Origin of the sequence: Vibrio sp. 1CM7H (assembly GCF_023161645.1) — a bacterium.
Classification (GTDB): Bacteria; Pseudomonadota; Gammaproteobacteria; order Enterobacterales; family Vibrionaceae; genus Vibrio; species Vibrio diabolicus.
Genome location: NZ_JALNTV010000001.1, coordinates 346,028 through 1,268,773, shown reverse-complemented (window position 1 = coordinate 1,268,773; position 922,746 = coordinate 346,028). Strand labels below are relative to the sequence as shown.

Annotated in this window: 783 protein-coding genes, 8 tRNA genes and 4 pseudogenes (1 of these 795 running past the window's edge); 398 read left to right on the top strand and 397 right to left on the bottom strand. The window is 44.3% G+C overall.

The features are described 5' to 3' along the window. Nucleotides 1-37 precede the first annotated feature (37 nt). Together MSG33_RS05520 and MSG33_RS05515 are read left to right on the top strand one after the other, a co-directional pair. Nucleotides 38-2,464: a M9 family metallopeptidase gene (locus tag MSG33_RS05520; protein ID WP_248380175.1), complete on the top strand. Its 2,427-nt coding sequence runs from the start codon at nt 38-40 to the stop codon at nt 2,462-2,464. 285 nt (nt 2,465-2,749) lie between these two features. Beyond that, nucleotides 2,750-2,980 (top strand): PAS factor family protein, encoded by a 231-nt coding sequence (locus tag MSG33_RS05515; RefSeq protein ID WP_005375384.1) that lies wholly within the window; start codon nt 2,750-2,752, stop codon nt 2,978-2,980. A gap of 77 nt (nt 2,981-3,057) precedes the next feature. Here MSG33_RS05515 and MSG33_RS05510 read toward each other — a convergent pair whose 3' ends face one another. Further along, nucleotides 3,058-3,435, bottom strand: coding sequence for a carboxymuconolactone decarboxylase family protein (locus MSG33_RS05510; protein ID WP_248380173.1), 378 nt, complete (start codon nt 3,433-3,435; stop codon nt 3,058-3,060). Nucleotides 3,436-3,493: 58 nt separating this feature from the next. Then, a complete protein-coding gene (locus MSG33_RS05505; protein WP_248380171.1) occupies nt 3,494-3,850 on the bottom strand; it encodes a MerR family transcriptional regulator in 357 nt (118 codons plus the stop codon). A gap of 518 nt (nt 3,851-4,368) precedes the next feature. Between MSG33_RS05505 and MSG33_RS05500 the strand changes: the two genes are divergently transcribed. Further along, complete coding sequence (locus MSG33_RS05500) at nt 4,369-5,718, top strand: alpha-amylase family protein (protein ID WP_248380170.1); 1,350 nt, start codon at nt 4,369-4,371, stop codon at nt 5,716-5,718. Between the two features lie 108 nt (nt 5,719-5,826). On the opposite strand, the gene MSG33_RS05495 is transcribed toward MSG33_RS05500, so the two are convergent. Beyond that, nucleotides 5,827-6,120, bottom strand: coding sequence for a metalloregulator ArsR/SmtB family transcription factor (locus MSG33_RS05495; protein ID WP_005375388.1), 294 nt, complete (start codon nt 6,118-6,120; stop codon nt 5,827-5,829). Between the two features lie 245 nt (nt 6,121-6,365). Between MSG33_RS05495 and MSG33_RS05490 the strand changes: the two genes are divergently transcribed. Next, a complete protein-coding gene (locus tag MSG33_RS05490; RefSeq protein WP_005392536.1) occupies nt 6,366-6,659 on the top strand; it encodes a hypothetical protein in 294 nt (97 codons plus the stop codon). Between the two features lie 99 nt (nt 6,660-6,758). On the opposite strand, the gene MSG33_RS05485 is transcribed toward MSG33_RS05490, so the two are convergent. The 3 genes from MSG33_RS05485 to MSG33_RS05475 all read right to left on the bottom strand — a co-directional run bounded on the left by MSG33_RS05485 (nt 6,759) and on the right by MSG33_RS05475 (nt 9,924). Continuing rightward, nucleotides 6,759-8,717, bottom strand: a complete 1,959-nt coding sequence (locus tag MSG33_RS05485; protein ID WP_248380169.1) for a monovalent cation:proton antiporter-2 (CPA2) family protein — start codon at nt 8,715-8,717, stop codon at nt 6,759-6,761. Continuing rightward, on the bottom strand, nt 8,714-9,331 hold the full coding sequence (locus MSG33_RS05480) for an NAD(P)H-dependent oxidoreductase (RefSeq protein ID WP_005392538.1): 618 nt from the start codon (nt 9,329-9,331) through the stop codon (nt 8,714-8,716). The genes MSG33_RS05485 and MSG33_RS05480 overlap by 4 nt, the downstream gene beginning before the upstream one ends. 167 nt (nt 9,332-9,498) lie before the next feature. Then, nucleotides 9,499-9,924: a universal stress protein gene (locus MSG33_RS05475; protein WP_005392539.1), complete on the bottom strand. Its 426-nt coding sequence runs from the start codon at nt 9,922-9,924 to the stop codon at nt 9,499-9,501. A gap of 392 nt (nt 9,925-10,316) precedes the next feature. Between MSG33_RS05475 and MSG33_RS05470 the strand changes: the two genes are divergently transcribed. The 7 genes from MSG33_RS05470 (at nt 10,317) to MSG33_RS05440 (ending at nt 22,160) form a co-directional block, all read left to right on the top strand. Then, a complete protein-coding gene (locus MSG33_RS05470; RefSeq protein WP_248380168.1) occupies nt 10,317-11,888 on the top strand; it encodes an ATP-binding cassette domain-containing protein in 1,572 nt (523 codons plus the stop codon). Between the two features lie 206 nt (nt 11,889-12,094). Beyond that, entirely contained in the window at nt 12,095-14,254 is a 2,160-nt protein-coding gene (locus MSG33_RS05465; RefSeq protein ID WP_248380167.1) for a prolyl oligopeptidase family serine peptidase, read from the top strand. A gap of 530 nt (nt 14,255-14,784) precedes the next feature. Next, nucleotides 14,785-15,576, top strand: coding sequence for a hypothetical protein (locus MSG33_RS05460; RefSeq protein ID WP_248380165.1), 792 nt, complete (start codon nt 14,785-14,787; stop codon nt 15,574-15,576). A gap of 90 nt (nt 15,577-15,666) precedes the next feature. Then, nucleotides 15,667-16,809 (top strand): efflux RND transporter periplasmic adaptor subunit VmeP, encoded by a 1,143-nt coding sequence (gene vmeP, locus MSG33_RS05455; protein ID WP_005391278.1) that lies wholly within the window; start codon nt 15,667-15,669, stop codon nt 16,807-16,809. 10 nt (nt 16,810-16,819) lie between these two features. Further along, complete coding sequence (gene vmeQ, locus MSG33_RS05450; RefSeq protein WP_237311231.1) at nt 16,820-19,960, top strand: efflux RND transporter permease subunit VmeQ; 3,141 nt, start codon at nt 16,820-16,822, stop codon at nt 19,958-19,960. A 120-nt stretch (nt 19,961-20,080) separates the two neighbouring features. Then, nucleotides 20,081-21,187, top strand: a complete 1,107-nt coding sequence (locus MSG33_RS05445) for an outer membrane protein transport protein (protein ID WP_248380163.1) — start codon at nt 20,081-20,083, stop codon at nt 21,185-21,187. A 175-nt stretch (nt 21,188-21,362) separates the two neighbouring features. Then, on the top strand, nt 21,363-22,160 hold the full coding sequence (locus MSG33_RS05440) for a hypothetical protein (RefSeq protein ID WP_104970180.1): 798 nt from the start codon (nt 21,363-21,365) through the stop codon (nt 22,158-22,160). 48 nt (nt 22,161-22,208) lie between these two features. On the opposite strand, the gene speG is transcribed toward MSG33_RS05440, so the two are convergent. Continuing rightward, nucleotides 22,209-22,748 carry a spermidine N1-acetyltransferase gene (gene speG, locus MSG33_RS05435; protein ID WP_041853120.1) on the bottom strand — a complete coding sequence of 180 codons (540 nt, stop codon included), beginning with the start codon at nt 22,746-22,748 and terminating at the stop codon, nt 22,209-22,211. Between the two features lie 245 nt (nt 22,749-22,993). On the opposite strand from speG, the gene MSG33_RS05430 reads away from it, so the two are divergent. Continuing rightward, a complete protein-coding gene (locus MSG33_RS05430) occupies nt 22,994-23,146 on the top strand; it encodes a hypothetical protein (protein ID WP_005375418.1) in 153 nt (50 codons plus the stop codon). Between the two features lie 118 nt (nt 23,147-23,264). Here MSG33_RS05430 and MSG33_RS05425 read toward each other — a convergent pair whose 3' ends face one another. Together MSG33_RS05425 and MSG33_RS05420 are read right to left on the bottom strand one after the other, a co-directional pair. Further along, nucleotides 23,265-24,266 carry a sensor domain-containing diguanylate cyclase gene (locus MSG33_RS05425; protein ID WP_226977544.1) on the bottom strand — a complete coding sequence of 334 codons (1,002 nt, stop codon included), beginning with the start codon at nt 24,264-24,266 and terminating at the stop codon, nt 23,265-23,267. Between the two features lie 340 nt (nt 24,267-24,606). Beyond that, nucleotides 24,607-25,458 carry a carbenicillin-hydrolyzing class A beta-lactamase CARB-57 gene (locus tag MSG33_RS05420; RefSeq protein WP_005391263.1) on the bottom strand — a complete coding sequence of 284 codons (852 nt, stop codon included), beginning with the start codon at nt 25,456-25,458 and terminating at the stop codon, nt 24,607-24,609. A gap of 239 nt (nt 25,459-25,697) precedes the next feature. On the opposite strand from MSG33_RS05420, the gene MSG33_RS05415 reads away from it, so the two are divergent. After that, a complete protein-coding gene (locus MSG33_RS05415; protein WP_248380161.1) occupies nt 25,698-27,047 on the top strand; it encodes a ferric reductase-like transmembrane domain-containing protein in 1,350 nt (449 codons plus the stop codon). Nucleotides 27,048-27,145: 98 nt separating this feature from the next. On the opposite strand, the gene MSG33_RS05410 is transcribed toward MSG33_RS05415, so the two are convergent. From MSG33_RS05410 to MSG33_RS05390, 5 genes are all read right to left on the bottom strand, one after another. Then, nucleotides 27,146-27,727, bottom strand: a complete 582-nt coding sequence (locus tag MSG33_RS05410; protein ID WP_053313544.1) for a cupredoxin family protein — start codon at nt 27,725-27,727, stop codon at nt 27,146-27,148. A 63-nt stretch (nt 27,728-27,790) separates the two neighbouring features. Beyond that, complete coding sequence (locus MSG33_RS05405) at nt 27,791-30,931, bottom strand: efflux RND transporter permease subunit (RefSeq protein ID WP_006742108.1); 3,141 nt, start codon at nt 30,929-30,931, stop codon at nt 27,791-27,793. 2 nt (nt 30,932-30,933) lie between these two features. Then, nucleotides 30,934-32,649, bottom strand: coding sequence for an efflux RND transporter periplasmic adaptor subunit (locus tag MSG33_RS05400; protein ID WP_248380159.1), 1,716 nt, complete (start codon nt 32,647-32,649; stop codon nt 30,934-30,936). Between the two features lie 103 nt (nt 32,650-32,752). After that, nucleotides 32,753-34,174: a TolC family protein gene (locus MSG33_RS05395; RefSeq protein WP_248380157.1), complete on the bottom strand. Its 1,422-nt coding sequence runs from the start codon at nt 34,172-34,174 to the stop codon at nt 32,753-32,755. A gap of 218 nt (nt 34,175-34,392) precedes the next feature. Continuing rightward, nucleotides 34,393-34,812 carry a hypothetical protein gene (locus tag MSG33_RS05390; RefSeq protein WP_248380155.1) on the bottom strand — a complete coding sequence of 140 codons (420 nt, stop codon included), beginning with the start codon at nt 34,810-34,812 and terminating at the stop codon, nt 34,393-34,395. Nucleotides 34,813-35,056: 244 nt separating this feature from the next. Between MSG33_RS05390 and fdhF the strand changes: the two genes are divergently transcribed. The 3 genes from fdhF to MSG33_RS05375 all read left to right on the top strand — a co-directional run bounded on the left by fdhF (nt 35,057) and on the right by MSG33_RS05375 (nt 40,893). Next, the gene (fdhF, locus tag MSG33_RS05385) at nt 35,057-39,325 is read left to right on the top strand and encodes a formate dehydrogenase subunit alpha (RefSeq protein WP_248380153.1); all 4,269 of its coding nucleotides are present in this window, start codon (nt 35,057-35,059) and stop codon (nt 39,323-39,325) included. A 105-nt stretch (nt 39,326-39,430) separates the two neighbouring features. Continuing rightward, entirely contained in the window at nt 39,431-40,345 is a 915-nt protein-coding gene (locus MSG33_RS05380; RefSeq protein WP_248380151.1) for an endonuclease/exonuclease/phosphatase family protein, read from the top strand. A 176-nt stretch (nt 40,346-40,521) separates the two neighbouring features. Further along, nucleotides 40,522-40,893 (top strand): hypothetical protein, encoded by a 372-nt coding sequence (locus tag MSG33_RS05375; protein ID WP_005391248.1) that lies wholly within the window; start codon nt 40,522-40,524, stop codon nt 40,891-40,893. Between the two features lie 108 nt (nt 40,894-41,001). Here the strand turns inward: MSG33_RS05375 and MSG33_RS05370 are convergent, their stop codons facing one another. The 4 genes from MSG33_RS05370 to MSG33_RS05355 form a co-directional block, all read right to left on the bottom strand. Next, nucleotides 41,002-42,099, bottom strand: a complete 1,098-nt coding sequence (locus tag MSG33_RS05370) for an ABC transporter permease (RefSeq protein WP_005498311.1) — start codon at nt 42,097-42,099, stop codon at nt 41,002-41,004. After that, nucleotides 42,099-43,025, bottom strand: coding sequence for an ABC transporter ATP-binding protein (locus MSG33_RS05365; protein WP_248380149.1), 927 nt, complete (start codon nt 43,023-43,025; stop codon nt 42,099-42,101). The genes MSG33_RS05370 and MSG33_RS05365 overlap by 1 nt, the downstream gene beginning before the upstream one ends. A 4-nt stretch (nt 43,026-43,029) precedes the next feature. Beyond that, a complete protein-coding gene (locus MSG33_RS05360) occupies nt 43,030-43,977 on the bottom strand; it encodes an HlyD family efflux transporter periplasmic adaptor subunit (protein WP_248380147.1) in 948 nt (315 codons plus the stop codon). Between the two features lie 292 nt (nt 43,978-44,269). Further along, nucleotides 44,270-45,901, bottom strand: coding sequence for a methyl-accepting chemotaxis protein (locus MSG33_RS05355; RefSeq protein WP_248380145.1), 1,632 nt, complete (start codon nt 45,899-45,901; stop codon nt 44,270-44,272). 544 nt (nt 45,902-46,445) lie between these two features. On the opposite strand from MSG33_RS05355, the gene MSG33_RS05350 reads away from it, so the two are divergent. After that, complete coding sequence (locus MSG33_RS05350; RefSeq protein ID WP_248380143.1) at nt 46,446-47,474, top strand: lactonase family protein; 1,029 nt, start codon at nt 46,446-46,448, stop codon at nt 47,472-47,474. Nucleotides 47,475-47,566: 92 nt separating this feature from the next. Here MSG33_RS05350 and MSG33_RS05345 read toward each other — a convergent pair whose 3' ends face one another. Next, complete coding sequence (locus tag MSG33_RS05345) at nt 47,567-48,358, bottom strand: PhzF family phenazine biosynthesis protein (RefSeq protein ID WP_248380141.1); 792 nt, start codon at nt 48,356-48,358, stop codon at nt 47,567-47,569. 188 nt (nt 48,359-48,546) lie between these two features. Here MSG33_RS05345 and MSG33_RS05340 point away from each other — a divergent pair, with 188 nt between their 5' ends. Both MSG33_RS05340 and MSG33_RS05335 read left to right on the top strand, forming a co-directional pair. Then, nucleotides 48,547-49,080 (top strand): YbhB/YbcL family Raf kinase inhibitor-like protein, encoded by a 534-nt coding sequence (locus tag MSG33_RS05340; RefSeq protein ID WP_005391235.1) that lies wholly within the window; start codon nt 48,547-48,549, stop codon nt 49,078-49,080. Nucleotides 49,081-49,101: 21 nt separating this feature from the next. Continuing rightward, nucleotides 49,102-49,881, top strand: a complete 780-nt coding sequence (locus tag MSG33_RS05335) for an AraC family transcriptional regulator (protein ID WP_248380139.1) — start codon at nt 49,102-49,104, stop codon at nt 49,879-49,881. 43 nt (nt 49,882-49,924) lie between these two features. Here MSG33_RS05335 and arsB read toward each other — a convergent pair whose 3' ends face one another. Both arsB and MSG33_RS05325 read right to left on the bottom strand, forming a co-directional pair. Then, nucleotides 49,925-50,980, bottom strand: coding sequence for an ACR3 family arsenite efflux transporter (gene arsB, locus MSG33_RS05330; RefSeq protein ID WP_248380137.1), 1,056 nt, complete (start codon nt 50,978-50,980; stop codon nt 49,925-49,927). A gap of 84 nt (nt 50,981-51,064) precedes the next feature. Continuing rightward, entirely contained in the window at nt 51,065-51,406 is a 342-nt protein-coding gene (locus MSG33_RS05325) for a winged helix-turn-helix domain-containing protein (protein WP_005391232.1), read from the bottom strand. 394 nt (nt 51,407-51,800) lie between these two features. Here MSG33_RS05325 and MSG33_RS05320 point away from each other — a divergent pair, with 394 nt between their 5' ends. The 7 genes from MSG33_RS05320 to MSG33_RS05290 all read left to right on the top strand — a co-directional run bounded on the left by MSG33_RS05320 (nt 51,801) and on the right by MSG33_RS05290 (nt 59,283). After that, a complete protein-coding gene (locus MSG33_RS05320) occupies nt 51,801-53,558 on the top strand; it encodes an SgrR family transcriptional regulator (protein ID WP_248380135.1) in 1,758 nt (585 codons plus the stop codon). 431 nt (nt 53,559-53,989) lie between these two features. After that, complete coding sequence (locus MSG33_RS05315; protein ID WP_005391226.1) at nt 53,990-54,433, top strand: PTS sugar transporter subunit IIA; 444 nt, start codon at nt 53,990-53,992, stop codon at nt 54,431-54,433. A gap of 12 nt (nt 54,434-54,445) precedes the next feature. Further along, complete coding sequence (locus tag MSG33_RS05310) at nt 54,446-55,870, top strand: PTS mannitol transporter subunit IICB (RefSeq protein WP_081442488.1); 1,425 nt, start codon at nt 54,446-54,448, stop codon at nt 55,868-55,870. A 47-nt stretch (nt 55,871-55,917) separates the two neighbouring features. After that, entirely contained in the window at nt 55,918-57,189 is a 1,272-nt protein-coding gene (locus tag MSG33_RS05305) for a zinc-binding dehydrogenase (protein ID WP_248380133.1), read from the top strand. A 59-nt stretch (nt 57,190-57,248) separates the two neighbouring features. Then, nucleotides 57,249-57,767: an MltR family transcriptional regulator gene (locus tag MSG33_RS05300; RefSeq protein ID WP_104972797.1), complete on the top strand. Its 519-nt coding sequence runs from the start codon at nt 57,249-57,251 to the stop codon at nt 57,765-57,767. Nucleotides 57,768-57,776: 9 nt separating this feature from the next. Then, entirely contained in the window at nt 57,777-58,511 is a 735-nt protein-coding gene (locus tag MSG33_RS05295; RefSeq protein ID WP_248380131.1) for a nucleoside/nucleotide kinase family protein, read from the top strand. A gap of 25 nt (nt 58,512-58,536) precedes the next feature. Continuing rightward, nucleotides 58,537-59,283, top strand: a complete 747-nt coding sequence (locus MSG33_RS05290; protein WP_248380129.1) for a phosphatase — start codon at nt 58,537-58,539, stop codon at nt 59,281-59,283. Nucleotides 59,284-59,498: 215 nt separating this feature from the next. Here MSG33_RS05290 and MSG33_RS05285 read toward each other — a convergent pair whose 3' ends face one another. Beyond that, complete coding sequence (locus tag MSG33_RS05285; RefSeq protein ID WP_048625270.1) at nt 59,499-59,834, bottom strand: helix-turn-helix transcriptional regulator; 336 nt, start codon at nt 59,832-59,834, stop codon at nt 59,499-59,501. 141 nt (nt 59,835-59,975) lie between these two features. Between MSG33_RS05285 and MSG33_RS05280 the strand changes: the two genes are divergently transcribed. The 3 genes from MSG33_RS05280 (at nt 59,976) to MSG33_RS05270 (ending at nt 62,734) form a co-directional block, all read left to right on the top strand. Further along, entirely contained in the window at nt 59,976-60,287 is a 312-nt protein-coding gene (locus MSG33_RS05280) for a hypothetical protein (RefSeq protein WP_048625269.1), read from the top strand. Nucleotides 60,288-60,999: 712 nt separating this feature from the next. Then, nucleotides 61,000-62,157, top strand: coding sequence for an aromatic amino acid transport family protein (locus tag MSG33_RS05275; protein WP_005391218.1), 1,158 nt, complete (start codon nt 61,000-61,002; stop codon nt 62,155-62,157). A 235-nt stretch (nt 62,158-62,392) separates the two neighbouring features. After that, nucleotides 62,393-62,734, top strand: a complete 342-nt coding sequence (locus MSG33_RS05270; RefSeq protein ID WP_081441257.1) for a hypothetical protein — start codon at nt 62,393-62,395, stop codon at nt 62,732-62,734. A 151-nt stretch (nt 62,735-62,885) separates the two neighbouring features. Here the strand turns inward: MSG33_RS05270 and MSG33_RS05265 are convergent, their stop codons facing one another. From MSG33_RS05265 to MSG33_RS05250, 4 genes are all read right to left on the bottom strand, one after another. Beyond that, nucleotides 62,886-64,757: a methyl-accepting chemotaxis protein gene (locus MSG33_RS05265; protein WP_248380127.1), complete on the bottom strand. Its 1,872-nt coding sequence runs from the start codon at nt 64,755-64,757 to the stop codon at nt 62,886-62,888. 447 nt (nt 64,758-65,204) lie between these two features. After that, complete coding sequence (locus MSG33_RS05260) at nt 65,205-66,569, bottom strand: YjiH family protein (RefSeq protein ID WP_041853121.1); 1,365 nt, start codon at nt 66,567-66,569, stop codon at nt 65,205-65,207. A 455-nt stretch (nt 66,570-67,024) separates the two neighbouring features. After that, complete coding sequence (locus MSG33_RS05255; RefSeq protein WP_005391213.1) at nt 67,025-67,696, bottom strand: YoaK family protein; 672 nt, start codon at nt 67,694-67,696, stop codon at nt 67,025-67,027. 152 nt (nt 67,697-67,848) lie between these two features. After that, a complete protein-coding gene (locus tag MSG33_RS05250) occupies nt 67,849-68,250 on the bottom strand; it encodes a GFA family protein (RefSeq protein ID WP_248380125.1) in 402 nt (133 codons plus the stop codon). Nucleotides 68,251-68,452: 202 nt separating this feature from the next. Between MSG33_RS05250 and MSG33_RS05245 the strand changes: the two genes are divergently transcribed. Together MSG33_RS05245 and MSG33_RS05240 are read left to right on the top strand one after the other, a co-directional pair. Continuing rightward, entirely contained in the window at nt 68,453-69,082 is a 630-nt protein-coding gene (locus tag MSG33_RS05245) for a hypothetical protein (protein WP_150917873.1), read from the top strand. Nucleotides 69,083-69,206: 124 nt separating this feature from the next. Continuing rightward, on the top strand, nt 69,207-70,490 hold the full coding sequence (locus MSG33_RS05240) for a peptidoglycan DD-metalloendopeptidase family protein (RefSeq protein ID WP_145472100.1): 1,284 nt from the start codon (nt 69,207-69,209) through the stop codon (nt 70,488-70,490). A 107-nt stretch (nt 70,491-70,597) separates the two neighbouring features. On the opposite strand, the gene MSG33_RS05235 is transcribed toward MSG33_RS05240, so the two are convergent. Together MSG33_RS05235 and MSG33_RS05230 are read right to left on the bottom strand one after the other, a co-directional pair. After that, nucleotides 70,598-72,418, bottom strand: a complete 1,821-nt coding sequence (locus MSG33_RS05235) for a GGDEF domain-containing phosphodiesterase (protein WP_006742077.1) — start codon at nt 72,416-72,418, stop codon at nt 70,598-70,600. Between the two features lie 183 nt (nt 72,419-72,601). Next, nucleotides 72,602-73,489, bottom strand: a complete 888-nt coding sequence (locus MSG33_RS05230; protein ID WP_005391202.1) for a LysR family transcriptional regulator — start codon at nt 73,487-73,489, stop codon at nt 72,602-72,604. Nucleotides 73,490-73,594: 105 nt separating this feature from the next. Here MSG33_RS05230 and MSG33_RS05225 point away from each other — a divergent pair, with 105 nt between their 5' ends. The 3 genes from MSG33_RS05225 (at nt 73,595) to MSG33_RS23525 (ending at nt 75,582) form a co-directional block, all read left to right on the top strand. Beyond that, a complete protein-coding gene (locus MSG33_RS05225) occupies nt 73,595-74,788 on the top strand; it encodes a multidrug effflux MFS transporter (protein ID WP_248380123.1) in 1,194 nt (397 codons plus the stop codon). A 178-nt stretch (nt 74,789-74,966) separates the two neighbouring features. Next, nucleotides 74,967-75,314: a hypothetical protein gene (locus MSG33_RS05220; RefSeq protein ID WP_005375501.1), complete on the top strand. Its 348-nt coding sequence runs from the start codon at nt 74,967-74,969 to the stop codon at nt 75,312-75,314. A 133-nt stretch (nt 75,315-75,447) separates the two neighbouring features. Further along, nucleotides 75,448-75,582 (top strand): hypothetical protein, encoded by a 135-nt coding sequence (locus MSG33_RS23525; RefSeq protein WP_005391196.1) that lies wholly within the window; start codon nt 75,448-75,450, stop codon nt 75,580-75,582. 126 nt (nt 75,583-75,708) lie between these two features. Here MSG33_RS23525 and MSG33_RS05215 read toward each other — a convergent pair whose 3' ends face one another. The 3 genes from MSG33_RS05215 to MSG33_RS05205 all read right to left on the bottom strand — a co-directional run bounded on the left by MSG33_RS05215 (nt 75,709) and on the right by MSG33_RS05205 (nt 78,662). Further along, complete coding sequence (locus MSG33_RS05215; protein WP_248380121.1) at nt 75,709-76,323, bottom strand: glutaredoxin; 615 nt, start codon at nt 76,321-76,323, stop codon at nt 75,709-75,711. Between the two features lie 44 nt (nt 76,324-76,367). Then, a complete protein-coding gene (locus MSG33_RS05210; RefSeq protein ID WP_053809570.1) occupies nt 76,368-77,225 on the bottom strand; it encodes a DMT family transporter in 858 nt (285 codons plus the stop codon). A 465-nt stretch (nt 77,226-77,690) separates the two neighbouring features. Beyond that, nucleotides 77,691-78,662 carry a porin gene (locus MSG33_RS05205; protein WP_054867550.1) on the bottom strand — a complete coding sequence of 324 codons (972 nt, stop codon included), beginning with the start codon at nt 78,660-78,662 and terminating at the stop codon, nt 77,691-77,693. 609 nt (nt 78,663-79,271) lie between these two features. On the opposite strand from MSG33_RS05205, the gene MSG33_RS05200 reads away from it, so the two are divergent. Both MSG33_RS05200 and MSG33_RS05195 read left to right on the top strand, forming a co-directional pair. After that, nucleotides 79,272-80,330: a porin gene (locus tag MSG33_RS05200; RefSeq protein ID WP_248380119.1), complete on the top strand. Its 1,059-nt coding sequence runs from the start codon at nt 79,272-79,274 to the stop codon at nt 80,328-80,330. Nucleotides 80,331-80,551: 221 nt separating this feature from the next. Then, complete coding sequence (locus tag MSG33_RS05195) at nt 80,552-81,166, top strand: fumarylacetoacetate hydrolase family protein (RefSeq protein WP_248380117.1); 615 nt, start codon at nt 80,552-80,554, stop codon at nt 81,164-81,166. Here the strand turns inward: MSG33_RS05195 and MSG33_RS05190 are convergent. The 3 genes from MSG33_RS05190 to MSG33_RS05180 form a co-directional block, all read right to left on the bottom strand. Beyond that, entirely contained in the window at nt 81,163-81,474 is a 312-nt protein-coding gene (locus MSG33_RS05190) for an AzlD domain-containing protein (RefSeq protein ID WP_006742072.1), read from the bottom strand. The genes MSG33_RS05195 and MSG33_RS05190 overlap by 4 nt on opposite strands. After that, nucleotides 81,474-82,184 carry an AzlC family ABC transporter permease gene (locus MSG33_RS05185; protein WP_074189916.1) on the bottom strand — a complete coding sequence of 237 codons (711 nt, stop codon included), beginning with the start codon at nt 82,182-82,184 and terminating at the stop codon, nt 81,474-81,476. The genes MSG33_RS05190 and MSG33_RS05185 overlap by 1 nt, the downstream gene beginning before the upstream one ends. A gap of 78 nt (nt 82,185-82,262) precedes the next feature. Continuing rightward, nucleotides 82,263-83,090: an AraC family transcriptional regulator gene (locus MSG33_RS05180; protein ID WP_104972787.1), complete on the bottom strand. Its 828-nt coding sequence runs from the start codon at nt 83,088-83,090 to the stop codon at nt 82,263-82,265. Between the two features lie 230 nt (nt 83,091-83,320). Between MSG33_RS05180 and MSG33_RS05175 the strand changes: the two genes are divergently transcribed. Next, entirely contained in the window at nt 83,321-83,953 is a 633-nt protein-coding gene (locus MSG33_RS05175) for a LysE family translocator (protein WP_248380115.1), read from the top strand. A gap of 79 nt (nt 83,954-84,032) precedes the next feature. Continuing rightward, the gene (locus MSG33_RS05170) at nt 84,033-84,455 is read left to right on the top strand and encodes a GNAT family N-acetyltransferase (RefSeq protein WP_053809566.1); all 423 of its coding nucleotides are present in this window, start codon (nt 84,033-84,035) and stop codon (nt 84,453-84,455) included. Nucleotides 84,456-84,555: 100 nt separating this feature from the next. Here MSG33_RS05170 and MSG33_RS05165 read toward each other — a convergent pair whose 3' ends face one another. Further along, entirely contained in the window at nt 84,556-86,250 is a 1,695-nt protein-coding gene (locus MSG33_RS05165) for a phospho-sugar mutase (protein ID WP_047008374.1), read from the bottom strand. 328 nt (nt 86,251-86,578) lie between these two features. Here MSG33_RS05165 and coxB point away from each other — a divergent pair, with 328 nt between their 5' ends. Genes coxB through MSG33_RS05145 form a run of 4 tightly spaced genes read left to right on the top strand, consistent with a single transcriptional unit; the run spans nt 86,579 to nt 90,866 of the window. Beyond that, on the top strand, nt 86,579-87,742 hold the full coding sequence (gene coxB / locus MSG33_RS05160; protein ID WP_006742066.1) for a cytochrome c oxidase subunit II: 1,164 nt from the start codon (nt 86,579-86,581) through the stop codon (nt 87,740-87,742). Further along, nucleotides 87,739-89,370 (top strand): cytochrome c oxidase subunit I, encoded by a 1,632-nt coding sequence (gene ctaD, locus MSG33_RS05155; protein WP_005391175.1) that lies wholly within the window; start codon nt 87,739-87,741, stop codon nt 89,368-89,370. The genes coxB and ctaD overlap by 4 nt, the downstream gene beginning before the upstream one ends. A 20-nt stretch (nt 89,371-89,390) precedes the next feature. After that, nucleotides 89,391-89,930 (top strand): cytochrome c oxidase assembly protein, encoded by a 540-nt coding sequence (locus MSG33_RS05150; RefSeq protein ID WP_248380113.1) that lies wholly within the window; start codon nt 89,391-89,393, stop codon nt 89,928-89,930. A 51-nt stretch (nt 89,931-89,981) separates the two neighbouring features. Continuing rightward, nucleotides 89,982-90,866, top strand: coding sequence for a cytochrome c oxidase subunit 3 (locus MSG33_RS05145; RefSeq protein ID WP_047008372.1), 885 nt, complete (start codon nt 89,982-89,984; stop codon nt 90,864-90,866). A gap of 13 nt (nt 90,867-90,879) precedes the next feature. Here MSG33_RS05145 and MSG33_RS05140 read toward each other — a convergent pair whose 3' ends face one another. Beyond that, nucleotides 90,880-91,116 (bottom strand): DUF2909 family protein, encoded by a 237-nt coding sequence (locus tag MSG33_RS05140; RefSeq protein WP_005391169.1) that lies wholly within the window; start codon nt 91,114-91,116, stop codon nt 90,880-90,882. Between MSG33_RS05140 and MSG33_RS05135 the strand changes: the two genes are divergently transcribed. From MSG33_RS05135 to cyoE (MSG33_RS05120), 4 genes are read left to right on the top strand one after another with little or no spacing between them, the layout of a single operon-like run. Then, nucleotides 91,064-91,906, top strand: a complete 843-nt coding sequence (locus MSG33_RS05135; RefSeq protein WP_248380111.1) for an SURF1 family protein — start codon at nt 91,064-91,066, stop codon at nt 91,904-91,906. The two genes, MSG33_RS05140 and MSG33_RS05135, sit on opposite strands and share 53 nt — an antisense overlap. Further along, nucleotides 91,896-92,432 carry a cytochrome oxidase biogenesis cluster protein gene (locus tag MSG33_RS05130; RefSeq protein WP_248380109.1) on the top strand — a complete coding sequence of 179 codons (537 nt, stop codon included), beginning with the start codon at nt 91,896-91,898 and terminating at the stop codon, nt 92,430-92,432. The genes MSG33_RS05135 and MSG33_RS05130 overlap by 11 nt, the downstream gene beginning before the upstream one ends. Nucleotides 92,433-92,444: 12 nt before the next feature. Further along, entirely contained in the window at nt 92,445-93,464 is a 1,020-nt protein-coding gene (locus MSG33_RS05125; RefSeq protein ID WP_248380108.1) for a COX15/CtaA family protein, read from the top strand. Continuing rightward, a complete protein-coding gene (cyoE, locus tag MSG33_RS05120; RefSeq protein ID WP_248380106.1) occupies nt 93,457-94,356 on the top strand; it encodes a heme o synthase in 900 nt (299 codons plus the stop codon). The genes MSG33_RS05125 and cyoE (MSG33_RS05120) overlap by 8 nt, the downstream gene beginning before the upstream one ends. 81 nt (nt 94,357-94,437) lie before the next feature. On the opposite strand, the gene MSG33_RS05115 is transcribed toward cyoE (MSG33_RS05120), so the two are convergent. Both MSG33_RS05115 and MSG33_RS05110 read right to left on the bottom strand, forming a co-directional pair. Then, the gene (locus MSG33_RS05115) at nt 94,438-94,911 is read right to left on the bottom strand and encodes an FKBP-type peptidyl-prolyl cis-trans isomerase (protein WP_005391162.1); all 474 of its coding nucleotides are present in this window, start codon (nt 94,909-94,911) and stop codon (nt 94,438-94,440) included. A gap of 13 nt (nt 94,912-94,924) precedes the next feature. Then, the gene (locus MSG33_RS05110; protein WP_048625249.1) at nt 94,925-95,557 is read right to left on the bottom strand and encodes a thiol:disulfide interchange protein DsbA/DsbL; all 633 of its coding nucleotides are present in this window, start codon (nt 95,555-95,557) and stop codon (nt 94,925-94,927) included. A 278-nt stretch (nt 95,558-95,835) separates the two neighbouring features. Here MSG33_RS05110 and MSG33_RS05105 point away from each other — a divergent pair, with 278 nt between their 5' ends. Next, a complete protein-coding gene (locus tag MSG33_RS05105; RefSeq protein ID WP_048625248.1) occupies nt 95,836-96,462 on the top strand; it encodes an OmpA family protein in 627 nt (208 codons plus the stop codon). A gap of 192 nt (nt 96,463-96,654) precedes the next feature. Here the strand turns inward: MSG33_RS05105 and MSG33_RS05100 are convergent, their stop codons facing one another. From MSG33_RS05100 to MSG33_RS05085, 4 genes are all read right to left on the bottom strand, one after another. After that, nucleotides 96,655-97,014 (bottom strand): glutaredoxin, encoded by a 360-nt coding sequence (locus MSG33_RS05100; RefSeq protein WP_046873702.1) that lies wholly within the window; start codon nt 97,012-97,014, stop codon nt 96,655-96,657. Nucleotides 97,015-97,125: 111 nt separating this feature from the next. Next, entirely contained in the window at nt 97,126-97,668 is a 543-nt protein-coding gene (locus MSG33_RS05095; RefSeq protein WP_225461215.1) for a hypothetical protein, read from the bottom strand. After that, nucleotides 97,655-98,200, bottom strand: coding sequence for a YaeQ family protein (locus MSG33_RS05090; protein ID WP_182035756.1), 546 nt, complete (start codon nt 98,198-98,200; stop codon nt 97,655-97,657). Before MSG33_RS05090 ends, MSG33_RS05095 begins: the two co-directional genes overlap by 14 nt. 91 nt (nt 98,201-98,291) lie before the next feature. Then, nucleotides 98,292-98,501, bottom strand: a complete 210-nt coding sequence (locus MSG33_RS05085) for a cold-shock protein (RefSeq protein ID WP_005375625.1) — start codon at nt 98,499-98,501, stop codon at nt 98,292-98,294. A 365-nt stretch (nt 98,502-98,866) separates the two neighbouring features. Here MSG33_RS05085 and MSG33_RS05080 point away from each other — a divergent pair, with 365 nt between their 5' ends. The 9 genes from MSG33_RS05080 (at nt 98,867) to MSG33_RS05040 (ending at nt 108,988) form a co-directional block, all read left to right on the top strand. After that, nucleotides 98,867-99,208: a ribosome alternative rescue factor ArfA gene (locus tag MSG33_RS05080; protein ID WP_046873700.1), complete on the top strand. Its 342-nt coding sequence runs from the start codon at nt 98,867-98,869 to the stop codon at nt 99,206-99,208. A 142-nt stretch (nt 99,209-99,350) separates the two neighbouring features. Beyond that, the gene (locus tag MSG33_RS05075; protein ID WP_248380104.1) at nt 99,351-100,793 is read left to right on the top strand and encodes a sensor domain-containing diguanylate cyclase; all 1,443 of its coding nucleotides are present in this window, start codon (nt 99,351-99,353) and stop codon (nt 100,791-100,793) included. Between the two features lie 117 nt (nt 100,794-100,910). Continuing rightward, nucleotides 100,911-101,657, top strand: a complete 747-nt coding sequence (locus MSG33_RS05070) for an outer membrane lipoprotein-sorting protein (RefSeq protein WP_046873698.1) — start codon at nt 100,911-100,913, stop codon at nt 101,655-101,657. Between the two features lie 35 nt (nt 101,658-101,692). After that, the gene (locus MSG33_RS05065) at nt 101,693-102,922 is read left to right on the top strand and encodes an FtsX-like permease family protein (RefSeq protein ID WP_248380102.1); all 1,230 of its coding nucleotides are present in this window, start codon (nt 101,693-101,695) and stop codon (nt 102,920-102,922) included. Further along, complete coding sequence (locus MSG33_RS05060; protein WP_248380100.1) at nt 102,912-104,147, top strand: FtsX-like permease family protein; 1,236 nt, start codon at nt 102,912-102,914, stop codon at nt 104,145-104,147. Before MSG33_RS05065 ends, MSG33_RS05060 begins: the two co-directional genes overlap by 11 nt. Beyond that, nucleotides 104,147-104,863 carry an ABC transporter ATP-binding protein gene (locus MSG33_RS05055; protein WP_248380098.1) on the top strand — a complete coding sequence of 239 codons (717 nt, stop codon included), beginning with the start codon at nt 104,147-104,149 and terminating at the stop codon, nt 104,861-104,863. The genes MSG33_RS05060 and MSG33_RS05055 overlap by 1 nt, the downstream gene beginning before the upstream one ends. Beyond that, on the top strand, nt 104,853-106,061 hold the full coding sequence (locus MSG33_RS05050; protein ID WP_248380096.1) for a hypothetical protein: 1,209 nt from the start codon (nt 104,853-104,855) through the stop codon (nt 106,059-106,061). Before MSG33_RS05055 ends, MSG33_RS05050 begins: the two co-directional genes overlap by 11 nt. A 144-nt stretch (nt 106,062-106,205) precedes the next feature. Continuing rightward, entirely contained in the window at nt 106,206-108,206 is a 2,001-nt protein-coding gene (locus tag MSG33_RS05045; RefSeq protein ID WP_248380094.1) for a methyl-accepting chemotaxis protein, read from the top strand. 302 nt (nt 108,207-108,508) lie between these two features. Continuing rightward, the gene (locus MSG33_RS05040) at nt 108,509-108,988 is read left to right on the top strand and encodes a Dps family protein (protein WP_161442793.1); all 480 of its coding nucleotides are present in this window, start codon (nt 108,509-108,511) and stop codon (nt 108,986-108,988) included. A 99-nt stretch (nt 108,989-109,087) separates the two neighbouring features. Here the strand turns inward: MSG33_RS05040 and MSG33_RS05035 are convergent, their stop codons facing one another. The 5 genes from MSG33_RS05035 to MSG33_RS05015 all read right to left on the bottom strand — a co-directional run bounded on the left by MSG33_RS05035 (nt 109,088) and on the right by MSG33_RS05015 (nt 113,360). Continuing rightward, a complete protein-coding gene (locus tag MSG33_RS05035; RefSeq protein ID WP_248380092.1) occupies nt 109,088-109,708 on the bottom strand; it encodes an HAD-IA family hydrolase in 621 nt (206 codons plus the stop codon). A 142-nt stretch (nt 109,709-109,850) separates the two neighbouring features. Continuing rightward, on the bottom strand, nt 109,851-110,927 hold the full coding sequence (locus MSG33_RS05030; protein ID WP_248380090.1) for a PQQ-dependent sugar dehydrogenase: 1,077 nt from the start codon (nt 110,925-110,927) through the stop codon (nt 109,851-109,853). A gap of 138 nt (nt 110,928-111,065) precedes the next feature. After that, nucleotides 111,066-112,214, bottom strand: coding sequence for an L-threonine dehydrogenase (yiaY, locus tag MSG33_RS05025; protein WP_005391135.1), 1,149 nt, complete (start codon nt 112,212-112,214; stop codon nt 111,066-111,068). A gap of 333 nt (nt 112,215-112,547) precedes the next feature. Then, nucleotides 112,548-113,198, bottom strand: a complete 651-nt coding sequence (elbB, locus tag MSG33_RS05020; RefSeq protein ID WP_046873691.1) for an isoprenoid biosynthesis glyoxalase ElbB — start codon at nt 113,196-113,198, stop codon at nt 112,548-112,550. A gap of 12 nt (nt 113,199-113,210) precedes the next feature. Continuing rightward, nucleotides 113,211-113,360, bottom strand: coding sequence for a hypothetical protein (locus MSG33_RS05015; RefSeq protein WP_006742043.1), 150 nt, complete (start codon nt 113,358-113,360; stop codon nt 113,211-113,213). A gap of 120 nt (nt 113,361-113,480) precedes the next feature. Between MSG33_RS05015 and yddG the strand changes: the two genes are divergently transcribed. The 3 genes from yddG (at nt 113,481) to MSG33_RS05000 (ending at nt 115,844) form a co-directional block, all read left to right on the top strand. Continuing rightward, nucleotides 113,481-114,383 carry an aromatic amino acid DMT transporter YddG gene (gene yddG, locus MSG33_RS05010; protein WP_048625236.1) on the top strand — a complete coding sequence of 301 codons (903 nt, stop codon included), beginning with the start codon at nt 113,481-113,483 and terminating at the stop codon, nt 114,381-114,383. Between the two features lie 777 nt (nt 114,384-115,160). Beyond that, nucleotides 115,161-115,490, top strand: coding sequence for a hypothetical protein (locus tag MSG33_RS05005; protein WP_080936685.1), 330 nt, complete (start codon nt 115,161-115,163; stop codon nt 115,488-115,490). Between the two features lie 24 nt (nt 115,491-115,514). Further along, on the top strand, nt 115,515-115,844 hold the full coding sequence (locus MSG33_RS05000) for a hypothetical protein (protein WP_248380088.1): 330 nt from the start codon (nt 115,515-115,517) through the stop codon (nt 115,842-115,844). A 112-nt stretch (nt 115,845-115,956) separates the two neighbouring features. Here MSG33_RS05000 and MSG33_RS04995 read toward each other — a convergent pair whose 3' ends face one another. Next, nucleotides 115,957-116,853 carry a cation diffusion facilitator family transporter gene (locus MSG33_RS04995; protein ID WP_248380086.1) on the bottom strand — a complete coding sequence of 299 codons (897 nt, stop codon included), beginning with the start codon at nt 116,851-116,853 and terminating at the stop codon, nt 115,957-115,959. 176 nt (nt 116,854-117,029) lie between these two features. After that, nucleotides 117,030-117,908, bottom strand: a complete 879-nt coding sequence (locus MSG33_RS04990; protein ID WP_006742040.1) for a LysR family transcriptional regulator — start codon at nt 117,906-117,908, stop codon at nt 117,030-117,032. A 171-nt stretch (nt 117,909-118,079) separates the two neighbouring features. Between MSG33_RS04990 and MSG33_RS04985 the strand changes: the two genes are divergently transcribed. Further along, the gene (locus tag MSG33_RS04985; protein ID WP_006742039.1) at nt 118,080-118,655 is read left to right on the top strand and encodes a class I SAM-dependent methyltransferase; all 576 of its coding nucleotides are present in this window, start codon (nt 118,080-118,082) and stop codon (nt 118,653-118,655) included. A gap of 153 nt (nt 118,656-118,808) precedes the next feature. On the opposite strand, the gene MSG33_RS04980 is transcribed toward MSG33_RS04985, so the two are convergent. Further along, complete coding sequence (locus tag MSG33_RS04980; protein WP_248380084.1) at nt 118,809-120,782, bottom strand: acetoacetate--CoA ligase; 1,974 nt, start codon at nt 120,780-120,782, stop codon at nt 118,809-118,811. A gap of 222 nt (nt 120,783-121,004) precedes the next feature. On the opposite strand from MSG33_RS04980, the gene phhA reads away from it, so the two are divergent. Both phhA and MSG33_RS04970 read left to right on the top strand, forming a co-directional pair. Further along, on the top strand, nt 121,005-121,799 hold the full coding sequence (phhA, locus tag MSG33_RS04975; protein ID WP_005391119.1) for a phenylalanine 4-monooxygenase: 795 nt from the start codon (nt 121,005-121,007) through the stop codon (nt 121,797-121,799). Further along, nucleotides 121,789-122,127, top strand: coding sequence for a 4a-hydroxytetrahydrobiopterin dehydratase (locus MSG33_RS04970; RefSeq protein WP_248380082.1), 339 nt, complete (start codon nt 121,789-121,791; stop codon nt 122,125-122,127). The genes phhA and MSG33_RS04970 overlap by 11 nt, the downstream gene beginning before the upstream one ends. A gap of 69 nt (nt 122,128-122,196) precedes the next feature. Here MSG33_RS04970 and MSG33_RS04965 read toward each other — a convergent pair whose 3' ends face one another. After that, entirely contained in the window at nt 122,197-123,966 is a 1,770-nt protein-coding gene (locus MSG33_RS04965) for a choice-of-anchor I family protein (RefSeq protein WP_248380080.1), read from the bottom strand. 199 nt (nt 123,967-124,165) lie between these two features. Between MSG33_RS04965 and MSG33_RS04960 the strand changes: the two genes are divergently transcribed. After that, on the top strand, nt 124,166-124,510 hold the full coding sequence (locus MSG33_RS04960; protein WP_046873686.1) for a HopJ type III effector protein: 345 nt from the start codon (nt 124,166-124,168) through the stop codon (nt 124,508-124,510). 38 nt (nt 124,511-124,548) lie between these two features. Here the strand turns inward: MSG33_RS04960 and MSG33_RS04955 are convergent, their stop codons facing one another. After that, nucleotides 124,549-124,857 (bottom strand): cysteine-rich CWC family protein, encoded by a 309-nt coding sequence (locus tag MSG33_RS04955; protein ID WP_248380079.1) that lies wholly within the window; start codon nt 124,855-124,857, stop codon nt 124,549-124,551. Nucleotides 124,858-125,000: 143 nt separating this feature from the next. On the opposite strand from MSG33_RS04955, the gene MSG33_RS04950 reads away from it, so the two are divergent. Together MSG33_RS04950 and MSG33_RS04945 are read left to right on the top strand one after the other, a co-directional pair. Then, entirely contained in the window at nt 125,001-125,216 is a 216-nt protein-coding gene (locus tag MSG33_RS04950; protein WP_005375557.1) for a DUF3820 family protein, read from the top strand. Nucleotides 125,217-125,256: 40 nt separating this feature from the next. Continuing rightward, the gene (locus tag MSG33_RS04945; protein ID WP_046873683.1) at nt 125,257-125,502 is read left to right on the top strand and encodes a hypothetical protein; all 246 of its coding nucleotides are present in this window, start codon (nt 125,257-125,259) and stop codon (nt 125,500-125,502) included. 139 nt (nt 125,503-125,641) lie between these two features. Here MSG33_RS04945 and MSG33_RS04940 read toward each other — a convergent pair whose 3' ends face one another. Both MSG33_RS04940 and MSG33_RS04935 read right to left on the bottom strand, forming a co-directional pair. Continuing rightward, nucleotides 125,642-125,890: a hypothetical protein gene (locus MSG33_RS04940; protein WP_046873682.1), complete on the bottom strand. Its 249-nt coding sequence runs from the start codon at nt 125,888-125,890 to the stop codon at nt 125,642-125,644. A gap of 768 nt (nt 125,891-126,658) precedes the next feature. Then, a complete protein-coding gene (locus tag MSG33_RS04935) occupies nt 126,659-128,263 on the bottom strand; it encodes a S8 family peptidase (protein WP_248380078.1) in 1,605 nt (534 codons plus the stop codon). 342 nt (nt 128,264-128,605) lie between these two features. Between MSG33_RS04935 and MSG33_RS04930 the strand changes: the two are divergent. From MSG33_RS04930 to MSG33_RS04915, 4 genes and pseudogenes are all read left to right on the top strand, one after another. Continuing rightward, a pseudogene (locus MSG33_RS04930) lies at nt 128,606-128,873 on the top strand (IS1-like element transposase); the annotation flags it as partial. A gap of 495 nt (nt 128,874-129,368) precedes the next feature. After that, nucleotides 129,369-129,947: a 2OG-Fe dioxygenase family protein gene (locus MSG33_RS04925; RefSeq protein ID WP_248380077.1), complete on the top strand. Its 579-nt coding sequence runs from the start codon at nt 129,369-129,371 to the stop codon at nt 129,945-129,947. Next, on the top strand, nt 129,934-130,248 hold the full coding sequence (locus MSG33_RS04920) for a 2OG-Fe dioxygenase family protein (protein ID WP_248380076.1): 315 nt from the start codon (nt 129,934-129,936) through the stop codon (nt 130,246-130,248). The genes MSG33_RS04925 and MSG33_RS04920 overlap by 14 nt, the downstream gene beginning before the upstream one ends. Before the next feature lie 16 nt (nt 130,249-130,264). Further along, nucleotides 130,265-131,140 (top strand): DMT family transporter, encoded by an 876-nt coding sequence (locus tag MSG33_RS04915; protein WP_248380075.1) that lies wholly within the window; start codon nt 130,265-130,267, stop codon nt 131,138-131,140. Here the strand turns inward: MSG33_RS04915 and MSG33_RS04910 are convergent. Further along, nucleotides 131,122-131,835 carry an AraC family transcriptional regulator gene (locus MSG33_RS04910; protein WP_248380074.1) on the bottom strand — a complete coding sequence of 238 codons (714 nt, stop codon included), beginning with the start codon at nt 131,833-131,835 and terminating at the stop codon, nt 131,122-131,124. The genes MSG33_RS04915 and MSG33_RS04910 overlap by 19 nt on opposite strands. 319 nt (nt 131,836-132,154) lie before the next feature. Between MSG33_RS04910 and MSG33_RS04905 the strand changes: the two genes are divergently transcribed. From MSG33_RS04905 to MSG33_RS04895, 3 genes are all read left to right on the top strand, one after another. Next, nucleotides 132,155-132,931, top strand: coding sequence for an MBL fold metallo-hydrolase (locus MSG33_RS04905; protein WP_029843842.1), 777 nt, complete (start codon nt 132,155-132,157; stop codon nt 132,929-132,931). A gap of 24 nt (nt 132,932-132,955) precedes the next feature. Next, nucleotides 132,956-133,357 (top strand): ester cyclase, encoded by a 402-nt coding sequence (locus MSG33_RS04900; RefSeq protein WP_248380073.1) that lies wholly within the window; start codon nt 132,956-132,958, stop codon nt 133,355-133,357. Nucleotides 133,358-133,421: 64 nt separating this feature from the next. Then, on the top strand, nt 133,422-134,393 hold the full coding sequence (locus MSG33_RS04895) for a helix-turn-helix domain-containing protein (protein WP_047009328.1): 972 nt from the start codon (nt 133,422-133,424) through the stop codon (nt 134,391-134,393). A gap of 257 nt (nt 134,394-134,650) precedes the next feature. Here MSG33_RS04895 and MSG33_RS04890 read toward each other — a convergent pair whose 3' ends face one another. Next, the gene (locus MSG33_RS04890; RefSeq protein ID WP_248380072.1) at nt 134,651-135,628 is read right to left on the bottom strand and encodes a helix-turn-helix domain-containing protein; all 978 of its coding nucleotides are present in this window, start codon (nt 135,626-135,628) and stop codon (nt 134,651-134,653) included. A gap of 113 nt (nt 135,629-135,741) precedes the next feature. Between MSG33_RS04890 and MSG33_RS04885 the strand changes: the two genes are divergently transcribed. Then, a complete protein-coding gene (locus MSG33_RS04885; protein ID WP_248380071.1) occupies nt 135,742-136,359 on the top strand; it encodes a LysE family translocator in 618 nt (205 codons plus the stop codon). Between the two features lie 511 nt (nt 136,360-136,870). Here the strand turns inward: MSG33_RS04885 and yecR are convergent. Next, nucleotides 136,871-137,221 carry a YecR family lipoprotein gene (gene yecR / locus MSG33_RS04880; protein ID WP_024701646.1) on the bottom strand — a complete coding sequence of 117 codons (351 nt, stop codon included), beginning with the start codon at nt 137,219-137,221 and terminating at the stop codon, nt 136,871-136,873. 340 nt (nt 137,222-137,561) lie between these two features. On the opposite strand from yecR, the gene MSG33_RS04875 reads away from it, so the two are divergent. After that, a complete protein-coding gene (locus MSG33_RS04875; protein ID WP_248380069.1) occupies nt 137,562-138,530 on the top strand; it encodes a hypothetical protein in 969 nt (322 codons plus the stop codon). 59 nt (nt 138,531-138,589) lie between these two features. On the opposite strand, the gene MSG33_RS04870 is transcribed toward MSG33_RS04875, so the two are convergent. The 3 genes from MSG33_RS04870 to MSG33_RS04860 all read right to left on the bottom strand — a co-directional run bounded on the left by MSG33_RS04870 (nt 138,590) and on the right by MSG33_RS04860 (nt 141,513). Further along, nucleotides 138,590-139,042 carry a hypothetical protein gene (locus tag MSG33_RS04870; RefSeq protein ID WP_248380068.1) on the bottom strand — a complete coding sequence of 151 codons (453 nt, stop codon included), beginning with the start codon at nt 139,040-139,042 and terminating at the stop codon, nt 138,590-138,592. Nucleotides 139,043-139,345: 303 nt separating this feature from the next. After that, nucleotides 139,346-139,924: a hypothetical protein gene (locus MSG33_RS04865; protein ID WP_248380067.1), complete on the bottom strand. Its 579-nt coding sequence runs from the start codon at nt 139,922-139,924 to the stop codon at nt 139,346-139,348. Between the two features lie 278 nt (nt 139,925-140,202). Continuing rightward, on the bottom strand, nt 140,203-141,513 hold the full coding sequence (locus tag MSG33_RS04860) for a hypothetical protein (protein ID WP_248380066.1): 1,311 nt from the start codon (nt 141,511-141,513) through the stop codon (nt 140,203-140,205). Nucleotides 141,514-142,193: 680 nt separating this feature from the next. On the opposite strand from MSG33_RS04860, the gene MSG33_RS04855 reads away from it, so the two are divergent. Next, nucleotides 142,194-143,195 carry a hypothetical protein gene (locus MSG33_RS04855; RefSeq protein WP_248380065.1) on the top strand — a complete coding sequence of 334 codons (1,002 nt, stop codon included), beginning with the start codon at nt 142,194-142,196 and terminating at the stop codon, nt 143,193-143,195. Nucleotides 143,196-143,317: 122 nt separating this feature from the next. On the opposite strand, the gene MSG33_RS04850 is transcribed toward MSG33_RS04855, so the two are convergent. Continuing rightward, nucleotides 143,318-144,124, bottom strand: a complete 807-nt coding sequence (locus tag MSG33_RS04850) for a sulfite exporter TauE/SafE family protein (protein ID WP_248380064.1) — start codon at nt 144,122-144,124, stop codon at nt 143,318-143,320. A gap of 122 nt (nt 144,125-144,246) precedes the next feature. Between MSG33_RS04850 and MSG33_RS04845 the strand changes: the two genes are divergently transcribed. Together MSG33_RS04845 and MSG33_RS04840 are read left to right on the top strand one after the other, a co-directional pair. Beyond that, nucleotides 144,247-145,041, top strand: coding sequence for a helix-turn-helix transcriptional regulator (locus MSG33_RS04845; RefSeq protein ID WP_203347327.1), 795 nt, complete (start codon nt 144,247-144,249; stop codon nt 145,039-145,041). A gap of 181 nt (nt 145,042-145,222) precedes the next feature. After that, nucleotides 145,223-146,473, top strand: a complete 1,251-nt coding sequence (locus MSG33_RS04840) for a DEAD/DEAH box helicase (protein WP_226420813.1) — start codon at nt 145,223-145,225, stop codon at nt 146,471-146,473. Between the two features lie 150 nt (nt 146,474-146,623). On the opposite strand, the gene MSG33_RS04835 is transcribed toward MSG33_RS04840, so the two are convergent. Then, nucleotides 146,624-147,037 (bottom strand): VF530 family DNA-binding protein, encoded by a 414-nt coding sequence (locus MSG33_RS04835; RefSeq protein ID WP_005391068.1) that lies wholly within the window; start codon nt 147,035-147,037, stop codon nt 146,624-146,626. Nucleotides 147,038-147,523: 486 nt separating this feature from the next. On the opposite strand from MSG33_RS04835, the gene MSG33_RS04830 reads away from it, so the two are divergent. After that, on the top strand, nt 147,524-148,981 hold the full coding sequence (locus MSG33_RS04830; protein WP_005391067.1) for a DUF3360 domain-containing protein: 1,458 nt from the start codon (nt 147,524-147,526) through the stop codon (nt 148,979-148,981). Between the two features lie 196 nt (nt 148,982-149,177). Here MSG33_RS04830 and trpB read toward each other — a convergent pair whose 3' ends face one another. The 4 genes from trpB to MSG33_RS04810 form a co-directional block, all read right to left on the bottom strand. Continuing rightward, a complete protein-coding gene (trpB, locus tag MSG33_RS04825; protein ID WP_085344662.1) occupies nt 149,178-150,401 on the bottom strand; it encodes a tryptophan synthase subunit beta in 1,224 nt (407 codons plus the stop codon). A 401-nt stretch (nt 150,402-150,802) separates the two neighbouring features. Then, nucleotides 150,803-153,049 (bottom strand): ribonuclease R, encoded by a 2,247-nt coding sequence (rnr, locus tag MSG33_RS04820; RefSeq protein ID WP_248380063.1) that lies wholly within the window; start codon nt 153,047-153,049, stop codon nt 150,803-150,805. Between the two features lie 294 nt (nt 153,050-153,343). Beyond that, the gene (locus MSG33_RS04815; RefSeq protein WP_005375644.1) at nt 153,344-153,556 is read right to left on the bottom strand and encodes a cold-shock protein; all 213 of its coding nucleotides are present in this window, start codon (nt 153,554-153,556) and stop codon (nt 153,344-153,346) included. A 307-nt stretch (nt 153,557-153,863) separates the two neighbouring features. Beyond that, nucleotides 153,864-154,112 carry a hypothetical protein gene (locus MSG33_RS04810; protein WP_005375646.1) on the bottom strand — a complete coding sequence of 83 codons (249 nt, stop codon included), beginning with the start codon at nt 154,110-154,112 and terminating at the stop codon, nt 153,864-153,866. Between the two features lie 288 nt (nt 154,113-154,400). Between MSG33_RS04810 and pcp the strand changes: the two genes are divergently transcribed. The 4 genes from pcp (at nt 154,401) to MSG33_RS04790 (ending at nt 158,014) form a co-directional block, all read left to right on the top strand. Continuing rightward, nucleotides 154,401-155,039, top strand: coding sequence for a pyroglutamyl-peptidase I (gene pcp / locus MSG33_RS04805; RefSeq protein ID WP_248380062.1), 639 nt, complete (start codon nt 154,401-154,403; stop codon nt 155,037-155,039). A 197-nt stretch (nt 155,040-155,236) separates the two neighbouring features. After that, on the top strand, nt 155,237-155,500 hold the full coding sequence (locus MSG33_RS04800; RefSeq protein WP_046873671.1) for a hypothetical protein: 264 nt from the start codon (nt 155,237-155,239) through the stop codon (nt 155,498-155,500). Nucleotides 155,501-155,563: 63 nt separating this feature from the next. Next, nucleotides 155,564-156,550 (top strand): GTP-binding protein, encoded by a 987-nt coding sequence (locus tag MSG33_RS04795; RefSeq protein ID WP_046873670.1) that lies wholly within the window; start codon nt 155,564-155,566, stop codon nt 156,548-156,550. 171 nt (nt 156,551-156,721) lie between these two features. Further along, nucleotides 156,722-158,014: a DEAD/DEAH box helicase gene (locus tag MSG33_RS04790; RefSeq protein WP_248380060.1), complete on the top strand. Its 1,293-nt coding sequence runs from the start codon at nt 156,722-156,724 to the stop codon at nt 158,012-158,014. 64 nt (nt 158,015-158,078) lie between these two features. Here MSG33_RS04790 and MSG33_RS04785 read toward each other — a convergent pair whose 3' ends face one another. From MSG33_RS04785 to MSG33_RS04775, 3 genes are all read right to left on the bottom strand, one after another. Beyond that, nucleotides 158,079-161,105, bottom strand: a complete 3,027-nt coding sequence (locus tag MSG33_RS04785; protein WP_248380058.1) for a DUF6701 domain-containing protein — start codon at nt 161,103-161,105, stop codon at nt 158,079-158,081. Nucleotides 161,106-161,412: 307 nt separating this feature from the next. Beyond that, on the bottom strand, nt 161,413-162,252 hold the full coding sequence (locus MSG33_RS04780; RefSeq protein ID WP_006742009.1) for an arginase family protein: 840 nt from the start codon (nt 162,250-162,252) through the stop codon (nt 161,413-161,415). A gap of 6 nt (nt 162,253-162,258) precedes the next feature. Beyond that, nucleotides 162,259-162,993 (bottom strand): IclR family transcriptional regulator, encoded by a 735-nt coding sequence (locus tag MSG33_RS04775; RefSeq protein WP_005391048.1) that lies wholly within the window; start codon nt 162,991-162,993, stop codon nt 162,259-162,261. 348 nt (nt 162,994-163,341) lie between these two features. On the opposite strand from MSG33_RS04775, the gene MSG33_RS04770 reads away from it, so the two are divergent. Further along, the gene (locus MSG33_RS04770) at nt 163,342-164,814 is read left to right on the top strand and encodes an EAL domain-containing protein (protein ID WP_248380056.1); all 1,473 of its coding nucleotides are present in this window, start codon (nt 163,342-163,344) and stop codon (nt 164,812-164,814) included. Here the strand turns inward: MSG33_RS04770 and modF are convergent. Then, complete coding sequence (modF, locus tag MSG33_RS04765; protein WP_248380054.1) at nt 164,802-166,256, bottom strand: molybdate ABC transporter ATP-binding protein ModF; 1,455 nt, start codon at nt 166,254-166,256, stop codon at nt 164,802-164,804. The genes MSG33_RS04770 and modF overlap by 13 nt on opposite strands. Nucleotides 166,257-166,540: 284 nt before the next feature. Here modF and MSG33_RS04760 point away from each other — a divergent pair, with 284 nt between their 5' ends. After that, complete coding sequence (locus MSG33_RS04760; protein ID WP_248380052.1) at nt 166,541-168,091, top strand: PAS domain-containing methyl-accepting chemotaxis protein; 1,551 nt, start codon at nt 166,541-166,543, stop codon at nt 168,089-168,091. Nucleotides 168,092-168,530: 439 nt separating this feature from the next. Here the strand turns inward: MSG33_RS04760 and drt3b are convergent. From drt3b to MSG33_RS04740, 4 genes and pseudogenes are all read right to left on the bottom strand, one after another. Further along, nucleotides 168,531-169,916: pseudogene (drt3b, locus tag MSG33_RS04755) on the bottom strand (antiviral reverse transcriptase Drt3b); the annotation flags it as partial. 12 nt (nt 169,917-169,928) lie between these two features. After that, complete coding sequence (locus MSG33_RS04750; RefSeq protein WP_248380048.1) at nt 169,929-170,516, bottom strand: hypothetical protein; 588 nt, start codon at nt 170,514-170,516, stop codon at nt 169,929-169,931. Then, a complete protein-coding gene (gene drt3a / locus MSG33_RS04745) occupies nt 170,516-171,751 on the bottom strand; it encodes an antiviral reverse transcriptase Drt3a (protein WP_248380046.1) in 1,236 nt (411 codons plus the stop codon). Before drt3a ends, MSG33_RS04750 begins: the two co-directional genes overlap by 1 nt. Before the next feature lies 1 nt (nt 171,752). Beyond that, nucleotides 171,753-172,358 (bottom strand): hypothetical protein, encoded by a 606-nt coding sequence (locus MSG33_RS04740; protein ID WP_248380044.1) that lies wholly within the window; start codon nt 172,356-172,358, stop codon nt 171,753-171,755. Between the two features lie 847 nt (nt 172,359-173,205). On the opposite strand from MSG33_RS04740, the gene MSG33_RS04735 reads away from it, so the two are divergent. After that, a complete protein-coding gene (locus tag MSG33_RS04735; protein ID WP_248380042.1) occupies nt 173,206-173,517 on the top strand; it encodes a recombinase family protein in 312 nt (103 codons plus the stop codon). A 1,244-nt stretch (nt 173,518-174,761) separates the two neighbouring features. Here the strand turns inward: MSG33_RS04735 and MSG33_RS04730 are convergent. Then, nucleotides 174,762-174,852 (bottom strand) — tRNA-Ser (locus MSG33_RS04730). Between the two features lie 329 nt (nt 174,853-175,181). Between MSG33_RS04730 and MSG33_RS04725 the strand changes: the two genes are divergently transcribed. Continuing rightward, nucleotides 175,182-175,862 carry a MaoC family dehydratase gene (locus tag MSG33_RS04725; protein WP_005391037.1) on the top strand — a complete coding sequence of 227 codons (681 nt, stop codon included), beginning with the start codon at nt 175,182-175,184 and terminating at the stop codon, nt 175,860-175,862. A gap of 59 nt (nt 175,863-175,921) precedes the next feature. Here MSG33_RS04725 and MSG33_RS04720 read toward each other — a convergent pair whose 3' ends face one another. After that, entirely contained in the window at nt 175,922-176,746 is an 825-nt protein-coding gene (locus tag MSG33_RS04720) for a phosphate ABC transporter substrate-binding protein (protein ID WP_005391035.1), read from the bottom strand. 266 nt (nt 176,747-177,012) lie between these two features. Here MSG33_RS04720 and MSG33_RS04715 point away from each other — a divergent pair, with 266 nt between their 5' ends. After that, nucleotides 177,013-177,366 carry a DUF3024 domain-containing protein gene (locus MSG33_RS04715; RefSeq protein WP_104970115.1) on the top strand — a complete coding sequence of 118 codons (354 nt, stop codon included), beginning with the start codon at nt 177,013-177,015 and terminating at the stop codon, nt 177,364-177,366. A gap of 40 nt (nt 177,367-177,406) precedes the next feature. On the opposite strand, the gene MSG33_RS04710 is transcribed toward MSG33_RS04715, so the two are convergent. Beyond that, nucleotides 177,407-178,216 carry an AraC family transcriptional regulator gene (locus MSG33_RS04710; RefSeq protein WP_248380040.1) on the bottom strand — a complete coding sequence of 270 codons (810 nt, stop codon included), beginning with the start codon at nt 178,214-178,216 and terminating at the stop codon, nt 177,407-177,409. A gap of 72 nt (nt 178,217-178,288) precedes the next feature. Continuing rightward, a complete protein-coding gene (gene rnb / locus MSG33_RS04705; protein ID WP_248380038.1) occupies nt 178,289-180,292 on the bottom strand; it encodes an exoribonuclease II in 2,004 nt (667 codons plus the stop codon). A 413-nt stretch (nt 180,293-180,705) separates the two neighbouring features. Here rnb and MSG33_RS04700 point away from each other — a divergent pair, with 413 nt between their 5' ends. Then, nucleotides 180,706-182,640, top strand: a complete 1,935-nt coding sequence (locus tag MSG33_RS04700; RefSeq protein WP_047009310.1) for a DEAD/DEAH box helicase — start codon at nt 180,706-180,708, stop codon at nt 182,638-182,640. A gap of 73 nt (nt 182,641-182,713) precedes the next feature. Here MSG33_RS04700 and MSG33_RS04695 read toward each other — a convergent pair whose 3' ends face one another. Further along, nucleotides 182,714-184,252: a bifunctional diguanylate cyclase/phosphodiesterase gene (locus MSG33_RS04695; RefSeq protein ID WP_031780182.1), complete on the bottom strand. Its 1,539-nt coding sequence runs from the start codon at nt 184,250-184,252 to the stop codon at nt 182,714-182,716. Nucleotides 184,253-184,615: 363 nt separating this feature from the next. On the opposite strand from MSG33_RS04695, the gene MSG33_RS04690 reads away from it, so the two are divergent. The 8 genes from MSG33_RS04690 to MSG33_RS04655 all read left to right on the top strand — a co-directional run bounded on the left by MSG33_RS04690 (nt 184,616) and on the right by MSG33_RS04655 (nt 193,429). Further along, a complete protein-coding gene (locus MSG33_RS04690) occupies nt 184,616-185,809 on the top strand; it encodes an acetate/propionate family kinase (protein WP_104970111.1) in 1,194 nt (397 codons plus the stop codon). Between the two features lie 354 nt (nt 185,810-186,163). Continuing rightward, the gene (locus MSG33_RS04685) at nt 186,164-187,477 is read left to right on the top strand and encodes a PAS domain-containing methyl-accepting chemotaxis protein (protein ID WP_243327731.1); all 1,314 of its coding nucleotides are present in this window, start codon (nt 186,164-186,166) and stop codon (nt 187,475-187,477) included. Between the two features lie 236 nt (nt 187,478-187,713). After that, the gene (locus tag MSG33_RS04680; RefSeq protein WP_041853126.1) at nt 187,714-188,367 is read left to right on the top strand and encodes an ABC transporter permease; all 654 of its coding nucleotides are present in this window, start codon (nt 187,714-187,716) and stop codon (nt 188,365-188,367) included. 27 nt (nt 188,368-188,394) lie between these two features. Beyond that, the gene (locus tag MSG33_RS04675) at nt 188,395-189,564 is read left to right on the top strand and encodes an ABC transporter ATP-binding protein (RefSeq protein ID WP_048625214.1); all 1,170 of its coding nucleotides are present in this window, start codon (nt 188,395-188,397) and stop codon (nt 189,562-189,564) included. Next, nucleotides 189,561-190,295: an ABC transporter permease gene (locus MSG33_RS04670; protein ID WP_006742426.1), complete on the top strand. Its 735-nt coding sequence runs from the start codon at nt 189,561-189,563 to the stop codon at nt 190,293-190,295. Before MSG33_RS04675 ends, MSG33_RS04670 begins: the two co-directional genes overlap by 4 nt. A gap of 35 nt (nt 190,296-190,330) precedes the next feature. After that, the gene (locus tag MSG33_RS04665) at nt 190,331-191,212 is read left to right on the top strand and encodes a glycine betaine ABC transporter substrate-binding protein (RefSeq protein ID WP_248380036.1); all 882 of its coding nucleotides are present in this window, start codon (nt 190,331-190,333) and stop codon (nt 191,210-191,212) included. A gap of 4 nt (nt 191,213-191,216) precedes the next feature. After that, nucleotides 191,217-192,053 (top strand): nitrilase-related carbon-nitrogen hydrolase, encoded by an 837-nt coding sequence (locus MSG33_RS04660; RefSeq protein WP_248380035.1) that lies wholly within the window; start codon nt 191,217-191,219, stop codon nt 192,051-192,053. Nucleotides 192,054-192,070: 17 nt separating this feature from the next. Beyond that, nucleotides 192,071-193,429, top strand: coding sequence for an MmgE/PrpD family protein (locus tag MSG33_RS04655; RefSeq protein ID WP_248380034.1), 1,359 nt, complete (start codon nt 192,071-192,073; stop codon nt 193,427-193,429). 57 nt (nt 193,430-193,486) lie between these two features. Here the strand turns inward: MSG33_RS04655 and MSG33_RS04650 are convergent, their stop codons facing one another. Further along, the gene (locus MSG33_RS04650) at nt 193,487-194,443 is read right to left on the bottom strand and encodes a GlxA family transcriptional regulator (protein ID WP_005375751.1); all 957 of its coding nucleotides are present in this window, start codon (nt 194,441-194,443) and stop codon (nt 193,487-193,489) included. A 154-nt stretch (nt 194,444-194,597) separates the two neighbouring features. On the opposite strand from MSG33_RS04650, the gene MSG33_RS04645 reads away from it, so the two are divergent. The 5 genes from MSG33_RS04645 (at nt 194,598) to MSG33_RS04625 (ending at nt 201,204) form a co-directional block, all read left to right on the top strand. After that, the gene (locus MSG33_RS04645) at nt 194,598-195,491 is read left to right on the top strand and encodes an alpha/beta hydrolase (RefSeq protein WP_005391008.1); all 894 of its coding nucleotides are present in this window, start codon (nt 194,598-194,600) and stop codon (nt 195,489-195,491) included. A gap of 58 nt (nt 195,492-195,549) precedes the next feature. Further along, nucleotides 195,550-196,419 (top strand): amidohydrolase family protein, encoded by an 870-nt coding sequence (locus MSG33_RS04640; protein WP_085568954.1) that lies wholly within the window; start codon nt 195,550-195,552, stop codon nt 196,417-196,419. 55 nt (nt 196,420-196,474) lie between these two features. Beyond that, nucleotides 196,475-199,522: an FAD-binding and (Fe-S)-binding domain-containing protein gene (locus tag MSG33_RS04635; protein WP_248380033.1), complete on the top strand. Its 3,048-nt coding sequence runs from the start codon at nt 196,475-196,477 to the stop codon at nt 199,520-199,522. Between the two features lie 211 nt (nt 199,523-199,733). Beyond that, entirely contained in the window at nt 199,734-200,612 is an 879-nt protein-coding gene (locus MSG33_RS04630; protein ID WP_046873653.1) for a DMT family transporter, read from the top strand. A 40-nt stretch (nt 200,613-200,652) separates the two neighbouring features. Beyond that, on the top strand, nt 200,653-201,204 hold the full coding sequence (locus MSG33_RS04625; RefSeq protein ID WP_248380032.1) for a DUF2301 domain-containing membrane protein: 552 nt from the start codon (nt 200,653-200,655) through the stop codon (nt 201,202-201,204). Between the two features lie 8 nt (nt 201,205-201,212). Here MSG33_RS04625 and MSG33_RS04620 read toward each other — a convergent pair whose 3' ends face one another. The 5 genes from MSG33_RS04620 to MSG33_RS04600 form a co-directional block, all read right to left on the bottom strand. Next, entirely contained in the window at nt 201,213-202,121 is a 909-nt protein-coding gene (locus MSG33_RS04620) for a hydroxymethylglutaryl-CoA lyase (RefSeq protein WP_104973798.1), read from the bottom strand. Next, entirely contained in the window at nt 202,121-202,960 is an 840-nt protein-coding gene (locus MSG33_RS04615; protein WP_005390997.1) for an enoyl-CoA hydratase-related protein, read from the bottom strand. Before MSG33_RS04615 ends, MSG33_RS04620 begins: the two co-directional genes overlap by 1 nt. Before the next feature lie 29 nt (nt 202,961-202,989). Beyond that, on the bottom strand, nt 202,990-204,594 hold the full coding sequence (locus tag MSG33_RS04610) for a carboxyl transferase domain-containing protein (RefSeq protein WP_248380031.1): 1,605 nt from the start codon (nt 204,592-204,594) through the stop codon (nt 202,990-202,992). A gap of 25 nt (nt 204,595-204,619) precedes the next feature. After that, entirely contained in the window at nt 204,620-205,789 is a 1,170-nt protein-coding gene (locus tag MSG33_RS04605) for an isovaleryl-CoA dehydrogenase (RefSeq protein WP_248380030.1), read from the bottom strand. Nucleotides 205,790-205,855: 66 nt separating this feature from the next. After that, nucleotides 205,856-206,230 (bottom strand): MerR family DNA-binding transcriptional regulator, encoded by a 375-nt coding sequence (locus MSG33_RS04600; protein WP_012842485.1) that lies wholly within the window; start codon nt 206,228-206,230, stop codon nt 205,856-205,858. Between the two features lie 277 nt (nt 206,231-206,507). On the opposite strand from MSG33_RS04600, the gene MSG33_RS04595 reads away from it, so the two are divergent. From MSG33_RS04595 to MSG33_RS04525, 15 genes are all read left to right on the top strand, one after another. After that, nucleotides 206,508-207,719, top strand: coding sequence for a thiolase family protein (locus MSG33_RS04595; RefSeq protein ID WP_248380029.1), 1,212 nt, complete (start codon nt 206,508-206,510; stop codon nt 207,717-207,719). Between the two features lie 23 nt (nt 207,720-207,742). Beyond that, complete coding sequence (locus tag MSG33_RS04590; RefSeq protein WP_182035709.1) at nt 207,743-209,236, top strand: CoA-acylating methylmalonate-semialdehyde dehydrogenase; 1,494 nt, start codon at nt 207,743-207,745, stop codon at nt 209,234-209,236. A 19-nt stretch (nt 209,237-209,255) separates the two neighbouring features. Next, entirely contained in the window at nt 209,256-210,410 is a 1,155-nt protein-coding gene (locus tag MSG33_RS04585; protein WP_248380027.1) for an acyl-CoA dehydrogenase family protein, read from the top strand. A 38-nt stretch (nt 210,411-210,448) separates the two neighbouring features. Next, entirely contained in the window at nt 210,449-211,234 is a 786-nt protein-coding gene (locus tag MSG33_RS04580) for an enoyl-CoA hydratase (protein ID WP_248380025.1), read from the top strand. 8 nt (nt 211,235-211,242) lie between these two features. Further along, on the top strand, nt 211,243-212,382 hold the full coding sequence (locus MSG33_RS04575; protein ID WP_048625200.1) for an enoyl-CoA hydratase/isomerase family protein: 1,140 nt from the start codon (nt 211,243-211,245) through the stop codon (nt 212,380-212,382). Nucleotides 212,383-212,393: 11 nt separating this feature from the next. Beyond that, on the top strand, nt 212,394-213,299 hold the full coding sequence (gene mmsB / locus MSG33_RS04570; protein WP_005390978.1) for a 3-hydroxyisobutyrate dehydrogenase: 906 nt from the start codon (nt 212,394-212,396) through the stop codon (nt 213,297-213,299). Between the two features lie 110 nt (nt 213,300-213,409). Beyond that, nucleotides 213,410-214,168 carry an SDR family oxidoreductase gene (locus MSG33_RS04565; RefSeq protein WP_248380023.1) on the top strand — a complete coding sequence of 253 codons (759 nt, stop codon included), beginning with the start codon at nt 213,410-213,412 and terminating at the stop codon, nt 214,166-214,168. Between the two features lie 791 nt (nt 214,169-214,959). Further along, entirely contained in the window at nt 214,960-215,841 is an 882-nt protein-coding gene (gene cyoA, locus MSG33_RS04560) for a ubiquinol oxidase subunit II (RefSeq protein ID WP_005388604.1), read from the top strand. 5 nt (nt 215,842-215,846) lie between these two features. Next, nucleotides 215,847-217,883 (top strand): cytochrome o ubiquinol oxidase subunit I, encoded by a 2,037-nt coding sequence (cyoB, locus tag MSG33_RS04555; RefSeq protein ID WP_248380022.1) that lies wholly within the window; start codon nt 215,847-215,849, stop codon nt 217,881-217,883. Beyond that, entirely contained in the window at nt 217,873-218,475 is a 603-nt protein-coding gene (gene cyoC / locus MSG33_RS04550; protein WP_005375782.1) for a cytochrome o ubiquinol oxidase subunit III, read from the top strand. Before cyoB ends, cyoC begins: the two co-directional genes overlap by 11 nt. Continuing rightward, the gene (gene cyoD, locus MSG33_RS04545; protein ID WP_012842490.1) at nt 218,475-218,786 is read left to right on the top strand and encodes a cytochrome o ubiquinol oxidase subunit IV; all 312 of its coding nucleotides are present in this window, start codon (nt 218,475-218,477) and stop codon (nt 218,784-218,786) included. Before cyoC ends, cyoD begins: the two co-directional genes overlap by 1 nt. Then, nucleotides 218,747-219,667 (top strand): heme o synthase, encoded by a 921-nt coding sequence (gene cyoE / locus MSG33_RS04540; protein WP_031780178.1) that lies wholly within the window; start codon nt 218,747-218,749, stop codon nt 219,665-219,667. Before cyoD ends, cyoE (MSG33_RS04540) begins: the two co-directional genes overlap by 40 nt. A gap of 123 nt (nt 219,668-219,790) precedes the next feature. Further along, entirely contained in the window at nt 219,791-220,204 is a 414-nt protein-coding gene (locus tag MSG33_RS04535; RefSeq protein WP_242446583.1) for a hypothetical protein, read from the top strand. A gap of 217 nt (nt 220,205-220,421) precedes the next feature. After that, nucleotides 220,422-221,525: an NADH:flavin oxidoreductase gene (locus MSG33_RS04530; RefSeq protein WP_248380020.1), complete on the top strand. Its 1,104-nt coding sequence runs from the start codon at nt 220,422-220,424 to the stop codon at nt 221,523-221,525. Between the two features lie 527 nt (nt 221,526-222,052). Continuing rightward, on the top strand, nt 222,053-223,438 hold the full coding sequence (locus tag MSG33_RS04525) for an FAD-binding oxidoreductase (RefSeq protein ID WP_048625195.1): 1,386 nt from the start codon (nt 222,053-222,055) through the stop codon (nt 223,436-223,438). A 105-nt stretch (nt 223,439-223,543) separates the two neighbouring features. Here the strand turns inward: MSG33_RS04525 and MSG33_RS04520 are convergent, their stop codons facing one another. Continuing rightward, nucleotides 223,544-224,434: a LysR family transcriptional regulator gene (locus tag MSG33_RS04520; RefSeq protein WP_005390962.1), complete on the bottom strand. Its 891-nt coding sequence runs from the start codon at nt 224,432-224,434 to the stop codon at nt 223,544-223,546. Nucleotides 224,435-224,589: 155 nt separating this feature from the next. On the opposite strand from MSG33_RS04520, the gene MSG33_RS04515 reads away from it, so the two are divergent. The 7 genes from MSG33_RS04515 (at nt 224,590) to MSG33_RS04485 (ending at nt 232,377) form a co-directional block, all read left to right on the top strand. After that, nucleotides 224,590-224,988: a RidA family protein gene (locus tag MSG33_RS04515; protein WP_005375789.1), complete on the top strand. Its 399-nt coding sequence runs from the start codon at nt 224,590-224,592 to the stop codon at nt 224,986-224,988. Between the two features lie 72 nt (nt 224,989-225,060). Continuing rightward, nucleotides 225,061-226,521, top strand: coding sequence for an aldehyde dehydrogenase family protein (locus MSG33_RS04510; protein ID WP_248380019.1), 1,461 nt, complete (start codon nt 225,061-225,063; stop codon nt 226,519-226,521). A gap of 69 nt (nt 226,522-226,590) precedes the next feature. After that, entirely contained in the window at nt 226,591-227,580 is a 990-nt protein-coding gene (locus MSG33_RS04505; protein ID WP_006742451.1) for a membrane dipeptidase, read from the top strand. Between the two features lie 109 nt (nt 227,581-227,689). After that, entirely contained in the window at nt 227,690-229,291 is a 1,602-nt protein-coding gene (locus MSG33_RS04500) for a BCCT family transporter (protein WP_005390956.1), read from the top strand. A 101-nt stretch (nt 229,292-229,392) separates the two neighbouring features. After that, nucleotides 229,393-231,129 carry a hypothetical protein gene (locus MSG33_RS04495; RefSeq protein ID WP_248380018.1) on the top strand — a complete coding sequence of 579 codons (1,737 nt, stop codon included), beginning with the start codon at nt 229,393-229,395 and terminating at the stop codon, nt 231,127-231,129. Continuing rightward, nucleotides 231,126-231,857, top strand: a complete 732-nt coding sequence (locus MSG33_RS04490; RefSeq protein WP_053807550.1) for a DUF3726 domain-containing protein — start codon at nt 231,126-231,128, stop codon at nt 231,855-231,857. Before MSG33_RS04495 ends, MSG33_RS04490 begins: the two co-directional genes overlap by 4 nt. Nucleotides 231,858-231,999: 142 nt before the next feature. Next, nucleotides 232,000-232,377 carry a nuclear transport factor 2 family protein gene (locus MSG33_RS04485; RefSeq protein ID WP_048625191.1) on the top strand — a complete coding sequence of 126 codons (378 nt, stop codon included), beginning with the start codon at nt 232,000-232,002 and terminating at the stop codon, nt 232,375-232,377. A gap of 82 nt (nt 232,378-232,459) precedes the next feature. Here MSG33_RS04485 and MSG33_RS04480 read toward each other — a convergent pair whose 3' ends face one another. Together MSG33_RS04480 and MSG33_RS04475 are read right to left on the bottom strand one after the other, a co-directional pair. Beyond that, on the bottom strand, nt 232,460-233,455 hold the full coding sequence (locus tag MSG33_RS04480; RefSeq protein ID WP_145535292.1) for an ABC transporter substrate-binding protein: 996 nt from the start codon (nt 233,453-233,455) through the stop codon (nt 232,460-232,462). Between the two features lie 141 nt (nt 233,456-233,596). After that, on the bottom strand, nt 233,597-235,831 hold the full coding sequence (locus MSG33_RS04475; RefSeq protein ID WP_248380016.1) for a hypothetical protein: 2,235 nt from the start codon (nt 235,829-235,831) through the stop codon (nt 233,597-233,599). Nucleotides 235,832-236,260: 429 nt separating this feature from the next. Between MSG33_RS04475 and artP the strand changes: the two genes are divergently transcribed. From artP to MSG33_RS04450, 5 genes are all read left to right on the top strand, one after another. Continuing rightward, the gene (gene artP, locus MSG33_RS04470) at nt 236,261-236,989 is read left to right on the top strand and encodes an arginine ABC transporter ATP-binding protein ArtP (protein WP_282450945.1); all 729 of its coding nucleotides are present in this window, start codon (nt 236,261-236,263) and stop codon (nt 236,987-236,989) included. 88 nt (nt 236,990-237,077) lie between these two features. Further along, complete coding sequence (locus MSG33_RS04465; RefSeq protein WP_005390934.1) at nt 237,078-237,821, top strand: arginine ABC transporter substrate-binding protein; 744 nt, start codon at nt 237,078-237,080, stop codon at nt 237,819-237,821. A 1-nt stretch (nt 237,822) separates the two neighbouring features. Next, nucleotides 237,823-238,512, top strand: coding sequence for an arginine ABC transporter permease ArtQ (gene artQ / locus MSG33_RS04460; protein ID WP_005388570.1), 690 nt, complete (start codon nt 237,823-237,825; stop codon nt 238,510-238,512). Next, nucleotides 238,509-239,177, top strand: coding sequence for an arginine ABC transporter permease ArtM (gene artM, locus MSG33_RS04455; RefSeq protein ID WP_248380013.1), 669 nt, complete (start codon nt 238,509-238,511; stop codon nt 239,175-239,177). Before artQ ends, artM begins: the two co-directional genes overlap by 4 nt. Nucleotides 239,178-239,315: 138 nt before the next feature. Further along, nucleotides 239,316-239,888, top strand: a complete 573-nt coding sequence (locus tag MSG33_RS04450) for a protocatechuate 3,4-dioxygenase (RefSeq protein WP_248380011.1) — start codon at nt 239,316-239,318, stop codon at nt 239,886-239,888. 74 nt (nt 239,889-239,962) lie between these two features. Here the strand turns inward: MSG33_RS04450 and MSG33_RS04445 are convergent, their stop codons facing one another. The 3 genes from MSG33_RS04445 to MSG33_RS04435 all read right to left on the bottom strand — a co-directional run bounded on the left by MSG33_RS04445 (nt 239,963) and on the right by MSG33_RS04435 (nt 243,884). Next, a complete protein-coding gene (locus MSG33_RS04445) occupies nt 239,963-241,618 on the bottom strand; it encodes an ABC transporter substrate-binding protein (RefSeq protein WP_065646165.1) in 1,656 nt (551 codons plus the stop codon). Between the two features lie 329 nt (nt 241,619-241,947). Continuing rightward, nucleotides 241,948-242,565 carry an OmpA family protein gene (locus tag MSG33_RS04440; RefSeq protein WP_199804406.1) on the bottom strand — a complete coding sequence of 206 codons (618 nt, stop codon included), beginning with the start codon at nt 242,563-242,565 and terminating at the stop codon, nt 241,948-241,950. A gap of 5 nt (nt 242,566-242,570) precedes the next feature. Continuing rightward, on the bottom strand, nt 242,571-243,884 hold the full coding sequence (locus MSG33_RS04435) for a TolC family outer membrane protein (protein ID WP_248380009.1): 1,314 nt from the start codon (nt 243,882-243,884) through the stop codon (nt 242,571-242,573). A gap of 353 nt (nt 243,885-244,237) precedes the next feature. Here MSG33_RS04435 and MSG33_RS04430 point away from each other — a divergent pair, with 353 nt between their 5' ends. Further along, entirely contained in the window at nt 244,238-252,484 is an 8,247-nt protein-coding gene (locus MSG33_RS04430) for a VCBS domain-containing protein (protein ID WP_248380007.1), read from the top strand. A 161-nt stretch (nt 252,485-252,645) separates the two neighbouring features. Here MSG33_RS04430 and MSG33_RS04425 read toward each other — a convergent pair whose 3' ends face one another. Further along, nucleotides 252,646-254,307 carry an electron transfer flavoprotein-ubiquinone oxidoreductase gene (locus MSG33_RS04425; RefSeq protein ID WP_248380005.1) on the bottom strand — a complete coding sequence of 554 codons (1,662 nt, stop codon included), beginning with the start codon at nt 254,305-254,307 and terminating at the stop codon, nt 252,646-252,648. A 138-nt stretch (nt 254,308-254,445) separates the two neighbouring features. Between MSG33_RS04425 and MSG33_RS04420 the strand changes: the two genes are divergently transcribed. Further along, a complete protein-coding gene (locus tag MSG33_RS04420; RefSeq protein WP_248380003.1) occupies nt 254,446-255,411 on the top strand; it encodes an FAD-binding protein in 966 nt (321 codons plus the stop codon). Between the two features lie 66 nt (nt 255,412-255,477). On the opposite strand, the gene MSG33_RS04415 is transcribed toward MSG33_RS04420, so the two are convergent. Genes MSG33_RS04415 through pdhA form a run of 3 tightly spaced genes read right to left on the bottom strand, consistent with a single transcriptional unit; the run spans nt 255,478 to nt 258,693 of the window. Continuing rightward, nucleotides 255,478-256,626 carry a dihydrolipoamide acetyltransferase family protein gene (locus MSG33_RS04415; RefSeq protein WP_047009272.1) on the bottom strand — a complete coding sequence of 383 codons (1,149 nt, stop codon included), beginning with the start codon at nt 256,624-256,626 and terminating at the stop codon, nt 255,478-255,480. Next, nucleotides 256,623-257,606 (bottom strand): alpha-ketoacid dehydrogenase subunit beta, encoded by a 984-nt coding sequence (locus tag MSG33_RS04410; protein WP_104972702.1) that lies wholly within the window; start codon nt 257,604-257,606, stop codon nt 256,623-256,625. The genes MSG33_RS04415 and MSG33_RS04410 overlap by 4 nt, the downstream gene beginning before the upstream one ends. Further along, entirely contained in the window at nt 257,599-258,693 is a 1,095-nt protein-coding gene (pdhA, locus tag MSG33_RS04405) for a pyruvate dehydrogenase (acetyl-transferring) E1 component subunit alpha (RefSeq protein WP_012842500.1), read from the bottom strand. The genes MSG33_RS04410 and pdhA overlap by 8 nt, the downstream gene beginning before the upstream one ends. A gap of 657 nt (nt 258,694-259,350) precedes the next feature. Between pdhA and MSG33_RS04400 the strand changes: the two genes are divergently transcribed. The 3 genes from MSG33_RS04400 (at nt 259,351) to yegD (ending at nt 262,085) form a co-directional block, all read left to right on the top strand. Next, complete coding sequence (locus MSG33_RS04400) at nt 259,351-259,671, top strand: DOPA 4,5-dioxygenase family protein (RefSeq protein WP_005375836.1); 321 nt, start codon at nt 259,351-259,353, stop codon at nt 259,669-259,671. 325 nt (nt 259,672-259,996) lie between these two features. After that, entirely contained in the window at nt 259,997-260,620 is a 624-nt protein-coding gene (locus MSG33_RS04395; RefSeq protein ID WP_005395624.1) for a hypothetical protein, read from the top strand. A 112-nt stretch (nt 260,621-260,732) separates the two neighbouring features. Next, complete coding sequence (yegD, locus tag MSG33_RS04390; RefSeq protein WP_006742470.1) at nt 260,733-262,085, top strand: molecular chaperone; 1,353 nt, start codon at nt 260,733-260,735, stop codon at nt 262,083-262,085. A 340-nt stretch (nt 262,086-262,425) separates the two neighbouring features. Here yegD and MSG33_RS04385 read toward each other — a convergent pair whose 3' ends face one another. Continuing rightward, nucleotides 262,426-262,899: a copper chaperone PCu(A)C gene (locus MSG33_RS04385; protein WP_248380001.1), complete on the bottom strand. Its 474-nt coding sequence runs from the start codon at nt 262,897-262,899 to the stop codon at nt 262,426-262,428. A gap of 93 nt (nt 262,900-262,992) precedes the next feature. Further along, on the bottom strand, nt 262,993-263,454 hold the full coding sequence (locus tag MSG33_RS04380) for a hypothetical protein (RefSeq protein ID WP_248379999.1): 462 nt from the start codon (nt 263,452-263,454) through the stop codon (nt 262,993-262,995). Nucleotides 263,455-263,939: 485 nt separating this feature from the next. On the opposite strand from MSG33_RS04380, the gene MSG33_RS04375 reads away from it, so the two are divergent. After that, on the top strand, nt 263,940-264,989 hold the full coding sequence (locus tag MSG33_RS04375; protein WP_248379997.1) for a Preprotein translocase subunit SecY: 1,050 nt from the start codon (nt 263,940-263,942) through the stop codon (nt 264,987-264,989). 158 nt (nt 264,990-265,147) lie between these two features. On the opposite strand, the gene MSG33_RS04370 is transcribed toward MSG33_RS04375, so the two are convergent. Further along, entirely contained in the window at nt 265,148-266,347 is a 1,200-nt protein-coding gene (locus MSG33_RS04370) for a DUF5666 domain-containing protein (RefSeq protein WP_248379995.1), read from the bottom strand. Nucleotides 266,348-266,437: 90 nt separating this feature from the next. On the opposite strand from MSG33_RS04370, the gene MSG33_RS04365 reads away from it, so the two are divergent. The 3 genes from MSG33_RS04365 (at nt 266,438) to MSG33_RS04355 (ending at nt 269,337) form a co-directional block, all read left to right on the top strand. Next, entirely contained in the window at nt 266,438-267,106 is a 669-nt protein-coding gene (locus tag MSG33_RS04365; RefSeq protein WP_005395631.1) for a response regulator transcription factor, read from the top strand. Beyond that, complete coding sequence (locus MSG33_RS04360) at nt 267,078-268,319, top strand: HAMP domain-containing sensor histidine kinase (RefSeq protein ID WP_248379993.1); 1,242 nt, start codon at nt 267,078-267,080, stop codon at nt 268,317-268,319. Before MSG33_RS04365 ends, MSG33_RS04360 begins: the two co-directional genes overlap by 29 nt. A gap of 88 nt (nt 268,320-268,407) precedes the next feature. Further along, nucleotides 268,408-269,337: an SRPBCC family protein gene (locus MSG33_RS04355; RefSeq protein ID WP_248379991.1), complete on the top strand. Its 930-nt coding sequence runs from the start codon at nt 268,408-268,410 to the stop codon at nt 269,335-269,337. A gap of 144 nt (nt 269,338-269,481) precedes the next feature. Here the strand turns inward: MSG33_RS04355 and MSG33_RS04350 are convergent, their stop codons facing one another. The 5 genes from MSG33_RS04350 to MSG33_RS04330 form a co-directional block, all read right to left on the bottom strand. Next, nucleotides 269,482-269,937 (bottom strand): hypothetical protein, encoded by a 456-nt coding sequence (locus MSG33_RS04350; protein ID WP_012842506.1) that lies wholly within the window; start codon nt 269,935-269,937, stop codon nt 269,482-269,484. 12 nt (nt 269,938-269,949) lie between these two features. Further along, nucleotides 269,950-271,728 (bottom strand): S8 family peptidase, encoded by a 1,779-nt coding sequence (locus MSG33_RS04345; RefSeq protein WP_248379989.1) that lies wholly within the window; start codon nt 271,726-271,728, stop codon nt 269,950-269,952. 249 nt (nt 271,729-271,977) lie between these two features. Beyond that, entirely contained in the window at nt 271,978-272,319 is a 342-nt protein-coding gene (locus MSG33_RS04340) for a hypothetical protein (protein ID WP_012842508.1), read from the bottom strand. A gap of 7 nt (nt 272,320-272,326) precedes the next feature. Beyond that, nucleotides 272,327-274,240 carry a tetratricopeptide repeat-containing diguanylate cyclase gene (locus MSG33_RS04335; RefSeq protein WP_248379987.1) on the bottom strand — a complete coding sequence of 638 codons (1,914 nt, stop codon included), beginning with the start codon at nt 274,238-274,240 and terminating at the stop codon, nt 272,327-272,329. A gap of 616 nt (nt 274,241-274,856) precedes the next feature. Then, nucleotides 274,857-276,113 carry an aromatic amino acid transport family protein gene (locus MSG33_RS04330; RefSeq protein WP_248379985.1) on the bottom strand — a complete coding sequence of 419 codons (1,257 nt, stop codon included), beginning with the start codon at nt 276,111-276,113 and terminating at the stop codon, nt 274,857-274,859. 381 nt (nt 276,114-276,494) lie between these two features. On the opposite strand from MSG33_RS04330, the gene MSG33_RS04325 reads away from it, so the two are divergent. The 11 genes from MSG33_RS04325 to nirD (MSG33_RS04275) all read left to right on the top strand — a co-directional run bounded on the left by MSG33_RS04325 (nt 276,495) and on the right by nirD (MSG33_RS04275) (nt 289,868). Then, the gene (locus MSG33_RS04325) at nt 276,495-276,929 is read left to right on the top strand and encodes an N-acetyltransferase (protein ID WP_005395641.1); all 435 of its coding nucleotides are present in this window, start codon (nt 276,495-276,497) and stop codon (nt 276,927-276,929) included. Nucleotides 276,930-277,222: 293 nt separating this feature from the next. Beyond that, on the top strand, nt 277,223-279,868 hold the full coding sequence (locus tag MSG33_RS04320) for a nitrate reductase (protein WP_248379983.1): 2,646 nt from the start codon (nt 277,223-277,225) through the stop codon (nt 279,866-279,868). A 20-nt stretch (nt 279,869-279,888) separates the two neighbouring features. Next, the gene (gene cobA, locus MSG33_RS04315) at nt 279,889-280,794 is read left to right on the top strand and encodes a uroporphyrinogen-III C-methyltransferase (protein ID WP_248379981.1); all 906 of its coding nucleotides are present in this window, start codon (nt 279,889-279,891) and stop codon (nt 280,792-280,794) included. Then, entirely contained in the window at nt 280,791-281,744 is a 954-nt protein-coding gene (locus MSG33_RS04310) for a glycosyl transferase family protein (RefSeq protein ID WP_104973761.1), read from the top strand. Before cobA (MSG33_RS04315) ends, MSG33_RS04310 begins: the two co-directional genes overlap by 4 nt. Nucleotides 281,745-281,914: 170 nt before the next feature. Continuing rightward, the gene (locus MSG33_RS04305) at nt 281,915-282,832 is read left to right on the top strand and encodes a dienelactone hydrolase family protein (RefSeq protein ID WP_170891788.1); all 918 of its coding nucleotides are present in this window, start codon (nt 281,915-281,917) and stop codon (nt 282,830-282,832) included. Nucleotides 282,833-282,905: 73 nt separating this feature from the next. Beyond that, nucleotides 282,906-283,487, top strand: coding sequence for an ANTAR domain-containing protein (locus MSG33_RS04300; protein ID WP_181869484.1), 582 nt, complete (start codon nt 282,906-282,908; stop codon nt 283,485-283,487). A gap of 264 nt (nt 283,488-283,751) precedes the next feature. Further along, a complete protein-coding gene (locus MSG33_RS04295) occupies nt 283,752-285,116 on the top strand; it encodes a CmpA/NrtA family ABC transporter substrate-binding protein (RefSeq protein WP_104970777.1) in 1,365 nt (454 codons plus the stop codon). 72 nt (nt 285,117-285,188) lie between these two features. Beyond that, nucleotides 285,189-286,154 (top strand): ABC transporter permease, encoded by a 966-nt coding sequence (locus MSG33_RS04290; RefSeq protein ID WP_248379979.1) that lies wholly within the window; start codon nt 285,189-285,191, stop codon nt 286,152-286,154. Nucleotides 286,155-286,165: 11 nt separating this feature from the next. Further along, on the top strand, nt 286,166-287,002 hold the full coding sequence (locus MSG33_RS04285) for an ABC transporter ATP-binding protein (protein ID WP_005395652.1): 837 nt from the start codon (nt 286,166-286,168) through the stop codon (nt 287,000-287,002). 10 nt (nt 287,003-287,012) lie between these two features. Next, on the top strand, nt 287,013-289,532 hold the full coding sequence (gene nirB, locus MSG33_RS04280; protein WP_248379977.1) for a nitrite reductase large subunit NirB: 2,520 nt from the start codon (nt 287,013-287,015) through the stop codon (nt 289,530-289,532). Next, the gene (nirD, locus tag MSG33_RS04275; protein ID WP_248379975.1) at nt 289,533-289,868 is read left to right on the top strand and encodes a nitrite reductase small subunit NirD; all 336 of its coding nucleotides are present in this window, start codon (nt 289,533-289,535) and stop codon (nt 289,866-289,868) included. 98 nt (nt 289,869-289,966) lie between these two features. On the opposite strand, the gene MSG33_RS04270 is transcribed toward nirD (MSG33_RS04275), so the two are convergent. Both MSG33_RS04270 and MSG33_RS04265 read right to left on the bottom strand, forming a co-directional pair. Then, nucleotides 289,967-290,371, bottom strand: a complete 405-nt coding sequence (locus tag MSG33_RS04270; RefSeq protein WP_020837951.1) for a PPC domain-containing DNA-binding protein — start codon at nt 290,369-290,371, stop codon at nt 289,967-289,969. 1 nt (nt 290,372) lies between these two features. Continuing rightward, nucleotides 290,373-290,948, bottom strand: a complete 576-nt coding sequence (locus MSG33_RS04265; protein ID WP_005395660.1) for a TetR/AcrR family transcriptional regulator — start codon at nt 290,946-290,948, stop codon at nt 290,373-290,375. Nucleotides 290,949-291,093: 145 nt separating this feature from the next. Between MSG33_RS04265 and MSG33_RS04260 the strand changes: the two genes are divergently transcribed. The 4 genes from MSG33_RS04260 (at nt 291,094) to MSG33_RS04245 (ending at nt 293,926) form a co-directional block, all read left to right on the top strand. After that, complete coding sequence (locus MSG33_RS04260; protein ID WP_012842172.1) at nt 291,094-291,708, top strand: glutathione S-transferase; 615 nt, start codon at nt 291,094-291,096, stop codon at nt 291,706-291,708. A 213-nt stretch (nt 291,709-291,921) separates the two neighbouring features. Next, nucleotides 291,922-292,182 carry a hypothetical protein gene (locus MSG33_RS04255; protein ID WP_005395662.1) on the top strand — a complete coding sequence of 87 codons (261 nt, stop codon included), beginning with the start codon at nt 291,922-291,924 and terminating at the stop codon, nt 292,180-292,182. A gap of 29 nt (nt 292,183-292,211) precedes the next feature. Next, a complete protein-coding gene (locus MSG33_RS04250; protein ID WP_248379973.1) occupies nt 292,212-293,405 on the top strand; it encodes a SpoIIE family protein phosphatase in 1,194 nt (397 codons plus the stop codon). Nucleotides 293,406-293,428: 23 nt separating this feature from the next. Next, on the top strand, nt 293,429-293,926 hold the full coding sequence (locus tag MSG33_RS04245) for an ATP-binding protein (protein ID WP_053808346.1): 498 nt from the start codon (nt 293,429-293,431) through the stop codon (nt 293,924-293,926). Nucleotides 293,927-293,958: 32 nt separating this feature from the next. Here the strand turns inward: MSG33_RS04245 and MSG33_RS04240 are convergent, their stop codons facing one another. The 3 genes from MSG33_RS04240 to MSG33_RS04230 form a co-directional block, all read right to left on the bottom strand. After that, a complete protein-coding gene (locus MSG33_RS04240) occupies nt 293,959-294,150 on the bottom strand; it encodes a hypothetical protein (RefSeq protein WP_012842175.1) in 192 nt (63 codons plus the stop codon). Nucleotides 294,151-294,184: 34 nt separating this feature from the next. After that, nucleotides 294,185-294,520, bottom strand: coding sequence for an Hpt domain-containing protein (locus MSG33_RS04235; protein ID WP_005395669.1), 336 nt, complete (start codon nt 294,518-294,520; stop codon nt 294,185-294,187). Nucleotides 294,521-294,949: 429 nt separating this feature from the next. Beyond that, nucleotides 294,950-297,100, bottom strand: coding sequence for a serine/threonine-protein kinase (locus MSG33_RS04230; RefSeq protein WP_248379971.1), 2,151 nt, complete (start codon nt 297,098-297,100; stop codon nt 294,950-294,952). Nucleotides 297,101-297,412: 312 nt separating this feature from the next. Here MSG33_RS04230 and tagH point away from each other — a divergent pair, with 312 nt between their 5' ends. The 22 genes from tagH to MSG33_RS04120 all read left to right on the top strand — a co-directional run bounded on the left by tagH (nt 297,413) and on the right by MSG33_RS04120 (nt 326,329). Beyond that, nucleotides 297,413-298,606, top strand: a complete 1,194-nt coding sequence (gene tagH / locus MSG33_RS04225) for a type VI secretion system-associated FHA domain protein TagH (protein WP_248379969.1) — start codon at nt 297,413-297,415, stop codon at nt 298,604-298,606. 11 nt (nt 298,607-298,617) lie between these two features. After that, complete coding sequence (tssJ, locus tag MSG33_RS04220) at nt 298,618-299,073, top strand: type VI secretion system lipoprotein TssJ (RefSeq protein ID WP_005395676.1); 456 nt, start codon at nt 298,618-298,620, stop codon at nt 299,071-299,073. 21 nt (nt 299,074-299,094) lie between these two features. After that, nucleotides 299,095-300,420 (top strand): type VI secretion system baseplate subunit TssK, encoded by a 1,326-nt coding sequence (gene tssK, locus MSG33_RS04215; protein ID WP_081441242.1) that lies wholly within the window; start codon nt 299,095-299,097, stop codon nt 300,418-300,420. Between the two features lie 11 nt (nt 300,421-300,431). Continuing rightward, nucleotides 300,432-301,724, top strand: coding sequence for a type VI secretion system protein TssL, long form (gene tssL, locus MSG33_RS04210; RefSeq protein ID WP_046875354.1), 1,293 nt, complete (start codon nt 300,432-300,434; stop codon nt 301,722-301,724). 16 nt (nt 301,725-301,740) lie between these two features. Beyond that, on the top strand, nt 301,741-305,259 hold the full coding sequence (gene tssM / locus MSG33_RS04205) for a type VI secretion system membrane subunit TssM (RefSeq protein ID WP_248379967.1): 3,519 nt from the start codon (nt 301,741-301,743) through the stop codon (nt 305,257-305,259). Continuing rightward, complete coding sequence (gene tagF, locus MSG33_RS04200) at nt 305,241-305,936, top strand: type VI secretion system-associated protein TagF (protein ID WP_248379965.1); 696 nt, start codon at nt 305,241-305,243, stop codon at nt 305,934-305,936. Before tssM (MSG33_RS04205) ends, tagF begins: the two co-directional genes overlap by 19 nt. A gap of 9 nt (nt 305,937-305,945) precedes the next feature. Next, complete coding sequence (locus MSG33_RS04195; RefSeq protein ID WP_005398381.1) at nt 305,946-306,740, top strand: protein phosphatase 2C domain-containing protein; 795 nt, start codon at nt 305,946-305,948, stop codon at nt 306,738-306,740. Beyond that, nucleotides 306,733-307,851 carry a type VI secretion system protein TssA gene (gene tssA, locus MSG33_RS04190; protein WP_145535197.1) on the top strand — a complete coding sequence of 373 codons (1,119 nt, stop codon included), beginning with the start codon at nt 306,733-306,735 and terminating at the stop codon, nt 307,849-307,851. The genes MSG33_RS04195 and tssA (MSG33_RS04190) overlap by 8 nt, the downstream gene beginning before the upstream one ends. Nucleotides 307,852-307,866: 15 nt before the next feature. Continuing rightward, nucleotides 307,867-308,397, top strand: coding sequence for a type VI secretion system contractile sheath small subunit (gene tssB / locus MSG33_RS04185; RefSeq protein ID WP_005396385.1), 531 nt, complete (start codon nt 307,867-307,869; stop codon nt 308,395-308,397). Next, complete coding sequence (tssC, locus tag MSG33_RS04180; RefSeq protein WP_248379963.1) at nt 308,397-309,890, top strand: type VI secretion system contractile sheath large subunit; 1,494 nt, start codon at nt 308,397-308,399, stop codon at nt 309,888-309,890. Before tssB (MSG33_RS04185) ends, tssC (MSG33_RS04180) begins: the two co-directional genes overlap by 1 nt. A 52-nt stretch (nt 309,891-309,942) precedes the next feature. Further along, nucleotides 309,943-311,454, top strand: coding sequence for a type VI secretion system contractile sheath large subunit (gene tssC, locus MSG33_RS04175; protein ID WP_248379961.1), 1,512 nt, complete (start codon nt 309,943-309,945; stop codon nt 311,452-311,454). Nucleotides 311,455-311,464: 10 nt separating this feature from the next. Beyond that, complete coding sequence (locus MSG33_RS04170; protein WP_104973744.1) at nt 311,465-312,259, top strand: type VI secretion system accessory protein TagJ; 795 nt, start codon at nt 311,465-311,467, stop codon at nt 312,257-312,259. Nucleotides 312,260-312,266: 7 nt separating this feature from the next. After that, nucleotides 312,267-312,731: a type VI secretion system baseplate subunit TssE gene (gene tssE, locus MSG33_RS04165; RefSeq protein ID WP_248379959.1), complete on the top strand. Its 465-nt coding sequence runs from the start codon at nt 312,267-312,269 to the stop codon at nt 312,729-312,731. After that, entirely contained in the window at nt 312,728-314,551 is a 1,824-nt protein-coding gene (tssF, locus tag MSG33_RS04160) for a type VI secretion system baseplate subunit TssF (protein ID WP_046875359.1), read from the top strand. The genes tssE (MSG33_RS04165) and tssF (MSG33_RS04160) overlap by 4 nt, the downstream gene beginning before the upstream one ends. Continuing rightward, nucleotides 314,548-315,513, top strand: a complete 966-nt coding sequence (tssG, locus tag MSG33_RS04155; RefSeq protein ID WP_046875360.1) for a type VI secretion system baseplate subunit TssG — start codon at nt 314,548-314,550, stop codon at nt 315,511-315,513. The genes tssF (MSG33_RS04160) and tssG (MSG33_RS04155) overlap by 4 nt, the downstream gene beginning before the upstream one ends. 10 nt (nt 315,514-315,523) lie before the next feature. Next, complete coding sequence (gene tssH / locus MSG33_RS04150) at nt 315,524-318,091, top strand: type VI secretion system ATPase TssH (RefSeq protein WP_124007982.1); 2,568 nt, start codon at nt 315,524-315,526, stop codon at nt 318,089-318,091. A gap of 208 nt (nt 318,092-318,299) precedes the next feature. After that, the gene (locus MSG33_RS04145) at nt 318,300-318,779 is read left to right on the top strand and encodes a type VI secretion system tube protein Hcp (protein WP_005375967.1); all 480 of its coding nucleotides are present in this window, start codon (nt 318,300-318,302) and stop codon (nt 318,777-318,779) included. A 48-nt stretch (nt 318,780-318,827) separates the two neighbouring features. Next, nucleotides 318,828-320,663, top strand: a complete 1,836-nt coding sequence (gene tssI, locus MSG33_RS04140) for a type VI secretion system tip protein TssI/VgrG (protein WP_104970760.1) — start codon at nt 318,828-318,830, stop codon at nt 320,661-320,663. Nucleotides 320,664-320,674: 11 nt separating this feature from the next. Continuing rightward, on the top strand, nt 320,675-320,965 hold the full coding sequence (locus tag MSG33_RS04135) for a PAAR domain-containing protein (RefSeq protein WP_005375969.1): 291 nt from the start codon (nt 320,675-320,677) through the stop codon (nt 320,963-320,965). Next, complete coding sequence (locus MSG33_RS04130; RefSeq protein WP_104972671.1) at nt 320,966-321,805, top strand: NAD/NADP transhydrogenase subunit beta; 840 nt, start codon at nt 320,966-320,968, stop codon at nt 321,803-321,805. 324 nt (nt 321,806-322,129) lie between these two features. Next, on the top strand, nt 322,130-323,263 hold the full coding sequence (locus tag MSG33_RS04125; protein ID WP_012842192.1) for an exonuclease SbcCD subunit D: 1,134 nt from the start codon (nt 322,130-322,132) through the stop codon (nt 323,261-323,263). 9 nt (nt 323,264-323,272) lie between these two features. Then, the gene (locus MSG33_RS04120; protein ID WP_248379957.1) at nt 323,273-326,329 is read left to right on the top strand and encodes an SMC family ATPase; all 3,057 of its coding nucleotides are present in this window, start codon (nt 323,273-323,275) and stop codon (nt 326,327-326,329) included. 56 nt (nt 326,330-326,385) lie between these two features. Here MSG33_RS04120 and MSG33_RS04115 read toward each other — a convergent pair whose 3' ends face one another. Next, on the bottom strand, nt 326,386-326,766 hold the full coding sequence (locus tag MSG33_RS04115) for a cystatin domain-containing protein (RefSeq protein ID WP_005396397.1): 381 nt from the start codon (nt 326,764-326,766) through the stop codon (nt 326,386-326,388). Between the two features lie 314 nt (nt 326,767-327,080). Here MSG33_RS04115 and MSG33_RS04110 point away from each other — a divergent pair, with 314 nt between their 5' ends. Further along, nucleotides 327,081-327,614, top strand: coding sequence for a lipocalin family protein (locus MSG33_RS04110; RefSeq protein ID WP_005396398.1), 534 nt, complete (start codon nt 327,081-327,083; stop codon nt 327,612-327,614). Nucleotides 327,615-327,812: 198 nt separating this feature from the next. Here MSG33_RS04110 and MSG33_RS04105 read toward each other — a convergent pair whose 3' ends face one another. The 5 genes from MSG33_RS04105 to MSG33_RS04085 form a co-directional block, all read right to left on the bottom strand. Then, nucleotides 327,813-328,808 carry a succinylglutamate desuccinylase/aspartoacylase family protein gene (locus MSG33_RS04105; protein WP_248379955.1) on the bottom strand — a complete coding sequence of 332 codons (996 nt, stop codon included), beginning with the start codon at nt 328,806-328,808 and terminating at the stop codon, nt 327,813-327,815. Between the two features lie 108 nt (nt 328,809-328,916). Next, nucleotides 328,917-330,449 carry a putative basic amino acid antiporter YfcC gene (gene yfcC, locus MSG33_RS04100; RefSeq protein ID WP_248379953.1) on the bottom strand — a complete coding sequence of 511 codons (1,533 nt, stop codon included), beginning with the start codon at nt 330,447-330,449 and terminating at the stop codon, nt 328,917-328,919. Nucleotides 330,450-330,652: 203 nt separating this feature from the next. Beyond that, nucleotides 330,653-330,973: a cytochrome c gene (locus tag MSG33_RS04095; protein WP_005396401.1), complete on the bottom strand. Its 321-nt coding sequence runs from the start codon at nt 330,971-330,973 to the stop codon at nt 330,653-330,655. Between the two features lie 79 nt (nt 330,974-331,052). After that, entirely contained in the window at nt 331,053-332,057 is a 1,005-nt protein-coding gene (gene ltaE, locus MSG33_RS04090) for a low-specificity L-threonine aldolase (protein ID WP_134645716.1), read from the bottom strand. A 22-nt stretch (nt 332,058-332,079) separates the two neighbouring features. Next, nucleotides 332,080-332,595, bottom strand: coding sequence for an NUDIX hydrolase (locus MSG33_RS04085; RefSeq protein ID WP_005396403.1), 516 nt, complete (start codon nt 332,593-332,595; stop codon nt 332,080-332,082). A 268-nt stretch (nt 332,596-332,863) separates the two neighbouring features. Here MSG33_RS04085 and MSG33_RS04080 point away from each other — a divergent pair, with 268 nt between their 5' ends. From MSG33_RS04080 to dld, 6 genes are all read left to right on the top strand, one after another. Next, the gene (locus MSG33_RS04080) at nt 332,864-334,525 is read left to right on the top strand and encodes an ATPase RavA domain-containing protein (protein WP_248379951.1); all 1,662 of its coding nucleotides are present in this window, start codon (nt 332,864-332,866) and stop codon (nt 334,523-334,525) included. Between the two features lie 9 nt (nt 334,526-334,534). Then, nucleotides 334,535-335,989 carry an ATPase RavA stimulator ViaA gene (viaA, locus tag MSG33_RS04075; RefSeq protein ID WP_248379949.1) on the top strand — a complete coding sequence of 485 codons (1,455 nt, stop codon included), beginning with the start codon at nt 334,535-334,537 and terminating at the stop codon, nt 335,987-335,989. Nucleotides 335,990-336,195: 206 nt separating this feature from the next. Beyond that, a tRNA-Cys gene (locus MSG33_RS04070) sits at nt 336,196-336,269 on the top strand. Nucleotides 336,270-336,305: 36 nt separating this feature from the next. Then, nucleotides 336,306-336,381, top strand: a tRNA-Gly gene (locus MSG33_RS04065). Between the two features lie 236 nt (nt 336,382-336,617). Next, nucleotides 336,618-337,520 (top strand): LysR family transcriptional regulator, encoded by a 903-nt coding sequence (locus MSG33_RS04060; RefSeq protein ID WP_104970754.1) that lies wholly within the window; start codon nt 336,618-336,620, stop codon nt 337,518-337,520. Nucleotides 337,521-337,904: 384 nt separating this feature from the next. Further along, nucleotides 337,905-339,611 (top strand): D-lactate dehydrogenase, encoded by a 1,707-nt coding sequence (gene dld, locus MSG33_RS04055; RefSeq protein WP_109169012.1) that lies wholly within the window; start codon nt 337,905-337,907, stop codon nt 339,609-339,611. Nucleotides 339,612-339,751: 140 nt separating this feature from the next. Here the strand turns inward: dld and MSG33_RS04050 are convergent, their stop codons facing one another. The 4 genes from MSG33_RS04050 to MSG33_RS04035 form a co-directional block, all read right to left on the bottom strand. Beyond that, entirely contained in the window at nt 339,752-340,060 is a 309-nt protein-coding gene (locus MSG33_RS04050) for an AzlD domain-containing protein (RefSeq protein WP_005396412.1), read from the bottom strand. Next, complete coding sequence (locus MSG33_RS04045; RefSeq protein WP_031780544.1) at nt 340,057-340,788, bottom strand: AzlC family ABC transporter permease; 732 nt, start codon at nt 340,786-340,788, stop codon at nt 340,057-340,059. The genes MSG33_RS04050 and MSG33_RS04045 overlap by 4 nt, the downstream gene beginning before the upstream one ends. A 316-nt stretch (nt 340,789-341,104) precedes the next feature. Further along, on the bottom strand, nt 341,105-342,334 hold the full coding sequence (gene alr / locus MSG33_RS04040; protein ID WP_134645707.1) for an alanine racemase: 1,230 nt from the start codon (nt 342,332-342,334) through the stop codon (nt 341,105-341,107). A 199-nt stretch (nt 342,335-342,533) separates the two neighbouring features. Further along, on the bottom strand, nt 342,534-344,165 hold the full coding sequence (locus tag MSG33_RS04035) for a methyl-accepting chemotaxis protein (RefSeq protein WP_012842212.1): 1,632 nt from the start codon (nt 344,163-344,165) through the stop codon (nt 342,534-342,536). Nucleotides 344,166-344,717: 552 nt separating this feature from the next. On the opposite strand from MSG33_RS04035, the gene MSG33_RS04030 reads away from it, so the two are divergent. The 4 genes from MSG33_RS04030 (at nt 344,718) to MSG33_RS04015 (ending at nt 347,132) form a co-directional block, all read left to right on the top strand. Continuing rightward, nucleotides 344,718-344,804: transfer RNA gene (locus tag MSG33_RS04030), tRNA-Leu, on the top strand. A gap of 37 nt (nt 344,805-344,841) precedes the next feature. After that, nucleotides 344,842-344,915 (top strand) — tRNA-Cys (locus MSG33_RS04025). 308 nt (nt 344,916-345,223) lie between these two features. Further along, on the top strand, nt 345,224-346,747 hold the full coding sequence (gene amyS, locus MSG33_RS04020) for an alpha-amylase (protein WP_248379947.1): 1,524 nt from the start codon (nt 345,224-345,226) through the stop codon (nt 346,745-346,747). Between the two features lie 130 nt (nt 346,748-346,877). After that, nucleotides 346,878-347,132, top strand: coding sequence for a hypothetical protein (locus MSG33_RS04015; RefSeq protein ID WP_012842214.1), 255 nt, complete (start codon nt 346,878-346,880; stop codon nt 347,130-347,132). 74 nt (nt 347,133-347,206) lie between these two features. Here the strand turns inward: MSG33_RS04015 and MSG33_RS04010 are convergent, their stop codons facing one another. Together MSG33_RS04010 and MSG33_RS04005 are read right to left on the bottom strand one after the other, a co-directional pair. Then, the gene (locus MSG33_RS04010; protein ID WP_005396419.1) at nt 347,207-347,995 is read right to left on the bottom strand and encodes a lipase-related protein; all 789 of its coding nucleotides are present in this window, start codon (nt 347,993-347,995) and stop codon (nt 347,207-347,209) included. Between the two features lie 68 nt (nt 347,996-348,063). Further along, entirely contained in the window at nt 348,064-348,993 is a 930-nt protein-coding gene (locus MSG33_RS04005; RefSeq protein WP_248379945.1) for a CHAD domain-containing protein, read from the bottom strand. A gap of 301 nt (nt 348,994-349,294) precedes the next feature. On the opposite strand from MSG33_RS04005, the gene MSG33_RS04000 reads away from it, so the two are divergent. The 3 genes from MSG33_RS04000 (at nt 349,295) to MSG33_RS03990 (ending at nt 352,156) form a co-directional block, all read left to right on the top strand. Next, nucleotides 349,295-349,381, top strand: a tRNA-Leu gene (locus MSG33_RS04000). Between the two features lie 37 nt (nt 349,382-349,418). Then, a tRNA-Cys gene (locus MSG33_RS03995) sits at nt 349,419-349,492 on the top strand. 981 nt (nt 349,493-350,473) lie between these two features. After that, on the top strand, nt 350,474-352,156 hold the full coding sequence (locus MSG33_RS03990) for an Ig-like domain-containing protein (RefSeq protein ID WP_248380549.1): 1,683 nt from the start codon (nt 350,474-350,476) through the stop codon (nt 352,154-352,156). Between the two features lie 72 nt (nt 352,157-352,228). On the opposite strand, the gene MSG33_RS03985 is transcribed toward MSG33_RS03990, so the two are convergent. Beyond that, a complete protein-coding gene (locus MSG33_RS03985; protein WP_104973723.1) occupies nt 352,229-353,515 on the bottom strand; it encodes a hypothetical protein in 1,287 nt (428 codons plus the stop codon). Between the two features lie 679 nt (nt 353,516-354,194). On the opposite strand from MSG33_RS03985, the gene MSG33_RS03980 reads away from it, so the two are divergent. Then, entirely contained in the window at nt 354,195-355,790 is a 1,596-nt protein-coding gene (locus tag MSG33_RS03980; RefSeq protein WP_248379943.1) for a DUF11 domain-containing protein, read from the top strand. A 64-nt stretch (nt 355,791-355,854) separates the two neighbouring features. On the opposite strand, the gene MSG33_RS03975 is transcribed toward MSG33_RS03980, so the two are convergent. From MSG33_RS03975 to rnk, 3 genes are all read right to left on the bottom strand, one after another. Continuing rightward, nucleotides 355,855-357,639 (bottom strand): Ig-like domain-containing protein, encoded by a 1,785-nt coding sequence (locus tag MSG33_RS03975; protein ID WP_248379941.1) that lies wholly within the window; start codon nt 357,637-357,639, stop codon nt 355,855-355,857. 482 nt (nt 357,640-358,121) lie between these two features. Beyond that, nucleotides 358,122-359,075, bottom strand: coding sequence for a sensor domain-containing diguanylate cyclase (locus MSG33_RS03970; RefSeq protein ID WP_046875474.1), 954 nt, complete (start codon nt 359,073-359,075; stop codon nt 358,122-358,124). Between the two features lie 238 nt (nt 359,076-359,313). Next, nucleotides 359,314-359,721 (bottom strand): nucleoside diphosphate kinase regulator, encoded by a 408-nt coding sequence (rnk, locus tag MSG33_RS03965; RefSeq protein WP_005394604.1) that lies wholly within the window; start codon nt 359,719-359,721, stop codon nt 359,314-359,316. A gap of 529 nt (nt 359,722-360,250) precedes the next feature. Here rnk and nirB (MSG33_RS03960) point away from each other — a divergent pair. The 4 genes from nirB (MSG33_RS03960) to cobA (MSG33_RS03945) all read left to right on the top strand — a co-directional run bounded on the left by nirB (MSG33_RS03960) (nt 360,251) and on the right by cobA (MSG33_RS03945) (nt 365,132). Further along, complete coding sequence (gene nirB, locus MSG33_RS03960) at nt 360,251-362,815, top strand: nitrite reductase large subunit NirB (RefSeq protein ID WP_248379939.1); 2,565 nt, start codon at nt 360,251-360,253, stop codon at nt 362,813-362,815. 13 nt (nt 362,816-362,828) lie between these two features. Continuing rightward, nucleotides 362,829-363,152 carry a nitrite reductase small subunit NirD gene (gene nirD / locus MSG33_RS03955; RefSeq protein ID WP_046875391.1) on the top strand — a complete coding sequence of 108 codons (324 nt, stop codon included), beginning with the start codon at nt 362,829-362,831 and terminating at the stop codon, nt 363,150-363,152. Between the two features lie 196 nt (nt 363,153-363,348). Then, nucleotides 363,349-364,200 (top strand): formate/nitrite transporter family protein, encoded by an 852-nt coding sequence (locus tag MSG33_RS03950; protein ID WP_248379937.1) that lies wholly within the window; start codon nt 363,349-363,351, stop codon nt 364,198-364,200. Nucleotides 364,201-364,373: 173 nt separating this feature from the next. Then, complete coding sequence (cobA, locus tag MSG33_RS03945; RefSeq protein WP_005394598.1) at nt 364,374-365,132, top strand: uroporphyrinogen-III C-methyltransferase; 759 nt, start codon at nt 364,374-364,376, stop codon at nt 365,130-365,132. Nucleotides 365,133-365,145: 13 nt separating this feature from the next. On the opposite strand, the gene MSG33_RS03940 is transcribed toward cobA (MSG33_RS03945), so the two are convergent. After that, a complete protein-coding gene (locus MSG33_RS03940) occupies nt 365,146-365,586 on the bottom strand; it encodes a DUF4174 domain-containing protein (protein WP_182018505.1) in 441 nt (146 codons plus the stop codon). Nucleotides 365,587-365,703: 117 nt separating this feature from the next. Between MSG33_RS03940 and MSG33_RS03935 the strand changes: the two genes are divergently transcribed. Next, the gene (locus MSG33_RS03935) at nt 365,704-366,192 is read left to right on the top strand and encodes an NYN domain-containing protein (RefSeq protein WP_005394594.1); all 489 of its coding nucleotides are present in this window, start codon (nt 365,704-365,706) and stop codon (nt 366,190-366,192) included. Nucleotides 366,193-366,280: 88 nt separating this feature from the next. Here MSG33_RS03935 and MSG33_RS03930 read toward each other — a convergent pair whose 3' ends face one another. Beyond that, entirely contained in the window at nt 366,281-367,612 is a 1,332-nt protein-coding gene (locus tag MSG33_RS03930; RefSeq protein ID WP_005394592.1) for an anaerobic C4-dicarboxylate transporter, read from the bottom strand. 420 nt (nt 367,613-368,032) lie between these two features. Between MSG33_RS03930 and MSG33_RS03925 the strand changes: the two genes are divergently transcribed. Continuing rightward, complete coding sequence (locus MSG33_RS03925) at nt 368,033-368,770, top strand: siderophore ferric iron reductase (protein ID WP_164665658.1); 738 nt, start codon at nt 368,033-368,035, stop codon at nt 368,768-368,770. An 89-nt stretch (nt 368,771-368,859) separates the two neighbouring features. After that, nucleotides 368,860-371,031 (top strand): TonB-dependent receptor, encoded by a 2,172-nt coding sequence (locus MSG33_RS03920; RefSeq protein ID WP_048625083.1) that lies wholly within the window; start codon nt 368,860-368,862, stop codon nt 371,029-371,031. Between the two features lie 54 nt (nt 371,032-371,085). On the opposite strand, the gene MSG33_RS03915 is transcribed toward MSG33_RS03920, so the two are convergent. Continuing rightward, complete coding sequence (locus tag MSG33_RS03915; RefSeq protein WP_012842232.1) at nt 371,086-371,277, bottom strand: DUF2986 domain-containing protein; 192 nt, start codon at nt 371,275-371,277, stop codon at nt 371,086-371,088. 136 nt (nt 371,278-371,413) lie between these two features. On the opposite strand from MSG33_RS03915, the gene MSG33_RS03910 reads away from it, so the two are divergent. Together MSG33_RS03910 and MSG33_RS03905 are read left to right on the top strand one after the other, a co-directional pair. Beyond that, entirely contained in the window at nt 371,414-371,923 is a 510-nt protein-coding gene (locus MSG33_RS03910; RefSeq protein WP_248379935.1) for a GNAT family N-acetyltransferase, read from the top strand. A 13-nt stretch (nt 371,924-371,936) separates the two neighbouring features. Beyond that, nucleotides 371,937-372,326: a nitrous oxide-stimulated promoter family protein gene (locus tag MSG33_RS03905; protein ID WP_005394584.1), complete on the top strand. Its 390-nt coding sequence runs from the start codon at nt 371,937-371,939 to the stop codon at nt 372,324-372,326. A gap of 48 nt (nt 372,327-372,374) precedes the next feature. On the opposite strand, the gene MSG33_RS03900 is transcribed toward MSG33_RS03905, so the two are convergent. Then, nucleotides 372,375-373,535: an MFS transporter gene (locus MSG33_RS03900; RefSeq protein WP_012842235.1), complete on the bottom strand. Its 1,161-nt coding sequence runs from the start codon at nt 373,533-373,535 to the stop codon at nt 372,375-372,377. 176 nt (nt 373,536-373,711) lie between these two features. Next, complete coding sequence (trxC, locus tag MSG33_RS03895) at nt 373,712-374,146, bottom strand: thioredoxin TrxC (RefSeq protein ID WP_005394579.1); 435 nt, start codon at nt 374,144-374,146, stop codon at nt 373,712-373,714. A gap of 162 nt (nt 374,147-374,308) precedes the next feature. On the opposite strand from trxC, the gene MSG33_RS03890 reads away from it, so the two are divergent. Further along, on the top strand, nt 374,309-375,403 hold the full coding sequence (locus MSG33_RS03890; RefSeq protein ID WP_248379933.1) for a ketoacyl-ACP synthase III: 1,095 nt from the start codon (nt 374,309-374,311) through the stop codon (nt 375,401-375,403). An 86-nt stretch (nt 375,404-375,489) separates the two neighbouring features. On the opposite strand, the gene MSG33_RS03885 is transcribed toward MSG33_RS03890, so the two are convergent. The 10 genes from MSG33_RS03885 to MSG33_RS03840 all read right to left on the bottom strand — a co-directional run bounded on the left by MSG33_RS03885 (nt 375,490) and on the right by MSG33_RS03840 (nt 388,919). Beyond that, nucleotides 375,490-376,815 carry a DUF1501 domain-containing protein gene (locus tag MSG33_RS03885; RefSeq protein WP_248379928.1) on the bottom strand — a complete coding sequence of 442 codons (1,326 nt, stop codon included), beginning with the start codon at nt 376,813-376,815 and terminating at the stop codon, nt 375,490-375,492. A 9-nt stretch (nt 376,816-376,824) separates the two neighbouring features. Continuing rightward, the gene (locus tag MSG33_RS03880) at nt 376,825-378,393 is read right to left on the bottom strand and encodes a DUF1800 domain-containing protein (RefSeq protein ID WP_248379926.1); all 1,569 of its coding nucleotides are present in this window, start codon (nt 378,391-378,393) and stop codon (nt 376,825-376,827) included. Between the two features lie 406 nt (nt 378,394-378,799). Next, the gene (locus MSG33_RS03875; RefSeq protein ID WP_248379924.1) at nt 378,800-380,062 is read right to left on the bottom strand and encodes a hydroxymethylglutaryl-CoA reductase; all 1,263 of its coding nucleotides are present in this window, start codon (nt 380,060-380,062) and stop codon (nt 378,800-378,802) included. A gap of 350 nt (nt 380,063-380,412) precedes the next feature. Beyond that, nucleotides 380,413-381,630: a mannose-6-phosphate isomerase, class I gene (manA, locus tag MSG33_RS03870; RefSeq protein WP_248379922.1), complete on the bottom strand. Its 1,218-nt coding sequence runs from the start codon at nt 381,628-381,630 to the stop codon at nt 380,413-380,415. Between the two features lie 124 nt (nt 381,631-381,754). Further along, nucleotides 381,755-383,095, bottom strand: a complete 1,341-nt coding sequence (locus MSG33_RS03865) for an MFS transporter (RefSeq protein ID WP_248379921.1) — start codon at nt 383,093-383,095, stop codon at nt 381,755-381,757. A 6-nt stretch (nt 383,096-383,101) separates the two neighbouring features. Beyond that, on the bottom strand, nt 383,102-384,604 hold the full coding sequence (uhpB, locus tag MSG33_RS03860) for a signal transduction histidine-protein kinase/phosphatase UhpB (protein WP_243327828.1): 1,503 nt from the start codon (nt 384,602-384,604) through the stop codon (nt 383,102-383,104). Continuing rightward, a complete protein-coding gene (gene uhpA / locus MSG33_RS03855) occupies nt 384,604-385,212 on the bottom strand; it encodes a transcriptional regulator UhpA (protein ID WP_109170301.1) in 609 nt (202 codons plus the stop codon). The genes uhpB and uhpA overlap by 1 nt, the downstream gene beginning before the upstream one ends. A gap of 138 nt (nt 385,213-385,350) precedes the next feature. After that, complete coding sequence (uhpT, locus tag MSG33_RS03850) at nt 385,351-386,745, bottom strand: hexose-6-phosphate:phosphate antiporter (protein WP_021707729.1); 1,395 nt, start codon at nt 386,743-386,745, stop codon at nt 385,351-385,353. A gap of 405 nt (nt 386,746-387,150) precedes the next feature. Continuing rightward, a complete protein-coding gene (gene fdhD / locus MSG33_RS03845) occupies nt 387,151-387,981 on the bottom strand; it encodes a formate dehydrogenase accessory sulfurtransferase FdhD (protein ID WP_017447522.1) in 831 nt (276 codons plus the stop codon). Nucleotides 387,982-388,034: 53 nt separating this feature from the next. Then, nucleotides 388,035-388,919, bottom strand: coding sequence for a LysR family transcriptional regulator (locus MSG33_RS03840; RefSeq protein WP_046875405.1), 885 nt, complete (start codon nt 388,917-388,919; stop codon nt 388,035-388,037). Between the two features lie 667 nt (nt 388,920-389,586). On the opposite strand from MSG33_RS03840, the gene MSG33_RS03835 reads away from it, so the two are divergent. The 4 genes and pseudogenes from MSG33_RS03835 (at nt 389,587) to MSG33_RS03820 (ending at nt 394,468) form a co-directional block, all read left to right on the top strand. Continuing rightward, nucleotides 389,587-391,911 (top strand): FdhF/YdeP family oxidoreductase, encoded by a 2,325-nt coding sequence (locus MSG33_RS03835; RefSeq protein WP_248379919.1) that lies wholly within the window; start codon nt 389,587-389,589, stop codon nt 391,909-391,911. Nucleotides 391,912-392,208: 297 nt separating this feature from the next. Next, nucleotides 392,209-392,685 (top strand): DM13 domain-containing protein, encoded by a 477-nt coding sequence (locus MSG33_RS03830; RefSeq protein WP_048625072.1) that lies wholly within the window; start codon nt 392,209-392,211, stop codon nt 392,683-392,685. Between the two features lie 141 nt (nt 392,686-392,826). Then, nucleotides 392,827-393,627, top strand: coding sequence for a PhzF family phenazine biosynthesis protein (locus MSG33_RS03825; RefSeq protein WP_182033727.1), 801 nt, complete (start codon nt 392,827-392,829; stop codon nt 393,625-393,627). Between the two features lie 146 nt (nt 393,628-393,773). Then, nucleotides 393,774-394,468: pseudogene (locus tag MSG33_RS03820) on the top strand (aspartate/glutamate racemase family protein). Nucleotides 394,469-394,544: 76 nt separating this feature from the next. Here the strand turns inward: MSG33_RS03820 and MSG33_RS03815 are convergent. Both MSG33_RS03815 and MSG33_RS03810 read right to left on the bottom strand, forming a co-directional pair. Next, nucleotides 394,545-396,248 (bottom strand): FAD-dependent oxidoreductase, encoded by a 1,704-nt coding sequence (locus MSG33_RS03815; RefSeq protein ID WP_248379918.1) that lies wholly within the window; start codon nt 396,246-396,248, stop codon nt 394,545-394,547. 71 nt (nt 396,249-396,319) lie between these two features. After that, nucleotides 396,320-396,505 (bottom strand): DUF2892 domain-containing protein, encoded by a 186-nt coding sequence (locus tag MSG33_RS03810; protein WP_012842250.1) that lies wholly within the window; start codon nt 396,503-396,505, stop codon nt 396,320-396,322. A 178-nt stretch (nt 396,506-396,683) separates the two neighbouring features. Between MSG33_RS03810 and MSG33_RS03805 the strand changes: the two genes are divergently transcribed. Genes MSG33_RS03805 through MSG33_RS03785 form a run of 5 tightly spaced genes read left to right on the top strand, consistent with a single transcriptional unit; the run spans nt 396,684 to nt 402,298 of the window. Continuing rightward, the gene (locus MSG33_RS03805) at nt 396,684-396,992 is read left to right on the top strand and encodes a metalloregulator ArsR/SmtB family transcription factor (protein WP_012842251.1); all 309 of its coding nucleotides are present in this window, start codon (nt 396,684-396,686) and stop codon (nt 396,990-396,992) included. 28 nt (nt 396,993-397,020) lie between these two features. Then, on the top strand, nt 397,021-397,440 hold the full coding sequence (locus MSG33_RS03800) for a YeeE/YedE family protein (protein WP_048625069.1): 420 nt from the start codon (nt 397,021-397,023) through the stop codon (nt 397,438-397,440). 10 nt (nt 397,441-397,450) lie between these two features. Next, entirely contained in the window at nt 397,451-397,909 is a 459-nt protein-coding gene (locus MSG33_RS03795; protein ID WP_248379916.1) for a YeeE/YedE family protein, read from the top strand. Between the two features lie 28 nt (nt 397,910-397,937). Beyond that, on the top strand, nt 397,938-401,246 hold the full coding sequence (locus tag MSG33_RS03790; RefSeq protein ID WP_248379914.1) for an efflux RND transporter permease subunit: 3,309 nt from the start codon (nt 397,938-397,940) through the stop codon (nt 401,244-401,246). After that, a complete protein-coding gene (locus MSG33_RS03785; protein WP_248379912.1) occupies nt 401,243-402,298 on the top strand; it encodes an efflux RND transporter periplasmic adaptor subunit in 1,056 nt (351 codons plus the stop codon). Before MSG33_RS03790 ends, MSG33_RS03785 begins: the two co-directional genes overlap by 4 nt. An 85-nt stretch (nt 402,299-402,383) precedes the next feature. Here MSG33_RS03785 and MSG33_RS03780 read toward each other — a convergent pair whose 3' ends face one another. Continuing rightward, entirely contained in the window at nt 402,384-403,250 is an 867-nt protein-coding gene (locus MSG33_RS03780) for an endonuclease/exonuclease/phosphatase family protein (RefSeq protein WP_074189625.1), read from the bottom strand. 309 nt (nt 403,251-403,559) lie between these two features. Here MSG33_RS03780 and nrdD point away from each other — a divergent pair, with 309 nt between their 5' ends. Together nrdD and nrdG are read left to right on the top strand one after the other, a co-directional pair. Next, complete coding sequence (gene nrdD, locus MSG33_RS03775) at nt 403,560-405,680, top strand: anaerobic ribonucleoside-triphosphate reductase (protein ID WP_046875447.1); 2,121 nt, start codon at nt 403,560-403,562, stop codon at nt 405,678-405,680. Between the two features lie 84 nt (nt 405,681-405,764). Then, nucleotides 405,765-406,235 carry an anaerobic ribonucleoside-triphosphate reductase-activating protein gene (gene nrdG, locus MSG33_RS03770; RefSeq protein ID WP_005394529.1) on the top strand — a complete coding sequence of 157 codons (471 nt, stop codon included), beginning with the start codon at nt 405,765-405,767 and terminating at the stop codon, nt 406,233-406,235. A gap of 84 nt (nt 406,236-406,319) precedes the next feature. On the opposite strand, the gene MSG33_RS03765 is transcribed toward nrdG, so the two are convergent. Continuing rightward, nucleotides 406,320-407,705, bottom strand: coding sequence for an MATE family efflux transporter (locus MSG33_RS03765; RefSeq protein WP_248379910.1), 1,386 nt, complete (start codon nt 407,703-407,705; stop codon nt 406,320-406,322). Nucleotides 407,706-407,825: 120 nt separating this feature from the next. On the opposite strand from MSG33_RS03765, the gene MSG33_RS03760 reads away from it, so the two are divergent. From MSG33_RS03760 to MSG33_RS03750, 3 genes are all read left to right on the top strand, one after another. Then, a complete protein-coding gene (locus tag MSG33_RS03760; protein WP_029802109.1) occupies nt 407,826-408,683 on the top strand; it encodes an AraC family transcriptional regulator in 858 nt (285 codons plus the stop codon). A gap of 155 nt (nt 408,684-408,838) precedes the next feature. After that, complete coding sequence (locus MSG33_RS03755) at nt 408,839-410,026, top strand: amino acid aminotransferase (protein WP_048625063.1); 1,188 nt, start codon at nt 408,839-408,841, stop codon at nt 410,024-410,026. A gap of 11 nt (nt 410,027-410,037) precedes the next feature. Continuing rightward, the gene (locus MSG33_RS03750; protein ID WP_047009194.1) at nt 410,038-410,721 is read left to right on the top strand and encodes an ATP-dependent zinc protease; all 684 of its coding nucleotides are present in this window, start codon (nt 410,038-410,040) and stop codon (nt 410,719-410,721) included. 113 nt (nt 410,722-410,834) lie between these two features. On the opposite strand, the gene MSG33_RS03745 is transcribed toward MSG33_RS03750, so the two are convergent. Next, nucleotides 410,835-411,371, bottom strand: coding sequence for a hypothetical protein (locus tag MSG33_RS03745; protein ID WP_005394515.1), 537 nt, complete (start codon nt 411,369-411,371; stop codon nt 410,835-410,837). Nucleotides 411,372-411,524: 153 nt separating this feature from the next. After that, on the bottom strand, nt 411,525-411,899 hold the full coding sequence (locus MSG33_RS03740; protein ID WP_012842261.1) for a NirD/YgiW/YdeI family stress tolerance protein: 375 nt from the start codon (nt 411,897-411,899) through the stop codon (nt 411,525-411,527). A gap of 155 nt (nt 411,900-412,054) precedes the next feature. Between MSG33_RS03740 and MSG33_RS03735 the strand changes: the two genes are divergently transcribed. The 4 genes from MSG33_RS03735 to modC all read left to right on the top strand — a co-directional run bounded on the left by MSG33_RS03735 (nt 412,055) and on the right by modC (nt 416,151). Then, entirely contained in the window at nt 412,055-413,506 is a 1,452-nt protein-coding gene (locus tag MSG33_RS03735) for a cobyric acid synthase (RefSeq protein ID WP_248379908.1), read from the top strand. 69 nt (nt 413,507-413,575) lie between these two features. Continuing rightward, nucleotides 413,576-414,331, top strand: a complete 756-nt coding sequence (gene modA, locus MSG33_RS03730; protein ID WP_085343792.1) for a molybdate ABC transporter substrate-binding protein — start codon at nt 413,576-413,578, stop codon at nt 414,329-414,331. Between the two features lie 27 nt (nt 414,332-414,358). Then, nucleotides 414,359-415,045, top strand: a complete 687-nt coding sequence (modB, locus tag MSG33_RS03725) for a molybdate ABC transporter permease subunit (RefSeq protein ID WP_005394498.1) — start codon at nt 414,359-414,361, stop codon at nt 415,043-415,045. Further along, nucleotides 415,045-416,151, top strand: coding sequence for a molybdenum ABC transporter ATP-binding protein ModC (modC, locus tag MSG33_RS03720; protein ID WP_248379906.1), 1,107 nt, complete (start codon nt 415,045-415,047; stop codon nt 416,149-416,151). The genes modB and modC overlap by 1 nt, the downstream gene beginning before the upstream one ends. A 71-nt stretch (nt 416,152-416,222) precedes the next feature. Here modC and MSG33_RS03715 read toward each other — a convergent pair whose 3' ends face one another. Then, the gene (locus MSG33_RS03715; protein ID WP_248379904.1) at nt 416,223-416,660 is read right to left on the bottom strand and encodes a DUF3069 domain-containing protein; all 438 of its coding nucleotides are present in this window, start codon (nt 416,658-416,660) and stop codon (nt 416,223-416,225) included. 273 nt (nt 416,661-416,933) lie between these two features. Between MSG33_RS03715 and MSG33_RS03710 the strand changes: the two genes are divergently transcribed. Next, complete coding sequence (locus MSG33_RS03710) at nt 416,934-417,893, top strand: diguanylate cyclase (RefSeq protein ID WP_248379902.1); 960 nt, start codon at nt 416,934-416,936, stop codon at nt 417,891-417,893. After that, nucleotides 417,890-418,882, top strand: coding sequence for a Solitary outer membrane autotransporter beta-barrel domain (locus MSG33_RS03705; RefSeq protein WP_012842267.1), 993 nt, complete (start codon nt 417,890-417,892; stop codon nt 418,880-418,882). The genes MSG33_RS03710 and MSG33_RS03705 overlap by 4 nt, the downstream gene beginning before the upstream one ends. Nucleotides 418,883-418,906: 24 nt before the next feature. Here the strand turns inward: MSG33_RS03705 and MSG33_RS03700 are convergent, their stop codons facing one another. Further along, entirely contained in the window at nt 418,907-420,145 is a 1,239-nt protein-coding gene (locus tag MSG33_RS03700) for a GGDEF domain-containing protein (protein ID WP_053808401.1), read from the bottom strand. Nucleotides 420,146-420,399: 254 nt separating this feature from the next. Between MSG33_RS03700 and MSG33_RS03695 the strand changes: the two genes are divergently transcribed. From MSG33_RS03695 to MSG33_RS03650, 10 genes are all read left to right on the top strand, one after another. Further along, nucleotides 420,400-420,768: a late competence development ComFB family protein gene (locus MSG33_RS03695; RefSeq protein ID WP_005394489.1), complete on the top strand. Its 369-nt coding sequence runs from the start codon at nt 420,400-420,402 to the stop codon at nt 420,766-420,768. A gap of 41 nt (nt 420,769-420,809) precedes the next feature. Further along, nucleotides 420,810-421,091, top strand: coding sequence for an HlyU family transcriptional regulator (locus MSG33_RS03690; protein ID WP_005394488.1), 282 nt, complete (start codon nt 420,810-420,812; stop codon nt 421,089-421,091). Nucleotides 421,092-421,526: 435 nt separating this feature from the next. Continuing rightward, nucleotides 421,527-423,083, top strand: coding sequence for a Re/Si-specific NAD(P)(+) transhydrogenase subunit alpha (locus MSG33_RS03685; RefSeq protein WP_005394487.1), 1,557 nt, complete (start codon nt 421,527-421,529; stop codon nt 423,081-423,083). Between the two features lie 8 nt (nt 423,084-423,091). Continuing rightward, nucleotides 423,092-424,468, top strand: coding sequence for a Re/Si-specific NAD(P)(+) transhydrogenase subunit beta (gene pntB / locus MSG33_RS03680; protein WP_203347428.1), 1,377 nt, complete (start codon nt 423,092-423,094; stop codon nt 424,466-424,468). 155 nt (nt 424,469-424,623) lie between these two features. Next, a complete protein-coding gene (vxrA, locus tag MSG33_RS03675; protein ID WP_005394482.1) occupies nt 424,624-426,078 on the top strand; it encodes a sensor histidine kinase VxrA in 1,455 nt (484 codons plus the stop codon). Beyond that, a complete protein-coding gene (vxrB, locus tag MSG33_RS03670) occupies nt 426,053-426,715 on the top strand; it encodes a response regulator transcription factor VxrB (RefSeq protein ID WP_005394480.1) in 663 nt (220 codons plus the stop codon). Before vxrA ends, vxrB begins: the two co-directional genes overlap by 26 nt. 6 nt (nt 426,716-426,721) lie before the next feature. Then, a complete protein-coding gene (locus MSG33_RS03665; protein ID WP_005394478.1) occupies nt 426,722-427,603 on the top strand; it encodes a DUF2861 family protein in 882 nt (293 codons plus the stop codon). Nucleotides 427,604-427,663: 60 nt separating this feature from the next. Beyond that, nucleotides 427,664-428,785, top strand: coding sequence for a conjugal transfer protein TraF (locus MSG33_RS03660; protein WP_012842270.1), 1,122 nt, complete (start codon nt 427,664-427,666; stop codon nt 428,783-428,785). Nucleotides 428,786-428,827: 42 nt separating this feature from the next. Then, a complete protein-coding gene (locus MSG33_RS03655; RefSeq protein WP_005394474.1) occupies nt 428,828-428,989 on the top strand; it encodes a YoaH family protein in 162 nt (53 codons plus the stop codon). Nucleotides 428,990-429,917: 928 nt separating this feature from the next. After that, nucleotides 429,918-430,307, top strand: coding sequence for a universal stress protein (locus tag MSG33_RS03650; protein ID WP_248379901.1), 390 nt, complete (start codon nt 429,918-429,920; stop codon nt 430,305-430,307). Between the two features lie 102 nt (nt 430,308-430,409). On the opposite strand, the gene MSG33_RS03645 is transcribed toward MSG33_RS03650, so the two are convergent. Beyond that, on the bottom strand, nt 430,410-430,622 hold the full coding sequence (locus MSG33_RS03645; RefSeq protein ID WP_012842272.1) for a hypothetical protein: 213 nt from the start codon (nt 430,620-430,622) through the stop codon (nt 430,410-430,412). 306 nt (nt 430,623-430,928) lie between these two features. After that, nucleotides 430,929-431,768 carry a LysR family transcriptional regulator gene (locus tag MSG33_RS03640; RefSeq protein WP_226420670.1) on the bottom strand — a complete coding sequence of 280 codons (840 nt, stop codon included), beginning with the start codon at nt 431,766-431,768 and terminating at the stop codon, nt 430,929-430,931. Nucleotides 431,769-431,849: 81 nt separating this feature from the next. On the opposite strand from MSG33_RS03640, the gene MSG33_RS03635 reads away from it, so the two are divergent. From MSG33_RS03635 to MSG33_RS03625, 3 genes are all read left to right on the top strand, one after another. Beyond that, nucleotides 431,850-432,206 (top strand): hypothetical protein, encoded by a 357-nt coding sequence (locus MSG33_RS03635; protein WP_248379900.1) that lies wholly within the window; start codon nt 431,850-431,852, stop codon nt 432,204-432,206. 368 nt (nt 432,207-432,574) lie between these two features. Beyond that, nucleotides 432,575-432,781, top strand: a complete 207-nt coding sequence (locus MSG33_RS03630) for a hypothetical protein (protein ID WP_248379899.1) — start codon at nt 432,575-432,577, stop codon at nt 432,779-432,781. 136 nt (nt 432,782-432,917) lie between these two features. Then, nucleotides 432,918-433,283: a regulator gene (locus MSG33_RS03625; protein WP_248379898.1), complete on the top strand. Its 366-nt coding sequence runs from the start codon at nt 432,918-432,920 to the stop codon at nt 433,281-433,283. Between the two features lie 28 nt (nt 433,284-433,311). Here MSG33_RS03625 and MSG33_RS03620 read toward each other — a convergent pair whose 3' ends face one another. From MSG33_RS03620 to MSG33_RS03560, 13 genes are all read right to left on the bottom strand, one after another. Continuing rightward, nucleotides 433,312-433,812, bottom strand: a complete 501-nt coding sequence (locus MSG33_RS03620) for a hypothetical protein (RefSeq protein WP_248379897.1) — start codon at nt 433,810-433,812, stop codon at nt 433,312-433,314. Next, nucleotides 433,805-435,112, bottom strand: a complete 1,308-nt coding sequence (locus MSG33_RS03615; protein ID WP_248379896.1) for an AAA family ATPase — start codon at nt 435,110-435,112, stop codon at nt 433,805-433,807. Before MSG33_RS03615 ends, MSG33_RS03620 begins: the two co-directional genes overlap by 8 nt. 505 nt (nt 435,113-435,617) lie before the next feature. After that, on the bottom strand, nt 435,618-435,761 hold the full coding sequence (locus tag MSG33_RS03610; RefSeq protein ID WP_080369130.1) for a hypothetical protein: 144 nt from the start codon (nt 435,759-435,761) through the stop codon (nt 435,618-435,620). After that, nucleotides 435,761-437,146 (bottom strand): zonular occludens toxin domain-containing protein, encoded by a 1,386-nt coding sequence (locus MSG33_RS03605; RefSeq protein ID WP_020840618.1) that lies wholly within the window; start codon nt 437,144-437,146, stop codon nt 435,761-435,763. Before MSG33_RS03605 ends, MSG33_RS03610 begins: the two co-directional genes overlap by 1 nt. Before the next feature lie 4 nt (nt 437,147-437,150). After that, on the bottom strand, nt 437,151-437,495 hold the full coding sequence (locus MSG33_RS03600; protein ID WP_005477634.1) for a DUF2523 family protein: 345 nt from the start codon (nt 437,493-437,495) through the stop codon (nt 437,151-437,153). Nucleotide 437,496: 1 nt separating this feature from the next. Continuing rightward, nucleotides 437,497-438,951 carry a hypothetical protein gene (locus tag MSG33_RS03595; RefSeq protein WP_248379895.1) on the bottom strand — a complete coding sequence of 485 codons (1,455 nt, stop codon included), beginning with the start codon at nt 438,949-438,951 and terminating at the stop codon, nt 437,497-437,499. Nucleotides 438,952-439,122: 171 nt separating this feature from the next. Then, complete coding sequence (locus MSG33_RS03590; RefSeq protein WP_029851175.1) at nt 439,123-439,368, bottom strand: hypothetical protein; 246 nt, start codon at nt 439,366-439,368, stop codon at nt 439,123-439,125. A 5-nt stretch (nt 439,369-439,373) separates the two neighbouring features. After that, nucleotides 439,374-439,604 carry a hypothetical protein gene (locus tag MSG33_RS03585; protein WP_005477619.1) on the bottom strand — a complete coding sequence of 77 codons (231 nt, stop codon included), beginning with the start codon at nt 439,602-439,604 and terminating at the stop codon, nt 439,374-439,376. A 3-nt stretch (nt 439,605-439,607) separates the two neighbouring features. Then, nucleotides 439,608-439,967, bottom strand: coding sequence for a DUF1293 family protein (locus MSG33_RS03580; RefSeq protein WP_005477647.1), 360 nt, complete (start codon nt 439,965-439,967; stop codon nt 439,608-439,610). 3 nt (nt 439,968-439,970) lie between these two features. Continuing rightward, on the bottom strand, nt 439,971-441,119 hold the full coding sequence (locus MSG33_RS03575; protein ID WP_070363890.1) for a replication initiation factor domain-containing protein: 1,149 nt from the start codon (nt 441,117-441,119) through the stop codon (nt 439,971-439,973). After that, entirely contained in the window at nt 441,103-441,318 is a 216-nt protein-coding gene (locus tag MSG33_RS03570; RefSeq protein WP_012842282.1) for a hypothetical protein, read from the bottom strand. Before MSG33_RS03570 ends, MSG33_RS03575 begins: the two co-directional genes overlap by 17 nt. A gap of 2 nt (nt 441,319-441,320) precedes the next feature. After that, a complete protein-coding gene (locus tag MSG33_RS03565; RefSeq protein WP_248379893.1) occupies nt 441,321-441,596 on the bottom strand; it encodes a hypothetical protein in 276 nt (91 codons plus the stop codon). A 2-nt stretch (nt 441,597-441,598) separates the two neighbouring features. After that, the gene (locus tag MSG33_RS03560) at nt 441,599-441,901 is read right to left on the bottom strand and encodes a hypothetical protein (RefSeq protein ID WP_248379891.1); all 303 of its coding nucleotides are present in this window, start codon (nt 441,899-441,901) and stop codon (nt 441,599-441,601) included. Nucleotides 441,902-442,098: 197 nt separating this feature from the next. On the opposite strand from MSG33_RS03560, the gene MSG33_RS03555 reads away from it, so the two are divergent. Next, on the top strand, nt 442,099-442,491 hold the full coding sequence (locus MSG33_RS03555; protein WP_248379889.1) for a DUF3693 domain-containing protein: 393 nt from the start codon (nt 442,099-442,101) through the stop codon (nt 442,489-442,491). 142 nt (nt 442,492-442,633) lie between these two features. On the opposite strand, the gene MSG33_RS03550 is transcribed toward MSG33_RS03555, so the two are convergent. Together MSG33_RS03550 and MSG33_RS03545 are read right to left on the bottom strand one after the other, a co-directional pair. Continuing rightward, the gene (locus tag MSG33_RS03550; RefSeq protein ID WP_248379887.1) at nt 442,634-442,888 is read right to left on the bottom strand and encodes a hypothetical protein; all 255 of its coding nucleotides are present in this window, start codon (nt 442,886-442,888) and stop codon (nt 442,634-442,636) included. Between the two features lie 192 nt (nt 442,889-443,080). Further along, on the bottom strand, nt 443,081-443,431 hold the full coding sequence (locus tag MSG33_RS03545; RefSeq protein ID WP_017636227.1) for a helix-turn-helix transcriptional regulator: 351 nt from the start codon (nt 443,429-443,431) through the stop codon (nt 443,081-443,083). Between the two features lie 129 nt (nt 443,432-443,560). Here MSG33_RS03545 and MSG33_RS03540 point away from each other — a divergent pair, with 129 nt between their 5' ends. From MSG33_RS03540 to MSG33_RS23520, 8 genes are all read left to right on the top strand, one after another. After that, a complete protein-coding gene (locus MSG33_RS03540; protein ID WP_248379883.1) occupies nt 443,561-444,640 on the top strand; it encodes a replication initiation factor domain-containing protein in 1,080 nt (359 codons plus the stop codon). Nucleotide 444,641: 1 nt separating this feature from the next. Then, nucleotides 444,642-444,977: a hypothetical protein gene (locus MSG33_RS03535; RefSeq protein ID WP_033905312.1), complete on the top strand. Its 336-nt coding sequence runs from the start codon at nt 444,642-444,644 to the stop codon at nt 444,975-444,977. Nucleotides 444,978-444,988: 11 nt separating this feature from the next. Further along, nucleotides 444,989-445,234 carry a hypothetical protein gene (locus MSG33_RS03530; RefSeq protein ID WP_017636224.1) on the top strand — a complete coding sequence of 82 codons (246 nt, stop codon included), beginning with the start codon at nt 444,989-444,991 and terminating at the stop codon, nt 445,232-445,234. A gap of 7 nt (nt 445,235-445,241) precedes the next feature. After that, nucleotides 445,242-445,472, top strand: coding sequence for a phage coat protein (locus tag MSG33_RS03525; protein ID WP_169573061.1), 231 nt, complete (start codon nt 445,242-445,244; stop codon nt 445,470-445,472). 132 nt (nt 445,473-445,604) lie between these two features. Continuing rightward, nucleotides 445,605-447,224 (top strand): methyl-accepting chemotaxis protein, encoded by a 1,620-nt coding sequence (locus tag MSG33_RS03520; protein ID WP_248379876.1) that lies wholly within the window; start codon nt 445,605-445,607, stop codon nt 447,222-447,224. A gap of 1 nt (nt 447,225) precedes the next feature. Beyond that, entirely contained in the window at nt 447,226-447,540 is a 315-nt protein-coding gene (locus tag MSG33_RS03515) for a DUF2523 family protein (RefSeq protein ID WP_033905310.1), read from the top strand. Further along, nucleotides 447,537-448,673 (top strand): zonular occludens toxin domain-containing protein, encoded by a 1,137-nt coding sequence (locus MSG33_RS03510; RefSeq protein ID WP_248379875.1) that lies wholly within the window; start codon nt 447,537-447,539, stop codon nt 448,671-448,673. The genes MSG33_RS03515 and MSG33_RS03510 overlap by 4 nt, the downstream gene beginning before the upstream one ends. Before the next feature lie 190 nt (nt 448,674-448,863). Further along, nucleotides 448,864-448,998: a hypothetical protein gene (locus MSG33_RS23520; RefSeq protein WP_258458589.1), complete on the top strand. Its 135-nt coding sequence runs from the start codon at nt 448,864-448,866 to the stop codon at nt 448,996-448,998. Nucleotides 448,999-449,188: 190 nt separating this feature from the next. Here the strand turns inward: MSG33_RS23520 and MSG33_RS03505 are convergent, their stop codons facing one another. Beyond that, nucleotides 449,189-449,443 carry a hypothetical protein gene (locus MSG33_RS03505; RefSeq protein WP_248379887.1) on the bottom strand — a complete coding sequence of 85 codons (255 nt, stop codon included), beginning with the start codon at nt 449,441-449,443 and terminating at the stop codon, nt 449,189-449,191. 192 nt (nt 449,444-449,635) lie between these two features. Beyond that, nucleotides 449,636-449,986, bottom strand: a complete 351-nt coding sequence (locus tag MSG33_RS03500; protein ID WP_017636227.1) for a helix-turn-helix transcriptional regulator — start codon at nt 449,984-449,986, stop codon at nt 449,636-449,638. 129 nt (nt 449,987-450,115) lie between these two features. Between MSG33_RS03500 and MSG33_RS03495 the strand changes: the two genes are divergently transcribed. The 8 genes from MSG33_RS03495 (at nt 450,116) to MSG33_RS23515 (ending at nt 455,553) form a co-directional block, all read left to right on the top strand. Beyond that, on the top strand, nt 450,116-451,195 hold the full coding sequence (locus MSG33_RS03495) for a replication initiation factor domain-containing protein (protein ID WP_248379883.1): 1,080 nt from the start codon (nt 450,116-450,118) through the stop codon (nt 451,193-451,195). A gap of 1 nt (nt 451,196) precedes the next feature. Continuing rightward, complete coding sequence (locus MSG33_RS03490; protein WP_033905312.1) at nt 451,197-451,532, top strand: hypothetical protein; 336 nt, start codon at nt 451,197-451,199, stop codon at nt 451,530-451,532. An 11-nt stretch (nt 451,533-451,543) separates the two neighbouring features. Continuing rightward, the gene (locus MSG33_RS03485; RefSeq protein WP_017636224.1) at nt 451,544-451,789 is read left to right on the top strand and encodes a hypothetical protein; all 246 of its coding nucleotides are present in this window, start codon (nt 451,544-451,546) and stop codon (nt 451,787-451,789) included. Between the two features lie 7 nt (nt 451,790-451,796). Then, nucleotides 451,797-452,027 carry a phage coat protein gene (locus MSG33_RS03480; protein ID WP_169573061.1) on the top strand — a complete coding sequence of 77 codons (231 nt, stop codon included), beginning with the start codon at nt 451,797-451,799 and terminating at the stop codon, nt 452,025-452,027. Nucleotides 452,028-452,159: 132 nt separating this feature from the next. Then, nucleotides 452,160-453,779 (top strand): methyl-accepting chemotaxis protein, encoded by a 1,620-nt coding sequence (locus MSG33_RS03475; RefSeq protein WP_248379876.1) that lies wholly within the window; start codon nt 452,160-452,162, stop codon nt 453,777-453,779. Nucleotide 453,780: 1 nt separating this feature from the next. Next, nucleotides 453,781-454,095: a DUF2523 family protein gene (locus MSG33_RS03470; protein ID WP_033905310.1), complete on the top strand. Its 315-nt coding sequence runs from the start codon at nt 453,781-453,783 to the stop codon at nt 454,093-454,095. Next, nucleotides 454,092-455,228 (top strand): zonular occludens toxin domain-containing protein, encoded by a 1,137-nt coding sequence (locus MSG33_RS03465; RefSeq protein WP_248379875.1) that lies wholly within the window; start codon nt 454,092-454,094, stop codon nt 455,226-455,228. The genes MSG33_RS03470 and MSG33_RS03465 overlap by 4 nt, the downstream gene beginning before the upstream one ends. 190 nt (nt 455,229-455,418) lie before the next feature. After that, nucleotides 455,419-455,553 (top strand): hypothetical protein, encoded by a 135-nt coding sequence (locus tag MSG33_RS23515; RefSeq protein WP_258458589.1) that lies wholly within the window; start codon nt 455,419-455,421, stop codon nt 455,551-455,553. A 259-nt stretch (nt 455,554-455,812) separates the two neighbouring features. Here MSG33_RS23515 and yciH read toward each other — a convergent pair whose 3' ends face one another. The 4 genes from yciH to MSG33_RS03445 all read right to left on the bottom strand — a co-directional run bounded on the left by yciH (nt 455,813) and on the right by MSG33_RS03445 (nt 458,349). Beyond that, nucleotides 455,813-456,124, bottom strand: coding sequence for a stress response translation initiation inhibitor YciH (yciH, locus tag MSG33_RS03460; RefSeq protein ID WP_248379874.1), 312 nt, complete (start codon nt 456,122-456,124; stop codon nt 455,813-455,815). A 1-nt stretch (nt 456,125) separates the two neighbouring features. Continuing rightward, a complete protein-coding gene (locus MSG33_RS03455; RefSeq protein WP_005395460.1) occupies nt 456,126-456,512 on the bottom strand; it encodes a DUF3319 domain-containing protein in 387 nt (128 codons plus the stop codon). A 128-nt stretch (nt 456,513-456,640) separates the two neighbouring features. Continuing rightward, a complete protein-coding gene (locus MSG33_RS03450) occupies nt 456,641-457,630 on the bottom strand; it encodes a D-alanine--D-alanine ligase (RefSeq protein WP_012842287.1) in 990 nt (329 codons plus the stop codon). Between the two features lie 149 nt (nt 457,631-457,779). Next, on the bottom strand, nt 457,780-458,349 hold the full coding sequence (locus MSG33_RS03445; RefSeq protein ID WP_005390018.1) for an SPOR domain-containing protein: 570 nt from the start codon (nt 458,347-458,349) through the stop codon (nt 457,780-457,782). A 236-nt stretch (nt 458,350-458,585) separates the two neighbouring features. Between MSG33_RS03445 and MSG33_RS03440 the strand changes: the two genes are divergently transcribed. Then, the gene (locus MSG33_RS03440) at nt 458,586-461,219 is read left to right on the top strand and encodes a bifunctional acetate--CoA ligase family protein/GNAT family N-acetyltransferase (protein WP_248379873.1); all 2,634 of its coding nucleotides are present in this window, start codon (nt 458,586-458,588) and stop codon (nt 461,217-461,219) included. 76 nt (nt 461,220-461,295) lie between these two features. Here the strand turns inward: MSG33_RS03440 and MSG33_RS03435 are convergent, their stop codons facing one another. Then, entirely contained in the window at nt 461,296-462,183 is an 888-nt protein-coding gene (locus MSG33_RS03435; protein WP_248379872.1) for a LysR family transcriptional regulator, read from the bottom strand. 232 nt (nt 462,184-462,415) lie between these two features. On the opposite strand from MSG33_RS03435, the gene MSG33_RS03430 reads away from it, so the two are divergent. Then, on the top strand, nt 462,416-464,554 hold the full coding sequence (locus MSG33_RS03430) for a TonB-dependent hemoglobin/transferrin/lactoferrin family receptor (protein ID WP_248379871.1): 2,139 nt from the start codon (nt 462,416-462,418) through the stop codon (nt 464,552-464,554). Between the two features lie 334 nt (nt 464,555-464,888). Here the strand turns inward: MSG33_RS03430 and galE are convergent, their stop codons facing one another. Both galE and MSG33_RS03420 read right to left on the bottom strand, forming a co-directional pair. Continuing rightward, a complete protein-coding gene (galE, locus tag MSG33_RS03425) occupies nt 464,889-465,905 on the bottom strand; it encodes a UDP-glucose 4-epimerase GalE (protein ID WP_248379869.1) in 1,017 nt (338 codons plus the stop codon). Between the two features lie 54 nt (nt 465,906-465,959). Beyond that, complete coding sequence (locus MSG33_RS03420; RefSeq protein WP_248379867.1) at nt 465,960-467,918, bottom strand: diguanylate cyclase; 1,959 nt, start codon at nt 467,916-467,918, stop codon at nt 465,960-465,962. A 319-nt stretch (nt 467,919-468,237) separates the two neighbouring features. Here MSG33_RS03420 and MSG33_RS03415 point away from each other — a divergent pair, with 319 nt between their 5' ends. The 3 genes from MSG33_RS03415 to MSG33_RS03405 are packed head-to-tail and all read left to right on the top strand — an operon-like array spanning nt 468,238 to nt 470,608. Next, nucleotides 468,238-468,993, top strand: a complete 756-nt coding sequence (locus MSG33_RS03415; RefSeq protein WP_005395471.1) for a 5-oxoprolinase subunit PxpA — start codon at nt 468,238-468,240, stop codon at nt 468,991-468,993. Beyond that, nucleotides 468,993-469,676 carry an allophanate hydrolase subunit 1 gene (locus MSG33_RS03410; protein ID WP_248379865.1) on the top strand — a complete coding sequence of 228 codons (684 nt, stop codon included), beginning with the start codon at nt 468,993-468,995 and terminating at the stop codon, nt 469,674-469,676. Before MSG33_RS03415 ends, MSG33_RS03410 begins: the two co-directional genes overlap by 1 nt. Beyond that, entirely contained in the window at nt 469,673-470,608 is a 936-nt protein-coding gene (locus tag MSG33_RS03405; protein ID WP_046876110.1) for a biotin-dependent carboxyltransferase family protein, read from the top strand. Before MSG33_RS03410 ends, MSG33_RS03405 begins: the two co-directional genes overlap by 4 nt. Before the next feature lie 27 nt (nt 470,609-470,635). Here MSG33_RS03405 and MSG33_RS03400 read toward each other — a convergent pair whose 3' ends face one another. The 3 genes from MSG33_RS03400 to MSG33_RS03390 form a co-directional block, all read right to left on the bottom strand. Beyond that, nucleotides 470,636-472,075: an FAD-dependent oxidoreductase gene (locus MSG33_RS03400; RefSeq protein ID WP_248379864.1), complete on the bottom strand. Its 1,440-nt coding sequence runs from the start codon at nt 472,073-472,075 to the stop codon at nt 470,636-470,638. Nucleotides 472,076-472,428: 353 nt separating this feature from the next. Further along, a complete protein-coding gene (locus MSG33_RS03395) occupies nt 472,429-474,885 on the bottom strand; it encodes an FtsX-like permease family protein (protein ID WP_248379862.1) in 2,457 nt (818 codons plus the stop codon). Beyond that, the gene (locus MSG33_RS03390) at nt 474,885-475,577 is read right to left on the bottom strand and encodes an ABC transporter ATP-binding protein (RefSeq protein ID WP_005395482.1); all 693 of its coding nucleotides are present in this window, start codon (nt 475,575-475,577) and stop codon (nt 474,885-474,887) included. Before MSG33_RS03390 ends, MSG33_RS03395 begins: the two co-directional genes overlap by 1 nt. Between MSG33_RS03390 and tesA the strand changes: the two genes are divergently transcribed. The 4 genes from tesA (at nt 475,576) to MSG33_RS03370 (ending at nt 481,278) form a co-directional block, all read left to right on the top strand. Beyond that, nucleotides 475,576-476,178, top strand: a complete 603-nt coding sequence (gene tesA / locus MSG33_RS03385; protein WP_005395483.1) for a multifunctional acyl-CoA thioesterase I/protease I/lysophospholipase L1 — start codon at nt 475,576-475,578, stop codon at nt 476,176-476,178. The genes MSG33_RS03390 and tesA overlap by 2 nt on opposite strands. Nucleotides 476,179-476,260: 82 nt before the next feature. Next, nucleotides 476,261-477,460 carry an enoyl-ACP reductase FabV gene (gene fabV, locus MSG33_RS03380; RefSeq protein ID WP_248379860.1) on the top strand — a complete coding sequence of 400 codons (1,200 nt, stop codon included), beginning with the start codon at nt 476,261-476,263 and terminating at the stop codon, nt 477,458-477,460. A 180-nt stretch (nt 477,461-477,640) separates the two neighbouring features. Next, complete coding sequence (locus tag MSG33_RS03375; protein WP_053808423.1) at nt 477,641-479,551, top strand: EAL domain-containing protein; 1,911 nt, start codon at nt 477,641-477,643, stop codon at nt 479,549-479,551. Nucleotides 479,552-479,622: 71 nt separating this feature from the next. Next, nucleotides 479,623-481,278: an ABC-ATPase domain-containing protein gene (locus tag MSG33_RS03370; protein WP_248379858.1), complete on the top strand. Its 1,656-nt coding sequence runs from the start codon at nt 479,623-479,625 to the stop codon at nt 481,276-481,278. An 82-nt stretch (nt 481,279-481,360) separates the two neighbouring features. Here MSG33_RS03370 and MSG33_RS03365 read toward each other — a convergent pair whose 3' ends face one another. Next, nucleotides 481,361-481,981 (bottom strand): DNA-J related domain-containing protein, encoded by a 621-nt coding sequence (locus tag MSG33_RS03365; protein WP_012842300.1) that lies wholly within the window; start codon nt 481,979-481,981, stop codon nt 481,361-481,363. A gap of 203 nt (nt 481,982-482,184) precedes the next feature. Beyond that, the gene (locus MSG33_RS03360) at nt 482,185-483,024 is read right to left on the bottom strand and encodes a 2OG-Fe(II) oxygenase family protein (protein ID WP_248379856.1); all 840 of its coding nucleotides are present in this window, start codon (nt 483,022-483,024) and stop codon (nt 482,185-482,187) included. Nucleotides 483,025-483,266: 242 nt separating this feature from the next. On the opposite strand from MSG33_RS03360, the gene MSG33_RS03355 reads away from it, so the two are divergent. After that, nucleotides 483,267-483,863, top strand: a complete 597-nt coding sequence (locus tag MSG33_RS03355) for a DUF2238 domain-containing protein (protein WP_005395495.1) — start codon at nt 483,267-483,269, stop codon at nt 483,861-483,863. On the opposite strand, the gene cutA is transcribed toward MSG33_RS03355, so the two are convergent. The 5 genes from cutA to MSG33_RS03330 form a co-directional block, all read right to left on the bottom strand. Next, the gene (gene cutA, locus MSG33_RS03350; RefSeq protein WP_031780471.1) at nt 483,825-484,157 is read right to left on the bottom strand and encodes a divalent-cation tolerance protein CutA; all 333 of its coding nucleotides are present in this window, start codon (nt 484,155-484,157) and stop codon (nt 483,825-483,827) included. The two genes, MSG33_RS03355 and cutA, sit on opposite strands and share 39 nt — an antisense overlap. A 14-nt stretch (nt 484,158-484,171) precedes the next feature. Beyond that, a complete protein-coding gene (locus MSG33_RS03345; RefSeq protein ID WP_053349877.1) occupies nt 484,172-484,423 on the bottom strand; it encodes a hypothetical protein in 252 nt (83 codons plus the stop codon). Then, nucleotides 484,407-486,116, bottom strand: coding sequence for an SgrR family transcriptional regulator (locus MSG33_RS03340; RefSeq protein ID WP_248379854.1), 1,710 nt, complete (start codon nt 486,114-486,116; stop codon nt 484,407-484,409). Before MSG33_RS03340 ends, MSG33_RS03345 begins: the two co-directional genes overlap by 17 nt. A gap of 79 nt (nt 486,117-486,195) precedes the next feature. Continuing rightward, entirely contained in the window at nt 486,196-486,429 is a 234-nt protein-coding gene (locus MSG33_RS03335; RefSeq protein WP_005395503.1) for a DUF3389 domain-containing protein, read from the bottom strand. 6 nt (nt 486,430-486,435) lie between these two features. After that, entirely contained in the window at nt 486,436-486,870 is a 435-nt protein-coding gene (locus tag MSG33_RS03330; protein ID WP_012842307.1) for a hotdog fold thioesterase, read from the bottom strand. Between the two features lie 203 nt (nt 486,871-487,073). Here MSG33_RS03330 and MSG33_RS03325 point away from each other — a divergent pair, with 203 nt between their 5' ends. Next, complete coding sequence (locus MSG33_RS03325) at nt 487,074-487,862, top strand: M48 family metallopeptidase (RefSeq protein ID WP_012842308.1); 789 nt, start codon at nt 487,074-487,076, stop codon at nt 487,860-487,862. 73 nt (nt 487,863-487,935) lie between these two features. Here the strand turns inward: MSG33_RS03325 and MSG33_RS03320 are convergent, their stop codons facing one another. Beyond that, on the bottom strand, nt 487,936-488,964 hold the full coding sequence (locus MSG33_RS03320) for a site-2 protease family protein (RefSeq protein ID WP_248380547.1): 1,029 nt from the start codon (nt 488,962-488,964) through the stop codon (nt 487,936-487,938). A 423-nt stretch (nt 488,965-489,387) separates the two neighbouring features. Here MSG33_RS03320 and MSG33_RS03315 point away from each other — a divergent pair, with 423 nt between their 5' ends. The 4 genes from MSG33_RS03315 to MSG33_RS03300 all read left to right on the top strand — a co-directional run bounded on the left by MSG33_RS03315 (nt 489,388) and on the right by MSG33_RS03300 (nt 494,252). Further along, nucleotides 489,388-490,632 (top strand): outer membrane protein transport protein, encoded by a 1,245-nt coding sequence (locus MSG33_RS03315; protein WP_248379851.1) that lies wholly within the window; start codon nt 489,388-489,390, stop codon nt 490,630-490,632. Nucleotides 490,633-490,652: 20 nt separating this feature from the next. Then, nucleotides 490,653-493,061 (top strand): VolA/Pla-1 family phospholipase, encoded by a 2,409-nt coding sequence (locus MSG33_RS03310; protein WP_248379849.1) that lies wholly within the window; start codon nt 490,653-490,655, stop codon nt 493,059-493,061. A 134-nt stretch (nt 493,062-493,195) separates the two neighbouring features. Further along, a complete protein-coding gene (locus MSG33_RS03305; protein WP_282450925.1) occupies nt 493,196-493,405 on the top strand; it encodes a YgdI/YgdR family lipoprotein in 210 nt (69 codons plus the stop codon). A gap of 289 nt (nt 493,406-493,694) precedes the next feature. Next, nucleotides 493,695-494,252 carry an alkylphosphonate utilization protein gene (locus tag MSG33_RS03300; protein ID WP_005395511.1) on the top strand — a complete coding sequence of 186 codons (558 nt, stop codon included), beginning with the start codon at nt 493,695-493,697 and terminating at the stop codon, nt 494,250-494,252. Nucleotides 494,253-494,443: 191 nt separating this feature from the next. Here the strand turns inward: MSG33_RS03300 and MSG33_RS03295 are convergent, their stop codons facing one another. The 3 genes from MSG33_RS03295 to MSG33_RS03285 all read right to left on the bottom strand — a co-directional run bounded on the left by MSG33_RS03295 (nt 494,444) and on the right by MSG33_RS03285 (nt 498,302). Next, on the bottom strand, nt 494,444-494,635 hold the full coding sequence (locus tag MSG33_RS03295) for a hypothetical protein (protein ID WP_005376351.1): 192 nt from the start codon (nt 494,633-494,635) through the stop codon (nt 494,444-494,446). A 278-nt stretch (nt 494,636-494,913) separates the two neighbouring features. Continuing rightward, nucleotides 494,914-495,933: a TerC/Alx family metal homeostasis membrane protein gene (locus MSG33_RS03290; RefSeq protein ID WP_248379847.1), complete on the bottom strand. Its 1,020-nt coding sequence runs from the start codon at nt 495,931-495,933 to the stop codon at nt 494,914-494,916. Between the two features lie 626 nt (nt 495,934-496,559). Then, on the bottom strand, nt 496,560-498,302 hold the full coding sequence (locus tag MSG33_RS03285; protein ID WP_248379837.1) for a bifunctional UDP-sugar hydrolase/5'-nucleotidase: 1,743 nt from the start codon (nt 498,300-498,302) through the stop codon (nt 496,560-496,562). 271 nt (nt 498,303-498,573) lie between these two features. On the opposite strand from MSG33_RS03285, the gene MSG33_RS03280 reads away from it, so the two are divergent. After that, entirely contained in the window at nt 498,574-500,208 is a 1,635-nt protein-coding gene (locus MSG33_RS03280) for an ATP-dependent endonuclease (protein WP_012842315.1), read from the top strand. Nucleotides 500,209-500,359: 151 nt separating this feature from the next. Here the strand turns inward: MSG33_RS03280 and MSG33_RS03275 are convergent, their stop codons facing one another. Then, on the bottom strand, nt 500,360-500,842 hold the full coding sequence (locus tag MSG33_RS03275) for a DUF1097 domain-containing protein (protein WP_176319436.1): 483 nt from the start codon (nt 500,840-500,842) through the stop codon (nt 500,360-500,362). Nucleotides 500,843-501,284: 442 nt separating this feature from the next. Further along, the gene (locus tag MSG33_RS03270) at nt 501,285-502,190 is read right to left on the bottom strand and encodes a LysR substrate-binding domain-containing protein (protein ID WP_005395522.1); all 906 of its coding nucleotides are present in this window, start codon (nt 502,188-502,190) and stop codon (nt 501,285-501,287) included. Between the two features lie 304 nt (nt 502,191-502,494). Between MSG33_RS03270 and focA the strand changes: the two genes are divergently transcribed. Next, nucleotides 502,495-503,946, top strand: coding sequence for a formate transporter FocA (gene focA, locus MSG33_RS03265; RefSeq protein ID WP_012842317.1), 1,452 nt, complete (start codon nt 502,495-502,497; stop codon nt 503,944-503,946). 138 nt (nt 503,947-504,084) lie between these two features. Here focA and MSG33_RS03260 read toward each other — a convergent pair whose 3' ends face one another. The 3 genes from MSG33_RS03260 to MSG33_RS03250 form a co-directional block, all read right to left on the bottom strand. Beyond that, nucleotides 504,085-504,654 carry a YceI family protein gene (locus MSG33_RS03260; RefSeq protein ID WP_248379836.1) on the bottom strand — a complete coding sequence of 190 codons (570 nt, stop codon included), beginning with the start codon at nt 504,652-504,654 and terminating at the stop codon, nt 504,085-504,087. Next, nucleotides 504,651-505,190 (bottom strand): cytochrome b, encoded by a 540-nt coding sequence (locus MSG33_RS03255; protein WP_012842319.1) that lies wholly within the window; start codon nt 505,188-505,190, stop codon nt 504,651-504,653. Before MSG33_RS03255 ends, MSG33_RS03260 begins: the two co-directional genes overlap by 4 nt. A gap of 174 nt (nt 505,191-505,364) precedes the next feature. Further along, nucleotides 505,365-505,607, bottom strand: a complete 243-nt coding sequence (locus MSG33_RS03250) for a DUF2164 domain-containing protein (protein ID WP_005395529.1) — start codon at nt 505,605-505,607, stop codon at nt 505,365-505,367. A 186-nt stretch (nt 505,608-505,793) separates the two neighbouring features. Between MSG33_RS03250 and MSG33_RS03245 the strand changes: the two genes are divergently transcribed. Then, a complete protein-coding gene (locus tag MSG33_RS03245; RefSeq protein ID WP_005395531.1) occupies nt 505,794-506,426 on the top strand; it encodes a hypothetical protein in 633 nt (210 codons plus the stop codon). A gap of 186 nt (nt 506,427-506,612) precedes the next feature. Continuing rightward, nucleotides 506,613-507,401, top strand: a complete 789-nt coding sequence (locus MSG33_RS03240) for an EAL domain-containing protein (protein ID WP_248379835.1) — start codon at nt 506,613-506,615, stop codon at nt 507,399-507,401. 27 nt (nt 507,402-507,428) lie between these two features. On the opposite strand, the gene MSG33_RS03235 is transcribed toward MSG33_RS03240, so the two are convergent. After that, entirely contained in the window at nt 507,429-508,688 is a 1,260-nt protein-coding gene (locus MSG33_RS03235; protein WP_085343685.1) for a DEAD/DEAH box helicase, read from the bottom strand. A gap of 67 nt (nt 508,689-508,755) precedes the next feature. Next, complete coding sequence (locus tag MSG33_RS03230; RefSeq protein WP_248379834.1) at nt 508,756-509,358, bottom strand: ACP phosphodiesterase; 603 nt, start codon at nt 509,356-509,358, stop codon at nt 508,756-508,758. Nucleotides 509,359-509,926: 568 nt separating this feature from the next. Here MSG33_RS03230 and MSG33_RS03225 point away from each other — a divergent pair. Beyond that, nucleotides 509,927-511,357 carry a methyl-accepting chemotaxis protein gene (locus MSG33_RS03225; RefSeq protein ID WP_248379832.1) on the top strand — a complete coding sequence of 477 codons (1,431 nt, stop codon included), beginning with the start codon at nt 509,927-509,929 and terminating at the stop codon, nt 511,355-511,357. A gap of 429 nt (nt 511,358-511,786) precedes the next feature. Here the strand turns inward: MSG33_RS03225 and MSG33_RS03220 are convergent, their stop codons facing one another. After that, nucleotides 511,787-512,455: an HAD-IA family hydrolase gene (locus MSG33_RS03220; protein WP_005397612.1), complete on the bottom strand. Its 669-nt coding sequence runs from the start codon at nt 512,453-512,455 to the stop codon at nt 511,787-511,789. A gap of 194 nt (nt 512,456-512,649) precedes the next feature. Beyond that, nucleotides 512,650-513,159, bottom strand: coding sequence for a hypothetical protein (locus tag MSG33_RS03215; protein ID WP_006742250.1), 510 nt, complete (start codon nt 513,157-513,159; stop codon nt 512,650-512,652). Nucleotides 513,160-513,425: 266 nt separating this feature from the next. Here MSG33_RS03215 and MSG33_RS03210 point away from each other — a divergent pair, with 266 nt between their 5' ends. From MSG33_RS03210 to glgC, 4 genes are all read left to right on the top strand, one after another. Next, nucleotides 513,426-513,896 carry a CreA family protein gene (locus tag MSG33_RS03210; RefSeq protein ID WP_005397614.1) on the top strand — a complete coding sequence of 157 codons (471 nt, stop codon included), beginning with the start codon at nt 513,426-513,428 and terminating at the stop codon, nt 513,894-513,896. Nucleotides 513,897-514,128: 232 nt separating this feature from the next. Next, complete coding sequence (locus MSG33_RS03205; RefSeq protein WP_005397615.1) at nt 514,129-515,433, top strand: inosine/guanosine kinase; 1,305 nt, start codon at nt 514,129-514,131, stop codon at nt 515,431-515,433. A 236-nt stretch (nt 515,434-515,669) separates the two neighbouring features. Further along, a complete protein-coding gene (locus tag MSG33_RS03200) occupies nt 515,670-517,418 on the top strand; it encodes a formate--tetrahydrofolate ligase (RefSeq protein WP_248379830.1) in 1,749 nt (582 codons plus the stop codon). A 410-nt stretch (nt 517,419-517,828) separates the two neighbouring features. After that, entirely contained in the window at nt 517,829-519,046 is a 1,218-nt protein-coding gene (glgC, locus tag MSG33_RS03195) for a glucose-1-phosphate adenylyltransferase (RefSeq protein WP_006742254.1), read from the top strand. A 97-nt stretch (nt 519,047-519,143) separates the two neighbouring features. On the opposite strand, the gene MSG33_RS03190 is transcribed toward glgC, so the two are convergent. Together MSG33_RS03190 and MSG33_RS03185 are read right to left on the bottom strand one after the other, a co-directional pair. Next, nucleotides 519,144-522,308, bottom strand: a complete 3,165-nt coding sequence (locus MSG33_RS03190; protein WP_248379828.1) for a glycosyl hydrolase family 18 protein — start codon at nt 522,306-522,308, stop codon at nt 519,144-519,146. A 277-nt stretch (nt 522,309-522,585) separates the two neighbouring features. Then, complete coding sequence (locus MSG33_RS03185; protein ID WP_248379826.1) at nt 522,586-523,467, bottom strand: AraC family transcriptional regulator; 882 nt, start codon at nt 523,465-523,467, stop codon at nt 522,586-522,588. 206 nt (nt 523,468-523,673) lie between these two features. Between MSG33_RS03185 and MSG33_RS03180 the strand changes: the two genes are divergently transcribed. From MSG33_RS03180 to MSG33_RS03150, 7 genes are all read left to right on the top strand, one after another. Further along, the gene (locus MSG33_RS03180) at nt 523,674-524,822 is read left to right on the top strand and encodes an iron-containing alcohol dehydrogenase (RefSeq protein ID WP_248379824.1); all 1,149 of its coding nucleotides are present in this window, start codon (nt 523,674-523,676) and stop codon (nt 524,820-524,822) included. Nucleotides 524,823-525,118: 296 nt separating this feature from the next. Further along, entirely contained in the window at nt 525,119-525,766 is a 648-nt protein-coding gene (locus tag MSG33_RS03175) for a lysoplasmalogenase (RefSeq protein WP_048625012.1), read from the top strand. 170 nt (nt 525,767-525,936) lie between these two features. Beyond that, entirely contained in the window at nt 525,937-526,671 is a 735-nt protein-coding gene (locus tag MSG33_RS03170) for an amino acid ABC transporter ATP-binding protein (RefSeq protein WP_020835258.1), read from the top strand. Continuing rightward, nucleotides 526,671-527,468, top strand: coding sequence for an amino acid ABC transporter permease (locus MSG33_RS03165; RefSeq protein ID WP_248379822.1), 798 nt, complete (start codon nt 526,671-526,673; stop codon nt 527,466-527,468). Before MSG33_RS03170 ends, MSG33_RS03165 begins: the two co-directional genes overlap by 1 nt. Nucleotides 527,469-527,477: 9 nt before the next feature. Beyond that, nucleotides 527,478-528,296, top strand: coding sequence for a transporter substrate-binding domain-containing protein (locus MSG33_RS03160; RefSeq protein ID WP_062730990.1), 819 nt, complete (start codon nt 527,478-527,480; stop codon nt 528,294-528,296). Nucleotides 528,297-528,377: 81 nt separating this feature from the next. Continuing rightward, the gene (locus MSG33_RS03155; protein WP_248379820.1) at nt 528,378-529,298 is read left to right on the top strand and encodes an amino acid ABC transporter permease; all 921 of its coding nucleotides are present in this window, start codon (nt 528,378-528,380) and stop codon (nt 529,296-529,298) included. 92 nt (nt 529,299-529,390) lie between these two features. Then, nucleotides 529,391-530,209 (top strand): EAL domain-containing protein, encoded by an 819-nt coding sequence (locus tag MSG33_RS03150; protein WP_046876068.1) that lies wholly within the window; start codon nt 529,391-529,393, stop codon nt 530,207-530,209. 103 nt (nt 530,210-530,312) lie between these two features. Here the strand turns inward: MSG33_RS03150 and MSG33_RS03145 are convergent, their stop codons facing one another. Beyond that, nucleotides 530,313-530,846, bottom strand: a complete 534-nt coding sequence (locus MSG33_RS03145) for an RNA-binding S4 domain-containing protein (RefSeq protein ID WP_054867581.1) — start codon at nt 530,844-530,846, stop codon at nt 530,313-530,315. 226 nt (nt 530,847-531,072) lie between these two features. On the opposite strand from MSG33_RS03145, the gene MSG33_RS03140 reads away from it, so the two are divergent. Then, complete coding sequence (locus MSG33_RS03140; protein WP_164665602.1) at nt 531,073-532,026, top strand: endonuclease/exonuclease/phosphatase family protein; 954 nt, start codon at nt 531,073-531,075, stop codon at nt 532,024-532,026. Nucleotides 532,027-532,035: 9 nt separating this feature from the next. Here MSG33_RS03140 and cra read toward each other — a convergent pair whose 3' ends face one another. Further along, on the bottom strand, nt 532,036-533,016 hold the full coding sequence (cra, locus tag MSG33_RS03135; RefSeq protein WP_042520802.1) for a catabolite repressor/activator: 981 nt from the start codon (nt 533,014-533,016) through the stop codon (nt 532,036-532,038). A gap of 374 nt (nt 533,017-533,390) precedes the next feature. On the opposite strand from cra, the gene fruB reads away from it, so the two are divergent. Genes fruB through fruA form a run of 3 tightly spaced genes read left to right on the top strand, consistent with a single transcriptional unit; the run spans nt 533,391 to nt 537,263 of the window. Beyond that, nucleotides 533,391-534,524 carry a fused PTS fructose transporter subunit IIA/HPr protein gene (fruB, locus tag MSG33_RS03130; protein ID WP_237311006.1) on the top strand — a complete coding sequence of 378 codons (1,134 nt, stop codon included), beginning with the start codon at nt 533,391-533,393 and terminating at the stop codon, nt 534,522-534,524. Nucleotides 534,525-534,533: 9 nt separating this feature from the next. Then, a complete protein-coding gene (gene pfkB, locus MSG33_RS03125) occupies nt 534,534-535,505 on the top strand; it encodes a 1-phosphofructokinase (RefSeq protein ID WP_248379818.1) in 972 nt (323 codons plus the stop codon). Between the two features lie 18 nt (nt 535,506-535,523). Beyond that, complete coding sequence (gene fruA, locus MSG33_RS03120; RefSeq protein WP_248379816.1) at nt 535,524-537,263, top strand: PTS fructose transporter subunit IIBC; 1,740 nt, start codon at nt 535,524-535,526, stop codon at nt 537,261-537,263. Nucleotides 537,264-537,345: 82 nt separating this feature from the next. On the opposite strand, the gene MSG33_RS03115 is transcribed toward fruA, so the two are convergent. The 4 genes from MSG33_RS03115 to MSG33_RS03100 form a co-directional block, all read right to left on the bottom strand. Next, complete coding sequence (locus MSG33_RS03115) at nt 537,346-538,059, bottom strand: hypothetical protein (protein ID WP_248380545.1); 714 nt, start codon at nt 538,057-538,059, stop codon at nt 537,346-537,348. 175 nt (nt 538,060-538,234) lie between these two features. Beyond that, nucleotides 538,235-541,294: an efflux RND transporter permease subunit gene (locus MSG33_RS03110; protein ID WP_248379814.1), complete on the bottom strand. Its 3,060-nt coding sequence runs from the start codon at nt 541,292-541,294 to the stop codon at nt 538,235-538,237. Next, nucleotides 541,294-542,355 (bottom strand): efflux RND transporter periplasmic adaptor subunit, encoded by a 1,062-nt coding sequence (locus MSG33_RS03105; RefSeq protein ID WP_048625001.1) that lies wholly within the window; start codon nt 542,353-542,355, stop codon nt 541,294-541,296. The genes MSG33_RS03110 and MSG33_RS03105 overlap by 1 nt, the downstream gene beginning before the upstream one ends. Continuing rightward, entirely contained in the window at nt 542,355-543,428 is a 1,074-nt protein-coding gene (locus tag MSG33_RS03100) for an efflux RND transporter periplasmic adaptor subunit (protein ID WP_248379812.1), read from the bottom strand. The genes MSG33_RS03105 and MSG33_RS03100 overlap by 1 nt, the downstream gene beginning before the upstream one ends. Before the next feature lie 160 nt (nt 543,429-543,588). On the opposite strand from MSG33_RS03100, the gene vdeR reads away from it, so the two are divergent. Further along, the gene (gene vdeR, locus MSG33_RS03095) at nt 543,589-544,317 is read left to right on the top strand and encodes an efflux transporter transcriptional repressor VdeR (protein WP_006742273.1); all 729 of its coding nucleotides are present in this window, start codon (nt 543,589-543,591) and stop codon (nt 544,315-544,317) included. Nucleotides 544,318-544,450: 133 nt separating this feature from the next. On the opposite strand, the gene gcvT is transcribed toward vdeR, so the two are convergent. Together gcvT and MSG33_RS03085 are read right to left on the bottom strand one after the other, a co-directional pair. Beyond that, the gene (gene gcvT, locus MSG33_RS03090; protein WP_150916667.1) at nt 544,451-545,569 is read right to left on the bottom strand and encodes a glycine cleavage system aminomethyltransferase GcvT; all 1,119 of its coding nucleotides are present in this window, start codon (nt 545,567-545,569) and stop codon (nt 544,451-544,453) included. A gap of 259 nt (nt 545,570-545,828) precedes the next feature. Further along, a complete protein-coding gene (locus MSG33_RS03085) occupies nt 545,829-546,452 on the bottom strand; it encodes an XRE family transcriptional regulator (RefSeq protein ID WP_005395176.1) in 624 nt (207 codons plus the stop codon). 377 nt (nt 546,453-546,829) lie between these two features. On the opposite strand from MSG33_RS03085, the gene MSG33_RS03080 reads away from it, so the two are divergent. From MSG33_RS03080 to MSG33_RS03060, 5 genes are all read left to right on the top strand, one after another. Then, nucleotides 546,830-548,125 carry a serine hydroxymethyltransferase gene (locus tag MSG33_RS03080; RefSeq protein ID WP_005395177.1) on the top strand — a complete coding sequence of 432 codons (1,296 nt, stop codon included), beginning with the start codon at nt 546,830-546,832 and terminating at the stop codon, nt 548,123-548,125. 53 nt (nt 548,126-548,178) lie between these two features. Beyond that, nucleotides 548,179-548,559 carry a glycine cleavage system protein GcvH gene (gene gcvH / locus MSG33_RS03075; protein ID WP_046876056.1) on the top strand — a complete coding sequence of 127 codons (381 nt, stop codon included), beginning with the start codon at nt 548,179-548,181 and terminating at the stop codon, nt 548,557-548,559. 128 nt (nt 548,560-548,687) lie between these two features. Continuing rightward, the gene (gene gcvP, locus MSG33_RS03070) at nt 548,688-551,552 is read left to right on the top strand and encodes an aminomethyl-transferring glycine dehydrogenase (RefSeq protein ID WP_046876055.1); all 2,865 of its coding nucleotides are present in this window, start codon (nt 548,688-548,690) and stop codon (nt 551,550-551,552) included. A gap of 307 nt (nt 551,553-551,859) precedes the next feature. Beyond that, nucleotides 551,860-552,819, top strand: coding sequence for a hypothetical protein (locus tag MSG33_RS03065; protein WP_021485267.1), 960 nt, complete (start codon nt 551,860-551,862; stop codon nt 552,817-552,819). Beyond that, a complete protein-coding gene (locus MSG33_RS03060) occupies nt 552,812-553,930 on the top strand; it encodes a hypothetical protein (RefSeq protein ID WP_140332605.1) in 1,119 nt (372 codons plus the stop codon). The genes MSG33_RS03065 and MSG33_RS03060 overlap by 8 nt, the downstream gene beginning before the upstream one ends. 64 nt (nt 553,931-553,994) lie before the next feature. Here the strand turns inward: MSG33_RS03060 and MSG33_RS03055 are convergent. The 3 genes and pseudogenes from MSG33_RS03055 to MSG33_RS03045 all read right to left on the bottom strand — a co-directional run bounded on the left by MSG33_RS03055 (nt 553,995) and on the right by MSG33_RS03045 (nt 556,041). Further along, a pseudogene (locus tag MSG33_RS03055) lies at nt 553,995-554,485 on the bottom strand (YcxB family protein). A 240-nt stretch (nt 554,486-554,725) separates the two neighbouring features. Then, the gene (locus MSG33_RS03050) at nt 554,726-554,986 is read right to left on the bottom strand and encodes a DUF5062 family protein (RefSeq protein WP_005376453.1); all 261 of its coding nucleotides are present in this window, start codon (nt 554,984-554,986) and stop codon (nt 554,726-554,728) included. Nucleotides 554,987-555,180: 194 nt separating this feature from the next. Continuing rightward, nucleotides 555,181-556,041 carry an immunity 49 family protein gene (locus tag MSG33_RS03045; RefSeq protein WP_248379810.1) on the bottom strand — a complete coding sequence of 287 codons (861 nt, stop codon included), beginning with the start codon at nt 556,039-556,041 and terminating at the stop codon, nt 555,181-555,183. A 356-nt stretch (nt 556,042-556,397) separates the two neighbouring features. Here MSG33_RS03045 and MSG33_RS03040 point away from each other — a divergent pair, with 356 nt between their 5' ends. The 3 genes from MSG33_RS03040 (at nt 556,398) to MSG33_RS03030 (ending at nt 559,823) form a co-directional block, all read left to right on the top strand. Further along, nucleotides 556,398-557,012, top strand: a complete 615-nt coding sequence (locus MSG33_RS03040; RefSeq protein ID WP_248379808.1) for a 3'-5' exonuclease — start codon at nt 556,398-556,400, stop codon at nt 557,010-557,012. Nucleotides 557,013-557,179: 167 nt separating this feature from the next. Continuing rightward, a complete protein-coding gene (locus tag MSG33_RS03035; protein ID WP_248379805.1) occupies nt 557,180-558,940 on the top strand; it encodes an ABC transporter ATP-binding protein/permease in 1,761 nt (586 codons plus the stop codon). A gap of 490 nt (nt 558,941-559,430) precedes the next feature. Next, nucleotides 559,431-559,823, top strand: coding sequence for a hypothetical protein (locus tag MSG33_RS03030; protein WP_047008310.1), 393 nt, complete (start codon nt 559,431-559,433; stop codon nt 559,821-559,823). A 41-nt stretch (nt 559,824-559,864) separates the two neighbouring features. Here MSG33_RS03030 and MSG33_RS03025 read toward each other — a convergent pair whose 3' ends face one another. The 4 genes from MSG33_RS03025 to MSG33_RS03010 form a co-directional block, all read right to left on the bottom strand. Further along, nucleotides 559,865-560,869 (bottom strand): metal-dependent hydrolase, encoded by a 1,005-nt coding sequence (locus MSG33_RS03025; RefSeq protein ID WP_248379803.1) that lies wholly within the window; start codon nt 560,867-560,869, stop codon nt 559,865-559,867. 333 nt (nt 560,870-561,202) lie between these two features. Then, the gene (locus MSG33_RS03020) at nt 561,203-561,661 is read right to left on the bottom strand and encodes a hypothetical protein (protein WP_005395188.1); all 459 of its coding nucleotides are present in this window, start codon (nt 561,659-561,661) and stop codon (nt 561,203-561,205) included. A gap of 94 nt (nt 561,662-561,755) precedes the next feature. Then, nucleotides 561,756-562,784, bottom strand: a complete 1,029-nt coding sequence (locus MSG33_RS03015; RefSeq protein WP_006742284.1) for a phospholipase A — start codon at nt 562,782-562,784, stop codon at nt 561,756-561,758. Nucleotides 562,785-563,016: 232 nt separating this feature from the next. Further along, complete coding sequence (locus MSG33_RS03010; RefSeq protein WP_248379801.1) at nt 563,017-563,520, bottom strand: DUF2938 domain-containing protein; 504 nt, start codon at nt 563,518-563,520, stop codon at nt 563,017-563,019. 84 nt (nt 563,521-563,604) lie between these two features. On the opposite strand from MSG33_RS03010, the gene MSG33_RS03005 reads away from it, so the two are divergent. Further along, the gene (locus MSG33_RS03005; RefSeq protein WP_025637846.1) at nt 563,605-564,012 is read left to right on the top strand and encodes a helix-turn-helix domain-containing protein; all 408 of its coding nucleotides are present in this window, start codon (nt 563,605-563,607) and stop codon (nt 564,010-564,012) included. A 64-nt stretch (nt 564,013-564,076) separates the two neighbouring features. On the opposite strand, the gene def is transcribed toward MSG33_RS03005, so the two are convergent. From def to MSG33_RS02970, 7 genes are all read right to left on the bottom strand, one after another. Continuing rightward, nucleotides 564,077-564,583 carry a peptide deformylase gene (def, locus tag MSG33_RS03000; protein WP_005395192.1) on the bottom strand — a complete coding sequence of 169 codons (507 nt, stop codon included), beginning with the start codon at nt 564,581-564,583 and terminating at the stop codon, nt 564,077-564,079. A gap of 220 nt (nt 564,584-564,803) precedes the next feature. Continuing rightward, nucleotides 564,804-565,262: an ABZJ_00895 family protein gene (locus MSG33_RS02995; RefSeq protein WP_248379800.1), complete on the bottom strand. Its 459-nt coding sequence runs from the start codon at nt 565,260-565,262 to the stop codon at nt 564,804-564,806. A gap of 31 nt (nt 565,263-565,293) precedes the next feature. Then, nucleotides 565,294-565,623 (bottom strand): YceK/YidQ family lipoprotein, encoded by a 330-nt coding sequence (locus MSG33_RS02990; RefSeq protein WP_248379799.1) that lies wholly within the window; start codon nt 565,621-565,623, stop codon nt 565,294-565,296. Between the two features lie 313 nt (nt 565,624-565,936). Further along, on the bottom strand, nt 565,937-566,188 hold the full coding sequence (locus tag MSG33_RS02985; RefSeq protein ID WP_005395194.1) for a DUF2999 family protein: 252 nt from the start codon (nt 566,186-566,188) through the stop codon (nt 565,937-565,939). Between the two features lie 100 nt (nt 566,189-566,288). After that, complete coding sequence (locus tag MSG33_RS02980) at nt 566,289-567,734, bottom strand: N-acylglucosamine 2-epimerase (RefSeq protein ID WP_248379798.1); 1,446 nt, start codon at nt 567,732-567,734, stop codon at nt 566,289-566,291. A 113-nt stretch (nt 567,735-567,847) separates the two neighbouring features. Beyond that, nucleotides 567,848-568,384, bottom strand: a complete 537-nt coding sequence (locus MSG33_RS02975; RefSeq protein ID WP_025536841.1) for an AAA family ATPase — start codon at nt 568,382-568,384, stop codon at nt 567,848-567,850. Nucleotides 568,385-568,673: 289 nt separating this feature from the next. Next, the gene (locus MSG33_RS02970; protein WP_248379797.1) at nt 568,674-570,020 is read right to left on the bottom strand and encodes a magnesium transporter; all 1,347 of its coding nucleotides are present in this window, start codon (nt 570,018-570,020) and stop codon (nt 568,674-568,676) included. A gap of 212 nt (nt 570,021-570,232) precedes the next feature. On the opposite strand from MSG33_RS02970, the gene MSG33_RS02965 reads away from it, so the two are divergent. After that, nucleotides 570,233-571,108 carry a universal stress protein gene (locus tag MSG33_RS02965; protein WP_248379796.1) on the top strand — a complete coding sequence of 292 codons (876 nt, stop codon included), beginning with the start codon at nt 570,233-570,235 and terminating at the stop codon, nt 571,106-571,108. Between the two features lie 45 nt (nt 571,109-571,153). On the opposite strand, the gene MSG33_RS02960 is transcribed toward MSG33_RS02965, so the two are convergent. Together MSG33_RS02960 and MSG33_RS02955 are read right to left on the bottom strand one after the other, a co-directional pair. Continuing rightward, entirely contained in the window at nt 571,154-571,543 is a 390-nt protein-coding gene (locus MSG33_RS02960) for a MazG nucleotide pyrophosphohydrolase domain-containing protein (protein ID WP_248379795.1), read from the bottom strand. 26 nt (nt 571,544-571,569) lie between these two features. After that, complete coding sequence (locus tag MSG33_RS02955; protein WP_031853884.1) at nt 571,570-571,998, bottom strand: PaaI family thioesterase; 429 nt, start codon at nt 571,996-571,998, stop codon at nt 571,570-571,572. A gap of 211 nt (nt 571,999-572,209) precedes the next feature. On the opposite strand from MSG33_RS02955, the gene gloA reads away from it, so the two are divergent. Continuing rightward, nucleotides 572,210-572,596 (top strand): lactoylglutathione lyase, encoded by a 387-nt coding sequence (gloA, locus tag MSG33_RS02950; RefSeq protein ID WP_164665583.1) that lies wholly within the window; start codon nt 572,210-572,212, stop codon nt 572,594-572,596. 11 nt (nt 572,597-572,607) lie between these two features. Further along, complete coding sequence (locus MSG33_RS02945) at nt 572,608-573,708, top strand: alkene reductase (protein ID WP_248379793.1); 1,101 nt, start codon at nt 572,608-572,610, stop codon at nt 573,706-573,708. A gap of 119 nt (nt 573,709-573,827) precedes the next feature. On the opposite strand, the gene MSG33_RS02940 is transcribed toward MSG33_RS02945, so the two are convergent. Next, nucleotides 573,828-574,103 (bottom strand): nitrogenase-stabilizing/protective protein NifW, encoded by a 276-nt coding sequence (locus MSG33_RS02940; protein ID WP_203342543.1) that lies wholly within the window; start codon nt 574,101-574,103, stop codon nt 573,828-573,830. A 241-nt stretch (nt 574,104-574,344) separates the two neighbouring features. Here MSG33_RS02940 and MSG33_RS02935 point away from each other — a divergent pair, with 241 nt between their 5' ends. After that, nucleotides 574,345-576,195, top strand: coding sequence for an acyltransferase family protein (locus tag MSG33_RS02935; protein ID WP_248379791.1), 1,851 nt, complete (start codon nt 574,345-574,347; stop codon nt 576,193-576,195). Nucleotides 576,196-576,275: 80 nt separating this feature from the next. On the opposite strand, the gene MSG33_RS02930 is transcribed toward MSG33_RS02935, so the two are convergent. The 4 genes from MSG33_RS02930 to MSG33_RS02915 all read right to left on the bottom strand — a co-directional run bounded on the left by MSG33_RS02930 (nt 576,276) and on the right by MSG33_RS02915 (nt 581,276). Beyond that, entirely contained in the window at nt 576,276-576,746 is a 471-nt protein-coding gene (locus MSG33_RS02930) for an RES family NAD+ phosphorylase (protein WP_005376497.1), read from the bottom strand. 1 nt (nt 576,747) lies between these two features. Beyond that, complete coding sequence (locus tag MSG33_RS02925; RefSeq protein ID WP_006742299.1) at nt 576,748-577,200, bottom strand: antitoxin Xre/MbcA/ParS toxin-binding domain-containing protein; 453 nt, start codon at nt 577,198-577,200, stop codon at nt 576,748-576,750. 177 nt (nt 577,201-577,377) lie between these two features. Continuing rightward, entirely contained in the window at nt 577,378-579,549 is a 2,172-nt protein-coding gene (gene katG, locus MSG33_RS02920) for a catalase/peroxidase HPI (protein WP_248379789.1), read from the bottom strand. A 185-nt stretch (nt 579,550-579,734) separates the two neighbouring features. Next, nucleotides 579,735-581,276, bottom strand: a complete 1,542-nt coding sequence (locus tag MSG33_RS02915) for a glutamate synthase-related protein (RefSeq protein WP_248379787.1) — start codon at nt 581,274-581,276, stop codon at nt 579,735-579,737. 157 nt (nt 581,277-581,433) lie between these two features. Here MSG33_RS02915 and MSG33_RS02910 point away from each other — a divergent pair, with 157 nt between their 5' ends. Next, nucleotides 581,434-581,913, top strand: coding sequence for a YbaK/EbsC family protein (locus MSG33_RS02910; RefSeq protein WP_006742302.1), 480 nt, complete (start codon nt 581,434-581,436; stop codon nt 581,911-581,913). A 169-nt stretch (nt 581,914-582,082) separates the two neighbouring features. On the opposite strand, the gene MSG33_RS02905 is transcribed toward MSG33_RS02910, so the two are convergent. The 3 genes from MSG33_RS02905 to MSG33_RS02895 all read right to left on the bottom strand — a co-directional run bounded on the left by MSG33_RS02905 (nt 582,083) and on the right by MSG33_RS02895 (nt 584,766). Then, nucleotides 582,083-583,495, bottom strand: coding sequence for a coniferyl aldehyde dehydrogenase (locus MSG33_RS02905; protein WP_248379785.1), 1,413 nt, complete (start codon nt 583,493-583,495; stop codon nt 582,083-582,085). Nucleotides 583,496-583,620: 125 nt separating this feature from the next. Beyond that, complete coding sequence (locus tag MSG33_RS02900) at nt 583,621-584,193, bottom strand: GNAT family protein (RefSeq protein ID WP_248380544.1); 573 nt, start codon at nt 584,191-584,193, stop codon at nt 583,621-583,623. Nucleotides 584,194-584,307: 114 nt separating this feature from the next. Continuing rightward, a complete protein-coding gene (locus MSG33_RS02895; RefSeq protein ID WP_048624976.1) occupies nt 584,308-584,766 on the bottom strand; it encodes an NUDIX domain-containing protein in 459 nt (152 codons plus the stop codon). Between the two features lie 184 nt (nt 584,767-584,950). On the opposite strand from MSG33_RS02895, the gene MSG33_RS02890 reads away from it, so the two are divergent. After that, nucleotides 584,951-585,856, top strand: a complete 906-nt coding sequence (locus tag MSG33_RS02890) for a DMT family transporter (RefSeq protein ID WP_005395238.1) — start codon at nt 584,951-584,953, stop codon at nt 585,854-585,856. A gap of 82 nt (nt 585,857-585,938) precedes the next feature. Here MSG33_RS02890 and MSG33_RS02885 read toward each other — a convergent pair whose 3' ends face one another. Next, nucleotides 585,939-586,253, bottom strand: coding sequence for a multidrug efflux SMR transporter (locus MSG33_RS02885; RefSeq protein ID WP_005395239.1), 315 nt, complete (start codon nt 586,251-586,253; stop codon nt 585,939-585,941). A 150-nt stretch (nt 586,254-586,403) separates the two neighbouring features. Next, on the bottom strand, nt 586,404-588,509 hold the full coding sequence (locus tag MSG33_RS02880; protein WP_248379783.1) for a M4 family metallopeptidase: 2,106 nt from the start codon (nt 588,507-588,509) through the stop codon (nt 586,404-586,406). Between the two features lie 352 nt (nt 588,510-588,861). Here MSG33_RS02880 and MSG33_RS02875 point away from each other — a divergent pair, with 352 nt between their 5' ends. Then, nucleotides 588,862-590,226 carry an endonuclease/exonuclease/phosphatase family protein gene (locus tag MSG33_RS02875; RefSeq protein ID WP_248379781.1) on the top strand — a complete coding sequence of 455 codons (1,365 nt, stop codon included), beginning with the start codon at nt 588,862-588,864 and terminating at the stop codon, nt 590,224-590,226. A gap of 291 nt (nt 590,227-590,517) precedes the next feature. On the opposite strand, the gene MSG33_RS02870 is transcribed toward MSG33_RS02875, so the two are convergent. The 4 genes from MSG33_RS02870 to MSG33_RS02855 form a co-directional block, all read right to left on the bottom strand. After that, on the bottom strand, nt 590,518-591,051 hold the full coding sequence (locus MSG33_RS02870) for a hypothetical protein (RefSeq protein WP_047008291.1): 534 nt from the start codon (nt 591,049-591,051) through the stop codon (nt 590,518-590,520). Then, complete coding sequence (locus tag MSG33_RS02865; RefSeq protein ID WP_248379779.1) at nt 591,045-591,431, bottom strand: MAPEG family protein; 387 nt, start codon at nt 591,429-591,431, stop codon at nt 591,045-591,047. Before MSG33_RS02865 ends, MSG33_RS02870 begins: the two co-directional genes overlap by 7 nt. A 207-nt stretch (nt 591,432-591,638) precedes the next feature. Beyond that, nucleotides 591,639-592,544, bottom strand: coding sequence for an EamA family transporter RarD (gene rarD, locus MSG33_RS02860; protein ID WP_248379777.1), 906 nt, complete (start codon nt 592,542-592,544; stop codon nt 591,639-591,641). Between the two features lie 101 nt (nt 592,545-592,645). Then, nucleotides 592,646-593,368, bottom strand: coding sequence for a sulfite exporter TauE/SafE family protein (locus tag MSG33_RS02855; protein ID WP_054867404.1), 723 nt, complete (start codon nt 593,366-593,368; stop codon nt 592,646-592,648). A 446-nt stretch (nt 593,369-593,814) separates the two neighbouring features. On the opposite strand from MSG33_RS02855, the gene MSG33_RS02850 reads away from it, so the two are divergent. After that, entirely contained in the window at nt 593,815-594,351 is a 537-nt protein-coding gene (locus MSG33_RS02850; protein ID WP_104972517.1) for a type II secretion system protein, read from the top strand. A gap of 48 nt (nt 594,352-594,399) precedes the next feature. On the opposite strand, the gene MSG33_RS02845 is transcribed toward MSG33_RS02850, so the two are convergent. Next, nucleotides 594,400-595,380, bottom strand: a complete 981-nt coding sequence (locus MSG33_RS02845) for a chemotaxis protein (RefSeq protein WP_025998672.1) — start codon at nt 595,378-595,380, stop codon at nt 594,400-594,402. 478 nt (nt 595,381-595,858) lie between these two features. Here MSG33_RS02845 and MSG33_RS02840 point away from each other — a divergent pair, with 478 nt between their 5' ends. Continuing rightward, entirely contained in the window at nt 595,859-596,467 is a 609-nt protein-coding gene (locus tag MSG33_RS02840; RefSeq protein ID WP_053808489.1) for a response regulator transcription factor, read from the top strand. On the opposite strand, the gene MSG33_RS02835 is transcribed toward MSG33_RS02840, so the two are convergent. The 3 genes from MSG33_RS02835 to MSG33_RS02825 form a co-directional block, all read right to left on the bottom strand. Beyond that, nucleotides 596,464-597,351, bottom strand: a complete 888-nt coding sequence (locus MSG33_RS02835; RefSeq protein WP_005395258.1) for a LysR family transcriptional regulator — start codon at nt 597,349-597,351, stop codon at nt 596,464-596,466. The two genes, MSG33_RS02840 and MSG33_RS02835, sit on opposite strands and share 4 nt — an antisense overlap. A gap of 136 nt (nt 597,352-597,487) precedes the next feature. Further along, the gene (locus MSG33_RS02830; protein ID WP_248379775.1) at nt 597,488-598,849 is read right to left on the bottom strand and encodes a GGDEF domain-containing protein; all 1,362 of its coding nucleotides are present in this window, start codon (nt 598,847-598,849) and stop codon (nt 597,488-597,490) included. A 160-nt stretch (nt 598,850-599,009) separates the two neighbouring features. Next, nucleotides 599,010-600,164 (bottom strand): EAL domain-containing response regulator, encoded by a 1,155-nt coding sequence (locus MSG33_RS02825; RefSeq protein WP_104973628.1) that lies wholly within the window; start codon nt 600,162-600,164, stop codon nt 599,010-599,012. 678 nt (nt 600,165-600,842) lie between these two features. Here MSG33_RS02825 and ylqF point away from each other — a divergent pair. Beyond that, complete coding sequence (ylqF, locus tag MSG33_RS02820) at nt 600,843-601,787, top strand: ribosome biogenesis GTPase YlqF (protein ID WP_005376521.1); 945 nt, start codon at nt 600,843-600,845, stop codon at nt 601,785-601,787. A gap of 340 nt (nt 601,788-602,127) precedes the next feature. After that, nucleotides 602,128-603,309 (top strand): alpha-hydroxyketone-type quorum-sensing autoinducer synthase, encoded by a 1,182-nt coding sequence (gene cqsA / locus MSG33_RS02815; RefSeq protein ID WP_161444694.1) that lies wholly within the window; start codon nt 602,128-602,130, stop codon nt 603,307-603,309. 103 nt (nt 603,310-603,412) lie between these two features. On the opposite strand, the gene MSG33_RS02810 is transcribed toward cqsA, so the two are convergent. Continuing rightward, on the bottom strand, nt 603,413-605,458 hold the full coding sequence (locus MSG33_RS02810; RefSeq protein ID WP_248379773.1) for a hybrid sensor histidine kinase/response regulator: 2,046 nt from the start codon (nt 605,456-605,458) through the stop codon (nt 603,413-603,415). A gap of 367 nt (nt 605,459-605,825) precedes the next feature. On the opposite strand from MSG33_RS02810, the gene MSG33_RS02805 reads away from it, so the two are divergent. Further along, nucleotides 605,826-606,443 (top strand): HAD family phosphatase, encoded by a 618-nt coding sequence (locus MSG33_RS02805; RefSeq protein WP_074190595.1) that lies wholly within the window; start codon nt 605,826-605,828, stop codon nt 606,441-606,443. Nucleotides 606,444-606,529: 86 nt separating this feature from the next. Here MSG33_RS02805 and MSG33_RS02800 read toward each other — a convergent pair whose 3' ends face one another. Next, nucleotides 606,530-607,078, bottom strand: coding sequence for a GNAT family N-acetyltransferase (locus MSG33_RS02800; RefSeq protein WP_005398196.1), 549 nt, complete (start codon nt 607,076-607,078; stop codon nt 606,530-606,532). A 272-nt stretch (nt 607,079-607,350) separates the two neighbouring features. Between MSG33_RS02800 and MSG33_RS02795 the strand changes: the two genes are divergently transcribed. From MSG33_RS02795 to MSG33_RS02780, 4 genes are all read left to right on the top strand, one after another. Continuing rightward, nucleotides 607,351-608,475: a fatty acid desaturase gene (locus MSG33_RS02795; RefSeq protein ID WP_248379771.1), complete on the top strand. Its 1,125-nt coding sequence runs from the start codon at nt 607,351-607,353 to the stop codon at nt 608,473-608,475. A gap of 355 nt (nt 608,476-608,830) precedes the next feature. Beyond that, entirely contained in the window at nt 608,831-610,198 is a 1,368-nt protein-coding gene (dcuC, locus tag MSG33_RS02790) for an anaerobic C4-dicarboxylate transporter DcuC (RefSeq protein WP_005398199.1), read from the top strand. 225 nt (nt 610,199-610,423) lie between these two features. Continuing rightward, complete coding sequence (locus MSG33_RS02785; RefSeq protein ID WP_248379769.1) at nt 610,424-611,014, top strand: LemA family protein; 591 nt, start codon at nt 610,424-610,426, stop codon at nt 611,012-611,014. Next, nucleotides 611,014-612,903 carry a M48 family metallopeptidase gene (locus tag MSG33_RS02780; RefSeq protein WP_248379767.1) on the top strand — a complete coding sequence of 630 codons (1,890 nt, stop codon included), beginning with the start codon at nt 611,014-611,016 and terminating at the stop codon, nt 612,901-612,903. Before MSG33_RS02785 ends, MSG33_RS02780 begins: the two co-directional genes overlap by 1 nt. Before the next feature lie 68 nt (nt 612,904-612,971). On the opposite strand, the gene MSG33_RS02775 is transcribed toward MSG33_RS02780, so the two are convergent. Next, nucleotides 612,972-613,328, bottom strand: a complete 357-nt coding sequence (locus MSG33_RS02775; RefSeq protein ID WP_005398137.1) for a hypothetical protein — start codon at nt 613,326-613,328, stop codon at nt 612,972-612,974. A 577-nt stretch (nt 613,329-613,905) separates the two neighbouring features. Here MSG33_RS02775 and MSG33_RS02770 point away from each other — a divergent pair. The 4 genes from MSG33_RS02770 (at nt 613,906) to MSG33_RS02755 (ending at nt 617,983) form a co-directional block, all read left to right on the top strand. Continuing rightward, nucleotides 613,906-615,138 carry an OFA family MFS transporter gene (locus MSG33_RS02770; protein ID WP_248379765.1) on the top strand — a complete coding sequence of 411 codons (1,233 nt, stop codon included), beginning with the start codon at nt 613,906-613,908 and terminating at the stop codon, nt 615,136-615,138. 67 nt (nt 615,139-615,205) lie between these two features. Further along, nucleotides 615,206-616,819, top strand: a complete 1,614-nt coding sequence (locus MSG33_RS02765) for a VRR-NUC domain-containing protein (protein WP_248379763.1) — start codon at nt 615,206-615,208, stop codon at nt 616,817-616,819. A gap of 165 nt (nt 616,820-616,984) precedes the next feature. Further along, entirely contained in the window at nt 616,985-617,632 is a 648-nt protein-coding gene (locus MSG33_RS02760) for an AcfA family outer membrane beta-barrel protein (RefSeq protein ID WP_248379761.1), read from the top strand. Nucleotides 617,633-617,647: 15 nt separating this feature from the next. Further along, nucleotides 617,648-617,983 (top strand): NirD/YgiW/YdeI family stress tolerance protein, encoded by a 336-nt coding sequence (locus MSG33_RS02755; protein ID WP_104973619.1) that lies wholly within the window; start codon nt 617,648-617,650, stop codon nt 617,981-617,983. A gap of 76 nt (nt 617,984-618,059) precedes the next feature. Here MSG33_RS02755 and yegS read toward each other — a convergent pair whose 3' ends face one another. The 11 genes from yegS to MSG33_RS02700 all read right to left on the bottom strand — a co-directional run bounded on the left by yegS (nt 618,060) and on the right by MSG33_RS02700 (nt 630,189). Further along, nucleotides 618,060-618,962 (bottom strand): lipid kinase YegS, encoded by a 903-nt coding sequence (gene yegS, locus MSG33_RS02750; RefSeq protein ID WP_248379759.1) that lies wholly within the window; start codon nt 618,960-618,962, stop codon nt 618,060-618,062. An 8-nt stretch (nt 618,963-618,970) separates the two neighbouring features. Then, nucleotides 618,971-619,876 (bottom strand): LysR family transcriptional regulator, encoded by a 906-nt coding sequence (locus MSG33_RS02745; protein ID WP_167394213.1) that lies wholly within the window; start codon nt 619,874-619,876, stop codon nt 618,971-618,973. Between the two features lie 173 nt (nt 619,877-620,049). Then, entirely contained in the window at nt 620,050-620,475 is a 426-nt protein-coding gene (locus MSG33_RS02740) for a bifunctional diaminohydroxyphosphoribosylaminopyrimidine deaminase/5-amino-6-(5-phosphoribosylamino)uracil reductase RibD (RefSeq protein WP_053806013.1), read from the bottom strand. A 49-nt stretch (nt 620,476-620,524) separates the two neighbouring features. Then, nucleotides 620,525-621,841: a BatD family protein gene (locus tag MSG33_RS02735; protein ID WP_248379757.1), complete on the bottom strand. Its 1,317-nt coding sequence runs from the start codon at nt 621,839-621,841 to the stop codon at nt 620,525-620,527. Then, nucleotides 621,838-623,568 (bottom strand): VWA domain-containing protein, encoded by a 1,731-nt coding sequence (locus tag MSG33_RS02730; RefSeq protein ID WP_248379755.1) that lies wholly within the window; start codon nt 623,566-623,568, stop codon nt 621,838-621,840. The genes MSG33_RS02735 and MSG33_RS02730 overlap by 4 nt, the downstream gene beginning before the upstream one ends. Then, nucleotides 623,561-624,631: a VWA domain-containing protein gene (locus MSG33_RS02725; protein ID WP_005454055.1), complete on the bottom strand. Its 1,071-nt coding sequence runs from the start codon at nt 624,629-624,631 to the stop codon at nt 623,561-623,563. The genes MSG33_RS02730 and MSG33_RS02725 overlap by 8 nt, the downstream gene beginning before the upstream one ends. After that, nucleotides 624,624-625,202, bottom strand: coding sequence for a DUF4381 domain-containing protein (locus MSG33_RS02720; protein ID WP_025632218.1), 579 nt, complete (start codon nt 625,200-625,202; stop codon nt 624,624-624,626). Before MSG33_RS02720 ends, MSG33_RS02725 begins: the two co-directional genes overlap by 8 nt. Further along, entirely contained in the window at nt 625,203-626,165 is a 963-nt protein-coding gene (locus MSG33_RS02715) for a DUF58 domain-containing protein (RefSeq protein WP_248379754.1), read from the bottom strand. Nucleotides 626,166-626,177: 12 nt separating this feature from the next. Then, nucleotides 626,178-627,161 (bottom strand): MoxR family ATPase, encoded by a 984-nt coding sequence (locus MSG33_RS02710; RefSeq protein WP_248379753.1) that lies wholly within the window; start codon nt 627,159-627,161, stop codon nt 626,178-626,180. A gap of 85 nt (nt 627,162-627,246) precedes the next feature. Beyond that, on the bottom strand, nt 627,247-628,548 hold the full coding sequence (locus MSG33_RS02705) for an anaerobic sulfatase maturase (protein WP_248379752.1): 1,302 nt from the start codon (nt 628,546-628,548) through the stop codon (nt 627,247-627,249). Between the two features lie 114 nt (nt 628,549-628,662). After that, complete coding sequence (locus MSG33_RS02700) at nt 628,663-630,189, bottom strand: arylsulfatase (protein WP_006742790.1); 1,527 nt, start codon at nt 630,187-630,189, stop codon at nt 628,663-628,665. Between the two features lie 140 nt (nt 630,190-630,329). Here MSG33_RS02700 and MSG33_RS02695 point away from each other — a divergent pair, with 140 nt between their 5' ends. Further along, on the top strand, nt 630,330-631,187 hold the full coding sequence (locus tag MSG33_RS02695; RefSeq protein WP_005396661.1) for a LysR family transcriptional regulator: 858 nt from the start codon (nt 630,330-630,332) through the stop codon (nt 631,185-631,187). Nucleotides 631,188-631,310: 123 nt separating this feature from the next. On the opposite strand, the gene MSG33_RS02690 is transcribed toward MSG33_RS02695, so the two are convergent. Then, nucleotides 631,311-632,858: an arylsulfatase gene (locus MSG33_RS02690; RefSeq protein WP_085344631.1), complete on the bottom strand. Its 1,548-nt coding sequence runs from the start codon at nt 632,856-632,858 to the stop codon at nt 631,311-631,313. Between the two features lie 330 nt (nt 632,859-633,188). On the opposite strand from MSG33_RS02690, the gene MSG33_RS02685 reads away from it, so the two are divergent. The 3 genes from MSG33_RS02685 to MSG33_RS02675 all read left to right on the top strand — a co-directional run bounded on the left by MSG33_RS02685 (nt 633,189) and on the right by MSG33_RS02675 (nt 636,214). Beyond that, on the top strand, nt 633,189-633,560 hold the full coding sequence (locus tag MSG33_RS02685; RefSeq protein ID WP_227483998.1) for a winged helix-turn-helix domain-containing protein: 372 nt from the start codon (nt 633,189-633,191) through the stop codon (nt 633,558-633,560). An 89-nt stretch (nt 633,561-633,649) separates the two neighbouring features. Next, nucleotides 633,650-636,004 carry a fatty acid cis/trans isomerase gene (locus tag MSG33_RS02680; RefSeq protein WP_248379751.1) on the top strand — a complete coding sequence of 785 codons (2,355 nt, stop codon included), beginning with the start codon at nt 633,650-633,652 and terminating at the stop codon, nt 636,002-636,004. An 18-nt stretch (nt 636,005-636,022) separates the two neighbouring features. Next, nucleotides 636,023-636,214 (top strand): hypothetical protein, encoded by a 192-nt coding sequence (locus MSG33_RS02675; RefSeq protein ID WP_005376565.1) that lies wholly within the window; start codon nt 636,023-636,025, stop codon nt 636,212-636,214. Between the two features lie 49 nt (nt 636,215-636,263). Here the strand turns inward: MSG33_RS02675 and torS are convergent, their stop codons facing one another. Further along, nucleotides 636,264-639,227 (bottom strand): TMAO reductase system sensor histidine kinase/response regulator TorS, encoded by a 2,964-nt coding sequence (gene torS / locus MSG33_RS02670; protein ID WP_248379750.1) that lies wholly within the window; start codon nt 639,225-639,227, stop codon nt 636,264-636,266. Nucleotides 639,228-639,270: 43 nt separating this feature from the next. Here torS and torT point away from each other — a divergent pair, with 43 nt between their 5' ends. Both torT and MSG33_RS02660 read left to right on the top strand, forming a co-directional pair. After that, entirely contained in the window at nt 639,271-640,320 is a 1,050-nt protein-coding gene (gene torT, locus MSG33_RS02665) for a TMAO reductase system periplasmic protein TorT (RefSeq protein ID WP_082244885.1), read from the top strand. 64 nt (nt 640,321-640,384) lie between these two features. Further along, the gene (locus MSG33_RS02660) at nt 640,385-640,840 is read left to right on the top strand and encodes a methylglyoxal synthase (protein ID WP_005376571.1); all 456 of its coding nucleotides are present in this window, start codon (nt 640,385-640,387) and stop codon (nt 640,838-640,840) included. A 77-nt stretch (nt 640,841-640,917) separates the two neighbouring features. Here the strand turns inward: MSG33_RS02660 and helD are convergent, their stop codons facing one another. After that, a complete protein-coding gene (gene helD / locus MSG33_RS02655; protein WP_248379749.1) occupies nt 640,918-642,987 on the bottom strand; it encodes a DNA helicase IV in 2,070 nt (689 codons plus the stop codon). A 323-nt stretch (nt 642,988-643,310) separates the two neighbouring features. Between helD and yccS the strand changes: the two genes are divergently transcribed. The 3 genes from yccS to MSG33_RS02640 all read left to right on the top strand — a co-directional run bounded on the left by yccS (nt 643,311) and on the right by MSG33_RS02640 (nt 646,262). Continuing rightward, nucleotides 643,311-645,464, top strand: a complete 2,154-nt coding sequence (gene yccS, locus MSG33_RS02650; protein ID WP_124007797.1) for a YccS family putative transporter — start codon at nt 643,311-643,313, stop codon at nt 645,462-645,464. Nucleotides 645,465-645,648: 184 nt separating this feature from the next. Further along, complete coding sequence (locus tag MSG33_RS02645; protein WP_046875991.1) at nt 645,649-645,879, top strand: hypothetical protein; 231 nt, start codon at nt 645,649-645,651, stop codon at nt 645,877-645,879. Nucleotides 645,880-645,959: 80 nt separating this feature from the next. Beyond that, nucleotides 645,960-646,262 carry a hypothetical protein gene (locus MSG33_RS02640; protein WP_005396673.1) on the top strand — a complete coding sequence of 101 codons (303 nt, stop codon included), beginning with the start codon at nt 645,960-645,962 and terminating at the stop codon, nt 646,260-646,262. Between the two features lie 159 nt (nt 646,263-646,421). Here the strand turns inward: MSG33_RS02640 and MSG33_RS02635 are convergent, their stop codons facing one another. Further along, on the bottom strand, nt 646,422-661,793 hold the full coding sequence (locus MSG33_RS02635) for a retention module-containing protein (protein WP_248379748.1): 15,372 nt from the start codon (nt 661,791-661,793) through the stop codon (nt 646,422-646,424). An 859-nt stretch (nt 661,794-662,652) separates the two neighbouring features. On the opposite strand from MSG33_RS02635, the gene MSG33_RS02630 reads away from it, so the two are divergent. Continuing rightward, a complete protein-coding gene (locus tag MSG33_RS02630) occupies nt 662,653-662,898 on the top strand; it encodes a YgjV family protein (protein ID WP_005397186.1) in 246 nt (81 codons plus the stop codon). Nucleotides 662,899-662,996: 98 nt separating this feature from the next. Here MSG33_RS02630 and MSG33_RS02625 read toward each other — a convergent pair whose 3' ends face one another. Then, nucleotides 662,997-663,278, bottom strand: coding sequence for a DUF2218 domain-containing protein (locus MSG33_RS02625; RefSeq protein ID WP_046875989.1), 282 nt, complete (start codon nt 663,276-663,278; stop codon nt 662,997-662,999). A 42-nt stretch (nt 663,279-663,320) separates the two neighbouring features. Next, the gene (locus tag MSG33_RS02620) at nt 663,321-665,327 is read right to left on the bottom strand and encodes a TonB-dependent siderophore receptor (protein WP_248379746.1); all 2,007 of its coding nucleotides are present in this window, start codon (nt 665,325-665,327) and stop codon (nt 663,321-663,323) included. Between the two features lie 116 nt (nt 665,328-665,443). Between MSG33_RS02620 and MSG33_RS02615 the strand changes: the two genes are divergently transcribed. Next, the gene (locus tag MSG33_RS02615; protein ID WP_248379744.1) at nt 665,444-666,412 is read left to right on the top strand and encodes an AraC family transcriptional regulator; all 969 of its coding nucleotides are present in this window, start codon (nt 665,444-665,446) and stop codon (nt 666,410-666,412) included. Between the two features lie 87 nt (nt 666,413-666,499). Further along, a complete protein-coding gene (cueR, locus tag MSG33_RS02610; protein ID WP_248379742.1) occupies nt 666,500-666,886 on the top strand; it encodes a Cu(I)-responsive transcriptional regulator in 387 nt (128 codons plus the stop codon). Nucleotides 666,887-666,940: 54 nt separating this feature from the next. Here the strand turns inward: cueR and vctC are convergent, their stop codons facing one another. From vctC to rbsD, 13 genes are all read right to left on the bottom strand, one after another. Then, the gene (gene vctC / locus MSG33_RS02605) at nt 666,941-667,696 is read right to left on the bottom strand and encodes an iron chelate ABC transporter ATP-binding protein VctC (RefSeq protein ID WP_005397181.1); all 756 of its coding nucleotides are present in this window, start codon (nt 667,694-667,696) and stop codon (nt 666,941-666,943) included. Between the two features lie 2 nt (nt 667,697-667,698). Further along, a complete protein-coding gene (gene vctG, locus MSG33_RS02600; RefSeq protein WP_248379740.1) occupies nt 667,699-668,649 on the bottom strand; it encodes an iron chelate uptake ABC transporter family permease subunit in 951 nt (316 codons plus the stop codon). Continuing rightward, nucleotides 668,642-669,577, bottom strand: coding sequence for an iron chelate uptake ABC transporter permease subunit VctD (gene vctD / locus MSG33_RS02595; RefSeq protein WP_041853077.1), 936 nt, complete (start codon nt 669,575-669,577; stop codon nt 668,642-668,644). The genes vctG and vctD overlap by 8 nt, the downstream gene beginning before the upstream one ends. A 22-nt stretch (nt 669,578-669,599) precedes the next feature. Further along, nucleotides 669,600-670,508 carry a siderophore ABC transporter substrate-binding protein gene (locus tag MSG33_RS02590; RefSeq protein WP_134645591.1) on the bottom strand — a complete coding sequence of 303 codons (909 nt, stop codon included), beginning with the start codon at nt 670,506-670,508 and terminating at the stop codon, nt 669,600-669,602. Between the two features lie 163 nt (nt 670,509-670,671). Further along, nucleotides 670,672-671,352 (bottom strand): Crp/Fnr family transcriptional regulator, encoded by a 681-nt coding sequence (locus MSG33_RS02585; RefSeq protein ID WP_006741007.1) that lies wholly within the window; start codon nt 671,350-671,352, stop codon nt 670,672-670,674. Between the two features lie 132 nt (nt 671,353-671,484). Further along, complete coding sequence (locus MSG33_RS02580; RefSeq protein ID WP_248379738.1) at nt 671,485-672,216, bottom strand: nucleoside phosphorylase; 732 nt, start codon at nt 672,214-672,216, stop codon at nt 671,485-671,487. Between the two features lie 10 nt (nt 672,217-672,226). Next, nucleotides 672,227-672,958 carry a nicotinamide riboside transporter PnuC gene (gene pnuC / locus MSG33_RS02575; protein ID WP_005397168.1) on the bottom strand — a complete coding sequence of 244 codons (732 nt, stop codon included), beginning with the start codon at nt 672,956-672,958 and terminating at the stop codon, nt 672,227-672,229. Nucleotides 672,959-673,458: 500 nt separating this feature from the next. Further along, nucleotides 673,459-674,481, bottom strand: a complete 1,023-nt coding sequence (locus MSG33_RS02570) for a substrate-binding domain-containing protein (protein WP_006741009.1) — start codon at nt 674,479-674,481, stop codon at nt 673,459-673,461. 33 nt (nt 674,482-674,514) lie between these two features. Further along, a complete protein-coding gene (rbsK, locus tag MSG33_RS02565; RefSeq protein WP_248379736.1) occupies nt 674,515-675,432 on the bottom strand; it encodes a ribokinase in 918 nt (305 codons plus the stop codon). A 225-nt stretch (nt 675,433-675,657) separates the two neighbouring features. Further along, complete coding sequence (gene rbsB / locus MSG33_RS02560; RefSeq protein WP_005397160.1) at nt 675,658-676,536, bottom strand: ribose ABC transporter substrate-binding protein RbsB; 879 nt, start codon at nt 676,534-676,536, stop codon at nt 675,658-675,660. A gap of 77 nt (nt 676,537-676,613) precedes the next feature. Continuing rightward, nucleotides 676,614-677,597 carry a ribose ABC transporter permease gene (gene rbsC / locus MSG33_RS02555; RefSeq protein WP_006741011.1) on the bottom strand — a complete coding sequence of 328 codons (984 nt, stop codon included), beginning with the start codon at nt 677,595-677,597 and terminating at the stop codon, nt 676,614-676,616. Continuing rightward, nucleotides 677,594-679,099, bottom strand: a complete 1,506-nt coding sequence (gene rbsA / locus MSG33_RS02550; RefSeq protein ID WP_225461035.1) for a ribose ABC transporter ATP-binding protein RbsA — start codon at nt 679,097-679,099, stop codon at nt 677,594-677,596. Before rbsA ends, rbsC begins: the two co-directional genes overlap by 4 nt. Before the next feature lie 23 nt (nt 679,100-679,122). After that, nucleotides 679,123-679,542, bottom strand: coding sequence for a D-ribose pyranase (gene rbsD / locus MSG33_RS02545; RefSeq protein ID WP_248379734.1), 420 nt, complete (start codon nt 679,540-679,542; stop codon nt 679,123-679,125). 472 nt (nt 679,543-680,014) lie between these two features. On the opposite strand from rbsD, the gene MSG33_RS02540 reads away from it, so the two are divergent. The 4 genes from MSG33_RS02540 (at nt 680,015) to MSG33_RS02525 (ending at nt 685,071) form a co-directional block, all read left to right on the top strand. Next, the gene (locus MSG33_RS02540) at nt 680,015-682,381 is read left to right on the top strand and encodes an EAL domain-containing protein (protein ID WP_248379732.1); all 2,367 of its coding nucleotides are present in this window, start codon (nt 680,015-680,017) and stop codon (nt 682,379-682,381) included. Between the two features lie 844 nt (nt 682,382-683,225). Further along, complete coding sequence (locus MSG33_RS02535) at nt 683,226-683,867, top strand: murein L,D-transpeptidase catalytic domain family protein (RefSeq protein WP_006741014.1); 642 nt, start codon at nt 683,226-683,228, stop codon at nt 683,865-683,867. 335 nt (nt 683,868-684,202) lie between these two features. Then, nucleotides 684,203-684,661: a hypothetical protein gene (locus MSG33_RS02530; RefSeq protein WP_248380543.1), complete on the top strand. Its 459-nt coding sequence runs from the start codon at nt 684,203-684,205 to the stop codon at nt 684,659-684,661. Nucleotides 684,662-684,747: 86 nt separating this feature from the next. Then, nucleotides 684,748-685,071, top strand: a complete 324-nt coding sequence (locus MSG33_RS02525) for a hypothetical protein (protein ID WP_182032857.1) — start codon at nt 684,748-684,750, stop codon at nt 685,069-685,071. A 125-nt stretch (nt 685,072-685,196) separates the two neighbouring features. Here MSG33_RS02525 and MSG33_RS02520 read toward each other — a convergent pair whose 3' ends face one another. After that, nucleotides 685,197-685,877, bottom strand: a complete 681-nt coding sequence (locus MSG33_RS02520) for a DedA family protein (RefSeq protein ID WP_152814192.1) — start codon at nt 685,875-685,877, stop codon at nt 685,197-685,199. 575 nt (nt 685,878-686,452) lie between these two features. Further along, nucleotides 686,453-686,971 carry a DUF4136 domain-containing protein gene (locus MSG33_RS02515; RefSeq protein ID WP_248379730.1) on the bottom strand — a complete coding sequence of 173 codons (519 nt, stop codon included), beginning with the start codon at nt 686,969-686,971 and terminating at the stop codon, nt 686,453-686,455. A gap of 371 nt (nt 686,972-687,342) precedes the next feature. On the opposite strand from MSG33_RS02515, the gene MSG33_RS02510 reads away from it, so the two are divergent. Further along, nucleotides 687,343-687,417, top strand: a tRNA-Gly gene (locus MSG33_RS02510). Nucleotides 687,418-687,434: 17 nt separating this feature from the next. On the opposite strand, the gene MSG33_RS02505 is transcribed toward MSG33_RS02510, so the two are convergent. Together MSG33_RS02505 and MSG33_RS02500 are read right to left on the bottom strand one after the other, a co-directional pair. After that, the gene (locus MSG33_RS02505) at nt 687,435-688,292 is read right to left on the bottom strand and encodes a sterol desaturase family protein (RefSeq protein ID WP_005397136.1); all 858 of its coding nucleotides are present in this window, start codon (nt 688,290-688,292) and stop codon (nt 687,435-687,437) included. Between the two features lie 7 nt (nt 688,293-688,299). Next, nucleotides 688,300-689,310 (bottom strand): DUF2804 domain-containing protein, encoded by a 1,011-nt coding sequence (locus MSG33_RS02500; protein WP_048624941.1) that lies wholly within the window; start codon nt 689,308-689,310, stop codon nt 688,300-688,302. Between the two features lie 302 nt (nt 689,311-689,612). On the opposite strand from MSG33_RS02500, the gene gdhA reads away from it, so the two are divergent. Then, a complete protein-coding gene (gene gdhA / locus MSG33_RS02495) occupies nt 689,613-690,965 on the top strand; it encodes an NADP-specific glutamate dehydrogenase (RefSeq protein ID WP_164665539.1) in 1,353 nt (450 codons plus the stop codon). Between the two features lie 75 nt (nt 690,966-691,040). Here the strand turns inward: gdhA and MSG33_RS02490 are convergent, their stop codons facing one another. The 3 genes from MSG33_RS02490 to MSG33_RS02480 form a co-directional block, all read right to left on the bottom strand. Continuing rightward, nucleotides 691,041-691,508 (bottom strand): OsmC family protein, encoded by a 468-nt coding sequence (locus MSG33_RS02490; protein WP_005392541.1) that lies wholly within the window; start codon nt 691,506-691,508, stop codon nt 691,041-691,043. 98 nt (nt 691,509-691,606) lie between these two features. Then, a complete protein-coding gene (locus tag MSG33_RS02485) occupies nt 691,607-693,964 on the bottom strand; it encodes an ATP-binding protein (protein ID WP_248379728.1) in 2,358 nt (785 codons plus the stop codon). Further along, complete coding sequence (locus MSG33_RS02480; RefSeq protein ID WP_248380542.1) at nt 693,957-694,925, bottom strand: cytochrome c peroxidase; 969 nt, start codon at nt 694,923-694,925, stop codon at nt 693,957-693,959. The genes MSG33_RS02485 and MSG33_RS02480 overlap by 8 nt, the downstream gene beginning before the upstream one ends. A 720-nt stretch (nt 694,926-695,645) precedes the next feature. Here MSG33_RS02480 and MSG33_RS02475 point away from each other — a divergent pair. The 3 genes from MSG33_RS02475 (at nt 695,646) to MSG33_RS02465 (ending at nt 700,719) form a co-directional block, all read left to right on the top strand. Then, nucleotides 695,646-698,294 carry an EAL domain-containing protein gene (locus MSG33_RS02475; RefSeq protein ID WP_085344439.1) on the top strand — a complete coding sequence of 883 codons (2,649 nt, stop codon included), beginning with the start codon at nt 695,646-695,648 and terminating at the stop codon, nt 698,292-698,294. Between the two features lie 255 nt (nt 698,295-698,549). After that, nucleotides 698,550-699,926, top strand: a complete 1,377-nt coding sequence (locus tag MSG33_RS02470) for a nodulation protein NfeD (protein ID WP_248379726.1) — start codon at nt 698,550-698,552, stop codon at nt 699,924-699,926. Between the two features lie 10 nt (nt 699,927-699,936). After that, on the top strand, nt 699,937-700,719 hold the full coding sequence (locus MSG33_RS02465) for a slipin family protein (protein ID WP_005373196.1): 783 nt from the start codon (nt 699,937-699,939) through the stop codon (nt 700,717-700,719). Nucleotides 700,720-700,803: 84 nt separating this feature from the next. Here MSG33_RS02465 and MSG33_RS02460 read toward each other — a convergent pair whose 3' ends face one another. After that, a complete protein-coding gene (locus MSG33_RS02460; RefSeq protein ID WP_005392547.1) occupies nt 700,804-701,208 on the bottom strand; it encodes a globin in 405 nt (134 codons plus the stop codon). A 238-nt stretch (nt 701,209-701,446) separates the two neighbouring features. On the opposite strand from MSG33_RS02460, the gene MSG33_RS02455 reads away from it, so the two are divergent. After that, nucleotides 701,447-702,103, top strand: coding sequence for an NAD(P)H-dependent oxidoreductase (locus tag MSG33_RS02455; RefSeq protein ID WP_031780265.1), 657 nt, complete (start codon nt 701,447-701,449; stop codon nt 702,101-702,103). 103 nt (nt 702,104-702,206) lie between these two features. On the opposite strand, the gene choV is transcribed toward MSG33_RS02455, so the two are convergent. The 14 genes from choV to MSG33_RS02385 form a co-directional block, all read right to left on the bottom strand. Continuing rightward, the gene (gene choV, locus MSG33_RS02450; protein ID WP_006741028.1) at nt 702,207-703,385 is read right to left on the bottom strand and encodes a choline ABC transporter ATP-binding protein; all 1,179 of its coding nucleotides are present in this window, start codon (nt 703,383-703,385) and stop codon (nt 702,207-702,209) included. Between the two features lie 2 nt (nt 703,386-703,387). Beyond that, nucleotides 703,388-704,230 (bottom strand): choline ABC transporter permease subunit, encoded by an 843-nt coding sequence (gene choW / locus MSG33_RS02445; RefSeq protein ID WP_005392552.1) that lies wholly within the window; start codon nt 704,228-704,230, stop codon nt 703,388-703,390. Nucleotides 704,231-704,308: 78 nt separating this feature from the next. Next, the gene (locus MSG33_RS02440) at nt 704,309-705,247 is read right to left on the bottom strand and encodes a choline ABC transporter substrate-binding protein (RefSeq protein ID WP_005392553.1); all 939 of its coding nucleotides are present in this window, start codon (nt 705,245-705,247) and stop codon (nt 704,309-704,311) included. A 38-nt stretch (nt 705,248-705,285) separates the two neighbouring features. After that, entirely contained in the window at nt 705,286-707,001 is a 1,716-nt protein-coding gene (gene betA / locus MSG33_RS02435) for a choline dehydrogenase (protein ID WP_248379725.1), read from the bottom strand. Between the two features lie 180 nt (nt 707,002-707,181). Then, entirely contained in the window at nt 707,182-708,642 is a 1,461-nt protein-coding gene (gene betB / locus MSG33_RS02430) for a betaine-aldehyde dehydrogenase (protein ID WP_248379723.1), read from the bottom strand. Between the two features lie 18 nt (nt 708,643-708,660). Further along, a complete protein-coding gene (gene betI, locus MSG33_RS02425) occupies nt 708,661-709,260 on the bottom strand; it encodes a transcriptional regulator BetI (RefSeq protein ID WP_005392557.1) in 600 nt (199 codons plus the stop codon). A 525-nt stretch (nt 709,261-709,785) separates the two neighbouring features. After that, a complete protein-coding gene (locus tag MSG33_RS02420) occupies nt 709,786-711,834 on the bottom strand; it encodes a tetratricopeptide repeat-containing diguanylate cyclase (protein ID WP_248379721.1) in 2,049 nt (682 codons plus the stop codon). Between the two features lie 429 nt (nt 711,835-712,263). Further along, a complete protein-coding gene (locus tag MSG33_RS02415; protein ID WP_006741033.1) occupies nt 712,264-713,022 on the bottom strand; it encodes an SDR family oxidoreductase in 759 nt (252 codons plus the stop codon). A 9-nt stretch (nt 713,023-713,031) separates the two neighbouring features. Continuing rightward, on the bottom strand, nt 713,032-713,928 hold the full coding sequence (gene mmsB / locus MSG33_RS02410) for a 3-hydroxyisobutyrate dehydrogenase (protein ID WP_248379719.1): 897 nt from the start codon (nt 713,926-713,928) through the stop codon (nt 713,032-713,034). An 18-nt stretch (nt 713,929-713,946) separates the two neighbouring features. Beyond that, nucleotides 713,947-715,077, bottom strand: coding sequence for an enoyl-CoA hydratase/isomerase family protein (locus MSG33_RS02405; protein ID WP_124007777.1), 1,131 nt, complete (start codon nt 715,075-715,077; stop codon nt 713,947-713,949). Nucleotides 715,078-715,087: 10 nt separating this feature from the next. Continuing rightward, entirely contained in the window at nt 715,088-715,864 is a 777-nt protein-coding gene (locus tag MSG33_RS02400; protein WP_065645868.1) for an enoyl-CoA hydratase, read from the bottom strand. A gap of 49 nt (nt 715,865-715,913) precedes the next feature. After that, nucleotides 715,914-717,068 carry an acyl-CoA dehydrogenase family protein gene (locus MSG33_RS02395; RefSeq protein ID WP_005373226.1) on the bottom strand — a complete coding sequence of 385 codons (1,155 nt, stop codon included), beginning with the start codon at nt 717,066-717,068 and terminating at the stop codon, nt 715,914-715,916. Nucleotides 717,069-717,158: 90 nt separating this feature from the next. Beyond that, a complete protein-coding gene (locus tag MSG33_RS02390) occupies nt 717,159-718,652 on the bottom strand; it encodes a CoA-acylating methylmalonate-semialdehyde dehydrogenase (RefSeq protein ID WP_029798081.1) in 1,494 nt (497 codons plus the stop codon). A 70-nt stretch (nt 718,653-718,722) separates the two neighbouring features. Next, complete coding sequence (locus tag MSG33_RS02385) at nt 718,723-719,901, bottom strand: thiolase family protein (RefSeq protein WP_248379717.1); 1,179 nt, start codon at nt 719,899-719,901, stop codon at nt 718,723-718,725. A 209-nt stretch (nt 719,902-720,110) separates the two neighbouring features. On the opposite strand from MSG33_RS02385, the gene MSG33_RS02380 reads away from it, so the two are divergent. The 6 genes from MSG33_RS02380 (at nt 720,111) to MSG33_RS02355 (ending at nt 727,247) form a co-directional block, all read left to right on the top strand. Further along, complete coding sequence (locus MSG33_RS02380; RefSeq protein WP_005373242.1) at nt 720,111-720,497, top strand: MerR family DNA-binding transcriptional regulator; 387 nt, start codon at nt 720,111-720,113, stop codon at nt 720,495-720,497. A gap of 45 nt (nt 720,498-720,542) precedes the next feature. After that, a complete protein-coding gene (locus MSG33_RS02375) occupies nt 720,543-721,712 on the top strand; it encodes an isovaleryl-CoA dehydrogenase (protein ID WP_031427942.1) in 1,170 nt (389 codons plus the stop codon). A gap of 113 nt (nt 721,713-721,825) precedes the next feature. After that, complete coding sequence (locus MSG33_RS02370; protein ID WP_248379715.1) at nt 721,826-723,433, top strand: carboxyl transferase domain-containing protein; 1,608 nt, start codon at nt 721,826-721,828, stop codon at nt 723,431-723,433. A gap of 107 nt (nt 723,434-723,540) precedes the next feature. Further along, nucleotides 723,541-724,323 carry an enoyl-CoA hydratase-related protein gene (locus tag MSG33_RS02365; protein ID WP_248379714.1) on the top strand — a complete coding sequence of 261 codons (783 nt, stop codon included), beginning with the start codon at nt 723,541-723,543 and terminating at the stop codon, nt 724,321-724,323. Continuing rightward, nucleotides 724,316-726,364 carry an acetyl/propionyl/methylcrotonyl-CoA carboxylase subunit alpha gene (locus MSG33_RS02360; protein ID WP_248379713.1) on the top strand — a complete coding sequence of 683 codons (2,049 nt, stop codon included), beginning with the start codon at nt 724,316-724,318 and terminating at the stop codon, nt 726,362-726,364. The genes MSG33_RS02365 and MSG33_RS02360 overlap by 8 nt, the downstream gene beginning before the upstream one ends. After that, complete coding sequence (locus MSG33_RS02355) at nt 726,345-727,247, top strand: hydroxymethylglutaryl-CoA lyase (protein WP_248379712.1); 903 nt, start codon at nt 726,345-726,347, stop codon at nt 727,245-727,247. Before MSG33_RS02360 ends, MSG33_RS02355 begins: the two co-directional genes overlap by 20 nt. 86 nt (nt 727,248-727,333) lie before the next feature. Here the strand turns inward: MSG33_RS02355 and MSG33_RS02350 are convergent, their stop codons facing one another. Continuing rightward, nucleotides 727,334-729,955, bottom strand: a complete 2,622-nt coding sequence (locus MSG33_RS02350) for an ATP-binding protein (RefSeq protein ID WP_248379711.1) — start codon at nt 729,953-729,955, stop codon at nt 727,334-727,336. 11 nt (nt 729,956-729,966) lie between these two features. Next, nucleotides 729,967-730,803, bottom strand: a complete 837-nt coding sequence (locus MSG33_RS02345) for a phosphate/phosphite/phosphonate ABC transporter substrate-binding protein (RefSeq protein ID WP_348983286.1) — start codon at nt 730,801-730,803, stop codon at nt 729,967-729,969. A gap of 132 nt (nt 730,804-730,935) precedes the next feature. On the opposite strand from MSG33_RS02345, the gene MSG33_RS02340 reads away from it, so the two are divergent. Then, nucleotides 730,936-731,256 (top strand): DUF1840 domain-containing protein, encoded by a 321-nt coding sequence (locus MSG33_RS02340; protein WP_167427393.1) that lies wholly within the window; start codon nt 730,936-730,938, stop codon nt 731,254-731,256. Nucleotides 731,257-731,510: 254 nt separating this feature from the next. After that, the gene (locus tag MSG33_RS02335; RefSeq protein WP_248379705.1) at nt 731,511-732,059 is read left to right on the top strand and encodes a sugar O-acetyltransferase; all 549 of its coding nucleotides are present in this window, start codon (nt 731,511-731,513) and stop codon (nt 732,057-732,059) included. A gap of 9 nt (nt 732,060-732,068) precedes the next feature. On the opposite strand, the gene MSG33_RS02330 is transcribed toward MSG33_RS02335, so the two are convergent. After that, the gene (locus MSG33_RS02330) at nt 732,069-733,502 is read right to left on the bottom strand and encodes a PLP-dependent aminotransferase family protein (RefSeq protein ID WP_282450910.1); all 1,434 of its coding nucleotides are present in this window, start codon (nt 733,500-733,502) and stop codon (nt 732,069-732,071) included. A 136-nt stretch (nt 733,503-733,638) separates the two neighbouring features. Between MSG33_RS02330 and MSG33_RS02325 the strand changes: the two genes are divergently transcribed. The 3 genes from MSG33_RS02325 to MSG33_RS02315 are packed head-to-tail and all read left to right on the top strand — an operon-like array spanning nt 733,639 to nt 736,188. Continuing rightward, complete coding sequence (locus MSG33_RS02325; RefSeq protein ID WP_029798091.1) at nt 733,639-735,003, top strand: cytochrome ubiquinol oxidase subunit I; 1,365 nt, start codon at nt 733,639-733,641, stop codon at nt 735,001-735,003. A 28-nt stretch (nt 735,004-735,031) separates the two neighbouring features. After that, on the top strand, nt 735,032-736,039 hold the full coding sequence (gene cydB, locus MSG33_RS02320) for a cytochrome d ubiquinol oxidase subunit II (protein WP_248379701.1): 1,008 nt from the start codon (nt 735,032-735,034) through the stop codon (nt 736,037-736,039). 20 nt (nt 736,040-736,059) lie between these two features. Next, a complete protein-coding gene (locus MSG33_RS02315; protein ID WP_104973567.1) occupies nt 736,060-736,188 on the top strand; it encodes a DUF2474 domain-containing protein in 129 nt (42 codons plus the stop codon). Nucleotides 736,189-736,246: 58 nt separating this feature from the next. On the opposite strand, the gene MSG33_RS02310 is transcribed toward MSG33_RS02315, so the two are convergent. The 3 genes from MSG33_RS02310 to MSG33_RS02300 form a co-directional block, all read right to left on the bottom strand. Continuing rightward, the gene (locus MSG33_RS02310) at nt 736,247-737,002 is read right to left on the bottom strand and encodes a PhzF family phenazine biosynthesis protein (protein ID WP_248379699.1); all 756 of its coding nucleotides are present in this window, start codon (nt 737,000-737,002) and stop codon (nt 736,247-736,249) included. Nucleotides 737,003-737,424: 422 nt separating this feature from the next. Further along, entirely contained in the window at nt 737,425-738,081 is a 657-nt protein-coding gene (hxpB, locus tag MSG33_RS02305; protein WP_065645855.1) for a hexitol phosphatase HxpB, read from the bottom strand. A 129-nt stretch (nt 738,082-738,210) separates the two neighbouring features. Next, on the bottom strand, nt 738,211-739,092 hold the full coding sequence (locus MSG33_RS02300; RefSeq protein ID WP_248379697.1) for a LysR family transcriptional regulator: 882 nt from the start codon (nt 739,090-739,092) through the stop codon (nt 738,211-738,213). Between the two features lie 97 nt (nt 739,093-739,189). On the opposite strand from MSG33_RS02300, the gene budA reads away from it, so the two are divergent. From budA to MSG33_RS02285, 3 genes are read left to right on the top strand one after another with little or no spacing between them, the layout of a single operon-like run. Beyond that, a complete protein-coding gene (gene budA / locus MSG33_RS02295) occupies nt 739,190-739,975 on the top strand; it encodes an acetolactate decarboxylase (RefSeq protein ID WP_248379695.1) in 786 nt (261 codons plus the stop codon). Nucleotides 739,976-740,004: 29 nt separating this feature from the next. Further along, a complete protein-coding gene (gene alsS, locus MSG33_RS02290; RefSeq protein WP_047008215.1) occupies nt 740,005-741,708 on the top strand; it encodes an acetolactate synthase AlsS in 1,704 nt (567 codons plus the stop codon). Beyond that, complete coding sequence (locus tag MSG33_RS02285; protein WP_248379693.1) at nt 741,705-742,463, top strand: SDR family oxidoreductase; 759 nt, start codon at nt 741,705-741,707, stop codon at nt 742,461-742,463. The genes alsS and MSG33_RS02285 overlap by 4 nt, the downstream gene beginning before the upstream one ends. A gap of 91 nt (nt 742,464-742,554) precedes the next feature. Here the strand turns inward: MSG33_RS02285 and MSG33_RS02280 are convergent, their stop codons facing one another. From MSG33_RS02280 to MSG33_RS02235, 10 genes are all read right to left on the bottom strand, one after another. Then, nucleotides 742,555-744,468, bottom strand: a complete 1,914-nt coding sequence (locus MSG33_RS02280) for a BCCT family transporter (RefSeq protein ID WP_048624916.1) — start codon at nt 744,466-744,468, stop codon at nt 742,555-742,557. A 150-nt stretch (nt 744,469-744,618) separates the two neighbouring features. After that, nucleotides 744,619-745,224 (bottom strand): methyltransferase domain-containing protein, encoded by a 606-nt coding sequence (locus tag MSG33_RS02275; protein WP_248379691.1) that lies wholly within the window; start codon nt 745,222-745,224, stop codon nt 744,619-744,621. Between the two features lie 125 nt (nt 745,225-745,349). Further along, nucleotides 745,350-746,552, bottom strand: a complete 1,203-nt coding sequence (locus MSG33_RS02270; protein ID WP_248379689.1) for an AMP-binding protein — start codon at nt 746,550-746,552, stop codon at nt 745,350-745,352. A gap of 9 nt (nt 746,553-746,561) precedes the next feature. Continuing rightward, on the bottom strand, nt 746,562-747,383 hold the full coding sequence (locus tag MSG33_RS02265) for an ABC transporter ATP-binding protein (protein WP_237309482.1): 822 nt from the start codon (nt 747,381-747,383) through the stop codon (nt 746,562-746,564). Between the two features lie 80 nt (nt 747,384-747,463). Further along, a complete protein-coding gene (locus tag MSG33_RS02260) occupies nt 747,464-748,708 on the bottom strand; it encodes an ABC transporter substrate-binding protein (protein ID WP_006741059.1) in 1,245 nt (414 codons plus the stop codon). Nucleotides 748,709-748,753: 45 nt separating this feature from the next. Continuing rightward, on the bottom strand, nt 748,754-749,821 hold the full coding sequence (locus MSG33_RS02255; protein WP_248379685.1) for a branched-chain amino acid ABC transporter permease: 1,068 nt from the start codon (nt 749,819-749,821) through the stop codon (nt 748,754-748,756). A gap of 11 nt (nt 749,822-749,832) precedes the next feature. Beyond that, a complete protein-coding gene (locus MSG33_RS02250) occupies nt 749,833-750,726 on the bottom strand; it encodes a branched-chain amino acid ABC transporter permease (RefSeq protein ID WP_006741061.1) in 894 nt (297 codons plus the stop codon). Then, nucleotides 750,726-752,678, bottom strand: coding sequence for a long-chain fatty acid--CoA ligase (locus MSG33_RS02245; protein ID WP_248379684.1), 1,953 nt, complete (start codon nt 752,676-752,678; stop codon nt 750,726-750,728). Before MSG33_RS02245 ends, MSG33_RS02250 begins: the two co-directional genes overlap by 1 nt. Next, nucleotides 752,678-753,478, bottom strand: coding sequence for an ABC transporter ATP-binding protein (locus MSG33_RS02240; RefSeq protein WP_005392600.1), 801 nt, complete (start codon nt 753,476-753,478; stop codon nt 752,678-752,680). The genes MSG33_RS02245 and MSG33_RS02240 overlap by 1 nt, the downstream gene beginning before the upstream one ends. 241 nt (nt 753,479-753,719) lie before the next feature. Continuing rightward, the gene (locus tag MSG33_RS02235; RefSeq protein WP_248379683.1) at nt 753,720-755,357 is read right to left on the bottom strand and encodes an electron transfer flavoprotein-ubiquinone oxidoreductase; all 1,638 of its coding nucleotides are present in this window, start codon (nt 755,355-755,357) and stop codon (nt 753,720-753,722) included. 156 nt (nt 755,358-755,513) lie between these two features. On the opposite strand from MSG33_RS02235, the gene MSG33_RS02230 reads away from it, so the two are divergent. The 3 genes from MSG33_RS02230 to MSG33_RS02220 all read left to right on the top strand — a co-directional run bounded on the left by MSG33_RS02230 (nt 755,514) and on the right by MSG33_RS02220 (nt 759,283). Beyond that, nucleotides 755,514-756,266 carry an electron transfer flavoprotein subunit beta/FixA family protein gene (locus MSG33_RS02230; RefSeq protein ID WP_248379678.1) on the top strand — a complete coding sequence of 251 codons (753 nt, stop codon included), beginning with the start codon at nt 755,514-755,516 and terminating at the stop codon, nt 756,264-756,266. Further along, nucleotides 756,263-757,189, top strand: coding sequence for an FAD-binding protein (locus MSG33_RS02225; protein ID WP_248379677.1), 927 nt, complete (start codon nt 756,263-756,265; stop codon nt 757,187-757,189). Before MSG33_RS02230 ends, MSG33_RS02225 begins: the two co-directional genes overlap by 4 nt. An 87-nt stretch (nt 757,190-757,276) precedes the next feature. Next, on the top strand, nt 757,277-759,283 hold the full coding sequence (locus MSG33_RS02220) for an acetoacetate--CoA ligase (RefSeq protein ID WP_248379676.1): 2,007 nt from the start codon (nt 757,277-757,279) through the stop codon (nt 759,281-759,283). A gap of 26 nt (nt 759,284-759,309) precedes the next feature. Here the strand turns inward: MSG33_RS02220 and mnhG are convergent, their stop codons facing one another. From mnhG to MSG33_RS02175, 9 genes are all read right to left on the bottom strand, one after another. Further along, nucleotides 759,310-759,603, bottom strand: a complete 294-nt coding sequence (gene mnhG, locus MSG33_RS02215) for a monovalent cation/H(+) antiporter subunit G (RefSeq protein WP_054867462.1) — start codon at nt 759,601-759,603, stop codon at nt 759,310-759,312. After that, nucleotides 759,603-759,881, bottom strand: coding sequence for a cation:proton antiporter (locus tag MSG33_RS02210; RefSeq protein WP_046875930.1), 279 nt, complete (start codon nt 759,879-759,881; stop codon nt 759,603-759,605). Before MSG33_RS02210 ends, mnhG begins: the two co-directional genes overlap by 1 nt. After that, a complete protein-coding gene (locus MSG33_RS02205; RefSeq protein ID WP_248379675.1) occupies nt 759,874-760,350 on the bottom strand; it encodes a Na+/H+ antiporter subunit E in 477 nt (158 codons plus the stop codon). Before MSG33_RS02205 ends, MSG33_RS02210 begins: the two co-directional genes overlap by 8 nt. Beyond that, a complete protein-coding gene (locus tag MSG33_RS02200) occupies nt 760,347-761,843 on the bottom strand; it encodes a Na+/H+ antiporter subunit D (protein WP_248379673.1) in 1,497 nt (498 codons plus the stop codon). Before MSG33_RS02200 ends, MSG33_RS02205 begins: the two co-directional genes overlap by 4 nt. Further along, nucleotides 761,840-762,193 carry a Na+/H+ antiporter subunit C gene (locus MSG33_RS02195; protein ID WP_167427378.1) on the bottom strand — a complete coding sequence of 118 codons (354 nt, stop codon included), beginning with the start codon at nt 762,191-762,193 and terminating at the stop codon, nt 761,840-761,842. The genes MSG33_RS02200 and MSG33_RS02195 overlap by 4 nt, the downstream gene beginning before the upstream one ends. Beyond that, entirely contained in the window at nt 762,193-764,862 is a 2,670-nt protein-coding gene (gene mbhE / locus MSG33_RS02190) for a hydrogen gas-evolving membrane-bound hydrogenase subunit E (protein WP_248379671.1), read from the bottom strand. The genes MSG33_RS02195 and mbhE overlap by 1 nt, the downstream gene beginning before the upstream one ends. 166 nt (nt 764,863-765,028) lie before the next feature. Next, nucleotides 765,029-765,220 carry a hypothetical protein gene (locus MSG33_RS02185; protein WP_005392611.1) on the bottom strand — a complete coding sequence of 64 codons (192 nt, stop codon included), beginning with the start codon at nt 765,218-765,220 and terminating at the stop codon, nt 765,029-765,031. A gap of 110 nt (nt 765,221-765,330) precedes the next feature. After that, a complete protein-coding gene (locus MSG33_RS02180; RefSeq protein ID WP_248379669.1) occupies nt 765,331-766,266 on the bottom strand; it encodes a universal stress protein in 936 nt (311 codons plus the stop codon). A 396-nt stretch (nt 766,267-766,662) separates the two neighbouring features. Next, nucleotides 766,663-767,382: an SDR family oxidoreductase gene (locus MSG33_RS02175; RefSeq protein ID WP_248379667.1), complete on the bottom strand. Its 720-nt coding sequence runs from the start codon at nt 767,380-767,382 to the stop codon at nt 766,663-766,665. A 135-nt stretch (nt 767,383-767,517) separates the two neighbouring features. On the opposite strand from MSG33_RS02175, the gene MSG33_RS02170 reads away from it, so the two are divergent. Then, the gene (locus MSG33_RS02170) at nt 767,518-768,426 is read left to right on the top strand and encodes a LysR family transcriptional regulator (protein WP_248379664.1); all 909 of its coding nucleotides are present in this window, start codon (nt 767,518-767,520) and stop codon (nt 768,424-768,426) included. Nucleotides 768,427-768,516: 90 nt separating this feature from the next. Here MSG33_RS02170 and MSG33_RS02165 read toward each other — a convergent pair whose 3' ends face one another. Then, on the bottom strand, nt 768,517-769,290 hold the full coding sequence (locus tag MSG33_RS02165) for a helix-turn-helix transcriptional regulator (RefSeq protein ID WP_248379661.1): 774 nt from the start codon (nt 769,288-769,290) through the stop codon (nt 768,517-768,519). Between the two features lie 99 nt (nt 769,291-769,389). On the opposite strand from MSG33_RS02165, the gene MSG33_RS02160 reads away from it, so the two are divergent. Next, entirely contained in the window at nt 769,390-770,526 is a 1,137-nt protein-coding gene (locus MSG33_RS02160; RefSeq protein WP_248379658.1) for a multidrug effflux MFS transporter, read from the top strand. Nucleotides 770,527-770,639: 113 nt separating this feature from the next. Here the strand turns inward: MSG33_RS02160 and MSG33_RS02155 are convergent, their stop codons facing one another. From MSG33_RS02155 to MSG33_RS02095, 13 genes are all read right to left on the bottom strand, one after another. Continuing rightward, nucleotides 770,640-771,743, bottom strand: coding sequence for an alpha/beta hydrolase (locus tag MSG33_RS02155; protein ID WP_176319289.1), 1,104 nt, complete (start codon nt 771,741-771,743; stop codon nt 770,640-770,642). 223 nt (nt 771,744-771,966) lie between these two features. Continuing rightward, nucleotides 771,967-772,377 (bottom strand): hypothetical protein, encoded by a 411-nt coding sequence (locus MSG33_RS02150; protein WP_248379655.1) that lies wholly within the window; start codon nt 772,375-772,377, stop codon nt 771,967-771,969. 101 nt (nt 772,378-772,478) lie between these two features. Continuing rightward, nucleotides 772,479-772,970, bottom strand: a complete 492-nt coding sequence (locus tag MSG33_RS02145; RefSeq protein WP_054867466.1) for a hypothetical protein — start codon at nt 772,968-772,970, stop codon at nt 772,479-772,481. Nucleotides 772,971-772,978: 8 nt separating this feature from the next. Then, on the bottom strand, nt 772,979-773,551 hold the full coding sequence (locus tag MSG33_RS02140; protein ID WP_054867467.1) for a DUF1629 domain-containing protein: 573 nt from the start codon (nt 773,549-773,551) through the stop codon (nt 772,979-772,981). 103 nt (nt 773,552-773,654) lie between these two features. Continuing rightward, a complete protein-coding gene (locus tag MSG33_RS02135) occupies nt 773,655-774,062 on the bottom strand; it encodes a hypothetical protein (protein WP_203342632.1) in 408 nt (135 codons plus the stop codon). Beyond that, on the bottom strand, nt 774,063-774,629 hold the full coding sequence (locus MSG33_RS02130; RefSeq protein ID WP_054867469.1) for a DUF1629 domain-containing protein: 567 nt from the start codon (nt 774,627-774,629) through the stop codon (nt 774,063-774,065). Next, on the bottom strand, nt 774,626-775,387 hold the full coding sequence (locus MSG33_RS02125; protein WP_203342633.1) for an AHH domain-containing protein: 762 nt from the start codon (nt 775,385-775,387) through the stop codon (nt 774,626-774,628). Before MSG33_RS02125 ends, MSG33_RS02130 begins: the two co-directional genes overlap by 4 nt. A 14-nt stretch (nt 775,388-775,401) precedes the next feature. Then, on the bottom strand, nt 775,402-776,889 hold the full coding sequence (locus MSG33_RS02120; RefSeq protein WP_203342634.1) for a PAAR-like domain-containing protein: 1,488 nt from the start codon (nt 776,887-776,889) through the stop codon (nt 775,402-775,404). Nucleotides 776,890-777,037: 148 nt separating this feature from the next. After that, nucleotides 777,038-777,829, bottom strand: coding sequence for a type IVB secretion system protein IcmH/DotU (gene icmH / locus MSG33_RS02115; protein WP_006741083.1), 792 nt, complete (start codon nt 777,827-777,829; stop codon nt 777,038-777,040). Continuing rightward, entirely contained in the window at nt 777,826-779,151 is a 1,326-nt protein-coding gene (gene tssK / locus MSG33_RS02110; protein ID WP_006741084.1) for a type VI secretion system baseplate subunit TssK, read from the bottom strand. Before tssK (MSG33_RS02110) ends, icmH begins: the two co-directional genes overlap by 4 nt. An 11-nt stretch (nt 779,152-779,162) precedes the next feature. Continuing rightward, entirely contained in the window at nt 779,163-779,663 is a 501-nt protein-coding gene (tssJ, locus tag MSG33_RS02105; protein ID WP_005392625.1) for a type VI secretion system lipoprotein TssJ, read from the bottom strand. Then, a complete protein-coding gene (locus MSG33_RS02100; protein ID WP_248379652.1) occupies nt 779,656-781,149 on the bottom strand; it encodes an FHA domain-containing protein in 1,494 nt (497 codons plus the stop codon). Before MSG33_RS02100 ends, tssJ (MSG33_RS02105) begins: the two co-directional genes overlap by 8 nt. Nucleotides 781,150-781,158: 9 nt before the next feature. Then, complete coding sequence (locus MSG33_RS02095; protein ID WP_005392629.1) at nt 781,159-781,758, bottom strand: hypothetical protein; 600 nt, start codon at nt 781,756-781,758, stop codon at nt 781,159-781,161. 538 nt (nt 781,759-782,296) lie between these two features. On the opposite strand from MSG33_RS02095, the gene MSG33_RS02090 reads away from it, so the two are divergent. Genes MSG33_RS02090 through MSG33_RS02080 form a run of 3 tightly spaced genes read left to right on the top strand, consistent with a single transcriptional unit; the run spans nt 782,297 to nt 787,511 of the window. After that, the gene (locus tag MSG33_RS02090) at nt 782,297-783,610 is read left to right on the top strand and encodes a type VI secretion system ImpA family N-terminal domain-containing protein (RefSeq protein WP_109169817.1); all 1,314 of its coding nucleotides are present in this window, start codon (nt 782,297-782,299) and stop codon (nt 783,608-783,610) included. Nucleotides 783,611-783,637: 27 nt separating this feature from the next. Further along, the gene (gene tssM / locus MSG33_RS02085) at nt 783,638-787,030 is read left to right on the top strand and encodes a type VI secretion system membrane subunit TssM (RefSeq protein ID WP_248379650.1); all 3,393 of its coding nucleotides are present in this window, start codon (nt 783,638-783,640) and stop codon (nt 787,028-787,030) included. A 28-nt stretch (nt 787,031-787,058) separates the two neighbouring features. Further along, a complete protein-coding gene (locus MSG33_RS02080) occupies nt 787,059-787,511 on the top strand; it encodes an Lrp/AsnC family transcriptional regulator (RefSeq protein ID WP_005373369.1) in 453 nt (150 codons plus the stop codon). A gap of 54 nt (nt 787,512-787,565) precedes the next feature. On the opposite strand, the gene tssG (MSG33_RS02075) is transcribed toward MSG33_RS02080, so the two are convergent. From tssG (MSG33_RS02075) to MSG33_RS02015, 13 genes are all read right to left on the bottom strand, one after another. Continuing rightward, entirely contained in the window at nt 787,566-788,564 is a 999-nt protein-coding gene (tssG, locus tag MSG33_RS02075) for a type VI secretion system baseplate subunit TssG (RefSeq protein WP_053807877.1), read from the bottom strand. Next, complete coding sequence (gene tssF / locus MSG33_RS02070) at nt 788,561-790,309, bottom strand: type VI secretion system baseplate subunit TssF (RefSeq protein ID WP_248379648.1); 1,749 nt, start codon at nt 790,307-790,309, stop codon at nt 788,561-788,563. Before tssF (MSG33_RS02070) ends, tssG (MSG33_RS02075) begins: the two co-directional genes overlap by 4 nt. Nucleotides 790,310-790,319: 10 nt before the next feature. Continuing rightward, entirely contained in the window at nt 790,320-790,730 is a 411-nt protein-coding gene (gene tssE, locus MSG33_RS02065; protein ID WP_005392634.1) for a type VI secretion system baseplate subunit TssE, read from the bottom strand. Nucleotides 790,731-790,791: 61 nt separating this feature from the next. After that, nucleotides 790,792-792,267, bottom strand: a complete 1,476-nt coding sequence (tssC, locus tag MSG33_RS02060; protein WP_005392635.1) for a type VI secretion system contractile sheath large subunit — start codon at nt 792,265-792,267, stop codon at nt 790,792-790,794. A gap of 8 nt (nt 792,268-792,275) precedes the next feature. After that, nucleotides 792,276-792,782, bottom strand: coding sequence for a type VI secretion system contractile sheath small subunit (tssB, locus tag MSG33_RS02055; protein WP_006741091.1), 507 nt, complete (start codon nt 792,780-792,782; stop codon nt 792,276-792,278). A gap of 26 nt (nt 792,783-792,808) precedes the next feature. After that, a complete protein-coding gene (gene tssA / locus MSG33_RS02050) occupies nt 792,809-794,377 on the bottom strand; it encodes a type VI secretion system protein TssA (protein ID WP_248379646.1) in 1,569 nt (522 codons plus the stop codon). Beyond that, a complete protein-coding gene (locus tag MSG33_RS02045; protein WP_248379644.1) occupies nt 794,364-796,364 on the bottom strand; it encodes a protein kinase in 2,001 nt (666 codons plus the stop codon). Before MSG33_RS02045 ends, tssA (MSG33_RS02050) begins: the two co-directional genes overlap by 14 nt. Nucleotides 796,365-796,602: 238 nt before the next feature. After that, nucleotides 796,603-797,547 (bottom strand): hypothetical protein, encoded by a 945-nt coding sequence (locus MSG33_RS02040; protein WP_248379642.1) that lies wholly within the window; start codon nt 797,545-797,547, stop codon nt 796,603-796,605. Further along, nucleotides 797,540-798,532 carry a DUF2169 domain-containing protein gene (locus tag MSG33_RS02035; RefSeq protein WP_248379640.1) on the bottom strand — a complete coding sequence of 331 codons (993 nt, stop codon included), beginning with the start codon at nt 798,530-798,532 and terminating at the stop codon, nt 797,540-797,542. The genes MSG33_RS02040 and MSG33_RS02035 overlap by 8 nt, the downstream gene beginning before the upstream one ends. Further along, complete coding sequence (locus MSG33_RS02030; protein ID WP_248379638.1) at nt 798,513-799,832, bottom strand: hypothetical protein; 1,320 nt, start codon at nt 799,830-799,832, stop codon at nt 798,513-798,515. The genes MSG33_RS02035 and MSG33_RS02030 overlap by 20 nt, the downstream gene beginning before the upstream one ends. A 94-nt stretch (nt 799,833-799,926) precedes the next feature. Next, on the bottom strand, nt 799,927-800,409 hold the full coding sequence (locus tag MSG33_RS02025) for a hypothetical protein (protein WP_248379636.1): 483 nt from the start codon (nt 800,407-800,409) through the stop codon (nt 799,927-799,929). Nucleotides 800,410-800,411: 2 nt separating this feature from the next. Beyond that, the gene (gene tssI / locus MSG33_RS02020; RefSeq protein ID WP_248379634.1) at nt 800,412-802,490 is read right to left on the bottom strand and encodes a type VI secretion system tip protein VgrG; all 2,079 of its coding nucleotides are present in this window, start codon (nt 802,488-802,490) and stop codon (nt 800,412-800,414) included. Nucleotides 802,491-802,562: 72 nt separating this feature from the next. After that, entirely contained in the window at nt 802,563-803,081 is a 519-nt protein-coding gene (locus tag MSG33_RS02015) for an Hcp family type VI secretion system effector (protein WP_005373415.1), read from the bottom strand. 456 nt (nt 803,082-803,537) lie between these two features. On the opposite strand from MSG33_RS02015, the gene tssH (MSG33_RS02010) reads away from it, so the two are divergent. Together tssH (MSG33_RS02010) and MSG33_RS02005 are read left to right on the top strand one after the other, a co-directional pair. Then, on the top strand, nt 803,538-806,216 hold the full coding sequence (tssH, locus tag MSG33_RS02010) for a type VI secretion system ATPase TssH (protein ID WP_248379631.1): 2,679 nt from the start codon (nt 803,538-803,540) through the stop codon (nt 806,214-806,216). Next, nucleotides 806,203-807,834, top strand: a complete 1,632-nt coding sequence (locus MSG33_RS02005; protein WP_248379628.1) for a sigma-54-dependent Fis family transcriptional regulator — start codon at nt 806,203-806,205, stop codon at nt 807,832-807,834. The genes tssH (MSG33_RS02010) and MSG33_RS02005 overlap by 14 nt, the downstream gene beginning before the upstream one ends. 84 nt (nt 807,835-807,918) lie before the next feature. Here MSG33_RS02005 and MSG33_RS02000 read toward each other — a convergent pair whose 3' ends face one another. The 4 genes from MSG33_RS02000 to MSG33_RS01985 all read right to left on the bottom strand — a co-directional run bounded on the left by MSG33_RS02000 (nt 807,919) and on the right by MSG33_RS01985 (nt 827,254). Continuing rightward, nucleotides 807,919-812,694: an OmpA family protein gene (locus MSG33_RS02000; protein WP_248379625.1), complete on the bottom strand. Its 4,776-nt coding sequence runs from the start codon at nt 812,692-812,694 to the stop codon at nt 807,919-807,921. After that, nucleotides 812,694-813,797 (bottom strand): hypothetical protein, encoded by a 1,104-nt coding sequence (locus tag MSG33_RS01995; protein WP_012842351.1) that lies wholly within the window; start codon nt 813,795-813,797, stop codon nt 812,694-812,696. Before MSG33_RS01995 ends, MSG33_RS02000 begins: the two co-directional genes overlap by 1 nt. Before the next feature lie 3 nt (nt 813,798-813,800). Next, nucleotides 813,801-815,495: a hypothetical protein gene (locus MSG33_RS01990; protein WP_248379622.1), complete on the bottom strand. Its 1,695-nt coding sequence runs from the start codon at nt 815,493-815,495 to the stop codon at nt 813,801-813,803. Nucleotides 815,496-816,262: 767 nt separating this feature from the next. Then, nucleotides 816,263-827,254 carry a tandem large repeat gene (locus MSG33_RS01985; protein WP_248379619.1) on the bottom strand — a complete coding sequence of 3,664 codons (10,992 nt, stop codon included), beginning with the start codon at nt 827,252-827,254 and terminating at the stop codon, nt 816,263-816,265. Nucleotides 827,255-827,635: 381 nt separating this feature from the next. Between MSG33_RS01985 and MSG33_RS01980 the strand changes: the two genes are divergently transcribed. Beyond that, nucleotides 827,636-828,613: a peptidoglycan DD-metalloendopeptidase family protein gene (locus MSG33_RS01980; RefSeq protein ID WP_248379611.1), complete on the top strand. Its 978-nt coding sequence runs from the start codon at nt 827,636-827,638 to the stop codon at nt 828,611-828,613. A 248-nt stretch (nt 828,614-828,861) separates the two neighbouring features. Here the strand turns inward: MSG33_RS01980 and MSG33_RS01975 are convergent, their stop codons facing one another. Further along, nucleotides 828,862-829,791: a LysR family transcriptional regulator gene (locus tag MSG33_RS01975; RefSeq protein WP_006741107.1), complete on the bottom strand. Its 930-nt coding sequence runs from the start codon at nt 829,789-829,791 to the stop codon at nt 828,862-828,864. Between the two features lie 266 nt (nt 829,792-830,057). Here MSG33_RS01975 and MSG33_RS01970 point away from each other — a divergent pair, with 266 nt between their 5' ends. Together MSG33_RS01970 and MSG33_RS01965 are read left to right on the top strand one after the other, a co-directional pair. Next, on the top strand, nt 830,058-831,899 hold the full coding sequence (locus MSG33_RS01970; protein WP_248379609.1) for a 2-oxoacid:acceptor oxidoreductase subunit alpha: 1,842 nt from the start codon (nt 830,058-830,060) through the stop codon (nt 831,897-831,899). After that, entirely contained in the window at nt 831,889-832,887 is a 999-nt protein-coding gene (locus MSG33_RS01965; protein WP_248379607.1) for a 2-oxoacid:ferredoxin oxidoreductase subunit beta, read from the top strand. Before MSG33_RS01970 ends, MSG33_RS01965 begins: the two co-directional genes overlap by 11 nt. Nucleotides 832,888-833,069: 182 nt before the next feature. On the opposite strand, the gene MSG33_RS01960 is transcribed toward MSG33_RS01965, so the two are convergent. Both MSG33_RS01960 and ampC read right to left on the bottom strand, forming a co-directional pair. Further along, nucleotides 833,070-833,714 (bottom strand): CatB-related O-acetyltransferase, encoded by a 645-nt coding sequence (locus MSG33_RS01960; RefSeq protein ID WP_047008178.1) that lies wholly within the window; start codon nt 833,712-833,714, stop codon nt 833,070-833,072. A gap of 94 nt (nt 833,715-833,808) precedes the next feature. Next, nucleotides 833,809-834,960, bottom strand: a complete 1,152-nt coding sequence (ampC, locus tag MSG33_RS01955) for a class C beta-lactamase (RefSeq protein ID WP_248379604.1) — start codon at nt 834,958-834,960, stop codon at nt 833,809-833,811. Nucleotides 834,961-835,319: 359 nt separating this feature from the next. Between ampC and MSG33_RS01950 the strand changes: the two genes are divergently transcribed. Beyond that, the gene (locus MSG33_RS01950; protein ID WP_248379601.1) at nt 835,320-836,723 is read left to right on the top strand and encodes a PLP-dependent aminotransferase family protein; all 1,404 of its coding nucleotides are present in this window, start codon (nt 835,320-835,322) and stop codon (nt 836,721-836,723) included. Nucleotides 836,724-836,908: 185 nt separating this feature from the next. Here MSG33_RS01950 and MSG33_RS01945 read toward each other — a convergent pair whose 3' ends face one another. The 5 genes from MSG33_RS01945 to MSG33_RS01925 form a co-directional block, all read right to left on the bottom strand. Next, on the bottom strand, nt 836,909-837,952 hold the full coding sequence (locus MSG33_RS01945) for a GMP reductase (RefSeq protein ID WP_005396079.1): 1,044 nt from the start codon (nt 837,950-837,952) through the stop codon (nt 836,909-836,911). A 436-nt stretch (nt 837,953-838,388) separates the two neighbouring features. After that, the gene (locus MSG33_RS01940) at nt 838,389-839,930 is read right to left on the bottom strand and encodes an NAD(P)H-hydrate dehydratase (RefSeq protein ID WP_248379598.1); all 1,542 of its coding nucleotides are present in this window, start codon (nt 839,928-839,930) and stop codon (nt 838,389-838,391) included. 86 nt (nt 839,931-840,016) lie between these two features. Next, on the bottom strand, nt 840,017-840,454 hold the full coding sequence (locus MSG33_RS01935) for a PAS domain-containing protein (protein ID WP_005396081.1): 438 nt from the start codon (nt 840,452-840,454) through the stop codon (nt 840,017-840,019). Further along, nucleotides 840,454-841,458 (bottom strand): response regulator, encoded by a 1,005-nt coding sequence (locus MSG33_RS01930; protein ID WP_161445648.1) that lies wholly within the window; start codon nt 841,456-841,458, stop codon nt 840,454-840,456. Before MSG33_RS01930 ends, MSG33_RS01935 begins: the two co-directional genes overlap by 1 nt. Nucleotides 841,459-841,824: 366 nt before the next feature. After that, entirely contained in the window at nt 841,825-842,733 is a 909-nt protein-coding gene (locus tag MSG33_RS01925) for an aldo/keto reductase family oxidoreductase (RefSeq protein WP_005396083.1), read from the bottom strand. A gap of 95 nt (nt 842,734-842,828) precedes the next feature. On the opposite strand from MSG33_RS01925, the gene MSG33_RS01920 reads away from it, so the two are divergent. Beyond that, complete coding sequence (locus MSG33_RS01920) at nt 842,829-843,242, top strand: helix-turn-helix transcriptional regulator (RefSeq protein WP_005396084.1); 414 nt, start codon at nt 842,829-842,831, stop codon at nt 843,240-843,242. Here MSG33_RS01920 and MSG33_RS01915 read toward each other — a convergent pair. After that, a complete protein-coding gene (locus MSG33_RS01915) occupies nt 843,223-843,801 on the bottom strand; it encodes a hypothetical protein (RefSeq protein WP_171058475.1) in 579 nt (192 codons plus the stop codon). The two genes, MSG33_RS01920 and MSG33_RS01915, sit on opposite strands and share 20 nt — an antisense overlap. A 491-nt stretch (nt 843,802-844,292) precedes the next feature. Here MSG33_RS01915 and clcA point away from each other — a divergent pair, with 491 nt between their 5' ends. Beyond that, entirely contained in the window at nt 844,293-845,696 is a 1,404-nt protein-coding gene (clcA, locus tag MSG33_RS01910) for a H(+)/Cl(-) exchange transporter ClcA (protein WP_005396086.1), read from the top strand. Between the two features lie 261 nt (nt 845,697-845,957). Further along, nucleotides 845,958-846,905, top strand: coding sequence for a TDT family transporter (locus MSG33_RS01905; RefSeq protein WP_074190502.1), 948 nt, complete (start codon nt 845,958-845,960; stop codon nt 846,903-846,905). A gap of 45 nt (nt 846,906-846,950) precedes the next feature. Here the strand turns inward: MSG33_RS01905 and MSG33_RS01900 are convergent, their stop codons facing one another. Together MSG33_RS01900 and folE are read right to left on the bottom strand one after the other, a co-directional pair. Next, nucleotides 846,951-848,189, bottom strand: a complete 1,239-nt coding sequence (locus MSG33_RS01900; RefSeq protein WP_006741126.1) for an NRAMP family divalent metal transporter — start codon at nt 848,187-848,189, stop codon at nt 846,951-846,953. A gap of 275 nt (nt 848,190-848,464) precedes the next feature. Next, entirely contained in the window at nt 848,465-849,118 is a 654-nt protein-coding gene (gene folE, locus MSG33_RS01895; RefSeq protein WP_006741127.1) for a GTP cyclohydrolase I FolE, read from the bottom strand. Nucleotides 849,119-849,405: 287 nt separating this feature from the next. On the opposite strand from folE, the gene moeA reads away from it, so the two are divergent. The 7 genes from moeA to MSG33_RS01860 all read left to right on the top strand — a co-directional run bounded on the left by moeA (nt 849,406) and on the right by MSG33_RS01860 (nt 857,777). Further along, nucleotides 849,406-850,641, top strand: coding sequence for a molybdopterin molybdotransferase MoeA (gene moeA / locus MSG33_RS01890; RefSeq protein WP_193448348.1), 1,236 nt, complete (start codon nt 849,406-849,408; stop codon nt 850,639-850,641). A 9-nt stretch (nt 850,642-850,650) separates the two neighbouring features. Next, nucleotides 850,651-851,400 carry a molybdopterin-synthase adenylyltransferase MoeB gene (gene moeB / locus MSG33_RS01885; RefSeq protein ID WP_047008138.1) on the top strand — a complete coding sequence of 250 codons (750 nt, stop codon included), beginning with the start codon at nt 850,651-850,653 and terminating at the stop codon, nt 851,398-851,400. A gap of 185 nt (nt 851,401-851,585) precedes the next feature. Then, nucleotides 851,586-853,697, top strand: coding sequence for an LruC domain-containing protein (locus MSG33_RS01880; RefSeq protein ID WP_193448347.1), 2,112 nt, complete (start codon nt 851,586-851,588; stop codon nt 853,695-853,697). A 10-nt stretch (nt 853,698-853,707) separates the two neighbouring features. Continuing rightward, entirely contained in the window at nt 853,708-854,157 is a 450-nt protein-coding gene (locus tag MSG33_RS01875; protein WP_085343911.1) for a hypothetical protein, read from the top strand. A 140-nt stretch (nt 854,158-854,297) separates the two neighbouring features. Continuing rightward, a complete protein-coding gene (locus tag MSG33_RS01870) occupies nt 854,298-854,594 on the top strand; it encodes a hypothetical protein (RefSeq protein WP_005396101.1) in 297 nt (98 codons plus the stop codon). Between the two features lie 39 nt (nt 854,595-854,633). Continuing rightward, nucleotides 854,634-855,464, top strand: coding sequence for a sulfurtransferase (locus MSG33_RS01865; RefSeq protein ID WP_203343436.1), 831 nt, complete (start codon nt 854,634-854,636; stop codon nt 855,462-855,464). A gap of 21 nt (nt 855,465-855,485) precedes the next feature. Then, nucleotides 855,486-857,777, top strand: a complete 2,292-nt coding sequence (locus MSG33_RS01860) for an EAL domain-containing protein (protein ID WP_046875898.1) — start codon at nt 855,486-855,488, stop codon at nt 857,775-857,777. Nucleotides 857,778-857,802: 25 nt separating this feature from the next. On the opposite strand, the gene MSG33_RS01855 is transcribed toward MSG33_RS01860, so the two are convergent. Both MSG33_RS01855 and MSG33_RS01850 read right to left on the bottom strand, forming a co-directional pair. Further along, nucleotides 857,803-859,095, bottom strand: a complete 1,293-nt coding sequence (locus tag MSG33_RS01855) for a glycoside hydrolase family 18 protein (protein ID WP_248379595.1) — start codon at nt 859,093-859,095, stop codon at nt 857,803-857,805. A 131-nt stretch (nt 859,096-859,226) separates the two neighbouring features. Further along, on the bottom strand, nt 859,227-860,228 hold the full coding sequence (locus tag MSG33_RS01850) for a sugar-binding transcriptional regulator (protein ID WP_005396112.1): 1,002 nt from the start codon (nt 860,226-860,228) through the stop codon (nt 859,227-859,229). 466 nt (nt 860,229-860,694) lie between these two features. Between MSG33_RS01850 and tal the strand changes: the two genes are divergently transcribed. Both tal and tkt read left to right on the top strand, forming a co-directional pair. Beyond that, nucleotides 860,695-861,645, top strand: a complete 951-nt coding sequence (gene tal / locus MSG33_RS01845) for a transaldolase (protein WP_005396118.1) — start codon at nt 860,695-860,697, stop codon at nt 861,643-861,645. 123 nt (nt 861,646-861,768) lie between these two features. Further along, nucleotides 861,769-863,760, top strand: a complete 1,992-nt coding sequence (gene tkt, locus MSG33_RS01840; protein WP_145472775.1) for a transketolase — start codon at nt 861,769-861,771, stop codon at nt 863,758-863,760. A 141-nt stretch (nt 863,761-863,901) separates the two neighbouring features. On the opposite strand, the gene MSG33_RS01835 is transcribed toward tkt, so the two are convergent. From MSG33_RS01835 to aroG, 3 genes are all read right to left on the bottom strand, one after another. Beyond that, nucleotides 863,902-865,464, bottom strand: coding sequence for a PAS domain-containing methyl-accepting chemotaxis protein (locus MSG33_RS01835; RefSeq protein WP_150916927.1), 1,563 nt, complete (start codon nt 865,462-865,464; stop codon nt 863,902-863,904). 211 nt (nt 865,465-865,675) lie between these two features. Beyond that, nucleotides 865,676-866,848: an MFS transporter gene (locus tag MSG33_RS01830; protein WP_006741139.1), complete on the bottom strand. Its 1,173-nt coding sequence runs from the start codon at nt 866,846-866,848 to the stop codon at nt 865,676-865,678. A 142-nt stretch (nt 866,849-866,990) separates the two neighbouring features. Then, nucleotides 866,991-868,043, bottom strand: a complete 1,053-nt coding sequence (gene aroG, locus MSG33_RS01825; protein ID WP_248379593.1) for a 3-deoxy-7-phosphoheptulonate synthase AroG — start codon at nt 868,041-868,043, stop codon at nt 866,991-866,993. Nucleotides 868,044-868,504: 461 nt separating this feature from the next. Between aroG and MSG33_RS01820 the strand changes: the two genes are divergently transcribed. Then, on the top strand, nt 868,505-869,497 hold the full coding sequence (locus MSG33_RS01820) for an OmpA family protein (protein ID WP_005396135.1): 993 nt from the start codon (nt 868,505-868,507) through the stop codon (nt 869,495-869,497). 87 nt (nt 869,498-869,584) lie between these two features. Here MSG33_RS01820 and MSG33_RS01815 read toward each other — a convergent pair whose 3' ends face one another. Beyond that, the gene (locus tag MSG33_RS01815; RefSeq protein WP_031780520.1) at nt 869,585-870,187 is read right to left on the bottom strand and encodes a beta-phosphoglucomutase family hydrolase; all 603 of its coding nucleotides are present in this window, start codon (nt 870,185-870,187) and stop codon (nt 869,585-869,587) included. Between the two features lie 76 nt (nt 870,188-870,263). Between MSG33_RS01815 and arfB the strand changes: the two genes are divergently transcribed. Beyond that, nucleotides 870,264-870,677 carry an alternative ribosome rescue aminoacyl-tRNA hydrolase ArfB gene (gene arfB / locus MSG33_RS01810; protein ID WP_005396137.1) on the top strand — a complete coding sequence of 138 codons (414 nt, stop codon included), beginning with the start codon at nt 870,264-870,266 and terminating at the stop codon, nt 870,675-870,677. Between the two features lie 101 nt (nt 870,678-870,778). Beyond that, a complete protein-coding gene (locus tag MSG33_RS01805) occupies nt 870,779-872,548 on the top strand; it encodes a methyl-accepting chemotaxis protein (RefSeq protein ID WP_248379590.1) in 1,770 nt (589 codons plus the stop codon). 91 nt (nt 872,549-872,639) lie between these two features. On the opposite strand, the gene vmeZ is transcribed toward MSG33_RS01805, so the two are convergent. Further along, entirely contained in the window at nt 872,640-875,792 is a 3,153-nt protein-coding gene (vmeZ, locus tag MSG33_RS01800) for a multidrug efflux RND transporter permease subunit VmeZ (protein ID WP_046875892.1), read from the bottom strand. Between the two features lie 8 nt (nt 875,793-875,800). Beyond that, nucleotides 875,801-876,928 carry an efflux RND transporter periplasmic adaptor subunit gene (gene vmeY / locus MSG33_RS01795; RefSeq protein ID WP_248379588.1) on the bottom strand — a complete coding sequence of 376 codons (1,128 nt, stop codon included), beginning with the start codon at nt 876,926-876,928 and terminating at the stop codon, nt 875,801-875,803. Between the two features lie 417 nt (nt 876,929-877,345). Here vmeY and MSG33_RS01790 point away from each other — a divergent pair, with 417 nt between their 5' ends. Further along, the gene (locus MSG33_RS01790) at nt 877,346-877,810 is read left to right on the top strand and encodes a cytidine/deoxycytidylate deaminase family protein (protein WP_005373515.1); all 465 of its coding nucleotides are present in this window, start codon (nt 877,346-877,348) and stop codon (nt 877,808-877,810) included. Between the two features lie 87 nt (nt 877,811-877,897). Here the strand turns inward: MSG33_RS01790 and pepT are convergent, their stop codons facing one another. Together pepT and MSG33_RS01780 are read right to left on the bottom strand one after the other, a co-directional pair. Then, the gene (gene pepT / locus MSG33_RS01785; protein WP_048624837.1) at nt 877,898-879,127 is read right to left on the bottom strand and encodes a peptidase T; all 1,230 of its coding nucleotides are present in this window, start codon (nt 879,125-879,127) and stop codon (nt 877,898-877,900) included. A 170-nt stretch (nt 879,128-879,297) separates the two neighbouring features. Next, nucleotides 879,298-880,161, bottom strand: a complete 864-nt coding sequence (locus tag MSG33_RS01780) for a DUF6279 family lipoprotein (RefSeq protein ID WP_248379585.1) — start codon at nt 880,159-880,161, stop codon at nt 879,298-879,300. A 261-nt stretch (nt 880,162-880,422) separates the two neighbouring features. Here MSG33_RS01780 and MSG33_RS01775 point away from each other — a divergent pair, with 261 nt between their 5' ends. Next, nucleotides 880,423-880,596 (top strand): hypothetical protein, encoded by a 174-nt coding sequence (locus tag MSG33_RS01775; protein ID WP_005373524.1) that lies wholly within the window; start codon nt 880,423-880,425, stop codon nt 880,594-880,596. An 89-nt stretch (nt 880,597-880,685) separates the two neighbouring features. Here MSG33_RS01775 and MSG33_RS01770 read toward each other — a convergent pair whose 3' ends face one another. Beyond that, nucleotides 880,686-881,318, bottom strand: coding sequence for a response regulator (locus tag MSG33_RS01770; RefSeq protein WP_005398453.1), 633 nt, complete (start codon nt 881,316-881,318; stop codon nt 880,686-880,688). Then, nucleotides 881,305-883,041, bottom strand: a complete 1,737-nt coding sequence (gene narQ, locus MSG33_RS01765) for a nitrate/nitrite two-component system sensor histidine kinase NarQ (RefSeq protein ID WP_248379583.1) — start codon at nt 883,039-883,041, stop codon at nt 881,305-881,307. Before narQ ends, MSG33_RS01770 begins: the two co-directional genes overlap by 14 nt. 247 nt (nt 883,042-883,288) lie before the next feature. Between narQ and napF the strand changes: the two genes are divergently transcribed. The 6 genes from napF to MSG33_RS01735 all read left to right on the top strand — a co-directional run bounded on the left by napF (nt 883,289) and on the right by MSG33_RS01735 (nt 887,897). Beyond that, nucleotides 883,289-883,774, top strand: coding sequence for a ferredoxin-type protein NapF (napF, locus tag MSG33_RS01760; RefSeq protein WP_005398455.1), 486 nt, complete (start codon nt 883,289-883,291; stop codon nt 883,772-883,774). Between the two features lie 41 nt (nt 883,775-883,815). Then, entirely contained in the window at nt 883,816-884,124 is a 309-nt protein-coding gene (locus tag MSG33_RS01755) for a chaperone NapD (protein ID WP_005398456.1), read from the top strand. Then, the gene (gene napA, locus MSG33_RS01750; RefSeq protein ID WP_006741149.1) at nt 884,121-886,610 is read left to right on the top strand and encodes a periplasmic nitrate reductase subunit alpha; all 2,490 of its coding nucleotides are present in this window, start codon (nt 884,121-884,123) and stop codon (nt 886,608-886,610) included. Before MSG33_RS01755 ends, napA begins: the two co-directional genes overlap by 4 nt. A gap of 78 nt (nt 886,611-886,688) precedes the next feature. Continuing rightward, nucleotides 886,689-887,144: a nitrate reductase cytochrome c-type subunit gene (locus tag MSG33_RS01745; RefSeq protein WP_031780699.1), complete on the top strand. Its 456-nt coding sequence runs from the start codon at nt 886,689-886,691 to the stop codon at nt 887,142-887,144. 28 nt (nt 887,145-887,172) lie between these two features. Beyond that, a complete protein-coding gene (locus tag MSG33_RS01740) occupies nt 887,173-887,751 on the top strand; it encodes a NapC/NirT family cytochrome c (RefSeq protein WP_005398274.1) in 579 nt (192 codons plus the stop codon). An 11-nt stretch (nt 887,752-887,762) separates the two neighbouring features. Next, nucleotides 887,763-887,897 carry a TIGR02808 family protein gene (locus tag MSG33_RS01735; protein ID WP_005373546.1) on the top strand — a complete coding sequence of 45 codons (135 nt, stop codon included), beginning with the start codon at nt 887,763-887,765 and terminating at the stop codon, nt 887,895-887,897. A 203-nt stretch (nt 887,898-888,100) separates the two neighbouring features. Here the strand turns inward: MSG33_RS01735 and phaC are convergent, their stop codons facing one another. The 4 genes from phaC to MSG33_RS01715 all read right to left on the bottom strand — a co-directional run bounded on the left by phaC (nt 888,101) and on the right by MSG33_RS01715 (nt 892,310). After that, on the bottom strand, nt 888,101-889,876 hold the full coding sequence (phaC, locus tag MSG33_RS01730; protein ID WP_005398277.1) for a class I poly(R)-hydroxyalkanoic acid synthase: 1,776 nt from the start codon (nt 889,874-889,876) through the stop codon (nt 888,101-888,103). Between the two features lie 80 nt (nt 889,877-889,956). After that, complete coding sequence (locus MSG33_RS01725) at nt 889,957-890,304, bottom strand: phasin family protein (RefSeq protein ID WP_005398278.1); 348 nt, start codon at nt 890,302-890,304, stop codon at nt 889,957-889,959. A 44-nt stretch (nt 890,305-890,348) separates the two neighbouring features. Beyond that, a complete protein-coding gene (locus MSG33_RS01720) occupies nt 890,349-891,557 on the bottom strand; it encodes an acetyl-CoA C-acetyltransferase (RefSeq protein ID WP_031780700.1) in 1,209 nt (402 codons plus the stop codon). Nucleotides 891,558-891,569: 12 nt separating this feature from the next. Next, nucleotides 891,570-892,310: an SDR family oxidoreductase gene (locus MSG33_RS01715; RefSeq protein WP_046875888.1), complete on the bottom strand. Its 741-nt coding sequence runs from the start codon at nt 892,308-892,310 to the stop codon at nt 891,570-891,572. 1,006 nt (nt 892,311-893,316) lie between these two features. Between MSG33_RS01715 and MSG33_RS01710 the strand changes: the two genes are divergently transcribed. Together MSG33_RS01710 and MSG33_RS01705 are read left to right on the top strand one after the other, a co-directional pair. Next, nucleotides 893,317-893,937, top strand: a complete 621-nt coding sequence (locus MSG33_RS01710) for a LysE family translocator (RefSeq protein ID WP_041853084.1) — start codon at nt 893,317-893,319, stop codon at nt 893,935-893,937. 16 nt (nt 893,938-893,953) lie between these two features. Next, on the top strand, nt 893,954-894,220 hold the full coding sequence (locus MSG33_RS01705; protein WP_012842361.1) for a hypothetical protein: 267 nt from the start codon (nt 893,954-893,956) through the stop codon (nt 894,218-894,220). A 62-nt stretch (nt 894,221-894,282) separates the two neighbouring features. Here MSG33_RS01705 and secF read toward each other — a convergent pair whose 3' ends face one another. The 4 genes from secF to MSG33_RS01685 all read right to left on the bottom strand — a co-directional run bounded on the left by secF (nt 894,283) and on the right by MSG33_RS01685 (nt 898,464). After that, nucleotides 894,283-895,185 carry a protein translocase subunit SecF gene (gene secF, locus MSG33_RS01700; protein ID WP_248379581.1) on the bottom strand — a complete coding sequence of 301 codons (903 nt, stop codon included), beginning with the start codon at nt 895,183-895,185 and terminating at the stop codon, nt 894,283-894,285. A gap of 2 nt (nt 895,186-895,187) precedes the next feature. Then, the gene (gene secD, locus MSG33_RS01695; RefSeq protein ID WP_104973503.1) at nt 895,188-897,026 is read right to left on the bottom strand and encodes a protein translocase subunit SecD; all 1,839 of its coding nucleotides are present in this window, start codon (nt 897,024-897,026) and stop codon (nt 895,188-895,190) included. Nucleotides 897,027-897,190: 164 nt separating this feature from the next. After that, entirely contained in the window at nt 897,191-897,670 is a 480-nt protein-coding gene (locus MSG33_RS01690) for a hypothetical protein (RefSeq protein ID WP_104973502.1), read from the bottom strand. A gap of 125 nt (nt 897,671-897,795) precedes the next feature. Next, nucleotides 897,796-898,464 (bottom strand): SH3 domain-containing protein, encoded by a 669-nt coding sequence (locus MSG33_RS01685; protein WP_047008124.1) that lies wholly within the window; start codon nt 898,462-898,464, stop codon nt 897,796-897,798. 103 nt (nt 898,465-898,567) lie between these two features. Here MSG33_RS01685 and MSG33_RS01680 point away from each other — a divergent pair, with 103 nt between their 5' ends. Both MSG33_RS01680 and MSG33_RS23585 read left to right on the top strand, forming a co-directional pair. Further along, the gene (locus MSG33_RS01680; RefSeq protein WP_046876150.1) at nt 898,568-899,116 is read left to right on the top strand and encodes a hypothetical protein; all 549 of its coding nucleotides are present in this window, start codon (nt 898,568-898,570) and stop codon (nt 899,114-899,116) included. A gap of 271 nt (nt 899,117-899,387) precedes the next feature. After that, nucleotides 899,388-899,618, top strand: a complete 231-nt coding sequence (locus MSG33_RS23585; protein ID WP_031780651.1) for a hypothetical protein — start codon at nt 899,388-899,390, stop codon at nt 899,616-899,618. Nucleotides 899,619-899,642: 24 nt separating this feature from the next. Here the strand turns inward: MSG33_RS23585 and MSG33_RS01675 are convergent, their stop codons facing one another. Both MSG33_RS01675 and MSG33_RS01670 read right to left on the bottom strand, forming a co-directional pair. Next, on the bottom strand, nt 899,643-900,266 hold the full coding sequence (locus MSG33_RS01675; RefSeq protein WP_248379580.1) for a class I SAM-dependent methyltransferase: 624 nt from the start codon (nt 900,264-900,266) through the stop codon (nt 899,643-899,645). Between the two features lie 5 nt (nt 900,267-900,271). Next, nucleotides 900,272-900,727: an Lrp/AsnC family transcriptional regulator gene (locus MSG33_RS01670; protein ID WP_031780652.1), complete on the bottom strand. Its 456-nt coding sequence runs from the start codon at nt 900,725-900,727 to the stop codon at nt 900,272-900,274. Nucleotides 900,728-900,875: 148 nt separating this feature from the next. Here MSG33_RS01670 and MSG33_RS01665 point away from each other — a divergent pair, with 148 nt between their 5' ends. Both MSG33_RS01665 and MSG33_RS01660 read left to right on the top strand, forming a co-directional pair. After that, the gene (locus tag MSG33_RS01665; protein ID WP_047008123.1) at nt 900,876-901,802 is read left to right on the top strand and encodes a DMT family transporter; all 927 of its coding nucleotides are present in this window, start codon (nt 900,876-900,878) and stop codon (nt 901,800-901,802) included. A gap of 94 nt (nt 901,803-901,896) precedes the next feature. After that, nucleotides 901,897-902,559: a flagellar brake protein gene (locus MSG33_RS01660; RefSeq protein WP_031780653.1), complete on the top strand. Its 663-nt coding sequence runs from the start codon at nt 901,897-901,899 to the stop codon at nt 902,557-902,559. A 2-nt stretch (nt 902,560-902,561) separates the two neighbouring features. Here MSG33_RS01660 and MSG33_RS01655 read toward each other — a convergent pair whose 3' ends face one another. The 8 genes from MSG33_RS01655 to MSG33_RS01620 all read right to left on the bottom strand — a co-directional run bounded on the left by MSG33_RS01655 (nt 902,562) and on the right by MSG33_RS01620 (nt 910,792). Further along, nucleotides 902,562-903,599, bottom strand: a complete 1,038-nt coding sequence (locus MSG33_RS01655; RefSeq protein ID WP_046875880.1) for a DUF2955 domain-containing protein — start codon at nt 903,597-903,599, stop codon at nt 902,562-902,564. 12 nt (nt 903,600-903,611) lie between these two features. Then, the gene (locus tag MSG33_RS01650; protein WP_248379578.1) at nt 903,612-904,670 is read right to left on the bottom strand and encodes an HlyD family secretion protein; all 1,059 of its coding nucleotides are present in this window, start codon (nt 904,668-904,670) and stop codon (nt 903,612-903,614) included. Nucleotides 904,671-904,705: 35 nt separating this feature from the next. Next, a complete protein-coding gene (locus MSG33_RS01645; RefSeq protein ID WP_005397727.1) occupies nt 904,706-905,161 on the bottom strand; it encodes a MarR family transcriptional regulator in 456 nt (151 codons plus the stop codon). Nucleotides 905,162-905,461: 300 nt separating this feature from the next. After that, complete coding sequence (gene luxQ / locus MSG33_RS01640) at nt 905,462-908,038, bottom strand: quorum-sensing autoinducer 2 sensor kinase/phosphatase LuxQ (RefSeq protein WP_114323367.1); 2,577 nt, start codon at nt 908,036-908,038, stop codon at nt 905,462-905,464. Then, on the bottom strand, nt 908,038-909,135 hold the full coding sequence (locus tag MSG33_RS01635) for an autoinducer 2-binding periplasmic protein LuxP (protein ID WP_248379577.1): 1,098 nt from the start codon (nt 909,133-909,135) through the stop codon (nt 908,038-908,040). Before MSG33_RS01635 ends, luxQ begins: the two co-directional genes overlap by 1 nt. A gap of 320 nt (nt 909,136-909,455) precedes the next feature. After that, nucleotides 909,456-909,776, bottom strand: a complete 321-nt coding sequence (locus tag MSG33_RS01630; protein WP_012842363.1) for a GIY-YIG nuclease family protein — start codon at nt 909,774-909,776, stop codon at nt 909,456-909,458. Next, the gene (locus MSG33_RS01625; RefSeq protein ID WP_248379576.1) at nt 909,773-910,423 is read right to left on the bottom strand and encodes a YceH family protein; all 651 of its coding nucleotides are present in this window, start codon (nt 910,421-910,423) and stop codon (nt 909,773-909,775) included. Before MSG33_RS01625 ends, MSG33_RS01630 begins: the two co-directional genes overlap by 4 nt. A gap of 165 nt (nt 910,424-910,588) precedes the next feature. After that, nucleotides 910,589-910,792, bottom strand: a complete 204-nt coding sequence (locus MSG33_RS01620) for a hypothetical protein (protein WP_031780656.1) — start codon at nt 910,790-910,792, stop codon at nt 910,589-910,591. Between the two features lie 241 nt (nt 910,793-911,033). Here MSG33_RS01620 and MSG33_RS01615 point away from each other — a divergent pair, with 241 nt between their 5' ends. Together MSG33_RS01615 and MSG33_RS01610 are read left to right on the top strand one after the other, a co-directional pair. Continuing rightward, a complete protein-coding gene (locus MSG33_RS01615) occupies nt 911,034-911,348 on the top strand; it encodes a DUF496 family protein (RefSeq protein ID WP_005373603.1) in 315 nt (104 codons plus the stop codon). A 121-nt stretch (nt 911,349-911,469) separates the two neighbouring features. Next, complete coding sequence (locus tag MSG33_RS01610) at nt 911,470-912,807, top strand: MATE family efflux transporter (RefSeq protein ID WP_065646232.1); 1,338 nt, start codon at nt 911,470-911,472, stop codon at nt 912,805-912,807. 62 nt (nt 912,808-912,869) lie between these two features. Here the strand turns inward: MSG33_RS01610 and MSG33_RS01605 are convergent, their stop codons facing one another. Then, nucleotides 912,870-915,506 carry an ATP-binding protein gene (locus tag MSG33_RS01605; protein ID WP_248379574.1) on the bottom strand — a complete coding sequence of 879 codons (2,637 nt, stop codon included), beginning with the start codon at nt 915,504-915,506 and terminating at the stop codon, nt 912,870-912,872. 615 nt (nt 915,507-916,121) lie between these two features. Here MSG33_RS01605 and MSG33_RS01600 point away from each other — a divergent pair. Both MSG33_RS01600 and MSG33_RS01595 read left to right on the top strand, forming a co-directional pair. Beyond that, on the top strand, nt 916,122-917,555 hold the full coding sequence (locus MSG33_RS01600; RefSeq protein ID WP_248379573.1) for a glyceraldehyde-3-phosphate dehydrogenase: 1,434 nt from the start codon (nt 916,122-916,124) through the stop codon (nt 917,553-917,555). A gap of 240 nt (nt 917,556-917,795) precedes the next feature. Next, nucleotides 917,796-918,017 carry a hypothetical protein gene (locus tag MSG33_RS01595; RefSeq protein ID WP_005397748.1) on the top strand — a complete coding sequence of 74 codons (222 nt, stop codon included), beginning with the start codon at nt 917,796-917,798 and terminating at the stop codon, nt 918,015-918,017. 144 nt (nt 918,018-918,161) lie between these two features. Here MSG33_RS01595 and MSG33_RS01590 read toward each other — a convergent pair whose 3' ends face one another. The 3 genes from MSG33_RS01590 to MSG33_RS01580 all read right to left on the bottom strand — a co-directional run bounded on the left by MSG33_RS01590 (nt 918,162) and on the right by MSG33_RS01580 (nt 920,284). After that, a complete protein-coding gene (locus tag MSG33_RS01590; RefSeq protein ID WP_046875874.1) occupies nt 918,162-918,776 on the bottom strand; it encodes a LysE family translocator in 615 nt (204 codons plus the stop codon). A 95-nt stretch (nt 918,777-918,871) separates the two neighbouring features. Then, nucleotides 918,872-919,786 carry a LysR family transcriptional regulator gene (locus MSG33_RS01585; RefSeq protein WP_065646227.1) on the bottom strand — a complete coding sequence of 305 codons (915 nt, stop codon included), beginning with the start codon at nt 919,784-919,786 and terminating at the stop codon, nt 918,872-918,874. Nucleotides 919,787-919,828: 42 nt separating this feature from the next. Next, complete coding sequence (locus MSG33_RS01580) at nt 919,829-920,284, bottom strand: Lrp/AsnC family transcriptional regulator (RefSeq protein WP_005396378.1); 456 nt, start codon at nt 920,282-920,284, stop codon at nt 919,829-919,831. Nucleotides 920,285-920,611: 327 nt separating this feature from the next. Here MSG33_RS01580 and yjeH point away from each other — a divergent pair, with 327 nt between their 5' ends. Further along, on the top strand, nt 920,612-921,874 hold the full coding sequence (gene yjeH / locus MSG33_RS01575) for an L-methionine/branched-chain amino acid transporter (RefSeq protein WP_006741172.1): 1,263 nt from the start codon (nt 920,612-920,614) through the stop codon (nt 921,872-921,874). Here the strand turns inward: yjeH and MSG33_RS01570 are convergent, their stop codons facing one another. After that, on the bottom strand, nt 921,875-922,746 hold the 3' portion of the coding sequence (locus MSG33_RS01570; RefSeq protein ID WP_248379571.1) for a PLP-dependent aminotransferase family protein. 574 nt of this gene lie beyond the right edge of the window; 872 of the gene's 1,446 nt are visible here — the last part of the coding sequence; its start codon lies off the right edge, out of view; it ends in the stop codon at nt 921,875-921,877.

Sequence of the window (922,746 nt, the reverse complement as noted above, 5' to 3'; positions counted from 1 at the left end):
CCCACTCAATGTATGTTAATAATCAATGAGTGTTGTTATGTCTCATATCCGTTTTTTCCCGCGCCATCGTTTGGCGCTTGCTTGTATGCTAGCGAGTGTGTCTAGCTTCTCTTTTGCACAAAACCAGTGCGCTGTTGCTGATTTACAACAATCGAGAGACTTGGCTGCTGCCGTTTCTGGTGCAGAGTATGATTGCTACCACGCTTGGTTTTCAGCTCCTTCCGCAACGCTGAACGATATTTACAGCGAAGCGAGCTTAAGCCGTATCCAAGTCGCGTTGGATCAAGAAATTGCCCGCTATCGTGGAGAAGCAGAGCAAGCTCGTGTTCTAGAAAATCTGGGCGAGTTTATTCGTGCTGCATACTACGTTCGTTACAATGCTGGCACAGGTACACCTGAGTTTTCAGAAGCGTTGAGTCAGCGTTTTGCTCAGTCGACGAACCTATTCCTTAACAACCCTCATGCTTTGGATCAAGGCCGTGAACAAGTTGGCGCAATGAAGAGCTTGACTTTGATGGTTGATAACGTGAAGCAGTTGCCGCTGACCATGGATAGCATGATGGCCGCGTTGATGCACTTTAACCGTGAAACCGCGCAGGACACGCAATGGGTCGATGGTTTAAACAACCTGTTCCGTTCTATGGCAGGTCATGTAGCAAACGATGAGTTCTACCGCTACATGGCAAACAATACTCACCATATTGATACATTAGCGAGATTCGCATCTGATAACGCTTGGGCATTGGATACGGATGCGAGCTTTATTGTTTTCAATGCATTACGTGAAACTGGTCGTTTGCTTGCGAGCCCAGATCAGGAGACCAAACGCAAAGCCTTGGCTGTGATGCAACAAGTGATGCAGCGTTACCCACTGGGTAGTGAGCATGACAAACTGTGGCTTGCTGCCGTAGAGATGATGAGCTACTACGCACCTGAAGGTTTAAACGGTCTGGACCTAGATCAAGCGAAGCAAGATCTAGCAGCGCGCGTGATGCCAAATCGTTTTGAGTGTCAGGGACCTGCCATCATTCGCTCTGAAGATCTGACCGATGCTCAAGCTGCGAAAGCGTGTGAAGTGCTGGCTGCGAAAGAAGCCGACTTCCATCAAGTGGCGAATACGGGCAATCAACCTGTCGCTGATGACTTGAATGACCGTGTTGAGGTGGCGGTGTTTGCTAGTAACGACAGCTACGTTGATTATTCTTCGTTCCTGTTTGGTAATACAACGGACAACGGTGGTCAGTACCTTGAAGGGAATCCATCAAAAGCGGACAATACCGCCCGTTTCGTGGCTTATCGCTATGCGAATGGCGAAGATTTATCGATTTTGAATCTAGAGCATGAGTACACGCACTATTTGGACGCGCGATTTAACCAGTACGGCTCATTCAGTGATAACTTAGCCCACGGTCATATCGTGTGGTGGCTGGAAGGTTTTGCTGAATACATGCATTACAAACAAGGCTACCAAGCTGCGATCGAACTGATTGCAGGCGGTAAATTGAGCCTTTCAACTGTGTTTGATACCACATATTCTCACGATACTAATCGTATCTATCGTTGGGGTTACTTGGCCGTTCGATTCATGCTGGAAAATCATCCGCAAGACGTAGAAAGCTTGTTGGCGTTGTCGCGCACTGGTCAGTTTGAACAGTGGGCGCAACAGGTGACGACATTAGGTCAACAATATGACGCAGAGTTTGAGCGTTGGTTGGATACGTTAGAAGTGGAGCCAGAGCAACCAGGTACTGACCCAGAAGAGCCAATAGAACCAACAGAACCTGAAGCACAAGTGACTGAATTGACGGCGAACCAAAGCATTCAACTCAGTGGCGAAGCATACAGCGAAAAACTGTTCTACGTTGATGTTCCAGCCAACACCGTTAACTTCAATGTATCTATTGAGGGCGCGGGTGATGCGGATCTTTACATGAGCTACAACAAAGTCGCGCATTACTACGACTTTGAAATGAGCCAGTATGGCGATGGCAGCAATGAAGAGATTGTATTTGAGCCAGAGCAGGATGGTTACGTGAAAGCAGGTCGTTACTACATCAGTTTAACTGGCCGTGATAGCTATGACTCTGTGAATCTTGTGGCTGCTTTAGACGTTGAAGCGCAAACACCGCCAACACAAGTGCAAGACGATTTGGCACCAGTGGTACTAGAGTCTGGTGAAGCAAAAATGCTCACTGTGCACAAGCAGCGTTATGCGGCAGTGTATGTACCTGAAGGTGTTGAAGAGATTCGTGTATGGCTAACGGCCCACTCTCAAACTGGTAATGTCGATCTATACGCCAGCAGAGAGCATTGGCCTACGGTTGAGCAACACGAGTACGTGTCCAACTATGCAGGTAGCAACGAATACTTTGCGATTCCTGTTACTGAAGCGGGCTATGTGCACTTCTCTCTTCAAGCACCAGAACAAGGTGATGACGTTGAAATGTTAGTGCACTTCAACTAAAACATGCTCGATTAGCTGAAATCGAGATAAAAAACGTCGCTCATAGAGCGGCGTTTTTGTTTGTATCGGATGCCATTGTGATCAAACAGCGGCGAATGCCAGTTAATCGGCTGATTTATCGAGTTATCCTTTGCTCTTTTTCTAAACGGCTTTAGGTTTGTATTACAATTTACCGCGCACATAAACTTTTTTAGCGACGCGTTCTGTGACCTAGCTTCTGATTTGTGCTTTCCAAACGGATACAATATATATGCACCCCGTGCAATAAAGTGAAAAGGGAAAGACATGAAAACGCTTATTTATGAAACGTTGATTAGCCTTGCTAACCAAGAACCAGAACAACATGCAAGAATCCGACAAAATCTATATGAACAGTTGGATCTGCCGTTCGATAAGCAGCTGGCTTTGTATTCTTGTGCCCTTGGTCCTGCAAGTTCAGGCAAGTTGGAGAGTAGTCAAGGCATTAACAACGCGGTAGATTGCGCGGTTAAACTGCTTGAAACCCCTGAGCGCTAATTCACTCGTTGTTTAAATCACGGCCCGATCCCCAAGGGCCGTTTTTAATTGCCTTTAAATTGATTTCAACGTCGTGATTACTCTGCTCTTTCCGCCAGCACTTCTTTGAAGGCAAACATGCCGTTTAATGCCGCTGGAAACCCTGCGTAGACGGACATCTGTAAGATGACTTCTTTAATTTCAGCCTCGCTGCAGCCTACATTCAGTGCTGCATTGAGATGTACTTTCAGTTGTGGCGAACAATTCCCCATTGCCGTTAGCGCGGCGACGGTTGCGATTTCTCTCGATTTTAGGTCTAAGCCTGGGCGAGCATAAATATCGCCAAACGGATACTTAATGGTGTATTGAGCTAAATCTGGGCAAATATCTTGTAAGCTTTCGATGACGTTATGACCAGCGTCGCCATCAATGTGAGAGAGTAGTTCTAATCCTTTGTTAAAGCGTGATTGTTCCATTGATATGTTCCTAGTGAATAAATGCAAACATACCTTAATCCTTAGAGTTAACTCTAAGTCAACGAACTTTTCCGCTTTTATACAAGGCAATTTTTTCTTCTAGAGCCGTTAAGTGCTTTTGCTGCTGTTCAATGTGGAGCTTGAGGTTTTCTTGGTGTTGCTCTAGCAAGGCTTGGCGTTGTCGTACAGACTCTGAGCCGACTTCCCTTAATTTTGCATATTCCAGAATCTCTTCAAGCGGCATTGCAGTTTCTTTTAATCGCTTTACGAAGCTAATCCAGCTTAGATCTTTCGCACCATACACTCGATGCCCACTCGCGTTTCTATGGACATGTTTAAGTAAGCCAATTTTTTCATAGTATCGAAGTGTATGAGCAGACAAGCCGACGAGGCTAGAAAACTCTTTGATATTCATGATTACCCTCCAAGGTAATTCATACCAATAGGCATAAGCTAAGTTCCGCATTTTGAAGTCATTTCGGGATAGATACAAACGGTAATCTTCCATGTTTTAAGGTGGGATACGCAGAAGGGGGCTGTTTTGAATACGCGCCAAACGTGATCCACCTGCCAGTTTCACTTTATTAAAAATTAGTTACTCAATAGAGTGGTTTGGCTGTTTTTAGTCTTTGGCCTCCTTTAGGGCGTACCCGGGCATTTTCTTTTATATATTTTGAATGCAATTTTTTGCAATACAAAACAATGATTTAGTTTGTTTTATGTGCGGTGTGCTTGAATGTCATCTACTCGTTTACGTCCAGAACCGTTTCTACTTGGGCAATGGAGGAGTCACTACGCCTTCATTTTCAGCCTTGAGTTAGGGCGAAAAGGGTGAGGGCGTCTGATGAATAGCTCTTATAATTTCGACTATTGAATTCACTCACAAAAAAATGCAAACAAGTAATCGTGAGTGAAAACGAGTAGGAGAACAACATGAGTGGCTCACAGGAAATACAATCATTCGGTGCGAATGTTATCTTACATGCGTTTGATTGGAAGTATGCTGACATTGCCCAACGAGCAAAAGAAATCCACGAGCTAGGTTACGGCTCCGTGCTGGTTTCGCCACCAATGAAAAGCGCCCAGGATGATCGCTGGTGGCAGCGCTATCAACCTCAAGATTACCGTGTCATCGACAATGCGTTGGGTGATACCAAAGACTTTATCCGTATGGTTCGTGAACTGGAGCAAGTTGGCGTGTGGGTTTACGCTGACGTGGTGTTTAACCATATGGCAAATGAGGCCCACCTTCGCCGAGACCTCCAATACCCAAGGCAAGAGGTCCTGGAGGAATACCAACAAAACAAACAGAAATATCAGTCGCTAACGTTATTTGGCGACTTATCTCAACCGCTTTTTGATGAAGAGGACTTTGTTGAAGCATTCGGTATTAAAGACTGGAAAGATAAATGGCAGGTACAAAATGGACGCATCACAGGTGGACCAACCGATCCTGGCTTGCCAACCCTCCGTGTTTGTGACCATGTCGTTGAGCAGCAACGCGCTTACCTAAAAGCACTGAAAGCCATTGGTGTGAAAGGTTTTCGTATTGATGCCGCGAAACACATGACGTTAGAGCATCTTAAACGTGTTTGGACAGACGACATCACGCGCGATGTGCATATATTTGGCGAAATTATTACCGATGGCGGTGCGACAGAGGAAGAGTATCAGTTGTTTCTTGAGCCGTATTTACAGAAAACTCGCTTAGGCGCTTACGATTTCCCGTTGTTCTCGACCATTTTTAAGGCGTTTGCTAAAAAGGGCAGTTTCAAGTCGTTGATTGACCCATACTGTTTCGGTCAGGCCCTTTCGCCTGGTCGCGCCATTACATTTGTTGTCACGCATGACATTCCTAACAATGACGTTTTTCTTGATCTGATCATGGATGAGGAAAACGAATGGTTAGCTTATGCCTACATTCTAGGCCGCGATGGTGGTGTGCCATTGGTTTATACCGACTTAAACACGAGCGGTATTACAGATAAAAATGGCAAACCAAGATGGCAAGGCGCATGGAACGATCCACGAATGGCGAAAATGATCCAGTTCCATAATATGACGCATGGCGAGTCGATGAGTGTTCTTGAAGGTAACGATGATATGCTGGTATTTACGCGAGGGAGCAAAGGCATTGTCGTGCTTAATAAATCGCAGCGTCAGCAGTCTTTGGCATTGAAAATGGATGGCGACTGGGTGGATTTGATGACGGATCAGGACGTTCCATCTGACGGTAAGTTAATTGTGCCACCTAAAGCCTCAATGTTGCTCGTCGAAAACTAAAAAATAAAACACCGAGCTTAGCGAGCTCGGTGTTTATGTTTGTCGGCGGTCATTCAAGAACGGGTAAAGTCTAATGTAAAACCGAAGTCTTTCGCCTCTGCTATGAGGTTATGAGCACTCATTAACGCAACATTCAGCCTTTAAAAAGCCGATCACATCATCTAAACATTGGTACTCTGCAACGCAAAAAAGGGTTCGCCCCTCACGACGTTGGGTGAGAAGCCCGGCTGAGGCTAGACTAGAAATATGATGAGAGAGAGTGGATGCAGGAATGCCAAGCTTTTCTTGTACGCCGCCTACCGCGATACCTTTGTATCCCGCTTTGACAACTTCTTTGTAAATACTTAAACGAGTAGGATGCCCCAACTCTTTTAGTGCTTTAGCGACGGCTTCAAGCTCCATACTGACCTCTAAAGAATGACTACAGTAAATTTGTTTCGATAATAGGGAAAGTCTCGGTAAATGCCAACTCTTGTGATCTAGGAACGATTTAAATCAGATGAGATTCATACCGGCTCATACCAGCACAACAATAATTGTCTACTCCAATGAGACAGATCAATCTTCATTATTATTTCACCCCACGTTCAAACTCCCTCGTCTACACTTATGGGTGAGTTGTCAGTTGGCAGACCAAGGAGGCGGCCATGATTGCGGTTCATAGAGATTATTGTTTGTCTAACAGTTCAGATTTACATGCTCACGTTAAAGTTAACCCTGTCGGTAAATTAGAAGTTGAGATTGTAGAACTTCAAGAGCGCCATACCACAGAGTTTGATGATTTGTCTTTTGAGAGCCGTGGGTGTGAAACTCGAATCTGTGGTAAAGAAGACACAACTCCGTGGCAGTTCAATCTTGCAGTTACTGATGCGTTAGAGCTTTCTCACTTAGTGGAAGAAGCAAACGAAGAGTATGAGATTTTAATGAATGATCTTATGTAATCTCGTGAGAAGATCATTTTATCCTGCACGGCATGTGACTCGGTACTGAAAAAGAAAAACCTCCCAAACGGGAGGTTTTTAACATTGAGCAAGTTACCGTCAGATCGGCTCTTCTCTCGGCGGTGTTAGTTCTTGAACGTTATCTTCATTGAAGTCATCGGCGTAACCTTTCGGCGGTGGTGTCCAACCACGTTCTGAGCGCGAGAGTTTGTCATGGCGATCTTTTTGCATCTCTTCCGCCATTTTTTCCTCTAACTGAATAAACAGTTGTCGGAAATTGTTGTCATAACGTTCGCCTTCAGAATCATCTTCCCAAGCTTTGTAGAGTAGCTCGGACTTGCGCGTTTCAACACGCTTGTATGTCGCTTTTTGCTGCTCAACAAAGAAGGGATGAATACCGAGTGCTTTCATCGTGTGACCACCCATCTCCAATGCGGAATGGTAGGTTTCCGATTCAATAATATCAGCCCCAGCTTGACGCAAAAGATAGCCGTGACCACGGTCAAAGGCGCGTGCGATCACCGTTACTTTGGGGTACGTGTGTTTGACGTACTTCACCAGTTCCACACTCGATTCTTGGTTATCAATTGCGACGACCAACGCAGCCGCATGCTCGATGCCTGCAGTGTGCAGCATATCTGGTCGAGTCGCATCGCCAAAATAAGCACGAGTGCCAATCTGGCGCATGTTATCAACTTGGTTGGCTTGGTGATCGAGCACCACTGTTGTTACACCATTAGAAACAAGCAAGCGGTTAACAATCTGACCAAAACGGCCGATACCAGCGATGATTACTGTGCCTTTTTCTTCAATCGTATCGCTTTCCCTTTCGTTTGATTGAGTTTCAAAACGCGGCAGTATTAATTTGTCAAATAGAATGAACAAACCTGGCGTTAAGAACATTGAGATAGCAACAACCAGCGCAAGCGTTTGCGAGAGTTCAAACGGAATGACGTGGTTTTGCACAGAGAAGCTTAGCAACACAAAGCCAAATTCACCCGCTTGAGCCAAGCTTAAGGTAAACAGCCAGCGGTTGCTGCCTTTCACACTAAATATCAGCGCGAGAATAAACAGCACCAAGGCCTTTAATACCATCACGCCAATGGTCAGTGCCATGATCAACCAGAAGTCACCAAATAGAACCGAGAAATTGATCCCAGCTCCGACGGTGATGAAGAACAGACCCAGCAACAACCCTTTAAATGGTTCGATATTGGACTCTAGCTCGTGACGGAATTCGCTGTTCGCCAATACAACGCCAGCCAAGAAGGTTCCTAATGCAGGAGATAAGCCAACTAAACTCATCAGTGCTGCGATGCCGATCACCAGCATCAATGCGGTGGCGGTAAAAATCTCACGCAGCCCAGAGCTAGCAACATAGCTCAGCAGAGGTCGACTTAAAAAGTGACCACCAACGACAACAATCGCAATCGATGCTGTGATGACTATTCCGTACGCCCAGCCCGGTAAATCGGCCACGAGGTTTAAATCGTCATGATGCTGCGCAGCCGTTTGAACGGCACTTTGTGCTTGTTCGACTAACTCCGGCAGTGCCAGCAATGGAATAAAGGCCAACATCGGGATAACAGCGATATCTTGGAAAAGCAAAACAGAGAACGCGTTTTGTCCGCCTTCTGTCTTCGTTAACCCTTTTTCGCTAAAAGTTTGCAAAACAATCGCGGTAGAAGAAAGGGCGAAAATCAAACCGATGGCTAAGGCAATAGTCCAAGGCTGCTCAAAGTACAGGGCAATACCCATAATCGCCGCGATGGTACCGCCAACTTGAAGACCGCCTAAGCCCATTAAACGATTTCGCATTGACCAGAGCATTTTAGGCTCTAGCTCTAACCCCACTAGGAATAGCATCATCACCACGCCAAATTCGGCAAAGTGCTGAATTGTCGTTGTTTCCTCACCGACTAAACCGATAATTGGACCAATTACCACACCAGCGATGAGGTAACCTAAAACGGAACCGAGCCCTAAACGCTTGGCAAGTGGTACCGCAATCACAGCGGCAATCAAATACACGAAGGCTTGTAAGAATATCCCTGTCATGAAGCCTCCTTGATGAGCTTCGGAAGTGCGCTGTTGAGTTTGATTAATGACGCAGCTGCTTCAACATCCAGTCTATCTTCGACTAATGCTGTTAGCAGGCTTTTGTATCGTTCGACATGACGGGGAATTCGGCCTTCCTCTTCGGCTGTACGTGCGCCGAACAAAGCAAGAGGCGCAATGTAGTGCATACCCGTGAGCGCCGACATTTGCTCGATAGGAGCGAGCAGTTCCCGAATCGTAAAATGGTTGTAGCCTTCGGCTTTATAGGCTTCTTCTTTGCCGCCGGCAGAAAGCACGCACAGCATGGTTTTACCTTGTAGTTCGGTTCCTTCAGTGCCGTAAGCAAAGCCATACTCCAAAACCAGATCTTGCCACTCTTTTAAAATTGCTGGGGTTGAATACCAATATAGTGGGAATTGAAAAACCACCACATCATGCTCACGCAAGCGTTGTTGTTCACGGTCGATATTGATATCGAAACGAGGGTATTCACCATAGAGATCAACACATGTCACGCCTTCAATTTTTTGAGCTTCTTTGAAAAGTGGAGTATTCACTTCTGAACGATGCTGGGAAGGATGAGCAAAGAGAATTAATACTTTTTTATTCGCCATAAGGATCCTTGCTATCTAAATAACCATGCCCGGTAGGAGCGCAGGTTGGTTAGAAAATGTAACTCATAAATGGCCGTCAAGCTAGCTTGGAAAAGTGCTTAAGCTGTTTCAATATCAATAAAAAACCACCAAATAAGTTGGTGGTTTTGGCAAGCGTCAAATTCTAATTAATCATGAATAGGAACGACTAAAATATCGACTGGTGACTTGTTGATAAGATGTCTTGAGTAGGAAATGATTTTGCTCCAGAAATCTTGGTGATGGCCACAAATCAGCAAGTCCACTTCTTGCTCTTTGATGGTAATTTCGAGCTTATCGGCTAAATCACCAGTACCCACGAAGAAGTGTTTGAGTGGATAATCCATGTACTCACTGAATGTTCTCAAACATTCCATAGAGTGCTCATTCAGCGGCCTTTGGTCTGGGTTCTCTTTAATGTCTACGAGCTCACGATAAATTTCCCCGTGAGTTCCATCAATATGGATGAATGAAATATCGGAGTCGAGATAGTTAGCCATCGCTACGGCTCTGTCGATCAGAACAGTGCTCTCATCGGACAGTTCGAGTGCAACAAGGATATGTTTGTATTTCATTACCACGCCCTTATGTGGATTAGCTTTACTGTAAGCATAGTATGGCTTGGGCAAAATTTGTGTAGATAAGATCTCGAAATCGTTCAAAGTTTTGATAAATAATGCTGCTTGCTTTTTAGTCAGAAAACCCGCTAGACTTCGCAAATCATTTCTCTAGGAGATTACGCCAACATGAAGAACTAAACCTGTCATCCATATTTTTTACTTATTTTTTGGATCTGCAGGGTTAGTAGGCGTAGCTCACTTTCCGATATTTCTTTGCAACAAGACGACTTTTTGATTTGACGTTTATCGTCGAGCTTTACATAGAGCTTAATGCGTTTGTGCACGCGTTTTGTTGCAATCTCAAATCATAGCTACGGCTGTTGTCCCTGTCATACAGGAGGCAAATTATGCCAGTTTTACAAGCTTTTAATGTTAGCCATCAGTTTGATAATGGCGAGACGCTATTCCAGTCTATTTCTTGTTCCATGACTAAACGACGTGTTGGTTTGGTTGGGCGCAATGGCATCGGTAAGTCACTTTTGGCTTCCATTTTGGCGGGAGAAACTCAGCCTGCCAGCGGTGTTGTGACTTCTCCCTCTTCTTTCATGATGTATCGCCAGCAGCCGTCTGATTTGCTTTCAGGTCAGCAATCGATCGCCCAGTTTCTGGGCAAAGATGCGGTCTTGCATGCTTTAAAGCAGATTGAACAAGGTGATGTTTCTGAACATTGGTTCGAACTGGTTGGCGAGCAGTGGGATATTGAATTGAAACTCAAACAGCAGCTCGCTGCGATGGGATTACCGCAAGACCCTGATTTCTCATGTGCTCGGCTCAGTGGTGGTCAGTTGGCGCGTTTGCAGTTATGGCAACTGTTTGAAAACGAAACGGAGCTTCTGATTCTCGATGAGCCATCCAATCACCTCGATACCGAGGCGAAACAATGGTTGATAGAGTCTATGAGGCATTTCGGTGGCGCGATTTTACTCATCAGTCACGATCGCGAGCTGCTTCGAGCAATGGAGGAAATTTGGGAACTCTCGGGCCTAGGTTTACAGGTTTTTGGTGGAAATTACGATGTGTATGCCGAGCAAAAACGCACTGAGTTACAAGCGGTCGAAAGGCAGTTAGCGCAGGTCGATAAACACAAAAAACGGTTAGCTGAGCAAGCCCAGAAAAATCGCGAAAAAGCAGACCAACGCGCCGCGCAAGGGAACAAACTGCGCAAAGACGGCAGTCAGCCCAAAATTTTGCTTGATGGCAAAAAGGATAGCGCGACCGCCAGCGCCTCAAATCGCAATAAGAATGAGCAACTCAGACAAGCGCATTTACAAGCCAAAGAGCGGGCGTTGCAATCGCGACATGAGCAGCTCAAAGCGCAAAAGCTTTATCTTGCAGATAATCCGAACCGTTCGCGAAAAGTGTTGTCGATACAAGAAGGTATATTGCCTTTTGGAGATTCTACTCCTATCACGTTGCAGATTTTTGCGAACGATAAAGTCCATCTCAAAGGGAAAAATGGATGCGGAAAGTCAACCTTGTTAAAGACGTTGCTTGGCGAGTTGTCGTTGCTGAGTGGTGAGCTGCAAGTGAATACTCACTTGTATTATCTCGACCAACACTTTGGCGCAGTGAATCCAAATCTTTCGTTACTTGAGAACGTAATGGAGACTTGCCAAGAGATGACGGAAAGTGAAGCGAGAACCTTATTGGCGGGGATCGGTTTTCGTCGAGACGCTGTGTTTCGGTTGGGATGCGTACTAAGCGGTGGCGAGAAGATGAAGCTCGCAATGCTGATCGTCAGCCATCAACACTCCCAGCCTTTGCTGCTGCTTGATGAGCCAGATAACCATCTCGATCTCGATTCAAAAATAATGCTTAGTCAGGCGTTAAATGCATACAAAGGTGGATTTGTTCTGATTAGTCACGACCAAGATTTCGCTTCTGAGTCTGGGGTTTTGCGTCAAATCGAACTGAATTAAACGAAAGAGAGTAAACGCCATCGTAGCTCTTCAGCGTTGTTCCTAAGCTCTACACTTCCACTTACCGATATGTAGAATTCGCCGGAAATGAGGGAGTTAGGGTGGCTTTCACAACTCGTTTAATGAAATTAGATTCATTTTGTCGATATATAGTAGAGTTCTGATGTATTGCACAAAAAGACAACAGAAAAATAAAAAGGAATTTCATGAAAAAGAACACCCTAGCATTAGCAACGGCTCTCGCACTCGGAAGTGTGTTGTCTGTGGCGCATGCAAATGAAGCGGTGCAGTCGTCGGTTGAACAGGTAAATCCGAAAGCCGTCACGTACCCAACCACACAAAAAGTGGATGTTGTCGATGACTACTTTGGTACAAAAGTGAGTGATCCTTATCGCTGGTTGGAAGACGATCTCAGCTTAGAAACCGCAGAATGGGTGAAGGCACAAAATGCAGTGACGTTTGATTATCTGTCGAAAATCCCTTACCGCAAGCAGATTGAAGAGCGCATTACTAAGCTCATGGATTACGAAAAACAAAGCCAACCGTTCAAAGAGGGTAAATTCACTTACTTCTACAAAAATGACGGGTTACAAAACCAAGACGTGCTTTATCGGCAGCTAGGTGATGGTGAAGCAGAAATTTTCCTCGATCCAAATACTTTTAGTGAGGATGGCACCACATCGTTAGCGGGAGTGAGCTTTTCACGAGATGGATCTTTAGTTGCATACAGCATTTCGGAAGGCGGTAGCGATTGGCGAAAAGTCATAGTTCTAGAGACAGAAACCAAAAAGCCCGTCGGCGAAACGCTGGTGGATATTAAGTTCAGCGGCATCAGTTGGCTCGGCAATCAAGGCTTCTATTACTCAAGTTATGACAAGCCACAGGGGAGTGAACTCTCCGCGAAGACAGATCAACACAAGCTCTACTTTCATAAGCTTGGGACGAAACAAAGTGAAGATCAGCTGATTTTCGGCGGGTTTGAGGAAGAGAAATACCGTTATGTTGGCGGCTATACGTCAGATGATGAACGCTACTTGTTTATCTCAGCCAGCGTATCGACATCGGGTAACAAACTGTTCTTTAAAGATTTGAGTAAGCCAAACAGCCCGCTTAAAACCATTTTAGATAACACCAGCTCTGATACTTGGGTAATAGACAACCAAGGCACGAAACTGTACTTGGTTACGAACCTTAATGCGCCGAACAAACGCGTCGTGACGGTGGATGCGAGTCAGCCGCAGCCCAAAAACTGGAAAGATTTAATACCTGAAACAAAGAACGTGTTACGTGTTTCTACCGCGGGTGGCAACTTGTTTGCGAGCTATATTGTTGATGCGATCTCGATGGTGAAGCAATACGACATGAACGGCAAACTCATCCGAGAAATCAAATTGCCTGATATTGGCAGCGCATACGGTTTCTCGGGTAAAAAAGAAGAAACCGAAGTCTACTATTCTTTCACCAACTACAAGATGCCAAGCACTACGTATCGTCTGAACATCAAAGATGGTGATAGCGAGGTGTACTACAAATCTAAAGCGCCATTTGATCCAGCTTTGTATGAATCTCGCCAGGTGTTTTACACCTCAAAAGACGGAACAAAAGTGCCGATGATCATCACCTATAAAAAAGGGACACCGATGGACGGCAGCGCACCAACCATCCTATATGGTTATGGTGGTTTCAACATTAGCCTCACACCATCTTTTAGCCCGACACGTGCGGCTTGGCTGGAGCTTGGTGGTGTTTACGCGGTAGCGAACATTCGTGGCGGTGGGGAGTATGGTAAAGAGTGGCACAACGCTGGCATTCAAATGCAAAAGCAAAATGTGTTTGATGACTTTATTGCTGCGGCTGAATTTCTAATTGATGAAAAGGTAACGTCATCAAACAAGTTAGCCATTAACGGTGGATCGAATGGTGGCTTGTTAGTGGGGACAGTTATGACGCAACATCCAGAGCTGTTTAAAGTGGCGCTGCCAGCAGTCGGCGTACTGGACATGCTGCGTTATCATACTTTTACCGCAGGTGCTGGTTGGGCGTATGACTACGGTACGGCAGAGCAAAGTAAAGAGATGTTCCAGTATCTGAAAGGTTATTCGCCAGTGCACAATGTAAAAGCGGGGGTGGAATACCCAGCAACATTGATTACAACGGGTGACCATGATGATCGTGTTGTTCCTGCTCACTCTTACAAATTTGCTGCTGAGTTGCAGTCAAAACAGGCGGGTTTAAATCCGACCTTGATTCGCATCGAAACCAATGCAGGGCATGGTGCTGGCACACCAACGCGTAAAATAATTGAGACAAATGCAGATATTTATAGCTTTGCACTGTTCAATATGGGAATAGAGAAACTGCAATAGTGCGAATCGTTTGCGTTTTTAGTTAACGAAATGCATTGGTGCTTTTGCACTCGATAATAAAAGGGAATCACAGAGTGTGATTTCCTTTCAATTTATTGTGGAGTAACTATTCTAAATTGACCGCAAGGCTAATTAAATTAAGGTATTTGCAATTTATTACAACTCTCTTCTTTACCTGAAGAGTAATATACGATATAAATAAAACTTGATCGCGATCACTTAACACCATTGCACTCCTTATTTATATGGTAAATTTAATTAATCATTTGTTCTAATGATAATTGAATTTTCATAAGTTTTAATATTCCCTTCTTCGTAAAGCTTACCAAATTTCAAGTTATATAAGATATAAGTAGCAGTGATTGAACTTTTACGACGCTTTATTTTATTTTAATTAAAACGTCTAATGTTTCGTCATTATTAAATTTGCTTTGATAATTTATATTATCCAAAGCGAGTTGTGTTGCTTGCTATTTATGATGACCTCATGACGTGAATAATTTTATAATCATTAAAATGGATACAGTTTTATGAATTTAGTGAAACAGTCTGTTGTTATCATGGCAGCAGCCCTTCAACTCGCGTCTTCTGCTTATGCTCAGACAAATAATGACGAAGAACTACAAGATATGTCTGACCCACTTGCGGTTTACACCCAAGCGGGCTTTGGTATTACTGACAAAGGCGCGAACATCAAAATCGGTCAAACTTACCAATCTAGCCAGCCTGGCACCATGGCGATGAACATCATCGAAATGAAAGGCATTGGTGGTGAGCTATTTGGCATTCGCGACAATGACGATCCAATGTATGCCAATGTTGATGACAGCATTGACTCTTTCCGACTACGTAATTTCCAAGTAGAAGTCGCAAAAGGTCTAGGCCGTCAATTGGATGTAAACTACGATGTTGATAACGATAAATTAGATGCATCTTACAGCTTTATTCAAGGCCTACCTAAGTTTGGTATGTTGCAGCTATTTCCTTTGGCTGGTGCGGGTGTCACTATTGCTAATGATTTTAGTGGTGATGACAAAGGTTATGAAATTCCAGGTACTTTCACCGTTGTCGGTATGTACTCAAAAATTGAATTAACCGATAAAATCTGGATTAACTACAACCCAATGTATATGCATACACTGTCAGGGTCTAGTCAATATAAAGATACTTATTACGCGGGTGAAGATAATATCTTAACTCATGAGTTTGCGTTGTCTTATCAAATTAATCCTCGCGCAAATATTCGTTACTTTGCAAACTGGAATGAGCACGTTAATTTCGGTGATGGTGATCACCGTATCGAATTTAACTACCAATTTTAACTCCCTCGTTTATTTCCAGAATAGAAAGTGTGTTTATCCATATATTTAAATATTTAGGCTAGGGCACTTTCTACATAAAGTAGGTTTATCATGAAAGCCAAATATAAATTTGCGTTGGTATCTATTGCTATATCTTCTGCATTACTATCAGGATGCAAAACTGGCGATATCGCAACGAAAACTGCCCAAGCACCCTCTGTTGAAACCGTTACCCTAACCGAAACAAAAATCACTCCTTATCATACTTTTATCGGTCGAACTGAAGCGGTAAATGACGTTGATATTATGCCTCGAGTCGGTGGCGAATTAACCGCGATTCATTTTAAAGATGGCGATATGGTCGAAAAAGGCCAATTGCTGTTTGAAATCGACGACCGTCCTTACAAAGCGGCACTGGCGTATGCAAAAGCGTCGTTGCAAAAAGCAAAAGCACAACTCGTTCAAACTACGCGTGATGCAGAACGTGTGAAGAAACTCATCAAAGATAAAAGCATCAGTGAGCAGCAATACGATGACGCCATTGCTGCGCACGCCGCAGCGATTGCTTCGGTAGAAGAGGCGAAAGCGACGCTGGTTTCAGCAAGGCTCGATCTTGAATTTAGCTCTGTGCGTGCTCCTTTCTCAGGCCGCGTGGGTTTCAGCAACTTCCGAGTGGGTGACCGTATTTCGAAAATTCAACTCGTTCCTCTTGTTTCGATCACTCAAATTGACCCAATTCGCTTTGGCTTTGATGTGGATGAGAAGCTCTACCGCCGCGTAAGAAGTGCGATTGATGTGGCTCATCGTAACGATGACAAACTGGATGTTGATTTAACACTGACGCTTTCAGACGGTTCATTGTATCCGCTTGATGGCAAGATCTACGCCGTTGGCAACAAGATCGATTTAGAAACAGGCTCAATTCGAGCAGAAGCACAATTCGATAACCCAACTTACGCGCTTATGCCGGGTGAATATGGCAACTTGACTATCAAGCTGCGCAACAAAACCATTGATGGTTTGCTTATCCCATCGGCGGCTGTTCAGCAAGACCAAGCGGGTGACTACGTCATGGTGGTTGGTGATGATCACGTGGTGTCTCGTCGTAACGTTGAACTCGGTCAGACCTACGGTGTGAAACGTGCTGTGCTGACTGGTTTGGCGGCTAACGAAAAAGTCATCGTCAATGGTCTACAAAAAGTGCGTCCGGGTGCAACGGTGAAAGACGTTGAACTACAGAGTGAACAAGGCTGAGTGAGTACTGATGTTAAGTAAATTTTTCATTCACCGGCCGAAGTTTGCTTTGGTGATCTCACTGGCGATGACATTGATGGGTATGATCGCCCTGAAAGTCTTGCCAATTTCTGAGTATCCTCAAATCTCTCCGACGGTAATTACGGTGAGCACCATGTATCCGGGTGCAAACGCGAACGTGGTTAAAAAGACGGTTGCACAGCCGATAGAAGCCAAAGTCAACGGCGTTGAAGACATGATTTACATGTCTTCTGTGATTGGTAACGATGGTTCATACACACTACGTATCTATTTTCGAGTGGGCGCAGATGGCGATATGGCACAGGTTCGTGTGAACAACTTGGTGGCGCAAGCGACGTCTTCTCTCCCACAAGAAGTAAACCAAATCGGTGTGACGGTTAAGAAGAAATCTTCCGACATGTTGGGCGTTATTACACTGCGTTCTCCGAAACAGTCTCACGATAGTATCTACCTCTCCAACTATGCGGATCTCAATATTGTTGAGCGTCTAAAACGTATCGAAGGTATGAGTGACATTACGCTGCTGGGTAAGAAAGACTACTCAATGCGTATTTGGTTGAACCCAAATAAACTGGCCACCTTGAAGCTTTCCGCTAGTGATGTTATTGGCGCAATTAAAACGCAAAACATCCAAGTGGCGGCGGGTAAGATCGGTGGTATGCCAGCTCCGGGTGACCAGCAATATCAATATGTTTTGCAAACCAAAGGCCGCCTTACTTCTGCGGAAGAGTTCGAGAACATCATCATCCGTGCGAGCAAGAAAGGTTCTTTGATTCGCTTGAAAGATGTGGCTCGTGTGGAAGTTGGCGCACAAGGTTACGAAGCTGATGGTCGTATGAATAACGAACCAGCCGCCGTTCTGGCCTTGTACCAGTTGCCGACAGCGAACGCGCTAGACGTGATGGAACGCGTGAAAGAGGCCATGAAAGAGTACGAGAAATCGTTCCCAGATGATTTGGTCTACGACATCGCGTATGACTCTACCGAATACGTAGAGACGTCTATTGATGAAGTGTACGAGACACTGGTGATTGCGGTACTTCTTGTCACCTTCGTTGTGTACGTTTTCTTGCAGAACTGGCGAGCGACCATCATTCCAACCTTAGCGATTCCGGTTTCCATCATTGCGACGTTCGCAATCATGGGCGTGATGGGCATGACCATTAACACCATCTCGTTGTTTGGCTTGATCCTCGCCATCGGTATCGTGGTGGACGATGCGATCATCGTGGTGGAGAACGTGGAGCGGGTTATCCATGAAGAGCATTTAGACCCGATTCCGGCCACGATCCAAGCCATGAAAGAAGTGACGGGTCCTGTATTGGCAACAACGCTTATTTTGTTGGCGGTGTTCGTACCGGTTGCGCTATTGCCGGGTATTTCTGGTCGAATGTTCAACCAGTTCGCGGTCACCATCTGTGTGTCGGTGCTGATCTCTGCGATCAACGCATTAACGTTAACGCCAGCGCTTTGTGCGTTGATGTTGAAATCTACTCACTCGCAACCTATTGCGCCTTTGCGTGCGTTTAACCGCGGTTTTGAAGCAATAACGCGCAAATATCAAGGCTTAGTTGGCTTCTTGAGCCGCCGCATTGTGCTGAGTGTCGGTGTTTATGGCGTGCTTATTGCGGGGCTGGCATTTGCGTTCATGACCGTACCTTCTTCTTTCGTACCGAACGAAGATAAAGGCGTGTTCATGGTCGAAATGCGTTTGCCAGACGCAGCTGCATTGCAGCGTACGGCACCATTAATGAAGAAGTACGTTGATGAGCTAAAACAGATGGAAGGTGTGGAGAACGTGGTTTCGGTTGCGGGCTTCTCGGTAATTAACATGGCGTCGATTCCAAACTCGGGCATGTTGATCATCAAATTGGATAACTGGAGCAAACGTAAAGACCCTGAGCTACACCAACGCGCGTTGATGAATAAAGTTAACCAAATGCTGAACTCAACGCCAGATGCCGCTTCGTTCGTTTTCGCGACGCCGGCAATCAAGGGCATGGGTGCGGTGGATGGTTTCAACCTTGTGTTGCAAGACAACTTGGGTCGTTCTCCACAAGAGTTGGCAAAAACAACCGCTGATTTTGTTGCCCAAATCAATCAACTGCCTGAAGTGGCGCGTGCGTTCTCGATTTTCCGTGCGAACATTCCGCAACGTTACATCGATATTGACCGCGATAAAGCGATTTCGATGGGCGTACCGTTGAATGAAATCTTCAGCACACTGCAAGCACAGTTGGGCGGCGCCTACATTTCTGACTTCAACTTGTTTGGGCGTTCGTACCAAGTGAAAGTGCAAGCAGAAGAGCAATATCGTGACAACATCGACGACATCGACCATCTGTTTGTTCGTTCAAGCTCTGGAAAAATGGTGTCATTGGCAACGCTAGTGAAAGTGAAGCCGATCTTCGGCCCTGATACCTTATCGAACTACAACATGTTCAGTTCTGCAACCGTGAACGGTGCGCCAGCGCCAGGCTACAGCTCGGGTGATGTTGTAAAAGCCATTGAAAAACTGGCTGCAGAATCTTTGCCAAGTGGTTACTCGTACGAGTGGTCAGGCATGACTTACCAAGAGATGAAAGCAGGCAACATGGCGCCAATCGCGTTCGCATTGTCTTTACTGTTCACCTACTTGTTCTTGGTGGCTCAGTACGAAAGTTGGACCATTCCTGCTGCGGTAATGATGGCGGTTCCAGTCGCGATTCTCGGCGCAATGGGAACGCTACTGCTGGTGGGACAACCGTTCGATTTGTACGTGCAGATTGGTGTGGTCATCTTGATCGGTATGTCCGCCAAAGTGGCGATTCTTATCGTGGAATTTGCCAAAGTTCTGCGAGAAGAAAAGGGCTTATCCATCATTGATGCTGCCAAAGAAGCTGCTCGAATCCGTTTCCGAGCAGTACAGATGACTGCGTTCGCCTTCATCTGGGGGGTATTCCCGTTGGTGATTGCATCGGGTGCTGGTGCGGCATCTCGTCACTCACTGGGCTTTGCGGTATTCGGCGGCATGATTCTCTCTACGTTTGTAGGCACGTTGCTGACGCCGGTGTTCTTCGTGATGATGCAATCTCTGCGCGAGAAGTTTAAGCGAAAGAAACCCACTGAACTTGAGGTGAGCGAGCAATAACGCTGATTTCAACCGACTGACTCCACAACACCCCCACGCTGTGTGCGATTGGCCAATGCCTTTCATTGATATACAACCACCGTCGCAGCGTGGGTTCCCCTAACAATAATAGGTTTTAGCATGAAAAATCTTTCAAAAATCGTCGTAGCGAGCTCTCTACTGACGTGTGCTGCTGCGCAAGCGGGTGGGTTATACCTTTACGAAACAACAGCATCGGATATTGGTTTGGCATCCGCTGGTATGGCGGCTCGTGCGCAAGATGCCTCAGTAATGGCAGCAAACCCGGCTGGTCTGGCGAATGTTTCTGGTAAATCTTTCTCTGGTAACCTGATTGGCCTATACGGTGACGCGCAACTAGACACGATGACTGGCGATGCGGGCAACGTGATTGGTTTTGTTCCTATGGCGTCGGCATTTTACAGCCAACAAGTGAACGACAAATGGACGCTGGGTATTGGTCTGTATGGCAACTACGGTCTTGGCCTCGAGTACGAAGGTCTTTTGGATAATCACTTAGATATTCCTACAGCAACGACACAAGCCATGACCATTCAACCTTCCGCTTCTTACCGCATCAATGATCACTGGTCTGTGGGTGCGGCGCTTGGTATTCAGTACGGTATGTATGAAGTAGAAGCGGAAGGGTCGTTGGCTAGCTCTGACATGCATAAAAAATACTTAGACGAAGACCAAAATACTCAAGTCAACGGCCGAGTAGGTGTGCTTTATGAGGCAACATCAGGCACGCGTCTTGGTCTGTCTTACTCTTCTGAAACCGAATTTGAATTCGACAACAGCAACTCCATTGCTCCACAACAACTTATCTTCAGTGCTTACCACGAATTGAATGATGACCTAGCGGTGATGTGGAACGTGAACTGGCAAGACTGGAGCGAATACACAACCACGCTGAACGTAGAGACACAAGACACTTACCAAATCGCATTGGGTACTCAGTACAAACTGAATGAAAAAATGATGTGGAATGCAGGTTTTGCATTCGATACCAGCATGTATGAGAGCCAATCAAACGGTGATATTACCGTTCCTACTGGCAAGGCGTACCGCATTGGTACAGGCATTGATTACACATTGGATTCAGAAAACTCAATTGGTTTCGCGTTTGAAGCGATCTTGATGGAATCGTCAGAAACGCCAAGCTTACAAGCTGGCTTTGATGAGCCTGCTCTGTACTTCATGAGCATGAGCTACAACTGGAAAAACTAATCATTCCTAATCGCTAAAACGCCTTCCTTACAGGCCATTCTACCCTAACTACCTGCACTGGATGCTGTCACGCTATCTAAGGTAGTTAGGGCGCTTCTGTCACACCCAGTGAGTGATGATTTAAAAAGTATCTGCGCGGCTAAGTGCGGGTATTCAACATCTCAAAGGACTAAAAATGAAAAATAAACTAGCGTTAGTGTGTACGACTTTGTTGGTCAGTACGCTGGCTCATGGTGCCGAGCACCGAGTAAAAGACAATAAAAACAAGTTGGCGGATGACCCAACAAAAGTCATTACGAAATTTGGCGCGTCGTACGCAAACAACTACGATTTTGATGATCAAAACATCTCATTCTCGGGCTCACTTGCGCTTGACCAAGCGCGCAAAATTAACCTGCGTATCAATGATGATGCGAGCGAGTGGCGTATTGGTGGCTCGTGGTTGTTTCCGGTCGGTATCGTGAACTTCAACTTCGGTAAAAATGAATACGTAAACGGCGCGGATCAAACCAACTACAGCGTTGGTACCTTTATGCCGCTAAGTTATTTCGGGATTGAGCCAGCAGGCTTCCAAATTTTCCCAATGGCAGGCTATACGTACAACACTGGTGATGTTCCTGTTTGTGACGGTGCAGAAAGTAGCCACTGTAGCGAGCCTAACTTTACGGGCACTCCAAGTGCAGAGAATGGCTTCAATATGATGAGCTCTTCAGGCAGCAGCGGCTACGTTGGTGCATTTGCGCTGAAATCGTTTACCAAAGAACTGACGTTAATCAGCTTCGCAGCAGGCACTTACGGCTCAGAAAACAGTGAAGGAGAGAACTACAAAGGCTTCTTTGGTGGTATCGGCCTTGGTTATCTCGTGAATAAACGTCACTCGTTTAACGTAATGACGTTTGTCATGGACAACAACACGTATTTAGATGAGGCAGATAGGCGCGTCGCATTATCTTACCAATATCAATTTGAGTAAATTGAAAACGCAGCAACGATGGCTGCGTTTTTACTTTGATGGAATAAATTAGTGAATCGCGTTCTTTTCTTCGATCTTTTTCTGATATTGGTGTTTTAATATATACATGCGCTTAACATCGCTATAGGCTCCGTTAATAAAGTATTCTTCTACTAAATGGCCTTCTTCAATAAAACCACATTTCTTATATAAATGAATAGCGACTTCATTATCCACTGCGACCAATAAGTATATTTTACGTAGATTAAGAATCGAGAAGGAGTAATCCAATGCACGATTAATCATCTCTGTCGCATAACCTCGTCCTTGATGCTCTGGGGCGATGATTATCTGAAACTCAGCGCTTCGGTGAATGTAGTTGATCTCAATAAGTTCGACCAATCCAATCACTATGCCGTCTTCATCTTCAACCACAAAGCGTCTTTCTGCGTCATCATGTATATGTTTTCGGTACAGTTCTTCGAGCTCATCATAAGATTCATAAGGCTCTTCGAACCAGTAGGCCATGATATTTCGGTTGTTATTTAGTTCGTGAATAAAGCGCAAATCAGAGCGTTCTAGTGCACGCATTTTTAGGCCTTTCTTCATCATTTATCTCCAATGAGGCGGAGTAAACCTCCGCAATTGATGCTAGAAAATCTTAACGTATTTAACAAGAATAGCGCATCTGTTTTTGGGAAATATTGTGGTTTTTTCAATATGGAAACTTAGAGTTCACGCCAAATAAAAATTAATCTTTACGATAAAAAATTCGATTAGGTGGTTTGCCTAATATCATATTAAATACCGCGCAACGACTTAGTGTCTTAATCTAAATAAACAAGGTATTCAATATGTTTTCAATCGGTGACGTAGTAGTAGCGACTAAAGGTATCGATCTTGGCGAAATGGTTGTTACAGGTTTAAGCAGTGGCGGTTTTTACACACACGTAAAAGCAGGCGAGAAAACGCTAACTTACCCAGCTAAAGATCTTAAGAAAGCATAATTAAATTTGCTCACTCTTATTTCTAAACTGGCTTAAAGTTCGTATTACTTATTTTAGGCGGGTTAGAATTTATAAAAGGTAGCGCAACAAGTCGCTACCTTTTTTATCACTCTCTTTTCTAGTTTTCTTCTGTTTTATGAACCTCAACACGGTTTCTACCGGTTTCTTTAGCTTTGTAAAGAGCTAAGTCGGCGCGTTTTACGAGTGGTTCAAACGAGTCATCCAAGCTACAGACTTGAGTTACACCAATACTAGCGGTAAAGCTCATATCACGACCTGAGTGTTGAATCGTCGTAGTTTCTAGCGCATTGCGAATCGTTTCTAATGTGTTTAGGGCTTCTTGCGATGACCGGCTTCTTAGTACGATGGCAAACTCTTCACCGCCAACTCTGGCAAGTAAGTCACAGTCAAGTAGATGACTTTGAATGGTGTTGACTGCATGGATCAGCGATTTATCGCCAGCATCATGACCAAACCGATCATTAAGGCTCTTAAAGTTGTCTAAATCTAGAATAGCAACATGGAAGTCAATGCCTTGGGTGCGGTATTCAGTCAAGCGGCTTTCGATTTGTCGCATGAATTCTCTGCGGTTTGGAATGCCAGTCAGATCATCCGTTGTGGCGAGATGCTCCATTTTCATAATTTGTATATGAAGAGCAATGTTTAAAGCAATCCAGTTAGCGATGCACTGAAGCTGTGCCGCTTGTTCGTTTGTGTAAGTGTGCGTTTGATGATGTGCAACATTAAGCGTGCCCAAACAGACTTTACCGTGCATTAAAGGCGCATCCATACACGTCCCCATGCCATTGGATGCCAGCATCACACAATCGACCTCATCAGATTGAGTGACATCGTCACAGATCATCAGTTGTTGTTTTTTGAACACTCGGCCAACAAAAGCTCGGTGAATAGGTACCAAGAATTCAGCCGGAATCGCTTTATTACCAGAGAAAGAGTAGACCTTTAGATGATCATCATTTTCATAAAGCGTGATACTCGCGCGGTCGGAATTGAATATACGATTTATCCATTCTGCGACCGTATCAAGCACCTGCTGCAATGTTTCCGATTGAGCTAAAAAGTGAACAAACCCTATCGGCATACAGATCGGACTTTCCATATTCTGCATCGATAAGTCATCAGGGTTAAAAGTTCTTTCAAGTCTCAATAGACATCTCCTTGCGATGTTGCAAATACCAACAATAAGTTACACGAAGCTATTTTCAAGAAAAATGCGTTTCTACGTAAGATTATGGTTTATTTATCGCCATCTATGTGTGTTCAATTGCTTAATGTGGGCGTTAACTCACGCCTAAATGAATAAATGTTATACCTATTTATAAGTAAGTCATTACTCAATAAGGGGTGTTTTTGAGGTAGAACCAAAGAATAGGAAAGCCCTTCAGGGAAGAGAAGGGCAAAGAGGGTAAACTTAGGAAAGTAAATACGTAAGCAGTGAATTAATTATCTTTGTATTTCTGTAAAATCAACTGACTGATTTGCGCGATGAGCTGGTCTCTGGCTTGAAGTGATAGCTCGGTTTCCGTGACATAGATACTAATGTAAACAGGACGATGGTTTTCCTTCCATATGATTGCGTTAATACCGCGCGAACCGTGACCACCCGCACCAGAGCGGTCGGCGATAGACCAACCTGTTGGTAATACTGAACGCATTAACGAGTCTGAAACCTTGTTGTCCTGCATCCAGATTTTTAATTGCACGCGAGACTCGTAAGACAACGTTTCTCCTTCAATCAAGGTTCGCAGAGTGTTTACCATGGCGTTAGGTGTGGTTGTGTCGCGGTTGTCTCCCGGTGTCGCTTCGTTCAAACGTGGTTCTAATCTATCTAGGCGCGTCGCTTTATCACCAATAGTTCGCAGAAACATTGTCACGGCCTTAGGGCCGCCGATTTCATTCAATACTAAGTTGGCAGCAGTATTATCACTCATCAACATCGCAGCTTCACAAGCGTGTTCTACGCGTGTGTTTTGGCCTGCGAGTTTGTCCATCACTGGAGACCACACAACGATGCTGCGCTCATCGACTTTCGCGGTCGCATTTTTACTTAGCTTACCGCTGTCCATATCACTTAGCATTGTGGCGCAAGCCAAGGTTTTGAATGTGCTCATGAGTGGGAAGCGTTCATCGCCACGGTAATCCCAGCGCTCATCGGTTTGCGTATCCCAAACCGAGACTCCAATTCTGCTTGAGGTTTGTTGTTCGATGAGAGAAATGTCTTCATTCAGTTGGGAAGCGTAACTTAGGGTTGAGCAAACCATTAGCCCAGCCAACAAAAATAACTTTTTCATGCGTCGTGTTCTTCATTTTGGTTTTGGTTCGCACTGTGGCGATGTTACGCAAACTATAACGAGCGAATACTCTAACCACTGTTAAATCCATGTCGATTTTTTGTAGGATTCTGCGCAATACCTCCAAGTTTGTTATTGACCTTAAGTATATTGTGGGTTTACTCAACTTTACGAATATTGACGTTGCATTACGCTAGAAAAACTAAACTAGAGTTGTCGTCAATTTGAGAGTGATGTTCATGAAAACTGTACGAAATTTTTTATGGATGATAGTTGCCGCCGTGTCTGTGTTGTGGTGGATGAGTGAACCGCAACTGCTGTCCTCGACCCAATTCTTCCAATGGCGCTCCGCGCTTATTCAATATTCTGGTGTTTTGTCGTTAGCTTTGATGTCTATTGCGATGGTGCTGGCGCTGCGCTTACCTGTGATAGAGCAATGGGTTCATGGCATGGACAAGGCATATCGAGTACACAAGTGGTTAGGTATAGCAGGCGTCAGTTTGGGTGTGATCCATTGGCTTATGTATAAAGTGCCGAAGTGGCTCGTTGCTGCTGGTTGGTTGGAAAAACCAGTAAAACACACTGGAGCAGGGCCATCAGGCAATAACTTCGTTGGTTTTGAGTTATGGGTTAAAGAACTGCGTGATATAGGCTTGGATTTAGGTGAGTGGGGCTTTTATTTGCTATTGGTATTGCTGGCAGTGTCACTCTGGACGGTTGTTAAATACAAACCGTTTAAGTTATCCCATCGTTTAATGGCGGTGGTGTATTTGATGGTTGCTGTTCACTCCGTTTTGCTGATCAAGCACGCGTACTGGGGCGATCCCATTCATTTTATCGCTTTTGGTTTTGCATTGATGGGCTCTGCGGCTGCCGTTTACAGCTTGTTCGGTTTTGTCGGGCGAGCGAACCGCTATCCAGCCAAAGTGGTGTCGACTCGCTACTTCCCTCAAGCGCGAGTGATGGAGCTGGTTTTGGCGCCAGGCATTAACGACCAAGGAAAACCTTGGCAAGGGCACAAAGCTGGGCAGTTTGCTTACGTTCGTTTTGGTAACGAAGATCCACATCCGTTTACGATTGTTTCAGGTGAGCACGATCCAGAGGTCCGTTTTTTGATCAAAGAGCTAGGCGATTTCACGACCAATTTGTACCAGCGCGTGAAAGCGGGTAATGAGGTTGTTGTTGAAGGGCCGTATGGACGTTTAGAGTTTGATGTCAACAAGCCGCAAGTTTGGATTGCTGGTGGTGTCGGGATAGCGTCGTTCTTTGCTATCTTATCTTCATTGAAAGCGTTAAAAAGACATCCGCCAGTGCATTTGTTTTATTGCACACGTGGCTTAGATAGTCATTTAGTGGATGAACTGTGGAATGCCGCGCGTCAGGCACAAGTGAAACTGAACGTGATAGATACTGCGGTTTCACCTCGACTTAATGTTGAACGAATTGCGAGGGAATGCGGCGACTTATCGCGTTATGAGTTTTATTTCTGTGGACCGGAGGTATTCTCTCGAACCCTGAAAAAAGAGTTAGAGGTATATCGTTTTGATACAGAACATCGCTATCATGAAGAGCTGTTTGTGATGCGATAATCTAGCATTTAGGGCGAAATAAAAAGGAGCTGATATTAGCTCCTTTTGTATTTACATTTAACGTCTATGAACCGTGTTAATACGTTAATCCGGTCTCACTACAGTTCCACTTTTTTGACCATGCCGGCTTCTGCATGTCCGGGGATATTACACGCGAACTCTACATTTTTATCGCCATGGAAGTGCCACAAGAGTTGTTTCGCTTTGCCTGGTTCAACAGTGACAGCATTGCCGGAGTCATGCATGTGATCGCCAGACATGGTTTTCATCATTTCACGATGTTTAAGCTGTTCTTCTGCTGAGCCAATGGTAAATTCGTGATTGATTTTGCCTGTATTCATTACCACAAATTGAACCACATCATCCGGTTCTATTGTCACATCTTTTTTGAATGTAATTTTCATATCATCCGTTAAGAGTACATGAACGACTTTGTCTGGTTTTGCGCCATTTGCAGGCATACCAACCGCTGACATGCCCGGCATGCCGCTCATACCAGAATGATCCATTTTACCGTGGTCCATTTTTCCATGATCCATCGGCATTTTATCCATGTTCATGGAACCGTGATCCATTTGACCATGCTCCATATTTTCGTGGTTCATGTTTGAGTTATCCATTTGAGCAAATACGCCACTCGATACCATGGTTAGAGCAAGAGTGATAAGAGTCTTTTTCATGTTGATTTCCTTTACTATCAATTAGCTATCGCGCCATTACTCTCTGAATAATGGCGCTCGTTGTTATTTATCTTGGTGTTGAGTTGATTTCACTTCACGCTGTTTCCACAGCTTGAAGATGGCAGGTAGCACAAGCAGTGTTAACAGCAGGGCAGAGGCCATGCCACCAATCATCGGTGCAGCGATGCGTTGCATCACTTCAGAGCCTGTCCCCTCACCGTACATGATTGGAATAAGACCAATGATTACCGTTAATACGGTCATCATGACAGGCCGCACACGCAAGCCAGCGCCTTCGCGAATTGCGTCTGTAAGATCCCGTGCTTGAAGCGGTCGTTGTTTCTCTTCTGCATCCAGTTTTCGGTGGTGCCACGCTTGGTTGAGATATACCAGCATGATGACGCCTATCTCCACCGCAACGCCGGCGAGGGCGATAAACCCAACCCCCACGGCAATAGAGAAGTTGTAGTTCAGATAATGCATCAGCCATAAGCCACCAACCATTGCTAAAGGCAGCGTCAGCATGATGATCAGCACCTCACCTACACGGCGAAAGCTGAAGTAAAGTAGCATCATGATGATCGCAATAGTGATTGGTACTACGACACTTAAGCGGTCTTTGGCGCGTTCCATGTATTCGTACTGACCTGACCAAGCCAGTGAATAACCCGCAGGTAATTCAAGTTGATCTGCTACTACTTGTTGTGCTTCCACGACGTATGAGCCCAGGTCACGACCTTCGATATCCACGAAAACCCAACCGTTTGGACGCGCGTTTTCGGTTTTGATCATCGGTGGGCCATCCTCATAACGAATATCTGCCACGTCTGCGAGTGCGATGCGTGCGCCGTTGGGGGTTACCAGTGGTAGGTTTTGCAGTTTAACAACCGAGTCACGGTAATCTTGCGGATAGCGGACGTTAATCGGGTAGCGTTCCAAGCCTTCAATGGTTTCTCCAACATTCATACCCCCAACAGCTGTTGAGATAACTTGCTGAACGTCTTTGATGCTCAATCCATATCTCGCAGCTGCGCGGCGTTTGATATCAATCGTCACGTAACGGCCACCCGCGACACGCTCCGCATATACAGATGAGGTGCCATGAACGCTATTAAGAATAGGTTCCAGCTGAGCACCAATTTTTTCGATCTCTTTCAGGTCTGGGCCTGCGATTTTGATCCCAATTGGCGTTTTAATGCCCGTCGCAAGCATGTCGATACGCGTTTTGATCGGCATTACCCATGCGTTGGTGAGTCCCGGGAACTGAATCAGTTCATCGAACTCTTTGCGTAACGACTCTGTCGTCACGCCTTCACGCCATTGATCGTGAGGTTTTAGCTGAATAACAGTTTCAATCATAGTGAGTGGCGCAGGGTCGGTGGCCGTTTCTGCACGGCCAATCTTGCCCCAAACCGTTTTGACTTCCGGTACGGTTTTGATCAGTTTGTTAGTTTGCTGAACTAGTTCACGTGCTTTACCAATCGAGATTCCCGGATACGTAGTCGGCATGTACATCAAGTCGCCTTCATCCAATGGTGGGATGAACTCGCTACCCAGTTGACTGGTTGGATAGTAAGCTGACGCCATTAGGCCTAAAGCGATAACGATCATACTCTTAGGGTACTTGAGGCTGGTATTCAGCAACGGGCGATACAGCGCAATTAAGCCTCTATTTACTGGATTCTTATGCTCTGGTAATACGTTGCCACGGATGAAATAACCCATGAGCACAGGTACGAGGGTAATTGCCAAACCTGCCGCTGCGGCCATTGCATAAGTTTTAGTAAAGGCGAGAGGGGAGAACATCTTGCCTTCTTGACCTTCCAGTGCAAATACTGGCACAAAGCTTAACGTGATGATAAGCAGTGAGAAGAACAGGGGCGCGCCCACTTCTTCAGCGGCTTTGCCAATCACTTGCCAGCGGTTCTTATCCGTGAGAGGCGTTCGTTCAATATGCTTGTGGACGTTTTCTATCATTACGATGGCACCATCCACCATTGCACCGATGGCGATGGCAATCCCCCCGAGCGACATGATGTTGGCGTTAATGCCTTGAGAATGCATGACGATAAACGCGGATAAAATACCGACGGGCAAGCTCAGCGCGATAACCAAAGACGAACGGATGTGAAATAGGAAGAGGGCACAAACAATCGCCACGACGATGAATTCTTCCGCCAATTTCTTCCACAAGTTTTCTACGGCAGCGTTAATCAGCGTGGAGCGATCGTAAGTAGGCACGATTTCCACACCATCCGGTAAGCTGCGCTGTAAATCTTCCAGTTTGTCTTTAACTTTGCTGATGACTTCACTCGCGTTTTCGCCGAATCGCATGACAATAACGCCACCAACCGCTTCACCTTCGCCGTTAAGCTCAGAGATGCCGCGACGCATTTGCGGACCTAAGTTGATGTCAGCAATGTCGCCCAATAAGAGCGGTGTACCTTTCTCTGTCACTTTGAGCGGAAGTGATTCAATATCCTCAATACTCGTTAGGTAACCTGTAGTGCGAACCATGTGTTCCGCTTCTGCTACTTCAACAACAGAGGCGCCCGTTTCCTGATTGCCGTTTTGGATCGCCATGTTCACTTGTTGCAGTGTCAGGTTGTAAGCACGTAGCTTAGCTGGGTCAATCTGAACTTGATATTGCTTCACCATACCGCCAACGGTTGCGACTTCAGAGACGCCATCGACGGTTTGCAGCTCATATTTCAAGAACCAGTCTTGCATACTGCGTAGATCAGCAAGATCATGGTTGCCAGTTTTATCTTGCAGTACATAGCTGTAGACCCAGCCCACACCCGTTGCATCTGGTCCTAATGTCGGTTTTGCACTTGGTGGTAATTTAGGTGCTACTTGGCTTAGGTACTCTAAAACGCGCGAGCGTGCCCAGTACATGTCGGTATCATCGTTAAAAATGATATAAACATATGAGTCACCAAAGAATGAATAACCACGAACGGTTTCCGCTCCTGGTACGGCGAGCATGGCGGTGGTTAGCGGGTAAGTAACTTGATCTTCAACTACTTGAGGTGCTTGGCCTGGGTAGCTTGTTTTGATGATCACCTGAACATCAGAAAGATCCGGAATGGCGTCTACAGGTGTATTCTTTACACTGTAAAGTCCGGTTAAAACAAGCGCTAAGGTTGCGATCAAAACCATGAAACGGTTTTTGATCGACCAGCGGATTATTGCTCCAATCATAGTTAGCCCTCAACCGCTTCAAGTTGCTTCAATACGTAGTCAGCTCCTTGTTTTTCAACTAGAAATCGGACTTTCTGACCTTCTTTGAATCCGGATAGATCCACTTCATTACCTACAGAGAAGTTCATCTCTCCTGCCTCCCAGTTCCATTCTGCAACTGGGAGGTGGTTGAGAGTTATCATCCCAAAATCCGCCATCAACATGCTGATATCTCCGGTAATCCATACGTCAGTCACGACAACGCTGTCATCGGTTTTGTAGTCAACGACTTCATATTGACCGGACTCTGTTTTCTGAATTTCAAACTCGATAGCTTGGCCTTTTTGCAGAGTGCCCACATCAACGTCATCTGCGAGGGTAAAGTTCATGACCATACCCGGCCAATCCCACTCTGCTACGGGCTGATGATTAATGGTCAACATACGGTGATCTTTCATCACATCGGTGATTTCACCCTTAGCCCAAACTGTTTCTACTTTGGCTTCAGTAGGTGATGAAATACGGGATAGATCAGCCGTTTGGCTCGATTCCGAATCCAACATAAAGTGTGCAGAGGTTACGATGCGATCATCTTGAGACAGACCTTGTAGCACCTCGATTTTGTCGTCGGCTTCACGCCCAACTTTGATGCGCGTTGAGCGGTATTTACCATCGCCTTCAGACAACACGACTCGGGTCATACCGCCGGATCGAATAACGGAAGACTTAGGAATCGTCATAACTGCGTTATCAGTGACTGGTTGAAGGGCAATGTTGGCAAACATATTAGGTTTAAGATCGCCATTCGGGTTAGGGAACTTGAGGCGTACACGCAAGGTACGAGTTTTAGGATCCAGAATAGGGTATACGTAGTCGACAACCCCTTTCCATTCATTGCCTGGAATAGCATCAAGCGTCATAGTGGCGCTACTTCCTGCTTTCATCCAGTGAGCTTGGCGCTCAAATACTTCGGCATCCACCCATACGTTTTCAAGTGGGCCCGCGCTGATTACCGCTTGAGCAGGGGATAGGTAACCACCTTCACGAACGTTCAAACTCGCGATGACGCCATCTTCCGGAGCTTTAATTTCAATAGTTTGCGATGCTTTCCCGCGTTGAGTGATGGCTCTGATTTGAGAACGATCAACACCCAGTGTCACTAAACGTTCTGTTGCGCCTTTCACCAGACCATTACGCCCAGTTCGGTAGGCGTTCAGCAGCTCTTCTTGTGCTTTGACTAGCTCAGGCGAGTACAGCGTGAACAGCACATCGCCTTTTTTGACCTTTTCACCCACGGCATTGATGTAAAGCTTTTCAACCCAGCCGGCCACGCGAACGTTGGTTTGCCACAAATGACTTTCGTCAAACGCGATATAGCCGACAGTTTCAATCCGAGGTGAAAGTTGCTCTAAAGAGACTTGAGCAGTTTTTACACCTAAGTTGTTTTCAACTGATGGGTCAATTTTTACCGTGCCGGGTTTGTCTTGTTCACCCGCGAGATCTTCAGCGTACACTGGGATCAAGTCCATGCCCATTGGCGATTTGCCCGGTTTGTCGCGCTTATAATTTGGATCCATTGGAGCAACCCAATAGAGTGGCTCGTTTGAGCTGCTCGCCGCGCCACCGCCTGTGCCGCTCATGTCGTGGTTTGCACCAGATAGGTACTGATTAACGCCAAACCCTAGTGCCCCGCCAACAAGCAGAGCGATGGTTGCTATCTTGATTGAATTTGAACTCATTCCTAATTCCTTATTTTCCCCATGAGGCATGACAGCGATGTTGATTGCTTATTGGTGTGCATTCGCCATCGTCCCCAAACTTGGGTTCTCTCATGTTTTTGTTTTAGTTCGCGCTTGCTTCAGGCGTGATGTTGGGTGTGGATACTTGATATTCGAAACCACCCAATAAAGCCGCTAAGTTGCTGTTTACGATGTTTAAATCGGTAATAAGACGTTGCTGTTCGAGCTTTAGCGCCAGCTCGTCTGTGCTTGCCATGATCACATCGTTAAACTGTGCGGTGTTGTTTTGATAACCCCTTTCTACCGCGTGAATACGAGCTTGAACTTGGGGAAGTAAGGTGGATTGATAACGCTCTAAACGCTGACTCAAGTTAGCGCGATCAACCAGCAATGTGTTGACCTTCGCGTTCATCTGAGTCAGTAACGTATCTTTTTGTGAGCGAGCAGCACCCACTTGATACTGCGCGGCGGCTAAGTTGCGGTCTTGGCGATTACCAGTGAACAGGGGAATGTCCATTGTTAGATACGCGCTCACCAAATCCGATGCAGGTTCGCCTTTCATATTGTTGGCTTGACGATAAGCGTACATCACTTCCACACCGAATTGAGGCGTGTAAGCTTGCTCTGCAATGTCCACTTGAGTTTCATTGGCAGAAATACTTACGTCTGCCATTTTCACCATCGGGTGATCACTCAACTGTTGGTAGTGCTTGGTCGTTTCGCTATTTGCAGACAACTTTTGGTTTAATGACGCCCAAGTCAGTGTGTTGCTGGCTTGAAGTGTTGAGCGTCCGTTTTGGGTATAGGTATTGAGCCAGTCAGAGCCCAGCCATTCTGAGAGTTGCGAGACCAAACGGCGCTGCATTTGTGCATTGGCTTGCAGCTTTTCATCCAACTTACTCACTTGAAGCTGTGCATTCAGTAAATCTTGCGCTTCGCTTTTGCCGATTGAGTAATTGGTTTGAATGAAGTTTTCCATTTCCGTCATGAGCCGACGGTTTTCTAGCAAAATTTGCTCTGCTTTCTGCTGATAGCCCAGCTCCAACCAAAGCTGAGTCATGCTGTTTGCCACTTCAAGCTCCCGTGCGTGAACTTGCAACGACAAACCATCGGCTTGTTGATTGGCTTTCTTTTGTTGAAGATTGAGCGTCGAGCCACGTTCGAACTGTTGCATCAAACCGACGGAGATATTGGTCATCGGATCCTCGTCAAATTTGAAGCTATCGACAGGCAAACCACCAAAACCGACTTTCAATTTCGGGTCCATCAAGGTTGCGCTGGCTACGCCTGTTTCACGCATTGCTTCCGATTGAGCATAGAACTGCTTACGGTTGCCATCGTTACTCAACGCAACGCTAATGAGGTTTGCTAGCTCATTGGTTGACTGAGCTTGGATTGATAGAGCTTGCGCTTCTTGTTGTGCTTTCGTATTGGCTGGCGATTGTGCCACCACATTGAAAGCAGGTAGGGCAACCAGAGCCAGTGAGCATACTGGTGCCACTAAGCGATTTGGGTTGAATTCCATAATTTACATCCAAATTGATACCAAGCTCTTTTGCGTTTCGGGATCGATTGAACCGAGCGGGAGAGCGTTGGTATTTGCCAAACGGATGACGCACTTTTTTATCGCTAAATAGCAGGTAACAAATGGAGTTACGAGCGAATAGCTGAGGTGAGCACGCTATCAGTTGGGCGCAAAGAAACTGCCTGCAAAGCGATGCAGGGTCGAATGCTTTGTATGGATTAAACTATCGGAGGCCGATACAAATCATGGGTGACTTGTACCACTGGTGCGGTAATTTCTGAGGCAATGGATGCGCGACAAGCCAATGGGAAGAGCTGGCTGACAGGGGCTGGTAACGGGACAAAAACGAATGAGCAAGATGCTGTGCAGCAATTGTGGATCATACCGGAGCCATCAATACAGCTCATGGTCATCTCTACAGAGTTGGAGCTCAACGATGAGGCCATCTCCATGCTCATACTCGGTGAGCCGCAGTGATCGTTCTCGCTTGCCATTTCCGTCATGTGAGCTGACATCATGACATCACTCGACATCATTTTGATACTCATTAAAGGCGCGCTGTTAACCACGCTAGATACCAGTAGTATCAGCGTTGTACATAACGTTAGCCAAATTGTATGCAATGATTTCAGACGCATACGGTTTCCAGTCAAAATGAGCTTATATATCGAGTAACCCTTAAATAATAAAGGTTACCCTAGGGGTAAAGTCAAGGATTATACCGAACCCACTTCGAGATAATGAGTTCTACATCTTAAAGTCAATTGGACATATTAATCGCTAAGAAATATCTCGCTAGTGAGTTTTTTGTCACACGAACTTTCCATGGTAGGGTTTATCCTTATAGAATGTAAGGTTTAGTGTGCCTGCTTCGGGGGTTGTATGATAGAAATTGTCATCGATGGAAAATATAGAATTGTAGAAGAGGGGCTAACCCTTCTGGAAGCAGCCAAAGTGTGTGGGGTCGAAATCCCTTCACTGTGCGGAATGAACAAAAGTAACGAGAAAATTCCGTGTGATTTGTGTGTGGTCGAAGTGGAAAGTGGCGGAACTAAGCGCGCCTGTGATCTCAAAGTGTACCGCGGTCTCAATGTCGTCACACAATCAGAACAACTGAGTGAGCACCGCAGAAAAGCGCTCAACCGAATCATGACGGACCACTACGCCGACTGTGAAGCTCCTTGTAAAACGGCGTGTCCTGCTGGAGTAGACATCCAATCTTATCTCTACCATATCTCGCAAAACGATCATCAAAAAGCGATTGAAGTTATTAAACGCACACTGCCAATGCCGTTGTCGATTGGGCGTGTGTGTCCGGCATTCTGCGAAAGTGAGTGTCGCCGTTCTTTGGTGGATGAGCCGATTGCCATTCGCCAACTCAAACGCCATGCCGCAGACGCAGATTTAGCGGCGCATGAAGTGTATGTCCCAGAGAAAAAACCAGCGAAGCATCGCAAGATCGCCGTTGTTGGTAGTGGCCCCGGTGGCTTAACGGCAGGTTATTACTTGTCGAATGAAGGTTATGACGTCACCGTATTTGAGTCCATGCCAAAAGCAGGCGGTTGGCTACGCTACGGCATTCCTGAATATCGCCTACCCAAAGACATTCTAGACAAAGAAATCGAATTGATGTGCCGCAACGGCATGCAAGTTGAAACCAACAAAAAGCTTGGGGTTGATTTTACGCTGTCTCAATTGAGTGAAGACTACGATGCTGTCTGTTTGGCAGTGGGGGCGTCTCAAGCGGTAGAAATGAATTATTCTGGTAGCGACTTGGACGGTTGTTATCTCGGTGTTGATTACCTGAAAGATTACGTTACAGAACAAAACTACGTTACGGGCAAAAAAGTTGCCGTGATTGGTGGTGGTAACACTGCGATCGACTGTGCGCGTACGGCGCGTCGTGCGGGTGCCGATACCACTTTGATCTATCGTCGAACTCGCGACGAAATGCCGGCCGAAGACTACGAAATCGTCGAAGCTGAACATGAGGGCGTGACGTTCCATTTCTTGACGAATCCGGCGGAAAACATCGCGGATGAAAACGGCCGCGTGAAGGCAATTCGATTAGAGCGAATGGCGTTAGGTGAGCCAGATGCGTCTGGTCGTCGTAGCCCGAAACCAACGGGTGAGTTCTTTACTGAAGCATTTGATACCGTGATTGCAGCGGTATCGCAAAAGCCGGATCTCAGCTTCTTAGAAAACGATGAGCTCTCCATTCCTCTAACGCGTTGGAACACATCTGAATCCGATGCGCAAACCATGCACACGGGTACGGGCAATATCTTCAGTATCGGTGATTTTCGTCGTGGTCCTGCGACAGCGGTTGAAGCAGTGGGTGATGGGCGAGTTGCGGCAAAAGCGATTGATCTGTTCCTCAATGGTGATATGGCGGACATGCCGAAACCTGCGTTCAACTCTCGTAAAGAGAAAAAACTGGCGCAGGTAGACCCACTTCATTTTGAAAACATCCAAAAAGTTGCTCGTTCAATCATGCCGGAGTTGACTCCAGCGCAGCGTGAGCAGAGTTTTGCTGAAGTGGAGCTGGGCTTTGATAACGAAGAGGCCATGAAAGAAGCGGCGCGCTGCTTAGAGTGTGGTTGCCAGGCGAATACTGACTGTGCCTTGCGAGATTACTCAACGGAATATCATGCCGAGCAACATTTCGATGTTTCCGTGGACGTTTCCTCTGCTAGCGTGATTGGTCATCAAGATTGGCTCGATTTACGTGCGAAAGATCTTCGTCATAAATACGAAGTAGACCGCAGTTCTGAGTTCATTGAATTTGATGCTAACCGCTGCATTAGTTGTGGTCAGTGTATTCAAGCATGCCGTGAGCAAGCGGTACATGGTGTGTTGAGTTTTGTGTCGGATAAAAATGGCCGACCAGCTTTACGACCAGATGATCGTCCACGATTCCGCTCCGATGAAAAAGGCGTAGGTTGCAGCGGTTTGACGCTCATGGGCGATTCAAAATGCGTGCAATGTGGGGTGTGTGTTCAGGCATGTCCAACGGGCGCGATGGTGGACAGCCGTGACCGCTCTCAAGGCAGAACCGAACATCTAAAAGCCGTCGATACCATTTGTACCTATTGTGGTGTGGGTTGTAAGTTGACCATGTTTGTCGATGAGCAACAAAACAAAATCCGCTATGTAAAAGGGGCGGATTCGCCGGTTAACCAAGGTATGCTGTGCGTGAAAGGCCGTTTTGGTTTTGATTTCATTAGAAGCGAAGAGCGTTTAACGACACCACTGATTCGTAAAGATGGTTGGTTGCAGCCAGCAAGTTGGGACGAAGCGATTCAGCTAGTGGCTTCGAAGCTTTCGACCATCAAGCAAGATTTTGGTAGCAACGCACTGGCCGGATTCTCTTCAGCGAAAACCACTAACGAAGATAACTACGCGTTTCAAAAATTCATCCGTCGTGAACTTGGTACGAACAACGTTGATCACTGCGCACGTTTGTGTCACGCATCAAGTGTGACAGGGCTTGAAGCATCGTTGGGGAGTGGTGCGATGACCAACGACATTCCAAGCATTAAGCATTCCGATGTGATCTTTATTATCGGTTCTGACACCACATCTGCGCACCCGATCATCGCTTCGCACATCAAACAGGCGATTCGTCATCACGGGGCACGCTTGATTGTGGCAGACCCGAAACGAGTAGACATGGCCGAACATGCAGAGCTGTACTTGGCGCATCGTCCGGGTACGGATGTTATGTTGCTCAATGGCGTGATGCAGCAAATCATCAAAAATGGTTGGTACGATCAAGAATACATCGAAGAGCGCGTAGACGGCTTTGATACCTTGCTTCAAGAGGTGATGTCGCCAGCGTACAACCTTGACAAAGTTGAGTTAGTGACGGGCGTAAAAGCGGACGATATTTTCGCAATGGCGCGAATGATTGGTACGGCAAAACGCACGGCGGTGTATTACTCAATGGGTATTACTCAGCATACAACAGGGCACGATAACGTTCGTTCGATTGCAAACCTGCAATTGTTGTGTGGCAACATCGGTATTGAGGGTGGTGGTATTAACCCACTGCGCGGTCAATCAAACGTACAAGGTGCGTGTGATATGGGGGCTTTGCCGAACTGCTATCCGGGATATCAAAAAGTGTATAACCCGATTGTTCGTCAGAAATTCGCGATTGAGTGGGATGCGCCGAACTTACCTTCTGAGCAAGGGCTTACCCTAACGGAAATCATCGATGCGGCGTGCAAACGAGAAGTTCGCGGGATGTACATCATGGGCGAAAACCCAGTACTGAGCGATCCAAACCAAGCACACGTGATTGAAGGGTTGGAAGCACTCGACTTCTTGGTCGTGCAAGACATCTTCCTCACCGAGACGGCGCAGTACGCCGATGTGGTATTGCCTTCTTGTTCATTTGCGGAAAAATCTGGTCACTTCACCAATACTGAGCGACGCGTCCAGCGCGTTAATGCGGCAGTGAAAGCGCCGGGTGAGGCGAAAGAAGATTGGTGGATCATTCAAGCGATCGCAAACGCGATGGGCAGCGATTGGCATTACCAGTGTGTTTCTGAAATCACTAGCGAGATCGCGCGTGTAACGCCGCAATATGCAGGGTTGCGTTGGGACGCGATCACGCCGAACGGTGTTCAATGGCCAAGTAACAAGAACAATCCAAACGGTACTCGTATTATGCACCAAACCCAATTTACCCGAGGGAAAGGGCAAATGGTGGGCGTGCCGTTCCGTTATGCAGCCGAGTTGCCTGATGAAGAGTATCCTTTGGTGCTTACAACAGGACGTGTGCTAGAACAGTTCCATACCGGTACGATGACACGCAAAACGAAAGGGTTGGATAACCTTGCTGGACCAAGAGCGATGATCAGTGTTGAAGATGCCGAAGTAATTGGTATCCATAATGGTCAGCGCCTAAAAGTGTCGACTCGTCGTGGCAGCATCGAAATTGATGCGTTTGTGACTAAGCGAATGCAAAAAGGCGTCGTGTTTATCCCGTTCCATTTCGTTGAGTCGCCAGTCAACCGCTTGACGACTACGGCAACGGACCCGCATGCGAAAATTCCTGAATTCAAAGTCGCAGCGGTTAAGATTGAAATCAGTGAAACGGCCGCTCAACCAGAGCCTGTCGAGGAGGCGGTACACCACGTCTAACATCAACGCTGCACGCACTGGCGAGTTGAGAAATTGCATTTAAGCTTATGATATGTAATAGCGAAACGAGCAGTGCGTGTGTCGAGCGTTTTTAAGTGGATAATATTGCTTCTACCCGCTCTTATTTGGCTGGTGGTCAGGCAAATTGAACATATTTGGTGGGCGGAGAATCTTACCTCGATTCCCGCCCTCATTGTGTTCACTTACGTTGTTTTAGCCTCGGCGTTTTTTATTGCTCGCCGATGGTTGCAAAGTGCATTTTCTGCCTTTGTCGCTATTTTGTTTGTCTCGTTACTTGTTCCGCCGCAGCGCAGCCATGTGGCGTCTTGCTCGCAGTCTTTGAGCGTCATTCAATTCAATCTTTTTTACGAAAACTCAGACATCAATCAGTTCATCAACTATCTGTTGAAGCATCCTGCTGATTTGGTGGTGATGCAAGAACTGACGCCGCGAGTTGGCAGCCTTTTGCACATGTTGGATGATGTCTATCCGCATTATTATGGTGGCCAACGTGACGTAGGGTACCCTTCAAATTTGATGATTCTTAGCCGACACCCCATCACGGAGGTTTCGGTTTATCGTGCGCCAAATGGACAAGAAGTCATCAGAGCGGTTTGGTTGCCTAAAGATCAAGCACCGATCACTTTGTTTGCGGCTCATCCGCCATCACCAAGAACCAGCGAGCTTTGGCATCAAAGAAATGCGCTGGTGCGAACCATAGAAACTCTGACCGCGCTTTATCCCGAGCCAGAGGTGTTGGTTGTGGGGGATTTCAATCTCTCCTCGGTTAGCCCTCGTTTTTCTGCGCTGTTCCCGAGTTTTCAAACCGCGCCAGTGACGAGCTGGCCAACTAACATCAAAGGCATAAACGTGCCAGAGCCGATGATGATAGGTATTGATCACTTGTGGCTAAAATCTGAGCAAGGACAGCGAATCATTTGCTCTCGTGAATCCTCTGCTTTTCCACAAGGCTCAGATCACCGCATGGTGACAACCCAGATCGGTGTGCATATTCCATAGTTAAAGCCCTCAGAATTTGTTGTGTTGCATAAGTTAAACCTGTGCTGAGCTTGTCATAGAATTGACTCTCTCTGACTGTTCTCTGTTATTTGAGCAAGTTCCATGACCTAAACTTTGCTCGCTTCCTATACTGAACTAACGAAGCAGGATTTTTATAACAACAAGAGGCAGCTTGCATGACAAGAACAACCTCATTTGCACTCGTTTTATTACTGATGTGCGCATACTTTGGTTACAACCGTTATTACGTGTATCCGCAGCAGTTGGAAACACAGGCCAAATCCATGTTGATACAAATGGCAAATCGCGAAGAGTGGATGGATGTGTTTGAGATGATGAATCGCGTAGAGGCGCACAAAGGGCATTTAGAACTCGTGGCCGATGTTACGTCTTCTGATGGCAAACGTGCTTACAGTGAAGGCTTTATTACCTATACCGATCGTGAAGGTGTCGTCTGTAAACAGGTGGTGTTTAACTTTAAAATCAACTCTTTGAAAAACTACAGTATTTCAGACTTACGAGACTGCTCGTACGGCGAATATTATTAAGGTGAGTTGCTTAGTTAAGTCCGGTAAAACTAAATTTGAATATCCAAACAAAAATAGCCTCATTGTCGAGGCTATTTTTGTTTCTGCGAAAGAGAAAAATTGGCAATTTTAATCGAGCGATTTCTTAAACCTCAGTGACGCAACGACCAATCCAAATACGGTAAACCCGAGCAACCAAAGGGTATCTCGCCATAAGTCCATCAGATCCGCTCCTCGCAACACTATGCCTCGAATCATGCGCATAAAGTGAGTGGCGGGCAGGGCTTCTGAAATCCACTGTGCTGCGACTGGCATGCCCTCGTAAGGGAACATAAATCCAGACAGTAGAATCGAAGGCAGAAGAATGAACACTGTCATTTGCATCGCTTGAAGCTGTGTTGTGGCGATGGTGGATATGACCAATCCTAAAGTTAAGCTGGCGGCGATAAACAACAAGGTTCCAAACAGAATTTGGCTGATTGCACCGTTAATTGGTACGCCGAAAATCCAATGTCCCAACCCTAGAATGATGAAAACCTGAATTAAGCCGACAAAGATATACGGCACGATTTTCGCCACCATTAGCTCTATCGAGTGGATGGGCGTGGTGATCAATAGCTCCAAATTTCCCCGTTCACGTTCTCGTACAATCGCGGCACTGGTGAACAAAATCATCGTCATGGTGAGAATCACACCGAGTAAGCCGGGTACGATATTGACCGCAGAACGTCGACTTGGGTTGTAGTAGAGTGCGACTTCGAATGTTTTGCTTGGCGCTGGGCGAATCTCGAAATCAAAATCGGTCAATGGCATGGTTTGCAACGACAATATTGCCGAGCTGATCATGGTATCTGACCCATCCACAATCCATTGCCCAAGCTCTCGACCTTGCATCATGCGTTGTGTGAGATCGCTTGGTAAAATCAGCACGGCGCGCACAATACCATCTTGAATCGCTTGTTCAGCCTCTTGCGCGGTGGCATAGGTTTCTTTGATATCCACCACTTGAGTGACTTTTACGGACTGGGTAATGATCCGCCCAGCGGTGCTGCCACTTTGGTCGACAACACCTACCGGAATGTTGCGAATGTCCGTATTGATTGCGAAGCCAAACAGCAAAAGCTGGATAAGCGGGATCATCACCACCATGCCAAACGTGATTCGGTCACGGGAAAGTTGGCGAATCTCTTTGATCATGACGGCTTTCATGCGGGCGATAGGTTTCATCATTGGCGGCCTTTCCCTGTCACGCTGACAAAAACATCTTCTAAGCTTGGGCGAGCGTGGTTCATTTCAGCGTTTTGAAGTTCAGGAAACGTCTGCTTTAACCATTCAATCGGCTGCTCGACATGCTGGTGGATAAGGATGCGTAAACGAATCCCCAACTGCGCCGCAGAGCGAACTTCGTCACGTTGAATCAGCTTTTCTTTGAGTTCACGAAGTTTGTCGGCTTTCACCTCGATGATATTAACGCCCATCTGTTCCATTAACTGTTCGGGTTCGCCATCGGCACGAATTTCGCCCGATTCCATGATCGCCAGACGGTGGCAGCGTTCCGCTTCGTCCATGTAATGCGTGGTAACCAAAATCGTCGTACCTTGATCGCACAAGTCGAACAACTGCTCCCAAAAATCGCGTCGATTTTCGGGGTCAACAGCGGATGTTGGCTCATCCAAAAATAGCAGTTCGGGTTTGTGCATGGTCGCCGCGGCGAGTGAAAGGCGCTGCTTTTGACCGCCACTCATGCCGCTTACGCGCTGTTTGCGCAATTGATCCAACCCGTAAGTGGTGAGCTGCTCTTCTATCCGCTCTTTCAGCGACTTGCTGCTTAAACCAAAAATTTGCCCAATAAATTCAAGGTTCTCTTGAACGGATAGGTCGTCGTACAACGAGAACTTTTGTGTCATGTAGCCAATTTTGAGCCGCAGTTGTTCGGATTGTTTTGGGATTTCTAACCCAAGCACATCCACACTGCCTTCGCTTGGGCTGAGAAGGCCGGTGAGCACACGAATGGTGGTCGACTTACCGCAACCATTTGGCCCCAAAAATCCGTAAATGCTGCCTTTGGGCACGTTGAGAGTGATGTTATTGATAGCAGTAAAGTCGCCGAACTGTTTGACCACATTTTGAGCTTGAATTGCATACTCGGTCATTGACTTACTCCACCAAATCTACTTGGGCAGGCACACCGGACGGCAACGTTTTGGCAGTCTCAGGTAAATCAACTTCTGCTAGATACATCAATCGTGAACGTTCTTCTTCGGTTAGTGCGAAGTAGGGCGTGAATGAAGGCTCACTAGCCACCCAACGAACGGTGCCTTGTAATGGATTCTCAAGGCCATCGACATTTACCGTCACGGTTTTCCCAGGAATAAACCCGATTCGATAATCGGCAGGAACATACACTCGCGCATACGGCACGCGGTTGGCTTGAATCACGGCAACCACACCGTTCACTGGTACGCGTTCGCCAAGATTGTAAGGCAAATTATCGAGCGTACCGTCACGCGTAGCCGTGATGGTGAGTTCTGCCAGTTTTTGCTCTTGCAACGCCACTTCGGCTTTTGCCGCCATTAAAGCGGCTTTAGCTTGTTCGATGTCTTCTAGGCGAGAACCTGCGGTGAGCTTACTGAACTCTTCTTTTGCTGAGTCTAATTCCGCTCTCGCCGAGTCCCTTGCCGCAAGAGCGGAATCTTTTTCGGATTGGCTGATGAGCTTTTTACGCACCAGTTCGGCTTTGCGTTGATAGTTTTTCTGCGCTTCGGTGAGCTGCGCTTCCGCTCGGGCTACGCGTGCCGATGCGGCAGCAATGTCTTCTGGGCGTTCACCATTGGTCAATTTAAGCAAATACGCTCCCGCTTTGGCTTGTTCGGCAACGGCGTGCGCAAGAACGGCTTGTTGATTCTTGGTATCGAGCTGAACCAACACTTCCCCTTCACTGACCAAGCTGCCTTCTTTGACAGGAAGGGCTCTAATTATCTCATTAGATGTGGCGGTAAACGTTACGCGGTCACGTTCTAAGGTGCCAAGCGCTTGGTGCGTGTTATCTTTCGAACAGGCGCTTAAAAGGGCAATAATCAATGTGCCAAAAATGATTCGCTTCATAGTGCGGTGCTTCCTTTGAAGAAGTAATGCATGAATAGATAACTTGCGAACGGGAGCGTGTTGATTGAGCCCGCCAACCCGTCGCTAACCGCCATCCATAACGATTTCTTTTTAGAGCTTAGCATTTTATCTACAAGCGATTCTTTTTAAATAGAGAGGCTTAGCGTTGGAAGAGGGCTATGAAGGCCTCAATTTAAAGAACCTTGACCAAGCTCCGGTTTTATCGGCAAATGACATTAAAAAAGCCCAGCGATGAGCGCTGGGCTTGAATAGATAAGAATGACGTGAGTGACTATGCAGTTTTGAACTGACCGACGATCTCTTGTAGACCTACCGCCAGCTCACTTAAATCGCGACATGCAATTGCTGTTTGGCGTGAACCTGTCGCCACTTCACTAGAGAACTGGTTGATGTGTTCCACGTTACGATGCAGCTCTTCTGTTACCGAGCTTTGCTCGCTGCAAGCACTCGCAATTTGAATGCTCATTTCAGCAATGTTATCTGCGCCTTTTTCGATTTGGTCGATGGTTGCACCGGCTTTTTGTGCTTGCTCAACGCACTCTTGAATCAAATCGCTGCTGTTATTTGTTGCTGAAACGGCACTCTTCGAACAATTTTGCAGTTTAGAGATGATCGTGATGATCTCTTCGGTTGAAGCTTGAGTGCGGCTTGCTAGCGTTCTCACTTCATCCGCTACGACGGCAAAACCACGGCCTTGTTCACCAGCGCGCGCAGCTTCAATGGCAGCGTTAAGCGCAAGCAAGTTGGTTTGTTCCGCGATGTCTTGGATAACGTCAACCACAACACTAATGTTAGACGCATCTTGTTCCAGTTCTGTCACCATGTTGCCAACTGATTGAATCGCCAATGACGCTTCGTGGATTTGGTTAATACATTCTTGAACGACGCTGCGGCCTTCTTTCGCATCGTGAGAAGCACTGTTTGCAGTTTCTGACGCGGCTTCGGTGTTGCTGGCGACTTCATTTACTGTCGCTTGCATCTCGTTCATTGCTGTTGCGATAAGGTTTAGCTGAACTTGTTGTTCATCCATGCCTGTTGAAGTCTGTTCGGAAATCGCGCTCACTTCTTCAATTGCGGTGCCTACTTGAGCTGTGGTTGACGAGATACTGTCGACCAAAGTAAGCAACTTCGCTTGCATATCAACGCAGGCATCTGCCAAGGTGCCAAGCTCATCATGGCCAATTTTGTTACGTGGAAGCTGGTAAGTTAGGTCGCCTGACGCGATTTTCGACGCCATGTTTACCACGTAATTTAGTGGTGTGCAGATCTGTTTGGTTAGGAATAGGCCTAGCGTAAAACTCAATGCCAATAGCGCGACGATAGCAATAATGCTGTAGGTGATTGCGCTGCGCACTGCTTCATGAGCGCTAGCAATATCTTCTTGTACGTAGGTTTGGTTTAGTTCCACTAAATCACGAATCGCATCGGATAATTGTGTGAATGTAGAAAATCCGTTTAACAATGTTTCATTTGCTTCGTCGATTTTATTATTCAATAGCAATTTCGCGTATTCATTGTTAAACGCACTGTATTTAACCCAGGCACTTTTTACTTTATTGAAAGCGTCTCGGTCGCGTTGATCCCACAGTCCTTTCTCATATTGGTCTAGATATTTATCAATTTTCTGTTCAGATTTTTCTAATCCGCCCACCCATTCCATGAATTGAGGGTGATTCACATTGGTTAATAAAGAGAACTCATCCTTTCTTAAAATTCCGAGTTCAATTTCGGTATTTTTTACGAGCAATACGCTAGGTACGGTGGTTTCAGAAAATACGGTAAGCTTTCCTTCTATCATCTTGATTTCAGATGTAAAGAAAACGGAGAGAGCGATAACAGATAACGAAATGATCAAAATCAGCGCACTGATTTTATACTTGATACTTAAATTAGAAAGTTTCATAGACTCACTGATAATGGGGGTTTGAAAGGCTCGGAGTCTATTACTGAGATTTGAAATATAGTGTGATTAATGTCTCAAATAAATTTATCGTGAATAAAATTAAGTCGTAATCTAAATGTTCATAATTAAAATAAATCCTTGTTATTTATAAAATTAATTATATTTTATAAATAAATGGAAATTAATAATGTGTTTCAATTTGGTGTTTATAGGAAAATTAACTGTTACATGATTATTATTTATTTTATCCCGATTTTTGTTTCTTATTATAGCGTTTGCTAATGAAACTTAGATCTTGAACATAAAATACATTCTTCGTCTTTAATATAACACTTGAAAGTAACCGTAAGTCGAGGCTTTCATACTCAAGGCTGACATACTGTTTAAAACGCTAAACCACTTTAACTGCAAACGGCGATGTCGTTGCGGTTTTAAATGAGCAATTGCTTCACATTTTAAGTGGCTGATTCGTAAAATGGATTGCGGTCTGCCATGACAATAGGCAAGGTGTTGAATAATACGAATCACTCATATAAGGTCATCCATGACAACAACTGGTCACGTGCATTTTTATATTGGCACTTACACCAACCCACCGAGTACGAGCACGGGCATTGCGCGTCTATCGTTGAACACTGAAACGGGTGAACTGACTCGGCTTGACGATGTTGTAGTTCAACGTAATCCGTCCTATCTCACGACTACCGAACACGGGCTGTATACGTTTAGCGAAATGGATAGAAATGAAGGTGCAGAGCTTGCGTTTTTTCGCGGTAGTGAATCCGTCTCTTTGCCGATTAATGGCGATTATCCGTGTCATTTGGATATCAAAGAACCTTTGTTGGCGGTTGCTAATTATGGCTCTGGAAATGTTAGCGTATTTCAATTGGATCGCGATGGTAAACCGCTTGGTTTATTGGCGGATTTATACGTTGATGGATGCGGGCCGAATTTAGAGCGCCAAACTTCTCCTCACGCTCATCAAGTCACGTTTTTAAAGCACAGTCATCAATTGGTTGTCGTAGACTTAGGCAGCGATAGCGTCCTTATTTATGATTACGATGCCCAGCCGCCGGATTTTTCACTGTCGCAAGTGATTCATTTGCCCGCAGGTTCGGGAGCGCGCCATGTGGTGTTTAACCAACAAGAGTCGACAGCGTATGTGGTTTGCGAACTGTCAGAAACCTTGATTGTTCTGGTTAAGCACCAAGATAAATGGCTTATCTCGAATCAAACAGAATTATTAGAAGGGGAAGATAATCAGCAAGCGGCGGCGGCGATTCGTCTTTCGCAAGATGAAACGTTTTTGTATGTCTCTTGCCGAGCTCAGAACAAAATCAGTGTGTTTGATGTGTCTGGTGATACGCCCAAAAGGCGAGCAGCCATTCACTGTGAAGGGGCTTTTCCACGAGATTTTGTGTTGTCTCATGATCAAAAGTGGTTGCTGGTTGCCAATCAACATTCCAACAATGTGGTGAGCTTTCGTCGCAATCCTCAAACAGGTGAAATTACCCCAACGGGTTATGACTGTGAGATAGGCTCTCCAGTGTGTATTGTCGAACAACCTTTGTAACGATTAACGCTGAAACAACAGGAAATAGAAAAGCCTAGCGGGCGGCTAGGCTTTCAGAATAAAAACAGTTAACGCCAATCTTCAACGTACAGTTAGACGTAAATTTTGCCTTTCATATACAACACACCATCACCAGATACTTTGACGCAATTTTCTTTGACTTCGCAGTACAGAACGCCACCACGCGCTGATGCTTGATACGCCACTAAAGATGCTTTGCCGAGCTCTTGCGCCCAATAAGGTGCTAAGCCTGCGTGGATTGATCCTGTGACAGGGTCTTCATCTCCGCCGTTCGCTGGCCAAAAGTAGCGAGATACAAAGTCGTATTGACTGCCTTTTGATGTGACGACGACATCGTAAGGGGCGAGTTGTTTCAGTTGGTCGGATCGATATTGAACATCGAAAACGGTTTGCTCATCTTCCACGATGACGAAGTAAGCTTGCGGGCTAAGCAGTACGTGTGTGACCTCGCAGTTTAATCCCTCAATTAATTGCGTAGGAATGGCGTCGACGGGCTGTGGCACTCTTGTCGGAAATGTCATTTCAATCTTGCCAAGTGCGTTCTTAATTACGGTTAAGGTGCCCACTTTTAATGTGTGAAACTCAATACTTCCTGTAACGCCGAGTTGGTCGAACAACACCATGGAAGCAGCGAGCGTTGCGTGTCCACAAAAGTCGATTTCTGTAAGTGGCGAAAACCAGCGTACTTCATATTGATTCGTACCAATCGCTTTAACAAACGCGGTTTCAGAGAGGTTGTTTTCCGCTGCAATGTTTTGCATTCGCTCTGGTTCTAACCATTCTTGCAAGGGTACGACTGCGGCTGAGTTGCCTTTAAATTGCGTGTCTGTAAATGCGTCAACGACGTAGATATCCAGTTCCATTTTGTCTTCCTTGTTCTCTGAGCGGTTGGTTAGCATAAACCAGATGCAACTCAGAGAATAAGAAATTTATGTTTGAATCTTAAAGTATCAAAATAGACGATGGTTTTATATTTTGTGATACTTATTGATGTATCTTGGCTTGGGTTGATGAATAGACTTGAATTGAACTCATTGAAAGGAATAAACACATGAAAGCGATTCACAAGTCTGTTTTGGCCCTTAGCGTTTTGGTTATCGGCTCTGCCCATGCTTTTGAACTAACGAGCAAAGATATTCAAGAAGGTCATCCAATGGCTAAGACATTTGAATATTCAGGTTGGGGATGTGATGGTGCGAACCAGTCTCCACAACTGATGTGGAAAGACGTTCCAAAGGGTACAAAAAGTTTTGCGATTACCGCGTACGATCCTGATGCACCAACAGGCAGTGGTTTTTGGCATTGGATAGCGTTTGATATTCCAGCCTCAGTTAACGAGCTGCCTCGTGGCGTTGATATCAGCAAGCTCGGCGGTAAGGAGTCTCGTATCGATTACGGTACTACTGGTTTTGGCGGCGCATGTCCGCCAGAAAAAGATGGTATGCACCGCTACCAGTTTACAGTTTGGGCGCTGCCGAGTGATAAGTTGAACTTGGATGAGAACACGCCAGCGGCGGTTGTGGGATTTACGTTGAATAGTGTCGCATTGGACAACGCGAAGTTAACCGCGACTTACACGCGATAATTAAATGCTTAAGGGGAGAAGATGGGGCATCAATATCAAGTGACGCTGTTTCGTGCGGAGCAGCAGCAAAAGCTGCGTAACGTCAGGATTCACTCCCCGAGTATTATCCAGATCATTAAAGGGAGTAAGCGTCTGTTTTGGAAAGACGAAGCGTTTGATATTCTTCATCCTAACATCATGCTTTGTGAAGCAAACGCTTCGCTGAATTTTGAAAACCTTCCTCAGCAAGGGCGTTTTCTCTCACGAATGTTCAGTTTTCACTGTGTACCTAGCGATGAAATGTTAGAGCTGAGTGTGAGTAATGCATTGGGAAATTACGTCCCAGCGGTGGAGACAGACAAAGCACTGCAAGCGACATTAAATGCCTTGTTTTCTTTTGAACGGGAAAGTTTAAGTGAAGCGACGCAACGTTATTGGATGATGGGGTTGTATCAGCAGTTAGCAGAGCGAGGACTATTGCATCGGCTTTTCTCGAGTTCCAATACCTCGTTCAGTCAGAAACTCAGCCGCTATCTGTCACGCTCTCCGGGCGATGACCACCCTTTGGAATTTGTTGCTGAGCGCTTTGCTATGAGCCGAGCAACGTTGATACGCAAACTCAAGCAAGAGGGCACTCAGTATCGCGAAGTGCTGGCAGAAGTGCGCTTAAATCACGCACTCTACCTGATGCAAAATGGTTCATACAACGTTGCGTTACTCGCGCAGTTGTGTGGCTATCAATCGGAAGGCCGTTTTAGCCAACGATTTAAAGGCAAGTTTGGTTTAACGCCCAGTGAGTACATAAAAACTGTCGTCAGTTAGTACTTAATATTGCTGTTTGGCTCGATCTTTTATGTTTCCAATTTTAGCTTTTGTATTTGGTTTTCATCCGCAGTGCGACGTTAACCAAAGCAATCAGAACCGGAACCTCGATCAACGGGCCAATTACGCCAGCGAATGCTTGATCGGAATTTAGACCAAATACAGCAATGGAAACCGCAATTGCCAACTCAAAGTTGTTACCCGTTGCCGTAAATGCGATGGAGGCATTTTTATCGTAAGGAATGCCCATTCTCTTCCCGATAAAGAAGCTGGCAAAAAACATCAATACGAAGTAGATCGCTAGTGGGATTGCCACGCGGAACACATCCATTGGTAGCTGTAAAATCATCTCTCCTTTGAGGCTGAACATCAGCACGATGGTGGCGAGCAAAGCGATCAAAGTAATGGGTGAAATTCGAGGAATAAACACATCGTTGTACCACTTCTCACCCTTTGCAGCGACTAACCATTTACGACTGAGAAAACCAGCGAGGAACGGAATGCCTAAGTAAATCAATACGCTTTCCGCAATGTCTCCCATGGAAATATCAACCACAAAACCTTCATAGCCAAAGAACGGTGGAAGTACGGTGATGAATAGCCAAGCCATAACGCTGTAAGTCAGAATTTGAAATGCGCTATTTAATGCCACCAAGGCCGCGCCATATTCTTTGTTGCCGCCGCCAATATCATTCCACACTAAAACCATAGCGATGCAGCGTGCAAGGCCAATCAAAATAATACCGACCATGTAACCTGGATGATCACCAAGAAAGGTTAAAGCAAGAACGAACATGAGGATTGGGCCGATGATCCAGTTCATAACCAGAGACAGCGTGATGGCCTTTTTATCTCTCGTTACCGTTCCTAATAGACCGTAGTTCACCTTGGCGAGTGGTGGGTACATCATCAAAATCAAACCAATGGCGAGTGGTACGTTCGTACTACCAACGGACATTGCTTCGTTCCATTCTGCTACTTGCGGGTAGGCTGCGCCTATCCCCACGCCGATGGCCATTGCGACAAAGATCCAAACCGTTAAGTAGCGGTCAAGAAAGCTCATTTTTTCGCTGGCACTATTTAAAACTTCAGTCGTCATAGTGGTCTCTATTCGTTTATCGTCGAAAGGCGATGCATAAGGTTATAGTTTATCTTTGCGCGCATGGAAAGCGCGCAATGTGTCTTAGCTAAATAAACCGGAAAATTGAGCGTTAAACGCGTTCAGTTTTTCACGTTGAATGCGGTAACAAACCTTTGGCGGGTTAGGTTCTGCACTGATAAACCCGGCCTGTTTTAGAATACGTAAGTGTTCTGATACGGTCGATTGCGCTAAACCTAACTCAGAGACTAAATCGCTATTTAAGCAGCCGCCCATAGTGTCTAAAGTGTGAAGAATATGCAGAATGCGTAAGCGAGCAGGATGAGACAGCGCTTTCGCTTGAGCGGCGAGTGCTTGCTCTTTATCGAGTTGTTTTTGCGTGGCTTCAAAAGCAATTTCGCACGTTTCGCTGCATTTGTTGCTCATGAGCAAACCTTTATAGTTAATCGTCGAATTGCGATTAAGTGTACGTGTGCTTTTTCTAAGGCGCAACTGTTGGCAGTAAAAAAGCAGAACTTAAAGATACGACGAATTGGGGGTGTGGTATCAGGAGCTAAGTTCTGCTTGGGGGTTAGGTCATGAGCAATTCTCTATATTTCCTGCTCGCTAAATTAGTATGGTGAAAAAAGGGGAGGCGAAAAAGAGAGTAGATTTCTTCGCTTTATTCCTGATAAAACCGAATTGGTGGGGTTTTCCTACAATATAGGCACGAAATGTTAGTAAAAGGGGAACAAAGTGTTTGGAAGTTTTCTTATTTTATTGCCGCCAAGTTCAGTAAAATACGCCTATTGAATGGCCTCCTAGAGTTAAGGTGCGTGCGGTGTCTGATCTCAACTTATTTCGTTATTACCAACGCTTGCTCTCTTTTGGTGTTGGTAATGAAGCAAAAACCACGCTGCAAGAAATCGCCGATTTGTTGTTTACTTCGCCTCGTCATGCGCGCAGTTTGCTGGCGCAGATGCAAGAGATAGCGTGGTTAAGTTGGCGACCAAAACCGGGACGGAACCAGCGTTCAACATTGTTGTTAAACGTTGAACTCAGCGCGCTAAAAGAAAGCCTTGCACTAGAGCGAATCAAGCTTGGTAAGTACGAGAAAGCGCTGTCGATTCTGGATGAAGATGAAGCTGCATTTGGGCGACTCCTCAAAACAACGTCGGGCGCATCGGTAAAAGAGGGGCGGCTCAATATTCAGCTGACCTACAAACGCATGTTCGAGCGTGTGGTTCCGCATCAACTGCAGCGAAGTAGTGAACGTTTTTTGCTTCGCCAAATTTATTGTTGTTTGGTTTCGAGCGATTACAACGGGCAGGTGCAGCCAGAGCTGGCTCATCATTGGCGTTATGATGACAGCTTGTACGAATGGACATTTTATCTTCGTCCGGGTCTGACTTTTCATAATGGCAACCCAATCGATGCCGACACGGTGGTGAGTTTGTTCGCCAAATTAAGCTCTTTGGAATACTACGAAAAAGAGCTGGCGCATGTTGCCAACATTACGGCACTTAATCCATTGAAGGTTGTTTTTAAGCTTAACCGACCTGACTTGGGTTTTGCTGGACTTATTTCTGGCGTGAAATATGGCATTCAGCCCGTGAGTCAAGTGAACGTTGCTAACAACAAGTTGGTGGTGGGGAGTGGTCCATTTTCCGTCGTTGAGCACAGTGAAAACCGTTTGAAACTGCAAGCGTTTGATGGCTATTACGCGTGTCGAGTATTAACGGATTTTGTGACGATATGGATCGTCAACGATGAACAGATGGAAAATCCATCGCTTGCCGCAAACACATTGCAACCAGAACCTGATTCTGCTGATGACATGTGCAGCCACTATATGTCGACGCCAAACAGTGAAGTATCACCAGCGAGTAAACGCAGTCGAACGGAAGACGGTTGTTTGTTCGCACTGTTTAACCATCATGCAAAGCACGCTTTGTCTCAGGCCCAGCGCCGATACATCAGTGAATTGATTCAACCTGAACTGCTAGCTGACGTGATGCGTAATGAAAACATTATATTTGGGAGCATACCTGCTTATAACTTATTGCCTAACTGGAAACCGGTGTTGCGTCCATTTGGAGAAGCGGTCAAGTTGCCAAAGCTGATCACCATCGCAGGGTACAATTACACGGCACTACGCCGGTGCGCGCGAGCGATTTCTTCGCGTCTAAAACATGCGGGCAGCCGAGTGGAGATCGTTATGTACTCCTACCGTGAACTGAGCGAGAAAGCCAAAAACGGTACGCTAGATGAGACTTTGGTTGTCACCAATATCAACTTGGACGATAACCGTCATGCGTCTGCGTTTAGCAACTTCTTTAGCAATGCTGTGCTTTACCACACTTTAGGGGCGCAAAATGCGGCGTGGTTGGATGCTCAAATGGAGAATGTCCGTGCATTCTCACCGCTTGAAGATTACCTGAGCGCGTTAGAGCCGATTGCGTCCACTTTGATTAGCGAATATTGGATTGCACCGATGTTTCACCATACTCAGACGCTACGTTTTCAAGGGGTCTTGGAAGATGTCGCACTCACAAACTGGGGATGGCCAGACATACGATCCGTTTGGTCTGCGGACTGATCAAAACCGCCTGAATGGCGGTTTTTTGTGTCTGCAAGTTGGTGAAAGCCAGTGACGTTTTTATTTTTTCTAGCCAACAAGTGTGAGGTTTGTCTACGTTTTAGCGTGAGCTATCAATAAATGGCCCGAAATGAACTTTGAAACTAATCACGAATTATATCGAGTCAATAGGTCTAATGTGATCTGATGTAAATAATGTAACTTTAAGAATATTTTCGAGAAGGTGATTGTATTCAAAATTCGTCTATTGACTTGTTGCTCAAATAAAATTTGTAGATTTTTTACGTGTGAGATTTTTGAGCTCTGTCCATTTAAACAAATTGACAGGCTTTAAAGTGTGATTCGAAGCGCAAAAGTAGCTCGGTTGCGCGGTTGGGACTCTGTTATTGATAATTAACCCATCAGATGACGAACTGTTGATAGGGTTAAATATGCTGTACGAGTTAATCGACCACGAACTAGTAGATGTAATTAATGATCGCGCTTACCAATGGCAAGATGCGGTTAAAAAGACCACTCAATACCTAGAAAATAAAGGTTACGTCTCCCAGCATTATGCTGATGCAATCATCCGTTCAACGGAAGAAAACGGTCCTTACTATGTGTTATGCCCTGGATTGGCAATGCCTCATGCCCGACCTGAAACTGGTGTTTTAAAAACAGGCTTAGGCATTCATATTTTCCCATCACCTGTTGATTTTGGATCGGATCTCGGTCCGGCCAATATTCTTATTACCTTAGCTGCGAAAGACTCTGATACCCACATTGAGGTGATTCAAGCGTTGAGCGAGATGTTTGTGGATGAAGAGAACATTGCAAAACTGGCACAAGCCTCTTCCAAAGAACAAGTGCTAGACATAATAAAAGCATACTAAAAGGAACATAACGTGAAAGCAAACATGCGAGCCAATGTGCAAGCCTTCGGAGGTCATTTGACCGCCATGGTGCTGCCAAATATCGGAGCCTTTATCGCTTGGGGCTTTATTACTGCACTCTTTATTCCTACGGGCTGGATGCCAAACGAAGCCTTTGGCGAACTCGTGGGGCCAATGATCACTTACTTGCTGCCACTTTTAATTGGTTACACTGGTGGTCAGATTGTTGGTGAAAAACGCGGCGCGGTAGCGGGGGCTATCGGTACGATGGGCGTGATTGTCGGGGCTGACATACCGATGTTTGTTGGCGCAATGATCATGGGCCCACTGAGTGCTTGGGTTGTGGTGCAAGTGGATAAACGTATTCAACACCGCATCCCTTCTGGTTTTGAGATGGTGGTCAACAACTTCTCGTTGGGTATCGTCGGTATGTTGTTGTGTTTGTTCGCCTACGAGATTGTTGGCCCTTCAGTCACCGCAGCAAACTTGTTTGTGAAATCAGGCATCGAAGCGTTGGTTGCGACGGGTTTCCTGCCTCTGTTAGCGATCATTAACGAACCAGCAAAAGTGTTGTTCCTGAACAACGCCATTGACCAAGGTATTTATTACCCACTAGGCCTGCAAGCGGCCGCAGAAACGGGCAAGTCCATTTTCTTTATGGTGGCGTCTAACCCAGGCCCAGGTCTTGGTATGCTGCTGGCTTACGCAAAGTTTGGTCAGGGTTTATCTAAACGCTCTGCGCCAAGTGCCATCATCATTCACTTCTTTGGTGGCATTCATGAGCTGTACTTCCCATATGTACTCATGAAACCAATCATGATTGTGGCAATGATTGCTGGTGCGGCGACAGGCATCGCAACCTTCAACCTATTTGATGCCGGTTTGGTCGCGGGTCCAAGTCCAGGCTCTATCTTCTCTTACCTTGCTCTTACTCCGAAAGGTAGCTTCATCGCGACCATCGCAGGTGTGACAAGTGCAACGATTGTCTCTTTCTTGGTAGCAAGTGCGATTCTGAAGGTGAGCAAATCAGAAGAAAAAGAAAGCGAGTTTGAGAAGTCAGTTTCTGACATGAAAGAGATGAAAGCGGAAGGCGCAGTTAAGCCAGTTGCAGCTGCTACGACGCAAGAACTAAGCAAACCAATTTCATTCGTCGCATTCGCTTGTGATGCAGGTATGGGCTCTAGTGCAATGGGCGCTTCGACCTTCAAACGCAAGCTAGTACAAGCTGGGATAGAGATTGAAGTGAAGAACTTTGCCATCGAGAAAGTCCCGAGTGAAGCCGACATCGTCGTGACGCACGAGAGCTTAGAAAGCCGCGCAGTCAACGCGACAGGTTTACCAGTCGTAACGATCAAGAACTTCCTCAACGACCCAGCGCTTGACGAGCTGATGGACAAGATTAAGCAACAAGCGGTCGCGACTGAGCAACCAGCCTAACAATGCAGTTTGGGGCGGCAGGTATCGCCCCATTTAGGAGATAAATCATGGTACAAACAACGGCAGCGGTTATCTGTGGTGAGAAAAACGTTCACCTAAGAACTTTTGATTTGCCAAGCATTTCAGCCGATGAACTTCTGGTTAAAAACATTTCAAACAGCATTTGTCTATCCACTTACAAAGCAGCATTGTTAGGTAGCAAACACAAACGCGTTCCTGAAAACATTGACGAAGTGCCAGTGATGACAGGTCATGAATACGCAGGTGTGATTGTTGAAGTCGGTGAGAATCTAAAAGACCGATTCAAAGCTGGCGATTACTTTGTTCTGCAACCTGCCATGGGCTTGCCAACAGGCTACTCGGCGGGCTACAGCTATGAGACATTTGGCGGCAACGCGACGTATTCCATTATTCCTAAAATCGCTATCGACCTAGGCTGCGTGCTGCCTTACCACGGCGATTACTTTGCTGATGCGTCGCTGGCTGAGCCAATGTCTTGCATTATTGGTGCGTACCATGCGAGCTACCACACTACGCAATACGTGTACGAGCATGATATGGGCATCAAAGAGGGCGGTGCGTTAGCGCTTTTGGCGTGCGCTGGCCCAATGGGGATTGGTGCGATTGACTACGCGATCAACGGACCTGTAAAGCCAACGCTGGTGGTGGTTACTGACATTGATGCTGCGCGTTTAGACCGAGCTGAAAGCCTCATTCCCGTTGCAAAAGCCAAAGAGCAGGGCGTAGAACTGCACTACGTGAATACCGCTCAAATCGACGACCCGGTCGCGTATCTCAAAGCACTCAACGGTGGCAATGGTTATGACGATGTAATGGTCTACGCGGCGGTTGCTCAAGTGCTAGAACAAGCCGATGAGCTACTTGGCAATGATGGCTGCCTCAACTTCTTTGCTGGCCCAACGGATAAGAACTTCAAAGTGCCGTTTAACTTCTACAACGTGCATTACGAATCAACCCATATTGTAGGGACGTCTGGTGGTTCAAAGGGTGACATGGTGGAATCTATTGAGCTTTCCTCACAAGGCAAGATCAACCCATCTTTCATGATAACCCATGTTGGTGGCTTACAAGCTGCACCCCATACGATTCTGAATCAGTTGGATATTCCGGGCGGTAAGAAGTTGATTTACCCACATATTGACCTGCCATTGACGGCGATTGATGACTTTTTATCGCTGGCAGATCAAGACCCGTTCTTTGCGGAACTCGATGCGATTTTGTGCGCGAACAACTATGTGTGGAACGCGCATGCAGAAAAAGCGTTACTTGAGTTTTATGACGTGAGCTTAACGGTTTAGTTGCAACGAATTTGTGTGGTAGCCTTTGCGCTGCCACATAATGGAGAGGTCATAATACGTTGTCACGTGAAGACGAATTACTGGAGAAACTGGACGAGTGCGAAAATGCCACTGCGTTTCTTCAGGTTTCTAACAAAATAATTAACCTCAAGTTAAAAGCATTACTTCCGAGCGTGTTCGTCCAAGACGATCTAGTGAAGGAGTATGCTGTGGATCCTCTATTGAAAGAAGATGGTCCGTTGGTGACGACCGATGTGGTATCTAAGCTGATGTTTGCGATGGGCAAAATCTCTTTAGAAACTTACGCCGATATCGGATTGTACGATCAGGTCTTGGAGTATGTGTTTAGCCAACCGGAGAAAGTCGAATTCGCGGATGACGTGATTTACGACTTCATCAAAAACCAAGCGGTACTCTCTTCTCAGCAAGACAGCTTTTATCTTGAGTCGATCAATCAGCTTAAGTTCTCTTCGTTTGAGTCGTTTTCGCAAATGAGATACGAATCTCTCATCAAAACAGTGTTGAAGCTGTCATGTGAAATGTTGATAGAAAGAATCGAAGGGGAGATCAATCAATAAGGGTTCACCATGAAAGTGAATTTAAACGTCAGTGGTTTTGAAACCGAAGCTACCTTTCCTGATGCCGACGTAAAGCGAATCCATCAACCTCTTATCGAAAAATTTACCCGCCTATATCATGAGAAGCAGGAGCGCATTGTGGTGTTCTTGTGTGCCCCTCCGGGTAGTGGCAAGTCAACCCTTGCTGCGTTCTGGGAATACCTCTCTGAACAAGATGAAAACCAAGAGCCACTTCAGGTTCTGCCTTTTGATGGTTTCCACTATCCAAATGAGATCCTCGACAACAATACGATTGAACGAGATGGCGAGCTCGTGCCTCTGCGCAGTATTAAGGGATCCTATCAAACATTTAATCTGACGGAGCTTATCGACAAGCTGAAACAGCTTAAAGTGAAAGACAGCAAATGGCCTTACTACGATCGCAACTTACATGATCCTGTGGATGATGCCATTCAGGTTAAACGCAATATTGTCGTCGTCGAGGGCAACTGGCTGCTGTTAGATGAACCAGTATGGAAAGAACTGCATCGCTTGGCCGATTTCACCGTCTTCGTAGATACACAGCCTGAGTTTCTACAAGAGCGTTTAGTCAATCGTAAGATTCGTGGTGGTACAGATCCAGAAGCTGCATTGGAGTTTTATTTGAACTCAGATGCCGTAAATGTAGATAAGGTTTTAAATCACTCGATTCCAGCGGATCTCACGCTGTTTCTCAATCAAAACGGTTCGTTCGAAATTCGATAATTCGTCCACAACTTAGGAGGTCACCATGGATATCGTTGTTGATAGCCACACCCATACTATTGCCAGTGGACATGCCTACAGCACCATTTTAGAGAACGCATTGGCAGCCAAGAATAAGGGGCTAAAACTTCTTTGTACCACCGATCATGCTCCCGAAATGCCAGGAGCCCCTCACTACTGGCATTTCAATAATCAAAGAATTTTGCCCCGCTTTTTACACGATGTAGGTATTCTCCGTGGTGTCGAAGCCAACACGCTGAATGTGAAAGGGGAGATAGACTTACCATCGTCTTCTGACCAACATCTTGACTGGGTGATTGCGAGTTTCCATGAACCCGTATTCAAGCCCGCAACCGAAGCTGAGCATACTGCCGCTCTAATAAATGCGATTAAAAGCGGCAGAGTGGATGTTCTTGGTCACTTAGGCAACCCAAATTACCCATTCGATATGGAACAGGTGCTGCGCTGCGCGAAAGAGCACAATGTTGCGGTTGAAGTTAACAATACATCTTTGACAGGCAAAAGCCGTAAGGGTAGTGATTCCCGTTGTGATCGCATTGTCGAGCTGGGCAAAGAGATTGGCGTTTACTTCAGTACCGGATCTGATGCGCACTTCTGTGAAGAGATCTCTAAGTTAGATTTGGCAATTACTTTGCTGGAAAAACACGGTGTGGAAGAAGAGAAGATACTCACTACGTCGACGAGCCGATTCTTGAACTTCTTATTGCTGAGAGGTAAGGCGAGGATTTCAGCGTTTAAGGATTTTTACTAAGTAAAATCCCAAACACATTAAATGAAGTATTTTCTTATACAGCCCTAAAACCCGCCAAGCTGCGGGTTTTATTCGTTTTGGGGAGGCGTAGAACAGACAACGCGACTGTGATTTAAAGCGTGAAAAGAAGAATCAATGAAAAAGGGAACGAAGGCCATAATTCGAGAATATTATAGGACGAGCGGGAATTTTATTGCTCTTAATCAGTCATAAGGTTATGAGCCGCTTTTTGTGTTCCGCTGTTCAATAACGAGCGATAACAGGCGAACAAGTAGGGACTGAGCTTCAGGAGACAGCAAGCGTGCAACGGCCATTAGATCATCCGCTGTTACGTGTTGAACGCCTCTTATATCCAATGCGATGTCGAGATCGGTCAAATGCAGAGAGCGTAGTATGGAGCGATATTGGGAAAGTTTCAGGTCGGATTCTCCACGCTCTATCCGTTGATACGTTTTCACGCTCATCCCTGCGATGTTTGCCATTTGTTCACGGGAGAGGCCACTCGCTTTTCTTCTCGCAATTAGTGCTTCAATAATAGGGTCGACCTGCATGTGCTCTCCTGAAAGGACAGTTTTGACCTAAATAAAGCAAGAAGTGGACCAGTTTAACCATCTCATATTTACCTGTTTTGCAATCAGTATAAGAATAGCTACCTAATAAAAATGTACATATTTTAGTCAGTTATAAACTCAATGGAAAAGTATCAATCATACAAATCAATCGAGACGAAATCCTCAATTCGCAAAATGCAACGCATTTTAGATCAATTATTTAGCGAGCTTGATGAGCAGCATCGTGTCACTAAAGAAAATGTTGTCGCTCTGACTCGACAGTCTCAACAGAGGTTGATGAACTACAAAGAGCTTTATCTTCATAAAGAATCGATAGGTGAGGTAGAGTTGCAGATTGCGTATGAAAATATGAGTGTGACTGAGAAACAGGTCGCGGATATGGGCGTTTCAGCATTAACTTATATCATCGGAGCGTTAGATAAAGCCTATTAATAGAATGGGCAAGCTAGCTTAGATTTAGACAGTTTGGATAACACCAAAAAGAAAGGATGCAAATGCTGGGGAACCACACCCAGCATTCGGACACTCATTTACCTATAGTTTCGAACCGTAAATCAGTGTTTAGAGGTATGTGAACCGAACAGTGTCGGTACGCAGCGAATAATAGCGATATTGTCCGATCTAGGCTATGCCCCTGGAATCTAACACCTGTACTTGAACTGTAAACTAATTTATACACCCATCCAAAATTGAGCGGTTGAGCACGTTCTTACTCTCATTAGGCGATAAAAGACTGATTAGTGATGAAAATAACGACACATCTTAGGTGAATGAGGAGAGTTGTTAAAATATATCGCTATAAGATTGACCTTTTGCTTTTCAATCGTCCTGCTTATGCCTTACAATCTTTTCGAACCAAATCCATTCATAACGAATGGCGTTGATGAATTAAGATGAACAATTTTGCTTCGAACCCAAAGTTGTGCGCATTTCATCAACGATGACATCGCCCAAAACGACTCTCAAGTGTTCATGTGCAATTGAATTAACCACCTTTTGCTGCATGCTTTCTTAGCCATACAGGGCTCTTGTAACATAGAGTTCTTGTAACCAAATTTTGGCTGAGTAGAGCGTTTTGTTGGGTGTGCTTTGGATGTAGCACAACTGGCGAGAAATAAACGGATTGAATTTAGAGGTATTAACCGTGAACCTAAAACTTGTCGGCAGCTCCCTGATCGTTGCAGGTACTGCTCTTGGCGCTGGTATGCTTGCTATACCAATGGTGCTTGCTCAATTTGGCCTCCTTTGGGGCACTCTTCTTATGTTATTCATCTGGGCTGGGACGACTTACGCTGCGCTGCTCCTTCTTGAGGCCAGTTGCAAAGTAGGCGGCGGCGTGAGCATGAATGCAATTGCTCGCGAAACGCTAGGTAAAGGTGGCCAGTTGGTAACCAACAGCTTGCTTTACGCCCTGTTAGTTTGTCTATTGATGGCTTATATCATTGGTGCGGGTGATCTCGTACAAAAAGTAACAGCCTCAATTGGGCTGCCAACATCTACGATCGCAAGCCAAGTCGGTTTTACTCTTTTAGTCGGTATCATTGTTTCGGCAGGTACAGGGGTTGTAGATAAGCTTAATCGCGGTTTGTTCCTAGGCATGATCGTGGCGCTGATTCTGACACTTTTTGCGCTTGCACCAAGCGTCTCGTTTGAGGGACTTGATGAAGTCGTGAGTGACGATAAGATGGCGCTAATTAAGACAAGCTCGGTGCTTTTCACCAGTTTCGGTTTTATGGTCGTGATCCCATCGCTTGTAACTTACAACAAAGAAGCGAGCAAAACTCAACTGCGTAATATGATTATCGTGGGTTCAACTATTCCGCTTGTTTGTTACTTATTATGGTTGTTAGCAGTTGTCGGTAACCTACCACCTCATGAGCTTGTTCAATACTCCAACGTAACGGAGTTGATCTCGGTATTAGGTCAGCAATACGAGGGGTTGGAGTTTATCCTATCCATGTTCACTGGGTTAGCACTGTTAACATCGTTCTTAGGTGTGGCAATGGCGCTATACGATCAAAATGCAGACCTACTGAAAGCAAGTAAGCCAGTGATTTTTGTTACCACGTTTGTGCTACCACTACTAGGTGCTGTATTTGCGCCAGAACACTTCTTGGCTATTCTTAGCTACGCGGGGATTATTCTTGTGTTTCTCGCGGTCTTTGTCCCATTATCAATGACAATGAAAGTGCGTCGAGTGCCAGTAGAAGATGACAATATTTATGAAGCTGGTGGCGGCGTAATGGGAATGAGCATGATCTTCCTATTCGGCTGTTTCTTGCTGTTTGCCCAAGCAGTATAAAATCACGCTAGCTTATTTAAAAACTGAGCCGCCCGTTGTATAACGGGCGGCTTTTTTGTGTTTATAACCCAAACACAGAGGACTTAAAAAGTTATCAATATCAGTGATACTTTACCTTTCTCTGATAATCACGATAAGCTTTGACCTTGTAGTAAAACTCCTTGGCGAAAGACTGACATGTGCAGTGATTCACCTACCTATTATGTTGCTATTGATATTAATAAGAGGCTCTGTTGTGTCAAAGCAATTATCTTTTGCCATGGTTGGCGTTATATTGTCTTTAGGTGTGTTCAGTACAGAAGTGATGGCTGACCCGAAACATAGGCATGGTCATCGATATGATCACCATCATGAGCATCACCATCATCATAAACGCAAGCACAAGCATAAACATAAGTATAAACATCGTGACGTTATTTATGTGGAGTCTCGACGACCAAGACGCAGTTACTACTACCACGACCGAATTCCTCGTAATAGTACCTACATAAAGATTGGAGATTTCACCTATTTAAAAGTGGATGATCGTTATTATCGTCGCTCCAATGACCGCTATATCCATGTTGAATTCAACTAGAGTGGGAAAGGCAGTATAGCAAGCGTGATAACAGTTTTGAGCCGAGTGGCAACAACATTAAAAACTAGGCGTTCTAAGTCTAGATACCACTGCGATAGAGGTCTAAAAACAAAAACAGCGAGCATTGGCTCGCTGTTTTTTTAGGTGAAGACTAGACTGTAAATCGGTTTAATATTTGATCTTGTTTATGCACATCTTCTTGCTGTGCTTGCATAGCATCGTTAGTTCGATTCGCAGATTCGGCGACTTGAGTCGATAGGTCTTTAATATTCACCGTATTGTTGTTGATCTCTTCCGCAACTAAGCTTTGCTCTTCCGCCGCTGAGGCGATTTGTAAGTTCATATCAGAAATACGCTGAATTGCATCACGAATACGTTGTAACGCGTTGTTTGCCAAGTCTGCTTTTTCTACGGCTTCTACAGCGCTACCCTTGCTTTGATGCATAGCATTTGCCACAGATGATGCGCCAGATTGCAGCTGCTCAATCATAGTACGAATTTCTGTTGTTGATTCTTGGGTTCGTTGCGCCAGTGTACGAACTTCATCAGCAACGACGGCGAAGCCTCGGCCAGATTCTCCCGCACGTGCAGCCTCAATTGCGGCATTCAACGCGAGTAAGTTCGTTTGGTCCGCAATATCGTTGATGACTTTTAGAATTGTTTCGATGTTGGCGGTTGCAGATTCAAGCACTTGCACTTCTTCGACAGCAAGGTCAATGCTATCGGAAAGCATATTGATCGTTTGTGTCGATTCACCGACCACAGAAGAGCCCTCAACCGTTGCTTGATCAGCTTCTTTGGCTGCACTCGCTGCGCCTTGCGCATTATTGGCAACTTCAGTCGCGGTAACAGACATTTCGTGCATCGCGGTGGCTAATTGTTCTAGCTCTTGTAGCTGAGTTTGAATAGCACCTGCCGAATCTTTTGCACCCTCAGCGGTGATTTGAGTGCCATTCAAAATTTGATCAGAAATACTCTTCGACTCAATAATTTGCTGTTGCAAGTTTTCCATGAACGTATTGAAGTTTGTAGCAAGCTCTGAGAATTCTTGGTCAGTATCAGTTTCAAGGCGCTGTGTAAGATCGCCTTTCCCAGACGCAACACCTTTAATCGCGTTGTTTAAAGTGTCCAGCGGACGCATGAGCGTGCGAATGAGTAGAGTCAGTGCAATAACAGAAGCAATCACGGCAATGATTGAATAAATAATAGCGCTGTTGCGAAGCTCTCCTACGGCAGAGTAGGCGATAGCTTCATCAATAACTGAACCCACGTACCAGTTCTCGCCCGGGATTTGAGTCAAGTTAATCATATAACGATCGCCATCGATCTCAATGTGTTGCGTTGATTGTGTAAGATCGACCTGTGGTAGGTAGCTACCAACTTTTTCACCGTTGTACTTACTTTGAGGGTGGGCAATGGTAGTTCCATCAGCGGTGACCAAAAATAAGTAACCAGCGTCAAACAGATTCACTTGGTTGACGAGGTCAGAAAGGGTAGTGAGCTCAAGGTCATAAAACATACCAGCTAAGAACTGGCCGTTTTCTTTTACTGGTGTACCAACAGAGATGATGACGTTTTTTGAAGACGCATCGACGTATGGGTCTGTTACGACCAAATCGCCTTTGTTTTTAGCTGCGATGAACCAAGGACGTTGACGCGGATCGTAGTCTGGTCCTGCTTCCCAGCCGTCGTCATTTTCAATCACGAAACCATTGCTTTCATAACCAAAGCCAATCGCAAGAAAGCTGGCTTTTGGTGTTGGTCGCTCAAGAATGTTCTGAACGTAGTTGTGTGAACTTGGATTAAGTTCGATAACTTCAGTAATAGAACGAGCGAGATCCTTTTTAGCATTCATTTCAGATTGCACGGTATTGCCAACACTGGTCAATATCTCGTTCACACTCGAGTCAATGTGCTCCTGCGTTTGGGAGCGGATCGTCATAACTTGTTGCGTCGACAGTAGTGACACGGTAATTAGCAGCAAAAATGACGAGGCTGTGACAACCTTATGTCTAAATTTCATGAGCTTTCCTCTGATTCTCCCGGTTGGCTTCACTATGCTTTCACCTCTTTTTAAACGGGCGAATTCGGCATCAAGAGAAACCTATTGTGTTTGGTTATCTTTTTTATCGACATCTTTGTCAAAAACATGAGTCTATTTGTTGTCTTTTTTAACCAAATTTAAACAAAACGGTAAGTTACGACAAAAACCGTGAGTTTGATCAGATTTGTGCGCTCTGTTAATGAAAGCGTCATAATGAAAAGAATTGCGTAAAGCATAGTGTTTCAGGTTGGCGTTATTGGTGAGATGAGAGCGACTTAACTGTCGTAAAAGGGGGCGTGATTGGAGCTGTTCGTTGTAAGTTATGAGCGTTTGCTAATTAAGTGATCTGAATAGAGCTGTAGATAGAGTTTTAGACATAAAAAAGGCCCCGACAATGCGGAGCCTTTGTTGATTGATGCTTTGATTTTAGAAAATCAGATGAGCAACACCAGCAATCACAGGTAATGTGATTAGCGTACGCAGAATGAAAATAACGAACAGTTCTACAATGTTTACTGGAATTTTGCTGCCTAGTAGTAGGGCGCCAACTTCTGACATGTAGATAAGCTGAGTTACTGACATTGCTGCAATAACAAAACGTGTCATTTCATTATCAATTGATGCCGCTAAAATTGCCGGGATAAACATATCCGCAAAGCCAACAACAATAGTCTGTGATGCGGCGACAGCTTCTGGGATTTGCAGTAGCTCTAGGTATGGAATGAATGGCTGACCTAGAATTTCAAATACAGGAGTGTACTCTGCAATCACTAATGCCACGGTACCCAGACCCATAACCACAGGCAGTACACCAAACACCATGTCGATTGCATTATGTACGCCTTCTTTAAATACCGACTGAACAGATGTTACCTGACCCGCACGCTTAAGTGCTAGATCCATACCCCATGAGAATGTGGTGTGGCCTTCTGGTACGGCGTCAGCATCTTTATCTGGGTTGCTGCCATCAATGTAGCGATCTTTCTTCAGGCTTAGCGGCGGTAAGCGAGGAATGATAACCGCAGCGACAATACCTGCTAAACAGATTGCGCCGTAGAAAGGTAGGAACAGATGCTCTAACTGTACCTGAGCGATAACCACTAAGCTAAACGTGATCGATACTGCTGAGAACGTTGTCCCGACAACAGCGGCTTCACGCTGAGTATAGAATTTATTTTCGTACTGTTTGCTGGTTAGCAAGATACCAACACTGCCGTCGCCTAACCAAGACGCCATACAGTCAATTGCGCTACGTCCAGGCAGGTTGAATACCGGGCGCATTATTTTACTCAGTAATGCGCCAAACAGCTCAAGAAGACCAAAGTTCAGAAGAAGCGGAAGGAGTAGGCCCGCAAAAATGAACACCGCAAACAAAGTTGGTAGAAGACCGGTAAGAACAAGGCCACCTGTATTTTCTTCCCAAATCGCTTTTGGACCCACTTGGAAGAATGTCATTAATACGGCTGCACCACCGATTAAGCGAACAACAAGCCATAGTGGCGATGGATTGAAAAGACCGTTTAAAAATCCATTACGTAAAATCGCTGCAGGCTTGAAAATTTTGCAAAGAACAGAAGCGACTGCCATGAAAGCGATGATACTGGTGACGATAGCGATCAAGGTATCGCCTAATACTGCCGGGATGACTTTTGCCATAACCGCAACAGGGATAGTTAGGCCGCCATCGTATGAGATCGGAGCCATAAATAGTAGAAGACCGATAAGGGAAGGGATGAAAAACATCCAAAAGTTGCCCTTAGGTGCTTCAGTAGCATTAGTGGTATTATGCATAGTTGTCTCGTGTTACTACTAGTCAATACTTGCCATTTCCATGACATAAATATTCACTAAACATCCGTATTTAATCACAGTTTTGCGGAGGGTACCCGCAAACTGCATCCATTGCAATACTATTCATTAAATACATCTAGTTATTCAGCCGATTTGTCGGGTAATTGGTCAAATAACGTATAAGTGTATACGAATATGTTGCTTGTGTTAGAAAATTGTAGCACGGAGCGAGGGCGGCGCAGAGAATTATGGGGCGCATTGTGACTGGAATAATAAAACGGTAAACAAATGTGACTTTGATCTAACTAACTTTTTGCCGGAAGCCCTGTTACCCCTAGCTGTTATAAGGTTTTTTAGCTGCGTTACAACACGATAAAACGTTTATTATGATGTGCAGCGGTGAGAGAGTTGAGCTACAACCGATTGAAGCATTCGGCCTCAATCGGTTCGAAATTTTATGCTTTTTGTTGGCGACTAAGCACGTAAAGGTAACTCCAGTAGATCAGAGCCGTAGCGAAAGCCAATATTGCAGGGAAAACGAGCGTATATAATCCATACACCACGAATAGTGCGGCTCCTGCGACACCGCCCAGCAAGAATCCGAAGAAAATGAATAGGAATAGCTTTGCTTTACGTCGATCAAATTGACGACCTCTTAAGCTTTCTCCAATCATAATCCCCAGATCGGTGATGATCCCAGTCATATGTGTGGTTCTGACTACTGCGCCGCTGAATGTAGTGATCATTGCGTTTTGTAATCCACATGCTGCTGACGCTAGATATTGGCCGTACAAATCCCCTTGCACCAAAAAGCCCAAACTGAGTAGGAGCAAGCTCCCTTCTATGCACAGTGCAACACCATATCTTCGCCCTAGTTTTAACGCACTGCTCTCAATAAAAAAGCCGCTAAAGGCAGCACCGATCAAAAAGCTAAATACGATGAAGAGCAGGTGAATGGAGCTATCCACACCTGTTAGCAAGCTATTCCCTAGCTGAGTTACGGTTCCCGAAAGATGTGTTATCGCTTGATGTTGAAAGCCGAGAAGACCAACGGCATTGACGCAGCCCGCGAGAAGGGCAAGTAGAAACGCGCCATATTCCACCCAACGAGGAAGTCTGGAAATCACAATAAAACCCCACCAAATGTTAGGAGCCGATTATAACGCTCACACCGCGTTACGAAACCCCTTACAGTAAAACTCGGTTGATCATTCTCAAAAAAATCTCACTTATCGAGCTTTTGCTTTGACCATGATAACGACATAGAGGGGGATTTCCCCTACCTGATGTGTTCCATTGTACATTCGAAACTCACCCACCCATGTTTCCTCTGTTCATAGATGGAAACCGTTGGTTGGTGGAACTCTTTATCAGTAAAAAGACCGACGGGAATGATCATGATGTCAGGAAATGTAGAGACCAATAAGCGCATTGTCGTGCCGCAAGAAGGGCAAAACTCATACTGAACCTCGCTGCCATCATCCCCCATTCGGGTATAGCAGGTGACTTCACCGTTTAAGGTTACGTGCTCTTTATCAAAGCGAGCCTGTACCCCAAACACACTGCCTGTCCGCTTTTGGCATTCAAAACAATGGCAGACAGATGTACGGATGGGTTCTCCCTTACAACGGATCTCAACTAAACCGCAGGCGCATTCGCATGTATGAATGGTTGTTGTCATCGTGATTACCTATTCTTCCCAATACACCAATGAATTTGGAACACTGAGAGCAGTGTCAGTGGCCAGTTATGAAATCTGGGCTTGAAAATCATTTGGATACAGTCAGTTTAGTTTAATTTTGAAACACTTGAAGGGATGAAATCATTTGGGTATACAATGCTATACTCGCTTTTCATTTATACCTTTAAACAAGGAAGTCTTCATGGCTCACAAAAGAATCCTGCCGATACCACTTATTCTTCTTATTCCGATCGTATTATTGGTCGTGGTTGTGATCGCGGGTGTTTATCGCTTTAGTTTGTCTGATGAAGAGATCATGGCTAAGTTCCCTCAAACGGAAGCAGAAACCAATGTTATTGTGCAAGAGACGCTGGGAATTACTTCACGCAACCCATGGACGATTCAAGTACCAGAGCAGGGAGCGGTCACTTTTCTTGATGAGTGGGATAAAGAAAACGGCTATCTGATAGGTGATTATGATGCAGGTGCGACAAAAGGTCAGGTACTCGTTCCAACTGCGTTTATTAGTCAGCGTGAGATTGAGAGTGTTTCATGGATTGCTGCACCGATGATTGTAACGACACAAGGTAGCGGTTCGTTTAACTATGTTGGCTTGTTTAAGTTTGACCCCGTGCCGAGCCGAGTTGTCCTTTTAGACAGTATTTTTGTCGGTGACCGCGTTAAATTTACCCAAATTACATGGGAAAGTGATGCCATTATCGCGCTTTCATATTTAGCGCATGGTGACGATCAAGCAATGGCAGATACGCCAAATCAATTAAATTCATCCACATTAAAGCGTGTAGGGAATAACTTACATATGCAACAGTGATGAATTTTTTTTGAGTTCTGTAAAAATTCAGTGTTTTCTGCGCTAGATCTCGAAATTTCATAGTGATTTCTTATACGGGAATGCATAAGCTATGAGCCTTGTTTGAAAGGAGATAGTAATTCCCGTGTCTACAAATGAAATTACAAGACGGTTGCCGAATCTGACAAGTCGTAGAGCGCTGCTGTTATACTCCTTGCCAGTTTTAGTTGCGATTGGTGTTTCTCACTCTCTCAAAGAGTCATCTTTAACCAAAACCATCGCATTGAACCTGCCTGAATCTCAGGTCGTTGAAAAAATTCTTGATGCGACAACTGCCGAAGTTGTCACTCCCCCGAACTTCGAATATCAAATCCAAGCAGGTGACAACCTAAGCACTATTTTTAGCCAGCTCGGTTTCGGTTACAGCTCGTTAATGAAAGTAATGGAAACGGATTTGAACTACCTTGCACTTGATACACTAAAGCCGGGCAACACGCTCCGCTTTTGGCGTGATGATGCGACAGGCGAGTTAGAGAAAATGGAACTGCAATTTTCTATTGCAGATAAAGTGGTCTACCAACTAAATAGTGATGGTAGCTATGACTTTACCGATATCTCGATTCCTGGCGTGTGGCGCCAAGAACCATTGGTTGGTGTTATTCAAGGCAGTTTCTCTTCTTCTGCAAGTCGATTAGGTCTAACGTCGGCAGAAGTGAGTCAAGTTGTGAGCTTACTCAAAGAGCAGCTCAACTTTGGGCGTGATCTTCGTGCAGGTGATCGATTTGAAGTCGTTCGTCGTTCGCAAAGCATCAATGGTATACCAACGGGCAAGAACGAAATTGAGGCGATTAAGATTTACAATCGCGGACGTGAAATCACAGCTTACCTTCATACCGATGGTCAATTCTACAATGCCAAAGGCGAGAGCTTGCAGCGCGCATTCCAGCGTTATCCTGTAAGTAGCCGTTGGCGTATCAGTTCTGGCTTCAATCCTAATCGCTTACATCCAGTAACGGGGCGTGTCGCGCCACACAACGGTACTGACTTTGCCGTACCAACCGGTACTCCAGTCGTTTCTACTGGTGACGGTACAGTGATCATGACTCGTAAACACCCTTATGCGGGTAACTACGTGGTTGTTGAGCATGGCAGCAAATACAAAACCCGTTACTTACACCTAAGTAAGATTCTGGTGAAGAAAGGGCAAAAGGTTTCTCGAGGCCAGCGTATCGGTCTTTCAGGTAAAACAGGTCGAGTGACAGGGCCACACCTTCACTATGAATTGATTGAATACGGCCGTCCAGTTAACGCCATGCGAGCAAACATCCCAATGGCGAGCTCTGTTCCTAAGAAAGAGATGGCAACCTTTGTCGCGAACAGAGATGAAATGGATAAGCTATTACGCGATAAAGAGAAAGCAGTGCTGTAACAAAGTACTTCGCTCAAAAAATAAAAAGAGACTAAGTATAGCTTGGTCTCTTTTACTTTGTGCAGTAACTAGATTTACATTCCATGACCGTCGCTTGTTTAGAGCTCTTAGGCGCTCCGCACTTCACGTTCATTTATCAGGTGTACGATTTCATCAACACTGTGTGGGCGAGAGTAGAAATAGCCTTGAATGTAGTGGCAGCCCATTTCAATTAATTTTTGTAATGCTCTATCGTCTTCTACGCCTTCGGCAATCAAATCCACATCAAGCAGTTCTGCCAATTGCGCTATCAAAAACACCACTTGTTCAGAGGTTGTATTTGAGAGCATGTTTTGGACGAAGGTTGCATCGATTTTAATGCTATCAATCGGATAATTGTGTATATAGTTCAAGCTTGAGTATCCCGTACCAAAATCATCCAACGCGACTTTAAAACCTAAGTACCGCAATGAGTTAAGTACCATCTGTTCACGGCCACTTTGCGAGAGTAAAACGGTCTCGGTGAGCTCTATAACAAAGTCTTTTGCTTCATGCTGATACTTTTCAACCATGTTAGTTAGGTGGTTAATATAGCGGTTAGAGTCGACCAGCTCATAGGCAGAGCAATTGATAGAGAGTTTAACTTTGTATCCTAAGTTGGCTTCTAGCTCTTGTTTTGCGATACATGCGAGTTCAATAATACGTTCACCCAACTCGATAATCAGGCCTGATTGTTCGGCAGCTTCAATGAATTCCGCAGGGGAGATATTTCCGTAAACATTGCTGTTCCAGCGGGCCAGGATTTCAAAGTAATTCCAGCGATCGCTTGTGATATCTACGATTGGCTGAACAACGACATACAACTCTTCGCTATCATGTATGTCAGCGCTTAGTTGAATGCGCATGGCTTCAATAAGCTGAGTTCTACGGTGATAAAGGGCACTAAGATGTGTGTCGTAATGCTGAATTCGTGTATCGCGATGTTTTTTACAGTCTTTGAGAGCGAGGCTAGCATTCAAAATTAGCTCATCACTGTTCAACATATGTACTGGTGCGCGCGCGATACCAATACTAACAGTGAAAGAAATTCGGTTAGATTTGTCGCTGTAGCCGCTTTCAATTTTGTCGAGTACTTCCTGACACACGGCGACAGGATCTTCGTCGTAAGTAATGAAGGCGAATTCATCTCCTGCGACACGAAAAGCGTTGTTTGGCGATGACAAGCTTTGTTGAATGGCGTTTGCCGTAAACTTAATAATTTGGTCGCCGATGTAGTTTCCGTTGATATCATTGATCGATTTGAAGTTATCGATGTCTAGGTAAGCCAAACTGAATGGACGAGTGGCCTGTTGCGTCAATGTCTCCAAGGTATCAGCTAAGCAGCTACGGTTGAGCAGCCCAGTTAGGTTATCATGCGATACTTCATAGCTAAGCTGATTAAGAAGCTTATCTGAACGTTCACTGACCCACTTTTCACGTAAGCTGTGAATAATGACATTGGCATAAAAGCGGTGGAAGTCGAGGATATCTTGCGCTTCCTTAGCGTGGATGCTTCGGGTAAAGGTGGACAATAAAATTCCCAGAACCTCGCCATTTTGTGTCTTTAATGGCAGACCAATGTAAGCTTGAATACCATCCTCTTGAAACATCTGATCTTCAGGAAAGCGTTTGTAAACTTGGTCCTGATAGAAAATATGTTCGCCAATGTCTTTTGCCACTTTTTCACAGGGGGTGCCTGAAAGGTGGTAGCTTAGATTGTCTGTAATTTTTCCATTGCTAGCGAAGGAGATGGTATGAGCCGAATGTTGAAGATGCGCCACTTCTACAACGCAAGTGCAATGGCTCTGCAATTGTTGATGAATATCTAACGTGACTCGGTTTAGCTGAGCCGTGCCGTTTAGCTTCAATATTTCATCAATTTTGTGGAAACTGATTTGTACCTGACCCATTGAGCATTTCACCTAGCGTTGTGATTACCATATCGTGTGAGACACGAAGAATTATTATTTGATATGCATCAAATAAACTATCGGTTACTAAGGCGAATTTTTCAAATTTTGTGAACGAACAAATCATTATTTTCATGTTTTTATGCTTGAACCTTTTAAAGGTATAGCGATAAAAACGCTAAGCTAGGCGCGCTTCTCCTCTTCTAATCGCGATTTGAGATAATCGAGGAACAGCTTAGTTCGGGTATGCTGATAATCCAGCTTTGGATAGTAGGCATATACAGTGGCTTTATCCGCTGTGATATCGGGCAAGATAGGCACTAAAGCTCCGGATTTGAGATCATCTTTGATCATGACGTTATTCGTCATCAGAATACCCATGCCTCTTTTGGCACCATGAAACAGCGCTTCTGGGTTGGTCGTGGCAAAGTTACCGGACAAGCTGATACGTTTGCCTCGATTGGTTTTGATTTCTCGTGAGGGCTTTTCACCCCAAATCAGGACATTATGCTCTGTCAGATCCTCAACGCATTGTGGGGTGCCATATTTTTTTAGGTAACTAGGCGCGGCGTAAAACTGGGCTTTATGTTCGAAAAGTGCGGTGGCTTTGAAACTTAGCGAATTAAGTTGCTCTAATTCCCGGCTAATAAACAGGTCTAAGCTTAGCTCTGGCAATTGGCCCGGTAGCGTTGTCGTTAATTGAAGCGTAATGTCTGGATATTTCTCAAGAAAATCATCTAGGTAATGCACCAAAAACTTAGAACCAACCGCCAGTGTCGCGCCAATTTTCAATAACCCCGCTGGTGATTGATTGACTGAGCGAGTTTCATCTAATACTGATTGCCATGAATCCAACTGATTTTTTGCTCGTTGATAAAACAGCGCACCAGCTTCGGTTTGGCTAATAGAGCGGGTCGTGCGTTTAAGTAGCTGAACGCCAATTTTATCTTCTAGCCATTGAACTCGTTTACTGATAGCTGAGCTGGTGGTATTGAGTTTCCGCGCTGCAGCATTAAAGCTACCTTCTTCGACCACACGAATATAACTCTTCACGCTTTGAATCCAGTCCATTGTGTCTCCTTGGGAATTAATTCCTTTCCAACTTAGCTGATTATCATCTTTGAGTATCAAATATACACTGTTTGCCATCAATCTGTCACAAAGTAGGAGGAACGTTTGCGTAAAACACCATTGTTATTAGCGATGATGATCATTGCCACAGGCCAAGTTGGCGTTAGTATTTATCTTCCTTCTTTACCATTGATTGGTCATGACTTGAATTTGCCGCAACATTCGATTCAGAATCTCGTCACACTATTTCTCGTTGGTTTCGGTATCTCTCAGCTTTTTTATGGCCCATTGTCTGATGCGATTGGTCGTCGACCAGTATTTATTCTGGGCCAAAGTGTGTACCTAGTTGGTACGGTTATTTGTATCGCCTTTTCGGACAACATTATTGCTCTTGAAGCGGGGCGGTTACTTCAAGGTTTGGGAGCGGGCAGTGCCTCGGTGCTTGGTCGCTCCGTATTGCGTGACAGTTATGACGGTATGCAATTAACCAAAGCGCTATCTTATATTTCAGTCACGGCATCTGTGATGCCAATTATTGCTCCGCTGTTTGGTGGTTGGATTGCTTTTCACCTGAGTTGGCATGCTGTCTTCGTGTTTGTGCTGATTTACTTAATGGCAATTTTTACGCTTGGTTTATTGGTGTTGCCAGAAACGCTGCCTTACCCGAAGCGAAAATTTAAAGTAGGCCAAGTCAGCGCGAACTATTTGCGTCTGTTAACGAATACACAAGTGATTGGTAGTGCGAGCTACAACTGGCTTAGTTATTTATCGGCTCTGGTTACGCTCTCCTTGTATCCATTTTTAATGCAACAAAAGTTAGGATTAACGGCGGCGGATTATGGCTCGTTGATGATCATACCGTCAGTTGGTTTGCTGACGGGTAGCTTGGTGCTTAATTTGATCAACGCTCGTTACAAAGCTCAGCAAATCTTGCTGATGAGTTTCGCGATTGTTGCTATTGCTGGCTTCATGTTGTTGGTTACACCCTTCAGTGTATTTTCATTACTAGTGGCATTTACGTGTTTAAGTTTTGCCCAAGGCATGTCGTTTCCGGTATCAATTAGTTTGTTGCTGTCGCCACATAAGCAACAGGCCGGAGCGGTTTCTGCATTGTCTGGCTCAATTCAAATGTGTTTAGCCGGGTTGTTTGGCGGATACTTGGTAGATTCTTGGGTCACGAATCAAAACCAGCTTGGGGTGTTTTATTTGTTTATTGCGTTACTTTCTTGCTGTGTGCTGGCATTGAGTCAATTTCGTAAAGTACCCAAAGGGACTATTCAAGTAGAAACTTCCACCTGAATATACTTGCAACGAAAGAGGCAGCTTTCTAAAATGCGCTGCTAAATTAAGTCAGGATCATTGTGTATATTGAATGACTCAGTTTGAGAGGAAGAGGGCAATGCCTGATGCTCCTCTCAAGCTTGGGGATACATTTCTGCCCAAATGACTATCCGATCTCTAATCGTTAGGTGAAAGAATGCAACAAAACGAATTTGAAACACTGGTAAAAGAAATTACTCAGCAAGAAAGCATGCCAAAGGCACTTGAAATCTTGAAGGCGTGTGAGGAAGAAGAAGTTGCACAAGCGGCGCAATCCCTAACGGGTCAGTTTGGCCTTGCAGAAGTTGATGGTGAGAAACGTATTTACCATATTACCACTCAAGAAGACGAGTCCGGAGAAGAGCAAGAATACGTGGAGCACGTTATGAATGAAGGCGATCACTTGATCAAATTTGCTGCGTGGTTCTTTGAAACATTCTTTGAAATCAAACAGAAAGATACGTACGTCGCAGCGGGTAAAACATACCAGCAACCTAAGCGATAGGCGCCCGTTTCGAAAAAGTAATCAGAACCAATCTGAAAGTTAATTACAAAATAAATGTGACCTTGGTCTTGTTTTTATCTGATTGTGGTGTAAAATTACAACATAGTTAAGTCAATACATTCAGGAGAAGGTCATGGGTAACGAACTTGGTGGTGCTTATATTGGCCAGATGATTGCAAAAGACGCGATGCACAAAGCGCTTTACGGTAAAGCGAAGAAGAAAAAAGCTTCTGTTTTTGCTCGTGTTATGAAAAAACTGGCGAAATAATTTAAAAAGCCCTGATTGAAGAATCAGGGCTTTTTGCTTTTATCTGTCTTGTTTTTAGTGGCAGCCTACATATTGAACAACATTGGTAAACCACTATTCAAAGACGGATGGCATTTGAATCAAACGCTAAGCGGATTGGCTTGGTATCTCCACGACATTATTAGGCACTTTATCTAGCCCCTTTGCTGCTAACCACTTTTCTAAATCGTCAGCGCCTCCAACATACTTTCCATCCAACCAGATCTGCGGCACTGTTACCGGCGTTTTTTCTCCAATGATGGCCTTTACTTCGGGGATCATGCGATACAAAGCAGCGCTGTCTTTAACCACGTCATGATACTCGTATTGAACACCAGCATCGTCAAGTAGCTGTTTCGCTTTGACACAGTAAGGGCAGGTGGCTTTACCATAAACAATGTTGCCTTTTAGCTCATCGCGTTTGACCCATTCAGCGATAACTGATTGCACAAGCACGCCCCGATTTAGCGCTTCTCCTTGGCTGACCACTTTTCCTTCGACAATAAGAATCGGTGCATGCCAGGCCCCTTCTTTTAATGGTTCCCACCAATGTGATAACCAATCTTTTACTTCCAGTTCTACGGGGACATCAGCGAGTTCGTTTTTAAAAGTATCCGTCAAAATATCTTTAGTTAACGTACATTCACCACAAGGAATATTGACTTTGAATGGACCCCAACTACCAGCCCAGCGATACAGTGTAATTTTGATTGGTTGACTCATATGGTGTTCCTCATTTCCTTTCCTGAAAATATAGAACCTTGAAATTAGACTTTTCTTTCAACTAGCTTTGTCTTTTTCGATTCCCAGTGCGTAATAAACGCAATGGAGGCAATAATAATCGCGGCGCCTAGCCATAAACGACCAGGTGGTACCCAGCCAAACACCAACCAGCCAGCAACGACATTCAAAGGCAGTTTTGCGTGATCAAATGGTTGCACAAACGAGGCGTCTGCAACTGCGTACGCTTTAACGATAGCCCATTGAGCGAGTGCTGTAAGCGCGCCTGCGGCTAAAAGTACGCCCCATATCGTCCAGGTATTTGGCATCGTAAATGTCGGTATTGCCAATAAGATATTAAACGGCGTTATCAGCAGTAATAAATAGACAACCATGGTTGAGGGCGGATCGTTGACCGACATTTTCTTTACCATCAGAGAATACGCTGCCCAGAAAAATGCGGCGCCAACAGGAAGCAGGGTCGCCCATGTAAATGAATCTGCCCACGGCTCAAGAATGATCATAGCACCAACAAACCCTGTTAATGTTGCTAACCAGCGTGCAGTACCTACTTTCTCTTTGAGTAACAAGCCAGATCCAACCGTTGCAAATAATGGAGAGGTCATCAGCAGCGCAATGCCTTGCCAAATCGGAACTGGATAAGCGAGTGCCCAAAGCCAAAGCTGAATCCCGATAACAGAGAGAAAAATACGGAAGGCATGCCAACCAAAGTGTTGGGTTCTTAGTGAGCGTCTAATTCCAAGTGTACGCAGATAGGGCAGAATGACAAATAAGGCAATAGCGTATTGGAATAACGCGAATGTGGTGGAAGAGACACCAAAGTTGATGCTAGCAATTTGGGCGAAGCTGTTCACTATGGCGAATGCCAAGCCAGCTGTTAGCATCCAGGACGCACCTTGAACAGGATGATGATTCAATTGAAAAATTCCAGTTTGATAGAGGTGGCGGGATCATACGTCCTATTGTTTTTCGCGCCAATAAAAAAATGCCTCCCAGAGGGAGGCGACATTACCAATTCAAAGGACGTGCCTGTTATAACAGGTACAAAGAACGAGAAGCACAAACGCTGCCATGCATTTGCATAATTGGTATTGCAGAACGCGTGCCAATTTTTATCTATTTGATTTTAATTGTCTTTTTTGTTTTAGTTCGGTTGACTATTAGGAGAAATGCACTAACTTAGTGACAAATCGCATTAAAAGAGGGCAGAGGCAGGAGTCACTACGCTCGTTTTTCATTGCAGAGCGATGCTTGGATAGTGTGAAAATTTATCGAGTTATGTTGGGTTACATAAAAAATGGCCAGCAAGCATGCTGGCCAATTGGACTCGCTCTTAGGACAAGAGTGAATTAGAAATCGTAACGTACACCAAGGCGCAGTGTATCTTCGCCTTCTGTTACTAGACCTGTTGCTGGATCTTTTGCTTCATCAAGTTGGTTGATGTAGTAAGACAGGTAAGTACGGAAGTTGCTGTTTAGTTTGTAGTAACCAACAAGCTCGATACCTTCAACGGTGTCGTACTTTGAACCGTTGTCTGGATCATTCTCTTGAGCTGTGTATAGAGCTGCAAGTGTCACTTTACTTGCTACTTTGTAGCTTGCGACTAGCTCGTAAGCCGTAAAGTCTTCAGCGTCAGTCAGGGACCCTTGAGAATAAGTACCTGCTAGGTAAAGGTTATCCATCGAGTAAGCGATACCACCTAGAATTTGATCTTCAGAGTTGTCTTTATCTACGTCGCCACCAGAATATGCAAGACCGAGGTCTAGGCCCATTGGCAGTGAGTACATTCCAGAGATGCCGTATTTATCTTCGTTATCGCTAGAGTTTGCTTGGTAGGTTGCTTGCAGTTGTAGCGCATCAAACGCACCACGGTATGCGAAAACGCTGTCTTGCTTATCAGAAGACGAATCGATAACTTGCTGAACACCAGAGAACTCAGTGATATCCGTCATGTCAGAGATGATGACTGCAGCCATGTCTTGACGACCTACAGAGAAAGCACCGATATCAGAGTCGACACCTGCATACATGTAGCGGTTTTTGAATTCACTCTTGCCCGTTTTTTGCTCGGCTTCGTAAACACCGAATGCAGAAAGGCCATTGCCGATGTCCGTTTTACCTTTTAGATTAAGACGAGCGCGGCTTTTATCTTCCATTGAGCCTTCAACTTCAGCACCACCTGAACCGATGAAGTCACCACGGAACTCAACGCGGCCGCCAACTTTTAATTCAGTACCGTCGTTTTTGTATACTGTTGCTGCGAATGATGGTGCTGATACCAATGCTGTAAGAATTGCAGTAGTTAGTGCTGCCTTTTTCATTTTCTTATTACCCTAGTTGTAATCGATGGGCTTTCTTGCCCGATGTGTTGATGACGCTAAGGTAAACCCTGAAAATGAAAGATAGATTTCTGTTAAGTTATGATTTGATTGCACTTTTATTGCTGGCGAGAATAAGTGCCCCTTCTTATATCTCTTATAAAAAGAAAGGTTTTATCTTTTTTGAGGTTTTTCTGCCTTCTATTGGAGACCGTGCTTTTTTCAAAAAGTTCCTGAACCTATTTTTGTTCCAAAATGTAAGTAAATATTTCATTTTGACGGGAAAGTTATTTTCAAAAGTTGGGGTTCATCAAGTATTTGTGAGCACTATCTCGTTAAAGCATTTCTTTTTGTAAGGTTTTTACGCCTGGATTTTTTTCGGATAAGTAAACGTTTGCTTTTTAGTTTTTTGCTGAGAATTTTTCACTCGGTTATCAGGAACTAATCAAATAAAGTGTCGGCAGTTGTTACACAAAGGTAAATCCATTCTGGCGGAAAAGATGCCCCAGAGGGCCTTTGTATTCCTTTCTGTGTTCATCATTTCGTTTTACGAAAGTGAATCAGAGCTGGGTCTAAAACTGACTAACCAACTAATAAGTAATGGATTTAGAAATGAATAAAAAATTATTAGCAGCGGCAATCGCAGCAGCAACTTTCGGCACTCAAGCAGTGGCAGTGGAACTTTATAATAACGATGGCACAACATTTTCGATGGGCGGCCACGTTTCTGTTAACTTAAATGGTTCAGAGCAAGGTGACACGGATGTTGGTACTAACTCTCCTCGTATCAATATCTCTGCGACACAAGATTTAGGCAATGGCTTCACCGCAGACGCACGTGGTGAATGGGCTCTAAACTACTTAGATGGCGGTGAAGAGTCGTTTAAAACTCGTCTAGGTTACTTAGGTTTAACACATGAGGTTTACGGTCGTGCAGTAGGTGGTACGCAATGGTCACCTTACTATGATGTAGCAGGCATCGCGGATATGCCAATTGCGTTTGCGAATGACTTCATTTACGACGATCACGGAAACTTAGGCACAGGTCGTGCGGATAAAATGCTGTCTTATCGAAATGGCTTTGATTTAGGCGAAGCAGGTGTGATTAACGTTGGTCTTGGATGGCAAGGCGCAAATGATGATTACACGCGTAACGACGCAGGTACTATCACTGGTGGTCTTAAATACGATGACCGCATGCAAGTTGCGCTTTCTTACGCAATCATGGGCGCGAAAATTGGCTACTCATACAACGGTGGTGAATTCCAACACCCTGCTTACACAGGTAAACACACCGCGGAATCACATGTTGTGTCTGCATCTTACGGCGCTTACGGTCAAGGTCTGTTCCTTGCCGCGGTATATGGTTCAAATGAAAATATGAACTTCAGTGTAAATGGCGACCGTTTGGCGGAAAGTGATGCGTACGAAGCGATCATCGCATACGCTCTAGCGAACAGCTTAAACTTGAGCGTTAACTACGAGATGGTTGAAGGTAAAGAGTTCAAAAATTCTAAAACAGAAACCGCTCGTGAGGAAATGGCACTGCAGGCAGAGTACAACTTCACGCCTAAATTTGTTGGTTACGCGGGTTACCAGTTTGACCTAAATGATGACCATGGTCGTGAAACTGATGACAAATGGGCGATAGGTGCTCGTTACTACCTATAATAGGATTTAGCGAGAACAATCATTCACCCTTATTGATTTAAAGCCAGCCTCGTGCTGGCTTTTTTGTCTATTTGTTTTGTAAATACCGTGATGTTTCAATTAGATGATACAAAACTCAAAACGGGGTGAATGTCTTATTTTTCACACTAGAGGATGGGATTTAGTGTCGTTAAGTCAATAGGTTAGATTATGATGAGGTTTTTGTTTTGCAGGGAAGAGCGATGAGCGTTATTCAAGTTGAAGAAAAGAAAGTAGAAGTGGGTAAAGTGCTTTGTGTTGGGCGAAATTACGTTGAACATATTCATGAGCTTGATAATGCGATACCTGAGCAAATGGTGGTATTTAATAAACCCGCGACTTCCGTATCGACGACTCTGCGTTCATTTCATCAAGAGCCTCTTCATTACGAGGCTGAAATCTGTTTTCTGATCAAAGATGGACACTATTCAGCGGTCGGTTTGGGATTGGATCTGACCAAGCGCGGTTTGCAGTCTTCACTTAAACAACAAGGGTTGCCCTGGGAGCGTGCTAAAGCGTTTGATGGCTCCGCAGTGTTTAGTCGATTTGTCTCTTTGGATAACATTGATATTAATGATCTTAACCTAGAGCTCTTAATTAACTGCGTTCGTGTACAAAAAGGTCACGTTAACCAGATGCTCTATCCGCCGCTAACCATTTTGGATGAATTAACGAGTTACACAACACTTCAAGATGGCGATGTGGTAATGACCGGCACACCAAAAGGAGTTGGTGAGGTGCATCAAGGTGACATCTTCCTTGGACGATTAAAGTGTGGTGATGTCACCCTGTTGGAGATTGAGTGGGTGGCGAATTAAAGCCAAATTCGCAGAACGAGAAATACCACCATGCTGATCACCGTCGTTAAAAGAACATTTTTAGTAAAGTACGCGATTAACGCAGCCAGCAAGGCAGCCAATAAAAATGGGTTGTGCACATTCACGCTGAGTGCTCCATCGGGAATGAAAACGATAGGCGCCCAGATCGCAGTGAGTACCGCAGGGCTGGCGTAGTTGAGCACTTTTTGTGTACGTGTCCCTAATCGCAGTGGTAGCTTGGGTTCTAAAAACAAGTAGCGGCTGGTGAAAACAAGTCCCGTCATCAGTAAAATAGACAACATGATCATTAGTGTTTCTCCTGTACTTGTTCCACAAAGTAGCCTGTAAGCATGGCTAAAATGCTCGAAATCATCAAACTTCCTTCCACTTGGTAATAGGTTAGGGCGACCGAGCTCACTAATGCCACGACAACACTCGCGAGCACCGCCATATTTTTAATAGTCGGAACTACAATTGCGATAAAAGTCGCGGCCACAGCAAATTCCAATCCCATTTCGTTCAGTTCAGGGATCAGGCTTCCCGCAATAATGCCCGTCAATGTCGCGATATTCCAAAACAGGTAAAAACTCAAACCAGCCCCAAGCGCATACCAGCGATTAAATTGTTTATCGGAATGATGACCTACAATCGCAAACAGCTCATCAGTGAGTAAGAATCCGAGTGATAACCGCCATTTAAGAGGAAGTGGTGCAATTTTACTGCGCATCGATACACTGTAGAGGAAGTGTCGAGAGGTGATAAAAAACGTTGTTAGTAACATGGTTACTAGGCCTGCCCCCGATTTAATCATCCCCATCGCGACGAGCTGCGCGGAACCTGCGAACAGAATGGCGGATAGTGCTTGTCCTTCCAAAGGGTGAAGCCCAGTATCAATCGCGAATGAGCCTGCGAGCAAACCCCAAGGTAACACCGCGATACTCAGTGGCATCATCGCAAGTGTGCCTTGCCAAAATAACGCAGCTTTTGATTCTTCTTTTAGCGGCAAAGTGTGGTCCATAGTTTATTCTTAGTTGTTCCAAAATCAGGCTATCAAGGTAACGAGATAGCGGCATAACGCCTTGTACAATATTGCTCTTTAGCTGTGACGAATGTATTGACCGGGCGTGACGCCCATGGCTTTTTTAAAGTGTCGATGCAGGTGACTTTGATCATGGAAGCCACATTCTTGCGCTACATCTGAAATTTTTTGTCCGAGTTTGAGCAACTTCTTTGCCATTCGTAAACGTTGTTGAATTTGATAAGCATGGGGAGGGAAGCCAAACTGTTTTTGAAACTCTCTTAGCAAATGAAAAGGGCTTAACCCAGCCAGTTTTGCGAGCTCTTCTAGCGAGACGTCCGTTTGCGGGAAGTCTTCCAAAAACTCTTTGACCAGCTGTATTTGTCGCTGAGCTCTGGTTGATTCTTTCAGTGGTGCCCGGTGGGTGCTGTGTTTACTGGCTAACTTGATCAACGTGCCGTAAACCAAAGTTTCTCTCAATAAACGGTTGTCTGATTTTTCTAGTGTTTCAAACACCAATCGTAACTGACTAGCCAGCTCAGGATCGTAAACCACAGGTTGAGGAAAATAGGGCAGCGCTACATTTGGTGAACCAAGCTCTTGTCCTAAAGTTTGAAACTGCTGAGGTACGGGGTACATTGCTTTGTATTCCCAGCCGCCTTCCGAGGCTGAATGCCCGTTGTGTACTTCATCTGCATTAACAAGGATGATGCTGTCCTGTGGCGCGATATGATTCCCGCCCGTCCTAAAAAATTGTTGTGCCCCTTTTTCGATGACACCAATAGTGTAACCTTCGTGGCTATGGCGTGAAAAATTCTGCTTCTCGTACTTTGCATCGAGAAGTTCTAAACCGCCGAGCTCTTGAGCTATCTTGAAGGTAGCGATTTCCTTATTCTTTTCTTTCATCTTTATCCGGTCTGCTCAAGAAAATCATCTTAGAAGTGTAACGGATCCATCGTGCTTATTTTTGTACAAAATTGCTATTCGATTTTTATAAATAGGCGAATTGATTGTTATTTTGCAATCTAGCGAACTATGATTTTTATTTTCTGAATCATCTTGGTGATTTTGGGCTGGCTGTTGTTATTTTGTTGGTATAACATTCTCCGCTTTGTTGTAGAAAAAGCGGTTCCATCATGATTGATTTATCTGTACTTCCTGTTTATCTCACCGCAGTAGTGGCTTTGTTGCTGTTACCAGGGCCCGATATGTTGCTTATCGCGAGCTCTAGTATGAGTTACGGTAAGAAGGTCGGTCTGTTTGCTAGCTTAGGCAATGCGACGTCTGGTGTTATTCTTACTTTGCTTGCTGCAATGGGAGTATCTACCCTGATTGCAATGAGCCCAATCGCCCTTAAAGTCCTTCATCTCTTAGGTGGCGCTTACTTGTTAAAAATGGGTTGGGACTGCTTACGAGCTGAGGCACCTTCGGCTCCAGAGCTTAATGGTCAAAACAAAATGGCGTCAACTTATTATCAACGTGCTTTGATGAGTAATTTGCTTAACCCTAAAGCGTTGGTATTTTTTGTGATGTTTTTGCCGCAGTTTGTCTCAAGCAATATTACAGCGTCTTCTGGTGAGCAGATGCTAGCACTAGGGTTATTGTTAAACGTCCTTGGCTTGTCATTCAATTTATTACTTGTTGGGCTGGCAGGCACATTGGGTAAGGGGCTGCTCGAGAACGAAAAATTCCGCACGTATCAACATAAACTAATGGGTTTAGTGTTCGTTATTCTCGCGTTGTGGATGCTGAGCAGTTTCGCCTTGTAAAGTTATCATATTCCACCAGAAAGCCAGCAATTGCTGGCTTTTTGTTTTAGGATATTGATGTTTCCTAAGGAGAGGATGTATGAAGCTTGAATTTTGTTTAAATCCAGATCAAACAGACCTTGATTCTGTTCGTGAAGGTATTCGATCTTATAACCGACTGCATTTGCCTGAAGGGGAAGTGCATGCTGTGGGATGTTTTGCTAAAGATGAGAATGGCAAGATCATGGGTGGTCTGACTGGCGAAATGTTTAAAAACACGGTGTTTGTTGAGTTTTTGTGGGTAGATGCTGAAAGTCGGACATCTGGTATCGGTAGCCAGTTAATGTCAATGTTAGAAGAAAAAGTAAAGCCTCACGGGGTTACCCATGTTTATTTGGATACCTACAGCTTCCAAGCTCTCGAATTCTATCTCAAATTGGGTTTTGAAAAAGTAGGGCAGTACTCAGGCTATCCTGCAGAGGGCATCCACAAGTACTTTCTACAAAAGGAAATTGTAAGCTAGGGAAAAGCACTGGTTAGCTTGACTTGTTCTAGTCAAAATCAAAAAAAGAGGCGCGAATTTGCGCCTCTTATCGTATCAGATGTCTCTGCTTCTCTTTGACTTACAAACTTGTCTGATGCGCGTCGATAAGTTCGTTCATCTTCGCCTCTGCCGCTTGCTGTGCTTGTGCATAGCTCATATCCGCTGGGAAGAGGTTGATGACTTCGTAGTAACATTTTAGTTTTGGCTCAGTACCCGAAGGGCGAACAATCACGCGAGATTGATCTTCTAGGTGATAAATCAATACGTCACTTGCTGGTAAGTCAATGGATTCTTCTGAGCCGTCATCAAACATGCGAACCGATGTTTTTAGATCTTCAGTTACTGCGACTTTTTTACCAGCAATCTCTGTTGGTGGGTTTGCACGGAGTTTGTCGCCGATTGGTGGAGAGTTCGGGTCGAGAGCGATACTGCGCTGCGCGTTAAAGTAGAAACCGTGCTCGCGGTACAGTTCTTCCAATTTATCCCATAGTGTTTTGCCTTGAGCTTTAAGTTTTCCTGTTAGCTGGGCAAATGCGACGATTGCAGATAAACCATCTTTATCCCACACCTTGTTACCCACGGTATAACCGAGCGCTTCTTCATAAGCAAACAAGAATGGATTGGCTTCTGTCTCTTGCTCCATGGCAACGTTAGTGAGCCATTTGAAGCCTGTTAACGTTTGGTAGTATTGGGCGCCATGCGCTTTGGCAATGCTACTCAGCATTCTTGAGGATACGATGGTGTTGCCAACCAGAGCGTTAGGTTGCTGTTCTAGCAAGTAATCGCCAAACAGTGAACCCACTTGGTCGCCGGTTAACATTTGGTATTCGCCATCTGGGCGTTTGACCGCCACTGCAAAACGGTCGGCATCTGGATCGTTGGCACAAGCGATATCAGCATCTACGGACTTACCTAACGCCATCACCATATCCATTGCACCGGCTTCTTCAGGGTTTGGGAAGTTGACGGTTGGGAAGCTGCCATCAGGTTCGCGCTGTTCCTTAACACTTGCCACTTTTTTGAAGCCAGCGTCTGCGAGGAGCGTTTCCGCCATATTCGCCCCAACGCCATGCATCGCAGTGTAAGCGATAGAAATATCGGTGTTGTTGTCAGGAGTAAGCAGCGCGTTTTCGTTCATCGTTTTACGGTAAGTTTGGTAGTAGTCGTCTTCCAACCAAACTAACAAACCGTGCTGTTTTGCATCATCGAGAGACATTAAAGGTAATGGCTTCGTTGTTGCGTCATCAATTTTCGCTGCGATTCCAGAGTCGTGTGGAGGAATGATTTGTGCGCCATTCTCCCAATATACTTTAAAGCCATTGTACTCTGGTGGATTGTGACTAGCGGTAACAACAACAGCGGCCGCAGCATTCAATGTTCGGACACCAAACGCAACAATTGGGGTTGCTGCAACATCGTACGTTAGGTAAACCTTGATACCAAGGGCTGTCAGTACGGACGCGGTATCATGCGCGAATTGTTTCGAATCAGGACGACCGTCGTAGCCAATAACGACACCACGACTTGCGGCATCTTTGACTTGCTCTAGCAAATAGTTTCCTAGGCCAGTGGCTGTCTCTTGAATCACCAAACGGTTCATTCGGTTTGGACCTGCACCCACTTTGCCGCGTAACCCTGCTGTACCAAAGGCAAGGCGCGATCCAAAGCGATCAGTAAGCTCTTGTTCATTATTTGTATCGACGAGGTGTTGTAGCTCTTCGCGAGTCTTAGGATCAGGGTCTCGTTCTAGCCATTGAGTAATTAGTGCTGTCATATCAATCATTCCTTAGTAGGGGGCGCCTACTTTCTTGGACACTTCGTTTTGTAAGTATCTCAATGTTTTCTTTTAAATTAATGTAAATGGTTCTCAATTACATTTCAAAGAGGGCAATCGATAAACCGAATTAATTTTTTATCCGAACAAAATTTAATCATATTTAATTTCTTGAAGAACCTTGGAACTATAACTAGCCTTTTAACATAAATATAACAAACCGTGTCGAAATCGTAGTTTTTGTGATTTTTCGTAAAGTTGTTCGATATTTGCATCGGGACGCAAGGAAGCTCGCGCAAGCGTAGCGGCTGAGCAGAGGAGAGATCTTTTGAAAAGATTAACGACTACTCTAGCCTTATCACTGAATGTGATTTTAATCACATTCTCCTCTTTCAGTTGGTCAAAGGAAAGTGACTACAACATGACCAAAGGGGTCACAGCGATAAGTGGGCAAGTGTATGAATTACATATGCTGATTTTCTATATCTGCTGCGTAATTGCTTTGATTGTATTTGGTGTCATGTTCTATTCCATCTTTCGTCATCGCAAGTCAAAAGGAGCAGTTGCCGCACATTTCCACGAAAGTACAAAAGTGGAAATTATCTGGACAGTCATACCTATCATCATTCTCGTCGCCATGGCGATTCCCGCAACGAAAACTTTAGTCGCAATGGAAGACACAAGCCAATCAGATATCACGGTCAAGATCACAGGCTCGCAATGGAAATGGCATTACAGCTATTTTGGTGAAGATGTTGAGTTCTTCAGTTTGCTTGCCACCAGCCAAAAGCAAATTGATGGTATCGAGACAAAAGGCGCGCATTATCTATTGGAAGTAGACAACCCTTTGGTGTTGCCTGTGAATCGCAAAGTGCGTTTTTTGATGACTTCTGATGATGTTATTCACTCATGGTGGGTGCCGGATTTTGCTGTCAAGAAAGACACCATCCCTGGTTTTATTAATGAAGCATGGACAAGAATTGATGAGCCAGGCGTATATCGCGGTCAATGTGCGGAGCTATGTGGTCGTGCACACGGGTTCATGCCGGTGGTGGTGCATGCGATGGAAGAAGAAAAGTTTGATGAATGGTTAGCGAGTAAGAAGGAAGAAATCGCACTTCAAAAAGCGGCGGCACAAGAGGCGCTCTCTCAAGACTTATCCATGGATGAGTTGATGTCGCAGGGCGAATCGATATACACGGCGCGTTGTGCTGTGTGCCATCAGGCTAATGGTGAGGGGATTCCGGGTGCATTTCCCGCGATTAAGGGCAGTCCTATCGCAACAGGCCCAATTTCAGAGCACATTGATGTGATTGTGAATGGCCGTCCGGGCACTGCAATGCAGTCTTTTTCGAACCAGTTAAGTGACAAAGAAATTGCTGCGGTCATCACATACCAGCGAAACGCATGGGGCAACGACACTGGTGATAGGGTGCAAGCATCCGATGTGAATGCCTTTAAGGCACAAGGCAGTGCTAAGGAGGAAATATGAGTAAGCCAATAGAAAAGGCAGTGAAGTCTGCTCCAGCGGAAGCCAGTGCAAACAGTACCATTGCGATTGATGATGGCCATGATCATCATGCTCCCCAAGGTATTGCTCGTTGGCTGTATTCCACAAACCATAAAGATATTGGCACCCTGTACCTTTGGTTTAGTTTTGCGATGTTTCTGACTGGTGGTGCGATGGCGATGGTCATTCGTGCCGAATTATTCCAGCCTGGACTTCAGCTGGTTGATCCACAGTTTTTTAATCAAATGACTACGGTACACGGTTTGGTGATGGTGTTTGGTGCTGTGATGCCAGCATTTACGGGCCTTGCTAACTGGATGATTCCAATGATGATCGGTGCTCCAGATATGGCGCTACCTCGCATGAACAACTTGAGCTTTTGGATTCTACCTTTTGCATTTCTTATTTTATTGAGCTCGTTGTTTTTACCTGGCGGCGGCCCCGATTTTGGCTGGACGTTCTATGCTCCGTTGTCCACGACTTATGGCCCAGATAGCACCGCGCTGTTTGTATTCTCTGTTCACATCATGGGTATCAGCTCCATCATGGGCGCGATAAACGTTATCGTGACGATAGTAAATATGCGAGCTCCGGGAATGACTTGGTTCAAGTTACCAATGTTTGTTTGGACTTGGTTAATCACCGCTTTCTTATTGATCGCGGTTATGCCGGTATTAGCGGGTGCGGTGACGATGGTTCTTACTGACAAATATTTCGGGACTAGCTTCTTTGATGCAGCTGGTGGCGGCGATCCGGTGATGTTTCAACACATCTTTTGGTTCTTTGGTCACCCAGAAGTGTACATCATGATTTTACCGTCGTTTGGCATCATTTCTGCCATCCTTCCTGCTTTCAGTGGCAAGAAGCTGTTTGGTTATCATTCGATGGTTTACGCGACGTGCAGCATTGCGTTGTTGTCTTTCCTTGTGTGGGCGCATCACATGTTTACAACGGGGATGCCAGTTTTTGCAGAGCTTTTCTTTATGTATTGCACCATGCTGATTGCGGTACCAACAGGGGTGAAAGTCTTTAACTGGGTCGCCACCATGTGGCGTGGGGCTCTGACATTTGAAACGCCAATGTTGTTTGCCATTGCCTTTATTGTGCTCTTTACGATTGGCGGTTTCTCGGGATTGATGCTGGCAATTGTGCCGGCGGATTTCCAATATCATGACACTTACTTCGTGGTTGCGCATTTCCACTATGTGTTGGTATCTGGTGCCGTATTCTCGATTATGGCGGCAGCGTACTATTGGTTACCTAAGTGGACAGGCAATATGTACGACCACAAGCTGAGTTTGTGGCATTTCTGGTGCTCGATTATTTCAGTTAATGTTTTGTTTTTCCCGATGCACTTTCTAGGTTTAGCGGGTATGCCAAGACGTATCCCGGATTACGCTATTCAGTTTGCTGATGTCAATCAAATCGTCTCCATTGGTGGATTTGCGTTTGGGTTGTCACAATTGATCTTTTTATGGGTGGTGATTAAGTGTATTCGTGGCGGTGAAAAGGCCGCTGCAAAACCGTGGGAACGTGCGGAGGGCTTAGAATGGACGGTGCCAAGCCCGGCGCCCCATCATACGTTTACTACGCCGCCTAAAGTCGATTAGAAACGAATAGGGTGAGTGAGATGAAACCGAATCCATCAAACAAAAAGCTCACAGTGAAGTTGCTTTTAGCGACCCTTTTGATGTTCGGGTTTGGCTACGCACTTGTCCCATTGTATGACGTAATGTGCGATGCACTGGGTATCAATGGAAAAACAAGTGAAGTGGCCGCCATTCAACCAACTGGTATGCAACCGGATATGAGCCGAACCATTCGCGTGGAGTTTATGGCGCATGTAAGCCCCGATATGCCTTGGGAGTTTAAACCCAAAGTGATTTCGATGGACGTTCATCCCGGTGAAGTCGTGCAAACCGAATACCTTGCATTTAATGAAAGCGGGCAGAAGTTGGTAGGGCAAGCCGTTCCCTCTGTTTCTCCCGGGAATGGTGCCGCTTATTTCAATAAGATTGCGTGCTTTTGTTTTAACCAACAGCCTTTGGATGGCAAACAACAAGCTCAAATGCCGTTGATTTTTTATATCGAACCGGACTTACCGGAGTCGATACACACGTTAACGCTGTCATACACACTCTATAAACTTCCCCCTCCTACAGGTTCTTAGCCACTCAAGGAGAGAGATACAGACCAAGGCTGGTCAGTAAGGAGAGAAATTATGAGTAACAAGCCAGGAACATATTATGTTCCCGCTCAAAGTAGCTGGCCGATCATCGGTGCGTTTGCTCTATTTTTAGTTGCCGTTGGTGCAGGAATGACCGTTCAGGGGACACAAAGTGAAGGGGCTGTGGGAACCATTGGTAGCATTGTGCTAGCGGTAGGCTTTCTGTTCTTGCTTTACATGTTGGCGGGCTGGTTTAGTAATGTGATTACTGAGTCACTGAGTGGAAAGTACAGCTCGCAAATTACTCGTTCTTTTCGCCAGGGGATGAGCTGGTTCATCTTCTCTGAAGTGATGTTTTTTGGTGCCTTTTTTGGTGCGTTATTTTACGCCAGGATGATTTCTGTGCCTTGGTTAGGTGGGGCAGATAACAACTTCATGACCAACGAGGTCTTGTGGCCAACCTTCGAAGCGATGTGGCCACTCACACTGACTCCGGGTGGAGAAACAACACAAGCTATGCCGTGGCAGGGCATTCCCCTTACTAATACTGTTTTGCTGCTATTGTCGTCGATTACGCTACATATGGCGCACATAAGCCTTGAAAAAGACAAAAGAACGGCACTGATTGTTTGGTTGGAAATCACCATCGTGCTTGCGGGCTTTTTCCTATATTACCAAGCGGTCGAGTATGCTCATGCTTATCAAGAAATGGGGCTCACGTTGCAATCTGGTATCTACGGAAACACCTTCTTTATGCTGACTGGTTTTCACGGTTTGCACGTTTGTCTTGGGACGATTTTCTTAATCGTATTATTGCTCCGAATCGCTAAAGATCATTTTTCACCAAAGAACCATTTTGCCTTCCAAGCAGGTAGTTGGTATTGGCACTTTGTGGATGTGGTTTGGTTATGTCTATTTGTGTTTGTGTACGTGCTGTAGGTGCATTGGGCGATTAGTAAGGACGGGGATTCGGAGCCAGCCAGCCTGAACTGAGCGCAATAAGTAGAAGGATAACTACTAAAGCGGAGAACATGACTCGACGGCCTAAGTAATGACTCATAGGTTTGTCTCTTTTTTCGGGATTATCTGGGTCTTCACGAACCATTTCGATAAGCGCTTTTGCGAGGTTGAAGATAATGAAAAGCAGCAAAAGGACAAGCGTCAGTTTGAATAGAAATACGGTGGACATAGCACCTCCGGTTTCATCGTTGTTGTTATCAAGACAATTATGGCTATCGAAACGGTTTTGGGTTGCAGTTGGTTTAACTGTGGTTGTGTTTTCTCTTTTGGTCAAACTGGGTTTTTGGCAGCTTGAGAGAGGGCAAGAGAAACAGGCTTTGGAACAAGCCATTCTTGCGCGAGCGGATAGTGCGTACCAAACATTAGGCGAAGTTCTTGAAGAAAACGATTGGAGAGAAGGCAGCATTCTCGGGAAAAAAGTGGAAGCTAATGTTGTTCCTCAGGCGTTTCCCGTGATTTTACTGGATAACCAAACGCATCAGGGCAATGTGGGCTATTTAGCATTTCAGATTGTCTCTATGAGTGATGAACTAGGAACCTATGCATTATTAGAGCTTGGTTTTGTGGAGGGAATAGCAGATCGTTCAATATTACCAACCGTCACAACACTCGAAGTGTCGACCTTTATCTCGGGACGTATGTACCGAAAATCTGCTAACCCGTTGAGCTCTGAATTAATGCCAGAAGTTGGCGATGTCATTCGTGTGCAGAACCTGAATATCGTGCAACTGAATCAGCTACTTAATATTGAACTTATGCCCGCAGTCTTGCAGCCAGACAATCTAAAAAATTGGCCTTACGACTTTCCTTGGAACCCATTGCCGCTCAACAGCGCCAAGCATTTCGGTTATTCGATTCAGTGGTTTTCGATGGCGGGCGTTTTCTTATTATTGACCTTAATTGTTTTTGTTCGTTGGCAAAGAAAGTTGCGTCACATGGAGGTGAAGCATGACATCTAAAGTAACCAAAGGGCGGCTAATGTTGATTGCGTTGGTGTGTACGTTTGCGCTTCCTGCCGTCATCGCTAAGGTCATTCTCACCCAAGGGTGGTATCAAAGCGGTGTGACCAATAGAGGTGTGTTAGTTGAACCATACACAACGTTAGAGCTACTTGGTCAAGAGTCCCCACTCAAGGAGCACAGGTGGCAACTCGCTTATGTTTTACCTAATGAGTGCACAGAACAATGCAGGCAGCAGCTTTACCTGCTTCAGCAAAGCCATGTCGCTTTAGGAAAATATCAAGAGCGTGTGGTGCCGGTGCTTTGGCAGATAGAGTTGTCCGGTACCGTAGATATATCGATGACGACAATGCAAATGAATCAATCGGTTACCGCCAAAGTGAAACCCGGACAAATGTTAATCGTTGATCCTCTAGGGCAATTGGTGATGTCTTACTCGCCAAAACCGAATGAAGATTTAGTCTCGTTCAACAAAGGTATGTTGGCGGATTTACGCAAGCTCTTAAAATTGTCACGAGTTGGTTAGAAAGGGGCGTATATGAAGTTAATTCAGTTGGTTAAATTCAGTTTGCTCCTAACTTTCGTGGTGATCATGTTAGGCGCATATACTCGCCTTTCTGATGCAGGGTTAGGTTGCCCTGATTGGCCCGGCTGCTATGGGCATCTTGCTGTGCCTCATCAAGAAGAAGATGTAATACGTGCCAATCTTAATTTCCCTGAACGGGCTGTCGAGCATGAGAAAGCATGGCTTGAAATGATTCATCGCTATTTTGCGGGAACGCTGGGTCTGGTCATTTTTGCTATGACAGTGATATCAACGAGATCTGAGCGCGTGAATCCTACTATTCCGATGCTTCTCAGTATACTGGTGGTCGGGCAAGCACTTTTGGGGATGTGGACCGTGACGCTCAAATTAATGCCAGTCATCGTAATGCTTCATCTGCTTGGTGGCTTTACTTTACTGGTTCTGCAGGCGATTTTTTACTGCCAGTTAAAAGCGCAAAATAATCTCTATTTCTCTCCATCTTCCAGCTCGCTGCGAGGCTTCTCATTATTGGTTTTTCTGGTTGTTTTTATGCAGGTGCTGCTAGGAGGGTGGACTTCGTCAAACTATGCCGCGCTCATGTGCACCTCACTGCCGATTTGTGAGGGAGATTGGATGAGTCATCTCTCATGGAAAGAGGCGTTTTCTTTCTGGCAAACCGGATTCGAGAATTACGAGTTTGGTGTATTAGAGTATCCCGCAAGAATGACCATACATGTTACGCATCGCCTCGGTGCGATTGTCACCGCCACTGTCGTATTGGCTTATAGCATTATGCTCATGAGGCAAGATTCCCATCATTCACAGCGCATTGGAGGATGGTTACTACTCACTTTAGCGTGTCAAATTATGTTGGGCGTGAGCAACGTTGTATTCCAACTTCCTATTTATGTCGCCGTGGCACATAACTTGGGTGCCGCCATTATGTTGAGTCTTGTTTGTGTGAGTCAGTTTTATTTGTGGCAGGGCAAAAAAGCTTGGAGTTACACCGCGAAAGGAGTTCGCTATGAGTAAAGAAATCGCACTGTCGTTAAATGATCGAAAGCGACTAAGTTCCGTTTATTTGAAGTTAACGAAGCCTAAAGTAGTCGCATTAATGCTGGTGACGGCCGTTGTCGGGATGAGTTTAGCGCCTGTTACTGAGTTTCCTTGGTTGCAGGCGGCGGTTGGCCTAACAGGCATTGGTTTGATGGCAGGCTCCGCGGCAGCGTTTAATCACCTGATTGACCGCCGCATTGATGCGAGAATGTCTCGGACACACAAACGTCCGTTGCCATCGGGTGAAGCTAAGCCGTTATCGGTGATAACCTTTGCGATGGCGTTAGGCGTCATAGGGTTTGTTCTTTTATATGCGCTGGTCAACCCACTGACGGCATGGCTGACTTTGATGAGTTTACTCGGCTATGCGATGGTGTACACCATGTACCTCAAACGCGCTACTCCGCAAAATATCGTAATTGCAGGTATTGCGGGGGCGATGCCGCCTCTTCTCGGTTGGACTGCCGTAACAGGGCACTTGCATGCGAATGCTTGGCTGCTTGTGATGATCATTTTTATCTGGACGCCACCACACTTTTGGGCACTCGCAATTCATCGCGTAGAGGACTATCGTAAGGTGGATATTCCAATGTTGCCAGTGACACATGGTATCGAGTACACCAAAACTTCCATTCTGTTGTATACAGTATTGTTGACGTTGGTTTGTGTGCTGCCGGTGTTGGTTGGAATGGTCGGCGTAGTTTATCTTTTTGCCTCGTTACTACTTAACGCTGGCTTTATGTACCATGCATGGAAGCTAAAATACGCGCCAGAGCCCAATACCGCGATGGAGACGTTTAAATTTTCTATCTATCACCTTTTTGCGTTGTTCATTGCATTGCTTTCGGATCACTATATTGGCTTGTAGCCTCTCTTTAAACAGAAAACGCCGCGTGGTTCGCGGCGTTTTTGGTTTTGATAGTTGGGCTTTAATGCAAAGTTTCTAGAGTTATTGAATCTCTAACAATTCAACATCAAAGATCAAAACACTTGCTGGTGGAATTGGGCCTGAGCCACTTTTGCCATAACCGAGCGTGCTTGGTACGAAAAGGCGGATTTTTTCACCTTCGACCATGTATTGTAGGCCTTCTTGCCAGCCTTTAATGACTTGGTTAAGACCAAACGAAATTGGCTCACCGCGATTAACGGAGCTATCAAACACAGTGCCATCAATCAACGTGCCGTGGTAGTGCACTTTGACTTTGCTTGTCGCGGTTGGGTGAACCTCACCTTCGCCTTTTTCAAGAACAATATATTGAAGACCACTTTCTGTTGTAATGACGCCTTCTTTCTTCGCATTCTCGAGCAAGAATGCTTGGCCTTTCGCAAAGTTTTCATCCGCTACTTTATGGTTTGTCCAAGTACGGTAAATGAAAAAGCCCGCCAGAATGAAAATAATTAGAGGAAACAAAAATTTAGACACGTAAGCTCCTTGTCTATTTAGGTTGTTTTAGCAAATAGTTAATGGTTTCTGCCATGGCTTCGACGCTGTCATGACCACCAGTAATGACTTGGTATTTTCCATTAACGATAAAGGCTGGAACGGAGTTAATTTGGCCGCGAGTCGTGATCGCTTCTGCCTTAGTGATGTACTCAAACAGCGTTTTTTGCTGTGCTTCATCTAAATGGTAAGGGCTGATAAGGTTGCGAGACTCAAAGGCTTTCTCTACGGCGATTTGACGTTCCTCAGCAGTCGCATCAGGACCCATTTGTACGGCAGCAAAAAGATCCGCCATAAATGCTTTGTCAGGTGTCGACTCTAGTTGCATGACTGCAGTGTAGAAGATGATGGCGCTTACTTGTGCACTCTCATTGAAAGTTACATGCATTTTTTCAACGCTTTGCTCAGTTAGCGATTCGATTTGAGGGACAAACTCTTCCATTGAGCGACAGTGGCCGCAAGTTAGGGCAAAAGCTTCTGTCAATGGCGCCAAATCATATTCTTCAAGGGATACAGGCAAAACTTCGTATTGTTTGCCTTGCTGAGGCTGAGTGTTGCCGCTATCGCATGCCGACAAGGCCATCATGGCGGCAATCACAGCAAAGCCTTTCGATATGGTTTTTAACATAATAATGCTCTAAGTAAGAAATTTGCGTTAGTTTATCGGTTAACGATAGTGACTAAAACCATTAAATAACAATAAAGTGAGACGATTGGTAACAGACTTTTCCTGATGTGTAGGCTGCAGGGAGGTATTTTGGCATCGCTTTTTATTTGAGAGAGACTTGATATTGATTCTAGTGGCATGAACGCTGCATATACAAACCAATCGGTGGATAAAAGCGCTAAAGATTTGGCGTGTTTTGTCGACACAATGGACAAGAGTTTTTCTACGTTGGTAATGGTATGAAGCAGTGGTTTTTAATTGTTTGCGGCATTCTGACTGGGTGCAGTAGCCTTGATCAAGACATGGTTCCTGGCGGGAACATTTTAGATACAGCTCCTAAAACAAACACCGAGCTGAGACATCCTGAGTGGGGCTATCCGAGTGCTTCCAGTGTGGCTTCTTCACCTCGCACGTATCAGACTGAGAGGGCATCAGTAAAAAAGTCGCAAAATGTGACCTCTCTGGAAATGTTTCTGAACAGGCACAATATTCCTCATGAGACACTCAGTGGCGGTCACTTAATGATACGTTTGAAAGAGCAAGTGCATTTTCAAACTGGCTCTGCTCAGTTATCAGCGCAATCTCAAGACTGGATTCGAAACATTGGTCACTATCTAGCAGGAAGAACGGATGTGGATGTCGTGATCGATGGCCATGCCGATAGCACGGGAGCTGCCAGCTTTAATGACACGTTGTCAGAAAAGCGAGCTCGTGAAGTGGAAAAGCAACTACTGGCGACGAGTATTCCTCGTCAACGCGTATTTTCTAGAGGTTTTGGCGAGTATGTGCCGCAGTGCAGTAATTCGACAGCCAGTGGCAAAGCTTGTAATCGACGCGTAGAGCTAACGCTGATCGTTGATGAGTAAGGCGATGGCTGGTCGATAAACTACGTCGTGTCGTTTTCACTGAGCCCTTATGTGTTTACTGGCGTTTCCGTCTGGGAATGAGCAAGAAGAGTGAACCCAAAGGCTAGGCATAGCAACGAGCAGCTAGACTGAATAGAAAAGAGGCACCTGTATGGTGCCTCTTTTACATCCGCCAATGTTCATAGGGGGAACTTAGGCAAATTCTTTTTCAACGTAAGCGACGATGTCAGATGACTCGTATAGCCACTGTGTTTCGCCATCTTTTTCGATACGTAGGCAAGGGACTTTAATTCGTCCACCACCTTGCTCTAGTTCAGTTCGATGAGTCGGGTTATTTTTTGCATCACGTAGCTCAATGTTCACTGACTGACGCTTCATTGCACGGCGGACTTTTACGCAAAAAGGGCAAGCTTCAAATTGGTAAAGTGCGTATTGCTTTGCTTTTTCATCAATACGTTGTTGTTCTTCTGCACTGCGTTTAACACCACGAGGTGAGAACACGGCGTTCAGCAATAAGATAACCTTGCCTAAAATCCAACGGATAAACTTCATAATGATCCCTTGATGTTCATTGGGTAATTGTCCTTTAAAAATGCAATCATGATGCTTGTTGCATTGAGCGTGAAGTCTATCAGTTGTTTGAAATGGATAAAACCATGTATTTTATGCGGAAAATAAGCGTTTTAACTTGCCCCAAAAGCCGCTAGTCGAAACTGGACTGGCTTCTCTACCTAGATAAAAGCTTTGCATCAGTTCGGTTCTGAATGCATCAACATCCATGCGTTTTACAACAAGCTCGTGTTGCAATGTATTCTGAGTTTGCTCGGCATGATCGTGCGCCAAGCTAAAGTCCATATTCAAATAGCCTTGAGTATAAAGCCAAAGGTGGGTTATCAAGATAAGGTCTTCTGCGGACTGGTTAGTGAACTTATCCGCGTGCTCATCACCCAAGGAGTCAGTCAGCACTTGCTGCATTTGCTGGGCAGAATGCGCATGTTGCTCATAGTTAGCGCTGGCTTCAATATGCGACTTAGTCAAAAGACCAAGCAGGTGAAGAGTAGGCGCCGTGGCGGGTTTGTTCTCACAAACTTTTGTAAACAGTTGTGACTGTTCTTTTAACCAACGTCGCTTTGCCGCTTTATGTTCTTTAACGAAGGGAATTTCTTTGAATCCCATCTCTTGACTCAGTTCACTAAGAGACGTCATGGCTTTTTAGTTCCTTCACCGTTACTTCGACGTGTTGATCGTTGATATCAACAAAAATAGAGCTGCCGGTAATCATAACAGAAAGGCTAGTGCCTCGGTCAAGGTGCTGACAAATCAAGTCGATAGCGTCGTAGTCAAAGCTTTCTACATTGACGGGAAGCATTGAGAACTTTCCTGACATTTTATCCCACCATACCGTCGCTTTAGTGTTATAAGTGTAAACTTTCACATGCTTTGCTAGGCGAGAGGCTTTCTTGATTCTTTCTGGTTCTGGTTCGCCAATTTCAATCCAGTGAGTAATGCTTTGATCATCGCCAACATGCCATAAATCAGGCTCTTCAATTGTAGAAAGCCCTTTCGTAAACTCTAAATTACGTTGAGCGTTTAAGCAGTAAGCTAAAACACGAGCCAGCATTCGTTGAGGTTTTTCTGAAGGGTGAAGGGCGATAGTTAGATTTTTAGAATCGTAATAGTCGTTATTCATATCGGAAATGGCGATACGAAATTTATAAATAGTCGGTTTAAGAGCCATGGATTTATATCGTTTTTGTTGGCAAAAATAAGTTATAGACAAAAAAATAGCCAGCTTTAGAAGCTGGCTATCGTATCAAATTCTTTAAGAATTAAAGTACTTTGATTTGCTCTGCTTGAGGGCCTTTTTGACCTTGAGAGATAACAAATTCTACTTTCTGGCCTTCAACTAGAGTACGGAAGCCGTCACCAGTGATTGCAGAGAAGTGAGCAAATACGTCAGGACCGTTTTCTTGTTGAATGAAACCGAAGCCTTTAGTTTCGTTGAACCACTTAACTGTGCCAGTAGCTGTGTTAGACATGTCTATTTCCTAAATATCTAAATAATGTAATCTTTCGCCTCAACGGCGCTTATAGCGTGGAAAAATAAATTGCTATTGCGTACCACAGGACGACGGGTTACAAGTAATCCAACGAAATGTGAAAACAAAGAACTTTCTTTCTAGCCGTGTTTGAGTCTAGGTTAATTCCACGAAGAGTCAACATATATTAGTGCTTTATGGACAAATATTTGTATTTAGTCACTATTTAACCAGCATGTTTTTGATTAAATTTCAAATAAATGACGGTGATGTGAAGTTTTTCAGCATAAAATTCAACTAAATCTATAAATTTGACTTATTTATATAATTATTGTCCAATCTGGTTCGACCATTAAGGAGGATTTATGGCAAAACCTAAAACCAGTCCTCAGCCGAATGAGTTACAACACGAGACCGATTTCGGCAGAGGTGAAATCAAGGACAATGCGTTAAAAGCGGTTGTCACCAGTCAATTGTTCAGAACACGAGTCGTAAAAGCGAAAAAAGGTAAAGGCAGCTTCAGTCGGAAAATGAAGCATAGAGGCAAAGAGCCCTATTCAAAGTTCTCCCCGATGTGGATTTTGAATAGGGCTTTTTTATTGAAGCTGGTTTTTATCAAACTATTCAAATTCAATGGGTTAGTGTTAGTTAAATCACTCTTACCTCACCTTATACTGGCTAGCTTTCTTCTTAAAACTAGACGCTGAAAAGTACCAAATAAGTACTAAAACCTACTAAGTTAGATTCATATCAATAGGAGCCACTTCCTGTCCGACACCGCTCTGCTATATCTTTAGATCAGACAAAACAGCCGAGATTATGGTTTAAAAAGACTGGTGAGAAGTAGGTATGTCATCGACGAGTTATGGTACTTATGGTTGCAAGTGTACAAAAGCGTGTGCTTCTTTGTTACTACTATGGCTGTCTATTTGCCCGATGACGTATGCGCACAAGTCAGAGTCTCATTCTTTAATAGTTGCTAACTCCAAAGCTTGGAAGCCATTCTCTTACCTTAGCCCAGACGGTGAACCCAAAGGCATTTTGATCGACTTCTGGAAAGCGTATGCGGCGGACAACCAAATTGATGTTCAGTTTCTGCTTCTTGATTGGGAGGCTTCTTTACAGGCCGTAAAAGAGGGGCGTGCTGACTTTCACGCGGGATTGGTTTACTCATCGGAAAGAGCCGATTACTTGGATTTTGGCGCAGTTATCATGCCCATTCAAACTAAATTATATGTCAATCAAGACGTGCTTTCGATTGATGTCAAAAGTGTTTTAGCTGGTGAAATGACGTTGCCAATTGGTGTCGTTAAAGGAAGTTACGAGTCTGAGTTTATTAAGACGAATTATCCTAATGCGCCTATTGCAGAGTACATTAATAACGACACGATGATACAGGCCGCTGTCGATAAGAAGGTGCTGTATTTCGTCGCGGACCTTCAAGTAGCTAACTTTTATATGGCAACTATGCCGGGAGCAGGCATGTTTGTTCCTGTAATAAATTTATATAGTAAAGACCTTCGGATTGCAGCTGGGTTGCATAGTTCTGCTTCCATTTTGGATGTCTCTCGAGCGTTTGAAAAAGTTATCGATACAGATCGAGAAAGGATCCTCAATCGCTGGAGTGTGGTGAAAACGGTCTATCCTCTTTATCTCCTACCTATTGCGATTTTCGTTATGGCGGTCGCGACGCTGTATCATATCTTCGCACTCAAACGCATGGTTGCGCTGCGCACAAGACAATTGACGATTGCTAACCAGCAATTGCTGGAGATGACGTTAACGGATTCCCTAACAAAACTCTACAACCGTAGACACTTGATTGAACAATTGGCGCTCTTGAATCACTTGCAGCGAAGCTTGACGGTAATGGTATTTGATATTGATGATTTTAAATCAATTAATGACCAATACGGTCATCTTGTCGGAGATAGAGCGATAGTGGCCGTGGCTGAAACAGCAAAATCAATGACTGATGAACGTATGACATTGGCGAGAATTGGCGGAGAAGAGTTCGCACTCGTGACGGCATCGCTCTCTGAGCGAGAAGCGAGCAACTTTGCTCAAATGCTCTGCAAAGCCGTGTACGAACAACCTATTATCCTTGGCGGGCAAGCGATTCATTTGAGCATTAGCTTAGGCTGCGCATACTACCCTGAATTTACTCATATCGTGAATTTACAAGATGCTGATCAACTGATGTATCAAGGTAAGTCTGAAGGTAAAAATCGGGCGGTGTTTCAAGTCATAACAGACAGCCAGGTTCAACTTGAGCTTCGTCAAGTCCCTTAGTGTTTTTGAGTCACCAATCGCTATTTCTAAATCCTCACTTGCTATACTCAATTGAATTTAAAATTATTATACCCGTTTCGCTTCAAATTCTAGGTCGTGTCGGTACAAAGGGAAGGTATGTATAAAACGTTTTGTGTTCTCGCTTGTGTACTTCTCTCTTCTTTTTCTTACGCTGAGAGCGCTTTCGATATAGTCCAAAAGTCTGATCAAGCGATGCGCGGAAAATCCAGTTATAGCGAAGCCACCATGAAAATTGTTCGCCCTGACTGGTCACGTTCAATGACCATGAAGAGTTGGACGAAAGGTACGGAATTATCTTTGGTCTTGGTGACTGCTCCGGCGAAAGATAAAGGTAGCGCCTCGTTAAAACGTCATAGAGAAATGTGGAATTGGGTGCCGAGTATCGAGCGAGTGATTAAAATTGCGCCATCCATGCTCAGTCAGTCTTGGATGGGATCAGACTTCACGAATGATGATTTAATTAACCAATCTTCTATTGTTGTCGATTATCAACATCAACTGCTTCAAAGTGAAACCTTTGATGGTGACAAAGTTTGGGTAGTTGATGCACTTGCCAAGCCTGACGCCCCAGTGGTTTGGAGCAAAGTCAGACTGTGGATTTCTCAAACGAGCTTGTTACAGCGCAAAGTCGAGTTTTACGATGAATTTGATGAACTGGTAAATGTTTTGACGACTTACGATGTGAAAACGTTGGGTGGGCGAGACGTTGCGACTCGCATGGAGATGCAGCCGATAGATAAACCAGGAAATAAAACGGTTTTGATTACGCACGAAGCGCAATTTGATTTTGATATCGATGATGACTTTTTCTCCCAGCAGCAAATGAAGGCTCTGCGAGATTAGGGTGGATTTTGGTTTAGATAAGAGGTGAGAATCGGATGCTCATCAAGCTCGCATGGCGAAATCTATGGCGGCAAAAACGGCGGACATTGTTAACCGCTTCTGCGTTAGCTCTTGTTCTGTTTCTCTCCTTACTGACTCGAGCGTTCCAAGAAGGAAGTTACTCCTCAAATATTAAAAACGCTGCGAAGTTCTATACGGGATTAATTCAGCTACAACATCCCGATTTTGGGGACTCCTCTAGCATTGATGATGTCCTTCCACAAACGCCTGCGTTCATTGCATCTGCCAAAAATAATCCTGATATCGACATCGTTCTGCCGAGAATTGAGTCATTTGCGCTTGCCGCCAAAGACGAACGATCCAAAGGCGTGATGGTGCTCGGCGTTGAGCCTGACGCTGAAGATAGCTACTCCAGCATTAGTGACAAAATCGTACAAGGGCGCTTTATTGCATCTGGACAAAACTCGGTGCTTGTTGGTGAGGGTTTGGCAAACTACCTTCATTTGAACGTTGGTGATGAACTGGTGTTGTATGGTTCGGGTTATCGTGGTCAAACGGCGGCTGGACTGTATCAGGTGTCCGGTATTTTGCACTTTCCTTTGCAGCAGTTAGATTCTCAGTTGGTCTACATGCCTCTTGATACCGCACAAGCGCTGTATTCGCTTGATAACCAAGTCACCGCATGGGTCCTTAACACTCAAAGTTTACGCGTGTTGCCTGACATTGTTAAACAACTAAAGCGCCAGTACGGGATTGGCGTCGCAGTAAAAAGCTGGCAGGAGCTGTCGCCAGAACTTTCTCAACAGATCGCCTTGGACAAAGCGGGTGGGATCTTTTTGATCTATATCTTGTACGGCATTGTTGGTTTTGGCCTGTTTGCCACGATTTTGATGATGACGTTAGAGCGCCAGCGTGAATTTGCGGTGATGCTCGCGACGGGTATGTTGCGCAGCAAGCTGATGGGGCTCGTCGCCATTGAATCGATGTTTATCTCCGTTATTGGTCTTGTGCTCGGTGTCTTGATCAGCGCGCCTGTGCTTGCGTATTTCTATATCAATCCGATTGAGATTACTGGCGATGCTGCACAAGTGATGCTGGAGAGTGGCTTTGAACCAATCGTACCTGTTTCGCTAGACCCTTATTTGTTAATGGATCAAATTCTTGTCGTTCTAGTTATTTTATCGTTATGTCTGATGTATCCGATGGCTAGACTTCTTCGCTTGCCCATTGCTAGTGGGCTAAAAGGAGGCGCGCATGTTGATTAAATTGGCGTGGCGTAATTTATGGCGGAACAAGCTCAGAACTTCCATTATGCTGGGAGCGATGGTGTTCGGCTTAATGGGCGTTGTTGCCATGATTGGATTCATGAACGGTTTGGTCGACAGCATGATCAAAAACGCGATAGCGTGGCAAACCAGTCATCTACAAGTGCATCAGAAATCCTACCTTAATAATCCTGACCTTAGTGACACAATAACGAATTATCAAACGATAACGGTCGCTTTGGCTGCACATCAAGATGTTAAAGCGGTATCGGCGCGATTTCTTGCTGATGGCATGATTGCTTCTGCGCGTAGTACGAGAGGCGTTCGGATCAATGGCATCAATATTGAGCAAGAGCAAAGTATCACACCGCTTAAAAGCCATGTGATAGACGGAGAATGGTTAAACGAAGTGGGAAGAAACCCCATTCTTGTTTCGCAAAAAACCGCAAATCGATTGAAGCTGCGTGTTGGATCGAAAGTGGTTTTAACATTATCTGACATCAAGGGTGATGTATCTGGCGCAGCTTTTCGCGTTCGAGGTATTTTTAAAACGCCATCCACCACGTTTGATGACGGTAATGTCTACGTTCGTAAAGTCGATCTCGAAACAATCGCAGGTTTGTCGGGTGCGCATGAAATTGGCGTTTTGTTGAACTCCAACGAGACTGAACAGCTAGATCGTGCAGAGGCATTTACGTTATCAATATTGCCACAAGCCAACCGTGAACAATTGATCGTGAGAAAATGGCAAGAAATACAGCCTTTACTCGCAACAATGATGAGCTCAATGGATATCTCTAATCAAATTATGTTGGTCGTTTTCGTACTTGCCATGACTCTCGGAATCATCAACATCATGCTGATGTCAGTTTTTGAAAGGGCGAGAGAGTTTGGGGTGTTAATGGCGGTTGGCATGCAGCAGCATAAAATTCGCACACTGATTATTTTGGAAACGCTATTCCTTGGTTTGAGTGGTTGCGCGTTAGGGTTATTAGGAAGCGCAGTCATGCTGAAAATACTGAGTATTACTGGCTTATCGCTTGGCGCACTTGCGGATGGATTAGGTGCTTATGGCGTCGATACCTTGCTTTATCCAAGAGTATCGTTTTACGAGTATCAATTGATTATTGTGGCTATTTTTGTCGCGAGCTTATTTGCGGCTTTGTATCCAGCAAGGCAAATTCTCAAGCATCGACCTGCGGATGCCATGGTGGAGAAAACGTAATGACGATTAAATTGGAAGGCTTATCCAAGACGTACAACCCAAAGAGTGATTTCCCGGTACATGCGGTTCAGAGGGTAGATTTGGAGATCAAGCAAGGTGAGTTTGTCGCTATTATGGGACCTTCTGGTTCAGGGAAAACGACGCTACTAAACATGTTGGGCGGGATCGATTCGCCTACATCAGGACGCGTGGAAATTGATGGATGCTTAATCTCTGATATGTCAGAAAAAGAGCTGATCGCTTATCGGCGCGATAACATTGGTTTTATCTTCCAAGATTATAGCCTGCTCCCCGTACTGACAGCTCTTGAAAACGTCGAGTTTGTTATGCAATTGCAAGGGAAAACAGAAAGGGAATGTCGTGAACGCGCCAGCGCGCTACTGCAACAGGTTGGATTATCACAGCAGATGCATAAACGTCCGAGTAAAATGTCTGGAGGCCAACAACAGAGAGTTGCGGTTGCAAGAGCATTGGCACCAAAACCAAGGTTTGTAATGGCAGATGAGCCTACCGCCAACTTAGATGCAAAAAGTACAGCCGAGCTGCTTGATATCATGGAACAACTCAGTGAAAAAGAAGGCACGACATTTATCTTTTCTACCCATGATCCTAGAGTTATTAAGCGCGCACATCGAATCATAGTATTTGAGGACGGGCGTTTGGCACGAGATTTTGCCAACATTGATAACACCATAGAGAACAGCCATGCGTGGTAGAGTAGAAGGCGTAAGCTTACTATCCAAGTTATTGCGGCTTTTTTTTGCGTTAAGTCCTGCGGTAATTTGCATTAAAACTAATGCCAGCATACCGGGTTTGGAGCCTGAAAAAGCATGGGATATCAATGGCTATGTGAAATACATGGCGACCTATAGTATGCCTGACGAGCAGGGTAATACCCTTGACCATCTACTCCATAACCGGATTAACGTTGAATATCGCTTTTCTCCTGAATGGCGAATAAATCTTGGTATCAGGAATAGAGCATTGTGGGGCGATGCGCTTGAGATTCCTCAATATGCGGAACTCGTGGCGCTTGATAATGGGTATTTTGATCTAAGCAAAAACTGGCGAGAAGATAATGTAATCCTCAATACCCAACTGGATCGACTCTACGTCTCTTGGAGTGACCAAGATTGGGGGGCAAGGTTAGGGCGGTTCCGGGTCAATTGGTCAATGAACACCATTTGGAACCCAAACGACATCTACAACGCCTATTCTATTTACGACTTTGATTACGAAGAGCGGGCGGGCACCGATGCTGTCATGGTGAGTAAAAAACTTGGGTTTGCCGATGGGTTAGATCTCGTTTTCTCTCCGTCAAAGCAGTCTAAAGAAAACAGCACGTCACTACGATATTTCTCCAACGTTTCTGGTTGGGACTATCAAATCATTGCGGGTCGATCTCGGCAAGACTATGTTCTTGGAGCAGGGTTCGCGACTGATATCTATCAAGCCGGGTTTCGAGGCGAGTTAAGCTGGTTTGATCCTATTGATACAAAGCATCAAGGTCAGCCTACTGAGGATACGACAGTCGCTAGTTTGGAATCAGACTACAGTTTTGGTGGTGTGCGTAACTGGATGGTGAGAGGTGCTTGGTTGTTTATTTCTGAACCAAAGCCAGCGAGCAGCGCATTAACTTACCTAAACCTCCCTCTCTCTGCGAAAACCTTGAGCTTCACGGAGCATACTGTTTATGCCGATGCTAGCTTCGACTTAACGGCGCTCAACCGCGTCACCTTATCGGCTAGTTACTATGATGATGGCTCTTACTTTGCTGGATTATCCAGCAGCTATTCGCTCAGTAATAATTGGCAACTGCTAACTGTAGTTCAACATTTTAACGGTACGGACGGCAGCTTATTTGGAGAAACACCTGCAACTTTGGTGTTTGCTAATATCCGGTATAGTTACTAGAGACGCCTTTCATTTAGCTGCTATCCCTAAATAATGCAATCAATCACAAATAATGCCTTGTTCTGAAGTTGTTTTTGATACAAGCATTTAACATTTTTGTAAACATCGTTATATTTAAGGCTCATCGTTGTCAGGAGTTTATGGATGAACCTTACGATATCAGGGAAGTTGCAGCTCAGTTTTGTGCTGCTAGCCGTACTTTTTATGGCATCAGCGGTATTCACGTATCGCAACGTCACCACCGTAGAGCAATACGCCTCTTCGCTACTTAAATCCGATTTACCGACCGTAGACACCAGTCGCGGTATCCAACAGTCCGTTCAAGCGTCGTTGTCTTCTATTCGAGCCTACATGTTGTTAGGTGGCGATGAAGAGGCGAGCGCACGTTTGAGTGAGGACGTGCGTAATATCATGATGTCTACTGACGAGTCGCTTCCGACTTTGCAGGCTTTGATCTCTGAACAGGATTTTCAAGCGATTCAAAGCCAGTGGGACGCGGTAAAAGTCTCTTTAAACAAGTTGATTGAGCTCAGCCACAGTGATGAGAACTTACCCGCGCATAACCTCTTTATTAACGAAGCGGCACCCATTGCAGAAGTAGCACTTGATCAGCTTCAAAGCTTAATCAACGAAGAGTCAGGAAATCCATTTGGTGGAGACAGAAAGCGTTTGTTTAAAGTCTACGCCGACAGTTATACCTCGCTCGCAAATGCACTGTCTGCACTGCGAGATTTCCTGTTGTACGGGCAACAAGATCATCTGGACAAATATCACGACTTGATTAAGTACCACAATCAGTCTGTGGCGGAAATCGACAGCAAACTCGACAGACTTACTGATAACGACCAATCACTGTGGTCACTGTTTAAAGAAATGCAGCAACTGTACTTTCCCTTAGCAGAGCAGGTGATTGCATTGCGTCAGTCGCCAGAGTGGAACGAATCAAACTTGCTGATGGCGAACGAACTGTTGCCAGCAGCGGATGCCCTAGACCAAAGTTTAGAAACGATCGTATTGGCGCAACAAAGTCGTGCAGATCAAAGTGGACAGGGTATTAATCAGTCGATCAAAAACGTACTCACCACCATGCTGATTGCGGCAGCGTTGGTTTTGTTTGCCGCGGTAGCGATTTCAAAATACATGGGCAATATCATTGGTCGCCGAGTGAAAAACTTATCGGAGCGAGCCAAGACGATCGCTTCAGGAGACGTTTCTCAGCCTCCGCTCACCGTTGTTGGGAAAGATGAATTGGCAGACCTTACCGATTCGATTAACCGCATGAACCAATCGTTAGCGGGCATCGTGGCAGGGGTGAGTGAAAAAGCGCATCAAGTGGATACCAGCATGGGTGCTTTGTTGGAATCGGCGCAAGTCACCTCATCGAATGTTGAACAGCAACAGACCAGCATTGTTGAAATGGGAAGCCAATTGGATGAGATCGCTTTAGCCGCGCGTAACACCCTAGATCAAGCCAATCAATCGGTGCAAAAGCTTTCTTATTCAAAAGGCGAGATTGAACAAGGTCGCGATGCGCTAGAGCAAAACAAAGTCACCATGGAAAGCTTGCACGGCAGTATTGAAACCGCGAGTACGCAAGTGACGCAGTTAAGTAAAGAGAGCGAAGCCATTGGTCGAGTGACTGAAGTGATTGAAGGCTTGGCAGAGCAAACCAACTTACTGGCATTGAATGCGGCAATAGAAGCAGCGCGTGCGGGTGAGCAAGGGCGAGGCTTTGCGGTTGTGGCGGACGAAGTACGTATGTTAGCGACTCGCACTACTCAGTCGACGACAGAAATCAACGGCATCATTAATGCGATTCAACGCTCGACTAATTCGGTAGTTGAGGAAATTGAACACAGCCAATCACTTGCGGAGCAAGGCGCGGAGCACATTGAAAAAGCGGTAACTCGTTTGCTTGTTACTACTGAGCAAATTGGTTCATTGAATGAACAAATGGCAGAACTTGCGGCAGCGGCAGAGCAGCAATCTCATGCGACTAGTTCGATCACTGGATTGATGTCCGATATTACTCAATTAGTGGATGAGGTTTCGAATAACAGCCAACGTGCATCAGAGACGTCATTGCAAGTAAAAGAGCAAGTTACTGAGCTGAATCAACAGATGGCAACTTTCAAAACGGCGTAGATAAGGTTTACATTTGTTCATCGACTTTTGAACGTTAACCAAATAGTAAAAAAAAGCCCCAATCCTTTTTACACAAAAAGGGTTGGGGCTTTTTGTTGGATGATACGCCGATATTCGTCTACTTGCTCATTGGATGTAGCTATTTAAATCATAGCTAAAACCAAATTCTCTTCACCGAGCCGGAGTCGTAATATGACTCCATCGGCAGCAAATACTGCAAAAGAATTTTTAAATTTTATACCAATCCCGGTAAGAGAATCGTTCGTTACTACGATTGGTATCATCCTTCTAGGAGCAAGATTATGAACAAACAAGTAAGCCTAATTGGTCTAGACAGCGAACAATCAGCACAACTAGCTCAACAGCTAAATCAACTGCTAGCGCATTACCAAGTGTTGTACATGAACTCTCGCGGTTACCACTGGAACATTAAAGGTGCGCAATTCTTCGAACTGCACGTAAAATTTGAAGAGATCTACACTGATCTGCAAACAAAAATCGATGAGCTTGCAGAGCGTATTCTTACCTTGGGTCATACACCAGCGCACGCATTCAGCCACTACTTGGAAGCAAGTGAAATTAAAGAACATCAAAACGCGACTTCTGGTGAGGAGTGTGTACAAGGTCTGGTTCAAGGCTTTAGCGTTCTACTTCTAAAACAGCGTGAGATTCTACAAAACGCGGGTGAAGCAGGCGACGAAGGTACCGCGGCATTGATGGGTGACTACATTCGTGAGCAAGAAAAATTAATGTGGATGCTTAACGCTTACCTACAAGGCTAAGCGACGCATCACCCAAGCACTCACTTCGGGGCGCATAAATAAATCGGGAATAAGTCAAAGGAGCACGCGAGTGCTCCTTTTGTTTATGAAAGTGCCTAGTTAGTCGCTAATGTGCTTAAAAGACTGAAAATGTTCGAGTAAATCGGTCAGTTCTGTTATAGCAAGAGAGGCGGAGTCGCGGAATTGCGCAGTCGTATTGTGGTGAACAAGGCAGGATGGCATTTGGGCGTTGTATGCGGCTTGTAGGTCATAAAGGAAATCGCCCACATAAAGCACTTCATCTGGCATTAATCGCCACTCTTTGGCTAGGACTTGGAGCGATAAAGGATCAGGTTTTGCTGGATAGCATTCACGAGTGAGGACATGTTCAACATTGATTCGGTTATGTTCTAACTTACGCTGCGTAGCGATCAAACAGTTGCGCGTTACTATCGCGGTTTTAACTTTATGCTGATGTAAGTATGCCAAAAGCTCGTGGCAACCCAGCATCGGAGATGATTGCTCTGCATCAGAAATTTCATGATCAAAGATGACATTATGGGCATGCTCCCTCTGATGTGGATGGTCAAGCTTATCAACAAAATCCAATAAATCTTCGTTTTGTGGACAGCCTAGTTGCTGACGAAGATCTTTGAAGTTCATATCGGAGCTGACGAGCGTATTGTCTAAGTCGAAAATAACGGCTTTGACTCTTTCAAGTTTTAATGGAAAAGGAACCATGATGACCTCGTACGACTTAAACCAAGCTATCTTTCTAAAAACAAAAGGTTATTGTTAATTTTAGATTCAAACGTGTTACTTGTACGAAAATAAATCACTGATACGTCACAAATTAAATAGTCTCAATAATGTTGGTGTTTGATTACTTCTCTTCAAGACGGAAAATTTTGCCTGTATCTGTTGAAAAATAGACATAGCCATCCGGACTGATGGTGATATCTCTGACTCGCTCGCCAAGATTCTCCATCAATCTTTTTGATTCGGTGAGCTTGCCATTCTCAATAGAAACCACGTTGATGTGCGCCAGCTTCAAGGCACCGGCGAGGATTTTTCCATCCAACTCTGGGTACTTATCACCACGATACACCACCATATTGCTTGGCGCGATAGACGGAATATAAACCAACTTGGGGTCTTCCATATTCGGTAAGCTTTTCGCTTCTCCAACGTCTAACGGTCCCCAATACTCTTTACCCTGAGAGACCTTTGCCCAGCCGTAGTTTGCACCTTTCCTAATCAGGTTGATTTCATCACCACCACGAGGGCCATGTTCAATCGACCAAAGCTGTTTTGTTGCTTTGTCGTAAAACATGCCTTGTGGGTTACGGTGCCCGTAACTCCATATTTCAGGGCGAGCATCAGAAGTCTTGAATGGATTATCTTGTGGTACCGAGCCATCAAGGTTGAGGCGAAGAATAGTGCCTGCATGGGTTTGAGTGTCTTGCCCATTATCACGTTCGCCACGGTCCCCAATTGAGAAGTAAACCTTGTCATCGATAAACGCAATACGGCTGCCGTAATGACGGCTGGTGTCCGTGATTGCGTCGGCGACAAATACGTCTTTCCAATCCACAAGTTGATTGTTTTTCAATTGTGCGGTCGCTAAGGCCACAGTATTTCCTTTATCGGTACGTTTGCTGTAAGTAAAGAAAAGTTGTGGATTTTGTGGAGCGGTATTCGGCACTAGAGCTACATCTAATAAACCAGCTTGCCCACTGGTGTTCACATTCGGTACTTTGAAGAGGGTTTGCTGTTTTCCCGAAGCAATATTAAGTAATGAAACGGTGCCGTTTTTTTCATTCACGATCATTTGTTGCTTATCGAGAAATTCAATTCCCCATGGGATTTGAAACCCATTGGCAACCTCATTGGCACGATATTCCGCAGCATCAATAGAAAAAGCTAGGCAAGCGAGTAGGGTCGCAGTGATCGTTCTCATGGTTCCTTCCAATATGAGTCCAAGATACTTAAAAACTAACACTAAAAGAGGACGTTTGGCAGGGTATGCGAACATAAAAAATCCCCAATACGAGATCGGGGATTGAATTAAGACTAGAGAATTGTTTACTTAGCGAGCCTACATCGCTTCTTCGAAGATCTTAGAGATCTCTTCGTGCGTTGCTTGTTTCGGGTTAGTGAAACCACAAGCGTCTTTTAGCGCGTTGTCCGCTAGGGTTGGGATATCTTCTAGCTTCGCACCAAGCTCTTTAATACCTGATGGGATGCCGACATCTTTAGCAAGCTCAACGATAGCATCAATGGCCGCCGCAGCACCTTGCTCTGCTGACATACCTTCAACATCAACACCCATTGCTTTAGCAACGTCACGTAAACGCTCTGGACATACTTGCGCATTGTAACGTTGTACGTGAGGTAGAAGAATTGCGTTACATACACCGTGTGGCAGGTCGTAGAAGCCGCCTAGTTGGTGCGCCATTGCGTGAACGTAACCAAGAGATGCGTTGTTGAATGCCATACCTGCCATGAACTGTGCGTATGCCATTTGCTCGCGAGCTTCAAGGTTTTCACCGTTTTTCACTGCTGTGCGAAGGTGAGCTTGAATCAGTTCAATTGCTTTGATTGCTACCGCGTCAGTGATTGGTGTCGCAGCGATAGATACGTAAGCTTCAATCGCATGTGTTAGCGCATCCATACCTGTTGCGGCAGTAAGAGACGCAGGTTTAGCAAGCATCAATTCAGGATCATTCACTGACATCAATGGTGTTGTGTGTTTGTCCACAATCGCCATCTTAATGTGGCGCTCTTCATCTGTGATGATGCAGAAACGCGTCATTTCAGAAGCAGTACCAGCCGTTGTGTTGATTGATACGAGAGGCAGCATTGGTTTTGCGGATTGGTCAACGCCTTCGTAATCGCCGATCTTGCCGCCGTTTGACGCCACTAAAGCGATACCTTTTGCACAATCGTGCGGTGAGCCGCCTCCGAGTGAGATAACGAAGTCACATTCGTTTTCTTTTAGTAAAGCTAAGCCATCATTAACGTTGGTGATAGTAGGGTTTGGTTGAGTGCCATCGTACACAACGGTTGCTACGTCGCGTTCAGTGAGAAGGTCTTGAACTTGTTTGACTACACCGATTTGGTTAAGGATCTTATCCGTAACGATCAAACCTTTTTTAAAGCCTTGAGATTGGATGCTGTCTGCTGCGTCTTTTAAACAACCAGCGCCCATTAGGTTTACCGTAGGGATAAAAAATGCACTTGTCATATTGGATAGCTCCGTCGTTATTTTTAATAATCTTTCTTAATTTGCCATTTACTGTCGCACACTCGTTTCCAGATTGAAGTTGATCTGAAGCAAGTTTACCTATTTAGAGGTATTTGCAAGAGAAAAACTGTGACAGTGATCTTGTTGCACAGCGTATAGGTGCAACACAGATATAAAGTAGAATAAATATGAAACCAGTGACGCAATCGATTGGCAAAAATTGATATCTAATACGGATATATCTCTAAATTAGACTAAAGTATAAAAAATCCCCATTAATAACTTAACTATCAATGGGGATGGGAGGTAGGTGTATAAGTTATCTATCAATAATTAGGCAATATCAATCAGCTTTGATACTAACTTTTCGATACCTGATGCCGCTTGAGAGATATTCTCTGCCAACATATAAGCTGGGGTTGATAGAACGAGGTGTGTTTCATCAAAAACGATATCCTCGACAGAGCAAGTGATGTGCTCACCGCCCATTTGATTAAATGCTATCGAGATCGCTTCATCGTTGCCTACGGTGCCTTTCACGCCTTGATCATAAATCATCGGAATAATGACAGGAGAAATACACAAATAACCTGCTGGCTTTTTCGCATGAGCGAATGCGCGACATGCTTGAGCTACGTGTGTATTAATCGAGCACTCAGCCCCTGATACTGCGAAGTCAGTGAGATTTTTAGCGGCACCAAAACCGCCAGGTAAGAGTAGGGCATCAAACTCATCTGGGTTTAATCTTGCAACATCATCAATATTGCCACGTGCAAGGCGTGCAGATTCCACCAACACATTTCGTGTTTCGTCCATCTCTTCGCCAGTTAGATGATTAATCACGTGTAATTGATCGATGTTCGGAGCAAAGCAATGCCATGATGCACCTTCTTTTTCAATGGCATGGAGTGCTAATACGGCTTCATGCAGTTCTGTGCCATCGTAAACACCTGAACCACTGAAGATAACTGCGACTTTTTTCATTTGAGAATTCCTTTAGTCTGAGGTTTCCGTTTGTTGCTCTGTTTCTTTTAGATGCTGAGTGCTCGAATCAGTTTCGGCGATTTCGCTATCGTCGTCTTCTTCATCATAGTAGCGCACAACAAAAGGTGTAAGCATAACACTCGAGGGCAGAAAATGTTTCATATCGACTCCAACTGCGTAATGGAGTGATTTTTATACTGATTTTTATAAAACAGTACGTTGAACCTGATCATTTTTGAGTTAAGCTGATGTTTCCTTTGGCATTCGTGAGTGGTAGGTCACATGAAATCAGTGCAATTTCGTTTCACACTTTATGGTTGTATTGCCATCCTCTCTTGGAGTTGCTTACTTGGCATTGCCAGGTTGGTTACCGAGAGCCTAGGTCCCGTGGGCGGGGCGGCCATGTTGTACTCTCTCAGTTCTATTTTCCTTCTTATCGTAGTTGGCATTCCGAAGTTATCGTACTTTTCTCCAAAGTATCTCGTGCTTGGTGGCGCGATGTTCGTTTGTTATGAAATATTTCTCGCTTTATCCCTGGGATATTCCAATTCGCGTGCGCAGGCTATTGAGGTGTCGATTGTTAATTACCTTTGGCCAGCACTCACCGTTTTGTTTGCTGTTTTAGGCAGTAACAAAAAAACAAACTGGCTGCTTTATCCAGCGGTTGCGCTGGCGTTTATCGGAGTCGCGTGGACGGTGAGTGGTGAGAATGGCTTATCCGTAACTCAGATTATGTCCAATGTCAGTAGTAACCCTTTGGTGTACTTTATGGCTTTCGCAGGAGCAGTTATATGGGCCTTTTATTGTAATTTAACCCAGAGGCAGCAATCCAAACATAACGCGATTACGTTGTTTTTCATTGCTACTGCTGTTTCGTTATGGGTGAAATATGCGTTTGCTGATGAGCCAGAGATGACTTTTTCATGGGAAGCAATGGGCTACCTTTTTGCTTCAGCGGCGTTGATGGCTGGTGGTTATGGTTTGTGGAACATCGCGATTGTTGGCGGAAACATGGTCTTTCTTGCGACACTTTCTTACTTTACGCCCATTTTCTCTGCGCTATTTTCTTCCATTATTCTTGGTGTGACGTTGAGTCCGAGTTTTTGGCAGGGGGTTGTGATGGTTACGGTGGGCTCTTTGCTTTGCTGGGTTGTCACCAAGGAGAAGCGTGAAGCTGCAGGTTAAACCAAAATTATCTGAGTGATTAATGCTCTTACTGCTCTTGAAGGCTTTGATAGATGCCTCCCGGCTGGACTGATTGAACCTTCATGTTGTTATCAGACGGGCATCCGGCCATTTTCCTAAAGTAAGCATCAGTTACCAAGGTGAGATAGCTGTCTTAGGGTCAGTCGCATCTGCAACTGAAAGCGCTCCGGCCGTTCTGAGGTGTAACTGATTTATGATGTTAGGTTAGCAAAAAATTAGGCACAAAAAATCCACCGCTCTGGTGGTTTAACACTGCTAACTATTACCACGGTTATCAAACCCATACTTAATTGGATCTAACTTTTCGATTAGCTCTACTACTTTAATGAAATCAGTGGGTTTTGCTGGTGGGGTGCTAACTCCCGCTATCTTTTTGCTCATGCCGTGAAACTTTTTGAAAATGTTTCATACAGCCAGTATTGCCTACGAGAAGCGGGAGTCAGTTTTTATTATTGTTAGCGTTGTTTCGGATGGGTGGCATTCCTACAACGGCCAACTGACGGAGCGGGATTTTTCACAATTTCGGCTTTTAAAACAGTGATTCAGTTCAAGATTTTTTCACCTCATTGAATCCAGATTATCAAAAAATAATACCGACTTACTCCCCTTAAAACGCAACTAAAATTGCTATTCCCGAGGATCATTATTTTCTATTGCGACCAATTGCAAATAGTGACGAACTGCAAGGATTGGATATGCAATTGTGTGGACAATCGCAGTCCTTAAAGTTTTGATGCAACAACGCAAGAGGTGGATATGTTTGGCTTCTTCAAAAGAAAAGCTTTAAAGAATATAGCGACGAATCTATATCAAGAATTGGTACGTGGACGCATACATGAGGGAACGCATTACGGACTCAGCGCAGATGATATATCAGAAAAGACAGGGCTCAACTTGTTCTCATCGCGCAGCCTCATTCATCGGCTTGTCGCAAGCGGATTGGTCGAAGAATATGATTTTTTGGATGTGGTTTGCTATCGAGCTGTTAATGTCCCGATTTATTTAGATGAAACATCTTCTCCAAACAGCATTTTACAATACGTAAAACGAGCAATTGCCCGAGTAGACTTCAAAGGTCTAACTTAATCCGAATACTAGATAAGGTTATACATGCTTGGCTTATTAGACACAAAGACTTTGAAGAACGCGACGATCGCTCTATATCACGAATTGGTTCGTGGCCGGATATACGAGGGTAAGCACTTTGGGCTCAATGCAGATGATATTTCCAAGAAAACAGGGTTAAATATTCACTCTGCAACGGCTCTCATTCATCGGCTTATCGATAACGAGTTAGTTGAAAAGTATGGTTTTAAGAATGATGTAAGTTATCGAGCTGCCAACATTCCAATCCACCTAGAACAAGCTTCGGCTCCAATCCAAATTTTCCAATACGTAAATCGCGTAATTGGCCGAGTAGACTTCAAAGGTATAGTTTAATCCAGATATAAAAAAACCGTCGTAATCGGCGGTTTTTTCATTTTAGTAAAGACTGAACATTCAATTTAGGTGCTTTTGAGATAGAAACATACTTGGTTTTTTCTTTCGTGTTCTAACAGTTTGCGACGTTTAAATGGAGTTGCAGTTTAAATCTGTGCTTCGACAGACGTTTTGTTAACTGAGTACGAGTTTGTTCCAACTTATCCAATGTAATGGTGTCGTCATCGACGTGCAAATCGATGTTAATGCGAAGCTCTTGGCCCACTTTAGTGATACCTGCTAACTTTAGCTGGTGGTCAGATGTTTTTTCTATCTCTAGTACATCATTGCCAACGACCTGACATAGCTCTTTGCTTGGTGTCATCATTAGTAGCTCACGTAGTGCACCAACCAACATATCAAAAGGAACTTTCAGAAAGTAGAAGCCCATTAGCACCATCATCATAGGATCGGCATAAACCGCATATTCAGCGAATGGCGTTAGTGATACAGCCCAAGCAGCAACAAATCCTACCGTCACTGCCACACTTAATAGCGTATCCATCTGCCACTGTTTTTTCTCTGCTTCAATCAAGCCTGATGAGAAGCGACGGCTACGTTTCGCCATAAACCACCAAGCGTAACCACAACCGATGACGTTTACGATGCCGAATAGAGTGGCAATAGAAGCATCGACTTCACGGCCTCCGGACATCAATGCTGAAATTGCAGAGTAAAGAGAAAAGCTTACAACCACTAAAATAACAGCCGCTTTTATCGCAATAACGATTGGCTCTAAGACCGCTTTTCCAAATGGGAATACAGATTTTGAGGGCTTGTTAATATAGTAGGAAGCGGCCAGTGACAATAAAGTTAACAGTAAGCTGACCAAAGAGTAAACACCGTCAAAAACGATGACAATTGATCCTACAAGCAAGCCAAGTACCATACCACCAGCAGCGAACCCAGACGCTAAAAGGGCTGAAATGGTTAGAATACGGTTTTCGTTTTTGCTTGTCCTGTCACACATAAAAGATGCCTTTAAATTTTAATACCTTACTATTCTTCTCGCATAAGGTAATTTAGGCAACCACTAAGTGAGCAGGTTCTAATCTAAAAAGTTGCGTTTTTGTTTATGTTCTTATAAAACAATAACTTGCCGCATGATCTTGGTGCCAATAAAATTGGCGCTCACTGATAAAATGTTTAGAAGTCAAATAAATACTCGCTCAATTTATCCGCTAACCATGTCATTGCTGGGTGCTCAGTTTGACCGTTAGGTGAAAACATACAGTAGTCTTCTTGTGTCAATCCGTATGTATGCTTGATAACGGCGAGCTTTTGCTGGCGAAGGTAATGGCGGATTAATGGTTCTGGCAGTACACCCCAAGCGTCTTCTTCTAAGATGGTGTTAAGCATGTAGTCAAAACTTGAAAAGCCAATGTATCGAGTCGAGAAAGGTTGCAGTTCAGGGTTGTCTTTCTCATTTAGGTACACCATCAATGCTTGCATCTGACTGCGTAGATCTTCGTCTGAGACTCGGCGCATCTTACTTAGGCGATGTTCCGCACTGCATACTGACATCATACGTATCTTGCCTAGCGGGTTATACACGATACGAGGATCGTCGACGCGCTCATAATCAACACCAAAGGCAAAATCCACTTGGTGGGTACTAACTAAGTTGGCCAAGTCGCCACTGGATGCCAAGATTAAGTTGAAGGTTGTGGAAGGGAAGCGGTTATTCAGTGTATGAGAAAGCTCCTGCCAGAGATCATCAGGCAAGGAGTCGTCACGTGCAACCCAAACTTCCGCGTTAAAACCTTCTGAGATTTGAGCACAGGTTTTTCTTATCCGCTGTGCGATGATAAGTAGGTGTTCGCAATCTTTGTAAATGGCTTTCCCAGCTTCAGAGAGAGTGAGCTGGTTGCCAGTTCGGGTAAACAACTCAACGTTGAGATCTTTCTCTAAAGCCTTAATCGACATACTGAGTTTGGTGCGATTACAATCGAGTTGCCTTGCTGCTTCAGAAACAGAACCACACTCAGCGATGGTGCAGAAGGCTTCTACTTGAGTTAAGTTCATGATTTGACACAACCAATAAATGAATTCAAATAATTTGGGTATTATGCAGATGTGCTCCCAAAGCCGTGAAAGATTATCGAAAAAAACGCGAATCCGCCAGATAAGTCTATGGTCTTTTAACGGTTTTGCGGTAATCTATGTGGGTTACAAAAAGTGAACATGGAGGCCACGATGGCACAAGATTGGGACGGCTTAGCAAAAAACTGGGAATCAAATCCAGCAACAGAGCAATTTGCGCAGTCGGTGTTTGAGCAGTTACAACAGCTAACTCAGCTTGATGGCATTAAAGTACTAGATTTTGGATGCGGAACCGGGCAGTTAAGTCAACGATTGTCACCGATGGTTAAAGACATCGTAGCATTAGACGCATCGGAAGCCATGATTGAAGAACTCGATAAAAAAGAGCTTGCCAATGTAGAACCTGTCGTAGATGCATTGTCTCGCGGCTTGGTCGCTCAGCATCCAGCGTTTCGTGGACAGTTTGACCTAGTAGTTGCATCGTCAGTTTTAGCGTTTGTGGAAGACTTAGACGCGTCATTAAAAATCTCGCATTCTTTACTTAACCACGGCGGTTACTTTGTTCATTTTGATTGGATTGCAGAATCTGAACAAGACGGTTTTACCCTTGCGAAGTCTAAACGTGCTTTGAAAGATGCAGGTTTTACTGAGGTGGAATCGCAACACGTTTTTGACATTACATCTGACGGTAAAACGATGTCGGTATTAATGGGGCTTGGTCGCCGTTAATGCTGAATAAAGAACACCACATGATAAAAGCGAGCTACCTAGCTCGCTTTTTTCTTATCGGTTGAGGGTATGTCCCAAGTTAACCTCACTTGTTCTTCACCTATCGCTGCGGACGCAAGCAAAGTGGTTCTCTAACAATCAAGTGTTCTGAGGTTATTTTGGGGCGACTATCCTGCGTATCTCCTCCAATACTTCAGGGTTGGCTATTGCGCCTAAATTTTCTACGCTCCGATTGTTAACGACTTGCTTAACGGCTAACTCGACCAATTTTCCCGAACGGGTCTTAGGTATATCGCTTATTGCGTAAATTGCACTAGGTACATGCCTTGGAGAACATGCAGACTTTAGCTGTGCTTTGATGGAGGCGATCATCTCGTCGTTGAGCTCTATCCCTTTCATTAATTGGACAAACAGCCATATTTGTTCGTTGCGATCGACTTCTTTTCCTACTGCGATGGAATCTAGAATACCGTCTATACTGTTCACTTGCTGATAGATTTCGGCCGTGCCGATCCTTACGCCACCGGGATTCAACGTGGTATCACTTCGACCATAAAACACGTATCCACCAACGCTGGTCTGTTCAACATCGTCGCCGTGGTGCCAAATATTGTCGAACTTATCCCAATAAGCACGATGATATCTTTCCCCGGTGTCGTTCCAAAAGCCAGCAGGAAAGTTGGGCAATGAATTGGCACAAACCAACTCACCGCGCTCTCCGATTACGCTATTACCTTGCGGGTTAAAGACTCTGACATCGACCCCTAACCCTGCTGATTGGCACTCTCCTCGATAAACGGGAGAAATAGGGTTGCCTAACACAAAGCAGCCACAAATGTCTGTCCCGCCTGAAATAGAGGCGAGGTGTACATCTTCTTTAATGTGCTGATAGACATAATCAAACTGTTCTGGATACAGAACCGAGCCCGTTGAACAAATGGTTTTCAGACTTGGAAATGCATCACTTTTCGGCGGAGAAAAAGAAACTTTTTCCAATGCCTCTAGGTATTTCGCCGAAGTTCCAAACAGCGTCACTTCGGCTTGTTCAGCGAGGTCCCAAAGCACGTTATGAGCGGGATAAACAGGGCTACCATCAAAAATTACTAAACATGCGCCGCTCGCGAGTGAAGAAACGTGCCAGTTCCACATCATCCAACCGCAGGTCGTGTAATAAAACACTCTGTCGTTAGGTTGGATGTCGCAATGCAGTTGGTGCTCTTTCAAATGGTTAAGCACTGTTCCACCGACGGAGTGAACGATGCATTTCGGTTTGCCTGTCGTGCCTGAAGAATAGAGCACAAATAGCGGATCGTTAAAATTAACACGAGTAAAAGTCAGCGCTTCGGGTGTGTATTGATTCAGGACGTTTTGCCAATCTTGAGTGCAGACGTCGCATTCAAAAATGTGTGGTTTCAGGTAGCTAATTTGGCAAACCTGTTTAAGACCATCAAGATGATCCGCAATATGCTGGTTTTTCTCAGACATATCGAAAGTTTTGCCATTGAATGTATAGCCATCACAAGTAAACAGGATTTTAGGTTTCACTTGACCAAAGCGCTCCAAAACGCTTTCAACGCCAAAATCAGGTGAGGTAGAAGTCCAGGTTGCCCCTAAACTGGTGGTTGCTAACATGGCTATCACCGTTTGAGGTAAGTGAGGCAAATAGCCAGCGACGACATCACCTTGCTTGATTCCACATTCTTTCAACCATTGCTGGACACTCGAAACTTCTTCACACAATTGTTTCCATGTGTAGGTTTGCTTTTCTTCACGTTCATTTTCAAACCAAATCGCGAGATCATCGGGTTGGTGACACGCGTAGGTTAGCAAGTTTTCTGCGTAGTTAATTTGTGCGTTTGGGAACCATTTTATGTCTCTATTTTCGACGGGTTGCTGCCAGCGACTTTCTGCTTGCTCCTTTACGGTCTCTCCTTGAGTACCAATGACGTCGCAGAATAACCAGACTTCTTGCCAAAATTTTTCCACATGATCGAGCGACCATTGATGCAGTTCGGCGAAGTTTTCAATGGTATTTCCTTGTCGATTAATGTGTTCAATAAACTGTGTGATGTTGGCTTCTTCGATACGACTTTCGCTCGGTTGCCATACTTTGCTGCTCTCGCGCATAGGTCCCTCTATAACAAAGTGGTAACAGATTTTAGTGTGAGAGGAATATACGATAAAGTCAAACAAGCTAGATATTATATCGTGTCATAAAAATCATGCAGTTACGACGTATTGTAAACAATATGTTACATCGAATCGATACTGAGAAAATCGTGTAGGGATTGGAAGCTCTTAAGACTGCAGATAGGCTTAATGTAAAGGATTTGTTAATGGAGATGTGCCATGACTCAGTATCGTTCTAAACCCGTAAACCAGGAAGGCAGGGTTGAATGGAGCCGTGAAGAAGACGCCATTTGGCGAGATTTGGTAACACGACAAATGGGTGTGATCCAAAACAGAGCTTGTAAGGCTTATTTACACGGTTTAACGCTGCTTGATTTACCTCAAGACCGCGTTCCTCAATTGCCAGAAATTAATCGTGTCTTGATGGAGACAACAGGTTGGCAAGTGGAGCCCGTTCCTGCGCTTATTGACTTCGACCGTTTTTTTAATCTGCTCGGTAATAAGCGCTTTCCAGTCGCCACATTCTTGCGTACCAGAGAAGAGTTCGATTACTTGCAAGAGCCGGATTTCTTCCATGAAATATTTGGTCATTGCGCGATGTTAACCAACCCAGATTTTGCTGCATTTACCGAGCATTATGGTCAACTAGGGCAAGCCGCTACACCAAAACAAAGAGCCTATCTTGCTCGTCTCTACTGGTTTACCGTAGAGTTTGGCTTGGTGAAAGAAGGGGACAAAACCAAAATTTACGGTGGTGGTATTCTCTCATCTCCTGGCGAAACCCTCTACGCATTAGAGAGTGATGTAGCAATTCGCGACCCATTTGAATTACAAACTGTGTTGAGAACGCCCTATCGTATCGACATCATGCAACCGAAGTACTACGTGATTGATGACTTTTCTCAGCTCTTTAAAATCAGTCAGTTAAATTTATTGAAACAAGCCGATCTAGCGATTGAAGCTGGACTGCTTCCTCCACTTTTTGAACCAAAGGAACCTGCTCATGTTGAATGAACAAAAATGCGAAGCTTGTAGTATCGATGCCATTGCACTAAGCAAAGAAGAACAACAATCTCTGCTGCTGCAATTGTCTGATTGGCAGATCATTGAAAGAGAAAACATACCTCAACTAGAAAAGGTGTATAAATTTAAGAACTTCAAACAAGCATGGGCTTTCAGTAACAAAATCGCGGAACTGGCAGAAGATGAGTTCCACCATCCTTCTATTATGTTGGAGTGGGGTAAGGTCACCGTAACTTGGTGGAGTCACTCGATCAAAGGTCTGCATAAGAACGATTTTATCTGCGCATCAAAATGTGACGCGCTAGCATCGGCAGAGTAGGACATTACCTCATAAAAAAACGCCCGGCTTACGTCGGGCGTTTTGGTTCTAAATGAATTTTACATTACTTTATAGATTGATTCGGAAGACGGATGTTGTGCCAGATACCTCATTGCCAACAGCGATAAAATGACTACCATTACGGGTAAAGTAATTGATGGATTCTGGGCCTAAATCGCCTGCTTTTGGATTGTATGTGTCGTTGGTGCATTCTCCATCTTCCACTTGTGTACACACTGGCTGATTGTAATCACGACGGTTTACGTAATGTAGGAACTGCACTTGTTTCGGTTCGGTAATGTCATAAATCATAATACCGCCTTGGCGCTCTAAGCCGATGAACACGTAATGGCGACCGTTAATTTGTGCTACTTCAATCGCCTCTGGCTCAATGCCTTTATCATCACTTCGGTCATCGCCACTGTGATTGTTATCGTTGGTACTGTTGAAGTTTTTACCTTCATTCAGCAGCGCGATGGTCGCGAAATCGTCACCACTATCGAAGACCAACTTGCCGTTTTCATCCCAAATCGAGAATGAACGCGCGCCAAATGCTTGAACATTCTCTTGTGCAGAAAGCGTTTGTTCCGGCTTAATCACTTTTAAACGCGCGAGTTGTTTGTTGTCTTTTAGTGCTTCTGCCAGTGGGTGCTCTGCTGCTACTTTCAGCTTCTTACCGCGCACTTCATCAACATGGCTTAGACAGGTCCCTTGCTCAGATGTGTATTCATCTGTACCAAGGAAATCGTCTTCATCCCACATAAAGCCTGCTTTGTCGCACTGTTCTTGAGTGGTTTTGAATCCGTACTCACGTCCGTCGCCTTCATTTGCAGATACGATGTAAGTACTGCCATCCACTGAGTAGCTGTCGATGGTGTCAGGCATAAATAAGCCAACCAGTTGTGGGTAGCTTTTCAAGTTTCCAATAATTTTGTCTTTGTTAGACGCATCGAGTTTAGCGTCCGACCAAGACTTCTCACCTAAGCCAACAATTCGCTCTACTGATTTGCTCTCTGGATTGACGATTGCCATGGCGTTATTTTCTTGTAGCGCGACATAGATTTTACCGTTATCTGCAAAAGTGAGGTATTCAGGCTCTAGATCTTGTGCGATGGTGGCGTTTGGCCCCGAAATACGCACATTCATTGGAAGCTCTGCTTTTCGTGAACCATCAAACTCGTTAAAGCCAATTTGTGTCACTTCTGCTTGAGCAACGCCAAGGTTCAGAACGATCAAAGTGACGCTACCTTCAGGATCGACGCTGTAATCGCTGTTTGGTTCGCCCTCATTAGCGGTTGCGATATATCGGCCATCTTTCGAGAAGCCTACCATGTCTGGCAATGCGCCTGTTGGAAACGTCATGACTAATGACAAATCGTCGGAGCGGTACAAACCAACAATACCTTTTGCTTGTTTGTTACGGTTTTCAATCGCAACCGCGATCAAACCATTAAATACGGCGACACTGTTTGCTGCGCCAATTTCAATGCCCGCTGCTTCGCCAGCGCTGTTGAGATTAATGAATGCGGTTTGCGTTGGTACGCCGTTGTCATCCATAGAAAGTACATCGACACGTTTTGCTTCAGCATTGACCACATAGAGCTTATCCGTACAAGCGTCATAACTGACGATTTCAGCTGCCGATGTGTCGAATGGGGCATCGGCAACGGATGTCCCGATAAACGTTAAACCTTGAATTGACCTTTCCCCGGCAACGGGTGCAGTGGTAGGTTTGCATTGTTTAGCGAATGAAGCCACGGTATCTTCGGGTTGTGATGAACACGCGATGGCAAGTGATGACAATGCGAGTGCACCGATTGCCTTTAAAGGGGTGATCATGATATCTCCTTATCAATCCGATACGTTGTCAATCAGCATGGGGTTTATGCTTCTGTCCATTTCCGCAATTGGAATGATGGAACGCTGAATGACGTGTGATTTGGTAAGGCTCTGAATATATGTATGATTGATGACTCTTATATTGGCTTTTTATGAAACTAATGTGTCATCAAAATGATGAAGTAGGGATAGAGGAATAATGGAATTAAAATCGTTTTTAGATTTATTGGCAGCTTCACCAGAGCAGGTCGAATTTGAAGCAACGATGGCGGTGATCGAAGAAAACTATACGTTTGAACCAACCGCTTTTGTTAATGGTGAGACGCAAAACAACGCGGGTGAGAACAACGGTTCGTGTAAGATCTTCGCTTTCGGCTTGCTAAATAACCTAGACAAAGAAGCGACGCTAGCCTGCTTTGGCCGTTTTTATCGTGAAGATGTTTTGCAGCATCCAGAGAATAGCGATCACCAGAATATTCGTAATTTTATGGTAACAGGGTGGGATGGTATTAAGTTTGAAGCACCCGCTTTAACCGCTAAATAAACACCAGTCAGAAAACGCAGAACAGTAAGCCAGTCGTATTATGCGACTGGCTTTTTTTCTAGACATTTTCGGCACAAACACAACTGGTTGGCGCTTGGCTTGGGTAAATCACGGGTTTCAATAGTAAAGCACCAACAGGTTTCTTTGCCTGCGGCGATATCACAATGGGCTTGAGTCCCGCACTCAGGACAATTGTGCGTTGAATCTTCCCCTGCGATTTGTTCGATAATCGTATCTCGTTGGAGATCGGTTTTGTCTTTCCATTGGATGATTTCACCCATCGTTCGGTGACAACCAGAGCATATTCCGGCGTTATTTTTACATGCAGCTCGACAAGGTGACTTCATTGCTTTCTCGTTCTCATTTTTTATGCCGCGTACTCTAGCACAAAGCGAGTCAAAGCCGCCAAAATAAACGTGAGTGCGATTTGCTGGTGAGGAGAGGGCGGCAGTGATATTCTTGGACGAGTTACCTAAAATCTTTGTCACTTATGTTAGAAAAAGAAAACCTCATTAAACTCGCTAGAATGCAAATGCCATTTGGGAAATATGCAGGGCGAGTGTTAATCGACCTACCTGAAGAATACTTACTGTGGTTCGATAAAAAGGGCTGGCCAAGCGGCGAACTAGGGGATTTGCTCAAGCTGTGTTTAGCGCTCAAAATTGAAGGCTTAGATAGTGTCGTGAAGCCTTTGAAGCGTATGTAACTAGCCACAGAAACTCCCACTTTTAATGAAAAGACTTATTATGAATTTTGATATCGATGCACTGAAACACCACCAATTGGTCGAAGATGGTAAATTAGAGGGATGTTACATTCATCAGCCAGCTCAAGGTAGCCAGCAAGATGACAAAGCTGTTTTGGCAGAGCGCCAAGCGTTGGAAAAAATGGGGTATAAGGTAATACAGGTTAAAGCTAAAGGCGGGACAACAACGTTTGCCGAGGCGATGCAAAAGCTTGCGAAGGAAACTGGTCACCTGCCTAAGGAGTAAGTGAGTGTAACCTGCCACAGCTTCCCTAGTTATTCCACGATACCATGTGTTTTCATCACAAGAGCCAGACCGTTAGGCTGACTCTTTTTTGCTCCAAACCCGTTGAGAGCTTAAACATTGATCGTATCAATAAATTCCGTCAGTAGAGAAACCAGTTAGTTGCATAAATAACGAGAAGGACTAGAAGACCTAGAAGGAATGGGAAGGTTAGCATCATTGCGAACTTTTTCTTGAAGCTTGGTTTATCGAATACCACGCCTTCGGCCTCCCTTACTCTTCGCTCTTCATCAAAATGCCATTTAATAGCTAAGTAGGCTCCAATACCTAGTACAATAAGCTTAAAAGCTCCAGCAAAGTACGGAAAGAAGTTAGCCCAACTGTCGTTCATTATCCATCTCTCTCAAATTAAATATGGGCTTTACGGTAGCAGAATCCAAGGTTTATGTTTAGTGCTCTCCCAATGTCAGGCGCCCTGGCTAGCACAAGCCTACTGCTCGTGCTAACTGACCACAACTCTCTTTACAATATACTTAGTTATTAATAATTTAATAGAAAAGGACTAGAACACTTATATCAGTGGCGTGTCTGTATGGTTTGTAACGTTTTTGCCCCATTCCAATTTACCTCGTTTGATCGTCTCTTTGCCTAATAGTTCCCATTTATAATGATCTTGCCGTGGTTCAAGGCCCATTTCATCCAATGTTACCGTTGCCAGCCCATCAACATTTGCAGTATAGGGTCTGAGTTTTGAGTGGATACAATCTTCTCGGATTAGCCACCATATCGTTCACGATGACCAACAGCCAAGGTCAGGTCACGCGTTTGTCTCACAGCCTAAAATTGCAAGTGAGAACCGCGGTCACAGTAAAGAATTTGTTTTGAATCATCTTGGGTTTGCCATCATGCCAAGATTTATGATGGAGAAAGAGTTAGCTCGATGAGATCAAGTTCGCATCCTATTTGATGTACACGACTTGGAGAACCCGACTTATGCGGTGTACTAATAGAAAGCTTCGATGCCGCTTCGAGTTGAGTTCTTGAAGAAAAAGGCCGGTGCGTTTGAATAGCATCGAACGCCACCTATTAAACTCAGTATTCCCAAAGCAAAGCCCACCGACAAGTGGGCTTTGTTCTCTTTCAATAACGAAAATAATAACTAGTAGCTCGCTTGAATGCTGACACCGCTATAGTTTGAGTAACCTTGAATCATGACGTGGTAACGTCCACTTTGTGTCGCGCTGACCGTACATGTTTCATTGTTACCGTATTTGAAAGGTCGGCAGTCCCATGCGTTCAGTGCTGGTTTTGCACCAAAACGGAGATACAGGTCCGCATCACCGCTGCCACCATACATTTGTACGGTTAAGCGCTGCCCAGCTTCTACATCAACATAGTAATACGCGACTTGACCGGTTGAGCCACTTAAACCGCTCACTGGCACACCCGAGGTTAACTTACCTTCTGGATCCGGTGTTGGATCTGGGCCACCACAGTCTTGGCCACAATCAGCATCCGTTAAGCTATAAAGTAGCTTGTTCACGCTGCCTCTTGTGTCCGTCACCTTTCCGCTAGTTGCGCGACTAACGATCAAGGCCTCTACTTGGCTTGGAGATAACGAACTGTTTTCTTGAAGATACAGTGCTGCTACACCCGCTACATGTGGCGTCGCCATCGATGTACCACTAATGGTTTTGTAACCACCGTCATACCACGCAGATTTGATTTGTGAGCCTGGCGCAAACACATCCACACAACTGCCCCAGTTTGAAAAACTCGAACGTGCATCCGTGCTGGTGGTCGAGCCGACAGTTACACCAGTAGCAACGCGCGCTGGAGAGTAGTTACACGCATCGGCATTGGAGTTACCTGCTGCAAGCATAAAGCTGACACCTGACTGAACCGCACTTTGCACCGCGCTATCGAGAGCTACAGATTGACCGCCACCTAAACTCATATTGGCAACTGAAGGTCCGGAAGCGTTCGCAGCCACCCAATCCACACCGGCGATAACACCAGACGTAGACCCCGATCCGCTACAGCTCAATACTCTCACGCCGACAAGGTTGACGTTTTTCGCAACACCATACAAGCTGCCGCCAATGGTGCCCGCCACGTGTGTGCCGTGTCCATTACAGTCACTTGTATCTGCATCATTATCGACAAAGTCATACCCAGAAACCGAGCGCCCACCAAACTCAACGTGTGCATTGTTCACACCAGTATCGATAACATAAGCCGTTACACCAGTTCCATCAAAGTTGGCACTGTAGTTGTTATCGAGTGGCAAGTTACGTTGGTCGATTCGGTCTAGTCCCCAAATGGCATTGGTCTGATTTGCGTCTGCCGAGACTATTGGGTCAAGCGATAGGATTCTGTCTTGCTCAATGTAGTCCACACGAGGATCAGAACGCAGATCTTTCAGTTGCTCATGACTCAAGTTAGCGACAAATCCACTTATCGAGTGGTCAAAAACCGACTCCACTTGTATCGAATACAAACCAGACATGCGGTCTACAGACTGTTGCGTGAATTGCTCGAATTCTGTTGAGTTGCTCGCCATCATTTGCGGTTGTTGAAATACCACTATGTAGCGATCTGCAATGGCGATGTCGTCCGGTGCAAGCATCAAAGTGGCAGGCAATGTGTCGGGATCTTGTTGTAACTCTGCACTGTCCGCAATCTCATTGGGTTGCGAAAAAGCGAGAGAAGAATGAAAACAGAGCGCGGAGGTGATACAACAACTTAGTAGTTTCTTTAACATAAAATGTTCCTTGAAATCATAGTCTTGTTGATTTTACCTAGTACCAAACTGTCAACACGAAAACACAGACAATCAGCGTGGTACGCTCAATACGTGCTGCAGTGACGTTACACAAATCAAACTAGACAATGAGTAATCATATGCATAATTGATAATAATTCGCATACTCAGAAACATGATCAGTAACTAAGCTTTATTGAAATTGAAATGCAAAGATTCATTTAGATTTAGAGCAAAATCCCTAAAATAGAATAATTCTACACACCTGGCTTATTGCCTGTTATATGCACTATTCTTACCGATAATTTACGCAATAAAAACCTAACTATCCTTTCATTGGTCATGGCTACTATCCAAGTTCAATGTCGTTTCTGTAATAAAACAGAGCTCGTCCGTGAACATGGAAAAGGGCATTCTGGCTTTACTCGTTTCAGGTGTATCGAGTGTCGAAAGGGCTTTCAACTCGATTAAGTTTACGAAGCCCGCAAGCCAGATGTAAAAGAAAAAATTGTCGATATGTCAATGAATAGCTCTGGAATAAGGGAAACAGCACAAGTGTTGAATGTCGCATACAACACGGTATTGAGCACTTTAAAAAATCTCGCCAAGGTAAGTAACCTCAATACCTTTCGATAGAGCAAATATAAGACTAATTTGTAAACTTGAAAGGCTAGCTGCATTGGTTGAGGAGTATGAGGAAAAACACTTCCCCATTTAAGAACTGCAACACACCTTTGCCCCAAAGTGAGTTGCGACCAAAATCTAAGTGGACGAAACATACTAATTAACTTCCTGCTAACAAAAAGTCCGTCATTGCAAAAAAATTGTTCTGATTTGCTGTATCTCCAAGCTAAATTGAATATTAAAACAGGCCCAGATAGATGGCTCACTTTAAATTTTCTAGTCGTTATTCATGTCTTTGACGTTAAATATTGCGTTATCACTTCCGCCTTTTCTCAAAAGATTACCGTCCTTTAAGTATAAATTATAAGTAATAGATTGTTTATATTGTGACTGGAAATTGCTCTAACTTATTTTTTATGTAAGAGATTGTTATGGGCTTTAATTAATTCACTAACAAATAATAAGACGTTACGGCTAGTAAATGAAAAAATCGACTCAAGAAACTATACAGAAAATAAAGGAAAGTTATATCAACTATCGGAGTGTATTTATTCCAGGAACACAATTATTAAATATTTTGGTAGAGCTTGGGGCAAATCCAGCTCATGTGGAGGAAATGAAAGTAATTAGTGAGCAGCTATTTAATGATCCAACGTTGGCATTTAGACGTTCAAGAAATGGAAGGTTTTGCTATAACTTGGAAAAGCAATGTTGTTATCGAACAGAGTTTCAACCATTTGTTCTATCTTTTGATGAGGACTTTGTTCGCCATGATTCGGGGGATATTAGACATTTTCGAGGCTTAAATGACCGACTACAACATAATTCTATCTTCCAATCTTTACTCTTATTTAAGCACCTTGTTTGCCATGATGTCGCAACGGCTCCACGAAAGTATTTGAACTACGATTCTCCAAATTGGGTGTCGACAGTTTTCCATCTGCGTACAGTTACTTCTCCAAGCTTGGTCGGTGAGCCTGCTCTAGAGGGAGTACATACTGATGGTGTTGACCACACAATGACAACATTATTGGGGGCACAAAAATATGACAGACCATAGCGCCAAAACCTTTATTCATCATATGAAAGAAAAAAACGTATTAAAATGGCACGAAGCTGATCCGACATTTATATTGGATGAGAAACAACATTTGAACTTCCTTGATACTTTGTTGATTTGCGATAATGAGAGAAAACATAGCTTGACGGCAGTAGAAGCATCCAATCCTGCTAAAGATGCAACAAGAGATATGTTGATTTTTTTCACTCGGAAACCAGCATTGGAGGGGTACGTCTCATTTCCTTATGATTCTTTAAAAGCGCATCCAGACTACCCGATAAGCTTTAATCTTAACGTTTAAGCTGATGAGTTTGATTATGAATAAGTTAGCTCCTTTCCTATTTCTTTTTATCTGGAGTAGTGGTGCGGTGGTGGTTAAGTTCGGGCTTCAATACGCATCAGTTTGGAGCTTCCTAGCAGCCCGATCTTTGGTTTCCATGTGTTGCTTAATAATGTTGTTTTGGCTTTACTCTTACCGTAAACCATCATTGATTCGTAGCCCTTCAAAAGCTGAGCTACGAAGAATTTTGGTGGTAGGGGCACTTCTTCAAGTTTGTTATCTGTCATTTTATTTTTTGGCGATTGATACCGGAATTTCTCCGGGGTTGGTGACACTAATTCTGGGCTTACAACCGCTGCTAACCCCATTTTTATGTAAGCAACAAGTCAGTCGTCGTCAATTGGCACTTTTGCTGTTGGGTTTTCTCGGGTTAGTGATTTCGATTTATGGCGCGAAAGACCTCACGCAATTAGCGGCATATGGAGTGGTATTTGGCATTGCTGCTCTTTTTTCTATAACGTTTGGTACGGTGTTGCAAGCGAGTATTGTCAGTCATGTGTTATTGAGTGCAATGTGCCAGAGTGTACTAGCTACCCCCATTCTTATGGGGATCAACGTTCTGGTTGGGGGGAGTATTATTTGGACGCCAGGATTTTTGATATCACTTGTTTGGATGTCTGTGGGGGTTTCAGTAGGGGCATTGTTGTTGCTGATGCACATGACCAAGCAAGATGGGGCATCATCAGTTAGCGTGTTATTTTATGCGATACCGTTATTGGCATATTTTTTTGATTATGCGCTATTTGGCACTCAAATCAGTCTGCTCACTATAGTCGGGATGTTTGTTGTTGCGTTGGCCATTGTCTTCTATCGTCGTTTTCCTGCTGAAAAAGTTCAACGCTTGGCACGATAATGTTTCGGTGATTGAGAAAAATGATTACTGAAGCAACGGGTGAATGAAGACTGACAAGTGAAGCCCACTTTCTCTGAAATTATTGATATTGGCAGGTCAGTATTGTTGAGCAATACTCTAGCATTCTCCATGCGTAATTTCGTAAGATACTTGAAAGGTGTCTGCCCCATATTTTTTCGAAAAACCACTTTGAATTGTGTGTGGCTTAAGCATGCTACTGCCGACAAGTCTTCAATAGAGTAGTTCTTGGATAAATCTTGATTGATATACTGGATGACTTTTTTGATCCGATAATCGATTTTATTCCCGAGATCTTGTTTAGCAAGGATAGCGAATAGTAGTGACAAAATAGATTCTTCTAATTCTTCGATAGAATCCACCTCAAGTTGTTTTTCAACATATCGAACAAACGTATTGGCTGACTCATCAAGCCGGATAACGGTACTTTGAATGTGACTTAGAAAGTCGGGAAGTTCATAAATATCGATGACTAGAAATCGGAAATCTTCTCGTGCTTTAAATTCATGGTAGCAACCGGATCTAATGATTATGCAGTCACCATAAGCGGTAGTGCAAACTTCTCCATCTAAGATTAAATCAATGTACCCTTTGGTAGGGAGCACGATTTGATGATATTTGTGAGAATGTCCTTTCGAGTACTTGTTATAAGTTCTCATGGTTATTTTTGAAATCATTATTTTCCTTAAATAACATGCAGATAGGGCTTGTTGGCGTTGTTTTTAGTATATGATGATAGCAATAACTCTTTGATCTGAAGAGATTGGGTGCTTTATGGACTGTAACTCAGTATTGCCCCAAACAGTGTTAAGTCAGTTAATGATCATTAAAGCGGTTTCTATTAGTTTCCCTCAATTTATCTAATAACAACCAATACCAAGGATAAGTTTTGTCCCAATAGTATCCTTATGTGTCCTTTAAGCCACTTTTGAGCGTCTATCCTATTGCATAAAATGACTCCATTACAGCAAAGCACAGCAATACTGGAGCACAATTATGAAAATCACACAAATTCGCAATGCAACACAAATCATCGATTATGCAGGTAAAACATTTCTTATTGACCCAATGTTAGCGCCAAAAGGCACTTACCCTGGATTTGAAGGAACAGCAAATTCACACTTACGCAATCCAACAGTTGAATTGCCTTTGCCTATTGAAAGCATCATCAATGTGGACGCAGTTTTGCTAACTCATACTCACCCAGACCACTGGGATGAAACAGCAGTAAATGTGATACCTAAAGATAAATTGATTTTTGTACAACACGAAGGTGATGAAGCTATTCTTCTATCACAAGGTTTTACCAACGTTAAAATTTTCTCTGAAGAGACTGAATATCACGGTATTTCGTTTACACGTACAGTCTGCCAGCATGGCCCAGAAGCTGCTTTCCAGCATGAACAAATGGCAGAAATTTTGGGTGAAGTGACGGGCGTTATCTTCTCTCATGCCGATGAAGAAAAATTGTACGTGGTTGGTGATACGATTTGGATCCCAAGTGTAGAAGAAACCATGAAAAAAGAACAACCTGGTGTCGTTATTCTCAATACTGGCTGGGCGCATGTACTGGGCTTTGGACCTATTATCATGGGTAAAGAAGATGTACTAAAAACACACCAAGTACTTCCTAAAGCAAAAATCGTTGCGACTCATATGGGCGCAGTTAACCATGTATTGGTAACGACTCAAGAAATGCGCGAATACGCAGTTGCAAATATGATTAGCGATTTTGTGTTTGTTCCAGAAGATGGTGAAACAGTAACACTTTAGTTTGATGTTAGGAGTATGCTGGTAATGACATCTGAGACAAATATTGAGCTAGTGAAGTCTTTCTACAGGGCTATAGAGGGCAATGATTATGATGCAGTAGCTTCAATGTGCCATGAGCAATTCACTTTCTACTCACAAGTAGATACACCATTAGATATCAACGGTTTCCTTACTCAGGAAAAGGGAAATATGGACGGTTTTCCTGGCTTTGTTTTCCGTATACATGACATCTTCGCTTATGATGATAAAGTAGCTTGTTATATGATATTTGAAGGCGTTCATTCGGCACCTATGCATAATTTGAAGCCAACAGGGAAGAAGGTTCGATTTTCATTGATGATGCAGCTAAAGATTAAAGACGGCAAAATCATCGAAAAACGAGCGCACTTCAATGAGGTTGATATTATGAAGCAACTACAGAGTTAGAGTTGATAACGGCACAGAGTGATTCATTGACATTGCTCTGTGCATTTTACTTTGGAAACGAACTATGTATCTCAATGAAAACCATAAAATTCCTTCCGTTGCTGTTGTTGTTTTCAATCGCTTTAGCCCGTTTCATATTTCTGTCCCTAGCATTGTGTTTGGAAGAGATACCCTTAATGAAGCTTTTTTCGAGCTTAAATTTGTCGCTGGAGAGGAAGGACCGATTTTATCTGATATCGGTATGGAAATTCATACCGAGGCGCAGCTTGATTTCCTAGAGTATTGCGACATCATCGTTGTACCTTATTGGAGAACAATTGACGAGCGCCCTAATGAAAAGTTGCTCAATGCTCTCTGTCGTGCTCATGCCCGAGGCGCATTGGTTGTCGGTTTATGTCTTGGTGGTTATGTTCTCGCTTATGCTGGCTTATTAGCGGGGAAACGAGCTGCGACACATTGGGAATTAGAACAGGATTTTAGTCAACGCTTTCCAGAAGTTTCGCTCGATACGAATGCCTTATATGTTGAAGATAGCGGGGTGATAACCTCAGCAGGTACTGCCGCAGGTATCGATTGCTGTCTGTATGTTTTCCGAAAATACTACAGCAGTACGATTGCGAACCGAGTAGCAAGAAGAATGGTTGTGCCTCCATACAGAGATGGTGGGCAAGCTCAGTTTATCGATCAACCTATACCTGTGACGACATCTGATTCACGTATCAATGCATTAATGGACAATATCAGGCGTGATATCAATCAAAAATATTCACTGGATGAGCTAGCAGATTCAGTGATGATGTCCCGCCGAACTTTTACGAGAAAATTTAATAGAGCTACAGGTATGTCATTTGGAGAATGGCTGACGGCTGAGCGACTAAACTTGGCTCAGGATCTACTTGAATCTACAGATTTGTCTATTGAACAGATTGTTGCAAAAACAGGGTTTAGCTCAGTTCTCATTTTCAGAGATAAATTTAAAGAGCGTTATGAGGTAACCCCTAACCGATGGAGGAAAACGTTCCACCAACAGCCTTAGACAAATATTCAGCGTTCCAACTAAGGTTTGTCATACATTTCCTCATGTCAATTCCGATTATTAGGGAGGTTAGCGTAGCTCATTAATGTCCAGAGGTGTGCTGAAACCGATCACAGTAAACACACCTTTGCCCCAAAACCATTTAGATCTTATGCCCATTACACCTTCTGAAAATTGTACATGCCCCAGTTTTTATAATGAGTCAGAAATAGAAGGACATTGAATGTGAAAGGCTGCTAGCTAGACACATATAGTCATCACGCTATCGAGTCGCGACGGCATTGTCCTGGTGTTACGCCAAATCTTTTCTTGAAAATCTTGCATAGATAGCTGATGTCCCGAACGCCCACTTCATCTCCAAGTTGGGCAAGGTCATGATTAGAATGCTTCAATCGCCAGTAAACATGTTGTAAACGTAACTCTTGCCAATAATGACGCGCTGAGATGCTGAGCTTTTGCTGAAATAAGCGGTCTAATTGTCGTCGACTAATCCCGATGAGCGTAGCAACCTGTTCTACGGTCATTGTCTGTTCCAAGTTTTCTTGCATCAAAGAAATCGCTCTATCCATATGACGATTCCTGTGTACTCCTTGCTCTGACGACTTTAGACGGTGTTGCATGCTACGATTTTCATCAACCAGCATATCCGCTAACCCTTTTTCTGCCTTTGTTTGACCGACATGCTTTTGCAAAATTGCCACCGCAAGGTCGATAGTGGCACTTCCGCCAGTGCAACTGATTAGCTCCTTATCAAAGTGATAAAGCTGCTCATCTCTTACAATTACTTTAGGGTAGGTTGCTTTGAACTCGCTATGGTGCCGCCAATGAACCACAATTTGATGACGGTTAAGTAGCCCTAACTCAGCTAGAGTAAAGCAAGCGTTATCAATGCTGACAATTGGTATTCCATTGGCGACAATATTTCGAACAAAAGAGCGATAATAAGCGGCTTGCTGCTGAGATTCAGTTGCAGTGCGGCTACCAAAGAAAACCACATAGTCAAAATTCGCAGGCTTAACGTCACTAAAATCGAGGTCAACTCTGATAGGGATTCCGCTACTAGAAATGATTAACCCTTTGCTGTGAGACACAACTTTCCATGAGCAATATCGTTGTTGACTGTGATCCGCTTCATCTGCGGAGAATCGGAGTTTATCTAAGAAGCCACCAAACGGAAGCATGTTAAAGTTATTTAGAGGTATCAATAAAAATCGGACACCATTATTTTCATTCATTTGTATTGAACCTTAAGTCTAAATATTCATGTTTTACGTCCAGAATATACCATAGATAAATTGAGAACTGAGAGATACTAATCTCCCTTAAGTTCTCAATTTGCTGGTTGGTTATGACGTTTGAAATTTGGTGTGTCTTTGCTTTGTCTGCGCTGGGTCTTGCTTGTGTCCCAGGTCCTAACTCGCTTTTAGCACTCAGCCACGGTGCACGATATGGCTATAAGAAGACAATTTGGACAATATGTGGTGGCGTGAGTGGCTTTCTCATCTTGATTACGGTAGCTATGCTAGGTTTAGGTACATTACTAGAAGCAAAACCTGAATTGATGATTGGTCTTCAATGGCTGGGAGCTTTATATCTTGCATGGTTAGGTTTCAAATTGTTTTTCGCATCTTCAATCAGCATTGAGCAAACAACAACTGTAGTGTCTGTTCTGCCGAAAGAGCTATTTAAACAAGGTTATTTCGCTGCTTTGTCTAACCCGAAAGTCTTACTATTTTTCACTGCTTTTTTAGCTCAGTTTATCAACCCCGACGAGGCGTTCATCCCCCAATTTTTGGTGATAACATTCAGCTTTCTTTGTATTGAATTCGCCGTAGAGTATATCGTGGCCAGATTGGCTGATAAGGTTAAAACAGTGCTTTTAGCCAATGGGCGAATTTTCAATCAATGTTGTGGTACAGTTTTTTTGCTGTTAGCTGCGGTAGCTGTTGTAAAAAGCCTAGTCTAACTGAATAACTAAGCTGTTCTTTGGGACCTTAATATTGGGGGGAATGCGCTTACTTAAATCGTAACACCTTTGCCTGCTTCTCTTTCTGTCTGACTATACTTCCCACTAACAGGTATATTAGGCAATGACCATATCGGGCTGTGGCAGCAGTACTTTGCCCAAATTCATATTATCCGAAGTTGATGACTTCGAGCATTAGCTCTAACACATTTATGTCCAGAATCTTCTTACGACTCCGGGATTTCTAGTTCTATTCGGGACAAAAGCGCCTTAGTATAATTGACCTAAAACGTTTGTGCCCAAACCTGTTTAGCTTCGCCTTTGGAGTATATTTCAGTGTCACTCTGAACTAGACCTATTTTTATAATAACTGACAACGTACTTAGTTTTATTGAGGTTGTTATGCTGATATTGACTATTATTCAATTTAGCAATGAGGTAATGATAGGAAACTGTTAGGTTGAGTCTAAATTAAAACCCACCGAAATGGTGGGCTTATAGAAATTCGAGCTTAATCAATACACTGGTAGTTAATTAAAGTAAGCTTCTCAGAACAGTACATTTTGCCTGCCCATGCATCGTATTGTTGCATGTTACATTGAGTTCGAGTCATATCGCCAAAGCGTTTCGCTTCAGAATAGTTCCAAGCTTTACATTTTTGAGATGCGATACTGTCAACAAGGTTCCAATCAACATTAGGTACATAAATTGTGTATGCATCATCTTTAGTCATGTAGCCCATTGTTACAGAACCATCTGCTTTAGAACCATCAATAGTAGTTGGAGCAACATCTACTGTTTTAGTTGATACACAGCCCGTCACACTGGCTGCAATTGCCACGATAGTAAGTAGTTTTCTCATAGTATGAACCTGATTTGATGTTTCCTTTATGTTATGACAATTAACTCATAATATTGGTGATATGAGTCAAGTGTTAAGTATTTCTTTTAAGCTATTCCTGTTCTTCTCAATTCAGACTGGACACCTAGTTAAACGATTTTTCCATACCTGAAATAATACATGAAGTGCTAATGTTCGATTTTATTAAACTCATGCGCCATTAGATGTCTCACACCGCTTAGCTTTAGGACAAACTTACTTCTATATGTTCAGGTCAAGGCCAGTGCTGCCAATTAAGCATTGCTATACTTCTTGTTTGGGGGGACCAACTAAAAAAGGCGATCACGAGGAAGCCAGTATTGTGAAGATTGAAATAGCAGAATCTCTTTTGCGCTCATGGCTACGACATGTCCGTGGTTGTGAGTTTGCTGAGTTAAACTGGAAAGCATCGCCTGAATGGTTGCCTAAGTCTGATGAGATAACGGAACTTTTCGATACAGCTCATGAACTTTGGCCGGAAGCTTTTGGCAAAAATAGCTACGAGCAACTATTGCGTCAAGCAGAGGTTGATGTACTAGGACTTTCATTCTACGACAACCGACTATATTTCATAGATGTAGCTTTTCACCTTGGTGGGTTGAATTATGGTGATAAATTAACAACGGCAATGAGGGTCTATAAAAAGTTAGTTAGATCAGCACTAATTGCGAAGCGCTATTTCCCCGATCAAACATCTTCTATTTATTTTGTCTCACCATTCACTAACGCGAATGTTTGTTCTGAACTTGATGTCGTGAAGGATAGACTCCAAGAAATATCGGCGAATGATGAAAAGATAAACTTTGATTTTGTTCTCACAAGATCCGAATTCAAATCAGAAGTGATGGAGCCACTACTGTCATTGGGAAATGGTGTGGCAGATACATCTGAACTGTTTTTACGCAGTTGGCAATTGATAGAACCTTTCTTCAATATCCAACTACAAGGAAATGATTCAGAAGTATTAACTCCTAAGAAAGACACTTCGCGTACCCCTATGCCCACGTCAGAAGTTAATAGAACAAACCTATTAATATCGGCGCTTTATTTGGCAAAATTTGGCCATCTCAATCGATTGGGTTTTGGGAACCAGACAAGAACGATTAAAAGCTTGGCGGATATAATAGGGTGTTCAGCAAACTCGTTAAAAGGCTTTAGAGATAGATATGACCGATATGTTGAGAGTCCTCGTGTGGGTTATGATTTGCCACTATCTGATGAGTTGTCGGTGGCTTTAGATAAGTATGACGATTTTTCAGAACTAGAATTACGGGCTAAGCTACCAACCTAAAGTTATTCGTGTTCATTCTTCATTGTGTCCTTCCGGTCGCAGTGCTTTTGTTGACTTATTCAGTCACCTTGGTGTTTGCCTTTATTTACATTAAGCAAAACCTCGGTAATCTCAATTGTTTTCAAAGGGCCATCGACCGTGAATATTATCCTAGTTCTATCTATATCATGAGGTTCCACTCTATTAAAGAGCTGCACTCTTCCATCAGTAAGGATTACTTTGAATGTGACAAAATCTCTGCTCTCACTAAGTATCATTTTAAAGCGGTTGTCTCTCAAACGCTCGAAATGAATTGAAGCTGGCTTAGAATGTACATATAGCGGCTCAAGAGGGGGATATTTTACTGTACAGAAGCCAAATGCTCGGTCAACCCCATCCAATGGGGCTGCCCCGTCATCAATATACTGTGCTGCTTTCACGTCAAAGCACTCATCAAAGTTACTGAAGCTTGGTGGGTTGTCGCAACCGGACTGTAGGAGTAGAACCAATGGGATAACAATCTGCTTATACATAGCCATGTCTCCGTTGGTTAGTTACCCAAATATTATAGGAGGCTGATCTACGCCATTAAAGCAAAACAGAGTCTTTACCATACTTAAATTAGTCTAGCTGTTGCTTATATTGGATTTCAAGAAACACATTTATGTCCAGAGACGTATCGCGACGCCTAGCTTGGGGACAAAAGCAACTTAGTGCTACTACTCTAAAGTGTTTCTGCCCCATTCGGTGTTACGACTAGTTGATATATTATTCACCTAGCGGTGATTTGACATACTTTTGGTCATACTAGAAGTGGCTACTATATTGGTGGCTATTCAGTACTTGTTTAGAGCCCACCTCAATACAAGAACAGGAATAAGCACTTTTATCAGTAGATGATAAAATTCTGGGAACATGGATATGGAAACGAATATGGAAACAATGAGAATTGATAATAAAAGTAAAAGAACACGAAGATAGGCAATGTCCCGTTTGCTAAAGGGGTGATCCCCGGGGACAGCTTCAGACTTATTGGTATATCTCAATACAGATTTAATCTTGAGACTCCCCTGCGAGCCACCTATAGGACGATACTCAATACCAACATACATGCTCCCCTCATTGCCAGAGCTAGAATTATCAACATAATCAATCAGACCTTCATTCAACTCATATGAGTTTGAAAATGGATACTTAAGCTCAATGGATATACATCTTCCTCCCAATGCTCCAATAGCATTGAAGCCAACGATTTGATTACCTTCCTCAATTTCTCGATGAAGTACATCCCAAATCTTAGGGTGCATTTGGGACATAGCCAAGAATTGAAAACAAACTGGGCAAATTCCACCTTTTGAAGCCAGTATATTTGGACTGACAAACTTCCTACACTTGTTACAAGTAAATATCCCCATTTGAGAATACCTAAGTTCATGAATATAGTACCTACATCTATTTTAGCTCTACTAATGGGAATGTAACGGTCAACTAGATTTTACTACTTAATTGGAGGTTACCCGTACCTAGACTAATCAGTTAGTCGCCAATTTAGTCAAGTTACTAAAACACATTTGTCCAAAAATGAGTCACGATAGTCTGTACAAGTTAGTCGCGACTCATCACAATATATGTAAGATTAGTATGAGTCAGTAAGGCTCAACATCTCGCCCCAGGCCAGTCCGGGGCGACGCAATTAGAGATTTGATAGTGCTTTACTCAATGTGTCATTGCTGGCAATTATGTTGTTTGCACTTTTAATGGACTCAAGTTGTTGTGGGTTGTTTAGGTCAATCTTGCTGAGCGCACTCGTCAGTATACCCACTCTCGATGCCGCCTCCGTGTCAGTGAGGCTATGCTGTTGCTTTACCCCATAACTCATCGATATTGCCAGTGCTTTGGCGGTTATAAGCTTACTAGATTGCTCTTGTGCTTTTGTTTCTTCGGCGGCATCTTGAGCAGTCTTAGCACTTTCGTAGGAAGCTATCGCTTGGCTTATATCGTCTATGCCTTTTGACACCTCGTTTTTCGTTTCCTTGTATTCAATTTTGGTAATGGTTCCATGCTCGGAGGACAAGATGTTGAGTTCATTATCCTTGCCTATTCTTGTGCTATAACCAATGAATGAAATATGACCAAGTTCTGGTAGCGATATCATTTCAGATCTCGTCACCTTGCCGTCGCTAGATGTTACAGTTAATAGTCCCGCGCCTGGCATAGCGATAGGTACGCCTTGCGGCATGCTATTTGAGGTCTTTGTGATACTCTTAAGCTGTGCATTATAAGGATAATCTCCGTCTTGGTTCGGCGTCCCTCCTAAAGCCAACAGTTCCACTGTGAAAGCAGCGTCTTTCCGATTAGGCAGGTTTATCCCTTTTATGGCGCTAATATCACCTTCAAACCATTGCTGGAACTGTGAGCTATCCATTGGAGTGAAGTCATGTTTTGCCCCTGCAATCTCCTTGAACTGCAAAATCGTTGTGTCGGTTAGCACTGGCGCCTTGCTGCTATCAGAGTGTTTACACTTGACCTCTGGTGATTTTGAGGGGACGTAACCTTCTGCCTTAGGTATCTCGATTAGGGGGATGCCTTGGGATGCGAGTGCAATGTTGATCGCACCTTTTATTGTGGACGCTGCGATATCAACAGTCTTGTCTTCTCCTTTTACAGAAAAGCTCTTAGTGAGTCCGTTATTATGGTATTCAGCGGTAACAGCCATCATGTTGTTAAACTTTGAGGCTTCTTTGGGGTCAATGTGTACATACTGAGCGGGGAAAAATAATGGAACAACGTCAATCTCCGAGTCAAAGGTTATTTGAGGAGTTTGGTTTGGGGCTTCTTGCTTGCACCCTGTTAGCGTGTACGTTTGTGTCACCTGCAACAGTGAACCTGGTAACGGGATTGGAGTACCAGATGGAATGGCGTCAGTATCAGTTGAAGTGGTCTTTAGAGTGGCACTGCAACCCATCAATTGTGCCACTAGGGTTGTGTAAACCAAGTATTTCATGATCAGCCACCTATGTAGATTTGATGTCTCAAAATTGTAGATCTTGTGAATATCCATAGAGTGCATATGCATCACAGATTGTAGAAAATGGAAGCAACTCCAAGTTTATGCTGCTCCGTCCTGGTAAAAGTATCAATTAACGTCACAGAGTTTCTGAGCATACAAAGGTAAGTAAAGAAAGACTGATGACTAAGCCGTGAACATACTATTCGAGTACTCTGGTGCAGAGGTGTCCAACATAGTTTTTCATGCTTGCTTCTTCTCTGGATTGATCACGATGTTTGCATACAGGGAAAGGCGGACTTCGTTGTGCAACGACAAAGTAAGTTAGGTATTGATAGTGTACGATGGGACAATCAAATCATCATAGTCATCACTCAACAAAGTATCGTTTCTGTATCGCTAAGTGGTTTGATGAAAAGGATACTGTTCTCACTCCTCTGGCAAGTTTTTCGGGATGTAGTTCTTTCAGACGTAGTGAAGAGCTTTCAAACACATCCATGTCCAAAAGCTTGCTGGCGTAGTTCAAAGCAGACACTTGCTTTGGGTTACTCGACTCCAAGTAACTTTATTGCTATGTTTCGCAAAATATATGGAGAATCTCCTGCGCGTTATTTTTCCAGATGCCGTGCAGAGTAATGTATTGATCGGCTGGGGTAAAAATGAAAACCAAAATAATAATGTCGTTTCTACTCGCTTCATTGTGTGTCAGTGTCAGCGCCAGTACGAATGAGCCGAAATACCATTCTGCGCTAACAGTCAAAACGGTATTCAGTGAAGACAGAGACAAGCCTGTAGAAGTCTACTACTGGTATCCCACAACGAACGGAAAAACCAACTTCACGTTTGGTAGGGGTAACATTTTTAAATCAGTCGAAACGCAGTTAGATGCCCCTTTAGCAAGTGGAAAATTTCCCGTTGTGCTTTTGTCGCAGGGCGGAACACGGTCAGCATTTTCCCATAGTGTTTGGATAGCTTCAGGTCTAGCGAAACAAGGTTATGTCGTTGTTGCACCAAAGCCTCCTGCACCAAACGAAATCAATGCAGAAATGGCTGTTGATGAAATCACATTCAGAACCAGTGATTTGGTGCTCGGGCTGAACGAGTTAAGTTCGGTCGGGATACTGTCCGGAGGCGTAGATACAGATGCAGTGCAGGGTGTCGGCTTTTTTCTGGGCGGGACATCTATGCTGATGCTCTCCGGAGCGCAAATAAGCCCGGAAAAATACCGAACATCATGTCATGACGCCACCAATATAGACTGTCATTGGTTACGTGAAAATGACGTTGATATTACCAACACCCCGGATCAAAAATTCCCCCGATTTCAGTCTGAAAGCAAACTGAAATCGCTCGTCGTTATCAACCCTGAGCTAACGAAAACTTTTGTCCCTGAAACTCTGGCCTTGATGAACAATGCTATCACCGTGGTGACGCTTTCTGATCGGCTACATCCCGCACTGACACCAGCCGAATCACTTGTTGCTCTTCCCAATGTGACATTTCAAGAGATCCCCAGTGCGAGTCAGTTTAGTGCGTTCGCAGAATGTACTGAGCGTGGCATTAAAATTCTCGCATCAGAAGGGGAGGAAGCACTTTGCCAGGAGCGTGACGAGGTTTCCAGAAAGGATAATCACCAACAAATTTTGGATGTAATTCTGGCTAGGTTAACAAAGTCATAAGAGTGCAACAATGTAGAGCTTTCTTACACATTGTGTGCTTGGACCAGCAAAGCGAGGAGTAAGTTTTTCAGGCTTGTCCCCACACCATATTACAAGACCTACTAATGACGGTATTATTTGCCCTAATGGAGTACTTGTACCAGCATTTTAAAACTTAGAAGAACACACAAAATACCAACGATTTTCTTAAGAACTTTATTTGGGAAATACTCTGCGCAACGCACGCCGAGGCTAGTAGTTAAGTAGCTACTAATGGAGAAGCTGATCATTGCAGGAAGATATATGTATCCTAATACTAAGTTGTTCCAATCTGTATTTTCCCATCCGTTTAACATGTAACCGAGGCTTCCTGATAGCGCGATAGGGAAACCTATCGCAGCAGAGGTGCCAATAGCACGTTTTACCTCAAAATTTTGCTGGACAAGATAGGGGATGATCAAGCCCGCACCGCTTATAGAGACAAGTGCTGATACAGAGCCAATCACCGAGCCTACAGTGATATTACCGATAGCCCCATGTGGGTTCGGGTTGTATTCATTCTCAGGGTTGCGAAACATCTTATAAGCTACATACAGCATGAATACGCTGAAAAAACCTGCCAGATAGACCCCCTGTAGATACGATGCTACGAATGTGGCGCAAAATGTTCCGACTAGAACTCCGCTCAACATTTTTACTACCATTGTCGAGTCTACATTCTCTTTTTTGTAGTGAGCGCGCATGCTGCCCAATGTTGTAATAATCATCGAAGCCATTGATGTCCCTAACGCAAGATGGACTACTTCCGTATCAGCTATTCCCTGTAGTGAAAACAGAAACGCAAAAATCGGGACGGCCATTCCACCACCACCCACACCAACGAGTCCAGCGAGAAAGCCGATGCCCAAGCCTGCTGTAATGTAATAGATAATAAAGATAGGTTCGTTCATGATGGTTCTGCCTTCGATAAAATGGTCGTTGCTAAAATGTTACTCGAACGCTAACTTGCTATGGTAACGTTAAGAGGACAGAAAATAATGAATAATGGCCAAAATGGAATTGAGTAAATAAAGTGACAAACTCTGACTACAGCGAATGGAAAAATGGCGCCGCGTTGATCGCTAAGGAGTGGCAGCATGAAAGGAGCGACTTCAACCATTTGGATCAACGGCCACATAATTGGCACAGCCATCATCGAGGCCAGTTACTGTGTATAGATGAAGGGCTAATACAGGTAAAAACCGATGAAGGAGCGTGGATACTACCACCTCACCGAGCTGGTTGGATCCCCCCGGGTGCGATGCACAGTGTTTATTTTTGTGGTTCTCTGAAAGGTCGTTCATTACTGTTTACTCCAGAGAGTTGTGAGCGGTTTCCAATGAGACCTTGTGTGATCCAAATGAGCGATGTCTTGAAAGCCCTATCGGTTAGGGCATCGATATGGAGCAAAACAGACGAGCTATCCATACAGTCTTTACGTATTCTTGCCGTAATATCCGATGAAATCGTCAATAGCCCTCATGAGTCACTCCATATCCCCCTGCCCAGAGATCCGAGACTGCAAAAAGTTACTCAAGCAATTTTAATAGACCCAAACAGCAAACATTCTGTGGAGCATTGGGCAAAGATCGGGGCTGTCTCATCTCGGACATTAAGACGATTGATTCGAAGTGAGTTAAACATGAGTTTTAGTGAATGGCGGCAACAAGCACTGCTAATACATTCGTTAGAAATGATGGCTCGCGGAGAATCCGTAGGAGCGGTTGCACATGCTTTGGGTTATTCGACGCCCAGTAACTTTATCGCGATGTTTCGTCGGGTCTATGGCGATTCACCCACGCGTTACTTTTCGAGTCGTGGCATATAGTTGCCAAGAGCTTACCTAAATTAGGTTCGTTTTTATGTACTGAGGTTTTGCATACATTTACTCACCCAACATAAATACGTGCTTCTCTCACCAGTCTTCTGTTTGGCTCATTATCGCTAACATCCAGACGCGAAATAGCATAAGATACACGGCCTTTACTAGCACTGAGCCACTCATCGTAATGACAGATAAAACACAGCAAGCGACATTTGCCGATCTTGGTCTGATTCCAACCTTAGTCGAGCGACTAGAAGCGTTAGAATACAGCCAACCGACGCCCATTCAATCTCATACCATTCCTTATATCCTTGAAGGGAAAGACATTGTTGGCGGTGCCAATACGGGCTCTGGTAAAACCGCTGCTTTTTCGCTGCCAATTCTGCAAAAAATTGTTCAGCAAGACGAATCAAATAATCGCCGTGGTAACTTCGTTTCTCACCTGATTTTAGTTCCAACTCGTGAGCTGGCATCACAGGTGGCATACAACGTCAAATCTTACTCATACCATCTTAGAGATAAGATCAAAACGGTTGCCGTATTTGGTGGTGTATCGGTGAACCCACAAATGCTAGCGCTTCGCGGTGGCTGTGACATTATCGTAGCTACGCCGGGTCGATTACTTGATCTGGTATCCAGTAACGCGATTAAGTTAGACCAAGTCAAAACGCTCGTGCTCGATGAAGCTGACCGTATGTTGAGCCTCGGATTTACCGAAGAACTCAATAAGATTCTTGCGTTACTGCCAGAGAAGAAACAGACGCTGCTATTTTCTGCTACTTTCCCTGATAAAGTCACGACGCTTGCTCAGCACTTGCTCCACGACCCTGTTGAAGTTCAGTTGCAAAGCGCAGAAGCCAGCACTTTGGTGCAACGCGTGTTTAGTGTAAATAAAGGTGAGAAAACGGCGGTACTTGCGCACTTAATCAAACAGCATCAGTGGCGACAGACTTTGATTTTTGTGAATGCTAAGAATGCCTGTAACCATTTAGCTCAAAAACTGTCAAAACGCGGTATTACAGCTGAAGTTTTCCATGGTGATAAAGGGCAGGGCGCTCGTACTCGTGTACTTGACGGTTTTAAGTCTGGCGAGATTCAAGTTCTTATTGCCACCGATATCGCAGCACGTGGCCTTGATATTGAAAAGCTGCCAGTGGTGATTAACTTCGATCTCCCGCGTAGTCCTGCTGACTATATGCATCGAATAGGGCGTAGTGGTCGTGCTGGTGAAGTGGGTCTAGGGTTATCTCTTATCGATTACGATGACTACCACCATTTCAAAGTGATAGAAAAGAAAAATAAGTTCCAACTTGAACGCGAGCAGGTAGTAGGTTTTGAAGTGGAAGACGATCAGAGTGAAGCCTACTTTTTACCAATGAAGCCGCGAGCAAAGCCGGCAGGTACGGGTAAAAAGAAGAAAAAGCGTAGTCAATAGAATACGTAAACAACCTGTGAGTTTACTTACGGGAGGCGCTGGAGAAGGGGGCGCACTAGCTTGAGTATTCGCTTCTAGCCATTTCTTTAAAGAACAATAGAGCCTTGCTGGAGCTACCAGTAGGGCTCTATTGCTTTTCAAGGTTATGTACTATCGACGCGTCGGACGTCCACGAGGTGAGCGTTTTTTAAATGCGGATGCAGCTTTAGCTTGTGACTTGAGGATAGAGTCAACGGTTAGCGGCATTGGCTCTTTAGGTTCAAGACCATGAGGGAACGTACGAGCTCTCGGTGGTAAATCATATTCTTCTTCACTTGCGCGTGGCATGCGCTTAAAGCGATAAAGGTAAAAGTTTTCTAATTTTTCTCTCGCCCATTCGGTCTTCTTTAAATACTTCACACTACTTGCAATCGAAGGCTTAGTGTTAAAGCAATTAAAGCGCATTGCTGTATCTAGAATGTCCCAGCCATAAAAATCCACCAACTCTTGCAACATAGTTTCTAGCTTTAACCCGTGCAGTGGGTTGTTCCGTTGCAGTTCGATTCTTTCTTCGTCAGTCATCATTTTAGGGGCCTTACTCATCAAAGGGTGGAGTTTAGCAAAGTATACATTACAGAGATATCTATAGTTAGGCAGCGTGGTTTGGGTTGCAACTCGATTTGATGTTGTTAGTGCGTACTTGCATGAGCAAAATTAACCAAGTACCTGTGTGAATACGGATATGTTTTTTCTACCTTGAAAAGCACAGGTGGAGTTGCGGCTGTTCCTCTTGTTGAATTGCTGTTCAAAAACTCTCACTAAAGATCAGCGTACTCTAATGCAATGTTAAATCTTTGTGTAATAAGTGAGATTTTTGTTGTCCTTTTACTAATGTCTAATATTCCTACCGATAGCAACACATGCTTAATAGGTTCAAATCAAAAATTAGCCATACCGCTTTCTTGGTGTGGTCTCGATGTTTGATGTGGGTGTTGTCTCGTATTGGTCTGTATACCAAGCGAAACTCTAGTTGGCATAGTTCAACGTTGAAATATAACAAAGGATAGCTCAATGTCTGACTCAAGTAAGACCTTTTACAGGGATGTGCGCAAAAAACCGCATGAATTTGAAAGTCGTGAAGACTTTCTAAACCATGATTTAACCATCATGAGCTTTCGTCGCTGGGGTATTCATTTGCCATCACGTGATTACAGTATTGAAATCGAAGACTGGGTGCCTGCATTAGCCGCAACCATTGGTAAAGTGGTGATGGTCACCGCCATGGTTGCTGCCTTTGCTGCTCAGTTCGGTTTATCTCCGGAGTTCGTTGCAGAAAACGTGCGTTACGAATTGCTTATCGCGGGTGCTTTGTTCGTTATTTTGTTTTCTGCCATCCTAAACCCGAACGCAAACTTAGCCGGTACCCACGGCCCAATGATACCGCTGATTCCCATGATTGCTGCCGCAGGAGGGCATCCTCTGGCGCTTGGCTTGATGGTATGTGCTTTTGGCTTAATTCTCGCTTTGACTAAAGGCGGTTCTAAACTCATGACCTTGACTGGCATTGGGGTTCGAGGAGGGTTATTGATCTACCTAGGCGCTGTTGGGTTGCTCGGACAGATTAATAAGACTGAGGCGTGGGCTGCAAGTACAGACCAAGGTTACATTTCGTTTGTGGTCATAGGCCTAACCGTTATGGTTTATGCCTACCTAGCTAAGATCAACAAGCGTTGGTTGGCAATCCCACTGTGCTCTGCACTCGCGGGTATTGTTGCTTATTTGATGGGCGCTGAGTTTGCTTTTACCACAGAGCCGGGCCTGCCTAACTTCAGTCCATTCTACTGGTGGGGTGAAGATACAGGCTGGCAACTAGGTTGGCCAACCTTAGAGCACTTTATTGCCGTGACTCCATTTGCGCTACTGGCAGTCGCTATGTGGTCCCCTGATTATCTCGGCCATCGTGTGTTCCAAGAACTTAACTACCCAAAAGAAGCGAAAGGCGTACTCATGGATGTCGACGACACGATGGTCGGAGCGTCTGTTCGTCAGGGGGTTGGCTCACTCTTAGGGGGCGGTAACTTAGCTTCTTCTTGGGGGACGTACATGATTCCAGCCGCAATTGCTAAACGTCCTATTCCAGGTGGCGCACTGTTAACGGGGTTCATGTGTATTGCCGCGGCGGTAATTGGTTACCCTATGGATCTAGCGATGTGGGAGCCTGTTCTGCGTGTTGCTTTGATTGTCGGTGTATTCTTACCACTTTTAGAAGCGGGTATGCAGATGATCCACAAGCATAAAGATTCACTCAGTGCAGGTATCTGTATTTTTGCCTGTGCATTCGTTAATCCAGTCTTTGGCTGGGCAATCACTATGCTGCTGGATAACCTTGGACTTATCGGCGACCATGAGCGTGCCAACGAACTCTCGAGAAAAGATAAATACCTGATTCCTGGCACTGCATTTATCGTCTGTGCAGGCTCCCTTGCTGTCGTTGGTCAGCTTCCGGGCATTCCTGCTCTGATCGGTTAATCGAATTACGCTCTAAAGGCATAGTTGGAGTAGTGAGTGAAAGGGCTTTCTCAAGCTATGCCTATTTCTCAAAAGTAAAAGATTTGGACTGTGTAGTTAAGCCTTTAAAGAGCATGTAGGGGAAATAAGGCGCAAACAAAAAGCTACCTAGCAATAGGTAGCTTTTTGTATAGACAGTTAGCCTACCAAACGGGGACTAAACAATTGATTCAATGCCGTATTTTGCGCCGTAGTGTTCAACGACAAAATCAATGTCTTTGTCACCGCGACCGGATAAGTTGATCAGAATTGAGCCAGTTTCTCCTTGCTTCGCGAGTTTAATCGCGTAAGCGACAGCGTGTGAAGATTCAATCGCTGGAATAATCCCCTCTTCGCGAGACAGTTCAAAGAAGGCATCAATCGCTTCGTCATCGGTGATTGAGCCGTAATTGACACGGCCAATGTCTTTTAAGTAACTATGCTGAGGCCCAACCGATGGGTAATCTAAGCCACTTGCTACAGAGTACACTTCTTGAGGTTCGCCTTGCTCATCTTTGAGCATGTAAGACTTAAATCCGTGCATAATACCTGGCTCACCAAGTGTGAGTGTTGCAGCATGCTCGCCAACCTTTTGCAAAGAGCGGCCCGCGGGCTCGACGCCGTGAATAGCGACTTGTTCATCGTCTAAGAAAGCAGTAAATAGCCCCATCGCATTAGATCCTCCCCCAACACATGCAACGAGATTATTGGGTAGCTTACCAGTCATTTCTTTGAATTGAACTCGTGCTTCGTTACCGATAATTGATTGGAAATCTCGTACCATTTTAGGGAATGGGTGAGGGCCAACGACAGAGCCTATCGCATAAAGTTGTGTGTCAGGATCTTTTAGGTAGGCTTCGAAGGCAGAATCAACCGCTTCTTTGAGAGTCTTGCGCCCGTGAGTAGCAGGGATGACATTGGCACCAAGGATTCTCATACGGACGACATTCGGGTGCTCTTTGGCAATATCAACTTCACCCATGTAAATATCGCACTTTAAGCCGACCAGTGCGGCGGCTGTCGCAAGCGCGACACCGTGTTGCCCTGCGCCAGTTTCAGCAATCAGTTTCTTCTTACCCATCTTTTTAGCGAGGATGGCTTCTCCTAAGCAGTGGTTAATTTTATGTGCGCCTGTATGGTTTAAGTCTTCGCGCTTTAGGTAGATGTCTGCTCCGTATTTCTTAGACAAGTTTTCTGCATGGAAGATTGGGCTAGGTCGTCCAACAAAGTGCTTATACAGGCGAGCAAGTTCCGCTTTAAATTCAGGATCTTTGCTGCATTCCTCATAAGCTGCGTTGATGTCACGCATGATTTGTTCAAGCTCCGGCGGCACGAAGCTACCACCGTATTCACCAAAGTATCCTTCTTCATTGGGCATGGTGAGATCAAACGAGTTTTTCATTATTTACATCCTAGTTAACGAAAGTATTGATACTTTTATACCCAAAATTTGGAAGAGGTTGTGTGATCAGTTGCTTAAATCAGAATTCGCGATCTAGTGAACTAGTTAAAAAGTACAATTTGTGTAGTTGTTAACGGGTTGGATACAACATAAGGTGGGGTTTAAGAGGCGCAAAAAAGCCCCGAGAGATCCTAGGCTGTCATAAGAACCTCTCGAGGCAAACAGAGTGCTGGAAATACACTCTGCGATGGTGTCTGGAAACAAAAGTTAGATTCGTCTCCTTTGCCAGATATTAGGGTTTTAGAATGAGCTGATGTCAGCGAAATGTCACAAGTTAATCGCGGTATCTAAAGCTTATTTTTTATTTTTGAACAATGGGTTAGAAAATAGACTACGACAGACTAACCTACCGTGTGTTCTGCATCTTTTAAATTGAACATGATCTTTCTTTGTTTCGAATCGACGTCTTTAACCAACACGTGCACTTTAGTCCCTAAAGTAAACGTGGTGCTCTGGCTGGAAATTTTTTGTTTGACTGCATCAAATTCGAACTCACCATTTTGGAAGCTTGATAAAGGAATGAGACCTTCGATTCGGTTTTCCTCTAACTCAACAAATACTCCGAAGTGTGTGACTCCAGACACCGTCCCCATGAAGTGTTGCCCGATAAATGGCTTCATGTAATGACATTTCAGTGCAGACTCAACCTCTCGGCTCACTTCATCTGCCTGACGAGATTGATGCGAACAGTGCACGCTCAGTTGCTCGATTACTTTTGTATCGTAAGGGTAGTTGTTCGCAGCACCTGTCAATTGACGAATAGGTTTTAGTTTCATGAGCAGACTGCGTAGCTTGCCTGTTTTTTGCTCTCGAAGTTTAGCGCGAATGGCGCGGTGAACGAGTAAGTCTGGGTAACGACGAATTGGCGAAGTAAAGTGTGCGTATGCGTCATAGGCTAAACCGAAGTGACCCATATTCTTCGGCGAATACTCGGCTTGACTCTGAGAACGTAGCAGTAGGGTACGAATCACATCACACTCATCTAAATCTCGTACTTGTTCCAGTAATGCGTTGTAGTCATGAGAAGTTGGTTTATCACCACCCGCAAGCGTTAGCCCTTTGTCTGCAAGCATCATTCTTAATGAAGACAGTTTTTTCATCTGAGGACCAGAGTGCACGCGGTATAAGCTCGGTATTTTTTGGTGCTGCAAAAATTGAGCGGTGGCAACGTTGGCACACAGCATGAATTCTTCGATCATTCGGTGGGCATCATTTCGAACTACCGGAACGATGGACGCGATTTTCTTTTTATTGTTTAACGTGAATGAAAGCTCTTGCGTGTCAAAATCAATGGCACCACGGACTTGACGTTGACCAGATAGGTTCAAATACAAGCGATGGAGATTCACCAGATGCTGTTTAATGTTTTGCTTTGGGTTCTTACCTTGGTATTTTTTTGCTTCCGTTGATTGGGAAACAATGCGGTAAGCTTCGTTATAAGTTAAACGAGCATGCGAGTGAATGATCCCTTCAGAAAACTCTGAATCTAGCATGTTACCTTCGTCGTCAAAGGTCATCTCACATACCATAACCAATCGGTCTTCATTCGGGTTAAGCGAGCACAAACCGTTAGATAATGTTTCTGGTAGCATTGGTACAACGTATCCGGGGAAGTAAACGGACGTTGCACGAGATTGCGCCTCAAGATCTAAATGGTCGTTTGGCTGAACGTAGTGAGATACGTCTGCAATCGCAACGAATAACTTCCAATGCCCATTGTCCATTTGGTATGCGTAAACGGCATCATCAAAGTCTTTCGCGTCGTCCCCATCGATAGTGACGAACGGTAAATCTCGATAATCCACTCGGGACGTTTTGTCTTTTTCTTCTACGTGATTGCCAAATGCGGAGGCGGCGTGAAGAACTTCATCATCCCAATGATCATTGATGCCATGTCGACGTAACGCCAATTTAACTTCGATCCCTGCTTCTCCCGGACGCCCTAATACTTCTGCCACTTCAACCGTTGTTGATTGTCTGTGATCTGGATAGGCCGTGACTTTACAATGAACGAGTTTACCGGCATTTTTGGCGATAAGATCATTTGGTGTGACATGAATGGTTTGAGTCAGTTTCGTGCTTTCTGGCACTAGATAGAAGTTCGAACCTTTTCTCTTTAACAAGCCTACGATGTGGGTTGTTTTTCGTTCCACTATTTTGATGAAACGATGATTTGAGCGTCCTTGATGCTGAGCATTGCCTTTCAGAACCAGTACGATATCGCCATCAAACACATGAGTAAGTTGGTGTTTAGGTAAGAAAAGGTCTTTTTCATTACTGTCGTAAGTGACAAAACCAAAGCCGTCTGCGTGAATGCTGACCTTTCCAGAAACCAAAGCGGTTTGATCGACTTTTTTATAACCACGGCGATGCGTGAAAATCAACTGGCCATCGCGCTCCATAGCGCGTAAACGTTTTTTTAAAGCGTCTTTTTGTGGTTTCTCATCTAAGCCAGTAGAGCGAGAAATTTGCTCGTGACTTAAGTGATTTTTAACTTTATCGAATAGGCTAAGGATAACGTCTCGGCTAGGGATAATGTGCTCGTAATTATTAGAATTTATTGATTGTGCGGATATATTTAATTTCATTTTTTTCTCTTATATTCGCCAATCGCTTTTATTTTATAAACTTTATTTATATGAGCAAAGCATGAGGCGAAGTGATTCAGATATGAATCAGATTAATTTAATTCCAAACTGGAATTGCAAGATAGGTAGTGTGATTACCTAAAGATGTATACCAAAGTGACTTTATTGAAAGTGATTAATGACGGTATGGGAGAGGTAAGTGATTTGGGTATATAAACTTAGATAGAGAATAGTAAGGGCGGTAATAAGTGGAAGGGGATGGTGGCACCAACAACGTTGATGCCACACAAAGAATTACAGTGCAGTTACTTCAGCAGCTTGTAAACCTTTATTACCTTGTTCAACAACGAACGATACTTTTTGGCCTTCAGTAAGAGTTTTGAAGCCTTCAGAAACAATAGAACGGAAGTGAACGAATACGTCATCACCGCCATTGTCTTGAGAAATAAAACCAAAACCTTTAGTTTCGTTGAACCATTTTACTGAACCAGTTAATTTATTAGACATAGATACCTCTATATTTGATTGTTTTAAATATTGAATTTTTAGCTAATATCAAGTGCTACTATATGATTTTAGAGATAACTATTTTGTCGCAGGAACGTAAACGAGGAATTCGATGTGGAACTGAGAGAAACTTTGATCTTTAATTACATTAATAGCTCTTTCCGTAAGAGCTGATGTGCAGTATACCGACAAAATTAATAAAGGCTAGCCTTTTCTTTTTTTATTTTTTAAGTACACCAAGCGCATTGCATTCAAAGCATACGCTTGGTGTATAAGACGGCATGGTGTTATAGATGGTGCGGAGCGCTTAGTGTTTTCTGGTTGGGCCGTTACGAACGATGTCTTTACCATTGTCATATACGTGCTGCGAAACCCAGCGGCCAAGGAGCAATTGGTGCTTTTCTCCTAATACGGCAACAAATGGACGGCCATCGGTATTAGAGGTGGCTAGCGCAACGCCAGTGACACCTTCAAGACCCAGAGCGCCGCTTTCTACTAAATGCAGAAATGCCTCTAACTCTTCAATCGTTTCGATTACATGGTTATCAATATTCATTGTATTCAATCTCTTCGAATTGCATTGCGGTCGCGTACTCTACCTAAGATAAGCGTGGAAACCAAGTTTCTGCGTGAGTCATGTAATGAGAGAGCCAAGCCCTGCCACTAATCATCGATAGTTAGTCTCGATAGTCCGGAACTTGTGTAGATTCAATAAAGATGACAACCCTCGCTGGTTAGACATGAGTCACATAATGTTGTCTGGTTTATGTCAACAATACTTTTGCTATTGGATGGGGTGAAGGGGAGTGCAATAATTTGTGAAACTCTTTTCCTAAAGGCTGTTATGAAGAAAGTCCTGATTACCGGTTTTGAACCTTTTGGTGGTGACGCCATTAACCCCGCCTTAGAAGCGGTCAAGCGATTAGAGGCTGCGGCAATAGAAGATGCCATGATCGTTACTTGCCCAGTTCCTGTGATTCGGCATGAGTCAGTGAATACCGTTATTGATGCAATAGAAGCGCACCAACCAGATTGTGTGATTACCGTTGGGCAAGCGGCTGGACGTGGCGCGATCACCCCAGAGCGTGTCGCAATTAATGTGGATGATTTTCGTATTCCAGATAACGGTGGTCATCAGCCGATTGATGAACCCGTAGTGGCTGATGGCCCAGATGCTTACTTCTCGACGCTGCCGATAAAGCGTGTTGTTCAAACGCTGCAAAAGCAGGGGATACCTAGCCAGATTTCCAACAGTGCCGGAACATTTGTATGTAACCACCTTTTTTATGGCATCCAACATTATCTAAAAGACAAACCTATTCGTCATGGGTTTGTTCATATCCCATTATTGCCAGAACAAGCAGCAGGTGGCAGTCAGCCTTCTATGTCTCTGGAGATGATAGTCGAAGGGCTAAGGCTGGTGGCTCAAGTTTGTATTGCCAATGAAAACGACATATTGGTCAGCGGCGGGTCGATTTGCTAGTAAGTGCTTTACAGTCCATTAAGTGTCTGAAAGCTAGTAATAAGTTCATCGTTTGATGTTGTAATAAATGTTAGCTTTGTCAAATTTCACAAGTAGCGAAAGGAGTAGCATTGAATAGTCAGGTTGGATGTTGTTCAAACTGGCGTTCCCCTAATACAGGAGGTGTTAGGGGCTACCCTTACGAAAGGCGAGTTATCATGAAAAGCAACAAAAGTAAGTCTATCGCACTTATCTCAGTCGTTATTTTCGTATTGGCTATCGCTGCGCTTAAATTCGAAAACACGCTCGGAGTTCTTCCCATCGTAGTCGCTATTATCGCGTTTTTTACCTGCGTCATTTACACCAGTATGTATCTTTCTGATATGAAGCGTTCAGAGTTGATAAGTCACTCTGATCATTCTCAAAAAATGTGTACCCACGCATCACGCAATGAGCTTGATGAGCGCGATAAAAAGCGTTGAAGCGAGTCACATTCTCCGTATACTTTGCTGGAGCATTAATGCACTAACGTGTCGGAGATAAGCATGTCAAATCGAGTACCAACCAACATACTGACCGGATTTTTGGGTGTCGGTAAAACGACCACGATTTTAAATCTACTGAAGAACAAACCGGAAAACGAAAGCTGGGCGGTTTTGGTCAATGAATTTGGTGAGATTGGCATCGACGGTGCATTGATGACCGACCAAGGTGCGCTGATTAAAGAAGTGCCGGGTGGCTGTATGTGTTGCACGGCGGGTGTGCCGATGTCGGTCGGTATTACCGCGTTACTGCGCCAAAAACCGGACCGTTTATTGATTGAGCCGACAGGCCTTGGTCATCCAAAACAGGTTATCGCGACGCTTACCTCAGAACAGTATGAACCTTACGTTGATCTAAAAGCGACGATCGCTCTGGTTGATCCGCGTAACTTAAGTGATGAAAAATATCTTTCTAACCAAAATTTCGTGGACCAGTTAGACAGCGCAGATGTGGTTATAGGCAGTAAGGTTGACCTTTGTACCAGTCACGACATTGATGTGTTTAATGACTGGGTGACGGACCAATCTCCCTCAAAAGTATTCAGTAAGCTTATTCATGACGGTGAGTTACCGATAGAAGTCTTGGATATCGAACGGGTTTACGGCAGCGCTTCTTCCCATATCGAGTCACATCATCATGACCATGCTCACCAAGAGCCTCAATTCCAGTTGCCGCCAGGTGAAGCCTTTGTGCGCAAAGAGAACAAAGGGCAAGGGTATTTTAGCTGCGGGTGGTTGTTTGGGGCAGAGTACACGTTTGATTTTGATAAACTTTTCTCAATGCTTTCGGACTTAACGGCGGAACGCGTTAAAGCGGTGGTCAACACGGATCAGGGGTGCTACGCGTTTAATGTTGCCAACCGAGTCGTGTCGGTGAATGAAATCAGCTTAGAAGGGTTTGAATCACGATTAGAAGTGATAGATTCTCAGCTGTTGCCATGGGATGAACTTGAGCAAATTCTCCTTCAGTTGTCTGGCATCAAGCGTTAAATCGAACAAATGTTAAACGGAAACGGTGAACCAGCAATTTGTCTGCGTTCGCCGTTTTTTGCTTTTGTAGCGTTTCAATGAGAAAAGTGAGATAAATCACTCAAATTCGGGTATAGTGCACGGCTAAATTTTTAAAGCTATTTTTAGTGGTTTGTTTAAGGAATACGCTCAATGTCATTTTCATCTCAAGGTTTTGCGCCAGAAGTGGTTAAAGCACTGGCAGAATGCGGTTATGAAAAGTTAACGCCAATTCAACAGAAGGCGATTCCAATGGCTCGCAAAGGCCATGATATTTTCGCTACAGCACAAACAGGTACTGGTAAAACGGCTGCGTTTTCTCTGCCTATGATTCAGCAGTTGTTAGACAGTAACCGTAGCGCTTCTCGTAAGACTGCTCGTGCACTTATCTTGGCTCCAACTCGCGAGCTTGCTGAACAAATTGCTGACAACATCAAAGCTTACACGAAGTACACCAATCTGTCGGTGGCGGCGATTTTCGGTGGCCGTAAAATGTCTTCTCAGGTTGCGGCACTGGAAAATGGTGTTGATATCCTTGTGGCTACACCTGGTCGATTGGAAGAACACATCGAACAAGGTAATGTCTCGGTGGCACACTTAGAGTTTTTGGTGTTTGATGAAGCAGACCGTATCTTGGATATGGGTTTTATTCATGCAGTTCGTAAGATCATGCTGGATGTGGATACAGATCCGCAAATCATGATGTTTTCGGCAACGACTTCAAGCCAGCTAAATCTGTTAGCGAAAGACATTCTGCGTAAACCAAAACGTATCGAAGTAGAGCGTGCAAATACTACGGCACAAACAGTTGCTCACGTGCTATATCCAGTTGATCAAGAGCGAAAAACGGAACTGCTTTCAGAGCTAATTGGTCGCAAAAACTGGAAACAAGTGTTGGTATTTGTGAACTATAAAGAGACCGCAAACGAAGTGGTAAAAGAGCTGAAACTTGATGGTATCAAAGCGGTGGTTTGTCATGGTGACCGTGCTCAAAGCGCTCGTCGTCGTGCGCTAGAAGAGTTTAAGTCCGGTAAATCACGTGTCATGGTGGCTACCGATGTCGCTGCTCGAGGTCTAGATATTGAAGACTTACCTCACGTTGTGAACTATGACATGCCTTTCCTAGCGGAAGATTACGTTCACCGAATTGGTCGTACGGGCCGTGCAGGTAAACAAGGTCATGCTGTTTCATTTGTAAACCGAGATGAAGAGCTCACGGTGGTTCAGGTTGAAAATCTAATCCAGCAACGCATTCGCCGTATTGAGCTTGCAGGCTATGAACCAAAACAGCGTGAATCTTACATTGAAAAGCTGCACTCAAAACCAGCATTCAAGAATCGTCAAGGTCGTCGTAATAATCCGAACCAGTCGGCAACAGACCAAGGGTCGGCAGAGCGTCGTCTTGCTATGGTGAAGCGCCTGAAAGCGCGTCGTGGCGCAAAGTAAATTACATCAGTTTGTGATGAAAAGAGCCCCTCAATTGAGGGGCTCTTTTTTTTGCCGTTTCGCGTTAATTTAGGCCAAGCATATTGGGTTCACCACGATAAATAATGCGATCGTTTCCTCGGTGAATACCAAACGTAACAATGACGGGTGGGTTTTCCTCTTCACTTGTAGAGCTATCCCAGTCGTATTTCAGCCAAGGGATGCGATTGCCTGAGCTGTCTAAATCTAGGTGGAATTGTATTTGCTCGCGCGCTGAGTCAATTTGGCTTGCAACGATATCGGTCATTCTGCCAATACTCATCGTTCCAACGCCAGAAAGCAGGGCGTTGTTTGCTGGCGCATGCGACCAAATTGGCGTGCTGAAGTAATATTCACCATTCGCCGTTGTTGAGCTGTCATCGAAGTTAGTCGTAAATCGACCGTTTTGCCAAATTTCCACATCAAGTGGCACTTTGATCACCATGCCTTGGTTGCCACCCACATCTTGAAAGTTCAAACGACCGAATCGAATGTCCGGTTGTTGAGTGAGCATTTCGCTGTTATCAAAGAAATTTACCTCATCAACGGCTTTAGTCGTGACTATACCTATTTTGCTGCTGTCACTGTTAGTCCCTTTATTAAATGGGCCATCAGGGTATTGTTTATCGGTCGTGTTCTTTTTCCAACATGGGCTATTGTTACAAGTCGCATTGGTCGAGGGCTTCTCGATCACAAACGTTCCAACACTCGCGTTACCCAGTAGTTTCCAGTCTACCTTCTTAGGCTTAGGCGGCAAAAACCGATCGGAGTATGAGCTTAGCTCGCCTAAGTCGAAATGTTGTTGAAGGTTAGATGAAAAGTGGACGTAGTTCTTCACGTTTTCCTTATTCGCATTGAGTGCGACAACATCGTAAGTGACTTTCTCAAAAGGTTGATTCATGTAAGCAAAAGTTTGGCCATGTGGGTAGTGCCATTCTTGGTCTTGCACTTGAAAATATTTTGGGTAAAAACGACCGACGTAACGATAGCCTTCGTTCACAGTCATACCTAGATATTTACTTGCTAAGTTTGCTTTTACTCTCAAGCTCCCGACTTCTTCCCAATATAATCCATTAAAGACGAATTGATCATTCTTGGCTGAATTATGCGCCTGAGCCAGTGAGTCACTACTTTTTAGCAATTTTGAGGTTTGGTTCGCTGTCTCTGATGGCGTATATTGCTCACTCGACAAGACAACCGATGCTGCTGGAGCGCCATCAAGCATAAAATTACGGGTGATAGAGGCATCACAATAACGTGCTGATTCAACAGAACCACTTACAGAGCCGTCAGGTTGCCAAATGATGGGCTTCACTGTTAGAGAGAAAAGTTCTCCGGCGGCAATAAACCCATCTCCTTGTTCAGAGGTGCCAGAAGGCAAAGCACGTTGGTTGTCACAGATAGCCAGTGTCCATGGTCGCGAGTACACATTAAATGTTCCTTTCACTTCCACTTTGCCTTCTTCTGGGCACTCTTCAAATCCCTCACATTCAAAATGATCGGACAATGTCACTTCAAATATGCCGGACTCGTTCGTGATAAGACCATGTTCAGACAAGCCGTCTTTAAATTCCGCTGAATAGCTAAAGTTTCCTTCACTTCCTCCTAATGGTTGAACCAATGGATGAAAAACCTTAGGAGTACCATTGTAGTTGCTTGCCACTACAGGTTCGCCTGTGGAGGCACAAGCCAGCAATCGCGTATGCACGTTTTCTGGTTTACCTGCAATAACGCGTATTTCATTTAAAGTTGAGCTTTTCGTCTTTGAGTAGGCCTCAAACATAAATGGCGTAAACATAAAGCTAACCGTTTGATGCTTGCTGGTGTCTTCTGCCATAGTGAAAGTCAGCGTGTAGTTAGTACCTAACGCGATGGTATCAATATCGTTCGGGACCACTCGAACAACGAGCTCACCATTGTCGTCAGACATAAATTGGTTTGCTTTTAATATCTGCTGACCTTTGACCACCTCTAAAGTGAACAAGTCAGGGTGTGATAGGGCTGCACTGACTTCTGCGCTTACAACTTCTCCATTATTGGTTGTTGTTGCTGTAAATTGCGGAAGATCGTCGCCGCACATCAGTGCCATGTCGTCCGATGGTGTGACGTTTAGGTCGAAGTCGTTCTCTGATGGAGGTTGCATGCTGCAATTCGGAACATCTTGAGGGGTGATCGGACAGAGCTGAGAAGAGTAGTGACAATCAGTGTCGCCCAATCCACAGTATTGCGTGTATTTGTTGTCTTGTACTTTCGTTTGTGCACTTCCTGGCGTTTGTTGGATTTCACCACAAACTTGACTTGGCTGATTTGGAGCGTTGTTGAAGTTCAATGTTTGGAAGTATTTAATTGCTGTAGTAGAGCCATAGAACGAACCGTTCAATGCGGCAGATGCTCCTTTAGTCTCAGTAGTGCCGTAGATCTCCATGTCATCAATAAGCAGAGAACTGTGCGCCACAATGTCACCGACGACAAAATGATCTTGTAAAGGATGGTTTGTTTTTAGGTGTAGTGTGTCGCCTTGTGATTCGACCTTACCGCAGATGTTTGCATTGAATATATCGGTCGTGCTGTGTGTCGAAATCTCACCAATAATGGTGTTGTATGCTCCATCAATGTGAAGTGTCGAACCTGTTAGCTTAATATTCCCGTCTATGAGAATGTTATGCAGCTTTGTTGGATAAGCCGATAGAAGATCACCATAGATAACAGTGTGCTTGTTTTGGTAATCGTCAATGCTTGAAGCTTTCTCATTGTTAACCGTTAATCCGGTAGCGAGTGCGTGTAGAGAGATACGCTTATTGGGTTCACCAATCGTATTGTTCCCCTCTAACACAATGCCATAATCTGCTTTTAACGTTATCTCTTTTTCCGGTAATGAGGAGATAATTTTGTCACCTGCGGGTAGGACTATTTCCCCTGTACAGCGATAAGTCGTGCCATCGCTTCCGATACTAAAACTCTTGTGTGAGCAAAGTTGACCTAACTCAGATAGATCTTTGACGTCATAAGTGGTGGCGTGTGAGGCTAGCGGTAAAACAAGAACCGCAGCGAAAATACTGCAAAAACGCATCATCAAATGTCCTAAAAAAGTGGAACAAGATGGCATCAAGCGATCGTGAGCAAATGCTCACAGAAGTTGAAATGTCGGCGGTGTTTTTGGTTTTTAATCCGCTTACTTATTGAACTTTGGCTATTTTTATTTCGTATGTCATACCAAAGCTTAGTGGCGTTATTAGAGCGTAAGTATGAGATTAGTTCAATAGCTAAGTGTGATATGGGTCGCTTTATTCATGTAACTATTTGTTGGTAAAAGATAATAATTAACCATGTTGATTCAGAATCAGTAGCTTGAGCGTCCTGATTCTGAACCGAACTTAATCCTAGGCTGCGTGAACAATGAGTGGGGCCATTTGATATAACTCTTCTAGTATGGCTTTCGTTTGTCTCGAATAGACCAGACGATCGCGATCGCCTACGAGTTGAATGGCTCTGACTTTACCTGCAACCAGACATTGCCTAATGGTGCGTAGAACCATTTGGATATCAATTTCTGAGGTACCATCAAGGCTGTTTTTGGTTTTTAGGGAGCCAAGGTCGATACTGAGGATTATTTGGTCGCAATGGTCGAGGTAATTGCCGATCAACTGCTTTACATTATTGCGATGACGAAAAGAAAACTCTTTATCGGTTACCCAGTCACAACCTTGATCCTCCGCGTATTCCCACGTTTCTTGCTTTGTATCTTGTTCGCTAACACCAGCAAAAAATAATCGCACGTTTTGATAGCGAGAAAGCGCAAAATGGAATGCCGAGCCTAAACGTGGTTCAAGTGTTGGCTTCAAGTTCATGTCATGTCCAATATTTACCACACCCACTTCGTCTCGATAGGACCCGACCACAGGTAACATGGACAAGATTGCCTCGGTACAGTTGGTCACTAAAACGGGAATAGAATGACGAGAAAGCGAAAGACTTAACGCTTCCTGAAACTCGCCATTTTCCAGCTTGTCGTGGTTGAAGTGACCAAAGTTTTCAGCGGTTTCATGATCATGCTGTTGGTATAGCCAATCGCTAGCATTTTCCAAACTTTGATCAGCTAATTCAAACGCGCCCTTAGACATGGGTGGCAAATACTCACACACTGTCATAAAAGAAAAAGGGTAATGCTGCGGCTGTTTCACGGTGTGGTGGAGTTTATAGCGTTTGAAAAAGCTTAACATGATGAATTACCTTTCTGGTGGTAGTGCCCTTGCCGCTTGCAACACATGCAAAATAATGCGCTGCTTATCCTTTTCGACTCGGTGGGCCGGAGCCATCACCGAGACCGCGCCGATCAGTTTGCTTCCTTTCATCACTGGTGCACTGATGCCAGAAACACCCGGGTCAATTTCTGAAGTACTGACGGCATATCCGTGTTTACGGATGGTTGTGAGCTCTTGTTCCCATTCGTCTCGTCGGTGATCTTGATTAAAGTATCTCAAGATTTTCTCGCATCGACTTTGAGGCATAAAAGCGAGCATCACTTTAGATGAGGCACCACGTAGCAGAGGTTGACTTTGACCCTGGACGAAGCTGCAACGCAGCGCCTGCATACTTTCTTTTTGTCTGACACAAAGTGCGCGATACCCTGCAGGTACCATATAAGCGGCCATTTCCCCTGTTTGTTGTACCAACCGAGCCAGTATGGTTTCGACCATATCTAACCCATGCTGTGCGGTCTCATAGCTATGCATGAGCAGCAATGCTGCCGGGCCAACGACAAATGTCTTGTCGTGTACGCTTTCTTCAATCAAGTTCCACTCTTTGAGCAGCTTCAAGTGTCGGTAGAGACTGCTCAAAGGAACGTTCAATTGCTCGCTTAGCGTTTTCGCAGAGACTGGGAATGGACTAACTGCAACTTGCATTAACAACTGCAGTGCTTTTTCGTTTACCTGGTTCGCATTAGCTTTGTTTGTCGTCATGAGAGTGTTGTAACGTGTTATATGAATTACGACAAATATAATTCTTAATCACTGAGAAAAGAAAAATAATTTTAATGGGTAATTCTCGTAGAGTGAGAATTTGACGACTGAGGGCTTACCTCGGTACCGATAGGCTCAAAAATGATGTCGTATTGACGTCTCAGGTTTGAGTCGTTTGATGCTAAATTGGAACAGGAGGGATTAAGGCATTGTTTAGTTTGCGGTATTACTAAGTGTTTCGCATACTGAGTTAATCTAAATAAATAATATTATAAACGAGAGTTGCTAGTGGGTATCAGATTCCAGATACCATCTCAGTAAATCGGTTTTATAAAAGGTTACTTTTATATGCTGAATAAGGCGCTTTTTAAAAAAGCCATCATTTTTTTGTTGCCCATTCCTTTGATTGTTGGCGAAGTCTTGTATTTAGCTCGTGAAAGCGTGCAAAACAACCTCAATCATCTATTAGAAAAAAACGTTCAAATCGCAGACGAAATTTTATTCCAAATAGAGACCGAAAACCGCACGGCTTTGTTGCATCCTAGACGCTGTGAAGAGCTTCAGCAAAACTTGATGTTTGAACGAGATATCGAAGAAATGTTGATTGTAAAAAATGGGATCATTACGTGTTCTTCTAAACTGGGCGTAATTTCTAAGCCGTTAGCCGAGCACATTACATTTCCTGAGGGACAAGCATTAGCACTTGGAAACGTGGATAGCGTATATGACCAATTTTTGCTCGTCGTGACCGAAGGAGAGCACGGTTATCAAGCGGTGACGATTATTGATCATGACTACTTTAATGCGAAGATAGGATTTAATAACGATTTACGCTTAAAACGCTCTGCCTTATTTATCCATGACCAAGTTGCACCTGAAGAAGCGTTGAGAACGGGAAGTAACCCTATTGGCATCAAATCGTCGCAAATGTTTGAATATGAAGCTTTGAGTGAAGCTAGCGATCTATTTGTCAAACAAAGAACACTTTCCTATTTTTTGTATTCAATTCCAATCATTTTTGTTATCTATCTTTGCTTATATGCGTTAAATAAATTTATCGATCCTCATCGAAGCTTGGTTCTGGATTTAAAGAAAGCCATAAAGAAAGGTGAGTTGACTCTGTATTACCAGCCCCAGATTAACGTCGATACTGGTCAACTATTTGGTTTTGAAGCCCTAGTGCGATGGGAACATCAGAATAAAGGGTTCATTTCTCCTGATGAGTTTGTGCCAGCGGCGGAGCAAAGTGGATTGGTCTTTTTGCTCACGGATTACGTTCTGGATAAAGCGGCAGAAGACTTTAGTAAATTAGACTTTAATCAGTCTGTTCACCTTGGTATTAATGTGCCGCCCGGTTACTTAGTTGGGCCAAACGCGATTAGAAAGATTCAACTTATTGATAGGAAGTTAAGTCGAAATAACGTCTCATTAGGCATAGAGATAACAGAACGTCAACTCATTGATGCTGAAGCCAGAAAGTGCATCGCAGCGCTGCGGGTACATGGCATTGATGTGTTGATCGACGATTTTGGTACCGGTCAAACCTCGCTGGCGTTTCTGCAGCACATGCGTATTGATTACCTAAAAATCGATAAATGTTTTGTCGAAACTATTGGTATACCTAGCCTTAGTGCTTCCGTTTTAAAAGCTATTGTTCACTTTGCGGAAGAGCTAAAAGTACAACTCATCGCTGAAGGTGTAGAAACAACGGCGCAAGCCGACCATTTGAAAAAGATGGGAGTGCGATATCATCAAGGATATTTTTACTCCAAGCCTTTACCTTATGATCAACTTGCTCAGCGAAGTCATTATGATTGGTAAACGTTAGCCCGATAACATTGGTCATTGTCATCAAAAACAAACTCTAGCTCATTCTTGATGCTATCCAAGCGGTCTTCTTGGTAATGAGATACATACAATAGCTGGCTTAAATTCTCTCGGGCGATGAGCTCAAGTGTATTCTTAACTAAACGCCTACCAAGAAAATCTAACCCTTGATATGGCTCGTCCAAAATCAGTAATGTTGGTTGTTTAACGATGGCTCTTTCAATCAACAACAGGCGCTGCTGACCGTACTCTAATTGCTTGAATGAGGTTTTTCGGTATTGGCTCATGTGTAGGATGTCGAGCCATTCGTTTGCGATGTCCACTTCTTTACGAGTGGGTTGGTTATACAACCCTATGGAGTCGTAAAAACCGGACAAAATCACGTCTAGCGCACTGCAGTTAACGCGGTATTGAAGGTGTAAAGCTGAAGATACCATGCCTATGTGCTGCTTAATTTCCCAGATCGTCTCGCCAGACCCTCGCTTTTTACCAAAAATATCAATGTCATTGCTGTAGCACTGAGGATGATCACCAAAGATTAACCCAAGCAAGGTGCTCTTCCCACAGCCATTTGGGCCTTTGATCTGCCAATGCTGACCTTTGTCTATTCGCCAGTTTAAGTCAGTAAAGATCTTCTTATCAGTGTATTCAACAGACCCATTTGTTAGTTTAAATATTGGGTTGTCGAAGTGTGTTGAGTGCTGATGCTGACGTATCAAGTTCATCATTTCTTCACTCTGTTGCTCGGACTGAGATTTAATTTGTTCAATGATTGGATGATTATCCCAACTGGATTTATCCATCGTACTGTCCAGCTTTCCCGCACTGAAAAGCGCAACGCGATCAATCCACTCAGGTATATCAGACTCGCGAGAGAAGGTGACCAGTAGCTGTACGGTTTGAGAAAGCGAGTGTAAATAGTGAGCGAGAGCTGCTCGATGGGCGATATCTAAACCAGTAAATGGGTTATCTAGCAGTAACAAATCAGGCTGTGTTGCTAAAGCGCGAGCTAGCATCACTCGTCTTGTTTCCCCTGTAGAGAGAACACGAAAGCCACTGTGTTTAAGGTGAGTTAGGTCGAGATCGGTAATCAGCTGATCTATTAAATTAGCGTCTTGGTTGCGCTCCTGAATGAGTGAGTAAATGGTACTGCCTTGATCGATACGATCAAGAAAGTCTGTATCGTCCTTTTCTAATTCTCTTTCCAGTAATCGCTGTTGCTCTGATAACGACACTTGAGCAACGGACAGCCCATCAAGCTCAAGTTTCCCGCTTATGGGTGAAAGTTCACCACAAATAAGGTCTCCAAGTAGAGATCCAATATCCCCATCCGCGCTGAATATTCCCCAAGATTGCTGAGTGTCTATTTTCCAATCGTCAATAAATAGGTGAGCCGTGTTCCCTTGAGCGGCAAGCTGACTAAAACGAATAGTCATATGTTTGTCTTCCTTGTTTTCGTTGTAATCGTTTATTTATAACAATTTACGAACTCAGTAAGGAAGCGCTTTTGTGTATTAATTTTAATCAATGCAGCATCTTGTGAGCACTCAAGGGTAGTGCTATTTGAGAGTGAAACCGCCACTATGTTTGCAGGTAATAAATTGACCTATCAGTAATTTTATTGAATTTTACAATGAACTTATCATTATGCGCATAAATGTTATGCTGCTACACTCATACTTGCCGTTTATTTAATTAATCAATGTAAGGACACATGTTTATGAGTGAAACGGAATATGATTACCCTTCGAGTTACAGCCTAGTTTCTATCACCGATACGTCCAGCTATATCAAATATGCCAGTGAAAACTTTAATGAAGTCGCGGGGTTTGATGATGGTGAACTTATCGGTAAGCCTCACAATGTTGTACGCCACCCCGACATGCCGAAACAGGCTTTTAAAGATTTATGGACTCATCTGAAAACTGGAAAGCACTGGATGGGAATGGTGAAAAACCGACGTAAAAACGGAGGGTATTATTGGGTTGATGCGTTTGCTTCTCCTATCAAATCCAATGGTGAAGTTGTTGAGTACCAATCGGTTCGATTTAAACCTGAGCGTATACACGTTCAACGAGCGGAAAAAGCGTACTCAAAACTTCGGAATAACGGTAAACCATTGCAAATGTATCTTCCCCGTACGCGTTTGTGGATGAGAGCAGCCTTCTTTCTTTTCATTTCAAACCTTCTTGGCTTGCTAACTCTACAAATGAATCAATCACCAGCGGTGGCCTTTGGCATTGCTGCATTACTTTCCGTTTTCTCAATTTATGTATTAACCAGGCCAGTTGAGAAGCTTGCTAGACAGGCTAGGCAAGACTTCAACAATCCACTAATGGAGTATATTTATTGCGGAAAAATTAACGATCTGGCTGAAATTGAGCTGGGTATGAAGATGCGTAAGCAATTTGCAGATGCGCTATTAGGGCGAGTCGGGGTGTCTGTAAAAGACTCTTGCGAAGAAACGCGTGCAAGTGCCAACAGTGCTGCGACTAATAGCCAGCAAGTGACGGAAAACTTGAGTGCACAGAAAGTAGAGATCGACTCGGTCGCTACAGCGGTCAACGAGATGCAAGCCTCATCATCTGAGATATCAAATAATGCTCAAGCGACTGCCGATGCTACGCTAGAAGCGCAGAACACGATGACAGATAGCAGTAGCGTTATCGATAATGTTAACCACTCGGTACTAGAGCTGGTGGATGAGCTCGGCGAAATCTCTAAAGTGGTCATGCGTTTGAACCAACAAACCGAGCAAATAGGAACCGTTGTTGAAGTGATCAATGATATTGCTGAACAAACCAACTTATTAGCGTTGAATGCAGCAATTGAAGCGGCGAGGGCAGGCGAACAAGGGAGAGGGTTTGCAGTCGTTGCGGATGAAGTGAGAACCCTTGCTAAAAGAACACAGGAATCGACAACAGAAATTAAAGCGGCCATTGAAGGAATTCAAAAGGGCAGTAAATCAGCGGTTTCTGCGCTAGAGAAAGGTAATGAAATGTCGACCGGAACGGTAACATTATTAGGCACGGCTTTAGAGAGCATCCAACAGCTGCAATCTCTCGTTCAGGATGTAGTCGAGCGAAATCAACAAATTGCGGTAGCGATAGAAGAACAGGTTTACGTAACGGATGAGATTAACGAAAACATCCAGTCGCTTAACTTAAAGTACAGTGAATCGTATGATCTGATGACAGAAACGAATCAGATGAACTCTAAAGTGCAAAGTTGTACCAATGACCTATCTGAAATGATTAAGAAGTTTGCTTAAACACTAGAAAATAGAAATAAAGAGCCCGCTAATTTTTAGCGGGCTCTTTATTGGAATGTGGTGAAGTTCTGGGGCCGTATACGACTAGGGGTTCGAACCTCCGTCATTTTACAAGCACTAAAACGACGAAAGCTCGCAATAAATGCGAGCTTTCTAAATAAGTGGCGGGCTACATGGGACGAATATGGGAACTGGAAACTGGTGGTTGACTACTGATACCGCATCAACTTCAGGGTGTAGATCAGATGAAAAATCTAACTATTCGAACACATTTAAAGCAAAGGGGTAAGCTATCTAAAAGCTTACCCCCGGAAATTAGATGTACGGAGTCTGCACTACATAGCGTGTGAGCTGCTCTTGGCAGCACTAGTTGGTAGTAACCGACTAGTGATACATGTGTATTCGAAGCGCGTCGCCCGTACACAAGAACACTAACTGACTAATATGGACTTCGCAATTCTTTTTTCATTAAAACCTGCGCTAAGTTGTTCTCTTTCCAAGTAAAGAACCACTCTTTAGACTTCAAAAACTCAACAACCTTTTTCTTAGATGGTTTTATATCAAGTCTATCAGATAACATATCTATCAAACGATATTTAAACTCGTCAGAGAAGAAAGGGTTACTGAAGCTATCAAAGATTAAACAAGTCAGCTCTGTAGATTGTACAATCGAACCTACTTCGCTCGCTTCAAGCTTTCGTAAAACTTCATTCTGCAAGAAATCGGTTACTTCGCTACGATTATTTCCGTTGAACCATGACAATACCATTATTTGAAAGTAACCTAACGGCATTTTATTTTGTTGAATTTCATCTTCGTCAACTTGCTTAATATCGAACAGATCTAATAACATACTTTGCTTGATTGGGTAATCTTGAAAATTTGTCTTTATAGAAATCAGAAGATTCAGAGTTTCAATACTATTAGCTTTACCTTTATCTTTCATTTTACTCAGAAGGAGTATTGATTCGTCGTATATTTTTTTTCTAATGACATCCTTAAACTCAGCAGAAGCCCGTTCAGTCAAACCATTGAGCGCTACAACAAGTTGAGTAATTATATATGTCGTTCTAACTCTAATGTCCATGCTATAGATGAAGAATGATATCTCTAATGCAAATAAGCACAACTTAGTAATTCTATCTGTTTCTCTATCATCAATCGCTTTTGTTACTCTTTCATCTTCAATTAACCTAAATAGTCTCCGACGTATTTCACCGAGAGCATAACCTGTGAGACCTTCATAAGTTACTTCGTTTACTTTTACTAGCCTCTTTAAATCTCTAATAAACAGATTAGATTTCCTAGATGGATTTATAGATGAGATGAACTTGATGTCATCTGGTTCAGAACTATCATCGCTAATAAGACTGAAGTACTCATTTACAAGCTTTTTACAGTCCATTTTTGCTATCGTCAAACCTGTGATGAATGGAACTTCATGATGTTGAGTTTTCGATTCATTTATAAATAACTTATACTTCTCTAGTTCATCTACGACGACTTCCATTATCATTGATGAAACGGATAAATTCTTTGTGTACAAAAAGTAATCATCGACATATCTTCTGATAGTGTAATCTGATTCGAAATATAATTCATGATCATCCTTCAATCTGCTAATTATATTTAGATCTATGTGTTGAAGTATAACCTCAGCATAAATCCTAGAAAATTCAGGCCCAACTAATATCCCGCTAGACTCTAACTCATTAGAGTCTTCCATTAGCTTTCTAAACTGTAGATCAAATGAAAAAAAATCAGAGTACTTTTTAGAAAAATCTTTACCTTTAACTGCCCAGCTAAACGTTGGGGTGTAAATATTATGAAAACACTTTTAAATATCAAATTTAGTAAGATGACTAAACTTCTTTTCAATTCGATGTGATTCATAAGAATCATAATATTTATATAAGAAATTATATTTCTTATAGGTAAAATAAGAGCTAGCATAAACTGAAGTAGTCTCAAATGCATCTTTTTCAGTTTCTACGCCGCTGTCTTTATCTAACATTGAGAATGAAGCGAGTTCTTTTTCATAGTATCTTGACGCGACCTTATTAGGTGCTCTTAAACTTATAGGGCTTCTGCTACATAATTCAGTAATTAGAGAGTCATACTCACCATATAGTTTAGTGATTTTTCTTTGTATCGATGGATGAGGAACAGATAGTAATCGTTTACTCTTTGAATTTTTACTAATTCTATAATTGTATGGGGTAGTGTAATCATCCATACAAAAAAAGTGTTCAACAAACCTTTTAACACTAGCGTCTATTTTGCAAAAATGTTTACTCTTTTTATCCTGACTTCTAAGGTAAAAATAAGCTCCCTCATTCAGAAAGGTGATAGGCACTTCATAAGGAAGAGTATCAGTTAACATAACCCTAAGATGATCATGTTTATCTATTTTTACTTTGGACATTACCAACACCTTTTAATGTTTCTGCTTTCTTTTCGATTGAATGAGTTCATAACTCTTTGATTAAAACCAAAGTAAAATGAAAGCTTCTTGATTTGAATTAATCTATTACCATTAGCCTTTTTATCATAGTTATTAATATGATTTATAGCTTCTCTAACACTACCTTGATTAGAGTTAATAAGTTTATGGTAGTATTTATCAAGTTCTTTAACTTGAGTACTATCATTTATCAAAGGGTAATTGTAATATATTCCTGACTTCAGTCTTGTTCTATCTATATCTCCAATAATATACTGGTTACCTGTTAGAAATTTCAAACGAGATAAAATTAATTTGAAGTTTCTATTTCTAGCATAAGAAGAAAATGAACGTCTTACTCTATATTTTATTTTATTTATCTTTTTCTCGCTAATTATCACCTTAACGATTCTGTTTTTATGTTGATTATTCTTATGAATTTCACTAGAAGATATTATTTCGTAACCTAGATAATCAAGTTTAGAATTAGACTGTTTTTTACAGTTTAAATCTATTAGTTTGGTTTTATCATTAAAATGTAACTCAGGTGAATTTCTACGAAGTATTCCTTCTAATTCTGAAAGGAGTTGTTCTGAGTCTCCAGTGAACATAATTAGTATATCATCGACAAATCTAGCATAGTAGTAAACATTAGATAGCTTCTTAACTTCACGATCAAATGGACGGATTCTTATTTCCGATAGAGTTGAACTTAAAGACATACCTCTAGGTAAACCAGTAAGTCCTATACTACTCAAATGTTCATCCCAGCATTTTAAAATACACCTGTTTTGGTGGGATAACAACCACTCATTAATTACATACTGTAATACTTTTTCTCTATCTATTGATTCATAGAACTCTTTGATATCTAATCGGAGAACTTTTATAGGTTGAGTATCTTTTAATAAAGAAATAACCTGCTTAACAATAGAATGCCTATCCGCTGTATTTATTTTAAATAGCCTTCTAATGTTATCGTTGAGTTTCTTACATACTATTTCGTCTTCAGCGCAATTAAAGTCATATGTGTCCTTACCCATTAAAGTAAAAGATTTAAATTTATCAAATGAATAATTCTCTCTATCTAATTTTTTTTCTATTTTTTCAAAGGTATCATCAAAGAAAACATCAAATGACTGAGATGGACTCCATTTGTGCCAAATGTTTGATGATATGTTTTTTACGTTACTTTTACTGAACGATTGATCTAACATTTTAAAAATCCTTTTCAACCTTAGCTACTAAATAGTTGTAATATACTTCAGATTCTAGAAGACTTAAAAAGTGATAAGATCTAACCATAAATACTCTAGAAATAAAAAATATAAAGATAGAAAGTAAGATTGAAGAGTGTATAGGGTAACTGAAAAATGAAAATGTAAAGATAATGAAAGAAAAGTTTCTATAAAAACCAAACCTTGCCAGAAATACATCTATATTATTATTTTTGCAGTTCTGTAGTACAAATGCTTTGCAAAAGCGGAACATGGTTTTTTCAGACACAATTTCAGGAACTATTATCCTTACTTTAGCTTTTAGTTCAGGCTGATCTCTAGGAGTTCGTTTCTCTATTCGATAAATGAAGTCCTGTATATGACAAAATTTATTTGATAATGCATCAATGAGCATTCCTAACAAAAGCAAAAGGACAGGTAGCGTAATAACAAGAACAGTAGTGAATTTCGAAAGTAACTCTAAAGTTTTGACCTTATCAAAATCTATGTATAGAGATATTGGATAGGCAGATATTAGAAGTGTTGCTAGTCCTATGGATAGATTATTGAATATATCCCACAAGCTTAATTTTCCATTGTCAAACATTAGCTAACCATCTGATAAGTTGAGACTTAAACAGAAGACCATATAGCGTTTGTTATTAAGATGCTGTGATCTGAGGCATATATGTGTCTATCGGCTTATCAATTACCTTGGAGTGAGACACGTTAGAACACGGGTAGAAGCGTTGGTTAGCTTCCAGTGATTCGTAATCAAGCATCTAAAGAGGTTTGTTGATAGAAACCCGTCTACTGTTCCAGCAAAAAGCTTGCAGGGACTACATGAAGTAGGACTTTGAGTATTTATATACTAGTCAAATTTGAGTGCAAGATTTGTTCATTGGTATGACAAGGAACCTATTACAGGCTGGCACTAACCAATTGTTAACAAAAACACCCAATCCAATACACTAGTTATCGTTCATTTTTATAGATTAATTTCTTCTTAAATTAATATTTCAATAGTTATTTGTAATATAAAAGTTAAGTATTTTACATTTGTTGTTGCAATATAATGCCATTATTTCAAATGCCTGTTTTTAAATGTGGAAATATAATGACCGATAAAAGATTATTACCTATTATTATCAGTCTGATGAAAGTTAAGTTTATAACAGATTTGTCTTTAATTAATTTTTGCCATTATTATACCACGCTAATAATAATTTTTTATTCACTTAAAGGTCGGTTTGATAATCTAGTTAAATTGTACTTTATTATAAAGTGTTCTAGTAATCGTCACCGAGTGGTGCTTATGAATAAAAAAATATTAACGAAAATGGTATCGTTGAAATTGAAGTGAATATGGATTTTATTCCAGATGCTTTTATTGACAATTTACTACAAATAATTTTATTGACAAATGATAAATACTGTCGTGAAGGAGGTTTATCATGGAATATGTTGCATATCTTAGAGTCTCATCATATAGCCAAAAAGAAAAAGGAGATTCTATTGATGGACAAAGAAACTCTATAACAGAATGGATAGAGAATAGAGGAGATAATATCATAAATTGGTACATTGATGATGGTGCAAGTGCATATAAAGGAAGAAGGAATAACTTTGAATTAATGCTGCATGAACTTGAGAGTGACATAATTAAGGCCGATGGGTTGATCGTTTATTCGCTGTCAAGATTTAGTAGGAATTTGCTGGCCCAACTCGAAGCTACCAAAGTATTACAAAAAAAGGAATACATTTAGTCTCCGCTACCGAAGCTTTACCTAAAAGTTATGAAGATAGCTATGTAATGTCGTCAATCTTAGGTTTGATGAATGAACATTATAGTATGCAAAATGGGAAAGTTGTTAGAGATAGACTCAAGGATACAGCGATGAAAGGCTACTTTACAGGTGGGCCAATTCCCTTTGTTTATCATTCTGTTACAGTCTCCGGTGTAACTTCTAAGTGTAGGAGAAAGCTACAGATACTAGAAGAAGAAGCTGAAATAGTAATAGAAATATTCAACTTGCCTGAAAAAGGAATTAATGGCAAACCGCTTGGAGTAAAATCTAAAGCTGAGATGTTGAATAAAAGGAAGTGTTATAGGAGAGGAACAAAGTGGAACCGTAACTCTGTATGTAGAATTTTGAAGAATAGATCTTACATTGGTGAGTTTATTTATAACTCTAGAGATAGTGAGCCAATTGTAGTGAACATACCAAACATTATAACTAAGGATCAGTTTTATAATGTTCAAGCAGGCTTGAAATCACGAGACATCTTTTCTTTTGAATCTCGAAGAATTAGGTCTAAGTGTCTATTGACAGGATTACTAAAGTGCGGTGTTTGCGGTGCAAGTATGGTTGTTACAAGCGGTAAAAGTGGTAAGTACAGCTATTACCAATGCAGCAAGCAAGTTAGACATGCGCCAGACTCGTGCACCTCTAAAAGAATAAGAAGAGACAAAGCAGAACTTTTAGTTAAGGATAAATTTATGAATGAATTGTTGTCAGAAGCTCACCTGAAAACAATACATTGTCAGGCGAAGCAACGCCTTAAGGAGACTAGTAAACTGTTATCGGCTGATAAAACAAAGCTTTCCAAAAGAATAAGCAATTCGGAAACGCGTTACTCGCGTCTAATCACGATGGTTGCCGACGGTGACTTAGTTCCTGATGTACGAATCAACAAGACTATAACTGATCTATCTACTCAATTAGATGTTCTTGAAGCAGAAATGGCAAAATTGGCAGTGAGAATAAACCTTCCAGTGAAAAACTTTGGAGAAGCTAGGTTGGTAGAGGTCGCCGCAGCCGTGCAGAAGCACTTGCAACAGATAGATAATGAGGCATTAAAACAACTAATGCTTGCTACAGTCACGAGTGTGCAGGTGGTAGAGGCCACAAAAAAGCTGATATTTGAAGGGTCTAATATGGCTGTTTTATATTTAATTGCAAACGCAAAAACGGGAACCAATTTCTCGGTTCCCGCTTTCATCACAAAGTGGCGGAGAGATAGGGATTTGAACCCTAGATACGCTATTAACGTATGCCGGTTTTCAAGACCGGTGCTTTCAACCACTCAGCCATCTCTCCGTTGCGGAACGTATAATAGGGAGCATAGTCCGAATTGTAAAGTGCTGAATTATAATAGAAGTACTGTTTGCTCGTTTTATAGTCGCTGATGTAATGTTAAACAGTTTGAAAATGGGGTAAAAAAGAGACAAATAGTAGCGATTTATAGAGTTTTTACTTTATATTGGCGCAAGTCAATAAAATGGTGTTTTATTGTTATCTTTATGATATTTAAGAAATAACTTGCTTTTAGGGTACAGGTGTTCGCCCGAAAGTATTTGCAAGACTTTGTGAACTAATTCAAAATTAACTGGTATAGCCAGTTGTGCTTAAATTTTTTAAGGGTGTTTATGAAGGTCACAAATCTATTTAAAGACAAAGTTGATGCGATTTCTGCTCATCAATCCGAGTTTATGAATTGGATGTCTCCAACGCTACGCGATTATTGGAGTGACTTTTTGGGAAAAGCTCAGAATAGCTTTCTTTTCTCAAAAGTTCGTGATCACCAACAGCCAGCTGTTAACGAAGAGGTTGCGCCTCAACCTGCACCAATCGTAATGGCACCTGAGGCTCAAAAGCTGTATGACGAGTTAAGTGAAAAAATTGGTGAAGTGATTCACACTGGTGACTGGGTGCATGTATCTCAAGAACGTATCAATCAATTTGGTGCGGTAACGGAAGACATGCAGTGGATTCACACAGATCCAGAACGTGCGTCAGTTGAATCTCCATTTAAGACAACCATCGCTCATGGCTTTTTAACATTAGCATTGTTGCCTAAATTGACTGACTCAGTGGACCCTGATAAGCCAATGTTCCCAACAGCCAAAATGGTCGTTAACTTAGGCTTAAACCAAGTTCGTTTCCCTTACCCTGTTAAAGCAGGAAACAATGTTCGTGCTGTCAGCACGTTAACAAAAGTAACGCCGATCAAAAAAGGTTTGGAGATCGAGCGTGAAATTAAAGTGGAAATCGAAGGTATTCGTCGACCTGGTGCTGTTGTCGTTTCTGTTATTCAACTGCATTTCTAATTCCAGAGCCAGATAGAAAACATATAAAAAGAGAGCATCAATATGCTCTCTTTTTGGTTTTATTGATTAAAGCTTTTTACTGGAGTGTAACCGTAATCAGCAATCGCTTTTTGTCCTTGTTCGGAACGAAGGAAGGTGACGAATCCTTTACCTGGTTCGCTAATCTTATTTACTTTGTAGAGTACTAGGAATGGCCGCGCCAATTTATACTTGTGATTGCTAATGTTTGCCGAAGTTGGGTCAATACCATCTAATTGAATCGCTTTTATTGAGCGATCTACTGATCCCACAGAAATAAACCCAATTGCACGAGTATTATGGTTCACGATGGTTTTTACCATGCTGTTGCTATTTACAACCAAGTTGTTCGGGCTGATATCTGAGACGAGGCGATCATTTACGATTTTGGTTAGTCCTAGCAGACTTTCAAAACTGTAGCGTGAGCCTGAAGACGCCTCTCTAGTGACAACAGCGATAGGTTGATCTGCACCACCAACCTCTTTCCAATTCTTGATTTTACCTTTGTAGATATCAAATAGTTGTTGTTGAGAAAGGTTTTTTACAGAGTTTGTACGGTTTACAACAACAGCTAGGCCATCATAAGCGATAGGATATACGTTGAGATCTTCACCTTTTTCGCTTTCTGTCAGATAGCGAGAGCTCATTCCAATCTCAGCTACGCCTTTATTGACCATTGTGATACCCGCACTAGAACCAATACCTTGAACTGCAATGTAATCGTCCGGGTGTGTTTTGTTATATTCCTCTGCAAGTACATCCATCACGCGAGCAACCGAGGTTGACCCAGAGATATTAATTTCTTTTGCAATGGCGGGGAGGGAGACTGCTATGGCCAATAACGTCGCCACAGTAAAACGTAACATATTAAACTCCATATACGGTATAAAGCAGAGTTTATGATATTGCGTTCAGGTTACACTTTTGTGAACTGTCAGGTTTAAACAAGGGAATTCTTTCTAACCAAGAGGTGATGTAGGTAGGGTTTCCAAGCAAAGTGAGATGATAATCTGAGTAAATGAGAATATAGCCACCCTTTGTTTGAGGTAGGCAGATAATCACCATCGATGGTGGTGTAAAGGTTATATACTAGGATCGACAGCTCTAACTATCATCCATCGGGAGAACGTTGATGTCAGTGTCCCAAATGGCGACAAGTCGTTTATACAAATCAGTTCAATCGCTCTGCTCTGCGCGTAATGCTAACCTGCCTGTCGAGCAGGGTAAGTGCCTATATGAGCCAGTGGAGAATGGTGTCGAGCTTCATAGAGCGCATTTTCTTCTTGATTCACAGCACAGCGAATATACCTCTCCCGTCGCGAAGATCGTGTTTGATGAGGGCAATCAGCTTTGGTATTTCTACGTCCCAACGTACCGCAACGAATTATTAAGGTGGATACCTTATAAGCCACTTCCATACAGTCAAACGCTCGAAGACCTACTCACCGAGTTGGAAAGCGATCCTCAAGCGTGTTTTTGGGAATAGGGAACGCTCCAACTCTAACAGCTGTCAATGTCACCATGATTTATGCTTTGGATTTAACGACTTGGTTTCTAAAGTCTTTCGGTGTCATGTTGTAAATCGATTTAAATGCTGTACTGAAATGCGCTGCACTTTTAAATCCGGATTCAAACGCTATTTCTGTTATAGATTTTTCTGACATGCGCAGCTGGGTCGCGGCGAAGTTGATCCGCTTCACTTTTAATATCTGTGAAAATGAAAGATCCTCTGCGGCGAGGCGGCGTTTTAAGGTCGCGATAGACATGCTCATATGAGCCGCTAAGCCTTCCAGAGTGATATCTTTCTCGATATTGTTCTCAATATACTTGATGGCCTTTTGAGAGTCGCTTAGGCTGCTTGCATCATCTATGATTGATAGGATGTTTGGCTCTACCTCCACCATTAACGACAGCAGTGCCATTGCGATATGACCTTGTGTGTAGTCTGGAGCATTGCGACTCGCTAAGTTGACCAATGTGTCTTTTAGTTGTGCTACTTCGCTGCTGGCTTGCGCTGAAAAAGGATAGAAGCGCCTTTCTTCTGTCTTGGAGCGTAGCATTGGGTGCGCTTTTTTAAAGTCACAGAATAGATTTGGGTTGAAGACTAGAGCCAGTGCTTTAAAGCCATTTTCACTAGGGATGGCTTCTGCGCTGCTCAAATCAGCGGAGTTGTAGAGAGTAAAATCTCCTGCTTTAAGTTCAAACTGTTCACCATTTGGTTGATGAACTAATAGGGCACCTTCTTCAACAACATATAAGCCATTATGTGTTGCGGTGTAACGCTCACTTTTGCGCGCAGTGAAGTGATTAAAGCGAATGATCTCAATGTTCGGCATATTCGTTCTTATCATTTTTACATAACAAATAAAAAAGGCGCTCAATAGAGCGCCTTTTAACTTCATTCGGTATTATTCACTTACAGTCTGTTCTGCTTGTGCTGCTGGTTGTTCAGCAAATACCTGGGTTGGCTTTGCAACTAAACTGCGGTTCTCTTGGTTTACGTCCGCAAGGACAATTTCCAATGCATCACCAAGTTTGTATACGACCTCTTTATCGATAGAGATGGTACCGTTGTCGCCATTGCACTCAATTCTTTCTTTATTATCAAGAATTAGTGCACCAGGAATAAAGGCTGCTGCGCCATTTTCGAGAAGTCGGACACGTGCACCAGCACGATTAATATCGAAAATCTCACCTGTGAAACAAGTTTTCTTGTTCGGCTCATCAGCAAGCGTACGTGCATATAACCAATCTGAGACATTTCGCTCAGCAATTTTATGATGTTTACGGTGCAGAGCTAGTTCTTCACCGACTTGATCATCAGGTTTTTGCACTGGCTCTTTGCCTAGGATGACGGCCTTCAACATGCGATGGTTGATCATATCGCCGTACTTACGAATTGGTGATGTCCAAGTCGCATAGATATCCAGCCCCATAGCGTAATGAGGAAGAGGCTGATTACCTACTTCACTGTAGGCTTGGAACTTACGAATACGATTATCAAGATAAGAGGTTTCTTGCGCAGCCAACCAGCGACGCAATGCAGCAAAGCCTTCTAGAGTAGTAATTGACTCCGCTGTGAATTCCAGTGCACCTTCTGGATTGACAAGTTGAACCACTTCTTCAATCTTCTCAGTCTTAATGCCAGCGTGAGTATTGAAAACACCTGTTTCAAATTTATCGCGCAGTGTACGACCAGCACAGATGTTTGCGGTAATCATTGACTCTTCAACCAAGCGATTTGCACTGCGGCGCATATCTGCATGGATAGCAACCACATCGTTGTCTTCACTCAGCTCAAAACGGTAGTCAGGGCGGTCTGGGAAGACCACTGCGTTTTTCTCACGCCATTCTGCGCGAGCAAGAGAAAAGTCGTAAAGGTCACGAACGATCGTCGCGATCTCTTCAGATGGTTGCCATGCTTCTGAGCTGCCGTTTTCTAGCCAATCAGACACGTGATCGTATGCTAAGCGTGCGTGTGATTTGATGTTTGCTGCAAAGAACTTGATATCGTCGCCAATTACGCCGTCTTTATTTACGGTTACGGTACAGCAAATAGCAGGGCGGATTTCGCCTTCAATCAGAGAGCATAGGTTGTCTGCTAGATCGCGAGGCAGCATTGGAATATTGCGGCCCGGAAGATAAATAGTATAGCCACGCTCACGTGCTACTTTATCCATTTCATCTTCTGGTGTGATGTAGGCAGTTGGATCTGCGATAGCGATTGTCAGTTCGAAATCGCCAGATTCGGTTTTCTTCGCGTACAGCGCATCGTCCATATCTTTGGTTGATTCACCATCGATAGTCACGAAAGGAACGTGTGTCATGTCTACGCGTTCTAGATCGGCGTCGTCTTTTAGTTCCCAGTTCTCGATGCCTGCTGGCTCAGAGTTTGGTAGATCGTTTTGAGCAAGCGTTACCCACCAAGGTGCAATTTTGTCGTTCGCGTCTGTGATTTTTTCAGAAATTTCCACGAAGAAAGAGTTATCGCCTTTTAGAGGGTGGCGAATAAGATGTGCGACAACCCAATCTCCCTCAGCGAACTCGTCAGGTTTTAGACCTTTCTTTAGTTTCGCTTTAAGAGAAAGCTTTTTAAGCTGTGGGTGATCAGGTGCTACGTTTAGCTTGCCTTTGAACATTTTGACTCGACCAATAAAGCGAGTCACGGCTTGTTCTAACAGCTCTTGTGGCTCTGCAACTTCGCGTTCATTTTCTGTGCGGATAATGGCGACGACTTTGTCACCGTGCATGCACTTTTTCATGTACGCAGGTGGGATGAAGAAGCTAGTCTTGCTGTCCACTTCCAAAAAGCCAAAGCCTTTATCTGTGGCTTTTATTGAGCCTTCTTTTTTCGGCAGGTTTTCTTGGATTTGCTGCTTAAGCTGAGCGAGTAGTGGGTTATCTTGAAACATCTTTTCTTAAATTACCTATGGAGTTGGGCACACTATAATCATTGCGAGCTATTATTACTACCTGTGGAGCGCAATTTCGCCGTGAATTTTGCTGATCGAATTGCAGGAAATCGGCTTAAATATTGATGAAAAACTCATCTGCGAGCTGCGCAAATCTACGGGGAATGGTGGGGCTGGTGGAAAAATATGCTAAAAATGCCATTGTTGAGAATAAATTGTGATGTAATTCAATTTTTTCTGGCTTTTTTTATGCTTTTAAGGAATAATCCGCCTCCCTTAGTCGTCCCTAATGGCTTATCGCGGTTGTGTACTGTGCTGTGTTCCTGTCTGAATGGAATCAGTAACTGGATGAATCAGTATCGAATTGGAAGAGCATATGGGACTGTTTTTTTGTTTAATTAAGTAGGATCCCAATGCAAGATTCTGTTATTCAATTCAGCGATTTATCTCTGAATGATTCTATCCTTTCTGCTCTAGACGGAATGGGTTTCGTGTCACCAACTCCAATTCAGGCTGCGGCAATCCCACACCTGTTGGAAGGTGCTGACGCGCTGGGTAAAGCTCAAACAGGTACAGGTAAAACGGCAGCGTTCTCTCTGCCTCTTCTAAATAAGATCGATCTCAACCAACGTAAACCACAAGCTATCGTTCTTGCGCCAACGCGTGAGTTAGCGATTCAGGTTGCGGCTGAAATGAAAAACCTTGGTAAGAACATCAAGGGTCTTAAAGTTTTAGAGATTTACGGTGGTGCTTCTATCGTAGATCAGATGCGTGCTCTTAAGAGTGGTGCACAAGTTATTGTTGGTACTCCAGGTCGTGTACAAGACCTTATCAACCGTGAACGTCTACACCTAGATGAAGTAAACACGTTTGTACTAGACGAAGCTGACGAAATGCTAAACATGGGTTTCGTTGATGACGTTACTGCGATCATGGAACATGCACCAGAGTCTGCTCAACGCGTTCTATTCTCTGCAACAATGCCTCCGATGCTTAAGAAAATCGTTGAGCGTTTCCTACGTGAGCCTGTAATGGTTGACGTTGCTGGTAAGAACCACACTGTAGACAAAGTTCAACAGCAGTTCTGGGTAGTGAAGGGTGTAGAGAAAGATGAAGCGATGTCTCGTCTTCTTGAAACAGAAGAAACTGATGCGTCAATCGTCTTCGTACGTACTCGTCAAGACACTGAGCGTCTAGCTGATTGGCTATCTGCACGTGGCTTTAAAGCGGCTGCTCTGCACGGTGACATTCCTCAGTCTCTACGTGAGCGTACTGTTGATCACATCAAACAAGGTGTTATCGACATCCTAGTTGCAACTGACGTTGTGGCACGTGGTCTTGATGTTCCACGTATTACGCACGTATTCAACTACGACATCCCATTCGATGTTGAGTCTTACATCCACCGTATCGGTCGTACTGGCCGTGCTGGACGTAAAGGTAAAGCGATCCTTCTTGTTCGCACTAACCAAATCCGTATGCTTCGCACTATCGAGCGCGTAACTAAGTCATCTATGGAAGAGATTCAACTTCCTCTACGTGACCAAGTTGCTGAAGCTCGTCTAGCTAAGCTAGGTGCTGAGCTTGAAGCAGAGAAAGAGCACAAAGCTCTAGACAAATTTGCTGAGCTAGTAGAGAAACTACAAACTTCTCTAGAAATCGACCCAGCAACGCTTGCTGCTATGCTTCTTAAGCGTCAGCAAGGTAAACGTCCTCTGTTCTACATTGGCGAAGACCCAATGGTTGAAGCGATTGAGCGTGATAAGCAACGTCGCAAAGAGCGCCGTGAAGGTGGTCGTGACGGCGGTCGTAACTTCAACAACCAAGATTGGGATACTTACCAGCTTCAAGTTGGTCGCGAGCAAGGTGTTCAAGTTAAAGACATCGTTGGTGCTCTAGCGAACGAACTAGGCCTAGGTAAAGGCTCTATCGGTGCGATCAAGCTAGCACAAGGCCATACATTCGTTCAGCTACCAAAAGCAATGACTTCTGAAGCTGCGGGCAAGCTAAGCAAACTACGCATCCGTCAACAAGATGTTGGTGCTGTAGTATGTGACTTCGATGACTTCCGAGAGTCTCGTGGTGGTCGCCGTGACGGTGGTCGTCGCGATGGCGGTCGTCGTGATGGCGGCGGTTACCGTGGCAACCGCGAAGGCGGCAACCGTGGTGGTGATCGTCGTGAAGGCGGTCGTCGCGAAGGTGGCTTCCGTGGTAACCGTGACGGCAACCGCGATGGTAACCGTGAAGGTGGCGAACGTCGCTTCGATCGTAACCGTGGTGGTGATCACCGTGGTAACCACCGTGGCGAGCGTGGTCACGGCCGTGGTCGTCGCACTCAAGAAGCATAATCACGAATCAGTGATTAGAGCAATTGATTAAATTGCCGTAAGAATTGAAAGCCGAGCGAAATGCTCGGCTTTTTTATGCGCGTCGTATACGGCTTTGTTTTTCATCGTGCTCATTTACCCAGGTTATTACTTCGTTTAAGGGTAGGGCTGGACAAAACAAGTAGCCCTGAATGATGTCGCAGCCACGACTGCGTAAAAAATGCAGTGTATCCATGTCTTGAACGCCTTCTGCGACGACTGAATACCCTAGACCATGCGCTAACGCTATTGTGTTCTCAACGATAGAGCGGGTGCCCTCTGTCCGGCTTGCGGTACAAAGAAATGATCGGTCGATTTTAATTTGATCAACTGGGAGATCTCTCAAAAGCGACAGAGATGAATATCCGGTGCCAAAGTCGTCCAAGCTGATCTTAATACCCAATCCTTTGATTTGGTGAATTAGGGGGTTGAGCTCAACAACTCTATCAATCGCCATCGTTTCAGTAATCTCTAAGCTTATAAGGTCAGCAAATTGAGGGTTTACTTTGAGCAGTGTTTCCAAGCGGTTGAACAATAAATTAGACGAGAGATCTTTTGCAGATAAGTTAACGTGGACAGGAAGCTTGATGTCTTTTTCTATAAAGGTCTGGAGGTCTTTTTCAACTTGGTTGAGGACCCACATGGTGATGTTGTGCACTTGATTACTTCGCTCCGCGATGGGGATGAAGTCGTTAGGCGAAATCGTTTTACCATTTTCGTCATGCCAACGGATCACGGCTTCAAAGCCGACAGCTAAGTTAGTATGTGCGTCAATCAACGGTTGGTAGTACAGCTGGAACTCCTCTTTTTCCAGCGCACATTGAATACGAGAAGAGATTTCGAGCTGGTACTTGGCCCCGACGTTCATGTCCTCATTATAAAATGCAAAGAGGTTGCCATTTCGTTTGGCGTGATACATCGCAATGTCCGCGTGCTTTATCAATAGATCATTGGACAGAGCGTCATAAGGGTAGGTACTGACACCGAAAACAACGCGGGAAGAGACTTGAAACTCATCTAAATGGAAGCGATTAGACAGTGCCGAATCTAACTCTTCGATGAGACTTTTGCCTGTTTCCTCGCATGCTGACGAGGTGAGGATGACAAATTCATCGCCACCAACGCGGAAAATTTTGTCACTGCCTTTAAGTTTCTCTTGGAGACGTTGCCCAATTTGAATCAGTAGTTGATCTCCACAAAAGTGTCCCATAGCATCGTTGACTTGTTTAAAGTTAACGACATCGAAAAGGATCACTGAGAAAGGGTCTCCAGACTGTATTCTATCTTCGATTAACTCAAAGCAGTATTTACGGTTAGGGAGTCCAGTAAGTGCGTCGTGAACGGCATTACGCTTCTCTTTTTCAGCAACGGTATGAAGTTCCAGTATGGAGTCGTTGCTCCATTTGATAACCAGCACCACAAAAATGCTGCCACCGAATAAAATGAGAGAAACTCCGGTTTCCAAGAGGGAAGCGATAGGTTTTTGCATTATAGCGTGTAAAAAAGCGGCATACGCAAAAATGAAACAGCTGATTAACAACAATAGGAAAGTCCACCCGGGTACATCAGTTCTCGAGCAGATGTTTTTTGTCATCTGCCATCCCCAGCAGAGCAAAATCAAACCTAAGATCACTAATAGAAATGCAATAGTGGGCACATTATTACCCCGATTTATTGATTGGTTTGTTATTTTTGTTCACCCAATAAACAACGTAGCTCATATCTCTGAATTTGTACAAATTGACCTATTCATAAATTATGTTTAACAAGTCATATTTTTTAGTCTTCAAATAAAATCAAAACTTGCTACAGATCAACAAAATTTGTTCAATCAAATCGCTTTTACTAAAAGATTGTTGAAAGATTAAAAAATTATTGAATAATAGAGGGGCAAACAAGAAGTACGCAGCGCACAAGCGCTATTACAACCTCTGCTCTACAACAGGATAACTATTTCATGTCTAATTCGTTTGTACTGGTGATCAACTCTGGTAGCTCTTCATTAAAATTTGCTGTTATTGATTCTGAAACCGGTGAAGCTTTGGTATCAGGTATTGGTGAGTGTTTTGGCCTACCTGAAGCTGAAATCAGTTGGAAATATCAGGGAGAAAAAACCGTTGAAGCAATTCCTGCTGGCGGTAACCATCATCAGTACGCTGTTGAGCGAGTGGTAAAACTACTCGAGACTTTGGGTTTGAGCTCAAAATTTGTGGCTGTAGGTCACCGCATTGTTGCTGGTGGCGAAACCTTTAAAGGCACAGTAAAAGTCGATGAAAAAGTTATTCAAGAAGTTGAGCGTCTTGCTGAGCTAGCGCCACTTCATAACAAAGCGAATGCAGAAGGCATGCGAGCAGCAATGGCAGCATTCCCTTCACTGCCTCAATTCGCTGTGTTTGATACTGCTTTCCACCAAACAATGCCTGCCAAAGCGTTTATGTACGCGCTTCCTTACGAGCTTTACGAAGAGCATAAAGTGCGTCGTTACGGTGCTCACGGCACAAGCCACTACTACGTAAGTCGTGAAGCAGCGAAAATGCTAGATAAGCCGGTTGAAGAAAGCAGCTTTATCACCGTGCACTTAGGTAATGGTGCATCAGTGAGTGCGGTTAAAAATGGCGAATGTGTTGATACAAGTATGGGTTTGACGCCGTTAGCTGGCCTAATGATGGGTACTCGTTGTGGTGACCTCGACCCAAGTGTTATCGAGTTCCTTTTCCGTAAAGGTTGGGAAAAAGACGAAGTGTTCGAGATGATGAACAAGAAGTCAGGCTTCTTAGGTGTATCCGGTGTAACAAGTGACGCACGTGGTGTACTAGAAGCCATGGAAGCGGGTAACACACGTGCGAAGTTGGCATTTGAAATTTTCACTTACCGTGTTGCGAAATACATTACTTCTTACCTAGCTGCTCTGGATTCATTAGACGGCATCATCTTCACTGGTGGTATTGGTGAAAACTCACTACCAATTCGTCGTGAAATCTTGAAAAACCTAAAACTGCTAGGTTTTGTTGAAGATGAGAAAGGCAACGAAGATGCAAGATTTGGCAACGCAGGTGTTATTGCAACATCTGAGTTGCTCGGTGCGAAAGCACTAGTTATTCCTACCAATGAAGAGTGGGTAATCGCTCAACAGTCGGTGGAACTGCTGTAAAACGGCAAAAATTTTGGGAACTAAGTCAAAGCCCTTTCCTTTATGGAAAGGGCTTTTTTTGATCCAAATACATCCTTTCTCCATACAACTATCCGCATTAATACGGATCTCTAATAGCTGCCAATTGTCTTAATATTGATAAATATATAAACAACTTGGGCGGTGAAGAAATTTCAGTATACTGCGCTTAAGTCATACCAAAGAAAAATAGCCTTATGTCATGTAGGTGTCTCAGCTCGGAGACAGGAATTGCGTTTGAAGAACGATCAAACGAAATCGTATCTTTGCAGGCTATTGGGCATATAAATAATAAACCGTTGACTAGTTCGAAGATTAGTCAAATGAGAGAAAGTTATGTTTTTTAATAAGTCGCTTCAGCAAGAAAACCAACGATTAAAGCAGGATCTGCAACGCTTGCAGCAAATCCAACACAGTTTAGATGAAGAAATGCTTCGCTTAACGCTGGATAAGAAAGGTTGCATTACCTCTGTAAATACAAAACTTCAGCAACAACTTTTTTTCACTGATGCGGATATTTTAGCGAAACCGATTACCGAGCTGGTTCCATCAAATTCGCGTAATACAGAGCACTTTCATCGAATGAAGAGAGCCGTTCAAGACAAAGTATTTTGGAATGGCGCGATGCAAGTACTTAAAGGCAACGGCGAAGAAGCGTGGTTACGAACGGTTATTCAGCCTGTTTTAAACGAACATCAAGAAGTCGAAAGCTTTTTTGTGTTTGCTTCTGAGCTTACGCGAACGATCAAAGCATCGCGTGAGCAAGAGGACATGCTGAATGCGTTGAGCCGTTCTATGGCGGTTATTGAGTTCACGTTAGATGGTAATGTATTAAAGGCCAATGATAATTTCCTTAGTACGATGGGTTATACACTGGATCAAATTAAAGGTAAGCATCATCGTATGTTCTGCGATCAGGAAGAGGCTGGTTCTGAAGCTTATCGCGAGTTCTGGCAACGTTTGGCAAAAGGACAGTTTGCTTCAGACCGATTTAAGCGAGTTAACCGTTACGGTGAAGAGGTATGGTTAGAAGCCTCCTATAACCCTATCCATAACGATAGAGGAGAGCTCTACAAGGTCGTCAAGTTCGCGACCGACATCACCCAGCAGGTGATGCAAGAGCAGCAAATGGCTCAGGCTGCGCAATTGGCTAATGAAGTTTCTCAAGAGACCGGAACACAAACACTGCAAGGTCAGCAAGTGATAGGTTCGACGCTAGAAAAGGTGCAAACACTGTCTGACCAGATGCAGCAAGCGAATACGGCCATTGACGAGCTCAAAGCGCACTCATCGCGCATTAGTGAACTGGTTAATAGCATCAGTGGTATTGCTGACCAAACTAACTTACTAGCGTTAAATGCGGCGATAGAAGCGGCTCGCGCGGGTGAGCATGGTAGAGGCTTTGCCGTTGTTGCTGACGAGGTCAGACAGCTTGCCACAAGAACCAATGCGACCACGGATGAAATTGTCACAATGGTAACTGAAAACTTAGAGCGAACCGATAATGCTGTCCAACTGATCGCCAAGTGCCAAAAAGAAGCACTAGATACGCTAGAGCTTTCAGAAAAAGCGGGGAATGTGATGAACGAAATACAAGATGGCGCTAGCCGTGTCGTAGAGGCTGTGGAGCAATTTAACCGCTCATTGTAGTTGGTTCTTCATGCTATCAATGGCTTTTTTCAGTTCCGATATAATCAACTTGTTTACTACTGCGGCTCATCGCCAATAAAGCGCTTTTTTTGGTGATGAGAAAGCCAATTATTTCCCTCCTTAATATTTCGTATTTCTATCTTAACGTGTCGCTATTTTACAACACTGTTAATAAAAAGTAGCGTAATTTAATCTCCTGTTAACTTGGTTGCGAATCACAGTTGGGGGAGACCTACTTGGACTTACTAAATTTCACCATAGATAACTTAGCGCTGCTAGGTACGCTTACCATGGAGCACATCTCTTTGGTCGCTCTGGCTGTTGGGCTTGCCATCCTAACTGGCGTACCTATCGGCATTCTTATCACACAAAATGAGCGCGTTGCGAAAGTGGTGCTTTACGTAGCGTCCATCATTATCACCATTCCTTCAATCGCACTGTTTGGTTTGATGATTCCTCTCTTATCGACCATTGGTCATGGAATTGGCTACGTGCCCGCCGTGATTACCGTACTGCTTTATTCTCAGCTGCCTATTATTCGCAACACTTATACCGCCATTCACAACGTAGAACCGTCACTCAGAGAGGCAGCTCGCGGCATCGGGATGACGCCTTTTCAGCGTTTGAAAATGGTGGAAATTCCGTTGGCGATTCCGGTGATTATGGCGGGTGTGAGAACGGCAGTAGTAATGAATATTGGCGTTATGGCGATCGCCGCGTATATCGGAGCAGGAGGGTTGGGCGTGTTTATCAGCCGTGGCATATCGCAAAGTGATCCTCGACAACTGATCGTTGGTGCCATCGCCGTCAGCCTTCTGGCTATCATCGCGGATTACGGATTGATTCGACTACAAAAAAGATTAACGCCACCGGGCCTAACCGCTGCTTGATAAAGGACAAATAATAGGGACATTCAAATGATCAAAATTGACAAGCTAACCAAAATTTTTGAAACGCCTAATGGCCCGGTGACTGCCGCAGATCACATTGAGATGGAAGTTCCCAGTGGTGAAATATGTGTGTTACTTGGCCCATCCGGTTGTGGCAAAACCACCACGCTGAAAATGGTCAACCGAATTATTCCCGCGACATCGGGCAAGATCTATCTTGGCGGTGAAGATACTTCTGGGATGGATACGGTCACTCTGCGCCGCAACATTGGCTATGTTATTCAGCAAATTGGCTTATTTCCCAACATGACGATCGGCGAAAACATCGCGGTGGTTCCCAAGTTATTAGGATGGGATAAGGCAAGGTACATGACGCGTGCAAAAGAGCTATTGGAGATGGTGGCTCTTGATCCTAGTGTCTTCCTTAATCGTTATCCAAATGAGTTGTCTGGCGGACAGCAGCAACGAATTGGTGTTGCCCGAGCTCTAGCAGCGGATCCTCCCGTCATGCTGATGGATGAACCATTTGGTGCGATTGACCCGATCAACCGTGAAGTAATCCAGGATGAGTTCCTTAAAATGCAGCAAGAGCTCAACAAGACCATCATGTTTGTCAGTCATGACATTGATGAAGCGGTCAAAATGGCCGATAGAATTGCGATTTTCCGTGATGGTCACCTGGTTCAGTACGATACGCCTGACGATTTGCTCGCACACCCGAAAGATGATTTCGTGAAAAACTTTGTCGGAGATGATCGCGCACTTAAACGTCTACGCTTAGTGACGGCTGAGTCCGTCATGCAGACCACTTTTGCGTACGTGAAACCTAACGATACGCTTGCCGACGCTCTAACCAAAATTGACGCGTATGGGTATCGCGACGCCGTGATATTAGTGAATGACCAACACCAACCTATCGGTTATGTGCCCAAAGCTACCGCAATCAATATGAAGGGGTACTGCGGCGAACATTATGTCGGCCTGAAAACAATCGCCCGAACCACGGATGATCTGCGTAAAGTCGCGTCGAAGATGTTCACGCACGACATTGTTTGGATGCCGTGTGTTGACGAGAATGGCCGCTTAGTGGGCGAAGTCACACAGCGCGGCATTACCCATTATCTAGGCGCAACTTATCAGCGCGATACCTCTCTTAGTGAGCCACAGCCATTGCATCAGGCTAAGGAGGCATCGTGACCAATCAGCTCAAACAAACCTACTATTTCGTTTTATTAGCGTGTGTCTTTGCGTTGGGTATTTATTTACAAGGCGCGGGTACGATCGATGATTTCCTCTACTACCAAGAAGACATTGTTTATTTGACGGTTCAGCACATTGAACTGGTGCTGCTGTCTGGTGGATTGGCGATCCTAATCGCGATTCCCGTCGGCGTATTGCTCAGCCGTCCCCGTTTTCAGAAAGTCGCAGAATCGGCGATGCAGGTTTTGAATGTGGGGACCACGATTCCTACTTTAGCCATTCTTGCGCTGGCAATGAGCTTTCTTGGCATTGGCACCGTGCCAGCGGTATTTGGGCTGACGATTGCCTCGTTGTTACCGATTGTCAGAAACACCTATATCGGACTGAAAGAAGTGCCCGCTCATTTAAAAGAAGCGGCGTCAGGCATTGGTATGACCGAGTTACAAATGTTGTTTCAGGTTGAAATTCCTAATGCGCTGTTCGTCATTTTTGCCGGTATCCGCACGGCGTTAGCTGTCAACGTGGGTACCGTTCCACTGGCCTTCTTAATTGGTGGTGGTGGGTTAGGGGAGCTCATTTTTACCGGTATTGATCTGGATGAACCCATCATGATGCTGGCAGGCGCTATTCCTACAGCGATGCTGGCTATCGCTATCGACAGTGTGGTAGGAGCCGTTTCCTATGTCACTGTACCTAAAGGCTGTAACCCTATTAGAGCTAGACAATAACAATCCTAAAAATTGAACACAGACAGGAGTCAAACATGTTGAAGCAAATTACTCGCTGCTTGCTGGCCGTTGGTGTACTGCTTTCAAGTTTTCACGCATCTGCGGAAATCGTCGTAGGTGGTAAAAACTTTACAGAACAACAGCTTTTAACGGAGATCACGTCTCAATATTTAACCAAAAAAGGCTACGACGTTGATAAACGTTCGGGCATGGGCAGTGCGGTTTTGCGTAAAGCGCAAGAAAACGGCCAGATTGATCTTTATTGGGAATACACGGGCACATCACTGATCATTTACAACAAAGTCAAAGACAAGCTCCCAGCAGAGCAAGTGTATCAACGCGTTAAGGAACTGGATGCCAAGAAAGGCCTAGTTTGGCTTAACCCTTCAAAAGCGAACAACACCTACGCGCTCGCTATGCGCAGTGACGATGCGAAACAACGTGGCATTTCAACCTTATCCGACTTCGCCGAGCAAATGCGCCAAGACCCGCCAATGACCATTGCTTTGAATGCGGAATTCTATGCACGAAAAGATGGCTTCCGACCTTTACAGAAAACCTACAAATTCAAAGCTTCACGTGACCAAGTGAAACGCATGGATACTGGGTTAACTTATGATGCGCTGAAAGGGAAAGAAGTCGATGCTGCGCTTGTATTTGCAACAGATGGTCGTATCAAAGCATTCGGTTTTACCGTTTTAACGGATGACAAACAGTTCTTCCCTGATTACGCGATCACACCTGTGGTTCGCCAAGAAACGCTAGATGCGAACCCAGAGCTTGCCGAGCAAATGAACGCGCTTTCTGCGGCGATCGATGGCGATACGATGTCGACTTTGAATCAACAAGTTGATGTGGATCGACGTTCGATCTCAGAAGTCGCAAGCCAGTTCCTATCTGAGCATAACTTGGGGTAATACCATGACTATCCTGCAAGTCAGTGTGGCCCAAATCAACGCCCAGTTAGGCGATGTGAATGCCAATCTGAATACTCATCAGGATTACATAAAGCAAGCTGCGGCCTTGGGGTCGCAGCTATTGCTGTTTCCTGAACTCTCCTTGACCGGATACCAGCTCCAATCTTCTGTACGTGAAGTTGCCATGAAGCGTGATGATGCTCGGCTTAAAGAGCTTGCGCAACTTGCACCGCACATGTCCGTGATTGTCGGCTTTGTTGAACAGGCCGCTCCGGGAGAGTACTACAACGCGATGGCTTGGTTGCTCGGTGGTACGGTGGTTGCTGTGCATCGCAAAATCAATTTACCAACCTATGGTGGGCTTGAAGAGGGCAAGTGGTTTCATTCTGGTGACGCAACCACCAGCGTTTCTCTTGATGATAATTGGCGAGGCTCGGTTTTAATTTGTGCCGATTTATGGAATCCACCTTTGGTTCATTGCGCGCTACTCGATAAGTCTGAAATCTTGCTCGCGCCGATCAATTCGGCCAGCAGTATTGTCAGTAAAGATTTTTCCAATGAAGACAACTGGTTAGTTAACGTTAAATTTTATGCGGTGCTCTACGGAACTCCAGTTTTGATGGCCAACCGTTACGGGCCAGAGGGCGAAGCGTGGTTTTGGGGAGGAAGCTGTATTTTGTCTGCAACGGGTAAGCTATTGGCGCAGGCAGAAGACGGTGAAACCTTGATAACTGCGACCTTGTCATTGGACGATATTGATAAAGCCAGATTTGAGCTGCCTACCATGCGAGACAGCAATACACCATTGATCACAACACTATTGTCGAAGGCAAAACGCTAAAACTGGAGCAGTAGACGATGCAATCTATTCATCGATTTATTCACGAATTAACCTTTGAACAGCTTCCCGCTGACGTTATTGAACAAGCGAAATATTGCGTCTTGGATTTGTTAGGTGTCGCCGCAGCTGGTAAAGCGACGCAGCTGCAAAACATGGTAGCCAAACTCGCGCAGAAGCAGTTTGCCGGTGATACGCCGATGCTGTTTTCTGATCACACGGCTAGTGGTTGTGGGGCAACTCTATATGGCGGCATGTTGATTGACAGTATGGACGCGCACGACGGCCAAGTCCTGACGAAAGGCCATGTTGGCGTCGCTGTTTTGCCGGGGCTGCTCGCCAGTATGTATGAGTCAGCAGTTACGGGAGAAGAGTTATTAACGTCCCTCGTCATTGGCTATGAAATAGCAACTCGCGCCGGAATCGCTCTGCATCAAACCGCTTGTGATTATCATACTTCTGGTGCTTGGAATGCGTTGGGCGTCGCTGCGGTGTCTGCAAGAAGAAAAGACTTAACGGATGCACAAACAGAGCATGCGCTCGGCATTGCTGAGTTTTATGGTCCACGCAGCCAAATGATGCGTTGTATTGAACATCCAACCATGCTCAAAGACGGCTCTGGCTGGGGAGCGATGGCGGGCTTCGCCAGTGCAGAGCTAGCAGAAGAAGGATTTACTGGCGCGCCAGCCGTGACTCTGCTGGACCAACAAACTCACGCTTTGTGGGCAGATTTAGGGCAGCGTTGGTATATCCTGGAGCAATACTTTAAACCGTATCCGGTTTGTCGTTGGTCTCAACCCGCGGTTGAAGCAGTGAGAGCGCTGCAACAAGAAAATAAACTAGAACCTGATGAGATTGAACTTATCGAAGTTCATAGCTTTCATCAGGCGGTGTGCCTGCATACCAAGCGCCCAGAGACAACCGAGCAGGCTCAGTACAGTTTGCCATTTTCAGTCGCGAGTGCGGTCACAGATAATACGGTCACGGTAGAAGCCGTCACCAAAGGACTGAAAGATCCTGCTCGCTTGGCACTTACGGAGCGGATGAAGTTAATTGAAGAGCCCGTTTACAATGATAAGTTTCCAGCCGAACGCTGGGCGCATGTCGTGGTGACGTTGAAAAATGGCGACAAACTGACTTCGCCTCCCTGTATTGCGCGAGGTAATCCTGAAAATCCTCTCAGTCGAGACGAGATGCAAGGTAAGTTTCGCACTTTGGCAGAGAAAGAACTACCCGCTACGCGCGTGTCAGCGATAGAAGAGGGCTGTTTGCAACTTGATAAAGCCAGTAAAGAGCGGGTACTTGCTTGGCTATCATTGCTTTACCAAGGCACTTTGTCTGATAAGCCATCTGACACGTCGCCTAGCAAGTCACTATGAGATCGAAGAGATCGAACTTCTTTTCTTTTACTCAATCTTCTTTTCTTTTACTCAATCTTAAGCTAAACGTCGCTCTTCACGCGGCGTTTTTTCATAGCGTTTTTTGTAGCAGCGCGCAAAATACGATGTAGAACTGAACCCACAAGCGGTGCTGATTTGAGTGATGGACAGCATGGTTTGCAACAACAAATGTTGAGCGCGTTCTAAGCGCAATTGAAGGTAGTAATTACCTGGTTTGTCTTGCAAGTATTGCAAAAATAACCTTTCCATCTGCCTGACCGATAACCCTACTTGTTCGCCAATTTCATAGCACTTTAGCGGCTCTTCCATGTTGGCTTCCATGATCTCTACAGCGTCGAGCAGGCGTGGGTGGCGGATGTTGTGTTTACGGATTAACGACATCCGCTGTTTATCATGCGCTGGTCGAATCGCAGGGTGAATGCATTGCTCAGCCACTTGATTCGCCAAGTCACTCCCATGTTGGTTTGTAATTAAATGAAGCATCATATCCAAACCGGCTAAGCCGCCCGAACAAGTTGGTGTACGTGGGTCGAATTCGTACAACTCACTGGTCACGTTAATGTTTGGAAACTCCTCTGCCAGGCTGTTGGCGGACTCCCAATGCACGGTACACGTCTTGTTTTTTAATAGCCCAGCTTTTGCTAACAACACGCTGCCTGTCGAAGTCGAGCCCACGGCGATGCCTTGACGAAGCGCTTGCTTTAACCACTGATTCACCGAGCCACTCGCAGCAGCAACGTGGGCGCCAATACCTGCTACAACCAGCAGCAAGTCTAAATGAGCAATGTTGTTGACTGACTGTGTTGGCGAGAATGAAACGCCATTACTGGCCGATACTTCTTTATCTTCGAATCCATAAATATCCCACTGATACAAATCGCAACCAGCGAGGCGGTTGGCCATTCGAAGAGGTTCGATAACCGCCGAAAAAGAGAGCATCGAAAAATCAGGAATAAGGAAAAAACCAATGCGATACGTGTGTGTCGTTTTCATTCTCTGTGGTCACCAAGTGGGCAGTTCGTCTATGTCGTATTTCTGGATAAGAATGTCGCAATTGTTAAATTATTGCTATCAAAATTCGAACATGATGTGACTTAAGACAAGGACTTCTTTGTCGAGCATACACATTCATTTGGACGAGATAATTATGATTGAACAAAAAGCCCCAGTAATTAGTGATGGTCTACGCCTTGATGGCGCTTTCTTTACTGACGAGAACGTTAACAACCCAGACTTACCGATCGTTATTGTCTGCTCAGGCTTTACTGGGCAAAAAAATATTCACCCAGAGCGTTACGCGAGAGCCTTAACTGCGAAGGGCTTTACGGTATTCGGATTTGACTACCGTGGCTTTGGCGAATCTGAGGGTATTCGTGAGCGAGTTATTCTGGATGAACAAGTACGCGACATCGCCAACGCGGTTGCGGTTGTGAAAAAGCGCGCTGACGAGGAAGGCCGCAAAGTCGTACTGGCTGGCTGGGGCATGGCGGGTGGATTAATTCTTGATGCTTACCGAGTTTGCCAAGATGCGATTGATGGCCTTATCTCCATGAACGGCTTTTATGATGCGGTACGTGTTCAGGTTGCTCAACGTGGCGAGCACGGCTGGAAAGCGTTCCGTCAATTTATGTTAGAAGAGCGTACACGTCTTGCTCTTGGTGGAGAAAAGCAGGGGATTGATCCATTTGAAATCTACCCGCTTGATCCAGTAAGCCGCGAATATGTATTCACTGAACTGGTCAAAGCGCCGGGCTACGGAGTGACATCTGATCTGGATTTTGCGGATTCTCTCATCAATTTCAAACCGGAAGCTCTACTGGACGAGCGATTTGCAGACGCGCCAATCTTGATTGCGCACGGTGCAGAAAACGACCTTCACCCAGTGACCGAAGCAAAGTCGCTGTACGCGAAATACCCTGGGCCGAAATCTCTATTCTTACTGCCGGAAGGTGGTCACACCGAGTGGATGTTGGACGACGATCCTAAGTTTATTCAGTTCTCTGGCGTGATCGCGAACTGGTTGAGTGAGAACTTCAGTTAAGTCTTTAAGAGGTGCTTTCGTTGATGGCACCTCTACCTTTCTGACAGGATGATTTTCGATGAGCATAATTCCATTTTGTGAAGCGGCTGACCCATTTGTAAATAAACCAACAATCGCGATTCCTGAAGGCGCGGTTGATTGTCACGCCCACGTTTTTTCTTCACGTTATCCGTACTGTGAAACGCGAACCTACACACCACCTGATGCCAGCGTCGGCGCGTACCTGCATTTGCACCAGCAATTAGGCATCCGTCATGGCGTGCTGGTTCAGCCGAGTGTGTATGGCAATGACAACCAGTTGCATCTTGATACATTACGGTATTTACGCCAGCAAGGTTACGACTACAAAGGCGTCGCGGTCGTGGATGCGGATGTGTCCGAGCAAACGCTGGATGAGCTACAAGAAGCGGGATTTTGTGGGGTGCGGATGAATCTACTGTTTAAAGGTGGTATTGAGTGGCGTGATGTTGAACGTTTAGCGGCTCGCCTTGCAGAGCGACACTGGCACCTTCAATGCTTAATTGATGTTTCGCAGTTTGATGACTTATATCAGCGATTAAGGGCTTTACCCGTGCCCGTAGTGATTGATCATCTTGGACATATGCCAACAAACAAGCTTATTTCTCATCCTGGTTTTCAAACCTTATTGAAGCTTAAGGCCGAAGGGAAAGTGTGGACAAAATTGTCGGCGCCGTATCGTTTGTCGCTTCAATCTCCGCCTTATGATGACGTTTCTTCGTTTGCTCAAGCTTTGTTAGAAGCGAATGAAGAGCAATGCGTCTGGGGCTCGGATTGGCCTCATCCATGTTTTGCTGCTGAGATGCCAAATGATGGCCAGCTATTAGATACCTTGTGGCACTGGACGCAAGATACGACACTGTTTGGCAAGATTCTGGTCGATAACCCCAAGCGCCTCTACCACTTTTAACTCCGCATTCATGTTACGAACCTAAAAAGACAACCGTAAGGCACCGATTCAAATTATGCTTCCTGCACTTCCGCTACAGGTTTCCTCTGATCCTGTGGTTATCAAGTTCTTTAACACCCTTAAACAGCTTGGTTTCAAGGGGGATACTGATGCTCGCTATACCACTCGATTGAGTATGGCGACTGACAACAGCGTCTACCAGCAACTTCCGTTGTCGGTCGTCTTTCCTGCCAACCATCATGATGTGGTAATACTTGGCAAGGTCAGTGCACGTGATGAATTTAAGCACCTGACCTTTTCGCCCAGAGGAGGCGGAACGGGCACCAACGGACAATCATTGAACTCGGGGATTGTGGTTGACCTGTCTCGCTACATGAATCGAGTGTTAGAGATTAACGAGCAGGAAGGCTGGGTGAGAGTGGAAACAGGGATAGTCAAAGATCAACTCAACGACATCGTTCGCCCTTATGGTTATTTCTTCTCGCCAGATCTGTCGACCAGCAACCGCGCAACATTAGGTGGGATGATTAATACCGATGCATCAGGCCAAGGCTCTTTGCAATATGGTAAAACCTCGGATCATGTGTTGGCGCTCAAAGCCATATTGGCGGATGGTTCGGTAATCGATACCGAAGCAATTCAACAAAACAAATGGTTAAACAGTGATGCAGTATCGCGAGCGTTAAAAATTACGGAGGAAGTTTGTCGAGACAAGCGTCAACAGATTCTGGATAAGTTTCCTCCTCTGAATCGATTTCTTACTGGTTATGACCTAAAAAACGCCATCAACGACAAGAGTGAAGAGTTTGACGTCACGAGAATATTATGTGGCTCTGAAGGCACGTTAGCTTTTATCACTGAAGCCAAGCTCAATCTTACGCGAATACCTACCACGCGACGGTTAGTGAACGTTAAATACGATAGCTTTGATTCTGCATTGCGAAATGCTCCCTTGATGGTCGAAGCAGAGGCGCTATCGGTAGAGACGGTTGATGCAAAGGTGCTTAATCTTGCAAGAGAAGACATTGTCTGGCACTCGGTAAAACACGCGATCTCAGATGTGCGGGGCAAAGAGATGCAAGGGATTAACTTTGTCGAGTTCGCAGGCAGTCACAACGATGATGTTGAGGATAAAGTTGAACGATTACTTTCAATTCTTGATAAAGAAATCGTTCATCGACGCAGTGGTATCATCGGTTATCAAGTCTGTCGTGAACCCCAAGACATCGAGGCTATTTATGGCATGCGCAAGAAAGCGGTTGGGCTGCTTGGCGCGACCAAAGGTCAGGCAAAGCCGATTGCATTCGCGGAAGATACTTGTGTGCCGCCTGAAAATTTGGCGGACTTTATCGCGGAATTTCGTACGTTGCTAGACAGCAATAACCTGCATTATGGCATGTTTGGGCATGTGGATGCTGGCGTCCTTCACGTGCGTCCGGCGCTCGATATGTGTGACCTTGGGCAAGAAGCGTTGATGCATCAACTATCCGATGATGTGGTCGCGCTGGTGGCAAAATACAATGGTTTAATGTGGGGAGAGCACGGTAAAGGATATCGTTCAGAATATGGACCAGCCTTCTTTGGTGATGAGCTCTTTACTGAATTAAGGCGTATTAAAGCGGCGTTTGACCCCGACAATAAAATGAACCCGGGCAAGATTTGCACGCCACTGAATAGCGACGCTGAAATGGTAAAAGTCACAGCGACCAAGCGTGGCTACTATGATCGTCAGATCCCCGTAGAAGTCCGAGAGTCGCTTAAGCCCGTGCTGTCTTGCAATGGCAATGGGCTGTGTTTTAATTACGATGCTGATAGCCCAATGTGTCCATCATTTAAAGTAACAGCCGATCGTCGCCACTCTCCGAAAGGGAGGGCTGGGATAATGCGTGAATGGCTGCGTCGCCTGAATGACAGTGGCTTCGATTTGCTCGCTAACGAACAACAGCTTCTCAATCAAACATTATCGGTTAAGCTTTTGACTCAGAAGCTGAGTAAGTTGATATCTCGCCCCACATCTGATGATTTATCGCATGAAGTTTATGAGGTGATGAACGGTTGTCTAGCGTGCAAAGCATGTGCGAGTCAGTGTCCTGTTAAAGTTGATGTGCCTGATTTTAGAGCGCGTTTTTTACACCTCTATCACTCTCGTTATCGCAGACCTCTGCGCGACTATCTGGTGTCGAATATTGAGCAACTGCTGCCGATTATGGCAAAAGCCCCTAAGTTGATTAATCAAATTGCATCTAGTAGGCCCGTTACGCAAGTATTAGAGACATCCATCGGTTTTGTTGATTCGCCAGTGCTATCGATACCTACATTGCAAAGTCGATGTCAGGCACTTGGAGTGAGCCCGTTCGACTTTGCGTATCTAGAATCGCTTTCCCCAGAAGTGAAGCAAAATTACGTCTTGATTGTTCAAGACCCATTTACCAGCTTTTATGAAGCCAAGTTGGTTGCGGACTTTATTCAGTTATTGCAGCGGTTAGGGAAACACCCTGTTGTTCTGCCTTTCAAACCCAATGGGAAAGCTCAACATGTAAAAGGTTTCCTTAAGGCATTCGCCAGAAATGCACAAAACACTTCGGATTTTCTCAACCAAGTTGCTGAGCTTGAAATTCCTATGATCGGTATCGATGCTGCCTTAGTGCTTTGTTATCGTGATGAATACCATCAGGTTCTAAAAGAAAAGCGGGGCGAGTTTACAGTTTATACGGCTCATGAGTGGCTGGTGGATACACTCAATGAATGGCCGCCAGTAAGTGTATCAGACGAAGAACCTTGGTATTTGATGGCGCATTGCACAGAAAAGACCAAAATCCCGGAGACTGAGAAATCTTGGCAGTCTATTTTTCATCACTTTGGCTTAAAGCTGCATGTGATACCTACGGGATGTTGTGGCATGGCAGGGACATTCGGCCATGAAGTGGATAAGAAAAGTACGTCTGAAGCTATTTATCAGCTGAGTTGGAAACCGAATATAAAGAACCTGCCCACTGAGCGTGTGTTAGCCACGGGGTATTCCTGTCGCAGTCAGGTTAAGCGTTTTGAAGGGGAGGTCGTTCGACATCCGGTCCAAGTTTTAGCCAGTTTGTTTAGTGCATAAGATGCTTAGGCAATTTAGTATACGAAAACGCTTGCCTTAAGACTTTACCTGCCTTTAATGTATCCGACCGCAGAACTTCAATCTGCTTAACAACAACACAGGAGAGAATCGGGCTTTCACTTCCGCTCGACAGAAACTCCTTTCAAATTGATACAATAGCGCAGCAAACTTCCCTTGCTGCGATACTGTGTTCCATATTTTGTGAGTACTTATGTTTAACTCAGAACGCAAAGCGACGGTTATTCTGGTTGCGACAACGATGATCGCGGCACTTGGTTGGATCTTTTCTAAGGAAACAATACAGGGTTTACCACCTTTCGGCTTTATCGGGGCGCGATTTACTATTGCATCGCTCTGTCTGCTGCCGTTGTGTTATAGACCTTTGCTGAAAGCGAATTTGAAAGATGTGCTTTCTGCTGGTGGTGTCGGGCTCCTGTTAGGCAGTGCCGTTATGACATGGATTTACGCCATCTCCATCAGCGACACGCTCGGAGAAGGCGCATTTATCATGAGTCTCTCCATGCTATTTGTGCCTATTGTTGCGTGGGTTATGTTTCGTCAACGACCACAACGAATTTTCTGGCTTTCTTTGCCTATCGCGGTATTAGGTCTCGCCTGTCTCTCTTTAGTTGGCGGCTGGAAGCAATCGGCCAGTCAATTTTGGTTTCTTGGGGCGGCACTGGTTCTGGCGCTTCACTTTAATGTGAACAGTAAATATTCTCAAAAATTGCCTGTGTTGCTGCTTACTTGCGTGCAGCTTTTTTCTGCTGGTTGTTTAGGTTTGTTGGTTTCTTTCTTTATGGAGTCTTTTCCGGCAGAGGTTGACTCCTCCATTTGGTGGTGGTTCGCGTTGAGCACTTTGCTAGCGACGAGCTTGCGTTACGTAATGCAAACCATGGGGCAAAAATTTGTTCAGGCAGGTAATGCTGCCTTGATCATGATATTAGAGCCAGTTTGGACCGTCATTCTAAGCGTGCTGTGGTATGGCGAAGTGCTAACGGCAAATAAGCTAGTTGGCTGTGTGCTTATCTTATTTTCTCTTATTATTTACCGTACTGGCGGGCGATTTCGTTTGTCTATCCCTAGGTAGCTTCAAGAGGTTTGGGTAGGGAACAATTTAGGAGTGAAGCATGGCCAATACTGAGCATCAGGAATCACTAGACTTTTTAGATATTTTAAGTGTCTGTTTATACCGTTTAGGAATTAGCGTATTTGCCTTTGGACTTATCGCGATGACGATATCGGGTTTGCACCTTATTGAAGGTTCGGCATTTTATGATCGAAATGTGTTGCTGCTCATCGCCATTGCAGGCGTATTAACTGCAGCAAATATCCATGTCTACAGTAAAACTGTGCGTACTGTCATCAGCTGGTCAACTTGGGTGGGACTGCTCTTCATGGTGAGCGATCCAGACTTATCCAGCGTGTGGCTTTCTCTTGGTTTTGTCTTTGTCACTTTTTCCGGTGTGGCGCTGAAAGAGTCCTTTTGTTTTAAAGTTCCAGGCTTGAAAGCGGTGCCAGTGCTACTTGCCATCGCAACCTTCGCGTTTTGTTTCGAAATACTGTCGGTAGCGACTATTGCGACAGGGTTGTCTGGCTTAATTATGGGCTTCCTGTCTATATCAAAGTGGCGGATGCCACTTCATTTTGATATTGGTATCAAAGCAAACTATGAGGTTTAATAAACGTCTTACGCTAGAGATGTCATACGGTTACGCAAAGCTAGCGATACTTTTGACGTGGGTTCTCGATTAAGCTCTTCGCTGATCATCCAGCCAGCTTTTGCTAACAGCTCCAGGTCGATCCCCGTTTCGATCCCTAATCCTTGGCATAAATACAGTACATCCTCCGTCGCGACATTCCCCGAGGCACCATGAGCGTATGGGCATCCACCCAGCCCAGCTACACTGCTGTCGATGGTATTGATGCCCATACTCAATGCTTGATGAATATTGGCGAGCGCTTGTCCCCATGTATCGTGGAAATGGACAGCAAGCAGGGGGAGAGGTGTAACCAACATGACGGCTTCTAGCATAGCTGCAATTCGATTTGGCGTGCCTGTGCCGATGGTATCGCCTAGGGATACTTCATAGCACCCTAAATCGATGAGCGATTTGGTCACGCTCGCCACCTGTTTAGGGGCTGTTGGACCGTCGTAAGGGCAATCTGCAACGCAGGATAGATAACCTCGAACAGGGATGCCGTGTTTGGTGGCTAATCGCATTACAGGCTCGAAGCGAGTTAAACTTTCTGCAATCGAGCAATTGATATTGTGTTGGCAGAATCCTTCTGATGATGAAGTGAAAATTGCGACCTGATTGGCACCAGCCTCCAAGGCTTGTTCGAAGCCTTTTAGGTTTGGTGTCAGGGCAGAATAAGTAACATGATTTCGCCTTGTTATTGCTTTCATGACCTCTGTTGAGTCCGCCATTTGTGGCACCCATTTGGGCGAAACAAAAGAGCCCGCCTCAATATGCGTTAGCCCAGTATCAGAGAGTAAGTTGATCAACCGGATTTTAGTCTGGGTCGCAACAGGAGACTCATTTTGCAACCCATCTCGTGGACCTACTTCGACAATATTTACTTTGGAAGGCAGCATTACTTGTCCTGTGATTTGGTTACCCAACTTGGGCTTCGTTTTTCAAGAAACGCTTGCAAGCCATCTTGGCCTTGTGGCGATACCCTAATGTCCGCAATGAGCTTGCTAGTATAGTGAATCAGTTGTTGATCGATGGGGTTTTGATGACATTGGTGACAGAGCGTTTTCGCTTTACGCATCGCATCTGGGCTATTAAGTAGTAACGTCTTGATCACGCTATCGACCGCACTTTCAAGTTGTTTGGCTTCTTTCACTTCATGCACAATACCAAACCGTTCGGCATCCTCGGCTGAAATGACTTCACCACTTAAGATATAGCGTCTAGCTTGTCGATTCCCCATCGCGCGCATGACGTAAGGCGCAATGGTTGCCGGAACTAAACCCAGCTTAACTTCACTTAAGCAAAAGTTAGCACATTGGCTCGCGATGGCGATATCACTGCAACAAATCAATCCCAGCGCGCCGCCGTAAGCGGAGCCTTGTACAACCGCGATGGTGGGTTGAGGGAACGAATCTAGTGTTTCCATGAGTCTTGCCAAGTTTTGGGCATCAACGAAATTATCTTGCCTCGTGCTGTCGGCCATCGACTGCATCCAATTCAGGTCGGCCCCGGATGAAAAGTGCTTGCCGTTACTTTTTAATACCAAGCATCGCACATCCGTTCGTAAAGCGAGATAATCTAGGCGGTGGATCAGCAAGTCGATCGTACAAGCGTCAAAAGCATTGTGTTTGGCTGTTCTGTTTAGAGTGATGGTCGCTACGCCATTGTCATCGACATGCCAAAGAACATCATCTTGTCTTTGGGCGTTGGGAATAATGCTTGGTTGCATTTCCTGCATACTTACTTCCTTAATTTATCTCTGGATATTTACATTCTGAAGACGCCAAACTCGCTATCAGGAATGGGGGCATTTAATGCTGCCGTTAGCGCTTGACTCAACACCTGACGCGTTTGTTTGGGGTCAATAATTCCGTCATCCCATAGCCGAGCGCTCGCAAAATAGGGATGTCCTTGTGTTTCATACAAGTCTATGATTGATTCTCTAAAAGTGTGTTCTTCTTGCTCTGACCACGCTTCTCCCTGGCGTTCCTTCGCGTCTTTTCGAACTTGTGTTAAGACGCCTGCCGCTTGTTCTCCGCCCATCACAGAAATACGAGCGTTCGGCCACATCCACATCATGGTTGGATCATAAGCTCGGCCGCACATGCCATAATTGCCAGCGCCGTACGACCCACCGATGATTACGGTAAACTTTGGTACGTCAGCACAAGCGACGGCCATCACCAGCTTGGCGCCATGTTTTGCGATGCCTTCTTCTTCCACCTTTTTCCCAACCATAAATCCGGTAATGTTTTGGAGAAAGAGAAGCGGTGTTTTCCGTTTGGCGCAAAGTTCAATAAAGTGCGCGCCTTTTTGTGCCGATTCAGAAAACAAGATGCCGTTGTTTGCCACAATGCCGATCAAGTGTCCGTGAACGCGAGCAAAGCCACATACTAACGTTCTGCCGTACAAGGCTTTGAATTCGTCAAAATCAGAATCATCGACGATGCGGGTAATGATTTCTCGAACGTCGAATGATAGTCGTAAGTTGGCATTCACGATTCCGTAGATTTCTTCAGCATCGTAGCGGGGAGGTAGCACGGTGTTTTCCGGCTTAATCGGTTTCGCTCTATTGGCATTGGCAATGGCTTCTCGGGCAAGCATTAGGGCATGCTCATCATTTTCAGCGTAATAATCAGCAACACCAGATTTACGACAATGCACGTCTGCCCCGCCGAGCTCTTCACCCGTCACGACTTCGCCAGTGGCCGCTTTAACTAGAGGCGGTCCCGCCAAAAATATGGTGCCTTGCTCTTTGACCATAATGGACACATCCGCCATGGCAGGAACATATGCGCCCCCAGCAGTGCAAAGCCCCATCACAACAGCAACCTGAGGGATGCCTTTTGCTGACATCCTCGCTTGGTTAAAGAAAATGCGACCAAAGTGTTCTTTGTCGGGGAAGACGTCGGACTGATGAGGGAGATTTGCGCCACCGGAGTCCACCAAGTATACGCAGGGGAGTTGGCAACGTTGGGCTATCTCTTGCGCTCTAAGGTGTTTTTTTACCGTGAGTGGGTAGTAGGTTCCGCCTTTTACCGAAGCATCGTTGGCGATGACCATACATTGAATCCCCGCTATGAAACCAATGCCGGCGATAACGCCAGCGCAGGGGATGGATTCGTCATACACTTGCCAGGCGGCAAACTGGCTAATTTCAAGAAAATCAGTGTTGTCATCAAGCAAGCGCGCGATGCGTTCTCGTGCGGGGAGTTTTCCTTTTTGCCTCTGGTGCTGAATGGCTTTTTCACCGCCTCCTTGTTTGATGGTCTCGATATGTTGATTCAGTTGAGTGACCAACGTTTCCATCGCAGCTTTATTGGAAAGAAATAACTCGTCAGTTGGCTTAGTTTTACTTTTGATAATGGCCATAATGACTTCCTTGTCGTATGTTCCCTTAGCGAGATTCTTCGAACAGTTCTCGGCCTATTAACATGCGGCGAATCTCTGAGGTACCCGCGCCGATTTCATAAAGCTTTGCATCACGTAGCAAACGACCAGCAGGGTATTCATTGATGTAGCCATTCCCACCGAGCAACTGTATTGCATCGAGTGCCATTTGTGTGGCGAGTTCTGCACTGTACAGAATCGCTCCTGCGGCATCTTTGCGTGTTGCGTTACCTCGATCACAAGCCGCTGCGACGGTATATACATACGCTTTTGCTGCACTCATTCGAGAGTACATATCGGCGATCTTGCCCTGAACTAACTGAAACTCGCCAATGGACTTTCCAAACTGCTCTCGTTCATGTACGTACGGGACCACAATGTCCATGCAAGCTTGCATTATCCCGAGTGGTCCGGCAGCGAGGACGACGCGCTCGTAATCCAGCCCACTCATTAACACCTCGACGCCTTGATTCAGCTCGCCAAGAATATTCTCTTTCGGCACTACGCAATTGTTAAACACAAGTTCGCAAGTGTTCGAGCCTCTCATGCCTAGTTTGTCCAGCTTTTGAGCATGGCTGAAACCTTCGACGTTGCGTTCAACAATGAATGCGGTAATACCTCGCGAACCTGCGCTGACATCCGTTTTAGCGTAAAGCACCACTATGTCAGCGTCGGGACCGTTGGTGATCCACATTTTGTTGCCATTCAGTACAAAATGGTCACCCTTGTTCTCCGCTTTCAGTTGCATGCTTATCACGTCTGAACCTGCATTGGGCTCACTCATAGCTAGGGCGCCAACGTGCGTACCATCGATGAGTTTGGGAAGGTATTTCTTGCGTTGAGAAGGAGTGCCATTGCGAAAGATCTGATTGACGCACAGATTAGAATGAGCGCCGTAGCTTAAAGCGACGGAGGCAGAGGCACGGCTGATTTCTTCCATCGCCACAACGTGAGCGAGGTATCCCATGCCTGCACCACCAAATTCTTCATCGACGGTGACACCAAGCAACCCCATATCTCCAAACAAAGGCCACAAATGCTTCGGAAACTGGTTATCGCGGTCTATATCTGCGGCGATGGGAGCAATATGTTCCGTAGCAAAGGCATTAACGTGGTCTCGGAGCATATCGATGGTATCACCAAGTCCGAAATTGAGTGGGGCGTAGGTGCTTTTCATAACGTCTCCCGATATCAGAGGTAAGGTGGAAAAGCCGATTGCAGTGTCGCTATTTGAGTATAGCGGTTATGTCTCTTTGCTTTTGAGTGTTTGAATACAGCGTTCTTTAGCGGCATTCAACTCTGCCATTACGACGCTGATGTCATTGAGTTGCTGTTGTAGGACGGCTTGTTTCTCTTCAATGATATTGAGCATTTTCAATAACTGTCCTTCGGTTTGTTGCATGTCATAGAGCTCGAAAAGTTCACGAATTTCTGCCAGTGAAAAACCGAGCCGTTTCCCTCTTAAAATCAGTTTGAGACGAATTTTATCTCTGCGTTGATAAACGCGCATGTTGCCTTTTCGCTCTGGTTCAATCAGACCTACGTCCTCATAAAACCGGATACTGCGAGTGGTAATATCAAACTCCTTGGCGAGGTCACTGATCTTGTATTTTTCCATAACATACTTACCTCGAATAAAAATCCAGTTTCTGGAAATCGAACCTTCAACGGAAAGGCCGAACGCAAATTTTGAAAGATAAACGCCTACTTGGTGTGTTTTTTCATCTCATTGTAAAGGCTAGTGCTATGCTTACGTAAACGTCAAGAAATCGCAGTATGAAAGTTTGTCAGTGAGAAAGGGCGACAAAGACTGGCGTAGCACTTGGTAAGCAATGTCATGCAAGGGCGTTATCAGTCAGTCTAGTGTTCACATATACCTCAAGGGAATGCGAATCATGGAAAAAGACATCTGGATTGTCAGCGCGAAGAGAACGCCGATCGGGCGCTTTCAAGGAAAGTTGCAAACTTACTCCGCTCCCCAATTAGGCGCACTGGCGATCAAGGCGGCAATGCACGAAGTGAATGTGACATCTGTAGATGAAGTCTTCATGGGATGTGTGCTCCCTGCGGGTTGTGGGCAAGCCCCGGCGAGACAAGCGGCAATTGGTGCGGATTTACCCATGAGTGTAGGGTGCACGACTATCAATAAAGTGTGTGGTTCCGGCATGAAGAGCGTCATGTTGGCGCACGATCTTATCAAAGCTGGAACGATTCGAACGGCCATTGCTGGTGGTATGGAGAGTATGACCAATGCGCCGTATTTATTGAAAGAGGCGAGAAAGGGAATGCGCATGGGCCACCAGTCGACGTATGACCACATGTTTCTCGATGGATTGCAAGATGCGTACGAAGGGCACTTAATGGGTGTTTATGCTCAGCACGTCGCAGACAGGCTTAAGTTCACCAGAGAGCACATGGACGAATGGGCAGTGATGTCGGCAAAACGTGCGTTGGAAGCTCAAGAACGAGGCTTATTTGCCGACGAGCTGTCACCGATTGAATTCAACACCAAGTCTGAACAAGGAACGCTGGATTACGATGAGCACCCGCGCTCGGTTGATCTGGATAAAATCCCTCAACTCAAACCTGCATTCGATAAAAAAGGCACGGTGACCGCTGCTAATTCGAGTGCGATTTCCGATGGCGCTGCAGCGCTTGTTCTAATGGATGAAGAGACTGCGATCCACCAAGGTCTTGAGCCACTCGCCGTTATCAAGTCTCACGCCACACACGCCAGAAAACCTGCTGAATATACTTTGGCTCCCGTTTATGCGATTGAACAGTTGTTGTCCCAGTTGGATTGGTCAATTGACGAAGTGGATCTGTGGGAGATAAATGAAGCCTTTGCTGTCGTGACACAAATCGCGGTAGCAGAACTTGGGCTTGATATGAGCAAAGTCAATATTAAAGGCGGAGCGTGTGCACTCGGGCATCCGATAGGCGCAAGTGGCGCACGAATTCTGGTGACATTGATTCATAGTTTGCGTCAGCTACAAGCTTTAGGTACCGACGGTGATCTAGACGCCAAAAAAGTGATGCGAGGCGTTGCGACACTTTGTATCGGTGGCGGAGAGGCAACGGCGATAGGCATTGAAATACCGCTTTAATTGAAATCAGAAAGGAGTAAATGATGACTCGTTTGGTTCCCTTGTTTATTGGTGGAGAGTTTCGTGAATCTCAAACTTCGGATTGGGTTGAGGTGACCAATCCTGCCACTAATGATGTCATTGCGTACGTTCCCTGCTCAACGGATCACGAGATGGAAGCCGCCATTGATAATGCGAAAGAGACATTCCAATCCTGGAAGGAAGTGGCAGTATCCGAGCGTGCCAGAGTCATGCTTCGTTATCAGCACCTTCTCAAAGAACATCATGATGAGCTTGCCACTCTGCTTTCTCATGAAACGGGTAAGATTTTAGCGGATGCTAAAGGCGATGTGTGGCGAGGTATAGAGGTTGTTGAGCAGGCTGCAAACATTGCCAGCAATATGATGGGCGAAACCGTCGAAAATGTTGCCACGGATATTGATAGTTACTCAATGATTCAGCCCCTAGGTGTGTGTTGCGGCATTACGCCGTTTAACTTTCCTGCCATGATTCCGTTGTGGATGTTCCCAATCGCTATCGCGGCGGGCAATACGTTTGTGCTTAAACCCTCCGAACAAGTGCCGTTGACCTCTATTCGTTTAGCCGAACTATTTGAGCAAGCTGGCGCGCCGAAAGGAGTGTTGCAAATCGTTCACGGTTGCAAAGACCAAGTCGATTTTCTGCTGGCTCATCCTGACATTCGAGCGGTGTCATTTGTTGGCTCGGTTCCTGTTGCCCGTTATATCTACACCACGGGTACGAAACACTTTAAACGCGTTCAAGCTTTTGCTGGTGCTAAAAATCACATGGTGATCATGCCTGATGCGAACAAAGAACAAGTGGTGAATAATCTAGTGGGGTCCTCCGTTGGGGCGGCGGGGCAACGCTGTATGGCGATTTCTGTTGCGGTATTTGTCGGCGATTCAAAACAATGGATTAAAGACATCAAACAGGCAATGGCGAAAGTACACCCAGGGCCTTGGGACGATGAGCAAGCTGCTTATGGCCCACTGATCAGTGAGCAGGCTAAACAACGCGTATTGGACCTAATTGAAGATGGCAAGCAACAAGGCGCAGTGTGTGAACTGGATGGCAGTCAGTGTGAAGTGGAAGGCTTTCCCGATGGAAACTGGATTGGCCCAACCTTGTTTAGCGGTGTAACAACGAATATGTCGATTTACACGCAAGAGATATTTGGCCCTGTTTTAGTTTGCATGGAAGTGGATACGTTACAAGAAGCCATTGAGTTAGTGAATCGCAACCCATACGGGAACGGCACTTCCATTTTTACGGCTAATGGCGCTGCTGCAAGAAAATATCAGCATGACATTCAAGTTGGTCAGGTCGGGATCAATGTGCCTATTCCGGTACCTTTGCCATTTTTCTCTTTTACAGGCTGGAGAGGCAGTTTCTATGGCGATTTGCATGCGTATGGTAAACAAGCGGTACGTTTTTATACCGAGACTAAAACGGTGACGGCACGTTGGTTTGATGACGATATTCCAACGGGGCCTAATCTGACCATCCAACTGCGCTGAGTGAATAGAAGGAGCTTTTATGGACTTTGAACTTAATGAAGATCAACGTGCATTTGCCGATACCGCTCAGCAATTTGCCGATGAGCGTTTAGCGCCGATGGCGGCGGAGTGGGATGAAAAACAGATCTTCCCCAAAGACGTATTGAGAGAGGCGGGAGAACTGGGGTTTCTCAGCCTCTACACTCCAGAAGCGCAAGGTGGCCTAGGGCTGAGTCGCTTAGATGCGTCAATTATCTTTGAACAACTGGCCATGGGATGTACGTCCACTACGGCGTTTATGACGATTCACAACATGGTCAGTTGGATGATAGCCAGTTTTGCTACCGATGAAGCCAAAACGCAGTTCTGTCCGAAATTAGTTACGGGGGAGTGGTTAGGTTCCTATTGCTTAACTGAGCCCAACGCAGGATCAGACGCCGCTGCACTGACCACTTCCGCTACAAAAAAGGGAGATAAGTATGTCCTCAACGGTGGCAAAACCTTTATATCTGGCGCAGGAGAGACAGATGTTTTGGTCGTGATGGCGAGAACCGGAGAAGCGGGTGCCAAAGGCGTGTCTGCATTTGTTGTTCCTGCTCAAGCAGATGGCATCAGCTATGGGCGCAAAGAACCCAAAATGGGTTGGAACAGTCAACCAACACGAGCGGTTACTTTTGAGAATGTCGTTATTCCAGCTAGCCATTTACTGGGCGAAGAAGGGCAAGGTTTTGTCTTTGCGATGAAAGGGCTTGATGGAGGGCGTATAAATATTGCGACCTGCTCCGTCGGTACGGCTCAACAGGCCCTTAATCAGGCGGCACGGTACATTCAGGAGCGTAAGCAGTTCGGCAAGCCGCTTGCGCAGTTTCAAGCCTTACAATTCAAATTGGCAGACATGGCGACAGAGCTAGTGGCTGCGCGGCAGTTGGTGCGCTATGCCGCCAGTAAGCTCGACCGAAATGACCCAGATGCCACTGCTTATTGCGCGATGGCAAAACGGTTCGCAACCGATGTGGGCTTTCATGTTTGCGACCAAGCGCTGCAGCTTTATGGCGGCTATGGTTATATCAAAGAGTATCCAATGGAACGTCATTTCAGAGATGTGCGTGTGCATCAAATTCTGGAGGGAACGAACGAAATTATGCGTTTAATCATCGCGCGCCGTTTGCTCTCTGAGGAGTCGACCTTGCTGTAGCGAAGTATTGGATTTGTTCATTGAGGAAGGATTCATATATGCCATTAACCCAAGAAGCCATTCAACATACGATCGCTAATCACGTTGCGGTGGTGACGATGAACAACCCGCCAGCCAATACGTGGACAGCAGAGAGCCTCAAGGCACTGAAGTCGCTGATACTCACACTTAACGATGATAAGCAGGTCTACGCACTGGTTTTAACCGGCAGTGGAGAAAAGTTTTTCTCTGCTGGTGCGGATCTCAAGCTATTTTCTGATGGTGACAAAGCGGTTGCGTTAGACATTGCGCGATGCTTTGGTGAAGCGTTTGAAACACTCTCGGAATTCCGTGGTGTTTCCATTGCCGCCATTAATGGTTACGCCATGGGCGGAGGTTTAGAAGTGGCATTAGCTTGTGATATTCGAGTAATTGAAGAGCAAGCGGTACTTGCTTTACCTGAAGCCAAAGTCGGACTTTTGCCCTGCGCTGGCGGTACCCAAAACCTCACAGCGTTAGTAGGAGAAGGCTGGGCAAAGCGCATCATTTTATGTGGAGAACAAGTTAGCGCTGACAAAGCAAAAGAACTAGGCTTGGCTGAGGAGTTGGTTCCCAAAGGCGAAGCGTTAAGTAAAGCGTGGGAGCTTGCTGAATCTGTTGCGAACCAGTCACCATCTTCTGTCGCCGCATGTAAGGCGCTCATTCAAAATATGCGCTCTGCGCCACTTAAGCACGGCTTAATGAAAGAGCGAGAGTTGTTTCTGAATCTTTTTGATACGGAAGATCAAGTTGAGGGTGTTCGCGCCTTTTTAGAAAAACGCCCACCGCAATGGAAAAACCGATAGGAGGCCACATGGCAGGGATGGTAACCATCAGTGAAATAGAGTGCTTAGATGGCGTGCACCGCATTGGTATCGCAACGTTAGACAACACCGCTTCATTGAATGCATTGACGTATGACATGTTGGTCCAACTCAACGATCAGCTTATCAAGTGGCAAGACGATCCGCATGTGACTTGTGTGGTACTCACTGGCGCTGGAGAAAAAGCATTCTGTGCTGGTGGCGATGTTCGAGCTATGTATCACGTCATGCATAACGAGAGTAAAGAAAAAATCGTAGAGTTCTGTACGGACTATTTCTCGTTGGAGTATGAGTGTGACTATCTCATTCACACTTACAACAAGCCTATTATCGGTTGGGGAGAGGGTATTGTCATGGGTGGTGGGATGGGGCTTTTTATGGGAACCAGCCACAAAGTTGTGACAACAACATCACGCCTTGCTATGCCAGAAATTAATATTGGACTGTATCCCGATGTGGGAGGTACATGGTTTTTAAGCCAGATAGATCCGCAAGTGGGTTTATTCCTCGGATTGACAGGTTCAATGGTGAATTCAAGTGACGCTGTCACTATTGGTTTGGCCGATTGGTTACTGTTGGAAGAGCAGTATCCCACCTTACTGGATGAGCTAAAGCGGCTCCAGTGGGGCAAAGAAGATGCGAAAGAGTTGGTAACTGCGCTACTACAATTAATGGAAGAACAGGTTATTGATAGCAAACCAACCACGCAAATTTGTCCATACTTAGATCAGATAGAGGAAGCGTGCAAAGGCTTTGATCTTAATGCAATAGCACAGCGAATCATGGCTATCGAAGGGAACAGTCAGTGGATAGAAAACGCGAAACAAACGTTCGCCGCGGGCAGTCCGATCACCGCACATATTTGTTTCAGACAAGTGAAAGAATACCACAGCTTACCACTTGCAGATTGCTTCCGCTTGGAGCTGAGTTTATCGGTTCGCAGCGCCTTATTAGGTGAGTTTAAAGAGGGCGTCCGTTCTCGGCTTATTGACCGGGATGGCGAACCTAACTGGATGTTTAACAGTGTCAGTGAAGTCGATGAAGATGTCATCGATACCTTGTTTACCTCACTTTGGCCGGATGACGAACATCCGCTTGCTGATTTGGGTGAACAAACACTAGGTCAATAAGGAGAATGATCATGAGTACCATCGCATTTATCGGTTTAGGAAGAATGGGGCATCCGATGGCGCAAAACTTATTAGCGTCTGGATTTAACGTGCAAGTATTTGATGTCGATAGCGAAGCGGCAAAGCAACTTGCACCTTTTGGTGCGGTGGTGGCGAGCTCTATTGAGGAAGTCGTGGATGGTGCAAGCACAGTCATCACGATGCTACCAGCAGGTTCTCACGTTCGTTCCGTGTATCTTGGTGACTTACACGGCGGTGTAGGTGTCCTCAATCTTGTCTCGCCAAGTACCTTGATGATTGATTGTTCAACCATTGATCCGGACTCTGCGCGATTAGTCGCCAATGAAGCGGCAAATAAACGCGTGCTGTTTGTCGACGCGCCCGTTTCGGGTGGTGTTGCCGGCGCTAAAGCGGCGACATTAACCTTTATTGTTGGTGGCTCGGATGAAGCATTTTCTAAAGCCAATGCCATTTTGCAGTACATGGGAAAAAATGTTTTCCATGCCGGTAAAGCGGGCGATGGTCAAATGGCGAAAATCTGTAACAACCTTATGCTCGGCATTTTAATGTCTGGTACGTGCGAGGCGCTAAATCTAGGTATCGATCATGGGCTCGACCCCAAAGTGTTATCAAACATCATGCTGCAAAGCTCTGGCCGAAATTGGGCATTGGAGCTTTACAATCCTTGCCCTGGCGTGATGGACAGTGCACCAGCCAGCAACGATTACCAACCGGGCTTTATGAGCAAACTCATGTTGAAAGATCTCGGTTTGGGGTTAGATGCGGCGTTACAAACACACTCTTCGGTTCCGATGGGCTCACTGGCGCGTAATTTATATTCTTTCCACAACGCGAGCGGCCACGGCGAGCTCGACTTCTCAAGCTTGTTTGAGTTTTACAAGAGTAAGAAGGGCTAGACTGAGTTTTGCTACAAAGCCGTCTGAAATGGTGAAGTAAAACTCATCATTTCGGACCACCGAAACAGGCTTGAAATAGGGAACATTATTAGCGACGGAGTGCAGTAACTATGGATATTAAAAATAGTGTCATTGCCATTACAGGTGCAGGGCAGGGACTTGGGCAAATGATGGCAATTACGCTTGCTCAAGCCGGTGCAGATTTAGCGTTATTAGATGTAAACGCTAGCGGCTTAATGGAAACACAAGAGCAGTGCCGGATGCTGAGTGCGAAAGCTTTGACTTATCAAGTGGATGTAACGAGCGAAATCGACGTTGAAACCACGTTTGACGCGGTTATCCAAGATTTTGGCCAACTCAACGGGCTAGTCAATAACGCTGGCGTGCTAAGAGATGGGTTACTTGTAAAATCAAAAGACGGCGTGATCAGTAAGATGTCTTTGGATCAATTCAATTTGGTCATGAACGTCAAAGTTACGGGGACATTTTTGTGTGGGCGTGAAGCTGCCGTCAAGATGATTGAGAGCGGTTCACAAGGCGTTATCATCAATATTTCTAGTGTCGCGAGAGCAGGGAATATCGGTCAAACCAATTATTCTGCATCTAAAGCGGCGGTCGCAACCATGGCGACAACGTGGGCCCGTGAGTTAGCAAGATACGGTATCCGCGTGGCGGCGATTGCACCAGGTGTGGTACATACCGCGATGGCAGAGCAAATGAAACCAGAAGCCATAGAACGGCTAGAAAAGATGATCCCAATTGGAAGGATGGGTGAAACAAGTGAAATCGCACATGCAGTAAAATACATTCTTGAGAGTGATTACTTTACTGGCAGAGTTTTAGAAGTGGATGGAGGCATTCGTATGTAAAGCCCTAGGGTTAGGCCCCACAGACCGGAATGACAAGCTTCTTTCCCTTTCAACATTTCCTATTTTTCCGAGAGCCAGTTCTGGGCAACGTAAGTGTGTTTATTACTCATGTTTGGATTCGCCCTGCGAATGGTTTGCCAAAAGTAAATAATGAGAGGTAAATACCACTCAAATACTAAGTGAAATCATTAATTTGACATTGATCACAATTTGCCACTTTTAATTTCCCCTTCGTAATCAAGCTATCTATGTAAATGCAGTTGATAGTCAGTCTCATCAAAATGAATTTGCAACTGTCTGTTTCAAAAGACATTAACTTTGAAGCACGTGAAGTTCGTGTTGAGGTTAATGTCCTATTGAAAGAGTGTGAGTTTCATTAATGGAAGGTTAGTTTCCAGTTGTGGCTAATGAGCTTTAACTTTTTACTCCTCATAATGCGCCAAATGTAACATTGTGTTTCAAAGTGTAACAATAAGCTCACACTAATAGTATGGTTTTGATCTCCACTCAATTCCGTTTTGTTTCGCTCTGATCCCGACGTTACTCATGCTCAACACATAAACATTCTAATGACTATAACAACTGGTTCTTAGCTTGATACCAATCGTAGCAAGTAATTGTTCATTCTAGCTGGTTAAGATGTTTGATAACGGCGCTGAAAAATTTGTAAGTAGAATAACTACTTATCAAAATTTTTGCCTTTTTATCAAACATTCCTCTGCGCTGTTTCTGAGCTCTTATTTACTGTGATTGGCATTTGTTTTGAAACCAGACAACCATCGAGAAAGTTAATGGAAGCCTCAAGATATAAACGCATCTTGTCGAGGGGAAGTTTGGCGTCCGTCATACTTATGCTCTCAGGATGTAATTCAGCTTTACTTGACCCCAAAGGTGCCATTGGTGTGCAAGAAAAAGAGCTAATTATTACTGCTCTTTTGCTGATGTTGATCGTTGTAATCCCTGTGATTCTAATGACGATTTACTTCGCTTACCGATACCGCGCCTCTAACACTGAAGAAGAGTACGCTCCCGAGTGGTCACACTCGACCAAAATCGAAGTGGTGGTATGGACAATTCCAATCATCATCATTGCGATCCTTGCGACGATCACATGGCGTTCGACTCATGAACTAGAGCCCTCCAAACCATTGGAAAGTGATGTTAAACCAATGACCATCGAAGTGGTGTCACTCGATTGGAAATGGTTGTTCATCTATCCAGAGGAAAACATTGCGACGGTGAACTATGTGGCGTTCCCGAAAGACGTGCCAGTGCAGTTCAAACTGACTTCGGACAACATCATGAACGCGTTTTTCATCCCTCGTTTAGGTACACAGATCTACGCGATGCCAGGAATGGTAACCAAGCTCAACCTGATAGCGAACCACGAAGGTGACTACAAGGGTTTTGCATCGAACTACAGCGGCGAAGGCTTTTCGCAAATGAAGTTCACAGCTTCAGCAATGTCTGATCGTGCTGCGTTCCTAAATTGGGTGCAGAAAGTGAAGGCGAGCCCTGATCGTATTGAAGATTGGGAGCAATACAGCTCACTGGCAGCGCCAAGTATCGCAGAGCCAGTCACTTTGTTCTCTAGCGTTCCTCCGTTCTTGTTCACCGACGTTGTGACTCAGCATCCTGGTTCAATGAACTGTTTGCCTGAAAACCAAGGATAATCGTAATGTTTGGAAGATTAACTCTTGATTCAGTTCCATTCCACGAACCTATTATCGTCATCACCTTAGCGGTTGTGGCGCTGGTTGGTTTAGCCGTAGTTTACGCGGTGACCAAAGCCGGAAAGTGGCAATATTTGTGGAATGAATGGTTTACTTCAGTAGACCATAAAAAACTTGGCTTCATGTACATCGCAGTAGCGATGGTGATGCTTGTTCGTGGTTTTGCTGACGCAGTCATGATGCGTAGTCAGCAACTCCTTTCTTCTGCGGGTGAAGCAGGTTACTTGCCACCGCATCACTACGATCAAATTTTTACTGCCCATGGCGTGATCATGATCTTCTTCGTAGCGATGCCATTGGTTATTGGTCTGATGAACATCATCGTGCCATTACAGATTGGTGCGCGTGACGTAGCTTTCCCGTATCTGAATAACTTGAGCTTCTGGCTGTTTGTTGTTGGTGTCATTCTAACAAACATGTCTCTCGGCTTAGGTGAATTTGGTCGCACCGGTTGGTTGGCGTATCCGCCACTTTCAGGTATTGAGGCCAGCCCAGGAGTCGGGGTCGACTATTGGATTTGGGCGCTGCAGATATCAGGTGTTGGTACGACGTTAACAGGCGTGAACTTCTTCGCGACCATTTTGCGTATGCGTACACCGTCTATGCCAATGATGAAGATGCCAGTTTTCACTTGGGCGTCTCTGTGTGCAAACATTTTGATCATCATTTCATTCCCAATCCTAACGGTGACTATCGCTCTGCTAACGCTGGATAGATACCTAGGCATGCACTTCTTTACCAATGATCTTGGCGGCAACGTAATGATGTACGTCAACCTGATTTGGGCTTGGGGCCATCCAGAAGTGTACATTTTGATCTTGCCAATTTTTGGTGTGTTCTCAGAGGTCACCGCAACCTTCTCACGTAAAAAGTTGTTCGGTTACACATCGCTAGTTTGGGCTACCGTAGTTATCACGATTCTTGCGTTTGTCGTTTGGCTACACCACTTCTTTACGATGGGATCTGGCGCGAACGTAAATGCCTTCTTCGGTATTGCCACGATGATTATTTCTATCCCAACAGGGGTGAAGATCTTCAACTGGCTATTCACCATGTACAGAGGCCGCATCCGCTTTACGACGCCAATGATGTGGACGGTGGGCTTCCTGATCACCTTTACTGTTGGTGGTATGACAGGCGTACTAATGGCTGTTCCGGGCGCAGATTTCGTTCTGCATAACTCAGTATTCCTGATTGCTCACTTCCACAACGTTATCATCGGTGGTGTGGTGTTTGGATGTTTCGCTGCGATCACTTACTGGTTCCCGAAAGCGACAGGTTTCACCATGAATGAAACTTGGGGCAAACGTGCGTTCTATCTTTGGATTATTGGTTTCTTAATGGCGTTCCTACCGCTTTACGCGCTGGGCTTTATGGGGATGACTCGTCGTTTAAGCCAAGACATCAACCCTGAATACTTCCCACTGTTGTCGATTGCCGCAGCAGGTACGGTTGTGATTGCACTGGGCGTATTGTCTCAGTTCATCCAAATTTACGTGAGTATCCGCGACCGCGAGCAAAACCGTGACCTAACTGGTGACCCGTGGGGTGGTCGTACTCTTGAGTGGGCAACATCGTCTCCACCGCCGTTCTACAACTTTGCGCACCTACCAAAAGGTGATGTGCTGGATGCCTTCTGGTACCAGAAACAAAGTGGCGAGTTCGATCCAACTAAAGAAGTGGAATACGAACGTATTCATATGCCAAAAAACACGGCAACAGGCATCTACGTGTCGGCTTGGTCGCTCCTATTTGGCTTCGGCATGATTTGGTACATCTGGTGGCTAGCGGCAGCAAGTTTGGTCGGTATTATCGTGACGTGTATTCAGCACAGCTACAACGATGACGTGGATTACTACGTGGAAGTTGAAGAGATCAAAGCAATTGAGGCCGAGCGTCGAGCTCAGCTTGAAGAAGCGAAGAAAAACTCAGTGAAAGACAGCGAAAGTAAAGATGATCTGGAGGTGACGTATGCAAACTAATATCGCAGCACATCACGACCATGATCACCACCATGACACGAATGGCAACAAGCTATTTGGTTTCTGGGTTTACCTGATGAGTGACTGCGTACTGTTTGCGACCTTGTTCGCGACATACGCTGTGCTGTCGAGCAATTCAATTGCGGGCCCAACAGGTAAAGATATTTTCGAACTGCCATTCGTGTTTGTCGAAACCATGCTGCTGCTGTTTAGCAGTATCACATTTGGTTTTGGCATTATCGCGATGAAGCGCAACAACGTTGCTGGTCTCAAACGTTGGATGTTAGTAACGTTCGCGCTTGGTCTTGGCTTTATCTGTATGGAGGTCTATGAGTTCCATCACCTGATTGAAGAAGGCTATGGCCCACAAACAAGTGCGTTCCTATCGGCATTCTTTACGTTGGTTGGTACGCACGGCCTGCACGTAACCTTTGGTCTGATTTGGTTAGCGGTAGCATATCACCAACTGTCGACGAAAGGTCTGAACGACAATATGGCAATGCGCTTTAACTGCTTAAGCCTATTCTGGCACTTTCTAGATATCGTCTGGATTTGTGTCTTTACCATCGTTTACTTACTGGGGGTAATGTAATGGATCAACATGTAGAAACCAGTGCGTCAGATTACGTGAAAGGCTTCATTGCCTCACTGATTCTGACGGTAATTCCGTTCTACTTTGTTTGGACGAAATCATTACCAGATACAACAACCTATGCGATTCTATTTGGATGTGCATTAGTGCAGATATTTGTTCACTTCAAATACTTCTTGCACATGGAAACAAAAACATCCGACGGACGTTGGAACCTTGTATCACTGATGTTTACCGCCATTGTTGTACTTATCCTTATCGCTGGCTCGGTATGGATCATCTACAACATGAACGTCAACATGAAGTTGTAGGCCAAGGTATGCTGAAAAGTTATTTGTCTATCACCAAACCGGGCATTATTTTCGGCAACCTGATTTCTGTTGCGGCGGGGTTCTTCCTCGCCGCAAAAACAGAACCAGCCAGTCTAATGTTGTTCGTTACAACGTTAGTTGGTGTGGGGTTAGTCATCGCTTCAGGTTGTGTGGTGAATAATATTTTCGATCGTGATATCGACCAAAAGATGGCACGTACACGAAATCGTGAAACAGTGAAAGGCAACATCAATATCGATATTGCGTTTGTTTATGCACTTGCTTTATTGCTGGTAGGAACCGCACTGTTATTTATCCGAGTGAACCCACTATCCGCTGTCGTCGTGTTGCTTGGCTACGTGTATTACGTGTTCTTTTACACGATGTGGTACAAACGTAACTCGGTGTATGGAACCTTGGTGGGAAGTATTTCAGGTGCAGTCCCGCCATTAGTGGGCTATTTAGCGGTAACAAACTTTATTAGCTTGGAAGCGATTTTACTCTTTACCATGTTCTGTCTCTGGCAAATGCCGCACTCGTACGCGATTGCCATGTTCCGCATGCAAGACTACCGAGAAGCCGGGATTCCCGTATTACCAGTTAAAGAGGGCATTCATAAAGCGCATCGACACATGAAAGCGTATGTCGTGGCGTTTGGGGCCGTATCGTTGGGGTTATTTTTACTTGGTGAAGCCGGGTATGAATACTTAGCGGTTGCAGCGGTCGTTTGCTTTATGTGGACGAAAGTGACTTTTCGCAGCATTGATGACAGCAACTACATCGCTTGGTCAAAGTCGGTGTTTAAAGTCTCACTGCTAGTGGTGATGGGGATTAGTGGTGTACTAGGATTAGAGCTTATTCCGTTGCCGTTTATTTATTGAGTTTGAAGTTCTTTAATATCACTTCCATGTAGCTCCCATTCTGAGAGCTACATGCTTTGCTAGACTCGAATTCATGCCTAAAAGAGATAATATGACTATCCCTTTTAACTATGGTCGTGGTTCATGTTCCGTCGTTTTACTCTTCTTCCAATTGTTGCAATTTCTTCATGCGTATTAGCCCAAGTTCCGTCCTCGGTTAGCTCCGTGGAAACTTATCGTATTGGAGATACTCTTGTTAGGCTTATTATCCACAACATGGAGATTAATCCAGTGATTGAAGTCGATACAATTAATCGTTCAGATTATGGAATAAATGATGTATTTCGAGTTGCTTCCATTTCTCTAGATAATGAAAAACTGGATTTCAACCAGAGTGCTGGCGTTTTTGTAGAAGAGTATGGAGAGCGTGATAATAAAGTATTTTTCGTGCTTGATTACTTTTACCTACATGGGGGAGGAAGCGTTCTTGTGGATTGTGAAGTCTCATTCGAAAAAGAGAAGATCTTACCCCCAGAATGTAGAGTGAAGGTAAACTGAGAAATCGGCCGAGTTGCTTTGCTTACAAGCTTATCTTACTAAACCTTAATCCAGATTAAAGTTTTGTCACCCACGAGGCATTAAGGTGCGCCTGTAGTTTGCAGGTCTCACGGATTCAGAGAAGGAACAGCCATACGTTGTGTATCGCTGTTCCTTTTTTGTTCTTGGTTACTTGGGAAAAGATAGAACCATAAAGACAACATTAAGAGGACTGGTTTTGAGCATTTTGTTTTCCGAAGCCCGCATTGGCAACATGACCCTAAAGAACCGTTTTGTGCGCAGCGCAACGTGGGAGAACATGGCGACCGAAGATGGCCACATGACGGATAAGCTTTACGATATTTACGAAGAGTTGGCGAAAGGTGAAGTGGGTCTAATTGTTACCGGTTATGCCAATATCGTGGAAGAAGAGAAACCCAACGCTGGGATGATGGGGATCTACAACGACTCTTTTATTGAAGAATACAAAAAGCTAACAGAGCTAGTACATCAACACAATTCTAAAATCGTAATGCAAATTGCTTACGGTGGAACCAAAACCACCTACAGCGTCGGTGAGCGTGTCATCTTCGCTCCGAGTGACGTGCCTGAGCGTGGCACGAATACGCAAGGCAAAGCGATGACTAAGGACGAAATCGACTACATCGTAAAGGCATTCGCATTGGCGAGTAAACGTGCTCAAGACGCTGGTTTTGACGGCGTAGAGATTCATGCGGCGCACACTTATTTAATTAACCAGTTTTTAAGCCCGTACTATAATCGTCGCGAAGACGAATACGGTGGTGGCTTAGAAAATCGCATGCGTTTCCTTTTAGAAATTTTTTCTGAAACCAGAAAGCTGGTTGGGAATACTTTCCCAATCCTTGTGAAGCTTACCGCGACAGAATTCTTTGACGGCGGTTTAACGTTCGATGAAACTCGCGTCGTTTGTAAGAAACTCGAAGAAGTGGGCGTTGATGCGATCATCGTGTCTGGCAATATTCACGGCAAAGCAAACGAGCTTGTTGGTGAAACGTTCGATGGTTACACACTACAAGAAGAAGGCTATTTTCACGAATATGGACATGTGATCAGTCAAGATGTGAGCATCCCGGTGATTACTGTCGGCGGATTGAGTGACATTGATGCGATTGAGAAAATTGCAGAAAACACAGATATCCAATTGTTCGCTGTGTCACGTCCTTTATTGGCTGAGCCTCAGTTAATAAAGCGCTGGAAAGAGGGTAATCGAGCGCCAGTGGATTGCGAACGTTGCTCAAAGTGCCGTACCAAACGTGGTAACTTTTGCGTGGTGTATAAGAACCGAAATCGCCGTAAATAACCCATCTTAAGTGGCGGTATATCACTGATAAATAGCGTAATAGTCTTCTAAAACACTAAGAAGGCTATTCAATTTAATTCAATATCACTGCCTCTAACGGCTATTCACTATTCGCAGTCCGAAATATTTTTATAATCCTATTTAATTGATAAATAAAGGTAATATAATTAATTATTAAAAATATTAATTATAAGACAAAGTTTCATATCTGAAACTAAATTGCATTCTAAACTTACAATGAACTTATTAATAATCAGGTGCGAGTGTCACGCAGGGTAAAGAATACAGAAAGTGCTTTGAGGTGCGGTATCATTGCGATAACTATCTGATTTTTATAACTGTGTTTCAGCTTTATCGAACCCAAGAGAGTAAGGGAATTTGTGACCCTACGGTATCGTTACTGTGGGACCTTGTTTATTTGCTGAAAATAGCTACTCAAACGTCACGTTTAATTGTGAGGGACTTGTATTAGCTTGTCGTTGCATTGTGCTTTGCAAGCCTCATGTAAAACGTGAGAGGCAACTAATATGAATAGTCTAGAAAATGCAACCATTGAACACTTCAAAAATCAATTTCAGGGTGATGTTGTTTTGCCCGGAGATCCTACGTACGACGAAGTTCGTCAAATCTGGAATGGCATGATAGATCGCAGTCCCGGTGTTATCGCTCGCTGCAAGTCTGCCGATGATGTCGTGATGGCGGTTAACTTTGCTCGGGATAACAATCAGCTACTTTCGGTCCGAGGTGGTGGGCATAATATTGCGGGCAATGCGGTTTGCGATCATGGTGTGATGATCGACTTGTCACTTTTGAATCATGTTCAAGTGGATGAAAGCGAAAGAAGGGCTTTCGTTGAACCTGGCTGTACGTTGGCTGATGTCGATGAGGCGACACAAAAATATGGATTAGCAACGCCTGTCGGCATTAATTCAACCACGGGAATTGCGGGGTTAACGCTTGGTGGTGGTTTTGGTTGGTTGAGCCGAAAATATGGTATGACGATAGACAACTTGGTCTCTGCAAATGTCGTAACTGCAGATGGTCGTCAACTGCTCGCGAATGAGACAGAAAATGCCGATTTGTTCTGGGCGTTACGTGGGGGCGGCGGTAACTTTGGTATCGTTACGCGTTTTGAATTCCAGCTACATCCTGTCGGTCCAGAGGTGTTAAGTGGTCTCATTGTCTTTCCATTTGAGCAAGCGAAATCCATTATCACCCAGTTTGCGAAATTCACTGAGTCGGCCCCTGATGACCTAAGTGTCTGGATGGTGAGTCGGAAAGCGCCGCCACTCCCATTCTTACCTGAAAGCGTTCACGGTAAAGAAGTGGTTGTACTCGCGATATGTTATGCGGGTGACCCGGCTGAAGGTGAGAAGTTAATTGCACCGTTGAGAGAGTTTGGTGATGCACATGGTGAGCACGTTGGTGTACAGCCATTTGCGGCGTGGCAGCAAGCGTTTGATCCATTGCTTACTCCGGGCGCACGTAACTATTGGAAATCGCACAATTTTAACTCGCTAAGCGAAGGTGTGATTGATGCAGCGATAGAATACGCAGGTAAGTTACCATCGCCTCAGTGTGAGATTTTTATCGCCTCTCTTGGCTGCGCTGCCTCTAGACCTGAGCCCGAGTCTATGGCTTATTCTAGCCGTGATGCAAACTATGTGTTAAATGTGCATGGAAGATGGGATTTAGCAGAAGATGATGAAGCTTGCATCAGCTGGGCAAGGGAATTTTTTGCCAAGACTAAGCCCTATGCAAGTGGCGGAGCGTATATCAATTTCCTTACACAAGACGAAGCTGAACGTACAGAGTCTGCCTATGGTCCAACCTTTGCGCGTTTACAAGAAGTGAAGAAGAAGTTTGATCCAAATAACTTGTTCAGAATGAATCAGAATATCAAGCCAGAATAATTGCAATAAGAGCGTCGTCATTTCATATGACCGGATCTGTCACTTAATATCAAATAACAGTGGCTCTAAAATCTAATGGAGCCACTGTTAGCTAAAACCTTCGAACTACGTCTCTTCATCTTGATAGTTTAGATAACGTACACACAAATCATGAAACGCTTTTGCTTGAGGCGAGATCGTGCGGTCGGTCAACGTAAAGATACCAATTTGCCTTTCAAGCGGTGGATCGATAAGTGGGATCCAAACCAAGCGTGTTTCATTGGTTGGGAAAGCAAGCTTCGGTAGGGTCGTGACACCAATCCCAAGTTCTAAGACAGAAAACAGCGAAGTGATATTCTCGACCGAATAGAGCGCTTGCTCACTCAGTGCTCTGGCTGGGGTTGGATCGAGAAGCGTACAGGTGCCGTTACGAATAAAAGGTTGTTCGAGCAAAGTTTGCCACTCGATTCCCTCTGTTTTATTGGCAATCGGGTTATCTTTTAAACACACCACGCCAATGGGGTCGGACAACAGCGGTGTAAAGTCAATGCCGCCCTCATCAAGGTGAGAGGGGTTACCGAGCGCCAAGTCGACTTCACCGGAGAGTAAGCGAGCCTCGACGCCCGCCGCGTTATCATCGATCAAGCTTACTTCTACATTTGGATACTGCTCGCAAAAGGCACCCAACACGCTCGGGATGAGTTTCGCTGCAACAGAAGGAACGCTCGCAATTCGCACTCTCCCTTGCTGTCCGGCCGCGGCAGCTTTGAGATCGTTGTCCAGCGCACTGTAGATATTGAGAAACTGAACCACCTTGGGCAAACAAATCTCACCAAAAGGCGTTAATTTGGTTTTGTTGCCGGGCTCAAACAGCGTTTGTCCTAGCATTTTCTCTAGCTCTTTTATCGACGTGGAGAGCGCAGCCTGAGATCGATTTGCACGATGTGAAGCGGCTCGAAACCCACCTTCCTCGACTACCATCACAAAATGCATTAATTGTTGAAGCTTAATACTCATCCCTAATGCCTCTTAATCCCTTTATTTACGTTATTCTCAATGAGGTGATAAGTTTTATTTATCAAATGTAAAAAATTTACCGTTAGATTTATCGCCTGTCAATGTGCATTATTTAACCATATTGAAACAAAGCTGTTACAAGGGTTGAAAGGCACGTGAATACTCCTACTAAAAAACATCCAGTAAAAACCAGTCTATTTGCTTCTAAAGCGCCGCTTGAATGGGCGATAGTCAACAACGGAACCCTATATACGGCTCAAATTCCTATTGATGACACAGGTGCGGTTGTGGAAGGCGGCATCGAAGCACAAACACGTCAAACCTTTAACAATCTCATTCACACCCTGGAGTGTGCAGGGGAGTCTTTGGACTCTGTATTGCAGGTCCTGATTTACGTGACCGACAGAGAATACTTAAAAACCGTTAACCAAGTGTACGCGGAATATTTTGAAGCGCCGTACCCAAATCGCGCCGCCATGGTGGTTGCAGGGTTAGCACGAGAAGAAATGTTGGTGGAGTTTGTCGTCTACGCGTCGGCAAGCCAACCAGAATAAATCCAACAAGAATAATTGAGATCAGTGAGTGGGTGGCTTGCCATCACAAATCGGAAGAACAAGGAAAGAACCATGACTTTTATTAACAATGTTCAAGCAGAAAAATCCCTCTATATAGCAGGTGAATGGCAATCGGGCATGGACACCATCGCCAATATTAACCCTTCTGATATCAGCGAAAACATTGGTGATTTCGCACAAGCGAGTGTGTCGCAAGTAGAGCAAGCGATTCAAGCGGCTAAATCAGCGCAGCCAGAGTGGGAAAAAACACCAATCGAGCGCAAACAAGCAGTGCTGCAAGCGATTGGTGATGAGCTCATTGCACGATGTGACGAATTGGGCACCTTACTTTCGCGTGAAGAAGGCAAGCCATTTGCTGAAGGTCGAGGTGAGATTTATCGTGCCGGCCAATTCTTCCAATACTTTGCTGCTGAGGTACTGCGTCAAATTGGCGATAACGCTGCTTCCGTCCGTCCAGGTGTCTCCGTTGAAGTTACTCGCGAAGCCGTCGGCGTTATCGCCATTATCTCTCCTTGGAACTTCCCAACAGCAACAGCGGCTTGGAAAATCGCGCCAGCACTTGCGTTTGGCAACAGTGTCGTCTGGAAGCCTGCCAACCTAACTCCAGCAAGTGCCGTTGCACTGACTGAGATTATCCATCGCCAAGGTTTACCTGCTGGCACGTTTAACCTCGTTTTGGGTAGCGGTTCGCAAGTTGGTAATACCCTTATCAATTCGAAAGATGTGAACGGCGTGAGCTTCACTGGCTCTGTGGACACAGGCCGTAAAGTAGCGGCGGCAACGGCACCAAACTTTGTGCGTTGTCAGCTAGAGATGGGCAGCAAAAACGCGCTCGTAGTGGCAGAAGATGCAGATATTCAAATTGCCGTTGAAGCCACAATCGCAGGCTCATTCTCGGGTGCAGGTCAAAAATGTACCGCGTCTTCTCGTCTTGTGGTTATGGACGGAATTCACGACGCGTATGTTGAAGCGCTAATCCAACGCATGAGCGAATTGAAAGTGGGTCACGCACTGGAAGAGGGCGTATTCATGGGTCCTGTTGTTGATGGTAACCAGCTGAATGCGAACTTTGAGTGGATTGAAAACGCACGCCAAGCAGGCGCGGAGCTGGCTTTCGGTGGTGAGCGTCTGAGCCTAGAGCATGACGGTTACTATATGTCACCAACCCTGTTCTTGAACACACAAAACAGCTGGGAAGTGAACCAAGAAGAAGTCTTTGCACCAATGGCAAGCGTGATTCGCGTTTCTGATCTGGATGAGGCAATTGCAGTCGCGAACGATACGCGCTTTGGCCTGACAGGCGGCATTATCACGCAAAGTCTGCGCAATAGCGCGATCTTTAAACAGCAAGTCCAAACGGGCTGCGTCATGGTTAACTTGCCAACTGCGGGTACAGATTATCACGTCCCATTTGGTGGCCGTAAAGAATCTAGCTTTGGCCCTCGTGAGCAAGGTCAGTACGCCAAAGAGTTCTACACCGTGGTGAAAACCGCTTATCAGCGCCCTTACTAAGAACAGCAGGGTAGCTGATGGTGTCAGTTACCCGCACTGAAAGGCTAAGAAATTGTTTAAGGAGTGGTTATGTACCAACAACGGATTGTGATTGACGGATTGCAGTACTGCAATTGGGATCGAGAGTATTTCCAAACGCTTAAGGCGAGTGGCATTACCGCCGTTCATGCCACCATCGTCTACCACGAAACTGCGCGCGAAACCTTAACGCGTTTTGCTGAATGGAACTTGCGCTTCGAGCAAAATGCGGACCTCATCATGCCTATTTATTCAATGGCAGATGTAGAAAAAGCCAAAGCAGAAGGCAAAGTCGGCATCTTCTTCGGCGCGCAGAATTGCTCACCTATCGATGATGAAATTGGTCTGATTGAAGTGATGCGCCGCCAAGGTCTGCTGATCATGCAATTGACCTACAACAACCAAAGCTTACTGGCGACAGGTTGTTACGAACAAAACGATTCAGGTGTAACTCGCTTTGGTAAGCAAGCGATTGAAGAGATGAACCGAGTCGGGATGATCATTGATATGTCCCACAGCGCAGAGCGTTCAACGTTGGAAGCTATCGAGCTCTCTTCGCGTCCAATTTGTATCAGCCATGCCAACCCGACGTTTGCGCATGACGCACTGCGTAACAAGTCCAACACCGTGATCAAAGCACTGACGGAGCGCGGTGGTTTGATTGGATTCAGTTTATATCCGTTCCATTTGCCAAATGGCAGCCAGTGCACGCTGGATGATTTCTGCCAGATGGTTGCGAAAACCGCAGACATGTTTGGCGTTGACCATTTAGGTATCGGTAGCGATTTGTGCCTAAATCAGCCGCAGCAAGTGTTGGAGTGGATGCGCAACGGTCGTTGGTCAAAAGCGATGGATTACGGCGAAGGTTCGGCAAGTAACTCGGGATGGCCAGATGCGCTGCCATGGTTCTGCGGCAGTGCAGGGATGGAGAACATCTACAACGGATTAATGCGTCACGGATTTAGTGAATCTGAGGCAGGAAAAATATTGGGTGAAAACTGGTTCAACTTCCTCAAAGAAGGATTAGAGCCTATTTCATAGTACTTCCAAAATTAGGAACCGCCTGCCTACATAACAACAATACGGCAGGCGTAAAACTCACATTTGTAGCCAGTCTTTGGCAGCTGCAAAGAACCTCTGGAGCCAGAGTATGTCTGATTTAACCAATAGCATGAAAGCTTCCACGATGAGCGTGTCATCGGGCAAGTCAAAAGCAACACACAACACATCAACAACAGAAAACACGACGGACAAATTAGGACTGAATAACCCGGCCTTTTGGTATAGCGGTGGTTTTATCGCGTTGTTCGTTGCCATTGCACTTTATGACGGCGAGCTATTATCTACGATCGTTAACGCCGGCTTTGGCTGGGCAGTTCAGGTGTTTGGTCCTTACTGGCAGTTACTGCTGCTTCTCACTTTTCTTATTGGTCTTGGCTTGGCTGCAGGGCGAACAGGCAAGGTGATGTTGGGTGGGATTGCGAAACCAGAAATGGATTCTTTCCGCTGGATGGCGATTATTTTCTGTACCTTATTGGCTGGTGGTGGCGTTTTTTGGGCCGCGGCTGAGCCTATCGCACACTATGTTAGCCCACCACCTTTGTACGGCGCGCAAGATAACCCGCAGCAAGGCGCGGTGAATGCGTTGTCGCAATCCTTTATGCACTGGGGCTTTTTGGCTTGGGCGATTGTCGGTAGCTTAACTTCTATCGTGGTGATGCACCTGCATTACGACAAAGGTTTGCCACTAAAACCCCGTATTTTGCTTTATCCAGTGTTGGGCGAACGAGCGCTTAAAGGCCAGCTCGGTGCATTGATTGATGCGTGCTGCATTATCGCGGTAGCCGCGGGCACCATCGGCCCAATTGGGTTTCTCGGCTTGCAGGTTAGCTACGCGTTAAATGCATTGTTTGATATTCCTGATGGCTTTACGACTCAGCTTATCATCATCTTGTTTGCGATTGCGCTTTACACCTTGTCAGCACTCAGTGGATTAAGCCGAGGCATGCAACTGCTTAGTCGTTACAACGTGATTCTGGCAATGGCATTGATGGTTTACATCCTGTTTTTTGGTCCTACGAATTTTATCTTTAACGGATACATTCAAGGGGTCGGAAGCATGTTGGATAACTTTATCCCAATGGCGACCTATCGCGGTGACGAGGGTTGGCTAAGTTGGTGGACAGTATTTTTCTGGGGCTGGTTCCTTGGTTATGGTCCGATGATGGCAATCTTTATTGCGCGTATTTCTCGTGGTCGCACTATTCGCCAAGTTATTTCCACCATCAGCATTGTGGCTCCGCTCACCACCTGTTTTTGGTTCACGATTGTTGGCGGCTCTGGCCTTGCGTTTGAAATTGCTGAACCGGGCAGTGTGAGTGCGGCGTTTGAAGGCTTTAACTTGCCAGGTGCTTTGCTTGCGGTGACTCAGCAACTACCAATGCCAATGCTGACTTCAATTCTATTTCTGATTTTAACCACGATCTTCATCGTCACGACGGGCGACTCAATGACCTACACCATCAGTGTCGTGATCAGTGGTGAAACGGAGCCGAATGCGATCATCCGTACCTTCTGGGGCGTAATGATGGGTGTGACAGCTCTGATCCTGATTTCGCTTGGCTCTGGCGGCATCTCTGCACTGCAATCTTTCATTGTGATTACCGCGGTTCCGGTTTCGCTGATTCTGTTGCCGTCACTTTGGAATGCACCGCAAATCGCAATCAAAATGGCGAAAGAGCAAGGGCTATAACAAGTATCTAATTCAAACAACGTGGAGCTTGTGCGGGTGTTTTCCTCCTGCATCCGCACAAACCCTAGTATTCTTACAATAACAAATAGGTGGTGAGCAAAATGGATGCACATCGTTCTACTTATACGGAAGCAACTATGCGCGATGCAGCGATTGTCATGGCAGCCGAAAGGCTTGGCGCAATGCACCAAAACCGAATCAGCTTTGTTCGTAGTCTGATTCGTAATATGGCAAGCCAAAACTGGCAAGTAACCAAGCATGAGTGGCAACTTTGTCCGCGTGGTTATGGTCATGTGATTTACAAATTGACCACGCCAGAGCACGTTTATCATTTGGTGGTATTCTGTGATGAAATTGCTGATGACGAGCGTAATGACCGCGTCATTGCTGAAAAGTGGGACGTCACATTCGCACTGGTTCAAGGCGATGTTGATGTTACTTTGTTGGAAAGATTGAGAGCAAATGTACCGCTGCAAGAAGCGGGACGTAATCCAAACAACGTACTTGTTCTGGCTCGCGCAAACAAAAGCGTGCGCGTGTTTGAGCACATTGTTAGCGCTCTTTCTCAAGGCAAGCAGCCCGAGCCAAAAGAGTTGGCGGAAGTGGGGTATATCCTTCGTACCACTGCTGTGTATGGTAACGGAAAGTTTGGTATCGCCGATTTCAAACTACTAGAGAACAACTCAGATTTCAGCCAGTCTTTTAGTGCGCAAATGTGCGCAGTATATATGTTGCGTGAATTCAGCTTGGATTGGGTGCACTACCTAGCACTTCAGCAAGGTGGTGACAACGCGGTGGCATTGCACCGTGGCTTGCAGCGCTACCTTGGTGTCGGCAATGCGACTGGCTTAGGCATGGCTCCATACTTGATTAATCACCCGTGCATCGTTGACCAATGGATGACCTCTCGCGAGCGTGCGGTAGCGCGAGTCTTTGCGATGCCGTGTAAAGCGTCGTTCCATGCTCCTTTGCAAGGATTGCTGCAAAAAGCACAGCGTCATTTAGAGCAAGTCATCACCATCAATGAACATCAAGACAGGCTCAATCATCAAGCGATAGCAGACATCAAACAACTGCTATCGGAGCTAACAACGTTAATGGCATCACATCCGAACTGGGCGAGTTTGGTCGAGCATAAGAAAACAATGAGTGTGGAAGCCCAAGAAATCCTCACCTCTTGCTTGATTGAACTCTACCCATCTTTGGTGGACGAATTTGCCAGCCAAATGAATACGGATGAAACGTTATCGATTCCGGGCGGGAAAAAGATCCATGACTTACTTGAGGTGCTGCAAAGCAAATACCGCTGGGCGATTAATGCGGATTACTCACTAGCCGAGAACAACTACTGGTTCTGGTATCGCTCACAAGACAAAGAAGAGCCAAGGCTTGGTGTTCGTGGGGAGGAAGCAGGAGAAGAAAAAGAGCTGCCGCTTGATATCGGCAGACAAGTGAATCGCTTGTACCACGCCTTGCTTGGTTGTGATGAAGAAATGTCCGTAGCGGAGTTTTTGTTGCAGAACCCGACTTATCGTTCGATCACACGTCGTGTATGGACGTTAGGTAATCGAGCAATGGGTGATATTCAAATGAACGTGCTGCGCCAAGATGCACTGCCAATGCACTTATTGCGCTGTAAGTTGGCGATCTTTGGTGCGACTAAGTTTGATCCTCGCTCGGATCGTTGGGTTCGAGTAACTTTCTTCCAAGGTGCGCCGCTGTTAGATGAAATTCACGATCCTAAACTGGCGGACACATGGATTTTCCCGAGCATGCCGGAACGAGAAGAAATTGCGCAAAGTGACAATCAAAAAATCAACGGAGGATTTGCATTATGATCGTCTCTCACAACGAATTGGTGGCCGCGGTTAATAAGGCATTTCTTGGCATGCGCCGTCACTGTGGTGAGGCGGATGTCATTGCGAACATGGTGGCGGACTTGCAAATGGTTGGCTTGCACGGAGTTCGCCATTTTAATAACGCCAGTCTGTTTCTTGGGTTAGATTCAGACTGCGCCGTATCGGTGAACAACAGTACGCCGTCAAGCATAGAGGTAGAACTGCACAACGGGAGTGTAGCGTGTCATTTACCCGCTGTGTTGGATTTCGCGCTCGAGAAAATGATCAACCGTAAGTCGATTACTATTACGTTGAAACAGTGTCATAACCGTTGGCTGGGTTTCAGTGAGTTGTTGAAGCTCTCTGCGAAAGGCATCGCGTGTCGCGCACAATGGGTCAATGGCTCTAGTCCCAAGCGAACGCTTTATGTGTTAAACCGCGGACGAATCGCACCAGAAGTCTTTTTCTCGGATCAGTTTGATGGGCATGATACGGATTTGCATAGTATGGTTATCGAGCTCTCCGTGAACGATTTCGATATCGAGAAAAGTGCACAAGGATATACCACCCACATTGAAGGCGATGAGTTAAGCCGTACGCAACAAGCTTCTTGGCAAAATGGTATCTTTGTCGAAGACCAAGAATGGGAAACACTGAAACAAACCGCAACCGCGTTGCTGGTGGAGAACAGTGAGCGTTCTATGCTCGGTGCTGGTGGTGTGGTTTAAGCTATGAAAGGCGATGATTCCAAGTAGAAGTGATGAAGGCTGCTGTTTAGCGGCCTTTTTTGTGCGCGATGTTCGGTCACTTCTGAAGTTCAAAGACTATGATTACCGTTATCCGCAAGATGGAGCAACACAGGTAAGAAAAATGGATCTGCAAGAGAATAAAAGAAATGCCATTGCGTTTTACGAAACCGCCTATCGAGGTAATCCAAAAAAGGCAGTTGAAGACTACGTTGGCGATGAGTACATTCAGCACAATCCATTAGTTGGAAATGGCCCCGAGGCTTTTATCGAGTATTTTGAGCGGATGCAAAACGAGTATCCCAATAAAGACATTACGTTTGTGCGAGCCATTGCTGAGGGGAATTTGGTGGCACTACACACTCACCAAACATGGCCTAATGATATTGAATACGTGACGATGGATTTCTTTCGTTTTGATCATAATGGGAAAATCGTCGAACATTGGGACGCTCTGCAAGAGATTCCTAAAGAAACATTGAATGGTCACACCATGTATTAATGAATCGTTGATTAGCCTCCAATACTATTTATTCAAACGGTATGGGAGGCTAAATTATTTGGTACGAGTTAGACGTCAATCACTAGAGCGCTTTTTCGATCTTCATCGCTACGTCTTCAGATACCCAACCTTTCCATAAGTCAGGGTAGGTATTAAAGAAGTAAAACATCGCTTCTTCACCATCTGCGTAGTTATCTTCCATCCAGGCCAGCATTTCACTCATTTGCTCGTTGGTAAATCCGCGTTTCTGCAAGTACGCGAATGCTTGGGGTTCTTTGTTCGCAAATGCCTCAGTTGTTACTGTGCGAACTGGAGAAGGTGGGTACATTGTTACTTTTGGTGAAGCACAATCAGGCTGGGTGGTACAGTTGCGATACTCTTCCAGATCCGTTCCGCTACCAAAATCCACTTTGACCATATCATACTTGCCCAATACGGGTGTTGGTGACCAGTAGTAACCAAACCAAGGCATTTTGCGATCATAGGCTTTGGCGATGGTGCCAGCTAATGCTGCGCCAGAGCCTGGGTCAACCATCTCAAAGCCGTGCTCACTTAACCCTAATGCATTAAACAAGTGACCGGAGGTGATTTGGCATGTCCAACCAGCAGGGCAGCTATAAAAGGCGAACTTGTCATCATCCTCAGGGTGTTCAAACAGCTTGGCGTGTTTAATGACGCCTTCTATCGTCGCGAGCTCTGGATACTGTTTTACCAGATAGGCGGGAACCCAAAAGCCTTCTTCACCGCCATTGACAAGCGACTCACCAGCGATGCGCAAGCGTTTATCCGCAATCCCTTTATCAAGTGCTTCTTTAATACCGTTTGTCCATAACTCTGGCGCAACGTCAGGCTGCCCCTTTTCAATCATAGAGGTGCCTGTAGGAACGCTATCACCAGGGATCAATTCCGCATCGCACTGGTAGCCTTCATTTAAGACAAATTGGTCGATGTGCGCCATTAAGCTGGCCGAATTCCAATTCATATCCGCGATGGTTATTTTTCCACATTCATCCGCATTTGCGTGAGTTGATAATGCTGATAGCAGCAGAACAGAGAGCATTGAAGGTGTCGTCTTCATGTGACTGAATTTCCTTGTCGTTGTCATTTACTTCAGTATATACATCGGTTTATAAAGATTCAGTGAACAAGGTTTTTTCAGTGATGTTAAGCATAAAAACGGCGATTTATGAAGCGTTTAGTGAGAGTGGTTGAAAGGGAGTTAATACAGCAAGAACACCCCTTCGTAGCCGCCGATCTCAATGTGAGAAACATAGTCGCCGATGTTACCGTCTTGATCTACAGGTCGCATAGGCTCTGGAAGTGCGATAGTTATCTTCGGTGAGGAGAAGTAATCGATATTCTTGCCAAAGAAATCAGTCCGATACAGCACTCGGCCTTTGGTGAATTCTCGGGCTAACACCATCTCCGTAGGGCCATGCATCACTACCGTATCGTCTGAGCGATACGCAAAGTACGTATGGGTTGGTAACAATTCGATAGCGCCATTAGGCAAGTCAGGATGAGCCACTTTGCTCATAGAAGCATCTCCAATCACCGTGTAATCGGCGGAATAGGGCGTGCTGGTGGACATCATTAGCGGAGTCGCCTGATACCCATCTGGGATTTGATTGGCTGGCGTACCTAAATCGATGGCAAGCAAGGTGCTAGGTTGATAAGCAATATTCTTTGGTACGCCTGCCTTCCAGAAGTTGTTAACGGTGGTGTTATTGCTTCCATATAGGTAGCCATTATTCCACTGACTAAAGTAACTGCGCTCAGGGTGATAGTTTAAGTAGAACACTACTAGTGCAGAACATTGGTCCTGCTTCCAATTGTTTTCTGTGTCACCAAAGTATTGGACGCGACCATAACGAGTTGTTGCTTGATAAATCACGTTCTGGCCAACTTTGGCGAGAGCAGAGTTATCCCAAAACTTAGCCAAGCCAGCATAGCCACTAAAGCCAGTGGAAGGGAAAAGGTAGTGCTCGCGCAAGTACAAGGAGCCAGCACCAACCAAGTGGTTTTGGCCGTTACGACCGAATAAGTTGGCCGTGCCTATGTTGAGGCCAATTAACGCATCCGCATCCAGCGTCGCCAATTTGTTTAAGAACGCCGAGAATTGCGCTTTGTATGCATCATCAGCGGCTTGGCTTCCCGCCACCAAACCAAGCTCATCCACCGTACCACCGGAATAAACGTAGAACTGATTTTCTCCGAGTAACTTATTCGTGTCGTCGTTGTACGCACCATTTAAACCTTGTTTCGCCCATTCAGCTTGGTAATAGTGGTGTATTGCGTTGGCAAGATCGGGATTGCCGAGGTTGGTTAATGCCCAAGAAGAGGTTTGATTCCACATGCGACCAAATGGAATAACGCGTGACTCCCAACGAAATCGTGCGGTTGCATTCTTATTTGAGCGGCTCTTGAACTCTTGCCAAGAAAGATAATTATCTTGGTTTCGATCGGCTGATTCGTCAAAACCTCGAATTTGTCGCCAGCGCTGAATGGTTTGACCTTCAGGTGTCTCCGTTGGTGCTCCTGAGACATTGGCGACAGGGAAGCTATCTTTGAGTTGAATGTTTTCGAGGCGTGGGCGGTTTTCTATGTTGTCGTCATGCCAAGTAATTTTCGCAACGTAAAGGCGGCCGCCGTCGCGTAAAAAAGTGGACCCAAAATACTGACCGCCACCATAGGTTTGTCCGCTACCATCGTGTGTCGTAGCGCGAACCCAATCCGAAGGAACAGACCAGTTTACCGTTTGGTTTTTAGTCATGTTCTCAGTCTTGTCTTTTTTAATTGCGAAGTTTTTCCATTCTGTTACCAGACCGAATGAATCGGTGGCAGAAGGGTATTCAATTATGAAGTTGCCACCTTGAGCAAACTGGGAAAACGTAAGGGTTAAGCGGTCGAACTTCTCTGAGTGATAAACATAGAGGGCACCACCATTATTCGCCTGACCGAATACATCAGCATCCCATGGCGGTGGTTGATATAGCCAAAAACCGGCGTGGTCAGCACTAGCCGTATAACCAACAATCATCGGTTTTCGATTGAGTAAGGTATTTTCACCATGGCTTGAGTCGACTTCAGCTAGGATAGTGTCTTCCGAAAAATGAAGAAAAAAGTCCTCATAATCGATGTTATTTATTTCTGCTTGGTTACGTATATCGTTTTCCAGCCAACCTGAGTTAAGTTCCAGCTTTTGGTTGTACATGTAACCAAGCGCTTTTACACGCTCGTTATCACTCTTATTTTCGTAAGCTCCAAACACGATATCGGCATTATCCAACTCCCATTCAAGTGCAGCGGCAGCAGAGATAGGCTTATCTTGAAGATCAATACCCTGTTCATGCAACCCAGGTAACACGATTGCTGTTCTACTCCAAACGTTGGGTACAGAAAGCAAGCTCAAAGAAATGAGTGTAACGAGAGAAAAACAATGCGACTTCAACATGGAGTTATCCCATTAATACTTAGATGACTCAAATTAAGAGTCAGAGTACAAAGAGAAATTATAGTCCATTCGCGAAGCCGTAATCAGTACCCCGCCGATTGAGGATTTTACAGGAAAATCAACAGGGGATGCTGTGCAAAAATGAGCGGGTGTACTTGGAATAGATCATCCTCATAGACTCAAAGCTTCCTCTACACGTCAGCACAAAAGTAACCACCATTTTAACCTTGTTTCGGTCGTCACCATGTTGTTGGATTCTTCTTCAACAAATTCAGTTAAAACTAACTCTTCAAACCAGTCAGATACTCTGTCTTGGTGGTTGCTGATCATACAAAAAATTAACAAATTAAATTTTTATACATTTTTATTGCATAAAAAGTCCAATTGAGTAATATAAATACCAAGTGACAATTAATGCGGTATGTCAGCATGACTATTCAGGTAAGCGGAATCAATAAATCCTACGGTGAGACACAAGTGCTTCACGATGTCAGCTTTAAGTGTGAAAGCGGGGAAACACTGGTTTTACTCGGTCCAAGTGGCGCAGGTAAGAGCTCTCTACTGCGTGTTCTTAACCTTCTTGAAGGGGCGGATAACGGCAAGTTAAACATCGCAAATGATGTTTTTGATTTCTCTACTGAAATCAAAGAGAAACAAGGTTTAGCACTTCGTCGTAAAGTAGGCATGGTGTTCCAGCAGTACAACTTATGGCCGCACATGACAGTGATGGAGAACCTGATTGAGGCTCCGGTAAAAGTATCTGGCATGGATAAAGAAGAAGCGAAGAACCAAGCAATGCAAATTCTCGCAACGCTGCATTTGGCAGACAAAGCGGATGCATGGCCGATGCAGCTTTCTGGTGGTCAGCAACAACGTGTGGCGATTGCTCGTGCATTGATGATGAAACCGGAAGTCTTGCTTTTTGATGAGCCGACCGCTGCGCTTGATCCGGAAATTACTAACCAAGTCGTTAAGATTATTAAAGATTTAAGCGAAACTGGCATCACCCAATTCGTAGTAACGCATGAGGTCGATTTTGCTAAAAAAATCGCTAGCCACGTACTGTATCTAGAAAAAGGATACATCGTCGAGCACGGCACAAATGATTCGTTTTCTAACCCGCAAACCGCCCAGTTTGCTGACTACCTAAATCACTAAATTACGTTTTTAAAGTTCAGTCTATTTAACAGATAAGCTCGGCTGTCATTGCGAGTGTCAGCCCACTAAGTACACACGGAGTATTGCAATGAAAAAGATTCTACTAGCTTCACTAATCGGCCTTTCTTCTGCAACTATGGCAGCAAACGCAGCAGCACAAGAAGAGATCAAATTCGCGATGGAAGCAACTTACGCACCGTTCGAATACATGGATGAAAACAACCAAATTCAAGGTTTTGATGTGGATCTGGCGAACGCACTATGTAAAGAAATGGAAGCAAAATGTACCTTCCACAATCAATCTTTTGACAGCCTGATCCCTGCATTAAAATTCAAGCGCTACGATGCGGCTATCTCTGCAATGGATATTACTGAGGCGCGTTTGGAGCAAGTGAATTTCACGAATGCATACTATGAAAACTCAGCAGCGTTTGTTTCTATCAAAGAAAAAGTTGCTGATCAAAAAGCACTAGAAGGTAAGCGCGTTGGTGTTCAAAACGGTTCAACACACCAAAGTTACCTGATTGAGCAAATGCCGGGCGTAACCGCGGTTCCTTACTCTAGCTACCAAGACGCATTCATCGATATGAAGAACGGTCGTATTGATTCTGTATTCGGCGATACAGCTGTCGTAGCTGAATGGTTCAAGAAAGAAGACAATCTAGCATACGTGGGCGAGCACGTAACCAACCCTAAATATTTCGGTAACGGTTTCGGTATCGCAGTAAACAAAGGTAACGATGAGCTAGTGAACAAGCTGAACACGGCACTGAAAACAGTGAAAGCGAACGGCGAATACGACGTAATCTACAACAAGTACTTCGGTAAGTAATATGGCACTAACGGGTTACTCTTTATCGCTTGTTCAAGCTAGTTGGATGACTGTCCAGCTTGCCTTCACAAGCCTTTTAGTCGGTTTGATTCTGGCAGTGGTATTCGCCAGTGGTGAAATGTCTCGCCGCGTTTTCGTTAAATGGCCAATGACGGCATTTGTGACGATTGTGCGTGGCTTGCCAGAAATCCTTGTCGTGTTGTTCATCTATTTTGGTTCGACGCAGGTTCTGTTTTTAATCACCGGCGACTTTATTGAAGTTAGCCCGTTCTTGTCTGGGGTGGTGGCGTTGTCATTGATCTTCGCTTCTTATGCTTCTCAAACTCTACGTGGCGCGTTAAAAGCCGTTGGAAGAGGGCAGAGAGAAGCAGCAAGTGCACTCGGCATCAGTCAGGCACATGCTTTTGTTCGCATTGTTTTGCCACAAGCAGTAAGACACGCGCTACCAGGTTTAACTAACCAATGGTTGGTTCTGTTGAAAGATACCGCGCTTGTATCACTGATTGGCGTAACGGATTTGTTGAAGCAAGCGCAGCTAACGTCGGCAGCAACTCATGAAGCCTTTACATGGTACGCAACCGCTGCGGCGATTTATTTAGGCATTACTTTGATTACGCAACGTGCCGTCAAACTGATTGATAAGAAGTTCTCAATTCAAGGCATGAGCATGGGACAGGAGGCGACCGCATGAACGAACAACACGTTTGGCAAATGCTGAATGGCTTGGGCACTAGCCTTCAATTAACCGCCGCTTCCTTGATTGTGGGCTGTCTCTTAGCTCTGATGATGACGCTAACTCTGATCCTACGTACTCCGGGTTTGCATTGGGTAAGCCGTGGCATCATCACCTTGTTTACTGGTACGCCTTTGTTGGTACAGATCTTCTTGGTTTACTACGGTCCGGGTCAGTTTGATGTAGTGAGAGAAAGTGTTTTTTGGACATGGTTAAGCCAACCTTGGTTCTGTGCGATGTTAGCGTTAGCACTGAATACCGCGGCGTACAGCACTCAGCTGTTTAAAGGCGCGTTTAACGCGATTCCTTCTGGTCAATGGCAAGCGTGTCGTGCTCTAGGGATGAACAAAACCGCAACGCTAAAAGTGCTGCTGCCATACGCTATTCGTCGTGCCGTTCCGGCTTATTCGAACGAAGTGATTTTAGTCTTTAAAGGTACTTCACTAGCAAGCACGATTACGATCATGGATCTGATGGGTTACGCGCAGCGCATTAACGCACAAACTTACGATACGTTGACGGTATTTGGTATTGCAGGCGCATTTTATTTAACCGTAAATGGTTTGCTCACTCTTATCTTCCGTCAGGTAGAGAAGAAAGCACTAGCCTTTGAAGCCGTTTAATTATTAGTAGCTAATTTGTAAATGCCTCTGTTCAGCGTTGCCCTGAACAGAGGCATGTTTGTTGTAGTGTACTGCTACGCTGGAAAAATCATCAAGAATCACCAAACTTAAGTAAGGTAAACAATCACTGGTGATGATATGGAACGTCGACACTTCTTAGCTTTATGGTCGCTAATATTTGCGCCTTCGCTAAAATCCGCTAGCCCAATGAAGCCGACACCGCCTCAAACGGAAGGGCCGTTTTATCCCGTGGTTCCAGTGCCACTTCGTCAAAATTTGATTTTGCAGTCGAAAGGTCTTATTGGTGAGCCCATTTTTCTTCAGGGTAAGGTAATGGATACAGCAGGAAACCCATTGTCTGGAATGAAAATAGAAATATGGCAATGTGATGGACAAGGCATCTATGAACACCCGAATCAACCTAACAATAATAAGTTTGATCCTCACTTTGCAGGCTTTGGTGCAGTTTTAACTGACGAAGATGGGAATTACCTTTTTCAAACGTTATTTCCGGTTCCATATAGCTCTCGACCTCCCCACATCCACGTCAAACTATGGCGTGGAGAGAAAGAGCTGTTAACGACTCAGCTTTATTTGAAAGGGCGAAGTGGTAACGAGTGGTGGGGCGGAAAAGCCCGTAATTATTTGCAGTTTGAGCCTGTCAACATTGATGGTCGAGTCGTCGGTGAGTTCAATTTTGTGCTCGCTTAGTGTGATTAAGCATTATTTTGAAAACTCACATCGTAGATTACAAAAGTAATTAGCAAACAGAAGCTTCTAATAGATTAGTCTTGTCCGGCTCTGACTCTTAGTTTGTAGAAATCACTGTACCCAGATTTACGGAGTTGAACACCGCTTACACCTTTCGCTCTGGTGATTTTTTCTTGCCCCCAGAACAATGGTAAGATTGTTGTATCAGCTCTGAGCTCCGAGAGTATTCCCTCCAAACGTTTTTCAGGCGTGGGATCTGAGACTGCATCGTGTACGTGATTAACATGCTGTTCAAATTCATCAGAGTGAAGAGCAAATCGAATACCTGTACCTGTTAATAGCCACTCATAAATTCCATAGGTTAAAGGTGGCTCAATGACATCTTCGACAAAGAGCAAGTCGGCTTGTTCTTTTACAAGTTGAGGATTACTAGCGTCAGTTAGCTCCACAAATTCTACATGCAACCCAGTTTGACGGATTAAATCTACGATCCATTGGTTCGCTTTACTTAAATAATCAATCGTCCACTTTGGATGGGTTATGACCAACGTTCCCTCAAGCTGAGGAACATTCTCGTTGTGAGAGCTATCATCGAGAATGTGCATCGTTTCCAAGCCATTCGCTTTGGCAAATTCAAATCTACGACTCTCGATAAAAGAAAATAGGCGCTGCCAAGTTTGCTCGCTTAGTGAGCACTCGGCGCGACGGTTACGTGCTAGAAAAGAAAATGCCTGAATCATATAACATTCGGTATCGTCAGTTTCCTGATTATAACTGATGTATTGATCCAGCTCAGTCCCCTGATGAGAGAGCGTGATTTGCTCCAATAATGCCTTTTTTGCGAAATAGTTATGATGTTTTTTCAGTACTATTTTGTCGGTATCCCAATGCCTAAGTACAAACGGGCCAGTACCTATTGTGATACTGCGACCTTTAAAGCTCTTCTGACGTCGAGTAGTGATAGACGCATTTGCGGTTGCTAAGCAGTAAATGAATAAGTTATTAGGCTGCTTTAAGTCAATACGTATAGCTTGTTTGGCATTATCGAAGCTGATACGAGTGACTTGCTGAAGTAATTTTTGGACGGGACCATCTGTTGTAATGAGCTTATTTAAAGAGTGTACGACATCTTCTGCTTGTAATGTTAGCCCATCGTGACAGTAGATATCAGGGCGGAGCCAAATATATATACAACTGCCTTCATTTTTGTACTCACAAGCGAGGTGATTTTTTAATTGACCGTAGTGATCAACGGTAAATAGGGTGTCATACAAGCTGCGTATTACCTGCAGTTCTGAAAAACGATAAGTCAGTGAAGGGGTTAGCTCATCTACCCAAGGATACTGGCTGACGATGAGTGTATTTGAATCTTTGTTTTCTTCTGAAACTTCTGCGAGTGCTTGGCTAAGTGCGCTTACAGCGGTGCTACGGTAATGCTCAAGTAACCTCGAGATGACGTCAAAACTACCATTGTTGATTTCATTACGAATCGTAAAGTAGAGGGCTTGGTGTATTGTTACCGTCACTTTTAGTGTGCTGGCTTTCCCACGGCCACGACCTGGCTCCCAGTGGATCCAATTGTAGCTGTCAAGTATTCTCAGTATATTAGATATATTGCGTCTAGAAGTTGAAAAAACCAGTTCTAAATCGTCGAGGTTTACCTGATACGTTTGAGAGTGTTTGTAATGTTTTAATAACTGGCTCAATCTACGAAGACATGTTTCTGTCATGTTTTATTATGTTTCCTCAATAGATGATTGATTTATTAAAGCTATATAATAAATTGATTTCATATTGTGGTGAAGAAAGGTGATTGCTTAAACCTCTCAGTGTTATTGATTGGCTTATCTTCTTCCCATTTAAAAGTATTGGTGGTTTTCATTTTGACTCTAATATATTACTACTAATATAGAGTAAAGGCTCACTTTTTAATTTTTACTATAATATTAGTGAGTTATGATTAATGTTAGTGTTTGTTTTATTAGTTGTGTCTAATTAGTTAGGCGTAATGACATGAAAATACCCCCACTCATCTATGCAAATAAGCAGGGGTATAAGTTTATTTTACTTCTGGGAAGGTAGTGAATATCGTCCACTCATCTTTAACCATCCCTTGCTGGCCGACAACAGTGGCAGTAACGCGGCGGTTTAATGCGTGGCTGACACGATCCATACCCGGCTCTGCTAACTGTGTGTCGCCAAAAGCAATAATTGCGAGGCGGTCACCCGGGATTCCTTTTTTTATCAATAGATTGCGTACATTCTCTGCACGATGGCGAGATAGGTTTAAATTGTATTCTGCGCGTCCTACCTTACTTGCGTATCCTTGTATCTCTATAGAAGTGGTTGGATACTTTTTAAGAAATGCAGCCAACTCATCTATCTTGTTTTTAAAAATTTGGTTAATAAGAGCAGAGTCATTATCAAACAAAATCTTAAGTTGGTATTGCTCTTCTTTATGCAAATAGGTTTCACAACCATCATTGTCCACTTCTGCCCCTATTGGAGTGCCTGCGCAAAGATCACGAGCGTTTATCACACCATCTTTGTCCAAGTCGTTTAGGTCAGCAATCTGATTCGCCTTTGGTATAGGAATGTACGTCAGCTCATCTTGTGCGTACGCACTATGATGACTAATTATGATTAAAGCCAGAGTGATTAGAAGGTTCTTTTTCATTGTATTTAGTACTCCACCGATTGAGTCCACGCTTCCGGTATGTCGACGCGCAATGCGTCTAAAAGCTGCCCGGTTGAAGTCAGGGTCCGATATTGTGCGTATTGCTGTGCAAATTGTGTTTCTAAGTAGTTTTTGCGTGATTCAAACAACTCGTTTTCAGTGTTCAGCAGATCAAGTAGGGTGCGCTTTCCAATACGATATTGTTTTTGGTATGCAATAACGGTGTTTGACATGGAATCAACGTGTTGTATTAAAAAAGACTTTTGTTGTTTAGTCAGCTCAAGAGCGCTCCAAGAAAGGCGGAGCTCTTGCTCCACACTTCGGTATGCTCGCTCTCTGAGGTCTTTCGCTTTATTGAGTTGGTAGGCCATACTGTCACTGTTTGCAGAGTCTCGGCCACCGTTGTAAAGGTTGTATCGGACATGGAGCATTGCTTGTGTTTCAGAGTTGAGACCATTTACTCCTCCTACATCATCGTTCCAGCTTTGTTTCGCTTCAAATGAGATGACTGGGAAATAGTTTGCATCCGCTTGTTTATATTGGAACCTGGCAGAATCGACATCTGCGAGTGCTATTTTTATGACAGGATGATTGTCAAAAGCCTGCGATTGGGCCTCGTCTAGAGAATTGGGGATAAAGTTCTGGTCTGCGTGCGGAAAAATAAGGTTAGTTGGTGCCTCACCAACTAAGCGAAAGAATGCTGTTTGAGCGTCTTTATGGTTATTTTGTGCAGCTAAAACATTACTTTGAGCTTTTGCTAAACGAGCTTTAACCTGGTTAAGGTCGGCAACTGAGCCAATTCCTGACTCTGTACGCTTTTTAATATCAGTATAAATTCGCTTATGTGTGTTTAGGTTGCTAGTGGAAAGCGCAGTCAGCTTTTGTGTTTTTACTACATCCAAATAAGCTTTGATGACTTCTAACGCAACATTTTGGGCATCTGCAAGTAACTGATAACGCACAGACTCTGCATCTGCAGAGGTACGATCAATGTCATATAGGGTTTTTGAACCATCCCAGATCAACTGGGTAAGAGTAATTGCCATATCTTTGCGGGTCATCTCGGTATCACTCTTACCAGTAGAGTCGGAAGGGTGAATGCTCTCGTAACCGATACCCGCGTCAATATCGAGACTAGGTTTATATGCTCCACGTGATTTATCGATAATATAACGACTACTCATATACTCGTTAAACGCACTTTTGATATCAGGGTTCGTTGCAAATGTTGTCGCTATTGCTTGTTCTAAAGTTTGTGCGCTAGAAACCAGTGGTATTAGCAAACCAAAACACGCGATACTAATATTACTTAGCTTCACTAAAATCTCCCCAAATAATTTAACGCCAGTTATTTTTCAAAAATAAATATTAAAGATTACTAATGTTACCCAAGGCAAACGTTTCCCTGTGCTTGCTTTTTTGGAATGTAAGCTGCTATTTCAATGAAAATTTAATGACAAGTTTAAAGAATATTAAAAATAGGTCGCATAACATATGTTTTTACGGTGCAAAATAAAACAAATTTAAAACATGAAAATTATTGATAGGATAATTGCGTGTTTTAGGTGGGTTAATTGATGCTAGCTTACGCCCAATTGTGTATATCGCTTCTTGAAAATAAGTCTTATTACTTTCTTAGTTTTATGGACTTTGAGATTTTTGTATTTACTAAATGAGGTATAAGCTCTTGGTTGGACCATCAAAATTAACCGCACAAACCTATGTTGTAATCGGCCTAGATGGTCAAATTAAAGCTTTTGCGTCTAAAGAAAACTTGTTACCGGGAGAAGTGGTCGTTGAATTAGTAGAGGGGAAGATCCAACCTCAGCATGTATATATTGCTGACACAGAAGGTGAAGCTCAAACTGATTCTACCGACAAGCTTGCGAAAATATTAGAGGCCATCGAAAAAGGACAAGACCCGAGTCAACTAGGTGATGAATATGCTACTGAAGCTGGTGAAATTACGGGTTCAAGTTTGACGGCCTCTGGTACTGTTGAACGAACGGGGGCAGAAGTACTAGCAAGTACTTTTTTTGAAACCGCCGGCGTGACGACAGAGCAAAGTACAACGCTATTTAATATTTCTCGATTCACAACCTCAGAGCTTGGTGAAACTGAAGCGTTGATTGATGGTGAAGATAGAGGTGCCGTTCAAGAAGACGTGACGCTTGGAACTTCTGGCAACCTCAGTGTCACTGATCCAAATACAGGTGAAGCGTTATTCCAATCACAGAGTGAGGTTCAAGATAGTTATTGGGGCGTCTTCTCAATTGATGCTTTCGGTAACTGGAATTATCAGCTGAATAATGAGCACGAAGAAGTGCAGGCTTTGGATCATGACAGTGACCCAATCATCAGAAGTATTACCGTTTTATCTGTAGATGGCACTGAGCATGAAGTTGTGATCTCTATTACGGGCACTGAAGATGCGCCAGTCGTGACGGGCACGTTCACGGGCAAGGTGACTGAAGGGAATCTCGGTGATGTCGCGACCGCAACAGGTACCATTACTATCTCTGATGTTGATAATGGCGATGAGCCAGTGTTCAGCAACACTGCCGTTACGGGCACTTATGGTGAGTTGGTATTGGTGGATGGAAAGTGGACGTATACGCTGGACCAAAGCCAGGTTCAACAGCTGAACGAGGGTGATCAGGTACAAGACACCATCACTCTCACTTCGACCGATGGCACCCAACAAAACATCGTGATTGATATTACGGGCACCGAAGACACGCCAGTCGTGACGGGTACGTTCACCGGCAAGGTGACCGAAGGCAACCTCGGTGATGTCGCGACCGCAACAGGCACCATCACCATCTCTGATGTTGATAACGGCGACGATCCGATTTTTGCAAACACCACCGTTACGGGCACCTATGGTGAGCTAGCATTGGTGGACGGGAAGTGGACGTATACGCTGGACCAAAGCCAGGTTCAACAGCTGGACGAGGGTGACCAGGTGCAAGATACCATCACTCTCACGGCGACCGATGGCACCCAACAAAACATCGTGATTGATATTACGGGCACCGAAGACACGCCAGTCGTGACGGGCACGTTTACGGGGGCGGTGACCGAAGGTAATCTCGGTGATGTCGCGACCGCAAAAGGCACCATCACCATCTCTGATGTTGATAATGGCGATGAGCCAGTGTTCAGCAACACTACCGTTACGGGCACCTATGGTGAGCTAGCATTGGTGGATGGGAAGTGGACGTATACGCTGGACCAAAGCCAGGTTCAACAGCTGGACGAGGGTGATCAGGTGCAAGACACCATCACTCTCACGGCGACCGATGGCACCCAACAAAACATCGTGATTGATATTACGGGCACCGAAGACGCGCCCGTCGTGACGGGCACGTTCACCGGTAAGGTGACTGAAGGCAATCTCGGTGATGTCGCGACCGCAACAGGTACCATTACTATTTCTGATGTTGATAATGGCGATGAGCCAGTGTTCAGCAACACTACCGTTACGGGCACCTATGGTGAGCTAGCATTGGTGGATGGTCAGTGGACGTATACGCTGGACCAAAGCCAGGTTCAACAGCTAGACGAGGGTGAGCAGGTGCAAGACATCATCACCCTCACGGCGACCGATGGCACCCAACAAAACATCGTGATTGATATTACGGGCACCGAAGACGCGCCCGTCGTGACGGGCACGTTCACGGGCAAGGTGACCGAAGGCAATCTCGGTGATGTCGCGACCGCAACAGGCACCATTGCTATTACTGATGTCGATAATGGCGACGATCCGATTTTTGCAAACACCAACGTTACGGGCACCTACGGTGAGTTGGTATTGGTGGATGGTCAGTGGACGTATACGCTGGACCAAAGCCAGGTTCAACAGCTGGACGAGGGTGATCAGGTAAAAGACACCATCACCCTGACGGCAACCGATGGCACCCAACAAAACATCGTGATTGATATTACGGGCACCGAAGACGCGCCAGTCGTGACGGGCACATTCACGGGCAAGGTGACCGAAGGCAATCTCGGTGATGTTGTGACCGCAGCAGGTACCATTACTATTACTGATGTTGATAATGGCGATGAGCCAGTGTTCAGCAACACTACCGTTACGGGCACCTATGGTGAGTTGGTGTTGGTGGATGGAAAGTGGACGTATACGCTGGATCAAAGTCTGGTTCAAGAGTTAGACGAAGGTGATCAGGTACGAGATACTATCACTCTCACGGCGACCGATGGCACCCAACAAAAGATCGTGATTGATATTACGGGCACCGAAGACACGCCTATTGTTGACGGTACGTTCACGGGGTCGGTGACCGAAGGCAATCTCGGTGATGTTGTGACCGCAACCGGCACCATTGCTATTACTGATGTTGATAATGGCGATGAGCCAGTGTTTAGCAACACTACAGCGACGGGCACTTACGGTGAACTGGTATTGTTGGATGGAAAGTGGACGTATACGTTGAACCAAAGCCAGGTTCAACAGCTGGACGAGGGCGACCAGGTGCAAGACACCATCACCCTGACGGCAACCGATGGTACCCAACAAAACATCGTGATTGATATTACGGGCACCGAAGACAAGCCAGTCGTGACGGGTACGTTCACCGGCAAGGTGATCGAAGGCAATCTCGGTGATGTCGCGACCGCAACCGGCACCCTTGCTATCTCTGATGTTGATAATGGTGATGAGCCAGTGTTCAGCAACACTACCGTTACGGGCACCTATGGTGAGCTAGCATTGGTGGATGGGAAGTGGACGTATACGCTGGACCAAAGCCAGGTTCAACAGCTGGACGAGGGTGAGCAGGTGCAAGACACCATCACCCTGACGGCGACCGATGGCACTCAACAAAAGATCGTGATTGATATTACGGGCACCGAAGACGCGCCTATTGTTGACGGTACGTTTACTGGCAAGGTGAGCGAAGGCAACCTCGGTGATGTCGCGACCGCAACAGGCACCATCACTATCTCTGATGTTGATAATGGCGATGAGCCAGTGTTCAGCAACACTACCGTTACGGGCACCTACGGTGAGCTAGTATTGGCGGATGGAAAGTGGACGTATACGCTGGATCAAAGCCAGGTTCAACAGTTGGACGAGGGTGACCAGGTGCAAGACACCATCACTCTCACGGCGAACGATGGCACCCAACAAAAGATCGTGATTGATATTACGGGCACTAATGATGCTCCTGAATTTGTTAGTGGGAGTAATGACAACTTTGGTCTGGATGCTCAAGGTAAAACCGACATCGATAGTTACCAGTTTAGCGTTGATGAAAACAGTCAATCGGGTGTAATTGGAAAAGTAAATGCATTCGATGTCGATCAGGACAGTCAGATAACGTATCACTTAAACGGTCATAGCGAACTGTTTGAAATCAACAGTCTTACTGGTGAGATCAGTGTCAAAAATGGTGCAAATCTGGACCATGAATCTATCGATAACTACCAGCTAGAAGTGGAAGCTCGTGACCAGTTTGGCGGTAAAGACACCGCTCAGGTCGAAGTGTTGGTTCGCGATATTAATGAAGCCCCTATTGCTGAAGATGATAAGGGCATTGAAAAAACAACCAAGACACTTGACCAGAGCAACTGGGATGATAGCACTGATATCACAGTTGATTATTATGTGATTGATACTCGATCTGGAAACAAGGTTTCTGATGCATCGAAAGTTGATTATATTGGTGACGGTGACCACAAATATGGCGTTAGTTCTGCGCTAGACAGCGGCTCAGACCGGGTTCAAGATGGTCAGATTCGATATGATGATGCAACTGGACAAAGTGAAGCAATGCGCTTCTCCTTCGCTAATGGTCAGGTTGCCGATCATGCTGAAGTTGAAGTGAAAAACCTATGGACAGACACTTCGAACGGTAGCTGGGAGCCTGGTATTGAGCGCGGTGTTTGGAAGGCTTACTACAAAGGTGACTTGGTTGCGACAGGTGTGTTTGAAGGTACCCGTGGTGGTAATCAAGTAGTCAACATCAATGCAGATGGGCGTTTCTTCGATAGTATTGAAATGTCTACTACCAGCTATAAAGACGGTGTCATTGATCCTAAAGGCTCAGAGTACTTTGTTACTCAGGTATCAGCGGACCTGACGACCTTTGATGAAGCTTACCAGACCAACGGCTCAGGCACGTTAGAGCTGGATGTTCTGGCGAATGACAGCGACCCGGATGGTGACGCTCTGACTATTATCGACTATCCATCAGAAAGTTTCCTCAGTCTGCAAGATGGTAAATTGGTCTTTGATGCGGCCAAGTACCTAGAGTCACTGCCAGCTGATCAACAAACCCTGAAAACGGGTGAAGTGAAAGATTATACCTTCGAATACACCATCCGTGATGACGACGGCCTGACTGATAAAGCAGAAGTTACCGTTAGTGTGATGGGTGAGCCTATGTCGCTCAGTGATGCACACGCAGCATTGGATGAATCTCAAGTTGATACGGATACTGGCGTACATGCTGAAGGCAACTTTATCGCAAACCTCGGTTCTGCAACGGAGGCTGAATATCACTTCAACGCCGATCAAAACCTAGGTGGTTTCACCAGTGATGGTAAAGAGGTTGTGTTTGAAGTGAGTGCAGATCAGAGCACTCTAACTGGTTATACTGGAACAGGTGCCGACCGCATCAAAGTGGTTCAAGCCAACATAGATAGCAAAACGGGTCATTTCACAGTTGATCAACATATGCCTCTTGATCATGCGGAGCAGGGGGCGGACATGCTGGATATCCGCGCTAGCGTAGAGGTGGATGCCGGAGGTCAGTCTGAGAGTGCCACCTTGCATCTGAATGTGACGGATTCATTACCGTCATCGTCTTCAGCTCACTACGAAATAAATGATGTTGATTCACAAAGTAATAGTGTTGTGATTGCACTTGATGCGTCAGAATCAATGCTCGACTGGGTAACAGATGCAGACGGACAATATGTTACTCGCTGGCAACTTGCTCAAGACTCTATTAAGTCAATGTTTGAGCAATACCAAGATTTGGGTCCAGTAAGTTTTAGAATTGCAACTTACAGCGGACAACCATCTGGCCAGATTTCTGAGTGGCTAGATTCTGCCGAGGCCATTGATTCCTTTATCTCTGGTATACATCCATATGCATCGACGCCATATAACCAGGCCGTTGACCAAATAAATGAAATACTTAGTGATCCAGAAGATGATGCATTGCTTAGTAATACCGATACCCAGCTTTACTTTATCTCAGATGGTCGACCTTCCGATTTTACCTATTGGACAAATCAAACGAACGTGGGAGAAATTCAAACCCGTGAAAACTTGATTAAGTGGTCAACATCAGATGATTTTGAAAGTGAACAGCGTTATCAGGACATAGTGAATGGTCGGGTTCAGCCTACTTCTGAAGAAGAGGGCATCATTCTGCAAAATGCGATGGAAAATGGCATCAGCAGTAGCGGTCAGGATGTTGAAAATATCTGGTCTGTCGGTATCGGTAATGGTGCGTCTCTGGAACACCTGGAGTCGATCGCGACAGATAAAGGCAGTGCTATTGTCGTTGTAGATGATTCTCAGATTGGGGATTTGCTTAGCAAAACGGTCTCAGGCCAGTTGCAAGGTAACCTTCTGGATGACAATGGCGGTGATGCTCAGTGGGTAGATCACATCACTATCGATGGCGAGATATATTACTACAACAAAATAAACGGTGATGTCACTACCAGCGATGGCACGAAAATATCGGATCATTCTCTGGCGCAAATTGATACCAACCACGGCAAGCTGACCATTAACTTTGAAAATGGTCACTACGACTATCAAGCGAGCAATGTTGTAGGTCATCAACAAGAGAAGCTTGACGTTACGGTTATTGATGCTGACGGTGATACTACAAATAGCGAAGTTACCATTGATATCCGAGATCGCGCACCAGAATTCATCAGTGTCGGTGATACAGACCAAACCCATGGCACCGATGCCAACGGTATGCCAACAGAAGATACAGCAAGCTTTGACGTCGCTGAGCAAGAAGTTGGGGTATTAGTCGGCCAGGTGGAAGCGTTTGATCCGGATGGCAGTGACACCATAAAGTATGAATTGAGTGGTGGTGATGCTGACCTATTCCGTGTTGACTCGAATAGCGGTGAGATTTGGCTGAAAGATGGTGTAAAACTGGATCACTCGACTCAGCAAACGTATCAGTTGGAAGTGTCTGCAAGCGATGGTGTGGATACCGATACAACTCAGGTTATCCTGAATGTCACTGAGAACCATGCCCCAACCTCATCTCCAGTTCAGGGCTATGCTCAGATGGAAGACCTACCGATCAATAAAGTGACGGTAGTGTTCGACCACTCGAACAGCATGACCCGCACCTTTGACGGTGAAAATACCGTGGGTCGTGAGGCAACCGCACCGAAAACTGAATCGAGAGCTTACAAAGCAGCAGCAGCGTTACATTCCATGGTTGAAAACATGATTGCCGATGGAGGAGAATCAAATACCTATATCCGCCTGGTACGTTTCGACGGAGATACATCCACACATAGCTGGCTGACCTTGAGTGAAGTTGAGTTGATGACACGCCCACCAGAGATGAATGGCCGTGATCCAAACGATTTAAGTTTCCAAAATGAAGTGTCAGAATATGTGCGCAACTGGTGTGACGTAGAATACGGTACCAATACGGATTACGATAAAGCTTTAGAGGCTGTAATGGAGCCTGGTGAGGCAAGTAATGCCGTTTACCCTTGGCAGGATGGTTGGGACTATTTCGGTCCAGAAAAACCGTCTGAGAGTAAGGACACCATATTCTTTATCTCAGATGGCGAACCCAACCCTAGCGAGGGCGCTGTTACTTCTCCTGATCTAGACGAGCGCTGGGAGGATTACAAACAGACTCATGACGCCAAGGTATATGGGATTGGTATTGCTCTCTCTGATAATGTCAAAGCAGCAGAGGCTCTAGATGAGCTTAGCGACAAAGTGGTGTTTATCGACTCAGGTGAAGACTTGGGGCAGTACCTAAACCAGTTCTCTCCCGATCCAATTGCCGGCGAGTTACTGGCGGGAAGCCAGGACGCTGATGGTGATAGCATGACCATTTCTTTGGCAGAAGGCGATTTCACTCTGTTGGGCGCAGATCTGCACGGTGTAACCGTAAATCAGCCGTTAGTTTCTTCAACCAGTGACGTAGATGGTCAACTTCATATCCAGACAGCGTTCGGTACTTTGGAAGTGTCATCCAATGGCAGTTATAGCTTTACTCAAAGCGATGAACTTACTCTACAGGGTGACCAGCAGGCGGATATGCATTTCTTGTTTAAAGTGTCTGATGGTAAAGGTGGCATAAGTGAAAACGTCTTTACACTTACATTGAACGATTCTGGCACCGATATTGTGCAAACTGAGCGCCATGCGTCGGTGGGAGATGAGTTTGCGAATAGCATCACTGGTGGCGAAAGCATTGATATTTTGCTAGGACAAGCAGGTGAAGATACGTTGAGTGGTGGCGCAGGCGATGACATTCTGGTTGGTGGGCTCGGAAACGATATCCTGACGGGAGGTCTAGGTAGTGACATCTTGACAGGTGGAGAGGGTATTGACACCTTCACCTTTACTCAAGAATCACTGGACATGACGTCATCAAGAGATGTGATTAAAGACTTTAGGCTGGATGAAGACAAGTTGGATTTGAGTGACATTCTTGAGTTTGTCGGTGACGACACAACGGATATGGATAACCTGTTGGAACACGTAAGCGCAGACTACGATAGTGCCCAAGATACTCTGAACTTGACGATTACTGGAGAAGGCAGCAACACAATGTCCGTGGCATTAGAGAACTTTGATTTATCAGGGTTGGAGCTAGGGTCGTCAGCGACATCTCATGAAATCGTTGATCAGCTGTTCCATCACCAAGTTTTTAGCGTGGATTAATATTATCTGAAGATAAAGTTATTTTAGTAAACAGCACCTGATTGAATCATCAGGTGCTGTTTTTCTTTATCTGCCGCTGTTAGCTACCGACTTTTTGCTTAACCACTTTACAAATTAGCAGTAGTAAATGCACTGCTTCTGCACTTTAAGTGGTTCTTTGGTTACATGTTTTGATAGCTTGGTCCGCCACCGCCTTCTGGCGCTTTCCATGTGATGTTTTGTGAAGGGTCTTTGATATCACAGGTTTTGCAATGCACGCAGTTGGCGGCATTAATCTGAAACTTCAACTTATTGTCCACTTCCACCACTTCGTAAACCCCAGCGGGGCAATAGCGCTGACTCGGTTCGTCATACATACCCAAATTCACATCAATTGGAATGTGAGGATAAGTCAGAACAAGGTGGCAAGGTTGGTTCTCTTCGTGCTGTGTTCCCGACAAAAATACCGACGAAGGCTTATCAAAACTGATTTCACCATCTGGTTTTGGGTATGTAATTGGTTGGCACTCTTGTTTAGGTTTTAACTGTTCGTGATCGTACGAATAGTCCTTGACAGTCCAAGGTAACGGCTTCTTAACCAGTGGTTGCCATAGGTTATGCTCAAATGTCGAAAGTGCACCGCCCAGTATGCTGCCAAACTTGTGGATGTTCGCACCAAAGTTACGTGTTTCGGTGAGCTCGTCATACAACCATGATGATTCAAACAATGACTGGTAGTCTGGCTCAGAAGCTCCAGTTTGTCGGGCGGTATATACAGCTTCTGCTGCAATGATTCCGGATTTCATGGCTGTGTGGCTGCCTTTAATTTTAGCGACATTCAAAGTCCCTGCATCACAACCAATCAATAAACCGCCGGGGAATTGCTGTTTCGGCAGAGAAGAAAGTCCACCTTTTGCAATGGCTCTTGCACCATATGCGATACGTTGGGCACCTTTTAGGTGTTGCTTGATAGCTGGATGATGCTTAAAGCGTTGAAACTCGTCAAACGGGCTTAAGTAAGGGTTGCTGTAGTTTAAATCTACGATCAAACCGACCGCGATTTGGTTGTTTTCCATATGATATAGAAAACCGCCGCCAGTGGTATTTGTCTCGCTCAAAGGCCAGCCAGCGGAGTGGATAACACTGCCAGATACATCCTTGCTGTCAGAGGGTAATTCCCATATCTCTTTTAAGCCAAGCGCGTAGTGCTGAGGTTGCTTGCCTGCGTCTAGGTCGAACCTTTGAATAAGTTCTTTACCCAGATGTCCGCGACAACCTTCAGCAAAAAGGGTGTATTTTGCCTTTAGCTCGATACCTGGCTCAAAGTTAGGTTTGGCTTGGCCGTTCTTATCTAGTCCCATATCGCTCGTATTAATGCCTGTCACGGCACCAGTCTGATCATAATTGATGTTTGCAGCGGCAAAGCCAGGAAAAACTTCCACCCCAAGACTTTCTGCTTGGTTAGCGAGCCAACGGCAAAGGTTGGCAAGGCTAATTACATAATTATTTTCGCCATTTATCATTGGACGTGGCGTAAGGAAATGAGGGACGCGAATATGGTTTTGCTCAGTAGTAAGATAAAGGAAATGGTCTTGCTGAACTGAGGCTGATAGCGGGGCATCCATTTCTTTCCAATCGGGGAAAAGTTCATCCAAGGCACTAGTTTCAAAAACAGCGCCAGATAAAATATGTGCGCCCACTTCTGAGCCTTTTTCTACAACGCAAATTGAAAGTGCGTCACCTTCACTGTCTTGGTTGAGTTGGGCTAGGCGACAAGCGGCACTTAAGCCCGCAGGTCCGGCTCCCACGATCACGACATCAAACTCCATGCATTCTCGTTCCATCTATCTGCTTCCTTTCTATTATCGTCATCTGCGTGACAGGTTTTTGGTTTCTATACAGAAAAATATAGCTCAGTTGACGTTAACGTGAAGTGAACTAAGCTCAAGTAATGGATCTGACGTGTTATACGAGGCATGACCATGGACGACCGACCATTAGCAACACTTGTCATTGCGGAACATGACAACCAGTCCTTGGCTGTAGGGACGCTGTGTGCAATTAAAGCGGCATTTGATATCAAGGATGGTGATAAATCGCTTCCTGTGTCTGTATTGCTTATTGGTTATCAGTGCCAATCGGTTTTGGATGAGTTGAAGTGTGTTAAGGGCGTTGCAGAAATTATCTGGGTTGACGCGAAGGAATACGAGCATGGGTTAGCGGAAAACATTGCGCCTTTGATCTCACAAGTAGCCAAAAATTACTCACACATTCTTTCTCCTGCCAGCACGTTTGGTAAGAATGTGATGCCTCGCGTGGCGGCGTTGCTCGATGTAGGGCAACTTTCGGACGTGATGACAATCGAGTCTATCGATACGGTGATTCGTCCAATTTATGCCGGGAATGCATTGGCTACAGTCACGTCGAACGATCCCTTTAAAGTGATGACCATACGAAGTACGGCTTTTGATGCTCTAGAGCTGTCAGACACGCCAGTTGTCCCTAAGGTTACTCAAGTCGATACAGTGATTATCAACAAACTTAGTGAGTTTATTTCGCAGCAAACGCCAGAAAGTGAGCGACCAGAATTGCCAGCGGCTAGAGTAGTGGTATCGGGTGGTCGTGCATTCGGGAGTAAAGAGAAGTTTGCTTTAGTCGAACAATTGGCTGACAAGCTAGGTGGAGCGGTAGGAGCGTCCCGAGCGGCGGTCGATGCGGGTTATGTGTCTAATGACCATCAAGTCGGGCAAACCGGTAAAATTGTTGCACCTGAATTATACATTGCCGTAGGAATTTCTGGTGCTATTCAACATTTAGCGGGAATGAAAGACTCAAAGGTGATTGTCGCAATTAACAGCGATCCCGATGCGCCTATTTTTGACATCGCTGACTATGGGTTGGTCGGCGATTTATTTGAGGTGATGCCGGAGTTGCTAGCGAAGCTGTAGATATAATCTGTTCTCTCAAACAAAAGGCTTCCGAACTGGAAGCCTTTATCATTTGGTTTTTACCAGTTACTTTTCGCTCGGGCGTTGCAGGTGTTCTGCAAGCACTTTAGTAAACCTTGCTGCTTCACCACCAGTACAAGCGCGATGATCAAACGTTACGGATAGCGGCATTGCTTTCACCGAAATTGCTTGACCATTTCTTATCACCACTCGGTCGAGTATTCGACCAGCACCAACAATAGCGACTTGCGGAGGTGTGACGACAGGTGTCGCGTAAATGCCGGCAATCGCTCCGAAGTTGGAAAGCGTAATCGTCGCGTGCTGTAATTGCTCTCGACCGATCTTTCTCTCTCTGATCCCTTCAACAGTTTGATCGAGCCAACGACGAACATCTTGTGGCTCGTATTCATCTGCGTGGCGCAATACGGGGACGTACAAGCCATGACGGCTATCTACAGCAATACCAAGATTAACTGTATTGTGCACGCAACGCGTCATGGTTTCTGCATCAAACCAAGCATTTAAAGCAGGCTCTTCCTGACATGCATGAACAATCGCTTGAACCAGACGGATACTGATGTCTTCGTTAGGCAGCCAGTCTTCCAGCAACGCTTCTTCTGTAATGGTCACGGCAGCAACGTGCTCGTGTGACTCAGTCATCGAGGACACCATGGTACGTCGAGCGCCTTTCAATACTTCTGTGCCCGGACGCTGTTTCCCGGCTTCGTCGTAAATGTCGGCATCAACGATAAGACCGTTTGGACCACTGCCTGACACGAGATTAAGATCTACCCCAAGTTTTTGTGCCAATAGACGAGCCGAGGGTAGAGCAGTAACTAGATTACTCTCAGTCGTGTTGTGATTGCCTCCAATCCAGAAGTCATCGACGTTAACGTGATGCGCTTGATGAGAAACATTGCCGACAACTGTTGCGGCGTCAGCGGTCTCTTTTTTCTCTACCGTTGCCCCGCGCTCTGCGCCAGTTTCGTCAATTTCGAGTAGCAATGCGCCAATATTGACGATATCACCTTCTTCCCCATGGCGGCTGACTACACGGCCCGAGTAGGGGGCGGGAACGTCGACCGTCGCTTTTGCTGTCTCGACAGTTAAGATCACTTGATCCAACTTAACCATGTCACCGACATTAACGTGCCATTTTACAATTTCTGATTCAGCGAGGCCTTCGCCGAGATCGGGTAAGTTAAACGTCTTCATTTCCAATCCTCCACGAGTTCGCGCGCTGCGGTCACAATGTCTTCTTCCTGAACCATGAAATAATCTTCGTTACGGTAATAAGGCATAATGGTGTCCATTCCAGTTACTCGTTTAGGTGGGGCTTTTAGTAAGCACATGGCGTGTTCGGCTGTTCGAGCTAAAAGCTCAGAGCCCACACCACAAGTTTTACTCGCTTCATGAACAACGAGTAAACGTCCGGTTTTTTCTAGTGAGCTGAAAATCGTTGCGGTATCAATTGGCTTAATGCTCGCCAAATCAATCACCTCGACTTCAATTCCTTGACTAGATAAGGTCTGTGCGGCTTGAAGTGACTCTACGACGCATGCGCCCCAAGTAACAAGCGTGATATCTCGCCCCTTACGTAAGGTGAAGCAGGTGTCGAGTGGAAGTGCTTCGCCATTATCAACGACGTCAGATTTTACGGTTCGATAAATGCGTTTCGGTTCGAAGAACATGACAGGATCATTACTTCGAATCGCGGCGAGAAGCAGGCCGTATGCGCGTTGAGGTGAAGAAGGAATCACTACTTTAAAGCCAGCAGTGTGCGCAAATAGCGCCTCTACACTTTCTGAGTGGTGCTCTGGAGCGTGGATACCGCCGCCAAATGGCGCACGAAAAACCGCGGGACAAGTGAGCCGACCGCGAGTTCGGTTACGCATGCGTGCCGCGTGGCACATTAAGTGCTCCATTGCCGGAAAAACAAAACCTTGAAATTGAAATTCGGCGACAGGTCGTAATCCTTGCGTTGCCATACCGACCGCAACACCGCCGATTAACGCTTCAGCTAGGGGCGTATCGATCACTCGTTTGAGACCAAACTCTTGTTTGAGCCCTACGGTGGCACGGAATACGCCACCATTATCACCTACGTCCTCACCTAACACGACAACATTTTGGTCTTGTTGCATTTCGTGGTGCAGAGCAAGGTTTACTGCTTCAACTAACGTTAGCTCAGCCATGTTTGCCTCCCTGCATTCGCATTGCTTTGTTGATGAGTTCATCTCTTTGAGCGTGAAGCTCTTGGGGAAGCGATTCATACAAATAATCGAACCCAGTTTCTGGTGCTTGTGACGGTAAGCTGAGGTAGCGCTCAACTGCCAGTTCCACTTGTTCCTTGCAGTATTCTAGCCATTGTTGCTCTTGTTCATCGCTCCAAGCACCTTGATTAAGGAGATACGTTTTAAGACGTGCTATAGGTTCGTATTGCCATGCGGTTTGAACATCGTCCTCTTTACGATAACGAGTCGCATCATCGGCCGTAGTGTGGTCACTTAATCGGTAACTGACCGCTTCGATGAGTGTTGCGCCTTTCCCTTTTCTCGCTCTCTCAAGTGCGGTCTTGGTTGCATCATAAACGGCGACGACATCGTTACCATCTACCGTAATGCCCGGTATACCAGCGCCTTGCGCTTTTTCTGATAAGAAATCGGCAGCACATTGAAGGCTACGCGGCACTGAAATTGCCCACTGGTTGTTATTCACGACGAAAACAAGTGGAATATTCCAAGCACCCGCACAGTTTATTGACTCTAGAAAATCCCCTTTGGATGTACCGCCATCGCCACACATGACTAGCGCAGCTTCATGGTTACCTTGAATTTTCAATGCGGAAGCCACCCCGACAGCGTGCGTACATTGCGTCGCAATGGGGACACAGAATGGAAGATCTCGGCTAGGAATTGGGCTGCCCTCAGGAGCAAAATCACTACCGCGCTCATCACCGCCCCAGTATTGAAGATTCTTCTCCATGCCAATACCACGACACCACATTGCAGGCATATCGCGATAATAAGGGACAAATACATCATCGGCTTTCAGCGCTCTGCCGACCGCAATGCCGATGGCTTCAGCACCTAGGTGCGAAGGGTAGGTCCCTAACTTGCCGGTGCGTTGCAACGCAACGGCTTTGTTGTCGTAAGTGCGAGTCAATACCATGTCTCGGTAAAACCCGACCAAAGTTTCAGTGTCAGCCCAGTTGGGTAGTTGGCCGACTAGGTCCCCATGATGGTCGATAAACCGATGCATGGGTAATGCCTGAACGTTCATCTCAAGCTCCTTTTGACGCTGCGTGTCTTTTGGACTGCAGCTGTTCATATCAAACCAGAGTTTGTATGGGTACTCAAACTCTGATATCAGCGCAAAGGCCATACCTAAGGTTGCTTGTGTTTTCTATAGCTGTAGGCATCTGTACGTCCTTTAAACTATTTTCCGATAACACCGCTGCGGCTATTTCATCGCAAGACACAGAGAAACATTTTTTCTGCATCTAACCCTCTAACTAAATCGTGGTATAGCCAGATACAATAAGTGTAAACAAATTGTTAAATTGTGCTTCATTTTGACTTTCGCCCAGTAGTAAAGTTTTGCTTACACCTTGATTTGGTAGAGTAATATGCTGTTATTTTGTTGGTGGCATTTTTAAACTCGAATTTAATTACTGGTTAATGAAACATATTTGCAACAAAATTTGGCTGTAAAATTTGACAAAGTGAGTCATTATTAATGAATCAACTCAAGTAGTTGTTATGTGTTGTATTGAGATTTTTTGTTGTGCCCGAAACTCCGGCCTTATGAGAATACATAACTTCTTCCCAACAGAGTGGAATCAAGGTAGGGTGACGGCATTACAAATGTATACCCTCGGCGGTCCTTGAGCTTATCAGCAGTAGATGGCGCTCAAGTCGAAGTGATTATGGAGAAATTATGTATCACGCTCATGTTTATTTTCCTTTAAGAGAACAAGATAAAGCGCAAGCCTTGAACGAGATCATCCGTCAAGAGCGTCAAGATGTGCTGCGTGTGTTTCCTTTGGTTGGAAGATTGGTTGGCCCACATAAAATGCCGATGTTTGAAATTCATCTAGAGTCATTGAGTGAAGAGTTTTTGGCTTGGCTCGATACAATTCGAGGTGATTTTTCTGTGCTTATCCATCCTGTGAGTGAAGAAGAGTTGCTCGATCATACGGAACGCGCGATTTGGCTGGGTAGAGAGATTGGTGTATTTGAAGAGAAGCTAGAGAAATAGCTGTTCCTCCCGCATGTATGACCGCTTTGAATGCTTCTCCCCTCATCGCGGTCACCGTAGCAAGTTAGCGTTTTCATGTTCGTTAATAAGTCGCGATTTCCTTTTCTCCATTCTGCAGGCCCTGTTTTTGTGTGCTAAACCTACAAGTAGGTTTTTGAGCTTAAACATCAAGTGAGACCATGTTTCTGTTTAGCATGTCGTTAAATAAGTTTTGGCAGCAATAAAATAATAAGTTCAGATAAATGAAATAGGTATAGCAGGGAAGTGCAGTTTACGACCCCAACGCCATTGGCAGTGGAGCCGATAATTTCTGAGGGGGAAGGGTATGTTTTCGATACTCTTGGTCATACTTTCACTGTATATATTTTGGTTGTTGTTTCGCAACGGACCTGCATTCGCCGAGCGCGTCGCTCATCAAAAACGTAACTGGGTTGGACCTACAGCCAACAAAGAAGAATGGCGAGGATATTGTACGGATGTATTTCAGCCGTTCAGTTCTCAAACGACTTTTTACGCCATCGCTTATTTTGCGAATTATATTGCAGCAGCAAATGCGATATCTTGGTCAACAGTATATGAAGGGGATTACCCGATCATCATAAGCCGATTTGGTAGCTACTTTATTTTAAATACTCACGATTCACTAGTGGTTGCAGGGTTTATTGCGCTTGCTTTCTTTATCATCAATTGGCAGCTTGCCATGCACTGTTCTGGTATTCTTAGTCAGTATCTAGTGCGGATTCTTATTATCAATCGAACGCGCTTTGTTGCGATTAGCTTAGTGTTTTGCAGTTACTTTGCGTATCTCTTGACAGTTGGTATTTTCTGGTTGTTCCATGACGGTTATTCGATCTGGCACGGATTAACGCTTACTCCTGTATTCTTATTATTAGCGTTATTGGTTGCGGTTGTTTTGCCATCTATGAAAAAAGAGAGCAATAAACCTTAGATAGACTTGCCACGTTAAATTACACACGATTTTAGGATAGTAATTCCTATGCCATTAAGTTAGCATTGCCGGCTTTTTAACGGTCTACAGGCCCTTATTAGTGGGAGGAACTATGTTTATCGGCTTTGACTATGGCACTGCAAACTGTTCAGTGGCAAAAATGGAATCGGGTGAGCCAGTAATGCTTAACCTAGAAGGGAGCAGTCCATTTATTCCTTCCACCCTTGCTGCACCGACTCGTGAATCGGTATCCGAGCACTTATTTCGCCATCGAGATATTAAACCATTAGATCAAGTTGGTGAGCAGGTTTTACGCCGGGCAATCAATTTAAACAGAGAAGAAAGTATTGATCTCGAATCTGACGACATTGCATTTGGTCAGGCGGCGCTTAATCTTTATTTGGAAGATCCTCGTGATATCTATTACGTAAAGTCGCCGAAGTCTTTTCTTGGCGCTTCTGGTTTGCGTGACGTGCAATTGGCTTTCTTCGAAGATCTTGTCTGCGCGATGATGGACAATATTAAGTCGCAAGCCGAAAACGATGCGCAGCAAAGTATTACCGATGCTGTTATCGGCCGGCCAATTAACTTCCATGGGCGTGGCGGTGAAACGGCTAACATTCAGGCTGAACGTATTTTGTTGCGGGCAGCGAAACGTGCGGGCTTCCAAAATGTGGAGTTTCAGTTTGAGCCTGTCGCGGCGGGCCTAGAGTATGAAGCGACACTCAGCGAAGACAAAACCATTCTAGTGGTCGATATTGGCGGTGGTACAACGGACTGCTCGTTGATTCAAATGGGGCCGTCTTGGCGTGGCAAAGCGGATAGGACCGCAAGCTTGTTAGCTCATAGTGGCCAGCGCGTCGGCGGGAATGATCTTGATATCGCGTTAGCATTTAAGCAGCTCATGTTCCCGTTTGGCATGGAAAGCAAAATGGAGTCAGGTATTGTGATGCCGACCACCCAATTCTGGAACCCGATAGCAATCAACAATGTAGAAGCGCAGAGTGATTTCTATTCGCGAGAGAACCTATCCGCGTTGAAGTTGCTTCAAAAGCAGGCTCAAGAGCCAGAAAAGCTTGCTCGTTTGCTAGAGGTGTATCATGAGTCTTTAGGCTACAACATTGTTCGCCGTGCCGAAGAAGCGAAAGTGGCGCTTTCAGAACAAGCTTCTTACCGAACTGGCATCAACTTACTGTCAGAACTGATTGAAGTCGATGTGCAACGAGACGAAATGATCGAAGCGATTCAGTCGCCGAAGAATAAAATGACGGCGTTGGTGACAGAAGCGGTAGAGCAAGCTGGGGTGAAACCCGATGCTATCTTTATGACTGGTGGTTCGGCACGCTCGCCAATTTTGCGCGATGCGGTGCAAACCGTACTGCCAAATATTCCGGTCGTCAGTGGAAATTATTTTGGCTCGGTAACTGCTGGCCTAGCTCGTTGGGCTGAGGTCTGTTTCAAGTAGAAAGAAAACTAATTGCGCTATGGGCATTGTTACCAAATTTATGACTTCGCTTAGGCTTATCAAATGATGGTTGGAAGACTTCGCTGAGAGATTGAGTTTCATGCGAGTAGGGAACCTTGTTAGGGTTCTTAAATCTTTCAATGTCATTCTGAACAATGAGGGACGAGCGTGATTCAGAATTTATTGTCCGAGCATGCTGTTATGTATATGACTTCGTCTCGCTAAGCGCTAGTCGCTGCTATTCTTCTGAAGAATCGGGTTATGATCTATCGGAATAATGATTTCTACTAAGCTGAAATAAAAATGCCCGCTAAATCAGCGGGCATTTTTGTTTACGTCATTAATGGTGCATGTGTTTTTCCATGTGTCCTTGTTTTTCAACCGCCATTTCTATTTCCACCTTACCCGCGTTTTTGAATGTTAACGTCATAGGGAAGCGGTCACCTTCTTTGAGCGCTTGTGTTGGATTGAAAATCATTAAATGGAAGCTGCCTGGCTTAAACAACACTGAGTCATTGGCGGGAACGCGCACTTCGTCAATCTTAATCATTTTCATCACACCATCTTCTTTCTTATGCGTGTGAATTTCGACATGTCCTGCGATTGGGCTTTCTGCTGCGATCAATGCATCTTCACTGTCACCGTGGTTGGTTAATTGAAAAAAACCACCGATAACAGGTGCGTTTGGTGGCGCTTCGCGGCTCCATGGATGGTCGATATGAATTTTTCCTGCTTCATAATCGTGCGCTAAACTCAGTGGGCTAGCGATGACAGCAATAAGCGCGATAGCGGCGGTTTTTAATGATTTAAGCATGTGTTTTTCCTTTTGAATGAATAGCTTCTCTGAATGGACAACAAACAGAGTCATCGTTATTTTTGAATAAAGTTGTTAATGATTAGATGCCTGTTAGGCAGGAAAAACACTCGGCGGAGAGTGCTTAGGCGCGATGTGTTTGTAAACGAGCTTATCGCATTTTGAAAATCGGTAAGGCGTCAGAGCTTTCTTGACTCGGTGCTGCCAATGGATGGTAGTCAGGTATAGCCCAATCGCAACCAAAAGAAAGAATTGAACCGCTTGAAGAAGCGGACACTCAAACTGAAAGCCTTCATGTAAATTAAGATCTTGAATGAGCGTAGAAGAAGGTTGAGCGTTAGCTTCAATCAGCGTATTGATATCCACCCATTTGAAACCATCTGCGGTACACAGTAAGACCTTTTCACTTTGAACTTTGTTAAGCCAGGTTGTGTTGTGAACTTGTGTTGGGTTAAGAGTCGCTGTGGACGCTAAATACAACTGAAACAACACCGCGATAATAACCGCAATAGCGTGCAAGCGATGGTGTTTATGCTGTATTAGAGTGTTTTCCATACAATTGAGTGCTTATCTTCTTCGGCGCGGGATACTAACAAATTAACCAAACAATGTAATTATCAGTTTACTAAAAGGTGATGCAAGTGTGCATTATTTGTTTTGTTGCCTGTTATTAACGCTTTAATGTCTTGGCTCTTTACTATTTAAAGCAACGTGTTACGGCAGATGGCATGTCTTGATTCGGCTTGCATTCATAACCTCCAATTCAGCTTGTCTGTCTTGCCTAGTCGCTTTTGAAGATACTGAATTAATCTCTCTTATATGTCACTGAAACTTCGGTTAGTGGGTGCCGAAGTGGTGTTTTTACGTGCTAGATTTGGCTGATATCGATTCAAAATGCACACCGAATCTTCACTTGTTTTCCATTAACGGAATTATGACAGTAATTTAATAAAGGATACGGTATTCTGCGCTCCTTTGTACATGCCAGAACGTCCGTCCTACTTAGTCGGAGGGACGATTAATCTTAAGAAATTTCTCAAATGAAATACGAACAACAGATTGGATATCGATACCCTAAAGGTCGATTTGCCATGGTGAGTGTATACGCATTCACTGGTGCTGCGATTTTAGCATCGACTATTTTTTCTCTATTGCTGTTTTTGTCGATCGACGAAAACCCGATGATGCAAACCTTATTTGGTGGTTTAGCGATTATTTTTGAAGCGGGTAAGTTCTACGCTTGGTATGAATACGGTGAGCGCCGAGCCCATCGCAACTATACAGGGGCGGCAACCGCTCTCGTGTTTTATTTAGTCTTAGCTGTGATCTCCATTGGCGGTAGTATTGGTGGCATTAACAGTGCAACAAACAGCGCACAAAGTCATATTTCGGTAGAGCAGGCGAAAGTGGAAGCGTTTAATCGCCAGATTGCGGCAATCGATAAACAGATTGAGCTCAACAATATGGCGGCGCAGAAATACATCGAGATGGAGCGTATCGCGACCGGTGTAACTCGCATTCAGGAGCAAAACAAAACCTTACGCGAAGAGCAGCAACGCTTGGCTATGGAACGCGATAGCTTACCACCGGTCACGCAAGGCTCAGTGATTGGTTTGATTGATAGCCTAGCTAACGCATTTGGTACTACCTCTCAGCAAGCTCAGCTTGGCTTGGTTGTATTTCTTTCGATTCTGTTGGATTTCTTTGCTGCATTTTTTGTCGGCCTGATTGGTGAAGAGCAACGGTTCAGACATTTCTATCGCCGAAATGAGGGCATGATACTGAAAACGGTTCGCGATATCGATCCAGAGCCAGCGGGATATCTTCCTCATATCAAAGAGGAGGAAGAGCAAGAAATACCAGTAACGCCGGAGCCTGAAGAGCCAAAAGAACCGAAAACTCTGTTAGAGCAAGTGAGCGATGCACTTAAAACGCATCAAATTACGTGCACAAAAAAAGCCGTTGCCAAACAATTTAGGTTATCTGCGGAAGAGGTAGACAAGGTGTTTGAGGAATTGGCAGAGCTCGGTTTAGTGGGTAAAAAAGCCAACCACCATTATCATTGGATAGGTCAGACAAAGGCCGCATAATTGGTTATCAATTAGAGATCGGAAAGAGCGTCAATCGGCGCTCTTTTTTTACTGTAAGGTTTCGCTACTAAAGTGAGCCAAAAGAAGAGAGAGGATTTAAAAATAGAAAAACAAAAAAGTGCCACCGAAGTGACACTTTTTCTTTAGCGTAGAAGGTATCAGTTGTCGTAAACGTCCAACTCCACTTCACGGGCAATATTTTGGTCGTTGATGATTACACCATCGACTTCGACACGAGCACCATTTAGGTTAAGTTCTTCGATGCCTTGGAAGCGTGTTTGTGCATCAATTACAACGGTCGTGTTGTTTAGCAATTGATCTGCGTCGTTTTCGCAACGCTCGATGTCAAATGTTCTTGCTTCAGCATCGTAGTTTGATACGTATCCTTCACATTCAAATTCTTTACCTTGCCATTGGTTGTTATCGTCAAAGTCTGGTTGCTCAAACTCAATAACGGTAGCGATGCGTTTGCCATTTTTCATGACAGACGTTACTTCCACTTCTTGGCCTTGTTTTAGGTTCGCTTTGCTGCCATCTTCAAATCGTGTTGCGTTATCGATGAAGAATGCACCTCGGTAGTTTAATGAAAACTCACTGTAATCATTTGCAACCCAAGTCACGATGCCTTCCACATCGCTGTCATTGCTTATGACGTCGTAGCCTTCAACTTCTACCTCATTTGCCATGAAGACGCCGTTTTGCATTTCACCTTCTACTTCCACCCATTGGCCGGTGCTAAGTTGGCTAATGTTGTCGTAAGATACGGTTATATTTGTACCAAGCTTAAACGTGCCAGCATTTTCATCGATACTAGTAATGCGACCTTCCAGTTCGTAGTAGCTTCCAAGAGTTGGGTAATCGTTATCTACGTCGATTTCGACCACAGACAACACTCGATAACCCGCATCCGCAGTCGGCAAGGATGACACCATCACCCAGTCGTTGATCTCTATATCATCACTTAAACCGTCAAACTGCAGATCTACGCCGTTTACCGTAAATGTTTTCTTCACATAATCAATTGCTGTAACACGTCCGGTAATGGTTGGCTCAAGTGTTACTAAGAAGCCATCGTCAGACGCTTTACGAACATCTGTTCCTACTTGAACCATCATTTTGGGTTCTACATCGGCTAATTGCATTGATGTATCGCCATAAACCACCCCAGACACATGGTATGTATATCTATTGACGGTTAACGTGTTTTCTTCAGCGTTGACCGCTTCAACAGAGCCAATCGCTACACTTGGTTTCACTACTGGTTGAGTTGGTGTGCTATCGCTATTGCTGCCACCACCTGAACCACCACAACCAGACAATGCCAAACCTACTACAGAAATAAGAGCGAGTTTTTTCATTGTATTAACCTCAATTTACGAGCTAGTTTAGGAAATTGCCTGTATCTTATTGGGCATATCGTGAAGAGATCGTGAAGAAATGTGATTTTTATGAAAATTTTAATTGTAGATGACAACCACAATGTCTCGGAGACGATTGCGGACTATCTTGAGCTTGAAGGCATGATTATCGATTGTGCGTATCATGGTGAGGCCGCACTGAAGTTAATCGAGGATAATCATTACGATGTAATCATCATGGATATCATGATGCCTAAGCTCGATGGCATTAGTACGGTACAGAAACTTCGACAAGATCAGCTCTGTGGAACGCCTATCCTCTTCCTAACCGCAAAAGATACGTTAGATGACAAAATCGCGGCATTTAAAGCGGGAGGCGATGACTATTTAATGAAGCCATTTGCGATGGAAGAGCTTAGTTTGCGTGTTCATGCTTTGGCTAATCGCGGTCCAAGGCAAGATATTGGCACGCTCAAGTTTGCGGACATTTGTTTAGATGCGCGCACAGGCAAAGTGACGAGAAAAGACAAAGAAATTAAGCTGAGCCGAATTCAAACCAAGATTTTAAAGTTACTTCTCCAACGTGCTCCAGCATCGGTTTCGCGCACAGAAGTGATCGATAGTGTGTGGGGAGACGAACCACCCGGAAGTGATGCACTTCGTAGCCATATTTATGGTTTAAGAACCGCGTTAGACAAAGGTTTTGAAGAATCACGATTAGAGACTATTCATGGACAAGGTTACCGACTTAAAGCATAACGAATATCCAAGTATTTATCGCAAGATCCGTTGGGGTTTTGGGGGGATGACGCTTGTGATGTTTACTCTTTTTTGGTCGCTGATTTATGTGGCAGAAAACAAACTTGAAGTGCTGAGTTTACATCACTGGCTTGATACTGAAGCTGCGCTTTATAGTGAGAATTTCGAGAAACAGGGCTGGGATGCGCCATTGCCAAACGTATTGGAGTTCAACTCATATTGGAGTGAAGCACCGACACCGGATTGGTTGCTCTCTTTTACTTCGCCCGGTTTTTACGAATATCTGCTTGGTGAAGAAGACAAACACTTTGTCGTATTGAAACACCCCTCAGGGAAGGGGCTTATGTACATTGTGTTTCAAGATGACTCCGATGATTACCTCGACGAATACGAAAGTTCGCTGCATCAGTTTACGCTACTGCTCGGTGGCTTATTTTCATTTGTTATGGTCGGGTATGGCATTTATATGGTGCGAATATTGTCTCGACCACTAGCGCAAATCGAAGACAAAATCAGCCAAATGTCACCGGATCAACCCGCTTTCCAAGTTGAAACTAAGTTCAGCGAGACACGCCAAATAGAGCAAACTTTGCTGGATAATAAAAACGATATCGCAGGCTATTTCAAACGAGAACAAGAATTTAGTCGTTTTGCATCGCATGAGTTGAGAACGCCAATCATGGTGATCAAAGGCTCAACAGACATTCTAACGCGTATCCCAGAACAACCTCGAGTCGCGCAAAAAGCCATCGCGAGAATGCAGTCAGCTTGTGAAGACATGCGCGTACTGACAGAAGCGTTTCTCTTGCTCGGTAAAGAGAAAATAGAGCCTCAGCATTACGGAGAGCATCAGCTTCTCACTTGTTTACAAAAACAGTTGGAAGAGCTAGCTCCTTTATTTGCCAAGCAAGATTCGAATTACGCTTTGCACGAACAACATAGTGGTGTCGTGAAGGCACCAGAGAGTTTTGTGACCATTGTAATCAACAATCTGATTAAAAATGCCTTTAGCTATAGTGTGGGAGATATTGAGATTGAGTTGGATGGTCATGCTCTTAAGATCCTGAATCGTCACGATGGTAACGAGACGTACAACGCCGGCTACGGTTGTGGGCTTGTTATCGTACAACGCATATGTGAACGGATGGGATGGGCGTTAATACTGGACGATGATGGTGTTCGATTTAGTGCGAAAGTGGAATTCCGTTCCTAGCTTTGTGCGTCTAACCCACAGTCAAACAAGAAAAAACTGGAATTTGAATTAGACTGAAGTTAGTGACGCGGAAACTTGAGGAACCGTTATGCTTTCTTATCAGGTCAGCAGAAGTATTGAAATTAATAAGAATCAAAGCGAGATTATTGGCTATCTCAAAGATTTTAATAACTGGCCTGATTGGTCACCTTGGATCATTCTTGAACCAAGCTGCGAGCTGACATTCAGCGATAATCAAGGTCACGTTGGAGCCGGTTACCAATGGAATGGTCAGCGTATTGGAACTGGTGCCATTGTATTGGAAAGTACTCAAGAACATCGGTTAGATATGGAGCTTCATTTCTTTCGCCCAATAAAGAGTCACGGAAAGGTGACCCTCATAGTGACGCCGTCACAAGATGGTTGTTTAGTCGAATGGCAAATGCAATCACGCGTTCCTTGGTATCTGTTCTTTTTGAAAAGTATGTTTAAGTCGATGATAGAGATGGATTATCAACGTGGGCTACGCATGCTCAAAAGCAAACTTGAAACCGGGCAAGTGTTCTCAGACTTGGTTGAAATTGGTAATCGAACTCTGCCTCAGGTTCATTACATCGGAATAAAAGGCGAGGCCAGCATTCCAGAATTAGGTCCGGTAATAGAAGAACAAGTTCACAAGTTAAAGCAGATAGTTGATGACAAGGGCTTATCTGTGAACGGCGAGTTATTTTGTTATTACCAGTCGATGGATATGCAGAAAGGTATGTTTGAGTTTATCACTTGCTTACCACTTGATAACGCGGTAACTGCGCCAGAGGGGGCGGTTACTGGTACCATACCTGAGAGTGAAACATTTGTCGTCGAGCACCGTGGGGAATATCAGTTTTTGGGAAATGCGTGGGCTTTAGCGATGAACTTGGTTCGCCAGAGTGGTATGAAAGCCAAAACCAGTCCATTAGGGATTGAGCGCTACTTAGATAACCCGCAAGAAACCACGCAGGATAAACTAAGAACCGAAGTTATTTTATTTAAGAAATGACAGGCGTTGCCGGACACGCTCCCCTAAATATCATGCTAGTTCCGTAGTAATCTACAAAAAAAGAGGGTTTCTATACCCACCTATAAAAATGCCTCAGCAATTGCCGAGGCATGGTTTTATTAGCCAACTTCTCTTGCTAGAGAATTATTGTGCACGGTACTTACCGCTGTTTAGTTCAATTTTAGACGCTTTTACCCGGCTGTCTGCGTTTAGATAGTCGCTAATGCTCAGTAGATCTTGATCTTGAGATGCTTTTAACACCGCAGATTCTCCCTCTGCGAAGACAACTTCCAGCTTTAGCTCTTTGGCGACCGCTTTCGCTTCGTTAGGGTTGTTTACCGTGATGTAAACCAGTCCAGTGGCCTTGGATACATTGCTAAATGCATTCTTAAACACTTCATCACCGGCTTGAAGCTTTACTTCTTCGGATAGGCTCCTAGCTGTACCCGTTTGCACCTTGCGATAATCTTGGCCATTAATCTCAACCGCTTCTGAAGGCACGAACAGTTCAGGTGCGGGTTGTTGAGAGAGTTGTTGCTCAGCGTATGCGCTAGCCGTCATCATAGAAAGAGCCAGCATAGAAAATGATATGTATTTCATGTAATTGACTCCTTAGTGTCCAAAGATGCGCATCGACCAGTTCTTAATAACACCTGGCTGAGTGTTGTTTGCCATCGGAACGTCATAGATGGTTGAAGAGTTAAAATATGCAATGTAAGAAAAGACTTCGTCGCCATTCGTATCGATTGCTCGTAATGTCCATTCGCCTTTTGCATCTTCGCCATAGAACTGGTTAGACAACATTAGTTGGTCTTTGTAGCCAGTAATCGTTGGGTCAAGAGATTGACCAACAAGACCATTACGTGGTGTTTGCAAAACGGAACGAGTCCCTGATGGCGAAACGAGCTCGATAGCTAAGTCGGGCAGGCGAGAGTGGTCTAATGTCAATTTCACTTGAACGGATTCTACCTTCAGATCATCGGCAATGGCGATACTTGATGAACCGCCAGCCAAACTCGCATCGGGTACACTTACTTCTTTAGTATTGTTAACCCAAGGCGTAATAACTTGAGGCGGTAAAACACGATTCGTCATGCGAGCACGTTGCATTGCTTCATCCAAATCGACAGCGCCGAAGCCATAAAAAGTATGGAAATCTACGCCTGCGGCGTTTTTCTGCCAAGGAGAAATGGCCTCGTAGATAACGTGTTCACCTTTGTGGTTAGTAAATTCAAGTTGTACGCCTGGATGCGTTTTATCCGTTACTTTTGCTGTCTCTGCTAGCAAAGCACGTACATCACGAGCAGAAAGTGCATGATTCGTGGACATAATTGCCGCGATGGCACCGGACGTATTTGGCGCAGCCGACGAGGTTCCGTTCATTGTACTGGTATAGTTACAGTTCGGGTCTAGCTCCGTACCGCCGTGTAAGCCATTGATACCAAGTCCGTCGCTGGTATTTTGCCCTTCTTCACAACCCATCAAATCGGTGGTGACCATGGCAGGGAAGTCTTGCCCATATTCACCTGCTGGTGCGGCAACCCATACGTTAGATCCCACCGATGAGTAACTCGCTCGCGTGCCATCCGCACGTAGTGCACTGGTGATTAAATTAAAATAGTTGGCGTTGTCATAAGACTGAGCGGAGTTGTGCATCGGCAAGCCTTGGTTGTCTCCACCAGCAAAGAAGTTACTTGGTAATACGAAGAATCTTCCCGCATTGAAATAGCGATAACCATTGCCGGCTGACTTAACAAATACAGCACCGCGTCCCCATGAGTTACTCTCACTGACATTTTTTATCACGTCCATTTCAAGTTTAAGTTGAGGATCGCTTTCATCAAAAGTTATTGGGTTGATCGGGCTGAAACCATAGCTTTGGTTAAATACACGAACATCGCGTGTGGCTGGGTCCATGCCGTGAGAGATTAGCCAGCCTTCTAATGTCTGGTTGGCTAACCAGTTAAAACCAATAAGAGAAGAGTGAGAAGCAACACCGCGTCCACCTTCACCATTGTTGCCGACTGCGCTGATCAAACCGGCTACAGCAGTGCCGTGACCATTGGTATCAACCGGATAACTTAATGGGAAAGAAGAGTCTTCGACGAAGTTTCTGCTACCTGTAACTATATTACCTGCAAGATCTGGGTGATCGATCTGCACTCCAGAATCAATGACCGCGACTTTTACACCGATACCCGCAATACCCATTGCTTGAGTGAGCTTGGTGTTTAGGTCGTTCCCAGCAACAGCTGGGTTAGCTGCAAAAGCAGTTTGCCCTGTGTTGTCTAAGTGCCATTGTTCAGAATAGAGTGGATCAAACGCCGAGACGGCAGGTGCAATGCCTACTGCCAACATAGCAGCAAATAGGCGGTTAATGCGTATTTCCATTTTTGACCTCATGTCTTTGTTTGGAATTTTTTAGCTCCTGTTTCATATTCCTCTAACAGGAATAAACAAAGCTAACGACAAAGAATAAGGACGAAAACCATTTACAACTTGTTTACATCAAAAGTTCGACGAACAACATGAGTCAGTGTTAATTCACTGAAATTATAGGGTTTTTTAATGTCGAATAGCGCACGCATGAAAAGTGAAAAGCAGAAAATACGGTCGTACTGTCTGCTTTGAGAGGAAGGATTATTTAGTTGAAGCGGGTTGAATTGTCGCCATTGGTTTCTTCGGTTTGGCCTTTTCTTTGGGTAACACGTTATCAATCCACTTTTTGATGTATAGCTTATTGAACTCACTATCACACCACTTCTTGTTTAAACCACGTCGGTTAAACTCAGCGCCAATCGCAACTTTGGTTTGGTTGGTTGCACGGTTGTAGTAGAGGGTCTCGCACAACTGAGTGTTACTCATTTGTTGGGCATATACGTTAACACTGCTGCTGCGCATTCCCAGTTGAGAGGCTTGATGGTTACTACACGCAGTGAGAAGTGCAGGCGCAAAAATAGCGATGGTTAGGATTTTTTTCATTTTGCTCTTATGACGTCGGGTGAATAACGAAGCGATTTCTTCCTGCTTGCTTTGCGTCATACAAAGCTTGATCTGCGAAGAAAAACCATTGATCCCATTCTTGTTGAATAGTTTTTACGGACAGTCTGTCGACAGCCCCGAGAGAAATTGTCGCGTTTAATGACTTAGAGTCAACCACTAGTGGCGTGTTTTCCACGATATATCTCAATCGATCCAAGAATTTAGCGCAATCTTCAGTTCTGTTTACTTCAAATAATAAGACAAACTCCTCTCCACCCCAACGGATGAGTAGGTCCCCAGAGCGAGTCGATTCATTAAATAACCTGGCAATATGAATTAACATCTTGTCGCCAATATCATGCCCATATTCATCGTTAAACGTTTTAAAATGATCGATATCTAATACGGCTAAGGCAAACGTTCTATCTGGGCTTCTACGAGCCATTTTATCCAGCCAAATGGGAAGGTAGCGACGGTTGTGCAGTTGAGTTAATGGATCGGTAGTATTTTCTTGAGTGAGTGCCTTATTAATACGCCTAACGCGCAGTACGTAACGAAAGCCAACGACACCAATCGCTGCGATAGCGATAAAGTAGAACATTTCTCTATAGCGTTGTGAACGCAGCTCTGAAGCTTGCAACGCATTTTTCGTTTCTAGTAGCTTGAGTTCTTTCTGAGCTAACTTAGCTTCGAGGTCAAACTTAATATTAATCATCTCTTCGCCGTGAATATGATGAGAAAATTCAGCTTCTAGCTCTCTTAACTGAGTTAAGTAACGAAAAGCCGCTTCAAAATTATTAAGGGTTTGATTCGCGTTTACTAGGACCGACAGCATATCAATGCGCTGTCGTATTTCTAGCTCATCGGTTGATTTAGTTTGCTCAAGTACGTTGATAGCTGTCGAAATAGCTTTATCGTATTGTTCATCTGCGAGGTATGCTTCTGCATATGCTTCATAACAAGGCATTTTCTTCGCCTCTACGTTTCCCGTGATAGGGAGAGCTACGCAACGCTGTGCAACCATCAACGCTTCATCAATTTTCCCTATCGAACTTAACATTTGTGAGAAGCTGGATAATGAATAGTGTTTGATGACGTCTGACCCCGTTTGCATTGAGAGTCGGATTGCTTCATTAAAATAGTATTCTGCCTTTTCGCTATCTCCACTGCTTAAGTGAACAATACTTAAGTTTGCGTAGATAACCCCAATGAAAAGGCTGTTGTCATATTGATATTTGCTGTTTAAATAGGTATCGAGTGCTTGCGTAAGGTAGCTACTGGCGCGAGCCCAATCGGATGCATCGATATAGACGGTACCGATGTTATTCAGCGTCATCGCAACTTGCATTTCAAACACGGTTCTCTCTAACAACTCATAGGCGGTTCGGTAATACTTGAGTCCGCTACGTAGTTGATTCCGTGAAACCTCTAAGTTCCCTAGCCAGCGATATGCTCTTCCTTCTAGCGCTAAATAGCCGAGATCACGGGCTTCGGCGATGATGTCATGGAGTACAAGTTCTGCATTCCAATTATCGTCTAGTTCAATCATGGTTACCGCTTTATTAAGCTGTGCTTCAGCGACTACCCACGGTAAATGATGCGCTTTCCCAAACTCAATTAAATCAGGCATATCTTTGGGCAGCGGAACGCCTTCGTAGCGCTTTAGGTAAAGGCGCGCAAAGTAATAAAGGGCAAGAGATTCCGCTGACGCATTCTGTGGCGCAACTAATTCATCTTCTTCAATTGAGCGCGGCTTACCCATTGAACGAAAATAGAGATTGAGCATGGAGCTGCTTTGAGGAGAAATGTGTTCTTCCAGATAGCCCTGTTTTTCTGTGTTGGCAAGTACATGGGTTGGATGGAAGAAGAATCCAAGTACTGAGAACAGCGCGCAAGTTAGCGTTTTAATCGGAAAGTGCATGAGCTTATTAATAAAATGTGATCTCGTTTAACCCTAATACTAGGTAAGTCTATCACTTCTTATTGGCTAAGTGCGGATGGATTCCGAGTTACAAACGGCTTGTGAAGAAAGTTTCGCGAAAGGTGAGGCTAATATTATGATTTATAATGATAAATCTGTTCAAAAGTGGAAAGATTGATTTAACGACAAGATAAACAGTGCGACGAATCTAGTGTGTCGAACATTGTTAGTGGTGTAAATTTCATCATTTAGTCGGTGCGATTCGCATCTCGAAAGATGGCTGGTTCGCTAAAAAATTATCTTTCTGTCATAAATATTTAATGTTTGTATGGGTTGTTAAAAAACTCGGTATTAGACATAGTGTTATTAAGCCAATAAAAAATGGCTTTTATAATAAACAGGAGATTAACTATGCATAATGAAATGATTCAACCTTCACACTTCGGTATTATTGGCCGCACTTGTATCGCTTCAGTACTTATGATTGCGGGCGTTTTTGCTCTTATCTAAGAGTCAATGGTAACGATGGTTACCCGCTTAAAAGTAAGAAAATTCAGGGAATCACCTTAATCTCGTATAAGGTATTCCCCTGAAAATCCAACCTAATAACTACTTTTTAGCTGAAGAAGCTAAAAACCAATGCACTTACCGCTACAATGCCCGCAGTTAAAACAAAGTAAGTTGAGCCATTCCCACGATATTGTTTCAATGCATCGATTTTGTATACCGCTAACATTGGCATAATAAATAAGATCATCGCGATAACAGGCCCTGACAACGCTTCCATCATACCAAGAATGCTTGGGTTCATGATCGCTGCTGCCCAGATTGAAAAGAAAAGTACTGCAACGCTGATACGATCAACTCGCTTTTCAGACAGTTTAGAGTGTTTAGTAATTAAACCATTTAAGCTTTCGCGTGCACCTAAAAAGTGCCCAAGAAAAGAGGAAGTGATAGCAACAAAAGCTACCAAAGGACCAAGCGTTGCGATAAATGGGTTGTCTGTTGCATTGGCTAAATAAGATAGCACCGACACGTTTTGTTCTTTAGCTTGAGCCAATTGCTCTGGTGACAGCGCTAATACACACGAAAAGACAAAGATAAGCACAAACGCAATTAACATGATGCTAGTGCGTCGAAGAATTACTTCGGATTTCGCATCCGCTTGATCGCCATAATGGCGACGTTGCACATTTGCAAAGCTTGAAATCGCAGCAGCGTGACTAAACGAGAAAATAACCACAGGAACCGCTAACCACATAGTGCTAGCAAAAGCAGACGCTTCAGGGGCGTCCATGATTGGCATGGTCCAGTTTGGTATCAAGTAAAATGAAAGAAAGGCAAGAATAGCCACTAATGGGTAAACCATAATGGCAAAAGCCCGTAGCATGACTTTTTCGCCCGCCATCATAATGGCAATTAATGCAAACACTAGTACACCTGAAAGCAGAGGGCGAGGCAAAGAAGCCATATCAGCTTGGTTAACCATAAAACTGTCTACGGTATTGGTAATACCGACACCGTAAATTAACAGGATCGGGAAGATCGAAAGAAAATACAGCAGTGAAATAGAGCGACCCGCTTTTGCGCCAAAGTGCTCTTCCACTACATCAGTAAAGTCTGCATTTTTGATCTTGGAAGACAGTACAAAGCGAGCTAAACCACGGTGGGCAAGATAAGTCATTGGGAAAGCAAGCACAGCCATTGCGACTAACGGCCAAAACCCGCCAATACCAAGGTTGATCGGCAGAAATAGAATGCCTGCACCAACGGCTGTTCCAAACAGACTAAGGACCCAATGTGTGTCGTGTTTTGACCAAGATGTTGTTGTGTTTAATTCACTGGAATTTAACGCATTTCGAGATTCTTTCACTTAAAACTCGCTTTTATAAAAATAATAATGCGGAGAATGGTATAGGTTTTGGTGTTTGTTATCACATCGGAAGTGTGGTGAATCATGCTGAAGATAAGGGGTGGTTGTAACTTATCAAACTATGAATTTTTTTAAAAACTAGAATTTTAATCTAAAAATTAAGCAATAAATTGGTGTTATATTTCAAATTTTTACTAATGGGTGGTTTTTGATTTCGTGGTTAAAACTTAATCATGGATGTATATGCTAAAGAAGCGTGCTCTTACTTAATGAGCCATGGTGCATATTGGAGGGCTAGCAAGTGGCAGGTCTATGAGTCCTGCATTTAGATGAGTTTTAGGTATATACTGCCGCCACAAATGTTAAAGGAGGAATCATTGAATGGACATTCTGTCTGCACATAAAGACGACTTATTGGCTGTGTATACGCTTGAAAATACTTTATTTGGAGAACATGCCTATCCTCAATTTTTCTTTCGGCAAGCTTTTGATTGTTGGGGGGAAAGCTTACTAGTGGCGAAAGAGGGGGAGCAAGTCGCAGGGTATATTTTGCTGACGACAAGCACAAATGCACAGCAATATTGGATCATGTCACTGGCTGTCGATACTCAACATCGTGGTAAGGGTATTGCGCGTTCTCTGATTGAAAGTGCCATCGCGCCGTTGAAGTTGGGCTCAAGTGTGAAGTTGACGGTCGATCCGAATAATCAGCCTGCATTGTCTTTGTACCTGTCCCTTGGCTTCAAAGTCTTAAAAGAAGAAGCGCATTATTTCGGTGACGAAGAGTCTAGATTGGTCATGGAATTAGTAAAGTAACCCTGCACGATAATGAACGAAACTTGCACTCAATCAGTGCGCGGTATTACTTTGCAATAGTTGTTTACATTCTAACGTTTTGTAAATTAAAGATTTTCAATCTTGGCACCTCGTTTGCTTTGAGATAAATGTTCATCGTTAACTCGATGCGCCGCTCTCTATAGCAGGCGAGAGCGGGATAGGGTATTACTTTTGAAAATGTACTAACAGCGTTAAAGGCATTGCTGCCTCTCTCGATTCGGGAGAGGCTTTTTTTTTGCCTGTAATTTAGGATTAGTCGCGCAGGAGGCGTTATGTCACAAGGGTGTAGAAAGACAACTTGTCCGTATTGCGGAGTAGGCTGCGGAATTGAAATCAGCAATAACAAGATTATTGGAGATGCGCTTCATCCGGCCAATTCCGGTTCACTGTGTGTAAAGGGTGTCGCATTAGCAGAAAGCTTAAAAATGCCTTCAAGGTTGCTCTACCCCAAGCTAAGGGAAAAAGAAGTGTCATGGCATTCGGTCACAGACTTAATTGCACAAGAGATCCATCAAGCGAAAGCGGAGTTTGGACCAGATTCTGTCGCGATGTATGTTTCAGGGCAGTTGCTTACTGAAGATTACTACGTCGCGAACAAACTCATGAAAGGTTATGTGGGTAGCGCAAACATCGATACTAACTCCCGTTTGTGTATGTCTTCGGCGGTTGCTGCTCACGTACGCGCATTTGGCGAAGATGTGGTTCCTGTCAATTACGACGATATTGATAATACCGAGCTGTTGATCATCTGCGGTGCCAATACCGCTTGGACGCATCCCGTGTTATTCCGTCGTGTTCAGCAAGCGCGAGAGAATAATCCAAACCTTAAATTAGTGGTTATTGACCCGCGTGAAACGGTCACCGCGCAGCAAGCGGATTTGCATCTACCGATTAAAAACGATGGGGATGTGTCACTTTTTAATGGGCTGCTCAAGTTTCTTATCGAGCAGCAATGTATTGATTCTGAATACATAAATTCCCATACCGACGGGTTTGATGCGCTTGCAGAAGAAGTTTCTGATTTGCGTTACGATGTCACTAATTTAACGTCTTCCATTGGTATTTCAGAAGAAAAACTCACGACATTCTTCCAATGGTTCGCACAAAGCCCAACCGCAATCACGCTGTTTTGCCAAGGGGTTAACCAAGCCGAAAATGGTGTCGATAAAGGCAATGCAATCATTAATGCACACTTGGCGACAGGTAAAATTGCTAAGTCAGGTTGTGGGCCGTTTTCTATTACAGGTCAGCCGAATGCGATGGGTGGGCGAGAAGTCGGTGGTTTGGCAAACCAACTAGCGGTTCATCGCGCTTTTGACGCAGATTCTATAAAGCAAGTCCAAGCGTTTTGGGATTCACCCGAAATTGCCACTAAGCCTGGATTAAAAGCCGTCGAGCTGTTTGAGGCGGTAGAACGTGGTGAGATTAAAGTTCTGTGGATCATGGCAACCAATCCCGTGGTTTCTTTGCCTGATAATCAGATGGTTAAGCGCGCGTTAGCGGCTTGTCCTTTTGTGATTGTGTCTGATATTACCGCGGAGTCGGACGTTGCTAAATATGCAGATGTTCTACTGCCAGCAGCTGGTTGGGGTGAAAAGCAAGGGATGGTGACTAACTCTGAACGTAGAATGTCTCGTCAACGTCAGTTTCAAATACCACCTGGTGAAGTAAAACCAGATTGGTGGGCGATAAGCCAAGTCGGACAAGCTCTGTGTACATTGGAAAAAACACAAAATGGCTTTGCGTTTACTTCTGAGCGGGCGGTATTCAGGGAATATGCGGCGATGACAGGTATGAATGCAGATTCGCCATTGAAGCTCGACCTGTCTCAACACGCGAACTTAACCGAGCAAGAATACGAAGAGTGGGTACCGACTCAATGGGGAGGAGGGCGCCCTTTTGCTGATGGAATCTATTCACACCCAGATGGAAAAGCGCGTTTTGTCGTCACCAGCGAATTACCTCAACGCTTAGAGAGAACAAAAGGCTGGTGGCTCAATACGGGCAGGCAACGTGACCAATGGCATACCATGACGCGTACAGGGCATATCGCACACCTAGCCGCCTCTGAGTTAGAGCCAACCGTGTACATGAATACACTCTCCGCCACTCAAAATCGCTTAAAAGCGGGACAACTCACCAAGCTGTTTCAGCCTACTTCAAACACCGGTATTTATGCCAAAGTTGCCATTGATGAAGGTTTAGGTTTTCAGGAGCTGTTTATGTCAATGCACTGGGCGGGCCGATATGGCGGTGAAAGCAGTGTTAACGCGATAATAAACAGCGTAAAAGACCCTATTTCTGGGCAACCTGCGTTTAAGTCGTCTTATGTTGAAGTGCAAGACGCAGCGGTAAAAACCTACGGTATGTTCATCGGGACACAGTTTGATTCCGGCAAGTTTCTCTACAGCGCATTTCAAGCAGAAAGTAATTTGGGCATCTGGCGCTTCGCACACGATAAACGACCAAAAAAGCAGAGTTTTTGTCGAACGGAAAAGAGCCGCAGGATCACGATTGATATTGCCCAAGGTTGGCTAGCAGTGGATTACGATCTTGTTGGAGACGTTCGTATCATTCGTTCTGTTTTGGTGGTGTCTAGTGAACCGATTCAAACCGACTACACCAACTTTACGCACTTGATTGGCAAGCCGATGGAGTTATCGCAACTGCTTACCATCACTCAATCGCAAAGCAGCGCCAAACTGGTTTGTAGTTGTTTCCGTGTCACCGATAAACAAATACATGACGCGATGGAGAAACAAGACTGCACTTCACTGACCCAACTTCAAAACAAACTCAAATGCGGTACCAACTGTGGCTCATGCGTCTCTCAAATCAAACAAATGGTCGACAGCCATCAGCATCAAAAGGGCAAACAGCAAGCGAGCCAGCAAAGTCTGTCGATGCAAATAAACTAAATCATAAAGAGGATAAGCACATGGAAGCGCCTTATCAAAAGTCTTGGTTTAAGAAAGGACAAGCGAGTCAGAATCAAGAACGCTCGTCTCGCTTTTCTAAGCATGACCAAGCAAGCAAACTGAACCAACTTCTAGAAAATCACTCCGCAGATCTAGATGCGAACCACAAAGGTTTTGTCTCGATTGTCGGAGCAGGACCGCACGATCCAGACTTGTTAACCGTGAAGGCAGTGAAAGCGATTATATCGGCAGAGGTATTGCTATACGACCGTTTGGTTAACAAAGATATTTTGGAGTTGACTTCGCCACAAGCCGATTGGATTTACGTGGGCAAACGATGTGGGCAACCTAGTATTGATCAGGAAGAAGTCTGTAATTTGATGGTGTCGCTCGCTCAGCAAGGAAAGCGAGTTGTGCGCTTAAAAGGGGGAGATCCTTTTGTATTTGGTCGTGGAGGCGAAGAAGCATTAGCACTCGTCAAACACTCTATCGCTTACGAAGTCATCCCCGGTATTACTGCTGCGATTGGATGTTCAGCAAACAGCTTGATTCCGCTGACTCATCGTGGCGTTGCTCGCAGCGTTACCTTTGTTACAGGGCAAGTGGTAACAGGCGCATTTGAAGCGTGGAGCCAACTGATGCAAAGCGGCCAAACATTGGTGTTCTACATGGGATTAGAAAAATCGACAGATATACAAACTGGTTTAATTGGTGCTGGTTTGAACCAAGATTTCCCTGTTGCGATCATCACTCATGGTTGTAGCCCCCAACAGCAAGTGCACGTTACCCAACTCAATCAGCTCAATGAGTTATCGATTACACTTAAAGGCATCAGCCCAGCATTGATTGTGATGGGAGAAGTTGTCAAACTGCGCGAACAACTAATAGAAACCGTACAGTCAGTGACGGAATACGAGGGAATATGAGCAGCATTTTGGAATGTATCAGAACAGTCGGTCGTGGCGAACGTGGTAGAAAACCACTGAACTTTGATCAAGCGTTTCGAGTTATGGATGAATACCTAAACGGAGAGTGCGATGATGATCAAATGGCAATGCTGCTGATGCTGATTCGCGTACAAAACGAGACTCAACAAGAAATCGCTGGCTTTGTGAAAGCATTCCAATCCCGCATGCCTGCTATTGGTGCAGACATCGACTGGCCATGTTACGCAGGCAAACGTGAAGCGGCAGGTCAGCCTTGGCACCTGTTGGCAGCGAAGATCCTTGCCGATAATGGTCATAAAGTGCTGATGCATGGCTATCACGACCGTCAATCTGGACGTTTACACGCAGAAGATTACCTCGACAAGTTTGCTATCGAGAAAGCGGAATCAGCAGAAGAAGCAAAGCGTGTCTTAGAAACACAAAACATCGTGTATCTACCGCTCAGCGCATTTGCTCCACAAGCAGAAACCATGATCGGTTGGAAGAATCGTTATGGGCTGAGAACGCCGATTAATACCGTGGTTCGTGCATTGAATCCGGGGCAGGCGACGGTTGGTATTCGTGGTAGCTTCCATCCTGGATTCCAACAACTTCATGCAGAAGTCGAATATGAAATCGGTCAAACCGCTCACGCCGTTGTGTCATTCAAAGGGCAATCGGGTGAGTCAGAATACAACCCGAAAGTAAGCCAAACGGTATGGCTAAGCCAAACAAGCGGCGTGACATCGCACTACTGGACGGAGCAAATGCTGTCTGAGGTGCCAATGCCTACGAACTGTCCGTTTGGGACGTCAGAAGATGACATGAACCAAATGGCGAATACGGTTTTGGCAACGATGACCGTTGTGCTCTTTGCTCAAGTGCACGATAGGGAACAGGCCTTTGAACGTGCGTTTACTTATTGGGAAAACTATTGTTGTGGCAGTTAATCCTGTGACGAGCTAACCGCGAAACGTTGTTGGATCGGAATCCTTTATCTATTGTTTGTGTAAGCTTGTCAGTGATGTATTTATCACTTGAAGTGTCTCACAGCTGGTTGGGGCAACCATCAGTGAGGCCTGATGAGTTTACTTTTCGATAAGAAATGAGGACAAGGATAATGGTTCTAAAGCACTCAAACTCTAACAACAAGGCGTCACATCCCATTCCACAAGAAGCTTTCGATTGGTATGACGAATACGCACATGGCAAAATCTCTCGTCGAGAGTTTCTCAACCGTCTTGGTGGCCTCGCTGTTTTAGGTTTTAGTATGACGGCCCTGGTTGATGCTCTGACTCCAAATTATGCACTCGCAGAGCAAGTTTCCTTTAATGATCCTGAGATCAAAGCAACCTATGAAACCTTTGCCTCGCCCAATGGACATGGGGAAGGTAGCGGCTATTTGGTTGTGCCACAAAAAAAGACCTTAAAATCGCCGACAGTGTTGGTGATTCATGAAAATCGAGGTCTAAACCCATACATCAAAGATGTCGCCAGGCGACTCGCGAAAGATGGCTTTATTGCTTTTGCTCCTGACGCGCTTTATCCACTCGGTGGCTATCCGGGGAACGACGATGAAGGTCGCGCCATGCAGAAAGAGATGGACAGAGCCAAGATCGAACAAGATTTTATTGCTGCTGCTAATTTCATTAAACACTACGAGGGTGGGAACGGTAAATTGGGCGCAGTTGGGTTCTGCTTCGGTGGATACATCGTCAATATGCTTGCAGCGGTAATGCCAGAAGAGCTGGATGCAGGTGTGCCTTTCTACGGAACACCAGCGGCGCAAGAGATTCAAAAGCAGGTCAAAGGGCCGTTGATGATTCACTTCGCAGGGCTCGATAAGCGTGTTAACGACACATGGCCCGCTTATGAGCAGCAATTGATCGCGAACGATGCGCAATATCAGGCGTTAATGTATGAAAACGTCAATCATGGCTTCCACAACGACTCAACGGCACGCTACGCACCAGAAGAAGCGGCGCTCGCGTGGGAACGCACACTAGGTTTCTTCAAAGAACATCTCGCCTCTAGTTAAAACGCTTCAACTTTAATTGGCACATTCCTTGTTATGTCTCTCTTAGTGAGTGAGATATAAACAAGGAATGTGCATGACTCAATCAACGTCAAAAACACCCATTATAGTATGCTGTGATAGCCTCCAAGAGCAGGCTCGACTGTCCGGCTTGTTGAGCAAAGATTACGACAACATAGTTGGCTGCCAATTGGCACAACTAGAAACTTTGATGCAGCGAGAACCATCGGCACGCGTTGTTGTTGGATGGCAGCAGCCGACGGCGGAACTGCGTTTGATTGTCGATTTCTGTCGCAGAAAATCGGCACCACTCCTTATCGTGCTGAAGCAACTATCATCCAATGATATCAATCGGTTATCAGAAAAAATGGATTATGTTCTCATGCCACATGATAGTGAGTTTGCACTTCAACCCTGGATTGAACATGCGACATTAGTGAGAGCGAAATTCGAAAGTATGCAATCGGAAATTGAATCGCTGACCCATAAGATTGAAGAGCGCAAGCTGGTGGAAAAAGCCAAAGGTCTGCTGATGAAGATGCACAGTGTTGATGAAGATCAGGCTTATAAAGCGCTTAGAAATTCAGCCATGCAATCGAGCCAAACGCTCTCACAAGTGGCGAAGAATCTGATTACGGCATTGCAGTTAATGGATTAACTTCTCTACTACTTTGGGGTTATGGCAGAAATTCTACCGTGGTGCGTGTTGCACTAACAGCAAGCAAAAACAGTTGCTTGGTTACGAGGGTAGACTCTAATGTGCTGTATTTAAAGTAGAAAATAAGTTGGCACAGTACTTGGATTAGTTAAAACGGGTTTATTGTTGAATCGCTTATCTCAATTATCAACGGCGGTAATTGTAGACTTAGCAACGGCGCTACTGCTCTTCGGAGTAGTGGCGCTTTTTTATGGGAGCAAACCAATGAAATGGAGTTCGATGCTGAAAGTGTCAGCAATTTCGTTATCGGTATTCACCACGGTCAGCGTAAAGGCAGAGTTGGGTGAGCCAGAAATTGAAGACCTGAAGTTTGGTTTTATTAAGTTAACCGATATGGCACCGCTGGCGGTTGCTTATGAGAAAGGCTTTTTTGAAGACGAAGGCTTGTATGTAACTTTAGAGGCGCAAGCAAACTGGAAGGTGCTTTTAGACCGAGTTATCGATGGTGAGCTTGCTGGTGCGCACATGCTTGCTGGTCAGCCATTGGGCGCAACGATTGGTGTCGGCACAAAAGCGGAAGTGATTACCGCGTTCAGTATGGATTTGAACGGCAACGCAATCACGGTTTCCAAGGATACTTGGGAGCAGATGAAGCAATACATTCCAAAACAACCAGATGGCAAACCTGTTCACCCAATCAAAGCGGATGCCTTAAAACCAGTTGTGGACAGCTATCTGGATAAAGGTAAACCGTTCAACATGGGTATGGTGTTTCCTGTATCGACGCACAACTATGAGTTGCGTTACTGGTTAGCGGCAGGCGGGATTCATCCAGGTTTTTACGCACCAGAATCCGGTGACAATAGTGGTCAGTTGGATGCTGACGTTCTTTTGAGTGTTACACCGCCACCACAAATGCCAGCAACAATGGAAGCGGGCACGATCAAAGGGTACTGCGTAGGCGAACCATGGAACCAACAAGCCGTATTTAAAGGCATTGGTACGCCAGTCGTGACCGACTACGAGATCTGGAAGAACAACCCTGAGAAAGTGTTTGGTGTTTCTAAAGCTTGGGCTGAGAAGTATCCAAACACGCACATTCGCGTAGTGAAAGCCTTGATTCGAGCTGCACATTGGTTGGATGAAAACGACAATGCCAACCGCCAAGAAGCAGTGAAGATGCTATCAAAAAGCGAATACGTTGGAGCGGATGCCGAAGTTATCGCCAACTCAATGACGGGCACGTTTGAATACGAGAAAGGCGACAAACGAGACGTGCCAGACTTCAACGTGTTCTTCCGTCATAACGCCACGTATCCGTATTACAGCGATGCGATTTGGTACCTGACCCAAATGCGTCGCTGGGGACAGATCTCAAGCGAGAAATCCGATGATTGGTACATGGATGTGGCAAAAGAGGTTTACCGTCCAGATATCTACCAACAAGCGGCTCAAGCGTTAATTGAAGATGGTGTGTTGAGCAAAAAAGACTTCCCAGATTTCAGTGCTGAAGATGGTTTCCGTGCGCCACAAACACACTTTATCGACAACATCGTTTATGACGGTCGCGAGCCAAATAAATATCTAGAGAAGTTCTCTATCGGGCTTAAAGGAAAAGACAAGGTTTAACCATAACGATAAACGCCACAGGCGAGGAGATTCGCTTGTGGCAACAAGGATGTAAATTTCTTAGGAGTGAGTATGTCTAGTAATGTCATTTCCCTATTTCCTGCTAAGCAGGTAGTGAACCGAAGTCGGTTGGTGCTTTTGCCCGTCATTGGCTTGCTGATCTTTTTGGCAATGTGGCACTTAGCAGCGAGAGAAGTGCAAACCTCATTAGGTACGCTACCGGGACCAGTGCAAACTTTTCAGCAGTTCAGCAACCTTGTCGATGACCATTGGCAAGAGCGAGAAAAAGAACAAGCGTTTATCGAACGCCAGGAAAAACGAAATGCTGCGAAGTTAGCCAAGAATCCAGACGCGGAAGTGAAGATTCGTCCTTACACAGGTAAGCCGACGTTCTTCGACCAAATCGTGACGAGCTTAGTGACTGTGACAGCGGGCTTTCTGCTGGCGACGGTTATCGCGATTCCGCTTGGTATCGTGCTTGGTCTTAATCAAGGGCTGTATCAAGCGTTCAACCCAATCATTCAATTGCTCAAGCCTGTATCACCTTTGGCTTGGCTACCCATCGTTACCATGGTTGTAAGTGCCACTTATGTGAGTGATGACCCGATGTTTGCTAAGTCGTTCATTAACTCTCTGATCACAGTGGCGCTGTGTAGCTTGTGGCCGACGCTGATTAACACCGCTGTGGGTGTGACGAGCGTTGATAAAGACTTAATCAACGTGAGTAAAGTGCTTCAACTTTCGTGGTGGCAACACATTCGCACCATCGTTTTGCCTTCTGCCATTCCAATGATCTTCACAGGTTTACGTCTCTCTTTAGGTATAGCTTGGATGGTGTTGATTGCGGCAGAGATGCTCGCGCAGAACCCTGGGTTAGGCAAGTTTGTTTGGGATGAGTTCCAGAACGGCAGTTCAGCATCATTGGGTCGCATCATGGTGGCAGTCATCACTATTGGTTTTATCGGTTTGATGCTCGATAGAGGCATGCTGCAACTTCAAAAGGGGCTGTCTTGGAATAAACAACAAGCGTTGAGATAAAGGAAAAGATCATGGAAAAAGCATTATTAGATCTAACGCGTTTAGGGATGCGATTCCCAACGCCAGATGGCGAGTTCATCGCGCTTAAGAACGTCGATTTACAAATCAATAAAGGTGAGTTTGTATCTCTGATTGGCCACTCTGGCTGCGGTAAATCAACGGTATTGAACTTAGTTGCGGGTCTGCACATGCCAACAGACGGCGGCGTGATCGTCGATGGACGAGAGGTGGCAGGGCCGGGGCCTGACCGCGCAGTGGTGTTCCAAAACCATTCATTATTGCCTTGGTTAACCGTGTATCAAAACGTTGAGCTCGCAGTAAAACAAATCGCCGGCAAAAAGGGCAAAGCGTGGATTCAGGAACAAGTGAATCACTACTTGGAGTTGATTCAAATGCAGCATGCCGCGCACAAAAAGCCGGATGAAATATCGGGCGGTATGAAACAGCGAGTCGGCATCGCCAGAGCACTGGCACTTCAACCAAAGGTTTTGCTGATGGATGAACCATTTGGCGCGTTGGATGCGTTAACACGTGCGCACTTACAGGATGCATTGATGAAGATCCAAGCCGAGCTAAACAACACCGTCATCATGATTACCCATGACGTGGATGAAGCGGTGTTGCTATCCGACAAAATCGTGATGATGACTAACGGACCGGCAGCAACCATTGGAGAAGTGTTAGAAGTGAATCTACCGCGCCCTCGTGAGCGTGTGGCACTGGCGGATGATGTGCAGTATCAGAAGTGTCGACAAGCGGTGCTGAAGTTCCTTTACGAGAAGCAATCCAAAGTCGAGATTCCTGCTTCGAAAGAAGACAAGCCCAAAACCGCAGCGCAAACGGCATAAGGAGGCAGCGATGAACAGTCCTTTAACGATTCCAGTAAAGAACGCATTGAGCCACATCGTTGTGGTAGGCAACGGTATGGTCGGGCAACACCTCGTCGAGCAATTAGTGCAGAAAAACGCGCATTTGGAGCACCGAATTACCGTTATTGGTGCGGAGCGTTTTATCGCGTATGACCGTGTACAACTCTCTTCTTTATTTGCGGGTAAGTCCCATGATGATTTGATGCTGAGTAACCAAGAATGGTACGACATGCATGGCATCCAACTAGTACTTGGCAGCCAAGTAACAGGCATCGACAGAGAGCAAAAGCGTATTCTGCTTGATGGTGAAGATGTGCTGGGTTACGACCAACTTGTGCTCGCGACCGGTTCCTACCCATTTGTGCCGCCAATTGAAGGTAAAGACCGCGACAACGTGTTTGTCTACCGTACGCTTGATGATCTTTCACAAATCAAAAAAGCATGTGAAGGCGCAAAAACAGGCGCAGTAATTGGCGGTGGCTTATTGGGTTTAGAGGCGGCAAATGCACTCAAACTATTGGGGCTAGAAACTCACGTTATTGAATTTGCGCCTCGTCTGATGCCCGTACAGTTAGATGATGGTGCTGGCTTAGTGCTGAAAGAGAAGATTGAAGCGCTAGGGCTAACAGTACACACCTCAACAGGTACGGAACGAATCTGCGATGGTGAAACGGCTAAGCATCGTATGGTGTTTAAAGACAAAGATCCTCTCGAAGTTGATGTGATAGTCTTCTCCGCAGGCATTCGCCCTCAAGATGAGTTGGCAAGGCTGGCTGAGCTAGAAGTAGGTGAGCGAGGTGGCATTGTGATTAACAACCAATGCCAAACCAGCGATGAGAATATTTATGCGATTGGCGAATGTGCTCTTTGGGAGCAGAAGATCTTTGGTTTAGTCGCCCCCGGTTACACCATGGCGAGAACCACTGCCGATGTCTTGACTGGTATGCCGAGCGAAGGCTTTAAAGGTGCAGACATGAGCACCAAACTTAAGCTGCTTGGGGTGGATGTGGCGTCTATCGGCGATGCACAAATGCAAACCGAAGGCGCACAGGAAATGTTCTTGCAAGATGCGGTTGCAGGCATCTACAAAAAGCTGGTGGTTGATGCGAGCGGCACCCAATTGCTTGGTGCGATTCTCGTCGGTGACAACAGCGACTACGACGCGCTCTTACAGTGTTATTTGAACAAAACGGTCCTGCCAGACCACGCCGCGAACCTGCTGTTTGATACTGGAATGCTTGATGGAGAGATGCCAGACAGCGCCATCACCTGTTCTTGTCACAACGTCACAAAAGGCGACTTAGTTGCCGAGATTCAAGCTGGCACTACCAACCTGACGGACCTTAAAGCCAACACCAAAGCCGGTACTGGCTGTGGTGGCTGTAGCAATATGGTCAAGTCGGTATTGGATACTCAATTGGCAGCTATGGGGGTAGAGGTTAACAACCACCTTTGTGAACACTTTGAGCTCAGTCGGCAAGAGATGTTCCATATTTGCCAAGTGGAACAGATCAAAGACTTCGACACCTTAATTGCACTGCATGGCAAAGGGCATGGGTGTGATATTTGTAAGCCTACAGCGGCATCTGTGTTTGCTTCTTTGTGGAATGAACACATCATGGAGCCACAGCATCAATCTCTGCAGGATTCTAACGATGCCTTTATGGCAAACCTGCAAAAAGATGGCTCCTACTCGATAGTGCCTCGTGTTCCGGGCGGCGAAATTACACCAGACAAACTCATCGTGCTTGGCGAAGTTGCTCAGCAATATGATCTGTACACCAAGATCACTGGCGGTCAGCGAGTGGATTTATTTGGTGCGCAGTTAGAGCAACTCCCAGAAATCTGGCAAACCTTAATTGATGCTGGTTTTGAAACAGGGCACGCCTACGGCAAATCGGTGCGCACCGTGAAATCTTGCGTCGGCTCTACTTGGTGTCGTTATGGTGTTGATGATTCGGTTGGATTAGCCATTGAGTTAGAGAACCGCTACAAAGGATTGCGAGCGCCCCATAAGCTTAAGTTTGCCGTATCGGGCTGTACTCGCGAGTGTGCAGAAGCGCAAAGTAAAGACATTGGGGTGATCGCCACTGAAAACGGCTGGAATCTATATGTGTGTGGTAATGGCGGCATGAGACCAAGACACGCTGATTTGTTTGCATCCGACTTATCTAAATCAGAGTTGATCACCATGATCGACCGAGTATTGATGTTCTACGTCAGCACCGCAGATCGCTTGCAGCGTACGTCGGTGTGGATGGAGAACATGGAAGGGGGCTTAGATTACCTTAAAAAAGTGATTTTGGATGACTCTCTGAATCTATGTGATTCTTTGGATGAACAAATGGCGCGAGTCGTAGATACCTACCAATGTGAGTGGAAGAGTACGTTGGATAACCCTCAGAAACTGCAACGCTTCCGTCCTTTCTTGAACAGCACGTCGGGCAGTAAAGTCTTGCCGTACCAACGTATGCGCGGTCAGCGTATTCCCGTGAAACAGGAGGTGTAAATGGCAGCTTTAACCAAAGTGAAATTGTGTCAGCTTGATGACTTAATGCCGTTTATCGGTGCCACGGTGTTGATTGAAGGCGAGCATGTCGCGTTATTCTACATTCCAGATAGCGGTGTTTACGCCGTTCAAGATTGGGATCCAATTGGTAAGGCTTATGTGATGAGTCGAGGGATTGTCGGTGATATCGATGGTGAGATGTGTGTTGCGTCACCACTGTACAAACAGCATTTCAGCCTAAAGAGCGGGCAGTGTTTGGAAGACGAAGCGCACTGTCTAAAAACGTGGCAAGTGACGGTTGATGATAATCAGGTTTGTCATCTAGTCGAAGAATGATCCTCGAAATTAGCTTGCTCGATATGAGTAAATTCTTAGCGTAAGAGGCAAGCGAATAAAGCTCCAGAGACAGCACAGTATGGCTCTGGAGCTTTTAATTATTTGGAAGGGTTCACTTGTAGTTCGGTATAGCCAGTCGAGTCGTCCATCGCTCTAGTGAACTCAAGTTCTGAGTAAGAATGGATGATCAATTCTGCGGTAGTATCAATCACTGTGCCTTCTAGCAAATGCCCACCCCAAACTCGTCCTTCACGATCAGAGACCGAGATATGAACGTGTTGATGTTCAGGCGTTAAGGTTCCCATCACAGAGACGATTTCAAATGGATTTTGTTTGGTTAACGTACTCTCTGCACCTGCCAAACGAAGGTTGAGCTGAGAAATACAGCCAACGCATGAAGCAATCGAACCCGCTTTGATACCGTGCTTCTCGACCAATTTCGCTAGACTCAGCTTTAAGTCCATGCCTTTGGTAAGACGAACTGCTATCACTTCAATCGACATATTACTTCCTAATTAAAACCAGCAAGCAGGAAAGCGCCGTATCCAAGTCTGCATAACGTTTGGCTTTGCCAAGTACGCGCATACCTTGCATGTTGTTGAGAACGAAACGAGCGAGCTCTTCTGGTTTCAGCGTTTTCGGCACTAAGGTTTCTTTTTGCGCATTGGTCAGCGCATCCGCAATGATGTCGATAAGATGGTCAAACAAAAAATGCCCTTTGCGCAGTACGTCATCGTCTTCGCCAGCGTGCTCAATCAACGCATTTTGAATAAAACACCCACAGTTGCGTTTGCGTTGCAGCTCAGCAAAAGATTTAAGGAACGATTCCAATTCAGGTAAAGACGCGTCGTCTTTTTCCAAATCATTCAGTGACGGTAGCGAGACCTTTTTCAAGTAAGTATCGAGCGCTTCGTAGTAGAGCTGTTGCTTGTCACCATAGGTGTTGTAAAGACTGAAGCGGTTGATGTTCAACTCGTCGGTGAGATCCGATATGGATGTATTAGCGAAACCTTTGCGCCAAAAAACGTCCATAGCGACTAATAGTTTTTCTTCTCGATCGAAGTTGGCTTTTCTTGCCATATGCGTACCTACCTGAGCGGTTTTTCTCAAACCACTCCTAAACTTATTGAACAACTTTTGGGAAATGAAGTTCTTGACTGATCGTTTATAAACTGGCTACAGTATATCCTAACCAATCGGTTAGAAAAAGAAAAAAGGATATAAAATGAAGCTCTACGAAACCGCGATAACTCCAAGTTGTAAGCGAGTTAGCATTTTTTTAAAGGAAATTGGTGGCGATGTTGAACGCATCGCTTTAAATGTGCGTGACGGCGAAAATCTAGCGGAAGATTTCAAGCAAAAAAGCGTCAATGGAAAAGTGCCATTGCTTGAGCTTGAAGATGGCACGACGATTTGTGAGAGCGTCGCAATTTGTCGTTATCTGGATGAAGCGTTTGAAAATAATTTAGCTCTGTTTGGGGCAAACCAACTTGAGCGCGCGCAAGTGGAAATGTGGCATCGCGTGGTGGAGTTTCAAGGTCTGTATGCTGCTTTTCAAGCATTTAGAAACATCACAGCTATCTATGAAGATAGAGAGCGTTGTGTTAAAGAGTGGGGTGAAGAGTCCAAGCAACGCGTGCAAGAGTTTTTACCGTTGTTAGATAAGCGACTTGGTGAAAGCGAGTTCATTGCCGCTGACCATTTTACTATCGTCGATATTACAGGCTTTATTTTGATTGGTTTTGCAATTAAAGGCCTAGAAATCGATGTGCTTACTACTGCACCAAACATTGCGCGTTGGTATGAGCAAGTTTCAGCTCGGCCTGCATTTCTAAGTTGATGTACCAGCAGCGAGTAGATCATTGCTCGCTGCTATTGCCTTTCGAATTCACAAGGATATTCAAATTCTTCAGCTTTTTTCTTATTTTGTCTCCTATCGCCTATAATTGGAAAAACAACCTCAATGGGCTTCAATGCGTTTTAGAGCCTAGCGCTCTTAGTCTGTAGACGTTCTTTTCATAGTGGGAAGTCTATTAATAGACAAGGAGAGGTCATGCGTATTCAAGTTAAAACTATCAATAATGTTCTTATTGCTCTTTTAATGGTTTCGGTCTTTGGTCTCGTCGCGCTGTACCTCAATAACACACAGCAGAATGAACAGATTGAAAAACTGCAAAGTCAGTTAATAGAGAAAGAGCATCAGATATTAATCTCCAATGAGGCGCTTTCTTACACTCGATATCAACACCAGTTATTAGCTGAAGATTATAGTCGTTTTAGAAATGAGCAATCAGTGACTAGTGTTCTGCGTTAGCGTGCCCGACTACCGTCTTAAGGAGGCGAATGAAATCCATTCTTTTGGTCGATGACAGTAAAACAGTACTACTTTATATCAGCAGTGCATTAGAAAAGCAGGGATATGAAGTTATTGCTGTTGAAGACGGACAATCCGCACTTGAAGTGCTGACTTATCGCAAAGATATTCAGTTTGTACTGAGTGACTTAATGATGCCTGGCATTAATGGTATTGAGCTGTGTCGGCAATTAAAATCGCAAGTTAGCGAACGTTACATTTTCTTTGTTTTATTGTCCTCTAGAAATGACCAAAGCTCGATCGTGAAAGGCATCGATGCTGGCGCAGATGACTTTGTGGATAAGAAAACGTCTGTCGAAGAACTTCAAGCGAGAATTCGAGCGGGTTTCCGAACTCTGCAGCTGCACAACAAACTCGTTGATAGAAATAAAGAGTTAGATGCAGCCTATCGAATGATCCATCAAGATTTACAGTATGCTAGTCACCTGATGGAGCAACTACTCCCAGCGGAGTCGTCTATCCAGAACATGCAATTTAGTTACGCCTACAAACCGTGCTCCCAGATTGGTGGTGACATGTTGGGGTATTTTGAGCTTGATGAACAGCATGTCGCATTTTATGTATTCGATGTTTCAGGTCATGGTGTTTCGTCTGCTTTGATGGCTTTTTCTATCCAACAGACGTTATCTCAAAATCTGGGACCTGATTCGATAACCATGGAGCTAAGAGATGGCGACTACTGTATCAGTGAACCAGCAGCCGTTATTGATCGGCTAAACCGACGGTATCAGCAAACTAGGAACAGTCAGCTTTATTTCACCATGGTTTATGCCATTCTTAATACAGAATCAGGACAACTTCGCTATTGTACTGCTGGTCATCCTAAGTTCCTTGTTTGGCGAGCGAGCACCGAAACTATAGAGCTGGCGGGTGAAGACAACTTTATGATTGGCGCTTTGCAGCCGATGGAGTACGTTGGTAATCAAATTATTCTGAGTGAGGGGGATGTAGTATGGCTTTATTCGGATGGTTTGATAGAAGCAAGGCGAGGCGATGCGATGTTTTCAGTACAAAGGTTGGCATCAAGTATAAAAGCTGTTTGTACTTCGCAATTAGAAGTAGAAGTGCAGGCTAGATGTGTCTTTGAACAAGTAAAATCTTGGCAGAACAAAGATGAGTTTGATGATGATGCGAGTCTTTTACAAGTAAGGTGGCGTGGCTGATAGCCTAGGGATAAAGGAAAAGAATGTTCCAGAGCGAGTTTAAACGAACTTACGGTGGATCCCTTACTCGCTCTCGAAGTGCGAGCAAAGAGGTTGCTAAGTTTTTAATGGATAATCAAGTATCGTTAAGTACGGCTCAGTCATTGGAGCTTTGTGTTGTTGAGCTTATGAACAATGCTTACATCCATTCTTACAGCGAAATTGAAGGCAAGCCGATAGACGTGGAATGTAGGATTAGATGCGACCAAATGTCAGATTTCATTGAACTTAGGGTTTCTGACTACGGAGCGTCAATCAATGAAATGACATTCAACCAACATAAAAATAAACAGATTGAGGCTCCTAACTTAATGGATGATGATAGTTGGTCTGCTTCAGGTCGTGGACTGATGTTAGTCGCTCAATTATCTGACCAGTTCAAGTTAGAAAAAGAGATTGGAAAAAACACGTTTGTTTTAGTGAAGAAGAACGGAGAAAAACTAACAACCAAGCAAGATCTATTCACCCCACCTGGTCCCTAGCGTTAATCTGACGGTTACGTTGTATATCATTGTTATTTTGTATTTGTAGTTGGTGCAGGCGACAACAATGCTTCCAACTCTTCTGGTGTCAGTATATCACTGATGTTTAGCATATTGCTCTCATCATCTAACGCCATCTTTGTACGACTAAGCAAGTACCTCTTTTGAGTTGGCGTTAAGTCTTTGAGAGACTCAATCAGCTCCTTGAAATTGCTATTGTTCATTGCCATATTTCCCCCAGTTAAGCCTTAATTTGTTTTATTGCATATTCTTCAAGTAAGCAAAGATTTGTTGATTAATGGCAGCTAGCTCTTTAGTAACTATAGCTATATCTGAGCTATCTGGCTCGTTATCGTTCCTTGTTTCTGCTTCTATTTTTGTGAAAACAATGACAGCGGTTTCTTCACCAAAGCTCTCTAGAATGCCCTTTAGACTGTGAGCCAATAAGTAGAGTTCCGGCCAACATTTGTTTGCGTACAACTCATTGATACGCTGTATGTCATTGGCGTGGTCTTCTAAGTATGTGGAAAAAACGGTGACGATAAGATCTACGTCGTTCTCCATGTATTTATTGAGAACATCAAAATTAATCATGTTTACCTCTGACTAACCGCGAGGTAGAAAAATGTATCGGATAGGAACGTTTAAGTGGGGGGAGTTGAGCGCTGAACGGTGTGCTTATCACTTGAGCTAGACTCATAAAAACAAAGTTATTGTTCGGTACACTTTGACTTATATATAAGTGTCTATGATCTAATCTTTTGTGCAAAGCATTTTGCACTCGTGTCGTGGCAACACAAGTTACGTGATAGTGGGTTCCAAATAAAATGCTGGGTTGGGAACAGTCTTGTCTACCTAGTTTAAAGCAATCATCAAACAAGTAAGCCAAGCGCTCGCCAACTTTGACTATTCCTTCAGTCAAGGTTAACTCTCCTAATCGAGTACAAATACAAGCTAGCAACCTAGTTGCATAATGGCAAGTAGCTTGACGCAAAAAAGGGGCCTTGCGCCCCTTTTGTACAATTAGCTTTGCTTGGAGTCCTGTTCTACCTGCCTCATTAACTCGTTCGCTTTCTTCATTGCGCGCCTTGCGCTTGTGGTCCTTCTCTTATTGAGCAGTATGTCGGAGAAGCGCAGGTATTTATCTGCAGTTTTGAATCTCAAATCGTTAATATCTTGAAAACCGATAGGAAAGTTCTTCGAAAACTGATCAACATCTTTCACTAAGTTATCGAGGTGAGTTGTTGTTCTTGCCTTTTCTAGGCGGTAATAGAAGTTTTCAAATTCCTCTTGGAACAAAATTCGAGCAGCCTCGTCCGGAAATGGTAGAGGATCGTTAGAGTCTAGCGCGGTCTCATACAGTTTCATCTCGAGGACTGCATCTTTCATCGCGTTGCTTATTTTTAAGTTGTTTTGATGCTCTTCAACGTTTGAGAAGAAAGTATTCCCAACCTTAATTAGCGCAACAAGTGCTGCAGCATCTTTATTTTTGAGTGCTTCAGTTAGGTGTTTACCAAAAACATCGCTAGATAATGAGCTTGGTGTAAATGGGTAATCCTGATGAATTTGATTTAACTCATCTTTCAGTTCATAGATGGACTTACTGTCTTCTTCTTTACTGTATCGAGACTTTTCCAGTTGGCTATTGATTTGTCTGGCTATCGAAAGCAATGTGGAGTGCTTGCTTGATTGAATATCTAACGCCAGAACTTCAATTTTATGTGAGTCAGGGTAGTAGGTTTTTGCTTTGTTTAGTACAGACTCGATTTCATCATAATTTGGATAGTTGTTAGCATCAGAATTCAGAACCTGATCAATCTCAGATTCAAACTCACTTAGAAGGTAGCTCTTGTGCTGTCGTAGTAAGCCAGCTTTAATCACCGGGTGTAAGTTTTTCTCACTATTAATCAGTGACAAGCTTTTTTCTGGCGGTGTATCAAGCAACCATTCCTGCCCATTAATCTGATCATTTTGCTTGTTAATAGCTATTTCTAAATCAGAGATGGTTTCTTGTTGTTGTTGATAGCCAAACACGATTCCGGTAACCAATAGTACGCTTGCAGCTACACCGCTAACGATAGGCCAATATCGCAAGTTCAACTTTTGTTTTAACTGCTCTGGGGTAAGGTCTTTGGGGATGATGCCAGTTGAAAACACGCGTGCAAAGATAGGCCACTTAGATGCTGGCATATTAGTAGGTTTCGAGACCTTCATTTTCTTTTTGAGAGCTTCATTAACAGGAGTTCTTGAATAAGGATGCTTGCAACTCAATAACTCGTAAGCAATACAAAATAGCGCAAACATATCGTCGCTTAAGTTTGGCTCTTTACCCGACAACAAGTTGAGCGATGCGTAGTTTGGAGTATAGCCAAGAGTCTCCACATTTTCGGATTTACGTTTAGCTGCGTATTGATCTTGCTTTAATTGATGAGTTTTAGATACACCAAAGTCGAGTAATTTAACATTACCTTCAGACGTTAAAATGACGTTAGCGGGCTTTAAATCGGCATGCACGACACCAAGTGAATGGGCGTAAGACAGCGCGTCAAGTACCTGATTTAGAATCGATAAAGTTGCGTTAAACTTCAGCCCATGTGGCCTAGATCGTTGTATTAAATTCTCTAATGTTTCCCCGTTAATATATTCCATCACTAAGAAATATATTTCGCCATCGACACCAAAATCAAAAACCCTAATAATATTAGGGTGGCTTAATCTTTGTGTTTGCTGAGCTTCACGTATCAACATGCGTGCAGTCTCTGGTTGAGATGCAAACTCTTTTTGTAAAATCTTTAATGCTACGTAAGGGGCTTCTGAACCTGAAGATTCTAATATCTTATCTTTTGCCAAATAAACATCACAAAGTCCGCCATGGCCAAGAACCGACTCGATTTCATATCGATTTTTGACAGTTGTGCCTATTAAATTTTCATTAATAACATCTTTATCATTATTTGATGTGTTATTTTTATTGTTTACTTTCTTATTAACTAACGGAGTGTTTTCTTTTTGAGACAGTTTTGTATTTGTTTCATTTTTATTTTGAACGGAGCCTTCATTGCTAGCAACTTTATTTGATTGAATTGCATTGTCTCGTTTTTGAGTCTTTACAATTTTAGTTTTGTCTCCGCTGTCATTATTATTTATAGAATTGTTTTTATTGCTGTCTTCCATCACAAGAACTCCGTATAAATGATGGGGGAATATATACCTTTCTGCTCAATGAAAAGTCATTATGTTAGAATTTCGCGGCCAAACTAACATTCGTTTTTTTATTGATGAAAGTCTAAGTGTCAAAAATTTGAACTTGGTTGGATAATTAAAATTGTTGAACAATACGTGATTGCTTTGATAAAAAAATGATTCATTATTCCGTGCATGATTTTCAATGGCAGATTTAAGATTTTTATTAATCTTACTGTTAATAAGAAAGTGACTAATAATAAAATTAAAAATAATATTTAGCAGGTCTTTGGCGAGGTTTACATGAAGTTGGTTTTAACCATAACAAGTTTTCACAAATTTACTCCAGAGATAGAGAGTGAGTTTGTGTTTGAATCAAGTGATGAGCATGCCAAGGTTACATTTGGTCGGTCTGAACAATGTGATTGGACACTGCCAGACCCTGAAAGAGTAGTATCTGGAACTCACGGAGAGCTCATCAAGTTTGGTGATAAATACTTGATAAAAGACTTATCAACTAATGGCACGTTTGTTAATAACGCTGTGACACCTGTGGGCCAAGGAAATGAGATTGCACTAAGCGACGACGATACGGTTAGTTTTGGGGATTACCAAATTTCAGTAAGTATTCAAACGAGCACTGAGGCATTCAATAATCAGGAAAGTAACTTTCGTTCCAGTTCAGAACCTGAAGCATTCTCGAGTTCATCTGAAGCAGAGTTTGTAGACCTCGGCCTTAGTGCCAGTGAGCTTTTGAATGAGAGTGTTCCTTCTGACTTTCAATTAGATATTGGATTAGTCGATGATTTCATTGATATCCCCAAACCAGAAAAACAGAGTGTAGATCCTACACCTGTACCGGAAACCCCACGTCAGCTAGAACGTCAGCCAACTCCCAAATTTGATAGTAAAGGGAGCGAGCTTGCGGCGTTCATTAAAGGAGCGGGTATTGATCCAACGATGATTCCCAGCGACAACAGAGAACAATGGTTTGAACAGCTGGGGGAATCATTTTCTTTGATGTTAGTTGGTTTAATGGAAACGCTGCACAATCGTGCGGTATTTAAACAAACAAATCGACTTAGTCATACTGCGTTTCGGAAGTCAGAAAATAATCCTCTGAAGTTCTCTGCGAATTTAGAAGATGCAATTCATAACTTATATAACCGTCAAACTGCAAGTTTCCTAAAGCCAAGTGCAGCCATTAAAGAAGCGTTTAGTGATATAGAAAGTCATGAACAAGCGTTAATGAAAGGTGTTGAGGGTACGGTTTCAAGTGTTATGTCGCTTGTTGAACCTACGTCGATATACTCAGAAGCTTTAGCTAAAGACACGGTTATTAATAAGGTTATTCCAGCAAGGAAATATGCTCAAAGTTGGAAGCGGTTTGAGGATATTCATGAAAAGCTATCCGATGACATTATCAATAAAGAATCTCCATTTTATTTAGAAGATTTCGCTAAACACTATGAGTTAGCATTAAAAAATAAAAGCTAGGAAATAGGGTGATGAAAAGAGTTTATCAGTACATTTTGTTATTAATTTCAATGGTTTTATTTGGATGCTCAGCAGCCAATTTAGTTGTTGACCCATATTCAGATTTAGAAATAACAGCAAATCACAATATTAACCCTGACTCCAATGGTAGGCCATCCCCTGTAGTCGTGTATGTTTTTGAATTAACATCAAATACCCTTTTTGAAAGTCAGGATTTTTTTTCAATTTATGAAGAAAGTGAAAAAGTCTTAGGCCCTGATTTAGTGAATAAATATGAAATATCATTAACTCCAGGTCAGAAAGAAACATATCAGGCAAGTATGTCTCCAAAGACTGAATACTTAGGCATTGTCGCAGCGTTTCGAGATATTGAAAATTCAAATTGGCGACAAGTCATTGAAGTGGATAAGACCGGTTACAACACCTATCAAATTCTGTTAGAAGATCTGTCTTTGGTCGTAAAATAACGTTTAGTTGGCTAATTATAAATGACGCAATACTCCAAGACGGCTTGGTGCGAAGGGATGTTTTTACGTCCCCAGCACTTTCAACAACATGAACGCGCAACCTCTCAAGAATTCAAAGGCTTACATCAGTTTGGTGGGGCTTATAATTGGGGGGTTTGGAAATGTCGAGTAAAAGAACATGCATTAAAAGATGGTCTGATTGAATTAGATCACTTTGAGGCAGTTTTGCCAGATATGACTCTGGTTAATACCTTAACAGCCAGCGATTCGGTTGTGCCTTTATTTATTGATAAAGACGTAGAAAATACGTTAGTAAAAATCACTCTTCCCCTTTCAAATGTCAAAGGTAAAAATGTTTCTGATGTAAGTGAGGCGATCGTTTCTCGTTATGTACTTAAAGACGTTGACGTTATAGATAATCTCACTGGGCAGGATGAAGAAACGATTCAAGTCGCAGCCCTAAACCTGGAACTGAAAGCCAGCAATGACAAATTAGCGGGTTATGTTGAGTTACCGATTTTGAAAATAAAAGAGGTAACGGCAGAAGGCGAAGTAATACTAGACGATTCGTATGTTCCACCGCTTATCAATTTACTTAGCGACAAAGTTATGTCGGCTTACTTGCGTAACGTTATTGCGATGACAAAGATGCGTGCCGACGTTATTGCGCAGCGATTGATTAAGGGCAAAGCCGCCTCTGCATCTGCTGTTGATTTCATCATGCTACAAATGTTGAACAGGTATGAGGCGATGTTAAAGCATTTTAGTGACCTAGACAGGCTACATCCATTGGAATTAGCTACGACCCTGAAAGGTTATATTGGTGAATTAGCTACGTTTTCTGACAAAACCAAGAGGATGCCAAGCTTACTTACATACGATCACTTAGATGTATCAAGTGTTTATAGCGAATTGAATCAAGTTCTGAGTCAATATCTGAGCGTTGTCCTTGATCAAACAGCAAGCAAACTTCCTTTGGAGCCACGACAATATGGAATTCAAGTGACGCCACTTCCAGATAAGCGTTTACTTGAATCATGCCAGTTTGTGCTTGCGGTCAAAGCTGATACGACAACAGATGAAATCAGACGTTTAGTCCCGGCGCAGCTCAAGTTTGGACCAGCGGAGCAGATTCGTGATCTGATCAACAATCAGATTAATGGCATAAACGTAGCGCCATTGAGTGTAGTACCGAGGCAGATCCCTTACCAAACGGGTTATGTCTACTTCGAAGTAGTCAAGAAAGGCCCGTTTTGGATGAGGCTGAAAGACAGTGGTGGTATTGCGCTGCATTTATCGGGGCATTTTCCGAATGCTGACCTTGAGCTGTGGAGTATTAGTCAATAGGTGTGCTCAGTATGGAACAAACGATCGTAAAACCAACACCGGGTGGAAGAGCGCCCGCACCGAAACCACAATCAGAAAAGTCAGCAGATAATACGGTAGTTATCTCAAAAAGTCCTGAATTGGTGAATAACGATTCAGTGGTTGCTTATGGGAACAACCCTTTATTGGCAGAAGCAAATGGTCTTTTATCTATTATTGGTCAAATTCGAGCGACAGCAACTCATTCTGACCCGTTGTTTCTAAAAGAGACGTTGGCACAAAAACTTAGAGATTATGAGAACCGACTACGCCACCACGACGTTGATTTGGACACTATTGATACGGCTCGTTACTGTTTGTGTTGCTCGTTAGATGAAGCGGTGCTCAATACTAATTGGGGGGGGCATTCATTTTGGAGCCATGACTCATTGCTTAGTTCTTTCTATGCCAGCAGCCAAGGTGGGGAGGCGTTCTTTAAGTACCTTGATAAGTGCATGGCGCAACCAGATACAAATTTAGATTTGCTTGAATTGATGTACGTGTGCTTATCGCTTGGGTTTCTCGGCCAATATCGTTTGGAAAAAAACGGACTGGAGTCTCACCGAAAACTGAGAAGGCAGATTATCGCTATTCTTAAGTCTTACGGAAGAGGGATACCTCAAGAGCTAAGCAATAGTATCGAACAACACATTTTGAATGGCTCTAAGGCTTCCGACAGAGCTCCTCTCTGGGTTGTGTGCTCCGTAACGGCTGCATTATTGGTTTGTATATTTATGTATTTTAGCTATGAGCTAAACAAGGCTTCCAACCGCACCTTTTCTCAATTAGTCAATTTGGTTCAACCGCAACAGCTTAACCAAGATACAACGTCAGAATCAAAATCAGCGCCAATTGCAGAAAGGATCTCTATGTATCTGGCAACTGAGATCGGGAAGGGGCTAATCAACGTCGAGCCGTTGCAAGACAGGGTAAGAATTTCGTTAAAGTCGCAAGATCTATTTGAATCAGGTAGTGCTGATGTTGTCGCGTATATCCAACCCGTAATTTCTAAACTCGCTAGAACGTTGGAGTCTACCCAAGGCAAGATCATTGTGACAGGTCATACCGATGATAGGCCAATTTTCACGAGTAAATATCCTTCGAACTGGCATCTATCATTAGCTCGAGCTACTGCTATGTCTGAACAACTTATCTCGAATAGCGCACTAGAAGGTCGAGTCATACCAGAAGGGCTGGGTGATGCAAGACCATTGGTTGAAAACAATAGTGACGAAAACCGAGCTATTAACCGTCGAATTGAAATCGACCTCCTTGTCGCGAATTAATAACAGGTAGATAGAGATGCGTATTAAAGAAATTGGCAGAATATTTACTCAAAGGTGGTTTCTCGGTCTTATCGGTGTCGCTGCTTGTTCAATTTTTATTTGGGTTGTTGGTCCACTTATCACGATAGCGGGATATGAGCCACTAAAGAGCGACTTCCAACGACTCGTCACGATTTTGGTGCTGGTGTTTGTGTGGGCTTTATTCAACGTGACTAAGCAGCACAAGCAAAAAGTTAAAGAAGACGAAAGTATTCAAACGTTACTTGAGGTTGATAGTCAGTCAGATAAAGAAGCGGCGAGTGAAATTGACTTAATGCGCGAGCGTATTGAGCAAGCTGTCAAAGTAGTAACGAAAACACATAAAGGAAAGCGAAGCTTATATGACTTGCCTTGGTATGTGTTGATCGGCCCTCCAGGGACAGGGAAGACAACAGTGTTAAAGCAGTCAGGGCTGGAGTTTCCGTTAGCGGATAGCCTTGGTTCTGACTCTATTGCTGGTGTCGGTGGAACTCGTCATTGTGATTGGTGGTTTGCAAATAAAGCAGTTCTGATTGATACGGCCGGTCGATACACGACACAAGACAGTCAAGAAAAAGTCGACTCTAAAGCATGGCACGGCTTCTTGGGGCTGTTGAAAAAATATAGAACGCAAAGGCCAATTAATGGTGCAATTGTCACAATTAGTTTAGCCAGTGTGATGTCGCAGACAAGAACCGAGCGAAGCCTTCATGCTCGAGCTATCAAGTCGCGCCTTCAAGAACTGAAGAATCAGTTAGGGATGCAATTTCCTATTTACGTACTACTGACCAAAATGGATTTAGTTGCGGGTTTCAATGAGTTCTTCTCTGATCTAAGCAAGGAAGATCGTGAGGAATTGTTCGGTTTCATGTTTCCGCGTGAAGTGGCTGATGAAAGAGGTGTTATTTCTTTATTCAATAAAGAATTTCATGGCATGCTGGAGCGCCTTGATGCGCGAATGCTGAGAATCCTTGAAACTGAAGATGATTTAGAGAAGCGAGCACTTATTTTTGAATTTCCTAAACAGCTAAGGGTATTACAAGCTAACCTTGATGAATTTTTAGCGGAAATATTTGCACAAAATAGTTTTGAAGAGCCAGCCTTGATTCGTGGTGTGTTTATGTTGAGCTCGGTCCAAGAAGGCTTACCAGTCGATAAGTTAATGAATGAATCGACCAATGGACTTGGACTAAATCGCCTCGCTCTAGCAAAGAGCCAAACAGGGGCTCATAGTTATTTCGTGAAGAACTTGTTTGATAAGGTTATTTTCAAGGAACAACTGTTAGGAACGGTTAATCGTCACTATCAAAAGCAGTCAGGGTGGATGCGCCGAGGTGTTTACATTGGCTGTGCTTCTCTACTGCTAGGTGCGTCTGCACTTTGGCTTATGAGCTACAAGTGGAATTCTCAGTTGATTGTCGATACCAATGAGCAAGCCGGCCATATTGAAGCAATGATTGGTGCTGAGAGCCTAGATTTTGAGGCGGATATTATCTCAGCCGTAGAGACATTAAATCGATTGATGACGCTTCCTCTAGGAAAGCAAAGCAACTACGGCGATGCTGATTCCGTAAAAAGGTTTGGTCTTTATCAAGGAGATAAAGTCTCACAGGCGGCAAACAATGCATATTCTGATGCGTTGACCCAATATTACGCTCCCTTGCTTCTTGATAGCTTGGTGACGGAAATGGAAAGTAATAAACAGCATCGAGAGTATTTGTATGAAACGTTGAAAACTTATTTGATGTTATTTAATCCAGACAAATACCAACAAGATGAAGTGTTGGCTTGGTTTAACTTCTATTTTGAACGTCAATATCCGGGTGAACTAAATATAGACTTAAGAAAAGGTCTGTTACAGCACACTCAAAATTTATTAGAGAATGATGGACAAGGCTTTTCTTATAATACTGCTGCCGTGACTAATGCTCGCGAGGTTTTGACACAAATGTCTCTACCAGAACGTGCTTACCAGCGAATGAAGATACAATTTTCGAAGAGTCATGTTCCTTCATTTCGTTTGACTGATGTCTTGGGGCCTAAAGGGCTTGAGCAGTTTGAACGAGCGAGTGGAAAGCCCTTATCACAAGGCATTTCGGGCTTTTATACATACAATGGTTTTCATAGCATTTTTCAGATTCAGATTAACCGTACAGTAAAAAGTCTAATGGAAGAGAACTGGGTTTATGGTGACGATCTTAAGGCTCATGAAATTGATCAAGATAGCGCTATTCAAGGAGTCCAATCTCGATACTATCAAGATTATGTGAATGAATGGAAAACTCTGATCGAAGATATTCAACTTAAGCAGGCTCCGAGCCTAGAGCTTGCAACAGAACAAGCTAGAGTTCTATCTGGAGTTGAAAGGCCAATCGAATCGTTGTTGAGGGCAATCCAAAAAGAAGTTGGTTTGTCGAAAGTATCATTGTCAGAAAATCAGAAGGCCGCTTCTGAAGTCGCTGGTAAGGTTGCCAAAGTTAAATTTTCGAATACGGCAGATAGACTAGACATGTACTTGCCTGAAGAAAATGGTTTCAATGTTGCACTGCCAGGTAAAGAAGTCGAATCTCATTTTTCGGAGATCTTACGTCTCGGCGAACAAGACTTTGATGATATTCAACAAGCTATGGTTAACTTGCGCTCGTACTTAAGCGATTTATCAAGCTCAGGTAATAATCAGAAAATTGCTTACAAAAGTATTTTAGATGGGACCGTTACACAAGATGTGGCTGCTTCCTTTGCTCGCGCTAAAGAACTTTTGCCTAGGCCATTTAATCAATGGCTAGGTGAACTTTCTCAAGAGTCAGTTAAGTTTGCGGAGAGCGGGTCGAAAGATCATCTAAATCAGCTTTGGGTAACGCAAGTGGTGCGCCCTTATCAGCGGACGATTGCGGGTAGATACCCATTCGAGCCAAATGCGAGCAGAGAAGTAAGGCTGAAGGACTTCAAACGTTTCTTTGGTTATGGAGGTACGCTTGACTCATTCTTCCAAGAGTATCTTGAACCGTTTGTCGATACGTCGAAAAGTCGTTGGCGATTAGAAAAGGAAATTGGAGTTCGTCCAGAAACGCTGATGGTCTTTCAAAGAGCGAAGCGTATCAGGCAGTCTTTCTTTGAATCTGATAATTCATTGCGCGTAGAGTTCGGTATGAAACCAGTGTATCTGGATCAGCACATTACTCGGTTTGTTCTAGAGTTAGGTAAGCAAGATTTGGTTTATAAGCATGGACCAGCACGAGCTAAATCCTTGACCTGGCCTGCGGGTCAAGACCAGACTCGAATAGTGTTCACACCACCTGAATCTAAACGTGAGATTGCCCATACTTATGAAGGTGAGTGGGGCATATTCAAACTGCTAGATCAATCACTTAAAGCAAGACCAGAATCACGTAAAGACAACATAGTTATGATTGATTTAAAGGGAAATAAGGTGCAACTAGAGCTTATTCCGTCTAGTGCTATTAATCCGTTTTGGTCAAATGAAATGGAGAGGTTCAGATGTCCACGAACCTTGTAACATCAGCCTGGGGTTATATCGGTAAAATGCCTGCAAAAGGAGACTTTGTGAAAGATGGCTTATCACAAGATTTTTCAGAGCGCTGGCATGACTGGCAGCAGGCTGTTATTGCAGTCAGCAGAGAACAATTGGGTGAAAGTTGGAATGAGCACTTTTTAACCGCGCCTGTGTGGCACTTTGCTCTGGATGTTAGTTACTTAGAAGACTCGACATACATTGGTAGCATGATTCCTAGTGTAGATGCATGCGGTAGATACTTTTTCTTTACTATAGCTCGTGCCGTAAAAGGTGAAGCTGCGCAATATTGGGGGGACAAAGCTTGGACCGAGGACAGTGCATCTCTTGCCCTAGCAGTACTTGAGGACGACTTTGTATTTGATGTTTGGCATAAGAGCATGCAAGAAAAAAACGATTTAGTGGCGAATGTAAAAAGTGAAGTGCGGCCTCTTAAGTTTCGTTATCAAAGCCAAATATCTACGATTTTTCATGACCAAGGTGGAGTAGATCAAAGCGCACTTTTGAATTACCTCATTAAAGAAAAATTGAGTAAGCCATGCTTTTGGTGGACTGAAGGCTCGACTCTAGTTGAACCATGTATGTTTATGACCAGCGGTTTCCCTTCTATTGGTCAATTTTCTGCCATGCTTGATGGCGGTTGGAAAAAGTGGAATTGGTAGGATAGAAGAATGAATTGGAACTATTTTACCTTTGCTAAATCGCACGCAGGAAAAGTACGTCCTTATAACGAGGATGCTCTTTTAGATATGACAGAGCAGCATATTTGGGTTGTAGCCGATGGAATGGGGGGGCATAGTGCTGGCGACATAGCAAGCCAGATGCTAGTGGATAGAATCGCGCGCCATATGCAGGATGTCCCAAATACCAATATCGATGATATCCGGAGTGTGGTTCAAGCCGCGAATTTAGAAATTTATCAATACGCACAAAATCACTTAGACGGTAAAACGATGGGAACAACTCTCGTTTTGTTGTTTATCCAGGACGGGTATTACCACTGTCTTTGGGTCGGTGATAGCCGAATTTACCAGCTTAGAAATGGTCATTTTTCTCAAAAAACACGCGATCATAGTCAAGTTATGGATTTAGTCGATCAAGGGTTATTGGCATTTGAAGATGCTGAGTCACATCCTCTCGCAAATGTTATTACCAGAGCTGTTGGGGTAGATGAGAGTATCACTATTGATCAAGTTTCAGGGCAGTTGGCTGATGGAGACCAATTTCTTCTGTGTAGTGATGGGCTTTCTAAAGAATTAACGAGTGATGAAATTCACCGGACATTGTATGCGGACTCAGTAAATCAAGCAGGATTAGCACTCATGCATTCGGCGTTAGTGAGGGGTGCAAGTGATAACGTTACTTGTGCGTTAGTCAAAGTTCGCCAAGCGCAGACGGAATTTGAAGCAGTAACGAGAGAAGACGCGACGATCCCCGTTTTTCTTAGAGGGAGGTCTTATGAATAGTGAGATGTTCGATTGGTATGAACAAGCGTTGGCTCCTATATCTCAAGAGAATCCCACAGGTGTTGATCCTAGAGAAGATGTCTCGCCACAGTCCGCTTATTACCGATTAAAAGATCAGCGTATGGCTGCGCGAAATGCAGAGCGCAATGCGCTTATAGAAGAAGAAAGCATTTATACCCACAGTAACTTATGGCGTGTATTTATTGAGGAAGTACCAGAGATACTTACGAATCAGTCTAAAGATTTGGAATTTGTTGCTTGGCTTATAGAAGCCCTAACTCGATTGCATGGTTTTCGTGGTATGGGCGTTGGGTACAAACTCGCAACCGAGTTCATCGAGAAGTTTTGGGATGCTCTCTATCCAATGCCTGATGAGGATGGCATTGAAACAAGAATATCGGCGATTACTGGCCTCAATGGTATCGATAGCGAAGGAACACTTATTTTCCCTATTGCTTGTATCCCGCTTACTGACGTAGGCGTTGAGCAAGCGTATGCCTACTGGGAATATCAGCAAGCTATTGAGTTGGAGCGTTTAGATGAAGATAAGCGCCGAAATCGAGTCGATCTTGGCGCTACAGAGCTATCTGATATTACAACTACAGTTAAATCTACCTCTGATGCCTTTTATCGTGAGCTAATCGCTGATCTGGAGTTCGCTACAGAGTCATTTAATGAATTCAGTCAGCGATTAGATGAAGCGGTAGGTGATGTTACTCCTAGCTCTTATATATCAAAAAGGCTTGAATCAATACACTCGGCATTAAAGCATCTCCTTGGAGAGCGTTTTAATCAACCACAAGCTGTGTTTGAAGAACTGGAGGAGGTGGATGAATCTTCTTCTTCGGAACAACAAGTGAGTTCACAAAGTTCTGATGCACTATTAGCGACAAACATGAAATCACGAGAGCAGGCGATTAGACAATTGCAGCAAGTGGCTGATTTCTTCAGAGAGAGTGAGCCTCACTCACCAGTTTCTTACTCCATCGAACAGATCATTCGTTGGTGTGGAATGCCTCTGCCGGAGTTACTGGCGGAACTTATCTCCGACGGAGATGCAAAGAAAAGCTACTTCCGTTTGGTTGGCATAGCAGAACAAAATGAAAATTAATAAAGGGAGAATGGTATGACGAGTATCCACTCGAAACTGTCACGAGTACGGAAGCCTCGTGTCCACATTACCTATGATGTTGAAACTGAAGGTACAACTCTTAAGAAAGAGCTACCTTTTGTTGTAGGTGTAATGGGTGACTTCGCTGGTCAAAACACTGAAGCGTTGAAGCCATTGAAAGACCGCCGTTTTATTCAGATCGATCGAGACAACTTCGATGATGTGCTCAAAAAGATGAACCCATCGGTTAAGTTCAAAGTTGCGAACAAGCTTGCGAACGACGATTCACAGTTTGAGGTGGATTTGAACTTTAAATCAATGCAAGACTTTGAGCCCGCTGCGATCGTAAATCAAGTTGATCCACTGCGCCAACTGATGGAAACGCGTAATAAACTGCGTGATTTGATGACAAAAGTTGACCGTTCTGAAGAGCTTGAAAACATCTTAGAGGATGTTTTGAACAACACAGACAATCTGGCAAAACTTGCGGGCGAGTTAGATCTTGGCAAGAAAGCGAAGTCAGACAGTACTGAAGGAGCTGAATAATGACGACTGAAGCTGAAAAGCAGTTAGATCCAACTGTTAATGAACAAACAACTTCATTTTTAGATCAAGCTATTAGTGCAACTAAGCAGACAGAAGCCTCTCGTGCTGAAGAGCTAATTAAAACGCTCACTGAAGAAGCGATGAAAGGGACGGTTACTTGGAACAAAAACCTAACGGTAACTTTTCGTGAAGCGATTAATTTACTTGATAAACAGATTTCTGATCAGTTGTCTGAAGTAATGCATCATCCTGAATTACAGAAACTTGAAGGTTCTTGGCGTGGTTTAAATTATCTAGTGATGAACTCAGAGACGAGCTCTACTCTGAAAATTCGCATGATGAGTATGACTAAGAAAGAGTTACATAAAGACTTGAGTAAAGCGGTTGAATTTGACCAAAGCCAGATCTTTAAGAAAGTTTACGAATCTGAGTTTGGCAGTGCAGGTGGTGAACCTTATGGTGCATTAATTGGTGACTATGAGTTTACCAACCACCCAGAGGATATTGAGTCGCTGCGCCTAATGTCAAATGTAGCCGCTTCAGGCTTCTCCCCATTCTTGTCCGCGGCCTCACCAGCACTATTTGGCTTTGATGAGTGGACTGAACTGTCAAAACCACGCGATCTAGACAAGGTCTTTGAGTCGCTAGAATACGCTCAATGGCGTTCGTTCCGTGAGAGTGCTGATTCACGTTTTGTTAGTCTGACTATGCCGAAAGTTCTGGCTCGTTTGCCATACGGACAAGCCACTGCTCCAGTTGAGGAATTTGGATTTGAAGAGTTCGAAGTAGATGCAGTGTCAGGTATTGCTGTCAATGCTGAGCATAATGACTACTGTTGGATGAACTCTTCGTATGTTCTTGGTGTTAAGTTAACAGACGCCTTCTCAAAATATGGATTCTGTACAGCTATCCGTGGTGCAGAAGGTGGTGGTCGAGTGGATAATTTGCCAACACATTTCTTCATGAGTGATGATGGCGATCCTGATATGAAGTGTCCAACAGAGATTGGTATTACCGACCGACGTGAGGCAGAGCTGGGTAAACTTGGTTTCTTACCGCTTTGTCACTACAAAAACACCAACTATGCGGTGTTCTTTGGTGCGCAAACCTGTCAAAAACCGGCGAACCACGAATCTCCAGAAGCAACGGCTAATGCGGCGATTTCAGCACGTCTACCTTACATGATGGCGACATCTCGTTTTGCGCATTATTTGAAGGTAATGGCTCGAGATAAAATCGGTAGCTTTATGGAAGCAGAAGACGTTGAGTCTTGGTTGAACCGCTGGATTCTAGGCTATGTAAATGCTTCAGAGGGTGGTGGTCAAGAGATCCGAGCGAAATACCCTCTAGCAGATGCTCGTGTCCAGGTTAAGGAAATCCCTGGCGCACCAGGTTCTTACAATGCTGTAGCATGGCTTAAGCCTTGGCTGCAAATGGAAGAATTGACGACATCTTTGCGACTTGTTGCAAAGATCCCTCAGTCGGGTGGATAAGAAATGAATTGGCTGGTCGTAAGGCCAGCCATACCAAATCGTTATGTTCTAGATGGAAATAGCAGTGTCACTTAACTTTCGCGATCCCAGTAAGCTAAAGCATGAATTCAGCACAGGAGGCCATGCTGAGCTTGATAGCCCGTGGTTGACTCGATTCAATGAATCTTCTGATCTTGTAGAGGCAGCTCGAATTTGGCTAGAAGGTACGCGTTCAAGAGATTTGGACAGTTTTCGTCATAGTGTGATGAACACGATAAACCGAATTGATGAGCTATTAGAATCTCAATTAAACGAAATAATACATCATCCTGAGTTTCAACAACTCGAAAGAGGTTGGATCGGCGTGAGGTATTTATGCGAACAGGTCGACACTCGCTCATCAGACTCCGTCAAAGTCAAGGTGTTGGCGGCAACATGGAATGAAGTCAGTAAAGATGCACTAAAAGCCATCGAGTTTGACCAATCAGCACTATTTAAGCTGCTCTATCAAAATGAATATGGCATGGCCGGGGGAGAACCCTTTGGCGTGGTAGTTGGCGATTATCAACTTCGTTGTGATGCGAGTAAAAATTATTTTGATAGAGATCTGTCTGTGCTCAGCAAGATCTCTCAGTCTGCAGCGGCAGCATTCAGCCCGTTCATTATGTCAGCATCGCCGGAGATGTTTGGTGTTGACAGTTTTTCACAGCTTTCTGCGATAAGAGATATTGCGGCCCAATTTGAACAGGCAGATTACGCAAAATGGCGCAGTTTGAGAGACAACGATGATACCAAATTTATTGGCCTGACTGCGCCGAATGTTTTATTCCGTCAGCCATATAAAAGTGATGGTTCACGCAACGATCAGTTCGACTTTCAAGAGCATGTCTACGACTCTAATCGCGATTTGCTATGGGGGAGTAGCGCGTATTGTTTTGCGGCCGTATCAATTAGAGCGTTTCAGGAGCATGGGTGGTTTACGCACATGCGAGGCATTAAGCAAGGGGATTATAGTCAGGGTATTATCGTTGCTCCTACTAAGAACAAAATGCGTGTTAATGGCAAGAATGACCGTGAAAGATGTCCTTTAAACTTAAAGATCTCTGAGAGAAAAGAACAAGAGTTGTCTGAATGCGGTTTCATTTCTATTTCTCCTGTACCTGAAACCGATATGGTAGGGATGACCTCGAATGTATCTCTCTACAAGCCTAAGCAATATGCAGAAAAACACATTTCAACGAATGCAAAGCTCACGTCGATGTTGCAATACACGTTGTGTGTGTCGCGAGTCGCACATTATCTCAAGGTTATGGGGCGTGACAAGATTGGTGGGTATCAAGATGCAGAAAGCCTAGAGCGGGACTTTCAACGATGGTTGCATCAGTACACTACCGCGTCGGATGAAGCATCTGATGAACTTAGGGCGAAGTACCCCTTAAATGAAGCGAAAATTACGGTTCGAGAGAAAAGAGAAACTCCAGGACACTATTACTCTGTCATCCATTTGCGACCGCACTTCCAGCTCGATCAAATGGTATCTAGCATTAAATTAATTACTGAATTATCACCAGAGCACTTGGTGTAAGGAAATAACAATGACCCAATGGAAAAATGCTTTGTCCCAAGGCCAATTGCAACAAGCTCTAGAGCTATTAATTGATGAAATTAAAGCGGCGCCTAAAGATGCAAGCTTGAGAAGCTCGTTCATTGAGCTGCTTTGCATTGATGGAGACTTCGAGCGTGCGGATGAGCAACTTATGCAATCGATCAAATTGTTTCCTGAGTATCTACCTGGTGCAAGTCAGTTGCGACATTTAGTGAAAGCGGCCCAGGCTAGAAAAGATTTTATCGACGGTGCGGCTAGTGCCAAGGTATTAGGTGACGAGGAATTCACTAAAGAGCTTGTTCGCTTTAACCTCGCTCTCAAAAATCAAGACTATGCAGAAGCGTCACACCTAGCGCATAGCATTGAAGAGCATCGTACTATTAAAGGCTTTAACATAAACGGTACAAACTATGAAGATGCTAGGGATATTGATGATCGTTTAGGTGGTTACATTGAACTGTTTTCCACCGCGGGTAACTATTTTCTTGTTCCAATTTCTAGCATTCAAGCGCTAGAAATAAAAGCACCTACCTCTTTATTAGAAAGTATTTGGCGACCTGTAGAGTTTGATATTGACGGACTTGGCGAAGGAGAAGGCCATATGCCATTGACCTATGTTGACTCAGAAACTGACGCACAAAAGCTAGGTCGAGAAACAGATTGGAAACAGCTTGGTGAGCAAGAATCCTTCGTGGGTTTAGGCCAAAAATGTTGGCTAGTTGGTGATTCAGCCCTCCCAATCTGTGACTTGATTACATTGTTAGAGTCGAAACAAATAGCGTAACAATAACATGTCTTTAACCATTTCTCTGCTCGACAAATTGATGGATAGTGATCCTTCAACTAGAGATGAAAAAGACTTCCCTACGAGCCAACAACAGATGTTGAACAGCTTGCTTAGAGATCTGGAGTCTATGTTAAATAGTCGTATCGGATGGAAAAACATTCCTGATGACCTTTTAGAGGTTCGCTATTCAATATTGAATTATGGTCTGCCAGATTTTTCCTCGATGCCTTATAGCAGCCAAGAGGGGCAGAATCAGCTTTGTGACATTGTTCATGATGCAATTAAAGAGTTCGAGCCTAGGTTAAGGAATCCTTATGTTCAGATTTCGGACGAGAAAAACGCTATTGATAGGGTGTTGAGGTTACAAATTAGCGCCACTTGCTTAATCGATAACAGCATTCATGAAGTGCGATTCAATTCTGAAGTAGAGCCGGTAAATTTAGGTATGAAACTGAGTAGAGCGAAATGAGTGAAGAGTTTCTCAAATACTATAATCGCGAGTTAGCTTATTTACGTCACAAAGGACAAGAGTTTGGGGAGCAGTATCCTAAGATCGCTGCGAGACTCCGTATCAGTGAGGAGCAGGTTGACGATCCACATGTAGAAAGATTGCTAGAAGGCTGTGCATTTCTAACGGCAAGGATTAGACAAAGTTTAGACAATAGTTATCCTCAGTTCACTGAATCTTTGATGGGGCAGTTATATCCGGATTTTCACGCACCAATTCCATCAATGTCCGTCATTAAGATGAACTGCTCTAGCTCCACTTCCTCTTTTTTTGACGTAGAAGAAGGTGAGCGAGTCGTTATCGGTGCTCCTGGATACCACGAATGCGAGTTTAGAACCTGTTATCCGGTCAGAATGTACCCTGTTGATGTGACCTCTGGCGCTTTCAAAAACGCACCGCTTAAATCGGTGGGCTCCCAATGGGAAAGCCATGCTCATTCAGTTTTGAAAATCCAGCTCACCGCCCAAGATGAAGAGACATCTCTGAGTGACATGGGATTAGAACGGTTGCGCTTTTATTTAAACGGGCAATCTCAGTTGACGTTTAAACTTTACCAAATGCTATTTCAAAATCTAATTGGTTTATCTGTCGTTGCGGGTGGCAAAGAAGTTCGTTCTTTAACGAAAAGGCATCTTATTGAAGTGGGGTTTTCAGAAGATGAGAAGGTTGTTCCATACAGTAAGAGAAGCTTTTCGGGAGCAAGATTACTTGTTGAGTATCTGCACTTTCCTGAGAAGTTCATGTTCTTTGATATCACTGAACTTGGATTATCAGAGCTAGCTCTTGGAGAGCAAGCTGAACTGTATTTTTACTTTGATACCAATGATGATTGGCTTCCTAAGCAAGTGGATGAAGAGAGCTTGATGGTTGGTTGTGTGCCAGTCGTCAACTTATTTAAAAGTGTTATGGAGCCCAAGCGTATTCTACCAACCGAGTACGATTACCACTTATCACCGCAATACCAGGAAGCCGAGAGTAACGAGGTTGTCTCTATTTCTGACGTAACATTGAGAAACTGGAACAAAACGTATCACAACCTGCCATGTTATCACGCTGGTGAGCACACGCATTATATGAACGCCAGTGAAATTTATTGGTTGATGAGACGTGAGGATAAAAATTGGGCTGGTGGATACGATGAACCGGGCAGGGAAACTTACATTTCTTTTGTTGATAAAAGGCATCAATTGTTCAGTCCAGAGAGCCGAGAAAACTGGCTAATGTACGTTGAAGCGGAGTGCTGCAATCGTAATTTAGCGCAGAAGCTTCCATTTGGAGGCGGTCTTCCAAAAGTCTCTTTGCCGGAAGTAAATGACAACTTCGAGTCAGTTCGTTGTTTAGTTTCTATATCAGAAACCCTCCGGCCAGAAATGGATGAAAGTACACGATGGCAGTTAACTAAGCTTCTAACTTTAAACCACTTTACCGAAGAAGATGGATTAACAACTTTGAAGCAAACTCTGAATCTCTATGCATTTTCTGGGACCGCAGAAACGAAAGCGGTAATTGATGCTTTAGCGAAGTTAGAGTTCGAGCCGACTACAGGCAGAGTAAGTCAGAAAGGTAAAGTTGGTTTTGCGCACGGTATAAAAATCATTTTGACGGTTTCTGATCAAATTTTACCTAAAGAGCAAATCTTCCTCCTAGGTAGTGTTTTATCCGTTTACTTTGCACAATATGCTGAAATTAACATTTTTACGCAGCTAGAAATAAGACTTAAGTCAACGGGAAAACCCTTCCACTTATGGCCTGCATTAACTGGCGATAAGGTGTTGCTATGATCGCGGAGCAATTTTATCGAGATCTAAAGCAACATCCGTTGTTTGAAGCAATTCACCTTATCGAACACGAGATCTTGCAAGCCGAGGCACAAATAGGGACAGATGCTCTACCTAAGCATGAAAAACTAAACCTAAAGGTCAACCCATCGTTAGGTTTTGAAAATGCGCAGCTTTGCGATCTGAAACATATTGATAGCCACAAGCTAGCACTAGAAACTAATCTGATAGGCCTAACGGGTGAGCAGGGGGTGCTTCCTCAGCACTACAGCGAGTTAGCTTTGCATCGTCAAAAAGAAGGCGATACAGCAATGGTGGATTTCTACGATATTTTTAACCATCGTTTACTGTCTCTTTACTATCGATGCTGGCAACTAAGTCAATTGACCGTTCAGTCTCGTGCTCATGCACAGGGATTACGTTCACCTTTAGAAGATTGTAAATCGGCATTAACTGGGCAGGGTAGTTCTTTGTCCCTGCACTATGGTGGTGTTTTTGCTTCACCGACGAGAAGTAAAGCTGGACTAAAAAGTGTTCTTGAATGTTTATCTGGATGCCAAGTAAAGATTCATGAGTTTCAAGGGCAGTGGCTACATCTTGCAAAAGAAGAGCAAACACGTCTTTCATCTCGAACTATGCCAGAAGGGCAGTTTGCTCAACTTGGTTCCGGAGCATCCTTAGGCTCGAAAGCTTGGAATATAAACGCAGGAACAACGATCGAGTTTCTGCCAAAGCACAAAGATCTGGTTAGTAAATTACTGCCTAACCATCCAAATGTAGAAATTATTAAACGTGCGGCTTATGAATTTATTGGTAAGCATAAGCAAGTGAAATGGCAGCTCACCACCAAACATAGTTTATTACCTCAAGTTTGTTTATCAAAAAAACATGGTCAGTTAGGTGTTGGTTCTGTACTTAAAAAACATAAACGCACAAAAGATCGAACCATAACAATTACTATTTAAAGGAAACATAATGGCTTCACTCTCACTTTCAGCGTTGGTCGAAAGATTGTCTCCTCAGGCTAAGGAAACACTTGAACAAGCAGCTGCGATGGCAAGCTCTCGAACCCATCACAGTATTGAAATGTCTCACTGGTTAATGACGATTATTCAACACCCTGCCGATATTTACTCGGAAGTTTTCGACGAATTTGATGTCGATAAAATCAAGGTTGAAACTGATCTTCAAAAGACACTTGAAAAATACAAAACGGGATGTCAATCGGTCCCAGGTCTTTCAGCTCACACAGTGACTGTGATGCAAAATGCTTTGCTATCGGCAACGATTGAATTCAATCAGGAGCAGTTGGATTGCATTCATCTTTTATTTGCCTACTTGTCCGATAATACGTTAGTCAACATGGCTGGTTCGATTAGCCCTGAGCTAAACAAGATAGAACCATCTCGGTTATTGAACTTTAAAGAAAGTAATACGCGTCAATCAGGATCGAATGACCTAGGGAAATCAAACGCGAATTCTGCGCTGAATCAATTTACAACAGATCTTACTGAGCAGGCTAGGGAAGGTAAGATAGATCCGGTTATTGGTAGAGACAATGAAATCCGTTTAATGATCGACATCTTATTAAGACGTCGACAAAACAACCCGATTCTAACTGGTGAAGCTGGCGTTGGAAAAACAGCCGTTGTTGAAGGCTTGGCGCAAAAGATTATCGATGGCGATGTACCTCCTGCTCTACAAAATGTAGCGATTAAGTCTTTGGATCTGGCGTTATTGCAAGCTGGTGCTGGCATGAAAGGTGAGTTTGAAAACAGACTTAAAAACCTTGTGAAAGAAGTTAACGACGCACCACAACCCATTATTTTGTTTATCGATGAAGCACATGGTCTGATTGGTGGTGGGGGACAAGCAGGACAAGGTGATGCAGCGAATATTCTAAAGCCAGCGTTAGCGAGAGGTGAACTCAGGACGATCGCAGCAACAACTTGGGCAGAATATAAAAAGTATTTTGAAAAAGACGCGGCTCTTACCAGACGCTTTCAAGTAGTGAAGGTCGACGAGCCAGCGCCGGAGCTAGCGATCGAGATGTTACGTGGTTTACTTGACGTAATGGCACAACACCATGACGTCCACATCACTAGCCAGGCTCTCAATGCTGCCGTTCAACTCTCAGCTCGATACATTAATGGCCGACAACTGCCAGATAAGGCTGTGTCTGTTTTAGACACAGCCTGCTCGCGAGTTGCGTTAAGTCAATCGTCTACACCGGGAGGTCTAGATGCGAAAAGGAATAAACTAAAAGCCAAGCAAGCTGAGTATGAGCACCTAAGCCAAGAAAGTCAGCTAGGTACACCTCTTGATATGCAGTTGCAAGATGTCAGAAAAGAGATTGATGTTCTATCTAGTGAAATAGTTGAACTAGAGACGCTGTGGGAGAAAGAAAAAGAGTGGGTAAGTGAAGCTAAGTCACTTAGAGCTCAAATAATCAAGGAGGGTTCTGAGACTGCTAGGGACAAGTTACAGGAGCTCGAAAGTAGCCTCTCCGCTAACTCGCAGCCATTAGTATTTTCGCATGTCAATGAAGCGCTTATTGCAGAAGTAATTTCAGATTGGACCGGGATACCACTGGGCAAACTCCAGGATGATGAAATCCAAGCAGTACTGAGTTTGAAAGAGAGTTTGTGTAAACGAGTTGTCGGACAGGAGCACGCTTTGGAAGTCATGTCTGAAGTGATAAAAACTGCCAGTGCACAGCTCACGGATGAGACACGACCAAATGGTGTATTTCTTCTCACGGGACCAAGTGGAGTGGGTAAAACTGAATCTGCTTTAGCTATTGCAGAGAAAGTGTACGGCAGTGAAGAGAATGTCACAACTATCAATATGTCCGAGTTTAAAGAAGAGCACAAAGTTTCCTTATTATTAGGCTCGCCTCCAGGTTATGTTGGGTATGGCGAAGGTGGTGTACTTACTGAAGCCGTCAGACGCAAACCTTATAGTGTGATTCTCTTGGATGAAATGGAAAAAGCACACCCTGGAGTTCAAGATATTTTTTATCAGGTATTCGATAAAGGCTCAATTAAAGATGGTGAAGGTCGCGATATAGATTTTAAAAACACTATTATTATTATGACCGCGAATACAGGGACCGAAACGACGATGTCGTTGTATTCTGATCCTGATTTATCTCCAGAACCTTCAGCACTAAAAGATGCTTTGCGTGACGATTTGTTGGTTGACTTTAAACCTGCATTTTTAGGACGTGTTAATGTATTACCTTATTTGCCTCTATCAAGAGAAGTATTGATAGAAATAACAAAATTAAAATTAGCCAAAGTTACGAATCGCATTCGTAAAAATTACGGCGCTGACCTATTTTTTGATGAAGAACTAATTAATGATATTGTAGACAATAGTAATGAGTCGGGGAGCGGTGCACGTGTGGTACAGACAACCATAGAAAACACATTACTTCCTAAGATTTCTCATGAAATATTGCATGCAATTCTTAATGATAAGACGTTTGATGAAATTATTGTTAAAGGTACAACTAGTGGACTTGATGTCTCAATAGTTTAACATCCTTTACACTCTCAATAATAATTGGGAGTTGGTTCATATTAACTATTATTTTTTATAAAAAACGCTTAAATTAAGTCTTATTTAAAGATATAACAGGGCGTATTTAAAATGAAGTTTTTGATACATTAATCACTAATTATCATCAAACGTCAGATAATTAAATTACTACGATATATGTCAATTAATAATGCTATAGGAGATTAGCATGCAGTCTAATACGTATCTTAAATACGCAGATATTAAGGGTGAGGCAACTGCCGAGCAATATAAAGATTTGATTACACTACTATCTGTAGATTGGAGTGTAGGTCGTGAGATCTCATCATACACTGGTACAGCGATGGACCGTGAAGCGAGCGCTACTCGTCTATATGATTTGACTATCACTAAACTTCAAGACCGTTCTTCTCCTGACTTATTTAAAGAAGCGACAATTGGTAAAGGTAAACCTGCGGTTTTCCATATTACTAAGCAGGGTGAGAAAGTTGAAGAAATCATGAAGATCGAACTGACTGATGCGATGATTTCTAACTACTCAGTTTCTATCCAGGATGATCGTCCAGTTGAAACCATCACTATTTCTTACACTGAAATGATGATGACAGTGACTCCTACTGACGATAAAAACAACACTTCTGCGCCATTGGTATACGGCTACAGCGGTGTTAAAGGTCAACAAATGTAATTTTTATGCGGGGGAATATTCCCCCGCATTTTTTGAAAGAAGTATTTAATGAAAAGAGCAACTCAAGATAACAATTTCATCCGAATTTCCTCTCCATTCGGAAAAGATGCCATCATACTAAACTCATTTGAGTATAGAGAAGAGATCTCAGAACTTTTTTCATTGCGTGCTAAAGCTTACTTTAATGATCAACGAAGTGAGTTAAACGAAATAATTGGTAAAGAAGTAACAATTACCCTTGAAAATAGTGAGGATGTTTCTTCAAAACCTCGTTATATACATGGTTATGTGTCTGCTGCAAGATTAGAAGGGCAACGAGTTTCTAATACTCATAATGGTGAGAATTATAAAAATATAGAGTTATTAATAGAGCCTAAATTACGTTTCGCCGATTACAGAAAAAATTGCAGAATATTTCAGCATAAAGATATAAAAGAAATTATCTCCGAAGTACTCTCGGAGCATAGTGTCGCCTTTAGTTTTGAGTTAACTAAGTCGTACCCTAAATACACATACAAAGTGCAATATGAAGAGTCAGACCTTGAATTTGTCCGACGCTTATTGTCAGAAGAAGGGCTATCGTTCTGTTTCACACACACTAAGTCTGTCCACACGCTTAAGATTTTTGACGACATCAGTTTCTATAAGCCGGGTACAGAGTTTTTAGTCGATTTTGATACAGGTACAGCTAAGTCTAGCCATATTTCTTCTTGGCATGAAACCCAAGTTTTGACGACTAAAGCAAGCCAAAAGTCTGGCTATAACATGCTTAAGCCTTCGTCTAATCCTAAAAATACTGCCAAGGGTGAAAGTGATTTTTTTACCGTGCCTGAAAGCGAGTATTTTGAATACATGGGTGAAACGGAAAGTGATGACCAATACGCACTTAGAAACACGCACGCTATAGAAGCACTACAGCAAAACGCATATCTGTGCCGTGGCGAGGCAACGTGTCGAACGTTCAGTGTGGGAAAGTGCTTTAAGTTTAAAAAGCATGAAGATAAGTCTCGAGTCGGCAAAGAATACGTACTGTCCTCCGTTTTTTTATCTGCGGCTGTTTATAATCAGACTGGTCAAGGTGGCACTGCTGCGCAAGGTGTTAAAGTATCATTTAGTTGTGTTGACTCAAAAACAATCCTTCGCCCTTCAGTGAACTATCCGAAACCTCAGATGAAAGGTTTGCAAACCGCAGTAGTAACGGGAAACAAAGATGGCGAAATTTACATAGACAAACACGGTCGTATTAAAGTTCAGTTTCACTGGGATCGTGTTGGTAAATACGATGTAAACAGCTCATGTTGGATTCGTGTTGCGCAAAATATCGCGGGTAACGGATGGGGCTCGGTGTTTCATCCTAGAGTAGGACAAGAGGTCATCGTCGAGTTTGTCAATGGCGATCCTGACCAGCCAATTGTTACGGGGTCACTGTACAATGGTAGTCAACTCCCTCCCTACACGTTACCAGAGCAAAGCTCTCAAAGTGGTTATAAATCGCGTTCTGTACAAAAAGGCACATCTAATTTTAATGAGTTGCGCTTTGATGACAAACCCGGTGAAGAACACATCTATCTTCATGCCGAAAAACTTTTCCAAATGCTAGTTGAAGACTGTGTTGATATTGCCGTTGAAAACAGTAAAACCGAAAAAGTGACGAATGATGTCAATCAAGAGATTGGCAAGAATGCGACCTTGAAAGTAGGTAAAAACTTTTCTAATGAAACGGGTGAAGTGTTGTCTTTTAATGCAGGAAAGAGTATCGAGATCAAAGTCGGTGGCGCTTCGATTCAGATGTCTAGTTCCGGAGAAATCAACATCAAAGGCAATAAAATATCTATTAACGGCTCTGCTATCGCTCTTAAAGCTGGGCAAATTTCATTGAACTAAGGTGATTTAAAGTGGGTAAACCAGCCGCGATATTGGGCAGCTTTCATCTTTGTCCTAAAAAAACAGGAAAAATTCCTCATGTAGGTGGCCCAGTCGTAGTTGGCTCGCCAAACGTGACAATTGGCGGCATTCCAGCGGCTAGGCAGGGAGATAAGCTTATATGTATAGGTCCTCCGGATAGCATCTCAGCAGGCTCTTCTAGCGTTACAATCAACGGTAAGCCAGCGGCAAGGGTCGGGGATTCAACGTCTCATGGTGGTAAAATTCTGTCTGGCATGCCTACGGTTTTAATCGGAGGCTAGATGCCACTCGCATTTCAAACTCATCTTCTTGCTATTAATGGCAGGCCATACACTGTTCGTGAGATAGCTAACGAATGTTTTAGATTGCCCGCAGAAACACCAAGATCCTATCCTGATCAATCACTGTATGAGCAGATATTAAATCTTGTGCGCTCTAAGCGCGAGATACTGGAGCAAAGTGATATCAAAGGGAATATCTGCGTTCTTTTACCGTCTTCGGTAGATAAAAGCTTGCTTAAGGCATTGATAAACGAGTTTTCTCTTATCCTTGGTAACTCTGCCAATAGAGAAATTTATTTTTATCCTTATGGTCAAGCGGCGTTCTTGATGGCGCTAAATCGGATAAACCGTGAAGTTAACGAAACACAAGCAACTTGGATACTGGCTATAGAAATTGCTCGCGATGCAGAAGAGCATGCCAAATCTCAAAACTCGATCATTTTGACGAAGTGCTTTTTTCAACAGTCCGGCCTTGTTACTGATGATGTTAGAATTGATTTAGATACCAAACAACAAAGCATTGCTGTCGATAAAGTGTTTAAACAACTTGGAGTAGGGTGTGATCACTCACTTAGTGAGTTGCATTTATCCGTTGATGGAGATGAGCCTCGATGGTTAAATGCTATGCAATTCTTGTCTCCCTGGGTGACTGATCAAACTCAGTATCAATTTATTGATGTTAAACTAGGAGGGCTGGGCGCATGCGGAGGTGTTCTAAAAGTGTTAATGATTGAGGAGCATCAAAGAAGCAGTCTCAACTCAGACTTCCACGTTTTGCAAGCTGATATCGAGCCAGATGGTTATACGGTGGGAGTTCTATACAATTGGCATAACGAGTAGTTCTTGAGCTAGTTTGTCCCTTCTAAACGTTGGTTTTTAATGGTTTAAATGTGACGGTTATGTTTACTCGAGACCATCACTTAATGTTGCTTAAAAGGTGTTTATACAACGTTCTTCTCGCTTTCCGGTGAAATAGTGAACCATAGAACATAAACTACATGAAAAGCTGTTCGACTCAAGATATCCTAACCCAAATTAAATAAATTGAGCTTTGGTTTGTGCCAGATTCAGCCAGTCACGTAATACTCTGATGTTTACACGGCTGAAATTCGGATTCTTGCAGGAGCAAACCTTGCTTAAAGATTTGGCGGAAAGTGAATTCGAATGAAGTTTATCCACACCTCAGATTGGCATCTTGGTCGACAATTCCACAATGTATCACTACTCGAAGATCAACAAGCAGTACTCGAACAACTGATTAACTATATTGAACACAACCCCGTCGATGCCGTTGTAGTGGCGGGAGATATTTATGACCGTTCGGTGCCACCAACGGTTGCAATAGAACTGCTAAATCGAGTCGTGAAGCGTATTTGTACTGAACTGAAAACACCGATGATATTGATATCTGGCAACCATGATGGTGCAGAACGATTAGGTTTTGGCTCAGAGCAAATGAAAAATGCAGGCCTTCATATTGTTAGTAACTTTGAAGATATGCTAACTCCCATCATCATAAAAACGGACTCTGCGGGTGAGGTAGCGTTTTATGGCATGCCTTATAACGACCCTGAACAGGTCAGATTTGCCTACAAAACCTCGGTATCAACTCATGATGAGGCACATCAACTGCTTGTAGAGCAAATAAGAGAGCATTTCATTTCAGAGCAAAGGCGTGTTCTCGTTAGCCACTGTTTTGTTGATGGTGCTATTGAGTCTGACTCTGAACGACCACTATCTATTGGTGGCTCTGATCGCGTAAGTCATGAGCATTTCTTAGATTTCGACTACGTCGCACTTGGTCATTTACATCAGCCTCAGAAGAAAGGCGCAGAGCATATCCGTTATTCTGGTTCACTTATGAAGTATAGTTTTGGTGAACAGAACCAGAAGAAAGGCTTCACGTTAGTCGAACTAGACAAGAAAGGATTTGTCTCTGCTAAACATATTGAGCTAATTGCCCCTCATGAAATGCGCATTGTTGAGGGAGAGCTAGATAAAGTCATAGAGCAGGGCAAGACTGACCCTAAAAATGAAGATTATTTGTTAGTTCGTTTGATGGATAAACATGCGATTTTAAATCCAATGGAAAAGCTTCGTTCGGTGTATCCAAACGTTTTACATCTTGAGAAACCGGGTATGTTAATTGGGGTAGAGCAGGAAATGGCGCAAGCAAAGTTGGCCCGAAGCGAAATTGATATGTTCCGAGACTTTTTTATTGAGGCACAAGATAGTCAATTATCCCAAGAGCAAGAACAAGCCGTTACTGACATTATTAAGCAATTATCACAGCAATAGGGACCAAAGATGAAACCAATTAAACTTACCATGCAAGCCTTTGGTCCGTTTGCAAAAACCGAAGTCATTGACTTTGAAAAGCTTGGCCGTAACCCTCTGTTTTTGATTAATGGTCCTACAGGCTCAGGTAAAACGTCGATCTTAGATGCCATTTGCTTTGCCCTTTACGGTGAAACTACCGGTAATGAGCGGCAAGGCATCCAGATGCGATGTGACTTATCGGCGCAAGACTTACCAACCAAAGTCGTTCTAGAATTTTCGTTACATGGCAAACAATATCGAGTTGTGCGATCTCCAGAGCAGGAAGCGCCCAAAGCGCGTGGTGAAGGGATGACGGTAAAAAAGCACACTGCGGCTCTTTATGAACTCGGCGAGACCGAAAAGCTCATCACTAGCAAGACGACTCAAGTTAAAACAGAAGTGAGCAATATTATTGGTTTGAATGAAACGCAATTTCGCCAAGTAATGGTATTGCCTCAAGGAAAATTCCGGGAGCTGTTGCTTGCTAGTTCTAAAGAGCGCGAAGAAATTTTTGGTCAGCTCTTTCAAACGGACATATATAAAAAAATTGAGTACGCGCTCAAGGATAAAGCGAGCGCAATCAGTAAAGCGAAAGATGAATTTGATAATCAAATTCGAGGCGCTTTACAAGTTGCAGGAGTGAGTTCAGAGCAGGAATTATTACACCAGCTTGAACAAGCAGCTGAGCAGCTAGAAGTCGATAGAAAGAATGAACAAGCTTCTTTAGATAAGCTAAATATTGCTAAATCTGAATTACAAAAAGCGGAAACTATTAATGGAGAGTTTTCGAAACGAGAGCAAGCAGAAAACGCACTCAAGCTGCATCTAGAACACTCAGACTCGATAAAAGTTCGTCAACAGCAATTAGAAAACGCTAAAAATGCCAATAAGATAGAATTACCCTACGTTTCATTACAAAATGCAAAAGCTCAAACTCAAGAGCTCAGACAAAAAATAGTTGCTTTGAAAGAGAGCCTTGATAAAGCCAATGCTGTTACGAAAGAAAAAGAAAACTTGCAGCAAAGTGCAAAAGAAGCCGCGGCAAAAGTCCCACAGTTAACGCAGCTGCAGTATCAACTTGAAAGCATGAAAGACAAGTTGCTTGAAAAAGCCAACTTGGAAAGCAAAATAACGGCAGGTCATCAACAAAAACAACAATTTGAAGCAACGTTAAAACAGTACATAGAGCTGAAAGACAAGTTAGCGTTTCAGGCGCAACAGGGCCAGAAAGATCTAGAGCAAGCCCGAGTAGATGTTGCGCTTGTTGGCAGCATCGATGCGGAAATAAAACAAAAACAACGACTCCTACAGGATCTACAAAAGCTGCATGGTCTTACTTTGGAGCTCTCTAAACTCACGGCGTTAACCGTAAGCAAGCAGCAGTCATTACAGGAAGCCAGTCAGCGCTATATGCAGTGTCAGCAAGCCGCTGATACGATAGAGCTTAAGTGGCACAACGCTCAAGCGGCAGTATTAGCGCAGCGACTAAAGTCAGGGGAAGCATGTCCGGTATGTGGCAGCCAAGTGCATCCTAACCCTGCAACGTTTGTTGAAGAAATCGTTACAAAAGAGCAAGTTCAGGCGGCTAGAGCGAAAGAAAGAGAAGCTCAAGCATCATTGAACCAGCTAAGTAATCAGCTAGAGCAACATAACGTTGTCATTAGTCAGTATCAGAATCAATGTAACCAGTTGAAAGAAGAGCTTGGTGAGCATGCAGCATCTGAGATCTCGACGGTTCAAACTGAGTTACAGGCGCTTAATGATCAACTTCTACGTCTACAGTCTATTGATATTGAAAAGCTAGAAAAGAACGTTGAGCAGCTTAATCAACGCTGCTTAGTGGGTGAAAACAAAATTCATGAGCTGCAGAATAAAATGGCGGCAAATGAATCAACTGTTCAAGCAAACCAAGAACAATTGACTCAGTTACAAGCTTTTATCGATCCAAAATACAGTTCCGTTGATGCGCTTGATCTCGAAATTACGCTGACAAAAGAGCAAATTCTGACCTTGAATACAGGTTTAGAAAAGGCGCAAAACGCTTTGCAGCAAGCGGTATTAGCGCAATCGAATGCTGAAAGTCAGTTAGTGACGAACAAGCAGTGGCTATCTGAGTCAGAACAAAAGCTTAGCCAAGCAGAATTAGCGTGGAATGAGGCATTACAGGCGAGTAAATTTGAGGATGAAAGCAGTTATCTAAATAGCAGAGTGACAGATGATGAGCTTCAAGCGTGGCAGAAAGAAATAGACAACTTCAAACAGACACAAACCAAGCTTGAACAAACACTACATGATTTAAACCATGCATTGAAAGCGCTTGAAAGACCGGACTTGGATTCGCTTAACGACAGCTTAACCACTCTGCAGGCGCAGTATATTGAAGTAAGGAATCAGCTCGATACCACGCGCTCAACCTTTGAGCGAATTGAAAAAGTTCGTAAAGATATTGCTACGCTGCATGAGAAAAATAGCAAGTTAGAAGAAGAGTACAAAGTGTTTGGTACGTTATACGACGTTGCCAGCGGTAAAACAGGCAGCAGGGTTAGCCTGCATCGCTTTGTTCTTGGTGTACTGTTGGATGATGTTTTAATTCAGGCCTCTCAACGTTTAAGCCTCATGAGTAAAGGGCGCTATATTCTTGCTCGAAAAACAGAGGGCTTCAAAGGCGCTGCGGGTCGCGGCTTAGATTTAATGGTTGAAGATGGTTACACAGGAAAAACACGTGATGTTGCGACACTTTCCGGTGGTGAATCGTTTATGGCAGCGCTTGCATTGGCGCTTGGCTTGTCGGATGTTGTGCAATCCTATAGTGGTGGTGTCCGTTTAGACACTTTATTCATTGATGAGGGGTTCGGTAGTTTAGACCCAGAATCTTTGGATCTCGCGATTCAAACGCTAGTGGATTTACAACAGACTGGACGCATGATCGGTGTTATTTCTCACGTTTCTGAGTTAAAAGAACAAATGGCGCAGAGGATTGATGTTGAACCATCAAGAGTCGGTTCGACAGTATCGGTCAAATCTCAATGTAGCTTCGCTGTCTAATTCAGTTGCTATCACAAAACCCAAAGCCCCTAGATAGGGGCTTTCTTACTTAATCGCTACTGTTCGCAAAAGTGGCCTTCTTTTGGCGATTGGGTAATCGCATACTCACCATCTAGGTTGCGATAAACAACTGTATTCCAAATAGAGCCATCATCCAATTCAAACTCAATGGCATAGTTGACGCCGCTAACGATTTGCGCGTGAACGTTCAGTATTTGTTTGAACGACGCTATTGTGTCCATTCTTTTCAAAACAAAAGCCATTGCCTTTTGTGCATCAGGGGTAGCATTAAACTCATTCCACCCACCTGGCATGTTTCCTTGTGTATTACATACATCTGCCGAGGTTGTTAATTGTGTCGCTTGGCTTGGGTTTTCCTGCTGGCAACCCGCAAGCAATACCAAAAGTGCACAAACTGACACTGTTTTTAATTTCATAACAATAACCTCTGTCTATATCGCGACGTATTATAGGAGGGTGATATGACAGCGTATGTCTATATTGTGCAAAGTTTCTATATGCATACGGTTAAATGCTGACAAAATATACAAGTATGACCAACTTGTAAGTAAAACATAGAACAATATTGTTAGGGAATTGCTGACATAACGAGGTTTTGGTGTTCAGCATGCTATTGATAATGAAGAACTGTGATGTGTAGCTACGTACCTTTGGGACAGTGGTGCGACTTAGTGATCGATTTGCTACCTTCTACAGTAAAATCAATCACTAAATCAAATTTAGGTGTTGTATGAAATCGCTAAAAACATTATTACTTTTATCACTTGTTACTTTATTTGGCTGTACCTCTAAACCTGATGGGGTGGAGCCAGTTAACAATTTTGATTTAGAGCCTTATCTAGGCAAGTGGTACGAAATCGCACGGCTCGATCATTCGTTTGAAAGTGGTCTATCCAACGTTACGGCCGAGTATCGGCTTCGCGAGGATGGCGGGGTTAAGGTGACAAACCGCGGATATTCAGAAGAAGATCAACAGTGGTCCGAAGCTGAAGGTAAAGCTTATTTTGTTGAAGACGAAACGGTTGGGCACTTAAAAGTCTCCTTTTTTGGGCCAATCTATTCTTCTTACATTGTGTTTGAGCTAGGTGAAAACTATGACTATGCGTTTGTCTCCGGTTACAACCACGACTACTTGTGGCTATTGTCTAGAACACCCAACGTTGATGAGAAAATCCTGGAGCGTTTTAAGCAGGTTGCTAAAGAGAAAGGTTTCGCGTTAGATGAGCTAATTCTCGTTGATCAAGAGAGTGGACGACAGTTTTAAGTTCATCAATGCGACTTCTAAAATCAACAGAAGCGAAGTTTATGTCTCGCGGTTTTGAGTTTTGCTTGGAATATTTTTGTTACCTTGTAACCTCATGCAGTCAAAAATATAGCCCCATCATTTGTGATTACTCGTGATGGGGCTTATATAACTTTGAGTGAGCGTCGAAAGGTAGATCTATCGACAAACAGTTATGGTTTACTTAATCAAACGAACGATCAGAGAGCCAGGCGCCCGAATAGATTCCACATTGTGACTGAGCACTGTACCACTTGTTGGGGCGGTGTAGCGCTCAACTTCAGTGCCAAAGCTGTCGTATTGAATCGCAACCAGTTGGCCTTGCTCGACAAAATCCATCAAACCGACATGAGGTAGTACAAAGCCGCCATGTGTCGCTTTCACACTGACGATCTCGTTTCCTTCCAAGCATGAAGTGATAGGCTCTATCTCACCTTCTACGACGTTATGCTGCTTCAACACATTTAAAATGCCTGATACGGTTCGACTAATGAGTTTTTGCTCTGTGTAGCGCCCCATACCCACTTCAACCGTAATGCTTGGGACACCATGGTTATTCCAAACGGTTTCAAGGACGCCAGCATCTCCGGGATCATTTAAAATCGCATCAGGATTAATGAGACGAGCCATTTCTAATGATTGCTCAATTCGGAAGTCTGCAAACACGTATAGTGGGTAGGCCGCACCACTGGTTTGAGTGTGAAGGTCAATGGCTAAATCAGCATTTGGCTTGAGCAGATCATTCCACAATGCATATAAGTAGCGTTGTGCCTCATTGCCGTTTTGGTCACCAGGGAAAAAGCGGTTTAAGTTTGCAGGAGACGCATCCGGGTCTGCGGAATAGAAATCGCGGCTGTGGTTTAGCATACCTGGCATGTTAATGGTTGGAATAATAGTGACAGTACCAGCGACTTCAGTGCCAATGAGTTCTCTAGCGGTCTTCTGCGCTGCTAACACACCATTATATTCATCACCATGAACCCCTGCGGTGATCATGATTTTCTTGCCAGGTTTTTCACCTTTGAATACCAAAACAGGAAGATGTTGCCACTGAGAGATCGCGTTGGTCGCGATGCGGAACCAAAACTTATGCTCACCCGGACCTAGGTCTGCTACATTGAGAGATTGAATCACTTGATGACCTTGAATCATGTCATCGAGAAGTTGTGTTGCCATTAAAGTTACCACTCCAAAACCATAAGCCAATCTAAAACCTTAACGTCGCCATACGAAGAGTATTAATAAGGCGAGAACGTGTCTCGCCTTGTGCCAATTGATTTCGTTTTACGCAAACCCCATTATGTGAGCTGCGATAACGACGACACTCGACAGGGTAAAGAGTAATAGGATAAATCGCCAGCAGAATTTTGCCCAGTCACCCCAGTCGATGCGGCAGACACCAAGTGTTGCCATCAAGGATGCTGAAGTAGGGACGATAACGTTGGTAAAACCATCTCCAAGTTGGAATGACAAAACGGCAACTTGGCGCGTGACACCTGCAATATCCGCCAATGGCGCTAATAAAGGCATCGTCAGTGCCGCTTGTCCAGATCCGGAAGTAACGAAGAAGTTGAAGATAGATTGGAATACATACATTAACCATGCCGCAGCTACGTCAGGAAGCCCACTGATCACGCCGCCAGCACTGTTCAGAATAGAATTCAGTACACTCGCTTCATCGGTCGTACCGCCACCTAGGATAAGTAACACACCTTTCGCACAACCAACCAATAGAGCAGGAGCAAGCATAATAGCCGCCCCCTCTTTAAACGCATCGGCTGCGCAGTTGAGCGTCATACCGTTTAAGCGAAAGATCGTACCGATGATCGCGACAACAAAGCCCATAGTGAAGAATTGAGAAGCGATTTCTGGGATGTACCATGCGTTAGCCACTACGCCCCAAACAACCCATACTGTGGTTGCAATAACCGTAAGGATAACGAGTGTGTCACCTAGGTTCCAACGAGAATCTTGATTGCCAAGCTCTTGCTGACGGAAGTATTTGTCTGTGCGGTGACTGTAAGAAAGTTCTGGGTTTGACTTCACACGAGCGGCGTAGATCATTGTGAAAGCGATACCGATTAACGTAAAGCCAGCCCATAACCCCATGCGCACTGTCATGCCGGATAAAACAGGTACACCCGCAATGCCTTGCGCAATAGCGACGGAGAAAGGGTTCATCCAAGAAGTAGCAAAGCCAATTTGAGTCGCAACATAGGTCACCATTACCGTAGTGATACCATCATAACCAAGGCGAACCATAAGCGGCGCGATAATAATCGCAAATGCTACGGCTTCTTCACCCATACCAAATACCGCACCGCCTAGCGAGAACAGCAAAAATAGCACTGGAATGAATAGCGCTTCGTTACCTTTGGTCTTATCGATAAGGCGCAGGATACCGTTGTCGATTGTGCCTGTGCGCATTACAACGCCGAAAGCACCGCCGATAACCAACATGAACATAATCACGCCGATCGCGCTGCCCCATTTAGAGCCAGAAACTAGCCCTTCGAAAGGGAAGTTCATCAGGCCAATGCCACCACCAGAAGCAAACAGGCCAACCTTGTTGTAAACCAATTCACCGTTTTCATCGGTTGCATAAGAGAATGAAGATGGATCAATAACCGTGCGTGTTTTTTCCGCACCATCGACCATATAAGTCGCTTGCTGACTGTCAAAATGGCCAGCAGGAATTAAGTAGGTAAGAATCGCAGCGAGAATACCAACAATGAAGATCAAAATGAGGGTATCTGGCATCTGCCATGATTTGGGTGTAGCAGCCGAGTCTGCTGGTTGCGCATGTGTGTGAGACATAACTTACTTCACGTTAAATTCAATGAAGCATGAAATATCAATAAACCAGAATAAAAAGTCAATATTAATGGAAATGTTGAACTATAAATTCATCAAATATTTGAAGTGAAGTCATTGTGATTATTTTACAAGCAAAGTTTGGTTAAATGTTTTGGCTCGGTTCGGGGGCTCACAAGCTCTTGTTGTGAGCCGAGATAAACAAATCATTTGTCTTGCGTCTGTTCTGCATAAAATGCAGCGACATCACGAAGATCCTCATCATTTAACATTCTTAACTGTGCGCCCATCATTTCGGCAAGCGGCCCTTTACGTTCGCCTGCTTGGTAAGACTTCATCGCATCGTATAGATACTGAGCATTTTGACCTGCAAGATTTGGGTAGGCATCATTACCTGCGACGCCTGTGGCACCATGACAATAGACGCAGCTAGGGGATTTGATTTTACCTTTATCAGCATCACCAAAAGGCGCGGCATGGCTAGCGGAAGAGAAAATAAGAGAGGTTAGAAGTACAAATCTGAACATGAAGATTGTCTATTCGCTAAAAAGTCATATCGATACAATAAAGCTTCCCCTTAGGGGAAGCTCAATGATCAAAATCAAACTAAAGCAGAGATTTAATGCTTGATAAGAAATTGTCGATATCTTGCGCTGAAATGTCTTTATGAGTCACGAAACGAATGGGGTTTCCAGGTGTTATCGTGATATTTTGTTCCTTTAGTTTCGCAGCGATATTTACTATGTCCACTTGAGGATCAAGCTTCGCGAATACGATATTCGTTTGAACAAATTCAGGGTTGACTGAAAAACCAGGCAGTTCAGCTAAACCTTCCGCTAAGGTTTTTGCGTTGATATGATCTTGTTTTAGCTGTTCCACTTGTTCGGTAAGGGCAAGTTTGCCTGCTGCGGCAAGAATACCCGCTTGACGCATACCACCGCCGACCATCTTTCTTAAGCGACGTGCTTTTGCGATGTACTCTTTGCTACCAAGCAGTAACGAACCAACAGGGGCAGCCAAACCTTTCGACAGACAAATCGTCATTGAATCAAAATACTGACCGATTTCTTTTACCGGAACATCAAGCGCAGCGGCTGCATTAAAAACGCGAGCGCCATCTAGATGCATCTGCAAGTTATGTTTATTCACGAAATCACGTGCTTCTGCTAAATAAGACAGAGGTAATACTTTACCATTAATCGTGTTTTCTAAGCTGAGCAGCTTGGTACGAGCAAAGTGACAATCATCTGGCTTAATCGCCGCTGCCAGTTTATCAAATGGGAGTGTGCCATCTGGGTTATTTTCGACTGGTTGAGGTTGAATTGACCCAAGTACTGCTGCGCCGCCGGCTTCGTACTTGTAGTTATGTGCTTGCTGCCCACACAGATATTCATCTCCGCGTTCACAATGCGCCATTAGGCCGAGCAGATTGGCTTGCGTGCCTGAAGTGGTAAACAAAGCCGCTTCGAATCCTGCAAGCTCTGCGGCAAACTCCTCAAGCTCATTGACCGTAGGGTCATCACCATAAACATCATCCCCAACGGGGGCCTTAAACATGGCCTCTCGCATGGCTTGGGTAGGCTGTGTAACGGTATCTGATCGAAAATCCATGAATGTCTCCTTGGTCAAAGTCCTAAATATATCCGCAAAGGCGCGCTTTGCTTAAACAAGCGATCGTTTTGGCATCGGTAATTGTGCCATCAATAATCTTGTCTTCGAGTTGTTGGAGTGACAAGGTAACAACCTCAATCACTTCATCTTCATCACATTCGTAACGGTTGGTTTGGCTGAGCTTCTCAGCAACAAATAGGTACTGTATCTCATCACAAAATCCGGCAAGGGGAGTGACTTGGCCGAGAGAGGTAAATTTTTCTGCACTATAGCCCGTTTCTTCCTCTAGCTCTCTTTTCGCGCAGCAGAGAGGGTCTTCATTGCCTTCTCTTGTACCAGCAGGAAGCTCCAAAAGCCATTTATTAAGTGAAGGGCGAAATTGATGGACAAGGACTATCTCTCCTTCCGTTGTAATCGGGAGAATCACCGCAGCGCCCGGATGATGGATTGTGGTGTGCGTAATTGCCTGTCCTGTAGGAAGCATAACCTCTTCTTCAATCAGAGAAATTTGCTTCCATTTATGAATTATTTTGCTCATGCAGTTATTAACCCTAGCTGTTACCGCATTTTGACGTTTTTCGACATTAACTACAAATGGTGGTAAACAAAAGCAAAAAATGTTGCAACACGACGAAAGCGTTTGCACTTTCAGTGAGCTGTATCTCATAAATGGAAACTTTGATTGCTGGCTAAAGAAGGGGGTAAGCATCTGCTATAAGGGGAATTCAACAAAATACATTTGTAACAAAGTTATAACAAGTGTATAAAAATGTTAACGCAATACCAGTTCAGCAGCCGGAGAACGTATGACACAAACCTTATTTGCCTCAAATGCCGAAAAAGCGCTTCTCTCAGAACGCATCAACAAGTTGGCTAAAGCGTTAACGGATGGCGTTTATGAACGCGAACATACCATCAAGCTCTGCCTCCTTGCGGCACTTGCTGGTGAAAGTGTTTTTCTTTTAGGCCCACCTGGCATTGCAAAAAGCTTAATTGCCAAGCGACTTATCCAAGCGTTCGATAATAGCAGTTACTTTGAATACCTGATGACTCGATTCTCAACACCTGAAGAAGTTTTTGGGCCACTGAGTATTCAAGAACTCAAAGATAACGGTCGTTATGTTCGCTTAACTAAAGGGTATTTGCCAACCGCACAAGTCGTATTTTTAGATGAAATCTGGAAGGCGGGCCCCGCCATTCTGAATACATTGCTGACAGTGGTCAATGAGAAAACGTTCAAAAACGGCAGCGATATTGAGCGTGTGCCAATGCGTTTGTTGGTATCGGCGTCCAATGAACTGCCAGATGAAGACAGCGGTTTGGATGCACTTTACGATCGCATGTTGGTGCGTGTGTTTGTGAATCGAATTCAGAATAAACAAAACTTTAAGTCGATGTTGACGGTAGGCACGTCACAAGAGGCACAAGTGCCAGAAGGGCTAGCAATAACAGATGAAGAATATCATCAATGGCAACAGCAGCTCGACAAGCTGACGTTAACCGATAATGCATTCGAGAAGCTTTTTCAGCTTAAAACGATGTTAGAAAGCAAAGTCGAAGCTCAGTTTGGCGATGTCGCTAATACCGACATGTATGTGTCTGACCGCCGCTGGAAGAAAGCCGTGAAATTGCTAAAAGCGAGCGCGTTTTTTAATGGACGCGATGAAATCAACCCACTTGATCTACTGTTGCTGCAAGATTGTTTATGGAACAGCCCTGAATCGCGAGACGTGGTACGCGAAGTGGTCCAAGAGTTCGCCCTAAAACATGCATTTGACCAACAAGACGCCGAACTGGAAATTGAATACTGTCGCGAGTCTTTGGTCGATGTTCAGCATGAGCTTGAAGATGCCTACCGCATGACGTTAACGTCTGAAGCGGCAACGGGTATTCTGCGTAAAGAAACCATGCGTTTTGATACCTCTAAAGCTAAGACCTACAAAGTTGGCGCAGCCGTTAACTTAGTTAAACTGGTTATTTTGCAAAGCAACATGTCGGTTTCAGAGTCAGAGAAAGGCGATAGCCGCTGGGTTTACGTGCCAAAAGATGAACTAGACCGAGTCATCAAAGAAGGACACGGTGATGTGTATGGCTACGTCAATCAAAACACCAACATGTGTCGTTTACGATTTGATGTTGATGCCGCAAATAACCTAGTTATCCGTGATATCGCAAACCGAGGCATTCTGGTGAGCTTAGTGACTCAAGAGGGCTTGGATGTAGAGCTTTACCAAAAGTGGTTAACGCAGAGTGAAAAAGCCGTAAATCAACTCAGTGAAGCAGAGCACTATATGCGCAAGGTAAAAGCGAATTTTCATGATGCGCTTCCGCATAGCTTTGTTGATCCTGAACTACCACGCCTAATGGAGTCGAGTCTGCAGCAGGTCAGTCAGAGACTTGAGTCTATCCAAGCTGAAAGCGAGAAAGTGATCCAACGCTTTAAAAACTTACATCAGTTTTTCTCATAAGGAGACGACATGCTAGGTGCAGACGGACTTAACCTCGCGCTGATGGTAGCCGACTCTGGCATCATCGATAGCGCAGTTAATGATTTAATGGCGCGTTCACAAGTCATGATGATGGCGGAAAACCGAGGCGTTAAATCTTCAGTCAAAGGCCACTTATTAAAGTGGAGGGGCAGTGTTAAAAAACGGATTACCAAGGTATGTGAGACAGAACGTTTCCAACAAGAGCTGTCTTTATATCAAGAGGTCATTCACTGGGATGAAGAGGCGTTTTTCGAAAACATCGAAGATGTGATTAAAAAGCTTGAGTGGCACTCCGCTTTTTATATGCAGGCTCGCCGAATGATGGAGAAGAACAAGGGGATGAATAATCCCATGTTCCCACATTACTTCTGTGATCAATGGTACCAAAGCCTAGCCGATGCGATTAAGCAAGCGCAAGTAAGCGAGCTTGAGGCTAATAAAGAGAAAGTGCTGAATGACCTGTATCAGCGTATGGAGACCATGCGTAATATGGATAAGGTCACGGAGTCGGGTGATGCTGAAAGTGTAGGGCGCTTATGGGATATGGCATCTGCCAAGTTGAGCAAAACTGACTTAACAGTGATGAAACGCCATGCGGAGTTTCTGAAGAAGCACCAAGGCTTGCAAGAAATAGCCGAGCAACTTGGCCGTATGGCGGGGCAAGTGAATGATCCCGAACTTAACCGCGCGCCTACTGAAGAGCTACAAATGATCGAAGAGAAGAGTGATGAAGCGACAGATGATATTGTCGGCATTCACGAAAGCGATGATTTAAATAAGCTACTTCCCAACGAAACGATGTTTTTGGCGTATCCTGAACTCGAGGTCGTGTTCTATAAACACTTAGTCGATAAACGACTTATGAACTACCGTACGCAGGGCAAATCGCGCACGTTACGTAAAGTTAAAGCTCACCGACCTGACAACAAAGCGGTAGATATCGAAAAAGGACCGTTTATTGTGTGTGTGGACGCGTCCGGCTCCATGAGCGGGTTTCCTGAGCAATGCGCCAAAGCCATGGCTTATGCTCTGATGCAAATCGCATTAGCGGAGCAACGTGACTGCTATGTCATTATTTTTTCGACGGAACACATTACGTACGAGCTAACCAAACAAGATGGTCTGCGCGAGGCGGCGGACTTTTTAACTTATAGCTTCCATGGTGGTACAGACTTAGAGCCAACTTTGATCAAATCTATCGACTTGATGAGCGGTGATAAGTACAAAAATGCCGATATGGTGGTCATTTCCGACTTTATCGCGCCAAAACAACAAGACGAGTTGCTTGCCAAAGTGGATGCGCTTAAAGCGAAGAAAAACCGTTTTCACGCGGTCAGCCTATCTAAATACGGAAACCCAGCATTAATGTCGATGTTTGATCACACTTGGTCTTATCATCCTAATGTTGTGGGCAGGTTGCTTAAACGGGTCGGTAATTACTAAGTGACATTGAAATTCTATTGAGTAAAACGTACAGAAAGCTAGATTTATATTGCTTCGTTTTAAGCCGATAAGATCGAACTTTGGTCTAATCGGCTTAAAAGAAATCAAACAAACAGAAAATGAAAGATTTTTGTTTGACTATCTTCTCTCAATCCGTAAAGTAGCCACCAACGCAACGGGGAAGAGCCCTGAAGCGAAGTAAAAAAGGCGCCTTGGCAGAGTGGCTATGCAGCGGATTGCAAATCCGTGGACCTCGGTTCGATTCCGGGAGGCGCCTCCATTATTCTTTGAGAGTGAATGGCTTTCGAGAATCAATGCGACACTAGCTCAGTTGGTAGAGCGCAACCTTGCCAAGGTTGAGGTCACGAGTTCGAACCTCGTGTGTCGCTCCAAATTATTCAGATATGGCAATTGCGGTATCTCGATGCCAAGTGCATCAACTTAAAACCAGCGAAAGCTGGTTTTTTTGTATCTGAATATTGATAAATTTACGCCATCTCAATTTCTTGAACTGTTGGTATAACCCTTGTTTCTTTCGCGAGTTATGCTGTTAAGTGTGATCCGATATTTCGTAGATTGACCAATATCCGTTTACAATATCGGTCTACAAAGGATTTGACGAAGACGCATGAGAAATACCGACGATTACATCATTTTCTATCACCTGATCGAGCAAGGCTCATTCAGTGCTGCTGCAAGACACATGTCATTGACCAAATCGGTTGTCAGTAAACGCATCGCCAAGCTTGAGCAAGAGCTTGGTGTACAGCTTCTTTACCGAACAACGCGAACGTTAACGTTGACGGAGGCAGGGCGAGCGTTCTTTACTCATGCAAAAGCCGTTTATCAAGCGGTGGCAACGGCAGAAGAATCCATTGTGGGGTTAGGTAAGAATTTATCTGGAAACATTAAAGTTTCTGTACCCACTATCTCTGGTGAGTTAATTCTTCCTCAAGTGATCAATGAGTTTAATCAGAAATACCCTGACATCAATATCGATATGGATCTAGATAATCGTTTCGTCGATATCGTGAATGAACGCTTTGATTTGGCCATTCGAACGGGAGTGTTGCCAGATTCTAGCCTAATCGCAAGAAAGCTGGTGGATGCCAATTGGATTGTTTGTGCGTCACCCCAATACCTTGCTAAACATGGCATTCCTAAGCAACCTCAAGCCTTGGATAAACACAATTGTTTAGTCTATTCCTACCAAGAAACCGGAGCGCGTGAGTGGGCGTTTAAAGACGGAGACGAGGTGTATCAAATTACAGTCGACGGTAACCTCTGTACCAACAACTCTTCGGTATTGAGAAACGTCGCATTGTTGGGGCAGGGAATCATCTATGTGCCACGTGTCTTGGTTTATGAAGACTTAAAGCAAGGCCGCCTGATTCAACTGTTCAAAGACGAAACCGCCAAATGTTTGGGTATTTATGCAGTGTATCCTTACACTCGTCAACAACCAGAAAAAATTAAGATCTTCATTGATCATCTATACACCAGCTTTCAAAGTCAAAATCATCGATTTTAAGACAATAACTCAACACCAATCGTTATGTTGGTGTTGAGTTATTGTTTCCATCTTCATTTCTAATAATTCTTATAAATTTAGAAGCTTAAGCTTTCTCCTTGTTTTATCACTAATATTGATAACAAGATGCTGCGCACAACTGTTAACAAATGGTTTTGCTATTGTTTCTTTTAAGAAACGGTCTGTTTCTTGCGTTAAATTTTCCGAATGTGAAAGATAAGTGACAGAAAAATAAAAGAATTATTTTGTTTGTTGTCTATTGGTTAAGTGTTGCTCGCCTGCCTGACATAGACGCCGAGAAATGGACTGCTTATAGTGGCTCAAACGCCCATTACCGTCACTAAACGGTGATGTGAGCGAAGTACAATAACTAGAGATACGGATATGAAACAAAAGCAGCTGATTGACGAATTTAAAACTATCGTTGGGGAAGAAAATGTCCTAACCGACGAGGTTAAAACAAAATACTACCGCTCGGGTTTTCGCTCAGGTAGTGGCACTGCGCTTGCTATCGTGTTTCCTAATACTCTTGTAGAACAATGGAAGATCATTAAACAGTGCGTTGAAGCAAACTGCATTATTATTATGCAGGCTGCCAAAACAGGTTTAACAGAAGGCTCAGCTCCAAGTGGTAATGATTATGACCGTGATGTGGTTGTGATCAATATTACCAAAATCAAGAAGATTCACTTATTAGATGGCGGTAAGCAGGCGGTATGCTTGCCTGGTGCAAGTTTGCACTCATTGGAAAAAGAATTGAAGGCGGTGAACCGAGCGCCGCACTCTATCATCGGTTCTTCATCATTAGGTGCCACTGTGGTTGGTGGTATCGCCAATAACTCAGGCGGTGCGTTAGTCAAGCGTGGTCCTGCTTACACCGAACTGGCGATCTATGCGCAGGTCGATAAGCAAGGCCAATTACACCTGGTTAACCACCTTGGTATTGAAGGGTTAGGTGAAACGCCAGAAGAAATTCTGACAAACCTGCAAGAAGGAAACTTTGACCCAGCGAAGATCATTCATGACGAGCGAATGGCATCAGACAAAGAATACGATGAACGTGTTCGAGACGTGACTTCTGACATTCCTTCTCGCTTTAATGCCGATGAACGTCGATTATTTGAAGCCAGTGGCTGCGCTGGCAAATTGGGTGTTTTCGCCGTTCGAGTTGATAGCTACCCAGTACCCGAAAAAGAGCAGGTTTTTTACCTTGGCACCAATGATCCTGCGAAACTGACGAAGCTGCGAAAAGATTTCTTATCTACGTTTGAGAACTTGCCTGAGATGGGAGAATACTTGCATCGAGATATCTTCAACATGGCAGAGAAGTACGGCAAAGATGTCTTCTTATCCATCGACTTATTAGGCACAGATAAGCTGCCAAAAATGTTTGCACTTAAAGCTAAAGTAGAAAATTTCTTAGAGCGCGTCCCGTTTGTTAGTAAATACCTGCCGGATACCATTTTGTACTACGCGAGTAAGTTGTTCCCACAACATTTACCAGAACGAATGCTGGATTTCCGTGACAAGTATGAGCACCACCTGGTATTGAAAATGAGTGATGGTGGTATTGCTGAAGCGCAAAAATACCTCAAAGAAGTTTGGGCTGTTGAAGACGACTGTGATTTCTTCGAGTGTACGCCGGAAGAGGGTAAAAAAGCTTATTTACATCGCTTTGCAGCAGCAGGTGCAGCAATTCGTTACGAGACGATTCACCGAAAAGACGTAGAAGACATCGTTGCACTTGATATCGCTTTGCGACGTAATGATGAAGAGTGGTTAGAAACTTTACCAGAAGAAGTGAGTAAGAACCTTGTTCAAGCGCTCTATTATGGCCACTTTATGTGTTATGTATTCCATCAAGATTACATTTTCAAAAAAGGGACCGACACGAAGTTGATGAAAAAGCTGATGCTAGAACACCTCAATAGCCGTGGTGCTAAATACCCAGCAGAACATAATGTGGGTCACTTGTACGAAGCTGAAAATTCGCTGCAGAAGTTTTACCACGAGCTAGATCCAACCAACACCTTTAACCCTGGTATTGGCAAAATGGACAAATACAAGCGCAATTGTAACTGCTGTGCGTAATTTGCTATCTCACCGTGATTAATATCGTTGATCATCGTTAAAATAATGAGCATAAGATAAGCCCTGATGACACTCGTGACATCAGGGCTTCGTGTTTTGGGGCTTTTTATTGATGACTGGTATTGACGTCGAAACAACGGTTAAATAGCGCGTACCGCGGCGGCTGCGATGATGCCAGCTGCAATTGCGGGCAGAGGCTTTTTCACGATGAACATGACGACAGCAGTAGAAAAAAGTGCTGCTCTAGCACCGTAATCACCCTCAACCGCTAGTGGGGCTAAAAGGGCAACCAATACGGAACCTGACATCGCAGTGATGAAACGTTGAACCCGCTCGCTAATTGGAATAAATGACATAACATACACTCCGCCCCAGCGGGTTATGAGCGTGACTAACGCCATAGCGATGATGATAAGCAGTGTGCCACCTACGCTCGTTTCGATGTTCATGCTTTTTTCTCCTTCCAACAAGCACCTAAGACTCCACCAGTAATGGCGCCAACCACTACGTGGCTATTCTCTGGTAAATACCAGTACGCCAACATAGAAGAGGCTGCTGCTGTGGCCCAAATCGCAAAGATTCTTAAGTCTTTCGGCCCTGCCACCACCATAGACAGCAGGAAGCATCCCATAACCATATCGAGCCCGAGGCTCACCGGGTCTTTGATTGCGTTACCAAAATAAATGCCGATCCAGGTGCCAACAATCCAAAACGACCACATCGCTAAGCCGCCACCAACAAGCAAACCAAAACCTGGTTCTTTTCTACCAAATGCATTGAGTGCCATTGCCCAGTTTGCGTCTGATGCTACCAGCATTACGCCGTAACGTTTTGTCGGTGGAAGTTGTCGTAACCATGGATAAAGCGTAGCGCCCATCAAGAGGTGACGAGCATTAATAGCAAATACAGTAATAAGCACTGGAATCAGAGGTACTTCTGCTCCCCACATTTCTAGCGTTGCAAATTGTGAAGCACCGGCGAAGACCAGTGTGCTCATCAACATAGTGGGAAATACATCTAGTCCAGTTTGTACGGCGGCAACACCGAATGCGAGGCCAAATATGACCACAAACATGGACAGAGGTAAAAGTTGGGTGAAACCGTTCCACACGTCGACCCGAGTAAATTCGTGCAACTCTGATGAGGAACGCTGAAGATGTTGAGTATTTTCTGTCATAGAGATACCTAGCCAGCAGGCAAAAAGGGCAGTGCCATATGAATGCGTTTGTTATTCTTTTGTAAACTTCATGTTTAACATCAATTGAAAGGGCTTTCAAACACTAAGTGCTATATAAAAAACAAGTATACCTGAACGATTTTAAGATGAAGGGTTTAGAGGGTTTGTCATTTGCTAGGGCTCAAGGAAAGTAACGCAACGCAAATAGCAAGCTCTGTTCAATTGAGAAGAGCACGGATTGTTACAGATTAGTATATGAGTAGGAAAGCGAGCACGAGGCTCGCTTTTTCGTTCTGTTACGAACAACTGAAAGGGTTTATTTTACGTAGACACGAGGGTTCGCAGCACCCCAAACCGTGTATAGTTCTGGGAAGATGACCTCTGCATGTTTTTCCATTTCTGCTGCCGAAATCGTTTTGCCTTGCTGAGAGCCAAACAGTACAACTTCAGAACCAGGCTCAACATCTTTGATACCTGTAATATCAACCATAGTGGTGTTCATTGAAGCAACACCCGCCACTTTTGCTCGTTGGCCATTGATCAGTACTTCTGCCGTATTGCCCATTTTTCGTGGGTAGCCATCAGAGTAACCAACAGGAATGTTCGCCATTAGGCTTTCTTTGCTCGTTTTGTAGCTGCTGTCGTAACCGACAGTGCTATTTTTTGGCAGATGGTGAACGGATGCCACGCGTGTTTTGAAAGACACGATAGAAGGGTACTCAGGGTTGGTTGGCAGATCACCGTATAAAACGCCACCAGGACGAACCATATCAAGCTGTGCTTCAGGAACATTAAGTGCAGTGTAAGAGTTGGCCACGTGCAGCAAAATATCTTCGCGTTTTAGGCCCGCTTCTTTAATCAGCCATGCAGAGCTGTCTTTGAACGAAGATAACTTTTGACGAACTTCGTCTGCATTGTAGTTAGGGAAATGAGTCATGATGCCAACAATATTAACGCCAGCTTGTTGAGCGATTTCTAGCGCTTCTTGCTTGCCCGCTTTTGTCGTCATATCAACGCCATTACGTCCCATACCACCGTCGTTAAGAGCAAGGTGAACTTTGATTTCTTTACCCGCTTTCTCTGCTAGCTTAGACAGTACTTTGGCTTGCTCTGCAGTGCCAATCAGCTCTTCAATATTTAAGTCGATTGCAGCTTCGATCTCGCCAATATCCGCCGAGCGTACACGCATAAGTTGACCTTTAAAGCCACTGTCGCGAACGGTCTGTGCTTCGGCGTTACTTGCAACGGCAACGCAAGGGATTTGTTGTTCGATAATAGTCGGCATCAGGCCCGCGATGCCATTACCGTATGCGTCGGCTTTCATCACGGCGCAGATTTTCGTTTTGCCATCCATGTGCGACTTGAACTGCTCAATATTATCGCGGAATTGACCTAAGTTTATTTCCAGCCAAGCGTTAGCGCCTTGAACTTGCTCTGCTTTTACTACAGTGTTGCTAATTTGAAGAGGGGCAGCAGTAGCTTGCATCGCAGGAGCAACGGTTGCAGCAGCGATAGTCAGTGATAGTAAGGTTTTATTTAAGCGCATAAAGTCTCCGTACGCGTTTTTTGTATTGGTTATGTTATTGAGTACTTGGGGAAAGTACCTGACGAAGTAAAACGCTCCAAGTAGTGCTTTGGAGCGTTTTTGAAGATCATGATTCAATATACCTAAATATATCTCAGTGATTGCACTCAATTTGCGCAAATCGAGGTTGATTCAATATCAACTAAGGTATCCACTGAGTTTAACTCAGTTTAAAGCGGCTCATTACATCTTTAAGAGAAATTGACAGCTGGCTTAGCTCACGACAAGCCTGTGCGGTTTGCTCTGAGCCCTGTGATACTTCTTGAGATGCCAAGTGTATGTTTTCAATGCTGCGGTTAAGCTCTTCTGCAACAGAGTCTTGCTGGTTACAAGCCGTGGCGATTTGGGTGCCCATGTCTGAAATATCAGAAATCGAGTGTTCAATGTCGCTCATCAGCTGTTTTGATTGAATGCCTTGCTCTGCACATTCTGAGATACTGGTTCTAGAAAGTTCTGTCGCAGATTTCGCGTCTTTTGCAAGCGATTGTAGCTGTTCAATGATCGACGTAATTTCGCTGGTTGAATCTTGCGTACGGCCTGCAAGTGTTCGAACCTCGTCCGCAACCACGGCAAAACCGCGACCAGACTCACCAGCACGCGCAGCTTCAATGGCTGCATTAAGCGCAAGTAGGTTGGTTTGATCGGCAATGTCACGGATAACATCAACAATAACGTTAATTTTATTTGATTGCTGTTCAAGCTCTGCCACAGTATCGCCCGCAGCACCAATTACGTTTGAAACTTCATGAATCGCGTCAACCATGCCTTGCGTTTCACGAACACCGTGTTGTGTACGACGGTTTGCTTCGTTAGCTTGGTTCGCTGAATCTTCAGTATTACGTGCAACATCGGCTACTGCTGCTTTCATTTCTGTCATTGCTGTAGCAATGTGTGTAATTTGCAGTTGTTGATCCTTCATACCAGATGCAGAAATATCAGAGATTTGATTCATCTCTTCTACTGCACTGCTTAACTGTGTGACCGCAGCAATCACGTTGTCGATAACTTGGCGCAAGTCATCTTGCATCTTAGTGGTCGCATCTGCCAGCTCACCTAGCTCGTCATTGCCGATGGCTTTACGATCGATGTCGTTTGATAGGTCACCTGTTGCGATGGCATTTGCTTGCTCGACAACAAGTTTTAGTGGGCCACAAATAAGGCGTGTCAGCACGTACGTCATGCCTACCATGATAAGCAGAATAATCACGTTGCTTGCAATTGACGAGTTACTCAATCCATTTACAGAAGAAAGAATATGAGTTTTGTTACTGTCCATAGCATTTTTAAGTAGACGGATCAGTTCACCGAGCTCAGAGTCAACCGCTTCGAAAGCAGGTAAAGAGTTCGCCAAAATAGGGTGGGCCTTGCTTTTGTCGTTGGCTAGCATCGCTTCGTTGTACTGATCCATAGTGACCAAGTACTTTTTCCACTGACGCATAAGGCGCTGGTAAGTTTGTTGCTCTTCACCAGGCCAAATCGTTTCACCGTAAGAATCGAGCTCTTTGCTGATCTTTTCACGTTCGCGAATGTTGCTGGCAATTTTGTTTCTGATTTGGTCTGCGTCTTCATAAGTGTATGTCGCAAACTGAGCACGGCGCCAGCGAGACAAGTGATCTCGGATCGAATCTACTCTTTCCATAGCAGGAAGCGTATCATCGGTATAGTTTAAAAGCTCAGATTTAATGCTTTTGAGCTCTGTAGATAAAAATACGCCAAACGCAATGTTGACGATGGCAATGAGTAAAAACGATAGCGATATCTTTTTCGCTATAGAAAGATTCTTGATAGACATTAGTGATATACCTTGTTTTTCTTATGGTGTGTCGCCAAAGTAAACCACGTCCTTATATGTGATATATGTCCATTAAATTACTGCAACGAGTGTAAGCTATCATTATTTATTGATATTTTCGATAATGAATTGAGCTTTTTTTGAAAATAAAAAATGTCAATGATTTTATAAAGGTACGACCACATTCGATGCAAAGTTATCGGTAACAAAATATGATATTTCGTGTGAAACAGTGCCAAGAGTAGGGGCTCCAATTGTTACAGATGTTACAGAGCTGAAGAGAGTGGTGACTACGATCCGCGTTAGTCAGGCGTTTACAAGCTAAGCCGTTACGGGCATCAACATGTGTGTGACTTAGAGTTGATGAAAGCTAACGAGTGTTTCTTGGCCTAATTGAATGCCAATCGTACCGTCTGGATCGCTTTTTAAGCACTTAAATCAAAAAGATAAAATTTATTGTTGACCAGATAAATTAATCCGTTAAAGTACGCCTCGTTCTCACGGCAAAGGTCGCTGAGACAGATGGTGTCTAACCCATCGCATGATTGCGTTGCCCTGGTGGTGGAATTGGTAGACACAAGGGATTTAAAATCCCTCGGCGTTCGCGCTGTGCCGGTTCAAGTCCGGCCCGGGGCACCATCAAAATCTTTGGTAACAGAGATATAAAAATCAGAAAGGCGCCTTGGCAGAGTGGCTATGCAGCGGATTGCAAATCCGTGGACCTCGGTTCGACTCCGGGAGGCGCCTCCACTATTTCGAAAGCCAGTCTTAAATGACTGGCTTTCTTCGTTTTAAATCCATCATTCTATACTTGTCCACGCCTCTCTAAATTCCTCCCATGTTTTGATCACCATTCAATATTTTCAATGCACTAGTCATTGATTTTATAAATGTTAAATAACTCAATAATTGTATAGGGTGATTGGTGCTAATTTCTCTTCGATTGTAATCCGAACTTTTTGTATCACAGGCAGCAACTTGGCTAGCGTGACCGTTGGCAATGCTTGGTGTGTATGAGCAGAAAGGAGGATTTTAGTCCTTAACGTGAGAGAAAAATAATGAAAACATTTAAATTAAAACGCACTATTTTACCTTTAACCTTGTTGCTAAGTTCATCTGCATTGGCTGCTGAGAATGGCACAATGATGCAGTATTTCCATTGGTATGTGCCTAACGATGGCACACTGTGGACTCAAGTGGAAAATAACGCTCCAACGCTAGCAGAAAACGGATTCACAGCGCTCTGGCTACCACCTGCATACAAAGGAGCGGGTGGCAGTAATGATGTCGGCTACGGCGTTTATGACATGTACGACTTGGGGCAGTTTGATCAAAAAGGATCAGTGCGCACCAAATACGGCACGAAAGATCAGTATCTTAGCGCTATCAATGCCGCTCACAATAACAATATCCAGGTTTATGGTGACGTGGTGTTTAACCACCGTGGTGGTGCGGATGGGAAATCTTGGGTTGATACTAAGCGGGTAGATTGGAACAACCGCAACATTGAACTTGGCGATAAATGGATTGAAGCGTGGGTGGAGTTTGATTTCCCTGGACGCAACGACAAGTACTCTAACTTCCATTGGACTTGGTACCATTTTGATGGCGTGGACTGGGACGATGCAGGTAAAGAAAAAGCCATTTTTAAATTCAAAGGTGAAGGTAAGGCATGGGATTGGGAAGTCAGTTCTGAAAAGGGGAATTACGACTACCTTATGTATGCTGACTTAGACATGGATCATCCTGAAGTTAAACAAGAACTGAAAGATTGGGGTGAGTGGTACATCAACATGACTGGTGTTGATGGCTTTAGAATGGATGCGGTGAAGCACATCAAATACCAATATCTTCAAGAATGGATTGATCACCTACGTTGGAAAACAGGGAAAGAACTCTTCACGGTCGGAGAGTACTGGAACTACGATGTGAATCAGCTGCATAACTTTATCACCAAAACTTCTGGCAGCATGTCTCTGTTCGACGCACCGCTACATATGAACTTCTACAATGCGTCTAAATCGGGTGGTAGTTACGATATGCGTAAAATCATGGATGGTACGCTGATGAAGGACAATCCAGTCAAAGCGGTAACCTTAGTAGAAAATCATGATACTCAACCTTTGCAGGCGTTGGAGTCGACGGTTGATTGGTGGTTTAAGCCGCTCGCTTACGCGTTTATCTTATTGCGTGAAGAAGGTTATCCATCCGTGTTTTATGCAGATTACTACGGTGCGCAGTACAGTGATAAAGGGCATGACATCAATATGGTCAAAGTGCCTTACATCGAAGAGCTCGTAACACTGCGTAAAGACTATGCGTATGGCAAACAACATTCTTATCTCGACCATTGGGATGTAATTGGCTGGACTAGAGAGGGCGATGCAGAACATCCACATTCAATGGCAGTGATCATGAGCGATGGACCAGGTGGCTCTAAGTGGATGTATACGGGTAAGCCAAGTACACGCTATGTCGACAAGTTGGGCATCCGAACTGAAGACATTTGGACAGATGCGAACGGGTGGGCTGAGTTCCCTGTAAATGGTGGATCTGTCTCGGTTTGGGTTAGCGTTGAGTAATCCATTCTTGTGATTTTGATACAGAACAGGCAAATTTTGATGAAACTTTGCAGTGAATCAATACGTTATTTGATATTCACATAACAAATGAGTAACTTATATTTGAGCATTATCTAGAGGAAGATGAAGAATGGAATCTATTGCTGATGTATTGGTTGTGGCTATTGTGTTCGGTGCCATATTTGGGGGCGGGATAATTAAGTTAATCTTGAATCATCGTAAAGAAGTAAGAGCTTTGGAGATATCTGAACGTAATACGATGAGCCAAGAAGAACAAGATAACCTTAACAAGCAAATTGGTGATTTGAAGCGACGCGTTGAAGTGTTAGAGCGCATAGTCACAGATAGCAAATATCAACTTGAAAAAGAAATTGCCTCTCTGTAATTCACCACAAAAACGTAAAGCCGGCTGAGTCCGGCTTTTTAGTGCCTGTACATCATAGTTTTAAGGTACTTAGCTCAGCGTTCGTCAAAGAAGTCTTTATCGCGGATGTATTTACTCATAAAGTGATAAGAGAATGGTCGCATCAACCAACTAAATAGAGAACGTCCAAGTCGAATGAACGTTGGCGTATTCTCGTATATTCTCCCGTTATACAACCATAACATTTTGCCTACATGCCAATAGAGAAAAGGCACTGGCGGCATGAATGTCACGATGTCGATGTCGCAACAAATCCGGTAAGTTTTGTGCCCCAAACGGTAGCGTTTTTTAAAGGTCCAATCTCCAACTGCGGGCTGACCGAAAGTCACGACGCGTTTAATGCTCTTTGGGTATTTTTTCTCAATATAGTCGGCAAAAACACTGCCAATCGCGCCACCTGAAGAGTGACCAGTAATGGTGATTCTTTTTCCCCTAAGAATGAGCGGTACAACGATACCTTCGAGGCGCTCGATCACGGTCAACCCCAACCGATCTTCATTTCGGCTCGGTAAACTTTCTTGAAAAAGAAGATGATAGAAACCCGCGTGAATGCGGTAATTCAGCCCCAACCTTCGACAACTTCTCGTCCACATCGCGAAGTTTAACAACCAATCACTGATACTGTGTGAGCCTTTAATTACTACGACCACTTCACTCTGTTTTTTACTCCAGAGCACGCGAATCATAATCTTACCGTGTTCATTTCTAATGACTCGTTGCCCATTAGGATCGAATCCGTATTGAGTTTGTCTGAAGACGCGAGGATAGGCGAGATTACAGAGTACGGCATAGCGCTCATATTGGTATCGTTTTAATGGTTTCACGTTATCTTTCTTTATGGAGCCTAACGACTGACTGTAATTAATGAATATTAAAAATACGTGAACCTAGGTTAGTGCTGGTAGAGGCTTTGTGTGTTGGTATCGTGGATGAAAGCCTCAAATTGGTCTAAGTGCGTTAAGATGGTCTGGCGCGAAGTATCGTGATGTTCACTAAGCACGTTAAGCAGCTTTTTCAGGGTCTTACGATCTTTTTTATTGAGGTTTACTGCTTCTTTGAGCTGTGTGAAAAATTCAATTTGACTTGAAGTGTCGTTAAAATCACCGAGCTTGTCTTGTAATAGTTTTAATTGTTTCACGTTGTTTTTGTGCTGTGGGGAAGGGTAGAGTGCGGAAAACCCTTCTAGCAAATAACGCAGCGCTTTGCACTTTATCCTCATCGAATGAATCACGTTGTCACAACTTTTGTCCGAGATCTTGCGCCGTGTTTTGTCGACCTTTTTAAATTGTTCGGAGACTTTTTGGCTTGCGAAGAGTAACGCTGGTACGTTGTTATCCACTCGTTCGTGTTGTGTACTTCGCAGCAGACTATTCCTGACCAAAGTGCAGTGTATAGTGTATTCTTTTGTCGCTAGCCAACGCGCAACTTTTGCCTGTTCGTAAGCACGTTCGGATTCTATAAAGCCAAAAAGCGGCTCAAGAGAGGGTTTGTGGTTTGGGAGCATTTCAATGTATTGGCTTTTGTCCAAGATAAATACGTCCAAATCACGCAGCTTATTTGTTTTCTTCATCATTATTTTTAAATGAGGTTTCAAAATACGCTGTTCAAAAGGAGGTATCAGTTCGCGAAGTAGCACGCATAGTGAGCGTATGCGCCTCAGTGTGACGCGATATTGGTGTGTATATTCAGGATCCAAGTCTTGGACGATCCCCTGTTCCAGAGAGCGTGCATAATCAAATTCAGTAAGTAAGAAGTGGGGCACTACGAAGTCGAGTTCGGAATCAGTATGTAGCGGTAATTGAAATGATGACTTTCGAAACATGATGAGCGCTTATTTGTCCCCTGCAGTACGAGTTAAGTTTATACCCATACTGCCAATTTGTGCGACTTGTCGATTCCTCGTTGACATTAAGTGATGAAGCAAAGTAAACGAGAGCAAAGCATACTGATGTTCTTGTGAGCAAAATGATCGCCCTTTGTTCGTTTGAGTTGGCTTTTTAACCATTTGAATAAAAAAGACTAATTTTTTGTTGACCAGATAAATTAATCCGTTAAAGTACGCCTCGTTCTCACGGCAAAGGCCGATGAGACAGATGGTGTCTAACCCATCGCATGATTGCGTTGCCCTGGTGGTGGAATTGGTAGACACAAGGGATTTAAAATCCCTCGGCGTTCGCGCTGTGCCGGTTCAAGTCCGGCCCGGGGCACCATCAAAATCTTTGGTAACAGAGATATAAAAATCAGAAAGGCGCCTTGGCAGAGTGGCTATGCAGCGGATTGCAAATCCGTGGACCTCGGTTCGACTCCGGGAGGCGCCTCCACTATTTCTAAAAACCGGCCTTGTGCCGGTTTTTTACTATCTGGTATTGTCAAACTATTCTAATACACATTTTTTATTGAATAATTAATTTTTGTACAAATACCAACCTCAATTATCAGTTAATCACCCTTTAACTGGTTTTCCTGAATTGCTATCTATAGCGTCATATTGTCATGTGATTTTAGTTCAATACTGAAAATAAAGTTGCACATATATCCTGCTTGTTTCTCTATATGTCTTTAGTTGATATTGCACTGTATCGCTCAGTCTGTCTTTTAATCGAGTATAAAACTAGGTGAGCAAAAAACTTTTCACCACTTTAATTTAACGTAAATTTAACAATTAAAGATGGATAATATTACTCAAGAGTTGTTGAGGTATATTATTCGAATGACTCGTTATTAAGTTAATGAATTTAAAGGTTATAATTTCATGCGATGAAATTGAGGTTGTTTTAGTTCAATTTCTACTTGTTTGATTTTTAATGATTTAAATTGGCTGTAGTGCAAGTGATTTATTAAAGTCATTGTTGAATACAAAGTTTGTTCATATAAAACAATCATAAGGTTATTTTAAGTAATTGACAAAAATGGACAAATTTATTATTACACAAACTTAACCTAAATTACTTATTGCTCTGGTTGAATTTTGACCGGTTGCTTTGCTATGATTCCGGCTCTTATATTTTTGGTGGTTATCCTTTTATAACCATGTTGATGTATATAGGAACATATTTGGCTTTATAGGCTAGGGCATTTTATTGCCTAAAATTTATATTATTTTACCCTACCATTTCTGCTTATATTGGCGGGAAGTTGAACTAGTTATTAATTTAAAATTAGGTGAAGCAGTGATAAAAAATATTAAAATAAATAGAACAATCCTAAATAAAGGGTTGTCATTTTTATTAGTAATATTCGCTTGTTTACAGAGCATCCATTACGCCAGTGCAGCAGGAAGTACGACGGGACAGCAAAATACATTGGTTATCCTGCTGAACTTCAAAGAAAACCCAAATGAGCAGCCATTAACTTTGTCAGAGGCAAATAATCTAATCTTTGGCACAGTAAATGACTTCTACCGTGAAAGCTCTTTTGAGCAAATGTGGCTATCAGGGAAAGTCGTGGGTTGGTTTAATCTACCGTTGTCTAATCAGGTTTGTGATTTTACCGCTGTTCAAGATGCAGCGGATCAAGAAGCCATCGCTGCGGGAGTGAAGCTTGAAGAGTACGATCGTATTGTTTACTTGATGACAAAAACGGCATGTGGTGTCGCTGGATCGGCAACTATTGATGGCATGCCTTCACGCGCGCACATCAATGGTGATTTTTCTCCGATGAATATCGCTCATGAGCTTGGACATAACTTTGGTTTGCATCACTCTCGTGCTCTTGATTGTGGCGAGCATACGCTTTCAGACAACTGTACGTTGCGTGAATACGGTGATACCTATGATGTAATGGGTGGTCCAGACATCGGCTATTTGAATACTTTCCAGCGCGAGCGACTAGGATGGCTAGAGGGAGAGCACGCTTCAAAGACACTGGAAGTTACTCAAAATGGTACTTACTCCATCGCGAATTACGAGACGACTAGTGATCAGCCAGTTACGATAAAAGTACCTCGTGGTACTGATCCTTCTACAGGTGCAAAAAAATGGTTTTACATTGAATACCGCCAGTCTATTGGGTTTGACGACTTTTTAGATGCTCGTTCTTACTCGTTCTATCGTGGGGACGTTACGGATGGCATCATCATTCGAAGCGCTGTAGAAGGCGATGGGCGCAGCAGTAATCTGCTTCACTTTAAAACTGATTCTGAATATCGTGCGGTTTTTGGCCGAAATGACTGGTTTGACCCATCTATGCCGGTCGGTGGTAGCTATACTGACCCAGACTCAGGTGTAACATTGAGTTTGGTGAGTGCAGCGAACGGCATCGCCGAAGTAAGCGTTGTCTTTGATGGCTCTGACAACGGTAATATCGGGACTTGTACTGTTAATGCTCCATCAGTGACTGCGAAAGCTGCAACAAACAACTCGGTTGCAGCCGGCGATGAGGTTCAATATCAGGTCACTATTACCAACAAAGATAGTGCAGACTGTTCAGCGAGCAGTTTTTCTGTAAGCGCGTCAGTGCCAACTGGTTGGAAAGCAAGCAGCAATGCAATCACGCTAGCAGCAGGTGAAACCGGACAAGTAATGATATCAGTCGTATCTTCGGTTGACGCTAGTGATAAAGACTATGCTTTGAATATGATCGTGACGCACGGGGAGGACTCAAGTCTGCAAACCGCAGCATCCGTAAATTACTCTGTAACCACTGAAATCTCGCCATCACCAGAGCTCGTTGCTGTTGATGATCAGGTGACTATGTCTTCGAAGCAGTCGGTGACTATCGATGTGATGGCAAACGATGTTGTTGGAGAGCAAAACTCTGCAAGCGTGGTTTCTTTTACTAGACCAAGTAAGGGGCGACTAGAGCTGTTATCAGATGGCACCCTGCGTTACACACCTGAGAAGAAATTCAAAAATAACGACAGCTTTACCTATACCATAGGTGATGGTCAAAGCAGCTCGACCGCTCAGGTCTCAGTGAAGTTAGAGTCCTCATCTGGTGGCGATTCTGGCAACTCTGGTAACAATGGGAAAGGTAAGAATAAATAGAACGATATAGTTCGAAAGAAAACGCCTGACGAGTTAACGTCAGGCGTTGTTTTATTAAGTTGTAAGTAGACCTTATTCAGGGCAGTTAACAGGCTCTGGACAAGTTGGACATAGCGTACATTCTGCAGACGCTGTTATCGCTTCTACGACAACATTACCGAAGATAGTTTCACCACTCGCATCCACAGTATCTGTAAACGCTCTGACTTCTTCACCCGGTAATGGAAGGCCTTCACCATCTCCTGGGATTGGCTCGTAGTTACCAGTAAAGTCGTAACACTCAGCAGGCGCAAGCATACCAACCTGGATTGGATTCGAGTCTTTGTTGTCGATTACGACAATGCCGTCAATGGTGACATTGGAGGTATTACATACACTACCACTGTAATTGACTTGAAGACCGTATTCATTAATACCAGTATCTTCAAATCGATTCACGACGACGACACTACAGTCTTTCTCTAGAGACAATGAACCAGGGATGTTTTGGCTTGGGCATTCCCAATCTGCGTTGTCAGAAACCGCAACACCACCACCAGTTTCAAGTGCTGCGCTTACTTCTGCGTAGTTAGTGATACCGTTTTGGTCAATAATAAACGAACCATTAAACTCTTGCGTTTGTCCGACGGCGAGCATCGCTAAATTGAACACATGGTCACCAGCAGCCATATCGTTGTCAACGGCTGTAGTGTCTGTTGCCACAACATCATACAATGCAAAGTCACCGGTGTTTTCTACAGTGAGTTTATAGTTGTATTTCAAAGTGTTACCATTGACAACATCACCAAATGTACAAGTTTTAGTGATTTTAATGTCTGGTACGCCTGGTGTGTAACAGAATGAAATATGACTTAAGCCATAGTATCTACCGTTTTTACCCACAGGTGCATGTAGTAAGGCATCATCTTGATACAATAATCCATCTGTAAAGTAGTTATATAGGTTTCCGTCAGGACCACCTTTCACAAAGATAGCTTGCATAATCACAGGGCTATCACCTTGATCCCAACTGAAGGTTTTTGCCCCAGGTTGTTGATCAATAACCACTTCAAGCATGCCATCACCGAAAGTGCCGTCTGTAACTGGCTCAAGCTTGTATTCTATCAAACCATCGATCCCTGGAAGTAATTGTTGACAGGTGTTATTCCCTTCAACAAATATTGGTTGCACGCCTCGGCTTGAAGGGTCGCCAGCGGATGCGTAAACAATTTGAGAGCTCAGCACTAAGCTAACCGCTATGACCCAAGTAAACAGCTTAAACATGCTGCTGATATTGATCGCTGTAAGTATATTCTGGCTACATAAAGTGGAACAACGGTAACTCTTACTGCCCCACCAAGAGTTAAATATGGTTTTCATAAAACCTCCTTGTGTAAGTGGGCTCGCTACGTCCTTGAGCCCACATACGTGATAGTTTTCTCACAGAGTTAAACTGCGCCAGTTGACTAGCATAGAGTGTTCCACATTTAACCTTTTGTATTTGTTGATTATTTTTTATTTTTGTACAGAGGGGGGAACAGTTTGTTTATATTTTCATAAATGGTTGAGCTAAAACTTATTCGCTAAACGATTGAATATGTTTTAGTTAAATGAGTATTCAATTAGATGTGTAAAGGGTGTAACACTATGCAAACAGGTGTTACACATCACCTTCACATTAGTTGGGGCAGGTGAGTAAGCGTCTATTTCATATTCATAGTGGACAGTTTCAATACCGTCGCTTTTGTGCATCTGTCACAGGTGTAAACAATAAAGTGTCAATCTGTAACATTATCCTAGAACACGTATATATCTTTGTTATCGTAGGTTTTTTGTCTCTTTTGTTTTCTTTCTCTTTCTTTAAAATTGAACACTCTGTTCATTCTCTTCGCTGTTGAAAATATTTAGTTTAATAAAATCATAACCTTAAGTGGTGGCATGCTCTATGCGTTATACGAGCTCGAAACGAAAGTTGTATCTCGCTTTCACTTTTTCTTAAAAGGCAATTAATGACATAGGGACCTTCGTCTAGCTTTAGAAGCGTTCTAAGGAGTAGGTTATGAATTCTTGTAAGTCAGGTATCTGGCATACGATGAAGAGCTTTCTTTATGCAATATTTACAAGCTTGCTAATAGGTAGCTCTGCATTTGCAACACCAACAGATGGCGTGTTTGAGTTAGAAGCAAATGCTAATGCGATAGATGACTCTGGAGTAGGTGCTCCAGATGACTGGTCAACGCCGCCAAACATCGGCGGAGCACAAGTATTTAGCTTTGAAAATGACACGGCAACACCGGATACAATATTTACTGGTGGTAATAAAGACATCAAAGACATACCAGAACTCGGTTGGAAGACTGGTACGGTACTTGATAAAGGGGACATTCTTCATGCGTATGCGGCAGCATATATTATCGACAATGATCTAGTACTCACCTTTGGTGCAGACCGTTTCGGTAACAGCGGTGATGCCTTCTTAGGTTTTTGGTTTTATCAAGACTCAGTGGGTCTGAACCCTGACGGTACATTCACGGGTCAACATATTGCTGGCGACCTTTTGATTCAGGTGAATTATTTGCAAGGGGCAAACGATGGCCCTGAAATTTTGGTTCTTGAATGGGACACAACTTGTGCGAAAGCTGCTAACAATAATCCACAAGATGGTCAGTGTGCTGCGACAAACTTACGTTTGAAAGTTAAGACAAATGCACTGTGTTCACCAGGCGCGCAAGATGTGTGTGCTTCAACCAATACAACTGACTCACCTGCACCATGGGCGTATACGCCAAAAAGTGGTGTCGAAAATGTCTTCCCTCCAGAAACCTTCTTTGAAGGTGGTGTAAACCTTACTGAACTTCTACAAACAGACACCTGTTTTAGCTCATTTGCAGCCGAAACAAGAGCATCAAGCAGTATTACCGCTCAGTTGAAAGACTTTGTGGTTGGTGACTTTGAGTTGTGTAGTGTTGATATCACTAAAACATGTAATCAAGCGGTCGTGAATGAAACAGAAGATGGTTACGTTTACTCATACAGCGGCGACGTGATTAATGATGGTGTCGGTACGCTCTACGATGTTGTTGTAGAGGATTTAGAAGCAGGTACTACACATAGCTTAGGTGCCATTGCTTCAGGTGACAGTGCTTCATACAGCGGCAGTTTTGAAAGTACAAGCAATGGTCTAACTAATACGGTGAAAGTCACAGCAGCTGCGACTCCGGGTGGCCAAGCGACCATTAGTGATACCGCAAGTGATCCATGTGAGTCATTGAGCTTGTCTCCAATGATTAGTGTAACGAAATCATGTGAAAGCGGCTTCAAGCTTACTGAAAATGGTATCATTGCTGAAGTGAGCTTCTCGGGAATGGTATGTAACACAACGCCTGGACTTACTTTAGTGAATGTTTCTGTTGTGGATGACTCAGGTACGCCTGAGGATGCTTCTGATGACGTGACAGTAGTGGATAATATCGAACTCGCTTCGGATCAATGTCAGTCTTATACTGGTAGTTATATCCCAACGGCATTTAGCAATGCAGAAACGCAATCTTTCCGTGATACTGTTACAGCGGTTGGTTTCTTGAAAATCGATAATACTCAAGCGACGAATACAGCTTCTGCAGACTGTGATATTTGTCCTGCACCAAGCAACTAATTGACGTCTTGTGAATAAAAAGCCTGGAGTATTCTCCAGGCTTTTTCATATTGAATTGCGTGATTTAGTTCGGTTTCCCTTTACCGTTTCCACCACCATTCCCACCAGAAGTCGATTGTAAGGTGATGCTAATCGTCGCGGTTGAAGAAGATTGACCGTCACTGATCGTATAAGTAAATGAATCATTATTCTTAAACTTCTTCGATGGTGTGTATTCAATGGAGCCATCGCTCAGTACACGGGCGCTTCCTTTGTTTGGCTTAGCGACCGTAATCGCAAGAGAGGTCGATTGTTCAAACGAGTCATTATTTAACTGTTCGATGCGAACGACGGATTTATCACTGATCGTTACGCTATCATTCACCGCCTCAAGTGGTGACGTCGACTCAGACAACACTGTGTAAGATAGCTCGGTTTTGGCTGATTGTTCATTTTCAGCATCTATAACGTCAACGGCTATGCTGTAAGAGTTCGGCTGAGCATCGCTGTTTGACGTAACCATGACCGTCGTTTCTGCACTCATGCCGGAAGGAACCGTCAAGGCGCTTGCGTCATAATTCCATCCGTCAGGAACGCTTAAAGCCGTTGTATAAGTCGCGTCTGCACATTCTGTATTGTTCTGGTTCGTCACTTTAAGATTATACGCTAACGTTTCTCCAGCGTTTGCATCAGAACCTGATAGTGGGGTTAGAGAGAGTAGAGGCGATGTCGCAACGCATTGCCCGGATTCACCACCAAATATGACACTGACCTGTGCGTTTTGACCATTAGCACTTTCCAAAGTTATCGACACGCCTGTTTTTGGATCGGTGAACGTTCCACCAATTGGAAGAGCAGGGTCTTCCCAGTCATTACTCCCAAATAATTGTTTGAAAGTGGAGTCAGGCTTCATGTGTAGCAAGCGGCTACTTTTAAGATCACCGTCTGTCGCTAGGCGCACAACCACACCTTCTGTCACATCTTGGCGGTATACGATGTACGAACGGTCACGTAAAAAGCTGTCGTAGCCAAGAGCTTGTCGATATTCAACGTAAAACCATTGGCGCTGACCTGTAATTGGATCGGTACCTCTTGGGATTTTTAAAACTTTTGATGAAGTACTTTCAAAGTCTTCATAGGCATCAATAGAGTAAACACCATCACTAGAAATGATTTGAGCAGGGGAGGTCTGCCACCCTAAGTTTTCCAATTGGAAGGCGCTAAAGTAACCCATATCGTAGTTACCCATTGTATCGTAGCTATCACCGTACTCTATGACACGGCAATCACCAGCTAACGTACCGTCTTTACAGTCGAGTGCGGAAGCGTGATGCAATCCAAAATTATGTCCTAATTCATGGGCGATAACTCGAGGCTCGAAAACCGCATTTATTGACGCTCTAGAGGGAGTTACTCCTTGGCTACCAGAGCCTTCTGATGCACATCCAGTTTTGGTTGTTAAGTAGATAAAACGGTCATAGTTTGATAGTTGATATCCCGCAGTTTCAGCCATTTTGTCGGCTTCCGCTGCTACAGCATCATCATCGCAAATTTGGTTTGATATCGGTAAGGTGAATGTTCCAGCAACATCACCAGATAGCCAAAGTTGCCCCTGGGACATTTGCGAATAGAAGTCGCTAACGGTATTAAAAACAACATGATGGGCGTCTTCTTTAGAGATTGGGATCTCTTGAGGGTTTTCTTGGAAATTGACGAGTACAACTAATGTTTTTTGTTCACCACTAGCCACTTGCTCAGCATAAACCTCTGATGAAAAAGAATATGCTGACACGAGGGTTACAAAGCCAAGAGCTAGCAAGCGTAAATTTGACGCAACAAAGCCCAATTGAGGGAGGATGACCTTCTTCAATTTATATACCTACTTAATATTTTGATATTAAATGAAATTACAAATTCATAATGTTTTAAATAAAATAAATACCGAGCTCTACCCAAATAGAACCAGTAATTATCAAGTGTGCATTATGTTTTATAAAGTTTGTTTTATATTTGTGTGTGTTTATTACTTTTAAACACGAGGCGAGATATTAGCAGAAGGGGTGGTTAAAATTCAACCATGCATTTCGGTTTTTATAAGTTTATGAATTATAATGTTTAACTACTTTTTACTAGTGGCTTTTATAAAAATAATAAGAAATAATATTGTATGCAACAAAAGCAGTCACAAAGACAGTAATAATATTACACCGTGTAGTATGCAACACTCTTAATTGTTTGTTATTTCTTTTGTTTCCTATATAAATGACTTATTAAAAAATAAGACGCTATCAATTCCGTAGAGAAAATTGTCAAATTAAAGAAATATTAATTTCAAAAAAAACAAGAGAATTATTATATCTGGATATAGGCAACGCCATTTTTGCCATTTTTCTTTATCTCATACATTGCATGATCGGCTTTTTGATAAACTTCATTAAACTGTTGTTTTCCTTTATCAAATAGACAAACACCGATGCTCATTCCAATCGTTACTTTATTTAAGTCCTGATTTATCGCAGGAATGATGGAACTTAAGAGTCGATCACAAAGTTGAGATATTTCTTCTTGATTTGAATAAGAGCTTAAAACGACAAACTCATCTCCTCCTATGCGTCCGACTTGAGACTTGCTTGGCGCAAGCTCTGTTAAGCTATTGGCGATATTAATGAGGAGAGTATCACCAGTATGATGGCCTAGCTGGTCGTTAACTGCTTTAAAATTATCTATATCAACAAACACTAAGGCAGACTGCTGAGACGGCTTGGTTTGAGGTTGATGATTAAAGTTTTCCTCAATTGCTTTTCTATTTAACAGTCCGGTCAATGGATCACTCGAAGCTAACTTAGCCAGTTGCTGCTCATATCGCTTTTCTTTTGTAATATCGATATGAGTGCCCATCATGCGTAGTGGTTCGCCATCAGAACCATACTCGACGATGCGCCCTCGATCGTAGACCCAACTATCACTGCCGTCTTTATGAATCATGCGATGAACTACCTCATAAAGGTCGGTTTTGCCAGCTAGGTGATCTTCAAATGCACCCACCGCAAGATCATAATCTTCAGGGTGGAGATTGTTTTTCCACGTTTCAACCGTCGCGGTTAACTCATGGGGCTGATAACCTAGCATTTTGCCCCACTGCATATTGAATATCGTCAAAGTACCTGAAGGAATATGCTGCTCCCACAAACACAGTCCATTACTGTCGAGTGCAGCATTCAACTTTTCTTGTAGTCGCGCATTCTTCCGCTTCAGCTCTTCATTTTCTTTTTCTAAGCAGGCAATTCGAGTTAGATATTCTTCCATTTTGCGCATAATTTACGTCGTTTTCGGAGCGACAATATACGAAAAATACTTTGCAATTTCTATGATTGAGCTTGGAGATATAGGTATTGAATATGCGGTAAATAATAAAGAATCGGTGATGTTACTTAAGAGCAGCAAAGTAAATGCTTGGAAAAACAAAGAAGGAAATAGGGGATAAGCGAGGGGCTCTCCTGGTGCAAAGTCATAAATGAGGCCTTTGCACCGGGACTACTGAGGGTTAGCGGTTTAGTGCACCACAACGCTCAGGCTGGTAGGTGATATCGACAATTTCAATTGTCTTCACTTGATTATTTGGCATTGGCCATTCAAGTTTTTGACCAACAGACAAACCGATCAGTGCGCTGCCTACGGGCGCAAAAATGGAAATATCATCACTGCTTTTCAGCTCAGATGGGTAAACCAGTGTCTTTGTCATGGTTCTATCTTCACCTGCAAATTTAAACTCTACAGTTGAGTTCATCGTGACCACATTATCTGGCATTTGTTCTGGCTCAAGAACCGTCGCACGGTCTAGCTCTGCTTCTAGCTCAACAAGCTCCGCCGCGATGTTTGGCATTTTATCCAACAAAGCCGTGATTCGGTTCATATCTAAGCTTGAAATGTAGATAGAATTGTTTTCTGACATTTTATGACTCCCAAATAAAAGGCCGCCTCACAAACATGGGACGGCACTCTATATGTCAATTACGGTATCAATCATATGGATTTTATTCCATATGAACTAAATCAGATTCTAGTCTTTATAGTGCGACTTAGCTAGTAAAAGATTTTTGTTGTGAGACTTGATTTTTCTAAAACTTTCAGTCACTTCAGTTGTTCACCTTTAGTAGCCTTGAAACGGCTAGGTTAAAACGAATGCTTTGTTTTTAAACAAAGCTGGGTTTATCGTTAGCGTGGTTTAACTCGACAATCATTGCCATTCTGTAAAAGCCAAAACTGTATAGCCCTTTGTGAGCATGACTGCGGTTATCTCATTTTGTAAAAACTACCAACATCCGTTAATAAATTACCTTTTATTCTTCAATATCAAGATAAAAACGTTCATCTACCCCTTTAGGGTAGTTTGAAATTGTAATTGATTTACATCATGTATTAATTTTCTTTCACAATTAACAATGAGCTCAGTGATAAGAACCTAACCCTTAGGAATTATAATGAGCAAGTTGAAGCTAGTAGTCATCGGTAACGGTATGGTAGGGCACCGTTATATTGAAGACTTAGTCGAGAAAACTGATATCTCTAATATGGAGATTACCGTTTTCTGTGAAGAACCTCGTGTCGCATACGACCGTGTGCACCTTTCCTCTTACTTTTCTCACCATACTGCAGATGAACTTTCTTTAGTAAAAGAAGGCTTCTACGAGAAACACGGTATTAATATGCTGATCGGCGAACGCGCGATTAACATCAACCGTGAAAACCGCATTGTTTACTCAAGCACTGGTCGCGAAGTTCAATACGACAAGCTGATTCTTGCTACAGGCTCATTCCCATTTGTCCCGCCTATCAAAGGCCACGAAAGCAAAGACTGTTTTGTTTACCGCACGATCGAAGATCTAAAAGCGATTGAAGCGTGTGCGAAAAACAGCAAATCAGGCGTGGTTATCGGTGGTGGTCTTCTAGGTCTTGAAGCGGCAGGCGCACTAAAAGCATTGGGTGTAGAAACACACGTTGTTGAGTTCGCGCCAAAGCTGATGGCTGAGCAACTTGACCTTGCTGGTGGTAACCAACTTCGTCAAAAAATCGAGCGTATGGGCGTGAACGTTCACACCAGCAAAAACACGCTTGAGATTGCGGCAGAAGGCACAAACGCACGCAACGTTATGCGTTTTGCTGACGGCACTGAGTTAGAAACAGACTTCATTGTATTTTCAGCGGGTATTCGTCCACAAGACAAACTAGCACGCCAAATGGAGCTAGAACTTGGCCCTCGTGGCGGTGTTGCCATCAACGACCACTGCCAGACTTCTGATGAGAACATCTACGCGATTGGTGAGTGTGCGTCTTGGAACGACATGTTCTACGGCCTTGTTGCTCCTGGCTACAAGATGGCGACGGTTGCCGTTGATCACCTACTAGGTAACACAGAAAGCAAATTCGAAGGCGCTGACATGTCTGCGAAGCTGAAACTTCTTGGTGTAAAAGTAGGTTCAATCGGTGATGCGAACGGTCGTACTGAAGGTTGTAAGAGTTACGTTTACCAAAACGAAGAGCAAGAAGTTTACAAACGTCTTATCGTTTCTGAAGACAACAAGAAACTGCTTGGCGCGGTAATGGTTGGCGATACGTCTGACTACGGCGATTTGCTTCAATTGATGTTGAACGAAATCGACCTACCAGAACACCCAGACGCATTGATCCTTCCTGCACACGCAGGCGCTGAGAAACCAGCACTAGGTGCAGACGCTCTACCAGAAAGCGCAGTGATCTGTTCATGTTTCGATGTAACCAAAGCCAAGATCGCACAAGCGGTTGCTGATGGCCACCATACATTGGGCGACATCAAAGCAGTGACTGGCGCTGGCACAGGCTGTGGTGGTTGTATTCCTCTAGTCACTTCTGTCCTAAACGCAGAGCTTGCTAAATCTGGTATTGAAGTGAAGAACGACGTTTGTGAGCACTTTGCTTACTCACGCCAAGAGCTATTCCACTTAATCCGTATTGAAGAGATCAAAACGTTTGATGAGCTTCTGGAGAAATACGGTAAAGGTTACGGCTGTGAAGTATGTAAACCACTTGTGGGTTCTATTTTGGCTTCTTGCTGGGGTGAGCACATCCTTAAGCCACAACTGGTTAAGCTGCACGACACCAACGATAACTTCCTAGGTAACATCCAAAAAGATGGTACTTACTCCGTAATCCCACGCATGGCGGGTGGTGAAGTTACACCTCAAGCACTGGGTGCACTAGCGAACGTTGCTGCAGAATACAACCTATACACCAAAGTAACCGGTGCTCAACGTATTGGTCTGTTCGGTGCTCAAAAAGACGATCTTCCAGAGATCTGGCGCAAGCTTATCGACGCTGGTTTCGAAACAGGTCAAGCGTACGCAAAAGCACTTCGTATGGCGAAGACATGTGTTGGCTCAACTTGGTGTCGTTACGGTGTTCAAGATTCTGTTGGTCTAGGTTCTTACATCGAGAACCGTTACAAAGGCATTCGTACGCCTCATAAGATGAAGTTCGGTGTTTCTGGCTGTACTCGTGAGTGTGCGGAAGCACAAGGTAAAGACCTTGGCATCATCGCGACTGACGCAGGTTGGAACATGTACGTATGTGGTAACGGTGGTATGAAGCCTCGTCACGCAGACCTACTTGCAAGTGACCTAGATAAAGAAACGCTAATCAAGTATATCGACCGCTTCATGATGTTCTACATCCGTACTGCTGCGCCACTACAACGTACATCGGTTTGGATGGAAAACATGGAAGGTGGCGTTGACTACCTACGCGAAGTGATTGTTGAAGACAAACTTGGCATTAACGCTCAACTAGAAGCAGACGTAGCGAAGCTTGTAGACGAGTACGAATGTGAGTGGACTGCAACCATCAATGACGAATCACAACTGACTCGTTTCGCACACTTCATCAACTCTGACAAGCGCGATGACAATGTTGTGTTTGTTCAAGAGCGCGAACAGCACCGCCCAGCGACCTTCACGGAGAAACATCCTGAAGCGAAAGGCGACATCCTACACGTAGCGATCACTGAAGCATAAGGGAAGGTTGAACATGTCATTTGAAAAGATTTGCCAAATCAACGACATCGTACCGGGCACTGGCGTTTGTGCACTGGTTGATGGTCAGCAAGTTGCGGTATTCCGCCCAACACAAGCAGAAGAAGTGCTGGCGATCAGCAACACAGACCCATTCTTCCAATCAAACGTGCTTTCTCGCGGTTTGATTTGTGAGCACCAAGGCGAACTTTGGGTAGCAAGCCCACTTAAAAAGCAACGCTTTAACCTGACAACAGGTGCGTGCATGGAAGACGAGCGTTTTAACGTGAAAGCGTACAAAACGCGCGTAACCAACGGTGAAGTAGAAATTTCTGCATAAGCTTGGTTTGCATTCCCTCCTCCTTAAGGGGAGGGAGTGCACCGAGTACTTAGATTCAATAGACAAAGGCTTTCCAAGCGTCATCTTGGGGGAACAGGGAAGCGAGATGATGTCGACAGCAGTGGGTGTCAACGGGAAGCCTTTCTCTATTCAATCTTTAACTTTTTAACTTTCAATTTTGAATAAGGACACATTCATGTCTACAGACTTTAAACCTGCTGAATTCGTGCAAACCATGATCAACGTGGGTGAAGCGAAAATTAATACCAGCACACGAGATCTTCTGCTTCGCGGCACGATGGCAGGCGTTATTCTGTCTCTTGCGGTGGTGGTTGCTATTACCGCGATTGTACAAACGGGCATTGGCCTTGTGGGGGCGCTTGTTTTCCCTGTGGGCTTTGTGATTCTCAGTGTGATGGGTTACGACCTTGTCACTGGTGTTTTTGGTCTTGCTCCTTTGGCTAAGTTTGCTAACCGTCCGGGTATCACTTGGGGTCGTATTTTCCGTTGCTGGGGATTGGTAGGTTTGGGTAACCTGATTGGTTCTCTAATTGTGGCTTACCTAGTGGCAATCTCTCTAACCGGTAACTTCTCTCTAGAATTGAACGCGGTAGCGAAGAAGTTTGTCGATGTATCGACTGCCCGTAGCCTTGGTTTCGAAAACATGGGTATGGACGGATGGATCACGTGTTTTGTACGCGCTATCTTCTGTAACCTAATGGTGTGCCTAGGCGTGATCGGCAACATGACGGCACGTTCAGTATCTGGTCGTGTAGCGATGATGTGGTTCCCAATCTTCATCTTCTTCGCGCTAGTATTCGAGCACACCGTGGTAAACATGTTTCTATTCCCACTGGGTATGATTCTAGGTGCGGATTTTGGTATCGCGACTTGGTTGAACTTCAACCTTATCCCAACCATCCTAGGTAATATCGTTGGTGGTCTCGTAATGACTTGTCTGCCACTGTACCTAACTCATGCGAAAACAGCGCCTTCTATCAACGTAGTTGAAGAAGAAGTAAAAGCAGAGCCTGCAATCGCAAAATAAACTGCTTTTATCTGGCCCTACCTATGGTAGGTAGGGCAACTCAACTCATTTAACTTTCAATAGATATTGTATTGATTTGGCTATAAAAAGTAATAACTCCTTGGAGTAGTTTGAACCTTAAGTTAATAACGTGAGTGTTACTCTTTATATCCAAATTTCCGATAGGCGTTGATATGACTACTGCGAACTCATCTTTAAACAGCGGCTTTGTTTCTCTAGTAGGTGCGGGGCCGGGCGATCCAGACTTGCTGACAGTCAAAGGTTTGAAAGCGATTCAAGCGGCTGAAGTTGTGGTGTATGACCGATTAGTGTCGAAAGACATTCTTGAATTGGCGCATGCATCAGCGGAGATGATCTACGTAGGCAAAAAATTGGACTTTCACTGTGTACCTCAAGATCAAATTAACCAAATCTTGGTACAAAAAGCACAAGAAGGTAAACGCGTTGTGCGCCTAAAAGGTGGTGATTCTTTCATCTTTGGACGCGGGGGTGAAGAGTTAGAAGAGCTTGCAGAATACGGCATCAAATACGAAGTGGTGCCGGGGATCACCGCGGCGGCGGGTGCAACAGCTTATGCTGGTATTCCATTAACGCACCGTGATCATGCGCAAAGTGTTCAATTTATTACGGGTCACGTGCAAAAAGACGGTCGCGAAATTGAGTGGCATTCGTTAGCGCAATCTAACAACACACTTGTGTTCTACATGGGTTTGAAGCAAAGCGGTCACATCATGGATAACCTGATCACTCACGGATTAGATCCAGAGATGTCATGCGCCATTATTGAAAATGGTACGCGTCCAGAGCAGCGCGTGTTCCAAGGAAAACTGAACGAACTTTCTGAAATGGCTGAGAAAGCGATCAGTCCAGCATTGATCGTCGTTGGCAGCGTGACTCAGTTGCACAACAAACTAGACTGGTTTAGAAAATAAGTTCGTCTAATGGTTAGATTTTGCAGGGGCTGTGACGTCTCTGCATTTCTTGCTTACGCATTGGCATTTGATCAATCAAGTTGTTGATAAATGGCCAATCCGTTTCTGCGCCCCATCGGTATTTCTCTTGGCCATCTTTACCCAGTAAAATTGCGGTATGTGAGCCTTTTTCAATTTCATACAGCTTGGCAAGCATTTTCAAATCAAACTCTTCTTTGAGCCAAGCTGGAGACGTGTAACCTTGTTCTGTAATGACTAATGTGACCACGTCTCTGTCTTCCAACTCGCACTCATTCATGAGTGCTTCTAGTAAGAATTGTTTAACGTATTCATCATTTTCTGGAGCGAAGTAAAGCACACTCCGATGCGGCCAGTACTTTGAATGTGCTGGATAACCGAATGCTGTCGATGACAAGATACAAGAAAGTAGTATCACTAGTAACTTTCCGCCCATGACAGTTCCCCTAGAAACCCAAATACCGTTTATACGTTAAGTTTAGTGGAATTGGCTCATTGTGCTTTTACCAAAACTGACTTAGGGTAGGCAGCAAATAAATCAAGCGTAGAAAAGATGAATTCAGAAAGAAAACAAAAGATCGCCATTTTGGTTGATGTACAGAATGTGTATTACACCTGTCGCGAAGCGTATCGCAGTAATTTTGATTACAACCAGTTTTGGTATGTTGCGACGCAAGGGAAAGAGGTGGTGAGTGCTCGTGCTTATGCCATCGCGAGTAACGATCCAAAACAGCGTCAGTTTCATCACATTTTACGCGGTGTTGGGTTCGAGGTAATGCTTAAACCCTATATTCAGCGTCGTGACGGCAGCTCGAAAGGCGACTGGGATGTTGGTATTACTCTTGATGCGATTGAAATTGCACCTGAAGTTGAAGAAGTGATTCTCGTTTCTGGAGATGGGGACTTTAGTCTTCTGGTGGAACGAATTCAGCAGCGCTTCAATAAAACGGTGACCGTTTATGGTGTGCCTAAGCTAACATCCCAAACTCTGATTGATTGTGCAGATAACTTTGTCGCGATTGATGATGACTTCTTACTGTAATCACTAACGTGACAAAGAAAAGGCGAGTCATTCAGGCTGTACGCTAACGTACAATGACTCGCCTCTAATTTATTGTTGATTTGGCTAATTATGAAGGAATGATCATTTGTCCTAACAAGTAGCCCAGACAGCAAGCACCAATCACACCAATCAAACCTACCGACATAAATGAGTGGTTGAAGTACCACTTACCAATCTTAGTGGTACCTGACGTATCGAAGTTCACTGTCGCGATATCTGAAGGGTAGTTCGGAATAAAGAAGTAACCGTATACCGCAGGCATTAGGCCGATAAGCAGTGCCGGATCCAGACCCAAGCCAAGACCAACAGGTAGCATCATACGAGCCGTTGCTGCTTGAGAGTTCACCACAACCGATACAATGAACAACGCAAGCGCGAACGTCCAAGGGTAGTTGGTTACCATCTCAACGATGCCAGATTTGAACTGAGGCATTGCGTATTGGAAGTAAGTATCTGACATCCAGGCGATACCGAAGATAGCAATGGCAGCCACCATACCTGATTTGAATACTACGCCGTTTGGTACGTCACGTGGGTCAGTTTTGGTTGCAAGCAAAATGATACCGCCGAAGCAGAGCATCATCATTTGAATCACAACGGCCATGCTGATTGGTTTCGCGCCATCCACGATGGTACGAATGTCCGGCCACATCGCGATAACGACGATAACCAAGATAGACGCGATGAACAGCAACACAGAGTTACGAGCACTTGTTGGTAGCACTTCATCAAGAGACGTTGCAGTGGTGTTGAGGATCTTTTCACGCCACACCGGATCTTTTAAACGCTCTTGGTATTCTTCATCGTCTTCCAGTTCTTTACCGCGTTTTAGGCTGTAAAGTGACATCAGCAACGTACCGAATAGCGTCGCTGGAACAGTAACGAGCAAAATAGAAAGCAGAGTGATCTCGTGCTGAATATCAGAGAGTTGTGCCAAGTAGTAAACGACTGCCGCTGAAATTGGAGAGGCCGTAATCGCGATTTGCGAAGCGACGGAAGCGGCTGCCATTGGACGTTCCGGACGAATGCCGTTTTTCAGTGCAACGTCGCCAATGATTGGCATGATGGAGTAAACCGCGTGACCTGTACCGAGCAAAAAGGTCATAAAGTAAGTAACAAAAGGAGCGATCAGGGTGACGCGTTTTGGGTTTTTACGAAGTACACGTTCGGCAACTTGCAGCATGTATTTCAAACCGCCAGCCGCTTCAAGAATGGATGCACATGTTACCACTGCTAAGATGATCAACATAACGGTGACAGGAGGGGAGGTTGGCGGCATCTTAAAGATGAAGACTTCAATCACCAAACCAATACCAGATACGACCCCAAGGCCTATACCACCATAACGTGAGCCGATATACAGCATCACGAGCAAAAATAGAAACTCAAGATACAACATGTGGATTTCCTTATTCAAAACAGGGGGCTATATAGCCAAATTACTTAATTACATTGTCCCGATATTCAGAAAGAAAATACTTCATGTTGTTCACACTCCTTTGGATAAGAAACAGCAATATTCAATTATTGGCAATAACTCACGCTACACAGGGAAACTGTTAACACAGTTTTATCAGGGTGTTTTTATGCTGTGTATTTTTGCGATCATGTCAGCGCTAAATACGAAGAGGTTTAAGAGTTTGTTGCTATTCATCGCATACGTAACCAGACCTTACGGGCGCAAAGAGCTTGAAAATAGAGGCAGAGACCACAGATGAGAATAGCCTCTTGTTACGTAAACACAAAGGATAATAGTTTGCATTGCGATTAGTGCTTGGGTATAAAGGTGTCAGAATGACTACACCAACAATAAAACATCATGTCTGAGCAATTTTTCCCGCAACTATTTCAAACTTCGAGTGAGATTACGCCTTACCTTCACGGTGATATTGGCGAAATAGGGCAAGAAGTTATTCATATCGAAAATGATATAAATCCGATCATTCAAGGCCTTTACCAACAGTTGTCTGAGGCTCATCCGGAAGCGGGAAAAGCGTATTGGTTGACGAGAACGTGGGATTTGTTGTGTTGGCAGCCTGTTTATGTTGCGTTCATTTCTATCTACGGTTTCCACACGTTGCCAAACATTCGTGAGATGGCGCAGCACCTCAAGCCTTGTTTTGTGTCTGGATATCGATTCGCTGACGAAACACATATACATGGTAAGCCAGAAGAATTAATAAAAGAGGCCGGACGTCAAATTCGAGAGTTGTTCGATTTCTACCAACAAGAAATGAGTCAATGGACGCGCATTCGCCCAGGCTTCACTCATCAATTGATGTCGGATGGGATCATGGCTTGTTTGATTCGTCTTCAACAGCGTTTTCCGCAAATGACCAACACAACATTACGTGAGCATGCCATCTTGTGGTTACAGGCATTGGGTTTAGATGCCAACAATAGTCATTCACTTTATGAGACGTCACTGGATCAGCCGCTAAAATTGGTCAGAAAAAGCTGTTGTTTAGTCTATAAGTGTGAAGGCAGAAAGCTTTGTGAAGATTGTCCTCGTTTAGAAAAAAATCGACAGCTTATGAGCAAGCATAATCCTAATTAACATTTGTTTAACTTATGTAACAGTGCTCGATTTGAGAGTGAGAATAAGTATCATTGCATGCTCTTGTTGACAACAAAAAGATAAATACAATGATAAAAAGGACGTTTTCTCTTAATCTCATCGTACTTGCGATGAGCAGTGGATACGCAGTTAGCTCAATAGCTGCGGAAGAACTTCAACAAACATCAACACCAAGTGATGAACAAATGGTGGTCGTGGGCAGTGTGATGCCGAAATCGATCTCTGATATTCCAGGAACGGTTTGGTTTGTAGGGCAAGAGGAAATTGCTCAGCAATATCGCGCGGGCAAGACACTTGGTGACATTCTTTCTGCAACCATCCCTTCTCTAGACGTTGGTACGGGTGGTCGAACTAACTACGGCCAGAACCTGCGTGGCAGAGCGATGTTGGTGATGATTGATGGAGTCTCACTGCAGTCTTCTCGCCCAATTAGTCGTCAGCTTGATGCAATTGACCCATTCAACATCGAGCGAATTGAAGTACTATCTGGTGCAACCTCCATTTATGGGGCTGGCGCTACAGGTGGTGTTATCAACATTATCACCAAGAAAGCTTACTCCGATGACTTGTCGTTTGAATCCTACGTGAGTGGCACTACAGGTTTTAACAGCAGCGATGACTTTGATTACAAACTAGCGCAGTCTATTTCCGGTGGTAACGATCGAGTTGCCGCTAGAGGTTCGGTTGTGTACACCGAGACACAAGGTGCATTTGACGCAAATGGCGACATTGTCACGCCAGATATTTCCCAAGGTTCTCTGCAATACAACTCGACGCTTGATGTGATGGGATCGACAGAGATTCAAATCTCCGATGCCAGCAAGTTAAACCTTGTCGCACAATACTATGACAGCCAGCAAGATTCGCCATACGGCTTGTACATTGTTAACAATAAATTTGTTGATGTACGAGAGGGATTCGATTCCGATCGTGAACACGGTACAGAGCGAGTTCTCTTAAGTGCGAACTACGCTCACGACAGCGTATTCGGCCATCAACTGATTGGCGAGTTGTCTTACCGAAGTGAAGACCAAACGTTTACTCCTTATTACCAAGGTGCTTCTCAGCAAAAGACAGAGGTTTTTGCTGGACGTTTGGCACTGGCAAAAAACTGGGAATCATTCAACCTTGTTTATGGTGTTGATGCGTATTTAGACCGTTTTGAGAGCAATCAAGCTCTATTCGATCCAAGCATTGCAAACAACTCTGGAAACTTGATTAATAAAACGTACGCCGAAGTTGGTCGTTACCCAGGTGTAGATGTAACGTCTTACGCAATGTTTGTTCAAGGTGACTATCAAATTAATCAAGATTGGTCCGTTCAAGCAGGCTACCGCTATCAATACATGGACAACAAGATTGATGACTTTGTTGCCTATAGCGTACAAAAGAAGATTGCCTCGGGTAAGGGGGTGTCAGCGGATGCGGTACCAGGTGGTAGCACCGACTACTCTGTAAGTCTGTTTAATTTGGGCACCATTTATCAGCTTAATGATGAATCTCAACTTTGGGCAAATTTCTCCCAAGGTTTCGAACTTGCTGACCCTGCGAAGTACTATGGTCAAGGCAGCTATGACGCTGTGGATGCAAACGGGCACTATGCGTTGAACAACAGCATTAATGTATCTGACTCAAAAATGTCAGGTATTAAAACGGACAGCTATGAGATCGGTTACCGTCTTGATACCAACTCTCTTGCGCTTCAGGCGGCAGGCTACTACTCGCTTTCAGACAACTCCATCAAGTATGATAGAAAAACGTTGTTGATTACGAATGTTGACGACGAGCAGCGTGTTTACGGTGCAGAAGCAAACATCAATTACTGGGTGACCCGCGATATCCTGTTAGGGGCATCAGGACACTACGTAGTTTCTGAGCTGAAAACCGATGGTAAATGGGAGGATTTGAGCGCAGGTAAAGCCAGTACGTCTAAGGCTAATGCATGGGCTGCATACTACCAAGATTCGTACTCAATTCGTCTACAAAGTCAGACGATGTTTGATTACGAAGATGACGCCAACAATAAGTTGGAGGGCTACACCACGTTTGATCTTCTGGGTAATGTAACACTACCTGTTGGGCAGTTAGGCTTTGGTATTCAAAACCTATTTGACGAAGACTACACAACCGCTTGGGGTCAACGTGCGCAGATTCTTTATGCGGCACACTACGATGCAGCAGCTTACGACTACAAAGGAAGAGGTCGCACATTCACACTGAACTACAGTGTTGAATATTAAAGTCAATTCTCTCCGTACAATAAACAAAAAAAGCCGCATAAAGCGGCTTTTCTTTTAGGCTTGATCTGTCGGCACTGTGTCTACAACATTTTCCGTGCTTTCCGAGGCTTGGTTTTGCTCTTCAGCTTCCATTTTTGCACGTTCAGCTTTGGAGATATAACGCGGCTTATTGCTCTTATGTAGCTTAGCGTTATGCTTCTTCTGTTTCGCTTTTAAGATCTGATTGATTTTCTTCTTGCGGTTCATGGTGGTGGTCCTTTAATTTAGCGGGGCAGGATAGTTATTTTTTTATCAAGTTACAACTAAATAAGCCCTTACGTCGGTCGCAAGATTCAAGTACGTTTCTATGTCCAATCATCTCTCGCGTTTTAATGGAGTCCAAATGAAAACACTGATCACTGAACGTTTGATACTACGTCTTGTGAGTGTAGATGATGCACCATTCATATTAGAACTTTATAACCAACCAGACTTTTACCGTTTTGTCGGAGATAAACAAATTCGTACTGAATATGAAGCGGCGCGTTATATAAAAGAAAACATGCTACGCATGCAAAAAGTTAAAGGCGTGAGTTTACTCGTAGTAGAGAAAAAGGACGATGGACAGCCGATCGGTATTTGTGGGCTAGTTAAGCGTGACACATTGCAACACTACGATCTCGGGTATGGTTTTTTACCTTCTGCTTATGGTTGCGGCTACGGAGTCGAATCGGCAACCGCGGTGCTGGAATATGCTCGAGGGGAAATGAAACTCGATAAGTTGGCTGCCATCACCAACAATGACAATATTCGTAGTATAAGTTTGCTCAAAAAACTGGGCTTTGAGTTTGAACGAGTTGAGCAGCAATACGATAATGGTCGAACGTTAGAAGTTTACACAATGACGTTGTGATTTTTGGAAGCTCATGAGCGATATTTTACTTGGCAAGCTCGCCACTGAATTTAAGACGGTAAAAGCCATGGTAGAGGTTTACTGTCACGATCACCATGGAACAAAAAGTGACTTGTGCTCAGAATGTCGTGAGCTGCTTGAATACGCAGAAGTTCGTCTTGACCGTTGTCCTTACGGAGAGAATAAACCGACGTGTAACAAGTGTCCGATTCACTGTTATAAACCGGACCCGAAAGAGCAAATGCGTTTGGTCATGCGTTACTCTGGCCCCAGAATGCTACTGAAACATCCCATCTTGGCGGTTCGTCATTTACTTCATGAAAAGCGCGCGGTACCGGAAAAACCTGCAGCGAACGCGTCAAACCGTCACAAACGTTTATCTAAACAAAAAAGCGAAGAATAAAAAACGAGGGCGACATGCCCTCGTTTTCGTTGAGTAGAAGTTGCGTGGTTAGAGGCCAGCGGCCATACGCTGCTTAGTTTTGCTCGCTGCAAGTAGCATGTATACGCCAGTCGCAACCAAAGCGGCAAACAAGTAGCCTAGTAAGCCATGTTCTTGGCCCATAAATTTATCAGCCACAACCGGGCCAGCAACAGAGCCAATGCTGTAGCTGAACAGCATGACTTGTGTGGCAGAGACAATAAAGCGCTCATCAAGTCCTTCACAACCTAAGTTGATCGCAATTGGGTACAAGGCAAAAGTAGCTGCACCTAAAAAGAATAAAGCAGCAGCTAATACCACGGCTGACGATGAAATAAAGGTCAAACCGATCGAAAAAATACCCAAAATACAGAAGAACGCCATTAGCACTGTGCGGCTCATGTATTTGTTCAATGTGGTCACCATTGGTTGAACCAACATGCCACCTAGGATCACTAGTGCCATCAATGTACCAATGTCTTGATGGTTGATTTTACGGTTAGTGAGCTCAACAGGCATTAATCCGTAGATCGCGCCTAAGGTCAAACCTGATACAACACAACCAATAATTGCAGCATGGTTTAGCTTGGCAATTTGCTTAAATGACAAAGCGGTTGATTCATGGCTGTTTGGTTGTTCACACTCAATAAACATCAGCACCAACATCGCCATTAGGATCAGCGTTGTAATTGCAATGAACGGAACACCGCCACTGACGCCAAGTACACCAATGCCAAATTGGCCTAATGCAGAACCGCCATAAAGCGATAGCATGTACAAGCTCAAACGTTTTGCACGTGATGCTTCGTCGCCAGACATTAGCCAAGATTCAACAATGACAAAAACGCCCGCAACGGCAATACCTGCGATAAAACGAGCAGCAAGCCACACTAACCCATTAGCAAAAACGGGTAGCGTGACAATCGTTAGCGAGAATGCCGCTAAGCAGCCAATAAACGCTTTACGGTGACCAACTTGACGCACGACACGCTCAATAAACATCGCGCCGACCAATAAGCCGCCATAAAAAACACTCGCCAACCAACTCGCATAATCTGCTGAGATGTTGTATTCACCGAGCATGAGAGGGATCAAGCTCATTAAATAGCCCGAAGCCACCGCATAAAGAGACAGTGCGACGACTGGAACTGTAACTCGTGGTGATGCTGCAGGAACGACTGTGTTTTCCACTGTTTTGCGCCTATAAGTTAAATGAAATCTATGGGTTATTCGGCGCGAATATGAGGCTAATAGTTAGGCAAGTAAAATGATTAATTTAAGTCGTTTCGACAAATAATATTTGTTAAATAGATAGGTCGATAAGTTGCATAAAAACGCCAACCTACCAGTGAGGTTGGCGTGGAGGATTACTTATTAAGTGCTTGATTTAACCATTGATCAAACTGACTCTTAGGTAGCGCACCATTGATCATATCAACGCGTTGACCGTTCTTGAAAACCATGATGGTAGGAATGCTTCGAATGCCAAATTGTGCAGCGAGCGCTTGTTGTGCTTCTGTATCAATCTTTACAAAACGAGCCGTTCCTGCTTGTTCATGAGCGACATCCGAGAAAACAGGGGCAAAACCGACGCACGGATTACACCAAGGGGCCCAAAAGTCGACGACAACAGGCGTATCACTTTGTAATAGGGCAGAAAAGTTATCTTGCGTTCCTTCGATAGGCGCGCCATCAAAAAGTGCACTTTTACATTTACCGCAAGTTGCAGACTCTGCAACACGCTCATTAGGGACACGATTCAGACCGCCGCATGAAGGGCAGCGAGTTTTAAACGATGACATGACTTCTTCCTTTATTACGTATTGATGAAAACATGACTTACCAGTCAGCCTCATTATTTGTATACTTATTTTTTAACCTGCCGAAATAACGCAGAGCAGGTTTGTATTTGAGCCTAAGGTTCTAAGAAATTTTATTAAAATACAACAATAAATAGGTCTGCGATGACAAATTACTACGCTGAAATTACAGGTTGGGGGAAATGTGTTCCTCCTGCCGTGCTCTCTAACGATGATCTTAGCACTTTCCTTGATACTTCAGATGAGTGGATTCGTACCCGCACCGGTATCGAAAACCGCCGTATTAGCCATGTAAATACTTCAGACATGGCAACCGTTGCTGCCAAACACGCATTGGCGCGCGCGGGCGTTGACGCAAGCGACGTTGATTTAATCATTGTGGCGACTTGTTCTCCGGATTCACTTATTCCAAACATCGCATCTAAAATACAGCAGAACTTGGGCATTCGTTCTGCGGCGGCCTTTGATTTAAATGCCGCATGTACGGGATTTGTCTACGGCCTTGAAACGGGCACACGTTTGATTCAATCAGGTAACTATCGCAACGCGATCATTATTGGCGCGGAAAGATTGTCTTTCTACATCGATTGGGCCATGCGAGATACCGCTGTTCTATTTGGTGATGGCGCGGGCGCCGTTGTGTTATCAAGAACAGAAAAAGAAACGGGTCTACTGCAATCTCAAATTGGTTGTGACGCTAAAGGTCGCGATATTCTATCCGTGCCAAAGTTTGGTACTTGTATGGATCGCTTTGCGGAAGACAACGGTTACTGGGATTTCAATTTTGTAGGACAAGAAATTTTCAAACGTGCGGTAAAAGGCATGGGGCTAGCTGCGAAAACCGTGCTTAAAGCATCACAGTTAACTACCGACCAAATCGACGTTGTTATTCCTCATCAAGCGAATATTCGTATTATTCAAACCCTATGTGACCTATCTGGGATCCCACACGACAAAGCGTTTGTGAACATCCAAAACTACGGTAATACTTCTGCAGCGACGGTGCCAATTGCATTATGTGAAGCGGTAGAGCAAGGCCGAGTTAACCCAGGTGATAACATGCTTCTTGCTGCATTTGGTGCAGGTTTGACATGGGGGGCGGCAGTATTGAAATGGGGTGACCGCGTAACGCCAATTGGTGAAAGTGATGCGGCTCTGCCTGAATGTGAGCAATCCGCGCTAGAATTACTTGAGCGTGCCATTAAGCTGTGTAACGAGCGCCGTCGCGACGAAGTGTAACGGACACTCAGCGGGAATGATATTGAGAAGGGAGCGTAAATGCTCCCTTTTTCATGACACGTTAATTAAGAGCTCATTAAAGCAGCTTAAGCCATAAAGCCAAGGTTTGAGCTAGCAAAATTGCGGATATTCGGGAACACGTATTCCAGTGCCGCGTTATCACTCACGCCCATCCATTGCGCGAGGGTTGATCCCACTTGATCGGCTGCAATTTTGGGGATAAGTCGACCTTGAGAATAGTCATCGTTTCCACCCAATACTAGTTCAGGCCATGTACCGATAGGTCGCTGACCATTCACTGCGCCTCCAATCAATAGTTGATGACCACCCCAACCGTGATCGGTGCCGTTACCGTTGCTTGTCATCCGTCGACCAAAGTCAGACATTGTAAAAGAGGTGACTTGCTTGTTTAGCCCCAACCGTTCAATCGCACGATACATTGCTAAGAGGTTAGTTGCTAGATCTTCGAGTAGTACGGGGTGTCGAACTAATTGAGAATCGTGTAGGTCGTAGCCAGAGTGTTTAACGAAGAAGACTTGCCGTTGTTGCTTTAACACATCTTGGCTTGCGATCAATTTGTAGACGGTTTGCATCTGCTTGCCGAGCGTTGATGAGGTGAACAGCGGCGCGTCATCAATATGATTGAGTTGCTCGCTTAGCACGCGGCTCATCATCATCGACTCATCAACCATCAAATTAAAGTGACCACTAAACGGATTCTCTGTTTGATGAGAAAGCAGTTGGTCATAGATCCCCTTGTATAGCGGGTTATCAATCGCGGTAAGCTGAACCGCACGGTCTTTTTTCAGCACGGTTTGGCGGTGTTCCATCGCGCGTAACCAAAGCGAGTTCCCGTGCACACTGTATAGTGGGGTTATTTCTGATTCAGAAGTTAATACGTCCAACATTCTTCCTGCCCAACCCAAGTTGCTAGATTCTTGCATACCACCAAGTAACCAAGCGTCAGTTTGTGAATTGTGGGAAAACAGTTGCTCGGGAAGTGACGCTTCACCTAGCTTAATCGCTTGTTTTGTAACGGGATGGTTGAGAATGCCGCTATTGAGCACGATATTGGCATCGCCTTGTTCGAAAATTGAAGACAGCGCCTTTAGTTTGGGGTGTAAGCCAAGTTCTACCAAATTATCCGAGCTATCGGCGGTACGCAAATTGATAGGGAGTATGTCGTCTTTGGCGACAGAAAGAGTACCTCTGACTTTGGCATATTGGTTATAGTGCGCGTCAGACAACGGCAGTACCGTGTTGAACGCATCGTTTCCACCTGCTAAATAGACACATATTAATGCTCGAAAGTCATTAGATGGCGCCGCGAGAGAATAACCCGGTAGACCAAGCGAAGCTAAAGCGCCCATCGATGCAGTGCTTTTTATAAAATGTCGTCGTGAAATATCCATAATCCACTCCTAATCCTGAATATAGAATTCATCGCCGGAAATGGCGGTAAAAATCACCAAGGCGAGCTTTGTTGTTGGCACATAGTCCTCACGATATTCATCTAACACGGTGAGCATGAGTTTTTTTAATTCCGCCGAGGCCGTTCCAGCAAAGAAGCGTGCGTTAACCAGCTCGACTAAGGCATCGTGATCATCCAAAAGAAGATAAAACTCGCCGAGATCGAGAGTGTAGGAATCACCGCCGCCTCTGCGAGTGCTGGTCAACATATAGTTGACCAAATCGGTATAAACGGACCAGTTCAGTAGCTCATACTCAGGAGAGCTAATACCAGACTCCGTAAACTCGTTAGATGGTTGGTACTCAGGAGAGTAAAAATTAAATACGGAAGGAGAACGAAGAGGTCCTTGATTGGCGATATTCATCATCGTAGTAGCGTCTTCGTAACGTGTAGATTTGATTGTAAAACCCGCTGCTCGATGAAAATTAGTTAGGACCAGTATTGGCTCTTTCACTTTTATTGGCGGGGTATTTGTCATGCCTAGAGCCTCAGAATCGAGCAAGATGGCATGAATGACCGCGTTTAAATCTCCTTTTTCTCCTTTGCCATTGTTATTGAATACCGAAGCAACACGTGCGATGTACTCCGGACTTGGATTCGAAGTTACAAAACGTTGGATAAGTAGCTTAGAAACAAACGGCGCCATGTTTGGATGAGACATCAAAATATCGATCACTTTTGAAAGCTCTTCTTGCGCAGTTAAACCAGCAGGAATTGTGTTACCAAGCAATCGTTTCTCGCCACCATCGTGTCGGTGGCTGATGATTCGCATCGGTTCAACAAACGCTAAATCGGCATTTTTCCACCCGGTTAATGCTCGAGCGAGCTCTTGAATATCCGTTTGCGTATATGTGGGGATAGGCTTACCCGTTTTACGATCAAGCTTTTTACTGCCATCGATATTCAGTTCATACAAGCCTAGGGTGAACAACTGCATCAACTCTCGAGCGAAGTTCTCATCAGGTAATGCCCCCGTCGTGTTGTTCTCTTTTGCGCTACCGAGCATGGACAAATAGCTGCCCATAACAGGATGAATGGAAACGTCATATAATAAATCTCGGTAGTTGCCAAAAGCGTTAGCAATCAATACATCATAGTAGTCGACTAGACCAGTGGGCTTACTGGAAAGGACACCGCCATAGCGAGAGACCACTAAGATCTGGCTTAATGCATACGCCATGCGCTGTCTGAGTTGATCATCAGCGGTAATAACAATTTGATACCAAGCGTTTTCTCGATTGGATTGTGCGCCTTTGGAAAAAGGTGTCCGATAGAGCGGTTGATGATAGGTGGCAGGAAGGTAGATTTGTTGAGATATCCAACTTTCCATCCCGACTTCTTCTACCTCATCAATTAATGTTGGTGTTGGCCCAAAAGTGCTCTGATAGAGGAAACGCGCAACGGTTTGATCGGAGGGCGTTAGTTCCATTTCTGCTGGTACTGAAGGGACGTAACTTAGTAATAAGATAATCAACCCTAGTACCCAACAAGAGATTTCATTCTGTTTCTGACGTCTCATAGTTAACTCGCTTACCCGAGGGAACGACTTAAATCCATTTAACGGGAGTGATTAAGCTCAGTTGAGCTAAATAATAAATTTAGAAAAATCAAGCAGCTGCAGGAACGAGTATAGTCTCTATAAGTGACTAACAAAAAACTCAATCTATGAATTTGGTACTTTAGTGCTAGATGTTTTTGATATTTATTTAGGTAACGTACTGATATTTAATATCGCGTGAGAATAGGGTCAAACAGTGATATAGCGAGGAATGTGTGGTGATACTGCAATAATGCGGTCAACGTGAGAGTGGTGTAATCATTAAGTCTGCCATATAACTTAAACTAATTTATGAGCTAATAAATAAAGTTGATTTATTAGCACAAGAGAAAACCGCATGGGTGTTCTCTTGTACAAAGTAAAAGGATTATTTTCTAGCAAGTTTATGGTGAGCTCGGGAGAAGTGATCGGCACAAAATGCGCCCACAATCGAGAGTTCGCCAGCCAGACAAAGCGCGGCCGCGACTTCGGCTAAGGCTTTCGCATTGCCGTTGCCGTGCAAACCCAAAATATCCAAACATGCCTTTTGCGTTGGAAGGCCAGTGCCCCCGCCAACCGTGCCAACCATGATGTTTGGCAAGGTCACGCTCGCGTACAAGTTGCCTTGAGCGTCCACATCCATACGAGTGATACCAATGGCAGACTCTGCAACGCAAGCGGCATCTTGACCACAAGCAATGTACAGCGCGGCAAGGGCATTCGCGTAATGCGCGTTGACGCCAATCGTCCCGCTGAGTAAACCACCCACCGTGGTCATTTTGCCAAATTGAACCATAGACTCTGGCGTGGTATGCAGATATTTTTCCACTAACTCAGCAGGAATGGTCACTTCGGCGGATACTTTCTTGCCGCGTACCGAGCGCAGTGTGTGCGCGTTTGGTTTTTTGTCGCCTGATAAGTTGCCATCCAAGAATGCTTGAGTTGGTTTGATTGGGCTGGTCGCCAAAATATGATGGAACACTTCGTTTGTTGCGATGGTCACCATGTTTTGTCCGGAAGCGTCACCAGTCACGTATTCAAAGACCAAATAAACGTGGTTTCCTTCGATATTTACGTTGATGTCTTTGAGTTTGCCATGTGAGGTGGTGGATTCCGCTATTTGACGAAATACTTCAAACTGGGTCACAACCCAACTGACGAACTGGCCAGCGTTGGCAAGGTTATTAAAGGCGAACACTGGTGTTCGGCTCACCCCTTCACTCAGCAACAATGCGCTCGCGCCACCAGCGGCGGTAATAAGACTTGCGCCACGGTTGTAGGAAGCGACTAACGCGGCTTCTGTCGTTGCGAGCGGAACCAAAAAGTCATCGTTCGCATACAATCCATTGACGCGCAAAGGGCCTGCGATGCCGACCGGCACATTGACAGTACCAATGAAGTGCTCGATGTTGTTGGAGTAAGCGTCGCAATGTGACTGCGTGAAAGGATCAAGAAGATGATCTTTATTGGTCACGTGTTCCAATACTTGCCAACGGCGCGCCAAATGCTTATCCGATAGGCCAGGGCTTAAGCAGAGACGTTTGTCTGGCTTGTGAAACTTCGGTTCTAATGCCGATTGAATCTTACTGCTGGTTTCGATATCGGAAAGGGCGGAGCTTTGAACAGGGTTATCTTGGTTTAACTTCGGCATACAAACGTTAACTGAAAAATCGAACCAGAGATTGTAGTGATTGGGGCTTTGATTACAACGTTGATTATACGTTTTGCAACAAATACCACTGTGTGAGCACCTTTGTTATCCAAGTAATTTGATATTGGAGCGGAGGATTTACCGGAAATAAATGGGTTTTGACAATGAGTGCTGTAGTGAAAAGAAGAATCGGGGGGAGAGAACTTAGATGGCTTAGGCCGCTGCGGATTTGAGTCGAAAAAGTGTAAGCATGAGTACCTTAAAAGCGGACTGGCTCAATCTATGAAAGGAATACATTGTCTAACCCAGTCCCTTGGGTCAGACGCTAGTTTGAATCAGTTGTTCAAAAACTAGTTGAAGGCGCGAGCCACACGTCCCGCACTTTGAATACGGTAATGGCCAACGTAAGCAGGAACAAATACAGATTGTCCTTTCGCGGCGGTTAACGTCTCACCGTTATCACTGATGAGTGTCAGGTCGGCATCAATCGCCATCAAAATCTCTGCGCTGTTTGCCTCAACCACTTCATTGTTCGGTTGGTTAAGAATGCTGAAACTAAAGTCTGCCACTGGAACGGGGTAAAGGCTCTGGCAACCATTTGCATTGGGTTCAAGAACAAGGCTGTTAAACGGCTTAGGCACAAAGTCTGTGCATTTAACCAGTTCTTTAACATCCATGTGTTTCGGCGTGAGTCCTGCACGCAAAACGTTATCTGAGTTCGCCATGATCTCTAATCCCGTACCTTTAATGTAAGCGTGTGGCGTTCTTGCGCTCAGGAACATCGCTTCGCCAGGTTGCAGCGTGATGACATTCAACAGTAATGGCGCAAACAAGCCGACATCGCCAGGGTATTGAGTGGATAGATCCAAGATGAGCTGGAAAACGTCGTTGTCAGTGCCTTGTTCCGATTGACATGAAGCGTGGGCAAGAAGCTGTTTAAGTGCGCGCTCTTTTGTTTCTCCTTCCATGGTCAGAATGTGCACAAAGAAATCGCGTAAACCTTGTGAGTTGTTTTCGCGTTTGAATGCATCTAGCGGTGCGCGTAGCTCATCGATATCGCAAAGGCTAAATGCCTCAATAATCTCGGCATACGAGCGAAAACCGTTCATGGCTTGGTAACTTGTCAGCGCGTACACCAACTCAGGTTTGTGGTTTGGATCTTTGTAGTTACGATGGCTCGCGTTTAGTGGGATGCCAGCACTTTGCTCTTTTTCGAAACCTATTTCGGCATCTTGTTTGCTTGGGTGAACTTGAATCGAAAGTGCGTGTTCGGCCGCTAAGATCTTAAACAGAAAGGGCAGGTCGCCAAATTTCGCTGCGGTTTCTGTTGATAAGTAAGCGGGTTGGTTTTGTTTGATCAGTTCAGACAAAGGTAGCGTGTTTTGTTCAATCTGAACTTCAGAGCAGCCGTTTGGGTGAGTACCCATCCATACTTCTGCTTGAGGCTCATTCGTTTCGTTAGAAAAGCCAAACAAATCGTGAATAGAAGAGGTGCTTCCCCAAGCGTAGTTTTGGATTTTGTTGTTCATTTGAAAGAAGCTATGCGATGAAATAGTGTTCAAATTCATGAATTTTTCCCATAGTTAACCCTCCGAACTGAATCGGAAGAAAAATTGAGCAGAGATACGTTAAATAAGGATGGCGAGCGCGGTTAGGTCACTCGCCAATTTGCCCGAAGGGCGATAAGTTGATTTACAACCGAGGTTTTGGTTCGAGTGGTTTTCGTGATGGTTGCGCTTGCAAAAATGGCAGCAACAAAAGGCCAATGACGGCTGCACAAACTGAAATGGTGATGAAGAAACCCGTCCAATGATATTCTTCAAGAATTAACGCCAGTGGATAGCCAGACAATGCTGCGCCCATGTAGGCGAACAAGCCCACGAATCCTGTTGCAGCACCGGCAGAATCTTTGTGAGAGCACTCAGCTGCCGCCATACCGATCAGCATTTGTGGTCCAAAGACAAAGAAGCCGATGGAGAACAATCCCGCCGCTTGGAATGCAAAGTTGGTCAGAGGCATCAGCCAAAGCGCAGAGACAGATAAGAAAATCCCAATCGCGAACAGCAAGTTCATTGGCCCGCGGTTACCGCCAAAGAGTTTGTCTGACCCCCAACCCGCAACCAATGAACCAACAAAACCGCCGATTTCAAACATCGACAGAGCAGCGTTGGCGTTAATCAGGCTGTAGCGATGCTGCTCGGTCAAGTACAGGTTTCCCCAGTCGTTGATTGCGGTTCGGACGATATAAACCAACACATAACTGAACGCGAGCAGCCAGATGTATTTGTTGTTAAATACGTACGATTTCAGAATTTCGCGGTAGGTGAGGCCACGTCCGTAATTTTCTTGCGCAAGTTCTAGCGCGTCGTTGCGCCATTGGCCGACACTTGGTAAACCCATTGTTGTTGGTTTGTCGCGCAATCGCCAACAAACGAATAGACCGAGTAATACCCCGATGATGCCGGGTAGAATAAAGCCTTCACGCCAGCTGTAGTGCAACGTTAAATAGCCCACCAAAATAGGGATCAGCGCGCCACCAACGTTGTGTGCGGTGTTCCAAATCGCCCATAAGAAGCCACGCTCGGAGCGTGAATACCAAGTGGTTAACAGCTTGGAGCATGAAGGCCAGCCCCAGCCTTGGAACCACGCGTTTAAGATCCACAAAGTAATGAAAGCCGCGAGTGAGCTAGAAAAGCCGAACGCGATATTGACCAGACCTGTCGCAATCAAGCCTAGCCCCATGAAATAACGAGGGTTAGAGCGATCTGAAATCGTGCCAGAAATAAACTTCGAGCAGCCGTAGGTGATGTAGAAAAGCGTACCGATTAGACCCAAATCGCCCTTATTTAAGCCAAGGTCGGTAATCATCGCTGGTGCGGCGTAGTTAAAGGTCTTACGGGTAAAGTAGAAACCTGCGTAGCCGACGTACATCCCCAACATAATGTGCAAACGCCAATGGCGGTAACGCTGGTCGATTTGCTCGTTGCTCAGACTCGGTTGAGTAAATTTAGGTGAACGTAAAAATCCAAACATCTTGAGTTACACCTTAGGTAAAGTAATGCTGATTTGTGTGCCGATCACTTGATCGCTGGTGGAGTAGATAACCATTTTTCCACCTAACGCGTGCACACGCTCTTGCATGCCGCGAACGCCCATGCCTTTCATGCTGTCCTGAACTTTGAAGCCGACACCATCATCGTGAATCATCAGTGACACCGCAGCTTCTCCAATTGTCAGTTCAATATTGATCAACTGCGCTTCTGCGTACTTGGCTGCGTTATTTAATGATTCTTGGCATAAACGGAATAGGGTGACTTTGAGTGTGTCACTCAGGCTGGTGTAATCGCCCTGCCAGTTCAGTTGAACGTTGGTTCCGTGATTGGCGAACTCCATTTCTCGCGTTAGTTGCTCGACGGATTCTTTTAAGTCCAAATCATCCAGCATTTTTGGTCTTAGCTTGCTTAACAGTCGCTTAGTGGTGTCGTACACGTTGAGGGAAAGCCCTTCGATCATGTCGGCGCAACCCACGCTTGTTTCTGCGTTATTTACCCGCTTAATGATGTTGGCTTGTGTGCGGATCGCCGTGATGTTCTGGCCGATTTCGTCATGTAGCTCGCGCGCAATATCGCGTCTTACAGACTCTTCAGCTTTGATAAGCTGGCGAGACAAATTCTGATTGCGTGCAAGCTCGCCGCGCAGTTTTTGATTGAGGTCTTTTTGTTTCTGAACCCCTAAACCGAGCATAATGCCAGTAACGGTTTGCGCTGAGAGAGATAACAACAAATCGGTGATTTCTAGATTCGACACGCCGCTGCGAGCCGCAATCAGCGCAATGCTGTTGAGCATGGTGGCGAGTAGGGCACCTTGCCAGCCGTAACGCAGAGCAAGCACGATGATTGGAATCGCCATACAAAATGGCGCAAATCGTTTTAGCTCTTCAGGCAAACTGGTTTGCACCAAAATACTGCCGATCAAAAGCAGCGCATAAAGCACGATATGACGCACCTGAAATACAACGGCATTACTAAGTAGGAGAGAGCTAAGCGGAGACCAACGACTTTGGAACAAATAACTCCATAACAAGTAGCACATAGGCACCACGAGCAAGCCTCCAGAAATGCTAGCCAGCCACACCATGTAAACCGAAGGAACGTGAAAACCAACGGCCATCACATTAATAAACGCGCTAATGATAATGACAACGCTCATCACGGCTAAATGGCGGTTTTGGTCTCCGTAGTAATATTTTTTCGCAATCAGAGTGACCGGGATACTGGCAATGCTCGCAATCAGCACGGTAAGCCACTGCGGTTGACCCAGTAACATCGCAAGTGCGATGGAAAGCCCCCACTCTGAAAGATAAATCGTTGGCCAATAAGCGGTGCGAGTGTGTAGGGCGACACCTAATCGTAAAGCGAAAGGAAACAATAAGATCGCCAGCTCGGGATCATTGACAAAGTAGTAGGCGATCACCCACAAACAGAACCAAGCACAGGCCATAACGAAAAGTCCGCAAATGGTGGTAACAGCATAAGCTCGCATTAAAAGGACTCTTGAGAAAATAGTTTGGCGAGCTCAACGTTGTTTTTCACGCCGAGTTTGTCGATGGCATTTGCACGATGAACATGCACGGTCTTGTGGCTCAAGCCAAGCTCTGTCGCGACAGACTTTACATCCAACCCGGTCGCAAGTAGCTGACATACCTCGTTTTCACGTTTTGTCAGTTGGCATAGAGAGGTGGTGTTGTCGCTAGGCGTTGCAAGTTTAAGTGCAATATCTGATGTGAGGTAACAGCCACCAGAAGCACTGGTTCTCACGGCTTGAATAAGTTCGTCTGGGCTACAGCGTTTACTAAGATAGCCCTTTGCACCTAGCTTTAGTGATTTTTCCACCATCGCAGGGGAGTCATGTACGCTAAGCATCACGCAGGCAATGCCAGTTGGTATTTCGCTGAGAAAGTTTAAGCCGCTTTCATCTGGCATGGAAATATCTAGGATGACGACGTGTGGGTGTACCGCAGGCAAGCCTGTGCGTGCTTCTGCGACAGAGCCGAACTCACCAACAACGGTAATATCACTTTCTAAATTTAATAATTGTGCGAAACCTGAACGCACGATGACGTGATCATCAACTAGAGCAACATGAATCATTATTACAACCAAATAGAGCAGACGACTAACAGCAATAAGCTCCAACAGGAGCCAATAGAAAAACCTTTAATGATACTGAATTGAACAACTCATTTTAATGATCTTGCGCGCTTTACCGAAGTAAAGCGCGCAGAGAAGTTAGGCTTGGTTTTGTGCAAGTTGAAGCTTCTTCGCGTGTCGAATCTTCTTCTCTTCCGCGATAGCGACGAACGCAAGCAAAACAATACAAATCATGGCGGAGGTATCTAGGGCTGCGAAGGTACCTTTCCAACCTGTTAAGCCGAAGATAGGTGTACCGTCGGCAATCATACCCAAGCCTAGTTTTGCAAAGCTGTCACCGATTAGGTAAGCGAATGTACCTTTTACGCCGTCAGCCACACTGATTGCTTTTTTAGGGACAAAACCAACCGCGGCAACACCGATAAGAAGTTGCGGACCAAACACCAAGAAGCCCAATACAAATAGAGAGGCCAAGTACATGAACTCGCTAGTGGCGTGCTGGTAGAACTCAAGCGATACGATGATCAAACCAAGAGACACACAAGCAACCAATGCGCGGCGACCGTTTGCTAGGTCAGAGAGGTAACCCCACATCAAAGTACCCACAAGCGCACCGACTTCGAACAGAGTAAAGCCAGAGATTGCCGTTTCTTTTGACAGGCCAAGCTCTTGGTATGCGTATACCGTTGACCATTGGTCGATACCGATACGAACGATGTAAAGGAAGATGTTGGCAAAGCAAAGTAGCCAGATAACTTTGTTTTTAAGAACGTATTCAACAAAGATTTCTTTCTTGGTCATCTGGTTTTCTTCAGCGGCGGTGTCTTCTTCACTCACTGCTTCATCGAAAAGTTCTTCTACTTTACCTAGACCGTAAGCTTCTGGTGAGTCGCTACCAAAGCGCATACCGATAAAGCCAACGATGATTGCGATGATAGAAGGGAACACGAACATGCCGATTACGTGGCCGTCGAATAGGTAGTTAGCACCGAAAAGAGCAACACCCGCTGCGCCCGCACCACCAACGTTGTGCGACATGTTCCACAAGCCTAGGTAAGAGCCGCGTTTGTTACGAGGTGTCCATTTTGTAATGGTTGAGTAACTAGAAGGGCCACCAGTACTTTGGAAGAAACCACTCAGAGCGTAGAAAGCCACCATCAAGAACAGGCTAGCACTACCGCCGCCCATGCTGAAGCTGAAACCAAGCATTGCAAGACCAGAAAGGATCAGCATAAAAGGGAGGAATTGCTTGGTGTTCTTACCGTCAGCGTAGTAAGACACAACGGTTTTACCGATACCGTATGTGATGGAGAAGCCAAGGCCAATAAGACCTAGGTCTGTCATGCTCAAACCGTAAGTTGAGATCATGTCGTTTTGCGCGACATTGAAGTTCTTACGAATCAAGTACATGGTTAGGTAGCCGATGAATACGACCAAGTAAGATTGGATGAACGGTTTAAACCACATCTTTCTTCTAACTTCGACAGGAAGATCGAGGGTCGGCTTCCGCACCTGTTCGAGGAATTTTAACATGATGAACTCTCTTGTAATTGTTTTAGAAACACAACGGAGACCGTTATGCGCTCTTGTTACCTTTGACTGAGCGGAATTCTAGAGAGTGGTTTTGTGAGGCACATGAGATGGTTGCCTAGATCGGCTAGGAAAAATTCCTAGAAATGCCTAGGAAGGCGGAAAAGCGTGAAAAGAGTCACACAAAATCCTTACTAATTTATGGGTTTTTGACTGGGTTCTATCGGATTAGAAAGTGTTCAAATGCAAACGGATTAATATGCGTAAGCTTAGTGGTGACAAGGGGTGAGCACGTTTGGTTGGAGAGAATAGTGTCTTGTCGCTAAGTATCAATTGGGAGTGAGAAGCAAACAAAAGAGACCCAGAGGTCTCTGTTAGAAATATTAGGAATTCGGCTAGGTCGACGTGTTAAGGCGCAGGGCTGTATAGACGCGGCGAGCCGTGTTTTGGCAAGTGAATTAGGTTCAAATGGTTTCTTCTTGCCCATTCGACGGTTAACGCTGTAGGTGCAGATAGGCAAACCAATGTGGGGATGCGCGCGCGAACGGCTTTGTGGATCAACTCTAAGCTGCAACGGCTTGTCATGATTGCGAAGCCACTTTGAGGTTCGATGTGATTGTTGGCCAATGCGCCAATCAACTTATCTAGCGCGTTGTGACGGCCGATGTCCTCTCGGCACAACTTGATGTTGCCTTGTAAATCTGCAAATAAAGCGGCGTGTAACGCGCCAGATTCACGTGCGGCTTCTTGATGCAGTGCGACTTTGTCTCGCAGCCCTTCGAATACATCGGAGCGCGGAGGAAGAGACGGTGTCAGCGGTGCTAAATCAGGCAAAGCTTGTTCCAGAGCCTCGACACCACAAATGCCGCATCCGGTTGTGCCTGCAAGATTCCGGCGTTGTGTTTTTAACGCCCAGAAAGCGCGGTTGCTGATTTCCACTTCCGCATAGTGAGATTCGTGATCGCCACCAATTTCAATGTCTTTGATCTCTTTGAAGTCGTGGACGATGCCTGTGCTTAAGCTAAACCCTTTCACGAAGTCTTCCAGATGGCCTGGCGTCACCATCATGACCGCTTGGCTAATGCCGTTGTAGCTGATAGCTAAGGCGGATTCACTCGCCAGCGACATTTGTTGCACTGGGCGGCCATCAATCAATTCTCGGTAATTGAACGCACTTGGTTGAGGTGGTGCTTGATTGAAATCGGACAGTTCAAAATAAGATTGAGTAGTACATCTCATGAAATCACCTCATAAGCCGTTATGTATGCCAAAAGTTGACGTGTGGATTGTTGTTATCGATTGAATATGCTTTTTGCTTCTGCGAAACACTGATCGGTTAGCGCGGAGAAGGGTTCTTGTTTTCGCTTTAACAAACCTAGCGGGGCGTGAACGGCAGCTTCTTCGATAGGAATAATGCGAAGCGTATCGTTCAACTCTTCCAATCCACAATTCAGCGGCATAATGGCGCAACAAAGGCCACTGGTTACTGCTTGGATCAAGTGAAAGGTGGAGTTACTTTCAATGACGGTTTGTGGAACTAGCCCTTTACTCACAAAGCTAAGATCAATCGAGTGGCGATAGTGCATGCCCTTCGAAAGCAGCCCTAGCGGAATGTTATTGAGTGACTCCCACAACACTTCAGATTCGGCAAAATCAAAATGACGCTCATCGAATAAAACGCCAAGTTTGGTCGAATCTAGCTCGATAACATCGAAGTAAGCGGTGTTGACTTGATCGACATAACACATCCCCAAATCAAGCTGATTGCGATTGAGTTGGTCTATGATCTGTTCGGTCGTCATGGAGAGTATTTGAAAGCGTAACTCAGGGAACTGTTGAGCTAATGGTTTGAGCAATTGCATCGGGTTTTGGCTGGCGAGTGGCACCATTCCAAGCCGAAGTGAACCGACCAACTGACCACGGCAGTTGGCGGCTTCGGCTTGCAATCCATCATGAGCGGCTAAGACGGTTTTTGCCCAAGCTAAAATGCGCTCTCCGGCTTCAGTAAATCCTTCAAATCGTTGACTTCTCTGGATTAATTCGAGGTCGAGTTCTTCCTCTAAGCTTCGGATTCTCATGGACAAGGTAGGCTGCGTAATGTGGCACAATGCGGCGGCTTGACCAAAGTGTTTGGTCTGTTCAAGTGCGATGAGATATTTCAGTTGTTTGATATCCATAATGGCTTGTTAACCTTGCGTTGTGAGTCACATGTACGGGGGAACTCCCTAAATAAGGGCACAGCACTACCGTACTTTTTAAGCGCTGGAGCGTTTTAACTGGGAAATGGAAAACCAAAACCAAGTCAAGAATAAAACCACACTCAAAATTGATCTGAATCAAGGCTATTCCTGATATTAATTAGGGTCAAATTTAAAGTATCTATAGTGTGATAGATATTATCTATTATCAAGAGTGCCGATTTTATTGAGTTCGTTAAGCTAACTAGGTGGAATCGAATGGGGAAACGATTAACCTCATAAACTGTATTGATTAAAAATGTGATGAGCGGCAGTGGAAAAATTCGTCATAGATTTTGTTTATCACTCGGTCAGGATTATCAATTGGACGCATATTGAATAACGACTTAATCTTTGATTTAGATCAAGGCGCAACAATGCGAATTGAATCTAACAGTCTTAGAAACAGTAGGCGGGTATCCGATATCAAGAATCTAGATAAGTAAACGCTCGGACAAGCGAGAGCATGTTGAGTGGTTACTTATTTGGATTAAAAAATACATGGATTAGAAACTAAGCCCTTCAATACTTCCGCATTATCTCAATAAATAACGCGCTTGTTTTCACGGGCACCCTGCTTGCTGGTATATCTGCGAGGAGTAAAGTCGTGAGCCAAAAAGAACAAATAAAAACATACAAAGGTCCAGCTGGTGGTTGGGGTGCACTGAAAGCCGTAACCAGAAGTTGGTGGGGCAGTGAAAATGCAGTTAAAAACATTCGCACTATGCTCAAAACCAACCAAAATGGCGGTTTCGACTGCCCGGGATGTGCATGGGGTGAGTCGCCAGATAGTGGTAAAGTCAATTTCTGTGAGAATGGCGCGAAAGCAGTAAACTGGGAAGCGACCAATCGTCTGGTTGATCCTGAGTTTTTTGCCAATCACAGCGTTTCTTCTCTCTCAACGCAAACCGATTACTGGTTGGAATACCAAGGTCGTATCACGCACCCAATGCGATACGATGCCGAATCCGATCACTATGTGCCAGTCTCTTGGGATGAGGCTTTTGATCTTGTCGCGAAACATCTCAATCAATTGGATTCGCCGCACCAAGCGGAGTTTTATACCTCTGGTCGTGCAAGCAACGAAGCGGCGTTTTTGTATCAGCTATTTGTGCGCGCATTCGGTACCAACAACTTCCCAGATTGTTCCAACATGTGCCACGAAGCCAGTGCAATAGGGATGAAAGACACCATTGGTGTTGGTAAAGGCACAGTGATCTTTGATGATTTTGAAGAAGCTGATGCGATTTTCGTGATTGGTCAAAACCCGGGCACGAACCACCCACGAATGCTTGAACCTCTGCGCGAAGCGGTAAAACGTGGTGCACAGGTTATCTGTCTAAACCCGCTCAAAGAGCGCGGATTAGAGCGTTTCCAAAACCCACAAATGCCGATTGAGATGTTGAGTAACGGCTCAGAGCCTACCAACACGGCGTACTTGCGTCCTGCTTTGGGCGGAGACATGGCAGTGTTTCGTGGCATCGCGAAATTCTTGTTGCAATGGGAGCGCGAGGCATTGCAAAACGGTGGCAAAGCGGTCTTTGACCGTGAATTCATCAAACAACACACGATAGGTATTGATGAGTATTTGGCTGAAGTGGACGCAACCTCTTGGGAACACATCGCGGAACAATCGGGTCTTGATTTAAGTGAAATCGAGATGGTGGCGAGCATGTATCGACGTGCAGAACGTGTGATCATGTGTTGGGCGATGGGGTTGACTCAGCATCGTCACTCTGTGCCAACCATTAAAGAAGTCGCAAACGTGCAAATGTTACGAGGTAACGTTGGTAGGCCGGGCGCGGGTCTTTCACCAGTGCGTGGTCACAGTAATGTTCAGGGCGACCGTACGATGGGCATTGATGAAAAACCTTCAGATCTGTTGTTGGATCGCATTGAAAGTCGATTTAACTTTGCCGTCCCGCGTGGTGAAGGCCACAACACTGTGCAAGCCATTAAAGCGATGGAAGAAGGGCAAGCGAAAGTATTTATCGGTTTGGGCGGTAACTTTGCACAAGCAACGCCAGACACAGAACGTACGCACAACGCGATGCGAAACTGCAATTTAACCGTACACATTTCGACGAAGTTAAATCGTTCTCACCTTGTCACAGGTAAAGATGCGCTTATTCTTCCGTGTTTAGGCCGTACCGAGATTGATCAGCAAGCGACTGGCCCACAAGGCGTGACGGTTGAAGATACTTTCAGCATGGTGCATATCTCATTTGGTCAGCTAAAACCGCGTTCGGAGCATTTGCGTTCAGAACCAGCGATTATTGCCGGTATTGCCAATGCTACACTCGGGGCAAAACCAATTGATTGGTTGTGGGCGATTGAAGATTACGACCGTATTCGCGATTTGATTGCCGACACGATTCCGGGCTTTACCGACTTTAACCATAAGCTTAAACACCCGGGTGGATTCCACTTGGTAAACCCAGCGGCCGAGCGTCGATGGAATACACCAAGCTGCAAAGCACAGTTCAGCTCTAGCGAGTTGCCGAAACAATTGATCAGCGAAGCGATAATCGAAAAAGGCCAAAAGCCAGATTTGATTTTGCAAACCATGCGCTCACACGACCAATACAATACGACACTTTACGGCTTGAATGACCGTTATCGTGGTGTATTTGGCATGCGCGAAGTGCTGTTCATCAATGAAGCGGATATTCGTAAACTCGGATTTGAACCGGGCGACAAAGTGGACATGGTGTCACTGTGGGAAGATGGCGTTGAGCGTCGCGTGAGCGGATTTATGCTTGTTGCTTATGACGTACCAACAGGTCAGGCGGCGGCTTATTATCCAGAAACGAACCCGTTGGTTCCTTTAGATAGTTATGGGGATAGAACGTTTACGCCAACCTCCAAGTTTATTGCGATCAAATTGGAAAAATCGACATCCGATAAGATCGCTTTGGTGGAAGCAGAATAGTTCCCAAACCAGCACAACGACATTCCAGATAAGCAAACGGCTGATATCAATTATCAGCCGTTTTTAATTGCTCACTTTGCCTTTAGATCATTTCGTCGAAGGCGCTTAGGGGGCTGAATTTAAATAGTTATTTTCGTTAATAACGGGGTTATTGGATAGCACTCTAAAAGGCAGCAATTAAGGCGCATTGGTCCAGCTTGTGTATAATATTAATGAAATTAGGCTATTAGACGTATAACCTGACGGATGTCTGTATTTGATCCGAAATCTAAGCTGATGAAACTAACAAGAAGATAGATGACCTTGAAAAGTATAATTAAATTAACGTTAAGCCACTTAGTGGCTGTTGCGATTGGTATTGCGATAGGTATCTATACTTTACCGATTCTTATTGCACCGCCTGCGCCGACCGATGAGCAAGTTGCTAAGAGCAAGCAAGGTGCAGAATACAGCGCAGTGTTTAAGAGGGAACTCAAAGGTAGCGACGCTTTTCATTGGGGAGAGGGAGAAATTCATTTGAGTTCTGAAGTCATTACGTTGGTAGGAAAACTCGCTCCCGGACCAGACTATAAACTCTATCTATCTCCTAAGTTTGTCGAAACGGAACAAGCGTTTAATGACCTTAAATCTGAGATGAGCTTGGTTGGTGATGTCAAAACATTCAATAACTTCGTTGTTGAGGTTCCTCAAGGGATTTCCATTTCTGAATACAATACTGTTGTTGTTTGGTGTGAAACATTCGGTGAGTTCATTACTTCGGCAAAATACCAATAAATCCCATTAGGAGAAAAAGTGGTTTCTTCTTAGTTAATAAAGGTTTACTGCTCAAACAACAGGTGCAATACATTACGTGGTACAAATGCACTAAGTGCTGCTAATGGTTCTACAGTGGTTGATAGAACTTAAGGATATTTTGTGGAAGTTAAAATTTTTCAGGTCGACTCGTTTACATCAGATGTGTTCAAAGGCAACCCTGCAGGTGTGTGTATCACAGAATCAAGCCTTGATGAGGAAGTGATGTTGGCCATAGCGGCAGAGATGTCACTATCTGAAACCGCGTTTCTGTCATTAAATACAATGCAACTTCGTTGGTTTACACCTGAAACGGAAGTCGCTTTGTGTGGACATGGCACATTGGCCACGGCGCACGTGCTGAGAGAGCAAGGGTTATATAGTACTGGTGATACCATTGAGTTTGGCACGCTATCCGGCGCTTTAACTGCACAACTTGATCATGACGACATTCATTTGGTGTTTCCTGCTCCTATTTTAGATATGCGAGCAAGTATTAACACAGACTTGCTTCACGGCTTAGGGCTCGATGTGGCTGATGTAAACGCTTATGGTCAGTTTGATAATAAGCAGTTGATCGTCATCAATGATGAGTCTTTGATAGAGCAACTCGAACCTGATTTTAGTGCGCTACTTAAACAAAAAGGTCGTGGAGTTGTTATCACTGCTCACTCAAGCACTGACGCTGATTTTGTCTCTCGTTACTTTGCCCCTTGGGTGGGTGTTGATGAGGACCCAGTAACAGGTTCTGCTCATTGCGCTTTATGTGTTTACTGGGCCAAAGAGCTCGGTAAAGCGCAATTAAAAGGCTTCCAAGCATCCAAGAGAAGTGGAGTTGTTTATACAGAACTATTGAGTCCGGAATACGTTAAGCTTTCTGGAAGTGCGGTAACAATGTTGCGAGGAGATATGAGAATCGCGTAGTCGTCCTTTTTGGTTCTCGTTTTTTTTTGATCGCAGGTTTATCCAGTTTTCACTAGTGACAAAGCTAGAAAGCTGTCTATCCACGTGGTTGATTTTGTTTGTAAAAGCACCCCTCCCATAGTGGTGTATAACGATTGGAGAGTTATATGAAAACTATCGGTCTTCTAGGCGGCATGAGTTGGGAGTCGACGCTTAGTTATTACAAATTGATCAACGAAGGGGTCAGGAGGCGTTAGGTGGCCTAAATTCCGCAAAAGTTTGTATGTATAGCGTGAATTTTTCAGAGATAGAGAAACTTCAACACCAAGGTAAATGGGAAGAAACGGCAAGTATTCTATCTGATGCTGCATCTTCAATAGAAAAAGGGGGCGCTGATTTTATTCTTATTTGTACGAACACAATGCACAAAGTTGCTCCTCAAATTGAAGCCAGTATTAATATCCCCATACTACATATCGCAGACGCGACTGCTGAGTTACTTCGTGAGAAAGAGGCTCAAAAGGTCGGACTCCTTGGTACTCAATTCACAATGGAGCAAGACTTTTACAAAGGACGGCTTTCCGACCTCTATGGGCTGGATGTCATAATTCCCACTCAAGATGATCGCTCTATAGTGCATAACATTATTTATAAAGAGTTATGCCAAGGTGAAATCAAAGAGGAATCGAGAACGATATACCTGCAAATCATTGAAAAACTAAAAGAGCAGGGAGCTGAAGCTGTGATTCTCGGGTGCACTGAAATTGCCTTACTTGTAAACCAAAGTCACACCGATGTTACGCTACTTGATACCACTTCTATCCATGCTCAAGCAGCAGTCCGTTTGGCGATAAAAGGTTAATGAGCTAGATTTGAGTCCATGTAAATAAACAAAATAGAAAACCAATCCCTCGGTTTTCTCTGTTTTTATTATCCCGTTATAAGCGCGAGAATTTGAGTGTTCTGTATCCACCAATCAAGTTGCGGGCTTTGTAACCATTGTTGACCAGTTGACGGTATGCCACGTTACCACGCAAGCCGACCTGACAGTAAATTACAATCTCTTTGTCTTTTGGTAGTTCACCCATACGATGGCGTAGCTGATCAACCGGAATGTTGATTGCCCCTTCAAGATAACCAACAGACTCCAATTCACCGGGGTTACGGACGTCGAGGAGAATTTGATCTTCAGTCAGGTTGTCGATTTCATCGTAATGAATCGCCGCTGCGTCACCTTTGATGATGTTATTTGCCACAAATGCCGCTTGGTTGATCACATCTTTTGCACTGCCGTAAGGTGGCGCGTAAGTCAGTTCAAGATGCTGCAGTTGTTCAACCGTCATGCCAGCACGTTGTGCAACAGCCATAACGTCGATGCGTTTATCGATGCCATCTTTACCAACTGCTTGAGCACCTAAAATCTTGCCTGATTTTGGATCGAACAACATTTTGAACGACACCACTTCTGCACCAGGGTAGTAGCTCGCGTGGCTTGCGGTATGCACGTACACTTTTTCGTATTCAACGCCAGCGCGTTTCAATTGTTTCTCATTTTTACCGGTAGAAGCCACAGCAAGGTCGAAGATCTTACAAATCGCTGTCCCTTGTGTGCCTTGGTAGGTTTCTTTGCGGCCGAGCATATTGTCTGCTGCCATACGACCTTGACGGTTTGCCGGGCCTGCAAGTGGCACTAGAGTTTGCTCGCCAGTCACGAAGTCTTTCTCTTCTATCGCGTCGCCGACAGCGTAGATCGAAGGATCGCTGGTTTGCATGCATTCGTTCGTGTAAATACCGCCTAGCGCGCCAATTTGAAGGCCAGCTTCTTGCGCCAGTTTTGTCTCAGGACGTACACCGATTGCCATGATCAGAATATCGGTAGTGAGTTTTTCACCGTTGTTTAGTGTTAACTCCAATTCACCTTCTAAGTGTTGGTGTTTATCACTCTCACCAGAGTCGAAACTTGCAACGTGCTCGTTAGTTACGAATTTCACAGATTCAAGCGCGACGCCAAGTTTGAGGTCTACACCTTTGTCACGAATTTCTGCATGAGCAAAGCCTGCCATTTCACGGTCTACTGGCGTCATGACTTGGTCTGCCATTTCGATCAGAGAGGTTTTAATGCCAAGTTGGTGGAAGGCTTCCATCATTTCTAAACCGATGAAACCGCCGCCAACAACCGTCGCATGCTCTGGCTTGTTCATTTGGATCGTTTCGATGATGCGATCCATATCTGGAATGTTACGTAGCGAGTGGGTGAGCGGGTTATCGAGACCTGGAATTGGCGGAACAATAGGGCCGGCACCTGGGCTAAGCAGTAGAAAATCGTACGATTCTACGTATTCAGACTCATCCAACAGGTTTTTGATCGTAACGGTCTTGTCCTGTCGGTTAATAGAAACCACTTCATTCATCACGCGAACATCAACGTTAAAGCGTGCTAAAAAGCTTTCTGGCGTTTGTAGTAGTAACTTACTGCGTTCTTGGATATCGCCGCCGATGTGATAAGGCAAGCCACAGTTGGCAAATGAAACGAATGGGCCACGTTCAAACATGATGATTTCGGCATCTTCGCTCAGACGACGAGCACGCGCCGCCGCAGATGCACCACCTGCAACACCACCGACGATTAAGATCTTAGTCATTTTTAACTCCAAGTTTTAGGGCGAACTGACCTTTCACGAATAGCCAGTGTGAAAGGTCACTACGCTCTAGATTATCTAAAACCAAATTTCTTTAAAAAATAAGCAGCAGGGCAGATTCCCGTGTAAGCACTTTGAATAAGATTAACGCCGATAAACACGGTGAACCAAATGAAGTTACTGTGAACGAACACGGTTAGTATGACCGAGATCAATACCATCGTGCCTGCAAAAATTCGTACTGCATTTTCTAACGTCATAACTCTTCTCCTTCGTACTCTCAAACTGAGAACGCCATCCTTTGATATTCATCACTATAATTGTCTAAATTAGAAATGTCTAATGTTAATTTATCTAAATTCACAATTACTAATTTAGTGTTGACTAAAGATGTTGTTTTAGTAATATCTAATTTAGTTTTTAATGTAGAGGTGAGTCATGAGCTATACAGATATGGATGTAGCAGCAATGAAAGGCAATGCTAATGAAGCTGCTGATCTCCTAAAAGTAATGGCACATCCGGAAAGGCTAATGGTGTTGTGCCAACTGACCCAAGGTGAGGTTGGTGTTGGGGAGCTGCAAAAGAACTCGTTCCTTAGCCAATCCGCCTTTTCACAGCACTTGACGGTGCTTCGCAAACACAAATTGATCAAGGCTCGTAAGGCATCACAGCAAGTGTTTTATTCGTTGTCAGAACCGAGAGTTGAGTCATTAATCAAGGCGCTTCATAGCGTTTTCTGTAACTAATTCGTAGCTAAGATTTTAGAGGTAAATAATGTTAAACGTTATTCCATGGGAATCGTTGTTTGGTGGCCTTTTGTTAGGGATCTCCGCCACTATATTGTTGTTGGTTAACGGGAAAATTGCCGGAATCAGTGGAATTATGAATGGCATTATGTCACCGAAAAAAGGCGATTATTCGTGGCGATTGCTTTTTGCGGTTGGAATGATAGCTGGTGGCTTGATTAGCGTCCTAATGTTGGGCGTTGCGGTTCCTAGTACCGCGAACCTTTCTTTAGGAATGGTGATTGCCGCTGGTTTATTGGTAGGAATCGGGACCAGACTGGGTAACGGATGTACTAGCGGACACGGCATTTGTGGCATGGGCCGTTTGTCTAAGCGCTCTATTGTGGCGACCTGTGTATTTATGGCTGTCGCTGGTCTAACGGTATTCGTTCGACTTCACCTAGTTTAAGAGAGATTCCATGAACAAGACTATTTTTCGTTTTTCTGCTCTTTTGAGCGGTGTGTTATTCGGTATGGGCATGGCGGTGTCTGGCATGATCGACCCAGCTAAAGTCATTGGATTTTTAGATATTTATGGCAGTTGGGATCCAAGTTTGGCTTTTGTGATGGGCGGCGCACTCGCGGTATTCATGCCAAGCTATTTTTTAATCATCAAGCCGAGAAAACAATCAGTTAGCGGTGAAGCGTTTTGCACACCAACCAATAAGAACATCGACGGACGTTTGTTATCTGGTGCGGCCATCTTTGGTTTAGGTTGGGGTTTGGCAGGTATTTGCCCTGGCCCTGCGGTTGCGAGTCTGGCATTAGGCAACGTGAGCATTGTGGTGTTCTTCCTTGCGATGTTAGTTGGATCTCTGTTCGCGAAGGCGATCATTACTTACCGTAACGCGAAGAAGATGAAAACCGCGAACGCGTAAACAATCAATCTGATATGGAGGGGAAAGGATGCCCGACAAACTAAAGCGAAGTTTTGTTCAGTCCGTGATGAACAGCTTTTTCCCTCCGATCATGATTTTACTCGCGCTTATGGTCGGTGCCGCGGCTTTGTGGCTGACCCCGAAAGAGGAAGACCCGCAAATCGTTGTGCCGATGGCGGATGTATTGGTTTCGGCTCCCGGACTAAGCGCTTCTCAAGTCGAAAATCAAATCACTGAACCATTAGAAAAGCTTGTTAGCCAAATTGACGGTGTGGAATACGTTTATTCTTCGTCAATGGAAGGTGCTGCGCAAGTCATCGTTCGTTTCTATGTCGGCGAAAACCGCGAAGATGCTCTGGTTAAGCTTTACAACAAACTCTATTCCAACCAAGATAAAGTTCCTCCTTCTGTCACTAACTGGCTCGTAAAGCCTGTTGAAATCGATGATGTACCCATTGTTGTTGCCGCAATTTATTCCACCGATCCAGACATTCTCGATCGCCATCAGCTGAGACGTATTGCAGACCAAGCCACGTTAGGTATTAAATCATTGGATGCCACCAACAAGGTGGAAGTGATTGGCGGTGAGCCGAGAAAAATCCAGATAGAGCTTGATTCCGTTGCGATGGCAAACTTCAAAGTAACCATCGATGACCTCGAACAGGCCATTCAGCTCAGTAATAGCAAAACCCAAGGCACGAACGTTCGCGTAAACGGGCAAAATTACACATTGGAATCGGGACGGTTTCTGACTAACGCCGAAGAGGTTGGCGATCTTGTTATCGCGGTGCTCAATGGCAAACCCGTTTATTTGAAAGATGTCGCGCGTATTTACGACGGTGAAGGTGAGGCAACATCCGATACTTGGTATCGCGATAAAAACTACGATGAAGCATACCCAGCGGTGTTCATTTCTGTCGCTAAACAAAAAGGCTCGAACGCGGTTAACGTCGCTCAGTCTGTTCGGGATAAACTGGCGGCGCTTCAATCCGAGCAGTTTCCTCCACAAGTTCAAGTTGCAGTCATTCGTGACTATGGCGAAACGGCGAATGCGAAAGTAAACAACTTGGTATCAAGCCTTGGCATCTCTATTCTAACGGTCGTGGTGTTTGTCGGTTTGTTTTTGAACTGGCGAAGCGCATTGGTGGTTGGTATCGCGATTCCGATTAGCTATGGTGCCGCGCTCGGGATGGACTTGGCATTTGGCTATTCCATCAACCGAGTCACGCTCTTTGCATTGATTTTGGCGCTAGGTTTGATCGTGGACGATCCGATCGCGAGTATCGACAACATTGAACGCTACCTCAAACGCAAAAATCTAACACGAACCAACGCGATTGTTCTCGCCATGGCAGAAATTCGTAGCGCCTTGTTAATGTCGACGGTCGCGATTGTTATCGTGTTTACGCCGATGTTTTTTATCACTGGGATGATGGGGCCTTACATGGCGCCACTTGCGTTCAACGTTCCGATCAGCGTTATCTTTAGTACCGTTGTCGCGTTTATGATCACGCCTTGGCTTGCCAAGAAGCTACTCAAAGGTGCTGAGGAAAACGGCCACTATGACATCCAATCTTCGCCGATGTATCGTTTGTATCGTGGTGTGTTGATTCCGCTACTTGAAAGTCGCAAGAAAGCGTGGCTTTTCCTTGGTTTGGTTGCCTTGTTGTTCGTCTTGGCAGCATTGTTGCCAGCACTTCGCTTAGTTCCACTCAAGTTGCTGCCTTATGACAATAAAAATGAGTTCCAATTGGTATTAAACATGCCAGAGTCTTCAAGCTTTGTGGATACCTCCAACGCTCTGTCGAGCTTTACGGACTATTTAATGACGGTGCCGGAAGTGACAAGTGTGTCGGGCTTTGCAGGCACCGCTTCCCCAATGGATTTCAACGGCATGGTGCGCCACTACTTTATGCGTAGCGAACCATACCAAGGCGAGCTTCGAGTCGTTCTTGCAGAGAAGAATCGCCGCGCAATGCAATCACACGAACTGGTGACACGACTCAGGGCGGATTTAGAGCAGATTGCAGATAAGTTTGACGCTGACGTGCAGCTAGTCGAAGTGCCGCCAGGCCCGCCTGTTATCGCCACCATTACGGCAGAAGTTTACGGTGATGAAGCGACATCTTATGAAGATCTGATGAGCCAAGCAGAGAAAATCGCGGATAGGCTTCGCAAAGAACAGTTGGTTTCTGAGGTGGATACCAGCATCCAAGGTGATTTAGAAACGTGGCAATTCATTGTTGATCAAGAAAAAGCGGCGCTGTCCGGTGTTTCTGTTGCTGATATCAATAACACGCTGATTACCGCCGCGAACGCCAAAGTGCTCGGTTATATAGCCGATCCAAGAGAAGTGGATCCACTACCTATCGAAGTGCAGCTCCGACGCGAAGACAGAGATAACCTGAATCAACTAGAGCAGCTTTATGTGCGAGGCCGTCCGGGGATTGCAAAAGTAGAATCCAATGGGGCTGTTGTGGATGCTCCTCAGCCTATCGTGCAGTTGTCTGAAGTCGGTCATTTTGTGAAACGCGCAGCGGACAAACCGATTTTCCATAAAAACCTCAAGCCTGTTGTGTATGTCTACGCCGAGGTAGTTGGGCGTGTTCCGGGTGAAGTGATTGCCGATGTGATGGCTGACCAAGATACAACTCACGCGGAAGATGTGCATCGTCACTGGCAAGATCGCACGTACTTGAGCAATGGAGCTGGTGTCACTTGGAGCGTGCCAGACAACATCGAAGTAGTTTGGAGTGGTGAGGGGGAATGGAAAATCACAGTAGACGTATTCCGCGATTTAGGCATTGCTTATGGCGCTGCGCTGCTTGGCGTATTTGTGGTGATGTTGATTCAAACAGGTTTACCTGCGGTATCGGGCATCATCATGCTGGCGATACCACTGACCGTGATTGGGATTATGCCGGGGTTCTGGATTTTGAATGTGTTAAGCAGTGACATCGGTAATTACCCCAACCCAGCTCTGTTCACGGCGACCGCGATGATCGGCATGATTGCGCTAGCTGGGATTGTGGTGCGTAACTCACTCGTTTTGATTGAATTTGTTCAGCAATCGCTGGCTGAAGGTCGTAGCTTACATGATGCGTTGATTGAATCTGGCGTTGTTCGTATGCGGCCAATCTTGCTGACTGCGGGTACAACGTTACTGGGTAACGTCGTGATTACGTTAGACCCAATTTTTAACGGTTTGGCTTGGGCAATCATATTCGGTATTACCGCCTCGACCATCTTTACGCTGCTTGTGGTTCCGGTGGTTTACAACCTTGCATACCAAAACACCAAAGGACATGGATTACCTCAGATGGAGGAAGAGCAATGAAATTAGATACCAAATGGTTAGGCGTGATTCTGTTTGCCATACTCGCGCTTCTTTTTCTCTATATGGCTGGATTTTTTACAGAAAAGTTGCCGACAGAACATGACGCGAAAACCAACCAGATTGATGTAAATAACGCAGAGACACATCAACTGATGTTAACCAGCGAACCGGTTGTTCGAGAATTTCCGGGCGTCGTCGTTGCAGAGCAGCACGCCGATATCGCGGCACGGTTAACGGCATCGGTGATGGGGGTATTGGTGAAGGTTGGCGATAGAGTGAAGCAAGGAGACGTGTTGGCGCGGCTAGAAAGCGATGATCTCGACGCGCGAGTTCGTCAAAGTGAGCAGGCTTTATCCTCTGCACAAGCGCAGCTCAACGCGGCGAGAAAGGAGTTTTCTCGTGTCAGAGCGCTTTTAAACAAAAAGCTGATCCCTCAATCGCAATTTGACCAAGCGGAAAGTGCGTTGCAAACCGCGCAAGCCAACTTCAATAAAGCTCAGGCGGCGGTCTCTGAGGCGGAAACGACCTTTGGCTACAGCATTATTACTGCGCCGTTTGATGGCTTGATCACGAAAAAGCCCATCAACAAAGGTGATACTGCGACGCCGGGGGCTTTGCTTTTATCAATGTACAATCCAAACTCGTTGGAAATAGAGGTGAACTTTGCTGAGTCTGTCATGCCTTATGTAACTTACGATAAAGAAGTGGACGTTGTTTTTCCGTCTTACAACCTCAACGCGCAAGCGGCTGTAAAAGAAGTGACGCCGTCGGCAGATGCCAACTCGCGCAGTTATACCGTAAAGCTTCAATTTGAGCCGCTAACGGCTATCTATCCAGGTACATACGCCAAAGTCGCGTTGACCTTGACCGACGATGTTGTACTTCGCGTGCCAAAAGAGGCGGTTTACCAAGTTGGTCAATTGGACTACGTAAAAGTGGTGCAAGACAGCGGTGAGGTAGAAACTCGACTTATCCAGCTTGGAGAGTTGGGGAGAGTGCGAACGGGGTTAAAGCAGGGTGACGTCGTACTGCTGAATCCAAGATCGCTTTGATAGAACGGTTTCTCTCGTCTAATCAAACGTCTATCTAACAAACAATATAAAATAGCCCAGCATGATGCTGGGCTATTTTGTTCGTTCAGTTAAGCGTTACCGTTGCGTTTACAGGGCAATGGTCACTCAGTTTGTAATCCAAAACATCTTGTGAGCTGAACAGCGTTTGATGTGCGTTTTTCGCTTTTATTTGCGGGCTAACAATAATGTGATCAATCAAAGAGCGGAATTGGTGTGTTTTTCTTGGGTTCTTATTTGAGCGAACCTTGCAATCCGCTTTGGTATCTCGCGTTACCAATTGTGCATCGTTACCAAGCGTCATGATCGCCCACAGCCAATCACGTTGATACGACAAGTTGTGATTGAAATCGCCCATTACGGCGTACTGCTGCTTTTTCTTTTCTCTCTCGCTCATCCATTTCGCAAGTGCTTCTCCTTGTTGGCTCAGTGTTTGGCAATTGCGGTTGTTTTTGTATGCTCCGCTGCATCCTGCTTTTAGATGCACAGAGAGCAGGTGAAGCTCGTCCTTTTGGTTTGGGTTAACGACGATGTAGCTGGCAAAGCGCAACTTGCTATTACCACGCGTGATTGAGAAGTCTGCTGGATCAGACACTTCAATGTCTTTGCGCACAGCAAAACCAGTGTACTGATTGGTATCAGAAAACTGAAGGTGCTTATTGTTTGATTGAGCTCGATCAGAGAGGTAAATCGCGTAGCCATCGCCTACGGCTTTTTGAACCGCAGCTTTGGAGTCGACCTCCTGAAAGGCGATGATGTCGGCTTGAGTTTTATCCACATATTGGTTGAGTTTGACGAAATCGTCACTGGTTCTAGAAACCTTACCTCCATTTATAGACAGCCATTCTATATTCCAACTGGTTAAGTTGATGGAGTTTTGAGCAAGTGACGTTGAACTAAAAATTAATAAGGCAGTAACAAATAGTGATCGCATATTGGCTTGTTTCACTCCTGGATTTTAGCGTATTCCTTTCCAACCTTTATCCTATAAGCGCTCTAAAAAAAGCAAGTAGATTTCGTACCAATTTTGCAATTTTCATGGTTTTCTTCGCAACTGAGATCAGTACCAATAAGATCGATTTGTTCTTGTCCGCTAGCCGATCTTTATTGATCAAAATCAATGTTTTCAAGTGGTGCTTTTCGTTAAATACGCCACAATATATTGTGTTAGCAGAATAAAAAATAACCCCATATAGTGTGTTTGTGGATAACTCTGTGAGTATGCTGGGGTAAGGAGAAGAAAGTGAAACCAATCGTAATCAAGCGTGACGGCTCAAGGGCTCCGTTCAACAGGGATCGTATCCAAGCAGCAGTTGAAGCGGCAGCGGAAAACAAAGATAAAGATGTCGCCATTTATGCTCTTAATGTCGCTCTTGCTGTCGAGTTACAGCTAAAAGATCACGATGAAGTTCACATCCATGAGATTCAAGACTTAGTCGAGAATGAACTCATGCAAGGTCCTTACAAAGCCCTAGCACGTTCTTACATTGAATACCGCCATGACCGCGACATCGCGCGTGAAAAGCAAAGTGCACTAACTCGTGAAATCGAAGGTTTGATTGAAGAAAGTAACCTTGATTTGATCAACGAAAACGCGAACAAAGACGGCAAAGTTATCCCAACTCAGCGTGACCTTTTAGCGGGTATCGTGGCGAAGCACTACGCGAAAACGCACATCCTGCCTCGTGATGTGGTTCAAGCACACGAAGTGGGTGACATTCACTACCACGATCTGGATTACGCGCCTTTCTTCCCGATGTTTAACTGTATGCTTATCGATTTGAAAGGCATGCTAACGCACGGCTTCAAGATGGGTAATGCAGAAATCGACACGCCTAAATCGATTTCAACTGCGACTGCCGTAACGGCGCAAATTATTGCTCAAGTAGCTAGCCATATTTATGGCGGTACGACAATCAACCGTATCGACGAAGTGCTTGCTCCGTACGTTATGACAAGCTACGAGAAACATCTAGAGATCGCGAAAGAGTGGAACATTGCCGAGCCAGAAGAGTTCGCTAAAGCGCGCACCGAGAAAGAGTGTTACGACGCATTCCAATCGCTAGAGTACGAAGTAAACACACTGCACACGGCAAACGGTCAAACGCCATTCGTTACGTTTGGTTTTGGTCTTGGTACAAGCTGGGCGTCTCGTCTTATTCAGCAATCGATTTTGAAAAACCGTATCGCTGGTCTTGGCAAAAACCGTAAAACCGCCGTATTCCCTAAATTGGTGTTCGGTATTAAAGACGGTCTAAACCACAAGGAAGAAGATCCAAACTACGACATTAAGAAGCTTGCACTTGAGTGTGCTTCAAAACGTATGTACCCAGACATTCTTAACTACGACAAAGTCGTGGAAGTCACGGGGTCATTCAAAACACCTATGGGTTGTCGTAGCTTCCTAGGCACCTACGAAGAGGATGGCGAACTTATCCATGAAGGTCGTAACAACCTTGGTGTAGTTAGCTTGAACTTGCCACGTATCGCGCTTCGCGCAAAAGGCAGCGAAGCGAAGTTCTATGAACTGCTTGATGATCGTCTACGTCTTGCTCGTAAAGCACTAGAAACGCGTATTTCTCGTCTAGAGAACGTAAAAGCGCGCGTTGCCCCAATTCTATATATGGAAGGTGCATGTGGTGTGCGCTTGAAAGCGGACGATTCGATTGCAGAAATCTTCAAAAACGGCCGTGCGTCAATTTCTCTAGGCTACATTGGCGTGCATGAAACTATCAACGCGTTGTTTGGTACTGAAGCGCACGTTTACGATGATGCCGTATTGCGTGAAAAAGCGGTCGCGATCATCAAACATCTAAAAGATGCGGTGAACCAATGGGCTGACGAAACTGGCTATGGCTTTAGCTTGTACGCAACACCAAGTGAAAACCTATGTAGTCGCTTCTGCCGCATCGACACCAAAGAGTTTGGTTTGATTGAAGGCGTAACAGACAAAGGTTACTACACCAACAGCTTCCACTTGGACGTTGAGAAGAAGGTTAACCCTTACGACAAGATCGACTTCGAGATGCCTTACCCTGAAATTTCAAGCGGTGGCTTCATCTGTTACGGTGAGTTCCCGAACATGCAACGTAACGTAGAAGCGCTAGAAAACGTGTGGGACTACAGTTACACCCGCGTTCCTTACTACGGAACCAACACACCGATTGATGAGTGTTACGAATGTGGTTACACCGGTGAGTTTGAATGTACAAGCAAAGGCTTTACTTGCCCGAGTTGTGGCAACCATGATTCAACCAAAGTATCGGTGACACGTCGCGTATGTGGCTACTTGGGCAGCCCAGATGCACGTCCGTTTAACTTCGGCAAACAAGAAGAAGTTAAACGTCGAGTGAAACACCTATAAGGTTAATTACCACTCGATTCAACACTTTGAAAATCAACCTGCTTTAGGTTGATTTTCTTTTTCGCGATAACAAAGAGACACATTATGAACTACCACCAATATTATCCAATTGACGTTGTTAACGGACCGGGTACGCGCTGCACATTGTTTGTGTCGGGGTGTGTGCATCAGTGTCGTGGCTGTTATAACCAATCGACGCAACGCTTGGATTCGGGTGTGTTGTTCACGCAAGAAGCGGAAGACAAGATCATCAATGATTTGAATGACACGCGCATTAAACGTCGCGGCTTGTCGTTGTCTGGCGGAGATCCGCTTCATCCTGCTAATGTGCCTCATATTTTAAAGATCGTGAAAAGGGTGAGAGAAGAGTGTCCCGGTAAAGACATCTGGGTTTGGACAGGCTACACGCTGGCTGAACTGGATGACGCGCAAAGAGAAGTGGTGCAATACATCGATGTTTTGATTGATGGTAAGTTTGAACAAGACAAGAAAGACCTCAATCTCGAATGGCGTGGTAGTTCAAACCAAATCATTCATCGCTTTACAGACATCTAACCAAGTATTCTCCAAACATAAAAAGGGCTCACGCGTGCATAACGGGTGAGCCCTTTTGGTGTGAGTTCGTCAGTGCATTTACAGTTACGCTGTCACCGTTTGGTCATCTTCGACCATATTGTTTATCCAACGTTTAGATTGGATACGATAAGTCGTCAGTACGCCTTTCACAAATTCTTCAGCTAGCAGAGACATCAAGACAAAATGCAAAGGCAACCCGAGTACCATACCAGTGTAATAGGTAAGGGGAATGCCAATAGCCCACTGACCGAACGTATCAATAAAAATGCTGTAGCGAATATCCGCACCACTCTTTAGTACGCCGCCAATCCCTACCATGTTAAACACTCTTAAAATCATACCCAGCGCCATGACTAAGCATACGTTGAGTGCCATTTCTGCATCGGTTAATGGGCTCAGTACCAATAGATGATGAATCAAAGGCGAGCTCAACCACACTAGGAAAAACAGTAAGGTGGCTAAGATTGCGCTGGTTAACACATACCACCACGCCGTTTTCTCGACCCGATCATAATGTTTTGCGCCAATATCATTCCCAAGAAGAACGGATGCAGCGACCGCAAATCCCATAAAGGTTGAAATCAGTACACCTTCAATTGGCGACAAGAATGAGATGATCGCAAGTTCTGAAACGCCCAATTGACCATAGATGATGCTGTAAACGATCAGTCCACCAGTCCAGAGCGCATCGTGGACCAACATGGGTAGAGAAACCTTAAAGTATTTTTGACGATACTGCTTTAAACGGCCTTGTGCCCAATCGAATTTGGTCGGAATCAGGTGCGCATAACGTTTGCAGAAAAAGTAAATCAATACCGCAGTTTGGAAAAATCGAGAAACAAAAGTACCGACTGCTGCACCAAATACGCCCCATTGAGGAAATCCAAATAAACCGAAAATCAAAACGGAGTTCAGCACGACATTCACAACAATGGCGGAGATACTAACGTTGGTTGCCAGTTTGGTTTGGCCTACGGAGCGCAATACCGCTTCAATCGGTACCACTATCGCCGTTGCAATGAGACTAAAGCCCGTAATCACAAGATAGTCACGTGCATAAGTGACGTATTCAGGATCGTCTGACATGAAAGAGACGATCTCTTTATCAAAAATCGCATAAAGAACAATAAACGGCAGCGTCACTAAAATGGAAATAAACCAAGATTGCGCCAGTGTTCTGCGGATTCCTGCCAGGTTCCCTGAGCCGTAATATTGAGAAGCCAGCACCGTTACTGCACCGCAAAGACCGAAAATGACTGCAAGGTTAAAGAAAAAGACGCGGTTTCCGACACCGACTGCAGCCGTTGCGGATTCACCGAGTTGGCTCACCATGAAAATATCCACGACGCCGAGTAACGCAAAAAGCATGGATTGAAGTGAAACAGGAAGGCCAATCGCAATCAGCTTTTGCCAAAATGCTTTATCGATGTATTCGCGTGTTAAGAGCATCGCATTTCTCCTTAAAGATTAATGCGAGTAGTTTATCCCTATGATTTGGCGGTGTATTTTTCAAAGGCATCCAAAACCTTTGTAAAACTCTCCACTAGTGTATATGTGAGCCAATAAATCATGGAAGATAAACAAGAACGCTACGCGATTTCAGAAAAAACCTATCAAGAGTTTATTGATCACAGTCGAGTACTGGCATTGGAGGAGAGAGGCATTGTGCAGTGCGGAATTGCAACCTGTCGTGACTTCTTCTCTGTTTATCGTAAAAACCAAAAAAAACACATGCTGCTTTACACCGTGCGCGGTAAAGGTTGGTTAGAAAGTGGGGCGTGTCGATATGATTTGGAGCCTGGCTCGTTGATCACGGTGCCAGCAGGTGTTGAAAACGGTTTTGGTATGGAAGAGGAACTCTGGCAGATCGCATGGCTTTTTCTTGCTCCTGATAGAGCATGGCCAATGATAGAGAGTAATATTAGTTACCAGCTCACATCTGCACCTGAGGTGATGTATGCGTGTATCCAAACGTTGTTACGCAGCATTAATCTTCCTATTGATTATGGTGGTGCGGTTGGTGCACATAGCGTGGCTCAGTTAGAGCTGATGTTAAACATGCCGCCCTCAGAGTCGATATCACGCAGCCAATTGAGGCTTCGGCGCGTATTCGATCTTGTCCAGCGTCAGCTGCATAAGGATTGGAGTGTCGAGCAAGTGGCAGCTTTATATCCATGTTCGGAGCCACATTTGCACCGTCTGACTCAAAAGCAGTTTGGTCGAAGCCCGATGGCACATTTAACACGTATGCGCATGGAATATGCTGCTAGGCTACTTCGTTCAACAGAATGGCCGATTCAACATATTGGAGAGATAGTCGGATATCCAACTAGTGCCAACTTTAGTACACGTTTTAAAGCGTGGTCGAGCATGACGCCAAGAGAATTTAGGAAAAACGGAAGAGTGGATTGGTATATTGAGGAGTGAATCGTTCTTTTTATAACCGATAGAGCGCACAAAACTTATCGCAACCCAGAATTTTGTTCTCTAATTGATGAAATAAGTGAAAAATCATTTCGCCATTTTTTGCGATGGTGTTAACGTGAGGTTCGGTACTTGAATTTCAAAGGGTTATGACTTTCATGTTTTCTAATCTCCCAACTCCCGTATTAGATCCTATTTTATCTCTATCCGTTGCATACCGTAACGATGACCGTCCAAACAAGGTTGACCTTGGTATTGGCGTCTATAAGAACAGCGCAGGTGAAACGCCGATCATGAAAGCCATTCAAATGGCGCAGGATGTCGTTGTTGAAACTCAAAAAACCAAATCGTACGTTGGTCTTGCGGGTTGCGAAGAATTTAATAAAAGCATGATCGATTTGCTACTGACGGGAACGTCAGCAATGGATCGTGTTGCTGCCATTCAAACGCCAGGTGCAAGTGGTGCGCTGCGTATGTTAGGTGACCTGATGAAGGTCGCACAGCCAGATACGACGGTTTGGATTTCAAACCCTAGCTACGTAAACCATAAACCAGTGATGGAAGCGGCAGGTCTTAAAGTTAAGTTCTACCATTACTTTTCTCCAGAAACGAAACAAGTAGACACAGCAAAAATGATGGATGATCTTGCGAAAGCAGGGCCTTCTGATGTTGTATTGCTGCATGGTTGTTGTCACAACCCAACAGGCGCAGATATCGATTTTTCTGCTTGGCAAGCCATTACGGAATTGTCACAGAAGAACGGTTTCACACCATTTGTTGATATTGCCTACCAAGGCTTTGGTGATGGCCTAGAGGAAGACGCAAAAGGGCTTCGCTTCATGGCAGATAACGTTGAAGAGATGTTAATTACGACATCATGTTCGAAGAACTTTGGCCTATATCGCGAGCGCACAGGTGCGGCGATTGTCGTTGGTAAGAACATGCAAGACGTGGCCAACGCAAAAGGCAAGTTACTTACGTTAGCGCGTTCTACTTACACGATGCCACCCGATCATGGAGCTGCTTTGGTTAAGACGATTCTTCAAGATGACAACCTGACTTCCGTTTGGAAGCAAGAGTTGAGTGAAATGCAACATCGTTTGGTTAGTCTTCGTCAAAGTTTGTGTAACGAATTGAGAAACAACCATAATACCGATCAATTTGACTTCATTGAGGGTCACAAAGGCATGTTTACTGTGCTAGGCTTTAGTGAAAACCAAATGGCGCAACTGCGTGAAGATTATGGCATTTATGGTGTCGGCGATGGTCGAATTAACATCGCTGGACTTACCGAAACTCATATTCCATACGTAGCGGACGCAATTAAGAAAGTATCTCAAGCTTAATTGGAGTGTGGATGAAAAACTGGAAACTGATTCTGCCGCTTATGATGAGCGGCAGTTTAATTGCTTGTACGTCAACTCAAACGACGCCGGAACCTGCTGAGCCTGAGTCGCCGAAGGTCGAAGAACCTGTCAAAGTAGAGCCAGAAGTGAAACCAGAGGTCGATCCAACGCCTGAGGTGGAGCCTAAGCCTGAAGTAAAACCTGAGAAAAAGCTCGAGCCAAAACCGACAAAACCAGCCAAAGTGACAAAGACACCAGACGGCATGTTGATTCTTGGTTCTGAAGAGTGGGTTTACGTTCCTGAAATTGATCAAACCTTCAAAGCTAGGGTCGATACAGGGGCGACAACATCATCAATTAGCGCGACAGACATTGTTCCGTTTGAGCGTGATGGTAAAGATTGGGTTCAGTTTAAGATCGACTTGGGCGATAAAGAAACTAAAGAGTTTAAAGTACCTGTAGAGCGCTGGGCTAAAATCAAGCAGTCATCGTCAGAAGAGGTGGATAAACGAGCGGTAGTAAAAGCGTATATTACCGTCGGTGACCACAAAGAAAAGACTGAGTTTACGTTAGCTGAGCGTGGGCATATGAAGTTTCCAATTTTACTAGGTCGAAGCTTTTTTAGAGATATCGCCGTTGTGGATGTATCGAAAAAGTATGTCCAAGATAAACCTAAAAAATCCGGCAAAAATTAATGCCTTATTACTAGTTCCGGCTAACAATCGGTACTTAACAAAAATGGCCTCCGAAAACGGAGGCCATTTTTATTGAATCACACACTTGTTAATGCAGTTGCTTGGTTACTTAATTAAAATGCAAAACGAGCAGACATCACAATTTGTTGGCCATAGACACCATTATTTTTGAAATCCGCGCCAAGTGATAGTTGCTGAGTAGAGTGGAATCTTGCGCCAAAATTATAAACGGTATTGGAATCGTCGTTATCCATTATTTGACCGATACGGGCATGTAGCTCAACATTTTGCATGAACCAAATACGAGTACCAATATTCACCTCAGTGCGCCACTCGTCACCCACTTTATCACTGCCGTTTTCTTTAATGTTGTGTACCAACATTTGGCCATAAATATCCGCAAATTGACCCGCAGGGCCATTAAAGCCAATACCACCAGCAATGTCCCAGTCTCCGCTGAATTCACTGTCTGCGCGAGCAATGAAGTGGGTGTTTTCCGTAAAGTAGGTATTGAACTCGCCACCAAATGTACCAGGGCTAGTGCCCATGCGAAATTCCATCGTGTTGTAGTTGAAATTATTTGCATGTGCGGAAAGTGGCAAAACAGCGCACAAACCAAAGGCTGCAACCTTTAGAGCTTTACCTAGCATGGTGTCTCCGGGCAAGATGATTAAAATGAACAAAAAAATGGTCTGCAAAAAGCAGACCAAGATTGATAAAGCTATCATTTTAAGTGCTTGCCGTCACCATTTAGCTGTAATGCTCACCACATCATCCTGATATCCAAAGCAATCGGGGGTGTTTTACATGATCACCAGTTGCTCGACTTCAATTTCTGGCTTATTTCCGCCTTCAAATTCGCCAAACAGACGGACTTTAGTCGTGTGATCAATCGGAGAGTTTAGTCGGATATCGTCATCCAGTTCGACCATGACTTCACCGGAACCATCGCTAAAGACAAACTTATCCGCGCGAACTTGACGTAATAAGTTACCTTCAACGACTACATCTTTTTCAGTAAACATATTGGAGTCGTTTAGCAAGGCGTCCAATTTTTCCACAGTGACAGGACCATTAAACTGCAAGTTTGATTGGTTTTGAGCGTGATCTTTCGCGAACGCGATAGAAGGAGCAATAACTAAGGCGGCGATTGTTGCGATAATTGTATTCTTTTTCATGTTACATCCTCATCGGTTTGTTTTGATGGGTTCATTAAAACAGAGCTTGTTTGAACCAATGATGATTTCAACATTCATATTCTATTCATTTGCTTGAGTAAGTGGGGACGATGACGTTATGATTGTTCATCTTCCTCTATTCCTTACAAATGTTCATGAAATCAGCGATCCCATCTTTAATGGTTCAAGGCACCACTTCGGATGCCGGAAAAAGTGTCCTTGTGGCAGGTTTATGCCGTGTATTAGCGAGAAAAGGGATAAACGTTGCCCCATTTAAGCCACAAAACATGGCACTAAATAGTGCGGTAACCAAAGATGGCGGTGAAATAGGTCGAGCTCAGGCAGTTCAGGCACAGGCGTGTAATATTGAGCCAACCGTGCATATGAATCCGGTTTTGATTAAACCTAACAGTGATACAGGTGCTCAGATCATTTTGCAGGGCAAGGCGCTTTCAAATATGGATGCGGCTGGCTTTCATGATTACAAGAAAGTTGCGATGGATACGGTGTTAGATTCCTTCTCTCGTCTGACTCAAGAATTTGATTCGATCATGATCGAGGGTGCAGGGAGTCCTGCTGAAATCAATTTACGTGAAGGCGATATCGCGAACATGGGTTTTGCGGAGGCCGCTGATGTTCCGGTGATCATTGTTGCTGATATTGATCGTGGTGGTGTATTTGCGCATTTGTACGGAACACTCGCGTTACTTTCTGAATCTGAACAAGCGCGAGTAAAAGGATTTGTTATCAACCGTTTTCGAGGTGATATTCGTTTATTGCAATCGGGCCTCGACTGGCTAGAAGAAAAAACAGGCAAACCTGTACTCGGCGTGCTTCCTTTTCTTCATGGTTTGAATTTAGAAGCAGAAGACGCGATCACCGCGCAGCAAGAGTTGCACTCTGAGGTAAAACTGAATGTCGTTGTGCCTGTTTTAACCCGGATTAGTAATCATACTGATTTTGATGTGTTGCGATTGAATCCCGACATCAATCTACGTTATGTAGGCAAAGGCGAGAAAATAGATAAAGCCGATCTTGTTATTTTACCTGGGACCAAATCAGTTAGAGACGACTTAGAGTATCTAAGAAGCCAAGGGTGGGATAAAGATATCTTACGTCATATTCGTCTTGGTGGAAAAGTGATTGGTATCTGCGGTGGCTACCAGATGCTTGGAAACTTGATTGATGACCCAAATGGCGTCGAAGGCCAGCCGGGTCAAAGCGAAGGGCTTGGCTTACTAGACATCACCACGACGCTAACTAACAGCAAACAGCTTACAAATACACAAGCACAGCTTTCTCTTAATGGCAAAACAGCCAATGTAAAGGGTTATGAAATCCACGTAGGACAAAGTGAAGTGCAGGGCGTTCAACCTCTTACATTGAGTTCCGGTGAAGCTGAGGGGGCTATCAGCAAGTGTGGCCAAATCATGGGAACCTACCTTCACGGGTTCTTTGATGAGGCAGATGTCTTAAGCCTGGTGTCAGAGTGGGTAAACGGCACTCAAATCAAACAACAAGACTTTGAAGAGTTAAAGGAGCAAGGAATTAATCGTATTGCAGATGCGATAGAACAACATATGAACCTTGATTTTTTGTTTAAATAGCACATTAACTGATTGAACTTTATACCCAAATAACCAGTTCTTTCGCTTGCCTTGTATTGGAGTTTCTCTATGAAAGCATGGAAAACGCATGCTTGCCTCGCGGCAATATTAAGCATTTCATTTTCAGCTAACGCAGCTACGAACCTCAAAGTGTATGCGGCGTCTTCGATGACGAATGCGATCGACGAAATCGCACAAAACTTTGAAGAAAAGTATGACGTTTCTATCACTCCCGTTTATGGTGGTTCTTCTTCTATCGCTCGACAAATTATCAACGGCGCACCAGCGGATATATTCATTTCTGCGAATACTAAATGGATGGATTATTTGGTCGATAAAGACGTTATTTCTCGTGACAATGTCACAAGCTTGGTGCGCAATAGCTTAGTGTTGATTGCGCCTCAGTCTTCAGAATTAACCTCATTTAACTTCTCTGATGCAACAGCATGGGAAAAGGCATTGCATGGAAATCGCCTTGCGTTAGGCAATCCGACGTCAGTGCCTGCTGGTATGTACGCGAAAGAATCACTGACTACACTGGGTGTATGGAAAGAGATTCAAACTCAAATCGCACCAGCAAAGAATGTGCGCCTAGCTTTGGCGTTGGTTGAACGTGGAGAAGCACCTTTAGGCGTGGTCTACAAAACTGATGCGCAGTTAACCGACAAAGTCAAAATTGTCGGTGAATTCGCGAGTGATACGCATGCGGCTATTGTTTATCCGGCTGCGGTTGTGAATGATTCTACTGAGTCCGAGCAGTTCTTCCAGTACCTAAAATCGGACGAAGCCGCACGCGTTTTTGCTCAATATGGCTTTCAGCAATAAACCGGCTTTCAATAATAGGAACGAAGCGTGACAGAACTGGAATACCAAGCCTTAATGTTAAGCCTCAAAGTGGGCGCGTACGCAGTACTTTGGCTCATTCCTCTCGGCGTTTTTCTTGCTTGGCTACTTTCTCGAAAAACGTTCTTCGGTAAATCGATTCTAGATAGCTTAATTCATTTACCACTGGTATTGCCGCCAGTGGTTATCGGCTATTTGTTGTTGATTTCTCTTGGGCGGCAAGGGTTTCTTGGAAAGTGGCTCTATGAACATGTAGGGCTAGTCTTTAGCTTTAATTGGAAAGGAGCAGTAGTCGCTTGTATTGTCGTGGCCTTGCCTTTGATGGTTCGGTCTGTGCGGTTAAGTTTAGAGAACGTTGACCCTAAACTGGAACATGCCGCGTCAACGTTAGGCGCTTCTCCTTTAAAAGTTTTTCTCACCATTACGTTACCACTGACCATTCCCGGAATTATTACTGGGACGATGCTGTCCTTTGCTCGTAGTCTTGGTGAATTTGGGGCGACGATCAGTTTCGTCTCTAACATTCCAGGAGAGACCCAAACGATTCCACTAGCAATGTACAACTTTATTGAAACGCCAGGCGCGGAAATGCAGGCGGCTCGCCTATGTATCATTTCTATCGCGTTAGCTTTGTCTACATTAATGATCTCTGAATGGTTAAATCGTAAAGCGGCAAGTCGATTGGGTGCGAAGTAATGACGATTAAAGTTCAATTTAAACAAATGCTTGGTGATACTGACTTCGATATTAAGCTTGAGTTACCGTGTAACGGAATTAGCGCTTTGTTTGGGCGATCTGGTGCGGGAAAAACCACGTTAATTAATATCATCAGCGGATTAGTTGCACCAAAGCAGGGACATGTTGCGATTGGTGATCACGTTTTGTTTGATAGTGAAAAGGGGATCAACTTACCAACACACAAGCGCGGCATTGGTTACGTGTTTCAGGATTCACGTTTATTTCCTCACTATTCGGTTCAAGGCAATTTGTTGTATGGCGTTAAAGAAAAAGATGACGAGTACTTTGATGCAGTCACCGAACTCTTGTCTATCAAACCGTTACTAAAGCGCTTCCCGATCTCACTGTCTGGTGGTGAAAAGCAACGTGTTGCGATTGCACGAGCATTACTATCAAAACCCAACTTGCTTTTGATGGATGAACCACTTGCGTCGCTTGATATGCCGAGAAAACGTGAGGTGATGCCATTTCTGGAGGAATTGTCGGATAAGGTTAATATTCCGATTATCTATGTCACGCACAGTCTCCAAGAAATTTTAAGGCTTGCTCAGCACCTTGCAATTATTGACCAAGGTAAAATTACGAGTTCAGGTAAGCTTGAAGACGTGTGGGCTTCTCATGCGATGCGTCCGTGGCAGTCTTTCTCGGATCAAAGCAGCTTATTTGAAGGCCGAATTGCTGAACATCATGAGCGTTATGCGCTGACTTGTGTCAGCCTTGCACCTAATGCATCACTATGGGTGCAAAAGATTGATGGTGAGCCAGAGACGCCAATTCGCTTACAAGTGCGTGCCAACGACGTTTCTATTACGCTAGAGCAACCTAAGGCGACTTCTATTCGAAATATCCTGCCTGCGACTGTCGATTCAATCGAGGTGTTTAACGCGGCTGATGATAAACAGAGTATTAATGTATCGCTAAAGCTAGATGAGGGATGTTATTTGTGGGCAACGATAACACCTTGGGCGCTTGATGATCTCGACTTAAAGGCAGGTGATAGTGTATTCGCACAAATTAAAGGTGTCAGTGTCACGCAAAAAGACGTGGCGTTAGCGCCGCATTAATCGTTTAAAGCTACGCACGCTTAATGATCAAAAAAGGCCGTAAACGCGGCCTTTATTTTGTCGGAAAAACGTTATTTTGCGAACACTTCTTTGAATTCGCGTTTAAGAAGTGGGTCGCGACGTGCTTTCTTAAGTTGCTTAACCATGTCTTTCACGCAGTTGTGAAGCACATTATCAAGTAATTGAGCGCGGTATTCTTCTTTATCTTCATCTGTCATGTTTTTTGGCAGATTAAGAGTAGGGAATTCTTCCATCACGTTGATACCAGCAAATGCTTGGCCAACAGAAACTAGAGCATGAAATTGCTCGAAGTTATCTAGAATGTTCTGAGCACTTGCAGGCATTTCGTCCCAAGACTCACGCACTGCTTCTTCAGACACTTCATGGATAGAGGTAACCATTTCGAACATTTGCTCTGGAACTTCGTCAAACTCAATAACTTTACGTAGTTCAGGAGAAATGGTTGCTAGATCGATTTTTTTGCTTTCGCTGTTAGTTGCTTCTGACATGGTGTGTCTCTCATTACAAAAAGGCGGGAATATTAATACCAAATGCATCAAATAGCTATACCCATGTGTCCGCAAGATGACCAGAACACGTGAGTTTGTTGAACTAACGTTCGTTGGTCATGTTTTGGTAGGGCAATTTTCAGTGTAATCGTTATAGACAATTGATTCCGTGATATTTAAACAAAAATATAGCACTTAATTATGAGTCGAATGCAACAACTCTATGAGTATGGTATATGTTTAATAAAGACAAAATAAGAAATGGAACGCGTTATGCAACCGACAGGGACATCAATGCGAATCCTCCTGGTTGACGATGTTCAGCTAGACAGGATGCAGTTGGCTATTCGTCTTAAGCAACTTGGACATATTGTAAAAGCGGTGGGGAGTGGGCTAGAAGCACTAAACACCTACGAGAGTTTTGATCCTGAACTGGTATTACTCGATATATCGATGCCAGATATGAACGGTTTTGAAGTCTCTCTTCATATCAGAGAAACCTTTCCCGACTGGATCCCAATAATTTTCCTGAGCAGTCACGAAGAGCCAGAAATGATTGCAAAAGCCATAGAGGCCGGCGGTGATGATTATTTAATTAAACCCGTAGATAAACTCGTACTGAACTCTAAGCTTATCGCAATGCAGCGTATTGCCCATATGAGACGAGAGCTTAAACAAGCGACAGCTCAATTGGAGAAAGTGAACCAACTTTTGACCCAGCAAGCGAATGAAGATGGCTTAACCAAACTCTATAACCGTCGTTATATCGATCATAAGTTAGAATCGATGGTTGCATGGCATGGCCGTCACAACATGCCAATGGCTTTGATTTTATTAGACGTCGATTTTTTCAAACCGTTTAATGATAATTACGGTCATATAGAAGGAGATCGTTGCTTGCAAGCCATTGCGAGCCAACTTAAAGCAACATTTTGTCGCTCTGGTGAATACGTAGGGCGTTATGGCGGAGAAGAGTTTGTGGTGTTACTGGGTTGCACAGACGCCCAAACCGCAGAAAGAGAAGCAGAACGTATACAAGAGGCCATGTATTTTCTGGATTACCCACATGAGTATTCTAGTGTGTCTAATAGAGTGACAGTGTCACAAGGTGTTTTTGTTTTTCAACCAACGGGAAAAGAGCAGCAGTCTGATTTGTATGCGACGGTGGATAGAGCGTTGTATACCTCAAAATCTTTAGGAAGAAATACACATACGGTGGTAAATGCAAGTTGAAACAATCTGTTATCAATAGTTATGCCTTAGCTACACTGTCACTTTTTTCATTATGTTCTAAGGCTAATTCGATTCAAGATCAAATACAAAAAGAGTATGAAAGGAACTTTGCTATTGGGATCGTTCTGTCAGATAGCGATGTCTTTACGGTAGGATTTCATGATTTCGATCCGAACGAATACTTCAACATAGATAACGAAGACATTGGTACTCAAGATTCGGTTGATCTCAGAAAGAAGATCGCTGTATCAACGCTACCATTTAGTTTTGATTTGTTTGAACAAGAGGGAATACAAACTCACTACCTATTAAATGGCCGAGTTTATGCCTTAAGTACAGAGCAAGATGTGTATGTAGACCAAAAAGGACAGATTCCAGATAAAAGTAAAGAGTTAGTCATGGGCGGATATATTGAGTTTGCTGGAGAAAAACACCTCACTGATAAGCTAACGCTTAGTGGCGCAATCGGCTCACACTTAATGTACTATCAAAACGATTATAGTTATCGTAGTAATGCACTGAATGACCTAAAACCATTTCTAGAAGGTGTATACCTAAACACCAGTGCTTGGGCCGTTGTTGGAGAAGTCAACACAAAGCTCAAATACCTAGAGCATGAATCGTGGGGGAAATGGTACCTCTGGTCGGCTCCTCACTATTTTTATGGCACTGGCTGGGGTAAAGCAAATAATGGTGATATTGGCAATCCGGAAGGCTGGTATTGGGTCAATGGAATAAAGGTGTTTTATGATTTTACCCACATTGGAGATACTGTGCAGTCAGTGTATTCGAGCTTCAATCGAGTTGATATTGGTGGTGATACAAGAAAACCCATGAATACTGTGCACTACTACGAAGCCAGTGTTGGATGGTTAATGACACCACCATTTGACTCCGATTGGATAGATAATATCGGGATCGGATTAACGATCAATTATGGTAGTGCGTTAAAAGGAGGAAGCTTAGTCTTGTTCTTTAATCAAGATTAGTCGGCTAACTTTCGCTCTGGGGTATTAATGAAGCCTCACGCAATTGCGTCCAGCCTTTTTCGCTTTGTAAAGCGCTTCGTCCGCTAACTTTATCACGTCCTGAGGTGCTTGCCCGTTTTTGCTGTCGGCCGCTCCGAAACTTGCGGTGACAAAGACTGACTTTCTCCTCGAACTGTCGTTACCACGCTTTTTTTGGCCTTGTTTATGGTTATCTGGGCGGGATTCTTCATCACGCAAAATCATCTCATACTCTGCGATGGATTTACGTGCTTCTTCTAAAAACTCTTTACACTCATCTGCGTACTTGCCTTTAAAGACGATGGTAAATTCTTCTCCGCCAAATCGATATACTTTTGCGCCACCGGGAGTTTTAGTTAGACGCGAAGCGACCATTTTTAATACGTCATCACCCGTATCGTGACCGTAGGTATCGTTAAACTTTTTAAAGTGGTCAACATCAAGCATTGCGATCGTGAACTTTTTGCCCATGTGTTTTAAGTCAAGGTCGAGTGCGCGCCTACTCGGGATCCGCGTTAAGCTATCTGTGAAAGCCAATTGATGGCTGGCAGAGGCAGCATAAATAATGATAAGCAATCCCGTTAGGGTAAACATGGTGCTAGATATGTATTGCACATCAAAGAAAATGAACGTCGCGGACGCCAGCACCATTGCAGAGTAGGTCATAGCATGGATGATTTCATTCTTCTTTAAAACAAGAATTCCGAGGAAGCAGACAATACCCACACAATATAAAACTAGAATAAAAGGCAGTTTAGAAACCGTAGGTACGATAAATAAAATGCCGCTTGTCCATTGTTCAAACCCACCTTCAACGTAATACGCTAACGTAAGGTAAGACCAAAGAACGAACATCGTTAACATCAAGAGGTAAGTAAACATGGCTCTTGAGTCGAAACCGTCTTTACTAAACAAAAATACCGCAAGAAAAGAAACAGGAAGTAGCGTGGCTAAAATGGTCAGCTCAAGTAAGGCTGTACCACTTTGAAGTGGAACTTGTAGCCTGTGCTGTATCACGAAATAGGCCAGTAACGTCGCTAAGCACACCATTGACTCCCGACCTTGCTTAAATGAATAGCAAAGGAGCAGTGCACAGCCTAACAGTATGTACGGCAAATTTGCGGCAATACCCCAGTTTGACTGAGTCATCTGAATGATGTTGTTCATGCTCGAACTCACTAATCCCAGCAACATAAATGGGAAAAGGAATCGAAAGCCTGATGAAGTCATTGATGATGAGGACATCTATTACAAATTGCCTGAAAATAGTTGATTATATAATTGGTTAGGTTAAGCGTTTCATCAATATAGATATTAATCTGCTATCGATTTTCTTTCTTCGAGAACTAGCAAGAATACGTCTATTTGCTCATTTTCCCAAGTATTTTGGGAGACATTACGACAAAAAGAGAGAGATTGATTAAATTAAGAGCAATCAATAAGTTGTTATAAACAAGTCGTTGCTATACTTGTTTTCATAGAACAAGGGAGATTTGCCAATGCAGATAAGTTCAGATGTGCATAACTACATGGAAACACTTGTTGGACAAGTGCTCAGTTTGCCTCAGTTTGTAGAGCAGTATGACAACGAGCAGCTCGCAGATATCGCGTGCCTTGCACTTATTCAGCTCAAACCCGTCTATATTCGTCATGATATTGATTTTTTATCTTCGCTTCCGGAACAAAAGCTCACCCAATTTAAGCAAAGTGCAGATATCGCGGTGAAAAACGCGGCAGAAATGGTGAAAGAAGACCGGCGTAAAAACCGAGATCATGATGTACCTGTAATTTTTACCCATACCAGTTATGATGAAGACAAAGAATTGGACTGGTATGAAAAACCAATCCTCAATGTCAATATTAAGTGATACAAGCTTAATCTATCGATGAGCTTACCCAAGGAGGAACCGTGGGATTTTTTTCGCGTTTGTTTGGTGGTAGTGAAAAAACTGCTGAAGTAAAAACTGTGGAACCAGTTGAGTACAAAGGTTTCCTTATTTACCAAGAGAGCCTTTCAGAGGGTGGGCAATACCGCATTGCCGGTCGAATAGAAAAGCAATACGACGATGAAGTGAAAACTCATCGATTTATTCGTTCAGATTTGCTCGGCTCGGAACAAGATGCCAATGAACTTATGTTGAAGAAATCTCAAATGTTTATCGATCAAATGGGCGATAAAATCTTCGACTAACAATTCACCGCAACTTGATTCCAATCATCTTAAAAAGAGCCATTAGTGTATATGCTGATGGCTCTTTCTTTTTTAGAGCTTAAATGTTTGTTAAGTCAGCATTTAATTATGATCTGGTTAGACCTCAGTCTAGTAAGGCATGGCGTTGTTATTTTTCGTGCTCAGAGCGACAATCATTCATTACTTAGCGTTATATGTAATGAAATTTAGTATTTAAATTACAAAACACTTGAAGTAATGAGACGCGTTCGATACAAACAGAATAATAACAGGGCTGTTAGTCAAGGTGTTATTGTGCAAATGGGTGGCCCCAAACACCATCTTTCGTTTGCAATTGTCTTGCGTGGTAAACAGATAGAAATAAAAAAGAGTTAGAGTAGAGCGACGCTCTGTTTTGGGGCTAATTTATTGATATGTATACAAGGAGTATGCGTTTTGCAAATCGGTGTACCTAAAGAGATACTTGCGGGTGAATCGCGAGTAGCTGCATCGCCGAAGTCGGTTGAGCAGTTAATAAAGTTGGGATTCGATATCGCGATTGAATCCCAAGCGGGGGTGCTTGCGAGTTTCGATGATGCTGCTTATGAAGCTGCTGGTGCGAAAATCGTTTCTAGTGAAGAAGTTTGGGCATCTGGTCTTATTCTAAAAGTTAATGCGCCAATCGTAGATGAAGAACAAGGCATTGACGAAATCGCACTACTACAAGATGGTGCAACACTTGTTAGCTTTATTTGGCCTGCTCAAAACGCAGAGTTGATGGAACAACTTTCAAGTAAGAACATTAACGTTCTTGCCATGGATTCTGTTCCTCGTATCTCTCGTGCGCAAGCCTTAGACGCGCTCTCTTCGATGGCTAACATCGCTGGGTATCGTGCGGTTGTTGAAGCAGCTCATGAGTTTGGTCGTTTCTTTACAGGTCAAATAACGGCTGCCGGTAAAGTACCACCAGCGAAAGTATTGGTCGCTGGTGCGGGTGTGGCTGGTTTGGCTGCAATCGGTGCTGCGGGTAGCCTAGGGGCTATTGTTCGTGCATTTGACGTTCGCCCAGAAGTAAAAGAACAAGTTGAGTCCATGGGAGCAGAGTTCCTGACCGTGGATTTCCAAGAAGACTCTGGTTCTGGTGACGGCTACGCAAAAGAAATGTCCGATGACTTCAACAAAAAAGCAGCAGAGTTATACGCAGAGCAAGCTAAAGATGTTGATATCATCATTACAACGGCACTAATCCCTGGCAAACCTGCTCCGAAGCTGATCACCAAAGAAATGGTCGACAGCATGAAAGCGGGCAGTGTCATTGTTGACTTGGCAGCTGCTAATGGCGGTAACTGTGAATACACAGTGAAAGACCAAGTTATCATGACAGATAACGGCGTAAAAATTGTTGGTTACACTGACATGGTCGGTCGTTTGCCAACGCAATCTTCTCAACTTTACGCGACAAACCTTGTTAACCTTCTAAAACTGCTGTGTAAAGAAAAAGACGGTAACATCAATATTGATTTCGAAGATGTTGTTATCCGTGGTGTCACCGTGGTTAAAGAAGGTGAAATTACATGGCCTGCACCACCAATTCAGGTTTCAGCGCAGCCGCAAGTGAAACAAGAGCAACCTGCGAAACCAGAGCCTAAAGTAGAAGAACCTACCTCTCCAACGAAGAAAATTATTGGTGTAGCCGCGGCAGTAGGTGCTTTTGCTTGGATTGCATCGGTTGCGCCGGCAGCGTTCCTTTCTCACTTTACTGTATTTGTTTTAGCTTGTGTTGTCGGCTACTACGTGGTTTGGAATGTTACCCATGCACTTCATACTCCGCTTATGTCGGTAACGAATGCTATCTCCGGCATTATTGTGGTTGGTGCATTACTGCAAATTGGGCAAGGTAATGGGGTCGTTTCATTCCTATCCTTTATTGCTGTATTGATCGCCAGCATCAATATCTTCGGTGGTTTCACCGTCACCAAGCGTATGCTTGAAATGTTCCGCAAAGATAAATAGGAGTTACAATGTCTGCAGGATTAGTACAAGCAGCTTACATTGTTGCTGCATTATTTTTCATCATGAGTTTGGCGGGGCTTTCAAAGCAAGAGTCCGCTCGTAATGGTAACTACTATGGTATCGCAGGTATGACGATCGCGCTGATCGCGACGATCTTCAGCCCTGATGCTCAAGGCTTTGGGTGGATCATTATTGCGATGGCGATAGGTGGGGCGATCGGTATTTTCTATGCGAAGAAAGTAGAAATGACCGAAATGCCAGAACTGGTTGCGATACTGCACAGCTTTGTAGGCTTAGCTGCGGTTTTAGTTGGCTACAACAGTTACCTTGATGCGCCAGAAGCAGCAACTCATGCTGAACATGTTATCCACCTTGTAGAAGTATTCTTGGGTGTCTTCATTGGTGCCGTAACCTTCACGGGTTCAATTGTTGCATTTGGTAAGTTACGTGGTGTGATTTCTTCTTCGCCGCTTAACCTTCCTCACAAGCACAAAATGAACCTTGCAGCGGTTGTGATTTCTACGCTTCTTATGATCTACTTCGTAAAAGTAGATGGCAGCATGTTCGCTCTGATTGTGATGACACTGATTGCGTTCGCGTTCGGTTACCACTTAGTTGCTTCAATTGGTGGTGCTGATATGCCAGTTGTCGTTTCAATGCTGAACTCATATTCAGGTTGGGCAGCAGCAGCAGCAGGTTTCATGCTCGCAAATGATCTATTAATCGTAACAGGTGCGTTGGTTGGTTCTTCAGGTGCGATTCTTTCTTACATCATGTGTAAAGCCATGAACCGTTCGTTTATCAGTGTTATTGCTGGTGGCTTTGGTCAAGAGATTGTGATTTCAGGTGACGAAGAGCAGGGCGAACATCGCGAAACAACGGCAGAAGAAGTCGCTGAAATGCTGAAGAACTCAAAATCAGTAATCATCACCCCAGGATATGGTATGGCTGTAGCGCAAGCGCAGTATCCAGTGCATGAAATTACTGACGTACTTCGTTCAAAAGGTATTGAGGTTCGCTTTGGTATTCACCCAGTAGCAGGTCGTCTTCCGGGACATATGAACGTGTTACTTGCTGAAGCGAAAGTACCGTATGATATCGTTCTTGAAATGGATGAAATCAATGATGACTTCGCTGAAACCGATACAGTACTGGTTATCGGTGCTAACGATACGGTAAACCCGGCAGCTCTGGAAGATCCGAACAGCCCGATTGCTGGTATGCCTGTACTGGAGGTTTGGAACGCGAAAAATGTAGTGGTATTCAAGCGTTCAATGAATACTGGTTACGCAGGTGTACAGAACCCACTGTTCTTCAAAGAAAATACATCAATGCTATTTGGTGATGCGAAGGAAAGTGTTGAGTCTATTTTTAAAGCACTCTAACCATTCTTGATTTAAAACTATACAGGGTCAGCAATCGCTGGCCCTTTTTTGTTCCGTTTCAATGTTATAGTAATGCAAATCCTTCTGTTAGCAGATGTCAATTGCTTGTAGATTGATGTATAGTTTTGGCTAATGTAACAAGTGACGGTAACAGTTTGATTAAAAAGTTTTTGCTCGGTTTTGCAACTGTATTGCCGCTTTTTTCGGCACCTGCATTTTCCGATTCACTACCAGAAAGAATAGATACGTTTACAGAGCTATTTAATTATGAAGTAGCTCTTAAATCGTATGATATTCGTATTCTGCAATCAAATTATCCTACCAAGTTACTTGCGCCAGATTCGCTTCTGCCGCAAACGTCTGACTATCCGTTAAAAGATATACAACAGCTTTACAGCTTAGCGAATACTTGTCGTGGTAAATTGCCACTGAGTCCTTTAATTACTGAGCCGTTAGTATTTACAAGAGCTATCTGTAAAGGGACGCAACTGACACCACGTTGGTTTTCGCGTAGTGGCCTCATTCACCCTGGTGGTGGGACTTATGCTGCACGCTATGTGGATAAGTATCCAGAACTCAAACCCAAGCTTGCTCAATACATGCATATTAAAGAGCGTGACAATGAGGAAGGGGATGAGTTGTTAGAAAGCTTGAAAAACATGGACGACGACGCCATTAATGCTTTGATTGCAGGCGCGAGCATGTTTATCGAAGGTAACGAACTTTGGTTACGACGTGGTGACCGTTACTTTGTCTTCGAGAAAGATATCTGGGAAGAAAACGTCGCTAATGCGGGTTTGTCATACGCTCTAGCGTCTCAAAGCAAAAGTTGCTTTGTTAAACGAGGCAATATTTGTTGGGATGTAGAAGATCACTCACAAGTTTTGCGGATCAGTATGATCATACTGGTAATCGCAAATATTCTTCTAGTGATTGGTTGGGCTGTATACCGCTGGAATAGTAAGCGAGAAGAGCTCCGTAGTAGAATGCTTGTGTTGCAAATTTTAACGCATGAGCTCAGAACACCGATTGCATCTCTATCACTGACGGTTGAGGGCTTTCGCCGAGAGTTCGAGCATCTACCTGAAAGCGTGTATGACGAGTTTCGCAGATTGTGTGAAGATACACGTCGTTTGCGTCAATTGGCAGAAGCGAGTAAAGATTATTTGCAATCTGATAACCAAATGCTTGCAACAGATTGGGTTCCGTCTGTCGCAGACTGGTTAGAATTTAAGATCGAAGAAGAATTTGATAGTGCCGTGCTTTTCAACATCAATGAAGATGTGGCTGCTAAAGTTAATGTGTACTGGTTAGGAACTTGTATCGATAACTTGCTTCGTAATGCGCTTAAGTACGGTATTGCACCAGTTGAATTGGATGTTTCAACTAGTGAAGAAAAAATAGTATTCCAAGTCCGAGATGCTGGTGGCCTAACGGCTAAAGATTGGGCAAATTTGAAGAAACCGTTCGTCAGTAAGAGCGGGTTAGGACTTGGGTTAACAATCGTTGAATCTATGGTAGGCCGCATGGGCGGAAAAATGTCCCTGATGGGACCACCTACAACCTTTATATTGGAGATACCTTGTGAAACAGACACTGCTTCTCGTTGAGGACGATAAAAACTTGGCTGATGGCCTGTTAGTAAGCCTGGAACAAGCAGGATATGAGTGTTTACATGTGGAACGTATTGCAGACGTAGAACCACAATGGAAAAAAGCTGACTTGGTTATTCTCGATCGCCAACTCCCAGATGGTGACTCTGTACAATGTCTCCCAGAATGGAAACAGATTAAAGACGTACCAGTTATCTTGCTAACGGCACTTGTTACCGTAAAAGATAAAGTTGCAGGCCTTGATTCCGGCGCGAACGACTACTTAACGAAGCCTTTTGCTGAAGCGGAACTCTTTGCGAGAATCCGTGCACAGCTACGAGCACCGGATTCAGCAGAGCAAAGCAGCGCTGATAAAGTGATCACAAAAGACTTAGAAATTGATCGTTCAACTCGTGAAGTTACCTATAAAGATGAGCTAATTACGTTAACTCGTACAGAGTTTGATCTACTGCTATTTTTAGCGTCGAACTTAGGTCGCGTGTTTACTCGTGATGAGCTACTTGACCACGTTTGGGGTTATAATCATTTCCCAACAACACGTACTGTGGATACGCACGTATTGCAGCTTCGTCAAAAACTGCCAGGACTGGAAATTGAAACACTTCGCGGTGTTGGCTACAAGATGAAAGCATAAGTCATAATGAAAACACTACTCCCCGTAGTTCTCTCATTAGCGTTAGTGAAACCAGTCCATGCAATGGACTGGTTTCAAACCAACACGCCTTTAACGCAGGCACATCAACACTTACTTGAAGATGATCTTGCCGGTATGTTCAACTCTCTTGTTGAACTGTGGCAAACGGAACCAAGCAAAGATTTGACTCCTCACCTGAATGATCTTCTTGGTCAGTCACTATCTAAAAACTGTGGCAAGTCTCTCACTGGTGTAACGCTGCCTGAATGGATAAGTGGCGTGAACGTTATTCGTCAGACCATCCAAAGCCCTGGGCGAGATACATTTAGATTAGTGATCAAGCTAAGAGCTACAACTGACATCGAAAATATTTCATTTAATCGATGGGTGGATGATTCTATATCCGCAGACAGTTCATTCAGTTATGAAGAACAGCCGAGCGGTACAGAATTAGCCAATGAGCGCAGTTATTCGAAACGCTATAACCTCACGGGTAAGCTTGAAGCAGGCTTGTATCACTTAACTATTGTTTCTAAAGATAAACAAGAGTATCGAACTTGGGTAATATTAGGAGATTCCAATTCTTCGCAATATGTTCGTTGGACATCTAAAGAGAATTGGAAAGTAGAAAAGAGCGCACTTCGTAATCCCCATTGTCCATTACCGCAACTTGAAGTTGGTTTATATGACTACATTGATGGTCAATACGAGCAAATGTGGAAAAAGACTTACGAGTCTAACTATCCCAATTCACTAGAGCTTGCGGGTGTCCCAAATGATAGATACGTGCTAGCAGTGAGTATCAACAGTCGTCGTTGGCAGGGCGATATAATTGTTGAGCAAGCTCAAACTATTAGCCGAACCTATGATCTTTCCCAAGAAGAATAGTTAAAGAAATACCATTTGTGCCGATAAAGGTTCAGGAAGAACCAAAATCACAAGTGTAGTATGAAAACCAAATATAAAATTCTAGCCACCTCTGTTGCCACCACACTTTTCGCAAACGTTGCTTCGGCTGCCACTTATGCGATAGAAGCTCGTAGCGATGCGATGGGTGGCGTTGGTACGGTATCAGCAACTTATCTGACTGCTCCTTTTTTCAACCCCGCACTTACTGCAATTTATCGCCGAAACGACGATGCTGGAATGATCGTGCCAAGTTTTGGTGGTAACTACGATGATCAATATGATCTTGTCGATGAAATCGAACGCATCAGCAAATTGACTGATGTCGATGAAATCAAAAAATCGATGAATGCCATAGATGGAAAAAAAACTGACTTTGATCTTGGTGGCGTTGTCGCTATAGGTATTCCTAATAAATTTTTATCTGCAACTGCATACGGTAAGTTATACACTGAATCATTCGTGCAACCAAAAGTAGATACGTCAGGTACTAATCCGTTAGACGATAGCTACGTACAAGGTGTTTCTATTGGTGTTGCTGAAGCAGGTGTATCACTTGCTAAATACACCAACTTTATGAATCAACACCTTTCATTTGGTGTTACGCCTAAACTTCAGCGTATTTATACGTACTCTTACGCCACGAGTTTTCAGAATTTCGATACCAAAGACTTACGTGAACATGAAACAGCGGAAACGATGTTTAACTTGGATGCGGGCGCGCTTTGGTTCTTTGGCCCATATCGTGTCGGTATTTCAGCAAAAAACTTGATCGGAAGAGACGTTAAAACAAAATCGTTCATGTATGGCAGTGATACGATTAAATCATACGAATACAGCATGCGTCCCGTATATACGGTCGGGGCAGGGATTGTTGCCGATTACTTTACTATGAGTGTCGACTACGATCTTAATGAAGAAAAACGTTTTTCATCCTTCGATGATAATACGCAAATGATTCGAGCTGGTATTGAATTTGATATCTTGCGTCAAATGGCGTTGCGAGCGGGTTATATGAAAAACTTAGCTCGAAGTAGCGACGAAGGTACCATTACTGCGGGTATTGGACTGTCTCCACTTAAGTTGATCGAATTAGATATTGCTGCTCAGTACACGAACGAGAACGCAATGGGGGCATCAATTAATTTCCTTGCGACCTATTAATTGAATCGTTATAGTCTGCTCCTCAAAATGAGGAGCTTTTTTATGTTTGACGATTTACCCCCTCTATCTCACCAAGAGCAACAACAAGCTGTAGAGAAAATTCAAGAATTGATGGCGAAGGGCACAAGTACAGCAGAAGCCATCAAAATTGTTGCCGAACAGATTCGATCTGAGTACGCAGAAAAACAACAGCAACAAAACTAATTAATTCATATCAGGGCTTTGGCCCTGTTTTTTTGGTCCTCATATTTATCCTCAAATATTTTCATACCTTAACGTAGTTACGTCGTAACGTTATTTCTATACCTTTCAATTTATTCAACTTCCTCTATTCTGTACTAAGCAGTTAGTAAAATTTTACTTGTTTAAGTTAACCTTGATGCGTTCTGGCTTGAACGAATATGGGGTGAAATGCTATTTTTTAAATTAAAATTAATAAAATCAGTAACTTGTGTTGGTTTTTTGTCTTGTAGTTATGTTTCGAACATCTTCTTGTGTAATTAAATTACAAGATGATGATTGGGTATGTTTTCAAGTAGAGGATTATGCTGTGAAGATAAAAAAGACACGTTGTAACAGAAAAATAAAATCTGAATATAGTTATATAGTTGACGTTATATAGACAGTAAGTGCTCGCAGACGTATGTCGGTTTTAGGTTGAACATAGGAGTGTTGGACTCTGTTTTAACTCTAAATCTTGTCTTTAATTCAGTGTTGTCTATGAAATAACTCTTAATCTTGATCGATGGATTACACGAAAAAATTACTTATTGCCAAGTGGTTTTACTAAACTAGGCGACGTTGTAATTAGGAATATAAAACAAGCTGCAATAGAAATTGACAGGGTTTAGAAGCGTAGTGACGGCGTAACGTGGGTTTGTTTGCGTTAGTTACATAGTTATGTACATCTTAAGGAGGGAGAACAAAATGGGCCACATATCAATAACTGGTTCCTAAGTCACTAGTTGACTTCAAGAGCCTTCAATGGCTATTAGATAGCTGATCGCTCGGCTGTTTCCACATTCTTATATCAAACTCCCATATTTTCATGAAATATGAGTTTAGACATTGCATTCGCTCTTAGTGAACTAGACTTACTATAAGCACATGAAAACTAACTAGGAGAGAAAGAATGAGTTACAAGCACGTTTTAATCGCTGTTGATTTATCTCAATCTAGCCAAGTCGTTATCGAAAAAGCAATAACTCAAGCAAAGAACTCGAACGCCAAACTTTCATTCGTTTATGTGGATGTTGATCGTGTGATCATGGAGCCGAAAGAAGAACAAAAGTTGCAAAAGGAGCTACAAGAACTCGCTGATAAATGCCTATATCCAGTACACGAGACGATGGCAGTTATCGGTGACCTGCATATCAAATTGTCGGGAATCGTAAAAAAAGAGGGAATAGACCTAGTAGTCTGCGGTCATCATCATAATTTATTGAGCCGTTTCTTTTCATCGGTACCAAGGGTAGCGAATGAGGTTGAAGCAGATTTATTGATTGTTTACTTGGATGAGTGACAGTAACGCAGGTTTGTGCCACATCTTTTGTAATCCCGTTTTTCGCATATTAAAAAGCCGAACGTTTGCGTTCGGCTTTGCGTATGATTGACAACAAAATAACTAACCAGGAATGGCAGATGCCTCTTGGGATAAAATAGATGCAGACTCTGCGTTTGACTGCAAATCAAAATGCACGTTAACTTGCACACCTTCTCGCTCAAAAGTGACATCATCAAAATCGGTCATAGCAATTTTGAATCCATTTCTAGCAAAAAAGCCAGTCACCATAGTTCGCTGCTTAATTTCTAGTGCAGACGCGAGTAGCTTATCCATGGCATTCTCCTTGGTTATTGTGGGGATATGGGTAGAAGATACACGCAGAACGGTATGAAATCAATTTAATATAAAGCTGCTTTCGATTAAATTTTTAATGTAAGTCAATCTATCGTTTAACCCACGTGATTTATTCCACGCAAAGCCTTGATAATGAAACGGTATAGCATCTCATGTTGTGATAACAAGCATAAAGTTGGGGATTTTCATAAATGCCTAACGAGGCTCTTTGAAACAATACGTTACAAAGCTTCTCGCTAGATCTCATGAGTTATCAAAGGAAAATTATAAACCTGAAAAGCCATCCTAAAGTGATTCATTTTTCAATATTTTTGATAACTCAGACCTAATAAAAGTAGATATTTCAGCTAGCTTTCTTGGTAAAGGGTTTTGATAAGGGTAGGCGATATACATGGAGCGTTCTATATCAAAATTTTGTGAAATTTGGATATTGTTGTCTATATGGTTACTTTTTACAAGGTAATTTGGAATGACGCCAACCCCAACCCCCTCAGAGACAAAGTTTATTAAAATAGAGGTGTTATCAACTTCGATAACGTCAGTGTACTGCTTTTTAATTGATTCCTTATTCGAGTGATTCTTGTAGATTAATAGCGTGTTGTTATTGGCATTGTTAACTGTAGATATTAAAACATCGTTATAATCACCGATTTTATGTGCAATCAGAGTGTCATCAATAATATTATTAAGCCTAATCGCTAAATCTACATTGCTTTCTAATAAATTCTCAACATTGTTACTTGATGATATTTCAAAGTTCACTGCTGGATATCGTTCTTGTAAGCCTTTAAGAACAGAACCAAAAATAGAAGAGGCTATAGAGTTGGGCATTGTAATTTTAAACTTTCCATTAATGCACTCACTCAACGAGCTAGCTCTGTAATTCAACTCCTGCAAGCTCTCTAACGTTTTGATGGCAAGCTCTCTAATGCTTTCACCATGATCAGTTAAAACGAGTTTTCTTGTTGTCCTGTGGACGAGTGTTACACCAAGTTGTTTTTCTAATGCCGCTAACTGCCTGCTGACTTGAGCTTTCGACTTTCCAAGTTCTTTTGATGCCTCTGTAAGAGAGAGGTGTTTACAAATGGCTGCAAAGCAGACCAGCTCATTGTTCATCAATTCCATGATTGTTACCTTTTTGCAACTCTGAGTCACGTTGTCTTTTAACGGGAGGGAAAGTATAACTTGCATCAACGGAGGGGGACAATGATATTTAAAAGCCGTCATGAAATAATGGCAGACTACTATCTTAATAAAACTATATTGGATATTAAGTTAAACAAATATCCTGAAGAAATTAACTCAATCGACTTAAGTAACGAAAAGGAAAATTTAAAAATAAAAGTTCTCTCTCGTGAAATTACTAAGTTGGATTCAGGTGATTTAATTGTCGATTGCGCATCATTTATAATGACTCATTCAATATCGACAAAAGCAATAATAAATATCGAACTTGAAAATAATTCCTTAAATTATAAAGTTAAAAATGTGAGAATATTTAAATATGAAGACTGCAATACAAAATTCGAAAAGATCTGTTTATCAGAAAGGTACATTGTATAGATTAATAAATAATATTAGTGCTTTGTATACAAAATCAATAGTGAAATTATTTGGTGAAGAGTTGAGAATCCATCATTGCAAACATAAAATTAATGTAAGAACCACTAGCGAGTTGAGTGAACATATGAAGAAAGATCTAGGTATAGATTGAAAAGTAGAGAGTTTACATCTAATGGATTCCTTGTTCCTATAAAGCTAATGTAATACTTACACTTTTGGAATGAGATTTGAAGACAAAGGCTTTAAGCAATCGTTAGGTTGCTTATCTGATATAACTTAAACACTAGCTCATACCCAGCTGAGTTAGTATCAGAACTTCAAGAACGCCAGCCAAAGATCTTGTTAACTCAGAAAGTTGCAGAGAAAGAATGGAATATCCAATCCAACTGTTCGTCTACTTGAATGAGCAAGAAGCAGAACAAACGCGTATAGTGTCGAACGTAATCAAAGATACAGTGCAGGAACTTAATCGGCTACACGGTTTTAAAGTTGATGACTGGTTCTTATCAAGTGGTCGCTGTGGTGAAATAAAAGTTCATGATCCATACAAGCAAGATATCAGGTGCAGTCTATAAGGCCAGAAAAAGCGTAACTATGCTGATATCGACAATGTTAATCTTCTAGCTTTTTATTTCGCATTATGGGCGCTTATGTTGAATACGATTGCATATGCGTATCCTATAAAATGTCTCTCTTTTGAGGGACAATTCAATGAAGTATCACGAAATGACTAAAAACTATATTTTTCGTGAATTTGAATGTGGTTTAACCGTCGAAGAAGCTGCCAAACTTTGTTTAAAAACTGTGAGAACGGTCAAAGAATGGGATAAGGGAAAATCCATTCCGCCAGAGTGTAAACGCTTAATGAGGATGAATAGGGGGAGGGAGCTTAGCTGTTGTGAAGAGTGGGAAAACTTCGTAATGAGGCATGATCGTCTAGAGCTTCCGACAGGGCAGTTGGTTACTGCTCAGCAAGTTTTGATTGGAGTAGCGTTGCTCGAGATCGGAGCCTCAAATGATATTGAGGTAGCGCACCAGATTCTTAAATATGCAAGGGTATTGAAGAAAATCGTGTAGTAAAAAAGGCTCCTTGTGGAGCCTTTATCTAGACAGTCATATTACTAACTTGGCTTTGTATAGTAAGACTAATATTGTGATTTTTTCTAAATTTGGCTTTGAGGTTCTGATAAAGAGTTGAAAACTGTGGATGTCTAACCTTGCTACAAACGATAAACCCATGCTTAGATTTACAATTTGAGTGGCGATTTTTAAAAGTAGCCGCAGTCACTTCTAATTGAGATACGCCTTGTTCAAAATCCTTACCTTTAAGCTCAACATAAACTAACTTCTTAATGTGGGGGCTAATCTTATTGTCCTGATTAAGATCCTTAGTAATTTGAGCTATGTCCGCATTCGGTGAAAATACTTCATACATATAATCACACTTTTTTTGTCCCACGCTCGCTATTAGACCACCATCTACTTTGTATAGTTTTGCGGGAATTTGTTTAGGGTTTTTGAAATCAAACTTCCTATTATTCTCACTACAAGGCATTAGTTTCTTCGAGCAGGTTACGGTAGCACTAATATAATCAAGATTACTCATTCCCTTCCTCATCTTCGCTATATAAAATGTCAAGCAATTTATCAAACTCGTCACTGAATACGGAGGAAACAGAATCAATAAGTGTTGCATCTATAAGTTCTGACTCTTCATCAAGAATAGATTTAGAATAGCCATCAATTATAGAGTAAGCGTTTAAGTGTTTAAAATCGATTCCTAAATATGGATTAAAGTCTTTTTCTAAGTCAGAAGTCTTGTTATCTAGCTCTCTAATTTTACCTACGTAAAGCAGGTTATTAATGGCTGTCAGTACATAAGGACTGTGTGTAGTAATAAAATAATTTGGAGCATCTTCATAGCATGACCTTAACAGCGCTAGAACTTTAACAACGTTATATTGCGCTTCCGGGAAAAGGTGAGCTTCTGGCTCTTCAACATAATAGTTACCAGGGAAATCTGACCAAAAATAAGATATCATTCGGACAGTTATCAAAAGCGGTAAACTTTCCTGCTGCCCAGAAGATGTATTAATAAGGCTTAATATACCCTCTTTAGTTTCTAAATATTCATCCCCATTGATAGATCTGAATTCGCCATGCAAGATGCTATAGATAATTTCGTCAACATATTTCAATACATCCTGCTGTTCATCGGATAAGTATGCTTCAATTCTATCAAGAATTTTACGACTAATTTTTTTGTTATTTATGTCTTTGGCTAAGCTATATACATTGCCAAACTCAGAAATCATTTTATCAATTCTTCCCGTTTCGGAAAGTAATGAGAATATATTTTCTGACAATGTGGAGAATATAGCTCTAGATGCTGGTATGTACGAATTAAAATGAAACAAAGTATCGCAGTGTTGGAAATATCGTAATTCATCATATTTGAAATTATGAAACATTTTGCTCAATGATGTATATTCGTCAGAAGGAACATGGTTTTGATAACGAATAAATTTCTTTTTTCCTTGTGTGAAAAAATTATTGGTACAATCTAAAAGAGTAACCTTAATACTTGACTTTACTTTTACCTTTTCAATAGTTATACCGTGATATTCATCATATCTAAAAGTAATCTTAAATGGTTTGTCTTGCCACGTTTCTTTGTCAAAAAGGCTGACAAAATTAGAAATAATTTCTTTATCTACTTTGTTCTTTCTCGAGTTGTTTTTTATCCCATCAAATAAGGATTCTGTGGCAAACTCTGTGAAAAAGTAACAAAGTTTAGCGATGATACTTTTACCACTAGCTTGCTGACCGATTAAAACTGTAAAGCCGCCAATCTCTATGTCGACATGCTTCAATGTTATAAAATTATCTATAATTAGTCTTTTCATTTTAATGATTTATCGTTAGCGTAAACTCGCTGCAATCCTATCATGAAGACGCTAACTATCGCATCTTTTAAAACTGATTTATAGACACAAGACGCATATGGCTGTTGCTTGCTTATAGAAACCTCTGTTAATTTCGTGGAATTTACCCCCGTAATACAGATTCGGGGGTTTGACCTCCCGCCGCACGTCGCGCAATCGTCCTAGCCCGTCCTCACTTGCTCCGCGCGTCCGTCGGAGAGAACCCAGAAAAGAAGAATAAGCATTGCTCGACACTCGCAAAGCTTTGATGTTGTGAGTATGCAGCGTTCCAGTAGGTTAACGCGCCTTTGGTGTGGATAGTCTCTGCGAGGCTGGTCTAGCAGGAAGGAGGGCGGCAGCATCCAAGTGGCTTTGGGCTGCTAACCGCGCCGATTAAGTGATGGGGTTAGGTTTTGCTAAGGTGGGCGGCTTGGTGCCTCGTCGTCGCTCCGCAACTCCTTATCCCTGCGGGGCTGGCACCTTGCCTTTAATTGAAGTAGTCGACCAGTTTACCTAGGAGGTATCTGGAAAGGTCATACACGAGCACCACTATGACTGCATTCACTATCGAGAGATGATCAAACAACTCGATGATTTCAACGAGCTGTCCATGCGTTACGTATTCATTCATTAGGTTTCGTCTCCACTAAACAAACCGCCAACGGGTTTGAGTTCAATATCTTGCTCTTGCCGTTGTGCATATTGCTCATACGGCGAACACGTGACATAGAAATTGGATGCGCCGTGGGACAGCTGGACGAGGCAATCGTCCAGATATTCCATCTTGACGCCCAACTTGTTTAGGAATCCGTCATCGAGGTAAGTCACACCGCGCGGTGTGACAACCTCAAAATGCACGTTGACGTGTATCGAGGTGGCTTTGTGCCAACGTTCCACCGCAGAGACATAGATACTCTCTGAGTTCGCCAGTGGGAACCAAGTCGGAACAGTGCCTACGTCATGATAAGACTCATTCCCGCAACCAGAACCCGTACAGCCAGAACCACTAGAACCCATGACAGAACCAGGCGAACCACTTTGACCAGGACGTGCTTGACCTTGCGAAGTCGAAACGCCACTTTGCTGCGAAGTTTGATGAAGCTGCGTTCCTTCCGCAGTTGTCGTCTCAGAATCAGAAACCATACCAATAAGCGCATAAACTAAGTACCCAAATGAAAGCACGACCAGTGCCATAGCTGCTAAGAATTTCGGATTAAGAAAGATGTTCTTTCCAAGTCCCGATTTGGTGATTTGCCCCGTGACGGTCGAGGCGTAGAGTAGGTGGACATCAAGCGGCACCTTGAGGTTATAAACCACATCGTCTTTGCTTGGTTTGGTGACCGTTCGAGTCGGGTCATGTTCCAAGATGCGCGGTTTGCGGTTGGAAAAGAAGATCCCATCTTTACCCTTATGTTGCTTGGCCAACTCCGCAACACCTTTTAACTCTTTCGGGATTTGAGCAAAGTCAGGCGTGAGCAACACAATGTCCCAGTTGTAGTGCCGGTGCTCCATAAAGGCGTTGTTAAAGTTCTCCGGATAGATGATGCGCCCTTGCTCATCAAAACGTGTGCGCTGGCAATCGTCTATCTCGCCATTGTCCAAACTGGACGTATCAATCGTTAGCCAACGAGAGTGAAACAGCTCAGAGAATCCTTCCGGTAAGTGAGGCTCAAAGTCAGTGAAAGGGCGCTTGTGTATGTTCGCCATTTTGAAACCTGCATTGACCGAGAAGATTTGCTGACACTCATCAATGAGGATGAATGCCCCAATGGGTGCCCAACAGAAGAAGTATTTCCAAAGCTCGAAGCCTTCAGGATTGCGAGAGCTAATGCGAATGAGCCGAGCTGTATCAGGAAACTTCTCACCAAGGCGTTGTTCAATCACTTCAAGTGGCTGCATGCCATGAATATTCGTAATGCAAATTCGACCTTCACGCAGTGCAGGCAGTAAGTCAAACCACACGGCGCAAGCCGATTTGTAAGAGCCACCGTGACCGTATCGAAATGAAGTAGCCATTCAATCACCAGTTAAAGAAACGCATAACTAAAGACGTAGCGAACGCATCAAAGATGACACGTAGCCCAGAGGTGACGCCGTATTCGGTCAAGATATAACGGACATCAGAGGGAAGCGCATTAAAGCGGTCTTCGACAAGCGTATAGACGCCATATTCTTCGAGCAGCAGCTGCGCAATCTTGAGTGCGATTTGTATCGAGGCAATCTTGATATCGAGCCATACTGAGATAAGCCACATCGCGCCGTATTCAAACGCGTTCTTTATCCATTCAATCGCCACATCAAAGAAGTCGAGAAAGGTTTGCCCAATGTTGGCAATAAACTCTAATGCTGAGTAGATGTATTCCATGTTATTTACTCCGATTACCAAACAGAACCCAAAGGCCGATTAAGGCACAAATGAACAGCACGACAGGGCGCACGTAGCCCGATACCGCATCAAAACGCTGTAGTCCTGATTCAACGGTTGCGCCTTTGATGTTAAAAGACTTGTCACTTAATGTGCCGTTGTTGAAGTTGGTGCCGATAGTGATTAAGCCTTTGATGTCGTCCACATAGTCTTGGATGGATTCGGCTTTTTCATCTATCGTGGTTTGCAGGTTGGCAAAGTCTTCTGCCGTGAAGATTTCGCCAGTGATAGCAGTGCCCGTAGGTGTGCCAAACTCTGAGCCAGTCAGTAGACCCTCAATCGCGTTTAAGCTGTTATCGAGTTCGCCCATTGAATCACCAAGCCCTTTTAAATCGTTACGAATACCAATGGTCGCGTTGGTATTGTTGTTCACCGCCGTAGTGATATCGCCGTTGGCCTGTTGGATGAGTGCCTTGGTGTTTTTATAAATCTTGTTGTCATTGATTTGCTGTTCTTGAATGGCTTGGGTGTTATCGACCAAAGAGCCTTTCACATCAATCACCGCGTTGGTGATGTCAGCGTGTGACTGGTTGATATCGACGTTAAGATCATGAATGCCTTTGTTCACATCCACGTTAAGCCCTTTAATAGCAGAAAGGACTGCCGTGTCTGTCGATTCATCCGTATCAGGGTCTTCTACATCCGGTTTATCATCAACGACACCGGGATTAACCGTGTTGGTTGAATCATCGGGTAGGACACTTGGGTCTTCAATCTCTCCTGTTGGGTCATCAGGGTCATGAGTTGGGTCTTCTGGCGTATCCGGTGGAATGATAGGTTCATCTGGCACGCCCCAGAAAAGTGTGCCACCTTCACACTGACGTCCAGTGAAAGCGAACTTGAGAGAACATTGAGAGTCGGGCGTGTACTGTCCATCTGGAACGCCAGTACAAATAATGGTGGATTCGTTTTTGGTCATTTCACATCGAGTCGCACCGTAGTCACCGTAGCACGCGCCTGTCACCAGTTCGCCGTAGACCGCAGGATGCCAATGCAATTTCACCGTATCGCCAATGGACTGTTTGAACTGGCAAGCGTCCATACATGAGCCGTCAGGGTTCTCACCATATTCACAGACCGATTTACAACGTAAGGTGGAGGGATCAAATTCGCTATTTTCTGGACAACGAACCTCGTCATAAGCGAGACCGAGCCCATTATCACAAACCGTTTGATAGGGATAGCGCGCATTAGAATAGGGTGTCTTCTCAAATGTGCATGTGTCGAAATACCCAGTATCCAAAAAACAAGTATTCACCTTGTAAGGGTCAACCCAATCACCTTGAGAGCCACACCCCCTCATTTGCATATAACTAATACGAGCTTCTAAAGCATACGTATGACTACTAGCACACAGAATAACAAGGGCAATAAAAAAACGGAGATAGTAATTCATTGTATAAAACCAATAAAAAAGGGAGCCGAAGCCCCCTTTATCTATTGATTAGTGAGTATTGATGCCACTCACAAAGCCGTGGAGGAATGCCCCCGCAAAGGCAACACCTAGAACGATAGCGAGAACATCTCCAAGTAAATTACCCGATAAAGGAGGCATAGAGGTGAGCCGTTATTTACGCAAGAAGCCAACAACCATGGTCACACCAAAGCCCAGTGCAGCCATACCAATCAGACCCGCCACAACCAGTGATACGTTAGCTTGACCACCGGATACCGCAGAGTTGATTGCGCCCGTGATATCGACTTCAGCGAACGCCGGAGAGACAGACGCGACCATCAGTGCAGCGCCAGCTGCGGTCTTTTTGTTTACTACTGCGTGTTTTACGTTATTTACAACAAGTTCTAGTTTTTTCATAAGATTTACCTTTTACTCATAAGGCGAACAACACGACCCACCCAATGACCAACGACCATGTTGATCAAGAGCACGCCACTGACATACAGGAACAAGTCACCGTTAAAGAGGACGGGTTCCTTATATTCTTGGTAGTCCACCGCCGAAATCAGAACGTATTCTTGGCAATCCGCAACAGGCGTTTTCGTTGCTTTCAAATTGCCATACTGGTTAACGACGGTGACGCATACAGACATTTTTTAGCCTTGAACGGGTTTCATTGAAGCCTCGAAGTGCTTCTTAATTTCTTGGTCGACTGGAATAAGCTCAGTCACGATAGCGCCTGCCAATGGGTCTTCTGGGTTAATCTCCAAGCGCAATTGGTATTCGCGGCGAGGAACGAGAGCACCAGTGCGCTCAAGAAGCAGGGCATATTCATGGTCAATCATTAAAGGTTGATCCCATTGGGGATTCACATCACCCGATTCACCGATAGTGCGGCGTTTGAATTTCTCCGAGTTGATTTCACGTAGAGGTCGTGACACGTTCAGTTGAGCACTGTCACCACGTGCTGAGTTCCAAGTGATATCCATGCCAAGTACAAAAACGGATTTAGCCATTTGTTAAGTCTCCAATATGTGAGTCACCAACTTGCCGTAGGTATCGGGGAAGGTGAATTTCGTTCCATCACGGACAAGGGAACCGACGACGGTTTCAATGTCGCCCTCATGGAATTCGATAAGTGAATTAAGGATTTTCCCGTACTGGCGACGCATCCAGTGCGCAGAGGCCAACAGGTCTAACGCCGCGCGTTTAGTCGGGACAGGTTTGGTATTGAATTTCTTTGCAGTAGAAATTGACGCAGCAAAATCATTGAGCGCGGCATACGCGCCAGCTGGATTTAGCAACACATCAACATTCCATTTTTTAAGCTCAACTTCAGAGCGGTACCAGACAAGACCCGTGTTCGCGAGTTTCTGCTCAAGAGCCTTGTTGTAGATACGCCAGTAAATGCGCGAGGTACGCGAACCAATCGAGTATTGCTCTTTGGTGTAAATCGGTTTGCCGTCTTTGCCGATGCTGGCAATGGTCATATCTTCATGAAGCACAGGGCCACGACCACGTTCTGCGGTGCGGAAACAGTCGTCACGCCACGCCTTGTAAGCGTATTCGCAATCAAAAATGCCGTCGTAATCGTCATAGGCCAAGTCAACACGCGCCAGAGTTTGCACACCAAGGACATTAGTCAGCCAGTCATGCAGCGACCACGTAGGACGACGGGCAAATACATGCTTGCATCCCGTTCCGTTGATTTGGAAATGCACCGTGTCATTGTTACCGCCGATACCAACGAAGCCGCAGAAGTCCTCACCATCTGGCGAAGTCAGTTTCATGGATTCGGTGTAGAACTGGAAACCCAAACCGCGAGGCGCAGACAGCGACAAACCAAGCACTTGATTGGTGAAGATGCGCAAGCAGTCTTCCAAATAGTTGCGGTAACAGATATCAAAGGCTTTGTTGTACGCTTCAATTTCTTCAGACGTCTTAGCGACCGTCGGATTAAACACAGGTGGAGCAGGGAACTTAGGCGCTCGACAGTGACGCTGTAACAGTCCTGATTTGGCAAAGCCTTTGTATTCCTCATGCTTGTGCAATCGACGAACGGCATCGTGACAATGACGTAAGTCTTTCACAGCAAACGTAAAACACAGGTAATCAATATGAACGCTTTGCTCATCGAAACTTTTAAGGATGTTAGTTGCGGTAGTCATCAAACACCCCCAAATTGATACGTTGTTCAACGGTCGTGTTGGTGATGGACACCAACTCATAAGAAGCAAACTGAGACGAAGCCCAAGACTCAAGATGAGACATGGATTTAAGCAAATCCCATTCGTCGCAACCTTTGACCAACACAGAAACCGTGTAGTCAGGCAGCAAGTCGTAATAGATGATTTGAGCTTCGTTCATGATTACTGAGCCTCAGCGATTTTTGAAAGAAGAGCGCGCTTTGATTCGTCATCTACGTAATCTTTAATGTCGTTAAGCTCTTGTAATGTAAGAACTCTGTCAGAAAGAGCCTCGATAACTAGAGGCTCAACAGAAGGAACATCAATTAAAAACTGATTAACTTTTTCGTAAGCAGAGGCACCTAAATCAACATTGGCAGACGCATAGATGAAGACAAAAATCATGATTATCGCAATGATGACGCAAACAATTTCGAGCAAAGAATTTTCTCGATACATAGTTAAGCCTCCAACTCAGTAGGCTTGGAAGGTGTCATGCCTAAAAACCGACATAGGACTTCATGCTCGTCAGATTCAAAACGAAACTCGTAATCACCAACCGAGAGATAACCAAAGGACTCTTGGTTGTTTTCGAATGTGCTAATGCAGTAGCCAAAGTGATTGAAAGGAACAACGACTTCTTCAAAGATGTCAGTTGTACTGATGTAACAGAGCTTGAAAGCTGGAACGTGAGACACTGCGAAGTGACGGAGCGTTAACGTTTTAACATTGACGTTTTTTACTTCAGTTTCTAATACGACCATTACAACCACCTTGACTAGTTGAGAGCGACCACCGAAGCCAAGACGTAAGCGTCAAGGGCAAACGCCCAAAGCTAAGGCGGTCTGATACATTAAATTCTGTACCGATTAAATACAGAATCTTATGTATCGTCAATACAGCAAATTATGTGTTAAAAGACTAAAATCGATTTAATGACGTGAATTGAGGACGCTACAAAATGTATACAAACAAGCTGCTCGACGCTTATAAAGACAAGATGAACTACGTTCAATACAAACAGATAGCTCATGACTTGGGTGTAAGCCCGCAAATGATCACAGAAGTTAGAAAAGGTCGGACATTTCTTAATGAGAATCAGATACTTATGCTTGCGGACGCTGTAGGCGAAGATAAAGAAAAGGCTCTGATTGGCTTGGCGATGGATAAAGCAAAAACGCACGAAGCGCAGACACTGTGGCAGAACATAGGAAAAAAGTTTAACGGACTTGGATTATCAAGTATTTCAATGGCTTGTGCTGGATTGGCCTTAGTGATTGCAAGTCCACAGGAATCCCTATATCAGTGCGCATTATGGGTGAGTGTTATGTTGAGTGGTTCGCCTTTGGCCTAGAACGCGCAAAGGGTGGGCGAGAGACTTGCTCATTGTCGGCTTGCCGTACATGCCAGGAAAGAGAATCGCTTTGAAGTGAGAGCCCGTAACATAACACACATAATGCTGCACTAATGAAATGACATACCAAACGCTGAGTATGTCATTTTAGTTTGTCTTTGTTTTGCATGATGAAAAACGTTATAAGATCTTTGCAGTGAATAGGTTTTCCCTCAAGTCGTATACTTTTGATATTTCCATCTTCATCGGTTTTGTATTCATACATGCATGTATCATCGCCGTTTCTGATTCTGTCTATGCGTTCCTTGCCATAGACTTCTTCAATCGGCTGGTTTGGATCTTCTTCACGACCAATGATTTCGCTCATTGTCGGGTCTGCCAATGAACTTGAGCTCATTAAGGCCATCGATAATATGATCTTTTTTATCGTCATAACTTCGTCGGTTAGCGAGCATTTTGGGAGGGGCCCGCTTTGCGGGAGGGACCTAAAAGCGGAGCCAAACCCCCGTCTAGTATTACGGGGGTAAATTCCACTGAACCATCAGTGTTCTCCGTGTATTCGCAAGCGTAGCGCGCCAGTGTTTGAGCTTTAGCGAGTCTTATCTGAGGAGAAATTATTTCTAGCTCTGTTGCTTTGATTCCTCAAATACAAACCTTCGACCATTATCGACAGTGATTCGATCTCCGCGTCGTTGAAATCTCCAATCGCTGAACTAATTTTCTCTATCAGTCTTTCGTGCGGATTCTGTTCTCTTCCAAGTACTTCATTAACTGATACCCCAAGTCTTTTAGCTATTAAAACTAGCTCTGATGCTTTTGGCTCAGTCTTGCCTGATTCCCAGTTCATAACGGTTTTTGCCGATGCTCCGACAGATTTAGCCATTTCAAGCTGAGTGACTCCTTTTTCCTCTCGGAGTCTCTTAATGTTCTCATTTAGCATGTTAAACCCCTTATTGAGTCCATGTTTTTTCTCATTATAAGGAGTGTTTTTTCATACAGTATCTTGACAAGGTAAAAATATTTACCCAAGATATGCAATAAATTTACTCTTGACAGGTTTTCAGAGAACATGAAAAAACAAGTATTCACCCCTGAAGAATTGGAAATCGATACTGATGCGAGTCCTTTTGTTTTTGTTGATTACCTGTCTTGGACAATCCCTTACTCATCTTTGCGTCACGCTCACAAGTCAGATCTTTCTTCTGCTATCTGGGCTCCAATCCCTAAGCCAAATTACCGCATGGCTAAAACTCCTCAGCAAAAAGAAAAGTTAATCGAGCGATACAAACAGCAATGGAACGTTGCAATGATGGAACGTTTGGAGGTTTTTTGCTTGCACGTTCTTGGCCTTCGAATGTCGCCTTGGCGTGGTAAGGGGTTATACGGTTACGAGGATTCATGTCACTTGATGACCAAACACTCTAATAAGCACGTTGGATTTGTTGCTTTGGGTGGCAACCGTGGAACCTGTTATTTCCAAATTGAGGGGCTAGGGTGCAAACACGTTTTTGAGCACACAAGTGCATTCCGTTTGCATTGGTGGTTAGAGCTTCTCGACTGTAACCGTCTATCTCGAATCGACCTTGCAGTCGATGACTTCCACGGCTTGTTCGGTCGTGAGTATGCAAAAAAAGCCTATGCCGATAATGCGTTTCGCACATCTGATAGGGGTTGCGGCCCTAGTGCAGGTGAGCGTTATTTCGCTGAACCTTCCGGCAAGGTTATCAATGAATCGTTCGAGGTTGGCAACCGCAAATCTCGTATTTACTGGCGTATTTATAACAAGGCTGCTCAGCTTGGGCTCGATATGTTTTGGTTTAGAAGTGAGTGTGAGCTGAAGGAGATGCCAATCGATGTGCTTCTCAATATCAGCGGTTACTTCGCCGGAATTTGTGCGTATAGCGCATCTATCGTATCTAGCTCTCCAGTAAAGGTGGTTACAAAAAAGAAACAAGTTGCGCTCGATATGCACGGGCGCATTCGTTGGGCTCGTCGTCAAGTTGGCCGCACGTTAGCGGATATTGCTAAGTACTTGGATGGTGACTTGGAGAAAGTTTTCGGTTTGCTTATCTCTGAGGATACGCAGGGCGACTTGCTCAACTTGCCTGATACATACAAACACATAATCAAAGAGATAATGGAGAATTAGCATGGCTGTTCGTTACGTTCTAACAGGTGGTACTTACTCAAAAGGCGTTGGTAAGCAATCTGGTAAAAAATATGAAATTGGTCGTTTGTTTGCTGGTAAGGCGCTGAAGCCTTGGGAAAACGAAAACGGCTCTCAAATTGCGTTTGGTATTGAATCTGTTGAGGTTCCATTTGCACCAAACGATGCTCTTCTCGCTAAATTCGAAACAACGATGTGTCCGGCTCTTGTTGAGTTTGAGTACGAACCTGACCCTGAAGACCCTCGCCGCAACTTGGTTTGTGACTTCAAAGTCATTCGCAGCCTGTTCGACAGTCCTGTCTCTGAAAAAGCTAAGTAAGGTTTTTAATTATGCCTGTGTGCGCACTTCCAAACGCTGACGGTTTTATTGCTGTCGTTCCTGAGGTTGATGCTGCTTCTTGTAGTGGTTACGTCATGGTTACGGCTCAAGAATACGGTTCGCTGATGGATTTCACTCAGGTTACTGGCCCTGAAGCCACTCAAATGTTCGGCCTTGGTTTTTCCTTGGTGTTCTTTGGGGGCTTCATTTCTACCTATGCCATCAAGATGGCTTTACGTTTAATCAAACTTCTCTGAGGTACTTATGAAATACATCAATCAAGCGAAGAAATTCGCAAAACGTGGTGCTGCTACTGTTGCTGTGGCTGCTTTCTCTGGTGCTGCTTTCGCAAGTGAGGCAGGTGCTGACCCATTCAGTGCAATCGACCTTGCTGGCGTTGCGACCAAAATCGGTGCGGCTGGCTTGCTAATTGTTGGTATCGCTATGGCTCTTAAATCCATCACTCTTGCTAAGCGTGCTGTGAATAAGGCTTAAGTTTATGTTGGCCATTCTTCACGATGTCATTCTCATCGTCTTTGTGCTTTTGGGTGGCATGGCTGGATTTGTGGCCTCTCAAAACTTTAGAGGATAGGGGGCTTCGGTCCCCTTTTTTAATGAGGTTTATACATGAGTATTAAACAAAGCATTGCGGCACTGGTGATACTTTTGAGTGTTTCGTTTAGTGCTTCGGCTTATTATGACTATGATCTTGATAAATTCTATAAGGTCGAAAAGCTTAAGGGTACGTTTTCTTATCCAGCTGAATACTGTGGCCTTAGTGTCGGTCAAGTTTTTACTTTACGAGCATGCTTGGGCGTTTCCTTTAAATCTACTGTTGATGGAAAATCATACACGGTTGATGAGGTTGCTTATAATAACGGTCCTGTTTATGGGTTTGGTGGCAACAAAAACTTTATACCTGTCTACGTTACGCCAGTTAGTTCTTGTCCTTCCGGACAACTTTTAAATCCCGATACTGGCAGGTGTGAAGAGCCTAATCCTCCGTACTGTTCACGCCAATCAACTCTTGATGCCATTAATTCAGCTCGTACTCAATGTGAATCTCAAGGCAGGCAATTTTCCTATTCCTGTAGCAATGAAACTGAGTCATGGGAATCTGAATGTAATGGCGGTGATTGTTCAGATGTTGAGGGCGAACATGACTCTGTCGCTTGGGATTCATCTATATGGGGTAATTCATCTCCCGCCAGTTATCTTTGCTCTTCAAAAGGCGGCGGTTGCGGTGCTTCAATTGACGGCTCTAGCTCTTGGTGCGGTGAGTCTGGTTGGTGTTATGCCAGTTACACGGTCATTGGCCCTGCTTGCGACGTTCCAAACGGTCCTTCCTTTTGTTCCGACCCTTTATGCACCAACTTCAAAGACCCAGATTCAGATGAAAAACCAGATACAGACCCAACCCATGACCCAGACGACCCAACAGGCGGCGACATCGAAGACCCTAGCGTTTTACCAGATTCAGACAATGATGTTGTCGTTCCTGACCCTCCAACAGATGAACCAGATGTTGAAGACCCTCCAACAGATGAATCGACAGATACGGCAGTAGTTAGCGCAATAACGGGAATGAATAAGGATGTAAACAAGGCGCTCAATGAGATGAACATCGATATTAATCAGGCAAGTGCTGACGTTCAGAATCAAATCATCGCGCTTAATGGTTCTGTTGTTACTAATACGCAGGCCATTCAAAAGCAGCAAGCTAACGACAATGAAATCTATCGTAAAACAAAATCTCTGATTCAACAGGCCAACGCTGACATAACAACAGCGGTAAATAAAAATACCAATGCGATTAACGGCGTTGGTAATGACGTTGAACAAATTGCGGGTGCAATGGATGGTATTGCTGAGGATGTTGCTGGTATTTCAGATACTTTAGATGGTATTGCCAACACTGACACGTCCGGCGCTGGTACGGGTGGTACTTGTATCGAGGCTGGCAATTGTACGGGCTTTTATGAATCTGCTTATCCTGATGGGTTAGGCGGTTTGGTATCTGGTCAACTTAATGATCTAAAAACCAATGTGATTGACGACTTTGTTAATTCATTCGGCAACATAGATTTATCTAATGCTCAGCGTCCTTCTTTCGTTCTTCCAGTCCCGTTCTTTGGTGACTTCAGTTTTGAAGAGCACATCAGTTTTGATTGGGTTTTCGGTTTTGTTCGTGCAGTTCTGATTATGTCGTCCATCTTCGCAGCACGTCGCATTATCTTCGGGGGTTAATATGGATTGGTTAGTCGATTTATTTAATAAGCTTTTGGTCTTTTTATATCAGCTCTTAGTGTCGCTTTTTAACATGCTCAAGGACTTATTTTTCTGGGCTGTCGAGCAGGTCATGGAGATGGTTAACATGCTGCTTTCTGGCGTGTTCGCGCTCTTTGCGCCTGTCGATATGAGTCAGTATATGACTTCAATCCCTCCAACAGTGTCTTGGGTTATGGCTGCGGTTGGTTTGCCTCAGTGTCTTTCTATCATCCTTGCAGCAATCACTGTTCGCTTAATGCTTCAACTTATTCCGTTTACGAGGTTAGGCTCATGATTTATGCAATAGCAGGTAGACCAGGGGGCGGTAAGACTTACGAGGCCGTGGCCTATCACATCATTCCGGCTATCAAGGAAGGTCGTAAAGTTATCACCAACATTACGCTTAATGTTGATTGGTTCGTAAAGATATTCGGCGAGGATGCGCGCGACCTAATAAAGATAGTTGATGGTCGATTGACGGATTTTGGCTCTACAAGTCGGCCTTTTAGTCAGATTGAAGATTACTCGGATGAGTGGCGAAACGAGAAAGGACAGGGGCCTTTGTACATTGTTGATGAGGCTCATATGAGCTTACCATCTCGTGGGCTTCCGGCTGCGATTCTTGAGTGGTTTTCGATACACCGTCACTATGGTGTCGATATCATCTTGCTTACTCAGAATATACGTAAGGTGCATCGTGATATCAAAGACATGATTGAAGTCACTTACCGTTGTACTAAAAATACTGCAATGGGCTCCAGCAACTCATACACCAAAAAGGTTCAAGATGGTTGCAATGGTGAGGTGGTTAATACTTCGATACGATCTTACAAGTCTGAGTATTTTCCTTTTTACAAAAGCCATTCTCAGTCCAATAAGCATGTTCAAGAAGCGCAAGCGAAAGATATTAGACCTTTTTGGAAGCGATGGCCCGTTATCGGTACCGCTTTGCTCTTGGGTGTTGGTTTGCCTATCAACATCATGGCGTGGTGGCCTGAACCCGAAAAAACACCGGAACCAGTAAAGCAGCAAAATGTTAACGTCGAAATTCCAGCTGGCACGCCAACAGCTCAAGGAACGGAGACTTCACCCAAGAAAAAGAACAGTTCCGGTTTTGGTCCTTTAGATGGTTATGACTTTTTTATCACTGGTTACGCTAAGCAAATCGCGCTTACCACTAACTTGAAATCAATGGGAGAGCTAAATCGTGACCTGACTTTCTACAAGATATACATCGATGTTTACGATGGTACGGATAAGCTTTTTAGTTTCGACCATACAGATTTGGTTGATATTGGCTACCAGTTCGAGGTTCTTTCGGATTGTGTCTATCGGGTAGCTTGGGAGGATTCAGAAAGGATCTTCACTTGCGGCCAACGCGAAAAGCCAACCGACATTCTTCAGCAAAACGTTCCTGTTCAGATATAGCAATGCTGATAAACATTCTTTGGACGTTGTTCTGGGGCTTCTGCATTTGGGGAACAATAATGCTATTCAGATGGGCAACCTCTAGTTAGACCGCTCGCCGCAAGAAGTGATATTGAGCTTGCGAAAATCGCTTCGAGGAAGCGGAATATGTACACAGCCAATCTTTGGCACGTTCACACAGGACTTATTTATGATTGATTCGATTTTTGCTTGGCTAGGCTCTTATGAGTTTTCATTTTGGCATTTACCGCTTTGGTTTTTTGCTAGCGTTATTTATTACTTCCTTTGGGATTTGGTTATCGACCATTACAAACCTTACCCTTAGTGCGCATTATGGGTGAGTGTTATGTTGAGTGGTTCGCCTTTGGCCTAGAACGCGCAAAGGGTGGGCGAGAGACTTGCTCATTGTCGGCTTGCCGTACATGCCAGGAAAGAGAATCGCTTTGAAGTGAGAGCCCGTAACATAACACACATAATGCTGCACTAATGAAATGACATACCAAACGCTGAGTATGTCATTTTAGTTTGTCTTTGTTTTGCATGATGAAAAACGTTATAAGATCTTTGCAGTGAATAGGTTTTCCCTCAAGTCGTATACTTTTGATATTTCCATCTTCATCGGTTTTGTATTCATACATGCATGTATCATCGCCGTTTCTGATTCTGTCTATGCGTTCCTTGCCATAGACTTCTTCAATCGGCTGGTTTGGATCTTCTTCACGACCAATGATTTCGCTCATTGTCGGGTCTGCCAATGAACTTGAGCTCATTAAGGCCATCGATAATATGATCTTTTTTATCGTCATAACTTCGTCGGTTAGCGAGCATTTTGGGAGGGGCCCGCTTTGCGGGAGGGACCTAAAAGCGGAGCCAAACCCCCGTCTAGTATTACGGGGGTAAATTCCACTGAACCATCAGTGTTCTCCGTGTATTCGCAAGCGTAGCGCGCCAGTGTTTGAGCTTTAGCGAGTCTTATCTGAGGAGAAATTATTTCTAGCTCTGTTGCTTTGATTCCTCAAATACAAACCTTCGACCATTATCGACAGTGATTCGATCTCCGCGTCGTTGAAATCTCCAATCGCTGAACTAATTTTCTCTATCAGTCTTTCGTGCGGATTCTGTTCTCTTCCAAGTACTTCATTAACTGATACCCCAAGTCTTTTAGCTATTAAAACTAGCTCTGATGCTTTTGGCTCAGTCTTGCCTGATTCCCAGTTCATAACGGTTTTTGCCGATGCTCCGACAGATTTAGCCATTTCAAGCTGAGTGACTCCTTTTTCCTCTCGGAGTCTCTTAATGTTCTCATTTAGCATGTTAAACCCCTTATTGAGTCCATGTTTTTTCTCATTATAAGGAGTGTTTTTTCATACAGTATCTTGACAAGGTAAAAATATTTACCCAAGATATGCAATAAATTTACTCTTGACAGGTTTTCAGAGAACATGAAAAAACAAGTATTCACCCCTGAAGAATTGGAAATCGATACTGATGCGAGTCCTTTTGTTTTTGTTGATTACCTGTCTTGGACAATCCCTTACTCATCTTTGCGTCACGCTCACAAGTCAGATCTTTCTTCTGCTATCTGGGCTCCAATCCCTAAGCCAAATTACCGCATGGCTAAAACTCCTCAGCAAAAAGAAAAGTTAATCGAGCGATACAAACAGCAATGGAACGTTGCAATGATGGAACGTTTGGAGGTTTTTTGCTTGCACGTTCTTGGCCTTCGAATGTCGCCTTGGCGTGGTAAGGGGTTATACGGTTACGAGGATTCATGTCACTTGATGACCAAACACTCTAATAAGCACGTTGGATTTGTTGCTTTGGGTGGCAACCGTGGAACCTGTTATTTCCAAATTGAGGGGCTAGGGTGCAAACACGTTTTTGAGCACACAAGTGCATTCCGTTTGCATTGGTGGTTAGAGCTTCTCGACTGTAACCGTCTATCTCGAATCGACCTTGCAGTCGATGACTTCCACGGCTTGTTCGGTCGTGAGTATGCAAAAAAAGCCTATGCCGATAATGCGTTTCGCACATCTGATAGGGGTTGCGGCCCTAGTGCAGGTGAGCGTTATTTCGCTGAACCTTCCGGCAAGGTTATCAATGAATCGTTCGAGGTTGGCAACCGCAAATCTCGTATTTACTGGCGTATTTATAACAAGGCTGCTCAGCTTGGGCTCGATATGTTTTGGTTTAGAAGTGAGTGTGAGCTGAAGGAGATGCCAATCGATGTGCTTCTCAATATCAGCGGTTACTTCGCCGGAATTTGTGCGTATAGCGCATCTATCGTATCTAGCTCTCCAGTAAAGGTGGTTACAAAAAAGAAACAAGTTGCGCTCGATATGCACGGGCGCATTCGTTGGGCTCGTCGTCAAGTTGGCCGCACGTTAGCGGATATTGCTAAGTACTTGGATGGTGACTTGGAGAAAGTTTTCGGTTTGCTTATCTCTGAGGATACGCAGGGCGACTTGCTCAACTTGCCTGATACATACAAACACATAATCAAAGAGATAATGGAGAATTAGCATGGCTGTTCGTTACGTTCTAACAGGTGGTACTTACTCAAAAGGCGTTGGTAAGCAATCTGGTAAAAAATATGAAATTGGTCGTTTGTTTGCTGGTAAGGCGCTGAAGCCTTGGGAAAACGAAAACGGCTCTCAAATTGCGTTTGGTATTGAATCTGTTGAGGTTCCATTTGCACCAAACGATGCTCTTCTCGCTAAATTCGAAACAACGATGTGTCCGGCTCTTGTTGAGTTTGAGTACGAACCTGACCCTGAAGACCCTCGCCGCAACTTGGTTTGTGACTTCAAAGTCATTCGCAGCCTGTTCGACAGTCCTGTCTCTGAAAAAGCTAAGTAAGGTTTTTAATTATGCCTGTGTGCGCACTTCCAAACGCTGACGGTTTTATTGCTGTCGTTCCTGAGGTTGATGCTGCTTCTTGTAGTGGTTACGTCATGGTTACGGCTCAAGAATACGGTTCGCTGATGGATTTCACTCAGGTTACTGGCCCTGAAGCCACTCAAATGTTCGGCCTTGGTTTTTCCTTGGTGTTCTTTGGGGGCTTCATTTCTACCTATGCCATCAAGATGGCTTTACGTTTAATCAAACTTCTCTGAGGTACTTATGAAATACATCAATCAAGCGAAGAAATTCGCAAAACGTGGTGCTGCTACTGTTGCTGTGGCTGCTTTCTCTGGTGCTGCTTTCGCAAGTGAGGCAGGTGCTGACCCATTCAGTGCAATCGACCTTGCTGGCGTTGCGACCAAAATCGGTGCGGCTGGCTTGCTAATTGTTGGTATCGCTATGGCTCTTAAATCCATCACTCTTGCTAAGCGTGCTGTGAATAAGGCTTAAGTTTATGTTGGCCATTCTTCACGATGTCATTCTCATCGTCTTTGTGCTTTTGGGTGGCATGGCTGGATTTGTGGCCTCTCAAAACTTTAGAGGATAGGGGGCTTCGGTCCCCTTTTTTAATGAGGTTTATACATGAGTATTAAACAAAGCATTGCGGCACTGGTGATACTTTTGAGTGTTTCGTTTAGTGCTTCGGCTTATTATGACTATGATCTTGATAAATTCTATAAGGTCGAAAAGCTTAAGGGTACGTTTTCTTATCCAGCTGAATACTGTGGCCTTAGTGTCGGTCAAGTTTTTACTTTACGAGCATGCTTGGGCGTTTCCTTTAAATCTACTGTTGATGGAAAATCATACACGGTTGATGAGGTTGCTTATAATAACGGTCCTGTTTATGGGTTTGGTGGCAACAAAAACTTTATACCTGTCTACGTTACGCCAGTTAGTTCTTGTCCTTCCGGACAACTTTTAAATCCCGATACTGGCAGGTGTGAAGAGCCTAATCCTCCGTACTGTTCACGCCAATCAACTCTTGATGCCATTAATTCAGCTCGTACTCAATGTGAATCTCAAGGCAGGCAATTTTCCTATTCCTGTAGCAATGAAACTGAGTCATGGGAATCTGAATGTAATGGCGGTGATTGTTCAGATGTTGAGGGCGAACATGACTCTGTCGCTTGGGATTCATCTATATGGGGTAATTCATCTCCCGCCAGTTATCTTTGCTCTTCAAAAGGCGGCGGTTGCGGTGCTTCAATTGACGGCTCTAGCTCTTGGTGCGGTGAGTCTGGTTGGTGTTATGCCAGTTACACGGTCATTGGCCCTGCTTGCGACGTTCCAAACGGTCCTTCCTTTTGTTCCGACCCTTTATGCACCAACTTCAAAGACCCAGATTCAGATGAAAAACCAGATACAGACCCAACCCATGACCCAGACGACCCAACAGGCGGCGACATCGAAGACCCTAGCGTTTTACCAGATTCAGACAATGATGTTGTCGTTCCTGACCCTCCAACAGATGAACCAGATGTTGAAGACCCTCCAACAGATGAATCGACAGATACGGCAGTAGTTAGCGCAATAACGGGAATGAATAAGGATGTAAACAAGGCGCTCAATGAGATGAACATCGATATTAATCAGGCAAGTGCTGACGTTCAGAATCAAATCATCGCGCTTAATGGTTCTGTTGTTACTAATACGCAGGCCATTCAAAAGCAGCAAGCTAACGACAATGAAATCTATCGTAAAACAAAATCTCTGATTCAACAGGCCAACGCTGACATAACAACAGCGGTAAATAAAAATACCAATGCGATTAACGGCGTTGGTAATGACGTTGAACAAATTGCGGGTGCAATGGATGGTATTGCTGAGGATGTTGCTGGTATTTCAGATACTTTAGATGGTATTGCCAACACTGACACGTCCGGCGCTGGTACGGGTGGTACTTGTATCGAGGCTGGCAATTGTACGGGCTTTTATGAATCTGCTTATCCTGATGGGTTAGGCGGTTTGGTATCTGGTCAACTTAATGATCTAAAAACCAATGTGATTGACGACTTTGTTAATTCATTCGGCAACATAGATTTATCTAATGCTCAGCGTCCTTCTTTCGTTCTTCCAGTCCCGTTCTTTGGTGACTTCAGTTTTGAAGAGCACATCAGTTTTGATTGGGTTTTCGGTTTTGTTCGTGCAGTTCTGATTATGTCGTCCATCTTCGCAGCACGTCGCATTATCTTCGGGGGTTAATATGGATTGGTTAGTCGATTTATTTAATAAGCTTTTGGTCTTTTTATATCAGCTCTTAGTGTCGCTTTTTAACATGCTCAAGGACTTATTTTTCTGGGCTGTCGAGCAGGTCATGGAGATGGTTAACATGCTGCTTTCTGGCGTGTTCGCGCTCTTTGCGCCTGTCGATATGAGTCAGTATATGACTTCAATCCCTCCAACAGTGTCTTGGGTTATGGCTGCGGTTGGTTTGCCTCAGTGTCTTTCTATCATCCTTGCAGCAATCACTGTTCGCTTAATGCTTCAACTTATTCCGTTTACGAGGTTAGGCTCATGATTTATGCAATAGCAGGTAGACCAGGGGGCGGTAAGACTTACGAGGCCGTGGCCTATCACATCATTCCGGCTATCAAGGAAGGTCGTAAAGTTATCACCAACATTACGCTTAATGTTGATTGGTTCGTAAAGATATTCGGCGAGGATGCGCGCGACCTAATAAAGATAGTTGATGGTCGATTGACGGATTTTGGCTCTACAAGTCGGCCTTTTAGTCAGATTGAAGATTACTCGGATGAGTGGCGAAACGAGAAAGGACAGGGGCCTTTGTACATTGTTGATGAGGCTCATATGAGCTTACCATCTCGTGGGCTTCCGGCTGCGATTCTTGAGTGGTTTTCGATACACCGTCACTATGGTGTCGATATCATCTTGCTTACTCAGAATATACGTAAGGTGCATCGTGATATCAAAGACATGATTGAAGTCACTTACCGTTGTACTAAAAATACTGCAATGGGCTCCAGCAACTCATACACCAAAAAGGTTCAAGATGGTTGCAATGGTGAGGTGGTTAATACTTCGATACGATCTTACAAGTCTGAGTATTTTCCTTTTTACAAAAGCCATTCTCAGTCCAATAAGCATGTTCAAGAAGCGCAAGCGAAAGATATTAGACCTTTTTGGAAGCGATGGCCCGTTATCGGTACCGCTTTGCTCTTGGGTGTTGGTTTGCCTATCAACATCATGGCGTGGTGGCCTGAACCCGAAAAAACACCGGAACCAGTAAAGCAGCAAAATGTTAACGTCGAAATTCCAGCTGGCACGCCAACAGCTCAAGGAACGGAGACTTCACCCAAGAAAAAGAACAGTTCCGGTTTTGGTCCTTTAGATGGTTATGACTTTTTTATCACTGGTTACGCTAAGCAAATCGCGCTTACCACTAACTTGAAATCAATGGGAGAGCTAAATCGTGACCTGACTTTCTACAAGATATACATCGATGTTTACGATGGTACGGATAAGCTTTTTAGTTTCGACCATACAGATTTGGTTGATATTGGCTACCAGTTCGAGGTTCTTTCGGATTGTGTCTATCGGGTAGCTTGGGAGGATTCAGAAAGGATCTTCACTTGCGGCCAACGCGAAAAGCCAACCGACATTCTTCAGCAAAACGTTCCTGTTCAGATATAGCAATGCTGATAAACATTCTTTGGACGTTGTTCTGGGGCTTCTGCATTTGGGGAACAATAATGCTATTCAGATGGGCAACCTCTAGTTAGACCGCTCGCCGCAAGAAGTGATATTGAGCTTGCGAAAATCGCTTCGAGGAAGCGGAATATGTACACAGCCAATCTTTGGCACGTTCACACAGGACTTATTTATGATTGATTCGATTTTTGCTTGGCTAGGCTCTTATGAGTTTTCATTTTGGCATTTACCGCTTTGGTTTTTTGCTAGCGTTATTTATTACTTCCTTTGGGATTTGGTTATCGACCATTACAAACCTTACCCTTAGTGCGCATTATGTATATTATGTTAAATGAGATATGCTCGTACGCCAAATGTTGCCAATGAGCATTCCTACTCCTATTCCCCTGTGGATTTGAAATTTAAGGTCTCTATCATAACCATTAAACATAATGGCTATTTACCATAAAATAGCTAATATCGATCTATCAATCTGCGATTGCTTGTTCTTCAATTAGCGTATTACTTACTAAAACTCAGAATGGCGTCTATTTTTAGACGCCATTCTGAGTTTTCCTGAATGTAAATTAACCACCGGCTAATTTGACTGTCATGCCTTTCTTTTCAAGATGCGCTTTGATCTTGTCTCTAGCATCACCTTGAATTTCGATATTGCCATCTTTTACCGAGCCACCACAGCCGCAGACTTTTTTGAGTTCTGCAGCCAATAATTTTAAAGGTGCATCATCCAAGTCTAAACCTGTAACGATGCATACACCTTTACCTTTACGTCCTTTCGTTTGGCGCTGAATTCGTACAATACCGTCGCCTTTGGGGCGAGATATTTTTTCTTCTTCCGGCTTAATTCGACCGGTTTCTGTTGAATATACCAGAGTCATTCTATTGTTTCTTTTGTTGTTGTGCTTGCATCGCTTTTTGCTTTGCAACTAAATAAGCTTCGATATGACGTTGAATAGCAGTTTTACTACCCTTAATCAGTTTACCATTAAACATACAGTACCAAGAGTTGGGCTGACCTGTATCATTTTGAATAGTATAACCGTTAAAGACTTCTGATTTTGCACCACCAACTTGCTGCGCTCTTTGTCCAAGCGCAGCAAACTCTTTGGGATCAATAATTGATGCGGTATCGCACCACCAATCAATGCTTTTCTTTACCGCCGTCAAACTGCCTTGTAAGACGTGGTTCTTGATTTTAACCTTCCAAATACTGCCATCTGGTCCGCCTGACTGCAGGTTAAAACCTCTATAGTTTGAAATCGCCATACCACTGAGTCATCTGTTTAATGCGTTGATATAATCATAATTGCTACTGAGCAATATTCAAATACGGCTTGAATAAACCTTGCTCTAGAAAACAATTTCTATCATAAAACGCGCCTCGATAACGTTAATCACTTTGCACTGTTTATACAATCTTCCAAGAACTCATGGAATTTGTGCCCGTTATTTTGAAGCATTTTAGGGAACATCGAGATAGGAGTCATACCTGGGAATGTGTTTACTTCGTTTAAGTAAATCTCATCATCTTCCGTTAAGAAAAAGTCGATACGAGACAAATGGCGAAGATTCATTTGCTTAAATACCCTTTCAGATGCGTGCTGAATTGCATCTAATTGTGCTTGGGTTAGATTCTTCGCTTCAACTTCGGTGAGCGAGTGACTTGAACTGCTGTACTTTTCATCGTACGAGTAAAAAGCACCGTCAGGTGCAATAACCTCGCCTGGCTTCGTTATGTGCAGCTGGCCATTCATCTCATATGCAGCAACTTCAAGCTCTCGTGGTTTTACTGATTTTTCAACCAACACTTGGTCAGAAAACCCAAACGCATCATTTACTGCATTGGAAAGTTTATCTTTTTCTGTGACGCTGTAACATCCAACGGATGACCCTTGACGAGCGGCTTTGACAAAGACTTTTCCCCATTTTTCAAATGCTTTATGAGCTTGAGTATGAGCTTCTTCATCGTTGCGCGTTAAGAATAAGTATGGCGTATTGGGAATGCCGATAGCGTCGTACCAAAGCTTAGATGTGATTTTATTGAAGCTATTGCTACTTGCTTCTGGCCCGCAACCCAGGTAAGGAATGCCTGCGATTTCAAACAGAGATTGAATATCACCTGTCTCGCCTGGAAAACCATGTATACAAGGCACAATGAAATCGATGGTTTGATTAGATTCACTTGAGCACAACTGCTTGGTATTGAGATCCAAGTAAACCAACTCACCTTGGTTGGTCATCCAACCTTCGTTTTTAATTTCTACGCGTGTAACGTGAACGTCTTCAATAAGATTTAATTGTTGTTCGACAAAGTTTGCAGACAATAATGAAATCTCGTGCTCAGAAGAGCCGCCGCCGCATAGTAGAAGAATATTTTTAATCATGAATCAATCTTTCCGTGACCTACAAAAGATACTATTTATTATGATAAACCTTTGAAGTGTGACGTACAGTAATTTTAGTGTGAGGAATTTTGTTCGAGTAGGATTTGAACAAATAAATAAGGGAGCTATTCGCTCCCTTATTTGATGTGTTAGTTTAATTTGTTAAGCGTTGGGTAAGCTGAGTTTTTAATGGCGTCAATGCTTTTAACAAATGGTCTTAACTGCTGAAATTGAGCAGGCAAAGTCGAAATCGCTTGCTTGGCTTCCGCGCTTGTTGCGTAGTCTCCGTATAAAACTGAGAACCACTTAGTACCGTTGACGACTTTGTAGTTTTCCCAAATTGGCTGACCGTTCTGTGGCAGCTTATTTGCAAACTGATCGACTTTCGCTTGGCTACCCACAGCCGCGACTTGAATGGTATAGCCGAATCGTTGAATACCTGCTTGCTTTTTACTCGGTGGTACGATCTTAACTGGCTTCGCCTGCTCTTTTGGCGTTAGCTTGACTACTTTCTTCTCTTCAGGCTTTGCCGTCATTTTCACAACAGTTGGTTGTACGTCTTTTTCTACTACAGCGTTTTCAGACGCCATAATTGGCTTAGAGATACGATCTGATTTGTAGTCCTCTCGATAACTTTCAGAAGTTACGTCTGTGATGTAAGTTTCAGATGCACAAGCAGAAAGCAGGACTGACAAGCCGATGATTGCGATTTTTTTCATGAAGTAACAAATGCTCTGGATAAATATTACGATAAATCATGCCGATAGCAGGGCCGTTTATCAAGCATCAAATACAATAATCTGTGATTTTGATGTGATGAATAACACAAACTCCATAAGCATCGCCCACATTTTATGCAATGTCTGGTCTGAAGGCGTTTTATCAATAAATTATTCGTTTATGATTGATATGAAACCGATAGGCAAACGTTACTTGCAAACGGCTAGGAGTCAGCATGAATAAACTACATAAACTCTTTAAACCCAACTCTGTGGCCGTTATTGGTGCATCTCAAAAAGCATTGCGAGCAGGGCATGTCGTTATGCGTAACCTTCTACAAAGTGGATTTGGTGGCGCGATTATGCCAGTAACGCCGCGATACAAAGCGGTATCCGGAGTTATAGCCTACCCGGATGTGGCTTCCCTACCCTATACTCCAGATATTGCGATTTTATGTACGAACGTTTCACGCAATGAGCAACTGCTTAAAGAGTTAGAGGAGAGAGGCACGCCGTTTGCGATTGTGATCTCTGATGACGCTCAGCCTTTAAATATTTCATCATTGAATATTCGAGTTTTAGGACCAAACAGCTTGGGTATTATCTTGCCTTGGCACAATTTTAACTGCACGTTTTCTCCTGTTGCGGCTAAGCCCGGAAAAATTGCGTTCATCTCACAATCTGCGGCGGTTTGTACCACAGTGTTAGACTGGGCAAATGATAAGAATATTGGCTTTTCTTCGTTCATTTCGATTGGACGCGGACAGGATATCGATTTTGCAGATTTGCTTGATTACTTAAGTATGGATGGGAATACGGAAGCTATTCTGCTTTATGTGGATAACATCCAAGATGCTCGGCGATTTATGTCTGCTGCGCGAGCTGCTTCACGTAACCGCCGTATATTGGTATTAAAAGCGGGCCGCTCTAAAGAGATGAATACTTTCGAAGAGCAAGATGGTGATACGCTTGATGTAATTTACGATTCTGCCATCCGTCGAACTGGTATGTTACGAGTCAGCAATACGCATGAGTTATTCGCTGCGGTAGAAACACTCACGCATTCTGTGCCACTTCGTGGGGAGCGTTTAGCGATCATCACCAATGGCGGCGGCCCTGCTGTTATGTCCGTTGATACTTTGATTGAACGTGGTGGCCAGCTCGCAACACTTGATGACGCCTCTATTGCGCAATTACAAACTGTACTCCCGTCCAACTGGCGCGCTCGAAATCCGATTGATCTGTCTGGTGACGCAACAAAAAAACGCTACATTGATACCATTAACGCACTGATGAATAACGACTGTGCAGATGCAATCTTGATTATGCATAGTCCTTCTGCGGTTTCCGACCCTCTTGAAACTGCTCAAGCTGTTATTGAGGCTATCAATGCTCACCCTCGGCATAAGCATTTTAATATCTTGACCAACTGGTCAGGAGAACAAACGTCGAGAGAGGCACGACTGGCATTTACTCAAGCTGGCATTCCAACCTATCGAACGCCGGAAAGTGCGGTCGTTGCATACATGCACTTGGTTGAGTATCGTCGAAACCAGAAGCAATTAATGGAAACGCCAACGACAGCTGAGCCATTGCACTCTGGAAGTGTGAGTTCTGCAAAAGAATGGGTAAATGAGCGACTACTGGATAAAAACACAGTTGCCCTGGATACGCATCAAACCAGCCCATTATTTAAGCTGTTCGGGTTTAATGTTCTGCCAACATGGATTGCATCTGACGACATTGAAGCCGTTCATATGGCAGAAAATATCGGATACCCTGTTGCGGTTAAGTTGCGATCTCCAGACATTCCTCATAAATCGGATGTACACGGTGTCGCCCTGAATTTAAGAAACAGTCGAGAAGTTTCTAACGCAGCGCTATCCATTTTAGATACCGTAAAGCTCAGTTATCCTTCTGCCAATGTACACGGTCTGCTGGTGCAAGGTATGGCAAAGCTCGGCAGCGCTGAAGAGCTACGGATTAGTATTGCAGTAGATAAGGTCTTTGGACCTGTCATCTTGCTTGGTCAAGGCGGCTCGGAGTGGAATATCGCCCAAGATGCCGTCGCTGCACTTCCTCCTTTGAACATGACGCTTGCGCGCTACCTTGTCGTTGTTGCCCTAAAGTCTGGAAAGATTCGCCTGCAGAAACACAAAGATGCGCTCGATATCAGTGAGTTGTCGAAATTCTTAGTTCGTATCTCCCAAATGGCGGTTGAGTTGCCAGAAATACAAAGACTGGATATCCATCCAGTATTGGTGTCGGGAAGCGATTTAACTATCCTCGATGCGGACATCACACTGTGTAAATACGAGGGAGATGCGCAAAAACGTCTGGCGATTCGTCCTTTCCCGGCAGAATTTGTCGAAACTGTAACGCTTCGAGATGGCCAACCTATCCTGCTTCGCCCTATCCTGCCTGAAGATGAGCCGCTGCATGCTCAATTCATTAATAGCGTATCGAAAGAAGATCTCTATAAGCGTTTCTTTTCTGAGGTTGGTGAGTTCAACCATGAGGCTTTGGCAAACTTCACTCAAATCGACTACGACCGCGAAATGGCGTTTGTTGCGGTAGCGTTTAATACCGACGGACCGTCTATCATAGGCGTAGCCCGCGCATTGATTACTCCAGATAATAGTGATGCTGAGTTTGCTATTTTGGTTCGTTCAGATTTGAAAGGAAAAGGCTTAGGTAAAGTACTGATGCAGAAAATTATCAGCTATTGCAAGATTAAAGGCACAAAGCAAATGTCTGGAATGACCATGCCTACAAACAGAGGGATGTTGATGTTAGCTCAAAACCTGGGATTTGAAGTCGATGTTCAGTTTGCCGATGGTACGGCAGATATGGTGCTTCCTTTAAATTGAAAAATAAAGCATTAGCGATAACTTTACTTCTTAGATTCGATAAGCAATGGGAACCTAAGAAGTAAAAGTTACGTTGTTACTTTAGTTTCCAATTCTTTTTCAAGTATTGAATACACCAGGATTTCGCCTCACCCATGGTATTTCGGCGCCATGCTAAGATAATATCCATCGGCTGCTCTTCTGTACCTTCGATTCGCTTCAATACGCCACTATCAATCAAAGGTTGTGCAATTTGGCTTGGTAACGTACCAATGCCTAAACCTGCAGTGAGCGCATCTACTTTTGCCGTAAAGTTGGTGACGGTCAAGCGAGGCTGTTTTTGAATGATATTAATTGAGAGCGCGGGTTGTTCGCGTGCAGTGTCTGCAATGGCAATGATTCGGTACTTTTCTCGCGCCGCCTCATCAAACTTACCACTACGCTTGTGAACATAGTGATCAGCTGCAGCTACCCAAAACATGCTCATTTTACCAATTTTTTCTGATTTGACTTCTTGAGGAAGTGTATCCAGTGATGGGCAAATCAGTAAATCCGCTCTACCTGTATTCAGCGATTCCCAGCTACCAGCCAAGATCTCTTCTTGCAGTCTGACTCGTGTTGAGCTTACTTCAGCCAATGCATCAACCATAGGGAAGAAATTGGATATAGGAATAATGCCATCAAAGGCAATGGTAATATCCAGTTCCCAGCCATTCGCCAATAACGTTGCATCATTCACTAACTTTTCACTGGCTTGTAAAATGGCTCGTCCTCTTTCAAGGATGAGCTTTCCTGCTTCAGTAAAATGGGCTTTGTGACCAGAGCGATCGAAGATAATGATGTCTAAGTCTTGCTCGAGTTTCTGGATCTGATAACTCAGTGATGACGGGGCTCTATCTAACTCATTCGCAGCAGCTGAAAAACTCCCTCTTCGGTCAATGGCATCCAGAATATGGAGCGCTTCTAACGTAATTGGACTCTGCACATGGCCTCTCTTAATGTGATTTTTGTCACATTGATTGTATTTGGATGATCTTATCAAGAACTAACGTTAAACAATATAACACACTGATAACTAAAGACTAGAAATGCTCATAACCTAAGAGTTCTACTCAAGATAAAACCACAAATAACAATGGTAATGATAGTAATTATTATTTAGATCTATTAATATCCCGTTTGTTGTTACCTATTATGGATCTAAGGTATTGAAGTCAATGTATAAAAAAACCATTTTGTCAGCCTCCATTTTAGTTGCCCTTTCCCATACTGCTTATGCGGAAGAAGCTTCTAAGTTTGAAGAAGTCGTTGTGTCGGCCACCCGTACCAACCAAACCATAAACACTGTTGCTGCTTCTGTTGCTGTTGTATCAGAGAAAGACATCGAAGAAAACATGGTAAAGGACTTGAATGACCTATTCGAGTATACGCCAGGTGTTACTGTTAATGGCACTCAACGCCAAGGCGTCCAAAGTATTAACATTCGCGGGATGGAAGGTAAACGAGTTAAAATCTTAGTAGACGGTGCATCTCAACCAGGTGTATTCAGCGGTGGACCATATTCTTTTATCAATTCTAGTGCCGTTACTGTTGACCCTGATATGCTAAAGAGTGTCGAAATTGTTAAAGGTGCAGCTTCTAGCCTACATGGTAGTGATGCAATTGGCGGTGTTGTCGCATTCGAAACAAAAGATCCGAAGGATTTCATCAAAGATGGTAAAGACTTTGGCGGTCAAGCAAAACTCTCTTATTCATCGGAAGATAACTCTTTTAGTGAGCATGTAGCTTTAGCAAAGCGTTTCGGTAATACAGAAGCACTTGTTGCCTTTACACGACGTGATGGTGCAGAGCTACAAAATTTCTCTAAGGCGCCTTACGATAACTATTCTGTGGACAACCAAGATTATTACAAAAACGATCTATTGGTAAAACTTCAATCTCAATTGAATGACGCTCATCGCTTGGAGTTCTTGGGAGAAGTTATTTACAACGAGACTGACTCAGAGATCGCACATAAAAGTTACAAAAACTTCAACGCTGAAGACACAACCAAGCAAAATCGCATTGGGCTCAAGCACATTTGGTTTGCAGATGCAGCTATCTCGGATACGATAACGTCCAAGCTTACATGGATTGGTAAAGAAGAAAACGGCGTGTCTAATCGCTTTATCGAAGCTAGCCCAGGTTACCCACCTTACGTACCGCCTAGTGGTGACAACCAACAGAAAAAAGATTACGAATATACTGAAGACAAATTTGAATTCGAAACTCAGTTAGATAAAGAGATTCAAAATCACTATATTGTTTACGGAATATCGTATAAACATAGTGACATCAGTAATACTAATCGCGAGTTGAATTCCGATCCCGGCACGCCAGATACCGTTTACGTTTACACGCCGGATGCAAAAGAAGAAAGCTTTGGTTTATTCTTGCAAGATGAAATTTCACTTCTTAATGACAAGCTAATTCTGACTCCAGGTGTGCGTTACGATTACTTCTCTACTAATCCTTCCAACACCTCTGAAGAGTCATTCGAGAAGTTTAGCGACTCTGCATTAACTGGTCGTTTAGGAGCAACTTACTCTATATCGCAACCTGGCACGATCTTCGCGCAAGTGAGCCAAGGGTTTCGAGCGCCATCGTTCGACGAGCTTTATTACACCTACGATAATCCGTCTCATGGCTATATTAATCGCCCTAACCCAAATTTAGGCTCTGAAAAGAGTGTATCTTATGAGCTTGGTTACCGTCATAACACTGTAGCGTCGGTAACTGAAGTGGCGTTCTACTACAGCGATTACAGTGACTTTATTGAGCAAACTTCATCAAATAATGGTGGTTTAACTGAATTCACAAATATCAATATTAATGAAGCAAATATTAAAGGGGTTGAGCTCTCTAACCGTCTTGATTGGCATGCTATTGCCGGTCTTCCATCAGGCGTGACAACTCGTTTTGTTGCAGCATACACAGAAGGTGAAGATGGTGATGGTAACCCATTGAACAGCGTCAACCCATGGAATGCAGTGGCAGCGGTAAATTACGATTCACCAAATGCACTTTGGGGGACAAGCCTAAAAGTAAACTACACGGCTAAGAAATCGAACAGTGATATCAACTCTGATGGTGATAAAGGCGGAATCAAAGACCAAGTTGCTTTGCCGTCTGCGACAGTCGTTGACTTAACGGCGTACTACAAACCAATGAAAGATATAACCATTCATACTGGTGTTATGAATCTGACGAATGAAGAATACCATCTTTGGAACGATGTTCGCGGTAAGACTGAGTTAAGTCGAGATAAAACGCAAGCTGAGCGTAATTACAACATTAGTGTTAAATACGAGTTCTAAACCTTAAAAACACAAAAGCCAGCGTAATGCTGGCTTTTTTTATGGCTTTCATTTCAAAAATGTAAAGAAAAGTATGAAAAATGAAAGTTTACTGTTTTGCCATCTCTTTTTTCACCATTACTGCTGCTGCAATGATAAAAGTGATGATCAGACCGAGTTCCATGAACTACCCCAATAGCTATGAGAAAATTTATAACCCAAATTAAGAGTCGGACATAGTTTAACAGCTCTATATAGACTTGCTACCTTTTAACCAGTAATTTACGACTTTTTCCGATTTGGATCAAAAAAGACGCAATTATGCGTCTTTTTGTTATTATTATGTAAATCAAAATTAGGCGTCTGGGTAACCTTGAGGGTTGTTAGATTGCCAACGCCATGTATCACCAGTCATTTCTTCTAGAGTGCGAGACGCTTTCCAACCTAACTCATTCATTGCTTTTGATGGATCAGCCCAGCACTCCGCAATATCGCCTGGACGACGTTCAACAAGTTGGTATGGAACATCTTTACCACTTGCGGTTTCAAACGCTTTCACCATTTCAAGCACACTGTAGCCATTGCCAGTGCCAAGGTTGTAGACATGAAGGCCCGCTTTGTTACCTACTTTTTCCAAAGCAGCGACGTGACCATCGGATAAGTCCATCACATGAATGTAGTCACGCACGCCAGTGCCATCTTTCGTTGGGTAGTCGCTACCGAATACAGAGAGGAACTCTCGGCGGCCCACCGCAACTTGAGAAACAAACGGCATTAGGTTATTTGGAATACCTTGAGGATCTTCACCTAACTCACCTGTTGGATGTGAACCTACAGGGTTAAAGTAACGAAGAAGTGTGATGCTCCAATCTGAATTCGCCTTTTGGAAGTCTGTTAAACACTCTTCCACCATTAATTTACTGCGTCCGTAAGGGTTAGTTGCGCTAGTTGGAAAGTCTTCTGTGATTGGAACAGATGCAGGATCGCCATAGACAGTTGCTGAGGAGCTAAATACCAACGATTTAACTCCAGCTTCGCGCATTGCATCAACCAATACCAAAGTGCCATTCACATTGTTGTCATAATACTCTAGAGGTTTTGCTACGGACTCACCGACGGCCTTTAAACCTGCAAAATGGATAACCGCTTCTATATCGTGCGATTTTAGAACCTCTACCATTGTCGATTTATCTCTGATATCGGCTTGGATGAAGGTTGGCTTTACGCCACATACCTTTTCAATGCGCTCTAAGACCGTAGACTTACTGTTGTACAGGTTATCTAGAATCACTGGCGTCATACCAGCTTCGATCATTTGAATACATGTATGGCTACCAATATAGCCCATACCACCCGTAACAAGTACTTTCATTTTATCATTCCTTCTGACGCGAATGGGTTTAGTTTAAAGCTTTGACGTTACGATTTAAACTGTCTCCTGCAATTCACATCCCATTAATATTGCTTGGCCTTTTCCGGCTTTTTTAGCTTGATACATTGCAGTATCTGCACTTTTTAACACTCGAGTGGCATCTCGCTCATTAACACCGACCAATTTTACGCCGATGCTAACGCCAACCTTGAGCGAGTTACCTTTGTACTCGATTGGTGTGCATACGCTTTCGAGCAGTTGTTCTGCAATTCGGGTGACGACTTTTTGGTTGGCAGGATTAACCAACATGACAAATTCATCACCCGAAAGTCTTGCGATTAAATCACTATGTCGAGTCGCAGATGTTAGACGCTCGGCTACTTTTTTCAGAACTTCATCACCTGCGTCATGGCCATAGGTATCATTAACCTCTTTAAAACCATCGAGATCGAGGTAAAGCACCGCAAATTCGTCACGTAAGTATCCCGACCGTTGTACTAATTCTTCCAACTCTAAATGGAACTTGGAGCGATTCGCTAACCCCGTTAGTGCATCGTGATGAGCTAAGTACTCAAGTCGTTCCATCTCTTTTGCACCAGAAAGATCGGTAAGAACAATGACTAGGTCGTAGAACCCATTGTCTTCACACTTAACGATACGATTAACCCTTGCAAACATCGGCACAAACTGGCCAAGATGGTTCTGTTCAATAACTTCCCCTTGCCATACCCCGTAGTTTTCTATCGATTCAATGATGCTAGGCATCATTTCCTGCAACTTGCGCCACTTAAGTGTTTGGATAAATGACTTCCCAATAAGCTGATCCATCTCTAGTCCAACTAACTTAGTGACCGCAGGGTTAGCCATTGTGATAACACCTCGATGATTAAGAACGATGAGGCCATCTTGGCTGCTCTCAAAAACACGCCCCGCAACACGCTGCCTGCTCATGGCCTCTTCAATTTCGGTGATATCTTGAATCGAAAACAATAAGTGTCCATGTGTGGACAAACGACGACTGGTTAAACTCAACTGCTGTTCGTTATCTGCATTTTTGAGGTGAATATCATCGCATTCTAACCCCCTACTTAGGATTTGGCTCAGCTCATTCGGTGTTTTCGTTTTAATTAGATCACGGATATTGGCATGGTCAAGTTCCTCTGACTTTTTTTGAAATATCTGCCGAGTCGCAGTATTACAGTAAATAACACGCCCGAAGTTGTCGGTAATAACTAATGCATGTTGAATAGATTCAATGACTTCTTCTGAAAACGCCCGCTTTTGTTCTAACATTTCTAATGAATGTTGCCGCTGTTTCTCGCGTGTTGTTAACTTGTTCATCATTTGATTGAAGGAATGTGCGAGTTCTCCAATTTCATCCTTGGAGTAATAGCGAACTTGAGTATCCGTATGTTGTCCGTGTGTCACACTCTCTATCGTATGACTCAGTTCTATAACAGGTTTGAGAACAAGCCTATCGATACTTATGTAAAAGATGGTGCCACCAGCGAACAGCAACAGAAGAAGTACAGCACCATCTTGAAGTAAAGATTGTTGGGCTTCTATGATTGGACGATGGGAAAGCGTAACCCTCATACTGCCAATGACACGACCATCGTGAATAATCGGTTCTAGAACATAAAGAAATTTGGCTGATAAGGCATAACCTAGCGCGTGTAACTTGCTTCTTTCAGTTTGATTAGGGACGGGAGCTGATACCCCACTTCCTTCAAGAACAACGAAAGGTTGATCATCTTGGTCGTAAAGTTTGACCCGCGTAACATTTGGCTGGTTTAAAAAGTTGATGAGAGTAGTTTGAGCTTTTTGCTTGTTCTTTGTCGTTAGCGCATCTTTAATTGAGAAAGAAACATTGTTAATCAACTTTCTCGTTTGTTCGACCAACTCATGCTTAGACGATTGGTATGCAGTATACGAGGTATAACCTTTTGAGATAACAAAGATAGCCGTTATAAAGACCAAAATTGGCCAAATAAGCTTTGCTCGTAATGACATATGTATTCCTGTCGCAGACAACCACTAAAAATGACAGAAGCGTTGTTATGCAATCTATTACCCATTAAGGGCGACAAGATTAACACGATGACAATGCAAAATAACCTTAAATTCTCAAAAATTGGATGGAAAAGGAACGAAATACCTTAAAATTCGGATCAACTCAAATAACGGCAACATCTTTATGGACTAAAGTGATCTTTTTCGTCAGCCATCAGATCATAAACCTCGCTTTCATGATAGAAGAATGAAGTGAGTCACTGAACCTAGATGCATTTTCCTGCATCGTGAACCCATTGCTTGTGTAGAAATAAAACGTATGACATTGAATAAACAGCAACTTACATTGAACTGTGACATGGGTGAGAGCTTTGGCTCTTGGATTATGGGGGCAGACGAAGATGTTATGCCTCATGTTGATATGGCAAACATCGCGTGCGGTTTTCATGCTTCCGATCCTAATGTTATGCACGACACTATCGCTCTCGCCAACGACAACGATGTTGATATTGGAGCACACCCGGGCTACGCCGACCTCCAAGGCTTCGGCAGGCGCAGTATAAACATGACGGGTGATGAAATTACTAACATGGTTATATACCAAGCAGGCGCTTTACAGGCACTTTGTCGGGCTCAATACACAGATATCAGCTATATAAAGCCTCATGGCGCGTTATACAACGACATGATGAAAAGTGATGCGATATTTAGATCAGTCGTAAAGGCGGCAGCTTTATTCAAAGTGCCGTTAATGATTCTAGCGTCACAGGAAAACGAAAAATACTTAGAAATCGCAGATGATTATGACGTTCCCTTGCTGTTTGAAGCATTTGCAGACCGTTTGTATCAAGATGACGGATTACTTACACCTAGGACACAGCCTAATGCCGTGTTAAAGAATGAGCATGCGATACTTGAGCAAGTCCGTACGTTAGCAGATTCTGGGCGTGTCAAAACCGCTTCTGGCGGCTACATTTTACTGGAAGCCGATACGATTTGTGTTCATGGTGACAATGAAGAGTCGATCGCTCTGATCCAAAAGATCCGTCAAAGCCTATACGCGGGAGGAAATTAATGCATAAAGAGAAATTTAGTATCTCTTTGATCTCTGAGTGCAGTATTTTCATTAAGTTTGACGAGAATATCTCTGAAAATGCGGTCGGAGAACTTGCTCGAAACATCAAAGAAACTTTAGCGTCAATCATTATGAACGTGGTCCCCTCCTATCAAACCATCCTCATTGATTACTTGCCTTTTCGAATCAATGAAAAAGATTTAGTGCATAAACTGCATCAAATGATCCGTCAGTTTGATACTCAATCGCTCAGCCTTGTTCAACCTAACCACATCACTATTCCCGTATACTACTCCGAAGAAACCGCGCTAGATTTGCCCCGCTTTCAAGATCGTGGACTATCATTAGACGCGCTCATTTCCTTACATACTCAAACCGAGTATGCGGTTTCAGCGATTGGTTTTGCTCCAGGTTTTGCATTCCTCTCCGATGTCGATACTCAATTACATATGCCAAGGTTAGCTACACCAAGAACGCGAGTACCAGCCGGAAGCGTGGGAATCGCAGACTCTAAAACGGCCGTCTATCCATCAGATAGTCCTGGCGGATGGAACATTATCGGTAGAAGCCCGCTTCCCCTTTTCTCTGATACGCCACCTTTTATACCGTTTGAAGTAGGTGACAAGGTCACGTTTAATGCCATTTCCAAACAAAAGTTTATCGAGTTAGGAGGTGTTCTATGAGTTACGCTGGATTGCTGGTGGAAAAGTCAGGGCCACTTTCTTTGATTCAAGACTTTGGTCGTTTTGGCTTAGCGCATATTGGCGTGACTCAAGGTGGCCCCGTAGATGATTACGCCTACAGTTGGGCAAACCATTTACTTGGTAACGTAGTCAATTGTGCAGCGATTGAAATTACTTTGGGTAACGCTTGCTTTGTCGCACTACATAACTGCCATCTTGCAATATGTGGTGGTGATTTGAATGCAAAAGTAGATGGTGAGCCTATCTCAAATTGGTCTGACTTTACGTTGAAGAAGGGGCAGAAGTTGCAGTTCGGAGTCGCAAAAAATGGACTTCGATCCTATCTTGCGGTTAAAGGTGGGTTCGATATTGCTCAGCACTTAGGAAGTGCCTCTACAGTCACGAGAGAATCTCTTGGTGGTTATGACTCAAATGGTGGCGCTTTAAAAGCAGGCGATATTCTTCCCTTTTTTCCTCATAACTTACCGAAACACAAACCAAGGCTGATGACATTTCGCTTTAAGCCGGATTACAACTTACCTATCAAGCTGAGAGTGATTGAAGGCTATCAAAATGAGGACTTTGATGAAGACGCTCGCCAAGCCTTTTATAGCAACGCATTCACCATATCCCCTGATTCAAATCGTATGGGCTATCGTCTTGAAGGAAACAAAATCAAACCGCCTTACGAAGGCGTACTGTCGGAAGGAATTGCGCTAGGATCGATTCAAGTTCCTAACGATGGTAATCCCATTGTGTTGCTCAACGATCACCAAACCATCGGTGGCTATCCTAAGTTTGGCTGTGTAGCACGTATTGACCTGCCAAGGTTGGCACAGGCGAAACCCGGGCAAAAAGTCAATTTTGTGAAAGGAGATAGACAAGGCTTGCAAGAAGTATGGTGCCAATGGGCTCAGTTTTTTGGATATTAGTACAACCTCTGAGCCCATACGTAACGGTTATGCAGGCATCCCATAACGCTCTGCTAATGCTTGCGGATAGTCTCGCTCTTGAGTGAGTTTAATCGCGTACTGCTCAATTTCTTGCTCAGACCAATGCACAGCGACAGGATGTTGGGATTCCACATTTTGATTAGGTTCAATATCAAACCAGAACTGAAGCATTTTTTGCGCTGCGAGTAGTGTTGATGACGCTTTTACCACTTCTATTCGTGCGTAATGGTTGTCTTCAAAGGTCACGTCGGCTGCCCTGAGTACCGGATCCGTTCCAGGAATTTGCTGGGCACCAAACAGGGCTTTTCCCCCTTTGATAGCAGAGTGATAGTCGGGAATGAACTGCGCCATGTGTTTGATAGCATTATTGGTTCGTTCTGCTAAGACTTCTTCTCGCCAACCGTTACGTATCTTTGAGAGTAAAGGAACTGGCAGTTCGGGCTGAGCTGAGGACGGCGTACTCTCAACTAAGCCATCTTCAAATAGCGTAATGCCTTTCGTCATGCCGTGAAGCTGAAAATAACCATCACCATAGGGGGTCAGTTGAGCCATTCCTTTATCAGTTCCACGCGGTCCATGGAAAATAACTTCTGGCCACAGTTGTTGGCAGTCTGCCCACTTGGTTACATAAGCGGCTTTAAACTCAACTAACCTATCACGCTTGGCACCGATGGTATTGTCAATGGATCCTGTTTCAAAACCACATGCATTGACCAAGTAGTCACATGTCATAAGATAATCAATGCCATCTCGTTCGTAACCAAGTTGCCAGTGATTACCCATCCAGTCCGCTTGTTTGAGCGTTGCTTGTGTGCATACTGAGGCGTTTGGCAGAGCGTTCAACGTTAAGTTGGCAATTGCGGCAAGGCGAAAAACACTCCAGCCATATTCCTGAACCGCCACGACTGGGTACTTTAGCGCGTCTAGATCAGCATGTTGAGCAAAAGGAATACACCACTCATCAAAGGTTGCAGGGTGACTTGGTTGAGTACGTTGTGCGAGTGCTTCTAGATCCTCTTTTGAATACAATTTGTAGTATTCGCTTGGCTCACCAAGCACTTTGTTGCTTTGATCTTTATCAACGAGCGTTTGATAAGCATTTTTCACCACCTCTAGTCGAGGAATCAGTGCGGATGGATCTCCACCATCAGAATAAGGGACTGCAATGATCGTCGGGCGAATATTCAGTGAAAGCGGATATAGGCGAACGGTATCAATGGATTGTGCTAACAAATCTAAACATTGTTGCTCAGAAATCTCTCGATATAAGTTGCCACCTGCATGTAAATGGCAAATGGGCGGACCATTTACCAGTGATACGCCCTTCTCTATTACGGAAACTTTAAAACCCAGCTCCGCAAAATGAATTGCTGCTGTTGCACCTGCGACACCGCCACCAACAACAGCGATGTGCTTATCTTTGTAATTTGGAAACTCAGACTTCATTGCTTCACTAAAAATTTTATAAGGAAAATTCTTTACTAACGGTGGATTCTACTCGTGTTTGGGCTTGATTAAAATCACAAAAAGTTCATGGGTTTGCGAAATATCCAACTGCGCCTTTATGGTGCGTTAAAGTAGAAAAAAATTGCAAAAAAAGTACTTGACGACATGGTTAGGAAGACACTTTTTTATGCCTATGTGAATAACAATTTCACTGTAAGACCCATGGCGCAAAGCCTGCAGAAACACCCCACTTTTTACCCCATTTAGTTATCCCAAAAGTTATCCACTGTTTTTGTGGATAACTAAAATAAAAGTGTCATGGAGTGTTCCACATTTAATAACATTTGCAGTGATTAAGTGTTTACTGGCGTTAACAATCTTTTCAACAAACTCATTACGACAAGTGCCAACGTAACAAATGTTGCCAGTGGTAAAGCTATCCACAATTCGGGGTGAATTTGTGCGTTCAGATCGAAGCCATATGTCATTACCGCGGCCACACAAACTTCCGCAGCGAATACCGCAACACCGCTAGCTATCAACGCCATAATGCCGTATTCGGCCCACAGAGTCGTATTGATCCGTTTTTTACTTGAGCCTAATGTGCGATACAAACGAATCTCCTGCTGACGTTGGGATAAGCTTAATCTCAATAGCGTGAAGATAAGTAGCAATCCCGCAACCACGCCTAAAAGAGCAAGAATAGTGATTGCCGATACGATTTGTTGAATCAAATCCTGGATTTTTTCGCCCATGGTACGAATATCTAAAACAGATACCGTTGGGTGAGATCGAGACATAGACGTTAATAGTGCTTCGTTCCCCTCATCAATTCTATAACTGATGAGGTAAGAACCCGGTAGATTAGCCATAACGTCGGATGAGAAAATAAAGTAAAAGTTAGGCTTCATATCACGCCATTCAACATAACGAATGGTATCTACTACCGCATCGTAGTTCTGGCTATTAATAACAAAGCGCAGTTTGTCACCAAGTTCGATGCCCAAGTCATTTGCTACATCGGCTTCTACAGAGACACTCCCTTTATTTGTCCATTCACCCGCAAGCACATCATTATACTCTGGCAGGCCGTCTCCCCACGTAAGGTTCAATTCACGACGTATTGCGTCAGAGCCTTCTCCTTCGTATTCAATCTCTTTGACGTTTTGACCATTAATCTCTTTCAATCGACCACGAATAATTGGATAAGCTTGTGACCGTGTAACCCCATTTTTATCTAAGGTTTCTAGGTAGCTATCGAGTTCGTAATCACCAATATTTAATGCGAAGACATTTGGCGCGTCTGCAGGTAAGGTTCTCTCCCAATCCGAGAGAATATCGCTGCGCACAAGCCAGATAATAGATAGCAGCATCAAAGACAATGCCAAAGCACCAAACTGCAGGCCACTAGTTACTGGCGTGCGGTTGATACGACTCAACGCAAGCTTCATGGCAGGTTGTGTTGAAATACGCGCAAACAATTTTGTGAGTGCGACGCTCACTGCAGCAAGCACAACAAACAGTACTGCAATACCCATAAGAACAATCCAAACTAAGGTATTATCAGCATAAAGCAAAAGTAATGGAACAACGGGGACTAGAACGAGCAACATTCGCTTCCAAGAACGTTGTGCTTTGCCCTGCTGTAGCACTTCTAAGGCTGGAGTTTTAATCAAACCCAACAATGGTATGCCAAGGGCAGGAACGGTGATCAGGACCGCTGAGATAAACGACACTAGATATGGAGTGACGCCGTAACTAGGTAGAGGCTCGGGTAATAAGTCTTTGAGTGGAATGCGCAACAAGTACTCCAGCCCACTTCCCAACAATAACCCAACGACACTGGCGCTAATGAGCAGGATTGTGACTTGAATAAACAGCCATTTTTCAATCCATCGTCGACTTGCGCCAAGGCTTTTTAGCATCGCAATGGTTTGTGTTCGACTATTCACATAGTTTTGGCAAGTAAGAACCAATGTTGTCGCTGCCATAATGATGACAATCGCAACAGTTAGAGACAAATACTGCGTCGTTCGTTCAAAGACCTCATTGCTACGACTGGCAGTATCTTGCGTGCGCCAGCGATCACTAGGAGAAAGAACCGTATCTTCTTGCAGGCCTTTTAGCGTTTTATCATCGGCTTGTAGAAACAGACGGTATTGAACTCGACTCCCGACTTGAATCGCTCCCGTTTTCTCAACGTCTTTTTGATGGATGTATGCAGAAGGTATTTGTTGAAATGGGTTAAAGCTTAACCCAGGTTCCATCAGCACTGCACCTGAAACCGTAAAATCGGCATCGCCTATAGTGACGCTGTCACCCGACTTGACGTCTAGTTGAGCCATAATCCGCTCATCAAGCCAGAGTTGGTTCTCTTTAACGCGACCGGATGGGTTGTTGTCTAGTACCAGTTCTCCCATTAAAGGGTAATTGTCGTCCACTGCCCTTACGGAAATCAACTGCATACCATTGTCGCTAAATGCCATCGTGGCAAATCGTGTCATCGTTGAACGTTCTAGGTTTTCAGTCGAGGTTAACAACGTGTCAGGTATAGGATTAGCAGACACAAACACCGCATCCGCTGTCAATGCATCCTTCCCCTGTTTGACGATCACCTGCTCCATTCGCTCCGCTAATGCAGAAAGCGCAAAGATGCTCGCAATCACAAGAATAAGAGCAACGCTAATAGGCCAAAGGTTCCCCTGTCTTATTTCGCCGAAACTCCAACGTATTAGGCTTTTGTTTGACGAGTGTTTTATTGCACTGCTTCTTTCTGTCGATGTTGCTTCGCTTGATGATACTGCAGACATTACACCTCCTCCTTAAGCTCACCCGCCTCCATACGATAAATACGGTCACATCGACTTGCTAGATGACCATCGTGTGTAACTAATATCAGCGTTGTTCCATGCTGCTCATTAAGATCGAATAGCAGCTCAATCACTTTGTCTGCGGTTTGATGGTCAAGATTGCCGGTAGGCTCGTCTGCGAACAACAGTTCAGGCTGTGTCATAAAGGCACGTGCTAGCGCGACACGTTGTTGTTCACCACCAGATAATTGACTTGGAAGATGATCGACACGTTTTTCCAATCCAACAGCGGTTAATAATTCGGCTGCTCTTGCTTCATCTTCGGCTTCACCACGTAAAAGACAAGGAAGCGTGACATTGCGTAATGCACTCAAGCTCGGGATTAATAAGAAACTTTGGAAAACAAAACCTAGAGAGTCAGCGCGAATTTTTGCGCGAGCTTCATCGTCAAGTTTTGATAACTCATGACCTAACAAGGTAATTTCACCTGATGTTGGTGTATCAAGGCCAGCTAACAACGTCATCAACGTTGACTTACCCGCACCGGAAGTACCGACGATGGCGATTTTTTCTCCTTTCCTGATGTCAACATTTACATCTTTGAGGATTGTTAATTGCTCTTGATTAGTAGAGACTTGTTTAGAAACCAAATTGGCTTGAACAATAGGTGCATTAAGTACAGGTGTTTGCATGATTCGTATACTTTCCTTAGTTCTATTTTTTTGTTTTTCCGCTACTGCACATGCGAGCGAAAAGCTACTTGTCTTAGGTGATAGCCTGAGCGCGGGCTATCAGATGCCGATCGAAAAGAGTTGGCCTAGCTTACTCCCTGATGCGTTGTCAGAACATGGTCAAGATGTAACAGTTATTAATGCCAGCATTTCTGGCGATACCACAGGCAACGGCTTAGCTCGATTACCACAGCTGCTAACCCAGCACAGCCCTGATATGGTGCTCATTGAGTTAGGTGCCAACGATGGCCTAAGAGGTTTCCCTCCTAAACTTATTACGTCGAATCTCTCAAAAATGATTACCATGATAAAAGATTCAGGTGCGGACGTTGTCATGATGCAAATTCGAGTGCCACCTAATTATGGTAAGCGCTATAGCGATATGTTTTACGATATCTACCCTAAGCTTGCACAACATCAACAAGTTACCTTGATGCCATTCTTCTTGGAGCATGTGGTCATCAAACCCGAGTGGATGATGGATGATGGCCTTCACCCAAAGCCTGATGCACAGCCTTGGATTGCTGACTTTGTTGCTCAAGAATTAATTAAACATCTCTAATTTTAATGGTCTAGCTCAATAAGTTTTACTTAACTTTACGTTAATCTATTTTCAATTCCACTCATCGAGGATAGATAACAACATGCGAATAGACCCTTTAATTCAAGGTGTTGTTGCTCGCTCTGCTCACCCACACGGGTGTCATGCATCCATTAAAGAGCAAATTGAATACGTAAAACACGCCCCGCAGATCAAAAGCGGTCCAAAACGGGTTTTGATTATTGGTGCTTCCTCTGGTTTCGGGTTAGCGGCTCGTATTGCCCTCACCTTCGGAGGTGCTAAAGCTGATACCATTGGTGTCTCCTTCGAGCGCGGGCCTTCAGATAAAGGCGTTGGAAGTGCGGGTTGGTATAACAACATCTTTTTTAAACAAGAAGCAAATCACGCGGGGCGTACCGCTATCAATATTGTTGGTGACGCATTCTCTGACTCTGTCCGCAATCAAGTGATTGAAGCCATTGAAACGTACTTTGAAGGTGAAGTTGATTTAGTCATCTATAGCTTAGCGACGGGTGTTCGACCTAAACCAGAGTCTGATGAGTTTTGGCGCAGCGTCATTAAGCCTATTGGTGAGTCTGTCACTGGCGCTTCAATTATGCTGGAGAACGATCAGTGGGTAGAAACCACTTTAACTCCAGCAACAGAGGAAGAGGCCGAAGCCACTATCAAAGTGATGGGCGGTGAAGACTGGGAAAGCTGGATTGATACACTGATTAATAATGACTCGATTGCACAAGGCTGCAAAACCATCGCGTTTTCTTACATGGGACCAGACGTTACGCACCCTATCTATCTCGATGGTACGTTAGGTCGAGCGAAAATAGATTTACACCAAACAAGTCACTCGTTAAATCTAAAACTTGCCAACTTTGACGGCGGTGCTTACGCAACAGTGTGTAAGGCGTTGGTGACGAAAGCCAGTGTGTTCATTCCTGCGCTAAGTCCCTACCTTTTAGCACTTTATCGAGTGATGAAGGAAAAAGGTACTCACGAACGTTGTATTGAACAAATGCAGCGACTGTTTACCACTAAATTGTACGATCAAGATAAAGTGCCTGTTGACGGCGAACGCTTAATCCGAATAGACGACTTAGAGCTTGACCCGCAAGTACAACAAGAAGTCCATGCTCTTTTAGAGCAAATGAACGCCAATAACTTTAAAGAGATTGGTGATTACCAAGGCTTTAAAGATGAGTTTATGAAGCTAAATGGCTTTAACTTTGAAGACGTCGACTATTCGCAAGACATTTCTATTGAGTCGCTAAAATCGCTTAAACCGTAATGCTTGTTATCTGTTTCAAGTATGAGATATGTGATAACTATTCCTAGTCCTGAACACTTTTCAGGACTTTTTTTTGTTTCAAGCCCCAGCCACCCTATACTTAATTAAAAACCGAGAACAAGATAGAGCAGTCTACATTTTAAATTCACAGGAAGTGAAACCACGTAAAGGATGACCTATATGGGGAGATTGCAAACATTAGATTATGAAATCCCTGAGTCTATGCAAAAAAGCTGGCAGGAAATCGTCAACTTACTGGCTCAAATAACGCACGTACCCACCACATTAATCATGCGTATCCATCCAGATCGTATTGAAGTCAACACATCCAGTGAAACTCAAGGTAACCCCTATCGTACCGGCGATGCTGAACTGCTCGGCAACGGTTTGTATTGTGAGCATGTCATTGAGCATAAGAGCGAACTCATGGTTCCTAATGCGCTCGAGGATGAAGAATGGTGCAATAACCCTGACATCAAACTAGGCATGATATCTTATTGCGGTTTACCGTTATTCTGGCCAAACGGAGAGACGTTTGGAACCATCTGCATGCTTGATTCCAAGAAGAATGAATACAGCGACACTTACCGTCAATTGCTCGGAACTTTCAAAGACTCAATCGAAGCGCAGCTCTCCGTCGTGTATCAGCAACACAAACTCCAGCGTCTTAATAATGAACTCAAAAATCGAGTTGAGAACCGTACTACGGACCTAGCGCAGTTGAGTTACTCCCTAACAAAAGAGATTGATCGTCGTAAGGCCGCAGAAAAACAAGTGAGCTACCAAAAAACACACGATCAGGGAACCGGATTCTTAAACCGCGCAGCACTGGAAAGTGTTGTCGGAGAGACACTCGGAACGTTGGATCATAGTCAGCAATCACTGCTCGTGATAAACATTGGCTTTAGTAATGCTCGCAGTATCCAAACCCGTTATGGCTTTGAGGCCTTTGACGAGATATTAAAAGAATTTCGGTATCGCCTTGGTAAACGAGAATCGAGTTATTTCGTTACCGGAAGGCCAAGCTCGAATGACCTTGTATTACTCATTTGGGGCAACGATATTGATATGAAATTGCGTAAGCTACTGGATGATATCACCAATATTGGCTTGGGAAGCTTTTATATTAAAGACACAGAGGTTCACCTCAACTCTTATATTGGTGTTGTACAAGCCCACCAAACCAGCAATGCCAAACAACTTCTTCAAAATGCATGCTATGCCATGCTGCTGTGTAAAGAGTCTGGCGAAGCGTATAGTTATTTTTGTGAAAGTCATTCGAATGAGCTAAACAACCACAATCAATTGGAAAGCTACTTGTTGCAAGCGGTAAGAAATGACGACCTGATGCTGTACTTTCAGCCCAAAGTTCATCCCCATACTCACAAATGGATTGGCGCAGAAGCATTGCTGCGCTGGAGACACCCAATACTGGGCGACGTCTCTAACGAAGCATTAATACATATGGCCGAACAAAACGGGCTTATTTTTGAAGTTGGCTCTTTTGTTCTTCGTACCGCGATAGACAAAGCGAAACAGTGGTCGGAGTTAATTGATAATTTCAAAATTGCCGTTAACGTCTCTCCAATTCAATTACAAAACGTGAACTTTGCGGAGCAAGTGCAACACCTACTCGAATCCTTCCATTTACCAGCACATTTTCTCGAACTCGAGGTGACCGAGAGCGCTTTAATTGCCGATGAAATCGTAGCACGCACAACGCTAAACAAATTGCACGAACTGGGTGTGACGTTGTCACTAGATGACTTCGGTACAGGGTACGCCTCTTTCAGCTATTTGAAGAAATACCCATTTGATGCCATCAAGATTGATAAGAGCTTTGTCCAGCAAATGGAAAAGTCGGATGATGATCGTGCGATCATTTGCTCTATCATACACATAGCTAAAAAACTGGACCTCCAAGTGGTTATTGAGGGCATTGAATCCCCCCAACAAGAGCAGTTTCTTATTGGTGAGGGTTGTGATATTGGGCAAGGCTTTCTCTATGGTAAACCGATGCCTTGTAATGAATTTGAGCAAAGTTTGTTTAATCAGCGTCTTTCAGGCGGACAATACGCCTACTCTTCCTAAGCATTCTCTTTACTAAGGTGTCGGTGGTTTCTATAATCGCCGCCCGCTTCTATTAAAAGGCCAATATCTTCATGGATCTGTTGACTGCCACGCTTAAGAAAATTGAAAAGCAGAACTACCGCGCTTATCAGCAAATCAAAGGTCAATACGACTTCACTGATTTCACTTTGTTCATCGATCACGTACAAGGAGATCCGTATGCTTCCGCGTCACGTTTTCGTGCAACTCGCGCCTGGTCCTTGACTGGTCTGGAATGGTTGAAAGACGAGTCCCCTGCTTTTCAACGAGCAGCACGTGATTTTATTGCGCGCAGTTTTGAGCAGTTTGCTAAACAAGAAAACTCCGTATCCATTTCATTGAGTGGCCAAACTGTGTTGGATAGCACCGCAGTATTGTTTACCGAGGAAGGTATTGAACTGCGTTTTCGAGTTAACTTGCCTGCTGAAGGTCGTTCAGTGTTGGGGAAAAAAGCCAACAACATACTGACTTTCCATTTGCCTAAGTTTATCCGTCGAGCGACCTTAGAACGTGAACTCGACAAAGCAGCATTGATGGAGCATTGCCAAGTTGTTGAAGACCAAGACGCCCTGCGTGCACAGTTGGAAGCCAATAACCTAGTTGCGTTTGTCGCAAATGGCAGCATTCTTCCTCGAATTGCTGGCAACTGTGATCTCCCAATGAAAGAGGCGGTTGAGTTCAAGGCCCCTGAATCGCTGCAAGTGACTTTACATGCACCAAACAAAGGCCATGTCACGGGATTAGGGATTCCAAAGGGCATTACGCTAATCGTTGGTGGCGGTTTCCACGGTAAATCTACCTTACTGAATGCGATTGAGCGTTCGATTTACGACCATATTCCAGGAGATGGTCGTGAATACATCGTAGCTGATGACAAGGCAATGAAGATCCGCGCCGAAGATGGTCGATGCGTGCATCATTTGAACCTGTCGAATTACATCAACCATTTGCCAATGGGTAAAGATACAGCGGACTTTTCGACTCAAGATGCATCAGGCTCAACATCACAAGCCGCTTGGCTTCAAGAGTCTATTGAAGCGGGGGCGAGCACGTTATTGATTGATGAAGACACCTCTGCGACGAACTTCATGATTCGAGATGAACGTATGCAGGCATTGGTGGCAAAAGGTGATGAACCAATTACCCCTCTTGTCGATCGCATTGGTCAATTGCGAGATGATCTCGATATCTCTACCATTATCGTTATGGGTGGTTCAGGCGACTACTTAGACGTTGCCGACACAGTCATTCAGATGCACGACTACCAAGCGGTTGATGTGACAGAAAAAGCGAAAGAAGTGATCGCTCAGCACCCTACTCAACGTCATAACGAATCGGAAGAACGTTTACAAACCTTCCCGCCTCGCGCCCTGAATCGCGTTGCTTTGATGAATATTCTCACTGACGGTAAATTCCGTGTGAATGCGAAAGGCAAAGAGTCACTTCGATTTGGCAAAGAGTTTACTGACCTTAGCGCTTTGGAACAGATTGAGTCCGCTGATGAAGTCAACACGATTGGCTGGTTATGGTTTCAAATTGCTCAGCTTCCAGGCTGGTGTAATCATCCAGCGAAGGAAATTGAAGAAATGCTGTCTGGTGAGTGGCATGCATCGCTTCCTAAGCAAGGGGACTTAGCCAAACCACGCACACTAGACGTAATGGCTGCGCTTAATCGCATGAGAAAATCTCAGTTTAAGCCTTCATGCTAGTTTTGATACGCTGATTGAGACAATCCAATGAAAAAAGGCAGCTAATAGTTAGCTGCCTTCCTTTATCTTTATTCATACCGAATCATTCGTTTCTCAGTACATTCCACGCTTCACAAAGAATTCTAAACCTTTCTGCATCACCATTCTCTCTATCTGGGTGCCAACGAAGCGCGAGTTTTCGCCACTGCTTTCTAATTTCTGCGGGTGTTGCATCAGGGTTAAGCTCAAACAGTGAGAGTGCTTTTGTTTTATCCACGCTGACTGTAGACGAACCACCAATGAATTTTTGATAAGTGGTCCAAAATTCATTCAACAATCGACGCACTTCATCTTCGTCCGCTTCGTAGTTGCGCCAATCCAGATAATATTCACGCAAAGGGTCGTTAATATCAACGATATGCCTCGAAGCTTCTAGCGAAGACATCAGCTGGATATTCATCGCTTCAACTTGCAGCCAGGCATCTGGGTAAAGCGTTTCTTGCAGTTGGTATAGTGCGTTCATGATTAAGAAATTTCGTTTGAATAAATCCTTATCAGGAGAATCATCCAATTTCGAAATGTAGCCCTGTTCACTCAACTTGCTTGCTAAGGTGTGAACTTTCCAATCGGAAGGCTGCTTTCTAAGAATTTCTAGCATTGGCCAAAGCAACGGGTTTTCTATTGCATGAGTCTCAATACTACTGACCGTGCGTTGTCCTTCCATTCATCCTCTCTGTTTTTAATATTGAAGCATCACACTAATCTCAGAGAAAGCTGCTCATCTGTACTGGTAAAAATGCTTGCTGACGCGTGTTTCAGGCCTAATTTCTGTGGCACCGAATGAAGCGTGGGTATCATTTTGTACCATAAACAACAAAAGGCCGATAGTCATCAACCATCGGCCTTTGTAAGGAGATCACGTAAAGGTTAAATAACCCCTAGTTCACGTAAACGTTCCATAAGGTAGCTATGTGCGGTGTAGCGCTCAGACAAAACTACTTCTGGTTTTGGATGCAAGAACAACGGCAATGAGATACGCGACTTTTCTTGACGTCCACCCGTTGGATTGATTACACGATGAGTCGTTGAAGGAAAGTAACCGCCCGACGCTTCTTGAAGCATATCACCAATGTTGATGATTAAGTTACCAAAGTCACAGGGTACATCAATCCAATCACCTTCTTTGCTCTTTACTTGCAGCCCCGGCTCGTTAGCGGCTGGCAGAACCGTTAGCAGGTTAATGTCTTCATGCGCAGCAGCACGAATAGCGCCAGGCTCTTCTTCGCCTGTCATCGGTGGGTAGTGAAGAACGCGTAGTAATGTTTTGTCGCTGTTATTGATCATTTCTGACAACGCGATAGAGAACTTCTCTTGAACGTCCTTAGGTGCGTACGCTTCAACCCAGCCTAATAGCTCCTGAGCAAATGCATTCGCCCGCTCATAGTACTCTAAGATTTCAGCTTTAAGTTGCTCTGGGATCTGGCCCCAAGGGTAAACATGAAAGTACTCTTTGATGTCTTTCACTTTGTGCCCTTTCGCTACTTCAGACACAGAAGGTGGGAAGTAGCCATCTTGGGTGTCTACGTTAAAGTAAAAATCATTCTTTTGATCTGAACAGAAAAACTCATGCCAGTTTTTGTAAATTGACTCTACAAGCTCTTGTGGAATCGGGTGGTTTTTTAACACACCGAACCCTGTTTCGCGCAGAGAGGTAACGAACTGTTGAGCAGCATCGTCAGCAAGATAATCGACAGTTTCCAGTTTCATGGCTTTACTTCTTTTTTATTAGACTGAATCACGGATTCTATGGATGGCCATGTTGTAAATCAAACTTTAATGAAAGGTGCACGCGCAAACGTTTTAATGTTGAGCAGTTTGGCAATAAATCAACATTTTCAGTGATCAAAAACACCATCAAAATAACAATTGCACACCGTTCAATTAAGTGTAATCATTACCCAAGTCTATGGAGTCCCACTGTAAGATAAATTGAAGGATCAAGTAACTCTATGAAAAGTACCTCGACACTCTTAGGATTGACGATTTTTTATGCCATCGTGTTTTTATTTTCTGCGTTAGAACCTAACTCACGTGCCGTTTGGTTTGCGGAGATTATCCCAGCAATTGGTATTCTTGTTGCTATTTGGGCAATCTCGATTCGCTATCAATTCAGTAATACGGCTTACTTTTTAATGTTCATCTGGCTCTGTTTGCACACTATCGGAGCGAAATATACGTTTTCCGAAGTACCATTTGACTGGTTTAACGACATGATTGGTTCAGATAGAAACAACTTTGATCGCGTTGCGCACTTTTCGATTGGCCTTTATGCGTATCCGATAGCTGAATACTTGATACACAAGAACAAGTTCAACAAAACGTTCTCTTGCTGGTTTGCTTTGTTTGCGATCATGTCGCTTGCAGCAGGCTATGAGATTATCGAATGGTGGTATGCAGAATTGGCTGGCGGCGATGAAGGAATCGCCTTTCTGGGCTCGCAAGGTGACATATGGGACGCCCAGAAAGATATGTTGTGCGACACCGTTGGTGCAGCGTTGTCGCTGTTTTTAATGTCGGCTCAGCGTCGATTCTCTCAGCCACTCTAAATAAGGGTTAAACCCATCAACAATTGGAACCTGTACGATCTGTGCTACTTCATATTCGTGCAGGTTTTCTATTTTCTCTTCCACCAATTCATAGAGCTCTCGGCGAGTTTTGATCACCAGCAACCATTCGTTGTCAGTACAAATCTCCCCTTTCCACACATAGTGGCTTTCAATAGGCATCGTTTGAATACACGCGGCTAATTGGGCATCTAGCAAACCTTTAATGATCTGATCTCGATTTTTTTCGTTGCTGGTTGTGCTTAACACCATGCAGTAGTCATGTTTTATACTCATTTTCTAGCCCTTCATTATTTCATTGTCACTTTGCCGCCAATCATTTTGTAAGCGGGCGTTCCTCTCACTAGGGTATCTCTTGCAAACTCTTGCCCGCAACTGGGACAGATGCATGGGGTTTGTGTGAAATCGTCAACAATGCGCTCTTTGAAGCATTTGACCAGTGCGCCTTTTCCGCCTTTACGGTACTTGAATAGTTGAGTTTTACACTTTGAGCAATAGATATCGACGGTTTTCGTCGGCTGTTTCTTATTCGGTTTCGCCATGATTATTTTCTATATCAGGTTTTACCCATACGTTATTAAAGTCAAACCAACCTAAGGCATTACACTTTGCATTTTGCAAGGCACCGCTGTGGTCTTTATTGACACCCAACCAGCAGTGAAACATCGGAATCACCTGACAACTTTTTACCAACTGACGTCCTAACTCACGTGCAGGGAAGTCTGGATAAACACCAGCACGCCACTGATCAACGAGCTTAGCCCATTCGCTAAAATCGTAACCAGAACTGAATTTCTCAATATCACTGTAATCCAGAAGCCAGCCCGCTAACGCGTCATTTCGGTTCGTTGCAATGCCCATGGCTTTCACCCAAATATCCACTTCCTCAGGTGCGGGCGGTTGAGAATCATAACGAATAAACTCGACCTCTATACCATGCGGTTTTAAGAGTGTCTTGATGGCCTTGGCAACTACTGGAAACATCGGATGCTTTTTCTGATACGCTACGGAAATCACCTTATCAGCCTGCGGCACGGTGCCCGCCTTTGCTGGCCTAAGGTCAATCCAACCTGGCTTAAGGCCAAAGGCTTGCAATACACCCAATTCCATCACTTTATCTTGAGGAACATGCGCGTAAATCTGGTGACTGTTGAGAGTTTGTGATAGGAATTCTGCCCAGCGAGGGTCTTTTGCAATCCCGGTGTTTTTGTTTAGTAATAGGAATGTACAGCCAGGATCAAGCTCGACCTCATCAGATGAACCTTGTTTATCCATCTTTGGCTTAGACAGGCTTGGATAGACCATTGAAGAGTACGCTTCATCAATTACCCACACCTCAACTTGGTCCAGTAAGGGACGAAAGCCAAAGTAGCCATCAAAAGCAGTCAAAATGAGACGCTTATCATCATTCATTTTAACTTGGAACGGCCCAGTCCCTATTGGTTGTCTATCGAAGTTTTCTGAACGCAAAGCGCTTGGTAGCAAAATTTTTGCTTGCGACTCACTCAGCGCCAAAGGCAGGTAGCGATCAGGGCGGACGAGTTCAATATCGACGGTCCATTCCTGTGGTGAAGATACCTTTTTTATATGAGAAAACAGGTTCAGGCTACTTAGTGCAAGCACACTTTCAAGTACACAACTGGTTGATAAGGGTTCACCATTATGAAAACGCACCCCACGACGAAGATAAAAACGCCAGTGCGTATCAGAAATGGCTTCCCATGTGTGGGCTAAATCTGGCTGAAGTTGTTCATTTTCATCAAGGCGAGTTAGCCCGCTAAAAATTTGTCTGGCGATGTGCTGTTCTGAACGCCGCATCGGTTTCTGTGGGTTTAACATCGCCAATGGTCGATAATATGGCAAACGTACCACCTGTTCGCCCTGCCGATGCTGAAGCCCTAAATAACCCTGAATAACCTGCGTTAATCGAGCCGCGTCGTTATCAAGCGCATCTAGAGCCTGGCCAATTTTCCCTTCGTCAAGATAACGTCTGGCGAGGTTTTCACTGACATCGCTACGATTACGTTTGAAAACGAGTTTTGAGAGTTTTCCTCGACCCGCCGCTGGATGCCATTCAATCCAGCCCTCCTCTTCTAATTTATTGAGAACAATACGGGCATTGCGACGTGTACAAAACAGCGCTTCGGTAATGTCTTCTAGCTGAACGTCCGTATCGTGACCGGCGAATTTTTCAAACAGTGTTTCGAACTGAACACGTAAACGAGGGCTACTCATAAAGAGGAAATTCTTATCTTATTGTTGATGAGCTAAGTTTCCTCATTTTTATTAAAAAGTGCAAACGTCACGCAGTAAATTATTGAATATCGATGCCAATTTCTCGTGCAAGATCGGCAAGTTGTTCCTCATTATCCAGCTTGATAGACCATTTACACTCTGCACCATGAGATAAAACAACGTTCGCTCCTCTACCCAGTAACTGGATAGAATCGGTTTGCGCTTGTAAGGTTACCATTGCACTGCCGGAGAGCTTAATCACGATTTCACGCTGGGTAGCAATGATTTTTCCTAATGAAAACTCAATCACCATCTTGCTTTATACCGACTTCGTTTTATGTTGCTTCACTGCGATAGTTAAGCGACTGGTACACACTAATCGGCCTCGTTCATCAGTTATGTCGATTTGCCATACTTGTGTTGAAACGCCAAGGTGTACGGGTTTTGCCGTACCAATCACATGACCACTTCGCATTGCACGTACATGGTTCGCGTTGATATCCAAACCGACACAGTAACTCCCCTCATCGACAGAGAAATTCGCAGCTAAAGAGCCTAATGTTTCTGCGAGTACAACAGAAGCGCCACCATGAAGCATTCCTAAAGGTTGATGAGTAAAACTACATACAGGCATGGTTGCTGTAAGGGAGTCATCCGTGAAATCTGTGTATTCAATTTGTAGGTGCTCGATCAGGGTATTTTTTGACGTAGCATTCAGAATCTCTATGCTAACGGGCTTTTTCCATATACTCATTGTTTTACTCTTAATTTCACAAACTGGTTTGTCGGATTGTAACGATTTATTAGAGAGCTAGCATAGACTTTACTTAGGTCTAACTTCAAGGTGTAACATCTTGGCCTCCTTGCCAGTTGATGAATAATTTGATCCATGCATCATGTTACTATTTGGGTATATACTATTGCTTCAAAACAAAAATAATTTAGATGGAGCCTATTATGAAGGTATGGATGAAAGCCTCTGCTCTTTTAACTATCGCGGGCTTAACGGCATGTAGCGCATCACCGACTGGCCGTAACCAGATCCTGATGTTTTCAGATCAAGAAATGTCATCGCTTGGCGCCAAATCTTTCGAACAAATGAAGAAAGATATCCCAATCAGCAAAGATCGCAAAACGAATGCCTACGTACAATGTGTTGCCAAACACATCACTGACACCATCCCTGCGCAAGCTGGATTTAAAGATTGGGAGGTGGTTGTTTTTGATAGTGAACAAGTCAATGCGTTTGCTCTACCTGGTGGGAAGATCGGCGTTTACACAGGGCTTTTAGGTGTCGCGAAAAACCAAGATCAGTTGGCAACAGTCATTGGTCACGAAGTGGCTCACGTCCTCGCTGACCACAGTAATGAACGCCTTTCACAAAGCCAGTTAGCAAATGCGGGATTGTCTCTGGCAAACGTTGCTATAGGAGCTTCCGAGTACAAACAGTATCAGCAAATGACGATGGCGGCACTTGGTGTCGGTGTCCAATACGGTGTTATTTTGCCATACGGTCGTACACAGGAATCCGAGGCTGATATTGTCGGGCTTGAGTTTATGGCAAAAGCAGGCTTCGACCCACGTCAAAGTGTCGATTTATGGAAAAATATGAGTGCTGCATCCGGTGGCTCTCAACCGCCTGAATTCTTCTCAACTCACCCATCGCACAGTACGCGTATTAAAGATTTACAAGCAACCATAAATAAGTTGCCTGCGTATAACGCGAAAGCGCCAAAATGTGGCTAAACTTCTGCTACCAGTGTCTATTTTTCGCAAAAAAGCTCCCTAGGGAGCTTTTTTAATGGGTATAAGGAATAGTTTAAGTACCCAGTATCTGTAGTGGCAAGCTCAACAGGCTATCTCCAAGGGTAGCAAAATACCAAATGATAGCGACAAAACCACCGACAGAAACCAAGTACCAAGCAAGTGAGAAGAGTTGTCCGTAACGGGTTAACGGCAATAAATGACTATGATGTCGACCTCTCCATTCCATGACCACTTCTAGCATCCCCATTAACAATAAAAACCCTAGCAACGTCAGCCCGAAAGAATAGCTGATAAAAATACCCAACAAGGCAGCAGCTATACTGCCGACTAATCCAACCCAAGTGTTCATCGAGAAGGTAATGCTTTTGAGTACATGACCACCATCTAGTGGCAGAATAGGCAGCAGATTAAACAGGTTGAGCAACGCGTTAAACACTGCTAGGCCAGCGAAGAGCACCTCTCCAGTCATCCAATAAAGCAAAGTAAACGCGATGCTAAGAACTAAACCAAAAAATGGTCCCATAATCGAGATAACCACATCTTGCCAGCGTGTGTTGATCTTTTCATCACTCAGCGCTAAACCGCCAAGAAATGGAATCAAATAGATGCCCTTGGTCTTCATTCCAAAGTACTTCATCGCTCTAATATGGCCATACTCATGGAAAACTAAACAAGCGATCAAAGCTAACGCGAACTCGATCGAAAATAGCCAAGAATATGCAGCAAGACTTGCAGATGCTAGCGCCACTTTGATTACTTTCGCACTCTTGAGTGCTTTCATTCCAAGCGATACTAGCCCTATCACACTTAAACGCTTTTCCGTTGGCGGCTCAACTTCTGGTACTTGGCGTTCGATGTCTTTTTCATTTCGGCAACCTTCGCTAACAAGCTCATTGTTAATTGTGACCTTGTAACTCAATTCAAACGGTTGCCATGTTAATGAACACTCCAAATGGCATACCAGGACTTCCTCCCCTGCAGAAAGTCTAAACTGGTGAAGACAAGTGTCTGCAACATTATCACTGGCATCTATTTGGGACACCAAGGTGTTATCCCAATATAACTGCTGCCAACCAGCCATCGATCCTTCGAGCCTTAACGAACGACCTAAAAATTCAACATTCAGTAATTCCAACACGATTCCTATTGCGTCTATTGAATAACAACAAAGCGAGGCGCGAATTATGCCTGCTAAGTACAGAAACGGCAAAGCCCGCTATCTCTTGGTTTGAATGCCATTTAACCATAAAGCCCGTAAAACAATTCTGGTCGTACCATTCTCTTAAAAAATATAACGATAATACATGCCCTTACGAATCAACGTTTGACCTATGCATCATATTTAAAACGCAAAATACGCTCAAACTTTGACAAGTTATTAAACATACAATTAACATTACATTTACATCACAGTTGTATTTCACGTATTAACAACTGGTGTAAGTATCACACAACAATTACAAGGACTTCGGTCCAACACTATGACACCCTAGGAGGGTCAAGGATGAACAAGAAGCACTGCTCTCTGCTTACAATTTCGATATTGTTTGCGTGTAATGCCCATTCAGCGGGCTTCCAGGTAGCTGAGCATTCAGCATCTGGTCTTGGTCGAGCATTTTCAGGTGAAGGAGCGGTCGCAGACAATGCCAGCGTTCTTGCACGAAACCCAGCAGCGATGACGCTTTTCAAAGAAGCTCAATTCTCGGGCGCGTTATCTATCATCGATCCTGAAGTCGATGTGTATGACACGGTTAACAAAGAACATGCAAAAGATGTTGCCCCTTTACAAGTCGTGCCAGCGGGTTATTACATCAGCCCTATCAACGATAACTGGGCTTGGGGTATCGGTATGTTCACAACATACGGTGTTGCTACTGATTATCCAGATGATATTTCTGCGGGTGACATGGCGGGTGACACTTCCCTACTTTCAGTAAACATTAATCCCAATATCGCTTACCGTATTAACGAGTCTTTCAGTGTTGGTGGCGGTATCAACCTAGTGTACGCGGAAGCGGAGCTGACTCGTCACAAAGGCGCACTCGCCGGTATTTTGGGTGGTAATAAGTCCGATAACCTTGTCGGCATGGAAGGCGAAACTTTTGCTTGGGGTTGGAATATTGGCGCTTTGTATGAGCTAAATGAAAATAACCGTTTTGGCTTTGGTTACCGTTCTAAAGTTGATCTAGATTTTGACGACGGTGAGTTTAGTAGTTACGACTCAGGCCGAGCTCCATCACCAAAAGTGGATGGCCGTTTAAAAATCTCTCTCCCTTCAATTATCGAATTATCGGCTTTCCATCAACTGAATGAACAATGGGCAGTACATTACGGCTGGCAACAGACCGATTGGAGCACATTTAAAGAACTGAAAGCGACGAGTCCTCAATGTAATGATGGAACTGCTGGTCAATGTTTCTACAAACCAGAGAAATACGAAGACAACAACCGTTATTCTATTGGTGCAACTTACACCCTCAATGCGGATTGGACATTCCGTGCAGGCTTTGCATACGACGAACAAGCAGGTGAAGCCACATTGAGCATCCCTGACAGTGACCGTTTTTGGTACAGCGCGGGCCTAACTTACGCAATGAATGAGAATTTAACTTTCGATGCAGGCTTTGCACTTGTTAAGAGTAAATCAGGCTCTTTCACCGAGACAAATGCTCAGGATGAAGAGATCAAGTTCGACTCTGAAGGTACTGCTTACATCAGCGCGGTACAGATGAACTACACCTTCAAATAATGGGATTACGGAGTAAACCAATGAAACACACGTTTAAATTATCAATGCTTTGTTCTGCAATCCTTCTTGCTGGTTGTGGTGATAATACATCAAGCTCTGGTACTTCCGACAAAGTTCAATTTGAAGATGAAGTCCAAGCACTGCTCGACCGTGGAACATCTATCAGCTTTACGCTTCAAGGGGCGAATGCGGATGTACCTGCGCCCTCTTACTTATTAATGGACACAACAGATGGCACGCTTGGTCTGCCAACTGACGGTGATGATGCCTTAACCAACCCTAGAGCCTCGATGAATACGATGGATGGATGGTCAACGTCTATGCCAATCGTTCTGAACTTTAAAGGCGATGGTTTTGCAACGGGTATGCTGCCGTCTGGTATTAAAGTCATCAAGATTAATCAACGTTTGACCGAGTGGGATGGTAAGTCTAACCCAATCGAAGAAGTTCTCGTTCAGAACCAAGACTACGTTGTTCAAGCAAAAGGCAACTCTCTATATATCCAGTTCATGGATGCGCTTGATGAGTCAAGCGAGTACATTTTTGCAGTAACACAAGATGTTACTGACGTGAATGGTGAGCCAATCGGTACATCAGCCAGTTACGCGACAGGTAAATCGAAAGAAATCGTTTATGAAACTGGTGCTCTTGCTTCTATTCAAGCGGTGACACAAGCGGTGGAAGGCATTTTTGGTCTAGCTCAAGTTAACCCAGACGACATCGTTTACTCCTCCTGGTTCAGCACTCAGTCTGTAGGTGACACTTTGGCGGCGGTTAAAGGTGTAACTGCAACCGGTTTTTCAACGGGTGCAAATACATTAAACGCGGTTTACAAAAACGATGCGAACGAAGGTTCAGTAGATTTATCAACAGCCTACACAATGACACTTGGTGCAACCCAAGACTTTAGCACTGCGCTAGACTCTGACGATGACTTTAGTAAGTACGTTAGTGACCTAGACGCAGCTAAAACGGCAATTAAAGGCCTTTATGCGAAGTCAGGTGCCGATGTAAATGTGACTCAAGGTGTGGTCAGACTGCCTCATTATCTAGAAAAAGGGGCAAACTGGAACATGCAGCCAATGGTATCTGCGATGCCAAGCCTAGCGAAGCTAAGCGCAGCACTGGCGGATCCGAACGAGCAAGCGAACATGGTTCAGCAGCTATCAACTGGCGTTTTCGCAAATAACCCTGTTGACGTGACAAAGCTTGCAACCGATCCTACAGAGCAGCTAAAACTGGTGGGTGCTAAACTCACATTAAGCGATGGTACCCGACTCGACAGTGAACGTATTGTGACTCGCTACTCCCCAGTTCCAGTCGTTAAATCGGTAGAAGATGTCGAAGTACTTGTCTTCACACCTAAATCTGGTGTCGCGACCGACGTTGTGATTTATCAACACGGCATCACTTCAGCAAAAGAGGATTCATATGCCTTCGCGTTTAATATGGTGAAAGCAGGTGTGGCTGTTATTGCTATCGACTTACCTATTCACGGCACACGTAGCTTAGATGAGCAACGTTCAGCTAATGCTAATATCTTGGCGTATCTAAATCTTTCTAACTTGGCAATCGCTCGTGATAACCTACGCCAAAGTGTACTGGATGTATTGGGTTTACGCGCGAGCTTAGTGGTATCGGCGCAAGGTGGTCTGTTGGCAGAAGGTCCTCTGCAAGGCTTTAACCCAATGACGGGTTCTAAAGTAAAAATGTTAGGTCATTCACTTGGCGGTATTGTGGCTACATCTGCCGTGGCAGCAGCAAATAACACGCTAGGTAGCCCCAACGCAGATGCACTTTACACATTTAGCTCTGCTTCTGTACAGAACTCTGGTGGCCAAATTGGCAATTTGTTACTAGGTTCAGAAGCCTACGGCGCTCAGATCAGGCATAACTTAGCATATGCTGCGTCTGCAAACTACGCGAGTTATGCAGATGCGTCATGTACACAATTGGAAGATAAAACGTGTTACGAAGCTTTTGAGGCCGCAGCAACAGAAACTCAGTTAGCAACACTAGAAGCTGGCTTCTCGCAGTTTATCTACGCGGCACAAACCACGCTAGATACCGTAGACCCGTTCACAAACGCGTCAGATTTAGTTGCTTCTGGTTCACTAACAACACCATTCCTGATGACCGAGGTTGATGGCGATGGCAATGTACCAAACAGCGTTCCAAATGCACCGTTTGCCGGGACTGAGCCTCTAGCAGCTAAGCTAGGTTTAACGACCGTAAACAGTGCTAATACAGCAGTGTCTCCAATGGCAAGCTTTGTGCAGTATAACGCTACTGCATCGCACATTACGTTTGTTTCTCCAAATGGCACACTTTCTGATATTGATCATCACGTTGAGATGCAAATGGAAAACACTGACTTCTTAATGGATGACACTTTAACGGGTGTGACTAATACTTCCGTTCTGAAGTAATCGTATTACCTCTCTTACCAAAGCCCAGTTTCGACTGGGCTTTTTCGTTCTCTATCATAAAAACCGTCCCGTATATCCTTTGCTATAGTTAAATCGGTGCCGTACCTAACTTACTTGTTTGAAAGGAAAACTCTATGCGCATATTCACTATAATGGCCACAGCTTTACTTCTTGCTGCATGCGGAAGTAGTCAATATCTTATGTCGACAAATGAAGGGAAAATCATTACTTCTTACGGTAAGCCAGACCTTAACGAAGAAACGGGTATGTATGAGTATGAAGACATGGATGGGAAAGAAATGAGCACTTCAAAAGATCAAATTGTGCAGATTATAGAACGCTAGCAATATGCCCTCTATATTTTTAGAGGGCTCTACCCACACTTCTGAGCGCAGTCAATACTCCCAACGAACCTCTAACTTACTCAAGAAATGAAGCAACCAATTCATCACCCAAAGCAATCAATGCATTTTCTTATATACAGGTATTATTTGTTTAGCGAATATTTTACATCTTCACCCTAATCAGGTTGGAATATTGTAAAATCTCGGCTTTAATTCGCTAACACCCTTTTATTTCTCAGGATAAAGTGGATAATACCGCCACAAAATAACATTACTAAGGTGAGTCCTTATGTCTATTGAAGCTACTCTGCTTGCGCGCTGCGAGTCAAAATGTGAACTGTGTTCTTCTGAATCTCAACTAACAGCATACGCTGTCCCACCTCACGGTAACGTGACTGTTGATACTGCTATCATGGTTTGTGATAAGTGTCTGGGTGAGATCGATGAGCCAAAAGACATTAACCACTGGCGTTGTCTAAACGAAAGCATGTGGAGCCAGGTTCCTGCAGTACAAGTGACAGCATGGCGCCAACTCACTCGCCTAAACTCTGAAAGCTGGGCTCAAGATGCTCTTGACATGATGTACATGGAAGAAGAGCAAATGAACTGGGCGATGAAGGGTATGTCTGATGATGACAAAACGCTGGATTGCAACGGCACTGAACTTAAGAAAGGTGACGATGTAACGGTAATCAAAGACCTACCAGTTAAAGGCACTAACCAAGTAATCAAACAAGGCACAGTGATCCGTGGTATCAGCCTTGGTGATGATCCGAAACTAGTTTCGGGCAAGGCAAATGGCGGTCAGTCAATGTACGTGATCGCAGAATACTGCCGTAAGAAGTAATATCGTATTACTCTACAAGTCAAAACGGGGCACTATTAGTGCCCCGTTTTCATTTCTAATGAGCGCCAATTTGGAATAAGCTCCTCTACTCCGGTATTGACTCTGTATAGAGTTCTAGCTCCGTTATTCGCGTTTGAGCAGCTAAAAAAATACCGGCTTATAAGCCGGTATTTTCATTCATTATTTCAAGATTAACGGTACATACCGATATCTTTTTGAATGTGAGCTGACAAATCTTCCGCATAGTAACTGCGTGGTGCAGTATTATCTACGAATAGAATGTCTAGTAAGTGAGCAATCAGTCCTTTGAAGTTAACCGCGTAGGTTTTCTTATCCATAGAGGTTGGTAAAGCTACATTTGTCATTTGCATTGCTTGTGCCATGATTGCCTCTCTTTAAAGCAGTAGTCTGTTTTGTTGGTTGTATATTAGTCAGTTTCTTATTGTTTAAGAAATGACAAATTTTACCTATTCGAATTAGATTATCTAATAAAACAAGCCCATTACAAACATCAAAAATACAAATGAATAATAACAGCATAAATAGTCAGAAAGTGTTTAATTATGTTGAATAACTTAACGTTACCTGCATAATCACACCTCAAGTTACAACATATTTTTAACATTAAGTTTCGTTATTTATTTTATTTTTAGCGCTTTACTTATATTTTTTGATTAGTAATTTTAACGCTAGAGCGACTGTTCGACTTATTTTTGAGGAGCGATGCCACAACCGCTGATGCCATCACAACGATTAAGAATGTGAGTGACCACGTTGTCGGAATCTCATACTCTGTTCCCACCAATAACATCTTTACACCGATAAACATCATGATCACCGATAATGCTGGTTTTAAGTACACAAACTTGTCTAACATCGCTTGCAGAACAAAGTACAAAGATCGCAAACCCAACAGTGCAAACACGTTCGCGGCTAAGACTAAAAATGGCTCTCGTGTTACCGAGAATATGGCTGGTATAGAATCCAGTGCAAACATTACGTCCATCACTGCAATTACACCGACTACGATCAGCATTGGTGTTGCCACCCACTTACCAGCTTGCTTTAAGATTAAGTGATTTCCTTGGTAATCATCCGTAACTGGCAATATTTTGCGAATAAACTGCTCAGGATATGGGTTAACCTCTTCTGCTTCACCTTTGTCGCGAGCAAGCTTAATACCTGTCCAAATAAGGAATGCGGCAAAGAGGTACAACACCCAGTGGTACTGCGCAAGTAACTGAGCACCAACCGCAATCATGATAGCCCGCAGAACCAACGCACCAATCACGCCCCAAAGCATCGCTCGCGGACGCAAATGCTCCGGCACACTGTATTGTGCAAAGATGATGGCAAACACAAACAAGTTATCCACGCTTAGCGACTTCTCTAGTAAGTAGCCTGTTAAGAATGAAACCGTTGCTTTATCGTTCGTATAAGTGCTGTGCGGTGCGTAAAGGTCCCAGAATAAATAGATAGAACCTGCAAAAACAAAGGCAAGTAAGAACCAAAAAACACTCCAAAGGATGGCTTTTTTCATCGTTATTACGCCACCACGCGTTTGATAGATATCAAGCGCAACAAGAACAAGCGTAAAAAGACCAAAAGCACCATACATCGCTAATGACTCTTGAAGTGGTGCCGATTGGCTCAATTGGGTGGTACTTTCGATAAGAGACATGCTTCCTCCCATGGCGGAAGGGCATGAGTTTGGTGACCTTCCGCAGACAATAACAACAAGCAGTCACATAGTAATCATGTGCTGCCAGTCAATGAATGCGTTGGTCTCGTTGAAGTGTCGGCGTGGATGAATCACGCAACACCTTTACTTACCGGATAAGCTGATGCTTAACGAGATGACGATAAGTAAACTTGCGCTAACTACTCCCCAAACGCCGCAATGATAACGCCGAATGTCACGCTTTCCAACAAAAAAACTTTGTCCAATCGAAATAAAACTCTTATTAAAAATCAGAAAGAAATATAAAAACAAAGGAATTGGTTCAACCACGTGAACTTTTGTTATTAGACGTAAAGATCTGCAAGTGACTCAAGATGATACATTTAAGAGTCAGAGCGTTGTCTTTGAGAACATAGACACAAAAAAGGAGCATAACTGCTCCTTTCCTAACTTCCGTGTTATTAGCAATTCAAAAACCGCTCAAAGGTACAAAGTAAACTAACGTTGACCAAATTGCGACCCAAGCAACCACCACTGCCGTATCTGTCCAATCTTTATTCCACATACTGCCACCCTCATCATCGCATGTAGCAATTGAAGGACAGCAAAATCGATACCAATATCTACTATCTGTGTTGCTGTGTATAAAGTTTGTGACTTTGATTCAAGCAGTTTGGCTCATCGGTCAGAAGTTCAATAAAACAGTCTGCCATGGATAAGTTGGTTACACGCCCCTCGCCTTTCATCTCCAGTAGCGCATCGTAACCTTCTTTCCCTTTCATGGTATAAGCGGAGGAAGTGCCTCGATACCAGGTGTCGTCTTGAACGTCGACCCATTGTTGACCATCAAAAATTGCTAATAACTGAATTCTTTCACCTTTAGGGGCATCAGCTCGGTACTCAAAGTTTAAATTGTAAGTGTATGGATAACTGCCAGAGCCAGTACCTTCCACATCATTGTTGAGTGCATTGTTTATGGCGCCTTCAAGTGCTCGGCGAATAGCACTGCCTTTTACGTCGTAAAAGCCGATCGGAACGGCAAAAGGCAACAATCGTCCGGCAATATCTGCCACTGTGATGTTGCCAGGATTCAATGACGTTCGCACGCCACCCGCATTATGAATCGCAAATTGAACCTCATGGCCGCGTTTATTTAGGCTGTACAAAAATGAACGAGCAACAGAAGAAGCCAGCTCGCTCTCACCAAACTCATCTGGGATTCGCACATGACGCTTTTTGGTGTCAATACTGGCAATGACTTGTGACTGTAACTGCCTTACCCGAGGGATGTATTTATCACTTAGGATTGCTTGAGTCTCCGGGTGTTTCTTACAGACCACCACATTAGGTTGGCCATGGATAAAGTCACACGCGGTTTCGAATACGCCTTGGTCAAGCTGTTGATTTAGTGTCGAGTCCCAAAAAATACGTCGGCCAAGTAACAGTTCATTTTGACCACTCAGCATGGTTGCTTTGCCGTTTTCATCAAATTCAATGACGCAGTGCCCCATAGTCAAAGCATGAAAGCCCGCTTGCACAACGTAGGTATCTTTTACTTTGACACCATAAGGGTCATCTTGCCCTAAACCTATTGATGAGAAATCGCCTTGCAGTCGGTGGCTATGTCCACCAACAATAATACCAATCCCCTCAACTTGTTCAGCCAACTCTAAATCGCCTTCATAACCTAAGTGGCTCAGAAGAATGATATTTTTAATACCAGAGTAGTGAATTTGTTTTACGGTCGCCTTAGCGGTTTCAATTGCAGACTTAAATGGCGTATCTGCATCTGGGTTCGCGATATCGCTCATTTTATCAATGGATAATCCGAAAATCGCAACCTGCTCACCATGAAACTCTTTGACGATGTATTGTGCGCTTTGTGTCTCCGTTTGATAGCTATACACATTGTTGCTATCGCTGACTCGGTGAGGCTTTTGAAGCGATTCATTTGATAGATCCCAGTTACCAGCAAGCAATGGAAACTGAGTGCGTTGACAGAATAAGGCAACAGGTTCATTACCCATATCCAATTCATGGTTGCCTAACGCCATCGCATCAATCTTTAACGCATTCAACAAATCGGCGTTGGCTTTACCTTTAAATAATGAGAAATAAAGTGTGCCTTGGAAACAGTCTCCAGCATGGAGAAATAACATCCCATGCCCTTGACGCTGAGCGTCGTCTCGTAGCTGCTCTACTCGGGTTGCGATGCGAGAGAACCCGCCAGCACTCACGTATGGCTCTAACGTGAGTTCTTTGTTGATCTTAAGCTTTAACTGTAATGACGTTGGCTCAAAGTAGGAATGTGTGTCATTGATGTGTGCCAGTTTGATTCTCACTGGCTTATGATTGTTATTCATCTTCATCTTCTCTCTTTTCATTCCTTATAATAATAAGAAGTGAATCATGACAGAATCATGAATTTTATGAAACTGTGATTTTTTGATTTCATGTTTAAGTGATCACGATGCTATCTACACTACTTTTGAAAGCAAGCGTCGCTTGTTGCGGTCTCTATTCAGTAAGGGGCTCTCGTAATTTTGTGAACTGAGCTTAACTCCAATATTTCGAATTAATATATGCTTAGGAGTAGCAAAATAACTCTCTATAATTCAAATAATTGCAAGGAGGATTGAGATGAGACTAGAACGCATCGAAATCTCCGGGTTTAGAGGCATCAAACGCCTTTCACTCTCTTTTGACGAACTCACTACGCTCATCGGTGAGAACACGTGGGGCAAATCATCATTGCTCGATGCCCTTTCTATCGCGCTACCTGCTAATGGCTCATTATATCAATTCGAACTAAAAGATTTTCACGTTGATTACTCAATTTCTCATCCACAAACCCAACACTTGCAGATCATTGTTTGCTTTAAAGCACAAGACAAGAACGAAGTAAAAGCTGGGCGTTATCGACGGATAAAACCTGCATGGTGCACAAACGAGGATGGTGAGCAGGTCATTTACTATCGAATTAGTGCGTCTCGCGACGAGTATGATATTAAAACTGAATACGCATTTTTGGATCATAACGGTAAGCCGAAGAAACTGCACCACTCTGAAAAACTCGCCGTAGAGTTGATGACTCTTCACCCTGTTATCCGCCTACGAGACTCCCGACGCTTCCCAGATTTAAACCACGTCAACGGCGACAGCAAAAATGCTCGGATTGAAAAACGAATCAACAATACCTGCCGACGGCTATTGGCGATGCCTGGGCACGTAAACAAGGGTGAGATTCGCAGTAGTCTCGATTCAATGCAAACACTTGTCGAACACTATTTTGCGTTCCGCAGCGTCAGCAAAGGTAACCCACGAAAACCTCGTGATGGTCTTTTTTATACAAGCCCTTCCTCTGATAAAGGATTAAGTCAATTCCTTAAGGAAACAAATGATAAACAAAGCCGCTTGCTTTTAATGGGGCTTCTCAATGCTTACCTTCAAGCAAAAGGCCCTACCGATTTAAGACGCTGCGCAAGACCGATACTGATCATCGAAGACCCGGAAGGCCGACTACACCCGACTCATCTCGCTAGAGCGTGGTCATTATTGCAGTTGTTGCCAATGCAAAAGATTTTAACTACCAACAGCGGTACGTTACTTGGCTCGGTTCCACTTTATTCAATCCGGCGTTTGATTCGCTTGTCAGACCGAACCATTGCCAAGAGCTTAAACTCTGCCAAGTTTGGTAGAGATGAGTTACGCCGAATTGGTTTCCACATTCGTTTTCATCGCTCAGGGGCGTTGTTTGCACGGTGTTGGTTACTCGTAGAGGGCGAAACTGAAGTTTGGTTATTTCATGAACTGGCTCGTCAATGCGGATATGACTTAGCTGCGGAAGGAGTTCAAATCGTTGAATTTGCACAGTCAGGACTGAAGTCACTGATCAAAGTAGCAAAAGAGTTCGGTATCGACTGGCATGTTGTTACCGATGGTGACCCGGCAGGTAAAAAGTACGCGCATGCCGTGAGAGCGCAACTCGATCATGATCAGGAAAGGCATAGACTTACAGAGTTACCTGATCGAGATATCGAACATTTTCTATATAATCATGGGTTTGAACTTTTCTTTAAGGACATCATCAAAGTTCCTCATGATCACCCTATCCCAGCTAAAAAAGTCGTCAACCGTGTTTTGAAAAAGCATGCAAAACCGGACTTAGCTTTGGCCATTGTATCTCACTGTGAAGAGAGAGGTATGGAATGCATTCCTGTACTTCTGCGTTGGACACTTAAGCGCGTTGTCACCATGGCAAACGGCAATACATGAGTTAGAGTATTTCACACTCACACCTTGCCTTGTAATACAAAAAAAGCACACCAAATTGGTGTGCTTGTATCAAACATCATTAATTTTGATTAAAGGTATTGAGAGGGATAAAACTCAATACACAGTGGATACAAATAAGATCGGGGGTTCACTACTGTGCTTGCTCAGCAAGCGTAGAAGAAGTAGTGCTTGATTTCGTATGCAACCAAAGTCCAGTCGCTTTCATTAGATAACCAAACACACCACCTAGCAGCAAAGATGGAATGACAAGTTGCCAGTTTCCATCAGCGGCAAATGTTGCGCAGGAACCAATAAAAGTGCCTGGAATGTACGCGAGCCAAGACTGTTTCGCTTGAATACACATGAAAAATGCCACAATAGCGGTAATCACATAACCGATAATTTCCAAACCAACGTAAGTTGAACCGTGGATAATTACCATTGCCCAGAATACACCCGTCATATTAGTGATTAAGCTGATACCAAGTCCTTTCAATCCACTAGTTGGCGCAGCAAAGTAGCTCGTGCAACCTAAAAAACCAGCCCAAGAAAGCAAACCTAAAGAAATGGCGATCCAACCCCATACGCCAGATAAAATTCCAGTAGTGATAGAGATAGCTAAAAGTGTCGTCATGGTAGTCGTACCTGCTTGGCTATTATCGTACCCATATGGATCAATAACTGCCTTCATACATTGAAATCAAGGACACATGTTAGATACATCAGTCTTGTTTATCGGTGATAATGATCACAATAAGGTTATAACAATTTCATGACTTGCACTAAAAGTTTGACGCAACCGATAAATCAACAGATTTAGGGAATGAGTATTTCTAGTGCTAGGTAAAAAGGATGTGTGTTGGATAGCTCCAATAGGTCACTCCAGCAAGCTTTAACGAGACTGGGAAGCTAATATCGGCGTGCAGAATCATGGGTCACCAAGTGAGTGCATAAAAGCTCCTGAATCACACTTGTTCTTCTATGTTCAGTATACTGTACATAGAAATATGCCACTCCCAATTAAGCGAGTGGCATTGCTGTGCTTCTAGAGTTTATTGCGTGTATTGAGTAGTAACTTACAATACCGAGGGCTTACCTTTCATCATGCGCAGACCTTCTCGTTTAATGCAGTCGACTAGTGGGTTTTCTGCCATATCAGCTCGCCATATAAATGAAAGTGTCCTTTCCATTTTTAGCTCGGGCACATTTAACGCAACAAGATGACCCGCTTCTATATATCGCTCTACATCTAAATACGGTAAACAAGTAAGGTATTGGCCGTTAGCAACTAAGCTGCGTAACACCGGAACGTGCTCGTACTCTCGCCACACATCCAAATCTTCAATTAGATGATGAATAGAGCTATCAAATGTTTTTCGTGTGCCAGAGCCATGCTCTCTCAACACCCACTTCGCTTGTTCTAACTGCGCGAGGCTTACAGATTGATTGCGAGCAAAAGGATGATGAGAAGCAGCGACAACAGTAAGATGGTCTCGGCACCAGACTTCTTGGTGCAAACGGTTATCGTCACAACGCCCCTCGATGATCCCTAAGTCATATTTATAATCTAATACGCCATCAATAACCCCTTTTGTACTCTGCACACCAAGGGAAATACGCATTTCTGGAAAGTCATTATCAATGATACTGATAAGGTCTGGAACCAGATGCTCTGCCGGAGTTTGACTCGCGCCCATGCGAATCTCACCGCTTAACAAATGTTGCTCATAAAAGCCCATTTCAATCTGCAGTGCGTCTTGTAATAAGCGTTTTGCTTTTGGTCGTAGCCACATACCCCAATGGGTTAACGCCATTTGCTTGCCCTGCCTCTCAAATAAAGGCCTGCCAAGCATTTTTTCTAATTGCGCAAGCGACATACTTGTCGCTGATTGTGTCAAAGCCAGTTTCTCTGCGGCCTGGCTTACACTGCCGGTATCTGCAACTGCGTCAAAAACCGCTAATTGCTTAAGTGAGTAGCGCAAAGTGTCCTCCATTATTGGTGAGTATTTTTCATACCCTCACAATCGTTAAAAACATGCCCCAATAAGCAATAGAGTTCATTTTACCTAGCCGCATAAAGTTATCAATTAATTTGATGAGGTTTCTAAATATTATCAATTTTACCTACCAAACCCTTCTCCTTATTCTGACTGTGCGGTTCGGGAACACCGCAAGCCTCAATGACTTTGAGACTGAAGTCATTGAGGCTTCTAAATAAAAACAACAATTTCATTTTTGAGTTAATAACCAAGGAATTTTTATGCGATTACAAATTAAGGAGTCAATATGGCGGTGACCAGCTCTCAAAATCACCAGTACTTTTCTCCAAAAGAAATGATGGCTGAAGCGGAAAAATTTGCGTTAAGTAAAGCAAACAAAACCAGCAGTATGACACTGAGTCTTGCCATCATGGCGGGCGCGTTCATTGGATTGGCGTTCTTGTTTTACATCACGGTGACTACTGGCAGCGCTGGCGCTGGTTGGGGCTTAAGCCGTCTTGCTGGCGGATTAGCATTTAGTATGGGCTTGATCCTCATCGTGATCTGCGGTGGTGAACTATTTACCAGCTCAGTTCTTTCCAGTATCTCATGGGCCAATAAGCAAATCTCGTTCGGAAAAATGCTTTCTATTTGGGGCAAGGTTTACGTTGGCAACTTCATTGGTGCGATGTTCCTACTTGCGCTAGTTACTGCAGCTGGTCTTTATCAAATGGATAGCGGTCAATGGGGGTTAAATGCGCTTAACATCGCGCAGCACAAGCTTCATCACACTCTCATTCAGGCGTTTGCGCTCGGTATCCTTTGTAACCTATTGGTCTGCCTCGCTATTTGGTTAACGTTTAGCTCTGCAAATGCAATGACAAAAGCAGCAATGACAATCATGCCTGTGGCCATGTTTGTCAGCAGTGGCTTTGAACACTGTGTCGCGAACATGTTTATGGTTCCACTTGGCATTGTTATCGCTAACTTTGCACCTGAGTCTTTTTGGGCCTCCGTCGGTGTGCCCGCTTCACAGTATGCAGACCTAAATATTGGCCACTTTATTACCGCTAACTTAATTCCTGTCACGCTTGGCAACATCGTCGGCGGAGCGGTTTTAGTTGGTCTTGCAAACTGGTGTATTTTTCGCCGACCAGAACTAAAAGCAGCGAATATCTCTTCTATCACAACGACTACAACACTCTCGTCAGTTAAGGATTTCACCATGAAAAACGCATCTTTTGTTAAAGATATTATGAACCCAAAACCAGTTACCATCAGTGCAGAAACACCGATAGCAATCGCACTGGATGTGCTACTTGATAACAACGTAACTAGCGCACCTGTTGTAGACGTACAAAATCGATTGGTTGGCTTCTTCTCTGCTCACGATGTGATGGTAGAACTATGGTGTGAGGACTACATTCCGGTGAAAGACCAAAAAGTCGTCGACATCATGAGCCGCGATGTGGTCGCAATTGATGCTGGTGATCGTCTCGTTGATGTTGTCGAATTCCTATGTATCGATAAAGAGCAGTTGTACCCAACGAGCAGCATGGGCATCGCCACTCGCATGACGTCTTTATCTTTAGAAGAACGCGCAAAAAGCATCAAAGTGAGCAAGCCACAAGTACTTCCTGTACTTGAAAATGGCCAGATGGTCGGTGTTGTTACTCGTACTGAAGTATTAAAAGCACTACGCCCGATTTTTGGTGAGCGTTTAAACCTAGTAGAAAAAAACGAGTTAGAAACAGCGTAATTCATTAAACGATTGCAACGTCTGTTGGCTTTCAATCGCTGTCACTGACTGGCTTGCCAATGTTGTCGATTGTGATTGAGGTAATAAAAAAGCGCTCTTCCGTTGGAGAGCGCTTTTACTGTATCTAAAAGAAGTTCGTTACTTCTTAACGCCTTCGATATGAAGTTCCATATCAACATAACTTGAAGCACCCATTACTGGGATATCAAAGTCAGCAAGCTCGAGGCGAGTGTTACCAACGAAGCCAGCGCGCTCACCACCCCATGGGTCATTACCTGCGCCAACAAATTCAGCTTCGATAGTAATAGGCTTAGTAACACCGTGTAGCGTTAGATCACCAGTTACATCTAGCTTGCCATTGCCTTTATCAACCACTTTTGTGCTTTTAAAGGTCGCTTCGCTGTATTTACCAGCATCAATGAAATCACCACTACGAATGTGCTTGTCACGTTCAGCGTGGTTGGAGTCTAAGCTAGTTGTATCAACAACAACATTTACTTTTGAATCAGCAATGTTGTTCTCATCAAAAGAAAAGTCACCAGAAAATGTATTGAAACGACCTTTGATGAAGCTGTAACCCAAGTGACTAACTTTAAAGTTAATTGAAGCGTGAGCACCTTTGGTATCGATGACATAATCTGCAGCTTGCGCACCAAATGGTAGTGCCATAGCGATAGCTAATCCTGTAGCGAAGAGTGACTTTTTCATTTTGAAGCTCCTAACATTTTTCTTAATGTGTTGTCTTTATCGATAAAGTGGTGTTTTAGCGCAGCAATAGCGTGCAAACCTGCTATCAGGATGACGGCCCAAGCTGCGTAGAAGTGAATTTCACCCGCTATGTCTGATTGTCCTGGGAATAACTCTCCCGCTCCTGGCACGGTAAACCAATTAAACACTTCGATACCGCGTCCATCAGACGTTGAAATGAGGTAACCTGAAACAAAGATGGTGACCAATAGTAGGTACATAACACCATGCGCTGCTTTAGCAGCAAGCACTTCGTAAGGTTTGCCTTCTACCTTTGGTGACGCCGTAACATGTTTCCATACAATGCGTGCCAAAGTTAAAATAGCGAGTAAAATACCGACAGAGCGATGGTAATGTGGCGCAGTTCGATACCATTCGCTGTAATAGCTAAGGTCGACCATCCACAAACCCACTGCAAATAGACCAATAATGCACAGCGCAGATAACCAGTGCATCACGCGTGCAGTAAGGTTGTAATTCTTTACCAGTGTATCCATCTCAAGTTCCTAGATATATTCCTAAGTTAATGTTGAGTAAGAAACACTACATTAACCTATTTACGTCATATGAAACAGATTATTTACCATCATTTACATCCAGCCAATGGCACCGTATCTATCAAGTTGTTCGAATTTTTTGAAGGAACTTTAAATCGTTTATAAAACTGAAACTTACAGCTTAACTTCTTGTTCTATCTCATACAGCTCTTCGGACACTTCTAACATTCTACGTTCAACCAGTGATTTTGCATCTTCCACCCCCTTGTTGTAATAAATTGGCCCTAGTTTTTCTGTAATGAAATCAATAAGAAATTCACTATCGAACTGGCCAATCTCAACATCTAGTTCGTCCTGCATATAATCTTGAATGGCGGTTGCCAGCGTTTCTTTTTGTGCACGTTCTAACTTTATCATCTTTGCCCTTTTTCAGAATTTTGTTCTATGTGTGCTTCTATCGTCTTGCTCTCTTAAAGAGTAGGCGCGATCATTTGTGAGAAATTTGGTGTTTAGATCAAGAAGTTGCCGAAGTAAATTAGTCTATTCTCAAAAGACTATGCTAACCTTTTGCAGTTCGTTTTGTTAATTATTAAGGGATATTCTTTGCTACTCGACCTAGTGATTCAAAGTGTTAATGATTTTCAAGACGACTGTCTTAAGCTGTGTGAAAAGCATTACCCTGCGGTACATAACCAAGGCATGAGTGAGCATCATCTTGGTCTCGCGTTTTCAAGAAGAATGGAACACACTTTCCGTCACTTCGGATACAACAGCGTGGTAAAACCAATTGAAGTTTTAAATACTCCGGACCTGCCTCATCACTACCGTATTTCATCTGAAATAGGCACGGTTTGGGTCCTGAGTCACCATATGGTCAGTGCGGGAAAATCTTGTCGAGAGAACTTACTCTCATCAATTACGGAATGGCAAAGCGAATACGGTTATGCGCTGCAACCGAATGATCTACTCTTTTTAGTTTGTGATCACTGGATCAGTCGCAGCAAAACGAGCCGAGAGTTGCTTCATTGGTGGATGGGAGAACTGCCCGATCAGATCAACGAATACACGGAGCAAGGCATCACGCTGTACACCAGCGAATCGCAGCTCACGCAATCGTTAGACACTCGATTTGGCATTAGCCCTTGTTACATTAAGTTTGGTCATCCTTTGCGTCGCTCGAACAAACAACAGTTGGTCAGAAAATACTTACAACTGTATGCAGTACTACAATGGTAACATCAAATTGCAATAGGAAGATTGTCAGTCATTTCATCAATTTGTTTGATATCACTCGACAAATCTGATCATCTCTTACCATCATTCTTGCTTGAGTTCATGAGCCCACTTAGATTCACTGCCAATGAAATAAAAAATTAGCGCGATAGCGCTGATGTAGAAGCATTGATTTAGGTTGTTGTAACAATGATGAGCACCTCGCAACTTCTTAGTTGCATCCGCAAACAAGCCGACGGGCAATATATTGCGAAATACGCAAAGCTCACTCTTCGAAGTGTCTTTCAACCTATATATAAAAAAGATATTTCTATCGTTGGCCTTGAGGCACTAGTAAGAATTACCAATGCTAATGGCGCCATGATCAGGCCAGATCAGTTTTTCCAATCAAAAACCATTGCCGCTCAAGACCTACTCAATGTTGAACGCTTAAGTCGCCTAATTCATATCAAAAACTTTGCCCAATCTCACTTTCACAATAAACAACTGTTTCTTAATGTATTACCAGAAGCAGCAAAAATACTAGCCAGAGACATCACGTACAATAGGCTGCTAAAACAAACCATTTATCAATCTCATTTAGTAAATGAACAAATCGTCATGGAGTTGCTTGAGTTGAACGTAGAAGACGAGTCCTCTTTGTCGCAAGCAGCTCGTGAATTAAGCCAAGGCGGGTTTAAATTGGCGATCGACGATTATGGCGTCAATGCATCGACAATTGAACGAGTGAAAGGCGTTCGTCCAGACATAATAAAAATGGATCGCTCGTTAATGCTGAGATACGAAAATGGTGACTGGAAAGCTCTAGTCGATGCATTATCACTAGCAAGAACGTTGCGCTCTAAAACCGTTATCGAAGGAATTGAAACCGAGCATCAACTTAACTTAATGAAAAAACTCGGTTTCGATATGTATCAAGGATACCTACTCGCTATCCCGCAAACGTTAGACGTTTATGAAGAGGCAAAAACAGCCTGACTATGTAAGAACAAAAGTTTGTGCGGTTTAGCGAGAGTTACGTGATTTACCACGGTTCTTATGAATCGCTAATTTTGCTTTTAGCTTACGCTTCTCTGATGAACGGCTTCGACGGCGTCCACTACCATTTTTCTCAGGCTCGACTTCTTCTATAAGGCTTGGCTCGAAGCCTGCCAACCATTCTTGCGGTAGGCGTTGATCAAGCAAATTCTCGATAGCATGCAATAAATATTCTTCATCCCGACTCATTAGAGAGACAGCTAAACCTGACTTTCCTGCACGGCCAGTACGGCCTATACGGTGGACATAATCTTCGGCTTTAAATGGCATATCAAAGTTCACCACTTGCTCTAACTCTTGAATATCCAGTCCTCGTGCAGCTACATCTGTCGCAATCAACGCACGCACCTTACCTTGTTTGAACTCATCCAACGCTCTTTGACGCGCACCCTGTGACTTATCCCCGTTAATTGAAACCGCTTTTATGCCATCTAACTTAAGCTCTTTTGCTAGCTCATCGCTACCTTGCTTAGTTTTTGTAAATACAAGCACTTGCTGCCAATTGCGCGAGCCAATCAAGTACGCCAATAATTCACGTTTACGCTTTTTGTCTACCGGATAAACCATCTGTTTTACCGTTTCAGCCGTCGTGTTTGCTGGTGACACTTCAACTTCAACCGGCGATTCCATGAGTTTGTACGCAATAGTCTTGATTCGCTTTTCAAATGTCGCAGAGAACAACAGGATCTGTTTTTCGGCGGGTAAACGTCGGAAGATGCGTTGCAAGTCAGGCCAGAATCCCATATCTAACATACGGTCGGCTTCGTCTAGAACGAGCATACTGGTTTTGGAGATGTTTACGTTGCCATTAAACAGATGATCCAAAAGGCGGCCTGGTGTTGCAATCAAAATATCAGCGCCCTCTTCTAACTTCCTCTTTTGTACGCCAATGCTTGTACCACCATAAACACACACAATGCGAAGTTCGGTTTGTGCAGAGTACTGATTCAAATTATCAAATACCTGCTGCGCAAGCTCGCGTGTTGGAACCAAAACCAATGCTTGAGGCGTACCGTTGAGTTTCTTTTGCTGAACGGTTTGTATAATAGGTAAACCAAACGCAGCTGTTTTCCCCGTACCAGTTTGTGCAGCAGCAAGTAAGTTCTTTCCTTCAAGGACATGTGGAATAGACTTTTCTTGCACTGGTGTTGGCGTCACGATATTTAGATTGCTTAGCGTCTCGATTAGCTTTTGTTCAATACCTAAGTCAGCAAAATTAACAGACATGTGTAACCTCATTATTTTTGGAGCGCAGAGTTTACCAGAGCCCCAATAGCCATACTACTTTTCTATTTCATTGGGCTGAATCAATAAGATGTTGCTGAAAATCATACGACTGGCGTAAAACGTCTCGATAGAGTGTCGAGAACTTCTCTTCCAATTCTGTGTAATCACTCTCAATCACTTTAAATGTTGTAGTAAGGTCAGCCATTCTCGAGCTTCTTTGCGACATTCGATGTAATGCAAATTCGATATTATCCAGGTCTTGGTATGACTGAAGCCATCGACCGTGCCACATCCGGCTGTGGAGCACCAAAAAACGCGGCGGCAAATGTTCATTAACGTCACGGTTTACTCGCTCGTATGCCAAGTCGACAAAGTGTTCGAGAGATACGGCATAAAAGTCGTTCCAGTGTTTTGCGAGACAATGGTCCCAGAACATATCGAGAGCGATAGGTGCAAAGCGCCGCGCAGTACCTTTGAAGTGAGGTTTGCATTCGTTAACAATAGGATGGTGATCGGTAATGCGGTCAACAAATCTATGTAATTTGATGCCGTTCGAGATATCACGTTCATACAGCTTGCTTGGATCTCCTTTTACGAAGTCTCCAAGCAAGTTTCCCAATAAATGGCTGTTACAGTGGTCTGCGATATGCAGGTGGGCTAGAAAGTTCATCCGACGCCAGTTTTGGCCTTTAAGGCTTGGTGTGACATGAACCTAGTATAACGTCAATTACGACGAGATGAGAGTGTTCCGCTATTCGGCTTCGTTGTCTGAGCCAACGTATTCCGACAAGATAATGCCAATTTCAAGCGCATCTAGCAGCTCTAGGCTCTCATCGTTTTGGTATTGGTCGCTCATTGTGACCTCCTTTATTTTAAGCTCTCTTGCTTGTACTTGCTGACGGCTTGGCCTTGCCATATCCACGTCAACAACTCCTTTTTATAGTCTTTATATGACACATTCATGACAGCGAGAAGTAAAGATTTAAAAACCTATGAGCAGAATCAAAAGTAAACGTTTGCAACCAGATTTCATATCTACTTAGCACTTCAGAGAAATCGCTCTTTTATCAATATTTATGTCAATTTAAAGATATAACATACCGTTATAGGCGTCCTTAGATCTCATTTCTTAAACTAAATTTAGTTTTCGTTACATATTTTGCTGATTAACTTCGCATATTTTGTTTCGATATAGCAATAGATTTGGTCAATATCTTTTATCTCTAATGGAGCTTTAAATGAGAGAAGTTGAGTTTAGAACGATAGACAGGCTGTTTATCAAGATGTCTATCAACGACAAAATGTGGGTTATATTCCTGCTGTTTTTAGTAGCCCTCACTTCTGTGGCTGGAAGCCGCTACTTCAATGAAATACAACAATTTAAACAACAAGCGATTTCTGCTAGCGAAGCGAAACTTTCTGGTATTGTTGACGCTCAACCAGGTCATATTCCACAAATTAACGGCGTATCGAAATCAAGTCGCGTAAGCGAGAGCTCTTTTGTTGATGGCTCTGTCACCGCTTATGCAAAGTTGCATTCTGGCGAAGTGATTAAGTTGACTCAAAACGTATCCGCGCAATACGAATCTGCAAAGTCGTCAGCCTTAACCTCTCTGTTACTCAGCTTTTTATGGGTTGTTCCTTTTGCCCTTTTCTCTTACTGGGTTGCGACCTTTATAGGAGGCGCCCTGTGGGTTTTATATACGACAACCGAAAAAATTGGTGAAGGTGATTTAACCTCTCGCCTTGGTTTCCATCCTGGTCGAGACGAGTTTGGCACCATTGGTTGTGCGTTAGATAAATCTATGGACACCTTAAGTGAACTGGTTAACAGTGTGAAAAATAATGCGGCTACATTGAGTGAGACATCTTCTGCATTCGAAAAAGATATGCAGTTGAGCGAAACGCAGATATCTCATCAATATCAAACACTCGATTCCGTCGCGACAGCAATGGAAGAAATGACAGCCTCTGCAAAAGAAGTATCCAGCATTTCCCAACAAGCGACGATGCAATCCGATCAGGATGCTCAAAAGATCGAGCTAAGCAGAAATCGCGTGCAAAATGTGATTGGAGAAATTGAGACGTTATCCAGCTATATTGAACAGGCTTCCACGTCAGTAACCAACTTAAATGAGAACACGACACAGATCAATGACGTTATTACAACGATCAATGCCATTTCAGAACAAACCAACCTATTGGCTCTGAATGCGGCAATTGAAGCAGCACGCGCTGGTGAACAAGGTCGTGGATTTGCTGTGGTTGCTGATGAAGTGCGTACATTGGCAAGCCGAACTCAACAGGCAACAGTAGAAATTCAAGCCATGATTGAGAAACTACAAGCCGAAAGCCAGAACATTGCTTCAATCACTGATCGAACCGTTCAACAAGCGCAAACCAGTAGCCAGCTTATTGATGAAATTGGTCATGATGTGACGTCCATTGCTGAATCCGCACGCTCATTGATGGACATGAGTATCCAAATTTCCACCTCAGCAGAAGAACAAAGCGCAGTCGCCAACGATATTGCATCTGAGCTTTCAGAAATTCGCAGCCAGTCGAGCACAATCAGAGAAGTTGCAGAGCAATCTACCGTAGGGGTAGCTAGTCTCACTCAGGCGTCAGTGTCTCTTGGTGAGGTATTACAGCGCTACCGCACAGCATAACTTTGCAGCATTTATGATCCACAAGGGCTCCTGATGAGCCCTTTTCTTTAAACCGTTTTCAGCCGTTATCGTCGATATTTTCTACTACACACAAGTGGATATTTGAAGTGAATCTCAAGTTCTCGCTGTACCTGATGAAATAATGTTCATAAACAAAGCGTTCCGCTATGCTTAATCCTGCCAATTCCAATTTGCTGCTGGAAAACAATATGAATAATTACAAAGATACAAAAGACATCGAAAACCTAAGTTGCCCACTCTGCCAGGGGGATGAATATCTCATTTCATCGGATGGAGAGAAATTCACATGCGCTGCTTGCGGATTTCATACAAAAAGCTTCTCATCCATCCAATGCCTACATCAAACCCCTTACCTACAGTCCAAACTTAAACATATCCATAGCTTAAGTACGGTGTGCCATTAAGAGATTAAACAGAGCAGCTAAATAGCTGCTCTTTTAATTCATCTAAATGTTGAATGCGAATTACGCGTTCATCATCAACACGATTGATTGCCTCACCATTAAATAGCTGTACGGTTTTAATGCCAGCGTTTAATCCCGCTTCTACGCCTTTAGGTGTGTCATCAATATAAAGACAGTCGCTCGGTAAAAAGCCCATGCTCATTGCACTGTACATAATTAAGTCAGGTTCAGGCTTCCAACTATTCGCATCGAATGCAGAGAACACTTTCCCCTGGAAAGCATCGAGCAATCCTGTTAACTCCAATGCGTATTCTATTTTATCTTTCGGCCCATTGGACGCGACACAATATTCGATATTATGCGAATCCAAAAACTGAATTAAACGCTTTGCGCCATCCATCGGCTGTAAGTGGCGAACAAAAAGAGACTGGACTTCTTCACGGTATTGCGGCTCTAAGACATCAATAGGGACTTTGATATCTTTCAGCTCTTTAGTATCTAACAGGATGTCAGCGAGCTTTCCTCCTTTAAAATGAGAAACGCACTCTTCCATCGTTAATTCTGCGCCATGCAGGTTAAATACATTGACGAGAGCTTGGCAACACAATCGTTCACTATCGACCAACGTACCATCACAATCAAATATCACGCACTTAATATTGGTAATTGCCATAGCCATCTCCAGACATCTTAAAGGCTAATGCCCTAGCTGATTTTAAAAATGTTGGCTTAATCTTATTTAAGTTTGGGATTGTTGAAACGACGAGCTTGGCATTTCATGGAAATAGAGGGGAGCAATTACAGTTTTTCTAAGCAAGATCACCTATCGTCATCTTGCTTTGCTTTTTATGCATTTGAGTGCGCAAATTAGCTTTCAATAATCACCGAATCTAAAAGCTTGTGTTCGGTACTTAGTCTTTTAGCAAGATCCGCCACAAACGAACTCTTGTATTTTGATTCAGAAACCGCGACATCAGAGATAAGCGTGTTTCCTTCAAGGTGGCTAATAATAGCGGCACCAATTGGAGCTCCAGATTTAAAACCAACATATAATTCAAAATCTGGTGTTAGAATTATCTGAGTGAGATATTCCACAATCATATCTTTATCGTACTGTTGATCCCAACGCTGAGACTGCAGGACAGAAAACATGATAGTAAGCCGGTGAAAATCGACCAGAAAAATATCGTCAGAGCTAAATTCAGAATTACTCTCAAGTAGCGTGTCTTTGTCGACCACTTGATAGGTTGCTTGTTCTAGTGCTTTGAAATAGACATCACGCCCTTTCAGACTCTCTGGTGTTGGAAATTCAACTTCAACCAGATCATACAGCCATGTATTTTTACGCTCGATACTGGCTAACTGTTGTTCATTCATTTTGATACCTTAGTTGCAAAACGAAATGTGCAAAGTGTTTCATTCTCACATAGAGTGAAGCTTAGACAGAGCGACAAGCGATATAAAGTCAAACATATTGGGAGAAAGTATGGTCACTCTAACTCATCATTTCGTTTAGAGCAGTACATTAGCATGAAGCCTACAACAAACCTAGCGTACGTAGACCTTTCCTTGGCTAAATTTTGTTTTAGTTGCAAACCTCTGATAGATTTCATCAATATCTTTCCTAGTTAAGGACAAAAATAATGAAAAAGATGCTGTTAAGTGCATTGCTTGCTACTACGCTGGTTGGTTGTTCAGATAACGATGTTGCTGATGTAGGACTCGGTTGGTTTACTTTGAAAGACATCAAAGTAGGTGAATTAAAAGACGAGGTAGTCACGGGGGTAACGTGTCATATAGCTTCTATCGAAGCCGATTTTAGCTTAGCGGATCCAAGTGACAGCTCAATATCATGTCGTCAGACTGGCGAAATCACGCCGGAAATGATTGCAAAAATAGATAAAAGTAAGTCTGGCGAAATTGTATTTAAGAAGTCAAAAAGTATTTTCTTCAAAACAATGAAGGTTCGCCGAATTTATGATGCAGACAACCAAACCTTGCTCTACCTGTCTTACACAACAAAAGAGACAGACGGTAGCTTTAAGCACAGCCTATCGACAGTTCCACTTTGGGGTACCAAGGCTTACGTTGAGCCTACTGAAGTGAAAAAGTAACGCAGCTAATTTTGGGTAGCTCCAAGCTCGTTGTTAAAGAAAATAACCGCTCAACAATCTGAAAAGCGACCAATTGCAGTACTATAAGCATCAGCAATTTAGGCTATCTTGGTCGCAATTTCTCCAGCTCGCTGATTTTTTCAGCGGGCAAACTTCTTTGTAATAAAACGCCACGATTTTCATTTTTTTGTGATACAATCCCGCCTCTTTTTTTTCTCACTCAAGAACAAGCATGAAGTTTCCTGGTCAGCGTAAATCTAAACACTACTTCCCAACTCACGCTCGAGATCCATTAGTAAACCAAATCCGACAAGCGCCTAAGCTATATCGCCCAACTATTGTTGGTGTCGGTCAAACCATCGTAGATATCGAAGCGCGTGTAGATGATGCGTTTTTAGAAAAATACAACCTAAGTAAAGGACATTCACTCGTTCTTGAAGAAAGCAAAGCAGATGCACTTTACGAAGAACTGGTTGAGCAAGGCCTGATCACACACCAATACCCAGGTGACACGATTGGCAACACGCTCCACAATTACTCAGTATTGGCGGATAGCAAATCCGTTTTGCTCGGTGTGATGTCCAAGAACATTCAAGTTGGTTCTTTTGCTTACCGTTACCTTTGCCGCACGTCTTCACGCATGAACCTCAACCACCTACAAACGGTAGATGGTCCTATTGGTCGTTGTTATACCTTGATTTCTCAAGATGGCGAACGCACATTTGCTATCAATGAAGGTCACATGAACCAACTACTTCCAGAAAGCATTCCTGAAGAGATCTTTGAGAAAGCATCAGCTCTGGTTGTTTCTTCTTACCTCATGCGCGGCAAAGAAGAGGATCCAATGCCGAAAGCGGTACAAAAAGCGATCGACTTTGCCAAGAAGCACGATGTCCCTGTTGTACTAACTTTAGGCACAAAATACGTTATCGAAGGTAACGCGCAGTGGTGGCAAGAGTACATTCGCGAGAACATATCTGTTGTTGCAATGAATGAAGAAGAAGGCGCGGCATTAACAGGCGAGACAGAACCGCTAGCGGCTGCTGATAAAGCACTTGAGTGGGTTGATCTTGTTCTATGTACTGCTGGCCCAAATGGCCTATACATGGCAGGTTACACCGACGAAAAAGTAAAACGAGAAACCACACACGACATTCTTGAAGGTTCAATTGAAGCCTTTAACCAATACGAATTTAGTCGCGCGATGCGTAAAGGAGATTGTGAGAAGCCAATGAAGGTATACTCTTACATTGGTCCTTACCTGGGTGGTCCACTAGAGATAAAGAACACCAACGGCGCAGGTGATGCGGCGCTTTCTGCTTTACTGCATGATATGGCTGCAAACTCTTTCCATCAAAAAGAAGTGCCTAACTCAGAAAAGCACGAAGTACGCTGTTTGACTTACTCATCACTTTCTCAGATCTGTAAATATGCAAACCGAGTAAGCTATGAAGTGTTGACGCAACACTCTCCTCGCCTATCGCGAGCACTTCCTGAACGAGAAGATAGCTTAGAAGAAACTTACTGGGATCGTTAAGATCACAGCTTTAAAGCTAAAAATACATCAAGGTCACCATTTGGTGGCCTTTTTGTTTTGATCTGGCGCAGTAATTAGTAGATTTTGTTAGTATGTAGCACAGTATAGAGCAGTAAACTCTTTACATACCGAATCGAAACAGTACCATCACCGAGCAAACGTTTGCCCAACAATAATACTTGCTCCAACTCAGATTGTTTTTCAACACTACCTGCGAGTCACTTTAGGGATTATCCATGCAGTCAGATATTGAAATTTGCCGAAACACACCACTTTATTCTATTGATGTTATTGCGGAAAAAGTAGGGTTACTACCCGAAGAATATGACACTCACGGGAAGCACAAAGCCAAAGTCCATCCAAAATGTTTGGAGCGGCTCAAAGAGAATGATAACGGTAAGCTTGTGCTTGTTACTGCGATCACTCCTACCCCACTTGGCGAAGGAAAAACCGTTACAACAGTCGGACTGGCGCAAGGTTTAGCTAAGCTTAGACAATCCGTTATCGCATGTATTAGACAACCTTCTATGGGACCTGTATTCGGTATTAAAGGCGGTGCTGCTGGCGGTGGTTATTCCCAAGTTGCTCCAATGGAAGAACTGAACTTGCACCTTACTGGTGACATCCATGCGGTGACGGCGGCGCATAATCTAGCTTCAGCCGCGCTTGATGCTCGCTTGTATCATGAACAACGCGAAGGCTATGATGCCTTTGAGGCACGTACTGGATTAAAGGCACTTAAAATCGATACGGCAAGCATTACTTGGAAACGAGTAATGGACCATAATGATCGTGCACTACGTAAAGTCAAAATTGGGTTAAATGAGCCAGGAAAAGCCATCAATGGATACGAACGCGACGAAGGGTTCGATATTTCTGCCGCGTCTGAGTTAATGGCTATCATTGCACTGGCTAAAGATTTGAAAGATTTACGTCAGCGTATCGGGAAAATTGTCGTAGCGTACGATTTGAACGGAAACCCGGTAACCACTGAGGATCTGCAAGTTGCAGGAGCAATGGCTGTGACATTAAAAGAGGCCATTGCACCGACACTGATGCAAACTCTAGAAGGTGTTCCTACGTTGATTCACGCAGGCCCGTTTGCAAACATCGCCCATGGAAATTCATCTATTATTGCCGACGATATCGCGCTAAAACTATCAAGTTACACCGTAACAGAGGCGGGGTTTGGTTCGGACATGGGATTTGAGAAAGCGTGTAACATTAAAGCTGCCGCCGCCAGCAAGGCGCCAGATTGTGTAGTGATAGTAGCAACATTACGCGGCCTCAAAGCAAATTCTGGACACTACGATTTACGACCAGGTATGGCCATTCCAGATTCCATTTTTAATCCAGACCAAGCAGCATTGGAAGCGGGATTTGAAAACTTAAAATGGCACATTAATAACGTCCATAAATATGGCATTCCAGCTGTTGTCGCTATTAACCAGTTTCCGCAAGATTGTGAGAAAGAGCTTAAAATACTTAAAGAGCTGGTTCAGAAATTTAATCCGGAAGTTAAAGTCGCTATCAGCACCGCTTTTGCGCAAGGCGGGCAAGGCACTACTCAGTTAGCTCAACATGTTATTGACGCTTGTACCCAGCCTACAGAGTTTCGTCCTTTATACAATAAAGAACAATCGTTACACGAAAAACTTATGGCTGTGTGTGAAGCTGGCTATGGTGCCGCCAATATAGAAATGAGTTCCCTTGCTACTGAACAGCTCAACCATTTTGAAAATCTAGGTTTTGACAACTTAGCGGTTTGCATAGCGAAAACTCCACTATCGATAACAACAGATTCCGCTGTCAAAGGAGCGCCGACAGGTTTTACAGTCCCTATCCGCGAGTTACGTCTGTGTGCTGGCGCTGGGTTTGTGTATGCGTTATCAGGCACGGTGATGACGATGCCAGGTTTGCCTGATAAACCTGCATTTATGAATTTAGACCTTGATGATGAAGGAAATATCGTCGGTCTCTCTTAGTGTAACGTCAACGTATAGTTGACTATAAAGGAAGCACGTTTAAAGAGTGAGTGGTTTACTTCTATATCCACTCACTTTGAACAGACGAAGAGGCGTGCTTGATTATCTTTATCTTACTGTTTTATCCTCACTTTACATTGTAAATCCATACTTATTTTCTCCCCTTCCCTATAATCTTGCGCCAATTTGATGCACGGCCTACTTAGCACTTCACTAATGTGGTGCAATTACCTTGCGATGAACTTTTAACCCCTTTGATTTTTAAAGAGATATTCTATGGCTCGAATCTTGTACTAAAGTTTGCAGTAGTAAACACATCAGCACATGCACTTTCAAAACCTCTGCGCTGTACACCACTTCCTCCTGGTTAGCACCGTTTTGATGCATGCAAAAAAGGGAAAGGGAATAATATGGAAGACGCACTCGCCGTAATTTTAGCTGGAGGGATGGGGTCTAGACTCAGCCCACTCACCGATGATAGAACCAAGCCAGCAGTACCTTTTGGCGGAAAGTATAGAATTATAGATTTCACACTAACCAACTGTTTACACTCAGGTTTACGTAAAATCCTTGTTTTGACCCAATACAAATCTCATTCACTTCAAAAACACTTGCGAGATGGTTGGTCGATATTCAATCCAGAGCTTGGCGAGTACATCACTGCGGTTCCACCTCAAATGCGCAAAGGTGGTGCATGGTATGAAGGAACCGCTGATGCGATTTATCACAACATGTGGTTACTATCGCGCAATGACGCGAAGTATGTGGTTGTGTTATCCGGCGATCATATCTATCGAATGGACTACGCCGCAATGCTTGAAGAGCATAAAGAGAAAGGTGCTAAGCTCACCGTTGCCTGTATGGATGTTCCCGTAGAGGATGCTTCAGCATTCGGGGTAATGGGCACCGCAGAAAACGGGCTAGTTACTTCATTTATAGAAAAACCAGAATGCCCACCTACCCTTCCAGGAAGTAAAACCAGAAGCCTCGTTTCTATGGGGATCTATATCTTTGATATGGATGTTTTAAAAGAAGCACTCGAAGACGACTCAAAACTCGATTCATCAAGTCATGACTTTGGAAAAGACATCATACCTAAGCTGATTGATACGGAATCCGTTTACGCTTATCAATTCTGTGGCAGTAAAGGGCGCGTCGATAAAGATTGCTATTGGCGCGACGTGGGTACCATTGATTCCTTCTATGAAGCGAATATGGATCTGCTAGAGCCTGTACCACCAATGAACCTATATCAATCCAATTGGGCGATTCGTACTTACGAGCCGCAGTTTCCACCAGCTCGTACCGTATCGTCAGCCACGGGCAATGAAGGTATTTTTATTAACTCCATCATTGCTACCGGTGTCATCAATTCTGGAGGCTCAGTACAGCATTCCATTATTTCCTCTAACGTACGCATTCAAGACAGTGCCACGGTAGTCGATTCCATCATTTTTGATGACGTAGAGGTCGGTGAAGGAAGTCAGTTGGTCAACTGCATAGTTGATAAACATGTTCGTATTCCGCCACATACTCAAATTGGCATCAACAAACTAGAAGATGCGAAGCGATTTAAAATCTCAGACAAAGGTATTGTCGTCATACCCGAAAGTTACCAATTCGACTAAACGACAAACCATCGCAACAAAAAAGCGCACGATCATCATCGTGCGCTTTTGTTTAAGTGCCTATTAACGTTAGGCTATAACAAATAATACATAATAATTAGATGTTACATACCGTTGACCAGCTACCATCTGTGCCCGGCTCAGCCGCTGTCCACCAGTTCGCTTGGTAAACCACACCGTTGTGGATGATCTTATCACCTTGGTTAGCGTGGCTTGGGTTACCAGCCCAATCCGTTTGTGGTAGAGCTGGGTATGTCACTAAACCTGTCGTATCACACGTACCTGGTTCAGTAGTACCACCATCACCCGAGCCTGCATTTAGGTCGCCAATTGGTAGTTCTGGCTGTTCAAACTTGAACGCAAACTCTTTACCACCAGAAATCACTGAGTAGTTAGCCGGACCAGAGATTGGTAGGTAGTAAACCATATCAAGCTCGTAAGTACCGCCCGCAGGTAAATCTTTCCAAGCAGGTAGAGAGAACGATACGCGGTGCATTACGCCATCTAAGCCACCGATGTTGTTTGCACGAGTATGTCCAGAAGCAATGACTTTCAAACCGCCACCTGATTGATCTTTCGCGTTATCAGGAGCTGATACTGGGATATCAAACTGGAATTCAGTACCACCAGGGATCGCTTGACCAGTGTTGTTCGTAAACGTGATCTTCGGATTAATTGGGTAGTTTTGGTCGCCAACCTTAAAGCCGCCAACGCTGACTGCAATGTCTACCGCTTCTGTTGGTGTTGGACCCGTCGCGACTTTATTGCCGTAAGGTGTTGCAGACTTAAACTTGTCGTAGATAGCTTTGGTCATAGTGTTACCCATATGGTACTCACCATTACCAGCCGCACAAGCTTGTTCAGTTGCATCTACTGCCGTACGATTACCATTTGCATCCAGTACGTAACAGTTGTAGTCACCTGCCAGTTCCCAGAACATAATACCGCCGATTTCTTTATCGATAACGTAATCAGCTTTCACTTCGATAGAAGCTTTATCTTCCGTAGACAGGAACACGCTCTTCTCTGCGTTCCACAACCAAGGCGCTACCGCAACGCTATCGTAATGACGAGTATATGTACCAACAAACTTATCCGAAGGATCGTTAACTGGATCAAGACCGTAAGCGGCTGCGTAAGAGCCCCAGATACCATTTTCTAGGTTCTTCGCATGCCACATTGGGTTAGAGCCAGCGCCCATTTCGTTGCCTTTAGGGTCTGTATCGTGCCACATGTTGTCGATACCAATAGCACCGTGACCACAGTTGTTTTTCTCACCTTCACCGGTACCAGGTTGACACTCAGCTTGGTTTGGCAGTGCTGCTCGGCCCCACAGACCATTTTCACCACCAGTAACACCTTGCCAACCACGGGTGTAGTAAGGAACACCGATGTTGATACGACCTGCTGGCATAGAACCACGGAAATAGTGGTAAGCCCAGTCTGTGTTCAAGTAACCGATACCACCGTATGCAGCAGTGCCGTATACGTTCCACTGGGCTAGCTCCGAGTCTTTACCTGTATCGAATAATGCTGCGTTGTGACCAACGTGATCATTCCAAGCCCCATGCAAGTCGTAAGACATGATGTTTACGTAGTCTAGGTACTTAGTTACATCGAAGGTTTCCATACCACGCAGTAGGTAACCTGAAGATGGTGCTGCGATAGTCAGCATATAATGAATGCCATCTTGCGCGGATGCCGCATCAAGTTTCTCACGCAATACTTTCATCAGCTCTTGGTAAGACGCCCATAGATACTGACGACGTGGTTCCATGAAGTCTTTGTCGTAAGGGTTACCAGCACCAGCCATTGATGTCGGGTATTCATAGTCGATATCCAGACCATCGAACTTGTACTGACGCATCATTTCAACGGCAGAAGTTGCGAACTTCTCGATGCCTGCATGGTTAATAGAACCGTCCGCATTCGTCGTCATGGTGTAGAAGCCACCATCAGCTACACGATTGCCGTTCGTATCGAAGTGACCGCCCGTTTCAGCCCAACCACCGATAGAGATTAACGTTTTAACATCATGTTTTTGCTTGTAAGTCGCTAGCGCACCAAAGTGACCTTTAAAGCCAAGAGCAGGATCTACCTCAACGCCAGGCCAAGTTTTACCCGTAGCAGGGTTGTTAGGGTCATTAACGTCACCAACGTTTACTTTACCATCAGAACCAATGCTCACAAACGCGTAGTTAATGTGAGTAAGTTGCTCCCAAGGAATATCTTTAACAAGGTAAGTCGATTGAGGGTCCTCACCTGCGCGCCAACTAGTAAAGTAACCAATCACACGACGTGGGTGATCGGCGCCCATTTTCTCGCGACCTTCTTCGTCATAAATAGAACAGTAAGGAACGTCTACACCCGTTGTTTGATACAAGCCATCAGGGCGACAGTTAGATGTCACCGCACCACCGTTTACCGTTAACGTCGCAAGTGCAGAATCTGCAGTTGCTCCGGCATCATCGGTTGCTCTCGCATAAACACTTAGCGAACCAGCTTGTGAAGGCGTTACATCAAGCGTGTATGGTGCAGTTGTTGCGGTGCCAGCAAGGACACCCGCCACATAGAAATCAACTTTAGCAACGGTGCCTTCCGCATCTGCGGCATTCGCAGTCAGTGTGACGGAGCCACCCAAGTCAATAGAAGTCGCAGAAAGTGCAACATCCACTGTCGGCGCTTCGTTACCAGATTGTGCTGGTGCCACAGTTAACGTCACAGCGCTTGCTGTGCTTACTGCACCTGTATCGTCATACGCCTTAGTAGAGAATTCGTGCTGGCCTTCAGTCGCTGTCCATGACGCAGCATAAGGCGCAGACGTTGCCTGACCAACTAATACGCCATCAACAAAGAATTCTACTTTTCTAACAGTACCATCGGTATCAGCTGCATCTGCAGCTAGGTTAACAACATCCCCTGCAGTCACAGAAGCCGACGCAGAAGGCGATGTTAGAGTAACAGTCGGGACTTCATTCTGAGGTGGATCAACCGGTCCAGTGCCATCACATGCGCCAAGTGTTTCCCACTCGCCCCACTCACCAGATTGCGCTGGGTTACTGTTTTGCGTCCAGTAGCGTGCTTTGTAAGCATTACCTTCATGTTGAACTTGGTCACCACCGTTATAAACTTTTGATGATTGCCAAGTTTCTAGAGGGGCACAGTCAACCGCTGCGTAGCTATTGAAGGCCATAAGACAAGAAGCGGTGAGAGTGCTTAGTGTGAACACGCTTTTCACTGCGTTGCCGTTTTTAAGGTGCATAATCGCTCTTCCTTAAGTTATTGTTAAAACAATACTAAATGCGCTAAACAAAGCGCACTTATACTTTTATTTCGACGTAAAATAACTTAAGTACAAGTTGGTGATTTCACACTATCTATTTACGAGTTTTCCACACCGCCTCGCAACAATCCACTAAATGCTTGCAACAACGTACCTATTATTTGGCACCAGTAACTAATTTTATAAATCAAATAAATATGTCACTCGCAAATTAATAAAAAAGGCAAAAAAAGTCGTTATTTTGAAATAAAGATCACTAAGCCTTTGTTGACCTTGGCGTTTCATTAAAATGGCGCTTGTACTCACGACTAAACTGTGATGGGCTTGTGTACCCAACCAGTCTCGCGGCATCGTTGACTCGTCTCCCCTCCAGTTGGATCAACTCGCGCGCTTTATTAAGTCGAACTTTCTTAATGTATTGCAACGGAGATTCAAGCGTGACATTGCGAAAAGCTTGATGGAAAGCAGACACACTCATATTGGCTTCTTCTGCCAATGTTTGTACGCTCAACTGTTCATGGTACGCTTGATGAACACGATTCAGTGCTTTGGCCACTCTAGCGTAAGAGCCTTCTTGGTGTGCTAAGTCAAATAAAACATACCCTTCTTTGCTTACCAAAGTGCGATAAACAATTTCCTCAAGAAGTAGATCACCGAGCATGACAACATCAAGCTCATTACACAACGCTCTCATTAGTCGCTTGCATGCATCCAGCATACCTTCGCTCATGCGTACCGATTTAAGGCCGCAACGGGTAGCATCCAGACACTTATTACTGAATTTCTCAGCCTCAAGTTTTTTAACGAGCTTATGAAGAAGCGTTGGCGAAATATCTATCGAGATGCCAAGTAAAGGCTCATTGTTTGTCGCAAACGCTTCGCACTCCAGGGGCATGGGAACTCCTACGACAAGGTAATCATCGGGCCCATATTGGACAGGTGTATCACCAATATGAATGTTCTTATATCCTTGACCTAAAACAATAATGCCAGACTGATAGACAAACGGCTGTCGATGATTTCCTTTGCTACTGCGATAAAACCATACGCCATCTATTGCGGTTTTCTTCATACCTTCTAAGTCATGCAGTCCCTGCTTTTCAACATATTGCTGCATGATATCTGCGAGAGTGTGCATTAGAGCGCTCCATCAATGACCAACGAGTTTGGTCTCTATTATTATTGTGAGCACTATACTTCCTCTCAACTTTAACTTTCTAGTTCAAGAGCATTAATTTTGTAGAAATAGGCAAATTATTTGCAGAAATCGACCTGTTAACGAACGTTAATCAGGACTAATATGCACGTATTCAATCTCCTTTACTGGAAGCAAGAGGGCTAATAATGAACTTTTCTTATGTAAACCCAACCAAGATTTTCTTTGGTCAAAAACAAATCGCTGCAATCAAAGAAGCTATCCCATCCGACCAAAAAGTTTTAGTGGTATACGGCGGTGGCTCAATTAAAAAAAATGGCGTGTACGACCAAGTCTCAGAAGCACTAGAGGGACATGAATGGCTAGAGTTTTCTGGTGTTGAACCCAACCCAACCAAAGAAACGCTCGATAAAGCGGTCGCAATGGTAAAAGAACATGGTGTTGACTTTATTCTTGCTGTAGGTGGTGGTTCAGTCATTGATGGCTCTAAATACGTAGCAGCAGCATCTAAGTATGATGGTGATGGCTGGGATATCATGATTGGTAAACACCAAGTCACTGAAGCGACGCCTCTAGCTGCAATTTTGACATTGCCAGCAACAGGCTCAGAGTCAAACATGGGCGCAGTTATCACTAAAAAAGAAACTCAAGACAAACTTCCGTTCATGTCTCCAGCAGTACAGCCTAAATTTGCTGTGTTAGACCCGGATGTAATGAAAACATTGCCAGAACGCCAGTTGATCAACGGCATTGTTGACGCGTGGGTGCACGTATGTGAGCAATACTTGACGCTTCCTACCGGCGCAATGGTTCAAGATGGTTATGCAGAAACACTGCTGAAAACCTTAAAAACACTCGGAAAACAGTTTGCCGAGCGAGACGACGATATGTGGCGCGCAAACTTAATGTGGTCTGCTAACCAAGCATTGAACGGGTTAATTGGTAGTGGCGTTCCACAAGACTGGGCGACACATATGATCGGCCATGAATTAACGGCTCTATGGGGCGTCGATCATGCACGTTCTCTTGCAATCGTCCAACCATCGCTACTTCGCAACCAAATGCAATTTAAACGTCCTAAACTAGAGCAAATGGGTCGCAACGTATTTGGACTTGAAGCTGGAGACGATCTTGCTGAACGTACCATCGAAGCGATCGAAGCGTTTTATCATCAACTTGATGTCGCAACTAAGCTAGAAAACTATGGTGAAAGTCGTGAACAAGCGATCGATGCCATCATCGAACAACTCAATAAACACGGAATGACCGTTCTCGGTGAAAACCAGGCGATTACTCTTGAACGTAGTCGTGAAATTTTAGAGCTCGCTGTTGCCTAACAGCAAAAACAGTTCACTGCCCTTTCTAGGGTTTAACGGTATTGTGACTTAACGGTCACAATACCGTTTTTTTATGCTATTTTGTAAGCTTCATCACGTTCAAATTCGGGAACTCCTCAAAATAACGATTAATCCCTACAAACTCATTGATCGTGTAGGTCAGTAAAGAGACAACTGTCCAGCTTTACACAAACAAAAATAAAATTGAATTCAAAGGTCTAACTTACTCATTTAATGGACCTTTTATTTGTTGTAGTTATCCACTACATTAGCTTGTCTGTTCGAGAATCCATTTTATGTGGCTAGTTGTTGTCGTATTAGCATTCATACATATCATCAGTATCCGTAAAGGTCCTAAGTGGGTCTTCTACGTATCCAAACCATTACCAGTGCTCTGTATGTTAGGAATTTTAATCCAGTCTCCTGCCTATCATATGCCATATACGCATTGGATTTTGATTGGCTTATCGCTCTCGTTGCTTGGTGATCTACTATTAATGCTCCCTAGAGATAAGTTTATTACCGGATTAGTGCTCTTCTGCTCTGCCCATCTTTCCTATAGCTACGGTTTTACCATCATGTCCGCTTGGCATTTTACGCCTTGGCTCCCTATTGCTTTATTTGGCCTCGGTGTATGTTTCTATTGGTTGTTTCGACCGGACCTTGGTCAAGAAAAGCTCCCGGTTGCCAGCTACATATTGGTATTGATGACCATGTGTTGGGCTGCTATCGAGTATTATTTGAGTGGAAAAACACAATCGTCCTCGTTTGCAGTGCTCGGAAGCTTTATCTTCATCGTTTCTGGTACCGTCTTAGCTTTTGAACGCTTCGGGGGACGATCCGTATTTTCCCGACAAGTCGTCATGGTGACCTACTATTCCGCACAAACATTGATGGTAATGTCCGTTGTTGCCATCGTAGTTCGTTATCCGTATCTCAGTTGAACTGACTTATTAGTAAGAGCCTCTGTGTCTAATTCTTAAAACATCACTTTATCAAGCACTAAAGTGAGCAGGTTCTTAATCTTAGAACCTGAATATAAGCTTGTTCTTAATGAAATAATGCGCACAACTTGCTATTGTAGAAGGATATTTTTCCTTTATAGCGTGCCCCTTTGAAAGAGAACACTCCTGTTGTTGAATTTAGCAACGTAAACAAGTGGTATGGCGATTACCACGCTCTAAAAGATATCAACTTCTCCGTGCATTCTGGCGAGATCGTCGTGGTGTGTGGCCCTTCTGGTTCAGGAAAATCAACGCTCATTCGTTGCATCAACCATCTTGAATCGATTCAAGAAGGCCAGCTTCATGTATTCGACCAGCCTTCTCACGCAAAATCTCTCAAGCCCGGTAAAATCGGCATGGTGTTCCAGCACTTCCACCTTTTTCCTCATTTGACTGTACTGGAAAACCTCACCTTAGCGCCGATTCGCACACTCAAATTGTCAAAACAAGAAGCTGAAAAACGCGCACGACATTACCTCAAGCGCGTCAATATTGAAGAGCAAGCGAGTAAGTACCCTATCCAGCTTTCTGGCGGTCAGCAGCAACGCGTCGCGATTGCTCGCTCCTTGTGTATGGAACCGGATTTGCTCCTGTTTGACGAACCAACTTCGGCGCTTGATCCGGAAATGATCAACGAAGTATTGGATGTCATGGTTGAGCTGGCTCAAAGCGGAATGACGATGATTTGTGTCACGCACGAAATGGGATTTGCCAAAAAAGTAGCGAACCGCGTGGTATTTATGGATGAAGGCCAAATAGTGGAAATGAACTCACCGATCGCCTTATTTGAGACACCACAGCATCCACGAACCCAAGCATTTTTGAACCAAATTTTAAGTTACTGATGATAGTTCGCGTAATCAAACCTGTCCTTCAAGCTTTACTACAAATGACGCTCCTCTTCATCGCGATTGTGTGGGTGTTAGACTCTGGTGCCGACGCTATGGGGTATCAATGGCAATGGGAGCGCGTACCTGATTACATAGCTTTTTATGAAGATGGCGAATGGTGGCCGGCAGAACTTATCGATGGGCTATTGGTCACGCTTAACATCTCGGCCATTAGTCTATTCTTCACCTTAGTGTTGGGGTTGGTCACCGCGTTACTAAGGCTTAGCGATTCGAAAGTCGGCAATGTTATTGGTACCACTTATGTCGAAGTCATACGTAACACGCCGTTGTTGGTGCAAATCTATTTACTCTACTTCGTGTTTGGCCCCGTGATTGGTTTGGACCGATTCAGCACCGCCGTTTTGGCATTGTCCCTTTTCCAAGGTGCCTATACCGCGGAAATATTCCGTGCAGGTTTAAACAGTATTCCTAAAGGGCAATTCGAAGCAGCAAAAACTCTCGGGCTGTCACCGTTTTACACCTACAAAGACGTGATTTTGCCTCAGGTTTTACAGCGCACATTACCGCCATTAACCAATGAAGTGGTTTCTTTGATCAAAAACTCTTCCATTGTAAGCGTGATGGCGATTTTTGATTTAACAACACAGGCACGCAACATCGTCTCTGAGACGGCGATGCCGTTTGAAATTTGGTTTACCGTGGCAGCAATTTATCTTGCTCTCACTCTATCACTTTCTGGCTTGTCTGCATGGCTAGAACACAAACTCGGAGCCAGTTGGCGCAAATTATAAGGAGATAACATGAAGTTATTCAAAGCGACCATTACTGCATTATTAGGGTTAGCCATCGCTATGCCTACAATCGCGAAAGAAGACGTTGCCACCCCCAATGTAGATCAAATCAAAGAACGAGGCACTTTGCGCGTTGGTATGTCAACATTTGTACCTTGGGCAATGCGCAACAAGCAAGGTGAGTTAATCGGTTTTGAAATCGATGTGGCCAAACGCTTAGCACAAGATTCAGGTTTGAAAGTGGAATTTGTACCGACTGCATGGGATGGCATTATTCCCGCACTACTGGCGAAAAAGTTCGACGTGATTATCGGTGGCATGTCGGTCACGCCCGAGCGTTCCAAAAGCGTGTTGTTTACTGAGCCCTACTCGCACTCTGGAGTTCAAGTGGCAGCGAACAAAGAGCTGGCTTCAGGTTTTAGCGAATTCTCCGATTTTGACTCACGACGCGTAAAAATAGCGGCTCGTCGCGGTGCGTTCACCGTTCAAGTAGCCAGAGAAACCTTCCCGAAAGCGAAGATTCTGCAATTTGATGATGACGCTCAAGCGTTCCAAGAGGTGCTGAATGGTAACGCCCATGCGGTCATCGCTTCTAGCCCAAAACCAGAGCATGAGACAGTGAAACACAGCGACAAACTATTCCTTCCATTCTCTGAGCGATTATCAAAAGGTAACGAAGCCTTTGCAGTTCGTTTGGGGGAAGAAGATAAAAAAGCCTTTTTCAATAAATGGATTGAAGCAAGAACCCAAGATGGATGGTTAAAACAACGTTATGAATACTGGTTCTCGACATTAGATTGGCAAGATCAAGTCGCGCAAGGTCAGTAATCTGAGTGGCTCGTGGTCTTCGCGAGCCTATACTTTCCAATCATCCATTTTACTTTTTCATCATCTATCGGAGTCAAATTTTTGGGCGAACAAACCACCACTCGCACAGTACCCACTAATTCCAACACAGGTTCCTTTCTATCGCGGTTAAACACGCTAGATTGGGTACTGCTTATTATCTGTGGTATTGGTGGCGTTTGGCTGTACCATCGCTCCACTGTTGGTGTACATTATTTGTGGCAGTGGAAAGAGGCGTTTGAACTACTTTTTACGCCAAGATCCGATGGTGGTTTGCCCTACTTCTTCCAAGGTTTGATTTCGACGTTAAGGCTCAGTATTTGGGGCATCAGCTTCGCGTTAGTGCTTGGCACGTTGCTAGGCTTAGCACGCTTCTCTCGCTCCGTTTGGTTGCGCACACCTGCTAATGCGTTTATCCAATTGGTGAGAAACATTCCGCCGCTGGTGTTTGTTTTCATCTTCTACTTTTTCATTTCCAACCAATTGATCCCATTACTCGGTTTGGAAGATATTCTACGAAACTATAACAGCGAACCAAATGCGCTACAGAGCTTTCTTTTTGGGCCTTATAACCTTTGGGAAAATCTTGCCTCTGGCGTGTTATGCGTCGGCCTACTCTCTTCTGCCTACGTTGCAGAAGTGGTGCGTGCAGGTTTACAAAGTATCGACCAAGGACAGTGGGAAGCGGCGGATTCATTGGGCTTGTCTCGATGGGTGAAGTACCGATTCGTTATCGCGCCGCAAGTGCTTAAAGCAATAACACCTGCACTTGCCGGTCAAACCATCTCTTTGGTGAAAGACACCTCCATCGTTTCGCTAATTTCTATACAAGAAATGACTTTCGTTGGGACAGAGATGGCAAACTCATCAGGATATATCTTTGAAATTTGGCTGATTGTCGGCCTTGCTTACTTTTTGATTTGTTTCGGGTTGTCACTTATTTTTCGCTACATTGAAGCAAAATCGGAATCCATTTCAAATTAACTCAACCGTATATGTAATTAGACACATTTGAATCTTCAAATCAGAATTGCATCCTGTTACATTGAAAAGATGCTAAATTTTCGGCGTTTTTCATGGAGTTAAAGAATCAATCGGACTACGAGCGATACATTAAGCAAGATAATCTTGGTGAATATTACGTAGTTCTCAATCAATTCACTTTTCACAGTGTTTATCAGCCGATTTTTGATAAGCACCAGCGTATTATTGGAATGGAAGCTCTACTGCGAATTCGTGGCATTGATGGTTCGTTAATTCGTCCTGATGTATTTCTGGCCAACAATGGCCTCGATCCCTACTTTCGATTGTGTGTTGAGTTTTTATCCAGAGCAATGCACATTCGAAATTTTGCACGCTGTTTCGCAGGAACGCCTATCAAACTGTTTCTCAATGTCATGCCTCAAACCCTACTCACCCTAACCAAAGACATGGGCTTTAAAGACAACGGCCTGCTTTACAAGCGCCTTTCCGAACTTGGTATGAGCCCATCAGACGTGGTGTTTGAAGTAGTCGAAGAGTCATGCGGTGATACTGATTTACTGATCAAAGCCGTGCAGTTAATGAGAGCGAATGGTTTTATCTTTGCTATCGATGATTTTGGCGCTCAACATTCTGATATCGCACGTGTTCAGCAGCTCTGCCCTGACATCATAAAAATCGATCGCTCTTATCTACTTGATTACTGCGCCGGAGAAACCTTTTCCATACATAGCGCCGTTGAGCTCGCGGCTCATATGGGAGCAAAAGTGATCATAGAAGGGGTAGAAGAAGACGTGCAGCTGCAAGCGATGTATCAACTTGATTTGGATTATTACCAAGGCTTTTACTTAGGTAAGCCTTGCGCCATTCATCACTGGACCGATAGCCTAAACATTGAAACGACAGTGCATTGACACTGCCCCCTTACGATACAGTAAAACCAAAAAAGCGCCGATATATACTCGGCGCTTTTTGGTTTTGCTTGGCGATGACCTGCCTAGCTAGGTATTAATTTGCTTAGAAAAAGTCAATAGAGTTACGTCCGCTCTTCGGATCACGAGTCGCTTGCGGCTTTTCAGCTTTCTTACCTTTCTTCGCTGATTGCGACAGCGCGTTTTGTTGTGCTTTCCGCTCTTTATGCGCTGCTTTTCGGCCTGTTGACTTAGGTCCAGAGCCTTTAGCTGGCTTGCTTTGGCGAGATTTCTCTTTACGTGCAGATTGCGCTTCTTTCTTCGCTTTCTTTTCCGCTTTTTGCTCTGCCGTTTCAGGTTCAGTTACTGGCGCATCGCAAACCACAACATAATATTCTTGGTTAAACTCAAAAAAGTCACCATCATACATCTTGCGGCGCTTACGTGTTTCTAGCTCACCATTCACCGCGACGTAACCTTCTTCGATGATATGCTTTGCTTCGCCGCCACCGCTGACCAAGTTCGCGATTTTAAAAAGCTTGTACAGTTCGATCGGATGCGCATCAACGTCGATGCCAATTGCTTCGATCTCAATCTCTTCGCCTTCTAAATACTCTTCGTGGTCGTAATCTTGGGTCATGTTACTTACTCTTACTATTTGATGCCCTGAAGTTTAAACGCAATGCTTAAAAATAGAAACCTCTGCCGATGCTCAATCACCGATTAGCCTTGGCATTTGAGCACCTCTTAACCCATTTAACTTGTCGCTCGTTAGCTTGTATATCGATGCGTAGCTCAAACGAAGCTGCAATTACGCAACCTGAAGGTATATACTCTTCAAGTTATTGTTGAAAAGAGCGAATACTTTGTCTCAACCAAGCAGAATTACCTTTGTCACGGCTAACTTGTTTAATTTTGTCGCACCTCCTGATGCCTACTATGATTTCGAAAACATCTACTCGTTAGAGCAATGGCAAGACAAACTTGCTTGGACGCAACGCCAAATTGAAAAACTCGAAGCTGACGTGATTGGCTTACAAGAAGTGTTCAGTCTCGAGAAGACTCAGGCATTCTTTTCAACCATCGGCTACCCCTACTTTGCGACCGTTGACACCCCACATGTAGAGGATGAGTACATTTACTCAAGCCCTGTTGTGGCAATCGCATCTCGGTTTCCAATCGAAAAAGTACAAGCGGTAGAGTTTGACTTAGCAACACTTGAGCCTTTTGGAGTGAATGTTGCTCCAGAGTTCAGTCGCAAACCTATCTATGCGCAAGTGATACATCCTGTACTCGGCCATATCGCCGTTTACGTAACGCACTTAAAATCTCAACGCCCAGCCGACTCAGAACAACCAGAAACGTCTAGCACGATTATTGGGCGCTGGTTATCCACCCAGCAAAGAGGTTGGGAAGCAGCGATGTTAAGAGACGCGATGCAAAAAAGGTATAGAAAGGAGCCAATGCCAACGGTATTAATGGGCGATATGAATCAACCTATCACTCCAACCAGTGTTAATAGCGCATTGGTAGCCAATACTGGTGACAGCGTCACTGAGTTGCAACTCAAAGATGGATGGTCATTACAAAGTGACGCTCTGAAGGATGAACGCCCCGCTACGCATTATCATTTTTCCACTGGGAATGTGCTCGACTATATCTTGCTCTCTCAAGAGTTTGACACCTTATCAGATATATCGGTTGCCGAGGTTGTTGATTATCAGGTGTCTAACCAACATCTGATCAACCCGATTTATGACAGAGATAAAAACGCCAGCGACCACGCATTTGTGGCGCTGACGGCTGAAGTAAAGCTTTGAGTAACCTGTTTAGTGACGTTTAACAATTTTACGTGGAATCAACTCAACACCCGGTTTATAACGCTTGGCGGAAGCGTTGAGTGCTAACTCCATTGCGCTGTCCGCGATCAACTCAAACTGTTGAGGCAAAGAATTGATTTTCACAGGCAAGAAGTCCAGCAGTCGATTATCACCAAATGTCGCTAAACGCACCTTTCCCATCAGTTCTGGTTTTTCTAGCATTACATCCAACACACCTTCTAACAGTGTGTATGACGTTGTAACAATGGCATCTGGCAATGCGTTCTCTGTTAACCAACTCTCTAAGACTTTCTTGCCTTCTTCCCGGGAGAAGTGTTGTCCATAACCCACTGTTGCCGTTTTGCCACCTTGTTGAGAAGCAGATAGAAAACCGAGCTCACGCTCTTTTGAGACTTGAAGATCTTGCAATGCACCGATTAAGCCAATGGACTTAATATCTTCGGACAGTACTGACTGAGTGAGTTCAAGTGCGGCGTCAAAATCTTCGCTGATGACACAACAAAAGTGCTCATCATCCATTGGACGGTCTAGCGCGATAACTGGCGTACCAGAATTTTGCAACTTAAGATAATACTCGTTTGCAGTGGGCATACCACTTGCCACAAACAACGCATCAATGCGACGACTGACTAATGCTTCCGCCACCTTTTGCTCTGTATCAGGATCATCATCAGAGCAGCCAATCAAAATTTGGTACCCCGCTTTCCGGGAGTTCTGCTCTATCAGCTTTGCAAGACGCGCATAACTGGTGTTCTCTAAGTCTGGGATGATAAGCCCAAATGAGCGTGAATTACCTGCCCGCAAGGAAGACGCCGCATGATCTGGCTTATAATTGTACTCATCTACAACGGCCATCACCTTTTTCTGAGTCTTCTCGCTGATGCGGTATTTCTGCGCTTTTCCGTTAATCACATAGCTTGCAGTTGTCTTAGAAACACCCGCTAATTTGGCTATTTCATCCAGTGTCATATTCTAAACCTTATTCTGTGCGCGCGATCATATTAATACATCAACGATCTTTCGATAAGTTGAATTATAAGCTGAACCGATTCAGTATAAAAGCTGAAAGGATTCAGCAAAACTTAAAAATTGACGTAAATCACCTGAATACACAACAAACCAATTTGTAGGCTAGGCTATAGGACAGCGCCAAAGACTCATTTGTTAACGTCAGTTTTTAAAACAGTTTTTCTGAGTCTTTTAAAAAATTTACCAACAAGCTGAATCGATTTAGCTTGAAAGATAGAAAGGTTTGAGGAGTGATAAGCGCTCAGCAGAAGCAGCGTTCAACTTCTCACACAGAATACATTTTTAAATTGATACCTTAAGGCTGGAGAAGCACCATGCTTAAGCTAAATAAGAACGACATTACCCTCTCGCAATCAGCGACAGATAAGTTTGAAGCAATAAAGAGTATTGCTCATAGCCTGACTGATAAAGGCCTAGTTGAGCAAGGTTACGTTGAAGGCATGCTAAACCGTGAAAACCAAAACTCTACGTTTTTGGGGAACGGTATTGCCATACCGCACGGTACAACCGACACTCGCTCAATGGTGAAAACAACGGGTGTTGCTGTGCATCACTTTCCACAAGGTGTCGACTGGGGCGATGGTAACACGGTATTCGTCGCTATCGGCATTGCAGCTAAATCTGATGAGCACCTTGGCATTCTTAAACAGCTAACGAAAGTGCTAGGCGCTGACGGCGTAGAAGAACGTCTACGTAATGCAAAAAATGAAGACGAGATTATTGCCCTGCTCCACGGTGATGTTCAGCTTGAAGCAGACTTTGACGCCTCTTTAATTCAACTTATGTTCCCTGCGAGCGATATGCTACAAATGAGTGCTGTTGCTGGTGGTCTTTTGAAAAACACGGGCTGTGCTGATAACGAGTTCGTCGCAGATCTCGTTACCAAAACACCAACTCACTTAGGTAATGGCCTTTGGTTAATTGGCAGTGACAAACATGTAACTCGCACAGGCGTGTCATTTGTCTCGACGGCAAACGACTGCGAATATGAAGGTCAAAAAGTGCGTGCACTTGTCGCGTTTGCGGCATGTAACAATGCTCACCAGCCTATCCTAAAAACGCTTTCTAATATCGTGTTTAACAATGAGCACGGCAAGCTTTTAGATGCATCAGTAGAACAGATTCTTGCTTTGTTTAAAGGTGAAGAAGTCACAGCCGCATCCTCAGAAGAAGGCAATACCGCTGTATTTAAAATCAAAAACTCTCATGGTTTACATGCTCGTCCGGGTGCAATGTTAGTGGCGGAAGCGAAAAAATTTGAATCCACTATTCGCGTTGCCAACCTAGACGGTGATGGCAAAACAGTAAACGCGAAGAGCCTAATGAAAGTCATTGCGCTTGGCGTTAAGCACGGTCACCAACTTCAATTTACTGCGGAAGGCCCTGATGCACCGCAAGCCTTGGAGTCTATCGGGAATGCTATCGCTTCTGGCCTTGGTGAAGGTTAAGGAGCCGATATGACGAACAAAACAAGTAAAGTTGTCACTATTACGCTCAACCCGGCATTAGATTTAACAGGTTCAGTAAATGAGCTAAACGTTGGTTCCGTGAGCCTAGTGCAGCAAAGCAATCTCCATGCTGCAGGTAAAGGTGTCAACGTAGCAAAAGTGTTGAGCGATTTAGGCGCAGATGTCACGGTTACCGGCTTTCTTGGTAAAGATAACCCTGAGCTATTCCATCAGCTTTTCAATGACATCGGCGTTAAGAATGAGTTTGTAGAAGTACAAGGTGCCACTCGTATCAACGTCAAGCTCGTTGAGGCTAATGGCAACGTTAGTGACATTAACTTCCCTGGTGTTCAAGTAACGGCTGACGAAATTGCTCGCTTTGAGGAGACGCTATTCCGTCTCGCAGAGACTCACGATTACTTTGTGCTTGCGGGTAGCTTACCTGGTGGCGTAACCGCCGAACAATGTGCTGCGTGGATAAACGCACTGCATCAACAAGGCAAAAAGGTGTTGTTCGACAGCAGTAAAGCCGCATTGAAATCAGGTATTGAGGCTCACCCATGGTTGATTAAGCCTAACGATGAAGAACTTGGTGATTTTGTTGGCGAACACCTAGAAACACCAGAACAATGCCAAGCCGCCGCGCAAACACTGAGTGACAAAGGCATCGAGAACATTGTTGTGTCGATGGGCGCTGACGGTGTGATGTGGCTAAACCAAGGCAAATGGCTTCGTGCACAACCCCCTCGAATGAATGTGGTAAGCACCGTTGGCGCAGGCGATACGCTAGTTGCTGGCTTGTGTTGGGGCCACATGCAACTGATGCCGAAAAACGATTTATTGCGCTTCGCTACAGCACTTTCTGCCTTGGCAGTTAGTCAAGTCGGCGTAGGGCTAACCAGTCAGGAAGAACTGGAGAACATCAAGCAGCAAACTGAAGTTAGCGAGCTTTACCCTATTACAAACTTAGAACAAAACTAAGGAACAGAAGGTTATCGTATGAATATTGCCATTATTACTGCCTGTCCGAGCGGTGTTGCAAATAGCATCCTTGCGGCAGGGTTACTAGAACAAGCAGCCGCAAAATTAACCTGGAATGCAAAAATCGAATGTCAATCAAGTGTGGTTGAACCTACACTGCTGACGGAAGCTGACGTTGAACAAGCAGAAGTCATTATCATTGCTGCAAATACTAGCGTGGATACTTCTCGTTTCGTAGGGAAAAAGGTTTACCAAGCGGAAATCAGCGAAGTAGCAAAAGACGCAACTACGTTTCTCCAGCAAGCGGTTGAAAACGCCACTTTACTTGAAAAAGCAACCACACTTGCAGCCCCTAGCACTGCTGAAGCAACATCAGCAGCGAAGAAAATTGTCGCAATCACCGCTTGTCCTACTGGCGTTGCGCATACCTTTATGGCAGCAGAAGCGCTAGAAGAAGAAGGCAAACGCCGTGGCCATCAAATCAAGGTGGAAACTCGTGGTTCAGTTGGTGCGAAAAACCAACTGACAGATCAAGACATCGCAGACGCTGATCTAGTGATCATTGCTGCAGATATCGAAGTGCCACTTGATCGCTTCAACGGCAAAAAGATGTACCGCACGAAAACAGGCCCAGCTCTGAAGAAAACAGCCGAAGAGATGGACAAAGCATTCGAGCAAGCCACGATTTACCAACATTCAGGTTCTGCAAATTCTGCTTCGGCAGCAGACGAGAAGAAAGGCGCTTACAAACACTTGATGACAGGGGTATCGCACATGCTGCCTGTGGTTGTCGCTGGTGGTTTGATCATCGCCCTATCGTTCGTGTTTGGTATTGAAGCATTTAAAGAAGAAGGCACGCTAGCAGCAGCGTTGATGAACATTGGTGGTGGCTCTGCATTCGCATTGATGATTCCTGTTCTTGCGGGTTACATCGCGTTCTCAATTGCTGACCGTCCGGGTCTGGCTCCTGGTCTTGTTGGCGGTATGCTAGCAAGTTCAACGGGTGCTGGTTTCCTAGGAGGTATCGCAGCTGGCTTCATTGCCGGTTACGCGGCGAAGCTCCTTGCGGACAAAGTAAAACTCCCACAATCGATGGAAGCGCTTAAACCAATTCTGATCATTCCATTTGTGGCAACACTGTTCACAGGCCTTGTGATGATCTACATCGTAGGTGGCCCAGTTTCAGGCATCATGAACGGCCTGACTGACTTCCTAAACAACATGGGATCTGACAGTGCAGTTCTGCTAGGTATTATCCTTGGTGCGATGATGTGTTTCGACCTAGGTGGCCCAGTAAACAAAGCCGCTTACGCATTTGGCGTCGGTCTATTGGCTTCGCAAACTTACGCGCCAATGGCAGCAATCATGGCAGCTGGTATGGTTCCTGCGCTAGGTATGGGTTTAGCGACCTTCATTGCGAAGAACAAATTTGAACAAAATGAACGTGAGGCAGGTAAAGCATCTTTTGTATTGGGCCTGTGTTTCATCTCTGAAGGCGCAATTCCATTTGCCGCCAAAGATCCAATGCGTGTGATTCCATCTTGTATGGCAGGTGGCGCGCTTACTGGTGCCCTATCTATGCTGTTCGGTGCAAAATTAATGGCACCACACGGCGGTCTGTTCGTACTGTTAATCCCTAACGCCATTTCACCAGTGTTAATGTACTTAGTGGCTATCGCAGCTGGTACAGCAGTAACTGGCTTTACTTACGCTTTCTTAAAAAGCAAAGCAGAAGCCAAACAAGAAGTCGCAGCTTAAACAGAATTACTCCGCTTAACAATGCCACCCTCGAATTTGGCATTCAGCACCTCCCTTTAATTCCGGTTAAGGGAGGTGTTTTTTATTCCGCAGCCGGAACGGCAACAATGTCTACTTCCCCACTGTTCATATCCACCGTCGCTTTATAAGTACTATGCGGATCACCGTAATGTTTAAAGGTGAAGTGGTATACATTGGCTGGCGTCCACAAAGCTTTCGAATCAGCGGGCATAATGTCATAGCCATCTTGCTGATAAAGCTCTGTCGCCATTACATTCGCAATTGCCGCCTGCTGGTTTGAGTCACGATCCACCTTTGGCTCTAAAGAAGGGTTACTCGGGTAAGATTCACCGTTGTAACTCATGAGTCGATATGAGCCATTACTCCAAACGATGAAATCTTGCCAGCCATTGCTGTAACTATCTGCAAGTACAATAGGCGTGCGAGTGACAGACATTCTATTGATAACGTTCCCCTCGTTATCAAACATATAAGCTGCACAGCCACCGCTGCCACAGAAATAACGGTCTTGTAGCAATACAATGTGTTCTGCATTGCCATCGCTGTTTAAGTCGGCGCTACCCGATATATAACGTAGATTGTCTTGTTCGAGTGAAAGCCCTTCAGGCGCTAAAACCTTGTTATCAATCCAGTTGGAGATGACTTCAGTGCTAACGCTGTTGTTTTTAGGAACGGCTTGCTTAGCCTCTTCTGTAGTCATACTGTCTGTCATAGTACAGCCGACCAAGGTGAAAGAACCGACGAAGAAGAGTCCGTGTAATACGCGCTTGTTCATGTTATCTCGCTCTTTGATGTATCGTTCCATCAGTATACGCATGATTTGCATTGCATTCGTAAGAAAATCATTAGAATCAAGTAAATGAATGGGTTGGTGTACATTGGTAAGATCAAAAAAGCCCTGAAGAAAACCTTCAGGGCTAGGCAGGAAGCTGGCAAATAGCCAGGAGTCCCTATGCAGTGGTCGGTTTTACCCTAAACAGAATCGCAAACATCACTGGCACTACAATCAGTGTCAGTACTGTAGCAAAACCAAGACCTGCCATAATCGTTATTGCCATCGATCCAAAGAAGGCATCGAAGACGAGTGGAATCATCCCCAAGATGGTCGTCAGAGCAGCCATACTTACCGGACGAACACGACTGATCGCACTATCGATAATCGCGAGGTAAGGCTCTTTCCCTGACTCCAACTCAAGGTTAATTTGATCAAGCAACACAATACCGTTTTTCAAAATCATCCCACTTAGGCTCAGCAAACCAAGGAATGCTGTAAAGCTGAACGGCATATTCGTGGTAAGCAAACCAAAGGCAACACCAATGATCGCCAACGGCACGGTGAACCAAATGACCAACGGCTTTTTAATTGAGTTAAACAGCAAAATAGTAATGATGAACATCAACAAGTAACCCATCGGCAACGAACCAAACAGACCTTCTTGCGCATCTTTCGATGATTCATACTCACCACCCCATGTGATTTCGTAACCTTCTGGAATATGCAGTGCCATCACTGTAGGCTGCACACGCGCAAACAAGCTTGCCGCCGTGTCGTCGCTCAACACATCGTGGTCAGCGAGCACAGTTAACGTGCGCTTGCGGTCACGACGCTGAATTAGCGGCTCGCTCCAATCCAATTTAACGCCATCAATCACTTGGTCGACCGGAATATACGTTTGCAGTGATGGGCTCCAAATGGTCACGTTTTGTAGTGATTCAAAGTCCACGCGTTCTTCTTCAGGAAGGCGCGTCATAATTGGCAACGTGTGTGTACCATCACGTAAGTAACCCAACGTGCTACCACCAAACGCCATTTGCAGTGTGCTTGAAAGATCTTCTTTCGAAATGCCCAAGCGACGAGCTTTAGACTCATTGAAAACAGGCACAAGCTCCTTAGTACGCTCTCGCCAATCGTGACGAATGTTTCGGGCACCAGGGTCGGTATGAAGGATGTCTTCAACTTGTACCGCTAAATCACGTAAAACTTGCGGATCGGGACCAGTAATACGCGCTTCGATCTTAGACGCTGGTGAAGGGCCAAATTCCATCAATTTAAATTGAAATGTCGGTGCATCAAACGTCTTCGCAAGGTTAGCGTCTAACTTGTGCAACAAACCGAACATGCTCTCACGATCAGTGGCGCGAACTTGGAACTGGGCGTACGCTTCGTAGCTTTTCTCTGGCTGGTAAGTCAGAGCGAAACGCTGCAAACCCTGCCCAATTGAAGCAGAAACAAAGTCAATATCATCTTGCTGACGAATGTAGCTTTCTACCTCTTCAGCTTTTTTGATCGTTTCGCGGATGTCCGTACCTTCTGGCATCCACATATCAACGTAAAACATCGGCGTGTTCGATGGTGGGAAGAACTGCTGTTTTACATTACCAAATGCCACGACAGCACCCACTAATAGCGCGACCATGCCAGCAACCGTGAGCCAACGGAATCGCAGTGCGAATTTCAGCGATGCGCCAAATACAACAAACAGCCAACCTTTATAGGGATCTTCTTCGTTGGTATCTTGGCCCTTGTCCTCTTCTTTCAACAATAGATCTGCGAGGAATGGCGTCAGCGTAATAGCGGTAATCCAGCTCAAAAATAGTGAGAAACACAGCACCCAGAATAGAGAGCCCATGAACTCACCCGTTGCATCTTGCGACAAACCGATAGGTGCAAAAGCCGTAATCGCAATGATGGTTGCGCCAAGCAAAGGCCACTGTGTTTGCTTTACAATATCGACGGCCGCTTGAACTTTAGTGCGCCCTTTTTTTAGGCCAACCAAGATGCCTTCCACGACCACAATCGCGTTATCAACCAGCATACCCAGAGCAATAATTAACGCGCCAAGAGAAATACGGTGCAGCTCGATATTGTTGTAGTTCATCAAGATGAAGGTACCGAACACCGTCAATAACAGCACGACGCCAATGATGACACCACTGCGTAAGCCCATCGTAAACAGCAGAACGATGATAACGATCGCCACTGCCTCTGCTAGGCTAATTACGAACGCTTTAACGGACTCATCCACTTCATTGGCTTGGTTGTAAAAGTAGTTCATATCGATGCCAGCAGGCTTGATAGACTCAAGGCTCGCAAGCTCCGCATCCAAACGTTCGCCAACCTCAACCACGTTCACACCTGACGCAAACGAGATACCGATATTAATCGCTTTTTGACCGTTAAAGAGTACGACGTTGCTTGGCTTCTCTTGGATACCACGAGAAATCGTTGCTACGTCTTTTAGACGAATTAGGTTCCCAGTGTCACGACCATGAATGATCAAGTTTTCTAGCGCTTCTACGGTGTTTAAGGTACCACTTGGACGAATGACAAGGCTTTCGCCATTGACCATCACTTCCCCTGCTGAAACCACATTATTTTGTTGGTTCAACAAGCTCGCAACCACATTCATGTCTAAGTTCAGCGCGGCAAGGCGGTCAAGAGAGATCTCAACAAACAGCATTTCTTGCTGATCGCCCGTGATATCCACTTTTCCTACGCCATCAACCAGCTCGATTTCACGAGTCAGGTAATCAGCATAGCGTTTTAGCTCGACATAATCGTAGTCATCGCCAGTGAGCATCAGCATCACGCCATAAACGTCACCGAAATCATCAATGATCTGCAAAGATTGTACGCCCTGAGGCAAAGTTGGTCGCAAGTCATTAATTTTACGGCGCATTTCATCCCAAATTTGCGGCAGTTCATCAGGACCATAGTCCATTTCCATACTGACCGTGATTTGAGACATACCATCAGAAGACGTAGAGGTAATTTTGTCTATATAAGGAAGCTTTCGAATCTCTTTTTCTAAAGGATACGTCAGCTCTTCTTCAACCTCTTTCGACGTCGCGCCAGGGTATGTTGAAATGATCATGGCATCTTTAATCGTAAATGCCGGGTCCTCTAGTCGTCCAAGCTCCAAAAACGACGTTAGACCACCAACAGCAAGGATAATAATGAACAACCAGCTGATGACTTTATTTTTTATTGAGTACTCAGCAATGTTCATTATTGTTTATTCTCCACAACATCCACATGTTTACCTTCACGTAATTTACGTAGGTTTGAATTAATCAGAACGTCGCCTTGCTTAACTCCTGACGACACAATGGCTCCGTTGCCATTCACTTGGGAAATCATCACAGGCACCCGAGTGACAACGTCACCCTCTTTTTTCCATACAAAGAACTCATTCTCTTCGCTGCCCGCTTGAAGCGCCGTTACTGGAATACTGTAACCATCGATGGAGGTAATCCCCGCCTTAACCATATCGACCAGAACACTGACGCTGGTTCCCGGTAGAATCTCTGCTTTTGGCTGTGGCATCGTCAAATACATTTCGTAAGTTTGAGTTTCGGAGTTAGGCTCACTTGTGTGCTCTAAATAGTCCAAAGCAAATGTGTCACTAATGCCGGAGAAGGTTGCTCTAGGCTTGTAACTCATGTTGTCTGAATTTGGGTCCACCATAGCGAGAACATTGTCGGAAAGCTCAATACGCACGTACACCAAATCGTTTTGGTATAGGTTCAACACTGGCTCTCCAACTGCCACACGTTCAAAACGCTCTTTGAAAACGTCAGACACTTTACCGGCGAACGGGGCAAATAAACGGGTGTAGTTCAATTGATTGGTGGCGTTATAGAAATTAGCCTCTGCCAACTCTTTATTAGCCGTTAGCTCATCAAGCTCGGCCTTTGAGATCATCTGACGTGCGTGTAGGTCTTCGCCGCGTTTGAGCTGACGAATCGCCAGTGTATATTGCGCTTCTGCGTCATTTACGGCTTGCTTTTCTTTACTGTCATCCAGCTTTGCGATCATTTGGCCTTGCTTAACAACGTCGCCCGCTTTCACCAACACGTGTTGAATTTCTCCCGCGCGGCGGAATGCCATAGGCGTTTGCTCTGCTGGTACAACTATTCCTTTAAAAGCTCGATATTGGCTTTGTACCGGCGCATCCACAGAGATAGTCGACACAAAAAGCGGCTGCTCGACGACAGCTTGGTTTTCATTTTTGCAACCCGTTAAAACTGCAAGCGCAATTGCAGAGATCGTAAATAGAGATCGTTTCATTAAATGCCTCCCTCACGAACCCAAGCTTTCACGACTTGTCCTTCGACCAGTCGCTCAACGCCAGCAACAACAACGTAATCATTGTTATCAAGCCCTGCTTTCACACCTCCAGCGGCATCAAGAGACACTGTGACTTTATTAACTTGCTGTGTGTTTCTGTCCATTACCCACACTTCGCCTTGCGTCTCTTTTTTGTTTACCCAAGCGGATTGAGGCAACGTCATCGCGTCCGATAGATGTTGTTTAGCTATGTGTACCTGCCCTGTCATACCTGTTAGCAAATTGCGATCTTCTGGTCGAGTAATGGTTACGATCGCCTCATAACTGTTGGTATCGACATTTGGCTGAGTCGAAATTTCTTTAAATTTTCCAGGGATACGTTTTCCTGGCTCGCTATCCATCGTCACCCACATATCGGAATTTTGCAGTGACTCAAGTGATACGGATTCCGCATAACTGACTGGCAGTGTGAACGACACATCTAAGGTCGTGTTATCGATAAGATTCAGGATCTCTTGCTTCTCTGCTACCACTTGAAACGGATTGACATAGGTGTATGACACGATGCCATCAAAAGGCGCGTGAATCTTGGTATAACTCAAATCTGTTTTGGCTTGTTCGTGGTTTGCCAATGCCGCTTTATATTGAGTTTCTTTCTGGTCGTACTCATCTGTACTAATCAGCTTTTTTCCATAAAGGTTTTTCGCGCGATCCCATTGCGTTTTTGCTAACGCGAATTGTGCTTGAGAGGCGTCTAACGCAAGCTGAAGATCTTTAGGGTCTAACGTTGCAAGCACTTCACCTTTTTTTACCTCTTGGCCCATGCGAACAAGTAATTCATCGACCTCACCACCCACCTGAAAAGAAAGCTGTGCGCGATGTGTCGCATCAATACGCGCTAAAAAGGCATGCGAGTCTTCAACTTCTAGATCTTTCACCGCCAGTAATTTTACAGGTTTGATTAAAGGTTCAGACGGCTCGGAAATGGCTTTGTTACACCCAGTTAGCATGCCAGAGAGACTTAATGTCACCACAGCACCAACTAAAGTGCGCTTTAAATATTGTTTTCGCACCCGCTTTCTCCGTAGGTTTATATATTACACAGTTGTGCAGTATATGCAGAATTTGAAATTGATCAACATATTTTCCAGGTGGAAAGCAAATTAATTAGTCAAAGCGTCCGGTTTCTGGTAAAAGTAAGCGCGTTGATCAATATTCGGGAAAATTCGAACTATGAATGAAAGAAAGCAGGGGCGTAGAAGTGCTGAAGCCGCAGAACAAACTAAGTGTCTGATCCTTAAGGTGGCAGCAGATATGTTTTGTGAACTTGGTTACGAGCGTGTCTCGCTGCGCAATATCAGTGAAAAGGCTGGTGTTTCACATAGTTTGATCCGTCACCACTTCGGCAGCAAAGAGAAGATTTGGCAAGCGGTTAGTGACGCGATGGATGAATTCATGCAGTGCTATATGGCTGAATTAATCAATGAGATGCCTGAGAACACACCTTCGAATAGAAAAATTTATCTGTTCATGGTTCGCATGCTGGCATTTGCGCTCGTTAATCCTCACCCAGTACAGATGATCGCTGATGCTATTCGCCAAGGCGATGATGGTGCCCTGCTGCAGTATTTCTTAAAGTCAAAAGATGAGTTTGCTGCGATATTTACCGGAATTTTTGAGCAGTACAACAGTGAAAACCCTAACGCCCAATTTGATCAGTGGGAATCAAAGTGGCAGATGTTGATTTTTGCACATGGTGCAATCAGTCTTACTCCGATGATGCAAGAGACATGGCCTGACATCGCTGATAATCGCGAAAAAATGCTGATCAAACATTGGGAGTTGTTCAATACGATCATGGCGTCTCAGTTTGGGATTGCAAAAGAAGACATGATTCATCCGGAAAAACTTGAAGATATCGTTATCGACATGTGTTGTACAATCGACAAAGCGGTCGGATAAGGCTGCAGAAACTACGATAACTTCCAAGCGTATATATAAAGCCGATATACATAAAAATACCGAGCTAGAAAGCTCGGCATTTTTGCTTGTTTCTTGCCTCGCGAATACGCGAAGAATGACAATAATGAGTAACCTAACCGCGGTAGTAACGTTGCGGTACAAACGGCATTTTCTCAACCGTCATTGGTAGCATTTTTCCGCGTACTTCAGCGAACAATTCGGTACCAATCGCAGCAAGATCAGCACGCACATAACCCATTGAGACAGGCTTACCTGCATTTGGACCCGCAGTACCGCTGGTGACAACGCCAATTTTAACGCCATCAGCATCAAACAATTCCGCGCCTTCACGGACTGGTGCTTTAGTTTGGCCAACCAAACCGACACGCTTGCGCGCCACATCTTTGGTCTCGATCTGCTTAAGAATAATATCCGCACCTGGGAAACCACCTTCACGTTCACCGCCGATACGACGAACCTTTTGGATGCCCCATAACAAGCTTGCTTCTACAGGCGTAGTTGTTGTGTCTAGGTCGTGACCGTATAGGCAAAGACCACACTCAAGACGAAGTGAATCACGAGCACCAAGGCCAATCCATTCAACTTCCTCTTCCGCGGTCAGTTTACGTGCGAGTTCTTCTGCCTTGTCAGCAGGAACCGAGATCTCGTAACCATCTTCGCCAGTGTAGCCACTACGAGAAACAATGCATTCGGCGCCTAAAATATCGACTTTACAAATATCCATGAACAGCATGTCAGAAACTTCTGGGGCAAAACGCGCCAATACAGCCGCTGCTTTAGGGCCTTGGATCGCAAGCAGAGCACGGTCTTCGATAATTTCTAACTCAACACCAGATGGCAAATGCGATTGTAGGTGTGCAATGTCTTGTTCTTTGCATGCCGCGTTCACAACCACAAAAAGATGATCGCCTAGATTAGCTACCATCAAGTCGTCCATGATGCCGCCCTCTTCATTAGTGAAGAACGCATAACGCTGTTTACCAGACTCAAGATCCACAATATCCACTGGCACTAATGTTTCTAGGAACGCAGCTGCACCGTCACCGAGTAGGCGAAGTTGTCCCATATGAGAAACATCAAACAGACCTGCCGCATCACGAGTGTGTAAGTGTTCCTTTTTTACGCCTAGAGGATACTGAACAGGCATATCGTAACCCGCGAACGGGACCATTTTGGCACCAACTTCAACGTGAAGTGCGTGTAGTGGTGTTTTCAGTAGTTCTTGAGTCATTTTCGTCTCCATTTAGATAGACCCGAGAATGCTATCGGCATTCGATGTGTTTCCAATAATAAACACGGCTCATTCTATTTTGCACGAACAAGACGTAGATCGACTTGCAAAAGTGTGACTCTTAACATTTTAATCACAACAAATCGTACAAAAAAGCGCTTTAATGAGTGTGTTCTCATCAAAAAAGCGCCTTTTCATCATAACGACCACCGACAGCAATCGTTTGCTTTCACTATAGGAAATTTACAATTATTTATCACTATTTGGCTGTCACCCACAAAATGTGCGCATCTTCCTCGCTAACACTGGTCAACATATGTCCCATGTTCGCATCGTAATAGACGCTGTCGCCCTCGCTTAGAACCACAGGTTCGTAGAACTCAGAATAGAACATGACCTCACCAGATAAGATAAGCAGAAATTCTTCGCCATCATGACGAACCCAGTCTTTGTATTCATCAAAACTGCGAGCACGAATTTGGCTCTTAAACGGCATCATTTTCTTATTGGAAAGTTGAGTAGCGAGCAGTTCATGTTCATAGGTTTGCGTTGGGTGTGGTTTGCCTTCATTCTTCTTGGTAACATCCCTACGCCCTGTCGCAACCTTTTTTCTAGGTGGCTCAAAGAGTTGCGGCATATCAATTTGTAAGCCAAGCGCCAATTTTTGCATTGCTTGAAATGTCGGAGAGATCTGCTCATTTTCTATTTTACTTAGTGTAGAACGAGCAAGCCCTGTTCGCTGACTGGCTTCTTCTAGTGTAATACCAAGTTTTGAGCGGATATCCTTGATACGCTGACCCAGCTTTAATGGCTCGATATTTTGATCATTTTGCTCTTTCGCTAACGTCATCGATGGGTATTCATCGTAAATACTTTCTGCCATAAATCCCTCTATAGATATCCTTATTTTTGTCCTACTAGCATTGTGCATGAAGCACATAGTGGATAAAAGTCCACCAAGTGAATTAAACCGTGCTCTTGTTAACAAATTTTGAAATCTTGTTTCCTATAGGAAATTTTTGGTTGATTGTTCCCGCCGCAGGCGCTATGTTACCAACTTGTTAGATGTAGAGATGCATATTTCCGTAAGAGATTGGTAAAGGAAACACGCAATCCGACGGAATTTTTGCCCACATTTAGGGCCGGATGTTCACTCTGTTCTGCTATGCAGTTCAGCTGTTTTGAGGACAAATGAACCACAACCGCAAATCATAATTCATCTATTGCGGGTTCATTTTAAGATTTGGAAGGTCAACTACCATGAATAAGAGTTACCCTAACCACAGCTTGGAAAACTTTTTCTCTACCAACCTCTCTGCGACAGATGATGCTGTCTTTGCTGGAATTCAGGCGGAATCCGCTCGCCAAAACGAACAAATCGAACTTATCGCTTCTGAGAACATTGTTTCTAAAGCGGTAATGCAAGCTCAAGGCACATGCCTAACAAACAAATACGCTGAAGGTTATCCAGGTCGTCGTTACTACGGTGGTTGTGAGCACGTAGATACAGTGGAAGCCATTGCTATCGAACGCGCGAAAAAACTTTTTAATTGCGAATACGCAAACGTTCAACCTCACTCAGGCGCTCAAGCAAATGGTGCGGTGAAACTGGCTCTTCTTCAACCAGGTGACACCATTCTTGGCATGTCTTTGGACGCTGGTGGCCACCTAACACACGGTGCACGCCCAGCACTTTCTGGTAAATGGTTTAACGCAGTTCAATACGGCGTTGATCGCGAAACACTGGAAATCAACTACGACGACGTTCGTGCACTTGCAGTAGAACACAAACCAAAGATGATCATCGCGGGTGGCAGTGCTATTCCACGCGTTATCGATTTTGCTAAGTTCCGTGAAATCGCTGACGAAGTTGGCGCAATTCTTATGGTCGATATGGCGCACATTGCTGGCCTTATCGCAACAGGTGCACACCCTAGCCCATTGCCACATGCGCATGTTGTGACAACCACAACACACAAAACATTGCGTGGCCCTCGCGGCGGTATGATCCTGACTAACCACGAAGACATCATTAAGAAAATCAACTCCGCCGTATTCCCTGGCCTACAAGGCGGTCCACTGATGCACGTTATCGCAGCAAAAGCGGTTGCATTTGGAGAAGCACTTGGCCCTGAATTTAAAACTTATATTGATTCGGTGATCAATAACGCAAAAGTCCTAGCGGAAGTATTGCAAACTCGCGGTTGCGACATCGTAACTGGTGGCACAGACACGCACCTAATGCTGGTTGACCTTCGCCCTAAAGGCTTGAAAGGCAACAAAGCAGAAGAAGCTCTAGAACGTGCTGGGATCACATGTAATAAAAATGGCATCCCATTCGATACAGAGAAGCCTATGATTACATCGGGCATCCGTTTAGGAACGCCTGCGGGTACAAGCCGCGGCTTTGGCGCTGAAGAATTCAAACTCATCGGTAATTGGATTGGTGACGTACTGGATGGTTTGGTGAACAACCCAGAAGGTGACGCAGACGTTGAAAAACGCGTTCGCAAAGAAGTAAAAGAACTTTGCAGTCGCTTCCCTCTTTACCAATAAACGATTTTTTAAAAATCACAATAATTCCTGACAAGTTATTTGGAGATTAAGCAATGGACAAAACACTGAAGTTTACAGATAGCCACGAGTGGGTACGTGACAACGGTGACGGCACAGTAACACTTGGTATTTCTGAGCATGCGCAAGAAATGTTGGGTGACGTAGTATTCGTTGACCTACCAGACGTAGAAGACGAAGTAGAAGCAGGTGAAAGCTTCTCTTTGGTTGAGTCTGTAAAAGCAGCATCAGATATCTACTCTCCTGTTACCGGTGAAATCGTAGAAATCAACGAAGAACTAGAAGACAGCCCAGAGCTAATCAACGAAGAACCGTACGAAGGTGGTTGGATTGTGAAAGTGAAGCTTTCAAACCCATCTGAGTTGGATGACTTAAAAGACGCGGAAGAATACCTAAACTCTATCGAAGAAGAGTAATTAGGATGTGACGAAAGCTGTTCCCTAGCCTGTTTAGAGAGCAGCTTTTTTTCTAGGTTCGGACGTATAATTAAATGTGTCACTAACGACCATTTCCGTTACCCGAGCCAAGGAGTAGGTAAAGGACAATGACTGAATTACTTCAAAGCCTCAGCACACAAAATGAGTTCGTTGGACGCCACAACGGACCAAGCAAATCAGACCAACAAAAAATGTTGGATGCCATCAACGCGGTAAGCCTTGACGCCCTTATCGAAGAAACCGTGCCTGCACAAATTCGCCTAGAACAACCAATGACGTTGGCAGAAGCGAAAAGCGAAGCAGACATGCTAGTGACGATGAAGCAGTTTGCTAAACAAAACCAAATTAAACGTACATTCATTGGCCAGGGCTACTACAACACGTTTACTCCAAACGTCATTCTACGTAACGTGCTAGAAAACCCTGGCTGGTATACCGCTTACACACCTTACCAACCTGAAATTTCTCAAGGTCGCTTGGAAGCCCTTTTAAACTTCCAACAAATGATCATCGACCTAACTGGTATGGAAATCGCGAACGCCTCATTGCTAGACGAAGCAACAGCGGCAGCAGAAGCAATGACTCTGTGTAAGCGCGCAGGTAAGAGCAAGAGTAACGTATTCTTTGTGGCTGACGATGTTCACCCACAAACGCTAGAAGTAGTAAAAACTCGTGCAAAATTCATCGGCTTTGAAGTTCTGGTTGGTTCGCTAGAATCCCTACCAGAGCAAGACGTGTTCGGCGCATTAGTTCAATACCCAAGCACAACAGGTGAAGTTCGTGACCTAACGGACATCATCGCAAAAGCGCAAGCAAACAAAACGCTTGTCACTGTTGCGACTGACCTGCTTGCTTCTACCCTATTGAAACCTGCTGGTGAAATGGGCGCAGACGTAGCAATCGGTTCTGCACAACGTTTTGGCGTTCCTATGGGTTACGGCGGTCCACACGCGGCATTCATGGCAACGCGTGACAAACACAAGCGTACCATGCCAGGTCGTGTGATCGGTGTTTCTATCGATACTAACGGTAACCAAGCACTGCGCATGGCAATGCAAACTCGTGAGCAGCATATCCGCCGCGAAAAAGCGACATCGAACATCTGTACCGCTCAAGCATTGCTAGCGAACATGGCGTCTTTTTACGCGGTTTACCACGGTGCAGAAGGTCTACGCACTATTGCTCGCCGTACACACCATATGACTGCGATTATCGCCGCTGGCCTAACCAAAGGCGGCTTTGAACTTGCTCATAACAGCTTCTTCGATACCATCACCATCAACACAGGTTCAAAAACAGAAGAGCTTTACGCAAAAGCGCTTTCAGCAGACATCAACCTACGTCTACTACCTGGCAAGCTAGGTATTAGCTGTGACGAAACAACCACGGTCGCTGATGTAGAAGCACTATTTGCAGTCTTTGGCGTAAAAGAAGACGTAGCAGCACTATCGACGGAAATCGCAGGCAACGAGTTTGCGGCAATTCCAGAAGCGCTACGCCGCACAACAGAATACCTGACTCACCCTGTATTCAATACGCATCACAGCGAAACGCAAATGATGCGTTACCTGAAACAGCTAGAGAACAAAGACTTCTCGCTAACGCACGGCATGATCCCACTAGGCAGCTGTACGATGAAGCTGAATGCCGCGGCAGAAATGATTCCAATCACTTGGCCTGAGTTTGGTTCTATCCACCCATTCGCGCCAGCAGAACAAGCGGCGGGCTATGCAGCACTAGCGAAAGATCTAAAAGAGAAGCTTTGTGAGATCACAGGCTACGACGCATTCTCACTTCAGCCAAACTCTGGCGCATCTGGTGAGTATGCAGGCCTTATCGCGATTCAACGCTACCACGAAAGCCGTGGCGAAGGTCACCGCAACGTATGTTTGATCCCAAGCTCTGCGCACGGTACTAACCCTGCGACAGCATCTATGGTGTCAATGAAAGTTGTCGTGGTTAAGTGTGATGAAGAAGGCAACATCGACATCGACGACCTAGCAGCGAAAATCGAGAAGCACAAAGACAACCTATCAAGCATTATGATCACTTACCCTTCTACGCACGGCGTTTACGAAGAGAAAGTGAAAGAAGTGTGTGAAATGGTTCATGCCGCTGGCGGTCAGGTTTACCTAGACGGCGCTAATATGAACGCGCAGGTTGGTCTAACATCACCAGGCTTTATTGGTTCAGACGTTTCTCACCTAAACCTACACAAAACCTTCTGTATCCCACATGGTGGTGGCGGTCCGGGTATGGGTCCTATCGGTGTGAAATCTCACCTAGCGCCTTTCCTACCAGGCCATATTGAAGACGGCGTAGAAGGCGAAGATTTTGCAGTATCAGCAGCAGATATGGGTAGCGCTTCTATCCTACCGATCTCTTGGGCTTACATCGCAATGATGGGCGAAGCAGGCCTAACAGATGCAACAAAAGTAGCAATTCTGAACGCAAACTACGTGATGGAAACACTTCGCCAACACTACCCTGTTCTTTATCGTGGCAAAAATGGTCGTGTAGCGCACGAATGTATTATCGACATTCGTCCACTGAAAGAAGAAACAGGCATCAGCGAAGAAGACATTGCGAAGCGTCTAATGGACTACGGTTTCCACGCACCAACTATGTCGTTCCCTGTGGCGGGCACGCTAATGGTTGAGCCAACGGAATCGGAGGATCTAGAAGAGCTAGACCGCTTCTGTGATGCGATGATCGCTATCCGCGAAGAAATGGAAAAAGTGAAAAACGGTGAATGGCCACTAGAGAACAACCCTCTCGTTAATGCGCCACACACGCAAGTTGACCTTTCTGCTGAAGAGTGGGACCGTCCTTACTCTCGCGAGCTTGGCTGCTTCCCTTCTAAAGCGACCAAATCTTGGAAGTACTGGCCAACAGTAAACCGCGTAGATAACGTATACGGCGACCGTAACCTAATCTGCTCGTGCCCAAGCATCGATAACTACGAAGATTAATTTTTGGTAGCATCTAAATAGACAAAGGCGAACCGTTTGGTTCGCCTTTTTGTTATTTAATCTCACAGAAACCGTCCTCACAGTTAACCACATTAATACCCACCCCATTACAAGAAACAAAATACGCTCATTTACCTTTAAATATCAACACGCAAAACAATAACACAACCAAAATTAAAGCAAATCGCTTATTCCCATTAGATTTTATTAATCAACACTGTGTAATCTGAAGCTATAATTTGTTTTCAAATACAAGTTTTTAGGTAAAATATACTCATCACAAAAAATAGCATGCAAGTGGATAAAAATGTCTGGAGAAGACTCCAAATCATCAGGTGAAACTGGCGAGAATATTGTCAGTAAATTTTTCAAAAAAGTCGGATGGCCGAACTCTAACCCAAACATTAGTTTTCCGTGCCATTTTGGAACAACGCATCCATCTGATGCTGATGGACCAAGAACCAAGCATGGTGTAGATGAACACTTTTCTTACTTATCTAGCTTAGAAACTGAGACACTTGTACATATACTTGCTTCGGTAAAACACACAACTGGTGATTACCCAAAAAGCTTTACTAACAAGATAAAAGGTTATGTAGACGATATTATTTATTCAAGTGTTTGTTTTCGAGTATCAGATCATAATGCAGACACAAACGCAATCTTCTCTGGGAATACGATAAAAAACATAAAATACGTACCTGTACTTTTCTATTTGTCTAGTAAGGAAGATAAACATAAAGATTACTTCGCTAATATTTCAAACACCCAGTACTTCAAAAAGTTTGAGAATGAAGGAATCGAGGAATTTTATGTTGTCGATAACAGCAAATTTACCTTTATGCTTAACGCTATTGACCATGTTACTAATCACTATTCAGACTACGAAATCTTCTTTGGTCACACTAGCACAAGTTTAAATCGAATGTCGTTCAATCAACGTTCATATAGTTCGGTTATGCCCGTAGAGTACTTGACCCTTCCATATCTCACTTTTGTTTTGAGAAAGAACATCGAGAATGAGGAAGTGTTTAAGTGTGTAGTTGTTGCCAACGAGCCTTTCTCACAAGATAGTTTATCAAGACACACATATAGTGCTCTCCAACATTCAGATAGAATTAGTTCAGTATCAATCTGTTTTCCAGACTTCTTTTTAGATGAGCACAAGGGTGATGTTAGTAAAGTTATGCAAGCCCATAATATTACAGAGCAAAAACTACGTGTCGAAAACTACATACCAAACTTTAGGAACTTAACAAATGAATAGTGACGCTTTCATTCCTGTTGGTGATGTTTTACGTCAGTTTCTTGCAAACCCAATGATAAAAGCTAGTGACTTAAAACAAATCTTACAGAGTAGAGGCTGCTTTAGTAGCTCAAACGACAAAAAAGTGTTGGGACCATTACTAATTAAAACAGGTGTAGCTCCTTACGAGTTCGAACAACTCAAAGAAACTGTAAAGGAAAAGGAAGACAATCCAAAAATTCAAACTAAGCAGTTACAGTGGGATGCAACCCAAGGGAAAACATTAGTTCAAGCTTTGGGTTTTAATTTTGATTTCAATAATTTAATTAACGACCCATTTGATGTCTTAACGATAGAAAACAGTCCACAATTTCGAGCTGCTGGAAACGCAAAAGATCCGAATCATGTTATCGCTGAAATCAAACTAAAACGCCGAGATAAAACAAAAAACTTTGGTGATGATGAAAGCTACTTTGAATGCCAAGTCGAACTGAAAGTTGATGCATCAAACAAGCTTGATTTGAACATAACGACTAAACATACTGCTAAAGAATCTTTGTACGTAGCAAACGAGGTTGTAAGGCGAGCTACTAAAGCTTTAAAAGATGCCAGCTTAATCAAATCAGATAATATTAAGAGAATACTTTTCACCGACTTCACCAATATAGGTAGAATTAACTTCTTAAAAGCACTGGTACAATCTACAAAGGTAGAGGTATACCCTTCTAAAAAACATACGCGAAGAATACACATTCAACCCGATGACACAGTGACTAAAACTAGACCTAAGGAAATAGATTTTCTTGAAAAGAAAATCAATGACTTAACCTTAAAAGGCTCTAATCTGGATAGTAGTGTTTTTTTGAGTAAAAACGAATTAAAAGAGCACTTGAAACTATATAGTGTACAAGGTTCGTATGAGATAAAAACAACTAAGCATGAAGGGACATGTGACCTGGTTTTTGAGTTCCCAATCTATGACTCAATGAATACCAGTGAACTACAGATCTATATTGCCAATTTTAATGTACGTGGGAAGCTTTCTCAAAAAAACAAAAAGGAATTAAAAACTTTTGTACTAAAAACATTTGAAGAGAAGAAGTTTTCATTATTTTCTCAGCATAAAATTTAGCATTTAAGTGTAAGATCAAAAAAGGCGAACCCGTTGGCTCGCCTCTTCTGTTAATAGAGGTTTGTTAGCTCGCTTTTGATGCCGCGTGCTGCTCTACCACGCGATCACTTCTTGGTTTAAGCAAGATTTGCTGATGTATTGGCGTTGTTTACCAAGGTGAAGGATAAAGCCCAAATCAGTTTGTTCGAGTTGGTCGATATCATTCCAAGCGAGGCTACGGTCAATTTTACCGCTTTTATAGCGCACTCCGTCTGCATTCACTTCAAACACCACTTTGTTGCCACGGCTTGAACTGATGGTTTGACGCCATAGCCACCAGGTTCTTTTGAAGTACACGCTGCACGCTTCAATCACACTCAATACGATAAAGAACCAACCGACATAACCGTTAGGTAGCAGTTCAAACTCCAATAAAACCACACCAAAGGTAAGAAACAGCATCCCTTTTAGGTACGCCTGTGGAAACTTCGTTGGTTGGCTAGTTTGATCATAACACTCAGCAAAGAAAGGTTTGTCGAGTATGTATTCTGTAGTGAATTCGAAATCTTTAGACATGTATGGTTACTTCAAGGCTTCTGTAAATGAGTAATCTTGGTTGCACTCTCGCAACGCCTGCATTGTAGCGCTTCTCGGGATTTATCTTTAGTCCTTTTGATTCTGTTTTGTAAATCAATGATACCGCCACGCAAAAAGACCTCGGTGCACTCGCCAAGATCAAACAAGGCGAACCACTTGGCTCGCCTTGTTAATTAATGGCCTGTGTTAAGTAATAACCTATGTGACTTCTTGAGTTTTCTACTTTAGAGGGTCGTTGTCTGGCAATGCACTGTGTATCCATACTGCCAGTCGGTGTTTGATGCTTGCGCCGTCTAGCTTACTTTCCGGTAGTGGCGTTATCTGTTTTGCATCGACCAAGAATAGGTAAATCGCTTTTACTCTCAGAGGTTGTGGTGACTGAGGAAGATCAAAACCTTGCAGTTTCGCCATCTTCCCACCAATCTCTAGTGCTTTCTTGACCAGTTTGTCTTCATTGTGAAGCTTGGAGCTTTTTGACATTGATAAATCCTCTTCTTCGCTTCGGCTAAGAATACATGAAGTGTCACGTATGGCGTGTTAGTAAGCTCGCATATTGATAAGTTTATGCCTTACGACCGAGTGGTCGATTAAAAAACAACCTTTTCGCGGCATGTTTTCTGTGTATGCTTCCGTGCAGAACATCCGAATGGGCTTGGGCGCAGACTCCGAATGATTTATTTAGGACAAAGATCATGTTCACCGTAAACGAGCCACTTCGGCAAATATGCGGCTTCTGGAATTGTCCAGCCATACTTATCGTATGCCAATGCAGCAAGACCAGTCAGTTTCAGAGAAACATTCCCTTTTGGCGAATAACGAACATCTTCATTCATATAGAACTGGTAATGCGCCTCTAACGCATCTCTCAGTGCTTTTTGATAATGTTCCTTATCACCATCGATAATGGCAACAAACACATTCACAAATGGAATAAACAAAGAATGTACATAGGGCACTCTGGTTGATTCTAAGTATTGCGGAGAAGATTTCTCCATCACAGTTTGCAATAACTCAGGTAACGCTGATGAATTGCTAAATACACCGTTAACGAACTCGACTAGCGCAACATCGAATGGATCTTTTAAACGCACTAACGACTCATCCATGATGGTCATCAGCTCTACGCAGCGCCAATCTCTCGCGGCCATCGTTAAACAGATTTCATCCAACCATGCATCCATTGTTCCTCCTGCAACAGAACGGTTACCTACTTCCGAAAAATGTCGGTGCCCAACGGAGAATTCAACAACTTGGTCTGAATGATTGGCCAGTAAGTAGACGTTATTCAGTAACTCAAGCGCTCTTTTTATATAAGCTGGCGAGGCCTGATGTTGTCCGTATTTTGAAGCAGTGAAGAATGAGTGGAGCGAATGCCAAGCATCGCCTTTCATTCTTTTCAGAGGTTGTTGATAAAAGGACTGCTTTTCATCAAGCATTTCTTCCCAAAAGCTGTAGAAACGTTCGTCTTCTTCACGAAAAATACGCAATTTTCTTTCTTCAGGTATATCTAAATAGTGATTTTTTATTGGTTCCATCGTTCCCTAGCCTCGCATTATAAGTTGTTCTGATTTTTTGCCGTGATGATAATCATCCTCAAAATCAAGCAGTGAATGATGCCGAAGTGGATTTATAAAATCAATTTATAATCAGTATTTTATATCGAAAGTTAATGCTTAATTGAAATGAATCGAAAAGCCGAAAAACATTTGAAATATAAGGCTACCGCACAAGCCGCGATGGGTAAGCCAGAACGTACCTGTCCATAAACAGTGGACGACGAACACTGACTTTGTGGAGTAAAGATAGACAGATATTCACCATTGTGTTCGCCTTTCTTTTTCTGTCGCTTTCGATAATACTCTTGCGCAATATTACTCAGCTGGAAAATTTTATGCCTCAAGCAAACTCTGTGGTCGTACTCGACTTTGAAACCACAGGTCTCTCTCCTACTTTAGGTGATCGCGCAATAGAAATTGGTGCAGTAAAGTTAGTCGATGGCGAGGTTGTCGATAGTTTTCAGCAACTCATGAATCCCGGCTTCAGAGTGAGTTCTTTCATTGAGAACTACACCGGCATTACTAACAATATGTTGCGATCGGCACCAAGCTGCGAAGAGGTAATGGCGTCATTTAGTGAATTCATTGCAGGCGAAAACCTTATCGCTCACAACGCGTCCTTCGATAAACGATTTTTAGATGCAGAGCTTGAACGAATCAACTGTAGTTATTCGGGTGAGTTTGCTTGCTCCTTACTGGTGGCAAGACGGCTCATTCAAGAAGCTCCATCACATAAGCTAGGTGAACTTGTTCGCTATAAAAATATCGACAACGACGGTGTTTTTCACCGCGCACTAGCCGATGCACAAATGACGGCCAAGCTTTGGCTCTTAATGGTCGAAGGATTAGAAAACTCAGGTATCGTTAAGCCAAGTTTTCAGTTGATGCAAACGGTTAGTAAAACAGCAAAAGGAAAGGTCGACCTGCTACTCGCCAAAAGCCGTGCTTAACCCCCTCCTAGCTAAAAGCTGATTCTCGTCTCTTAGACGTTTAAGTGATTTTCGATGCGATATTGGCTATCCCAGTGAACTTCCTACTCCGAAAGCGGCAGTTCACTGGTCTCACCAACCAAACTCGCTTACTATGCCAGTTACCTAAAACGCTTTGTGAGTCACTCATGAGCCGAAAAAATAACAAAAATCTCAGCATTCTTCTTAAACTCAACACCTTTATTGCGCCTTATAAATGGCGGGTTGCAGCGGCCTTAGTTGCACTTGTCGCGACGGCAAGTTTAACGTTATCCGTTGGTTATGGAGTACGTATTCTTATCGACCAAGGGTTTGCACAGCAATCATTGCAAGAGCTTACCAATGCGATTCAGTTTATTGTTGGTGTCACACTATGTATTGCCATTGGGACTTTCTTTCGCTTCTACCTTGTATCTTCGGTGGGTGAGCGCGTCAGTGCGGATATTCGCCTTGCGGTGTTCAACCATGTGATTACGCTGCATCCGAGCTATTTTGAGACCAACAGTAGCGGCGATATTATGTCGCGCCTGACTACCGATACCACGTTGCTGCAAAGCATTATTGGTTCATCGTTCTCGATGGCGATGCGTAGCGCTTTGATGTGCTTTGGGGCCATCATAATGTTGTTTGCCACCAACGTTAAGCTCACGCTGATTGTGCTTGCTTCTGTGCCTTTGGTTTTGGTTCCGATTTTGTTTTATGGACGACGCGTGCGTGCGCTCTCTCGCCAAAGTCAAGACTCAATGGCCGATGTCGGCAGCTACGCAGGTGAAGCGATAGAACATATTAAAACCGTGCAAAGTTTTAGCTCAGAGCCGTACGAACGAGCGGCTTTCGCTGTCGAGGTGGAAAAAGCGTATGAAGTGGGCAGACAGAGAGTAAAACAACGCGCAATCCTGATATCAGGCGTTATTGTAATTGTATTCAGCGCGATTGCAGGCATGCTTTGGGTTGGCGGCAGCGATGTGATTCACGGAAAGATGTCTGCGGGAGACCTAGCAGCGTTTGTGTTTTATGCCATTATGGTTGCCTCATCGACTGCAACCATTTCTGAAGTGATGGGTGAACTGCAAAGGGCCGCAGGCGCTACCGAGCGACTGATTGAGATCCTTCAAGTAGACAGCGATATCAAAGCGCCAAGCAACTATTTGCCTGTCCGTCCCGACATGCCTGCTGAGGTTAACTTTAATTCGGTGAGTTTCAACTACCCTTCACGCCCAAATCAACCAGCTATCAAAGAATTAAATCTAACCGCTGAACAAGGCAAAGTATTGGCGTTGGTCGGCCCTTCTGGTGCAGGTAAAACGACACTATTCGAATTGCTGCAACGCTTTTATGACCCGCAGCAAGGGCAAGTGTTGTTTGGTGGTGAAGATATTCGACAGTTCGACCCAAACGAGCTTCGGCGCCAAATGGCACTCGTACCACAACAACCCGCGCTGTTTAGCCATGATGTATTCCATAATATTCGCTACGGCAATCCTGAAGCAACGGATGAACAAGTCGTCGAGGCTGCGAAAAAAGCCCATGCCTATGAGTTTATTGAGAAGCTTCCCGAAGGCTATCACAGCTTTTTAGGCGAGCGCGGCGTTAGGCTATCGGGTGGACAAAAACAGCGCATTGCGATTGCTCGTGCGATTCTAAAAGATCCAAAAATCTTACTGCTAGACGAAGCTACCAGCGCTCTTGATAGTGAAAGTGAACATCACGTTCAGCAAGCACTTGAAGCACTGATGAAAGGACGCACAACGCTTATCATTGCTCATCGCCTTTCGACTATCCAACATGCGGATAAAATTGCGGTGCTCGACAATGGCGAGTTAGTCGATGTTGGTAACCACCAATCATTAATGCAAAGCTGTGAGTTGTATCAGCGACTTGTGGCGTTACAATTTAAGCACTTAGAGTAACGCCTAGTTAAGCCCTCAAGAATAAGCAAAAACGGACCAAGTGATTTAATGCCAATAGCTTAACGATGTTTTGTGTCATTCCAGCGAGACTAGGAATCTAATAGCAACGCGCTGAGTGGTTAAAGAGACAATTTTGACCATAAAGAGCTAGGATAGAAGATCCTATATCACGCACCTTCATCGCTGTACAAGATGACGAAATACAAAAAGATGCCACTCGTAGTTAAACGAGCGGCATTAAACCAAGAGGTTCTCCTTTTAATACAGGAACTCCGGTAAGAATCCAGTAACCAGCGTATTCTCCCTTCAATTAGAAACACTCATCCCCAAGTACCATATAAAATCTAATCAACTTCACTTGTAACAAGTTAGGTTTCAAAAATAGGAAATTACCACTGTAAAAATTCACCGCATTTTGTCTTTCTGCCTATGGTTACAATGTTCGTGAAATCAATGCCTTTAAACCAAGTTACAAGTAAGCGGCACCGATATGAACAGCGAAGCGAAACAACTTTTTTATCATTTATGTCAACAATACGATGCACTCTCTCAAGAGCTAGAGTCTCGCGCGTTTCCTGAGTTTTCCGAGACCATCACTCATCCGCTTGGGCACTGCTTTGTCCGTTGCCCTGTTGGCAGTCAGCGCTTTTCCATTGTTGCAGTCAACTTTGCGCCCTCCGTTCGCGGGCAAGGTGTGCTTACTGCATTTATCGACTACATTAAAAGCCATCCATATCATTACCAAGGCGTTGAGGTCGCTATCATTGAAAACAAAAGCTTAGCAAAACGACTGTTGTCTCTTGGCTGGAAGTACAAGTCTCTGTTTGGCAAAGTTTTCTTCGCCAGCAAGCCTACCCTAGTGAAGGACTTTCAGTCAGCGTGATAGTTATTACGACACCGCGTCGGTACCCAAAGTAAAAACCATCACTCAAAATCCGTAAGCATATTGAGAAAAGTTTGGCGGTCTACCGTTGTACTACCTCGATGAGCAGTGTATTCGACGTGCACATTCGGGCTAGCGTTGGGTGATAAATTGATGCCCCACAGCGCGTTAATTTGGTTTGGAACGATGGAGTAACGCACGTCAACAATTCTCATTTCGTTATTCGGGTCTTGCGCTACAAAACCATTTGAAAACCAACGGAAACGTTCGATGTCTTTCGCTTGCTGCGATTGCGGATCGAGCCATGGAAATTGAGTCTTCACATTGAGCTTTGGTGTGGATTCGCCTGGGTAGATTTTTATTGAACGCCCCACTCTTACCGCATCCACATAGTAGTTATCTTCCGTTTCATAAATCACTTTCCAGACCAAAAGATTCCCGAAGGTTGGTTTTGCTTTTAGCTGCAAAGCGCTGTGCTGTCTCTCTTGGACGATTTTCCACCCGGCCGCTTCTGCTCTATCTCGTTGAATAACCCCAAGAGTCAGATAAGCCAGAGACCATAGAAATGCGATACGCGCGTAGCTTCGATTTCGCTTCAGTGCGGCAAAGAAAAGCAGGATCAAAATCGGAAGTGAGAAAGCGGGATCGATAACAGAGATCGTATTCCAGGCATAGCGTGTGTTGCTTATCGGCCAAAAAAGCTGAGTCCCATAGCTGGTGCAAGCATCTAACAGCGCATGGGTGCTATAACCAAGGGCACAATAAAACCAACTCTGTCGGAAGTTTAGCCCTCGTCTTTTTGCAAACAACGGATACAACACTAAAGCACAGAGAAAGCTGCCAAAAGGGATAAACAACAATGAATGGGTAAAGTGTCGGTGATATTCCAAAAACAGCAATGGGTCAGTTGATGAACGGATAAGTACGTCCAAATCCGGCGCCATCCCTGAAACCACGCCTAACACGCCAGCTGCCACAATGTGCCGCTTGTTACTCGCAGACTGTGGCAAAGTAGCGCCCAGTAAACCTTGCGTTAACGGGTCCATTATTTACGCCCGCAACGAAAATGTAGCCGAGATAGAAGGCATATACGCTTCAAAATAGGCTCAAATTTAAAAACCAGAACGTTCTCCGACATAATTTATCCGTATTTAAGTGGATTGGAAGACACACCTTAATGACGCATTAAAGTGTTCGAAAACAAATACTTTGATTTTAGTGTAAGAAGGAATCGCCCTATTCGCTAGTGAGAAGCGAACCTAAAGCGAGGCTTGTGGTGTACGTCAAAAGTACAAAACTGCGGATTTTACAGATGCAAAAATAAAACAAGGCGAACCGGATGGCTCGCCTTGTTTACTGAACGATTAACGACAAAAACCTTAGTCTTGAGGGTTTTCTTTCGCGTTGATTTCAGCGTAAGTGTGCAGAAGTTCCGTCAATGTTTTTACCCAATCAAAAACATCCGAAGGTGTATTTTCGAGTAGCTTTTCCACTAGTGCACAGTGTGTTTCTAACGTGATCGCCTCTTCCAAATGGAATGAAATCGCATAGAAATGCCAAAGAACCAGTCTCGTCATTCGCTCGCTATTTTGCTTCGCATTGTCTGAGTCATCAAACGCTTGTTGAATTTCACTCAGTGCGATTGCTGTCATGCGTAACATGGCATCAAGACGTGCAGACAACATACGGTCTTCGCTATCCACTTCTTCTTGATCGAAAGTAAATAGCTCATTCATCACGTCTTCAGGCACCATTTTACTGATCATGCGAGCACTAAACTCTTCCAGTTCATGACGAGGCATGGTTACAAGACAATCGAAGGTGTAATCACGAAGCATAAAATCACTCTAGGTTGGAAATCAATTTCAGCCACGCATTCTAAATACTGAAATCTCAATTGCCAGCGTTTATTTCTATTGGGCTACCGAAAAACTACAGAACACCGTTGATCGCAATACCAACACCAATACGCTGCTGATTATGATCATAGTCAATCAAGCTCTTACCATACCCCGTCGAGTACTGTGCGTATCCCTGAAGTTTGCCCCAGATCGGAAATGACACCCCTAATTCGGCAAAGCCTTTATGCGTTTGGAAGTTCTGGCGGCCTAAGAAGGTAAACTCATAACCATTCCATTTGTACGCACTCGATAGCTCAAAGTGCCCCATGTAATCTTCGATATCCGGGTTATCATCACCTTTAGGATCATTCGGAGATGTTTTTTCATCCTCAGGTATACGCCACCACGGTTGAAGAGAAACCGCAAAATTGTCTTTCGCAAAGGTTAAGTTGGCGTAAACACGATTCCAACTGCGCGATAACTCTTGTCTCTGCCCATTCGACTCATGCTCAATACCAAAACCTAACCAAGTCGAACCATCAAGTGGCTTCCAGTCTGTCGGGGTATAATAAAAAAGCTCAGGACGATAATTGGTTTCACGAAATGGACGCGATGCGGCTCCTGTATACACTTGCCAAAATGACTTGAGCGTCATACCAAAGAACAAACCATCCCCATCAAACAACAAATCGTCGTAGTTCATTGGCACTTTAAAACTAATTTGGAACTCCGCTTCTTCCTTACGCAGCTCATCCCCGTACTTAGTGTCCGCATAAGCACGCTTATTTACGCGATCACTGTAAGTGAACGGCAAGATGTAGTTAACACGATGCGCCACCAAACTAAATGGTTCAAAGGCGTTTTCTCGTTCTGACTCCAAACGCTTGTCGACCAAGCTTTCCTGAAGCTCCTCAGGTTCTTCAATTTCTGGATCAGCGGGCACTGTGCTTGTTACTGCATCAAGCTCACACTGCGCGCGAATGCTCTTTATGGTTTCCTCACCTTTGCTTTGCTTAATTTTGTCTAGCAAACATAAATCATAAGCACTGGCTGTTTCTCCCATCGCAACTGGCGCTGCCAATAAGCTCAGTATTGATATCCCTGCCACTTTTGAAGCCATCTGAAACCCTTAATATTCTTTATGTCAAACCAGATAATTTTAATTTTTCTTGGTAAACCGCTTGCCATTCTGGCGTTAAGGCAATGTTAAATGTTCGCTGACTTTACGTCTTGGATAAATACGACAGACCTCAAACATATCCGCCCACTATGAGCAACGCGCCAAAAACGACCAAGAGTTGAGCATCATAAATAAAAACAAAAAAGACTCGTTTGCATGATGCTCATATTCCCTATGCAAAATACTGGCTCGCCACTTTGATTGCAAACGCGGCTATGAATAAATCCAAGCCATAAGCCAAATGCGCCAATGTGCTAAGAAAACGGGCTTTCCAAGGTGTTGGGGTTTTACTGGCAGCAAAACCAAATCCTAGACAAGGTTGAATGACAAAAAATGGGAACACCAACGTGACCACACCAGTGGCTAAGCCGGGCACTAGACTAGGCTCTACCAACCAATGATGCCCAAAAGCAGCAATGTGAACCAAAGCGAAAACAACGCCAATGGCATAGTGCAAAAGCCAACCGAGTGCTTTTTCTCCCGACATCGGGTCTGTTGCCATAATTGGCGCATGCATAAGCTTTCCTTTGGGCATGTACAAAAACCAGCGCGCAACCAATGCATAGTTTAGTGAGGGAATACCAAACACTCTCCTTTGTAGCCAAGCCCATAAATCCATTATCAAAGTCGCACCAATCCCTATTAGCGCCGCTTGTAATCCTATTAAAAACAGCATTTTTTGCTCCTCAAGTTTTTGATTTGTTAAGGTCTTAGTTGCATGCTACAACTTAAAGCCAACTTGAAGTCAATGAGGAATAATATGGATATTGCAGAAGTGGTTAAAAAATCAGGATTACCGACCTCAACGCTCAGATACTACGAACAGTTGGGGTTAATTCGCTCGATAGGAAGGAATGGATTGAGACGTCAATATTCACCAGAGGTACTCAATAAACTCAACATCATTAGTTTGGGGCGTATCGCTGGAATATCACTTAACGAAATGGCGGAAATGTTGAATCACTCAGAAGGTTCAAAACCATACATTGATCGTGACTTACTGGCGAAAAAGGCGCTTGAAATTGATGAGCAAATAACACGTTTGAAAGCGGTGCGAGACAGCCTAAACCATGTTGCCTCCTGCCCTCATGAGTCACATATGGACTGCTCTTCATTTCAGAGGCTTATGAAGGTCGTAAAGCGTTATGTCCCCAAAAAACCGAGATAAACCACTCTACTTATCCTTGATTTAAAAGGAAGCAACTCGCGGTTGTGAGTTACTTCCTCTCATATTACTTAGCTTGCGCCTTTACGTACTTCTTCACTTTTTTCATCGCCATTTTTTGCTTTAACGGTGAAAGGTAATCAATGAACAAGTTACCAGATAGGTGATCAATTTCATGCTGCATCACAATCGCCAAGAACTCATCGCTCTCGATTGTAATCGGGTTGCCATCGCGGTCCAATGCAGACACAACAACTGATGTGTAACGCTCTACATCGGCGTAGTATTCGGGAACAGATAGGCACCCTTCTTGACCAAGCGCTTTGTTTTCTCCGCTCACCACTTCTGGGTTGACTAAGATTAAAGGATCATTGCGTTCGTCAGAGATATCGATGACAACAACCGCCTCTTTTCTACCCACTTGGGTTGAAGCTAAACCGATGCCATTGCCCGTTGCGTAAAGTGTTTCTAGCATATCGTCGATCAACGTTTGTATTGTCGATACGTCAGTGACTTTTTCTGCTTTTACTTTAAGCCTTGGGTCTGGAATGGAGAGAATTTCGAGGACTGCCATACTTACCTTTCGTTATCTGTAAATCGTAATTTCCGGCGAATTATACACACGTTTCGGCAGACATAAACATGTTGAGTTTTCGTGGAAAGACCGTTTCGTCTAAAACATTCGATTTTGCTTGAGACCAAAGAGGCAAAAAGAAAGAGAAAACAATAACGCCAGCACGATATGGCTGGCGTCTTTTTTACGTATCTATCTTTAAGCGTTCGTTATTTGTGAGTTACGCACTCTTTTGCGCTTTTAGCAAAACCTTAATCGCCATTTTTTCACCACTCTTGAAAATAAAGTACCCGAGACAAACGGTTATTAACGTTAATACAACGATAATAATACTGAACCAGCCTAGTTCCGCTATCAATTCAAATATAGAGATGCCCAAAAACATTAAGATGAGAGAAAACACCACTAAGCTCGATAAATTCCAAAGCAGCACTGAATACCATCTCGTTGCCGAAGGCATTATATTCCCTGTTTTATAGCCCAAATAATATCCTACACTCATCGCTGGTATTAACGTCCCAAGAAAGCCGACACCGTTCATTTCTATGCCAGAAATGTACTCAATAATAAATAGCAGTATGGCCAAACAAACTGATGCCAGACACAAAAGCGACGTTACAAAGAGCACCGAGGGAGCGTTGTTTTCTGTTGAGTAATTATTTTTCGATTCCACTTTCATTTCCTTCCATTTATTTCTATAAAATCAGACTTTAGATCATGCTGCCGCTTGGACAACCTAGAGAAACAACGCCGCCATAACTCGTTGTGGGTGTAGCTACCATGACTAAATCAACAGGAAGAAACACAACGTCCGTTGCTAACGACAAAGGAATGTCAATCAATGAAAGTGGGTATAACGCGATGGAAGTAATATCAGCTCTTAAATAGCAAGGTTGTCGTGCGACTGATAACGCTGTGCCTGAAAACGGCTTTCCGTATCCGCCACCAGCATGCGCATCTATAGACGAACACCCCACCATTAAAGATGCTGACACCACAAGAAATACAACTTGTAGCTTTTTAAATATATTTATTTTCATTTAACCTAGATTCCAACTAACTATTATTTTTAAAACTAAACCCTCTCTCAAATTGTATATTCAATGAATTTACTCATATGGGCCTAGTGCAACCATGTTAATACGTTCTATGTATTAGAAACAATTCATTTATTTCCAATAGCACCCGTGAGTTCATGCGACGTGACTAGAATCGCACTTAATCTTTTATGCAAGCACCAAGTTAAGCTCAACCTATTCGCTTTCCCGTTGGAGTCGCGTACCTTTCATCTGATGTAAAAAAGCCGCCAGAGCTACTTGGCTCTGGCGGCTTTTGTTTTTATCGAAAACTCGATTACTGCTGTAGCTTAGCTTTGGCTTCTACTACTTTGGAGAAGTCCAGGCCCAGCTCTTCCACTGCTTCTTTAATCAGTACAGGATTTTGCATTACCTGCGCCATTAACGCTTGAAGCTGATCTTGTGGCAGACCTAGTTGGCTGATAGTTGCCATTGCAGCCAGAGGGTTTTGAGTTAACGCCTGAAATAGCTCGTTGATTTGCTCGTCGCTAATATTGTTTTCTTTCAACATCGCAAGAATCGGGTTCATCAAATTACCTTTAAATACTATGTAAAACAGACCCGCAGTTTACCACTGGGGTTTGTTAGTTTGCACGCAGACTTTAACCACCACACCACCATCGACCAACTTAAGGTCGAATATTGGTGAATGTCGCGGCGGTGACTCCATCACTTTGTGACGACAACGATTTTACGTCTGCGCTAAAGTAATATGGATTAAGTGGCATTTTACTATCGGCTGGTCGCGCGTAGTAAAGCTTGGCGGGCTGTTTTGCCATTTGTTGCGAGTACAAATATCCGACCAACGCATGTTCAAACTGGTGGTAACCATTTCCCCAATGGAACGCTTTGGTTGATTTAGGATTCAGACCAACACCTCCGTACTGATGATCCACCCACGCGTCCATAAAGGTGGGTAACGTGTATTGAAGCGTTTCTTTCATCGAACCATCGACAAGAGAAACCGTCATCGCCGCTTGATCGAGTTCTGCCCATTCCCAAGACGAGCTGTAATGCTTGTGCGGTCTTGATTGCCAAGCAGGAATGCTCTCTTGCGTCCATTTACCCTGCCATTCTGGTGAGAAAAGCGCTTTGACTTGCTCAAAGTTTTGCTGGTATTGCGCTTGCTTAAGCGTGTGTTTCATTCCTTTGAAACCAAACTCTGTCCAATTAGAATTCTCCAACAACTGACCAGTGAGATACGTCATCCAATACGCTTTGGTGGTGTGTCCAAAATCATTGTGTTTCGCATCTGGCATCATTACTGCTTTGTGATGTATCGCGCCATAAAAGCGCTGCTCTTTGTCGGAGTGGTAGTTATCCAGCATCACTTGCGTCAGCCACTCCAGATCTTGTTTCCACTTGGCTTGCGCTGGTTCTGGTAAAAGTGGCGCCGTTAACAACAGGTAGCCATTGATTTGGTCAAGTTGAGCGACTAACTCTTGCTGCTTCTCACTTTCTCCATCACCATCTTTCAAAACCCACGCCAGACCGCGATCATCGCTTCGTCGGTATTGTTTAAATATAAACGCTTGCTGGTCGATAAGTGCTTGTTCAACCTTTGGATCTTGCGTCAAGTAGTAGTACATCGCCAAGCCCACCAAGGCGTAAGCTTGGTCTTGAGAAGTTCGCTGTTGCCACTCCATCCCCGGTTTTCCACTACGCGTAAAGCTCACAAAGCCGCCGTTTTTATCATCTTGTAGATGATCAATCAGGTAATAAGCCCCTTTCTTTGCCAGCTCTAATGCTTGTTTGTCACCCGTAAGATGAAAAAACACGCCATAAGCGTAAGTTTGGCGCGATTTCATGCGTGTGTATTCGCGATCGAAGTGTGGGCTAATCCACCCTTTGTTTAATTCTTCACACGGCTTTTGTGGGTCGAGAATGACACCATTATCACAACGAAATGTCGGAAAATTCCCCGCAGGTTGCCCATGCGCGCTTTCCATCATCCAATATGGGGCTAGGCCATTCTTCACATGGTTTAACCAATCATCCCCCGAAGGTAGCTCCACATCAGCAAAGCTGTTCATGCTCGTCGTTGCGAGCAATAAGGTAAGATATTTAAAAGACATAATGCTCAATTAAGTTATTGAATTTTATCCAGTATAAATAACTCCCTTTACGCATATTGTCGTCGTGGTCACAATCGCCTTACGCATTTGTTTGCATTATTCATCTGTCTGCCTTATTCGATGACTGAGTCGAGAATAAACGCCACTCTGTCTTCGACTGACATTTTGGGCACTTCGATCAATTGATAACCGAACTTGTGGTATGCATCGACCATCTGTTTATGCGTGGCGACCGCTTCAGAAAAATCTTGCTTTCGCTCTTCATCGTTACTGAATATCGACGACCACGGTGGAAAAATGAACACTTGAGAATGATAACGAAGCGTCTGGCAATGCGTGATGAGCTCATGCGAGATTGGCAATTGTTCCAACTTGCTGTAGCCATATACGTCCACAATACTGCGATCAAAAAACACGTCCCCTTGGCGGACATTGAAAGCTCGGTAATTGCTCACTTCTGCCTTCATCATTTCGTCTCGAAAGGCTTGTTTGTCATTCCAAGGTAATGCTGAACCGTGATTCGTAACCTGCCTTTGTATTACGTGACGACCTGTTTCTGGCGAGCAGATAAAGCCTTGTGTTTTTAGTTGTTCGATTACCGAGGTTTTTCCTGCACCGGGACCACCAGTGAATACGATGAGTTTGTTCAAAATCTTTTCCTTATTTTTTGTTTGAGTGAAGTAATGCGTGTACAGCCAAGAAAATTGGCATGATCGGGCCTTTGAAATCGTAATTTGGCACGCCAGCGTTAAGCGAGATCGGCAGTGGAAAGTTTTGGGATAGAAATGAGCAGTGAAAAATATTGATGAAATGAAAGCTTAAACGGCGTGTTCAGCGTTTATGAAAAACGGAGGAATTTTGAGCGAACCAAGCTTGCCCAAAAAATTGGGTTGGAAAATGGAGAGATTGGTTCAGCGGGTTAGCGCGTCAATTGGCTTTCTATATCAAGAAAATGGCACCTAAGCCTAAGAATGCAAAGAAACCGACGACATCAGTAACGGTCGTCAATACTACCGAGCCAGCCACGGCGGGGTCAATGTTAAACTTCTTCAACGTGAATGGTATCAGCGTACCCGATGCCGCAGCCGCCAGACTATTGAGAAAAATTGCGCAGCAGATAATAAGCGCCAATGGCCAAGAGTCAAACACCATGTAGACGACACCCGCGATGACTAATCCCATGATCAAGCCATTAATGGTGGCGATTTTTAATTCCTTATTCACCAATAGCTTCAAGTTACTTTGGTGCAAATGGTTGAGTGCGATACCCCGAATGGCCACCGCTAAGGTTTGGCTACCTGCGATGCCGCCCATACTCGCCACAACGGGCATTAAGATCGCAAGCGCAACGACTTGCTCGACCACATTATCAAAAATACCAATGATGGCAGAGGCAACAAAGGCAGTCAGCAAATTAATCACCAACCAAAGTGCTCTTAGCCTTGTCGCCACAGTTAATGGTGTGAACAAATCTTCTTCGCTTCGTACGTTTTCTGCCACTACAGCTTGTAGGCTGAGTTCACGCAAGGTAATCGCGATGGTCGCCATCGACAAAACGCCCATAATTTTGCCACCAGCCATGATAGGAAACCAATGCGCGCCACCATCAATCGAGACCTGTTTACTGACGCTTTGAATCGTTTGGATATCTTCCAGAATTGACGTGACTGCGGTCAAGTCTGTGAGTTTGGTATGGTTCTCATGCAGCAACAGGGTTTGAGGTTCTATCGTCCCAATAACGCCTCCGACATCGCGCACAATGATCAATCGCACCGGGCTTTGTCCACGTTTTAACAACTCGTTTTTGATGCCTCCTACGCTGTTTTTAGGATTCGCGACCAAAAAATACGGCTCGGCATATCGTCCTACTTTGTTGTCTTCATACGACAATGCTTGTTGAATGTGCGCGACCGACTCTTCACTTTGGTCGATAAGGTACTCATCCACAAATTCGGTCGGTAGAAAGTCTGCAAAGATGATCAGTTCCGAATCCGTGATGTACGCTAAGCGTTCATGTTGCAGCTCTTTGTTGAGTGATTGATGAATGTGCTTGGCGGTGTCGTATCGCAGCAAATTTAATACCGTCCAGTACTTCTCTGGCGGCACCGCTTCTATCACGCGTTTACGATAAGCAATGTTGACCGACTCCAAAATGTTCGCGATTTGCGCTTCCTGATAGTCTTTCAAAAAACTGAGGTCTTCGGTCGACTCTATCGCTTTAATGATCTCGGCAAGCAAATGAGGCACTTTGCGATTAATTTGTAATTGGCTGGAATCTATCATCATTGTCACCGATTTCCTTGGACATCACGTTAGTGTCAACACGATGTCTATTATCTAAAGGCATGAGATCCTGATGTTAAAATTCTAGGCAATGGCGCGCACAATTGCGGAATTTATATTTTGCTCGCAGAAACAGAACGTCTTTGCATAAGGGGATGGTATAAACTTTTAGTGTGCATTAGGCGCATTTGCCTCATTTGATAATGGAGTAATCAATGGCACCAGTATTTTTTCTGACTCAGCAAGCTGCCTTACCAAGTCGTAAGGTGCTTCGTAAAGTGATTCAGTTTGCGACAGCGCTGGCTCAACCCATCGTGGTATTGGTGGAAGATCACCGCCGAAGTGAAGATCACGCGTTCGCGCATTTCCTTAGTTTCAACTCTGACCATATAGAAAAGAGACAAGCTGAGTTTGAAGCTTGGACATCAAAATTTAAAGACTTCGTTATCGAACTTTGTGAAGAAGAGGAAGTTGAAACGCCAACACTCTCTTACGAGCATTTCAAAGGGAGTCATTGGATTGCTCAAGTCGCGAAACGGCTTGTCGACCACACAGATTTACTGCTCGTGGGGCATTTTAACAAGCACGAAATTCAAACCTTACTCACCGAGCTAGCAAAAAACGATTGTGATTTATTACTATTAAGTGAGCGTTCATGGCCTTCTCACGCCAACATGCTTTGCGCGATAGATCCGCTTCATCGCGGAGATGCAAAATCAGTCGTAGATAGAGCCATCGTATCACGAGGCTCAAAGCTAGAAAAAACCTTGAGCGGAAAAATGACGTTAGTTTACTGCCGCTACGTTGCGCCTTATCTATCTCGCTATCGTGCAGAGATTTTGAGCAATCAAAAAGCAGGCATTACGGACTTTCTTACTGCGCAAAAGTTAACACGAGTACCACTACTGCTGCCAGAAGGAAACCCTGAAACGGCGTTACCAAAAGCAGTTAAGCAATCACAAGCGGCAATTCTGATTATGGGCGCATGTAAACGAAGCATGTCATCCCAATTTTGGTCTGGCAGCACTGTAGACACGTTACTTGATCAACCGCCTTGTGACCTGCTGCTCGTCAATAGCACGAAGGATTGATCAGGCTTCCCCATCCCGCCGCATCTTAAATAATATCACGCGCAGTTATTGGCTCTTCATGGTCTCTAACTGCGCGGCTTCATGTTCCGCGTTCAAGGCTTGTTTCTGCTGCTGTTTAACCTCACCCCAACTGCGTCCCGATTCAATCGCAGATACACGCTGCTCGTATTTAGTGCAGGCTCTTTCGAGTACTTTCTCAGGATCTATGCCCTTTTCTCTTTCCAACACTTTTAATACGTTAAGATAGTTCCACAACACATCGCCTAACTCGTCTTCCAAATGACAAAGGCGGTCCTCACGAATCTCTTCACGGACTTCATCGACTTCTTTGCCAATGGCCTCCAGATAAGTCTCTACGCCTTTAAACCAAGTGTTGGTTTGGTCATATTGAGATTTTCTCGTCGCAATTGCGTACAGCTCATCAAATTTCTTCATTATCTCTCCGTAGAACGAGTTTTTATTTACGCCTCTTTAGGACGAATAAACTTTCCTTTTGCCGTCACTCTAACTTCATTATTGACCAGTAATTGAGCCACCAGTTGATATATACCGCGGCGTTCACCTTCACAGTGTGCAGTAATCGTGACGCGCTCATCTAGCTCAATAGGTGCATGGTAGCGCACATCCAACTGCGCTGTAAGGGCTTGAATGTTTCTAAATAACAAACAGTGTGTCATTGCACCATCGAGCAGCGAACTCGCAATGCCACCATGCAACAGGTCTGTGTAACCTTGATGACGAGGTAAAACGTGAAACTCTCCGACAACAGAACCATCGGCTAGACACTGGTAGTTCACAGCCAAAGAGTTCGGATTCGCATCGATGGAAGAACAAACCGCACATTGATAATGAGCTTCGTGAGTGGAATGAAAGTGACTATTTGCGGACATGTTAAGTACTCGGCTTGTAAAAAGGAGTAATTAGCATATGCCAATTATTAAAAAGAAATGGCGAGTAATCTTTGTTTGCACGTTGTAGGGCCAACAACCTCATTATCCATAACGTTAAATAATCATTTTTATAATTAACGATAATTTCCAGTTTATTTAGAGTGGCGATAAGGTTTGCATCGTGATTACGCAACGTTATGAAAGGCGACTTATGAAGTTTCTCCACACGATGATCCGTGTTGTTGACCTAGACAAATCTATCGAATTTTATACAAACGTTCTGGGAATGAGCGTTTTGGATCGTTTTGAAAACCAAGAATACCGTTACTCACTGGTGTTTGTTGGTAGCCCTGATCAACCAGATGGCGCGACCATCGAGCTAACTTATAACTGGGATGCCGGCAGTTACGACTTAGGTAACGCATTCGGACACATGGCGCTTGGGTGTGAAGACATTTACGCAGCTTGCGAACAAATCAAAGCGCTTGGTGGCAACGTCACTCGCGAACCCGGTCCAATGAAAGGAGGAGAAACGCACATCGCCTTCATTAAAGATCCCGACGGCTACCCAATCGAACTGATTCAAACTAAACAATAACGAGGTTTCCAATGACAGACGCATTATTTCAACCGATTCAACTTGGCTCTCTCTCATTAAAAAACCGCATCGTTATGCCTCCGATGACGCGCTCTCGAGCCTCTCAACCGGGTAATGTCGCTAACGACATGATGGCGACCTACTACGCTCAACGCGCCGAAGCGGGATTAATTGTTGCTGAAGGCACGCAAATTTCACCAATGGGTCAAGGCTACGCGTGGACACCGGGTATTTATAGCCCAGAGCAAATTGCTGGCTGGAAAAAAGTAACTGATGCAGTGCACGAGAAAGGCGGCGTTATCTTCGCGCAATTATGGCACGTTGGTCGTGTGACTCATCCTGACAACATCGGCGGCGAGCAACCTATTTCTTCTTCTGCGCTCAAAGCAGAAAACGTGAAAGTATTTATCGACAATGGCACTGACGAACCTGGCTTTGTCGACGTGGTTGAGCCGCGTGAAATGACCAAAAAAGACATCAAGAATGTTATTGAAGAATACCGCCAAGCCGCATTAAACGCGTTAGAAGCTGGGTTTGATGGTGTCGAACTTCACGCAGCAAATGGCTACTTGGTTAACCAGTTTATCGATTCTGAAGCGAACAACCGCACCGATGAATACGGCGGCTCAATTGAAAACCGTCTGCGTTTTCTTGGTGAAGTGGTCGAAGCAATGACGCAAGCCATTGGCGCAGAGCGTGTTGGTGTTCGCCTTGCACCATTCACTTCGTTAAACGGCACCGTTGATAGCACACCTGTCGACACCTACACCGCTGCTGCTGCGCTGCTTGATAAACTCAATGTGGTTTACATTCACATTGCAGAAGTCGATTGGGACGACGCGCCAGATACTCCGCATGACTTTAAAACCGCAGTTCGTGAGGCGTATAAAGGCACACTGATCTATGCCGGTCGTTACAACGCAGAAAAGGCGCAACACGCGATTGAAAGTGGCTTAGCCGACATGATCGGTTTTGGTCGTCCGTTTGTTGCAAACCCAGACTTACCAAGCCGCATCAAGCATGGCTACCCACTGGCAGAACATGACCCTACGACATTGTTCGGCGGCGGTGAAAAAGGCTTAGTGGACTACCCTGCGTATCATGCGGGTTAATTCATCTGCGTAAAGCTGATTCGCAACTCGCGACAAACCAATAGCTAACCCAAAAGAACCTTGCTCTTCCCCCTGTGACGCCAAGATGCAGGGTTCTTTTTTAGGCAAGCCACCAAGAATTAACGTCTTTGACAAGATGTACAACCTCGGCACGCAGAACGTGTCGTTTTACTTAGTAAACTGCGTTGTACTTTACAGTAGGCATTTTTCAGTGCGCGGCGGCCTGAAAACCAATCATCCGGTTTAGTGAGGATTAAGTAGCCATTAAATCTCTTAACCAACTCGGTTCGGTTGTTTTCGATAAATCGGCAATCAAACTCGATTTCGAAGTAATCCAACGCTTCTTCGATACAAGTAAAGCTGGCAATTTTTTCCTGAATCGTATTCTCTGTCATTGTTTCTTTAGCGTTATCATTTTCAATGAAGTCTAAGAGCCTGGCGCTTTACGTTCTTTGATTTGGCGCTTCTTAACATCACTCTTTCTGGGATTTCCATATTGAAATTCAATTTGGGAATTCGCTATTTCCCCCAGCCTTTTAATTTTGACAATCACCTTAAGAATCTGATTTAAAACAATATTATTTCTGGTTCATATTTTGCTCTACTTCGTTAAACGGAATGTTGGAGGGACACGATATGACTTATAGAGCGGAAGTAGACGGATTAAGGGCGATTGCTGTCACGTTGGTGATTTTGTTTCATGCAGGAGTTGAGCAGTTCGCTGGTGGCTTTATTGGCGTCGACGTATTTTTTGTTATCAGTGGCTATTTGATCACCACCATCGTGATTAACGATTTGGAAAACCAGAAGTTCAACCTCGGTGATTTTTATGAGCGACGCATTCGCCGCATACTGCCCCTGCTACTGGTGGTGATTGCCGTAAGCTATTTGATGTCTTGGTGGCTATTTTTGCCACAAGCACACAAAGACGTTGGTCAGTTCGCAGTGTCTTCTATTCTTTCTTCATCCAACATTCTTCTGTATTTAAAAGGCCACAATTACTTCGGTTTAGAAGATCAAGCCAATCCGCTGTTTCACACTTGGAGCTTGGGCGTTGAAGAACAATACTACATTGTCATTCCTTTGCTACTCATGCTACTCGCTCGTGGCAAAAACGCGTTTTACCTGACTTTTTTCATCGCGGTATTTGCGCTGAGTTTGATGACTATTGTCTATGCGAGCAACGATCCTGATTTCGCCTTCTACATGATCTTCTCTCGTGCTTGGGAGCTGGCAACCGGTTCATTACTCGCCTTAGTAATGAGAAAAGCTCAAGTTCAATCCAACGATACGCTGGCAACCATTGGCATCGTTTTGATATTGGCTTCCGCGCTTTTGTTTGAAAAATCGCAAGATGGCGCGGGCATTACGCTGCTGGTGCCGGTCATCGGTAGCGCGTTGGTGATTTTGTTTGCCTCTAAAGACAATGTCTGCGGTAGATTACTGAGCCTAAAATGGGTCGTGTTCGTCGGCTTAATCAGCTACAGCTTGTACTTGTGGCATATTCCGCTATTTGTGTTTTACCGCTACATGCTGGACGCAACTCAAGACGTCAATATCCCACTTTACGTTGTCACTCTGTTTGTACTTTCTTACTTCACTTGGCGCTTTATTGAAAAGCCGTTCCGCAGCCGAAAAGCCATGAGCATGCGCACTGTGTCTGCGGTTATTGCGGTTTTGACGTTACCCTTGCTGACGTTCGGCGTTATTGGTCATCAAAACGGTGGTTTTCCAGAAAGAAGTGCATTTTTCGAGGCCATGCGCGTGAACAACGGTTACGGTTTAGATTGCAACGGCAACACCGACGTTAACGATGTGTGCTCGTCTGCGCCGCAGCCCACCATCGCTGTGTTAGGCAATAGTCACAGCATGGTTTACGTGAAGCGTCTGTCCGAAGTAACACCAACTGGCGTAGTGCAACTTACTCAAGATTCCTGTGCAGTCGGTTATGTCGACATCATCAAAGATGCTGGATCAATTTCTTGCCGACAGTTCTTCAAACAGGCAGTCGATACCATTTTGCGTACCCCTTCTATTCGTCGCGTCGTTATCTCTTCCAATTTCAATAAAGAGCTTTCACAAGCCGATTATGAGGCATCATTAACTGGATTGTTGAATGAACTGGAAGGGAAAGAAGTAGTCGTTTTCGGCCCAACGCCTTCTGCACCTTTTGCGGTAGGAGAATGCCTTTGGAAAGCGCGTTTGTTTGGCGAGACAGAAGAGTCCGCATGCGATTTCTCTCCCAAGCGACATCATCCAAAAAACGTGGCGAAGTTAGTGAACTACTTTGAGCAATTTGAGCACGTTGAGTTTGTCGACTTGACCGATGCCATTTGCAGAAATGGCGTATGTCGAATGAAAGTTGGTGCGAACAACGCCATGTATACCGATGACAGCCATTTATCTTACAAAGGTGCTGAGTTAGTGCTTGGGCATTACCACAACAGTACGAATGAAGCGCAACAGTTCACTTACGACCGACAATAACCAAGAGAATAAACTTTTATGCTTCAGCGCTTATCTCAGGTAAGCGCTGAATATTTTAAAGCGAGAGAAAGCCAGCGCGTTTATTTGAAAATGCGTGGGTCAAACGCGAAATCGAGCTTTTCGGCTTTCTTGATGATCTCTTTCATTTTGGGATGATTTGGATTCACCACGTAGTTTTTATCACGAGGTGAAATCGTTGAAGGCACTTGCAGCGCGGCAAACTCAGGATGAGGATCATTGAGAAACTGGTCACCAATGTATTGCGTAGACTCGCTCGCCGGTATTGCTCGCCACGTCACAGGGAGATCTTCTTCATCTAAGGTAGCTATGAGGTATTCAGGCATTTCAATACGATATAAATCGTACAGTTTGGTGATAGCTGGATCGTTATTTACGTGAACAAACACTTCCAACGAGCAAAGGGATTCCGATTCAGAGAAGTAGAGGGCTTCGGTTCCTTTTGAGTTCCATCGCCCTCCAAACAACTTTGCGCCAACGGGGCTGAATGGCGTGTCAGCGAATTTCTTTTGTGTGAGACGATAGAGCTTCATATTACGAGAACACCCCGTGCTCTAAACGGCCGATCAAATCTTTGACGATTTCAAAATCCACCGTGGTCGAGACCATGTCTAGCGGCCTTTTTCCACCTAAGCCGTACACATTCTCTCTCATCCATTTTAACGCGCGCTCTTCGTCGTCAAACAACTCTGTCGCGAGTTTCAATAACATCGCTAATCGATAGATTGCATCACTCTCTTGAGTATTAAAACGCTCATCATTTTTAAGACGACGCTTAATTGTACTAACAGGAATCAGTGTCACATGTTGGAATTCACTTTGAGAAAGCTTTACTCGATCAACAATGTTCCGGTATACCTTGGGCTCAAAGCCTTTGTGAACCGCATCAATACGACCCGTTTCAGCATCTTCAATACCTAGCATAAGCCAGAAATTGGCTTTATGAGATTGTTTCGGCTTAAAGCTTTTTAATGCTGCAGTTGCCATATCAAGCTCCTATGGTTCATATGGTCTAGTTATTATGGTTCAAATGAGCTCAATTTTCAATCAAAGTAACAATCAAAGTAAAAAGACAGGTAAAGAAAAAGGCGAGCTTTGCGCCCGCCTCTCTTACTTATTCATCAACTTTGTTTACGCATCTACCGATTTGCATCGTTTCACTTACTACAAGTCAAAACGGTCGGCGTTCATGACTTTCGTCCATGCAGCGATGAAGTCGTGGATGAATTTTTCCTGATTATCATCTTGCGCATACACTTCCGCGTACGAACGTAGAATCGAGTTTGAGCCAAAGACAAGATCCACACGGGTTGCCGTCCACTTCACAGCGTCGGTTTTACGATCACGGATTTCATATTGATTAGCACTCACTGGTTTCCACGTATATGCCATGTCAGTAAGGTTCACGAAGAAATCATTCGACAAAGTGCCTACTCGGTCAGTAAATACGCCCTCTTTTCCACCGCCGTAGTTACTGCCTAAAACGCGCATACCACCGATGAGTACCGTCATTTCTGGCGCCGTTAGCCCCATAAGCTGAGCACGATCTAATAAAAGCTCTTCCGGCTTAACCGCGTAGTCTTTCTTCAACCAATTTCGGAAACCGTCAGCCACAGGCTCAAGAACTTCGAATGATTCAACATCCGTCATCTCTTGGGTGGCATCACCTCGGCCTGGCGCGAATGGCACAGATACATCATGACCTGCGGCACGCGCAGCCAGTTCAATACCTACGTTACCAGCAAGCACGATAGCATCTGCAACACTACAGCCCTCTTCTGCTGCTATTTTTTCTAGCACAGCAAGAACACGACTTAGACGCTCTGGCTCGTTTCCTTGCCAATCTTTTTGCGGAGACAAACGAATTCTCGCACCATTTGCGCCACCTCGGCGGTCAGAGCCACGGTAAGTACGCGCACTATCCCAAGCCGTGCTTACTAGCTCACTAATGGATAGGCCACTTACTTCGATTTTTGTTTTCACTAAATCGACATCGTAGTCTGTCTTACCTGCAGGCGTTGGGTCTTGCCAAATAAGATCTTCGCTTGGCACATCAGGTCCGAAATAACATGATTTTGGTCCTAGATCGCGGTGTGTCAACTTAAACCAGGCACGAGCAAAAACATCATCAAAGTACGCTGGGTCATTTTGGAACTTTTCTGCAATCTTGCGATATTCAGGGTCCATTTTGAGCGCCATATCGGCGTCAGTCATGATTGGATTGTAGCGCTTAGAACCGTCTTCAACATCGACAGGCTTGTCTTCTTCTTCAATGTCGATAGGCTCCCACTGCCACGCACCTGCTGGGCTCTTCTTCAGTTCCCAATCGTACTTAAATAGTAGGTGGAAGTATCCGTAGTCCCATTGTGTAGGGTGTGTCGTCCAAGCACCTTCAATGCCGCTCGTTACCGTGTCACGGCCAATGCCACGTGTTTTGTGGTTAATCCAGCCAAGACCTTGTTCATGAACGTCTGCGGCTTCGGGCTCTGGACCAAGGTTTGCGGCATCACCATTACCATGACACTTACCGACCGTGTGACCACCCGCTGTGAGCGCGACAGTTTCTTCATCGTTCATTGCCATTCGCGCAAAGGTCACGCGCATGTCATGTGCTGTTTTGAGAGGATCTGGGTTCCCGTCCACCCCTTCTGGGTTGACATAGATAAGCCCCATCATTACTGCGGCAAGTGGATTTTCTAAATCTCGCTCACCAGAATAGCGGCTGTTATCAGCGTCACTTGTGGCTAACCATTCTTGCTCGGAACCCCAGTAGGTATCTTTTTCGGGATGCCAAATGTCTTCTCGCCCAAAGCCAAAACCAAAGGTCTTAAAGCCCATGGATTCATACGCCATGTTACCGGCAAGGACAATCAGATCGGCCCAACTTAATTTGTTGCCATATTTTTTCTTGATGGGCCATAAAAGGCGGCGAGCCTTATCGAGGTTTGCGTTATCTGGCCAAGAGTTGAGAGGAGCAAAACGCTGGTTGCCTGTCGCAGCGCCGCCACGTCCATCCGCGATACGATAACTACCCGCTGCGTGCCATGCCATTCGGATCATTAAACCGCCGTAATGTCCCCAGTCGGCAGGCCACCAGTCTTGGCTATCAGTCATTAAGTCTTTTAAGTCTTTTTTAAGTGCTTCGACATCTAGCTTTTTCAGTTCTTCTTTGTAATTAAAGTCCTGGCCAAATGGGTTGGTTTTGGAGTCGTGTTGATGCAGGATGTCTAAGTTTAAGGCATTCGGCCACCAATCCATCACCGACTTATCTGTAGATGTTTGCCCACCATGCATAACTGGACATTTACCTACCGAACCGCCGTTTGTGTTGCTCATATAATGCTCCTTCGTATCGTGGTTGTGGTAACCACTCTTTGTTATTCAATAAATCGAATATCCACCTCAAACAGCGTAGTTCATACACTGAATTTTTAGTTAACGCCAAGTCAAAATTTCCATATCTCGGCTAATAAATAATTGTTATCAAACATGTACCTATATGCAGAAAATATGGATAGAGATCAGTTTAAGTCCATACCTGAATACTTAATCCCAGACAGCCTCGCCATGTTGTGATCCCAGGTAGCTAAATCATGATGACTAAATTCATTCAGAGCGTGATGACCACATGCCCTTGCCATAACTTGCATGAGCTCGACCGAGGATTCGAAGAAATTTTTCAGTTGCTGAGATGATTTTTCGATATCGAGACGCTGCCTCAAATCGGCATTTTGCGTTGCGATCCCCGCAGGGCAATTATTGGTGTTACAAATCCGGGCCGCGACGCAACCGATCGATTGCATCGCACTGTTTGCTATCGCCACTCCGTCTGCCCCAAGTGCCAACGCTTTGACAAAATCCGTAGGAACTCGCAACCCACCAGTGATGATTAATGTGACGCGGTCACTTGCGCCTTTTTCATCTAAGTACTTACGCGCACGAGCTAACGCAGGAATAGTTGGCACGCTAATATGATCACGGAACATAGTTGGCGCCGCGCCCGTGCCACCACCGCGACCATCTAAGATGATGTAATCGGCACCCGCATCGAGCGCAAATTGTATGTCTTGCTCAATATGGTTTGCACTGAGTTTAAAGCCAATTGGAATGCCGCCAGTGATGCCACGGACTCTGTCAGCAAACTTTCTGAAATCGTGAGTAGTATGAAGATCTTTAAATGTTGGCGGTGAGATCGCTGGTTGTCCTTCGGGGATACCTCTCACCTGAGAGATCTTACCCACATTTTTATTTGCTGGAAGATGACCACCCGTGCCTGTTTTGGCGCCCTGCCCACCTTTAAAATGAAAAGCCTGAACATTAAGAAGCTTGGATTCATCGTAGCCAAACTGAGCACTGGCAAGCTCATAGAAATACCGCGAATTTGCAGCTTGTTCTTCAGGTAGCATCCCCCCTTCACCGGAGCAAATCCCAGTCCCTGCCAACTCAGCACCTTTTGCTAACGCAATTTTCGCCTCTTCCGAGAGTGCGCCAAAACTCATGTCCGACACCAACAAAGGAATAGCGAGCTTGAGCGGCTTACGCGCGTTTGGCCCTACAATCAACTCAGTTGATACGGGAACATCTTCCAACAACGGTTGTGTCGCCATTTGCGCCACCATGATTTGTATAGCATCCCAATGTGGTAGCAAATGCCTAGGAACCCCCATTGCAGCCATCGGACCATGATGGCCGAGTTTAGAGAGCCCTTCTCTCGCTAATTGGTGGATAAACTCTAGGGTTGGTTCTTCTTGAGTAGCGGACGCAGTCGGTTTGTCACTTTTCTCTCGCGTTTTCTCAGGGCCTTCTTTGCCGACTTGCTCAGCAGAAAAACGCTTATGTGTTCCATCACAAAATGGGGCATTAGAGGTGTGCTTGCACTGGCAGAGATACGCTTCTTCATCTTTTTCCGCAGTAAAGCTCATTGGCTTTAAGCCTGTTCCCGAATGCGACCCATCGCAATAAGGTTGATTTTTAGAACGTCCACATCGGCAAAAGTAATATTCTTGCCCTTCGGTTAGATTCACTTTAATCGGCTTATTATCGGCGATGATTGGCTTGCTCATGTTGCCCCCTATTTATTATTGTTAACCACGCTTTCTCGCTGGCTTGCAATAAGCGTAGAACAGGAGCGGAAAGAGCGTCAGCGAAACCAGTGTAAAATACGCGATTGTCGCTTGCCTCACCTATACTCTTTATGGGTCTCATACACGTGGAGGCTATATGACGATTGCAACCCGATTAGATGAATATTTGACTGAGCATAACATTCACTTTCAAACCGTGAATCACAGCCACAGTCATAGCTCGCTACAAAGTGGTGTTGCCGCAGGTGTGCCTTTAATGAATATCGCAAAAGGCGTCATTCTTGAGGATCATGAAGGGCATCATATGATGGCAGTCTTACCTGCCAACAACAAAATCAGTTTGTCGAGATTAAACGATGAATTTAACGCTACTTTCCACTTGGTGAAAGAGCGTATGGTTTACCGACTCTTCACTGATTGTGAGCACGGCGCGATTCCACCGATTGGTAGTCCTTACCACATGTCGACCGTTTGTGATGAAAGATTAGCAAACTTGGAACATGTCTATCTTGAAGCCGGCGATCATGAAACTCTGATTAAGCTAGATAGAAAGGCATTTAAAGAGCTAATGAACGACTGCAAATACTTAAGATTCAGCAGTGAAGTTCTGCATTAAACTTCCAAAAATCTGTCGACATTTCGTGAAAAAGGCTCTTTCAAAAAGAGCCTTTCTTTTTCTATTGGCGGTGCATGTCGGAAGCTTCTCGGCTTTTAGTAATCCGCAATTTAGAACGCATAGAAACCAAAAAAACCGCCCGTTTGGGCGTTTTTTTTCAATCCAACCACTATCGAACAAAAATCTTTTGAATCGCTTTTATCGCCATAGCTCTGCGACGCATTAATGCCCCCGTCCTTGGCAGCCATTTAGGCGTATGGAGTACGGTTTTCACGTGGCTAAAGGTTCTGAATCCTTCCACTCCGTGATAATGACCAATGCCTGACTCACCAACGCCACCGAAAGGCGCATCCTCAGCGCCAACGTGTAATACCGTGTCGTTAATGCCGACGCCGCCACTGTGTGTGTTGCGTACAATATGTCTGATGGTCGATTTGTTGTCCGACATAACATACAGCGCAAGAGGTCGCTGGTGCTGATTAATGTAGTCAATCGCTTCATCTACCGCTTTGTAAGGCTTGATGGGTAGAAATGGCCCAAATATTTCCTCTTGCATGATGCGCATATCTGTCGACACGTCTGTGATCAAATGAGGATACAAAAGCCTTTCCTGTTGAGGTGGCGCTTCAACAGTATGGATGCTTGCGCCCTGAGCTTTGGCGTCCTCAAGTAGCGCAGTCAAACGATCATACTGTCGTTGATTAATAATATGGGTCAGCTTTTGATTCTTGTTGGATTTCAAATAGAGTTTTTCAAAACGTTTTAAGAACAGCGTAATGAACTCTTCGACGCGTTCTTGTGGTACAAACGCGTAATCTGGCGCCACACAAATCTGGCCTGCATTGATGCATTTACCAAACAAAATCGCATCAACGGTTTTCTTCATGTCTGCATCTTCTGCAATGATCACCGGAGATTTTCCACCCAGCTCTAACGTCACTGGAGTCAGGTTATCTGCCGCTGCTTTTGCCACAGCGCGACCAACATTTGTCGAGCCTGTAAACAAAAGATGATCGAATGGCAGTTGACTGAAGGATTGGGCAACGTCCGCTTCACCTTCAAATACTTCGACATATTCAGACAACTCGCGACAAATATTGACGATGACTTTATTGGTTTTGGGCGTAAATTCGCTGAGCTTCATCATCACACGGTTACCTGCGGCCAAAGCAGTAACTAAAGGCGCAAGGCTCAAAATGACAGGAAAATTCCACGGCGAAATGATCCCGACCACGCCGAGTGGCTGATACTGAACAGTCACTTTCGACGGAGCAAGCAACAGACCGGATTCACGCTTACTTGGTTTGCACCACTTTTTTAGCTGCTTGATGGTGTAATTGATGTGCGAGACCGTCGGCAAAACGTCGGTCATGGCGGTATCAAATTCGGAACGATAACCAAAATCGTCACTCAGCGCTTCCACCAATGCTTGTTTATTCGCAATCAGAGCTTGTTTTAGCAAGACAAGGCGCTGCTTACGCTCATCCAAACTAGGATAAGGTTCGGCGGCATACGCCGCTTTTAAGCGATCAAGGCTTTGTTGTAACAGGTTGTCCACTTCAACCTCTGCGATTGCGTTCATGATGCTTCTCCTAACCTAGTTTCAACCAATGACGCTTCAAATTAACACGAGCGCAACAATGTTACTATTGTAGCGCTCGCGAAATTAGAGTTCGAACTCTGATTAAAATATCAGTGGGTTTGGAACTAAGTCAGACGCAACTCATAAATGCCGAGCCGTTGAGAGCGGTCAAGCGTCTCGAACTCGTGATCAACATATTCTTTTAATGTGGCACCAGCACGCTCAGCAATACTGATACTGGCGATGTTGTCTTCCATACAGTGGAATTGGATGAATTGCGCGTGCCCTTTCTGCTTCAAAAAAGGAATCAACACCGCGAGTACTTGGTCGATCACTCGGTGTCCTCGCCCATTGTTGGCAAGCCAATAGCCAATCTCAGTGACGCGTGTGTGCGAATCCACACCTTTAATGCCAATAACACCCGTAAACTGCCCATCAAAATAAATAGCGCACCAGTGGGCATCTAACGCTTTGCTGTTCACGCGCTGAGAGATGTAGTTCACCGCTTCTCTGCGGTTGGTCACAAAGTCCGTCCAAGGCAAATAGCCAGAGAGGCTGTTTCGATACGTGTTCACCACTTCCAGTAAAACGGTCGCGTGTTTGGTGGTAAGAGGCTCAATTGAGACCCTGTCTGAAACAGAAAAACTGGCCTGCATGCTATTTCCTTGATACGCCTTTTGGCACATGACCTCATCCATCCACATTATCCCTTTTTCAGTAAACACTACTCACAAATCCTACCGCCTCATTGCGCTGAGAACAAACTTCCATATTCGTTATTTCAAACGTGCTAAAAAGGATGGTTATCTCGTCTAGTCTGTTTGTTCAATCAACGTAAATGGCGTCAACGACTCCACATCCACGTAATGCCTCCACACATGTTCGTAAAGGTGGTGCTGATTTGCAAACGGCGCTAGTCGCTTTGCTTCTTCAAGCGTACACCAACAATACTCAGTGTGTTCTTCGTTAAGTACAACCGATTGGTTAGGTGGACAAAGTAATACGAAGCATGGAATAACCATGATGCGGTTATTTTTTGCTTCGTAGAACTGTTCTAGAAAGTCTGCAGTATGTAACTCAACATCGTCAATTTGCGTCTCCTCTTTCAGTTCTCTGAGAATAGTTTGCCATCCGGTTTCACCGGCCTCTACACCACCAGCAACATGGCACCAATAACCACCTTTAACACGTTTGAGCAACAGCATTTTATCGACGCCATCAATTTTAGAAATGACAACGCCAGAAGTATGCGTTGCTTGTACTGGGATCATGTATGCTCCTTAAATATCTAGATATTTCCTAGATGCACTCCATGCGCGAATGAAAGATAGGGTTGCTTGAGAACCCATAGTCTACTGCTTATTCTCACTCTCGGCAGATGTGTTTGAATATCACGGATCATTTTGTGAGCTGAGTATGCTAAAGTGCGATCTGTCGCAACAAATGAGCAGTAAAATGTCTAATTCATTCAACACTCTGGTTCCCATTGGTGTGCGCTTTATGGTGCTCTCCGCATTCGGTTTCGCGCTAATGTCTGCCACAGTAAAGCATGTCAGTCTTCATGGTATCCCTGTATTTGAGATTGTTGCAGCGAGGGCACTCGTCTCACTTGTTATCAGCTATTTAGATGTTAAGCGAAAACGAATTTCTGTATGGGGCAATAATAAGCCATTACTGTTTGCGCGTGGCGCAGTGGGCACCATGGCATTGATGTGCGTATATTATTCGGTGACTACCTTACCTTTGGCAGAAGCGACCATCTTCCAATACATTCACCCAGTATTTACTGCGCTCCTAGCCGTCTTTTTCTTGAAGGAACGCATTCAACCATCGACGTTCCTTTGCATTGCCTTGTGCTTACTCGGCATCTATATAATGGTAAGTCCAGAAACAGGACAAGAAGCAGAGCGCACTTTACCTATGTTTAGCGTAATGATTGCAATCTTGGGCGCATTTGGTAGCTCAATTGCTTATGTCATTGTTAGAAAACTCAGCCAAACTGAAGATAGTTCAGTGATCATTTTCTATTTCCCTCTGGTTGCTCTACCCGCTTCACTCTTACTGATTGGCGATGATTTTGTTATGCCCGACCTGTATCTGACTTTCATGTTGGTTTTGGTTGGTGTATTCACCCAAGTTGGGCAATTGGGATTAACCAAAGCAATGCAAACTCAGCAAGCGGGCAAAGCGTCTGCTTACTCGTATATTCAGATCGTATTTTCTGTGTTGTTAGGCATCATTTTCTTCGGCGAAATCCCGCTCATTTGGACGTACATCGGTGGTGCACTAATTGTAGCGGGCGCACTCATTAACGTATTTGGTCACCATTTGCGATTGCCATTCGTTAAGCGCAGCGCTTAACCCTTCAGCCCCAAAGCGAGACAACACTAAAACGTAAAAAGCCAGAGTCGACTCTGGCTTTCTTTTTATGTTTAAACTGACGTTAAGCGGATAATTTTAATCCAGCGATACCGGCAACAATAAGCAGTAAACTCAGCAATTTTATCAGCGTCGCGGGCTCGTTAAATATGTAGATACTGACGATTGCCGTTCCAATCGCTCCTATACCTACCCAAACGCCGTAAGCGATACCGAGTGGTAGCGTCCTTAATGCAATTCCAAGTAACCAAAAGCTCAACACCATAAACGTAACGGTAAAGCCAGATGCCGCCAATTTGGTAAAACCTTGTGAGTATTTTAGTCCGACAGCCCATGCCACTTCGCATAAGCCAGCAATGAAGAGAATTCCCCAAGCCATGTCATATTTCCCAACGAGATGGGGTCGTCCCCGAGAAAAGATAGAGCGGTGAGGTCGTCCTCACTTCTTTGTGACTCGCTATTATATACAGAAAATTGAACGTAAAAAAATAAGGCCCTGATATTTCAGAGCCTCTTTACATAAAAATCGCTAGGGCTTAGCGATGATGAATACGGTACCATCCGTCAACGTAAAGCTAACCTCACTGGTTTTCTTTCCGATACCGGATAAACTGCACTCGTTATCGTTATCACACGGCGTATTTGAAATAACATTCCACACGCCATTCATCAAGCCAGAACCAGTAATAATCGCCGTCCATGTTTTACCATTGTTGATTGATTGTGTAGTAACTTCATCAGATGGTGGTGGCGCCTCTTCTCCTACATAACTTGCTTCCACATTCAAGTTACTGTAGCTGCTGTAAGCGTACACACCAATGTGCCACGTTCCTTCATTCGGAGAAGTAATACTACATGCTTCATTACTGTTGCCACTGTATGAGCGACAATCGTAGCTGGTTAAACTTGGTTCACTTCCCAGCTTAACATAAAGATCCGCATCGCCGTTTGCTCCCGATGTGGTAACAGTAAAGTCTGAACTGTTGGTAGGCACATCAATCGTAAAACAATGCCACTCACCAGTAGATGAAGAGTCTATGTTGCTGGAAACACCATTGTTTAGGGCGATAGCCTCACACGTGCTAGATGGTGGCTCGACGACTCCGCCATCAACTGAAACACCGACCTGAGCAAAAGCATCGGCTACATCATTCGCCGCCACGTTTAAGCTTTGGGCGGCCGCCAATACACCCGCAGCTGCAGAGTCAAACGTTTCGCTTGGCGTCCAGTAGTTCTGGTTAGCGTACGCAAAAACCTCGAACGCTTGTCGCGTTCCCCAATTGTACTCAACCGCCAATAGATAAAACGCTTTGTTAAACACACCACTTGAATAATGCACATCCATGCCACTCACATACTGAGACGCGTGATCAATTGAACGACCATCAAGGGGCGGATTATCCATGTAGCGCAGCGCCGCATTGGCAGCCTTTCTAATATCGTACCCAACTTTCCAATCGTTAGAACCACGTGAATAGAATTCAGCCGCCTCACCTGCCATATCTGAGAAAGCCTCATTGATTCCGCCAGATTGCTCTGAATAAATCAGATCAGAGTTTTGTTCTGTAAATCCATGACTAACCTCGTGCGCTGAGACATCTAAACTCACTAAAGGATAGAAATAACTCGCACCGTCGCCAAAAGTCATGCTCGAGCCATTCCAAAAGGCGTTTTCATAGCGTTTGCGGTAATGCACTCGCATTTGAAGCTGAAACGTTAAGGGAGCAGTATTCAGCCAATCTTTGTACATGTCGTATACCACTTTGCCAAAGTAATGCGCATCGTTTAACGGGCTGTACGCTCCATTAATTTCTTTAACACTATTGGTTGGACAAACGAACGTATGTGTATTGCCAGACGTCCTACCATTCAAGTTGATGGTTTTGACCACGCCAAGAATGTCCATCAAACACGTATCACCGGATTGCTGGACTAATAGAGACTCAAAGTCCACACCATAATGATAACGACCAATTTTTTGGTTTCCTCCCGGACCATTCGCTTCTACGTGCGCTAACCCTTCATATTGCAGCAAAATGTTTCCTGTTTTAGCATCAACAAGAAAGGTGGGACGCGTAGGCTTACCACCATGCTCATTATCAGCAAAAAACTGGACAATATAAGCTAAGTGCGCCACGTCACTTTTATCGACATAAATACGCAAACCTTGGCGCTGATTATCTATTTGGTATCCGTTTTCACGGTACGACTTTTGCGTTGAAGACATTACTTGAGAAAGCGACAATCTAGGCACCATATCATTGATATCTCGGGCAATATCCTTTACGAGAGTGCCGTTGATGTGCTTGATTTGGCCCTGTTTATCACGATGTACGACAATTTGCTTGCCCCAAATCGGGACGCCTTTAAACATCTGCTGATAACGACTATGCGTACCGCCGTTTTTACCTTGGTTGGTTTTCAGCTTTTGTACACGATTTCCATTTTGTAAACCTAACACACGATCTATATTTTGTGTGGCTGCAAGGTTGCGTTTTTCTAAAGCAACAACAAGACCATGGTTTTGCTCTAGCCGTTCGGACTGAGCGGCGGATAAAGATGTTGAAAAAAGAAGTGGTGAAGCAAGCATTGCCGTGACAAATAACCTGCTCTGATAGTTTGATACTGAACCCATCGGTTAGCCCCCTATTTTGCATCAATAGCAAAGCCAAACTGACCAGTTCTTATTTGTTTGTTTCTCACCCGAAAGTGAAGTCAAACTTATCGTAATCATCCCGCTCATTGATTTTAGCACACACAATCATACAGCTTATGTTTTAGTGCCATTTCATCTATTAAAAGCGACACCGTTTTTTAACAATTTGCATATAACCTTTTGGTGTTGAAAGTGTTGCGTTTATTGCACAAATCACACAAAAACTAATTGAACATGTAAATATGAAAACGTTTGTGTGATTGATATCGCTTAAAACAATTACTGATGACTTTAATATTCAGCCGAATCAATTATAAGGTATGACATACCCATGAAAACAATCAAAACCTCTATCGCTCTCCTGATTGGCGCCGCTCTATTATCTGGATGTAATGACGACACTGAATACGTCAATGTTCAGCCTAAAGAAGTAAAAATAGCGACTTACAACCTCTCTTTTGACCGTGCAACTTTTGAAGCTTTAGTGAGTGAAATGCAAATTGAACCAGCGCAGCAAACTGTATTGGTTAATGCCTATTTAGACGGTTCTATCACCGCTGAAGACAAAACCACTGCGGAAAAAGTCATTCAAATTCGAAACGTTGCTGCGATTATTCAGAAGAATCGCCCTGACGTTCTTATGATGGCGGAATACAACAACGACGGAACAGGCGAAAACAAAGCTGCCCTTGAAGGCTTCCAGAAGAACTACCTGTCTGTCGCGCAAAGCATCAATGGTGCAGGCGGTGAAGCGAACCTTGAACCTATCGAATATCCTTACGCGGAGTCTTACTCTACAAACACAGGTTTGCTAAGCGAGTTTGACCTCGACAACAATGGAACAGCAGGTCAAATGCCGGGCGATGCATGGGGCTTTGGCATGTACCACGGTCAATACGCCTTTGCCCTAATGTCTAAATACAAGATTGATACGGCAAATACGCGTACGTTCCAAGCGTTTAAATGGAAAGATATGGAAGGTGCGAAGATTCCAACCATTACTATCTGTGACGGCTCACAAAAGATTCCAGATGGCATGAAGTGTGGTGATGAGTGGTACTCTGCAGAAGAATGGGATCAAGTACGCCTATCTTCTAAAAACCACGTAGATGCACCAATTATCATTCCGACTCGCAATGGCGAGGAAGTTGTGCATCTACTGATGTCGCACCCTACTCCACCAGTATTCGATCCAGGTAAAAACAAAGCGCAAAACGCAGCCGAAGTAGAGTTCTGGCATCACTACATTCAAGGTAAAGACTATTTCTACGACGATGCAGGTAAGAAAGGCGGCTTATCGAGCGGGGTTAAATTCGTAATGATGGGCGATCAAAACCTTGATCCCGTGGCCGGTGACGGTATTAGCTCTGTAATGCAAGAACTGCATAATGATCCATTGGTTAACCAAACCGTGATGAATGGCGAGCTTTATCCGACAAGCTTTGGGGCAGCCGAACACGCTGTTGACCGCAGCTCCACTCACCCATATCCAAATCGCATCACTTCGACGTTTGGCTTGGGTGTAGATTATGCCTTGCCTTCTGCAAACCTAAATGTGGTGGACTCTGGCGTATACTGGTCAGCTTCTTATGAAGAAGGTCGTAAGCTATTTAACGATGCGCGTATTGGTAAGTATGGTGATGGCAAAGATGTGTCTTCCGACCATCGCATGATCTGGATTAAAGCACAGTTCTAAACTGTGTCATTTAAATAAAAAAAGCCAACCACAAGGATTCGTGATTGGCTGTATATATTTGTGAACAAAGTGGTTCACTAACAACGTCAGTTGGCTAGGTGACCCTCGGCTTAGAAAGGGTCACTCATACTAAAGCATGAGGCGTGCCAACTTTGCAGCGCACAAAAACAGGTTGTTATTTAATCACTTTCATTAAAACTTCACCAATAGCCACTGTTTGCTCACGCAATGAATTGCAATTTGCAAATTATTATTGGCATTTCGCAATAAACCCTACCATTAACTTTTGTTCTATGGCTTCCTAGCCAAATCACGTGCGAGGATTAATGCGAGTCCGAATACTTGTAAGAAGAGCCCGATATTCTTGTACCAAGCGATCTTTTCATCTTGCTTTGCCATTACCTCATTGAGCTCTACATTCTCAATGTAATAGTCATCAATGCGATCTCTATACGAAGCTTGTGCTTGGTTTATCTTTGACATTAGCTGAGGGAGTTTATCTATTTGTATTTCATCCGATTCGTGATGAGTCCAAGAGGATAAGTGCCCTTCCAATATCTGTTCTATCTCCGAAGGTATCGCTGCGCTCTGACCTATGTGCAAGTGAAGCAGCAACGCCTCTCTTTTTCTTTCTAGAGTTTCAACGCTATTCCACGCGAGTTGGATGGAATACAAGTTTTCCGCCTTTTGCTCTGCGAGTTGCGAATACTGTTTGCCAAGCCTATCAAGGACCAAGCTAGTAAGAACGATCGCGCCAATATTCAGTACTAACCCAATCAGAACGAGTACCCATGGCGGCGGGATATAGCTACGAAGACTTACCATAACTTATCGTACGGAAGATAAATCATATTCAACACAACCAGCGAAAGTATCGCTAGGAATGTCACCTGCATGCCCCTAACACGCCTTTTTAAGTCCTCTTTCAATATACCTCGAGCATGGATAATTCGACCGATCACGAAAATAATGCCTGTGAGATGTATCCAGGTTGGGTAAGCACTATTGGATTCTAATAGTGCCATTAGAATCAGAGTAATGGGGATATATTCTGTCGCGTTACTCTGTGCACTACGAGCGATTTGGAGAGCCTCTACTCCTCCGTCAGCATAAGCAACCTGATTTAAGCGACGCTGCTTAATCACTTGAACGGCCAACCAAATAATCAGTATTGCAAGAATGCTAGCGTATAGAGCTGTGATCATATGTCGTCCTTTTTGATCCGGTTTTCATTATATAGCGTGTCACTTGGCTATAAATATAGCGGTATCCTAATGATAATGCGTCAATTAACCTCAAATTATGATTTGACTCGAATATAAGAAAACGAGTAAGAGAATACTTTATGGAACTAAAAACGCCCTCGAATAGAGGGCGTGAGAGTGAAATCGTGAATATTCAAGAATGGTGCACTATAAAGGATGATTGGCCAGCTTTTTACGCTTATGCCCTTTGACAATACTTTCAAAGATTGTAAATAACAGCCCCACCCAAATAAAGGCAAAGGTCACTGCTTTAACTTCATCAAACAGTTCACCGAAAAACATCACAGCCAAAACAAACTGCAAACTTGGTTCAATGTATTGCATTAAACCAACTGTCGATAAGTTTGTTATACGTATCGCGATAGAATAAAAAATCAGTGGTAAAAGCGTGATCGGTGCGCTGCCAAAGTACAAAAGCAATGTTGTGATATCTACGCCTGAAGCCAACTCACCCACTGTCCATTGTTTGTAAAACAAATACGCCACGGCAACTGGAGTCAATAGCAGGGCCTCAACAAACAAGGTGGCGCTCCAGTCGTATGTTATCTTCTTCTTGTACAAGCCATACAAAGCAAAGAACAACCCCATCGTTAGTGCGATAACAGGCAACTGGCCATAATGAATCACTTGATACATCACGCCAATTGTTGCTAGCACAATTGCGATGAGTTTGCCTTTTGAAAGCTTATCTCCAAGAATAAACACGCCTAACGCCACTGACACCAACGGTCCAATAAAAAAGCCTAAGCTTGCATCAATGACTCGATGGTGAGTCAAAGCCCAAGTGAACGCACTCCATGAAATACACATCAAGCTGCTCGCGACAAACGTGTACCACAAAGATTTTTTGTCACACCAGATTTCTTTCCAATTCGGTCCTCGACGGGTTATACCAAGCACAATTAAAAAACCGACAGGAACTGAGCCGATGATTCGCCATGCCAGTAACTCATCCATTGAAGCATTCGGTAAATAACGATAATAAATGGGTAACAGCCCCCAAATTACAAAGGAGAATGCTGCCATAAAAGTGCCATAACGAGTGTTATTCATAAAACTATCGCTCATCTAAACGAACAAGTCAGCGCAAACAAATCGCGCTATGCATAATAAAAGGAGATCGATATCCCTGTGAGTTTAAGATGCTGAGGGCATTACTGGTTCAACGCTTGTACTACTGCTGTAAACCCACTCACAAAACACAACATAAGTGCTCCAAACCGAATTTTTTCTTTTGGTAACGATTGGGTGGTTTTCATCGCGAGCCAATACCCAAGTGCTGCCGCAGGTAATAGCGGAATAGTAATCACCAAATGGTGTAATGTGAAGAAACCAGCGGGAATTTGAACAACGAGCGAAATGATGGAACTGAAAACAAAAAATGCCGACAGGTTACCACGTAACTGATTCGCTTCTTGATGTTGCAACAACAACGCCATCGGTGGGCCTCCAATCGCCGAACTGGTACCAAACAATCCAGAAAAGAATCCTGCTAATGTCATACGCGATGGTGTGGGTTCAACCCGAAACGGTAAAACACTCACCACAACCGCGAATAACACCAAAAAACCAATCCAAAGTGTAAGGGCTTGAGTCGAGACAAAAAACAGTAGCAAGCCGCCAGCGACCGATCCGGGTACACGCCCAATCAATGCCATTTTTAAACCGCCGATTTCAACACTACTGCGGTGCTTCATCGCATTCATCAACGAAATAAATAACGCGACTAAACAGATTGGTGCAGGCACATACTCCGGCGCCCAAAGAATCAGTAAAGGTGCGGCAACAATTGCCAAGCCAAAGCCTATTGCGGTTTGTACATAAGAGCCAAGAAATATTAGCCCTATCGCAAGCAAGTTTATCGAATCGAATTCCATTTAGATTATTCTTATATTTGAAAGCCAAACACGAAACCAAAGCACATTCGCACGATGAATGCGTCGAGTGTGTTGTGATATGAATCTCGCGTAGCATTCATCAAAGTGAACAAAAAGACAATCCATTTGTGCGGTTTGCCGTCACTTCTTTTCGTCTTTCATTCAGCCAATGTACACGTATGCTTATATCTAGACGAATTCATGCTCGACTGTTCATACAGCATTTCTTCAACGGAATTAATGACTGCTCAAAAACGGCCGCATTAGATCTTTGACCCCTCCTCCCGCTCTATGTAGGCGTAGCCGATTCTCACTACGTCGGTATAGCACTTTATGACTCATCGCTTTATACTATTGATCATTTTGTCATTACCGTACTTATTTACACAACAACAAGTGTACGGTCAGTGTTACTTTTTCTACCTTTAACTTGCTGTGAAAATAATATGAGAAAACAAACTGGATTTACTCTAATAGAGTTAGTCGTAGTTCTTGTCGTGCTCGGCATTCTTGCTGTCACTGCCGCACCACGCTTTTTAAACCTTCAAAGTGATGCGCGTGAAGCGCGTTTAGAAGGCATGAAGGGCGCGATTGCATCAGCGCTCGGTGTCGGTTATGGGAAAATGGCGATTGCAGGGTTGGAACACTATCCATATATATCAAACAAACACACAGACGCAGGTTCAGGTAAAGGCCCTGAAAATTTGCCTTTCTCAGGTTGTGAGTTGAATGGTTCTCTTAGCTGTACATTTAGGTACGGTTACCCAGATGCAGATGAAACAAGCTTAGCTATATTAGTCTCAGAACTTGAGAATCAGTATGGAGATAGTGACTGGAAAATTGTTCAAACTAACAACATTAAAGTCGTTATTTCAGCAAGAGATGATAAAAATAGCAGTTTAACTCAATGTGGGATTTTATATGGACCACCGCAGGGTCCAAACGAAAATTATACCTTGGAAATTCTTCCATGTTCACAATAAAATAAGGCTGCCCATCGGCAGCCTTATTTTCAATCTTATCGGGTTTGTTTACGCAAAGTTAAACACGTATTTATCCATCATATTCACCATACGGCCAATCTCTGGCTTGGTAATCGTATCATTTGCGCCAAGAGACAGTGCTTTCGCTCGGTTATCCTCACTCATCAATGATGAGAACATAATGATCGGCATTTCATGAAACGCTTCAGTATCGCGTAGTCTCTTCACTAAGTGCATACCATCCATTCGAGGCATTTCTACGTCCGTAACCACCGCATCTAGCAGCTCTTTAACTGGCAAGTTTTCTTCTTTCGCGACCTCGATTAAGCTCATTAATTTCTCATGAGCCTCACCACCGTCTTTACAAGTGATCACATTGTAACCTGAAGAAGCTAATGTATCTTGAATCAAAGAGCGAATAAATGCTGAGTCATCCACCACCATGATCGTTTTAGCATTACGCTTACCCACCATTCTCTGGTTTAGATCTACCGACTTATCCCCTTTCACATCGTATTTTTCCATACTCAGCTCTGGGTTAATATCCGCGATGATTTTTTCAAAGTCGAGAATCATGATCAGGTTGCCTTCTTTGCGAACAACGGCCACTACACAATCTTGTTCGCCCGCTTCCAAAAACTGACTTGGTGATTCCACATCATTCCAAGAGATACGATGAATACGTGAAATACTATCAATCAGAAAGCCATTGGTCATTTTGTTGAAATCAGTAACGATAACAAACTTACGCTCTAGGTCCTGGCGTGTTGGTACACCTAACCAACCAGCTAAATCTACTAAAGGCGTCAATACATCTCTGGACGAAAACACCCCGATCATGTGAGGTTGTGCGTTTGGATAATCGGTTGTCTCTGGTACGCGAATCACTTCTCGTACTTTCGCAACGTTGATGCCGTAATAACAAGTTTTTGTGCTGCCATCCGGCAATGTTTTTTCTAAATGAAACTCGATGATTTCAAGCTCATTGGTACCACTTTCTGTCAAAATGGTGCTGGTTACGTTACTCATAAAGCCAATTATCCAACCAAAATACGCATCAGAAAAAGTTTGATGCAAACGCCATGAGAAGCCATTCTCAGGCTAAAAATCCAAGCATCCTTTTTAGTCGTTACAACAAAGTTTGTAAACCACCAAAAGGACGGCCAACGCACATTTCCATATCAAACTGTGAAAAAATGTCTCATTTTTGAACAGGATAACATGAGTTAACTTAGTGCGAGCTTACCTTCCCACTTTTAGCGGCCATTTCGATAAAAAGTTTAGGGTTAATATTGATGTTTTTCGTTGGCCTATCACTATTCCCACACATATGAAATCCCTCGTGTATTGGCGTATTCGACAGTATCTTATTCAATTGTGCTCAGTGAATTTCAATTATAGAAAATGTCATTTTACTTTCCACCAGCAAGGTTTTTCCTACAATCCCTCTTAATACAATCATATTGCGTTGGGCGGTATGACAGCTCGGATAGTAGTGAGGCTCCATTTGAATAATGTTCTTATCATTGATGACCAACCACTTTACAGCGAAGCACTGACTTCTCTTGTTGAGAGCGTAATCAACACAGCCGAAGTCATTCAGTCGAAAGACAGCGCAGAAGTAATGGACTTAGTTCGAAATACAAAAATTGATTTTATTATTCTAGACGTTGTCCTTGGTGATCGAGATGGTATGCGTTTGGCGAAGAATATTTTAGCAACGGGCTATCAAGGTAAATTACTTTTCATTTCTTCACGCGACTATTCCAGCCTTTCTAAAGCGGCTTACGAGATGGGAGCTCATGGTTTCTTAAATAAAAACGAGACAAAAGAAGCGATTACTGACGCGATTGTGAGTGTCTCACGTGGGTACTCTATGTTTAAGTCTACTCACGCTCCTTCTACTGGTGATGTCACGCTATCCAATCGCGAAGCCATGGTGTTCCACTACTTAGCTCAGGGCTATTCAAATAAACGTATTTCAGAACAACTATCGCTCAGCGCTAAAACCATCAGCACTTACAAAACTCGTATTTTGAAAAAATACCATGCAGATTCATTGATTGAATTACTGCATACGATCCCAAGCGCTGAAAACATTCAATGCGATCGTTAGTTCTTCATATATTTTGCAATGGCATCGGTTAATATCTGGTGCATTGCGTCGTGACGATGGCTTTGCTTCATCTGAAGTACAACCTTTGGCCAGCCATTGGGGTAATAAGATTCAGGAATACGAATAAAACGGTATCCTTCGATTGGCGCCTGATACTCCAGAAAAACCGTCGCCGCCTTTTTTTGTTTGAGCAGCTTTAGCACACTGCTCACGTTATCTAGCGCTGCAATTCGATTGATCACCATACCGTGATTCTCCATTGCTCGTTTTGCAAGCTGCTCTTTCTCTTTCCAACCGATAATTTCAAGCATAATAAATGGCAGTTTGGCAGCCTCTTCAAGAGTGGTGATCCCAAGCTCTTCCGGAACAACAACCACAGCAGGCGCGTAACCAATAAATTTCTGATGGATAGATTTTGGCAATTCATCATTGAAGTAATGAAGCTGAGCATCCACTTTGCCTAAAAGGATTTCGTCCACCGTATATTCCGTGATGGTTGCGACAGTAATATGAGCTTTAGGAAACAGCGTCATTAAATCCATCGCCAACAAGTGTCCAAATGAGTACTGAGCCGTTTGGGGTAAGCAGACCGTTATATCCTTACTGTATTTTTCTGGTTTGAATTCTGATCGAACTAAGCATGTTTCTAAGTTATCTAATGCATCTGCAATTTTGGGTAGCTGACGCATCAGAAAGTTGGTGGGTTCTAAATGATGTGGGTGACGAATGAATAGTTCATCACCAAGTTGGATGCGTAAGCGAGCAAGATATTTACTGACCGACGCCTCACTCTTACCCAAGGCTTTCGCTACGGGTTTAAGCTGACGATGCTTTTCTAACAGAACCAGTATTTTTAATAGGTTTAGATCAAGGTCTTTGTTCACGATACAGTACCAGTTGGGTCTTATGCTAATCAGCAATCAAAGGAGCATTATGCATTGCTCGACTAATATAAAAGACCAAGGGTACTGCTTGGTCAAATTTATCAAACAGTTATGTCATGGTTATGTATTGTTGTCCTCAAACACGCTGTTTTTTCATTTCATATAATTCTTCATCTGCTCTCACGATCACCTCTTGCAGCGTTTCATCCTCTTCGCGCGCAGCAACACCAGTACTAACGCTGATCTCTATATCTAATGTACTTAAACGATTGTGTTTAACAACGCCACGGAGCTTTTTCGCTAACATGGAAGCTTTGCTCATGCTGCATCCGGGCAAAATGACAATAAACTCATCACCACCAGTCCTGACTAAGTAGTCACTGTTCCGAAAAACCTTTCTCATTGAGTCTGCAATAATAACAATGACTTCATCGCCAACATGGTGTCCGTAACGATCATTAATCTTCTTGATACGATTTCCATCAATCGCAATGATAGAGTATGGTTCAACCTCCATCCGATGTTTAAACCGCTCTTCTTTAAATACTCGCCGATTTAATAATCCGGTTAAGTCATCTTGCGTTACATCACTCAGAGCATTTTCTAATTGAATTTTGCTCTGTTTAGATTCATTGGCTTTTCGATAATAGGCGAACGCAACGACAGAATAGATGACAAGAATAAAGCTGTAGTCCACCACTATTTTACTAAACGGATATTGGTAAATAACAAGATTATTATTGTCGGCAACATAGGATTGAGTATAAGCAAAATGAGCTAAGGGGTAGCTCGGAAAGTAAATAATTATCTGCTTATTTCCGTTACTAACCTCTACGTCAACGGCTTTGCCTTCATTATAAAGCGATGATAAATACAGTTGTTCCGAAAATTCGCCGACAAGCTTCCCTCTATAGTAGACGGGACTCATGATACTTAATGCCATCTCATCTGAATACGTGGTTTTGAAGGGCTTAGAGATAAGAACTCGGTCGGAGAGCTGCTCTTTCCACGCGGCAAGAATACAAGCGTAATTCACTCTGCACCATTCTATATCAAACGTCTCTTTAGATCCCTCTAGAGCTGGGATTGGTCGTTCTAAGATGAGTTTGTCACTAGTGTAAGAACGAAAGTACAATATGGCGTCTTCTCTATCGTAGACATTGGACAAATGAGCTTCTGCTTGGTGTAGTGCTTTACGAGCAACAGTTTCCACATAATCTAGGTTTTTATACGGCTTTAAAGCATAAATTGCATCTTGAAAACTGAAGTCAGTCAGTACTTCTATTTGTTCGATACTGAAGTTTTCATACTGCGCCAATTGAGCTTCGGTCAACAAGCCTAGCAGAATGACCTTCTGCTTTGTTTTTGCTAAATTGTTAGCGTACGTATTAAATTGCTTCTCCTCATAAGAGATGAGTACAGCACCAATCATGGTCACCGATACAATAAATAACAACATCGCAACCGCAAAAGAAGAAACAAAACTTCTTACATTCATAACACTTTATGTTCCCACTACTTTTGCAAGTTCAATAACATCATTCACATTAAGCTTGTCTAGAAATCAACGTTTCTTGGTACTCACGGTTTTATCACTGATAGCCACACAGATAAGCATTTGATCATCAAAGATCAAACAGTTCAATTTTTTCATATTTTTACTTCAAAATAGTGATTACCTCTAACGGCATGGGCTTATCAATGTAAAAGCCTTGGCAGATGTCTATTCCACATTCGCGCATGGTTTTATAGGTTACTTCGTCTTCGACACCTTCTGCGACAATACGAATATTGAGGCTTTTCGCTAAAGCACAAATAGCGATGACAATGCTTTTCTTTTTCAGGTCTTCACTCGCTCCGTAGACAAAAACGCGGTCAAGTTTGATCTCGTTAAAAGGTAACTTTGCCAACTTTTCAAATGTAGATGAGCCCGTACCAAAATCATCAATTGATACCGTGACACCTTTCATTCTGAGTTTGATGAGGTTTTTGTAGATAGACGTGCTAGCTTGGAAAGCTTCCCGCTCTGTAATCTCAATGGTGATTTGTGACGGGTCGACACCACTTTCCGAGCATTGTTGAATAAAACGATGCGAGAAGTCAGGGTCGTTCAAGTTTTCGTGGTCGACATTAATCGAGACCTTTTGGGTTAATCCCCTATTGTTGATGTCATAGATTGTATTAATCAGCACTGATTGAAAAAGTTCAGAAGACAAATGGCATCGTTTTACGATCGGAAGAAAGTGGTTTGGTAACAACACGCCATAAATAGGATGCACCCAACGCGCTAACGCTTCATAACCTAAAAGCTCACCACTGTGTGCGTCTACCAAAGGTTGGTAATAATTCTTCACTCGCCCTTCACCCAAAGCAAATAAAAACTCTTGGTCTTGCAGTGCGATAGGTTGAGCAAACGCTGTTTTTCGCGTTCTTTCATCTTTTATTTGGTTGAGGAGTTTAACCACTTGCATTTCGTCGTACGGCTTAGGCAGTTCTCCTAATATCTCAAAACTAAACCCTTCGCACATTTCTCGTACTGCCGAGATGATGCTCTGCTCCAACAAACTGACTAGCACGACTTGCCCGTGATACTGAATTTGGTCGAATACTTCCAAGATGTCGATACCGCCTTTTCCCGGCATCTGGAGATCGCAAAAGATCACATCAAAATATTGCTCTTGTGCACATTGACTAGCAGTGTCCACACAATTGAATGTACTGACTGAAGCGCCACTATGACCCAATATTTGGGTAAGTATCTTGGTTTGTAGAGGATGACCATCAATCACCATCACATTAAGCTGTGTATTCATTTATCTCTATCCAATAGTCTATATTTTCGATCTCCTGCTCGATTGGTTAAATTAATCCTGCCACTCGCTGATCAAAATCGACCAGCATTACTCAGCCTCAATGTAAAACTCAGTCTGCTTGTCTGTTCTCAATAACTGTCACTATCAATGAGTTAAAAAAGAAACTACTGGCAAAAATGTGGCAACGGACAACGCTGTAATACGACTTATCGTACTGAGCATAAAGCCTTACTCGGACTGGGCAGTCAGATTAATTTGTGTCGGCTAAAAGTCAAATTTCGACTAATAGCGAAATGAAATATAAATTACTGATATAAAGATAAAAATTTGAAATAAGTCAGAAAAAACCGACAAAACAACCCACCTTTGACTACACAATATTTGCGCTTAATATCTCACCAAAGTGAATACTTGTTGTAAGTCCGTTGGCGAGCATACTCAACAAATGTTTGCTTGCTCGTTTGTAAACCGTGGCTTTTTGTCTCCATCTTGAATGCTTCGCCTTCATTCCATGATAAACTAGCTCATTAACACGAAAGAAACGCTCAACTTTGCGGTACAGAGCCACAAAAGTAAGTACGGTTTTAACACACTCTGTCTAAAACTATGCTGCTCGAAGCTCAAATTACTACTCGTACGCCCGTTGGAGCAGTAAGAAAATTAAGGTATTAAATTCAAATGGTTAATAACTCAATCCAGTGGTTTCCTGGCCACATGCACAAAGCACGTAAAGAGATCGAAGAAGCAATCCCACAAGTGGATGTGATCATCGAAGTACTGGATGCTCGTATTCCTTTCAGTAGTGAAAACCCTTTGATTTCTCAAATCCGTGGTGACAAGCCGGTCGTTAAAGTCTTGAACAAGCGTGATTTGGCCGATCCTGAGTTAACTCAATTATGGATTGAGCACTTGGAGCAAGAGCAACACGTAAAAGCAATGGCAATCACGACGTCAGAACCGCAAGAAGTGCATCGAATCATGGAGCTTTGCCGTAAACTTGCCCCACACCGTGAAGAGATCGGTAAAAACATTCGTACCATGATCATGGGCATCCCAAACGTTGGGAAATCGACAATCATCAATACTCTAGCTGGTCGAACGATCGCGGTGACAGGTAACCAGCCAGCGGTAACACGTCGTCAACAGCGCATCAACCTGCAAAATGGCATCGTTTTATCCGATACGCCAGGGATTCTGTGGCCTAAAGTGGAAAACCCACACAGTGGCTTCCGTTTAGCTGCTACTGGCGCTGTAAAAGATACTGCGATGGAATACGACGAGGTTGCGTTTTACACCATTGAGTACCTAGCAGCCCACTATGCAGACAAGCTTAAAGAGCGTTACCAAATCGAAGAGCTTCCTGAATCAGATATCGAGATCATGGAAGAAATTGGTCGTCGCCGTGGCGCACTACGCGCAGGTGGACGTGTGGACTTGCACAAAGTATCAGAGATTTTGTTGCACGAACTTCGCCAAGGCACACTAGGCCAAATTACACTAGAGCGCCCAGAAATGATCACTCAAGAGCTGATTGAAGTCGAGATTGAAACCGCTCGTAAAGAAGAAGAAAAAGCGAAGCGTAAAGAAGAGCGCCGCAAGCGCTATCTACGTAATAAGCGATAAACTGATATTATCTTTTCCCAATTATATTTTAAGGCGCGATTTTCGCGCCTTTTTTGTTATCTAATGCGCCCATTTTTTCACTTTTCAAACTTTATATTCCTCATACAAAATCCAGATATGAAGCACGAAAAAAACACCGCAAAATCGCCGTATAAACTTTAAGCACAAACTAGTTTAGACCCCGGGCCCCTATAGAGTTACAGCCACCATCCAACCCTCAAATGTCGAGTTTGCAAGGGTCTGCAAACTTATGCAACCTGGTTAGTGACACTCTCCCCAAAATCCGCAATATGAATAAGTGTCAGCGCTGGCGTTTTTCCATATGAAGAAGAGATTTATTATGAGTGAAACTATACAAAGCAAACCACTTCCTTCCTTTATTGAGGAACGCCTAGATTTTCATATTCAAGATCTAATTGAACCGAACGAGAACAAGAAACACCTTGTTCTTGGTAAACGTCCACCGTGTAATGCCGTTGTTATGCAAAGCAATGATTACCTTGCACTGTCCCATAACAAGGAGATTCAAAACGCGCATCGTGATGCGATTTCTCAACACGATGACAACGTCGTGATGTCCGCGATTTTCTTGCAAGATGATGAATCAAAACCTGCATTTGAAACTCAACTAGCCAGTTTTGTCGGCATGCCTAGCTGTCTGCTTTCTCAATCAGGATGGGCTGCGAATGTCGGTTTATTACAGACTATTTGTGCACCGAACATACCTGTGTATATCGACTTCTTTGCGCATATGTCTTTATGGGAAGGTGCACGTATCGCAGGAGCACAAATTCATCCGTTCATGCATAACAACACCAACCACTTGCGAAAACAGATTTCACGCCATGGTTCGGGAATTATTGTTGTGGATTCGGTTTACAGCACTATCGGAACCATTGCTCCTCTACGTGATATCTACGAAATAGCACAAGAGTTTGACTGCGGCTTAGTTGTGGATGAATCGCACTCGTTAGGTACGCACGGTACGCAAGGCGCTGGGCTACTGCAAGAGCTGGATTTGACTCATATGGTGGATTTTGTAACCGTAAGTCTTGCAAAGACATTTGCTTATCGTGCTGGCGCAATTTTAGGTGCAGAAAAGCTGGCTAAGACGCTTCCATTTGTCGCGTATCCTGCCATTTTCAGCTCCACCGTGTTACCGCAAGAAATTATTCGGTTAGAAAAAACACTGGACGTCATAAAAAAAGCCGATGACAAGCGGGAGATTTTGTTTAAAAGAGCGAAGTCTCTAGCCGTTGGTTTAAAACGTATTGGGTTTACTATTCGCAGTGAGTCGCAAATTATCGCGCTAGAATGTGGCAACGAAAGAAACACTGAGCGAGTTCGCGACTTTCTAGAAGAAAGGAATGTCTTTGGTGCAGTTTTCTGTCGCCCTGCAACAGGAAGAAACAAGAACATCATTCGTTTTTCTGTCAATGCGGACATGACTGCCGCCGAAGTCGATCACGTTCTTTCCGCCTGCCAAGAAGCGTTTGTTCATCCCGATCTAGAGTTTGTATAAGCTAGAGTGTAGGTAAAAATAAAGAGCTCAGCAGTTTTGCTGAGCTCTTTATCCGTATTCGCGTTATGATCAACTCGTCTCGAGATAACACAGTTGCGAGTGATTAAATCCAGTTTGCGATTTTGTCGAATAAGCGATTTTTATCCGCTGGTTTTACGATAAAGCCAGACATGCCAGAAGAGCCTATTTTGTCCAGCGTAACAGGTGAGCTATCCCCAGTATGCGCAATAATAGGTACCGACGCATAGTTTTTATCCGAGCTTCGAATTCGCCTTGAAGCTTCTACACCATCCATGATGGGCATCTCGATATCCATAAGAATGAGGTCAACGTTCTCTTGCTCTAATGTATCCAGTGCTTGCTGCCCGTCTTCTTTCTGAATCACTTCAAAGCCCTGCTTTTCGAGTAACATCGCGGTAAATTTTCGCAAAGATTCGTTATCATCCACGACCATAATTGTCCGCTTATTTGACGTATCCAAAGCCACTGAGGCCGTTGGTGTCGATACATAGCTTGAATCATACAAGAGACGGTCAATGGTTGGCTTAGTATTCAATAACCAGGCTTGAGTCTCGACCCAAATAGGCTCATATGCCGCTTTGCATGCTCTCTGTGTCGGGTGATGCTCAAAAAGATAAACGATACGAGCTTCCGTGAAAGACAAAAGAGATTCTAATCTATCCAATTGGTTTGCTCTTGCATCCAAGCTCTCAAGATCGATAAAAATCAGGTCGAATTCGAACTCATACTCTTTCTTTTTGAGCACTTGATTAACATCTAAGATCGTTGATTCAAAACCCATAAAACGGCTAATGTCCGTCACTTTCGACACAAGAATATCTTGATTAGTCACCGTTAGGATGGTTTTGAGTTTGGTCAAATCGTTTTTAATTTCAGTCACGATATCAGATGTGATCGGCGGGAAAGTTAACGTGAACTGAGACCACTCACCTAGCTGAGACTGGCATTCAATGTTACCTCCAAAAGAACGCATCACTTTTTTACAAAATGGCAAACCCAAACCATAGCTGCCTGACTTACCAGTTGTGTAAAAGTCCTGAAATATATTACGTAGGACATCAGGAGCAATACCAGCACCATTATCGGTTACAACGATTTGGTTTGAGTGCTCCGTGCTCGTCATGGACACATGTATGTGGAAATCTTCAGACGTGCGATGATGGAAGGCGTTCTTGAAAAGGTTATACATAACGTATTTGAGTAAGGTATCGCTACCAAGAAAATCAAACTCACTTCTCGCATCTAGGGATATAGCAAAGCGATCCGTCGCACGCTTATAACTAAAGCTTTCAATCGCTTTTTCAACCACAGAGTGAGCAGAATGCTTTTGAAAACTGGATCGCGAGACACGGTTTTCGTCTATCGATGTCAGAAGTAAATCTATCGTCTCGTTGCCCGACTGGATGATGTTCATCGCATCCTCACTAACTTCACGCAGCAGGGTGACATCCTCTCCACTCATTAGATATTGGTCTTTCTCGGCTTCTTTTTTATTGGGTAAGACTGATTGGATAACATCGATTGACGTGCAAAGGCCACTTAAAGGGTTACGCATTTCATGCGCAATTCCGGCCCCGAATGACTTAGCCAGCGACACCTTCGCTTCGTGCTCCACTTGGTTCCGAAAATAGAATAAATTGCCAAATACATAAATAAAGAGAAAGATTGGCACATGCGTCCAGTCCATTGTTAAATCGAGATGAAACCCTTTCGCCACCCAAGCAAAGAACGTCGCTAAACCTATTCCGGCAAAAGTTTGAGCGAACATAACTCTTGTGACATGAACCAATAGAATGTGCAAGAAAATCGCGGACATAAAGGACATGACCCAAACATTGGACCAGTCATTCATCAGTAACATATAGAAAAAGAAAAACGGTAAGCAGATCGTTATCGTCACTTGGTAGTAAATATGGATATATTTTCGCCACGTTGACGACAGGCGATTTCTAAAAATGATGCCAAAGAACAATAGTGAACAAAACAATCTGAGCGGCAAGTTTTCATAAGCCTGTGGGAAAACAAAATCCCAAACAAAGTAGTACAGCGGAAAGCCAAGAAACCCCATCCAACCAACGAGAGTCAGGTTGGGTTCTGCATATTGATAAACCTTACGTATCGAGTCCATATTATCTATTTTGCCTACTCCGCCTGACGTCCCAATAGTGTGATTTGCATTCATTCTTATCGTTTTATTATTAAGTAATTATATATTACTTAACGCTTATAAGCAGCGCGAAATGGCGCAAATATTTCGCGACGCTTGTCTTTAATTTCAATCTTTTAAGATAGCGACACTTGATTTACAACCAAATAAATGAAGTTGCATATAGTTTAGTGTAATTTTGCGATAATCGCGTTGTATCCTAAGGGATGTTAATCTCATATACGTTCGAGACATTTAAACAGCGCCTTTGGCTCGAACTTCCAAAGATTTAACGACAGCACTCACTGTGGATGTAACGCGGTGATGAACAATTGGCTTGGGGTGTGTTATGGAACCTTTACAAATAAAAAACGTAATTTTTGATGTGGGAAATGTATTAGTACGCTGGTCTCCGGTAGAGATTGTTCGCTTAACATTTGGTCACTCAGTAGAAGCGGAAAAAATGGCCCAGTTGCTGTTTTCATCACAAATCTGGAAAGACTTAAACAAAGGAATCATTTCCGAAGAGGAAGCCAAACTGTGCTATCAACGTGAGCACAAAGTGACAGCGGAAGAAATGGACCGCTTTTTTTACTACGTAAAACATACACAAATATTACTTTACGGCAGTGTCGAACTGCTAAAAAGAATAAAAAGTGCAGGATATCGCGTTTATGCGCTCACAGACAACGTCAACGAAATTGTTGAGCATCTTCGTGCTACCTATGAATTCTGGCCGCTGTTTGAAGGTGCAATCATCTCTTCTGAAGTGCAGTTACTAAAGCCACAAGCTGAGATCTACCAAGCCCTACTTTCAACATATCAGCTTCAGGCCGAGGAAACGGTATTTCTTGATGATATGCCATACAACGTCGAAGGGGCCCGAGCGGTAGGCATGGAAGCCATTCAATTTGAAAATGCTCAGCAATGCGAGTCAGAGCTAAAAGCCATGGGGCTTTGCTTTTAAGTCGCCCACTGAAACACAAAACTTTAGGACAGGCACAAAAAAGAGCAGCGTTGATGCTGCTCTTATTGCTAAGCTAAAACGTCAGACTAGGAGTAAATAACGTTTTCTTCTATCCCACTAACTAATGACTGAGCATTCTTCCAACGGAATACCTTCTCCAATACTTCTGTACCACCTGGCGCACGCCAAGTTCGCTCTTGACATTCTTGACCTCCAATATGGCGGTAGAATTCAATTGCAGAAATGTTTTGCGATACGACTTCTAGATAAAGACCAGTGTCTTTAAAGTACTGTTGCTGCCATTCTGCGACAGCAAGTAATAGCTGTTTGCCAATACCACGACCACGGTAGCTGTCATCAACATGCAGTGCGTCAATAAAGGTTCCACGCTCGAAGTCATGGTTGCCAAACACACAAACGAAGCCGAGCAACAAACCACCCTCTTCCGCCAAGACAATGTGCTGGTTGAATGGTGGGTTGGTCAGACGGGTTTGCCAGATCAGTAGTTTGTCGTCAATCGCCTCTTTATCAAGATAGTTATCACTAAGAATGCCACGATAATGACGCTTCCAACTATCCGCATGAAGATGCGCAATGCGCTCGTAGTCCTTATATTCCGCTAATCGTAAATCCATTACGTATTCCTATTTTCTTACATTTTTTGCTTCTTTATAGAGTCTCGGCATATTCCACCTTTATAACACTTGTTTCTTGGCAGATTTTATACACCTTAAGCCAGAGCTCATTTTTTAATACTACTCATTATTCAATTAAAAGCAAAATATCCCATCAAGTTCCTTAATGTACATCCAAAGGAACAGTCACATTTGTCTAACTTTAATTTGACTTACACGTGTACGCTGATATTCTGGCGAACAGTTGTTAGCTCAAAGTTAGGAATACACCTGTGACTCAAAACAAACCACCCATTATCTGGTTGAATACATTGATATTTTCTTCCAGTTTTGTTCTGACTTTTATTGTAATGCCTTGGTATGCATATCATTTTGGACTGGGTTGGGAGCATCTAGTTTGGGGAGTGATGGCATTCAGTTTTACGAATCTTTCTATTACAGCAGGCTATCACCGACTCTGGAGCCATAAAACATACGAAGCTCATCCAATTTTACGTGCTATTTTTGCGATTGGAGGAGCATTTTCTTTGCAAAATAGTGCATTACACTGGTCTTCTGATCATCGTGTACACCACAAGCATGTCGACAATAACGACAAAGATCCTTACTCAGCGAAACGTGGCTTTTGGTATTCTCATATTGGTTGGATGTTACGCGACTACAACAAATCGCAGGAAAACGAATACACCAACTGCCGCGATTTAAAACGTGACAAAATCGTCATGTGGCAACATAAGTACTATGTTCCACTTGCTCTACTCACCAATATTGGCTTTCCGGTCGCTCTTGGAATTATCTACGGCGATATTTGGGGTATGTTATTAGTAGTTGGTGCCGCTCGACTCTTTATGAGCCACCACACGACCTTTTTCATTAACTCACTTGCGCATGTTTGGGGAAAGCAGACTTTCACGGACAAAAACACCGCTCGCGACAACGGCGTGTTAGCCTTTTTCACATTTGGTGAGGGCTACCACAATTTCCATCATATCTTCGAGAATGACTATCGTAATGGTGTGTATTGGTGGCATTACGACCCGACAAAGTGGTTGATTAAGTCTTGTTCTTGGCTTGGACTCACATCTAAGTTGCGCACAACGCCTACATTTAGAATTGAAAAAGCTCGCGTAACTCAACTCTTGAAGAAAGCAAAAGAAAAACTGGGAGCAAAACCGAATACGCAAACGATTCTTGATCAGTTACAACACGAGTTTGATGCGCTAGTTCATCACATGCAGGAATATTATGAAATGCGCAAGGAAGTACTCGGTGCAAAAACAGCCAGTGTGGTAAAAAAATACGAGTGCTCTGTGACAAAGATAAAGTATCAGCAAATCAAAGCGGAGTTCGAGCGGCAACAACGCAGTTGGAACCTCATGGTGCGCCGATACGCTTAACTTAACCCATCCTTACGATTTAGCTTCGCTTCGGCGAAGCTTTTTTGTTGCAAGGATTATTACCCTCTTCCAACTCACTGAGTTGTTTCTTTTTCTCATTTTGAATCAATTCCCTCACTATTTATTCAAATTTCTGGTCATATTTTCCTTCCTGCAAACAGCTTCAAACCAGCACATAACACTTAGAAAACCAAATTCCAACAATACAATCTAACGAAATTAATTATTAAATTATTATTTGTCTCAGATCATGCAAGCCCCATATTTGTCTCGTGCCACAGTTAAGAATTCTGTAAATTCCTTATCATAAACTGAAACAGTTTCTTTCTTTTTTTCATAACATTCGGAGATCCCTATGTTAGAGCTCTTAATTGGCTTAGTTGTCACCATTGCTGTGGGTTACTTTATCGTCAAAGGCTATAAAGCAGCGGGCGTGTTACTGACGGCTGGTATTGCTTTACTTCTTATGACTGGCGTATTGGGGCATGACGTGCTGCCCTCAAAAATCACCTCAACCGGTAACATGGTGACAGACGCGCTAGAATACGTGAAATACATGCTACAATACCGCGGCGGCGGCCTTGGTATGCAAATCATGTTGCTATGTGGCTTCGCTTCCTATATGACTCACATCGGCGCGAATAACGTTGTAGTGAAACAGTTCTCTAAACCGCTTTCTGTTATCAAGTCTCCTTATGTCCTTTTGGTAGCGGCTTACATTGTGGCGTGTTTGATGTCTCTTGCGGTAAGTTCTGCAACTGGCCTTGGCGTACTATTAATGGCGACATTGTTCCCAATGATGGTCGCGATGGGGATCTCTCGTCCAGCAGCGGTTGCAGTTTGTGCCTCTCCTGCGGCAATCATTCTTTCTCCAACCTCTGGTGATGTGGTGATCGCCGCCGAAAAATCTGGCTTGGCGCTTGATGTGTTTGCGGTACAAACAGTGTTGCCTGTTTCTATTTGCGCAATCATCGTGATGGCTGCCGCGGCTTTCTTCTGGAACAAATACTTAGATAAGAAAGAAAATACGCCAATGGAAAAAATTGACGTATCAGAGATCAAAGCCGATGCACCAGCGTTTTATGCGGCACTGCCATTTCTACCTATCATCGGCGTGTTCCTATTCAACGGTCGTACCATTCCAGGACTTAGCCTAGACATTTACACTATTGTGGTCGGTTCGATTTTCCTTGGCGCTCTGATCCATTACGTTGTAAATAAGTTTGATGGTAAGAAATCACTGGAAGATTTAGATTCTTGTTACGCTGGCATGGCTGACGCGTTCAAAGGCGTTGTGATGCTTTTGGTTGCAGCGGGGGTTTTTGCTCAAGGTCTAATGTCTATCGGCGCTATCGATAACCTACTTCACCTTGCAGACAATGCAGGTGCAGGCGGTGTTGCTTTAATGCTTATCCTTACTGCATTGACAGTTGCAGCAGCAATTGCAACGGGGTCTGGTAACGCGCCTTTCTATGCATTTGTAGAGTTGGCACCATCTTTGGCTGCGAAAATGGGACTAAACCCAGCGTTCCTAATTATCCCGATGCTTCAAGCATCAAACCTAGGTCGTACTATCTCACCAGTGTCTGGCGTAATCGTTGCGACATCAGGTATGGCGAACATCAGCCCGTTTGAGGTTGTAAAACGAACATCTGTTCCGGTTCTTGCTGGTCTTATCACAGTTATAATTGGTACTATGGTGCTTGTTCCAATGAGTGCCTAACGGCATCGCCAATATTGCTTATCGACAAGGCCCAGCTTCTAGCTGGGCCCTTTTTTTTCATCTCTCCAGTGCCATTATTCTTTCTGTATTGCTTTGTAAATGCATTTTAATTGTTACTCAACTCGTGACATATTTCTCGGTTATTACATCGCTTCTTCAGAAGCATTTGCGTAATATCTCAACAGTTTATATAAGAACTGAATACATTAAAAAATGGGATTTATTATGACTGCATTTATTGTCTTTATCGTTATTGTCCTGCTCGTTGTGGTGTACGCCGTCAGTATCTACAACAAGCTCGTTACTCTACAAAACCGTTTCAAAAACAGCTTCGCTCAAATAGAGGTTCAATTAAAACGTCGATACGATTTGATTCCGAACTTAGTTAATACTGCAAAAGGCTATATGGAACACGAAAAAGAAACATTTGAACTTGTCATCCAAGCTCGTAATCAAGCAATTGCTGGCCTGAAAGCAGCCAGTGACGCGCCTGGTAGTGATGCGGCAATTAGCCAACTAAACCAAGCAGAAGGCATGCTGCAAAGTGCGTTGGGCAAACTTAATGTTGTAGTGGAAGCCTACCCTGAGCTTAAAGCAAATGAAACCATGAGTCAGCTTCAAGAAGAATTAACCAGCACTGAAAACAAAGTTGCGTTTGCTCGCCAAGCATTTAATGATGCGGTAACCAGCTACAACACATACAAACAAACGTTCCCGCCCGTGTTGTTTTCCAACGCATTCGGATTCCAAGATGGCAAACTGTTAGAGTTTTCTGACAGTGCTGAAATACAAGCAGCCCCAAAGGTTGAGTTCTAATGAATTTCTTTGACCATCAAGATACCGCGCGTCAACGCACTGGGCTTTTGGTGTTCCTGTTTTCCTTAGCAGTTGTCACCATCACTGGTTTGGTAAGCGTATTATCGATTGGTATCTATTACGGAGTAACAGGCGAACACTTTGATCAAGAAACCGCACTTACCTACGTCTTGTTGTGCTTTGCTGGCGTATTGCTGGTTGTTACGATAAGTTCAATGGTTCGCTTATCCGCCCTCACCTCCAATGGAGGCCGAGGGGTTGCTGAGAGCATAGGTGGCAAGCTGATTTCCTCAAACACCTTAGATGCAAAACATAGACAACTGCTCAACGTTGTGGAAGAAATGGCTATTGCATCTGGCATTCCGGTTCCTCCCGTCTATGTGATGCAGGAAGAGCGCGGTATCAATGCTTTCGCAGCAGGCATGAGCATTGATGATGCCGTCATCGGCGTCACACAAGGCGCAATGGATAGCTTCACGCGAGATGAACTACAAGGTGTCATTGCTCATGAATTCAGCCATATCTTAAACGGAGATATGCGTTTGAATACGCGTCTTATCGGCGTACTGTTTGGCATCACTTGCATTGCACATTTTGGACACTTGGTCTTAGATAACACTCATCATACGAGTCGCGTATCAAGAAGTTCTTCCGATTCCGATAAAGGCTTTGCGGTTATCATGCTGATTGCGATTATCTGTTTGGTTCTGGGCTGGATTGGCACCTTGTTTGGCTCGATGATCAAAGCCGCAATCTCTCGTCAACGTGAATTTCTCGCTGATGCCAGTGCCGTTCAATTTACTCGAAACGATCAAGGCATTGCTGGTGCACTCAAGAAAATTGGTAGTCATATGGCGGGTTCTTCATTGAATACAAAAGCAAGCGATGAGATGAGCCATATGATGTTTGGTCAAAGCAAACTCTCCGGCTTTTCTGGCCTATTTGCTACTCACCCTCCACTAGAAGAACGGATTCGCCGAATTGAACCTGGTTGGGATGGAAGTTTTTCTCAAAGTTCGCATCGTCCAACGACAAGCTTTGAGAATGATAACGTTAGTGGATTCACATCAGGGACATCGACACAACCTGAGAAACCAACCACCGCAGAACTCAGCGAAGTAGGTCAACAACTACTTAACCAACTTCCTTCCGAACTTGTCGACATCGCTCGTGAACCATACAGTGCGCGCTTTATTGCTTTTGCCTTGATATTTGATGGCAGTGAACTCCAGCGAGAGATGATAAAAAGTCATATCCCAAATGTGTCTCAAGCACAATTATTACCATGGCTAGATTATGATTTGCCTCTTCATCTACGCTTTCCATTACTCGAACTCTCCATCCCTGCCTTGAAATCGCTGAGTGAGGGTCAGAAAAACAGACTGTGCCAGGTGCTACGTGAACTCTCTCAAACTGATGATCACTACTCACTCGCAGAATGGTGTGTCATCAACTTATTGGAGAAGCAACTACTCGAATCGTATGGATGTACAAAACAGATCCAATCTTTAAAGCAATTAAAAGAGAGTGTGTTTTGGCTACTGCGCGAATTGGCTTGGGTTAGTCACTCTCAACCGGAAGACGCTCAACGTGCATTTAGCAGCGCCCTAACCTGTTTGGGCTTTAATGATGCAGAGTTACAACCCGCAAATAAGAACTGGGGCCTAAATCGCGCTGCTTTAGAGCTCCTACTGCAACTCAAACCGAAAAGTCGTCGCTTGTTCGTAAAAGCGTGTCGATTAGCGATTGAATCGGATGGAAAGGTTACCGTTGCGGAAGGAGAACTCTATAGGGTAATCGCCTGCTTCTTAGAAGTTCCAGAGCCGCCACTAACAGTATCAGTCAATACAGGACAAACCCTACCGAGCCAAACACAACAAGCTAACTGACTTAGCTTTAAACAAAAACGCCAGCAAAAGTGCTGGCGTTTTTTCATTATGTTTTCTTATTTGACGATTTACGCTGACTTAAATCGATCAGGGATCTTAGTGATACTCTCTCGATAACTAAACCATAAGTAGGTCACGGCGAGAGAGAAGAATAAATACGAAAGTGCGAATACGATTGGAGATGTAATTAATTCAGCCGACATTCCCCACATCACACCAACAACCGTTATCGTCAACTTAGAAAGCATGCCGCAAATTAGTAAGAATAAAGCAAGCTGTGGAAAGCGCGAGCTACGGAATGCAAAGAAATAACAGCTCCCTACCGCTAGAGAAGCAATAGATAGACCCAACATAAATGAATGGATGTGGTCTGCAGATGCGACACCAGCAGATACCGAAGCCATGAGTAATAGGAACAGTTTCATAAGTCACCTCACAACAAGTCTAAAAAAGCATCCCTTCATAAATGAAATCTCATTTTTCGCTATATTCTGCTCCTATAATCTGCAATTACAAGTGACTTTTTTGTTCACTTAATGCACAAAAAACCTAATCAGCTCTAGTTATTACAAAAGGTTAACAATTTAAATTTAAGAAACCCTTTACATCCAATACTTACGGCGACAAGACGATATTTCAGTCATTTTTGTTACAGGGAGTTAACACGGTAACATTTTGAAATTTTTTATATGAAATGTGAGCTGTGCACCCAGCTGCGCACTGAATTCTCTGTTTTGACTAGTCCCTCGTTCCTAACAACAAAAATCATCACTTTTTGATAACACTCCAACCACATACAAAACCATGAATTCACATCCGCTTTTAATGTTTCAAATTATTTTATCAGTAACGGCAAAAAGAGATTCCAATCACATATTTATTGGTTATAATCCGCGCTCATTGCGTTAATCGTTGAAAAACGCAAACTAATTTTGAGAAAAAACATCTTTAAACCAACCCTCTTTGCGGCATTGCCAACAAGAGGAAAAACTGAGAATAAAAATGAGCAAGATTGATAAAGCTATGCGCATCCTGTTAGCAGGGTTCTGTATCAACCTTTGTCTTGGCATCCTGTATGCTTGGAGTGTATTCAACAAGGCACTGGTAACTGAATCAGGCTGGAGTGCTGCAGAAGCTTCTGCACCTTACGCAACTGCAACCATCACTTTCTCGATCTGTCTTCTTGTTGCAGGTATTCTTCAAGACCGCATGGGTCCGCGTATGATCCTTATCCTAGGTACTGTTCTTACAGGTCTAGGCATGATCGCATCTGGCTTTGTTGACACTCCACTCATGCTGAACATTACCTTCGGTGTGATCACAGGTGCAGGTATCGGTTTTGGCTACGCATGCCTATCACCTTCTGCAATGAAATGGTTCCACGCTTCGAAGAAAGGCATGGTTAACGGCATTATTGCGGCTGGTTTCGGTCTAGCGGCTATCTACCTAGCACCAGTAACATCATCATTGATCGACAGCATGGGCATTCAAACGAGCTTTATGGTTCTTGGTGTTGGTATCCTAGCGATTGCGGTTCCTCTTGCAGCAACCATCAATAACCCACCAGCAGACTACACGCCTGCAGAGCCTAAAGTAAAAGAAGGTCAAGCACCTAAAGTGGTTAAAAAGTCAGATGACCTAACTTGGAAAGCAATGCTGAAGACGCCACAGTTCTACTCTCTATGGATCATGTACGCGTTCGCAGCTTCTGTTGGTCTAATGATCATCGGTAACATCACGACCATCGCAAGCGTTCAAGCAAACTTGCCAAACGCGGTTTACCTAGCGTCTATTCTTGCTGTATTTAACTCAGGCGGCCGTGTTGCTGCGGGTATGCTTGCAGATAAAATCGGCGGTGTTCGTACGCTCCTACTTGCGTTCGTCCTACAAGGCGTAAACATGGTGTTGTTCGCAACGTTCGACTCTGAGTTCACTCTGATCATTGGCACTGCGATCGCAGCGGTAGGTTACGGTACACTTCTAGCGGTATTCCCTACTCTAACGGCCGAGTTCTACGGTTTGAAAAACTACGGAACTAACTACGGCGTGCTTTACACTGCATGGGGTATCGGTGGTGCAATCGGCGCAGCAGTTGTTGGCTTCTCTATGACGAACGGCGAAGGCTACACCTTGGCTTACACTATTTCTTCAGCAATGATGGCAGTATGTATCGTACTTGCGTTCATCACTAAGCCACTGTCTGAAGCGAAGGTAGCGCAGCTAAAAAACGCATAATTGCGAATTGATTTGATAGCGAAAAGGCTTAACCTATGGGTTAAGCCTTTTTTGTTATCGGTCGTTTATGGAAAGCCCTATCGAACTTGCACCAGACTACTATCTAGAAAACTTCTTTAAGCTGACTCACCACGCAGTAACCTGGTACAGCGATTTACTGGCTGAGGAAGAACACGCTTGGCTTTGCTCGTTTGATTCCTTGAGCAAACACGCCCAATGCCTGTTGGTGCGTTTATACAGCCGAAAAGGGTGTTGGTTTCGAAGTGATAAGCTGAGTTATCAAGAAATACCTTCTATCAATGAAGCACTGGCAGAATTGAGTCAACATGAGTTTGTGGCCCTTTCCCCAACACTCTCTCATCAAGAGTTAGCGTCTAACTTACTGACGAAACCGGAGATCTCTGCACTTTACCCAGAGCTACCGAAGTCATTAAAGAAAGATGCCCTTGTAGAGCGTTTAAGCAACACGGAATTTGATCGTTTTGAGCAGCTTGAGTTTACGATCATCAAACTCAATTCAGCTCACATGATCGACGTATTACTCACCCTGTTTTTTGCCAACACTCATCAAGACTTAAGTCAGTTTGTGCTTGATGACTTAGGTCTACATCAGTTCGAGCAATACCAATTGAGTAAAGTGCGCCGTTTCTTTGATTCACGTGAGCAAATAGACCGCTTAATTGAACTAAGCCAACTGGCCAACCTGTACTGGCAATTTGATCGAAAAGACAAAGCGAACCTCGACTTATTAATTGAGGCAATGCCTCAGCCCGTTAATCACCATTACGTAGATCGTAAACGCGAACACATGTTGAATGACATTGCGCGAGACTATGAGCGTATTAATGAGCTAGAGACCGCCCTATCTCTATTTAGCCAAACTCAGCTCGCTCCGAGCCGAGAACGACGAGCACGTATCTATGACAAACTAAACCAAGATGATTTATTTAGTGACATTGTCACAGAGATGCTGCAGTCGCCAATTGATGTGTCTGAGCTCGAAGTCGCACAAAAACTTGAGCAACGGTTGAAGCGAAAACAAGGCGCGAAAGTACCAAGAGTAGCGAAGCCACTCTGCTCCGAATACCATATTGAACTGGATTTATCTCAACAACGAGTCGAGCTTGCCAGTAAAGCGTATTTTGAGTCCTTAGGCTGGAATGTGTTTTACGCTGAAAATGCGTTGCTCAACTCGCTACTGGGGCTTACATTCTGGGATGCGATTTTTGCTCCTATTGAAGGGGCATTCATTAACGCTTATCAACACCGTCCTTTAGATTTATATCACTCAGATTTTGTTACCAAGCGCCAAGCTTTGATAGACACCGCTTTTGCCGAACTAGAAGCGGGCAACACCCAGACGTTATTGACAAAATACGATGAGAAGTTTGGCATTAGTAATCCATTTGTACATTGGAATTTAATAAGTAAAGAGCTACTCGAAACAGCGCTCAACACCATCCCAACCAATATGCTGATGGCGCTGTTCAAAATACAATTGAGCGACCTTAAGCTTTACCGTAATGGGATGCCGGATCTCATTGCTTTTAAAGAAAATGAGTTCGAGTGGATTGAAGTGAAAGGCCCTGGCGATAAACTCCAGGATAACCAATGGCGTTGGATCAAAGAGTTTACTCGCCTTAATGTCCCGTTTGCGGTGTGTTACGTCGCAGCAACTTAGCTTACTCTATATAAAGAGCTTGGTGTTTGTTCACTCAAACCGCCCCTCGGTTATCGCCCCTTGCTCTTTTTTCTAAAAATTTTTTCGTTTCTTCACGATCGCTTCACGCTTCTTCACACAAAATGCGCTTCTACTCACTAAGTTGATTTGAAGAGGCAAAATAAAATGAACAAAACACTTCTTGCGTTACTTGTTACCTGCTCAGTTTCGGTATCTGCGGCTCCTTATGTAGGTCTCGAATATGGACTAGGCACCACTGACCATGATTTGGAACCTCACTTTTCAACTGACAACGTAACACTCAACCCTGAGCTTGAAGACGGTATTTTCTCAGGTTTTGTCGGTTACGCGTTCAATGACAACTGGGCGCTAGAGTTGGGCTACAGCCAATTTGACCTTGATGATAATCGTTCAAAGAACCTTGGTATCAAACAAATTGATGGCAAAGATTACCATCATGAAATGGATTGGGATGCGTCAATCAAAGCCAAGCAAGTGTCGCTGTCTCCAGTGTTTAGCTATGCATTAAATGATAAGTGGACTACAAAATTCAAAGCCGGTTTAACTTACACACAATACGATGCCAAGGTTTCTAAACATCAAGAATATGAGCTTGTCGCGAATGATGATGTAGAAATGAACAACACGCTTTTCCACAACACAGAGAAAAACAACGAGCTAGGCGCAATGTTCTCAGTGGGTGCGGAATACCGAATTTTCCCGCAGTTCACCATTGGTGCAAACGTAAAATATCAACTAGACAGCTACGCAAACACGGCATCCTTTAACGTAGGCACAACTTATTACTTCTAATTTAAGGAGACGATAATGAAAAAAATGATTTTAGCATCCATGTTTGCCCTACTTTCAAGCTCAGCTTTCGCCGCGTTTAATGGTCCAGAAATAAGCGTAATTAATTCGGTGAAAGAGGCGCACAACGCAACCGACGACAGCGCAGTCATGTTAACCGGGCACATTGTTCAATCTCTTGGTAACGAGACTTACTTGTTCAAAGATGAGACTGGTGAAATCGAAGTGGAAATCGACAATGAAGATTGGATGGGGCTAGACGTTGGTCCAAACGATAAAGTGACGATTCGAGGCGAAGTTGACTCAGAGTGGACAACCACGCAGATCGACGTAGAGACCATTCAAAAGCTTTAATTCGCCTGACACCTCAACACAAACAACACAGCCACATATTGGAGGCTGTGTTGTTTATGAGCCGGAAACTACTCGTTTAGCTGGTCAAGCAAGGACAATCTTGCGGCAAGACTAATCGTATACTCTTAGGCTGAACATCAAACCGTATTGTTCTCGAATGATATGGCTCACCATCTAAATTAAGCGGTAGTGGATTTGGGAAGTCTATCTCCAACCAGCTTGCTCTTGTGTGTTTTACAAACTCACCTTTCTCGCTAGGATTATTGATCTCTTCGATAACTTTCGGCAGCTCGTGAGGTAAGAATGGACGCACCAATGTTAGATCCATCAAGCCATCATTAATCATCGCTTTCGATGCTAACTCTTGCCCACCTCCAGCTAAGCGACCATTGCAGAAAGCGCCAAGCAACATTTCTCCCTGATAAGCCCCGCCTTCAATTGTTATTGTTCCGTCATAAGGTTTAAAGCCGAGCGCTTTTACAACACCAGTTAGTGTATAAGCGCCGCCACCAAGAAAGTTTTTAAGTTCAACAGGCGTTTCTGCCGTAACTTCTGCGCCAAACCCTGCTGTTGCCACGTTAATAAAGTAGCGATCGTTAGCCTTGACACAATCGACCAAAGCAGACTGCCCTTCTACGGCGAGAGATAAAGACGCCTTGATAGAAGCTGGCACTTGAATCGCGGTGGCAAAATCATTTGCGGTACCAAGAGGGATAATGCCTAACTCAGGACGTTTTTCTTCTTCAATTTGGATAATCGCAGAAGCCGCCTCATTGACGGTCCCATCGCCACCAGCGACAACAATACGTTCAATCCCTTCATCAACCGCTTCTTTCACCAAGCGCGGCATGTCTTGAGATTCCCAAGTCACCCGCACTTGCACATCGACGCCCTTGTCTCTCATTTTCATGATTGCATCTCTTAACTCTGGGTTCCCAGCTTTTTTGCCGTTAAGGATGGCACGTATTGTCTTCTTCATTGCACTTCCTATTGGTTGATGGTTTTCCCTGCTTGTTTAATCTGTGATCGCAACCACTGATGGGCACTGTCGTTTGTCCGACTAGGATGCCATATTGTACAGAGCTCATAGGTTTGTTCATCAAATGGCATAGATAAAGATTTAACATGATAGGTGTGGTTGAACAAGTTGATCATCGACTCGGGCATTAAACCAATATATTCACTACCGCAGATAACAGGTAGCATTTCCAATACGCCAGAAGCTCGATACTTTACCTTTCTTTTGTCCAAGTCGACAATATCATCGGCGTTTAACAAGCTCTTACGACTCTGCCACTGCGAAACCACCACATGTTCTTCTTCAAAAAATTGTTCAGCCGTAATCTCGTCCTTTAAGCGTGGGTGCTCCTCGCTAGACACCACCACCAAGCGCTCAGTAAGCACAGTTTCAACTTTTAAAACTGTTCGTGCTCTTGGCGCGATATCAATGATCAAGTCGTAACGTTGCAAACGCAGATCGCTTTCAAAATCTTCTGTAAAGAGTGGATGAACCTCTAAAGCAATATGTGGTGCCAACTCACGGATCTGTTTCATAACTTGAGGGAGCAACTCAAAACTTGCAACAGAGACACAAGCAATGGAAAACACTCGATTCGACACTTTAGGGTCAAATTCGCTAGAAGCCGTCAGAGTTGAAGTAAAGTTTTGCACCGAAGTAAGCAGCGCAGGGTAAATATCCATAGCAAAAGAGGTAGGTTCTACCCCCTTGGTACAGCGATGAAATAAAGGTTCGTCATAAATATCACGAAGGCGTGCCAACGCTTTGCTGACTGCGGGCTGCGTGATGCTGAGACGTGCAGCCGCTTTAGATAAGTTCCCCTCTTCATAAATGGCAATAAAGATGGGGATAAGATTCAGATCGGTCGGTTTCATGCTATTAAATTTTTCGAAAATCACTTTCTCTATTTTAATCTAACAGCATGATAGTTAACGTAGCCAAGTACAAGAAATGGGCGGTACGACCTGTTTTAATGAGTTTTAACTCAATTTTAACGTGCTCCATTCACCTCATAAGTGAGCAGCTACCGTGCAAGCCAAAGCTTACATTAAGATTTGCCTAAATATGGGGTAAGAAACTCGCTGACTTCCTCGCCGCATAAACCAATTTCTACCTCAATACCGGCTTGTTTTAGAATCTCGATACCTCGACCACTGTTGCGCGGATCTGGATCCAACATGGCTACGACGACTTTGCCAATACCGGATTTTACTAATGTCACCGCGCAAGCTGGCGTGCGACCTACAAACGAACACGGTTCGAGCGTAACGTATGCCGTCACCGCTTCTAACGAGCCTTGATATGCATTCAGCGCTTCTACTTCCGCGTGGTTGCCACCAATAGCTTGAGTATGACCTTCTGAAACGATTTGATTGTCTTTCACTAACACGCAGCCAACTGGCGGGTTGGGTTGACATTCAGGAAGCGCATTTTTGGACACTTCCAATGCGCGGCGCATAAACTCTTGGCTCATTTGAACTCTATTCTCTAATAAAAACGAGGCGCTATATTAGCGCCCCGTTTTATTCATTGCCATCTCTTCCAATGACTTTGTCCAGTCCTGGTAACGCTCGCGGTATACGGAATTTAAAACGTTGTTGTTTGGTCTGGATCTTGCGCCACATCGACTTCATTAAATGAGCGCTATTTTCACCATTTTGCATTCGCGACGCACTTTTTTGCCACGATTCACTCGTATCGGCTTTGGTCATTTCCAGCTCTGCCGTATTTAAACGTAATTGTTTGTACAATACGGCCCTTGCTTCAGACCAACGTTTAGCCTTTAACAAAAGGTGGAACGTCAACCATGCTGGTGTCGGTCTGTTGCGGTAGTAACGTTTAATAGCTACCAATGAAACAGTCACAAAACCCAGCAATACAAGCGTGGATACAATCCATGCAAAGTACGTTTTGATGAAGGATTTCAACGTGAGCTTCGCAGCAAATGTTTTGCCCTCTAACACCACCGTTTCCACTTGTTGAGTCTTACTGTTCCACCAACGGAACTCATAATCTGGCAGGGTTAATTCACCACCTTGTTGAATCACGTACACACTCTCTTCTGTGCGTGTTGACTGGTAATCACCACGTGTTTGCGTATCTGTAAGACGGTGCGGTTGAGGATACGCTTGGTAACGGGTTGTTGATTCTCCTTTCAGCAAGTCTGGTAACAACACAGATAGTGAATCTTGAGCCGAAATGGTGATTTTACGCGTGATTGCATCCCCAACTTTGAGTGACTCAATGGAGGTTTCCCACTCTTGTTTTACGTCTACGTGCGTTGCAGAAAACCAAGGCGTATCACCGCTCAACAATCCCGATGGCAAGACAGTTTTGAACTTAATCGGCTGCGTGTAGAGTGTGCCTGACACCTTCTCGCCGTCCGGCGCTGACACCTGAACGCCCACTGCGACAGGTGGAATCACAAAATCACCAGATGCTTGCGGATACAAAGTCACTTCCCAGCGTTGACGCGACCAAGTTTGTCCGCCCTTGCGCTCCGTGAAGTTAGTGGCTAACTGATTACGCTGTTTGGCGATAACATTGGGCATTTCAATACTGCCAATTCGCGTCCCACCCGTAAACCAGCGCGGCGTTGCCACTTCGATGGTTAAAATGACTTGCTCGTTGACACTAAAACTTGGCGTTTTACGCTTTTCTCCAGCCGTTGGTTGTTGACCAACCCACGCTTGCAACTCAACACCATGATTGCGTTGAAGATCGTAAATATCCTGAGCGAAAACGTGACGACTTACGAACAGACTCAAACAAACCACTAACCATGCTACTATCCGTGCAGGAAGTACAAAAGAGGTAACGCGATGGACATTCATCATCATTGGGCAGCCTCCTCTGTATTGTGTTCCGTTGTCGTAGTTGAGCTACCCGTTGTTGGCGAGCGTAATTGAATTTGGAATTTAGCCCGTAAGAAATACTTCGGATCCGCTTCGACTCGCTTTAGCCACTTGTCGGCTAATTCTTGGCTACCTAAGATATCGTCTGCGCTTAACGTCTCTTTAATCATCAACTCCGCTGACGTTTGTTCATCCGCTCCTTCTGCGGTTTGAGGGTTGTCGCCTAGCTCGGTTGACGCCTCTTGCTCTGTTCCGGCTTGACTTTCACTCATCTGATTTATCTCATCGACGATGCCAGCAATCACTTTCAAGTTGTGCTCAACATCAGGTCTTAACGACTCGCTCAATGTTGGCTTGCTGGCTAAGGATTTTAACAAGTCGCGAGCAGCCAAATATTCACGTTGGCGCGCCAATGCGCTCGCCGCATTGTAAAGACCGTAATCTCTAACCTCTTCGGACGGGTCGTTTTGCATTTCCAAAAACGCACTGTGCGCGAGCTCAAACTCGCTAGCGTAGTAGTACGCAGTGCCTTTGCGTAATGGATCGACAAAGTGTTTTGCAGCTTCTAAATACGCTTGTTGGTTGAACAAACGCTGTCCTTGTTGGTCTGGCGTCAGCCACAAATCCCACCACCATTGCGCCACCTTGTCGAAGGTCGTCACTTTTTGCACAACTTGTGGCTGCTCGGCTTTCACAGAAATGTTCTCCGCCATTGCACTGGTCGGCATCAAAAGTGTACCGCTCACCATTACGATCACGCACCACTGCACTAACCACCCTTTTCTAAACCACAGCATCATGATCAACGCGATTGGGAACAGCAGTTGATAACCCATGTCTTTCCAAGGCATTGAAGATTCGCCATTAAGCTGCATATTGCGCTCAACGTATTGATTCAGTTGTTCGATGTCACTGTTATCGACCGTCACTTCCACCAATCGACCGTTGGTCTGGCTGGCCAGTTTTTGCAGAGAATCCAAATCCATCGGGTTGTTACTCACGATGTCTGTATTCCCCGCAGCAAGAATTAACAGTTGATAAGGTTTGCCTGAAAAATACGCTTGGTATTGCTTAATCGTGGCCGGGTTCACGCCGTCGCTCACCAACAAAGCGGTGGAGCCTGGTTGACCTTGCAATTGTTGATCAATTAACGGCAAGGCTTTTTCAGCAAGCTTACCTTGCACGGGCATGATTTCTGGCGTAATGGCCGCCAAGAATGGGTCAAACACTTTGCTGTCTTGAGTCACAGGCATCGCCACATGAGCACTGCCCGCAAGCACGACTAAACCCGTTTTTCCGCCTTTTCGCGCAACTAACAAATCGCGTATTTTCTGTTTGGAACGCTCAAGGCGGCTTGGTGGGAGATCTTTTTGCAGCATCGAGTCGCTGTTATCAAGCACCACAAGCAGAGAGGCTTTATCTTCACCAAAGGGAGAAGATTCACGTTGCCACGTTGGGCCTGCACAAATCACAATGGCGATTAGCACAATCAGCATCAAGAGCTTAAGCGGCAGTTGCTTGCGCCAACCTCGCTCGCCAATCGTCAAAGCATTGCGTAAATGTTCGGGCAGAATATCCTTCCAGCTTGGTTTGCTTTCTTCTCGCCAGCGCAACCACACCAAGAAAAACATGGGGATCAAAGCCATTAACCACAGCGGTCGAATAAAATGAAACTGCGTAAAGAATTGCGTCCAACTAAGAGAATCAAACATCGCTCTCTCCTAATGATGATCGTGTTGCAGCCCTTCTTTTGAGTGTCGCGACGCTGAACGCGAGTAAATGCATGATGACCACTAACGCCATCAAGTAATGGTGAAGACTTTGTTTTGGGCGGTATGTGGTGCTTTCGTAAAGTTGAGGTTCCAGTTTGCCAATCTCGTCGTAGGCAGCCGACAGTTCATCACGATTGAGTGCTTCAAACGCTTCACCGCCGGATTCTTTCGCAATGCGATGAATCGTGTCCATATCCAACGCGGTTTCACCTATCGTTTCCGGATCACCCATCGCAATCACGTGCACTCGCACGCCTTTGGCTTTCGCAACTTTCGCCGCATCAATCGGTTCGACAAAGCTGCCCGTGTCGTTACCATCGGTTAATACAATCGCGACTTTTTCACGGTTTTGATCTTGTTCTAAAGCACCACGCGACTTATCGCTTTGCTCAAAAACTTTAATCGCTAGGCCAATCGCATCACCAAGATGGGTACTCTGCCCTGCCATCGCCACATCGGTTTGGTTAAGCAGTTCGAGCCACACTTTTTGGTCTGCGGTAAATGGCGTTTGTACAAAAGCGGCATCACCAAAAAGAACCAAGCCTAATCGGTCACCTTTACGAGACTGAACAAACTCCGTCAGCACTTCTTTTGCCGCATCAAGGCGAGAAATTTTTTCGCCCGTACGAGAGGTGAAATCAGGCTCAGCCATGGAACCCGAAAGATCCACCACGACCATCACATCGCGCCCTAAACTCTCGCGAACTTGAGGCTCGCCTAACACGGTGGGTTTGGCCATCGCACACACCACAAAAAGCCATGAGAGAATTAACGTTGCTCGTTGCCACCAGCTTGGGGTTAACTGGCTTGCACCTTCTGATGGCGTCTCGCCAATCGCTTCCACCAACTGACTAAAAAACGGCACTTTGATCGCCATTTGCTTAGTGCGATATGCAGGCACCAAGTAGTACACCACCAATGGCAGCGGCAAAATCAGAAACCACATTGGGTGAGCAAATTCAAAACCAGACAAACCAGTTAGCGATACAAGAAGATCATTCATGTTGACCTCCCTGATTTGCTTTGCGTTTCAATAATGGAGATTTCTTTGCCGCGCTTTTTTGAGCATCACAACGGTGTTCACTCACCCAGTTTTTCGCACGAGCAATAAGCGTTAATCGCTCTTCGTTGGTTAGCATAACGCTTGGGTCAACAATACTTTGTAACCAGCGCTTTGAAAGCTCATCATTAAAGACCACTTGCGAGTTTGCTTGAGAATCTCCGGTTTGCGGATATAGCGCATCGAGCTTTCGCAAAAAGGCGGTATCAAACAATTTCGCGTTACGGCTATCAACATGAATCAACACAATTTTAAGCACAGAGAACAATGCTTTAGGCATGCCTTTGTCGCTCGGTTTGATTTGCGAAATCGCCAACAGAGCTTCTTGTCGGTAGCGGTTACACCACCACTGTTGAGCCAAACGATACGCAACATACACCAGTGCAATGAGTGCAACCGCCGCTAAAATTTTCCAGCCAATAGTTTGCGGATACCAACTCACGCTTGGTGGCACGGCCACATCATGTAGCTCTCTGAGTATATAGGTACTCGGAGGCGTAGGAAGACCACTCATTTAACGCCCTCCTACCAGTTTTTGAAATTGTTTAATGTGCTCGCTAGTCGTATCGAGTTCAATGTGCGGAAGGTGTTTCATCGCCATAAGTTGAGAGAGTGATTGACGCTGTAAGCTGGTTCGAGCCTCAAGCTTTGCGCTCGCGGCTTCTACCTTTGCTTTGCTGTCTAAATTGAGTTGATACTGCCCATCACCAACCACCCATTTCGATTTTGCCAAATCGTCTGGTAGCGCTTGTTCTAATGGGTCACTGACCATCACTGCGAGAACATCGTTGTGCTGTTGTAGCTGTTTAAGGTGGTCAAGATGGTGCTCCTCGCAGTCGCTCCAGTCGCTGATAAAAATCAATGTGGATTGTTTGAGCTTCATGCGTTTAATGAGCTCAATCCATTGACTGAACGTCACTTTTTCGGAATTGCGGGAGTCCACATTGAGCGATTGATTGGCTTTAGCGAGACGCTTAAGTTGAGCCAGAAGATCGTTTTGCGAACGCTGCGCCTTGCTGTGAAACAACGCCTGTTGGGATGCAATGACAAAACCAATTCGGTCGCCATCTTTTAACACACGCCACCCGCACATGGCCGCGATTTCTGCCGCGACAACCGATTTCATGACTTGTGTCGAAGCAAAAAACATTGCGCTGCGCTGGTCGACACACACGATCACGTTGCGATCTTTTTCTTCGGTGTAGCTGCGCACGTGCGGCTTGCCTGTGCGCATCGTGACTTTCCAATCCAGGTTACGAATGTCGTCACCCAATTGATAATGGCGCAGTTCTTCGAAGTTCAATCCACGACCGCGAAACAGCGAATTGTGGCGGCCTGAGAGTACGCTACCCACTTTTAGATGAGGAAGTAAACTGAATGATTCTGCCTGTGCTTGCAGACGTACTAAGCGAGCGTAATCGCAGTACAAACGGGGATCCATCCCCTGTGATTTTGGCGCAAGAGTTGGCTTAGCCATAATGCCTCCCGCTTATCCAATTTCTACACAATCTAGCAGCTCTTGCACGACGCGTTGGTGATCGACTCCGTCTGCTAGTGCATCGTAGGTCAAAGAAAAACGGTGGCCCAGTACAGACGGAACCATGGCTCGCACATCGTCAGGAGTGACATGGTCACGTCCTTGCATCCACGCATACGCACGAGCGCATTTGTCTAGTGCGATGGAGGCACGGGGACTAGAGCCAATCTCAATCCATTTTGCTAAGTTTGAATCGGCATAACGCTCTGGCTTACGAGTCGCCATCACTAACGCGACAATGTAGTTTTCCACTAGGTCTGATACCACGATGTTTGGTAACTGACGGCGCGCTTCTAGCACCACGTCTGGCTCGATGTGTTTTGGCGTAATAATTTCGCTGCTGGTTTCCGCACCTAATTCTTCACTGCGCACCAAACGGATGATGTCACGTTCAGCGCCGTCTTCTGGGTAATCGACGGTAACCTTCATGATAAAACGGTCCATTTGCGCTTCTGGCAGTGGGTACGTGCCCTCTTGTTCTACTGGGTTTTGCGTTGCAAGCACCATAAACAAGTCTGGCAATACGTGAGTTTTATCGCCTACCGTGATTGTGCCTTCGGCCATGGCTTCAAGCAGTGCGGCTTGTACTTTGGCTGGCGCACGGTTGACCTCATCGGCAAGCACTATGCTGTTAAAAATTGGCCCTGGTTGAAAATGAAGTTGCGGCTTGCCATCCAACTCTTGATAAACCTCGGTTCCCGTCACGTCCGATGGCAAAAGATCTGGCGTAAACTGAATTCGACCAAAACTGGTGTTTAACAAGTTCGCCAACGATTTTACAGAACGGGTTTTTGCCGTTCCCGGCAAACCTTCTAGAAGAATGTGCCCGTTCGTTAATAACCCGATGACTAAAGCTCGAACCACGTGGCTTTGTCCAATGACGCTTTTTTCTGTTTGTTCGATGAGTTCTTTTATCGCTTGTTGTGCGTGGTTCATAGGGTACCTTTTCAGTGGTTTAAGCCGTCTTTTCAATAGTTAAGTATAAGAACAAATGAAATAACTTAAGGTTATATTCACTATGTTATCTTTGCGGTTCTTCAGATTGGAGCAGCTGTGCAAGACCAACCAACATCGGTAACGCGTAATCAAAGAACATTTTGATTCCCGAACACAGATAGTTTAGTCCAGGCTCGCCATTCGGCGTTTTGACCAGACGGTTTTTCGGACACTCGCCCCAGCAATAAGGCAAGTAGGGACACTGCTTACAATACGTCGGCAAAGATTCGCGTTTTGCCATGCCAAAGGTGTATTGTCGTGTAGAGAAGGCCATGTCATTCAATGAGTGTTCATGAATGTTGGCGAGTTTGTATTCTGGGTACACATAGTGGTCGCAACTGAACACATCGCCATTGTGCTCAATCGCCAAGCCTTTGCCACAAAACTCAGCCGTCACGCAAAGCTGAGACGGTTTCCCCATTACTTGCGCTACCGCGGTTTCAAACAGGTTAACCAGTACACGGCCAAGATCGTTATTCACCCACTCTTCAAAGGTCGCCATTAAAAAGCGTCCCCAGTCTTCAGGATCAACCGACCAATCCGTCACAACAGACATTGGATGACCCGGTTTTGCCAGATCACTGCCTTTGGTTGGGATCATCTGTTCGTTCCAAAACTGCGGTGCGGTTGTTTGGAAGTCGTTCGCTTCAACCACCGGTGCAAACTGAATGTATGTCACACCTAATTCTTGGGTTAAAAATCGATACACTTCGAGCGGGTATTTCGCATTGTGCCGATTGACCGTCACCAACGCATTGAATTTCACGCCATGCGCTTTGAGCTTATCTACCGCTTTCATCACCAGATCAAACGTCGGCTTACCGCTGCGGGTTTTGCGATATTTGTCGTGCAGCTCTCGTGGCCCATCAATCGACAAGCCAACTAGGAAGTTGTGCTCTTTTAAAAACGCACACCACTCATCGTTTAGCAAAATGCCGTTGGTCTGAAGGTCGTTTTCAATGCGAACGCCTTGCGGCTGATGTTTCTTTTGCAGAGCTACGACATTGCGGAAATAGTCCAGCCCAAGTAGCGTTGGCTCCCCGCCCTGCCATGAGAATACAATTTCTTCGCCATCCTGACTTTCGATGTGGCTTTTCACGAACGCTTCCAATGTTGCGTCGTCCATTTTGGGCTGCTTTTCTTGGTGCAGTAGATTTTCTTTATGCAGATAAAAGCAGTACTGACAATCGATATTGCATTTTGCTCCGCCTGGCTTTGCCATCACATGGAATCGACGGTCGTACGCACCCGGAACCGTTGCTTTAGACGCCGTTTTAAGAGGCACAATAGGCATAGTAGTAGAATGGCGAGGGGAAATCTTACTCATACGTTTCTCACTATTTAATATACCCAAATAACCTCGCAAGCGTAGTGCAGTAAACGGGAAGCTATTTGGGTATATAGCGCTCCGAAGAGCGCTATGGATTATCGATGTTCTTTATTACTTAGAAGACTTAGGTACGAATGAACCTGCTTCCATGCGAGGTGGGAACTCTTTAAACGTACCCATTACCTCTTTCACTTTCTCTACCGCTGGCATCATTAGGAATGAACGCTCGTACATCCAACGAGAGTAACCCATACCTTGGTCACCACGTTCGAATGGATCGATACTCAAGTCGAAGATCAATGGAACACGAAGTTTAGTGAAAGGCTTACGCCATACATCCATGCCCGTTTCATTCTCTTGAATCATAAAGTGGAACTTGTACTTTCCTTGACGTAATGCCACAAGATCGCCGTCATCGCTCCAGTAAACGAATTCGTTACGAGCAGATTTGTCTGACTTACCCGTTAGATATGGCAGTTGGTTGTAACCATCTAGGTGAACTTTATAGTCCATATCACCAACTTTCTTACCTTTTAGTAATTCATCTTTAACTTTGGTGTCACCCGCAGCAGCAACCAATGTCGGGAAGAAATCCTCTAATGACATCATGCCGTTGAACGTTTTACCTGCTTCGATGTTTCCTGGCCATTTAATCAACATCGGCACACGGAAACTGCCTTCCCAACCAGTGTTTTTCTCTGAGCGGAATGGTGTCATCCCTGCATCAGGCCACAAATCAACCATAGGACCGTTGTCAGTGGTGTAAACAATGATTGTATTGTCATCTACACCCAACTCTTTGATCTTATTAAGTAGCTGACCGATTTGATCATCGTGCTGCTTGACACCATCCGCGTAGAAACCAGCACCTGTTTTACCTTGGTATTCTTCAGGAACATGCGTGAAGTTGTGCATGCGAGTGGTGTTAAACCAAGTAAAGAACGGCTTATCCGCTTTTACTTGTTTTTCTATGAAGGTTTCCGCGGCATCAAGGAATTCACCGTCAACATTTTCCATACGCTTACGCGTAAGTGGACCGGTATCTTCAATTTTGCCGTCAGCGTAAGAGTGGATTACGCCACGAGGGCCAAATTTCTTCTTGAACTCTGGATCTTTAGGATAATCCACGTTCTCTGGCTCTTCTTCCGCGTTCAAATGATATAGGTTGCCGAAAAACTCATCAAAACCGTGGTTAGTAGGAAGGTGTTCGTCTCGGTCACCTAAATGGTTCTTACCAAATTGTCCGGTTGCGTAACCCATTTGCTTGAGCACGGTTGCAATCGTTGGATCTTTTTCCGAGATACCTTGCGGAGCGCCTGGTAAGCCCACTTTTGATAGACCAGTACGTTTTGGCATTTGACCAGTAATGAATGCAGAACGGCCTGCTGTCGAACTTTGCTGTGCATAGAAGTTAGTGAACTTCGCACCTTCTTTAGCAATGCTATCGATGTTCGGCGTGTTGTACGCCATCATGCCTTGGTTGTAGGTACTAAGGTTCCAGTAACCAACATCATCACCAAAGATGACAAGAATGTTGGGTTTGTCCGCTGCGTGTGCAACTGCAGATGCAGCGCCTAATGCTAACGTACATGCGTTAAGTACGAGTTTTTTACTGCTCGTTTTGGTCGCATTTTTCATATTATCTCCAAGAGTTCGCTAGTGCGTAAAAATGGTATTCGCTTTTCAATACCATTGTTGATATAAGATAAAGCACTAATTTCAGGCGATAAATGCAGTCAGAATTAGTTAACCTATAAATTAAATTTATGAGTGACGTTATGGACTTGAATTTGATCCAAACTTTTCTTGTTGTCGCGGAGTTCCAATCTTATACAAAAGCCGCGGAACAATTGGGGCTTACGCAACCTGCTGTGAGCGCTGCAATAAAGCGTTTAGAACAAGTGGTCGATAAGCAATTATTTGTCAAAAAAGGGCGAGGTATCGCACTAACATCCACCGCCTATCAACTGCTACCGCAATTCCAGCAAGCGGTTAATATCATTGACAATGCGATATCCGATAAGAATCATTTTGAAGTGTGTTGTTCCGAAATTTTATTGCACATTATGGACCCGATAAAGAACACTATTTTTTATGAATCACCACCCGAAAAGTTCTTATTATTTGAGCTTCTAAGACAACAAAAAGTCGATCTTGTCATTGATACTGTTATCACAAAAGATGCGGCGTTTATTATTGAAGATGCCTACGAAGAAGAGGCGGTGATTATCTGTCGTGAGAATCATCCCCGCGTGCAAGGCTCGCTCTCAAAAGAGCAGTTTTATGAGGAAACTCACTGTTTGTTTTCAGGGAAATGGAACAACATGAGCGGTTTTGAACAGCTATCCCAAGAAACTATTCAAGAGAGAAAAGTCGATTTGATCACATCTTCGCTTGCTGGTATGGCGTTGTACGTCGCGCAACGCGATTGTTTAGGCTTAGTGTCTCAATCTTTTGCAAACAAATGGAGTAAAGCCCTTAAGCTTCAAGTTCTGCAATGCCCTATTTCTATATGCGCTATCCCTTACAAGTTTGTTTACCATAAGCGAGAGATGAACAACCCTGCTCATATTGCGCTACGTGAAAAAATTAAAGCGAACTTAACGGCAGCCCACTACGAGCCAGTTTCCTTGTAGGCCTTGTTGATTCGCATTTTCTTTGCCATTCGTTGCTCTGAAAGCTTTTATTAGACGGAAAAAAGAGGCTCATATGAGCCTCTTTTCTATATGGTTGCATCGTATTGCTTACGTAGCACTAGCCTACTTATTTGGGTTCTCTTTTAATTTCTCCATCACCTGATCGAGCGAGAAGCTTGCTGCTTTTTGCCTTGGCGGGAACTCTTTGAAGGTTTCTAGGAACTTACTCACGTACGCTTGTGCTGGCACTAACATGTATGCCCTATCCATCATCCAATCGTAATACGTGTTGGAGGTAACATCCGCAACTTCATAAGGGTCCATGCGCAAATTAAAGATTTTTGGTACCCTTAATGGTGTAAAAGGTTCAGCCCAAACGAGTAATGTGCCTTTTGCACGCTGCTCCAAAAAGACGATTTTCCAATTGTTGTATCGGATCGAACTCAAATCACCATCGTCAGTAAAGTAAAATATCTCTTCACGCGGTGCTTTCTCTTCATTACCAGTGAGGTATGGCAGGAAGTTATAGCCGTCGAGATGAACTTTGAATTTTTCGCCACCAGCACTATAACCCTTTAGCAGCTTCTCTTTGATGTTGTCATCACCAGCGGCAGCTACCAAAGTCGGCATCCAGTCCATGTGGTGCATGATATCATTCGAGACAGAACCCGCTTTAATTTTGCCCGGCCAACGCACCATTGCAGGAACACGGTACGCACCTTCCCAGTTGGTATTTTTCTCGCCACGGAATGGCGTTGTACCCGCATCGGGCCACGAGTTCATGTGTGGGCCATTATCGGTTGAGTAGAAGACGATGGTGTCGTCTTTAATGCCTAAATCATCCACTTTTTTCAGTAGTTGACCAACGTGGTTATCGTGCTCCACCATCCCATCAGCGTAAGTACTGATGCCTGTTACCCCTGAGTTCTTTTCACTTACATGAGTTCGATAATGCATACGAGTCGAATTCCACCAAACAAAAAATGGTTTTTTCGCTTTTACAGCACGATCCATGAAGTCGAGTGCCGCATCTAACGTCTCTTGATCGACAGTTTCCATACGCTTACGAGTCAGAGGCCCTGTATCTTCAATTTTGCCGTCAGCGTAAGAGCGAATCACACCGCGTGGGCCAAACTTCTTACGGAACTCAGGATCTTTAGGGTAATCGACGTTCTCCGGTTCTTCCTCAGCGTTCAGGTGGTAAAGGTTACCAAAAAACTCATCGAAGCCGTGGTTAGTAGGGAGATGTTCGTCTTTGTCTCCCAAATGGTTTTTACCAAACTGACCTGTCATATAACCCATGGGCTTTAGAAGCTCTGCAATCGTCACATCTTCAGGTTGCAAGCCCAAATCGGCACCAGGAAGTCCCACTTTACTTAGACCCGTTCTGAGCACAGTCTGGCCAGTAATAAAGGTGGAGCGACCCGCAGTACACGATTGTTCACCGTAGTAATCCGTGAACATCATGCCCTCTTTCGCGATGCTGTCGATGTTTGGTGTTTTGTATCCCATCAAGCCAAAGGTGTACGCACTGAGATTGGACTGGCCAATATCATCACCCCAGATGACGAGAATGTTAGGTTTCTCTGCCGCGATACTGCTACTTGTCGCGCCAATTAAGGCGGCGGCAAGAATCGCTAATCGACGTTTTACGCCATATTTCGCTGTCATATAAACCTCTGTGTGTATTAGAAAAGAGCTTCCTGCAACAGAATGTATAGTCTAGAAATAGTGGATAAGCGAATCTTAGAAATAAGAACTTTAGATACATTAAAAGCTGCTCTAGTCCCCAAAGTAGCTGATTATTTGCTTTAGAAATTGTGGTAGTACTTATTGATTTGGCGATTTAAATTGGTGCTCTTTCCGTCGTAGAGTTATTTCTTCCATATCAGAATTTTGATATGACTCCGACATATTGCATTACAAATAAAATACAGCATTGATTTCACGCCAACATTAATGATAATGGTTTTTACTATCATTAATAATTAAAATGCCAATATGTTTGAGTCTACCCTTTCGTCTGCTCCTAAGACGGCAGCTTCCGATAACGGTCTCAATAATGAATATGAGCTCGTACTGGATAAGCACAGCCATACTGTGATGATAAATCGTCCGCCAGACAAAAAGTTAGTTCAGCTTACAAGCGTTCAATTCGAGCTGCTCCGTACTCTGACTCATTATCAAGATCAAGTGCTTAGCAAACCTTTCCTTTATGAAACGGTACTGAAGCGCACGTTCTCAGAGCATGACCGCGCACTCGATATGCATATTAGTAGAATAAGAAAACGACTGGTTAGCGAAGGAATTAACGCGGATCGAATTCAGACCGTTCATCGACAAGGTTATGTATTTAAGCATGCGAAAAAGTAAAGAAATCGCGGCGAATTGCTCCAACTTTTGGTAATTGACCGCTTATTTTGCTTTAATTAATGCAAATTCTAATCACGTAAAATAACTCAATGAATTTGCGCTTAATTTTTATACTTTGCATTGCTACTTTGTTTGCTGGCTGTGCAACCTATGCGGGCCTTAACTATGACCAACTGTTTGGTCCACAGCTCGTTCGTGAACGTACGGCGGACGTAGCTACACCTCAAGCAAACTTCTTCCAAAGCGAAGTCAAACCCATTATGGATAACCGCTGTGTCGTCTGTCATGCGTGCTACGATGCACCATGTCAGCTTAAGCTTTCTTCCGTTGAGGGTATTGACCGTGGCGCGAGCAAAGCACTGGTATATGAAGGAACAAGACTTACTGCCGCCGCGCCAACACGCTTATTCGAAGATGCAGAAACAACCCAAGAGTGGCGCGATGCGGGTTTTCATCCGGTACTTAACGAACGTGATCAGAGCATGGCGGCCAACATTGATGCAGGCCTCATTGCACGTTTGCTACAACAAAAAGAACGCCACCCGCTGCCTGATCAAGTCCAGTTAGAAGGTTTTGATTTTTCGATAGATCGAGAACAAACCTGTCCAACAATTGAAGAGTACGAACAGTACGAAAAAGATAACCCAACCTGGGGAATGCCTTTTGGTATGCCAAACCTATCAAACAGTGAATACCACACACTGATGACTTGGCTGGAAAACGGCGCGATAATGAACGTTCACCAACCAATTAGTGAGCAAGAGCAAGCTCAAATCGACAAGTATGAGACTTTGCTCAATCGCGCTGATCTAAAAAATCAACTGATGGCTCGCTATATTTACGAGCATTTGTTTTTGTCTCACCTCTACTTTTCAGAACTCACTGAAGATCCTCGATTCTTTACGTTAGTTCGTTCTTCTACTCCACCGGGGCAACCAGTAAAACGTATTTCAACACGTCGTCCATACGATGATCCCGGGGTTGAGCGCGTGTTTTATCGAATTATTCCAGAACAAGGGACGATTGTAGATAAAACACACATGCCGTTCGCGTTAAACAAGCAACGTATTGAAAACTGGAACACTTGGTTTATCGATACTGATTACACGGTTAATCAACTACCGGGTTATGAACCTGAAGTTGCTGCAAACCCGATGACATCATTTATCGATCTTCCGGTTAAATCACGCTTCAAGTTTATGTTGGACAATGCGCAAAACACGATCATGGCTTACATTAAAGGGCCTGTTTGTCGTGGCCAACTTGCACTGAACGTTATCAATGATCGCTTTTGGATATTCTTTCTAGATCCAGATAAAGCAGATATCCCTGAAGTAAATGAGTTTTACCGATCTCAGGCTGATAACCTAAGACTGCCAGCAGAGCAGGAAAGCAACACGCTGCCTGTTACCAACTGGGTTAAATACGCGCGTCAGCAAGCTCGCTACCTAGAAGCCAAGTCTGAATTTACCAATAACTGGTTTAAGGAAGGCGAAAACCTATCCACCGACGTAATTTGGGACGGTAATGGCACCAACCACAATGCGGCATTAACGATTTTCCGCCACTTTGACAGCGCGTCAGTCGTACAAGGGTTAGTTGGCGAGCAGCCGAAAACGGTATGGATTCTTGACTACGCGTTGCTAGAACGCATCCACTATTTGCTCGTTGCTGGGTTTGATGTGTACGGCAACTTCGGCCACCAACTCATGACACGAATGTTCATGGACTTCTTGCGTCTGGAAGGCGAAAGTAACTTTATATCTTTGCTGCCAACCGACATGCGTCATGAACTGCAATCAAGCTGGTATAAAGATCAAAGTCCACAGTTAAGTGACTTTTTACAACGCAACGTGAAGCCATTTAACCAACCAACCAGCGTCGAGTACAAAACTGACGATCCAAAAACAGAGTTAGTCGAGTTGCTTAGAGAACGAGTTTCAGATGTTCTTCTTCCGCGCTACGAGATTAAAGATACTGAGCTTTCTGCTCAAAGTGAAAAACAGCTCCAACGTATTGGCCAAGTTCGTGGAGAAGGTCTGAAGACCGTTCCGCAAATCACCATGCTTATGGTGAGAAGCCAGTCTGGAAAAGATGAGTTGTTCACCCTACTTCACAATAATGCACACACGAATATTTCTAGCTTGTTTGATGAAGAAAGCAACCGGGACTTTGCTAACGATGATATGACTATCGTACGTGGCGTTGTGGGAAGCTACCCAGCGGCATTTTTCTCGATCAACGAAAATCAAGTAAAAGAATTTGTCGATCAATTTAGTGCCATCCAAAATGAATCCGATTACGTTAAGTTGTTGGATAATTTTGCGATTCGCAGAAGCTCAGAAAAATTCTGGCCGTTTAGCGATCGTCTGCACAATTGGTACCGTACAAAACAACCGATCGAATTTGGATTACTTGACTATAATCGTTTTGAGAATCGATGATGATTTAAGGGGGTTCTCATGGGTATCCGAGATAACATTGCCGCTCTTGAACAACAGATTTACGTTGCTTGTTCTGAGGGAGACTACGAAACGGTCAACATGCTTGAGCATCAACTCGAATACTTGCGTGGCAAAGTGGAGCATCCTTTTGATGACGACCCTTATGCCCTAGACACTCGATTCGAGTGGGAAGATGACATGACCGAATAGAAAAAACCTCCGGCTTGCCGGAGGTTTTTGTTTTTGGGATGCAATTGATTTACTTCGCCATCAACTCATCAAGAGCTTGAATTGATTCAGACACTTGAGACGCCAATTGATCTTTAGTCGCCATATAGGTATCTAAAGGTTGAGGCGCAGCTTCAATTTCTTGGCAAGAGTTCATTAATGCCGTAAGCCCTAAACTCCCTGCGCTGCCTTTTAGTTTGTGAGCAAGGTTCTTCACTTCTTTACTGTCATTACCACCAGCAGACGCTTGCAGCTTGCTTAGTACATCGGCACTGGTCGTTCTAAACAGATTAATGATGTGCAACATCTTCTCTCTGCCCAAGATTTTCATATCGGACTCAATCACGCTCGGGTTAATGATGACCACATCTGATTCCTCTGTTTTAGGGACTTGAACAACCTTTGATTGTATCGCTTGTTCTTGAGACGAAGTTTGATCAAACGGGGTACAGTCGGCATTTTGTGGCAACAACAACGGTTTTCCATCCAGCGCATCCTGAATCAATGCCGCTAGAGCTTCTTTTGCCAATGGTTTAGGTAAATACCCGTCAAAACCTGCAGCTAAATAGCGCTCAACTTCTTCGGCAAAAACGTGCGCAGACACTGCGATCATAGGCGTAGCAGCAAGGGCTTTATTGGCTGGTTTGTTACATTCAATTTGTTTTAAACGTTGGATTAACTCGGTTCCATCACAGTCTGGCAAGTTGATGTCGACTAAAGCGATATCAAAATCCTGCGTGCTGATCAGTTGCTCTGCCTGTGAGCCGTTTTCTGCCATCACGATCTGGTGGCCCATGCTTTCTAAAAAGCCTTCCGCAACCACTCGGTTTACTTCATTGTCTTCTACCAACAAGACTTTCGCTTTCACTTTGCAGCGCGCGGTTGCCACTGCACCGGTTTCAACAGGCTCACTTTCCTCTAATGGAATGGAAAACCAGAATCGACTGCCATCTCCTTCTTCAGAATCGACTTCTAAAATACCGCCCATCGCTTCAATGATTCGTTTACTGATGGCCAAGCCAAGCCCCGTTCCTCCAGTTTGACTCATCCCACCTTCGGCTTGCGTGAAGGCATCAAACAACGTTCTCTGATCTTTTTTGGCAATACCTATCCCGGTGTCTGATACTTCAAATAGGACTTGCGACTCATCCTCTGGGTTGAGGCTAACGTAGATATCAATTTCACCTTCGTCAGTAAATTTAATCGCGTTTCCGACAAGGTTGTTAAGCACTTGACTGATTCTGGTGACATCCCCTTTCCAATAGCGACTTACATCACTTTCAATATGATAGGAAAACAACAGCTTCTTCTCTTGAGCTCGGCTGTTCATTAACTGGAAAGTGTCTTCAACCATTTGGTGTAAATCGAAGCCCATGTGGCGAATCTCTAAATGCCCTGCTTCAATCTTGGAGTAGTCCAGCACATCATTCAGAATCGCGAGCAACGTTTTACCACTGCGGTTGATGATTTCCGCATAACGCTTTTGAATAGGGTTGAGGCCGGAGTCAATCAACAGACGTGCTGTTCCGAGCACTCCATTCATCGGCGTTCTGATCTCATGGCTCATGGTCGCCAAGAATGCTGATTTAGCTCGACTCGCTTGCTCTGCTTGCTTACGAGCTTTCGCGTGATTCAAAACCTCTTCATTCAAACGGCGGTTCGCTTGTTTTAACTGTGAAGTGCGTTGCTCAACGAGCTCTTCCAAATGCTCTTTGTGCTCTTCGAGCTCTCGCTTGGCTTGAGCTTCTCCCTCTGCGACCACTTTTAGCGCTTGCGCTGTATTTCGAGCCGTGATGATAGCTTGCCCCATATGCGCTAGCTCATCTTTGCCTTTTACCTCCAGCTCGACGGCTAAGTTACCCTGCGCCACAGAAAGCAGCGCGGCAGAGTACTCTGCCAATCGCTTAACCACAGAAAGGTATACAACACGCCATAAAATCAGCACCAACACAATCAAACCAACAATTGAAATCACCGTTAGAGACCACTGAGCGAATTTCAGCGTGCTCGTCAATTCATCCACAGCGACGGTTGTCGTTTTGTTTGAATCATCAACCAACTTGTTTACGGTACCATTCAGCTCCGAAAACAATTCCAGTGTCTTTTGCATCAGTTGTTGAGATTGTTCGTTATTCTCATACTGCTGCATCAAAATAGTGAACACGACCTGACGCTTACCGAGCTCCGTTAATAGTTGGCTCATTTGTTTGGAGCGAGTGGGATCTTCCACGGCAAGCACACGGCGCTTCATGATTTTGAGATTACTTTCAAAATCACTTTGCACCTGCTGGATTCGCTCAATATTGGTTAATGTGCGAGCTTCTTCAATTTGATTCAGCATTTTAAAAGCCAATAAGTGCAGCTCATGCAATCTCTCTGTCAGATCTAGATCCACTTCCACCAGCGCATCTAGTGCCTGATAAACTTGCGATTTTTTATTCGATTCTAATAAATCATAGATATGTGTGACGTTAGCAACGGCAATGGTGCTCGTGTTCTGAACTTGCGTGCGAGTTAGCTGTTCCAACTCTTCACTCAGTAAGCGCATCTCTTCGACACGAGTATCAATCTCTTTTGCCAGCCACAGCTTTCTTTCAACCGAAACACCAAGTTCTGCCAAGTTGTCGATAACGTTCTGGACGTTATTCTCGAGATCTTCTAGCAATTGAGAATCAAACGACTCACTCCCCAGCTCTTTGATATGAGTAAGCAATGATTCGAGCTGTTCGAAAAGCACACGCCCAGACTCTTTTCTTTCCTGCTCGTTTCTTGCGTTCGATAACAGTTGTACAGACGAAATGATGCGAGTACTCAACTCAGAGACTTGCCTCGCTTCAATCATGGCGGGAATTGCAGAATCCACGACATTTCTTTCCGTCTTGGCAACTAAAGAAAATCCAGACACACCAATAAGTGCCGATAACATAACCAGCATTGCCATCGCAATGAAAGACAATAAGAGTTTACGACCGATGCTTGCGGTTGCTAGCAACATATTTTCATGACCTTAATGTTCGTGTTCAGCGACATATTACGTTATATTTTGCAGTGTTTACTTAATCTATGCCAACGAACTTCATTTCATGGTTAAAAATCAACACGCATTTCGCACAATTTTCAAACATTCTGCAGTCACATTAGCCCTTGTCGCTTCTTTACCAGTGGTTGCAGCAGAAAAAGTATGTGCCATTTACCCTCACCTAAAGGATTCATACTGGTTATCAGTAAACTATGGAATGGTGTCCGAAGCGAAAAAAGAAGGCGTCGAGCTGAGAGTCCTTGAAGCGGGTGGCTACCCAAACAAAACGCGTCAAGAGCAACAACTCGCACTGTGCAGCCAATGGGGAGCAGATGCGATTGTCCTTGGGACCGTGGACCCACAAGCCTATGAACATTCACTTAAGAATTGGGTCGGAAACATTCCTGTCTTTGCTACTGTGAACCAACTCGATCTGGATGAAGAGCAAAGTGAGCTGTTAAAAGGTACGGTCGGTGTTGACTGGCACTGGATGGGATACGAAGCAGGAAAATATCTGGCTGCTCGCCATCCAAAGGGATCAGGAAAAACAAACATTGCCTTACTTTTGGGGCCGCGTACTCGTGGAGGCACGAAGCCCGTGACTGCCGGATTTTATGAAGCGATCCAAGGAAGTGATATCAACATCGTTGACTCGTTTTGGGCAGACAACGACAAAGAGTTACAGCGTAACCTGGTTCAACGTGTGATTGATATGGGAAATATAGATTATATCGTTGGCAGCGCGGTTGCGATTGAAGCCGCTATCAGTGAACTGCGTAGCGCAGGCAAAGCTGAGGAGATCGGCTTGGTTTCTGTGTACTTAAGTCACGGTGTTTACCGAGGCCTATTGCGTAACAAAGTACTCTTCGCGCCAACAGATAAAATGGTGCAGCAAGGCAGGCTTTCCGTCATGCAAGCAGCGCATTACTTAAGGGGAAAAGAGTATGACAAACATGCCTCACCAACGATCAAACCACTGACTCCGAAGACACTTCATGACGATACGATCGAAGAATCGTTATCTCCGTCAGAATATAGGCCGACATTCCGTGTTAAGGCTGTTGATTGAAAGACAAAAAACGTGTTCTATTGAATAACAACAATTTTAAAATCATATAAACGGAAACATCTTGATGCAAAAAACCATTCGTACCATGCCAACCCACAAACATGTGGCTTTAGTTGCCCATGACAACTGCAAACCTGAGCTACTTCGCTGGGTAAAAGAAAACAAAGAAAAACTGCAGAGTCACTTTCTTTACGCGACAGGCACAACCGGACACATGTTGAGCAAAGAAACTGGACTGGCGATTAAGAGCATGATCAGTGGCCCAATGGGCGGTGACCAACAACTTGGCGCGCTCATTTCAGAAGGCAAAATCGACGTTCTCGTTTTCTTCTGGGATCCGCTAAACGCCGTACCTCACGACCCAGACGTTAAAGCGCTTCTTCGTATTGCTAGCGTTTGGAATATTCCTGTGGCAACGAACCGAGCCACCGCTAAGTTCTTGTTTAACTCCCCTCTTCTTGAGCAAGAAGTGGATATTGAAGTACCGGATTACGAAGCGTATCTTGCTGAACGCATGTAAGCTTTGATGCCAACCGAATAACGTAAAGGCGATACTGAGTATCGCCTTTATTATTTCTAAAATTCAGAACTCTGCCTTCAACGCGAAGTGATGATTGGATAATCGCCATTGACGAGCTCTTGAACAAATGCGGACCCAGCGCCAGTGTGCGTAATCCAAACTTTCTCTTTCGCACGCGTAATCGCCACGTAAAACAGCCTGCGCTCTTCTGCGTGAGGGAATTTGTCTTTGGACTCGGTCAATGCGCCATCAATGTGAATTTGCTTCTTCTTCGCAGGGAATTGCCCCTCATCCACAGAAAGAATAATGACAAAATCAGCCTCTCGCCCTTTACTCGCATGGCAAGTCATAAAACGAATATCGAGATTAGGAAAACGTCGCAACCAATCGTCATACAAGTCGGGCTTATGATAATGATTACGTCCTAACAATAAGACTGACTTGGTTTGCTTGGCTTGTTGATTCAATTGATCCAAGATCTTCTCAACTTGGTTACTCGGTGCGGTATGCACACTCTTCTGCTTACGTTGCTTGTGGCTATTTAGTGTTTTCGGCAATTGCGATGGGTTTTGCTGAACAAAAGTGTTTGCCACATCACCAATCTGATTGTTGAAACGATAAGTCGTATCTAGATGATGAACGGTAGAGTGAGCAAAGCGCTCTTTAAACCCAGTGATAAGATCGACGTCCGCACCAGCAAACTGATAGATGGCCTGCCAGTCATCACCAACCGCAAACAACGTCGCACCCGCTTGTTTCTGTGTGGATTCACACAGTGCTTCAATCAGTGCTAAACGGTCTGGAGAGATATCTTGGTACTCATCGACCATAATGAAGCGCCATGGGGAGACAAATTTCCCTTTATTTACATAATCTGTCGCACGACTGATCATGGTAGGGAAATCCACTTGATTGCTTTCTTTAAGCATTTTCTGCCACGCAGTAAAACATGGCCAACACAAGGCGAGTTCGCTGTTTAAACGAGTATAGTCTTGGTGATTTACCAACTTTTCTTGCACTTGCTTTTTGGTTAGCCCTACCGCAGCTAAGTTAGACAACTGAGAGTCTAGCCACGCGATCAGTTTGGGGTTTTCTGAGTGACTTCCTAACTCATCGTCCCCTTTTAAATAGGCAATCGGCCATTTGTCTAAATGTTTTTGCCAACGTTTAAAGTTAGTAGGCGTCATCCAATGCTTTTTCAGCCAATCTACACACCATGCTGTTCGCTGGTTGTCATCTAACGCCAACGGACTGATCTCAACAGGCTGTTGCTCAACTTGATTGAGTATATATAAGCCTAGTTGATGGAACGTATTCACACGCACACCGTCTGCGGCCATGCCTACTTTATCCACTAAACGCTCTTTCATTTCAGTCGCGGCATCACGACCGAAAGCCAGCATAAGCAACTCTTCTGTTTGAGCCTGGTGGCTTTGCAACAGGTATGCAACTCGAGCCGTTAAAACACTGGTTTTGCCAGAGCCTGCGCCAGCAAGGACTAAGTTGTGATCATCGTTGAGCAACACCGCATATTGCTGGGATAAGTTTAAAGGCGAAGATTCTATGCGATTAAACAGCACTTCCCAATTCGGACGTTCTTCCTCAAGCCAATCACGATTACGCTCACCAAGCGTCGCAGACGTATCAATAAGCCAAGGTTCTATTTCCGCCATGCGATTCGGCATCCGCATTTTGGCTTCTTCTAGAGTGGTTTTCATTTCGCTTAACTCTTGGTTAAGACTTTCCACCCAGGAGACCACTTGAGAGTGCGATAGATAGGCAGGAAGATGCTGAAGTTTGTAGAGCTCTTCTTCCCACTTAGGTAGATACTCAGCCAGTTTTCGGCACTGAGTATTGTGCCATTCTTGATACTGACGAACAGCTTCAAGAGCAAACTTACGGCATTGTGGCCACGGTAGCCCTTGTACTAGCCAGCTTTGTTGTTTGCCTTCGTGCTCATGAGCAAAAAACTGCAAAGAGCTCCATAACAACCCACGCTTTACGCTAACTTTGCCATTCCAGATCGTAAAAGGAATATGTTCTTCACTGCCTATTGAGCTTAATAAAACACTGTTCTCTTTTATTTCGACGTGATGGTACTCATTTTGAATAAAAAACTGTGCTTTGCTAGTGGCAGTGAGCTGCATGAAACGTGCGCCTTTTAATTTAGAAGTTGTCGATTTATATCATTTTAAGGCGCCAAATTGTAGCAATGGCGAGCACCTAAGTAAGCATCTTCTTTTATTCTTTAATAAAATTCACATTACTGTCGATTTAGTAACCTAAAGCTCATTCTATTTGAAGCTGACTTTACAATTATAGACACATTGCGTGGCTGCTTTAGTATAAGTCAATGACATCCCTGTTGATTTTATCAGCAACAACGAATTTTTCTTAAAGTAAATCATAAACGCGCTATAGTGGTTTTGGTAGTATTCCCCCGTTCTTCATCGGAAACATAAGGCGCATTGTGCAAGCAACTTCTAAATTTCGGCTCTATTGGGCAAACAAGACCATAAATTACAGCGTTCTTATCCTAATCACCTTACTGGGTGTGGTTATCCCGACTTGGTACTTCGAGCAAAATACGCTGATCACGCCGCTAATATTGGGCGTTATTGCTGCTGCTTTGGCAGAGAGTGATGACAGCTTCACTGGGCGCATCAAAGCGCTGATTCTGACCTTTCTCTGTTTTGCGCTCGCCGCTTTCTCAATTGAAATCTTGTTCGACACCCCTTGGGCATTTGCATTAGGGTTATTTATCTCAACCTTTGGTTTTATCATTCTTGGGGCGATAGGCCCTAAATATGCGAGCATTGCTTTTGGCTCTTTGCTGATCGCCATTTACACCATGCTTGGCGCACATGAGAGTACCAACATTTGGTTTCAGCCACTGCTGCTTTTAACTGGTGCGGCTTGGTATTACTTCATGTCGATGATTTGGCAGATATTTTGGCCTCTTCAGCCTGTGCAACAAAGCTTAGCCAATGTGTTCTTCCAAATGGCAAATTATCTCGATGCGAAAGCCAAGCTTTTTCACCCTGTCACCAACCTAACGCCACAGCCACTTCGGATTGAAGCCGCAAAGTGCAACGCAGCGACGGTGATGGCGCTAAACGCTTGCAAAGCCACATTACTAAACCGCTCGAAACGCGGCCACATTGATGGCCCTAGTGACCGATTCTTAAATATCTACTTCATCGCTCAAGACATCCACGAACGAGTCAGCTCTAGCCATTACCGCTATCAAGATTTAGCAACTGAATTTGAACGTTCTGATGTGCTGTTTCGTTTTAAATATCTTTTGGAATCTCAAGCCCAAGCGTGTCGCGATATTGCATTAGCGATTCAGCTAGGGAATGAATACTCACATACCGATCAGTCCATCTTGGCCTTAGCTGAAGTGCAAAATTCACTTGCTTACTTAGAAGAACAAAAGCAAGGACACTGGAAACGTCTGCTAATGCAGTTAACATATTTATTCAATAACTTAGCGACGGTAGAAAAGCAACTGAATAACATTAACAACCCAGATGTTGAGGGCCTAGAGGAAGATACGCTCGCCGATACTAACCCGCACACATTAAAAGCCATGTGGCAGCGTATATCCGCGAATTTACACAAAGATTCGATGCTGTTTCGACACGCATTGCGTATGTCGATTGCCTTGACGATTGGTTATGGAATCATTCAAGTATTCAACATCGACCGAGGTTACTGGATACTCTTAACCACTCTCTTCGTGTGTCAGCCGAACTACAGCGCAACACGTCAAAAACTGACAGCGCGAGTCATAGGCACATTAGCTGGTTTGTTAATTGGCGTACCATTACTGACTTTCTTCCCTTCTCAAGAAAGCCAGTTAGTATTCATCGTTATTTCTGGCGTGATGTTTTTCGCCTTTCGGATGAACAATTACGGATACGCAACCGGTTTTATCACACTACTGGTCCTCTTCTTATTCAACCAGTTAGGTGAAGGTTACGCGGTTGTGCTTCCTCGACTAGCTGATACCCTCATCGGGTGTGTACTTGCTGTAGGAGCCGTGCTGGTTATTTTGCCAGATTGGCAATCGAGAAGGCTGCACAAAGTCATGTCGGATGCGATAGAGGCTAACAAACAGTATCTCGATCAGATCATTGGTCAGTATCGAATTGGTAAAAAGGACAACTTGAGCTATCGCATTGCTCGTCGTCAAGCCCATAACAGTGACGCCTCACTTTCTTCTGCCATCAGTACAATGCTTGCGGAACCTGGTAAATATCGTGCTGCCGTTGATGAGAGCTTCCGCTTCTTAACGTTAAATCACGCAATGCTGAACTATATTTCTGCTCTTGGCGCGCACCGAACTCGCATTGAAGATGAGTCTATTCATAAGCTCGTTTTAGATGCACACCGCTGTATTCATCAGCATTTAGACGTTCTCCATAAACAGCTTCACCAGCATTGCGAAGAGTGCGATTTATCTAATATTGACGATGCGGGACTCGAGCAACGCTTAAATGAGTGGCGAGATGAAGATGATAGTTCCGCTCGCATGGTATTGCAGCAACTTCACCTTATCTATCGCATGCTCCCAGAGCTACATTCACTCGCCAGTAAGTTTGCAGTGAGGGTTAACTAGTAACACACGCATATAAAAGGGAAGCGGATTGTCGCTTCCTTTTTTCTTTCTACTTTTCTATCTACCCCAAAGTGGGTAATTATGTACCTTCATAGGAAAAATCTGACGTATCACTTAACGCACCTTGACAATATTCGGACAAAAAGCAATCGATCAAATTCTAATCTATCTAGGTTGAATAAATATGTTGTATCCAAAGGACGAAGAACTTCGGGAAATGAAGGATAAACCGAATTACAACGAGGGTATTGAGATGAACGCACAACAATTTAATGAACTTAAACAAAAGCTCAGCGATTTAACGGCGAGTCAGTTGAAATCATTACAGGGTGAGATAAGCGTAAAGTTAAACAAAACGCAAAACCCAGTACTTTCTGTTGAAGAGCGAGAAATGCTTTCTAAACTGTTTGCTTAATCAAATCATTGAGATAAAACACTTGAACGTTTTATAAACTCCACCTATGCTCTCATTAGCATAGTATTGGGAGTGGTGATATGCCTGTATCAGGAATTCAATCTGGGCACCAAATTGTTCAGATGTCACAGCAGATGGCTGAAAAAGCCGCGCATGGCATTAATGATAATTTAGGTAAAGTGAAAGAAGAGATCGCTTCTCACAACATCGATTTGGCTAAAGTGGCAGATGTCGCAATAACCGCTTCAACTCCTAGCCTCCCCTCTCAAAAAGTTGAATCACTCATCAACCTTACGCAAGCTGCAGGTTACAACCGAGTGGGTGCGTCCGTCATTGAGAAAAACAATGAAGTCATTGGCAGCTTACTCGATATTCACGTCTAAAACTTCTTAGTTCCGACCTGTCACTGCAAATCCGTAACAAGCCCTCTTTTGCTACCTAATGTTGTGCTATTTCGATTCAATAAGTCTCGATAAAAACCAATAACTCCCAATAAAAACGGACGCCTTGTTAAAGCCGCCCGTTTTATGTTGAATCCAAATTTATCCGTTATCAATAACACCGTGATTCAGCAATGACTCTACAATCTCATTGGAGCTAAGACCGTTGAAGTCTATCGATGTACCTAAGTTTTCCACAACAATGGTTTGCTGGACATTTGCATCCGTCGTAATGTTCAGAGAAACATTTTCTGTTGATGCGTCGTAATCGGCTTGAATGTGCGCAAGTAAATCATCAATACCTGCCGTTGGATCATTCAAATCAGCGATCACGTCTTTGAGGTCAATGGTGTCCTCATTGACGCTAAAGTCAGTGATGGTGTCAATCGCACCATTATCCACCGTGTCTTCTGTCCATTTAAAGATATCGCTACCCGCACCACCAGTCAGAATATCAGAGCCTAGTCCGCCAATAAGCACGTCATATCCATCTCCTCCTAGGATATAATCATCTCCCGTACCTGCTGCTAAAGTAATGCCTGTATCACTACCAATAAGATAGCTGTCTTCACTTTCAGCAGACTGATCAATATCTTGATTATTTAGCGTAACGTTTAGATTAATATCTAATGGCGTTGAATACGCTTGGTCACCATTTGATGCAGTAGAAACCGCAGTCAATGTAATATCGTAATCTCCCGGGATCGCATTATTGATATGTAGCGTATCAATTTCATCTTCTGGAACAGTCCATGTTGTACCATCAAAGCTGATATTCGATGTTGTAGCTTCACTCGTGATAGTGGCTCCTCTTGGCACGCCAGTGAGCTCTAAGGCCAGTACTTCATCGACATCGGTCAACGCAGCCATAATACCCACCAGCGCGATGCCTTGACGGCTTGCACTTTGACTCGCACTAATTCTTTGAATGTAACTAAAGTTCTGATCAATGGCCAAGTTTGGTACGTCAGCGACAGGCGTTACGTTAATATCAAACGTTTCTGATGTTTGTAGTGAGGTACCCGTTAAGTTGTCATAGAAGATACCGTTGTCATCAGCGGTAACCGTAAGCGCAATAGAATTGCTGTTCACGTCACTGGCATCAATAAATACACCGACATCCGGCTCCGTCGAAGCGAAAAGACTATTAAGCTGAGACAAAGTCCCCATCAGTACAGTTTCACCTGCTAAACCAACGCCTTGAGTAATGCCACTCCCCGCCGGGACAACGACACTTATATCACCCTCATCGATGCTGAGTGACACCGTCATGATTTCATTCTCATGAACACCTGCAAAATCAACATCGGTAATTTCGATACCTGAGATTTTTTGATCCGATGACTCCACAATCGTATTTGTGACCATTGAGCCATCGATCTCCGGAGCATCGTTAATCGCCTGCACTGTCATCACGGCTGAGCCACTGACGGTCTTCGGATCCGAGACGCCATTGGTCATGCCATCATCCGTAATATCGTAATTAAAGCTTACATCCCCGTAAAAATCAGGAGCAGGTTCAAAGCTCCACTCCGTTGAGCTCAGTTGAGTAAGCGTCCCTGCTGCAGGGTCGACAAGCGTAACATTGCTAACGGTTAAATTGTCCGACTCAATATCAACCGCATTAACCAGCAAGTCTGCTGCGGTAACAATAACAGCGCCGCTGTCTTCATCAATACTTGTCAGCGTCACTTCCGATGTTGTTGGCGCATCATTCACCTCTGTGACTTCAATTACAAATTGGCTGCTATTTGAATTGAGTGTTTCATCGACACCGCTAATCACGATACCTTCGTTGCCTTGGTCATCGACAGAGATGTCGACATTGACGTTACCAAAGAAGTTAAGCGCTGGGTTAAACTCCACTAAACCATCAGCGATAGCGGCGTTAAGGTCAGATACGGTTCCTTTCAGTTCAATTGAACCCGTGCCGTCTCCAGAAACCGTCAATCCGTAATTGGCAATAATCGATGGATTGAGCGCCAAGTAACCGCTATCGACAGCAATATTCAAGACATACTCTGCGGTAGGATCATCAAGTACCGCATCCACATCCGAAATACCAAATGTATCCAGCAGGATAGCGTTGTCTTCTGGTGTTTCAACGTCAATGACATTCACGAAGTCCGGTCGATCATTCACCGCTTCAACATCAACAGCTACGTCAAACTCCTCGGCTGAACCTAAATTTTGGCGACCATCGAGCCCGGTATCAACCGCTTGCACTTTGAAATGCAGTGACCCTCCCCATGAGTTATCGTTTCGATCACCAGAATTAAAGACCACTTGATCCAAATCTTGAGCATCGATTTCTAATACGAAGACGCCATTTCCTTGGTCAGTAAACACCGTTCCATCAGGTAATGAAACACTCGCCCCATCAGGGACATTTGAAATCTCAACTCTCAGCGTCTCTGGATCATTTTCCTGGTAGGTTGCGCCATCTCCGATGGACTCTTTGTTATCAACCACCAACGCATTGACGTTGATAACAATATCTTCTCCCTCATTCCCCGCAGCTGAAGTATCAGGATTCACATCAACATCATCGCCAATAGGATTCACAACCAGCGTAAAGTTATTAGTTCGCTCAGTTGGTACTTGTAACAATTCTTCTTGGATGAACACGGTAATTCCAATCTCTGCCTCACCACTGAAGTTTTTCGGCGGTTTGATTTGGATGTCACTCAAATCAACGGATGTCTGAGTAAGGTCTTTTAGCTGAATACTCCATTCTCCTCCGCCGTTGTTCTTAACAACATAATCAGAGGAATTGGATTGAACGACAAAGTCGTCAGGAATCCCTATTAACTTGAGTGAAACGAAACTTTCAGAGCCATCATTATCGTTTAAGCTGATCGAAACCCCTGAGCCCGATTGATTCAACGAAATTAAAGTATCTTCGTCACCAACCACGGTAATTGGCTTCGTAGGATCGGCACCTGTAATCGTAATATCGTCCACCACTGGCGTAACTTCGAATGTCACGTCATCAGTAAAAGTTCTTATGTCGATATTATCGCCAGGGTTATTTAGGATAGACTGATCAAATACAGCCTCGTCCGTGATCTCTCCTTCGATATTAATCTTGACGGTGTTTTGTCCCCCACCTACGGGATAATTTTCTTTCGGCTTAAACAGAACATTATCAAGCGCACCCGCTAAAATTTCTGCTTCATTAAACTCAATACTTGTCCCTAAGCTATTGCCATTTGCGTCAACAAACTCCCCCAGTGTTGGGTCATCGAGCTCTAACTTGATATTCGTTAGCGTTTCCTGACCACCTTGGATATTGTTATAACGGTCAGCAAAATCGACATTTAGATTAAGTTGGATTAAACCATCTTCATAACCCACACCATCCGCCGTTGGTACATCGTTATTTAGGTCATTAACTGGTTGTTTGTTAGCGTCTAAACCGAGAGTACCTGTGATATCCACTGTCACATTTGGTGTAACATCACCATCTAATGGCTGATCACCCGCCGAACTCGGAACATCTGCAATCGGTAAAACCTGAACTGGAATTCGCACGTTGTTTTCTTTTTCGTCGCCAGACTCTGTGTCTTTGGTGACAAACCTCACAGGCAATTCGAAATCACCAGCGTAATCTTCTGCCAAGTGCATCGTTAAACCGTCCAAACCTGTGATATTGCCACTAGCATCAATATCTGCTTGGAAAACGTATTTACCATTGACAAAATCGATATCAGTGCCTGTTATCACCAAGCCTGGAGGAATACCGGGTGCAGATGGATCAATAACAACAGTCAAAACATCTTCCACACCATCCGCATTAATCGCATCGACTTTCGACGTCAATTGAGTGCCAAGGTCGATCGCATTATCTTCCGATGCTTCAATTTGGACGTCATCAGCCACCTGAATTTCAGCGGCAACACTCGTTTGCGGCGTGAGAACCGTCGGAAACTCAAGTGTCACGTCAGTTTCTCTTACTACTGTTGCGTCTTTTTCAACGGCATCTTCACCTAAATCGTTGACCTCGGCATAAATGGTTAACCCAATTTGAGATAGACCGCCGTTGTCACCATCATCGCTGTCGTCGTTTGGCGTTAAATCAAGACCTGAAGGCGCTTTAATCGAGAAGTTTTCTTCGTCAATGACTGTCCATCGACCGCCGCCTTCGTTCAATGCACCAACAATGACCAATTGATTGAGAATCTCAGGGTCGACATTGTGGAACTGAACAACAAGCTGAGTCACCACTTCATCTGAAGAGGCGTCAAACTCTTGGTATTTGATGATATTCGCACCAGACTCCCCACCCGTTGAAGTATTGATCGTAAAATCAATGTTCCCTTGGCCATCTGACTTCACGATGTTAGTGACAACGCCAGTGCTTTCAGCAACAAGCAAACGTGTCTGGGCGTCTAGCGATCCTGTTGTATTTTCTGGCTCAACGATTGGATTGACTTGGACATGCACCATGCCATTGATGGTTTTTTCTGCAATTCCCTGCCCTGGATTAGAAGCATCGACATATTCGTGGTCAATCTCTTTCACCGTCACCGTAGTATTCAAATCAAAGTCAGTACTAGAGTCTTGCTCTAATTGCACCTGGACATACCCGCTTTGAGAGATTCGAGCAGAAAAGTCTTGCTCCGACTCGTTCGCTAGTGGCGAAAGTGTTAATGTTCCAGAAACCAATGTTTGTGCTACGCCATCGACATAAACCGTGCTGCCTGGAGGAAATCCAGAAATCGTCACATCACTAAAGAACTCGTCTGTATCAGGGCTTTGAGCCAACGTTGGCTTCCAATCAATATTAAAGCGTGTATCTTCATCACCTTCTGATTGAACCGTGTAGTTATCTTGCGCATCAATGACAGGAGCGACAATAATTCGGATCTCACCCGATGAGGTTCGACTGTGACCATCATTCTCTGTGACGATCGTCGTCGCTGTAATATGAATGTTCTCCGTCGATGACGCTTCCGGTTTAATAACAATTCCAGAATTAATATTCGCCGTGGTGATATTGGCTTCATAGATTGGCTGATTTTGCGCGTCATAGCCTACAAAGGTCAGATCGACGGATGCACCATCGCTATCAAATACCTCGACACCTGCCGGAATATTGGACAGCAGAACCGTAACCGACTCTGAGTGATCATTCGGGTTATCTGGTAACTCGCCAGAGATGACACTAAAGCCCAACTCTACTTGACCATTCTCATCGATATTAGTCTCAATACCTCTTACATTGCCGTCATTAAACTCATGCCAGATCCCTGATTTATCATTCAGCTCAATAAATGGTATGTCAGCTACGCCTTTCACACCGACGATCACTGTTTTGCTGCCTAGTGACAACATATCTTCGGCAACCCCACTAGATAACGATGCCGTATCTTTTACGATACCTTCAACGTTGAAAGTAAAGTCATCATTGCTGTGCAACGGAGGAAGCACTTCGACGTTGGCTAACTCAGATTCTGGCACTTCGTAATAGAGTACATTGCCGCTTGAATCGGTCACTTCCACTATTTGGCTTGGGTTTGCAGAATCAAGCCACACTAACGTAACGCCATCAATTGAGAAGTCAGAAATACGCACAAACAGTGCTTCAGAACCATCTAAATCCGCAGACGGCTTCATGGTAATCACTTCACTTAACTGAAGTGGATCATGATCCGTGACAGGATTGACGGTGTCTTGAGTTCGAGCGTTATCCTCAAAGACATTGATTCGGTTGACTGTAAAACTACCTGGGTCCGCGATTGGGTTAACATCAATGATGATAGTTTCTGTCTCTGAACGTGCCGTTTCCTTCCCTGATAACGGATTATTGTTTTCTGTTGTAATCGCGGTTACATCAATCTTGATTTCGCCCGAGAAATTATCGATTGGGTCAATTTGAACGTCACCAATTCGGCTGGAATCTACGAGATAAACACCACCAGTTTGTGGAATCGCACTACCATCCGAATATACTAACTCTGCGTTACCTTCCCCTTGTGTAAAGACGAGCTCGTACACTATATCTTCAGGATTACTAGTATCCTGAGTTTCCGCCGTGATATTAAGTGCGACGTTGTTTCCGTCTTCATCGACAGAATAGTTAAACTCGCTGCTCGTCGTCCAAGTCGCAATATCTGCAACGGCAGCAACTTCAATGTCTAAACGACCATTAATCGTATGATCTGGCGTACCATTGTTAAGAATTTCCACACGGATACGAGGATCGATACCAGAAGCATCGGTTGATGTATGACGATCTGGTACGAAGTACAAGTTATCTAACGAGACAAGCTCACCATTGAATGACTGCTCGACATTTGATGCACCAAGAACAACCGTATCGCCTACTGGTGTCAATTCAATGAAGTTACCGCTGCCATCTCGGTAATAGAAAGTACCGTTGTGCGTGCTTGCATCTCGAATCGTGATGTCACCTAAGCTTTCGTTACGATCGATATCATGCAAATCGATAACCAAATCGACTTTCGCCGGCGTCACATCCAGCGTCGACAAGTTATCCTGAGTATTTGCAGAGTCAACGCCCACAACGACACCATCACGCCCTTGGTCCTCGAACGCAGTAACGGTAGACGTGTCAATTTGCGCATTACGGTCTCTTATCGAGATATCCACATCGGCATCAGCGATATCGCCATCACCATCGGTTGCAACAACGTTGATGGTGAAATCAATCGAGTCGGTTTCGGTATGGTCAAGATCGTCATTCGGACGGAATGACACACTGCCATCAGTTCGAACAACCAAACGACCGATTTCAGTATCCACTCCGTCAAGAACCTTGTGAACAAATACGACTTGGTCGCTGCCGTTCAAATCGACAGAATCGGAATCAACACCGTTTTGCTGGAAGTAAATGCCTGAATCATCAGCCGAGAATGAAGTCACTTGTGCGCCGTCAGCACCAAGATCGTCATCACCTTCTACAGGGTCTTGGAATAAGTGAACCGTGCGGCTGCCTTGCCCCTCAACACGCGAAATAGATGCATCGTACAAGGTTGGAACATCATCGGTGATCGTCACTGGTAAGTTAATACCTGCCGTATCGCCATCGACATCGGTCGCAAAGACTGGAAGATCGAGTATGAGAGTATCTTCGCCTTGGGTTGAGTGGTCTAGCGCCCCCTCGAGTGTAAACTTGTAAGAGCCGTCAGCGTTCAAAACTAGCGTGAACACTGAGTTACCATCAGGTGTTTGACCTTGATAAGTAAAGTTGTTGTTGCTTACCGCGGTTTGAACTAACGTCACCGCGAAGCCACTTGACGTTACTCCTGGGATCGGGTTAGAAGTAAGATCCAACTGGTAAGAGACAACGGTATCTGCCCCTTCCACCGTATCGAAATTACCGGTTGCTTCTAGGCTGTCTTTGTTGGTTGCCTGAGAGCCATTAGCGAGGTCATCCTCGTCAACAGCCAAAGCATCTGCTGATTTAATTTCGGGAATGTCATCAACGATGGTGATTGGAAGGTTCAGTGATGATGACGTGTCACCATCAAAATCTGTGACTGTAATTGGGATATCAATGACAAGGTTGTTTTCACCTTGAACAGCGTCATGGTCGACTGGGCCCAACAGTTCAAACTGGTAACTGTCGTTATTCGCATCAAGAGACAGCGTGAAGATCTTAGTTGATGTGCCAGTAATCACCGCTTCGTAACTGGTTACTCCACCATTGGTGCCTACTAGATTCAACTCGATGCTGCTGCCATTCGACGTTAAGCCTGACACGACTGCATCGAGGTCAGAAACTTGGTAGCTGACAATCTTGTCTGCACCAGCAACGACCTCAAATCCGCCGTTTAATACCGTAGAATCATTACTTGTCGTATCAGAGCCACCGGCAAGATCATCTTCATCAACGGTTTGTTGGCTAGAGTCTGTCACTTTCACAATAGCTGGAACATCGTCCACCACGGTGATCGGCAAGGTGATGTTATTGGACACATCGCCATCAAAATCAGTCGCGTTGACTGGGAAGTTAATGACCAACGAGTTTTCATCGTTACCCGCAGGATGATCAAGTGCACCTAATAGTTCAAACTCATAACTGTCAGCTGAGCCATTTAGCGTCAGTTTAAAGACGGTATCCGTCGTACCTTGTACGTAAGCTCGGTACTCAATCACGCCATTTGAATTTGAAAACTCAACCAATTCAAGCGGCTGACCACTTGAGGTAAGTCCAGATACAGGCGACGTTAAGCTATCCAACTGGAAGCTAACGATAGAGTCGGCACCATCAGTAACATCAAAGTTGCCGCCAATGATATTGGATTCTGGCGTGTCGTCCGAACCTTGGCTTGGAATATCATCCTCATCCACAGACAAGGTACTACCAGAGCTAATAGCATCAATGGTTGGCTTGTCATCTATGATGGTCACTGGCAAGGTCGCAGTGATAGTATCGTTGTCGCCATCCGTGATCTTCACAGGTAGATTCAACAAAATCTCATCAGAGTTAACCGCGTGATCTAACTGACCAGATAACTCAAAGTCGTATTTACCATCTTGATGAAGTGTCAACGTGAACACCGTCACTCCACCCGGAGTTTGCCCTACGTAAACAAGTGCGTCAGCAGTTGAGGCACCAACGTCTTGAGAAAGTGTTACCTCTTCTCCACCCGATTTCAGATTCGGGATAGGGTTTGAGCTCAGATCCAATTCGAACGCATCAATACCATCTGCGCTGGTTACTTCAAATTCACCCGATACCGTTAATGGCTCTTTAGTGCCATCAGAACCAAGAGGTAAGTCATCTTCGTCTACACGTAGACTTTCAATATTGGTAACAACTGGAACATCATCCACAACGGTAATTGGCAATGTGAAGGCTGGTGAAGTATCACCATCATTATCTGTCGCCGTCACAGGGAGGTTAATAACAATCTCGTTTTGCTGATTACCATCTGGATGATCAAGCGGCTTCTGTAAATCGAACTCGTAGGTGTTGTTCGTTGCATCCAACGTCAGTTCGAAAACCACTTCAGCAGGATTGCCAGCAACACCTTGGTATACGTTCACACCGTTTGCGCTAGAAGACAGAACTAAGGTGATAGCTTCACCATCTGAAGTCAGAGAAGCAACAGGCGTGGTCAGGTCACTAAGCTGAATAGAAGCAACTTGGTCAGCACCTCCGGTGATATCAAAAGTACCTGAAATAACAGTATCTTCTGCACTTGCAGCATCAGTACCTGCTGGTAGGTCATCTTCATCAACGGTTTGTTCACTGCCTGCTAGTAAACCATCAATTGTCGGAACATCATCCACAACCGTAATTGGTAAGGTGATGTTGTTCGACACGTCTCCATCAAAGTCAGTCGCGTTTATCGGCAAATTGATGACCAGTTCATTTTGGCCATCAGCATTTGGATGATCGAGAGGAGCAAGCAAATCGAACCTGTAGCTGTCATTAGAGGCATCGAGGGTCACTCGGAATACTGGTGTCGTCGTGCCATCAATACGAGCTTCGTAAACTGAAACGCCACCTGCGTTTGAGACTTCAACCATGACCAGTGATTGACCATCAGAAGTCAGGCCTTGTACTGGCGTCGTTAGGTCAGAAACACCGTACTCTACAATGCCATCAGAGCCATCAGTCGCGATGAAGTTACCAGCAATGCTGTTCGACTGCGTACCATCAGATCCGACTGTTGGGATATCGTCCTCGTCAACCGTTTGCACACTTGTTGCTTCGATGCCACCAAGCGTCGGCTTGTCATCAACAATCTTGACAGGAATTGTCTCAGCAGAGGTATCGCCATCAAAGTCTGTCGCAATAATTGGGAAGTTGAGTGTCAACTCATCGCTATCTACCGCGTGGTCGATTGGACCTTCAAGCGTAAAGTTGTAACTACCATCGGTATTCACCGTCAGCGTAAAGACTGCTTCTGTGCCTGCCGTTGCTTTGTAGGTAAAGCTGCCGTCGCCACTTGCGGTTTCAGCCAATGTAACTGCCACGCCTTGTGATGTAAGGCCATCAACTGGTGTTGCAGAAGCGTCGAGCTGATAGCGTACCACTCGGTCAGAGCCTTGCGTTGTGGTGAAGTTGCCATCGATTGATATTGGATCGTTTTGATCCGAGCCAATCGTGGCTAAATCATCTTCATCAACGGTAATCGCATCAACATCGGTAATGGTCGGTTTATCATCCACGATGGTAACTGGGATCGTTTCTGTGGTGGTATCACCATCAAAATCTGTCGCGATGATTGGGAAGTTCAGCGTGAGCTCATCACTACCTGTTGCATGGTCAATTGGACCTTCAAGCGTGAAGTTGTAACTGCCGTCGCTGTTCACCGTCAAGGTAAGTACGGCTTCTGATCCTGCGGTAGCGGTATAGGTGAAACTGCCATCCGCATTCGCGCTTTCCGTCATTGTCACCACAACCCCGTGTGAGGTTAAGCCATCAACAGGGTTAGAGGACGCGTCTAACTGATAACGCACAACATGATCAGAGCCCATCGTGACAAAGTGACCATCAATCGACACGGACTCGTTTTGATCAGAGCCAATCGTCGCCAAGTCATCTTCATCCACGCTGATCGCATCGACATTAGTGATGCTTGGCTGATCATCAACAATAGTGACAGGCAGTATTTTAGTTGAAGTGTCGCCATCAAAGTCTGTTGCGATAATCGGGAAATCGATTTGTAGGCTGTCGCTATTCATCGCATGGTCTAGTGGACCTTGCAGAGTAAAGGTGTAGCTGCCATCTGGCTTCAGCACTAACTCAAATACGGCATTGCCATCTGCTGTGGCAGTGTAAGTAAAGCTACCATCACCGTTTGCCGTCTCAGCAAGCACGACAGGTTCACCATGAGAGGTCAATCCAGCAACTGGATTTGCCGTTGCATCAAGCTGGTATTTAACAACGCTGTCCGAGCCTTCTGTCGTACTAAACGAACCAGACATAAACGCATCATCGTTTTGGTCTGAGCCTATTGTGGCGAGATCATCTTCGTCTACTGTCAGTGGAACAACGTTGTCGATGCTTGGAACGTCATCAGTAATGGTGACTGGAATGGTCGCGGTCGTCGTATCACCATCAAAATCCGTCGCAATGATTGGGAAGTTCAGTACTAACTCATCGCTGTTTAACGCATGGTCGACCGGACCTTCCAGACGGAAGTTGTATGTACCGTCTGCATTCACATTCATGGTGAAGACAGGGTTACCATCCGCGGTAGCAACGTAAGTAAAGCTGCCATCGGCATTCGCAGTCTCTACCAAGGTAACAGGCTCACCTTGCGAAGTTAACCCCGAAACAGGATCAGCCGTTGAGTCAAGTTGGTAGCTCACCACACGGTCTGACCCTTGAGTGGTCGTGAACGCACCTTCTACATAAACAGCGTCGCTTTGGTCTGAGCCAATACCTGAGAGATCATCTTCATCCACAGCCAGCGGCACGACGTTATCGATGACTGGTGCATCATCCGTGATCGTGACTGGAATAGTTGCCGTGGCCGTATCACCATCAAAATCGGTGGCAATAATCGGGAAATCAATGGTTAGGCTGTCGCTGTTGGCCGCATGGTCGATTGGTCCTTGAAGCGTAAAGTCGTACGTACCATCCGTTGCGACGTTTAGGGTAAAAATAGGATTACCATCTGCGGTCGCGACATAGGTAAAGCTGCCATCACCATTCGCGGTTTCCACCAAGGTAATCGCCTCACCTTGAGACGTCAGGCCCGCAACAGGATCGGCTGTTGAATCCAATTGATAGCTCACCACTCGGTCAGAACCTTGAGTGGTGGTAAATGCGCCTTCAACAAACAGATCGCCGCCTGGGTCGGAACCTACAACGTTAAGGTCATCCTCATCAACATTCAGCGCACCAACCGCTGTAATAGTCGGTACATCATCAACTATCGTGACTGGAATGATTTCAGTGACGGTGTCGCCATCAAAGTCTGTCGCGATAATTGGGAAGTTTAGTGTCTGCTCGTCACTATCAACCGCGTGATCAATTGGTCCTTCTAACGTGAAGTTATATGAGCCATCAGTATCTACTGTCAGAGTAAATACTGGGTTGCCACCCGCTGTCGCTTCATAAGTGAAACTACCATCACCATTTGCGGTTTCTGTTAGCGTTACCGCCACACCTTGAGATGTTAAACCGTCAACTGGTGTTGATGAAGCATCGAGTTGGTAGCTCACCACACGGTCTGAGCCTTGCGTGGTTATGAAGCTGCCATCAATAGAAATTGGATTACTTTGGTCTGAACCGATTGATGCTAGATCATCTTCATCAACCGTAATGGCATCTACGTCAGTAATAACTGGCTTATCGTCCACGATGGTGACAGGGATAGTCGCGTTTGTGGTATCACCATCAAAGTCGGTCGCGATGATTGGGAAGTTGAGCGTCAACTCGTCGCTATCGACAGCATGATCAATTGGCCCTTCTAGCGTGAAGTTATAAGAGCCATCAGTGTTCACTGTCAGTGTAAAGACCGACTCAGTACCTGCTGTTGCTTGGTAGGTAAAACTGCCATCACCGTTTGCGGTTTCAGTTAGCGTGACTGCAACGCCTTGTGATGTAAGGCCATCAACTGGTGTTGCAGAAGCGTCGAGCTGATAGCTCACCACTCGGTCAGAGCCTTGTGTGGTAGTGAAGGTGCCATCAATTGAAATCGGGTCAGTCTGGTCTGAGCCAATTGTTGCTAAGTCATCTTCATCAACGGTAATTGCATCGACATCGATAATGGTTGGCTTATCATCCACGATGGTAACTGGCAACACGATTTGGCTTGTATCACCATCGAAGTCTGTCGCAATAACGCTAAAATCAAGGGTTAAGCTGTCGCTATCTGCCGCATGGTCGATTGGACCTTGCAGCTCAAAACTGTACGAGCCGTCGGTATTCAAAATCAATGTGAAGACTGCACTGCCATTTGCCGTTGCGCTGTAGGTATAGCTGCCGTCTGCATTTTGAGTTTCGGCAATGGAGACGGTTTGACCTTGAGATTGCAGGCCATTTAAAGGATCAGCGTTTACATCCAACTGATACTGTACAACGCTATCAGAGCCCTGAGTTGTCGTGAACTGACCTTCAACCAACGTTGGCTGTGATTGGTCAGAGCCTACCGAACTTAAGTCATCTTCATCGATGGTAAGAGCAACAACGTCGTTAATGGTTGGCACATCATCAGTAATAGTTACCGGTAGAACAAGTGAACTGGTGTCACCGTCAAAGTCCGTTGCGACAATATTGAAGTCTAAAGTTAAGCTATCGCTACCCACAGCATGATCGATTGGACCTTCAAGGGTAAATGAATAAGAACCATCAGGGTTCACTTGTAAGGTGAAGATAGCGTCCCCTTCTGCCGTTGCAGAATAGGTAAAGCTGCCATCTGAGTTGGCTGTTTCCGTCAGAGAAATAGATCGACCCTGTGATTCCAACCCATTGAGTGGATCAGTGCCGCTCTCTAATTGATAACTTACAACACGGTCTGAGCCCTGAGTCGTCGTGAAGCTACCTTGCGCGAGCACAGAGTCGCTTTGATCGGAGCCGATGCTTGATAAATCGTCTTCATCGACGGCCAGCGCATCAACGCCATCAATCGAAGGAACGTCATCTTGAACCTGAATGACAATTTGCGCCGCTTCTGGTGTGTTCGAACCTTCGGTAATCGAGGAGCGGTCGCCATCCGCATCTACCGCGTAAACTGGCAGTGAGAAAGTAAGCGAGTCATCGTTAGCACCCGTATGGTCGAGTTGTTCATACAAGTTGAATTGGTATTCGCCCAATGCAGGGGCATCAATCGCCACATCAAATACTGTGATACGCACGCCATCCAGCTCGATGAAGCCCTCGTAAGTACGCACGCCATTACTCTCGGACGCTATTTCCAGTTGAACAACCTGCCCTTGAGATTGGAGTTCTCCACCAACGTTGAACTCTGTAGGTTCCAACTCGTAGTGGTCAATGATGTCACTACCGACCGCTGTCGTGATCGACCCAGTACCACTTGTTACTGCCGCGCCTTCCTGTGAACCTTGGTCAACCCCCGCCTCGTCTAAAGACAATCCCGTCACGTTTTCAATCACCGGGTTATCGCCATCAAGGATGGTCATCGTAAACGTGTTACTTGCCGTATCTTGGTCGAAATCGACGATTGTGGTTGGCAAAGAGAGCTCAATCGTATCTTTACCGTTTGTTTGTTCTAACGGCTTAAATTGCTCAAATTGGTAGGTACCATCAGTATTCAGACTGATGATTAAAACGGTTTCATTAGAGCCTGCAATGGACAGGGTGATAGTGCTGCCGTCTTCAGAGAGTACCGCCTCTGTTGCCTGATTATCACTCAATAGGCCATCAAATTGACTAAGTCCTTCTTGATTAAATGTGACCGTTGCCAATTGATCACTACCAATATCAACAAAGGTGCCAGTAATCGGAGTAGAAGAAGATTCAACGTTTTCGAAAGTAACGTTTTGCGGCGCCGGATCATCGCCATCAATAACGGTTGTCGTGAAATCGATAGGTGCTTGAATACTGTTACCACCAATATCTGCGCCTGTAATGTCAAAAGCGATATTGATTTGATCACCGGAGATGGAAACTTGACCATCAGCAACAGAAGCGACATGGTCAATGCCCTGGCTAATCGTGGTAACGACCTCTAACTCTAAATCACGGCCTAAAGATGTCGCTTCGATCTCTATACGAAGCACTTCGTTACCTTCTTGAGTGCCGATAATGGCATTTTGCGCTTCGTCATAAACGAACGCCACTGGCTGACCAGCAGAGGTAATATCACTATTTAGCTCGGTTAACAGAGACTCCAATGAGGACGTTTCAGGTACAAATGAAGCAGCATCAAGTGCGAGATCCCCTGCTTCAACCAGCACACTAGAAGAAATGGTTTGCGGATAGCTTGATAGAGAAATTGAGCCTTCTGTTACGCTAGATTGCAATGATTGTCCGCCATCGGCAAAAATAGTGACATCTAAATCATCAGCTTCATCGCGTTCTTCTACACCGCTACGAGTCGCTGACGTCTCAAAAAAGGTGGAGGCAAGTACTTCCGGATTATTATATTCAACGGTCACATAGCCAGCATTGGCTGAGCCTTCAGCGCCAGCACCAGCAGCCGTTGCTTCCAAAATAGCAGTCGGGTCAGCACCATCTAAAATGGCCTGTTGGATAGCCGCGACATCATTAGCGTCAAAGTTAGCACCTTCGATAGCTGTTGGATCGAAAGTAACTTGGCCATTAACTGGAGATTGCAGTAAGGTTTCTGGTTGTTCAAAAGAAGGTTCTGGAAGGCACGCGACACAATTAGCATCAACCAGATACAGCTCATTATGTATCTGTACATCAAGAGAAGCGTTATTTTCAGTAATGATCACTTCGCCAGATATTAACTCATCCCCCGCTTTTATAGACCTGACTTTTCCATCCAGACCTAAAACCAAGACTTCACCTTTAACAGCATTTACAATCGCGTTCTGCGGCACGGCTTGCGTACTCATCTGACCTCCGCTAATGGCCTACGTTTCCCATTAACCTTTTTAGATAGTTTTTAAATGATTTAGTGCGGCATACTGCACACCTTTAGACGATTAGACTAAGTATCAACTCATTAAACAATCGATAAATGGCGCACTAATGAGCAAAGTAAGTAAAACTTACTAGTAGTCACAGAAATGTGACACATGTCCTAACACCGCAATATCGATTAATTATATGAAATTGATGTCTTATTCCGTATAAGTGTAGTCGTTTTAAAAAAGAAGATAGATGAAACGCTCAGCTAAACGCCAAACTACCGGTTGCAATTAATAATGGAAGAAAAGCAATAAGAATGTTGTATACACCTGAACGTGATGACAACTTAATCAATAATGGTGACGAGAAAAACGTGACGATTAAATATTGAATGACATAAATCGTTGGACAAAATATAACCATGAAAATGTGGCTCACAATATGAATTCCCGAGCACCACGAATTCGGCTTTGTCCTGATATACAGTAAAAAAAATACGAGCAAGCTAATAAGAAAATACATAAACATCACACTTGAAAATAATTATCATTTTCAATCATATGTAAATATTCCCCCACTTTCAATGATGTGAGAGCTATTAATACCATCGTTATTATCAATCAACACAATAAGTAAAATTATCAGTAATTCCCGTCCTAAACGTTTGCGTAATCGCTAACCTTCTCTTAACCTTGATTTGAGGCTTTTATCACGGTTTTTCCATTGATATAGTGCGTCCATACAACAAAAAAAGACCATTCGAGGCATGGAGCTTCCTCATTAATCTCAAGATGAGAAGAATTGGTACCGACAAAATTCGGCAGATTTTAAGAGGGTCAAAAAATGGACATGAATATGGTTGAGATTTTAGGTTATGCAGCTTCAATCATGGTCGCAATTTCGCTAACTATGAAAGATATTGTTAAGCTTCGTATCCTTAACTTTATTGGTTGTGCGCTATTTACTGCTTACGGACTAATGATTGATTCTTGGCCTGTAGTATTAACTAACGGCTTTATTGCTTGCGTTAATATCTACTTCCTAGCAAAAATGCAACAGGAAAAAAAAAGCCTAGAATCTAGAGCCTAAAAAGCAATAGCATTCGAACAATAAAAGCCCGCGAATGATAAGAGCGCGGGCTTTTTGCTTTTAATGCGCTCTCATTTTCTGCACATTCATCAATAGCTCTAGCGAACCCAGTTAAGTGCTAATGTTTCTCGACGAGAGAACATGTCTACATGCGATGAGATTATCGCCTTCACTGTGCTCAGTTTCTCTTCGGAATCCGCCTCACAAATAATGGTCAAGCTAGACTCGCAAAGAGCAAACTCCGCTTTTCCCGTCGGAAATGTCACCAAACCGCTGTTTTCATTCCAAGTAGCAGGAACCTTTCGTCCAAAATGCCGACAAAGTGTCACTAAGTATTTGTCAGCGTGTTCGCTATCTATTCGGGTGCTTTCTTTAATCATGAATTTACTCGTGTTTTGAAGCGCCCCCTCTCGGGAGCCCTATTAGAATTGATAAGCAGCAGAAAGTTTGAAGTTGCGACCCGGCTCGTAGTCATCAAGCGTGAAGCCACGTGCAGTACCCGAACGAGACGCATGAGAGCTGTACAACTCGTCAAATACATTATCAATACCAAAGGTCACCGACAGTCCATCAATATCAGACGGCACCCATTGAGCATATAGATTATGTACATCATAACTTGCTTTCTTTGGCTGACTATCAAAGACGTTGTCTTCCTCTAGAACAAACATTGAGTTCCACCCGAAGATCGTTTCTAAAGCGTCTGACTGGTAATCCAAAGTTAGAGCAATACTATCACCCATATCAATGCTACGCCCATTACCCCCAGCAACAGGGCCACCAGTATTCTTGTTTTTGGTGTCCGACTTAGAGTAAGAAAGTTTGCTGTTAAACTTGTCGTAGCCATAAGAAGCACTTGCCTCAAAGCCTTTAATCTCGACATCACCTAAGTTGTAAATCAGGTAAGTTTGAGGCGCGTTTTGGTACTGGTCTGCAATGTAATCATCAATTTCCGTTTGGAATGCCGTAATATTCGCTCCAAAGAAATGCTTATCAGAGGTTTTATCAAAACGGACACCACCCTGTGTGTTCAACCCCGTTTCTGGCTTTAGTCCATCCTCTAAAAATGCAACGTCTTGGTAGGCAATAAAGGTTTCCATCAGCTCAGGGCCTTTGAATAGAGAGCGTGCGCTCGCAAACAGCGTCCAATCCTGAGTGACTGCCCATTCTGCCGCTAGGGCCCAGGTCACATCATCATAGTTACTCGTCCCCGTTTCAGCTTCACGTTTGTAATCATCAAAACGCATACCTGCGGTAACAAAGAAAGCATCAGAGAAGAAGAACTGGTCTTCTACAAACAGTGCGGTTGAAATGGCCGATTCATCCATGAACTTACGGCTACCGTAGTAACTTGAAGATGTCTTATCCATGTAGTCGAAACCATAGGTGATTAGATTATCAAACTCACCTAACATAACATCCGACTGGAACTTACCATTCAAACCAAAGTTTTGGTTTTTAGCGGTGTTCTTCGATAAACGGTTCGAAGGCCAGCGAGGAGCCATAACGCTCTCATCCCGTTTAATTTCCGTCTCGGTATTATAAAGTGTGACGTTACCTTGATGTTGTTCGCCTCGCAGCTCGTAACTCAAGGTAACGGTATCTCGGTCATAATCCGTAGGAATAAGTAACGTGCTCGATAAGCCATTGTTCGCACTACCCGACATATCAGGACGCGGACTGTAATCACCACTGTCTCGGTACATGTCATAAGAGAGCTCAAAACGATGGATGTCGTTTAGTTCATACCCCAACTTAGCCAGAATGTTGTAAACATCACCCGCAGCGCCATAGGTTTTGTTGCCGTCACCATCTTCAAAGTCATCGCGCGTAACGTAATGGCCATAAACCATCGCATCAATGTTTTCGGACAAAAGCCCGTACAGTGTCAACGAGCCTTGTTGGTTGTCGTTGGATGCATAACCGCCATAAACACGAGCGCCAAACGTTTCATCGTAACGAAGTAAATCGCGAGCGTCTTTCGTTTCAAAATAAACCGAGCCGCCTAAGCCATTTTGAGTCACAGAGTTATTACCTACCTGGATATCGGCAGATTTGAGAATGTCAGGGTTTAGCGTCAAGTTACCAATGTGATGGAACATGCTCGCATGCTGAGAAGCACCATCAAGACGAATGTCCAAATCGGTTTCGCTCAAACCACGAATGGTAATACGTTGATTCACAGAGTGTGTTCCACCAACATCAACACCGGGAATATCGCGCAGTAAATCAGACATATGATCCGCTTGCTTCAGTGACATGTCGTCCGCAAACATCGACTCAGTATTGCTAGAAACTTTTGTTCCCCATACAACGACTTCTTCAAAATGTGACTCGGTATCTTGAGCTAAAACAGGGTTTGATAGCGCCATTCCCACTGCAAGGCAAAGGCTTGAAAGCTTGATAGATGAACAAGCAGGGCTTTCCATAACTTCATTCCTAAATATTAATGATAATAATTCTCAGGTATAATAAGCATGAGTTTTATAAATACAAAGGCGATTTGATTATGCGAAATCGCACAAGTGTTATGAGGAAGTGTCAAATGCAGGAAGTCACACCAAAACGAACTAGAATTGCCAAGATTGCTTTAACCCAAAAACTGGAAGCCACAGAAAAGCAGTGGATCGTCACGCAAGGTCAACCTTGTCAAACTCAACTGGCAGAAGGCAAATTCCTATCATATCAGTACAATGATCAAATCTTTGTTCATGGTGGACGTTGCCTAGAGCTTGTTGATTCACATATTGTTTCTACTGCACACGCCTCACTGTTGGTCACTATTCTTTTAGAAGGTAAGCTCTCGTTTGGCTATGACGATTTGCAATTTGATTTAGACGCAAGCGACGGCCCTAAAGGTGTCGTGGTGAACCTACTCAAACCTGCAAACTTTCGTCGTTCACTGCTCAAAGATAACCTCATTAATAAGATCAACATATTGGTTAAGCCCCAGTGGCTAGAGGCTCGCCTTGACCAAACCTGTCGTCATCGGTCCTTTTTTAACTCTCATCAGGCGTTTCATTCTCTAGAGCTTAACCAGGCGTTATGCGAACTGGCTGAAACGCTGACAAGCCGAGAAACACCACAAGAATTCCAAGATAAGTTGGAAGTGGAAAGCTTGATCTATCAAATTTTGCATCAAGCGACTGAGCAAATCCCCAAGAATTTCAGTGCGAATAAAAATAGCCTTGAACGGCACACAGATGGTCGAATAGAGGATATTGTTAGCTATATAGAAACTCACCTTGAGCAAGAACTAGGCTTAGAGAAGTTGGCAAGCGTGTTTTCAATGAGCGTTTCAAACCTGCAGCGCCGATTTAAGCAATCACTGAATATGACCGTAAATGGTTATATTCGCTTTCGGCGCCTTGAGATTGCGAGGCAACACTTGGAACGTGGCCTAGTGACGATCACGGAAGCTGCTTATGAAGCCGGATACCACCACCCTTCCAACTTCACCTGCGCTTTCAAAAAGGTATTTGGTGTACCACCGCATGAAGTGATAAAAGAGTAAAGAGGCCCCAGGTAACTGACTGTTATTTAGGAGTGTCTTATCCACAACATCGGTATATACTCGCCTTAAACGTTATGGAGGTTAAACATGAATATTGGTGCTGTCGCAAAGCTTACTGGGCTTTCATCTAAGTCGATTCGATTGTATGAAGACAAAGGGATCATATCTCCACCAGTGCGCAGCGACTCTGGCTATCGAGAATATTCAGATAATCATATTCAAGAGCTTAACTTAGTATCACGCGCAAAAAACGCAGGCTTTTCACTGCAAGAATGCAAAGAGTTAGTGCAACTTGCCCATAATCCCAACCGAAAAAGCAGCGAAGTAAAAGCAAGAACCATGGATAAGCTGAGAGAGGTTGAAGAAAAAATCGCGCACCTTATGGAGATCAAAACGCAACTTGAAGGTTGGGTTTCTTCTTGTCCGGGAGACGCTGAAAGCCGATGCCCAATCATAGACGAGCTCACCAAGTAAACTCGCCTATCTATCCTCATTGAGGAATCGCTTTCATTAAGCCCTGAGGTTGGATTAATGGTAAGTACACATGCGCTTGCCGTTTAATTCGATAATATTAAACGGCGTTTCGTAGATATCCTCTAGCGTAGACGCCTGAATCACCTCCTCCACCGCACCACTTGCCACAACTTTGCCTTGCTTAAGCGCCAATATGACATCCGAGTAGCACGCTGCGAAATTAATATCATGAATTACCACCACCATGGCTTTGTTCATGTCATGAGCTAACCGCTGCACGACTTTCATGATCTGAAGAGAGTGTTTGATATCTAGATTGTTAAGTGGTTCATCAAGAAAAACGTAGTCTGTATCTTGTGCAATCACCATGGCAATAAACGCAAGCTGTCGCTGACCACCACTTAATTCATCCAAATATTTGTCTTGTATACCTTGTAAATCTAGATAGTCGATCGCTTGTTCAATCACCGCATGATCTTCTTTGGTCAGATTTCCTTTGGAGTATGGGAAACGGCCAAAAGAGACCAACTCCTTCACGGTAAATCGCATGGTAATAGAGTTGGCTTGACGAAGTACCGCCAGCTTTTTCGCTAACTCTTTAGTGTCCCATTCCGCAATTTCCTTACAATCAATGATAACACTACCACCATCCCGCTCCGTTAAGCGCGAAGCCATAGATAACAGCGTGCTCTTTCCCGCGCCATTCGGGCCAATAATGGACGTCACTTTGCCCTTTTCAAACTGAGTATTGGCCTCATCAACCACTTTATTTGAACCGAAGGCCTTCGTTAATTTGTCTATCACTATCATATTTATACAACTTTGTTTTTCAGTAGTAGGTATAAGAAATACGCACCACCAATAAAGTTAATAACGACACTCAACGTCGTCTCAAAACTGAACACGTTCTCGATAATCCATTGCCCAGCCAGTAACGAGCTGATGGAGAGAAACGAACAACCAACCAATAGCGTTTTGTGTTGGTAACTTCGGAACATTTCTCGGCTTAAGTTGGTCACCAGCAAACCAAAGAACATGATTGGTCCCACTAGAGCCGTAGAAATAGCAATCAGAACCGCCGAGATAATGAATACATTTCGCGTCACCTTAGGTACGTCGACGCCCAAACTTTTCGCATTGTCTTGGTCGAGCCAAAACACATCTAAAGTGCGATGCATACTAAATAGCAACCAACATGCAAACATCAAAGCTGGTGCACTAAAGTAAACCAAATTCACTTTGACATTATTAAAGCTGGCGTAAAGTTTCGATTGAACGATTGCAAACGTATTTGGGTCCATCAGCAAAGAGAAAAATGACGCCGCATTGGAAAATAGCTGACCAAAGATCAAGCCGACCAATAGCAACGTAATCAAGTTCTTGCTTCCTTTAGAAAAGTAAAAACCAAACAACAATAATGAAAACGACACCATTATAATTACGGCAATCGTGAAATTGACGTACAAGTTAAGAACTAAAGTACTCAAACCACCAAAAATCAGCACGATCAAAATTTGCGTCAACACATACAACGCATCAAACCCCATGATACTTGGCGTTAAAATTCGGTTGTGCGTAATGGTTTGAAATACAAGTGAAGACTGAGCAATAGCCACACCCGCTAGCACTATCGCCAATACTTTAGGAACTCTACGAGATAAAAAATACTGGTAGTTGTCAGCCGTTAGCCCAATACCAATAAACAAACATGCGAAAAGTACCGCAATGCCGCCTAACAGTAGGATTTTCGTTGAATCACGCATGTTGTTTACCTCGCAACAACATCGCGATGAATACCACGCCACCCAATATGCTGATCACGATAGAGATTGGCATTTCATGAGGGAAGATAATCAAACGACTCACCAAGTCGCAACACAGCACTAAAGTCGCCCCATACATGGCCGTAAGCGGAATGTTCTTTTTGAGGTTATCACCATAAAAGTGACTCACGAGGTTCGGCACAATCAGACCAAGGAATGGCAGCTGCCCCACAATCATCACAACACTTGCCGACATGATGGACACCAACAGCACGCCAATCGTCACAACCTGCTGATAATTTAACCCCAAGTTAACCGCGAAATCTTTTCCGATACCCACGGCTGAAATCCTTGCGGCAAAAAGATAGCTGAGAATAGCCATTGGTACCGCGATGTACAGCAGTTCAAAATCACCACGCAAGATGTTGGCGAAGTTTGCGACTGTCCAAGCATTCAGACTTTGAAGTGCATCGTATTTGTAAGCGATAAACGTGGTCATGGATTGGATGACATTGCCGAAAATAATTCCGACAAGTGGCACAAAGACCACACTCTTAAATTGAATGCGTTGAATAAAGAAAATAAATGCTAGCGTCCCGAACACCGAGATACCAAAGACAAGCCATAGGTGGTTGTCGTTTCCAAAGAAAACCACGCTCAGTACGTAGCCCAGCATGGCGCATTCGATCGTACCGGTTGTAGAAGGTGCAGCAAATCGGTTCTGGCTGATTTGCTGCATAATAAGGCCTGCAATACTTAAGCCTGCACCAGCAAGCAGTATGGCGAATAAACGTGGTATACGGCTGGTAAAGAAAAGCTCTAACGCTTTCTCATCACCCGAAAATAACTGTTGGGGCGTCATGTTTGCCACCCCAACAAATAACGAAACCGTGCTTAAAACCACAAGGGTTAGCAATAACTTTTTCAAAGTTAACCTCTGCTATCTTGGATTACAGTTCAACGGTTTGCTTGATCTCACTGACCATTTTTTCTGTTGCAGTCACACCAGACATCGACAAGTACCACGCGTCCACATCTAAATAAGTGATTTTGTGATTCTTATATGCGGCGGTTGCTTTGACTAAGTCGTTATCCATGGACTTACGAATATCGTTATCTGGCGTGCCTTTCAGCGAATTGCGGTCAACTACGAGTATATTTTTCGGGTTAGCTTCACGAATAAATTCATAAGAAATAACATCTCCGTGAGTGCCAGTTTTCACGTGTTCAACCGTTTCCAAGAAACCGAAATCGTTATAAATCACACCAAATCGTGATTGAGCACCAAACGCACTGATGTTGTCACCCATGCTTAAAATCGTTAACGCATCATTGTTATTTGATTGGTTGTAGTCACGGATTGCTTTGAATTGAGCATCTAGCGCTTCAATTTTCTGCTCTACTTTTTCTTCGATATCGAAGATTTTACCAATATTGCGCCACTGTGCTTGCGTACCTTCCCAGTAACCTTGATTCTCTTTCGCAGCAAAAACGACCGTAGGAGCAATTTCACTCAGCTCTTCATATTTCGCAGACGCTCGCGGACCAACCAATATCAAATCCGGTTTTTGCATGTAAATGGTTTCAAAGTCAGGTTCAAACAAACTACCCGCAGAGGTGTAGTTATCTTTGCTGTATTTTGAAAGGTAGCTAGGCAGATTAGAAGAGTTAGAGACTGCAACAGGATCGATACCAAAGTTGTCCAGCGCATCTAGCGGACCAAAGCCAATCACAACCACGCGCTCTGGTGATTGCTCTAGCTCGGTTTGCCCCATGTAATGGTCAATCACAACCTTAGCAGCGAAAGAAGGAGAAACAGTAAATAGCGACAGCATAGCCGCACCGACGAATTTTTTCATTTTGTTAAGCCTTAATGAGATCTATTATCATGCGCGTTCGCAATATAACGTTACTCTTTACTGCATTCAACAAAATTTAAGGTACTTTACATTAGTTACGCTTATTCGAGCTCCAACTATATCAAAGACTTATAAAAACCATTCATTGCAATATCTAGGTGTATCATTCATGCGCTTCGATAAATGCTTTGAGTGCAAGCTCATCAATAATCTCCAACCCGTTTTCCGTTTTTGCAATCAATCCCTTTTCAATCAAATCTTTAACTGCACGTCGATAAACACGACCAGAAGTACCAAATCGCTCAGCTTCTTGATTCACTTTGTCAAAGCCACCGAGCAATGTGTTGGTTTGATTACGGACGAAAAGATCATACGCAATATTATAAGTAATGGGATGCAATAACCGATTGGTATAGATATCCATAGAATCTTGATAATCTTCGGCCAACGCTGAAGCAAAGAACACCATCATTTCTGGATGCTTTTGTAGCGCTTCAGTTAGTTTTTGGATGCAGATGACATCAACCTGCATGTGCTCGTCTGCAATCACGTTCCATTGGCAAGGAGTCTGAGTGAAGTACTCCATTTCACCATAGATATGGTAGTCGCAGTTTGCCTCTCCTAATTGAAAGCGTCGCCCATTCGCGGCCAATATGCTCATTGAAACTCGACCTACCGGCACAACATATAAGTACTGAAGTTGCTCACCTTGACGGAGAATTTCTTCCCCAGCATCAAAGTAACGCGTACTAATTTGACACTGATAGATCATCTCACGAAAGGCAACGCTCTTTTTTTCAAGGTATGTTTTGAAGCGGCCAGTTGGATACGGGCTGATTTTCATTCTCTGCTCTCTCAGAAAAGTTACTGATAACTATCTCAGGTGGATTGTACCCCGTAACACCAAATAAAAAAGCGACAGTGGCCTGTCGCTTTACATTCATTGATTTATAAGAGTTACTGAAGTTAGTACGGACTATCTCTGAGCAATCAGCGCTTCTAACGCCGTCGTTGCAGCAAGCTTCTCACCTTGCATCATTACTTTCGCTTCATCAACGTACTGACTAACCCCTTCTTTCACATCTTGTTGGTACAGAACGACGTTATTTAAGATCGAAGCCACATGAAGACCACGTAATCGGCCAACGGCAAACAAAGCTGAGGTTTCCATATCGGCACCTAAGACGCCCTTCTTGTTCCAGTATTGGCATATCGCATCTTCGTCATCGGTATAGAAACTGTCGTGAGAACGTACCACACCGAAATGATAACGCGCCTCTTGCACCGACAGGTAACGCTCAACTTCCTTTAATAAGGAAAAACTTGCGTACGCCGGATAAGCCGAATCCACATACGCTTTGGATCCGCCTTCATCTCTTACCGCACCTTCGGCAATGATTAGCGCGCCAAGCTGAATGCCTGATTGCATCGCACCTGCCGATCCAACACGTACTACATGAGTTACGCCGCACTGTTTTAGCTCTTCAACTGCGATGATCATCGATGGGGCGCCGATGCCTGTGCTGCATACTGAAACAGGCTGGTCCTTGTATTTGCCAGTAAAAACACGGTACTCGCGATTTTCCGAGATCATTTCTGCATCATCCAATAATGCGGCAATACGATTAGCTCGGTCTGGCTCACCACATACAATGACGAGAGGAGCGACTTGTGTTTCATCAACACCAATATGAGGTTGTTTCGCCATTATTCGTTCCTTAAGCTGCAGCTTGAGCTAAGGTTTTATCGCCATTGCGCTTGGCGCTACGGGCCCATTCACGCGTACCATTGGCAGCAATGAACATCAAAATCGCATACTGAACAGACATCGCATAAACACCCTGTGTCGCGTAGATGCCAACACTGATGATGTTAATCACAACCCAAAGAATCCAGTTTTCCACATATTTACGTGTCATCAGAATTTGTGCAACAACAGAAAGTACTGTCATGGTTGCATCCCAAAACGGGAACGCATCAGGTTCAAGTACCGGATCAGCCAAACCTGCACCAAAGAGATTCAAGCTATCAACAGCAATGTTTGCTAATGCAAAGAAAAAAGGGTCGATGTAGATGGTTAACAACGCGATAGACACAACGCTAATAGAAGCAGTGGCGATGAGTTTCTGTTTGTTTAACCAGCGTACTTCCAGCGTTTCACCTTCCGCGTTTGGACGAGTCCACGCATACCAACCGTAAATGTTCGCACAGAAGAAAAACAGTTGAAGAAGTAATAATCCGTATAACTGAATTTGGAAAAAGATAACGGCAAAAAGAGTGACATTCAGCAAACCGAATAAGTAGTTGATGGTTTTTTCTTGGCTAGCAAACCAAATGCAAAGCAATCCAAAAACCGTACCGAAAGCTTCGATCCAACTCATTGCGTAACCGCCGCCAATTGGAATGTTAACCAGGGTGTTGTTTATATCGAGTAAGGCAAGTAGGTCCATGTCGATGTCCTTTATTATTTTGTTTGGGAATATGCCTATATTAGGGCGTGACACCTAACAAAAAGGAGGACATTTGTCCCCCTCTTGATGCACTCGATCATAATTCAGTTCAATATTTGCTTGAAAGCAATAAATGACTCAATTGAACCGCTTGGAAATTAACACGCCTAAGAATCCAAACCTAAATAGCGCTTTTTGAATGCGGAAGCTGATGCAAATAAAGCTGACGCCAAAAGTGTAATAACAAACCCAATTGCGTACTCGAATGCTTCATTCACCAAGAGCTGATAACAGCTCACAAAAAAAATCAGTATGACCGCAATAACATTAACTCGGTGAAACCAAGGATGCTTTACGGAGAACTTAGCGTAACCTTTTGATAACATTTAACTAATCCGCCAGACAACAATTAATATTTTTATTTATAATCAATGGTGATAGTAAGGCTTTATAGTATAAAGAGAAACGACTTTTTTGATTTTTTAGCTCAACATCACAGGTCATCTAGTGCTGCTTGACTTTAATATCTTGACACTTTTTCGTTCAACTAAGGTAGGTTCTAATTGCACGACTTGCGCTTCTGTTGATTTATCATCCAATTTTCGGACAAGCGTTTCCACGGCAGCTTGCCCAAGACGGTATTTAGGCTGGTGAATTGTGGTGAGTGATGGCGACATGAACTTCGCGATATGTATGTCATCGTAACCGATGATTGAAATCTGTTCCGGGACTTTAATATTGAGCTCATTTGCGGCGTTAATCACACCCATCGCCATCATATCATTGGAAACGAAAATCGAGCTGGGTAAGGTGCCTCGCTGCGCCATTTTCATAAATGCTTGGTATCCGCCTTCACATTCGAAGTCCGATTCAATGATCCAGTTGGCATTAAATTCCAAGCCAGCTTCGTTCATCGCACGTTTGTAACCTTCGTATCGCATTTGCGCTTGGTGTTTAATCAAAGGGCCGGTGATACATCCTATTTCTGTGTGGCCGCAATCAATCAGGTATTTCGCCGCTAGGTAACCGCCACGAAGCGAGTTATCTTGAATTTTGTCGCTCGTAAACAGCATCGGCCCCCAATCCATCACCACGACAGGGATATCAGGATAACGCTCAAATACATCGATACGCTCCCCTTCTAGCGAGGAGCACATCAAGATCAAACCATCGACACGCTTTTGCAAAAGCGTATTAATGGATTGGCGCATACGTTCGTTATCACCTTCGGTATTGCATAAAATGAGGCTGTAGCCTTTTTGGTAGCAGCTGCGTTCGACGCCTTTTACGACTTCGCCAAAGAATGGGTTGGTTGAGGTTGTCACTAGCATACCAATGGTTTTGGTACGATTGACTTTGAGGCTACGCGCCAAAGCTGATGGCGCATAGTAGTTGAGTTCTTTTGCGGCATTATTGACGCGTTCGGAGATCTCTTCACTCACAAAACGCGTCTTGTTAATAACATGGCTCACTGTTGAAGTGGAAACCCCTGCCAGTTTTGCGATGTCTTTCATCGTCGCCATGTTATTACTCCTAATTAATGAGGCGTTTAAGCCCTATTGTGCAGCGAGAAACGCGTCCACCTCTTCGCGAGTTGGGATCGACGTCTGCGCGCCAAAGCGGGTCACAGAAATTGCAGCCGCCGCATGTGCAAACTTAATTGCTGATTCTAAAGGTAAATCCTCTAACAGGCCAGTGACTAATGCCCCATTAAACGTATCACCTGCCGCGGTGGTATCGGTCGCGTCAACACGGAACCCCGGGATGAGCTCACCTCTACCATTTTGACTTAACCAAACACCCTTCGCACCGAGAGTGATCATGACAATTTCGATACCTTTGCTATGAAGCACATTCGCCGCTTCTTGCGCGCTGTCATTATCCGTTACCGTTACCCCCGTCAACACTTCAGCTTCGGTTTCATTTGGTGTAATGACATCAATACAAGCAAGCAGTTCGTCTGACAGTTCACGAGCAGGGGCAGGGTTTAAAATGACGTTAGTTTTTGCATTTTTCGCCACTCGCGCGGCTTTCTCTATGCCGCACATCGGCGTTTCCAATTGCATCAGCAGGTAATCCGCTTGGCGAATGCGATCTAAATCTGGCTCAATCGCTTCTGCTGTCAATTTGGCATTCGCTTCTGCTGAAATACAAATGCTGTTTTCACCACTATCCGACACTTGAATCATCGCAATGCCAGTTGGGCAGTTTGGTTGCATCTTCACACCAGTGATGTCGATGCCGTCCATATTGAAGTTTTCACGAATATTGATGCCGAACGAGTCATCGCCTACACAAGCAATAAAGCCAATATCAGCCTTGAGTCGAGCTGCAGCAACAGCTTGGTTGGCACCTTTGCCACCTGGGATAACTTGATAGTTGCGACCATGTAGCGTTTCGCCAGGGCGAGGGAAAGAAGGCACTTGAAGAACATGGTCAGCGTTTACACTACCTAACACCACTAACTTATTCATACGGTTATCCTCGGTTCTGAATGAACCCTTTTTTTGAAAAACTATTTTGGAAAATACATTAGATGACTTTAACTTCTCTTCTTAGCGAAGGAGTCACGATAAAAAGCCAAAGGCATCTATACCCTGCATTTTTAAGTCACTTGGGTATGTTTGCCCTCTCCTCCTAAACGACAGATATAAACGGAAGAGAGAGCAAAAATTAGGACGCTTTATTGAACGTCAAACTTATTTAGTCACTACTTTTAGTGGCACCGGAATGTATTCTTCTACTTTTTCACCTTTCAAGACTTTGTCAGCCGTTTCAACACCTAAAGCACCGATAAGATCTGGTTGCTGTGCGATGGTTGCTGCTAGCTTGCCACGGTTAACTGCGGCAATGCCGTCTTCCGTACCATCAAAACCAACGATAACGACGTCTTTGCCAGAAGCTTGAACGGCGCGAAGTGCACCTAGCGCCATTTCATCATTCTGTGCGAACACTGCTTGTACATCAGGGTTAGCCGCGAGTAGGTTTTCCATCACGTTTAGGCCTTTAGTACGGTCAAAGTCTGCTGGCTGGCTGGCAAGAAGATCCATATCGCTGCCCTTCACGGCATTCATGAAACCTTCACCACGCTCGCGCGCCGCCGATGTGCCCGCAATGCCTTCAAGCTGAATTACTTTTGCTTTTTCGCCAACTTTTTCCATGATGTAGTGGCCTGCCATTTCACCACCGATCACGTTGTCGGACGCGATGTGACTCACGACTTCACCACGGCTTGCGCCACGGTCTAGTGTCAATACAGGGATCTTAGAACGGTTCGCCATACGAATCGCATTAGACACAGCATCAGAATCCGTTGGGTTGATAAGAATTGCTTTTACACCGCGAATACTTAAATCCTCGATGTTCGACAGTTCTTTGCTCGGGTCATTTTGCGAGTCCAGTACAATTAAGTCGTACCCCAATTCTTTCGCTTTAGCTTCCGCACCGTCTTTCATCGTTACGAAGAACGGGTTGTTTAGCGTCGAAACCACAATCGCCATCGTATCTTGGGCTTGTGCCGCTACTGATACAGTGGAAGAAAGAAGTGCAGCAGAGATAAGAGTTGCAAGTTTTTTCATCGTTCTAGTCCTTTGTGTAGGGTGAGCCAGCACACGCCCACTGGCTCGGTTTGTATTCAGGATTTAATGGTTATGGATTATTTGTTTTTGTTGTCTACCAGTACTGCGAGCAAGATAACCACTGCTTTGGCAATCATTTGGTAGTATGAGGAAACATCAAGTAGGTTAAGAGCATTGTTCAAGAAACCGATGATCAGCGCACCAATCAAGGTACCCATGATACGGCCTTTACCGCCCATCAAGCTGGTACCGCCAAGAACAACCGCTGCGATAGCGTCTAGCTCGTAGCCCATACCCGCTGTTGGCTGCGCCGAAGACAGACGAGAAGTCACGATGATGCCTGCAAGCGCTGCCAGCATACCGCAGATTGCGTATACACCAATCTTCACTCGGTCTACATTGATACCAGATAGACGAGTCGCTGATTCGTTGCCACCTAGTGCGTAAACGTAGCGACCAAAGCGAGTGTGGTTAAGTAAGTACCAAGCCGCTGCGAACACAACCACCATTAACCAAACAGGTACTGGAATACCTAGCGCGTAGCCGGTACCAAACCATGCAAACGCATCAGCTGTGTCAGTAAAACCTGTCGAGATTGGACGACCTTCGGTGTACACCATAGTCACACCGCGTAGTAACGTCATGGTAACCAGCGTAGCGATAAAGGCCTGTACTTTGCCCTTCGCAATGATGATGCCGCTAATTGCACCTAACGCTGCACCTGCGACTAAAGCGGTCGGAACCGCCACCAGCACCGGGACTTCAAGCGCAATCATGCTTGCCGCAAAGGCACCGCATAACGCCAGTACGGAACCAACACTCAAGTCGATGCCTGCGGTTAAAATAACCAGTGTCATACCTACCGCGATAATGGCATTCACTGAGGTTTGACGAAGAATGTTGAGAATGTTGTCGACCGTAAAGAAGTTCGGGTTCAAAAATGACACAACAACAATCAAAAAAATCAGTGCTATCAGTGATTTTTGCTCAATCAACCACTCTTTTGTGAACAACTTCTTGTTGCTAGCTTCGGTTGGTTTGCTCATGGTATTAGTACTCATGCTGCTTCCTCATTGATCTTTTTGCCTACGGCACAGGCGAGTAATTTTTCTTGATCGGCGTCTTTCGCATCGAATTCGCCAGTAATACGACCTTCATGCATAACCAGAATGCGGTCACTCATACCGAGCACTTCTGGCATCTCGGAAGACACCAAGATGATGCTCATGCCTTCGGCTTTGAACTTGTTGATGAGTTGATAAATTTCTTTTTTCGCACCGACATCGACGCCACGTGTTGGCTCATCGAGAATCAGAACTTTAGGTTTGGTCATTAACCCTTTCGCGATCGCCACTTTTTGCTGGTTACCGCCGGATAAGTTACCAATGATTTGGTCGCGCGTAGGGGTTTTGATATTAAATAACTTGATAAAATCTTCCACGGCAATCACTTCATCGCTATGTTGGATTTGGAAGCCTTTAGTCAACTGATTGAGAGAACAAAGTGACATATTCTCCTTAACCGAGAGACCCAACACCAAGCCATCGCCTTTGCGATCTTCTGAGATATAAGCGATGCCATTTGCTAAGCCATCTTGTGGGCTAACCGGATTAATGGTTTTGTTATCGAGGTTGATAACACCATGCTCACTTGGCAACGCGCCGTAAATCACTTTCATCAGTTCGGTACGGCCTGCCCCCATCAAACCAGAAATACCCAAAATCTCACCGCGTTTCAGTGTGAAGCTCACATCGTGAACGCCAGATCCAGTCAGGCCAATCACTTCAAGGCAAGTTTCGCCATGTCGCACATCAATACGTGGGTATTGCTCTTCTAATTTTCGGCCAACCATCATTTCAATTAGGCCATCTTCATCAGTGTCGGACACCTTGCATTCACCGATAAATTTACCGTCACGAAGCACGGTAATGTCGTCACAGATTTCAAAGATTTCTTTAAGACGGTGTGAGATGTAAACGATGCCGCAGCCCTGCTCTCGAAGTTCGTTGATCACTTTAAATAGTGACTCCGTCTCGGTATCAGTCAGCGCGTCAGTTGGCTCATCCATAATGATGACTTTCGATTCAAACGAAAGCGCTTTCGCGATCTCCACCATTTGCTGTTCACCTAAGCTCAAATCACCAAGCAACGTTTTCGATGAGTGCTTTACGTTAAGGCGTTGAAGCAACTTGTCTGCTTCTTCATACATCTTGCCCCACTGAATACGCCCCATCGTGCCGGTAAATTCACGACCTAGATAGATGTTTTCAGCAATCGTTAGTTCAGGGATCAAGTTCAATTCTTGGTGAATGATGCTGATGCCCGCTTCCTGTGAGTCACGCGGCCCTTTAAACGCGGCAGGTTGACCTTGATATTGGATGCTACCCGCATCCATGTGATAGATGCCAGTCAGCACCTTCATCAATGTTGACTTGCCTGCTCCATTTTCTCCCATGAGCGCCATGACACGGCCTGGGTAAACATTCAGGCTCGCTTTGTCCAGTGCTTTTACGCCCGGGAACGCTTTCTCAATGTCGCTCAGTTGTAGAATGGCTTGAGTCATAATCTGTCCTCAATATCTCTGGCTTAAAAAACCACGCCCGCTTGAAAGATAACGTTCGCGTATGGCGAGCATTCGCCAGTTCGAACGACAGCGCGGCTTTGTGCCGTGCGTGCTTTAAATGTTTCATGTGACACGTAGCTGATCTCGATAGATTTACCCGTTTCTTCGCTCTCTTTGCTCAGTTCGTTAAGCAATGCTTGATGCAAAACAGGGCTTACATCAGAAAACTCTTCCGCAATGATGACCCCTTCGATTTGCGACTCAGATAGAATCACGCGAACAGTATCAAGAAAACTTGGTACGCCATGCGTTAGCGCCAAATCAATTCTCTGTACATGCTCAGGGATTGGCAGGCCAGCGTCACATATCGTGATCTCATCAGTGTGGCCTAGCGTCGCCACCAAGTAAGAAATATCTGAGTTAATTAGGGTACTTTTTTTCATCTCATCGACCTTTCGGTTACACGTTCATACAACCATGAGCGCCTGTTTTAAAGTGTTTTCGTTATTAACAGAAAACTCATCGAAACGTTTCGATGAAATAATAATTCGTTGTGGTAATTTGACCAGAGTGAGATCGATAAGGTGTGAGAATGATCCGTAATTAGCGGGTCATCGAATAGTAAAAAGGTACATGAGTCACACTTTGCCATCGAAACGTTTCGATGGCTGATTTAATCGACACTTGAAGTGAGGTTTTTAAAGACAGTTGAAAAAGAGGTACGTCCCATTACTGAGAAACACTCTAGTTAATGAGATGGAAACCTTACACATCATCACAGTTCTTGGATGGTTGTCTGATTTTGGAGAACGCTCACCTTACAATCTGGTTACAATTTGCAAAACACATCATCCGTTCAGTACCTTATATGGTATGCGACGTTTGTAGGGACACAAACGGAAACTAAAAGCCATAATGAAGTTAAGCAATCGAGTCATCTTGCTTGTCGCGCCAGTGATCTTATTAAGCGCGCTGGTATCAAGTTATATTATTTACAGCATTCAAAAAGTAACGCTCATCAAGCGAGAAGACAGCTATATCCAATTGCAAATGGAAAAGCTCGCAGGGCAGTTCCGACAAGCCAACATATTCCTCAATAGTTATGCATACACATTAAGCAAAAGTGATGTATTGCAAGACTACTTGGTGAATCATAGCAATCCGTATCGTGAGCGCGTGTTATTTAACCGACTCGATGAAACCGCAGATGTGTTAAGCCATGGCTATACAGGCGATGCAAGCATGGCGATTCTCGACGGGAAACAAAACCTTCTTTATTACACAGAAAATAAATACTACGAATCTTCAGGTGTAGTCGACCCTAAGGTATTGGATTACATCTCGCGAAGCTTTAGTACGAGAGAAGCGTTTAACCATACTGGCTTTATTTACAATTCCAGCGGGCAAAGTATTCTTCTGCAATACGAACTGATCGACAAACGAACAGGGACACAACCTCTAAGTTTTGATCCGCAAAATGTCTTTTTCGTGGTGGTATCGGTATCGCTCGAAGCCTTCAATGAGATCAAGCACGAAATCGAGTTCGACACGCATAGCGTGATAACTTTTGCCGACAAGCCTATTTATCTCGATATTCCTCTCGCTCAGACGATTGAACTATTGCCACACTTTTATGCGGTACTCTCCCCCGCTGAATATTTGATGTGGAATAAAGTCGATAAAGTGTGGCTAGAACTGGCCCTTTCCTTTGGTGTGGCGGCGTTTTGCACCATCACCTTAATTGTTTTGGTTTTGTATCGTTATGTATTACACCCCGTTTCTCGCCTCGATAAACAGCTACAAGAGCTGGAAACAAATCAACGCGGCAACATTGAAAAGCTAGAAACAAACGATGAAATAGGACGCTTATCCTCACGCTTTTTTGATATGTATGAAGAGCTCAACGTCATATATAAGAAGACAAAACGCCTGGCTGAAACGGATCACCTAACGCAACTCGCTAATCGCCATCGTTTCCATGAACTTGCAACTCGTGAACTCGTCTCCCCTTCGCAGCATTTGTGGGTCATTTATGTCGATCTCGATAACTTTAAGTACGTTAATGACAAATACGGGCATGAACTGGGAGACAACTTATTAAAGGTGTTTTCATCACACATCAAAAATGTCTGTCAAAAATTCTCGCACGACTACGATAGTCCCTGTTTTGCAGCAAGATTGTCTGGTGACGAATTTGCTATTTTATTGAGCTCAAATCAGGATGCACAACGCCTACCTGACTTGCTGGCCTCAGAGTTGCTAAAACCGATTAGCAATCTCAGTCCATCTTGGAGTAATTCATTCCCCGTGACTGCGAGCGTAGGTATCGCTCAGTACCCTCAAGACGGTACAGACGTCGCGAAATTACTCTCCAGTGCCGATGCGGCAATGTATCAAGCCAAACGAGCCGGGAAAAACCAGTACGCTTATTACTCAGCAGCTCTCAATGTTGAGTCTCAAAGACGCAGTCAGCTTGAGCGAGCGCTCAGAAAAAGCAACGTAGAAGAAGAGTTCCATCTCGTTTTTCAACCCTATATGAATAATCGGGACAACGAGATTGAAGGACTAGAGGTATTATTGCGCTGGGAAGCGGAAGGCATTGGTCCCGTGCCTCCGAAAGAGTTTATCCCAATCGCGGAACAGGCGGGCTTATTTGATAAAATTGATCGCTGGGTTTTCGCCAACGCTACAGCGGAATATCACCAATTAAGAAATATTTTTGGCAAAGACATTGTCCTTTCGATCAACCTCTCTTCAGCAGAACTTAACTCCATCGAAATGGCGAATTATATTCATGACCAAGCAAGCAAAAACGGTGTGAAGCCAGAATGTATTGAGTTAGAAATAACAGAAACCTTTGCCACAGAACAACAAGGTACAGCATTACTTGATGAGCTGTCGAAGCGTGGCTATCGTCTCGCCATTGATGACTTTGGCTCTGGCTATACATCGCTGACTCAACTTGTCCAATATCCAGTTCAAAAGATCAAGTTTGACCGAGAGTTCCTCGTTACATTGATGAAAACCAACAACGGTCATGTGATCAAACCCATCATCGACCTATGCCACGCTCAAAATAAAACGGTCACCGCAGAAGGTATTGAGCACAATGTGATGCATGAATGGTTATCGTCCTACCGCTGTGACTATATGCAAGGCTATTTATTTGGTAAGCCAATGAGTAAGGAACAACTGAATTTGTGGTGGCAATCCGCAAATGACGATAGCCGCTTCGATGGTTCCATAGTTGGTTCAATTACTGTTCAAGGGACATCTTATTAAAGATTAAGTACAGAAGCCATGTATGTGGCTGCTGTACTTATATAATATAGAAACAAGACTTTACCCCTAGTTTCAATAATATAAGCAACCACATAAGTTCGTACGTTAATTTTTGGCATTATTATTTTTCGATGAAAGCTCTCAGTTATTTAAATATTTAATCAAAACGATAGAATTAATTCCTGGTAAGTTTAGTTCAGACTTTTATGTATTTAATTGAAAACATAAGGAAATAAGTAAAAGCTGACAAAACTTACTTTTGTACTGCTAATCACTGGCTTAGATGATTCGTGTAGAAGCTCATTTGTCGGCTCCACTTAGACTTAGCTTTATCACTTGTGAACAGGAAATGCCCTTCTTCTCGGTATTTCTCTACCTTTCTTATCCATCTTGTTGTTTACCCACTCACTTAAAATGCACTAACACACATAACGAGTTGACGTTACGATTTGTTACGAGTCAAATCACAAATCTAAACGCAGGCTGAATAGACGCACAAAAGACAAACACATTGAAATAAAAAGAGTTTCTAATCTAGAAAAAATAAAACGTCGTTTTTATAAATTCGCCATCTCACAAATATCCTTAAACACAGTTTTATTAATTACGCATATCAGATATTATTTATGCCGAAGTTTATCGAAACAATCGATTAACTTCATAATTTATTTGAGTTTCAAACAGTTAGTTTTTAACTTGAAAACTTATCGTTAACCCAATATTAAGTACCTAAGCGTACAATAAGAAACATTGGGAATAGAATTATATTGATGTGCATGTTGTTTTAACGAATGCATGAAGCAATCGGTAAATTTGTAACACCATAGAGTTTTATTTAGCCAAGATGAAAAAGTTAATTTTATTATTTATATGGACATTTCTGTCTGCCTCTCCTTTTGCCTTTGCAAAACAAGCAGATAACGAAGTCAAAAGTCACATACCACAGAATCAAATTGAACAAGTGTTCAAACAAGCAAAGTTAGATGGCGTAGTAGACTTTAAATTGTTTCGTGACGCTTACATCGCGTACCAAAAAACACCTGATAGAAAGAAATCAGTACTAACCATCATCGACTATAGTAAACCATCGACTGAAAAACGCTTTTATGTGGTTGATTTAGATAAAAAGAAGCTTATCTACAATACTTATGTTTCTCACGGTGTGAACAGTGGAAAGAAAACAGCGACGCAGTTTTCAAACGTGGTGAACTCGCGTAAAACATCGCTGGGTACGTTTTTGACTGACACCACCTACTACGGATCAAATGGTTATTCACTTCGATTAGATGGTCTAAGCTCAGGGTTGAACGATAAAGCTCGCGAGCGTTATATCGTTGTGCACGGTGCCGACTATGCTAACCCTTCTTTTATCAAGAAGAATGGTTACCTTGGGCGCAGTTGGGGTTGCCCTGCACTGCCAAAGAAGTTGTCTCGTGAGATCATTGACACCATAAAAGGCGGCAGTGTTATTTACGCAAGCGCATAACCGGGGGCAACTCATGTGGGGAAGAATGCTCTATTTCTTCCCCAACAAATAATCGGATTGGCTCAAGCTTCCTTTTATCAAGACTCTCTTTACCTGTTTATCCAGTTTTCGCTTGCTTCAACGCTAAAATTATTTAGGTATTAGCTTATACCCAAATAACATCAGAAAACTCTGTTCATCCCTCTTCCATCTCGTTAGTATACGCTGAGTTGGTCAGACACCGATTTTCATTGTTATCATAGTGTCACTAAGATTCCGTAGTCATAGTATAGTGATAGTCTATGACGTTATATGTTTAGGGTTACTTCTTGCGTTATCTACACCGTATATTATTGATGCTTTCATTGTCCCTATTTTCAGGGTTCATCGCTGCCTCATATGCGCATACGTATCACCACACTAAACATTACACCTCTGAACGCTTGCTTAAACTTGCGCAACAAGACGATTTTGAACTAGCACATAGCGAATTCCATACATTTGCCTCTCCAAGTTCTTGGGGCTCAGAAGGTTATTATCTGCACATAAAGCGCGAGTTGTTAGCGCTGGTTTCCTGCCGCCGAACATCCACCACTGATGGTGTTTTATCATCTGATTTTACTCCTGATTATTTTTTACTTGTTGCTTTCTCTTCCCCACCACTATTGGAATTGGCGAAACAAGCATCTCGCTTACCTCTTGATGGTTATGGCGGGCTGATGAGTAAACGCTCTCTCTATCGACTCTCAGGAAGAAAAGAAGCCAATTTGATGTACGTCTTTACTCATGGTCGCAACGCCTTCCCTGTTGTTTAACTTTTTATGACATACAGAGAACACGGAAATGTAACGATGACAACCAATACGCTCATTGTTACTAGAACCAATTTGAGGTCCATATAATGACAAAATTCGCTACGACTATCGCACTAGCATTACTATTTGCAACGGGCTCTGCCTTCGCTAACACAGAAGCAAAGCCAGAAGAAATGAGCAATGAGACTCTGCTAGAGTGTGCCAACGTTTCTAATGCACGTATTGCGATTCCAGAACACAGAGCGATGTTCAGGCACTACCTAATGTCTGAAAGAAACTACAGTTTTAGTCAGTTATCTTCTGCTGAGCTTGAATTTAAAGCAGCAGATAAGAATGAATCCGAAGTAGAAACTATCTACAAATCTCAGTGTAAAGAGGTTGGCGAGTACCTATATAGCATTGGCTATTAAATTCGAAACCCTAACGACACTAAAAAAGAAAGGCGCATACATTGCGCCTTTCTTTTTACTGATAAAAACCAGCCGATTAGATGTCTAATCTATATACAAGCTTAAAAGTGCAAATCAAAGTAAACTTACTGGGAGAACTCTGACACATCCTTGGATTTACAGAACGCTCGACGTGCTTTAACAAACAAGAAACTAAGCACTCCCATCGCAAGAGTAATCATTGGAGCCGCCATTAATAGCATTGTGATCGCTTTGCTTATATTCTCTGGTAGCAAAGGAAGCAATAAACCAAAACCGCATAATATCAGCGTCCATAAAATCGCACTCAGCCACGCAAAGTAATGGAATTTACTAATACGTTTCACTCGCAACCCCATCATTAATGGCAATAGGGAACGAACAACCGGAATAAACCGCGCACAAAAAAGCGCAATCAATCCATGTTTACTTAGTAATGCGTCGACCTGTTCCAAACGCTTTTGAGGAACCGCGCTCACCCAACCTTGAACCTTAGGTAAGCGATTTAGCCACTTGCCTTGTAAGTAAGCCGCCCAACTTCCCAACCCCGCACTAACAGCTATCACCAACATGATCATTATTGGATCAAGGACACCAACCGCCGCCAGCGTACCGGATAATACGACGACACTGTCGCATGGGAATGGCGCAGCAGGAATAAAACCACTTTCCAAAAAGATAAGCGCAGCAACAACAAAATAAACCAATCCTGCACCGCCTGGCGCCATTAACGCCGTGAAATCTTGATGCCAAAAGGCACTCAAGACCTGAATTATCGAATCAAACATAAACCGCTCCTAAGCATAACTAACCAAAAATTGTAAAAACATGGAATGTGTTAGCGAGCATGTATAAAGCGGTATATTAGATTCGATTCTTTCCTCGCACCGATTCTGTATTTAGAATGAGTAAAAATACTTTCAACACAACGACCTAAAGCCTCATTGCCGATGCGTTTTAGCAGCCCCATCGAGTGAATTGCCGAACGATGTGTCCACAAAACTACAGCAAGCGTTTCAAACCATTCGAGTTCTACATCGTCGTTCGAGCTCGTTTCCTTAGAATGGCTAACCCTCAATATATTCCGGCTGTTTAAACTCGGATAGTCTTGCTGTATTGGAGAGGCAGGGTGTTCTGAAAAGTGCTTCGACTTAGCGTCAACAGCAATATTCTGGTTATGAAATGAAAGAAAATTTGGGTATGAGTGCGCCATACTCATGCTCGGAGCCAACAAGCAGAAAAGTAGTCCGAGTAAAGCAATCAGAGTCGTACGCACAAAGGTAACCAAAACCAAAATAATAAGTTCTTTTAACCCTGTGCGTAACGATTGGCAATTAGTATTCTTAATCGTTAAGAATACTAATTATTTTTTACCGTAAGGGTAGTTTTCAAACATTTTCGCAATTTCTTCTTCAATCAGAGACTCTCTTTTCTCAGAGCTCATAGACTCAGATAGTTTCCTGCTTGAAACACCTTTCCACACAACCTGATTAGCCTTTGCATCAACAAGCTCTACCACCAGTTTGCCATACTTACGTTCTTTGTATCTTTCCGGGCTTGAAGTGATCACGCCAAAGCTATTCCAACCATAACCGAAACTCACCGAAGACCCAGAAGAGACAAGCTCGGACTCTTCGACGATATCATGATGAACGTAAAGGTCCCCACCACTATTCACTTTAATTAAGCCCTTGTCTTCAAGCTGTTCAGCCAATCCTTGTTCAATACGTCGACCATCAATACTCGTAGGGGCTTCTGCTTGGGCACCGAAATCAAACGTTCTGTAAGCTGAAAAATCGGCTTGCTTATCAACATCCGTCGTTACGGTTGTACAAGCAGACACGAGCATCATCACCGTCCCTAATATCAAACCTTTCCACATGTTAAATCTCCTTTGGTTAAGCTGACTGTTTCAGCGGAATTACGCTAGTGCTATACATACGCTTCAGCAGTAAAAAGTAATCATTTCAATATCTAGTCTTGATCATGAAACGTGACTGTTCAATAAACGCAATTAACCTTTACACTGACAATCTTGAATATCATCAATACCTAAACGCTAGTAGACAGTGTGTTTGCCCCTAATTAGCAGCCATCGATTTTAGAAGCGGAATCTCTGACCCTCCTGAAAAACAGAGACAATGAACACTTTAACACCAAGACGCTACTTTTTTAGGCATCTGACAAACAATTGATGAGAAAAGACTTTTCTTTTTCGTTCAGTGTGGCATATTAACTGCGTCCTATCGATGCGCGGGCATCGTATAATGGCTATTACCTCAGCCTTCCAAGCTGATGATGCGGGTTCGATTCCCGCTGCCCGCTCCAATCTCTTTTATCTCAATCTACTCAAAAGAATCCGATGGCGGAGCAAATAGACAGCGCCAACGTTGTTTCCACGTTAAATTTGGTCGTGTTACGTCATAAAACATATCTTTCCATTCTGCAAACGTCACACGAATGGGATTAAAGCTGTTTACAGGTTTAGAAATTCCATATCTAACGGTTTCCACTTCTGGTTCAAACGTTCCAAACATCCTATCCCAGATAATCAACACTCCCGCGTAATTTTTGTCGATGTACTGACGGTTTATACCATGATGAACACGATGATGAGATGGCGTATTAAATACCCACTCTAGCGGTCCAAGCGAGCGAATTGATTGAGTATGAACAAAAAACTGTAAGCCCAGATTAAACAGCACAACGAAGACGACCCACTTGGGATCAAAGCCAATAATCACCAAAGGCAACCAGAAAATCCACATTCCCGCTAACGGATACATCAAGCTTTGACGAAACGCGGTGCTGAAATTCATTCTCTCCGAGCTGTGATGGACCACGTGCGCAGCCCACATCCAACGAATACGGTGGCTAGCTCGATGAAACCAGTAATAGAAAAAGTCTTGCAGAACGACAAGTAGCAAAAACGCTGAAACGCTCATTTCGATATCAAACAATCGCCAATCAAACCACCACAAATATAACTGAGCAATCAGTAAACCCGTGAGTATGTCTGTCGCTTGGTGTAAGCCCGCAAGTACAAAATTACATACAACTTCCGGAATATAATACGTCGCGCTTTCAGGCAAACGTCCCCTTCGTTGTCCAAACCAGTACTCTGCAACCATACATAAAAAGAAAACTGGCGCCAAAATCATCAGAAGTAATTCAGGGCGTTCCATCAACTGTGTCCAATCCATTGTGTTTCTACCATTTTGCATAGTGGTCTTCAGTAAGACCTATGACTTCTTCTAACTGATGTTTGATACCATTCCCATCAACGATGTAGCCAGAGAAATAGCCGATATATTGACGAAAATTGCTTTTGAGAAACCAAAAGTTCTTCTTTTCTGAACGTCGATTTAAAGGCGTGAATACTAGGTCAATCCGTTTATCTTCCGACGTGATATGCCATCTTTGTCCTTCATCATTTCGTGAAAATTGAAACTGAACAGGCTGTAAAAAATGCCGTTCACCATTAATCCAGAATACATTTTCACAGTAGCCCGTTTCATTGACACCCGCAGCTAAGTTCAGCCCCAACCGTCTGCCGCTTTCAAAGCAATTAATACTCGCCCACCGCCAGCTTGTCTCCCGTCGCATGTACCCCGCGGAAAAGTCGTAACCAGCAGCCACTTCTGAGAGATCTTGTTCCTTTCCTAATATGAATAAATTGCCATCTACCGTTAACGCATTGTGCTTCTGCGTATAAGTCCAACCCGCATAACCGGTTGGTGTACATAACATTAATGGCAAACTCATACTTTCTGGACGTAAGTAGAGATCAGCATTGACAGATTTCGTCACAAAGTGGACGTGCCAAATACCATTCTGAATAGAAAACTGAATACTTTTGTCAGCAAGATGGGCATGACTAGACCAACTGGAAGGCTGAGTTTGATAATCAATATTAAAAGGCTTTAACCACTGCTGCTCCACTAACTCATTATTTTGAATATCAAACAGATAGCAAAAACCAGATGCTAAATACCTAATATCCGCAATCGCAACCCCAATCACGTAGTTAGGTGTGACCAAATTAACGAACTGAAACTGCTTATAGTCACAGTAACGGCGCCACTTAGACGCTGGCTTATCCATCTCATCAAGGTAGGTAAACTTATCTAACTGTAAAGATGTGGGAATCCCATCAAGATGGCCAAACACTGGTAGACCGTTTTGCTGAATAAACGAGTCCAGAGTCTTAAGCTCATGCATATTTTTATCTTTTTCGAGTCAACACGCTCAGATGTTAACACCACATTAACAAAAACAGTTTGCGTGACAGCACAACAATATCGACTAATTTGGCTTCTGCTCGCTATATGTGAAACCGATCACTCAACTATCCACTCATGTCACTCACTTAATCTTCCTCATCAATACGAACAGAAGTTGGAAATTGAGCGTTCTCATCCGCAGGAAAGACCATTATAGCCATTGAGAATTGGTCAAAATCACTATTTAATGGGAATAAATTCATATAAACTGATTGCTTATTCATATCAAGGAAGAGATCTATGTCACACATACACGATACTATTGTTGCGTTGCAACACAGTAGCCCGGCTCAAAAAGAGTTTTACCAAGCCGTAGAAGAAGTATTAACTTCTCTCGCTCCAGTCATAGAAAGCAATAATAAATATAAAGAACAAGCGATTATCCAAAGAATCGTAGAACCAGAACGTCAAATCATGTTTCGAGTTCCTTGGGTCGATGACGCAGGGAATGTGCAAATAAACAAAGGCTACCGCGTCGAGTTTAACTCCGCGTTAGGTCCATACAAAGGCGGACTGAGGTTCCATCATTCAGTGAACGCGAGCATCATAAAGTTCCTCGGCTTTGAACAGATTTTTAAAAACGCGCTTACTGGCCTTCCAATTGGTGGCGGAAAAGGCGGTTCAAATTTCGATCCTAAAGGAAAATCTGACGGTGAAATCATGCGATTTTGCCAATCATTTATGAACGAGTTATACCGCCACATTGGTCCTGTTACCGATGTTCCTGCTGGCGATATCGGCGTCGGTGCGCGTGAAATTGGTTATATGTTTGGTCAATATAAGCGATTGACGGGCCGCTACGAAGGGGTACTTACAGGCAAGAGCCTTCTTTGGGGGGGCTCACTTGTTAGGAAAGAAGCAACGGGATATGGAACCGTATATTTTGCGGAATGCATGCTCAATGACCGTAATGATTCACTCAAAGGCAAAACTTGCCTCGTTTCTGGCGCAGGTAACGTCGCTATCTATGCAATTGAAAAGCTATACCACATGGGAGCAACCCCAGTAACATGCAGCGATTCTAGAGGCACGATCTATCATGAGCACGGTATTGACCTGCAGCTCCTCAAGCAACTTAAAGAAGTGAAAAGAGCAAGTTTAGAAGAGTATTTAGACACTTACCCTGAAGCAGAGTATACGCCGTTGGGTGACTATCCTAATGAAGGGCATGCTGTATGGCGATATCAAGCTGACGCCGCATTCCCTTGCGCGACCCAAAATGAACTAACGTCAAACGATGCTCTTGCTCTTATCGATAATGGGTGTGTTTTGATTAGTGAAGGCGCAAACATGCCAACCACTCGTGATGCGGCCAATATCATCGTGGATTCCGAAATGGCTTATGGGCCAGCGAAAGCAGCCAATGCAGGCGGCGTTGCAACCAGTCAGCTTGAAATGGCACAAAATGCCAGCATGCAAAACTGGACCTTTGAGCAAGTCGATAGCCAGTTACAGACCATCATGAAAAACATCTTTATTAATGCAAACGAAACCAGTCGAGAGTTTGGTCAACCTGGTAATTTAGTTTTAGGCGCAAACATTGCCGGCTTTAGAAGAGTCGCTGATGCGATGATCGAGCAAGGCATCGTTTAGTTCACAATAGCCAGCAGCCTGACTGCTGGCTTAACACTATTCGGCGATACACTGCGCTTTGACAAAGAGCTTCATTTAATCTGCAATAAGCGTCGTCACTTCAGTTTTAACCGAATTGGCGATAAAACAATTCTCATGAGCCATGTGGTGCATTTTTTCTAATTGAGATCGTGTCGGTTGATTATCACCAGCAAATGTTATCTTAGGGTTTAGTGTTACCTTAGACACCCATTCTTTTCCATTTTCACCTTTTTTCAGCTCCCCTACTGCTTCATCTAGGTAGCGATCCACAACGTAACGTCGTTTCGCCGCAATAGAAAGAAAAACAAGCATGTGACAACTGGAAAGTGCCGCAACAAATGCTTCTTCCGGATCAACGTTTTCTTCTACAGATAATGGCAACGGCACTACGTGTGGAGATGGTGACGCAGGGACTTGCAACCCGCCATCAAACTTCCAAATGTGCGCCCGACTATACTGGTTATCACTGAATACTTCGTCAGCTTCGCGATGCCATTCGATTAAAGCGGAATGCTTACTCATTCTAACTCCCTGATTTTCTCATTGACGAATCAACACATCCATTCACGTCATAGTAAACCATAACGAAACAAGGTAAGGAACGCATGAACTCAGAGAGGTTACAAAATTTGTTGAGGATCGACGTTTTTTTTCTGTATGTCATCCAGAAGTCGATTAGCCTGATGGATGTTGACTTGTAATCGGTTGATTAGCATCTGTAACCGCTCAATTTCAGGAGTTTGCTTCGCTTTGAGCGTGTTTTCTAGCGCCTCCGTTTGTCCAGCTAAAATCGGCAAACCAAGGTTCAATGCCATACCTTTTGTTTTATGCAACGTATCTTCTAGAGACGCGAAATCTTCAGCCATAAAATAATCAATAAGTTCATCAACCGATGATTCAAAATCGACAATAATACTTTTTAGTAGCTCATCTATCGCTTCCGGCGCTTCTTGCAAAGAAATGAGCATCTCTGAACTGGATAACTCTTCTTCTGTCAGCCGTAGCTTCTCTATTGGCTTGCGCTGCAACTGGAGAACGTTGTTGTCATTCGTTAATGGTAAATTCTCTTTTGGTTCGAGCCTCGTCGCAAACTGTTTAAGAGCGTCCGAAAAGCTCTCTTGTTGTAGCGGTTTTGTAAGCACATGATCCGCTCCGGCTTGAATAAAGCTATCATGCGCCTCACGAAAGACATCTGCCGTATACGCAAAGAGTAATGTTTTGATACCTAACTCTTGTCGAATCACACGCGTCGCTTCAACACCATTCATCTCAGGCATGTGATTGTCCATCAAAATCAGATCATATTCGTTATCTCTCGCCTTTTTAACCGCCACCAATCCGTTTTCAGCAACATCGACCTCATGTCCCAACTTTTCGCAAAACCCTTTCGCCACAATGGCGTTCACTCGATTATCTTCAGCAAGCAATATCTGCAAATTGTGTGTTTTCTTGCGCGTTTTGGGGGGCTCTTGTGCCTTTGGAAGTTCGCATTCAACCCAAGGAATGGGCAGTTCGACGATGAATTGACTTCCGACGCCCTCCACACTTTTCAATGTAATCTTGCCATCCATCAAGCCAGTTAATTTTTTAACTATTGCCAAACCAAGCCCTGTGCCTCCAAATTTTCGGGTAGTTGAAGAATCGGCTTGCTCAAACGAATTGAAAACATGTTCTTGCTTGTCTAGCGCGATACCAATACCAGTATCACTCACAATCATCACCAAGCACTGATTTACCTTATCAAGTTCCGTTCTGATTAACACATGCCCTTCACTGGTAAACTTCACCGCGTTGCCAGCAAGATTAAACAAAATCTGTCGTAAACGTGCGCAGTCTCCGGTAAATTCAATGTATTCAGGCACTTCATTTTCCACGATCAATTCGATATTTTTTTCATCGATGAGCGGTTTTATTGCGCTACACACAGGAGAAATGACTTGGTCTAAATTGAACTTAGCCTGCTCAAATTCCAGTTTGTTTTCTTCAACTTTAGAGAAATCCAAAATATCGTTAAGAATCGTCATCAAGTGTTGGCCAGAATCAAGAATGACTTTCACGTACTCTTTAGTCGTCGGCTCTTTGGTTTCCTCTGCAATCATTTGAGAAAGACCTAATACACCATTCATCGGCGTTCTTAATTCGTGACTCATTGCGGCGAGAAAACTTGATTTGGCTTTTGCTGCTCGCTCGGCTTTATTTCGCGCCTCCTCGATTTCGAGGTTTAATTGTTTCAAGTTGTACATTCGATATTGCGATTGATACAAGAATGCACTGACTAACAACATCACGGCAATAAAAACAAACAACCAAGTAAAACGCGCTTCACTTTGGGCAATATTGAGCAGCCGATGCTCCGCATCCTCGATAAAAACAAAGTATCCATGATCAAGCAGTTCATTCGTGAGTAGTTCTATCCTTTTATCGCTCGCTTGAAGCCGATCTAAGAAATTGGCTTCACTTTCACTCTCAACTACGTTTTGTGTCAAAAGCAGTTGGTTGAGAAACTCAAAATAGTGATGCCCACTCAACGTCTTTCCGGTATCGGTAGAAATATCTTGCTGATATAAGTTGAATAGCATTAATAACGCGTATTGATTCTCTACCTGAACGCCAATCAACATATCGAGCTTCAGCGTTGTATCAAGCACACGGTTTTTGAATAGATTGAGCGTATCCTCAACTTTTTTATGATTGGGCGTCACAGGGAACCAAACTGACTCCCTTGATGAATTTAGCAAGTTCTCAGCTGCGACTTCTATATCTACTAAAGATGTCGTCAGTTCATAATTCTTCCTATCTTCAACCGCATATCGATTCACGATAACATCGCGCTCTTCAATCAACTTGTGCCCAATATCCGTCAACTCCGCGTGGAATTCTTGTGCACTTTTTGAATTCACATGTGACATATACGCCAATACACAACACGTCAGCATGGCAATAAAAAAGCAGAGATTAACCAGTTTGAATTTACTCATTTTCCAACACCTCTAAAATCACGGGTCTGGGTGCTGTCAAGGACTGTAAGAACGCTTCAATATCAGCGACACTTTCATCGCTCATCGTAATTCCGAGCTGCGTTTTCGCCATAATCTGTATCGCCTCAGATAACTGGTCAACTCGTCCGTTATGAAAATAAGGGCTTGTTAGGGCGACATTACGTAAACTGGCGACTCTAAAATAGAATTGTTCTTCACTTTCCGTCGTAATCAGGTGCCGTCCCGAATCCTCTACTACTGGCTTATCTTTGAAATAGGCGAACCTTTGTATCATCGCTCCGCCAATATTTTTGCCCTGATGACACTGTACGCAACCTGAAGACTGAAATGTTTTCCACCCCCTAATTTGCTGCTCACTGAGGACATGGGTGTAACCCAGTAAGTAGGCATCGAATGGTGCACCTGGAGTTTGGAGCCCTTCGACAAACTCCACAATGGCGGACTTGATATTATGAATATTAATCGGTAGCTCACCATCACGGCTAAATAGCGCTTGATAACGTTCGCTTCCTTTCACGTACTGCTCTATTGTTTGCCAGTTTGAGTCCATTTCTATTGGATTGTGGATTGGCCCATCAATCTGAGCCATCAAGGTGTTTTCGGTACCATCCCATAAAAAACGATAATTTAACGCTGCATTAAACACTGTGATGGAATTTCGAGTTCCATCACCTTTCACTCCTGTAGAGACGGGGGTATTTTCAGCGCCATTGGTTTGCAAGTTGTGGCACGTCGCACAACTGATGCTACCGTTTGAAGATAGCTGAGGATCACGAAAGAGATGCCAGCCAATTCTCGCCAGCTTAATATCTACGACAGGGTCACCTTCTATCGGCTGAACTAACGAAATATCACCTAGCACCTTAGCATTTCTTGCGATTGTTGCTTGGCTCAAAATGAGTGTCACAACAACTAATGTGATTATGCTGAATTGCCTCATCAACTGCATACCTTACACTTGCCATTAGTATGAAGTTAGTTGCATTTTTAGGTTTTTTCCATTAATGGAAAACGGTTACCAGAGCTGCACGTGGAGAAACTTTTATTTAAAGCTCATATAAGGAACAAATGACGAAGGCGAGTAACGAAGAATTGACTCGCTTCGTGGAGTTATGTGTGCATATTGAATTCTAGATTTAGCTTATAGAAGCTAGCAACCTTTGAACCCAAGTAATCTCACCATAAGAGATGAGATCGAAGATAGTAAAGAAAATGGCACAGATAATGGCCAGTTTGACCAAGCGTTGAACAATAAACATCATAATTACCCATCATTTTTTCGCAGTTTACTATTACAAAAGAAGTTTAGATACAGAAGAAAAGCACTAGTTACACTAATAGACTGTTTTATAAAAAGATTTATACCTTTACTAGCTGCACGATTAAACCGTAATTTGAATGCGCGGTACGTTATTGAGCATTTTAATTGCAAACACGAAAATCTAGCAATTAAAGCAAACGTTTCACTTACCATATCAGCTCAGCAAATCCTTCATTTTATCTCTATAATTTGAATCTATATCAACAATTTCTGTTAGAACATGTCGTACACTTTCAGTGAATTAACATCTATAACTATTTTTTAATGAAAACACTTCGCTTGTTTAACTTGAATCTTCGCTATAAAACCGCCCTATACTTTTCATTAGGACTGCTGGGCATGGTCATCAGCTTCCTTTTTATTAGCCGTTATTTTTTCCTGTATAGCTTAGATGAGCTCGAAGACATGGAAATTAACCATGCTAATCAGCAAGCACTCGCTGTCATCGACATGATGGTGAGCCAGCAAGAAAGCGCCTCATACGACTGGGCGTACTGGGACGAAACGTACGATCTGTTTGTTGATCGTGATATTGCGAAATATACCGAGCGAAACCTTTACACAGAGAGCATTGATGCGTTAAACCTCGATATGATGGCGTTTATCACGACTAATGGGCAAACCCTGCTCTCCTTAACTCGTGAGGATAACCCCGACACTTCTTCAGAACTCACCGCTAAAATGGCGAATCAACCTACTCTTCAAGATTACATCAAGTCCATGAATCACAAGCTTGATATCCATAGAGAGAGCATCTCAGGGTTGTTTAAAATCAACGATACTATTTGGGGTCTTAGCCTCAGCCCAGTTAGAAATAGTGAAGGCGACCGCCCTTCTAACGGATGGATGCTTTGGGGAAGAAACCTATCTTTGCGCTTTCCTGGAGACTTTAAATCCATTTTAACTGCGGAAAACTCATTAGAGACGCAGATGGTAAGTGGATCAGACAGTAGTGAGATGCGGGATATAGAGAAGACCTCGCGGTCAATAACAAAATGGGCCTCACTCTCTGATTTATCTGGTGAACCAATCGCATGGCTAAAAACGAAAACACAGCGAGAGCATTATGCGAAAGGTAATACGCTATTCATGTACCTGTTTGCAACGGTTGGCGTTGTGGCATCAATCATCGCTGCGGGTACCTACATCACGTTTAAAAATAAGGTCGCCACTCGCTTTAATCATTTTGCTGAAGGAATAAGCGAAATCGCCTCTCAATACCAGCTTGAAGGCTTGCACTCTGTAAAAGTAGACGAATTAGAGTTAGCGACAAAACTGGTACAAAAGCTCTCTGAAAATACATCGTTAACCCAACTGCAATTGAAAGACTCGATGGAAAAGTTTGGTGCTCTGTACCATAGCTCCTCACTGGGCATGCTAATTGTTATCGATCGTAAAATTGTCGATGTCAACCAACGCGCGTTAGATCTGTTGAGCTACAGCAAATCGCAATTGATAGATCGTCCTCTAGACACCTTGTGCCCATCGGAGGACGATGAATGTCGAGTTGACGCAATGTTCAGAGAGCTGAAAAACGGTAAAACACAATTCGAAGCGCAGGTGCTCGATAGCAATACAGAAGAAATCGACTGTTTGATAGAAGCCACGCTCATTCAACATCATGGTCAAAGTGCACTGATGTTATTGCTTCAGGATATGAGAGAGACAAAACAGCAAGCAGAAATGATCCAAAAACTCACCGACTTTGATCCGGTATCCGGTTTCTGTAACCGTCCTGTCATTCTCAATGCTCTGCACGAACTCGTAGAGACACGGCCAAACCATTTTTCGTTTGTGTACATTAACAGTAAGACTCTCAAACAAATTGCAGGGGTATACGGTCACCTCATTTTTGATGAAGTGATTCAATACATCGCATCCGCTATACGCGAGCAATTAGGGGCATTCCAAATAGGCCGAATTAGTGAGCATGAATTTATCGTTTTGATTCCAGATATCGAGCACCACCAAAAAGCGATAGATGCTACCAATCGATTACTGAATCATTTGTCACATAAGGTCCAGCTCTCCGGGATCATGATGTCATTAGACAGTAAAGCGGTGATGATGGACCTAAACATTACTCACCAGTCTGTCGAGCATTTACTGCTTGCAGCACGTTTCTCATCGCAATCCGCTAAGGGTCGTCACTCTCACGAAGTATTAGTCATTGATGAAGAACTATCAGAGCAGGCGGAAACGTCTATGGTGATCAATCGCGATTTAGAAAATGCTATTAGACAAGATGCGATTAAACCTTTTTTCCAGCCTATCGTGGATGCTAAAACCACTGAAGTTATTAGCTTCGAAGCACTTGCTCGTTGGCAACATCCAACATTAGGGATGATTTCACCAGAAGTATTTATTCCGATGGCAGAACAAGGAAAACTTATCGTCGAATTGGGAGAGTCCATTCTCAAACAATCGTGCGAATTTATCAGTCGGCTCAATGGAGTTCGTCATGCGCAAGGTCTGTCGATGTTAAGCGTGCATGTGAACTTAAGTGCGCAGCACTTTTATCATTCCGGACTGATGCCCTACCTAAAAAAAGTGATGGCTCAATACAACCTCTCTGCGGGCCAGCTTGTGCTTGAAATTACCGAAAGTATGTTGATGGGCGGAGAAATAGAATCAATCCAAAGCATTCAAGACATCAAGCGACTTGGTGTTGGACTCGCTTTGGATGATTTTGGTACTGGATACGCATCATTCAGTAGCGTATGTAATTTTCCATTGGATATTGTGAAGCTGGATAAATCTTATATCGACGAGATTGAAACCAATGACAGAGCAAAAACACTGGTAAGAAACATTGCTAACATGTCTCAAGAACTAGGGTTAACTATTGTCGCCGAAGGTGTTGAAACCGCGAGCCAAGTACGCAAGCTTAAAGTTTGGAATATTGATGAGTTGCAAGGGTTTTACTTCCACAAACCGATGCCTGCCGAGCAAGCACTCGTTCAATTTTCTCGCCACGTAAACAGTTAGTCTCTCTCCTCTAAAACACATTAGGAAGGCAAAGTGATTACCGTCACTTTGCCTTTTTGTTGAACCTCTTCACACCAGACGCCCCACGATTCGTGACTACCGATATTCATATTAAGCCCCGTAGCCTCAGATGTGCCATGATAAATGCTGATATGACTAATTCGAGTGATCAATTACTTATTTGCACTAGTATTACTGCGTATATACTTGAATTAGGTTTTCAAAAAGTCCCTGTGACCGCACAAGGAGGACTGCATGAAACGACTATGGATATGGGTCTTACCTTTACTTTTGTTTGCTAGTCAAGCACTGGCCAGTACTGTCTGGATTGTTCCCGTCAAAGGCGCTATAGGTCCTGCTACCAGCGACTATTTGTCTCGTGAGATAGAAGAAGCACAACTCAACGGTGTCAGTTTAGTGATCTTAGAGATGGACACTCCTGGCGGCTTAGACAGCGCAATGAGAGATATTATTCACGCGATTACCACCTCCTCCACTCCAATTGCGACTTGGGTTGGCCCGTCAGGATCTAGAGCGGCTAGCGCAGGGACATACATTTTACTCGCCAGCCACGTTGCCGCCATGGCTGAAGCCACTAACCTTGGCGCGGCAACACCCGTCGCGTTGGGTGGTGCCCCTCAGCCCCCTTCATCGGATGATGGCAAAGATCAAAACGCGGAAGAAACGTCAGAAGGAACCAACGAAAGTTCAGAGAAAGTTCCTGCGAAAACCGCGATGGAGAAAAAGGTGATTAATGATGCTAGAGCCTATATTAAAGGCTTAGCAAAGCTTCATGGCCGAAATGCAGAGTGGGCAGAGAAAGCAGTGAGCGAAGCAGCGAGTTTGGACGCCACAGAGGCATTGGAGTTAAACGTTATTGATTATATAGCCAACTCACCAGAGGATTTAGTCAAAGCCATTGATGGACAAACTGTTAAAGTTAATAATCGCGATGTGACATTGTCACTGGAAAATCCCGTATGGATTGAAAGAACACCCGATTGGCGAGCAGAAATGCTAGCCGTTATCACAAACCCAAACGTCGCCTACATCCTGATGCTCATTGGTATCTACGGTTTGCTTCTTGAGTTTTACAACCCAGGCATTGGCTTACCCGGCGTGTTGGGTGGTATTTGTTTGCTCCTCGCCATGTATGCATTACAAATGATGCCTGTGAACTACGCTGGGCTTGGTCTGCTGTTACTCGGAATTGCACTGATGATCGCAGAAGCATTCAGTCCGAGCTTTGGCATTTTGGGCTTAGGTGGCGTTGTCGCCTTTGTGCTCGGTTCCATCTTCCTCATGGACAGTGAGTTGCCAGGGTTTCAGATCGCCCTTCCTTTAATTTTCGGTATTTCTATCTTTTCTGTCGCGCTGATCGTGTTGACGGTCGGCCTGCTGCTCAAAATACGCCGACGACGTGTGACAACAGGCTTAGAAACTTACCCTGGGAAAATCGCTGTCGTGAGCGATGACTTTATCGATGGCGAAGGGCGCGTTCAACTTGACGGTGCGCTATGGCGAGCCAAAACCAAAGACCATCAACAACTCAAACAAGGTGATCATGTCACCATTGTGAATGTGAAAGGGCTGACCTTAACCGTGATGCCTGATGACCGCCAAAATAAATAGGAGGCGCTTTATGATGCTCTATACTGTTGCGGTGATCGTGGTGCTGTTGTTCGCACTTGCGACCCAAATGTTTAAGGTTTTGAGAGAGTATGAACGTGGGGTTGTATTCTTTCTTGGTCGCTTTCAAGAAGTAAAAGGCCCTGGCTTAATCATTCTTATCCCATTTATCCAACAAATGGTACGGGTGGATTTACGTACTGTCGTTTTGGATGTTCCGACACAAGACTTGATAACCAAAGATAACGTGTCTGTGCGCGTCAATGCGGTTGTTTATTTTCGCGTAGTCGATCCTCAAATGGCAATTAACAACATCGAAAGTTACAGCGATGCCACCAGCCAGTTAGCGCAAACCACGCTGCGATCAGTATTAGGTCAACATGAACTGGATGAATTACTATCAGAGCGCGAGCGTCTCAATAAGGATTTACAATCCATCCTCGATCAACAGACTGATGACTGGGGCATCAAGATTGCCACGGTTGAAGTCAAACATGTTGATTTAAATGACAGCATGGTCAGAGCGCTAGCGCGTCAGGCTGAGGCAGAACGTAACCGTCGTGCGAAAATCATTCACGCTACCGGTGAGTTAGAAGCTTCTAATAAATTAAAAGAGGCAGCTCAAATGCTCAACGAAGCGCCGAATGCGCTGCAATTGCGTTACATGCAGACACTCACGGAAATCACGACAGACAAAACATCGACTATTATCTTCCCTATGCCGATCAACCTTGTCGAAGCCGTCAGTGATATCGCCGAAGCGGTAAAAAAGAATAAAGAGACACAAGACAAATAAAAGCCATACTCAAGGAAGTAAGCTGTTTACACGTTACTTCCTTGCTTTAACTTGCTTGTTTTCGAAGAGCATTTAGTTTCTCTTTTAGTGTTTGGAGCACTCCCGCTTCATTACCGACAAACCTGTGTTAAAACAAGCTCTCCATGCTGTTTCGACATCATCGTCGTATTCAAAATCACACTCTTGAACCGTTTCGATAAGGCTTTCAAACCAAACATCAATATCCTGTGGTTCAATGCCAATATCAGAACTCGCATGCTTCTTACCATATTTCTCCACCATCTTGTGCGCCTCGTTAGAGGTATCGGCCATCATAAAAAACACGATAGATCCTCTAAGCATTCGCACCTGTTGGTGCATGTCGACACCATCAAACTTTTGTCTGAAGCTTGTACTTTTTGACCATAAATTCTTGTAAAACAAGTCGAAAAAGCCTTGGTTCGCGATACAACGTTCATAACTATCGTTGAAAACTTGAATCACGTTCATGTTGCTCTCCATCACTCTCTTAATATGAGTGTAATTTAATAATCATCAAAAGCATCTAAATGATGATGCCCAACCCTATGAAGCACGCCAATTTTCAATAAAAAGTAAAAAGTGATTCAAATAAACACCCTCTTATCAATGAAAAAATATCCCGTATTATGAATCCATATTCGAGGTACGCATGGTTGTCGATGCTAAGCGCATCCTCATTTGTCACAAAAATAAAAAGGATACAAACGTGTCTCATCAAATCATTACTGATCTAAACAGCCGCTACACTGCTAAAAAATACGACGAAACTAAACGCGTTTCTCAAGAAGATATGGCAATCATCAAAGAAGCACTCCGTCTTTCAGCGTCTTCGATTAACTCGCAACCGTGGAAATTCATCGTGATTGAAAGTGATGAGGCCAAGCAACGCTTCCACGATACATTTGCAAATATGCACCAGTTTAACCAGCCACACGCTAAAGCCGCGTCACATACGATTCTTTTTGCGTACGATCCAAACTTCACCAAAGAGAAGTTCGCGAAACGTGTGGATGCCGAAGTAACGTCTGGCCACCTACCGGCGGAAATGTACAACAACTTTATGGGCGCCTACGCTTTTGCCGATGCAAATACGGATGAAAATGGCTTTAACGGGAACTGGACAAAAGCACAAGTCTATTTAGCGCTAGGCAATCTACTACACACCTTGGCTCGTCTGGGTATTGACTCAACGCCGATGGAAGGCGTAGATCCAACACTGATTGGAGAAGTATTCAAAGAAGAATTAGAAGGCCATGTCTGTGAAGTTGCACTGGCGATTGGCTACCACAAAGACGGGGAAGATTATAATCATGGTCTACCAAAAGCTCGCCTTGCGATGGATGATGTAATTACTACGCTATAATCGACCGTTTCCTTAGCTTAACTATTTATATCATTGTTTAAAACAAAAAGAGCCGCACTAATATGCGGCTCTTTTTTAGCTTGGCTTCAACTCTACTCTAACTTTATGCCACTTGCTCAGACTTAAAGTTACCAAGCAATGCATCGTAAAGCTCGTTGTCGCTTAACACACCAACTAACTGGTTGTCCTCCACCATAAGCAGAGGCTGATTGCTGCGCTGCTTAAGCTCAATCGCTTCTCGCATACTGATTTCCGGGCTAACCTGAACCAGAGAATTTTCGTTTACCTCATCAAGGTTCGAAGAATCGCTCTTCCATTGAACCAACGACTTATCTGTATCCGCTAAGCTTAAGCCTTTGCTCTCTTGGGTCACCCAAATATCTTTGTCAGGGCAAATCAGAACACGCTCATCTTCACGAACTAAGTCGTCACGCATCAAAGAGCGTCCCTTAAGTACGTTCAATGGATTAGTGTGGGCAACAAAGTCAGCCACATAATCGTTTTCTGGAGCAAGAATGATCTGTTCTGGCTTGCCGTGTTGAATCAACTTTCCTGATTCCATAATGGCGATGTTGTTACCGATTTTAAGCGCTTCATCCAAGTCGTGGCTCACAAAAAGAATGGTTTTGTTTAGCTTTTCTTGAAGCAGAATCAATTCATCTTGAAGCTGAGCACGAATCAATGGGTCAAGCGCTGAAAACGGCTCATCCATTAACAAGATATCTGTGTCCATCGCGAACGCTCGCGCTAGGCCAACACGCTGCTGCATACCACCAGAGAGCTCGTGCGGGAATTTCGTTTCCCACTCAGACAAACCGACCATTTCGAGCTGTTCACGCGCTTTTTTACGGCGCTCTGCTTTGCCAATGCCTTGCATTTCTAGACCAAACGCAACGTTATCTAATACCGTTAACCATGGCATCAATGCAAACTTCTGAAACACCATGGATACGCGGTGAGTACGAAGGTGGCGCAACTTCTGTTCGTCACAGTTAGAGAGCTCAACCATGTCGTCGCCGTCTTTAATTTTCAGAGAGCCTCGAGAAATTTCGTTCAACCCGTTAACTGTTCGCAGCAAACTTGATTTACCCGAGCCTGAAAGCCCCATCAAAACACAGATCTCACCCTGTTTCACGTTCAGCGAAACATTATCAACCCCAACCACTTGGCCAGTTTCGTCGATGATTTCTTGTCGAGACTTGCCTTGGTCTAGTAGTGCTAACGCTTGTGACTGCTGCTGACCAAAAACCACATCAAGATTTTGAATAGTAATAGCGTCCATGATTAAGCCTCCTTCTGGTTTGGTGCTTTACACAAGCGGTCAAGAATGATGGCGACGAGTACAATCGCTAAACCCGCTTCAAAACCTTGCGAGATGTTTACGGTATTCAGTGCACGTACGACTGGCTTACCAAGTCCATCAGCACCAACAAGTGCCGCAATGACCACCATAGAGAGAGACAACATAATACATTGCGTAACACCGGCCATAATACTTGGTAATGCCGCAGGTAATTCCACCTTAAACAATAACTTCATGCGGCTTGCACCAAATGCTTTGCCCGCTTCAAGTAACTCCTCCGGCACTTTAATAATACCGAGGTACGTCAATCGAATTGGCGCAGCGATAGCGAAAATGATGGTCGAGATTAGGCCAGGGACAATACCTAAGCCAAACAGAACCAAGGTTGGAATTAGGTAAACGAATGTCGGTACGGTCTGCATCAAATCGAGGATTGGTCGCAACAAGGTGTATAACCAAGGACGGTGTGCCGCCATAATGCCCAACGGCACGCCAATTAATACGGAAATCGTTGTCGCTGCAAACACAAGGACAAAGGTTTCCAGCATTTCTTGCCAGTAACCAAGGTTGAGAATTGCGAGCAAGGCCAACACGATGAATACAACAAGCGGAATGCTGCGGTGTAAGAACCAAGCAATTGCCGCCGTCATAATGATTGGCGCTGCAGGTGGCATCCATTTAAAAATGTCCACCACGAAAAGAATGATCGTTTCAAGTGTAATAGAGATTGCATCGAAGAAACCCGATGCATTGATGGTTAACCAATCGACGCCAGTTTCCATCCATTGGCCCAACGGTAGTTTGTTGTCCGTAATAAAATTCAAAATAAAACCTTTGTGTTAATGAAGCGGGCATGACTGCCCACTTTCTTTTTCAAAAAAACGCGCTTAAAAACTGCTTAATTAAGCGTTAGTTTTTAAATAGTTTGTAATTGCTGTTACTGCGTCTTGACCATCCACCGTCTTAACGCCTTCTAGCCACGCTTCAATTTGTTCTTGGTTTGCGTTCAACCATGCTTGCGCTGCTTTCGACGGTTTCTGCTTCTGGTTGAGAATCGCTTCCATCAATTCGTTTTCCATTTCTAGGTTGAATTCTAGGTTTTTCACTAGCTGACCTACATTTGGACACTCAGCAAGGTAGTTTTTACGTACGTTTGTGTAGACATTCGCGCCGCCGTAGTTAGGGCCGAAGAAGTCGTCACCACCCGCTAGGTATTCCATTTCAACGTTGCTGTTCATTGGGTGCGGGGCCCAACCTAGGTACACAATCCATTGGTTGCGGCGCGCAGCACGTGATACTTGAGACACCATGCCAGCTTCACTGGATTCGACTAGGCTGAAGTCTTTTAGGCCGAATGCGTTGCTATCAATCATTGACTGAATTAAGCGGTTACCATCGTTACCTGGTTCAATGCCGTAAATGCGGTCTTTAAATTTGTCGGCATGTTTTACTAGATCAGCGAAGTTGGTCACGCCTGCGTCATAAACGTATTTTGGAACCGCGAGTGTGTATTTTGCGCCGACGAGGTTCGCTCGTACGGTTTCAACGGTACCTGCATCACGGTATTTCGCGATGTCACCTTCCATCGTTGGCATCCAGTTACCTAGGAAAATGTCGATATCGCCATTGGCCATAGAAGAGTAAGTAACAGGTACCGATAGTAGATCGGTCTTCGTTTTGTACCCCAACCCTTTTAGCAGCTCAGATGTCACGGCGGTGGTCGCCGTAATGTCGGTCCAACCTACATCTGCAAAACGTACCGTTTCACATTGGTTGGCATAAGCGCCTGTTGCTAAAGTACTTAGTGCGATTGTTGAGAAGATTTTTGTCATCTTAGACATATTGAATTCCTTGTAATGATTACTGACTTTTTTCGTTTTTATGAGATCGAATCGAGATCTCTTTTTGGCGGATACATTCGTTGCATCTCTTGCCAGTTCGGTGCAATCCAAACTGGTGCGTTGTTCGACGTTTCCAGGACGTTATCCAAAATCATGTCCGCGGCACGTTCTGCCACCATAATAGTTGGCGCATTTAAATTACCGTTCGGAATGGTTGGGAAAATAGAAGAGTCCACCACACGCAAGCCTTGAATACCGCGTACTTGGCATCGCTCATTCAAAACCGCTAGTGGGTCATTGTCTGCGCCCATTTTGCAGGTACAAGATGGATGGTAAGCACTCTCGACATTCTGCTTCACCCATTCATCAATTTGTTCATCCGTTGTGATATTCAGACCCGGCTGGATCTCATCGCCACGAAACTCATCCATGGCTGGCTGATTGAGGATCTCGCGAGTAAGGCGAATACAATCACGCCAATCCTGCTTATCTTGTTCAGTGGAAATGTAGTTAAACTCAATCTTCGGCTTATCATTCGGATTCGCAGATACAACTTCGACCGAGCCGCGACTTTCGGGCTTGTTAGGTCCAACATGCACTTGGAAACCATGACCGTCAAAAGCAGCTTGTCCGTCATAACGCATTGCCGCTGGCAAAAAGTGATATTGAATATTTGGCCACTTTAGTCCCTCACGAGAACGGATAAACGCACATGATTCAAAGTGGTTAGTAGCCCCAAGGCCTTTGCGAGTTAATATCCATTCGGTACCAATCAAGCCCTTGCTCACCAAACCTAACTTGCTGTTGAGCGTGATAGGTTGTTTACAGTGATATTGGAAGTACACTTCTAAGTGATCTTGCAGGTTTTTACCTACCCCTTCCAACGGATGTTTCACCTCAATACCAGCTTTTTCTAATACTGCTTTAGGGCCAATGCCTGAAAGTTGTAGTAGCTGCACAGAACCTACCGAGCCAGCACTCGAAATCACTTCATGATTCGCAAAACATTGCTGAACTGAACCTGACTTTTCAAATTCAACACCAACCGCTTTCTTGCCTTCTGCATCAGTTTCTTCTAATAAAACTCGATGAACCGTCACCCTCTTCATTAGGGTGAAGTTTTTGCGTTTTTTGGCACGGCTTAAGTATGCGTTAGAGGTTGAAGCGCGTACGCCTTTGTCAACGGTCATATGCATTGGGCCAAAGCCTTCTTGCTGATAACCGTTGTAATCTTTTGTTTCTGGGTAGCCCGCTTCTTTGCCTGCATCAATAAAAGCTTGATACAGCGGATTGAGCTTCATATCGTTGCCATTACATGTGCCGACTGGACCGTTATCGCCTCGGTATTCATCAGCACCACCAATCCAAGACTCTGCCTTACGGAAATAAGGCAAACACGATTGATAATTCCAGCCTTTCGCGCCTTCCTCTTCCCACTGGTCAAAGTCACAAGCGTGTCCACGAACGTAAACCATGCCGTTGATAGACGAACTACCGCCAAGAACTTTCCCGCGAGGACAATGAAGTTGGCGACCATCCAACCCTTGCTCTTCAACCGTCTCAAACTGCCACGCGTATTTTTCAGTGTTCATCGGGTAAGAAAGCGCCGTCGGCATTTGGATAAAAATACTTTTATCCGACCCACCCGCTTCGAGTAATAGGACCGAATATTGACCACTTTCACTTAAGCGATCCGCTAACACACAGCCGGCCGAACCCGCACCGACGATGATATAATCGTAGTGTTGTTGCATTTGATTCTCCTAGGAGTTAATACCAATCACAGTAGATAAGTGAACGAAATTAGCGTAGGAAAAATGCTTGAGAACAAGGCGGAAATTTTCGATAAGTAGTTAGCCTACAATCAAAATTGACAACGCAGTTATCGAGCATTTTAACAAGCTAAAGTGGTCAGTTATCTACTACGATTGGTATCATTTGTAAGGGCTTTCGAAGTCGCTTAGCTGAACCAGAACACTCTTCGTTTGCGTGTAATGTTTAAGGGTTTCGACACCGTTTTCACGGCCAACACCTGATTGTTTGTAGCCACCAACTGGCATTTCCGCAGGTGAGTCACCCCATGTGTTCACCCAACAAATACCAGCTTGAATTTGATGAATCACGCGGTGAGCACGAGATAGGTTTTGAGTAAATACGCCTGCAGCCAAGCCATAATCGGTGTCATTTGCACGCGCAATCACTTCCGACTCATCGCGGAATTTCAGCACTGACATTACCGGACCAAAGATTTCTTGCTGAACGTGGCTCATGTCATCATCGCAATCGACAAATACGGTTGGAGCAACAAAGTTACCATTGGCTAAGCCATTCTCTGTTACTTTGTAGCCACCAGTCAGTAACGTCGCGCCACTCGCTTTCACGGCTTCAATCGCTCCTAGTACTTTCGATTCATGATCTTTAGAGATCAGCGCGCCAATTTGCGTGTTCTCATCAAGCGGATCGCCGACAACTAACAACTCAGTGCGAGCTTTAAGTTGTGCAATAAAGTCATCATAAATACCTTCATGAACAAACACGCGTGTACCGTGCGTACAAACTTCACCTTGCGTATAGAAGTTCGCCACCATGGCCGCAGAAACGGCATCGTTTAACTTTGCATCATCAAAAATAATCAGTGGAGACTTACCACCCAGCTCCATCGTTACTTGTTTTAGTGTCTTAGCGCTGTCACTCATGACGACTTTACCGGTGCCTGATTCGCCCGTGAACGATACTTTTGCGATGTCAGGATGCGCCGTTAGCATCTGCCCTACTCGGTAATCCCCTTGTACGACATTAAATACGCCATCTGGCATGCCCGCTTCTGAATAAATTTCTGCTAGCTTAAGCGCTGTTAATGGTGTTTCTTCTGATGGTTTGAAGATCATAGCGTTGCCCGCAGCCAGTGCTGGCGCCGATTTCCACATCGCAATTTGGATTGGATAATTCCAAGCGCCAATACCTGCGCAAATGCCCAATGGCTCGCGACGTGTGTAGAAAAACTGGTCTTCGCTGAGTGGCTGCTGCTCACCTTGCAAGCTTGGAGCAAGACCCGCATAGTACTCAAGAACATCGGCACCTGTTGTTATATCAACCGCGATAGCTTCTTGAATTGGCTTACCAGTATCTGCAACTTCTAATGAAGCAAGCTCGTCATTACGCTCACGTAAAATGGCAACGGCTTTGTGTAAAATACGGCTGCGCTCGATCGCAGTCATTGCTGACCATGCAGCAAAACCTTTCTTTGCCGACTCAATCGCCGCTTCGAGATCGTCTTGGTTCGCTTGTTTAATGTTGGCCAATGGCTCACCATTCGCCGGATTGTAAGTGGTGAAGTGCTCATCTGAACACCCGTTGTACATCGCACCATTGATATAGTGTGCTTTCATTTCCATTTTAAAGACCTGTGACTTTTATATTTTTTCAGAATAAAACGTAAGTTGTTTGTCGAGATAGTCGTTGATGATGATTCTCGCTCTTTCGGCATCAATACCTTGCGGGTTGAGCGTTCCGCGCAGCCAAATACCATCGATAAGTGACGCAATACCATGAGCAACCAGTTCGGCCTGCTCTGCATTTAATAATGCTTTGAGTTCTTTTCTTAGGTGGGACAATAAACGTCGTTCATTGACACGCTGCAAACGCTTAAGCTGCTCGTCATGCATTGAGTACGACCAAAACGCCAGCCAAGTCTTAGCAACTTGGTTTTCTGCCTGATAGCCGACAAAGTTACCGTCAATGATGGCATTAATTCTTTGGTGATGAGCATCACTTGGCAGCTCACGTAACTTCTGTGTGATAGTAGACGAAAGCTGACGCAAGATTTCGCGCATCGTTTCCTCCAGCAATCCGTGCTTACCACCGAAATAGTGGTTGATAATCCCCGTTGATACTCCGGCTTCTTTGCTGATTAACGAAATACTCGCAGCGTGTAAACCGACTCTATCAATCACTGACATTGTCGCTTTCACCAGCTGTGGTTTTCTGATTTCAGGCATCCCCACCTTTGGCATTTTGCGTCCTTGTTATTTTTAATTGAACGGTTAGTTAAATATAAAATGCCTGAAAATTAGTTCGAACTCAAATCATTTTTTAAGAAAAAGGTTATTAACAAAGGAAGGAAAGTTGATGGTGTACGCAAAATTTCTATGCGATAACTTGTCGTAAAAGTCAAAGATGCGTTTAAAAACCCAAATAAAAACACAAATAAACCAACAACTTATTGAATAATCATTTTTTAACACACCTTTCAGAGAATTGTTTTTCGTGCCACAAAAATCCACACCAGAAAAATTTTACATCGACCACTAATCATTTTACCTGTATCGGCTTTGTTTGTATAAAAAACAGACATACTCGTGTGTTATAGCTTCGTATACACAAGTGACATTAGTACTTTGAAAATGGGGGAGATAAAACGAGTAGAAAATACTGAACGCTATGAGTATGTAATTCGATACTCTTAAGCGATTTTGAAGTAATCAGTAGGAAGGATGAGTTCAGGCTCACCGTTTGATGAGCCTGCATTCTTGATTTTATTAGGTCAGCTTGCGCCCTTTCACGCAGTTACGTCCATCCGATTTAGCTTGATAAAGTAATTTATCTGCCTGATCACAGAGTGATTTAAAATTCATCTCGCTATCTTCTGTCGTAACAACACCAAAACTACAGGTCACTCTCACTTCTTCATTCTGTTCCGTGACGAACCCATGTAAGGATAAAGCGCTACGTAATCGTTCAGCGGTAATGAGAGAGTCTTCATGATCGGTATTGGGCATCACAACAACAAACTCCTCACCACCAAAGCGTGCAACAATGTCATTTTCACGCACCGTCTCTTCTAGCACTTTGGCAACACCTGTTAGTACGGCATCACCGAACACATGTCCATAGGTATCATTTACCTGTTTAAAATAATCTACATCGATTAGCGCTAAACTTACCGGCCCCGACTGCGGCTTCTTTGGCACCATTTTCTGTTTATCGAGCTTGCTATCCACCCATTTGTTTAAAGCTAGGTAGCCGTACTTAACTTGCTCGACTTGCTCAGACACAAAATGCTGCACCTTTTCTTGCTTAGATTGAGGCGTCGGCTTTTCTTTGCGTTCACGTTTCGTCTCTACGGGTTTAGTAAACCAATCTTCTAAAAAACGGCGATTGAATAACCCTGTCAACGTATCTGTCTTTGCTAGGCGGCGCATTCTTAAACGTGATCGATTCACAACAAGGAATACCACTGCCATCAAAAAGAGAACACCAATGAGTGCTAGTAGCGCTTCACCCAATAGATAAAAGGTACGACGGTTATTTTCCAGTTCCATACGCTGCAACACGTTGTTCCAGTTGAGATCTTCGTTCTCATATTCAAGTCTTTCTAGCTCAAACAGCGTCTGCTGACGCTCAAGATTTTCAACTTCTCTTTGGTTGCTAAATTGGATGAATTTATCGTGATAGTTGCCGTAAGTTTTATACGCTAATTCAAAGTCATTGCTTCCCGCGTAGGCCATGGCAGCCACTTTTAGTAGTTCCATTTGCTGTTGCTTAACATATCGGCTCTCGATAATTTCCGGCAACATAGGCGCGATCATCGCTAGAAGTGTCTCAAACTGCTTCTGTTCTAGCATATATTCGGCTTGCAACAGCTTAAATGTAGCTAAGTAGGCGCTAGAGGTTTCTCTATACTGTAAGTTCTCCGCCAACTTTAAGTGGCGAACCATCTTATTTTCTTGGTTCGTCTCACGGTATAACGCAGCAAGCTCGAGGTTAACTCGAAACCTAAAGCGCCCGTCACCAATGATTTGCGCGAGCTTTAGCGCTCTCTGATACGATACAATCGCCTCTTCGTATTGGAATTGTGCCTTATGAAGCTTTGCTATCGTTAAGACGCTCAGCAGCTCATTGAACGACATGCGTCTATCCCTAAAATAACGGTACGCTTGTTCCAACAATGCTTCTGAACGGTCATAGCCCTGAATTTTGACCAGTACGTCACCAAGCTCTAGCGCCGCCCGTTCGACCAATCCTTGAACGCCAGAGGACTCAGCCGCATCCATTGACGACATAATTGCGGCATAGGATTTTTTAAACTCGCCCTGCTCATCGTAGTAACGTCCTTTTAGCAACAGGATCTCCGACTCGAGCTGCTTATCGCCATTTTCACGCGATGTTTCCAACAAACTATCCAACGAAGAAAGCGCGGTATCGATATCGCTCTTTCCGACCATAGTTCGCATCTGAATCAACTTAAATAAGAGATACTCATGGCTTTGTGGACGCACAAGTTCCAACCCTTTTTGTGCGACGTTTTGGCTCTCTTCCGCGCGCCCAAGTAGCTCTAGAACCGTGGACTTTGCAAGCCAATAACGTACCAGTAGCTCTGTTGGTTGATTTTGTAGTAGAGAGTCTTCTTCTAACGCCTCAATCAAAGCCAAAGAGCTCTGAGGTAATGCGTAAATTTGATTTTCAATGCCTTCTAGCGACTGTAAAAACTTACCTTCTTGTTCAACCTTTTCTGCGGATGCCTGAATAGAAAGACACAGACACCCCAATAGTAGTGGCATCGTCCTAAGCGAATGAAATAGTGACATTATTGCTCTTCCCTAATGGGTAGTTACTTCAGTGTAATAGAGAATTCTGGTTATTTTATTATTAAGGTAGCTGAAGGTTATTCAGCCAGCCTCATATTCCCATGTATTTTGCGCTGAATAATAAATCACCATCTTTAGATGTCGAAATGGTTTTCGGTCACAATATAATCAATAAGAGTGTTTTTCATACCCCAAGAAGCAAAATCTCATCAATGAGACAAATAATTGTCTTGATTGTGAATTAATGTATTTACATAAAAATTAACACGAGAGCACTTATTCATACCAAAAATACAAAAGAGTTGTAAATGTAATCGGTACAGCAGCCGTTGCTAAAACATCCATTAAAAAATATCGATAGAAACAATATAAGAAAGGAGGAAGGAAGCGGACAATCAAGCTCGCTCCCCTTTTTAATATGAGGAGGGGCTACATTCGCATTCCGCCATCGACTTCGAATACTCTTCCAGTCACGAACTCATTGGTTAACACGTATTTGATGGTCGAAGAAATTTCATCAGCAAGACCTAAGCGTCCGACAGGAATCATTTTAACTAAACGCTCCATCGCTTCAGGTTTTATTTGGTCCGTCATGGCAGTCTTGATGACACCCGGAGCAATCGCTACTGAGCGAATTCCGAAACGCCCTAACTCTTTCGCCCACACCGTCGCCATGGTGGCTACCGCCGCTTTGGATGCAGAATAGTTAGTTTGACCAATATTCCCCGCACGCGCGACGCTAGATATGTTGATCAGAACGCCTTTGCTATCGGTGTTCAGCATTACCTTGCTCGCTTCGCGGCCACACAGAAAAGTACCTGTCACATTCACATCCATAACAGACTGAAATTGTTCCAGCGACATCGCGTTAACCTGACCATCTTTAACTTTGATGAACATGCCATCGCGCATAATGCCTGCGTTATTGATCACGCCATTGAGCTGTTTGAAATCCGCTTCAATTTGCTCAAAAGCAGCGCACACTTCTTGTTCTTCCGTCACGTTCGCTACATAAAAACGAGTGGTGACGCCGAAAGATTCACACTCCGCTTTCGTTTCAGCCAATTGGTCTGAATTGAGGTCGATAAGCGCAAGGTGAACACCGCTTTCCGCTAGCGACAGCGCCATTTGTTTACCAAGCCCCTGCCCGGCCCCCGTGATCGCAATAACCTTATTTGCTAGATCCATAAGCACTCCTTAGGCCTGATTTTGCTTTTGGTAGAACTCAAACAAGCTTGAAAAATCTTTTTGTCCGTTGCCCTGACCGTTGTGAAAATTAAACAGGTTACGAGCCAAGCTGCCCATTGGTGTTGATGTTTGACTGGTAACCGCCGCTTCCATCGCAAGACCGAGATCTTTCGCCATTAACTGACTCATAAAGCCGCCCTGATAACCATTGCTTGCAGGCGTGTTTTCCATCACACCTGGGCACGGGTTGTAAAGCTCTAGCGCCCAGTTACGGCCTGAACTTTGCAGCATGATGTCAGACAGCACTTTGGGATCGAGTCCGTTTTCCATACCTAAATTGAGTGCTTCACAAGTGCCGCTCATCAAAATGCCCAACATCATGTTATTGCAGATTTTCGCTACCTGACCAGCTCCGGCATCACCTGCATGGAAAATGTTTTTGCCCATGTGGCTAAGCAACACCTTGGCTTGAACAAAGTTCTCTTGTGAGCCGCCAACAATGAAAGTCAACGTACCTGCCGCTGCGCCCGCAACGCCACCAGATACCGGTGCATCAACAAAGCTAATGCCAAGCTGCAGCGCCTTTTCGCCAACCAAACGAGCGGTCGCTGGATCGATGGTCGAAGAGTCGATTAGCAGCGTTCCAGAATCTACGCTATCTAATATCCCGTCTTGACCAAGATAAACACTTTGAACGTGTTGGCTAGCAGGTAGCATGGTGACCACCACGCTCGCACCTTGAACGGCTTGTTTTACCGAATCTGCACTCGACGCGCCCAGTGCGGTAAGTTCCTCTACTGCGTTCGGGTTCAAATCAAACACTTCAACGTTTAAACCCGCTTTGAGTAGGTTCTTAGCCATAGGCGCACCCATGTTGCCAAGGCCAATAAATGCAATTTTATCCATGTCGTATTTCTTCCTTGTCTAAAGTGCCACAGTGGCAACCGAGGATGCGGTCAGTGGGTATTCTGCTGAATCAATTGGCGCGAAGAAGCGTTCCAAAACTTGTGGCGTTACGTCAGAAACCGTGCGATGTTGCCAAGTCGGTTGATTGGTTTTATCGATAATCAGCGCACGAACCCCTTCTCTAAAATCACCTTCTAAGCCGCAACGTAACGTCAGATTAAATTCCATATCAAAACACGCTTTCAAAGAGAGGTTTTGATACTGCGTTAGCTGCTGATAAGTGATATTGAGCGACAACGGACTGCCATAATTCAATGCTTTTTGCGCATTGATGAACCACTTATCATCAACGTCGGCACTGCTGATTGCGCGAACAATCGAATCTAAATCACCCGAACAAAGCTGCTCAATCAATCCCGCATATGGCATCAACATCCCTTCGCTTGGCTCGTCCACTTGTACCGAACGTAGCGTAGTGGCGATTTTTTCGTTGATGTTTGCTTCACCTTTCCAACTTACCGATGCGAGCAGATCCAACAGTGCTTGTTTGCTTTCTGGCTTTGCAATCCATTGGCTTAATCCCAACGCTTTCATGTCTGTCGCGTTGATTTGGCAAGCCGTCAAACTTAAGAAAAGTGCCAAATGTTTTGGCAGCTGATTTAGGAAGTACGTCGCGCCTACGTCTGGGTAAAGGCCGATTTTAATCTCTGGCATCGCAAAGCGTGTGGTGGTTTCTGCTACGCGATGACTTGCGCCCATAAATAAGCCCACACCGCCGCCCATCAGATAACCATGCCCCCACGCGATGATCGGTTTTGGATAAGTGTGAATAAGATGATCACAGCGATATTCGAGGTCAAAGAAGGTTTCCATCGCTGAAAACGCAGAATCAAAGTCTTGCTCTTTGTTTTCAAGTGCACGGTAAATCGCTTGAATGTCACCACCAGCACAAAACGCTTTTTCACCCTTGGCGTGCAAAAAGATCGCGACGACGCTGTCGTCCGTTTGCCATTCATTGAGCTGTTTGTACAACTTCTCAATCATTACGTAACTCAACGCGTTGAGAGCAGCTGGATTATCAAGCTCCAACACACCAATGACAGAGCCATCAGCGCACTCAAGTTTTGAAACATTTACTGTACCTGTCATTTGGCCTCCGCTAGCTGTTTGTCCATTGTGGCTTACGCTTTTGCAAGAAGGCGTTTACACCCTCAGTCTGATCTTGTGTATTGAACAGCTGTAAAAACAGTTCACGCTCCAAAACCAATCCAGAAGCGTGAGTTTGGCTGCGTCGACCTTGAATGAGCGTTTTGCACGCAGACACGGATTTCGGCGATTGGCCAGCAACGCGCTGTGCAAGTGCCATCGCAGCATCCAGTGCTTGGCCTTTCGCCACCACTTCTTCGACTAAACCAATTTTTTCCGCTCGCTCGGCCGTTACACGTTCACCACACAGGATCATACGCTTCGCCCAACCTTCACCTACCAACGCGGTCAGGTTTTGCGTCCCACCTGCGCAAGGCAACAAGCCGACCGATGCTTCCGGAAGTGCCATTTGTACTTGTTCTTCTACGATACGAATGTCACACGCCATCGCCACTTCCAGACCACCACCCATCGCATAGCCATTAACCGCTGCGATAGAAACCCCATCGAATGCAGACAGCGCTTCAAACGCTTCACCAAATGCGAACGCCATATCTGCTGCTTGTGATTTATCACCCGATGCAAAGTTGTTGAGATCCGCTCCAGCAGAAAAGAATTTCTCGCCTTCGCCCGTCAGTACCAACGCATAAATAGAGCGATCATTACTGAGTTCAATCGCCAACTCTTTGAGCTGATTTAGGGATTCAAGCGTCCAAGTGTTCGCTGGCGGATTACTAATCGTGAGTTTGGCGATATGCGCTTCGCGCTCCAATTTGATTTGTGCCGTCATAATCTTTCGGTCCTTTTTAATTTCTTTAGGTAAGGCTGTGTCTCGCTGACTAAAGCAGCTCAACGCCTTCCGTTAGTAATCGTCTTGCGACGATCAGACGCATGATTTCGTTGGTACCTTCAAGGATTTGGTGAACACGAACGTCTCGGAAATGGCGCTCGACTGGATATTCTTTGATGTAGCCATAGCCACCGTGAATTTGCAGCGCCTGATCGCAGACTTTAAAGCCCACATCAGTAGCAAAGCGTTTTGCCATGGCACAGTACGCACTTTTTTCTGCGTGCTGGGCATCGAGTTTAGCGGCAGCGAGTCGCACCATTTGACGCGCAGCGACCAGCTCAGTCGCCATATCAGCAAGCTTGAACTGCAACGCTTGAAATTGCGCCAGTGAACGGCCGAACTGTTTGCGTTCGTTCATGTATTGCTTGGCTTCGTTCAGTGCTTGTTGCGCAGTACCGACGGAACAAGTAGCGATATTGATTCGACCACCATCAAGGCCAAGCATGGCGAACTTAAAGCCTTCTCCCTCTTCACCCAACAGATAGTCAGCCGGAATACGAACATTTTCGAAGGTAATCATGCGAGTTGGCTGGCAGTTCCAACCCATTTTGGCTTCTTTTTTACCATAGCTAATGCCTTCGCAATCAGCAGGAACAACGAATGCAGAAACGCCACCCGCTCCTTCGCCGCACGAACGCGCCATCACGACAAGAACGTCCGTATCACCCGCACCAGAGATAAACACTTTTGCGCCATTCAGGACAAACTCATCGCCGTCACGCACTGCACTGGTCGTCAGTGAAGCGGCGTCAGAGCCTGCATTGGGTTCGGTTAAACAGTAGGAAGCGAGCTTTTCACCCGAAATTAGATCCGCGCTAAACTGCTGCGCCACTTCGGCTTTGGCAAAGCTGGTGATCATCCACGTCGCCATGTTGTGAATGGTCATAAACGCAGTAGTCGCGGTACAACCCATAGCCAACTGCTCGAAAATGATCGCCGCATCCAAACGAGACAATCCCAAACCACCATGCTCTGGCGGCGTATAGATGCTCAGAAAGCCAAGTTCACCTGCTTGACGCAGTACATCTTTAGGGAAATGATGGTTTTCATCCCACTCGGCCGCGTGCGGCGCTAACATTTGGTCTGCAAACTGCTTTGCTACTTCGGCAAACGCGAGTTGATCTTCGTTTAATTCAAAATCCATCTTGAAGTCCTAAGGTCTAATTCGTTGCACTTGAAGCCAAGCCATCTAAAGGTTTGAAAGGCTTGGCTAGAGGTATCGCTACTTCTGTGACTAGCTCAATTGAATGGTCATGTTTGGACCGCTTGGAATGTCATCTTCAAACCAACGCGCGGTGACAGTTTTCGTTTCGGTGTAGAAGCGAACCGCCTGTTTTCCATAAGCATGCAAATCGCCATAGAAGCTGCCTTTCCAACCCGTGAATGAGAAGAACGGCAACGGCACCGGAATCGGCACGTTGATGCCTACGTTACCCACTTCGATATTGTGTTGATACTTTCTCGCGGCAGCGCCGTTCGCCGTGAAAATAGACGTACCATTACCAAAGCGGTTTGCATTGATCAGTTCAATCGCTTCATCTAGGTCATCCACTTCCATAGTTAACAGTACAGGCCCGAAAATTTCTTCCTGATAAATCGACATGTCTGTGGTCACGTTGGTAAACAGTGTTGGCCCCACCCAGTTACCGTTCGGGAAGCCAGGTACTTGGCAATCTGTCCCATCCAGAACACAATTCGCGCCTGACGCTTTGCCTTCATTAATCAGATTCACCACTCGCTGCTTCGCTTGAGGGCTAATCAGTGGGCCATAACCTGCGGTTTCATCGTCCCACGCGCCAGGTTGAACCTGAGCTAACGCCTCTTTAAGCTCTGGAATCCATTCTTTGGTTTCGCCGACAAATACCGCCACCGAAATCGCCATACAGCGTTGGCCTGCGGCACCCACTGACGCGCCAACTAGGTTATTGATGACTTGCTGTTTGTTTGCATCTGGCATGATGACCATGTGATTCTTCGCACCCGCAAATGACTGCACGCGTTTTAAGTTGTCCGTACCCGTTTTGTAGATGTACTCACCAACTGGCACAGAACCAACAAAAGAGATCGCACGAACGACTGGATCAGTCAGAATGCGGTCGACTTGCTCTTTGGTGCCGTGGACAATTTGCAGCACGCCTTTTGGTGCGCCTGCTTGTTCAAACAGCTCCGCCAATTTCATTGCAGTCAGCGGAACTTGTTCCGACGGCTTCAAAATAAAGGTGTTGCCACAAGCGATCGCCATTGGGAACATCCATAGAGGGATCATAGCAGGGAAGTTAAACGGAGTAATACCCGCACAAACACCGAGCGGTTGAATGTAAGAGTAACCATCAATATTGGTTGCGACGTTTTCCACCGTTTCGCCCATCATTGAGCTACAAATGTTCGCCGCTTGTTCTACGACTTCAATCCCGCGCCAAATGTCACCCTTTGCATCCGCAAGAGTTTTGCCTGTCTCACTTGAAAGCAGTATCGCCAACTCATCGTGTTGCTCTTTTAGCAAGTGTTGGTAGCGTAGCATCAATCTCGCACGCTCCGGAGCGGCAACTTCTTTCCAACGCTTGAACGTTTCCGTTGCGCTAGCAATCGCCGCATTCATTTCTGATTCCGTGGCACAAGGTACTTGCGCAATCACTTCGTTGGTTGCCGGGTTAGTTACATCTAGCCATTGTTTTGAGTCGGAGATGGCAAATTCACCACCGATATACTGCTTTACTTGTTCTGTCATGATGACATCCTTGTATTTTTCAGCTTGTTACTGACTACTGTTATGTAAGTGAAACTTTGTTGAGAATGATTTAGCAGATTTCAATCGCGATGGCGGTTGCCTCGCCGCCACCAATACAAAGCGATGCAACGCCACGTTTACCGCCTGTTTGTTTAAGAGCGTGAATCAAAGTAACGAGGATTCGGTTACCACTTGCACCAATTGGGTGGCCTAAAGCACATGCACCGCCTCGAGGGTTTACTTTGCTCGCGTCCAGTTCGAGTGCTTTCACCGCGTATTGTGTCACGACGGCAAAGGCTTCATTGATTTCCCAAAGGTCCACGTCTAATTTGTCCCAGCCCGTTTTTTCCAGCAGCGTTTCAATCGCGAATACGGGTGCGATGGTGAACTCATCAGGCAGTCTTGCATGCGTGCTGTACGCGACAATTTTGGCTAGAGGTTGAAGGTTTTCCTGACGGCCAAATTCACTATCAACCAATACCATTGCCGATGCACCATCAGAAATAGAACTGGAATTTGCTGCCGTTACGCCGCCATCTTTGGCAAACGCAGGTCGTAAGGTGGGAATTTTAGTGACGTCGAGTTTGCTCGGTTGCTCATCGTCTACAACCAAGGTGTCACCACGTCGACTTTTTACGTTAACAGGCACGATCTCTTCTTTGAACAAACCTTGCTCAATCGCTTGCTGCGCACGAGTCAACGACTGCTGCGCCCAGATATCCATACTTTCACGGTTGAACTGATACTTTTGCGCGGTTTGTTCGGCAAAGACACCCATCAATTCGCCTTGGTAGGCATCCTGCAAACCGTCATAAAACATATGATCAAGCACTTGCTCATGGCCTAAGCGGAAACCATCACGCGCTTTCTTAAGTAGATAAGGAGAAGACGACATGTTTTCCATACCGCCAGCGATAACCGCGTGCGCGTTACCAGATTGAATAAGATCATGTGCCAGCATGACGGTTTTCATACCCGAACCACAGACTTTATTCAGTGTCGTACAACCGATCGATTGTGGCATTTCTGCTTTAAGACTTGCTTGTCTTGCTGGCGCTTGCCCCACGCCGGCGGGTAAAACGCATCCCATCAACACTTCGTCTATTTTTTGCACATCGAGTTGGCTTTCGGCTAGCGCCCCTTGAATGGCTTTCGCACCGAGTTCCGTGACATCTGTTGAAGCTAATGCACCTTGAAAAGAGCCGATAGGCGTTCGCTTGGCGGCAACAATCCATGTTTCATTTTTCATTCCATTAACCTTTTGTTGACGTTTACGTCATAACTATACTAACATTTACGTTAACGTCAAGTTTGCGGTTATTGTTTGTTCGAGTGATTCTTTTATTTCGAGTAAATGCGAGTGATATCAAGGCTCAAGAGTGGATGTTGTTTATTTACTTTAACGTTAACGAATTGTATATTCGTATGAATGTTATACGAAAGTCGTAAGGTTAAGGAATGAACACATTTAAGATCAGCGAGCTCGCGAAAGAGTTCGACATTACTACCCGAAGTATTCGCTTCTACGAAGATTTAGGTCTCCTAACTCCAGAACGTAAAGGCAACACTCGAATCTACAATGGTCGCGATCGAATTCGACTAAAACTGATTTTGCGAGGTAAGCGATTAGGCTTTTCTCTTGCAGATATCAAAGAGTTATTTGAACTCTACGATACCGATCAAAGTACTGAGCAGTTGAACTATATGATTCGGTTGATCGAAGAGAAGAAGGCAGCATTGCAACAGCAAGCAAACGACATTCAAGCGGTAATGATGGAGTTAAACGCGGCACAGTTGCGATGCCAAAACACACTGAGATCCATGAAAGGCGAAAAAGTCACCTAACACCTCAACTCTGGGATGTAGGTGACGTAAAGGCAAGGACACGCAATGAAATCTACCTACTCTTCCCTGAACTTTGTTTATGACGAAAATACCGATTTGCTTCGCGAGCAAATCAATAGTTTTGCTGCAAGAGAAATTGCGCCGCTAGCGCAATCTATCGACCAATCTAACGACTTTCCAAACCATCTTTGGTCCAAACTGGGTGACATGGGTCTTTTAGGTGTGACCACCAGCGAAGAGTTTGGTGGAGCAGGCATGGGTTATCTCGCCCACGTTATCGCTATGGAAGAAATCAGTCGAGCATCCGCTTCGGTTGCGTTAAGTTACGGTGCTCACTCCAATCTTTGTGTCAACCAAATCCACCGCAACGGCACACAAGCGCAAAAAGAGAAATACCTACCTAAGCTCATCTCTGGCGAACATATTGGTGCACTAGCAATGAGTGAGCCCGGAGCAGGTTCTGATGTAGTCTCTATGCAACTTAAAGCGGAACGTAAAGGCGATATATTCCTGCTAAATGGCAACAAAATGTGGATCACTAACGGCCCTGATGCACACACCTATGTTGTCTACGCCAAAACCGACCCAAGCCAGCACTCCAAAGGCATCACGGCATTTATTGTAGAACGCGGCTTTCCTGGATTCACTCAAGCACAAAAACTCGACAAGTTGGGTATGCGCGGCTCGAATACGTGTGAGCTGGTCTTCCAAAACTGTGAAGTCCCTGCGGAAAATATTCTCGGCGAAGAAAACCAAGGTGTGAAAGTATTGATGAGCGGCCTCGACTACGAACGCGTGGTACTTGCCGGTGGCCCGCTTGGCATCATGCAGGCCTGCATGGACATCGTTGTGCCTTACATTCACGACCGCAAACAGTTTGGCAAATCCATCGGTGAATTCCAGCTAGTTCAAGCAAAAACCGCTGATATGTACACGCAAATGAACGCCGCTAAAGCGTATGTTTACGCCGTTGCTGCTGCTTGTGATCGCGGTGAAACCACACGTAAAGATTCTGCTGGTGCGATCCTCTACAGCGCAGAACTGGCAACCAAAATGGCATTAGATGCCATTCAGCTACTCGGTGGTAACGGCTATATCAATGAGTTTGATACCGGTCGTTTACTTCGTGATGCCAAGCTGTATGAAATCGGAGCCGGCACTTCAGAAATTCGCCGCATGCTTATTGGTCGCGAATTGTTTAACGAAAGCGCCTAATAATCAGCCCAGGCGTTCTGACTAAAAAACATTTTCTTAATCAACCCAAATCTTATTCAACCTAAATAAAGACGGGTGTTCTCACCCGTTTACCGAATGGAGATCGGCTATTTATGGCTTGTTTGACGACCAATATTAATACCCATTCAGAGCAGTATCAGGAAAACTACCGATCTATGGCGTCTCTTGTGGATCAACTCTATACCGTGACCGCGCAAATCGAAGATGGTGGCGGCGAGAAAGCAAGAGAGCATCAGCAGAAGAAAGGCAAACTTCCGGTTCGTGAGCGTATTCTTGCCCTACTCGACCCTGGCTCATCCTTTTTAGAAGTCGGTCAGTTTGCTGGCTGGGATGTGTATCCAGATTACGTTCCATGCGCTGGCGTGGTTGCTGGCGTGGGTGTAATAGACGGCACCGAGTGTATGATCGTTGCCAACGACGTGACGGTAAAAGGCGGTAGTTACTACCCGCTCACGGTTAAAAAGCACTTACGCGCACAGGAAATCGCAGAGAAGTGTCAGTTGCCTTGTGTTTACTTGGTCGACTCTGGCGGTGCTAACCTACCCCGCCAAGATGAAGTATTTCCAGACAAAGACCATTTTGGCCGTATTTTCTATAACCAAGCTCGAATGTCAGCCAAGGGTATCCCGCAAATTGCGGTGGTCATGGGGCTATGTACCGCTGGCGGTGCTTACGTTCCTGCCATGTGTGACGTTTCCATCATAGTCAAAGAACAAGGTACGATCTTCTTAGCTGGCCCTCCTCTGGTAAAAGCAGCAACAGGCGAAGAAGTCAGCGCGGAAGATCTTGGTGGCGCAGACGTTCACTGCCGTACGTCTGGCGTAGCCGATTACTATGCTGAAAATGATCACCACGCGTTAGAACTGGCAAGACAAGCAGTCTCTCAAATCAACCACTTGAAACCCGTCCAACTCAAGCAAAAAGCGCCACAGGAACCACGCTTTACTGCGCAAGAGCTGTACGGCATCGTCGGAACCGATCTTAAAAAGCCGTTTGATGTCAAAGAGGTCATTGCCCGAATTGTTGATGATTCACAATTTGATGAATTTAAAGCCTTGTTCGGTGAAACCTTGGTCTGTGGTTTTGCCCATATTCACGGAATGCCGATTGGCATTGTCGCTAACAACGGCATTCTATTCTCGGAATCGGCGCAGAAAGGTGCGCATTTTATTGAGCTGTGCGCACAGCGCAAAATTCCTCTGCTATTTTTGCAGAACATCACTGGCTTTATGGTCGGCCAGAAGTACGAAGCCGAAGGCATCGCCAAGCATGGCGCGAAAATGGTGACCGCTGTTGCGTGTGCAGACGTACCGAAGTTTACCGTGGTTATAGGTGGATCGTATGGTGCAGGTAACTACGGTATGTGTGGCCGAGCTTATGACCCAACCATGATGTGGATGTGGCCAAACGCACGCATCTCCGTAATGGGTGGAGAGCAAGCGGCTGGCGTGATGGCGCAAGTGACCCGCGATATCAAAACGCGCAAAGGTGAAAGCTGGAGCGTAGAGGAAGAAGAAGCGTTCAAACGTCCAATTGCGGAGCAATATCAAGTCCAAAGCCATGCGTATTACGCCAGTGCTCGTTTGTGGGACGACGGCATTATTGACCCTGCGAAAACCCGTGATGTTGTGGGTATTGCTCTGTCTGCTGCGCTTAATGCACCAATACCAGACAGCAAATTTGGCATCTTCCGTATGTAGTCAGATGCAAGGCAAGCCTTAACTCCTCGCTATCCACCGATGTTTATCCGAGTACTGGTTAGCGAGTATTGGAATATCAGACTGAAATGTCAGACAAAGGAAGTCACATGACCGGACTACTGCTTGAAAAAGAGAGCAATGGCGTTGCCTGGTTGAGCCTGAATCGGCCAGAGAAAAACAACGCGTTTAATGACGAATTGATTGCCTCACTGATTGAGACACTAGAACAACTCGAAAAGGAAGATTCTCTCCGTGCACTGGTGTTAACTGCACAGGGAAAACACTTTTCTGCGGGTGCGGATCTTGGCTGGATGCAGTCAATGGCCACCAAAACCGAGAGTGAAAACCTGCAAGATGCACAGCAACTAGCAAAACTTTTGCATACGCTGGATACCTTTAGCAAACCGACTATTGCTATGGTGCATGGCGCTGCATTTGGCGGCGCACTTGGGCTTATCTGCTGCTGCGATATCGCTATTGGTACACCTGAAAGCCGCTTCTGTTTGAGTGAAGTAAAGCTCGGTTTATTACCCGCTACCATCGGACCTTACGTAATCCGAGCGATTGGACAACGACAAAGCCGACGCTACTTTTTAACCGCCGAACTGATTGATGCCGAGACTGCGCTTTCGATGAACATTCTTCATCAGATCAACTCTCAGCCAAGAGAAGCCGTCAACCGTATCATTGGTCACCTGCTTAACAACGGTCCACAAGCCATGCAGGCAGCAAAAGCACTTTGTTTACGTTGTGATAACCAACCTATCGATCACTCATTAATTGAATACACTAGCCAAGCCATAGCAACCGCCCGCGTGTCCAGCGAAGGACAAGAAGGACTAGCTGCATTTTTTGAAAAGCGCGCCGCCAATTGGAGGAATCATGTTTAAAAGAATACTGATCGCAAACCGCGGTGAAATTGCTTGCCGAATCATTAAAACCGCAAAAAGCATGGCCATCGAAACCCTTGCCGTCTATTCCGAAGCGGATCGCAGCAGCTTACATGTTAAACAAGCAGATTTCGCTGAATTTATCGGCCCTGCTCCGGCGAGTGAGTCGTATCTTGATATCGATGCGATTATCGGCGCTGCGAAAAAATGGCAAGCCGATGCTATCCACCCTGGGTATGGTTTTCTTTCCGAGAATCCGAAACTAGCCAAAGCGTGCAGCGAAAATGGCCTCGTCTTTATTGGCCCTTCCACCAGCGCAATTGAGGCAATGGGTTCTAAATCTCAAGCCAAGGCAATCATGTCAGAGGCGAACGTGCCCTTGGTTCCCGGCTATCACGGCACAGACAACAGCGTTGAGCACTTATTGGCTGAAGCAGAGAAAATCGGTTATCCAGTGATGCTCAAAGCAACCCAAGGGGGCGGCGGTAAAGGCATGCGAGTGGTCAACAGCGCCGCCGAAATGCCCTTGGCCATCGACGGTGCGCAGCGTGAAGCGCTTTCAAGCTTTGGCGATAAGCAGCTTCTAATCGAAAAATGCATATTGCAGCCTCGCCACGTTGAAGTTCAGGTATTTGCTGACCAACATGGCAACTGTGTTTACCTGTCTGACCGCGACTGTTCCATTCAGCGTCGTCACCAAAAAGTAGTCGAAGAAGCGCCTGCTCCCGGTCTTAGTGATGAACTGCGTAAACAAATGGGTAAAGCCGCGGTTCAGGCCGCTCAAGCGATCGACTATGTTGGCGCTGGCACGGTTGAATTCTTGCTCGATAGCCGCGGTGAGTTCTACTTTATGGAGATGAATACCCGTCTGCAAGTTGAACACCCTGTCACCGAGTTGATCACTGGCGTTGATTTGGTTGAATGGCAATTCAAAATCGCAGCTGGTGAGTGTTTACCGATCTCGCAATCCGAAATCACTCATAACGGCCATTCAATCGAGCTGCGAATTTACGCCGAAGACGCAGACAACGACTTTATGCCGTCAACTGGCCGCATTGATTACTTGCATGAGCCCACTTCAGACAGCAATGTCCGCTTAGCGTGCGTGCGCGTTGATAGTGGTGTTACCCAAGGCGATACCATCAGCGAATACTACGATCCGATGATCAGCAAACTGATCGTCTGGGGGCAAACTCGTGATATCGCCCTAAAGCAGCTTAAACAGGCGTTAACTCAATATCACGTGCGTGGAGTCACGACAAACATTGGTTACCTGCACAGCATTATTTCACAGCCAGCCTTTGCCAATATCGAACTTGATACCGACTTCTTGGTTAAACACCAGCAAGGCATCAGCGCGCAACAAAATGTGTCGGATTCTATCTGGCTAACGTTGGCAGCGGTTGCTCGCTGGAATGCTCTCACTGCTAAATCAGGCAGCTCAACGTTACCCGCGCCAACCAAACAGGGTTTTAGACTGTCGGTTGCCAACGTTTATCGATTTAACTTCACGGATGCCAATGCCAACCATCAGGTACGTTTGCAACAATCATCGCAAGATACAGGATCTCACTTCACTGTCCGATGCGGCGAGGAGTTGCATCAAGTCATCCTGCTTGAAAGTGAGAGCCAGTTTATCGTCGATATCGATAGTGTGCGTTACACCTTTAATGCGCTCAACGACGAGCAAAAGACGACGCTGTTTTATCTTGGTCAGCAACGTACCTTTGCTCACCAACCAAGTTTTGAATCCGCAAAAGGTCAAGACGATGAACTTAGCCCAACCGCGCCACTGAACGGTGTGATCTCGGCGGTCATGGTGAATAAGGGAGACGAAGTAGCGGCTGGCGATCCGCTGTTAGTGCTCGAAGCGATGAAGATGGAGTACACCATCACAGCTCCGGTAGCTGCAACTGTTGATGAGATTTTTTATCAGCATGGAGACCAAGTACAGCATGGTTCGATACTGCTGCATTTAGCTTCGATACCCGAAAATGTCTCTGTCGATAAGGAGCGTGAGTATGCTACCAGCGAAGGTTAATATCGTCGAAGTTGGTGCTCGCGACGGCCTGCAAAATGAAACGTCAGTGACGCTGGTTGATAAAATCCGTTTGATTAATCTGCTGAGCAACAGTGGCTTAAAGCACATTGAAGCAGGCTCTTTTGTCTCTCCAAAGTGGGTACCACAAATGGCCGATTCCGATCAGGTGTTTGCTGGTATCACGCAAAAGCCTGACGTGGTTTACAGCGCGCTCACACCAAATCTCGCAGGATTAGAGCGTGCGCTGGAAAGTGGTGTAAAGCAAATTGCGGTGTTTGGCTCCGCTTCAGAAGCGTTCAGCCAGAAGAACATTAACTGCAGCATTGCCGAAAGCCTCTCTCGTTTTGAGCCCGTTATCGAACTAGCGAACCAGCACAACATACCTGTGCGCGGGTACTTGTCTTGCACTATGGTTTGTCCCTACGAGGGAGAAATAAAACCAGAGCAAACCACCGCGGTAGCGAATGCGCTGTTTGATATGGGATGTTATGAAATTTCGCTCGGTGACACGGTCGGTAAAGCAACGCCTAATCGCGTTATCGCCATGCTGGATTCGCTGTTAACGCAACTGCCAAAAGACGCGCTCGCGGTACATTTTCATGACACCTATGGACAAGCTTTGGCCAATATTTACCAAGCCTTGTTAATGGGCATCAACACCATTGATAGTGCGGTTGCTGGTTTGGGCGGCTGCCCTTACGCGAAAGGTGCCAGTGGCAATGTTGCAACGGAAGATGTGCTTTATCTTTGTGAGCAACTTGGGATTGAAACGGAGATTGATCTCAACATCATCAATGAAGCGGGTTGGCAAATTTGCCATGCATTAGGTAAACGTCCGTCTTCCAAAGTAGCACTCGCTTTGGGTGACCCAAACAGCTTGTAAATTGCTCAACCCACGATACACAACTACAAACGAGCATGTTTAATAACGTGCTCGTTTTTTTGAGCCGATTTAATCTAACCGAAACACTAAACAGAGGCGTGCTTTTCCTCTGCAAGGGTATGGCATCCCCACTTCGCGATCATATTAAGCAAATCACTTTTCTGAACTGGTTTTGTCAGGTAATCATCCATACCTAATGCGATACTTTTTTGTTGCTGCTCTTGCATCGCATGTGCGGAAAACGCAACGATTGGACACCAAGGAAACGCACCACTTTCCTGTAACTCACGAATGTCTTTTGTCACGCCAAAACCATCTTTGTTTGGCATAGAAATATCGGTAATCACCAAGTCCGGAGAAAGCTGTTTATAAAGTTCAACGGCTTCAACACCATCTTCCGCCAACGTCAGTTTAACACCTGTGTCTTGCAACATTTTTTCAATCAATATTCGATTGATATGGCTGTCTTCTGCGACTAATAGGTGCAGGCTAGAAAAGTCAGGGTTCTCATCTGAGGAAAGTTCTCGACGCTTTTGTGTCTTAGTAGAAAACAGAGCTTGCAGTTTATGCTGCGTGACCGGTTGCGGCAATAAACGATCCCGCTCGCACGACCATGCCTGCCCTTCCTCCATCACGCAAGGTGCAAGGAACAGTACCCGTTTGGCGGCGGATTCTGTCGCATCAAGCTCATAGAGCGCATCTCTATCTTGAGCATTGTTTACACTCGCGAGGATACGATCAAAACCATCCAATTTTTTACCCAAAGACTGCGCAGTTGACCAATCGTTGGCATGAGTAACTTCAATGCCAATCTCTTGAGCTAAATGTATCAAGTGTTGCACGCGCGGTTGATAATCATCAATCAACAAAAGTCGATTTGCACTCAGCTCTATCGGTTCGGAAAGAAGCTGACTTTGCTTAGGCAACTGCAAACTAAAGCTAAAACACGACCCTTTGCCAAAATCCGAATGCACACAAAGCTCGCCGTTGTACATGCTGATCAAACGTTTTGAGATTGCCAACCCCAAGCCTGTACCTTCATGGCGTCTTGTCGCGGAGGTATCGACCTGCTCAAACTTATCCATAATATGAGCCAATCGATCTTCGGGAATACCAATGCCCGTATCACTCACGGAAAAATCAAAACCGTGCTCACTTTCTCTGACTTTGAGTAGCACATGGCCTTCATCCGTGAATTTCACCGCATTACCGATCAAGTTAAGCAAGATTTGATTAATCCGACCTTTATCGCCGACCACGACCGTATTCATAGACAATGGCATATCAACCAACAACTTAAGGTTCTTTTTATCCGCCTGATAGGCACACAAAGCGGTGCAACTCTCGACGAGTGAACGCAAGTCAAACTCCTCTTCAACTAACGTCAACTTGCCCGCTTCTACTTTGCTGTAGTCGAGGATGTCGTTAATGATCGTCACAAGGTTGTTGGCAGATTTGTGCAGCAAGAGTAATAACTCCCTTGGCTCTCGACGGTTTTCGTTCTCAAGCAATATCTCGCTGATCCCCATGATCGCGTTCATTGGGGTGCGAATCTCATGGCTCATGTTCGCCAAAAATTCCGATTTGGCTTGCATCGCCTTTTTCGATTTATATAAAGCAGACGACAGACGCCTCTCCATCCTGCGCCTGTCGGTGATGTCACGCTCTACCGCAATAAAACGTAACAGCCCGCCATCTTCATCAAACACAGGAGAGAGCTCCAACTCGACCCAATATGGGTGCTTCGACTTGGTATAGTTGAGTATTTCAACCCTAATAGGAGAGTGATTACGGACACTTTTTGAGAGCGATGCTACCGTATTTGGGTCTGTGTCTGGCCCTTGGAGTAACTCGCCCGGCGATTTGCCAATAACTTCTTCCAACGTATATTCGGTTAGCTGTTCAAACGCAGGGTTTACCCATGCAATAGTGCCGTCAGGGTGAGTAATGATGATGGTATCACGCGCATGTTCAGCAACCTCAGCAAGCTGCGATATTTTGGCCGATAACTGTTGCTGGGTTTGATGCTCTTGCTGAAGTTTAGTTTGCGCTTGCGCTAAAGAGCGTGACATTTGGTTAAACGCTTCGCCAACACGTGTAACTTCGTCATTGCCTGAAATCGAAATTTGCGACCCCGGACCTTGCTGTGAAACCTTGATTACCCCAGTACGAAGAAGATCGAGCCGCTTCATCAAATAGCTACCGAGAGCATACGAAAACATGGCCACCAGCGACATTTCAATAAAGGCGATAACCAAACTTGCTTGAGTCGCAAATGAAAGAACTTGATGTACATGTTCAACATTCACACCCATTTCAACCTTACCGAAAGTCTGCTCTCCAAGAGTAATCTCTTGCGCAACATCGTAAACTCCATCGGTCACATCAAACGGTCTCACACCAGTATCAACACCGCTGTAATCCCCTTGTAGCGTCAACTCGACGCCATCTTGATTAACAATACGAATATAAGCCAGCTCGTGCTCACTCACGACAGAACGAGCAAAACTGTCTAGGTAGGCTAAGTCCGTCGCAATCACCGCATCTCTCGACGCCTGAGCAAATACACTCACCAAGTGTTGGCTCCCAACCTCGAGGCTAGTCTCGTTGGAACTTTCCAACCAATTAAGCCCACTAATGATGAGTACACCGAGCGCAAGGGCCTCAATAAGAGCAATGCCAAGTATCGTTTTCGAACGCAGCGTCATAGGGCAACCATTTATCTTGAGATTCCCAATTGAACAACATCTTGCCAATCTTGGTCTTGTGCAAGCTGTAACCCGTCAATGTTGAGTAAAGTGAAACTCTCCTGTGCTTTTGGATCATCATTAAGTTGCGAAATTGCCTTTCGTAAGGCAAGAGTAATCTCTTCATCGACATTATTTGAAACCGCAATAGCATGAGGCGTATAACCAGCAGTTGTATAAATGATGCTAAGTTGGTCTTTTATTTCACTCGGTAAGCTCTCAAAGGTACGCTTCACGCCACCACCAGCAATGTACAAACCTTTAAGTACCCCCAAATAGACTGAGTCGTGCGAACCAACGTATTTAGGCGTAAACTTGATGCCTTTCTGCGCCAACTCTGATTGTGTGATGATAGAGGCAGCAAATGCTCGTGGAGCAGGAAAAGCGATGGTCTTTTCTTGCAGCTCATCAAGGGAAACCGACTTCCCTCGCCTTGCTACAATAATGCCTGTAATGCGCTTATTTTTCGCTCTTGCTAAAGCCGTATAACCTGGGTTTTGATTCACCAAGGTAAAGTGATATGGGTTCATGTATGCAATGTCGTAGGCTCCAGCCATCAAGCGTGCTTCGAACGTGGGAATATCACGTGCCGTGGCAAACTTAATCTCAACGCCAGCAAGATCTCCCCAGCGTTGCAGTAATGGCTGCCATTGTTGCACTAGTTTGGTCGCCGACTGTTGCGGTACGACACCAAAAACAATGGAAGGTTGAGCAACGACAGAAGGTGACCATATGCATAACATCATAAGCAACGTAAATATTCGCTTGTGAAGCCGCCAAATCAACGTCTTTAATTGGGAGTTCAACAAAATCATCTCCTTATGTTTGTCTTTCGTTAAAGATAGATAGCTATCTGAAAGATTGCGAATTATCGGATTAAATTGCCTCGTGTCTCAGATACCATTTATACTCAAATGAACACCTAAAACAGGAGCAGGTAAATGCTTATTACATTTCGTTGCCATAGCCACTCGAACGTCACTATGTTTGGCGATATTGCGATAAAGATGATCAAAATGATGGGCCATAGTGGCTCAGTACCAGGGTCTATTTCCGCTCAAGACATCCCTGATGCTCTATCTAGATTGACCTCCGCTCTCGCAGCACAAGAAGCGATAGAGAAGAACAACAGTCAAGCAACGGAAGAAGATGAAGAGCAAGAGGAACAAACGGTCAGTTTAGGACGCAGAGCATTTCCACTTATTGAGCTTTTAAAATCGGCAATTAAAGAAGAGTGCGAAGTGATGTGGGACAGCCAATAAATGCTCCAAATAAAGCTGTGGAGAGGAAAGCAACATCCAATCTATACTTTCCTCCCCTGCTAAAAGGAACTTACCCAATTCACTTCACTTCACTTCTCTATTTGAATGACTCTTAACGAGTGCTTACTCAAAACTAACCTATTGAATATAAATCAGTGATAAACATCTGATTTAATAATAAAAATCTCCTATTGACTGAAACACTCACTTATCATTGTGGCCTCAACTGAAAAACCATTAATGGAATGATTGTTATGTCAGAACTGACTCGGATGCGCTCTGGAAAAACCTATAATTGTCTGGATGAAGAACTAAAGCTAATGCGCGCCAAAACCGCGCAGCTTGTCTTCCAGTTTAATCACGAGCCAAACCCAATTATCCGTAGGCAACTGCTGGCGGAAATGGGCGTCCAATTAGAAAACAGCGCCTGTATAGAGCCTCCGCTTCAACTTACCTACGGTTGTCACTTGTCCATCGGGGAAAACACCTACATCAACTGGGATGCCATTATTCTGGACAATGGACAAGTTGAGATTGGCGCGAACGTCATGATTGGGCCTAGAGTGCAAATTTACACAGCCGCTCATTCACTGGATACACAAAGACGCTTAGTCGGAGATGAGATCGCCAAACCGGTAAAAATCGGCAATAACGTTTGGATTGGTGGGGGCGCTATCATACTGCCAGGCGTGACCATTGGCGATGAGGCCGTCGTCGGCGCTGGCTCTGTCGTAACCAAAGATGTTGCGCCAGGCGATCGAGTTGCTGGAAATCCGGCGCGCTCCATTAAACCAAAAAACTGAAGAAAGTCGCTATTTTGCCAAATGTTCGCGAATAATGTTGGCAAGCAGATTGAGAGCATGGACGTATTTGTCATTGAGCTCAAAAGAAGCGTTAAGACGAATACAGTGATCGTATTGTTCTGTCAGGCTGAACATCTTTCCCGGTGCGATACTGATATTGTCTTTTAGCGCTTCTCGATATATCTGCAAGGCGTCGATATGCTTGGGAAGCTCTAACCAAATAAAGTACCCGCCGCTTTGGCTTAACACTTTGACTTCTCCAGGTAACAGCTCACTAAGCAGATCCGTCATCTTACTTTTACGTTCAAACAGCTTTTTTCGTAACTGCTTCAAATGCGATTCATAATTGCGGCTTGTTAAATAGTGCACCAATGTCATTTGCACTGGTGCACTCGTCGCTAATGTACTCATTAACTGTAACTTTTGTACCTCTAGCGCCCGCTTTCCCACCGCAACCCAACCAATACGTAGCCCTGCGATTAATGATTTTGAAAACGAGGAGCACAACATGGTATTGCCCGTGTCATCAAACATTCTTAGTGGGTAAACCGAGTCATTCCCGGCATGCAGTTCGCTGTACACATCATCTTCAATCACTGGCACGTTATATCGCTGTGTCAGTTCAATCAGCTTTTGTTTTTTCTCGTCGGAGAGCGTAAAACCCAGAGGATTTTGGAAGTTCGACATCAGCCAACATGCTTTCACATCGTGTGTTTGCAGCGCTCGTTCCAATGAATCTAGGTCAATACCCGTGACTGGGTCTGTTCTTACTGAGAGCGCTTTCAAACCTAACCGCTCTAAGGATTGCAATGCGCCATAGAATGCAGGCGACTCCACAACCACCCAATCTCCCGGTCTTGTGCAGGCTTGCAAACTGAGCGTTAACGCCTCCAGCGCGCCTGCCGTAATGACAATTTCATCGGGTGAAATTTCAATGCCTTTCGCAGCATAACGCTTCGCGATGATGGTGCGTAATTGTTCGTTTCCCGGCGGTAAGTTATCAAAGGTGGTGGAAATCGGCATATTGCGAGCGGCTGCGCTCATCGCCCGATTCACGTGATAGCGTGGGTACAAACTTGGATCTGGATAGGCAAAGCCAAAATTGATCATGGATGGATTTTTACTCGCCTGCAGCACATCAAAGATAAACTCATTGATGTCTACCTGCTCTGTCCACGAAACCGCTGCTGGCGCTTGGGGTTCATTTGAACTCTTAATATTTGGAGCGACTCGATAACCAGAGCGCGGCTGTGACGTCACCCAGCCTTGAGATTCCAGAATTTGATAGGCATGCAACACCGTCATCAAACTTAAACCCGAGTGTTCAGATTGGCGACGCAGTGAAGGCAGCTTGTCACCCGGATGCCATATCCCCGATTTTATCTGCCTTTTAAGCTGTTCCACTAACTCTTGATACTTCGCCACACGCGAATCCCCTTCCATAAAGCTGAATTCAAAATAATAACACTTCAAGATTTAATCTGTTATAGGTTTATAGTCACTGTCTGTACCTACTTCCCCTAATCCGCTCCTTTTAAAATAGCTCTCTCATAAAACTTAAAAGATCAAAGGAAGTTTAATGTTTGGCCTCGACGCATTTATGCTTGCACGGATACAGTTCGCCTTTACGGTATCCTTTCATATTATTTTCCCCGCTATCACCATAGGTTTGGCCACCTACCTCGCCGTACTAGAAGGTTTATGGCTAAAAACACGTAATCCCGATTACCAAAAGCTCTATCACTTCTGGTCGAAAATTTTTGCGGTTAACTTTGGAATGGGCGTTGTATCTGGTCTTGTCATGGCCTATCAATTCGGCACCAATTGGAGTGGTTTCTCCGACTTCGCTGGTTCTATCACTGGCCCATTACTGACTTATGAAGTGTTAACGGCTTTCTTTCTCGAAGCCGGATTTCTTGGCGTAATGCTGTTTGGGTGGCGTCGCGTCGGCGAAAAGCTGCACTTTTTTGCAACCTCGATGGTGGCGTTAGGCACGATCATTTCGACCTTCTGGATTCTCGCCTCCAACAGTTGGATGCAAACGCCACAAGGCTATGAAATTGTTGACGGACGTGTGGTGCCAACTGACTGGTTTGCTATCGTTTTCAATCCTTCATTTCCTTATCGTTTGGCGCACATGAGCGTCGCGGCTTTCGTCAGTTCAGCACTCTTTGTAGGCGCGTCAGCCGCTTGGCATTTATTGAGAGGCAATCAAACGACTGCGGTAAAAACCATGTTTTCGATGTCACTTGGGATCTTAGTGTTCCTTGCGCCACTCCAAGCCGTAATTGGCGATGTGCACGGGTTAAACACCTTGGAACACCAACCCGCCAAAATCGCCGCCATCGAAGGACATTGGGATAACAGTGATGGCAAACCAACCCCATTGATTTTGTTCGGTATGCCAAACATGGAACAAGAACGCACAGACTATGCCTTAGAAATTCCTGTTCTAGGAAGTTTGATCCTACGCCACAGTTTAACTGAGCCAATCCCGGCGCTGAAAGACTTCCCGAAAGAGGAACGACCGAACTCACCTATCGTCTTTTGGTCATTTCGAATCATGGTCGGGCTAGGACTTCTGATGATTTTTCAGAGCTTCTACAGCATGTGGTTACGAAAAAAGAACACGCTTTATACCTCGCGTTGGTTCCTCAAGTTTTCATTATTTATGGGGCCATCTGGTCTTATCGCAATACTCGCTGGCTGGTTTACGACAGAGGTTGGTCGGCAACCTTGGGTCGTGTATGGCGTACAAAAAACGCGTGATGCGGTTTCTGCACATGGAGACCTACAAATGAGCATCAGCCTGCTGTGTTTCCTTGTTGTGTACAGCTTGGTGTTTGGTTTTGGGTATTACTACATGATCCACCAAATCAAGAAAGGCCCCGATGCAATCGAACACGATGAGCACGACATGACGACCGTTTCAGGCCGCATCTAGAATTTGTCACAAAGTGAAGGTAGAAAGTATGCATTTTGATTTATCCGTGATTTGGTTCGCGATCATCGTTTTTGCCACTTTGATGTACATCATCATGGACGGCTTCGATTTGGGTATTGGAATACTGATGCCCTTCATCAAGGATGAAAAACAAAAAGACGTCATGGTCAACAGTGTCGCGCCAGTTTGGGACGGCAACGAAACTTGGATTGTGCTTGGAGGCGCATCTCTATTTGGCGCTTTTCCGATGGCTTACGCGGTAATTATTGAAGCGCTAACCATCCCTTTAACACTGATGTTGATTGCTTTGATCTTTCGTGGCGTAGCATTTGAGTTTCGCTTTAAAGCATTGGAAAACCACTTAGAGTTCTGGGATCGCTCTTTTATGGTCGGCTCGATTTTAACCACGTTTTTCCAAGGCATCGTTGTTGGCGCGGTAATTCAAGGCTTTGCGGTGGAAAACCGCGTTTTCGTAGGTAGCCAACTAGACTGGCTCACCCCTTTTCCCATCTTTTGTGGTTTGGGTTTAGTCGCAACGTACGCACTGCTTGGTAGCACATGGCTCATCATGAAAACGGAAGGTGCACTGCAAAACACGATGTACCGCTTCACTAACAAAACACTACTGGCGATGATCTCCGCATTAGTCATTGTGAGCGCTTGGACCCCACTTGCTTACCCTGCCATTGCGGAAAGATGGTTTTCTCTGCCTAATTTGTTCTACTTATTGCCCGTACCTGTCATTACTGGGCTGGTATGTTTGAAGATTGCCGACTCCGTTAAAAAGCGAAAAGAGCGCAGCCCTTTCGTGATGGCATTGGTGATCGTGATTCTCGGGTTCGCAGGGCTTGGCATCAGTATCTGGCCAAATATCATTCCTCCTAGCATATCAATATGGGAAGCAGCCGCTCCTGCAAGCAGTCAGCGCTTTATGCTCGTTGGAGCAGTGATCATCATCCCGATCATTCTGGCTTACACCTTTTGGAGTTACTACGTCTTCTCTGGAAAAGTGAAAGAAGACGAAGCGTACCATTAACGAGTTGATAAGGAGTGAGTATGAAAATCAAAAATTGGTGTCGCCAGTGGGCATGGATGATTGGGATTTGGATCGCTAGCGTCGCTGCATTAGGGTTGGTGTCTATGTTCTTTCGAATAATGATGACAGCAGCAGGATTAAAGTCTTAGCTCGGCACTTTAAAATGGATGCCTCTAGATCTTGTGTAAGAGCTAGAGGCGTTTGCATTCAAGTCCGACTTTTCACGTGTGCAGACAATACGATAGTAGATTCTGAACCGCGCGCCACTTCAAAATAACCACCAGCGCGAGATAGCTGGCGAGCCATCAGTTTTTCTTTGCCCAGTTTTTCAAACCAATAAGGCGCCAATGAGCACTGAGCTGAGCCTGTGGCAAGATCCTCTGAAATACCGATTTTAGGTGCAAAGTAACGCAGCACATAGCCACTATCAGAGCTTTGAGCCGTCACGATGACAGCATGAAACTCATCAATTTTAACCAGCTCATCAAAGTTAGGTTTATAGTGAGCAACATCATCTTCGGACTCGAGAACAACAACCAAATCACGCGTTGTAAAAGCATCTACAGGGCGATTGGAAAAGCCTGAAATATCCAAGGGGATGGCATGAGGCTTAGCTTGCCAACTTGGCATCACGATCCTGTACATTCCATCCAGTTCAGTAACGGTAACATGACCATACTGACTTTGTAGAATGACCTCGTTCTTATGATAGTTGGAAATGATTGCAGCGCCTGCGCCCAAACTTCCGTGTCCGCATAGGTTGATCTCTCCTGCTAGGCTAAACCAGCGAATGTGGTAATCACTGCCAGACTGAACCACAAATGATGTGACAGGTTGAGCGACCTGATGAGTGATTTGAAGTAACTCAGAATCACTCAGCCAGTGATTTAGTTCGACAACGCCACAAGGGTTACCTTGAGCCAACTCATCACAAAATACATCATATATTTGCGCTTTAATCATCCACCATCCTTGCGGTTTAACGCCGCACTAAGTTGTGAACAACGCTATCATTAACCCGAAACCACTACACTGCAAAAACGAAACCTAAAAATGACAAGCCTCGGGAGTCCCTCTTAAATGCTTTGTTAGTCTTTTTATGCATCTATCTTGGCTAGTTCAACCGTAAACCCATGTTTTGTAACCGTCTACTGTGATGACGCAGGTTTACTTTTGAAAAAGATGGCAAGTGCACTTCACCTTTCTTCTTGTTTCTTAGGGTTGATTATATCGGCCTCTTCGTAGCCTTCTTTGATCAAATATGCAACGACATTAAGCTTTATTTCATCCCTCACCACTCCTACACATAAGCAACTAATATCTCATCAAAGTTCTCCATATGGTATGACATCTGTCATAAATATTACCAATCGTAATGAATAGCTTTATCCTATTAAATCCACTAAATGGCTTTCATTAAACTCTGATAGCTTTTGCAGCTTTAGACTGGCTTCATTAAACTCTTGGTAGAACTTATCAGGTTGAGGTATCACGACTGTTTTTATGTTTGCTCGTGTTGCCGCAAGCATACCCGAATAAGAGTCTTCAAAGGCAATACAGTTACTTGAATCTACACCTAGTTTATTGATTGTTGAAAGGTAGACATCTGGCTCTGGCTTGCCCTGTTCTACATCGTCTGACGATGATATCGCGTCAAAGTAACTGGCAATACCGAGTTTGTTCAAAATGGTGGGAATGAGTTGATAAGGTGAATTAGTAGACAGCCCTATCTTAAATCCTTTTTCCTTAAGCAATTTGAGTGTCTCTGTAACACCCTCTAATTCACATCCTTTTTCAATTATTAATGCCTCCACTTTATCCACAACAGCATTCTCTACTTCGTCTAGGCTCTTTTCTTGCCAAGGATTACGTTCATACCAAAACCTTGTTACTTCACCTGTCGTCATAGTTGCAGTCTGCTTTGACAGCACTTCGGTCACTTGGACGCCAACTGATGAAAACACCTGCTTTTCCGCTTCCTTCCACAAAGGTTCTGAATCAATCAGCAACCCGTCCATATCAAAGACCGCAGCGTATATCATTGGTACATCCTCAGTAAGTTCTATTCGTTGAGTAAGATTTGTCTATTCAACCAAAGCATAGCTTTGCATATAACGAGGGAGAGTATCACATTTGCCTGTGGCTATCAGAGCCAGTTCGATGACTCATCTTTAAACCTCAACATGACCGATGTTCATGGCTACTTTCAACGCTTGTTTATTGAGATTAGATGCCTCCCAAGCAACAACAACACGACTAGTGAGAGGGATATCATCAATCTCGGCGACTGTCGCAGAATCATCGAGATGTTCAGCCAGTGAACGCGGAACGAGAGCAATACCTAACCCAGCCTGCGCCATGGCAATCGTCGTACGAAGTTGCGGTGCTGCGAACTGTGGTTCGAGTCTTACTCCTGCGTCGGCAAAAAGTGTGCTCATGCCATCAAACAATGCAGGTCCAGTCTCTCGTGGAAACAGTAAAATTTTATGGCCTCTCAACTGTTTCATCTGGATACAGTGATACTTTGCCAGTTCGTGGCCCGCCGGAATCACCGCGACAAACGGGTCGTTAAACAACACCTTGTGCTCAAAAGGCTCACTGGCGTAACAGGGTAGCCGCATGATTGCGAGATCAAGTTGTTTGCTTTTTAACTGAGTGGCAAGCTCTGGCATTGACAGTTCCGCCGCCTGTAAATGAACCCCATTCTCTTGAATACGCCCCACCCTCTCTAATACCTTAATGCAGGTTGATGTTGACGTCGCGAACCCAATTTTAACCTGCGTATTTTCACCACGGGCAATCTGTCGGGCTTTTGCTTTAGCGCGTTCCACATCTGCAAGAATATTTACCGCATCCGTATAGAAGACTTGCCCAGCATGGGTCAGTTCTACCCCTCTAGACAAGCGCTTAAATAGGTCCACACCAAGCTCGTGCTCTAACTTTTTGATTTGTTGACTTAAAGGAGGTTGCGCAATCCCTAACTGTTCCGCGGCTCGGGTAAAGTGACGAGTCTCGGCGACCGCGACAAAATACTTCAGGTAGCGAAATTCCATATATTTTCCATATCAAAATAAATCTTTTTTATATTGGATTTAGCACCGTGTAGAAGTCAATCTAAATATACTCTTCATTGCATAACTGGTCTTACTCATGCGTGGATTTTATAACCCTCTATGTGCTTGTTCGCTTGAAGTAGCGAAAGAATTTTCTGAATACCATCACGTTACCGGAGATGGTGAGATTTATCAGACTTCGTTAATGAGTGCTTTGATCGCTGGTGTTTACGAAGGCTCAACAACCATAGAAGAACTACTGAAACATGGGGATTTTGGTTTAGGTACGTTCAATGAATTGGATGGTGAGTTGATTGCTTTTGATAAGGAAGTTTTTCAACTCAAGTCGGATGGCTCCGCAAACCCGGCAGACCTGGCGCAAAAAACGCCCTTTGCTGTCATGACTTTTTTTAAGCCTGATATCGAGCTGCCACTAACATCGCGCATGTCACGTCATGAAGTCCATAGCCTCATAGACGACATGGTTCCAAGCGATAACCTATTTTGCGCAGTGCGCATTGATGGCGTTTTCGATTCAGTTCGTACTCGCACCGTACCTAAACAAACACGCCCTTATCGGCCAATGCTTGAAGTGGTCAAAGAACAACCAACGTTCCGCTTCACGCATAAGCAAGGCTTGGTCGCCGGCTTTCGCAGTCCTAAATATACGACTGGCATCAATGTGCCCGGCTATCACGAACACTTTATTACCGATGACCGCCAAGGAGGTGGTCATATTCAGGATTACAGCATTTCGTCAGGGTTCCTCCAGATTGGCAAAGTCTCGCGGCTAGTGATTGATACCCCGGTATCGACAGACTTCCTCAACGCCAATTTGGCTCCGGAAGATATAAATACCGCTATAGAAAAGGCGGAAAAGTAACAAAGTCAGGCAAATAATAAGGACAACAAATGCAATCCAAACCTTCAAATAAAAATGGAGCTCAATTGATCGCTCAACAGCTAGAGTCTCTCGGCATTAAGTACATTTTCGGTATTCCCGGTGCAAAAATCGATCGACTGTTCGATGCGATTGAAGACACTAACATCCAAATGATTCCTGTACGTCACGAGGCTAACGGCGCATTTATGGCGGGCGTTATGGGAAGACTAACCGGCAAAGCAGGCGTCACGATGGTTACGTCAGGTCCAGGCTGTGGCAATCTAGTTACGGGGGTTGCAACCGCAAACTCCGAAGGCGATCCGCTGATTGCTATCGGTGGTGCGGTGAAACGAACTGACCAGCAAAAACAAACACACCAGAGCATGGATACCGTCAGTATTTTTCGCTCTATAACCAAGTTCAGTGCTGAAGTGCAGCATGTGGACGCCGCAAGCGAGATCATGGCGAACGCATTTCGTATCGCAGAGTCAGGTCGTCCTGGGGCTTGCTTTTTGAGTCTCCCCCAAGATGTTTTATCCGAGCAAACCCAAACGGACATTATTGTCCCCTCGCCTTACACACAGCCTGGTTGCGCAGACATCGCAGCAATCGAAGAAGCGGTCAGTCGAATCAGCAAAGCAAAGCGTTGTGTGGTTTTACTTGGCCTTCACGCGAGCCGCAGCCAAAACGCTGCTGCTATCGCCCGATTTCTTCAAAATACGCAGCTACCCGTTGTCGGCACTTACCAAGCCGCCGGCACAGTAGACATCAACTACTATCACCACTTTGCTGGTCGTGTTGGTTTATTTAACAACCAACCCGGCGATGTTTTACTGCGTGATGCCGATTTAATTCTCACCATCGGCTTTAGCCCAATAGAGTACGACCCTGAGCTTTGGAACAGCCACCGCAACCCAGTGATTCACCTCGATATTGAACCGGCAGAATACCAACTTAATTATCAGCCTTGTGTTGAAATCGTCGGAAACATTGCGCAGTCATTAGACAAAATGGGCAGCTACATCTCTGAATATGCTCGCCTTTCCCCAACGGCACTTTCAGTACTGGAAGAGGTAGCACTGCAACGGCAAGTGATCAAAACCTATCCCAATGTCTATAACAAGCAAGGATTTCATCCACTGGCACTGATTAAAGCCATGCAATCTATCATCACACCAGATACCACGTTATGTCTTGATATGGGGAGCTTCCACATCTGGATCGCTCGTTACTTAAGTTGTTTTCGAGCTCGCCAAATGCTGGTGTCTAACGGCCAACAAACGATGGGCGTTGCACTGCCATGGGCCATTGGTGCCAGCCTACTGAAACCTGGCAGCAAAGTGGTATCGATATCGGGAGACGGCGGTTTTATGCAATCGAGCATGGAGTTAGAAACCGCGGTTAGACTGAACTGCAATATCGTCCATATTGTGTGGGTTGATAACGCCTACAACATGGTAGAAATGCAAGAGATCAACAAATATCAGCGCTGCTCTGGTGTGAAATTTGGACCAATTGATTTCAAGGCGTACGCCGAATCATTTGGCGCGAAAGGCTTCGCAGTGACTAGTCAACACGAATTGCTACCGACATTGAATAAAGCCATGGACGTTGAAGGACCAGCAGTGGTGGCTATCCCCGTAGATTACAGCGACAACGACAAACTGATGTTGCCGCGCACAGAGAAAAATCAAGATCCCGTTTTTGTAAGTTTCGAAGGAGAAATCGCATGAGAGGATTAAAAAATAAAGTCGCACTCGTGACTGGTTCTGCCAATGGTATTGGTTTGGCCATCGCAAAACGTTTGTATGAAGAAGGCGCAAACGTCGCTTTTGCCGATTGGAATGAAGAGCAGTTGGCAAACGCCGTTGAGAGCTTTGATAAACAGCGCGTGTCTGCGCATTCCATTGATGTTTCTGATCCAGATAAAGTCGCAGCACTGATTTCTGATGTTGTTACCCGTTTCGGTAAACTGGATATTTTAGTAAACAATGCCGGCGTACATGTCCCTGGTTCAGTGATTGAAGGTAGTGTGGAAGACTGGAAGAAGATCTCTGGTGTAAACATTGACGGCGTCGTTTATTGCGCGAAGTTTGCGTTACCTGAACTCTTAAAAACGAAAGGTTGTATGGTGAATACCGCGTCCGTTTCTGGTTTGGGTGGTGACTGGGGTGCCGCATTCTATTGCGCGAGTAAAGGCGCTGTGGTCAACCTGACTAGAGCGATGGCATTGGACCATGGTGCGGAGGGTGTAAGAATTAACGCCGTATGCCCAAGCTTAGTAAAAACCAACATGACGAACGGCTGGCCGCAGGAAATCCGCGATAAATTCAATGAGCGCATTGCGCTTGGCCGAGCAGCAGAACCTGAAGAAATTGCGTCTGTCGTGACTTTCTTGGCAAGTGATGACGCATCTTTCATTAATGGCGTAAACCTACCTGTAGACGGCGGTGCCACCGCATCAGATGGTCAACCTAAAATAGTATAAGCATTAACACTGACTGAGCAGAATTTTTAACTGTAAGGTATCCACGCCAAAAAAAGAGCCGAGTTTGTACTCGGCTCTTGTGTGTCTGTTCTTAAGCCTGCGACGTTGCTAAACCTGCCGACGCGCCGCCTAATAACACATGATTAAACTCCATTCGAGATTCTTGGGCTTGTTCAGACAGTTCTTGCTTCTTCTGTTGAGCCAACTCAAGCGCTTCGGTTAGTTGCTGTAGCTCTGTTTGCATCTCTTCTGGTAAATGATGGTCCGAAAACCCAGATTCACAGCTGTGCTCTAAGGCAAATGCGCGAATTCTCTTACGCATGCTCATCAGGGCCGCCATTGCTTCGCGCTCTTCTTCAGCCGCCTGTTGAGCTAAGTCTTTAAAGCGCTCAAATTTCGCCAAGGCCATTCCCTCTGTTGACCAAGGGTCAATTTCCGGCAGTTCTTCAATGTTAATGGTTGGCTCTTCGTATTCTGCTTGATGTTTAATATCTAGGCTCGCCGCGCGAACAAAGGACACCATCAACATCACCGAGATAACTAGCAATGGTAAACCGCCCACGATCGCAGCGGTTTGTAATGTCGATAAACCTCCCATGAACATTAGGACGGTTGGCAGAAAAGACAAAGTAAACGCCCAGAACAAACGGTTCCAGCGCATCGGTTCTTCCGTCACATCATTTTGAACCACAGACGCAAGAATGTACGAGATAGAGTCAAACGACGTCGCCGTAAAAATGATACACAACAGTGTAAAAACACCAATAACGATTGGCCCTAACGGCAGTGTATCTAACGTTGCAAAAATTGCCGCCGGTGCGCCCGATTCGTTGAGGATTGCGATGACATCAAGCTCACCCGTCAATTGCAACGATAAACCATAGTTACCTAAAACAATGAAGAATAAGAAACAACCTAAAGAACCGTAAAATATAGAACCTACGACCATCTGTTTGATCGTTCTTCCACGCGAGATACGCGCAACAAACAATCCCATACAAGGAGCAAAGACCAACCACCATGCCCAGTAGAAAATAGTCCAGTCTTGCGGGAAGTGTGTATCTGTAAACTCACCATAACCACCAAACGGCTCCGCCCAGGTAGCCATAACAAAGAAGTTAGACAACATACGACCAATAGAATCTAAGCCCGTTTCTAACATGAACACGGTTGGCCCAACGGCAAGTACAAAGAGTAACAAGCCCATCGCACCCCAGAAGTTAATGTTACTAAGGAATTTGATCCCCTTCTCAAGCCCTGCATACGCGGAGTAACCAAAAATAGCAGTACAGAGAAGTAATACAGCCACTTGGCTGAAGGTATTGTTTGGAAGACCGAAGATATGATGTAGACCACCGTTGATAAGAGGCGCTGCTAAGCCAAGCGTAGTCGCCGCGCCACCCAACATACCAAAAATAAACAGCACATCAATAAACTTGCCAATACCACCATTTGCGCGCTTTTCTCCTAATACAGGCATTAACGCACTAGAGATTTTCAAAACAGGTTGTTTGCGTACATAAAAGAAGTAAGCGATAGGCAGAGCAGGAATAAGGTAAATTGACCAAGCGATCGGTCCCCAGTGAAACAGACCATAAGTCGCGGCCCAGCGAATGGCTTCTTCACTGCCTGCTTCCAACTGAAATGGTGGTGATTGATAGTAGTATGCCCACTCGATACACCCCCAATACAGAATACTTGCGCCAATACCTCCACAAAATAGCATTGCAGCCCATGAGGCGTTACCAAATTCTGGTTGCTCGTCGGCTTCACCAAGTTTGATTTGGCCAAGATCGCTGAACACCGTGTAAATCATAAAACACATTGCTGCGATACCCAGTGCGAGGTATAACACACCAAGCTTATCGGTCATGAAAAATTTGGCCGAAGCTATCCAATCCGCACCTTGTGTGGGAAATAAAATTAAAGGTATAACGACGCTGAGTAAAAGAAAGAGTGAGCCTAAGAAGGTAGGCTTATCGATGAGAGAAAATGATTTGTCCATATTATATATCCTTATGTTTTCAAAGGACATGATCTACATTTCTCACAACTTCGCCAATTCACAACACTTATCGTTACCACAAGAATAATTGTCTTTAAAATATGCATTATGTGACGCTGATTTTGTATTCATTATTTGATGCCATAGCGTTTAAATACGGCAGCTTTTCTGCCACACCATCCAGCGCTCTCTACCTTTAAAAACCTCAACACTGTTTGCCGCCACTGAGGATTCCACAAGCTTAAACGCGGGTTCTAGATAACCCTCCAACTCCCCACTTCGCAAACAAAATGGAGGGAAGCGAGAGTGGTAATCATCATCTATAACGAAATAACCAATTAACAAACCGTCTCTTGGCAGCAATTTATCCACCATAGCAAAGTAATCTGGCCACTGGTCTCTCGGTAGTGCAGCGAGAAAGGCACGCTCGTAAATCACATCAAATGAGTGCGTAGAGTCAGTGTTAAATACATCCCCTAGCACGACTTTACCTTTGTGCTTGCCTAACGTCGATTGCGCCATTTTTACTGCTTGTTGGCTGTAATCCATCGCGATCACATCATGCCCATATTGAATAAAAGAGCTGAGTTCATAAGCAGCGCCACAGCCAGGGATAAATACAGACTGACCGCTATTAAGCGCTTTTTCTAGGTAAGCTTTTAGCTCTTGAGGTGTGGTTTTGGCATCCCATGGCATAGTGCCTTGGGTAAACAAATTATCCCAAAACTGTTGATTGATGGTCGGTGCCTGCTTCATTTATCGCCCTCCTGATTGTACTGGCACAAAAAAAAAGGGATACGCAGCACAATGTGGTATCCCCTCTCCTAGCCTTTGATTTTTACGTTGTTAGCTTTTTTATAACTGCGGTTTACAATGACGGATTAACTGCGCAAGTCATTGATTAACGGCTGTTCGGTCTGATTGGACACGAACTGGACATTGCCTTTCAGTTTGGTGACAGACTGGAGTGTCGCTTGAATGTCCTCTGCCGAGACATGAACATCATGACAGCAGAAAGTAATGGTATCGTTGAAGCCATCACGCTCAATTTTCAAGGAGCCTTTAATATCGTGGCGACGACAGACTTCTTGGATCTGATGCGGATAAACAAACAGGCCTTTCACTTTCACCGCTGAGTCCGCACGTCCCATCCAGCCTTTAATTCGCGCATTCGTGCGTGGCGAATCCGAGCCCGTTTCTAGGTATGCCGATAAATCTCCCGTTGCGTAGCGAATCAGCGGGAACTTCTCATCGAGCGATGTCACGACTACTTCACCGACTTCTCCCAGTTGTACAGGAATGCCATCAGGATTAACGATTTCAACGATAATATCTTCGGCAACCACCAAGCCTTGCTCGCCTGTGACTTGATAAGCAATCAAACCAAGCTCTGCACTTGCGTAGGCTTGAGAGACTGCAATGCCTTTGTCCGCAAACGCCTGTTGCATGTCTGCAGTGACTGCTTCACCAGAGACCAGCGCTTTGGTAAAACTCGGCGACTCATCGTATTTATCTTGGTACTTTTGTAATAACGTCAGCAAGTAAGACGGCGTGCCCGTGTAACCCGTTGGCTGCAGCTGTTTAATCGCTTCAATTTGTGCTTCGGTATTCCCGACACCCGCCGGAAATACCGCGCAGCCACAAGCTCTTGCGCCACCATCCATAATAAATCCACCAGGCGAGAAATGATAAGAGAGCGTGTTATGCACTAAATCGCCCGCACTAAATCCAGCCGCGTGAAACGCGCGCCCCATACGCCAGAAATCCATCTCATCCGTTTGTGCCTCATACAACGGCCCCGGTGATTGGAATACACGCGCCATCTGACCAATCGCAACACTATTTAAACCACCAAACGGCGGTTTAAGTTGCTGTTGGTTTGGCATATTGAATTTGCGCGTAATCGGAAACTGGGTAAGCCCTTCACGATTATTTGCCAACGTAGGCTCTAACTCAGCAAAATGCGCCGCATAATGTTCGCTGTTGGCTTTTGCATTTTCAATCAACGTTGGCAGACGTTGAAACAGCGATTCTTCTCGCGCTTGCGGAGACAAAGACTCTTTCGCATCAAATAGTTCGTTCATCATCGCTCCTTACAACCAACGCTTACGACGTTTGTAAGATTTCAGGTTCTTAAAGCTCTTGCGATCTTCATCGCCGCCGCCAAGGTAGAACTCTTTCACATCTTCATTGTTTAGCAGTTCGTGCTTGCTACCATCCAGAACGATTTTGCCGGATTCCATGATGTAACCGTAATCGGCCGCTTGAAGGGCAAAGTTGGCATTCTGCTCAACCAAAAGCATGGTAATGCCTTGATCTTTATTAATCTTGTTAATAATGCTGAACACCTCCTTCACCAATAGCGGCGAAAGCCCCATCGAAGGTTCATCCAACAAGATCATTTTTGGACGAGCCATCAGTGCACGACCAATCGCTAGCATTTGCTGCTCACCACCTGACAAATAACCCGCTAGACCAGTGCGCTCTTTAAGGCGAGGGAAATAATCAAACACCATTTCGATGTCTTGTTCAACTTCGTTGTCCGTGCGCGTGTAAGCGCCTAAGCGAAGATTTTCTATCACCGTCATGTCTTCAACAATTCGGCGCCCTTCCATCACTTGGAAGATGCCCGAACGGACGATCTCTTCCGGGCTTTTGCTGTCTATGCGCTCGCCCATGAAGTTGATTTCGCCGCGCGTCACTTCACCATCTTCGGTTTTCAACAAACCAGAAATGGCTTTTAACGTCGTTGATTTACCCGCACCGTTGGCACCCAGTAAGGTTACGATCTGCCCTTTGGGTACCTCTAAACTCACGCCGCGTAATACTAAGATTACTTCGTCGTACACGACTTCAATGTTGTTCACTGAAAGCAGTATTTCTGCCGGTTCGATATTCGTTGCTAATTCAGCCATCAAGCTACTCCTTGCTAGGGTGAGAGTGTCCTCTCACCCATCCTTATTTTCAGTAAGCTTTGTTATTAATAAGTCGTAGATTAGTAACCTAGCCAATCGTCACGACGTGACAATGTCACCTGAGATACTTTCTTAATATCTACTGCGCCGCCGTTGTTGTTACCCATAAACACGTTCACGGTTGTTGTGCCACGGTGATCTTCCGGCTTCCAGTTCGCAGGTACACAAACACCTTCTAAGCCTTGTGGGACCCAGTTGTCATGGACATACATGCCCTTCTTGATGTTTTCACCCGTGATGCCACCGTTGTCTTTCGCCCACTCCATCGCTTCTTTCATGTAGAACGCAGAACAAATGCCGCGAATGTAGTGGTGAGTTCTAAACTCGCCAGGCTCTGATTCAGACTGCTTAGAAATCTCACGAACCAGTTTCATGCCTTCGTTATCGTCTCCCCAAAACGCCGTCATGCCAGGAAAAACATAATCTTTAAGGCCATCGCCCGCCGCTTCAAGTACTGGTTTGTCACCGCCCCAAATGTTCGCCATGTACTGGAACTCTGTACCAACCGTATTACAAGACTTCACGAGTGAGATTACCGAGCTACCGATATTGGCAATGTAACCGTAGTTGGTGCCAGACTCTTTGAGTGACAGACATTGTGCTTTGAAATCACCCGGTTTGAGTGACACAACGACTGGGTTTTGTACCTCAAAACCAAGCTCTTCAGCATATTCTGCACACGCTTCTTTTGGCGCGTTCGGGAATGGGTGGTTATCGCCAATATGGGTAAATTTCGGCGCACCTTGGTTGCCCTTTGATTCCCAATCTTCTTTCGCCCACTTCACTAGTGCACGACACGCATCTGAGTACGACGCACCATAGAAGAAGTTATAAGGCGCTGGTTTCGCGGTTTTTGGGTTCTTGCCGGTTGGGTCCGTTAAGTGACCTGAATAAGAGGCAGAAAACACTGGCACTTTGTCTTTGGTCACAAACGAGATGAGTGCTTCGGTATCTGCCGTGCCCCAACCTTGTAGCGCAACCATGTCTTTACGCGCCACCCAACGTTTGTAGTTGGAAATGGCTACTGGCACTTTATACGCCATGTCTACCGTTTCAAATTCGAGCTCAGTACCGTTAATGCCACCGTTTTGGTTGATCCAGCGTAATGCGTCTCGCACACCAGAACCATAAGGCTTACTCACGTAGGCTGTTGGTCCAGAAAAGTCGACCAATTGCCCGACAAATACAGAGTCTTTTGCCCAAGTGGCGGTAGTAAACAGTGCCGAAGATAGCACCAACGTTGTCGCTAAATGTCCTTTGTTCATAACTCGTTGTCCTTGTTATTGAGGTATATTCCACTTAATTCCACGTTAATATGAGAACGGATAGTGTTTCCAATATGCTCGAATCTGTTGCCAGCGATGCGATAACCCTTGAGGTTCGAAAATAAGGAACAGCATGATGACCAAGCCGATCGCCATTTCTTTGAAGTAAGCAAGCCCATCAACGAACGAAGTGTTATTGCTAAACGCAGCCAACCCCGTCACGCCAAACTCCAACACTTCTGGCAGTAATACGATAAATATCGTGCCCATCAATGTGCCTTTGACTGAACCCAAGCCACCAATGATGATCATTGCCAAGAACTGGATAGACATCATGATGGTGAAACCTTCTGCTGATACAAAACCTAGATAATGTCCGTAGAGTGCGCCCCCGATCCCTGCATAGAACGCACACACACCAAATGAGAGCAGACGATATTTGGTTAGGTTGATGCCCATGATTTCTGCCGACAGGTAGTGATCTCGTACCGAGACAAACGCGCGACCATCACGAGAACGGATCAAGTTCGATGCCCACATGTACATAAAGATCAACGCAAACAGAGCAATGTAGAAGAAGCTTTCATCGGTCGTAAACTCAAAGCCAAACAGATTGATAGGGTTTGCACCAGCACCATATGAGCCGCCACTGAACCAGTCTGCACGAGCAAAGAAGTCCTCTAAAATAAACTGCGCAGCCAAAGTCGCAATCGCGAGATATAAGCCTTTAATTCGCGCAGCTGGCAGACCAAACAGCATCCCGACAATCATGGTTAAGTAACCCGCAAGCGGAATCGCAAACACGACTGGAATGTTGAACTGGTTATTTAGCCAAGCCGATGCAAAGGCGCCAAAGCCAAAGAACGCACCGTGACCTAGCGAGATTTGTCCGGTAAAACCAACCAGAATGTTTAAACCCAGCGCCGCGATACCGAGATACGCAATCTGAATAAACAGGTTAAGAAAATAGATATCCAATACCAAAGGCGCAGCCAACATGGCGATCACACCTGCAATCGCTAGGCTTCTAATGGTTTTGGTTTCAAAAATTGGCGTATCACTTTGGTATGTGGTTCGAAAATCCCCACATGGGCGCATGCTAAGTTGAGCCATGTTATTTCTCCTTAAATACGCTCGATATCTTTGGTACCAAACAGGCCGTATGGCTTGAAGGCAAGAATGATTAACAGCACATAGAATGGTGCGATGTTGTACAGGTTACCCACTTGCAGGTATTGGCTATCAAAAAACTCAGCTAAGTTCTCTAGCACCCCGATGGTGATACCACCGACAATTGCGCCGACTACAGAATCTAAGCCACCTAAAATAACGGCTGGGAAAACTTTGATACCAATAATGGATAGCGCGTCAGATACGCCGTTAACGATCCCGATAACAATCCCTGCTGTTGCAGATACCATGGCCGAAATAGCCCAACTGATGGCGAACACTTTCTTGATGGAAATGCCAAGACTCTGCGCGACTTGCTGGTTAAACGCCGTTGCGCGCATCGCCAAGCCCATTTTGCTGAATTTAAAGAACCAGTAGAACGCGCCCATGATGAACATTGAGAAGATCAAACTCAGAATGTAAGCAAACTCAACATTCAAACCACCGATATTCACCACGTTTGTTTCGAACACCTGCGGATAAGACACAGCTGAGACACCAAATATCCACTTCATCAGCGCTTGGAAGAACATGGACAGACCGATGGTCACCATGATCACAGAGATAATCGGTTCACCAATTAACGGCCTGAGCACAATGGTTTGCACGGCAATACCGAACACCATCATGAACGCGAGCGTGAGTAAAAAGCCGATAAAAAATGGCAGTTGCAGATGAACAAGCGCCGCCCAGCATACCCATGCGCCAATCAGCAAGAACTCACCCTGAGCGAAGTTGACCACCTGAGTCGATTTGTATATCAGTACAAAGCACATGGCGACAACGCCATACAACATGCCAACGATCACGCCATTAATGACGAGTTGCAGTAATAAATCCGTATTCACTATGCGATCCTCCGTTGTTCGCTATCCACCAGTGTTGGCTCATGTTCAATAAGCGTTTCAATCACTAGCGACGTTTGAATGCGTGTTTTGGTGCCGTCCTGATAAGTGATCACCGTATCCACATCGACTTTTGGATCGTCGCTGTAGATGGTTTCGATGATGTCTCCGTATTTCTCCGCAACCACACCACGGCGCACTTTACGCGTACGAGTTAACTCGCCATCGTCGGCATCTAGCTCTTTGTAAAGTAGAATGAATTTGCTGATCTTCTGTGCATCCGGTAGGGATTCGTTCACTTTCAGCACTTCTTCACGAATCGCTTGATACACTTCTGGTTGAGCAGATAAGTTGGTGTAGTTAGTGAATGCTAAGCCACGCTGCTCTGCCCACTTCGCAACAATCGCGTAGCGAATACAGATGATGGCGGATAGCCAAGGTCGACCTTTGCCCACCACTACGGCTTCTGCAATAAACGGCGAGAACTTGAGTTTATTTTCAATGAACTGCGGAGAGTAGCGGTCGCCATGGCTGGTTTCCGACATATCTTTCAGACGATCAATCACCACCAAGTGACCAGAGTCTTTAAAGTAACCCGCATCACCCGTGTGCATCCATCCGTCTTGCACGTCTTCGTCATACGCTTCCTGGTTGTTCAGGTAGCCAGTAAACATGCCGGTACTTTTCGCGATGATTTCACCAACGCCATTGCTGTCCGGGTTGATGACTTTCACATCTGCATTATCAAACGCAACACCAACGGAATCGTAATCCACATCATCCGCTTGGTGCACAGTGTATGCGCCACACATTTCGGTCTGACCATAAAGCTGCTTAAGTGGCACACCAATAGCTTGTAGGTAACGGAAAGTGTCAGGCCCCATCGCCGCGCCGCCCGTTGCAGCAGATGTTAGGTTCGAAAAGCCTAAACGATCTCGCAAAGCACGCAAAAGAATCCATTCAGCGAGTTTAGAACGTTTGCCCTGCTCTAACGCTTTGTTGGCTAAGCTCATGCCCAGTTTGTACATCTTTTGCTTAAACGGTGTCGAATCCATCATTCGTGCAGACACGTCTGCCACAATGTTTTCCCACACTCGCGGCGCAAGCAGCACGAAGTTCGGGCCAATTTCGCGCAAGTCAGACATCATGGTTTCTTGTTCTTCCACGAAGTTGACGATTTGACGCGAAATCAACGCCTGACCAACCACATACACCTGCTCCATAATCCAAGGCAAAGGCAGAACAGAAACATAATTGTCGCCTGGAGAGCGCGGGTCGGCACGCAGATAAGCCGCACAGTGATCTAAGAAAGTGCCGCTGTGTAGCTGAGCCAACTTTGGTTTGGAAGTCGTACCCGACGTGGTACAAAGAATCGAAAGATCACTGCCTTTGGTTGCCGCAACCATATTGAGATATTTATCCGGATCCGCTTTGTCGATCAGTTGACCTTTTTTATAGACCTGCTCAACATCAATCAGTCGTGGGTCGTCGTACTTGCGCATTCCACGAGGATCGCAATAGATAATGAATTCTACGCTTGGTATCTCATCACCGAGTTCAAGTAGTTTGTCGCATTGTTCTTCATCTTCGGCAACCACGACTTTTGCTTTGGCATAGTTGATGAGGTACGCCACCTCTTCGTGCATGGAATCTTGATAGATGCCCAGCGAGAAGCCTTTGATCGCATGGGCAGCCAACTCACCCCATACCCATTCCGGACGGTTATCACCCAGCAAACCAACAACGTCTTGCTCACCAACACCTAAATCTTGCAGTGCCAGAGCCATCCACTTCACTCGGTTTTCATAATCTTGCCAAGTGAACTCTCGCCAAATACCAAACTCCTTTTCACGCATTGCGACTTGCTCGGGCCAGTGCTTGGCGTTGTGCTGCAATACTTTTGGAAAGGTATCTAAGCGGGTTATATCTGCCCAATCATTATGTTGCTGTGCCATTATGCACTCTCCTCTAATGTCGGTAGCTCTTCGCCTAAGTACGCTTGTTTCACATGTGGGTTGGCCATCACTTCTTCTGGCTCGCCCATCGCAATGTGTTTACCAAAATCCAACACCAATACGCGATTAGAGATATCCATCACCACGCCCATATCGTGCTCGATCATGATGATGGTGATGTCTAACTCTTCATTCAGATCCATGATGTAACGCGCCATGTCTTCCTTTTCTTCCAAGTTCATGCCTGCCATTGGTTCATCAAGCAGCAGTAACTTAGGTTTTAAGGCAATGGCACGAGCAAGCTCTACACGTTTACGTAAACCGTAAGATAGCGTGCCTGCGGTTGCTTTACGGATGTGCTGGATTTCAAGAAAATCGATTACGTCTTCTACGTATTTACGGTGCGCCATTTCTTCTTTCTGCGCGTTAGAGAACCAGTAAAGTGGCCCTGTGACGAAGTTGTTTTTCAGTAGGTGATGTCGACCAACCATAATGTTGTCGAGTACCGACATATGAGAAAAGAGTGCTAAGTTCTGGAAGGTCCTTCCCAACCCTAACTCAGCTCGTTGGCTAGGTGTTCGTTTGGTTACATCATCTCCAGCGAAGATTACAGAGCCTTTGTTTGGTGTGTATCGACCAGAGATGCAATTGAGCATTGAGGTTTTACCTGCACCGTTTGGACCAATGATTGAAAAAATTTCCTTTTCATTCACATGGAAGCTCACGTCAGTTAGAGCTTTCACCCCACCAAAAGCCAATGAAATATCGTTTACCTGCAATAGAGGCGATTCCGATACCATAGTTGATCTCCCTTTCGTTATTTAAGTGCGTTCCATTGAGCACTATTTGATCAAACCTAACTTTGATACTGGTAACCGCTTTTACACCTATGCATCAACTTTGTATTCAGTTTACGTAAACGTCAATTTAAAATCAGAATAGTGCTTGAAAGATTAAGTTGCAATCGAGTTCATCGAGAAAGATTTGAACTAACGCAAACTTTAAGTAAATAAATTGTTAATAAAAATTATTCTCAGACGACTACATATTCGGATAGTTAGGGCCACCACCACCTTCCGGCGGTGTCCAGGTAATATTTTGACTTGGATCTTTGATGTCGCAGGTCTTACAGTGGATACAGTTCGCCGCATTTATTTGCAGCTCTGGCTGCTGATCCCCCTGTACGATTTCATAAACGCCAGCCGGGCAATAGCGCTGTGCTGGCTCTGCATATAACTCAAGATTCTGCTCGATGGGAATGCGCTGGTTCGCCAAACGTAAGTGGCACGGCTGATCCTCTTCATGGAAGATATTGGATAGATAGACAGAAGAAAGGCGATCGAAACTTAACACACCGTCAGGCTTTGGATAGACAATTTCATTGCTGTTTTCCGCCAATAGCAGAGACTGATGGTCGGGCTTATCACAACGGATATGCCACTTAGCTTTGCCTTTTAACACGTTATGTTCCAGCAGCGCTAAGCCACCGCCCAGCCACGATCCAAAGCGGTGAATGCCACTTGAGAAGTTACGTGCTTGATAAAGCTCTTCATACAGCCAAGACTGTTTGAAATGCTTTTGATAATCAACAGTAACAGACTGACTCTCAAGGGCTTCACATACTGCTTCAGCGGCAAGCATGCCAGATTTCATTGCGGTGTGCGTGCCTTTGATTTTAGCGCCGTTAAGCGTTCCTGCATCACAGCCAATCAACAAGCCACCAGCAAACTGTTGCGTGGGAAGCGAATGGAAACCGCCCTTGGTGATCGCTCTTGCGCCATAACTAATGCGTTTACCATTTTTGAGGTATTGCTCAATCAACGGGTGATGTTTAAAACGCTGAAATTCATCGAATGGACTCAAGTGCGGATTCTTATAGTTCAAGTCAACAATCAACCCGACGGCAACTTGGTTTCCCTCTAAATGGTAGAGGTAGCTGCCACCTGTGGCTTCGTTCGCTAACGGCCAGCCTAAGCCGTGAACCACTAACCCTTGTTGATGCTGCTCTGGTGGTATTTCCCACAACTCTTTAAAGCCGATAGCGTAATGTTGAGGCGTTTTATCTTCAGCGAGATTAAATCGATTAATCAACTGCTTACCAATATGACCCCGCGCGCCTTCAGCAAATAAAGTAAACTTCGCTCGCAGTTCAATACCGGGTTCGAAATTGGCTTTTTGTTCGCCATTTTTATCTAACCCCATATCGCCCGTGATAACGCCACAAACACGGTTGTCTTCATCAATGATGGCTTGGCTGGCGGTAAAGCCTGGGTAGATCTCTACGCCTAAACCCTCAGCCTGCGCAGCCATCCAACGGCATAGGCTGCCCAAGCTGATAATGTAGTTCCCATCATTGTGCAACGTGCTAGGCACCGCCCAAGAAGGCAGTTCATGACCATTGATTTCATTGCCTAGATAGTAGGTTTTATCTTGGTTTACTTTGGTATTGAGCGGTGCACCTTTTTCCTGCCAATCTGGAAACAGTTCATCCAAACTTCGCGTTTCAAACACTGCACCCGATAAAATATGCGCTCCAACTTCAGAGCCTTTTTCTACCACGCAAACAGAGAGGTCTTGTTCTTTTTCTGCTGCTAATTGTTTGATTCGGCATGCCGCAGACAAACCTGCGGGACCAGCTCCTACAATCAGAACATCAAATTCCATGCAGTCTCTTTCCATGATTGCATTCCTTTTTCTTTGCATGTTGCCAACTTGTTAAGCAACAATATATTTAAAGTTGACGCAAACGTAAAGGTAAATTAACATCATTTTAAAGACGTCATCACATCGTCTTCACTGTAAACACATAGTCTTCACTGTAAAAAGGAATCTAACGTGAAAATACTAGTGCCAATCAAAAGGGTCATTGATCCCTACATTAAAGTTCGCGTAAAAGCGGACCATAGCGATGTTGAAACCAATAACGTCAAGATGACGATTAATCCATTTTGCGAAATAGCCGTTGAAGAAGCCGTACGACTAAAAGAGCAAGGTATTGCAGATGAAGTCATCGTTGTCAGTGCTGGCGGTAGCCAATGTCAGGAGCAACTACGTACTGCGCTTGCGTTAGGTGCCGATCGCGCTATTCATGTCGATACTGAAGACAAAATAGAGCCATTAGTCGTCGCTAAGCTGCTCAAAGCTCTGGTTGAGCAAGAGCAAACACAGCTTGTGATTACGGGTAAACAATCCATTGATACTGACAACAACCAAGTGGCTCAGATGTTGGCCGCCCTACTTGACTGGCCTCAAGCAACTTTCGCTTCCGACGTGAAGATAGAAGATCAAAAAGTTCAGGTCGTGAGAGAAGTGGACGGCGGCTTGATGACGGTCGCGATGAACTTACCTGCGGTGATCAGTACTGACTTACGCCTGAATGAACCGCGTTTTGCCTCTTTGCCTAATATCATGAAAGCTAAGCGCAAGCCGTTAGATACAATCACACCTGACAGTCTGGGTGTTGAAGTGGTATTTAGCCAAACCATTCAAGAAGTCACACCTCCAGCGCAAAGAAAAGGTGGCATCAAGGTTGAATCTGTCTCAGAGCTTCTCGATAAGCTGCGTAACGAAGCGAAGGTGATTTCATGAAGAACTTAATCATAGCAGAACATGACAATAACCAATTGCATGCGGACACACTCAAAGTGGTTAATGCAGCAAAACAAGTCAGCCAAGACAATGTTTTGATCGTAGTGGGCCACCAGTGTGAAGAAGTCGCTCAGCAAGCCTGTCGCGTTGATGGTATATCAAATGTAATTTGTGTCGATGATGAGCAACTTAAGCATCAATTTGCCGAGAGTATCGCACCTATTTTGGTGAGTATTGCTGAAGGCTTTGACGCAGTCTGGGCTAGCTCATCATCAAAAGGGAAAGATCTTGCACCGCGAATAGCAGCAAAGTTCGGCGTTGGGCAAATCTCCGATATTGTCCAAGTTATCGATGAAAACACTTTTATCCGCCCTATTTACGCAGGAAACGCATTTGCCAAAGTGACCACCAGCGACAAGTTTCGCGTCGTCACCGTGCGCGCGTCTGCGTTTGAGCCGGTTACTTGTCACAACCAAGCTGACATTGAGCATCAGCAAGTCACCATCTCAACTCCATTGGTTGAATTGGTTTCTGTCGATAAAACCGTGTCAGAGCGTCCTGAATTAAGCGCGGCAGAGGTGGTTGTGTCAGGTGGACGCGGAGTCGGTAGCAAAGAGAACTTCGCATTGATCGAACAAGTCGCCGATAAACTGGGGGCCGCCATTGGCGCTTCTCGCGCGGCGGTTGATGCTGGGTTTGTCGCCAACGACTTACAAGTGGGTCAAACCGGAAAAATCGTTGCACCTAAGCTTTATATTGCGGTCGGGATCTCCGGTGCCATCCAACACCTTGCAGGAATGAAAGAGTCCAAAGTGATTGTCGCGATCAACAAAGATCCAGAATCTCCTATCTTTGAAGTTGCCGACTATGGATTGGTTGGTGATTTATTTGAGGTACTACCTCAGCTTGCCGAACAACTTTAAACAATCAGATAAGGGGCGAAAACTGCTATGTTCGCCCCTTTATTTTGTTTTGGTCATATTCAAAAAGAATCGAAATTAGAGGGACCTATGCCAAATTCTGCACCTATTTGGTCACCATCTTCTGAACGCGTCAGCAATAGCAACTTATTGCGGTTCATTGAAAAAGTTAATAAAGACAAAGCCGAAGGTACCGCAATCAATAATTACACGTCTTTATACCAGTGGTCCATTGACCACAATGACGAATTTTGGCGACATACCTGGCATTTCTGTAACGTCATTGGAAATATTGGCTCGCAAGTCAAAAGCCTTGGTGCTCCCAAGTGGACACAGACAGATTCTACTCAGAGCCATGTCAATAGGGACACCGTATGGTTTGCTGACGCCACGCTGAACTACGCAGAGAATCTCCTCTCTCAGGCCGAACAAACACCTGAGCGTGAGTTTATCGTTTTTACTAATGAAAGCGGTGAACACTGGCAGCTCACTGGTACACAGTTGCTTGAACAAGTTTCCGTCATTCAGCAATGGCTACTCACTTGTGATGTTGGTAAAGGCGACGTCGTTGCGGGCTATTTGCCCTACCTTCCAGAAACCGTTATTGCCATGCTGGCCACCACCAGCCTTGGCGCTATTTGGACTTCAACCTCGCCTGATTTTGGTATCGATAGCGTCGTAGAGCGTTTTGGTCAGGTCAAACCGAAAGTTCTTTTTTGCTGTGATGGCTACCAGTTCGGAGGCAAAGCTTTCGATATGACGGACAAGAACACCACTCTTAGTAGCAAGCTAAGCAGAGTCTCCGAAGACGCAACCATTAGCGTATGCCAAATCGAATATTTACAAAACGCTAAGAGTGCTAGCACTTCTGACTTTGTGTATTGGTCCGATATTACTCACCACTTTTCTCCACAATCAATTCAATATCAACCAACACTGTTTAATGACCCGTTATTCGTTTTGTATTCTTCTGGTACAACAGGTCAACCTAAGTGTATTGTCCATTCCGTGGGCGGTACCTTGCTCAATCACCTCAAAGAACATCAACTGCATTGCGACATCAAATCGCAAGACAAGGTTTTCTACTACACAACATGTGGCTGGATGATGTGGAACTGGCATGTTTCAGCACTTGCGAGTGGAGCAACCTTAGTGATTTACGACGGTAGTCCGGTTTACCCTGATCACTCGGTCTTATGGCGATTAGTGGACGAACATAGCGTGTCGTTGTTTGGTACTTCAGCGAAATACTTAGAGGCACTGGAGCATGCGAACTGCTCTCCAAAACTAGAACATGACCTGAAGTCACTCAAAACTCTGTGCTCAACTGGTTCGGTGCTTTACCCAGAACAATTTAATTATGTCTATCAGCAAATCAAGCAGGACTTGCATCTCTCTTCTATCGCTGGCGGCACGGATATTTGCGGGTGCTTTGTACTTGGAAACCCTATCTCACCAGTTTACAAAGGCGAATGCCAAGGTGCAGGGCTTGGAATCGACGTGCGTATTTTGGACGACGAGGGAAAAACCATTACACAGCAACGCGGCGAACTGACTTGCAATAACTCGCTACCTAACTTCCCTATCGGCTTTTGGCACGACGACGGCGAACGCTATCACAACGCTTATTGGGGCAAGTTTACTGATATCTGGCACCACGGCGACGATGTGATGCAAACCGAACATGGCGGCTTTATTTTTTACGGCCGTAGTGATGCGACATTGAATCCAGGCGGCGTACGAATCGGCACCGCTGAGATCTATCAGCAAGTGAACGCGTTACCCGAGGTCGAGGACTCCATCGCCGTCGGCAAGTTAAACCAGCAGTCTGAAGAAATCTGGTTACTAGTAAAACTCGCTCACGAGGTCGAGTTAACCCAACAACTCACCGATTCAATTCGCCAAACACTAAAATCAAAATGTTCACCACGCCATGTGCCACGCCAAATTTTTGCTATCAGTGATATTCCTAAAACGCGCTCAGGCAAACTGGTTGAACTAGCAGTGAAACAATTGGTCAACGGGCAAGCTGTAAAAAACATTGGTGCTATTGCTAACCCAGAAGTGCTGGAAGAAATTAGCCAGCTTAATCAATAGTGACAATTGGTTAAACAAGAAAAAACTTAATCATTGCGCCAAATCTTATATCCGACCTCTCGCATTGCTCTGCCGAGCAAGTGGGAGGCGACTGGCGCCGTGAGAACGATAAACAACATCGTACCGATAACTCGGGAGATCACGGTGACTTCAGGAATTGAGAGGGCAACCGCTAGTAGTAAGCAACTAACTCCGACGGTACCGGCTTTGGTTGCGGCATGCATTCGGGTGTATAGATCTGGTAACCGCAACACACCTAAACTAGCGCTTAGGATCAATAACGTCCCTAAACATAAAAACAGCCCAATCAACACATCCATTATTCTCTCTCCTTCCTTTTAACGATCAAACGCGCAAATGCGATTGTGCCAAGAAATGCGACCAAACCTAATGTAATGGCGATATCTAACAAGGCATCCTCACCACTGTCTAAGGTGTAAACCGTAATAAAGCCGATGGTGATAAATGAAATCAAATCTAACGCCACAACTCGGTCAGCCAGCGTTGGTCCTAAAATTAAACGGAAGAAAGCCATAACAAAACTGAGTAATAGCCCTGCATAGGCAAAAGTGACACTTATTTGCAGCCAACTATCCACGCGTCACCTCCAAAATTCGCTGCTCTAATCCGTTTTTAATTCCACGAATAACTTCTTCATGCTCAGGTGCAAACATGGCATGAACGATAAGATGCTTTTTATCAGGCGTAACATCCAAACTGAGTGTGCCCGGTGTTAAAGAAACCATATTCGCAAGTAAGGTGATTTCAAGGTCTGAATCGACGTCCAAAGGAACATAGACGATATCTGGCTGGCTCAAATGCGTTGGTGTCACGACATCCCACACGACTCTTGCAACCGATATGATCATTTCATAAGCGAAGTACACCAGTAACTTTAATGCCGACGCAAAACGTCGAAAGTAGCTGGTTTTTAATCCAAATGGTTGGCTCAACCGTAAGGCAAAAAAACCGACCGTAAATCCGACGACAAAATTCAGACTCGAATAACTTCCGTTTAACATCATCCATGCTAATGCTAAGAAAAGATTGAGGAATAGATAGATCATGGATTTCCTCCCAATACCGCCCGAATGTATTCATTCGGATTTAACAGTTGTTCCGCGGCTTGAACAGAAAACTGATAAAAAGGCTCCGCCACCAAGCCTATGACCAACGTGAACATGGTCAATACGGCAATTGGAACGCAATACAACCAATGTACTTTGACCTGCAGAGTCTGTTCTGTTTTTTCCCTAACCGGCTTTTTCCAGAATGCCTCACTCCAAATTTTCGTCATCGAATAGACAGTAAGCAGCCCCACCAATAGCGCGGTACCGGCTAACCAGTAATATTCAGCCTGTATGCTCGATTTGATGACCAAGAATTTGCCCCAGAAACCAGAGAGCGGCGGAAATCCTGCCAGAGAAAACGCAGGGACAAGAAACAAGAACGCTAACCAAGGCATTGCTTTATATACCCCGCCCAAATGTTCAAGTTGACTAGACCCATATTTGCGCTCAATAAAGCCACCGATTAAGAACAAATTCGCTTTTACAATGATGTGATGAACAATGTAGAAAATAGCGCCAGCCAAAGCTAAAGGAGTGTAAATCGCTAATCCCATTATCATGTAACCTATTTGGCTAATGATGTGAAAAGAAAGAATTTTCTTAATGTCGAATTGACTTGCCGCCCCCAAAACGCCCGTTAACATGGTGAGGCCAGCAATCCAAATCAACGTCGGCTGCCAACCACTCTCGGCGAGCGGAAATACTAATGTGAAGACTCGTATTAACGCGTATACGCCGACTTTAGTAAGCAACGCAGCAAACAGCGCAACCACACCACTTGGTAAGGTGTGATAAGAAGCTGGCAACCAAGCAAATAAAGGAAATAGTGCCGCTTTGATAGAAAAGGCAAACAAAAACAAGGCGGACAACATCATGTTGATGCTCAGTTCGCTCTCTCCCGCTTTGGTATAGAGATCGGCCAAGTTCAAGGTGCCTGTTGCGCCATACAACAAACCGATGGCAAGTAAGAACACTAGCGTCGAAATCAGGTTCAACATCACATACTTCACTGCCCCATCAATTTGAGTTTTCGTTGCATCTAATACCATTAAACCAAATGACGCGATGAGCATGACCTCGAACCAAACATACAGATTAAAAATATCTCCGGTGAGGAACGCGCCATAAACACCAGCAAGCAACACGTGCGTCAACGCATGGTAATTGCTATAGGAAGGTTTTCGGTGAAGGTCCGCCATGGCATAGAAAACACATATCGCACCAATCACCGCCGTAATCATCACCATGGCAACGCTGAAGTAATCTGCGACAAAAACGATACCAAACGGTGCTTGCCACTGGCCAAAAGCAACGGCTTGAATACCATTACTTATGATGTTTTCTGTGAGAAGGCCTGCGACGACAAGGCTCAAAATCGCACTCGCGCCACTTAACCACTCAGCACTTTTTGTTGAGCGACGTACAAAGAAAATGGTCAGCGCCGTACTCAATGAAAGAACAACAGGTAACGTCAGCAAAATCGAACTCATTGACCCTCCTCAGAACGTTGCATTTCATCGACGTCTGCGGTTCCAGAATCTTTATAAGCTCGATAGAACAACATTAAAGCAAAAATAAGTAGCCCAAAACCGATGACTATCGCAGTTAAAATTAGCGCTTGGGGTAATGGGTTTGCCGCGCCATCTGGTGGCAAAAGTGCATTATCGCCAATCAATGGCGGCTCTCCAGGAGTCAGCCTTCCCGCTGTAAAAATAGCAAGGTTAACCGCACTGCTGAGTAACATGATACCGAACAAAAGACGCAATATATGTTTTTCCAGCATTAAGTAAACGCCTGCGGCGACAAATACTCCAACGACAACACTCCAGACTATTTCCATCACTCTAGCTCCTCATTAACACGAAGCAGCATCCCCATCACGCCACCTATAACGGCAAGATAAACACCAACATCAAAAACCAACGGCGTACCCAGTGGTATCACATCTTTCCACCACAACCCGGTTAAAAACGGTTTATCAAACGCAAAGCTCAAAGCACCAGATACTAAGCTCAATGTAATGCCAGATAACGCAATGAAAAACGGCTTGAAATACAATCTAGAACGAACGTATTTCGGTGATTCCGCGAACATGAGAAGCGATAAGCCAATAACGGCAATCAATGCACCAATGAAGCCACCACCCGGTTCGTTATGACCACGTAATAACAGATACACAGAGAACACGAGCATGAGCGCCGCGACGATATGTGCCGTGGTTGCAAAAATTAATGATTGAATACGGTTTTGCTTTTTCGCTCTTGTCTTAAGCAAGCTCACTGCTGCAATCCCAGCAATGACAACGACGACAACCTCTCCCAATGTATCGAACGCACGAAAGTCGACGAGAATGACGTTGACAATATTGCGCCCATGCCCGCCTGGTACACTATTTTCCGCAAAGAAATCCGACACCGATGAATCCATCGGCTGGGACGTGATTCCTAACAAGAGGAAAGTAATCGAAACACCTATCACGCCCGCTATACAAACATTCGCCAATTTACGTTTTATTGAATGCTTGGGCACGGTGGTTAAACGCGGCATATGACGCATTAACAATGCTAAAAAGACCACCATTAATGTTTCCACTAACAGTAGAGTCTTCGCGACGTCCGGAGCACTGTAGATCATAAAAACAAGCGTGGTCATAAAACCAATCATACCTAGCGCAGAAATCGCAAGAAGCCTTGAGTGAGACAACGTACATACGATCGCTGCACCAACCAGCAATAAGGCAATGCCAATTTCATAGAAAGCCACGTTTGAAAGCTGTTCAAACAAAGGCAGAGGAATAAATGCTACCTGACCAAGCAAAGCGACGGCGAGTACCGTGAAAAATAGCAGGACATAACGACTCAACTTCTTTTGCTGCAACAGCGCCGTTTGCCACTTCGCCAGTGTCATCATGCCATCTAATAGTCGTTCAAAAGCGTTCTCCGCTTTAGGTACGAACAGATGTAACCGCTGAAAAAATGCAGACACAGTAGGATAAACACGGTACACCACATACCCCAATACTAGCGTGATAACGCTTAGGACCAGCGGTACATTCACACCATGCCATAATGATGTCGCTTTAAGAGCAGCTGTGGGCAGAATGTCAGCAGAGCCCGGAAAAATGATATTGCGATCTAACCAATTTAAACCGACTAAAGGAACGATGAGACTGCCAAGTGCCAAGAGTAAAGGTGAAACCCACATAGCCTTTTGGGCCTCAATCGGCTTCGTTTCAATTGGCACGAGATCACGGTGAGCAAAGAATGGTCTCGCAATAAGCATAATGGTTAGCGCAACCATCAATATATTGACCATTAAAAGTACAAAGGCGATCCAGTTATTGAGCTCTACTGCGGATTTATACATGTATTCTTTGCTCAAAAAGCCTAACAACGGCGGGAATCCCGCTTTAGACAATGCAGCCAAACTCCCCGCAACCATGCTGATGACGAGCACTGACTTCAAGCCGTACAGTTGATCAATATCTCGTGTTCCTGTCGCTTTGTCGATATTGCCCACCACCATAAACAGCGCTGCTTTATAGAAAGAGTGAGCGAGAATAAACATCAATACTGCACTCACGGCCAAATCTGTGCCCATACCTAGTAATAATGTTAATTTACCCAAAGCAACATTCGTGCTGTAGGCTAGCATCAGCTTCAAGTCAGTTTGTTTTAATGCGACAAACGTGCACCAAACGGCGGTGATACTCCCTGTGATCACTAGGGCATAAAACCAAACCTCGCTATGAGCATAAACTGGCGATAAACGCGCTAACAAGTAAATGCCCGCCTTTACCATTGTTGCCGAGTGTAAATACGCACTGACTGGAGTGGGGGCTGCCATCGCGTTAGGTAGCCAAAAATGAAACGGGAACTGCGCAGATTTAGTAAATGCACCAAGTAGTATGAGCACTAGAGATGGCATAAACCATTCGTGCTGCGCAATCGTGTCCGCCTGAGCGATGATCGTATGTAACTCATAACTCCCTGCCATCGCTCCCAACAAGATAAGGCCAGCTAACAACGCTAATCCACCAGCACCTGTAACGATCAACGACTGCAGTGCATTTTTTCGTGACGTTTTGTTTTCGTGATTAAAACCAATCAGCAAGTAAGAAGTGATGGTGGTGAGTTCCCAGAAAACAAATAACAACAGGATGTTATCGCTCATCACAATCCCTAGCATGGCAAGCATGAATAGGGTTAGGTATAAATGAAAGGAAAATCGGCTATCACTCTCTCGTAAGTAAGCCAAAGCGTATATTTGGATCAGTGCGCCAATCCCGCTGATCAGCCCGGCAAAAAGGAATGACAGACCATCTAACCTAAAGCTGAAGTTAATATCGAGGCTAGGTATCCATTCCGCATTCCAGCTTACGCCTGCGGGTGTGTAGATGTAAAAAAGAAAAGAGAAGATTAAAATTGGCAGCACAGGGAAAATCAGTAAGACCAACTGATTATCGGGATTTTTCGGCAGGTTTTCTTTACCCGTTATGCTATTCAACATCGCAGCCCATTCATTTTTATAAGAAAGTTCGCCCTATTTGGCGCAAAGATAAAAAGCTCCACTTGATTGTTTTAGCCCAAGTATTCCAAAAAAGATCATAAAACCAAGGGATAAGTAGCAAACAGCAATCACTGAATGCTACTTAAAGGAACGTTAATACAAACAGCTACTTGCTGTCCGCTACGGTGTAAGAACGTAGATCACTACTTACGTGTTCTCGACTGAATGTGTATGGATTATCGTCATCAGTTAACTCGAACGCATCGTAGGTGCAGTCACCGATATCATTTCTCGGACAAACATAAACGTTCGAACGTTCTATCATTTCTGTGTGGCATTTCGGGCATAGGTTTTTCATGTCACTCTCCTCTGATAACTTATTGATACACTGATAATTCCATGTTCTAGAACTCCGTCTCCCTCCTTTACCTAAAACAACCACTTAAACCTAGGTTTGTTACACACCAATTACTGAATCGGCGATACAAAACCATCGGGCTTAAGAGCGACCAAACTACAGTTTATAGATTGCAAAATGTTTTCAGCCGTATTACCAATGACGTAGCCAGATATCCCAGTTCTCGCTAAGGTACCCATGACTAGAACGTCCACTTCTATGCTGTCTACGTAATCCGGGATTTTTTCATCAGGCTTTCCGTGTAAATGATGAATCACAATTTCACCCGTAATCCCCGACTCTTCCAGCAGTTGTTGTAGAGCTTGTTTATGATCGGCTTTTGCTTTGTCGAGTTCATGTTTCAACTCAGCATCGTCGACTTGAATCCAAGCATTGTCATGTAGGTAGTTCTCTAAGTAATATTCCCAGCAAGAAATCACATGTAAACGACTGTCACAGGTGTCGGCTATTGAACGAGATAATTCAAGCAAACGCACCGCTAATGAGTGCTGTTCATCGCTCGCCGTTAACGGATCTATCGCAACAGCCACACGGCGTTTGTCTCTCGGCTTATCAATCGGTCGGTGTAACCATAATGGACAAGGACATTTGCGTAACAGTGTCATATCAATGGCTTTGAAGCCTTCAGCGCCTTCACCGAGTGGTTCAGCTTCTTTGATGATAAGATCTTTGTTGTCAGCTAATGCTTCTTTAATGATACAGACAGCGGGTTTTTCACTGCTTTTCACAGTAAGAGGAAATGCCAGATCATCTTCAGAAAGATCGAGCTTCTGTCTGTATTCCTGAATGCTTTGTTTGAGGGAGTCTTGTAGCGATTGCTCATAACTTTGCTGATACTGGAGCATATCCGCGGGGAAATCGGGGCACGCAATTAGCCCTGAAACAGGTACTTTGTTGCTGGATGCGATCCTCATCGCTTGTTCGAGCGCCTCACTATGACCAGGCAATCCTTGTGTTGCAAAAAGTATGTTCGCGAATCGTTTCATACACACCTCCTTGTTTGGTTAAATATTAACCACCCACAAAGTATAATACCTAACGGATAATTGTAACGGCTTGTGACGTTGATGAAATCAATTCTCATTAAGCTATGGATATTGCTTCATTTTGCTTTACGTCACCTTCTCCTTTTCTTTACGACTGTGGCCCGCTGACCCCAATAGAGCGACATACTAAAAATTGAGACCAAATAAAAACCCAAATTACTCAAAGTTTTTTCTCACCTTGAGTAACTTGGGTATAAGCAATAACACACTTAGGCTACGGACTTAAATGGGTAACCTAAATTTTCATACGACTTAGTTGAAAGATGCCATATCAATCACGAATCGGTGTGCAAATATTCACAGCCCTAATGATCCAGAAGTCGCTGTAAATTAATGTTAAGGTTGCTGTTTTGTCGGTGCCAAAGCAATTTCGCGAACACATACACCTTGCGGTTGCTGATAAGCAAACAGCACTGCTCGTGCAATATCGTCGGCTGCCAACACGCCCCCCATATCCTCTTTCCAAGCATCATAGCCATCTTTAATATCTTGAGACGTAGTATGGGAAAGTAATTCAGTTTCCACAGCGCCAGGTGCAATAGTCGTAACGCGAACATTCGATGATGCGACTTCTTCACGTACGTTTTCAGAAATCGCATGAACCGCAAATTTGGTACCACAGTAAGCGGCATGATCAGGGAATGTTTTCTTGCCCGCAATAGAGCTGATATTAATGATCGTACCACTGTTGCGTGCTTTCATCGGTGCTAAGACGGACTGCATACCATTGAGCAAGCCAAGTACGTTCACATCAAACATGCGCTTCCACTCCGATGCGTCCTGAGTATCTATCTGGCCTAGAAGCATAACGCCTGCGTTATTTACAAGTGCATCTACCGGACCATACAACGCTTCAGCTTTCTCAGTTGCCGCCTCAAAAGAAGCTTTGTCGGTCACATCTACCTTTTCACAAAGCGTATTTGGTAAGTTTAATGCTTCTAAACGTTCTACACGTCTTGCTAACAAAAGAAGAGCATGGCCCTGTTCACTGAAGTGACGTGCAATCGCTTCACCAATGCCTGAACTAGCGCCTGTAATAACAATTAACTTTTTCATTTTGAATCCTTAATAGAACGGTTTACCTCAGTGGCGATAAGTTTAAGAAAACTTTGTTTGTTGATATATACCGACCTAGTTGAAACACTGTTGTTATACTGCAACAATACTTTTTTGAATTACGCAGAAGTCGTCATGCAAACACACATCAACCTTGCGGATATTCGCTCTTTCGTCCTAATCGCTCAACTAGGAAACTTCACAAAAGCAGCAGAGGAACTTGGCGTTTCTCGCTCACACGTTTCACGTCAAATAACAAATCTGGAACAACAGATTGGTGCCACTTTGCTACAAAGAACCACTCGAACACTGAAGCTCACCGAAGCAGGCAAGGTTCTGTATAAACAGTGTGAAACCGCCCTTCACAATATTGATCAAGCTGTTATGGCAGTGGTTGATGATGTAGAAGAATTAAGAGGCGAAATTCGTATCAACTGCGTGGGGGGTTATTTAGGGGAAGACGTTGTCGCAGATATCGTTGCTCAGTTTCTAATCCAACACCCACAAGTGAACATTAACTTAGATTTTAGCAGCCATCGTGTCGATTTAATCGCGGATGAATTCGACATCGCTTTTCGAATGGGAAAGTTAGACGACTCCAACTTTATCGCTCGCAAACTGATTGATGTGGAAATGGGGACGTACGCAAGCCCAAGTTATTTAGAAACACATGGCTATCCTTCGCATCCAAAAGACTTAGAAAAACACATTTGTTTGACAGGTAGTGTGACACGCTGGGCATTCGAGAACACAAATACAAAGCAGTCAACGGAACACCAGATACGTGGACAGTTACGATGTAAGAGTGGCAGAGTAATGATAAAAGCAGCGTTGGCGGGAAATGGTATCATCCGTGTACCAGCACTTTATTGCCAACAAGAACTCCAGACAGGCAAGCTAAAAGAAGTGTTTACCGACTGGAGCATTCCGAGTGTGGAGTTTTCACTCCTTTACCATCACGACCGACATCAACCAAAACGCATCCGAGCCTTTATTGACTTTGCTACTCAATATTTTCGTCAGCTGCCGAGTAAACACAAGTAACGTGCACGTTGGTATCTCTCTATGTACGCTTCATAGGCTGAGCCTATGAACCTAGGATTTGTTCTAGAAAGAGTGTGAGTATTTTGATGCTTAGGGCTTGGTTTTCATAAACGTCAGAGGTGTTTGCCCAGTTTGCTTTTTGAAAAATGCAATAAAAGCACTGTCTGACGAAAACTCCAGCCAATCAGCAACGGCGCTGACTTGCATTCCCGTAGATAACAATTCAACTGCTTTTAAGAGCCTCCACTGTTGACGCCAATCTTGATAATTCATACCCGTTTCCGACTTAAATAATCGTGTTACCGTCTTGGTGCTTGCCCCAACTTTGCTTGCAAGAGTAGTAAGCGAAGGAGCGAGAAATGAAGGTTCAACCAACTCTCGACGAAACGTTGTTAAGCGCCGATGCGATGGCAAAGGCAACTGAAACGAATAACGTTTCGTAGCATAAAACTCCTCCCAAAAAAGCGCCGTCGTATTTACCATCTCGCTGCTAGGCTTATCCCACTCCCAAAATGACATTTTATCAATAAGAGCTTGGAGTAAATGATTCACTTCTATCATCGTGATCTTACTCGGACAGGCAAACTCCTCACAATCAAAATACAAAGATCGATACGCCACCACATTCGTCATTAGTGCGCGATGCGGCGTATTAGGTGGGATCCAAACCGCCTTTGTCGGTGGCAAAATACAAATCGAGTCTTCCAGAGCAAAACTCATACAACCTTGAGGTGCGTACAACAATTGCCCTTTCTTGTGCTGATGCATACCCGAGTCGTGCTTGCCAATATCCGCAGCAATTCCCACTACACAATTAGAAATTTTGTCTGCGTCAAACTGTGTTTCTTCGTCAATAAGTGCCATTTTGTCCGAATATTGATGTATTTGGTTTTTATGTTGTTATTGGCTCAATCATAGCCTCATTTATACTGCCCGCCAACTTCATTAACAATGGGTAACAATATGAATACTAAGCCCTCTTTATGGCTCATGCTGGTTATGTTGATGTTTCCGCAAATTGTAGAAACCATCTATAGCCCAGCGTTGAGCTCAATCGCTCTATCATTTGATGTAAACCACGCACAAGCAGCACAAACACTGTCGATTTACTTCCTAGCGTTTGCCATTGGCGTTGTAGTTTGGGGAGTGCTCGCAGATAAACTGGGAAGAAGGCCTACCATGTTAATTGGGCTCTTTATCTATGGTTTTGCGTCTTTACTCGCAACTCAAACCGAGAGTTTTGCTGTTGTCATGGCTGCGCGAGCTCTGAGCGCATTTGGTATCGCGGTAGGTTCCGTTGTCACACAGACCATGCTTCGTGACGCGTTTGACGGTCAAGAACTGAGTAAAGTCTTCAGCTTAATGGGGATGGGTATATCAATCAGCCCGGTAGTTGGCATGCTATTAGGCGGGCAGCTTACAGCGCTTGGTGGATACCGTTATGTGTTTTTCGCTTTATTTTTAATCGCGTTAGTATTGCTCGCTTATAACGTTATTAAACTTCCTGAAACACAGAAGGAACAGACACCAGTACGGTTGCATCAACTTAGCTTGAAAATGCTAAGAGACGCGCGAATTTGGCGCTCAGGATTACTGGTTGCTTTGTATAACATTGCTCTATTTTCTTATTACCAGCTTGGCGCATTTACTTTCTCAGCACTTGGGTATAGCTCCGAACAATTTGGATACAGTGGCATGGTACTGGGGTTAGGCACTCTGCTTGGGAGTTATTTAAACAAATCCCTAGTGTCTAAAAATGTTCGAAAAAGCCAACTACTTTGGCTCTCAGCAGTATTGCTTAGTTTGGGATCAGTCGGTTTGTTGATTCTGAGCCAATCAATCTGGTTTGTTGCTCCAATGATGTTAGTCGTCATGTCGTATGGGATTGCGATACCCAATATACTCAGTGACGCACTCGTTGATTATAAACAACAGGTAGGTAGCGCAGGCGCTTTATTTGGGCTCATGTACTACATCATGATCGGCACAGGATTAGCGATGGCTGGAACAGCACAAAACTTAAGTGTCATCCTATTAACATGTAGCTGTTTAGCAATTTTATTGGCGTTTTCTACAAAACAAGTTCATACCGACTTGTGACAATAATGAAATACTCTCCGTAATGGTTCACCGAGAATCTAGAGAATTTTTCAATCAATAGGAACTGAGGAGCACAATAGTAACCGCTCCTCAGTTGTCTTCTAGAGTGCGATCTAAACTAAATTAACCTTAAAGAAGCTCTCTAATTTATCAAATGGGATCACATCCAATTGATCGTAGAGATCCGTATGATTCGCATTTGGAATGATCATCAATTCTTTAGGCTCTGCCGCCGCTTCATACGCCGTTTCACTGAAATAGCGAGAGTGCGCCTTTTCGCCATGAATGAACAACACTGGGCGTGGAGATATCTCTTCAATGTAGGTCAGAATTGGCATATTCATAAACGACAGCGGCGTTGTGAGTGTCCATGCAGCATTTGAGTTAATCGCTCGTGGATGAAAGCCACGTTCAGGAGACTTGTAATAGGCTGCATACTCAATAACAAATTGGGGCTCACCTCCAACTAACTCAAGCGATACTGGCCCGTAAGTAGGTGTTCCATTTTCGGCGTCTTCCCATCGTTGCAGGCTTAGCTGCTCTAACGTTTGCGTGCGCTGTTCAAACGTCGTACTGTCGTTATAGCCTTTAGACATTACACGGGTCATATCATACATCGTACTGGTTGCGACTGCTTTGACGCGTTTATCTGCAGCAACTGCGTTTAACGCCATGCCGCCCCAACCACATATGCCTATCACACCAATTTTCTGACGATCAACGTCTTTCTGTAGGCCAATAAAGTCCACAGCTGCGCTAAAGTCCTCTGTATTGATATCAGGTGATGCAACGTTTCTTGGTTCACCACCACTCTCTCCGGTATACGACGGATCAAACGCTAAAGTAATGAAGCCTCGCTCGGCTAATGTTTGAGCATATAACCCTGAAGACTGCTCTTTCACAGCGCCAAATGGACCACTAATGACGATAGCCGCAAGCTTGCCACTTTTATTTTTAGGTTGATAAAGATCCGCTGCCAACGTGATGCCATAACGGTTTTTAAAACTCACTTTGCGATGTTGAACTTGGTTACTTTTCGTAAATGTTTTATCCCAGGTGTCACCAAGATTTATTTGCGTCTCAGCTTGAACGGAACTCGTTGAGAGCGATCCGACTCCCATAGCAACCACGCTGGCACCCGTCATTTTCATCATATTGCGACGACCTTCATCAGGTTCATCTTGGTAACTTGCTTGATTGTCGTTCTGGCTTTTCATGGTAGACACTCCTAATTAACGTAACACACGATGAGTACAGTACGCGGAGGCTTTATCGCTCCTACTTTACTGACACGTACATTGTTGCAACTTTCGTATTTTTTCGTTAACCAGATACTACGCATTGCTTGCCTAATCTTCCGAAGATTGGTCTAAACCTCTTCTAACGTTAATTAAGGCGTAAATAAAAAGCGCCTGTCGGCGCTTTAATTATCTATAGCTCTTATTGCCATGTTGGCTCGCCAAACTCTTCACAACGTTGCTTGTCGTAATTTTCAATGCGCCCGCGTTTACCTACAAACTGAACCTGAACAACCATTCCAGCTTCAACATATTCACTGAAATAATCGCAAGAAACACGAAAACTAGTATCGCGTATCACAATTGGTACCCATTCATAGCCGCCGCTGCGTGGTAAGTAAGACTTGAAGGTAATGACCCCATCATCTGAAACGTTGATTTCTTCATCATATTCATTCAACTTATAAAAGCGTTGTCCATCAAACTCTGCCTTTGCTTTTTCAATTATTTCCTTCGTTGCTGTCGATTGCATCGGCGTATTTGACACCAGTTGACACCCAACAACAGATGTCAATACGGACACAGCCAAAGCGAGTTTAGTTATTTTATTCATTTACCTAACCACTGTAGAATTATTCAACACTTACCATTTTAAAAGGAGGGAGACCATACTTTATTTTTAATAAAAGAAAAAGCGCCTTTCGGCGCTATTAATTATACATCTCTTATCCAAACGTCTTTGACGTCTTTTTTAAGAAGGTCAATCACACTTTGATGAATGAAAACTAAGCCAAAATCTTCTTCTAGTTTAAATATTAATCGTTCTTCTAAAGGAATATTTTCTAATTTAGAGAAGTCAAACTCTGTTGATTCGATGTCTAACCAGTTCAACTTGCCGTATTGTTTTTCTTTGTCCGTCAATTTATAAGTTTGATGGATATAAGGCATACGATAATCTTCGTAAACTTTAATTTCATCATCAGATGGTTGGCTTGGAGAACAATCCACGCGAGCGTCTAACCACTCTACTCCATGTACGACCAGTTTCTCTACTTTTGACGCAATATCACTGATGATAAATAGCTTTGGAGAAAAGGTCATTTCCAAAAGCAAATCTGGCTCTACTGGCACTATTGGCTTAGGGCTTTGTTGGAATGGGAAGTTACCTAGGTCTTGTTTAGTTAGTAAATGATATTGTTCTTTCATTTTAAGCCTCAGTACTTTGGTACTTCCTTATCACAATCCAATTTAAAAGCTCTTAAATCACTAAATGATTCAGTGCCACTCACAAGATCAAAAATTTCCTCACAGAAAATTGTTGCGGTCTCTGCCCCTTTAACGCGGAACAAAACTCTATTTTGAAGAGGGATTTTTTTTAATTTCTCCTCAGATAAATAAAGTTCCATAACTAACATCTTATTTCTCTTGGGTGACTTTCTCATTCTAGATTTAGATTCATCAATAACATCTAAAACATTATTTAGTGCCAACAAATAACGATTTGATAACGAGCCATCTGGTAATCTAAGTTCTGCGGGGTAACATTCGATCCCATAAGGGTCAAAACTCATCACCAGTTCAGCGAACTCCTTACTAACACAGAGATCACCATTATCCGCAATATTACCTACACCTTTAATAAAACCATCCGTAGATTCCCAAACAATAGGCTCTAAAGAGCTTGTGGGCTCAAATTGCGCTTTGCTATATAATGGCTCTCTAGTGTCAATACAAACAAAACTTGTTGTAGACTCATGAAAGTTTTCACTGATTATTGAAAAGTTCATAGTTTTAATATTTTACGTTCACTTGCATTTCTAGAATTAATAGCAATATAGTAACTTGGGCTTCATAAATTTAAAGTGCCTGCCGGGGCTTATTTAATGATTATCAATAACGTCCAAAGGGGTATGTTGTATCGTACCAAACATCTTGACAACCAGCTAGTTTTAGAGCTTGAATGAAATCTTCATGAATATATAGATCATGATTTTGATCGAAAACAAAAGCATAACAGTTTTCAATATCTAAGCTTTCCAATACAGGAAACTGTAAAAGCTCAATTGTCTTGTAATCATCAAATTGTCTTTCATAGTCCTCTGAATGTGAACCAAAATCAAATTGGGTGGGCCAAAGAAACTTGCCTTCTAACCATTTACTATCAAGGTTAGATAAAATTGAGTCCCATATAACAACCTTATTAGCTTGAAGCTTAATATAGATATCAGGATTGCAAAAAACAAACTTATTTCTTTTCTCCGGTAAAATCTTAATTATTTCTTCAAATCTTATATACATCTATAAAAACTCCGAATAATCATCAACAGAGAAAAACTCTATCCCCTGTACTTTCTGCTCAAGAAACATTTCCATAATGGACTTATGGTAAAATATTTTATCCTTCCAACCAGAATCCCTAAATATAAGTCTTTTTTCAATTTCTATGCTATCTATCAAATCATCATTTACAACCAACCTATTCATTCCAGAGATAAACTCTCCACCTTCAAATTCATCGTAAAAATCGAAGTCACTTTTATCTCTGTCAATTACGTTTATTTCATTGCAAAGCTGTAACATTTTATAAGCATGATTTCCATTATCGACAAGAGTTATGTCAACCCAGTTCACTCCAAATAAATTATTGAAAGAAATACTCTCAAAAACATCACTCCTTATTACTAGTGAAGGAATTAAAAACACATCAGTAATCTTATAACCTTCTGTAGGAGCAAACCTTTTTACAAGCGGAATTGGCTGGTTAGGATATGTAAATACGTTGGATGGAACCGAATCAGAGAGTTCATCCGGAAAATCATAAAGTGGTGTTTCAACAATTTCTCTAGCAAAGTAATAATCGCTCATTTTCCGACCTTTAAAGTTCTTTGTTTTATTTCATTATCTTGGTGATTCAGGATGCCGTGTGAAGTATTTTTCATGCGATGCTCACAATATCCTCTATTTTTACTTTTGTTTTCAGAGTCACCACCAGCACACCCGACCTTACTTACAGGAGAATAGTCATGACCATAAGTAGAAATAGTGTATAAAAAGCTGTTAAGTTTAGCTAGAATAGCTTTCGATTTTTGATTCATATGTAATGTAAATTTTTCTTTGTTGCCTGGTTTACAATACACTTTTGATTTTGCATTCTGCTTAATTGAGTCTATGTCGGAGTATACAGCTTTTATGTATTTATAATCTAAACCTCGTAGGTATGTAGCAACATCATCTTTTACTTCAACACTGGGGTCGTTTCCCTTCCAAAATTTAGTTTTAACGCTCGTGAAATCTATTCCACCATTATGGTTAGAACGGTGAACGTGAGTAGACGCTTGGCAAGCAATATCAGGCTCAGAGGGAAACATCACTCCATTTTCCCAAGAGTTAATATCATACTCATATGCTTCCCTATATTTTTTCCATTGAGGGGTATCCAAATTCTTCGTAGTAATGATATGGTGCGCTTCTAGACCACATTGATCACTCTCTACTCTGCTGTCTGCCCACGGGTGTTCCTTAAAATCGGACCCGTATCCATTGTTTTTCCGAATCTGGGCAGCTAACTTTGCACCTGACCCATTGATTAGGCTGTGATTAGGTTTTTTACGCATCTTAGTCATATCATTATCATCGCTTAATAAGCATCGCACTTTTCAGGTTTCTTCCCGCAAACTGGGCAATGAAACTCTTCGCTACCCTTTTTCTCATTCGCCTTTGCAGAATTCTTTCCTGACTGTGCAGACTCGCCGGTATTATGTTTTACTTTCGCTGGGTAAGTTTTTTCGCCCTTGCCTAGGATACGAGCAAAAAGATCATCAAACTCGCCCATCGCTTCTTTTAGTTTGTCGGGTACCATCTTGTCGATGATTTTTACCTCATCCGCTAGCTTCAAGAAATACGCACCGAGCTCATCCGCGCCCATTCTGTTTGCGTATGAAGCCAACTCGGTTGCCACTTCAATACAAGGTTTTAAAACATCACTAACAATCTGGCTGGTTTGTTTTGCATAATCCATCCAATCTAACGTGCGCAAGAACTTCTCTGGATCGCCTTTACCCATGCCTCTTAAAACAGCCAGTAAAGTATCTTTTGATGTTCCTTTTCCGCCTTTAAGGGCTACTTTACACGTACCTTTGACTGCACTACCAAATGTCGGGACACAACCGATAAGCGTTAATGAAAGAGCCAGCCAGTTTTCCGACTTTTCACGTTCTTCCTCATTCAACAACGTCATAATGTTCGCTGATAAATCGCGGACATCTGCTGCTTGATCGACAACAGGAATCATGGTCAGGGCCGTATTGGCAATGATCTGTTCTACGGAGGCATCATCGTTAAAGTCACCAAGAATGACGCCCCAAACCCAGCTTGCAGCACCAGACATTCGCGTCCAAGCATTTTCCCAGAAACCAACTTCGCCTTTCTTTGTTTCTTCAATGATCAGTTGAGCGTTAGCACTAGGATTAAAGTTCGGATTGGTCTTAGTTGGAACATTCGGCATAAAGTCTCGGCTGTCCTCGCCGTACTCTATGGCAAACTCACCCGGAGCAACGCCACCAACAGATGCTTTACCGTTGTTGTCGAGAGTTCCTTCAAACACTGCGCCAGATTGATCTGTGAGAGTGTATGTTGCGCCTTGAACGGGTTCACCGTCTGAGTATGAGAGGTATAAGTCAACCGTATACGTCCCTTCCTGCTCTTCTGTAACAGAAACCGATGGGTTTTGTGCACCGCCCAAGCACATGGTGTTGGCTTTGTTCATGGTCATTTGATCGGACAGGCGACATACGCCTTTGCCCTCAAATTTAACCGTTGGTGAAGCTGAAATAAATTTTGCTTCGGCTTCTATCGTGCCTGAGGCAACGCCTTTTCTGTCACCGCCCGCATCGCCGGTACTTTTTGAGAACGTACTGCCCTTGATAGCAACACTGTTACCGCCATCCATAGAGACCGTCGTAGTCCCACCAGCAAGGTCTGCTGATTTAGCATTGTTGCCATAAGGGATAGGAACGACTGGCTTGCCGACCTTAGTTAAACAAACATCTGGGAGCGTTGCATTCGCTTCACCACCTGAGCCTTTATGAACTATCGAAAGTCCATTCGCACCAACTGTTACGCCCATAACCAATCCATTTGAATTTTATTGATTGAATGATAAAAGAGATCGCACATTGCAATCTCTCTAAATGACTAGTGAATTTCACTAAAAGACCAGTGACATTCACAGCAAACCTTAAAACTGGCAGAAGATCTCATTTTTAGATTTCTGGTTATCTATACACTTCAAGCAGTTGCTGGAATTTTAAGTCTATGACGATGTAGGTTGCCGCATACATAAGCGCAAACGTAATCGCACTAAGACTCAAGATCAGCTTGGGTGAAATTACCCTTTTTAACGGCTTCTTTAGGTATTTAGCTTTAAGGTTGATTAAAGAAACTTTTTCTTGTTCTGCTAGGCGGTCATCTCGCACTAATCGATAAATGGTGCTGCCAATTTCCGCTAACTTTTCGTTACCACGCTCTTCACGGCCGTACTTGCCTTGGAAACCAAGTTGAAGCAATAAATAGAGAAACTCTATAACGTGACGGTATTTGCGAGGGTCGGCTTTTAAGCGGTCGAGAATAACGAAAAACTTGTCACCACCAGAGGTTTCGTTATGGAATTCAGACAGTAAGCTGTTCTGGCTCCAGTGACTATTTGCCCCCCATTCTTGCCGACAAACAGATTCATCAATCGCCGCACACAAACAGTAACGAATAACAAGAACCGAAGCACGATCGAGCTCCATTTCATTAAGTTTTCGTTCACCTTTTCGAATCTCACGTGCCACTTGTTCACGAAACGGCATCGGGTCATCAAGCCAAGGGATCGAAGACATGCAAGACAGACTGGCGATCAACCATGAGAATTGATCTACCAGCGGGTTAATGCCCATGTTGTCGATAGATAGATCTTGTACTGCGATGTTTCTCGATAAGTCAGGCGCTGGCATTACCTCCATTGGTTTGCCAGGCTCTGGTTGGAATAAGACTACGGTGACGTCTGTTTCTGCGTAACTCATAGACGAACGGCCCAAAGTTGCAATGATAAGTTAGCGAAATCGCCCGCAACGTGAATCGCAATCGCAGCAGTGTTCTTCAATGCCATCCACTCTTCGCCCGTTTTATCGAGCTCGAAATAGGTATAGCCAGCGTGATACGGCAGCGCGCGTGGCACAACTGGCATTGGTTTGATCTCAATCCCAGGCAGTTGAAGGTTAATCAAGTCGCGAATGTTATCGATTGAGCCGATCTTCGTTTGGCTGACAAACTGCGTATGCAGGACATCCAAGGTAACGTCGGCTTTAACTGCAAGAATAAAGGTCGTCGTATCAATGATCTTATTGTCAGGGATCGCTGCCGTTCTGATGCCATAGTTCTGATCTTTTAAGGTCAGTGGAATTGCTCTTTGTTCAGACATCACGCTCAATGTCATTTTCGCACTGTCTAGAACGCGAGAAAGACAGCTAGTAAGATCACCATGATTGTATTTAGTAAACTCAATAGGTCGGCGTGTCGTCGAGCACAGCGTCGAAAGCTCGCCCTCTGCCTGAAGAAGAATTCGATACAAAGACTCAGGGTGTACAGCTTCTGTGTTTGCAAAATGCCAAAACAAGGGTTCGTATCTATTGAGCGCTTGCAATAGCATAAAGTCAGAAACTGATGATACGCCTTGTTGATCCACCACTCCCAGTCGCTGAACTATGGATTCTGCGCGGTGCTTGAGCATAGAAGCAAACTCCGTCGCGAACTTATTAAGTACCGTAGATGCGTGAATATCAATACAGGTAGGAATGAAACTATCATCTAAGATCACGCTGCCATCTGGCTTCACTTCCGAGATCTTGAGGATCGGAATAGACGTGTAAGCACTTTTATCTTCATGGTCGTACATTAAGCAAAAGTTAAGCTTACCGACAACGATATTTGCCATGTCTTCCGAATCATAACAAGCATCAACCGCTTCTTGAGATTCCATCGTATAACGTGCACCGTCTTTTTTAGTGCCAAATAACTCAGAACGTTCCGATGGTAACGGACAGCACAAATAAACCACTTTATCGGCAATCGAAGGATCCACATCTTTCACTTCTGGTAGTTCAGCGAGCAGTGGAAGCTCAAATGGCGTACGGTCCTGTAGGATGCCTTCTGCACGCGTAATACCAATTTTACCGAGGGCTAGCAGTTGTGAATTAATTTCCAAACGCTTAATCCCCCAATGTAAAGGAGACGCGTTGTTGCTCAACATACTCGACAGTTTACTTTGCGAACGATCGAGTTGTTGAAAATGCTGCGGCTTCATGAACATTCCATCTTGCCAAACAACTGGATTGTATAAAGACATGTTTCTATCCCTTAAAAGTAAACCTGTTCAATGCCGCGAGTATTATCAGAAATTAACTCACTGCCTTCTAACTTGAGCTTGATGTAGTACTCGCTCTTCTCTTCAATGACTTCAACTTTACGCCATGACGAACCATCAATATCACGAAAGGCCACAGAAAAACCGACGGCACGAGTGTCAGGGTCTAGCGTTAGCATTTCATGAACTTTTCCACCTGGCTGTATTTGATATTCATAACGTTTGATGTACTCATCACCCAACGACGCTTTATCGTTTTCAAACAGCGCAAAAAAATCTAAGCTTCGGAATAAAACTGGCGAATTTAATTCGTGAAGGCGGAGAATGACCGGAGATGACTGCCCCCCATCTCTCACATTGAGTACAGGTGACGCCTCAATAACCAATTCAATGGACGAAGTTTCTGGTGTGATACCCGTCGACTCTTTAAATTGATCCCACATGGAACAACCGGACAACATGGCAAATCCGAGTAATACGGCGATACTACGCATGGTTTCCCTTAATCACTTTGTTATAGTTTTTCTTAATCAGCCCTTTTAAGGATGTTTCGTTGAGCAGGCGACGATTATTAGAGTAGAAATCTAAATATTCGCCCCACAGTTTTGACTTCGTTGAGAACAAAGATTGACTCGCCACTTTGTTAGCAAATGCAACGGGATCGTTCGTCTCTGATTGTTCTAAAATGAGCTCATTCAGCGCTTTGTTAAACATGACTTGGTGGTCATTCAACTCATCAAGCATTTGTTCTACCAGTTCATTTGGAGCCAGTAGATGTTGGCTATTGAGAGTCAGCATCAGCTCCGCAATGTTAGAGTTAGACTCACTCGTACTCTGCTCTTCTTTCAAGGACTCTACTTCGTGTAATTCTTTCTGTAGGTTATCAATACATAAGCGCAAACAAGTGCCCATTTGTTTGAACAACTGAGCTTCATTCGTCATTAGCTCAGGATTTCTTATACCCAAACCATCAAAAAACGCTTGTGCTATATCTTGAGAACAGGCGGTTGCTTCGATTCCCGCTTGCTCTTTAGTCGTACTGTTTATCGTAGGTTCTGCAGCAGGCATTTGCAGTTGCTGATTAGCTTGAGAAGAGGGAGTAAATGACTGTGTCATCTCTTCCCATTTTGAGCCTTTAGCAGTATGTTCGACGATCGTCTCGGTGGAGTTAGGTGCATGATGCTGTCTTTGAACTGCCCTATCTAGAATCGTCGTTTGGGGTTGAACCGTCTCTTCTGAGACAATATCTTCTCTATATGGCGTACCGTTCTCTACCCCTAACGAACCCTTTATTGATGCGTTACTCTTGGTCTCCGTAGCCATCCAATCTTCAGGGATGAGGCTTGGCTGATCGAACTCGGAGTATATGCTGAAACTGTCATCGATCACCTGACGTGTGCTTTCCACCGTTTTAGGCTGTTCAGGTTCTGGATGCTCATCGTCACGAATTAAATAATCATCATCTCGCTGCATTGAAAAGTTAAGGTGCGCAACAGGATCATGACAATCAATGTCATCCTGTTTAGTCTCCATAAACAAATCTTCTAAAGCGCCTACTTTTTCTTCTTCTTCGACAACTGCGTCTCCGAGGCTAACCAAAGGATCATTGGATACTCGCTCAGGGGCTATATCAGCGGCAATGTCTTGTGTCGAGGTAACATGCTCCAGAGAAACGCCAATTTCATATTGTCCTAAAGAAATAATATCGCCATCGACTATCGCAACAGGTTGATTTTTTAGTATTTTGTTTCCGTTAACCAAAGTGCCATTAGTGGATACGTCACTAATATAGTAGGTATCTCCATACACACTGATCAGGCAATGAGTGCCTGATATAAAACGGTTGTGATCGGTTAAAGACACACTACAACTTGGTGAACGCCCCATTGAACCACCACTCTCGGGCATTTCAATGTGCTTGACACCTGTATATTCCTCTGGGCATTTAGAAACAAATAGAACTAGCTGATTTGAGTGCATCTATATACCTCAAAATAGCATAGAAACAGACAGTTCAAGCCCACCTATCCCATCATTGATAACTGGGAGAATATAAGAGGCTTGAGGAATGATTTGTATATGAGCATCTGGGTTACTACCTAGCTTAATGACCGTACCAACGGCGATAACTGCACCCAGCTCGAACTGATCGATGTCCTCGACACTCTTATAGCGGTAACCTTCTGGGTCAACTTGCCAACGGTTTGAATATTGTGAGTAGCCTGCAGATAAACCAGCACCTACGTACGGTGTGAAAACGCTCCAAGAAGCCAGCGCATATTGCGGTACAACACGAAGTTCATAGTTAGTTACTTCTTGATATAGACCGCTAGCTGGCGCTTCGATATCTTCTGCTAGGTAGTTAAGCCCTAACCACCAGCGCCAACGGTTATTATTTTCATCAATAGGGCGAGAATGAACCAAGCCAAACCTCAGAGTGTCTTGTTCACCACTGTTACCTTCTTCGTAATTAATGCTATCGATAGTCAACATACTGGCAGAGAGTCCATAACGCTCTCCCTTTGCGACTGCAAAAGAAGAAAATAGACACATGGCTGAAATCAGCCCGATTTGACTTGGTTTTAGCATTTCGTCCCTCTAGGAAAACCGATATTCTACTTAGAGGCGAAAGATATCAATTATATTCTCTTTTTCAATAAGCCTAAAAAAACACCTATAACTTAATACATTTCAACTACAGGGTTGGTTATTTTACCTACAAACAAAAACTAATGGACCGAACTGAGTTAAAGCAATGAGCCTGTAAACCAATTTAATTAAATAAAAATTAAGAAGGCTCTATCACCAATTTAAGAGGGCTAATTTAAAGAACACAAACGAACAAAAAACAGACAAAATTAACAATTTAATTACATTTATTAACTCAAAAGATCGACTTCGTCATATATAAGGCTCTCCTTAAAAACAAATCGAACTATTGACATTAATATTATGAACAAAGATCACACTAAGGATAATTTAATTTATTTTTTAAGTGTTTTTATTATCTAAACAACTTCTTTTATCTATAGAATCACTTCGGTAATGCACTGCTTACAATTTAATATAACAGCAGTGGAGTCCTATATACCTTAATACTTCTATATGATCAGTTGGAATTTGCCTTATGTTTTTTAGCGACTTCGCTCGAAGACCAATCGATGAAAATAACCCAAGCGGCTCTAACCCTAATGGCTCTGAAGACTTTGACGAAATAAAACGTCAAATAAATAATCTTAATAAAGTCACCGGAAGAGTCTCTTGGAAAACGGTTCAAACACTCTCAAAAAAAATCTTGAGCACTCACGCAAAAGACTTGCGTTGTTGCTGCTACTTCACGGTCGCATCAACATATAACGATGGTCTAAGAGGCCTTGTTGAAGGGTTAAATTCATTGCTTGATGTGTGTGTCGTCTATTGGAACACCGCATACCCTGAACATTCAAAGTCAAAAGCACGAATGAGCGCAATTGAATGGATGGTGGAGCATACTGAAAAACGTATTAATAAGCACCGTGCGTTGCCGGAAGAACTTCCACTGATTGAAGCTGCGCACCAGTTGTGTTTAAGAATAGAGGAAGAGCTTCGCCTTCATTACGGTATTCAAGCGCCTTCATTTGGTCGTATTCGTCGTATCTTAAATCAATGGGCTGAACAGATAAAAGAACAACAACATGCCATAGAGTTACGCGAGAAAAAACAAGCAAATACTAACGCTGCTGCTTCCGCACAGGCAACACCTGAAATTAAAGTGAATGTATCTCCCTCTCCTGCCCCGGACTCGCCATCCCACCTCAATAACAGTGAAAAAACGACCCCAACAAAGTCCGGCCGATTTATGATCTACTTCATCATTGGCTTGATTGTTACGGCGATATGTTCACATTTTGTGTACGAACAACAACGCTATCGAACGCTGGAGCAAAAAATTAGTCAAGCTTCACTTAATGAACTTGTAAAGTTGGTCGCCTCGTTAGATTACGAAAATAAAAAATATGCCCAGTCACTGAAAACACCAACTATTAATCGCGTAGATATTATGATGAATAACTGGTTTTTAGACTCGGCCAAAGTAAGTAACGTCAGCGAGCTCGATAGCTTGACCAATGAATTAATCGCAATCTATCCAGATTCATCTTCTGCCCAGCAGTTACGTCAAAACTTTTTGACACAGAGCGCCCATTTAGAAGACCAGTTTATGGATGTGTATAAGCGATTTTCAGACGCAAGAACGGTGTTTGCCAACGTAGCTAGACAGAATGTAGATAAGAACTCTAAAACGGCGTACGAATATAGTAACTCACTATTCCCGCTTCTAGGTCGTATTGAATACGCTGAAAAGTATTCACAGCAAAAGGAAATTGACCGCGCAACCCTTTTACTGAACATCTACCTATATAAATTGAGTCAGCTACAAGCTGAAAAAACTGACAATAAATAACAATACAATTAAAGAAGTTTTAGGCTTATGTTCAAACAAAAACTGTTTAGAAATCCAGTTGTGATTTCTACTATATTAACGCTTTTAGTGGCGATAACCATTACCGCTATTTATCTTCTTTTTCTAAAAGATGCAGATAAACTGTATCTTTGGCTGAGCCTTGGTGTTATCGCCATTTTCTACGTCACTTTTCAATTCACACTATGGTTGAAAAAAAAGAACAGCGCTAAAGCTCAAAATTTGGAAACTGAGGAAGAAGCTCTTTCTATGGTTATCCAACCTCTTCTTGCTAACTCAGGGAAGAAACCAATTTATCTGATGCTTGGTAATAAAGGGTCAGGGCGACGTCAATTTTTATTTAATTCTAGTGCAATTAAACCAATGGATCGCACGAGAACCGCTAAGAATGATTTTTTTGAATGGTACGAATCTGACAGCGCTGTATACATCAAACCTGACCAACGCTTAGTGTTTCAAGAAATATCAAGCAGTGATGCTTCTTTATGGAATACATTCATCGAAGAAGTGATTCGCCACCGACCTAGAAAACCATTTTCTGGCTGTTTATTCTTCATCGACTTCGAGTTCATGATCGTCTCTGAGCCAGAACAAAAAGAGTACACTATTTCGTCGTTATTGGGGCGCTTGAGCACTATCAACTCTAAAACGTCGTCAGCATTACCCATTTATCTAATTATGTCGAAGCTAGACAAGTTAGATGGATTTAAAGAATACATGCACTTTAGCTCTCTTAAGACACGTGTAGAGTTCCTTTCTATCCCGCTGAAAGAGGCCAAAGGTGTTTTTTCAGAATACTACCGTGATAGCTACCGAAATCTAGTTAAAGTGCTTGAAAGTAACGCGCTAGATGCATCAGCTAACTCAACAGATATCGACGAGAAACAGGCAATTCTCGCTTTCCCTAAGCAGTTTGAGCTATGTCAGTCTGAAGTCAGCTATGTTCTAGAGCGTCTGTGTGATGTTAACAACGGTGTTTATTCGCTAGATATCCGTGAAATTTTCTTTAGCTCAAGTTTACAAGGCGGTCGTAAATACAATTTACTAGCAAAAAGTTGTAGTAACTACTTCAACTTACCAATTATCGCCTCTGAGCATACCCAGTTGACGGAAACACCGTATTTTTCTCGCTTTCTGATTGATTCGCAAATATTGCCTGAAAGCGATTTTGCGGGAGAAAACAAGACGTATCTTCGTCTAATTCAGAGACAAAGCCGTTTAGCCATACTCGGCTCCATTATTCTGCTTGCTGGCGGTGGTTACTTTTTTGCAACTACGTTAGACAGTAATTTACATGTGATGAATCAACTACTAAGTATTGATGACAAATCACAAGCAGAGCACGATGCAAGATTTAGTGAGCTTTTAGAAAATGCAACCAAAGCGATAGAACCGTCTTATGGGGCATGGCTTAAAGGTTCTAAGGCTTTAGATGAGGAAATATTACCACTCAATATTAGCCGTTTGGATCAAAGCACTCGCATTGCCTACGAAGCGTTACTTAAGGAAGTCGCTCAGCAGCTAATACCTCTGATTGAGAAAGGTTACCGGCTACAATTGGCACAAAATCAAAACGCTTTCACGCGCGCTTTACCTCTATTGAAGGGGTATTTAATGCTTAACGATCCATCTAAGCGTGATATCCGTTTTTTACGTCATCAAACACTCCAAATGATGAGTGATTTGAGTAACCAAAGTGACGTCGTTGATCAGGCCATGCGCTACTTAGACGCCTACTTTCGCACACAATTTGCTCCAATCGATATCAACATGGATCTTGTTCGTGCAACACGTCGCTCATTACTTGCAAATTCGAATGTCGACCTCGTGTATGCAGGCATTTTAAACGAAGCAAGCTCTATTGATTTAGGAACATTAGATCTGCAACGAGCCGTCGGTTTTGAGTTTAGCAATGTATTTAACACGCCAATCGATAGCAAACGCTTAATCGTCGATAAGATCTATACCTCCACAGGTTTTAGCACCTTTTATCGACCACGCGTGGACTTAATGTCACAACGAGTAATCAGCGACAACTGGGTTCTAGGTCTATCGCAACATGTCATTCCTACCAACGAAGAGCAAGAAGCCTTTAAAGAAGAAGTGCGAAAAAAATATACTGATGACTACATCAATAACTGGCGTAATGCGCTGAGTGAGCTCAAAGTCCAAAACTATGACAACGTTGGTGACCTGACCAACGCGATAGACTTAATCTCTGGCCCTTCTTCACCAATGACAACGGTATTGAAGCAGGTCTATGCCAACACACAATTTTCACCCGTTGGCGAAAAAAGCGCTCTAATTTCAAAACTTGACCCGAAACTCGCGGCAGCAGCAGATTCTGCATCAGATGCCGTAGAAGAAGTGGTAAAACCTGATTACTTGCTAATGCAACGTGTTGAGCAAGCCTTTCACCTATTAAACCAGCTTCAAGTGAGTGAGACACCAAACTCCCCTACTCCTTGGGATGAGACCGTTGCAGCGTTGAGTCGTGTTCGCACCTACATGAAAGACATCGCCGACGCGCCAGATCCACAAATGGCGGCGCTAGCAGCAGCACAGCATCGAATGAACAGTACTGAGGCGGACCCATTAATCAAGCTTAAACAGATTGCACAAAAATCACCAGAACCCGTTCGCAGCTGGTTACTAGATGTGGTTCAGCAAAGCTGGTCAGTAATGATTACAGAGTCCGCAAAAGGCATCCAAACTCAGTGGTACAGTGAAATTTATACCAAGTTTAAAGAGATTGGATTGGGGAAATATCCATTTGACCTAACAGCGACCGAGGAAATCTCAATTGAAGATTTCGAATTGCTATTTGCTTCAGGTGGCTTGTTAGACACATTTATTCAGAAAAACTTTGCACCGTTCTACGATACGAACTTGTGGACGCCAAAGCAGGTAGATGGTGAGACGATGCCAATCTCTCCAGCTCTGCTAGTGCAACTACGCAACTATAATGTCATTCGAGATACATTAATTAATAAAAGCACCAACCGAGTTCATATTCCGTTTAGTGCAAGAGTACTCGACCTTGACTCTAGTGCAATTAGAGCCAGTTTAAAAATTGCGGATACCAATATGAGTTACTACCACGGTCCAAGCCGAATTCGTGAAATGGCCTGGCCACCGCAAAATGGTGACTTCAATATTAGTATCACACTCCAGGATGTAACCGACGAAGGTAGACAGCACGTTTTAAATAAGAGTGGTCAATGGGCGATATACAGATTGCTAGGTGACTCGACCTTGACAAACACTCATAACGGCAGCTTTGTCAGTGACATAAAAGTGTCAGGGAGGGACTTAAGCTTACGCATCACTCCATTGACGCAGAAAAACCCATTCACTCTTGCTGAGCTATATAACTTTACGCTCCCAGAGTCGATTAAATAACAATATAAAAACAAAATAGGCAGAACACATGATTTCAAACATGACTTTACAAGGTTTAGATAAATTAGATCGAAAAATACTTTCAAGTCTATTGTCAAACGGGCGTGAGTCTATTGCGAATCTATCTCGAAACATTGGTTTGTCTCGTACAGCAGTAGCAGAAAGGATTAATCGTTTAGAAAAGACCGGTATTATCAAAGGCTATACCGCACAAATTCGTGTAGAAAACGAAGGGCGCAAAGCCGCAAGCTATCTATTGATATCTTGTGAAAAGGGTAAGAAAAATGATGTAACAAATGCGCTTAAAGAAATCCCTGAGGTTCGCTTAACAAGCGTTGTTGGTGGCAACTTTGATATTATTGCCCTAATTGAAGCGCCCGATCTGCAGTCTATTCATCATCTTTGTAACGAAATTGAGTCATTTAACGGGATTCAAAGGCTTGATACTACCGTCGTACTTCACCAGCCGATCAGCCGTTAAGCTTTTCTGACCTTTTTGATGACAACATAAAAAGCCGCTCGTAGAGCGGCTTTCTTATATGCTTCCGATAACTCGGATTTTGGCATCTTTATCACTTGGGTTACCTAACCAGAATGTTTGTCCTAAGTGGTTCCCTTCCCCATTACCTAGCTTATTCTCTGGAATACTATCTAAGTTAACTGTCAACTTTAAGTCCCACGACATCGGGTCACGCAAAATGAAACGCATCAGGCCAACCAGTGTTTTGTGTAACTCACCATCGTAGGAAAACTGCTTAAATGTTTCAAAATCGATGCTGTCGATGCAGAGATTAAATTTGCCGTTTAAGTCCGCAATGCTTTGTCCTAAGTGCAAATTTTGCCCTAATATGCAATTAGCACGGTTGAGTTTATTCCGTTGGCTTTCTGCTATTTCTACGCGGCGATATACCCACTCTTCAATGCGCACGCTAGGCAACGAGAAGTAATGTGAAACAATACCGGAAATCAGCTTCGGCGAACGCGTACGCGTAGAAAGTTGGTTTACATAAGACAGTATTTTCGCTCGATCTAACTCTGCGACCTTACTATCTTGCATTACGCTAGATAGGCCCGCCAAGTGCAGAATACGTCCAGAGAAGGCATCACTTGCCCCGCTTTGGTACTGCACGTGATATCGGTATTTCTTCCAAACCCGGTACAACAAACTGGTGTACCGATTATGGAAAAAATCAAAGAAATCTTTTACCGGATTGTCTTCAGGATCTCGCCCTGCCAGTTTCTCAGTATAAGAAGCAGGAAGTGGTGAGCTTGAACCATGCAAGCCAAGAAAGTTAGTTTCGACTCTAGAATACTGCTGGCCATTTTTCTCCATATGAGCAATAAAGTCCATATCGCTCTTTGGAAAAGATAAGTTTGGCGAAACGCTGAACTCAATACGTTCTTGGTGGAAGTACTTGTTCTCACCGACGGCGACAAAGTTAGAGTTCGGCTCTAGTTGATAATGTTTCTCTAGCAGCAAGACTGCTTGATAGAAACTAAACTCATTCGACTTATCAGAAAGTGTATTAATCATAGTATCGTCTGCTGTCCGATAAGACTTGCCCAGTTATAAACCTCGCCTGTCGCTTCATCAAACACTTCCAGTTCGGTGAAGGAGTTCACACTCGAATACAAACGGATGAATTCGTTAAGCACCGTTGCCATCAAGAACATGTCGCCTTCATTGACAAAAAATTTGGAATTGGTGACCAACTTAAACTGATTGCCGCGTACCGAAACGCCACGAAACACACGGTCGATTGGTTTCATTTCCGAAGAGATAACCCCATCAAGTCGATGAATGGATGCACGGTGCGCTTGTCTGTCAACACGAGAGTGGAAATCATAGGTAGAGAGAAGCACTTTAAGTACATCAATATTTGCCAGCGATAAGTAGTTGAGTGACATATTCGCAATTAGCTGCCACTGAAGCTCACCATTCACTTGCGGACTGACCGATTGAGTGGGCTTGGTAATATTCCTAAACGTCGCATAGGTCGGTGATTTATGAGTCGCGTAAGTGATGTCCCCCACTGACAAACGTTCCGCCAAATCTGCGTTACTACATTGCAGTTTCATGAGTACCGTTTCTGTCCCCAGTTCCGCAATATCCCCATTATGAGTATGAAATGATATGTAGCGTTCAAGGCCTCTACCGCTTACACGCTCAGCAACTTTAGATTTGTAGAACTCGCGCTTATCTCGTTGGTTAATTTGATGCTCAAATGATTCAAATTCAATCAGAGACTTTCGACGACGCTCGTCTTTACTCCAGCTTTCCACTTGCTCAATGGAATAGACTTCGTAATGCTCCTGAGTGTTGCTTTGCGGACGTACCTTGTACTCGTTACGTCGGTGCTCTAAACGAATTGGATCGCCATCTTTTTCAAATAAATTAACGGCAGGCGTACAGTGCAATTTCAAGTGTTTATCTTTAAGCACCACTTCTGACGGTAATGCACGCTTAAAGTGGAATTTGATTTTGACCGTGCTACGTTGTGGAATGCCTTTTAGCCACTCTAAGCCTTTAATGTCGAAGAACATGAACTTATCTGGCAAAGAAAAGAATTCTTGCAGCAAACGATAGCCTGCAAATGAATTTTTGCTGTATGGCAAGAGCGCTTCGTCCTCTTCATGCCCAACTGGCTTAACGTATTCTGGCCCTAAGCGATGTTTGTAACCACCACCAACATCTAATTCGACATAATCTAGGTAACGGAACAGCCATAAGAAGACAGTTCGAGTAATATGAATCTCGCCATGCAAGTGTAATCGCAGCGTGTCTAAACCGATCCGAGACAGTTCAAGACCATGCTCCGTCGATAAAGTCACATCAATCATCGAACTGGTGCGGCTGTTGGTCTGTTCGATGTTAGTGATCGCAATTGGGTATAGATTGACGTCGTAACAAGTACGGAACAAACATTGCGTGCCCTCTACCTGTTCACTCGCCATTTCTGCGCCACGTTTCACCACGGTTTTCTCAGTAACACTTCCGGTATGCGGTTTTAGTTCGCTAATGCACAAAGACGGAATCGAACGCATGTAATGTGGCCACAGCAAAGTCATCAGAGATTGCGTCAGCTCAGGCAGTTCATCATCAATCTTCTCGCGGATTCGACCTGTCAGAAAGGCAAAACCTTCGAGCAGTCGTTCGACATCTGGGTCAAAGGTTCCCTCAGAGAGAAAGTGAGTTAACTTCGGATGATATTTGGCAAACTCACTACCCGACTCACGCAAATACGTGAGTTCATCTTGAAAGTATTTACTGTTACTCAAGTGGCACCTACTAAACGTTAAATTGGCCGTCGGTTCCCATGTAGACGTCTATCGACATTGGGACTTTACCGCCGTTATGGGAAACTTCGCCGCGAATACCAAAGCCGAGTTGTAGCGGGTTATGGTGATCTTCACGATAATTAACCTCGACATTCAACAGTCGCGGTTCAAAGCGTTCTATGGTTGACGTGATGTTTTTTTGAATGTGGCGAACTAGGTTCGTGTTGTTAGAAAGTACGTCATTAAAATCTGGTAAACCATACTCATTGTCGATCATTGCATTCCCAGAATGGGTATTCAGCAAGTCTGCGAGATGAGAATGAATAGATTCAATCAAATGCTTGTGAGAAACGACTTTCTCGTAACAGTTTTTGGGCTCACCAAGCTCAATCCGCTCTAAAAGGCGATAACCTTTTTCCATCTTCACTCCTACGAAAAAAGCAGCCAGTCTTTACTGGCTGCTTTATGGTTTCAGCAATGGGTTATTGGTCTAACTTACCAACTAGAGACAAGTCGAAGCTCGCACCCATGTACTTGAAGTGAGGACGTACAGACATTGATACTTTGTACCAACCTGGGTCGCCTTCTACGTCTGACACTTCAACCTTAGCAGCACGTAGTGGACGACGACCACGGACTTCTGCTGGCGGGTTTTCCTGGTCAGAAACGTATTGACGAATCCACTTGTTCAGTTCAATTTCTAGGTCAGAACGCTCTTTCCACGAACCGATTTGCTCACGCTGTAGCACTTTGATGTAGTGCGCTAAGCGGTTGATAATGAACATGTAAGGAAGCTGAGTACCTAGCTTGTAGTTCATCTCTGCTTGTTTGCCTTCTGGCGTGTTCGCAAACACTTTCGGCTTTTGAACAGAGTTTGCAGAGAAGAACGCCGCGTTGTCAGAACCTTTACGCATAGTTAGCGCAATGAAGCCTTCTTCTGCTAGCTCGTACTCGCGACGGTCAGAAACCAGGATCTCAGTTGGGATCTTAGTTTCGATTTGACCCATGGCTTCAAAGTTGTAAACCGGTAAGTCATGCACAGTACCACCGCTTTGAGGACCAATGATGTTTGGACACCAACGGTACTTAGCGAAAGACTCACTAATTTTTGATGCCATCGCGTACGCAGAGTTACCCCATAGGTAGTTGTCATGGCTGTCTGTTACTTGCTCATCGTAGTCAAACGCCTTAATTGGGTTATCTTCTACGGAGTAAGGTGTACGTAACATGAAACGGGAAGTACACAAACCTAAGTAACGCGCATCTTCGTGTTCACGTAGACTACGCCATTTAGTGTATTGTGGGCCTTCAAATACTGACTTAAGATCTTTTAGATTCGGTAGCTCTTCATAGCTATCTAGACCAAAGAACTTCGCAGACGCAGATGTAATAAATGGAGCATGAGACATTGCACCCACGTTTGCCATGTACTCCATCAGTTTGATGTCTGGAGACGAAGCCGACATATCGTAGTCACAAATGACTGCGCCAACAGGTTTACCACCAAATTGGCCATATTCACGCGTATAGATTTGTTTGTACAAACCAGACTTCACCACTTCTGGTGCGTCTTCGAAGTCATCAAGAACTTCATCTTTCTTTGCGGAGATCAATTCAATTTGAATGTTCTCACGGAAGTCAGTGTGGTCAACCAGGTACTTAAGGCCACGCCAAGTTGATTCAATCGCTTGAACTTCTTCGTTGTGAAGAATTGCATCGACTTGCTTAGACAATTTTTGGTCGATTTCAGAGATCATCAGATCAACCAGAGATTGGTCGACTTTCTCTGTGTTCGAGCTGCTTAGTAGCTCACTGATGAATGCTTCTACGCCGCGTTTTGCAACATCAAAACCTTCATCACTTGGCTTTAAACGAGTTTCGTTAAGAATGCTATCCAGAAGTGAGCCTGATTCAACTAAGGCTGCTTCTTGTTCTGGCGCTTGTGCTTCTGCAGACATGATATTCCTTACTCTTCTTTCGCTTCTTGGTCGTTACCAATGCTTAGTTCATCCAACAGTTTCTTTCTCGCGTCTTCATCTTGAAGTACTGATGCGATCTTCTTGCGGAACGCAGGAACATTACCTAGAGGGCCTTTCAGCGCCACCAAGGCTTCGCGAAGCTCAAGTAGGCTGTTTAATTCAGGTACACTTTTCGCGATCGCTTCTGGAGAGAAGTCCTTCATGTTTTGGAACGTTAGATCAACACCGATTTGGCCGCCTTCTTCATCAGAAAGACGGTTTTCAACGTTCACTTTAACGTTTGGAGACATGCCTTCTAGCACTTCGTTAAAGTTGTCTTTATCGATATTGATTGGAGTGCGTTCTTCAATTGGCGTCTCATCTGCACGTGCAGTAAAGTCGCCAACCACCATCATGCTTAGCGGCAGTTCTACGTCTTCTTGCGTATCGCCAGTTGCTGGAACATAACGGATATTAATTCGCTCTTTAGGAGCCACCGAGCCGTCACGTGACATAATTCGTTCCTTATCTAACTCTTTAATTAGTCATAAATTGCTTTCCACTCTTCATACTTCTCAGGTAAAAGATCCTTACTTCTGAATAACTGATGGAGTGTTTTTCGAATCAGGTCTTCTAACTGCGACGATAAGTGGGGTTCCCAGCTCGCGAGATTAAACGCATTTTGTACTTCCCACCCCTTCTCAAGATACGGCAAACACAACGGGTATAATCCAACAGACTGGTAAGCTGCTATCAATTGTAAATACAGCATGAACTGTCCACGCCCTGAGCCATCCAGCTCAAGTTTGCGGGCGAGTTCTGCGGCATATTCCCCTAGATTTTCTAGAGTGATATCCTCCACCAGCAATGAATCTTCTTCAGCGATCACAACCGTCTGTACGACAGTTTGTGCTGCCGATGAAGTAGCATCTTGAGTAGACAACCAACTCAATGTTGCTTCATCTGCAAATGGTATAGAATTCTTAAAAGAGAGGCGTTCGATGCCCTCCAGTGACTCAACAAACCGCTTTACTTCTTGTTTCACGGCAAGTGCTGCGTCATCAAAACCTAAGTTAGTAAGCATCAAATACACGAAATGGTGGCCTGTGAGCCAAAATGGCGCGTCAGTTAGCGTGCGCTCCAAACGTTTAATCGTGTCGATGTCACTTTCCTGATTGGCTTTGTCGCGGTATTCCGCTTGTTGATCGGACGATACCGCCAAGCTCAATGGCGTTTGATCGTTTTGGTGGTCAGGTAGACCATCAATGTCATCCCAAGTCAGATGACGATAAATTCGGTAAGCCAGCGGATCACTTGTATTCGCATGAAGCATGACTTCCGCGACTTTTTTTAACGTGCGTTTTGAAGCCGTAGGCGATGAGAAATCTGTATCGACATCGACTTCTTTTGCTACGGCTTTCTTAACTGGCGCAGGTTTAGGGGCCGGCGGAACCGTCTTCGCTGAAGCGGTTTGAACATCGTTCTGTGCTGGCGTTTCTACCGCGGCAGGCTGCGTAGCTGGTGCCGCTTGTTCGATGGTAGCGACTGAGTCATCGCTCTGGTCATCGGCAGCTGCTTGTTGAGATAAAACATTGAGCTGCGTGCGAATCTCAAAGAAGTCAGCTTCGGAGTCTTGGTAAACATCGTCGTACTGACGCTGCACTTCTTCAATCGCCGAAATACAGCCTGAAACTAATTCCCAAGATTGCGCACTGTCCGCAAGCTTAGTGCTCATCAATTTAAATTGATGATTCAACCACTCCACCGCACCGTCTCTACCGCGTTTCCGTGACGGGTAAAGATCACTACCGAAGCAAGCTAACGCCTCATTAATCAGTTTCAGACCTTGCTCAAAACCTTTGAGCCCAGATTCCTCGGCAAGCGCTCGTACTAAATAGCAAAGTGCTTTTAAATCTTTACTATGATGCTCGAGCACTTCAATCGCATTGGTTTTTACTACATTCCAGTCGACTGTTTCGCCAAATAGAGAACCGAACTTTTTTACCTCGGCTTCCATCATTTCATAGCAAAACTCGTAACGAGCATCGTTACCCGCAGGAGATTCATCAGAAATCGGTTTAAGAAGGTGATCAGTATCAATGTTGGACAAAATTCGCATCTCCTTCAGTCAAGTAGTCTCTCAATGCACGGGCTACGGCAATGGCACCATTTGCAGGCTTAGAAAACTGATGACTCTGATTAATCGCATCCGACGCCATGCTATCTAGAATTTTTGTGATTTCTGTAAATTTTCTTGGCGCATTTCGTTCTAAATCAGCAAGGGACTCATGCAATTTCTGTTTGTCGAAAATGGATTGCTCCATCACCGTACTAAACAGAATAAATTCGCTTCTTGCGATGATTAAGTCTGTTATTTTTTTTTCTAGTTCTGGCGTATTACCGAAGTAGGCTTTGGCTAATTCAGCTTCTTCAATCGCTTTGGTATAAAAGTGCGCTTCTGCATGTTTATCAATGGAGTCATTAATATTTTCCATTACTCTCTTTGGTAAGATTTGGCTATAGAAATATGCCTGTGACTGGTTTAATAACCATGCTTCTTTCACTTCTTCTTCTGCGAGCTTAGCTTCACCGCTTAAAATTAAGCGAGCAATCTGCTTATCTCGACTGCCAGCTATGGCAGATACTTTCATGGAATCGATAGAAGCGACATTTAACCCAGACATCACTTTAGTCAGTGTTTCGTCCGCATAGGGAAACAATGCACCATCACGAACGAGTTCCTCTCGCAACGTGACAAGCTCCTTGCGTAAATCCACTAATGTCTGTGGTAGTCCATCAGCTAAAGCTTGATAAGACTTCAACTGAGTCTGTTTTTCATTATATAAACCCGAAAGGCTTAATTGCTGAACTCTATACGCTTCTCGGTAGGCTTCAGTCGTATCAACGCTCTGCTCAGTTTTTGCTAATACTTCTTTGATATCCCATGGCGGCTCAGCCAAAAAAGAAGCAGTATCTGTGGGCGTGATTGTGTGACTTAAAGGTGTCGTTTCTTTGGCAAAAACAGCATCCAATGCATCCGAATTTTGCTGATACAAATAACTTCCTGTCATTGCCACCACACTCAACACTAAACTCGCCTCCAATAGTTTGAAGCGTCCGTACGCTGTTTTATCATTCGACTTACAGTGTGTAAGCAGAAGATCCGCATTACGCAAGCTACTGAAAATTGGTGCGTTAGAATTTGAGTGAATTGATTGCGTATCGATTCGCGCTAACTGTTGAGCAAAAGAAATAGCGGTATAGCCATGCCCTCTTGGTTTATTGATGACTTGTTTCAGCAACTTCCAAATATGAGCCGGGATCAATGCAGGACGTTTTCGGTCTTTTAATTGCTTATTCCAAGTATCACCAAATATTGAACCCAAAAATAAATGTCCAGCGAGCAAAGCAAGGGAGTAAACATCATCTTGCGGTTCGGCAATGCCAGTTTCGATATAAAGAGGGGAAGCGTAGCTCAAGCTTGCTTCTGCGTAAGGTTCCGTTTCTCCAATATAACGAGCAGCACCGAAATCGATGAGTTTAACGTAATCGCCTTCACTCACTAGTACGTTGGATGGCTTAATATCAAGATGGCAGATGCCTCTTGTGTGCATAAACTCTAAGGCACCAGCGAGTTGATATACCAACCAAGCGATATGGTCGTGACGGAAACCTTTAGAAGAGTGGCGCTCCATTTTTTCTGCTAGTGATTCACCTTGGATCCACTCGTACATCAAATATGGGCGTTCGAATTCGTTGCCGATTTTTATGAAGTTAGCCACGCTAGGGTGTTGAGAAAGCTCCAGCCTGCTCGCTTCGTTAATCAACATTTTGCTCGCAAATTCTGGCGAGTCATCATTGATAACTTTGCAACAGATTTGCTTTTCTGGCTGCCCTTTTTTTGCGAGATGATAAACGGTTGTTTTACCATTTTTAGAGGGAAGCTTGTCTAATACATCAAATTGTGAAAAAAGCACGTACTCAAGCTTTGGCTTATTTTTTTCTGCTAGCCTTTGCTCATTCAGTTTCTTTTTCTCAATAGCTTTCACAACCAACTGATCGATATATCCTTTGGCTGTACTCTGATTATTAGACACTTAGTACTCTTTCATAGAATAAATATTATTAGAGTTGAATAATATTTTCTTGAACATACTTGTATCAAGGCTAGTATTTAAAACAAACAGTAAGCCTATTATTTTAGTTATTATTACTAACTTATTAGAGTTTTTTACTTACGCTTTCACTGCATCAGTTATACGCTTTTTTCATGATACAAACGTAAACCTAATAATATGAGTGTATTTTCATTGCCATTTGATCGATGAGTGCCTACTAACATTGCAGCAACTGGAGAATCCCCTTGTCACCATGAAAGTCAAACATTAACAACGTGGTTGGTTGCCTAAAATGGTGATCTCTGACCGCAAAGGCGATTAAGGCTAGAGAAGAGCAACTGCCCATCGTGCCCCACAACTCATTGATAAGTTGCGGTTGTTCTGGGTTCGTGAATCGTTCTGCTTTAGCCCCCAGAGCAAAGCCGTAATCTTCCGAGTGCATGCGAAGGTTCGTCATATCGGAATACACTTCACCAAATGAATCGAGCTTTTTACTCGCACGTTGAACAAGTCGAAACATGCCTCTTCGGTCTGAAGTGTTTAATTCCGTATCAATGTAGCCAAGCTGCGCTTGAGGCTTAAGTTTCAATGTCTCTATGGTATTTTTGCGACAAAGAATTAAACCTGCCCCACCCTCGCTCGGAATAACGCCCCATGGATTATTCGTACTCATTACCATCGCATCGTCGATGAGTGTTTGCATCGAGTTCACCAAGGAATCGACACTGATACACATCATGGCATCATATTTATCCAATGATTTCATGGCCTGGAGAACGAAACTAGGCCCACTGGCATGAACTGCATTCACCACAGAGACAAATTCAGCATAGTTACTTTCACCAAGCCATTCTTGCACCTTTACTAGTGAAATAGACGCAGGCACCGCTATAAGTAACGGAATCGGCTTTAAAGAACGCGGCAATTGTTCCAACAATGAATCAAGCAAGTGGGTTATTAACTCACACGTTTTCTCAAACTGCTCAATTTCTTTGGTGTATTCGATTTTTGCGTAAGTAAAGCGCTCGATACCATCATCCCCTACACATTGGTCGAATCTTCCTAAATCAGCATACGAAACTGCACTGGCAATATCTAAATTCATACCGGTTGGCGTCATCACTTCCATACCTAGCACGTAACGGCCTGTTGAATTATGCATGCTCGCTTACCTCTTCCAACTTAGTGATCGATGTCGACACCAACAAATGCTCCTTGCCCTGACAAGGAAACGCAGCGGTGTAACTGATTGATATGGTTTTCTTTTCCGCATCAACGAATAAGGTGTACATCGCCATATCAGCTTGATAACTTTGATCTTTGAACGTCGCGATCGCACCATATTTTTCTTTAGGGATGCGAAATGAAAGCGTGTCATCATGACAAAAGCCACTCATCATCAAACGCTCCCCCCCACGAAGGAAGCCTTTGCACTGTTGATCAACCGGTGCGCTTTGAAAGAAACGTTTATCAAAATCGAGTGGCAACATTGGCTTACGGTTCTCAATCCAGTAGTCATCGAACGTGCCGGCCAGCTTCTGGCGCGACTCAAAGAACGGAGGGACTGGCCCGAACCCCGCAACGCGTAGTTTTTTCGCGGCGGCACTCCAGTCCTCTCGGGGATAAAAAACCGAGGGTACTTTCTGTTCAAGCAATTCTTTGTTGGAATCGGCAACCCCACCGCCTATTCGGTTACGTAAATCACCGCCTACCGCGCAAGTGTAATCAATGTCTTTTTCAATAAATGGGACTGGATTGCTCAGTGTGATACTGCCAGCATGCTCAACCCATACGCGTTCCCCGTGAATAGCGAGAGTCTTATCGATATGACCATCAATCAGCACACGACACTCTTGGTATGTCACTGGCTTTTTCGCGTAGCTGCGCGCTTTGCCGTAAACAAGTACATCTGTGTTTTCTTTGGTATACGCGAACTCGTGGTCAACTTTCATCGCAGAGAAGCCTTCTTCGCCCAAATATTGGGGATCATCGAAGATTTCACTTTCACCTAATTCGTGCCAAACCACACCATCGAATTGCCATGTGCGTTTGGCGACCACAACCCAGACTTCATCGCCGTTTTCGTCACGTTGAAAACGACCTTTAAGTGATAGCTCAGGGTGCGCCTCAATATCCCATAACTGCATTGCTATTCCTTAAGTTGAATCGTTCGCTCGCAGAAGGTGCGGCCTTTAAATTGTTAAAGTTCCAGTCTTGTTGATGAATCGGCATTGCCATATCCCAAGGCACGTAGGCTCTGGATTGAATACAGAGTTGACGCCATAGCCAATCGCGGAACAGCACATCAACGTTAGCATCTTGCATCGCAGCTAACGTAGACTCGAAGCTCAATGCGTAACCCAAGCGGCTTGGTAGATTTTGGATATATTTTTCATCTTCCACCCACTCATTGAGCAGATCGACGATCTCTTCCCATTCATACTCGACACCAACATCTTGCGGAGTCAGAGGAAGAAGTTTTCCGTAGACGACATACAAGGCTTGAAGCCAAATTTCCCCCTCAGCTTCCTCCAGACTTTCCAAGTGCTCGATGATTTGGGGCACCAGTTTCCAATCACCACCCAGCGCAAAATCAACAGGTGCTAATGGAGAAGAGATATCAAACGCCTCAAACTCTTTTAACTCAAGCAACTTGGCATAAGTGAGCACTTGCGCTGATGGTAATCCATTTGGTTCGATGCCAAAGCTCTGACGGAACCAAGTGCCTCTGTCACGTTTGGTAATCAAACGTTCAAATAGGTATTGTTCGCTGCCTGCATTGTCATTAAGCCAATCAATCCCCTCTTTTACGTCTTGTAAAGCGAGCAGTGGCAAAGCAACTTGAGAGCTAATGATGCTGGCTTTGTGCCAGCGCTTGATGAGAGAAGCACTTAATGTTTGACGTACACGTAAGCATTCAAAGTAAAACGCACTGGATGTCGCATTACCCTCAATAAGCTCCGAAAGCGTGCTATCCATAGATTCAACCGGAGATTGCACGGCAACGACCATTGCAGTTTTAGCGTCAATATCTTCGAGCAAACTCAGTCCACACAAAAGGTTATCAAGATCTGAACCTAGCTCTCCTTGTAACATGAGCCAGATATAGATTTCTGGCTCTTTGCTTCTTAATTGATGGAGTAAGCCCGGCGCTAATCGATAAAACGACAAGTACACTTGCTTCAGTTCTTCAATTTGGCGTTCGATCAGTTTGAGATACTCCAACTCACGACTTGGATAACCCCTTTTGTGAATTTGAACTCGCTGCCTGATTAAAAACCCGATACTTTCAGAAGCAATGGACAGCTTTTCATTACAGAAATCCAGCCATTTTACTGGCAATTGGGAAAGGTCGTTAACAGCGCGCTCAGCTTTTGCTAACGCGCCTTCGACTTCTTGATTGGTTATGGGTGCCTTTAGGTGCTCGACACCGATTCTTTGTCGCATCTAGTTATCCGTTATTAGCGTGCCATAACGCGATTGCAATTAGTTAATACAAAGTAATTAGCTAACTCGAAGTAAATTAGCTAACGCGAGGTAATTAGTTAATTGCGATCGTTCCGCCTTGAATTTTTTGTGCTTTTTCTGCTTGAGAAGTGACGTACTTCGCTTTAGTGGTAATTCGTCCATCGCGCCCGCTATAGCGAGTTTCTGTCTCACCACTTTTGACTACTAACTCTTGTTCTGTCTCGATAACCATCTTCTTAGCTCGCAATACAAACTCATCAGAGTCATCCAGAATGGAGAAAAAAATGTCCGTCACAAGAGGCAAGCTTAAGTCGTCGTTCAAAAACTCAATTCGACAACTTAATCGATTATCGATAGCCATTTGCAGTTCAGAACGACGAAAGCCACGTCCTAGTCTCGCAGTGAGTGGCTGCTTAAATGGATTACCATCAAAATCAACTCGTACACTGCCCGTAGACTCATTGATAGCCACTATTATTCCAAAACGCGAAAAGCAAGCCGTTGATTGGGCTTGCTGCTCTGATATTACTTCTGTTGTAAGAGGTTGTTTTTCCATTGTTAGTTAACCACTACGTTGCCACCTTTCACGACGACTTTGTCACTGCCTTCGATCGTAATAGCCGAGCCTGATAACTTTATTGAACCATCACTGTTCATCACTAAAGAGGAACCACCCGTTTTCAATACAATTTTGTCGCCACTGATGATTTGCGTCGCACCATCGGCTTTATAAGCGGTGTTACCTTTCACTGATACCGTTAAGTTGCCACCAACCGTCTGGTTATCATCCGCACCAATGTCTGAACTCTTAGATGCACCGATAGTAAGGTTACTGTTTTCACCAATATCTAAATCATCATTTTTACCGATCTTAGTCGTACGGTTATCACCAATTTCTAAGTCAGAATTGTTTTTCACATACTGAGCTTCATTCGCGTTGTATGTGACGGTAACGTCTTGCTCGACTGTCTCGGTAAACGTACTGTTTACTTGTGTCGTTTTATGCCCATGAATAGTTTCTTTATGGTCACCGTGAACTTCATTCGTTTGGTGACGTGCAACCTTTAAGAACTCATCTTGACCGATATCACGGTAACGGTTGTTGAGCACCTTGGTCGACATGTCTTTTTGAGCGTGAATATAGACTTCTTCTTGGTTCGCTTCGTCTTCAAAACTCAACTCGTTGTAACCTGTTCCTTTGTGCGTTTGCGTGCGGAACGTGGTACGAGTTTTGTTTTCTGGCAAAGAGTAAGGTGGGAAATGCAAACCGTTGTAAACTGCGCCCGTAACTAACGGACGATCTGGGTCCCCCTCAAGGAAAGTTACTACGACTTCGTGGCCAATACGCGGCAAATAAACTGCGCCCCAAGTTGGCGCCGCCATGGATTGGCTTACACGAATCCAACAGCTTGAATGCTCGTTGTTATCACCGTAGCGATCCCAATGGAACTGTACTTTCACTCGACCAAGCTTGTCGGTGTAAATCTCTTCACCTTCTGGTCCTACAACGACCGCCGTTTGCGGGCCATCCACTACTGGTGCCGCTAGTTTAGGCGCTTTAAATACCACATCACGTGGAATACATGAGAACTGGTTGTAGTAAGTGGTTGGCATACCGCTCGCTTCATCTTCATGCACTTGTGGGTCTTGCCCAGTGTGCATAACAGACAACATAAGGTAATCACGGTTGATCTCAGAGCGCGGATGGTCACTGACGTTAAAGCTGTAACCAGACGCTAAGCGCATTACGTCACTGGTTGCTTCCACTTGTTGATTATCGACAATGTGTTCCGACATCCACTCCGTGGTTCTCACTTGGCCCATCAGCGGGTCAACGTATCGTCCAGGATAATCAAACTGCTTGAGATCTTGGTCTAGCTCGCCAGCTTGTGTCATCTCTTGTGGAATTTTAGGGTGTTCGTAATTGTAATCTGTGTACGTAACCTGTCCCGTTCTAACGCGGTTAACTAACTCGAGATCAGAGATATGTTCGCGATCGGCAACACCGCCACCATCGGCATGATAAACAATCGGCCCAATGTATGAAGCATTTAGTGGTGAGCTTATCAAAGGTGCAATCGCGTCATTACTGTCGACAATGACCATCGTATGATTTGAATCGCTATGGTCAAAGTAATACCACATACCGTGTTCAGCCATCATGCGCTGCACGAAGTGCAAGTCAGACTCACGATATTGCAGAACGTATTCTTTTGGAGGATAAGTACCCAACACTTCAAATCGGTAATCGGTGACTGCCCCATCATCGAGTACTTCTGTGATGATGTCTTGCGCTGACTTTTGCTGGAAAATACGACAATCTTGGCGCTGAGATAAGAACCAAGCTTGAGGAACCAAGACTAATTGATAACGAGAAAAACGACGTCCAGTCCCTAAGTAACGAACTTCATTCACCACGCCGTTGAACACACGCGCAGCCCCAACACCTTGTCCGTAAAGTGTCAATGTTCCTGCTTTACGTATTAACTCATCGAACGAGATATCTGGATCAAGTGAAAGTAATGAGAGATTGATGTGGAAAGGCTTAGATAACTCTTCATGAACATGAAAGCTCTCAACCCGAAATTCATGCCCACATCCAGGCACTTCAAATTTAAATTCTACGTCATTCACCATATCTTTTACCTGATACAAATAATCGAATTAGGGCCAACAATCGTTGGCCCTGAATCTTTACGCGACGAGCAATTAAGCTTCGCGTGGAGCACGCCAGTCGTCGTTACCTGCAGTACCACAGTTTTCGTGAGTTACTTCGATCGCACGGTAAGTGAACTTAAGCACTTCTTCTGTCACGCGGTCAGCTGTTGCTGCGTCTTGACAGTGGTTCATACGAGTTTGGATATCGACAAGTAGCGCATCAATCAATTTGATTGAGTAGTAGTGCTCTTGTTTACCTTGAACTGAAGTACGGTAGAAGCGGATCACACACTCAGGAAGTTTTTCGCCAGATACTAGTGCGTTGAATAGTAGTGGAGATGAGCGATCTTGAACTTTAGTTACAACAAGTGGACGGTGTACACGTTGACCAGTTGGCTGACCACTTTGTGGATCACGTGGAACAGTTAGCACGTGATCAAGTTCTTGTACTAGGAACTCATCAACGTGAGCTTCTTGCCATGTGTTACCTACTGAATCTGCAGAGTAAGTATCTTTAGTAATATGGCCTTGAGTCTCACCTTGGATAGACATATATGCTGGAGTTGGCATCGCTATTTCCTTTTCTAAAATCTGTTTTGTTTAAATCACCAAATCGCTTATCACCGCGACTACTTGGTATAATCAAAGTCCGTGCCAACTTTAAAAACACAACAAAAACAACAACTTAAACAAATCAAGACATTATTCACTAATATCTTGAGTACAATTTATTGGATAAAAAACCAAAAAGTTGGATTAAGATAATAATAAATTGTTCTAATTTTAAAAAGTGAAAATAACCATATAAAACTGTGTAAATAAAGTCATTAAAACTAATAAATCCGACACTTTTACTATCAATTAATTTAGAATAACAACGTCATTAAAATAACCACAAACATTAATGTCACAATAATCATTAAAAATAACCAACAAACGATAGTCAAAATATCTTGATAAAAAAAGAACGCAATCACTTTTAGTATAATAGCCGCTACCTCTTTTCCTCTAAAGAATAAAATGGCTATGATAAATATAAACCTTTCTTCATTAATTCAGCGTCTACACCCGATTGCAAAAGTAGCATTAGAAGACGCCGCTGCACTTGCAGTCTCTGAAAAAGCAAACGAAGTTCAAATTGAGCATTATTTACTGAGTCTATTAGAAAGGCCAAATAGTGATTTTGACGTCTTATTAAGTCATTTTGATTGTTCTGAGAACTTATTAAGACAATCGGTTCGATCCACACTCGACACCAACGCCAAAGGAAATGGCAGCAAACCTGTTTTTTCTGCTTTATTAATCGAATGGTTGCAAGAAAGCTGGCTGGTTTCTTCTTTAGATCTATCCGAAACACAAATCCGCTCTGGTGCCTTACTCCTTACTCTTGTTAGCAACCCTCTCCGTTACGGCCAACATGGTTACGCCTCTATCCTTGAAGCGGTAAACCCTGACAGCCTTAAGCGTAACTTTGCAGAGCTAACAAGCCAATCTATTGAGGCGCAAGTTGCTACTTCAGAGAAAACACAAGCTCGTGAAGATGGCTCAGCACTGAGCAAGTTCACAACCGACTTCACTGGTAAAGCACGCAAAGGCGAAATCGATCCTGTTTTCTGCCGTGACCAAGAAATCCGCCAAATCGTGGACATTCTTGCTCGTCGCCGTAAAAACAACCCTATTGCTGTTGGTGAACCGGGCGTTGGTAAAACCGCAGTAGTAGAAGGCTTGGCACTTAAGATTGTACAAGGTGACGTACCAGACAACCTCAAAGGTGTTGAGCTTTACGGCTTGGACATGGGTCTTCTGCAGGCAGGTGCAAGCGTAAAAGGTGAATTCGAAAAACGCCTAAACGCGGTATTGGATGAAGTGAAAAACTCGCCAACCCCTATCATTCTTTTCATCGATGAAGCACACACCCTTGTTGGTGGCGGTAACCAAGCAGGCGGCAGCGACGCAGCAAACTTGTTAAAACCTGCCCTAGCACGTGGCGAAGTGAAAACCATCGCTGCGACAACATGGTCGGAATACAAGAAGTACTTCGAGAAAGATCCTGCCCTTGCACGTCGTTTCCAATTGGTGAAACTCGACGAGCCGTCTCCTGAACAAGCAGCATTGATCATTCGTGGTCTTCGCCCTGCTTATGAAAAATCACATAACGTTTACGTGCGTGACGATGCTATCACCGCTGCGGCAGCACTTTCTGCGCGTTACATCTCTGGCCGTCAACTGCCAGACAAAGCGATCGATGTACTAGATACGGCGTGTGCACGAGTGAACATCAGCCTTAATGCCATTCCTGCTTCTGTTGAGACACTGCAACAAGAACTTGCAGCTCAACAGCGCGAGCTTGAAGCACTTGAGCGTGATGCTCTGCAGCAAACTGGCGACAAGCACAACCTTGCTAATATTCCAGACCTAAAACTGGCAATGGAAACAACAAAAGAAGAGCTAGCTGAACAAGAAGCCCAATGGCACAAAGAAAAAGAGCAGATCCAAGAGATGATTGCTCTACGCTCTCGCTTGCATGAACTGGTCTTTGGCGAAGCAAATGAAGAAGAACTTGCTGCAGACGAGGATTCAGAACAAGAGCAAGACGTTTCTCCATATGCAGAAATGGATGAAGAAGCCGTTCGCATTGCAATTTCGGCCTGCCAAGAACAGCTAGATGTAATCCGCAATTGCAACCCACTGGTTCACTTTGAAGTGGGCCCAGATGAAGTCAGCCACGTGATCTCGGATTGGACTGGTATTCCAATGGGTAAGATGCTTCAAGACGAAGCAGAAACCACGCTAAAACTGAAAGAAAGCCTAACACAAAGCATCAAAGGCCAAGAATACGCGATCGATGCACTGTCTGAAGGCATTCAAACTGCAAAAGCTGGCTTAGGTAACCCAGACGCACCGACAGGCGTATTCCTGCTGGTTGGCCCAAGTGGTGTGGGTAAAACCGAAACGGCTCGTGCGATTGCTGATCAAATGTTTGGTGGTGAGCGCTTTATGACGACCATCAACATGTCTGAGTTCCAAGAGAAGCACACGGTATCTCGCCTAATTGGTTCACCTCCGGGTTACGTAGGTTACGGTGAAGGCGGCATGCTGACAGAAGCGGTACGTCAGCGTCCATATTCTGTTGTACTTCTTGATGAAGTAGAAAAAGCCGATCCAGAAGTGTTGAACCTGTTCTACCAAGTGTTCGACAAAGGTACGCTGAACGACGGCGAAGGCCGCACCATCGACTTCAAGAACACGCTGATCATCATGACCAGTAACCTTGCAACGCATGAGATCGAATCTTTAGTTCATCAATCCAAAGACATCGATGCAAACATCATCGCAGAAGCTATCCGCCCTACTTTGAACCAACACTTCAAACCGGCGCTGTTGGCACGTATGTCGGTACTGCCATTTGTTCCACTGTCTGATGAAGCAATGACAGAAATTATTCACCACAAGCTGAACAAAGTTTCTCAGCGTCTACAGAGCCATCACAAGTTGTCGCTAAGCTACGAAGAAAGCTTGGTTGAGTTCGTACTAGGTAACTGTCGCCTTGCTGAAACAGGCGCGCGTAATATCGACGCGGTCATCAACCGTCAGTTGCTGCCGCAACTATCGACTCAGCTATTAGTGCATGACAAGGATGATTCACATACGCAAATCGAAGTGTCTGTCGATGAGCAAGGAACACTAACCTATGCGTTCAGCTAACCATAGCGAACTTAGTAACGCCCTACTTGCGATCAGTCAGTCTTTGGCTGATCGCAGCCAGCTTACCCAAACATTGGATGCTGTGTTGACCGCTGCGAGACAAATGACCCTCGCAAAACATGGCATCATTTATGTTTTGGACCAGACTGGCCAAGCGTTGATTCCAAGTACCGCTCACCATAACGATAAAACGATTGTTTCCCACCCTTGGGAAGCATTACAGTTAGACTCAGCCAGTGAGAACGACCCATTTAACTTTGCCATTCGTAATGGTGAAGTGGTGTTGATTAACGAGTTGTATAAGTACAACGGCTATGACTGCGAAAGCATCTATCAAACTGAGCAGACACTGGGATTAAAAAGCGAGAACTTACTGGCTTGGCCTTTGATTGATAGCGAAAGCAAAACCATTGGACTGTTAGTCTTACTCGATTTAAGTGTTATCGACAATGAAGCTGCATTGACTGAGTTTTGTCGTATGGCCGCGAGTAATATTCGCCAAGCTGTGTGGTTAGAGCAATACGGGCAAGTAATAAAAAATCTCAATGCCGACAATCAAGCCCTAGTGCGCGAGAACACTCAGCTCAAAAAACGTACCCAGAAAGCCTATCAAGGTCCTATTGCAGAGAGCGAAGAAATGCTCAATGTCTTGAATCGTCTTGATAAGGTGCTATCTCTTCCTGTCGACGTTCTGTTGCGTGGTGAAACGGGCGCTGGTAAAGAGGTGATCGCGAAATACATTCACGAAAACTCTAATCGTTCAGAACAGGCTTTGATCGTACAGAATTGTGCCGCAATCCCAGAGCAGTTATTAGAGTCAGAACTCTTTGGCCATAAGAAAGGCTCATTCACTGGCGCAGACAAAGACAAAGTCGGTTTGTTTGAAGCAGCCAACGGCGGTACGCTTTTCTTGGATGAGATTGGCGATATGCCAATGCTACTGCAGGCAAAGTTGCTACGTGTGCTACAAGAACGTAAAGTTCGCCCAATCGGCACCAGCAAAGAGATTGAAGTGGACGTTCGCGTTATCGCGGCAACGCACTGTAACCTCATGCAGCAAATCAAAGATGGCGGATTTCGTGCCGACTTGTTCTATCGCTTGAATGTCTTCCCTATTACATTACCACCACTGAGAGCACGCAAGTCGGACATTATTCCCCTTGCTGAGCATTTCGTGCAACACACGACTAACACGCTAGGTTTGCCGCAAGCGCCAGGGTTAAGTGCCAATGTACGTAAACAGCTCCTTGCCTATCAATACCCAGGTAACGTGCGTGAGCTTAAGAACATCATTGAGCGCTCGGTGCTACTGTCCGATTTTGAAACCATTACTCACATTGAGTTTGGCGAACAAATCCCAGAAGATGTACCAAGTATCGACATGAAAGCAGCCTCACCTACCCCAGAGCAACCTGCTTACGAGCGGCAGGCACAAGCGGATTTAGAAGACGCTTCAAAGAGTCTTAAGGACGTTGTCAGCCAATACGAGCGTACAGTGATCATCGATTGCTTAAATGCGTGTAATTGGCACACCAAGAAGGCCGCTGAACAATTGGCACTTCCAATGAGCACTCTCAACCATAAGATGAAGAAATACGATATTTCTGCAGCTGGTTAAGCGAGATGCGAGATGCGAGATGCGAGAAAACTTTACTTCAGTTTCCGTTGGTAAGAGAAGAAAAACCGCCCGAAGGCGGTTTTTTTATATTGATTCTTGCTGCGGAGCACTAACATTCATTGGTTCTTTCACAATCCAATCCTCGATCCATGCTTTTCGTTTCACTGGGTTGTTCGCTAACTCTTTTTGCCAGTAGAGAAAAGCCGAATCATTCATTCGAGAAGCATCTCCTTCAATCTCCATCCAAGGCACACCTTCCACACTGTATTTTTGACCACCAGGCAAAGACAATTTCTGAGACTGCTTTATAGGGTACTCCCCTACACCGGGGGCAAGCCCCGTTTGCGATAGTGATGATACGGAAATATGCACCGGTAAGAACTCTGCTTTTTTCTTGTCTACTATAGGACCAAATGGCCTTAAAGTAGGCACTCGTCGTCCCGTAGGAGAGGTGTATCTAAGCTCAAACTTAACAATATGCAGCGTTCTACGGTCATTAAATGGGTCTAGGTATCGATTTGGAGCGTCCTTGACTTTCGCCTGAAACTCTTGAACGAAAGAGGCTAGATCCGATGTAATCTCAGTATCAGCCTCAGTGAAACTCACCTCTTTAATTTCTACTTTTGCATAAGGAGAAGGGACTTCTTTCTTATAAGTGTACTCGCCTACTTCAAGCAATGAACCAAAGAAACTTGGCCCTTCAGTCGTATCTTTTGAAAACATCGATTCTTGCTCTTCAATCGACAAAGATAACCGCATTGGCACCCGATAGCCCTCTCCCATCATGCGCTTATATGTCTCTTTTTCGCCCCCTTCGGAAAGTAAAGCGACATATATAGTGACTGGCTTGTCATTGGACCAATCAAGCACGGGGGATTTTGGTGCTTTGTCATCGAACCACTCAAAACCACTCCCTTTCGAAACAGCACTAAAGCTCGAAACATCACCTTTTAGATACGGAGCAATACCTTCAGTTTTTTTAGCAGAAGCACTTTTAACAAACTCTTCGATTAGTAAATCATATTCGTTAATCACTACTTGCCTATTCGCCAGACCGTCGTATAGAACAAGTGGTAAACCATCAACCTCGACTTCTCCATCGTCATTCAGATAACACTGCTTACCATAGGTATTATTGTCATCGACACCATAGTTAAACTTGGATAACTGCTGTTCAGTACCTGCTAGAGACAACGTATTCCCATCAGCAGTGAAATAGTATTGCATTGAGCGAGCTTCTCCACTTTGTTTCCATTTATCGAAGCTTTGCATCTCGTAATTTGAGTATAAAGGCTTAAGACCTGGGATTTCATATTCGCCGAACCAATATGTTGGCTCAAATTCAACACATGTCAGATGCTCTTCAACTGCGTGTTGGTCAAAGTAACTTTTTAGCTTATCGTTGCTTCCGCACAAAGTTAGATCATCCGCTTTTCGCGGCGCCATCAAAACCTCAAAGCTTGGCCCTTTAAAGTCCCAAAGCGACCGCTCACAACAATATTGCAAAGTTGTCTTAAATATCTTCTTTTTAGATTTAGAGGCATTACTTGATAATACAATCTGTACCTTAACACGTGTAAAAGGCGTAATTCGATTGGTTTTATTTGGGGAAATCCACTCTTCAAGCGGCTTCCAAGAAACCCCATCCCCTTTACTATCAACTAGCAAACGGCTGAAGCCAATATCGTCCGATTTAATCGACTCCACGTTGTTATCGAACATTTTCGCGAAATCGGAAAAGCCATTGTCCGCATCTCCCTGATATAGACGGGCTTGTACTGGGAAGCCTTTATTGAACTCCCCTTGAATGCGAGCTCTCTTTAACAAAGGTGACAATTGTGGCGAATGTTCATTTTTCCAAGATTGAGCAAAAGCACGGGCAGCACTTACACCTGACTTATCATCCCTAACTCGTTGTATCCAATTCTGAGCCATGGTGTTATAGCTACTTAACGGTGCCTCCCAGTTATCATTGATAACATAAACATCGATGTAATCCTTAACTCGATATTCCTCAAGCAACCCTTGCAACTTAGAAACATTAGGGTTCCAAAGCGAAATTCGAGCAAGCAGTTCCACGAGCCCATTAAGCGCAAGAGCACGGAGTAAAAATCGTTTCTGCAACTCTTGCACCGTTTCTTTATTCTTCAGGTGAGATTCAACTTCATCACGTGTTTTTATCTCACTACGCTCAATCGTTACCTCTAGATCTCTGTACTGTTGAAGAACTCGAATATGGATTTTACCCAACTGGTTTAGTTGGTCGATATTCTGATAACGTCCTTTAAAGTCAGAATAGGCTTTTTCAGTAATGAGCTCGTCCAGCACAGATAGCGCGCAGTCTGCGAGTTCTGCTCCCGACCTTAGGTACAAAATGCCCGCAGCAAGCGGAGCTAACGGTGTAAACATCGCAAACCCGCTAAGAGTGGTTAACACCGCCGCGACTTGCGCCTTCTGCGTATCATCTAAGCCAACATCCAATGCTTGCTTCAACTGACGTGCTTTCTCTAATTCCACCATGCCGCTGCGGCTCGGTGGTAAAACAACTTGATAGTTAGGAATAATCAAGCGAACTTCAACTCGTCGATCTAGGGCTGCAGGTGCGCTGTCTCCGGTCTGTGACATATCGCTCTTGGTACTATCAGCCGTGAGCGGCTGAGTATTGCCATAAGACGCTGTGTAAACCCTTTCTTCCAAGCTGGGGTCAATGGAGATAATCGCGTTAGTAACAGTCTTTGCACGTTTAGCAGCCACGAGAGCGTTCGCATCAGAAGAACCAATCCTACCAGCATGCCCTTCTATCGATACCTTGTAGCTTGGGTTATCTAGCATCAATTGCGACAAATACTTACACACTTGTTTAATGTCTGTTCTCAGCTTGCCGTGCTCATTGCCATGTTGCCATTCGTTGAACTTAAAGTTGATATGAATCGCTAACCCTTGGCTGTCCTCAACTATGTGGGCTATCTCCTCACCATCGCTACCATTGATGACGTTTTTAGCATCGTCTAACGCTTGTGCCCATTCTTGATACGCTTTAATAACTGAAATAGATTGAAGGTAACTTTGAGATACCGCATCGAAATCTTCTTTGGCTTCAAGAGACTTCTTCTCAAGCTCGTTTTCTTTTTGCACCAAATCGTACAAGTCAACTAAGCTAGAGCCAGATTCAAGAATTGGAAATGCTCGGTTCATCTTCTCCATAACGGAGCCATTAAACCATGACCTCGCAAGTCGTGTTGAGTTCTCGCTGAATGTACCCGTGATCAAGTTAGCTTTTATCACATCGAGTTCGCGTTTAATAAAAGAGATGTTCATACCGCTCTTTCGAAACGCCAAGGCCGCCGCCTGATTAAAGTCGAGCCCCTTATTGGCAAATCTTATCGCCTTGGTCAATTCTTTACGGCTTTCTTTAAATGCTGAAAAGCCAAAAGCGAGTGCAACACTACTGGTCATTAAATCGGGCAGTTTTTGTTTCTCTATGTCCGACCAGATACCTTTAGAGACACTAAACATGGTTGCTTTCAGGTTATCTGAAAATGGATTCCCTCCCATCAGAAAACCTTCAGCCAGACTTTCCGCGTTCTTTTTGATTGCTGACGCTAAACCGAGTGTATTGACACCTGTCCCAGAGAGAGGAACGGATTTACCAGTTTTTGTCATCAACTCGCTGTAATTGGAAGGTAATGCTTGGGGGTACTGGTAAAACAAACATTCTTCAAGAGAGATCATGTCGCCACACACAATGGCTAGTTTTCCGTAACCACTGATTGATTTAAACGTTACCTTTTCATTCAATTCGTAGGTATAACAATCCTGCTCTTCTAGGCCAGTAACCGCCGACGATTTATTACGTTCAAATCGAAGTCGTCCAGACTTGATAACTTCAGGAAACTTATTTTGAAGACGCTTATTTTCTTTAAGATAATCCTGAACAAAGAACTGAACCCTCAGACCGTAGAAACCATCCCCAAGTACGATGTGATTACCTTCTGAGGTTGACTCAGAACTTGAAGGTTCGATGACCGACGGTAGATTAAATGATACAGATGGTAAAGTGTCGTTAAATTCTTGCGACTCTTGATCTTCATCATCATAAAAAGGCCGCACTACAATCCCCCTTGCTAACACCTGTTCTGAGGTTTGCTGCTGATTTTCAAGGTGGCTCCGATATTTTATTAATGACACCTCAGCACCTATGTAAATATCGCTGCTAAACACTATGCTAATGGTATTTACACTGGGTACAACAAACCCTTCAATAAACTCAACACCAGATGACTGAATATCAGCATACCATTGGTTGTAGTTTTCTTCTTCTTGCGAAAGTAACGCCCCAAACTCTTGAGTGTAAGGCTTCGCAAGTTGTTTTACTGAAACTTTCGACGGTTTAAAAAGCCTCGGCTGATTTAACTGAGGACTCATTTTCGTATAGAGGGACTTTATGGTTTCCTTAATTTCAGTAATAGATGATGAACTTTTCGCCAATTGACCAATTAAATTAGTTGGTGGAAAAAGCATCTCATAGTCATGGGCATCATCAATCGTTGTGATGGGGCTGTTATGGCGAAGAAGCACTTGCGGTTTACTCTCCTCGGCTTCACTTAAGTACGACACCTTACATAGCCTGCCATATTGATCACTTCCCCAAAACCTAGGCAAAGTTACAGAGTCTTGAGAGAGAGCATCTATTAGTATTGGGGTAAATGGGATAGGTCGAACATTCTTTACATGATTTGCGCTGGTTAAGTCTGACACTGTATTCCAATTACTGAACTCGCGTCCTGCTTCTGTTTCTTCACCTTGAAAATACACTCCTAGCAAGTACATTGGTTTATCGTAAGTACATAAGTCAACCATCACTCACTCTCCTTAAACCAAAGACCATCATTTGCCAAGCCATTGTATAAGCTCATGTTTGAGTTAACGCCTATTTCACCAGTACCTAGCGCATACCATTGCCACCTTATCTGTGTTTCGCGATCAACCACTGTCATACGGGATACACGGTCGTGTGCACTGAATCGAGCATCTTTTCCTAATATCCCCGAACCCACATATTCAGTTTTGTCATATTTTTTTACAGTTTCATTCTCAATATCAAAAAAGAATCGATTTTGAGCATTTTGGCCCCAAGCATATCTTCCCATTGGGCTCATACCCCTAAATTTCAACCACTCTCTTTGCTGAACCTTGCCTTTTGGCTTAATGCTTATGTGTTTCAGAGCATTGTTCGTTAAATTTCGCTTAAACACCCCTGTGTAACTTAGATTCGTTATTGTCTTATTATTTAGGACAGCGTAAGGGCCAACTCCAAAATCAATTGCTTCAATTTCGCCAGTTTCAGAATCCCAACGAGCGTTATCAAAGTCGCCCATCGTATGAAAATACAAATAACGGCTATCCTCTGACCAAACCATGCCAGGGGAGCCTAATCCCATCACTCGCGTTTTTACACCTGTTTTTAGGTCGTAAACATACTTGCCAGTTCCTCTATCTATCCAAGCAACATAACGCAAGTTAGGAGAGCGTCGAATAAGCACAATGCCATCAACCTTAGTATCTGGCACCACTAAGCGTAAATCTGTGCCATCCGTCTTCATGCTCCAAATCTTCAGTTTCACCCTGTCATCATCATCATTGTCCCATGCGAACTGAAAACGCGGCAGGTCATAAGAGCTAGCATCATTAATATCCTCCTTAGGCCATTCATCTGAATTAAAGACATAGTACTTAGGGAACATGCCAGGCATTGGTTTTATTTTGTCATCGGATACCCAATTTTCATTGGTGACTGCCGACTCCATTACGTAGTAGTTATGCTCGCCGACATAAACGCGATCTGGGTGTTTTTCTTGCTCTGTTTGCGCAGAACTCGAAACAGGGGAAGCACTTTGTTGAGATTGGTCATTACAACCAATGATTGCTAAGCCTAATAACGTGATTAGTAGTGTTTTTTTCATTTTTTAGCCTAATAAATCCGTAACTTTTACTTTTTCGCGCAACTTAAACGTTTCGGGAGTTTCATTCCCTCGTGATGCATGAGCCCCCCTTAAAATATCGACTTCTTTAACCTTTTCAGGCCAGCCACTAAATCGTAAATTTAGGTAACCATCAACATCAGGAGTGGCACACCTGAAGTAAGCTTTTTGTGACCATCCATGTTCTTCATTTTGTAACATAAAATAATCATCGGGCTGATCGGTGGAGCCAAGGACTCGATAGCGTAATATGATCTCGCTGCCAGGAGGCGGTATGTTTACTGCCGCGACATTACAATTGCTCTGCTCATTAACAACCGCCTTCACTTTTTGATTTTCAGATAGCTTTGGTAACTTAAAAACCGTTTGTAGAGTGAAATCTTTAGAGCTACTGTAATCCGACATCTCAGATAGTGAAATTGCCATCGACTGATAGTTACTCTCTAACTCAGAAACAGCACCATCACTCAAGGCTTGAGGCGAGTAATACAGGTACACATCTTGGCATTCGCCTTTAATTTTGTATGGTAGCCAGATATGAGGCAGCGGATAGCCCAACACCTCATCACTCGGCGCAGAAGAGGCCTTCATAGGGCTAGGATGTGTCGAAACCATCATTTGCTCATGTGCAAAACCAGCAAATTTGACCTCAACCTCTTCAGCGAGCAAACTAAACACTCTTGCCTGCTCATTGATGTCTAGTTCACCGCTAAATACTTCTACCCCATCTTGCAAAATTGAGAATGGTTCAAATGCAACATTCTCACCGGGGAACAATGAAGAGCCATCAATATTGACGTGCCTTGTTTTCATTGTTTTCTTCCGGCTACTGCTCATATCCACATCAGCAAAGTATCCATTGCTAGTCACTTGCAACTCACGCCAGACTTCTCCTCTCCAAATAATGTAAACACGCCCTGATGTGTAGCCATCCCATGAAGAACCCGATTTGTATAGAGGAACCACAGGCACTAACACGTTATCCCACTCATCCATCTGAGTTTCTTTATCAACGGGTTGCAGGTCTTCGGCGAGTTTAAGCAAAATTGGCTGAGGCTGGTCAGTGCAAGGGATTTTGATATAAAGCGTTTTGCCCTCAGCTTCGAGATCTTTAAATGTCGCGAGGCTGCGGTGTTTGTTTTCTGTATCAGCCTTGCCTACAGTCACTTTTTCTTTTTGAGCTTCGGTTTTTCCCAACATCAAACATGCCGCGTTGCTAGACCACTGCCCTGCAAACTCGACAACGATTTTTTGATCTGGACTTGGCTCAGAGGGGACATGCGTGTAACTACGAACTAAAGCAACATCGTCGGTAACCTGCTTGTATCCTGCTTTAAAAGCTTTGCTTTCATTCGAAGCAGATACAGAGTCAACGAGTGATTTAAGTCTAGGGAAGCTTTGCAGCTGAGAGTCCGTCAATGGCGACCGACGTGCAACGGTAGATAATGACACCCAATTGCCTTTTCCCAATTCGATTCTTATAGCAGCTAGCAATGCGCTGGTCGTTTTTTTGGCAGAGATGGAAATCTTTTGCGCCAATTCTTTAGGGAGGTTTCTAAGGATGTCATCTGAATTTCGCAAACGCGAAAGCTGTCCTATACACTCGTCCGGTGTAAGAACATAAGATAGCTCGTTGGAGGATAGCTTCGAGCTAGGTATAAATTTGCAAACTAAATGCATTTGAATTCTCCACAACCAACATCGTAAATATGGCTGCGGTGACAATTAAGCTGATAAGGCTTACAAGTACGATTTGGTCTGCGTATCCTACTTACTTAGCCATTTATTTTCAACGAGATAGAAAAATCACCCGAATTCAAAAACACCAAGCAAATGGTGATTTTTACTATCAAAACATGCGATTTAACCACAACAAAAGCCAGTAACATCACCCACTTTGTCAAAATGGTAAAATCTTACTCTCTAAAAAAATTTAATTTATGGACTGAAGTTAACAAAAGTCGTAGTAACGTGCGCTTCAGGTAAGCACGAGGAAATTCAGAAGTTTATGAGGTGCCCTCCTCAGCAACAAACAACAAATTGACTGTTACTGAGGAAGTTTAAATAAAAAGGTGAGCGCATTACGCACTCACAAAAGTAACTGCTCTGAAGCTTGCTAGGATTAAATTTGCTTCATCGCGAGTTAAAGAGGCGAGGTATTACTCATCGACCTCATGCAGAACACTATACTCAGAGTATAGAAACGAGCGTAAATATATAATATTTAAAAAGATTTTCAACGCGACACATTCACCACAGCACCTGCCGAGCGACCATCACAATCACGTCATACACACCTAAAAGCAACATTGGCCTAGTTATTATAGTTATTCAGCCTTGTATTAAGACGATTCATTAATTCGAGTAACTTATCAATAAAGGCAATTATTTTGATAAATATCACAAAAAGTCCCAAATAAATAAAGCGAGCTAAACGCTCGCTTTATTTATGCCGCATTTTTTAAAGTTTTGTTCTCACTAAAATATCGGTTGTAGACAGCACCTAAGGAGGCTGTATTTGCGAAGCGATCATAATTAAATGTTGCTTGAGCCTCTTCGGCAGAGGCGGAAAGCTTGTTGGTACCATTCACATAAATCGTCACCACCCCGTCCTTCAGTCCTGAAAGATCTAAATCAGTTGTCCATGAGTCTGCAAACACGGTAGCCATGCCTGTGGCTTCTGTACCATCAGCGTCGACTGCTTTGATATCTATGAACTCACTATCTTCAAATCGTTCACTGCTACCACTTATTGTCACGCTTTCCACTCCAGCAACATCGTTGATAGCATCTAGATGTATTGTTGGTGTGATTGGCATGGAGTAAGCCGTGTTCTGGCTACCTGTATTCCCTGATAAGTCTTGGTAGTCACGAACCAGCAACGCCACATTGAGCTCTGACGTGCTTGGTACCACCACATCACCAGTCCAAACGCTTGGGTCCGCTGTTGCCACTAATGAGGTGATCGTCGTGCCACCTAACTCCGCTGCGGCGGATTGCAGATCTTTATCGAATTCCAGCGTTACCGTCACGCTTTGGCCGATGGCTTGATGCTCAGGCGTAAACGTCACATTAGTCAGCGTTGGCAGAGATTGCGCGAGTGTAAAGCTCTGGCTTTCACTCACTTCAATACCCGCTGAGTTCGTCCCTGTCACAATCACGGTATAAGTGCCATTGGTTTGGTGACTCATATCCATTGCGTCACTGGTCCAAGTACCACCGGCTTGTACTGTCGCAATGCCGCTTTTTAGTACCGTCGCGCTGCCTTGGGCTTTCACTTCAAGGCGCAGGGACTGACCGTCAAAGCGTGTCGACGTGCCTTCAAATTGTAGCGTGGCGGCATGCGTTTCATCCACACTGCCCACTGGCGTGATGGCTAAGGTCGGCGTGATCGGCATGGAGTAAGCCGTATTCTGGCTACCCGTATTCCCTGATAAGTCTTGGAAGTCACGAACAAGCAACGCCACATTGAGCCCTGACGTGCTTGGTACCACCACATCACCAGTCCAAACGCTTGGGTCCGCGGTTGCCACTAATGAAGTGATCGTCGTGCCACCTAACTCCGCTGCGGCGGATTGCAGATCTTTATCGAATTCCAACGTCACCGTCACGCTTTGGCCGATGGCTTGGTGCTCAGGCGTAAACATCACGTTAGTCAGCGTTGGCAGAGATTGCGCGAGTGTAAAGCTCTGGCTTTCACTCACTTCAATACCCGCTGAGTTCGTCCCTGTCACAATCACGGTATAAGTGCCATTGGTTTGGTGACTCATGTCCATTGCGTCACTGGTCCAAGTACCACCGGCTTGTACTGTCGCAATGCCGCTTTTTAGTACCGTCGCGCTGCCTTGGGCTTTCACTTCAAGGCGCAGGGACTGACCGTCAAAACGTGTCGACGTGCCTTCAAATTGTAGCGTGGCGGCATGCGTTTCATCCACACTGCCCACTGGCGTGATGGCTAAGGTCGGCGTGATCGGCATGGAGTAAGCCGTATTCTGGCTACCCGTATTCCCTGATAAGTCTTGGAAGTCACGAACAAGCAACGCCACATTGAGCCCTGACGTGCTTGGTACCACCACATCACCAGTCCAAACGCTTGGGTCCGCGGTTGCCACTAATGAAGTGATCGTCGTACCACCTAACTCCGCTGCGGCGGATTGCAGATCTTTATCGAATTCCAACGTCACCGTCACGCTTTGGCCGATAGATTGGTGCTCAGGCGTAAACATCACGTTAGTCAAGGTTGGCAGAGACTGCGCGAGTGTAAAGCTCTGGCTTTCACTCACTTCAATACCCGCTGAGTTCGTCCCCGTTACCATCACGGTGTAAGTGCCGTTGGTTTGGTGACTCATGTCCATTGCGTCACTGGTCCAAGTGCCACCGACTTGTACCGTTGCACTGCTGCTTTTTAGTACCGTCGCGCTGCCTTGTGCTTTCACTTCAAGACGCAGGGACTGACCGTCAAAACGTGTCGACGTGCCTTCGAATTGTAGCGTGGCGGCATGCGTTTCATCCACATTGCCCACTGGCGTGATGGCTAAGGTCGGCGTGATCGGCATGGAGTAAGCCGTATTCTGGCTACCGGTATTCCCTGATAAGTCTTGGAAGTCACGAACAAGCAACGCCACATTGAGCTCTGACGTGCTTGGTACCACCACATCACCAGTCCAAACACTCGGATCCGCTGTTGCCACTAATGAGGTGATCGTGGTACCACCTAACTCCGCTGCGGCGGATTGCAGATCTTTATCGAATTCCAGCGTTACCGTCACGCTTTGGCCGATGGCTTGATGCTCAGGAGTAAACGTCACGTTAGTCAGCGTTGGCAGAGACTGCGCGAGTGTAAAGCTCTGGCTTTCACTCACTTCAATACCCGCAGAGTTCGTCCCTGTCACCATCACGATGTAAGTGCCGTTGGTTTGGTGACTCATGTCCATTGCGTCACTGGTCCAAGTGCCACCGGCTTGTACTGTTGCGCTGCTGCTTTTCAATACCGTCGCGCTGCCTTGGGCTTTCACTTCAAGACGCAGGGACTGGCCGTCAAAGCGTGTCGACGTACCTTCGAATTGTAGCGTGGCGGCATGCGTTTCATTCACACTGCCCACTGGAGTGATGGCTAAGGTCGGCGTGATTGGCATAGAGTAGGCTGTGTTCTGGCTACCGATATTCCCTGATAAGTCTTGGTAGTCACGAACAAGCAACGCCACATTGAGCTCTGACGTGCTTGGTACCACCACATCACCAGTCCAAACGCTTGGGTCCGCGGTTGCCACTAATGAGGTGACCGTCGTACCACCTAACTCCGCTGCGGCGGATTGCAGATCTTTATCGAATTCCAGCGTCACCGTCACGCTTTGGCCGATGGCTTGGTGCTCAGGCGTAAACGTCACGTTAGTCAACGTTGGCAGAGACTGCGCGAGTGTAAAGCTCTGGCTTTCACTCACTTCAATACCCGCTGAGTTCGTCCCCTTCACCATCACGGTGTAAGTGCCATTGGTTTGGTGACTCATATCAATCGCGTCACTGGCCCAAGTGCCACCAGCTTTTACCGTTGCGCTGCTGCTTTTCAATACCGTCGCGCTGCCTTGTGTTTTCACTTCAAGACGAAGGGACTGGCCGTCAAAGCGTGTCGACGTACCTTCGAATTGTAGCGTGGCGGCATGCGTTTCATCCACATTGCCCACTGGCGTGATGACTAAGGTCGGTGTGATCGGTAATTCGTGAGCGGTGTTATCCTCACCTATGTTGCCAGTCAAATCTTTAAACTGACTAACAACCAAGTCGACACTTAACAGCGTGGTGCTCGGAACTTGTACATCACCAACCCAGACCTTTTTATCTGCCGTTGCTGACAGAGAACTAATGCGATTGCCGCCAAGCGTAGCGGTCGCCTCTTGGAGCTCTTTATCAAACTCAAGCGAGACACTCACGCTTTGCCCCACGCTCTGGTGCTCGGGGTTAAATGTCACATTGGTTAGTTTTGGTAAGGTTCCTTCAACCGCGATACTTAAGCTGCTTCCTTTTCCAGGAATTGTATTGGTACTTTGATAGCTATTGTCTTCTACCTGAATAGTGATATTTTTATCTTGTTTTTCTGGGCTGATGTAATTAACCATCCACGTAATATTGTCTGAAGTCGACCAAGTATCTTGTTTTAACGTTCCTGTTGCACCGCTATCACTAGCGACAAGATGGACATCTGAGATATCAAAGCTCGTAACTTCTTCTGTAAAGTTAAACGCGAGCGTAATCTCTTCGCCTCCAAAAAGAGGGGCGCTTGAGGCGGTAGAGATACTTAGCCTGGGAACGGTTGCCGCTTCCACATGCGCGTCAATAGAACTTTCACTCTTGTTATCCACCTTGTCTGTTGCTGCCACCGTGATCGTATGATCGCCTTTAGGTAACAAATAGCTTATGACATAAGGCCCCGCTTCGGTTGTCGGCTCAGTAATCGCTTGAGGAGCCACAGTGCTGCCACCACTCACCGCTTTTGACGTGACGAGGTTTAAATTTTTATCTGTAATGTAGGCGCTAATTTCTAGCTGATACTTATCGTTTGTCGGTACCTTAGAAATTTGATTAGCACTTAAGCCAGAAATACTTGGAAGGCCATAATCAACAATAGACTCGATAACTTGTCCATCATAACTTTTGCCTAGTAATTCAAAGCTTGTATTCTCTCTTCCAACTGAGTCCGTCACCGTCACCTTAAGGGTATATGACCCTTGGTTATCGACGGCAAAGTTCATCATTCCATTACCACTAGATGAGATAACATCACCTGAGTAACGCAAGGAATCACCTAGGCTTGGAATAAGCTCCACAGAATATTGTGAAGCTTTCACTCTTTCTCCTTCCACCGTAGATACCGTAAACGGCTGGCTCGCCTTGGTTAAAAACAGTTTCCCACCCTGCAAACTCGTAATTCCATCGAAATCAACCGTGACTTTAGGAACACTAATATCAATGACTTTTCTGATATCAGAATACAGTCCGACGCTATCTGTCGCTTTGATGTCTACTGTGATTGAACCACGCCCCTCTAACTGAGATTTCGGTAGTTCAAAGTACGTAGATGAACCATTCCCATCCTCTACTCTTTCTTCTTGATAACTCGGGTTTAAAACCGAGTAGTTTACTTTTGCGAGGCTGCTACCAGTGTCCGTTATGTCGAAACGAAAACGAACATTATCTGGATTTGTTGGCGATTCAGTTACGATAATCTCATCGCCAACACTTGGAGATGTATTGTCAACTTTAATATCAACGGTCGCTTCACCGACTCTCGACCACACATCCGTTGCGGTAATCGTTGTCCTGATCGTTTTTCCATCCGCATCGCTAGGAAGTTCACTTGTAAATGTTGAACACTTGTAGGTTGGATCATCTGCACACACCTCTAATTGTGCAAACTTCTCCGGATTATCTTTATAGTTGTAGGATTCCGTTCCAAATCTGGCCATCACATTGTCTAGCCTAGAGTTTTCATACAACTTAATTCTGAATTTAGCGACAAGCTGCTGACCATTAATGGTTGTGTTTCCAACCGGATCAGTAATTTCAACGACTACCGAACCTTTAGGTAATTCAAGCAGCAGATCATGCTCTGGCGTCAAGTTTCCTGCTAAATCAGATACGTTCTTGATTTTGTATTCTTGAGTTGTACTCAGGCCATCAATAATATCGGCGTAGGATTCAGAATACGTACACTTGATATTTCCAACACCTTTGGCACAGGTCGTTGGTGTATAAGCTTTGTTGCCAAGATTACGAACCAACTTTGGATATTTATCTGAACTTTCAGTATTCACGCCTGACAAAGCATCATTGAAAGAGAGCTCAAATGTGAGCATCTTCTTCTTCAAAGCTTCATCAAACCAAACATCACTTCCTTTAAAACTGTATGAGTTACCATCAACGACTGTTGGCGCATCAATATCCACCATCGAAAAATTGAACTTGTTGATCGTTTCACGCCCATTTGTACCCAAGGTTTTAGTGATCAAAGTGACAGGTGCTTTCGTCATGTTTTGCCCAACATTGACACTACAACTGTAAGGTTCTTGCGATACGTTGATAACACCAGAAGTTGGTTGCTCATTAGTTGGTGGTGCATCTAGAGAGTTGTACTCTTCACGAACCCAACACTCTAACGTTTTGGCTTTGACCGCACTCAATGTAGTAAAGGTGACATCAAGAACACCATCAGATAAGTAATTCTGGAAGTCCAGCGGACTTGCAACCGAGAGAACCACGCCTTCACGCTGTACGCTAAAGGTTTGGTTTACTTTTCCAACCTTTCTGTCTTTTTCGTCAAGGTAACGAACTTTGTTGTAAACCTTTATATCAAGTTCATAGTTACCATCTTTGGCAATTTGTGTAGAAAGCAGCGTTGCCGTCCAAGTGCCATCTGCGGTTTCTGAGAACGTAAAGTTAGTCCCGTTTTGCTCTCCAGAAAATCTATACGTTGAGTCAATTCGATCAACGCCACTGTCATCAACAATATCAAGCGTAAGTACGATATTCCCATCTTGATAGATGGTGTTGTTTGTAATTGGCGTTCCATCCGTGTAACTCATCGCTAGCGCTACCTGCGGGATGGAATTGTACACTTTAACGGTAAAATCTTGCTCACCACTGGTTAAGGTTGTGTTGCCACGAACATCAGACCCTTTTAAACGAACCTTGTGTGTACCCGTACCTAAATCACTAAGGCTCACTTTGAGATCTTCATTGATTTTTTTACCTGGAGAGCCAGGTAATGGCTCCAGATCGCTAAACGTCCAATACTCTAAGCTTTCTCGGTTTACACCATTAATTGAAATATCACCGTTGGCATTTAGGTCTAACGCCGTTAGGTCAAAGACATAGTTTCCTAAGTAGTAGTCATTCGCATTGAAACCACTTAACCCTAATGTTGGCCCATCACGATCAAGAATAACCTTGCTCGTGTTAGAACTAGATTCAAAACCGTAAATATCGGTTGCTTTTACATACAGTGACGTGGTTTTTTCATCTTCAGAAATGTCTATTTTATCTGTGTCACTCTTAATGAGAGACATTACAAACTCTTTAGATGAATCCGTTGGCACAATTGTCTTAATTGGCGAATCTTTACCATTCTGATATAGAGAGACTTGCTCAATGTCTGAATCGTCTATTACAGATTTAAATCGCACGTTGAACTCACGCCCGACAACATAGTTCTCTTTGGACAATGTGTCTTCAACCCAAGGCGTATTTAGGATGATTTCTGGGCCTTTGTTATCGATTTGGAATGTGAATTTCCCTGTTGTACTAACATTGGCAGGGTAAGCGTTGTCCGTCGCAGTGACATAAAATTCATTCCATTCATCGTAATCAAATGCTTTTGAAACCAGTTGGACTTTGACGTCAGGTTGTTCACCAACTAGGTATGGTACGTCACACGTCTCTGTTAGAGGGTCACAGCTTTCTAATGTCAGTGCCTGACCAGATCCTCGGCGAAGATCTATTTTTACATTATTCCCGGGGCTTAACGTCCCCCAATCAATAACAGGTGTCCATTGGTTGTTACCGCCTAAACGACTTTGAACCTGCTCACTTTTTACAATAGGAGCTTCAGAGTCGATACGAATATTGAATCTCGGAGCCGTGCTAGTTAACTCTGAAACGGAGTTACCTAAATTATCCTCTGCCGCTGCAACGACTAACCAATCACCATCACCCGGGTAAATCGTCGCGCCTTGATTTGAACAAAGCTCCCCCGTACATAATTTGACTTTAAAGGCGTCTTTCGAGTTATTCACAAAGTCCTCTGGTGTGTATGTGACTTTTTCACCCGTTTGCTGGTAGAAAACAAGACCTCTTGAAGAAAGCTTGTCACCCACAACGTCTTCAACCTTGAAGGTCAATTCATGGGTATTTTTGGCATTTAAATAAATACCGTCTTCTACAGGTTTACCATCGACATCATTAGGTGGGAGGTAACTCGTTTTAGGGAAATCATTATCAATAAATACCGTTTCTATAAACGGAGCTTTGCCATCGTAACCATACGCATTACCATGTGGATCCATGGCACTGGTTTCCACAGCAAACTCTACAATATCTTTTAGTTCACTAGACTGAGAGTTAAGGGTAAAGAGGTACTCTTTTCGATAAGCATTGCTGTTGCCAGGGTTCTCTACAATGTTAATGTCCAGCGGTATTTCAATGTTTGGCTCACTGGCTTGATACCACATCGTGCTAAACTTCGGACCATAAGCGTCGGTTTCTACAATACCAGAAGGATCGTCTAGGACAATTTTAGAAACAACTTCACCAGCAATATAAAGCTTATTGCCAACCATCGTCTCTCGACCGCTTTCAATCGTTAATTTTGGCTGTGGAGGCAAGATATCGATACTGCTACCCTCTGTATCAAAAATGTTCTTACCATTTAAGTTAGGATTAGCCATCGAAATATCATCAGCATAGAGCTGCGCGATATTGGTCTCAATACCGTATTTGCTCGCCATGATTTCGTAATACGATTGCGCTAAATCCTTTCGATAAGTATCGGAACCGAATTGATAAGAATCGAGCATAACCTGACGTCCACCAACACCAATACCATTCGCTTTTCCATCAAAGCTCAAATCATCGTAAATAGCGGAGGCAAAATCTAATGAGTTATTTCTCGGCATTCCTTGAGCAATACTATCGATAGCTTCGACAAGAAATCGGTGTAGATAATCGTTTGATGGCTTTTCTGGAATCGCTTTGGTAGCAAGCATTTCGTTCGTTGCATAAGGCACAACCGTTGGATCAAACCCAAAGAATGAGTTGTTGTTCGTACCTGATAACGCGTAGCGCACCTCTTCAAGAATTTGAATCGCACGCTCAGAAGTTTTCTCTCCGGCAGTGACTTGATCCCACTGGAAATCAAACAAGCTAGTCTGATATGTCGATAGTTCAGTAATATAGTAAGTCTGAGAGCCATTGAGCTTAAAGTACACGCCAATATTGGCCTTGTTTAAATCAACCGTTACTTTTTTGGTTCCTGGATCTCTTTTCCATTGATAGTAGTATGGCTCGCTGCCCTCGATACCAATTAAACGAACACGCATGAAGTCATAATTCACAACATCAGTTGTGGTTTCACAACTCGCGACGTCAAGAGCCATTGATTGATCACTTTCCAATTGTTGGATAGTGGTACAACTCGCAAGTGAAGTGAATTCACCATTTGGACTCAATCCTTCAAGTTGCGCTCGCGCACCAATAAATGGTGTCACCACTTTTATAGTTGGCAGATCAAAGCTACTTCTAAAATATACTTCTCTTGGAGTGCTTTCGTTATCAGACTCATCGACGGTTTGAATGACTAACTTTTGACTACTGTTTTCTGATACCGATTTAAAGCTGTCACCCAAAATATCTCTTACAAATGGAATGTAATAGATGACATCTTCTACACGCCCATTGCTGTCTAACAGCGTTTCGTGCGGTATTTTTGCGATGTAGTCATCATCCGATGCGGTTGTATCAATAACCTGCTGAAGTGAGTAATTATTATCGTTATTTTGGCTGACATAATACTTGACGACGAGCTTCAGTTTATTGGCGTTGGAGCCTAAAACCGTATCGGTATTTACGTCTGAGACTTTCACACGAACATAAGGGATTTTATTCTCTTTCAACAAGTTAGCGTTGAAGTTACTAAAATCTACCCCTTTTAATGAATTCTGAATCCCTATACTTGCGTACGCATAGTCAATCTTTAGGAAATCGCGGCTTGCTTGAACATTGTCTGGGGTATACGTATCTTGAGAGTAGATACCATCGTAAGTGGTTCGTTCACCATCTAAACCCACATTTACGTACGTCATTGACGTACCTTCAGGATAGGTTATCGTCTGTGCTGGCGCTTGATCGTCACGACTTACTGCATGCTGAGCGGTGCCCGTATTACCTTTGCTATCCTTCGCTCGAACCTCAAAGACCGTCGTAGATAGGAATTCATCAGTTGGGTAAGCCTTACTAAACTCACAAGCATTTCCAGACTCTACCGTTACAGGAGAACATGTGACGTCCTCATGTAAGCCATCTTTAAATGAAATACTGACCGAACTGATCTCTTGCGAGCTTTCTTTTACAACCCCTTTCAGAACATACTCTTTAAGTTGATTATTAATTGCACTCGCCGATGTAATATCAATAACAGGCGCATCGTTATCCCATTCAAAGTTGATATGAAGACCCGAATGGCTGCCTGGAATTAACTCATTACCCAATACATCCGCTGTATATAAGACTAATCGTGCTGCTGTTACGTTTGAGAGCCCTGTGGCAGGGTTCATATCCACACTATCGATCTCTTTGGTATTAATGTTAACTTTAACGTTGGTCTCTCGAAGGCCAACTTCAAAATCATCAAATTCAACCGAACAGAATGTGCTTCCAAAATCTTGTATGTCGTTACATTGAAATTCACCAGACCAAGAGCCATTAATCTGATACTGAATAAAGGCGGATACGTCTTCTACGCCGATATCATCTACAATCTTTAGATCAACTTTATCGGTGCCAGCGAGCACATCACTGTCCGTACGAGTAACTATTGGCGCATCTGTATCGATATCCGTACCATCTCGCGGTGGAATGACGCCATCAGTACTTCCATATGTACCTAAGTCATTAAGCTTCTTACTAAAGTCGACATAGTCTGCGGCATCAGTACCAGAGATATTGACACTTGGATCGTTTACCACGATCAGAACATGCTGAGATAAATCACGTGTATAAATGTCGCTATTTATCTTTTTCTGTCCAAAGCTGAGGGGAGTCACTGCTCCTGAAGTCTGGCTCACTTCAAGACCATCAAGAACACCATCTGCAATAACATCCCGATATTGGATGTCAGCGAAATGCATTGAAGTGTAGACGTTATCGCTGTTGCCGTATTTTTTTATAAGATCGTAAGAGTAAGACGAGTATGCCGTTAATAAAGCGCCGTATTGATGACCAGCACTAGCAAAACTGCTTTGCCCACCTTTGGTTATATCAATAGGTTTGGTCTCATTTACGTCAAACCCATACATGCTATTGATACTATCCAAAGCGGTTGAAAAGGCACTCTCATCTGTGGATCCTTGAGAAATTTTGTACTTTGCCAAGCCTGCTGCCAAGTTCGACAGCGGAGTAAGCATTAACTTTTGCTCACTCCCCTCTTTAAAGTTCACAACACCTTCAAATTTAAGTGTCTTCGCATTGCTCACTGATACCGTTTCATTCGTAAACGGGTCGGTATAACTCCCCTCTTTTGCAACAACAAAAAGAGGCATTGAAGACGATTCAAACTCTAGCAGATAGTTTCCGAACGCATCAGACGTCGTGTTAGCCAACTTCCGACCTAAGTTTCCATTTTTGAACTCGAAAACCTCAATCTTTGCGCCATTTACAGGGGCGTCAAAAACCATACCGGAAATGCTTCCTTTGCTTCTAGCTGGAGGTGTGTTGTCTCCTCCATCACCACCACCACATGCACTCAATAAAAGAGATGTAAGCGTAAGACCTAATGTTAATTTCAGCGTATTTTTAGCGAACATAGTAATTTGGCAAAATATATTTTGCCGAGATTATATTATTGTAAAATATTTTCTCAACGTGACAATAACACCATTTAAAAAGCCAAAAACACCAGACCAACCGTCACTTTTACTAAATTATCAAATTAAAATCATCACCTATAATTATTCACTTAGTTAAAACGGAGGAATTAGCCATACTTTAATGCTAGGTTTTGTTTAAAATATTATACTCTACGCACAACTGTCAGCCTTGATAAAGCACCAAAACTAATGACTATTTTAATAATAAAAAGGAGTGTGCGAACTCCTACCGCAACCCTTCTCACCATTGCCTTACTCATTTTTATTGGCGTGTCTCTTTCTCACCACATCCTCACTCCCATGGATAGACTGCCTACCGTTAAGCCTTTGGAGTTCAAAAATGAGGAAGTTCAAGCTCCTTTTGAGGTGGGTACTCTTAGACAAAAAATCACCATAGGTGTGGTTGAGTACTCGTTTGTCGCTTCATTGTTAAAATCAGGGATAAGTCAAAAAGAGATTAATTTTCTATTGGCCCTTATTAAAAGTAACTTTAATATTATTGATTCAGTTAAGAGAGATGACCATTTTATCTTAAGAACTAAGTTAAATAGTAGAAATGAAACCTATATTAGTTCTTTTTACTATTTAGGTAGTAAAACCGATTTATTTATTATCAATGATGGGCAAGGTAACATATTTGATGAACATGGCGTGTCAATAAAAAATAAACTCCGATTTTCAGATCCCTTTGATAAAAGCTACAGAGTAAGCTCTGGCTATGACTTAAAACGAACACACCCAGTAACTAATATAACGACTCCGCACTTAGGCACTGACTATGCAACACCAGTAGGTACACCGATTCGTAGTATTGCTGATGGTATCGTTTTAAAGTCTCGTTACAACCGTTTTGCGGGCAACTACATTAATATCCGCCACACAAATGGCTCTGTATCACGTTACCTACACTTATCTCAACGCAACGTCCACGTTGGCGAGAAGATCAGCCGAGGACAAGTGATAGGAAAAACGGGTAACACAGGAAGAACAACAGGGCCGCATTTACACCTTGAACTGCACATTAATGGTATTCCGGTTGATTACGAGCGATACATTCAAAAGCACCCAAACACTGACGTTAATATAGAAATGCTGATTGCAGCGAGAAAAGAAAAAGCAGAATTAACAGCGGAATGGCAACGGTATAGGCAGTCAAATCGGCAATAAAATACTTCGGTTCGATCTTTCTTCATTTATCTGAAGCGAGTCCTCGTAACCCTCTGAGCGCTTCAAGACCTGTCGCCACTTTCCAAGTTCAGGACAAAAAAGAGCCGCTATATGTGGCTCTTAGTGATTCGAATCTTTGTTTGCAGCCCATGAGTTAATATTTTTGTGGGCACAACTGAATGTAGAAAACTTGCTGGCACGTAACACGCTTAGACTTCAGAAAAAGCCATCATCCTCCAGTAAGAGCTTTAATGGTTCAGCATCCAACTGCTGTTGATCGCCTCTCCCTGTTCATCAAGTTTATGAATAATATAGTCGATAAACACTTTTACTTTCGCGGGCACAAACTTACGACTTGGATAGTATATATAGACACCTTGACCATCGGTTCTTTGAGGTTCAGAAACCAACATCAGTTTACCTTGCTGTACTAAGTCTCGAGCAAGATATTGGGGCATCAGAGCAATCCCTGCTCCTAAACTCGCTAAAGAGGCCATCGCATAACCATTGTCTACTGTCACTTGATGTGTAGGACTAAATTCTACTAATTGCCCATCTAAAGGCATCGTCAAGGTAAGCAAGCGCCCCGATTGTTTATAGCGGTACATTATCCATTTGTGCTGGTTAAGTGCTTCAACACTCTGAGGCCGACCAAACTTCTTTATGTACTCCGGACTGGCAAACATACCCATATCAATAGGACATAATCGCCTCGCAATCAGGTTGCTGTCATTTAGTCTCCCGCTTCGAATAGCAACGTCCATCCCACTCTCCAATATACTGGTGTATTCATCGGAAAAGCTAAGATCCAACTTCACTTCAGGGTAACGTTCGCAAAACTCTGGAATCAGCGGAGTTATATAGTTTTGCCCGAACGATAAAGGAAGGCTGACACGAAGTGTACCAAACGGAGATGCAATACTTTGATGAAGCTGCTCTTCACTACTTTTGAGCAAGTTGATCACTTCTCTTGCCGTCTCAAGGTAGTTAAACCCCGCTTCAGTGAGCTGGAGTTGACGTGTTGTACGGTGCACTAAACGAACACCCAAATCCTGTTCTAGGCGAGCAATCGCTTTACTAACAGTAGAAGGCGACTGCCCTAATTGATTCGCGACTGCTGTAAAGTTCCCTAAGTCCACAACAGATACAAACAACTTTATTAATGACAGCTTATCCATAACGCTCACAATTAATGAAAAATAATCACATCTAATATGACAGAAAAAGTATTTTTGTGTCATGCAAACTTTTCTAGTATTTCGGAAAAGCATACCTAGCTATGGATATTTCTACTGACCTCAGAGACGACAAATAAAGCCAACACCATTAACTCTACACTCAGAATGCTCGGGCTTACGGCATTTTCTCCAACCTTTAATTCCATTGCATCTCATTAAGTGCAATGAAACATACTGAACTTGCTCTAACACGGTAAGAGGTTTTAATGACAATAATTCAACTTAAACGCGAAGTGATCTGTTTTGCTGGCGATTCTGGAGATGGTATCCAATTACTTGGAGAACGCTTTTCAGACAACTCGTCGAAACAAGGAAACGATGTCATGACGTTACCTGATTATCCAGCTGAGATACGGGCTCCGGCAGGAACCACATCTGGAGTATCGGCTTTTCAGATGCAATTTGCCTCAACAGAGATTTATACTCCTGGCGACGATTTTTCAGTCTTAATCGCTCTGAATGCCGCTGCATTAAAAACCAAAATCTCACAACTCGTTGAAGGCGGTTTGGTGCTTATTGATCTCGATGGTTTTAATAAAAAAAACCTTGAGCTTGCTGGCTATGAATCTAACCCATTGAGCGATGGTAGCCTCGCAGATTATCGAGTGATTAGTGACAGTTTTACGCGTTTAACCGTTCAATCTCTTTCTGAGTTAAACATTGCGCCTAAAGTAGTGAAGCGAAGCAAAAACTTTTTTATGCTTGGTATTGTTTTATGGATTTACAGCCGTCCGCTAGAACCGACCATTGAATGGCTAAATAATAAATTCGCTGACAATCCGCAAGCGAGAGAGGCAAATACTTTAGCCATAAAGTCGGGATTTAATTATGCTGAAACAACCGAAATATTCAGCGACTGTTTTCAGGTTGCTCCCGTAGCAGATAATGCTGGCTTGTATCGTACTGTTTCAGGGAACGAAGCATTATCGCTTGGGTTAATATGCGCAGCAGAAAAACTCCAACGCCAGCTATTTTTGGGCTCTTACCCCATAACACCCGCCTCAGATATTCTACACACACTATCAACCTATCAACACTTTGGGGTCACGACATTCCAAGCAGAAGATGAGATTGCAGCTGCTTGTTCAGCTTTAGGTGCATCTTATGCTGGCGGTTTAGGAGTCACATCAACGTCTGGCCCTGGATTATGTTTGAAAGCAGAGACCATTAACCTTGCCGTGATGGCGGAGTTGCCAATGGTTGTTATCAACGTACAACGTGGAGGCCCCTCAACTGGCCTACCGACTAAAACAGAGCAATCAGACTTGCTTTTGTCTTTGTATGGTAGAAATGGAGATTCACCACTCCCAGTGTTGGCTCCTGCCTCTCCTGCAGACTGCTTTGACATGGCAATCGAGGCCTGTCGAATTGCTACTACATTTATGACGCCAGTGATCTTATTGAGTGACGGCTACTTAGCAAACGGCTCCGAATCTTGGCTCGTGCCCAACCCTGATGAGATTAAGCTCACTGCCGAGGCAGCAAAAGCAAACATAAGCCCGTTTTATCCCTATGCCCGTGATGAGGTGTATTACAGCAGAGAGTGGGTCACGCCTGGTACAAAAGAGAAAATGCACCGCATTGGAGGGTTAGAAAAGCAAGCGATTACTGGCAACCCTTCTCATGATCCTGAAAACCACCAGCGCATGACTGATGAAAGAGCAAAAAAAATAAATAACATCTGCCATTTCATCCCTAAACAAACGCTAACAGGCAGTACTCAAGACTCACTGCTAGTGCTAAGTTGGGGAGGCACGCAAGGTTCTGTGTCGACCGCAATTGAGCATCTGAGAAATCAAGGCGCATCGGTTGCCCACGCCCATATTAAATATCTAAACCCGTTTCCAATCAATTTGGAAGAGATCATTAGCCAATTCAAACATGTGCTTGTTTTTGAGTTGAATAACCAACAACTCGTCAAAGTGATTCGCTCACAATATGCCATTTCTGCACGCTCCGTAACCCAAGTTAAGGGGTTACCATTCAAAGTTCACGAGGTCATTGAGTCTATTAACCACCACCTGAAGGATATTAAAAATGACGACTAAGGTACTCAACCGCAAAGATTTCGCATCTGATGTTGAAGTCAAATGGTGTCGAGGCTGTGGTGATTTTAACGTATTAAAAACGATGCAATCCGTTCTAGCACGATTAGGTCGAACTAAAGAGAACACCGTATTCATCTCAGGGATTGGCTGCTCATCTCGTTTTCCTTATTATCTCGATACTTATGGATTTCATACGATTCACGGCCGTGCCCCTGCCATCGCTACTGGTGTAAAAGCGAGCAATCCAGAGTTAGATGTTTGGGTCGTAACCGGCGATGGTGACGCACTGAGTATTGGCGGAAATCACTTTATTCACGCGATTCGACGCAACCAAGACATTAAAATTTTGCTTTTTAATAATGCTGTCTATGGACTGACCAAAGGCCAATTTTCCCCGACAAGCGAACAGGGCTTCATTTCTAAGTCGAGCCCTGAAGGCTCTCCCGATCAAGCGCTTAAACCTCTGGCATTAGCAGCATCCGCAGGTGCTACGTTCATAGCACGAACATCAGACAATGATCCTACACACATGACGATGGTGTTAGAGGCTGCTGCCGCGCATTCGGGCACTGCTGTGCTTGAAATCCTACAAAACTGCGTCATTTTTAACGATAAAGTGCACGAACCTTACAACGGCCCAGCTAATAGAAGCGAACATCTACTTTATCTCTCAGATAATGAACCGTTATTGTTTGGTAAAACACACTCAAAAGCGTTGATCAATAGAGGGTTTGGTTTCGAGATTGTCGAATCAGAGGCCCCGAACCTTTTGCTCCACTCCAGTCAATGCGAGGAGTCATACTATGCTTATGCGCTTGCTAACTTGAGCTATCCAGACTTTCCCATACCCGTGGGCGTTTTTCGTTCAGTGACTCGACCTACTTTTGATCAGGTCATTCAACATCAAAAACACCAAGCAACTCTAAAATATGGTCAAGGCGACTTAACCGAATTGCTCAAACAAAACAGTTATGAGCGTCTCTGCTAACAATTGAAAGAGCCAACTACTGAGGTAACCTTTCCTGCAAAGATGAAACTAAAAGGTTTCCGATTCTAGGTGGCGACTTGCTGAATGATGAGTTGATAAGGAAGTGTGGTGGTTGCAGATATCCATCACACTAAAAAGAGGCTCTATATGAGCCTCTTCTGTTTTTTAAAATAGTGACATCGTCACTCTTCTGAATGGTTTCTATCGTATTCAGCGCTTGCCTTTTTCAGCCCTTCTAAATCGTCTGAACATAACAATCTCTTCAGGCTGTCGATTTTCTTATCAGGCCAATCATATATCCTAAGGGCGAGCAGTTCGTCTATCGTCTCTCGAGAAAAGCGATATTTGACATGCTTAGCTGGTGAGCCTGCAACCATGCTGTAAGGCTCAACATCTTTCGTCACCACGCTGTTTGCCGCAACGATTGCTCCTTCTCCGATAGTCACACCCGGCATTATCATGGATCGCATACCGAGCCAGGCGCCATCGCCAATGTGAGTATCTCCTTTCCCGACATACGCTTCTTCAATAAAGTCCATAAATGGGTACAAGGAGAACCAATCAGCTCTATGTGTACTATTTCCCCCCATAACAATCACAACTTCCGCTGCAATACAGACAAAGTCACCTATATGTAACTTATCAATCTTCCATTTTGGTTCCCAATCTCGACTGAACTCATCGCCTTGTAGATATCTTACAACGGACTCCTCAAAACCCGCGTCCCAACAATCACTGTAATAACTATGTTTACCTTTAATCGTTATATTTGGATTCGTAACAACTTCATGTAGCAAAGTCACCTTAGACCAATGCTTAGTTTTCATGAATACTCCTATAAATACTATCGAATAAAACAATGCAGATAGTATGTATCTAAATAAGCTCTAATAATTACGTAGTGCCTATTACCACTATAATTTACTTCACCACCGAGCTAATAATATTGTAGGCAGCCTCTACTCTTTCTGCATTAGGGTAGTTTTTATTCGCCAGAATCACTATGCCTATTTTTTCAGAGGGTACATACGCGACATATGCCCCAAAGCCACCTGTTGAGCCCGTTTTGTTATACCAAACGTCACGACCGAGAGTACCAGATACACTTGCTTGAACCGGTTTAGCGTTGAGAATTACATCGCTGGAGTTACCCTTCAATAATTGCGAAAGTGAAACGGGGTAATCATAACCTTCCCATCCTACGGCTTGTGTAAACGTGTCGGTATCAAAATACTTAGTATGAGTTCGCTCTAGCGCATTTTCTATATCAGTATTAAGTTGCGCTTGACCCATATTTGCTTCGATATATTGAAGCATATCTAAGCTTGTTGATTTAATACCATAGGCTTGTGCATCAAGAATACCTGGATTAACTCTAACGGGTTTTCCCTCAGAACTATAACCAAAAGCATAGTTGTTAAGCTTATCCTTTGGTACATCGACAAACGTATTAGCCATACCGAGCTTAGGCAGGATTAGGGTTTCCATCATTTCCGTATAGTCTGACTTCATACTCAAGGCACCGATGTAGCCAAATAGACCAATACTAGGGTTTGAGTACTTCCTCTTAGTACCGGCTTCGTACTCCGGTTTCCACGTTTTGTAGTACTGCATCATTTCAGCGTCGTTCGTTACTTCGCTAGGGAATTGCAATGGTAGGCCACCTGCAGTGTAGGTTGCGACATGAACTAGCTTGGTATTTCCCAGAACACTATTTTCTAATACTGGAATATAATCCTTAACCTTGTCATCCATGTTCAGCTTACCTTTTGCTTGGGCGTACCCAGTCAAAGTAGCGGCAAAAGTTTTACTGATAGAGCCGAGTTCAAAAATTGTGTCGTTAGTGACTAAACTCCCCTTACTTTCGTCAGCGAAACCGTAATTGTAAAAATAACGCTTACCATCAATCGTTACCGCAACAGCCAACCCCGGAATGTCGTATTCGTTGATTAATCCTTTAGCACATTCATCAACTACGTTCTTTAATTGACTGCTAACCGTTAACTCCGTTTTCGCAAACGTGACGAAAGAAGTGAGCGATAAAATGGCCACCAAGGCATTGTTTAATTTCATTGAACCCTCAATTTTTAATTTTCACTTATAATTAATTTCTAGTTTATTCCAAGGCTTTTAGCTTTTTATATAAAAGCAATCCTGACTTGAAGAACTCCAATCGTTAACCCCCGATGAATAACACTGTATCTTCAAATTTTTAGTGCGATATAAACAGGTTTAAACCTGATCACCGTTGATAGGTAGGCCGATTAGATACGAATGTAAGTAACATCCGTTTGCAAAATGGGGAAATAGTGTACTCAATTACGCTTTCTCCATATCACGATAACGGTATACTAGGTAGATATACTTGGTATATACAGATCCACATCCTCACAACGCTTTAGAACCACTTTTCAACGTCTACAGAGAAAACGATGCCATTTTCACTACACTTCGAAACTGGAAAAGTCACCAGCCAACAGCTTTATTCCGAGATATACCAAGGGATATTAGAAGGCAGATTACGATCAAATGAGAGATTACCGTCGACTCGCATGTTGTCTAAAAAGTTAGGCATAGCAAGAAACACTGTCATTTCGGTGTATGAGCGACTTCAGTTCGAGGGGTGGATAGTAAAAAAGGCAGGGTCTGGCACGTACGTAAGTAATGTTCTAGAACAAACGGTGAATCAAGATAAGAGACCAATAAAACACTACCAACTAGGGGTGTTTGGCACTAACGCAGCGAAGAAGCCAGAGATCATCGCACCAAAGAATCTAGACTATGACTTCACTTTAGGCGTTCCTGATCATCAGAGAATAGCAAAGCATATTTGGCGACACTCAAGACTGAGTAGGCTCAATGCATTAACTCCAGAGTTTGCACATGGTGGTGATTTGCAAGGACTAGCTTGTTTACGAGAGTCTATCTGCGAGTATGTAAGACATTCGAGAGGCGTAATCTGTGACCCTGAAGATATCATCATTACGCAAGGGTGCCAGCAGGCAATAATGACGACTCTCCTTACATTACTCTCTCCGGGGGATCTCGTGTCGACGGAAGATCCAGGATATCCTGTTTTTCTAAATCAAGCTCGATTGCTTGGCGCGCAAATAGGCACCGTGCCGATGGACAACCAAGGCGTTGTCGTTGAATCAATCCCTTCTAATACCAAAATTATTTATACAACGCCTAGTCATCAATTCCCTTTAGGCTTTAGCTACTCCGTTGAAAGGAAGTTAGAACTGTTGAGGTGGGCAGAGGTTAATAACGCAATCATTATCGAAGATGACTATGATGCGGAATATCACTATCTAAATACCAGTAAGCAAGCTCTCAAGTCACAAGACAAAAATGACTGCGTCATAATGATAGGCAGTTTCTCCAAAATACTATTTCCCGGCATACGCATTGGATATATGATTCCACCAAAGTCTTTAATAGAGCCAATTTCAAATATGTTATGGCACTTGGGAAGAAGTACATCTGTAGTGTCTCAAATCCTACTTGACGAATTCATGCGTGACGGTCATTTCTCTCACCATTTACTTAATATGAATAAAATCTATAGCGAAAGGTATCATAAACTCACTCAATTAATTGACAACATAGATTGCTTACAACGTATTCCAAGTCAAGGTGGATTGCATATAGCAGCTGAAGTATCGGGGTGCGCGACAAAAATGGCGAATAAGCTTGCTTCATCCAATGTAGCGGTTTATCCATCATCACATTTTTCTATCAACAATCATTCTAATGCCCTCTTATTTGGATTTGGTATTATCCCTACCCCAAAAATAGAAAAAGCATTTGATATTATTCAATCAGTATTGGATTAAACCGAGATAGTAGCAAGTATCTCATCCTAAAGCAGATATAAAATTGCCTCTTCAAAAAATGTCATAAACTTAAAAAGCAATAGATTTATGAAGAGGCAATATCAAATTATATTTGCACCAAATATCAATACATGGTTTTAAATATCAATTTATGGTTGTTTCAACACTTGTTACATTCAGTCGATTTACTCTTTACCGAACACGTTGTTCTCTTGTTCTTGAACGCGGATGAATGTAGTACGCTTGGTTAGCTCTTTAAGCTTTGCTGCACCCACGTATGTACAAGTTGAGCGAACGCCGCCAAGGATGTCTTGAATAGTGCCGTGAACGCTACCACGGTATGGCAATAATACGGTTTTACCTTCGGCCGCACGGTAGCCAGCGACACCACCTGAGTGCTTCTCCATCGCGCTCTTCGACGACATTCCATAGAACTTCATGAACTTCTCGCCATCTTTCTCGATCACTTCGCCGCCTGACTCTTCGTGGCCCGCTAACATGCCACCTAGCATAACAAAGTCCGCACCGCCGCCGAATGCTTTGGATACATCACCTGCGCATGAACAACCGCCGTCACCGATGATCATGCCACCAAGACCGTGCGCTGCATCGCCACACTCGATGATTGCAGAAAGCTGCGGGTAACCAACGCCCGTTTTTACACGAGTTGTACAAACTGAGCCAGGGCCAATGCCTACTTTCACGATGTCTGCACCAGCAAGGATCAACTCTTCACACATATCACCAGTAACCACGTTACCCGCAGAAATCACCTTGTCTGGGAACTCTGCTCGCACGCGTTCAACATACTCGACTAAATGCTCTGAGTAACCATTTGCAATGTCGATACAGATGAAAATAAATTCATCTGAAAGCGCCATAATATCTTTGGTTTTTTGGAAGTCCGCGTCAGATGTTCCCGTAGACACCATTACGTTATTCAGGGTTGCTTTATCGGCTGATTTAGCAAACTCAGCCCAATCTTCTACCGTGTAATGTTTGTGAACAGCAGTCATTACACCATGCTCAGCTAGCGCTTTAGCCATTGCAAAGCTACCAACCGAATCCATGTTTGCTGCGATTACAGGCACACCAGACCATTGACGACCACTATGCTTGAATGTAAAATCGCGGGTTAAATTTACTTGAGAACGGCTCTTAAGGGTAGAACGTTTCGGGCGAAACAGTACATCTTTAAAACCTAACTTAAGTTCTTGTTCGATACGCATTGTGTAATTCCTTGATTCATATGTATATGTGTCATCTCAGAGTGCGTAGTGATTTCGTTGGCAGACGAGTTCACTGTTCTTCGGACACAAAAAAACCGGAGCGTTGGCAGACGCTCCGGTTTTCAGCATTATAGGCTGTGATTTATTTCCTACAAGTCTGATATTTGAATTTTTTTTGTGATACCATCTTGATAATCGCATATCAAAAACACTCCTCAAGTCGTTATTTTTTCTCATTATTTATAATTATCAACAACTTAAGAAAACGTTTAAGTTAACCTATTGCGCAAACCTTTGCGTCATACCTTTAAAATGAAAACGCATCACCTCTCAAATCTGCCTAAAACTCAATCACCTAATACTAAGATGCGCTGCTAATTCGGAAAAAGTACTCCAAAAAATCGATCATTTTTTCATAGTGATGGGCGAGATCTAGCTACGTCCTATCGATTTGTTGAGTAATAGCGGTACGAAGTGTGCCTATAACATCACTTGCCAAAAGACCAATTTGACCATGCTGACTCACGTTTATATCCGCAGCATGACTGTGGAGTACCACACCTAAACGTGCCGCAATGGAAATGGGTAACCCTTTAGCTAGCAACGCACCAATAACACCAGATAGCACATCTCCCATTCCGCCCGTCGCCATTCCGGCGTTACCCGCTAGGCAGACGTACATTCTCGTTCCATCGTAAATAAGCGTTCCCGCACCTTTTAAAACCACCACACCGCCATAACGCTCTTGCAGTTGTCTTGCAGCAGAATATCGGTCATTTTCTATTTGTTGAGTGGTCACATTTAATAGTCGAGCTGCCTCTCCAGGATGCGGCGTGATCACTCGCTGGTTGTCGCACACCAAAGTGCCATCACATCGTTGGCTTAGCATCGCTAGAATATTGAGCCCATCAGCATCAACAACTTTAGGTTTCTGTTCTTGAGCCAGATATTGATAGGCTTGATAAGCCCACTCATCATCACCAAAACCTGGACCAAACACCAATACTTCAGCCCAGCGAATGCGTTTGGTTAAGTCATTCTCAGTATCCCTGAGTAAGTCGGCGGTGATGCTTTGGCTCATTACTTCTGGGCAGCCAATCTGTAGCGGAATAAGGCTACTCGGGTGAGTAATTGCGGCAGTTAAACCCGCTCCGGATCTAACCGCTGCGGAGGAACATAAACGAATCGCTCCTGACATACCTTGGTTACCACCGACACAAAGTAGTTTGCCATTGTCACCTTTGTGTGCTGTCGGGTTTGGCTTGAGCATTAACCTTGAAACAACCTGATGATCAATACCTAGTGCACTTTCTACTTCGATAGAATCAAACTCAATATTTACACCCAATCCACAAAAGTGGAGTTCACCAACTCGATCTCTCGCTTGTCCGGTGCACAAGCCTTGCTTAACACCAATGAAGGTTACAGTATGCTCAGCATGAATGGCATCGCCTAAAATAGCACCTGTATTTGCACACAACCCGGAAGGAATATCGACTGCAATCACTGGGGTGTGAATTTGATTGATTTGCTCAATGTAGCGACGGTACTCCGAACGAACCTCACCACTTAAACCAGTGCCTAACATAGCATCAATGATCACATCGGCTTCTAGCAATGCGGTATTCCACTCATCCCAATCATTGTTAACACCATCGATGGACTGCCAATCTTGATATGCGCGTAAAGCATCACCTTTGAGCGCAGTCACATCACCAAGTTGGAAAACCTGTACATTGAGTTGCGCTTGTTTAGCAAGCGAGGCAAATACGTATCCGTCACCACCATTATTCCCTTTGCCACAAATGACCAAGATATTTTTTGATTTGGGATACAAGTGTAAAAAACGCTCATACACAGCCATACCTGCGCGTTGCATTAAGCTATACATAGAAACACCAGCCATTTGCGCTGCCAGCGTTTCACCGTTTTTTACTTGTTCTGCGGTGTAGAGTTTTAGGGCGAGATTAAAGTCCATCTTCACGTTCTGCGCATTAGGAAACACAATTATAAGTATACAAAAAAGCCAAGGCGAGCCTTGGCTTTTGAGAAAGTTTTTTATCGCTACTGACTCTGAGACATCAATGCTTCAGCCGTCGCGTCTTGTATAGATAAAAACAACGAATTGATTTTTCCAGTCGGTGTACGCATGGGGTTCAGCGTAACGTTCTGGTACATAAACTCCGCTTGCTGAGTGACAGGACGTACGTTACGGCAGCGGAACAAGTAAGGACGCTGGCGCCACGTAATAAAGCTGCGGCAACCTAAATCATACACGGGCTTTGTTTTTAACTTAAACCATTCCTGCGGGATTTCAGGGAAGATATCAAAGATAGAACGACCAATTGCATCATGAGATTGCAAACCACTATGATGAGTCATAAACCCATTCCAGACCTGTACATTGTAATCTCGGTCAATGACGACGAGCCCCATGTCGACGTTTTGTACCATGTCGACCATCCAATGGAATTGTTCAAACTCTGCTGGCATATTCAACATTAGAACTCCTCCATTAGATATGACAGTTTGTTATCGAGCAGCGGCAAAGATTCATCGACGAACATAAACAATAAATCACAACGGATTGACGTTCCCTCAATGTTGTAGCTCACCTCGAATGTCATGGTGCGGCTGAATGCGCCCGTCGTAGACTCAATGATCGAATCAATTGATATATGCTGACCAAGAAGCACTGGAGGGCTTTGGAAGAATCGTACTTCAGATTGTTCGCCCAAGCCATTTAAGAATGACCCCACCAAGATATTGGAAACATCCATGAGCAGCTCAAGCTCTTCCAGTTCGTCGCTGTCTGCCGGCACTTTCATCAACTTCTTGAGATCCGATACGCTCGAATCGCTTAAAATCACCAGCGCTTCACCCGCAATACCTTCGCCACAAAAGCCCTGACAAACGCCCGATACGTTGTCATGCGACGCTAAGTCACGGAGAGCCATGTGTAGTTCGCTCACTTCGAAGATATTAACGTTCGGCAGAGGCAGTTGCACAAACACATCAAAGTGACGCGCCAATGCATCTGCGGCTCGACCAATAGAGACGTTCGCCACTTCCATATAAATATCGCGACGACGTAAAATCGGTAACTCAATAGAAACAGGCGTGATAATTTGAGGACGAGGCTCTGGCTCGACCAACTCTTTAAGCGCCTTCTTGAGTTCATCTTTGGCGATCGGTTTTTGAATAAACGCTTTTGCGCCAAGTGCGAACACACGCTCTTTCGCTTTAGGTTGGATATCCCCCGACACCACAACCACGGGAGTTTTATTCCCTAACCGCTGCATGTTTTCTAGTGTTTCAAAGCCATCCATTTCTGGCATGGTCAAATCAAGAAACATCAATTTAAACTCGTTCTTTTCGAGTTCTTCTAGCGCATTTTTTCCGTGGATAGCAAACGTAATATCGGCATTCAATGTGGCTGGTAATGATCTCGCCATCTGTTTGCGTGCTAACGCTGAATCATCACAGATGAGTACGGGAAAAGACATTCAATCACCTTTTTATATTCCACAATCTGCGCCGGAGTCTAACAGATTGTTACAGCATGTAATACGAGAAAACTGACGAGTTTTTATTTCTTTTTTATTCAATAAGCATACGCAATATGAATGGATGAGTGAACAAAATGGCGAAAAAGCAAACATCCCATTCGCTGTTTAGTGACATGAAACAAACATGGATAAAACGCCTCCATTAAAAATAAGCACAAAGTTGCATTTTAAATTAAAAATCCGTTTTTACTCCCACTCTATCCGCTCAGTATGAGTACTGGGTAAATCGGTATCGCGTAGCAATAAAAAAGCACCCTTTCATAGGGTGCCTTGAATAATGTATTCATCAATAAAGTGTCACTTCTATGGCACACCATGGCCTTTAGAAGCCACCCATACGCGATACCATTGCTCTCGAGTCAATTCGATATTCAGCGCATTTACTGCCGTTTGCACACGCTCAATCTTACCAGAGCCAATGATTGGAATTGGGTTAGATGGTAAACGACGTACCCAAGCGTAAATCACTTGGTCAATGCTAGTCGCGCCCACTTCTTCGCGAATCGCTTCTAATTCGTTGCGAACACGAACGGCTTGCTCACTGTCACCACTGAAGATGGAGCCACCACCGAGGCAAGACCAAGCCATTGGGCGCGTACGCAACATTTGCATTTGATCAAGCGTTCCATCATGTGCAACCTCAAAATGAAGCGGATTGATTTCCACTTGGTTAGTCACAAGAGGCTTACCTAAACGGGATTGCAACAGCTCGAACTGACGTGGAGTAAAGTTAGATACACCAAAGTGCTTCACTTTACCCACTTTGTGTAGCTCTGAGAATGCTTCAGCCACTTCATCGGCATCCATTAACACGTCAGGGCGATGGATTAAAAGCACATCGATTTCGTCCACATTCAAACGTTCAAGCGAGTTATTCACCGATTGGTAGATGTGAGCGGAACTTGTATCGTAGTGATTGATCTTACGCTCTGGTGTTTTATCTCCGCACAGATTGATATCACACTTTGTGACGATCTGAATCTGCTCTCGCACACTCTTATCGAGAGCAAGTGCTTCACCAAACAACTTCTCACACTCGTAATTACCGTATATGTCTGCGTGATCGACCGTGGTAATGCCTAACTCAATATGTTGCTTGAGGAATGACAAACGCTCTTGAGCAGTCATGCCCCAATCAACTGCACGCCAATATCCTTGGACCAGCTCTGAGAACTCAGGGCCTTTTGGTGCAGTCACAACTTTTGCAACCATGGTTTTTCTCCTTCAATTGATCTGCATTCATCGTAGTCTTGTTTTCACATCGGCTCAACGGGTAAACTTTGGCAATTCGAACTGGAGTACGAAATATGTCTTTTGCCCAACGCCTAGCCACCTTGATCGGAGAAGAAAGCATCAGCGGATTTGCACGACGCGTTGATGTGTCTGAAGCTTTAATACGCAAATATTTAAAAGGCAGTGAACCGAGCCTAACGAAAGCAAATCAAATTGCGATGCGAGCCAACTGCTCTCTTGAATGGTTAGCGACCGGATGTGGTTATTTATATCGCCGCGCTGAAGTCGTAGATATGGATGCGTACAAACTTGCATTTCAACACGTTATGAATCAGCCGTTGCCAGATGAGGCAGAAGAACAGCACCGTAAGCTCATCGCTGGCTATCAATACCTGCGTGCGCACAAAAAATCGGATGGATTTTTAGACGAGTCTGCGATGGCGACCTTCCTATCTCTCCATAAAGAATCTAAAAACGAGTCACTTTAACATCGATAATTTCGCCATCGCTGTGCAATTCCACATTTAAAGACGGTGATGGCGACGAAAACTCGTCCGGTTTTACCCAAAATAAGCTTCGAATCGTTTCTTGCGGATAGCGGTTTATCAACAAGATAACTTCTTTATCGACAAGCTCAGAAGATTTCTTTTCCAGCGCTTCAACGACGTCATAGTGTTCTTGTCCGATAGTTATGTTGCGTAAAACTAATCCGTCTTTTCTTAAATTGAGGATTAAGTCATTGAGACTTTGCCATTGATATTCGGTCAAAAAAGAGAACTGAGCACTGTCCTTTCCCAAAACAACTTCACCATACAGATGCTGCTGATAGTACGAAAAATCGTCCAAACAAAATGTGCTGATATACGTTGAAACATCTTGCTGCTGCACGTCACAGCGATACCAGCTTCCCCTTGTCTCTATACGCTCTTTTAAATTGGAGTACGGCATTGAAGACAACGTGTCCTGCCACCAACTCGGCGTCGAAAATGCTGGAAACGTTACCGAAAAACAACATAAAGAAAACAGGACTCGAGGATAAAAGCGCATGAATTACTCTGGTTGATTAACATCGAACCCAGACATTACCGACTAGTAGAAATTGTTCAAGATAAAAATAGTGGCAAGTAGCGCGGAAAGTTGTAGAGCAGAAATTAAGAAGGCGCACATTTGCGTGCGCCTCTACCTCGTTACTCAATCGTGAGTGTGCGAATCGGAGATGTCTATTGATGCATCCCGAACATAAAACGAGGACTTACCGTAGGGTTTGAATCCATCCAAATTGTGTGTAAAACCTCACATCCCTCCTTCTGAAGCAGTCATGTTGCTTTACACCTAAAGCATGGTTCATTTTGCTCAAAAAACAAGTTTTTTATCCCAAATTATGAGAGCAATAGCACAGTCTTGGTGAATGAATGATATCGCGACACTTCGAACACTCAATAGTGAAAAGCTAAATTGCATCTTTATTGATTAGGTCTAGACTCTGCGAAGCGTATACTTTCTCGCGTCCCTTCCACCAGCAACAGGAGAACTTGTTAATGACCAAACGAGAGAGAATTGTGAAATCTGTGTTAGCGCACGTACCGAAAGATGCGATTAACCAGTTTGTCTCTCGAGGGTCCACACCATTTTCTGTCCTGATTATGGCCGCAATCGTTGGCACACTAGCTGGTTTTGTCGGCACTTACTTCGAACTTGCGGTTCATTTTGTTTCTGAAACCCGTACCGAATGGCTAAGAAGCGAAATCGGTAGCGTACTTCCTCTTTGGCTTGCTGCTGTACTGATCAGTGCTCTACTTGCTTTTGTTGGTTACTTTCTTGTTCACCGCTTTGCTCCAGAGGCTGCGGGATCAGGCATCCCAGAAATAGAAGGCGCGATGGACAACATTCGTCCAGTGCGTTGGTGGCGAGTTCTACCTGTTAAATTCTTCGGCGGCATGGGTGCACTTGGCTCCGGTATGGTACTTGGTCGCGAAGGTCCGACAGTTCAAATGGGCGGCGCAGTTGGTCGAATGGTGACCGATATTTTCCGTGTGAAAGATGACGATACTCGTCATTCCCTACTCGCTTCAGGTGCTGCTGGAGGTTTGGCTGCCGCCTTTAATGCCCCACTCGCGGGCATTATGTTCGTTGTGGAGGAAATGCGACCTCAATTTCGCTATTCTCTGATCTCAATTCGCGCGGTGATCATCTCTGCTATTATGGCCAACATTGTGTTTCGCGCCATCAACGGGCAAGACGCTGTCATCACAATGCCGCAATATCACTCTCCAGAGCTTCAGTCCCTTTGGTTGTTTCTATTGCTTGGCGCATTGTTTGGCGTATTCGGAGTGATCTTCAATAAATTGATTACCGTGGCACAAGACAGTTTTGTCGCAATTCACAAAAACGATCGTAAACGCTATTTAATTGTGGGTTCACTACTTGGTGGCATTTTTGGTCTGCTTCTCTTATACGTGCCGCAGCTAACTGGCGGTGGCATCGGCCTTATTCCTGATATTACCAATGGCAACTACTCGGTATCCGTTTTAGTTCTGCTTTTCTTTGGTCGCGTCATCACGACGTTGCTATGCTTTGGCTCTGGTGCGCCGGGCGGTATCTTTGCACCGATGCTTGCTCTGGGGACCTTGTTTGGCTATGCATTCGGAGCGAGTGCTGATGTGTTGCTTCCTACGCTTGATATCGAACCTGGCGTATTTGCTATTGCGGGCATGGGGGCCCTGTTTGCTGCAACGGTACGCGCACCGATCACGGGCATTTTGTTGGTGATTGAAATGACCAATAACTACTACTTAATTCTACCACTTATCATTACTTGTTTAGGTGCCGTGATTATTGCTCAGTTGTTTGGCGGACAACCGATTTACAGCCAGTTGCTACATCGTACAATCAAAAACGATAAGTTACGTCAGCAGGATCTTCCTGAAAACCAATCGACATAATTCTCGCTTTGTTATTATTTCGCTCCAAACCATCGAAGGGTTTGGAGCGATAAACTCTACGTTTTTACATCCTTTCCCAAATATTCGATACCAAACTCACAAAAACACCATTCTCTGATATTTCCTCACCACCTTTCATGAGTAAGCACTCTCTAAACTTGCTAGTATTCGCTACTCAAATAGAGCATTTCATCCAAATCATCACGTTTCGTTTCATTCAGGCAAAAATCAAATGGAGTAGATTTGAACTGGAGAAGACTTGTGCAGTTTTATAGCGTTCCGCCGTCTCAAGCCGCGTTAGCGCTAGGTATGATAGGTTTAGGACAAGCTTGGGCACTCTATGTCCCTGAAATTGGTGAACCAATACGCCCATTTTTAGCGTCACTCGGCGCGCTTTTACTCGCCCCTGTGCTGATAAAATATGCCACGAATCCACGATTATTTATGGTCGACATTCGTCACCCATTGAGCGGTAGCCTAATGGCACCCATGAGTATGGCGTTACTGATCCTTGCAGATTATCTTGCTTCTGTAGCGCCAATCATTGCTTATCCACTCTGGTTTATGGCACTTTTGCTGCATTTTACTATGATGGTACTGTTTTTTAGCTTTCAGCTAATGAACTTCAAAATGTCGAATATCGTACCTAGCTGGTTTCTCTATCCAGTGGGACTGATCAGCAGCTCATTAGCAGGCTCCCAATTGGGTCACAACCTATTCTCTGAAACCTTAGCGATGATGTGCATTGGCATTTATTTCTTTATGTTACCGCTGGTGCTCTATCGTTTGGTGTTTTTCGGATCTCTGCCGAGACGAGCCAGGCCGACCCTCGCAATTATGGCCGCACCGGTAAACTTGTCATTGGCGGCATATTTGGTGAACTTTCCCCTTCCCGATCCGATACTGACTGGCGCATTAGCAGGGATTGCTATCACAATGACGTTATTGATCTACCTGTGTTACTTCCGCTTACTTCGATTGAAGTTTCAACCTTCTATCGCGGCGGTAACCTTTCCTTCCGTGATCAGTGCCATTGCGATGCACCGCTTAACCTCCTTTTTTGCCGAATCGCATCCACATTGGCACTGGCTCCACGATTTTGGCTTTTTAGAGCTCAGCATTGCGACTGTGTTGGTGGTTTGGGTATCGGCAGGTTACGTCAAAATGTATTGGCCAGAAATCGTTAAGTCGCCCTCTAAACAAGCATAAAAAACGGCCTCATCTGAGGCCGCTGTTCATCTCATCAATAAGACATCAACCCGCAAACTTCGCCATGAAGTTCCCAATGTTAGTCAAACTCGATGCCGCCATTACGATAACAATCGCTGCTCCAGTTAGCGTTAAGTACATTGGGTGTTGGTAGTCACCGACGATATCTTTGCGTTTTGTCGCAACCAATACAGTGCCCAAAACGATAGGAAGAATAATGCTGTTCACTAGGCCCGCTAGCATCAAAAGAAGAATTGGCATGTCCATGGTTACCGTGCCTAGCGAGGTTAGGATAATGAAACCAACACACCACGCTTTCTCGTTTCGCGCCACAACTGGGAAAAGCGTCTTAATTAATGATATAGCCATGTAAGAGTTGCCAACCACAGACGTGATGGAAGCTACAAACAGTACTAAGCCAAAGATGAAGTAACCAAGCTGGCCAGCACCTTGACGGAAAGCATCCGCCGCAGGGTTAGCCGTATCCAGCGTTGCGCCTGTCGCGATAACGCCAAACACCGCCAAAAACAGTAGGATTCGAATAACCACCGCGATAGAAATACCAGCCCACGCTGTTGAGGTGATGGAAGGCACGTTCTCTTTGCCTTTCAAGCCGATGTCTACTAGGCGTTGTGCACCCGTGTAGTAACCGCCAACTGCACCGCCAACGATAGTCAACGTAGGCAGAAGCAAACTACCAACATCCATAGGCATCACCGCTGCACTTAGTGTCTCTCCCATCGGAGGTAAGCTCGTCATAGCCACGTATGCGATCAGAACGATCATGAACAAGCCAAGGTAGCGGGCCATTTGGTCCATTCGTTTGGAGGCGTTATGAACCACAAACAACAAACAGCCAACGACACCGGTAAACAGTGCGCCCCATGTTGTGTCCACGCCCGTTAGCACATTGATGCCTAACGCTGCGCCACTCACGTTGCCAAAGTTAAACGCCACTGCACCAAGCGCAAGGAGAATACCAACACCATAACCCATGCCGGGTGCCACTTTGTTCGCAATGTCTTGGATTCGCATGCCAGAAACGCCGACAATACGCCACAAGTTCATCACAATACCAAACGTGATAAAAATGGAAGCCAAAACTGGAAATGCCATGTCGACTTTGTAGATATTTGTGAAGACTGCGGTTTGAGTTAAAAAGCCGGGACCAACAGAGGTTGTCGCCATCAAAAAAGCGACACTGAGCATGGCTTTCTTTTGCCAACTGCTTTCTGTAACTGGAGCTGAAATAGAGGAGGTGCTGATAGTGCTTTGTGTAGTCATGCCGAGTCCCAAATTTGTTGTCTTTCTATTATTAGAAAATAGAAAGACAACTGACCGAGATCAGCTGAACTTAGAGAAATATCTCTTTTTAAAACAAACGATTACAAGTTGCAACCGTTCATTGGGCGCATATATTAAGAGCAACGAATGTGACTGTCAATACACAATTGCATAATTACTATTTATTGCGGCTCACTTGACGATGATTTGGATATAAAAGATATAAAAAAGGATGGCAACTCGCCATCCTCTCTCAATTTTATTTGTCGATTTGATTAACGCAGGCCATGCAGAAATTCAGCACGGGTCGCTGGGTTGCTCTTAAAAATACCACCTAACGCTGTAGTCGTGGTTTCACTGGTGGCATCCATCACACCGCGTGATTTCACACAGTAATGCGTCGCGTCGATAGTCACCGCTACATCGTCAGACTCAAGCAATGTTTGCAAAGCAACAAGGATTTGCTGGGTCATACGCTCTTGGACTTGAGGGCGTTGCGCAAAGAAACGAACAATACGGTTGATCTTAGACAGGCCAATGATCTTACCGCGAGGAATATAAGCAACAGCGGCTTTACCGTCGATTGTCACAAGGTGGTGTTCGCACGTACTGGTCACAGTAATGTCTTTCACGCGAACCATTTCGCTCACGTTCATCTTGTTTTCGATAACTGTGATCTTGGGGAAGTTGGAGTAATCCAAGCCAGAGAAAATCTCGTCCACGTACATTTTTGCAATGCGGTGTGGCGTTTCCTCTAAGCTATCATCCGTAAGGTCGAGCTGAAGCAGACCAAGAATCTCACGCATGTGGTATTCAATCTTTTCCTTCTTCTCTTCACGGCTAACGGCATTAGGGCGCATTGGTGTTTCTAACCCGCGTTGCTCTAGCGCTTCTTTCACTAACTTTGCTGACTCGCTAAGACCTGACATTTCACTTCCTCTTTTGTAACTACCACTCTCGGTGTGAAATACAATTGCCGTGTTTTCATCCCGTAGCGTTAAAGTCGCTCAGTCCGATGTTTATAACGCCAAGGCACATAACAAGAATACACTGAGCTATTTTCTCATGCTCCGTAGGAACTTTACCCCTTTCGGATGGGTGACAAGGATACTCGGATTTTTGAATAATTACACCCATATTTTATAGGTGGACATTCTTACTCGGTCCCCTTTTATGGTAGAGTTGCCACAAAACAAAAGAACATAGGATTATCTCAATGGGCTGCTGCGACGCACCTGGCTTGATGCCAATTGAAGAAGCGATGGATAAGATGCTATCGCGAATCAAACCTATCCAAACGACACTTTCTCTTCCTCTTGCTGACGCTCTGGGTTTTGTGCTGGCTGAAGATATTTTATCGCCAATTCACGTACCCCCTTTCGACAATTCAGCAATGGACGGTTATGCCATTCGTATTCAAGACCTAGAAGTGTCTACAGTGTTGCCTCTGGCAGGTAAATCCTTCGCAGGTCAGCCTTTTGAGGGTGAATGGCCGGCAGGCACTTGTGTTCGAATCATGACTGGCGCGAAAATTCCGGAAGGCTGTGATGCCATTATCATGCAAGAAAATACGGAAGTGACCGACGCTGGTATTCAGTTCAACCAAACGGATGTGAAGCCGCAAAATAACATCCGCCCTACGGGTGACGACATCAAGCAAGGGGATATTGTATTGGCAAAAGGCGCGCGCCTGACACCGCGCGATATTCCAATGATTGCCTCTCTTGGTGTCAGCCATGTCACCGTCGTGCGTAAGCCAAAGGTGGCATTTTTCTCCACAGGTGATGAACTTAAACCATTGGGTGAGCCACTCAAGGCGGGTCAAATCTACGACAGTAATCGTTACGGTATTAAGCCGTTAATCGAAAACTTTGGCTGTGAAGCGATTGATCTTGGCATTATCCCTGACTGCCCAGAAACACTAAAAGCAACATTCGAAAAAGCACAAACCCTCGCGGATGTAGTTGTAACGTCTGGCGGCGTCAGCGTTGGTGAAGCAGATTACACCAAAGACATTCTTGAAGAACTTGGCGAAATCGGTTTCTGGAAACTGGCAATCAAGCCGGGTAAACCTTTCGCATTTGGCAAGTTAAGTACTGCTTGGTTCTGTGGGCTACCAGGTAACCCTGTATCTGCGGTGCTAACAATGTACGTACTTGTTCAACCAATGTTGGCTAAATTGGCAGGCCATACTGAATGGAAAGCGCCTGAGTCTATCCCTGCGACGACTAAAACCGCATTTAAGAAAGCGCCGGGACGTACAGACTACCAACGCGGTATCTATACTCTAGAAAACGGTAAATTTGTCGTTGAAACCACTGGCAACCAAAGTTCAGGAGCCTTTCGCTCAATGAGTTTGGCAAACTGCTTTGTTGTATTGGAACGTGAACGTGGCCGTGTGGAAGTTGGCGAAACGGTTCAAATCCAACTGTTTAACTCAACGTTATACTAGGAACGTACCGTGGATATTCTTTCCGATCAGGAGATGCTGCGCTATAACCGCCAGATCATTCTTCGCCAGTTCGATTTCGAAGGGCAAGAAGCTCTCAAACAAAGCTCAGTGCTTATTTTGGGTGCTGGCGGTTTAGGTTGCGCTTCTAGCCAATACCTTGCCACGGCTGGTGTTGGCAATATTACTTTTATCGATGACGATATTGTTGAGCTCTCCAATTTACAACGCCAAGTATTGCACCACGACGCCGATATTGGCCGTAAAAAGGTTGACTCCGCGGCGGATGCATTGCGGGAACTTAATCCTCATATCGAAGTAAACACCGTAGCTAAACGCCTTGACGACACTCAGCTTCAAGCTTTGATTGAACAACACACTGTGGTGGTCGATGCTTCAGATAACGTCGACACTCGCAATCAACTCAACCGACTCTGCTTTGCAACAAAAACACCGCTTATTTCTGGTGCAGCCATTCGTATGGAAGGCCAAGTGAGTGTGTTTACGTACGACGACCCAACTCAACCGTGCTATCAGTGTTTGAGCGCGCTATTCGGCAGCAGTGCATTAAGTTGCGTTGAAGCTGGCGTAATGGCGCCTGTTGTGGGTATTGTTGGCGCTGTACAAGCGATGGAAACCATCAAGGTGATTGCAAATTACGGCCAACCCAAAAAAGGGAAGATCCTCATTCTCGATGCGTTTAGCATGTCCTGGCGGGAAATGAATTTGATGAAAATGCCGACCTGCCCTGTTTGTGGCTAAGTAATGCTGTCAGCTTATCAATGAAGATTCTCAAAAAGCTCAACGTAACGTTGAGCTTTTTCTTATTCTGAGATTCATATTTCGAACCAAATAACTTACCGATATAAAATTCATTATAAACAGTAAGTTAAAAACTGGCACATTCCTTTCATTGCATATCATACAAACCAATGAGAGGGCGAATCATGAAAAGGACATCACTATTACTTGGATCTCTGTTTGCAAGCGCATACGTAAGCGCAGCGCCATTCGACACTTGTCCGAGCAAAGCATATTTATTCCAATCGACCCCAGTGCAAGTTTACGGCGTTAATCTGGTTACCGGATCAACCAAGTTACTGACCGACGATGTGGGCTTAGCATCTGGTATTAACGGCGTCGGTTTCAACTTCACTGATCGATACATCTATGGTTACGATACAACCAACTTGAAAATCGTACGTTTAGGCCAGGACTTTCAAGCAGAAACTCTCAACGTACAAGGGCTTCCTAGCCATACGTTTTTTGTCGGTGACGTGTACAACCACGTATACTACTTGTATCGCAAAGGTAAAGGGCTGTTTTCCATTGATCTGTCGCCGTTAGATACGGACCCAAATGCTACCTTAACCCTGAATAAAATCACATCAAATGCAAGTGTGAGTTTAACCGATTTTGCGTTCCACCCTGGCGACGGTGCGCTCTATGGTATCGATAATGGGTCTGGCGTATTGTATAAATTCGATACAAAAACAGGCCAAGCAACCGCGATCGGCAATACAGGGGAAACGGGTACCTTTGGTGCAGGCTACTTTGATGTAAACGGAAACTACTACGTATCGCGTAACCAGGACGGCAAAATTTATCGCGTCGACTTATCAGAAAATAATGCCGCCAATATCGCTGCGGGCATTGTTCCTGCTGTAGAGTTTGTGTCTAACGGTCCAAGTTCCAGCCAAAATGACGGTGCCCGATGCGCGAACGCTCCTGTTATTGACGAAGACGAGCCAATTGACTTTGGTGACGCACCTGACACTTACGCTACCTTGCTCTCTTCTAACGGACCACGCCACGCTGTTGATGGTGTAACTTGGCTTGGCACAATTGCGCCAGATGGTGATGCCGATGGACAAGTGGCTCCGTCTGGAGATAACAAAGTTGGTACAGCAGATGAAGATGGCGTCGGCTTTGTTACCGCACTCGACCCAGGGTTAAGTTCACTAGTGAGCGTAACTGCATCAACATCCGGCTACTTGTCAGCTTGGTTTGACTGGAACCGAGATGGTGACTTTGCTGACGAAGGTGAGCAAGTATTCACCGATGAGTTACTCTCTGCAGGCAGCAATACGCTTCCATTTGTCGTCTCTGAACTGGCAACCGCAGGTCCTAGCTGGAGCCGATTCCGCTTTAGCCAACAAACTGGTCTGAACTTTGATGGCGGATCAACATCAGGTGAAGTAGAAGATTACCCAATCACAATCACTGAAAACGGCGTATCCGTACAGCACTTCCCAAGTGCCGATTCCTACGCAACGGTCGCGTATGAAGACAACTGGCCTTACACCGCTGACTACGACATGAATGACGTAGTCATTAAGTTCCGTATGACTGAAACACGTATGGACGGCACGGTGGAAAATATCCAAATTAGCGGAGATCTGGCCGCCTATGGGGCTGGCTATAAAAATGGCTTTGCTATTCGTCTACCTGGCGTTTCGAAAGCGAGCATTGAAAACGGCTTAACAAAGCTAACGTTTAATGGCAAAGAACAACCGACCAACGGTCTAGAAGCGATATCAGAAGAAGCCATCTTCATTATCAGTGACGACCTCAGTCAGTATGCGCAAAGTCAATGTGCGTATTTTCGAACCCAAACGGGTTGCAATGATAACGTCGCGTTGTCTTTCACACTGACCATCTACTTTAAGGAAGGAGCCGACCGCTCAGCGCTACAGGCCATGCCTTATGACCCATTTATCTTTGCCACACCCAATACATATCACGGCGATGGCATCACCTTTCAACCAGGTAGAAAATGGGAAGTACATTTGCCAGACCAAGCACCAACTGAGCAGTTTGATGACGCAAACCTATATGGCGTGGGCGTAGACGCAAGTGACCCGGCTCGAGGCGTGTACTTCAAAACAGCGAACAACCTCCCTTGGGCATTGCTTATTGTCGAAGAGTGGAATTGGCCGCTAGAGAAAGTTGACTTAGTTGACGCTTACCCAGAGTTTGCCACCTACGCCGAGTCTGGTGGGCGAGAAGGAGCAAACTGGCATACCCAACCTAAAGCAAACAAACGTTACATTCCATAGGAGAAGCATCATGAAAAACTTAATCACAATCATCATGGGATTAGCGTTAACAGCCTGCGGCGGTGGCGGCGGTGGAGACAAAAGCAACGATAGCGCTACTCCACCTCCAGCTCAAACTACCGTTATTGTTGAAGAGCCAAGCATGCAAAATTTAGACGTACCAGATGGGTTCGATTATGACCCAAGGTTAGAAAGCTCACTTGCGGTAGATATTAGTGGTTACTCTTTACAGCGCGCACATCTGAGCATTTATAAGGAGTACCGTGAAGATGCGTCTGGAACCTATCAAGCGAAATATTCGAGCAATATTGCTTCTGCTGCGCTGACGAGTGGGAAAGCTAAATTAGACTTCTCCACCTCGGACAGCCAAGATAACCTGTTAGTCGAAATTTGGTTCTACGATGGCTCAGAACCTCTTCAAAAAGTCGTCTCAACCGGAAATACGACATGGCGCATGTAAGATGCTCTATTGGTGAGCATTGATACTCGGGACTGGCGCAAGCCACAGGTTTTAAGACAAAATCGCATCGTTCTTTGAACATGCGATTTTTTTGTTGTAAAACAAAATGATTACTTGAAACAATAGCAATGGAGCGCAAATTGGATAATCCCAAAACCTATATGTTGGTCTTCAGCGGTTTCATTGCCCTACTTGTGCTCTTGTTGCTCATTAAGCAAACGGATGAAAACACGGTTTCAGCCACCGTCATTAGCAACACTTTAACTCAGTCCCTTGATGGTCAACGTCGGTACCTCACTATTAATTCACCTGAGATAGAGCAACAACGAGTGACGGTTCCAGTGTCCGCATCTTGTCCAGTGGGCTCTATTGCGTTGTTCCACCAAGCATCCCGCTCAAGTTTTGACTCATCCCTTTCATTCATTCGCTGTGAGTAAAGATACTGTGCGAACTTCCCAAATCAGAAGGATTTAACCATGCAAGCATTGATCGATGCCAAAGAACTTCATGCTTTATTAGACCAACCAAATGTAAAACTTCTAGACGCGAGTATTCGTTTTCAAATTCCTTCCGAAGGGAAAAAGATCACCAATAAGTGGATTCCAGGCTCATTGCGTTTCGACTACGACAATGACTTTTGTCTGCCAGATACCAATCTCCCTCATATGATGCCAACAGAAGAAGGGTTTAATCACAGCGCTCAGAAACTTGGCCTGAACAACGAAGACCTTATTATTGTTTATGACAACTCTGGAACACTCGCCTCTCCGCGCGCATGGTGGATGTTTAAGGCAATGGGACACGATAATGTCAAAGTGCTTAATGGTGGCCTCCCGGCTTGGATTGAGGCTGGACTGCCTGTCACGGATGTCTTGTCAGAAGCTAAGCAGCTTGGAAACTTTACCGGGAAATTAAATAAACATGCTTTTTTGGACGCAAATGCAATATTAGAGTACTCAAACAATTGCAGTGCAAACATTGTTGACGCTCGCTCACGTGCACGTTTTTTAGGCGAGGTACCAGAGCCAAGAGAAGGACTGCGTTCTGGTCATATTCCTAATTCTGTTTGCCTCCCTTTCCAAACATTATTGAGTAATGGCTTTATAAAGGCAGACTCGGAATTGAAACAAGCATTTAGTGCACTAACGTTATATAATGATAAATCAATCATTTTCAGTTGTGGCTCAGGTGTAACGGCCTGTATTTTGCTGCTAGCAGCATACCAGTTAGGTTGGCGTGATTTATCGGTCTATGACGGGTCATGGACAGAATGGGGCGCAGACCACTCATTACCCATTACTCGCTAATCTAGGAGCTATCGAAGCGGCATGGTCAGGTTAAAGAAGAACATTTGGACACTATACATGGCGCTACTTACGATAAGCGCCGTGCTGTTCGTGTTGTTTGGCCGCTACCATTATGAGTCAACCCTGAATAAGTACAAAGATAAGCAGCTCCTACAATTGGAGCTGTTTGCCTCTTCTGTCGAATCACTTCTGAAAGGACAAGAATCGTTACTTGAAGTCATTGGTCATCAGTTGGTCGAGAGAAATGACTTTACTCGTACAGCAGCAGTTCAAACTCGCCCGATGCTGGACAAACTACTCAGTATCCATCCGGCGATTATTGGGTTCGGCCTAACTAACCCCGATGGAGACTACATCGCCGTAAGCTCCAATTTGATCTTGGCAAAGCTGCATAATCTAAAACAAGATCCACTGACTCGTGATACCTTTTTGGCAGCGCTCAACTCCGACCGAATGATTATAGGTCGAACGTATTTTATGCCAGCTCAAGATTCACTTGTGATTCCGATCCGAAAAGCAATTCCAAATAAAGATGGTGTTGTACAAGCAGTGATGACGGCTGGCTTTAATATGAATTCATCTTCGGTTTTTCGTAACGACATTCATGCTAATGAGCACAATCGGGTCACATTGATCCGCAGTGATGGCTACCTTACTTTTAGCTCGTCAGAAGATACAACCCTAGAAGATTACCTAAAACCTGCCAATGATTTAGATATAAAAGCCGTTATGGCTCAAATCACAAAAGATTCAGGCTGGGATATGGCGCAACTAAAAGAGCTCACACGAGCGCTAAATATTGTTGTCGACAATTCTCGCCTGAGTGAGTTAATCACATTGAGATACCTTCCTGATTATCATCTTTGGGCCTCTTCCTCGACAGATTTGAATTTTATTAAGCGCGGATTTTACGAACAGTTTGCACTGTACTCGATTGTTTTTCTTATCGTCCAAGGTGCTTTTTACGCTTTATTCCGCTCTATTGCGAACAATGAACATAAAACAAAACTGCGTTTGCTCTATCAAGCGAACCACGATCATCTCACTGGATTACCAAACCGAGAATACCTACGCGCAAACATTCGACACTGGCTCTCTGGGAAAGGGAATCCTTTTTCTTTGATGTTTATCGATATTGATAATTTCAAATCAGTCAACGACACACATGGTCATGACTTTGGCGACGAAGTTCTAAAACAAATATCTATCCGCTTAAACACCTTTGTTAACGATGGCCGATTAATCATCCGTGAAGCCAGTGACGAGTTTATTTTTCTAACAAATCGAATTGATGAAGTAAGCGTTAAAAGACTAGCGAGCGACTTAATAAAGGCGCTATCAGAACCCTACGAAGTCAATGACAGTCAGTTCCTGCTCAGTTGCAGTATTGGTATTGCCTGCTATCCACACCATGGTGAAACATTAGATGAACTGCTCCTGTCAGCCGATATTGCGATGTATCAAGCGAAAAAACAACGCAACGTATACAGCCTGTTCAATCAGCAGATGCAAGCTACACACCTGCGTAAAATGAAAATTGAGCAACGCCTGAGGCTCGCGATAGATAAGCAAGCGCTTCATATGGTTTATCAACCTCAGTTAAACCTAGAAGGCGATATTTATGGTGTCGAAGCGCTTATTCGTTGGAGTGATGATGAGCTCGGCTTAGTCCCACCAAGTGAATTTATTCCCGTCGCAGAAAGCACTGGGTTGATGGTTCGTATTGGTGAACAAATCATTGAAAATAGCCTGACAGATATGGCTAAACTGACTGGTAATATTGATACATCTATCCAGATGTCTATTAACATCTCGGTCAAACAGTTTGTTCACGCCAAATTCATTACTAATCTTATGAATGCTATTGAGAAACGCGGCATCGAATGTTCAAAGATTACCCTAGAGATCACCGAAAACCTGTTTATTGAAGATCTTGAAAAGTTCGCACCAATTTGCGAGCGCTTGCATGCTCTCGGCTTTAAAATCTCGCTCGATGATTTCGGGACTGGCTACTCTTCATTAAGCATGTTGCGTACGCTACCTATTGACGAGGTGAAGATTGACAAGAGCTTTGTCGATCACATTGAGCATGACAAAAAAGCGCTGAATATGGTTAAGAATATCATTTCTATCGGCAAAAACTTTGAAATGAAAGTACTGGCTGAAGGAGTAGAAACGCTGCAACAACTGAATGAGTTAAAAGCTTGCGGTTGTGATTTGATTCAGGGCTACTTCTACTCTAAACCTTTATCGCTTGAAGACTTGATCGCTTTTACGAAGCAGAACCAAAGCAAAGAAACCGTAGTTGAATAATTACGATCGCTTTGCTTAGAAGGTTTTATTTATTCATTTCTTGGTACATCACCTCCACCAATTCTCCTTTCGGATCGCCTGACAATTCCCAAGTAAAAATACCGCCTAAGTTCGCCTGTTTAGCCCAATTTGCTTTGGCTTTGATCGAGCGTTGATCTTCGTAAGAGATAAAGACTTTCTTTACAGGATGCCACAAGTAAGGCGCTTGAGATTGCTCATCATACTTGTACTCGTAGCCCTGCTCCGCTCCATAGTTCTTCACCAAATCCCAAAACATGAAATAGCCGTTCTCACCCGTACCAAACTGCGCTCCTTGCTCGGATACAAGATCTTGCGTTGGTAAGCCACCCGAGAAGTCTTTGGTGCCTTGCCAGCCACGCCCGTAAAACGCAGCGCCAATCACCAGTTTCTCACTTGGAATACCAAGCTCGATCATCTGGTTGATGAACACGTCTGCGCCCATGCCCCACCAGCTTCGCTCAGTCGCATGCAAGTTGGTAGTATGCCCGGTTTGCTGCCCCCAACCACCAAGGAAGTCATACGTCATTGCAAACATGTTAGTTAGGTACGGCTCCGCGGCTTTCCAATCGATACCTGCTGCTTTTGGACCAACGCCTACAGCAGTAGAGAGCTCGTATTCACGTTTGGTTTGATTTTTGAGTTCATCTAACTCTGCACGCATGGTTTTTACCAAATAGGTAAAGGCCTCACGCTCAGATGCTTTTTGTTCATCAGAAAGCTTGGTGTCAGGGTTCCAAGGCGACGTTGTTAAACCGCCACCACCTGGGTATTCCCAATCCAGATCAATACCATCAAAGAAATCATATTGAGCAATCAACTTAACGGCAGTTTTTGAGAATTGATCCATCGCTTGTTTGCTTTTCGCCATAGCATGGAACGGCTCGGACATTGTCCAACCACCAAAAGAAGGGAGAATTTTGAGATCAGGATGTTGTTTCTTCATCTCAGCAAGTTGAGCGAAGTGGCCTTTGTATGGCACGTTAACGGAGACATCGCCAAAGTCCTTTTCTAATGCTGCTTCTGTATCGACAATGATCGCCGTATACGGATCTTTTCCTTCACATTGTTCGGCAACCAGTTTTTGTACCGTTTCAGAAGCACCGGTATGAGGGCCGCACATACTAAGAAACGCATAAATCACATGCGTCAGCTTATCGGCGGGAATATCGTTCACCATGTATGGGTTTTCTGCATTTGCGTACTGCCAATCCGCAAAGTAACCCGCTACGACTTTTTGCTCGGCGTGCGCCGCACCAGTTAGCCCCATAATCAGTGCAGCAAGAAGTGTCTTTTTCATTGTGTTCTCCGGAGTAGATGTACAAATTTAAAGCTACTCCTAGAGAATATTTTTAACTTGAAAACGAAATCAGGCTGCGAGTCATTTATAACTCCTCGCAGCCTGATTACATAAGTTGCATATTATTTGTGCTAACTCTCAGATGCCGCGTTACCGTGCATTTGCTCATCTAAGTTGAGCACCGTTAATGCGTTGCTGACGCTCGTGGCGATCACGTCTATCGCTCCGGTTCTTAATGCTCCAAGTAAGGCGAGCGGCTTGCTGTTCTCCGCTGCAATCGCGATGACTTCCGATATTGGGCGAAACTCTTCAATACCAAGGCCAATCACTCGGTCACTCATTACGGTGTTGGCAACATTACCGTGAATATCAAAGAAATCATAACCTGCAAAGTCCCCGACCACGCCTTGTTGAAGTCTCGACTGAACCACTTCATCAGGCGTAAACCAACCTAAGTCCACCATGTAGCTGTTTTCGCTCATGTCACCAATACCGACCAAAGCGACATCAGCTTTACGTGCTAGGTCGAGCGTTTGTTTCACGGTTGCATTTTGCATGAAAGCCAACTTCTGTTCTCTGTTCTCTGCATAAGCCGGCGCATAGAGAGTTTCGGACGTTCCACCGTACTTTTTCGCTAACTGACGACAAATGTGATCGGCGTTATACATACCACCACGTGGGTGAATACCGCCGATACCACATACAAATTTACAGTCACGCGGCGTAATAACACCAATATGGTGAGCGACGGAAGATACGTTACGCCCTTGTCCAACGGTCACCACCATGCCGTTTTTAAGCGTGCTGGTGAGATAATTGGACACCAATCCCGACACCTGTAGTCGCTGTGCCTCTTCATTTGGCTGATCAAGAGCGACAAGCGCACGCTTAACGCCGAATCGCTCGATCAAACGTTGCTCAATCTTGGCGCTAAACACCGGGTGGTATTTAACGGTGATTTCAACGATGCCTTCATCACGCGCCTGCTTGAGCATTCGCCCGACCTTTGCGCGTGATATGGCAAATTTTCTCGATATCTCTTCCTGAGTCGCACCGTCTTGATAATACGCAACGGAAATCTCTGTCAACAAATCCGTGTTTTCAATGGAAATATCTTGGTTAGAACTGCTCATGGTTTCTCTCGCCCTTTAAGAGGATCGATATTGTATGCAATAAGTGAGCATATGCTCATTGACTTAGCATATGTTCTTTATCAATTTAAACGCTACATTTGCTCATCGCAATAACATTTTCTCACTACAATTTTTTATCCTCATGTATAACGCTCAACCTTTGAACAATAAGGGCAAACGTTTATTTGGGTTAACCACTAAACACACAGTAAAAAAACGTTGATGAAGTTCACTATAAGTCGATTTCAGCGATTGACTTTCAGCATAGATAGGATAAATATGGACACATCATTTACTCAGCTATCGATCAAATGTTCATTGCATTTGTTCGGTAACGAAATTTTCCGTAGTTGGCTGAGCAGATGTCTCATTAAATGCGATGAGACGATTAGCTAACTCGCTTGCAAATGCACAAGCTGTGATAACAAAAATCACGCTTAAGCCCATTTAAATAGGATGATCGATTATGAGCAACAAGTTAGAGCAACTTCGTAAACTAACGACTGTAGTAGCAGACACTGGCGAAATTGATGCAATCAAAAAGTATCAACCAGAAGACGCAACAACTAACCCTTCTCTTATCCTGAAAGCCGCTCAAATCGCAGAGTACGCACCTCTAATCGATGCTTCAATCGAATATGCTAAAGCACAGAGCAACGACAAAGCTCAACAAGTTCAAGACACTTGTGACATGCTTGCAGTAAACATCGGTAAAGAAATCCTAAAAACTATTCCAGGTCGTATCTCTACAGAAGTTGACGCGCGCCTATCTTACGATATGGAAGGCAGCGTAGCTAAAGCACGTCAACTAGTAAAAATGTACAACGATGCAGGCATCACTAACGACCGCATCCTTATCAAACTAGCGTCTACTTGGGAAGGTATCCGCGCAGCAGAAATCCTAGAGAAAGAAGGCATCAACTGTAACCTAACGCTTCTATTCTCATTCGCTCAAGCGCGTGCTTGTGCAGAAGCTGGCGTATTCCTAATCTCTCCATTCGTTGGCCGTATTATGGACTGGTACAAAGCGAAAGAAGGCCGTGACTTCGAAGCTTCAGAAGATCCAGGCGTACTGTCTGTAACTAAGATCTACAACTACTACAAAGAGTACGGCTACAAAACTGTCGTAATGGGCGCAAGCTTCCGTAACATCGGTGAGATCCTAGAACTTGCTGGTTGTGACCGTCTAACTATCGCTCCTGCTCTACTTGCAGAATTAGAAGCTGCAGAAGGTGAAGTGGTTGAGAAGCTAGTTGATTCTAAAGGCGCAGCTGAGCGTCCAGCACCAATGACTCATTCTGAGTTCCTATGGGAACACAACCAAGACCCAATGGCGGTTGAGAAACTGGCTGAAGGCATCCGCAACTTCGCCGTTGACCAAGGTAAACTAGAAGCGATGATCGAAGCTAAGCTTTAATTGCTTACCAAAAGCGAGTAGCCCGTCTACTCGCTTTTACCATCAACGCTTATTCAAGATTTTCTATTTGAACTTGTTTCGACGAGTTCCCTCTATTTAAACCCTTATCGAGAAGTAATCACTATGGATCGTAAATATCTAGCAAATGCAATCCGTGCGCTAAGCATGGATGGTGTTCAACAAGCTAACTCTGGTCACCCAGGTGCACCTATGGGCATGGCTGATATCGCTGAAGTTCTTTGGCGTTCTCACCTAAACCACAACCCATCAAACCCTGAGTGGGCAGACCGCGACCGTTTCGTACTGTCTAACGGCCACGGCTCAATGCTAATTTACTCTCTACTGCACTTGAGCGGTTACGAGCTATCTATCGATGATCTGAAAAACTTCCGTCAGCTTCACTCTAAGACTCCAGGTCACCCAGAGTACGGCTACGCGCCTGGTATCGAGACCACAACGGGTCCTCTAGGTCAAGGCATCACGAATGCGGTTGGTATGGCTCTAGCTGAGAAAGCGCTAGCAGCACAGTTCAACAAAGAAGGCCACGACATCGTTGACCACTTCACTTACGTGTTCATGGGCGACGGCTGTCTGATGGAAGGCATCTCGCACGAGGCATGTTCTCTAGCTGGTACACTAGGTCTAGGCAAACTGATCGCATTCTGGGATGACAACGGCATCTCAATCGATGGTCACGTTGAAGGTTGGTTCTCTGACGACACGCCTAAGCGTTTTGAAGCTTACGGCTGGCACGTAATCCCAGCAGTAGACGGTCACGACTCTGAAGCGATCAACGCAGCAATCGAAGCGGCGAAAGCGGATCCTCGCCCTACACTTATCTGTACTAAGACAATCATCGGTTTTGGTTCACCAAACAAGTCTGGTTCACACGATTGTCACGGTGCACCACTAGGTGCAGAAGAAATCGCAGCAACACGCAAAGAACTAGGTTGGGAGCACGGTCCTTTTGAAATTCCGCAAGAAGTCTACGCAGAATGGTCAGCGAAAGAAACAGGCGCAGCTAAGGAAGCAGCGTGGAACGAGAAATTTGCAGCTTATGAAGCAGCGTACCCTGAGCTGGCAGCTGAATTTAAACGCCGCGTAAACGGTGAACTTCCTGCACAGTGGGAAGAGAAAGCAAGCCAAATCATTGCCGATCTTCAAGCAAACCCAGCAAACATTGCGTCACGTAAAGCATCTCAAAACGCTCTAGAGGCATTTGGTGCTCTACTACCTGAGTTCATGGGCGGCTCTGCTGACCTAGCGCCGTCTAACCTAACCATGTGGTCTGGTTCTAAGTCTCTAGAAGCAAGTGACTTCTCTGGTAACTACATCCACTACGGTGTACGTGAATTCGGTATGACGGCGATCATGAACGGTATTGCGCTACACGGTGGTTTCGTTCCTTACGGCGCGACATTCCTAATGTTCATGGAATACGCACGTAACGCAATGCGTATGGCGGCTCTGATGAAGATTCAGAACATCCAAGTGTACACGCACGATTCTATCGGTCTTGGCGAAGATGGCCCAACTCACCAACCGGTTGAGCAAATGGCATCGCTACGTCTAACGCCAAACATGAGCACATGGCGTCCATGTGACCAAGTTGAATCAGCAGTGGCTTGGAAACTAGCGATTGAACGTAAAGATGCACCAACTGCGCTTATCTTCTCTCGTCAGAACCTAGCGCAACAAGAGCGTGATGCGGAGCAATTAGCAAACATCGCGAAAGGTGGTTACATCCTGAAAGATTGCGAAGGCAAGCCAGAGCTAATCCTTATCGCAACAGGTTCTGAAGTTGAACTAGCAGTAGAAGCAGCAGCACAGCTAACTGCTGAAGGTAAGAAAGTACGCGTTGTTTCAATGCCATCAACAGATGCATTTGACAAGCAAGACGCCGCTTACCGTGAAGCCGTTCTACCATCAGACGTAACAGCTCGTATCGCTATCGAAGCAGGTATTGCTGACTTCTGGTACAAGTACGTAGGCTTCGACGGTCGCATCATCGGTATGACTTCATTCGGTGAATCTGCACCTGCTGGTGAACTGTTTAAAATGTTCGGTTTCACTACTGAAAACGTAGTAAATACAGCAAAAGAACTACTAGCGTAATTGCAGTAAAAAGATAATCAGTTTTCTCTATTGCGAATGTGAAAACTGAAAAGCCCCGCCAGCAATGGCGGGGCTTTCTTTTATCTGGCTCCTATTTGTGTAAACACAGCCAGAAAGTGAACACAACGACTTTCGTTACGGCTATTTGTCTTCAAAGCGAAGCGCGAGCTGATAGAAATCTTGTACTTGCTCTTTAAGCTGACGGCTGTTTTGTTCAACTGAATGTGTTGCAGCCAAGTTTTGCTCTGCCGTAGAAGCAATAGAGTGAATATGCTGATTTACATCGCTGGATAGCTTCAGCTGGTTATTCGCCGCTTCCGCCACATCGACCATCAACCCACTCATGCTTTGCATCATCTGTTCAACCTCAGACAAACGAAGCGCGCTTTGTTCGGCAACCTGAGAACATGTATCCGTTTGCTCTTTGTTTGCCAGAATGTCTTTTTGCCAACTTTGTATCGTCGCCAACATAGCAGAGATAGACGCTTGGATTTGTTCAGTTGCATTGGATGTGCGACCAGAGAGCGCGCGCACCTCATCGGCAACAACAGCAAAACCACGACCTTGCTCACCCGCCCTCGCCGCTTCAATTGCCGCGTTAAGTGCCAGTAAATTGGTTTGTTCTGCGATCCCGCCAATCTCTTCCATCAAATGATTCACTTTCTGCGCCTGATCACTCAGTTGATACGTCGTTTCCGTCGCTTTTTCAGCTTGAAGGCTTAATTGCGCTAGATTGGTGTGCGTTTGATCGATGGTCTCCTTTGCCATCAAGCATGACTTCAATGTATCATCAATTAGCATATGGGCATCATTGGTGCTAGAAGAGACTGAATTCGCCGAAGACTCCACCTCTTGAGTCGCATCACGTACGCGATGAATATCGGTGTTTTGCTGATTTAATGCAGCCGAAACTTCTGCTGTGGTTTGGCTCAACTCTTCAGCACAATGCTGCAACGGCAGTGCGGAGTCTGTCATTCTTCCCAACACGGTTCGAATTCTTGCGGACAGCATTTTGATATGGAAATCAGCAATCGAAAATGCCGTGTTGCCGGAATAGATCAAGCGACTCACGCTGTCGTATTGCTTTTGTAACTTTTTCAGTTGTTGAGGCGTATCAATTAATTCTTGGCGGAATAACAACGCTAGAACACTCGCAGGTAGTGCACTTGCAAGCCAAGCCAATGGACCTTCAATAGACAATGCATATGCGGCAGCAGGTGCGGTCAATGCGCCAAGTAGAATCGCATAGCGAATGGTTTCATTGAGTTTCAACGACCAAGTACGACCTGATTTCTCGGCGGCGCGCATACTCTTGTAGGCTTTCGTGGCTATATCAACCCACTCTCGCTTTGGCTTAACGCGCACAGATTGATAACCAACAACGTGGTTATTTTCATAAATAGGGGTGACATAGGCATCAACCCAATAGTAACCACCCGACTTAGTAGCATTCTTAACCATGCCGCGCCAGGCTTTGCCTTGCTTAAGACGTGCCCACATATCGCCGAAAGCGGCTTTAGGCATGTCATTGTGGCGAACGATATTGTGGTTCTGGCCGACGAGTTCTTCGTGAGTGTACTCAGCAACACGGCAAAAGGCTTCGTTACAATACGTAATAACACCTTGTAGGTTAGTTGTTGAGACGAGCTCCTCAGACTCCCTCACGAGAGTTTCTTGAGCTTTATGAGAAATATTGACTGACATAGACGAAACTTCTGTAGTTTTTATTGATTTTCGGCAAGATATATACAGGATTTTTATTTTTATTACAAAAAGTTAGACAAAAAGTCTTATCAATTCGACATTTTTAGTGTGGGAATTCACATTATCAATAAAAATATAAAGAAGAAGTTGTGGAGTTGAGCTAATAAGCAAAACCCGACACGTTATGCCGGGCCATGTATAGAAGATCTAATCAAGCAGTTTGGGATTCCGTTTCTTTGTTCGTTTTCAAAGCAAACATCACGATGACGAGTAGCACAAAAGGAAGAACGTACAAATTAAGGTTTTGCCAACCTACGGTGGATTCAAGCCAGCCAGACAGTAATGCAGTGATAGTGACACAACTGAACACGAAGAATTCATTAAATGCTTGAGCCTTACTCCTGTTTTTCGCTTCATAGCTTTGACTAAATAACCCAGTTGCCGCGATAAACATAAAGTTCCAACCAACGCCTAACAGAACTAAAGCAAAACTAAAGTGCCAAATGGACACTCCGTGTATGTTAATTCCAATGCAAGCAACAAATAGCAATCCACCGGCTAAAATCATATTCTTCGCGCCAAACCGCTCTATCAAGCGTCCCGTGACAAACGCCGGTGCAAACATGCCCAGCACATGCCATTCGATCACTCCTGCCGCTTTGTCAAAATCAAAGCCACAACCAATCATCGCCAGAGGCGTTGCTGTCATTAAAATGTTCATTACCGCATACGCAACCATTGCGGCGATAACCGCTAGCATGAAATTAGGTCGACGGATAATGTCCCCCACTTTATCCGCTTTAGTATGTAGAACTTGCGTGTGTGCTGGTGGAAAACGAATCGTTTGCAGCACGATCAACGCAGTTATATAAAGTCCAATAAGCACGGCAAAAGCACTAATGTACAAACCATCATTTGACCATTGCTGCGAATACACCGCCAAATTAGGGCCAAGTATCGCCGCTAGTACCCCTCCCGCCATAGATATCGAAATCGCCCTGTGTCTTGCCGACTCTTCACACACTTCAATAGCAGCAAATCTGTATAGCGTACCGAAGCCAATACCAACACCGAGCAAAAAGGTAGAAACACAGAATAGATAGAAGTTCTGTTGACTTAACGCATACGTCGCTAGGCTGGCACCCAAAATGCCAATAACATTACCGAGACTAAACCCAAGGCGACGTCCTAACTTGCCCATAATCAGTGATGCTGGGATCGTCGCAGCCATCAGTCCTAAAAATTGCAGCGCAACGGGCAACGTAATAAAACTTGATGACGGCGCAAGTGTTTTGCCAATAAGGGCAATAACAGATATGAGTAAAATATTCCCTGTCATTAATAGGGCTTGGCAAAGGGATAATAGCCATACATTACGATTCAATTCCAAATTCCTTTTGGTTACAGCGCATACAGATAACATATAGGAAAGCAGAAACAATAGAAAGAGATGCTAGTAATTCTCAATAAAAAGAGCCAGAGACATAATGCCTCTGGCTCTTTAAAAAAAGTTCTTTCTGTTGAGCTTATTTGTTACGGCGCGCTTTTACTGCATCTGAAAGCTGACGAAGTACGGTTTCCGTATCTTCCCAACCGATACATGCATCGGTAATCGACTGACCATAAGTGGCCGCTTTGCCATCTACTAGGTCTTGTCGACCTTCAACTAAATGAGACTCAATCATCACACCAAAAATTGCTTCTTCGCCACCAGCGATTTGCTCTGATACGTCATCAGACACCAACATTTGACGTTTGAACCGCTTCGAGCTGTTAGCGTGGCTAAAATCAATCATCACTTTTTTCGGTAGCCCTGCACCATCTAACTCATCTTTAATTTGAGCAACATGCGCTGCACTGTAGTTTGGCTCTTTACCACCACGGAGAATGATATGGCAATCAGGATTGCCAGCGGTTTCTACGATCGCAGAATGTCCGTATTTTGTTACTGATAAGAAGTGGTGAGAAGCACTTGCAGAACGAATCGCGTCGCTCGCGATCTTAATGTTCCCGTCTGTACCATTTTTAAACCCAACAGGGCAAGAAAGACCAGAGGCAAGCTCACGGTGAACCTGAGATTCTGTCGTACGAGCACCGATAGCACCCCAACTGATCAGATCCGCCACGTACTGAGGCGTAATCATATCTAGGAACTCACTCGCGGTTGGCAAGCCCATATCGGTAAGATCAAGAAGAAGCTTACGTCCAATACGCAGACCATCATTCAGCTTGTAGGTATCATTTAGGTAAGGGTCGTTGATCAGACCTTTCCATCCTACCGTTGTACGCGGTTTCTCAAAATAAACTCGCATCACAACTTCTAGTTGTTCACCAAGTTCATCACGTAATACTTTTAGCTTTTTACCATATTCAACCGCAGCAGCAGGATCGTGAATGGAACACGGGCCAACAATTACAAGCAATCGGTCATCTTTTCCTTCAAGAATATTGTGAATGGCATTACGGCAATCGAAAGTGGTCGAAGAAGCGGTTTCAGTCGCTGGGAACTTCTCTAATACTGCTACAGGTGGCAATAACTCTTTTACTCTATTTATTCTTACATCATCAGTTTGAAACATTACTTCTACTTCCTGGTTTTTATTTCCGACCCAATTTTTTGCCAACTGAACTCATTGCAACATTGTTCACAAAGCGAGCAGCATCAAGGGCTCTGGTCATTTTCTGTCTAGCGTTTAAGTAACTTATCGGCTTAGGCGTAGACTTGCAATCAGTTTTTGCAAATAAATGCAAATAAAAACCACCTGTTAACCACCGCGCACAATGTAAAATAAAGTTTACGAAAAAAAGTTCAAAATAATCATCAATTTTCTTATGACCCCAAAAATCTTTACTACAATGTAAGAAATATCAGAAGTTTGTGAGGTGTTATTGGTTATTAAATGTTGATCAAGTTCAAAGATATTGTTGCTTGATATGAAATGATTAGAATATTAAACTAATTTCTTATAAACGCTGGTTTTTTCTAATTTTTTGATAAAACGAAGTAGAAATTAATATGCAATCAATACAAGGAAACATTATGAACAAAGTAGCAATTGCAGTAGCAGCAGTGGTAGCTGGTAGTAGCGCGCTTTTAAACTCTGCTCAGGCTGAAATGTATATCGGGGGCAAAGTAGGCATGACTACACTTGACGATGCTTGCTATCTAAATAGCCCTTGTGATGATGAAGCTTTTGGTGCTGGACTACATATCGGTTATGACTTCACCGATATCATCGGGCTAGAGTATGGTGTCGACTTCTTAGGCGATTACAAAGCTAACTTTAAGTCAGGGGCTAATACAGTTAATACGATCGACGGCAATTTAACGGCTTTAACTCTCGCACCTAAATTTAACTGGCACTTGAACGAATCTTGGAACTTATTCGCTAAGATCGGTGGTGCTTACATGATGTCTGATGACGAAAAAGATTTCGTTCCAACTGGCTCGCTAGGTGCTGAATACACTATCGACAGAAACTGGAGCGTACGCGCAGAATATCAACGCTATCAAGACCTGTCTGATGACGTATGGGACGACATGGACGCTAACTTCTTCGGTATCGGCTTTAACTACAAATTTGCGGCTGCGCCAGTGGTTGCGGCAGTTGTAACAGAAGAAGTGGTTGAGCCAGATCCAGAACCAGTGATGATGAGCAAAGTGCACAAAGAAGAGTACGGTACAGGTACGTTTGAATTCGACAGTGCTAAGCTAACAGACTCTGTTTCGGAGCGTCTAGACAACTTCGTATCATTCTTGAACGAATACCCTCAAGCTCAAGTAGAGATCACTGGCTACACGGATAGCTCTGGTCCTGCGACTTACAACCAAAAACTGTCTGAGCGTCGTGCTCAATCTGTTGCGGATTATCTAACTGCTGCAGGCATTGACTCAGATCGTTTAACTGTGAAAGGCATGGGTGAAGAAAACCCAGTTGCTGACAACAGCACTCGTGAAGGTCGTGAGAAAAACCGTCGCGTAGAGGTTGTGGTTCCTTCGTTTGAATATCAAGAGCTAGTTCAACCTGAATAAACATCTATGATACTTTATCTATGATGTTGTAACAGTTAATGGGGTGCGTTTGCACCCCATTTTGATCTCGCTTTATCGCTCTTTTTACTATGGTTTTGGAAAAAAGATTAACTCGTTATCTTGCACCATAACGCAATCCATACCCGCTGCATGCGCCGCTCGTTTACCTAGCTCGGTATCCTCGAATACAAGACATTGTGACGCTTCCAACCCAAGATGCTCGGCCGCCACCAAAAAGGTATCCGGAAAAGGCTTATGGTTCTCTACATCACTCGCTGTTACCACAACATCCAACTTGTCCAATAAACCGGAGTGGCTCAATAGGCGCATGGCACTTTCTCGTTGACTGCCAGTTCCGACCGCTATTTTCTTGTGGCCTAAATATTCTTCTAACACGATATTAGTGCACGGAATAACGTCCCCGTGCAGCTCCATAGCAGCGAACGTTTCCATTTTAAATGTAGCGACGGTTTTAGGATCTAATGAAAGCTCATGCACACGGTTTAGCTCCTCAACAATTTTAAAGCTCGGCATGCCCCCTAAACTGTGAAACCACTCCTGACAAAACGGAAAATCAAAGCGATCTGCGGTTGCTTGCCAAGCAGCCAAATGGGCTGGCATGGTATCTATTAAAGTACCATCCATATCAAATATGAATCCCTCATAGGGCCTAAAATCAATCGTGCTCATGTCTTTTCTTCTATTTGTACATCTGTGATGTTAATTTATCAGCTCTTTCAATCGTCCTTACCGGCATTTACTTATCATGCTCAAAATTTCGAACTCCGTCACAATTCAAGAGTGGGAAATTCAATTATCCCCAATTAGAGCTCAAGGAAATGGTGGCCAGAACGTTAACAAGGTAGCGTCCGCTATACATTTACGCTTTGATATCCGACATTCCAGCTTACCTGACTTCTACAAAGAACGATTACTTGCTCTTTCTGACAGTCGTATAACTAAAGATGGCGTGATCATCATCAAAGCGCAACAATTTCGCACGCAAGAACAAAATAAGGAAGACGCCCTGAATCGGCTTCAAGCTTTAATTAAAGCTGCCGCCTTACAGGAGAAGAAGCGTATTAAAACGAAACCAACCCGCGCTTCTCAACGCCGAAGACTTGATACCAAGAACAAGCATGGAGCGAAAAAGCAGCAACGTAAGAAAGTGCTGTATTAATGCATGTCGTTTTCTCGACATGTTAGTTGAACAACGTTTGCTAGCCCTTGGGAAATCTCATTGGATTTCTCTTTTTAGTTACTTATTCAGGAAACAACAATATGACTATTAGGCAAAAACTCTACTTCCTCGGAGTTATCGCCATTTTAGGCATCGTGGCCCTTTTGGGTACGTCATCCCATTTCGCCAATAAGAGCAATGAACTTAACCACGCCATCAAACTCGTTGGCGATCTAGAAATACGTTTACTCAACTTACGCAGAAACGAGAAAGATTTCTTACTGCGTAGTAATGACAAATACTTAAACAAATTTGATGCGAATGTTGATAAGTTTCTAAATACCGAAAAAGAGCTTGCGAGCATACTCACGAGCAATGAATTACCTTCCAGTCAACGATTCAAACAAGACCTTCTTGCATACCAAAAGGGCTTTCAGAATCTGGTCAGTGCTTACCAACGCTACGGACTTGATGCAAAGAGTGGCCTTCTTGCTGGTTACGAGCAAGCACTGTTAGAAGCCAAGCAACGCTCCGACCACCAGCAATTGCTGGCGTTGGTTCGTTTTGACTCTGCAATCAAATCAGGTCAATTCAATAGTGATTTGCTTGTTGGGCTATATGCTCCGGAGCTCATCAAAACAGGTAAGCTAGTAGCGGCACAAAAACAAGTTGTAGGGGTCGCTTACGACCAAGGCCTACTTGGTGAAACTCGCGCATTATCTCATGCCGTAGAAGAGCAATTTGAAACCTTTTCGACAGCCCTTAGCTCTGCTGCTGCAAAGCGTGATGAACAAATGTCGACCATCAAGCAAGTCATTACAGCCCTGATCTTAGGTGTTATTTTCGCATTGATTTGGCAGATCTCTCGCTCAATCAATACACGAGTAAACAGCTTGCTTGGCACCATTCGAAGCATTAGCGAAACAAACAACATGGGACTGCGCTCTGACTTGAAAGGCAAAGATGAGCTATTTGATATCAGCCACCACCTCAATGATCTGTTGGATAAGCTTGAGCAGTTAATTAGTGGCACCCAAGAAAAATCGGCGCAGTTAACGGCTAGTACCGATAATATGCATCGTGAGCTAGAAGGGGTTATGGAGCAGTTCCATACTCAAACGGACCACACTGCATCGATGGCTACTGCGGTTCAGCAAATGGTGGCAACGATAGGCGAAATATCGGAAAGCACGTCGGTTGCGGTAGAGGGTGTGCATCAAGCCGCGAATAATGCCGAACAAGGCCGCAGTGTTGTTGAAACTACTGTAACCAACATTGGTCAATTGACCAGTATTTTATCGAACAGTCAGCAGTCGATTGGCTCGTTGAACCAACATGTAGATAAAATTGGTGGTGCGGTGAACATCATCCAAGAAATTGCGGAACAAACTAACTTACTGGCTCTCAATGCAGCAATTGAAGCCGCGCGAGCGGGCGAACAAGGTCGTGGCTTCGCCGTTGTTGCCGATGAAGTACGTGCCCTAGCTAGCCGAACTCATCAATCTACCGAGGAAATCACGCGAGTTGTTGTTGATATTCAAGCTCAAATGTCGACGGTCGTGGCGGATATTGATCAATGTAACGATCAAGGACAACAAACGCTTAATGCCTCTGAAAAACTGGATTCTAGCCTGCAACAGATCATCACTGACATGCATGCAATTCAAGGCAATTCGGAGCGCATTGCTTCAGCGATTGAAGAGCAAGGTATCGTGATGAACCAAGTTAGTGGCTCAATCACCGAGCTTAACGCGATATCTGAAAACAACATGCAATCCGCTCAGGAATGCTTGCACGAAGTGAACTCTGTCTCTGCTCAAGCTCATGATATGGACGAAGCCGTTGCACAATTTAAAACCGCGCTAAAATAACCTTCCTTAAAAATAAAAAGCCCGAGGCGATCATTGCTTCGGGCTTTTTTTCGACTTTAACTTCGTGCTCTACTGTGCACAGCGGGTGTGATTACTCATCATCAAGAGGAACCAGCTTGGTGTTGCCGCCATGAACTTTCTCACGCTGCCTTTGCACCAGAGCGTAGAAGCCTGGGATCAAGAATGTACCTGCTAGAAGCACACACAATAGACCACCAATCAGCGACACGCCGAGCGAGTTTTGGCTCACGTGCCCTGCACCTGCGGCGAAGATCAGCGGGAAGATACCCAGGATAAACGACCAAGATGTCATATTCACAGCGCGGAAACGTAACGTGCCTCCTTTAACCGCTGCACTATCGATATCAGCATCTTTTTCTTCACGTTCTTGCTTGGCGAACTCCACAATCAAAATTGCGTTTTTCGCCGCCAAGGCTATGAGCAAGACAAGGCCAATTTGCGCATACAAGTTAAGCGGTGTCCCAGTCAGATTCAACGCCAAGAAGGAGCCTAATGTTGCTACTGGTACCACCAAAATGATGGCTAATGGAATACTCCAGCTCTCATATTGTGCCACCATGAACAAGTAAATGAAGATCAAAGCCAGTGCAAACGCATAAATGGCTTGGTTACCCGCAAGTACTTCCTGGTAGGCCATACCTGTCCATTCATACGTGTATCCCTGCGGGAGAACTTCAGCAGCAACGCGTTCCATTGCAGCAATCGCATCACCACTAGAGTAACCCGGAGCTGGTTGGCCTTGAATGATAGCACTACGGTACATGTTGTAACGCCATGCTACATCAGGCTCGAACACTTGCTCGTAGCTCACTAGCGTACTTAGCGGAACCATATCGCCGTTCGAAGAACGAACATGGAAACGCTCTAGATCTTCCATGCTGCTACGGTGCTGGCTATCAGCTTGCATGGTTACGCGGAAGTTCTTACCAAACATGGTGAAGTCATTCACATAAAGCGAACCTAAGTTGCCTTGCAAGGTTTGGAAAATAGACGACAGTGAAATACCCAACTGCTGTGCTTTCTCACGGTCGATATCAACGTAGTAGTGCGGGACATTCGCGCGGAACGTACTAAACGTGTAGGCAATTTCAGGGGCTTGGTTAGCCGCTTGGATCATTTCTCCCATGACCATCGACAAATCGGTACGGCTTCGCCCTAGCGTATCTTCAAGCACAAACTCAAAACCAGACGCTGCCCCCATACCAGGAACCGCTGGTGGCCCCATCGCAAACACAACCGCTTGAGGCAACTCTGTTGCAGCACGACCGTTAATACGCGCCGCGATGGCATTGGCAGAGTGCTCCCCTTGCAACGAGTTACGAGTATCCCAGTCATGCAGTTTGATAAACACAGATGCACCGTTTGATGCTGCTGCGCCTGTCATAAACGAGTAACCGTTCGCAACCGTCACGCCATCCACACCAGGTTCTTCACCAATCATGTTCATTAAATCATTGGTGACTTCTTCAGTACGAGATAAAGAAGCTGAATCTGGTAGCTGAACGTTAACCAGCAAAATGCCTTTATCTTCTTGAGGAACAAACGCTGTTGAGGTGGTTTTCGCAAAGAAAGTGACCGCCGCGATAGCGACTATAAAGAACGTCACGAGCAGCAAAGATTTCTTCACCAAGAAACCAGCGACCTGACCATAACGCGTTGTGATACGCTCTAAGCCTCGGTTGAAAGCCTGGAACCAGTTAGCAGTGTTGCCCCCACCCTGCTTCAATACCAAAGAACAAAGTGCTGGAGACAGCGTCAATGCGTTGATGGATGAGATCACAACCGAAATACAGATGGTCAAAGCGAACTGGCGATACATGATACCGGTGATACCCGGCAGCATCGCGACTGGTATGAATACCGCAAGTAAAACCAAGGTCGACGTGATGATTGGGCCCGTTACTTCTTTCATCGCTAGCAATGTCGCTTTACGCGGTGAAATGGTTGGGTCTTTCGCCATGGTGGTATCGACGTTTTCGATAACCAGAATCGCATCGTCCACCACGATACCAATCGCGAGGATCAAGCCAAACAAAGTGACCGTATTGATGGTGAAGCCCGTCGCCTGCATGATGGCAAACGTACCAATCAGAGAAACGGGGATCGCAACAACAGGAATCAAAGTTGCGCGCGCACTCCCCAAAAACAAGTAAGTTACAGCAATCACCAATAGAATCGCTTCAATCAGTGTTTTGACTACCCCTTTGATCGATTCAGATACGAACACGGTTGTATCGTAGCTGGTCTCATACGCCATGCCCTCAGGGAAGTTTTTACTCAAGTCCTCAAGCAGCTCCATGACGGCCTGACCACTTTCTAACGCGTTCGCATCTGATTGAAGAGACAATGCAACAATTGACGCGTCCTGACCACGGAATTTACCGTTACCATCGTAGAACTTTTTACCTAGTTCGACACGAGCGACATCTTTCAGATAAACCGTGGAACCATTTGGATTAGCTCGAAGGACAACGTTCTCAAACTCGCTCACGCTTTCCAAGCGACCTTTGGTCACAAGGTTAAACTGAACTTCTTGAGGATTGTTGTATGGTGCTGCACCAACACGCCCTGCCGCAACTTGAACGTTTTGTTCAGCCAAAGCGGCGTATACGTCTGACGTGGTTAGCTTAAGGTTGGCCATTTTTTCCGGATCTAACCAAACACGCATTGCGTATTCGCCACCACCAATCACGTTAACTTCACTAATGCCTTTCGCACGAGCCAGCTGATCTTTTACATTCAAGTTAATGTAGTTAATCAAGAACTGATCATCGTATTTGCCATCAGGTGAATAGAAGTTAAGTACCATCAGCAAGTCAGGTGAGCGTTTTTTCACCGTCACACCAACCATGCGCACTTCTTGAGGCAGTTTTGACTCGATCTGTGACACACGGTTTTGCACGTTTACTTGCGCCATATCTGGATCGGTCCCGACATCGAACGTGACGTTTAGGCTGTATGAGCCATCGTTCGCGCTCTTTGAAGACATGTAGATCATGTCCTCAACGCCATTGACCGAGGTCTCTATGGGGTCCGCAATGGCCTGCTCGACAACTTCCGCACTCGCACCGGTGTAGTATGCCGAAACGCTGACTGATGGCGGACTTATCTGTGGGTACTCCGCCACTGGCAAAATCGCCAGTGAGATCGCGCCTGCTAGCGTTAATATGATCGAAATAACCAGCGCGAATTTAGGTCTCTGAATAAAGAAACGACTTAACATAGTGCCCCCTACTGCTTATCTTCAGCAGGTGTTTGAATGCGCACTTCTACACCATTACGCACACGCTGTAGGCCCTGTGTAATAACCGTATCTTCCTGTTCGAGGCCTTCTCGAATGATAATGCCTTGTTCAACCTGAGGTCCAAGCTCGACGTTACGACGCTCTGCCACACTTCCCTCAGCCATCACCATCACAAAGTCACCTTCTAAGTCAGTCTGTACGGCACGTCGTGGGATAACAATAACGTCTTTCGTGTTCTTGTCTCTCAAGTTCACTTTGATGTGCTGACCCGGAAGTAACTTCTGCTCTGGGTTTGGCACTAGCGCACGCATTGCAATCGTACCAGTTTTGGTATCAATACGATTACCTAAGAAATCGAGCTTACCGAGATGCTCAAAAAACTGACCATTTTCCAGCTCAAGCTGAACTTCAACTCTGTTTGATTCTGCTGAGCCGTCGCCTTTGACTTGATCCATACCCATGGCTAAACGCTCGCGCTCACTCACACTAAATGAAGTATGCACTGGGTCTAAGCTCACCAATGTCGTCAGCACGCCAGATGAAGGGGAAACAAGATCACCGGTACTCACTTTGGTATCGCTAATACGACCGCTGAACGGAGCTCGGATTTGAGTATAAGAAAGGTTAACTTCAGCAAGCTTAAGCTGAGCGTTTGCTGCTTCTAGCTCGGCTTTCGCACCAAGAAGTGCCGCAGTTAAGGCGTCAAACTCAGATTGAGAGATACTACCGCGAGGCAACAAGTTTTTACCTCGGGTGTGGTCTAGTTCCGCTTTTTTTAGCGCGGCTTTTGCTTGTGCAAGTGCCGCTTTAGCGCTCGCGACTTGTGCTTCAAAAGAAGATGGCTCGATAGAATAAAGAAGCTGCCCTTTTTCTACCATTTGCCCCTCTTCAAAGTGACGAGCTTTTAAATAGCCAGAAATCTGCGCGGTAATATTGGTATCTTCTACTGCTTCAATGCGACCGATATAAGACTTGCTCGGTTGGTAGTCGATAACCGTGACATCCTGAGTCACTACGAGAGGCACCTGGCCTTCCCTTTGGGCATTATTAGCTTCCCCGCATCCAGCGAGGATTGCTGTAGCCGCCATTAGTGCGACAAGTGGTTTCTTTTGCATGTATTTACCGTCTTTATAGAACAGGATATTGTTGAATTCCCATCAACCTTACTCCTTGCTGCAACTGAAAACTTCACTCAAAAGCCCCCAAAATGTTTCTAAATGTAAACATGAGAAACAAAAAGAAAATAAAGTAATTTAGTTAACAGTGATATTTAATGAACAATATACAAACAGCTCAACCATAACTATTTGATATACACTCTCAAGCATCGTGCATTTAGAGGCGCCAGGAAACACTAAGTGAGATATCGTATAAAGACGGAAAGTGAGATTCGGTGCTCAAGATAAGAACGTTTTATGGTTAAAAAGACAAAAAATGACGCCTTCATACTCAAGACCCCGATTTTGACTATTTTTTTAATATAAATGGGTTATCATTCAATTAATTCAACGCCTTCGACAGAGAGGATGACTATGATTTCTAAATGGGCAAAACGCTTTTACCAGATGGCAGAACTAGTGGCGTCATGGAGTAAGGACCCATCAACACAAGTCGGTGCAGTTATCACTAAACAGAATCGCATTGTATCTGTTGGATTTAATGGCTACCCGCACGGTGTTTCTGACAGTGTCGATACCGATGAACGCGAGTTGAAATACCTTAAAACACTACACGCGGAAGAGAACGCAATTTTGTTCTCAAAACGTGATTTAGACGGATGTGATATTTGGGTGACGCATTTTCCATGTCCTAACTGCGCGGCAAAGATCATTCAAACAGGGATCTCACACGTGCACTGCCCTGAGCAATCTGAAGACTTTCTATCTCGCTGGGGAGATAAAATCCAAGTCAGCCAAGACATGTTCGATCAAGCGGGTGTGAAAGTCGACTGGCTACCACTAGAAGACATTGAAATTGAAGACAAAGACGTACGTTAATGTTTCGTTTTTGAATTTAAAAATAGCCCAGATGACTCTGGGCTATTTTTCCCCATTCAATCGACAAGAACCGCTCGACCTAGTCTGTTAACCGTGTTTTTTCGCGGTGATTTCAGCAATTTTGACGATGACAAGCACTGACTTCTCCATCATTTCAACCGAAATAAACTCATGAATCCCATGGAAGTTAAAACCACCAGTGAAGATATTCGGGCACGGCAACCCCATAAAAGATAAACGAGCGCCATCTGTACCACCACGAATAGGTTTTATAATCGGCTCCACATCACACGCTTCCATCGCTTGCTTCGCTAGCTCAATGATATGCGGGTAAGGCTCAACCATTTCTCTCATATTGTAATAGCTGTCTGTTATTTTCAGTTCTACAGAACCATGGCGTAAGCCCGCGTTCATGTCATCAACGAGTTTCTGCATAAAGGCTTTTCGCTCTTCAAGGCCCTGACGATCAAAGTCTCGGATAATGTAACCAAGTTCGCTTCGCGCCACGCCCATTTCTGCCGATTTTAAATGGAAGAACCCTTCGTAGCCTTCTGTTGTTTCGGGAGTTTGATCTTGAGGCATTTGAACCTGAAATTTCGCAGCCAAGTTCATCGCATTAACCATTTTACCTTTTGCAGTACCAGGGTGAACGCTGACACCATGAAAAATCACATCGGCGTTTGCCGCATTAAAATTTTCGTATTCCAGCTCACCTTGCGGGCCACCATCAATAGTGTATGCCCATTTCGCGCCAAACTTTTCAACATCAAATAAATCTGCGCCCCGGCCAATCTCTTCATCTGGTGTAAAGCCGATACAAATGTCGCCGTGTGGAATGTCTGGATTTTCTAGTAACAGCGCGACTGCAGAGAGAATCTCAGCAATACCAGCTTTGTTATCCGCGCCAAGTAATGTAGTGCCATCGGTAGTGATAAGATTGTGGCCATGTAGATGATGTAAATCTGGGTATTGCACCGGAGATAACACTTCATCCCCCAATCCTAGCGCAATATCGCCGCCTTGGTAATCTTCAATAAATTGCGGTTTTACGTTTTTTCCTGAGGCGTCAGGCGCGGTATCCATATGGGCAATAAAGCCGATAGGCGGCACCTCATAATCAACGTTAGCTGGCAGTCTAGCCATCAAGTAGCCATTTTTATCTAATGTCACATCACTTAAGCCAAGTTCGATCATCTCTTTCTTAAGCAACTCAGCAAACACAAGCTGACCAGGCGAGCTTGGGCAAAGCGTAACATGTGGATTTGATTGGGTATCGAACGTGACGTAGCGAAGAAATCTTTCAACTAAATGTTTCATATTTATTCTCATTGTTTTTATACGATGAGGCTTTATCAACCATCAGCAAGCTGACCTTACCTCATCAAACCTCAAGCTATGTTACGCTCTTAGCTCAATAAGAATTTGCTTTGAATCATTTTTTCATAAGAAAGGCTACTGCACATCCCCTCGTCAATTGAAGCATGAATCTAATCTAATAATTCCTCAGCTAGTACTCGCCACTCTTTTACCTTACCGCGAAAATGAAGCCATTGTTTATCGGTCATAGATTGAGAAATATCTAATGTCAGTTGATCGACCAGCACAAAGTTAGAATCAATATTTTTAGAAAGCTGCTCACTGTAATAGCTCTCTGGCTCGAACAACAGGCGCATAAATATATCCTGATAAGTGACAGCATTGGACTTGTTGTCGAACAGATATTCGAGCTCTTGATATATCGTAGCTCGATAACCTCTCCATAAAGGACTGTTAAGAGTGACTTGTTGAGAAAACGTTTGAGCTAATTGGCGCTGACTTTCTGATAGGCTTCCCAACCACTCTTCCATCCATTCTTCTGTGTTATCTAGAATAATTTCACGTATTTCATCTTCCGTTTTATCCGCATATTTTGCGTTTCGCTCTTGATAATGCTCTTGTACATTACTCAGAAATTCCCGTTCTTGATCTTTCGTTAACTGTAAACTCAAAGCAAAAATGTCTGGTGCCGCTTTGCTTACCACTCTATCGTAATGCGCTCGCATTCTATCTCGATTTTCCTGCAAATAATTTAGGGTTATATCGCTCGCTTTTAATCTCTCAAGCTCTTTTAAATGATCGATATATAACGGTAACTCTTCTTTCTTATGCCATTTTGCTAACAATAATAAGCGTTCTTCGACCAAGACTTCTTGTTCACCTTGCAGAGAAACATAATCCTCTATGTAATCGATAACGAACCAATCGATATTGCTGTATAGAAACTTCTTCGTACATCCGGCAAGAAGAAATACGAAACAAAATAGAAGGCCATAACCAAGCACCTTATTAGATACACCCTGTAATTTAGTCACTTATTCGTATTCCCTTTTCTATTGATTAAGTTCTATACTCAACTTGTATCACTTAATATTGCGGCAAACTTACACCAGTGTGACAAATATTGATTGCCACCTTAATAATATATAGAGTTTGAAATTAACTTTTTGATCACAGCTATCCGCAAAAAAGTGAGTTAGAGCGCAATTATCGGCTAAAAAATACACCGAACGACGCTACTTATAACGGCATATAATTTGCACGGATGTTTTTTGGATGGTTTATGGAGGCGAAGTATGGCAGCCGCTGAGCAACTTGATACCAGTGTAGAATATGAGATTCGATATTTTGAACAGGGGAAAATGCACTGCATGAGAGTCATTGCTGAAAGCAAAAAAGTGGCTTATCAGTACTATTTAGAGTGCGGTAAGCACAACAGTGACTTGTACTCTATTCGCCCAGACAAATAAAAAAACCGCCTTAAAGGCGGTTTTTTTATTATTAAAATCACGCTAAACGATTGATTCCATTGGTGGTTTGGGATTGTTCTTCAACTGTATTATTTGATGTCGCCAAAGCGCTCAAGATAAAGAACGGTTGCCGCAGTACGAGAAGGAACTTGAAGCTTTTTAAGTAAACTCTTCATATGCACTTTAACCGTTGATTCAGAAATAAAAAGACGATCGGCAATCTGCTTGTTGCGGAAACCTCTTGCCACCTCTCTTAAGATCTGCGTTTCGCGATCCGTCAGCGTATCAAAAACGTCCTCTTGTCCTGAACGCTCACTCAAATACTTAGAAACTTCTTGGCTGTAAGCTTTGTCGCCTTGATGCGCTTGTTTTAGCAACTCAACCAGCTCATCAGGCTCAGTATCTTTCAATAAATAGCCATCTGCGCCACTTCGAACTATTGCTTCTATGTCAGCAGGACTATCCGATACGGTTAAGATAACAATTCGAGCTTCACAACCATCAGCACGTAGCGCTTGTAAGGTATCGAGGCCTGACATGCCTTTCATATTGAGATCAAGAAGTACAAGATCCAGTTCCAGCTCATGCGCTTTCGCTACCGCATCTGCGCCATTACTTGCTTCTGCAACGACTTCAAACTCAGGCTCAAAGCTTAAAAGTTGGTGAATACCTCGTCGCATGAGTGGATGATCATCCACCAGCATTACTTTACACACTGTCACTGTTTACTTCCTTACTATGTTGGAATTCTAGTTTTACGGTACAGCCTTTGTTGATCGATGCTTCAATGTGAAGATCGGCATGCAGCCTAGCGGCTCGCTCTTGCATGATACTCATACCGTAATGATTTAATTTTTCGTCTTGATGTTCAAAGCCTATTCCATCATCGGTAACGGTTACTGTGACTTTTCCATCATTATCAAGACATTGAATGTGAATATTATCTGCTTGCGCATGCTTGATGGCATTAATTGCCGCTTCTCTTATCAACTGTAGTAAATGAACCTGCTGGTGTGCATCCAGTTCAGTTGAAGAAAGTCTATTTTTTAACGTAATGTCAGCGACGGTTTGTTCGTTGAGCGTTTCGACCATATCTTGCAATGCTTGGCCAAAACTGCCCTCTTTAATCGTAAGACGAAACGTCGTCAGTAATTCGCGTAGTTGGGTATAGGCAGCAGATAAGCCCGTATCCAACTCGGCAATGACTTGATTCGCCTGAGCTATCGCTTTTTCATCAGGCAAATTCTTTACGCTTCTCTTTAATAAAGCGACCTGAATTTTTAAATAAGAGAGTGCTTGAGCTAATGAATCATGCAGTTCCCGAGCAATGGTGGCTCGCTCTTCCATCAGTAGGATTTGTTCTGCTTGGCGTTGGGCTCGATTGTAATACACGGCACGCGATAAAATCTGCACAAAGTTGTCAATCAGTGCCTCATTCGGACAAGGTAACCCGGCCTTCCAATACAAATAGCCTAAGTGCTCACCGTCCAACGTTAGAGCCTTACTGTGGCAATCTTCATCACAGTCGTGGCAGCACTCTTCCCCTTCCATCAATATCCAGCTCGGTTCTCCCAATTGCTCTATTTCAAGTTTGACCGCTTTAATGCCTTCAAGACTTACAATATGTTGCAATATGGCTTGGAAGTTATCCTGATTAATACGCGAAGCCGTTAACTCTTTCGACGAGTCATACAATACTTCTAAAGACTGATTCGCATGCTGTAATTTACGCGTTTTTTCATCAACCGCTTGTTCTAGCCCTCGGTATAACTTACCAAGGTCCGTCGCCATCCGATTAAAGGTTCGAGTCAGGATCCCCATTTCATTATCGCTGGATACATCAAGCGATATATTAAATGAGCGATTCTTAATTTGCTCGCTAGCAAAAACTAAAGCACGCAAAGGCCGTACAACTTCGAGGCGCACAAAATGAACAACAAACATACTGACACAAAGAATGCCGCCTAGCCCTAACCCACCAATCCAAGCTAAGTTAATCAGCTTTTGTTCCGAAAAGCTTTGCAGCTTAAATACAAACTCATCGATCTGATTTACAAAACCAGCCACTAGGAGTTGGTACTCCGCCGGATTATCTCCTCTCAACACCGACTTGAGCTCATGCCATCTCATAATAAGACGGTAGTAATCATGAGTAATGTCTTCTGGCACTGACCAGTGCTGGAGTGCTTTCATGGAAGGTGAATATATCGAATGTTCAAAGGCGTCAATATGTGAAGAGTAATCAACAGATTTAATCTGAATATCATGTGCCAAACGATAACTTTGCATTCGCATTGAGCCAGCAACATTGACGGCTTCTGCATCATTCAAGCTTGACGCTAACGTAAAAATTGCAAAACCAGTCGTAGCAACTGAAAGCAGCAAAATAAGAAGCATCGCGGACGCAATCGTGCGCGTCACTGACTTTTTCACATTTTTAAACAATCTGAGTTCCTCGCCCATTAACAACCCTATTTGTACGTGCAATGAACCCATTACCTTTCAACTTTATCAATATGTGATCACCTGCGACGGAATTTATTGATCCAAAACAATATTGCATCCCATTTACCTCCTAAGAGGTATTTATACAAATATGTCAAAAACTACAATTTCGTTAGTTTAAATGACAGTTTATTAATGAAAATTGTGGACTATGCTTAGTTTGGGTTCCAAGTTTCGAGGTGACTAAGTGGTAGACCTTTCCAGAAGAAGACTCTTTGCAAGAAAAGCGCACCCCGACAACGCCGTACGTTTGCCTTGGTTAACCAAGCCAGAACAGTTTACGGACGATTGCACTCGCTGCGGTAAATGCATTGAGGCCTGCGAAACAAAGATTATAACTAAAAGTGATGGCGGATTCCCTTCGGTCGATTTTTCTATTGATGAATGCACATTTTGTTATCAGTGTGCAGACGCCTGTCCTGAGCCCCTTTTCTTGCCAAAAACAGAGCAACCTTGGCAAGCGAAAGCAAGCATCAACGATAGCTGCTTAGCAAAACAAAATGTCGAATGCCGAAGCTGTGGGGATATGTGCGACCCAATGGCAATTCAGTTCAAATTAGAGCTGGGGAAAGTAGCACAACCCAATTTAGACCTTGATGAGTGTAACGGCTGCGGCGCCTGTGTTTCAGTGTGCCCGACTTCATCCATCAATGTGAGCAATATAACAGCCTAAGCCGTATGTCGTCGGCCAAAGGCAATAAATGAGAGAGCTATATGTCACTAAATGAAGTGCATATTTCAAGTTTGGTAGTACACGTACTGCCAGAACATCTGGACGAAATCAAACAACAGATCGAAGCACATGAAAATGCGGAAATCTATGGTGACAGTCCAGAAGGCAAGATTATCGTCGTGCTTGAAACCGAGAACCAAGGTTTTATCACAGACACTATCGATGCCATTAACAATTTACCGAATGTCTTGAGCACGGTATTGGTTTATCACCAAATCGAAACTGGGCTTGAAGAAACGGATGAAGAAGACACTGGAACACAACATTCCCAAATCGAGGGTGAAGTATGAAAATGACAAGACGTGCGTTTGTGAAAGCAAACGCGGCTGCATCAGCTGCTGCTGTCGCAGGTGTGACACTACCAGCATCTGCAGCCAACCTGATTGCAAGCTCTGATCAAACCAAAATCACATGGGACAAAGCACCTTGTCGTTTCTGTGGTACAGGCTGTTCTGTTCTTGTTGGTACTCAAAATGGCAAAGTGGTAGCAACACAGGGTGACCCAGAAGCACCAGTAAACAAAGGCCTAAACTGTATTAAAGGCTACTTCCTTTCTAAGATCATGTACGGTCAAGACCGTCTGACTCAGCCGATGCTGAGAATGAAAGATGGCAAATTCCACAAAGACGGTGAATTTACACCTATCTCTTGGGATGACGCTTTCGACATCATGGCTGAGAAATGGAAAGCTTCCCTCGAGAAAAAAGGTCCAACAAGCGTAGGTATGTTTGGCTCAGGCCAATGGACAGTAATGGAAGGCTACGCTGCGTCAAAGCTAATGAAAGCTGGCTTCCGTTCAAACAACATTGATCCAAACGCTCGTCACTGTATGGCTTCTGCTGTAGTTGGCTTTATGCGCGCATTCGGTATCGATGAGCCGATGGGGTGTTACGATGACTTTGAGAACGCAGACGCATTCGTTCTATGGGGCTCGAACATGGCAGAGATGCACCCTGTTCTATGGACTCGTATTACTGACCGTCGCCTAAGTCACCCTCACGTTAAAGTGAACGTGCTTTCTACTTACTACCACCGTTCATTTGAGTTGGCAGATCACGGCTACATTTTTAATCCACAGTCTGACCTAGCGATTGCTAACTTCATCGCGAACTACATCATCGAAAACGATGCGGTAAACTGGGACTTCGTGAACAAGCACACGAACTTCACTCAAGCAGATACCGACATCGGTTACGGCCTACGTGACGATGACCCGCTACAAAAAGCAGCGAAGAATCCTAACTCAGGCAAGCTAACGTCTATCTCTTTCGAAGAGTACAAAAAGTCTGTTGCACCTTACACCGCTGAGAAAGCCTCTGAAATCTCTGGTGTTGAAAAAGAGAAGCTTATCGAGCTTGCGAAGCAATACGCCAATCCAAATACAAAAGTAATGTCACTTTGGACAATGGGTATGAACCAACATACTCGTGGCGTGTGGATGAATAACTTGGTTTACAACATCCACCTACTAACCGGTAAGATCTCGACTCCGGGTAACAGCCCATTCTCACTAACGGGTCAACCATCTGCGTGTGGTACGGCTCGTGAGGTTGGTACTTTCGCTCACCGTCTACCTGCAGACATGGTAGTAGCTAACCCGAAACACCGTAAGATTGCGGAAGACATCTGGAAACTGCCAGAAGGGACGATTCCACCAAAACCTGGCTTCCACGCCGTATTGCAAGACCGCATGTTGAATGACGGCGTTCTGAACTGTTATTGGGTTCAATGTAACAACAACATGCAAGCAGGTCCAAACATCAACACAGAACGTCTTCCAGGTTACCGCAACCCAGAAAACTTCATCGTCGTGTCTGACCCATACCCGACGGCAACAGCGCAAGCAGCAGACCTTATTCTTCCTACTGCAATGTGGATTGAAAAAGAAGGTGCTTACGGTAACGCAGAGCGTCGTACTCAAGCTTGGTACCAACAAGTGGGCACGGTCGGTCAGGCAAAATCCGACCTGTGGCAGCTAATGGAGTTCTCGAAACGCTTCAAAATGGAAGAAGTGTGGCCTGAAGAGCTTCTAGCGAAAGCGCCTCAGTACCGTGGTAAAACCATGTACGACGTACTATACCGCAATGGTAATGTCGACAAGTTCCCTATCGAAGAAGCTCGCGAATTGAATGACGATGCCCACCACTTCGGTTTCTATGTTCAAAAAGGTCTGTTTGAGGAATACGCAACGTTTGGCCGTGGTCACGGGCATGATTTGGCACCATACGACCGTTACCATGAAGTGCGTGGTCTACGTTGGCCAGTTGTTGATGGTAAGGAAACACAATGGCGCTTTAAAGAAGGTTCTGACCCATACGCAAAAGAAGGTTCTGGTTGGGATTTCTACGGCAATGCTGACGGCAAAGCGAAGATTATCTCTGCACCATATGAAGCGCCACCAGAAGTGCCAAACGATGAGTTTGATATGTGGCTATGTACTGGCCGTGTTCTTGAACATTGGCACACAGGCACCATGACTCGTCGTGTACCTGAGCTATACAAAGCAGTACCAGACGCGGTGTGTTACATGCACCCTGAAGACGCAAAAGCGCGTAACGTTCGTCGTGGTGAAGAAGTACTCATGGCAAACAAACGCGGCGAAGTACGCGTTCGTGTTGAAACTCGCGGTCGTAACCGTCCGCCAAAAGGTTTGGTATTCGTACCGTTCTTTGATGCACGTATTTTGATTAACAAGCTCATCCTAGATGCGACTGACCCACTGTCTAAACAGACAGACTTTAAGAAGTGTCCAGTCAAAATCACTAAGATTGCTTAACCTTCAGATACCGAATGCTACGGCCGTCACTATGGCGGCCTAATAAAGAATTTAAGCCATAAAGGCGGAGATGAAATGATGAAAAAATTACTTGTCGCACTTTTATCTGTAGGTGCTTTAGTGACAGGCATTGCGCAAGCTGAGTTAGATAATCCAGGTGGCATTGGTGGTCTAGAGTCTCTACGTGGAATGTCTCAATTGGAAGACACACGCCCAGCAGATGAGTTCAAAGACTTCCCTAAAGACCAGATTGTTGAAGATAGCTTTGTTTATCAACCACCGTTGATCCCACACAGCATCCGTCACTACGAAGTATCGTTAAATGCTAACAAGTGTCTTGCGTGCCACAGCTGGAAAAATGCAAAAGAGTCAGGCGCGACTAAAATTAGCGTAACGCACTATGTAAACCGAGAAGATGCTGTATTGGCGGATATGTCTCCTCGTCGTTACTTCTGTTTGCAATGCCACGTGCCACAAACTAATGCTAAGCCACTAGTTGAAAACAAGTTCGAGGCAGTTGATTCGCTTCAGTAATTGAAACGCGAGTACGAAGAGGTTATTTATGAAAATACTTAAAGCGTTTTGGAAAAGACTGAAGAACCCAAGTAAAGCTGCCGCTGGTGTGGTTTTGTTCTTAGGTTTTGCTGGCGGTCTTTTATTTTGGGGCGCATTCAACACAGGTATGGAGGCAACCAACACAGAAGAGTTCTGTTCTGGCTGTCACGCACCAATCGTTGCTGAAATTCAAGAAACAATTCACTACTCTAACCGTTCTGGTGTTCGTGCCATCTGCTCAGACTGTCACGTTCCTCATGAATGGACAGATAAGATCGTTCGTAAAGTACAAGCATCCAAAGAGCTATTCGCTCACTATGTTCTGCGTACTATCGATACACCAGAGAAGTTCCAAGAGCGTCGAGGACACCTTGCTGAGCGAGAGTGGGCGCGAATGAAAAAGAATGACTCTCTTGAGTGTCGTAACTGTCACGAGTTTGATTACATGGATTACTCTCAACAAGGCTCACGAGCAGCGGAGCAGCACTCTACTGCGCTAGCTTCTGGAGAGAAAACCTGCGTAGATTGTCACAAAGGCATCGCGCACAAACTACCGGACATGAGCGGCGTTGAAGGCTGGCACTAAGGAGACTTACCATGAGTACTTTAGAATCTGTAATTTGGCATATCCTTGGCTATAGCGCCATGCCTGTGATTATTCTTTCCGGCTTTGTGGCAGTAGCAGCAATCTCTCTCTGGCTGCTGTCATTTGGTAAGGATAAAGAGGTGTAACGTAACGCACCTCTACCCGTCAACTTGCCTATTTGTTGACACTAAGCGCTGAGTATCTACTCGGCGCTTTTTTATTCACCGTCACTTTCGGCCCAAAATGTCCTCAACCGATACATATACTCAATCGGTATAATAAGGTAGTCAGTAACGACCAAAAAAAGCGACCATAAAGGTCGCTAAAATTTACTGCTATAGGGAGTTGTTTAAGATTCTTTTACTGGCAGAACCTGCTTGACGTATTGCCCTGGAGCTTCATCGATTGCTGGGTGATCTTCCGAGCCAATAGGGAATGGTTCGACTTGCTCTTTTGGATTGAATTGAAGTAGCCATTCATTCCAATGTGTCCACCACGATCCCTCTTTGTGCTCGGCATTATTCAACCACTCGTCAGCCGAATCATCCAAAGTATCGTTCAACCAATAACCATACTTATTTTTCGCTGGAGGGTTCACGATACCCGCAATATGACCCGACTCACCGAGAACAAACGTTTTGTTGCCACCAGTGTTCAGGGCACCACGATAAGTTCCCTGCCATAACGCTATATGGTCTTCTTTCGTTGATACAAAATAGCTAGGAATTTTGATCTTATTTAGATCAATCCATACCCCACCAATTTTGACGCCTTTGTCTTGCACCAGCTTGTTCTCTAAATAGAGTTCACGAAGCAAAAAGTTATGAGAGGCAGCACTCACATTGGTGCTGTCACTGTTCCAGTACAACAAGTCAAAATCGACTGGGCTGTTGCCCTTCAAGTAGTTGTCGACATAGTAGTTCCAGTACAAGCTGTTTTCACGCAGTAAGCTGAATGTGACGCTTAATGAACGACCGTCCATATACCCTTTTGCGTTGTTTTGCGCCTCAATTGCACTCACAATGGTGTCATTGATGTACGCGCCAACTTCGCCTGGCTGAGAAAAGTCGAGCAATGTGGTGAAGAAAGTCGCTGATTTAATACGCTTCTTCATACGTTTTGCCGCATAGTACGCAACCGTGCTCGCCAGAACCGTACCACCGATACAGTAACCAGCCGCGTTGATTTGCTCTTGGCCCGTTATATCTTCAATTGCCGCGACGGCTTTGACGACGCCTTCTGTCACATAGTCACCAAACTCTACATGCGCTTGTGCCTTGCCTGGGTTACGCCAAGACATCATAAATACGCTATGTCCCTGCTCTAGCAACCATCGAACCATTGAGTTCTTCGCTGTTAAGTCAAGGATGTAGTATTTATTAATGAAAGGCGGAACGATGAGCAGTGGCGTCGCATTCACTTTCTCTGTTAGAGGTCGATATTGAATCAACTCAAACAATTCGTTTTGAAAAACCACATCGCCCGGAGTGGTCGCAACGTCATCACCCACGCGGAATGCATTGTTATTCGTCATACGAATTTTCAAAATGTCCGCGCTGGACTCAACGTCTTCTTTTAACTGCTCTAAGCCAGCCAGAAGGTTTTGACCGTTTTGCTCAAGTGTCAGTTTCAAGAGTTCTGGATTCGTCGCGATGAAATTCGAAGGGGAAAGTGCATTGATGGCTTGACGGGAAAAGAAAAGTATTCGCTCTTTAGATTTTTCATCCAAACCTTCGAGTGACTCAATTGTATCTAAATAAGTCTTGCTGAATAACAGGTAGGATTGCTTAATGAAGCTATACATCACCTCATTTTGCCACGCTTCATTAGAAAAACGCTTGTCCCCTTTTTCTGCTTCAATGACCTGTTTTTGGTTACCCGCCAACGCGACATTCTGCCAAATTTGTAGCTGCTGTTCCCACCATTCTGCTTGCAGTTTTAAGATCGCAGCAGGTTGATTTACAGCTTGTTCGAAGAGTTTGGCAGTGTCTTCCAAGTTCACTTCTTGCATGGCCTTATTTAAAGGAGAGTTCACGACTGCCTTGTTCACTTCGAAATCATGCCACCACTGTTGATTGGTTTGTTGAAGCTGTACAAGATAGTCCGAAAAGAAGTGCTGAAACATAGTCTTACTCCTATATTCGGAAAAAACAACGCCGCCCAAATTAGGGTCTAGAGACCCTAAGGCGGCGAGAATCGGACAAATTACGCTGGAGTAACAGTCTTTAGATTTTCCGAAGTCATTTTCTCAACGTCTTCTTTGAACTCTTTTGCAATAGCTTGAAGCTTGTTGCTGTCGTCCATCATTTGTTGAGAAAGCTTAGTAAGAACGCTTAGTTGCTGGCTGTTGAAAGCAGTCAATGACGTTACGTCTTTGATTTCTGATGCCGCTTTCATTTGGTTCAGACCCACTTCGCTGTAAGTACGAATTGCGTTCAGTTGAAGCTCAGTCAACACTTCTACGTTTTTTGTCACTAGCTTGTTGAACTTCAAGTAAGGTTCTAGATTTTTTTCAGTTTGATCGCTAAAGGTTTTGAAGAAATCTGTGTACATGGTTTATCTCCTAGAGAAAGAATTAAAAATGTCCGTTTAAATAATTACTTAACTGCTTTTATAACCACAGCCGTCCCCATGCCGCCGCCCACACAAAGTGATGCGACACCATATTGACCATTTTGCTTATGAAGCTCGTGAACAAGCGTCACTAAGATTCGGTTGCCCGATGCACCAAGTGGGTGACCTAGCGCGATAGCACCACCATTAAAGTTCGCTTTATCTTGAATCGCGTTAACGGGAACTTGGTTGGTTTCCGCCAACTGATGAATCACGCCAAGTGCTTGCGCAGCAAATGCTTCGTTTAACTCGTAAACGTCAATGTCGTTTACCGTTAATTCCGCTTTTGCTAATGCTTTATTGACTGACTCCACTGGACCTAGACCCATAATTTTCGGATCAAGCCCCGATTGCGCATAGCTTACGATCTCAGCAATAGGCGTGAGTCCATGTGCTTTAACTGCGCTCTCAGACGCGACGATAATTGCACTCGCGCCATCGTTAATACCTGATGCATTCCCCGCAGTCACAGTGCCTTCACGGTCAAAAGCAGGGCGCAGCTTGCTTAACGCTTCCATGGTCGCATTAGCCTTTGGGTATTCGTCGGTATCAAATAGCACCGTTTCACGGCGTTGCTTTACTTCTACGGGCACAATTTCGTCTTTGAATTTGCCCGCTTCGATTGCCGCCACCGCTTTCTGTTGGCTAGACAGCGCATACTCGTCTTGCTGTTGACGGGTTAGGCCGATTTCTTTTGCAACGTTTTCTGCCGTCACACCCATGTGATATTGGTTATAAACGTCGGTTAAACCGTCCGCTACGAGCAGGTCTTTCAGCTCTAGGTTGCCCATTTTGTTGCCATCACGAATACTGCTTGGTGCGGCAAACGGTATCTGAGACATGACCTCAACACCTGCTGCAACAACAATCTCTGCATCGCCACTACGGATATGTGAAACCGCATCCATGACGGTTTTCATGCCACTGCCGCAAACCATGTTTACACCATACGCAGGAACCGCGTCCGGAATCCCAGCGAACAATGCCGCCTGACGACCGACTCCCATGCCTTGACCTGCGCCGACAACGTTGCCAACAATGACTTCGTCAATCTTGTCGGCATTCAACTTCGCCGCTTCCAATGCGCCCTTAATCGCTACTGCTGCCAAATTGCCAGCAGAGGTATTTTTCAGACTGCCACCAAAGGCGCCAATTGGAGTGCGCTTCGCTGCTACGATAAACACTTTTTCCATCATCTTATCTCCTTAGTGCATGTATAGGCCGCCGTTCACCGACAAAGTCTCACCGGTGATATAGGCTCCTGCATCGCTGACCAAGAAGCTCACTGATGCTGCAATTTCTTCTGGTGTAGCAAGGCGTTTCATTGGGATTTGATTCGTGATGGATTCCAATACTTCTGGCTTCATTTGCTCAACCATTGGTGTACCTGTGTAGCCAGGCGCAATAACATTTACTGTCACACCCGAACGAGCACCTTCATACGCCAACGCTTTAGAGAAACCTATCATCCCAGCTTTCGCCGCCGAGTAGTTTGCTTGACCAAACTGCCCTTTTAGGCCATTGACTGAAGAGATGTTAATGACACGACCACCGCCTTTTTCGCACATCGCAGCGAACAGAGGTTGCGTAACGTTGAATAGACTATTGAGGTTGGTATTAATGACGTCATTCCAAGCTTGCGCAGTCATCTTTTTAAACACGCCATCACGTGTGATACCTGCGTTGTTGATAACGACATCAATGGTCCCTTCTTCCTCAAGCAATTGCGCTAACTTTTCTGCACACTCTGCAGTGTTTGTTACGTCCAACTCAAAAAGGCGAACCTGATCTTTGGTAAACCCTTTACTGTTGAACCACTCCAACGCACATTCATAGTTTCCTGTGAAATAAGTAGCGATTACACGGTAACCATCATTCACTAATTGAGAGGAAATAGCAGAACCAATTCCGCCTTTTGATCCGGTGATCAAAGCGACTTTCTTCATCGAAGACTCCATTCTTAACGGCATTTAAAAAAGCAAACTAAATACACTGATGAAATAAATCACCAACTGACGTGTTTATTTATTCTTTTGGCTATCAATCCTGTGATGCCTTTTATTTTAAGTTAAACCAGAAATATTACATTTCAAATAAAAAACTAATCCATTTGCATAAGATTGATTTAGATCTCATTAAACATGAAATGTTATAAAATGGTTAACTATTTATAAGTCATTGTTTTAAATAAAATAAAGTTAAACACAAGCTTATCAGAACATAAATTTAATCATTATTTATCAATAAGTTACATACCGAACAGTGGACGTTACATCATCTCATGATTTCAGATACTACTCTCATGATCAGAGTTGTTATCTATAAATACGATTAGAATAATAATTCAAATATCAATATAAGCAATTGTCAGTAATATCATTTAATTACTAACTTAAATGATATTACTGACAGTATAACCTTAATTTTATATTTATAGTTTTACTTATGAAAACTGGTATATTTAGAATGTAAAAAATAGAAGAAAACGTCTCATTTTGGTGCAGTTCGCACTATTATGACGCAGCAATTAAAAAATAATTTCAGTTTTATTTTAAATATCCAAATAACATCAATTAACTAGCATTTAACGTATCGAATCACTTTTTATCTATTGAAGTACCGGTACGGTGCAATATTCGGTGGTACCATCTCCTAAAGCAATCATCTAGATTCTTTAACCCAAGTAAATTGATGTTATACCCAAATGACGTCAAGATGCAGAAATCGTGTCAGTGACATGCTCCGCAGGGCGAGTTTCCTTATCCCACAGCCTTTGTTAACGATTTTTGATTTAGAACCACTAGATCTTCAAATCGTTGCCGTGCCTGTGAGCCAAGTCATTCTCGCTGAACCTAGCACCTTGAGGTTATTTGGGGATATTTGGGGATAGTATCCTTTATCAATTTGCACTATCTTTGTGGCTTCTATCAAATCACTTAGTTATCAACAAACATGAATCTTGCATTGCTCAGTATGTTCATCCCTACCTTCTTTTTTGTCTCAATTACACCAGGAATGTGCATGACGCTCGCCTTAACGCTAGGAATGAGTATCGGTTATCGCCGCACATTATGGATGATGATTGGTGAACTCGTCGGTGTCGCGCTGGTTTCAGTCTCGGCAGTACTAGGGATCGCAGCGATCATGCTCAACTATCCTTGGATGTTTATCGCACTAAAGTTTATTGGTGGCGGCTACTTACTCTATCTTGGTGTAGAAATGTGGCGATCTCGAGGTAAGTTAGCAATAAATGTCGATAATTTGGAGACACCCAGAAGTGGTAATGTCGCGCTCATCATGCAAGGCTTCGTTACCGCTATCGCAAACCCAAAAGGCTGGGCATTTATGATTTCTCTGCTGCCGCCTTTTATCGATCAAAATGCGGCTCTTGCTCCACAGCTGATCGTGCTTGTCTCCATCATCCTTCTTTTTGAGTTCATTTGTATGTCTCTGTATGCCACGGGTGGTAAAGGACTGAAACGCGTGTTGGGTCAATCAAAGAATGTGCGCCTGATGAACCGTATCGCGGGCACTTTAATGATGGGGGTTGGTGTTTGGCTATTACTGAGCTAAAGCAACGCTGGAAATGATGAAAAATATCCTAAGAAAAATTACGCGAAACATAAGTGAAGTATTAGATTTTCAGGCCCGGGTTTGGGTCGTAAACGTTTATGCTGGAGAACACAAAGGCGAATCTTACGTTGTAAACGAAGACAGCTTTTCCGAGCCATTGCAATGGATGAAAAAGAAAGGTTATCACACATCCATGCTGCGCCTGGTTGAATCGATGAAGCGCTCTCAAATCATTGAGTTCGATTTAGGTCACGTCAAACACCGCCTGATGCGTGTGAAATAGCACAAAGTAAAACGCCACTCAAACTGAGTGGCGCAAGCACTTTTAACCTTCAGCACCTCGCCTTACGGCGCGGTATCAATCTCGACAGGTAAGTAGTGCTTCGGTTCTAGTTTGAACAGTTCAGGTAATACGGTACCAATGGAAATGGAAGACCATGTACCTGATAGCACACCAATAAACATCGCGGTTGAGAAACCCGCTAGCGGTGCTCCCCCCATAATCCATAGTGCACCAACAGTAATCAGTGTTGTGCCTGATGTCACCATCGTTCTAGAGAACGTCGCGATGACAGCCTGGTCATTGATGTCTTCCATTTTCCAACTTTGTTTCGCGATCAGTAGCTCACGAATTCGATCTGAAATGATGATCGAATCATTCAATGAGTAGCCTAAAATTGCCAATACGGCAGCAAAAACCGTTAAGTTGAATTCCATTTGGGTAACGGCAAAGAAGCCGAGGACGACAATTACGTCATGAGCCAGAGCAAATACAGAGCCACTCGCTAAGCGCCATTCAAAACGGAAACACAAGTAACCAAGGATGCTCAGCACACAAATCAATAGTGCTAAACCGCCTTGGTCAAACAAATCCTGGCCAACTTGAGCACCAACAATACTGTTGCTGACGACATCAACTTGATGTGAAACTGGCTTTAATACCTCTGCCACACTCGGCAGAGTTTGTCCTTCTTCTGGGGCGGAGTAGCGAATGAGCCAACGACCATCTTCACCTGTGCGGGTGACAGAGGTTGATTCACCAAGTTTTGGTTGCAGTGCATCAAGCAGATCGTGGTTGGTTAACGACTTATCGACTTTCACTTCTGTCACCATACCACCAGTGAAATCCAAGCCAAGATTCAACCCTTTAAAGCCCAGAGCACCAAGCGCGATCACCGTCAAAACGATAGAAACTAGCGTAGTGAAGTGGCGAATTTTACGAATATTTTGTTTTAGCATTTCGACCATGATTAAACCCTCACATCACGACGGGCATCTCGGCCCCAAATTAAATTGATCATTGCTCGAGAGGCAAATACGCCTGTAAACATACTGGTTAACAAACCTAATCCGAGTGTTAAGGCAAAGCCTTGGATCGGGCCGTTACCGATGGCGTATAAAATCACGGCGGTGATCATGGTAGTAATGTTGGCATCAAGGATGGTCGAGAACGCGCTATCAAAGCCTAGATCAATCGCTTGAGCGAAACTGCGGCCTTCACGCATTTTGTCCTTAATACGTTCGAAGATAATAACGTTGGTGTCCACTGCCATACCAACGGTTAACACCAACCCTGCAATACCTGGAAGCGTTAGCACCGCACCTGGTAACAAGGCAATTAAGCCAAGCAAACAAAGCATGTTGGCACAAAGCGCCACGTTCGCCACCCAACCTAAGCGGCGGTACCAAAGGGCCATAAAGGTCAGTGTTAACCCCATACCTAAAGCAAGTGCCGCAAAACCATTTTCAATGTTTTCAGCTCCCAAAGAAGCACCAATAGTGCGCTCCTCTACGATAGTAACCGGGGCTGTTAGCGAACCCGCACGAAGTAATAGCGCTAACTGCTGCGCTTCGTCCATGCTGCCAGCGCCGGTAATACGGAACTGGCTACCAAGTTGAGATTGAATAGTCGCAACGCTGATAACGCGCTCGCTGCGCTCTGTTACGCCACGATCGTTTGTCTTGTATTCGCGATAAACCGTCGCCATTGGCTTGCCAATATGCGTTGCAGAGAAATCACTCATCTTTTTACCGCCCGCGTGGTCAAGCGAGATGTTAACTTCTGACATACCCATATTGTCGACACCTGCACGAGCGTTAACAATGTGCTCACCCGTTAGGACTGGTCGTTTCTCCAGAATAACCGTTCGGCCATCGTTATCTTTCAGCACAAGATCTTGGCCGCTTCGCGCTTGGCTTGCATCTTTCACTTCGTAGAATGCCAAACTCGCAGTGGCACCAATAACGTTTTTCGCTTGTGCTGGGTCTTGTACACCTGGGAGCTCAATACGAATGCTGTCTTTACCCTGACGCTGAACTAATGCTTCCGTAATGCCTAGCTCTTCAATACGACCACGCATAATCTTCAAGTTTTGTTGCAATGTCGTTGATTGGAACTCTTGAATATTCTGCTCACTTGGCTCAAGAACAAAACCGCGAGACGAGCTTTTCACCACCCAACCTGGATAGTTTTGACGCAAGAATTTGTTTACTTCAGCTAGGGCGGTATCACTCTCACTGTTTACCGCAATGCGGTTACCACTTTCTGCGCGAATTTGTACACCACGCACGCGCTGATCTCGCAGGCTTGCTTTGATCTCATCGATCAAAGCATTACGTTGCTCCTCAAATGCTTTATTTACGTCAACATTCAAGAGGAACTGTACCCCACCGCGAAGGTCAAGACCGAGTTTGATTGGGCTAAACCCCATCTCATTCAGCCACTCTGGAGCAACAGACACATATGAGAAGGTAATGCTGTCTTCTTTATTTAGCTCATTGTTCAGTAACGCACGAGCTTTGCTTTGCGCATTTTCATCATCGAATACTATGGTCGTTTTGCCATCTTTTTCGATGATTTTGTCTGCTGAGATGTGATTGGTTTTCAGTAGTTGATTCAACTGAACAACCGACATTTCACTGCTGTTTTGGTTTGAAAACGTTAGCTGGATCGATGGTTGCTCACCGAACCAAGTCGGAATCGCGCTTAACGTTAAGATAATGACCGTCGTGATTAATACGACATATTTCCAAGCTGAATAGTGATTCATCAGCTTTCTGTTCTTTTGCTGCTTTGGTGTTTTTTTCATGTAAACATCATCCCTTCACTACGAAGTGAAGCTTTTAATAACAAGGCTTAACACACGACAGATGCCCCCAGAATAAATTCAGGGTATGAAATGCTCAGGACGGTTACGCCCTGTTGAATACAATCGTCGTGTTAAGAGTGCACAATGGTGCAAATAGATGGTGTTTAGGCAGAAAACTGACTATTGAGTGCGACGTACATTGCGTTGGTCTCTTTCCAACCAGAAATGCGATGATCGCTTGTGAAATGATAAAAAGTGTACTGGTTTTGACGCCAATTGATATCCATCAGGCTGTAGGCATAACCTGCGTCAACATAGAAAGGCGTGTTTAGGTCACCAACAACGTCAACATGCTCATCATCGAGGCCTTCACGTAAGTGAGAAACCCAACGTTGAGTGTTAAATAGAGCTAGCGTATCGAGTCTTGCATGACTTTCAGAAATCGGAGACTGCGTCGTTTCTTCTGAGACTTCAGAAAAATCGATTGAGGTATTTGCAAAAGCAATACTCGCAACAAATGGTTGCAGCTTAGAAAAGTAAGGTAAATGAGCTTTCTGATCGATTTGCGCAGCAAAAACATGCGCTGGTAGCAATACCATCGCAAGCAGCATAAAAAGCAATTTTTTCAAGCAAATCTGAGACATAAGAACTCACTAAAAACAAAACGAGTCGAGTTTTTTCACTCGACTCGATGATAGTATTCCTATTAATTATGGTTCACAACTAAAAAGTTATAAATCTCTAGAGGCTTTAAACTAAAGGCGCTCTGTTAGCGGTAAAAGATATCGCCTTTATCGACATCTAAATAGATTTTGTTTTCTTGCTCCAAACCACCACAATAAATGAAGTACACATTGCGCTTGTCATAAGTAACCGAACGAACCCAGCCGCCGAGCTCTTCAAAATCACTCGGATCACAGGTTTCATCGTCTAACAATTGCTGTGTTTTCTTGCGGAAGATGTCCAAGTGAACTTTTAAATCATCCGACTTCTGCAAATATCCATCCAGTATTTCTAAACGCTCTTGTTCTTTAATAACTGGCTCTGCATCAGATAATCCTTCGGCATTCAACCACTCAGCTTTTTCTTCACCGCCCTCTTCATAAACAAGGTAACCAGAGATTCGATACCAACCATCCACTTTTTCTAACACCGATACTTTTTCTCCCTTATAGAGCGTATCGACAACCAAAGCATTAGCATTTGGCTTATTGTAAACATTGATTCGACGCTCAATGACATAGTATTCGGTCACTTCAGGAGGGGCAGTTTCTAAATCCAGAATCGGTTTGGATATTTCTTCTTCCACTGGCGCTTGCTCCACTTGCACAGCGTTTGGCGCCTCAGGTTCATCTTTCTGCATAAAGAAGAAATAGTATCCAGCACCCGCCCCACCGAGCAACAGTATGACAATCAATGCGATGAGAATTTTCTTCATGTACTTTTCCTTTTCATTCTTTGTTCTTATCTCACCGGCAACACGCATGTCGCGGAAATTTGGGTATATACTCAAAAGGGTCGGTCAACTAACGCGAGCAATAATGATCAACAAACTCAACTGGATACTGTTGCTTCTTCTGTTCCCCATTATGGGGCACGCCAATATTCAATGTAACCCATCGTCGTGGAATGACAATCTTACCCAATTCAATCGTTTAGAGTCCAATTACAATAAGCATGTTGAGGTATTCAATGCACTTTTAGCCGAACATAAGCAGCGTCAGTTATTGTCCCAAACCTTTTCCCTACATGAACTCGTGTTACTTTGGCGCGCTCGCTCGAACCAAAATGCGTTCAAAACTCAATTAAAAGCCTCCATTCAATATAAAGAAGAACTCACGACTAAAGCTAATGAGTTGATTAAATTGAGCACACAATCTCAATGGTCAGCAAATGGATGGAAGAAACTTGCCCAAAAGTGCCGTGAGTCAAACGAAACTGCCAATCAAATCACTGCGGAGTGGTATAACACCAACGCTTTGCAACTTACCGAGGATTACAAACGCCTTTCTTCACAGTACCAAGCACTAGCGCAACTCTATGATAAAGAAGCGAGATCGCTTCAATACGCTCAAGATGTTTCGAGGTAAAAATCGAGCTCGTTTTGAAAAGACGATGTCGGGTTTTCACTCCAATATTGGACGTTATTCGTGCTTTAATTCCCTCTTTTAGTGATCCCAACATTATATGTAAAAAATGGGACTGTTCCCTTTTACAAACTTGACTAAACCATGACCAAGAGAGGCAACTTATAGAGACATACGTCACAATAATGCTTTACTTATGGCCAATTTTTGGTTAATTTACCCATTAATAAAATTTAATAAAAAGTCACATTTGGCTGGAGATGATGCTACAACCATGGTTATCAATCGATTAAGTAACAGGGACTGTCCTAATGCTACCAAAGCCAAGTTTTTGTCAGTAGTTAGGCACGTAAAAGAGTTTGGTTCAATCAGCGATTTGGACCTTTGTAAAATCTTCGGAGAAACAATTTGGAGTGATGGGAGGGAATACCATTCAGCTGCGTTCTCATTCAAGGTTGATAGATACACAGGTAACTGTGAAATCTCACAATACAAGCACCAATAAGGCTTAAGAATTTATAAGGCGGAGTCAGGAAACTGATTCCGCTTTTTTGATCATCGCAATCGTAAAGTCGTGATCGGAATAACCCTCAATCAATTGTGCGTCTGGACATAGCCATCGGCAATAGCATAACACCCCAACTTTATTATGCGATGCGAGCATTCTCATGCTCGGCAGCTTTTCTTCATCCAATAAGTTAAACACGCACCCTTTCTCTGCGGCCCGGTACATTTTCTCGATCATCTCAATGGTATGATTTGGATTCGCGGATTGATAATTCAATGATCCAGAAGCAAAGACATAATCACTACGGGGCAATACCAACGTTGAAAAGTCACCGCATACGAACTCACTTTGAGTACGAAAGTCCCGCTTTCTGGCCTCAGAGATAAACTGTTTTTGCTGATCAATGCCAATATAACTTTGGGGGCGCAGATTGTTGAACTCAATAAACGCTAATAAGTCTCCGTAGCCGCACCCAATATCTAAAAGACTTGAACCGTCTAACGTTAACCCACGGCACAAGGCTTCAAATCGACTGATTTGGCTGTACTTATCTCTCCATCCCAGCGTTCGCGCTCTGTCTGTACCGAACTGTCGGTATCGCTTTCGGTGATAGTGAGCAATCTTAAGTCTATCGAGAAATTTCATCTTTCTTATGCATAAATCGGCAAGCTTCCATTTCCTTTCACTTGTCTAATAGCCAAGTGCGTATGGATATCTTTTACGTTTTCTAATCGTTGTAGCTTTCTAGTGAATGTTTCATAGCCAGCGAGATCTTTGCTGACCACTTCTAACAAATAATCATAAGCCCCTGATACAACATGGCACGAGATCACCTCGTCCATTTCAACAACAGCATGTTCAAATTCATCAATCGAAGAAGCTTGGTGGTTGTTCAAACTGACTTCAACAAATACGGTCATCGCAATACCCACCGTGTCTCTGGACACAATGGCTCGATAACCGCTAATTACGCCCTCCTGCTCTAAACGCTTAATGCGTCTTGCACAAGGTGATGCCGATAATCCTACTTTGTCAGCGAGCTCTGCCGTAGTCAGGGTTGCATCCTTCTGCATCAAGTTGATCAGTTGCCTGTCAATTTTGTCCATTTATCCTTCCATGCCAATAATCACTAACAATTAACATTTATACGCGCTTTATCACCAACATCAAGCTTAATTACGTCAAACTTTGCCTCCCTTTGGCACGTGTTTTATTCAACAATTAACACATAATTTACAAATGGACATGCCGACAATGATCTTGGGATACGCAGCTATATTAACGACCTTACTGCTTTGGTCTGGTTTCTTTATTTCTTTAAAAGGGGGCGCAATTTCTAACTTGCAGCCAGCCGATATCGCGCTAGTTCGCTTTCTAATCCCAAGTTTAATTTTATTACCATTTGTGATTAAGCATAAGCAGGCGCTTCGCGTCGTGCCTAAACGCTACCTAACTGGTGTTGTGGTAGGGAGTGGCCTGCCCTACCTGCTGGTCGTCGGCACAGCTATGCACTTCGCTCCCGTGGCGCACGGCAGTGCATTAGTACCTGGTACTTTGCCATTATTTGTTTCTGCTATCGCGGTGTTGTGCTATCAACAGTCGCTGAGTGCTCACCGCTTAATCGGGCTTTCTACGGTGCTGTTAGGGATTTTCGTATTTCTTCTTTCTAATAGCGGTGCAGAGTACAACTGGTCTCAATTACAAGGCCACATCCTGTTTCTAACCGGTAGCATTATGTGGGCTGTTTTCACCATCAGTGCTCGTGTTGCTAACCTTAATGCGCATGTCTGTGCTGGATTCGTTGCAATCGCGTCTTTGGCACTGCTCATCATTGCGGTTGGCTTCGGATGGGTAGATAGTTACCTAGCGATAACGCCGATCAGTCAGTGGCCGTGGGAAGAATTATTTGGCCACGCGATGTTGCAAGGTGTCGGCGCAGGCTTAATCGCCTCTTTTACCTTTATCTATGCAATCCGAATTATTGGCGCCGAAGCCAGTGCTGCTTTTGGGTCATTAACTCCAGTCGTCGCGACACTTCTTGCCGTTCCAATCTTTGGTGAACAACCAGATTCACTTACTTGGTTAGCGCTGATGCTGGTAACCTGCGGCAGTATTGTGGCAAGCCAAATCTTTATGAAAGATGGAATGAGCCAAACTTATCGCCCACCACTTCACAGATAGCGATAATTTTACAAAAACTTTTGTCCTACTATCTTGAATAACAAAATGGCGTTTTGATAGCCTCGATTTAACCAATAATTAAAACGCCAATGTAATGCCTGCCACTCATACTAAAGATGAACTGCATAGATTCCTCAAACCAGGAATGAAACTTTCGACTAATTTCGAGTTTGGGCCTAAGGACCAGTATACGTATTCCACCACCTATCTTGGGATGAAAGAGAACGCGTATTTGATTCTTGATATACCGATGCGTTTGCTTGAAGAGCAAGTGATGAGAAAACTCCCAAACGCCGATGTCATCGTGCGTGGTGTATCAGATACGGAGTTAGGCCATGTCATTGCATTTAAATCCAGTGTTCTAACAACTGCGGTTCGTCCTTCGCCCCTTTTATTTATTCGAATTCCAGGAACATTTGCAACCAAACCAGTCCGGGAACACGAACGATATAAGCTGCAAATGGATTGTAAGATTGTTCATGCGGGGAATGTTTACGACGGCAGCCTTATCGACTTCTCACTGGCAGGTATTGGTATCTCAACCTTTATAGAGCCTGAATTCACCGTTGGTGAAAGTGTCACTATCGACTCTTCTCTAAGCCACTATATCGGAGAAGAAAATCGATGTGTCATTGCCAACATTAAGAAGTTGGTGAAAGGCTGGGTAATAGGAATTAAGTTTGAAAGCCCAATAGCGATGAGTCACGAGCTAAAAACAGAGTTACTGGAGCAGTCCTTTCTAACCAGTAACGTCTGAACTTACTGCTGGCTAAAGCGCGTCGCCTCAAAGCTGTTGAGCACTCTGTGCACCGCATAGGTCACGAGCAGAGTGACTACAATAGCAAACAAAATACTACTCACGCGATACAGCGCGCTGAACATTAAATCGCCATCCGGAGTAAGGTATTGGCCAAATAAAATACCTAATGTGGTTAATCCGCCAAATCCGGCTCCTGAACCACTAGACTCTTTTACGTGCATATAGCTGAACATCATCGCGCCAATCCACAGTAATGGGACGATAAACAGCAAGGTATCCGACCAATCGTATAGTACGAGCTGCCCAGCGATACCAAAGGTTACCCCCATCAAGGTCCCCATTGCTCTTTTGCGCGCATACCCTAAAGCACCGTTCCAATGCATAGGAAACAATAAAAGCAAGGTTGTCGCCTGAGCGGACATAGAATCACTGAGGTCAAATAACTGGAATACAAGGAAAGACATTGTAGCGATACTCGCCCCCATAAGGGCTTCATGACGCATGCGGTGACTCTGTTTAGGCTGAGATGGTTTTGCCGGTGGCTGACGAGGCTCTGCATCAGGGATCAAAAATGTCACGACGTAGGCCACGATCACTGAAATAACGTTCGCTTGTAGGTTGCTGAATATTAGATCATTTAAGTCGGTTGTTGGATAACTCGCAAAATGCAGCATGATGCTTAAGCTCAGCACGCTATTTGCCCCAAACAGGAATAAGCTCCCTTTTGACATACAGGCGAACTTATACAAAAACAACCCGAAGGCGATGATCGTCATCATGCCAGGATGTCCACCAAATAGCCCACCAAGAATACCGACCTCTAATCCGCATACGACCGCTGAAAAAATCAGCTGTCGTGCAGCATGCAGGCTCATGACTGGTACCATTCCAAGTAACAACATCGGTGTTACGGTAAAAAATACGCCATAATTCCAGCCAAAGACCTTACATAAGGTGAAGCCAATGGTCGCGCCAGTTGCAATGCGCAAACACTGACGGAAGTCGTTTTCCGACATGGGATGATCCCATAACTTCATATCGCCTCCCCGTTAATAAATGTAATGAAGAAGACTCAAAAATCGGATCTGACATCTCGCTAACCAGCCAGATAACGAGTTTTCTGGCAACAGTTGCACAGTCGCACGTGCCCCGGCCGGAAATGCGCGCTGTTGAGGCTCATCGATAGCTAAATGTAAACGTAAACGCTGCGCGTCTCTCACCCAACGGTTTGAGTCAGTCGGTGTCGCTAAGCGGCCATCTGCATCAAACTGGCCTGAGCTTACCCCTGCATCCACACTCGTAATACGAGCTTCAAATACGTCACCTGGCAAGCTATCAAAGGCCACTAACGCCCGACTGTTCTGATTGAAGTGTCGCAGACTCTTTTCACGAAAGTCGGCAATAATATCCACGTCATCCGAGACTAAAGCCACAAGAGGCGTACCAGCTGCCGCATAGGCACCCGTTTCCAGCTGCAAGTTAGCGACAACGCCATCATGTTCAGCAATTACTTTAGTGTAAGACAGATTAAGTTCCGCTTGTTTTAGCTGGTTTTGTGCCACGCGGATATTTACATTCGTTGCACCTAAATCGCCTCGGTTTACTTCCAACTCTTTTAAACGAGCGCGCGCGGCCAGTAAGTTTGCTCTGGCTGCCGTTGCACTACTTTGTGCGTCGTCACGCTGTTGTTGCGAGGTGCCATTGCGATGAAACAATGTATCAAGACGTTTGGCTTCGCGAACTTTTTGCTCGGCGACAATTTTGCTCGCTTCAACGTCCGCTTTTGCCGCTGCAATAGAGGCATCAAGCTGTTCATTATTTTGAATCACACGCTCAAGGTTAAGTTGAGCCTTTTCTACGGCGAGCTGATAAGGCTGTGGATCAATCTGGAATAGTAGATCGCCTTGGTTTATTTCTTGGTTGTTGGCAACATAAAGATGCGTAATCTGTCCACTCACACGGGGAGCTACTTTAGTTACCACTCGCGTTGCCATTGCCTGAGGCGTCAGTGGCATGGCGAGATCTGCGACTAGAAAATAGGCAAAGACAAGGACAAACGCGACGCAAGAATACTTGATCCAACGTGCGAATTTTTGATCTGGAGTCATAGGCGTTTACTTCTCTTTTAATTCGGGTTTCTGACTTATTCGCTAAGTGAATCAAGTGCATTGTGAGCAATCTGATCGAGGATCAATGAAAGCTTTTGAAGCTCTTGGTCATTGATTTCCGTCAGTAGCTTGCTCCGGACTTGAAGAATTCGGGTCTCCATTTGCTTCAGTAGAGTTTTACCTTCTTCTGTAAGGCTAACAATGCGTGCTCGCTTGTCATGCTCACTGCAATGGCGAGTGATCAGAGATTGCTCTTCTAATAGCTTTAATGTGCGCATCAGCGATGCTAACTCAATCTCAAGCGCTTCAGCCAAATGCTTCTGACTAACGTTGTCGCCCATTCGATAAAGTTTCCATAACGCAGTCCAACGCGGGTACGTCAGGTTTAAAGGCTCCAACTCGCGATCTGCAACCATTTTCCACAAACGGGCAACACGAGATAACTTTTCAGCCAAAGAAAGGTCGCGCAAACTGTTGATGTCTTGAATCATAAGATCTACTCAATTACTTAGCTTGCTAAGTAATATAAAATAGTTAGCACGCTAAGTAAATAAGTTTTTGTGATTTAAATCACATAGAATATGCCATTGGGGAACAAGTTTGCGTAACGCAACGTAGTACTTGGGTTGAATAGTAGTGATATACGACACTAAAGGTGATATCAGCACTCCTGGCTTATCAACAAGTGAAGCATTGAGATACAAAAAAGCACAACCCTAAGTTATGGCGTTGTGCTTTTCGGTTTAGTGAGCGATTGAATTATCAATTAAGGCTCATAGCGAATGAGTTCATCACGTTCGTTCAATTAAGAATCGCTGCTTGAAGTCAACAAAGGCTTCATGCAGCGCATTTTCTTTAATCGGTTTGAGCAATACGTAATTCGCGCCCGCCTCCATAAACGAATCACTGGTTTCTTTCGCCGTATCGGCAGTACAAGCATAAATTGGCGTGCCTAACTTCAGCTTCTGTCGGATCTCTTTGGTTGTTTCAATTCCTCCAAGATGCGGCAGTTGGTTGTCCATCAAAATCAAATCGTAAGTATGATCTTTTAAGAACTCCATCGCTTCCAATCCATCTTTTGCCCAATCAACCTGCATTTTGTACTTGTTACAAAATGCTTTGAGAATGAAGGCATTAGTATGGTTATCTTCTACCAACAGTACTTTTAGACTCTCTGCGAATAACTCACCAGGTTTAACTCTCAAGCTTGAATCAAGAGGGGTGAGCACTCGCTCACGATCTTTCACTGGCATTGTAATAACAAAGGTCGTGCCTAAACCTTTTTGACTACGTACTTGAACGTCACCTTCCAGCATATCGACGAGGCTTTTCACAATGGTCAGTCCCAAGCCACTGCCACCGTATTCTCGAGTGGTCGTTGCTTCCTCTTGAACGAAAGGTTCGAACATTTGGTCGAGCTTATCGGGCTCTATGCCGATGCCCGTATCCGTAATTTCCACTACCAACACACTATTTTCGGCGCCGTAGAACTGCTCCAGTTCCGCATGCAAGCGTACGCTGCCCGAGGGGGTAAACTTAACTGAGTTACTGACTAAGTTGAATAAAATTTGGTTCAGACGAACTTGGTCAGTAAAGATTTCAACATTGGGATCAATCTTGTTTTCAATGACGAGGTTAACGCCTTTATTTTCGCAAATTGGACGATAAATGTTTTCTAACGTTCGAATCGTGTCAGTGAACGAAAACGGGTGCTTTTGAATATTAAACTTACCCTGCTCAATCTTCGAAAAATCCAAAATATCATTCAAAACAGCAAGTAAGTGCTCACCACTATGTCGGAGTACATCAATTTGGTTATTCTGCTCTTCCGTTTCGACCGAGTCTTTTAATAATTGAGCAACTCCTAGAATGCCATTGATTGGCGTTCGGATTTCATGGCTCATTTTAGCCAGAAAATCGGCACGTGCTTGGGCGGATTTTTCTGCCTCTTTACGTGCCAAGTTACTTTGTTTTTCCGCTTCAATAAGCGTCGTAATATCCTGACCTTGAACAATGATACCGCTGATATCACCATCCACTCGAATCGGCGATAAGTTCCAGCGATATACCTTGTCTCCAATTGGTACATTGACGCCAGTTAACGTGGCTCCTTGAGCTGCCATTCGCAGGTGCGGCATCAACTTTTCTTTGAAGCCTTTAAACACTGGGTGCATAGTTTCAATGTCGTTTTCCATGACCAATTCTTTGCGGGCTGCCGGATTGATTTGGATGAGTACACCAGACTCTGACCACACCATAATCGGCGATAACGCAAAGTTAAACAGATCGCGGAATGAACGCTTTTGCGCTTCCAGCTCTTCAAAGGTGTTTTCTAGTGTCGAACCAATATGATCGAACTCCTCGATATCCGACCCGCCAAACCGTTCGAACCCTTTTTCTTCACGAGCCGAACGAGTGTATGCCATCAACGAGCCAAGCTCTTCGACGACTCGATTCTCAATCCACTCTTTGGTCATCAACGCAATCATCACCATCCCGATAACTGAAGCCAGCATCGCCAAAAGGTGCTGGATTTGCAGCGTCACAACACTCTGATTGTCTTGCACGGTTAGTAAACACAAATCCGTCGTGGCAGCATTGACTTCGATAGGGGTTTTAATGATCAACAACTGGTCAAGCTTTTGCTGAGACTCTCGCCGCTTCAGAACATCAAATATCTTGTACGCTTCATCTCCGACTAGTGAGCTAGCTAGTGGCGTATCGTTGGCCACCAAAACAACATTATCAACGTTTCCTTCGTTTTTTAGTCTTTCCATCAACCCGAAGTTGTTATCTAGAACAACAACATTGTAAGAATACCCCATCACTTCACCGGTTTTAGGTTGTAAAACCGGTACACGACGCAGTAACAGGTGGCGAGTTCCCATTGGGGTATGTGAAGGAAGGTAATACCAATTGTTGCTAAAAGTCACTTGGCTCGCGAGATCATTGAGAATCAAGTTATTGATGCCATAGAAATGCGCATTCCCATCGTCCCAAATAATGCCTTGATGATCGGTGAGAAAGCGAAATTCTGGCGTATGGGAAGGATCACTCTGGTCAATACTCATGAAAAAGTAATTGAGAGCTTCTTCATCCCGTTCTGTATAAAAATCTAAAACAACATCACTCTTCGAGTTACTGTTGTGATGAATCTGAATCGCAGCAAAATGGCTATCAAAAATATTAAGAATCAGCGCTGACGTCTGTTGCTTAGTTCTGTCGACTTCCTGCCAAATAATTTGCTTCGAGAAGTAATAACTCTGAACGAAGATACCTAAAATGATCGGAGCAAGTACGAGAATGATTATTTTCGTAATAAGCGTCGACAATGAGCGACGCTTTCTTGTTTTTGATGTAGTTGTCATCAATTGTCTGAGTATCTAAATGCGCGTTTTTTTAATGCTTCAATTCTTTCTGGAGAATCAGATTTCGTGACGACTTCAAAGTCACCAGAATAAACGGTTGGAACGGGTTTCCCTTCAAGATCCCACTTAATCGCTTCTGCCATTGCAATGCCAGTATCATCGTTCATACGCATAACAGTAACGTCTAACTCCCCTTTCGAAAGCGCTTCTAATTCTGCAGAGCCGCCACCCCAGCCGTTGATCATGACATCATCACGCCCTAATTCTTTCAGCGCATCAACAGCACCTAGCGCCACATCTGTAGAACACGCATAAATAAAATCGACGTCAGGGTATTTTTCCAAACTCGCTTTTGCTGCTTCATACCCAGACTGCTTTGTTGCTTTAGTATAGTAAGCAGATTGTAGTTCAAAGTTGTTATCACGGTTGACTTGATTGATAAAGGTATTGCCTCTGATATCGCTGATATACCCTTCTGAAAAGTAGAGCACACTATAATGGCTCTGTTTTGGAAAACGCTTACCAAACTCCACGGCAAGCTCACGACTGCCTTCAGCATGATCAAAACCAACATAAAGGAACGGTTGGTGATCCTCCCAATCTCTTACCGGTGTAGTGATATTTTGTAAGATCAACTTGGTTTTCTTCGAGTCTAAGACGTGTTCAACAAACTTACGATGCCTAGTGGTATCGAGAGTGAAAATCAGATAATCGGAGTTGCTCTTCAGCGCTTCCATTAAAGACAAACTTTGTTGCTTAATATCTGCGTTGGGACGGGTAAATACTTGATTAAGTTGATAGTCGATATCGAGTTTATCTAAACGCTGTTCAAATGCGTCGATATTTCGAATCCAATAATCCGAAATCTGTTGACCTGGATAAACCACAGAAATTTTTAACGGACGTTTTTTGTCTCTTTCAACCGGAACAGGAGTCTCTCGCACGGCGTCAGCCAACGCATTCGTTAACTGCTTCTGTTCTGGAAACTGGTCTAAAAATTCTTGATATGCCCAATACCCATTGAGGACTTGAGTGGCTTGCGCTATCGGCGCGACAGTGGCCATTGACATCAGGGAGAATACTAACGCTTTTTTCATCTACTGCTCTTTTAGCTTTTTATGAGCCTTTTTCAGCTCTATTCGTTACCTAGCCGAGTCATCCTTTACTCTTGTAATCTACCTTCCTCTGAGTGCCTGTTTCAATAATAAATTGGTTCTTAGTCTGAGTTGGAACGAATAAACGTTTATTGTGTACCTAATTGCAAGGTCACAAAATATCATTTCTCCTTTTCATACTCTGAGTGTTTAAACAGAACACCAACCCATTATGCGTCAGTTTGTTCTTACATGGTACTCCAAAACTAAAAAGAAACCGCCTCTGTGGACGGTTTCTTTGTTATTCGGCATGTCGCGAACGCTTATTTCGATAAAGCCATTTCTAACATCATCTGCTGATTTTCATCAACGACAATACTTGCTTTTGACGTAACAAGCAGCTCTTTCTTAGCTTTTGTTAGTTGCTTAATATAATACTCAGCCCGCATGGCAAGTGTCTTTGAATCAAAATCCGAAGACCACTCCAATACCAAGGGACCTTTTCCTTTTAAAGCTTTCGCTCCTTTGCCCGTTTGGTGCTGATTGAATCTTCGCTCAACATTGTTTGTGACACCGCAATACAGCGCATTGCGGTTATTTCGGATCAAATAGACACTCCAACGCTGCGCTGTATTTTCAATCATGAAAGTAGTGACTCGACCTTAGCTTTAAGCTCATCGAGCTCTTCTTTAAGTTGTGCAACTTCGAGCTCTAGCTGGCTGACTCGATCAGAATTAGAGCCAGCCGCTGACACTGGCACTGCGAGCTCAGAGACGTCAACGTCGCCACAGAACAAATGCATATAGCGTGACTCTCGCTTCCCGGCTTCACGCGGTAACTTGACCACTAATGGCCCTTTTTCTTCGCTTGCTAAGTGCTCCAGAACCGTTTCAACGTCTTTTACATCATGAAATGTCGCGAGACGATTGGTACGAGTGCGAATTTCCCCAGGCGTTTGAGCACCACGCAAAAGCATACAGCACACGATTCCCTTCTCTTGTTCTGTCAGTTTTAAATCACCAAACTCCGTATTACAGAAACGGTGCTGATACTTGCTAACACGGCTGTTAAACGCACTTTCGTCACTGACGAGCCTACGCTCAATTAGAGCATCAACGGCATCGAGAACGTCTGACTCAGAGAGCGACATTACGGGATCACGGTTGCTTTTTTGATTACACGCGTTGGTTAAAGCGTTTAGGCTGAGGGGGTAAAGATCTGGGGTGGTGACTTCTTTTTCGATCAAGCAACCAATGACTCGTGCTTCAATTGCCGTTAGCTCAACTTTCATAATGCATTTCCTTATTATTTTTGCATTTGACTTGGTACCTAAATCGCTTCGAAATCATGCATCATACATTGGCAAAGAGATGCAAGAAGCGTTAACGATTCAGGTGTCGGTGTCAGGCTAAAGCATAGCGCAAGACCTGGCACCCTTTGCGAATCGGGTCAGGTATCAATGCTCCGAGAGAATTGGCACTTTCGTCAAATTGCCATCTTGATCAACCATCATTATTTTTGAACGATTCAGCTCAACTTCGATGATTTCGAGTTGCTCGCGAGCGTTGATATACGCTGTTTTTAACTTTTCAGCCACAGAGCGAGTGGCTTGCTCATTATCTTGACTACTTACTTGCTCCGCAGTGTTCCCAGAGTCCATATCAAGTTCATCATTTTGCATTCAATGGTGTTGATAATATAGTGAAGGCCACGTTATGACAATGAATCGATGGATTCTACGATGTTGCCCAAAACTCGATTAGAGAAGCGTGATTATGTGGACACATCGCAATTGGTTGAGAAATGTTCAACTCTGCATTGTGATTGATCTAAAGACTGTTATGCCACTGGATGTTGTGCTTTAATCGAGGAAGATATTCATAAAATTAGGAAAGAGAACTATGAGTAGCGTATTTGAAATCGTTAACCAAGCTCGTCGTAAAAACAAACTAAAACGTGAGCTGCTTGATAACGAAAAGAAAGTTCGTGATAACCGCAAACGTGTTGACCTTCTAGAAAACCTTCTAGATTACATCAAACCAGAAATGACTCACGATGAAATCGTCGCAATCATCAAAAATATGAAAGCAGACTACGAAGATCGTGTTGATGACCACATCATCAAAAGTGCAGAAATCTCTAAAGCACGTCGTGACATCAGCCGTCGTATTCGCGAACTGACTGAAGAAGACAAGCAAACTAGCGGCAAAAAATAAACGCTTAAGCTAGATTTTCCAACCCCGAGTAAAGCTACCTTACTCGGGGTTTATTTTTGTCTCTAAACTAAGCGCCGTGTACAATCAATCCAACTCTTATTCCTAACGCATTCAGCTTTCTATGTCCTCAACTACGACAAGTACACAACCAACACTTGCAAAACAATTATTTACGATGACTTGGCCAATGCTATTTGGCGTTCTATCTTTAATGAGCTTTCAGCTTGTAGATAGTGCGTTTATCGGTCAGCTCGGCGTTTTACCTTTGGCCGCTCAAGGTTTTACTCTTCCGTTGCAAATGGTCATTATCGGCATTCAAGTCGGTTTAGGTATCGCCACGACCGCTGTCATTTCTAAAGCGCTTGGTGCGAATGAAAGTCGTTATGCCAAACAGCTCGGTGGCTTAGTTTTGATGATTGGCTCAATCGGCGTAGCCGTTTTTGGAGGGCTAATTTGGCTTTTGCGCTACCCCATTTTATCTCTATTAAGTGCTCCAGAGTCTGTGATGCCGATTATCGACAGCTACTGGCCTTGGTGGCTGCTAAGTTCATGGACTGGCGCGGTTTTATATTTTTACTACAGTATTTGCCGGGCTAACGGCAACACCATGTTGCCTGGCACAATGATGATGGTGACCAGCGGCGTGAACCTTGTGCTTGATCCACTATTTATTTTCACGTTTGACTTGGGTATTAACGGAGCCGCAATAGCAACCATCGTTGCTTTTGGGTTTGGTATTTTAGTCGTCGCGCCTCGCGTAAAGAAGAATCATTGGGCAACAACGCAGTGGCAAGACCTCAACGTAGCTAAAAGTGTTGCGTCTATCGGTAACATCATGGGACCTGCGATGATCAGCCAACTGCTGCCTCCGTTGTCGTCCATGTTAGCAACAAAGTTATTGGCAAGCTTCGGGACTGCAGCAGTCGCCGCTTGGGCGCTCGGTTCACGCTACGAATTCTTTGCTATCGTTTCGGTGTTAGCGCTGACAATGTCTATGCCCCCAATGGTCGGGCGCTTACTTGGCGCAAAGAACTACCAAGATATCCAATCGCTAGTCAGTATTGCCGTAAAATTCATTCTGGGCTTTCAACTTTTGATCGCAGCCATTACGTTTGCCGTCGCAAACCCACTTGCACTACTGATGACCAGCGATGTTCAAGTAGAGCAAGTATTAGAAATGCATTTGCTGATTGTTCCCATCAGCTTAGGTTCACTAGGTGTATGTATGTTGATGGTTTCTCTTTGCAATGCATTAGGTAAGTCTTACACCGCGCTCACCATTTCAGCGCTACGCTTGTTTGTCTTTTTCCTTCCTTGCTTATGGGTTGGCGCTCAAATGGGGGGAATCCGAGGTCTACTGTTAGGAGCTTGTATCGGCAACATTCTGGCGGGCATTTCCGCTTACCTAACCTATCGACAAACCATACGTAAACTCGCTGGCGCTCAAGCAAACGCATAACAATACATGGTTAAAATAAAGCCCCTTTGATTGGGGCTTTATCGTCTTGAAATGTTATCGATTTAGGCGAGTTTTAATTCATTGAAGAGCTCAAATAGCTGATTCGATTTATAAGGCTTAGGTAAATAAGCATCCATACCTGCAGCAAAACAGTTGTGAATGTCTTCTTCCAAAACACTCGCGGTGAGCGCAATAATGGTCGTTTTCTCACGCCCGGCTTTCTTTTCCCAACGACGAATTTCTTTCGTCGCGGTCAGTCCATCCATCACCGGCATCATACAATCCATTAAAATTGCATCGAATTCTTCTCCCTTTGTGATGGCTTCCAACGCTTCTTGTCCATTGCTTGTTATCAAATAGTCATATCCTGCTTTATCCAGAAAGAAACTCGCGATTTTCTGATTCATCAAGTTATCCTCCGCGATTAAGATCCTCCTGTGAGAGCGCGACGTTCGATATTCAGACTTTGGAATACTATTAGTGACAGCGTCACTTGAAATGTTTTTTTCTACCTTTGCTAAATCGTCAATGACATGCTTAAATCGATTGCCAAGAAAAGGCAATGTGAGTACAGCATGTACTCTTTCTGCATTGTCGTAGGGAGTGGATAGATGATGCTGACAAATAATCACACGACGAAGATCATATTTGAGTGACAATTCATCTAAGGCTTCATCCGTATTGGAGTCGTCACTATGGCACAGAAATATGACATCAAAGTCATCGTTTATTGCTTTTACTTCATTAACATTATTCGCACCAAAGAGATTGATTTTCGCTAATCGACACTCTTTCAAAAGTTGATCAGCGTAATCGTAATTTGTGCAGATCAAGAGCCCTTTATTTATCACGTCCGAGCGCCAGCCAAACATCGGAATAACGTCAACCTCAATAGAGAATTCAAAGCATGTGCCCACTCCTTTGGTGGATGTCGCTATAAGCTGCCCTCCCATCATGGATACCAGTTGACGACAAATTGCCAATCCCAGTCCCGTTCCACCGAACTGCCTCGACACCCCTTCATCTTCCTGAGTAAAGGGTTCAAAAATCGTCGTTAACTTATCTTGTTCAATGCCTATCCCGGTATCTTCGACTTTAAACATCAGCGTTCCGCGCTCGTTCTCCGGTAACTCGTCATAACTGACATCAACACGTATATGACCGATTTCGGTAAACTTGACCGCATTCGATACCAGATTCGTGATGACCTGCTTGATTCGATGATCATCAACCATCACTCGAGTTGGAATGTTTTCAGCTAAGTTAATCCCCAGCTCTAGCTGTTTAGATGTGGCTTTGGATTGAAATAAAACCATCGACTGGTACACCACCTCTCGGATATCGGCCTCGACTAACGACAACTCCAGTCGACCAGATTCGATTTTAGAAAGATCCAAAATATCGTTAAGCAAGGTAAGTAATGTTTGAGATGAAGAGTCAATGTCATCAACGACTTCTTGTTGATGGGAAGATAACTCGCTTTGAGAGAGTATTTCCGTCATGCCCATAATACCGTTTAGGGGGGTACGTATTTCATGCGACATGTTAGCAAGAAATACTGATTTAGCGCGATTAGCAGACACTGCTGACTCTTTAGCATGGAGTATTTCGTCTGTTTGTCTCTGCTTTTCTTCAACCACTCGATTAACTTGCTGAGCGAAAATAGTCAGTTCATCACTGCCATCGACTTTGACTTTCGTCTGTTTCTCTTCATCGTTGATCAGCGCCGTTAAGGTATGAATAATCGCATCTAGTTTGCTATTAACCCGAAACCAAGTGCCAAAGCCAAGCCAACAAAGCATGACGATAACCAAAATAACGCCAGAGGTAATCATCGCAATATTGGTCTTTTGTTCATGAACTTGTGTTAGGAGCGACTGCTCTGTTTGTTTCGTGAACCCATCAATGAGTACTTGCAAGCGTTGCACACGGAAATCGAGTTCTCTCAAATACGCTTCATAGTCACTACGTGACATGTCCCCTGACATTAATCGCCCACGAGATGCCAAATTTCTCTGATATCTCGGCGACGTAAACAAGCCTAGCAATTTATCAACTTGATCGTATGACCCTCCTAAATTTAAAAACGCATCCAAATTTTGCTGCTGTCGATCAATAGCCTGAAAAAACAGACTCTGACTCAACCGACTCTTAGGATCTTGAACTAGGCGATGTGTCAACCAGGCTTCTTTCTGTGTCCAAAAAGACAGCTGAGCAAGGTAAGCAATAAAATTCTGCATTCGAATGCCGTCCTCACTGCCATACCACTGATGATTTTGTAGCAAAGAGCGCGACATATTTTGAAGCAGTTGAAATGCCCAATCGCCAAGGTCATCCATCTCGTCCAACCTACCGGATAATACCCCTAGCATGGCCTCTTTCAGCTCATCAGCATATTCAGCGGTATTGGGGTTACTGACGAATTTTTGATGCATGGAAGAAATAACACCGTCTTGTTCTTCTATATTAAGTGCGGCTGATGCTTGAAGCGTAGGCTGGCGGCGTGCTTTCTCTATGGAGTATATAAAGTGAGAGGCTTGGGATATCAACTGGAAACCTTGGATATTGATTACCGTTTGATTGAGACGGCTTACGCGCAACGCATTGTCAGAAAACTGCTGAACTGCAAAAACCACTATCACCACCGTGGGTAATAGTGCGAGGAGTGCTAAGCGTGTTTTTATTGATAATCTCAACATCCATCAGCCCAATGGTTGATCTCATCCGATTATTTAATACTAGACTAGTTTCTAGCATTGAAAGGCATATACGACATGGTTACTTTAAAACAACATTCACCTACCAAAACCATGGTCATTCCGCTTATTTCGCCATCGGTCAATGAAATGGTAATTGTGACTCGAATCATACTTTTTGATCTTCAAGCTGAGTACAAACAGTGAAGTTTCACTCATACCTAAGATGCACATCACTTTTCATAAAATTCCAAACCATATGTTCACCTATTTCGTTGCCTTATCGAGACAAATCACACAAAAATGCAAACGAATTAACAGTGACAACAAAACTAATTTGAAAACACACATTATCATCGCGAAAAAAGTGGATGACTTTTTAAATGTCAATACGTGAAAACCACCGCTTTAGTCACATTAATTCACCACTAACACGACCTTAACTAGTGTTTTACACTGGATTTAATTTTCCTAGCAGAATAAGGGCTCCGACCTTAGAATCCGCACACATAACTATTACAACCCGATTACATAACCCACCACACTCTTGCACGCTGCCGAAGAGGCAACAGCAGAGAGTATGGTTAGCCCCCAAAACGTGAAAGGTCTAATACAACAATGAGTCCAGAGAAATATCTCCAAGACTGGCAAACTAGCCAAACGATTGCTGAATCTATTTCCCCTCTAATTGGTAAGCTATATCGTCAAAAAGGAATCGAAGTGGTTCTGTTTGGTAAAACGCTTATCAATGCTACTACTATAGACATTCTCAAAACTCATCGCGTTGCAAGACGTTATACAGGCAGCCCACTCTCACTTGAGCACACGATGCCTATCATTCAAGCGCTATGTGAAATGAGCATTTCTTCGTGTCGTGTCGATGTTGGCCAATTGGCAACTAAGTACTGGAATGAACATGACGATACTGCCTCTCTAAATGATTTCCTTATCACTGCACTTGATGGCGCACGCGATGCAGACTCTTCATTGAAAGCGCGTGATGTAGTTCTTTACGGTTTTGGTCGCATTGGTCGACTACTAACTCGCCTTCTAATCGAGAAAAGTGGCCCAGGTTACCCACTACGACTGCGAGCGATTGTGGTTCGTGGCGGTAAAAAAGGCGATTTAGAGAAGCGTGCTAGCTTACTGCGTCGTGACTCAGTCCACGGTCAGTTCAACGGTAGCATTGTGATCGATGAGGAACGTAAAGCTCTGATCGTTAACGGTAACTACATCCAAATCATCTACGCAAACAATCCAAGCGAAGTGGACTACTCTGCTTACGGTATTAACAACGCGCTTGTTGTTGATAACACAGGTGTTTGGCGTGATTCTGAAGGCCTAAGCCAACACTTAGCGTGTCAAGGTGCAGAGAAAGTGCTGCTAACGGCACCAGGTAAAGGCGATATCAAAAACGTTGTATTCGGTGTAAATGAATCAGTTATTCAAGAAGATGACACCATCATCTCTGCCGCGAGCTGTACCACAAACGCAATCACGCCGGTTCTTAAAGCGCTGAATGATAAATATGGTGTCCTTTCTGGTCACATCGAAACCGTGCACTCATACACAAACGACCAAAACTTGATCGACAATTTCCACTCTGGTGACCGCCGTGGACGTAGTGCTTCTCTGAACATGGTTCTAACTTCAACTGGCGCAGCTAAAGCAGTAGCAAAAGCACTGCCAGAGCTAACTGGTAAGCTAACAGGTAACGCAATTCGCGTACCGACACCAAACGTTTCGATGGCAGTCGCTAACCTAAACTTAGGTGAAGACGTAGACCGTGATTCACTGAACGATTACTTGCGTGAAATGGCGTTGAACTCTGAGCTTTCGGCACAGATTGACTACACCGATTCAACAGAAATTGTATCAACTGACTTAGTTGGCTCTCGCCATGCAGGCGTCGTAGATGGTCAAGTGACTATCGCACAAGACAAGCGTTGTGTACTTTACATCTGGTACGACAACGAATTCGGTTACAGCTGCCAAGTTGTGCACTGTATGGAACAAATGATGGGTGTTCGTTATCAAACATTCCCTCGATAGGTGAACTTTGCTCCACAACGTTAACCACATAGCGTAACGGACAATATCTCATATTTGTTCTAAATAATAAGCGCAAAGCGCATTACTAATATTTTTCCCCGTTTATACGCCTGATCACCCTCAGGCGTTTTTTCATTTCGCTCATTTGACACTCTCCGGACAAAGTGAAGGCTATCATTCATGTTTTGTTCATGTTCACAGCATTAATCTGAACACATGAATTACAGAGAGGTCATGATTATGAATCGGATTATTGTTACCGCACTGGCACTGATTACGGGCTTTTTTACATTAGTATTTAGCTTGATCATTGCGATTCCGTTGACCATCGCAGCATTGATTACAGGCAAGCGTATTGAGAAGCGCGTGAAGAAAATGCAGAAAGAAATGCATGAAGAGTATGAATTCAATACTGGTAAAGCCGATGCTATCGAAGGTGAGTTCGAAGAGGTTCGCCGATAAGTAAATAGAATTTATATAAGTTTCTCTCCCCCGACTGCTCCTGAGAAACTTCTTGCTTTCACCCTGTCTTTACAATGGCAGGGTGCTTTTTACAAAAAAGGCAGACACCTAGGCTGCCTTTAATATTTTGTTGTCTTTGCAAATTTATACGGTTACGACCACTCGAAGTGCCAATAGCATGAGAACAATCCCTGACAAACGATCAATTAACACTGCTTTAGAACGAATTCTGTCAACCACTTTAGAGCTTGATAACACTAGGGTGATAAAGGTATACCAAAGCCCGTCCACAACAAATGGTGTAGCAACAATGATCATTTGATTGCTCAAATCATTACCTAGCGCTACAAACTGACTGAATAATGCGATAAAAAACAAGGCAATTTTGGGGCTTAAAATCGAGATAAAAAAACCTTCTCGAGCAGACTGGCTTACCGTTGTTTCTTCGCCTGACTCCAACTTCGCCGCCACACCGCCTTTCGAACGCAGCGCATTGAACCCTAAATATGCAAGATATGCCGCGCCTGCAAGGCTGATCGTCTTGAACAACATCGGGCTTTGCTGCAAAACAACAGCGAGGCCAATCAGCGTAATAAACGCATAAATGCCAATTCCAAAAGCGTGTGCCCAAGCCGTTGCCAAACCATTGATGCGTCCACCAGCCAAGGCATGTTTTGCCACAATCGCTAGGCTAGGCCCAGGTGACATAGCACCGAGTAAACACACGGTAAAAAGTGATAACCAAACTGTTAGTGTCATAAATAACCTCTCTCCATTTGAATTCAATCTATCAATTGAAGAGCTATAATTTGAAATCAAAGTTTCGCATAAAAGTCATGATTTAAAATCATAGCCTAATGGATGGAGTATTCCGATATTTTCATCACCGCGTGGATTTGCTCTCGCACCCATTGATGAGCTGGATCATTGTCGTATTTAGGATGCCACATCAGCCAGTATTCATGGGTAGGTGTCTCAAAAGGAAGCGCTTTATGAACCAAAGGCCAGTGCTTGGCCAAATTATTTGCAATGTGCTCCGGAACTACCATCAAGTGCTCACTTGAGACCAAACGATTTACCGCCGCAGAGAAAAAAGGCACTTTAAAGGTAACATGACGCATCAGCCCCCTGTCTTTTAGTGCCATATCAGTACTTGAGTCTTTGTCTCCCCCACCCGTCACTTGAATATGCGAATGACTGATGAGGTCCTCTATAGAAATCGAAGCCTTACCAGCTAAAGGGTGAGACGCCTTCATCAAACAAACTGACTTATCAGAACCAATATTGATGCTAGATACACCTTCAGGCTGAGTGGGATACATAGAAGAAGCAAGATGGATTCCTAACTCGTGAAGCTTATCGATAAAATCTAGTTGCCACAGTCGATACGCCAAATCCAATTGTGGTGCTTGTTCACCTAAGTGAGATGCAATATCGGGCAAAACGTATTGTGCCACGTAATCACTTGAGGCAATAACCAGCTCGCCTTGCCACAGTTGCGGCTCAAAAGGTTTGTCATCGAGTAAATGGTCAAACTCAGCCAGTAACGCATCAAGCTTTGATTTTAATGCTATTGCTCGCGGGGTTGGTATCAGCTGATTACCTTGACGAATAAGCAGTGGGTCACCACACAGATCGCGCAATTGTGCAAGCTGTCGGCTAACCGCAGACTGAGTAATGTGCAAACGTTCTGCAGTTCGGCTGACATGACACTCTTCTAAAAGTACATGCAAGGACCTAAGTAGATTCAAATTGATGTTGTTTAACATACCGGCTCAAGAAGGTTTAATAAATAATGGCACCCATGATGCTTATTTCACAAACTGGTTGCCAGTCGTATTAAAGAACTCAGCTAAAACGGTATGAGTCATGAGGTGCCTTAGCTCTGGGTAACGTTGAATTTGATCTCTGATTTCGTTCAAACGAGTCATCGTAGGTACTTCGACAAAAACCATCATATCCGTTTCACCACTGATTGCATGGCACCATTTTACGCCATCGATTTTGTATAGTTCGTCGGCATATGATTCGCAATAATACGTGGATGTAGATTTATCGAACTTTAGAGCAAAATAAGCACAAATCGAGTCCCCGCCTGAAGAGGCAATTTCAGCGTGATACCCGAGAATCACTTTGTCATGTTCTAGCTTACGAATACGAGCCGTCACCGCAGAACGAGAAAGGTTCACTTTATCCGCAATTTCAGTCACCGACAGCCGAGCGTTGTGTCGGAGAAGATCCACAATCTTGTGATCAAACTTGTCCATATACTTACCAAGCTTTCCTTATTTTTCTCATTCTATACCGATTCTAACTGCATAAGAAACCAACATTTTGTTGGAAATATTTAAAACAACCGTCATATTGACGGTTCAGTAAATCATTTTGTTATTAAGATTTTGGATATGCTATTTGGTAAGCATGAGATGAGCACCGTTATCCATTCAAATAAAAGAGCGATAACGCATTGAAATCAAATACGCTTCTTATGCACTCAGCGCACTAGCGGGCTCATTAAACTCCAATAAATGAGATAATTAGAAGCCACAAGCGTTTTCGTCATAAGTCCTACAACATTGGATGAATCAATTAGCATGGAACAGCTCAAAAAAGACATTTCACTCACATCCGGTATCGCCCAACTATCCACAACATTAATGGGAACGGGGCTTTTTATGATACCAGCCATTGCAGCAGGCATAGCGGGCCATTTTTCACTATGGGCTTGGATTTTATTGTTCATCGCGATTTGTCCTATTGCGCTGACTTTTGCTCAACTGGGTAAACGATACCCCAACGCGGGCGGAACAGCCTTTTTTGTACGCAAAGCCTTTAACGCCAAACTGGAAAGTAGTGTCGCTTGGCTATTTGTTAGTGTCATTCCGGTAGGGGTTCCGGCCGCGATTGCACTCGCCGCAGGCTTTCTACAGCAAATATTGCCAGAGCCTATTAGCAATAATCTGTTTGCACAAATTCTAACGGTATTACTTCTTGTGTTCGTCAACTTGATGGGCACTAAGTCATCAGGTCATTTACAAACTCTTATTGCTTTGAGTGTCTTTGCGCTCGTTGGCACATTTTTATGGAAAGGTGACGTTAACAGCGCCGATCTCGTGATGCCAGCTATCACACAAGAGTCAATTTGGCCTATTACCGCAGCGCTTGGCGTGATGTTCTGGTGTTTTGTTGGCATAGAGGCTTTTGCTCATATGGGGGAAGAATTCAAAAACCCTCAAAGAGACTTCCCTATTGCCATTATTGTCGGTTGTTTTGTAGCGGGAGCTACGTACTGGGCTTGCTCTGTTGTTATTTTAAAGTTTGGTGCATATGGTAATGCTCAATTCGATAATGCATCGATTCCATGGTTGAGTGCTCAACTACTTGGCGATGGGGCCAAATGGATAATCAGTTTGATCGGATTCTCCGCTTGTTTCGCGAGCGTTAACTTATACACACAGAGCCTAGCGCGAATGGTCTGGGCTCAAGCTCGGGAACATCGTCCTTACAGCCCACTAGCCAAGATTTCGCGTCGTGGTGTCCCTTTCTCAGCCACCTTATTAGTTGGCGGCGTACTGCTAATATCTTGCGTGATAGGAACGCTATCGCAGCTCGATCTGGAGTTTTTCCTAAAACTAGCAAATAGTGTATTCGTTTTGGTTTACATGTTGGCGATGTTAGCCGCTTATAAATTGCTCCGTGGGTTTGGTAAAGCGCTTGCGGGACTTTCTCTACTGCTTTGTACCGGTGTTTTTATATGTTTAGGCTGGTCGATGTTTTATGCACTTGGCATTTTCACTCTACTTTTACTGCCTTGGAAACAGTGGCGACATAAACGACAAACACGCGCAGTTGAATAGTCACCGCTTCCCATGTCGAAAAATTTGGGCTAAACGTTGGATACCAGCGTCTATGTTCTCTAACGCGATATTACCGTAACCAAGCACGGCACCATGCCAGTGACGTGCTTGGAAACCTGGATGTTCATAATAGCTCAAAGGTCGCAAGATGATCCCTTCATGTTCTGCCAGTTTTGTAAAACGCAGCTCATCCATACCGTTTTGCCATTTCAACGTAATATGAAGTCCCGCCGCTTGGCTAACGACGCAAACACTGTCGCCAAAATGCTGTTGAATGGATAAATGCATCTGTTCATGCTTGGTTTTATATAGTCGGCGCATTTTTCGGATATGGCGCAACAACCCACCCTCGGTAATAAAATCTGCCAACGCTTCTTGAGTGTGCGTCGGTGAATCACCACTTAACGCATCTTTAACCACCAAACATTGCTCTACTAAACGTTCAGGAACCACAAGGTAGCCAAGCCGCAATCCGTTAAACATCACTTTACTGAAGGAACCCACATACAACACGCGATCATCTCGACCCATTTGAGCTGCTAGCCCCTGTAAGCTGGTGTAGGGACGATGAGCAAACTGAAATTCGCTGTCATAATCATCCTCGATTATCCAACTTGATTGTTCGACCGCCCAGTTGATGATCTTTCCTCTTTGCTCGGTATTGAGTGTGGTACCCATCGGATATTGATTACTTGGTGTGATATACAGCGCATCGGCATCGCTTGAGGTCACAGCTTCCACATCAAAACCTAATTTCTCTCTTACGAACAAAGGCTCAAATTGATAGTTTTGGAACTGAACCAACTTCCGCATTTGCGCGTAACCTGGTTGCTCCATCAGAACCTTATCACCTTGTTTTAGAGCTACCATCG

Coding starts and splice junctions, on each gene's coding strand:
- MSG33_RS05520 (WP_248380175.1), top strand. CDS start 38: ATGTCTCATATCCGTTTTTTCCCGCGCCATCGTTTGGCGCTTGCTTGT.
- MSG33_RS05515 (WP_005375384.1), top strand. CDS start 2,750: ATGAAAACGCTTATTTATGAAACGTTGATTAGCCTTGCTAACCAAGAA.
- MSG33_RS05510 (WP_248380173.1), bottom strand. CDS start 3,435: ATGGAACAATCACGCTTTAACAAAGGATTAGAACTACTCTCTCACATT.
- MSG33_RS05505 (WP_248380171.1), bottom strand. CDS start 3,850: ATGAATATCAAAGAGTTTTCTAGCCTCGTCGGCTTGTCTGCTCATACA.
- MSG33_RS05500 (WP_248380170.1), top strand. CDS start 4,369: ATGAGTGGCTCACAGGAAATACAATCATTCGGTGCGAATGTTATCTTA.
- MSG33_RS05495 (WP_005375388.1), bottom strand. CDS start 6,120: ATGGAGCTTGAAGCCGTCGCTAAAGCACTAAAAGAGTTGGGGCATCCT.
- MSG33_RS05490 (WP_005392536.1), top strand. CDS start 6,366: ATGATTGCGGTTCATAGAGATTATTGTTTGTCTAACAGTTCAGATTTA.
- MSG33_RS05485 (WP_248380169.1), bottom strand. CDS start 8,717: ATGACAGGGATATTCTTACAAGCCTTCGTGTATTTGATTGCCGCTGTG.
- MSG33_RS05480 (WP_005392538.1), bottom strand. CDS start 9,331: ATGGCGAATAAAAAAGTATTAATTCTCTTTGCTCATCCTTCCCAGCAT.
- MSG33_RS05475 (WP_005392539.1), bottom strand. CDS start 9,924: ATGAAATACAAACATATCCTTGTTGCACTCGAACTGTCCGATGAGAGC.
- MSG33_RS05470 (WP_248380168.1), top strand. CDS start 10,317: ATGCCAGTTTTACAAGCTTTTAATGTTAGCCATCAGTTTGATAATGGC.
- MSG33_RS05465 (WP_248380167.1), top strand. CDS start 12,095: ATGAAAAAGAACACCCTAGCATTAGCAACGGCTCTCGCACTCGGAAGT.
- MSG33_RS05460 (WP_248380165.1), top strand. CDS start 14,785: ATGAATTTAGTGAAACAGTCTGTTGTTATCATGGCAGCAGCCCTTCAA.
- vmeP (WP_005391278.1), top strand. CDS start 15,667: ATGAAAGCCAAATATAAATTTGCGTTGGTATCTATTGCTATATCTTCT.
- vmeQ (WP_237311231.1), top strand. CDS start 16,820: ATGTTAAGTAAATTTTTCATTCACCGGCCGAAGTTTGCTTTGGTGATC.
- MSG33_RS05445 (WP_248380163.1), top strand. CDS start 20,081: ATGAAAAATCTTTCAAAAATCGTCGTAGCGAGCTCTCTACTGACGTGT.
- MSG33_RS05440 (WP_104970180.1), top strand. CDS start 21,363: ATGAAAAATAAACTAGCGTTAGTGTGTACGACTTTGTTGGTCAGTACG.
- speG (WP_041853120.1), bottom strand. CDS start 22,748: ATGAAGAAAGGCCTAAAAATGCGTGCACTAGAACGCTCTGATTTGCGC.
- MSG33_RS05430 (WP_005375418.1), top strand. CDS start 22,994: ATGTTTTCAATCGGTGACGTAGTAGTAGCGACTAAAGGTATCGATCTT.
- MSG33_RS05425 (WP_226977544.1), bottom strand. CDS start 24,266: ATGGAAAGTCCGATCTGTATGCCGATAGGGTTTGTTCACTTTTTAGCT.
- MSG33_RS05420 (WP_005391263.1), bottom strand. CDS start 25,458: ATGAAAAAGTTATTTTTGTTGGCTGGGCTAATGGTTTGCTCAACCCTA.
- MSG33_RS05415 (WP_248380161.1), top strand. CDS start 25,698: ATGAAAACTGTACGAAATTTTTTATGGATGATAGTTGCCGCCGTGTCT.
- MSG33_RS05410 (WP_053313544.1), bottom strand. CDS start 27,727: ATGAAAAAGACTCTTATCACTCTTGCTCTAACCATGGTATCGAGTGGC.
- MSG33_RS05405 (WP_006742108.1), bottom strand. CDS start 30,931: ATGATTGGAGCAATAATCCGCTGGTCGATCAAAAACCGTTTCATGGTT.
- MSG33_RS05400 (WP_248380159.1), bottom strand. CDS start 32,649: ATGAGTTCAAATTCAATCAAGATAGCAACCATCGCTCTGCTTGTTGGC.
- MSG33_RS05395 (WP_248380157.1), bottom strand. CDS start 34,174: ATGGAATTCAACCCAAATCGCTTAGTGGCACCAGTATGCTCACTGGCT.
- MSG33_RS05390 (WP_248380155.1), bottom strand. CDS start 34,812: ATGCGTCTGAAATCATTGCATACAATTTGGCTAACGTTATGTACAACG.
- fdhF (WP_248380153.1), top strand. CDS start 35,057: ATGATAGAAATTGTCATCGATGGAAAATATAGAATTGTAGAAGAGGGG.
- MSG33_RS05375 (WP_005391248.1), top strand. CDS start 40,522: ATGACAAGAACAACCTCATTTGCACTCGTTTTATTACTGATGTGCGCA.
- MSG33_RS05370 (WP_005498311.1), bottom strand. CDS start 42,099: ATGAAACCTATCGCCCGCATGAAAGCCGTCATGATCAAAGAGATTCGC.
- MSG33_RS05365 (WP_248380149.1), bottom strand. CDS start 43,025: ATGACCGAGTATGCAATTCAAGCTCAAAATGTGGTCAAACAGTTCGGC.
- MSG33_RS05360 (WP_248380147.1), bottom strand. CDS start 43,977: ATGAAGCGAATCATTTTTGGCACATTGATTATTGCCCTTTTAAGCGCC.
- MSG33_RS05355 (WP_248380145.1), bottom strand. CDS start 45,901: ATGAAACTTTCTAATTTAAGTATCAAGTATAAAATCAGTGCGCTGATT.
- MSG33_RS05350 (WP_248380143.1), top strand. CDS start 46,446: ATGACAACAACTGGTCACGTGCATTTTTATATTGGCACTTACACCAAC.
- MSG33_RS05345 (WP_248380141.1), bottom strand. CDS start 48,358: ATGGAACTGGATATCTACGTCGTTGACGCATTTACAGACACGCAATTT.
- MSG33_RS05340 (WP_005391235.1), top strand. CDS start 48,547: ATGAAAGCGATTCACAAGTCTGTTTTGGCCCTTAGCGTTTTGGTTATC.
- MSG33_RS05335 (WP_248380139.1), top strand. CDS start 49,102: ATGGGGCATCAATATCAAGTGACGCTGTTTCGTGCGGAGCAGCAGCAA.
- arsB (WP_248380137.1), bottom strand. CDS start 50,980: ATGACGACTGAAGTTTTAAATAGTGCCAGCGAAAAAATGAGCTTTCTT.
- MSG33_RS05325 (WP_005391232.1), bottom strand. CDS start 51,406: ATGAGCAACAAATGCAGCGAAACGTGCGAAATTGCTTTTGAAGCCACG.
- MSG33_RS05315 (WP_005391226.1), top strand. CDS start 53,990: ATGCTGTACGAGTTAATCGACCACGAACTAGTAGATGTAATTAATGAT.
- MSG33_RS05305 (WP_248380133.1), top strand. CDS start 55,918: ATGGTACAAACAACGGCAGCGGTTATCTGTGGTGAGAAAAACGTTCAC.
- MSG33_RS05295 (WP_248380131.1), top strand. CDS start 57,777: ATGAAAGTGAATTTAAACGTCAGTGGTTTTGAAACCGAAGCTACCTTT.
- MSG33_RS05290 (WP_248380129.1), top strand. CDS start 58,537: ATGGATATCGTTGTTGATAGCCACACCCATACTATTGCCAGTGGACAT.
- MSG33_RS05285 (WP_048625270.1), bottom strand. CDS start 59,834: ATGCAGGTCGACCCTATTATTGAAGCACTAATTGCGAGAAGAAAAGCG.
- MSG33_RS05280 (WP_048625269.1), top strand. CDS start 59,976: ATGGAAAAGTATCAATCATACAAATCAATCGAGACGAAATCCTCAATT.
- MSG33_RS05265 (WP_248380127.1), bottom strand. CDS start 64,757: ATGAAATTTAGACATAAGGTTGTCACAGCCTCGTCATTTTTGCTGCTA.
- MSG33_RS05260 (WP_041853121.1), bottom strand. CDS start 66,569: ATGCATAATACCACTAATGCTACTGAAGCACCTAAGGGCAACTTTTGG.
- MSG33_RS05250 (WP_248380125.1), bottom strand. CDS start 68,250: ATGACAACAACCATTCATACATGCGAATGCGCCTGCGGTTTAGTTGAG.
- MSG33_RS05245 (WP_150917873.1), top strand. CDS start 68,453: ATGGCTCACAAAAGAATCCTGCCGATACCACTTATTCTTCTTATTCCG.
- MSG33_RS05235 (WP_006742077.1), bottom strand. CDS start 72,418: ATGGGTCAGGTACAAATCAGTTTCCACAAAATTGATGAAATATTGAAG.
- MSG33_RS05230 (WP_005391202.1), bottom strand. CDS start 73,489: ATGGACTGGATTCAAAGCGTGAAGAGTTATATTCGTGTGGTCGAAGAA.
- MSG33_RS05220 (WP_005375501.1), top strand. CDS start 74,967: ATGCAACAAAACGAATTTGAAACACTGGTAAAAGAAATTACTCAGCAA.
- MSG33_RS23525 (WP_005391196.1), top strand. CDS start 75,448: ATGGGTAACGAACTTGGTGGTGCTTATATTGGCCAGATGATTGCAAAA.
- MSG33_RS05215 (WP_248380121.1), bottom strand. CDS start 76,323: ATGAGTCAACCAATCAAAATTACACTGTATCGCTGGGCTGGTAGTTGG.
- MSG33_RS05210 (WP_053809570.1), bottom strand. CDS start 77,225: ATGCTAACAGCTGGCTTGGCATTCGCCATAGTGAACAGCTTCGCCCAA.
- MSG33_RS05205 (WP_054867550.1), bottom strand. CDS start 78,662: ATGAAAAAGGCAGCACTAACTACTGCAATTCTTACAGCATTGGTATCA.
- MSG33_RS05200 (WP_248380119.1), top strand. CDS start 79,272: ATGAATAAAAAATTATTAGCAGCGGCAATCGCAGCAGCAACTTTCGGC.
- MSG33_RS05195 (WP_248380117.1), top strand. CDS start 80,552: ATGAGCGTTATTCAAGTTGAAGAAAAGAAAGTAGAAGTGGGTAAAGTG.
- MSG33_RS05190 (WP_006742072.1), bottom strand. CDS start 81,474: ATGATCATGTTGTCTATTTTACTGATGACGGGACTTGTTTTCACCAGC.
- MSG33_RS05185 (WP_074189916.1), bottom strand. CDS start 82,184: ATGGACCACACTTTGCCGCTAAAAGAAGAATCAAAAGCTGCGTTATTT.
- MSG33_RS05180 (WP_104972787.1), bottom strand. CDS start 83,090: ATGAAAGAAAAGAATAAGGAAATCGCTACCTTCAAGATAGCTCAAGAG.
- MSG33_RS05175 (WP_248380115.1), top strand. CDS start 83,321: ATGATTGATTTATCTGTACTTCCTGTTTATCTCACCGCAGTAGTGGCT.
- MSG33_RS05170 (WP_053809566.1), top strand. CDS start 84,033: ATGAAGCTTGAATTTTGTTTAAATCCAGATCAAACAGACCTTGATTCT.
- MSG33_RS05165 (WP_047008374.1), bottom strand. CDS start 86,250: ATGACAGCACTAATTACTCAATGGCTAGAACGAGACCCTGATCCTAAG.
- ctaD (WP_005391175.1), top strand. CDS start 87,739: ATGAGTAAGCCAATAGAAAAGGCAGTGAAGTCTGCTCCAGCGGAAGCC.
- MSG33_RS05150 (WP_248380113.1), top strand. CDS start 89,391: ATGAAACCGAATCCATCAAACAAAAAGCTCACAGTGAAGTTGCTTTTA.
- MSG33_RS05145 (WP_047008372.1), top strand. CDS start 89,982: ATGAGTAACAAGCCAGGAACATATTATGTTCCCGCTCAAAGTAGCTGG.
- MSG33_RS05135 (WP_248380111.1), top strand. CDS start 91,064: ATGAAAAGCAGCAAAAGGACAAGCGTCAGTTTGAATAGAAATACGGTG.
- MSG33_RS05140 (WP_005391169.1), bottom strand. CDS start 91,116: ATGTCCACCGTATTTCTATTCAAACTGACGCTTGTCCTTTTGCTGCTT.
- MSG33_RS05130 (WP_248380109.1), top strand. CDS start 91,896: ATGACATCTAAAGTAACCAAAGGGCGGCTAATGTTGATTGCGTTGGTG.
- MSG33_RS05125 (WP_248380108.1), top strand. CDS start 92,445: ATGAAGTTAATTCAGTTGGTTAAATTCAGTTTGCTCCTAACTTTCGTG.
- cyoE (WP_248380106.1), top strand. CDS start 93,457: ATGAGTAAAGAAATCGCACTGTCGTTAAATGATCGAAAGCGACTAAGT.
- MSG33_RS05110 (WP_048625249.1), bottom strand. CDS start 95,557: ATGTTAAAAACCATATCGAAAGGCTTTGCTGTGATTGCCGCCATGATG.
- MSG33_RS05105 (WP_048625248.1), top strand. CDS start 95,836: ATGAAGCAGTGGTTTTTAATTGTTTGCGGCATTCTGACTGGGTGCAGT.
- MSG33_RS05100 (WP_046873702.1), bottom strand. CDS start 97,014: ATGAAGTTTATCCGTTGGATTTTAGGCAAGGTTATCTTATTGCTGAAC.
- MSG33_RS05095 (WP_225461215.1), bottom strand. CDS start 97,668: ATGACGTCTCTTAGTGAACTGAGTCAAGAGATGGGATTCAAAGAAATT.
- MSG33_RS05090 (WP_182035756.1), bottom strand. CDS start 98,200: ATGGCTCTTAAACCGACTATTTATAAATTTCGTATCGCCATTTCCGAT.
- MSG33_RS05085 (WP_005375625.1), bottom strand. CDS start 98,501: ATGTCTAACACAGCTACTGGCACAGTTAAGTGGTTCAACGAAACTAAA.
- MSG33_RS05080 (WP_046873700.1), top strand. CDS start 98,867: ATGGCAAAACCTAAAACCAGTCCTCAGCCGAATGAGTTACAACACGAG.
- MSG33_RS05075 (WP_248380104.1), top strand. CDS start 99,351: ATGTCATCGACGAGTTATGGTACTTATGGTTGCAAGTGTACAAAAGCG.
- MSG33_RS05070 (WP_046873698.1), top strand. CDS start 100,911: ATGTATAAAACGTTTTGTGTTCTCGCTTGTGTACTTCTCTCTTCTTTT.
- MSG33_RS05065 (WP_248380102.1), top strand. CDS start 101,693: ATGCTCATCAAGCTCGCATGGCGAAATCTATGGCGGCAAAAACGGCGG.
- MSG33_RS05060 (WP_248380100.1), top strand. CDS start 102,912: ATGTTGATTAAATTGGCGTGGCGTAATTTATGGCGGAACAAGCTCAGA.
- MSG33_RS05055 (WP_248380098.1), top strand. CDS start 104,147: ATGACGATTAAATTGGAAGGCTTATCCAAGACGTACAACCCAAAGAGT.
- MSG33_RS05050 (WP_248380096.1), top strand. CDS start 104,853: ATGCGTGGTAGAGTAGAAGGCGTAAGCTTACTATCCAAGTTATTGCGG.
- MSG33_RS05045 (WP_248380094.1), top strand. CDS start 106,206: ATGAACCTTACGATATCAGGGAAGTTGCAGCTCAGTTTTGTGCTGCTA.
- MSG33_RS05040 (WP_161442793.1), top strand. CDS start 108,509: ATGAACAAACAAGTAAGCCTAATTGGTCTAGACAGCGAACAATCAGCA.
- MSG33_RS05035 (WP_248380092.1), bottom strand. CDS start 109,708: ATGGTTCCTTTTCCATTAAAACTTGAAAGAGTCAAAGCCGTTATTTTC.
- MSG33_RS05030 (WP_248380090.1), bottom strand. CDS start 110,927: ATGAGAACGATCACTGCGACCCTACTCGCTTGCCTAGCTTTTTCTATT.
- yiaY (WP_005391135.1), bottom strand. CDS start 112,214: ATGACAAGTGCATTTTTTATCCCTACGGTAAACCTAATGGGCGCTGGT.
- elbB (WP_046873691.1), bottom strand. CDS start 113,198: ATGAAAAAAGTCGCAGTTATCTTCAGTGGTTCAGGTGTTTACGATGGC.
- MSG33_RS05015 (WP_006742043.1), bottom strand. CDS start 113,360: ATGAAACATTTTCTGCCCTCGAGTGTTATGCTTACACCTTTTGTTGTG.
- yddG (WP_048625236.1), top strand. CDS start 113,481: ATGAAATCAGTGCAATTTCGTTTCACACTTTATGGTTGTATTGCCATC.
- MSG33_RS05005 (WP_080936685.1), top strand. CDS start 115,161: ATGTTTGGCTTCTTCAAAAGAAAAGCTTTAAAGAATATAGCGACGAAT.
- MSG33_RS05000 (WP_248380088.1), top strand. CDS start 115,515: ATGCTTGGCTTATTAGACACAAAGACTTTGAAGAACGCGACGATCGCT.
- MSG33_RS04995 (WP_248380086.1), bottom strand. CDS start 116,853: ATGTGTGACAGGACAAGCAAAAACGAAAACCGTATTCTAACCATTTCA.
- MSG33_RS04990 (WP_006742040.1), bottom strand. CDS start 117,908: ATGAACTTAACTCAAGTAGAAGCCTTCTGCACCATCGCTGAGTGTGGT.
- MSG33_RS04985 (WP_006742039.1), top strand. CDS start 118,080: ATGGCACAAGATTGGGACGGCTTAGCAAAAAACTGGGAATCAAATCCA.
- MSG33_RS04980 (WP_248380084.1), bottom strand. CDS start 120,782: ATGCGCGAGAGCAGCAAAGTATGGCAACCGAGCGAAAGTCGTATCGAA.
- phhA (WP_005391119.1), top strand. CDS start 121,005: ATGACTCAGTATCGTTCTAAACCCGTAAACCAGGAAGGCAGGGTTGAA.
- MSG33_RS04970 (WP_248380082.1), top strand. CDS start 121,789: ATGTTGAATGAACAAAAATGCGAAGCTTGTAGTATCGATGCCATTGCA.
- MSG33_RS04965 (WP_248380080.1), bottom strand. CDS start 123,966: ATGATCACCCCTTTAAAGGCAATCGGTGCACTCGCATTGTCATCACTT.
- MSG33_RS04960 (WP_046873686.1), top strand. CDS start 124,166: ATGGAATTAAAATCGTTTTTAGATTTATTGGCAGCTTCACCAGAGCAG.
- MSG33_RS04955 (WP_248380079.1), bottom strand. CDS start 124,857: ATGAAGTCACCTTGTCGAGCTGCATGTAAAAATAACGCCGGAATATGC.
- MSG33_RS04950 (WP_005375557.1), top strand. CDS start 125,001: ATGTTAGAAAAAGAAAACCTCATTAAACTCGCTAGAATGCAAATGCCA.
- MSG33_RS04945 (WP_046873683.1), top strand. CDS start 125,257: ATGAATTTTGATATCGATGCACTGAAACACCACCAATTGGTCGAAGAT.
- MSG33_RS04940 (WP_046873682.1), bottom strand. CDS start 125,890: ATGAACGACAGTTGGGCTAACTTCTTTCCGTACTTTGCTGGAGCTTTT.
- MSG33_RS04935 (WP_248380078.1), bottom strand. CDS start 128,263: ATGTTAAAGAAACTACTAAGTTGTTGTATCACCTCCGCGCTCTGTTTT.
- MSG33_RS04925 (WP_248380077.1), top strand. CDS start 129,369: ATGAAAAAATCGACTCAAGAAACTATACAGAAAATAAAGGAAAGTTAT.
- MSG33_RS04920 (WP_248380076.1), top strand. CDS start 129,934: ATGACAGACCATAGCGCCAAAACCTTTATTCATCATATGAAAGAAAAA.
- MSG33_RS04915 (WP_248380075.1), top strand. CDS start 130,265: ATGAATAAGTTAGCTCCTTTCCTATTTCTTTTTATCTGGAGTAGTGGT.
- MSG33_RS04910 (WP_248380074.1), bottom strand. CDS start 131,835: ATGATTTCAAAAATAACCATGAGAACTTATAACAAGTACTCGAAAGGA.
- MSG33_RS04905 (WP_029843842.1), top strand. CDS start 132,155: ATGAAAATCACACAAATTCGCAATGCAACACAAATCATCGATTATGCA.
- MSG33_RS04900 (WP_248380073.1), top strand. CDS start 132,956: ATGACATCTGAGACAAATATTGAGCTAGTGAAGTCTTTCTACAGGGCT.
- MSG33_RS04895 (WP_047009328.1), top strand. CDS start 133,422: ATGTATCTCAATGAAAACCATAAAATTCCTTCCGTTGCTGTTGTTGTT.
- MSG33_RS04890 (WP_248380072.1), bottom strand. CDS start 135,628: ATGAATGAAAATAATGGTGTCCGATTTTTATTGATACCTCTAAATAAC.
- MSG33_RS04885 (WP_248380071.1), top strand. CDS start 135,742: ATGACGTTTGAAATTTGGTGTGTCTTTGCTTTGTCTGCGCTGGGTCTT.
- yecR (WP_024701646.1), bottom strand. CDS start 137,221: ATGAGAAAACTACTTACTATCGTGGCAATTGCAGCCAGTGTGACGGGC.
- MSG33_RS04870 (WP_248380068.1), bottom strand. CDS start 139,042: ATGTATAAGCAGATTGTTATCCCATTGGTTCTACTCCTACAGTCCGGT.
- MSG33_RS04865 (WP_248380067.1), bottom strand. CDS start 139,924: ATGGGGATATTTACTTGTAACAAGTGTAGGAAGTTTGTCAGTCCAAAT.
- MSG33_RS04860 (WP_248380066.1), bottom strand. CDS start 141,513: ATGAAATACTTGGTTTACACAACCCTAGTGGCACAATTGATGGGTTGC.
- MSG33_RS04855 (WP_248380065.1), top strand. CDS start 142,194: ATGTCGTTTCTACTCGCTTCATTGTGTGTCAGTGTCAGCGCCAGTACG.
- MSG33_RS04850 (WP_248380064.1), bottom strand. CDS start 144,124: ATGAACGAACCTATCTTTATTATCTATTACATTACAGCAGGCTTGGGC.
- MSG33_RS04840 (WP_226420813.1), top strand. CDS start 145,223: ATGACAGATAAAACACAGCAAGCGACATTTGCCGATCTTGGTCTGATT.
- MSG33_RS04835 (WP_005391068.1), bottom strand. CDS start 147,037: ATGATGACTGACGAAGAAAGAATCGAACTGCAACGGAACAACCCACTG.
- MSG33_RS04830 (WP_005391067.1), top strand. CDS start 147,524: ATGTCTGACTCAAGTAAGACCTTTTACAGGGATGTGCGCAAAAAACCG.
- trpB (WP_085344662.1), bottom strand. CDS start 150,401: ATGAAAAACTCGTTTGATCTCACCATGCCCAATGAAGAAGGATACTTT.
- rnr (WP_248380063.1), bottom strand. CDS start 153,049: ATGAAATTAAATATATCCGCACAATCAATAAATTCTAATAATTACGAG.
- MSG33_RS04815 (WP_005375644.1), bottom strand. CDS start 153,556: ATGTCTAATAAATTAACTGGTTCAGTAAAATGGTTCAACGAAACTAAA.
- MSG33_RS04810 (WP_005375646.1), bottom strand. CDS start 154,112: ATGAATATTGATAACCATGTAATCGAAACGATTGAAGAGTTAGAGGCA.
- pcp (WP_248380062.1), top strand. CDS start 154,401: ATGAAGAAAGTCCTGATTACCGGTTTTGAACCTTTTGGTGGTGACGCC.
- MSG33_RS04800 (WP_046873671.1), top strand. CDS start 155,237: ATGAAAAGCAACAAAAGTAAGTCTATCGCACTTATCTCAGTCGTTATT.
- MSG33_RS04795 (WP_046873670.1), top strand. CDS start 155,564: ATGTCAAATCGAGTACCAACCAACATACTGACCGGATTTTTGGGTGTC.
- MSG33_RS04790 (WP_248380060.1), top strand. CDS start 156,722: ATGTCATTTTCATCTCAAGGTTTTGCGCCAGAAGTGGTTAAAGCACTG.
- MSG33_RS04785 (WP_248380058.1), bottom strand. CDS start 161,105: ATGATGCGTTTTTGCAGTATTTTCGCTGCGGTTCTTGTTTTACCGCTA.
- MSG33_RS04780 (WP_006742009.1), bottom strand. CDS start 162,252: ATGTTAAGCTTTTTCAAACGCTATAAACTCCACCACACCGTGAAACAG.
- MSG33_RS04775 (WP_005391048.1), bottom strand. CDS start 162,993: ATGACGACAAACAAAGCTAATGCGAACCAGGTAAACGAAAAAGCACTG.
- MSG33_RS04770 (WP_248380056.1), top strand. CDS start 163,342: ATGCTGAATAAGGCGCTTTTTAAAAAAGCCATCATTTTTTTGTTGCCC.
- modF (WP_248380054.1), bottom strand. CDS start 166,256: ATGACTATTCGTTTTAGTCAGCTTGCCGCTCAAGGGAACACGGCTCAC.
- MSG33_RS04760 (WP_248380052.1), top strand. CDS start 166,541: ATGAGTGAAACGGAATATGATTACCCTTCGAGTTACAGCCTAGTTTCT.
- MSG33_RS04750 (WP_248380048.1), bottom strand. CDS start 170,516: ATGTCCAAAGTAAAAATAGATAAACATGATCATCTTAGGGTTATGTTA.
- drt3a (WP_248380046.1), bottom strand. CDS start 171,751: ATGTTAGATCAATCGTTCAGTAAAAGTAACGTAAAAAACATATCATCA.
- MSG33_RS04740 (WP_248380044.1), bottom strand. CDS start 172,358: ATGTTTGACAATGGAAAATTAAGCTTGTGGGATATATTCAATAATCTA.
- MSG33_RS04735 (WP_248380042.1), top strand. CDS start 173,206: ATGGAATATGTTGCATATCTTAGAGTCTCATCATATAGCCAAAAAGAA.
- MSG33_RS04725 (WP_005391037.1), top strand. CDS start 175,182: ATGAAGGTCACAAATCTATTTAAAGACAAAGTTGATGCGATTTCTGCT.
- MSG33_RS04720 (WP_005391035.1), bottom strand. CDS start 176,746: ATGTTACGTTTTACTGTGGCGACGTTATTGGCCATAGCAGTCTCCCTC.
- MSG33_RS04715 (WP_104970115.1), top strand. CDS start 177,013: ATGTCAGTGTCCCAAATGGCGACAAGTCGTTTATACAAATCAGTTCAA.
- MSG33_RS04710 (WP_248380040.1), bottom strand. CDS start 178,216: ATGCCGAACATTGAGATCATTCGCTTTAATCACTTCACTGCGCGCAAA.
- rnb (WP_248380038.1), bottom strand. CDS start 180,292: ATGTTTCAAGATAACCCACTACTCGCTCAGCTTAAGCAGCAAATCCAA.
- MSG33_RS04700 (WP_047009310.1), top strand. CDS start 180,706: ATGCAAGATTCTGTTATTCAATTCAGCGATTTATCTCTGAATGATTCT.
- MSG33_RS04695 (WP_031780182.1), bottom strand. CDS start 184,252: ATGACAAAAAACATCTGCTCGAGAACTGATGTACCCGGGTGGACTTTC.
- MSG33_RS04690 (WP_104970111.1), top strand. CDS start 184,616: ATGTCTAATTCGTTTGTACTGGTGATCAACTCTGGTAGCTCTTCATTA.
- MSG33_RS04685 (WP_243327731.1), top strand. CDS start 186,164: ATGTTTTTTAATAAGTCGCTTCAGCAAGAAAACCAACGATTAAAGCAG.
- MSG33_RS04675 (WP_048625214.1), top strand. CDS start 188,395: ATGATCAAAATTGACAAGCTAACCAAAATTTTTGAAACGCCTAATGGC.
- MSG33_RS04665 (WP_248380036.1), top strand. CDS start 190,331: ATGTTGAAGCAAATTACTCGCTGCTTGCTGGCCGTTGGTGTACTGCTT.
- MSG33_RS04660 (WP_248380035.1), top strand. CDS start 191,217: ATGACTATCCTGCAAGTCAGTGTGGCCCAAATCAACGCCCAGTTAGGC.
- MSG33_RS04655 (WP_248380034.1), top strand. CDS start 192,071: ATGCAATCTATTCATCGATTTATTCACGAATTAACCTTTGAACAGCTT.
- MSG33_RS04650 (WP_005375751.1), bottom strand. CDS start 194,443: ATGAAAACGACACACACGTATCGCATTGGTTTTTTCCTTATTCCTGAT.
- MSG33_RS04645 (WP_005391008.1), top strand. CDS start 194,598: ATGATTGAACAAAAAGCCCCAGTAATTAGTGATGGTCTACGCCTTGAT.
- MSG33_RS04640 (WP_085568954.1), top strand. CDS start 195,550: ATGAGCATAATTCCATTTTGTGAAGCGGCTGACCCATTTGTAAATAAA.
- MSG33_RS04635 (WP_248380033.1), top strand. CDS start 196,475: ATGCTTCCTGCACTTCCGCTACAGGTTTCCTCTGATCCTGTGGTTATC.
- MSG33_RS04630 (WP_046873653.1), top strand. CDS start 199,734: ATGTTTAACTCAGAACGCAAAGCGACGGTTATTCTGGTTGCGACAACG.
- MSG33_RS04625 (WP_248380032.1), top strand. CDS start 200,653: ATGGCCAATACTGAGCATCAGGAATCACTAGACTTTTTAGATATTTTA.
- MSG33_RS04620 (WP_104973798.1), bottom strand. CDS start 202,121: ATGCTGCCTTCCAAAGTAAATATTGTCGAAGTAGGTCCACGAGATGGG.
- MSG33_RS04615 (WP_005390997.1), bottom strand. CDS start 202,960: ATGCAGGAAATGCAACCAAGCATTATTCCCAACGCCCAAAGACAAGAT.
- MSG33_RS04610 (WP_248380031.1), bottom strand. CDS start 204,594: ATGGCCATTATCAAAAGTAAAACTAAGCCAACTGACGAGTTATTTCTT.
- MSG33_RS04605 (WP_248380030.1), bottom strand. CDS start 205,789: ATGAAAAGCACCTACGCCCCACTCAATTTCGGACTTGGTGATACCATC.
- MSG33_RS04600 (WP_012842485.1), bottom strand. CDS start 206,230: ATGGAAAAATACAAGATCAGTGACCTCGCCAAGGAGTTTGATATTACC.
- MSG33_RS04595 (WP_248380029.1), top strand. CDS start 206,508: ATGGAAAAAGACATCTGGATTGTCAGCGCGAAGAGAACGCCGATCGGG.
- MSG33_RS04590 (WP_182035709.1), top strand. CDS start 207,743: ATGACTCGTTTGGTTCCCTTGTTTATTGGTGGAGAGTTTCGTGAATCT.
- MSG33_RS04585 (WP_248380027.1), top strand. CDS start 209,256: ATGGACTTTGAACTTAATGAAGATCAACGTGCATTTGCCGATACCGCT.
- MSG33_RS04580 (WP_248380025.1), top strand. CDS start 210,449: ATGCCATTAACCCAAGAAGCCATTCAACATACGATCGCTAATCACGTT.
- MSG33_RS04575 (WP_048625200.1), top strand. CDS start 211,243: ATGGCAGGGATGGTAACCATCAGTGAAATAGAGTGCTTAGATGGCGTG.
- mmsB (WP_005390978.1), top strand. CDS start 212,394: ATGAGTACCATCGCATTTATCGGTTTAGGAAGAATGGGGCATCCGATG.
- MSG33_RS04565 (WP_248380023.1), top strand. CDS start 213,410: ATGGATATTAAAAATAGTGTCATTGCCATTACAGGTGCAGGGCAGGGA.
- cyoA (WP_005388604.1), top strand. CDS start 214,960: ATGGAAGCCTCAAGATATAAACGCATCTTGTCGAGGGGAAGTTTGGCG.
- cyoB (WP_248380022.1), top strand. CDS start 215,847: ATGTTTGGAAGATTAACTCTTGATTCAGTTCCATTCCACGAACCTATT.
- cyoC (WP_005375782.1), top strand. CDS start 217,873: ATGCAAACTAATATCGCAGCACATCACGACCATGATCACCACCATGAC.
- cyoD (WP_012842490.1), top strand. CDS start 218,475: ATGGATCAACATGTAGAAACCAGTGCGTCAGATTACGTGAAAGGCTTC.
- cyoE (WP_031780178.1), top strand. CDS start 218,747: ATGGATCATCTACAACATGAACGTCAACATGAAGTTGTAGGCCAAGGT.
- MSG33_RS04535 (WP_242446583.1), top strand. CDS start 219,791: ATGTTCCGTCGTTTTACTCTTCTTCCAATTGTTGCAATTTCTTCATGC.
- MSG33_RS04525 (WP_048625195.1), top strand. CDS start 222,053: ATGAATAGTCTAGAAAATGCAACCATTGAACACTTCAAAAATCAATTT.
- MSG33_RS04520 (WP_005390962.1), bottom strand. CDS start 224,434: ATGAGTATTAAGCTTCAACAATTAATGCATTTTGTGATGGTAGTCGAG.
- MSG33_RS04510 (WP_248380019.1), top strand. CDS start 225,061: ATGACTTTTATTAACAATGTTCAAGCAGAAAAATCCCTCTATATAGCA.
- MSG33_RS04505 (WP_006742451.1), top strand. CDS start 226,591: ATGTACCAACAACGGATTGTGATTGACGGATTGCAGTACTGCAATTGG.
- MSG33_RS04500 (WP_005390956.1), top strand. CDS start 227,690: ATGTCTGATTTAACCAATAGCATGAAAGCTTCCACGATGAGCGTGTCA.
- MSG33_RS04495 (WP_248380018.1), top strand. CDS start 229,393: ATGGATGCACATCGTTCTACTTATACGGAAGCAACTATGCGCGATGCA.
- MSG33_RS04490 (WP_053807550.1), top strand. CDS start 231,126: ATGATCGTCTCTCACAACGAATTGGTGGCCGCGGTTAATAAGGCATTT.
- MSG33_RS04485 (WP_048625191.1), top strand. CDS start 232,000: ATGGATCTGCAAGAGAATAAAAGAAATGCCATTGCGTTTTACGAAACC.
- MSG33_RS04480 (WP_145535292.1), bottom strand. CDS start 233,455: ATGAAGACGACACCTTCAATGCTCTCTGTTCTGCTGCTATCAGCATTA.
- MSG33_RS04475 (WP_248380016.1), bottom strand. CDS start 235,831: ATGTTGAAGTCGCATTGTTTTTCTCTCGTTACACTCATTTCTTTGAGC.
- artP (WP_282450945.1), top strand. CDS start 236,261: ATGACTATTCAGGTAAGCGGAATCAATAAATCCTACGGTGAGACACAA.
- MSG33_RS04465 (WP_005390934.1), top strand. CDS start 237,078: ATGAAAAAGATTCTACTAGCTTCACTAATCGGCCTTTCTTCTGCAACT.
- artQ (WP_005388570.1), top strand. CDS start 237,823: ATGGCACTAACGGGTTACTCTTTATCGCTTGTTCAAGCTAGTTGGATG.
- artM (WP_248380013.1), top strand. CDS start 238,509: ATGAACGAACAACACGTTTGGCAAATGCTGAATGGCTTGGGCACTAGC.
- MSG33_RS04450 (WP_248380011.1), top strand. CDS start 239,316: ATGGAACGTCGACACTTCTTAGCTTTATGGTCGCTAATATTTGCGCCT.
- MSG33_RS04445 (WP_065646165.1), bottom strand. CDS start 241,618: ATGACAGAAACATGTCTTCGTAGATTGAGCCAGTTATTAAAACATTAC.
- MSG33_RS04440 (WP_199804406.1), bottom strand. CDS start 242,565: ATGAAAAAGAACCTTCTAATCACTCTGGCTTTAATCATAATTAGTCAT.
- MSG33_RS04430 (WP_248380007.1), top strand. CDS start 244,238: ATGAGGTATAAGCTCTTGGTTGGACCATCAAAATTAACCGCACAAACC.
- MSG33_RS04425 (WP_248380005.1), bottom strand. CDS start 254,307: ATGGAACGAGAATGCATGGAGTTTGATGTCGTGATCGTGGGAGCCGGA.
- MSG33_RS04420 (WP_248380003.1), top strand. CDS start 254,446: ATGGACGACCGACCATTAGCAACACTTGTCATTGCGGAACATGACAAC.
- MSG33_RS04415 (WP_047009272.1), bottom strand. CDS start 256,626: ATGAAGACGTTTAACTTACCCGATCTCGGCGAAGGCCTCGCTGAATCA.
- MSG33_RS04410 (WP_104972702.1), bottom strand. CDS start 257,606: ATGGCTGAGCTAACGTTAGTTGAAGCAGTAAACCTTGCTCTGCACCAC.
- pdhA (WP_012842500.1), bottom strand. CDS start 258,693: ATGAACGTTCAGGCATTACCCATGCATCGGTTTATCGACCATCATGGG.
- MSG33_RS04400 (WP_005375836.1), top strand. CDS start 259,351: ATGTATCACGCTCATGTTTATTTTCCTTTAAGAGAACAAGATAAAGCG.
- MSG33_RS04395 (WP_005395624.1), top strand. CDS start 259,997: ATGTTTTCGATACTCTTGGTCATACTTTCACTGTATATATTTTGGTTG.
- yegD (WP_006742470.1), top strand. CDS start 260,733: ATGTTTATCGGCTTTGACTATGGCACTGCAAACTGTTCAGTGGCAAAA.
- MSG33_RS04385 (WP_248380001.1), bottom strand. CDS start 262,899: ATGCTTAAATCATTAAAAACCGCCGCTATCGCGCTTATTGCTGTCATC.
- MSG33_RS04380 (WP_248379999.1), bottom strand. CDS start 263,454: ATGGAAAACACTCTAATACAGCATAAACACCATCGCTTGCACGCTATT.
- MSG33_RS04375 (WP_248379997.1), top strand. CDS start 263,940: ATGAAATACGAACAACAGATTGGATATCGATACCCTAAAGGTCGATTT.
- MSG33_RS04370 (WP_248379995.1), bottom strand. CDS start 266,347: ATGAAAAAACTCGCTCTTATTTCTGTAGTAGGTTTGGCATTGTCTGGT.
- MSG33_RS04365 (WP_005395631.1), top strand. CDS start 266,438: ATGAAAATTTTAATTGTAGATGACAACCACAATGTCTCGGAGACGATT.
- MSG33_RS04360 (WP_248379993.1), top strand. CDS start 267,078: ATGGACAAGGTTACCGACTTAAAGCATAACGAATATCCAAGTATTTAT.
- MSG33_RS04355 (WP_248379991.1), top strand. CDS start 268,408: ATGCTTTCTTATCAGGTCAGCAGAAGTATTGAAATTAATAAGAATCAA.
- MSG33_RS04350 (WP_012842506.1), bottom strand. CDS start 269,937: ATGAAATACATATCATTTTCTATGCTGGCTCTTTCTATGATGACGGCT.
- MSG33_RS04345 (WP_248379989.1), bottom strand. CDS start 271,728: ATGGAAATACGCATTAACCGCCTATTTGCTGCTATGTTGGCAGTAGGC.
- MSG33_RS04340 (WP_012842508.1), bottom strand. CDS start 272,319: ATGAAAAAAATCCTAACCATCGCTATTTTTGCGCCTGCACTTCTCACT.
- MSG33_RS04335 (WP_248379987.1), bottom strand. CDS start 274,240: ATGCACTTTCCGATTAAAACGCTAACTTGCGCGCTGTTCTCAGTACTT.
- MSG33_RS04325 (WP_005395641.1), top strand. CDS start 276,495: ATGGACATTCTGTCTGCACATAAAGACGACTTATTGGCTGTGTATACG.
- MSG33_RS04320 (WP_248379983.1), top strand. CDS start 277,223: ATGTCACAAGGGTGTAGAAAGACAACTTGTCCGTATTGCGGAGTAGGC.
- cobA (WP_248379981.1), top strand. CDS start 279,889: ATGGAAGCGCCTTATCAAAAGTCTTGGTTTAAGAAAGGACAAGCGAGT.
- MSG33_RS04310 (WP_104973761.1), top strand. CDS start 280,791: ATGAGCAGCATTTTGGAATGTATCAGAACAGTCGGTCGTGGCGAACGT.
- MSG33_RS04305 (WP_170891788.1), top strand. CDS start 281,915: ATGGTTCTAAAGCACTCAAACTCTAACAACAAGGCGTCACATCCCATT.
- MSG33_RS04300 (WP_181869484.1), top strand. CDS start 282,906: ATGACTCAATCAACGTCAAAAACACCCATTATAGTATGCTGTGATAGC.
- MSG33_RS04295 (WP_104970777.1), top strand. CDS start 283,752: ATGAAATGGAGTTCGATGCTGAAAGTGTCAGCAATTTCGTTATCGGTA.
- MSG33_RS04290 (WP_248379979.1), top strand. CDS start 285,189: ATGTCTAGTAATGTCATTTCCCTATTTCCTGCTAAGCAGGTAGTGAAC.
- MSG33_RS04285 (WP_005395652.1), top strand. CDS start 286,166: ATGGAAAAAGCATTATTAGATCTAACGCGTTTAGGGATGCGATTCCCA.
- nirB (WP_248379977.1), top strand. CDS start 287,013: ATGAACAGTCCTTTAACGATTCCAGTAAAGAACGCATTGAGCCACATC.
- nirD (WP_248379975.1), top strand. CDS start 289,533: ATGGCAGCTTTAACCAAAGTGAAATTGTGTCAGCTTGATGACTTAATG.
- MSG33_RS04270 (WP_020837951.1), bottom strand. CDS start 290,371: ATGTCGATTGAAGTGATAGCAGTTCGTCTTACCAAAGGCATGGACTTA.
- MSG33_RS04265 (WP_005395660.1), bottom strand. CDS start 290,948: ATGGCAAGAAAAGCCAACTTCGATCGAGAAGAAAAACTATTAGTCGCT.
- MSG33_RS04260 (WP_012842172.1), top strand. CDS start 291,094: ATGAAGCTCTACGAAACCGCGATAACTCCAAGTTGTAAGCGAGTTAGC.
- MSG33_RS04255 (WP_005395662.1), top strand. CDS start 291,922: ATGCGTATTCAAGTTAAAACTATCAATAATGTTCTTATTGCTCTTTTA.
- MSG33_RS04250 (WP_248379973.1), top strand. CDS start 292,212: ATGAAATCCATTCTTTTGGTCGATGACAGTAAAACAGTACTACTTTAT.
- MSG33_RS04245 (WP_053808346.1), top strand. CDS start 293,429: ATGTTCCAGAGCGAGTTTAAACGAACTTACGGTGGATCCCTTACTCGC.
- MSG33_RS04240 (WP_012842175.1), bottom strand. CDS start 294,150: ATGAACAATAGCAATTTCAAGGAGCTGATTGAGTCTCTCAAAGACTTA.
- MSG33_RS04235 (WP_005395669.1), bottom strand. CDS start 294,520: ATGATTAATTTTGATGTTCTCAATAAATACATGGAGAACGACGTAGAT.
- MSG33_RS04230 (WP_248379971.1), bottom strand. CDS start 297,100: ATGGAAGACAGCAATAAAAACAATTCTATAAATAATAATGACAGCGGA.
- tagH (WP_248379969.1), top strand. CDS start 297,413: ATGAAGTTGGTTTTAACCATAACAAGTTTTCACAAATTTACTCCAGAG.
- tssJ (WP_005395676.1), top strand. CDS start 298,618: ATGAAAAGAGTTTATCAGTACATTTTGTTATTAATTTCAATGGTTTTA.
- tssK (WP_081441242.1), top strand. CDS start 299,095: ATGACGCAATACTCCAAGACGGCTTGGTGCGAAGGGATGTTTTTACGT.
- tssL (WP_046875354.1), top strand. CDS start 300,432: ATGGAACAAACGATCGTAAAACCAACACCGGGTGGAAGAGCGCCCGCA.
- tssM (WP_248379967.1), top strand. CDS start 301,741: ATGCGTATTAAAGAAATTGGCAGAATATTTACTCAAAGGTGGTTTCTC.
- tagF (WP_248379965.1), top strand. CDS start 305,241: ATGTCCACGAACCTTGTAACATCAGCCTGGGGTTATATCGGTAAAATG.
- MSG33_RS04195 (WP_005398381.1), top strand. CDS start 305,946: ATGAATTGGAACTATTTTACCTTTGCTAAATCGCACGCAGGAAAAGTA.
- tssA (WP_145535197.1), top strand. CDS start 306,733: ATGAATAGTGAGATGTTCGATTGGTATGAACAAGCGTTGGCTCCTATA.
- tssB (WP_005396385.1), top strand. CDS start 307,867: ATGACGAGTATCCACTCGAAACTGTCACGAGTACGGAAGCCTCGTGTC.
- tssC (WP_248379963.1), top strand. CDS start 308,397: ATGACGACTGAAGCTGAAAAGCAGTTAGATCCAACTGTTAATGAACAA.
- tssC (WP_248379961.1), top strand. CDS start 309,943: ATGGAAATAGCAGTGTCACTTAACTTTCGCGATCCCAGTAAGCTAAAG.
- MSG33_RS04170 (WP_104973744.1), top strand. CDS start 311,465: ATGACCCAATGGAAAAATGCTTTGTCCCAAGGCCAATTGCAACAAGCT.
- tssE (WP_248379959.1), top strand. CDS start 312,267: ATGTCTTTAACCATTTCTCTGCTCGACAAATTGATGGATAGTGATCCT.
- tssF (WP_046875359.1), top strand. CDS start 312,728: ATGAGTGAAGAGTTTCTCAAATACTATAATCGCGAGTTAGCTTATTTA.
- tssG (WP_046875360.1), top strand. CDS start 314,548: ATGATCGCGGAGCAATTTTATCGAGATCTAAAGCAACATCCGTTGTTT.
- tssH (WP_124007982.1), top strand. CDS start 315,524: ATGGCTTCACTCTCACTTTCAGCGTTGGTCGAAAGATTGTCTCCTCAG.
- MSG33_RS04145 (WP_005375967.1), top strand. CDS start 318,300: ATGCAGTCTAATACGTATCTTAAATACGCAGATATTAAGGGTGAGGCA.
- tssI (WP_104970760.1), top strand. CDS start 318,828: ATGAAAAGAGCAACTCAAGATAACAATTTCATCCGAATTTCCTCTCCA.
- MSG33_RS04130 (WP_104972671.1), top strand. CDS start 320,966: ATGCCACTCGCATTTCAAACTCATCTTCTTGCTATTAATGGCAGGCCA.
- MSG33_RS04125 (WP_012842192.1), top strand. CDS start 322,130: ATGAAGTTTATCCACACCTCAGATTGGCATCTTGGTCGACAATTCCAC.
- MSG33_RS04120 (WP_248379957.1), top strand. CDS start 323,273: ATGAAACCAATTAAACTTACCATGCAAGCCTTTGGTCCGTTTGCAAAA.
- MSG33_RS04115 (WP_005396397.1), bottom strand. CDS start 326,766: ATGAAATTAAAAACAGTGTCAGTTTGTGCACTTTTGGTATTGCTTGCG.
- MSG33_RS04110 (WP_005396398.1), top strand. CDS start 327,081: ATGAAATCGCTAAAAACATTATTACTTTTATCACTTGTTACTTTATTT.
- MSG33_RS04105 (WP_248379955.1), bottom strand. CDS start 328,808: ATGGCAACACAACTTCTCGATGACATGATTCAAGGTCATCAAGTGATT.
- yfcC (WP_248379953.1), bottom strand. CDS start 330,449: ATGTCTCACACACATGCGCAACCAGCAGACTCGGCTGCTACACCCAAA.
- MSG33_RS04095 (WP_005396401.1), bottom strand. CDS start 330,973: ATGTTCAGATTTGTACTTCTAACCTCTCTTATTTTCTCTTCCGCTAGC.
- ltaE (WP_134645716.1), bottom strand. CDS start 332,057: ATGGATTTTCGATCAGATACCGTTACACAGCCTACCCAAGCCATGCGA.
- MSG33_RS04085 (WP_005396403.1), bottom strand. CDS start 332,595: ATGAGCAAAATAATTCATAAATGGAAGCAAATTTCTCTGATTGAAGAA.
- MSG33_RS04080 (WP_248379951.1), top strand. CDS start 332,864: ATGACACAAACCTTATTTGCCTCAAATGCCGAAAAAGCGCTTCTCTCA.
- viaA (WP_248379949.1), top strand. CDS start 334,535: ATGCTAGGTGCAGACGGACTTAACCTCGCGCTGATGGTAGCCGACTCT.
- MSG33_RS04060 (WP_104970754.1), top strand. CDS start 336,618: ATGAGAAATACCGACGATTACATCATTTTCTATCACCTGATCGAGCAA.
- dld (WP_109169012.1), top strand. CDS start 337,905: ATGAAACAAAAGCAGCTGATTGACGAATTTAAAACTATCGTTGGGGAA.
- MSG33_RS04050 (WP_005396412.1), bottom strand. CDS start 340,060: ATGAACATCGAAACGAGCGTAGGTGGCACACTGCTTATCATCATCGCT.
- MSG33_RS04045 (WP_031780544.1), bottom strand. CDS start 340,788: ATGACAGAAAATACTCAACATCTTCAGCGTTCCTCATCAGAGTTGCAC.
- alr (WP_134645707.1), bottom strand. CDS start 342,334: ATGCGCTTAAATAAAACCTTACTATCACTGACTATCGCTGCTGCAACC.
- MSG33_RS04035 (WP_012842212.1), bottom strand. CDS start 344,165: ATGTCTATCAAGAATCTTTCTATAGCGAAAAAGATATCGCTATCGTTT.
- amyS (WP_248379947.1), top strand. CDS start 345,224: ATGAAAACATTTAAATTAAAACGCACTATTTTACCTTTAACCTTGTTG.
- MSG33_RS04015 (WP_012842214.1), top strand. CDS start 346,878: ATGGAATCTATTGCTGATGTATTGGTTGTGGCTATTGTGTTCGGTGCC.
- MSG33_RS04005 (WP_248379945.1), bottom strand. CDS start 348,993: ATGTTTCGAAAGTCATCATTTCAATTACCGCTACATACTGATTCCGAA.
- MSG33_RS03985 (WP_104973723.1), bottom strand. CDS start 353,515: ATGAAAACCATATTTAACTCTTGGTGGGGCAGTAAGAGTTACCGTTGT.
- MSG33_RS03980 (WP_248379943.1), top strand. CDS start 354,195: ATGAATTCTTGTAAGTCAGGTATCTGGCATACGATGAAGAGCTTTCTT.
- MSG33_RS03970 (WP_046875474.1), bottom strand. CDS start 359,075: ATGGAAGAATATCTAACTCGAATTGCCTGCTTAGAAAAAGAAAATGAA.
- rnk (WP_005394604.1), bottom strand. CDS start 359,721: ATGTCAGAAAACAATTCTATCTACATTTCAAGCTTAGATATGAACCGA.
- nirB (WP_248379939.1), top strand. CDS start 360,251: ATGAGCAAGTTGAAGCTAGTAGTCATCGGTAACGGTATGGTAGGGCAC.
- nirD (WP_046875391.1), top strand. CDS start 362,829: ATGTCATTTGAAAAGATTTGCCAAATCAACGACATCGTACCGGGCACT.
- MSG33_RS03950 (WP_248379937.1), top strand. CDS start 363,349: ATGTCTACAGACTTTAAACCTGCTGAATTCGTGCAAACCATGATCAAC.
- cobA (WP_005394598.1), top strand. CDS start 364,374: ATGACTACTGCGAACTCATCTTTAAACAGCGGCTTTGTTTCTCTAGTA.
- MSG33_RS03940 (WP_182018505.1), bottom strand. CDS start 365,586: ATGGGCGGAAAGTTACTAGTGATACTACTTTCTTGTATCTTGTCATCG.
- MSG33_RS03935 (WP_005394594.1), top strand. CDS start 365,704: ATGAATTCAGAAAGAAAACAAAAGATCGCCATTTTGGTTGATGTACAG.
- MSG33_RS03930 (WP_005394592.1), bottom strand. CDS start 367,612: ATGTTGTATCTTGAGTTTCTATTTTTGCTCGTGATGCTGTATATCGGC.
- MSG33_RS03925 (WP_164665658.1), top strand. CDS start 368,033: ATGTCTGAGCAATTTTTCCCGCAACTATTTCAAACTTCGAGTGAGATT.
- MSG33_RS03920 (WP_048625083.1), top strand. CDS start 368,860: ATGATAAAAAGGACGTTTTCTCTTAATCTCATCGTACTTGCGATGAGC.
- MSG33_RS03915 (WP_012842232.1), bottom strand. CDS start 371,277: ATGAACCGCAAGAAGAAAATCAATCAGATCTTAAAAGCGAAACAGAAG.
- MSG33_RS03910 (WP_248379935.1), top strand. CDS start 371,414: ATGAAAACACTGATCACTGAACGTTTGATACTACGTCTTGTGAGTGTA.
- MSG33_RS03905 (WP_005394584.1), top strand. CDS start 371,937: ATGAGCGATATTTTACTTGGCAAGCTCGCCACTGAATTTAAGACGGTA.
- trxC (WP_005394579.1), bottom strand. CDS start 374,146: ATGTCATCGTTTAAAACTCGCTGCCCTTCATGCGGCGGTCTGAATCGT.
- MSG33_RS03890 (WP_248379933.1), top strand. CDS start 374,309: ATGACAAATTACTACGCTGAAATTACAGGTTGGGGGAAATGTGTTCCT.
- MSG33_RS03885 (WP_248379928.1), bottom strand. CDS start 376,815: ATGGATATTTCACGACGACATTTTATAAAAAGCACTGCATCGATGGGC.
- MSG33_RS03880 (WP_248379926.1), bottom strand. CDS start 378,393: ATGAGACGTCAGAAACAGAATGAAATCTCTTGTTGGGTACTAGGGTTG.
- MSG33_RS03875 (WP_248379924.1), bottom strand. CDS start 380,062: ATGCCGAAGTTAAACCAAGATAACCCTGTTCAAAGCTCCGCCCTTTCC.
- manA (WP_248379922.1), bottom strand. CDS start 381,630: ATGAATTTGAACACTATTTCATCGCATAGCTTCTTTCAAATGAACAAC.
- MSG33_RS03865 (WP_248379921.1), bottom strand. CDS start 383,095: ATGTTTGGATTTTTACGTTCACCTAAATTTACTCAACCGAGTCTGAGC.
- uhpB (WP_243327828.1), bottom strand. CDS start 384,604: ATGCGAGCTTATGCTGTTACCACCATTTGCGGACTTTTCGTTATGGCC.
- uhpA (WP_109170301.1), bottom strand. CDS start 385,212: ATGATTCATGTTGCTCTAGTTGATGATCACGTCATCGTGCGTTCAGGT.
- uhpT (WP_021707729.1), bottom strand. CDS start 386,745: ATGTTAAAATTCCTCGAACAGGTGCGGAAGCCGACCCTCGATCTTCCT.
- fdhD (WP_017447522.1), bottom strand. CDS start 387,981: ATGAGATGTACTACTCAATCTTATTTTGAACTGTCCGATTTCAATCAA.
- MSG33_RS03840 (WP_046875405.1), bottom strand. CDS start 388,919: ATGGATATCAAACAACTGAAATATCTCATCGCACTTGAACAGACCAAA.
- MSG33_RS03830 (WP_048625072.1), top strand. CDS start 392,209: ATGACCTTGAAAAGTATAATTAAATTAACGTTAAGCCACTTAGTGGCT.
- MSG33_RS03815 (WP_248379918.1), bottom strand. CDS start 396,248: ATGACTAAGATCTTAATCGTCGGTGGTGTTGCAGGTGGTGCATCTGCG.
- MSG33_RS03810 (WP_012842250.1), bottom strand. CDS start 396,505: ATGACGTTAGAAAATGCAGTACGAATTTTTGCAGGCACGATGGTATTG.
- MSG33_RS03805 (WP_012842251.1), top strand. CDS start 396,684: ATGAGCTATACAGATATGGATGTAGCAGCAATGAAAGGCAATGCTAAT.
- MSG33_RS03800 (WP_048625069.1), top strand. CDS start 397,021: ATGTTAAACGTTATTCCATGGGAATCGTTGTTTGGTGGCCTTTTGTTA.
- MSG33_RS03795 (WP_248379916.1), top strand. CDS start 397,451: ATGAACAAGACTATTTTTCGTTTTTCTGCTCTTTTGAGCGGTGTGTTA.
- MSG33_RS03790 (WP_248379914.1), top strand. CDS start 397,938: ATGCCCGACAAACTAAAGCGAAGTTTTGTTCAGTCCGTGATGAACAGC.
- MSG33_RS03785 (WP_248379912.1), top strand. CDS start 401,243: ATGAAATTAGATACCAAATGGTTAGGCGTGATTCTGTTTGCCATACTC.
- MSG33_RS03780 (WP_074189625.1), bottom strand. CDS start 403,250: ATGCGATCACTATTTGTTACTGCCTTATTAATTTTTAGTTCAACGTCA.
- nrdG (WP_005394529.1), top strand. CDS start 405,765: ATGAACTACCACCAATATTATCCAATTGACGTTGTTAACGGACCGGGT.
- MSG33_RS03765 (WP_248379910.1), bottom strand. CDS start 407,705: ATGCTCTTAACACGCGAATACATCGATAAAGCATTTTGGCAAAAGCTG.
- MSG33_RS03760 (WP_029802109.1), top strand. CDS start 407,826: ATGGAAGATAAACAAGAACGCTACGCGATTTCAGAAAAAACCTATCAA.
- MSG33_RS03755 (WP_048625063.1), top strand. CDS start 408,839: ATGTTTTCTAATCTCCCAACTCCCGTATTAGATCCTATTTTATCTCTA.
- MSG33_RS03750 (WP_047009194.1), top strand. CDS start 410,038: ATGAAAAACTGGAAACTGATTCTGCCGCTTATGATGAGCGGCAGTTTA.
- MSG33_RS03745 (WP_005394515.1), bottom strand. CDS start 411,371: ATGCTAGGTAAAGCTCTAAAGGTTGCAGCCTTTGGTTTGTGCGCTGTT.
- MSG33_RS03740 (WP_012842261.1), bottom strand. CDS start 411,899: ATGAAAAAGAATACAATTATCGCAACAATCGCCGCCTTAGTTATTGCT.
- MSG33_RS03735 (WP_248379908.1), top strand. CDS start 412,055: ATGAAATCAGCGATCCCATCTTTAATGGTTCAAGGCACCACTTCGGAT.
- modA (WP_085343792.1), top strand. CDS start 413,576: ATGAAAGCATGGAAAACGCATGCTTGCCTCGCGGCAATATTAAGCATT.
- modC (WP_248379906.1), top strand. CDS start 415,045: ATGACGATTAAAGTTCAATTTAAACAAATGCTTGGTGATACTGACTTC.
- MSG33_RS03715 (WP_248379904.1), bottom strand. CDS start 416,660: ATGTCAGAAGCAACTAACAGCGAAAGCAAAAAAATCGATCTAGCAACC.
- MSG33_RS03710 (WP_248379902.1), top strand. CDS start 416,934: ATGCAACCGACAGGGACATCAATGCGAATCCTCCTGGTTGACGATGTT.
- MSG33_RS03700 (WP_053808401.1), bottom strand. CDS start 420,145: ATGTCCTCATCATCAATGACTTCATCAGGCTTTCGATTCCTTTTCCCA.
- MSG33_RS03695 (WP_005394489.1), top strand. CDS start 420,400: ATGCAGATAAGTTCAGATGTGCATAACTACATGGAAACACTTGTTGGA.
- pntB (WP_203347428.1), top strand. CDS start 423,092: ATGTCTGCAGGATTAGTACAAGCAGCTTACATTGTTGCTGCATTATTT.
- MSG33_RS03665 (WP_005394478.1), top strand. CDS start 426,722: ATGAAAACACTACTCCCCGTAGTTCTCTCATTAGCGTTAGTGAAACCA.
- MSG33_RS03660 (WP_012842270.1), top strand. CDS start 427,664: ATGAAAACCAAATATAAAATTCTAGCCACCTCTGTTGCCACCACACTT.
- MSG33_RS03655 (WP_005394474.1), top strand. CDS start 428,828: ATGTTTGACGATTTACCCCCTCTATCTCACCAAGAGCAACAACAAGCT.
- MSG33_RS03650 (WP_248379901.1), top strand. CDS start 429,918: ATGAGTTACAAGCACGTTTTAATCGCTGTTGATTTATCTCAATCTAGC.
- MSG33_RS03645 (WP_012842272.1), bottom strand. CDS start 430,622: ATGGATAAGCTACTCGCGTCTGCACTAGAAATTAAGCAGCGAACTATG.
- MSG33_RS03640 (WP_226420670.1), bottom strand. CDS start 431,768: ATGGAATTGATGAACAATGAGCTGGTCTGCTTTGCAGCCATTTGTAAA.
- MSG33_RS03635 (WP_248379900.1), top strand. CDS start 431,850: ATGATATTTAAAAGCCGTCATGAAATAATGGCAGACTACTATCTTAAT.
- MSG33_RS03630 (WP_248379899.1), top strand. CDS start 432,575: ATGGAATATCCAATCCAACTGTTCGTCTACTTGAATGAGCAAGAAGCA.
- MSG33_RS03625 (WP_248379898.1), top strand. CDS start 432,918: ATGAAGTATCACGAAATGACTAAAAACTATATTTTTCGTGAATTTGAA.
- MSG33_RS03620 (WP_248379897.1), bottom strand. CDS start 433,812: ATGAGTAATCTTGATTATATTAGTGCTACCGTAACCTGCTCGAAGAAA.
- MSG33_RS03615 (WP_248379896.1), bottom strand. CDS start 435,112: ATGAAAAGACTAATTATAGATAATTTTATAACATTGAAGCATGTCGAC.
- MSG33_RS03610 (WP_080369130.1), bottom strand. CDS start 435,761: ATGAATGAATACGTAACGCATGGACAGCTCGTTGAAATCATCGAGTTG.
- MSG33_RS03605 (WP_020840618.1), bottom strand. CDS start 437,146: ATGGCTACTTCATTTCGATACGGTCACGGTGGCTCTTACAAATCGGCT.
- MSG33_RS03600 (WP_005477634.1), bottom strand. CDS start 437,495: ATGGAATACATCTACTCAGCATTAGAGTTTATTGCCAACATTGGGCAA.
- MSG33_RS03595 (WP_248379895.1), bottom strand. CDS start 438,951: ATGAATTACTATCTCCGTTTTTTTATTGCCCTTGTTATTCTGTGTGCT.
- MSG33_RS03590 (WP_029851175.1), bottom strand. CDS start 439,368: ATGAAAAAACTAGAACTTGTTGTAAATAACGTAAAACACGCAGTAGTA.
- MSG33_RS03585 (WP_005477619.1), bottom strand. CDS start 439,604: ATGTCTGTATGCGTCACCGTCGTTAACCAGTATGGCAATTTGAAAGCA.
- MSG33_RS03580 (WP_005477647.1), bottom strand. CDS start 439,967: ATGGCTAAATCCGTTTTTGTACTTGGCATGGATATCACTTGGAACTCA.
- MSG33_RS03575 (WP_070363890.1), bottom strand. CDS start 441,119: ATGACTACCGCAACTAACATCCTTAAAAGTTTCGATGAGCAAAGCGTT.
- MSG33_RS03570 (WP_012842282.1), bottom strand. CDS start 441,318: ATGAACGAAGCTCAAATCATCTATTACGACTTGCTGCCTGACTACACG.
- MSG33_RS03565 (WP_248379893.1), bottom strand. CDS start 441,596: ATGTATCGAGAAAATTCTTTGCTCGAAATTGTTTGCGTCATCATTGCG.
- MSG33_RS03560 (WP_248379891.1), bottom strand. CDS start 441,901: ATGGTCGTATTAGAAACTGAAGTAAAAAACGTCAATGTTAAAACGTTA.
- MSG33_RS03555 (WP_248379889.1), top strand. CDS start 442,099: ATGTATACAAACAAGCTGCTCGACGCTTATAAAGACAAGATGAACTAC.
- MSG33_RS03550 (WP_248379887.1), bottom strand. CDS start 442,888: ATGAGCTCAAGTTCATTGGCAGACCCGACAATGAGCGAAATCATTGGT.
- MSG33_RS03545 (WP_017636227.1), bottom strand. CDS start 443,431: ATGCTAAATGAGAACATTAAGAGACTCCGAGAGGAAAAAGGAGTCACT.
- MSG33_RS03540 (WP_248379883.1), top strand. CDS start 443,561: ATGAAAAAACAAGTATTCACCCCTGAAGAATTGGAAATCGATACTGAT.
- MSG33_RS03535 (WP_033905312.1), top strand. CDS start 444,642: ATGGCTGTTCGTTACGTTCTAACAGGTGGTACTTACTCAAAAGGCGTT.
- MSG33_RS03530 (WP_017636224.1), top strand. CDS start 444,989: ATGCCTGTGTGCGCACTTCCAAACGCTGACGGTTTTATTGCTGTCGTT.
- MSG33_RS03525 (WP_169573061.1), top strand. CDS start 445,242: ATGAAATACATCAATCAAGCGAAGAAATTCGCAAAACGTGGTGCTGCT.
- MSG33_RS03520 (WP_248379876.1), top strand. CDS start 445,605: ATGAGTATTAAACAAAGCATTGCGGCACTGGTGATACTTTTGAGTGTT.
- MSG33_RS03515 (WP_033905310.1), top strand. CDS start 447,226: ATGGATTGGTTAGTCGATTTATTTAATAAGCTTTTGGTCTTTTTATAT.
- MSG33_RS03510 (WP_248379875.1), top strand. CDS start 447,537: ATGATTTATGCAATAGCAGGTAGACCAGGGGGCGGTAAGACTTACGAG.
- MSG33_RS23520 (WP_258458589.1), top strand. CDS start 448,864: ATGATTGATTCGATTTTTGCTTGGCTAGGCTCTTATGAGTTTTCATTT.
- MSG33_RS03505 (WP_248379887.1), bottom strand. CDS start 449,443: ATGAGCTCAAGTTCATTGGCAGACCCGACAATGAGCGAAATCATTGGT.
- MSG33_RS03500 (WP_017636227.1), bottom strand. CDS start 449,986: ATGCTAAATGAGAACATTAAGAGACTCCGAGAGGAAAAAGGAGTCACT.
- MSG33_RS03495 (WP_248379883.1), top strand. CDS start 450,116: ATGAAAAAACAAGTATTCACCCCTGAAGAATTGGAAATCGATACTGAT.
- MSG33_RS03490 (WP_033905312.1), top strand. CDS start 451,197: ATGGCTGTTCGTTACGTTCTAACAGGTGGTACTTACTCAAAAGGCGTT.
- MSG33_RS03485 (WP_017636224.1), top strand. CDS start 451,544: ATGCCTGTGTGCGCACTTCCAAACGCTGACGGTTTTATTGCTGTCGTT.
- MSG33_RS03480 (WP_169573061.1), top strand. CDS start 451,797: ATGAAATACATCAATCAAGCGAAGAAATTCGCAAAACGTGGTGCTGCT.
- MSG33_RS03475 (WP_248379876.1), top strand. CDS start 452,160: ATGAGTATTAAACAAAGCATTGCGGCACTGGTGATACTTTTGAGTGTT.
- MSG33_RS03470 (WP_033905310.1), top strand. CDS start 453,781: ATGGATTGGTTAGTCGATTTATTTAATAAGCTTTTGGTCTTTTTATAT.
- MSG33_RS03465 (WP_248379875.1), top strand. CDS start 454,092: ATGATTTATGCAATAGCAGGTAGACCAGGGGGCGGTAAGACTTACGAG.
- MSG33_RS23515 (WP_258458589.1), top strand. CDS start 455,419: ATGATTGATTCGATTTTTGCTTGGCTAGGCTCTTATGAGTTTTCATTT.
- yciH (WP_248379874.1), bottom strand. CDS start 456,124: ATGACTCTGGTATATTCAACAGAAACCGGTCGAATTAAGCCGGAAGAA.
- MSG33_RS03455 (WP_005395460.1), bottom strand. CDS start 456,512: ATGGCGATTTCAAACTATAGAGGTTTTAACCTGCAGTCAGGCGGACCA.
- MSG33_RS03450 (WP_012842287.1), bottom strand. CDS start 457,630: ATGATTAAAAATATTCTTCTACTATGCGGCGGCGGCTCTTCTGAGCAC.
- MSG33_RS03445 (WP_005390018.1), bottom strand. CDS start 458,349: ATGAAAAAAATCGCAATCATCGGCTTGTCAGTCCTGCTTTCTGCTTGT.
- MSG33_RS03440 (WP_248379873.1), top strand. CDS start 458,586: ATGAATAAACTACATAAACTCTTTAAACCCAACTCTGTGGCCGTTATT.
- MSG33_RS03430 (WP_248379871.1), top strand. CDS start 462,416: ATGTATAAAAAAACCATTTTGTCAGCCTCCATTTTAGTTGCCCTTTCC.
- galE (WP_248379869.1), bottom strand. CDS start 465,905: ATGAAAGTACTTGTTACGGGTGGTATGGGCTATATTGGTAGCCATACA.
- MSG33_RS03420 (WP_248379867.1), bottom strand. CDS start 467,918: ATGTCATTACGAGCAAAGCTTATTTGGCCAATTTTGGTCTTTATAACG.
- MSG33_RS03415 (WP_005395471.1), top strand. CDS start 468,238: ATGACATTGAATAAACAGCAACTTACATTGAACTGTGACATGGGTGAG.
- MSG33_RS03410 (WP_248379865.1), top strand. CDS start 468,993: ATGCATAAAGAGAAATTTAGTATCTCTTTGATCTCTGAGTGCAGTATT.
- MSG33_RS03405 (WP_046876110.1), top strand. CDS start 469,673: ATGAGTTACGCTGGATTGCTGGTGGAAAAGTCAGGGCCACTTTCTTTG.
- MSG33_RS03400 (WP_248379864.1), bottom strand. CDS start 472,075: ATGAAGTCTGAGTTTCCAAATTACAAAGATAAGCACATCGCTGTTGTT.
- MSG33_RS03395 (WP_248379862.1), bottom strand. CDS start 474,885: ATGTCTGCAGTATCATCAAGCGAAGCAACATCGACAGAAAGAAGCAGT.
- tesA (WP_005395483.1), top strand. CDS start 475,576: ATGATTCGTATACTTTCCTTAGTTCTATTTTTTTGTTTTTCCGCTACT.
- MSG33_RS03390 (WP_005395482.1), bottom strand. CDS start 475,577: ATGCAAACACCTGTACTTAATGCACCTATTGTTCAAGCCAATTTGGTT.
- fabV (WP_248379860.1), top strand. CDS start 476,261: ATGCGAATAGACCCTTTAATTCAAGGTGTTGTTGCTCGCTCTGCTCAC.
- MSG33_RS03375 (WP_053808423.1), top strand. CDS start 477,641: ATGGGGAGATTGCAAACATTAGATTATGAAATCCCTGAGTCTATGCAA.
- MSG33_RS03370 (WP_248379858.1), top strand. CDS start 479,623: ATGGATCTGTTGACTGCCACGCTTAAGAAAATTGAAAAGCAGAACTAC.
- MSG33_RS03365 (WP_012842300.1), bottom strand. CDS start 481,981: ATGGAAGGACAACGCACGGTCAGTAGTATTGAGACTCATGCAATAGAA.
- MSG33_RS03360 (WP_248379856.1), bottom strand. CDS start 483,024: ATGAAACTGGAAACTGTCGATTATCTTGCTGACGATGCTGCTCAACAG.
- MSG33_RS03355 (WP_005395495.1), top strand. CDS start 483,267: ATGAAAAGTACCTCGACACTCTTAGGATTGACGATTTTTTATGCCATC.
- cutA (WP_031780471.1), bottom strand. CDS start 484,157: ATGAGTATAAAACATGACTACTGCATGGTGTTAAGCACAACCAGCAAC.
- MSG33_RS03345 (WP_053349877.1), bottom strand. CDS start 484,423: ATGGCGAAACCGAATAAGAAACAGCCGACGAAAACCGTCGATATCTAT.
- MSG33_RS03340 (WP_248379854.1), bottom strand. CDS start 486,116: ATGAGTAGCCCTCGTTTACGTGTTCAGTTCGAAACACTGTTTGAAAAA.
- MSG33_RS03335 (WP_005395503.1), bottom strand. CDS start 486,429: ATGGTGATTGAGTTTTCATTAGGAAAAATCATTGCTACCCAGCGTGAA.
- MSG33_RS03330 (WP_012842307.1), bottom strand. CDS start 486,870: ATGAGTATATGGAAAAAGCCCGTTAGCATAGAGATTCTGAATGCTACG.
- MSG33_RS03325 (WP_012842308.1), top strand. CDS start 487,074: ATGAAGGTATGGATGAAAGCCTCTGCTCTTTTAACTATCGCGGGCTTA.
- MSG33_RS03320 (WP_248380547.1), bottom strand. CDS start 488,964: ATGGCTGGTTGGCAGCAGTTATATTGGGATAACACCTTGGTGTCCCAA.
- MSG33_RS03315 (WP_248379851.1), top strand. CDS start 489,388: ATGAACAAGAAGCACTGCTCTCTGCTTACAATTTCGATATTGTTTGCG.
- MSG33_RS03310 (WP_248379849.1), top strand. CDS start 490,653: ATGAAACACACGTTTAAATTATCAATGCTTTGTTCTGCAATCCTTCTT.
- MSG33_RS03305 (WP_282450925.1), top strand. CDS start 493,196: ATGCGCATATTCACTATAATGGCCACAGCTTTACTTCTTGCTGCATGC.
- MSG33_RS03300 (WP_005395511.1), top strand. CDS start 493,695: ATGTCTATTGAAGCTACTCTGCTTGCGCGCTGCGAGTCAAAATGTGAA.
- MSG33_RS03295 (WP_005376351.1), bottom strand. CDS start 494,635: ATGGCACAAGCAATGCAAATGACAAATGTAGCTTTACCAACCTCTATG.
- MSG33_RS03290 (WP_248379847.1), bottom strand. CDS start 495,933: ATGTCTCTTATCGAAAGTACCACCCAATTGAGCCAATCGGCACCACTT.
- MSG33_RS03285 (WP_248379837.1), bottom strand. CDS start 498,302: ATGAAGATGAATAACAATCATAAGCCAGTGAGAATCAAACTGGCACAC.
- MSG33_RS03280 (WP_012842315.1), top strand. CDS start 498,574: ATGAGACTAGAACGCATCGAAATCTCCGGGTTTAGAGGCATCAAACGC.
- MSG33_RS03275 (WP_176319436.1), bottom strand. CDS start 500,842: ATGACGACACTTTTAGCTATCTCTATCACTACTGGAATTTTATCTGGC.
- focA (WP_012842317.1), top strand. CDS start 502,495: ATGGCGGTGACCAGCTCTCAAAATCACCAGTACTTTTCTCCAAAAGAA.
- MSG33_RS03260 (WP_248379836.1), bottom strand. CDS start 504,654: ATGAAAAAGTCACTCTTCGCTACAGGATTAGCTATCGCTATGGCACTA.
- MSG33_RS03255 (WP_012842319.1), bottom strand. CDS start 505,190: ATGGATACACTGGTAAAGAATTACAACCTTACTGCACGCGTGATGCAC.
- MSG33_RS03250 (WP_005395529.1), bottom strand. CDS start 505,607: ATGATAAAGTTAGAACGTGCACAAAAAGAAACGCTGGCAACCGCCATT.
- MSG33_RS03240 (WP_248379835.1), top strand. CDS start 506,613: ATGATGAGCACCTCGCAACTTCTTAGTTGCATCCGCAAACAAGCCGAC.
- MSG33_RS03235 (WP_085343685.1), bottom strand. CDS start 508,688: ATGTCTGTTAATTTTGCTGACTTAGGTATTGAACAAAAGCTAATCGAG.
- MSG33_RS03230 (WP_248379834.1), bottom strand. CDS start 509,358: ATGAACTTTCTAGCCCACCTGCATATCGCAGACCACTGTAACAGCCAT.
- MSG33_RS03225 (WP_248379832.1), top strand. CDS start 509,927: ATGAGAGAAGTTGAGTTTAGAACGATAGACAGGCTGTTTATCAAGATG.
- MSG33_RS03220 (WP_005397612.1), bottom strand. CDS start 512,455: ATGGCAATTACCAATATTAAGTGCGTGATATTTGATTGTGATGGTACG.
- MSG33_RS03215 (WP_006742250.1), bottom strand. CDS start 513,159: ATGAATGAACAACAGTTAGCCAGTATCGAGCGTAAAAATACATGGCTG.
- MSG33_RS03210 (WP_005397614.1), top strand. CDS start 513,426: ATGAAAAAGATGCTGTTAAGTGCATTGCTTGCTACTACGCTGGTTGGT.
- MSG33_RS03205 (WP_005397615.1), top strand. CDS start 514,129: ATGAAGTTTCCTGGTCAGCGTAAATCTAAACACTACTTCCCAACTCAC.
- MSG33_RS03200 (WP_248379830.1), top strand. CDS start 515,670: ATGCAGTCAGATATTGAAATTTGCCGAAACACACCACTTTATTCTATT.
- glgC (WP_006742254.1), top strand. CDS start 517,829: ATGGAAGACGCACTCGCCGTAATTTTAGCTGGAGGGATGGGGTCTAGA.
- MSG33_RS03190 (WP_248379828.1), bottom strand. CDS start 522,308: ATGCACCTTAAAAACGGCAACGCAGTGAAAAGCGTGTTCACACTAAGC.
- MSG33_RS03185 (WP_248379826.1), bottom strand. CDS start 523,467: ATGCACACTCTCGCAGATATCATGCAGCAATATGTTGAAAAGCAGGGA.
- MSG33_RS03180 (WP_248379824.1), top strand. CDS start 523,674: ATGAACTTTTCTTATGTAAACCCAACCAAGATTTTCTTTGGTCAAAAA.
- MSG33_RS03175 (WP_048625012.1), top strand. CDS start 525,119: ATGTGGCTAGTTGTTGTCGTATTAGCATTCATACATATCATCAGTATC.
- MSG33_RS03165 (WP_248379822.1), top strand. CDS start 526,671: ATGATAGTTCGCGTAATCAAACCTGTCCTTCAAGCTTTACTACAAATG.
- MSG33_RS03160 (WP_062730990.1), top strand. CDS start 527,478: ATGAAGTTATTCAAAGCGACCATTACTGCATTATTAGGGTTAGCCATC.
- MSG33_RS03150 (WP_046876068.1), top strand. CDS start 529,391: ATGGAGTTAAAGAATCAATCGGACTACGAGCGATACATTAAGCAAGAT.
- MSG33_RS03145 (WP_054867581.1), bottom strand. CDS start 530,846: ATGACCCAAGATTACGACCACGAAGAGTATTTAGAAGGCGAAGAGATT.
- cra (WP_042520802.1), bottom strand. CDS start 533,016: ATGACACTGGATGAAATAGCCAAATTAGCGGGTGTTTCTAAGACAACT.
- fruB (WP_237311006.1), top strand. CDS start 533,391: ATGCTTAAGCTAAATAAGAACGACATTACCCTCTCGCAATCAGCGACA.
- pfkB (WP_248379818.1), top strand. CDS start 534,534: ATGACGAACAAAACAAGTAAAGTTGTCACTATTACGCTCAACCCGGCA.
- fruA (WP_248379816.1), top strand. CDS start 535,524: ATGAATATTGCCATTATTACTGCCTGTCCGAGCGGTGTTGCAAATAGC.
- MSG33_RS03115 (WP_248380545.1), bottom strand. CDS start 538,059: ATGAACAAGCGCGTATTACACGGACTCTTCTTCGTCGGTTCTTTCACC.
- MSG33_RS03110 (WP_248379814.1), bottom strand. CDS start 541,294: ATGAACATTGCTGAGTACTCAATAAAAAATAAAGTCATCAGCTGGTTG.
- MSG33_RS03105 (WP_048625001.1), bottom strand. CDS start 542,355: ATGAAACGATCTCTATTTACGATCTCTGCAATTGCGCTTGCAGTTTTA.
- vdeR (WP_006742273.1), top strand. CDS start 543,589: ATGAATGAAAGAAAGCAGGGGCGTAGAAGTGCTGAAGCCGCAGAACAA.
- gcvT (WP_150916667.1), bottom strand. CDS start 545,569: ATGACTCAAGAACTACTGAAAACACCACTACACGCACTTCACGTTGAA.
- MSG33_RS03085 (WP_005395176.1), bottom strand. CDS start 546,452: ATGGCAGAAAGTATTTACGATGAATACCCATCGATGACGTTAGCGAAA.
- MSG33_RS03080 (WP_005395177.1), top strand. CDS start 546,830: ATGAATAAGAGTTACCCTAACCACAGCTTGGAAAACTTTTTCTCTACC.
- gcvH (WP_046876056.1), top strand. CDS start 548,179: ATGGACAAAACACTGAAGTTTACAGATAGCCACGAGTGGGTACGTGAC.
- gcvP (WP_046876055.1), top strand. CDS start 548,688: ATGACTGAATTACTTCAAAGCCTCAGCACACAAAATGAGTTCGTTGGA.
- MSG33_RS03065 (WP_021485267.1), top strand. CDS start 551,860: ATGTCTGGAGAAGACTCCAAATCATCAGGTGAAACTGGCGAGAATATT.
- MSG33_RS03060 (WP_140332605.1), top strand. CDS start 552,812: ATGAATAGTGACGCTTTCATTCCTGTTGGTGATGTTTTACGTCAGTTT.
- MSG33_RS03050 (WP_005376453.1), bottom strand. CDS start 554,986: ATGTCAAAAAGCTCCAAGCTTCACAATGAAGACAAACTGGTCAAGAAA.
- MSG33_RS03045 (WP_248379810.1), bottom strand. CDS start 556,041: ATGGAACCAATAAAAAATCACTATTTAGATATACCTGAAGAAAGAAAA.
- MSG33_RS03040 (WP_248379808.1), top strand. CDS start 556,398: ATGCCTCAAGCAAACTCTGTGGTCGTACTCGACTTTGAAACCACAGGT.
- MSG33_RS03035 (WP_248379805.1), top strand. CDS start 557,180: ATGAGCCGAAAAAATAACAAAAATCTCAGCATTCTTCTTAAACTCAAC.
- MSG33_RS03030 (WP_047008310.1), top strand. CDS start 559,431: ATGAACAGCGAAGCGAAACAACTTTTTTATCATTTATGTCAACAATAC.
- MSG33_RS03025 (WP_248379803.1), bottom strand. CDS start 560,869: ATGGACCCGTTAACGCAAGGTTTACTGGGCGCTACTTTGCCACAGTCT.
- MSG33_RS03020 (WP_005395188.1), bottom strand. CDS start 561,661: ATGCTTCGTGATTACACCTTCGATTGTCTTGTAACCATGCCTCGTCAT.
- MSG33_RS03015 (WP_006742284.1), bottom strand. CDS start 562,784: ATGGCTTCAAAAGTGGCAGGGATATCAATACTGAGCTTATTGGCAGCG.
- MSG33_RS03010 (WP_248379801.1), bottom strand. CDS start 563,520: ATGCTGTTTTTAATAGGATTACAAGCGGCGCTAATAGGGATTGGTGCG.
- MSG33_RS03005 (WP_025637846.1), top strand. CDS start 563,605: ATGGATATTGCAGAAGTGGTTAAAAAATCAGGATTACCGACCTCAACG.
- def (WP_005395192.1), bottom strand. CDS start 564,583: ATGGCAGTCCTCGAAATTCTCTCCATTCCAGACCCAAGGCTTAAAGTA.
- MSG33_RS02995 (WP_248379800.1), bottom strand. CDS start 565,262: ATGAAAGTGGAATCGAAAAATAATTACTCAACAGAAAACAACGCTCCC.
- MSG33_RS02990 (WP_248379799.1), bottom strand. CDS start 565,623: ATGAAAATAAATATATTTAAAAAGCTACAAGTTGTATTTCTTGTGGTG.
- MSG33_RS02985 (WP_005395194.1), bottom strand. CDS start 566,188: ATGAACCCGATTCTTGCGATGTTGAAAGAAAACAATATTAGCGACGAG.
- MSG33_RS02980 (WP_248379798.1), bottom strand. CDS start 567,734: ATGTCTTTTAAATATCTTACCTTATTGCTCGCAACGACGAGCATGAAC.
- MSG33_RS02970 (WP_248379797.1), bottom strand. CDS start 570,020: ATGATGATAGATTCCAGCCAATTACAAATTAATCGCAAAGTGCCTCAT.
- MSG33_RS02965 (WP_248379796.1), top strand. CDS start 570,233: ATGGCACCAGTATTTTTTCTGACTCAGCAAGCTGCCTTACCAAGTCGT.
- MSG33_RS02960 (WP_248379795.1), bottom strand. CDS start 571,543: ATGAAGAAATTTGATGAGCTGTACGCAATTGCGACGAGAAAATCTCAA.
- MSG33_RS02955 (WP_031853884.1), bottom strand. CDS start 571,998: ATGTCCGCAAATAGTCACTTTCATTCCACTCACGAAGCTCATTATCAA.
- gloA (WP_164665583.1), top strand. CDS start 572,210: ATGAAGTTTCTCCACACGATGATCCGTGTTGTTGACCTAGACAAATCT.
- MSG33_RS02945 (WP_248379793.1), top strand. CDS start 572,608: ATGACAGACGCATTATTTCAACCGATTCAACTTGGCTCTCTCTCATTA.
- MSG33_RS02940 (WP_203342543.1), bottom strand. CDS start 574,103: ATGACAGAGAATACGATTCAGGAAAAAATTGCCAGCTTTACTTGTATC.
- MSG33_RS02935 (WP_248379791.1), top strand. CDS start 574,345: ATGACTTATAGAGCGGAAGTAGACGGATTAAGGGCGATTGCTGTCACG.
- MSG33_RS02930 (WP_005376497.1), bottom strand. CDS start 576,746: ATGAAGCTCTATCGTCTCACACAAAAGAAATTCGCTGACACGCCATTC.
- MSG33_RS02925 (WP_006742299.1), bottom strand. CDS start 577,200: ATGGCAACTGCAGCATTAAAAAGCTTTAAGCCGAAACAATCTCATAAA.
- katG (WP_248379789.1), bottom strand. CDS start 579,549: ATGAGCAACACAAACGGCGGTTCGGTAGGTAAATGTCCAGTTATGCAT.
- MSG33_RS02915 (WP_248379787.1), bottom strand. CDS start 581,276: ATGAGCAAGCCAATCATCGCCGATAATAAGCCGATTAAAGTGAATCTA.
- MSG33_RS02910 (WP_006742302.1), top strand. CDS start 581,434: ATGACGATTGCAACCCGATTAGATGAATATTTGACTGAGCATAACATT.
- MSG33_RS02905 (WP_248379785.1), bottom strand. CDS start 583,495: ATGAACGCAATCGCAGAGGTTGAAGTGGACAACCTGTTACAACAAAGC.
- MSG33_RS02900 (WP_248380544.1), bottom strand. CDS start 584,193: ATGGATGAGGTCATGTGCCAAAAGGCGTATCAAGGAAATAGCATGCAG.
- MSG33_RS02895 (WP_048624976.1), bottom strand. CDS start 584,766: ATGATCCCAGTACAAGCAACGCATACTTCTGGCGTTGTCATTTCTAAA.
- MSG33_RS02890 (WP_005395238.1), top strand. CDS start 584,951: ATGTCTAATTCATTCAACACTCTGGTTCCCATTGGTGTGCGCTTTATG.
- MSG33_RS02885 (WP_005395239.1), bottom strand. CDS start 586,253: ATGGCTTGGGGAATTCTCTTCATTGCTGGCTTATGCGAAGTGGCATGG.
- MSG33_RS02880 (WP_248379783.1), bottom strand. CDS start 588,509: ATGGGTTCAGTATCAAACTATCAGAGCAGGTTATTTGTCACGGCAATG.
- MSG33_RS02875 (WP_248379781.1), top strand. CDS start 588,862: ATGAAAACAATCAAAACCTCTATCGCTCTCCTGATTGGCGCCGCTCTA.
- MSG33_RS02870 (WP_047008291.1), bottom strand. CDS start 591,051: ATGGTAAGTCTTCGTAGCTATATCCCGCCGCCATGGGTACTCGTTCTG.
- MSG33_RS02865 (WP_248379779.1), bottom strand. CDS start 591,431: ATGATCACAGCTCTATACGCTAGCATTCTTGCAATACTGATTATTTGG.
- rarD (WP_248379777.1), bottom strand. CDS start 592,544: ATGAATAACACTCGTTATGGCACTTTTATGGCAGCATTCTCCTTTGTA.
- MSG33_RS02855 (WP_054867404.1), bottom strand. CDS start 593,368: ATGGAATTCGATTCGATAAACTTGCTTGCGATAGGGCTAATATTTCTT.
- MSG33_RS02850 (WP_104972517.1), top strand. CDS start 593,815: ATGAGAAAACAAACTGGATTTACTCTAATAGAGTTAGTCGTAGTTCTT.
- MSG33_RS02845 (WP_025998672.1), bottom strand. CDS start 595,380: ATGAGTAACGTAACCAGCACCATTTTGACAGAAAGTGGTACCAATGAG.
- MSG33_RS02830 (WP_248379775.1), bottom strand. CDS start 598,849: ATGAATGTAAGAAGTTTTGTTTCTTCTTTTGCGGTTGCGATGTTGTTA.
- MSG33_RS02825 (WP_104973628.1), bottom strand. CDS start 600,164: ATGAATACACAGCTTAATGTGATGGTGATTGATGGTCATCCTCTACAA.
- ylqF (WP_005376521.1), top strand. CDS start 600,843: ATGGTTAATAACTCAATCCAGTGGTTTCCTGGCCACATGCACAAAGCA.
- cqsA (WP_161444694.1), top strand. CDS start 602,128: ATGAGTGAAACTATACAAAGCAAACCACTTCCTTCCTTTATTGAGGAA.
- MSG33_RS02810 (WP_248379773.1), bottom strand. CDS start 605,458: ATGGACTCGATACGTAAGGTTTATCAATATGCAGAACCCAACCTGACT.
- MSG33_RS02805 (WP_074190595.1), top strand. CDS start 605,826: ATGGAACCTTTACAAATAAAAAACGTAATTTTTGATGTGGGAAATGTA.
- MSG33_RS02800 (WP_005398196.1), bottom strand. CDS start 607,078: ATGGATTTACGATTAGCGGAATATAAGGACTACGAGCGCATTGCGCAT.
- dcuC (WP_005398199.1), top strand. CDS start 608,831: ATGTTAGAGCTCTTAATTGGCTTAGTTGTCACCATTGCTGTGGGTTAC.
- MSG33_RS02785 (WP_248379769.1), top strand. CDS start 610,424: ATGACTGCATTTATTGTCTTTATCGTTATTGTCCTGCTCGTTGTGGTG.
- MSG33_RS02780 (WP_248379767.1), top strand. CDS start 611,014: ATGAATTTCTTTGACCATCAAGATACCGCGCGTCAACGCACTGGGCTT.
- MSG33_RS02775 (WP_005398137.1), bottom strand. CDS start 613,328: ATGAAACTGTTCCTATTACTCATGGCTTCGGTATCTGCTGGTGTCGCA.
- MSG33_RS02770 (WP_248379765.1), top strand. CDS start 613,906: ATGAGCAAGATTGATAAAGCTATGCGCATCCTGTTAGCAGGGTTCTGT.
- MSG33_RS02765 (WP_248379763.1), top strand. CDS start 615,206: ATGGAAAGCCCTATCGAACTTGCACCAGACTACTATCTAGAAAACTTC.
- MSG33_RS02760 (WP_248379761.1), top strand. CDS start 616,985: ATGAACAAAACACTTCTTGCGTTACTTGTTACCTGCTCAGTTTCGGTA.
- MSG33_RS02755 (WP_104973619.1), top strand. CDS start 617,648: ATGAAAAAAATGATTTTAGCATCCATGTTTGCCCTACTTTCAAGCTCA.
- yegS (WP_248379759.1), bottom strand. CDS start 618,962: ATGAAGAAGACAATACGTGCCATCCTTAACGGCAAAAAAGCTGGGAAC.
- MSG33_RS02745 (WP_167394213.1), bottom strand. CDS start 619,876: ATGAAACCGACCGATCTGAATCTTATCCCCATCTTTATTGCCATTTAT.
- MSG33_RS02740 (WP_053806013.1), bottom strand. CDS start 620,475: ATGAGCCAAGAGTTTATGCGCCGCGCATTGGAAGTGTCCAAAAATGCG.
- MSG33_RS02735 (WP_248379757.1), bottom strand. CDS start 621,841: ATGATGATGAATGTCCATCGCGTTACCTCTTTTGTACTTCCTGCACGG.
- MSG33_RS02730 (WP_248379755.1), bottom strand. CDS start 623,568: ATGTTTGATTCTCTTAGTTGGACGCAATTCTTTACGCAGTTTCATTTT.
- MSG33_RS02725 (WP_005454055.1), bottom strand. CDS start 624,631: ATGAATGATCTTCTTGTATCGCTAACTGGTTTGTCTGGTTTTGAATTT.
- MSG33_RS02720 (WP_025632218.1), bottom strand. CDS start 625,202: ATGAGTGGTCTTCCTACGCCTCCGAGTACCTATATACTCAGAGAGCTA.
- MSG33_RS02715 (WP_248379754.1), bottom strand. CDS start 626,165: ATGGCTAAGCCAACTCTTGCGCCAAAATCACAGGGGATGGATCCCCGT.
- MSG33_RS02710 (WP_248379753.1), bottom strand. CDS start 627,161: ATGAACCACGCACAACAAGCGATAAAAGAACTCATCGAACAAACAGAA.
- MSG33_RS02705 (WP_248379752.1), bottom strand. CDS start 628,548: ATGAGTAAGATTTCCCCTCGCCATTCTACTACTATGCCTATTGTGCCT.
- MSG33_RS02700 (WP_006742790.1), bottom strand. CDS start 630,189: ATGAAAAATGCGACCAAAACGAGCAGTAAAAAACTCGTACTTAACGCA.
- MSG33_RS02695 (WP_005396661.1), top strand. CDS start 630,330: ATGGACTTGAATTTGATCCAAACTTTTCTTGTTGTCGCGGAGTTCCAA.
- MSG33_RS02690 (WP_085344631.1), bottom strand. CDS start 632,858: ATGACAGCGAAATATGGCGTAAAACGTCGATTAGCGATTCTTGCCGCC.
- MSG33_RS02685 (WP_227483998.1), top strand. CDS start 633,189: ATGTTTGAGTCTACCCTTTCGTCTGCTCCTAAGACGGCAGCTTCCGAT.
- MSG33_RS02680 (WP_248379751.1), top strand. CDS start 633,650: ATGAATTTGCGCTTAATTTTTATACTTTGCATTGCTACTTTGTTTGCT.
- MSG33_RS02675 (WP_005376565.1), top strand. CDS start 636,023: ATGGGTATCCGAGATAACATTGCCGCTCTTGAACAACAGATTTACGTT.
- torS (WP_248379750.1), bottom strand. CDS start 639,227: ATGTTGCTAGCAACCGCAAGCATCGGTCGTAAACTCTTATTGTCTTTC.
- MSG33_RS02660 (WP_005376571.1), top strand. CDS start 640,385: ATGCAAAAAACCATTCGTACCATGCCAACCCACAAACATGTGGCTTTA.
- helD (WP_248379749.1), bottom strand. CDS start 642,987: ATGCAGCTCACTGCCACTAGCAAAGCACAGTTTTTTATTCAAAATGAG.
- MSG33_RS02645 (WP_046875991.1), top strand. CDS start 645,649: ATGTTGTATCCAAAGGACGAAGAACTTCGGGAAATGAAGGATAAACCG.
- MSG33_RS02640 (WP_005396673.1), top strand. CDS start 645,960: ATGCCTGTATCAGGAATTCAATCTGGGCACCAAATTGTTCAGATGTCA.
- MSG33_RS02635 (WP_248379748.1), bottom strand. CDS start 661,793: ATGAGTACGCAAGCCGTGCCGCAGAACGCGATTGTAAATGCTGTTAAA.
- MSG33_RS02630 (WP_005397186.1), top strand. CDS start 662,653: ATGGACATGAATATGGTTGAGATTTTAGGTTATGCAGCTTCAATCATG.
- MSG33_RS02625 (WP_046875989.1), bottom strand. CDS start 663,278: ATGATTAAAGAAAGCACCCGAATAGATAGCGAACACGCTGACAAATAC.
- MSG33_RS02620 (WP_248379746.1), bottom strand. CDS start 665,327: ATGGAAAGCCCTGCTTGTTCATCTATCAAGCTTTCAAGCCTTTGCCTT.
- MSG33_RS02615 (WP_248379744.1), top strand. CDS start 665,444: ATGCAGGAAGTCACACCAAAACGAACTAGAATTGCCAAGATTGCTTTA.
- cueR (WP_248379742.1), top strand. CDS start 666,500: ATGAATATTGGTGCTGTCGCAAAGCTTACTGGGCTTTCATCTAAGTCG.
- vctC (WP_005397181.1), bottom strand. CDS start 667,696: ATGATAGTGATAGACAAATTAACGAAGGCCTTCGGTTCAAATAAAGTG.
- vctG (WP_248379740.1), bottom strand. CDS start 668,649: ATGCGTGATTCAACGAAAATCCTACTGTTAGGCGGCATTGCGGTACTT.
- MSG33_RS02590 (WP_134645591.1), bottom strand. CDS start 670,508: ATGAAAAAATTCGTCGGTGCGGCTATGCTGTCGCTATTTACTGTTTCT.
- MSG33_RS02585 (WP_006741007.1), bottom strand. CDS start 671,352: ATGAAAATCAGCCCGTATCCAACTGGCCGCTTCAAAACATACCTTGAA.
- MSG33_RS02580 (WP_248379738.1), bottom strand. CDS start 672,216: ATGGCGAAACAACCTCATATTGGTGTTGATGAAACACAAGTCGCTCCT.
- pnuC (WP_005397168.1), bottom strand. CDS start 672,958: ATGGACCTACTTGCCTTACTCGATATAAACAACACCCTGGTTAACATT.
- MSG33_RS02570 (WP_006741009.1), bottom strand. CDS start 674,481: ATGGCGACGATGAAAGACATCGCAAAACTGGCAGGGGTTTCCACTTCA.
- rbsK (WP_248379736.1), bottom strand. CDS start 675,432: ATGAATAAGTTAGTGGTGTTAGGTAGTGTAAACGCTGACCATGTTCTT.
- rbsB (WP_005397160.1), bottom strand. CDS start 676,536: ATGAAAAAACTTGCAACTCTTATCTCTGCTGCACTTCTTTCTTCCACT.
- rbsC (WP_006741011.1), bottom strand. CDS start 677,597: ATGAGTACTAATACCATGAGCAAACCAACCGAAGCTAGCAACAAGAAG.
- rbsA (WP_225461035.1), bottom strand. CDS start 679,099: ATGACTCAAGCCATTCTACAACTGAGCGACATTGAGAAAGCGTTCCCG.
- rbsD (WP_248379734.1), bottom strand. CDS start 679,542: ATGAAAAAAAGTACCCTAATTAACTCAGATATTTCTTACTTGGTGGCG.
- MSG33_RS02540 (WP_248379732.1), top strand. CDS start 680,015: ATGAAGTTAAGCAATCGAGTCATCTTGCTTGTCGCGCCAGTGATCTTA.
- MSG33_RS02535 (WP_006741014.1), top strand. CDS start 683,226: ATGAAAAAGTTAATTTTATTATTTATATGGACATTTCTGTCTGCCTCT.
- MSG33_RS02530 (WP_248380543.1), top strand. CDS start 684,203: ATGCTTTCATTGTCCCTATTTTCAGGGTTCATCGCTGCCTCATATGCG.
- MSG33_RS02525 (WP_182032857.1), top strand. CDS start 684,748: ATGACAAAATTCGCTACGACTATCGCACTAGCATTACTATTTGCAACG.
- MSG33_RS02520 (WP_152814192.1), bottom strand. CDS start 685,877: ATGTTTGATTCGATAATTCAGGTCTTGAGTGCCTTTTGGCATCAAGAT.
- MSG33_RS02515 (WP_248379730.1), bottom strand. CDS start 686,971: ATGTGGAAAGGTTTGATATTAGGGACGGTGATGATGCTCGTGTCTGCT.
- MSG33_RS02505 (WP_005397136.1), bottom strand. CDS start 688,292: ATGGATTGGACACAGTTGATGGAACGCCCTGAATTACTTCTGATGATT.
- MSG33_RS02500 (WP_048624941.1), bottom strand. CDS start 689,310: ATGCATGAGCTTAAGACTCTGGACTCGTTTATTCAGCAAAACGGTCTA.
- gdhA (WP_164665539.1), top strand. CDS start 689,613: ATGTCACACATACACGATACTATTGTTGCGTTGCAACACAGTAGCCCG.
- MSG33_RS02490 (WP_005392541.1), bottom strand. CDS start 691,508: ATGAGTAAGCATTCCGCTTTAATCGAATGGCATCGCGAAGCTGACGAA.
- MSG33_RS02485 (WP_248379728.1), bottom strand. CDS start 693,964: ATGAGTAAATTCAAACTGGTTAATCTCTGCTTTTTTATTGCCATGCTG.
- MSG33_RS02480 (WP_248380542.1), bottom strand. CDS start 694,925: ATGAGGCAATTCAGCATAATCACATTAGTTGTTGTGACACTCATTTTG.
- MSG33_RS02475 (WP_085344439.1), top strand. CDS start 695,646: ATGGTCATCAGCTTCCTTTTTATTAGCCGTTATTTTTTCCTGTATAGC.
- MSG33_RS02470 (WP_248379726.1), top strand. CDS start 698,550: ATGAAACGACTATGGATATGGGTCTTACCTTTACTTTTGTTTGCTAGT.
- MSG33_RS02465 (WP_005373196.1), top strand. CDS start 699,937: ATGATGCTCTATACTGTTGCGGTGATCGTGGTGCTGTTGTTCGCACTT.
- MSG33_RS02460 (WP_005392547.1), bottom strand. CDS start 701,208: ATGAACGTGATTCAAGTTTTCAACGATAGTTATGAACGTTGTATCGCG.
- choV (WP_006741028.1), bottom strand. CDS start 703,385: ATGGACGCTATTACTATTCAAAATCTTGATGTGGTTTTTGGTCAGCAG.
- MSG33_RS02440 (WP_005392553.1), bottom strand. CDS start 705,247: ATGTCTAAGATGACAAAAATCTTCTCAACAATCGCACTAAGTACTTTA.
- betA (WP_248379725.1), bottom strand. CDS start 707,001: ATGCAACAACACTACGATTATATCATCGTCGGTGCGGGTTCGGCCGGC.
- betB (WP_248379723.1), bottom strand. CDS start 708,642: ATGGAAATGAAAGCACACTATATCAATGGTGCGATGTACAACGGGTGT.
- betI (WP_005392557.1), bottom strand. CDS start 709,260: ATGCCAAAGGTGGGGATGCCTGAAATCAGAAAACCACAGCTGGTGAAA.
- MSG33_RS02420 (WP_248379721.1), bottom strand. CDS start 711,834: ATGTCACTATTTCATTCGCTTAGGACGATGCCACTACTATTGGGGTGT.
- MSG33_RS02415 (WP_006741033.1), bottom strand. CDS start 713,022: ATGGATCTAGCAAATAAGGTTATTGCGATCACGGGGGCCGGGCAGGGG.
- mmsB (WP_248379719.1), bottom strand. CDS start 713,928: ATGGATAAAATTGCATTTATTGGCCTTGGCAACATGGGTGCGCCTATG.
- MSG33_RS02405 (WP_124007777.1), bottom strand. CDS start 715,077: ATGACAGGTACAGTAAATGTTTCAAAACTTGAGTGCGCTGATGGCTCT.
- MSG33_RS02400 (WP_065645868.1), bottom strand. CDS start 715,864: ATGACGGCACAAATCAAATTGGAGCGCGAAGCGCATATCGCCAAACTC.
- MSG33_RS02395 (WP_005373226.1), bottom strand. CDS start 717,068: ATGGATTTTGAATTAAACGAAGATCAACTCGCGTTTGCCGAAGTAGCA.
- MSG33_RS02390 (WP_029798081.1), bottom strand. CDS start 718,652: ATGACAGAACAAGTAAAGCAGTATATCGGTGGTGAATTTGCCATCTCC.
- MSG33_RS02385 (WP_248379717.1), bottom strand. CDS start 719,901: ATGAAAAATGAAACATGGATTGTTGCCGCCAAGCGAACGCCTATCGGC.
- MSG33_RS02380 (WP_005373242.1), top strand. CDS start 720,111: ATGAACACATTTAAGATCAGCGAGCTCGCGAAAGAGTTCGACATTACT.
- MSG33_RS02375 (WP_031427942.1), top strand. CDS start 720,543: ATGAAATCTACCTACTCTTCCCTGAACTTTGTTTATGACGAAAATACC.
- MSG33_RS02370 (WP_248379715.1), top strand. CDS start 721,826: ATGGCTTGTTTGACGACCAATATTAATACCCATTCAGAGCAGTATCAG.
- MSG33_RS02365 (WP_248379714.1), top strand. CDS start 723,541: ATGACCGGACTACTGCTTGAAAAAGAGAGCAATGGCGTTGCCTGGTTG.
- MSG33_RS02360 (WP_248379713.1), top strand. CDS start 724,316: ATGTTTAAAAGAATACTGATCGCAAACCGCGGTGAAATTGCTTGCCGA.
- MSG33_RS02355 (WP_248379712.1), top strand. CDS start 726,345: ATGCTACCAGCGAAGGTTAATATCGTCGAAGTTGGTGCTCGCGACGGC.
- MSG33_RS02350 (WP_248379711.1), bottom strand. CDS start 729,955: ATGACGCTGCGTTCGAAAACGATACTTGGCATTGCTCTTATTGAGGCC.
- MSG33_RS02340 (WP_167427393.1), top strand. CDS start 730,936: ATGCTTATTACATTTCGTTGCCATAGCCACTCGAACGTCACTATGTTT.
- MSG33_RS02335 (WP_248379705.1), top strand. CDS start 731,511: ATGTCAGAACTGACTCGGATGCGCTCTGGAAAAACCTATAATTGTCTG.
- MSG33_RS02330 (WP_282450910.1), bottom strand. CDS start 733,502: ATGGAAGGGGATTCGCGTGTGGCGAAGTATCAAGAGTTAGTGGAACAG.
- MSG33_RS02325 (WP_029798091.1), top strand. CDS start 733,639: ATGTTTGGCCTCGACGCATTTATGCTTGCACGGATACAGTTCGCCTTT.
- cydB (WP_248379701.1), top strand. CDS start 735,032: ATGCATTTTGATTTATCCGTGATTTGGTTCGCGATCATCGTTTTTGCC.
- MSG33_RS02315 (WP_104973567.1), top strand. CDS start 736,060: ATGAAAATCAAAAATTGGTGTCGCCAGTGGGCATGGATGATTGGGATT.
- MSG33_RS02310 (WP_248379699.1), bottom strand. CDS start 737,002: ATGATTAAAGCGCAAATATATGATGTATTTTGTGATGAGTTGGCTCAA.
- hxpB (WP_065645855.1), bottom strand. CDS start 738,081: ATGATATACGCTGCGGTCTTTGATATGGACGGGTTGCTGATTGATTCA.
- MSG33_RS02300 (WP_248379697.1), bottom strand. CDS start 739,092: ATGGAATTTCGCTACCTGAAGTATTTTGTCGCGGTCGCCGAGACTCGT.
- budA (WP_248379695.1), top strand. CDS start 739,190: ATGCGTGGATTTTATAACCCTCTATGTGCTTGTTCGCTTGAAGTAGCG.
- alsS (WP_047008215.1), top strand. CDS start 740,005: ATGCAATCCAAACCTTCAAATAAAAATGGAGCTCAATTGATCGCTCAA.
- MSG33_RS02285 (WP_248379693.1), top strand. CDS start 741,705: ATGAGAGGATTAAAAAATAAAGTCGCACTCGTGACTGGTTCTGCCAAT.
- MSG33_RS02280 (WP_048624916.1), bottom strand. CDS start 744,468: ATGGACAAATCATTTTCTCTCATCGATAAGCCTACCTTCTTAGGCTCA.
- MSG33_RS02275 (WP_248379691.1), bottom strand. CDS start 745,224: ATGAAGCAGGCACCGACCATCAATCAACAGTTTTGGGATAATTTGTTT.
- MSG33_RS02270 (WP_248379689.1), bottom strand. CDS start 746,552: ATGAACGAACTATTTGATGCGAAAGAGTCTTTGTCTCCGCAAGCGCGA.
- MSG33_RS02265 (WP_237309482.1), bottom strand. CDS start 747,383: ATGGCTGAATTAGCAACGAATATCGAACCGGCAGAAATACTGCTTTCA.
- MSG33_RS02260 (WP_006741059.1), bottom strand. CDS start 748,708: ATGAACAAAGGACATTTAGCGACAACGTTGGTGCTATCTTCGGCACTG.
- MSG33_RS02255 (WP_248379685.1), bottom strand. CDS start 749,821: ATGGCTCAACTTAGCATGCGCCCATGTGGGGATTTTCGAACCACATAC.
- MSG33_RS02245 (WP_248379684.1), bottom strand. CDS start 752,678: ATGGCACAGCAACATAATGATTGGGCAGATATAACCCGCTTAGATACC.
- MSG33_RS02240 (WP_005392600.1), bottom strand. CDS start 753,478: ATGGTATCGGAATCGCCTCTATTGCAGGTAAACGATATTTCATTGGCT.
- MSG33_RS02235 (WP_248379683.1), bottom strand. CDS start 755,357: ATGGAAAGAGACTGCATGGAATTTGATGTTCTGATTGTAGGAGCTGGT.
- MSG33_RS02225 (WP_248379677.1), top strand. CDS start 756,263: ATGAAGAACTTAATCATAGCAGAACATGACAATAACCAATTGCATGCG.
- MSG33_RS02220 (WP_248379676.1), top strand. CDS start 757,277: ATGCCAAATTCTGCACCTATTTGGTCACCATCTTCTGAACGCGTCAGC.
- mnhG (WP_054867462.1), bottom strand. CDS start 759,603: ATGGATGTGTTGATTGGGCTGTTTTTATGTTTAGGGACGTTATTGATC.
- MSG33_RS02205 (WP_248379675.1), bottom strand. CDS start 760,350: ATGATCTATCTATTCCTCAATCTTTTCTTAGCATTAGCATGGATGATG.
- MSG33_RS02200 (WP_248379673.1), bottom strand. CDS start 761,843: ATGAGTTCGATTTTGCTGACGTTACCTGTTGTTCTTTCATTGAGTACG.
- MSG33_RS02195 (WP_167427378.1), bottom strand. CDS start 762,193: ATGGAAATAGTCTGGAGTGTTGTCGTTGGAGTATTTGTCGCCGCAGGC.
- mbhE (WP_248379671.1), bottom strand. CDS start 764,862: ATGTTGAATAGCATAACGGGTAAAGAAAACCTGCCGAAAAATCCCGAT.
- MSG33_RS02185 (WP_005392611.1), bottom strand. CDS start 765,220: ATGAAAAACCTATGCCCGAAATGCCACACAGAAATGATAGAACGTTCG.
- MSG33_RS02180 (WP_248379669.1), bottom strand. CDS start 766,266: ATGAAACGATTCGCGAACATACTTTTTGCAACACAAGGATTGCCTGGT.
- MSG33_RS02175 (WP_248379667.1), bottom strand. CDS start 767,382: ATGAAAAAGTTAATTGTTATTACAGGCGCTAGTTCAGGCATTGGTGAA.
- MSG33_RS02170 (WP_248379664.1), top strand. CDS start 767,518: ATGCAAACACACATCAACCTTGCGGATATTCGCTCTTTCGTCCTAATC.
- MSG33_RS02165 (WP_248379661.1), bottom strand. CDS start 769,290: ATGGCACTTATTGACGAAGAAACACAGTTTGACGCAGACAAAATTTCT.
- MSG33_RS02160 (WP_248379658.1), top strand. CDS start 769,390: ATGAATACTAAGCCCTCTTTATGGCTCATGCTGGTTATGTTGATGTTT.
- MSG33_RS02155 (WP_176319289.1), bottom strand. CDS start 771,743: ATGAAAAGCCAGAACGACAATCAAGCAAGTTACCAAGATGAACCTGAT.
- MSG33_RS02150 (WP_248379655.1), bottom strand. CDS start 772,377: ATGAATAAAATAACTAAACTCGCTTTGGCTGTGTCCGTATTGACATCT.
- MSG33_RS02145 (WP_054867466.1), bottom strand. CDS start 772,970: ATGAAAGAACAATATCATTTACTAACTAAACAAGACCTAGGTAACTTC.
- MSG33_RS02140 (WP_054867467.1), bottom strand. CDS start 773,551: ATGAACTTTTCAATAATCAGTGAAAACTTTCATGAGTCTACAACAAGT.
- MSG33_RS02135 (WP_203342632.1), bottom strand. CDS start 774,062: ATGTATATAAGATTTGAAGAAATAATTAAGATTTTACCGGAGAAAAGA.
- MSG33_RS02130 (WP_054867469.1), bottom strand. CDS start 774,629: ATGAGCGATTATTACTTTGCTAGAGAAATTGTTGAAACACCACTTTAT.
- MSG33_RS02125 (WP_203342633.1), bottom strand. CDS start 775,387: ATGACTAAGATGCGTAAAAAACCTAATCACAGCCTAATCAATGGGTCA.
- MSG33_RS02120 (WP_203342634.1), bottom strand. CDS start 776,889: ATGGGCGTAACAGTTGGTGCGAATGGACTTTCGATAGTTCATAAAGGC.
- icmH (WP_006741083.1), bottom strand. CDS start 777,829: ATGAGTTACGCAGAAACAGACGTCACCGTAGTCTTATTCCAACCAGAG.
- tssK (WP_006741084.1), bottom strand. CDS start 779,151: ATGTCTTTATACAATCCAGTTGTTTGGCAAGATGGAATGTTCATGAAG.
- tssJ (WP_005392625.1), bottom strand. CDS start 779,663: ATGCGTAGTATCGCCGTATTACTCGGATTTGCCATGTTGTCCGGTTGT.
- MSG33_RS02100 (WP_248379652.1), bottom strand. CDS start 781,149: ATGCACTCAAATCAGCTAGTTCTATTTGTTTCTAAATGCCCAGAGGAA.
- MSG33_RS02095 (WP_005392629.1), bottom strand. CDS start 781,758: ATGCTAAAACCAAGTCAAATCGGGCTGATTTCAGCCATGTGTCTATTT.
- MSG33_RS02090 (WP_109169817.1), top strand. CDS start 782,297: ATGTTTTTTAGCGACTTCGCTCGAAGACCAATCGATGAAAATAACCCA.
- tssM (WP_248379650.1), top strand. CDS start 783,638: ATGTTCAAACAAAAACTGTTTAGAAATCCAGTTGTGATTTCTACTATA.
- MSG33_RS02080 (WP_005373369.1), top strand. CDS start 787,059: ATGATTTCAAACATGACTTTACAAGGTTTAGATAAATTAGATCGAAAA.
- tssG (WP_053807877.1), bottom strand. CDS start 788,564: ATGATTAATACACTTTCTGATAAGTCGAATGAGTTTAGTTTCTATCAA.
- tssE (WP_005392634.1), bottom strand. CDS start 790,730: ATGGAAAAAGGTTATCGCCTTTTAGAGCGGATTGAGCTTGGTGAGCCC.
- tssC (WP_005392635.1), bottom strand. CDS start 792,267: ATGTCTGCAGAAGCACAAGCGCCAGAACAAGAAGCAGCCTTAGTTGAA.
- tssB (WP_006741091.1), bottom strand. CDS start 792,782: ATGTCACGTGACGGCTCGGTGGCTCCTAAAGAGCGAATTAATATCCGT.
- MSG33_RS02040 (WP_248379642.1), bottom strand. CDS start 797,547: ATGCATAATTCAACAGGCCGTTACGTGCTAGGTATGGAAGTGATGACG.
- MSG33_RS02035 (WP_248379640.1), bottom strand. CDS start 798,532: ATGCAGTTATGGGATATTGAGGCGCACCCTGAGCTATCACTTAAAGGT.
- MSG33_RS02030 (WP_248379638.1), bottom strand. CDS start 799,832: ATGCGACAAAGAATCGGTGTCGAGCACCTAAAGGCACCCATAACCAAT.
- MSG33_RS02025 (WP_248379636.1), bottom strand. CDS start 800,409: ATGGAAAAACAACCTCTTACAACAGAAGTAATATCAGAGCAGCAAGCC.
- tssI (WP_248379634.1), bottom strand. CDS start 802,490: ATGGTGAATGACGTAGAATTTAAATTTGAAGTGCCTGGATGTGGGCAT.
- MSG33_RS02015 (WP_005373415.1), bottom strand. CDS start 803,081: ATGCCAACTCCAGCATATATGTCTATCCAAGGTGAGACTCAAGGCCAT.
- tssH (WP_248379631.1), top strand. CDS start 803,538: ATGATAAATATAAACCTTTCTTCATTAATTCAGCGTCTACACCCGATT.
- MSG33_RS02005 (WP_248379628.1), top strand. CDS start 806,203: ATGCGTTCAGCTAACCATAGCGAACTTAGTAACGCCCTACTTGCGATC.
- MSG33_RS02000 (WP_248379625.1), bottom strand. CDS start 812,694: ATGGTTGACTTATGTACTTACGATAAACCAATGTACTTGCTAGGAGTG.
- MSG33_RS01995 (WP_012842351.1), bottom strand. CDS start 813,797: ATGAAAAAAACACTACTAATCACGTTATTAGGCTTAGCAATCATTGGT.
- MSG33_RS01990 (WP_248379622.1), bottom strand. CDS start 815,495: ATGCATTTAGTTTGCAAATTTATACCTAGCTCGAAGCTATCCTCCAAC.
- MSG33_RS01985 (WP_248379619.1), bottom strand. CDS start 827,254: ATGGTTTTTGACGCCCCTGTAAATGGCGCAAAGATTGAGGTTTTCGAG.
- MSG33_RS01980 (WP_248379611.1), top strand. CDS start 827,636: ATGACTATTTTAATAATAAAAAGGAGTGTGCGAACTCCTACCGCAACC.
- MSG33_RS01975 (WP_006741107.1), bottom strand. CDS start 829,791: ATGGATAAGCTGTCATTAATAAAGTTGTTTGTATCTGTTGTGGACTTA.
- MSG33_RS01970 (WP_248379609.1), top strand. CDS start 830,058: ATGACAATAATTCAACTTAAACGCGAAGTGATCTGTTTTGCTGGCGAT.
- MSG33_RS01965 (WP_248379607.1), top strand. CDS start 831,889: ATGACGACTAAGGTACTCAACCGCAAAGATTTCGCATCTGATGTTGAA.
- MSG33_RS01960 (WP_047008178.1), bottom strand. CDS start 833,714: ATGAAAACTAAGCATTGGTCTAAGGTGACTTTGCTACATGAAGTTGTT.
- ampC (WP_248379604.1), bottom strand. CDS start 834,960: ATGAAATTAAACAATGCCTTGGTGGCCATTTTATCGCTCACTTCTTTC.
- MSG33_RS01950 (WP_248379601.1), top strand. CDS start 835,320: ATGCCATTTTCACTACACTTCGAAACTGGAAAAGTCACCAGCCAACAG.
- MSG33_RS01945 (WP_005396079.1), bottom strand. CDS start 837,952: ATGCGTATCGAACAAGAACTTAAGTTAGGTTTTAAAGATGTACTGTTT.
- MSG33_RS01940 (WP_248379598.1), bottom strand. CDS start 839,930: ATGGACTTTAATCTCGCCCTAAAACTCTACACCGCAGAACAAGTAAAA.
- MSG33_RS01935 (WP_005396081.1), bottom strand. CDS start 840,454: ATGTTGAATATGCCAGCAGAGTTTGAACAATTCCATTGGATGGTCGAC.
- MSG33_RS01930 (WP_161445648.1), bottom strand. CDS start 841,458: ATGTCTTTTCCCGTACTCATCTGTGATGATTCAGCGTTAGCACGCAAA.
- MSG33_RS01925 (WP_005396083.1), bottom strand. CDS start 842,733: ATGGTTGCAAAAGTTGTGACTGCACCAAAAGGCCCTGAGTTCTCAGAG.
- MSG33_RS01920 (WP_005396084.1), top strand. CDS start 842,829: ATGTCTTTTGCCCAACGCCTAGCCACCTTGATCGGAGAAGAAAGCATC.
- MSG33_RS01915 (WP_171058475.1), bottom strand. CDS start 843,801: ATGCGCTTTTATCCTCGAGTCCTGTTTTCTTTATGTTGTTTTTCGGTA.
- clcA (WP_005396086.1), top strand. CDS start 844,293: ATGACCAAACGAGAGAGAATTGTGAAATCTGTGTTAGCGCACGTACCG.
- MSG33_RS01900 (WP_006741126.1), bottom strand. CDS start 848,189: ATGACTACACAAAGCACTATCAGCACCTCCTCTATTTCAGCTCCAGTT.
- folE (WP_006741127.1), bottom strand. CDS start 849,118: ATGTCAGGTCTTAGCGAGTCAGCAAAGTTAGTGAAAGAAGCGCTAGAG.
- moeA (WP_193448348.1), top strand. CDS start 849,406: ATGGGCTGCTGCGACGCACCTGGCTTGATGCCAATTGAAGAAGCGATG.
- MSG33_RS01880 (WP_193448347.1), top strand. CDS start 851,586: ATGAAAAGGACATCACTATTACTTGGATCTCTGTTTGCAAGCGCATAC.
- MSG33_RS01875 (WP_085343911.1), top strand. CDS start 853,708: ATGAAAAACTTAATCACAATCATCATGGGATTAGCGTTAACAGCCTGC.
- MSG33_RS01865 (WP_203343436.1), top strand. CDS start 854,634: ATGCAAGCATTGATCGATGCCAAAGAACTTCATGCTTTATTAGACCAA.
- MSG33_RS01860 (WP_046875898.1), top strand. CDS start 855,486: ATGGTCAGGTTAAAGAAGAACATTTGGACACTATACATGGCGCTACTT.
- MSG33_RS01855 (WP_248379595.1), bottom strand. CDS start 859,095: ATGAAAAAGACACTTCTTGCTGCACTGATTATGGGGCTAACTGGTGCG.
- MSG33_RS01850 (WP_005396112.1), bottom strand. CDS start 860,228: ATGAGCAGTTCTAACCAAGATATTTCCATTGAAAACACGGATTTGTTG.
- tal (WP_005396118.1), top strand. CDS start 860,695: ATGAGCAACAAGTTAGAGCAACTTCGTAAACTAACGACTGTAGTAGCA.
- tkt (WP_145472775.1), top strand. CDS start 861,769: ATGGATCGTAAATATCTAGCAAATGCAATCCGTGCGCTAAGCATGGAT.
- MSG33_RS01835 (WP_150916927.1), bottom strand. CDS start 865,464: ATGTCAGTCAATATTTCTCATAAAGCTCAAGAAACTCTCGTGAGGGAG.
- aroG (WP_248379593.1), bottom strand. CDS start 868,043: ATGTTTCAAACTGATGATGTAAGAATAAATAGAGTAAAAGAGTTATTG.
- MSG33_RS01820 (WP_005396135.1), top strand. CDS start 868,505: ATGAACAAAGTAGCAATTGCAGTAGCAGCAGTGGTAGCTGGTAGTAGC.
- MSG33_RS01815 (WP_031780520.1), bottom strand. CDS start 870,187: ATGAGCACGATTGATTTTAGGCCCTATGAGGGATTCATATTTGATATG.
- arfB (WP_005396137.1), top strand. CDS start 870,264: ATGCTCAAAATTTCGAACTCCGTCACAATTCAAGAGTGGGAAATTCAA.
- MSG33_RS01805 (WP_248379590.1), top strand. CDS start 870,779: ATGACTATTAGGCAAAAACTCTACTTCCTCGGAGTTATCGCCATTTTA.
- vmeZ (WP_046875892.1), bottom strand. CDS start 875,792: ATGTTAAGTCGTTTCTTTATTCAGAGACCTAAATTCGCGCTGGTTATT.
- vmeY (WP_248379588.1), bottom strand. CDS start 876,928: ATGCAAAAGAAACCACTTGTCGCACTAATGGCGGCTACAGCAATCCTC.
- MSG33_RS01790 (WP_005373515.1), top strand. CDS start 877,346: ATGATTTCTAAATGGGCAAAACGCTTTTACCAGATGGCAGAACTAGTG.
- pepT (WP_048624837.1), bottom strand. CDS start 879,127: ATGAAACATTTAGTTGAAAGATTTCTTCGCTACGTCACGTTCGATACC.
- MSG33_RS01775 (WP_005373524.1), top strand. CDS start 880,423: ATGGCAGCCGCTGAGCAACTTGATACCAGTGTAGAATATGAGATTCGA.
- MSG33_RS01755 (WP_005398456.1), top strand. CDS start 883,816: ATGTCACTAAATGAAGTGCATATTTCAAGTTTGGTAGTACACGTACTG.
- napA (WP_006741149.1), top strand. CDS start 884,121: ATGAAAATGACAAGACGTGCGTTTGTGAAAGCAAACGCGGCTGCATCA.
- MSG33_RS01745 (WP_031780699.1), top strand. CDS start 886,689: ATGAAAAAATTACTTGTCGCACTTTTATCTGTAGGTGCTTTAGTGACA.
- MSG33_RS01740 (WP_005398274.1), top strand. CDS start 887,173: ATGAAAATACTTAAAGCGTTTTGGAAAAGACTGAAGAACCCAAGTAAA.
- MSG33_RS01735 (WP_005373546.1), top strand. CDS start 887,763: ATGAGTACTTTAGAATCTGTAATTTGGCATATCCTTGGCTATAGCGCC.
- phaC (WP_005398277.1), bottom strand. CDS start 889,876: ATGTTTCAGCACTTCTTTTCGGACTATCTTGTACAGCTTCAACAAACC.
- MSG33_RS01725 (WP_005398278.1), bottom strand. CDS start 890,304: ATGTACACAGATTTCTTCAAAACCTTTAGCGATCAAACTGAAAAAAAT.
- MSG33_RS01720 (WP_031780700.1), bottom strand. CDS start 891,557: ATGGAAAAAGTGTTTATCGTAGCAGCGAAGCGCACTCCAATTGGCGCC.
- MSG33_RS01715 (WP_046875888.1), bottom strand. CDS start 892,310: ATGAAGAAAGTCGCTTTGATCACCGGATCAAAAGGCGGAATTGGTTCT.
- MSG33_RS01710 (WP_041853084.1), top strand. CDS start 893,317: ATGAATCTTGCATTGCTCAGTATGTTCATCCCTACCTTCTTTTTTGTC.
- MSG33_RS01705 (WP_012842361.1), top strand. CDS start 893,954: ATGAAAAATATCCTAAGAAAAATTACGCGAAACATAAGTGAAGTATTA.
- secF (WP_248379581.1), bottom strand. CDS start 895,185: ATGGTCGAAATGCTAAAACAAAATATTCGTAAAATTCGCCACTTCACT.
- secD (WP_104973503.1), bottom strand. CDS start 897,026: ATGAAAAAAACACCAAAGCAGCAAAAGAACAGAAAGCTGATGAATCAC.
- MSG33_RS01690 (WP_104973502.1), bottom strand. CDS start 897,670: ATGTCTCAGATTTGCTTGAAAAAATTGCTTTTTATGCTGCTTGCGATG.
- MSG33_RS01685 (WP_047008124.1), bottom strand. CDS start 898,464: ATGAAGAAAATTCTCATCGCATTGATTGTCATACTGTTGCTCGGTGGG.
- MSG33_RS01680 (WP_046876150.1), top strand. CDS start 898,568: ATGATCAACAAACTCAACTGGATACTGTTGCTTCTTCTGTTCCCCATT.
- MSG33_RS23585 (WP_031780651.1), top strand. CDS start 899,388: ATGGTTATCAATCGATTAAGTAACAGGGACTGTCCTAATGCTACCAAA.
- MSG33_RS01675 (WP_248379580.1), bottom strand. CDS start 900,266: ATGAAATTTCTCGATAGACTTAAGATTGCTCACTATCACCGAAAGCGA.
- MSG33_RS01670 (WP_031780652.1), bottom strand. CDS start 900,727: ATGGACAAAATTGACAGGCAACTGATCAACTTGATGCAGAAGGATGCA.
- MSG33_RS01665 (WP_047008123.1), top strand. CDS start 900,876: ATGATCTTGGGATACGCAGCTATATTAACGACCTTACTGCTTTGGTCT.
- MSG33_RS01660 (WP_031780653.1), top strand. CDS start 901,897: ATGCCTGCCACTCATACTAAAGATGAACTGCATAGATTCCTCAAACCA.
- MSG33_RS01655 (WP_046875880.1), bottom strand. CDS start 903,599: ATGAAGTTATGGGATCATCCCATGTCGGAAAACGACTTCCGTCAGTGT.
- MSG33_RS01650 (WP_248379578.1), bottom strand. CDS start 904,670: ATGACTCCAGATCAAAAATTCGCACGTTGGATCAAGTATTCTTGCGTC.
- MSG33_RS01645 (WP_005397727.1), bottom strand. CDS start 905,161: ATGATTCAAGACATCAACAGTTTGCGCGACCTTTCTTTGGCTGAAAAG.
- luxQ (WP_114323367.1), bottom strand. CDS start 908,038: ATGACAACTACATCAAAAACAAGAAAGCGTCGCTCATTGTCGACGCTT.
- MSG33_RS01635 (WP_248379577.1), bottom strand. CDS start 909,135: ATGAAAAAAGCGTTAGTATTCTCCCTGATGTCAATGGCCACTGTCGCG.
- MSG33_RS01630 (WP_012842363.1), bottom strand. CDS start 909,776: ATGATTGAAAATACAGCGCAGCGTTGGAGTGTCTATTTGATCCGAAAT.
- MSG33_RS01625 (WP_248379576.1), bottom strand. CDS start 910,423: ATGAAAGTTGAGCTAACGGCAATTGAAGCACGAGTCATTGGTTGCTTG.
- MSG33_RS01620 (WP_031780656.1), bottom strand. CDS start 910,792: ATGGACTCTGGGAACACTGCGGAGCAAGTAAGTAGTCAAGATAATGAG.
- MSG33_RS01615 (WP_005373603.1), top strand. CDS start 911,034: ATGAGTAGCGTATTTGAAATCGTTAACCAAGCTCGTCGTAAAAACAAA.
- MSG33_RS01610 (WP_065646232.1), top strand. CDS start 911,470: ATGTCCTCAACTACGACAAGTACACAACCAACACTTGCAAAACAATTA.
- MSG33_RS01605 (WP_248379574.1), bottom strand. CDS start 915,506: ATGTTGAGATTATCAATAAAAACACGCTTAGCACTCCTCGCACTATTA.
- MSG33_RS01600 (WP_248379573.1), top strand. CDS start 916,122: ATGAGTCCAGAGAAATATCTCCAAGACTGGCAAACTAGCCAAACGATT.
- MSG33_RS01595 (WP_005397748.1), top strand. CDS start 917,796: ATGAATCGGATTATTGTTACCGCACTGGCACTGATTACGGGCTTTTTT.
- MSG33_RS01590 (WP_046875874.1), bottom strand. CDS start 918,776: ATGACACTAACAGTTTGGTTATCACTTTTTACCGTGTGTTTACTCGGT.
- MSG33_RS01585 (WP_065646227.1), bottom strand. CDS start 919,786: ATGTTAAACAACATCAATTTGAATCTACTTAGGTCCTTGCATGTACTT.
- MSG33_RS01580 (WP_005396378.1), bottom strand. CDS start 920,284: ATGGACAAGTTTGATCACAAGATTGTGGATCTTCTCCGACACAACGCT.
- yjeH (WP_006741172.1), top strand. CDS start 920,612: ATGGAACAGCTCAAAAAAGACATTTCACTCACATCCGGTATCGCCCAA.